The sequence below is a fragment of the Streptomyces sp. MST-110588 genome (genome assembly GCF_022695595.1).
In the GTDB taxonomy this organism is placed as follows: domain Bacteria; phylum Actinomycetota; class Actinomycetes; order Streptomycetales; family Streptomycetaceae; genus Streptomyces.
Window position 1 is genome coordinate 4,252,501 of the sequence record NZ_CP074380.1, and the last position, 755,000, is coordinate 5,007,500.

Annotated in this window: 603 protein-coding genes, 8 tRNA genes, 3 rRNA genes, 42 pseudogenes and 2 riboswitches (2 of these 658 only partly in view); of the genes and pseudogenes, 417 read left to right on the top strand and 239 right to left on the bottom strand. The window is 71.5% G+C overall.

Annotated features, from left to right (window positions below; all coding sequences use genetic code 11):
- The 9 genes from KGS77_RS18675 to KGS77_RS18715 form a co-directional block, all read left to right on the top strand.
- Positions 1-1,757: ribosomal RNA gene (locus KGS77_RS18675) — 23S ribosomal RNA — on the top strand (it extends 1,367 nt beyond the left edge of the window).
- Positions 1,758-1,832: 75 nt separating this feature from the next.
- Positions 1,833-1,949 (top strand): 5S ribosomal RNA (gene rrf, locus KGS77_RS18680).
- A gap of 71 nt (positions 1,950-2,020) precedes the next feature.
- Positions 2,021-2,665 (top strand): HAD family hydrolase, encoded by a 645-nt coding sequence (locus KGS77_RS18685; RefSeq protein WP_242583350.1) that lies wholly within the window; start codon positions 2,021-2,023, stop codon positions 2,663-2,665.
- An 89-nt stretch (positions 2,666-2,754) separates the two neighbouring features.
- On the top strand, positions 2,755-3,930 hold the full coding sequence (locus KGS77_RS18690) for an acetoin utilization protein AcuC (protein WP_242583353.1): 1,176 nt from the start codon (positions 2,755-2,757) through the stop codon (positions 3,928-3,930).
- Between the two features lie 165 nt (positions 3,931-4,095).
- Positions 4,096-4,911, top strand: coding sequence for a phosphatase (locus KGS77_RS18695; RefSeq protein ID WP_242587550.1), 816 nt, complete (start codon positions 4,096-4,098; stop codon positions 4,909-4,911).
- 128 nt (positions 4,912-5,039) lie between these two features.
- Positions 5,040-5,249 carry a helix-turn-helix domain-containing protein gene (locus tag KGS77_RS18700; RefSeq protein ID WP_051831566.1) on the top strand — a complete coding sequence of 70 codons (210 nt, stop codon included), beginning with the start codon at positions 5,040-5,042 and terminating at the stop codon, positions 5,247-5,249.
- A 119-nt stretch (positions 5,250-5,368) separates the two neighbouring features.
- Positions 5,369-5,467: an AURKAIP1/COX24 domain-containing protein gene (locus KGS77_RS18705; protein WP_003948845.1), complete on the top strand. Its 99-nt coding sequence runs from the start codon at positions 5,369-5,371 to the stop codon at positions 5,465-5,467.
- Positions 5,468-5,845: 378 nt separating this feature from the next.
- A complete protein-coding gene (locus KGS77_RS18710) occupies positions 5,846-6,895 on the top strand; it encodes an NAD-dependent epimerase/dehydratase family protein (protein WP_242583356.1) in 1,050 nt (349 codons plus the stop codon).
- 14 nt (positions 6,896-6,909) lie between these two features.
- Positions 6,910-7,908, top strand: coding sequence for a lysophospholipid acyltransferase family protein (locus KGS77_RS18715; RefSeq protein WP_242583359.1), 999 nt, complete (start codon positions 6,910-6,912; stop codon positions 7,906-7,908).
- Between the two features lie 106 nt (positions 7,909-8,014).
- On the opposite strand, the gene KGS77_RS18720 is transcribed toward KGS77_RS18715, so the two are convergent.
- The 4 genes from KGS77_RS18720 to KGS77_RS18735 form a co-directional block, all read right to left on the bottom strand.
- Entirely contained in the window at positions 8,015-9,253 is a 1,239-nt protein-coding gene (locus tag KGS77_RS18720) for a DUF5667 domain-containing protein (protein WP_242583362.1), read from the bottom strand.
- A gap of 535 nt (positions 9,254-9,788) precedes the next feature.
- On the bottom strand, positions 9,789-10,571 hold the full coding sequence (locus KGS77_RS18725) for an ECF subfamily RNA polymerase sigma factor, BldN family (RefSeq protein ID WP_242583366.1): 783 nt from the start codon (positions 10,569-10,571) through the stop codon (positions 9,789-9,791).
- A 433-nt stretch (positions 10,572-11,004) separates the two neighbouring features.
- Positions 11,005-12,054: an HAD-IB family hydrolase gene (locus KGS77_RS18730; protein WP_242583370.1), complete on the bottom strand. Its 1,050-nt coding sequence runs from the start codon at positions 12,052-12,054 to the stop codon at positions 11,005-11,007.
- A gap of 172 nt (positions 12,055-12,226) precedes the next feature.
- A complete protein-coding gene (locus tag KGS77_RS18735; RefSeq protein ID WP_242583372.1) occupies positions 12,227-12,505 on the bottom strand; it encodes a glutaredoxin family protein in 279 nt (92 codons plus the stop codon).
- 405 nt (positions 12,506-12,910) lie between these two features.
- Here KGS77_RS18735 and KGS77_RS18740 point away from each other — a divergent pair, with 405 nt between their 5' ends.
- From KGS77_RS18740 to KGS77_RS18765, 6 genes are all read left to right on the top strand, one after another.
- Complete coding sequence (locus KGS77_RS18740; protein WP_242583375.1) at positions 12,911-13,750, top strand: redox-sensing transcriptional repressor Rex; 840 nt, start codon at positions 12,911-12,913, stop codon at positions 13,748-13,750.
- 88 nt (positions 13,751-13,838) lie between these two features.
- Positions 13,839-15,242, top strand: a complete 1,404-nt coding sequence (locus KGS77_RS18745; protein WP_242583378.1) for a glutamyl-tRNA reductase — start codon at positions 13,839-13,841, stop codon at positions 15,240-15,242.
- Positions 15,239-16,219 carry a hydroxymethylbilane synthase gene (gene hemC / locus KGS77_RS18750; RefSeq protein ID WP_242583381.1) on the top strand — a complete coding sequence of 327 codons (981 nt, stop codon included), beginning with the start codon at positions 15,239-15,241 and terminating at the stop codon, positions 16,217-16,219. Before KGS77_RS18745 ends, hemC begins: the two co-directional genes overlap by 4 nt.
- A complete protein-coding gene (locus KGS77_RS18755; RefSeq protein ID WP_242583401.1) occupies positions 16,216-17,865 on the top strand; it encodes a bifunctional uroporphyrinogen-III C-methyltransferase/uroporphyrinogen-III synthase in 1,650 nt (549 codons plus the stop codon). The genes hemC and KGS77_RS18755 overlap by 4 nt, the downstream gene beginning before the upstream one ends.
- On the top strand, positions 17,862-18,857 hold the full coding sequence (gene hemB / locus KGS77_RS18760) for a porphobilinogen synthase (protein WP_277994241.1): 996 nt from the start codon (positions 17,862-17,864) through the stop codon (positions 18,855-18,857). Before KGS77_RS18755 ends, hemB begins: the two co-directional genes overlap by 4 nt.
- A gap of 169 nt (positions 18,858-19,026) precedes the next feature.
- Positions 19,027-19,887: an MBL fold metallo-hydrolase gene (locus KGS77_RS18765; protein ID WP_242583404.1), complete on the top strand. Its 861-nt coding sequence runs from the start codon at positions 19,027-19,029 to the stop codon at positions 19,885-19,887.
- Here the strand turns inward: KGS77_RS18765 and KGS77_RS18770 are convergent.
- Both KGS77_RS18770 and KGS77_RS18775 read right to left on the bottom strand, forming a co-directional pair.
- Entirely contained in the window at positions 19,862-20,071 is a 210-nt protein-coding gene (locus KGS77_RS18770; protein WP_242583407.1) for a DUF397 domain-containing protein, read from the bottom strand. The genes KGS77_RS18765 and KGS77_RS18770 overlap by 26 nt on opposite strands.
- Before the next feature lie 12 nt (positions 20,072-20,083).
- The gene (locus tag KGS77_RS18775) at positions 20,084-20,935 is read right to left on the bottom strand and encodes a helix-turn-helix transcriptional regulator (RefSeq protein ID WP_242583410.1); all 852 of its coding nucleotides are present in this window, start codon (positions 20,933-20,935) and stop codon (positions 20,084-20,086) included.
- A gap of 164 nt (positions 20,936-21,099) precedes the next feature.
- Between KGS77_RS18775 and KGS77_RS18780 the strand changes: the two genes are divergently transcribed.
- Positions 21,100-21,540, top strand: coding sequence for an ATP-binding protein (locus KGS77_RS18780; protein WP_242583413.1), 441 nt, complete (start codon positions 21,100-21,102; stop codon positions 21,538-21,540).
- Between the two features lie 79 nt (positions 21,541-21,619).
- On the opposite strand, the pseudogene KGS77_RS18785 reads toward KGS77_RS18780, so the two are convergent.
- From KGS77_RS18785 to KGS77_RS34660, 3 genes and pseudogenes are all read right to left on the bottom strand, one after another.
- Positions 21,620-21,730: pseudogene (locus KGS77_RS18785) on the bottom strand (transcriptional regulator); the annotation flags it as partial.
- 6 nt (positions 21,731-21,736) lie between these two features.
- The gene (locus KGS77_RS18790) at positions 21,737-21,928 is read right to left on the bottom strand and encodes a hypothetical protein (RefSeq protein WP_242583416.1); all 192 of its coding nucleotides are present in this window, start codon (positions 21,926-21,928) and stop codon (positions 21,737-21,739) included.
- On the bottom strand, positions 21,922-22,620 hold the full coding sequence (locus tag KGS77_RS34660; RefSeq protein ID WP_277994242.1) for a DUF4232 domain-containing protein: 699 nt from the start codon (positions 22,618-22,620) through the stop codon (positions 21,922-21,924). Before KGS77_RS34660 ends, KGS77_RS18790 begins: the two co-directional genes overlap by 7 nt.
- A 310-nt stretch (positions 22,621-22,930) precedes the next feature.
- Here KGS77_RS34660 and KGS77_RS18800 point away from each other — a divergent pair, with 310 nt between their 5' ends.
- Positions 22,931-24,487 (top strand): helix-turn-helix transcriptional regulator, encoded by a 1,557-nt coding sequence (locus tag KGS77_RS18800; protein WP_242583419.1) that lies wholly within the window; start codon positions 22,931-22,933, stop codon positions 24,485-24,487.
- Positions 24,488-24,692: 205 nt separating this feature from the next.
- Here the strand turns inward: KGS77_RS18800 and KGS77_RS18805 are convergent, their stop codons facing one another.
- Positions 24,693-25,958 (bottom strand): serine hydrolase domain-containing protein, encoded by a 1,266-nt coding sequence (locus tag KGS77_RS18805; protein ID WP_242583423.1) that lies wholly within the window; start codon positions 25,956-25,958, stop codon positions 24,693-24,695.
- A 171-nt stretch (positions 25,959-26,129) separates the two neighbouring features.
- Positions 26,130-27,908, bottom strand: coding sequence for an arginine--tRNA ligase (gene argS, locus KGS77_RS18810; RefSeq protein WP_242583426.1), 1,779 nt, complete (start codon positions 27,906-27,908; stop codon positions 26,130-26,132).
- A gap of 231 nt (positions 27,909-28,139) precedes the next feature.
- On the opposite strand from argS, the gene lysS reads away from it, so the two are divergent.
- Positions 28,140-29,906, top strand: coding sequence for a lysine--tRNA ligase (gene lysS / locus KGS77_RS18815; RefSeq protein ID WP_242587553.1), 1,767 nt, complete (start codon positions 28,140-28,142; stop codon positions 29,904-29,906).
- Between the two features lie 200 nt (positions 29,907-30,106).
- Here the strand turns inward: lysS and KGS77_RS18820 are convergent, their stop codons facing one another.
- Positions 30,107-30,835: a DUF3558 domain-containing protein gene (locus KGS77_RS18820; protein ID WP_242583429.1), complete on the bottom strand. Its 729-nt coding sequence runs from the start codon at positions 30,833-30,835 to the stop codon at positions 30,107-30,109.
- Between the two features lie 154 nt (positions 30,836-30,989).
- Positions 30,990-31,913, bottom strand: a complete 924-nt coding sequence (locus KGS77_RS18825) for a hypothetical protein (RefSeq protein WP_242583431.1) — start codon at positions 31,911-31,913, stop codon at positions 30,990-30,992.
- A 162-nt stretch (positions 31,914-32,075) separates the two neighbouring features.
- Between KGS77_RS18825 and KGS77_RS18830 the strand changes: the two genes are divergently transcribed.
- From KGS77_RS18830 to KGS77_RS18840, 3 genes are all read left to right on the top strand, one after another.
- Positions 32,076-33,269, top strand: coding sequence for an RtcB family protein (locus tag KGS77_RS18830; RefSeq protein ID WP_242583433.1), 1,194 nt, complete (start codon positions 32,076-32,078; stop codon positions 33,267-33,269).
- A 276-nt stretch (positions 33,270-33,545) separates the two neighbouring features.
- Positions 33,546-34,355: an ABC transporter ATP-binding protein gene (locus KGS77_RS18835; protein ID WP_242583436.1), complete on the top strand. Its 810-nt coding sequence runs from the start codon at positions 33,546-33,548 to the stop codon at positions 34,353-34,355.
- Positions 34,352-36,577 carry a hypothetical protein gene (locus tag KGS77_RS18840; protein WP_242583438.1) on the top strand — a complete coding sequence of 742 codons (2,226 nt, stop codon included), beginning with the start codon at positions 34,352-34,354 and terminating at the stop codon, positions 36,575-36,577. The genes KGS77_RS18835 and KGS77_RS18840 overlap by 4 nt, the downstream gene beginning before the upstream one ends.
- A gap of 75 nt (positions 36,578-36,652) precedes the next feature.
- Here KGS77_RS18840 and KGS77_RS18845 read toward each other — a convergent pair whose 3' ends face one another.
- The 4 genes from KGS77_RS18845 to KGS77_RS18860 all read right to left on the bottom strand — a co-directional run bounded on the left by KGS77_RS18845 (position 36,653) and on the right by KGS77_RS18860 (position 39,552).
- Positions 36,653-37,417 carry a DUF2306 domain-containing protein gene (locus KGS77_RS18845; protein WP_242583440.1) on the bottom strand — a complete coding sequence of 255 codons (765 nt, stop codon included), beginning with the start codon at positions 37,415-37,417 and terminating at the stop codon, positions 36,653-36,655.
- A 116-nt stretch (positions 37,418-37,533) separates the two neighbouring features.
- Positions 37,534-38,118 carry a dihydrofolate reductase family protein gene (locus KGS77_RS18850; protein ID WP_242587554.1) on the bottom strand — a complete coding sequence of 195 codons (585 nt, stop codon included), beginning with the start codon at positions 38,116-38,118 and terminating at the stop codon, positions 37,534-37,536.
- Positions 38,119-38,308: 190 nt separating this feature from the next.
- Entirely contained in the window at positions 38,309-39,154 is an 846-nt protein-coding gene (locus KGS77_RS18855; protein WP_242583442.1) for an SDR family oxidoreductase, read from the bottom strand.
- Positions 39,155-39,216: 62 nt separating this feature from the next.
- Positions 39,217-39,552, bottom strand: coding sequence for a YnfA family protein (locus KGS77_RS18860; RefSeq protein ID WP_242583444.1), 336 nt, complete (start codon positions 39,550-39,552; stop codon positions 39,217-39,219).
- Between the two features lie 389 nt (positions 39,553-39,941).
- Here KGS77_RS18860 and KGS77_RS18865 point away from each other — a divergent pair, with 389 nt between their 5' ends.
- Positions 39,942-41,600 carry a fibronectin type III domain-containing protein gene (locus tag KGS77_RS18865; RefSeq protein ID WP_242583447.1) on the top strand — a complete coding sequence of 553 codons (1,659 nt, stop codon included), beginning with the start codon at positions 39,942-39,944 and terminating at the stop codon, positions 41,598-41,600.
- Positions 41,601-41,763: 163 nt separating this feature from the next.
- On the opposite strand, the pseudogene KGS77_RS18870 reads toward KGS77_RS18865, so the two are convergent.
- A pseudogene (locus KGS77_RS18870) lies at positions 41,764-43,500 on the bottom strand (FAD-dependent monooxygenase).
- 80 nt (positions 43,501-43,580) lie between these two features.
- On the opposite strand from KGS77_RS18870, the gene KGS77_RS18875 reads away from it, so the two are divergent.
- The 3 genes from KGS77_RS18875 (at position 43,581) to KGS77_RS18885 (ending at position 45,674) form a co-directional block, all read left to right on the top strand.
- On the top strand, positions 43,581-44,180 hold the full coding sequence (locus tag KGS77_RS18875; protein WP_242583449.1) for a TetR family transcriptional regulator: 600 nt from the start codon (positions 43,581-43,583) through the stop codon (positions 44,178-44,180).
- 112 nt (positions 44,181-44,292) lie between these two features.
- Entirely contained in the window at positions 44,293-44,808 is a 516-nt protein-coding gene (locus KGS77_RS18880; protein WP_242583451.1) for a cupin domain-containing protein, read from the top strand.
- Complete coding sequence (locus KGS77_RS18885; protein WP_242583453.1) at positions 44,805-45,674, top strand: SDR family oxidoreductase; 870 nt, start codon at positions 44,805-44,807, stop codon at positions 45,672-45,674. The genes KGS77_RS18880 and KGS77_RS18885 overlap by 4 nt, the downstream gene beginning before the upstream one ends.
- Positions 45,675-45,819: 145 nt before the next feature.
- Here the strand turns inward: KGS77_RS18885 and KGS77_RS18890 are convergent, their stop codons facing one another.
- Positions 45,820-46,383 (bottom strand): hypothetical protein, encoded by a 564-nt coding sequence (locus KGS77_RS18890; protein ID WP_242587555.1) that lies wholly within the window; start codon positions 46,381-46,383, stop codon positions 45,820-45,822.
- 500 nt (positions 46,384-46,883) lie between these two features.
- Between KGS77_RS18890 and hemL the strand changes: the two genes are divergently transcribed.
- From hemL to ccsB, 7 genes are all read left to right on the top strand, one after another.
- Entirely contained in the window at positions 46,884-48,191 is a 1,308-nt protein-coding gene (gene hemL, locus KGS77_RS18895) for a glutamate-1-semialdehyde 2,1-aminomutase (protein ID WP_242583455.1), read from the top strand.
- A gap of 283 nt (positions 48,192-48,474) precedes the next feature.
- Complete coding sequence (locus tag KGS77_RS18900; RefSeq protein WP_242583458.1) at positions 48,475-49,155, top strand: histidine phosphatase family protein; 681 nt, start codon at positions 48,475-48,477, stop codon at positions 49,153-49,155.
- A 236-nt stretch (positions 49,156-49,391) separates the two neighbouring features.
- Positions 49,392-50,618 (top strand): hypothetical protein, encoded by a 1,227-nt coding sequence (locus tag KGS77_RS18905; RefSeq protein ID WP_242583460.1) that lies wholly within the window; start codon positions 49,392-49,394, stop codon positions 50,616-50,618.
- Positions 50,619-50,773: 155 nt separating this feature from the next.
- Positions 50,774-51,388 (top strand): TlpA disulfide reductase family protein, encoded by a 615-nt coding sequence (locus KGS77_RS18910; protein WP_242583462.1) that lies wholly within the window; start codon positions 50,774-50,776, stop codon positions 51,386-51,388.
- A 4-nt stretch (positions 51,389-51,392) separates the two neighbouring features.
- A complete protein-coding gene (locus KGS77_RS18915; RefSeq protein WP_242583464.1) occupies positions 51,393-52,178 on the top strand; it encodes a cytochrome c biogenesis protein CcdA in 786 nt (261 codons plus the stop codon).
- Between the two features lie 3 nt (positions 52,179-52,181).
- Complete coding sequence (locus tag KGS77_RS18920; RefSeq protein ID WP_242583465.1) at positions 52,182-54,005, top strand: cytochrome c biogenesis protein ResB; 1,824 nt, start codon at positions 52,182-52,184, stop codon at positions 54,003-54,005.
- Entirely contained in the window at positions 54,002-55,084 is a 1,083-nt protein-coding gene (gene ccsB, locus KGS77_RS18925) for a c-type cytochrome biogenesis protein CcsB (RefSeq protein ID WP_242583475.1), read from the top strand. Before KGS77_RS18920 ends, ccsB begins: the two co-directional genes overlap by 4 nt.
- Before the next feature lie 72 nt (positions 55,085-55,156).
- Here ccsB and KGS77_RS18930 read toward each other — a convergent pair whose 3' ends face one another.
- The 8 genes from KGS77_RS18930 to KGS77_RS18965 form a co-directional block, all read right to left on the bottom strand.
- Positions 55,157-56,584: an alkaline phosphatase family protein gene (locus KGS77_RS18930; RefSeq protein WP_242583477.1), complete on the bottom strand. Its 1,428-nt coding sequence runs from the start codon at positions 56,582-56,584 to the stop codon at positions 55,157-55,159.
- A 274-nt stretch (positions 56,585-56,858) separates the two neighbouring features.
- Positions 56,859-57,521 (bottom strand): DUF4291 domain-containing protein, encoded by a 663-nt coding sequence (locus KGS77_RS18935; RefSeq protein ID WP_242583479.1) that lies wholly within the window; start codon positions 57,519-57,521, stop codon positions 56,859-56,861.
- Positions 57,522-57,639: 118 nt separating this feature from the next.
- Positions 57,640-59,436 carry an FAD-dependent oxidoreductase gene (locus KGS77_RS18940; RefSeq protein WP_242583481.1) on the bottom strand — a complete coding sequence of 599 codons (1,797 nt, stop codon included), beginning with the start codon at positions 59,434-59,436 and terminating at the stop codon, positions 57,640-57,642.
- 438 nt (positions 59,437-59,874) lie between these two features.
- The gene (locus KGS77_RS18945) at positions 59,875-60,162 is read right to left on the bottom strand and encodes a hypothetical protein (RefSeq protein ID WP_242583483.1); all 288 of its coding nucleotides are present in this window, start codon (positions 60,160-60,162) and stop codon (positions 59,875-59,877) included.
- Positions 60,155-61,303 carry an HEXXH motif-containing putative peptide modification protein gene (locus KGS77_RS18950; RefSeq protein WP_242583485.1) on the bottom strand — a complete coding sequence of 383 codons (1,149 nt, stop codon included), beginning with the start codon at positions 61,301-61,303 and terminating at the stop codon, positions 60,155-60,157. The genes KGS77_RS18945 and KGS77_RS18950 overlap by 8 nt, the downstream gene beginning before the upstream one ends.
- A gap of 109 nt (positions 61,304-61,412) precedes the next feature.
- The gene (locus tag KGS77_RS18955) at positions 61,413-62,453 is read right to left on the bottom strand and encodes a 2-oxoglutarate and iron-dependent oxygenase domain-containing protein (protein ID WP_242583487.1); all 1,041 of its coding nucleotides are present in this window, start codon (positions 62,451-62,453) and stop codon (positions 61,413-61,415) included.
- Positions 62,446-62,898 carry a nucleoside deaminase gene (locus tag KGS77_RS18960; RefSeq protein WP_242583490.1) on the bottom strand — a complete coding sequence of 151 codons (453 nt, stop codon included), beginning with the start codon at positions 62,896-62,898 and terminating at the stop codon, positions 62,446-62,448. Before KGS77_RS18960 ends, KGS77_RS18955 begins: the two co-directional genes overlap by 8 nt.
- Positions 62,899-63,039: 141 nt before the next feature.
- Positions 63,040-63,483 carry a PLD nuclease N-terminal domain-containing protein gene (locus tag KGS77_RS18965; protein ID WP_242583492.1) on the bottom strand — a complete coding sequence of 148 codons (444 nt, stop codon included), beginning with the start codon at positions 63,481-63,483 and terminating at the stop codon, positions 63,040-63,042.
- An 87-nt stretch (positions 63,484-63,570) separates the two neighbouring features.
- Here KGS77_RS18965 and KGS77_RS18970 point away from each other — a divergent pair, with 87 nt between their 5' ends.
- A complete protein-coding gene (locus KGS77_RS18970) occupies positions 63,571-65,028 on the top strand; it encodes a menaquinone biosynthesis decarboxylase (protein WP_242583504.1) in 1,458 nt (485 codons plus the stop codon).
- 11 nt (positions 65,029-65,039) lie between these two features.
- Complete coding sequence (mqnP, locus tag KGS77_RS18975; protein ID WP_242583506.1) at positions 65,040-65,963, top strand: menaquinone biosynthesis prenyltransferase MqnP; 924 nt, start codon at positions 65,040-65,042, stop codon at positions 65,961-65,963.
- A 55-nt stretch (positions 65,964-66,018) separates the two neighbouring features.
- On the opposite strand, the gene KGS77_RS18980 is transcribed toward mqnP, so the two are convergent.
- The gene (locus KGS77_RS18980; RefSeq protein WP_242583508.1) at positions 66,019-66,648 is read right to left on the bottom strand and encodes a DUF4870 domain-containing protein; all 630 of its coding nucleotides are present in this window, start codon (positions 66,646-66,648) and stop codon (positions 66,019-66,021) included.
- 123 nt (positions 66,649-66,771) lie between these two features.
- Complete coding sequence (locus KGS77_RS18985; protein ID WP_242583510.1) at positions 66,772-67,365, bottom strand: rhomboid family intramembrane serine protease; 594 nt, start codon at positions 67,363-67,365, stop codon at positions 66,772-66,774.
- A gap of 79 nt (positions 67,366-67,444) precedes the next feature.
- On the opposite strand from KGS77_RS18985, the gene KGS77_RS18990 reads away from it, so the two are divergent.
- On the top strand, positions 67,445-68,254 hold the full coding sequence (locus KGS77_RS18990; protein ID WP_242583512.1) for a UbiX family flavin prenyltransferase: 810 nt from the start codon (positions 67,445-67,447) through the stop codon (positions 68,252-68,254).
- On the opposite strand, the gene KGS77_RS18995 is transcribed toward KGS77_RS18990, so the two are convergent.
- Positions 68,251-68,391: a hypothetical protein gene (locus KGS77_RS18995; RefSeq protein WP_242587845.1), complete on the bottom strand. Its 141-nt coding sequence runs from the start codon at positions 68,389-68,391 to the stop codon at positions 68,251-68,253. The two genes, KGS77_RS18990 and KGS77_RS18995, sit on opposite strands and share 4 nt — an antisense overlap.
- 125 nt (positions 68,392-68,516) lie before the next feature.
- Between KGS77_RS18995 and KGS77_RS19000 the strand changes: the two genes are divergently transcribed.
- The 4 genes from KGS77_RS19000 to KGS77_RS19015 all read left to right on the top strand — a co-directional run bounded on the left by KGS77_RS19000 (position 68,517) and on the right by KGS77_RS19015 (position 72,557).
- Positions 68,517-68,972 (top strand): Lrp/AsnC family transcriptional regulator, encoded by a 456-nt coding sequence (locus tag KGS77_RS19000; protein ID WP_242583514.1) that lies wholly within the window; start codon positions 68,517-68,519, stop codon positions 68,970-68,972.
- A 150-nt stretch (positions 68,973-69,122) separates the two neighbouring features.
- Entirely contained in the window at positions 69,123-70,301 is a 1,179-nt protein-coding gene (gene mqnE, locus KGS77_RS19005; RefSeq protein WP_242583515.1) for an aminofutalosine synthase MqnE, read from the top strand.
- 138 nt (positions 70,302-70,439) lie between these two features.
- Entirely contained in the window at positions 70,440-70,730 is a 291-nt protein-coding gene (locus KGS77_RS19010) for a DUF4229 domain-containing protein (RefSeq protein WP_242583516.1), read from the top strand.
- A 459-nt stretch (positions 70,731-71,189) separates the two neighbouring features.
- The gene (locus tag KGS77_RS19015) at positions 71,190-72,557 is read left to right on the top strand and encodes a dicarboxylate/amino acid:cation symporter (protein WP_242583517.1); all 1,368 of its coding nucleotides are present in this window, start codon (positions 71,190-71,192) and stop codon (positions 72,555-72,557) included.
- A gap of 222 nt (positions 72,558-72,779) precedes the next feature.
- Here KGS77_RS19015 and KGS77_RS19020 read toward each other — a convergent pair whose 3' ends face one another.
- Entirely contained in the window at positions 72,780-73,670 is an 891-nt protein-coding gene (locus KGS77_RS19020; protein ID WP_242583518.1) for an alpha/beta hydrolase, read from the bottom strand.
- A 208-nt stretch (positions 73,671-73,878) separates the two neighbouring features.
- Between KGS77_RS19020 and KGS77_RS19025 the strand changes: the two genes are divergently transcribed.
- Positions 73,879-74,604, top strand: a complete 726-nt coding sequence (locus tag KGS77_RS19025; RefSeq protein ID WP_242587556.1) for a TetR/AcrR family transcriptional regulator — start codon at positions 73,879-73,881, stop codon at positions 74,602-74,604.
- Between the two features lie 94 nt (positions 74,605-74,698).
- Here KGS77_RS19025 and KGS77_RS19030 read toward each other — a convergent pair whose 3' ends face one another.
- Complete coding sequence (locus KGS77_RS19030; protein ID WP_242583519.1) at positions 74,699-75,205, bottom strand: carboxymuconolactone decarboxylase family protein; 507 nt, start codon at positions 75,203-75,205, stop codon at positions 74,699-74,701.
- A gap of 641 nt (positions 75,206-75,846) precedes the next feature.
- Here KGS77_RS19030 and KGS77_RS19035 point away from each other — a divergent pair.
- Positions 75,847-77,739: an AMP-dependent synthetase/ligase gene (locus KGS77_RS19035; RefSeq protein WP_242587557.1), complete on the top strand. Its 1,893-nt coding sequence runs from the start codon at positions 75,847-75,849 to the stop codon at positions 77,737-77,739.
- A gap of 92 nt (positions 77,740-77,831) precedes the next feature.
- Here the strand turns inward: KGS77_RS19035 and KGS77_RS19040 are convergent, their stop codons facing one another.
- The 3 genes from KGS77_RS19040 to KGS77_RS19050 form a co-directional block, all read right to left on the bottom strand.
- A complete protein-coding gene (locus KGS77_RS19040) occupies positions 77,832-79,064 on the bottom strand; it encodes a lipase family protein (RefSeq protein ID WP_242583520.1) in 1,233 nt (410 codons plus the stop codon).
- A gap of 85 nt (positions 79,065-79,149) precedes the next feature.
- Positions 79,150-80,268 carry an AraC family transcriptional regulator gene (locus KGS77_RS19045; RefSeq protein WP_242583521.1) on the bottom strand — a complete coding sequence of 373 codons (1,119 nt, stop codon included), beginning with the start codon at positions 80,266-80,268 and terminating at the stop codon, positions 79,150-79,152.
- A 155-nt stretch (positions 80,269-80,423) separates the two neighbouring features.
- Entirely contained in the window at positions 80,424-80,627 is a 204-nt protein-coding gene (locus KGS77_RS19050) for a cold-shock protein (protein WP_003984261.1), read from the bottom strand.
- A gap of 379 nt (positions 80,628-81,006) precedes the next feature.
- On the opposite strand from KGS77_RS19050, the gene KGS77_RS19055 reads away from it, so the two are divergent.
- The 7 genes from KGS77_RS19055 (at position 81,007) to KGS77_RS19085 (ending at position 90,434) form a co-directional block, all read left to right on the top strand.
- Positions 81,007-81,828 (top strand): menaquinone biosynthesis protein, encoded by an 822-nt coding sequence (locus tag KGS77_RS19055; RefSeq protein ID WP_277994325.1) that lies wholly within the window; start codon positions 81,007-81,009, stop codon positions 81,826-81,828.
- Between the two features lie 378 nt (positions 81,829-82,206).
- Positions 82,207-84,123: a serine/threonine-protein kinase gene (locus tag KGS77_RS19060; protein WP_242583522.1), complete on the top strand. Its 1,917-nt coding sequence runs from the start codon at positions 82,207-82,209 to the stop codon at positions 84,121-84,123.
- A gap of 77 nt (positions 84,124-84,200) precedes the next feature.
- A complete protein-coding gene (gene mqnC / locus KGS77_RS19065; protein ID WP_242583523.1) occupies positions 84,201-85,400 on the top strand; it encodes a cyclic dehypoxanthinyl futalosine synthase in 1,200 nt (399 codons plus the stop codon).
- Positions 85,401-85,437: 37 nt separating this feature from the next.
- Positions 85,438-85,965, top strand: coding sequence for a hypothetical protein (locus KGS77_RS19070; protein ID WP_242587559.1), 528 nt, complete (start codon positions 85,438-85,440; stop codon positions 85,963-85,965).
- Between the two features lie 92 nt (positions 85,966-86,057).
- The gene (locus KGS77_RS19075; protein WP_242583524.1) at positions 86,058-86,678 is read left to right on the top strand and encodes a Uma2 family endonuclease; all 621 of its coding nucleotides are present in this window, start codon (positions 86,058-86,060) and stop codon (positions 86,676-86,678) included.
- Positions 86,679-86,910: 232 nt separating this feature from the next.
- Positions 86,911-87,609 (top strand): demethylmenaquinone methyltransferase, encoded by a 699-nt coding sequence (locus tag KGS77_RS19080; RefSeq protein WP_242583525.1) that lies wholly within the window; start codon positions 86,911-86,913, stop codon positions 87,607-87,609.
- Positions 87,610-87,830: 221 nt separating this feature from the next.
- Positions 87,831-90,434 carry a DUF6350 family protein gene (locus tag KGS77_RS19085; RefSeq protein ID WP_242583526.1) on the top strand — a complete coding sequence of 868 codons (2,604 nt, stop codon included), beginning with the start codon at positions 87,831-87,833 and terminating at the stop codon, positions 90,432-90,434.
- Positions 90,435-90,552: 118 nt separating this feature from the next.
- Here the strand turns inward: KGS77_RS19085 and KGS77_RS19090 are convergent, their stop codons facing one another.
- Positions 90,553-91,071 (bottom strand): GNAT family N-acetyltransferase, encoded by a 519-nt coding sequence (locus KGS77_RS19090; protein ID WP_242583527.1) that lies wholly within the window; start codon positions 91,069-91,071, stop codon positions 90,553-90,555.
- A gap of 112 nt (positions 91,072-91,183) precedes the next feature.
- On the opposite strand from KGS77_RS19090, the gene KGS77_RS19095 reads away from it, so the two are divergent.
- Positions 91,184-92,467, top strand: coding sequence for a geranylgeranyl reductase family protein (locus KGS77_RS19095; RefSeq protein ID WP_242587560.1), 1,284 nt, complete (start codon positions 91,184-91,186; stop codon positions 92,465-92,467).
- 238 nt (positions 92,468-92,705) lie between these two features.
- Here KGS77_RS19095 and KGS77_RS19100 read toward each other — a convergent pair whose 3' ends face one another.
- Positions 92,706-93,533: a C40 family peptidase gene (locus tag KGS77_RS19100; RefSeq protein WP_242587561.1), complete on the bottom strand. Its 828-nt coding sequence runs from the start codon at positions 93,531-93,533 to the stop codon at positions 92,706-92,708.
- Between the two features lie 785 nt (positions 93,534-94,318).
- Here KGS77_RS19100 and KGS77_RS19105 point away from each other — a divergent pair.
- The 14 genes and pseudogenes from KGS77_RS19105 (at position 94,319) to nuoN (ending at position 110,951) form a co-directional block, all read left to right on the top strand.
- Positions 94,319-94,677: pseudogene (locus KGS77_RS19105) on the top strand (NADH-quinone oxidoreductase subunit A).
- Positions 94,678-94,686: 9 nt separating this feature from the next.
- A pseudogene (locus KGS77_RS19110) lies at positions 94,687-95,240 on the top strand (NADH-quinone oxidoreductase subunit B family protein).
- Complete coding sequence (locus tag KGS77_RS19115; protein WP_242583528.1) at positions 95,237-96,019, top strand: NADH-quinone oxidoreductase subunit C; 783 nt, start codon at positions 95,237-95,239, stop codon at positions 96,017-96,019. The pseudogene KGS77_RS19110 and the gene KGS77_RS19115 overlap by 4 nt, the downstream one beginning before the upstream one ends.
- On the top strand, positions 96,019-97,359 hold the full coding sequence (locus tag KGS77_RS19120) for an NADH-quinone oxidoreductase subunit D (protein ID WP_242583529.1): 1,341 nt from the start codon (positions 96,019-96,021) through the stop codon (positions 97,357-97,359). The genes KGS77_RS19115 and KGS77_RS19120 overlap by 1 nt, the downstream gene beginning before the upstream one ends.
- Positions 97,360-97,385: 26 nt before the next feature.
- A pseudogene (gene nuoE / locus KGS77_RS19125) lies at positions 97,386-98,311 on the top strand (NADH-quinone oxidoreductase subunit NuoE).
- Positions 98,311-99,693: an NADH-quinone oxidoreductase subunit NuoF gene (gene nuoF / locus KGS77_RS19130; protein ID WP_242583530.1), complete on the top strand. Its 1,383-nt coding sequence runs from the start codon at positions 98,311-98,313 to the stop codon at positions 99,691-99,693. The pseudogene nuoE and the gene nuoF overlap by 1 nt, the downstream one beginning before the upstream one ends.
- Positions 99,690-102,257, top strand: a complete 2,568-nt coding sequence (locus tag KGS77_RS19135; RefSeq protein ID WP_242583531.1) for an NADH-quinone oxidoreductase subunit G — start codon at positions 99,690-99,692, stop codon at positions 102,255-102,257. The genes nuoF and KGS77_RS19135 overlap by 4 nt, the downstream gene beginning before the upstream one ends.
- Positions 102,254-103,678 carry an NADH-quinone oxidoreductase subunit NuoH gene (nuoH, locus tag KGS77_RS19140; RefSeq protein ID WP_242583532.1) on the top strand — a complete coding sequence of 475 codons (1,425 nt, stop codon included), beginning with the start codon at positions 102,254-102,256 and terminating at the stop codon, positions 103,676-103,678. The genes KGS77_RS19135 and nuoH overlap by 4 nt, the downstream gene beginning before the upstream one ends.
- Positions 103,644-104,285, top strand: a complete 642-nt coding sequence (nuoI, locus tag KGS77_RS19145) for an NADH-quinone oxidoreductase subunit NuoI (RefSeq protein ID WP_242583533.1) — start codon at positions 103,644-103,646, stop codon at positions 104,283-104,285. The genes nuoH and nuoI overlap by 35 nt, the downstream gene beginning before the upstream one ends.
- 5 nt (positions 104,286-104,290) lie before the next feature.
- Positions 104,291-105,298 (top strand): NADH-quinone oxidoreductase subunit J, encoded by a 1,008-nt coding sequence (locus KGS77_RS19150; RefSeq protein ID WP_242587562.1) that lies wholly within the window; start codon positions 104,291-104,293, stop codon positions 105,296-105,298.
- The gene (gene nuoK / locus KGS77_RS19155; RefSeq protein ID WP_242583534.1) at positions 105,295-105,594 is read left to right on the top strand and encodes an NADH-quinone oxidoreductase subunit NuoK; all 300 of its coding nucleotides are present in this window, start codon (positions 105,295-105,297) and stop codon (positions 105,592-105,594) included. Before KGS77_RS19150 ends, nuoK (KGS77_RS19155) begins: the two co-directional genes overlap by 4 nt.
- Positions 105,595-105,607: 13 nt before the next feature.
- Entirely contained in the window at positions 105,608-107,554 is a 1,947-nt protein-coding gene (gene nuoL / locus KGS77_RS19160; protein WP_242583535.1) for an NADH-quinone oxidoreductase subunit L, read from the top strand.
- A gap of 12 nt (positions 107,555-107,566) precedes the next feature.
- Positions 107,567-109,303, top strand: a complete 1,737-nt coding sequence (locus KGS77_RS19165; protein WP_242583536.1) for an NADH-quinone oxidoreductase subunit M — start codon at positions 107,567-107,569, stop codon at positions 109,301-109,303.
- A pseudogene (nuoN, locus tag KGS77_RS19170) lies at positions 109,300-110,951 on the top strand (NADH-quinone oxidoreductase subunit NuoN). Before KGS77_RS19165 ends, nuoN begins: the two are co-directional and overlap by 4 nt.
- A 100-nt stretch (positions 110,952-111,051) precedes the next feature.
- On the opposite strand, the gene KGS77_RS19175 reads toward nuoN, so the two are convergent.
- On the bottom strand, positions 111,052-111,393 hold the full coding sequence (locus KGS77_RS19175) for a hypothetical protein (RefSeq protein ID WP_242583537.1): 342 nt from the start codon (positions 111,391-111,393) through the stop codon (positions 111,052-111,054).
- A gap of 276 nt (positions 111,394-111,669) precedes the next feature.
- Between KGS77_RS19175 and KGS77_RS19180 the strand changes: the two genes are divergently transcribed.
- Positions 111,670-112,755 carry a hypothetical protein gene (locus KGS77_RS19180; protein WP_242583538.1) on the top strand — a complete coding sequence of 362 codons (1,086 nt, stop codon included), beginning with the start codon at positions 111,670-111,672 and terminating at the stop codon, positions 112,753-112,755.
- A 63-nt stretch (positions 112,756-112,818) separates the two neighbouring features.
- Here KGS77_RS19180 and KGS77_RS19185 read toward each other — a convergent pair whose 3' ends face one another.
- From KGS77_RS19185 to fahA, 4 genes are all read right to left on the bottom strand, one after another.
- The gene (locus tag KGS77_RS19185; protein WP_242583539.1) at positions 112,819-113,307 is read right to left on the bottom strand and encodes a hypothetical protein; all 489 of its coding nucleotides are present in this window, start codon (positions 113,305-113,307) and stop codon (positions 112,819-112,821) included.
- 188 nt (positions 113,308-113,495) lie between these two features.
- Positions 113,496-113,993: a hypothetical protein gene (locus KGS77_RS19190; RefSeq protein ID WP_242583540.1), complete on the bottom strand. Its 498-nt coding sequence runs from the start codon at positions 113,991-113,993 to the stop codon at positions 113,496-113,498.
- 161 nt (positions 113,994-114,154) lie between these two features.
- The gene (locus KGS77_RS19195; protein ID WP_242583541.1) at positions 114,155-114,835 is read right to left on the bottom strand and encodes a GPP34 family phosphoprotein; all 681 of its coding nucleotides are present in this window, start codon (positions 114,833-114,835) and stop codon (positions 114,155-114,157) included.
- On the bottom strand, positions 114,832-116,109 hold the full coding sequence (fahA, locus tag KGS77_RS19200) for a fumarylacetoacetase (RefSeq protein ID WP_242583542.1): 1,278 nt from the start codon (positions 116,107-116,109) through the stop codon (positions 114,832-114,834). Before fahA ends, KGS77_RS19195 begins: the two co-directional genes overlap by 4 nt.
- A 475-nt stretch (positions 116,110-116,584) precedes the next feature.
- On the opposite strand from fahA, the gene KGS77_RS19205 reads away from it, so the two are divergent.
- The 6 genes from KGS77_RS19205 to KGS77_RS19230 all read left to right on the top strand — a co-directional run bounded on the left by KGS77_RS19205 (position 116,585) and on the right by KGS77_RS19230 (position 124,630).
- Positions 116,585-117,838: an ATP-grasp domain-containing protein gene (locus KGS77_RS19205; RefSeq protein WP_242583543.1), complete on the top strand. Its 1,254-nt coding sequence runs from the start codon at positions 116,585-116,587 to the stop codon at positions 117,836-117,838.
- Between the two features lie 240 nt (positions 117,839-118,078).
- Positions 118,079-119,281, top strand: coding sequence for an FAD-dependent oxidoreductase (locus tag KGS77_RS19210; RefSeq protein ID WP_242583544.1), 1,203 nt, complete (start codon positions 118,079-118,081; stop codon positions 119,279-119,281).
- Between the two features lie 565 nt (positions 119,282-119,846).
- Complete coding sequence (locus KGS77_RS19215) at positions 119,847-120,860, top strand: polyprenyl synthetase family protein (RefSeq protein WP_242583545.1); 1,014 nt, start codon at positions 119,847-119,849, stop codon at positions 120,858-120,860.
- 309 nt (positions 120,861-121,169) lie between these two features.
- Entirely contained in the window at positions 121,170-122,507 is a 1,338-nt protein-coding gene (locus tag KGS77_RS19220; RefSeq protein ID WP_242583546.1) for a DUF2092 domain-containing protein, read from the top strand.
- 133 nt (positions 122,508-122,640) lie between these two features.
- The gene (locus tag KGS77_RS19225; protein WP_242583547.1) at positions 122,641-123,609 is read left to right on the top strand and encodes an ABC transporter ATP-binding protein; all 969 of its coding nucleotides are present in this window, start codon (positions 122,641-122,643) and stop codon (positions 123,607-123,609) included.
- The gene (locus KGS77_RS19230; RefSeq protein WP_242583548.1) at positions 123,596-124,630 is read left to right on the top strand and encodes an ABC transporter permease; all 1,035 of its coding nucleotides are present in this window, start codon (positions 123,596-123,598) and stop codon (positions 124,628-124,630) included. Before KGS77_RS19225 ends, KGS77_RS19230 begins: the two co-directional genes overlap by 14 nt.
- Before the next feature lie 138 nt (positions 124,631-124,768).
- Here KGS77_RS19230 and KGS77_RS19235 read toward each other — a convergent pair whose 3' ends face one another.
- From KGS77_RS19235 to KGS77_RS19265, 7 genes are all read right to left on the bottom strand, one after another.
- Positions 124,769-126,166 (bottom strand): M28 family peptidase, encoded by a 1,398-nt coding sequence (locus KGS77_RS19235; RefSeq protein WP_242583549.1) that lies wholly within the window; start codon positions 126,164-126,166, stop codon positions 124,769-124,771.
- 254 nt (positions 126,167-126,420) lie between these two features.
- On the bottom strand, positions 126,421-127,419 hold the full coding sequence (rarD, locus tag KGS77_RS19240) for an EamA family transporter RarD (protein ID WP_242583550.1): 999 nt from the start codon (positions 127,417-127,419) through the stop codon (positions 126,421-126,423).
- A gap of 187 nt (positions 127,420-127,606) precedes the next feature.
- Complete coding sequence (locus KGS77_RS19245; protein WP_242583551.1) at positions 127,607-128,701, bottom strand: 2-oxoacid:ferredoxin oxidoreductase subunit beta; 1,095 nt, start codon at positions 128,699-128,701, stop codon at positions 127,607-127,609.
- The gene (locus tag KGS77_RS19250) at positions 128,694-130,646 is read right to left on the bottom strand and encodes a 2-oxoacid:acceptor oxidoreductase subunit alpha (RefSeq protein ID WP_242583552.1); all 1,953 of its coding nucleotides are present in this window, start codon (positions 130,644-130,646) and stop codon (positions 128,694-128,696) included. The genes KGS77_RS19245 and KGS77_RS19250 overlap by 8 nt, the downstream gene beginning before the upstream one ends.
- A 299-nt stretch (positions 130,647-130,945) precedes the next feature.
- Positions 130,946-131,605, bottom strand: coding sequence for a response regulator transcription factor (locus KGS77_RS19255; RefSeq protein WP_277994326.1), 660 nt, complete (start codon positions 131,603-131,605; stop codon positions 130,946-130,948).
- A gap of 594 nt (positions 131,606-132,199) precedes the next feature.
- Positions 132,200-133,516 (bottom strand): sensor histidine kinase, encoded by a 1,317-nt coding sequence (locus KGS77_RS19260; protein ID WP_242583553.1) that lies wholly within the window; start codon positions 133,514-133,516, stop codon positions 132,200-132,202.
- A gap of 313 nt (positions 133,517-133,829) precedes the next feature.
- Entirely contained in the window at positions 133,830-135,146 is a 1,317-nt protein-coding gene (locus KGS77_RS19265) for a sensor histidine kinase (protein WP_242583554.1), read from the bottom strand.
- 340 nt (positions 135,147-135,486) lie between these two features.
- Between KGS77_RS19265 and KGS77_RS19270 the strand changes: the two genes are divergently transcribed.
- The 15 genes and pseudogenes from KGS77_RS19270 to KGS77_RS19340 all read left to right on the top strand — a co-directional run bounded on the left by KGS77_RS19270 (position 135,487) and on the right by KGS77_RS19340 (position 150,929).
- Positions 135,487-136,290 (top strand): EsaB/YukD family protein, encoded by an 804-nt coding sequence (locus KGS77_RS19270; RefSeq protein WP_242583555.1) that lies wholly within the window; start codon positions 135,487-135,489, stop codon positions 136,288-136,290.
- Positions 136,173-137,018, top strand: coding sequence for a secretion protein snm4 (locus KGS77_RS19275; protein WP_242583556.1), 846 nt, complete (start codon positions 136,173-136,175; stop codon positions 137,016-137,018). The genes KGS77_RS19270 and KGS77_RS19275 overlap by 118 nt, the downstream gene beginning before the upstream one ends.
- Before the next feature lie 423 nt (positions 137,019-137,441).
- On the top strand, positions 137,442-138,359 hold the full coding sequence (locus KGS77_RS19280) for a hypothetical protein (protein WP_242583557.1): 918 nt from the start codon (positions 137,442-137,444) through the stop codon (positions 138,357-138,359).
- A 337-nt stretch (positions 138,360-138,696) separates the two neighbouring features.
- On the top strand, positions 138,697-139,098 hold the full coding sequence (locus tag KGS77_RS19285; protein WP_242583558.1) for an NADH-quinone oxidoreductase subunit A: 402 nt from the start codon (positions 138,697-138,699) through the stop codon (positions 139,096-139,098).
- A gap of 71 nt (positions 139,099-139,169) precedes the next feature.
- Complete coding sequence (locus tag KGS77_RS19290) at positions 139,170-139,937, top strand: NADH-quinone oxidoreductase subunit B (protein WP_242583559.1); 768 nt, start codon at positions 139,170-139,172, stop codon at positions 139,935-139,937.
- Positions 139,934-141,202, top strand: a complete 1,269-nt coding sequence (locus tag KGS77_RS19295; protein WP_242583560.1) for an NADH-quinone oxidoreductase subunit C — start codon at positions 139,934-139,936, stop codon at positions 141,200-141,202. Before KGS77_RS19290 ends, KGS77_RS19295 begins: the two co-directional genes overlap by 4 nt.
- Positions 141,199-142,164, top strand: a complete 966-nt coding sequence (locus KGS77_RS19300) for a complex I subunit 1 family protein (RefSeq protein ID WP_242583561.1) — start codon at positions 141,199-141,201, stop codon at positions 142,162-142,164. Before KGS77_RS19295 ends, KGS77_RS19300 begins: the two co-directional genes overlap by 4 nt.
- Positions 142,164-142,856 carry an NADH-quinone oxidoreductase subunit I gene (locus KGS77_RS19305; protein ID WP_242583562.1) on the top strand — a complete coding sequence of 231 codons (693 nt, stop codon included), beginning with the start codon at positions 142,164-142,166 and terminating at the stop codon, positions 142,854-142,856. Before KGS77_RS19300 ends, KGS77_RS19305 begins: the two co-directional genes overlap by 1 nt.
- Positions 142,853-143,401 (top strand): annotated as a pseudogene (locus tag KGS77_RS19310) (NADH-quinone oxidoreductase subunit J); the annotation flags it as partial. The gene KGS77_RS19305 and the pseudogene KGS77_RS19310, both read left to right, overlap by 4 nt.
- A 175-nt stretch (positions 143,402-143,576) precedes the next feature.
- Positions 143,577-144,008 carry an NADH-quinone oxidoreductase subunit NuoK gene (nuoK, locus tag KGS77_RS19315; RefSeq protein WP_242583563.1) on the top strand — a complete coding sequence of 144 codons (432 nt, stop codon included), beginning with the start codon at positions 143,577-143,579 and terminating at the stop codon, positions 144,006-144,008.
- Positions 144,005-146,005, top strand: coding sequence for an NADH-quinone oxidoreductase subunit L (locus KGS77_RS19320; RefSeq protein ID WP_242583564.1), 2,001 nt, complete (start codon positions 144,005-144,007; stop codon positions 146,003-146,005). The genes nuoK (KGS77_RS19315) and KGS77_RS19320 overlap by 4 nt, the downstream gene beginning before the upstream one ends.
- Before the next feature lie 179 nt (positions 146,006-146,184).
- Positions 146,185-147,879, top strand: coding sequence for an NADH-quinone oxidoreductase subunit M (locus KGS77_RS19325; RefSeq protein ID WP_242587564.1), 1,695 nt, complete (start codon positions 146,185-146,187; stop codon positions 147,877-147,879).
- The gene (locus tag KGS77_RS19330) at positions 147,879-149,474 is read left to right on the top strand and encodes an NADH-quinone oxidoreductase subunit N (RefSeq protein ID WP_242583565.1); all 1,596 of its coding nucleotides are present in this window, start codon (positions 147,879-147,881) and stop codon (positions 149,472-149,474) included. The genes KGS77_RS19325 and KGS77_RS19330 overlap by 1 nt, the downstream gene beginning before the upstream one ends.
- Before the next feature lie 202 nt (positions 149,475-149,676).
- Entirely contained in the window at positions 149,677-150,540 is an 864-nt protein-coding gene (gene htpX, locus KGS77_RS19335; protein WP_242583566.1) for a zinc metalloprotease HtpX, read from the top strand.
- Entirely contained in the window at positions 150,537-150,929 is a 393-nt protein-coding gene (locus KGS77_RS19340) for a YccF domain-containing protein (protein WP_242583567.1), read from the top strand. Before htpX ends, KGS77_RS19340 begins: the two co-directional genes overlap by 4 nt.
- 194 nt (positions 150,930-151,123) lie before the next feature.
- Here KGS77_RS19340 and KGS77_RS19345 read toward each other — a convergent pair whose 3' ends face one another.
- Positions 151,124-151,612 carry a YajQ family cyclic di-GMP-binding protein gene (locus tag KGS77_RS19345; RefSeq protein WP_242583568.1) on the bottom strand — a complete coding sequence of 163 codons (489 nt, stop codon included), beginning with the start codon at positions 151,610-151,612 and terminating at the stop codon, positions 151,124-151,126.
- A 186-nt stretch (positions 151,613-151,798) separates the two neighbouring features.
- Between KGS77_RS19345 and KGS77_RS19350 the strand changes: the two genes are divergently transcribed.
- A tRNA-Tyr gene (locus KGS77_RS19350) sits at positions 151,799-151,880 on the top strand.
- Between the two features lie 158 nt (positions 151,881-152,038).
- Here the strand turns inward: KGS77_RS19350 and KGS77_RS19355 are convergent.
- Together KGS77_RS19355 and KGS77_RS19360 are read right to left on the bottom strand one after the other, a co-directional pair.
- Positions 152,039-152,704, bottom strand: a complete 666-nt coding sequence (locus KGS77_RS19355) for an SDR family oxidoreductase (RefSeq protein WP_242583569.1) — start codon at positions 152,702-152,704, stop codon at positions 152,039-152,041.
- A gap of 175 nt (positions 152,705-152,879) precedes the next feature.
- On the bottom strand, positions 152,880-154,337 hold the full coding sequence (locus tag KGS77_RS19360) for an amidohydrolase family protein (RefSeq protein ID WP_347404506.1): 1,458 nt from the start codon (positions 154,335-154,337) through the stop codon (positions 152,880-152,882).
- 5 nt (positions 154,338-154,342) lie between these two features.
- Between KGS77_RS19360 and KGS77_RS19365 the strand changes: the two genes are divergently transcribed.
- The 6 genes and pseudogenes from KGS77_RS19365 to KGS77_RS19390 all read left to right on the top strand — a co-directional run bounded on the left by KGS77_RS19365 (position 154,343) and on the right by KGS77_RS19390 (position 157,088).
- Positions 154,343-154,415: transfer RNA gene (locus tag KGS77_RS19365), tRNA-Thr, on the top strand.
- Positions 154,416-154,460: 45 nt separating this feature from the next.
- Positions 154,461-154,533, top strand: a tRNA-Met gene (locus KGS77_RS19370).
- Positions 154,534-154,621: 88 nt separating this feature from the next.
- Complete coding sequence (gene rpmG, locus KGS77_RS19375; protein ID WP_006604855.1) at positions 154,622-154,786, top strand: 50S ribosomal protein L33; 165 nt, start codon at positions 154,622-154,624, stop codon at positions 154,784-154,786.
- Positions 154,787-154,915: 129 nt separating this feature from the next.
- Positions 154,916-155,359: pseudogene (locus KGS77_RS19380) on the top strand (MaoC family dehydratase N-terminal domain-containing protein); the annotation flags it as partial.
- A 70-nt stretch (positions 155,360-155,429) separates the two neighbouring features.
- Positions 155,430-155,864 carry a MaoC family dehydratase gene (locus tag KGS77_RS19385; protein ID WP_242583570.1) on the top strand — a complete coding sequence of 145 codons (435 nt, stop codon included), beginning with the start codon at positions 155,430-155,432 and terminating at the stop codon, positions 155,862-155,864.
- A gap of 168 nt (positions 155,865-156,032) precedes the next feature.
- Entirely contained in the window at positions 156,033-157,088 is a 1,056-nt protein-coding gene (locus KGS77_RS19390) for a UDP-N-acetylmuramate dehydrogenase (RefSeq protein WP_242583571.1), read from the top strand.
- On the opposite strand, the gene KGS77_RS19395 is transcribed toward KGS77_RS19390, so the two are convergent.
- From KGS77_RS19395 to KGS77_RS19405, 3 genes are all read right to left on the bottom strand, one after another.
- Positions 157,078-158,142 carry a hypothetical protein gene (locus KGS77_RS19395; RefSeq protein ID WP_242583572.1) on the bottom strand — a complete coding sequence of 355 codons (1,065 nt, stop codon included), beginning with the start codon at positions 158,140-158,142 and terminating at the stop codon, positions 157,078-157,080. The two genes, KGS77_RS19390 and KGS77_RS19395, sit on opposite strands and share 11 nt — an antisense overlap.
- A 330-nt stretch (positions 158,143-158,472) precedes the next feature.
- The gene (locus KGS77_RS19400; protein ID WP_242583573.1) at positions 158,473-159,528 is read right to left on the bottom strand and encodes an adenosine deaminase; all 1,056 of its coding nucleotides are present in this window, start codon (positions 159,526-159,528) and stop codon (positions 158,473-158,475) included.
- Positions 159,529-159,703: 175 nt separating this feature from the next.
- The gene (locus KGS77_RS19405) at positions 159,704-160,942 is read right to left on the bottom strand and encodes a pyridoxal phosphate-dependent aminotransferase (RefSeq protein WP_242583574.1); all 1,239 of its coding nucleotides are present in this window, start codon (positions 160,940-160,942) and stop codon (positions 159,704-159,706) included.
- Between the two features lie 316 nt (positions 160,943-161,258).
- Between KGS77_RS19405 and KGS77_RS19410 the strand changes: the two genes are divergently transcribed.
- The 15 genes and pseudogenes from KGS77_RS19410 to tuf all read left to right on the top strand — a co-directional run bounded on the left by KGS77_RS19410 (position 161,259) and on the right by tuf (position 180,187).
- Positions 161,259-161,331, top strand: a tRNA-Trp gene (locus KGS77_RS19410).
- Between the two features lie 109 nt (positions 161,332-161,440).
- Entirely contained in the window at positions 161,441-161,737 is a 297-nt protein-coding gene (gene secE / locus KGS77_RS19415; RefSeq protein WP_242583575.1) for a preprotein translocase subunit SecE, read from the top strand.
- 72 nt (positions 161,738-161,809) lie between these two features.
- Positions 161,810-162,754 (top strand): transcription termination/antitermination protein NusG, encoded by a 945-nt coding sequence (gene nusG, locus KGS77_RS19420; protein WP_242583576.1) that lies wholly within the window; start codon positions 161,810-161,812, stop codon positions 162,752-162,754.
- Positions 162,755-162,922: 168 nt separating this feature from the next.
- Positions 162,923-163,357, top strand: coding sequence for a 50S ribosomal protein L11 (gene rplK, locus KGS77_RS19425; RefSeq protein WP_242583577.1), 435 nt, complete (start codon positions 162,923-162,925; stop codon positions 163,355-163,357).
- A gap of 82 nt (positions 163,358-163,439) precedes the next feature.
- Positions 163,440-164,156, top strand: a complete 717-nt coding sequence (gene rplA, locus KGS77_RS19430; protein ID WP_242583578.1) for a 50S ribosomal protein L1 — start codon at positions 163,440-163,442, stop codon at positions 164,154-164,156.
- Between the two features lie 155 nt (positions 164,157-164,311).
- Positions 164,312-165,241 carry a hypothetical protein gene (locus KGS77_RS19435; protein WP_242583579.1) on the top strand — a complete coding sequence of 310 codons (930 nt, stop codon included), beginning with the start codon at positions 164,312-164,314 and terminating at the stop codon, positions 165,239-165,241.
- 319 nt (positions 165,242-165,560) lie between these two features.
- Positions 165,561-166,112: a 50S ribosomal protein L10 gene (rplJ, locus tag KGS77_RS19440; protein ID WP_242583581.1), complete on the top strand. Its 552-nt coding sequence runs from the start codon at positions 165,561-165,563 to the stop codon at positions 166,110-166,112.
- 81 nt (positions 166,113-166,193) lie between these two features.
- Positions 166,194-166,583 carry a 50S ribosomal protein L7/L12 gene (gene rplL, locus KGS77_RS19445; RefSeq protein WP_242583582.1) on the top strand — a complete coding sequence of 130 codons (390 nt, stop codon included), beginning with the start codon at positions 166,194-166,196 and terminating at the stop codon, positions 166,581-166,583.
- A gap of 638 nt (positions 166,584-167,221) precedes the next feature.
- Positions 167,222-170,704, top strand: coding sequence for a DNA-directed RNA polymerase subunit beta (gene rpoB / locus KGS77_RS19450; protein ID WP_242583583.1), 3,483 nt, complete (start codon positions 167,222-167,224; stop codon positions 170,702-170,704).
- Between the two features lie 124 nt (positions 170,705-170,828).
- Positions 170,829-174,728, top strand: a complete 3,900-nt coding sequence (locus KGS77_RS19455; RefSeq protein WP_242587565.1) for a DNA-directed RNA polymerase subunit beta' — start codon at positions 170,829-170,831, stop codon at positions 174,726-174,728.
- Between the two features lie 287 nt (positions 174,729-175,015).
- A complete protein-coding gene (locus tag KGS77_RS19460; RefSeq protein ID WP_242587566.1) occupies positions 175,016-175,489 on the top strand; it encodes a DUF1707 and DUF4190 domain-containing protein in 474 nt (157 codons plus the stop codon).
- Between the two features lie 342 nt (positions 175,490-175,831).
- Positions 175,832-176,203, top strand: coding sequence for a 30S ribosomal protein S12 (gene rpsL / locus KGS77_RS19465; protein WP_003948652.1), 372 nt, complete (start codon positions 175,832-175,834; stop codon positions 176,201-176,203).
- A 2-nt stretch (positions 176,204-176,205) separates the two neighbouring features.
- Complete coding sequence (gene rpsG, locus KGS77_RS19470) at positions 176,206-176,676, top strand: 30S ribosomal protein S7 (RefSeq protein ID WP_242583584.1); 471 nt, start codon at positions 176,206-176,208, stop codon at positions 176,674-176,676.
- Between the two features lie 39 nt (positions 176,677-176,715).
- Positions 176,716-178,836 carry an elongation factor G gene (gene fusA, locus KGS77_RS19475; RefSeq protein ID WP_242583585.1) on the top strand — a complete coding sequence of 707 codons (2,121 nt, stop codon included), beginning with the start codon at positions 176,716-176,718 and terminating at the stop codon, positions 178,834-178,836.
- A 158-nt stretch (positions 178,837-178,994) separates the two neighbouring features.
- Positions 178,995-180,187 (top strand): annotated as a pseudogene (gene tuf, locus KGS77_RS19480) (elongation factor Tu).
- 200 nt (positions 180,188-180,387) lie between these two features.
- On the opposite strand, the gene KGS77_RS19485 reads toward tuf, so the two are convergent.
- The 3 genes from KGS77_RS19485 to KGS77_RS19495 form a co-directional block, all read right to left on the bottom strand.
- Positions 180,388-181,995, bottom strand: a complete 1,608-nt coding sequence (locus KGS77_RS19485) for a M4 family metallopeptidase (RefSeq protein ID WP_242583587.1) — start codon at positions 181,993-181,995, stop codon at positions 180,388-180,390.
- Positions 181,996-182,294: 299 nt separating this feature from the next.
- Complete coding sequence (locus KGS77_RS19490; protein WP_347404507.1) at positions 182,295-183,359, bottom strand: helix-turn-helix domain-containing protein; 1,065 nt, start codon at positions 183,357-183,359, stop codon at positions 182,295-182,297.
- Positions 183,360-183,722: 363 nt separating this feature from the next.
- Positions 183,723-184,178, bottom strand: a complete 456-nt coding sequence (locus KGS77_RS19495) for an ATP-binding protein (RefSeq protein WP_242583590.1) — start codon at positions 184,176-184,178, stop codon at positions 183,723-183,725.
- Between the two features lie 106 nt (positions 184,179-184,284).
- On the opposite strand from KGS77_RS19495, the gene KGS77_RS19500 reads away from it, so the two are divergent.
- From KGS77_RS19500 to truA, 38 genes are all read left to right on the top strand, one after another.
- The gene (locus KGS77_RS19500) at positions 184,285-185,157 is read left to right on the top strand and encodes a helix-turn-helix transcriptional regulator (protein WP_242583592.1); all 873 of its coding nucleotides are present in this window, start codon (positions 184,285-184,287) and stop codon (positions 185,155-185,157) included.
- A complete protein-coding gene (locus KGS77_RS19505; RefSeq protein ID WP_242583595.1) occupies positions 185,154-185,360 on the top strand; it encodes a DUF397 domain-containing protein in 207 nt (68 codons plus the stop codon). The genes KGS77_RS19500 and KGS77_RS19505 overlap by 4 nt, the downstream gene beginning before the upstream one ends.
- Before the next feature lie 15 nt (positions 185,361-185,375).
- Positions 185,376-185,573: a DUF397 domain-containing protein gene (locus tag KGS77_RS19510; protein ID WP_242583597.1), complete on the top strand. Its 198-nt coding sequence runs from the start codon at positions 185,376-185,378 to the stop codon at positions 185,571-185,573.
- 77 nt (positions 185,574-185,650) lie between these two features.
- Entirely contained in the window at positions 185,651-186,076 is a 426-nt protein-coding gene (gene panD / locus KGS77_RS19515; RefSeq protein ID WP_242583607.1) for an aspartate 1-decarboxylase, read from the top strand.
- A gap of 165 nt (positions 186,077-186,241) precedes the next feature.
- The gene (locus KGS77_RS19520) at positions 186,242-186,838 is read left to right on the top strand and encodes a Uma2 family endonuclease (RefSeq protein ID WP_242583609.1); all 597 of its coding nucleotides are present in this window, start codon (positions 186,242-186,244) and stop codon (positions 186,836-186,838) included.
- A gap of 42 nt (positions 186,839-186,880) precedes the next feature.
- Entirely contained in the window at positions 186,881-187,471 is a 591-nt protein-coding gene (locus KGS77_RS19525; RefSeq protein WP_242583611.1) for a Uma2 family endonuclease, read from the top strand.
- Positions 187,472-187,865: 394 nt separating this feature from the next.
- A complete protein-coding gene (rpsJ, locus tag KGS77_RS19530) occupies positions 187,866-188,174 on the top strand; it encodes a 30S ribosomal protein S10 (protein WP_003948644.1) in 309 nt (102 codons plus the stop codon).
- 17 nt (positions 188,175-188,191) lie between these two features.
- The gene (gene rplC / locus KGS77_RS19535) at positions 188,192-188,836 is read left to right on the top strand and encodes a 50S ribosomal protein L3 (protein WP_242583613.1); all 645 of its coding nucleotides are present in this window, start codon (positions 188,192-188,194) and stop codon (positions 188,834-188,836) included.
- 8 nt (positions 188,837-188,844) lie between these two features.
- The gene (gene rplD / locus KGS77_RS19540) at positions 188,845-189,495 is read left to right on the top strand and encodes a 50S ribosomal protein L4 (protein WP_242583615.1); all 651 of its coding nucleotides are present in this window, start codon (positions 188,845-188,847) and stop codon (positions 189,493-189,495) included.
- Positions 189,495-189,818, top strand: a complete 324-nt coding sequence (gene rplW, locus KGS77_RS19545; protein ID WP_242583617.1) for a 50S ribosomal protein L23 — start codon at positions 189,495-189,497, stop codon at positions 189,816-189,818. The genes rplD and rplW overlap by 1 nt, the downstream gene beginning before the upstream one ends.
- Before the next feature lie 39 nt (positions 189,819-189,857).
- Positions 189,858-190,694: a 50S ribosomal protein L2 gene (rplB, locus tag KGS77_RS19550; protein WP_242583619.1), complete on the top strand. Its 837-nt coding sequence runs from the start codon at positions 189,858-189,860 to the stop codon at positions 190,692-190,694.
- Between the two features lie 12 nt (positions 190,695-190,706).
- Positions 190,707-190,988, top strand: coding sequence for a 30S ribosomal protein S19 (rpsS, locus tag KGS77_RS19555; protein WP_014178772.1), 282 nt, complete (start codon positions 190,707-190,709; stop codon positions 190,986-190,988).
- 44 nt (positions 190,989-191,032) lie between these two features.
- Complete coding sequence (gene rplV, locus KGS77_RS19560; RefSeq protein WP_242587567.1) at positions 191,033-191,380, top strand: 50S ribosomal protein L22; 348 nt, start codon at positions 191,033-191,035, stop codon at positions 191,378-191,380.
- A complete protein-coding gene (gene rpsC, locus KGS77_RS19565; protein ID WP_242583621.1) occupies positions 191,380-192,207 on the top strand; it encodes a 30S ribosomal protein S3 in 828 nt (275 codons plus the stop codon). Before rplV ends, rpsC begins: the two co-directional genes overlap by 1 nt.
- A 5-nt stretch (positions 192,208-192,212) precedes the next feature.
- On the top strand, positions 192,213-192,632 hold the full coding sequence (rplP, locus tag KGS77_RS19570) for a 50S ribosomal protein L16 (RefSeq protein WP_004571829.1): 420 nt from the start codon (positions 192,213-192,215) through the stop codon (positions 192,630-192,632).
- Positions 192,632-192,856: a 50S ribosomal protein L29 gene (rpmC, locus tag KGS77_RS19575; protein ID WP_004950453.1), complete on the top strand. Its 225-nt coding sequence runs from the start codon at positions 192,632-192,634 to the stop codon at positions 192,854-192,856. Before rplP ends, rpmC begins: the two co-directional genes overlap by 1 nt.
- Positions 192,856-193,137 carry a 30S ribosomal protein S17 gene (rpsQ, locus tag KGS77_RS19580; RefSeq protein ID WP_242583624.1) on the top strand — a complete coding sequence of 94 codons (282 nt, stop codon included), beginning with the start codon at positions 192,856-192,858 and terminating at the stop codon, positions 193,135-193,137. Before rpmC ends, rpsQ begins: the two co-directional genes overlap by 1 nt.
- A gap of 136 nt (positions 193,138-193,273) precedes the next feature.
- Positions 193,274-193,642, top strand: coding sequence for a 50S ribosomal protein L14 (rplN, locus tag KGS77_RS19585; protein WP_003998823.1), 369 nt, complete (start codon positions 193,274-193,276; stop codon positions 193,640-193,642).
- Positions 193,643-193,645: 3 nt separating this feature from the next.
- Positions 193,646-193,969, top strand: coding sequence for a 50S ribosomal protein L24 (rplX, locus tag KGS77_RS19590; protein ID WP_030835110.1), 324 nt, complete (start codon positions 193,646-193,648; stop codon positions 193,967-193,969).
- Entirely contained in the window at positions 193,969-194,529 is a 561-nt protein-coding gene (rplE, locus tag KGS77_RS19595; protein ID WP_242583626.1) for a 50S ribosomal protein L5, read from the top strand. Before rplX ends, rplE begins: the two co-directional genes overlap by 1 nt.
- Positions 194,530-194,531: 2 nt before the next feature.
- Entirely contained in the window at positions 194,532-194,717 is a 186-nt protein-coding gene (locus KGS77_RS19600; protein ID WP_004571834.1) for a type Z 30S ribosomal protein S14, read from the top strand.
- A gap of 293 nt (positions 194,718-195,010) precedes the next feature.
- A complete protein-coding gene (rpsH, locus tag KGS77_RS19605) occupies positions 195,011-195,409 on the top strand; it encodes a 30S ribosomal protein S8 (RefSeq protein ID WP_242583628.1) in 399 nt (132 codons plus the stop codon).
- A 22-nt stretch (positions 195,410-195,431) separates the two neighbouring features.
- Positions 195,432-195,971 (top strand): 50S ribosomal protein L6, encoded by a 540-nt coding sequence (rplF, locus tag KGS77_RS19610; protein ID WP_242583630.1) that lies wholly within the window; start codon positions 195,432-195,434, stop codon positions 195,969-195,971.
- 3 nt (positions 195,972-195,974) lie between these two features.
- A complete protein-coding gene (gene rplR / locus KGS77_RS19615; RefSeq protein WP_242583632.1) occupies positions 195,975-196,358 on the top strand; it encodes a 50S ribosomal protein L18 in 384 nt (127 codons plus the stop codon).
- 46 nt (positions 196,359-196,404) lie between these two features.
- Positions 196,405-197,010 carry a 30S ribosomal protein S5 gene (rpsE, locus tag KGS77_RS19620; protein WP_242583634.1) on the top strand — a complete coding sequence of 202 codons (606 nt, stop codon included), beginning with the start codon at positions 196,405-196,407 and terminating at the stop codon, positions 197,008-197,010.
- On the top strand, positions 197,010-197,192 hold the full coding sequence (rpmD, locus tag KGS77_RS19625; protein ID WP_005313525.1) for a 50S ribosomal protein L30: 183 nt from the start codon (positions 197,010-197,012) through the stop codon (positions 197,190-197,192). The genes rpsE and rpmD overlap by 1 nt, the downstream gene beginning before the upstream one ends.
- A gap of 1 nt (position 197,193) precedes the next feature.
- Complete coding sequence (gene rplO, locus KGS77_RS19630) at positions 197,194-197,649, top strand: 50S ribosomal protein L15 (protein ID WP_242583636.1); 456 nt, start codon at positions 197,194-197,196, stop codon at positions 197,647-197,649.
- A gap of 204 nt (positions 197,650-197,853) precedes the next feature.
- A complete protein-coding gene (gene secY, locus KGS77_RS19635) occupies positions 197,854-199,167 on the top strand; it encodes a preprotein translocase subunit SecY (protein ID WP_242583638.1) in 1,314 nt (437 codons plus the stop codon).
- Complete coding sequence (locus KGS77_RS19640) at positions 199,167-199,820, top strand: adenylate kinase (RefSeq protein ID WP_242583640.1); 654 nt, start codon at positions 199,167-199,169, stop codon at positions 199,818-199,820. Before secY ends, KGS77_RS19640 begins: the two co-directional genes overlap by 1 nt.
- Positions 199,821-199,969: 149 nt before the next feature.
- Positions 199,970-200,806, top strand: coding sequence for a type I methionyl aminopeptidase (gene map / locus KGS77_RS19645; protein WP_242583642.1), 837 nt, complete (start codon positions 199,970-199,972; stop codon positions 200,804-200,806).
- 152 nt (positions 200,807-200,958) lie between these two features.
- Positions 200,959-201,180, top strand: coding sequence for a translation initiation factor IF-1 (gene infA / locus KGS77_RS19650; RefSeq protein WP_003956442.1), 222 nt, complete (start codon positions 200,959-200,961; stop codon positions 201,178-201,180).
- Positions 201,181-201,238: 58 nt separating this feature from the next.
- Positions 201,239-201,352, top strand: a complete 114-nt coding sequence (gene rpmJ, locus KGS77_RS19655) for a 50S ribosomal protein L36 (RefSeq protein WP_003956441.1) — start codon at positions 201,239-201,241, stop codon at positions 201,350-201,352.
- 191 nt (positions 201,353-201,543) lie between these two features.
- Positions 201,544-201,924, top strand: coding sequence for a 30S ribosomal protein S13 (gene rpsM / locus KGS77_RS19660; protein WP_242583644.1), 381 nt, complete (start codon positions 201,544-201,546; stop codon positions 201,922-201,924).
- Positions 201,925-202,020: 96 nt separating this feature from the next.
- Positions 202,021-202,425, top strand: coding sequence for a 30S ribosomal protein S11 (gene rpsK / locus KGS77_RS19665; RefSeq protein WP_004571845.1), 405 nt, complete (start codon positions 202,021-202,023; stop codon positions 202,423-202,425).
- Positions 202,426-202,451: 26 nt separating this feature from the next.
- Positions 202,452-203,078 (top strand): 30S ribosomal protein S4, encoded by a 627-nt coding sequence (gene rpsD / locus KGS77_RS19670; protein ID WP_242583646.1) that lies wholly within the window; start codon positions 202,452-202,454, stop codon positions 203,076-203,078.
- Between the two features lie 118 nt (positions 203,079-203,196).
- A complete protein-coding gene (locus tag KGS77_RS19675; protein WP_003956430.1) occupies positions 203,197-204,219 on the top strand; it encodes a DNA-directed RNA polymerase subunit alpha in 1,023 nt (340 codons plus the stop codon).
- Positions 204,220-204,496: 277 nt separating this feature from the next.
- Complete coding sequence (gene rplQ / locus KGS77_RS19680) at positions 204,497-204,988, top strand: 50S ribosomal protein L17 (protein WP_242583648.1); 492 nt, start codon at positions 204,497-204,499, stop codon at positions 204,986-204,988.
- Between the two features lie 112 nt (positions 204,989-205,100).
- A complete protein-coding gene (gene truA / locus KGS77_RS19685) occupies positions 205,101-205,952 on the top strand; it encodes a tRNA pseudouridine(38-40) synthase TruA (RefSeq protein WP_242583650.1) in 852 nt (283 codons plus the stop codon).
- A 90-nt stretch (positions 205,953-206,042) separates the two neighbouring features.
- Here truA and KGS77_RS19690 read toward each other — a convergent pair whose 3' ends face one another.
- Positions 206,043-206,879 (bottom strand): hypothetical protein, encoded by an 837-nt coding sequence (locus KGS77_RS19690; RefSeq protein ID WP_242583652.1) that lies wholly within the window; start codon positions 206,877-206,879, stop codon positions 206,043-206,045.
- Between the two features lie 56 nt (positions 206,880-206,935).
- Between KGS77_RS19690 and KGS77_RS19695 the strand changes: the two genes are divergently transcribed.
- The 5 genes from KGS77_RS19695 (at position 206,936) to glmM (ending at position 212,646) form a co-directional block, all read left to right on the top strand.
- On the top strand, positions 206,936-208,597 hold the full coding sequence (locus KGS77_RS19695; protein WP_242583654.1) for an ATP-binding cassette domain-containing protein: 1,662 nt from the start codon (positions 206,936-206,938) through the stop codon (positions 208,595-208,597).
- A 25-nt stretch (positions 208,598-208,622) separates the two neighbouring features.
- On the top strand, positions 208,623-209,906 hold the full coding sequence (locus KGS77_RS19700) for a glycosyltransferase 87 family protein (RefSeq protein ID WP_242583656.1): 1,284 nt from the start codon (positions 208,623-208,625) through the stop codon (positions 209,904-209,906).
- A gap of 249 nt (positions 209,907-210,155) precedes the next feature.
- Entirely contained in the window at positions 210,156-210,599 is a 444-nt protein-coding gene (gene rplM / locus KGS77_RS19705) for a 50S ribosomal protein L13 (RefSeq protein ID WP_242583658.1), read from the top strand.
- Between the two features lie 41 nt (positions 210,600-210,640).
- Entirely contained in the window at positions 210,641-211,144 is a 504-nt protein-coding gene (gene rpsI / locus KGS77_RS19710) for a 30S ribosomal protein S9 (RefSeq protein WP_242583660.1), read from the top strand.
- Positions 211,145-211,287: 143 nt separating this feature from the next.
- The gene (gene glmM / locus KGS77_RS19715) at positions 211,288-212,646 is read left to right on the top strand and encodes a phosphoglucosamine mutase (RefSeq protein ID WP_242583661.1); all 1,359 of its coding nucleotides are present in this window, start codon (positions 211,288-211,290) and stop codon (positions 212,644-212,646) included.
- A gap of 194 nt (positions 212,647-212,840) precedes the next feature.
- On the opposite strand, the gene KGS77_RS19720 is transcribed toward glmM, so the two are convergent.
- On the bottom strand, positions 212,841-213,806 hold the full coding sequence (locus tag KGS77_RS19720) for a DUF389 domain-containing protein (protein ID WP_242583663.1): 966 nt from the start codon (positions 213,804-213,806) through the stop codon (positions 212,841-212,843).
- A gap of 61 nt (positions 213,807-213,867) precedes the next feature.
- On the bottom strand, positions 213,868-214,857 hold the full coding sequence (coaA, locus tag KGS77_RS19725) for a type I pantothenate kinase (RefSeq protein WP_242583665.1): 990 nt from the start codon (positions 214,855-214,857) through the stop codon (positions 213,868-213,870).
- Positions 214,858-215,116: 259 nt separating this feature from the next.
- Here coaA and KGS77_RS19730 point away from each other — a divergent pair, with 259 nt between their 5' ends.
- The 7 genes from KGS77_RS19730 to tsaE all read left to right on the top strand — a co-directional run bounded on the left by KGS77_RS19730 (position 215,117) and on the right by tsaE (position 222,563).
- Complete coding sequence (locus KGS77_RS19730) at positions 215,117-215,401, top strand: hypothetical protein (RefSeq protein WP_242583667.1); 285 nt, start codon at positions 215,117-215,119, stop codon at positions 215,399-215,401.
- Positions 215,402-215,426: 25 nt separating this feature from the next.
- The gene (glmS, locus tag KGS77_RS19735; protein WP_242583669.1) at positions 215,427-217,274 is read left to right on the top strand and encodes a glutamine--fructose-6-phosphate transaminase (isomerizing); all 1,848 of its coding nucleotides are present in this window, start codon (positions 215,427-215,429) and stop codon (positions 217,272-217,274) included.
- On the top strand, positions 217,271-217,642 hold the full coding sequence (locus KGS77_RS19740) for a holo-ACP synthase (protein ID WP_242583671.1): 372 nt from the start codon (positions 217,271-217,273) through the stop codon (positions 217,640-217,642). Before glmS ends, KGS77_RS19740 begins: the two co-directional genes overlap by 4 nt.
- A gap of 101 nt (positions 217,643-217,743) precedes the next feature.
- Positions 217,744-219,168 (top strand): NAD(P)H-hydrate dehydratase, encoded by a 1,425-nt coding sequence (locus KGS77_RS19745; protein WP_242583673.1) that lies wholly within the window; start codon positions 217,744-217,746, stop codon positions 219,166-219,168.
- A 174-nt stretch (positions 219,169-219,342) separates the two neighbouring features.
- Complete coding sequence (gene alr / locus KGS77_RS19750; protein WP_242583675.1) at positions 219,343-220,512, top strand: alanine racemase; 1,170 nt, start codon at positions 219,343-219,345, stop codon at positions 220,510-220,512.
- Positions 220,509-221,837, top strand: coding sequence for an alpha/beta hydrolase (locus KGS77_RS19755; RefSeq protein WP_242583677.1), 1,329 nt, complete (start codon positions 220,509-220,511; stop codon positions 221,835-221,837). Before alr ends, KGS77_RS19755 begins: the two co-directional genes overlap by 4 nt.
- A gap of 150 nt (positions 221,838-221,987) precedes the next feature.
- A complete protein-coding gene (gene tsaE, locus KGS77_RS19760) occupies positions 221,988-222,563 on the top strand; it encodes a tRNA (adenosine(37)-N6)-threonylcarbamoyltransferase complex ATPase subunit type 1 TsaE (RefSeq protein WP_242583687.1) in 576 nt (191 codons plus the stop codon).
- 85 nt (positions 222,564-222,648) lie between these two features.
- Here tsaE and KGS77_RS19765 read toward each other — a convergent pair whose 3' ends face one another.
- Positions 222,649-223,797, bottom strand: a complete 1,149-nt coding sequence (locus KGS77_RS19765; protein ID WP_242583689.1) for an epoxide hydrolase — start codon at positions 223,795-223,797, stop codon at positions 222,649-222,651.
- A gap of 114 nt (positions 223,798-223,911) precedes the next feature.
- On the opposite strand from KGS77_RS19765, the gene KGS77_RS19770 reads away from it, so the two are divergent.
- From KGS77_RS19770 to KGS77_RS19790, 4 genes are all read left to right on the top strand, one after another.
- Complete coding sequence (locus tag KGS77_RS19770) at positions 223,912-224,898, top strand: YafY family protein (protein WP_242583691.1); 987 nt, start codon at positions 223,912-223,914, stop codon at positions 224,896-224,898.
- A 248-nt stretch (positions 224,899-225,146) separates the two neighbouring features.
- Complete coding sequence (locus KGS77_RS19775; protein WP_242583693.1) at positions 225,147-225,416, top strand: hypothetical protein; 270 nt, start codon at positions 225,147-225,149, stop codon at positions 225,414-225,416.
- Positions 225,417-225,530: 114 nt separating this feature from the next.
- Entirely contained in the window at positions 225,531-226,187 is a 657-nt protein-coding gene (locus KGS77_RS34665; protein WP_277994244.1) for a TetR/AcrR family transcriptional regulator, read from the top strand.
- Positions 226,184-227,578, top strand: a complete 1,395-nt coding sequence (locus tag KGS77_RS19790; protein ID WP_242583695.1) for a phenylacetate--CoA ligase family protein — start codon at positions 226,184-226,186, stop codon at positions 227,576-227,578. Before KGS77_RS34665 ends, KGS77_RS19790 begins: the two co-directional genes overlap by 4 nt.
- 8 nt (positions 227,579-227,586) lie before the next feature.
- Here the strand turns inward: KGS77_RS19790 and KGS77_RS19795 are convergent, their stop codons facing one another.
- On the bottom strand, positions 227,587-228,171 hold the full coding sequence (locus KGS77_RS19795) for a hypothetical protein (protein WP_242583697.1): 585 nt from the start codon (positions 228,169-228,171) through the stop codon (positions 227,587-227,589).
- Positions 228,172-228,323: 152 nt separating this feature from the next.
- On the opposite strand from KGS77_RS19795, the gene tsaB reads away from it, so the two are divergent.
- Genes tsaB through tsaD form a run of 3 tightly spaced genes read left to right on the top strand, consistent with a single transcriptional unit; the run spans position 228,324 to position 230,768 of the window.
- Positions 228,324-228,983, top strand: a complete 660-nt coding sequence (gene tsaB / locus KGS77_RS19800; protein WP_242583699.1) for a tRNA (adenosine(37)-N6)-threonylcarbamoyltransferase complex dimerization subunit type 1 TsaB — start codon at positions 228,324-228,326, stop codon at positions 228,981-228,983.
- Positions 228,984-229,036: 53 nt separating this feature from the next.
- The gene (rimI, locus tag KGS77_RS19805; protein WP_242587569.1) at positions 229,037-229,633 is read left to right on the top strand and encodes a ribosomal protein S18-alanine N-acetyltransferase; all 597 of its coding nucleotides are present in this window, start codon (positions 229,037-229,039) and stop codon (positions 229,631-229,633) included.
- Positions 229,626-230,768: a tRNA (adenosine(37)-N6)-threonylcarbamoyltransferase complex transferase subunit TsaD gene (gene tsaD, locus KGS77_RS19810; protein WP_242583701.1), complete on the top strand. Its 1,143-nt coding sequence runs from the start codon at positions 229,626-229,628 to the stop codon at positions 230,766-230,768. The genes rimI and tsaD overlap by 8 nt, the downstream gene beginning before the upstream one ends.
- Positions 230,769-230,804: 36 nt before the next feature.
- Here tsaD and KGS77_RS19815 read toward each other — a convergent pair whose 3' ends face one another.
- Complete coding sequence (locus KGS77_RS19815; RefSeq protein WP_242583703.1) at positions 230,805-231,524, bottom strand: TetR/AcrR family transcriptional regulator; 720 nt, start codon at positions 231,522-231,524, stop codon at positions 230,805-230,807.
- 118 nt (positions 231,525-231,642) lie between these two features.
- On the opposite strand from KGS77_RS19815, the gene KGS77_RS19820 reads away from it, so the two are divergent.
- Both KGS77_RS19820 and KGS77_RS19825 read left to right on the top strand, forming a co-directional pair.
- Complete coding sequence (locus KGS77_RS19820) at positions 231,643-233,109, top strand: MFS transporter (protein WP_242583705.1); 1,467 nt, start codon at positions 231,643-231,645, stop codon at positions 233,107-233,109.
- 43 nt (positions 233,110-233,152) lie between these two features.
- On the top strand, positions 233,153-233,518 hold the full coding sequence (locus tag KGS77_RS19825; RefSeq protein ID WP_242583707.1) for a hypothetical protein: 366 nt from the start codon (positions 233,153-233,155) through the stop codon (positions 233,516-233,518).
- Positions 233,519-233,845: 327 nt separating this feature from the next.
- Here the strand turns inward: KGS77_RS19825 and KGS77_RS19830 are convergent, their stop codons facing one another.
- On the bottom strand, positions 233,846-235,078 hold the full coding sequence (locus KGS77_RS19830; RefSeq protein ID WP_242583709.1) for a class I SAM-dependent methyltransferase: 1,233 nt from the start codon (positions 235,076-235,078) through the stop codon (positions 233,846-233,848).
- A 440-nt stretch (positions 235,079-235,518) separates the two neighbouring features.
- Here KGS77_RS19830 and KGS77_RS19835 point away from each other — a divergent pair, with 440 nt between their 5' ends.
- Positions 235,519-236,307, top strand: coding sequence for a polysaccharide deacetylase family protein (locus KGS77_RS19835; protein WP_242583711.1), 789 nt, complete (start codon positions 235,519-235,521; stop codon positions 236,305-236,307).
- Positions 236,308-236,371: 64 nt separating this feature from the next.
- Here the strand turns inward: KGS77_RS19835 and KGS77_RS19840 are convergent, their stop codons facing one another.
- Entirely contained in the window at positions 236,372-237,811 is a 1,440-nt protein-coding gene (locus KGS77_RS19840) for an FtsW/RodA/SpoVE family cell cycle protein (RefSeq protein WP_242587570.1), read from the bottom strand.
- Positions 237,812-238,283: 472 nt separating this feature from the next.
- On the opposite strand from KGS77_RS19840, the gene groES reads away from it, so the two are divergent.
- Both groES and groL read left to right on the top strand, forming a co-directional pair.
- Complete coding sequence (gene groES / locus KGS77_RS19845; RefSeq protein ID WP_019329594.1) at positions 238,284-238,592, top strand: co-chaperone GroES; 309 nt, start codon at positions 238,284-238,286, stop codon at positions 238,590-238,592.
- Between the two features lie 104 nt (positions 238,593-238,696).
- Entirely contained in the window at positions 238,697-240,325 is a 1,629-nt protein-coding gene (gene groL, locus KGS77_RS19850) for a chaperonin GroEL (protein ID WP_242583713.1), read from the top strand.
- 92 nt (positions 240,326-240,417) lie between these two features.
- Here the strand turns inward: groL and KGS77_RS19855 are convergent, their stop codons facing one another.
- Positions 240,418-241,452 carry a hydroxyacid dehydrogenase gene (locus KGS77_RS19855; RefSeq protein WP_242583724.1) on the bottom strand — a complete coding sequence of 345 codons (1,035 nt, stop codon included), beginning with the start codon at positions 241,450-241,452 and terminating at the stop codon, positions 240,418-240,420.
- A gap of 169 nt (positions 241,453-241,621) precedes the next feature.
- On the opposite strand from KGS77_RS19855, the gene KGS77_RS19860 reads away from it, so the two are divergent.
- Together KGS77_RS19860 and KGS77_RS19865 are read left to right on the top strand one after the other, a co-directional pair.
- Positions 241,622-243,499, top strand: a complete 1,878-nt coding sequence (locus KGS77_RS19860; RefSeq protein ID WP_242583726.1) for a DUF2264 domain-containing protein — start codon at positions 241,622-241,624, stop codon at positions 243,497-243,499.
- A gap of 275 nt (positions 243,500-243,774) precedes the next feature.
- Positions 243,775-244,392 (top strand): GNAT family N-acetyltransferase, encoded by a 618-nt coding sequence (locus tag KGS77_RS19865; RefSeq protein ID WP_242583728.1) that lies wholly within the window; start codon positions 243,775-243,777, stop codon positions 244,390-244,392.
- A 346-nt stretch (positions 244,393-244,738) separates the two neighbouring features.
- Here the strand turns inward: KGS77_RS19865 and KGS77_RS19870 are convergent, their stop codons facing one another.
- Both KGS77_RS19870 and KGS77_RS19875 read right to left on the bottom strand, forming a co-directional pair.
- Positions 244,739-245,512 (bottom strand): SDR family oxidoreductase, encoded by a 774-nt coding sequence (locus KGS77_RS19870; protein ID WP_242583731.1) that lies wholly within the window; start codon positions 245,510-245,512, stop codon positions 244,739-244,741.
- Positions 245,513-245,662: 150 nt separating this feature from the next.
- The gene (locus tag KGS77_RS19875) at positions 245,663-246,316 is read right to left on the bottom strand and encodes an MOSC domain-containing protein (protein WP_242583733.1); all 654 of its coding nucleotides are present in this window, start codon (positions 246,314-246,316) and stop codon (positions 245,663-245,665) included.
- 208 nt (positions 246,317-246,524) lie between these two features.
- Between KGS77_RS19875 and KGS77_RS19880 the strand changes: the two genes are divergently transcribed.
- The gene (locus KGS77_RS19880) at positions 246,525-247,436 is read left to right on the top strand and encodes a LysR family transcriptional regulator (RefSeq protein WP_242583735.1); all 912 of its coding nucleotides are present in this window, start codon (positions 246,525-246,527) and stop codon (positions 247,434-247,436) included.
- Positions 247,437-247,714: 278 nt separating this feature from the next.
- Here KGS77_RS19880 and KGS77_RS19885 read toward each other — a convergent pair whose 3' ends face one another.
- Positions 247,715-248,047: a WhiB family transcriptional regulator gene (locus KGS77_RS19885; protein WP_242583737.1), complete on the bottom strand. Its 333-nt coding sequence runs from the start codon at positions 248,045-248,047 to the stop codon at positions 247,715-247,717.
- Positions 248,048-248,425: 378 nt separating this feature from the next.
- Between KGS77_RS19885 and KGS77_RS19890 the strand changes: the two genes are divergently transcribed.
- From KGS77_RS19890 to KGS77_RS19905, 4 genes are all read left to right on the top strand, one after another.
- Positions 248,426-249,037, top strand: a complete 612-nt coding sequence (locus KGS77_RS19890; RefSeq protein ID WP_003948568.1) for a response regulator transcription factor — start codon at positions 248,426-248,428, stop codon at positions 249,035-249,037.
- A 289-nt stretch (positions 249,038-249,326) separates the two neighbouring features.
- Positions 249,327-249,902: a sigma-70 family RNA polymerase sigma factor gene (locus tag KGS77_RS19895; protein ID WP_277994245.1), complete on the top strand. Its 576-nt coding sequence runs from the start codon at positions 249,327-249,329 to the stop codon at positions 249,900-249,902.
- A gap of 373 nt (positions 249,903-250,275) precedes the next feature.
- The gene (guaB, locus tag KGS77_RS19900; RefSeq protein ID WP_242583739.1) at positions 250,276-251,778 is read left to right on the top strand and encodes an IMP dehydrogenase; all 1,503 of its coding nucleotides are present in this window, start codon (positions 250,276-250,278) and stop codon (positions 251,776-251,778) included.
- 166 nt (positions 251,779-251,944) lie between these two features.
- A complete protein-coding gene (locus KGS77_RS19905; protein ID WP_242583741.1) occupies positions 251,945-253,054 on the top strand; it encodes a GuaB3 family IMP dehydrogenase-related protein in 1,110 nt (369 codons plus the stop codon).
- A gap of 737 nt (positions 253,055-253,791) precedes the next feature.
- Here the strand turns inward: KGS77_RS19905 and KGS77_RS19910 are convergent.
- Positions 253,792-255,026: pseudogene (locus KGS77_RS19910) on the bottom strand (nucleotide sugar dehydrogenase).
- A 177-nt stretch (positions 255,027-255,203) separates the two neighbouring features.
- On the opposite strand from KGS77_RS19910, the pseudogene KGS77_RS19915 reads away from it, so the two are divergent.
- Positions 255,204-256,909 (top strand): annotated as a pseudogene (locus tag KGS77_RS19915) (glycerol-3-phosphate dehydrogenase/oxidase).
- 11 nt (positions 256,910-256,920) lie between these two features.
- Here KGS77_RS19915 and KGS77_RS19920 read toward each other — a convergent pair.
- The gene (locus KGS77_RS19920; protein ID WP_242583744.1) at positions 256,921-258,168 is read right to left on the bottom strand and encodes a serine hydrolase domain-containing protein; all 1,248 of its coding nucleotides are present in this window, start codon (positions 258,166-258,168) and stop codon (positions 256,921-256,923) included.
- 226 nt (positions 258,169-258,394) lie between these two features.
- Between KGS77_RS19920 and KGS77_RS19925 the strand changes: the two genes are divergently transcribed.
- The 9 genes and pseudogenes from KGS77_RS19925 to KGS77_RS19965 all read left to right on the top strand — a co-directional run bounded on the left by KGS77_RS19925 (position 258,395) and on the right by KGS77_RS19965 (position 270,797).
- On the top strand, positions 258,395-260,416 hold the full coding sequence (locus KGS77_RS19925; RefSeq protein ID WP_242587572.1) for a serine/threonine-protein kinase: 2,022 nt from the start codon (positions 258,395-258,397) through the stop codon (positions 260,414-260,416).
- 216 nt (positions 260,417-260,632) lie between these two features.
- Positions 260,633-263,430 (top strand): annotated as a pseudogene (locus tag KGS77_RS19930) (protein kinase).
- Positions 263,431-263,658: 228 nt separating this feature from the next.
- Positions 263,659-264,159, top strand: a complete 501-nt coding sequence (locus KGS77_RS19935) for a SigE family RNA polymerase sigma factor (RefSeq protein WP_242587573.1) — start codon at positions 263,659-263,661, stop codon at positions 264,157-264,159.
- Entirely contained in the window at positions 264,152-264,766 is a 615-nt protein-coding gene (locus KGS77_RS35035; protein WP_347404508.1) for a hypothetical protein, read from the top strand. Before KGS77_RS19935 ends, KGS77_RS35035 begins: the two co-directional genes overlap by 8 nt.
- An 82-nt stretch (positions 264,767-264,848) precedes the next feature.
- The gene (locus KGS77_RS19945; RefSeq protein ID WP_242583746.1) at positions 264,849-266,123 is read left to right on the top strand and encodes a mannosyltransferase family protein; all 1,275 of its coding nucleotides are present in this window, start codon (positions 264,849-264,851) and stop codon (positions 266,121-266,123) included.
- 144 nt (positions 266,124-266,267) lie between these two features.
- Positions 266,268-267,560: an amidohydrolase family protein gene (locus tag KGS77_RS19950; protein WP_242583748.1), complete on the top strand. Its 1,293-nt coding sequence runs from the start codon at positions 266,268-266,270 to the stop codon at positions 267,558-267,560.
- Positions 267,561-267,570: 10 nt separating this feature from the next.
- Positions 267,571-268,728: an acyl-CoA dehydrogenase family protein gene (locus tag KGS77_RS19955; RefSeq protein WP_242583750.1), complete on the top strand. Its 1,158-nt coding sequence runs from the start codon at positions 267,571-267,573 to the stop codon at positions 268,726-268,728.
- 8 nt (positions 268,729-268,736) lie between these two features.
- Positions 268,737-269,909 (top strand): acyl-CoA dehydrogenase, encoded by a 1,173-nt coding sequence (locus tag KGS77_RS19960; RefSeq protein ID WP_242583752.1) that lies wholly within the window; start codon positions 268,737-268,739, stop codon positions 269,907-269,909.
- A gap of 414 nt (positions 269,910-270,323) precedes the next feature.
- The gene (locus KGS77_RS19965) at positions 270,324-270,797 is read left to right on the top strand and encodes an ATP-binding protein (protein WP_242583754.1); all 474 of its coding nucleotides are present in this window, start codon (positions 270,324-270,326) and stop codon (positions 270,795-270,797) included.
- A gap of 278 nt (positions 270,798-271,075) precedes the next feature.
- Here the strand turns inward: KGS77_RS19965 and KGS77_RS19970 are convergent, their stop codons facing one another.
- On the bottom strand, positions 271,076-272,104 hold the full coding sequence (locus KGS77_RS19970; protein ID WP_242583756.1) for a cyclase family protein: 1,029 nt from the start codon (positions 272,102-272,104) through the stop codon (positions 271,076-271,078).
- Positions 272,105-272,282: 178 nt separating this feature from the next.
- Here KGS77_RS19970 and KGS77_RS19975 point away from each other — a divergent pair, with 178 nt between their 5' ends.
- From KGS77_RS19975 to KGS77_RS19985, 3 genes are all read left to right on the top strand, one after another.
- Positions 272,283-273,155 (top strand): SDR family oxidoreductase, encoded by an 873-nt coding sequence (locus tag KGS77_RS19975; protein WP_242583758.1) that lies wholly within the window; start codon positions 272,283-272,285, stop codon positions 273,153-273,155.
- A 259-nt stretch (positions 273,156-273,414) separates the two neighbouring features.
- On the top strand, positions 273,415-274,569 hold the full coding sequence (locus KGS77_RS19980) for an acyl-CoA dehydrogenase family protein (protein ID WP_242583760.1): 1,155 nt from the start codon (positions 273,415-273,417) through the stop codon (positions 274,567-274,569).
- Positions 274,566-275,633: an alcohol dehydrogenase catalytic domain-containing protein gene (locus tag KGS77_RS19985; protein WP_242583762.1), complete on the top strand. Its 1,068-nt coding sequence runs from the start codon at positions 274,566-274,568 to the stop codon at positions 275,631-275,633. The genes KGS77_RS19980 and KGS77_RS19985 overlap by 4 nt, the downstream gene beginning before the upstream one ends.
- Positions 275,634-275,660: 27 nt before the next feature.
- Here the strand turns inward: KGS77_RS19985 and KGS77_RS19990 are convergent, their stop codons facing one another.
- Positions 275,661-276,023: a MerR family transcriptional regulator gene (locus tag KGS77_RS19990; RefSeq protein ID WP_242583764.1), complete on the bottom strand. Its 363-nt coding sequence runs from the start codon at positions 276,021-276,023 to the stop codon at positions 275,661-275,663.
- A gap of 40 nt (positions 276,024-276,063) precedes the next feature.
- Between KGS77_RS19990 and KGS77_RS19995 the strand changes: the two genes are divergently transcribed.
- The 6 genes from KGS77_RS19995 (at position 276,064) to KGS77_RS20020 (ending at position 281,593) form a co-directional block, all read left to right on the top strand.
- Positions 276,064-277,410, top strand: a complete 1,347-nt coding sequence (locus KGS77_RS19995; RefSeq protein WP_242583766.1) for an MFS transporter — start codon at positions 276,064-276,066, stop codon at positions 277,408-277,410.
- Positions 277,411-277,432: 22 nt separating this feature from the next.
- Entirely contained in the window at positions 277,433-277,660 is a 228-nt protein-coding gene (locus KGS77_RS20000) for a hypothetical protein (protein ID WP_242587846.1), read from the top strand.
- A 181-nt stretch (positions 277,661-277,841) separates the two neighbouring features.
- The gene (locus tag KGS77_RS20005; protein WP_242583768.1) at positions 277,842-278,057 is read left to right on the top strand and encodes a hypothetical protein; all 216 of its coding nucleotides are present in this window, start codon (positions 277,842-277,844) and stop codon (positions 278,055-278,057) included.
- Positions 278,044-278,553 (top strand): DUF6879 family protein, encoded by a 510-nt coding sequence (locus tag KGS77_RS20010; RefSeq protein ID WP_242583770.1) that lies wholly within the window; start codon positions 278,044-278,046, stop codon positions 278,551-278,553. Before KGS77_RS20005 ends, KGS77_RS20010 begins: the two co-directional genes overlap by 14 nt.
- Positions 278,554-278,576: 23 nt before the next feature.
- Positions 278,577-279,383 (top strand): helix-turn-helix transcriptional regulator, encoded by an 807-nt coding sequence (locus KGS77_RS20015; RefSeq protein WP_277994327.1) that lies wholly within the window; start codon positions 278,577-278,579, stop codon positions 279,381-279,383.
- Between the two features lie 926 nt (positions 279,384-280,309).
- Positions 280,310-281,593, top strand: a complete 1,284-nt coding sequence (locus tag KGS77_RS20020; RefSeq protein ID WP_242587575.1) for an MFS transporter — start codon at positions 280,310-280,312, stop codon at positions 281,591-281,593.
- 89 nt (positions 281,594-281,682) lie between these two features.
- Here KGS77_RS20020 and KGS77_RS20025 read toward each other — a convergent pair whose 3' ends face one another.
- Positions 281,683-282,432, bottom strand: coding sequence for a flavin reductase family protein (locus KGS77_RS20025; RefSeq protein WP_242583772.1), 750 nt, complete (start codon positions 282,430-282,432; stop codon positions 281,683-281,685).
- A gap of 199 nt (positions 282,433-282,631) precedes the next feature.
- Here KGS77_RS20025 and KGS77_RS20030 point away from each other — a divergent pair, with 199 nt between their 5' ends.
- Both KGS77_RS20030 and KGS77_RS20035 read left to right on the top strand, forming a co-directional pair.
- Entirely contained in the window at positions 282,632-283,228 is a 597-nt protein-coding gene (locus KGS77_RS20030; RefSeq protein WP_242583774.1) for an RNA polymerase sigma factor, read from the top strand.
- Between the two features lie 386 nt (positions 283,229-283,614).
- The gene (locus KGS77_RS20035; protein WP_242583776.1) at positions 283,615-284,043 is read left to right on the top strand and encodes a hypothetical protein; all 429 of its coding nucleotides are present in this window, start codon (positions 283,615-283,617) and stop codon (positions 284,041-284,043) included.
- Between the two features lie 434 nt (positions 284,044-284,477).
- Here the strand turns inward: KGS77_RS20035 and KGS77_RS20045 are convergent, their stop codons facing one another.
- The 3 genes from KGS77_RS20045 to KGS77_RS20055 form a co-directional block, all read right to left on the bottom strand.
- On the bottom strand, positions 284,478-285,326 hold the full coding sequence (locus tag KGS77_RS20045; RefSeq protein ID WP_242583778.1) for an enoyl-CoA hydratase-related protein: 849 nt from the start codon (positions 285,324-285,326) through the stop codon (positions 284,478-284,480).
- Positions 285,327-285,525: 199 nt separating this feature from the next.
- Positions 285,526-288,051 carry an acetate--CoA ligase family protein gene (locus KGS77_RS20050; protein WP_242583780.1) on the bottom strand — a complete coding sequence of 842 codons (2,526 nt, stop codon included), beginning with the start codon at positions 288,049-288,051 and terminating at the stop codon, positions 285,526-285,528.
- Positions 288,052-288,147: 96 nt separating this feature from the next.
- Entirely contained in the window at positions 288,148-289,632 is a 1,485-nt protein-coding gene (locus KGS77_RS20055; protein WP_242583782.1) for an NAD(P)/FAD-dependent oxidoreductase, read from the bottom strand.
- Positions 289,633-289,926: 294 nt separating this feature from the next.
- Between KGS77_RS20055 and KGS77_RS20060 the strand changes: the two genes are divergently transcribed.
- Both KGS77_RS20060 and KGS77_RS20065 read left to right on the top strand, forming a co-directional pair.
- Positions 289,927-290,445: a Zn-ribbon domain-containing OB-fold protein gene (locus KGS77_RS20060; RefSeq protein ID WP_242583784.1), complete on the top strand. Its 519-nt coding sequence runs from the start codon at positions 289,927-289,929 to the stop codon at positions 290,443-290,445.
- Positions 290,446-290,527: 82 nt separating this feature from the next.
- Positions 290,528-291,016, top strand: coding sequence for a GNAT family N-acetyltransferase (locus tag KGS77_RS20065; protein ID WP_242583786.1), 489 nt, complete (start codon positions 290,528-290,530; stop codon positions 291,014-291,016).
- A gap of 2 nt (positions 291,017-291,018) precedes the next feature.
- On the opposite strand, the gene KGS77_RS20070 is transcribed toward KGS77_RS20065, so the two are convergent.
- Positions 291,019-291,693, bottom strand: a complete 675-nt coding sequence (locus tag KGS77_RS20070) for a pyridoxal 5'-phosphate synthase (RefSeq protein ID WP_242583788.1) — start codon at positions 291,691-291,693, stop codon at positions 291,019-291,021.
- 100 nt (positions 291,694-291,793) lie between these two features.
- Complete coding sequence (locus KGS77_RS20075) at positions 291,794-292,960, bottom strand: acetyl-CoA acetyltransferase (protein WP_242583790.1); 1,167 nt, start codon at positions 292,958-292,960, stop codon at positions 291,794-291,796.
- A gap of 197 nt (positions 292,961-293,157) precedes the next feature.
- Here KGS77_RS20075 and KGS77_RS20080 point away from each other — a divergent pair, with 197 nt between their 5' ends.
- Together KGS77_RS20080 and KGS77_RS20085 are read left to right on the top strand one after the other, a co-directional pair.
- On the top strand, positions 293,158-294,639 hold the full coding sequence (locus tag KGS77_RS20080; RefSeq protein ID WP_242583792.1) for an acyl-CoA dehydrogenase family protein: 1,482 nt from the start codon (positions 293,158-293,160) through the stop codon (positions 294,637-294,639).
- Between the two features lie 68 nt (positions 294,640-294,707).
- Positions 294,708-295,160, top strand: coding sequence for a nitroreductase/quinone reductase family protein (locus KGS77_RS20085; protein WP_242587576.1), 453 nt, complete (start codon positions 294,708-294,710; stop codon positions 295,158-295,160).
- Positions 295,161-295,401: 241 nt separating this feature from the next.
- On the opposite strand, the gene KGS77_RS20090 is transcribed toward KGS77_RS20085, so the two are convergent.
- Positions 295,402-296,049, bottom strand: coding sequence for a TetR family transcriptional regulator (locus tag KGS77_RS20090; RefSeq protein WP_242583794.1), 648 nt, complete (start codon positions 296,047-296,049; stop codon positions 295,402-295,404).
- A 524-nt stretch (positions 296,050-296,573) separates the two neighbouring features.
- On the opposite strand from KGS77_RS20090, the gene KGS77_RS20095 reads away from it, so the two are divergent.
- From KGS77_RS20095 to KGS77_RS20105, 3 genes are all read left to right on the top strand, one after another.
- The gene (locus tag KGS77_RS20095) at positions 296,574-297,338 is read left to right on the top strand and encodes a VOC family protein (protein ID WP_242583796.1); all 765 of its coding nucleotides are present in this window, start codon (positions 296,574-296,576) and stop codon (positions 297,336-297,338) included.
- A 225-nt stretch (positions 297,339-297,563) separates the two neighbouring features.
- Entirely contained in the window at positions 297,564-298,253 is a 690-nt protein-coding gene (locus KGS77_RS20100; protein WP_242583798.1) for a GPP34 family phosphoprotein, read from the top strand.
- A 384-nt stretch (positions 298,254-298,637) separates the two neighbouring features.
- Positions 298,638-301,709, top strand: coding sequence for a PQQ-binding-like beta-propeller repeat protein (locus KGS77_RS20105; protein WP_242583801.1), 3,072 nt, complete (start codon positions 298,638-298,640; stop codon positions 301,707-301,709).
- A 559-nt stretch (positions 301,710-302,268) separates the two neighbouring features.
- Here the strand turns inward: KGS77_RS20105 and KGS77_RS20110 are convergent.
- From KGS77_RS20110 to KGS77_RS20125, 4 genes and pseudogenes are all read right to left on the bottom strand, one after another.
- Positions 302,269-302,712: pseudogene (locus tag KGS77_RS20110) on the bottom strand (hypothetical protein); the annotation flags it as partial.
- 161 nt (positions 302,713-302,873) lie between these two features.
- Positions 302,874-303,641, bottom strand: coding sequence for an enoyl-CoA hydratase-related protein (locus KGS77_RS20115; RefSeq protein WP_242583803.1), 768 nt, complete (start codon positions 303,639-303,641; stop codon positions 302,874-302,876).
- Positions 303,638-304,204 (bottom strand): OB-fold domain-containing protein, encoded by a 567-nt coding sequence (locus KGS77_RS20120; RefSeq protein ID WP_242583824.1) that lies wholly within the window; start codon positions 304,202-304,204, stop codon positions 303,638-303,640. The genes KGS77_RS20115 and KGS77_RS20120 overlap by 4 nt, the downstream gene beginning before the upstream one ends.
- A 36-nt stretch (positions 304,205-304,240) precedes the next feature.
- Positions 304,241-305,392, bottom strand: a complete 1,152-nt coding sequence (locus KGS77_RS20125) for a lipid-transfer protein (protein WP_242583836.1) — start codon at positions 305,390-305,392, stop codon at positions 304,241-304,243.
- A 243-nt stretch (positions 305,393-305,635) separates the two neighbouring features.
- On the opposite strand from KGS77_RS20125, the gene KGS77_RS20130 reads away from it, so the two are divergent.
- The gene (locus KGS77_RS20130; protein WP_242583839.1) at positions 305,636-307,273 is read left to right on the top strand and encodes a FadD3 family acyl-CoA ligase; all 1,638 of its coding nucleotides are present in this window, start codon (positions 305,636-305,638) and stop codon (positions 307,271-307,273) included.
- Positions 307,274-307,341: 68 nt separating this feature from the next.
- Here the strand turns inward: KGS77_RS20130 and KGS77_RS20135 are convergent, their stop codons facing one another.
- On the bottom strand, positions 307,342-308,253 hold the full coding sequence (locus tag KGS77_RS20135; protein ID WP_242583841.1) for an NAD(P)-binding domain-containing protein: 912 nt from the start codon (positions 308,251-308,253) through the stop codon (positions 307,342-307,344).
- A 267-nt stretch (positions 308,254-308,520) separates the two neighbouring features.
- On the opposite strand from KGS77_RS20135, the gene KGS77_RS20140 reads away from it, so the two are divergent.
- A complete protein-coding gene (locus tag KGS77_RS20140; protein ID WP_242587577.1) occupies positions 308,521-309,078 on the top strand; it encodes a TetR/AcrR family transcriptional regulator in 558 nt (185 codons plus the stop codon).
- 105 nt (positions 309,079-309,183) lie between these two features.
- Here KGS77_RS20140 and KGS77_RS20145 read toward each other — a convergent pair.
- The 3 genes and pseudogenes from KGS77_RS20145 to KGS77_RS20155 all read right to left on the bottom strand — a co-directional run bounded on the left by KGS77_RS20145 (position 309,184) and on the right by KGS77_RS20155 (position 314,753).
- Positions 309,184-310,808 (bottom strand): annotated as a pseudogene (locus tag KGS77_RS20145) (AMP-binding protein).
- A 612-nt stretch (positions 310,809-311,420) separates the two neighbouring features.
- Positions 311,421-311,597: a hypothetical protein gene (locus KGS77_RS20150; protein ID WP_242583843.1), complete on the bottom strand. Its 177-nt coding sequence runs from the start codon at positions 311,595-311,597 to the stop codon at positions 311,421-311,423.
- A gap of 213 nt (positions 311,598-311,810) precedes the next feature.
- Positions 311,811-314,753 carry a BTAD domain-containing putative transcriptional regulator gene (locus KGS77_RS20155; RefSeq protein WP_242583845.1) on the bottom strand — a complete coding sequence of 981 codons (2,943 nt, stop codon included), beginning with the start codon at positions 314,751-314,753 and terminating at the stop codon, positions 311,811-311,813.
- A gap of 193 nt (positions 314,754-314,946) precedes the next feature.
- Between KGS77_RS20155 and KGS77_RS20160 the strand changes: the two genes are divergently transcribed.
- The 7 genes from KGS77_RS20160 to KGS77_RS20190 all read left to right on the top strand — a co-directional run bounded on the left by KGS77_RS20160 (position 314,947) and on the right by KGS77_RS20190 (position 323,567).
- Positions 314,947-316,170 carry an amidohydrolase family protein gene (locus KGS77_RS20160; protein ID WP_242583846.1) on the top strand — a complete coding sequence of 408 codons (1,224 nt, stop codon included), beginning with the start codon at positions 314,947-314,949 and terminating at the stop codon, positions 316,168-316,170.
- A 65-nt stretch (positions 316,171-316,235) separates the two neighbouring features.
- On the top strand, positions 316,236-317,030 hold the full coding sequence (locus tag KGS77_RS20165) for an alpha/beta hydrolase (protein WP_242583848.1): 795 nt from the start codon (positions 316,236-316,238) through the stop codon (positions 317,028-317,030).
- Positions 317,031-317,089: 59 nt separating this feature from the next.
- A complete protein-coding gene (locus KGS77_RS20170) occupies positions 317,090-318,001 on the top strand; it encodes an LLM class F420-dependent oxidoreductase (protein ID WP_242587578.1) in 912 nt (303 codons plus the stop codon).
- A 90-nt stretch (positions 318,002-318,091) separates the two neighbouring features.
- Positions 318,092-318,955, top strand: coding sequence for an SDR family oxidoreductase (locus tag KGS77_RS20175; protein WP_242583850.1), 864 nt, complete (start codon positions 318,092-318,094; stop codon positions 318,953-318,955).
- Between the two features lie 134 nt (positions 318,956-319,089).
- Positions 319,090-320,226 (top strand): LLM class flavin-dependent oxidoreductase, encoded by a 1,137-nt coding sequence (locus tag KGS77_RS20180; protein WP_242583852.1) that lies wholly within the window; start codon positions 319,090-319,092, stop codon positions 320,224-320,226.
- A gap of 14 nt (positions 320,227-320,240) precedes the next feature.
- Positions 320,241-321,980 carry a D-aminoacylase gene (locus KGS77_RS20185; RefSeq protein ID WP_242583854.1) on the top strand — a complete coding sequence of 580 codons (1,740 nt, stop codon included), beginning with the start codon at positions 320,241-320,243 and terminating at the stop codon, positions 321,978-321,980.
- A 117-nt stretch (positions 321,981-322,097) separates the two neighbouring features.
- The gene (locus KGS77_RS20190) at positions 322,098-323,567 is read left to right on the top strand and encodes an aldehyde dehydrogenase family protein (protein ID WP_242583855.1); all 1,470 of its coding nucleotides are present in this window, start codon (positions 322,098-322,100) and stop codon (positions 323,565-323,567) included.
- 468 nt (positions 323,568-324,035) lie between these two features.
- On the opposite strand, the pseudogene KGS77_RS20195 reads toward KGS77_RS20190, so the two are convergent.
- Positions 324,036-325,558, bottom strand: a pseudogene (locus KGS77_RS20195) (CehA/McbA family metallohydrolase).
- 161 nt (positions 325,559-325,719) lie between these two features.
- On the opposite strand from KGS77_RS20195, the gene KGS77_RS20200 reads away from it, so the two are divergent.
- From KGS77_RS20200 to KGS77_RS20210, 3 genes are all read left to right on the top strand, one after another.
- The gene (locus KGS77_RS20200) at positions 325,720-326,544 is read left to right on the top strand and encodes a TIGR03619 family F420-dependent LLM class oxidoreductase (protein ID WP_242583856.1); all 825 of its coding nucleotides are present in this window, start codon (positions 325,720-325,722) and stop codon (positions 326,542-326,544) included.
- A gap of 168 nt (positions 326,545-326,712) precedes the next feature.
- Entirely contained in the window at positions 326,713-329,460 is a 2,748-nt protein-coding gene (locus KGS77_RS20205; RefSeq protein WP_277994246.1) for a bifunctional FO biosynthesis protein CofGH, read from the top strand.
- Positions 329,461-329,603: 143 nt separating this feature from the next.
- Entirely contained in the window at positions 329,604-332,723 is a 3,120-nt protein-coding gene (locus KGS77_RS20210) for a tetratricopeptide repeat protein (RefSeq protein ID WP_242583857.1), read from the top strand.
- Between the two features lie 10 nt (positions 332,724-332,733).
- Here the strand turns inward: KGS77_RS20210 and KGS77_RS20215 are convergent, their stop codons facing one another.
- Positions 332,734-333,444 carry a hypothetical protein gene (locus tag KGS77_RS20215; RefSeq protein ID WP_242583858.1) on the bottom strand — a complete coding sequence of 237 codons (711 nt, stop codon included), beginning with the start codon at positions 333,442-333,444 and terminating at the stop codon, positions 332,734-332,736.
- Between the two features lie 55 nt (positions 333,445-333,499).
- Between KGS77_RS20215 and KGS77_RS20220 the strand changes: the two genes are divergently transcribed.
- The 8 genes from KGS77_RS20220 (at position 333,500) to KGS77_RS20255 (ending at position 342,629) form a co-directional block, all read left to right on the top strand.
- Positions 333,500-333,781: a hypothetical protein gene (locus KGS77_RS20220; protein WP_242583859.1), complete on the top strand. Its 282-nt coding sequence runs from the start codon at positions 333,500-333,502 to the stop codon at positions 333,779-333,781.
- Between the two features lie 65 nt (positions 333,782-333,846).
- The gene (locus KGS77_RS20225; RefSeq protein WP_242583860.1) at positions 333,847-334,743 is read left to right on the top strand and encodes a hypothetical protein; all 897 of its coding nucleotides are present in this window, start codon (positions 333,847-333,849) and stop codon (positions 334,741-334,743) included.
- 249 nt (positions 334,744-334,992) lie between these two features.
- Positions 334,993-335,151: riboswitch (cobalamin riboswitch) on the top strand.
- Between the two features lie 151 nt (positions 335,152-335,302).
- On the top strand, positions 335,303-336,325 hold the full coding sequence (locus KGS77_RS20230; protein ID WP_242583861.1) for a hypothetical protein: 1,023 nt from the start codon (positions 335,303-335,305) through the stop codon (positions 336,323-336,325).
- A 184-nt stretch (positions 336,326-336,509) separates the two neighbouring features.
- Entirely contained in the window at positions 336,510-337,643 is a 1,134-nt protein-coding gene (locus KGS77_RS20235) for an energy-coupling factor transporter transmembrane protein EcfT (protein ID WP_242583862.1), read from the top strand.
- Between the two features lie 86 nt (positions 337,644-337,729).
- A complete protein-coding gene (locus KGS77_RS20240) occupies positions 337,730-339,433 on the top strand; it encodes an ATP-binding cassette domain-containing protein (RefSeq protein ID WP_242587580.1) in 1,704 nt (567 codons plus the stop codon).
- A 139-nt stretch (positions 339,434-339,572) separates the two neighbouring features.
- The gene (locus KGS77_RS20245; protein WP_242583863.1) at positions 339,573-340,517 is read left to right on the top strand and encodes an ECF transporter S component; all 945 of its coding nucleotides are present in this window, start codon (positions 339,573-339,575) and stop codon (positions 340,515-340,517) included.
- Positions 340,496-342,019, top strand: a complete 1,524-nt coding sequence (locus tag KGS77_RS20250) for a prenyltransferase/squalene oxidase repeat-containing protein (RefSeq protein WP_242583864.1) — start codon at positions 340,496-340,498, stop codon at positions 342,017-342,019. The genes KGS77_RS20245 and KGS77_RS20250 overlap by 22 nt, the downstream gene beginning before the upstream one ends.
- A 97-nt stretch (positions 342,020-342,116) precedes the next feature.
- Positions 342,117-342,629: a DUF4430 domain-containing protein gene (locus KGS77_RS20255; RefSeq protein WP_242583865.1), complete on the top strand. Its 513-nt coding sequence runs from the start codon at positions 342,117-342,119 to the stop codon at positions 342,627-342,629.
- 77 nt (positions 342,630-342,706) lie between these two features.
- Here the strand turns inward: KGS77_RS20255 and KGS77_RS20260 are convergent, their stop codons facing one another.
- Entirely contained in the window at positions 342,707-342,961 is a 255-nt protein-coding gene (locus tag KGS77_RS20260; protein ID WP_242583866.1) for a hypothetical protein, read from the bottom strand.
- Positions 342,962-343,566: 605 nt separating this feature from the next.
- Between KGS77_RS20260 and KGS77_RS20265 the strand changes: the two genes are divergently transcribed.
- The 4 genes from KGS77_RS20265 (at position 343,567) to KGS77_RS20280 (ending at position 349,551) form a co-directional block, all read left to right on the top strand.
- Positions 343,567-344,547, top strand: coding sequence for an ABC transporter permease (locus KGS77_RS20265; protein ID WP_242583876.1), 981 nt, complete (start codon positions 343,567-343,569; stop codon positions 344,545-344,547).
- Positions 344,548-344,604: 57 nt separating this feature from the next.
- Positions 344,605-345,612: an ABC transporter permease gene (locus tag KGS77_RS20270; RefSeq protein ID WP_242583878.1), complete on the top strand. Its 1,008-nt coding sequence runs from the start codon at positions 344,605-344,607 to the stop codon at positions 345,610-345,612.
- A complete protein-coding gene (locus KGS77_RS20275) occupies positions 345,609-347,756 on the top strand; it encodes an ABC transporter ATP-binding protein (protein ID WP_242583880.1) in 2,148 nt (715 codons plus the stop codon). The genes KGS77_RS20270 and KGS77_RS20275 overlap by 4 nt, the downstream gene beginning before the upstream one ends.
- 97 nt (positions 347,757-347,853) lie before the next feature.
- A complete protein-coding gene (locus tag KGS77_RS20280; protein ID WP_242583882.1) occupies positions 347,854-349,551 on the top strand; it encodes an ABC transporter family substrate-binding protein in 1,698 nt (565 codons plus the stop codon).
- Between the two features lie 92 nt (positions 349,552-349,643).
- Here KGS77_RS20280 and KGS77_RS20285 read toward each other — a convergent pair whose 3' ends face one another.
- The 3 genes from KGS77_RS20285 to KGS77_RS20295 all read right to left on the bottom strand — a co-directional run bounded on the left by KGS77_RS20285 (position 349,644) and on the right by KGS77_RS20295 (position 352,503).
- Positions 349,644-350,021 (bottom strand): peptidoglycan-binding domain-containing protein, encoded by a 378-nt coding sequence (locus tag KGS77_RS20285; protein WP_242583884.1) that lies wholly within the window; start codon positions 350,019-350,021, stop codon positions 349,644-349,646.
- A gap of 272 nt (positions 350,022-350,293) precedes the next feature.
- Positions 350,294-351,079 (bottom strand): SDR family oxidoreductase, encoded by a 786-nt coding sequence (locus KGS77_RS20290; protein ID WP_242583886.1) that lies wholly within the window; start codon positions 351,077-351,079, stop codon positions 350,294-350,296.
- A gap of 215 nt (positions 351,080-351,294) precedes the next feature.
- A complete protein-coding gene (locus tag KGS77_RS20295; protein WP_242583888.1) occupies positions 351,295-352,503 on the bottom strand; it encodes a PLP-dependent aminotransferase family protein in 1,209 nt (402 codons plus the stop codon).
- A gap of 388 nt (positions 352,504-352,891) precedes the next feature.
- Between KGS77_RS20295 and KGS77_RS20300 the strand changes: the two genes are divergently transcribed.
- A complete protein-coding gene (locus KGS77_RS20300; protein ID WP_242583890.1) occupies positions 352,892-353,755 on the top strand; it encodes a hypothetical protein in 864 nt (287 codons plus the stop codon).
- Positions 353,756-354,043: 288 nt separating this feature from the next.
- Here KGS77_RS20300 and KGS77_RS20305 read toward each other — a convergent pair whose 3' ends face one another.
- Together KGS77_RS20305 and KGS77_RS20310 are read right to left on the bottom strand one after the other, a co-directional pair.
- The gene (locus KGS77_RS20305; protein WP_242583892.1) at positions 354,044-354,253 is read right to left on the bottom strand and encodes a DUF397 domain-containing protein; all 210 of its coding nucleotides are present in this window, start codon (positions 354,251-354,253) and stop codon (positions 354,044-354,046) included.
- 242 nt (positions 354,254-354,495) lie between these two features.
- Complete coding sequence (locus tag KGS77_RS20310) at positions 354,496-355,362, bottom strand: helix-turn-helix transcriptional regulator (protein WP_242583894.1); 867 nt, start codon at positions 355,360-355,362, stop codon at positions 354,496-354,498.
- An 80-nt stretch (positions 355,363-355,442) separates the two neighbouring features.
- Between KGS77_RS20310 and KGS77_RS20315 the strand changes: the two genes are divergently transcribed.
- Positions 355,443-355,604, top strand: a complete 162-nt coding sequence (locus KGS77_RS20315) for a hypothetical protein (RefSeq protein ID WP_242583896.1) — start codon at positions 355,443-355,445, stop codon at positions 355,602-355,604.
- A gap of 338 nt (positions 355,605-355,942) precedes the next feature.
- On the opposite strand, the gene KGS77_RS20320 is transcribed toward KGS77_RS20315, so the two are convergent.
- Positions 355,943-356,707 (bottom strand): GPP34 family phosphoprotein, encoded by a 765-nt coding sequence (locus tag KGS77_RS20320; protein ID WP_242583898.1) that lies wholly within the window; start codon positions 356,705-356,707, stop codon positions 355,943-355,945.
- Between the two features lie 223 nt (positions 356,708-356,930).
- Between KGS77_RS20320 and KGS77_RS20325 the strand changes: the two genes are divergently transcribed.
- Both KGS77_RS20325 and KGS77_RS20330 read left to right on the top strand, forming a co-directional pair.
- Positions 356,931-359,372, top strand: coding sequence for a serine hydrolase (locus KGS77_RS20325; protein ID WP_242583900.1), 2,442 nt, complete (start codon positions 356,931-356,933; stop codon positions 359,370-359,372).
- A gap of 124 nt (positions 359,373-359,496) precedes the next feature.
- Positions 359,497-361,443, top strand: a complete 1,947-nt coding sequence (locus KGS77_RS20330) for an MFS transporter (protein ID WP_242583902.1) — start codon at positions 359,497-359,499, stop codon at positions 361,441-361,443.
- Between the two features lie 105 nt (positions 361,444-361,548).
- Here the strand turns inward: KGS77_RS20330 and KGS77_RS20335 are convergent, their stop codons facing one another.
- From KGS77_RS20335 to recQ, 6 genes are all read right to left on the bottom strand, one after another.
- Positions 361,549-362,457: an ATP-grasp domain-containing protein gene (locus tag KGS77_RS20335; protein WP_242583908.1), complete on the bottom strand. Its 909-nt coding sequence runs from the start codon at positions 362,455-362,457 to the stop codon at positions 361,549-361,551.
- Positions 362,454-362,792 carry a hypothetical protein gene (locus KGS77_RS20340; protein ID WP_242587581.1) on the bottom strand — a complete coding sequence of 113 codons (339 nt, stop codon included), beginning with the start codon at positions 362,790-362,792 and terminating at the stop codon, positions 362,454-362,456. Before KGS77_RS20340 ends, KGS77_RS20335 begins: the two co-directional genes overlap by 4 nt.
- Positions 362,793-362,921: 129 nt before the next feature.
- On the bottom strand, positions 362,922-363,098 hold the full coding sequence (locus KGS77_RS20345; protein WP_242583909.1) for a hypothetical protein: 177 nt from the start codon (positions 363,096-363,098) through the stop codon (positions 362,922-362,924).
- A 137-nt stretch (positions 363,099-363,235) separates the two neighbouring features.
- Positions 363,236-363,658, bottom strand: a complete 423-nt coding sequence (locus KGS77_RS20350; protein ID WP_242583910.1) for a VOC family protein — start codon at positions 363,656-363,658, stop codon at positions 363,236-363,238.
- 83 nt (positions 363,659-363,741) lie between these two features.
- Entirely contained in the window at positions 363,742-364,053 is a 312-nt protein-coding gene (locus tag KGS77_RS20355; RefSeq protein WP_242583911.1) for a hypothetical protein, read from the bottom strand.
- 172 nt (positions 364,054-364,225) lie between these two features.
- Positions 364,226-366,298, bottom strand: a complete 2,073-nt coding sequence (gene recQ / locus KGS77_RS20360; protein ID WP_242587582.1) for a DNA helicase RecQ — start codon at positions 366,296-366,298, stop codon at positions 364,226-364,228.
- Between the two features lie 128 nt (positions 366,299-366,426).
- Here recQ and KGS77_RS20365 point away from each other — a divergent pair.
- Positions 366,427-366,967: pseudogene (locus KGS77_RS20365) on the top strand (replication initiator); the annotation flags it as partial.
- Between the two features lie 79 nt (positions 366,968-367,046).
- Here the strand turns inward: KGS77_RS20365 and KGS77_RS20370 are convergent.
- The 3 genes from KGS77_RS20370 to KGS77_RS20380 all read right to left on the bottom strand — a co-directional run bounded on the left by KGS77_RS20370 (position 367,047) and on the right by KGS77_RS20380 (position 367,938).
- Positions 367,047-367,493: a PIN domain-containing protein gene (locus tag KGS77_RS20370; protein ID WP_242583912.1), complete on the bottom strand. Its 447-nt coding sequence runs from the start codon at positions 367,491-367,493 to the stop codon at positions 367,047-367,049.
- Positions 367,490-367,732, bottom strand: a complete 243-nt coding sequence (locus tag KGS77_RS20375; protein WP_242583915.1) for a type II toxin-antitoxin system prevent-host-death family antitoxin — start codon at positions 367,730-367,732, stop codon at positions 367,490-367,492. Before KGS77_RS20375 ends, KGS77_RS20370 begins: the two co-directional genes overlap by 4 nt.
- A 133-nt stretch (positions 367,733-367,865) precedes the next feature.
- Positions 367,866-367,938: transfer RNA gene (locus KGS77_RS20380), tRNA-Arg, on the bottom strand.
- 2,278 nt (positions 367,939-370,216) lie between these two features.
- On the opposite strand from KGS77_RS20380, the gene KGS77_RS20385 reads away from it, so the two are divergent.
- Entirely contained in the window at positions 370,217-370,774 is a 558-nt protein-coding gene (locus KGS77_RS20385) for an ATP-binding cassette domain-containing protein (RefSeq protein ID WP_242583917.1), read from the top strand.
- Here KGS77_RS20385 and KGS77_RS20390 read toward each other — a convergent pair.
- The gene (locus KGS77_RS20390) at positions 370,731-371,519 is read right to left on the bottom strand and encodes an alpha/beta fold hydrolase (protein ID WP_242583920.1); all 789 of its coding nucleotides are present in this window, start codon (positions 371,517-371,519) and stop codon (positions 370,731-370,733) included. The genes KGS77_RS20385 and KGS77_RS20390 overlap by 44 nt on opposite strands.
- Positions 371,520-371,939: 420 nt before the next feature.
- Between KGS77_RS20390 and KGS77_RS20395 the strand changes: the two genes are divergently transcribed.
- Positions 371,940-372,353, top strand: coding sequence for a hypothetical protein (locus KGS77_RS20395; RefSeq protein WP_242583921.1), 414 nt, complete (start codon positions 371,940-371,942; stop codon positions 372,351-372,353).
- Between the two features lie 357 nt (positions 372,354-372,710).
- On the opposite strand, the gene KGS77_RS20400 is transcribed toward KGS77_RS20395, so the two are convergent.
- Both KGS77_RS20400 and KGS77_RS20405 read right to left on the bottom strand, forming a co-directional pair.
- On the bottom strand, positions 372,711-373,379 hold the full coding sequence (locus KGS77_RS20400) for a response regulator transcription factor (protein WP_242583923.1): 669 nt from the start codon (positions 373,377-373,379) through the stop codon (positions 372,711-372,713).
- On the bottom strand, positions 373,367-374,578 hold the full coding sequence (locus KGS77_RS20405) for a sensor histidine kinase (RefSeq protein ID WP_242583925.1): 1,212 nt from the start codon (positions 374,576-374,578) through the stop codon (positions 373,367-373,369). Before KGS77_RS20405 ends, KGS77_RS20400 begins: the two co-directional genes overlap by 13 nt.
- A 341-nt stretch (positions 374,579-374,919) precedes the next feature.
- Between KGS77_RS20405 and KGS77_RS20410 the strand changes: the two genes are divergently transcribed.
- The 15 genes and pseudogenes from KGS77_RS20410 to trpC all read left to right on the top strand — a co-directional run bounded on the left by KGS77_RS20410 (position 374,920) and on the right by trpC (position 416,434).
- Positions 374,920-375,738 carry an ABC transporter ATP-binding protein gene (locus tag KGS77_RS20410; RefSeq protein ID WP_242583926.1) on the top strand — a complete coding sequence of 273 codons (819 nt, stop codon included), beginning with the start codon at positions 374,920-374,922 and terminating at the stop codon, positions 375,736-375,738.
- A gap of 5 nt (positions 375,739-375,743) precedes the next feature.
- Positions 375,744-378,506 (top strand): ABC transporter permease, encoded by a 2,763-nt coding sequence (locus tag KGS77_RS20415; RefSeq protein WP_347404509.1) that lies wholly within the window; start codon positions 375,744-375,746, stop codon positions 378,504-378,506.
- 85 nt (positions 378,507-378,591) lie between these two features.
- Entirely contained in the window at positions 378,592-379,011 is a 420-nt protein-coding gene (locus tag KGS77_RS20420; protein ID WP_242583928.1) for a hypothetical protein, read from the top strand.
- A 250-nt stretch (positions 379,012-379,261) separates the two neighbouring features.
- Positions 379,262-380,641 carry a serine hydrolase domain-containing protein gene (locus KGS77_RS20425; RefSeq protein WP_242583930.1) on the top strand — a complete coding sequence of 460 codons (1,380 nt, stop codon included), beginning with the start codon at positions 379,262-379,264 and terminating at the stop codon, positions 380,639-380,641.
- 247 nt (positions 380,642-380,888) lie between these two features.
- Positions 380,889-384,095 (top strand): annotated as a pseudogene (locus KGS77_RS20430) (amino acid adenylation domain-containing protein); the annotation flags it as partial.
- A 242-nt stretch (positions 384,096-384,337) separates the two neighbouring features.
- Positions 384,338-395,164 (top strand): non-ribosomal peptide synthetase, encoded by a 10,827-nt coding sequence (locus tag KGS77_RS20435; RefSeq protein WP_242583932.1) that lies wholly within the window; start codon positions 384,338-384,340, stop codon positions 395,162-395,164.
- Positions 395,165-395,342: 178 nt separating this feature from the next.
- Positions 395,343-403,268, top strand: coding sequence for a non-ribosomal peptide synthetase (locus tag KGS77_RS20440; protein WP_242583934.1), 7,926 nt, complete (start codon positions 395,343-395,345; stop codon positions 403,266-403,268).
- Positions 403,269-403,376: 108 nt separating this feature from the next.
- The gene (locus KGS77_RS20445) at positions 403,377-403,586 is read left to right on the top strand and encodes an MbtH family protein (RefSeq protein ID WP_242583938.1); all 210 of its coding nucleotides are present in this window, start codon (positions 403,377-403,379) and stop codon (positions 403,584-403,586) included.
- An 84-nt stretch (positions 403,587-403,670) separates the two neighbouring features.
- Positions 403,671-404,051: a nuclear transport factor 2 family protein gene (locus KGS77_RS20450; protein WP_242583940.1), complete on the top strand. Its 381-nt coding sequence runs from the start codon at positions 403,671-403,673 to the stop codon at positions 404,049-404,051.
- Between the two features lie 71 nt (positions 404,052-404,122).
- Positions 404,123-412,027, top strand: coding sequence for a non-ribosomal peptide synthetase (locus tag KGS77_RS20455; protein WP_242583941.1), 7,905 nt, complete (start codon positions 404,123-404,125; stop codon positions 412,025-412,027).
- A gap of 56 nt (positions 412,028-412,083) precedes the next feature.
- Positions 412,084-412,335 carry an MbtH family protein gene (locus KGS77_RS20460; protein ID WP_242583943.1) on the top strand — a complete coding sequence of 84 codons (252 nt, stop codon included), beginning with the start codon at positions 412,084-412,086 and terminating at the stop codon, positions 412,333-412,335.
- Positions 412,336-412,662: 327 nt separating this feature from the next.
- Positions 412,663-413,823 (top strand): branched-chain amino acid aminotransferase, encoded by a 1,161-nt coding sequence (locus KGS77_RS20465; RefSeq protein WP_242583945.1) that lies wholly within the window; start codon positions 412,663-412,665, stop codon positions 413,821-413,823.
- Positions 413,820-414,323 (top strand): YbaK/EbsC family protein, encoded by a 504-nt coding sequence (locus KGS77_RS20470; protein WP_242583947.1) that lies wholly within the window; start codon positions 413,820-413,822, stop codon positions 414,321-414,323. The genes KGS77_RS20465 and KGS77_RS20470 overlap by 4 nt, the downstream gene beginning before the upstream one ends.
- Before the next feature lie 352 nt (positions 414,324-414,675).
- Entirely contained in the window at positions 414,676-415,530 is an 855-nt protein-coding gene (gene ddaH, locus KGS77_RS20475; protein WP_242583949.1) for a dimethylargininase, read from the top strand.
- A gap of 112 nt (positions 415,531-415,642) precedes the next feature.
- On the top strand, positions 415,643-416,434 hold the full coding sequence (gene trpC, locus KGS77_RS20480; protein ID WP_242583951.1) for an indole-3-glycerol phosphate synthase TrpC: 792 nt from the start codon (positions 415,643-415,645) through the stop codon (positions 416,432-416,434).
- 307 nt (positions 416,435-416,741) lie between these two features.
- Here trpC and trpD read toward each other — a convergent pair whose 3' ends face one another.
- On the bottom strand, positions 416,742-417,800 hold the full coding sequence (gene trpD, locus KGS77_RS20485; RefSeq protein ID WP_242583953.1) for an anthranilate phosphoribosyltransferase: 1,059 nt from the start codon (positions 417,798-417,800) through the stop codon (positions 416,742-416,744).
- 107 nt (positions 417,801-417,907) lie between these two features.
- On the opposite strand from trpD, the gene KGS77_RS20490 reads away from it, so the two are divergent.
- Positions 417,908-419,329 (top strand): PLP-dependent aminotransferase family protein, encoded by a 1,422-nt coding sequence (locus KGS77_RS20490; RefSeq protein WP_242583958.1) that lies wholly within the window; start codon positions 417,908-417,910, stop codon positions 419,327-419,329.
- Positions 419,330-419,408: 79 nt separating this feature from the next.
- On the opposite strand, the gene KGS77_RS20495 is transcribed toward KGS77_RS20490, so the two are convergent.
- Together KGS77_RS20495 and KGS77_RS20500 are read right to left on the bottom strand one after the other, a co-directional pair.
- On the bottom strand, positions 419,409-419,984 hold the full coding sequence (locus KGS77_RS20495) for an aminodeoxychorismate/anthranilate synthase component II (protein WP_242583960.1): 576 nt from the start codon (positions 419,982-419,984) through the stop codon (positions 419,409-419,411).
- Complete coding sequence (locus KGS77_RS20500) at positions 419,981-421,627, bottom strand: anthranilate synthase component I family protein (protein WP_242583962.1); 1,647 nt, start codon at positions 421,625-421,627, stop codon at positions 419,981-419,983. The genes KGS77_RS20495 and KGS77_RS20500 overlap by 4 nt, the downstream gene beginning before the upstream one ends.
- A gap of 363 nt (positions 421,628-421,990) precedes the next feature.
- Between KGS77_RS20500 and KGS77_RS20505 the strand changes: the two genes are divergently transcribed.
- A complete protein-coding gene (locus tag KGS77_RS20505) occupies positions 421,991-423,334 on the top strand; it encodes a 3-deoxy-7-phosphoheptulonate synthase class II (RefSeq protein ID WP_242583964.1) in 1,344 nt (447 codons plus the stop codon).
- A gap of 997 nt (positions 423,335-424,331) precedes the next feature.
- A complete protein-coding gene (locus KGS77_RS20510) occupies positions 424,332-425,129 on the top strand; it encodes a winged helix-turn-helix domain-containing protein (protein WP_242583966.1) in 798 nt (265 codons plus the stop codon).
- Positions 425,130-425,749: 620 nt separating this feature from the next.
- On the opposite strand, the gene KGS77_RS20515 is transcribed toward KGS77_RS20510, so the two are convergent.
- The 3 genes from KGS77_RS20515 to KGS77_RS20525 all read right to left on the bottom strand — a co-directional run bounded on the left by KGS77_RS20515 (position 425,750) and on the right by KGS77_RS20525 (position 427,809).
- The gene (locus KGS77_RS20515) at positions 425,750-426,067 is read right to left on the bottom strand and encodes a DUF4190 domain-containing protein (RefSeq protein WP_242583968.1); all 318 of its coding nucleotides are present in this window, start codon (positions 426,065-426,067) and stop codon (positions 425,750-425,752) included.
- Positions 426,064-426,228 carry a hypothetical protein gene (locus KGS77_RS20520; protein WP_242583970.1) on the bottom strand — a complete coding sequence of 55 codons (165 nt, stop codon included), beginning with the start codon at positions 426,226-426,228 and terminating at the stop codon, positions 426,064-426,066. The genes KGS77_RS20515 and KGS77_RS20520 overlap by 4 nt, the downstream gene beginning before the upstream one ends.
- Positions 426,229-426,351: 123 nt before the next feature.
- Positions 426,352-427,809, bottom strand: a complete 1,458-nt coding sequence (locus tag KGS77_RS20525) for a M6 family metalloprotease domain-containing protein (RefSeq protein WP_347404510.1) — start codon at positions 427,807-427,809, stop codon at positions 426,352-426,354.
- 534 nt (positions 427,810-428,343) lie between these two features.
- Here KGS77_RS20525 and KGS77_RS20530 point away from each other — a divergent pair.
- Together KGS77_RS20530 and KGS77_RS20535 are read left to right on the top strand one after the other, a co-directional pair.
- Positions 428,344-429,006, top strand: a complete 663-nt coding sequence (locus tag KGS77_RS20530) for a TetR/AcrR family transcriptional regulator (protein ID WP_242583972.1) — start codon at positions 428,344-428,346, stop codon at positions 429,004-429,006.
- 219 nt (positions 429,007-429,225) lie between these two features.
- A complete protein-coding gene (locus tag KGS77_RS20535) occupies positions 429,226-430,743 on the top strand; it encodes an MFS transporter (RefSeq protein ID WP_242583974.1) in 1,518 nt (505 codons plus the stop codon).
- A gap of 114 nt (positions 430,744-430,857) precedes the next feature.
- Here the strand turns inward: KGS77_RS20535 and KGS77_RS20540 are convergent, their stop codons facing one another.
- Together KGS77_RS20540 and KGS77_RS20545 are read right to left on the bottom strand one after the other, a co-directional pair.
- Positions 430,858-431,355 (bottom strand): MarR family transcriptional regulator, encoded by a 498-nt coding sequence (locus KGS77_RS20540; protein ID WP_242583976.1) that lies wholly within the window; start codon positions 431,353-431,355, stop codon positions 430,858-430,860.
- 136 nt (positions 431,356-431,491) lie between these two features.
- Positions 431,492-432,538 carry a questin oxidase family protein gene (locus KGS77_RS20545; protein ID WP_242583979.1) on the bottom strand — a complete coding sequence of 349 codons (1,047 nt, stop codon included), beginning with the start codon at positions 432,536-432,538 and terminating at the stop codon, positions 431,492-431,494.
- 267 nt (positions 432,539-432,805) lie between these two features.
- Here KGS77_RS20545 and KGS77_RS20550 point away from each other — a divergent pair, with 267 nt between their 5' ends.
- Together KGS77_RS20550 and KGS77_RS20555 are read left to right on the top strand one after the other, a co-directional pair.
- A complete protein-coding gene (locus KGS77_RS20550; RefSeq protein ID WP_242583981.1) occupies positions 432,806-433,228 on the top strand; it encodes a pyridoxamine 5'-phosphate oxidase family protein in 423 nt (140 codons plus the stop codon).
- Positions 433,229-433,314: 86 nt separating this feature from the next.
- Positions 433,315-433,833, top strand: coding sequence for a pyridoxamine 5'-phosphate oxidase family protein (locus KGS77_RS20555; RefSeq protein ID WP_242583985.1), 519 nt, complete (start codon positions 433,315-433,317; stop codon positions 433,831-433,833).
- Positions 433,834-433,939: 106 nt separating this feature from the next.
- On the opposite strand, the gene KGS77_RS20560 is transcribed toward KGS77_RS20555, so the two are convergent.
- On the bottom strand, positions 433,940-434,422 hold the full coding sequence (locus KGS77_RS20560; RefSeq protein ID WP_242583988.1) for a hypothetical protein: 483 nt from the start codon (positions 434,420-434,422) through the stop codon (positions 433,940-433,942).
- 628 nt (positions 434,423-435,050) lie between these two features.
- Between KGS77_RS20560 and KGS77_RS20565 the strand changes: the two genes are divergently transcribed.
- Positions 435,051-436,052 carry a sigma-70 family RNA polymerase sigma factor gene (locus KGS77_RS20565; RefSeq protein ID WP_242583991.1) on the top strand — a complete coding sequence of 334 codons (1,002 nt, stop codon included), beginning with the start codon at positions 435,051-435,053 and terminating at the stop codon, positions 436,050-436,052.
- A gap of 29 nt (positions 436,053-436,081) precedes the next feature.
- On the opposite strand, the gene KGS77_RS20570 is transcribed toward KGS77_RS20565, so the two are convergent.
- Positions 436,082-437,074, bottom strand: coding sequence for a VOC family protein (locus KGS77_RS20570; protein ID WP_242583993.1), 993 nt, complete (start codon positions 437,072-437,074; stop codon positions 436,082-436,084).
- Between the two features lie 191 nt (positions 437,075-437,265).
- Complete coding sequence (locus tag KGS77_RS20575; protein ID WP_347404511.1) at positions 437,266-438,045, bottom strand: TetR/AcrR family transcriptional regulator; 780 nt, start codon at positions 438,043-438,045, stop codon at positions 437,266-437,268.
- A gap of 162 nt (positions 438,046-438,207) precedes the next feature.
- Between KGS77_RS20575 and KGS77_RS20580 the strand changes: the two genes are divergently transcribed.
- Positions 438,208-438,795, top strand: coding sequence for an NAD(P)H-dependent oxidoreductase (locus KGS77_RS20580; protein ID WP_242583995.1), 588 nt, complete (start codon positions 438,208-438,210; stop codon positions 438,793-438,795).
- Positions 438,796-438,853: 58 nt separating this feature from the next.
- Positions 438,854-440,524 carry an MDR family MFS transporter gene (locus KGS77_RS20585; RefSeq protein WP_347404512.1) on the top strand — a complete coding sequence of 557 codons (1,671 nt, stop codon included), beginning with the start codon at positions 438,854-438,856 and terminating at the stop codon, positions 440,522-440,524.
- A gap of 741 nt (positions 440,525-441,265) precedes the next feature.
- Here the strand turns inward: KGS77_RS20585 and KGS77_RS20590 are convergent.
- Positions 441,266-442,534 carry an Ig-like domain-containing protein gene (locus KGS77_RS20590; protein ID WP_242583997.1) on the bottom strand — a complete coding sequence of 423 codons (1,269 nt, stop codon included), beginning with the start codon at positions 442,532-442,534 and terminating at the stop codon, positions 441,266-441,268.
- A gap of 517 nt (positions 442,535-443,051) precedes the next feature.
- Between KGS77_RS20590 and KGS77_RS20595 the strand changes: the two genes are divergently transcribed.
- Positions 443,052-443,324 carry a hypothetical protein gene (locus KGS77_RS20595; protein WP_242583999.1) on the top strand — a complete coding sequence of 91 codons (273 nt, stop codon included), beginning with the start codon at positions 443,052-443,054 and terminating at the stop codon, positions 443,322-443,324.
- Between the two features lie 14 nt (positions 443,325-443,338).
- On the opposite strand, the gene KGS77_RS20600 is transcribed toward KGS77_RS20595, so the two are convergent.
- A complete protein-coding gene (locus tag KGS77_RS20600) occupies positions 443,339-443,950 on the bottom strand; it encodes a Yip1 family protein (protein WP_242584001.1) in 612 nt (203 codons plus the stop codon).
- Between the two features lie 224 nt (positions 443,951-444,174).
- On the opposite strand from KGS77_RS20600, the gene KGS77_RS20605 reads away from it, so the two are divergent.
- Positions 444,175-444,909 carry a VIT family protein gene (locus KGS77_RS20605; protein ID WP_242587586.1) on the top strand — a complete coding sequence of 245 codons (735 nt, stop codon included), beginning with the start codon at positions 444,175-444,177 and terminating at the stop codon, positions 444,907-444,909.
- A gap of 39 nt (positions 444,910-444,948) precedes the next feature.
- Here KGS77_RS20605 and KGS77_RS20610 read toward each other — a convergent pair whose 3' ends face one another.
- Complete coding sequence (locus tag KGS77_RS20610) at positions 444,949-446,115, bottom strand: P1 family peptidase (protein WP_242584003.1); 1,167 nt, start codon at positions 446,113-446,115, stop codon at positions 444,949-444,951.
- Between the two features lie 46 nt (positions 446,116-446,161).
- A complete protein-coding gene (locus tag KGS77_RS20615) occupies positions 446,162-447,016 on the bottom strand; it encodes a L,D-transpeptidase family protein (protein WP_242584005.1) in 855 nt (284 codons plus the stop codon).
- 285 nt (positions 447,017-447,301) lie between these two features.
- Here KGS77_RS20615 and KGS77_RS20620 point away from each other — a divergent pair, with 285 nt between their 5' ends.
- Both KGS77_RS20620 and KGS77_RS20625 read left to right on the top strand, forming a co-directional pair.
- A complete protein-coding gene (locus tag KGS77_RS20620) occupies positions 447,302-447,697 on the top strand; it encodes a nuclear transport factor 2 family protein (RefSeq protein WP_242584007.1) in 396 nt (131 codons plus the stop codon).
- A gap of 101 nt (positions 447,698-447,798) precedes the next feature.
- Positions 447,799-449,049 (top strand): amidohydrolase, encoded by a 1,251-nt coding sequence (locus KGS77_RS20625; RefSeq protein WP_242584009.1) that lies wholly within the window; start codon positions 447,799-447,801, stop codon positions 449,047-449,049.
- A gap of 85 nt (positions 449,050-449,134) precedes the next feature.
- Here KGS77_RS20625 and KGS77_RS20630 read toward each other — a convergent pair whose 3' ends face one another.
- The 3 genes from KGS77_RS20630 to KGS77_RS20640 form a co-directional block, all read right to left on the bottom strand.
- Positions 449,135-449,377, bottom strand: coding sequence for a hypothetical protein (locus KGS77_RS20630; protein WP_242584011.1), 243 nt, complete (start codon positions 449,375-449,377; stop codon positions 449,135-449,137).
- Positions 449,374-450,189 (bottom strand): MerR family transcriptional regulator, encoded by an 816-nt coding sequence (locus tag KGS77_RS20635; protein ID WP_242584013.1) that lies wholly within the window; start codon positions 450,187-450,189, stop codon positions 449,374-449,376. Before KGS77_RS20635 ends, KGS77_RS20630 begins: the two co-directional genes overlap by 4 nt.
- 99 nt (positions 450,190-450,288) lie before the next feature.
- The gene (locus tag KGS77_RS20640) at positions 450,289-451,035 is read right to left on the bottom strand and encodes a tyrosine-protein phosphatase (RefSeq protein ID WP_242584015.1); all 747 of its coding nucleotides are present in this window, start codon (positions 451,033-451,035) and stop codon (positions 450,289-450,291) included.
- Between the two features lie 245 nt (positions 451,036-451,280).
- On the opposite strand from KGS77_RS20640, the pseudogene KGS77_RS20645 reads away from it, so the two are divergent.
- A pseudogene (locus tag KGS77_RS20645) lies at positions 451,281-452,599 on the top strand (MerR family transcriptional regulator).
- Between the two features lie 122 nt (positions 452,600-452,721).
- Here the strand turns inward: KGS77_RS20645 and KGS77_RS20650 are convergent.
- From KGS77_RS20650 to KGS77_RS20665, 3 genes are all read right to left on the bottom strand, one after another.
- Positions 452,722-453,975, bottom strand: a complete 1,254-nt coding sequence (locus KGS77_RS20650; protein WP_242584016.1) for an FAD/NAD(P)-binding oxidoreductase — start codon at positions 453,973-453,975, stop codon at positions 452,722-452,724.
- A gap of 12 nt (positions 453,976-453,987) precedes the next feature.
- Positions 453,988-455,133 (bottom strand): sulfite exporter TauE/SafE family protein, encoded by a 1,146-nt coding sequence (locus KGS77_RS34670; protein WP_277994247.1) that lies wholly within the window; start codon positions 455,131-455,133, stop codon positions 453,988-453,990.
- A gap of 199 nt (positions 455,134-455,332) precedes the next feature.
- A complete protein-coding gene (locus tag KGS77_RS20665) occupies positions 455,333-456,118 on the bottom strand; it encodes a GntR family transcriptional regulator (protein WP_242584021.1) in 786 nt (261 codons plus the stop codon).
- Positions 456,119-456,471: 353 nt separating this feature from the next.
- On the opposite strand from KGS77_RS20665, the gene KGS77_RS20670 reads away from it, so the two are divergent.
- The 3 genes from KGS77_RS20670 to KGS77_RS20680 all read left to right on the top strand — a co-directional run bounded on the left by KGS77_RS20670 (position 456,472) and on the right by KGS77_RS20680 (position 459,016).
- Positions 456,472-457,884 carry an MBL fold metallo-hydrolase gene (locus tag KGS77_RS20670; RefSeq protein ID WP_242584023.1) on the top strand — a complete coding sequence of 471 codons (1,413 nt, stop codon included), beginning with the start codon at positions 456,472-456,474 and terminating at the stop codon, positions 457,882-457,884.
- Positions 457,885-458,121: 237 nt separating this feature from the next.
- Positions 458,122-458,634 (top strand): AMP-binding protein, encoded by a 513-nt coding sequence (locus tag KGS77_RS20675; RefSeq protein WP_242584026.1) that lies wholly within the window; start codon positions 458,122-458,124, stop codon positions 458,632-458,634.
- A gap of 187 nt (positions 458,635-458,821) precedes the next feature.
- A complete protein-coding gene (locus KGS77_RS20680) occupies positions 458,822-459,016 on the top strand; it encodes a hypothetical protein (protein ID WP_242584027.1) in 195 nt (64 codons plus the stop codon).
- Between the two features lie 178 nt (positions 459,017-459,194).
- On the opposite strand, the gene mscL is transcribed toward KGS77_RS20680, so the two are convergent.
- The 6 genes from mscL to KGS77_RS20710 all read right to left on the bottom strand — a co-directional run bounded on the left by mscL (position 459,195) and on the right by KGS77_RS20710 (position 465,392).
- Complete coding sequence (gene mscL / locus KGS77_RS20685) at positions 459,195-459,746, bottom strand: large conductance mechanosensitive channel protein MscL (RefSeq protein ID WP_242584029.1); 552 nt, start codon at positions 459,744-459,746, stop codon at positions 459,195-459,197.
- A 111-nt stretch (positions 459,747-459,857) separates the two neighbouring features.
- The gene (locus KGS77_RS35040) at positions 459,858-460,058 is read right to left on the bottom strand and encodes a hypothetical protein (protein WP_347404513.1); all 201 of its coding nucleotides are present in this window, start codon (positions 460,056-460,058) and stop codon (positions 459,858-459,860) included.
- 544 nt (positions 460,059-460,602) lie between these two features.
- Positions 460,603-461,436 (bottom strand): S-methyl-5'-thioadenosine phosphorylase, encoded by an 834-nt coding sequence (locus KGS77_RS20695; RefSeq protein ID WP_242584031.1) that lies wholly within the window; start codon positions 461,434-461,436, stop codon positions 460,603-460,605.
- A 184-nt stretch (positions 461,437-461,620) separates the two neighbouring features.
- Complete coding sequence (locus KGS77_RS20700; protein WP_242584033.1) at positions 461,621-461,983, bottom strand: FmdB family zinc ribbon protein; 363 nt, start codon at positions 461,981-461,983, stop codon at positions 461,621-461,623.
- A 67-nt stretch (positions 461,984-462,050) separates the two neighbouring features.
- Positions 462,051-463,361 (bottom strand): MFS transporter, encoded by a 1,311-nt coding sequence (locus tag KGS77_RS20705; RefSeq protein ID WP_242584035.1) that lies wholly within the window; start codon positions 463,359-463,361, stop codon positions 462,051-462,053.
- A gap of 441 nt (positions 463,362-463,802) precedes the next feature.
- Positions 463,803-465,392 (bottom strand): potassium/proton antiporter, encoded by a 1,590-nt coding sequence (locus KGS77_RS20710; protein ID WP_242587587.1) that lies wholly within the window; start codon positions 465,390-465,392, stop codon positions 463,803-463,805.
- Between the two features lie 330 nt (positions 465,393-465,722).
- On the opposite strand from KGS77_RS20710, the gene KGS77_RS20715 reads away from it, so the two are divergent.
- Positions 465,723-468,557, top strand: a complete 2,835-nt coding sequence (locus tag KGS77_RS20715) for a penicillin acylase family protein (RefSeq protein ID WP_242584037.1) — start codon at positions 465,723-465,725, stop codon at positions 468,555-468,557.
- A 321-nt stretch (positions 468,558-468,878) separates the two neighbouring features.
- Here the strand turns inward: KGS77_RS20715 and KGS77_RS20720 are convergent, their stop codons facing one another.
- Positions 468,879-469,520, bottom strand: coding sequence for a 5-formyltetrahydrofolate cyclo-ligase (locus tag KGS77_RS20720; RefSeq protein WP_242584039.1), 642 nt, complete (start codon positions 469,518-469,520; stop codon positions 468,879-468,881).
- Between the two features lie 78 nt (positions 469,521-469,598).
- On the opposite strand from KGS77_RS20720, the gene galU reads away from it, so the two are divergent.
- The 7 genes and pseudogenes from galU to KGS77_RS20755 all read left to right on the top strand — a co-directional run bounded on the left by galU (position 469,599) and on the right by KGS77_RS20755 (position 475,212).
- Entirely contained in the window at positions 469,599-470,501 is a 903-nt protein-coding gene (gene galU / locus KGS77_RS20725; RefSeq protein WP_242584041.1) for a UTP--glucose-1-phosphate uridylyltransferase GalU, read from the top strand.
- Between the two features lie 4 nt (positions 470,502-470,505).
- Positions 470,506-471,822: a gephyrin-like molybdotransferase Glp gene (glp, locus tag KGS77_RS20730; RefSeq protein ID WP_242584043.1), complete on the top strand. Its 1,317-nt coding sequence runs from the start codon at positions 470,506-470,508 to the stop codon at positions 471,820-471,822.
- Positions 471,823-471,955: 133 nt separating this feature from the next.
- A pseudogene (gene moaC, locus KGS77_RS20735) lies at positions 471,956-472,432 on the top strand (cyclic pyranopterin monophosphate synthase MoaC); the annotation flags it as partial.
- Between the two features lie 107 nt (positions 472,433-472,539).
- Positions 472,540-473,049: a MogA/MoaB family molybdenum cofactor biosynthesis protein gene (locus tag KGS77_RS20740; protein WP_242584045.1), complete on the top strand. Its 510-nt coding sequence runs from the start codon at positions 472,540-472,542 to the stop codon at positions 473,047-473,049.
- On the top strand, positions 473,046-473,669 hold the full coding sequence (locus KGS77_RS20745) for a GNAT family protein (protein ID WP_242587588.1): 624 nt from the start codon (positions 473,046-473,048) through the stop codon (positions 473,667-473,669). The genes KGS77_RS20740 and KGS77_RS20745 overlap by 4 nt, the downstream gene beginning before the upstream one ends.
- A gap of 151 nt (positions 473,670-473,820) precedes the next feature.
- A pseudogene (gene glpR / locus KGS77_RS20750) lies at positions 473,821-475,063 on the top strand (gephyrin-like molybdotransferase receptor GlpR).
- A gap of 76 nt (positions 475,064-475,139) precedes the next feature.
- A tRNA-Ala gene (locus tag KGS77_RS20755) sits at positions 475,140-475,212 on the top strand.
- Between the two features lie 772 nt (positions 475,213-475,984).
- Here KGS77_RS20755 and KGS77_RS20770 read toward each other — a convergent pair.
- The 4 genes from KGS77_RS20770 to KGS77_RS20785 all read right to left on the bottom strand — a co-directional run bounded on the left by KGS77_RS20770 (position 475,985) and on the right by KGS77_RS20785 (position 479,351).
- Positions 475,985-476,464 (bottom strand): hypothetical protein, encoded by a 480-nt coding sequence (locus KGS77_RS20770; protein WP_242584047.1) that lies wholly within the window; start codon positions 476,462-476,464, stop codon positions 475,985-475,987.
- 222 nt (positions 476,465-476,686) lie between these two features.
- Positions 476,687-477,499, bottom strand: coding sequence for a hypothetical protein (locus KGS77_RS20775; RefSeq protein ID WP_242584049.1), 813 nt, complete (start codon positions 477,497-477,499; stop codon positions 476,687-476,689).
- A gap of 64 nt (positions 477,500-477,563) precedes the next feature.
- Positions 477,564-478,097, bottom strand: coding sequence for a hypothetical protein (locus tag KGS77_RS20780; RefSeq protein WP_242584051.1), 534 nt, complete (start codon positions 478,095-478,097; stop codon positions 477,564-477,566).
- A gap of 42 nt (positions 478,098-478,139) precedes the next feature.
- Positions 478,140-479,351 (bottom strand): SGNH/GDSL hydrolase family protein, encoded by a 1,212-nt coding sequence (locus KGS77_RS20785; protein ID WP_242584054.1) that lies wholly within the window; start codon positions 479,349-479,351, stop codon positions 478,140-478,142.
- A gap of 633 nt (positions 479,352-479,984) precedes the next feature.
- Between KGS77_RS20785 and KGS77_RS20790 the strand changes: the two genes are divergently transcribed.
- The gene (locus KGS77_RS20790) at positions 479,985-480,989 is read left to right on the top strand and encodes a BtrH N-terminal domain-containing protein (RefSeq protein WP_242584056.1); all 1,005 of its coding nucleotides are present in this window, start codon (positions 479,985-479,987) and stop codon (positions 480,987-480,989) included.
- A gap of 9 nt (positions 480,990-480,998) precedes the next feature.
- Here KGS77_RS20790 and KGS77_RS20795 read toward each other — a convergent pair whose 3' ends face one another.
- Both KGS77_RS20795 and KGS77_RS20800 read right to left on the bottom strand, forming a co-directional pair.
- Positions 480,999-481,472 (bottom strand): hypothetical protein, encoded by a 474-nt coding sequence (locus tag KGS77_RS20795; RefSeq protein WP_242584057.1) that lies wholly within the window; start codon positions 481,470-481,472, stop codon positions 480,999-481,001.
- Between the two features lie 76 nt (positions 481,473-481,548).
- A complete protein-coding gene (locus KGS77_RS20800; protein ID WP_242584061.1) occupies positions 481,549-482,466 on the bottom strand; it encodes a LysR substrate-binding domain-containing protein in 918 nt (305 codons plus the stop codon).
- A 156-nt stretch (positions 482,467-482,622) separates the two neighbouring features.
- Between KGS77_RS20800 and KGS77_RS20805 the strand changes: the two genes are divergently transcribed.
- On the top strand, positions 482,623-483,972 hold the full coding sequence (locus KGS77_RS20805) for an FAD-dependent monooxygenase (RefSeq protein WP_242584063.1): 1,350 nt from the start codon (positions 482,623-482,625) through the stop codon (positions 483,970-483,972).
- Positions 483,973-484,007: 35 nt separating this feature from the next.
- On the opposite strand, the gene KGS77_RS20810 is transcribed toward KGS77_RS20805, so the two are convergent.
- Complete coding sequence (locus KGS77_RS20810; protein ID WP_242584065.1) at positions 484,008-484,397, bottom strand: helix-turn-helix domain-containing protein; 390 nt, start codon at positions 484,395-484,397, stop codon at positions 484,008-484,010.
- Positions 484,398-484,668: 271 nt separating this feature from the next.
- On the opposite strand from KGS77_RS20810, the gene KGS77_RS20815 reads away from it, so the two are divergent.
- Both KGS77_RS20815 and KGS77_RS20820 read left to right on the top strand, forming a co-directional pair.
- On the top strand, positions 484,669-485,013 hold the full coding sequence (locus KGS77_RS20815; RefSeq protein WP_242584067.1) for an SDR family NAD(P)-dependent oxidoreductase: 345 nt from the start codon (positions 484,669-484,671) through the stop codon (positions 485,011-485,013).
- A complete protein-coding gene (locus KGS77_RS20820; RefSeq protein WP_242584069.1) occupies positions 485,010-485,369 on the top strand; it encodes a hypothetical protein in 360 nt (119 codons plus the stop codon). Before KGS77_RS20815 ends, KGS77_RS20820 begins: the two co-directional genes overlap by 4 nt.
- 126 nt (positions 485,370-485,495) lie before the next feature.
- Here the strand turns inward: KGS77_RS20820 and KGS77_RS20825 are convergent, their stop codons facing one another.
- The 4 genes from KGS77_RS20825 to KGS77_RS20840 form a co-directional block, all read right to left on the bottom strand.
- On the bottom strand, positions 485,496-488,882 hold the full coding sequence (locus tag KGS77_RS20825) for an amino acid adenylation domain-containing protein (RefSeq protein WP_242587589.1): 3,387 nt from the start codon (positions 488,880-488,882) through the stop codon (positions 485,496-485,498).
- A gap of 240 nt (positions 488,883-489,122) precedes the next feature.
- Positions 489,123-489,638, bottom strand: a complete 516-nt coding sequence (locus tag KGS77_RS20830; RefSeq protein WP_347404514.1) for a pyridoxamine 5'-phosphate oxidase family protein — start codon at positions 489,636-489,638, stop codon at positions 489,123-489,125.
- A gap of 378 nt (positions 489,639-490,016) precedes the next feature.
- A complete protein-coding gene (locus tag KGS77_RS20835; protein ID WP_242584071.1) occupies positions 490,017-490,547 on the bottom strand; it encodes a M23 family metallopeptidase in 531 nt (176 codons plus the stop codon).
- A gap of 250 nt (positions 490,548-490,797) precedes the next feature.
- Positions 490,798-491,880, bottom strand: coding sequence for a LacI family DNA-binding transcriptional regulator (locus KGS77_RS20840; RefSeq protein ID WP_242587591.1), 1,083 nt, complete (start codon positions 491,878-491,880; stop codon positions 490,798-490,800).
- Positions 491,881-492,589: 709 nt separating this feature from the next.
- Between KGS77_RS20840 and KGS77_RS20845 the strand changes: the two genes are divergently transcribed.
- From KGS77_RS20845 to KGS77_RS20870, 6 genes are all read left to right on the top strand, one after another.
- Positions 492,590-493,936 (top strand): sugar ABC transporter substrate-binding protein, encoded by a 1,347-nt coding sequence (locus KGS77_RS20845; RefSeq protein ID WP_242584074.1) that lies wholly within the window; start codon positions 492,590-492,592, stop codon positions 493,934-493,936.
- A 191-nt stretch (positions 493,937-494,127) separates the two neighbouring features.
- On the top strand, positions 494,128-495,021 hold the full coding sequence (locus KGS77_RS20850) for a sugar ABC transporter permease (RefSeq protein ID WP_242587592.1): 894 nt from the start codon (positions 494,128-494,130) through the stop codon (positions 495,019-495,021).
- Entirely contained in the window at positions 495,018-495,920 is a 903-nt protein-coding gene (locus KGS77_RS20855; protein WP_242584076.1) for a carbohydrate ABC transporter permease, read from the top strand. Before KGS77_RS20850 ends, KGS77_RS20855 begins: the two co-directional genes overlap by 4 nt.
- A 119-nt stretch (positions 495,921-496,039) precedes the next feature.
- Complete coding sequence (locus KGS77_RS20860; RefSeq protein WP_242587593.1) at positions 496,040-497,308, top strand: glycosyl hydrolase; 1,269 nt, start codon at positions 496,040-496,042, stop codon at positions 497,306-497,308.
- Positions 497,309-497,502: 194 nt separating this feature from the next.
- Positions 497,503-499,575 (top strand): endo-beta-N-acetylglucosaminidase, encoded by a 2,073-nt coding sequence (locus KGS77_RS20865; protein WP_242587594.1) that lies wholly within the window; start codon positions 497,503-497,505, stop codon positions 499,573-499,575.
- A gap of 121 nt (positions 499,576-499,696) precedes the next feature.
- The gene (locus KGS77_RS20870; RefSeq protein WP_242584087.1) at positions 499,697-502,795 is read left to right on the top strand and encodes a glycoside hydrolase family 38 C-terminal domain-containing protein; all 3,099 of its coding nucleotides are present in this window, start codon (positions 499,697-499,699) and stop codon (positions 502,793-502,795) included.
- A 166-nt stretch (positions 502,796-502,961) separates the two neighbouring features.
- Here the strand turns inward: KGS77_RS20870 and KGS77_RS20875 are convergent, their stop codons facing one another.
- From KGS77_RS20875 to KGS77_RS20915, 9 genes are all read right to left on the bottom strand, one after another.
- On the bottom strand, positions 502,962-504,131 hold the full coding sequence (locus KGS77_RS20875; protein ID WP_242584089.1) for an NYN domain-containing protein: 1,170 nt from the start codon (positions 504,129-504,131) through the stop codon (positions 502,962-502,964).
- Between the two features lie 236 nt (positions 504,132-504,367).
- Positions 504,368-504,757: a hypothetical protein gene (locus KGS77_RS20880; protein ID WP_242584091.1), complete on the bottom strand. Its 390-nt coding sequence runs from the start codon at positions 504,755-504,757 to the stop codon at positions 504,368-504,370.
- A gap of 157 nt (positions 504,758-504,914) precedes the next feature.
- Positions 504,915-506,177 carry a glycosyltransferase gene (locus KGS77_RS20885; protein WP_242584094.1) on the bottom strand — a complete coding sequence of 421 codons (1,263 nt, stop codon included), beginning with the start codon at positions 506,175-506,177 and terminating at the stop codon, positions 504,915-504,917.
- The gene (locus KGS77_RS20890) at positions 506,174-507,085 is read right to left on the bottom strand and encodes a MerR family transcriptional regulator (RefSeq protein ID WP_242584096.1); all 912 of its coding nucleotides are present in this window, start codon (positions 507,083-507,085) and stop codon (positions 506,174-506,176) included. Before KGS77_RS20890 ends, KGS77_RS20885 begins: the two co-directional genes overlap by 4 nt.
- Positions 507,086-507,287: 202 nt before the next feature.
- On the bottom strand, positions 507,288-507,683 hold the full coding sequence (locus KGS77_RS20895; protein ID WP_242584108.1) for a GntR family transcriptional regulator: 396 nt from the start codon (positions 507,681-507,683) through the stop codon (positions 507,288-507,290).
- Positions 507,677-507,859: a hypothetical protein gene (locus KGS77_RS20900; RefSeq protein ID WP_242584111.1), complete on the bottom strand. Its 183-nt coding sequence runs from the start codon at positions 507,857-507,859 to the stop codon at positions 507,677-507,679. Before KGS77_RS20900 ends, KGS77_RS20895 begins: the two co-directional genes overlap by 7 nt.
- A gap of 47 nt (positions 507,860-507,906) precedes the next feature.
- A complete protein-coding gene (locus KGS77_RS20905) occupies positions 507,907-508,911 on the bottom strand; it encodes an ABC transporter permease subunit (RefSeq protein WP_242584113.1) in 1,005 nt (334 codons plus the stop codon).
- Complete coding sequence (locus tag KGS77_RS20910; protein WP_242584115.1) at positions 508,908-509,972, bottom strand: ABC transporter ATP-binding protein; 1,065 nt, start codon at positions 509,970-509,972, stop codon at positions 508,908-508,910. Before KGS77_RS20910 ends, KGS77_RS20905 begins: the two co-directional genes overlap by 4 nt.
- A 117-nt stretch (positions 509,973-510,089) precedes the next feature.
- Positions 510,090-510,626, bottom strand: a complete 537-nt coding sequence (locus KGS77_RS20915; RefSeq protein WP_242584117.1) for a GNAT family N-acetyltransferase — start codon at positions 510,624-510,626, stop codon at positions 510,090-510,092.
- Between the two features lie 157 nt (positions 510,627-510,783).
- Between KGS77_RS20915 and KGS77_RS20920 the strand changes: the two genes are divergently transcribed.
- Positions 510,784-511,581, top strand: a complete 798-nt coding sequence (locus KGS77_RS20920; protein WP_242584119.1) for an exodeoxyribonuclease III — start codon at positions 510,784-510,786, stop codon at positions 511,579-511,581.
- Here KGS77_RS20920 and KGS77_RS20925 read toward each other — a convergent pair.
- The 3 genes and pseudogenes from KGS77_RS20925 to KGS77_RS20935 all read right to left on the bottom strand — a co-directional run bounded on the left by KGS77_RS20925 (position 511,559) and on the right by KGS77_RS20935 (position 514,051).
- Complete coding sequence (locus KGS77_RS20925) at positions 511,559-512,479, bottom strand: hypothetical protein (RefSeq protein ID WP_242584121.1); 921 nt, start codon at positions 512,477-512,479, stop codon at positions 511,559-511,561. The genes KGS77_RS20920 and KGS77_RS20925 overlap by 23 nt on opposite strands.
- Positions 512,476-513,222 (bottom strand): ATP-binding cassette domain-containing protein, encoded by a 747-nt coding sequence (locus KGS77_RS20930; protein ID WP_242584123.1) that lies wholly within the window; start codon positions 513,220-513,222, stop codon positions 512,476-512,478. The genes KGS77_RS20925 and KGS77_RS20930 overlap by 4 nt, the downstream gene beginning before the upstream one ends.
- A 95-nt stretch (positions 513,223-513,317) precedes the next feature.
- Positions 513,318-514,051 (bottom strand): annotated as a pseudogene (locus KGS77_RS20935) (MerR family transcriptional regulator).
- A 279-nt stretch (positions 514,052-514,330) separates the two neighbouring features.
- On the opposite strand from KGS77_RS20935, the gene KGS77_RS20940 reads away from it, so the two are divergent.
- From KGS77_RS20940 to KGS77_RS20955, 4 genes are all read left to right on the top strand, one after another.
- Positions 514,331-515,890 (top strand): NAD(P)/FAD-dependent oxidoreductase, encoded by a 1,560-nt coding sequence (locus KGS77_RS20940; protein ID WP_242584125.1) that lies wholly within the window; start codon positions 514,331-514,333, stop codon positions 515,888-515,890.
- On the top strand, positions 515,887-517,008 hold the full coding sequence (locus tag KGS77_RS20945) for an alpha/beta hydrolase (RefSeq protein ID WP_242584127.1): 1,122 nt from the start codon (positions 515,887-515,889) through the stop codon (positions 517,006-517,008). Before KGS77_RS20940 ends, KGS77_RS20945 begins: the two co-directional genes overlap by 4 nt.
- An 8-nt stretch (positions 517,009-517,016) precedes the next feature.
- The gene (locus KGS77_RS20950) at positions 517,017-517,964 is read left to right on the top strand and encodes an SDR family oxidoreductase (RefSeq protein WP_242584129.1); all 948 of its coding nucleotides are present in this window, start codon (positions 517,017-517,019) and stop codon (positions 517,962-517,964) included.
- 124 nt (positions 517,965-518,088) lie between these two features.
- Positions 518,089-519,450 (top strand): helix-turn-helix transcriptional regulator, encoded by a 1,362-nt coding sequence (locus KGS77_RS20955; protein ID WP_242584131.1) that lies wholly within the window; start codon positions 518,089-518,091, stop codon positions 519,448-519,450.
- Here KGS77_RS20955 and KGS77_RS20960 read toward each other — a convergent pair.
- Positions 519,443-523,435 carry a S41 family peptidase gene (locus KGS77_RS20960; protein WP_242584133.1) on the bottom strand — a complete coding sequence of 1,331 codons (3,993 nt, stop codon included), beginning with the start codon at positions 523,433-523,435 and terminating at the stop codon, positions 519,443-519,445. The genes KGS77_RS20955 and KGS77_RS20960 overlap by 8 nt on opposite strands.
- Positions 523,436-523,737: 302 nt before the next feature.
- On the opposite strand from KGS77_RS20960, the gene KGS77_RS20965 reads away from it, so the two are divergent.
- The gene (locus tag KGS77_RS20965; RefSeq protein WP_242587595.1) at positions 523,738-524,310 is read left to right on the top strand and encodes a TetR/AcrR family transcriptional regulator; all 573 of its coding nucleotides are present in this window, start codon (positions 523,738-523,740) and stop codon (positions 524,308-524,310) included.
- 368 nt (positions 524,311-524,678) lie between these two features.
- On the opposite strand, the pseudogene KGS77_RS20970 reads toward KGS77_RS20965, so the two are convergent.
- Positions 524,679-525,604 (bottom strand): annotated as a pseudogene (locus KGS77_RS20970) (NADP-dependent oxidoreductase).
- A 153-nt stretch (positions 525,605-525,757) separates the two neighbouring features.
- On the opposite strand from KGS77_RS20970, the gene KGS77_RS20975 reads away from it, so the two are divergent.
- From KGS77_RS20975 to KGS77_RS20990, 4 genes and pseudogenes are all read left to right on the top strand, one after another.
- Positions 525,758-526,438 carry a TetR/AcrR family transcriptional regulator gene (locus KGS77_RS20975; protein WP_242584134.1) on the top strand — a complete coding sequence of 227 codons (681 nt, stop codon included), beginning with the start codon at positions 525,758-525,760 and terminating at the stop codon, positions 526,436-526,438.
- Positions 526,439-526,723: 285 nt separating this feature from the next.
- Positions 526,724-527,986, top strand: a pseudogene (locus KGS77_RS20980) (energy-coupling factor ABC transporter permease); the annotation flags it as partial.
- A 216-nt stretch (positions 527,987-528,202) separates the two neighbouring features.
- Positions 528,203-528,916: a cobalt ECF transporter T component CbiQ gene (gene cbiQ / locus KGS77_RS20985; protein ID WP_242587596.1), complete on the top strand. Its 714-nt coding sequence runs from the start codon at positions 528,203-528,205 to the stop codon at positions 528,914-528,916.
- Positions 528,913-529,704, top strand: a complete 792-nt coding sequence (locus KGS77_RS20990; protein ID WP_242584137.1) for an ABC transporter ATP-binding protein — start codon at positions 528,913-528,915, stop codon at positions 529,702-529,704. The genes cbiQ and KGS77_RS20990 overlap by 4 nt, the downstream gene beginning before the upstream one ends.
- A gap of 48 nt (positions 529,705-529,752) precedes the next feature.
- On the opposite strand, the gene KGS77_RS20995 is transcribed toward KGS77_RS20990, so the two are convergent.
- The gene (locus KGS77_RS20995; protein ID WP_242584139.1) at positions 529,753-529,965 is read right to left on the bottom strand and encodes a DUF397 domain-containing protein; all 213 of its coding nucleotides are present in this window, start codon (positions 529,963-529,965) and stop codon (positions 529,753-529,755) included.
- Entirely contained in the window at positions 529,962-530,231 is a 270-nt protein-coding gene (locus tag KGS77_RS21000) for a Scr1 family TA system antitoxin-like transcriptional regulator (protein WP_242584141.1), read from the bottom strand. Before KGS77_RS21000 ends, KGS77_RS20995 begins: the two co-directional genes overlap by 4 nt.
- Before the next feature lie 11 nt (positions 530,232-530,242).
- On the opposite strand from KGS77_RS21000, the pseudogene KGS77_RS21005 reads away from it, so the two are divergent.
- From KGS77_RS21005 to KGS77_RS21015, 3 genes and pseudogenes are all read left to right on the top strand, one after another.
- A pseudogene (locus KGS77_RS21005) lies at positions 530,243-530,353 on the top strand (ATP-grasp ribosomal peptide maturase); the annotation flags it as partial.
- On the top strand, positions 530,346-531,467 hold the full coding sequence (gene tgmC, locus KGS77_RS21010; protein WP_242584143.1) for an ATP-grasp peptide maturase system methyltransferase: 1,122 nt from the start codon (positions 530,346-530,348) through the stop codon (positions 531,465-531,467). The pseudogene KGS77_RS21005 and the gene tgmC, both read left to right, overlap by 8 nt.
- Positions 531,468-531,669: 202 nt before the next feature.
- Positions 531,670-532,878, top strand: a complete 1,209-nt coding sequence (locus KGS77_RS21015) for a serine hydrolase domain-containing protein (protein ID WP_242584145.1) — start codon at positions 531,670-531,672, stop codon at positions 532,876-532,878.
- A 42-nt stretch (positions 532,879-532,920) separates the two neighbouring features.
- On the opposite strand, the gene KGS77_RS21020 is transcribed toward KGS77_RS21015, so the two are convergent.
- From KGS77_RS21020 to KGS77_RS21030, 3 genes are all read right to left on the bottom strand, one after another.
- The gene (locus KGS77_RS21020) at positions 532,921-533,805 is read right to left on the bottom strand and encodes a DMT family transporter (protein ID WP_242584147.1); all 885 of its coding nucleotides are present in this window, start codon (positions 533,803-533,805) and stop codon (positions 532,921-532,923) included.
- 143 nt (positions 533,806-533,948) lie between these two features.
- Positions 533,949-535,610, bottom strand: a complete 1,662-nt coding sequence (locus KGS77_RS21025) for a penicillin-binding transpeptidase domain-containing protein (protein WP_242584150.1) — start codon at positions 535,608-535,610, stop codon at positions 533,949-533,951.
- Positions 535,611-535,779: 169 nt separating this feature from the next.
- A complete protein-coding gene (locus tag KGS77_RS21030) occupies positions 535,780-537,543 on the bottom strand; it encodes a phospholipid carrier-dependent glycosyltransferase (protein ID WP_242584160.1) in 1,764 nt (587 codons plus the stop codon).
- Between the two features lie 83 nt (positions 537,544-537,626).
- On the opposite strand from KGS77_RS21030, the gene rsmI reads away from it, so the two are divergent.
- The 8 genes and pseudogenes from rsmI to KGS77_RS21070 all read left to right on the top strand — a co-directional run bounded on the left by rsmI (position 537,627) and on the right by KGS77_RS21070 (position 546,970).
- Positions 537,627-538,505: a 16S rRNA (cytidine(1402)-2'-O)-methyltransferase gene (rsmI, locus tag KGS77_RS21035; RefSeq protein ID WP_242584162.1), complete on the top strand. Its 879-nt coding sequence runs from the start codon at positions 537,627-537,629 to the stop codon at positions 538,503-538,505.
- A gap of 170 nt (positions 538,506-538,675) precedes the next feature.
- On the top strand, positions 538,676-539,215 hold the full coding sequence (locus KGS77_RS21040; protein ID WP_242584164.1) for a hypothetical protein: 540 nt from the start codon (positions 538,676-538,678) through the stop codon (positions 539,213-539,215).
- Between the two features lie 79 nt (positions 539,216-539,294).
- Positions 539,295-540,218 carry a TatD family hydrolase gene (locus tag KGS77_RS21045; protein ID WP_242584166.1) on the top strand — a complete coding sequence of 308 codons (924 nt, stop codon included), beginning with the start codon at positions 539,295-539,297 and terminating at the stop codon, positions 540,216-540,218.
- Between the two features lie 600 nt (positions 540,219-540,818).
- Positions 540,819-542,107: pseudogene (locus KGS77_RS21050) on the top strand (ubiquitin-like domain-containing protein).
- Between the two features lie 73 nt (positions 542,108-542,180).
- Positions 542,181-543,080 (top strand): 16S rRNA (adenine(1518)-N(6)/adenine(1519)-N(6))-dimethyltransferase RsmA, encoded by a 900-nt coding sequence (gene rsmA, locus KGS77_RS21055; RefSeq protein WP_242584168.1) that lies wholly within the window; start codon positions 542,181-542,183, stop codon positions 543,078-543,080.
- Positions 543,077-544,045 carry a 4-(cytidine 5'-diphospho)-2-C-methyl-D-erythritol kinase gene (locus KGS77_RS21060; protein ID WP_277994248.1) on the top strand — a complete coding sequence of 323 codons (969 nt, stop codon included), beginning with the start codon at positions 543,077-543,079 and terminating at the stop codon, positions 544,043-544,045. The genes rsmA and KGS77_RS21060 overlap by 4 nt, the downstream gene beginning before the upstream one ends.
- Before the next feature lie 95 nt (positions 544,046-544,140).
- Complete coding sequence (locus KGS77_RS21065; protein WP_242584170.1) at positions 544,141-545,940, top strand: ABC-F family ATP-binding cassette domain-containing protein; 1,800 nt, start codon at positions 544,141-544,143, stop codon at positions 545,938-545,940.
- A gap of 310 nt (positions 545,941-546,250) precedes the next feature.
- On the top strand, positions 546,251-546,970 hold the full coding sequence (locus tag KGS77_RS21070) for a response regulator transcription factor (protein ID WP_242584172.1): 720 nt from the start codon (positions 546,251-546,253) through the stop codon (positions 546,968-546,970).
- A gap of 31 nt (positions 546,971-547,001) precedes the next feature.
- Here KGS77_RS21070 and KGS77_RS21075 read toward each other — a convergent pair whose 3' ends face one another.
- Both KGS77_RS21075 and KGS77_RS21080 read right to left on the bottom strand, forming a co-directional pair.
- On the bottom strand, positions 547,002-547,370 hold the full coding sequence (locus KGS77_RS21075; RefSeq protein WP_242584174.1) for a hypothetical protein: 369 nt from the start codon (positions 547,368-547,370) through the stop codon (positions 547,002-547,004).
- Positions 547,371-547,440: 70 nt separating this feature from the next.
- Positions 547,441-549,138 carry a sodium:solute symporter family protein gene (locus KGS77_RS21080; protein WP_242584176.1) on the bottom strand — a complete coding sequence of 566 codons (1,698 nt, stop codon included), beginning with the start codon at positions 549,136-549,138 and terminating at the stop codon, positions 547,441-547,443.
- A gap of 233 nt (positions 549,139-549,371) precedes the next feature.
- On the opposite strand from KGS77_RS21080, the gene galT reads away from it, so the two are divergent.
- From galT to KGS77_RS21100, 4 genes are all read left to right on the top strand, one after another.
- Positions 549,372-550,499: a galactose-1-phosphate uridylyltransferase gene (gene galT / locus KGS77_RS21085; protein WP_242584178.1), complete on the top strand. Its 1,128-nt coding sequence runs from the start codon at positions 549,372-549,374 to the stop codon at positions 550,497-550,499.
- The gene (gene galE, locus KGS77_RS21090; protein WP_242584180.1) at positions 550,496-551,494 is read left to right on the top strand and encodes a UDP-glucose 4-epimerase GalE; all 999 of its coding nucleotides are present in this window, start codon (positions 550,496-550,498) and stop codon (positions 551,492-551,494) included. Before galT ends, galE begins: the two co-directional genes overlap by 4 nt.
- A 47-nt stretch (positions 551,495-551,541) precedes the next feature.
- Positions 551,542-552,708 (top strand): galactokinase, encoded by a 1,167-nt coding sequence (gene galK, locus KGS77_RS21095; protein ID WP_242587598.1) that lies wholly within the window; start codon positions 551,542-551,544, stop codon positions 552,706-552,708.
- 395 nt (positions 552,709-553,103) lie between these two features.
- Positions 553,104-553,886: a response regulator transcription factor gene (locus KGS77_RS21100; RefSeq protein ID WP_242584182.1), complete on the top strand. Its 783-nt coding sequence runs from the start codon at positions 553,104-553,106 to the stop codon at positions 553,884-553,886.
- 87 nt (positions 553,887-553,973) lie between these two features.
- On the opposite strand, the gene KGS77_RS21105 is transcribed toward KGS77_RS21100, so the two are convergent.
- The 3 genes from KGS77_RS21105 to KGS77_RS21115 all read right to left on the bottom strand — a co-directional run bounded on the left by KGS77_RS21105 (position 553,974) and on the right by KGS77_RS21115 (position 557,602).
- On the bottom strand, positions 553,974-556,091 hold the full coding sequence (locus KGS77_RS21105) for a beta-galactosidase (RefSeq protein ID WP_242584184.1): 2,118 nt from the start codon (positions 556,089-556,091) through the stop codon (positions 553,974-553,976).
- A 41-nt stretch (positions 556,092-556,132) separates the two neighbouring features.
- The gene (locus KGS77_RS21110) at positions 556,133-556,981 is read right to left on the bottom strand and encodes an SDR family oxidoreductase (protein ID WP_242584186.1); all 849 of its coding nucleotides are present in this window, start codon (positions 556,979-556,981) and stop codon (positions 556,133-556,135) included.
- Positions 556,982-557,104: 123 nt separating this feature from the next.
- Complete coding sequence (locus KGS77_RS21115) at positions 557,105-557,602, bottom strand: MarR family transcriptional regulator (RefSeq protein ID WP_242584188.1); 498 nt, start codon at positions 557,600-557,602, stop codon at positions 557,105-557,107.
- A gap of 143 nt (positions 557,603-557,745) precedes the next feature.
- On the opposite strand from KGS77_RS21115, the gene KGS77_RS21120 reads away from it, so the two are divergent.
- The gene (locus KGS77_RS21120; protein ID WP_242584190.1) at positions 557,746-558,564 is read left to right on the top strand and encodes a trans-aconitate 2-methyltransferase; all 819 of its coding nucleotides are present in this window, start codon (positions 557,746-557,748) and stop codon (positions 558,562-558,564) included.
- A 165-nt stretch (positions 558,565-558,729) separates the two neighbouring features.
- A complete protein-coding gene (locus tag KGS77_RS21125) occupies positions 558,730-559,095 on the top strand; it encodes a VOC family protein (protein WP_242584202.1) in 366 nt (121 codons plus the stop codon).
- On the opposite strand, the gene KGS77_RS21130 is transcribed toward KGS77_RS21125, so the two are convergent.
- The gene (locus tag KGS77_RS21130) at positions 559,038-559,571 is read right to left on the bottom strand and encodes an ATP-binding protein (RefSeq protein ID WP_242584204.1); all 534 of its coding nucleotides are present in this window, start codon (positions 559,569-559,571) and stop codon (positions 559,038-559,040) included. The two genes, KGS77_RS21125 and KGS77_RS21130, sit on opposite strands and share 58 nt — an antisense overlap.
- 175 nt (positions 559,572-559,746) lie before the next feature.
- Here KGS77_RS21130 and KGS77_RS21135 point away from each other — a divergent pair, with 175 nt between their 5' ends.
- Together KGS77_RS21135 and KGS77_RS21140 are read left to right on the top strand one after the other, a co-directional pair.
- Positions 559,747-560,619 (top strand): helix-turn-helix transcriptional regulator, encoded by an 873-nt coding sequence (locus tag KGS77_RS21135; RefSeq protein WP_242584206.1) that lies wholly within the window; start codon positions 559,747-559,749, stop codon positions 560,617-560,619.
- Positions 560,616-560,825, top strand: coding sequence for a DUF397 domain-containing protein (locus KGS77_RS21140; protein WP_242584208.1), 210 nt, complete (start codon positions 560,616-560,618; stop codon positions 560,823-560,825). Before KGS77_RS21135 ends, KGS77_RS21140 begins: the two co-directional genes overlap by 4 nt.
- Before the next feature lie 29 nt (positions 560,826-560,854).
- Here KGS77_RS21140 and KGS77_RS21145 read toward each other — a convergent pair whose 3' ends face one another.
- Positions 560,855-562,822, bottom strand: a complete 1,968-nt coding sequence (locus tag KGS77_RS21145; protein ID WP_242584210.1) for an FtsX-like permease family protein — start codon at positions 562,820-562,822, stop codon at positions 560,855-560,857.
- 148 nt (positions 562,823-562,970) lie between these two features.
- Here KGS77_RS21145 and KGS77_RS21150 point away from each other — a divergent pair, with 148 nt between their 5' ends.
- Positions 562,971-563,612, top strand: a complete 642-nt coding sequence (locus KGS77_RS21150) for a response regulator transcription factor (protein ID WP_242584212.1) — start codon at positions 562,971-562,973, stop codon at positions 563,610-563,612.
- On the opposite strand, the gene KGS77_RS21155 is transcribed toward KGS77_RS21150, so the two are convergent.
- From KGS77_RS21155 to KGS77_RS21170, 4 genes and pseudogenes are all read right to left on the bottom strand, one after another.
- Complete coding sequence (locus KGS77_RS21155; protein WP_242584214.1) at positions 563,540-564,583, bottom strand: winged helix-turn-helix domain-containing protein; 1,044 nt, start codon at positions 564,581-564,583, stop codon at positions 563,540-563,542. The two genes, KGS77_RS21150 and KGS77_RS21155, sit on opposite strands and share 73 nt — an antisense overlap.
- 111 nt (positions 564,584-564,694) lie before the next feature.
- Positions 564,695-566,170: a histidine kinase gene (locus tag KGS77_RS21160; protein ID WP_242584216.1), complete on the bottom strand. Its 1,476-nt coding sequence runs from the start codon at positions 566,168-566,170 to the stop codon at positions 564,695-564,697.
- Positions 566,171-566,288: 118 nt separating this feature from the next.
- Positions 566,289-566,891: a TetR/AcrR family transcriptional regulator gene (locus KGS77_RS21165; protein ID WP_242587599.1), complete on the bottom strand. Its 603-nt coding sequence runs from the start codon at positions 566,889-566,891 to the stop codon at positions 566,289-566,291.
- 127 nt (positions 566,892-567,018) lie between these two features.
- Positions 567,019-568,016 (bottom strand): annotated as a pseudogene (locus KGS77_RS21170) (acyl-CoA desaturase).
- Positions 568,017-568,375: 359 nt separating this feature from the next.
- On the opposite strand from KGS77_RS21170, the pseudogene ppc reads away from it, so the two are divergent.
- Positions 568,376-571,176 (top strand): annotated as a pseudogene (gene ppc, locus KGS77_RS21175) (phosphoenolpyruvate carboxylase).
- Between the two features lie 185 nt (positions 571,177-571,361).
- On the opposite strand, the gene KGS77_RS21180 reads toward ppc, so the two are convergent.
- From KGS77_RS21180 to KGS77_RS21210, 7 genes are all read right to left on the bottom strand, one after another.
- Positions 571,362-572,072 (bottom strand): hypothetical protein, encoded by a 711-nt coding sequence (locus KGS77_RS21180; protein WP_242584218.1) that lies wholly within the window; start codon positions 572,070-572,072, stop codon positions 571,362-571,364.
- 103 nt (positions 572,073-572,175) lie between these two features.
- Entirely contained in the window at positions 572,176-572,766 is a 591-nt protein-coding gene (pth, locus tag KGS77_RS21185) for an aminoacyl-tRNA hydrolase (RefSeq protein WP_242584220.1), read from the bottom strand.
- A gap of 148 nt (positions 572,767-572,914) precedes the next feature.
- Complete coding sequence (locus KGS77_RS21190; protein ID WP_242584223.1) at positions 572,915-573,505, bottom strand: 50S ribosomal protein L25/general stress protein Ctc; 591 nt, start codon at positions 573,503-573,505, stop codon at positions 572,915-572,917.
- A gap of 303 nt (positions 573,506-573,808) precedes the next feature.
- Positions 573,809-574,783: a ribose-phosphate diphosphokinase gene (locus tag KGS77_RS21195; RefSeq protein WP_242584225.1), complete on the bottom strand. Its 975-nt coding sequence runs from the start codon at positions 574,781-574,783 to the stop codon at positions 573,809-573,811.
- Positions 574,784-574,853: 70 nt separating this feature from the next.
- The gene (gene glmU, locus KGS77_RS21200; RefSeq protein WP_242584227.1) at positions 574,854-576,308 is read right to left on the bottom strand and encodes a bifunctional UDP-N-acetylglucosamine diphosphorylase/glucosamine-1-phosphate N-acetyltransferase GlmU; all 1,455 of its coding nucleotides are present in this window, start codon (positions 576,306-576,308) and stop codon (positions 574,854-574,856) included.
- Positions 576,309-576,421: 113 nt separating this feature from the next.
- Positions 576,422-576,493: transfer RNA gene (locus tag KGS77_RS21205), tRNA-Gln, on the bottom strand.
- A 27-nt stretch (positions 576,494-576,520) separates the two neighbouring features.
- The gene (locus tag KGS77_RS21210; RefSeq protein WP_242584229.1) at positions 576,521-577,363 is read right to left on the bottom strand and encodes a helix-turn-helix domain-containing protein; all 843 of its coding nucleotides are present in this window, start codon (positions 577,361-577,363) and stop codon (positions 576,521-576,523) included.
- A gap of 155 nt (positions 577,364-577,518) precedes the next feature.
- Between KGS77_RS21210 and KGS77_RS21215 the strand changes: the two genes are divergently transcribed.
- Complete coding sequence (locus KGS77_RS21215) at positions 577,519-579,255, top strand: histidine kinase (RefSeq protein ID WP_242584231.1); 1,737 nt, start codon at positions 577,519-577,521, stop codon at positions 579,253-579,255.
- Here KGS77_RS21215 and KGS77_RS21220 read toward each other — a convergent pair.
- Together KGS77_RS21220 and KGS77_RS21225 are read right to left on the bottom strand one after the other, a co-directional pair.
- The gene (locus KGS77_RS21220; RefSeq protein WP_242584233.1) at positions 579,236-579,769 is read right to left on the bottom strand and encodes an SUKH-3 domain-containing protein; all 534 of its coding nucleotides are present in this window, start codon (positions 579,767-579,769) and stop codon (positions 579,236-579,238) included. The genes KGS77_RS21215 and KGS77_RS21220 overlap by 20 nt on opposite strands.
- Before the next feature lie 37 nt (positions 579,770-579,806).
- Positions 579,807-580,316 carry a YwqJ-related putative deaminase gene (locus KGS77_RS21225; RefSeq protein ID WP_242584235.1) on the bottom strand — a complete coding sequence of 170 codons (510 nt, stop codon included), beginning with the start codon at positions 580,314-580,316 and terminating at the stop codon, positions 579,807-579,809.
- 435 nt (positions 580,317-580,751) lie between these two features.
- Here KGS77_RS21225 and KGS77_RS21230 point away from each other — a divergent pair, with 435 nt between their 5' ends.
- From KGS77_RS21230 to KGS77_RS21245, 4 genes and pseudogenes are all read left to right on the top strand, one after another.
- Positions 580,752-581,759, top strand: coding sequence for an HNH endonuclease (locus tag KGS77_RS21230; protein WP_242584237.1), 1,008 nt, complete (start codon positions 580,752-580,754; stop codon positions 581,757-581,759).
- A gap of 6 nt (positions 581,760-581,765) precedes the next feature.
- A pseudogene (locus KGS77_RS21235) lies at positions 581,766-584,769 on the top strand (SUKH-4 family immunity protein).
- A gap of 468 nt (positions 584,770-585,237) precedes the next feature.
- The gene (locus KGS77_RS21240) at positions 585,238-586,158 is read left to right on the top strand and encodes an LCP family protein (protein WP_242587600.1); all 921 of its coding nucleotides are present in this window, start codon (positions 585,238-585,240) and stop codon (positions 586,156-586,158) included.
- A gap of 108 nt (positions 586,159-586,266) precedes the next feature.
- Positions 586,267-587,388: a cellulose-binding protein gene (locus tag KGS77_RS21245; protein WP_347404515.1), complete on the top strand. Its 1,122-nt coding sequence runs from the start codon at positions 586,267-586,269 to the stop codon at positions 587,386-587,388.
- A 28-nt stretch (positions 587,389-587,416) separates the two neighbouring features.
- On the opposite strand, the pseudogene KGS77_RS21250 reads toward KGS77_RS21245, so the two are convergent.
- A pseudogene (locus KGS77_RS21250) lies at positions 587,417-589,092 on the bottom strand (MDR family MFS transporter).
- Between the two features lie 595 nt (positions 589,093-589,687).
- On the opposite strand from KGS77_RS21250, the pseudogene KGS77_RS21255 reads away from it, so the two are divergent.
- Together KGS77_RS21255 and mfd are read left to right on the top strand one after the other, a co-directional pair.
- A pseudogene (locus KGS77_RS21255) lies at positions 589,688-590,747 on the top strand (transcription-repair coupling factor); the annotation flags it as partial.
- A gap of 238 nt (positions 590,748-590,985) precedes the next feature.
- Positions 590,986-593,031 (top strand): annotated as a pseudogene (mfd, locus tag KGS77_RS21265) (transcription-repair coupling factor); the annotation flags it as partial.
- A 67-nt stretch (positions 593,032-593,098) separates the two neighbouring features.
- Here the strand turns inward: mfd and cpt are convergent.
- Both cpt and KGS77_RS21275 read right to left on the bottom strand, forming a co-directional pair.
- Positions 593,099-593,680, bottom strand: a complete 582-nt coding sequence (gene cpt / locus KGS77_RS21270; RefSeq protein ID WP_242584239.1) for a chloramphenicol phosphotransferase CPT — start codon at positions 593,678-593,680, stop codon at positions 593,099-593,101.
- Positions 593,681-593,698: 18 nt separating this feature from the next.
- Positions 593,699-595,159, bottom strand: coding sequence for a DUF2079 domain-containing protein (locus tag KGS77_RS21275; protein WP_242584241.1), 1,461 nt, complete (start codon positions 595,157-595,159; stop codon positions 593,699-593,701).
- A 155-nt stretch (positions 595,160-595,314) separates the two neighbouring features.
- Between KGS77_RS21275 and KGS77_RS21280 the strand changes: the two are divergent.
- The 4 genes and pseudogenes from KGS77_RS21280 to KGS77_RS21295 all read left to right on the top strand — a co-directional run.
- Positions 595,315-595,629, top strand: a pseudogene (locus KGS77_RS21280) (hypothetical protein); the annotation flags it as partial.
- A 97-nt stretch (positions 595,630-595,726) separates the two neighbouring features.
- On the top strand, positions 595,727-596,482 hold the full coding sequence (locus tag KGS77_RS21285) for an HNH endonuclease family protein (RefSeq protein WP_242587601.1): 756 nt from the start codon (positions 595,727-595,729) through the stop codon (positions 596,480-596,482).
- 55 nt (positions 596,483-596,537) lie between these two features.
- The gene (locus KGS77_RS21290; RefSeq protein ID WP_242584243.1) at positions 596,538-597,017 is read left to right on the top strand and encodes a diadenosine tetraphosphate hydrolase; all 480 of its coding nucleotides are present in this window, start codon (positions 596,538-596,540) and stop codon (positions 597,015-597,017) included.
- Between the two features lie 158 nt (positions 597,018-597,175).
- Positions 597,176-597,391: pseudogene (locus KGS77_RS21295) on the top strand (hypothetical protein); the annotation flags it as partial.
- Between the two features lie 200 nt (positions 597,392-597,591).
- On the opposite strand, the pseudogene KGS77_RS21300 reads toward KGS77_RS21295, so the two are convergent.
- Positions 597,592-597,927 (bottom strand): annotated as a pseudogene (locus KGS77_RS21300) (DUF4190 domain-containing protein); the annotation flags it as partial.
- Positions 597,928-598,169: 242 nt separating this feature from the next.
- Between KGS77_RS21300 and KGS77_RS21305 the strand changes: the two are divergent.
- From KGS77_RS21305 to KGS77_RS21370, 13 genes and pseudogenes are all read left to right on the top strand, one after another.
- Complete coding sequence (locus KGS77_RS21305; RefSeq protein ID WP_242587602.1) at positions 598,170-600,245, top strand: N-6 DNA methylase; 2,076 nt, start codon at positions 598,170-598,172, stop codon at positions 600,243-600,245.
- Positions 600,246-600,346: 101 nt separating this feature from the next.
- The gene (locus KGS77_RS21310; protein WP_242584245.1) at positions 600,347-600,910 is read left to right on the top strand and encodes a hypothetical protein; all 564 of its coding nucleotides are present in this window, start codon (positions 600,347-600,349) and stop codon (positions 600,908-600,910) included.
- A pseudogene (locus tag KGS77_RS35045) lies at positions 600,907-602,612 on the top strand (serine/threonine-protein kinase). The gene KGS77_RS21310 and the pseudogene KGS77_RS35045 overlap by 4 nt, the downstream one beginning before the upstream one ends.
- Positions 602,613-603,308: 696 nt before the next feature.
- A complete protein-coding gene (locus KGS77_RS21325) occupies positions 603,309-603,947 on the top strand; it encodes a SurA N-terminal domain-containing protein (protein ID WP_242584247.1) in 639 nt (212 codons plus the stop codon).
- 186 nt (positions 603,948-604,133) lie between these two features.
- Positions 604,134-605,141 carry a nucleoside triphosphate pyrophosphohydrolase gene (locus KGS77_RS21330; protein ID WP_242587603.1) on the top strand — a complete coding sequence of 336 codons (1,008 nt, stop codon included), beginning with the start codon at positions 604,134-604,136 and terminating at the stop codon, positions 605,139-605,141.
- A gap of 160 nt (positions 605,142-605,301) precedes the next feature.
- Positions 605,302-605,673: a DUF6479 family protein gene (locus KGS77_RS21335; protein ID WP_242584249.1), complete on the top strand. Its 372-nt coding sequence runs from the start codon at positions 605,302-605,304 to the stop codon at positions 605,671-605,673.
- Between the two features lie 79 nt (positions 605,674-605,752).
- Entirely contained in the window at positions 605,753-607,090 is a 1,338-nt protein-coding gene (locus tag KGS77_RS21340) for a cytochrome P450 (protein ID WP_242584251.1), read from the top strand.
- A 186-nt stretch (positions 607,091-607,276) separates the two neighbouring features.
- A complete protein-coding gene (locus KGS77_RS21345) occupies positions 607,277-608,350 on the top strand; it encodes a transglycosylase family protein (RefSeq protein ID WP_347404516.1) in 1,074 nt (357 codons plus the stop codon).
- Between the two features lie 260 nt (positions 608,351-608,610).
- Positions 608,611-608,772: riboswitch (cyclic di-AMP (ydaO/yuaA leader) on the top strand.
- Between the two features lie 3 nt (positions 608,773-608,775).
- On the top strand, positions 608,776-609,465 hold the full coding sequence (locus tag KGS77_RS21350; protein ID WP_242584255.1) for a transglycosylase family protein: 690 nt from the start codon (positions 608,776-608,778) through the stop codon (positions 609,463-609,465).
- A 408-nt stretch (positions 609,466-609,873) separates the two neighbouring features.
- Positions 609,874-611,160: a phosphopyruvate hydratase gene (gene eno, locus KGS77_RS21355; RefSeq protein WP_242584256.1), complete on the top strand. Its 1,287-nt coding sequence runs from the start codon at positions 609,874-609,876 to the stop codon at positions 611,158-611,160.
- Positions 611,161-611,396: 236 nt separating this feature from the next.
- Entirely contained in the window at positions 611,397-611,846 is a 450-nt protein-coding gene (locus KGS77_RS21360) for a septum formation initiator family protein (RefSeq protein ID WP_242584267.1), read from the top strand.
- Between the two features lie 111 nt (positions 611,847-611,957).
- Complete coding sequence (locus KGS77_RS21365) at positions 611,958-612,521, top strand: DUF501 domain-containing protein (RefSeq protein WP_242584269.1); 564 nt, start codon at positions 611,958-611,960, stop codon at positions 612,519-612,521.
- Positions 612,518-613,498 (top strand): Ppx/GppA phosphatase family protein, encoded by a 981-nt coding sequence (locus KGS77_RS21370; RefSeq protein WP_242584272.1) that lies wholly within the window; start codon positions 612,518-612,520, stop codon positions 613,496-613,498. Before KGS77_RS21365 ends, KGS77_RS21370 begins: the two co-directional genes overlap by 4 nt.
- A gap of 107 nt (positions 613,499-613,605) precedes the next feature.
- Here KGS77_RS21370 and KGS77_RS21375 read toward each other — a convergent pair whose 3' ends face one another.
- Together KGS77_RS21375 and KGS77_RS21380 are read right to left on the bottom strand one after the other, a co-directional pair.
- Complete coding sequence (locus KGS77_RS21375) at positions 613,606-614,139, bottom strand: cupin domain-containing protein (protein WP_242584274.1); 534 nt, start codon at positions 614,137-614,139, stop codon at positions 613,606-613,608.
- Between the two features lie 398 nt (positions 614,140-614,537).
- Positions 614,538-615,113 carry an ATP-binding protein gene (locus tag KGS77_RS21380; protein ID WP_242584276.1) on the bottom strand — a complete coding sequence of 192 codons (576 nt, stop codon included), beginning with the start codon at positions 615,111-615,113 and terminating at the stop codon, positions 614,538-614,540.
- 74 nt (positions 615,114-615,187) lie between these two features.
- Here KGS77_RS21380 and KGS77_RS21385 point away from each other — a divergent pair, with 74 nt between their 5' ends.
- On the top strand, positions 615,188-616,537 hold the full coding sequence (locus KGS77_RS21385) for a hypothetical protein (RefSeq protein WP_242584278.1): 1,350 nt from the start codon (positions 615,188-615,190) through the stop codon (positions 616,535-616,537).
- A 64-nt stretch (positions 616,538-616,601) separates the two neighbouring features.
- Here KGS77_RS21385 and KGS77_RS21390 read toward each other — a convergent pair.
- Positions 616,602-616,769 (bottom strand): annotated as a pseudogene (locus KGS77_RS21390) (prevent-host-death protein); the annotation flags it as partial.
- Positions 616,770-617,315: 546 nt separating this feature from the next.
- On the opposite strand from KGS77_RS21390, the gene KGS77_RS21395 reads away from it, so the two are divergent.
- Both KGS77_RS21395 and KGS77_RS21400 read left to right on the top strand, forming a co-directional pair.
- Complete coding sequence (locus tag KGS77_RS21395; protein ID WP_242584280.1) at positions 617,316-618,737, top strand: NAD(P)/FAD-dependent oxidoreductase; 1,422 nt, start codon at positions 617,316-617,318, stop codon at positions 618,735-618,737.
- A 323-nt stretch (positions 618,738-619,060) separates the two neighbouring features.
- The gene (locus KGS77_RS21400; protein WP_242584282.1) at positions 619,061-620,383 is read left to right on the top strand and encodes a cyclopropane-fatty-acyl-phospholipid synthase family protein; all 1,323 of its coding nucleotides are present in this window, start codon (positions 619,061-619,063) and stop codon (positions 620,381-620,383) included.
- A 194-nt stretch (positions 620,384-620,577) separates the two neighbouring features.
- On the opposite strand, the gene KGS77_RS21405 is transcribed toward KGS77_RS21400, so the two are convergent.
- Positions 620,578-623,121: an ABC transporter permease gene (locus KGS77_RS21405; protein WP_242584284.1), complete on the bottom strand. Its 2,544-nt coding sequence runs from the start codon at positions 623,119-623,121 to the stop codon at positions 620,578-620,580.
- A 182-nt stretch (positions 623,122-623,303) separates the two neighbouring features.
- Complete coding sequence (locus KGS77_RS21410; RefSeq protein WP_242584286.1) at positions 623,304-624,086, bottom strand: ABC transporter ATP-binding protein; 783 nt, start codon at positions 624,084-624,086, stop codon at positions 623,304-623,306.
- A gap of 501 nt (positions 624,087-624,587) precedes the next feature.
- On the opposite strand from KGS77_RS21410, the gene KGS77_RS21415 reads away from it, so the two are divergent.
- Together KGS77_RS21415 and KGS77_RS21420 are read left to right on the top strand one after the other, a co-directional pair.
- Positions 624,588-624,669 (top strand) — tRNA-Leu (locus tag KGS77_RS21415).
- 410 nt (positions 624,670-625,079) lie between these two features.
- A complete protein-coding gene (locus KGS77_RS21420) occupies positions 625,080-627,110 on the top strand; it encodes an AfsR/SARP family transcriptional regulator (protein ID WP_242584288.1) in 2,031 nt (676 codons plus the stop codon).
- 206 nt (positions 627,111-627,316) lie between these two features.
- Here the strand turns inward: KGS77_RS21420 and KGS77_RS21425 are convergent, their stop codons facing one another.
- Entirely contained in the window at positions 627,317-628,330 is a 1,014-nt protein-coding gene (locus tag KGS77_RS21425; protein WP_242584290.1) for a LuxR C-terminal-related transcriptional regulator, read from the bottom strand.
- Positions 628,331-628,479: 149 nt separating this feature from the next.
- Here KGS77_RS21425 and KGS77_RS21430 point away from each other — a divergent pair, with 149 nt between their 5' ends.
- From KGS77_RS21430 to KGS77_RS21440, 3 genes are all read left to right on the top strand, one after another.
- Positions 628,480-628,833 (top strand): hypothetical protein, encoded by a 354-nt coding sequence (locus KGS77_RS21430; RefSeq protein ID WP_242584293.1) that lies wholly within the window; start codon positions 628,480-628,482, stop codon positions 628,831-628,833.
- A 103-nt stretch (positions 628,834-628,936) separates the two neighbouring features.
- Positions 628,937-629,170 carry a hypothetical protein gene (locus KGS77_RS21435; RefSeq protein WP_242584295.1) on the top strand — a complete coding sequence of 78 codons (234 nt, stop codon included), beginning with the start codon at positions 628,937-628,939 and terminating at the stop codon, positions 629,168-629,170.
- A 175-nt stretch (positions 629,171-629,345) separates the two neighbouring features.
- On the top strand, positions 629,346-630,218 hold the full coding sequence (locus KGS77_RS21440) for a rhomboid-like protein (RefSeq protein ID WP_242584297.1): 873 nt from the start codon (positions 629,346-629,348) through the stop codon (positions 630,216-630,218).
- A gap of 192 nt (positions 630,219-630,410) precedes the next feature.
- On the opposite strand, the gene KGS77_RS21445 is transcribed toward KGS77_RS21440, so the two are convergent.
- The 8 genes and pseudogenes from KGS77_RS21445 to KGS77_RS21480 form a co-directional block, all read right to left on the bottom strand.
- Positions 630,411-633,425, bottom strand: coding sequence for a DUF5682 family protein (locus KGS77_RS21445; protein ID WP_242584299.1), 3,015 nt, complete (start codon positions 633,423-633,425; stop codon positions 630,411-630,413).
- Positions 633,422-634,543, bottom strand: a complete 1,122-nt coding sequence (locus KGS77_RS21450; protein ID WP_242584301.1) for an AAA family ATPase — start codon at positions 634,541-634,543, stop codon at positions 633,422-633,424. Before KGS77_RS21450 ends, KGS77_RS21445 begins: the two co-directional genes overlap by 4 nt.
- Before the next feature lie 91 nt (positions 634,544-634,634).
- Complete coding sequence (locus KGS77_RS21455) at positions 634,635-636,308, bottom strand: VWA domain-containing protein (RefSeq protein WP_242584302.1); 1,674 nt, start codon at positions 636,306-636,308, stop codon at positions 634,635-634,637.
- Positions 636,305-637,646 (bottom strand): annotated as a pseudogene (locus tag KGS77_RS21460) (hypothetical protein). The gene KGS77_RS21455 and the pseudogene KGS77_RS21460 overlap by 4 nt, the downstream one beginning before the upstream one ends.
- Before the next feature lie 129 nt (positions 637,647-637,775).
- Positions 637,776-638,297, bottom strand: a pseudogene (locus KGS77_RS21465) (hypothetical protein); the annotation flags it as partial.
- A 396-nt stretch (positions 638,298-638,693) separates the two neighbouring features.
- Positions 638,694-639,002, bottom strand: a complete 309-nt coding sequence (locus KGS77_RS21470) for a hypothetical protein (RefSeq protein ID WP_242584305.1) — start codon at positions 639,000-639,002, stop codon at positions 638,694-638,696.
- A gap of 322 nt (positions 639,003-639,324) precedes the next feature.
- Positions 639,325-640,491, bottom strand: coding sequence for a PP2C family protein-serine/threonine phosphatase (locus tag KGS77_RS21475; protein WP_242584308.1), 1,167 nt, complete (start codon positions 640,489-640,491; stop codon positions 639,325-639,327).
- Positions 640,492-640,876: 385 nt separating this feature from the next.
- Entirely contained in the window at positions 640,877-641,368 is a 492-nt protein-coding gene (locus KGS77_RS21480; protein WP_242584310.1) for an Lrp/AsnC family transcriptional regulator, read from the bottom strand.
- A gap of 16 nt (positions 641,369-641,384) precedes the next feature.
- On the opposite strand from KGS77_RS21480, the gene KGS77_RS21485 reads away from it, so the two are divergent.
- Positions 641,385-641,573, top strand: a complete 189-nt coding sequence (locus KGS77_RS21485) for a hypothetical protein (protein ID WP_242584311.1) — start codon at positions 641,385-641,387, stop codon at positions 641,571-641,573.
- Positions 641,563-642,729 carry a PatB family C-S lyase gene (locus KGS77_RS21490; RefSeq protein ID WP_242584314.1) on the top strand — a complete coding sequence of 389 codons (1,167 nt, stop codon included), beginning with the start codon at positions 641,563-641,565 and terminating at the stop codon, positions 642,727-642,729. Before KGS77_RS21485 ends, KGS77_RS21490 begins: the two co-directional genes overlap by 11 nt.
- Before the next feature lie 652 nt (positions 642,730-643,381).
- On the opposite strand, the gene KGS77_RS21495 is transcribed toward KGS77_RS21490, so the two are convergent.
- Both KGS77_RS21495 and KGS77_RS21500 read right to left on the bottom strand, forming a co-directional pair.
- Positions 643,382-644,059, bottom strand: a complete 678-nt coding sequence (locus KGS77_RS21495; RefSeq protein WP_242584316.1) for a hypothetical protein — start codon at positions 644,057-644,059, stop codon at positions 643,382-643,384.
- A gap of 574 nt (positions 644,060-644,633) precedes the next feature.
- The gene (locus KGS77_RS21500; protein ID WP_242584317.1) at positions 644,634-645,080 is read right to left on the bottom strand and encodes an STAS domain-containing protein; all 447 of its coding nucleotides are present in this window, start codon (positions 645,078-645,080) and stop codon (positions 644,634-644,636) included.
- 509 nt (positions 645,081-645,589) lie between these two features.
- Between KGS77_RS21500 and KGS77_RS21505 the strand changes: the two genes are divergently transcribed.
- From KGS77_RS21505 to KGS77_RS21545, 9 genes are all read left to right on the top strand, one after another.
- On the top strand, positions 645,590-646,096 hold the full coding sequence (locus KGS77_RS21505; RefSeq protein ID WP_242584319.1) for a chaplin: 507 nt from the start codon (positions 645,590-645,592) through the stop codon (positions 646,094-646,096).
- Positions 646,097-646,444: 348 nt separating this feature from the next.
- Positions 646,445-646,744: a hypothetical protein gene (locus KGS77_RS21510; protein WP_242584321.1), complete on the top strand. Its 300-nt coding sequence runs from the start codon at positions 646,445-646,447 to the stop codon at positions 646,742-646,744.
- A gap of 336 nt (positions 646,745-647,080) precedes the next feature.
- Positions 647,081-647,329 carry a chaplin gene (locus tag KGS77_RS21515; RefSeq protein ID WP_242584323.1) on the top strand — a complete coding sequence of 83 codons (249 nt, stop codon included), beginning with the start codon at positions 647,081-647,083 and terminating at the stop codon, positions 647,327-647,329.
- A gap of 287 nt (positions 647,330-647,616) precedes the next feature.
- A complete protein-coding gene (locus KGS77_RS21520) occupies positions 647,617-648,033 on the top strand; it encodes a rodlin (protein ID WP_242584326.1) in 417 nt (138 codons plus the stop codon).
- Positions 648,034-648,285: 252 nt separating this feature from the next.
- The gene (locus KGS77_RS21525; protein WP_242587604.1) at positions 648,286-648,519 is read left to right on the top strand and encodes a chaplin; all 234 of its coding nucleotides are present in this window, start codon (positions 648,286-648,288) and stop codon (positions 648,517-648,519) included.
- A gap of 262 nt (positions 648,520-648,781) precedes the next feature.
- Positions 648,782-649,075: a hypothetical protein gene (locus tag KGS77_RS21530; protein ID WP_242584328.1), complete on the top strand. Its 294-nt coding sequence runs from the start codon at positions 648,782-648,784 to the stop codon at positions 649,073-649,075.
- Positions 649,076-649,258: 183 nt separating this feature from the next.
- Positions 649,259-649,675: a rodlin gene (locus KGS77_RS21535; RefSeq protein ID WP_242584330.1), complete on the top strand. Its 417-nt coding sequence runs from the start codon at positions 649,259-649,261 to the stop codon at positions 649,673-649,675.
- A gap of 254 nt (positions 649,676-649,929) precedes the next feature.
- A complete protein-coding gene (locus tag KGS77_RS21540) occupies positions 649,930-650,358 on the top strand; it encodes a rodlin (protein WP_242584332.1) in 429 nt (142 codons plus the stop codon).
- Positions 650,359-650,654: 296 nt separating this feature from the next.
- Complete coding sequence (locus KGS77_RS21545; RefSeq protein WP_242584334.1) at positions 650,655-651,575, top strand: Bax inhibitor-1/YccA family protein; 921 nt, start codon at positions 650,655-650,657, stop codon at positions 651,573-651,575.
- A gap of 178 nt (positions 651,576-651,753) precedes the next feature.
- Here KGS77_RS21545 and KGS77_RS21550 read toward each other — a convergent pair whose 3' ends face one another.
- Positions 651,754-651,981 (bottom strand): DUF4287 domain-containing protein, encoded by a 228-nt coding sequence (locus KGS77_RS21550; protein ID WP_242584336.1) that lies wholly within the window; start codon positions 651,979-651,981, stop codon positions 651,754-651,756.
- Between the two features lie 98 nt (positions 651,982-652,079).
- Here KGS77_RS21550 and KGS77_RS21555 point away from each other — a divergent pair, with 98 nt between their 5' ends.
- A complete protein-coding gene (locus tag KGS77_RS21555; protein ID WP_242584338.1) occupies positions 652,080-652,406 on the top strand; it encodes a hypothetical protein in 327 nt (108 codons plus the stop codon).
- A 78-nt stretch (positions 652,407-652,484) separates the two neighbouring features.
- Here the strand turns inward: KGS77_RS21555 and KGS77_RS21560 are convergent, their stop codons facing one another.
- The 3 genes from KGS77_RS21560 to KGS77_RS21570 form a co-directional block, all read right to left on the bottom strand.
- Positions 652,485-653,543, bottom strand: coding sequence for a hypothetical protein (locus KGS77_RS21560; protein ID WP_242584340.1), 1,059 nt, complete (start codon positions 653,541-653,543; stop codon positions 652,485-652,487).
- Between the two features lie 518 nt (positions 653,544-654,061).
- Positions 654,062-655,282, bottom strand: a complete 1,221-nt coding sequence (locus KGS77_RS21565; protein ID WP_242584342.1) for an acetyl-CoA C-acetyltransferase — start codon at positions 655,280-655,282, stop codon at positions 654,062-654,064.
- Positions 655,283-655,529: 247 nt separating this feature from the next.
- Positions 655,530-656,573, bottom strand: a complete 1,044-nt coding sequence (locus tag KGS77_RS21570; RefSeq protein ID WP_242587605.1) for an SGNH/GDSL hydrolase family protein — start codon at positions 656,571-656,573, stop codon at positions 655,530-655,532.
- A gap of 235 nt (positions 656,574-656,808) precedes the next feature.
- Here KGS77_RS21570 and KGS77_RS21575 point away from each other — a divergent pair, with 235 nt between their 5' ends.
- Entirely contained in the window at positions 656,809-658,194 is a 1,386-nt protein-coding gene (locus tag KGS77_RS21575) for a cystathionine beta-synthase (protein WP_242584344.1), read from the top strand.
- Between the two features lie 1,999 nt (positions 658,195-660,193).
- Here the strand turns inward: KGS77_RS21575 and KGS77_RS21580 are convergent.
- A complete protein-coding gene (locus tag KGS77_RS21580) occupies positions 660,194-660,619 on the bottom strand; it encodes a hypothetical protein (RefSeq protein ID WP_242584346.1) in 426 nt (141 codons plus the stop codon).
- A 364-nt stretch (positions 660,620-660,983) separates the two neighbouring features.
- Between KGS77_RS21580 and KGS77_RS21585 the strand changes: the two genes are divergently transcribed.
- The 3 genes from KGS77_RS21585 (at position 660,984) to KGS77_RS21595 (ending at position 662,948) form a co-directional block, all read left to right on the top strand.
- On the top strand, positions 660,984-661,892 hold the full coding sequence (locus KGS77_RS21585) for a MurR/RpiR family transcriptional regulator (RefSeq protein WP_242584348.1): 909 nt from the start codon (positions 660,984-660,986) through the stop codon (positions 661,890-661,892).
- A 79-nt stretch (positions 661,893-661,971) separates the two neighbouring features.
- Positions 661,972-662,445, top strand: coding sequence for a hypothetical protein (locus KGS77_RS21590; RefSeq protein WP_242584350.1), 474 nt, complete (start codon positions 661,972-661,974; stop codon positions 662,443-662,445).
- Positions 662,446-662,510: 65 nt separating this feature from the next.
- The gene (locus tag KGS77_RS21595) at positions 662,511-662,948 is read left to right on the top strand and encodes an ankyrin repeat domain-containing protein (protein ID WP_242584351.1); all 438 of its coding nucleotides are present in this window, start codon (positions 662,511-662,513) and stop codon (positions 662,946-662,948) included.
- A gap of 110 nt (positions 662,949-663,058) precedes the next feature.
- Here KGS77_RS21595 and KGS77_RS21600 read toward each other — a convergent pair whose 3' ends face one another.
- Complete coding sequence (locus KGS77_RS21600; protein ID WP_242584353.1) at positions 663,059-663,739, bottom strand: TetR/AcrR family transcriptional regulator; 681 nt, start codon at positions 663,737-663,739, stop codon at positions 663,059-663,061.
- A 139-nt stretch (positions 663,740-663,878) separates the two neighbouring features.
- On the opposite strand from KGS77_RS21600, the gene KGS77_RS21605 reads away from it, so the two are divergent.
- Positions 663,879-664,352 (top strand): DUF1707 domain-containing protein, encoded by a 474-nt coding sequence (locus KGS77_RS21605; RefSeq protein WP_242584355.1) that lies wholly within the window; start codon positions 663,879-663,881, stop codon positions 664,350-664,352.
- A 172-nt stretch (positions 664,353-664,524) separates the two neighbouring features.
- Positions 664,525-665,079: pseudogene (locus KGS77_RS21610) on the top strand (hypothetical protein); the annotation flags it as partial.
- Between the two features lie 216 nt (positions 665,080-665,295).
- On the opposite strand, the gene KGS77_RS21615 reads toward KGS77_RS21610, so the two are convergent.
- Positions 665,296-666,792, bottom strand: a complete 1,497-nt coding sequence (locus tag KGS77_RS21615) for a diaminopimelate decarboxylase (RefSeq protein WP_242584357.1) — start codon at positions 666,790-666,792, stop codon at positions 665,296-665,298.
- Positions 666,793-667,053: 261 nt separating this feature from the next.
- On the opposite strand from KGS77_RS21615, the gene KGS77_RS21620 reads away from it, so the two are divergent.
- From KGS77_RS21620 to KGS77_RS21645, 6 genes are read left to right on the top strand one after another with little or no spacing between them, the layout of a single operon-like run.
- Complete coding sequence (locus KGS77_RS21620; RefSeq protein WP_242584359.1) at positions 667,054-668,481, top strand: FAD-dependent oxidoreductase; 1,428 nt, start codon at positions 667,054-667,056, stop codon at positions 668,479-668,481.
- A complete protein-coding gene (locus tag KGS77_RS21625; protein ID WP_242584361.1) occupies positions 668,469-668,744 on the top strand; it encodes a (2Fe-2S)-binding protein in 276 nt (91 codons plus the stop codon). Before KGS77_RS21620 ends, KGS77_RS21625 begins: the two co-directional genes overlap by 13 nt.
- On the top strand, positions 668,737-669,342 hold the full coding sequence (locus KGS77_RS21630; RefSeq protein WP_277994249.1) for an FAD-dependent oxidoreductase: 606 nt from the start codon (positions 668,737-668,739) through the stop codon (positions 669,340-669,342). Before KGS77_RS21625 ends, KGS77_RS21630 begins: the two co-directional genes overlap by 8 nt.
- Positions 669,306-670,472 (top strand): NAD(P)/FAD-dependent oxidoreductase, encoded by a 1,167-nt coding sequence (locus KGS77_RS21635; RefSeq protein WP_242587607.1) that lies wholly within the window; start codon positions 669,306-669,308, stop codon positions 670,470-670,472. Before KGS77_RS21630 ends, KGS77_RS21635 begins: the two co-directional genes overlap by 37 nt.
- Positions 670,462-671,493, top strand: coding sequence for a dihydrodipicolinate synthase family protein (locus KGS77_RS21640; RefSeq protein WP_242584363.1), 1,032 nt, complete (start codon positions 670,462-670,464; stop codon positions 671,491-671,493). Before KGS77_RS21635 ends, KGS77_RS21640 begins: the two co-directional genes overlap by 11 nt.
- Positions 671,493-672,587, top strand: coding sequence for a proline racemase family protein (locus KGS77_RS21645; protein WP_277994250.1), 1,095 nt, complete (start codon positions 671,493-671,495; stop codon positions 672,585-672,587). Before KGS77_RS21640 ends, KGS77_RS21645 begins: the two co-directional genes overlap by 1 nt.
- A gap of 152 nt (positions 672,588-672,739) precedes the next feature.
- Here KGS77_RS21645 and KGS77_RS21650 read toward each other — a convergent pair whose 3' ends face one another.
- A complete protein-coding gene (locus tag KGS77_RS21650; protein ID WP_242584365.1) occupies positions 672,740-673,750 on the bottom strand; it encodes a helix-turn-helix transcriptional regulator in 1,011 nt (336 codons plus the stop codon).
- A gap of 423 nt (positions 673,751-674,173) precedes the next feature.
- Between KGS77_RS21650 and KGS77_RS21655 the strand changes: the two genes are divergently transcribed.
- From KGS77_RS21655 to KGS77_RS21700, 10 genes and pseudogenes are all read left to right on the top strand, one after another.
- On the top strand, positions 674,174-674,449 hold the full coding sequence (locus KGS77_RS21655; protein ID WP_242584367.1) for a hypothetical protein: 276 nt from the start codon (positions 674,174-674,176) through the stop codon (positions 674,447-674,449).
- A gap of 35 nt (positions 674,450-674,484) precedes the next feature.
- Complete coding sequence (locus KGS77_RS21660; RefSeq protein WP_242584379.1) at positions 674,485-674,802, top strand: helix-turn-helix transcriptional regulator; 318 nt, start codon at positions 674,485-674,487, stop codon at positions 674,800-674,802.
- 355 nt (positions 674,803-675,157) lie between these two features.
- Entirely contained in the window at positions 675,158-676,573 is a 1,416-nt protein-coding gene (locus KGS77_RS21665; RefSeq protein WP_242584381.1) for a cytochrome P450, read from the top strand.
- Positions 676,570-677,403 carry a class I SAM-dependent methyltransferase gene (locus tag KGS77_RS21670; protein ID WP_242584383.1) on the top strand — a complete coding sequence of 278 codons (834 nt, stop codon included), beginning with the start codon at positions 676,570-676,572 and terminating at the stop codon, positions 677,401-677,403. The genes KGS77_RS21665 and KGS77_RS21670 overlap by 4 nt, the downstream gene beginning before the upstream one ends.
- Positions 677,400-678,824: an MFS transporter gene (locus KGS77_RS21675; RefSeq protein WP_242584385.1), complete on the top strand. Its 1,425-nt coding sequence runs from the start codon at positions 677,400-677,402 to the stop codon at positions 678,822-678,824. Before KGS77_RS21670 ends, KGS77_RS21675 begins: the two co-directional genes overlap by 4 nt.
- Before the next feature lie 63 nt (positions 678,825-678,887).
- Positions 678,888-680,543: pseudogene (gene hutU / locus KGS77_RS21680) on the top strand (urocanate hydratase); the annotation flags it as partial.
- Between the two features lie 152 nt (positions 680,544-680,695).
- Entirely contained in the window at positions 680,696-681,964 is a 1,269-nt protein-coding gene (locus KGS77_RS21685) for an allantoate amidohydrolase (protein ID WP_242587609.1), read from the top strand.
- Complete coding sequence (locus KGS77_RS21690) at positions 681,955-683,340, top strand: formimidoylglutamate deiminase (RefSeq protein ID WP_242584387.1); 1,386 nt, start codon at positions 681,955-681,957, stop codon at positions 683,338-683,340. Before KGS77_RS21685 ends, KGS77_RS21690 begins: the two co-directional genes overlap by 10 nt.
- A 47-nt stretch (positions 683,341-683,387) precedes the next feature.
- Positions 683,388-684,599 carry an imidazolonepropionase gene (hutI, locus tag KGS77_RS21695; RefSeq protein WP_242584389.1) on the top strand — a complete coding sequence of 404 codons (1,212 nt, stop codon included), beginning with the start codon at positions 683,388-683,390 and terminating at the stop codon, positions 684,597-684,599.
- Positions 684,600-684,977: 378 nt separating this feature from the next.
- The gene (locus tag KGS77_RS21700) at positions 684,978-685,688 is read left to right on the top strand and encodes an alpha/beta fold hydrolase (protein WP_242584401.1); all 711 of its coding nucleotides are present in this window, start codon (positions 684,978-684,980) and stop codon (positions 685,686-685,688) included.
- A gap of 47 nt (positions 685,689-685,735) precedes the next feature.
- Here the strand turns inward: KGS77_RS21700 and KGS77_RS21705 are convergent, their stop codons facing one another.
- Both KGS77_RS21705 and KGS77_RS21710 read right to left on the bottom strand, forming a co-directional pair.
- Complete coding sequence (locus KGS77_RS21705; protein WP_242584403.1) at positions 685,736-686,386, bottom strand: response regulator transcription factor; 651 nt, start codon at positions 686,384-686,386, stop codon at positions 685,736-685,738.
- 5 nt (positions 686,387-686,391) lie between these two features.
- Positions 686,392-687,639 carry a histidine kinase gene (locus tag KGS77_RS21710; protein ID WP_242584405.1) on the bottom strand — a complete coding sequence of 416 codons (1,248 nt, stop codon included), beginning with the start codon at positions 687,637-687,639 and terminating at the stop codon, positions 686,392-686,394.
- Positions 687,640-687,771: 132 nt separating this feature from the next.
- On the opposite strand from KGS77_RS21710, the gene KGS77_RS21715 reads away from it, so the two are divergent.
- From KGS77_RS21715 to KGS77_RS21725, 3 genes are read left to right on the top strand one after another with little or no spacing between them, the layout of a single operon-like run.
- Complete coding sequence (locus KGS77_RS21715) at positions 687,772-688,569, top strand: methyltransferase domain-containing protein (protein WP_242584407.1); 798 nt, start codon at positions 687,772-687,774, stop codon at positions 688,567-688,569.
- Complete coding sequence (locus KGS77_RS21720; RefSeq protein WP_242584409.1) at positions 688,560-689,090, top strand: DedA family protein; 531 nt, start codon at positions 688,560-688,562, stop codon at positions 689,088-689,090. The genes KGS77_RS21715 and KGS77_RS21720 overlap by 10 nt, the downstream gene beginning before the upstream one ends.
- Positions 689,091-689,135: 45 nt before the next feature.
- Positions 689,136-689,711: a cupin domain-containing protein gene (locus tag KGS77_RS21725; RefSeq protein WP_242584411.1), complete on the top strand. Its 576-nt coding sequence runs from the start codon at positions 689,136-689,138 to the stop codon at positions 689,709-689,711.
- 213 nt (positions 689,712-689,924) lie between these two features.
- Here the strand turns inward: KGS77_RS21725 and KGS77_RS21730 are convergent, their stop codons facing one another.
- A complete protein-coding gene (locus KGS77_RS21730) occupies positions 689,925-690,872 on the bottom strand; it encodes an RNA polymerase sigma factor SigF (protein ID WP_242587610.1) in 948 nt (315 codons plus the stop codon).
- 259 nt (positions 690,873-691,131) lie between these two features.
- Here KGS77_RS21730 and KGS77_RS21735 point away from each other — a divergent pair, with 259 nt between their 5' ends.
- The 4 genes from KGS77_RS21735 (at position 691,132) to KGS77_RS21750 (ending at position 694,445) form a co-directional block, all read left to right on the top strand.
- Entirely contained in the window at positions 691,132-691,500 is a 369-nt protein-coding gene (locus KGS77_RS21735; RefSeq protein WP_242584424.1) for an STAS domain-containing protein, read from the top strand.
- Positions 691,501-691,692: 192 nt separating this feature from the next.
- Positions 691,693-692,223 (top strand): ATP-binding protein, encoded by a 531-nt coding sequence (locus KGS77_RS21740; RefSeq protein WP_242584427.1) that lies wholly within the window; start codon positions 691,693-691,695, stop codon positions 692,221-692,223.
- Positions 692,224-692,649: 426 nt separating this feature from the next.
- Positions 692,650-693,402: an LPXTG cell wall anchor domain-containing protein gene (locus KGS77_RS21745; protein ID WP_242584429.1), complete on the top strand. Its 753-nt coding sequence runs from the start codon at positions 692,650-692,652 to the stop codon at positions 693,400-693,402.
- Between the two features lie 65 nt (positions 693,403-693,467).
- On the top strand, positions 693,468-694,445 hold the full coding sequence (locus tag KGS77_RS21750; protein ID WP_242584431.1) for a hypothetical protein: 978 nt from the start codon (positions 693,468-693,470) through the stop codon (positions 694,443-694,445).
- 141 nt (positions 694,446-694,586) lie between these two features.
- On the opposite strand, the gene KGS77_RS21755 is transcribed toward KGS77_RS21750, so the two are convergent.
- On the bottom strand, positions 694,587-696,113 hold the full coding sequence (locus tag KGS77_RS21755) for an oligopeptide:H+ symporter (RefSeq protein WP_242584433.1): 1,527 nt from the start codon (positions 696,111-696,113) through the stop codon (positions 694,587-694,589).
- A gap of 566 nt (positions 696,114-696,679) precedes the next feature.
- Here KGS77_RS21755 and KGS77_RS21760 point away from each other — a divergent pair.
- Positions 696,680-697,356: pseudogene (locus tag KGS77_RS21760) on the top strand (response regulator transcription factor).
- A 69-nt stretch (positions 697,357-697,425) separates the two neighbouring features.
- On the top strand, positions 697,426-698,673 hold the full coding sequence (locus tag KGS77_RS21765) for an ATP-binding protein (protein ID WP_242584435.1): 1,248 nt from the start codon (positions 697,426-697,428) through the stop codon (positions 698,671-698,673).
- A gap of 108 nt (positions 698,674-698,781) precedes the next feature.
- Here the strand turns inward: KGS77_RS21765 and KGS77_RS21770 are convergent, their stop codons facing one another.
- Together KGS77_RS21770 and KGS77_RS21775 are read right to left on the bottom strand one after the other, a co-directional pair.
- Positions 698,782-699,285, bottom strand: a complete 504-nt coding sequence (locus KGS77_RS21770; RefSeq protein ID WP_242584438.1) for a GtrA family protein — start codon at positions 699,283-699,285, stop codon at positions 698,782-698,784.
- Between the two features lie 100 nt (positions 699,286-699,385).
- Positions 699,386-699,823 (bottom strand): protease inhibitor I42 family protein, encoded by a 438-nt coding sequence (locus KGS77_RS21775; protein WP_242584440.1) that lies wholly within the window; start codon positions 699,821-699,823, stop codon positions 699,386-699,388.
- Between the two features lie 134 nt (positions 699,824-699,957).
- On the opposite strand from KGS77_RS21775, the gene KGS77_RS21780 reads away from it, so the two are divergent.
- The 5 genes from KGS77_RS21780 to KGS77_RS21800 all read left to right on the top strand — a co-directional run bounded on the left by KGS77_RS21780 (position 699,958) and on the right by KGS77_RS21800 (position 705,527).
- Complete coding sequence (locus tag KGS77_RS21780; RefSeq protein ID WP_277994251.1) at positions 699,958-701,109, top strand: 5-(carboxyamino)imidazole ribonucleotide synthase; 1,152 nt, start codon at positions 699,958-699,960, stop codon at positions 701,107-701,109.
- The gene (gene purE / locus KGS77_RS21785; RefSeq protein ID WP_242584443.1) at positions 701,106-701,693 is read left to right on the top strand and encodes a 5-(carboxyamino)imidazole ribonucleotide mutase; all 588 of its coding nucleotides are present in this window, start codon (positions 701,106-701,108) and stop codon (positions 701,691-701,693) included. The genes KGS77_RS21780 and purE overlap by 4 nt, the downstream gene beginning before the upstream one ends.
- Positions 701,693-702,946, top strand: coding sequence for a dipeptidase (locus KGS77_RS21790; protein WP_242584445.1), 1,254 nt, complete (start codon positions 701,693-701,695; stop codon positions 702,944-702,946). The genes purE and KGS77_RS21790 overlap by 1 nt, the downstream gene beginning before the upstream one ends.
- A 184-nt stretch (positions 702,947-703,130) precedes the next feature.
- The gene (locus KGS77_RS21795) at positions 703,131-704,501 is read left to right on the top strand and encodes a dipeptidase (protein WP_347404517.1); all 1,371 of its coding nucleotides are present in this window, start codon (positions 703,131-703,133) and stop codon (positions 704,499-704,501) included.
- Positions 704,502-704,672: 171 nt separating this feature from the next.
- Positions 704,673-705,527 (top strand): SDR family NAD(P)-dependent oxidoreductase, encoded by an 855-nt coding sequence (locus tag KGS77_RS21800; RefSeq protein WP_242584447.1) that lies wholly within the window; start codon positions 704,673-704,675, stop codon positions 705,525-705,527.
- A 78-nt stretch (positions 705,528-705,605) separates the two neighbouring features.
- Here the strand turns inward: KGS77_RS21800 and KGS77_RS21805 are convergent, their stop codons facing one another.
- Positions 705,606-706,946 carry a UDP-glucose/GDP-mannose dehydrogenase family protein gene (locus tag KGS77_RS21805; protein ID WP_242584449.1) on the bottom strand — a complete coding sequence of 447 codons (1,341 nt, stop codon included), beginning with the start codon at positions 706,944-706,946 and terminating at the stop codon, positions 705,606-705,608.
- A gap of 258 nt (positions 706,947-707,204) precedes the next feature.
- Here KGS77_RS21805 and KGS77_RS21810 point away from each other — a divergent pair, with 258 nt between their 5' ends.
- Positions 707,205-708,377, top strand: a complete 1,173-nt coding sequence (locus KGS77_RS21810; protein WP_277994252.1) for an acyl-CoA dehydrogenase — start codon at positions 707,205-707,207, stop codon at positions 708,375-708,377.
- A gap of 251 nt (positions 708,378-708,628) precedes the next feature.
- Here KGS77_RS21810 and KGS77_RS21815 read toward each other — a convergent pair whose 3' ends face one another.
- The 5 genes from KGS77_RS21815 to KGS77_RS21835 all read right to left on the bottom strand — a co-directional run bounded on the left by KGS77_RS21815 (position 708,629) and on the right by KGS77_RS21835 (position 713,069).
- Positions 708,629-708,817 carry a hypothetical protein gene (locus tag KGS77_RS21815; RefSeq protein ID WP_242584454.1) on the bottom strand — a complete coding sequence of 63 codons (189 nt, stop codon included), beginning with the start codon at positions 708,815-708,817 and terminating at the stop codon, positions 708,629-708,631.
- 5 nt (positions 708,818-708,822) lie between these two features.
- A complete protein-coding gene (locus KGS77_RS21820) occupies positions 708,823-708,990 on the bottom strand; it encodes a hypothetical protein (RefSeq protein ID WP_242584456.1) in 168 nt (55 codons plus the stop codon).
- Positions 708,991-709,948: 958 nt separating this feature from the next.
- Entirely contained in the window at positions 709,949-710,788 is an 840-nt protein-coding gene (locus tag KGS77_RS21825; protein ID WP_277994253.1) for a DUF5753 domain-containing protein, read from the bottom strand.
- An 18-nt stretch (positions 710,789-710,806) separates the two neighbouring features.
- The gene (locus KGS77_RS21830) at positions 710,807-711,334 is read right to left on the bottom strand and encodes a DUF6879 family protein (protein ID WP_242584459.1); all 528 of its coding nucleotides are present in this window, start codon (positions 711,332-711,334) and stop codon (positions 710,807-710,809) included.
- A gap of 358 nt (positions 711,335-711,692) precedes the next feature.
- Complete coding sequence (locus tag KGS77_RS21835; RefSeq protein WP_242584461.1) at positions 711,693-713,069, bottom strand: LCP family protein; 1,377 nt, start codon at positions 713,067-713,069, stop codon at positions 711,693-711,695.
- A 250-nt stretch (positions 713,070-713,319) separates the two neighbouring features.
- On the opposite strand from KGS77_RS21835, the gene KGS77_RS21840 reads away from it, so the two are divergent.
- Positions 713,320-713,874, top strand: coding sequence for an acyl-CoA thioesterase (locus tag KGS77_RS21840; protein ID WP_242584471.1), 555 nt, complete (start codon positions 713,320-713,322; stop codon positions 713,872-713,874).
- Between the two features lie 73 nt (positions 713,875-713,947).
- Here KGS77_RS21840 and KGS77_RS21845 read toward each other — a convergent pair whose 3' ends face one another.
- Positions 713,948-715,417 (bottom strand): LCP family protein, encoded by a 1,470-nt coding sequence (locus KGS77_RS21845; protein ID WP_242584473.1) that lies wholly within the window; start codon positions 715,415-715,417, stop codon positions 713,948-713,950.
- 305 nt (positions 715,418-715,722) lie between these two features.
- On the opposite strand from KGS77_RS21845, the gene KGS77_RS21850 reads away from it, so the two are divergent.
- Positions 715,723-716,769, top strand: a complete 1,047-nt coding sequence (locus tag KGS77_RS21850) for a glycosyltransferase family 2 protein (RefSeq protein WP_242584475.1) — start codon at positions 715,723-715,725, stop codon at positions 716,767-716,769.
- Between the two features lie 191 nt (positions 716,770-716,960).
- Here the strand turns inward: KGS77_RS21850 and KGS77_RS21855 are convergent, their stop codons facing one another.
- From KGS77_RS21855 to KGS77_RS21870, 4 genes are all read right to left on the bottom strand, one after another.
- Positions 716,961-718,775 carry an LCP family protein gene (locus KGS77_RS21855; RefSeq protein ID WP_242584477.1) on the bottom strand — a complete coding sequence of 605 codons (1,815 nt, stop codon included), beginning with the start codon at positions 718,773-718,775 and terminating at the stop codon, positions 716,961-716,963.
- Between the two features lie 182 nt (positions 718,776-718,957).
- The gene (locus KGS77_RS21860; protein ID WP_242584479.1) at positions 718,958-720,775 is read right to left on the bottom strand and encodes an LCP family protein; all 1,818 of its coding nucleotides are present in this window, start codon (positions 720,773-720,775) and stop codon (positions 718,958-718,960) included.
- Positions 720,776-720,994: 219 nt separating this feature from the next.
- A complete protein-coding gene (locus KGS77_RS21865) occupies positions 720,995-722,290 on the bottom strand; it encodes an LCP family protein (RefSeq protein WP_242584481.1) in 1,296 nt (431 codons plus the stop codon).
- Positions 722,291-722,557: 267 nt separating this feature from the next.
- Positions 722,558-723,310, bottom strand: coding sequence for a TIGR03089 family protein (locus tag KGS77_RS21870; RefSeq protein WP_242584483.1), 753 nt, complete (start codon positions 723,308-723,310; stop codon positions 722,558-722,560).
- Between the two features lie 128 nt (positions 723,311-723,438).
- Between KGS77_RS21870 and KGS77_RS21875 the strand changes: the two genes are divergently transcribed.
- The 3 genes from KGS77_RS21875 to KGS77_RS21885 all read left to right on the top strand — a co-directional run bounded on the left by KGS77_RS21875 (position 723,439) and on the right by KGS77_RS21885 (position 727,215).
- Entirely contained in the window at positions 723,439-725,055 is a 1,617-nt protein-coding gene (locus KGS77_RS21875) for a peptidoglycan recognition protein (protein ID WP_242584488.1), read from the top strand.
- 74 nt (positions 725,056-725,129) lie between these two features.
- Entirely contained in the window at positions 725,130-726,212 is a 1,083-nt protein-coding gene (locus KGS77_RS21880) for an NDP-sugar synthase (protein WP_242584490.1), read from the top strand.
- 91 nt (positions 726,213-726,303) lie between these two features.
- Positions 726,304-727,215: a DNA-3-methyladenine glycosylase 2 family protein gene (locus KGS77_RS21885; RefSeq protein ID WP_242584492.1), complete on the top strand. Its 912-nt coding sequence runs from the start codon at positions 726,304-726,306 to the stop codon at positions 727,213-727,215.
- 72 nt (positions 727,216-727,287) lie between these two features.
- Here the strand turns inward: KGS77_RS21885 and KGS77_RS21890 are convergent, their stop codons facing one another.
- The 3 genes from KGS77_RS21890 to KGS77_RS21900 form a co-directional block, all read right to left on the bottom strand.
- Positions 727,288-728,667, bottom strand: coding sequence for a coenzyme F420-0:L-glutamate ligase (locus KGS77_RS21890; protein WP_277994254.1), 1,380 nt, complete (start codon positions 728,665-728,667; stop codon positions 727,288-727,290).
- Positions 728,664-729,665 carry a 2-phospho-L-lactate transferase gene (cofD, locus tag KGS77_RS21895; protein ID WP_242584495.1) on the bottom strand — a complete coding sequence of 334 codons (1,002 nt, stop codon included), beginning with the start codon at positions 729,663-729,665 and terminating at the stop codon, positions 728,664-728,666. Before cofD ends, KGS77_RS21890 begins: the two co-directional genes overlap by 4 nt.
- A 175-nt stretch (positions 729,666-729,840) precedes the next feature.
- Positions 729,841-730,404 (bottom strand): cysteine dioxygenase family protein, encoded by a 564-nt coding sequence (locus KGS77_RS21900; RefSeq protein WP_242584497.1) that lies wholly within the window; start codon positions 730,402-730,404, stop codon positions 729,841-729,843.
- Between the two features lie 679 nt (positions 730,405-731,083).
- On the opposite strand from KGS77_RS21900, the gene KGS77_RS21905 reads away from it, so the two are divergent.
- The 3 genes from KGS77_RS21905 to KGS77_RS21915 all read left to right on the top strand — a co-directional run bounded on the left by KGS77_RS21905 (position 731,084) and on the right by KGS77_RS21915 (position 737,560).
- Complete coding sequence (locus KGS77_RS21905) at positions 731,084-731,347, top strand: WhiB family transcriptional regulator (RefSeq protein ID WP_003983763.1); 264 nt, start codon at positions 731,084-731,086, stop codon at positions 731,345-731,347.
- A 547-nt stretch (positions 731,348-731,894) separates the two neighbouring features.
- Positions 731,895-735,935 carry a glycosyltransferase family 2 protein gene (locus tag KGS77_RS21910; RefSeq protein WP_242584499.1) on the top strand — a complete coding sequence of 1,347 codons (4,041 nt, stop codon included), beginning with the start codon at positions 731,895-731,897 and terminating at the stop codon, positions 735,933-735,935.
- The gene (locus KGS77_RS21915; protein ID WP_242584501.1) at positions 735,932-737,560 is read left to right on the top strand and encodes a DUF5719 family protein; all 1,629 of its coding nucleotides are present in this window, start codon (positions 735,932-735,934) and stop codon (positions 737,558-737,560) included. The genes KGS77_RS21910 and KGS77_RS21915 overlap by 4 nt, the downstream gene beginning before the upstream one ends.
- A gap of 113 nt (positions 737,561-737,673) precedes the next feature.
- Here KGS77_RS21915 and KGS77_RS21920 read toward each other — a convergent pair whose 3' ends face one another.
- Complete coding sequence (locus tag KGS77_RS21920; protein ID WP_347404518.1) at positions 737,674-738,063, bottom strand: metallopeptidase family protein; 390 nt, start codon at positions 738,061-738,063, stop codon at positions 737,674-737,676.
- A 376-nt stretch (positions 738,064-738,439) separates the two neighbouring features.
- Between KGS77_RS21920 and KGS77_RS21925 the strand changes: the two genes are divergently transcribed.
- The 7 genes and pseudogenes from KGS77_RS21925 (at position 738,440) to KGS77_RS21955 (ending at position 746,565) form a co-directional block, all read left to right on the top strand.
- Positions 738,440-738,883: a DUF3499 domain-containing protein gene (locus KGS77_RS21925; RefSeq protein WP_242584505.1), complete on the top strand. Its 444-nt coding sequence runs from the start codon at positions 738,440-738,442 to the stop codon at positions 738,881-738,883.
- A 226-nt stretch (positions 738,884-739,109) separates the two neighbouring features.
- Positions 739,110-740,798 (top strand): L-lactate permease, encoded by a 1,689-nt coding sequence (locus tag KGS77_RS21930; RefSeq protein WP_242587614.1) that lies wholly within the window; start codon positions 739,110-739,112, stop codon positions 740,796-740,798.
- Between the two features lie 181 nt (positions 740,799-740,979).
- Positions 740,980-742,338 (top strand): phosphomannomutase/phosphoglucomutase, encoded by a 1,359-nt coding sequence (locus KGS77_RS21935; protein WP_242584507.1) that lies wholly within the window; start codon positions 740,980-740,982, stop codon positions 742,336-742,338.
- Between the two features lie 201 nt (positions 742,339-742,539).
- Positions 742,540-742,722: a Trm112 family protein gene (locus KGS77_RS21940; protein ID WP_242584509.1), complete on the top strand. Its 183-nt coding sequence runs from the start codon at positions 742,540-742,542 to the stop codon at positions 742,720-742,722.
- Between the two features lie 88 nt (positions 742,723-742,810).
- Positions 742,811-743,952, top strand: a pseudogene (locus KGS77_RS21945) (SIS domain-containing protein).
- A gap of 228 nt (positions 743,953-744,180) precedes the next feature.
- Positions 744,181-745,467, top strand: a complete 1,287-nt coding sequence (manA, locus tag KGS77_RS21950) for a mannose-6-phosphate isomerase, class I (protein ID WP_242584511.1) — start codon at positions 744,181-744,183, stop codon at positions 745,465-745,467.
- A gap of 138 nt (positions 745,468-745,605) precedes the next feature.
- Positions 745,606-746,565, top strand: a complete 960-nt coding sequence (locus KGS77_RS21955) for a cation diffusion facilitator family transporter (RefSeq protein ID WP_242584513.1) — start codon at positions 745,606-745,608, stop codon at positions 746,563-746,565.
- Positions 746,566-746,851: 286 nt separating this feature from the next.
- On the opposite strand, the gene KGS77_RS21960 is transcribed toward KGS77_RS21955, so the two are convergent.
- On the bottom strand, positions 746,852-749,083 hold the full coding sequence (locus KGS77_RS21960; RefSeq protein ID WP_277994255.1) for a fructose-specific PTS transporter subunit EIIC: 2,232 nt from the start codon (positions 749,081-749,083) through the stop codon (positions 746,852-746,854).
- A 736-nt stretch (positions 749,084-749,819) separates the two neighbouring features.
- Here KGS77_RS21960 and ahcY point away from each other — a divergent pair.
- Together ahcY and KGS77_RS21970 are read left to right on the top strand one after the other, a co-directional pair.
- Positions 749,820-751,277 carry an adenosylhomocysteinase gene (ahcY, locus tag KGS77_RS21965; protein WP_242584515.1) on the top strand — a complete coding sequence of 486 codons (1,458 nt, stop codon included), beginning with the start codon at positions 749,820-749,822 and terminating at the stop codon, positions 751,275-751,277.
- A gap of 114 nt (positions 751,278-751,391) precedes the next feature.
- Positions 751,392-752,006 carry a hypothetical protein gene (locus KGS77_RS21970; protein WP_242584517.1) on the top strand — a complete coding sequence of 205 codons (615 nt, stop codon included), beginning with the start codon at positions 751,392-751,394 and terminating at the stop codon, positions 752,004-752,006.
- Positions 752,007-752,081: 75 nt separating this feature from the next.
- Here the strand turns inward: KGS77_RS21970 and KGS77_RS21975 are convergent, their stop codons facing one another.
- Positions 752,082-753,089 carry an RDD family protein gene (locus tag KGS77_RS21975; RefSeq protein WP_242584519.1) on the bottom strand — a complete coding sequence of 336 codons (1,008 nt, stop codon included), beginning with the start codon at positions 753,087-753,089 and terminating at the stop codon, positions 752,082-752,084.
- Positions 753,090-753,252: 163 nt separating this feature from the next.
- On the opposite strand from KGS77_RS21975, the gene KGS77_RS21980 reads away from it, so the two are divergent.
- Positions 753,253-754,260 (top strand): stage II sporulation protein M, encoded by a 1,008-nt coding sequence (locus KGS77_RS21980; RefSeq protein WP_242584521.1) that lies wholly within the window; start codon positions 753,253-753,255, stop codon positions 754,258-754,260.
- A gap of 666 nt (positions 754,261-754,926) precedes the next feature.
- A 16S ribosomal RNA gene (locus KGS77_RS21985) occupies positions 754,927-755,000 on the top strand (it continues 1,455 nt past the right edge of the window).

Consider the following 755,000-nt stretch of genomic DNA (forward strand, 5'->3'; position numbering starts at 1 on the left):
AATGCAGGCATGAGTAGCGATACACACGTGGGAAACGTGTGCGCCGATTGACTAAGGGTTCCTGGGTCAAGCTGATCTGCCCAGGGTAAGTCGGGACCTAAGGCGAGGCCGACAGGCGTAGTCGATGGACAACCGGTTGATATTCCGGTACCCGCTTTGAAGCGCCAAACATCGAATCAGGCGATGCTAAGTCCGTGAAGCCGCCCTGAGCTCTTCGGAGTGTAGGGGAGTGGTGGAGCCGACGGACCAGACTTGTAGTAGGTGAGTGATGGGGTGACGCAGGAAGGTAGTCCAGCCCGGGCGGTGGTTGTCCCGGGGTAAGGGTGTAGCCCGAGAGATAGGCAAATCCGTCTCTCATATAAGGGTGAGACCTGATGCCGAGCCGATTGTGGTGAAGTGGATGATCCTATGCTGTCGAGAAAAGCCTCTAGCGAGTTTCATGGCGGCCCGTACCCTAAACCGACTCAGGTGGTCAGGTAGAGAATACCGAGGCGTTCGGGTGAACTATGGTTAAGGAACTCGGCAAAATGCCCCCGTAACTTCGGGAGAAGGGGGGCCATTGCTGGTGAGGGGTCTTGCATCCTGAGCTGGTGGTGGCCGCAGAGACCAGCGAGAAGCGACTGTTTACTAAAAACACAGGTCCGTGCGAAGCCGTAAGGCGATGTATACGGACTGACGCCTGCCCGGTGCTGGAACGTTAAGGGGACCGGTTAGTGACCTTTCGGGGTTGCGAAGCTGAGAACTTAAGCGCCAGTAAACGGCGGTGGTAACTATAACCATCCTAAGGTAGCGAAATTCCTTGTCGGGTAAGTTCCGACCTGCACGAATGGCGTAACGACTTCTCGACTGTCTCAACCATAGGCCCGGTGAAATTGCACTACGAGTAAAGATGCTCGTTTCGCGCAGCAGGACGGAAAGACCCCGGGACCTTTACTATAGCTTGATATTGGTGTTCGGTTCGGCTTGTGTAGGATAGGTGGGAGACTGTGATCTCGTCACGCCAGTGGCGGGGGAGTCGTTGTTGAAATACCACTCTGGTCGTGCTGGATGTCTAACCTGGGTCCGTGATCCGGATCAGGGACAGTGTCTGGTGGGTAGTTTAACTGGGGCGGTTGCCTCCTAAAGGGTAACGGAGGCGCCCAAAGGTTCCCTCAGCCTGGTTGGCAATCAGGTGTTGAGTGTAAGTGCACAAGGGAGCTTGACTGTGAGACTGACGGGTCGAGCAGGTACGAAAGTAGGGACTAGTGATCCGGCGGTGGCTTGTGGAAGCGCCGTCGCTCAACGGATAAAAGGTACCCCGGGGATAACAGGCTGATCTTCCCCAAGAGTCCATATCGACGGGATGGTTTGGCACCTCGATGTCGGCTCGTCGCATCCTGGGGCTGGAGTCGGTCCCAAGGGTTGGGCTGTTCGCCCATTAAAGCGGTACGCGAGCTGGGTTTAGAACGTCGTGAGACAGTTCGGTCCCTATCCGCTGTGCGCGTAGGAGTCTTGAGAAGGGCTGTCCCTAGTACGAGAGGACCGGGACGGACGGACCTCTGGTGTGCCAGTTGTTCTGCCAAGGGCATGGCTGGTTGGCTACGTTCGGAAAGGATAACCGCTGAAAGCATCTAAGCGGGAAGCCTGCTTCGAGATGAGGGCTCCCACCTCCTTTGAGGGGTTAAGGCTCCCAGTAGACGACTGGGTTGATAGGCCAGATATGGAAGCGCCGTAAGGTGTGGAGTTGACTGGTACTAATAGGCCGAGGGCTTGTCCTCAGTTGCTCGCGTCCACTGTGTAGGTTCTGAAGTAACGAACTCGCCTGTGCTGGCTGGAGTTCATCTTCATAGTGTTTCGGTGGTCATAGCGTTAGGGAAACGCCCGGTTACATTTCGAACCCGGAAGCTAAGCCTTTCAGCGCCGATGGTACTGCAGGGGGGACCCTGTGGGAGAGTAGGACGCCGCCGAACAATTTTTAGGGGAAGCCCCGCACCGTATGGTGCGGGGCTTTCTGCATTTGTGCGCCGAATATCATCGGCGGATGCGATACGAGCTGATCATCTTCGACAACGACGGCGTGCTCGTCGACAGTGAACCGATTGCGAACACCGTCCTCGCGGCGTACCTCACCGAGCTGGGGCACCCCACCTCGTACGAGGAATCCATACGGGACTACATGGGCGGCGCGATTCACCGTGTGCACGACCTCATCAAGGAGCGGACCGGCCGGCTGCTGCCCGAGGACTTCGACACCACCCTCCACACCCGCACCTTCTCCGCTTTCGAGCGGTCCCTGGAAGCCGTCCCCGGCGTGACGGAGGTGCTGGGAAAGCTGTCGGCGGACGGAACCCCGTACTGCGTGGCGTCCTCCGGCAGCCATGAGCGGATCAGGGTCGGTCACCGTAAGACCGGACTCGACCAGTGGTTCGACGAGGGTCGGATCTTCAGCTCGCAGGACGTCGGACGGGGCAAGCCGGCGCCCGATCTGTTCCTGCACGCCGCCAGGGGAATGGGCGTGGCTCCGGAGCGCTGTGCGGTGATCGAGGACAGCCCGCTCGGTGTTCAGGCCGCGCTCGCGGCCGGCATGGACGTGTACGGGTTCACGGCCATGACGCCGGCGGAGAAGCTGGGCGGCGCCCGCGGGCTGTTCTCGCGCATGGAGGAGCTGCCGCAACTCCTGGGCTGATCGGCCCTCCGCCGCGGCTTCCATGGGCCGGACGGCTCTTGTGCCCACCCGATCGTCCGTGGTCGGGGAGGCCCGGTACGGTGACCGGCATGAGCGGTCGCGCGCAGTTGATGTGGGACGAGGCGGTAACGGGCTACGACTTCGGGCCCGGCCATCCGATGGACCCCGTACGGCTGGCGCTGACCATGCGGCTGGTGGAGGCGTACGGGCTCGACCGTGGCCCGGTGAAGGTGGTCGCGGGCAAGGCGGCGGGGGAGTCCACGCTGCGGCTCGTACACCGTCAGGACTACATCGACGCGGTCCGCAGGGCCTCGGCCGATCCGAAGGCCGCCGAGGCGCCCTACGGGCTGGGCACCGAGGATGATCCGGCCTTCGCGGGCATGCACGAGGCGTCCGCGCTGATCGCCGGGCAGTCTGTGGCGGCTGCGGAGGCCGTATGGCGCGGGGAGGCCCTGCACGCGGTCAACTTCGCCGGCGGGCTGCACCACGCCATGCCCGGCGGGGCGGCCGGTTTCTGCGTCTACAACGACGCGGCGCTGGCGGTGGCCCGGCTGCTGGAACTGGGCGCCGAGCGGGTCGCGTACGTGGATGTGGACGTGCACCACGGGGACGGGGTGCAGGCGGCGTTCTGGGAGGACCCACGGGTCCTGACGATCTCGCTGCACGAGCACCCGCGCACGCTCTTCCCGCAGACCGGGTGGCCGCAGGAGACCGGCGGTGACGGCGCGGCGGGCAGCGCGGTCAATGTGGCGCTGCCCGCCGGCACCGGCGACGAGGGCTGGCTGCGTGCTTTCCACGCCGTGGTGCCGGAGCTGCTGGGCGCTTTCCGGCCACAGGTGATCGTCACCCAGCACGGCGCGGACACCCATTTCGAGGACCCGCTGGCGCACTTGGCGGTGAGCGTGGATGCCCAGCGGGCGGTGGCGGTGGCCTGCCACGACCTGGCGCACGAGCACGCGGAGGGGCGATGGATCGCGCTGGGCGGCGGCGGGTACGCGGTGGTGGACGTGGTGCCGCGGTCCTGGACGCACCTGGTCGCCGTCGCGGCCGGAGCGCCGATCGAGCCGACGGCCATGGTCCCCGAGGAGTGGCGGCACGAGGTCTTCCGGCGGACCCGGCAGGCGGCGCCGCAGCGGATGACGGACGGGGGTACGGCGCGCTGGCGGGACTTCGCGGACAGCGGATACGACCCGGCCGACCGTCTGGACCAGGCGGTGCTGGCCACCCGCAGGGCGGTGTTCCCGGCGCACGGTCTGCTGCCCTGACCGTAAGGGCGACTTCCCAAAGGCGACTGTCTCAAGGGCGACTGTCCCCAGGGCGACTGTCCCCGTAAGACCAGTAAGACCCATACGAGGGGAATGTCACCTCTCAGGCATGACTACCCGTCAGTTCGCACTCGGGTCGCCGGGCAAGCCGTCAGCATGGACCGTGTGTTGGGTACGGGCGCCCTGCGGGCGCATCTGATCGGCGCGCGGCTGGCGGGGACGATCGCGACCCCGCGTGAGAAGAGCCTGGCCCGCTACCGGCTCTTCGCGGCCGGCGACCCGCGAGTACTGATCGGACTGGAGCCGGAACAGGACTGGTCGGTGTGCGAAGTGCTTCGGGTGATACAGGATAGGTGTGGGGTTTCGGCCGATCCAGCGCATACTTCCGGTCTGGATTCGATCGATCCTGACCGTACGGTCGCGGGGCTGGATGCGTTCGCCGCGCGGGTCGGTGAAGCGGCGGCCCGACGGGCGCCCGTACTGATCGGAACCGGTCATCCGCACCGCCTCTTCGGCTTCTACGCCGCGCTGGCAGACGCTCTCTCGGCGGCGGGATGCCCTGTTCTCACCCCTGCGCATGGCCGCTGTGTCGACATAGCGACCCGATTTGGGGTACGTACGTACAACCTTGACTACGTACGGGGAGTCGCGCTGATGCGCGAACCAGGCGTGCGGCGCACCGCGCGCGAGCCGGGCGTACATACGCACTCCCCCCTCCCGGTTCGTACCGCCCTGGGGGCTGCCGCAGACACTTGTGGACCCCTTCCCGAGCTGGTGATCGGGGACCACGGATGGGTCTGCGGAGCAGGTCAGCTCGGCTTTGAGGCCATCGGCCTGGCGGATACGGACGACCCCGCACTGTTCGTCGGACAGGCCGAGGGGCGGGTGTCCGCCGTAGTTCCGCTTGATGACGCTGTGCGGTCTGGTTACTACCGACCGCTTACTCGCTATGTACTCAATCGAGCGTGTCTGTCACAGTAGGCGGCCGATAGCGGCTCCTCTTCCCCACTCGCATCACCCGCCCCTAACCTGGGGAGTGAGCGCACAGCGACGAGGAGTCACCGGAGGGGAAGCCGGTGCCCGTCATGTGCGGAAGGTTCAGGTGTGTCATGGCTGCAGAGCAGAGGCCTCTGAATGAGGTCGTGTTCCTTACCGTGGCGGAGGTCGCCACGGTAATGCGAGTGTCGAAGATGACCGTGTACCGGTTGGTGCACAGCGGTCATCTGCCGGCGATCCGAGTGGGGAGGTCGTTCCGGGTGCCGGAGCAAGCGGTTCACGACTACCTCCGTGAGTCTTATGTGGGGGTGGAGTCGGCCTGAGGAGACCCCACGGGACCCTCGGATTACGCCGTAGGCTCGGCGGCAGGTAGGCTGGCCCGATGTAGGTAGTGTGGGCTCGGACGCCCCGCACCGAGTATTCGAAGTGAGCGAGGGTAGTCGTGGGCTCTGTTATCAAGAAGCGGCGCAAGCGGATGGCCAAGAAGAAGCACCGCAAGCTGCTCAAGCGCACCCGTGTTCAACGTCGTAACAAGAAGTAAGCGGCGCTGATCGCGATTACGCAGCCCCCCACCACGGCATGTGGTGGGGGGCTGCGTTGCGTTGTGGGCCGTTCGGGACACCTCGGAGGAGACCGCCGGAGGACGTCGCCGGGCGGCGGACGGAGGGGGCGCCCAGAGGGACGGTCACAGGTGTCGGACAGAGGCGTGGGGCACAGGCGTGGGACACGGGCACCGGGCAGAGGGAGCAGAGGAAGCGGGCCGCGGAAATTTCTGTCCGGCGGGTACCGCCAGGCTTGGGCCAAGGCTTGAAATGTCGCTCTGGGCAGCATGCGGTCATCACAGCGCAACAACGAGCCGATAGCGTGGCCGCGACAGCTCGGCTCACATGAGAACGAGGGTGGGAAGGAAGGGCTGATCTTGGGAAAGGTCGTGCTCGTCACCGGAGTCGCGCGGCAATTGGGGGGCCGGTTCGTACGACGTATCCAGCGCGACCCCGATGTCGACCGGGTGATCGGGGTGGACGCCGTACCGCCGGAGCACCACCTTGGCGGCGCCGATTTCCTCCAGGCCGACATCAGGCATCCGGCCATTGCCAGGGTGCTGGCCGAGACGGGCGTGGACACCGTCGTCCATATGGACATCAACGGCACGCCCCTGGGAAGCCGGGGCAGCCGGGCCTCGGTCAAGGAAGTCAACGTCATAGGGACGATGCAGCTCCTCGGCGCCTGTCAGAAGGCGCCCAAGGTCAAACGGCTGGTGGTGAAGTCCTCCACCAGCGTGTACGGCTCCGCGCCGCGTGACCCCGCCGTCTTCACCGAGACCACCCCGCCCAAGTCGCTGCCCGGCGGTGGCTTCGCCAAGGACACCGTGGAGGTCGAGGGGTACGTACGGGGCTTCGCGCGGCGCCGCCCCGACGTGGCGGTGTGCGTACTGCGCTTCGCCAACATCCTGGGGCCGTGCGCGGACTCCCCGCTCGCCGAGTACTTCTCGCTGCCCGTACTGCCCACGGTCATCGGCTACGACCCACGGCTGCAGTTCCTGCACGAGGACGACGCGATCGAGGTGCTGCGGACGGCTGCGGCCAAGCCGCGGCGCGGCACGCTCAACAGCGGCACGTTCAACATCGCCGGCGAGGGCACGCTGCTGCTGTCGCAGTGCTCGCGCCGGCTGGGGCGGCCCACCCTGCCGCTGTTCCTGCCGACCGTGACCTGGGCCGGCTCGACGCTGCGCGCCCTGGGCTTCACCGACTTCTCGCCGGAGCAGATCCGGATGCTCACCCACGGCCGGGTCGTCCATACGGCCCAAATGCGCGAGACACTGGGGTTCCACCCGAAATACACGACGGCGGAGACCTTCGCGGAGTTCGTCCGCAGCCGCGGCCCCGGACTGCTGCCGCCGGAGGTCCTCGCCCGTACCGTCGACCGGCTCGCCGCCGTGCTTCCCGCACGCAGCGGCCCGACCCAGTGAGGAGTTCACCCACGATGGCGGACGCCAAGGTCATCCCCTTCGGCGAGGAGCCCCGGTCACGAAGGAGGATCAAGCGGTCGGGGCGGGGGGAAGACGGGGCGGGGCTGGCTCCCGTACCCGGACCGCGGTACCGGGACCCGGAGCCGTCGCCCGGCGCGCCGGGCGCTATACCGCCGTCCTGGGAACGGCGCATCGCCGGTGGCCTGAGCTTCCTGCGCCGGCGGATCACCGGCGAGTACGAGGTCGACGACTTCGGCTACGACGCGGAGCTGACCGACCATGTCCTGATGTCGCTGCTGCGGCCCTTCTACGAGAAGTACTTCCGGGTCGAGGTGAAGGGCATCGAGAACGTCCCGGCCGACGGCGGCGCGCTGATCGTCGCCAACCACTCCGGGACGCTGCCGCTGGACGGGCTGATGCTCCAGGTCGCCGTGCACGACACCCACCCCGCCGAGCGCCATCTGCGGCTGCTCGCCGCCGATCTGGTGTTCGTCCTCCCGGTGATCAACGAGCTGGCGCGGAAGGCCGGGCACACGCTCGCCTGCGCGGAGGACGCGCAGCAACTGCTGGAGCGCGGGGAACTCGTCGGGGTGATGCCGGAGGGGTTCAAGGGGATCGGGAAGCCCTTCGCGGACCGCTACAAGCTCCAGCGCTTCGGGCGGGGCGGGTTCGTCTCGACGGCGCTGCGGGCCGGGGTGCCGATCGTGCCGTGCTCGATCGTGGGCGCGGAGGAGATCTATCCGATGATCGGGAACGCCAAGACGCTGGCGCGCGTCCTGGGGCTGCCGTATTTCCCGGTCACCCCGACCTTTCCGTGGCTCGGGCTGCTGGGGATGGTGCCGCTGCCCACCAAGTGGACGATCCAGTTCGGAGAGCCGATCGCGACGGACGGCTATCCGCCGGAGGCGGCGGACGATCCGATGCTGATGTTCAACCTGACGGACCAGGTCCGCGAGACGATCCAGCACACGCTCTACAAGCTGCTGGTGCAGCGACGTTCGGTGTTCTTCTGATGTCCTCGGCTGTCGGGCCCTGGTAGGTCCTGGCAGGTTCTGGCAGCGGGACACCGGAGGACCGGGGACGAAGAGCGCCGGGTGCGGGCGCTCTTCGTCCCCGGCTCTACTTCGGCCCGCTCTCGCCGTCGATGCCCAGGTCCGGGAGGAGACCGGGGATCAGTGGCGGGAGCGTGACGTCGGGCGGGATCGCCTTCTTCTTGTCGCCGTTGCCCCTGCCCTTGCTGTGGTGGTCCTCCGACGGGGCGGGGCTGCCGGGGCCGTGTGACGGCGGGTCGAACAGGCCGCCCGTACTGCCGCCGAGCAGGCCCTCGTCCTCGGACGAGGAGGACGGGGCGGGCCGGGGACGGCGGGCGCTGTCGGACGCACCGGCGGAGGGCTTCGTTCCGGGGCGGGCCGACGGACCCTGCCGGCCGCCCGTGCCCGTGTCACCGGGGGAGTGCGGCGCACTCCGGCGGGCGTTCTTGCCGTCAGGGGCGGGCGGCAGCAGCGAGCGCAGCGGACCGACTTCCTGGTCTATGGCGTCGAAGACCGAACTGACCTCCTGGCCGACGTCCGTGAGCTGCGCCGGCAGGCGGTCGCGCAGCCGGGTCCAGTTCTCGCGGTGCGACCTGGTGAAGGAGTTCAGCGCCTGGATGGGGTCGAGCGAGCCGTCGCGCTGGTAGACCTCGTGCAGCAGGCGGTGGCCCTCGGCGGCGTCCTGTTTGACGCCGGACAGCGCCCGGCGGATCTCGCCGAGCACTTCGTGGTCCAGGAGACCGGACCGGCCGCGCTCCATGAGGCGCAGGGCCTCCAGCATGCGGGTGGCCGCCTGGTCCAGGAAGAGCCGGCCGCGGTCGGAGTCGCCCTCGGCCAGCCCGAGTCTGAGGTCCTCCATGCCGCGCTTGAGGCCGTACAGGGAATCGCCGGGGAGCGCGTCCGAGCTGGCCGCGGCCACGCCGCTGAAGGCACCGGCGGCCACGCCGACCGTCAGACCGCCCGCGGCCAGCCCCTTGGACAGCCGTGACCTCGGCCGCAGCCTGCCCAGTGATTTCGTGGCGCGGTGGCTCCCGCGGGCCCCGCGCTGCGGCGGCACCCGCGTCTCCTCGGACGGGGCGCCGTCCCCGGCGAACGCGGCCTCCATCGCCGCGATGAGCTGGGCTCGCTGGACGGTCTTGACCTCGGGGTCCAACTCGGGCCTGGGGAGTTCGGCGAGGCTGTCGGCGACCGCCAACAACCTCGTCTCCCCGGACACTTCCGCCGATGCGCCGACCAGGTCCTCGGCCGCCTCGCCCTGAAGGACCTGATCCTCCAGGGCCTGGGCGAAGGCGTTGGCCCGCCGGTGCACCGAGACGTTGGCGATCACGGGCGGCACCTCCTCTCGTCATCCCGCTCGACTCCCCGGACTGGCTTGACTATCCAGACGGGCCGGAAGGTTGCACGCCTTGTTCGCGTCCACTCGATCGAGTGAGAAGCTGCGGGCATGGCGTGACCGCAGGGAGCCTGCATCCCGCACAACGAGCGGCGCGGCACTCGGGTTACGCACTCACGATGATGTGACCGACCGGTCATGAACGGTCACGTGAAGTCAAGGGCTGTCGGAATGTGTACCCAAGCGTCAGCCGAGGTCAATGAGGGGCGAGTCGCGGAAAAACACGGGTGGCTCGCGTCAACGCGGTGTATGAGAGGCGGTGCGTGGGCCGTCGGCGGTTCGGGGCGGCGATGCGTCGTCGGAACGCCGGTGTGATGTCCATGCGGTCCTGGGGCGCCGGTGGGTTGCCGGGGGTCTGCCGGCGGGGTCACCGGGCGGTGCGTCGAAGAACGGGTGCTGCGAAAAACGGGTGGGTCGTACGGGCGTGTCGTACGGCTCGGGGCGCGGTGGCGGTCGGGTGCGCCGGCCGTCAGCGGGCGTCGTCCGGGAGGAGCCGCGCCAGAGTGCGCACCGCCCGGTACTGGAGGGTCTTGATCGCGCCCTCGTTCTTCCCCATGACGCGCGCCGTCTCGGCGACCGACAGGCCCTGGAGGAAACGCAGGGTCACGCACTCCTGCTGCTGGGGATTGAGCTTGCGCACCGCCTCCAGGAGGGCGGCGTTGGAGAGCGACTCCAGTACGGAGTCCTCCGGGCTGCGCTCGACCTCGTTGGCGTCGAGCATCTCGCCGGTGGTCACTTCCAGGCGGAAGCGCGAGGACTTGAAGTGGTCGGCCACCAGGTTGCGGGCGATGGTCACCAGCCAGGCGCCGAAGTCACGGCCCTGCCAGGTGAAGGTGCCGATGCGGCGCAGGGCGCGCAGGAACGTCTCGCTCGTGAGGTCTTCGGCGGTGGCCCGGCCGCCGACGCGATAGTAGATGTAGCGGTAGACCGTATCGGCGTACTGGTCGTAGAGGCGCCCGAAGGCGTCGGCCTCGCCGGCCTGGGCGCGTTCGACGAGGTCCATCATGCGACGGCTGTCGCTGTCGGCGGGGCGTCGGGCGGTGGACGTGCCGGTGCCGGAGCGCCGGGTGCGGCCGGTCTTGCTGCCGACTGCCGCGCTCCCGTCGGCCAGGGCGTAGCACGGGCCGACGGGGACGGCTGTGGCGAATGCGGGGACGGCGTACGCGGTGGGGACGAAACTGCGCAGGTGGTCGACGAGTGTCGTACGCAGCGTAGCCAGGCCCGAGGCGTCAACCCCGACGTGTGGGTACACGGGACTCCCAGAGGCAGAGCTTCCATCACGTGCAGTGCGGGACCGTTCACTCGTCGTAGGGACGTGTGGGTACCGGTTTGCGTCTGAGGAGAATAACGCTTCGTACAGGCAGCGCTACACCCAGTTGCTCAAATCATCGATTACTTCTGATCCGTTACGCATTGTTGTCGTTCCAAGTATCGAATCTTGAGCAGGTATTGATCGGAAGGGAGCGTGATCTGCCTGGTTGCGGGGCGTGTTGTGGCGAACCGTCAGCAACGGGACTGGCGGGGGCACGGTGGGGTATGCAGAGTGATTGCCTGCGGCCCGCCGGCGGCTCGGCGCGGCGGGCAGGCGGGGACGTGGCGCGGTGGCGGCGCCTCGGAGGTGGCGTGCCTCGGTGGCGGTGAGTGCTGGCGGTGAGCCCCGGGGGTGGCGCGGCGTGTTGGGTGCCTCAGTGGCGGCGGCGCTGGAGGGCGACCGCGGCGGCGGCCCCGCCCGCGAGCGCGCCCACCCCGGCCGCAGCCGGGATGCCGATCCTGACCGCCTTGCGGCCCGTACGGTAATCACGCAGCCGCCAGCCGTTCTCGCGCGCGTGCTTGCGCAGCCGGCTGTCCGGATTGATCGCGTACGGATGGCCGACGAGCGAGAGCATCGGGATGTCGTTGGCCGAGTCGCTGTACGCCGCACAGCGGGACAGGTCCAGACCTTCGGCCGCGGCCAGTGCCCGTACGGCCTCGGCCTTGGCGGGGCCGTGCAGCGGCTCGCCCACCAACTTGCCGGTGTAGACGCCGCCCACGGACTCGGCCACGGTCCCGAGCGCGCCGGTCAGCCCGAGCCGCCGGGCGATGATCGTCGCGGTCTCCACAGGGGCCGCGGTCACCAGCCAGACCTTCTGGCCGGCGTCGAGGTGAGCCTGGGCCAGGGCGCGGGTCCCCGGCCAGACGCGCTCGGCCATGTACTCGTCGTAGATCTCCTCGCCGATGGACATCAACTCGGAGACCCGGTGGCCCTGGACGATGGACAGCGCGCTGTTGCGTACGTCCTGCATGTGCTCGGGGTTCTCCGAGCCGGCCAGCCGGAAGTAGATCTGCTGCCAGGCGAAGCGGACCAGTTCGCGCTTGTGGAAGAAGTGCCGCTTGTACAGGCCGCGGCCGAAGTGGAAGAGCGCCGCGCCCTGCATGACGGTGTTGTCCAGGTCGAAGAACGCGGCGGCCTTGGCGTCGCCGACGACCGGGAACTCCGGCTCGGCGGGGGCCCGGCCTTCCTTGCTGTCCTTGCCGCTCCTGCCGTCCTTGCCTTCGCGGCCGTCCCTGGAGGCACCGGTGCCCAGGGCATCCGAGGCCGCGGCCCGCGTCCGCGCGTCCTCGGCGGACCGGGCCTCCTGTGCCTCGGCCTCCAGCGAGGACTTGCGCGCGGCCTCGGCCGCCGCTTCGCCCGCCAGCACGCTCCGTGCGGTGGCGGGGCGCCTGCCGCGGGTGAACCATCGCGTCGGAAGGGGCATTCCGTAGGAACTCCTGCCGGTGTGGGGATCGGGCGACGGGTGGGCCATACCCGCTAGCCTAGCCAGTTTGTTCGGTGCACCCGGTTACGGCCGTATGTCCGGCGGACCTGCCGCGGGCGACGGTCGCGTTACGGCCATTACGGACCGGTAGGTGCCCCTGCGCCGCGGCCCGTCAGGCGCCCAGTGCCCGGCGCAGCCGCTGCGGGTCCACCCGCCAGAAATCATGGGGCGCGCCGTCCACCAGGACGACCGGAATCTGCTCCCAGTACTTGCGGTAGAGATCCGCGTCCTGAGTGATGTCCTTCTTCTCCCAGGAGGCGCCGGTCTCGGCGCAGACCTTCTCGATCACGTCCTGGGCCACGTCACACAGGTGGCAGCCGGGCTTGCCGATGAGGGTGACCGTGCTGTCGGCGGGGTTCTTGCGGGGGCCGCGGCCGAAGAGGGAAGCCATGCCCGCCATTGTGCCCACAGCGGCGCCCGGACCGCCGCGCCGGGGCTGTCTCCGGGTGCTTCAAAGGTGCGGAACCGTCCTCGTAGAGGTTCGGAACCGCACTCGCTGTCGATTACCATCGGTGGGCGATTTGTAGGTGTCCGGGGGCATAGCGGTGAGGAGTGAGAGCGCGTGCTCCCGTCGGCGCACCCGGATCACCGGCGTGAAGCATGTGACCGGGGTGAACGGCGTGACTGGGAAGTTGGTTCCGTCGAAGCCCGTAAAACCCGGGTGACGCCGGTCACTTTGCCCGGACAAAGCGGACACCATCTTTGTGCACGCGTTCACAAAGGCATAGCCTGCGTTCGACGGGGTGGTCCTGGGACAAGGTGCCGCCCACAGCCTCGCTCTACCCGCAGGAGCACCGTGGCAACTGGCCGAACTCACCGACCGGCGACCCGAAGCCGAGGAATTCCCGAGGCCACCGTCGCCCGGCTTCCGCTGTATCTGCGTGCCCTGACCGGCCTCTCCGAGCGCTCGGTCCCGACGGTCTCCTCCGAGGAGCTGGCCGCCGCCGCGGGGGTCAATTCCGCCAAGCTGCGTAAGGACTTCTCCTACCTCGGCTCGTACGGCACGCGCGGTGTGGGCTACGACGTGGAGTACCTCGTCTACCAGATCTCCCGCGAACTCGGCCTCACCCAGGACTGGCCGGTCGTGATCGTCGGCATCGGTAACCTCGGCGCCGCGCTCGCCAACTACGGCGGCTTCGCCTCCCGCGGTTTCCGGGTGGCCGCGCTGATCGACGCCGACCCGGCGATGGCGGGCAAGCCCGTCGCGGGCATCGCCGTGCAGCACACCGACGAGCTGGAGCAGATCATCGCCTCCAACGGCGTGTCGATCGGTGTGATCGCCACCCCCGCGGGCGCCGCCCAGCAGGTCTGCGACCGCCTCGTGGCCGCCGGTGTCACCTCCATCCTGAACTTCGCGCCGACCGTGCTGTCGGTTCCGGACGGCGTCGACGTACGCAAGGTCGACCTGTCGATAGAACTGCAGATCCTGGCCTTCCACGAGCAGCGCAAGGCGGGCGAGGACGCGGCGCCCGAGGCGGCGCCGGCCACCCCGGCCCGTTCGAGCGCGCCCGCGGCCGAGCGCAAGGAGCTGCCCGGCGAGGTGTCCGCGGCCGAGCGCAAGAGGCTGGACGGGGACGCGCCCGCGGCCGAGCGCAAGGGACCCGACGGGGATGTGCCCGCCGTGATGCCGGCATGAGCGGGCGCGGCGTGCGGACCACGGAAAACACGAAGAACAGGCGTGTCACGGCCCCGGGCCGTGCCCCGCTGCGAAGCGAGGTGCGCTCATGAGCCTCCTTGTCGTCGGACTGAGCCACCGCAGCGCTCCGGTGAGCGTGCTGGAACGTGCCGCCATCGCGCCCGAGGCGCGCGGCAAGCTGCTCCAGGAGACGGTCTCGGCCGAGCCCGCCGCCGAGGCCGCGGTCCTGTCCACCTGCAACCGCATCGAGCTGTACGCCGACGTGGACAAGTTCCACGCCGGTGTCGCCGAGCTGTCCACGCTGCTGGCGCGGCACGGCGGTGCCGGTCTGGAGGAGCTGACGCCCCATCTGTACGTCCACTACGAGGACCGCGCCGTCCACCACCTCTTCTCGGTGGCCTGCGGCCTGGACTCCATGGTCGTCGGCGAGGGCCAGATCCTCGGCCAGATCAAGGACGCGCTGGCCGTCGCCCAGGAGCAGCACACCGCCGGGCGGCTGCTGAACGACCTCTTCCAGCAGGCGCTGCGGGTCGGCAAGCGCGCCCACAGCGAGACCGGCATCGACAGGGCCGGCCAGTCGCTGGTCACCTTCGGGCTGGAGCAGCTCGCGGGCCGGCAGGACGTCGAGGCGTGGGCGAAGGGCAAGCGCGCGCTGGTCATCGGCGCGGGCTCCATGTCCTCGCTGGCCGCCACCACGCTCGTACGCGCCGGGGTCGGCGAACTGGCCGTCGCCAACCGTACGGTGGCGCGTGCCGAGCGGCTGACCGCCATCCTGACCGAGCCGGGCTCCCCCGGCGCGGCCACCGGCCTGACCGCCCGTGCCGTACCGATGGACGCCATCGACGCCGAGCTGGCGCTCGCCGATGTCGTGGTCTCCTGTACGGGCGCGACCGGCCTGGTCCTGACGGGTGACGCGATCGGGGCCGCGGCCCAAGGCCGCGACGGCGAGCTGTACCTGCTGGACCTGGCCATGCCGCGGGACATCGACGCCGCCGTCCACGGGATCCCGGGTACGCGTTTCGTCGACATCGAGTCGCTGGCCGCCGCGTCCGCCGACGCGCCGATGGCCTCCGACGTGGACCAGGTGCGCGGCATCGTCTCCCAGGAGGTGGCCGCCTTCGGCGCCGCGCAGCGCGCCGCGCACATCACCCCCACCGTGGTCGCCCTGCGCACCATGGCCGCGGACGTCGTGGCGAGCGAGATCGCCCGCCTGGACGGCCGCCTTCCCGACCTGGACGACAAGCAGCGCGCCGAGATCACCCAGACCGTGCGCCGGGTCGTCGACAAACTCCTGCACGCGCCCACCGTGCGGGTCAAGCAGCTCGCGAGTGAGCCCGGCGGTGCCGGGTACGCGGACGCGCTGCGCGAACTCTTCGACCTCGACCCCCAGACGGTCGCCGCCGTCAGCCGGGCCGACACGCGGACCACGCGGACTGCCGACCGGCAGGACACAGCACGGGACCGGCAGGACACAGCACGGGAGCGGGCATGACTGACAGCACATTGACGGCACTGAGGCTGGGGACGCGGCGCAGCAAGCTCGCCATGGCCCAGTCCGGCCAGGTCGCCGAGGCGGTGCGGGAGCTGACCGGCCGCCCCGTCGAGCTGGTGGAGATCACCACGTACGGCGATGTCTCCCGTGAGCACCTCGCGCAGATCGGCGGCACCGGCGTCTTCGTCTCCGCGCTGCGTGACGCGCTGCTCGCCGGGGAGATCGACTTCGCCGTGCACTCGCTCAAGGACCTGCCGACCGCGCAGCCCGAGGAGCTGGCGCTGGCCGCCGTGCCGGTGCGCGAGGACCCCCGCGACGTGCTGGTGGCGCGGCACGGCCTGACGTTCGAGAAGCTGCCGGACGGCGCCCGCGTGGGCACCGGTTCGCCGCGCCGCATGGCGCAGTTGAACGCCTGGGCGCGGTCGCTGGGCCGTCGTGTGACGACCGTACCCATCCGCGGGAACATCGACACCCGCATCGGTTACGTCGAGAACGGCGAGCTGGACGCGGTCGTGCTGGCCGCCGCCGGGCTCTCCCGCATCGGCCGTATCGGCGTGGCGACGGAGCTGCTGTCGCCCGACATGGTTTTGCCCGCCCCCGGCCAGGGGGCACTGGCGATCGAGTGTGCCGCGTCCAACGTGGAACTCCTCGCCCGGCTCCGCGAGCTCGACGACCCGTTCACCCGGGCCGCCGTGACCGCCGAGCGTTCCCTGCTCGCCGCCCTGGAGGCCGGCTGCTCCGCACCTGTGGGTGCGCTGGCCGACCTTCAGGCCGATGGGCAGGTTGTCACCGAAATGCGCCTGCGTGGCGTCGTCGGCACGACCGACGGCAACACGCTGGTGCAGCTGTCCACCACCGGGCACGTACCCGCCTCTCCCGATGACGCAGTGGCCCAGGCTTCCGGCCTGGGGCGCGAACTCGCCGCCGAGATGCTCGCAAAGGGTGCGGCCGGTCTTATGGGGGAGCGAGCACTTTGAACCCCACCGCCCCTGTCCACCCCGCAACCGGCCAGGTCACCTTCCTTGGTGCCGGACCCGGAGATCCGGGACTGCTGACGCTGCGCGCCGTGGAAGCGCTGGCGCGCGCGGACGTACTGATCGCCGACCCGCAGGTGCTCGACGTCGTCCGCGCACACGCGCGAGCGAATGTGGACACACCGCTGCAGGCGGCAGCCGACGAGCCGTCAATCCCCGCCGACGTCCCCCCGATCAGGGACACCGCCAATCTTGTCATGGGTGCCGCGCGCACCGGCAAGCGGGTGGTACGTGCGGTGGCCGGCGACCCCGGCCTGGACGCCGACGTCGCCGAGGAGATGCTGGCGTGCGCCGCCGAAGGCATCGTCTTCGAGGTCGTGCCCGGCATCGCCGCCGCGGTCGGCGTGCCCGCGTACGCCGGTGTGCCGCTGCGCGACGCGCACGGTACGGACGTGCGCTTCGTCGACGCCCGCAGCGCGGACGAGCGCTGCTGGAGCGAGGTCGGCGCCAGCGACGCGACCGCCGTGGTCGCAACGACCCTGGACTCGGTGGCCGCCGCCGCCGCGGAACTGGTCTCCGCGGGCCGCAAGCCCGACACCCCGATGACCGTCACCGTCGCCGGCACCACCACCCGCCAGCGCACCTGGTCCGCGACCCTGGGCACGGTCGCCCAGGTGCTCAAGGCCGCCAAGGTGCTGCCCTCGCCGGACGGCGGGCAGCCTGTCATAGCCGTGGTCGGGGAGCGGTGTGCCGCGGCGCAGCGCGACCGGCTCTCGTGGTTCGAGAACAAGCCGCTGTTCGGCTGGCGGGTCCTCGTACCACGTACCAAGGAGCAGGCCGCCTCGCTCTCCGACCAGCTCGTCTCCTACGGCGCGGTGCCGCACGAGGTGCCGACCATCGCCGTGGAACCGCCGCGCACCCCGCAGCAGATGGAGCGCGCGGTCAAGGGCCTGGTGACCGGCCGCTACGAGTGGATCGCCTTCACTTCCGTCAACGCCGTCAAGGCCGTACGGGAGAAGTTCGAGGAGTACGGGCTCGACGCGCGGGCCTTCGCCGGGATCAAGGTCGCGGCAGTGGGCGAGCAGACCGCCAACGCGCTGGTCGCCTTCGGCGTCAAGCCGGACCTGGTGCCCTCCGGGGAGCAGTCCGCCGCCGGCCTGCTGGAGGACTGGCCGCCGTACGACCCGGTCTTCGACCCGATCGACCGCGTCTTCCTGCCGCGTGCCGACATCGCCACCGAGACGCTGGTGGCGGGCCTGATCGAGCTGGGCTGGGAGGTCGACGACGTCACGGCCTACCGGACCGTACGGGCCTCGCCCCCGCCGGCGGACACCCGCGAGGCCATCAAGGGCGGCGGCTTCGACGCCGTGCTCTTCACGTCTTCCTCCACCGTCCGCAACCTCGTCGGCATCGCCGGCAAACCGCACAACGTGACCGTGATCGCCTGTATCGGTCCGGCCACCGCCAAGACCGCCGAGGAACACGGGCTGCGCGTGGACGTCATGTCGCCCGAGCCCTCGGTGCACAAGCTGGCCCAAGCGCTCGCGGACTTCGGCGCGGCGCGGCGCGATGCCGCGCTGGAGGCCGGTGACCCGGTCACACGCCCCAGTGAGCGCCGGCCCGGATCGCGTAGGAGGGCTCGCAGTTGAGCAGCAGTACGTACGGCACCTTTCCCGGAGCCCGGCCGCGCCGGCTCCGTACGACCCCGGCCATGCGCCGCATGGTCGCCGAGCACCGTCTGAACGCGGCGGACCTGATCCTGCCCGCGTTCGTACGGGAGGGCCTGAGCGAGCCCGCGCCGCTCGCGGCGATGCCGGGCGTCGTCCAGCACACCCGTGACACGCTGCGCAAGGCGGCCGTCGAGGCGTGTGAGGCCGGCGTCAGCGGCATCATGCTCTTCGGCGTCCCGCTGGAGGAGAAGAAGGACGCGGCCGGCACGGCGGGCACCGACCCGGACGGCATCCTCCAGGTCGCCATCCGCGACGTGAAGGCCGAGGTCGGCGACGACCTGGTGATCATGTCCGACCTGTGCCTGGACGAGTACACCGACCACGGCCACTGCGGGGTCCTGGACTCCGCGGGCCGGGTGGACAACGACGCGACCCTGGAGCGCTACGCCGAGATGGCGCAGGTCCAGGCCGACGCCGGCGTCCACGTGGTGGGCCCCAGCGGCATGATGGACGGTCAGGTCGGCGTCGTCCGCGACGCCCTGGACCAGACCGGCCACGAGGACGTCTCGATCCTGGCCTACACCGCGAAGTACTCCTCCGCCTTCTACGGCCCCTTCCGTGAGGCCGTCGGCTCCGCCCTCAAGGGCGACCGCAAGACCTACCAGCAGGACAGCGCCAACGCCCGTGAGTCCCTGCGCGAGTTGGCGCTGGACCTGGAGGAGGGCGCCGACATGGTCATGGTCAAGCCGGCCCTCCCCTACCTGGACGTCCTGTCGAAGATCGCGGACGCGGTGGACGTACCGGTCGCCGCGTACCAGATCTCCGGCGAGTACGCGATGATCGAAGCCGCCGCCGAAAAGGGCTGGATCGACCGCGAAGCGGCCATCCGCGAAACCCTCACCGGCATCAAGCGCGCAGGCGCGAACATGATCCTCACGTACTGGGCCACCGAGGTGGCCCGGGGGCTGTAACCGCCTTCGGCGTCCGCGAGGTGACGGGGCCGCACCCCAACTGAGCTGTCCGGGCTCAACCGGGGTGCGGCCCCGCGACCGCCCGGACGTCCGGACGGCCGGGCGGTCGCGCCGGGCGCCGCGGGCGCGGGACTTGTGAGGAAGTGGTTACAGTTATAACGTTCTGCCCGTGACGATCTTAACGAGACTGACGCGGCAGGCAGACATACGCACGATCCGGTTCGGCGACGCGAAGCTGAGTTATGTGCCTGACGGGTACGTCGGGCTGAAGCCGCGTGGGTGGTTTCCCGAGGCCAGTGACGCGGACTGGGAGACGTATCGCGAATACATCGGGCCCGATGGCTACTTGATGGCGAGCATCGGTGCGCTGCTGGTCGAGCGTGACGGGCGGGCGATTCTGATCGACGCGGGTGCCGGTGCCGAGACGATACGGATGGATCCGGATCACCCTCACGTCGGCGATCTGCACTCCGGTGCCCTGGTGGACAGTCTCGCCCGCCTGGGCCGTACGCCTGCGGAGATCGAATCCATCGCCATCACCCATCTGCACCTGGATCACATCGGCTGGGCGACCGAGCCGGCGTTCGCGGGCGCTGAGATCGTGATGTCCGAGCAGGAGTGGGCAGGGCGCGCGGTCTCGGTCCACCACGGCACGAGCGAGGCGGCATTGGCGGTGATGGAGCCGCGCCTGCGTACGGCCTCGGACGGCGAGGAGATCTTCCCGGGCGTACGGGTCCTGGCCACCCCGGGCCACACGCCGGGTCACGCGGCATACGAGATCGCCGGTGACGAGGGGCGACGCGTGATCTTCTTCGGCGACGCGATGCACTCGTCCATCCAGATCAACCACCCCGACTGGCACTCCGGCTCCGACGACGAGCGCCCCTTGGCCGCCAAGTCCCGCCACGCCCTGCTGGCGGAACTGACGAAGCCGGGAACCCTTGGCTTCGGCGTCCACTTCGCCGACATCCAGTTCGGCCACGTACGCCGGTCCGACACCGGCCTTAGCTGGAACCCCCTGAACGACTGACGCCTGCCGCGCCCCGCCCCGCGCTCCGTACAAGCCCACGAAGCGCGGGCGCCGTGGTGGTGAGGGTGCTACCGGGTTCGCTGCTTTCCCGGAGGCTGATCGTGCCGTTCGGGTTGGCGGCAATCATCAGGCAGTTGCTGCCCTCCTGACAGTAGGAGGACTTCTGCCAGGCCGACGCGGGCATAGCGGCTCCTGATCAAAGGTTGCGGAGGATACTGCGGAGGAAGTCACGCGAGCTGTCCGCACTGAGCGAGACTGCCTGCACCCTATCCATGATGCCGCGGTACTTGAGCAGTTGGGCTTCGGCGTCGAGGAAGACCACGCCGTGTGACTGATCCAAGTGGACGGTGTCGAGCTGTGGGATGGAGCCCCTTGCGTAACTGAAGGTCTGGCCCGACCCCGGGAAGGCCCCGGCGGTGAACGGGATCACCAGGACGGTGACGTTCTCCCGCTCGCTGATCTCCATGATGTGAGCCAGTTGTGCGCGGGTGACCTCCGTCCCGCCGAACTGCATACGAAGCGCCGCCTCATGGATGATCGCTGTGTACGGGAGCGGAGAATCCCGGAACAGCACGGCCTGCCGCTTGATGCGATGTGAGACGCGGTGCTCGATCTCCGGCGGCGGCAAGGGCGGGAAACTCTGTTCGAAGACGACGCGCGCATGGGCCACGGTCTGGAGGAGGCCGGGAATGCTGGAAGTCTGTGCGGTTCGCAGCTCGACCGCATAGTGCTCCAGCTCGGCCAGATCAAGCATGCCGGGCGGAAGAACACCTCGGTACTCCTCCCACCAGTGGCGGGTGCGTCCGCTGGGCATCGACGCCAGGGCGTCGATCAGCTTCTTGTCCTGGCAGTCGTAGTTACAGGCGAGCGTTCGTATGCGATCCGCACTCACGGGGATGCGTCCGGTCTCGATGTTGCTGATGCGTGCCTGGTTGCCACCGAGTAGTGCTCCCGCTTCGCGGGCTGTCAGGCCGGCCTTCTCACGCAGCTTGCGGAGTTCCGCTCCGAGGCGCTGCTGGCGGGCGGTCGGGGTCGTCCTCGGTGCCATGAGCCCTCTCTTTTCGTTGGCGAGCAGTCTGCCGTGGCGGACTCCCTTGCACCAGGGGGATAGATTCTGGCAGTTCGGTGAAATGCATCTAACCGACTCCGCTACGGTGTGTATCGCGTCACTTACCGCGTGGCGTCAACTGCCCGCTTGTATCGGAGACTTCCATGTCCGGTGACTGGGAATACGCGCTCGAAATCCCCGACAACTCGCTTGCTCCGCGTGTCGCGCGGCGCGTGCTGCGGCTCATTCTCGAGGAGCACGGGGAGGAGCAACTGACCGACACGGCGGAGCTGTTGGCGTCCGAGTTGGTGACCAATGCGCATCGGCATGCCAAGGGGGGTGCGTCTGTGCGGGTCAAGCGGGTGGGGGAGCGGTTGCGGGTCAGTGTGTGGGACGGGAACCCGGAGCTGCCGGTGTTTGACGGGGCGCCGACGCCTGCGCCGGAGGCGGAAGCGGGGCGGGGGCTGGGACTGGTGCGGCTCTGTGCCGACAGCTATGGCGGGTTCTCGTTGGGGGCGGGGGCGTTCGGGGTGGGTGGAAAGTTGATCTGGTTTGAGTTGGGGAGAGGGGGCGGAGCGGGCGGGAGTCCGATCTTCGTGCCGTGAGGGGGGAGGGCTCAGTCTTCGTTGTGCGGGGTGGGATGTTGCGGTGATGACTGGGCGATCGTGACGATGCGTTGGAGGGCGCCAGGGCGGAGACCTGTTTGGACAGGGCGGAGTCACTGGTGTCGATCGTGTCCCGGAGGAAGCCGAACTCCACCCATTCGGCCGGTGCCAGCAGCGCGACGATCGACAGCCGCTATCAGCGCGGCGGCGATGGTGTGGGGGCCGGGAGCTGGAGGAGCTGGGTGGAGAGCAGCAGAAGTATGTACGCCGTGATGATGCCGGCCGACAGCCACAGGTAGAACATCAGCTCCGGGCCGGTCGGTTTCCTGCGTACGGGGGCCTGGCGGTGCTCCCGAGGGGTCCGCGGTCGGGTGAGTGGGATTACCACTTCAGGGCGTCGTCCGGAGTCGTCTGCCAGTAGGTGACCTCGGCGGAGTCGTCGAGGTGGGTGTCCTTGGGGAGAGCGAGGCGGGCGGGGGCACCGGTGGAGCCGCCGGAGCGGTCGGCGAAGTAGACCGTGAGGTTACGGACCTTGTTGCCGTGACCGCCTTCGCCGGCGGCGCTGGAGAGGCGGATGCCCGCGTGACCGGACGCGCCCGGCTCCAGGGACACCACGGCCTGCGGCGTGCTGTCCTTCACGGGCGGGGTGGGGGCCTGGGCGTCGTCGAAGCGGAGGAAGGGGAACGCGTACAGGTCGCAGCGGGTGGAGCCGGTGTTGGTGGCGGTGAGCAGCAGGTGGTTGATGGGGCGGGTCACGCGCGACACGGTCAGCTTGGCGTTGGCCGCGGTGCAGGTGGTGGCACGGGCGGTGGAATGGGTGGTGGCGCGGGCGGTGACGTTCTTGGCGGGGGGCACCTGAGAGTCGCGCTTGGCCTGTGCGTATCGGACGTTCTGTGCGCTCTCCGTGCCGGGGGAGGGGAAGTGGTCCGGCGCGGCTGCGGAGGGGGCAGGTGCGGCGTCCGTCTTCTTGGCGTCGCTGCCGCTCTGGCAGGCGGACAGGGAGAGGGCGGTGACGGCCAGGGTGACGGAGGCGGCGATACGGGCCGTGCGGGAGCCGGTGCCGGTGAGGAGAGAGCGCATGGGTGTTCTCCAGTTGTGTGGTGTCCGGTCAGGTGGTGCGGAGGAGGGTCGTGACGATCGCGGCACAGATGATGAGGACGGCCAGTGCCACGACGTCGGCCATTTCGAGTTCGGAGCGGAAACGGGTCCGCATCGGCTGCTCCCTGGTCAGGCGCTCGTTCGGTGTCCACACACTGGGCGACGCTTCGTCCCGGCGGCCACACATGCCGGTTCATTCGGGACGCTGGAACGATTCCGCGTACGCTGACCAGGGGGAATGAGGCTTTCCTGGAACGCGGTTCCGGGACGGGGTGGGGGAGGAACAGCGGCTATGACGTCCGAGACGGAAGAGTTCGCGGCGCTGCTACGGGGGCTCAAGGAGAAGTCGGGACGCAGCTACGGTGTCCTGGCCAAGCGGCTGCACATGAGTACGTCCACGCTGCACCGCTACTGCAACGGTGACGCGGTACCCGTGGAGTACGCGCCCGTGGAACGGCTCGCCCGGGTCTGCGGGGCGAGCCCGGAGGAGCTGGTCGAACTCCACCGTCGGTGGATCCTCGCCGACGCGACGCGGGGACGTAAGCCGGGTACGCATCCCGCGCCTGCGCCCGGGGCCGACGGTCCCGCACCTGTGTCCGGGGCCGACGGTCCCGCGCCGGTTGCTGCGGCGGATGACCCTGTCCGGGGTGAAGCCTCTCCCGAGGGAGGGGTGCCGGCCGGCGGTGCTACCGATGACAGCACGATCGATGCCAGTGGCAACGATGACAGTGGTGACAGTGACAGTGCCAACGATGGCGGCGTGGCCGGTGATGGTGCGGTGGGCCGGGACGCGACGGTCGGGGGCGGGGCGGTCGGGGGTGCGTCGGGTGTCGCCGTTTTCCCTGCCGTCCTGTCACCTCGGCGGACGCTTCCCAAGAAGCTGTGGCTTCCGCTCGCCGGGGCGGCGGTTGTGGCGCTCGCCGTACCGTTCATGGTGAACGGGTCAGACGTTTCCGGCAAGCGGTCCGCCGCCGCCACACGGGCCGACCGGGCGTCGGTGAGCGGGCAGGGTCCGGTCCCGGACGGAGCTGTCAGCCGGTCGCCGCAGGCCACCTCGGCAACGGACCGCGTGGCGAAGAAGGCCGATGCGGGTACGAAGAAGGATTCCGGCCCCTCCGAGGGCCCGTCCGGCTCCGCGCCCGAGCCCGAGTCCGTCCCCGCCGCCGGGGACGGACGGCCCAAGGACGGCGGTCAGAGCGGCGGCGACGAGGGAGGCGACGACGAGCAGGGCGTGCCGCTGACCGTCGACGTACGGATGAACAACTGGGACGACCGCTGCGGCCGTTGGTTCCTCCTCGACAAGCCGCCTGCCGAAGTGCCCCCGCCGCCCACCGAGCAGGGCACCCGTGGCTGGGCGAACGCCCTCGGCGCGGTGGCCGCCGGCCATCTGCGGATAGCGCTGGCGGTGCAGGGCAAGAGCGAACGGGCCGTGGTGCTGCATGCTCTGCATGTACGGGTGACCGGGCGCCGGGCGCCGGCGAGCGGGGCGATGTACAACATGGACGCCGGCTGCGGCGGCGGGCTGACCCCGGCCGCCTTCGACGTCGCCCTGGACGCCGCCGCCCCACTGCCCCGCCCGGTCGCCGGCATGCAGGGCGACAAGAAGATTCCGGCCACGGACTTCCCGTACAAGGTGTCCAGCAGCGACCCCCAGGTGCTGGACGTCGACGCGCACACCGACCTCAACGACGTGAGCTGGTATCTGGAGCTGGAGTGGAGCAGCGGTGACCGCCGCGGGACGCTGCGCCTGGACGACCACGGCCGGCCGTTCCGTACGAGTGGGATGAAGGGGCGCCCGGTCTACACCTACCGATACGACCTCAACGTCTGGCGCCCGGAAGGTACCTGACGACCGTATCCCCGCGCCCCCGACCGTAACCCCGCGCCCCGGCGCCCGGCCGCCCCCGTGTCCGTGAAGCGCGGGGTGCGGGGGCGCGAGGCCGGGTACCGGGTGGGCGCCGGGTGGCCGCCCATGGCCACGGGGTAAGGACCGGCTCTCCTCTCCGGTGTCTCCGCGTACGGATTCCGGTGGACCAGGGGCCGTCAGAAACCGGTCAGGGCTTCTTCGCCGGGGCCGGTCCGGCGAAGGCGGCGAGGGCTATGCGGATGCCGGTGGCGGAGGCGGCGCTGTTGTCGGCGGCGGCCGTGCCCCCTGCGTAGATACCGCGCCACTTGAGGTCCGGGGTGGCGAAGACCCCACTCGTATAGCCCGGGTCGCTTCCCGTCTTGCCCCACAGCACCTTGCCGTTAGGCAGCGGGAAGGACATCAGGCCGACGCTGTAGCAGGCCGATCCCTTGTCGGGGCCCATGTTGCAGTTGGCGTTGTTCGTGTAGGGAAGCAGCTTGCCGTCGGCGTCCCGCGGCAGGGTGCGCAGCTCGGCGGCCTGGGCGGGCCGCAGCAGGCGGCCGTTGAACAGTCCGGTGACGAAGCGGTCGAGGTCGGCGGTGGTGGAGATCATGCTGGAGGGGTTGCCGCCCTGCTCGTTGACGTCGACCAGTTCGCCCCGGCCGTCCGGCGCATAGCCGGGGAGGTACGGGCGCGGCAGCCGTACGTCGCGGCCCGGCGCGGAGGTGTGCCGCATCTTCAGCGGCTTCAGGATGCGGGTGGTGAATTCACGCTTGAGGGAGTGGCCCGTGATCTCCTCTATGAGCTTGCCCGCGACGCGGTAGGCGAAGGAGTTGTACTCCTGCTTCGTCCCGGGCTTGAAGTGCGGCGTGGGCGCAGGCCGGCCCTCGGGTCGCAGCGTCTGCTCGATCACCTGGTCGAAGGTGTAGTAGTCGTGGCGCTTGTCGACCGTCTCACCCGGGGCCGGTGCGGGTGCGCCTTCGAAGTCCTGCGGCAGCCCGCTGGTGTGGTTGAGCAACTGGCGGACGGTGACCGGATCGTAGGAGTCGGGCAGCAGACCCGGGAGGTAGTGCTGCACCGTCTCGTCGAGGTCCACCTTGCCCTCGGCGGAGAGCTGGAGCAGTACCACCGCCTCGAAGGTCTTGGCGATGCTGCCGATGCGGAAGTGGGCGTCGTCCTTCACCCGCTTGCCGGTGACGGCGTCGCCGGAGGTCCCCCGCCAGGACTCCCCGTCCTTGCTGACCCGGGCCACGACGTCCGCGACCCCGCCGCCGGGACGTATCGCGATCGCCTCGCGCAGCGCCGTACGGTTCAGCCCTTCACGCGCCTTGCCCGAGCCGGCCGCCTGGGCGGCGGGCGCGACCGCTCCGAGCGCCACGGTGGCGGCCGTCAGAGCAGCCAGGGCCGGAGCCAGGGCCAGAGCCAGGGACTGGGGCCGGTACCGCGACCGGGACCGGGACGAGGAACGGCGCATGAGATCTCCTACCGGGGAACAGCGGTTGTCAGCGATTTCCAGAGCGATGAACCCTTCTGGAACTGACACCGAGTCTCCTCGGGCAAGATCACACCTACATCGGGGAAGTCCCTGACCGACCCCTGTGAGACCCCTGACATGACATCAGGGGCCTCAAGCAGCAGCCAAGCCTCAGAGGCGCTCGGGCGTCCGGATGCCCAGCAGCGCCATGCCCCGGTGCAGCGTGCGCGCCGTCACTTCGCACAGGAACAGGCGGTTCTCGATCTGCTCCTGGCCGCCCTCGGCCTTCAGGACCGGGCACTGCTCGTAGAAGGTCGTGAAGAGCGAGGCGAGCTGGTAGAGGTACGCGGCCAGCTTGTGCGGCTCGTAGGACGCGGCGACCTCGGTCACCGTCTCCCCGAACTGGTCGATGTGCAGGCCCAGCGCGCGCTCGGCCGGCGCCAGCGCCAGTTCCGGGTGGGCCTTGGGCGCGGCGCTTCCGGCGAGCCGGAAGATGGACCGCGTACGGGCGTAGGCGTACTGGATGTAGACGCTGGTGTCACCGTTGAGCGAGACCATCTGGTCCAGGTCGAACTTGTAGTCACGGGCGGCGGCGGTGGACAGGTCCGCGTACTTCACCGCGCCGATGCCGACCTGCACGCCGTTCCCGGTGATCTCCTGCTCGCTCAGGCCGATCTTCTCGCCCTTTTCCCGCACGACGGCGGTGGCGCGCTCCACGGCCTCGTTCAGGAGGTCGGCCAGGCGGACCGTCTCGCCCTCACGGGTCTTGAACGGCTTGCCGTCCTTGCCCAGGACGGTGCCGAAGGCGAGGTGGACGGCTTTGACGTCCTCGTTCAGCCAGCCGGCCCGGCGCGCGGTCTCGAAGACCATCTTGAAGTGCAGGGACTGCCGGGCGTCCACGACGTACATGAGGGTGTCGGCGCCCAGGTTCTGTACGCGGTCGCGGATCGCGGAGAGGTCGGTGGCCGCGTAGCCGTAGCCGCCGTCGGACTTCTGGACGATCAGCGGTACGGGCTTGTCGTCCGGGCCCTTGATGTCGTCGAAGAAGACGCACAGCGCGCCCTCGGAGCGGACGGCGACACCGGACTCCTCCAGGAGCCGGCAGGTCTCCTCCAGCATGTCGTTGTATCCGGACTCGCCGACGATGTCGGGGTCGCGGATCTCCATGTCGAGCTTGTCGAAGACCGAGTAGAAGTAGATCTTCGACTCGTCGACGAAGCGGCGCCACAGGGCGAGGGTCTCCTCGTCGCCCGCCTGGAGGTCGACCACCCGCGCCCGGGCCCGCGTCTTGAACTCCTCGTCGGAGTCGAACAGCGCGCGGGACGCCTTGTAGAGGCGGTTCAGGTTGGACATGGCCTCCTCACCGGAGACCTCGTCCTCACTCTTGTGGTCCAGCTCGTGGGGGTGCTCGATCAGGTACTGGATGAGCATGCCGAACTGGGTGCCCCAGTCGCCGATGTGGTGGCGGCGGACCACCTTCTCGCCGGTGAACTCAAGGATCTCCACCATCGCCGCGCCGATCACGGCGGACCGCAGGTGTCCGACGTGCATCTCCTTGGCCACGTTCGGCTGCGCGTAGTCAATCACCGTCGTGCCCGGCTTGTCCGCGTACGGAACGCCCAGACGGTCATCCTCGGCGCGGGCGGCCAGCGTCCGGACGATCGCCTCGTCGGAGACGGTGATGTTCAGGAAGCCGGGGCCGGAGACCTCGATCTCCTTGATCACGTCACCGGCGGCACCCGTGGGGATGCCCGCCACCACCTTGCCCGCCAGCTCGCGCGGGTTGCCCTTGAGCTTCTTGGCCAGCGCCAGCATGCCGTTGGCCTGGAAGTCGGCCCGGTCGCTACGTCGCAGCAGCGGGTCGGCCGCGCCGGCCTCCGGCAGGGCTGCCGAGAGGGCGTCCGCGACGCGCTGGTTGACCGTAGCCGCGAGGGAAGGGACCGAAGCCATGAGGTGGGGCCGTTCCTGTAGAGGTTGAGGTGAGTCGACGTAATTATCCCACGGTGCCGCCACCCGTTTTCTCGTACGTTTCTCACACGGGTCCCTGCGCGGCGAGGGCCCGGAGGCCAGGACGGGCGACGGCGGAGCAACGCGGGAGGTGCCCCGCCCCGTCTGGGAGAATGACAGGCGCCAGCCTTACGAGAATCAAGCGTCAGCCTTACGAGAAAGAAGGACGTGCCGATCGTGGCTCAGAGCACCGAGACCGACTGGGTCTCCAGGTTCGCGGACGAGGTCATTGCCGAGGCGGAGCGTCGTGCCCCCGGCAAACCCATCGTCTGCGCCTCGGGCCTGAGCCCCTCCGGCCCGATCCACCTGGGCAACCTCCGCGAGGTCATGACCCCGCACCTGGTCGCCGACGAGATCCGCCGCCGTGGCCACGAGTGCGTCCACATCATCTCCTGGGACGACTACGACCGGTACCGCAAGGTCCCGGCCGGTGTGGCGGGCATCGACGAGTCCTGGGCCGAGCACATCGGCAAGCCGCTGACCTCGGTGCCGGCCCCGGCCGGCTCGGCGTACCCGAACTGGGCCGAGCACTTCAAGGCCGCCATGGAGGAGGCGCTCGCCGAGCTGGGCGTGGAGTACCGCGGCATCAGCCAGACCGCGCAGTACACCTCCGGCGCGTACCGCGAGCAGATCCTGCACGCGATGCGACACCGTACGCAGATCGACGCCGTCCTGGACCGCTACCGGACCAAGGACAAGGCGACCGGGGAGCCGAAGAAGGCCGGCCAGCAGCAGGGCAAGCAGCAGGCCAAGCAGCAGAAGCCGGTCGACCAGGCCGAGCTGGACGCCGCGGAGGGCTCCGGCGCGGCGAGCGAGGACGACGGCAGCGCGGCCGGTGCGGAGTACTTCCCGTACAAGCCGTACTGCACCGTCTGCAACAAGGACCTGACCCAGGTCACCTCGTACGACGACGAGAGCACCGAGCTGGCGTACACCTGCACCGCCTGCGGCCACAGCGAGACCGTGCTCCTGAAGGAGTTCGACCACGGCAAGCTGGTCTGGAAGGTCGACTGGCCGATGCGCTGGGCCTATGAGGGCGTGACCTTCGAGCCGTCCGGTGTGGACCACTCCTCGCCCGGCTCGTCCTTCGTGGTCGGCGGGCAGATCGTGCGCGAGGTCTTCGGCGGCGCGCAGCCCATCGGTCCCATGTACGCCTTCGTCGGCATCAGCGGCATGGCGAAGATGTCCTCCTCCAAGGGCGGCGTGCCCACTCCCGGTGACGCGCTGAAGATCATGGAGGCGCCGCTGCTGCGCTGGCTGTACGCGCGCCGCCGGCCGAACCAGGCGTTCAAGATCGCCTTCGACCAGGAGATCCAGCGGCTGTACGACGAGTGGGACGCGCTGGAGCGCAAGATCACGGACGGTACGGCGCAGCCCGCCGACATCGCCGCGTACAACCGGGCGACCGGCACGGCGGCCGGTGAGCTGCCCAGGACGCCGCACCCGCTGCCGTACCGCACGCTCGCGTCCGTCGTGGACATCACCGGCGGCCACGACGAGCAGACGCTGCGCATCCTGAGCGAGCTGGACCCGGCCAACCCGGTCACCTCCCTGGAGGAGACCCGGCCCCGGCTCGACAAGGCGGAGTACTGGATCGCCACCCAGGTGCCGGCCGAGTCGCGCACGATCGTGCGCCAGGAGCCGGACGCGGAGCTGCTGGCCTCGCTGGACGAGCAGGCGCGCGAATCGCTGCGGCTGCTGCTGGAGGGCCTGGAGGACCACTGGTCGCTGGACGGGCTGACCACGCTCGTCTACGGCGTACCGAAGATCCAGGCCGGGCTGACGCCGGACGCCAAGCCGACGCCGGAGCTGAAGGTCGCGCAGCGGTCGTTCTTCGCGCTGCTCTACCACCTGCTGGTCGGGCGGGACACCGGGCCGCGGCTGCCCACGCTGCTGCTGGCGGTGGGGGCGGACCGGGTGCGCAAGCTGCTGGGGGCGTGAGGCGATCGGTGGGGCGCGCCTGAGGTCCGTATGCGCGCCTGAGGTCCGTATGCGCGTCTGAGGTCCGTATGTACGCCTGAGGTTTGTATGTACGCATCGGCCCCGGGGATCAGGACGATCTCCGGGGCCGATGGCGTTTGGGTACGGCTGCGGCTGCGGCTGCGTACGAGTGCGGCTGCGTACGAGTGCGGCCGGACGGGCTACCGGTTCGCCTTGGCGACCGCCGCGACGGCCTCCTTCGCGGCGTTCTGCGCGTCCTTCAGCATCTCGTCGCGGTCCGGCGCCTTGGCGCCCGCCAGCCCCGAGCCGTTGAAGTTGAGCGTGACGACCACGTTGTTCAGACGGCTGACCACCGTCTGGTTCTTGAAGTCGTTGTCGTCCTTCTTCAGGTCGTACGTGACCGAGGTCGCCTCGTCACCGACGCCGTCGGCCTTGGAGGTCTTGACGTTCTTGGCGTTCGGGGTGCCCTTGGCCGTGTCGATCTGGCTGTTGTAGAAGTCCGTGGCGCGCTTGTCGCCCGAGCCGACGGTCGGGTCCGAGTCGTACCGGTGGAAGCGGATGTCCATCCAGCGGTACTGGGTGCCCTTCAGGCCCTGGTTGTCCGAGCTCTTCCACGAGCAGTAGCCGCGGGCCGAGGCGTCCGAGGACTTGCCGCGGGTGCCGGCCTCGTCCTCCGCCTTGGGCAGCAGCTTCTTGATCGTGTCCTTGGACACGGCGGCGCAGGGGTCGGGGAGCTTCTTGTACTTGGCGGGCGCGACACCGGGCGCGCTGCTGCCGTTGCCGCCTCCCTTGCTGCTGCTGGGCGCCGCGGTCTTGGAGGCTTCGGGGCCGGCGTCCTTCTTGTCCGAGTCGGAGCAGCCGGCGACGAGCATCACCGGTACGGCTGCGCAGGCGAGAAGGCCGGTGAGGCGCTTGGCTGAACGGTGCATGATTCCTTCGCTGTTCGTCGTGCTGCGGCTTGGCTAGGGGGCACGGTACGCGGCCGATGACGGCCGGTGGCTGATTCACACGGTTACTCGCCGGGCGAGCCGGGGAAATGCCGGGGAACTGTCGGGGAAATGGAGCCATCGGCCGGTGCCGGAACTATTCGCTTATGTGCTCGGCGAGCTCCTGGGCCAGGGACTGGGCCTTGTCCTGGAGGTCCTGACTGTCGGGCAGCCGGGTCTTGTCGGAGGACCACTGGTCGTACACGACGGTCACGATGACGTTGGAGGACCGGAAGACGACGGTGACGTCACGGTGCACGCCCGAGTCGCCGGTGAAGAGCTTGTCGTTGAGGAAGGCGGCGTCACCGAGGCCGTCCAGGACGCGGGGGGCGGTGGAGGCGCCGGACGCTCCGCCGGCTCCCTTGTCCTTGTCCTTGTCTTTGCTGTCCGCCCCCTTACCTCCGTCTTTGCCGTCCTGGCCCCCGTTGTCGCCGCCGTCGCCCGCCCCGGTACCGTCCTGGCCGCCCGCCTGCCCGTCGTTCCCGCTGTTCCCGCCGTCCCCGGCCTTCGGTTTGCTGCCGGAAGCGGGGGCGGACGGCGTGGCCGAGGCGGACGGGATCTCGGCGGCCAGTTCCTTCTTGCCGTACAGCTCCTGCGCCTTGTCGTCGTCGCTGACGGCGGCGTCGTAGGAGACCACGCGCTGGAAGTCGATGGAGAGATGGCGCGATCCCTGGGGGGTCTCGCGCTTCCAGCGGCAGCCCACCCGCCGGTTGGTGTCGTACGTGACGTCGGCCTGGCCCTCGTACGCCTTGTCCGCGTCAGGGGAGCCGCCGGTGCCGTCACCGGGCAGCATGCCGCGCAGCGTGCTCTTGGAGGGGCTGGTGCAGGCGTCGGGGAGGGTCTGGTACTTGCCGGGCTCGGCGGCCTGGGCGGAGGCGGTCGAGTCGCCGCTCTTGGTGTCCTGGGCGCCGCCTCCGGTGGTGGAGCCGCCGGAGCAGGCGGTGAGCGTCGCGGCGGCGAGTGCGACGGCGGCGACCGTGACGGCGGCCGGTACACCCGGTGGGAACGGCCTTCGCTGCACCGTAACCGGCTCCTTCCGTAGGAAATCTGGTTGCCGCCGAGCGGCGGCCGGTGACCACAATGTCTATCGCACGTACTGCCGCGCACGCCGGTCCGTGGTCCTGAATCGGGCGCCTTGCCCGGTTTTTTGCGTTTCATGTCTTTTCGGGGGAATGAGGAAGTTATGTCGTACGTCGAAGTGCCCGGCGCGAAGGTGCCGATCCGGATGTGGACGGACCCGTCCACGGTCGAGGACGGGGCGATGCAACAGCTCCGCAACGTCGCCACGCTGCCATGGATCAAGGGCCTGGCGGTGATGCCGGACGTCCATTACGGCAAGGGCGCGACGGTCGGCTCGGTGATCGCGATGCACGGCGCGGTGTGCCCGGCGGCGGTCGGCGTCGACATCGGCTGCGGTATGAGCGCCGTGAAGACCTCGCTCACCGCCAACGACCTGCCCGGCGACCTCTCCCGGCTGCGCGCGAAGATCGAGGAGACCATCCCGGTCGGGCGCGCCATGCACGACGCGCCGGTCGACCCCGGACGGCTGCACGGCTTCGCCACGGGCGGCTGGGACGACTTCTGGGCGCGCTTCGACGGCGTAGCGGAAGCGGTCAAATTCCGTCAGGACAGGGCCGTGAAGCAGATGGGCTCGCTCGGCGGCGGAAACCACTTCATCGAATTCTGTCTGGACGAGACCGGCACGGTCTGGCTGATGCTGCACTCCGGCTCCCGGAACATCGGCAAGGAACTGGCCGAGTACCACATCGGCCAGGCCCAGAAGCTGCCGCACAACCAGGGCCTGGTCGATCGCGACCTCGCCGTCTTCATCGCGGACACCCCGCAGATGGCGGCGTACCGGAACGATCTTTTCTGGGCACAGGAGTACGCCAAGCACAACCGTGCGATCATGATGGCGCTCTTCCAGGACGTCGTCCGCAAGGAGTTCAAGAAGGCCAAGCCGGTCTTCGAGCCGGTCATCTCCTGCCACCACAACTACGTGGCGGAGGAGCGGTACGACGGCATGGACCTCCTGGTGACCCGTAAGGGCGCCATCCGCGCCGGCAGCGGCGACTACGGCATCATCCCGGGGTCGATGGGCACCGGCTCGTACATCGTCAAGGGCCTGGGCAACGCGGCGTCCTTCAACTCGGCCTCGCACGGCGCCGGCCGGCGGATGAGCCGCAACGCCGCGAAGAGGCGCTTCTCCACCCGGGACCTGGAGGAGCAGACGCGTGGTGTGGAGTGCCGCAAGGACTCCGGTGTCGTGGATGAGATCCCGGGCGCCTACAAGCCGATCGAGAAGGTCATCGATCAGCAGAAGGACCTGGTGCAGGTCGTGGCCAAGCTCAAGCAGGTGGTGTGCGTGAAGGGCTGAGGTGCGGTGCCTTCGCCTGTACGGACGCTGTGCCCCGGACCGGATGCGGTCCGGGGCACTTTGCCTTGCTCACGCCGCATTGCTGACGTCGCATCGCTGTTGTTGCCTTGCTCGCACCGTATTGCTGACGTTGCTGTGCGTTGCCGAGGCGGTTGTCAGTGGCTGCGGGCATGATTGTCGGTGGCTGACGCGCGTGGTGTCCGGCGCTTGCGGGGTTCGTCGGGCGTTCGTCGGTGCAGGAGTTCTTCGGCGTACGGACGCACATGGGGTGGGCGGATGGGAACGGGCGGGGACGGGCCGGGTGGCATCGAGGCATTAGGGCTGCATCACGAGGCCGGAGGGCGGGCGATCCTGCGGGCGCTGGACCTTCGGGTGGAGTGTGGCGAGAGTGTGGCGGTCTCGGGGCCCAGCGGGTGCGGGAAGAGCACGCTGCTGGGCTGTCTGGCGGGGCTGATCGTGCCGTCGCGGGGGACCGTACGGATCGCCGGGGAGGACGTCACCGGAGTGTCCGCGGGGCGCCGGGCGGCGCTGCGGTTACGGAGCATCGGGATGGTGTACCAGTTCGGTGAACTCCTCCCGGAACTCACTCCGGCGGAGAACGTGGCGCTGCCGGCCCTCATGGCGGGCCGGCCCGCCGAGGAGACGTACGCGCGGGGCCGGGAGCTGCTGGCGGCGCTCGGGGTCGACGGCGTACGGGACGCGGAGACCGGGACGCTGTCGGGTGGCGAACGGCAGCGGGTGGCGGTCGCGCGGGCGCTGATCGGCCGGCCGCGGGTGGTGCTCGCCGACGAGCCCACCGGCTCGCTGGACGGCACGGCGGCGGACACGGTCGCCGAGGTGCTCTTCTCGCTGCCCGCGCGTTATGGGTGTGCGCTGGTCGTGGTCACTCATAATCCCGACATCGCGGCGCGGGCCGAGCGGGCTCTGACCTTGCGCGACGGGCGGCTGCATGCTGCTCGGGACGGTTTCTTACGTTCCGCCGTGGCCTCCTCCGCAGTGGCCTCCGCCTCCGCGGCTCCTGCCTCGCCCGCGTCGTCCGCCGCGCCCGCCTCGTCCGCGTCGAGTGACGGCACGGTCGGCCGATGACGGGCCCCGAGCGGGCGCGGCTGGCTCTGGCGCTGGGACGGCGGGTGGGGCGTGGGACGGGTGGCGGGGTGCACCGGGCGGCGCTGGCGTGCGCCGCGTTCCTCACGCTGGTGACCCTGTGGTTCCTGGTGGCCGCCCACACCGTCCATGAGCAGCGCGATCAGCGGATGGCCGCCCGTAATCCCGTCCCGGTGGCGCAGGGGGAGTCGGCGCGGGCCGTGGCGCGGTGGTGGGAGCGGCCGGACCAGGTGGGGGACCGTGGTGCGACGGTGGTCTTCCTGCGGTCCCTGCGGCCTGGCGCCCCGCCGCCCCCGGGACTGGACCGGTGGCCACGGCCCGGTGAAGCCTATGTGTCGCCCGCACTGCTCGCGGCTGCCGCGGACGTGCGCGACCGCTACGGCACGCCGGCGGGCACCATCGGGCAGGAGGGACTCGCCGACGCGGCCGAGCTGGTGGCGTACGTCAATCCCCGGCAACCCGACTACTTCCGAAAGACGCACGAACCCAGCTCCTACATCAGCGGCTTCGGCGACGCCGACCGCTCGCTGTTCCCGATGTTCTTCGTGAGCAGCCACCAGTTCGACCGTGGCCTGGCGGAACTGGACATCGTGGTCCTCCTCATGGCCGCGCTGCCGTGTGCCGCCCTCGTCCTGGTCGCCGTGCGCAGCCGGGCGGAGATACGGGACAGGCGGCTGGCGCTGCTGGACGCGCTCGGCGCGCCGACACCCACCCGTGCGCTGGTCCTGGCGGGCGAGGCATGGGCGCCCCTAGGGGCCGGCACGCTGGCCGCCGCGGTGGTGCTGGGCTCGGTGTCACTGACCACGCCGACCCTGCCCTTCACCGGGTATCAGGTCTGGTCGCGCGATCTGCGGGCCGCGCTGCCCCAGTTGCCGCTGGTCGCCCTCGGGGTGCTCCTGGGGCTGGTCCTGCTGACGGTCCTGGCCGGCATACGGCGGCCACCCTCCGGTGGCACCCGGCCCGCCGACCGTCCCGTCAAGGCACGTGCCCGCCGGGCCCGTTGGGTGCCCGTGCTGTTCGGTGCCGGGCTCGTCGTGGCGGCGTGGGGGTCCGAGGAGCGGGGCGTCTTCGGGCGGTCCGCTTTCGTGGCGGGCTCCGTGGTGGCGCTGGTGGCTCTCCCGTACGCGGCGGCCCGGGTGGCGCGGGTCCTGGGGCGGGCCATCGCCGTGCGGGGCCGCGCCAAGGGGGACCCGGTCCGGATCGTCGCGGGCCGGTGGCTGGCGGCGCGCCCGGCCACGTTGGCCCGGCTGAGCGCCGCGCTGGTCGTCGGGCTGGGGGTCGTCACCATCGGCCAGGTGCTCACCTCGCAGCTCGCCGGTCCGCTGGAGGCGGCGCGGGCCCGTGCCGGGGCTGCCGGCGGCGAGCTGGTCCAGGTGCGCTCCCGGGACGACGCGGGCACCGTACCGGCTTTCATACGGGCGGTGGGCGCGGACGTCACCCTGCGCTACTCGCCGGAGCCGGGGACTTCCGAGAGCGACCCGCGGGTCCGGCTGACCGGCCGGTGCCGTGCCCTGGAAGCGCTGGGCCGGATGACGTCCTGCCCCGCGCGGCCACGGCCCGTACGGGAGGTCTTCGGGCAGCTCACGCCCATGGGGAAGGAGGTGTTCGGCGGCCAGGAAATGACGAGCGCGCCCGTGGCCTCGGTGTGTGCCTGCCGGGCACCGGAGGGCGGCGAGGACGTCGCGGACGGGTTGATCGTCGTCAACCGCGGCGGACCGGCCGCTGTGGACCGCATCAAGCAGGCCGCGTACGCCCATCTCATAGGACCGTTGATATCGGCTCCCGGGCAGGGCTGGTACATGGGCGCCGCCGCTCAGGCCGCGCAGGTCCGCTGGCTGATGGACGTCGTACTCATCGGGCTGGCGGCGCTGGTCGCGGCGGGGGCGCTGGGTGCGGCGGGGATCTTCCTGGAGCAGGCCAAGGCGCTGGGGCCGCTGGCCACCTTCCGTACCGACCGGCGGTATTACCGCGGTATCGCGGCTTGGAACTTGGCCGTGCCGCTGGGCGCGGTGGGAGTGGCTGGCGTGGCGGTCGCGGCGCTGCTCGGCGGTCTGCTGATCAACCTGGGGAAGGGCGGCTGGATGTCGGCCGGGCTTCTCGGGGCGGGAGCGGCGGTGGTGGTGGCGGCCGGAGGAGCGGTGGCGGCGGCGTGCGGGCGGGTGGCCGCCCGCCGGGCCGCGGCCTGGCGGCCTTCGGGGGACTGAGAGGGAAGGAGGAGGGAGAGGGAAGGAGAAGGGAGGGGTGGGGGGAGACGAGGGAGGGGGCGAGGCCGGCGGGGGTTATGGCGTCTGAGGGGAGGGGCGTGGGCGCTTCGCGGGGCGGCGTTGGATGCAGGCTTCGGCGATCACGAGGTTGACGATGATGGGAAGCCAGGCGCCGGCGCTCGCCACGTCGTGGGCGGCGGCGAGCGGGTCGCCGGCGTAGGACACCCGGTCGTCCATCCGGGCCGCCACGAGGTGCTCGATGACGGGCTGGAGGACGCGTGAGCTGATCGCCACCAGCGTGACGGCGAAGTTCCGGATCATCCATGTCCGGTGCGCGGCGTAACGGCGCTGCCGTGCGGCGCGGTAGCCGGCGACGCCGGTGACGGCCCACAGGACGTCCAGGGTGCCGAGGGCGAGCTGATTGCTCACTCCGGTCGGAGCGAGCAGGGCGACCGGGACGCCGATGAGGGCCGAGGGGAAGACACCGGCGAAGAAGTACGCACGGCCGGTCCAGCGGTGTACGGCGGGGTGGCGGCGGCGCAGCCACGGCCAGAACTGGGCGCAGCCGGCCGCCGCCGCCAGCGACGCGGTGAAGATATGGGCGAGCAGAAGCGTGTAGTGCAGGTCGCTGCGGGGCGGGACGCGGCTGGTCCGCATGTCGGGCGGGATGTAGGCGCGCAGGGCCAGGGCCGTGACGAGAAGGGTGACGGCGGCGATGGCGAGCAGCCGCCACGAGGTCCGGCGGCGGCGCTTGCGTGCCGGGAACGGAGGGTCTGGTGTGGTGGAAGCGGCAGGAGAGGCGGTCTTGTTGACGTGGCCGTGGTCGTCGGTGTGGGACATGGCCCCACTGTCGTCGGACGAGCACGCGGGCACACGGGGCCGGAACACCCGGTCGGGGGTGGTGCCGGCCACCCTGGCGTCTGTCCCCAAGTACCCTGCCGGGGCGTGGACTTGGGTCAGTGGCGGCGGCTGTACGTCCGGACGAGTACGCCGTTGCTGAAGGAGCGGACCGACTCCAGCGCATAGTCGGTGACCGCGAAGTCCGAGCCGAACATCGGCATGCCCGAGCCGTACACCTGCGGATAGGTCTTGATCACCAGCTCGTCGACCTCGTCGCGGAGCTGCCCCGCGAGCTGCGCGCCCCCGCAGAGCCAGATCCCCAGCCCGCCGTCCTCCGCCTTGAGTTCGCGGACCTTCGCGACGAGATCGCCGCTGATCAGCTCGACGTTCGGGTCGGGGGACTCGGTGAGCGACCGGGAGGCGACGTACTCCCGCATGTGCCCGTACGGGCTGGTGACGCCGATGTCCAGCCCCAACTGGTAGCTGCCCCGTCCCTGGATCACCGTGTCGAACCGCCGGTTCGCCAGGCCCTCGAAGCCCAGCGCCGCCCGGCCCTGGGCCGCGACGGTCTCCGGGTACTCCGCCCTCATGTAGTCCAGGTATTCCTCGTCCAGGAAGGAGAACATCGAGGAAGCGTCGCCGCTCGGGTCGCCGATGAAGCCGTCGATCGAGCAGGCGATGAAGTAGGTGAGCTTGCGCAAAGTCGATCCTCGGTTTCCGTAGGCGATGCGGATGGCCGCGCGCCACTGGGGCTTGCGCAACCACTCCGAACATAGTGCTTCATGCGTAGTGGTTGCGCAAGCCCTTGGACGGGCTCCGGAGGCCGGCTCGGGAGAACCCCGGAAGAACCTCGCAAGAATCTCGGGAGGGCCGAGTTCGCCGGGACGGGGATCAAAGGTCCCGGTGGACCTTGGTGTTGGATGCCTGGGCGCGCGGCCGTACGACCAGCAGGTCGATGTTGACGTGCGGGGGCCGGGTGACGGCCCAGCCGATCGTGTCGGCGACGTCCTCGGCGGTGAGCGGTTCGGCCACGCCCTCGTACACCTTGGCGGCCTTGGCCGTGTCGCCACGGAAGCGGGTGGTGGCGAACTCGTCCGTCTTGACCATGCCCGGGGCGATCTCGATGACGCGTACGGGCTGCCCGCACAGCTCCAGGCGGAGCGTCTGGGCGATGACGTGCGCGCCGTGCTTGGCGGCGACATAGCCACCGCCGCCCTCGTACGTGCCCAGGCCCGCGGTGGAGGACAGGACCAGGACCGTGCCGTCCCCGGAGGCGGTCAGGGCCGGGAGCAGGGCCTGCGTCATGTTGAGCGTGCCCAGCACGTTGACCTCGTACATCGCGCGCCAGTCGGCGGGGTCGCCGGTGGCGACCGGGTCGGCGCCCAGCGCGCCGCCGGCGTTGTTCACGAGCACCTTCACCGCGCCGCCGGTGCCCTCGGCCCCCTCAGCCCCTTCGGCCCCCTCAGACCTCTCGGCCCCCTCGGTTCCGAGGGAGGCGGCGAAGGCGTCCACGGCGGCGCGGTCGGTGACGTCGAGCGCGTAGGCCCGGGCGCCGGGCAGTTCGGCGGCCAGGGCCTCGATACGGTCCTTGCGGCGAGCGGTGAGGACGACCCGGTAACCGGCTGCCGACAGCCGCCGCGCGGTCGCGGCACCGATGCCGCTGCTCGCGCCGGTGACCACCGCGACCGGCGCGTCCGGGGACAGGGGCTGGGGGAGAACGGCGTCGGACTCGGACATGGCAGCACAACTCCTTGAGCGTGGCGGTCTGACGTACGAGGAACAACGTACTGAACGTGGTGTCAGCGGCCCCGAGGGGCGTACATGATCAATGCCATGCCGGCGAGACAGACCAGGGCGCCGGCGACGTCCCAGCGGTCGGGCCGGTAGCCGTCGGCGACCATGCCCCAGGCCAGCGACCCGGCGACGAAGACACCGCCGTACGCCGCCAGGATCCGCCCGAAGTCCGCGTCCGGCTGGAGGGTGGCGACGAAGCCGTACGCGCCCAGGGCGAGCACCCCCGCGCCGATCCAGCCCCAGCCCCGGTGCTCGCGTACGCCCTGCCAGACGAGCCAGGCGCCGCCGATCTCGAAGAGCGCGGCGAGGACGAAGAGGGTGACGGAGCGGATGATCGACACGGCCCCAGGCTATGTGCATCCCAAGAACGCACGCCGCAAGAACGCACGCCCCGACAAGGCACATCATGCGAACGCGCAATCCGACCACACACCACACGACCCCACACCACACGACCGCGCATCACGCGTCCCGTCCGTGAGGTGATTTCCCTCGTCGCCGGGAATCCACCACCCGTACCGCCAGGACGCGATTCACCGTTCGCACCACCCGGAACGGAAATGCCGAACAGCCTTGTGCTGCATGAAGGCTGAACCACTGGCTCAAAAAGGTACGGCGTCGCACCGGCCCCGTACGGCCCCCTTGTCAGGCTACTTAGGGTTGCCTAGATTCCCCTCCGACCGGGGGAGAACCGGCCCTAATCGAGCCGACACCAATTCAAGGGGCGCACATGGCGATTCAGGACCAGCGTGTGTACGCCGTGGCGGAATGGCAGCAGCAAGGGCAGTGGTATTCCGTCGTACGGGTCACGGTCAGCAATTACGGGCAGGAGCCGGTGGTCGACCCGGAGATTTCCTTCCGGGTGGACGCGGACCAGACCACCACGAACAACTACGGTCTGGTGTGGACGCGCGACGGCGACCTCATCACCGGCCGTTTCGTCCCCGAGAAGCGGACGGTCCCGGCGGGCGGCTCGCAGAGCTTCACCCTGGGCATCAGCCGCTCCGCGCCCGGCTCGGGGCCGCTGCCGCGCGACTTCAAGGTCGACGGCGCCGACGCCGTGCCGCCGGAGGACAAGGAACCGCCGAGCGTGCCGACGAACCTGCGCGCCGAGGTCGTCGGCGCGACCCAGGCCACGGTGGCCTGGGATCCGTCCAGCGACAACGTTGCCGTGGCCGGCTACGACGTGCACCGTTCCGGTGACGTGCCGGTGGTACGGGTGACCGGCCCCTCGGTGCAACTGCGGATGCTCACGCCCAGCACCGACTACCGCGTACAGGTGGAGGCGGTGGATCTCGCCGGGAACCGCTCGGGCCTGTCCCAGCAACTCGACCTCACCACGACGGACCGGATTCCCGACGCCGGGCCGTGGGACGTCCCGCGTGCCCCGTACGTCGATTACATGGCCTGGCCCAACCCGCAGATCAGCCAGTACGCCGAGCAGTCCGGAATGGACGGCTTCATGCTCGGGTTCCTGGTCGCCAGCCCGTCGCGGAAACTGGCCTGGGGCGGTATCGCGGGCGAGGAATGGCAGGCCGACAAGAGCTCCCACGGAAAGACCGATATCGCGGCGTTCCGGGCCGCCGGCGGAAAGGTGGTGTTCTCCTTCGGCGGCGCTTCCGGTGAGCCGATCGAGGCCGTCGAGGAGAGCGTCCAGAAGATCATCGCCGAATACGAAGGGGTCATCGCCAACTACCAGTTGACGCACCTCGATTTCGACTTCGAGGGCGCGTTCGTGTCGAACCGTGAAGCCCATCTGCGGCACACGGCGGCAATAGCGCACATTCTCACCAGCCACCCCAGGCTCAAGGTCTCCTACACGCTCCCGGCCGACGCCCAGCTCACCGAGGGCTCGGCGGGCTTCAGCCCGCACGGCCTCCAGCTCCTCCAGACCATCGCCGAGGCGGGCATCGAACCCGGCCTGATCAACGGCATGCTGATGGAGTTCGGCCAGGGCGCCCCGCCGGACGCGGGCGAGTGCACGATCATCGGCCTCAAGGCGATGCACGCGCAGGTCTCCACGCTGTGGCCGAACTGGTCCTCCGAGAAGGTCTGGCAGCGCCTGGGCGCCTGTCCGATGTTCGGGTACCACATCAACGGCAGGTGCTTCACGCTGGAGGACATGCGGGAGCTGGTCGAGTTCGCCCACGAGCACAAGCTGGGCGCGCTCACCGGCTGGGACGCCACCCGCGACCACAACCAGAACAACCCCGACGTGGTGCCGCGCTGCGAGATCGGCTCGGGCTGCAAGGACCTGTACCGCTGCACCTGCGTCGACCAGCACCCGTTCGACTTCTGCAAGATCATCTCGCTCTACAAGAACGGGGCCGGCACGCGGAGCGGCGGGAGCGGCGGCGGAAGCGTCGGCGGCAGCCTCGGCGGCCGGTAACCCTTCCGTTCCCCGCCCGCCGCCGGACCGTCCGACGCGCCCGGACCGGGGACGCCGGGTGCGCCGGACGGACCGCGAGCCCGTTCCCCGTTCATGGCCGGGGGACGGGCTCGCCTCGCGCTGTTCGACCGGTAGCGAGGCAGCGGGCCCGTACCCGTCCGCTTCAGCCGACGCCCGCCTCGGACCCGGCGCCGCCCGTCCAGTGGACGAGTGCCGTGCGCAGCGCGTCGGCGCGCGCGGCCGGGTCGGTCTCGTCCGTCGCCCACGCGATGTAACCGTCCGGCCGTACGAGGAGTGCGGTACGCCGACTGCTCGCCCAGGAGGCCCGTACGACCCGGCCGCCGCGGTGCTGCTGTCCGCGCCCGGCCCGTCGTCGGCGGTCCCCCGCCCCTCGGTCGCCCCGTCGTCGGCGGTCCCCTGCCCCCGGCCGTCCCGTCGTCGGCGGGCGTGATCAGGACGAACGCGCCGTCGCGCAGCGCCTCGTACAGCCGGGTCCCGTCGGCCAGCCGTACGTCCGGGGCGCGCTTCCCCGCCAGCGGGTGGGCGCCGCGCCCGGCTTCGTACGCGATGCCGACGCCGGAGACCGACAGCGCCGCACGCCGCGCCAGCGGGCCCAGCCGGCCAACCAGGGGAGCCACCAAGGCGCGGGTGGCCCGCATCGTCCAGGAGCGCGTGATCCCCAGCCGGACGAGGGCGCCGCTGCTGCGCAGCACCATGCGGCCCACCGGGTGACGCTCCGTGTGATACGTGTCCAGCAGGCTGTCGGGCGCCCGGCCGCCCAGTACGGCGGCGAGCTTCCAGCTCAGGTTGGCGGCGTCCTGGAGGCCGGTGTTCATGCCCTGGCCGCCGGCCGGGGAGTGGACGTGCGCGGCATCCCCGGCCAGGAAGGCCCGTCCGACGCGGTACCGCGGGACCTGGCGCTCGTCGCTGTGGAAGCGCGAGGTCCAGCGGGCGTCGTGCATGCCGTAGTCGGTGCCCAGGGCGCGCCGGGTGAACTCCCGTACCTCTTCGAGGTCTACGGGCGTGTCCTCCGCGATCCTGCGGCGCCGGTCCAGGCCGATGACGCGGTACCAGCCGTCGCCGAAGGAGCCGATGAGCGCGAAGGCGTCCCGGGTGGCGTTGGCCGTCAGCGGCGACTCCGGCTCCTGGGCGAGCCGTACGTCGGCCAGGACGACGGAGCGGATGACGGGCCGGCCGGGGAAGGGCAGGCCGAGGGACTTGCGGACGGTGCTGTGGACGCCGTCGGTGCCTACGAGATAGGCCGCGCGGTAGGTGTGACTCGTACGGACATCGGTGTCCCCGTCGGTTCCGCCGGTCTCACTGGCCCCGCCGGCCTCGCTGTTCCCACCGGCTCCCGCATCGCCCTGTCCGTTCCCTCCGGTGTCCCGTCCGGTGTGCCGTACGTGGACCTCGATGCCGTGCGCGTCCTGTTCCAGTCCGGTCACCTCGCTGCCGTAACGGAAGACGACACCGGCCTTCCGCGCCCGCCGCTCCAGCAGGCGTTCGACCTCGTACTGCGGGATGACCAGGACGAACGGGAAGCGGCTCGGCAGCCGGGAGGGGTCCAGCCGGGCGCCGTTGAAGAGCTGGAGGCCGGTGATCGGGTTGCCGGCCGCGACCAGCTCGTCGGCCAGGTCGCGCGCGTCGAACTGTTCGAGGGTGCGGGCGTGGACGACCAGGGCGCGGGTGAGGTTGCTGATTCCGGGGGCGCGGCGCTCCAGCAGGGTCACGCGGAGGCCGGCGGTGGCCAGGTCCCCGGCGAGCAGCAGGCCGGTGGGGCCCGCACCCACGACGATCACGTCGCTGTCGGCGTCGGTGTTCTCCCGGATGGTGGGGGTGGTGGGGATGGTGCTGGGCTCGCGGTGCATGTCCGCCTCCTGTGCCAACACTTGTAGGTCAACAATCGTTGGTCAACGCTTGTTGGCAACGGTAGGACCGTCATGCTGGCGTGTCAACACGTGTTGGCCTACAGTCGTTGGCATGGTCGACACCTCCCCCTCCGGCCCCACGGCCCCCGTACCCGGCCGGCCGCGCCGTTCCGACGCGACCCGGGCGGCGATCCTGACCGCCGCCCGCGACCGCTTCGCCGCCGACGGCTACGAGCGCGCCACGATCCGTGCCATCGCCAAGGACGCGGGCATCGACCCGTCCATGGTCATGCGCTACTACGGCAACAAGGAGGGCCTGTTCGCGGCGGCCACGGAGATCGACATCCAGGTGCCGGACCTGACCGGCGTTCCGCGCGAGGAGGTCGGCGCCCGCCTCGTACGCCACTTCCTGGAACGCTGGGAGATCGATGAGCGGCTGACGGGGATGATGCGCGTCGGCGTCACCAACGAGGCGGGCGCGGACCGTATGCGGTCGGTCTTCGCGGAGCAGCTCCGGCCGGTCCTCGCCACCGTCTGCCCCGTGCCGCAGGAGGTGGACACCCGTGCGGCGCTCGTCGCCTCCCAGGTCCTGGGCATGGCGCTGTGCCGGTACGTGCTGCGGCTGCCGCCCGCCGCGGAACTCACCCGCGAGGAGGTCATCGCCTGGCTCGCCCCCACGGTCCAGCGCTATCTGACGGCGGAACAGCCCTGAGATAACAGCCCTGAGAACGTCCCGACAGCGGTACGTTCGATGTGTCCGGAGGCAAATGAAGGCGGGTGCGGACAGAAGGAACGGAAGCAGCGGAAGCAACGGAAGGACGGGCATGCGCGACGACACTTCCCGGTACGACGGCACTTCCCCCGATCCCGAGGCGCTGGCCGCCTTCTACGGCCTGGAGCCGCTGCCCGCGGAAGGCGGCCGTTTCCGCAGTACGTGGACGGGCCCGCAGCGCCCCGACGGCCGCCCCGAAGGAACCGCGATCATCGTCCTGCTGACCGACGCGCCGGACGACTTCTCCGCCCTGCATCGGCTGCCCACCGACGAGGTCTGGCACCACTACCTCGGCGATCCGCTCACCCTGCTCCTCCTGGCCGAGGACGGCACCTCCCGTACGGTCGTCCTGGGGCCGGACGTCCTGGGCGGCCAGCACGTCCAGTTCACGGTGCCCGCGGGCACCTGGATGGGCGCGGAGGTGGCCCCCGGCGGCGCGTGGACGCTCTTCGGTACGACCATGGCGCCCGGATTCACCTTCGACGGATACGAACACGGGGACGCCGCCGCGCTGACGGCGCGCTACCCCCAGGAGGCAGCGCGCATCGCCGCGCTGACCCGCCCATGACCCCCGCGTCCCCGGATCCCGTCTCCCCGGGCCCCGTCTCCCCGGACCCCGCTTCCCCGGACCCAGTCTCCTCGGACCCCGCTCCCGAGCCGGGGCCACCCTCCCTTCCCTCCCTTGCGGGGCAGGTCGCCCTGGTCACCGGCGCGGGCGGCACCATCGGCCGGGGGATCGCGCTGCGCTTCGCCGCCGCGGGCGCCGCCGTCGTGGCCCATTACCGTACGAACGCCACCGCCGCCCGCGAACTCGTCGCGCACATCGAGAAGCGGGGCGGCAGCGCACTCGCCCTGGCGGCCGACCTGTCCGACGAGGAGGAGTGCCACCACCTGGTGCGGGCGGCGGCAGACTGGCGCGGCCGGCTGACGGCACTGGTGAACAACGCGGGCGTCCAGCCGACACAGGACCTGGCGTCCATGAGCGCGGCGGACTGGCGCGCGGTCGCGGACGTCAACGTGCTGAGCACCTTCGCCTGCACCCAGGCCGCCGCAGCCGTGATGCGTACGGGCGGTGGCGGCGGCACGATCACCCATATCGCCTCGATCGAGGCCGACCGGCCCGCCGCCGCGCACGCCCACTACTGCGCGTCCAAAGCGGCCGTCGTGATGCACGCCCGCTCGGCGGCCCTGGAGTACGGCCCGTACGGCATCCGGGTCAACGCGGTCTCACCCGGTCTGATCGCCCGCGACGGCCTGGAGGAGGACTGGCCCGACGGCGTACGTCGCTGGACGCGCGCGGCACCCACCGGCCGGCTGGGCCGACCCGAGGAGATCGGTGACGCCTGCGTCTTCCTCGCCTCGTCCATGGCCACCTGGATCACCGGTCACAACCTCACCGTGGACGGCGGCATCTCCGCCCGCCCTACGTGGTGACGCGCCGCTGATCGGCCACGTACCGGGTCCCGGCCGGCCCTGACGCGGTCGGCCCGATCAGCACGGCGGCCCGATCAGCACGGCGGCACGGCCGGCCCGATCAGAGCAGCCGGCACGGTCGGCGCGGCCGGTGTGATCGGCGCGCTCAGGGCCACACCAGGCAGTACGCCTGGTGGCCGGCCTCGTGCAGGCGGTGGGAGAAGTCCTGCCACTCGTGCAGGAGCTGGTAGACGGTGTAGGCGTCCCGGGGGCCGCCGCGGTCGGGGACGGTGGACCAGATGAAGGCGGCGGCGCCGACCGACTCCTCGCCGACGTCGCGCAGCGGGTCGACGACCGTCATGGGGAGCTTGACGACGGCGTAGTCGGGGTGGAGGACGACCAGTTCGAGCGGGGGCACCTTATGGAGGGGTATGCCTTCTATGCCGGTGAGGACCATCGCGGCCATCGTCTCCGGCTTGATCTTCGTGAACATGCCGCCCATGCCCAGCTCGTCGCCGCCCAGCTCCTCGGGGCGCATCGAGATCGGGACACGGGCCGCCGTCGCACCGTTCGGCGCGCCGAAGTATTTGTATGTCACCCCCATACGGCCGCCCCTGTGCTCCCCGCCTCTGATCTTGTCGCGGGCCTCGTCGCGACGGTGACGGCCCCGCTGGGCGCGCTCGGGACCCCGGTCATCGGTCCCCTCGCCCACTTCGCCACCGCGATGCATATCTCCACCCGACCACTCGCAGCCCCAGCCGCGCAACCCGATCATCGTCTCAGAGACTCCCCCGTCACCGGCGCGCGAAACGCCCGGCCGCGCGCCCTCGTGCGCCTCTGAGACCATTGCTTGCGTGGCATACCCGTACGATGTCCCAGTTTCGCAGACGGATGAGGGCACTGGCCCGGTCCGGAGCGAGGGGAATCAAGAGGAGTCGGGAAAACCCGCGAGAAGCAGCAACAAGCAGCAACAAGCAGCAACAAGCAGCGACAAACAGAAGAAGCCGTAAGAACGTAAGAAGCTGCCGGCGGAACGGTCGCCGGAAGCCGCGAGGAACCGCGAGGTGCCGTCAGGCGCCAGGAGGACAGAGCCGGGAGGAGGGAACCGGGAGGAGAGAGCGGCCCTGAAAGGGGCCGGCCGGGGGCCCGGCAGGAGGGCCCCGCGCCGTTGTCAGCCACGGAGCGGACGCACCGCCGCCCGTTTCCACGTTTCCGCAGGTCAGGATCGTCGTGTCTTTTCCGTATGAAGCCCCAGTTTCGCAGGCGCTCTTCGACCGGGCGTCCGTGGTGACGCCCGGTGGCGTGAACTCTCCCGTACGCGCGTTCCGTGCCGTGGGCGGTACGCCCCGGTTCATGGTCTCCGGCAGCGGCCCGTACCTCACCGACGCCGACGGCCGTGAGTACGTCGACCTCGTGTGCTCGTGGGGGCCGATGATCCTGGGTCACTCGCACCCGGCGGTCATCGAGGCCGTGCAGGCGGCGGTCGCCCGCGGCACCTCCTTCGGCACGCCCGGTGAGGGCGAGGTGGCGCTCGCCGAGGAGATCGTGGCGCGCGTGGAGCCGGTCGAGCAGGTGCGGCTGGTCTCCTCCGGCACCGAGGCCACCATGTCGGCCATCCGCCTCGCCCGCGGCTTCACCGGCCGCTCCAAGGTCGTGAAGTTCGCCGGCTGCTACCACGGCCACGTCGACGCCCTGCTGGCCGCGGCCGGCTCGGGCGTGGCGACCTTCGGGCTGCCGGACACCCCCGGCGTGACCGGCGCGCAGGCCGGCGACACCATCGTCCTCCCGTACAACGACATCGAGGCCGTACGGGCCGCCTTCGCCGCGAACCCCGGCCAGATCGCCTGTGTCATCACCGAGGCGTCGCCGGGGAACATGGGCGTGGTGCCGCCGCTGCCGGGCTTCAACCAGGGGCTGAAGGAGGTGTGCGCGCAAAACGGCGCGCTCTACATCTCCGACGAGGTCATGACCGGCTTCCGGGTCAGCAAGGCCGGCTGGTACGGGCTCGACGGCGTACGCCCGGACCTGATGACGTTCGGGAAGGTGATGGGCGGCGGCTTCCCGGCCGCGGCCTTCGGCGGGCGCGCCGACGTCATGGCGCACCTCGCCCCGGCCGGCCCGGTCTATCAGGCGGGCACCCTCTCGGGGAACCCGGTCGCCACCGCCGCCGGCCTCGCGCAACTGCGCCTGCTGGACGACGCCGCGTACGAGAAGGTCGACGCGGTCTCCGCCGAGGTGTCCGCGCTGGTCACCGACGCGCTGACCAAGGCGGGCGTGGCGCACCGGCTCCAGGTCGCGGGCAACATGTTCTCGGTCTTCTTCACGGACCGGGAGGTGACCGACTACGACACGGCCAAGGCCCAGGAGGCGTACCGGTTCACCGCCTTCTTCCACTCGATGCTCGCGCAGGGGGTCTACCTCCCGCCGTCCGCCTTCGAGTCGTGGTTCGTCTCCACCGCCCATGACGCGCGGGCGCTGGAGCGGATCGCCGCGGCGCTGCCGGCCGCGGCCGAGGCCGCCGCGCAGGCGTCGGAGTGAGCGCGCGGGCATCGGGGTGAGTACGGCGCGTACGACGGCCCGGCGCGTACGACGGGTTCGGCGCCCGGTGCGGGCGGCCGGGTCCGTCGTACGCGATCGGCGGCACGGAGCGGGGCCGCTGTGCTCTGCGGGGCGTGCGGTACTTGCGGGATGTGCGGGCCTTTCGGGGCGTACAGGGCCTGCGGGGCGTATAGGACCTGCGAGGCGTACAGGGCCTGCGGGGCGTATGAGCAGAGGGGGCCGGGTGAGTCGAGTGGGTCGGGTGGCATGAATGATGGGTGACATGAGCAGCGAAGACTTCACCGTCGTACACCTGATGCGGCACGGCGAGGTGCACAACCCCGACGGCGTGCTGTACGGCCGCCGCCCCGGCTACCACCTCTCCGACCTGGGCCGGAAGATGGCCGACCGGGTCGCCGAGCACCTCGCCGGGCGGGACATCACCCATGTCGTGGCCTCTCCGCTGGAGCGCGCCCAGGAAACGGCGACGCCCATCGCCACGTCCCACGGGCTCACACTGGCCACCGACGATCGGCTGATCGAGGCGGCGAACGTCTTCGAGGGCAAGACCTTCGGGGTCGGTGACGGCGCGCTGAAGAAGCCGGCCAACTGGAAGTACCTGACCAACCCCTTCCAGCCGTCCTGGGGCGAGCCGTACATCGAGCAGGTCGTACGGATGATGGCGGCCCTCGGCGCGGCGCGCGACGCGGCTCGCGGGCACGAGGCGGTGGCGGTCAGCCACCAGCTCCCGATCTGGATCGTCCGCAGCTTCGCCGAGCGGCGCCGGCTGTGGCACGACCCGCGCAAGCGGCAGTGCACCCTCGCCTCGCTGACTTCCTTCACCTTCCACGGCGACAAGATCATCTCGGTGGGTTACAGCGAGCCCGCGCGGGACCTGGTGCCGGCGCATCTGCTGGCGGGCGCCAAGCCGGCGAAGGGCAAGGCCAAGGCGTACGGGGCCTGACAACCGCGTACGAAGTCCGTAACGCGCAGCATCACTCACTCACGACTTCATGGCCGATGTCTGCCGTACGGTGGAACCCGAAGCCATTCCTGAGGCGTCTGTGCTTCGTGTGACGTCAATGAAAAGTAAAATAAGAAACTTGTGCGATTAATCCGGAACCTCCGTCTTCGAGCTGCCCTCTTACCTGTTGTCCGTTTATATGGACTTTGGGTTAAGCGAGCACGGATGGGGACGGTATGCGCGCGATCAGTCGGCGGAACCTGCTGGGCATGGGAGTTGGTGCAGCCGCGGCGCTGGGCGTCGCGAGCTGCTCCTCCGGTTCCGGTTCCGGCCCCGACAAGGCCAAGGGCAAGGACACCGTCCAGGCGAAGGCCAAGCCGATCGGTGACGGCTCGACCGCGGACTACGGCCCGCAGCCGCACCAGCCGAAGAAGCCGGAACCGCTGGAGCCGGGGCAGGCCCCGCCGCAGTTCGTGATCTTCTCGTGGGACGGCGCGGGCGAGGTCGGCAACGGGCTCTTCCCCCGCTTCCGCAAGCTCGCCCAGGACCACGGCGCGGCGATGACCTTCTTCCTCTCCGGCCTGTACTGCCTGCCGGAGTCCAAGAAGCACCTGTACCGCCCGCCGAACAACAAGGTCGGCGCCTCCGCCATCGGCTACCTCGGCGACGACCACATCAAGGCCACCCTGAAGAACGTGCGCGAGGCGTGGCTGGAGGGCCACGAGATCGGCACCCACTTCAACGGCCACTTCTGCGGCACCGGGCCCACCTCGGTCAAGCACTGGACCCCCGCCCAGTGGCGTTCCGAGATCGACCAGGCCATGGACTTCGTCACGAAGTGGCGTACGAACACCGGCTTCACCGATGTCGAGCCGCTGCCGTTCGACTACCGCAAGGAGCTGGTGGGGGCCCGTACGCCGTGCCTCCTGGGCCAGGACAACCTGCTGCCGACCGCGAAGAAACTGGGCTGGCGGTACGACGCCAGCTCGCCGGGCGGTCGCCAGATGTGGCCGAAGAAGAAGATGGGCATCTGGGACTTCCCGCTCCAGGCGATGCCCTTCCCCGGACACAAGTTCGAAGTCCTTTCCATGGACTACAACATCCTGGCCAACCAGTCGAAGAACACCACCAAGGGCCCGCCGGCCAACTACCCCGGCTGGCGCAAGCAGGCCACCGAGTCCTACATCGCCGGCTTCAAGCGGGCGTACGAGACCAACCGGGCCCCCTTCTTCATCGGCAACCACTTCGAGGAGTGGAACGGCGGCATCTACATGGACGCCGTGGCGGAAGCGCTCAAGCACATCGCCGACGAGAAGTACAAGAAGGACGTGCGGCTGGTGTCCTTCCGGCAGTTCGCGGACTGGCTGGACGTGCAGGACCCGAAGGTGCTGGCCAAGTTCCAGAGCCTGGGCGTGGGCCAGAAGCCCGCGGGCGGCTGGAAGGCCCTGACCTCGGGCGCCTGACCTCCGGCGCCTGATCGCAGGCGTACGGCCTCCGGGCTCAGGCGTACGGTCTCCGGAGGCCGGCCCCGGCGCGTCATCCGGCCTCCGGTGTTCGGACCCCGGCGCGCCAAGGGGGGTGCGGAAGATCCACAAAAGGCCCATGCGAAACTTTTCACATGAGTGCCTGCCGCGCCCCCCGCCGCCTCCCCGGCCGCCGCCGCACGACCCTGCTCGCCGTAGGGGCCGCGCTCACCGCGCTGAGCCTGAGCGCCTGCGGCAACGGCACCTCCGGCGGCTCCACGCAGACCAAGTTCGTCCAGGGCGAGAACGGCATCGCCACGGTCGCCGAGGCCGACCGCAAGCCGGCTCCGGACATCTCCGGCGAAACCACCCGCGGCAAGCAGCTCAAACTCGCCGACTACAAGGGCAAGGTCGTCATCCTCAACGTCTGGGGATCGTGGTGCGGGCCCTGCATCGCCGAAGCCGGCAACTTCACCAAGGTCGCCAAGGAGACCGCGTCCAAGGGCGTCCAGTTCGTCGGGATCAACACCCGCGACAGCGAGAAGTCGCAGGCCACCAACTTCGAGGACGAGCACGGCGTGCCGTACCCGAGCCTGTTCGACCCGACCGGCAAGCTGATGCTCCGCTTCCCCAAGGGCAGCCTCAACCCCCAGTCCATCCCCTCCACCATCGCCGTCGACCGCCAGGGCAGGATCGCCGCGCGCTCGATCGGTCCGCTCACCGAGGACCAGTTGCGCAAGATGGTCACCCCGCTGATGGCCGAGAAGTGATCCCGTGATCACCCTCGCCGCACCGCCGCCCGCCGTCCTGCCGCTCGCCGCCCCGGCCGGCTCGCTCATCTCGGGCTCGCTGCTGGTTGCCGTACCCGTGGCCCTCTTCGCCGGGCTGGTCTCCTTCTTCTCGCCCTGCGTCCTGCCGCTGGTCCCCGGCTACATGTCCTACGTCACCGGCGTGACGGGTACGGACCTGGCGGAGGCCAAGCGCGGCCGGATGCTGGCGGGCGCCTCGCTGTTCGTGCTGGGGTTCACGGCGGTGTTCGTCTCCAGCGGCGCGCTCTTCGGTTACATCGGAAACGATCTCCTGGAGTACCAGGAGGTCATCTCCAAGGTGCTGGGCGGCCTGATGATCCTGCTCGGCCTGGCCTTCGCGGGGGTGCTGCGCAACTTCGGTCAGCGCGAGCTGCGGTTCCACAAGAAACCGGCAATGGGCCTGGTGGGCGCGCCGGTGATCGGTGTGCTCTTCGGCGTCGGCTGGACGCCGTGCATGGGTCCCACCCTCGCCGCCGTCAATTCCATGGCGGCGTTCGAGGCCAGCGCGGGCCGCGGCGCGCTGCTGACCGCCTTCTACTGCCTGGGCCTGGGCCTGCCCTTCATCATCGCCGCGATCGCGTTCCGCAAGGCCCTGGGCGCTTTCGGCTGGGTCAAGCGCCACTATGTGTGGGTGATGCGGATCGGCGGCGGCATGATGGTCACGCTCGGCGTCCTGCTCCTCACCGGCGTGTGGACCGACATGATGTCCGGCCTGCGGAACTGGGCCAGCAGCTTCTACATCGGGATCTGATTGATGTCCAAGACCGACGCCCACCGCGACACCGACCCCGCCGCCGGCCCGGCCGGTGAGCCGGACCGCACCGCGCAGCGGGCGGGCGAAGAAGGGCTGACCACCGCGCCCAAGGAGGAGATCTCCCTCCCGGCGCTCGGGCCGGTCGGCTGGGCCCGGTGGTTCTGGCGTCAGCTCACCTCGATGCGGGTCGCGCTGATCCTGCTGTTCCTGCTCTCGATCGGCGCGATCCCCGGCTCGCTGGTCCCGCAGGTCTCCATCGACCCGGTCAAGGTGGACGAGTTCAAGGCCGCCCACTCCACGCTCGGCCCGCTCTACGACAAGCTCGGACTCTTCCACGTCTACAGCTCGGTGTGGTTCTCGGCGATCTACATCCTGCTGTTCATCTCGCTCATCGGCTGCATCGTCCCGCGCACCTGGCAGTTCGTCGGGCAGCTCCGCGGCCGTCCGCCGGCCGCCCCGCGCCGGCTGAACCGTATGCCCGCGTACGCGACCTGGCGTACGGACGCCGAGCCCGAGCAGGTGGTGGAGGCCGCGCGGCGGGTGCTCAAGCAGCGCCGTTTCCGTACGCAGCTCACCGGCACCGCCGTCGCCTCCGAGAAGGGGTATCTGCGCGAGGCCGGCAACCTGCTCTTCCACATCGCGCTGATCGTGATGTTGGTCGCCTTCGCCTCCGGCAGCCTGTGGAAGTCCGAGGGCGGCAAGCTGATCACCGAGGGCGACGGCTTCTCCAACAGCCTCACCCAGTACGACGACTACAAGTCCGGTGCCCTGTTCGACACCGATGACCTGGCGCCCTTCAGCTTCACGCTGGACCGGTTCACCGGCACGTACGAGCGTTCCGGCCCCCAGAAGGGCACCCCGCGCACGTACCGCGCCGATGTCACGTACCGGGAAGGCGCGCAGGGCGCGGACCGCAAGGCCGCGATCGAGGTGAACAAGCCGCTGGAGGTCATGGGCACCAAGGTCTACCTCGACCAGCACGGCTACTCGCCGATCATCAAGGTCAAGGACGGGCGCGGCAAGGTCGTCTACGACGGCGCGGTGCCCTTCCTGCCCACGGGGCCCAACGTCTCCTCCTCCGGCGTCGTCAAGGTGCCGGGGGCCAAGGACAAGAACGGCAGGCGCAACCAGCTCGGCATCCAGGGCTTCTTCGTGCCGACCTACGCCGGCAAGGGCAAGGGCACGATGTTCTCCCAGTTCCCGGCGGCGGACTTCCCGGTGCTGAACGTGACGGCCTACCACGGCGACCTGAACCTGGGCTCGGGGCTGCCGCAGAACGTCTACCAGCTCGACACCAAGCGTCTTGAGCAGTACAAGGACCCCAAGCAGAAGGACCAGCCGCTCAAGAAGAGCCTGCTGCGCGGCGAGTCCCTGCAACTGCCCAACGGTGACGGCAGCATCGAGTTCAGCGGCCTGAAGGAGTGGGCCAGCTTCAAGATCTCCCACCAGCCGGGCAACGGCGCGGCGCTGGCCGGTGCCGTCGCGGCGCTGCTGGGACTGGCCGCCTCGCTGTTCATACAGCGGCGGCGGGTGTGGGTACGGGCCGAGAAGGGCGCCGACGGGGTGACCGTCGTCGAACTGGCCGGGCTCGGCCGCAGCGAGACCGCCCGGCTCCCGGAGGAGCTGGCCGCCCTCGCCGGCGCCCTGTCCGACGCCGCCCCCGTCACCACCGAAGAGGCCGCCCACCCCGCGTCGTCGGCATCTTCTTCGCCCGACGACTCCAACGACCCCGACGCCTCCGCGGAGCCTGCCGACCCTGCCGACCCCGCTGATCCCACCGGCCCTGCCGGTTCTGCCGACCCGTCCGAAGGAGCGCACGCGTGAACATCGCTGCCGAAGCCAACGAGAAACTGGCCAGTATCAGCAATCTGCTGATCTATTCGGCGATGGCGGTCTACACCCTCGCCTTCCTCGCGCACCTGGCGGAATGGGCGTTCGGCAGCCGCAGCAAGGTGGGCCGCACCGCTGCGGCGCTGACCGCCAAGGCGCCCGCCGCCGTCACGGTCACCGCCACCAAGAAGGGCGGCGGCACCGCCGTGCTGGAGCGCCCCCAGGTCGTCACCCGGGTCACCAACGGCGGCCGGGACGTCCCGGACGGGCCGGGCGCGGCGGGCGGTACGGAGAAGGGCGACCTCTACGGCCGTATCGCCATCTCGCTGACCGTGCTGGCCTGGGCGCTGCACGTCGGCGCGGTGGTCGCGCGGGCGCTGTCCGTACAGCGGGCCCCCTGGGGCAACATGTACGAGTTCTCCACCACCTTCGGGGCCGTCGCCGTCACGGCGTACCTGGTCCTGCTCGTACTGCGCAAGAACATCCGCTGGATCGGCCTCCTCCTGGTCACCACGGTTCTGCTCGACCTGGGTGTGGCCGTCACCTGGCTCTACACCGCCAGCTCCCAGCTCGTCCCGGCCCTCCAGTCGTACTGGCTGTGGATCCACGTGAGCTGCGCGATCATCTCCGGCGCGGTGCTCTACCTCGGTGCGGTCGCCACCCTGCTCTACCTCTTCCGGGACCGGTACGAGTCCAAGCTCGCCGACCCCGCCGGCAAGCAGCCCGGCGCCTTCGCCACCTCCGTCCTGGAGCGGCTGCCCGCGGCGGCCAGCCTGGACAAGTTCGCGTACCGGATCAACGCCACCGTCTTCCCGCTGTGGACCTTCACGATCATCGCGGGCGCCATCTGGGCCGGCGAGGCGTGGGGGCGCTACTGGGGCTGGGACTCCAAGGAGGTCTGGTCCTTCGTCACCTGGGTCGCCTACGCCGCCTACCTGCACGCCCGCGCCACCGCCGGCTGGAAGGGCCGCAAGGCCGCCTACCTGGGCCTGTTCGCCTTCCTCACGTACGTCTTCAACTACTACATCGTCAACTACTTCTTCTCCGGCCTGCACACCTACTCGGGCCTGTAGGCCGCCCGGCGGGCCACAGCGGGCCCACGGCCGCTGCGGGCCCACGACGGGGCGCCCGGCGCGACACGCCGCTCAGCGGCGCGGGCGACTGCCGGGTTCCTGGCGCGGTGGCCGCTGGGCCGCGCCCGGCAGCGTCGGCCGGGGCAGGTGCTCGACCTCCCACTCGGCCTCCTCCAACTGCTCCTCGGTGTCCTCGGGCAGCCGCGGCGGCCGGGAGGCCGGGCTGCCGAAGCCGAAGGCGGAGGTCAGATCGCCGAACGTGGCGCGCCGCCAGGCGCTGATGTTGGGCTCGGCGATCCCCGTCCAGCGCTCCAGGAACCGCAGGACGGAGGTGTGGTCGAAGGCGTCGCCGGCGCCCCAGCCGCCCACCGTCCAGGGCGAGACGATCAGGCACGGCACGCGGTAGCCGGCGCCGATCGGCAGGCCCCGTACGAACTCGTCCTTCGTCCCTGAGGGCGGCACCGGCGGCGGCACATGGTCGAACAGCCCGTCGTTCTCGTCGTAATTGAGGATGAAGGCGGTCTTGCGCCACACCTTCGGGTTGTCGGCGATGGCCTCGATCTTCTTCGCCACGTAGTCGGCGCCCGCGGCCGGGAGGTAGTCCGGGTGCTCCGACTGGTAGCTGGTGGGAATGATCCATGAGACGGCGGGGAGGCGGTCGGCCCGCGCGTCGTCCTCGAAGGTGCCCTCGGGCTGCGGGCGCACCCCGCGCTCGTACAGAGGGTCGCCGGGCTTGGCGTCCCGGAACCGCTGGAACTGTTCCAGCATGTTGCAGCCGTAGTCGTCGTCCTGCTGGTAGACCTTCCAACTGATGCCGGCGGCCTGGAGGCGCTCGGCGTACGTCGTCCAGCGGTACGGCGTGGGCGCGGTGTTGTTCAGCACCGGGCCGCCGCGGGTACCGCCGGGGTCGATCGTGCCGGTCATCCAGTACAGCCGGTTGGGCCAGGTCGGGCCGAAGACCGAGCAGAAGTAGTTGTCGCAGATGGTGAAGGCGTCGGCCAGGGCGTACTGGAAGGGGATGTCCTCCCGCGTGTGGTAGCCCATCACGTACGGCCCGTTGACCCCGTCGGCCTTGCGGTGGGCCGGCAGCCAGCGGTCCATTCTGCCGCCGTTCCACGCCTCGTGCTGGACGGACCAGGCGTGGCTGGTGGAGGGGATGGCCTGGGCGCTGGTCTTGTGCGTGTTCAGCCGGAAGGGCAGCAGATAGCCCCTGGGGTTCTCGGCGTCCGGCTGGTAGAAGACCGTGCGCCCGTTGGGAAGCTTGAGGGCGTCGGGGTCGGCGAAGCCGCGTACGCCGCGCAGAGTGCCGAAGTAGTGGTCGAAGGAACGATTCTCCTGCATCAGCATGACGACGTGCTTGATGTCCCGCAGCGATCCACCACGTACCGGGCCGGCGGCGACCGCCTTCTGGACGCTGGGCGGCAGCAACGACAGTGCCGCGCCGCCACCGACCGCGCCCGCCGCCGAGCCGATGAGTCTGCGCCGGGTCATGTCGGGCATGGGTGCCCCTCTCCCTGAGTCGGACGAGTCCTCGGTGAGCCGACCCGACTGTGGCGTCGGATGTGCTCCCTGGGCAGGAGGGGACACATGAAGGAAACGTCAATTGGCCGTGAACAGCCCCCAATTGACCGGCCGGACGGCCATGACGCGCACCCCACCCGCGCCGTTCGCCCGATCCCCCGTACGCCGCACGTCGCAGCCCTCCCGCCGACGCACTGATCGTTCCCGACGCCAAGCCCCTGTCGCGGTTGCGCCGGTGCGGTGCTCTCTCGCCTTATCGGGGGGACGGAGGGCTTTCGGGGGAGAGGTGTGGGGTTTTGGCGGGGGCGGGGTAGGGGCGTTCTGGGGGGAGGAGGTGGGAGGCCGCGGTGGTTTCGCCCTGCTGGATGAGGGTGTGGATTTCGTGGGCCAGAGGGGTGACGTCCTTGATGGAGCGGGTCCATTCGTCGGCGTAGCGGCGGGATGCCTCGCCGGTCAGGCCGAGTTGGAGGGAGCGGTGGGGGAGGGGACGCAGGTGGAGGTCGCGTTCGGGGTCCCACTGGAGGCGGGCGGGTGTGGCGCGCAGGTGGCGCTTCCAGTCGGCTTTGTCGGCGTACACGTCGGAGTCGTAGTGGGAGAGGCAGGCGTTCGACAGGGCCCAGTCGAAGCCGTGCCGGTCGATCTCGATGGCCAGAACGCATTCCTGGTCGGGCTTGGTGCCCCAGCCGCAGCGGTACATCATCCACAGGAATGACGGTTTTATCCATGTCATGCGGTCCCTCTTCCACGCGGCGGGGAAGCGTCCGTCGCGGGCCGCGGGGAGGCCGAGGGAGGGGGAGTACGCCTGGTAGACGGTGACCGTGGTGTCCGTGTACGAGGCCCGGATGCGGCGGCGGGGTTCGGGCGGGGGCGGGGAGTCGGGGGCCGGGTCCGGGTGGGTGGCGTACGGGGTGTTCATGGGGCACAAGGGTGGGGGAGAGCGGGGGGTATGGCCACTGATTTGTGGTGGGGGGTGGGGTGGGGTGGTTCAGCGTGGGGTGGTTCAGCGTGAGGCGGTTCAACGGGGGGCTGCGAGGTCAGCGGTGGAGGAGGGTGCGGAGGGTGTGTTCCAGGACGGTGTCCGGGGGCGTACCGGGGTGGTCTTGCGGGGACTGGGAGCGCCAGGCGCAGTAGCCGTCCGGGCGGATCAGCAGGGCGCCGCGCGGGCCGAGGCCGTGCGGGGCGGCGAGGTCCATGTCGAGGTGGTAGACCTCGACGGGGACGGACAGGAGGCGGGCGGCGCGTTCGGCTGCCGCGGCCCATGGGTCGCCGTCCGGTCCTACGAGGAGGACCAGGTCCCGGCCGTAGAGGTCGAGGGTGGACAGGGGGGCCTCGTCGTTCTGGGAGACGAAGACGTGGGGGGCGCGGCTGCCGGGGACGCCGGTCAGTTCGGCGAGCCGGAGGGGCGGGGCCGTGCCGGCGTCGTCGTACGGGGCGCCGGGTACCGCGCGGGAGCGGTAGCGGGTGCCGTAGGTGACGGCGTAGAAGTCCAGCAGCTCCTCGTTCTCGTAGCCGGGGAAGCGCCAGCGGGTGCGCCCGCGCGCCACGGCCTGGCGCATGTTGCGGTCGGCGACCGGCCGCCGTTCGGTCTCGTAGGTGTCCAGCAGGCCGGGCCCGGCGTCGCCACGCAGTACGAGAGCGAGCTTCCACGCCAGGTTGTGCGCGTCCTCCACGCAGGTCAGCCCGCCGAGGCTGCCGGTCGGTGGCATCAGGTGGGCGGCGTCCCCGGCGAGGAACACCCGGCCCACGGCGTACCGTTCGGCCACCCGTGCGCCGACCGGGAAGGTGAAGACTTTGCGGCCGGAGCCGGGGATCTGGTCGATCAGTTCGACGTCGAGGGTGGGGAGTCCGGTGGCCGCTCGGACCCAGGAGACGGGGTCCTCCGGGCCGGGGGATGTGGCGTTCGTGCCGGTCCCTTCGACGCTGCCCTTGCCGTCGCCCTGGCCGCCGCCTCTGCCGTCTTCCTCCGGTGGCCGGGACGTGCCGAAGAACCAGTGCAGGCCGGTGCCGTCCAGCGGGCCGAGGGTGGTGCCGGGGCCCGGCTCGGTGAGGTAGGCCATGCCGACCGGCCGGCCGCGCAGTGCCTCGGAGAAGTCGGCGCGTACGTTCATGGTGGCCATGTGGAAGAGGGTGCCGGGGCCGGCCGAGCCGATGCCCAGGGACTTCCGTACGGTGCTGGACGCGCCGTCCGCGGCGATCAGGTAGCGGGCGCGTACAGTCTCCGGCGCACCGTCCGGGCCGCGCAGCCGTACGGTCACGCCGTCCGGGTCCTGTTCGAAGCCGGTCAGCCGGGTGCCGAAACGGATCTCCGCACCGGCCTTCGCGGCGTGTTCCAGGAGTACGGCCTCCAGGTCGTTCTGGGCGACGGGGGCGAAGGCGCAGGGGGAGACGAGGGCGGAGAGGTCTTCGTCGGGAGTGGGGGTGGGGGCGGGGGCTTGGGCGTGGTTGGCCAGGGCTTCACCGGCGCCGTCATCCGTGCTTGCACCTTCGGCCGTGCCTGCGTTTGCGCCGTTGTCGCGGGCTTCGGTGAGCAGTTCGTGCTCGTCGGAGAGGGTGCGCGCGGCGATGGAGACCAGGGCGTCCGCGTCGGGGCCCTCGGGGCAGACGGCCCGGATCGCCTGTTCGGCGCCGGCCTGCCGGAACAGTTCCATGGCGCGGGGCAGCATGCCGCGCAGCCGCGGGTGGGCCAGGACGTCCGGGCGGCGTTCGACGACCAGGGCGGGCACGCCGTGCATGCCGAGGAAGAGCGCGGCGGACAGTCCGGTGAGGGAGCCGCCCACCACCAGGACCGGCACCTCTCGTACGGGCGCTTCCGGCACCGGTACCTCTCGCATGGGTCACCTTCTGGATGTCGTACGCCGTACGTTGAACGCCGTAGGTTGAACGTCATGCGTCGTGGGGCGGGTGCATACGTCGTACGGGTGTGCCGGTCCGCCGCTGGGACGGGCCGGCACACCCGGTGGACTCCGCGCTCACGGCGCGGTCCCTGTGGCATCAGATGTCATCAGGGCTTGTGGACGAACCACGGGGGCCACAGGCGCTGGTCCCGAGAGGGGGCTGCGGCCTTCGGCGGAGTGACGTTCTGTGCGCGGGCCAGCCTCTTCTTGAGCTGCTCGGTCATGATTCACCTCCTTGGACGCGTACGGAGGAACCCTCCGGCCGGACGGCCGGGGGAGATCAGGGGATGCGGCGCGCGCGGGGGCACGGCCGCTTTGGCGCGCTTGCCGCGGTGCGGTCGTCGCGGGTGCGGTCGCCGCGGTGCGGCCGGCCGTTCAGGCGGCGCGCCGCGTGGTGAGGATGCCGCGTTCGACCAGGTCCGCCAGACAGGCGCGGGCCTGTTCCAGCGCCTCCTCGCGCGCCACCTGGCCGGCCACCGCGTCGGCGTACTCGCCCGCGATGTGGTCGGCGTCGGTGCCGTCGCTGAGTTCGTACAGGTACCAGCCGGCCAGGTTCAGCCAGTGCACCTTGGGGCGCTGCGGGGTGAAGACGATCAGGGAGCCGGCCGCCTCCACGGAACGGGTCCGCAGACCGGGGGCCTTGGAGTACAGGACGTCAGACACCGGCGGTCTCCTTCACCGTGTCGAGCAGCCAGGCGACGAATGCCCGGCCGTGGTCGGTGAGCGCGCCTTCGCCGCGGGCGAGGATCTCCTCGCCGAGGTACTGCGCGCGCTCGGGGCCGAAGCGGTAGAGCGACGGCTTGTCCAGGGCCTCCGGTTCACCGAACCGTTCGACGATCTCGGGGGTGAGCCGGGTGCGCAGGGCGCGCTCGAACAGGGCCATGTGGGCGTACACGTGGAAGGCGCCCAGGGCCCGGTCCAGCGGCCATTCGTTGGGCGCGACCATCGACGCCCATTTCAGCCACGGCACCTTGACCTTGGGGCCCTCCGCCAGCAGTTCGGGCGCGGTGAAGATGCTGGCCGAGCGCTGGATGTCGAAGAGTTTGAGGTGCAGTCCTTCGTGGAGCGCGGTCTCGGCGAACCGCCAGGGCTTTTCCATGCGGTTGCGGGAGAAGAAGACCACCGCGGGGATACGTCCGACGTTGCCCGCCAGATACGTTTCGCCTTCGGTCCGTACGTCCACGACGCCGACCCCGACGTAGTGGGCGCCGACGCTCGCGCTCATCTCGGGCAGCAGGGCGTCCAGGGCCGCGAATCCCTCGTCCAACTGCCGTACGTCCTGCGGCGTCGGCTCCAGCAGGTCGCCGGGTACGCCGCGCAGGAAGTCGCGGTCGAAGGCGTTCAGGAAGGTACGGGCCAGGGGCGCGGTGGTGCCCTGGCCGGAGCCGCACAGCCACGCCCGGCGGTCCGGGGCCACCGTCACCGCACGGCCGCCGGAGATCTCGGCGCCGGTGGGCGGTGCCGTGGCGCCGTGCGCGTCGAGGGCCCGGGTGACCAACTGGAGCATGGTGACGACCTCGCTCCACGCGCCGTCGTCGATGTCTCCCCGCTCCAGGCGCGAGACGGCCTCGTCCAGGGTGACCCGTACCAACGGGTCCTCGGTGACGGCCGTGGGGATCTCGCCGTCCTGGTCGCGGATGCCGGCCGCGAGCTTGTCCACCTCGGCCGACCGCTCGCGGAGCAGGTCGAGCGCAAAACGGTAGAACTCGTTGGCCTTCAGGGTGATGGTGGCCGCGTCGCTGAATTCGGGGTGCGAGGCAAGTGAATGCTCAACAGCTATAAGGTCATCATTAAAGGTCGACACGGAAACCCCTTATGTAAAGGCTCGGCCAGCGCTTTGATGTAACTCGTGTTGCGTATGCGACGTCAAGAGTGCTGTGTGAAACGAAAGTTGCCGGGCGAGGGCGCGAACGTCAGTCGACGGTGATCGCATCGAGCTGTTGCCGCAGGTAGACATGGGAATCGGGTGCGGAACCGAGACGCGTTCCGGCGTCGCATTCGTAGAAGAAAACCAGCGACATCAGTTCCTCGGCGGGGGCATCCGCCGGTGGCGGCAGCACGCGATGACGACCGGAACGCCAGCGTCCGCCCGTCCAATGCGCCATCAGGTCGCCGATGTTGACGGTGAGGGAATCGGGTGCGTACGGGGCGTCCTCCCAGCCGGTGCCGCCGTCCGCCGGGTCGGTGAAGACCTGGAGACCGCCCTTGCCCGACTGGCGGTCCAGGACCGTCACCGTGCCGAAGTCGGTGTGCGGGCCGATCCGGAACTGGCCCGGCCGGGGTTCCCCCACCACCTCGGTACCGGGGTACCAGTTGATGTTGAAACCCCAGGTGGGGTGGGAGGTGTGCCGGGTGAACCAGTCCGGCTCGCGGCCGAGGGCACCGGCGAGGAGTTCGAGCAGCAGATCGGACAGGGCCCGCATCTCCTCGAAGTACCGTTCGACGAGCGGGCGCAGACGAGGGGTTTGGGCCGGCCAGACGTTGGGGAGGAACCACTCCGCGTCCACCTCGGCGTCCCCGGTGGGCTCATAGGACGCGAAGGACAGCGACTCCTTGAGGTCGGGCGGGGTGGCGGTGCCCTCCGCGTGACCGTTGGCCTCCGCGCCCGGGCCCAGCCAGCCGCGTCCGCCGACCCTGGTCGCGTACGGACCCTTCAGCGACGCCGGGAGACGGAAGAACTCCCGGGCCGCCGTCCGGATGGCGGCGCGCAGCTCCGCGTCCACGCCGTGCCCGGTGACGAGCAGGAAACCGGCCGTGCGCAGGGCGGCGTCGACGCGCGCGGCGATCTCCCGGCGGGCGGTGGGACCGCCGGTCCGCCACTGCCGGAGATCGACGACCGGGATGCGGGACCGGCCGGGGGCGGTCTCGGGGGACGGAATGGGAGACGGAGTGGGGGACAGGCCGGGGAGCGGGTCGTGGGTCGGGTCGGGGGACGGGTCGTGGGGGTCAGCCATCGCCGATGTCCTCGTTCCACAGCTCGGGCCGGGCCGTGATGAAGTGACGCATCATCGCGGTGCACGCCGCGTCGTCCATCAGCACGACCCGTACACCATGGGCGGCCAGCCAGTCGTGGCCGCCCCGAAAGGTCCGGGTCTCGCCGATGACCACCCACGGGATCCGGAACTGCCGCACCAGTCCGCTGCAGTACCAGCAGGGGGAGAGGGTGGTGACCATGGTCGTGCCGCGGTAGTCGCGGCGCCGGCCGGCCGCGCGGAAGGCCACGGTCTCGGCGTGCAGGGTCGGGTCGCCGTCCTGGACGCGCCGGTTGCGGCCCCGGCCGAGCAGGACGCCGTCGGGCCCGTACAGAGCGGCGCCGATCGGGATGCCGCCCTCCGCCAGCCCGGCCCGCGCCTCGGCGACGGCCGTCGCCAGCATCGCCCGGTGGTCGGTGCGCTCCATGCGAGCCACTGTCCTCGCCTCGCCGCCGTCCGGCAATGGCGGACGGCGCGTTCCGGAACGCCTCGGGCGCCCCATCCGGAACGCGTCCGCAAGGCGTCCGGAAGGCGTCCGGGAACGCCCCCGGAAATGCCCCTGGGGCCGTCAGCCCCTGGTGGGCGGCGGGGTGTCCTCGGGACCGTCGGCCGGACCGGCCGGGCCCTCCTTCTTCCGCCGCAGTTCCTCCTCGCGGCGCCGCAGGTCGGCCTCCCAGTCCTTCAGCAGCGCCTCGTCCTTCTTGTTCTCGTCCCTCAGCGAGCGCAGGAACTCCGGATTGTCGTCCGGCGCGACCCACTGCGTACGGCGGTTCGCGTGCCCGCGGTGCCACTGGGACGGGGTGCCGGCGCCGGCGGTCCCGGCGCCCTGGCGTACCTTGCCCGCGGCCAGCCAGGCGATGGGTCCGATCAGCACCTCGCCGAAGAGCAGCACGATGATGACCCACACCGGCTTCGGCAGTACCCGTACCTGCTCCTCGGGGGTGTTCAGGCAGTCGATGAAGGCGTAGATCCACAGCGCCAGCACCAAAAGGAACGGCAGATACCTGAGCATCGCGGAAACGGCCCCCTGCACGGACGGCGGGCCTCGGACGGGGCCCGGTGACCCGTTCAGGGTAGTGCGTACCGGATACTGGAACGCATGGCTTATGACGACCTGCGTTCGTTCCTGCGCGCGCTGGACAGAGAAGGCGACCTCAAGCGCATCAAGGCCGAGGTCGACCCGTACCTGGAGGTCGGGGAGATCGTCGACCGGGTACAGAAGGCCGGCGGTCCCGCGTTGCTCTTCGAGAACGTCAAAGGTTCGTCGATGCCGTTGGCCATGAACGTCTACGGCACCGACCGCCGGCTGCTCAAGGCGCTGGGCCTGAAGTCCTACGACGACATCAGCGACGCGATCGCCGGGCTGCTCAAGCCCGAGCTGCCGCAGGGCTTCGTCGGCATCCGCGAGGCCTTCGGGAAGCTCGCGAACATGACCCACGTACCGCCCAAGAAGGTCAAGGGCGAGTCCGCGCCCGTCCAGGAGGTCGTGCTCAAGGGCGACGAGGTGGACCTGGACAGGCTCCCGGCGCTGTTCACCTGGCCCGAGGACGGCGGGTCCTTCTTCAACCTGGGGCTCACCCACACCAAGCACCCGGAGACGGGCGTACGGAACCTGGGCCTGTACCGCCTTCAGCGCCACGACAAGCGCACCATCGGCATGCATTGGCAGATCCACAAGGACAGCCGCAACCATTACCAGGTGGCCGCCAAGCGCGGTGAGAAGCTGCCGGTCGCGATCGCCTTCGGCTGCCCGCCGGCCGTCACCTACGCCTCCAGCGCGCCGCTGCCCGGCGACATCGACGAGTACCTCTTCGCGGGTTTCGTGCAGGGCAAGCGGGTGGAGATGGTCGACTGCAAGACCGTGCCGCTCCAGGTGCCGGCCAACGCCGAGGTCGTACTGGAGGGCTGGCTGGAGCCCGGGAAGATGCTTCCCGAGGGGCCCTTCGGCGACCACACCGGCTTCTACACGCCGCAGGAGGACTTCCCGGCGCTGACCATCGACTGTGTGACGATGCGCCGGCGCCCGCTGCTCCAGTCGATCGTGGTGGGCCGGCCGCCGACGGAGGACGGGCCGCTGGGCCGGGCCACGGAGCGGTTCTTCCTGCCCCTGTTCAAGATCATCGTGCCGGATGTCGTGGACTACCACCTGCCCGAGGCGGGCGGCTTCCACAACTGCATGATCGTCTCGATCGACAAGAAGTACCCCAAGCACGCGCAGAAGGTCATGCACGCCATCTGGGGCGCGCACATGCTCTCCCTGGAGAAGCTGATCGTCGTCGTCGACTCCGACTGCGATGTGCACGACTACCACGAGGTCGCCTGGCGGGCGCTGGGCAATGTCGACTACGCCCGTGACCTCACGGTCGTCGAAGGCCCTGTCGACCACCTCGACCACGCCTCCTACCAGCAGTTCTGGGGCGGCAAAGCGGGCATCGACGCGACCGCGAAGTGGCCGGAGGAGGGCTATACGCGTGATGGGGGCTGGCCGAACATGGTCGCCTCCGACCCGGAGACCGCAGCCCGGGTCACCCGCCGTTGGAAGGAGTACGGCCTTTAGGCCGGCCGCGCATGAGCGCTGATTCAGCAACCCCGGACCTGTTCGGACCCGAACCCGCCCGGCCCGGCAGGGTCAAGGCGTTCCTGCGCCTGGTGATGATCGAGCACTCGGTCTTCGCGCTGCCCTTTGCCTACATCGCCTCCCTGACCGCGATGCACCAGCTCGACAAGAGCATCCATTGGGTCACTCTGCTGCTGGTCACCGTGGCGATGGTGGGCCTGCGGACGTTCGCGATGGCCGCCAACCGCATCATCGACCGGGAGATCGACGCCCGGAACCCGCGCACCGCCCAGCGCGAGCTGGTGACCGGCGCGGTGTCCGTACGCTCCGCCTGGACCGGCGCGCTGGTCGCGGTGGCCGTCTTCCTCGGCTCCGCCGCGGCCCTCAACCCCCTGTGCCTGGCGCTGGCGCCCATCGCCGTGATCCCGATGGTGGTCTATCCGTACGGGAAGCGCTTCACGAACTTCCCGCACGCCATCCTGGGCCTGGCCCAGGCCATGGGCCCGGTCGGCGCCTGGCTCGCGGTCAGCGGGAGCTGGTCCTGGGAGGCGGTGATCCTGGGCCTGGCGGTCGGCATCTGGATCGGCGGCTTCGACCTGATCTACGCCTGCCAGGACGTGGCGGCGGACCGCGCGCACGGCGTGAAGTCCGTGCCGGCCCGCTTCGGGATTCCCGGCGCCCTGTACGGCGCCCGGGCCTGCCATCTCCTGACCATGGGCCTGTTCGTCTGGTACGCGCTGGCCACCGGCGCCGGCGTCTTCTTCTGGGCCGGCCTGGTGATCGTCGCGGTCGCGTTCCTGTACGAGCACACGGTCGTGCGCCCGCACGACCTCTCCCGCCTCAACCGTGCCTTCTTCACCGTCAACGGCATCATCGGCATAGCCCTGTTCGTGTGCGCACTGCTGGACCTGCTTGTACGCGGCCTGGCGGTCTGAGGCCGGTCTTACGGTCCGAGGCCGGTCTCACGGTCTGATGCCGTGCGGCGGACGCTCAGGACTTGGCCATGGGCCAGGCTATGAGGACGGGGTAGGACCACAGTTCGCCCCGGCTCGCCTTCGTGATCCCGATGATGCAGAAGACCACGCTGGTGAGGAAGTACCCGACGGCCATCACCAGCACCGTCAGCAGCGGGACCGCCAGGCCCGGACCGTTCAGCCGGCTCGGGTCGGCGGCGACGCTGAAGACCAGCGCCGTGCCGAAGTAGAGCAGGGTCGTCAGTACGGCCATGAGCGCCTGGGTGATGCCGTAGTTCAGCGCCTGGGTGGCGTGGTGACGGACGAACGGATCGTGCTTGTTGCGCTCGCCGCCGCGGATGGACAGCGGCGCGATCCAGCCCAGCAGACCGCCGACGCAGCAGGCGAACGAACCGATGGTGACCGTCAGCAGGGCGCCGAGGTGGGCCCACAGGGCGGTCGTCGTCGTGTTCCGCGGCGGGACGCCCTGGCCGTACCCGCTCGGGTAGCCGGGGTCCTGGCCGTATCCGCCGGGGCCGTAACCGCCTCCGGGTCCGTAGCCGCCCCCGCTCCCGTACGGCGGCTGCTGGGGCCCGCCTCCGTACGGGGCCGACCCGTAGCCGTAGCCATAGCCCTGGCCGTTCCCGGGCTGGTGGAAGCCGGACACTCGTGCTCACCCCCGTTGTTCCGTGCCGCGCCGCCGTGTCACCCGGCGCCGCGCCGTTCGTCGTACTGCTGCGTACTGCCGCCGGCTCCGGTGGCCCCGTACCACCGCGCCGGTACGGCGAGACTACGCGACGGGTCCGACAGCCGGACGGGCCGCCTTCGGCAGTGCGCGCTGCCGCAGGACGAAAGCCGCCAGCACGCCGGCCACCAGCCCGAAGAGGTGGCCCTGCCAACTGATGCCGCCGGCGGTGGGCAGCACGCCCCACATGATCGAGCCGTACGCCGCGCCGACCAGCACCGCCAAGACGACATCCAGCGGCTTGCGCTCGATGAAGCCGCGCGCGAGCAGATAGCCGAAGAGGCCGAAGACGACGCCGGAGGCGCCGGCGGTGTTGGTGCCGGGGGCGGCGGTCAGCCACACGCCCAGCCCGCCGACCACGGTGATCAGCAGCACCACGGCCAGGAAGCGGCGTATCCCGCCGCGCAGCGCGGCGATCAGCCCCAGTATCAGCAGGGGAACGGTGTTGGCCGCGAGGTGATCAAAACCGAAGTGCACGAAGGCGGAGGGGATCACATCCACCAGTTCGCCGGCCTCGCGGGGCTGTATCCCGAAAGAGTCCAGGGCGTGCCCGGAGGCGTGGTCGATGACCTCCAGCCCCCAGAGCAGCCCCACCCACCCCAGCATCAGCAGGACGGCGGGCTTGGCTCGCGTCATCATCGTCGGACCCTTCCTCTTTCGTTCACAAGGGAGAACGGTCGGGACGATGCCGGTGGTTCCGCCGGATAGGCTCGATCCCGTGGAGCCGCCGCACAACATCCCCAGTGAGCATCCGGCCTATGAGCGCGCCGCCCGCGAGGCCGGCGTCCGCGAGCGTGAGGTCCGTGAGGACCCCGTCCGCAAGCCCGGCACCGGGCCCGGGCCCGGTCCCGGTGCCGTCGCGCGGCGCCCGTGGGTCGTCGGTGTCTCCGGTGCGTCCGGGACCCCGTACGCCGCTTCCGTACTGCGCGGGCTGCTGGCCGCCGGCGAGTCCGTCGACCTGGTCGTCAGCCGTGCGTCGCGGCTGACGCTGCTGGACGAGACGGGGATCGGTTTCCGGGACGCGCACTGGCGGGAGGATCTGCGGGAGTGGCTGGCGCGCGGCGCGGACGGCAAGCCGCAGACGTTCGCCGTCACGGAGGAGGACCTGTCGGACGTACGGCACTGGCCGGCCGGGGACCTGGCGGCGGGGCCGTCCTCGGGTTCGTACCCGGTCAAGGGGATGCTGATCGTTCCGGCGAGCACGGCGTGCGTGGCCGGGGTGGCGCTCGGGCTGTCCAAGGACCTGTTGCAGCGCACGGCGAGCGTGACGCTCAAGGAGCGCAGGAAGCTGGTGGTCGCGGTGCGGGAGACCCCGCTGAACGGGCAGACGCTGCGGCATCTGGTGACGCTGGACGAGGCGGGCGCCGTGGTGCTGCCCGCCTCTCCGGCGTTCTACGCGGGAGCGACGCACATCCAGGATCTGGTGGACTTCGTCGCGGGCCGGGTGCTCGATGCGGCAGGTGTGCCGCACGGGCTGTACCGGCGGTGGGAAGGGGAGCTCGGCAGAGGTCCCAAGGGGGAGGGTTAGCGCTTCTTGCGGGCGGCGTCGCGGTTGCGGCCGGAGGGACGCTCGTCCTGAGAGGTGGCGGTCTTGTGAGCACGAGAACGATTGGCCAGGTCCTGCAGCTCGCGCATGCGGGCGTAGGCCATCTCGATCGAGTACACGGTGACAACTCCTGTGAAAGATCGTCTTTGATCGTTTGAAAGATTTACAGGGTCGGTGGCCCTGTATGCCTTAGATTCTACATGCAGAAGACGCGATTGCGTAAAGATTGGAAGGTCAGGGACGCATGGACGCGGTGGATCGGCAGCTCATCCAGGCACTGCGGGAGAACGGAAGGGCCTCGTACGCGGAACTCGGCCGGCTCGTCGGCCTGTCCGGCCCCAGCGTCACGGACCGGATCAACCGCCTGGAGGCGGCCGGAGTGATCACCGGCTACCGGGCGACGGTCGACGCCACCTCGCTGGGCCTGGGCGTCACGGCACTGGTCGGCATCTCCCTCTCGGACGCCGCCGACCACGAGGACGTCGCCCGCCGGCTGCGCGACCTCGCCGAGATCGAGGACTGCTGGTTCATCGCGGGCGACGACTCGTACATGCTCAAGGTGCGGGTCGGCGACGTGGACGGGCTGGAGCGCACCATCCGGCGGCTGTCCGGCACCAAGGGCGTCTCCCGTACGCGTACCACCATCGTGCTCTCCACCAAGTGGGAGAACCGGGTCGGGGAACTGCCCGAGGAGATGTAGCGGCGCGACGGGCCGGGAGGCCGGCACGGCGCGGACGGGGCTCTCGGACGGGGCGCGGACGGGGCTCTCGGGCAGGGCCCCGATCCGTCCGGAAAGTGGGGGAGTAAGGTCGACGGAGCCCGTTTTGGCACAGATATTGGAGGCGGCCGGATGACTGCATCTACTCAAGATGTGGGCTTCAAGCGCGAGCTGGAGGAGAAGGTCCGGTCCGGGGAGCGGCTGACCCGTGAAGACGGCGTCGCCCTCTACGAGACCGACGACCTGGCCTGGCTCGGCGGACTGGCCCATGAAGTACGCACCCGCAAGAACGGCGACGTGGTGCACTTCAACGTCAACCGGCACCTGAACATGACCAACGTGTGCACGGCCTCGTGCGCGTACTGCTCCTTCCAGCGCAAGCCGGGCGAGAAGGACGCGTACACGATGCGCATCGAGGAAGCCGTCCGCCTGGCCAAGGCGATGGAGTCCGAGAACCTCACCGAGCTGCACATCGTCAACGGGCTGCACCCCACCCTCCCCTGGCGCTACTACCCGCGCTCGCTGCGCGCCCTGAAGGAGGCCCTGCCGCAGGTCTCCCTGAAGGCGTTCACCGCGACCGAGATCCACCACTTCGAGAAGATCTCCGGCATGCCCGCCACCGAGATCCTCGACGAGCTGATCGACGCCGGCCTGGAGTCGCTGACCGGCGGCGGCGCCGAGATCTTCGACTGGGAGGTGCGCCAGCACATCGTCGACCACGACACCCACTGGGAGGACTGGTCGCGCATCCACCGCCTGGCGCACGAGAAGGGGCTCAAGACCCCCGCCACGATGCTGTACGGGCACATCGAGGAACCCCGGCACCGCGTGGACCACGTACTGCGGCTGCGCGAACTCCAGGACGAGACCGGCGGCTTCCAGGTCTTCATCCCGCTGCGCTACCAGCACGACTTCGTGGACATGAAGGACGGCAAGATCCGCAACCGCCTCCAGGTGCGGACGACCATGGCCACCGGCGCGGAGGCCCTGAAGACCTTCGCGGTCTCGCGGCTGCTGTTCGACAACGTGCCGCACGTCAAGGTCTTCTGGGTCATGCACGGCGTGCAGACCGCGCAGCTCGCGCTCCAGCACGGCGCCGACGACATGGACGGCTCGGTCGTCGAGTACAAGATCACGCACGACGCGGACAACTACGGCACGCCCAACAAGCTCACCCGTGACGACCTGCTCGAACTGATCCGTGACGCGGGCTTCCGCCCGGTGGAGCGCAACACCCGGTACGAGATCATCCGCGAGTACCCGGGCCCGGACACCGGGCGCCGCGAGTCGCCGCAGCCGATGCGGGTCTGACGGCCGGCGGTACGCCCGCGGTCCGTGGCGTGACGGTCTTCAACCCGCCCGGCGCGGGGGCCAGGAAGATCGCCGGGAAGCCTGTGCTTGACTGGTGGGTGACCCTTTCGGTTGCCGTTGTGAAGAAGGTCCCGTCCCGTGAGTAGCCAGAAGCACGCCACACTCCGCTACACCGCGTCCCGTGTGGGTCTCTTCGTCATCTGCTTCGCGCTGGTGTGGGTGCTGGCGTACTTCCACGTCATCCCGCTCGGGGTGGGCAGCTCCAACTTCGTCTGGCTGCTGCTGCTCGCCGTGGTGATCTCCGCGCCGCTCAGCTTCGTGCTGCTGCGCAAGCAGCGGGACGCGATGTCCGAGCAGATCGTCTCGAAGGTGGAGAAGCAGAAGCAGCGGCTCGCGGCCAACCAGAGCCAGGAGGACGGGCTGCTGTAGCCCGGCCCCGCCGCCACACCGACAACCACAGACACCACCACAGGCATCACCACACGCACCCATTACAGGCGCCCCGTCCTGGAGTCACCGCTCCAGGACGGGGCATCTGTCGTTTCAGAGGCCGTACGCCGCTCCCGCCTTCGAACGTCCCAAAGATTTTCTTTGGGTTCCTCAAAGTTCGAGTGTTAACGTACTCATCATGAAGACAGCAGTTGCGCACCAGTTCCCCATGAGCGTCCCGCTCGTGGCGCGCCTGCACGTCGATCTCTGCCGCTGTGTGTCCGCGGCCTGTTGTCGCCGCTGACTTCCCTGCCGCGGCGGCCGAAGATTCCTCCCCACCCTCCGGGCGGGAGGTGTCCCGCGCGCGACCCGCTGACAAGCCGGTCGCCCGGCCTCCTGGCCTCCTGGCGCTCCTACGCCGTTCCGTCCCGACGTCCGTCCGTACCCGGAGTGTGTCCGTTGTCCACCTCGTCCTCCGAGACCACCACGTCTCCCGAGACGCCCCGGTCCGCCAAGACCTCCCGCATACCCAAGGTCCCGTTCTGGGCCCAGATCCTGCTCGGCCTGGCGCTGGGCGTGCTCTTCGGCTGGCTGGCCAAGAGCGGTGACATCAGTTGGCTGGGCGCCACGCTGGCGAAGATCGGTGAGATCTTCGTCCAGCTCCTGAAGCTGGCGGTCGCGCCGCTGGTCTTCTTCGCCATCCTGGTGTCGATCACCAACCTGCGGCAGGTCAACAACGCCGCCCGGCTGGCCACCCGCACCCTGCTGTGGTTCATGGTCACCTCGCTGATCGCCGTCGCGATCGGCCTGGCCATCGGCCTGATCACCGACCCGGGCTCCGGGACCGGTCTGACCGCCAAGGACGGCGGGCTCCCCAAGCACACCGGAAGCTGGATCGACTTCCTGACCGGTATCGTCCCCACGGACATCATCACGCCGTTCACCCAGCTCAACGTTCTGCAGATCGTCTTCATGGCGGCCGTGGCCGGCATCGCGGCGCTGCAGCTCGGCGAGAAGGCCGAGCCAGTCCTCAAGATCAGCCGGTCGGTGCTGGAACTGCTCCAGAAGGCGCTGTGGTGGGTCATCCGCCTCGCCCCGCTCGGCACCCTCGGCCTCATCGGCAACGCGATCGCGACGTACGGCTGGAACCTGATCGGCAAGTACGCGACCTTCACCGTCGACATCTACGTCGGCTGCGCGCTGGTGCTCTTCGGCGTCTACCCGCTGCTGCTGTCGCTGGTCGCCAAGGTCAACCCGCTCCAGTTCTTCAAGGGCGCCTGGCCCGCGATCCAGCTCGCCTTCGTCTCCCGCTCATCGGTGGGCACCATGCCGCTGACCCAGCGGGTCACCGAGCGCCTGGGCGTGCCGCGCGAGTACGCCTCCTTCGCGGTGCCGTTCGGCTCGACGACCAAGATGGACGGCTGCGCCTCGATCTACCCGGCGATCTCCGCGATCTTCATCGCCCAGATCTTCGGCGTCCACCTGAGCATCGGTGACTACGTCCTGATCGCCTTCGTCTCGGTGATCGGCTCGGCCGCCACCGCGGGCCTGACGGGTGCCACGGTCATGCTGACCCTGACCCTCTCGACCCTGGGTCTCCCCCTGGAGGGCGTCGGTCTGCTCATGGCCATCGACCCGATCGTGGACATGATGCGTACGGCGACGAACGTGGCCGGCCAGTCGGTGATTCCGATCCTGGTCGCCGCCAAGGAGAAGATCCTGGACCGCGAGGCGTACGCCCGGGCCGCCGCCATCGACCTGGACGGCGGCACGGTGGAAGAGGCCGACCGCAAGGTCTCCGTGCCGGTCCCTGCCGGGGCGAACTGACCCGCCGCGCAGTACCTGTTGTACGACTTGTACGGCGACGCCGGACGGGCCCGGGAGGCCGGGCCCGTCCGGCGTTCGCATACCGGCGCTCGGACGATGCTTCAGGCTCGCCGCCGGGTATGAGCTGACCTTTCACCACGGCCTGGAGCTGGTTTTCGGCGACCCGGTCTTCGTCGGTTGCCCCTCGTGCTTCCGCGATCCGGCCTTTCCGGTGCCCGCCCGTCAGGCCGCCGGCGCCTCAGGGACCTTCAGGGTGTGGGCCAGGATCGCCTCGGCCAGCGGGCCGAGGACCTCGGCGGGCAGCGCGTGGCCCATGCCGGGGATCTCCACGACCCGCGCGCCCTTGATGACCTGTGCGAGGTGCTGCGGGTGGGGCGGGGGGAACACCGGCTCGGCGGGCGCGCAGATGGCGAGCGTGGGCACCCCGGTGGTGGCGAGCGCTTCCGTACGCAGCATTCCGGAGCTGTCCGCGCTGCCGTGTGCGGTGGAGGCGGTGTAGTGGCCGGTGTGTTCGATGACGCGCCGTTCGAGGTCACGGTAGTACGCGGCGTCGAAGGGGAGCTGATTCCCGGCAAGCACCCGCCAGTGCTCGACCCGCCGGTCCAGCTCGGCCTCCAGTCCGTGGTCCTCCACCGGCCGGGCCCACATCTCCAGCACCTCGGGGGCGATGCCCGGCAGCTCCTCGGCCGGCACGGTCTTCCCGTCGGGCGTGGTGTACGGCGCGGTGCTCAGGGCGGACGTGCCGGCCAGGGTGGCGCTGAGCACCCGGTCCGGGTGGTCGCACAGCACCAACTGGGCCAGCATCCCGCCCAGTGACAGCCCCACGAGGTGGGCCTGCTGGATGCCCAGCCCATCCAGGACGGCCACCGCGTCCTCGGCCAGGTCGGTGATCCGGTAGGGCTGCCGGTCGAAGGACCAGGTGGAACGGCCGCTGTCGCGGTGGTCGTAGCGGATGACGCGGTGGTGGACGGCGAGCGCGTCGACGAACGCGTCGGGCCAGCCGAGGCCGGACGCCTGGGCGCCCATGATCAGCAGCAGCGGGGGAGCGTCGGCGGCTCCGCGCTCCTCGGTCCACAGGCGTATGCCGGGAGCGGCTTCGATGAATCGCTGCATGGGCGGTCCTCCGGAGAGCTGGGTCGAGATAGCGAGTCGAGACGTATCGTCTCGCTAGGTGCGTACGGAGTCAAGTGCGGATTGCCGACGGGCCGTCGACTGGCCGTCAACTGGCGGGGCCGTAAACTTACTTACTGGTAAAGCGTGCTGAGGGGCGGACGCGCGGGGCGGAAGGGCGTGGGGCGTGGCGGTGGGCAAGGGCAAGCGGATGCCGCGGGCCGTACGGGAGCGGCAGATTTACGACGCGGCGGTGCGGACGTTCGCGCGGCGCGGTTACCGGGCTGCTTCGATGGATGAGATCGCCGAGGTGGCGGGCGCCTCCAAGCCGCTGGTCTATCTCTACCTGCACTCCAAGGAGGAGCTGTTCGGCGCCGTCATCAAACGGGAGGCCGCGGCGCTGGTGAAGGCCGTACGGGCGGCGGTGGAGCCGGGGGCCTGTGCCGACCGGCAGTTGTGGAGCGGGCTGAAAGGATTCTTCGCGCACACGGCCGAGCATCCGGACGCGTGGTCCGTACTCCACCAGCAGGCGCGTATGCAGGGAGAGCCGTTCGCACGCGAAGTCGCCGCGATGCGTACGGAGATCGCCGAGTTCGTGACGGACCTGATCGGAGCCGCGGCCCGGGAGGCGGGCTGCGGCGCGGGGCTGGCCGAGCGGGAGGTGTCCGGGCTGGCCCATGCGCTGGTGGGGGCGGCCGAGTCGTTGGCGGACTGGGCCAACGTACGGGCCCAAGAGGGCGGTTGGGCCGGGCCGGACCAGGAAGGGGATGGTGCGGAGCAGGAAGGGGACGGTACGGAGCAGGGCGTGGCGGGGGAGCGGGATGCGGCGGCGGAGAAGGAGCGGGCCGCCCGGGAGACGGCGGCCACGCTGATGAACTTCGCCTGGGCCGGGCTCGGCCGGCTGATGAACGGCGAGCGGTGGACGCCTGACAAATGAGCCGGCCGGCTCCCGGCGCGTCCACGAACCGGACCGGATCAGACCGGTCGGATTCCGCACCGGGAGCCGGACGCCGAGCCCTACCCGTGCGGTGTCAGTTCCACGGATCGCTGAACGACCGGCCGGGCACCGGCTTGGCGATCAGTGCCACGGCGATGAAGAAGTTGACCTGGCCGATCGCGAACATCAGGGTGGCGAGCGCCTTGGGCTCGTAGTGCTCGGCCGCCTGGGCGTACAGCTCGTCGCAGACCCTCTCGCCGTGTGTGCGGGGCTGGAGCACGGCCTCCACGAGCGCCAGGGCGGCACGCTCGGCACCGGTGAAGTACGGCGAGTCCTGCCAGGAGGCCACCGACGTGATCCGCTCCTCCGGCTCCCCGGCCTTGCGCAGAAAACCCGTGTGCAGAACGGTCAGGTAGGTACTGCCGACGATCTGACCCGCGCGCAACTGGACGAGACTGATCGTGGAACGCGGTACCGAACCGTTGCCGGTGACCTTGAACAGCGCCTGGGACACCGCTGCCAGCTCGGGGACGAGCTCCGCGGGGTCCTCGGCCATCCGCGGCACCATCGGGACCTCCGCCGTGATCGAACGTGCTTCCATCGCCGTCTCCTTCGGGCTTTCCGGTTGCTGTCACTGTCCTGACGGATCGCGGCAGGGGAATGTGACCGTGTGACCGGGGGAAAGTACGGACGTCTGGCAGGGGCCGGGCCGTACGGGAGGAGTTCGGTGTGCGGAGGCAGCGCGGGCAGCGACCGGCGGCGCGTAAAGGCATGGGGCGCAAGGGCATTGGCCGGCGTCCGGTCCTGGCGTACATTACGCCGAAGTAAGGTTACTGAATGGTCAGGAGCTCGTCGGCCCATGGGCTCCTTCCGGCCGCGCCGCGGCCGTGCGCCCGTACCACTGCTCGTACCACTGCCTGTACGACCACTCGCACCACTGCCCGCACCATCGCCCGTGCCACCGCTCGTCTCACCGTCCAACCGCTGCCGCGTGCGCCGCCGGCACAGCAGTGGCCGACCGCCGCACCGGCTCCGAACGAAGATGAGGAGCCGCTCGTGACCCGTCAGCAACAGGCAGGCCGGCAAGCGCCGGACCAGCAAGCGCCGGACCAGCAAGCGCCGGACCGACAAGCGACAGCCCGGCGCCTCGGGAGCCGCCGGGCCGGCCGTCGCCAGGCCGGGCGCCGGGACGGCCGCTCCGGGCCGTCGCCCGTGCCCGCTCCGGTCGAGCCGCACCGGACGGTGGAGGGCGGCACCGTGCGCGAGGTGTCCGTGCCGCCGCTGGCCGCCCCGGTCCGTACCGGCTCGCTCGCCGACATCCCGTACGACAACGCCGCCGAGGCCCCCGACGAGACGGTGCTGGCCCGCAAAGGGGCCGACGGCACCTGGCGGGAGGTGACCGCCGCCGGGTTCGCCGAAGAGGTGACCGCCGTGGCCAAGGGGCTGATCGCGCACGGGCTGCGGCCCGGCGACCGCATCGCGATCATGGCCCGGACGACGTACGAGTGGACGTTGATCGACTTTGCCTCCTGGGCGGCCGGACTGGTCACCGTCCCCGTCTACCCGACCTCCTCCGCCGACCAGACCCGGTGGATCCTGCACGACTCGGGCGCGGCGGCCTGTGTCGTGGAGGGCGTCGGCCAGGCCCGGCTGGTCAGCGGCGTACGCGGCGAACTGCCCGGCCTGCGCCACCTGTGGCAGCTCGACACCGGAGCCGTCCGGCAGATCGTCGCCGCCGGCCGGGAGACGGCGGGCGGAGGGGCGGCGGGCGGAGGGGCGGCGGGGCGAGGGACGCAGGACGGAGAAGTGGCGCGGCGGCGCGCGGCGCTGACCCCCGGGCACATCGCCACCCTCATCTACACCTCCGGCACCACCGGCCGCCCCAAGGGCTGCGCCCTGACGCACGGCAACTTCTTCACCGAGGTCGACAACGCCATCGCCCTGCTGCACCCCGTCTTCAGGTCGGTCAGCGCCGAGCCCGCCGCCACCCTGCTCTTCCTGCCGCTCGCCCATGTCTTCGGCCGGATGGTCGCCATCGGCTGCCTGCGGGCCCGCGTACGCCTGGGGCACGCGCCCAGCATCCGGACCGAGGACCTCCTCGCCGACCTGGCCGGCTTCCGGCCGACCTTCCTGCTGGCCATCCCCTACGTCCTGGAGAAGGTCTACAACGCCGGGCGGGCCACGGCCGAGAAGATGGGCCGGGCCGCCTCCTTCGACCGCGCCGCAAGGATCGCCCGCCGGTACGGGGAGGCGGTCGAGGCCGGTGAACACGGCACGGGCCCGGGGCCGGGCCTCGCGCTGCGCGCCGCCCGGAGCCTGTACGACCCGCTGGTCTACCGCCGCATCCGGGACGCGCTCGGCGGCCGGGTCCGCTATGTCATCTGCGGCGGCTCCCCGCTGGGGCACCGGCTCGCCGCGTTCTACTCCGGCGCCGGCATCGAGGTGTTCGAGGGGTACGGCCTGACGGAGACCACCGCGGCGGCCACCGTCACCCCGCCGCAGCGCCCCCGCATCGGCACGGTCGGCTGGCCGCTGCCCGGTACGGCCGTACGCCTGGCCCCGGACGGCGAGGTGCTGCTGCGCGGCGGGCAGCTCTTCACGGGCTACTGGGACGCCGCCCGCGGTACGGCGGTGCCCGCGCCGGGCGACGGCTGGTTCCCCACGGGCGACGTCGGGTTCCTGGACGCGGACGGCTACCTCACCATCACCGGACGGAAGAAGGAGATCATCGTGACGTCGGGCGGCAAGAACGTCGCCCCGGCGCCGCTGGAGGACCGGCTGCGCGCCCACCCGCTGATCGGCCACTGCATGGTGACCGGTGACGACCGCCCGTACATCACCGCGCTGATCACCCTGGACCCGGACGGTGTGGCGCACTGGCGGCGGATGCGCGCGCTGCCCGACGGGCCGCCGGCGGACCTGGTCGGTGACGAACGGCTGCTCGCCGCCGTCCAGGAGGCCGTGGACGACGCCAACACGCTGGTCTCGCGCGCCGAGTCGATCCGCCGCTTCCGGGTGCTGCCGGTGGAGTTCACCGAGGAGTCCGGCCATCTGACCCCGACGCTCAAACTGCGCCGCTCGGCCGTGGCGCGCGACTTCGCCCGGGAGATCGCGGAGCTGTACGGGCGCGGCTGACAGCCCGTGTCCTCGTCCCCGGGGCCCCGGCGGGCGAAAGGCCCGTGCCGCCGCCCCGGGGGACGAGGACACGGGCCGGGCTGTCCGGATGATCAGCGGCAGTTGCCGTCCGCCGGGCGGCCGGCGAAACGGTCGGCCAGCCAGTTCGCGGCCGGTACGGCGCCCGCGACCGCGCCGCCCACGTGCTCGCTCAGCAGGAGCGGACTCCACTGCACGGTGCCGCCCCGCCCGCACCACCGCGCGCGCAGCCGGGTGCCTTCCGTGTACGGGATCAGCTCGTCCAGCGTCCCGTGGTAGAGGTACACCGGCGCGTCCGGCCGGTGGCCGCCCAGGTCGGACTCGTGCACCCGCCGCTGCCAGTCCGCCTCGCTCAGCGGGTTCCTGACCGTGACGTCCGAGATCTTCTTGAACAGGCCCGCGGCGACGTCGATCGCCACACAGTTCTTCTTCAGGAAGTCGACGTAGAAGCGGCCCTTGGCGTTGAGGTACTTCGCCAGGTCCAGTTCGGGGAAGGCCGCGTCCTGGCCGATGGCGGCCATCAGGATCAGCCCGGCACCGATGTTGCCGTCGTTGAAGTCGGCGACGTCGATCAGGTCGGCGGGGACACCGCCGGCCGCGGTGCCCCTGAGTTTCAGCTCGGGCGCGTAGGAGTCGTGCAGCTCGGCCGCCCAGCCGGACGCCTGGCCGCCCTGGGAGTAGCCCATGAGGCCCACCGGCGAGTCCTTGGTGACACCCGCCGCTGCCGCTTCGGGGAGCCGCTGGGCGGCGCGGGCGGCGTCCAGGACGGCTTGGCCTTCCGACCGGCCGACGCTGTACGTGTGCTCGCCCGGGGTGCCCAGGCCCTCGTAGTCGGTGACGGCGACGGCCCAGCCGCGGGCGGTGAGCTGCTGGATGAGGTTGGCCTCGACGGTGGTGCCGTAGGGGAAGCCGGCGGAGGGCGCGCAGGAGTCGGCCAGGCCGACCGTACCGACGGCGTAGGAGACCAGCGGGCGCGGCCCCGTACGGCCGTCCTTGGGGACGATGACGGTGCCGGAGACGACGTCGGGGGCGCCCTTGGCGTCGGTGGAGCGGTATTCGATGTGCCAGGCCCTGGTGTTGGTCACCTGGCCGGGGAGGGGGTGGAAGGAGGTCGGCGCGGACTTGAGGACGTCGCCGGGGCGGGCGTCCGCGAGCTGTGCCCCGCGCGCCGCCGGTGCCGTCGGCGCCTGCCGTACGGCTGTGCGCTCATCGGCCGTCTGCCGGGCGGCGGCGGTGGTCGCTCCCGCGAGCCCGAGTGCGAGGGTGAGGGCGGTGACGGCGGCCGGTGCGGTTCTGCGTAGCTGCATGCGGCTCTCCCAACTGTCCTGAGGGGGGAAGTCAGTGGGGGTGAAGGTAGTGACCGGCGGGTGATCCGGGAGCTGACCGGGACGCTCAGCTTTGCTGGCCTGGGACCTCAAGGCCGGGCGGGTGGTACGGACTCTCCGACGGCCGGGCTGTCCGGGCCGTCCGGGCGGACCGGGCGGACCGGGCCGGGGCGGCGCGCAGCCGGTAGGCACCCGGTGTGGTGCCGGTCCACCTGCGGAACGCGCGGTGGAAGGCGGTGTCCTCGGAGTAGCCGAGCCGTACCGCCAGTTCGGTGATCGGCTCGCGTCCCGCGACGAGCGAGGTGATCGCCGCGTCCCGGCGTACGGCGTCCTTGAGCTGCTGGTAGGAGGTCTCCTCCTCCTGGAGCCGGCGGCGCAGCGTCGCCGGGCTCACCGACAGGCGGGCCGCCACCTCGGTGAGTTCGGGCAGCCGCGCCGGTCCGCCCGCCCGCAGGGCCCGTACGAGGGTGTGGCGCACGTGCTCGGCGACCGTCGTCCCGTACGCGGGCCGGCTGATCAGGTCCGCCGGCGCCCGGCGCAGCATGTCCCGCAGCGCGGCCTCGTCCTGGACGACGGGGGCGGACAGCCAGCGGGCGTCCCAGCCCGCGCCCGTACTGGGGGCGCGAAAGCGCACCGGGCAGCCGAAGAGGACGTCGTACTCGCGGGCGTACACCGGGGCCGGATACACGAAGCCCGCCCAGCGCAGCGGCAGGCGCCGGCCGATCAGCCAACTGGAGAGCCGGTGCCAGACGACCAGGACGCATTCGGAGAGGAAGGGGCCCTCCTCGTAGGCGCACAGATCGGTGCGTATGCGGAAGACGGCCTCGCCCTCGGCGGAGGTCTCCACCGCCATCTCGGGCCCGCCGGGGAAGAGCCCGTAGAAGCGCACCGCCCGGTCCAGGGCGGCGCCCAGGTCGGGGCAGCCCAGGCAGGTGTGGCACAGCATTGCGAACGTGCCGGGCCGGCTGGGCACCGGCCCCAGCCCCAGGAACTCGTCCCGGGTGGCCCGCTGCAGGCCCGTGATCAGGCGGGTGAACTGCTCGGGCGTGACCCGCGCCCGGTCGTCGCCCAGGAGCAGCGGGGGGATCCGCGCGGCCTGGAGCAGCGGGACGGTGTCGATGCCCAGCCGCCGGGCGCCGCTGAGCGCCGCCCGGACGTGCTGCACCGCGATCGTCACCCGGCTCATGCCCGAACACCGTAGCCGCAGTGCGCGAAGAGGTCAGCCGGGCTCGTCCGCCCAACTGTGACCCGGAAAGGCAGGAGCCCCGTTCCCCACCGAGGTGGCGGAGCGGGGCTCCTTGGGTACTGCTAAGTCGACCGCGATCGGTCGGACCGGGCAACTCAGACCGGCGTGACGTTCTCCGCCTGCGGACCCTTCGGGCCCTGCGTGACGTCGAAGTTCACCTGCTGGTTCTCCTCCAGGGAGCGGAAGCCAGAGGCGTTGATCGCAGAGTAGTGAACGAAGACATCCGGGCCGCCGCCGTCCTGGGCGATGAAGCCGAAGCCCTTTTCAGCGTTGAACCACTTCACGGTTCCGGTAGCCATAAGCCCTCCTTGGGCCAAAGGGTTGCCCTGCTCCAGAACCTGCGAGAAGTCTGAAAACTACAAAAGCCTGCGGCGTCACATGCTCCGCAGGCTCTGTACTGCAAGGGAAACCAAACTGCAACTTGCGCTGAGCCTAGCACGGTGCGCTCGTGAGGCGGAAGAGCCAAAGATCACGTTTAGCGGGCGTGCCGGAGGGTCATAGGCGCCCCCCGGCGGGGCGCCGTCGGCGCCGCGGGTCTAGCCTCCACATGTGGACAATTCAACCGCAGGAGACACACCCGCAGGAGACGCGTCCGCGGTGGCCGCGGACACCGCGAACACGCAGGTCGCGAGCGCGCAGGCCGTGCAGGCGGACGGCCACCGCCGCAGCCGGCCGCGGGTGGGACACATCCAGTTCCTGAACTGCATGCCCATCTACTGGGGGCTCGCCCGTACGGGCACGCTGCTCGATCTGGACCTCACCAAGGACACCCCGGACAAGCTCAGCGAGCAGCTCGTCGACGGCGAGCTGGACATCGCGCCGATCACGCTCGTGGAGTTCCTGCGGGCCGCGGACGACCTGGTGGCCTTCCCCGGCCTGGCGGTCGGCTGCGACGGCCCCGTCATGTCGTGTGTGATCGTCTCGAAGAAGCCGCTGGAGGAGCTGGACGGCGCCAAGGTCGCGCTCGGCTCGACCTCGCGCACCTCCGTACGGCTGGCGCAACTGCTGCTCGCCGAGAAGATCGGGGTCACGCCCGAGTACTACACCTGCCCGCCCGACCTCGGCGTGATGATGCAGGAGGCGGACGCCGCGGTGCTCATCGGGGACGCGGCACTGCGCGCGAACCTGCACGACGCGCCCCGGCTGGGGCTCCAGGTGCACGACCTGGGCCAGATGTGGAAGGACTGGACGGGGCTGCCGTTCGTCTTCGCCGTATGGGCGGCCCGGCGCGACTACCTGGAGCGCGAGCCTGTGATCGTACAGAAGGTGCACGAGGCGTTCCTGGCCTCCCGGGACCTGTCGATGGAAGAGGTCGCCAAGGTCGCCGAGCAGGCCGCGCGCTGGGAGAACTTCGACGCGGAGGTGCTGGAACGCTACTTCACGACGCTCGACTTCCGTTTCGGTCCCGAACAGCTTCGCGGAGTGACCGAATTCGCCCGCAGGACCGGTCCGACGACCGGATTCCCGGCGGACGTGAAGGTGGAACTGCTCGGCGGATAAGCGGTGCGGGTCGCTGCAAACCGGCGAACGGACATTCGACAATGCCCTTCGGAGCAATGCGGGGATCCGGTCCGTTCCGATCTCCGGGTTTTTCCCGGTCTTCCAGGCCTTCCCGCTCTTCTTGATTGACCTCCCTGATCGGCCTTCTTGATCGGCCTTCCTGATTGGCCTTCTTGATCGACCGAAACGTCGTCCGCGGCGGACATCGAAGAAATGCGGAACGGGTAACTCGGTACAGGTGGCAACGGGTACCGATTACGGACCCGTACGGGATCCACCCGGCACCCACACGGCCGAACCCCGGACCGGCGGACCGCCCCGGCCGCGCGCGGACCGGCCATAAGCTGTGCAGCGCCGTCGCGAGGGGGAGGCAGAGCCATGGAGCCGCTGGGAGAGGACGACCCGAGGGTCGTGGGCGCGTACCGGCTGCTGGGCCGGCTCGGCGTGGGCGGCATGGGCCGGGTGTTCCTGGGGCGCAGCGCGGGCGGCCGGACGGTCGCCGTGAAGGCCGTGCACGCGCACTTCGCCGCGGACGAGCAGTTCCGCGCCCGGTTCCGGCGCGAGGTCGAGGCGGCCCGCCGGGTCGGCGGCGCCTGGACCGCGCCCGTACTGGACGCCGATCCCGAGGCGACCGTCCCCTGGGTCGCCACCGGTTATGTCGCCGGCCCCTCGCTCGCCCGGGCCGTCACCGACTTCGGCCCGTTCGGCGAGCACTCCGTACGGGCCCTGGGCGCCGGGCTCGCCGAGGCACTGGCCGCCGTGCACGCCCTCGGGCTCGTCCACCGCGACGTCAAACCGTCCAACGTGCTGCTCACCCTCGACGGCCCGCTGCTGATCGACTTCGGCATCGCCCGGGCCATGGACGACAGTGCCTCACTGACCTCCACCGGTGTGTCCGTCGGATCGCCCGGTTACATGGCGCCCGAACAGATCCTGGGCAAGGGCGTCACGGGCGCCGGCGACGTCTTCTCGCTCGGCGCCGTCCTGGCCTTCGCCGCCACCGGCACCAGCCCCTTCGCCGGGGACGGTTCAGCGGCCCTCCTCTACAAGGTCGTCCACGAGGAACCGGAGCTGGGGCCCGCGCCGACGGGCGAGCTGCGGGAGGTCATCACCGCCTGTCTGGCCAAAACGGCCGAGCGGCGGCCCGCCCCCGAGGAGATCGCCCGCCGGCTGACGGGGAAGGAGACGGGCGGCGCGGCGGCGCTCGTACGGGCCGGCTGGCTGCCGGGGCCGCTGGTGGAACAGGTCAGCCGGCAGGCCGTGGAACTGCTGAACCTGGACGTGCGGACGGAGGCGGTGCGGTCACAGGTGGTGGCGGAGGGAGCCGGGGACGGTACCGGGGACGGTACTGGGGAGCGGGCGGGCTTCGGGCCGCCGGACTCCTCGTCCGGCACGGTCTCCGGGCTCGTACCGTTCGACGCCCCGGCACAGGTGCCGCAGCAGGTGGCAGGGCAGGCGCCGGGGCAGGTGCGGCAGCCGGCGCCCGGTTCCACGCCGTGGCCGGTCGCGGGTGTGAGTGCGGGTGCGGGCGTAGGTGCGGGTGCGGACGGCCCGGTGGGCACCGCCGCTCCGTACGAGGCGACCGCGTCCGCCGCCCCGGGCAACGCCTCCGCCCCCACCACCTCAGACCCCACCGCGGCAGGCCCCACCACCTCTTCCACCTCACCCACCTCCTCCGCCGACCCGTACGGGACCACCGCCTCCGCCGACGCCCGTGAACGGCGCTTCGCCGTGACCGGCTCCCTCGCCCGCGGCAACAAGGACCGCCCGCGCCGTATGAGCTGCACCCTCGTGCTCTCGGTGGCTGGGGCGCTGGCCGCCGCCACGACCGCGGCGTTCGTCTTGAACCTGTGGCCGGGCACGGGCGGCGGAGGCGGGGCGGCGAGCAGGCCGCCGGCCGGTGCGACGCTTCCGCCGCCCACGGGCGGCAGTGGTTCCGGGGTGTCGGTCCCCAAGAGCTTCCTGGGGACGTGGACCGGCGAGATCCGCACCCGTGACAACTTCCCCAACGGCAGCATCACCAGCATCATCAAGGCCGGCGGCAAGGGCGACTACGTGGTTCGTACGACCTACGGGTTCGTCATCGCCCAGTGCGAGGCCAAGGCCGAGCTCGTCTCCGCCTCCGCGACGAAACTGGTCCTCCAGGAGCGGACGGACGGCAAGCCCGGACCGGGCTGTACGGGCGCGCAGGCGTCGGTGACCTACACGCTCGGCAAGGACGGCAAGCTCTCCTTCACCTCGGACGACGAGGCGGGCGGGCAACCGCACGCCGTCCTGAGCCGGGTCGGCGGCTGACCGGCCGCCGACAGCGGTGTCACTGTGCTGGCGTACGCTGGTTCGGTCGTTATGCCCGCTTGCGAAAGGGACGCCCGGTGACCGAGAACGCCGACCTCCAGTCCGTACTCGACCGCGCCGCGCAGGGCGGGCGCATCACGCCGCAGGAAGCGCTCGACCTCTACCGCTCCGCCCCGCTGCATGCCCTGGGCAGCGCCGCCGACGCGGTGCGCCGCCGTCGCTACGCGGGCACCGAGCACATCGCGACGTACATCATCGAGCGCAACATCAACTACACGAACGTCTGCGTGACGGCGTGCCGGTTCTGCGCCTTTTACGCCGCCCCCAAGGACACCGCCAAGGGCTGGACCCGCGACCTGGACGACATCCTGCGCCGCTGCGAGGAGACCGTCGCGCTCGGCGGCACCCAGATCATGTTCCAGGGCGGCCACCACCCCGACTACGGCGTCGAGTACTACGAGAAGCACTTCGCCGCGATCAAGAAGGCGTACCCGCAGCTCGTCATCCACTCCCTCGGCGCCTCCGAGGTCGAGCACATGGCCCGGATCTCCGGGGTCTCCGTCGAGGAGGCCATCGAGCGCATCCACGCCGCCGGCCTGGACTCCTTCGCGGGAGCCGGCGCCGAGCTGCTGCCGGAGCGCCCGCGCAAGGCCATCGCGCCGCTGAAGGAGTCCGGCGAGCGCTGGCTGGAGATCATGGAGACCGCGCACCGCCTGGGCGTGGAGTCGACGTCCACGATGCTCATGGGCACCGGCGAGACCAACGCCGAGCGGATCGAGCACCTGCGCATGATCCGCGACGTCCAGGACCGTACGGGCGGCTTCCGCGCCTTCATCCCGTACACCTACCAGCCCGAGAACAACCACCTGAAGGGCCAGACGCAGGCCACGATCTTCGAGTACCTGCGCATGATCGCCGTCGCCCGGCTCTTCCTGGACAACGTGGCCCACATCCAGGGCTCCTGGCTGACCGTCGGCAAGGAGGCCGGCCAGCTCTCGCTGCACTACGGGGCGGACGACCTCGGCTCGGTCATGCTGGAGGAGAACGTGGTCTCCTCGGCCGGCGCCAGGCACCGCTCCAACCGGATGGAGCTGATCGACCTCATCCGCAAGGCGGGCCGCGTCCCGGCGCAGCGCGCCACGACATACGAGCACCTCGTCGTGCACGACGACCCGGCGAACGACCCGGTCGACGACCGCGTCGTCTCCCACCTCTCCTCCACGGCGATCGACGGCGGGACGGCCCACCCCGAGCTGAAGCTCGTGGACGCCAACTGAGCCCCGCGTGCTGACGCTCCACCACGTACACGCGGTCCTGCGCACCGACGCCGGGACCGCCGGGCGCGCGGACACGGATGCGGACGCGCTCGTCGTCTCCGGCGACCGCGTCGCGGCCGTCGGCCCGTACGAGGACCTGTCGGCGGCGTACGGGGACCGCGCCCGCGTCCGTACGTGGGACGGGGTACTGACCCCCGGCCGCCACGAACCGGACGGCGCGGCCTTCCTGGAGGCCGCCTACCACCCCGACCCGCGCGAGGCCGACGAGTTGGGCACGGCCCCTGTGACGGGCGAGGCGCTCACCGCCCTCGGCATGACCGACACCCGGTGGGGCGCCAGCGCCCGCCGGGGCGTGCAAAGGCTCCTCACCACAGGCACGACATCACTCTCGGGCCCGTTCACCCACCCCGCCGTCCGCACCGCCGTCGCCCGCTCCGGCCTCCGCGACCGGCCCCTCCCCCAGCCCCTGGCCGTCGGCTCTCCTGCCGATTTCGCGGTCTTCACCGAGGACGGCACCTGCCTGGCCACGGTCCTCGGCGGCCGACTGGTGTACCGGCGGCGCTGAACCGTCAACGCCGATATCCCGCGACCGTCACTTCGGGTGATGCGCCGTCGTATCCAGGACCGTCTTCCGTACTCGCGTCCACACTCGCGTCCATGGGAGCAGTGATGAGCACCGACGGGCGGCCGGCGGAGGCGACTCCGGAGACCTGGATGCACCCTCCTGGAGGGCGTTGGACGTATGACCAGGTGAAGGACTTGGATCTGCCCTTCGACTGGGAACTCGTGGACGGAGTGATCTCGGTTCGGGGGATGACTCCATGGTGGCACGACCAAGTGCGGGACCAATTGCTTTTCCGGTTCAGATCGACCGTTGCCGGACCGGCTCACTGGGCCAACATCGCGCGCTGCGTCATGCTGGACGACTTCAATGTGGTCAAGCCCGATCTCGTCGTCTTCGACCTCCGCGGCCTGGACCCCCTGACCTTGGAATGCACGCCGGCCGACAAGGTGAGACTCGCGGTGGAAGTGACGGCCCCCGGTTCGGCGGTCGATGACCGGACCCGTAAACCGGCGCTGTTCGCGGCGGCGGGGGTGCCGTACTTCTGGCGGGTGGAGCGGGGGGAGGACGATTTCCCCGAGGTGCACGAGTTCTGGCTGAGCCGTGACGTGGGCGTCTATGTTCCCGCCCCTGAGCACCCTCGCCATATGGACAAGCTGGAGACCGACCGTCCCTTCCCCATCAGCATCGACCTGACGAGTCTGCTGGAGCTGTGAGGACCCGCGTCAACGGGTCGTAAAGACGGCCCCGCCCTCCATCAGGGCCACGTCAACGCAAACGGAAGCGGCCCTGCCGCCCGGAAGGATCGGGTGTGCGGGGACGGCCGGTCAGGCCGCTCACGATGCCTTGCACGAGATGCAGCACCGCTGGACCGCCCGGATGTTCTGAGGGGGGCATCGGGCCGTCCCCGTCCAAACGTCTCGCGGACCCATGGTGAACAATGGCCGGGTGACCCGAGCATCCTTGGACAAGAAGCCGCACGAAGTCGCCTCGATGTTCGACGACGTGGCAGCGCGGTACGACCTCACCAACGACGTGCTGTCGCTGGGGCAGGCGCGGTTGTGGCGCAAGGAGGTCACTCGTGCGGTGGCCGCACGTCCCGGTGAGCGGGTGCTCGATCTCGCGGCCGGTACGGGTACCTCCTCGGTACCGTTCGCCAGGACCGGTGCGTTCGTCGTGCCGTGCGACTTCTCGGTCGGCATGCTGCGCGAGGGCCGCAAGCGGCAGCCGTGGCTGCCCTTCACCGCCGGGGACGGCACCCGCCTCCCCTTCGCGGACGAGGTGTTCGACGCCGTCACGATCTCCTTCGGGCTGCGCAACGCCCAGAAGACGGACGAGGTGCTCGCCGAGCTGTACCGGGTCACCAAGCCCGGCGGCCGGGTCGTGGTCTGCGAGTTCAGCCGGCCCACCTGGGCGCCCTTCCGGACGGTCTACACCGAGTACCTGATGCGGGCGCTGCCGCCCGTCGCACGGGTGGTGAGCAGCAACCCGGACGCGTACGTCTATCTCGCCGAATCCATCCGCGCCTGGCCGGACCAGCCGGAGCTGGCGGCCCGTCTCCAGGACGTGGGCTGGACGGAGGTGGCCTGGCGCAACCTGACCGGCGGGATCGTCGCGCTGCACCGTGGGACCAAGCCCGCCACCTGATTCACCGCACGTCGCACGGGGGGTTCGAGCGACGGTCCTGACGGGGCGTGAGTCCGTCGGGCGGGACGGGAGTCCACGGGAACCATCTGTGTGACGGCTGTGTCCGTACGTAAGCCAGCGGCAGCCGTGAGATGTGTGCTGCCCCATGATTCCCGGAGCCCGTCATGCCTTCGCCCTGCCCGGACTGCGGTGCGCAATCGCCGCCTGAGGCACGTTTTTGCATGGGATGCGGACGGGAGCGGCAGCCGGACGCGTCCGGTACGCCGGCCCGGCCCGAACAGCCGCCGAAGGCCCCCGCCGGGCCGCCGCCCGCGGACCCGCCGCCCGCGCCCGCCGGGCCGCCACCGCAGCCGCCCGGCCCTCCGCCGGCCGCGGCGCCGTCCCCCGTCGCACCGCCGGCCGCCGCGCCGCCGTCCGTCGGGCCGTCGGCTGCCGCCGCGCCGCCCGCGTACGCGCCGTACGCCGCCCCCGCCCGTCCCTCTCCGTTGGGTGCCTTCCTCTCCCGTACGGTCAGGGGCGACTGGCTGGCGGCGGCGCGGGTCGCGATGTGGCCCGTCCTGCTCTTCGTGGTGCTGGCCGCGGTCCTCGGCATCGTCTTCAACGACGGCTCGGACGGCTCGGGGGACTCGCACAGCTCGTCCCGCTCCCACGGCTCGGACGACACCGCTCCCGGCTGGGCCACCCGGACCCGTCTCGCGCTGGCGCTGCTGCTCCAGGGCGTCGGCGGCGGTTTCACGCTGTCCGGAAGCGGCACCCGGTCCGTCTTCGGGTCCGCCGGCGAGCGGATCGCGGGCGAAATCTCGCTCTCCTCGGTGCCGCTGCTGGCGACGCTGCTGTGGGTGGCCGCGCTGCTGATCGCCGCGCGCCGCGCCCGGCGCGTACGGGAGGCCGGGCCGGCCGCGCCCGGCGGCGCGGGCGGTGCGGAGGCGGCGCTGCGGATCGCGCTGCTGACGGCCGCGGGAACGTTCCTGCTGGCCCTGATCGCCCAGCCCACCGTCGAGGGCATGGAGCTGTCGTCCGCGCCCTGGCTCACACTGCTGTGGTCCTTCCTGCTCGCCGCCGTGGTCGCGGGCACCGTCCTGACCCGTACGCAGCGAGCCGCGTGGACCGCCACCCGCACCGGATGGCGCGCGGTGACCGGCGCGCTGGGCACCGCGCTGCTGGCGCTGTCGGCCGTCTGGGTCCTGTCCTGCGTCGTCGTCCTCGTCGTGGCGCTGACCACCGGTGAGGACCTCGACGGGGGCAAGGTGGCCGGCCTGCTGGTCGCGCTGCCCAACCTCGGCGTGATGGCCGTGGCGCTGGCCCTGGGCGCGCCGCTGGAGGCGCGGTGGTACGTGCCCGAGCTGCCGTTCATCCCTTCCGGCAACCAGTCCCTGGGCTACGGCCGGATCGCCGACTCCAGCGGCTGGGCGCTGGCCGGGGTCATCGCCCTGGCCGTGGTGTCCGCGCTGATCCTCGGCTTCCTGGCCGCCCGGCGCGGCGCCGACCGCCGCGAACACCTGCTGACCGCGGGCTTCTTCGCGGTCGCGCTGGCACTGCTCGTCCTGGTCTCGGGCTTCACCCTGGACGCCGGTGTCCGCCCGGGGGCCGGGGGACAGGGCACCGGTGGCGGCGGCTTCGGCAGCTACGGCGCCCTCGGCCGCTCAGGCGGAGGCAGCGGCCTGGGAGGCGACTTCGGCGGCTCCTTCGGCGGTTCCTACGGCGGCTCGGACGGCGGTTCCGACGGATACGGCGATGGGGGCGGCGACTACCGGGGCGGGCGGGTCATCGCGCACGCCGAGGTGTCCGCGGGCGGCGCGCAGACGCTGCTGTTCGCCCTGCTGTGGTCCGTCGGCGCGGTGCTGCTCGTGCCGTACCTGCTGGCACGCACGGGCCGCGGCGGGCCCCGCCCGCCCCGCCCCGGAACTCCGGCGGCCGTACCGCAGTCCACGCCGGCCGCCGCCCCGTCCGTACCGAACGCGCTGAACGCGCCGAACGCGCCGTCCGTACCGAACGCACCGTCCGCACCTGACGCGCAGTCGGCCCCCGGTGAGCCGCCCGCCGCGCCCGCCTCCCACGACACGACGGGCACCGCGACCGCGACGGCCGCCAAGGCCCCGCGCCGCGCCGCCCTGAAGTGGATCGCGCTGGCCACCGCGGCGTTCGTCGTCGGAGGCGGGGCGACCGCCGGCGTCCTGTATGTCAAGAACAAGGACGACCGGGCCCCCACCGCGCACGACAAGCCCGCCCCCGCGGGCAGCGGCGCACCGGCCCGGGGCGGCCAGGCCCCCACCTCCTCCGCGTCCCCGGACGCGTCCGGCACGCCCGGCGGCACGCCGTCCGGCAGCCCCTCCGGCACGCCCGGCGGCTCCGCCTCCCCGGGCGCAGCCGACCTCCCCGAGGGGTTCGTGATGCGCGACGACCCGGAGGGGTTCTCGCTGGCCACGATGGACGGCTGGCTGCGTACGGAGAACGGCACCCAGATCGACTACGCGGCCCCGACCGGGGGTTCGTACCTGCGCATCGGCGTCATCCGTGACGCCCCGTCCTCCTCGTACGACAACTTCCGCACCCTGGAGGCGCACGCCAAGACGCGGAAGAACTACCAGCGCAAGGAGCTGACCAAGAACACCTTCCGGGGCCGGCCCGGCGCCCGCTGGGAGTTCACCTACACCTCGGACCGGGCCGGCTGGCCGATCCACGCGATCGACCAGGCGTACATCGCCGAGGACGGCTCGGAGTACAGCATCTATTACGAGTGCCGGGACTCCTTCTGGGACCCGGCCAAGGACCAGGTCTTCAGCACGGCGCTGAAGACCTGGACCGAGAAGACCGACATCGACTGACGAACGACGGCCAGGAAGGACGACCAAGAAGGACGGCCAGGAAGGACGGCCGAGAAGGACGCCGGTCCGGCGGGGACCGGCGTCCGGGCGGTGCGTGGCGCGGTGCGCCACCGCCGGCTCAGGAGTCCAGTTCGAGCTGGAAGCAGTAGGCCTTCCGCTCGGAGACCGGCGTGTACAGCGTCTCCGCCAGTGTCATGCCGAGCCGCCGCGTGACCGCGATGGACCGCTCGTTGCGGGCGTCGACCATCGCGACCACGCGGCGGACCCCGGCTTCCCGTACGGCGTCCAGCGCGGCCCGCGCCGCCTGCGTCGCGTACCCCTTGCCCCAGTACGCGCGCCCCAGCCGCCAACCGATCTCTATTTCCCCCACCGGGCCCCAGTCGTGCGGCCACGGCTGCGCCCCGGTCATTCCCATCACCGAGCACCCGTCGCGCGGGTCGAGCAGCGTGTAGAGGCAGAACCCGAGCTTCGCGTGGTGTTCGCGCTGGCGTGCGACCATCCGCTCGTACACCTCCAGCTCGGCCGAGGTGCCGCCGTGGAACTCCATGACCTGCGGATCGTCGAAGACGCGGTGCCAGTGCGCCGCGTCCTCCTCGGTCGGCACCCGCAGTGTCATGCCGGAATGTGCAGTGTTCATCTACCTACCAACCCTTCAGGTTTCCCTCACACAGGCCCCCATAGACTGCACATGACCAGTGCCCGTCGGCACCCAGATATCGAGTACGGGAGATCCCGCCGTGACCGAGTCCGTGACCGCCTCCCGCTCCGGGCACAGCGCAGATGTGATCGTCGTCGGGGCCGGTCCCGCCGGTTCGGCGACCGCCTACCACCTCGCCAAGTCCGGCCTGGACGTCCTCCTGCTGGAGAAGACCGCCTTCCCGCGGGAGAAGGTCTGCGGTGACGGCCTGACGCCGCGCGCCACCAAGCAACTGGTGTCCATGGGCATCGACATCTCCGAGGAGGCCGGCTGGCTGCGCAACAAGGGCCTGCGCATCATCGGCGGCGGCTCCCGCCTCCAGCTCGACTGGCCGGAGCTGGCCTCGTACCCGGACTACGGACTCGTCCGCAAGCGGGACGACTTCGATGAGCAGCTCGCCCGCCAGGCCGAGAAGGCCGGTGCCCGCCTCTATGAGCGCTGCAACGTCCAGGCGCCCGTCATCAACGAACTGACCGGCCGCATCGAGGGCGTGCGGGCCAGGCTCGGCGAGGAGAAGACCCCGGTCACCTTCCACGCCCCGCTCGTCGTCGCGGCGGACGGCAACTCCACCCGGCTGTCCCTGGCCATGGGCCTGCACCGCCGCGAGGACCGCCCCATGGGTGTCGCGGTGCGCACGTACTTCACCTCGCCCCGCCACGACGACGACTACCTGGAGTCCTGGCTCGAACTGTGGGACCGCCGCGGCTCCCAGGACCGGCTGCTGCCGGGCTACGGCTGGATCTTCGGCATGGGCGACGGCACGAGCAACGTCGGCCTGGGTGTTCTGAACACCTCCGCCTCCTTCAAGGAGCTGGACTGGCGGGAGGTGCTCAAGGCGTGGTGCGCCTCCATGCCCGCCGACTGGGGCTACACGCCGGAGAACATGACCGGCCCCATCCGTGGCGCCGCCCTGCCCATGGCCTTCAACCGCCAGCCGCACTACACCAGGGGCCTGCTCCTGGTCGGTGACGCGGGCGGCCTGGTCAACCCCTTCAACGGCGAGGGCATCGCGTACGCCATGGAGTCCGGCGCGATCGCCGCCGAGGTCATCGTCCAGGCCCACGCCCGCCAGACGTACGCCCAGCGCGAGCTGGCCCTCCAGCGCTACCCGAAGATCCTCAAGGACACCTACGGCGGCTACTACTCCCTCGGCCGCGCCTTCGTGAAGCTCATCGGCAACCCGAAGATCATGAAGATCGCCACCCAGCGGGGTCTGACCCACCCGGTCCTGATGCGCTTCACCCTCAAGATGCTCGCCAACCTCACCGACCCCACCGGTGGCGACGCGATGGACCGCATCATCAACGGCCTGACCAAAATCGCCCCGCGCGCCTGAACCGTCCCGGGCGCCCGGACCGTTCGGGCGCCCGGCTGTCCGGTCCGTACGAGCCACAGGAGCCTTACGAGCCGTACGAGCTGCCCGAAGCCGAGCCGTCCACACGCATGCGAAAGGGCCGTCACTCCCGAGCGGAGGAGTGACGGCCCTTTCGCGCGTTGCGGTGCCTCTGGGGCCCCCGGGTCCCCTGAGGCGTGAAAGGGCCTCAGAGGCGGCGCTGAGCGCCTCGCAGAGGCTGTTACAGGAAGCGGACGGCGCCGGTGGGCGGGCTGTAGCTCAAGGAGCGCTCGACGATGCCGGTGCTGGGGTTCTGCGCGCCGATGAAGTGACCGTTGCCGACGTAGACGCCGACGTGGTACGCGCTGCCCGCGCCGCCCCAGTAGAGGACGTCGCCGACCTGGAGGTTGTCCAGGCCCACCTGGGTACCGGCCGCCGACTGCTCCTGGGAGGTGCGCGGCAGGCTGATGCCGACCTGCTTGAACGCGGCCTGGACCAGACCGGAGCAGTCGTACGCGGAGGGGCCGGTGGCGCCCATGACGTACGCCTTGCCCAATTGTGCCTGGAGGAAGCCGACGAGCGAGGAGTTGCTGCCGGTGGAGGCGGAGGACGAGGAGCCGCCGGTCGCGGAGGAGACGGCGTCGGAGGAGGCGGAGCGCAGCGAGGTGCGCTCGGAGGAACGCGAGGCACGCTCCTTGGCGGCCTCCTTGGCCTTGCGGTCGGCCTCGGCCTTCTTCTCTGCCTCGGCCTTGCGCTGGGCCTCGGCCTTCGCCTTGACGGCGGCCTTGGAGGCCTGGGCGGCGGAGCTGTCCTGCGCGGCCTGGAGTTCGTAGTCGAGCGCGACCTGCTGGACGGTGTCCGCGCTCTTGGTGAGGGTGTTCGCCAGCGCGGCCGTGAAGGTCGGCATCTCCTGGGTCTCGGCCACGGGCTTGTCGGCGGCGGTCGCCGACACGGTCGTGCCGGCCACGGCCAGGGTGAGGATGCCGCCGGTGACCCCTGCGCGCAGGGCCCGCGTGGAGGCGGAGCTGCGGGGCTTCCGGTGGCTGGGTATGGCTGCGTTCGGGGACATGGACACCACGGCTATCAGGAGCCACAGGTTGCTGCCAACAAAGGTGGCGTCCGTCACACTTGACGTGTACGCGATGAACAAAAGGGACTTTTGACCGCGCGTCAGCTCGACGGACCGGTGCCCGGTATTCGCGATCATGTTCCTACGCATGGCATTTGCCGCTTCGCGCGCGCCCCGGAGCCGCTTATCACCTTCATATCCGCCCTGCCAAGGCTTCCCGGCCGTCAAGGGGTTGAAGCGGGAAGTCGCGTGGGATAGGTCACTCCTGAGCGCCCGTTATGTGCCCGTGATGTGCGCGTGACGCGCCCGCGACGGTTTCGCGACGCCGCCGTCGCCCCCGGCGTGCCCCCGGCGGCCGGGGCTCGTGAATCCGGGCACGTGCCGACGATCACCGCGGACCAACCCTTCCGGCCCTTTTTCCCACCCGCGGACGCGCGCTATAGCAGGTGGCGGGCGCCTACGCCAATTTGCGCGAACCAGCCATGGCTTGATAACGCCAGCCCCGTTCTGACCAGGCGCAACCCTGGTGATTGTCACCTCTGGTGATCACTCGCGCGCTTCGCGTACCTAGATCACCGCTCATCCGACTTCATGATCCTTCGTCAGGTGGTGGAGATCACAAAGACGTTGGTGCACCCCGTGTCGCAGATCACAGACCTACGGGCATAAGATGCAGGCGATCCGGGCTTGTGAACTGCCTCACATATGCACGATCTTCGCGGGGCGCGCCGACGGGCCCGGACGGACCGCCAACCAGTCATCGTCGACTGAAGGGAGCGAGGACGGTGAACGCTTACGCGCCCATCCTCGTACTGGGAGCCCTCGGGGCAGGCTTTGCGATCTTCTCCGTCGTCATGGCCACTGTCATCGGCCCCAGGCGCTACAACCGGGCCAAGCTTGAGGCGTACGAATGCGGGATCGAGCCGACCCCACAGCCCTCCGGCGGCGGTCGCTTTCCGATCAAGTACTACCTGACGGCGATGCTCTTCATCGTCTTCGACATCGAGATCGTCTTCCTCTACCCCTGGGCCGTCTCCTTCGACGCCCTGGGCTGTTCGGGCTCGTGGAGATGCTCCTCTTCGCGCTCACCGTCTTCGTCGCCTACGCCTACGTCTGGCGCCGCGGCGGCCTGGAATGGGACTAGGGGCCACCAATGGGACTTGAAGAGAAGCTGCCGAGCGGCTTTTTGCTGACCACCGTCGAACAGGCCGCGGGCTGGGTGCGCAAGTCGTCGCTCTTCCCCGCGACGTTCGGCCTGGCCTGCTGCGCCATCGAGATGATGACGACCGGTGCCGGACGGTACGACCTGGCCCGCTTCGGCATGGAGGTCTTCCGCGGGTCACCGCGCCAGGCCGATCTGATGATCGTGGCCGGCCGGGTGAGCCAGAAGATGGCCCCCGTACTGCGGCAGGTCTACGACCAGATGCCCAACCCCAAGTGGGTGATCTCCATGGGCGTCTGCGCCTCCTCGGGCGGGATGTTCAACAACTACGCCATCGTCCAGGGCGTCGACCACATCGTCCCGGTCGACATCTACCTGCCGGGCTGCCCGCCCCGGCCCGAGATGCTGATGGACGCCATCCTCAAGCTGCACAAGAAGATCCAGGGCTCCAAGCTCGGGTCAACCAGCGCCAGGCGGCCCGCGAGGCGGAGGAAGCGGCGCTCAAGGCGCTCCCGCTCATCGAGATGAAGGGGCTGCTGCGGTGAGTGAGTCCACAGGCGGAACCGGCCGGGGACGCGGCGCCGATCCGGGTCGCGGCGAGCGGGGCGTCAACCCCGAACAGGACGTCCAGGCCCAGAACCTCCCCGGTCAGCGCGGCGAACACGGCGAGGTCATCGGCGTACGGCGCGGCATGTTCGGTGCCGACCGGGGCGGCGACACCTCCGGCTACGGCGGTCTGCTGCGGACCGTACGGCTGCCCGGCGCGAGCCCGCGCCCGTACGGTGGATGGTTCGACGAGGTCGCCGACGAACTCGAAGGCGCCCTGGAGGAACAGGGCCTGGTGCCCGGCAACGTCATCGACAAGACGGTCGTGGACCGCGGCGAGCTGACCTTCCACATCGAGCGGGAGTACCTGCCGGCGGTCGCCCGTACGCTGCGCGACGACCCGGCGCTGCGCTTCGAGCTGTGCACCGGCGTCAGCGGCGTGCACTTCCCCGGCGACAAGGGCCGCGAGCTGCACGCCGTCTACCACCTGCGCTCCTTGACCCACAACCGGCTGATCCGGCTGGAGGTGAGCGCGCCGGACACCGACCCGCACGTGCCCTCGCTCGTGGAGATCTACCCGGCGAACGACTGGCACGAGCGCGAGACGTACGACTTCTTCGGCCTGGTCTTCGACGGCCACCCGGCCCTCACCCGGATCATGATGCCCGACGACTGGCAGGGCCACCCACAGCGCAAGGACTACCCGCTCGGCGGCGTCCCCGTCGAGTACAAGGGCGCGCGGATCCCGGCTCCCGACCAGCGGAGGTCGTACACCTGATGACCACTTCCACCCCCTCCCCGGCCCCGCACGCCGCCCCCCGCGAGACGACCGAGGGCACGGTCTACACCGTCACCGGCGGCGACTGGGACGAGATCGCGGCAGCCGCGGCCCGCACGGACGACGAGCGGATCGTCGTCAACATGGGTCCCCAGCACCCCTCCACCCACGGTGTGCTGCGGCTCATCCTGGAGATCGACGGCGAGACCGTCACCGAGGCCCGCTGCGGCATCGGCTACCTGCACACCGGGATCGAGAAGAACCTCGAATTCCGTACGTGGACGCAGGGCACCACCTTCGTCACCCGCATGGACTACCTGACGTCCTTCTTCAACGAGACGGCCTACTGCCTCGCGGTGGAGAAGCTCCTGGGGATCACCGAGCACGTCCCGGACCGGGCAACCGTCATCCGCGTGCTGCTCATGGAACTCAACCGGCTCTCCTCTCACCTGGTGTGCATCGCCACCGGCGGCATGGAACTGGGCGCCACCACCATCATGATCTACGGCTTCCGGGATCGTGAACTCATTCTCGACCTGTACGAGCTGATCACCGGGCTGCGGATGAACCACGCCTACATCCGGCCCGGCGGACTCGCCCAGGACCTGCCGCCGGGGGCGGTGGACCAGGTCCGCGCGTTCGTGAAGAAGATGCGCAAGAACCTGCCCGAGTACGACAAGCTCGCCACCGGGAACCCGGTCTTCAAGGGCCGGATGCAGGGCATCGGCTACCTGGACCTGGCCGGCTGCCTGGCCACCGGCGCCACCGGCCCCGTCCTGCGCTCGGCCGGACTGCCGCACGACCTGCGCAAGGTCCAGCCGTACTGCGGGTATGAGACCTACGACTTCGAGGTGCCCACCGCCGACACCTGCGACGCCTACGGCCGCTTCCTGATCCGCCTGGAGGAGATGCGGCAGAGCCTGCGGATCGTCGAACAGTGCCTGGACCGGCTGGAGCCCGGACCGGTGATGGTGGCCGACAAGAAGATCGCCTGGCCCGCCCAACTGGCCCTGGGACCCGACGGCCTGGGCAACTCCCTGGACCACATCAAAAAGATCATGGGTACGTCCATGGAGGCCCTGATCCACCACTTCAAGCTGGTGACGGAGGGCTTCCGGGTCCCGCCGGGACAGGCGTACACGGCCGTGGAGTCGCCCAAGGGCGAACTGGGCGTGCACGCCGTCAGCGACGGCGGTACCCGCCCCTACCGGGTCCACTTCCGCGACCCGTCCTTCACCAACCTGCAAGCCATGGCGGCGATGTGCGAGGGCGGCCAGGTCGCCGACGTCATCGTCGCGGTGGCCTCCATCGACCCCGTGATGGGAGGCGTCGACCGGTGAGTGACGTCACTCCGACGAGCCTGGGCATGCCCCGACTCCCCGCCCCCGACTACCCGCCCGAGGTACGGGCCCGGCTGGAGGCGGACGCCAAGGAGGTGATCGCCCGCTACCCCGGGGCCCGCTCCGCGCTGCTGCCGCTGCTGCACCTCGTACAGGCCGAGGAAGGGCACGTCACACGCACCGGCATCCGCTTCTGCGCCGAGCAGCTCGATCTGACGACGGCCGAGGTCACGGCGGTCTCGACGTTCTACAGCATGTACCGGCGCTCGCCCGGCGGCGACTACCAGGTGGGCGTGTGCACCAACACGCTGTGCGCGGTGATGGGCGGCGACGCGATCTTCGAGACGCTCCAGGAACACCTGGGCGTCGGCAACGGGGGACCACCGAGGACGGCGCGGTCACCCTCGAACACATCGAGTGCAACGCCGCCTGCGACTTCGCGCCGGTGGTGATGGTCAACTGGGAGTTCTTCGACAACCAGACGCCCGAGTCCGCCAAGCAGCTCGTGGACGACCTGCGGGAGGGGCGGACCGTACGGCCCACGCGGGGCGCGCCGCTGTGCACGTACAAGGAGACGGCCCGCATCCTGGCCGGGTTCCCCGACCGGCGGCCGGGCGCGGTCCAGGCCACCGGCGGCGCCGGGCCCGCCTCGCTGGTCGGTCTGCGGCTGGCCCGGGGCGAGGCGCTGCCGGGCCGGGGCACGGACCATGTCGTCTCGCCACGGGGCGGCGGCCATCCGGCGGACGGACGCGCGGCGGACGGGCGGACGGCGGACGGGCGCGGACCGGACGGCCGTGTGCCGGACGGACCGCCCACGGGCCCCGCGGACCCGCCGGGCCACCCGGCCCCGGCCGGCCACACCAGCTCGCACGACGCGCCACAGCGGACCGCGGCCTCCGACCCGGCCCACCCGGCGCCGCCCGCAGGCCCGGCGACCGAGGAGGGGGAGTGATGACGGTGGCAGCCGAGCACGGAGGCGCCCCACAGCCCGGGACCACGGGGGAGGACAGCCCGGAAAAGCTCCTGGCGCCGGTGCTGTCCGCCTTCTGGGACCAGCCCGAATCCTGGACGCTGGAGACCTATCTGCGGCACGAGGGCTACGAGGGCATGCGCAAGGCCCTGGCGATGGCCCCCGACGACGTCATCGCCTACATCAAGGACTCCGGGCTGCGCGGGCGCGGCGGAGCCGGCTTCCCCACCGGGATGAAGTGGCAGTTCATCCCGCAGGGCGACGGCAAACCGCACTACCTCGTCGTCAACGCCGACGAGTCCGAGCCGGGCACCTGCAAGGACATTCCGCTGCTGTTCGCCAATCCGCACTCCCTCATCGAAGGCATCGTGATCGCCTGTCACGCGATCCGCTCCCGCCACGCCTTCATCTACCTGCGCGGCGAAGTCGTCCCCGTGCTGCGGCGGCTGCACGAGGCCGTACGGGAGGCGTACGCGGCGGGCTACCTCGGCAAGGACATCCTGGGCTCCGGGCTCGACCTGGACGTCGTGGTGCACGCGGGCGCGGGCGCGTACATCTGCGGTGAGGAGACCGCGCTGCTGGACTCCCTGGAGGGCCGTCGCGGACAGCCCCGGCTGCGTCCTCCCTTCCCCGCGGTGGCCGGCCTGTACGCCTGCCCCACTGTCGTGAACAACGTCGAGTCCATCGCCTCGGTTCCCGCCATCATGAACAAGGGCAAGGAATGGTTCCGTTCGATGGGCAGCGAGAAGTCCCCCGGCTTCACGCTCTACTCGCTCAGCGGCCATGTCACCAACCCCGGCCAGTACGAGGCCCCCCTGGGCATCACCCTGCGCCAGCTCCTGGACATGAGCGGCGGCATGCGGCCCGGCCACCGGCTGAAGTTCTGGACCCCCGGCGGCTCCTCCACCCCGATGTTCACCGACGCCCATCTGGACGTCCCCCTGGACTACGAGGCCGTGGGCGCGGCCGGCTCCATGCTCGGCACCAAGGCCCTCCAGTGCTTCGACGAGACCACCTGCGTCGTACGGGCGGTGACCCGCTGGACGGAGTTCTACGCGCACGAGTCGTGCGGCAAGTGCACGCCCTGCCGCGAAGGCACGTACTGGCTCGTGCAGTTGCTGCGTGACATCGAGGCCGGCCAGGGCCGCACGGCCGACCTGGACAAGCTGGGCGACATCGCCGACAACATCAACGGCAAGTCCTTCTGCGCGCTGGGCGACGGCGCCGCCTCCCCGATCTTCTCCTCGCTGAAGTACTTCCGCGAGGAGTACGAGCGGCACATCACCGGCAAGGGCTGCCCCTTCGACCCCGCCAAGTCGACCGCCTGGGCCGACAACGACGCTCACCTGGGGGTGAACGCATGACCGTCACCACCAATGCCCCCTCCGGGGGCGGGGAGGCGGCCGTACCGCCGGAAGACCTCGTCACGCTGACCATCGACGGCATCGAGATCAGCGTTCCCAAAGGCACCTTGGTCATCCGCGCCGCCGAACTGCTCGGCATCGAGATCCCGCGCTTTTGCGACCACCCGCTGCTGGACCCGGCGGGCGCCTGCAGGCAGTGCATCGTCGAGGTCGAGGGCCAGCGCAAACCGATGGCGTCGTGCACCATCACCTGCACCGACGGCATGGTCGTCAAATCCCAGCTCACCTCGCCGGTCGCCGAGAAGGCCCAGCGCGGCGTGATGGAGCTGCTGCTGATCAACCACCCACTGGACTGCCCGGTCTGCGACAAGGGCGGCGAGTGCCCGCTGCAGAACCAGGCGATGCAGGTCGGCGACCCCGACACCCGCTTCGAGGGCAGCAAGCGTACGTACGCCAAGCCGGTGCCCATCTCCCCGCAGGTGCTGCTGGACCGCGAGCGGTGCGTCCTGTGCGCACGCTGCACCCGCTTCTCCCAGCAGATCGCCGGCGACCCGATGATCGAACTGGTCGAGCGCGGCGCGCTCCAGCAGGTCGGCACCGGCGAGGGCGACCCGTTCGAGTCCTACTTCTCCGGCAACACCATTCAGATCTGCCCGGTCGGCGCCCTCACCTCCGCCGCCTACCGCTTCCGCTCCCGCCCCTTCGACCTGGTCTCCTCGCCCTCGGTGTGCGAGCACTGCGCGGGCGGCTGCGCGACGCGTACGGACCACCGGCGCGGCAAGGTCATGCGCCGGCTGGCCGCCGAGGACCCCGAGGTCAACGAGGAGTGGATCTGCGACAAGGGGCGCTTCGGCTTCCGCTACGCCCAGCAGCGGGACCGGCTGGAGACGCCGCTGGTGCGCGGCGCGGACGGCGAGCTGGCGGCGGCGAGCTGGCCGGAGGCGCTGGCGGCGGCGGCCCGGGGACTGGCCGCGGCCGGCGGGCGCACGGGCGTCCTGACCGGCGGCCGGCTCACCGTCGAGGACGCCTACGCCTACGCCAAGTTCGCCCGCGTCACCCTGGGCACCAACGACATCGACTTCCGGGCGCGCACACACAGCGCGGAGGAGGCCGACTTCCTGGCGGCCCGGGTCGCCGGGCGCGGGGTGGACCTGGACGGCCAGGGCCCCTCCGGTGGCGCGGTCACCTACACCTCCCTGGAGCAGGCACCGGCCGTACTGCTCGCCGGGATCGAGGCCGAGGAGGAGGCGCCCGGCGTCTTCCTGCGGCTGCGCAAGGCCCACCGCAAGCACGGGCAGCGCACCTTCGGCCTGGCCCCGTACGCCACCCGGGGACTGATCAAGGCCGGTGGCGCCCTGCTGCCGGCCGCGCCCGGTACGGAGACGGAGTGGCTCCAGGCGCTCGCCGACGGCACGGGACTTCAGGGCGAGGGGCGGGCGGCGTCCGAGGCGCTGCGCCGCGAGGGCGCGGTGGTCGTCGTGGGCGAGCGGCTGGCGGCCGTGCCGGGCGCCCTGACCGCGGCCGTACGTGTCGCCGGGGCCACCGGCGCCCGCCTGGTGTGGATCCCGCGGCGGGCGGGCGAGCGGGGCGCCGTCGAGGCCGGGGCCCTGCCCGGACTGCTGCCCGGTGGCCGCCCGGCCACCGACCCGCGGGCCCGCGAGGAGGTCGCCGCCCTGTGGGGCGTCCCCGGACTGCCGCACCGGCACGGCCGGGACACCGGCCAGATCGTGCAGGCCGCGGCCGGCGGCGAGCTGAGCGCGCTGCTGGTGGCGGGCGTGGAGGTCGCGGACCTGCCGGACCCGGCGCGCGCCCTGGAGGCGCTGGACGCGGTGGGCTTCCTGGTGAGCCTGGAACAGCGGCCGTCCCAGGTGACGGAGCGGGCGGACGTGGTCTTCCCGGTAGCCGCGGTCGTCGAGAAGGCCGGCACCTTCCTCAACTGGGAAGGCCGTGCACGGATGTTCGAGGCCGCACTCAAGCCGGACCAGATGACCGGCCGGCACCTGCTGCCCGACGCCCGGGTGCTGCACATGCTCGCCGACGCGCTGGCCGGCGCCGAAGGCGGCCAGGAGCACCAGCGCCTGGCACTGCCGGACGTACGGGCCGTACGGCGTGAACTGGACCGGCTCGGCGCCTGGAGCGGGCCCTACGCCGATGACCCGGCGGTTCCGGCGGCGGCACCGGACGGCCGGCCCCGGCCCAGGCCCGGCGCCGGCGAGGCCGTACTGGCGGGCCACCGGCTCCTGTTGGACCAGGGGAGGCTCCAGGAGGGCGACCAGGCGCTGGCCGGCACGCGGCACGCGGCCGTGGCCCGGATCTCGGCCGTCACCGCCACACAGACCGGCGTCAAGGACGGTGACCTGCTCGCCGTCACCGGACCCGCCGGATCGGTACGCCTCCCCCTGAAGGTCACCGCGATGCCCGACCACGTGGTGTGGCTGCCGCTGAACTCCGCCGGGCACGGCGTCGCCGCCGACACCGGCGCCCGCCCCGGCGACCTCGTCAAGCTATCGCCCGTCCCCGGCGGCCCCGCGGCGCCGGCCCCGGCCAAGGAGGTGGACGCATGACGCAGCACCTCGACCGACTGGCGGGTGCCACCAGCGCGCTGGCCCAAGAAGACCTGTCGATGTTCGGCCACGACCCCTGGTGGCTCGTGGTCATCAAGGCGGTCTTCTGCTTCGCCTTCCTGATGCTGACGGTGCTGTTCTCCATCGTGTGGGAGCGCAAGGTCGTCGCCTGGATGCAGTTGCGCATCGGCCCCAACCGGCACGGCCCCTGGGGGCTGCTCCAGTCCCTGGCGGACGGCGCGAAGCTGATGCTCAAGGAAGACGTGGTGGTCAAGCGGGCGGACAAGGTCGTCTATCTGCTCGCGCCGGTCGTCGCGGCCATCCCGGCGTTCATGGCGATCGCGGTGATCCCCTTCGGGCCGGCCGGCAACGAGATCTCGATCTTCGGGCACCGTACGCCGATGCAGCTCACCGACCTGCCCATCGGCATCCTCTACATCCTGGCCACGGCCTCGGTCGGCATCTACGGCATCGTCCTGGCGGGCTGGTCCTCCGGCTCGACGTACCCGCTGCTGGGCGGCCTGCGGTCGTGCGCGCAGATGATCTCGTACGAGATCGCGATGGGCATGTCCTTCGCGGCGGTCTTCCTCTACTCCGGCTCGATGTCCACCTCGACGATCGTGGAGTCGCAGCAGGGCAAGTGGTACGTGCTGCTGCTGCCGGTGTCCTTCATCATCTACGTCGTCGCGATGGTCGGCGAGACCAACCGCGCGCCGTTCGACATGCCCGAGTCCGAAGGCGACCTGGTCGGCGGCTTCAACACCGAGTACTCCTCGATCAAGTTCGCGATGTTCATGCTCGCCGAGTACGTCAACATGGTCACCGTCTCGTCGGTCGCGGTCACCCTCTTCCTGGGCGGCTGGAAGGCCCCGTACCCGGTCTCCTCCTTCTGGGAGGGCGCCAACCACGGCTGGTGGCCGATGCTGTGGTTCACCATCAAGGTGCAACTGCTGCTGTTCTTCTTCATCTGGCTGCGCGGCACGCTGCCACGGGTGCGCTACGACCAGTTCATGAAGCTGGGGTGGAAGGTCCTCATCCCCGTCTCGCTGGTCTGGCTGATGCTGGTCGCGACCGTACGGGCGCTGCGCAACGAGGGCTACGACTTCCAGCAGATCGTCCTGTACGTGTGCGGCGCGGCCCTCGCCCTGCTGCTGCTCTCCCTGGTCGTGGACTTCTTCCGGCGCGGCGAACGGCAGCCCGAGGCCGTACCGGAGCCGGTGTTCGACCCGATGGCGGGCGGCTTCCCCGTACCGCCGCTGCCCGGACAGACGCTGCCGCCGGTGCCGCGGCGGCGGCAGCGGTGGGGCGTCGACCAAGATCGCGAGCTGATTGTCAGTGGTGGCCCCGACACTGTCCGTGACAGAAGTTCCGGCCGCGACCGGACCGATGGGACCGAGGGAAAGGGGGGCGACGGTGCCTGACTTCCACAACCCGGTGGCCGGCTTCGGCGTGACCTTCAAGGCCATGTTCAAGAAGCGGCTGACCGAGCAGTATCCCGAGCAGAAGAAACCCACGGCGCCGCGCTTCCACGGCCGCCACCAGCTCAACCGCCATCCGGACGGGCTGGAGAAGTGCGTCGGCTGCGAACTGTGCGCCTGGGCCTGCCCGGCGGACGCCATCTACGTCGAGGGCGCGGACAACACCGACGAGGAGCGCTACTCCCCGGGCGAGCGCTACGGCCGCGTCTACCAGATCAACTACCTGCGCTGCATCCTGTGCGGCCTGTGCGTGGAGGCGTGTCCGACCCGCGCGCTGACCATGACCAACGAGTACGAACTCGCCGACCGCAGCCGCGCCTCGCTCATCTACACCAAAGAGGAACTGCTCGCGGGCCTGACGGAGACGATGGTCGACACCCCGCACGCCATCTACCCGGGCATGACCGAGAAGGACTACTACAGCGGCCTGGTGACGGAGGCGGCGCCGGGCACGGTCCGCCAGACCGCCGTATCCAAGGGCGAGCAGCCGCAGGAGGCCGCCGCCACGTACGGGGAGAACGAACCCGCGGCCCGGGAGGTGACCCGGTGACCCCGGTGACGGTTTCCCTCGCCGCGGCCTCGGCGACGTCCTCGGGCGAGGCCGTGCAGTTCTGGATCCTGGGCACGGTCGCCGTCATCGGGGCGCTGTGCACGATCCTGCTCAAGCGGGCGGTGCACAGCGCGCTCTCACTCGCCGGGACCATGATCGTGCTGGCGGTCTTCTACCTCGCCAACGGCGCGTACTTCCTCGGTGTCGTCCAGATCGTGGTCTACACGGGCGCGATCATGATGCTGTTCCTGTTCGTCGTCATGCTCGTCGGCGTCACGGCCGCGGACTCCCTGAAAGAGACACTCAAGGGCCAGCGCTGGCTGGCCGCTCTGTGCGGGCTCGGCTTCGGCATCCTGCTCGTCGCCGGCCTCGGCAACGCCTCCCTGAAGCACTTCGACGGGCTGGGCGAGGCCAACGCGGGCGGCAACGTCCAGGGCCTGGCGGCGCTGATCTTCACCAAGTACGTCTTCGCCTTCGAAGTCACCGGCGCGCTGCTGATCACCGCCGCCGTCGGCGCGATGGTGCTCACCCACCGGGAGCGTACGGAACGGGCCGGCACCCAGCGCGAGCGGTCCCAGGAGCGGGTGCGCTCCGGCGTCCAGGCCGCCTCGCTGCCCGGTGGCGCGGCCGGAGAGCCCAAAGCGGCCGGAAAGGGCGGCTCCGCGTGGCCGCTGCCCACCCCGGCGCCCGCACCGGGCGTCTATGCCCGGCACAACGCGGTGGACATCCCCGGACTGCTTCCCGACGGCACCCCTTCCGATCTGACCGTCAACGCGACGCTGCGGCAGCGCGGCCAGATCCGGGACGTCTCCGGAGAGGCGCTGGCCGACCTGGCGGCGCTGGAACAGCGCTCCGAGGAGTGGCTGGGGCGCACCGCCGACCCGGACGCCTCCGAGGCGTCGCGGGCGTCGTCCGTGGCGGAAGGGACGCGCGGGACGAAGGCAAACAGGGAGAACAAGGAGAACAAGGAGCACAAGGAGAGCAAGGAGATGAAAGGGGCGGCCAGGAAATGAACCCGGTCAACTACCTCTACCTCGCCGCCCTGTTGTTCACCATCGGCGCGGCCGGGGTCCTGATCAGGCGGAACGCCATCGTGGTGTTCATGTGCGTGGAGCTGATGCTCAACGCCTGCAATCTCGCCTTCGTGGTCTTCTCGCGGATGCACGGAAACCTGGACGGCCAGATCATCGCCTTCTTCACGATGGTCGTCGCCGCGGCCGAGGTCGTGGTCGGCCTGGCGATCATCGTGTCCATCTTCCGCACCCGCCATACGGCCTCGGTCGACGACGCCAGTCTGATGAAGCTGTAAGGGGTCGCACAAAGTGGAGAACCTGATCGCGCTGCTCGTCGCGGCCCCGCTGGCCGGTGCGGCCCTGCTGCTGTGCGGCGGCAGACGGCTGGACCGGGCGGGCCACTGGCTCGGCACCCTGTTCGCGGTGGCCTCCTTCGCCGTCGCCGTACCGCTGTTCACCCACATGCTGGGCCGGGCCGCCGAGGACCGTACGCTGCGCCAGCACCTGTTCAGTTGGGTGCCCGTCGGCGGTTTCCGGGCCGACGTCGCCTTCCAGCTCGACCAACTGTCGATGACGTTCGTCCTGCTGATCACCGGCGTCGGATCGCTGATCCACCTCTACTCGGTCGGCTACATGGAGCACGACGAACGGCGCCGCCGCTTCTTCGGCTACCTCAACCTCTTCCTCGCGGCGATGCTGCTGCTCGTCATCGCCGACAACTACCTGCTGCTGTACGTCGGCTGGGAGGGCGTGGGCCTGGCCTCCTACCTCCTGATCGGCTTCTGGCAGCACAAGCCCAGCGCGGCCACCGCCGCCAAGAAAGCGTTCCTGGTCAACCGCGTCGGTGACGTCGGCCTGTCCATCGCGGTCATGCTGATGTTCACCACGTTCGGGACCTTCGCGTTCGGGCCGGTGCTCGGCTCGGCCACCGAGGCCGGCGAGGGCAAGCTCACCGCCATCGGCCTGATGCTGCTGCTGGCCGCCTGCGGCAAGTCGGCGCAGGTGCCGCTCCAGTCCTGGCTGGGCGACGCGATGGAGGGCCCGACCCCGGTGTCGGCCCTGATCCACGCGGCGACGATGGTCACCGCCGGCGTCTACCTGATCACCCGCTCCGGGGCCGTCTTCAACGGCGCGCCGGACGCCCAGACCGCCGTGGTCGTGGTGGGTGCGGTCACCCTGCTGTTCGGTGCGATCGTCGGTTGCGCCAAGGACGACATCAAAAAGGCGCTCGCCGGATCGACGATGTCCCAGATCGGCTACATGATCCTGGCCGCCGGCCTCGGCCCGATCGGTTACGCCTTCGCCATCATGCACCTGGTCACCCACGGCTTCTTCAAGGCCGGGCTCTTCCTCGGCGCCGGCTCGGTGATGCACGGCATGAACGACGAGGTGGACATGCGCCGCTACGGCGGTCTGCGGAAGTACATGCCGGTCACCTTCATCACCTTCGGCCTCGGCTATCTGGCGATCATCGGCTTCCCGGGCCTGTCCGGCTTCTTCTCCAAGGACAAGATCATCGAGGCGGCCTTCGCCAAGGGCGGCACGGAAGGCTGGATCCTGGGCGGCGCCGCCCTGCTGGGCGCCGCGATCACCGCGTTCTACATGACGCGGGTGATGCTGATGACGTTCTTCGGCGAGGAGCGCTGGCGCAAGGCCCCCACCCCCTCGCCCGCGCAGCCCTCCGTGGAACCGGCGGCGCGGACGGGCGGCGAGTACTCCCCGCCGCACCCGCACGAATCCCCCAGGACCATGACCGTACCGATGATCCTGCTGGCCATCGGTTCGGTCTTCGCGGGCGGGGTGTTCAGCATCAACGACGCGTTCGTGACCTGGCTGGAGCCGGTCACCTCCTTCGATCACGGCAACTCCCCGATCGGTGCCGGCGCCGTCACCGGCGCCACGGTCGTGGTGCTGCTCCTGGGCGTCGTGCTCGCCTACCTCCAGTACGGGCGCAAGCCGGTGCCCGCTATCGCCCCGCGCGGCTCGCTGCTCACCCGCGCGGCCCGCCGCGACCTGCTCCAGGACGACTTCAACCACATCGTCCTGGTGCGCGGCGGCGAGCACCTGACCCGCACCCTGGTCTACCTCGACCACTCCCTCGTGGACGGAGCCGTCAACGGCACGGCCGCCTCGGTGGGCGGCCTGTCGGGGCGGCTGCGCAAGGTGCAGAACGGCTTCGCCCGCTCCTACGCGGTGCAGATGTTGGGCGGTGCGGCCGTGCTGATCGCCGCGACCCTGCTGATGAGGGGTGTCTGAGCCATGTCAGCCATGTCGTTTCCCCTTCTGACGGCGACGGCGGCACTGCCCGCGCTCGGCGCGGTCGCCACCGCCGCCGTCCCGGCCGCCAAGAGGACCGCCGCCAAGTGGTCGGCGCTGCTGTTCTCCCTGGCCACCCTCGTCCTGGCGGCGGTCGTCGCGGTCCGCTTCGAGCCGGGAGCCAAGGGCCCCTACCAGCTCACCGAGTCCCACTCCTGGATCAGGGCCTTCGGCGTACGGTACGAGCTGGGCGTGGACGGCATCGCGGTGGCGCTGATCGCGCTGACCGCACTGCTGATCCCCTTCGTGATCCTGGCGGGCTGGCACGACGCCGACCCCCTGGAAGCCGGGTCCGGCAGCGGCTCCGCCGCGGGTGCTCCCAACCGCCGCTGGCGGCCCACCCAGGGCTTCTTCGCGCTGATCCTGGCCGTCGAGGCGATGGTGATCCTCTCCTTCGAGGCCACCGACGTCTTCCTCTTCTACCTCTTCTTCGAAGCCATGCTGATCCCGATGTACTTCCTCATCGGCGGCTTCGGGGACCGGGCGGGCCGGCACGGCGAGGACCGGGCGGCCACCCAGCGCTCGTACGCGGCCGTGAAGTTCCTGCTCTACAACCTCGTCGGCGGGCTGATCATGCTGGCCGCGGTGATCGGCCTGTACGCCGTCACCGCCGACCAGCTCGGCACCGGCACCTTCTCGCTCCAGCAGATCGTCGAGGCCCGCGCGTCCGGGCGGCTGGAGATGGCCACCGGCACCGAGCGGCTGCTCTTCCTCGGCTTCTTCTTCGCCTTCGCGGTCAAGGCGCCGCTGTGGCCGCTGCACACCTGGCTGCCCAACGCCATGGGCGAGTCGACCGCGCCGGTCGCCGTACTGATCACCGCCGTGGTCGACAAGGTCGGCACCTTCGCGATGCTGCGCTTCTGCCTCCAGCTCTTCCCCGGGGCCAGCAGTTGGGCGACGCCGGCCATCCTCGTACTGGCGGTGATCAGCATTCTGTACGGGGCGCTGCTGGCGGTCGGCCAGCGGGACATCAAGCGCCTGATCGCCTACGCCTCCATCTCCCACTTCGGCTTCATCATCATGGGCATCTTCGCGATGACCAGCCAGGGCCAGGGCGGCGCGACGCTCTACATGGTCAACCACGGCATCTCCACCGCCGCGCTGATGCTGGTGGCCGGGTTCCTGATCAGCCGGCGCGGCTCGCGGCTGATCACCGACTACGGCGGCGTCCAGAAGGTCGCCCCGGTGCTCGCCGGGACGTTTCTGGTCGGCGGGCTCGCCACGCTCTCGCTGCCGGGCCTGGCACCGTTCGTCAGTGAATTCCTGGTCCTGGTGGGCACCTTCAGCCGCCACCCGGTCATCGGCGTCCTGGCCACCGTCGGCATCGTGCTCGCCGCGCTGTACGTCCTGGTGCTCTACCAGCGGACGATGACCGGCCCGGTGAGGGACGAGGTGCGGGCCATGCCCGACCTCAAGGTCCGTGAACTGGCCGTGATCGCCCCGCTGATCGCCCTGCTGCTCTTCCTCGGTGTGTATCCCAAGCCGCTGACCGACATCGTCAACCCGGCGGTGGACCACACCCTGTCCGTGGTGGACAAACGCGATCCCCGGCCCGACGTACGGGTCGACGCCGTACCCGGCGCGAAGAAGCCCGGGGCCGAAGCCGGAGGCCGGGCCGAATCCGGGGACGGGGCCGGAGCCGGGACCGGCCGGGCAGTGTCCGATCATGATGCGGAGGCCGCGAAGTGAGTTCCGTGACGAGTGTCCACAGCCTGTGGACAGCGGCGGCCGGGGCGCCGGACAAGATCCCGGCACCGCACATCGAGTACGCCCAACTGGCGCCGACGCTGATCGTCCTGGGCGCCGCGGTCGTCGGCGTGGTGCTGGAGGCATGCCTCCCCCGACGCGTCCGCCACACCGCCCAACTGCTGCTCTCGGTGGTCGCGCTGGCCGCCGCCTTCGCGGCCGTCGTGGGCCTGGCGGCCGGCGGCTACGGCTCGGCCAAGGCACGCATCGCGGCGATGGGCGCCATCGCCGTGGACGGCCCGGCGCTCTTCCTCCAGGGCACGATCCTGCTGGTGGCGCTGGTCTCCGTCTTCGTCTTCGCCGAACGCCGACTGGACCCGGCGGCCCACGGCAAGCATGTGGACTCCTTCGCCGCGCAGGCCGCCGCGGTGCCCGGCGGCGACGCCGAACGGGCCGCGGTCAAGGCGGGCTTCACCACCACCGAGGTCTTCCCGCTCGCGCTCTTCGCGGTCGGCGGCATGCTCGTCTTCCCGGCCGCGAACGACCTGCTGACGCTCTTCATCGCGCTGGAGGTCTTCTCCCTCCCGCTGTACATCCTGTGCGCGCTCGCCCGCCGCCAGCGGCTGCTGTCCCAGGAGTCGGCGGTCAAGTACTTCCTGCTCGGCGCCTTCTCCTCGGCGTTCCTCCTGTTCGGCGTGGCCCTGCTGTACGGCTACGCGGGCACCGTCACCTACGCCGGCATCGCCGAGGTCGTCGGGGACGGCGCCAAGCAGATCAGCCCGGCGCTGGCCGACACCACGGGCAACGACGCGCTGCTGCTGATCGGCGGTGCACTGGTGCTGATGGGCCTGTTGTTCAAGGTCGGCGCCATTCCCTTCCACGTATGGACGCCGGACGTCTACCAGGGCGCCCCGACCCCGGTGACCGGCTTCATGGCGGCGGCCACGAAGGTCGCGGCGTTCGGCGCGCTGCTGCGGCTGCTGTACGTGGTGCTCCCCGGGATGCGCTGGGACTGGCAGCCGGTCATGTGGGGTGTGGCGATCGTGACGATGCTGGGCGGCGCGGTCATCGCCATCACCCAGACCGACATCAAGCGCCTGCTGGCCTACTCCTCCATCGCCCACGCCGGCTTCATCCTGGCCGGTGTCATCGCCACCAGCGCCGACGGCGTCTCCTCGGTGCTGTTCTACCTGGCCGCGTACTCCTTCGTGACGCTGGGCGCGTTCGCGGTGGTCACGCTCGTACGGGACGCCGGCGGCGAGGCCACGCACCTGTCCAAGTGGGCCGGGCTGGGCCGCCGTTCGCCGCTGGTGGCGGCCGTCTTCGCGGTCTTCCTGCTGGCCTTCGCCGGTATCCCGCTGACCTCCGGGTTCGCGGGAAGTTCGCGGTCTTCAAGGCGGCGGCGGAGAGCGGCGCGGGCGCGCTGGTGGTGATCGGTGTGATCTCCTCCGCGATCGCCGCGTTCTTCTACATCCGGGTGATCGTGCTGATGTTCTTCAGCGAGCCGCAGGCGGACGGTCCGACGGTCGCCGTGCCCAGCCCGCTGACGACCACGGCCATCGCGGTCGGCTTCGTGGTCACCCTCGTCCTGGGCCTGGCGCCGCAGTACTTCCTGGATCTGGCGGGACAGGCGGGGATCTTCGTGCGCTGAGCCGCGCGCCCGGCAGGCCCGGCAGCCGCTGCCCGCCCCTCACCGGGGCGGGCAGCGGCTGCCGCGGCGTCCGCCCGGTGCGGGCCCCGGTGGGCGGCGTTCAGTGGGCGAACCGTACCGAGCGGACCAGGAAGTCCTTGGGTGCCTTCTGCCCCGGAGGGACCGTACGGAAGGAGTCGCCGGCGCATTCGTCATCGGCGAAGACCGTGGCGATCGCGTCCGTACGGTTCTCCACGGCGTAGGCGGCGTCCAGGTCGTTCGGCAGACCGAGGGGGACACAGACCTTGCCGGGCGGATCCTCCATGCTCAGCCGGTGTGTGTGCCCGTCGCGGCTGTCGTAGCTGTAGGAGAAGGTGCCCTCGGCGGCGAAGGCGGAGGCGGGGGAGGCCAGAACAAGGGCGGCTGCCGCGCCTGCGGCGGCTGCGGACGAACCCAGGCGCATGCTCAACGACTCCTCTCGGTGGTCGGTCGAGGACTCATGGTGAGTATGCGTACCGGGAAGTGCCGCCTACCCCCTCCGCCGGGTTTCACCACCGCGACGCGCCAACGCGCCGCCCGGCGGGCCGGCGGCTTGCCATGCGGCCAAGTGGGCGGCTTCCGGCCGACCGGTGCACAATCAACCGAACGGACGGCCGAGCGATCGAGGCATCGAGCGTCGGGCAGTCGAGCGGGAAACGGAGTGCGGTGTGAGCAAGACCGGGGGCAGGACGGGTCGTCCGTGTCCGACGAGGAATGGGAGCGGTTCCTGCGCGAATCGGTGCAGGGTGTGGCCGGGGCCCCCGTGGAGCCGTCGGCGCGCGCCCGTGAGGTGGAGCGGCGGCTGCGGGAGCGCCCCGGGCGGCCGGAGGGCTGGCGTACGTACTCACCGGCCCGGCCCCGGCGCGCAACAGGCTGGTACGTGGCCGGGCTGGTGGCGGCCGTGGCCGTCCTGGCCGTGGCACTCTTCCCGCAGCAGATCGTCGGCTGGTTCGGCGACGACGGGCAGGACGGGACGCCACTGGCCGCGGAGACAAAGAGCCCGCGGGAGGCGCCCGGCGCCGGGCCGGGTCTGCGCCCCACCCTCGCCGAACCCTTCCGGGGCTCACCTGCCGCCCGCTGGGCCGACGGAGCCGCGGGGATCACGGTGCCACCTGCCAAGGCGACCGGCTGGATGGACGCCGCCCAGGTCGAGCGGGCACTGCGGCAGAGCCGTGACTTCCTGGTGGCCGCGGGGCTCGACTCCCGCGTACTGCGCGGCGAGCGCCCCACGAAGGCGATCGCGCTGCTGAACCCGCACCAGAAGGACGTCCAGGAGTATCTCCGTACCGCCCTGTCCTCGACGGCGCCCTCTCCCAAGACCGATCCGCTGCTGTTGTTCAGCCGCTTCCGGCCGGAGCAGGCCCGGCTGGTGGGTGACGTGGTCAAGACGCGCGGCCGGCTCACGTACCGGGAAGGGGAACGGGGGGCGGTCGAGGTGACGGCGGACGTCACCTTCGTGTACCCGGTCACCCCGGCGGGCGACAGCGGGCGGGACGCCGAGGTCGTCCGTACGATCGCGCGGCGCAAGGTGGTGATGAGCTGGGACGACCCGGACAAAGTCATCACCGAACCGGGCACGATGTCCCTCGTCTCCTACGCGCTCGACATGACCAACGGCGGCTGCTCCGCCCCGACCGGCTACTTCGTGCCGTCCTTCGGCACGGCCAAGGAGCAGCCCGCCGACAGGGACCGCCAGGTCGACCCGTACGACCGCAGCAAGCCGATCGGCACGGGCGACGGCACGAAGGCCCCGGGCACCGACTGCGCGACCGCCACCCGTTCCTAGCCGGCTGACCTGCACACCGGGTCAGCTCTGACACACCGGGTCAGCCCTGACACACCGGGTCGGCTAGCGTCCGCCGCCGAAGTCGGTGGGCAGGGCGGTGGGCAGGTCGGTGGGAATGCCGCTGGGCACGGGGGACTTGGTGAAGGTGCTCACCCTGCCCGACGCCCAGGTGACTTCCAGGGTGCTGCCGGCCAGCTTCTTCACGGTGCCCTTGGCGTAGGCGGTGCTGCCGTCCTTGCAGGTGAGGTCGAGCGTCACCGGGCCGGTGTCCGTCGTGAGCCGGCCGGCGCAGGTGGCCTTGCCGGTGAGCAGCACACGGGAACGGCCGATGGCCAGGATCAGCAGGCCGTCGGAGGCATGGGTGCCCTCGGTGACCCAGCCGCCCTCCAGCTTCTTGGCGTCGATGCCGCTGCCGCCACCGGGTACGGGGGTGGCCGTGCCGTTCGAGGGGGCCGCCGTGGAGCGGTTGCCGTCCCGGCCGCCCGTACCACCGCCCGTACCGCCGTCATCGCCGCCGCCGCAGCCGCTGAGCAGCAGTGCGGTGGCGGCCACCCCGCCCGCGAACCGTGTCCGTGTCCGTGTCCGGGTCCGGGTCCGGGTTCGTGTCCGTGTTTGCGTCCGTGTCGCCGTGCGCTGTGACGATGTGCACCGTGTGATCGGCATGGTCGCCTCCTCGCGTCGGGAAGCTGCCGGAGGCCGGAAGCCGGAGGAACCGGGGGCGGGAAGGCCGCCGTGGTGGGTCAGTTCGTGCCGGGGACCTTCGGCAGGTCGGGCATCTTGGGCAGCTTGATCTTGGTGTCGGCCTTGGTGAAGTCGTCGGTGGGGCCGCCGCGCCAGCTCACCTTCAGCGACTTGCCGTCGGCGCCCGGCTTGAGGGTGCCCATCGTGCGCGAGGTGTCCTTGCCCGTGCACTTCAGGGCGACCATCGTGGCCCCCATCATCTCCTGGGTCTTGCCCTGGCAGACGGTGCCACTGTCGGCGCCCGTCCCCAAGGACGCCGTGCCCTTGAAGAGGACGAGGGTGATCGTCGCACCGTCCGTCTTCGCCTGCCAGGCGCCTTCGAGAGCGGCATCGCCGCCCTGGGACGGCTTCTCGTCGGCGCCGCCGGGCTGTGACGGGCTGCTCGGCTCAGGGGACGTGGCCTTGGCCGGCGTCTCCTTGCTGCCACCGCTGCCGCAGCCGGTGAGCAGCCAAGCGGCGACGGCTGCCGCCCCGACGATCTGCGCTGCCTTGCGCACGTACGTCTCCTCCGTTGTGGGACAGGAAGACGAGAGGCTAGCAGCCGGTCCTCGCGCCGCCCCGGTCCGAGGGACGGCCACCGCCCGCCTGTGCCTGCTGTCTTCGGCCGCCCCCTCCCGCCTGCCCCCTTCGCCGGCCTGGGCCCGTCCCGCGCGTCGCCTCAGCCGCCACCCCCGTCCGCCGACTTGTCCCTCTGTACGGCGTCCCGTACGGCGCGGGCCGTCCACTGCTCGCGCGCGAGCCGCTTCATCTCCCGCCGTACGGGCCGGAAAGCGGCGCCGGGCAGCAGCTTGCCGTCCAGGTCCGTGGCGGCCACCAGCCCGGCGAGCAGCCGTTCGCGCGGGCCGGGGAACCCGGCGCCCACCGCCGCCTTGAAGCGGGCCCGCGCCGGGCCGGCCAGGTCCACGGCCCCGGCCGGGTGGCGCTCGTACGGGAACAGCCCGAGTGCCCGCCGTACCTCTCGGCGCACCGCGCCGCGCTCCTCCAACTGCCGCCAGGCCGCGGCCTCCACGGTCCGGGCGGCACCGCGTACCCAGGCCGCCGCCCGGACTCCCCGGGCGCCGCCCCCGCCGCTGCCGGGCCGCCGTTTCTTCCCGGGGCCGGGCAGTGTGGCGAAGGCCGCGTCCAGTACGGGGTCGCCGGGCGGCAGCGGACCCGGCACCCGGATCCGCCCGCCCGGCTCCCCGGTGACCAGCCCGGCCCCCTCCAGCTCCGCCAGGGCCGCGCCGGCCAGTCCGTACCGCACATAGGCGGCATGGCCCAGCACCCTGCCGCGCCGTGGATCCAGGGCGAGGAGCAGCAGTTCCTCGGGCAGCGTCAGGGGCCGCCCGCCGGCGTTCACGAGGCTCCGGGTACCTGCGGTTCGGATGCCTGCGGTCCGGATGCCTGCCCCGCCGGGGCCGTCCGCGCCCGCGGGGCCTGCGGCCGTGCGGGCCGGATGCGCCCGGTGACCTCGCCCAGGCCGATCCGGGAGCCCTCCGGCCCCGGCGCCCAGGCCGTGATCGTCACCTCGTCCCCGTCGGCCAGGTAGGGGCCCTTGCCCTGCGTCAGCTCCAGCAGGCAGCCGAGCTGGTCCGGCTCCGGCCCGGAGACCGTGCCGGAGGCGAACAGGTCGCCCGTACGCAGCGAGGCGCCGTTGACCGTCATATGGGCGAGCTGCTGGGCGGCCGTCCAGTACATCGCGGAGAACGGCGGCCGGGAGACCGTCTCGCCGTTGATGTCCACCTGGATGCGTACGTCGAAGCCGCCCGGCTCCTCCTCCGTGTCGTCGAGGTAGGGCAGCAGCGGGACGTCACGGGCGGGCGGGGCCGTACGGGCGTGGTCCAGCGCGTCCAGCGGGGTGATCCAGGCGGAGACGGAGGTCGCGAAGGACTTGCCGAGGAACGGGCCGAGCGGCACGTACTCCCACGCCTGGAGGTCGCGTGCGGACCAGTCGTTGACCAGGCAGACGCCGAAGACGTGCGTACGGAAGGCGTCCAGGCCGACCGGCTCGTGGAGCGCGGAGGGGGTGCCGACGACGAACCCGACCTCCGCCTCGATGTCCAGCCGCACGGACGGGCCGAAGACCGGCGCCGGGTCGTCCGGGGTCTTGCGCTGGCCGCTGGGCCGTATCACCGGCGTGCCGGAGACGACAACCGTCCCGGACCGGCCGTGGTAACCGATCGGCAGGTGCTTCCAGTTGGGGGTCAGCGCGGCGCCGTCCGGACGGAAGATCCGGCCGACGTTGGTGGCGTGGTGTTCGCTGGCGTAGAAGTCGACGTAGTCGGCCACCTCGAAGGGGAGGTGGAGGGTGACCGTCTCCAGCGGGCGCAGCAGGGACGCGGTGGTGGTGCGGTGGGCGGGGTCGGTCACGGCGGTGCGTACGGCGTTCCGTACGGCCTGCCAGACCTCGCGGCCCGCCGACAGCAGCGGATTGAGGGTCGGCGCGGAGAGCAGGTCCGCGTGCGGTGACGCGGAGGTCGTGGCCAGCGCATGCAGATCCAGTACGTGACTGCCGTAGCGGACGCCGATGCGGCGGCGTTCCGGTGCGTCGGACGTGCTGAAGACGCCGTAGGGCAGGTTGTGCGGGCCGAAGGGGTCGCCTTCCGGCAGGTCGAGCGGGCTCTGCTCGGGCATGGACAGCTCCTCGCGTTCGTCGTCGCCTGGGGGCCGGTGGGCCCGTCGATCAGATTACGGCCCGGGGGGCGTGACCGGGACGGTGGAGAGCCGACGCGGTGGTGGCGCACCGGCGGCGCACCGGTGGCGCGGAAGTGCTGGAGAAGTGGTGTGAAGAGGGCGGGGGAGAGCCAGGGGGAGAGGCAGGGAGAGAAGCAGGGAAGGAAGTAGGGAAGGAAGCCGGGAGGGGAGTCGGGAGGGGAGCAGGAAGGGGAGCAGGAAGGGGAGGAGGCGGAAGATCAGGCGGCCGACGCCTCGCCGGTGACCCGGTGCGCACCTCTGCGGAAAGCCGGAGGTGGGTGCGGAAATCCGCTAACGGAAGGAGTCGGTCTAAAGAGCTTGCAATGTCCGGAAAAGCCTTGCCTCAATGCTCAATTCGGGCCTAGCTTCCTTTCGAGGCGCGGCCGGGGTGGGGCCGGAGCCGTTGGGGGGACAGGTGGCTCGTAGCAGCGCACTGCTCACGGTCGACCGGACCGTTCCGGGGCTGATCGTGAAGATCGGTGATTACCCGCTGCACCACGGCGGGGTGGGGGCGATCCGCAGCCTCGGCCGGATCGGGGTACCCATGTACGCGATCACCGAGGACAGATTCACACCCGCCGCCGTCTCCCGCTATCTGCACGGGCGTTTCGTCTGGCCGACCACCGGGCGGGAGGACCCCGAGCGGCTCGTCGAGGGCCTGCTGCGGATCGGCAAGCGCATCGGACGGCCCACGGTGCTCGTCCCGACCGACGAGGAAGCGGCCGTCCTGATAGGCGAGAACGCCGACGTGCTCGCCGGGCACTTCCTCTTCCCGCGCGTGGACCCGGAGTTACCCCGTCGGCTGGCCAGCAAGCAGGGGCTGCACGAGCTGTGCGTGGAGCACGGGGTGCCCTCTCCCGCGGCGGCCTTCCCGGACTCGTACCAGGACATCGAGCGCTTCGCGGCGCGGGCGCGCTTCCCGGTGGTCGCCAAGAACCGCGAGGCGTTCCAGCGGCGCCGGCAGCCGGCGGTGGCGGGCACGACCCGTATCGCCGGGCCGGCGCAGTTGCTGGACCTGGCCCGCGACTGGGGGGCGCGGCCCGGGGTGATCCTCCAGGAGTACCTGCCCAGGGAGCAGGCCGAGGACTGGATCGTGCACGCCTACTTCGACGCCGAGAGCACGGCGCGGGCGATGTTCACCGGGGTCAAGGTGCGCTCCTGGCCGCCGCACGCGGGGATGACCGCCTGTGCGTACGTGGTCGACAACCCGGAACTGGCGGAGATGGCGGCGCAGTTCATCAAGCGCATCGGCTTCAGCGGGATCGTCGACCTGGACTGGCGATACGACCGCCGCGACGGCCGCTACAAGCTCCTGGACTTCAACCCGCGGATGGGCGCGCAGTTCCGGCTCTTCGAGAACGAGGCGGGCGTGGACGTCGTACGGGCCCAGCACCTGGACCTGACCGGGCAGCACGTCCCCGAGGCGGAGCAGCGGGCCGGGCAGCGCTTCATCGTGGAGAACATCGACCTGCCGGCGCTGCTGGCCTACCGGCGCAGCGGGTACTCCACCCCGCACGCACCGGACCGGGCCACCGGCACGGAACTGGCGTGGCTGGCGCGGGACGACCTCAAGCCGTTCTTCACCATGATCGCCCGGTTCGTACGGCCGGGGGCCCGGCATCTGCTCCAAATGCGGCGTGCCAGCCGCCGCGCGCGCACCGTCAGGTAGCCGCCGGGCGGCCGTACGTACGGGATCGCGGCCGGACGGGGCGCCGAGCGGTCACGGACCAGCATCACATCGGCGCCACAAGCACCACCGCAAGCACCATCGCAAGATCCACCACAAGATCCACCACAAGAACCAAGGAGCACAGCACCGAACAGCACCGAGCGCCCGGGCACAGCGGTTCGCCGGTTCGCCGGTCCGCCCGCGGCGCGGAACCAGGCATCACCCAGGGGAGGGGCAGATTTGAATACTCCGGTAGCAGTCATCGGGGCGGGACCGTACGGCCTGTCGACGGCCGCCCATTTACGCGCGCGCGGCATGCCCGTACGCGTCTTCGGGCAGCCGATGGTGAGCTGGCGCGCGCACATGCCCGCGGGCATGCTGCTGAAGTCGACGCCCTCGGCATCCAGCATCCACACCCCGCAGCCGGGCCACACCCTCGTCGACTTCTGCGACGCGGTGGGGGAGCGGCGTTACGAATCGGACTGGGACATCATTCCGGTCGAGACCTTCGTGCGGTACGGGCAGTGGTTCCAGGAGCGGCTCGTACCGGACCTGGAGCAGGTACGGGTGGTCTCGGTGGACCGCCGTGGCGGCGCCTTCGAGCTGAAGCTGGACAGCGGTGAGCAGTTCCGGGCGCGGGCGGTGGTCGTGGCCACCGGTCTGACCGGGTTCGCCCGGCTGCCCGGCGAGCTGGCCGCGGCCGTGCCGGACGGGCCGTCCCCCTCCGGGCCCGTCTCGCACAGCTCCCAGCACCACGACCTGTCGGCGTTCGCGGGCCGGGACGTGGTGGTCGTCGGGGCGGGGCAGTCGGCGCTGGAGAGCGCGGTGCTGCTCGCCGAGCAGGGCGCGAGGTCCGTACGGATCGTGGCGCGCGGGCGCTCGGCGGTGAACTTCGGCGCCCCGCCGGACCGGCAGCCCCGGCTGCGCCCCGAGTCCCCCTTCGGCAACGCCTGGTCGCTGTACGCCTTCTCCTACTACGCCCAGGGCTTCCGCTATCTGCCCGCGCCGTCCCGGCAGTACCTGGTCAAGCGGGTGCTGGGGCCGATGGGTGCCTGGTGGCTGCGGGAACGTTTCGTGGGCCGGGTCCAGGTCACGGCGGGGCGGCGCATCCGGCGGGTACGGATCGAGGACGGGCGCCCGGTGCTGTCGCTGGCCGGGCCGGACGGGCGCGGCGGCGAACTGGCCGCGGACCATGTGCTGGCCGCCACCGGGTACCAGGTGGACCTGGCGGCGCTGGACTTCCTCGGGCAGGGGCTGCGGACGGAGATCGCTGTGGGCGCGGGCGGGCCCCGGCTGGACGCCGGGTTCCGGTCCTCCGTACCGGGCCTGTACTTCACCGGGCTGGCGGCGGCGGCGTCCTTCGGACCCGTCATGCGCTTCGTCTGCGGCACGGACTTCGCTTCGGGGCGGCTGGCCCGCGCGCTGGTCGCGGCCCGCGGCTGAACCGTACGGCGCTGTACCGAGCCGTACGGCGCCGTACCGAGCCGTACGGCGCCGTACCGAGACGTACGAGACGTACGGCGCCGTACCGAGTCGCGCCCGGCCTGGCGGCGCCCTACCGAGACGTACTGATACGTACGGCGCCCTACCGCGTCGTACTGCGCTGTAGGCGCTGTATGTGACGTGAGAACCGTATGCGGCGTGCTGCGGCCGGCGGCGGCCGTGAGCCGTACGGGAGGCCGCCCGCCGGACGAGGCGTCCGCAGGGCGTCGTCACGTCCGGTAATCTCCCGTCACCGCCGGTGGCCGGACCCGCGTCGGCCCCGATGGCCGGGCGGGCCCGTGCACCGGGCCCGCCCGGCGTTTCCGTACGCCCACCAGCACATCCGTACTCAACAGGCGGTCGGGGACATTCCGGTCGTCTCCTTGGCGTGTCCGGTGGACAAGCCGCGGGACGTCCGGGGGCGGGCGCTCGCGGTGATCGAAGAACGACCGGATACGCTGGCCAATGGTGGAGACAGCGACAGATCGACAATCCGTTTGATCGTCAGCAGACAGGAGTACCCCTCGTGACCGTCGTCGGGCCCTTCGGGCTGAGCGTGCGGGACCAGGCTCTTGAGGCCGATGTCCAGGCCGGGTTGGCGGCTGTCGAGGAGGGCCTGCTGGAGGCCACCAAAAGCGATGTGCCGTTCATCACCGACGCCGCCCAGCACCTCGTACGGGCGGGGGGCAAGCGGTTCCGGCCCCTGCTGGGGATGCTGGCCGCCCAGTTCGGTGATCCGCACGCGCCGGGCGTGGTGCCCTCGGCCGTCGTCGTCGAGCTGACGCACCTGGCGACGCTCTACCACGACGACGTCATGGACGAGGCCGAGGTCCGCCGCGGCGTGGACAGCGCCAACGCCCGCTGGGGCAACTCCGTCGCCGTCCTGACCGGCGACTTCCTCTTCGCCCGCGCCTCGCACATCCTCGCCGACCTGGGGCCCGAGGCCGTACGCATCCAGGCCGAGGCGTTCGAGCGGCTGGTGACCGGGCAGATCCTGGAGACGGCCGGGCCGCGCGACGGCCGGGACCCCATCGATCACTACCTGGACGTCATCGCGGGCAAGACCGGCTCCCTGATCGCCGTCGCGGGCCGCTTCGGCGCGATGATGTCCGGCGCCGACGAGTCCACCGTCAACATCCTGACGCAGTACGGCGAGCGGCTGGGCACCGCCTTCCAGCTCGCCGACGACGTCCTGGACATCGCCAGCGACTCCCACGAGTCCGGCAAGACGCCCGGCACGGACCTGCGCGAGGGCATCCCGACCCTCCCGGTCCTGCATGTGCGGGCGCGGGCTGCCGGGGACGCCGCCACCGCCGAGGACCGTGAGCTGTGCGAGCTGCTCGCTGGCGACCTCAGCGACGACGTACGGCACGCCGAGGCGCTGGCCCGGCTGCGCGCCCACCCGGCGCTGGAGCAGGCCCGCCGGGACACGGTGCGCTACGCCGAGGAGGCCCGCGCCACGCTGGCGCCGCTGCCGTCCTGCATGGCCAAGTCGGCCCTTGAGGGCCTGTGCGACACGGTGGTCCACCGGGCGGGCTGACGGTCGGGCTGACGGGCCGGTGCCCTTGTGGCCGTTCCGCTGCCGTCTCCTCCCGGCCCTGAGGGCCCCTCACCCCGACCCTGAGACCTCCTCAGGGTCCGCTCAACCTTCGGCCGTACGGTGCTCTGTCGTTCGGCAGGGGTGGCTCATCCCTCAGCAGTACGACGAGGTGATCCCGCGGGCTGACGCGTTCCGGCCGTCGATTTGATGGGATTGAGAGCACCACAGCACGGCGGAACGGGTCACAATGACCCCGAGGGTGGACGAGTGCGTCGCAGAGGACCGCCGCTTACCACGGAGGTAGGGCACATGCCACGGAACCAACCGACACAGGTCACCGACGAGTGGGACGGGGGGCGCTCCGCGAAGCGCCGCAAGACGACGCGGTACGCGGTCCCGGTCGCGGTGGCGGGCGTGGCGGCGGCTTCGATCGGTCTGGTACCGGCGTTCGCCGGCTCCGGGTCTCCCGACCTGCCCAAGATCTCGGCGCAGGATCTCATAGCCAAGGTGGCCAAGTCCGATGTGCAGCGGCTGTCGGGCACGGTACGGATCAGTACCGACCTGGGGCTGCCCGCGCTGCCGGGCGCGGACGGTAACGGCGGCGGCCTCTTCGGCGGTGGCGGGCACGGCGGTGAGAAGGGCGGGGACGCCAAGGCGTCCGCGTCCCCGGACGGCAAGCTGAGGGAGCTGGCCTCCGGGTCGCACACCCTGCGTGTGGCCGCGGACGGCCCGGACAGGCAGCGGGTGACGCTCGTCGAGAAGGCCGCCGAGTACAGCCTCATCCACAACGGCGATGACGTCTGGGCGTACGACAGCGGCAGCAACAGCGTCTTCCACGGCAAGGCACCGGCCGCCTCGTCCAAGGACCTGAAGAACCGCAAGGACCTGGAGGGTCACAAGGGCCTGAAGGACCACGAAGGCTTGAAGGACCTGAAGGGCCTGGAGAACGCCACGCCCCAGGACCTCGCCCGCCAGGTGCTCAAGGCGGCCGGGGAGACGACCTCGGTCACGGTCGACGGCACCGCCAAGGTCGCCGGGCGGGACGCCTACCAGCTCCTGATCAAGCCGAAGCAGTCCGGCTCCACGGTCGGCTCGATACGGATCGCGGTGGACGCCGGCAACGGCGTGCCGCTGAAGTTCACCCTCACGCCCAAGAGCGGCGGCGCGGCGGCGATCGACGCGGGCTTCACCTCCGTCGACTTCTCCCGGCCCGGCGCGGACACCTTCCGCTTCACCCCGCCCAAGGGTGCGAAGGTCGAGGAGAAGAACCTGGACCGCGCGCGCCACCACCGGGACTTCAAGGGCCTGGAGGGCTTCAAGGGCCTGAACGGGGCCGACGGCGACAGCGCCACGCCGCAGGGCGCGCGCGGCGGGCCGTCCGGGATGAAGGTCATCGGCAAGGGCTGGACCTCGATCGTCACGGTCAAGGGCAGCGGTTCCGGGGTGCCCTCGGCCAAGGAAGAGGGCCCGGCCGGTGAGGCGGGCAAGTTCCTGGACAGCATCGGCGAGAAGGTCAACGGCTCCTTCGGCTCCGGCCGTCTCTTCAGTACGCGCCTGGTCAACGCCCTGATAACCGACAACGGCACGGTCTACGCCGGTGCCGTCGACAAGCAGACGCTGATCGACGCGGCGAACGCCGCCAAGTAGCGCGAAGCAGCCGGCCGCCGAGGGCCGGGCGCCCGATGGCTGCTGTCCGGCAGCCGGGCGCCCGGCAGGCAGCCGGTGGCCCGTAGTTGACAGCCGTACCGCGACGCGCGCGCATGCCGCGCTGGGGGAGCCGATGACACAGCCGCCCGCCGGGGACCGGGACCGGGTGATCGAGACCCGTGGGCTGACGAAGCGGTACCGCGGCGGGCAGCTCGCCGTCGACGGCCTCGACCTCGCCGTACCGCGCGGCAGCGTCTTCGGCTTCCTCGGCCCCAACGGCTCCGGCAAGACCACCACCATCCGCATGTTGATGGGGCTGATCGAGCCGACGTCCGGCGCGGCACGGCTCCTGGGCGAACCGATGCCCCGGGCCGGCCGCCGGGTGCTCCCCAGGGTCGGTGCCCTCATCGAGGGTCCGGCCCTGTACGGCTTTCTCACCGGCCGCGACAACCTCCTGCGGTACGACGCCGCCGACCCCACCGCCGACCCGCGCACCCGTGCCGAGCGGGTGGCGCTGGCGCTGGACCGGGTGGGGCTGACCGCCGCGGCCCGCAAGAAGGCCCGCGCCTATTCGCTGGGCATGAAGCAGCGGCTCGGGCTGGCCGCGGCCCTGCTGCGGCCCCGCGAGCTGCTGGTGCTGGACGAGCCGACCAACGGCCTGGACCCGCAGGGGATGCGGGAGATCCGTACGCTCGTGCGGGAGCTGGCGGCGGACGGCACGACCGTCTTCCTCTCCTCCCACCTCCTGGACGAGATCGAGCAGGTGTGCACCCACGCCGCCGTGATGTCCCGGGGGCGGCTGATCACCCAGGGCACGGTCGCCGAGCTGGCGGCCGGCGCCCGCGGCCGACTGGCCGTGACCACCCCGGACCCGGCGGAGGCGGTCCGCGTCCTGAAGGAGCACGGTGTGACGGACCTGCTGGCCACCGGTGACCGGGTGACGGGCGAACTGCCCGCCGGCGCGCCGCCACCGGACCTGGCGGACCTGAACGCCGCGCTCGTACGGGCCCGGGTGCGGGTACGGGCCTTCGGCACCGAGCGGCCCTCGCTGGAGGATGTGTTCGTGCGGCTGACGGGGGAGGGCTTCGATGTCGCGGGCTGAGAAACCGACGGCAGCGGCGGCGAAGGCGGCAACGGCAGGAGCGGCGGGGGAGCGGGAGGCGCCGGCGTCACAGGGGTCCTCGCCCGGGGCGGTGCCAGGGCTCTCACAGGGGCCCTCACCGCGGCTCTCGCCGGAGCCGGTGCCGGAGCAGGAGACGGTGCCGGCCCTGCCGCGGTCCACCGGCCTGCTGTGGACGCTGGGCCTGCTGCGCAGCGAGATCGGCACGACCTTTCGGCGGTGGCGCACCCTCGCCCTGCTCGCGGTGCTGGCGGGGGTGCCCGTACTGGTCGGGATCGCCGTCAGGATCGAGACGGGCGACGACGGTTCGGCGGCCGGCTCGGGCGGCGGCGGACCGGCCTTCGTCTCGCAGATCACCAACAACGGCCTGTTCCTGGTCTTCACCTCGCTCGCCGCGACCCTGCCCTTCTTCCTCCCGATGGCGATCGGGGTGATCGCGGGCGACTCCATCGCGGGCGAGGCGAGCGCCGGGACCCTGCGCTATCTGCTCGTCGCACCCGCCGGCCGTACCCGGCTGCTGCTCGTGAAGTACGCGACCACGCTCACGTTCTGCCTGGTCGGAACGCTGGTCGTAGCGGTCTTCGCGCTGGTCACGGGCGCCCTGCTCTTTCCGCTCGGCGAGGTCACCCTGCTCTCGGGGAGCACGGTCTCCTTCGGCGAGGGGCTGCTGCGGGCGCTGGCCATCGCGGCGGTGGTCGCCGCCTCGCTGATCGGGGTGGCGGCCGTGGGCCTGTTCGTCTCCACGCTCACCAGCAGCGGGATCGCGGCCATGGCCACCACCGTCGGCCTGTTGATCACCGTACAGATCCTGGACGTCATACCGCAGTTGCACGCGATCCAGCCCTACCTCTTCCCGCACCACTGGCTGTCCTTCGCGGACCTGCTGCGCGACCCGGTCTACTGGGACGGCATCCGCGACAACCTCGGGCTGCAGGCGCTGTACGCGGCCTTCTTCGGCTCGGCGGCCTGGGCGCGCTTCACCGCCCGTGACATCACGGCCTGATGCCACGGGCGGCGGTTGCGTCACGCCTGTTAAGGACGGGTTGCGCTGTACGAACCGTACGGGCCCGACCGGACGGTACGAGCCGTGCAAGTCCGGCCAGACAGTACAAACCGTACGGATCTGACCGGGCGAATCAGGTCAGAAGGTGAGCTTCCAGCTATCGATGTAGCCGGTGTCCTGCGCGGCCACGTCCTGTACCCGCAGCATCCAGGCGCCGTTGGCGCGCTTGCTGGAGGCGTCGACCGTGTAGGTCTCCTTGACGTCGTGCGCGGAGTCGGAACTGTTGGCGTTCTTCAGCCGGTAGGCGGTCCCGTCAGGAGCCAGCAGATCGATGACGAGGTCGCCGCGGTAGCTGTGCTTGATGTCGACCTCGACTTTGAGCGCGGCGGGCGCGTTGCCCGTACGGCCGGTGACGGCGATCGGTGAGGTCACCGTGGGGCCGTTGTCCGGGATCGTGATGTCGACGGTGTTCTCGTAGACCGTGCCGTCCGGCGGGGTGGTGGAGCCGGCCGCCAGGGTCCAGATGGCGTGGGCGATGGCGTCGCTGTTGCGGTCCAGCGCGGTGTCGTTGATGTTGGCGCTGGTGTCGCAGGAGGAGTGGTAGCAGCGGTCGAAGGGCTGGCCCGCCGTACCGCCCCACTTCTGCGCCTGGGCGGCGGTCTTGCGGTAGTCGGCGCCGGAGAACAGACCGCCGACGGGTATGCCGGCGTTCTTGAACGGCGCGTGGTCGGAGCGGCCGTCGCCCTCGGTCTCTATCTCGGTGGGGATGTTCAGCTTGGCGTAGAAGTCCTTGAACACGGACTCCAGCTCGGGGTTGTCGTCGTAGACGAAATAGCCGGGGTTGGGTGAGCCGACCATGTCGAAGTTCAGATAGCCGCTGATCTTCGCGCGCTCGGCGGCCGGGAGGCTGTTGACGTAGTACTGCGAGCCGCGCATGCCCAGCTCTTCCGCGCCCCACCAGCCGAAGCGCAGGTGCTTCTTGGGCGTCAGGCCGGCCCGGGAGACGGCGAGCGCGTTTTCCAGTACGGCGGCCGAGCCGGAACCGTTGTCGTTGATGCCGGGTCCGGCGGAGACGGAGTCCAGGTGGGCACCGGCCATCAGGACCTGGTTGGCGTCGCCGCCGGGCCAGTCGGCGATCAGGTTCCAGCCGGTGGTGCCGCTGGTGGTGAACTGCTGGAGTCGGGTGGTGTACCCGGCCGCGTCCAGCTTGCCCTTGATGTAGTCGAGCGAGGCGCGGTAACCGGGGCGGCCGTGGGCCCGGTTGCCGTTGTTGGCGGACGCGATCGACTGGAGCTGGTCGAGGTGGGCCTTGACGTTGGCGACCGGGATGTCGGGGGCCGCGAGGGCGGCGGTGTGGGCGGAGGTGTGAGTGGTGGGCCGGTGGGGGGTGGCGGCGCCGGCCGCGGTGGGGGCGGCGGTCAGCAGGCCCAGCGCGGCGCCGGCGGCGGTGGCAGCCAGGCCGGCCCGACGGGTCCAGGCGCTTTTAGATCTTCGCGGGGGATGGGGGGTGGTGCGTCGTTCGGCGTTCGGTGACATGAGGGGTCTCCGGATTCCGTATGGAAAGGAACAACGGATCGGGCGTGACGCGAAGCCGATATTCCGGTGTGGGGCGCGCGCATGACAAGAGAGAAACCGGACAGACGACGTCGCATATCGAGCGCAACCGAACGCGCCCGGGCGGTAATCGACACCCGGGCGGCCCCAGCCACCGGCTCCGCCCCTCGCCCCGGCCTCAGTTCCGGCCCCCGGGCCCGGCCTCCGCGGCCCCGAGCCCGGGCCCGGTCACCGGCTCACGGCTTGACGGGATCCAGGGCCGGTGCGGCCTCGGCGGTGGCGTCGTCCGCCACGGCCTTCCCGGTGGCGGCGGCGCGCGCCTGCGCCGCGACGGCGGCCAGTTCCGCCCGCCCGCGCCGGGCGGTCCGCAGCGCGTCCCAGGTCAGTACCGCCAGCGCCACCCATACGAGGGCGAAGCCCGCCCACCGCTCCGGCGGCATCTCCTCGTGGAAGACCAGCAGCCCCAGCACGAACTGGAAGGTCGGCGCGAGGTACTGCATCATCCCGAGCGTCGTCAGCGGCAGCCGTACCGCGGACGCCCCGAAGCAGATCAGCGGCAGCGCGGTGGCGATGCCGCAGCCGGCCAGCATCAGCGCCTGTCCCACGCCGCCGGTGGTGAAGCCGGACTCGCCCCGCGTACCGAGGTAGACCAGGAAGCCCAGCGCGGGGAGGAACTGGATCGCGGTCTCGGCGCTGAAGCCCTCGATGCCGTCGAGCTTGACGCCCTTCTTCAGCAGACCGTACGTGGCGAAGGTCAGCGCCAGCAGCAGCGCGATCCAGGGCACCTTGCCGTACGCGACGGTCATGACGGCCACGGCCAGCGTGCCCACGCCCACCGCCGTCCACTGCATCGGCCGCAGCCGCTCGCGCAGCACCAGAACGCCGAAGCCGATGCTGACCAGCGGGTTGATGAAGTAGCCGAGTGACGCCTCCAGGACGTGCCCGGAGTTGACCGCCCAGATGTAGATGAACCAGTTGACCGAGATGACCGTGGCGCACAGCAGGATGAGCCCCAGCCGCTTCGGCTCCCGCAGCAGTGGCCGTATCCAGGACCAGCGGCGGACGGCGGCCAGGATGATCACGGCCACCGGCAGCGACCACGCCATGCGGTGGGCCAGGATCTCCGAGGGCGCGGCGTCGGACAGCAGGTGCCAGTACAGGGGGAGCAGTCCCCACATGGTGTACGCGGTGAAGCCGTAGACGAGGCCCGTGCGCTGTTCGTTGTGCGGTTGCAAGGACCCGCCCTCCCCGTGGTTCTCGGTAGACGCTTCGAAAGGTAGCGCTCCGGAAGGCCGTCTGTCATGTCCGTCTTAAGTGACGGTAATGACGGGCCGGTCGTCGCAGGTGCGAACACGACGGAGCCCCGCACGGCACTGCCGTACGGGGCTCCGGAACGCGGCTCGGAGACAGGACTTCCGGCTTCTAGCCCACGACCGTCCAGGTGTCGTTGCCGGCGAGCAGCGAGGCCAGGTCGCCCTTGCCCTTCTGCTCGATGGCCGCGTCGAGCTGGTCGCTCATCTCGGCGTCGTACACCGGGCGGTCCACGCTGCGCAGCACGCCGATGGGCGTGTGGTGCAGGGTGTCGGGGTCGGCGAGCCGGGACAGCGCGAAGGCGGTGGTCGGCGAGGGGCTGTGGGCGTCGTGGACCAGTACGCCGGCGGTACCGTGCTCGGCCACGTCGATGATCTTGAGGTCACCGGTGGCCGGGTCGCGCACCACGCCCTTGGAGCCCAGGCCGTCCTCGGCGGGCGGGCCGAAGCGGATCGGCCGGCCGTGCTCCAGGCGGATGACGGCCTGCTCGGCCTGCTCCTTGTCCTTGAGCACCTCGAACGCGCCGTCGTTGAAGATGTTGCAGTTCTGGTAGATCTCCACCAGGGCCGTGCCGGGGTGGGCCGCCGCCTCGCGCAGCACGCTCGTCAGGTGCTTGCGGTCGGAGTCGACCGTACGGGCCACGAAGGACGCCTCGGCGCCGATCGCCAGCGAGACCGGGTTGAAGGGCGCGTCCAGCGAGCCCATCGGCGTCGACTTGGTGATCTTGCCGACCTCGGAGGTCGGGCTGTACTGCCCCTTGGTCAGGCCGTAGATCCGGTTGTTGAACAGCAGGATCTTGAGGTTGACGTTGCGGCGCAGGGCGTGGATGAGGTGGTTGCCGCCGATGGACAGCGCGTCGCCGTCACCGGTGACGACCCACACCGACAGGTCGCGGCGGGAGGAGGCGAGGCCGGTGGCGATGGCCGGGGCACGTCCGTGGATGGAGTGCATGCCATAGGTGTTCATGTAGTACGGGAACCGGGAGGAGCACCCGATGCCCGAGACGAAGACGATGTTCTCCTTCGCCAGGCCGAGCTCGGGCATGAAGCCCTGCACGGCGGCGAGGATGGCGTAATCACCGCAGCCGGGGCACCAGCGCACTTCCTGGTCGGACTTGAAGTCCTTCATGGACTGCTTGGCCTCGGCCTTGGGCACCAGGGAAAGCGCCTCGATCTGCGAGGTCCCTTCCGAGATCGTCTCAGTCATTGATGGCCTCCTTAAAGACCTCCGCAAGCTGCTCGGCCTTGAACGGCATCCCGCTGACCTGGGTGTGGGAGCGGGCGTCCACCAGGTACTTGGCTCGCAGCAGGGTCGCGAGCTGGCCGAGGTTCATCTCCGGCACGACCACCTTGTCGTAACGCGCCAGGATCTCGCCGAGATTCCGCGGGAAGGGGTTGAGGTGGCGCAGATGAGCCTGGGCGATCCGCTCGCCCGCGCCACGCACCCGGCGTACGGCCGCGGTGATCGGCCCGTACGTCGAACCCCAGCCCAGCACGAGCGTGGTGGCCTCGCCGGTGGGGTCCTCCACCTCGATGTCCGGCACCGCGATGCCGTCGACCTTCGCCTGGCGGGTGCGCACCATGAAGTCGTGGTTGGCCGGGTCGTAGGAGATGTTGCCGGTGCCGTCCTGCTTCTCGATGCCGCCGATGCGGTGCTCCAGGCCCGGCGTGCCCGGCACCGCCCACGGGCGGGCCAGGGTCTTGGGGTCACGCTTGTACGGCCAGAAGACCTCGGTGCCGTCCGCCAGCTCGTGGTTGAAGCCGGAGGCGAACTGCACGCGCAGGTCCGGCAGTTCGTCCATCTCGGGGATGCGCCAGGGCTCCGAGCCGTTGGCCAGGTAGCCGTCGGAGAGCAGGAAGACGGGGGTGCGGTAGGTGAGCGCGATACGGGCCGCGTCCAGCGCCGCGTCGAAGCAGTCGGCGGGGGTACGGGGCGCCACGATCGGCACCGGCGCCTCGCCGTTGCGCCCGTACATCGCCTGGAGCAGATCGGCCTGCTCGGTCTTGGTGGGCAGACCGGTGGAGGGGCCGCCGCGCTGGATGTCGACGATCAGCAGCGGCAGCTCCAGGGAGACGGCCAGGCCGATGGTCTCGGACTTCAGCGCCACACCGGGGCCGGAGGTGGTGGTCACCGCCAGTGCGCCGCCGAAGGCCGCGCCCAGCGCCGCGCCGATGCCGGCGATCTCGTCCTCGGCCTGGAAGGTCCGCACGCCGAAGTTCTTGTGCTTGGACAGCTCGTGCAGGATGTCCGAGGCCGGAGTGATCGGGTACGAGCCCAGGTACAGCGGCAGGTCCGCCTGCCGGCTCGCGGCGATCAGACCGTAGGACAGGGCGAGGTTGCCGGAGATGTTGCGGTACGTCCCCGTCGGGAAGGCGGCGGTGGCCGGCGCGACCTCGTAGGAGACCGCGAAGTCCTCGGTGGTCTCGCCGAAGTTCCAGCCCGCCCGGAAGGCCGCCACGTTCGCCTCGGCGATCTGCGGCTTCTTGGCGAACTTCGCCCGCAGGAACTTCTCCGTGCCCTCCGTCGGCCGGTGGTACATCCACGACAGCAGGCCCAGCGCGAACATGTTCTTGCTGCGCTCGGCCTCCTTGCGGGAGAGCCCGAAGTCCTTGAGCGCCTCGATCGTCAGCGTCGTCAGCGGCACCGGATGGACGTTGTACGCCTCCAGCGAGCCGTCCTCCAGCGGGCTGGTGGCATAGCCGACCTTCGCCATCGGGCGCTTGGTGAACTCGTCGGTGTTGACGATGATCTCCGCACCGCGCGGCACATCCGCCAGGTTCGCCTTCAGGGCGGCCGGGTTCATCGCCACCAGGACGTTCGGCGCGTCACCGGGGGTGAGGATGTCGTGGTCCGCGAAGTGGAGCTGGAAGCTGGAGACCCCGGGAAGGGTGCCGGCGGGGGCCCGGATCTCGGCGGGGAAGTTCGGCAGCGTCGACAGGTCGTTGCCGAACGACGCCGTCTCCGAGGTGAACCGGTCCCCTGTGAGCTGCATGCCGTCACCGGAGTCACCGGCGAACCGGATGATCACCCGGTCCAGGCGGCGGACCTCCTTGCCCTCACCGACCCCGCGCCCGCTGTCACCGGGAGCGGACCGCTCCCCGGCGAGCACTCCGTCGGCCTGCTCGGCTGCGCTACTGACCTGGCTGGTCACTGCTTCGGACCTCCCTTGAGGCGTGGGGCATCCCCGCCGTGGACAGGGGACGACTCAGGACGGGCCGTACCGACCGGTTGTCCCATGGCCATCGTACGTGGGTAAGGGTCCCCTTCCCTGGGTGGATCAGATGGTGGACGCAGGCGTGAGACGCCGCTGTGCCCTGGTTCGTCATGTTTAAACCGCCCCCCGGTGCCCTTTCTGTGTGACGCTCACTGCTCCGTCAATGGTTCTGGGCCCAAGGTCCCGGGCGCCCCCGGGACCACCCCCGGCCCCCTGCCCGACAAGCCGACGGAATGTCAGGACTTGAGATAGGTGAGTACGGCCAGGACCCGCCGGTGATCCCCGTCACTCTGCGACAGGCCCAGCTTGAGGAAGATGTTGCTGACGTGCTTCTCCACCGCACCGTCGCTCACCACCAACTGCCGCGCGACCGCGGAATTCGTCCGGCCCTCGGCCATCAGGCCCAGGACCTCCCGCTCACGCGGGGTGAGGTGGGCCAGGACGTCCTGTTTGCGGCTGCGTCCGAGCAACTGTGCGACGACCTCGGGATCGAGCGCGGTGCCGCCCTCGGCCACCCGGACCACCGCATCGACGAACTCACGCACTTCGGCTACCCGGTCCTTGAGGAGATAGCCGACGCCGCGTGTCGAACCGGCCAGCAATTCCGTCGCGTACTGCTCCTCCACGTACTGGGACAGCACCAGCACCCCCAGCTCCGGGTGGTCCCGGCGCAGCCGCACTGCGGCCCGTACCCCCTCGTCGGTGTGCGTCGGCGGCATCCGTACGTCCGCCACCACCACGTCCGGCAACGCGCCCTCGTCCGCCAGTTCCCCGATGACCTTGATCAGCGTGTCGCCGTCGCCCACACCCGCCACGACTTCGTGCCCACGGTCGGTCAGCAACCGTGTCAGCCCCTCCCGAAGCAGCACCGAATCCTCGGCGATGACCACCCGCACCCTGTCCTCCACGACTCTGAAGCCCCCCACGATCCGAAGTCCCCACCCACCCTGTGTCCCCCCAGCATCCCAGCATCCGGTTCCGACCGCGCCCGACCGCCCACAACAGAGACATTCCCCTCCGCCCGGCCCGTCCTCCTCCCGCGCTGCCTGGCCCCCTTCCGCACGGGTGCGGACACGGAGAACGGGCGGGTACATGGGCGCGAGTGCGTGCCGGGGCTGAATGGCCGGGCGTCCGGCCGGCCGGTGACTGAGCGGTCGGGAGTCCGGGTGGTCGGCTGGCCGGTTACGTCGGCTGGGCGTACGGATGGGGGCCGGTTACGCCGGGTGGCTGGTGGGCTGGTTGGCCGGGTGGTCGGCCAGCCGGCGGCTGGATCGGTGAGCGCGGGGCGTGGGCTGGTGGACCGGTGGCGGGTGTGAGTACGGGTCAGGAAGGACGTCGGTGCGGTGGGTGCTTACGGGTGCCGGCGAAAGTGGGGGCGACGGTGTGGGAGTGGGGTGGTGTGGGTGTGGGGGTGGTGAGGGTGCTGGTTGGGAGTCGGGTGGATGGGACGGCGTACGGATGGGGGTCGGTGGGCCGGGGCCGGCGCGGGGTCAGACGCGCCAGGGGAGCTCGGCGGTTATCGCGGTGGGGCCGCCGGCCGGGGAGTCGATGACCAGGAGCCCGTCCACGGAGTCCAGCCGTTCGGCGAGTCCGGCCAGTCCGCTGCCGCTCTCCGCACCGGCGCCGCCCCGGCCGTTGTCCGTGACCAGGAGCGTGATCCGGTCCTCCGACCGCCACACGTCCACGGTCGCGCTGGTCGCCTGTGCATGCTTGGAGATGTTCTGGAGCAGTTCGGAGACCGTGAAGTAGGCGATGCCCTCGATCGCCGCGGCGGGCCGCTCGGGCAGGTCCACGGTGACCTGGACGGGGACCGTGCAGCGGGCGGCCAGCGCGGAGAGCGCGGGCCCCAGGCCCCGGTCCGTGAGTATGGCCGGGTGGATACCGCGGGCCAGGTCGCGCAGTTCCTGAAGGGCCGTCTTCACCTCGCCGTGCGCCTCGTCCACCATCTTCGCCGCGGCCTGCGGGTCCTGCGCCAGCTTCTCCTTGGCGAGCCCGAGGTCCATCGCGAGCGTCACGAGCCGGGCCTGTGCCCCGTCGTGCAGGTCGCGCTCTATACGGCGCAGGTCGGCGGCGGCGGTGTCCACGACGACCCCGCGGTCCGACTCCAGTTCCGAGACCCGGCTGGCCAGGACGGAGGGTCCCAGCAGCCCATGGACCAGGAGGCGGTCCACGTACGTCAGCCCGTGGATCACCCAGGGCCCGGCCAGGACGATCAGCAGACCGATCCCGCTGGTGAGCGCCACCTCGAACGGCGTGTCCAGGTAGAAGCTGTTGCCCGCCGTGCCGTCCCCCCATATCTGGATGCCGGGCTGGTCACCGTAGGCGGGCAGCGTCCACTTCCACAGCGGGTAGGCCAGCAGCGCCCAGCCCACCGACCAGAAGGTCAGCGAGAAGACGAAGGCGAAGAGCGCCCAGGGGAAGTGGAGCAGACAGTAGAGGAGATGCCGCCAGGAGGCACCGCTCTTCAAGACCGCGCCGACCCAGCTCATCAGGCTCTGCTTGACGGGCCGTACGGCCTGCGGGGCGGCCACGTCCTCATCGAGCAGGGCACGGGCCCGTACGCGCTCCAGGGCACCCAGGCCGCGGCAGCCGACCAGCCCCGCCGCCAGCACCGGGATACCGATGAAGGTGACCAGCAGGCCCGCACTGAGCGATATCGTCAGCAGGGCGAACGTGAACATCACTATGGCCAGCGGAAGGCTGAGGAAGAGGTAGAGGAACTCCCGCCAGATGCGTCCCGAGAACGGGGCGCGCAGCCCTACGGGCACCCGGGAGGGCTGAGGCGGGGAGGCGTGCGCGATGTCCATCGTCTCGTCGTCCGATCTGCCAGTTCTCTGCGGGACGCGTCCCGTGCGTCCCCGTGTTTCAAGCTTCCGCCGCCGACGACGCCCGCACCATGAGGGAAAACGCAGTCTTCGGGTGGGGTTTTCCCCACCCTGGGACCTGGGAGCTCTCCCCGCGACCCTTCCCTGCGCCCCATCCGGTGGGCCCCCTGTGGGCTCGCCTCCAGCCGTGAAAACACCGAGGGCCTGCGCGCCATACGCGCGCAGGCCCTCTCGGTTTCTCTTCCCCGGCCCGGCTCTGCCCGGCCCCGGCTCCGGTGCCGGCCTCAGGCGGCGGTCAGGCGCCCGTCCGCCTGCGCCACGGCAGTTCGGCCGTCACCAGCGTCGGCCCGCCCGTGGGGGAGTCGAGCACGAAGAGCCCGTCCACCGCCCCCAGCCGCTCCGCGAGCCCGGACAGCCCGCTGCCTCCGTCCAGCCGCGCGCCGCCCCGCCCGTCGTCCCGTACCTGGATCAGCAGCCGGCCCTTGGCCCGCCACACCTCGACGGAGGCGGAACGCGCCCCGCTGTGCTTGGAGACGTTCTGAAGCAGCTCGGAGACGGTGAAGTACGCGCTGCCCTCGATGGCCGCCGCCGGCCGTTCGGCCAGGTCGACCGAGACCTCGACCGGTACGGTGCAGCGGCCGGCCAGCGAGGTCAGCGCGGGCCCCAGGCCCCGGTCTGTCAGGATGGCCGGGTGGATGCCGCGGGCGAGGTCCCGCAGCTCCTGAAGGGCGAGCTTGACCTCGCCGTGCGCCTCGTCGACCATCTTCGCCGCCGCGTCCGGGTCTTCGAGGAGCTTCTCCTTCGCCAGGCCGAGTCCCATCGCGAGCGCCACGAGCCGGGCCTGCGCTCCGTCGTGCAGGTCGCGCTCGATGCGCCGCAGGTCGGCGGCGGCGGTGTCCACGACGACCCCGCGGTCCGACTCTAGCTCGGCGATCCGCCGCTCCAACTCGTCCGAGGGCGACAGAAGGCCGCGCACCATCGCCCGGTCCACGTTCGCCATCCCCCGTGCCAGCCACGGCAATACCGGCCACAGCAGGAGGAGTGAGACGAGCGTGACGACGAAGGTGAAAATGGCCCAAGGGAGACGGATCATTGCGTACAGGGCGTGCCGCCAGCCGACCGGGTCCTTCAGGCCCGCCCACAACCAGGGGAAGAAGCCGGGCTCCCGGGCCCGCAGCTTGCTGGGCTCCTCCACCCGTACCCGCAGCAGCGTCCGCGCCCGGGCCCGCTCCAGCTTCCCGTACTGCCGGCACGCCATCAGCCCCGTCGCCAGCAACGGCAGACCGACGACGGTGACGGAGAGCCCCAGCCCGGCGACGAGCCAGACCACGACCACGACGAACCCGGGGATGTTCACCAAGAAGTTCAGCAGCAGGTGGCTGATCTCGCGCCAGGTCCCACCGGTGAGCGCGAGCCGCGGCGGCGGCAGGACACCGTCGTCGTCGGCACCGGTTTCGGTACCGGCTTCGGCGGTGGCGTCGGAAGCGGCGTCGCGAATGCCGTCGGGCTTCGCGCTCTCGGCGTTCTTCATGGAGCCGTCCGGGACGTACGGTGCCGCGCCCGCGTCCTCGTACGGGGTGGCGGTCGCGGCGGGGTCGGGACGTACGGTCATGTGCCTCAGCTTGCCGGGCGCTGACCGCCGTGACCATGGGGCACGTAGGTGCGCGGGGGTGGGGTTTCCCCTACCTTCTCAGAACGCTTCGCGGCCGGGACAGTGCCCCCGTGTGCGGGAGCACGGTAGCGCGTGGAGCGGGAGGGTGCGGAGCGTCCGCGGGAGTGGACAGGCCGCGTGCCGGGAGCCGTAGGGTGATGCGGCGCAGGGTACGGGGAGAGTGAGGGACGATGGCTCGGAGGTGCGGCGGCCGGTTTCCGCAGTCGGACGACGGCCGGTTCGCGCGATCGGTTCCGGTGCGGTTCCGGTGGCGGGACGCGTCGGCATGGTGAGTACGGACGTGGACACGGGCACGGGCACGGGAATGGGCGCGGACGCGGACATGGGTACGGACATGGGCGCGGGCACGGGTACGGACCGGCGGGCCGCGCTGAGCCGGGTGGTCCTGGTCGGGGAACGGCGGCGGACCGACCTCGTACTGCCCGCCCATGAGCCCCTCGGCGTGCTGCTGCCCGACCTCCTGCGGCTGCTCGGCGCCCCGGCGGACAGCGGCTCGCTGCCGTGGCAGTTGGTCTCCTCGGACGGCGCGGTGCTGGCGCGGGACGACTCGCTCGCGTCCGCGAAGGTGCCCGACGGGACCGAACTGCGGCTCGTCAGGGGAGTGCAGCCGCTCGTACCCCCCGCGTCCGCCGAGCCCGCCATGTCGCTCGATGACGCCGCGTCGCCCGAGCCCGCCTCAGCGGCCCCGCACGCCGGCCGGTGGTGGGGCGAGCGCAGCCGGGCGTGGACGGCGGTTATGGCGAGCGTGCTGCTCTCCCTGTACGCCGGGGTGCTCGCGGGCGAGTGGTTCGGGCCCGGGCGGACCGCCCTGTGGTTCGGCGTCGCCGCGGTGCTCGCCGCGGTTGCTGCCCTGGTCGCGGGCATGGCCAGGAGAACGGCAGCCGGGACCGTGGGGACAGCCGGGACCGTGGGGACAGCCGGGACCGCGGGGACAGCCGGGACCGCGGGGGCGCGCCGACAGACCCGGTGGCGGGCGGCGCGTCGGACACCGGCGCATCGCCGCGTACGGCCCTGTTGCTGCTGGCCGGCAGCTTCGGCGTCAGCGCCTCCTGGCATGCCGCTCCGGCCGGCGCCGCCCGGGTGACGGCCGTCGGACTGACCGTCGCGGCCGTACTCGCCCTGCTCGGGCTCCGTACGGGACCGCTCCGCGGCGGCCTCGTCGGCGCCGCCGTGGTCACGCTCGGGGCGTGTGCCTGGGGGCTGGCGCTGACCCTGACCACGCCCGCTCATACGGGCGTCGCTCTCGGCCTCGTGTCCGCCCTCGTACTGGGCCGGCTGCCGCGGCTCGCCCTGATGGCGGCCGGTCTGACCCGGCTGGACGACCGGCGTGCGGGCCGGACGCCGGCCGGCAGGCACGGGGTGGCGACCGCCCTGGGCTCGACCCACCGCATTCTGGCGCCGGCCACGGTGGCGGTGGCATTCTCGGCGGGCGCGGCGGGGATCCTCGCGGTGCGTACGCCCGACGCCTGGTCGGTGGCCGCGGCGGTGCTGCTGTGCGTGGTGCTGTTCTCGCGGGCCCGCGCGTACCCGCTGGCCGTCGAGGTGCTGGCGGTGCTGGCGGCCGGTACGGCGGTGGGCCTGCGGGTGCTGGTGCTGTGGGCGACCGACGGCGGCGGCCCGGCGGGTGCGCTGCCGGTCCTGGGCGCGCTGGCGGTGCTGCCGCTCGCGGTGCTCTTCGTACGGCCGCCGGAGCGGGTACGGGAACGCCTGCGCCGGCTGATGAACCTGGTCGAATCGGTCGGTGTGCTGGCGTTGATCCCGGTCGCCGTTGGGGCGTTCGGGTGGTACGGCCAACTGCTGCACGCCTTCTGACCGCATCCGATCACGTTCTGAAAGAGAAGGGGCAGCGTAGCGATCATGTCGGCACAGGGATCAGCTTCGGCACCGATGCCGGAAGCAGCACCGGGGTCCTCACCGGAACCGGAACCGGGGCTGGCGTCGGAGTCGGCGTCGGTGCCGGCCGCCGCACCCACGCCCGCGCCCGGCCCCGCGTACCCGCCCCGGCCTGACTACGCGCCCGCGTCGGCCCCGGCCCCCGCTCCGGCCGTCCCGTCCCCGGCCTCACCTGTAGCCCCAACCCCCGCCCCGGCGGCTGCCCCCACTGCCCCCACTGTCTCCACTGCACCCACCCCACCCGCCCCACCCGCCCCACCCGCGCGAGGCCGCTACGGCAGGCCGCGCCTGCCCGCGCGCACCCCCGTCTCCGTACCGCTGCTGCCGCCCGAACTGACCGCCGTGCAGCCCAAGCCCCGGCACGGCGACCCCGTCGCGCGGCGCGCCGGCCGGGCGCTGCGCCGGATGTTCGCCTCGTCCGCGGCGGCCGACACGGACGCCGTGACACGGGCCGCGTACGCCATTCAGCAGCCGGTCGCCACCGGCCGGCAGATCGCCGTGTCCAGCATCCGTGGCGGCGCGGGCAAGTCCACCGTCGCCGCCCTTCTTGCCCTCACATACGCGCACTACCGCGCCGACCCCGTGCTCGCCCTGGAGGCGGACCCGGCGCTGGGCACACTGCCGCACCGGCTCGGCGTACGGGAGGTGCGCTGGTCGAGCAGCGATCTGGCGCAGATCGTCGACCCGTCCATGCTGATCACCGATCTGACCGGGTATCTGCTGCCCTTCGCCGGCGGCGGCTGGCTGCTGCCCGGAAGCCAGGGCGCCATCGGCACCCGGCTGGACATCGACACGTACCGCATCGTGATGACGTCCCTGCGGCGCTACTTCGCGACCACGGTCGTGGACTGCGAGACGCTGCCCGCCGAGGTGGCACGTGCCGCGCTGGTCACCACGCAGGCCCGGGTGCTGGTCGCCCCGGCGACCGCCGAGGGCGTGGCGTCCACCCGGTCGGTGCTGGAGTGGATGGGCGGACTGCACCGGAGCATGCTGCCGACGACGGTGGTCGTGGTCACCCAGGCGTCCCCCGACACGGCCGTCGGCATACGTGATGCCGTGGCCCATCTGGGGGTCGGCGGCGCGGCGGTGCTCTCGCTGCCGTACGACCGCCATCTGGCGGCCGGCGGCGCGATCCGTACGGAGCTGCTGGGCGAGCGGACGCTGACGGCGGCGGCGCGGATCGCGGCCGAGGTGATGGACCGGGCGGTCTCGCGTGAGCCGGGCCGGCAGCGTACGGCGGCGGGTGACGCGGGCTCATAAGACTGCACCGCCGGCCGCACATGACCGGCCGCATAACCGACTGCACAGCCGGCCGCATAACCGTACGAATCGCATGACCCGCCCGTCCGCCGTGTGGCGTCCGCGCCCTTCCCGTATGCCGTCCGTGCCTTCCCTGCGGGCGTACCTGCGCGCCCTCCCCACGCAAGGGGCGAAGCCGGGACATCCTTGGCCGTGGCGTGACACGACTGCTCGCTGTGGCCGGGGCAGGGCCTAGACTCCCGTGGGTACAGATCGTCGAAGTCGTTGAACCGTCGTTGAACGCGAGCAGTCAACGCGCGAGCAGTCAACGCGAACAGTCAGGGAGCGAGGGGCGGACGTGCCGGACGCGACCGTACGCACCATCAGCGCCGCGGACTACTTCCAGGGCTACTCGGTCGTCGGGCTCATCGCCGTGATCGGTGTGCTCTTCGTCGCCGTGGCCTTCGGTGCCGGGCGACTGCTGCGGCCCGTGGTGCCCACGCCCGAGAAGCTGCTCACCTATGAGTGCGGAGTGGACCCGGTCGGCGAGGGCTGGGCGCACACCCAGGTCCGCTACTACGTCTACGCCTTCTTGTACGTCGTCTTCGCCGTCGACTCGATCTTCCTGTTCCCCTGGGCCACGATCTTCGCCGCCCCCGGCTTCGGCGGTGTCACGCTGGTGGAGATGTTCGTCTTCCTCGGCTTCCTCGCCATCGGCCTGCTCTACGCATGGAAGAAGGGCGTCCTGGAATGGACGTGACGCGCACCGCCTCGAACGCGGCACAGCCGACGAACGCGACGCAAAGGACGAACGCGACCAGCGGAACGCAGATGAACGCAACGGACGCGAGTACGAGGACGGACCTTCCCGAGCCCCGGCGCCTGGGCACGCTCGCCCGGCTGGCGCCCGAGCCGATGAAGGTGGTCCTGAACTGGGGCCGCCGCTACAGCCTGTGGGTCTTCAACTTCGGGCTGGCCTGCTGCGCCATCGAATTCATCGCCGCCTCCATGGCGCGCCACGACTTCATCCGGCTCGGCGTCATCCCCTTCGCGCCCGGCCCGCGCCAGGCCGACCTGATGATCGTCTCCGGCACGGTCACGGACAAGATGGCCCCTGCCGTCAAGCGCCTGTACGAGCAGATGCCCGAGCCGAAGTACGTGATCTCCTTCGGCGCCTGCTCCAACTGCGGCGGCCCGTACTGGGACTCGTACGCGGTCACCAAGGGCGTCGACCAGATCATTCCGGTCGATGTCTACGTACCGGGCTGTCCGCCCCGGCCCGAAGCCCTCCTCCAGGGCATCCTCAAGCTCCAGGAGAAGATCGCCCGGGAGTCGCTGGGGGAGCGCTACGGCAACAACACCAACACCAACACCAGCACCAGCAACGGCGCCGGTAACAGTGACAACGGTGACAACAGCGGCAACGGCCGCGGCAGCAGTGGCAGAAGCAGTGTCGGGGCGCTGCGCAGCGGGCTGGTGACGCCCCCTCCGCCGCCCTCGCCCGCCAACGGGCGGCCGGAATCCACGGGACAGCCGGAGTCCACCGGGCAGCCGGAGCCCGCCGGCCTCACGGATCCGAAGGGAGCGCCCGACCAGTGACCGAACAGCCCCAGGACGCGGCCACCCCGGACGAACCGCCGCAGGCACCGCCCGTCGGCTGGCTGCCACGCGCCGCCTCCGAGCTCTTCGGCACCGGTGCGACCGCCGAGGACGCGTACGGCCTGCTCACCGTCGACGTCCCGGCCGACGCCTGGATCGAGGCCCTGACCGTGGCCCGGGACGAACTCGGCTGCACCTACTTCGACTGGCTCAGCGCGGTCGACGAGCCCGGCACCGGCTTCCGGGTCTGCGCGCACGTCGCCGCCCTCTCGCGGCCGGGCGCGGACTCCGGCACGGAGGCCGGCGTCGGTACGGGTTCCGGCCCGGCGGCGGCCGGGGCGTCGGTGCGGCGTCTCCTCGTCCGTACGACCGTTCCGTACGAGGCTGCCGCACTGCCCACCGCCGTCGGGGTCTACGCGGGCGCGGCCTGGCACGAGCGCGAGACGCACGAGATGTTCGGCGTGGACTTCACCGGCCACCCCCACCTCGTACCGCTGCTGCTTCCCGAGAACTTCGAGGGCCACCCGCTGCGCAAGGACTTCGTACTGGCGGCGCGGGTCGCCAAGGCGTGGCCGGGGGCGAAGGAGCCCGGTGAATCCGAGCACGGTGGGCCGAAGCGCCGTCAGATGCTGCCGCCGGGCGTTCCGGACCCGAACGACTGGGGTCCGATGAAGGGACAGCTTCCGCCGGCACCGGCCCGTCCGGCCCGTGGAGCGCGTGCGGCGGGTGCGGGTGCGGGTGCCGGTGCCGGTGCCGCGGGGGCGGGCGACCGGCCCGTACGGCGTACGCGTACGGCGGGTGCGGGATCCGCGAGCCAGCGGGCCACGACCGGAGCCGAAGCCGGGGGCGGGACCGGAACCGGAGCTGGAACTGGAACAGGAACGGGAGCCGAAGCGTCGGAGCGTCCGGTACGTCCCGCGCGCCGGACCCGCAGTGTGAGTCAGGGCTCTGCCAGCCAGCGCGCCGCGGCTGCGGCCGAGGCCGAGCAGTCGCCTTCGGCTCCTGACGCGCCCAGCCGGCGCGCTTCGGACGCTCCTTGGCACCACGCCCGGCCGGCCTTCGAGGACTCCACGGAGAGCCCGGAGAGCCCGAAGACCACGGAGACCACGGAAAAGACGACCGACCGGGCCACCGAACCCGACGCCCCGAAGTCGGCCGCCGCCCCGAAGCCGGAAGCCACCAAAGCCACCGAAGACGCCCAAGCCACCAAAGACGCCCCGCAGCCCCCCGACGCCCCGAAGACAGGAGGCGAGAAGACCTCATGAGCGACGCACTGGACATCGCCCTGCGCCTGATCGCCGTCTTCGTCGTCTTCCTGGTCTTCCCGCTGGTCATCGGCCAGACCGAGCACAAGGTCATGGCCCATATGCAGGGCCGTCTCGGCCCCATGTACGCCGGTGGCTTCCACGGCTGGGCCCAGCTCGTCGCCGACGGTGTGAAGTTCGCGCAGAAGGAAGACATCGTTCCGGCCGGTGCCGACCGCCGGATCTTCCAGCTCGCCCCGGCCGTGGCGCTGCTCCCGTACCTGCTGGTCCTGGTCGCCATCCCGATCGGCCCGCACAACGCCGTGGGCCAGGCCCTGGACGCGGGCATCTTCTTCGTGCTCGCCGTGATGGGCGTCGGTGTCCTCGGCTCCCTCATGGCGGGCTGGGCCTCGGCCAACAAGTTCTCGCTGCTGGGCGGTCTGCGTACGGCCGCGCAGCTCATGGCGTACGAGCTGCCGATGCTGCTCACCGCGGCCTCCGTCGCGATGGCCGCCGGCACCCTCTCCCTGCCCGGCATCCTGGACGCCTTCCACTGGTGGTGGGTGCCGTGGCAGATCGTCGGCGGGCTGGTCTTCTTCACGGCCGGGCTCGCCGAACTCCAGCGACCGCCGTTCGACATGCCGGTCGCCGACTCCGAGATCATCTTCGGTGCGTACACCGAGTACACCGGCCTGCGCTTCGCGCTCTTCCTGCTCGCCGAGTACGCCGGAATCGTCGTCCTGTGCGCCCTGACCTCGGTCCTCTTCCTGGGCGGCTGGCACGGTCCCTTCGGCGCCGACGGCCTCGGCTGGCTGTGGATGCTCCTGAAGACGGCCGTCCTCGCCTTCGGCGTCATCTGGCTGCGGGTCAGCTACCCGCGGCTGCGTGAGGACCAGCTCCAGAAGCTGGCCTGGACGGTTCTGATCCCGCTCGCTCTCGCCCAGATCGCCCTCACCGGCGTCGTCAAGGTGGTGATCTCGTAATGGGCATCCCCGGAAGCGGACTCGCCAAGGGCCTGGCCGTCACCCTTCGTACGATGACGAAGCGCTCGGTCACCGAGCAGTACCCGGACGTCCAGCCCGACCTGGCGCCACGCACCCGTGGCGTCATCGGGCTGTTCGAGGAGAACTGCACGGTCTGCATGCTGTGCGCGCGCGAGTGCCCGGACTGGTGCATCTACATCGACTCCCACAAGGAGACGGTGCCGCCCGCCGCCCCCGGGGGCCGCGAGCGCAGCCGTAACGTCCTGGACCGTTTCGCCATCGATTTCGCGCTGTGCATGTACTGCGGGATCTGCATCGAGGTGTGTCCTTTCGACGCGCTCTTCTGGTCCCCGGAGTTCGAGTACGCGGAGACCGACATCCACGATCTGACCCACGAGCGCGACAAGCTGCGCGAGTGGATGTGGACGGTGCCCGAGCCGCCCGCCCTGGACCCGTCGGCCGAGGAGCCCAAGGAGATCGCCGCCGCCCGCAAGGCCGCGGACAAACTCGCCGCCCAGGAAGCAGCCGAACTGGCGGCCGGACAGGCCGCCGAGCTGCCCGCCGGACAAGCCACCGGACAAGCCACCGGGCAAACACCCGGACAGGCAGCCAGCGGGCAACCCGAAGCCCAGCCCACACCACCATCCTCACCGCAGCAGACCGCACCCCAGCCCCCCGAGGAGGAAGCGTGACGCTCGCCGCCGCCGCAACAGCAGCAGCAAGCCACAGCCACGGCTTCCTTTCGCCCACCGGTGTCGAGATCGCCTTCCTGCTCGTCGGCATCGTCACCTTGGGCGCCGCCGTCGTCACCGTCACCACCAAGCAGCTCGTGCACGCCGCCCTGTGGCTGGTCGTGGCGCTCGGCGGCATCGCCGTCGAGTACCTGCTGCTGACCGCCGAATTCATCGCCTGGGTGCAGGTGCTGATCTACGTCGGTTCCGTCGTCGTCCTCATCCTGTTCGGGCTGATGCTCACCAAGGCGCCCATCGGCCGCTCCCCGGACGCCGATTCGGGCAACCGCTGGGCCGCCCTCGCCGTGGCCCTGGCCTCCGCCGCAGCCCTGGTGTGGGTCGTCGCCGACGCGTTCCGTACGACATGGATCAACCTGGACGGCGCCGTCCAGGGCTCCTCCGAGGTGTCCGGCCGCAGCCTCTTCCAGCACTGGGTGCTCCCCTTCGAGGCGCTGTCCGTATTGCTGCTCGCCGCCCTCGTCGGCGCGATCGTCCTGTCCCGCAAACACGGCACCGGCGACGGCCGCGGCACGGCCCACGGCAAGGCGGCGTCCCGCCGGGCCGCACCCGACGCGCCCCGGACGGCCGCCCCGACAGGCCCCGCCGCCCCGCCCGCGCCGGTGGCGCCGGCGGGGGTCCGGCCCGTGACGCGCTCCGCCGGACCGGAGAGGACCCGCGCTGATGCACCTCGCCTACCCCGCCGTTCTCGCCGTCCTCCTCTTCTGCGTCGGCCTGTACGGCGTCCTCGCCCGCCGCAACGCGATCCTGGTCCTGATGTCCGTCGAGCTGATGCTCAACGCCGTCAACCTCAACCTCGTCGCCTTCGACGTCTGGCTGCGCGACAAGCTCCACGCGGGCCAGGCGCTGACCCTGTTCACCATCGCCGTGGCCGCCGCCGAGATCGGCATCGGTCTGGCGATCGTCCTGCTCGTCCACCGCAACCGCGGCACCTCCGACGTCGACAGGCTCCGTGACCTGTCCGAAGCCACGGCCGACAGCACCAGCGGCCCCGGGGGTCCCGGCAGTATTGACGACACCGACGGCACGAACGACGCCCGGCCGGGAACCGGCCCGGGGCACCAGCGCGACCAGCAGGCGGAGGCCGCCGCGTGACGACCACGACCACCGCCCTCCTCGTCCCCCTGCTGCCCTTCCTCGGGGCCGCCGCGGGCCTCTTCCTCGGCCGCCGCGCACCCGGCTTCGTACGCCCGCTGGCCGTACTGCCGACGCTGGCCGCGACCGCCCTTGCCGTCGTCGTGGCCGTCGCGCAGGGCGGCGGTCCGGCGATCGACGCCGCCACCCAGCTCACCCCGACCGGCTCGGTACCGGTCGAACTGGCCCTGCACCTGGACGGCTTCGCCGCCCTGGCCGCCGTACTCGTCGGCGTCGTGGCCTGCTGTGTGCAGATCTACTCCACCGGCTATCTGCGCACCGACCCGCGCTACCCCTCCTACGCCGCCCTGGTGTCCCTGTTCACCTCCGCGATGCTGCTGGTCGTCTACTCCGGCGATCTGATGGTGCTGCTGGTCGGCTGGGAGATCATGGGCATCTGCTCGTACTTCCTGGTCGGCCACTACTGGGAGACCGAAGCCGCGCGCGCCGCCTCCCTCAAGGCGTTCCTGGTCACCAAGCTCGGCGACGTCCCCTTCCTGTTCGGCATCTTCGCGCTGGCCGCCGACGCCGGAACCTTCCGTATCACCGGCATCCTGAAGGCCGTCGCCACCGGCGGCCTGGACCACCCCACTCTCGTCGCGCTCCTGCTGCTGGCCGGCGTCGCGGGCAAGTCCGCGCAGTTCCCGCTGCACACCTGGCTCCCCGACGCGATGGCCGGCCCGACCCCGGTCTCGGCCCTCATCCACGCCGCCACGATGGTCGCGGCCGGTGTCTACTTCGTCGCCCGGCTCCTCCCCGTCTTCGCCGCCTCCGCGGCGGCCCTGGTCGTCCTCGCCGTCATGGCCGCCGTGACCATGCTCGGCTCCGCCCTCGCCGCACTGGCCCAGGACGACATCAAGCGCGTCCTGGCCTATTCGACGGTCGGCCAGCTCGGCTACATGACCGGCGCGCTGGCCGTCGGCGACCGCGGTGCCGCCGTCTTCCACCTCCTGTCGCACGGTGCCTTCAAGGCCCTCCTCTTCCTCGGCGCCGGCGTGATCATCCACGCCGCCGGCACCAACTCGCTCGCCGCGATGTCCCGTATGACCGGCCTGGCCCGGCGCATCCCCGACGCCTTCTGGACGATGACGGTCGCGCTCCTCGCGCTCGCCGCCGTCCCGCCGTTCGCCGGCTTCTTCTCCAAGGAAGCCGTCCTGGGTGCCGCCGAGCACGCCGCCACCGGTGACGGGCACGGCGTCCCCGGCGCCGCCGGCTGGACCGTCCTGATCGCCGGCCTGCTCACCGCCCTCCTCACCGCCGCCTACGCGACCCGGCTGTGGCTGCTCGCCTTCCGCGGCAAGGGCGCCGGACCCGCCCCCGACCACGGCAGGCAGCCGCTGGTCATGAACGCCGTGCTGTGGGTCCTGTTCGTCCCCACCGCCGCGCTCGGCCTGGCCACCCCCTTCCTCCCCGACTGGTTCGACGGCCGCTCCCTCACCCCGACCGCCACCACCTCCGTCCTGGGCACCGGACTCGCCCTCGTCGGCATCCTGATCACGTACGGGGCCTGGCGGCACACCACCGCGCTCGCCGCCCGTACCCCCATCGGCGCGGTCGCCGTCACCCCGGACGCCGCCCCCGCGGTCTCCGAGGAACAGGCCATCGCCACACGCCCCGCGGCCTACGGCGACAACGCCGACGCCCCCGACCCCGCGGACCCGGGCCGCCTCCTCCTCGGCCCGCTGCACCGCCACGCGGCCACCGGCTTCCACCTCGACGCCCTCTACAGCGCGCTGTTCGTACGGCCCGTACGCGCCGCTGCCGGGCTCGTCCGCTTCCTGGACCGCGAGGTCGTCGAGACCTACGTCCGTGGCGCGGCCACCGCCCCCCGCTGGCTGGGCGCGGCCGTCAGGCGCGCACAGACCGGGAACGTCCAGACCTACCTCGGCGCACTGCTCGCCGGCTCGCTCGTCCTGGCCGTCGCAGCCGTCCTCCTCTCCACGGCCACGGGAGCCTGACCGTGCCGTACCCGCCGCCGTACACGCAGCGCACGCCGCACCCGCCGTCCGCACACCCCACGCCGTACCCGCCGTACACGCCCGGGGAAAGCGCCCCGCACCACCAGCCGACACCCCTCGTGGCCTGGCTCGCCGGAGCCGAACCCCGCAGGAGGGCCTGACCCGTGAATCACACCGCTATGCAACTGCTCCTCGCGGGCATCGTCGTCCTCCCCCTCCTGGGCGCGGTCGCGGCCCTCTTCCCGGCCCGCCCCGCGCCCGGCCACGACCCCGACCGTGGCTCCGGCCGCGAGCCCCGTCCTGACTCCGGCCGTACGGTGCTGCGCCTGGGCGCCGTCCTCACCGCAGTCGTCCTGGCCGCGGCCATCACCCTGGCCGCCGGTTTCGACCACGACCACCCGGCCAGGATGCAGGCCACCACCGACATCAGTTGGATCCCGGCGCTGGACATCCGCATCCATCTCGGCATCGACGGCATCTCGCTCCCCCTTCTCGTCCTGACCGCGCTGCTGACCTTCCTCTGCGCGCTCTACAGTTGCTTCCACATGCCCAAGGGCCCGTCCCCCAGGGCATTCGTCGCCCTGCTGCTCGTCCTGGAATCCGGCACCCTCGCCACCTTCGCCGTCCTGGACCTCGTGCTCTTCTTCCTCGCCTTCGAGATGGTCCTCATCCCGATGTACTTCCTCATCGCCCGCTGGGGTGGCGCCCAACGCGAGCGGGCCGCCTGGAAGTTCATCCTCTACACGCTGCTCGGCTCCGTCGTGATGCTGCTCGGCCTCCTCCTCATCGGCTTGAAATCCGGCACCTTCGACATGGTGGCACTCGCCACTGACAACGGCCCGAAATCCCAGCTCAGCCACACGATTCAGCTTCTGGCGGTGCTCGCCGTCGGCATCGGACTCGCCGTCAAGGCCCCGATGTGGCCGCTGCACAGTTGGCTGCCCGACGCCCACACCGCCGCCCCCACCGTCGGCTCCGTGCTGCTGGCCGGCGTCCTGCTGAAGATGGGCACGTACGGATTCGTACGCATCGCGCTGCCCCTCGCGCCCGACGGCATGCACACCTTCGCGCCCTACCTCGCGGCCTTCGCCGCCGTGGGCATCGTCTACGGATCGCTCGCCTGCCTGGCCCTGGCCCGCAGGGGCGCCAAGGGCGACCTCAAGCGCCTGATCGCGTACAGCTCCGTCGGCCACATGGGCTTCGTCCTGCTCGGCATCGCGACGATGACCCCCACCGGCGTCAACGGCGCCCTCTTCGCCAACATCGCCCATGGCCTGATCACCGGACTGCTCTTCTTCCTGGTCGGCGCGCTCAAGGACCGTTACGGCACCAGCGACCTCGACCAGCTCGCGGGCGGCACGGCCGGCACCGGCGCGGCCCTGTACGGCAGGGCGCCGCGGCTCGGCGGCCTGCTGGCCTTCGGGGCCGTCGCCTCGCTCGGCCTGCCCGGACTCGCCGGATTCTGGGGCGAGATGCTCACCATGTTCGGAGCGTTCCGGCCCGCGGCGGGACTCAGCCGCCCCGCCTTCCTGACGTTCATGGCCCTGGCGGGCCTGGGCACCCTGCTGACCGCCGCGTACCTGCTGGTCGTCGTACGGCGCGTCTGCATGGGCAGCACGCCCCCGCAGGAACCGGCGGGCGCGGAGGAACCCGCAGCGGCCCCGCAGGGACCCGCATCGCCCCCGAAGGAACCCGCAGCGGCCCCGAGGCACCCCGCAGCCGCGTCGGCCCTCACCATCCCCGACATCGCCCCGTACGAATACGCGGCCTGGTCCCCCCTCGCCGCCCTCACCGTCCTCGCCGGCCTGTGGCCCGCGGCCCTCCTCGGCCTCACCGACCCGGCCGTCCAGCAGCTCCTCGGAGGCGGTAAGTGATGAGTACGACCGGTTCCCTGGTCCAGTCCGTCGACTGGCTCGCCATCGCCCCGCCCACCATCACCGCCGTCGTCGCGCTCGCCGTCCTGGTCGCCGACCTCTTCCTCCCCGAGGCCAGGAAACCCCTGCTGGGCGTGGTCGCGACGGCCGGCCTGGCCCTCGCCGCGCTCAGCCTCCTCCCACTCCTGTCCGGGGACCGCCGTACGTTCTGCCTCACCGCGAAACCCGAGGTCTGCAGTTACACCGCCGACCATTTCGCCCTGATCGTGCAGTTCCTGGTGCTCGGGGGTGCCCTGCTGACCGCCCTGCTGTCCATCGACCCCATCAAGGACCACCGGCTGCCCACAGGGGAGTTCTGGTTCCTGCTGCTCTCCTCGGCGGCCGGCGCCGCGCTGCTGCCCGCCTCCCGCGACCTGGCGACCCTCGTCATCGCCCTGGAGGTCGCCTCGCTGCCCGCCTTCGCGCTCGTAGGGATCAAGCGGGAAAACCGGCTCTCCTCCGAGGCGGCCCTGAAATTCTTCCTCTCCTCCGTGGCCGCCACCGCGGTCATGCTGCTGGGCGTCAGCTTCGTGTACGCGGCCACCGGCAGCCTCCACCTCTCCCAGGTGGCGCACGCCCTCACCCGCCTGCCCGACCCCCAACTGGCCACCCTCGCCTCCGCGGGCGTCGCCCTGACCCTGGTCGGCTTCGCCTTCAAGACCGCCGCCGTGCCCTTCCACTTCTGGGTACCGGACACCTACGTGGGCGCGCCGCTGCCCGTCGCCGCCTACCTGTCCGTGGTCGGCAAGGCCGCCGGCTTCTCCGGCCTGATCCTCGTCACGGTCCAGGGCTTCCCCTCCTACGCGCACATCTGGGGCCCCGCCCTGGCGGTCCTGGCCGCGCTCACCATGACCGCGGGCAACGTTGCCGCGCTGCGCCAGCGCCCCGGCCGCGCGCACAGCGCCGTACGCCTGCTGGCCTGGTCCTCCGTGGCGCAGGCCGGCTACCTCTTGGTCCCGATCGCCGCCGCCGGGTACGCCGGGAACCCGGCACACGCCATCGGCTCCACCGTCGCCTACGCCCTGATGTACGCGGCCGTGAACCTCGGCGCCTTCGCCGTGGCCGCCCTCGTGGCCCGTACGAGCCCGCTCAACCGCCTGGAGGACTACCGCGGCCTGTCCGCGCGCCGCCCCCTGACCGCGCTCGCCCTCGGCTTCTTCCTGCTGTGCCTGGCGGGTCTGCCGCCGGGCGTGATCGGGCTGTTCGCCAAGGTCACGGTCTTCTCGGCGGCCGTGGACGCCGGGCTGGCCTGGCTCGCCGTCGTCATGGCCGTCAACGTGGTGATCGCGCTGTACTACTACCTCCAGTGGACGGCGCTCCTCTTCCGCCCGGCGGCCGGTGCCGCAGAGACGGCCACTGCCGGGCAGACCCCTGGCGCTCCCGGGCAGACCCCTGGCGCTCCCGGGCAGCTTCCTGCCGTGCGGCCCGCCACCGAGCACCGCCCCAAGATCCCGACACCCCTGGCCGCCGCCATCGCGCTCGCCGCCGTCCTGGGCATCGCCCTGTCCGGAGCCCCCCAACTCGTCCTGCGCTTCGCCTCAGGAGCCCTCCTGTAACGCTTCACCCCCGTCGGCCGCACGCGCACCACACGCCACATCACTCGTACGGGCGTACGCCTCCTCGGCGTGCGCCCACGTGCCGCCCGCGTGCACAAGGGAACTAGCTCCCGCCATCTGGCGTTGACCAGTAAGGGAGAGTCCACTGAAAAGTGGACGTACCAAGAGAGGTTCCCCTGCCGCACCACTTGGAGGGCGTACCGTGCACCGCCGGCACAACGGGCTCAGGACCGCCGTACTCCTCGGGGGACTGTCCGCACTCATCATCGTCATCGGTGGCCTCTTCGGCCGTACCGGACTGATCATCGCGGTCCTCGTGGCACTGGGCACCAACGCCTACGCCTACTGGAACAGCGACAAACTGGCGCTCAAGGCCATGCGCGCCCGCCCCGTCAGCGAATTCCAGGCACCCCAGCTCTACCGCATGGTCCGCGAGCTCTCCACGGCCGCCCGCCAGCCCATGCCCCGCCTCTACATCTCACCCACCCAGGCCCCCAACGCCTTCGCCACCGGCCGCAACCCGCGCAACGCCGCCGTCTGCTGCACCGACGGCATCCTCCAGCTCCTGGACGAGCGGGAACTGCGCGGCGTCATCGGCCACGAACTCAGCCACGTCTACAACCGCGACATCCTCATCTCCTCCGTGGCGGGGGCGCTCGCCTCGGTCGTGATGTTCCTGGTGAACTTCGCCTGGCTGATTCCCATAGGCCGCTCGGACGACGACGAGGGCCCCGGCATCCTGGGCATGCTCCTGATCATGATCCTCGGCCCGGTGGCGGCCTCGCTCATCCAGTTGGCCGTCAGCCGCTCCCGTGAGTACGAGGCCGACGCCTCCGGGGCCCAGCTCACCGGCGACCCGCTGGCCCTCGCCTCGGCCCTGCGCAAACTGGAGGCCGGTACGAGCCGGCTCCCGCTGCCGCCCGAACCACGCCTCGAGACGGCCAGCCACATGATGATCGCCAACCCGTTCCGCGCGGGTGAGGGGATGGCGAAGCTCTTCTCGACGCACCCGCCGATGCGAGAACGCATCACCCGACTGGAGCAGATGGCAGGCTATCGCCCGTGAAAACGATCCTGAACCTCATCTGGCTGGTGCTCTCCGGCTTCTGGCTCTTCCTCGGTTACGCCCTGGCGGGCCTGGTGATGTGCATCCTCGTCATCACCATCCCGTGGGGCATAGCGGCCTTCCGTATCGGCGTGTACGCCCTGTGGCCCTTCGGCTATACGACCGTCGAACGCCGCGACGCCGGCGCGGCCTCCTGCGCCGGCAACGTCATCTGGCTCGTTCTGGCGGGCTGGTGGCTGGCGCTGGGCCACATCGTCACCGGCCTCCTGCTGTGCGTGACGATCATCGGCATCCCCTTCGGCATCGCCAACTTCAAGCTGATCCCGGTCTCCCTCGTCCCCCTCGGCCGCGAAATCGTCCGCACCGACGAACCCTTCGCCGCCCGCTGACCCCACTCGCCGCCCCCACTCACCACCCCACCGCCGACTCCCCTCGGGCCCCCACCCGGCCCCAGCCCCCGGCCGGGTCCCGGCAGACCCCGAAAAGCCGACGAGGCGGCACGCCGCAGCGCCCGCCCCGCCCGTCCGGCAACCGCCGAACCGTGTTCCTCAAATGTGCTGATCCTTAAAGCCGGAACCGCCCACTACCGGTAGTTCACGAACTGGATCGCAAAGTCCAGGTCCTTGCCCTTCAGGAGCTGCTGCACCGCCTGGAGGTCGTCCCGGCTCTTGGAGCTGACCCGCAGCTCATCGCCCTGCACCTGCGCCTTGACGCCCTTCGGGCCCTCGTCGCGGATGATCTTGGCGACCTTCTTGGCGTTCTCCTGCGAGATGCCCTCCTGGATGGAGGCGAAGATCTTGTACTCCTTGCCGGAGGGCTGCGGCTCACCCGCCTCCAGCGCCTTCAGCGAGATCCCGCGCTTGACCAGCTTGGACTGGAAGATGTCGAGGACAGCCTTCACCCGCTCCTCGGCGTTGGCCCGCATCTCGATCTTCTCGCCCGACCACGCGATCGACGCGCCCACGCCCTTGAAGTCATAGCGCTGCGAGATCTCCTTGGCGGCCTGGTTGAGGGCGTTGTCGACCTCCTGCCGCTCGACCTTCGAGACGATGTCGAAACTGGAGTCGGCCATCTTGAGTTGGCTCCTCGTACGTAGATCCGTCAGGGGTACGGCCCATCTGGGACCGCCCCGCAAGCCTAGCCACCTCCCCGTGATCAAGCCGTGAACAACCGAGTGGCGAACCACCCCCAGCCATCGGGTATGGTTTACGTCGTTGCCACGGAGCACCGCACAGCGGATCTTCTGGCAGCCATCCCAGGCGGTGTGCCCGAGCGGCCAAAGGGAGCAGACTGTAAATCTGCCGGCTCAGCCTTCCCAGGTTCGAATCCTGGCGCCGCCACAGGAGAGAAAACGGCTCCTGATCTGCATTCATGCAGATCAGGAGCCGTTTTGTTGTGTTTTCGGCGGCTTGGCTGCTGCCGCGTCCCCGTCCCGTCCCCCGTCCTCCGCCCCACGTTGCGCGGGGCGGAGGACGGGCTGCTCGTTCGGTGGTCCTCGTCAGTCCGGCGTCGTGGCGGCTCCCACCGCGTCTTCGACGGGTGTGGCGCCGGTGATGAGTTCCAGGGTGCGGCCGGCCGTGGCCGGTTCGCGGAGGAGGGCGGCCAGGACGGCTGCCACGTCGTCGCGGGGGACCTCGCCGCGGCCGGTGGCCGGGGCGAGGTTCACGCGGCCGGTGCCGGGGGCGTCGGTCAGGCGGCCGGGGCGCAGGATCGTCCAGTCCAGGCCGGTGGTGGCCCGTACGTGGGCGTCCGCGGCGCCCTTCGCGCGCAGGTAGGCGGCGAAGACCGGGTCGGTGTCCGCCGGCGGCTCGCTGTCGGCGCCCATCGACGAGACCATCAGGAAGCGCCGGGCGCCGGCCGCCTCTGCCGCGTCCGTGAACAGGGCCGCGGCGTCGCGGTCCACGGTCGCCTTGCGTTCGATGCCGCTGCCCGGGCCCGCGCCTGCCGCGAAGACCGCGGCGTCGGCGCCTTCCAGGTGGCGTACGACGTCCTTCAGGGAGGCCGCCTCCAGGTCGCAGACGACCGGTTCGGCTCCCGCGGCCAGCAGGTCGCCGGCCTGTTCGGGCCGGCGGATGATGCCGGCGACTTCGTCCCCGCGCCCGGCGAGCAGCCGCTCCAGCCGAAGCGCGATCTGTCCATGTCCTCCTGCGATGACAATGCGCATGATCCCGACCGTACGCCCATGCGGCGCCGGCCACCGCCGGGGCGGCGTGAACGGGACGGGAAGAGCGGGGGAGGGGGAGAGGGTAGGGGAGGGGGAGAGGGGGAAAGGGGAGGGGAAGAGGTTGGGGAGGAGGAGGGGGGAATGTGGGCTTGGTCGGGCGGCCGGCCCGGTGGGGTCAGCGTTGGGACTGGCGGGGCAGGTCCAGTGCCACCGTCGCCGCCGAGTCGCAGTATTCGCGTACGGCGCTGGTGCGGGCCACGACCCGGCCCCGGTGGACCACGATCCGGCTGTACGCCAGGGAGAGCACGCCCGCGATCCGCTCGCCGCGTACCGCCAGGAGTTCGGCCGGGAAGCCCGCCTCGACCCGTACCTCGGGGAGGCCGAGGGTGGCGCGGGCCGCGGAGCTGACCGCCTCGTACGCCGTCTGCGGTGCGGCCTCTCCTGTGGAGGCCAGGAGATACGCGGCCTCCAGGGGGTCACCGCGCCCCACCGGGTTCGCCGGGTCGCGCAGGGCGCCGCTGCCCGCCGTCACGCGCACGCCGGCCGCCCGCAGCAGCCGTACCGGCGCCGTGCGGACCGGCTCGTGGCCGTACCGTTCCAGGCCCGTGCAACCGCCCTGGGGCAGGCTGACGACCGTGACCCCGGCCGCCGCGAGCTGTTCGGCGGCCCGCGCCGCCGTCTCCCGGGGCAGCCGCGCCAGGCCGGCGCACGGGCCGATGGTGACGCCGGGGCGCAGCCCGCCGGCCATGGCCGCCAGCCGGGCCAGTCTGGCCGGGTCCTCGCCGTCCGTGTGCAGGTCCACGGGGCAGCCCTGCTCGGCCGCGATCTCCAGTACGGCTTCGGCGTACCCCGCCGGGTCCGGGTCCAGGTCCGGACAGCCGCCGACGACCCCGGCGCCCATCTTCACGGCGTCCCGCAGCATCGCCAGCCCGTCCGCGCCCGCGACCCCGGTCAGCAGCCGCGGCACCGCGACCGCCGTCATGTCGGCCAGCCCGTTCAGCGCGCGCCGCGCCTGGAGGACGGCTTCCAGGGACCGCAGGCCCTGTACGTCGCCGATGCGTACGTGGGTGCGCAACGCCGTTGCTCCGTGGCCGAGTTGGAGCAGCGCGGCTTCTGTCGTCCGCCGCTGTACGTCCTCGGGGCGGCGGAGGCGGGGCCGGGCTGATCCGCCGTCAGGGCGGTGTCGCAGTGCGCGTGCGGCTCGGCGGGGGCCGGCAGCAGCAGGTAGCCGGCGAGGTCCACCCGCCCGCCGCGCGGGTCCAGGCTGCCCGCCGTGCCGACCGCTTCGATACGGCCGCGGGAGAGCCGTACGTCCACGGTGCGGCCGTCGGCGAGCCGGGCGTCGCACAGGACCAGGGCGCCGGGGTCGGGCCCGGTGCCGCCGGCGTCGCGCTCGTTGCGCTCGGGCCCGGAGGGCCGGGGCTGCCCCGGACTGCTGTCGGACATCGCGCTCCTCGAAGGCCGGGGTGTGCATGATCGCGCAGCGTGGTCCGAGCCTAGGGGGCGCGCCGGGGAGATCCCGGGGAGCTTCGCGCAGGCGCGAAATAGTCGTACCGGTGTGGTTCCAGAGGCTGCTGCGGCGGAGCTGCGATACGGATTTCACCTTTGGCGGCAGGCCGTGTAATGTCTTCATCGCTCGCCCCAATAGCTCAGTCGGCAGAGCGTCTCCATGGTAAGGAGAAGGTCTACGGTTCGATTCCGTATTGGGGCTCTGGTGTGAGGTGTCTCGCCTTCGGGCGAGATCCCTTCGCATCGCAGCGGTGTAGCTCAGTCGGTAGAGCAAGCGGCTCATAATCGCTGTGTCACCGGTTCAAGTCCGGTCACCGCTACTGACAGTAGCCGATTGTGGGGTCGGTCCTTCGATCGGCTACTCTTCTATGCGTTCACCTGTCCGTCCGTCCGTCAAGGAGCACTCACGTGGCTGCCACCGACGTCCGCCCGAAGATCACGCTGGCCTGCGTGGAGTGCAAGGAGCGGAACTACATCACCAAGAAGAACCGGCGCAACGACCCGGACCGTCTTGAGATGAAGAAGCACTGCCCCCGTTGCAACTCGCACACCGCGCACCGCGAGACGCGATAACACAGGCTCGTCCGCGAGGCCGTCCCCAGCTCCTGGGGGCGGCCTCGCGGCGTTGTATCACTGTGCAGCACCCGCGCATCACCGATTCCCCGCTTGTCACCGCACCAGTCACAGGGAGGTTGCGAACCCATGGCGCTCGACCAGTCCTTTGTCGGGCGGACCTACCCGCCCACATCTCGCTACGAGGTCGGCCGGGAGAAGATCCGCGAATTCGCCGAGGCGATCGGTGACGACAACCCGGCGTACACCGACATCGAGGCGGCCAAGGCGCTCGGGCACCCCGATGTGATCGCCCCGCCGACTTTTGTGTTCGCCATCACTTTCAAGGCGGCGGGACAGGTCGTGGCGGACCCGCAGCTCGGACTCGATTACAGCCGGGTGGTGCACGGCGATCAGAAGTTCGCTTATACCCGGCCGGTACGCGCCGGGGACCGGCTGAGCGTGACCTCCACCATCGAGTCGGTCAAATCACTGGCGGGCAACGACATCCTCGACATCCGCGGCGAGGTGCACGACGAGGCGGGTGAGCACGTGGTGACCGCTTTCACCAAGCTGGTGGCGCGCGCCGCCGAAACCGTGCCCGCCGCCGAAAGCGTGCCTGCCGCCGAGAAGGCGCCGGCCGCCGGGACCGAGGGAGCGTGAGATGACCGCGAAGATTTCTTATGACGACGTCGAGGTCGGCACCGAACTGCCGGCCCGCTCTTTTCCCGTGACCCGCGCCACCCTCGTCCGCTACGCGGGCGCCTCCGGCGACTTCAACCCCATCCACTGGAACGAGAGGTTCGCCAAGGAGGTGGGCCTCCCGGACGTGATCGCGCACGGCATGTTCACCATGGCCGAGGCGATCAGGGTCGTGACGGACTGGACCGGTGACCCGGGCGCCGTCGCCGAGTACGGCGTGCGCTTCACCAAGCCCGTGGTCGTCCCCGACGACGACACCGGCGCGCTGATCGAGGTCAGCGCCAAGGTCGCCGCCAAGCTGGACGACCAGGCCCGTACGGTACGGGTCGACCTCACCGCGACGAGCGCGGGCAACAAGGTGCTGGGCATGTCCCGCGCCGTGGTCCGCCTGGCCTGAGCCGACCGCGGGGGCCTGAGCCGGCCGTGGGGCCTGCTCAGGCTTCGGGGCCTGCTCAGGCCCTGGGACCTGCCGGGCGGCGGCCGGAGCCACCGCCCGGCAGGCCGCATTCCGTGCCCGCAGGCACCCCGCACCGGCCCGGAAACCCCCGAAGCTACGCTGGGACGCGTGCAGGAACTCCACAACGCTCCCCTCGCCCCCCTGACCACCTTCCGCCTCGGCGGACCGGCGACCCGGCTCGTCACCGCCACCACGGACGACGAGATCGTCGCGGTGGTCCGCGAGGCCGATGACGCGGGGATCCCGCTGCTGATCATCGGCGGCGGAAGCAACCTCGTCATCGGGGACCGGGGCTTCGACGGCACGGTCCTGCGCATCGCCACCCGCGGCTTCGAGCTGGACGGTACGTCCCTGCGCCTGGCCGCCGGCGAGAACTGGTCCGACGCGGTGGCCCGTACCGTAGAAGCGGGGCTGGCGGGCATCGAGTGCCTGGCCGGCATCCCGGGCTCCGCCGGAGCCACACCGATCCAGAACGTTGGCGCGTACGGACAGGAAGTGTCCGCGACCATCACCGAAGTGATCGCGTACGACCGTCGCGCGGACGAGATCGTGACGATTCCGAACGCCGACTGTGCCTTCTCCTACCGGCACAGCCGCTTCAAGCAGGACCCGGCCCGCTTCGTCGTCCTGCGCGTCCACTTCGAGCTGGAGGACGCCGGCGGTCTGTCCGCGCCCATCAAGTACCCGGAGACCGCCCGTACGCTCGGCGTCGAAGCCGGTGACCGGGTGCCCGCCGCCACCGCCCGCGAGACCGTCCTCAAGCTGCGCTCCGGCAAGGGCATGGTCCTGGACCCCGAGGACCACGACACCTGGTCGGCCGGGTCCTTCTTCACCAACCCCGTCCTGACCGCCGACGCCTTCGAGACCTTCCTGGCCCGCGTCCAGGAGCGGCTCGGCGCCGACGTCGCACCGCCCGCGTTCCCGGCGGGAGAGGGGCTGGTCAAGACCTCCGCGGCCTGGCTCATCGACAAGGCCGGCTTCACCAAGGGATACGGCGGCGGCCCGGCCCGGATCTCCACCAAGCACACCCTCGCGCTCACCAACCGCGGCACAGCCACCACCGAGGACCTGCTCGCCCTGGCCCGCGAGGTCCGCGAGGGGGTCCACGCGGCCTTCGGCGTCACTCTCGTCAACGAGCCGGTGACGGTCGGCGTCAGCCTGTAGGCCGGCGGCCGGGGGACTTGAGCGGTCCCTCGGCCACGGCCCGGCAGACGGGGCGGGTCCGCAGCCAATACGAGCGGACGGCGAGCAGCAGCGCGCCGCCGTAGACGGCGAAGGCACCGACCCCCGTCCAGCACACGAGCAGGAAGTCCGGTATGGAGGGGAAGTCGCCGGGGCGTACGGCCACCACGCCGGCCGACGCCAGGGCGGTGTAGCCAGTGCCCAGCACCCCGTACGGCGCGAGCGTGGCGGAGCCGACGAGGGCCGGGGCGAGCGGCAGCCAGCGCGGCACCGGCTTGCCGCCCAGGAAGGGCGTCCAGCGCGGGAAGACCTGGCCCCAGGGCCGGACCAGGCCGAAGAGCAGGAACACGCCGAGCGCGGCGAGCAGCGCGGTGGCGTCCAGCCCCCAGGACTCCAGAGTGAGCCACAGCCCGGAGGCGCCGTTGCGCTCATAGGCGGCGCGCATGTGCGTACCGCTCACCCCGGCGAAGGTCCCGCCGAGCGCCCAGATGGTCTTCATGGCCGCGTACGGGAGGAAGGCAGCCGTCCCGGCGTACGCGGCGATCCGCACCCCGCGCGGGGCCACGGACGGCTCCGGGCGGACCGTCGCCCGGTGCGGCCCGCCGCAGTGCGGGCACCCGGCGGCGCGGTGGGCGCGGGCGGTGGCGGCCAGGAGGACCGCGCCGAGCATGCTCAGCGCGTGGTGGACGGCCCCGGCGGCACTGTCGACGGGCTGGCCGACGAGCAGCGCGAGCACGTCCATCAGCAGGCCGAACGCGGAGACCAGGCACAGGGCGCAGGCCGCCCACAGCACGGCACGGGCGGTCCGTACCAGCGCCCGGGGACGGCCGGCCCGCCCACCGGCCGCACCACGGGAACCGCTGGCACCATCGGCAACGACCACACCACCGGCACCAGCCGCCGCGCATGCGGCCACCGCCACCACGAGCCACCCCCACACGCCCGGCGCGGCATCCGGCCCCCTACGGAAGAGCGGGGTGCCCGTCAGGGCGCAGGCCAGGCCGAACCCGCCGTAGCCCACGGCCCAGCCGAGCACCGCCCGTCCCGCCCCATGCGGCCCCCGGCGCCGCCACGCGCGCCGGACCGTCTCCGTCGTTCTCGCAGCATCGATCACGATCCGAACGTCGCACCGGTCCCCGGCGGGCGACGTCCCTCACCGGGACGATCTGCCTCCCCCGTACGGACGGTCTCCTCCCCGTCCGGGGGATGACGTCCGTGGGATGCCGTCCGGGAGATGACGGCCCGCTCCCGTCCTCGGCCGCTCCCAGGCGCCCCGCAGGCGCACGCGCGCTCACCGGCGCCGGACGCCGGCCCCCGCCGCCCTGCCCCGAACCCCCCTCACTCCTACCCCGTCACTCCTGCCCCGTCACTCCTGCCCCGGCCCGCCCAGCCAGTCGTCGATCCCCGCCAGCAGCCGCTCCCGGACGTCCCGCGGCGCCCGCGATCCGCGCACCGACTGGCGGGCCAGCTCGGCCAGCTCGGTGTCCGTGAAACCGTGGATCTCGCGCGCTATCTCGTACTGCGCGGCCAGCCGCGCCCCGAAGAGCAGCGGGTCGTCCGCGCCCAGCGCCATCGGCACCCCGGCCTCGAAGAACGTCCGCAGCGGTACGTCCTCCTGCTTCCCGTAGACGCCCAGCGCCACGTTCGACGTCGGGCACACCTCGCAGGTCACCCCGCGCTCGGCCAGCCGCCGCAGCAGCGCCGGGTCCTCCGCCGCCCGTACGCCGTGCCCGACCCGGCCCGCGTGCAGGTCGTCCAGGCAGTCCCGTACGCTCGCGGGCCCCGCCAGCTCACCGCCGTGCGGCGCGGCCAGCAGCCCGCCCTCGCGTGCGATGGCGAACGCCCGGTCGAAGTCCCGGGCCAGGCCCCGGCGCTCGTCGTTGGAGAGCCCGAAGCCGATCACGCCCCGGTCGGCGTAGCGGACGGCCAGCCGTGCCAGCGTCCGGGCGTCCAGGGGGTGCTTCATACGGTTGGCCGCGATCAGGACGCGGATGCCCAGGCCCGTCTCGCGCGAGGCGGTGCGCACCGCGTCCAGGATGATCTCCAGCGCGGGGATCAGCCCGCCCAGCCGGGGCGCGTACGAGGTGGGGTCGACCTGGATCTCCAGCCACCCCGAGCCGTCCCGTACGTCCTCCTCGGCCGCCTCGCGCACCAGCCGCTGGATGTCCTCGGGGGAGCGCAGGCACGAGCGCGCGATGTCGTACAGCCGCTGGAAACGGAACCAGCCGCGCTCGTCGGTGGCCCGCAGCTCGGGCGGCGCACCGCCCTTGAGGGCCTCCGGGAGGTGGACGCCGTACTTGTCGGCCAGCTCCAGCAGGGTCGAGGGCCGCATCGACCCGGTGAAGTGCAGGTGCAGATGGGCTTTGGGCAGTCGCCGCAGATCGCGGCCGGGGACACCGTCACGGGCAAGAACACGCTCCATCCCAAGATCCTGCCGTACGCACCGCCTGCCCCGGTAGGCCCGGCCCCGAACGAAGTCCCTGCCGAAAGCACTTGCGGGCCCCGGGGAAGTCCCCGGAGCCCGCCCGTGGCGCTGACCACGTATGCGTACGTCTCGGTGTGCCCGGAGTGCCCGGAGCGCCCGGACCGAGCCGGATCTACGCCTTGGCCTCCGCCAGCAGCTTCTGGATCCGCGACACGCCCTCGACCAGGTCCTCGTCCCCGAGCGCGTACGAAAGCCGCAGGTAGCCCGGCGTGCCGAACGCCTCACCCGGCACCACCGCGACCTCGGCCTCCTCAAGGATCACCGCGGCCAGCTCCACGCTGGTCTGCGGGCGCTTCCCGCGGATCTCCTTGCCGAGCAGGCCCTTGACCGAGGGGTAGGCGTAGAACGCGCCCTCGGGTTCGGGGCACAGGACGCCGTCGATCTCGTTGAGCATCCGCACGATGGTCCTGCGCCGCCGGTCGAAGGCGCTCTTCATCTCCTCGACGGCGCTCAGGTCACCGGAGACGGCCGCGATCGCCGCCACCTGCGCCACGTTGGAGACGTTGGAGGTGGCGTGCGACTGGAGGTTCGCCGCGGCCTTGATGACGTCCTTGGGGCCGATGGCCCAGCCCACCCGCCAGCCGGTCATCGCGTACGTCTTGGCGACACCGTTGACCACGATGCACTTGTCGCGCAGCTCCGGCACGACCACCGGGAGCGAGGAGAACTCGGTGTCCCCGTAGACCAGGTGCTCGTAGATCTCGTCCGTCAGCACCCACAGGCCGTGCTCGGCGGCCCAGCGGCCGACCGCCTCGACCTGCTCGCGCGGGTAGACCGCGCCGGTCGGGTTGGACGGCGAGACGAACAGCAGCACCTTCGTACGGTCCGTACGGGCCGCCTCCAGTTGCTCCACGGTCACCCGGTAGCCGGTCGTCTCGTCCGCGACGACCTCGACCGGAACGCCGCCCGCCAGCCGGATCGACTCCGGGTAGGTGGTCCAGTACGGGGCCGGGACGATGACCTCGTCGCCCGGGTCCAGGATCGCCGCGAACGCCTCGTAGATGGCCTGCTTGCCGCCGTTGGTGACCAGGACGTTCGCGGCCTCGACCTCGTACCCGGAGTCCCGCAGCGTCTTCGCGGCGATCGCGGCCTTCAGCTCGGGCAGACCGCCGGCGGGGGAGTAGCGGTGGTTCTTCGGGTCGCGGCAGGCCTCGACGGCGGCCTCGACGATGTAACCGGGCGTGGGGAAGTCCGGCTCGCCCGCGCCGAAGCCGATCACCGGGCGCCCGGTGGCCTTGAGGGCCTTGGCCTTGGCGTCGACGGCGAGGGTCGCGGACTCCGAGATCGACCCGATGCGGGCCGAGACCCGGCGGTCGGTGGGGGACTGTGCGGGAGGGGTAGCAGCGCTCATACATGCATCGTCCCAGACCTCCCGGGGGGCCGGCACAGGGGTTTGCGTGGTCCGGTGTGTGGGACGGAGCTGTCCGGATCATGGATCGTGGGTGGTCCGGCGCAGGCGTTCGAACGGCTCGGCGCGAGAGCCGGGACGGCCCGGAACAGAGGTCCGAACGTCCCGGAACAGGGGTTCGCGGGCACCACCTCGGAGCTTTCTGTTCGACGCCCGGCCGCGAAGCACGTACACTCGCTGACCGTTGGCTCCCGACAAGCCGCCGACCTTTGCGCACCTGGTGTGGCGGGGCGGATGCGGTAGGTTGGGGGAACCACAAAGGGTCGTAGCTCAATTGGTAGAGCACTGGTCTCCAAAACCAGCGGTTGGGGGTTCAAGTCCCTCCGGCCCTGCTACACGCACTTCTTCACCAAGGTGCGTGCACGCGTACGTACTGAAATGCACCGCCGTGCGGCTCTACCGGGCGCGGCACGGCCACGACCCGGATTCAGGTGAGGACGAGTGACGGACGCCCTGGGCTCCATCGACATGCCTGAGCGCGGTCGTTCCGAGGACGACACCTCGGAGTCCAAGAAGAAGCCCCGCCGCGGTGGCAAGCGCGGAAAGAAGGGCCCTTTCGCGCGTCTCGCGCTCTTCTACCGGCAGATCATCGCGGAGCTCCGCAAGGTCGTTTGGCCGACTCGAAACCAACTGTCGACGTACACCACCGTGGTGATCGTCTTCGTTCTCATCATCATCGGTCTCGTAACCGTGATTGACTGGGGAATCAACGAGGCCGTCAAGTACGTCTTCGGCTGATCCCGCGAAGGGTGCCTCCGCCGGGGGCCTCTTTGCATGTTCAACCCCTTGAAGCCAGGAAGAAGCAGCCAAGTGTCTGACCCGAACCTGAACGACGCCGCCGAGCCCGTCGCGGCCGAAGAGGCCGACGTTGACGCGGCTGCCCCGGCCGAGGTCGCGGGCGACACGGCGTCCGCCGAGGACAGCGGCGCGCAGGAGACCGTCGGGAGCGCCGACGGCGCCGACGCGTCCGGCACCGAGGACACCGAGGACGACGCTGCCGGTGAGGCCGGCGAGGACGCCGGACTGACCGCCGACGAGGACGAGTCCGGTGAGGACGCCGTCGCGGAGGAGTCCGGTGAGGACGCCGTCGCGGAGGAGTCCGACGCCGACGCGCAGGAGGCGCCGGAGCAGGAGGCGGTCGACCCGGTCGCCGCCCTGCGCGAGGAGCTGCGCACCCTCCCCGGTGAGTGGTACGTCATCCACACCTACGCCGGTTACGAGAACCGCGTGAAGACCAACCTCGAACAGCGCGCCGTCTCGCTGAACGTCGAGGACTACATCTTCCAGGCCGAGGTGCCGCAGGAAGAGGTCGTCCAGATCAAGAACGGTGACCGCCGCACGGTCCGCCAGAACAAGCTCCCCGGCTACGTGCTGGTGCGCATGGACCTGACGAACGAGTCCTGGGGCGTGGTGCGCAACACGCCGGGCGTCACCGGCTTCGTGGGCAACGCCTACGACCCGTACCCGCTGACCCTGGACGAGATCGTCAAGATGCTCGCCCCGGAGGCCGAGGAGAAGGCCGCCAAGGAGGCCGCCGAGGCCGAGGGCAAGCCGGCGCCGTCCCGCAAGGTCGAGGTCCAGGTGCTGGACTTCGAGGTGGGCGACTCCGTCACCGTCACCGACGGCCCGTTCGCCACGCTGCAGGCGACGATCAACGAGATCAACGCCGACTCCAAGAAGGTCAAGGGCCTGGTGGAGATCTTCGGCCGCGAGACCCCGGTCGAGCTGAGCTTCGACCAGATCCAGAAGAACTGAGGTTCTTCGGACCACCAGCTACCGGCCAGGTCAGGCGGGCTTTCACAGCCCTCCTGACCTGCTCGGTTTTTGGCCGCACGGTTATACCCGTTATCGTTGTGCGGTATGCCTCCATCCGGATGTCCGGATCGCGAGGCGAAAAACCTCTCACTAGGACCCGGAGAGAGCATGCCTCCCAAGAAGAAGAAGGTCACGGGGCTTATCAAGCTCCAGATCCAGGCCGGTGCCGCGAACCCGGCCCCGCCGGTCGGCCCCGCGCTGGGTCAGCACGGCGTCAACATCATGGAGTTCTGCAAGGCCTACAACGCCGCGACCGAGTCGCAGCGTGGCATGGTCGTGCCGGTGGAGATCACGGTCTACGAGGACCGTTCCTTCACCTTCGTCACCAAGACCCCGCCGGCCGCGAAGCTCATCCTGAAGGCCGCGGGCGTGGAGAAGGGCTCCGGCGAGCCGCACAAGACCAAGGTCGCGAAGATCACCAACGCGCAGGTCCGCGAGATCGCCACCACCAAGATGCCCGACCTGAACGCCAACGACCTGGACGCCGCCGCGAAGATCATCGCCGGCACCGCCCGTTCCATGGGCATCACGGTCGAGGGCTGACCTCAGCCTCGTACGGCATTCCGTGGCAGGGCCAGGCGCTGGCCCGTACCACGACTCCACCTCCACAACTTCAGGAGCAGAAGTGAAGCGCAGCAAGACTCTTCGCAACGCGGACGCGAAGATCGACCGGGAGCGTCAGTACGCCCCGCTCGAGGCCGTCCGTCTCGCCAAGGAAACCTCCACGACCAAGTTCGACGCGACCGTCGAGGTCGCCATGCGTCTGGGTGTCGACCCGCGCAAGGCCGACCAGATGGTCCGTGGCACCGTGAACCTTCCGCACGGCACCGGTAAGACCGCCCGGGTCCTGGTCTTCGCGACCGGCGACCGTGCTGCAGCCGCGGAAGCCGCGGGCGCCGACATCGTCGGCTCCGACGAACTGATCGACGAGGTCGCCAAGGGCCGCCTGGACTTCGACGCCGTCGTCGCCACGCCGGACCTCATGGGCAAGGTCGGCCGCCTGGGCCGCGTGCTCGGTCCCCGTGGTCTGATGCCGAACCCGAAGACCGGCACCGTCACCCCGGACGTCGCCAAGGCTGTCACCGACATCAAGGGCGGCAAGATCGAGTTCCGCGTGGACAAGCACGCGAACCTCCACTTCATCATCGGCAAGGCCTCCTTCGACGACGCCAAGCTGGTGGAGAACTACGCCGCGGCGCTGGAGGAGATCACCCGTCTGAAGCCGTCCGCCGCCAAGGGCCGCTACATCAAGAAGGCCACCATCACCACCACGATGGGCCCCGGCGTCCCGGTCGACCCCAACCGCACCCGCAACCTCCTCGTCGAGGAGGAGGCCGTCTGATCGCCTGATCGACGCCTCGCGGCGCGGTGACGCATCGCACACGGGCCGGACCCCGCACCTCCCTGGAGGGCGGGGTCCGGCTTATTTGTATGGTTGAACATCAGGCCAGTGCACTACTGTGCGTGGTCATCAACGGATCTAGCTATGGGGCGGGAATGAAGAGCACCATCGTGCGGCGCACCGGTATCTCCCTCGCGGCGGTGGCCGTGCTGGCCGGGGCGACGGCCTGTGACGGCGGGTCGGACAAGGCCGACGGCAAGAAGGGCGGTTCCGAGGCCCGTACGGCGATGCAGGTCATCAACGCCGCCTTCAAGAAGACCTCGGCCGCCAAGTCGGCGAAGGTCGACATGACGATGACGATGCCGGGTGCCGCCTCCAAGGGTGGCGGCACGACGAAGATGAGCGGCGTCATGGGCTGGGACCCGACGGTCATGGACATGAACGTGGACATGTCGGCTTCTCCGGCCGCCGGTGGCAAGACGCCCCCGAAGTCGCGCGTGCTCATGGTCGACAACGTCATGTACGCGAGCATGGACCCGGCCGCCATGGCCGGCGCCGGCAAGGAGCTGGCCGGCAAGAAGTGGCTGAAGATCGACATGCTGGCCGCCGCCAGGCAGTCCGGCAACCAGCAGCTCATGAAGCAGATGACCGCCGGCCTGGACGCCAACCAGGACCCGGCCAAGCAGCTCGGGATGCTCATCGGCTCGCCCAGCATCAAGCACGTGGGCTCCGAGAAGGTCAACGGACAGGACGCCGAGCACTACAAGGGCCACCTCACCATCGAGGAGGCGACCAAGCTCAACAAGGACAACGGGCTCAGCGCCGAGGACCGCCAGAAGCTCGTGGAGGGCGCCAAGAAGGCGGGCATCAAGGGCTACGACCTGGAGGTCTGGGTCAATGGCGAGGACTACCCCGTGAAGATGACCATGGGCATGGACTCGCCCAAGGGGATGACCAACATCACGGCGAACTACTCCGACTACGGCGCCAAGGCGTCGGTGCAGGCCCCGCCGGCCAATGAGACGCTCGACCTCGTCAAGATGCTCAAGGACCTGCAGAAGGCCAAGGGCGGCACCACCGCCTGATCGAGCCGTCCAGGGAAGCCCTCTTGAGGGAGCCGCCCGGCTGAGCCCCCTCAGGGGGCTCAGTGACGGATTTGCCGGTTCGCGGGCCGTTCGCGTACCGTATCCAGGAAGCCAAAGACCGCTGGTTGTCTCTGTGCGCTCCTACCGAGCACGCAGTGGCCGAAGGATCCGCTAGCTGCGGACGGCCTGCGCAGGCATGTGAGGAAGGACTCCCGGATTTCCCTCCGGTCGAGTTGAGCCCCGTGCGCCTGCGCCGGGGCGTTTGTTTTGCCCAGCCCCTTCTGCGCGGTCCTCATCACCCGGAAGGAGGCCGAGGCTCATGGCGAGGCCCGACAAGGTCGCAGCCGTCGAGGAGATCGCGGACAAGTTCCGCAACTCCAACGCCGCTGTTGTGACCGCGTACACCGGACTTACCGTTGCGCAGCTCAAGGAGCTGCGTCGTTCGCTCGGTGACAACGCTCAGTACCGTGTGGTGAAGAACACGCTGACCAAGATTGCGGCCAATGAGGCCGGGATCCAGCTGGACGAGCACCTCAAGGGCTCGACCGCTGTCGCCTTCGTGACCGGTGACCCGGTCGAGGCGGCGAAGGGTCTTCGTGACTTCGCCAAGGAGAACCCGAATCTCGTCATCCAGGGCGGTGTCCTTGATGGCAAGGCGCTGTCCGCCGACGAGATCAAGAAGCTTGCGGACCTCGAGTCCCGCGAGGTTCTGCTCGCCAAGCTGGCGGGTGCCATGAAGGGCAAGCAGTCCCAGGCTGCCGCGCTCTTCCAGGCCCTGCCGTCGAAGTTCGTCCGCACCGCGGAGGCTCTTCGGGCGAAGGTCGAGCAGGGCGGTGCCGGTACGCCGGCTCCCGCCGAGGCTGCGGAGTAATCCACCTCGCAGTCCAGCGGGCCCGTACGCCCGCCGAAATGTACATCCGGCACCAGCCGAATTAGTGGAAGGACCGCCACCATGGCGAAGCTCACCCAGGACGAACTGCTCGCCCAGTTCGAGGGCATGACCCTCATCGAGCTCTCCGAGTTCGTGAAGGCGTTCGAGGAGAAGTTCGACGTCACCGCTGCCGCCCCGACCGCCGTCGTCGCCGCCGGCCCCGCCGGTGGTGCCGGTGACGCCGCCGCCGCCGAGGAGAAGGACGAGTTCGACGTCATCCTCACCGGTGCGGGCGACAAGAAGATCCAGGTCATCAAGGTCGTGCGTGAGCTGACCTCCCTGGGTCTGAAGGAGGCCAAGGACCTCGTCGACGGCACCCCGAAGCCGGTCCTCGAGAAGGTCGCCAAGGACGCCGCGGACAAGGCCGCCGAGGCCCTCAAGGGCGCCGGCGCCTCCGTCGAGGTCAAGTGACCTCACGAGTCTCGCGACTCGCCCCCTGAAGGGGGTCCGGGGCCCGGCCCCGGGATGAACACAGCCAAGGGCGATCACCCATGCGGGTGGTCGCCCTTGGGCGTTCATGGGACGGCTGCGTTGCCTTGGGGCGGAGTGCGAGTATGGTGATCTTCGTTGCCCGGCCGTACACCCCGTGACGATCAGCCCAGGGGTGGGGGGCCCTTGACGAACCGCACGCAGCGCGCAATTCTCAGGACGCGACGTCGGAGCGATCCGTAAGTCCGAGGCATGGATCGCCGACGAAGAGGGAAGCATCGGTGTGCGCCTCTGGCGCACGGCTTGCGGCAGGCGTTGGGTTTGGGCGTTGAGAAGAACAACGAGGGGTTCCTCCGTCCCGGAGGTGGCCGCCTCCCGGAGGGAGAAGATCGGTATCACGGTGCTGAGCCGGTCCCCGGAAGCTCGCTCTGGACATCAGTGTGCCAAGTGGCTACACTGACCCTTTGCGCTGCCTGTTAGCTGCTCCCTGCCCGTCACCAGGGGCATACCCGAGCTTGAGCACTGCTGGATGAACCGCCCTGACCTGGGCTTTCCCTCGGTGTGACCGGTTCGGGACCGGTACGCGCGTAGTGAGTCCGAGCCCTCGGAAGGACCCCCTCTTGGCCGCCTCGCGCAACGCCTCGACTGCCAATACGAACAACGGCGACAGCACCGCCCCGCTGCGCATCTCTTTTGCGAAGATCAAGGAGCCCCTCGGGGTTCCGAACCTCCTTGCGCTGCAGACCGAAAGCTTCGACTGGCTGCTCGGCAACGCCGCATGGAAGGCTCGCGTCGAGGCTGCGCTGGAAAGTGGTCAGGACGTCCCCACCAAGTCCGGTCTGGAGGAGATCTTCGAAGAGATCTCCCCGATCGAGGACTTCTCCGGGTCGATGTCGCTCACGTTCCGCGACCATCGCTTCGAGCCTCCGAAGAACTCCATCGACGAGTGCAAGGAGCGCGACTTCACGTACGCGGCCCCGCTCTTCGTCACCGCCGAGTTCACGAACAACGAGACCGGCGAGATCAAGTCCCAGACGGTCTTCATGGGCGACTTCCCGCTCATGACCAACAAGGGCACCTTCTGCATCAACGGCACCGAGCGTGTCGTCGTCTCGCAGCTCGTCCGCTCGCCGGGTGTCTACTTCGACTCCTCCATCGACAAGACGTCCGACAAGGACATCTTCTCGGCCAAGATCATCCCCTCCCGGGGTGCCTGGCTGGAGATGGAGATCGACAAGCGCGACATGGTCGGCGTGCGCATCGACCGCAAGCGCAAGCAGTCGGTCACCGTCCTGCTCAAGGCGCTCGGCTGGACCACCGAGCAGATCCTTGAGGAGTTCGGCGAGTACGAGTCCATGCGCGCCACCCTGGAGAAGGACCACACCCAGGGCCAGGACGACGCGCTGCTGGACATCTACCGCAAGCTGCGCCCGGGCGAGCCGCCGACGCGTGAGGCCGCGCAGACGCTGCTGGAGAACCTCTACTTCAACCCCAAGCGCTACGACCTGGCCAAGGTCGGCCGCTACAAGGTCAACAAGAAGCTCGGCGGGGACCAGCCGCTGGACGCCGGCGTGCTCACCGTCGACGACGTCATCGCCACGATCAAGTACCTGGTCAAGCTGCACGCCGGCGAGACCGAGACGATCGGCGAGAACGGCCAGAGCATCGTCGTCGAGACCGACGACATCGACCACTTCGGCAACCGCCGTCTGCGCAACGTCGGCGAGCTCATCCAGAACCAGGTCCGTACGGGTCTGGCGCGGATGGAGCGCGTGGTGCGCGAGCGCATGACCACCCAGGACGTCGAGGCGATCACGCCGCAGACCCTGATCAACATCCGGCCGGTCGTCGCCTCCATCAAGGAGTTCTTCGGCACCAGCCAGCTCTCCCAGTTCATGGACCAGACCAACCCGCTGTCGGGTCTGACCCACAAGCGCCGTCTGTCGGCGCTGGGCCCGGGTGGTCTGAGCCGTGAGCGGGCCGGTCTGGACGTCCGTGACGTGCACCCGTCCCACTACGGCCGCATGTGCCCGATCGAGACGCCCGAAGGCCCGAACATCGGTCTGATCGGTTCGCTCGCCTCCTACGGCCGCGTCAACGTCTTCGGCTTCATCGAGACGCCGTACCGCAAGGTCGTCGACGGCCAGGTGACGGAGGAGGTGGTCTACCTCACCGCGGACGAGGAGGACCGCTTCATCATCGCCCAGGCCAACGCCCCGCTGACCGAGGACATGCGCTTCGCCGAGCAGCGTGTCCTGGTCCGCCGGCGTGGTGGCGAGGCCGACCTCGTCGCCCGCGAAGAGGTCGACTTCATGGACGTCTCGCCGCGCCAGATGGTGTCGGCCGCGACCGCCATGATCCCCTTCCTGGAGCACGACGACGCCAACCGCGCGCTCATGGGTTCGAACATGATGCGCCAGGCCGTGCCGCTGATTAAGGCGGAGGCGCCGCTGGTCGGCACCGGCATGGAGTACCGCTGCGCGGTCGACGCCGGTGACGTCATCAAGGCGGAGAAGGACGGTGTGGTCCAGGAGGTCTCCGCGGACTACATCACCGTCGCCAACGACGACGGCACGTACACCACGTACCGCGTCGCCAAGTTCACCCGCTCCAACCAGGGCACGTCCTTCAACCAGAAGGTCGTCGTGGACGAGGGCGCGCGGGTCGTCGAGGGCCAGGTCCTCGCCGACGGTCCCTCCACGGACCAGGGCGAGATGGCGCTCGGCAAGAACCTGCTCGTGGCGTTCATGCCGTGGGAGGGCCACAACTACGAGGACGCGATCATCCTGTCGCAGCGCCTCGTACAGGACGACGTCCTCTCCTCGATCCACATCGAGGAGCACGAGGTCGACGCCCGTGACACCAAGCTCGGCCCCGAGGAGATCACCCGGGACATCCCGAACGTCTCCGAGGAGGTCCTCGCCGACCTCGACGAGCGCGGCATCATCCGTATCGGTGCCGAGGTCGTCGCCGGCGACATCCTGGTCGGCAAGGTCACCCCCAAGGGTGAGACCGAGCTGACGCCGGAGGAGCGCCTGCTGCGCGCCATCTTCGGTGAGAAGGCCCGCGAGGTCCGTGACACCTCGCTGAAGGTGCCGCACGGCGAGACCGGCAAGGTCATCGGCGTCCGCGTCTTCGACCGCGAGGAGGGCGACGAGCTGCCCCCGGGCGTGAACCAGCTCGTGCGCGTGTACGTGGCGCAGAAGCGCAAGATCACCGACGGTGACAAGCTCGCCGGCCGCCACGGCAACAAGGGTGTCATCTCCAAGATCCTCCCCGTGGAGGACATGCCGTTCCTGGAGGACGGCACCCCGGTCGACATCATCCTCAACCCGCTGGGTGTCCCGTCCCGAATGAACCCGGGACAGGTCCTGGAGATCCACCTGGGCTGGCTCGCCAGCCAGGGCTGGAAGGTCGAGGGCGACGCCGACTGGCAGAAGCGTCTCCAGTCGATCGGCGCGGACGACGTCGCGCCGCGCACCAACGTCGCGACCCCGGTCTTCGACGGCGCGCGCGAGGACGAGCTGGCGGGTCTGTTCGACGCCACGCTCCCCAACCGTGACGGCGAGCGGATGGTCAAGAACACCGGTAAGGCCCGGATGTTCGACGGCCGTTCGGGTGAGCCGTTCCCGGACCCGATCTCGGTCGGGTACATGTACATCCTGAAGCTCCACCACCTGGTCGACGACAAGCTGCACGCCCGCTCGACCGGTCCGTACTCGATGATCACCCAGCAGCCGCTGGGTGGTAAGGCCCAGTTCGGTGGCCAGCGCTTCGGTGAGATGGAGGTGTGGGCGCTGGAGGCTTACGGCGCCGCGTACGCCCTCCAGGAGCTGCTGACCATCAAGTCCGACGACGTGACCGGCCGCGTGAAGGTCTACGAGGCCATCGTCAAGGGCGAGAACATTCCCGAGCCCGGCATTCCCGAGTCCTTCAAGGTGCTCATCAAGGAAATGCAGTCGCTCTGCCTCAACGTGGAGGTGCTGTCCTCGGACGGCATGTCCATCGAGATGCGCGACACCGACGAGGACGTCTTCCGCGCTGCGGAAGAGCTCGGTATCGACCTGTCCCGGCGCGAGCCGAGCAGCGTCGAAGAGGTCTGACGGGTCTGGCCGGAGCTCCCCCGGGAGCTCCGGTCTCCCCCATGGCCCCCTCGGCATGGGGAGACCCCCATCCGGACCCCCAGACCATGATTGAGACTCGACCCTGAAAGAGGGATTGACGACAGTGCTCGACGTCAACTTCTTCGACGAGCTGCGGATCGGCCTCGCTACCGCTGACGACATCCGTCAGTGGTCCCACGGTGAGGTCAAGAAGCCGGAGACCATCAACTACCGCACCCTCAAGCCCGAAAAGGACGGCCTCTTCTGCGAGAAGATCTTCGGCCCGACCCGGGACTGGGAGTGCTACTGCGGTAAGTACAAGCGCGTCCGCTTCAAGGGCATCATCTGCGAGCGCTGTGGCGTGGAGGTCACTCGCGCCAAGGTGCGCCGTGAGCGGATGGGCCACATCGAGCTGGCCGCTCCCGTCACCCACATCTGGTACTTCAAGGGCGTTCCGTCGCGGCTGGGCTACCTGCTCGACCTTGCCCCCAAGGACCTCGAAAAGGTCATCTACTTCGCCGCCTACATGATCACGTGGGTGGACGAGGAGCGCCGTACGCGCGACCTGCCCTCGCTGGAGGCCCACGTCTCCGTCGAGCGCCAGCAGATCGAGCAGCGCCGCGACGCGGACCTGGAGGCCCGCGCCAAGAAGCTGGAGACCGACCTCGCCGAGCTGGAGGCCGAGGGCGCCAAGGCGGACGTGCGCCGCAAGGTGCGCGAGGGCGCCGAGCGCGAGATGAAGCAGCTCCGTGACCGCGCGCAGCGCGAGATCGACCGCCTGGACGAGGTGTGGAGCCGCTTCAAGAACCTCAAGGTCCAGGACCTGGAGGGCGACGAGTTGCTCTACCGCGAGCTGCGTGACCGCTTCGGCACGTACTTCATGGGCGGCATGGGTGCCGCTGCCCTGCAGAAGCGCCTGGAGTCCTTCGACCTGGAGGAAGAGGCCGAGAAGCTCCGCGAGATCATCCGTACCGGCAAGGGCCAGAAGAAGACCCGTGCGCTCAAGCGCCTCAAGGTCGTCTCCGCCTTCCTGCAGACCCGCAACAGCCCCAACGGCATGGTGCTGGACTGCATCCCGGTCATCCCGCCGGACCTGCGTCCGATGGTGCAGCTCGACGGTGGCCGCTTTGCGACCTCCGACCTGAACGACCTGTACCGCCGTGTGATCAACCGCAACAACCGCCTCAAGCGTCTCCTCGACCTCGGTGCCCCCGAGATCATCGTGAACAACGAGAAGCGGATGCTGCAGGAGGCCGTCGACGCGCTGTTCGACAACGGCCGCCGCGGTCGCCCGGTGACCGGCCCCGGCAACCGCCCGCTGAAGTCCCTGAGCGACATGCTCAAGGGCAAGCAGGGCCGTTTCCGTCAGAACCTGCTCGGTAAGCGCGTGGACTACTCCGCGCGTTCGGTCATCGTCGTCGGCCCGCAGCTCAAGCTGCACCAGTGCGGTCTGCCCAAGGCGATGGCGCTGGAGCTCTTCAAGCCGTTCGTGATGAAGCGCCTGGTGGACCTCAACCACGCGCAGAACATCAAGTCGGCCAAGCGCATGGTCGAGCGTGGCCGCACCGTCGTGTACGACGTCCTCGAAGAGGTCATCGCCGAGCACCCGGTGCTGCTGAACCGTGCGCCCACCCTGCACCGTCTGGGCATCCAGGCGTTCGAGCCGCAGCTCGTCGAGGGCAAGGCCATCCAGATCCACCCGCTCGTGTGCACCGCGTTCAACGCGGACTTCGACGGTGACCAGATGGCCGTCCACCTGCCGCTCTCCGCGGAGGCGCAGGCCGAGGCCCGCATCCTGATGCTGTCCTCGAACAACATCCTCAAGCCGGCCGACGGCCGTCCGGTGACCATGCCGACCCAGGACATGGTGCTCGGCCTGTTCTTCCTCACCACCGACGAGGAGGAGCGCGAGGTCAAGGGCGAGGGCCGGGCCTTCGGCTCGGTCGCCGAGGCGATCATGGCGTTCGACGCCCGTGAGCTCTCGCTCCAGGCGAAGGTCGACATCCGCTTCCCGATCGGCACCGTCCCGCCCCGCGGCTGGACCCCGCCGGCCGCGGAGGAGGGCGAGCCGGAGTGGCAGCAGGGTGACAGCTTCCGGCTGCGTACGACCCTGGGCCGCGCGCTCTTCAACGAGCTGCTGCCCGAGGACTACCCGTTCGTCGACTACTCGGTGGGCAAGAAGCAGCTCTCCGCGATCGTCAACGACCTGGCCGAGCGCTACCCCAAGGTCATCGTCGCCGCCACGCTGGACAACCTGAAGGCGGCCGGTTTCCACTGGGCGACCCGTTCCGGCGTCACCGTCGCGGTGTCCGACATCGTCGTGCCGGAGGCCAAGAAGGCCATCGTCGCGGGCTACGAGGCCCAGGACGAGAAGGTCCAGAAGCAGTACGAGCGCGGTCTGATCACCAAGGACGAGCGCACTCAGGAACTGATCAACATCTGGACCAAGGCGACCAACGAGGTCGCCGAGGCGATGAACGACAACTTCCCCAAGACGAACCCCATCTTCATGATGGTTGACTCGGGTGCCCGAGGAAACATGATGCAGATGCGGCAGATCGCCGGTATGCGTGGTCTGGTGTCGAACGCGAAGAACGAGACCATCCCGCGGCCCATTAAGGCGTCGTTCCGTGAGGGTCTGTCCGTGCTGGAGTACTTCATCTCCACCCACGGTGCCCGTAAGGGTCTCGCGGACACCGCGCTGCGTACCGCCGACTCGGGTTACCTGACCCGTCGTCTGGTGGACGTCTCGCAGGACGTCATCATCCGCGAGGAGGACTGCGGCACCGAGCGCGGTCTGAAGCTGCGGATCGCCTCCAAGGGCGCCGACGGTGTGCTGCGCAAGGCGGACGACGTCGAGTCCAGCGTGTACGCCCGGATGCTGGCCGAGGACGTCGTCGTGGACGGCAAGGTCATCGCCTCGGCGAACGTGGACCTCGGTGACGTGCTCATCGACCAGTTGGTCGCGCACGGCGTCGAGGAGGTCAAGACCCGTTCGGTCCTGACCTGTGAGTCCGCGGTCGGCACCTGCGCCTACTGCTACGGCCGCTCGCTGGCCACCGGCAAGCTGGTCGACATCGGTGAGGCGGTCGGCATCATCGCCGCCCAGTCCATCGGTGAGCCCGGCACCCAGCTCACGATGCGTACCTTCCACACCGGTGGTGTGGCCGGTGACGACATCACCCTGGGTCTGCCGCGTGTCGTCGAGCTCTTCGAGGCCCGTACGCCCAAGGGTGTCGCCCCGATCTCGGAGGCGGCCGGCCGCGTCCGCATCGAGGAGACCGAGAAGACCAAGAAGGTCATCGTCACCCCGGACGACGGCAGCGACGAGACGGCCTACGGCGTCTCCAAGCGTGCCCGTCTGCTGGTGGCCGAGGGTGACCACGTCGAGGTCGGCCAGCCGCTGACGGTGGGTGCCATCAACCCGCACGACGTGCTGCGCATCCTGGGCCAGCGCGCCGTCCAGGTCCACCTGGTCGGCGAGGTCCAGAAGGTCTACAACAGCCAGGGCGTGGCGATCCACGACAAGCACATCGAGATCATCATCCGGCAGATGCTGCGCCGTGTGACGATCATCGAGTCCGGCGACGCGGAGCTGCTGCCGGGCGAGCTGGTGGAGCGTACGAAGTTCGAGAGTGAGAACCGCCGGGTCGTGGCGGAGGGTGGCCACCCGGCCTCCGGCCGTCCGCAGCTCATGGGTATCACCAAGGCTTCGCTGGCCACCGAGTCGTGGCTGTCGGCGGCGTCCTTCCAGGAGACGACCCGGGTGCTCACCGACGCGGCGATCAACGCCAAGTCGGACTCCCTGATCGGCCTCAAGGAGAACGTCATCATCGGTAAGCTCATCCCGGCCGGTACGGGCCTGTCCCGCTACCGCAACATCCGGGTGGAGCCGACCGAGGAGGCCAAGGCCGCGATGTACTCGGCCGTCGGTTACGACGACATCGACTACTCGCCGTTCGGTACCGGCTCCGGCCAGGCGGTTCCGCTGGAGGACTACGACTACGGTCCGTACAACCAGTAATCCTTGGCATGTGCCGTGCGCGGGGCGGTCACCTCTTCGGAGGTGGCCGCCCCGCGGCGTTCGTCGTGGCAGTCGTCGTGGCAATCGGGGCCCCTGGTGCCCCATACGGACCCTGAAGCATTACTGTGGTCCGGCAGGAGCCCCGAGGTTGACCGGGAACCGTGTGCTCTCCTGAGACGTTCTGATTGTTGGGTGCAGTGTCCGGTTCGTTGGGGGAGGTGCCACACGTGGCGTTCCAGCCGTGGCAGGGCGGTCAGCCCGCTCAGGGGCCGATCGGCGCGCCGGCGATGCGCGCCTCGCACGCCGACCGCGAGCGCGCGGTCGACGTGCTCAAGGCCGGGTTCGCCGAGGGCCGGCTCGCGCAGCCGGAGTACGAGCAGCGCATGACCCGTGCCTACCAGGCGCAGACCCACGCCGAGCTGCAGATGATCGTCTCCGACCTGCCGCAGGGCCCGGTGCCGCAGGCGGCCTTCACCCCCCGCCCGCAGGTGCCGGCGACCTTCATGCCGATGGCCCCGCCCGTGACCACCAACGCCAGCTCGACCGGCGCGCTGGTCTGCGGGATCCTGGCGCCGTTCACGATGGGGGTGACGGCGATACCCGCGGTCATCCTGGGGCACAAGGCGCGCGCGGAGATCCGTCGTACGGGTGAGGGCGGGGACGGCCAGGCGGTGGCCGGGCTGGTCCTGGGCTGGATGGGGATCGCCGGCTGGGCCATGTTCCTGCTGTTCATGATGCTGATAGCCGTCGCGAGCGTGTGAGCGGACCGGGCCGGGACCCGCCGCGAAAGGGGTGGCGTTCTTCCGTACGGTGACGTATCCCACTACGGTGTCGGCAGCGCCGCACGGAGTCCGGCGTGTCCTTCGCGTGTGCATTTGTTTTGACCGCAGCCCATGCGGTAGGTACGCTCTGACCTTGTGCCTGGGGTGTCCTCGGTCTGCCGTGCGTGCACTTGTCCGTACATAAGCCGGGTCTCGACACCGCAATCCGCAGCCGTACTCGTTCCAGCGAGGGGTCCGCGGCATTCGACACACCCGACCGCGTGGGTCGGAGAAGTTCCAGGTTAGCTTTACCGAGACTGGCACACAGAAACCGGAGAAACGGTGCCTACGATCCAGCAGCTGGTCCGCAAGGGCCGGCAGGACAAGGTCGAGAAGAACAAGACGCCCGCACTGGAGGGTTCGCCCCAGCGCCGCGGCGTCTGCACGCGTGTGTTCACGACCACCCCGAAGAAGCCGAACTCGGCCCTGCGTAAGGTCGCGCGTGTGCGTCTGACCAGCGGGATCGAGGTCACCGCTTACATTCCGGGTGAGGGCCACAACCTGCAGGAGCACTCGATCGTGCTCGTGCGTGGCGGCCGTGTGAAGGACCTTCCGGGTGTTCGCTACAAGATCATCCGAGGCTCCCTCGACACGCAGGGCGTCAAGAACCGCAAGCAGGCTCGCAGCCGCTACGGCGCCAAGAAGGAGAAGTAAGAATGCCTCGTAAGGGCCCCGCCCCGAAGCGCCCGGTCATCATTGACCCGGTCTACAGCTCTCCTCTGGTGACCTCCCTCATCAACAAGGTCCTGCTGAACGGCAAGCGCTCCACCGCCGAGCGCATCGTTTACGGTGCCATGGAGGGTCTGCGCGAGAAGACCGGCAACGACCCGGTCATCACGCTCAAGCGCGCGCTGGAGAACATCAAGCCGACCCTTGAGGTCAAGTCCCGCCGTGTCGGTGGCGCCACCTACCAGGTGCCGGTCGAGGTCAAGCCCGGCCGCGCCTCCACCCTCGCGCTGCGCTGGCTCGTGGGCTACTCCCGCGCCCGCCGCGAGAAGACCATGACCGAGCGCCTCATGAACGAGCTGCTGGACGCCTCCAACGGCCTCGGCGCTTCGGTCAAGAAGCGCGAGGACACCCACAAGATGGCCGAGTCCAACAAGGCCTTCGCGCACTACCGCTGGTAGTCGCTACCCACATCGAGACCGAGAGAAGATTGAGCCACTATGGCCACCACTTCGCTTGACCTGGCCAGGGTCCGCAACATCGGGATCATGGCCCACATCGACGCGGGCAAGACGACCACCACCGAGCGGATCCTGTTCTACACCGGCGTCTCGTACAAGATCGGTGAAGTCCACGACGGCGCTGCCACGATGGACTGGATGGAGCAGGAGCAGGAGCGCGGCATCACGATCACGTCCGCCGCGACCACCTGCCACTGGCCGCTGGACAACGTCGACCACACCATCAACATCATCGACACCCCGGGCCATGTCGACTTCACCGTCGAGGTGGAGCGTTCGCTGCGCGTGCTCGACGGTGCCGTGACGGTGTTCGACGGCGTTGCCGGTGTTGAGCCGCAGTCCGAGACCGTGTGGCGTCAGGCGGACCGCTACGGCGTTCCGCGTATCTGCTTCGTCAACAAGCTCGACCGCACCGGCGCCGAGTTCCACCGCTGCGTCGACATGATCGTGGACCGCCTGGGCGCGGTTCCGCTGGTCATGCAGCTTCCGATCGGCACCGAGGCGGACTTCAAGGGCGTCGTCGACCTGGTCCGCATGAAGGCCCTGGTCTGGTCCGCCGAGGCCGCCAAGGGTGAGATGTACGACGTCGTCGACATCCCCGACACCCACATCGAGGCTGCCGACGAGTGGCGCGGCAAGCTGCTCGAGGCCGTCGCCGAGAACGACGAAGACATGATGGAGCTGTACCTGGAGGGCAAGGAGCCCACCGAGGAGCAGCTTTACGCGGCGATCCGCCGTATCACCATCGCCTCGACCGGCAAGGGCTCCACCACGATCACCCCGGTGTTCTGTGGTACCGCGTTCAAGAACAAGGGCGTGCAGCCCCTGCTCGACGCCGTCGTGCGCTACCTGCCGTCGCCGCTGGACATCGGCGCCGTCGAGGGCCACTCGGTGAAGGACGCGGAGGAGGCCGTCAAGCGCGAGCCGTCCGACGAGGCTCCCTTCGCCGGCCTTGCCTTCAAGATCATGAGCGACCCCCACCTGGGCAAGCTCACCTTCGTCCGGGTGTACTCCGGCCGCATGGAGACCGGCACTCAGGTGCAGAACTCCGTGAAGGGCAAGAAGGAGCGCATCGGCAAGATCTACCGGATGCACGCGAACAAGCGTGAGGAGATCGACTCGGTGGGTGCCGGCGACATCGTCGCCGTCATGGGTCTGAAGCAGACCACCACCGGTGAGACCCTCTGCGACGCGTCCAACCCGGTGATCCTGGAGTCGATGGACTTCCCGGCCCCGGTCATCCAGGTCGCCATCGAGCCCAAGTCCAAGGGCGACCAGGAGAAGCTGGGTGTCGCCATCCAGCGTCTCGCCGAGGAGGACCCGTCCTTCCAGGTCTCCACGCACGAGGAGACCGGCCAGACCATCATCGCGGGTATGGGCGAGCTGCACCTGGACGTGCTGGTCGACCGTATGAAGCGTGAGTTCAAGGTCGAGGCCAACGTCGGCAAGCCGCAGGTCGCCTACCGTGAGACGCTGCGCAAGGCGGTCGAGCGGGTCGACTACACCCACAAGAAGCAGACCGGTGGTTCCGGTCAGTTCGCCAAGGTGCAGATCGCGATCGAGCCGCTTGAGGGCGACGGGTACGAGTTCGAGAACAAGGTCACCGGTGGCCGTATCCCGCGGGAGTACATCCCGTCCGTGGACGCGGGCTGCCAGGAGGCCATGGAGTTCGGTGTTCTCGCCGGCTACCCGCTGACCGGCGTGAAGGTCACCCTTCTCGACGGCGCCTACCACGAGGTCGACTCCTCCGAGATGGCCTTCAAGATCGCCGGTTCGATGGCCTTCAAGGAGGCCGCCCGCAAGGCCAGCCCGGCCCTGCTGGAGCCGATGATGAAGGTCGAGGTCACCACGCCCGAGGACTACATGGGCGATGTGATCGGCGACATCAACTCCCGCCGTGGGCAGATCCAGTCCATGGAGGACCGCGCGGGTGCCAAGCTCGTCACGGGCCTGGTTCCGCTTTCGGAGATGTTCGGCTACGTCGGAGACCTCCGCAGCAAGACGTCGGGTCGCGCGAGCTACTCGATGCAGTTCGACTCCTACGCCGAGGTTCCGCGGAACGTCGCCGAGGAGATCATCGCGAAGGCCAAGGGCGAGTAGGTCCGGCTCTCACGAGTCGGAACACGCTTTAGGCTTGACACCGTCTGCCGGGGACGCCGCCGCGTCCCGTGGGGAGGTCCCCGGCAGCCGGCACCCCAGCAAAGATCACCTGGCGCCGATGAGTAAGGCGTACAGAACCACTCCACAGGAGGACCCCAGTGGCGAAGGCGAAGTTCGAGCGGACTAAGCCGCACGTCAACATCGGCACCATCGGTCACATCGACCACGGTAAGACGACCCTCACGGCCGCCATTACCAAGGTGCTGCACGACGCGTACCCGGACCTGAACGAGGCCTCGGCCTTCGACCAGATCGACAAGGCTCCCGAGGAGCGCCAGCGCGGTATCACCATCTCCATCGCGCACGTCGAGTACCAGACCGAGTCGCGTCACTACGCCCACGTCGACTGCCCCGGTCACGCGGACTACATTAAGAACATGATCACCGGTGCCGCCCAGATGGACGGCGCGATCCTCGTGGTCGCCGCGACCGACGGTCCGATGCCGCAGACCAAGGAGCACGTGCTCCTGGCCCGCCAGGTCGGCGTCCCCTACATCGTTGTCGCCCTGAACAAGGCCGACATGGTGGACGACGAGGAGATCCTGGAGCTCGTCGAGCTCGAGGTCCGTGAGCTCCTCTCCGAGTACGAGTTCCCGGGCGACGACGTCCCGGTCGTCAAGGTCTCGGCGCTCAAGGCGCTCGAGGGCGACGCCGAGTGGGGCAAGACCGTCCTCGACCTGATGAAGGCCGTCGACGAGTCGATCCCGCAGCCCGAGCGTGACGTCGACAAGCCGTTCCTGATGCCGATCGAGGACGTCTTCACGATCACCGGTCGTGGCACCGTCGTCACCGGTCGTATCGAGCGCGGTGTCCTGAAGGTCAACGAGACCGTCGACATCATCGGCATCAAGACCGAGAAGACCACCACCACGGTCACCGGCATCGAGATGTTCCGCAAGCTGCTCGACGAGGGCCAGGCCGGTGAGAACGTCGGTCTGCTGCTCCGTGGCATCAAGCGCGAGGACGTCGAGCGCGGCCAGGTCATCATCAAGCCGGGCTCGGTCACCCCGCACACGGAGTTCGAGGCGCAGGCGTACATCCTGTCGAAGGACGAGGGTGGCCGTCACACCCCGTTCTTCAACAACTACCGCCCGCAGTTCTACTTCCGTACCACGGACGTGACCGGCGTCGTGACCCTCCCGAGGGCACCGAGATGGTCATGCCGGGCGACAACACCGAGATGTCGGTCCAGCTCATCCAGCCGGTCGCCATGGAGGAGGGCCTGAAGTTCGCCATCCGTGAGGGTGGCCGGACCGTGGGCGCCGGCCAGGTCACCAAGATCGTCAAGTAATCACCTGACGGTTTGACCTGGTAGCTCGCAGAGCTGCTCAAGAAGGGCCCCGTACACCTTTGGGTGTACGGGGCCCTTCTGCTGTGCTCCGCCGATGTTCGACGCCGATGTCCGGCTGTCGTCACGCCGTGTGCGGTTACGGCTGACGGCTGACGGTCGTACGAGCGTACGTCCGTCAGCCGTCGCGGGCCGTGCTGTCTCTACTTGACGTTGATCGCGGTCCAGGCCGCCGCGACCGTCTTGTACGCGGCGCTGTTCTTGCCGTACAGGTCGGCCGCCGCCTTCAGCGTGCCGGTCCGGGCCTTGGCGTAGTTGGTGGTCGAGGTGAAGTACCGGGTCAGGGCGCGGAACCAGATCTTCTGCGCCTTGTCGCGGCCGATGCCGGTGACCTTCTTCTTGTTGTAGGTCGGGCTGTCGTACTTCACACCGTTGATCGTCTTCTTGCCGCTGCCCTCGGCCAGCAGGTAGAAGAAGTGGTTCGCCGGGCCCGAGGAGTAGTGGACGTCGTTGTTGCCCAGCGAGGAGGACCAGTAGTCCTTGGACGCGCCGTCCTTGGAGGGCTTGTCCATGTAGCGCAGCGGCGTACCGTCACCGTTGATGTTGATCTTCTCGCCGATGAGGTAGTCGCCTTTGTCGCTGGCGTTCTTGGCGAAGAACTCGGTCGCCGTGCCGAAGATGTCGGACGTCGCCTCGTTCAGGCCGCCGGACTCGCCGCTGTAGTTCAGCTTGGCGGTGGCCGAGGTGACGCCGTGGGTCATCTCGTGGGCAGCCACGTCCAGCGAGGTCAGCGGGTTCTTGTTGCCCGCGCCGTCGCCGTACGTCATGCAGAAGCAGTCGTCCGACCAGAAGGCGTTGACGTAGTCGTTGCTGAAGTGGACGCGGCTGTAGGCGCCCTTGCCGTCGCCGCGGATGCCGTTGCGGCCCAGCACCTTCTTGTAGAAGTCGAAGGTGACCGCCGCGCCGTAGTGCGCGTCCACGCCCGCGGTCTGGCGCCCGCCGCCCCACTTGTCGTCGGCGTCGGTGTAGAGGGTGCCGGTGCCCTCCTCGCGCTGCTTCATGTCGTACGTCTTGTGGCCGCCGCGCGCCTTGTCGGTCAGGCTGTACTTGCCGCCGCTCTTGGTCGTGGACAGCGGGACCTTGCCGCTGTACCGGCTGGTGCCGGTACCGGTCTCGATCGCCTCGTTCTGGAAGAGCTTCTTGCCCGTCTTCGCGTCGGTGATGACGTGGAGCTGGCTGGGCGTGCCGTCCTTCTGCGCGCCGGTGACGACGGTCTCGTACGCGAGGACCGGCTTGCCCGTGGCGGCCCAGATCACCTTGCGCGGCGCGTCCGTGGCGGCGCTGGAGGTCCTCTCGGCGGCAGCCGCGGCCAGCGCCGACTTCTTCGCGCTGTCGGCCGGCCGCTGAGCCTGGGTGGAGGGCACGGATATCTTGGCGTCGGTCGCCTTGTCGACCGTACGCGTGCCGTCGGTCTTCTCGTGGACGACCAGGTCCCCGCCGAGCACCGGAAGGCCGGCGAACGTGCGCTCGTAGCGCGTGTGCACCGTGCCGTCCGCGTCCTTGACGACGTCGCGGGCGACCAGCTTCTCCTTGCCGCCCAGACCGATCTCGTCGGCCGTCGCCGCGGCGCCCGCCTGCGCGCTCTGGAGCGCGCTTACACGCTGCGAGGCGGACAGCGCGACGGTCTCCGCGGCGCTCTCACGCTCGGGCGTGGCGGTCGCCGATCCCGTCTGGACGGCCACCGCGACCATCGCGGCGGAGGCGACCAGGGCGGTGGCGCGAAGGGTGTTCTTGCGGGGGGTGAAGGTCATGCGTCTCAACTCTGTCTCCTAGCGCGGTCCGCATGGGCACGGCCCGCATGAGGGGACAGGCGGTCCTTGGGGACCACCTGGTGATGCAGGAGTGAATCGAGAGGAGAGTGCCAGTTATTGATCGCTTGCGACAGGTGTGCAACAAGAATTTGACAAGCAGTTTGACAATGTCCGATTACTCGTAAATGCCTTGACGCAGCCCGCCGTTCATGCAGGTGAGGCGCTACGGCCCCGGAATCCTTGCTTCAACGGTTTCCGCAGCGCCCGGACGGCGGAGGCCGACGAGCCGGCGGCCCCGGTCAGGTGTGGGCGAACTGAGGGGCGGGGACAGGGCGCGAGTCGCGAGCGTGATGGGAGTCGCGGGCGGTACGGGAGTCGCGGGCGGGACGGGAGTCGCGATCGGGACGGTATGGACGGACCTTCAGGCGCTCGGCGGTGCTCCGCGTCCCTGTCTCCGTGCCCGCCACTGCCGTGGCCCCGGCCCCCGCGTCGCCCCGGCAGTCGCGGCAGCGTCCCGCCTGCGGGGCCCGGAAGGCGCGCTCGCAGCCGTCGCAGGTCTGGAGAGGATCGGGCCGTACGTCCTGCGAGGCGGCCGGTACGGGACCGGGCGGGATCGCTGGCGGGAGGAGGGCGGTGAGCCGGTGGGCGAGGAAACCCGCCGGGTGGCGCAGCTCCTGCGGAAGCCCGGCGGTCAGCGTGCGCCGTACGGCCTCCGGAGCCGCCCCGCGCTCCAGCCAGGCGGCCACGGCCGGGGCGAGCCGGTGGACTTCTCGTACGGACAGCAGCAGGCGCGGCTCCTCGCACCGCAGATTCGCCAGCAGCGCGAGGGCCGTCGACTCCTGCCCGGCGGAGGCGGTACGCGGCCGGGGGAGCGGCGCCGCCGCACGAGGGACAGCGGGCGCGGCGGCGACGGCCGGTACCGGTTCCGAAGGCGCCGTAACGTCCTGACCATCCTCCAAGTCGCCGTCAACAGTGGGCGAGGTAGCTGCCGAGGCAGACGCCCCGCACCCCACTGCATCGGCGCCGACGGCACGGTCTGCGTCACCCGCGAGGGCCTCGCGGGCCCGGCGGGCGCGAGTGGCCTTCGGATCGTTGTACGAGTACGTGACCGTGTGGATCCTCCCGTCCGCGCCCCGCTCACGGGCCCGCTCGATGAACCCGTGCGACTCCAGCAACCGCATGGCGGCGGCCACCCGTGCACGTCCCTCGGGGAACCTCTCGGCGAGTTCACGGACGCTGACCGAGGCTCCGTCCGGCAGCGACTGGATGTACGTCGCCAGCCCGATCGCGAGCGCCGACAGCTCCTTGTGCTGGGCGAGCTGATTGCCGACGATCGTGTAACCCGAGCGCTGGGTCTCGGTCACCTTGCACAGCCCCCTCCGGATTCCTCGGACTGCGCACATGGCGCGCGAGGGGGCACTAAGCTGCTGCTCACCCATCAGGAAGCCTCTTCTTCCTCGGTGGTCAGGCCCTCGATCGGGATTGCCGTCCCGGCCGGGGGCCGTCGCATGTCTGTCGCATGTCTGCGAGTTGTCTCTCGCCGCCGACCCTGCCGCGCCGAACCCGCTCCACGCCAGCTTTCCCACTCGCAATCACCCAAGCGAGTGACGGCAGGGACGGCAGGGCCGGGTTGGGTACTTTCCCCTGGTTACTGGGTCTTTTACGTCCCGACGCACCGGCCCCCGGCCCCCCGGCCCCCGGTCACGGCTCTCCGCCCCCACCCACCCTCAACAAACCATCTCCGCCCACACCGTCTTGCACGGCGCCGGCCCCCACACCGTCCCCCACCGCTCCGCGAACGCCCCGACGAGAAGCAGCCCCCGCCCGGCCTCCCCGTCCCCCGGAGCCCGCGGAACCGGCATCCGGTCACCCCGCGCGTCCGTGACCTCCACCCGCACCAGACGCCCGTTCGCCCGTACGACGAGCCGGAAGTCCCGCCCCGCCACCCGCCCGTGCGACGCGGCGTTCGAGGCCAACTCGGCCACGACCTGCTCCACCGCCTCGTGAGGCAGTCCCCAGGACCGCAGTTGCTCCACGGCGAGCAACCGCGCCAGCCGAGCGCCACGCCGCGTGGCGGATAGCTGTACCCAGAACTGGCGGACGGCGGATGCTTTTGCGGATTCCGAAGTGGCCAGACTGCCCTGACCGGCAATTTCTTGGTTCACATCACTCAGCGTGTCCATCCCTGCGTACGCTGCCCAGTGACGACGCCCGCACACACGGTGACTGTCCGGCCGCGACTCGCGACTGTCCGGCCTGTCCACCGTGACGCTATGGAGGTGGCTGCGCATGAGCACCAGTGATGGCGGCAAGGACTACACGACTGACGGAGCGGACGAACCCGACTGGGAACCGGCCGACGACGACTCCGGCGCGGTGATCGCGGCGGTCGGCCGACAGATCAAGCTCTGGAGAGAGGCGGCGGGCCTGAGCCAACCCGAGTTCGGCGCGACGATCGGCTACGGCGAGGACCTGGTCTACAAGGTCGAGGCGGGTAAACGCATCCCGAGACCGGAGTTCCTGGACCGCGCCGACAAGGTCCTCGGCGCCGCCGGCAAGCTCGCCGCCATGAAGAAGGACGTAGCGGAGGCCCGCTACCCCAAGAAGGTCCGCGACCTGGCCCGCCTGGAGGCCGACGCGGTCGAGCTCGGTGTGTACGGCAACCACAACATGCACGGGCTGTTGCAGACGGAGGAGTACGCGCGGGCGCTCTTTGAGATGCGCCGTCCCGCCTACACGGCGGACGAGATCGAACGCTACGTGGCGGCTCGCATGCGACGCCAGGAGATCCTTCAGCGGCATCCCTTCGCGATGCTGACATTCGTCCAGGAAGAGGTGACGCTACGGCGACCGATCGGGGGCAGAATGGTGCTGTACCGGCAGCTCGAACACCTGCTGGAACTTGGGAAGTTGAGGCACGTCGAAATCCAGGTGATGCCTACGCAATGCGAGGAACATGCTGGGATGGGCGGCGAGCTCCAACTGCTGAAGTTCAACGACGGTACTGCGGTGGGGCACTGGGAAAGCCAGCTCTCCAGCCGCTTGATCTCCAATCCCAAGGATCTCCGGATCCTTGAGCTGCGGTATGGAATCATCCGGGCCCAGGCTCTCACCCCACGGGAGTCATTGGCTTTCATCGAGAAAGTACTGGGAGAGACATGACCCTCAAGCCCGTTCCCGCTACGGCTCCCGCGCTGGAGTGGTTCAAGAGCAGCTACAGCAGCAACGACGGTCCTGCATGTGTTGAGGTGGCTGCCACTCCCGGCACCGTGCACGTGCGCGACTCCAAGGACCCGGGCGGGCCTCGCCTCGGCTTCGCGCCGGGCACCTGGAGTGCCTTCGTGGCGTACGCGTCAGAGGTCTGATCCCCAAGGAGAGACATGGCAACCCGGCCAGCTCCCGCGCTGGAGTGGTTCAAGAGCAGCTACAGCACCAACGACGGCCCCGAGTGCGTCGAGGTAGCCGCCACCCCAAGCGCGATTAATGTCCGCGACTCCAAGGACCCGGGCGGACCTCACCTCCGCTTCGCTCGTGATGCCTGGGCCGGGTTCCTCTCGTACGTGTCAACTCACGTCTGACTCCGGGGCAATAGCATGGGTGAGCCGGCACGCACCTCGTGGTGAGGGCGTGACCTTCTTCCTTCAGGAGTGACGCCATGCTGCGCACCATGTTCAAGTCCAAGATCCACCGTGCCACCGTGACGCAGGCGGACCTGCACTACGTCGGGTCGGTGACGGTGGACGCCGACCTGCTGGACGCCGCCGATCTGCTGCCCGGCGAACTGGTCCACATCGTCGACATCACCAACGGGGCACGCCTGGAGACGTACATCATCGAGGGGGAGCGCGGCTCCGGGATCATCGGCATCAACGGTGCCGCCGCCCACCTGGTGCACCCCGGTGACCTGGTGATCCTCATCAGCTACGCCCAGGTCGAGGACGCCGAGGCCCGTACGCTGCGCCCGCGCGTGGTCCACGTGGACGCGGCGAACCACATCGTGGGTACCGGCTCCGACGCCTCGGAGCCGGTACCGGGCGGTGACGCCGTACGCGGCCCGGGGGCGGTGGCTTCGGCGGGATGAGCTGAGCCAGACGGCCAGGAGGCAGGGACTCGGGGGACAGGCGGAATACGCGGGTTACGCGGGGTCTGACGGCCGTCAATGGCGTACGGGTGTTCTCGTCCCAACGGGTGGTGTCGGGACGTATGCGGGGAGCGCCGGTACGTAGCAAGGCCACGATCTTGGGCCATGGACGACATCACGACGGACGAACCGCAGCGGCCGTGGGCCGTGCCGCCGCCGGGTGGGTATGGCGTCGAGGAGTTCTTCGGTCTGCCGGGGCTGCCGCGACACGCCGAGTTGATCGACGGGGGTGTCGTGGTCGCGGCTCCGCGGCGGGCGTTCGACTCGGTGGCGCAGTCGCTGCTGTGGGACGGGCTGCGGCGGACGGCGCCGGGCCACCTGCGGGTGCGTGGCGACATGGCTGTGGTGCTGGGGGACCGCGATGTGCTGGAACCGGATGTTCTCGTGGTGCGGGCCGTGGGCGCGTGGGATCCCCGGCGGGACCGGTATGACGTCGCGGACGTCGTGCTCGCGGGGGAGGTGATCTCGCCGGATTCGGAGAGGCGGGACCGGAAGATCAAGCCGGGGAAGTACGCGCGGGCGGGGATTCCGTACTTCTGGCTGGTGGAGATGGTGGGGGAGGACGACCATGCGGCGGTGCACACGTACGAGCTGGATGCGGTGACGCAGAGCTACGGCGTTACGGGCGTCCATCACCAGCGGCTGAAGACCACGGTGCCGTACGCCATCGACATCGACCTGACGCAGATCTACGACGCATGAGCAGCGGGTACCGGGTCCACGGTCTCGACCATGGGAGGAATCATGACTGCCGAACTGCAGCACCCGGGGCCCGTGCCGCCGTCGGGCGGCTGCACCGTGGACGACCTGTTCAGCCTGCCCGGCCTCCCGCCGCACACCGAGCTGATCGACGGGAGCCTGGTCTTCAGGAGTCCGCAGCGGATCTTTCGCTCCAGAGCGTTGTTCCTGCTGGAAGCCGGGCTGCAACGAACCGTGCCGGATCGTCTCTGGGTGATGCGGGAGATGACCGTCGTGCTCGGTCCCCGTAATGCTCCGGAGCCGGATCTCCTGGTGGTGCGTGGCGAAGCGGTGTCCGGCGGGAGTCAGACCAGGTTCGAGGCTGCGGACGTGGTGCTCGCGGTGGAGGTGGTCTCACCGGACTCGCGGGAGCGGGATCGGGAGACCAAGCCGGGAAAGTACGCGAGAGCGGGGATTCCGCACTTCTGGCTGGTGGAGATGGCGGGGGAGGACGAGCATCCGGCGGTGCACACGTACGAGCTGGATGCGGTTGCGAAGAGTTACTGCCTTACGGGGATCTATCATCAACGGTTGAAGGTGAGTGTTCCCTTTACCATTGATGTTGATCTGACGCAGATCTACCGGACGCGGCCGTGACCTCGGCCATGCGCCGCTGACGAGCCGGTGTACGATCACCGGCTCGATTGGCATCGGGTCGGCATGCTATGGCACACTGTCCAGGTTGCTCGGTTGAGTGCCGATGCTGCGCGCCTCCCGCCGGGAGGACTGGAAGCGAGTCCCAGGTATTCGTCGTTCCTCATCAGGGGCGGAAGTACGGGAATCTTCCGGGAAGCGTGAGCGGGGTACCAGCCAGGCGCCCGGTGGGTGTCCTGCCCCCACACACTCCTTCTTGAAGGATCTCCCCTGTGGAGATTTACGGGAAGGGGTGCGACACGCCCGACCGCGTGGGTCGGAGGCAGGCGGGTGCTCCTCGCGGAGCACGGCGCACCGGGTCCCAGAGCGTTACGAGAGACAGGACTACTGAGTAGCCATGGCGGGACAGAAGATCCGCATCCGGCTCAAGGCCTACGACCACGAGGTCATCGACAGCTCGGCGAAGAAGATCGTCGAGACGGTGACCCGCACTGGTGCGTCGGTCGCGGGCCCGGTGCCGCTGCCCACTGAGAAGAACGTGTACTGCGTCATCAAGTCGCCGCACAAGTACAAGGACTCGCGCGAGCACTTCGAGATGCGCACGCACAAGCGCCTGATCGACATCCTCGACCCGACGCCGAAGACCGTTGACTCCCTGATGCGACTCGACCTTCCGGCCGGTGTCGACATCGAGATCAAGCTCTGAGGGTCGGTGATCTGAGAATGGCTAAGCAGATCAAGGGCATCCTGGGCGAGAAGCTCGGCATGACCCAGGTCTGGGACGAGAACAACCGTGTCGTCCCGGTGACCGTGGTGAAGGCCGGCCCCTGTGTCGTTACCCAGGTGCGCACCAATGACAAGGACGGCTACGACTCCGTCCAGATCGCCTTCGGCGAGATCGACCCGCGCAAGGTGAACAAGCCCCTCAAGGGCCACTTCGCGAAGGCCGACGTCACCCCCCGCCGTCACCTCGTCGAGGTCCGTACCGCCGACGCCGGCGAGTACACCCTCGGCCAGGAGATCAACGCCGAGACCTTCGAGGCCGGCGTCAAGGTGGACGTGACCGGCAAGAGCAAGGGCAAGGGCTTCGCCGGTGTCATGAAGCGTCACGGCTTCGGCGGTGGCAAGGCCTCCCACGGTGCCCACCGCGTGCACCGCAAGCCGGGCTCCATCGGTGGCTGCGCCACCCCGGGCCGCGTGTTCAAGGGCATGCGGATGGCCGGCCGTATGGGCAATGAGCGGGTCACCACCCAGAACCTGACCGTCCACGCCGTTGACGCGGAGAAGGGTCTGCTGCTCATCAAGGGCGCAGTTCCTGGTCCGAACGGCGGCCTCGTCCTGGTCCGTACCGCGGCCAAGGGGGCCTGAGGTAACCGATGAGCACCATTGACATCCTTTCGCCGGCAGGCGACAAGGCCGGGACCGTCGAGCTCCCCGCGGAGATCTTCGACGCGAAGGTCAGCGTTCCGCTGATCCACCAGGTCGTCGTCGCTCAGTTGGCCGCGGCCCGTCAGGGTACGCACAAGACCAAGACTCGCGGCGAGGTCCGCGGCGGTGGCAAGAAGCCGTACCGCCAGAAGGGCACCGGCCGCGCGCGCCAGGGTTCGACCCGCGCTCCGCAGTTCGCCGGCGGTGGCGTCGTCCACGGCCCCGTGCCGCGTGACTACTCGCAGCGGACCCCGAAGAAGATGAAGGCCGCCGCCCTGCGCGGTGCCCTCACCGACCGGGCCCGCCACAGCCGCATCCACGTCGTCTCCGGCGTGGTCGAGGGCCAGGTCTCCACCAAGGCCGCCAAGGCCCTCCTCGGCAAGGTCAGCGAGCGCAAGAACGTGCTGCTGGTCGCCGAGCGTGCCGACGAGGCCGCGTGGCTGTCCGCCCGCAACCTGCCCCAGGTCCACATCCTGGAGCCGGGCCAGCTCAACACGTACGACGTGCTCGTCTCCGACGACGTGGTCTTCACCAAGGCCGCCTTCGAGTCCTTCGTGTCTGGCCCCAAGGCCGTTGAGACCGAAGGGAGCGACGCCTGATGACTGAGGCCGTCGTCACCAGCAAGACCTTCACGGACCCGCGCGACATTCTCGTCAAGCCGGTCGTGTCCGAGAAGAGCTACGCGCTGCTGGACGAGAACAAGTACACGTTCGTCGTCGACCCGCGCGCGAACAAGACCCAGATCAAGCAGGCCGTCGAGGCGGTCTTCTCGGTCAAGGTCACCGGGGTCAACACGATCAACCGGCAGGGCAAGCGCAAGCGCACCCGTACCGGTTTCGGCAAGCGCGCCAACACCAAGCGCGCCATCGTGACCCTCGCCGAGGGCGACCGTATCGACATCTTCGGCGGCCCGGTCTCCTAACGGAGTCCGAGTCGTCCGGAATCGGACGAGGACTGAGAAATGGGTATCCGCAAGTACAAGCCGACGACCCCGGGCCGTCGTGGCTCCAGCGTCGCCGACTTTGTCGAGATCACGCGGTCCACGCCGGAGAAGTCGCTGGTCCGCCCGCTGCACAGCAAGGGCGGCCGTAACAACGCCGGTCGTGTGACCGTTCGCCACCAGGGTGGTGGCCACAAGCGCGCCTACCGCGTGATCGACTTCCGTCGTCACGACAAGGACGGCGTGCCGGCCAAGGTCGCGCACATCGAGTACGACCCCAACCGCACCGCGCGCATCGCGCTGCTGCACTACGCAGACGGCGAGAAGCGCTACATCATCGCCCCCCGTGGCCTGGTCCAGGGCGCCCGCATCGAGAACGGCCCCGGGGCCGACATCAAGCCGGGCAACAACCTGCCGCTGCGCCACATCCCCGTGGGTACGACGATCCACGCCATCGAGCTGCGGCCCGGCGGCGGCGCGAAGTTCGCCCGCTCCGCGGGTGCCTCCGTGCAGCTTCTGGCGAAGGAGGGCTCCATGGCCCACCTTCGTATGCCGTCCGGTGAGATCCGCCTGGTCGATGTGCGCTGCCGCGCCACCGTCGGCGAGGTCGGCAACGCCGAGCAGTCGAACATCAACTGGGGCAAGGCCGGCCGTATGCGCTGGAAGGGCGTCCGCCCGACCGTGCGTGGTGTCGTGATGAACCCGGTTGACCACCCCCACGGTGGTGGTGAGGGCAAGACTTCCGGTGGTCGCCACCCGGTCTCGCCCTGGGGCAAGAAGGAGGGTCGTACTCGCTCGCCGAAGAAGGCCAGCAACAAGTACATCGTCCGCCGCCGCAAGACGAACAAGAAGCGCTAGGAGCGGGTTTAGATGCCGCGCAGTCTCAAGAAGGGGCCCTTCGTCGACGACCACCTGATCAAGAAGGTGGATGTCCAGAACGAAGCCGGCACCAAGAACGTCATCAAGACCTGGTCCCGCCGCTCGATGATCGTCCCGGCCATGCTCGGCCACACGATCGCGGTGCACGACGGCCGTAAGCACGTCCCGGTGTTCGTCACCGAGTCGATGGTCGGCCACAAGCTCGGCGAGTTTGCGCCGACCCGCACCTTCCGCGGCCACGAGAAGGACGACCGCAAGTCGCGGCGTCGCTGATCAGCGGGATTGCGAAGACTATGACTGACACCGAAGGGACAACCATGGAAGCCAGGGCCCAGGCGCGGTACATCCGCGTCACGCCCATGAAGGCCCGCCGCGTGGTGGACCTCATCCGTGGCATGGATGCCACGGAGGCTCAGGCGGTCCTGCGTTTCGCCCCGCAGGCCGCGAGCGTGCCGGTGGGCAAGGTGCTGGACAGCGCCATTGCCAACGCCGCGCACAACTACGACCACACCGACGCCGGCAGCCTCTACATTTCCGAGGCGTACGTCGACGAGGGCCCGACCCTGAAGCGGTTCCGTCCGCGTGCCCAGGGCCGCGCCTACCGGATCCGCAAGCGGACCAGCCACATCACCGTGGTCGTCAGCAGCAAGGAAGGAACCCGGTAATGGGCCAGAAGGTAAACCCGCACGGGTTCCGGCTCGGCATCACCACGGACTTCAAGTCCCGCTGGTACGCCGACAAGCTGTACAAGGACTACGTCAAGGAAGACGTCGCCATTCGTCGCATGATGACGAAGGGCATGGAGCGCGCCGGTATCTCCAAGGTGGAGATCGAGCGCACCCGCGACCGCGTCCGCGTTGACATCCACACCGCTCGTCCGGGCATCGTCATCGGCCGCCGCGGCGCCGAGGCCGACCGCATCCGCGGCGAGCTGGAGAAGCTGACCGGCAAGCAGGTCCAGCTCAACATCCTCGAGGTCAAGAACCCCGAGGTGGACGCCCAGCTCGTGGCGCAGGCCGTCGCCGAGCAGCTCTCCTCCCGCGTCTCCTTCCGTCGCGCCATGCGCAAGAGCATGCAGTCGACGATGAAGGCCGGCGCCAAGGGCATCAAGATCCAGTGCGGTGGCCGTCTCGGCGGCGCCGAGATGTCCCGCTCGGAGTTCTACCGCGAGGGCCGTGTGCCCCTGCACACGCTCCGTGCGAACGTCGACTACGGCTTCTTCGAGGCCCGTACGACCTTCGGCCGTATCGGTGTGAAGGTCTGGATCTACAAGGGCGACGTCAAGAACATCGCCGAGGTCCGCGCCGAGAACGCCGCAGCCCGCGCGGGCAACCGCCCCGCCCGTGGCGGCGGCAACGACCGCCCGCGTCGCGGTGGCGAGCGCGGTGGCCGCGGCGGTCGCAAGCCGCAGCAGAACGCCGCTGCCGAGGCCCCCAAGGCCGAGGCCGCTGCCGCTGCTCCGGCTGCTGAGAGCACCGGAACGGAGGCCTGACCGACATGCTGATCCCTCGTAGGGTCAAGCACCGCAAGCAGCACCACCCGAAGCGCAACGGTATGGCCAAGGGTGGTACCGAGCTTGCCTTCGGTGAGTACGGCATCCAGGCCGTGACCCCGGCCTACGTGACGAACCGGCAGATCGAGTCCGCTCGTATCGCCATGACCCGTCACATCAAGCGTGGCGGCAAGGTGTGGATCAACATCTACCCCGACCGTCCGCTGACGAAGAAGCCGGCCGAGACCCGCATGGGTTCCGGTAAGGGTTCTCCGGAGTGGTGGGTCGCGAACGTCAAGCCCGGTCGGGTGATGTTCGAGCTGTCCTTCCCGAATGAAAAGGTTGCTAAGGAGGCGCTGACCCGCGCCGCCCACAAGCTTCCGATGAAGTGCCGCATCGTGCGGCGCGAGGCAGGTGAGTCGTGATGGCGGCCGGTACCAAGGCGACCGAGCTGCGCGAGCTGAACAACGAGGACCTCGTTGCCAAGCTTCGTGAGGCCAAGGAGGAGCTGTTCAACCTCCGCTTCCAGGCGGCGACCGGACAGCTTGAGAACCACGGCCGGCTGAAGGCCGTCCGCAAGGACATCGCCCGGATCTACACCCTGATGCGGGAGCGCGAGCTCGGCATCGAGACGGTGGAGAGCGCCTGATGAGCGAGAAGAATGTGACTGAGACGAACGAGCGCGGTTTCCGCAAGACCCGTGAGGGTCTGGTCGTCAGCGACAAGATGGACAAGACCGTCGTCGTCGCCGTCGAGGACCGTGTCAAGCACGCGCTGTACGGCAAGGTCATCCGCCGTACGAACAAGCTCAAGGCGCACGACGAGCAGAACGCCGCGGGCATCGGCGACCGCGTCCTCCTCATGGAGACCCGGCCGCTGTCCGCGACGAAGCGCTGGCGCGTCGTCGAGATCCTCGAAAAGGCCAAGTAAGGAAATTCCCGTCAGGGAATTCCCGTAGAGAATCCCGAGGGGTTTCCCTCGGGACAGTTCCGCCAGGCTCGGCAGGGGCTGCCCCTCGTAAGAGGACGGCCCCTGCCGGGAACCGGCAGACGATCAGGAGATAGACGTGATCCAGCAGGAGTCGCGACTGCGCGTCGCCGACAACACTGGTGCGAAGGAAATCCTTTGCATCCGTGTTCTCGGTGGTTCCGGTCGCCGCTACGCGGGCATCGGTGACGTCATCGTCGCCACCGTCAAGGACGCGATCCCCGGTGGCAACGTGAAGAAGGGTGACGTCGTCAAGGCCGTCATCGTTCGCACCGTCAAGGAGCGCCGCCGTCCGGACGGCTCGTACATCCGCTTCGACGAGAACGCGGCCGTCATCCTCAAGAACGATGGCGACCCCCGCGGCACCCGTATCTTCGGCCCCGTGGGCCGTGAGCTGCGCGAGAAGAAGTTCATGAAGATCATCTCGCTCGCGCCGGAGGTGCTGTAACCGATGAAGATCAAGAAGGGCGACCTGGTCCAGGTCATCACCGGCAAGGACAAGGGCAAGCAGGGCAAGGTCATCGCGGCCTTCCCCCGCGAGGACCGTGTCCTGGTCGAGGGTGTCAACCGGGTCAAGAAGCACACCAAGGCCGGCCAGACCGCTCGTGGCTCGAAGACCGGCGGCATCGTGACGACCGAGGCCCCGATCCACGTGAGCAACGTTCAGCTCGTGGTGGAGAAGGACGGCAAGAAGGTCGTCACCCGCGTCGGATACCGCTTCGACGACGAGGGCAACAAGATCCGCGTTGCCAAGCGGACCGGTGAGGACATCTGATGACTGCCACCACCAACGCGCCGCGTCTCAAGACGCGCTACCGCGAAGAGATCGCCGGGAAGCTGAAGGACGAGTTCTCCTACGAGAACGTCATGCAGATCCCGGGTCTGACCAAGATCGTGGTCAACATGGGTGTGGGCGACGCCGCCCGCGACTCCAAGCTGATCGAGGGCGCCATCCGCGACCTCACCACGATCACCGGCCAGAAGCCGGCCGTCACCAAGGCCCGTAAGTCCATCGCGCAGTTCAAGCTGCGTGAGGGCCAGCCGATCGGTGCCCACGTCACCCTCCGTGGTGACCGCATGTGGGAGTTCCTGGACCGCCTGCTGTCGCTCGCGCTGCCGCGCATCCGCGACTTCCGTGGTCTGTCCCCCAAGCAGTTCGACGGCCGGGGCAACTACACCTTCGGTCTCACGGAGCAGGTCATGTTCCACGAGATCGACCAGGACAAGATCGACCGGGTCCGGGGCATGGACATCACCGTGGTGACGACCGCCCAGAACGACGATGAGGGCCGCGCCCTGCTTCGTCACCTCGGCTTCCCGTTCAAGGAGAACTGACCGTGGCGAAGAAGGCTCTGATCGCTAAGGCGGCCCGCAAGCCGAAGTTCGCTGTGCGCGCGTACACGCGTTGCCAGCGCTGCGGCCGTCCGCACTCCGTGTACCGCAAGTTCGGCCTGTGCCGCGTGTGCCTCCGTGAGATGGCTCACCGCGGCGAGCTGCCGGGCGTGACCAAGAGCTCCTGGTAATTCCGCTCCTCCGTCGCACGTCCGGCGCCCTTTGCGGGCGCCGGGACCGGCGGCGGTACGAGGAGGCTGGAAGACCCGGACGCTCTCGGTAAGCATTTGGACGGCGGGAGCCCCACACTGTATGCCGTAGGCTTGCAGGGTTGGGCGCCCGCCGCCCTGACCGCCCGCGGGCTCTGCCCGCAGATAGTCGCTTACTACGCCGAAGGTCCCCGCGCCGCACCCGTCCCGACTCTGCTCGGGGAGAGGGATGGCGCATACAGGAAACCCCGGCGAGAGAGGCCGAAGGCCAATTCATGACCATGACTGATCCCATCGCAGACATGCTCACGCGTCTGCGTAACGCGAACTCGGCGTACCACGACACCGTCGTGATGCCGCACAGCAAGATCAAGTCGCACATCGCGGAGATCCTCCAGCAGGAGGGTTACATCAACGGCTGGAAGGTCGAGGACGCCGAGGTCGGCAAGAACCTCGTCCTGGAGCTGAAGTTCGGCCCGAACCGCGAGCGCTCGATCGCCGGCATCAAGCGGATCTCGAAGCCGGGCCTGCGGGTCTACGCAAAGTCCACCAACCTGCCGAAGGTCCTCGGCGGCCTGGGCGTGGCGATCATCTCCACGTCCCACGGTCTCCTGACCGGTCAGCAGGCCAGCAAGAAGGGCGTAGGCGGAGAAGTTCTCGCCTACGTCTGGTAATCAGGGAACGGAGGAATAGCTAATGTCGCGCATTGGCAAGCTGCCCATCCAGGTTCCCGCTGGTGTGGACGTCACCATCGATGGCCGCACGGTCTCTGTGAAGGGTCCCAAGGGCACCCTGACGCACACCGTCGCCGCGCCCATCGAGGTCGCCAAGGGTGAGGACGGCGTCCTGAACGTCACCCGCCCGAACGACGAGCGTCAGAACAAGGCCCTGCACGGCCTGTCCCGCACGCTGGTGGCGAACATGATCACCGGCGTGACCCAGGGCTACAGCAAGGCTCTCGAAATCAGCGGTGTCGGTTACCGCGTCCAGGCGAAGGGCTCCAACCTGGAGTTCGCGCTCGGCTACAGCCACCCGATCGTGGTCGAGGCGCCCGAGGGCATCTCCTTCAAGGTCGAGTCCCCGACCAAGCTCAGCGTCGAGGGCATCGACAAGCAGAAGGTCGGCGAGGTGGCCGCGAACATCCGCAAGCTGCGCAAGCCCGACCCGTACAAGGCCAAGGGCGTCAAGTACGCCGGCGAGGTCATCCGCCGCAAGGTCGGAAAGGCTGGTAAGTAAGCCATGGCATACGGTGTGAAGATCGCGAAGGGTAACGCCCGCAAGGGTGCCGCCCTCAAGCGGCGCCACATCCGCATCCGCAAGCGGATTTCGGGTACGCCGGAGCGTCCGCGTCTGGTCGTGACGCGGTCCAACCGCCACATGGTGGCGCAGGTCATCGACGACATCGCGGGCCACACGCTGGCCTCGGCGTCGACCCTGGACACGTCGATCCGCGGTGCCGAGGGCGACAAGAGCGCCCAGGCCAAGCAGGTCGGCGCCCTGGTTGCCGAGCGTGCCAAGGCCGCCGGTGTCGAGGCCGTCGTGTTCGACCGTGGTGGCAACCAGTACGCCGGGCGGATTGCCGCTCTGGCCGACGCCGCCCGCGAAGCCGGGCTGAAGTTCTAAGCCCCGGTTCCGTAGCTAGCGGACGTAACAGAGAGAGGTAATTCCAATGGCTGGACCCCAGCGCCGCGGGAGCGGTGCCGGTGGCGGCGAGCGGCGGGACCGTAAGGACCGGCGGGACGGCGGCGCTGCTGCCGAGAAGACCGCCTACGTCGAGCGTGTTGTCGCAATCAACCGCGTCGCCAAGGTTGTGAAGGGTGGTCGTCGCTTCAGCTTCACCGCGCTGGTCGTGGTGGGCGACGGTGACGGCACCGTCGGTGTCGGTTACGGCAAGGCCAAGGAGGTGCCGGCCGCCATCGCCAAGGGTGTGGAGGAGGCCAAGAAGCACTTCTTCAAGGTCCCGCGTATCGCCGGCACCATCCCCCACCCCATCCAGGGTGAGAAGGCTGCGGGCGTCGTCCTGCTCAAGCCGGCTTCCCCCGGTACCGGTGTGATCGCCGGTGGCCCGGTGCGCGCCGTCCTGGAGTGCGCGGGCATCCACGACGTGCTGAGCAAGTCGCTCGGCTCGTCCAACCCGATCAACATCGTGCACGCCACGGTGGAGGCGCTCCAGGGACTTCAGCGTCCCGAGGAGATCGCCGCCCGCCGCGGCCTGCCGCTGGAGGACGTTGCTCCCGCCGCTCTGCTGCGGGCGCGTGCTGGGGTGACCGCATAATGGCGCGCCTGAAGATCACGCAGACGAAGTCCTACATCGGCAGCAAGCAGAACCACCGCGACACCCTCCGTTCGCTGGGCCTCAAGCGGCTCAACGACGTGGTTGTCAAGGAGGACCGCCCCGAGTTCCGCGGAATGGTGCACACCGTCCGCCACCTCGTGACGGTCGAGGAGGTCGACTGACATGGCGGAGACCAACCCGCTGAAGGTCCACAACCTCCGTCCTGCCCCGGGCGCCAAGACCGCCAAGACCCGTGTGGGTCGTGGTGAGGCGTCCAAGGGTAAGACCGCAGGTCGTGGTACCAAGGGCACCAAGGCCCGTTACCAGGTTCCGGAGCGCTTCGAGGGTGGGCAGATGCCCCTCCACATGCGCCTCCCGAAGCTGAAGGGCTTCAAGAACCCCGCCCACAAGCAGTTCCAGGTCGTGAACCTGGACAAGCTGGCCGCGCTGTTCCCGCAGGGTGGCGAGGTCACGGTGGCCGACCTGGTCGCCAAGGGCGCGGTGCGCAAGAACGAGCTCGTCAAGGTCCTGGGCCAGGGCGAGATCTCCGTGGCGCTGCAGGTGACGGTGGACTCCGTCTCCGCCTCCGCCAAGGAGAAGATCGCTGCCGCCGGCGGCAGCGTGACCGAGCTCATCTGAGCTCAGTGATTCAACTGACCGGGGATGCCCACTGATTGGGGCATCCCCGGTTGGTCGTTCCAAGGGGGGCATGGTCGCCGGTAAGGTGGCGTGCACTGTTAATTTCCGCGTGGGCTGTGTCTGCGCGGTTTTTGGCCCCTTTGTATTCGTCGATCCTCAAGACCGTCACCTCTCGCACGTAACGCGGGAGGCGCAGGAGGCACCGTGCTCACCGCGTTCGCCCGAGCGTTCAAGACGCCCGACCTGCGCAAGAAGCTGCTGTTCACGTTGGGCATCGTGCTCCTGTACCGGGTCGGGGCGCACGTCCCGGTTCCCGGAGTGAGTTACGCGGCCGTCGACGCCTGTATGAAGCAGGCGGGCGCCAACAGCGGGCTCTTCGGCCTGGTGAACATGTTCAGCGGCGGCGCGCTGCTCCAGATCACGATCTTCGCCCTGGGGATCATGCCGTACATCACGGCGAGCATCATCCTCCAGCTCCTGACGGTGGTGATCCCCCGGCTGGAAGCCCTGAAGAAGGAGGGGCAGACCGGCCAGGCCAAGATCACCCAGTACACCCGGTACCTGACCGTGGCACTCGCGGTCCTCCAGGGGACCGGCCTGGTGGCGACCGCCCGCAGCGGTGCGATCTTCCAGAACTGCCCGCAGGCCTCCGAGATCGTCCCCAGCGACTCCATCTTCACGACCATCACGATGGTCATCACGATGACCACCGGTACGGCCATGGTCATGTGGCTCGGTGAGCTGATCACCGACCGCGGCATCGGCAACGGCATGTCGATCCTGATGTTCGTCGGCATCGCCTCCGGGTTCCCCTCCGCGCTGTGGGGCATCAAGCTGTCCGGCAAGCTGGCCGACGGCTGGATCGAGTTCTTCTCGGTCATCGTGGTGGGCCTGGCGATGGTGGCCCTGGTGGTCTTCGTCGAGCAGGCGCAGCGGCGCATCCCGGTCCAGTACGCCAAGCGCATGATCGGACGGCGTTCTTACGGCGGCACGTCCACGTACATCCCGCTGAAGGTGAACCAGGCGGGCGTCATCCCGGTCATCTTCGCCTCGTCCCTGCTGTACATCCCGGCGCTGGTGGCCCAGTTCAGCGGGTCCAAGGCCGCCTGGGCGACCTGGATCGCCGCGAACTTCACCAAGGGCGACCACCCGGTCTACATCGTCACGTACTTCCTGCTGATCGTCTTCTTCGCGTTCTTCTACGTCGCCATCTCCTTCAACCCCGAAGAAGTTGCCGACAACATGAAGAAGTATGGTGGCTTCATCCCGGGCATCCGGGCTGGTCGCCCCACGGCCGAGTACCTCAGCTACGTGCTCAACCGGATCACGTGGCCGGGCTCGCTGTACCTGGGTCTGATCGCGCTTGTGCCAACAGTGGCGTTGGTGCTGTTCAAGGCCAACCAGAACTTCCCGTTCGGCGGGACGAGCATCCTGATCATCGTGGGTGTGGGTCTGGAGACCGTGAAGCAGATCGAGAGCCAGCTCCAGCAGCGCAACTACGAAGGGTTCCTCCGCTGATGCGAATCGTCCTCGTCGGGCCCCCGGGGGCCGGCAAGGGTACGCAGGCCGCGTACCTTGCCAAGAACCTCGCGATCCCGCACGTCTCCACGGGGGACCTTTTCCGCGCGAACATCAGCCAGGGCACGCCGCTGGGCGTCAAGGCGAAGTCCTACATGGACGCCGGCAACCTGGTCCCGGACGAGGTCACCATCGGCATGGCCGAGGACCGTATCTCCCAGCCGGACGCCGAGGGCGGTTTCCTGCTGGACGGCTTCCCGCGCAACCTCAAGCAGGCCGAGGCGCTGGACGGCTACCTGAAGGACAAGGGCATCACGCTGGACGCCGTCCTGGACCTGGAGGTCCCCGAGGACGAGGTCGTCAAGCGGATCGCCGGCCGCCGGATCTGCCGCAGCGACTCCTCGCACGTCTTCCACGTCGAGTACAAGAAGCCGGCCCGTGAGGGCGTGTGCGACGTGTGCGGCGGCGAGCTGTACCAGCGCGACGACGACCGTGAGGACACGGTGCGCAAGCGCCTGGAGGTCTACCACACGGAGACCGAGCCGATCATCGACTACTACAAGGCGCAGGACCTGGTCGTGACGATCCCGGCGCTCGGTGAGGTCGAAGAGGTCACCCGGCGCGCCATGGCGGCCCTGGGCCGCGACGAGTAGGCGTCGGCGGACCACCAAGAACCGCGCATACGGCCGCGGCGCCCCCTCGGGGTGCCGCGGCCGTATGGTGTAGGGACGTACGCGGCCCGTAGCCGGGTACGAAGATCCGTAGTAGAAGCAGCAGCCGGACCGGAAGGGCGTCAGCCGCCATGGTGGAGATCAAGACCCCGGAGCAGATCGCGAAGATGCGCGAGGCGGGGCTGGTCGTCGCCGCCATCCACGCCGCCACCCGTGAGGCGGCCGTACCGGGCGCCACCACCAAGGACCTGGACGACGTGGCGCGCAAGGTGCTCGCCGAGCACGGCGCGAAGTCCAACTTCCTGGGGTACGGCGGCTTCCCCGCGACGATCTGCACGTCCGTGAACGACGTCGTCGTCCACGGCATCCCGGACACCAGCACCGTCCTGAAGGACGGGGACATCATCTCCATCGACTGCGGTGCGATCGTCGACGGCTGGCACGGTGACGCCGCGTACACGGCTTTCGTGGGCAGTGGTCACGCTCCGGAGCTGGTCGAGCTGAGCCGGGTGACCGAGGAGTCGATGTGGGCCGGCATCGCCGCGGTCCGCAAGGGCAACCGCCTGGTGGACATCTCCAAGGCCATCGAGGGCTACATCCGCCGCCAGCCCCGCCCGGCGGGCAGCAGGTACGGCATCGTCGAGGACTACGGCGGCCACGGCATCGGCTCGCAGATGCACATGGACCCGCACCTGCTGAACTACGTGGACCGCAAGCGCGGCCGGGGGCCCAGGCTGGTGCCGGGCTTCTGCATCGCGATCGAACCCATGATCAACCTCGGTACGGGCAAGACCCACGTCCTGGAGGACGACTGGACGGTCAAGTCCAACGACGGCGGCTGGTCCTCGCACTGGGAGCACTCGGTGGCGCTGACCGAGGACGGCCCGCTGGTGCTGACGGCCGTGGACGGCGGCCGGGCCAAGCTCGCCGAGTACGGCGTGGAAACCGCACCGGACCCGCTGGCGTAACGATCACCCCTCGTGGGCAATAATCGTGGATTCGTCTTTTCGGGAGCACTGACGTAGACTGACGCGTCGGCTCTCGTGCATCCGTATGCCCGCGCCAGTGGCGTGGGGATCGGGCGACAGTCGATCAAGGTAGCCGATTCGAAAGGCGAAGCGTGGCCAAGAAGCAAGGTGCCATCGAGATCGAGGGCACCGTGATCGAGTCTCTGCCGAACGCGATGTTCAAGGTGGAGCTCCAGAACGGTCACAAGGTCCTCGCGCACATCAGTGGCAAGATGCGGATGCACTACATCCGTATCCTCCCGGATGACCGGGTCGTCGTGGAGCTGTCTCCTTACGACCTGACGCGTGGCCGGATCGTCTACCGGTACAAGTAGATCTTGCCCTCACCCCTCCCGTGGGGTGCTGGCACTGACCCGGAGAACCTCACATCCCATGAAGGTCAAGCCGAGCGTCAAGAAGATCTGCGACAAGTGCAAGGTGATCCGCCGTCACGGCCGGGTCATGGTCATCTGCGACAACCTGCGCCACAAGCAGCGCCAGGGCTGACGCACGCCGACCTGCACCTCGCAGTTCTTCGCGCGACGCAAGCAAACATGTACATACGCAGCGCCCGCCGGCCACGGTCGGCGACACCTCCGGCGGGGGCCGGGGACCCGGGTGCATCCGGTGCCGTGCGGCACGCGGACGTCCGGGAACGGCTCTGCGGAAGACCTCCGAACACCAACAGGAGCCATTGAATGGCACGCGTTTCAGGTGTCGACATCCCGCGCGAAAAGCGCGTGGAGGTTGCCCTCACCTACGTTTTCGGCATCGGCCGCACCCTGGCGAAGGAGACCCTCGCCGCGACCGGTGTGAACCCGAACACCCGCGTTCGTGACCTGGCCGAAGAGGACCTGGTCAAGATCCGCGAGTACGTGGACGCCAACCTCAAGACCGAGGGTGACCTCCGTCGTGAGATCCAGGCCGACATCCGCCGCAAGGTCGAGATCGGCTGCTACCAGGGTCTGCGTCACCGTCGCGGTCTGCCGGTGCACGGTCAGCGCACCAGCACGAACGCGCGTACCCGCAAGGGCCCGCGTCGCGCGATCGCCGGCAAGAAGAAGCCGGGCAAGAAGTAGTCCTCACCGGACGCACTGCGGCCGGCCGGGATTTCCGGACGTCGCAGGTCATCGCGGTCCGAGTAGTAGGACCGACCACCTCCACGGGAGTAATACATGCCTCCGAAGGGCCGTACGGCCGGCGCCAAGAAGGTGCGCCGCAAGGAGAAGAAGAACGTCGCCCACGGGCACGCTCACATCAAGAGCACGTTCAACAACACCATCGTTTCGATCACCGACCCCACGGGCAACGTGATCTCTTGGGCCTCGGCCGGCCACGTCGGCTTCAAGGGCTCTCGCAAGTCGACCCCCTTCGCCGCGCAGATGGCCGCCGAGTCGGCCGCCCGCCGCGCGCAGGAGCACGGCATGCGCAAGGTGGACGTCTTCGTCAAGGGTCCCGGCTCCGGCCGTGAGACCGCGATCCGCTCGCTCCAGGCCACCGGCCTGGAGGTGGGTTCGATCCAGGACGTCACCCCCACCCCGCACAACGGATGCCGCCCGCCCAAGCGCCGCCGCGTCTGACGAGCTGAAGTAGGAGACAAAACAATATGGCGCGTTACACCGGGGCCGACTGCAAGCGTTGCCGTCGGGAGAAGCAGAAGCTCTTCCTCAAGGGGAGCAAGTGCGAGAGCGCGAAGTGCCCGATCGAGATCCGTCCTTACCCCCCGGGTGAGCACGGACGCGGGCGCACCAAGGACAGCGAGTACCTCCTTCAGCTTCGTGAGAAGCAGAAGTGCAGCCGTATCTACGGTGTCCTGGAGAGGCAGTTCGTCGGGTACTACAAGGAAGCGAACCAGAAGACCGGCAAGACCGGTGAGAACCTTCTGCGCATCCTGGAGACCCGTCTGGACAACGTGATCTACCGGGCCGGCTTCGCCAAGTCCCGCGATCACGCCCGTCAGCTCGTCCGTCACGGACACATCACCGTGAACGGCCGCAAGACCGACATCCCGTCGGCCCGTGTGTCCGTGAACGACATCATCGAGGTGCGCGAGTCCTCCCGTAACCTGACCCCCTTCCAGGTGGCTCAGGCGGAGGCCGGGGAGCGGACCGTCCCGGCGTGGCTGGAGGCGATCCCCTCCAAGCTGCGCATCCTCGTGCACAGCCTGCCCGAGCGCCAGGTGATCGACACCCAGGTGCAGGAGCAGCTCATCGTCGAGCTCTACTCCAAGTAGTCCGGAGCTCACGGCGCGGGCGGTACGGCGCGATTCCTTGCGGGTTCGCGCCGTACCGCCCGTACCCTTGTGTTAGTCGGCATCAAATAGTGGGTGCCAAGACTGGAGGCAAATCCTCATGCTGATCGCTCAGCGTCCCTCGCTGACCGAAGAGGTCGTCGACGAATACCGCTCCCGGTTCGTGATCGAGCCGCTGGAGCCGGGCTTCGGCTACACCCTCGGCAACTCCCTGCGTCGTACGCTCCTCTCCTCGATCCCGGGTGCGGCGGTCACGTCCATCCGCATCGACGGTGTCCTGCACGAGTTCACCACCGTGCCGGGCGTCAAGGAGGACGTCACCGACCTCATCCTGAACATCAAGCAGCTCGTCGTCTCCTCCGAGCACGACGAGCCGGTCGTGATGTACCTGCGCAAGCAGGGCCCGGGCCTGGTCACCGCCGCGGACATCGCGCCGCCGGCCGGTGTCGAGGTGCACAACCCCGACCTGGTCCTGGCCACCCTGAACGGCAAGGGCAAGCTGGAGATGGAGCTGACCGTCGAGCGCGGTCGCGGCTACGTCTCCGCCGTGCAGAACAAGCAGGTCGGCCAGGAGATCGGCCGTATCCCGGTCGACTCCATCTACTCGCCGGTCCTGAAGGTCACCTACAAGGTCGAGGCGACCCGAGTCGAGCAGCGCACCGACTTCGACAAGCTGATCGTCGACGTCGAGACCAAGCAGGCCATGCGCCCGCGCGACGCCATGGCGTCGGCCGGCAAGACCCTGGTCGAGCTGTTCGGCCTGGCCCGCGAGCTGAACATCGACGCCGAGGGCATCGACATGGGCCCGTCCCCCACGGACGCCGCCCTGGCCGCCGACCTGGCGCTGCCGATCGAGGAGCTGGAGCTCACCGTTCGGTCGTACAACTGCCTCAAGCGTGAGGGCATCCACTCCGTGGGTGAGCTCGTGGCGCGCTCCGAGGCCGACCTGCTCGACATCCGCAACTTCGGTGCGAAGTCGATCGACGAGGTCAAGGCGAAGCTGGCCGGCATGGGCCTGGCCCTCAAGGACAGCCCGCCCGGATTCGACCCGACCGCCGCCGCCGACGCCTTTGGCGCCGATGATGACGCGGATGCCGGGTTCGTGGAGACCGAGCAGTACTGAGCCGCCGTACGGCGGGTTGGCCGACTTCGGCAGGCCCGCCGTCCCGGCTGGGGCTTTATCGGCCTGCGGCCTCGTCCTCAAACTCCCCCAGCTACCGCTGGGAGGTGCCCCCAGGACGGGCTGGGTTGTGCCTGGTCGGGCTCGAATTGGCTGGGTTCGCCCGGTCGTGACAGTTCAGCGGGCCACGGCCCGTGAAAGATCTTCCATGGGGCAGCCGCCTCGTGGGAACTGACACCGGTACCTGATACGGCCGGTGCAGCAATGAAGGAGAAACACCATGCCGAAGCCCACCAAGGGTGCCCGTCTGGGCGGCAGCGCAGCGCACGAGCGTCTCATGCTGCGCAACCTGGCGACCTCGCTGTTCGAGCACGGCCGCATCACGACGACCGAGGCCAAGGCCCGCCGTCTGCGTCCGTACGCGGAGCGCCTGGTGACCAAGGCGAAGAAGGGCGACCTTCACAACCGCCGCCAGGTCATGGAACTGATCTCGGACAAGAGCGTCGTGCACACGCTCTTCACGGAGATCGCTCCCCGGTACGAGAACCGCCCCGGCGGTTACACCCGTATCACCAAGATCGGCAACCGTCGCGGCGACAACGCCCCGATGGCCGTCATCGAGCTCGTCGAGGCGCTGACCGTGGCCCAGCAGGCCACCGGTGAGGCCGAGGCCGCGACCAAGCGCGCGGTCAAGGAAGACGCCCTGAAGAAGGACGAGGCCGCCGAGGCCAAGTCCGACGAGGCGCCGGCGGAAGAGTCCAAGGACGCCTGACACAGGTGACCGGGGCTCGGTGCGGGCCCGTTCCCTCTCGGGGGAGCGGGCCCGCACCGCTTTGTGCTCCGAGTTCGTGCTGCGGGGTTTTGTGCTTTGAGAGGATCAGCGCGTGAGCGATGAGGTGGAGCCCGGTTACGTACGGGTGCGGCTGGATCTTTCCTACGACGGCAAGGACTTCTCGGGCTGGGCCAAGCAGCACCAGCGGCGGACCGTCCAGGGCGAGCTGGAGGACGCGCTGCGCACGGTGACCCGGTCCGGCCGTACGTACGAGCTGACCGTGGCCGGGCGGACGGACGCCGGTGTGCACGCGCGCGGACAGGTGGCGCACGTGGACCTGCCGCAGGAGGTCTGGGAGGCGCACGGCGAGCGGCTGCTGCGCCGGCTGGCCGGGCGGCTGCCCAAGGACGTACGGGTGTGGCGGCTGGCCCCGGCCCCGTACGGGTTCAACGCCCGCTTCTCGGCGGTCTGGCGCCGGTACGCCTACCGGGTCACCGACCACCCGGGCGGCGTGGACCCGCTGCTGCGCGGGCACGTGCTGTGGCACGACTGGGAGCTGGACGTCGAGGCGATGAACGCCGCCTCGCAGCCGCTGCTGGGCGAGCACGACTTCGCGGCGTACTGCAAGCGGCGCGAGGGCGCCACCACCATCCGTACGCTCCAGGAGCTGAGCTGGGTGCGGGACGCGGAGGGGATCGTGACCGCGACCGTACGGGCCGATGCCTTCTGCCACAACATGGTGCGCTCGCTGGTGGGCGCGCTGCTGTTCGTGGGGGACGGGCACCGGCCGGTGGAGTGGCCGGGGAAGGTGCTGGCGGCCGGGGTACGGGACTCGGCGGTGCACGTCGTACGGCCGCACGGGCTGACCCTGGAGGAGGTCGGCTACCCGGCGGACGAGCTGCTCATGGCCCGTAACCAGGAAGCCCGCAACAAGCGGACGCTGCCGGGCCGCGGTTGCTGCTGAGGGGGACGGGCCGGGGCTGTCCCCGGCCCGGCCGTGTCAGGACGTCAGGAACGCCGGGACGCCAGGACCGGGCCGTGGCCCCGTGTCGCCTCAGGACTGGGCCGCGGCGGCCTTGGCGGCCTGGTCCGTACCGCGCTGAAGGATGCGGTTGAAGACGTACGTGGCGCCGTCCCGGCTGATCCGCTGCGCCTGGGTCTCGCTCGGCACGACCGGCTTGCCGTTGGTGTAGCCGGCGATCGTGAAGTAGGCGTAGCGGCCGACGGAGTTGTATGACTGCCGGCAGGCGGTGCCGTGGCAGAAGGAGCCCGCGGCGCCCCCGGCGAGCGGGGCGAGGCCGGGCTGGGCGTCCTTGACGACCTTGGCCGCGGCGGCCTTGGACTTCATCAGCGCCACGCCGACGGTGACCGCCACGCCGTCCTTGGTGTAGGTGGCACGCAGCACCTGCTTGCAGCCGTTGTGGGACAGCAGGGAGCCCAGGGCGCCTGTCGTTGCGGCGGTGCAGTCGTTGGTGGCGGTGGCTGCCGTACGGGGGTAGGAGCGCTTGCCGATGACCATGGTGTTGCCGGGGAAGAGGGTCGCGACGGTCAGCGGCGCCTTGTCCTTCTTGGGATCGGTGATGTAGTCCCGGGGGTTGGGCGGGGGCGGGACCGAGACGTCGGAGAAGGACGGCTTGGGGGCGGGCGGCTGCGCGGGCAGCGTCGGGGCGGAGGGCAGCGCGGTCGGCTTGTCGTCCGCCTTGCCGCCGCTGGTGATCACCGCGGTGGCGACGATGCCGCCCACCGCCAGCGTCGCCAGCGCCCCGCCGCCTATGTACAGCCAGCGCTTGCGGCGGGCCCGCACCCGGCTCTCGTCGGCCAGCGCGTCCCAGTCGGGAGTCGTGGGGTCGGTTCCCCCGGGGCCCAGCGGCCCGCCTTGCCCAAAGCTCATGCCGCGCATCCTAAACCGGTTGGTCGAGCGGGCGGCGGGCGGTGACAATCCGGTCCATGGGACACGTGGAGGCCGGACATCTGGAGTACTTCCTGCCGGACGGGCGGGTGCTGTTGAACGATGTGTCGTTCCGCGTCGGCGAGGGCGCCTCGGTCGCGCTGGTGGGGGCCAACGGCGCGGGCAAGACGACGCTGCTGCGGCTGATCTCGGGGGAGCTCAAGCCGCACGGCGGGACGGTGACCGTCAGCGGCGGCCTCGGGGTGATGCCGCAGTTCGTGGGGTCGATGGGGGCACCTCCCGTGCCTTCCGGGCTACGGGGGAGGGATGAGCGGACCGTACGGGACCTGCTGGTCTCAGTGGCGCAGCCGCGGATCAGAGAAGCCGCGGCGGCCGTGGACGCGGCCGAGCACGCGGTCATGACATCGGACGACGAGGCCGCGCAGATGGCGTACGCGCAGGCGCTGAGCGACTGGGCCGAGGCACGCGGGTACGAGGCCGAGACGGTCTGGGACATGTGCACGACGGCCGCGCTGGGCGTCCCGTACGAGAAGGCACAGTGGCGCCAGGTGCGCACCCTCAGCGGCGGCGAGCAGAAACGGCTGGTCCTGGAGGCGCTGCTGCGCGGCGGTGACGAGGTGCTGCTGCTGGACGAGCCGGACAACTATCTGGACGTACCGGGCAAGCGCTGGCTGGAGGAGCGGCTGCGCGAGACGAAGAAGACGGTGCTGTTCGTCTCCCACGACCGGGAGCTGCTGGCCCGCTCCGCGGAGAAGATCGTCAGCGTGGAGCCGGGGCCCGCCGGGTCGGACGTATGGGTGCACGGCGGCGGCTTCGGCACGTACCACCAGGCCCGTAAGGAGCGCTTCGCCCGCTTCGAGGAGCTGCGGCGGCGCTGGGACGAGGAGCACGCCAAGCTCAGGCAGCTCGTGCACACGCTCAAGCAGAAGGCCGCCTTCAACGACGGCATGGCCTCGCGCTACCAGGCCGCCCAGACCCGGCTGCGCAAGTTCGAGGAGGCCGGGCCGCCGCAGGAGCCGCCGCGCGAGCAGGAGATCAGCATGCGGCTGCGCGGGGGCCGTACCGGCGTACGGGCCGTGACCTGCGAGAACCTTGAGCTGACCGGGCTGATGAAGCCGTTCGACCTGGAGGTCTTCTACGGCGAGCGGGTCGCGGTGCTGGGGTCCAACGGCTCGGGCAAGTCGCACTTCCTGCGGCTTCTGGCGGGGGATCCCGAGCATCCGGTGGCGCATACGGGTGTCTGGAAGCTGGGTGCGCGCGTCGTGCCCGGTCATTTCGCGCAAACGCATGCTCATCCGGAACTGGAGGGGCGCACACTTCTGGACATCCTGTGGAAGGAACACGCCAAGGATCGCGGCAAGGCGATGAGCGCGCTGCGCCGCTACGAGCTGGAGCGCCAGGCCGAGCAGCGCTTCGAGCGGCTCTCCGGCGGGCAGCAGGCGCGCTTCCAGATCCTGCTGCTGGAGCTGACGGGCGCCACCGCGCTGCTGCTGGACGAGCCGACGGACAACCTGGACCTGGAGAGCGCGGAGGCGTTGCAGGAGGGGCTGGAGGCGTACGAGGGAACGGTGCTGGCGGTGACCCACGACCGGTGGTTCGCGCGGTCCTTCGACCGGTATCTGGTGTTCGGGTCCGACGGACGGGTGCGGGAGGCGCCCGAGCCGGTGTGGGACGAACGCCGTGTCGAGAGGAAGCGGTAGCGGCCGGCGCTTCTAGCCTTGCCGCATGACAGGTGCGGACAAAAGCGGCGAATGCCACAATGCGCTCGCGGTGGCCGGCGCGGGCGGCTCCCCGGCGGTGGAGTGGCTGCTACGGCGCGCCTCCTGGCCGCTGCGGGCGGTGGCCGCCGGGCTGATGCTGGTGGTGATCGTCCAGACCTGCCGGACCAGCCGTACGGTCGGGCTGGACAACGCCTTCGTGGTCAAGGCCGCGCGGGCATTCCTGGAGGGCCGGCCGCCGTACGCCGACAAGCGCTTCCTGTACCTGCCCAGCGCGGTGCTCGCGGCGGTGCCGCAAGCGCTGCTCCCGCAGGGCGCGCTGCGGCTGCTGGTGCCGGCGGCGGGGGTCGCGCTGGTGCTGCTGGGCTGGCTGGCCGCACTGCGGATCTTCCGGATCCCGCCGGCCAGCCGGCTGGCGGTCCTGGTCGTGGCGGCGCTGCCGTTCTTCCAGCCGTTCCGCAACGTGGTCAACCTCGGAAACTGGACGCTGACCTCGGTGGCGGCGCTGCCGGCCGCGCTCCTGCTGGCGCTGCGCGCCCGGTGGGTGGCGGCGGGGGCGGTGCTCGGCGCGGCGCTGGCGATCAAGCCGATGCTGGTGCCGCTGGCGCTGCTGCTGGTCCTCGCCCGGCAGTGGCGCGCGCTGGCGGTGGCGGCCGGGGTGCCGGTCGTGGCGTCCGTACTGGCCGCGCTGGTGATGCCGCGGCCGGGCCTGTTCCTCACCCGTACGCTGCCCTTCCTCCTGCACGGCCAGGACAGCTTCGCCCGGCCCTTCGACGCCTCGCTGGGCATGATCCTCACCCGGCTGGGCGTGCCGGGGCTCCCGGCGTACGCGATCGCCGCGGTGGCGGCGGCTGCCGGGGCGGGCTGCGCCGGGCTGCGCTGGCGCCGGGGGGACCGGGGCCCGCTGCGGCTGGTGGAGACCGCGGCGATGCTGATGCTGGCGGCCTACCTGGTCTCCCGGCCGTCCTTCGACCACTACCTGCTCGTGGTGCTGCTGCCGCTGCTGGCGTCCGTCGTGGTGCCCGGGTCGGCGCCCCGTACGGTGTGGTTCTGGATCGCTCTGGTGCCCCAGGTGCCCGGGGTGTCCTGGCCGTACGTGGAGTCCGTGCACCGCCGGGCTTTCAAGGACGCCGCGATGCTGTGGACCATCGCGGCGGTCGTGGCCTGGACCTGCGCCGGACGGCGGGCGGCGCAGGCGGTACGGACGGGGCAGGCGGCACCAGCGGTGCGGGCAGCGCCCCTGGGGCCTGCGGGCTCCGAGGGGTCTGCGAAGCCCCCGGAGCCCCCGTAAGGGGAGAGGCCGGATCGCACGCCGGTTCGGGGCGTGTTTTGACCCGCCCGGGGGTGCCCCGGTATTCTGCGAGTTCGTTATGCGTATTGGCTTGCTCTATCTCACGTGAGGGGCCCTTACGCCGGTCCACCGGGCCGATGATCAGCGGTGAGTATCCGGGTTGCGTCACCCGGGGGCCACCAGTGCTGGTGTGATCGGCCGTGGAGACCCCAGTACAGGACCCATTCACTGAAGAAGCGAAGGCTAACCGTGCGTACGTTCAGCCCCAAGCCCGGCGATGTCCAGCGCCAGTGGCACATCATTGACGCGCAGGACGTTGTCCTGGGCCGTCTGGCCTCCCAGGCCGCGTCCCTTCTCAGGGGCAAGCACAAGCCGGTGTACGCGCCGCACGTCGACACCGGTGACTTCGTCATCATCATCAACGCCGACAAGGTGCACCTCTCCGGCAACAAGCGGAACCAGAAGATGGCCTACCGCCACTCCGGTTTCCCGGGTGGTCTGCGCTCGGTCCGCTACGACGAGCTTCTCGACAAGAACCCCGAGAAGGCCGTCGAGAAGGCCATCAAGGGCATGCTCCCCAAGAACACCCTCGGCCGTCAGATGCTCTCGAAGCTGAAGGTCTACGCGGGTGCCGAGCACCCGCACGCTGCCCAGCAGCCGGTCCCGTTCGAGATCACCCAGGTCGCGCAGTAAGTCCGGCCACCCCCTAAGACGAAGAGAATCTGAGGAGAATCGTGGCTGAGACCACCGCCGAGACCCCGCTCGAGGTCGAGGAGTACACCACCGAGACCGAGGCGCCGCTGGAGGGTGAGTACACCTCCGAGTCGCTCGCCTCCCGCTTCGGCGACCCGCAGCCGGCCGCCGGCCTGGGCCGCCGCAAGAACGCCATCGCCCGCGTCCGGATCGTCCCGGGCACCGGCCAGTGGAAGATCAACGGTCGCACCCTTGAGGGCTACTTCCCGAACAAGGTGCACCAGCAGGAAGTCAACGAGCCCTTCAAGGTGCTCGAACTCGACAACCGCTACGACGTCATCGCCCGCATCTCCGGCGGCGGCATCTCCGGCCAGGCCGGTGCGCTGCGCCTGGGTGTGGCCCGTGCGCTGAACGAGGCGGACGAGGACAACAACCGCGGCCCGCTGAAGAAGGCCGGCTTCCTCAAGCGCGACGACCGTGCGGTCGAGCGCAAGAAGGCCGGTCTGAAGAAGGCCCGCAAGGCGCCGCAGTACAGCAAGCGCTAATTGCCGCTCGCTGCCGCGCGCAGCTCTTGGCGAACGCCCCGGTGGCACCTACCCGTGCTGCCGGGGCGTTCGGCTATCCAGGGCCAGGGGCGTATACCTGGACGCAATGCTCTGGTCCAAGTACATCTACTCGGAGGACACCAGTGGGACGACTCTTCGGCACGGACGGGGTGCGCGGCGTCGCCAATGCGGACCTGACGGCTGAGCTCGCGCTCGGCCTCTCGGTCGCCGCGGCGCACGTATTGGCGGAAGCGGGCACCTTTGAAGGCCACCGGCCGGTGGCCGTGGTCGGGCGTGATCCGAGAGCGTCGGGGGAGTTCCTGGAGGCCGCGGTCGTCGCGGGCCTGGCCAGCGCGGGTGTGGACGTGCTGCGGGTGGGCGTGCTGCCGACCCCCGCCGTCGCCTACCTGACCGGGGCGCTCGGCGCCGACCTGGGCGTGATGCTCTCCGCCAGCCACAACCCGATGCCGGACAACGGCATCAAGTTCTTCGCCCGCGGCGGCCACAAGCTCGCCGACGAGCTGGAGGACCGCATCGAGCGCACCTACCGGGCGCACGGCGCGGGTGAGCCGTGGGAGCGGCCGACCGGCGCGGGCGTGGGCCGGGTCAAGGACTACGACGAGGGCTTCGACAAGTACGTCGCCCACCTGGTCGGCGTGCTGCCCAATCGCCTGGACGGGCTGAAGATCGTCATCGACGGCGCGCACGGCGCGGCGGCGCGGGTCTCCCCGGAGGCGTTCGCCCGGGCCGGCGCCGAGGTCGTCACCATCGGTACGGACCCCGACGGCCTGAACATCAACGACGGCTGCGGCTCCACCCACATCGCCGACCTGCGGGCCGCCGTCGTCGAGCACGGCGCCGACCTGGGTGTCGCCCACGACGGTGACGCGGACCGCTGCCTGGCCGTGGACCACGAGGGCAACGAGATCGACGGCGACCAGATCCTGGCCGTCCTGGCGCTGGGCATGCGCGAGGCCGGCACGCTGCGCAAGAACACCGTCGTCGCCACCGTCATGTCCAACCTGGGCTTCAAGCTGGCCATGGAGCGCGCGGGCATCGCCTTCGTCCGGACCGCGGTCGGCGACCGGTACGTCCTGGAGGAGATGAAGGCGGGCGGCTTCGCGCTCGGCGGCGAGCAGTCCGGGCACGTCATCGTCCTGGACCACGCCACCACCGGCGACGGCACGCTCACCGGTCTGATGCTGGCGGCCCGGGTGGCTGCGACCGGCCGTCCCCTCGCGGAGCTGGCCGGCGTCATGGAGCGGCTGCCGCAGGTGCTCATCAACGTCCCGGACGTGGACAAGACGCGGGTGACGACCTCGGCGGAGCTGACGACCGCGGTCGCGGACGCGGAGCGCGAGCTGGGGGAGACCGGACGGGTGCTGCTGCGCTCCTCGGGCACCGAGCCGCTCGTACGGGTGATGGTCGAGGCGGCGGACCTGGAGCAGGCGCGCGCGGTGGCCGGCCGCCTGGCGGACGTGGTCAAATCGGCGCTGGGCTAGGCCGTACACCGTACAAGGCCGTACGCGGCTGTACGAGGCCGTAGCCGGGCCCGCCGTTCCCGTACGCGGTCGTAGCCGGACCGGGGCCGGGGCCGGGCCCGCCGAGCCGTGGGCGGCCGGGCCCGCCGGACCGCCGTACGCGTCCGGGTCCGGCTCCACACGCCGTACGCGTCCGGGTCCGGCTCCGCGCGGTTTCAGGCCCGGCCCGTGCGGTCCGGCAGGCGGCCGGCGGCCGGGCCCGTCTCGTGCCGGGACCAGTAGGCCCTCTGGGCCAGCAGCGTGAGCGTGCCGGCGATCACGATGCCGGCGAGGTTGAGCAGGAGCTGCTCCGTGGAACCCCAGCCCTGCTTGTACTCCTGATAGCTGAAGGCGACCGCGGCGTTGGCGGCGGCCGGCACCGTCGTCACGGAGATCGCCACCCCCACCAGCGCGCCGGACTTCGCCGAGGTCAAGGAGAGCACCCCGGCGATCCCGGCGAGCACCGCCACCACGAAGGACATCCAGTCCGGCTGCCAGATGAAGGACGTGTTGGGGCGGCCGGCCTTGACCTGGGCCTTGGTGAACAGCCCCAGCGCGTCCATCAGATAGCTGAATCCGGCCGTGGCCACCATCGCCACCGCGAAGCCCACGAACAGGGCGACCAGCGAGCGCCAGGCCAGCTTCGGGGCCCGCCGGACCAGCGCCGTGCAGATCCCGGCCAGCGGCCCGAACTCCGGGCCCACCGCCATCGCGCCCACGATCAGGATCGCGTTGTCCAGCACGACACCGCAGGCAGCGATCATGGTGGCCAGGGTCAGGAACGCCAGATAGGTGAACGAGAGCGTGGACTCCTCGTGGGTCGCCTCGGTCAGCGACTCCCACAGGACGGCGTCCACCCCCTCGCCCGGCGCGTCCTCCTCCGCCCGGTCCGCGCGCCGGGACAGCGACAGGTCGATGTGCTCCACCGCGATCGACCCGGTCTCGTCCAGGCCGAGCGCCCGCAGCTCGCGCAGCAGCCCGTCCGCGGCCTCCCGCGCCACGTCGCACAGGACCACGTCGCCGCGCGGGTCGCGGGCGGCGCCGGCCAGCACGGCGAGGTGTGCCGTGCCGACGGTGCGCTCCAGCAGCCGCGCGACCTCCTCGGTACGGTCGGCGGGCACGATCAGGCGCAGATGCAGCACCGTGGAACTCCTCGGGGTCAGGGGGACGTCCGGTCCGGCGTCGTCAGCGCACCGCGGGCCGCTAGAGCTTGCGCAGCGAGAGGCGCTGCACCTTGTGGTCGGGGCCCTTGCGCAGGACGAGGCTGGCGCGGCCACGGGTCGGGGCGACGTTCTGCTGGAGGTTGGGCCTGTTGACCGTGCGCCAGATCATCCGGGCGTAGTCCAGGGCCTCCTCCTCGGAGACCTGGGTGTACTTGCGGAAGTAGGAGAACGGGTTCTGGAAGGCCGTCTCGCGCAGCTTGCGGAAGCGGCCCAGGTACCAGCGTTCGATGTCCTCGGGGCGGGCGTCCACGTACACCGAGAAGTCGAAGAAGTCGGCCAGCCCCAGCCGGGTGCGGCCGTCCTTGCCGGGCAGGGCCGGCTGGAGGACGTTGAGCCCCTCCACGATCAGGATGTCCGGGCGGTGCACGGTCAGCCGCTCGCCCGGCACGATGTCGTAGATCAGGTGCGAGTAGACCGGCGCGGTCACCTCCTCCCGGCCCGCCTTCACATCGGCGACGAACCGGGTCAGCGCCCTGCGGTCGTAGGACTCCGGGAAGCCCTTGCGCGACATCAGGCCACGCTTGTGCAGTTCGGCGTTGGGGTACAGGAAGCCGTCGGTGGTGACCAGCTCGACGCGCGGGTGTTCGGGCCAGCGGGCCAGCAGCGCCTGGAGGAGCCGGGCGGTGGTGGACTTGCCGACCGCGACGCTGCCCGCGACCCCTATGACGAAGGGTGTGCCGGGCTGCGGGCCGTGCGCGTCCCCGGTGTCGCCGAGGAAGGTGTTCAGCGCGCCGCGCAGATTGCTGGTCGCGCCGACGTAGAGGTTCAGCAGCCGGGACAGCGGGAGGTAGACGTCCCGGACCTCGTCCAGGTCGATGACGTCGCCCAGACCGCGCAGCCGCTCGACCTCCTCGGCGGTCAGCGGCAGCGGGGTCTTTTCGCGCAGCGCGCTCCACTGCGCGCGCGTCAGGTCCACGTACGGGCTGCTGTCGGCGCGGCGGCGGTGCTGCGGCTCTGTGGTAAGGGGCACGCGTTCATTGTGCGCGGGGGGCGCGGGCCGCTCATGGCGGGGTCGCCCGGTGGGCGGCTCGTCCGGCATGTCCGCGGACCCGGCGGCGTACGGCGGCGGCAGGCGGGCGGCCCGTCCTCCCGTACGAAACGGCCTGCACGAGGTGGTCTGTACGCGCCGGGGGCGCCCGGGTACGGTCGCGGTGGACGGCCCCGCGGGCGGGGCGGACACGCGGCGGGCGGGGCGGCAGGGACATGCGGACAGGGACGTGGGGGTAGGCGTGGCACCGCGCCTGTTCGGACTTCTGCGGGAACGGAAGCGGGAACTGAAGCGGGGCCGGACCCGCCGGGCCGCCGCACGGCACGCCCGCGCGCACGCCCGAAGACAGCACCTCGCGGAGCGGGTACGGGCGGAGCTGGCCGAGGAACTCCCCGACGAGGACCTGGGCGAGGACCTCGCGGAGTACCTGGAGCTGTACGAACGGGGCGGCAGGCCGCCCTGCGAGGAGGCGGAACTCCTTCAGACGGTCCGGGACGCGGTTGACCGTATAGAGCGCGGGCACTGATCACCGCACGCCCTAGGCTGCCCCCATGTGTGGAATCGTGGGATATGTGGGTGGCCGGTCCGCCCTGGACGTCGTACTGGCCGGTCTGAAGCGGCTGGAGTACCGGGGCTATGACTCGGCGGGCATCGCCGTACAGGCCGACGGCGGGCTCGCGGCGGCCAAGAAGGCGGGCAAACTCGCCAACCTGGAGAAGGAACTGGCGGACCGTCCGCTGCCGGCGGGCGCGACGGGCATCGGACACACCCGGTGGGCCACCCACGGCGGCCCCACCGACGCCAACGCCCACCCGCATCTGGACAACGCGGGCCGGGTGGCCGTCGTCCACAACGGCATCATCGAGAACTTCGCCGCGCTGCGCGCCGAGCTGGCCGAGCGCGGCCACGGCCTGGCCTCGGAGACCGACACCGAGGTCGTCGCGCACCTGCTGGCGGAGAACTTCTCCTCCTGCGGTGACCTGGCCGAGGCGATGCGGCAGGTGTGCCGGCGCCTGGAGGGCGCGTTCACGCTGGTGGCGGTGCACGCCGACGCGCCGGACGTGGTGGTCGGGGCGCGCCGCAACTCACCGCTGGTGGTGGGCGTCGGGGAGGACGAGGCGTTCCTGGCCTCGGACGTGGCGGCGTTCATCGCCCACACCCGGGAGGCCGTGGAGCTGGGCCAGGACCAGGTCGTGGAGGTGCGGCGGGACGGCGTACAGGTCACCGACTTCCAGGGCGCGCCCGCGGACGTACGGTCCTACCACGTGGACTGGGACGCCTCGGCGGCCGAGAAGGACGGCTACGACTACTTCATGCTCAAGGAGATCGCCGAACAGCCCAAGGCGGTCGCCGACACCCTCCTGGGCCGGATCGACGCCTCCGGCGCGCTGACCCTGGACGAGGTCCGCATCCCCGCCCCGGTGCTGCGGGAGGTCGACAAGGTCGTCATAGTGGCCTGCGGCACCGCCTTCCACGCGGGCATGATCGCCAAGTACGCGATCGAACACTGGACCCGCATCCCGTGCGAGACGGAGCTGGCCAGCGAGTTCCGCTACCGCGACCCGATCTTGGACCCGCGCACGCTGGTCATCGCCATCTCCCAGTCCGGCGAGACGATGGACACCCTGATGGCGCTGCGCCACGCGCGCGAGCAGGGCGCCAAGGTGCTGGCCATCTGCAACACCAACGGCTCGACCATCCCCCGCGAGTCGGACGCGGTGCTCTACACCCACGCCGGCCCGGAGGTCGCCGTCGCCTCCACGAAGGCGTTTCTGACGCAGTTGGTGGCCTGCTACCTGGTGGCGCTGTATCTGGGGCAGGTGCGCGGCACCAAGTGGGGCGACGAGGTGCGCGCCGTGGTGCGGGAGCTGGCGGAGATCGGCACCCAGGTCGAGCAGGTCCTGGGCACGATGGAGCCGGTGCGGGAGCTGGCGCGCGGGCTCGCCGACAAGGACACGGTGCTCTTCCTGGGGCGCCACGTCGGCTACCCGGTGGCGCTGGAGGGCGCCCTCAAGCTCAAGGAACTGGCGTACATGCACGCCGAGGGCTTCGCGGCCGGCGAGCTCAAGCACGGCCCGATCGCGCTGATCGAGGACGACGTGCCGGTGGTCGTGGTCGTGCCCTCCCCGCGCGGCCGGTCCGTGCTGCACGACAAGATCGTCTCCAACATCCAGGAGATCAGGGCCCGGGGCGCGCGCACGATCGTCATCGCCGAGGAGGGCGACGAGGCCGTGGTCCCCTACGCGGACCACCTCGTCCGCATCCCGCGCACCCCCACCCTGCTGCAGCCGCTGGTCTCCACCGTGCCGCTCCAGGTCTTCGCCTGCGAGCTGGCCACCGCCCGCGGCAACGAGGTCGACCAGCCGCGGAACCTGGCCAAGTCGGTGACGGTGGAGTGAGCATCATCGGGGTCGGCATCGACGTCGCCGAGATCGAACGGTTCGGCGCGGCGCTGGAGCGCACGCCGGAGATGGCCCAACGGCTGTTCCTGGAGCAGGAGTTGCTGCTTCCGAGCGGCGAGCGGCGCGGCATCGCCTCACTCGCCGCCCGGTTCGCCGCCAAGGAGGCCCTGGCCAAGGCGCTGGGCGCACCGAGCGGGCTGCGCTGGACGGACGCGGAGGTCGCCGTGCTGGACAGCGGACAGCCGGTGCTGAAGGTACGCGGCACGGTCGCGGCGCGCGCGGCGGAACTGGGGGTGCAGGGCTGGCACGTCTCGCTCAGCCACGACGCGGGCGTCGCCTCGGCCGTGGTGATCGCGGAGGGCTGAGCCGCCGCCGCACGGGGTGGCGCGCCGTGCAGGCCGCGGTGCGCCACCCCGGCGGGGGCGGTCCTTGTGATCGCCCCGGGGCGCGGGGTGAGACTGGGGGCATGAGGACTGCGTACAGCGTGGAGACCGTACGGGCCGCCGAGCGGGAGTTGATGGCCCGTCTGCCCGAAGGAACGCTCATGCGGCGGGCCGCGGCCGGACTGGCCGTGGCCTGCGGAGAACTGCTGGGGCGGGTGTACGGGGCCCGGGTGGTGCTGCTGGTGGGCAGCGGCGACAACGGCGGCGACGCGCTGTACGCGGGCGCGAAGCTGGCCGCGCGGGGCGCCGGGGTCAGGGCGGTGCTGCTCTCCCCGGAACGCGCGCACCCCGGTGGGCTGGCGGCGCTGCGCGCGGCCGGCGGCCGGGTCTCCTCCGGGGCGCTGCGGGACATCGAACGCGCCGACCTGGTGGTCGACGGGATCGTCGGCATCGGCGGCCGGGGCGGACTGCGCCCGGAGGCCGCCCACCTGGCCGACGCGGCCCGCCGGACCACGGTCGTGGCGGTCGACCTGCCCAGCGGCGTGGACGCGGACACCGGCGAGGTGCCCGGCCGGGCGGTGCACGCGGATGTGACGGTGACCTTCGGCGCGTACAAGCCGGGGCTGCTCATCGACCCCGCCCACGAGTACGCGGGCGCGCTGCGCCTGGTGGACATCGGCCTGCGGCTGCCGGACGAACCGGCGGTGGAGGCGTTCCAGTACGCGGACGTGGCCGGCCTGCTGCCCCGCCCGTCGGCGGAGACCGACAAGTACCGGCGGGGCGTGGTGGGCGTGGTGGCGGGCTCGGCGCGCTACCCGGGCGCGGCGGTGCTGGCGGTGGCGGGGGCGCTGCGCGGCGGCGCCGGAGCCGTACGGTACGTGGGCCACGCGGCCGGTGCGGTGCTGGCCCGCTTCCCGGAGACGCTGGTGCACCAGGGGCCGCCGTCCAAGGCGGGCCGGGTCCAGGCGTGGGTGATCGGCCCCGGTCTCGGCGAGGACGGCGAGGCCGAGGTGGAGGACGTGCTCGCCTCGGACGTGCCGGTGCTCGTGGACGCCGACGGGCTGCGGTTCCTGACCCCCGGGCGGCTGCGGGCCCGTACGGCGCCGACCCTGCTGACCCCGCACGCCGGGGAGGCCGCCGCGCTGCTGCACACCGCCCGCGAGGAGGTCGAGGCGGCCCGGCTGGCTTCCGTACGCGCGCTGGCCGGGCGGTTCGGCGCCACCGCCCTGCTCAAGGGCTCCACGACGCTGATCGCGGACGCCGCGGGGCCCGTGCGGGCCAACCCGACCGGTACGGGCTGGCTGGCCACGGCCGGCAGCGGCGACGTCCTCTCCGGCCTCACCGGTTCCCTGCTGGCCGCCGGCCTGCCGCCGCGCGACGCCGCGGCCACCGGCGCCCATCTGCACGGCCTGGCCGCCCGGCTGGCCTCCGGCCCCCAAGGCACGCCCGTCCTGGCCTCGCAGGTGGCCGACACCCTCCCCGCGGCCTGGCGGGAGGTCCAGATCTGACCCCCGGGCGCCCCGCGGCCCTGGGCCCGGCAGCCACCGGGCGGCTTCCGGGCGGCCCCGGAACCGGTCCGTAATTCGTCTCGCGGGGAGCCGGGCGGGCGGCGAACATGGGGGTTCGGTGTTCCTTGGAGCTGCGCGGGAAGGGGCTGGAGCGGCGCCTGGGACACTGGGGGAATGACTGATACAGCAACGCGTGCCCGTGCCGTGATCGATCTCGACGCACTGAGGTCGAACGTACGTGCGCTCAGGGACCGGGCTTCCGGCGCCGAGCTGATGGTCGTGGTCAAGGCCGACGGCTACGGCCACGGCGCGGTGCGGTGCGCACGGGCCGCGCGCGAGGCCGGCGCGGGCTGGATCGGTACGGCGCTGCCCGAGGAGGCGTTCGCGCTGCGCGCGGCCGGGGACACCGGACGCCTGATGTGCTGGCTGTGGACGCCCGGCGGCCCGTGGCGGGAGGCGGTCGAGCGGGACGTCGACGTGTCGGTCAGCGGAATGTGGGCGCTGCGCGAGGTGGTCGCGGCGGCCCGGGAGTGCGGCCGTACCGCACGCGTACAACTGAAGATCGACACGGGCCTGGGCCGCAACGGCTGCACGCCCGCCGACTGGCCGGAGCTGACCCGCGCCGCCCGCGCCGCCGAGGCCCAGGGCACCGTCCGCGTCACCGGCCTGTGGTCGCACTTCGCCTGCGCCGACGAGCCGGGGCACCCCTCCATAGCCGCCCAGCTCGAAACCTTCCGCACGGCGCTGGCCCAGGCCGCCGGGGCCGGCCTGGACCCGGAGGTACGGCACATCTCCAACACCCCGGCGCTGCTCACCCTCCCCGAGGCGCGCTTCGACCTCGTACGGACCGGCATCGGCGTCTTCGGCCTCTCGCCCGTCCCCGATGTCGGCGGCCCCGCGGACTTCGGCCTGCGGCCCGTCATGACCCTCGAAGCGTCCGTGGCCTCGGTCAAGCGCGTCCCGGGCGGCCACGGCGTCTCCTACGGGCACCTGTACACCACACCCGGGGAAACCACGCTTGCGCTCGTTCCCCTCGGGTACGCCGATGGTGTACCCCGGCATGCCTCGGGCGGCGGACCGGTCATGGTCGCCGGCAAGTGGCGCACGGTCGCCGGCCGGGTCGCGATGGACCAGTTCGTCGTCGACCTGGGCGGAGACTCGGCGCAGGTGGGCGAGCGGGCCGTACTGTTCGGGCCCGGGGACCACGGCGAGCCGACCGCCGAGGACTGGGCCCGTGCCACGGGCACCATCGCTTATGAGATCGTCACCCGGATCTCGGCCCGGGTGCCACGCGTCTATGTAGGCGAGCGCGAGGACACGGGGACCACGGGGAGCGGGACATGAGCGAGAAGAGCCGGACGGCGGTGCAGACCGTGGCGGAAGCGGCGGACGCGGCGGCCGATGCCGTCGAGCGGGCCGGCACGTGGGCCAAGGCGTCACGCCACGCGGGCATAGCGGGGGCCGCGATCGGCGTGGTCGCGGCGGGCGCCGCCGCCGGGGTGGCCATCGAGCGGCTGACGGTCGGCCGGGGGATGCGCCGCAGGGCGCGGCTGGCACTGGACGCCGCCGGGCCCTACGGGACCCTGCGCGGCACACCGGGCACGGCGGTCGCCGAGGACGGCACGCGGCTGTACTACGAGGTGGACGAGCCCGGCCTGACACCGGAACCGGCGGCGGGGCAGAACGGCAGCGGTACCGGCGCGCCCGGCACCCATGGCGGCGCCCTCGCCGGCGCGCACGGCTCCACACACGGCACCGCGCGCCGCAAGCGGCTGCTGGGGGCCCTGGGACGGCGCACCACGGGCCCCACCGTCGTCTTCTGCCACGGCTACTGCCTCAACCAGGACGCCTGGCACTTCCAGCGCGCCGCGCTGCGCGGCACCGTACGCAGCGTCCACTGGGACCAGCGCAGCCACGGCCGCTCCGACCGCGGGCACGGCCAGATCGAGGGCACCGAGGCCATCAGCATCGACCTGCTGGGCCGCGACCTGAAGGCGGTGCTGGACGCCGCCGTCCCCGAAGGGCCGATCGTGCTGGTCGGGCACTCCATGGGCGGCATGACGGTGATGGCGCTCGCCGACCAGTTCCCGCGCTACGTCGCGGAGCGGGTGGTGGGCGTGGCGCTCATCGGGACGTCGGCGGGGCGGCTGAGCGAGGTCGCCTTCGGGCTGCCGTCGCTGGGCGTCAAGGCATTCCACCGGTTCGCGCCCGGCCTGCTCAAGGCCCTGGGGGCGCAGAGCGAACTGGTCGAGCGCGGACGGCGGGCGACCGCCGACCTGTTCGCCGGGCTCGTCAAGCGCTACTCCTTCGGTACGCCCAAAGAGGTGGACCCGGGTGTGGCGCGGTTCGCCGAGCGCATGATCGAGTCCACCCCGATCGACGTGGTCGCGGAGTTCTTCCCGGCCTTCGCCGTGCACGACAAGACCGAGGCGCTGGCGGCGTACGACGCGGTCGCCGCGCTGGTGCTGGCCGGTGACGGGGACCTGATCACCCCGCCGGAACACAGCCAGGCCATCGCCGACCTGCTGCCCGCGGCCGAGCAGGTCTGTGTGCCCGGCGCCGGTCACCTGGTGATGCTGGAGCGGCCGGACGTGGTCAACGACCGGCTGCTGGCGTTCGTGGACCGCGCGGTGCGGGCGGCCCGCGACCGGCGCCCGGAACGGGCCTGAGGGCGCGGCCGGGAGCGGGTCCGGCAGCGGGTCCGAGGGCGGTTCGAGGGCGGCCTGAAGCCGGGGGCGGCGCCTTTGGTACCGCGGGCCTGTGCGGCGCCGGGCCGGCCGGATCGGCTTCGGGCGCGCCCGGGCCGTACCATCGGCGGCATGAGCACCACCGGCACGACTGCCCACGTAACCGTCAAGTCCCCCGACCACATGCGCGAGTTGGGCCGCAGACTGGCCGGTCTGCTGCGCCCCGGCGACCTGGTGCTGCTCACCGGGGAGCTGGGCGCGGGCAAGACGACGCTGACCCGGGGCCTGGGAGAGGGCATGGGAGTACGGGGCGCCGTCACCTCCCCGACCTTCGTCATCGCCCGCGTCCACCCCCCGCTGAGCGGCGGCCCGGCGCTGGTGCACGTGGACGCCTACCGGCTGGGCGGCGGGCTGGAGGAGATGGAGGACCTGGACCTGGACGTCTCGCTGCCGGAGTCGGTGGTGGTCGTGGAGTGGGGCGAGGGCAAGGTCGAGGAACTCTCGGAGGACCGGCTCCATGTCGTCATCGCCCGCGCGGTGGGAGCGGACGCGGCCCCGGGCGGCGCACAGGACGCGGCCCCGGGCGCCGTACGGGCTGCGGCCGACGGGGACGAGGTGGCCGACGGTGATGATGTGCGCGAGGTGACGGTCACCGGCGTCGGCCCGCGCTGGGCGGACGCGGACCTGACGGCGCTGCGGACGCCGTGAGACACCCCCGGGGCGGCTCTCCCGGCAGCTCCGGCAGCTCCGGCTCCGGCAAGCCCCAGCAGCTCCGGCGCCCGCTGACGGGCTCTCAGCCGACCTTGTCGAAGAACCTCCCCAGGTCGGCCGCGAGGGCCCGCGCCCGCTGCATGGCCAGGAAGTGGTGCCCGCCCGGGTTGTCCGTCGGCCAGTGGACGATGGTGTTGGTGCGCTCGGCGAGCCGGCGGATGCCCGGCGCCCCGCTGTAGACGCCGGTCGGTACCGCCTTCTGCCCCGCCGGCCAGCCGAAGCCGGTGCTCTCGTAGTACGGCCAGGCCGAAGAGCCGAAGGTCCCGGTGAACCAGTACAGGCTCACGTTGGCCAGGAACAGGTCGCGGTCGATGACCTCCTCCAGCGGCTCGCCGGTGGCGTTGAACTCGTGGAACTTCTGCGTCATCCAGGCCAGCGCCGCGACCGGGGATTCCTGCCAGCCGTAGGCGAAGGTCTGCGGCGCGGCGCGCAGCAGGGCGTGGTGGTCCACCCCGTTCATCCAGTCCGCCCGCTGGAGCAGCTCGAAGGCCGCCCGCTCCTCCTCGTTCAGCCCGGGCACGTCCGCCTGGGTGGGGAAGCCGAGCCCGGCGATGACGTACACGCCGCTGACCCGGTCCGGGGCGGCCCTGGCCACCTCCGGGGCGACGTACGCGCCGAAGTCGCCGCCCTGCACGCCGTACCGCTCGTAGCCCAGGCGCCGCATCAGCTCCACCCACAGCCGCGCCACCCGCGCCGCGTCCCAGCCGGTGCCGCGCGGCGCCTGGGAGAACCCGAAGCCGGGCACCGAGGGGATGACGACGTGGAACGCCCGGGACGGGTCGCCGCCGTGCGCGCGGGGGTCGGTGAGCGGGCCGGTCAGCTCGGCGAACTCCAGGAAGGAGTTGGGCCAGCCGTGGTTGAGCAGCAGCGGCCGGGCGTCCGGCTCGGGAGAGCGGACGTGCAGGAAGTGCACGTCCTGGCCGTCCAGTTCGGTCATGAACTGCGGGAACCCGTTCAGCCGCGCCTCCTGCGCGCGCCAGTCGAAGTCGTCGCGCCAGTACCGGGCCAGGTCCTTGAGGTGGTCGACGGGGACCCCGCGCTGCCAGCCGTCGCCGGGGAGCTGCGGGGTCCACCGGGTCCGGGCGAGCCGGTCGCGCAGATCGTCCACGTCGGCCTGGGGAATGTCGATACGGAAGGGACGGATCGCACCGTCCGTGGTCCTGTTGTTCATAGGAGTCTCCCCTGTTCGGTCTGCCGCGCCGGGCCGCCCTGCCGCGGTACGCCGACGACAGTAGGCGTCCTCTAGGACAGAACCGGTCCTATACCTCTGGGCATGATGGCGCGCATGACGACCGACACCCCCGCACGCCTCCTGAAACTGCTCTCCCTCCTCCAGACCCCCCGTGAGTGGCCCGGCAGCGAACTGGCCGGACGCCTGGGCGTCACCGCCCGCACGATCCGCCGGGACGTCGACCGGCTGCGCGAGCTGGGCTACCCGGTGGAGGCGACGATGGGGCCGCTGGGCGGCTACCGGCTCGCCGCCGGTGCGGCCATGCCGCCGCTGCTCCTGGACGACGAGGAGGCGGTGGCCGTCGCGGTGGGCCTGCGCACGGCGGCCGGGCACCCGGTGGAGGGCATCGAGGAGGCGTCCGTACGGGCCCTGGCCAAGCTGGAGCAGGTACTGCCGTCGAGGCTGCGGCACCGGGTCGGCGCGCTCGGCGCCGCCATGGTCCCGATGCCGGCCGCGAGCGGGCCCGCCGTGGACCCGGAGCAACTGACGGTGCTGGCCGCCGCGGTGGCCGGCCGCGAGGGGCTGCGGTTCGCCTACCGGGCGGCCGACGGGCGCGCGTCCCGGCGTCTGGTCGAGCCGTACCGCCTGGTCGTGGCCGGACGCCGGTGGTACCTGCTCGCGTACGACGACGAGCGCGCGGACTGGCGGATCTTCCGGGTCGACCGGATCGACGCGGCACAGCGGACCGGCGTACGGCTGGCGCCCCGCGAGCCGCCGGAGCCGGACGCCGCCGCGTACGTCATCGGCAGACTGCACAGCCTGGCGCCCACGTACGAGACCCTGGTCACCCTGCGCCTCCCCGCGGAAGAGGCGGCCCGGCGGCTCGGCGGCGCCGTCGGTGCCATCGAGTCACTCGACGAACACAGGTGCCTGTTGCGGGGGAGCGCCGACACGCTGGAGTGGTCGGCGTCGCGGCTGCTGATGCTCGGCTGCGAGTTCGAGGTCCACCGGCCGTCGGAACTGGTGACCTACCTGCGGGACCTGGGCGCCCGCGCCCTGCGCGCCACCGCGTCCCAGGAGTCCGCCGCACCCGAGAAGTGACGTTGTGGGCGTGTGCGCCGTGTGTGCCCTGCGCACCGTGTGTGCCGTGCGTGCCATGCGCCCCGCCCGGCCCATATGTGCCCCACTCGGCCCTTACGGGTCGGGTCGGCTTTGTGATGCTTTGGGCGCCTGGTATTCCTGACTCGGCCCGTACTTTCCGACAAGCCGTCGGGAAGATGTTGCGCGCGCGGCGCCGGGCGTGGTGACATGGGTACAAGAGCCGGTTAGGTCTGCCTAACTTCGCCCGCTTGCCCCAGGAGCCCCGGGAGGCGTCCATGACGGCCCACCAGCCCATTTCCGCAGCGGCCCGGCGTGCGGAGCGCGATGCGTACGAACCGGCGCCGACGATGGACGAACTGCTCGCCGCCTGCGCCGCGGCCCAGGCCGTCTCCACGCCCCCGGACACGCCCGCCGCCGGGCGCGCGGACGGCGCGGACGGCGACGGGGCCGGTGATGGCGACGCCGGAGGGCCGAAGGGGGCGACGGCCGCGTCCGCAGGTGAGCGCGACGCCGCCTGAACCCGAGGAACCCGAGGCCGTCTCCGGCGCACCCGGGCCGACTACAGAAGGCGGGGCGGTGTCGTTTTTTCTTTCCCTCATTACAATACAGAGCTGTGCTGTATTGTAATGACTGTGAACGCTGACAACGGTCCCGAACGGGACACCCTTGCCGTGCCGGCCCCGCCCACGAGGAGTCCCGGCCGGCCGCGCAGCCAGGAGGCGGACGAGGCGATCCTCGCGGCGGCGCTCGACCTGCTCATCGAGCGGGGCGTGGCCTGGGCCAGCATCGAGCAGGTGGCGCGCCGCGCCGGAGTCACCCGCGCCACCGTGTACCGGCGCTTCCCGACCCTGACCGACCTGCTGGTGCGTGCGGTCGAGTGGGAGTACCGGGACATGGACCCCGGCGAGATGGACTGGCCGGACATCGACAGCATGGTCACGGCCTGGGCCGAGCACCTCGGCACACCCCGCGCCCGCAAGCTGATCCGCCGCCTTTACGGAACGGTCGACGACCTCCCCGAACTGCTGCACGCCTACCACAAGGCTCACGGCAGTCACCGCGGCCTCGCGGTCCACACGACCTTGGAGCGGGCTCGCGCGGCCGGACAGCTCCCTGCGCACAGCGACCCGGAAATCCTTCAGCAGATGCTCAGCGGCGCGGCCCTGCACCACCTCGCCGCGTACCCCGACACCACCGGCCCGGAAGAGGTCAGGGCCTATTTCCTAGCCGTCCTGCAGCAGGCCGGAATGCCGGCCGCCCCCACGACCACAAGGAGCACCGCACGATGACCGAGAACTTAAAGGGACTCGGACGGGACGCCCGCAGGGCCCGCAAGGAGGGCATGCCCGCCGTCCTGCGACGGCAGCGCGAGCGACTGGCCGACATGGTCGCCCACGCCCGGGCCACCTCCCCGTACTACCGGCAGCTCTACCGCGGTCTGCCCGAACGGGTGGAGGATCCGACGCTGCTGCCCGTCACCGACAAAAAGCAACTGATGGGCCACTTCGACGACTGGGTGACCGACCGCGCCATCACGCACGAGAAGGTGCGCGCCTTCAGCGCCGACCCCGACCGGATCGGACAGCGGTTCCTCGGGAAGTACATGGTGGCCACCACCTCGGGCACCAGCGGCCGACGCGGCCTCTTCGTCCTCGACGACCGGTACATGGCCGTGGGAAGCGCACTCACCTCCCGCGCGCTCGCCTCGTGGCTGGGTCCCGCCCGGCTCCTCGGGGCAACCGCCCGGGGTGGCCGCTTCGCCCAGCTCGTGGCCACCGGCGGGCACTACGCCAGCTTCGCCGGGTACTCCCGTACGCTCCAAGAGGGCGGGTGGCGCAGCAAGCTGATCCGGGCCTTCCCGGTGCACACACCGATGCCGCGACTGGTGGCCGAACTCAACGACTACCGCCCCTCCTTCGTCATCGGCTACACCAGCACGATCATGCTGCTCACCGCCGAGCGGGAAGCCGGCCGCCTGCGCATCGACCCGGCGCTGGTGCTGCCGGCCGGCGAGACGATGACCACGCACGACACCGACAGGATCGCCCGCGCCTTCCGCACCACGGTCCGCACGATATACAGCGCGACCGAGTGCACCTACCTCAGCCATAGCTGCGCCCATGACTGGTACCACGTCAACAGCGACTGGGCCGTGCTCGAACCGGTCGACGCCGATCACCGGCCCACCCCGCCCGGCCAGTTCTCGCACTCCGTACTGATCAGCAACCTCGCCAACCGCGTACAGCCGTTCCTGCGCTACGACCTCGGTGACAGCGTCCTGCTCCGGCCCGATCCGTGCCCGTGCGGCAACCCGCTGCCCGCGATCCGCGTACAGGGGCGCGCGGGCGACATCCTCACCTTCCCCACCGACCACGGCGACCCGGTGCAGCTCGGCCCCCTGGCCTTCGGCACCCTCTTCGACCGCACTCCCGGAGTCGAGCTGTTCCAGGTCGAACAGACCGCCCCGTCGACCCTGCGCGTACGTCTGCTGACGGCCGCCGGCGCCGACCCGGACCAGGTGTGGAAGACCGCGGACCGGGAGCTGACCCGCTTCCTCGCCGACAACGGGCTCAGCCATGTCACGGTCCAGCGTGCCGAGGAGCCACCCCGGCAGACGGCCGGCGGCAAGTACCGCACGGTCATCCCCTTCGACCCGTCAAGGCCGGGTGCCCGGCCCTGACGGATGGGTCAGGGGACGACCACGACCTTCGTCTCGGGCAGTGCGAAGTCCCACATCGCCGCGCCGTCGTCGCGGGACTGGCGGATGCCGCCGGTCTTCTTCGTCGACTTCGGGTCGGGCATGGAGCCGTCCCGGGCCGCGCTGAAGCCGAACACGACACCGTCGGGCGCCACCAGGAAACGGACGACGTGCTCGACCGGCACGCCGTCCGAGCCCGGGCTCAGCTCCGAGCGCGGTGACAGGACGGTGTACGAGCCGGGCTTCGGGCTCACGGTGCTGGGCGTCACCTTGTACGTACGCAGCGGCTTGCCGTCGTCGCCGACCAGCCATACGCGCCGGGCGCCGAGCGCGTAGACCACCCGCCGGCCCTCGCCGGAGTCCTCCGGGACGGCGTTCGCGGCCTTGCGGGGCTTGCCCTTGCCGCTCTGCTGCGCCGGACCGGAGGGAGCGGGGGAGGCCGAGGAGGAGTGGCCGGCGTGCCGGGCCTGGGTGAGGTGGTCCGGCGCGGAGGCCGCCGCCTGGTAGGCCAGGCCGCCGACGACGGCCAGAGCCGCCGCGGTGAGAGCGGTGACGATCATGCTGCTCTTGGGCACCGCTGTACCACCTTTCGTACATCGCCAGTCTTCGTACATCACCAGTCATCGCCGGTCACCGCCGAGCAGATTCCGACGTTCCCTGTGATACGTGATTACCGGCGACCGTAGCACTCGCGGGCCCACCCCCGGCCGAGCCTTAGTCTTGAGGCGTGCTGCTGCTAGCTCTTGACACCGCCACCCCCGCCGTCACCGTCGCGCTCCACGACGGTTCCCGGGTCCTCGCCGAGTCCCGCCAGGTGGACGCCCGCCGGCACGGCGAACTGCTGCTGCCCTCCGTCGACCGGGTGCTGGCCGAGGCCGGGCTCAAGCTCGACGCGGTCACCGACATCGTGGTCGGGGTCGGCCCCGGCCCGTACACCGGCCTGCGGGTCGGGCTGGTGACCGCCGCCACCTTCGGCGCGGCGCTGGACGTGCCGGTCCACGGGCTGTGCTCGCTCGACGGGATCGCCTACGCCGCCGGCCTGGAGGAACCCTTCGTGGTGGCGACCGACGCCCGCCGCAAGGAGGTGTACTGGGCGCGCTACGCGGACTCCCGTACGCGGCTGACCGAGCCGTCCGTCGACCGGCCCGCGGACATCGCAGGCCAGGTCGGTTCGCTGCCGTCGGTCGGCGCCGGCGCGCTGCTGTACGCGGACGTCTTCGGCGGCGTACGGGCGGACGGGCCCGAGCACCAGTCCGCGGCGGCGCTGGCCGCGCTGGCGGCGGAGAAGCTGGCCAAGGGCCAGGAGATGCTGCCCCCGCAGCCGCTGTACCTGCGCCGCCCGGACGCGCAGGTGCCGGCCAACTACAAGGTGGTCACCCCCAAGTGACCGCGCGAGTGGCCGTCGGAGCGGACGCGCCGGGCACCGCCGTACTCCGCGAGATGCGCTGGTGGGACATTCCGCCCGTCCTGGAGCTGGAGCACGACCTCTTCCCCGAGGACGCCTGGTCGGCCGGCATGTTCTGGTCGGAGCTGGCCCATGCCCGCGGCATAGGGGCCAGCCGGCGCTATGTGGTCGCCGAGCTGGATGGCCGGCTCGTCGGGTACGGCGGGCTGGCCGCCGTCGACGGCACCGGCGACATCCAGACCATCGCCACCGCCCGCGACCAGTGGGGCACGGGCCTGGGCGCACGGCTGCTGCGCGAGCTGCTCTCCGCGGCGACCGCGTTCGAGTGCCACGAGGTCCTGCTGGAGGTGCGGGTGGACAACACCCGCGCACAGCGGCTCTACGAGCGCTTCGGTTTCGAGCCCATCGGCTTCCGCCGCGGCTACTACCAGCCCGGCAACGTCGACGCCCTGGTCATGCGCCTGACACTGGGCGCGCCGGACGGCACACCCGCCGATACGAGCACGCCACCGTCCGTCGGATCCGCAACCGAACCCTCCGGTCCCGCCACCCCTTCCGGCCCCTCCAACCCTCCTTCCGGCCCCTCCGATCCCCCTTCCGGCCCCGCACAAGGAACACAGACCCATGGCTGACGAACCGCTCGTCCTCGGCATCGAGACCTCCTGCGACGAAACCGGCGTCGGTGTCGTGCGCGGCCACACCCTGCTCGCCGACGCGGTCGCCTCCAGCGTCGACGAGCACGCCCGCTTCGGCGGCGTCGTACCGGAGGTGGCCTCCCGCGCGCATCTGGAGGCGATGGTCCCCACCATCCAGCGCGCCCTGAAGGAAGCCGGGGTCGCGCCCGGCGACCTGGACGGCATCGCGGTCACCGCGGGCCCCGGGCTGGCCGGCGCGCTGCTGGTCGGCGTCTCGGCCGCCAAGGCGTACGCGTACGCGCTGGGCAAGCCGCTGTACGGCGTCAACCACCTGGCCTCGCACATCTGCGTGGACCAGCTCGAACACGGCGCGCTGCCCGAGCCGACCATGGCCCTGCTGGTCTCCGGCGGCCACTCCTCCCTGCTGCTGGCGCCCGACATCACCTCCGACGTACGGCCGCTGGGCTCGACCATCGACGACGCGGCGGGCGAGGCGTTCGACAAGGTGGCACGGGTGCTGAACCTGGGCTTCCCGGGCGGCCCGGTCATCGACCGGTACGCGCGCGAGGGCGACCCCGACGCCATCAAGTTCCCGCGCGGCCTGACCGGCTCCCGCGACCCGGTCTACGACTTCTCCTTCTCCGGCCTGAAGACGGCGGTCGCACGCTGGATCGAGGCCAGGCGGGCGGCGGGCGAGGAGGTGCCGGTCGCGGACGTCTCGGCGTCCTTCCAGGAGGCCGTCGTGGACGTACTGACCCGTAAGGCCGTACGCGCCTGCAAGGACCACGGCGTCGACCACCTGATGATCGGCGGCGGGGTGGCGGCCAACTCCCGGCTGCGGGCACTGGCACAGGAGCGCTGCGAGAGGGCCGGCATCACCCTGCGGGTACCGCGGCCGAAGCTGTGCACGGACAACGGGGCGATGGTCGCGGCCCTCGGCGCGGAAATGGTGGCCCGCAACCGCGCGGCGTCGGACTGGGAACTGTCGGCGGACTCCTCGCTGCCGGTCACGGACCCCCACGTACCGGGCGCCGGAGGCGACCACGACCACGGCGATGCGGGCCACGGGCACGGCCACGCCCATGATCACGACCACTTCCACGAGCTGAGCAAGGACAACCTCTACTCCTAGCCTCTGCTCCTGGCCTCTGCTCCTGGCCCCGGCCGTTCACGACCCCCGCTGCTCGCCGCGCCCGGCCGCGGCGAGCAGCCCGTCGATGACGGCGCGCAGTTCCTCCGCGACGTCGTAGTCCTCGGTGATGGCCGACCAGCGGCCGGCCACCGCCGAGAGCCGCGGCAGCCGCGAGTCGTCGATCTCCTCCAGCATCTCGGGGAAGTGCCGCCGCCGGCCGGGCTGCCGGGCGCGGCGTTCCAGGGCCGCCTGGAAGACCAGCTCGCCGAAGACGTAGTGCCAGATGGTGCGGTAGGCGAGCACGGCGCGGCGCTCGTCGAGCCCGCAGGCCATCGCCGAGTCGATGATCTCCTCGACCATCCACAGGGCCCCCGGGTCGGACAGGTCACCGAGGCTGAGGATCTCCACCACCCACGGCATCTTCCGCAGTCCCTGGTGCATGTGCACGCTCACGGCGAGCAGCCGCTCGCGCGGATCCTCGGGGAGTTCGGGGCGCGGCATCGTGGCCGCCGTACCGCTCAGGACGCGCATCAAGAGCTCGTCCTTGTCCCGTACGTGGTGGTAGAGCGCCATCGGCGTGCTGCCGACCTCCTTGGCCACCCGCCGCATGGACAGCGCGGCGACGCCCTCCTCCTCCAGGATGCGGCGGGCGACGGCGACGATCGCCGCCGGATCCAGCTTGCGCGGCCGTCCCGCCTTCCGCTTCCCCTCGCCTTGCCGTTCTCCGCCAGGCTCCTGCTCCCGCTCTGTGCTCACCCCCTCATTCTCCCCCGTCCGGCGACCGGCCCCGGGCAATTTCTATACGCGTATAGTAATCTCCCCGCAGAGACGACCGGGCGCGCCCGGAAATGGGCGCGAGTGCAGGGGGAGAGGTATGAACAACCGTCCACGCCAAGCGGGTTGGCTGCTCGCCGCGGTGCTCACCACACAGTTCATGGTGTCGCTGGACATGTCGGTGGTGGCCATCGCACTGCCCGACATGGGCCGGGACCTGGGCTTCACACCCGACGGCCTGCAATGGGTCGTCAACGCCTACGCCCTGGCCTTCGGCGGCCTGCTCATGCTCGGCGGACGGCTGGCCGACGTCCTGGGCCGCCGCCGTACGCTGCTGGCCGGGCTCCTCCTCTTCGGCGCGGCCAGCCTGGCCGGCGGACTGGTCGGGACGCCGGGCGCCCTGATCGCCGCCCGCGCCGCGCAGGGCGTGGGGGCGGCGGCCCTGGCCCCGGTCGCCCTCGCGCTGCTCACGGTCACCTACCCGGCCGGCCCCGCGCGCTCGCGGGCGCTGGGCCTGTGGGGCATGGCGGGCGCGGCGGGCGGCGCCTTCGGGGTGCTGGCCGGCGGACTGCTCACGGAGGCCACGGGGTGGCGCTCGGTGATGCTGGTGAACGTGCCGTTCGTGCTCTTCGCGCTGCTCGCGGCGGTGCGGTCGGTCCCGGCCGACCGGGACGGCGGCCCGCGGCCCCGGCTGGACCTGGCCGGCGCGGTCCTGGTCACGCTCGGGACGACGGTGCTGGTCTGGGCCCTGGCCCGTACGGAGACCGAGGGCTGGACCTCACCGTGGACCGTCACCGCCCTGGCCGCCGCCGCACTGCTGCTCGCCGCCTTCGCCGCCGTGGAATCCCGTACCCGGCAGCCTCTCCTGCGCCTCGGCCTGCTGACCCGCCGTCCGGTCCTGGCGGGGAACCTCTTCACGCTCCTGCTCAGCTCCGGCCAGTTCGCCGCGTTCTTCTTCTGCTCCCTCTACATGCAGCAGGTGCTGCGGTTCGGGGAGACCGCGGCGGGCCTGGCGTTCCTGCCGTTCTGCGCCGGCGTGGTCATCGGCTCGCTCATCGCACCGAGGGCCATCACCCGCCTCGGCACCGGCCGGCTCCTGGCGCTGGGCGGCCTGCTCGGCGGGGCGGGCTTCGCCTGGTTCGCCGCGACCATGCACGCGGACGGCAGCTTCCTGACGTCCATCCTGGGGCCCTCCCTCCTGACGAGCGTCGGCGTCGGCATGTCCTTCGTCCCGCTCGGCACGGCGGCGACCACCGGCGTCGTACCGCAGGAAGCGGGCATGGCCTCCGGACTGCTGAACACCGCACGCCAGATCGGCGGCTCGCTCGGCCTGGCCGTACTGGTCACGGTCGCCGCCAATGCGAGCGGCCCGCACCCCGACCGCCCCGCCCTCGCCGCCGGCTACGCCACGGCCTTCACGGTCTCCGCGGCCCTCCTCGTCCTGGCAGCCCTGGTGGCCCTGGCACTCCTGCCGCACCGGCCCACGCCCGCCTCCGCCGCCCCCGAAGGGCCGCCGGCTTCGGACCCCACCGCGATGTCGGCCACCGGCTCCCAGGACATACCCTGAGAGCAGCGGTAACGCAGAAGGCATACGGGGAGGCGGATCGGCCGTGCACTGGATCTGGTGGGTGTTCGCGTTTTTCATGGCGGGCGGCTTCGCCAAGGTGGTGGACACCGGCAGCAAGGCGCTGCGCACGCGCCACGAGCGCAAGATGGCACGGCTGGAGGCCGAACGGCAGGAACGGCTGGAACTGGAGGCGGCCCACAAGCTCCCGGAGCCGGTCTGCGGCTGCCGCCACCACCTGGCCAAGCACGACAAGCAGGGCAAGTGTCACGAGGTGACGCAGGCCCCCACGTCCTGGGACGCGGACAAGAAGCCGGTGGCGTACGAGCCCGGCCAATGCACCTGCCAGCACTACGTCGGCCCCCAGCCCCTCTCCCAGGTCTACGCGGACCCCCTCACCGAACTGAACTGACCCACCGCCCCGCGCCGGATCCCCCGCAGCAGCCCCCGGAAGGGCTCCGGCGCAACGGTCAGCACGCTGCCGGGCGCGTCACTGTATCTACGCGCCGCCGTACGTCTTCACTCTTCAGGGCACGCGGCAGCCCCTGCTGCCGCGGATCCTCCGGGAGTTCGTCGCCGAGGTGTTCCGGTCCATCGAGCAGCACGGGCTCGTGGACACGGCGGTGCTGTGCACCTCGGAGCTGGCGATCGTGGACGCGGTGGCCGATGCGTGGGGGCGGACGCGGGGGATCCGATGGGGTGGTACGGGAAGTGCGTGTGGTTCGAGCTGGGAGTGGGGTCATGACGGGGGCTGGGCGGCCGGGTGTCCCAGGAGCATGGTGGAGGCGCCCGCGACGCGGGTCATGATGACGGTGCAGGAGTTGGGGCCGGAGAGCTTGAGTTTCTTGCGGAGTTCGTCCGGCTCGACGGCGGAGCCGCGCTTCTTGATGACGGCGGTGCCGGTCTCGCGTTCGCGCAGCAGGGCCTTGAGTCTCTTGACGTTGAAGGGGAGGACGTCGGTGATCTCGTAGGCGGTGGCGTACGGGGTCGGGACCAGGGTGTCCGCGGTGATGTAGGCGATCGTCGGGTCGATGAGCCGGCCGCCGACCCGCTGGGCGACGTCCGCGACGAGGTGGGCGCGGATGACCGCGCCGTCCGGCTCGTACAGCCAGCGGCCGACCGGGCCGGGCCCGGGGTCGGGCAGGTCCGCGCCGAGGAGGGAGTCACCGGCCGGGAGCAGGGTGGCGCGGTGCGCGCCGGGCCGGATGCCGGGCCCGGTGCCGAACCACAGGACGGCCTCCTTCACGTCGCCGCCGTCGGAGATCCACTCGGCCTCGGCGTCGGCGGGGATCGCCTCGTGGGGCACGCCGGGGGCGATCTTCAGGGCCGCGTACGGTGCCGTCCGGGCGGCGCCGACCGCCCAGGACAGCGGCGGCGAGTACGCCTCGGGGTCGAAGATCCGCCCGCCCGGCCGGCCCCCCGACCGGCCGCCGCCGCGTCCGCCGCGCCGTGCCGGGTCCACGAACACCGCGTCGTACGAAGAGGTGTCGACCTCGGTGACGTCGGCCTCGCGGACCTCGATGAGGCCGGCCAGGCCCAGCGCCTCGGCGTTGGCGCGGGCCGCCGCGCAGGCCAGCGGATCACGGTCGACGGCCAGCACGCGGATGCCGGCCCGGGCCAGCGCTATGGCGTCCCCGCCCACCCCGCAGCACAGATCGGCCAGCGAGCGGACGCCGAGGGCGGCGAGCCGTTCCGCGCGGTAGGTGGCGACCGTGGTACGGGTGGACTGCTCGACACCGTTGGGCGTGAAGTACATGCGGTGGGCGTCCTCGCCGAACTTCGCCGTCGCGCGGCGGCGCAGCGCGGCCTGGCCCAGGGCGGCGGAGACCAGCGGCGCGGGGTGGTCGCGGCGCAGCCTGGTCGCGGTCGCCAGCTCGTCGGCCGGGTCGTGGCCGCGCAGTGCGGCCAGCAGTGCCTGGCCTTCGGGGGCGAGCAGGGCGGAGAAGGAGTCGAGGTCGTTCACCTGGCCCATTGTGGGCCAGACGGTGGACGGCGCGCGCGTGGCGGGCTGCGCCGGGGCGGCCGGGCGGGGGCGCGCTGTCAGGATGCGGCGTCATGCAGCTTGTAGGACAAGAGGGTGGCCGAAGCCGGGCCGGAGGAAGAAGGGACCGGGCCGGGGTACGGGCCGGTGGCCGGGGTGCGGCGGGCCGGGCCGGGTCCGTGGGAGCGGCGTACGGGCAGCGGCGGCGGTGTGCGCCCTTGGCCTGCTGGCCACGGCGTGCGGGGCGCGGCGGCCGGCGGGGGAGCGGCGGACGCCGGGCGCCACCAGGGCCGTACCCGTACGACCGCACTGAGCGCCATGGCCGCCCGCACCCTGCGCACGCCCGTCCCCCTCCACACCGTTCTAACCGCTCCCACCGATCTCATCGCTCCCACCGCTGCCTCCAGCCGCGCCGCCCCCGCCCGTACCCGGTGGTCCGCTCCGCGCCCGCCCTCCCCGGCCGGGTCCTCGTCTGGCAGGCCGGCACGCTGGAGGCGGCGGCGAGGGCGTACCGGAGGGCGGCGGCCCGGCGGTGGGGAGTGGCCGAGCTGCCGCCGGCCGCACCCCCGCCGCCCCGCCGCAGGCCCCCGCTGCGGACCGCGCCGGCGCTCTCCCGGGGCGGCACGAGCGGGCTGCCGGCCGTGATCCTGCGGGTGCCGACCGCCGACCGGGTGGTCTTCCTGACCGTCGACGACGGCGCCGAGAAGGACCCGCGGTTCGTCCGGATGATGAGCGAGCTGGCGATCCCCTACAGCGCCTTCCTCAGCCACTACCTGGTCAAGGACGACTACGCCTACTTCCGGCGCGTACGGCGGCTGGGCAACGGCGTGCACAACCACACCCTCAACCACCGCTATCTGCCCGCGCTGAGCTACCCGGCGCAGCGCGCGGAGATCTGCGGACAGCAGCGGAACCTGCTGCGCGAGACCGGGCGTCTGCCACGCCTGTTCCGCCCGCCGTACGGCGAGTACAGCCGCCGTACGCTGCGTGCCGCCGCCTCCTGCGGCATCCGCACCGTACCGCTGTGGACGCAGGAGGCATTCCCCGACCGGATGGAGTACCGCGAGGCGGACCGGCGCCTCCACCCGGGCGACATCATCCTGAGTCACTTCCGGGGGCCCGCGGACTGGGGCGGCACGATGACCGGCATGGTGCGCCGGGTGCTGCGTACGGCGGCGGCGCAGGGCTTCGCGATCGCGCGCCTGGAGGACTACGTGTGAGGGCGTGCGCTTGAGGGGGTGTGTGCTTGAGGGCGTGCGGTGACGACGGGGCGGCGGGTGGCTACTAGGCGTGCGCCCGCGCGGACGGCTCCCCGCCGCCCCGGCGGCGCCCGGAGCGTGCGCCCCCGTTGCGCCCGGAGCGCGCGTTGTGTCCGGCCGGCAGCGGCTCCCGGCGGCGCTGGGCGCTGTCGCTGATCCTGATGAGCAGCGCCACCATGATCCAGTTCGCCAGCAGGGAGGAACCGCCCTTGGCGAGGAAGGGCAGCGCCTTGCCGGTGAGCGGTATCAGTCCGGTGACCCCGCCGGTGACCACGAACACCTGGAGCAGCAGCGCGCTGGAGAGGCCGACGGCCAGCAGCTTGCCGAAGGGGTCGCGGGCGGTGAGCGCGGTGCGCAGGCCGCGCTGGACCAGCAGGCAGTACAGCACCAGGACCGCCATCACCCCGGCCAGTCCGAGTTCCTCGCCGACGGTGGTGAGGATGAAGTCGCTCTTGCCGGCGAAGCCGATCAGTTCCGGGTGGCCCTGGCCCAGGCCCGTACCGCTCATGCCGCCGCTGCCGAAGCTGAACAGCGCGTCGCCGAGCTGGGTGGACTGCCCCTCCTTCATGCCCTTGGCGGTGAAGGCCTCCATCGGGTTCTGCCAGGCGGTGATACGGCCCTTGACGTGCGGTTCGATGGAGCCGACGGTGAAGGCGCCGACCGCCGCCATGAGCAGGCCGCACAGCACCCAGCTCGTGCGCTCGGTGGCCATGTACAGCATGATGACGAAGAGCCCGAAGAAGATCAGCGAGGTGCCCAGGTCCCGTTCGAAGACCAGCACCAGCAGGCTGATGACCCAGATGGTGAAGATCGGGCCGAGCTGGCGGCCGGGCGGGAGCTGGACGCCCAGGAACCGGCGCCCGGTCAGGGCGAGCGCGTCGCGGTTCAGCGTCAGATAGCCCGCGAAGAAGACCGCGATCATGATCTTCACGAACTCGCCGGGCTGGAGGGACATCGGCCCCAGGAGGATCCAGCGCTTGGCGCCGTAGGTGTCGGCGCCGAAGAACGCCGGCGCCATCAGCATCACCAGCGCGACCGCCATCGTCACGTAGATGTAGCGCTGGAGCAGCCGGTGGTCCTTGAGCATCATCAGGATGACGATGCAGGCCGCCACCCCGATCACGGTCCACACCAACTGGCCGGTCGCGGCCGGGGCCGAGTGGAACTTCGCCGTGTACGTCACGTCCAGCCGGTGCAGCAGCACCAGCCCGATCCCGGTCAGCAGCGTGGCCAGCGGCAGGATCAGCGGATCGGCGCGGGGCGCGAAGCGGCGTACGACCAGATGGGGTACGAGCGCGACGAAGAAGATCCCCGCGGCGAAGCCGGTCAGCCCCTCGGGGAGCTTCCCGGACATCGACAGCCCGGTGTAGCTGTAGCCGAAGACCGTGATCAGGACGACGAGGCCGAGCAGCCACGCCTCGGTGCGCCGGCGGTTGGGCGCCTGGGCGAGGGCGGCGAACGTCATCGTGCGCTCGGCATCGCCTTCCGGCTCTCCGGTGGGCCGGGACGTGCTCGTCATTCCGCGCACGGGTCTTCCTCCGCCATCCATCCTGGGCGCCGCGGATCCGGACGTGCGGTGCCGGTTCCCTGTGCGGTGGTCGCTGAGGAAGACGAGCCGGTAGGCGGCACGGTTGCGCAGGTGGGAGAGGTGTGGCGTTTCTTTCATCGGCGCGTCCGGCGGTGTGGGGCGGGTGGGGCCGTACGGGCGGCTGTGCGTCAACCGGCGGCGGCGCTTCGTCAGAAAGGGGCGCCGTGTCCACCGCGCTGGCACTCCGCTTGACCGAGTGCTAACCGCGTCATAGTCTCGGCGTTGGCACTCTCCACCGGGGAGTGCCAAACACAGCGACGGGCAGATCCGGCACCCGCGACGACGGATCGACCTGGTCGCCACCTCAGACAGTTAACCCCGTGAGATCTCCGAAGGGGGAGGTCGGATCGTGACGACCGCCAGCTCCAAGGTTGCCATCAAGCCGCTCGAGGACCGGATCGTGGTCCAGCCGCTCGACGCCGAGCAGACCACGGCCTCTGGCCTGGTCATCCCGGACACTGCCAAGGAGAAGCCCCAGGAGGGCGTCGTCCTGGCCGTGGGCCCGGGCCGCTTCGAGGACGGCAACCGTCTTCCGCTCGACGTATCCGTCGGCGACGTCGTGCTCTACAGCAAGTACGGCGGCACCGAGGTGAAGTACAACGGCGAGGAGTACCTCGTCCTCTCGGCCCGCGACGTCCTCGCGATCGTCGAGAAGTAATTCACCGAAGTTTGCCTTGATCTGTGCCCTGGGTTCCCGCGCCTAAACAACCGGGCGCCCGGGGCGCAGTTCGTTGGAGAGATACGACAAAGGACACGTAACTCATGGCGAAGATCCTGAAGTTCGACGAGGACGCCCGTCGCGCCCTCGAACGCGGCGTCAACAAGCTTGCCGACACGGTCAAGGTGACGATCGGCCCCAAGGGCCGCAACGTCGTCATCGACAAGAAGTTCGGCGCCCCCACCATCACCAACGACGGTGTCACCATCGCCCGCGAGGTCGAGATCGACGACCCGTACGAGAACCTCGGCGCCCAGCTCGTGAAGGAGGTGGCGACCAAGACCAACGACATCGCGGGTGACGGCACCACCACCGCCACCGTGCTGGCCCAGGCGCTGGTCCGCGAGGGCCTGCGCAACGTCGCCGCCGGCGCCTCCCCGGCCGCCCTGAAGAAGGGCATCGACGCCGCGGTCAAGGCCGTCTCCGAGGACCTCCTCGCGACCGCCCGCCCGATCGACGAGAAGTCCGACATCGCCGCCGTCGCCGCCCTGTCCGCCCAGGACAAGCAGGTCGGCGAGCTGATCGCCGAGGCGATGGACAAGGTCGGCAAGGACGGTGTCATCACCGTCGAGGAGTCCAACACCTTCGGTCTGGAGCTGGACTTCACCGAGGGCATGGCCTTCGACAAGGGCTACCTCTCGCCGTACATGGTCACCGACCAGGAGCGTATGGAGGCCGTCCTTGAGGACCCGTACATCCTGATCCACCAGGGCAAGATCTCCTCGATCCAGGACCTGCTCCCGCTGCTGGAGAAGGTCATCCAGCAGGGCGGCAGCAAGCCCCTGCTGATCATCGCCGAGGACGTCGAGGGCGAGGCCCTGTCCACCCTGGTCGTCAACAAGATCCGCGGCACCTTCAACGCCGTCGCCGTCAAGGCGCCCGGCTTCGGTGACCGCCGCAAGGCGATGCTCGGCGACATGGCCGCCCTGACCGGCGCCACCGTCATCGCCGAGGAGGTCGGCCTCAAGCTCGACCAGGCCGGTCTGGACGTGCTGGGCACCGCCCGCCGCGTGACCGTCACCAAGGACGACACCACCATCGTCGACGGCGGCGGCAACTCCGACGACGTCACGGGCCGCGTCAACCAGATCAAGGCCGAGATCGAGACCACCGACTCGGACTGGGACCGCGAGAAGCTCCAGGAGCGCCTGGCCAAGCTCGCCGGCGGCGTCTGCGTCATCCGCGTGGGCGCGGCCACCGAGGTCGAGCTCAAGGAGAAGAAGCACCGCCTGGAGGACGCCATCTCCGCGACCCGCGCCGCGGTCGAGGAGGGCATCGTCTCCGGTGGCGGCTCCGCCCTGGTGCACGCCGCCAAGGTGCTGGAGGGCTCCCTGGGCAAGGACGGCGACGAGGCCACCGGTGTCGCCGTCGTCCGCCGCGCCGTCGTCGAGCCGCTGCGCTGGATCGCCGAGAACGCCGGCCTGGAGGGCTACGTCATCACCTCCAAGGTCGCCGAGCTCGACAAGGGCCAGGGCTTCAACGCCGCGACCGGCGAGTACGGCGACCTGGTCAAGGCCGGCGTCATCGACCCGGTCAAGGTCACCCGCTCCGCGCTGGAGAACGCCGCGTCCATCGCCTCCCTGCTGCTGACGACCGAGACCCTGGTCGTCGAGAAGCCGGCGGAGGAAGAGGCCGAGGCCGGTCACGGCCACGGTCACGGCCACTCCCACTGAGCACCGGCCGTACCGGCCACCGGTACTGAGCCCGTACGAGGCCCGGTTCCCCACCACGCGTGGGGGCCGGGCCTCGCCCGTACCCGCCCCCGTCAGGCGGACCGGTCCAGCTCCTCCCGCGCCACCGCACCGGCGAACGGCAGTCCCCGCGCGTACCGCTCCACCTCATCCAGCGCGGCATCGGCCAGCCGGTGCAGCTCACCGCCCAGCGACCCGGCGACATGCGGCGTGAGCAGCACGTTCGGCAGGTCGTACAACGGCGAGTCCGGGTCCGGCGGCTCGGGATCGGTGACATCCAGTACGGCGTTCAGCCGCCCCGGGACCAGCTCCGCGAGCAGCGCCGCCTCGTCCACCAGCGCCCCGCGCGCCGTGTTGACCAGCGTCGCGCCGTCCGCCATCAGCGACAACTGCCGCCCCCCGATCATGTGCCGGGTGGCCGCGACATCCGGGGCGTGCACCGTCACCACGTCACTGCGCGCACACAGCTCGTCCAGCGACACCGGCACACACCCCAGCCGCGCCGCCTCACCGGCCCCCACATGCGGGTCGTACAACAACACCGTCACATCGAACGGCCGCAGCAACTCGATGACACGCCGCCCGACACGCGAGGCACCCACCACCCCGACCGTACGCCGGTAGTTGCCGGCCCCCGCCAACTCGGCGGACCAGTCGTGGGCCGCCCGCAGCACACCGAACCGCCGCGCGGCGTACAGCACCCGCTTGTTGGCGAAGAGAATCGCGGCCAGGGTGTACTCGGCGACCGGCAGCGCGTTGGCGGCGGCGGCCGAGGAGACGGCGATACCGCGCTCCCAGCAGGCCGCGGTGACATGCCCCTTGACCGACCCCGCCGCATGCACCACCGCCCGCAGCCGGGGCGCCGCGTCCAGCACCCGCGCGGTCAGCGGCGGCGCGCCCCAGCAGGTGAGCAGCACCTCGGCCCCGGCCAGCGCGGCGGCGACCCGCGGCCCCGGCCCGTCCAGTTCGTGCGCGACCAGCCGGGAGTCCGTACGGACCAGGGCGGCCAGCCGGTCGTGGTGCCGCTCCGCGAAGAGCCGCCCGGCGACGCCCGGCCCCATGGCCAGCAACAGCGTGGGCCGGCCGGCGGAGGAATCGGTGGCGTTCATAAAGGCATGGCACTCCTTCCGGCACCGGGCCGTCCCGCCCCGACAGGTGCCCGAATCCTAGGCCCGCCCGGACACCCCAGCCACCGACGCGCCGCGTCGGTCCCCCCCCCGGGCGCCCCCGCCGCGATACTGGCGCCCACCGCCGTCCGCCCCACCCGCAGGGAAGCCCATGACCGTGCCCCCGCCGCACCCGTTCCCGCTCCCCGCCGAGGACCGCCACCGCAGCCCGTACACCGGCTGGACCCGCGCGCACTGGGAAGCGGTGGCCGACGGCCTGCTGCACGCGGCCGGCCGCCACGCCTCGCCCCGGCACGGGCTGGTCAACCTCCCCGGCGCCCGCCCCAGTTGGTCCGGCCCCCGCTCCGACGGCCTCGAAGGCTACGCCCGTACGTTCCTGGCAGCAGCCCTGCGCGTATCGGGCGCCGACGGCCACGACCCGCACGGCTACCTCCCCTTCTACGCGCAAGGACTCGCCGCCGGCACCGAATCCCCCGTCACCACCAGCCGGCTCACCCCCGAAGCCGCCGACTCCTGGCCCCTGATCCCCGCCACCCGGCAGGCTCTCGTGGAGTCCGGCTCCATCGCCCTGAGCCTGCGCCTGACCCGCCCCTGGCTGTGGGACACCCTCGACGAAGAAGTCCGCGCCCGCGTCGTGGACTGGCTGCTGCCCGCCCTCGGCCCGTCCCCGGTCGACAACAACTGGTGGCTCTTCGGCCTGACCGTCGGCGGCTTCCTGCTCGACGCGGGCATCGAGACCACCCGCGCCCGCGCCGCCGTCGACCGGGCCCTGACCCGCATCGAGGACTGGTACCTGGGCGACGGCTGGTACAGCGACGGCGACAACCGCGCCTTCGACCACTACAACGCCTGGGCCCTGCACTTCTACCCCGTCCTGCACGCCCACCTGAGCGGTGACACCGCTCTGCTGGCCACCTACGGCGCACGCCTGCGGGCCCACCTCGACGGCTACACCCGCCTCTTCGACGCCGACGGCGCCCCCGTCCTGTTCGGCCGCTCCCTCACCTACCGCTTCGCCGCCACCGCCGCCCCCTGGCTCGGCGCGCTCACCGGCCACACCCCGCTCACCCCCGGCGCCACCCGCCGCCTCGCCTCCGGCACCCTGCGCCACTTCCTGGACCACGGCGCCGTCACCCCCGACGGCCTGCTCCCGCTCGGCTGGTACGGCCCGTACCCGCCCATGATCCAGAACTACTCCGGCCCCGGCTCCCCCTACTGGGCCGCCAAAGCCTTCACCGGCCTCCTCCTGCCGCCCGGCCACCCCGCCTGGACCGCCCCCGAGGAACCACTGCCCGCCGAAACCGAGGACGCCACGGTCCCGCTGCCCACTCCCGGCCTGCTCATCCAGTCCACCGCCGCCGACGGACTCGTCCGCCTGCACAACCACGGCACCAGCCACACCAGCGGCCTGCCCGACCCGTACTACGCCCGCTTCGCCTACTCCACCCGCACCGGCCCGGTGTCTCCCCCCGGCACCGGCCTGCCCGACAACCACTTCGCACTGATCCTCGACGGCACCCCCACCACCCGGGGCCCGGCCGAACCACGCGGCTGCGGACCCGACTGGGCCGCCTCCGCGCACTCCCCGCTCTGCGCGGACGGCACGGAACTCTTCGGCGTACGTATCCTCTCGGCCACGCTCGTCTTCGGCGCCGCCGAACTCCGCGCCCACCTCGTACACGGCGCCGAGCCCGGCACGCCGGTCCGCCAGACCGGCTGGCCCGTGACCGAACCGGGCCCCACGGCCCACCTCCACCCTGTCCACGGCTACGACGACGCCGGTTCCCTGACCGGCGCCACCCCGTTCGGCCCTGCGGCCCGGTTCACGTGTCTCACGGGTGCCGTACCGGACGGCGGCCCCGCGCTGTTCCTGGCCCTCGCCTCCCTGACGGCCGACGACGGCCCGGCGCCGTCGGTGCGCGACCTCGCGACGGTTCACCTGGACGACTCGGGGCGCGTCCAGGTGATGTGGGCCGGCGGACCGACCCGGGTGGTCTCCCTCATGGGGGAGTCGGTGACCGTCACCTGACGCGGCTGTTCGTGGTGCGGTCCGCCTTCGGCGGGAGGTGTTGTTGGGGTGGGCGCTTTGCGCTTGCTGGGTGGCGGGGTCGGGCCTGCGGGGGCGCATGTCAAAACTGCTTCGCTTTACGTTTTGCCATACACCCCCTCCGGCCCGCCCCCTCCCGTCCGTAGCGCGCCCACCCCTTGGGGGAGGGTTGGTAGGTGATCCCGCGTGCGGGTCGGTGCCCCTAGGAAGTGCCCCCTGGCAACAGACCAAGATTACGAACGGCGCAGAATGGCCGTGTGCCGATAACCGACAACACACCGAAGAAGGCGACGGCCGACGACGCTCAACCGGTCAGCCGTACCCTGGCCCGCGCCTTCGACGACGATCCGATGATGCGCTGGTTCTTCCCCGACGACTCCTCCCGCGGGGCGGGACTGGGCCGCTACTTCACCACGCTGTTCACCCGGCAGTACGTCCACCACGGCGTGTGCGAGCGCACCGAGGCGGCGGCTGCCTTCTGGGTACCGCCCGAGGGGCAGGAAAAGGCCGTTCCCGACGCGGAGACCATCCAGGAACTCCAGGACATCCTCGGCGACCGGGCTCCGTTGTTCCGTGACGCTGTCAAGGCAGCCGCCGAGCACACACCGGATGAACCTCACTGGTACCTGGCGGTGATCGGCGCAGACCCGGCCACCCAGGGCCAGGGGCACGGCGCGGCCCTGCTGCGCTCGGGACTGGCCAAGGCCGACGCCGCGGGCCTGCCCGTCTACCTGGAGTCCTCCAAGCCGTCCAACGTCCCCCTCTACGAGCACTTCGGCTTCACCGTGCGCGAGGAGCTGCAACTGCCAGGCGGCGGCCCGACGCTGTGGTCCATGCGGCGCGAGCCCCGTACTCCGGCCGCCGGGCGTCGTTGAAGAACCGGTTGGAAGACACAACCGGCGGCTCGGGGACGGCCGGGCGTGGGCGTATCGGGGACTCCCCGCAGGGCCGTGTGCAAGACGCAGGCTTCCTTTCACGGCGTACCCGACACGCACACGGCCCGAGGAGTGGCCCCGGTGCGACCGCGCCCCACCCCACCCACCGACCGCACCGGGTCCAAGACCAAACAACCCGCAGGGAAGCAAACAACACAGCGCCGCAGGCATCGCGCAACACACAGCAACCACCCACCAACGAACCGCCGCCCACAAGCGCCGCGCCGTCACGGACGGAAACGGGTCACGGACGGAAACGGGCCACGGGCGGAAACCCCCAAACCCCCTACTGCGGCCCGTACTTACGCCCCGTCCTGGACGTGATCCCGCCCAGCAGCCCGCGCGGCGCCAGCTTCACCGCGCCCATCAGCGCCTTGTACCGCGGATCCGGGATGGACAGCGACTTGCCGCGCGCCAGGTCCTTCATCGCCGCATCCACCAGCTTGTCCGCGTCCAGCCAAAGCCAGTCGGGAATGTTGCTCGTCCCCATGCCGGCCCGCTGGTGGAACTCGGTGCGTACGAAGCCGGGGCACAGCGCCATCAGGCGCACCCCGCTCCCGGCCAGGTCCCGCGCCGCCCCCTGCGTGAACTGCACGACCCACGCCTTGCTCGCGCCGTACGTCCCGCGCGGCACGAACGCTGCCACCGACGCGACATTGACCACCCCGCCCCGCCGCCGCTCCCGCATGCCCTTGACCGCCGTCGTGGTCAGCCGCAGCACCGCCTCGCAGTGCACCTTGAGCATCGCCAGCTCGTCCGCCATCGGCACTTCGAGGTACTCGCCCTTGTTGCCGAACCCGGCGTTGTTGATCAGCAGGTCCACCGGATGCGTACGGTCCGACAGCCGCGCCTCGACGGCGGCGATGCCCTCGTCGGTCGCGAGGTCGGCACGCAGCACGTCCGCCTCGATGCCGTGCCGGTCGTGCAGCTCGGCGGCCTGCTGCCGCAGCCGCTCCTCGTTGCGCGCCACCAGCACCACGTTGTGCCCGTCACCGGCCAGCCGCCGGGCGAACGACGCCCCGATGCCCGACGTCGCTCCCGTAATCAATGCAGTCGTCATACGCGCACGCTATCCGCCCGGACGGGCCCGGCCACCCCGCCGACGCCCGTTCCGGAGCCGTTCCCTCCCCATAGATCCGACTAACCCCAAAACTCCCCCGGCACCCGTGCGACGCGCAGGCTCCGCCGGCCCTGGGAAGCCCCCCGGGGATCACCGATTCGCGTGCGTCCGTACGTACTTCAGCGCACTGGCCCGCGCTTCGGGATGCAGCGCGGGCCCGGCCTCCAGGAGGCGCGGCAGCAGCGCGCGCTCCGTCGTCAGCGCGCGGAACATGAGCGCGATCGTGACGTCGTGCGCCGGGCGGTGCAGGATCTCGATCGGGTCCTGCGGACGGATTTCACCCGGTTCGATCACCCGCAGGTACGCGCCGGGCGCCGCGGCCCGGGTGAAGTGCCGTACCCACCCCGGCTCGCCCAGCCACCCCTGAAAGGTGCGGCACGGGATGCGCGGCGAGGTCACCTCCAGCACCAGGCGCGGCCCGATCCGCCAGCGTTCGCCGATCCGCGCGCCGTTCACGTCCAGGCCGTCCGTGGTCAGGTTCTCCCCGAAGGTGCCGGGTGGCAGCTCCCGGCCCAGAGTGCGCTCCCACCGGTCCAGATCCTCCCGGGCGTAGGCGTACACCGCCTGGTCGGTGCCGCCGTGGTGGCGGGTGTCACCGACCGTGTCCCCGGCGAGCCCGCTGGTGCCGGTGCCCTTGGGGCCGGGTGCCGTCACCGCCACCGGCCCGGGGACGGGCCGCTTGTCGATGGCGGTGCCGCCCGGGGCGTCGGTGTGCTCGAAAGGGCGGGCCCGGCCGATGTTCACCGAGAGCACCCGCGCCCCGTTCGCAGGGGCAGCAGCGGACGGAGAGGCGAAGGGAGCCGGAGAGGAAGCAGCAGCAGAAGCCGAAGAGAGAGCCGGAAGGGAAGCCGGTGAGGCCGTCGGGATCGTCATGGCGGCAAGCTACGCACCGTAGGCCAAAGGTTCGAGCGGATTTTTCCCGGCCACTCCAAGCTGCGCTTATGCTCGGAGCATGATCGAGGCTCGTCATCTCCGGGTGCTCCGCGCCGTCGCGCGCACCGGCTCGTTCTCCGGTGCGGCGCGTGAGCTGGGGTGCACCCAGCCCGCCGTCAGTCAGCAGATGAAGGCCCTGGAGCAGTCCGCGCGGACTCCGCTCCTGGTCCGTACGGGCCGGGAGACCCGGCTGACGCAGGCGGGCGAGGCACTGCTGCGGCACGCCGTCGGCATCCTCGCCGGGCTGACCGCCGCCGAGGAAGAGGTCGCGGCGATCGCGGGGCTGCGGGCCGGGCGGGTGCGGCTGGTGTCCTTCCCTTCCGGCAGTTCGACGCTCGTACCGACCGCGCTGGCCGCGATGCGGGCCGCCCACCCCGGTACCCGGGTGTCCCTGGACGAGGCGGAGCCGCCGCGCTCGGTCGGGATGCTGCGCAACGGCGACTGCGAGATCGCGCTGGCCTTCCGCTACCCGGAGGTGCGCGGCGCGGACCCGGCCGCCGGGGCCGAGTGGGACGACCTGGTGGTCCGGCCGATCCTGGTGGACCGTCTCGTCGGCCTGGTGCCGGAGGGCCACCGGCTGGCGACGGCCGGCCGGGCCGGCTTCGCCGAGCTGGCCGACGATCCGTGGATCGCGGGCTGTCAGCGCTGCCGCCGTCATCTGGTCGAGGTGTGCGAGGGTGCCGGCTTCACTCCGCGCATCGATTACGCGACCGACGACTACCCCGCGGTGATCGGCCTGGTGGGCGCGGGGCTGGGGGTCGCGGCCCTGCCCGAGCTGGCGCTGGAGTCCGTACGTCCCAAGGGGGCCCGGACGCTGGTGATGGAACCCGCCGTACAGCGCGAGATCGTGGCGCTGACGCTGCCCGACCTGGCGCAGGTGCCCGCGGTCGAGGCGATGCTCGACCAGCTCGCGGCGGCGGCCCGCCGCTGACCGTTACCTGCCTGCCGGCCCGGACATGCATCTCGACCGGCCCGGACGCACCGACCGGCCCGGACAGGGCCGGGACACGCCAACCGGCCGGGACACGTCAACCGGCCGGGACACGCCAACCAGCCAGGGCACGCCATCCGGCCCGCACACGCCGACCGGCCCGCACACGCCGACCGGCCCGCACACGCTGACCCGCCCGGACATGCCGCCCCTCTTCCGGGGCATCCGGCAGGCGTGAGCCTCCTCCATAGAGCCCGGCGGTCGCGCCCGGCCCGCGCTCAGGGCCCGGCGGTCGCGCCCCCGCCCGCCCCGGCCGCCGCCGGGACCAGCCGGTGGCGGGCCCGGCCCATCAGTTCTTCGCGTTCGTCCTCCGTCAGGCCGCCCCAGACTCCGTACGGCTCGCGGACCGCCAGCGCGTGTGCGGCGCACTGGGCGCGTACGGGGCAGCGCATGCACACCTCTTTCGCCGAGGTCTCGCGCGCGCTGCGCGCGGCCCCGCGTTCGCCTTCGGGGTGGAAGAAGAGCGAGCTGTCCACGCCCCGGCACGCGGCGAGGAGCTGCCAGTCCCAGAGGTCTGCGTTCGGGCCCGGGAGGCGGGAGAAATCTGCCATTGCTAGTCCCCTCGAAGCGATGCGGGTTCGGGCTCGGTTCTGAAGACCGTACATCTACTGTCTTAGTAGATGTAAATATGACTCATTACGAATCTAGCCATAGACACCGTGAAAAAGGAAGAAAAGCCACCAAATAGGGCATAGCTTCGGGAAGAGGGCGCGAAGCGCGCGATCCGCCTTCTCCGTATCCGGGCCCTCACGTAGAGTGTCGAAGGCGGTTACCGGACCCGTAACTCTTTCGAGTGACCATCGTTGAGAGGGCGGAGGCGGTTGGTGGAGCAGTCCTCGGGCAGGTGTCCGAGGCCGTCAATCGCACAGGTGACGATACGTACCAGCCTGGAGGCTCAAGGTGACGCGCACTAGCTGCGGAGGGCGGCCATGACATCCGTCCTCGTCTGCGACGACTCCCCGCTTGCCCGAGAGGCGCTCCGCCGCGCGGTCGCGACCGTGCCCGGCGTCGAGCGTGTGACGACGGCGGCCAACGGCGAGGAAGTCCTCCGCCGCTGGGGTGCCGATCGCTCGGACCTGATTCTGATGGACGTACGGATGCCCGGGCTGGGCGGTGTGGAGACCGTGCGCCGGCTGCTGTCCGCCGACCCGGGCGCCCGCATCATCATGCTCACGGTCGCCGAGGACCTGGACGGGGTCGCGCTGGCGGTCGCCGCCGGCGCCCGCGGCTATCTGCACAAGGACGCCTCGCGCGCCGAGCTGCGCGCGACGGTGACCCAGGCGCTCGCCGACCCGACGTGGCGGCTGGCCCCGCGGCGGCTGCGCTCCGCGGAGATGGGCGCCGCCCCGACGCTGACCGCACGCGAGATCCAAGTGCTGGAAGGCATGAGCCACGGCCGCTCCAACGCGGAGATCGGACGCGAGCTGTTCCTCTCCGAGGACACCGTCAAAACCCACGCACGGCGCCTGTTCAAAAAACTCGGCGCCTCGGACCGGGCGCACGCGGTCGCCCTCGGTTTCCGCTGGGGTCTGGTCCGCTAGGCCGTCGTGACGTGCTGCGATGCGGGGGAACGGGGGTCCCCGCCCGCTCTGCGGCGGGCGGGGCGGCGGGCCGTACCACCCCTGCCGTCCGTCCCTGCCGTGGAGCGGCTCATCAATTCGCGGCGCGGTGCCGCATCCTTGAGGTATGGAGTTCCTCGGGGACGGGTCGGTCGCGCACGAGGGGAGGGCGCAGGACATGACAACCGGCGCACCTGCCGCTCATAACGCTTCGGTGCACAAGTACGGACCTGATGCCGCGGATCGTTCCGCGCCAAGGCACCATGGACCGATGCGCGATGACGGGATTCAGGAGATCGGCGATCTCGTCGCACGCGCCGTCGAGGGAGATCGCCGCGCCACGCACGACCTGCTGGCACACGTGCACCCCCTCGCCCTGCGCTACTGCCGTACCCGGCTCTCGCGGCTGCCCGGCGACGCCCGGCACTTCGTCGAGGACCTGGCGCAGGAGGTGTGCGTGGCGGTGCTGTGCGCGCTGCCGCGCTACCGCGACACCGGAAAGCCCTTCGAGGCGTTCGTCTTCGCCATCGCCGCCCACAAGGTCGCCGACCTCCAGCGGGCCGCGATGCGCGGGCCGGGCAGCACGGCCGTCCCCTCCGACGAGATGCCCGAGCAGCCGGACGACTCGCTCGGCCCCGAGGAGCGGGCGCTGCTCAGCAGCGACGCCGAGTGGGCCAAGAAGCTGCTGGCCAACCTGCCGGAGAACCAGCGCGAGCTGGTGCTGCTGCGAGTCGCGGTCGGGCTGACCGCCGAGGAGACCGGCCAGATGCTGGGGATGTCGCCCGGAGCGGTCCGGGTCGCCCAGCACCGCGCGCTGAGCCGGCTGCGCGCGCTGGCCGAGCAGTAACGAGCCGCGCCCCGCCGCACCCCGCGTTTTGTGCGGCCGAGGCGCTCCCGGCCCGGCCGTGCTTCCGGCGCCCCGGCGTGCCGTTCCCGGCTCTCTGTTCCCGACGTGCCGTTCGCGCGCTCCCGTACGGCGTCGCGTACGCCCCACACCCATTCGTACGCACGTACATCGCCCGTACTCGCGTACGCCATCCGAGGTACCTCACCCTGCGTACCGGTACGAGGTCACCCACGGCCCCGGCGCCCGGTCACCGGCCGGGATCGCCCGTAGGAAAGTCCAAGTGACGAGGGCCTCGCCGATCGTGGAATGAGACACTCCCGCAGGCCGTTAGCATGGGAGTCCGCGCTGAGGCAAGAGCATTGGGGAAGGTGTCATGAGTGACAACGTCGACGGTACGCCCGCCAAATTCGCGATGCTGGGGCTGACGTACGACGACGTCCTGCTGCTGCCCGGCGCGTCGGAGGTGCTGCCGAACGCGGTCAGCACGTCCTCCCGGGTGTCCCGGAACGTCTCGGTGAACATCCCGCTGCTGTCCGCCGCGATGGACAAGGTCACCGAGGCGCGGATGGCCATCGCCATGGCGCGGCAGGGCGGCGCCGGTGTGCTGCACCGCAACCTCTCCATCGAGGACCAGGCCAACCAGGTCGACCTCGTCAAGCGATCGGAGTCCGGGATGGTCACCGACCCGATCACCGTCCGGCCGGACGCCACCCTCGCCGAGGCCGACGCACTGTGCGCCCGCTTCCGCATCAGCGGTGTGCCGGTGACCGACGGCGCGGGCAAGCTGCTGGGCATCGTCACCAACCGCGACATGGCCTTCGAGCTGGACCGCGGCCGTCAGGTGCGCGAGGTCATGACCCCGATGCCGCTGGTGACCGGCAAGGTCGGCATCTCCGGCGAGGCCGCCATCGAGCTGCTGCGCCGCCACAAGATCGAGAAGCTGCCGCTGGTCGATGACGCGGGCGTCCTCAAGGGCCTGATCACGGTCAAGGACTTCGTCAAGGCCGAGAAGTACCCCAACGCGGCCAAGGACTCCGAAGGCCGGCTGGTCGTCGGCGCCGCGGTGGGCGTCGGCGAGGAGGCGTACGACCGGGCGCAGGCGCTGGTCGAGGCCGGTGCGGACTTCCTGGTCGTGGACAGCGCGCACGGCCACAGCCGCGGCATCCTGGACATGATCGCCAAGCTGAAGTCCAACATCCGCATCGACGTCGTGGGCGGCAACGTCGCCACGCGTGACGGCGCTCAAGCCCTGATCGACGCCGGCGCGGACGGCATCAAGGTCGGCGTCGGACCGGGCTCCATCTGCACCACCCGCGTGGTCGCCGGCGTCGGCGTACCCCAGGTGACGGCGATCTACGAGGCCGCGCAGGCCGCACACGCCGCGGGCGTACCGCTGATCGGCGACGGCGGCCTCCAGTACTCCGGCGACATCGCCAAGGCGATCGCCGCGGGCGCCGACACGGTCATGCTCGGCTCGCTGCTCGCCGGCTGCGAGGAGTCGCCCGGCGAGATGGTCTTCATCAACGGCAAGCAGTTCAAGTCCTACCGCGGCATGGGCTCGCTCGGCGCGATGCAGTCCCGCGGCCAGGCGAAGTCCTTCTCCAAGGACCGCTACTTCCAGGACAACGTCCTGTCCGAGGACAAGCTCGTCCCCGAAGGCATCGAGGGCCAGGTCCCCTACCGCGGCCCGCTCGCCTCGGTGGCCCACCAGCTCGTCGGCGGCCTGCGCGCCTCCATGGGCTACGTCGGCTCCGCGAACATCGAGGAGCTGAAGGAGAAGGGCCGCTTCGTACGCATCACGGCGGCGGGCCTGAAGGAGAGCCACCCGCACGACGTACAGATGATCACCGAGGCGCCGAACTACGCCCGACGGTGAGCTGCCGCTGCTCTTGAGTACCTGGTCAGCGACGGTCTCCTGGTGATCCTCGTGCTGCGCTTCGTGGACTTCACGCAGGTTCTCGTCGAGGCATGAGATCCGGTTACGTCCCCAGCGCCTCCGGTCGGGGATACTGGGGACGTAATCGTATGGAAGGGCCACACACGTGACTGAGATCGAGATCGGGCGCGGCAAGCGCGGCCGGCGGGCATACGCCTTCGACGACATCGCCGTCGTACCGAGTCGACGCACCCGCGACCCGAAGGAGGTCTCGATCGCCTGGCAGATCGACGCCTACCGCTTCGAGCTGCCGTTCCTGGCGGCCCCGATGGACTCGGTCGTCTCGCCGCAGACCGCGATCCGCATCGGTGAGCTGGGCGGCCTGGGCGTCCTGAACCTCGAAGGGCTCTGGACCCGCTACGAGGACCCGGAGCCGCTGCTCGCGGAGATCGCCGAGCTGGACGGCGCCACGGCCACCAAGCGGCTCCAGGAGATCTACGCCGCGCCGATCAAGGAAGAGCTGATCGGGCAGCGCATCAAGGAGGTGCGCGACTCCGGTGTGGTCACCGCCGCGGCGCTCTCCCCGCAGCGTACGGCCCAGTTCTCCAAGGCCGTCGTGGACGCCGGCGTCGACATCTTCGTCATCCGCGGCACCACCGTCTCCGCCGAGCACGTCTCCTCGGCCGCCGAGCCGCTGAACCTCAAGCAGTTCATCTACGAACTGGACGTGCCGGTCATCGTCGGCGGCTGTGCCACGTACACCGCCGCCCTGCACCTGATGCGTACGGGTGCGGCGGGCGTCCTGGTGGGCTTCGGCGGTGGTGCGGCGCACACGACCCGCAACGTGCTGGGCATCCAGGTGCCGATGGCGACCGCGGTCGCCGACGTCGCCGCGGCCCGCCGCGACTACATGGACGAGTCCGGCGGCCGGTACGTGCATGTCATCGCGGACGGTGGCGTGGGCTGGTCCGGCGACCTGCCCAAGGCGATTGCGTGCGGCGCGGACGCGGTGATGATGGGCTCGCCGCTGGCCCGCGCCACCGATGCGCCGGGCCGTGGCCACCACTGGGGCATGGAGGCGGTGCACGGGGACGTGCCGCGCGGCAAGCGGATGGATCTCGGTGCGGTCGGCACCACCGAGGAGATCCTGTGCGGGCCCTCCACCACCCCTGACGGGTCGATGAACTTCTTCGGCGCGCTGCGGCGGGCGATGGCGACGACGGGCTACTCGGAGCTGAAGGAGTTCCAGCGCGTTGAGGTGACGGTCTCGCGCTGACGCGTTTCCGTCCGCGACGGCACGCCGTTTTCGCCTGCGGCGGTGGCTGCGCTTGTGGGCGGCGGCTCGCCGGTGGTGGGTTGCTGCCTGCGGCGCGATGCCTGCGGCGCGACCTTGCCGGTTCCCTGCGGGTTGTTTGGTCTTTCGCCCGGTGCGGTCGGTGGGTGGGGTGGGGCGCGGTCGCACCGGGGCCTCTCCTCGGGCCGTGTGCGTGTCGGGTACGCCGTGAAAGGAAGCCTGCGTCTTGCACACGGCCCTGCGGGGAGTCCCCGATACGCCCACGCCCGGCCGTCCCCGAGCCGCCGGCCGTGACCACTAACGGTTCCAAGACCGGCCGGTACGGCCGCTGTTGCGTGCCCCCCTTCGGGGCACGACATCCGAAGTACGGCCACCCCGCCGGGCACGACCTCCCGTACGCCCGCCCTGCGCTTTTTGCCACCAGGAGCCGCTCCCGGGTACCGACCCGCACGGCGGGTCACCTACCAACCCTCCCCCCAGGGGTGGGCGCGCTACGGACGGGAGGGGGCGGGCCGGAGGGGGTGTATGCCAAAACGTAAAGCGAAGCAGTTTTGGCATACACCCCCGCAGGCCCGACCCCGCCACCCACCACCCAGCAAGCGCCCCGCGCCCACCCCACCAACCCCTCCCGCCGAAGGCGAACCCGCACCCCGCACGGGGGGAAGGGGGGAACACGGCCGCCGGGGTCACCCCAAGGCGCACAGTCACCCAGAAGCGGCTCAAAGACGATACGCACCGGCCGGCGTCGACCCGCGTGTGTCCAGGAGGAGTTGTGCCTTCACCGTGAGGCCCTGGAGGTCGTATGTGCGGTGGGGCTGGAGGAGGAGCGTCAGGTCCGCGGCGGCGGCGGATTCGTAGAGGGAGTCGGCGCGGGGGACGGGGCGGTCCAGGACGTGCCACTGGTGGACGTACGGGTCGTGGTACGTCAGGTGCGCGCCCAGTTCCATGAGGCGGGCCGCGATTTCGCGGGCCGGCGAGCCTTCCTGGTCGGCGGTGTCCGGCTTGTAGGTGACGCCGAGGAGGAGGACGCGGGCGCCGCGGGCGGATTTGCCGTGTTCGTTGAGCAGGGTGGCGCAGCGGTGGATGACGTAGCGCGGCATGCGGGTGTTGACTTCTTGGGCGAGTTCGACCATGCGGAGCGGGTAGCCCAGGGAACGGCCTTTGTAGGAGAGGTAGTTGGGGTCGACGGGGGCCGCGTGGCCGCCGACGCCGGGGCCGGGGCGGAAGGCGTGGAAGCCGTACGGCTTGGTTTCGGCGCAGCGGATGACGTCCCACAGGTCGACGCCCAGGTCGTGGCACAGGACCGCCATCTCGTTCATGAGGGCGATGTTGACGTGGCGGTAGTTGGTTTCCAGGAGTTTCGTCGTCTCGGCTTCGCGGGTGCCCTTGGCGCGTACGACCTTGTCGGTGATGCGGGCGTAGAAGGCCGCCGCGGCCTCGGTGCAGGCGGGGGTGAGGCCGCCGATGACCTTGGGGGTGTTGGTCAGGCGGTGGGTGCGGTTGCCGGGGTCGTGGCGGGTGGGGGAGTAGGCGAGGTGGAAGTCGCGGCCGGCGGTCAGGCCGGAGCCTTCTTCCAGGAGGGGGCGCAGGAATTCCTCGGTGGTGCCCGGGTAGGCGGAGGATTCGAGGATCACTGTGGTGTGTGGGCGCAGGTGGGCGGCCAGGGTGCGGGCGGCGTGGCCGATGGCGGACAGGTCCAGGGCGCGGTCCTCGCCGAGGGGGGTGGGCGCGCAGATGACCGCGGTACGGACCCGGCCGAGGGCTGTGGGGTCGGTGGTGGTGCGGAAGCCGGCCGAGAGCAGGCGGCGGAGTTCGGGGGCGGTCAGGGCGTCTGATGGTGCGGCCGGGTGGGGGCGGGTTCGTATCCGATGGTGCTGATGCCGGCGGCGGTGGCGGCCTGGGCCAGCGGGAGGCCGGTGTGGCCCAGACCGATGACGGCGAGATCTGCGGGCATGGCTGGCGGCCGTCCTTCCCGAGCGATTCCGTATGTCGCATAAGTAGACTAAGCCGATATTTGGCATGAAATGGGTATTTGGGTGAGGGGGTGTTGCCGGCGCGGGCGGAGGGTGGCTGGCGGCATCGGGGGCCGACAAAATCGTGGGCGTGGCCCCGATCACAGCGGGAGGCAGTGGTGAGGACAGCGACACTGGGACCGTCCCAGCGCGCCGAGGCGCTCGCACGGATGGCGGAACGGGAGCTGGACATTTTGGTGGTCGGCGGCGGAGTCGTCGGCGCCGGTACCGCGCTGGACGCGACGACGCGCGGGCTGGCCACCGGTCTGGTCGAGGCCCGGGACTGGGCCTCGGGTACCTCCAGCCGGTCGAGCAAGCTGATTCACGGCGGGCTGCGCTATCTGGAGATGCTGGACTTCGCGCTCGTACGGGAAGCCCTCAAGGAGCGCGGGCTGCTGCTGGAGCGGCTGGCGCCGCATCTGGTCAAGCCGGTGCCGTTCCTGTATCCGCTGACGCACAAGGGCTGGGAGCGCTGGTACGCCGGGTCGGGCGTCGCCCTGTACGACGGGATGTCGGTCTCCTCGGGGCACGGGCGCGGGCTGCCCGTACACCGGCATCTCTCGCACCGGCGTGCGCTGCGGGTGGCGCCCTGTCTGAAGAAGGGCGCGCTGGTGGGGGCGCTTCAGTACTACGACGCGCAGATGGATGACGCGCGGTATGTGACCACGCTGGTGCGGACGGCTTCGGCTTACGGGGCCGAGGTGGCGAACCGGGCCCGGGTGGTGGGGTTCCTGCGGGAGGGGGAGCGGGTTGTGGGGGCCCGGGTGCGGGACGTGGAGGCGGGGGGTGAGTACGAGGTACGGGCACGGCAGGTGGTGAACGCCACGGGGTGTGGACGGATGACACGCAGGCGCTGATCGGTGAGCGGGGGCAGTTCCACGTACGGGCCTCCAAGGGCATCCATCTGGTGGTGCCCAAGGACCGGATCCACTCGACGACCGGGCTGATCCTGCGGACCGAGAAGAGCGTGCTGTTCGTGATCCCGTGGGGCCGGCACTGGATCATCGGGACCACGGACACCGACTGGGACCTGGACAAGGCGCACCCGGCGGCCTCCAGCGCGGACATCGACTATCTGCTGGAGCACGTCAACGCGGTGCTGGCGGTGCCGCTGACGCGGGATGACGTGGAGGGTGTCTACGCGGGGCTGCGGCCGTTGCTGGCCGGGGAGTCGGACGCCACCAGCAAGCTCTCGCGCGAACACACGGTGGCGCATCCGGTGCCGGGCCTGGTGGTGGTCGCGGGTGGCAAGTACACGACGTACCGGGTGATGGCCAAGGACGCGGTGGACGAGGCGGTGCACGCCCTGGACCAGCGCGTCGCGGACTGTGTCACCGAGGACGTGCCGTTGGTGGGGGCCGAGGGCTACAAGGCGCTGTGGAACGCGCGGGCCCGGATGGCGGCCCGTACCGGACTGCACGTCGCCCGGATCGAGCATCTGCTGAACCGTTACGGCGCGCTGGCGGAAGAGGTGCTGGAGCTGATCGTCGCCGATCCGGCGCTGGGGGAGCCGCTGCCGGCGGCGGAGGACTATCTGCGCGCCGAGGTGGTGTACGCGGCCACCCACGAAGGGGCGCGGCACCTGGATGACGTCCTGACCCGGCGCACCCGGATCTCGATCGAGACCTTCGACCGCGGGACGCGCAGCGCCCGCGAGGTGGCCGGGCTGATGGCGCCCGCGCTCGGGTGGGACGAGGAGCAGGTCGAGAAGGAGATCGACCATTACGAGAAGCGGGTGGAGGCCGAGCGGGAGTCCCAGCGGCAGCCGGACGATCTGACGGCCGACGCGGCGCGGCTGGGGGCGCGGGACATCGTGCCCCTGTGAGGGGCCGGCGTTCAGGCTCCGGTCAGGCCCGCGCGGGAGGGTGAGGGGCAGAATTCGGCGGCCAGGACGTCGGGGCCGTGCGGCGGGACCGTACGGGCGTCGGTGTTGAGGCGGAAGGTCAGGACGTGCCGGCCGTGGGCGTCGGCGGCGCTTTCCACGTACGAGCCGTTGATCTCGCCGTTGTGGCCCCAGACCGTACGGCCGCACGGCAGCCTGGTGGCGTACAGGCCCAGGCCGTACGCCCCGTCGGCGGTCCGGTGGCCTTTGAGCTCGGCCGTCTGACGGGGCGGGAGGAGCCGGCCGCCGAGGAGGGCGGCGAAGAAACGGTTGAGGTCGCCGAGCGTGATGATCATCTCGCCCGCCGCGCCCGCCCGGCTCGGGTCCAGCGCCGTGATGTCCGTGCGCCGCCCGTCCAGACGGGTGTAGGCCCTGCCGTACGGGACCGGCAGCGCGGGATCGGTGCCGGGGAAGGATGTCCCGGTCAGGTGGAGCGGGCGGACGATACGGCGGCGGACCTCCTGGGCGTACGGGTGCCCGGTGAGCTGTTCGATCACCATGCCGAGCAGCAGGTAATTGGTGTTGGAGTAGGCGTACCGGGCGCCGGGCGGCGCGGTGCGCGGATGGCTCAGGGCGGTGCGCAGCAGCTCCGTGGGGGAGTGGGTGTCGAAGCGGTGGGCGCCCAGGCCCGTGCCGTAGAGCTGCCGGGCCAGCCGTGGGTCCTGGGCGTAGTTGAACAAACCACTCGTATGGCCCAGCAGTTCACGAATCGTCACCTGGGACAGGTCGGCGGACGCGTCGCGGCCGGTGGTCAGGGCCTTGCGGGGCAGACGGCGGGCGACCGGCTCGTCCAGGGAGAGCCGGTGCTCGGCGACGAGCTGAAGGACGACGGTGGCCACGAAGGTCTTGGTGAGACTGCCCGCGCGGAAGTGGTCCTGGAGGTGGATACGGCGTCCGCTGCGCAGATCGGCCACGCCGGCCGTGGTGAAGCGGGAGAGGGGGGCGGGCCCGGCGCGGGTGGCCAGCGAGGCGGCGCCGGGCGCGCCTTCGGCCACCAGGAGGCGCAGCGCGCGTGCGGTGGGCGCCGGCGGGACCCGAACGGCCGGCGGATGCGGTACGAACCCGGCACAGGACGTCAGGGCGGCGGCCGTCACGGCGCCGGTCACGGCCGCGAGCAGGGCCGCCTGTACGGACCGTACCGGCCACCGGACCGCCGCCCGGTGCCGCCCCGGTGACCTGCCCGGCGGCATCCTTGAACGCATCCTCGGGCCCTCCGTCGTCGGGACTCCCGCTCCTTCGGGCCATCATGACGGGTGCGCAGAAGCTCCTGCCTCACGGACCCGGGCCTTCCCCATGGCCACGGATGAGGGAGAATGAAGGCTCTCCCAGGGTGGGTTGTCCGAGTTGGGCCAGTTTGGTGGTCGACGTGAGTATGAGATGCCAACTCGGCTGGATTGCAGAGGGGATTCAGTGGGCGACGAGGTCGAGATGGACGGCAAGGAGGGCAGGCTGCTCGCCGGCCGGTACCGGCTCGCCGATGTTCTCGGCCGGGGCGGGATGGGCACGGTCTGGCGTGCCCGCGACGAGGTGCTGGGCCGCACGGTCGCGGTCAAGGAACTGCGCTTCCCGGGCGGCGTGGAGGAGGACGAGAAGCGCCGCCTGATCACCCGTACGCTGCGGGAGGCCAAGGCGATCGCCCGGATCCGCAACAACGGAGCCGTCACGGTCTACGACGTGGTCGACGAGGACGACCGGCCGTGGATCGTCATGGAACTCGTCGAGGGCCGCTCGCTGGCCGAAGTCATACGGGAGGACGGCGCCCTGACGCCGCGCCGTGCGGCCGAGGTCGGGCTCGCCGTGCTCGACGTCCTGCGTGACGCCCACCGCGAAGGCATCCTGCACCGCGACGTCAAGCCGTCCAACGTCCTGATGTCCGACGACGGCCGGGTCGTGCTGACCGACTTCGGCATCGCCCAGGTCGAGGGCGACCCCTCCGTGACCTCGACCGGCATGCTCGTCGGCGCGCCCTCCTACATATCGCCCGAGCGCGCCCGCGGCCACCGGCCCGGCCCGCCCGCCGACCTGTGGTCCCTGGGCGGCCTGCTGTACGCCTGCGTCGAGGGCGCCCCGCCGTACGACAAGGGCTCGGCCATCGCCACCCTCACGGCGGTCATGACCGAACCCGTCGAACCCCCCAAGAACGCCGGCGTACTGGAAGAGGTCATCTACGGCCTGCTGGTCAAGGACCCCAAGGCGCGGCTGGACGACGCCGGGGCCCGTGCGCTGCTGACGGACGCGGTCCACGCGCCGGACGGCGGCGGACCGCAGCCGCCCCCTCCCGCGGACGCCACGCAGGCGATGGCGCTGCCGGTCCTGCCCGAGACCGGCGCGATGCGCACCAAGAACGAGCGGAAGCAGGCAGCGGGCGGCGGGCCGCGGCCGGCCGCCGCGCCGAAGGCCAAGGCGCCGTCGCCGGCCAAGCCGCAGCGCAAGGCCAAGGAGGCCGGCCGGGCGGGCGGCACGCCGGGACGGGAAGCGGCGGGCCGCGCACCGGCTCCGGCGGCCGGGACGCCACCGCGGCCGGTGACACCCCCGGACCGGGCCGCGCAGCCGGCGACGGCGGTCGCCGGCACGAACCGTCCGGGTTCCGACGCGGACGCGGTCCGGGCACGGGTACGCGGTGCGCTCCAGTCCGTACGGGGCGCGGCGGCCACCGGTGCGCCGGGCGCCGGGCCCACGGCCGCGGCGCAGGGCGGTCAGCGGCGTCCGGCCGCGCCGCCGCGCGCCTCGGTGACGGACGTGGTGCCGCGCCGCACCCTGGTCATCGTGGCCGTGGTGGTCGTGGTCGCGATCGTGAGCACGGTGCTCGCCGTCGCGCTCAGCGGGAACGACGCCGACGCCGGGCAGGGTGGGAAGGACGGCAAGGCCGCATCGGCGGCGGACGGCGGCACCGGGAAGAGCGCAAACGAGGCCAAGGACGGGGACCAGGGAGGGGCGGGCACCGGCGCACGGGACGCCACCCGGGCCACGGCGGGCCCGGGGAGCGGATCGCCCTCGCCCAAGGCGGACGGGAAGGAAGCGGCCGGGACGCCGTACAAGCACGGCCAGGGCTTCTCCATCAACCTCCCGAAGGGCTGGAAGTACCGTTCCTCCGACTCGGCCGGGGCCCGGTTCACCGGTCCGGACGGGCAGAAGCTGCTCGTGGGATGGACGAAGACGCCCAAGGACGACCCGGTCGCGGACTGGCGGAACCAGGAGAAGGGGATGCGGCGCTCCCACTACGAGCGCGTCGACATCAAGGGCGTGGAATACCGTGGCTGGAAAACCGCGGACTGGGAGTTCACCTACCGCGACGGCGGCACCGACTACCACACCGTGGACCGCGGGACCGTGGTCAACGACCACCTCGGGTACGGCCTGATGTACACCGCGCGGGCGGCCGACTGGGACAGCGAGGACACCAAGGCGGCCTGGAAGCTGCTCACGGAGAGCTTCAAGGCGGCTTCCTGACGTGTAGTGAGCACGGTGGGCCCGGTGAGTCCGGTGATTCCGGTGGGTTCGGGCATCGCGGCAATCGCGGTTCGGACGGTTGTGCAGTCTGCTCGGCGCGGGACCGGACGGGCACGTATCGTGAGTCACCGCAGACCGTACGCAGCCGCAATGGGGGTGAAGGCTGAGCGGAATTGCGAGCGGACGTACATCTGACTCGCGCCTTGGGGAGGGTCCGTGGACGAGTACGCGGGACGAGTGCTCGCCGAGCGCTACCGCCTTCCGCTGCCACCCGCCGACGCCTACGACTTCGTCGAGACCCGCGCGTTCGACACCTACAGCGGGCAGGAAGTCCTGGTACGGCAGGTGCTGCTGCCGGAGGTCGTCGACGCGGAGGTGGTGGGCGACGGGGCGGGAACCGGTCCGGGGTACGGGGCCGCAAGCGGCCCGCAGTACGGTGCCGGAACCGGTCCGGAGTACGGGAGCGGGACCGGTCCGGAGTACGGGACCGGGCGGGCCGTACCGGGAAGCAGGCGCCGGGGGGCCGACCGCAGTCCGGCCGATCCCGCGGTGCGGCGCGCGCTGGACGCCGCCACCGCCGCCGCGCGGCTGCCCGACCACCCCCAACTCGACCAGGTCTTCGACGTCTTCGCGCAGGACGGCAGCCTGTGGGTGGTGAGCGAGCTGGTGGCGGCCCGGCCACTGACCGCGCTGCTCGCCGAACGCACCTTGACCCCGCACCGGGCGGCGGAGGTCGCGGCCGACATCCTGACCGCGCTGCGCGCCCTGCACGCGCACGGCTGGATCCACCGCAACATCACCGCTCGTACGGTCCTGGTCTGCGACGACGGACGGGCGATCCTGACGGGGCTGGCGGTGGGAGCCGCCGAGGAAGCGCTGTGCGGGTACGACCCGGTGCCCGGGGAGCCGGACGCGAGGCCGGGGGCCGGCCCGTCCCCGTCCGGTGAGGACGTACGCGAGGACGTACGTGAGGATGCACGCGACGACGCACGCAGAACGCGGGCCGGTGCGATCGCCGCCTACCGGGCGGGGGCCCGGGCGGCCGTGGCACGTACGGAGTTGGAGTCGGAGGCGGAGGCAGAGGCAGGGGCGGACGCCGAGAGGTACCCCGAGGGCGCGGCCGGGCGAACGGTAAACCTGGATAAGGGCGGGCAAGCCGGGCGGTCCGGGCAGGCGTGGCAGCCGGAGCAGGGGGCGGGACCGCCCGGACCGGTGAGGAAACGGTTGGCCAGGGGCGGGACACGGGCGTACCGGCCGGGTCCGGGCGTCCCGGCGCAGCCCTGGCGGCCGAGCGGGCGCGGCAGGCGCGGCTCAACGTCGTCGGCGCGGTCACCGAGCGCTGGGCACCCGAACAGGCCGGCCCGGTCCACACCAACTGGCAACTGGCGCCGCCCGTCGGCCCGGCCACCGACCTGTGGGCGATCGGCGCGCTGCTGTTCCGCAGTGTGCAGGGTCATGCGCCGTTCCCCGAGGAGAGCGTCACCGAACTGGTGCAGATGGTGTGCTCCGAGCCACCCTCCTATGCCGAGGAGTGCGGGGCGCTGCGCCCCGTGGTGGAGTCCCTGCTGCGGCAGGACCCCGACGACCGCCCGGATTTCGAGGAACTGCGCGGCTGGCTGCGCTCGCTGATCCGTACGGCCCCGGAACCGGACCTGGGCAGCCGGGTCGTCACCGTACCGGCGCTGGACCGGCCGGCCGACCCGCGGCGGCTGCCGATCCTGCGGCGGCGCGGCGAACTCGTCCGCAGGGGCCGGCACAAGCACAAGAAGAGCCGCAGGAAGGCACGGCCGGGGAAGGCGCCGCGGACGCCTCAGCAGCCGCAGCAGCAGAGCGCACCGGCCGCCCACGGCATGCGGGCCGGGCTGATCGGGCACATCGGTCTCGACGACGCACCGCCCGTTCCCGGGCCCCCGCTGCCGCTGCCGCCGGACTTCTCCGGTGCGGGGGAGTTCATGGGAGTGCCGGAGCATCCGCAGGCCACACGGACACCGGATACCTTGAACGCGCCAAAGCTGACAAAGACCCCGGCATCTCCGAGGCTTGCGCAAGCCTCGAAAGCCTCGAAAGCCCTGAAGGATCCGAAAGCGCCGAAAGCTGCGAAAGTGCCGAAGCAGCCCAGGGCGTCGCGGCAGATCCGGCGGAGCAAGGGAGCCGTGGCGCCGCCCGGGCCCGGGGCGTACGGTCACAGGGCGCGCGAGCAGGGGATGCGCGAGCACGCATCACGCGAGCGCGGGCCGCGCCACCTCGGCCGGGTGCTGCTCGGCCTGGTCCTGCTGTTGCTGGTCGCGGCGGTGGCGTACGCGATGCTGTTCATGCCCAAGGCCGGTTCGCAGACCAAGAGCGCGACCGGCGCCCAGGCCCGTACGGGATCGGCGGGTGCGGCGGACCGGGCCCCCGGCGGGTCCCCGGACGAGAAGACCGGTGGGGACGAGAAGGCCGGTGAGAACGGCAGGACCGACGGAAACGGCAAGTCCGACGGGAACGGAACGGCCGGTCCGGGCAGTCCCGGCGACAGTCCCGCGCCCGGTGCCGGGCAGCCGCAGACCACCGAGCCCACCGGCCTCGCCAAGGGCTACGAGGTGCGCAAGGACCCCGAGGGGTTCCAGGTCGCGGTCCGCAAGGGATGGGAGCGGCGCGGCGACAACGGGAGCGGCCGGGTCCGGTACCTGGGCGGCGACTTCGAGCTGCTGATCGTCCCCGGCCGGGACGCGACCGCCCGCTACGGCACCGACCCGATGGCGTACCAGCAGGACAAGGAGGCGGAGCTGGCGCCCTACCGGGAGTCGAGCTGGTCCTCCTCCTCGGGGCTGCGGCGGGTCGACGTGGGGCGGACGGCGATGGCCGAGGGCACGTTCACCTGGCAGGACAGCAGCGGTCGCCAGGTGTACGTACGCAATCTGGCCATGATCCACGCCGGCCGCTACCACCTCGTCCTGGTGATCGGCCCGGACAACGACCGGCGCGAGGTGGACCGGATCTACGACCAGGCGACGGGGGCGTACCGGCCCGGCTGAGCCGGGGCCGGGTGTTTTGGCCGACTGCCTCGGTCGAGTGCCTTGGCCGAGGGTTTTGGCCGTCGAAGTACCGTTTAAGGGTTGTGAGGCGGAGCCGATCGGCAGACGGCGCGGATCTTCCGTTTTCGGCTCTGTGATGACCATCACTCTGTTTCTTTGTGCACGGTGTCGACCGGATGCCCCGCGGCGGGCGTATGCCCGGTGAAGCAGGAGATCCGGGAGAGGCTGTTGACCGTCGAGGAGTTCGAAGAGTTCTACGCCCAGACGGTGGCGCGTCTCACCGGGCAGTTGTACGTCATGCTCGGCGATCTGCACGAGGCGCAGGACGTCGTGCAGGAAGCATTCGTCAAGGGGTGGAGCCGACGGCGGCAGCTCGACCGCGAGCGGGAGCCCGAGGCGTGGATCCGTACGGTCGCCTGGCGGCTGGCGGTGAGCCGTTGGCGGTTCCGGCGGCGTACGGCCGAGGCATGGAAGCGCGGCGGCGCACCGCCGCACCATGTCGAGGCGCCCGGTCCGGACCAGGTGGTGCTGGTCGGCGCGCTGCGTGAGCTGCCGCCCCAGCAGCGCCGCACGCTGACCCTGCACTACCTGTGTGACCTCACCGTCGAACAGATCGCCCGCGAGACCGGTCTGTCCGCCAGCACCGTCAAGACGCATCTGGCCCGTGGGCGCACCGCGCTCGCCCACCGGCTGCACGACCCGCGCATCGAGGAGGCCCCCGGTGTCTGAGACCCCGGTGTCCGAGACCCAGGATCCACTGCGGTCCCTGTTCCGGCAGGCCGGTGACTTCGGGCAGGCCCGCGCCGGCGCGGCACCCGTCGCGCGCATCGCCGAACGCGGGCGGCGGGCGCACCGGCGCCGCGTCGCCGCGCTGGCGGTGGCGGCGTGCCTGGTCGTCGCCGGCGGTGGCGCGGCGGTGGCCGCCGCCCTGCTGCCGGGCGAACCCGTGCCCGTCGCCCCGGCCACCAGCCCCCAGACCGGCCGCCCGGCACCGTCCTCCGGGGCGACCGGCCGGCCGGCGGCGACGGACCCGCCCTCGCCGGACCGCACCCGGCCGGGGTCCACGGCGACCGCCGAGGGCTCCACGGCCCCGGCGCACGGGTCGGCGACCTCACCGGACGGATCGGCGACCTCCACAGACGGGCCCGGGATCTCGACGGACGGGCCCGGGGCCTCGACGCACGGATCGGCGGCCTCGACGGGCGGGTCCGTCACTTCGTCGTACGGGCCCACCACCCACCCTCCGTCCCCAGGGAGCCACGCCTCCTCCGCGGACCGGGCGTACTCCGGGCGCCGTACGTCCTCCGGGAAGGGCGCCTCCCCGCCCGGAACCTGACCCTTCCGCTTTCCGCCCGTGACCCGGTGGGCCGCCACCGAGTGGTTCCGTACGCCCAACACCCCACCCGAAAGATCCTCGTATGTCTGTCGCGCCGCCCGAGCCACGCCGCCGTGCACCGCAGTCCGCGCCGCCCACCGCGCCGCACGAGCCGTCGCCGCACGAGCGGTCGTCGCGGGAGCGGTCCGCGTCCCGCCCCCGGGCCGCCCTTCTGCGCCGCGCGGCAGCCCGGCTGGGCCCCGCCGACCGCGAGGTGCTGTGGCTGTACCTGCTGACCCGAATATCCATATGGATCACCGCCTACTGTGTCCGGTGGCTGTTCCCGGGGTCCCCCGATACCCGCGAGACCGACTCCCTCCTCGCGCCCTTCCGGCAGTGGGACTGGGGGCACTTCCTGCACATAGCGCGCGACGGGTACTTCCCCGCGCACTCCGGCCCCTGGGTGAGCGGCTGGGACAACCGGGAGGCGTTCTTCCCCGGCTTCCCGCTCGCGCTGCGCGCCGTACACGCCGTCGTCCCGGGCTGGACCGCGTCCGGACTGCTGATCTCCTTCGCGGCCGGGGCCGTCGCCGTCGTGGCGCTGGCCCGGATCGCCCGGCTGTATCTGCCCCACACGGACGCCGGGCGGCGTACCGTCCTGTTCTTCCTGCTCTCGCCGTGCGCGATCTTCCTGGCCGCCGGCTACACCGAGGCGCTCTTCCTCGCGTTCGCCCTGCCCGCCTGGCTCGCCGCCCAGCGGCGCAACTGGCCCGCCGCGGCCGTCCTGACGGCCCTGGCCACGACCGTACGCATCAGCGGCCTGTTCGTCGCCGCCGCCATCGGTCTCCACTTCCTCCTCACCGCCCGCACCCGCCGGCAGTGGCGCTCGCTGCCCTGGACGTTCCTGCCCGCGCTGCCGGCGGCCCTGTACTCCTGGTACCTGCACGGGTACACCGGCGACTGGATGGCCTGGAAGCACGCCCAGGAGCGCGGCTGGTACCGCACCTTCCACACCCCGTGGGAAGCGTGGTCCACCACCTGGCAGGGGGCCTTCGACGGGACGCAGGCCACCGGATACGCCTTCATGTTCCAGGCGGAACTGCTGGCGATGCTCCTCGGAGTCGTGCTGCTCGGCCTGCTGCTGTGGCGGCGCCGCTGGCCCGAGGCGGCCTACCTCGGCCTCACCCTGTGGGCCCTGGGCACCTCCTACTGGTTCATGTCGGTCCCCCGCTCCACCCTCCTGTGGTGGCCCCTGTGGATCGGACTGGCCGCCTGGAGCCTGCGCAGACCGCGCGTCAAGGCCGTCTATCTCTGCCTCGCCGCGCCCTTGTCGGCCGTCTTCGCCCTCACCTTCCTGACGGGGCGGTGGGCCGGCTGACGCCGGGGCCGTCGGCCGCCACGTGCCTTTGTCGTCCCGCCCGCCGTCATGCGCGTGCCTTGCCGGTCCCCGGAGTGACGGCTAGCCTCAAAAACTGACGGGGCATCAGATGGGGACGGACCGGGCGAGGGGAAGGCCGAGCCGATGGAGCTGCCGCGCATCGTCAGCGTCGACGACCACGTGATCGAGCCCGCCCACCTCTTCGAGACCTGGCTGCCGGCCAAGTACCGGGACCGCGGGCCGCGTCCGCTGACGGCCGGCATCGGCGAGCTGGAGTACACCAGCGGCAAGTACGTCATCACCATGGACCCGGACGGCCCGCCGGCCGACTGGTGGATCTATGAGGACCTGAAGTTCCCGTACAAGCGGAACATCGCCGCCGTCGGCTTCGACCGCGACGAGATGACCCTCGAAGGCATCACCCGGGCCGAGATGCGGCCGGGCTGCTGGGACCCCAAGGAACGCCTGAAGGACATGGACCTCAACCATGTCGAGGCGTCGCTGTGCTTCCCCACGTTCCCGCGCTTCTGCGGCCAGACCTTCGCCGAGGCGCACGACAAGGAGGTCGCGCTCGCCTGCGTACGGGCCTACAACGACTGGATGGTGGAGGAGTGGTGCGGGGACAGCGGGGGGCGGCTGATCCCGCTGTGCATCGTCCCGCTGTGGGACGTCACCCTCGCCGTCGCCGAGATCAGGCGCAACGCGGCACGTGGCGTCAAGGCCGTCACCTTCAGCGAGATTCCCCCCTATCTGGGCCTGCCGTCCATCCACACCGGCTACTGGGACCCGTTCTTCGCGGTCTGCGAGGAGACCGGGACGGTGGTCAACATGCACATCGGGTCCAGCTCCCAGATGCCGGCCGCCTCGCCCGACGCGCCGCCCGCCGTCCAGGCCGCGCTGAGCTTCAACAACGCGATGGCCTCCATGACGGACTTCCTCTTCAGCGGGGTGCTGGTGCGCTTCCCCCGCCTCAAACTGGCCTACAGCGAGGGCCAGATGGGGTGGATACCGTACGCGCTGGAGCGGGCCGACGACGTGTGGCGGGAGCACCGGGCGTGGGGCGGCGTGCGGGACCTGGTCCCCGAGCCGCCGTCCACGTACTACTACCGGCAGATCTTCTGCTGCTTCTTCCGCGACAAGCACGGCATCGCCTCGCTGGACGTCGTCGGACGGGACAACGCCACCTTCGAGACCGACTACCCGCACGTCGACTCGACCTTCCCGCACACCAGGGAAGTCGCCCTGGACCATGTGAAGGGGCTGGACGCGGAGACCGTCCACAAGCTGATGCGCGGCAATGCGATCCGGATGCTGGATCTTGATCTCGACCGGGACCGGGACCGGGACCTGGACCTGGACCCGGACCCGGGCCGTAACGGTGTTACAGGGCGGGAGGCGGACCCGCACCCGTACCCGCACCTGAACGCGGACGCGTGAGGGCGGTCCGGTGGACCTCTCCTGCACCGAGGAGGAAGAGGAGTTCCGGGCGCGGCTGCGGCGGTGGCTCGGCGAGGTGCTGCCCAAGCTCCCCGACCGGCCCGCCGCGGACGACTGGCCGGGCCGGCGGGCGTACGACACGGCCTGGCAGCGCATGCTGTACGACGCCGGGTACGCGGGCCTGCACTGGCCCGTCGACGCCGGCGGCCGGGGAGCCACCCCGACCCAGCACCTGATCTTCCTGGAGGAGACGGAACGGGCGGGCGCGCCTTATGTGGGCGCCAACTTCGTCGGCCTGCTGCACGCCGGGCCGACCATCGCCGCCGAGGGCGACGCGGCCCAGCGCGCCCGCTGGCTGCCGCCCATCCTGCGCGGCGAGGAGATCTGGTGCCAGGGCTTCAGCGAGCCGGACGCCGGATCGGACCTGGCCGCGCTGCGCACCCGCGCGGTGCGCGACGGGGCGGACTACCTCGTCACCGGATCGAAGATCTGGACCTCCCACGCCCAGGTCGCGGACTGGTGCGAGCTGCTGGTGCGTACGGATCCGTCGGCAGCCCGGCACCGCGGCATCAGTTGGCTGGCGATGCCGATGGACGCGCCGGGCGTCACCGTCCGCCCGCTGCGCACCCTGGCCGGTTCGGCCGAGTTCGCCGAGGTGTTCCTCGACGAGGTACGGATACCGGCCGCGTACCGCGTCGGCGCGGAGAACGACGGCTGGCGGGTGACCATGGTGACGCTCTCCTTCGAGCGCGGGACCGCCTTCGTGGGGGAGGTGGTGGCCTGCCGCCGGGTGCTGGCCGCGCTGGCCCGTACGGCGCGGGACAACGGCCGCTGGGACGACCCGGAGCTGCGGCGTCGGCTCGGGCGGCTGAGCGCGTGGTTCACGGCGCTGTGGCGGCTGACCCAGTGGAACGTGAGCCAGGCGCAGCACGGTGGGGGCGGGGTGCCGGGGGCCGGCGCCTCGGTCTTCAAGCTGAGCTTTTCGCAGGCCCGGCAGGAGCTGTACGAGGCGGCGGCCGAGGTGCTCGGCGGGTACGCGCTGGACGCGGACCGGGAGTGGGTCGCCGGCCGGCTCACCTCGCTCTCGTACACGATCGCGGCCGGGACCTCCCAGATCCAGCGGAACATCCTGGCCGAACGCGTCCTCGGCCTGCCGAAGGGACGGTGAACGCGCCCGTGGACTTCCGTCTCACCGATGATCAGGAGGCCCTGCGCAGAGCGATGCGGGACCTGCTGGCCCGGCGCTTCGGCCCGGACCGGCTCCGGGAGGCCGTACGGGACCCGGCGCTCGACCGGTCGCTGTGGCGTGAGCTGGGCACGGCCGGGTTCTTCGACCTGCGGCTGCCGGAGGCTGATGGGGCCGGGGACGGTGGCGGGGCCGGGCTCGGGCTGCCCGAGGCGGTGCTGGTCTTCGAGGAGGCGGGGCGGGCGCTGCTGCCGGGGCCGCTGGTGGCGGGGCACCTGCTGGCAGGAGTGGTGCCGGGGTGCGCGACCGGCGAGCGGGTCGTCGGGCTCTGCGACCTGGCGGCCCGGCCGCCGCTGTGGGAACACCCCGCCGACTGTGATGAGTTGATCTTGCTCGTCGGCGGCGGGGCGGAGGGCGGGGGCCCGGGGGTGGACGGCCCGGGGGTGGACGGCCCGGAGGAGGATGGCCCGGGTGCCGCGTACCGGGCCGGTTCTGCCGCGTACCGGGCCGGTTCGTACGGGCCGAAGCCAGCTCCCTTCCGCTCGGTGGACCCGCTCACGCCGCTCGCCCGCGTGGTGTCCTGCGACCCCTCACGTATGCGCCCCCTGGACGTGGACGTGCCCCGGCTGCGCCGCGAGGCGGCCCTGCTCACCGCGGCGCTGCAACTCGGCAGCGCGGCGCGCACCCTGGAGGCGGCCGTCGAACACGCCCGGCGGCGCGAACAGTTCGGTGTGCCCGTCGGCTCCTTCCAGGCCGTACAGCATCTGTGTGCGGACATGCTGGTTCGGGTGGAAATAGCAAGAAGCGCGGTGTACGCGGCCTCGGCGGCCGGGGTGGGCAGCAGGGCCGGGGCGGGCGGGGTGACTGGGGCTGCTGGGACGACGGGGGCTCCTGAGACGGCCCCGGAACCGCTCGCGGTGAGCGGTGCGAAGCTGCTGGCGGACGACGCGGCCGTCCGCAACGCCCGGGATTGTCTGCAGGTGTACGGCGGCATGGGATTCACCTGGGAGGCCGAAGTCCATCTGCACCTCAAGCGAGCCTGGTTGAGGGCGGAGCAGTGGCAGACCCCGGCCGGGGCGGCTCAGGCGCTGGCCGCGGGCCTGGTGAGCGGGGTGGCGGAGGTGCCGGACGGTGATCGTCCGGCCGGGCGCGCCGCGCCGTGACGGCCGGTGCGCGCAGTGTCGGCCCCCGTACACACAAGCGGTCACGGAGCGTCGATACCGGGTTGTGTCCCAGGCGTGACTCGTCACGGGCGGGAGTCGGTGCCCCGCTCCGGTACGCTCCGTTGGGTGCGAGTGGTTCTGAGGCGCAACTGTCCCGGTGTTGCCGTTGCGGCGACTCCCGGCTACGGAATGCCCGCCGCTCGCCTCGGGTGGAGGCCGCCCGGCCCCCATTGTTCGACTCCCCGCAGAGCGCGTCGCACAGTATGCACCACGCATACTCCGTTGCGCTGGAATATGCCCGAAGCGCTTGTTGGGGTGACTGAACGTCAACCATGCTGTGTCTCGCCGGGATCACGGACCGTGACCCCGAGGAGGCGCGAGGCGATGTGTCCGCCGGTTCGGATGGTGTGAGCGGTGCAGGTGCTTCAGGTTCAGTTGGAGGTGCGGCCCGACCCCGCGGAGGTGGGGCGGGCCCGCAGATGGGCCCGGTCACGGCTCGCCGGGACCGGTATAGGAGTCGACGAGCCGGTGGCGGAGACGCTGATCCTGCTGATCTCCGAGCTGGTCACCAATGCCGTGGTGCATACGGGTACGCCGGCCGAGCTGCGGATCTGCTTCTCCGGCTCGGGTGCTGTGGTGGGCACCGTACGGATCGAGGTGGCCGACTCCAGCGCCCGGCCGCCGCGTCCGCGGCACGCCGAGGGTGATGACACCAACGGCCGGGGCCTGGAACTGGTCGACGGCCTGGCGGACCGCTGGGGCTGGCACCACGAGGGCACGGGCAAGAGCATCTGGTGCGAGCTGGACCGCGGGCAGCCGCTGCTGATGGCGGCGGGGGCGGACATGGGGGCGTACGACTCTCCGTGCGCCGTCACAAATAGGGCGTAACGGAAGTAGTCCAGACCAGGTGTTGACGTGGCGTGGCCGCTTGATCACCCTTGGGTGCAGCGATCCGCCGCGAGGGGACGCCGAGGTTATGGGGGTGCCGGGCCCGGGGTCCGGGGGCTCGGCGAGTGCGGGTCGCGGCCTGGAGCCGGGTGGCGGCCCGCGGTGCCGTGCTCGGGGTGCGCATACGCGTACCGCCACCCGGCTGGAGCCCAGGGCCGTCGCGCCCGGCAGCCGCTTGTGCTGGTAGCGGCCCTCGCCGCTCTGCTGCTCCTGAGCGCCTATAGGACAGCCACCGGCGCGACCGGGGCGCCGGCCGCGCCGACGAAGGGCTCGGCGGGCGCGGACAGGAAGAACGTGTAGCGGCCCTCCTCCGCACACGCCCGGGACAATTCCTCCAGATTCCAGTTCTGCCCCTGGAGCATGCCCATCTCCACCAGATGCAGGGCGTGCACGGGCAGCCAGAGGTCCTTGACCTCCGGCGGGAAGATCTCGAACGTGAGGGTGTCGTTGGCGACCGCGGCCACGTCACGGGCGTGGAACCACTCGGGCGTACGGATCGACAGGCCCGGCGAGGGGAACGCGTACGCCTGCCTGTCGCCCGCCAGGTAGTGCTGGATCTGCCCGGTCCGTACGAGAACGATGTCGCCGGGCCGTACCCGCGTCCCCGCCAGGTCCTCGGCGGCCTCCAGGTCCTCGGGGGTGACGGGCCGCGCCCCGGCCAGGCGGCCGACGGCCCGGTCGGCGCTGCCGGGCCCGGATCCGTCGGTTCCGTCGGTCCCGGTGGTGCCGGTGGTGCCGGTGGTGCCGGTGGTGCCGGTGGTGCCGTCTTCCGCGTGGCGGGCGCGGGCCACGTCCAGCAGGATGCCGCGCGAGACGACCGGCGGGAGTTTCTCGACGCCGAGGCAGGCGGCACCCGCATGGGCGGTGACCGAGTCGGCGGGTCGGTTGTTGTAGAGCCTGCCGGAGTGCGAGACGTGGGTGAGGCCGTCCCAGTGGGTGGCGGCCTGGAGGCCCATGGTCACGGCGTCGTCGGAGACGGCGACCGTACCGGGTCCGAAGAACTCGTGGTTGACGGCGGTCATGGCGTGCAGCGGGTTGATCCGGCCGGGGATCGCGCCGGTCTGTACGCCGTCGTGCCGCAGCGGCAGCGCCAGCGGTATCCGGCGGCCGGAGCGGACCGTGGCGGCGGCGTCCCGCAGGACCTGCGGAGTGATCAGGTTGAGCGTGCCGGCCTCGTCGTCCGGCCCCCAACGGCCCCAGTTGTTCACGCGTTTGGCGATCTCGTGGAATTCGGCCGGAAGTGTCATGGGGGCTCCTCGGGGGAGGGGGCGATACGGGCGGCGGGGGTCGGACGGCGGGTGTCGGGAACGGGCGGGGCGGCGGGTGCGGGGCCGGTTGCGGGCGGCCGGGTCGCGGGGCTTGTGTTCACGACCACCCTGCCCAAAAATCTAACGGTCCGTCAGAAGACCCGGGAAGGGGCGCGGCATGGGGAAGTTTCTGGCCGGCAAAGTGGTCGCCGTCACGGGAGCGGGCCGCGGCATCGGGCGGGCGGTCGCCCTGGCCTGCGCCGGACAGGGCGCGAAGGTGGTCGTCAACGACTACGGCGTGTCCATAGAAGGCGCCGAGCCGAGCGGCGAGGTGGCACAGACGGTGGTCAAGGAGATCGAGGCGGCGGGCGGCGAGGCGGTCGCGGCGGTCGACGACGTCTCCACGATGGCCGGCGGACAGCGGATCGTGGACACCGCGCTGAACCGGTACGGGCGGATCGACGGCGCCGTGTGCGTCGCCGGGATCCTGCGCGAGCGGATGCTCTTCAACATGACGGAGGAGGAGTGGGACCCGGTCATCGCCACCCACCTCAAAGGCACCTTCACCGTCTTCAGAGCCGCCTCGGCCGTCATGCGCCGGCAGGGCACGGGCACCCTCATCGGCTTCACGAGCGGCAACCACCGGGGCAGCGTCTCGCAGGCCAACTACTCGGCCGCCAAGGGCGGCATCATCTCCCTGGTCCGCAGCGCGGCGCTGGGTCTGGAGCGGTACGGGGTGACCGCCAACGCGGTGGCGCCGGTCGCCCGTACCCGTATGTCCGCCCGGGTCCCCATGGAACTGAAGGAGATCGGCGAACCGGAGGACGTGGCGGCGCTGGTCGTCTACCTGCTGAGCGAGCGCGCCCGGGAGGAGGGGATCACCGGCCAGGTGTACACGGTGGCCGGACCGAAGATCGCGGTCTGGGCCCAGCCGAGGGAACTGCGTTCGGCTTACGTGGAGGGCGGCTGGACGCCGGAGAAGGTGGCGGAGGTGCTGCCGGCGGCATTGGGGGTTGACCCCATGCCGGGCCGGACTGCGGTCCGGGAGTGACCGATCCGCTGCGCTTGGCTGGGGCCGGTTTGTACGGGTGGCCGTACGCGGCCGGGTGCGGGTTTGTTGCGCCTGCGGCGGGCTGTTGCCGCTGCGCGGGGCTGTTGGGTGCGGGGGCAGACCTGCGCGGCAAGCCACTCCGGTCTGTCCCCTCCCGTGGGTGGGGGGTGGGGATGGGGACGGTGGTGGGTTCTCGTGCGTTGCCCGGTGCCGGTCCGCTGCGCCTGCGGCGGGCTGGTGGTTGGTGGAGGGAGGCGGGATGGAGTTCGGGTTCGGGGTTGAGGACGAGGTGTTCCGGGGGGAAGTGCGGGGGTGGCTCGGGGAGCGGTTGAGGGACGGTGGGGGCTGGGAGCGGCGGGAGTGGGAGCGGGAGCTGGGGAAGGCGGGGTGGATCGGGATCGGCTGGGACCGTACGCGGGGGGTGTACGGGAACCGGGAGGCCACGCTGACGCAGCAGGTGGTGTGGGCCGAGGAGTATGCGCGGGCGCGTGCGCCGGGGCGTATGGGGCACATAGGGGAGAACCTGCTGGCGCCCACCCTGATCGCGTACGGGAACGAGGAGCAGCGGGCCCGGTTCCTGCCGGCGATCGCGCGGGGCGAGGAGTTGTGGTGCCAGGGCTACAGCGAGCCCGGGGCGGGATCGGACCTGGCGGCGGTCAGGACGGCGGCGGTGCGGGACGGGGACACGTACCGGGTCAGCGGGCAGAAGATCTGGACGTCACTGGCGGCGGAGGCCGACTGGTGCTTCGTGCTGGCGCGTACCGACCCGGGGGAGCGGCGGCACCGGGGCTTGTCGTTCCTGCTGGTGCCGATGGACCAGCCGGGGCGGATCGAGGTGCGGCCGATCCGGCAGATGTCGGGCGCGGCCGATTTCAACGAGGTCTTCTTCGACGGTGCGGTGGCGTCGGCCGCGCATGTGGTCGGTGGTCCGGGGGCGGGGTGGCGGGTGGCCATGGGGCTGCTGGCGGTCGAGCGCGGGGTGTCGACGCTGGCCCAGCAGGTGGGTTTCGCGGCGGAGTTGGGCCAGGTCATCGGTGAGGCGCTGGGTACGGGGGCGGTGCGGGACCCGGTGCTGCGGGAGCGGCTCGTACGGCAGTGGGCCGAGCTGAAGGTCATGCGGTGGAACGCGCTGCGCACGCTGGGCGGGAGCGGGGACGCGGCGGCGCCGAGTGTGGCGAAGCTGCTGTGGGGCGGCTGGCATCAGCGGCTGGGGGAGCTGGCGGTGGCGGTGCGCGGGGCCGCGGCGGTGTGCGGGCCGCGGGACTGGGACGCCGGTGATCCGTACGGGCTCGACGCCGCGCAGCGGCTGTTCCTGTTCAGCCGGGCCGACACCATCTACGGCGGCTCGGACGAGATCCAGCGCGAGATCATCGCGGGGCGGGTGCTCGGCCTCCCCGGACGGGAGCGGTCATGAGGGGCGTCGTCTTCGACGGTGGGCGGCCGGTGGTCGTGGACGACCTGGAGGTACGGGCGCCCGGGCCGGGGGAGGTGCTGGTCGCGGTCCGGGCCGCGGGGCTGTGTCACAGCGATGTGTCAGTGGTCGATGGGACGATTCCCTTCCCGGTGCCGGTGGTGCTGGGACACGAGGGCGCGGGTGTGGTCGAGGAGGTGGGGCCCGGGGTCGGACATGTGGAGGCAGGGGATCATGTCGCGCTGTCCACGCTCGCGAACTGCGGGGCGTGCGCGGAGTGCGGCCGTGGCCGGCCGGCGATGTGCCGGGAGGCGATCGGCAGGCCGGGGAAGCCGTTTCGCCGGGGCGGAAGGGAGCTGTTCGGCTTCGCGTCGACCTCGGCTTTCGCGGAACGTACGGTCGTCAAGGCGGTGCAGGCCGTACGGATCCCGCGCGGCATCGCGCCCGCGTCGGCGGCACTGATCGGGTGCGGGGTGCTGACCGGTGTCGGGGCGGTACTGAACCGGGCGAAGGTGGGCCAGGGCGAGTCCGTCGTGGTGATCGGCGCCGGGGGCGTGGGGCTGAACGTCCTGCAAGGGGCCCGTCTGGCGGGGGCGTCACCGGTCGTGGCGGTGGACGCGAACCCGGGCAAGGCGGCGCCGGCGCGGCAGTTCGGGGCGACGCACTTCGTCGACGCCTCGGTACGGCCGGACGCCGTGGCGGCGGTACGGGAGATCCTTCCGACGGGCGCGGACCATGTCTTCGAGTGCGTGGGCAGTACGCGGCTGATCCGGCAGGCGATCGACCTGCTGGACCGGCACGGGCAGGCGGTGCTGCTCGGCGTGCCGCCGGCCGGCGCCGAGGCGTCCTTCCTGGTGTCCTCGATGTATCTGGACAAGTCCGTCCTGGGCTGCCGGTACGGCTCCGCGCGACCGCACCGGGACATCCCCCTGTACGTGCGGATGTACACCGAAGGGCGGTTGCTGCTGGACGAGTTGGTGACCAGGACGTACGCGGTGGAGGACTTCGCCGAGGCGATGGAGGACACACGCGAGGGACGGGTGGCGCGGGGGGTGCTGCTGTTCTAGGAGGGGCAGGCGGTGGTGGTACGGGGGTTACGGGCGGGTCGGGGCGGCTGCGATGGCCAGGCTCAGGACCCGGCTGGACTCCTTGAGGTCGGCGATCCGCCGCTCGATGCGCGCCTGCTCCCGGCGCAGCTCGTCGGCGAGTTCCGGGGTGCAGGGCCGGAGCACGCCGTCCGCCACCTCGCAGACGCTGGGCAGCATCCTGGCGATCACCGCCGTGCTCAGCCCGGCGGCGAGCAGGGCCCGGATACGGCGCACGAGGCGGACGTCCTCCTCGGCGTAGCTGCGGTAGCCGTTGGCGTGGCGCTCCGGGCACAGCAGCCCCTGGGACTCGTAATAGCGCAGCATCCGGATGCTCACACCGGTGCGTGCCGACAGTTCACCGATCCGCATGACTTGAGTGTGTCATGGTGTCACGCTTTACCGTCCTGGCATGGGATACCGAGACCTCGCCACCCGCCCCCTGCTGACCTGGGCGTTCGTCGCCGTCTGTACCCGGTTGCCGGTCGCCATGGCCCCGTTGGCCCTGGTCTTCCTCGTACGCGAGGGGCCCGGCGGTTACCCCTGGGGCGCCGGGCTCGCCGCGGCCTATGTGGTCGGTGAGGTGATCGGGGCGCCGCTTCTGGGCACGCTGCTGCGTCCCGAGCGGGCGCGGGTGCACCTCGCGGCCGGACTGGCGGTCGGGGCCGCCGCCTTCGCGGGGCTGGGACTCTTCCCCGGCGCGCCCCCGGCGGCGCAGGCGGCACTGGCGGTGGTCTCCGGCGCCGGGCCGGCCGCCGTACCGGGCGGGCTGCGCACCCTGCTGACCGAACTGGCCGAACAAGCCGGTAAGGGGCTCGCGGTCAAGGCCCTGAGTGCCGAGTCGGTCCTGTCCTACCTGCTGTGGGCGCTGGCTCCCGCGCTGGCCGGCGGTCTCGCGGTCGGCGGCGCCGGGCAGGCTCCGATCCTGCTGGCCGCCGCTCTGCTGACGCCGGCGCTGGTGGGGCTGTGGGCGCTCCCGTACGGCTGGCAGGCGGATTCCTCCGACCGCGGGGGTGTCTCCATGGCCCGTACGCTCGTCACGGCCTGGCCGCTGTACGTCTCGGGGGCCGCCGCGCTGGCGCTGCTTGCCCTCGCCGAACTGGTCCTGCCCGCCCTGCTGGAGCAGCGCGGGATCGCGGTCGGCTGGTCCGGGGTGCTGCTCGGCGGGTACTCGCTGGCCAGCGCCGTGGGCTCGTTCCTGTACGGGCTGCGGAGCTGGCCGGGACGGCTGCGTACGCAGGGGCTGGTGCTGCTGCCCGCGGTGGGCGTGTGCGTGTCGGCGGTCGCCGTACTGCCGACCGTCGGGGGTATCGCGGTGGCGCTGCTCACCGGTGGGCTGCTGATGGCCGGGGTCCAGGTGGCCCGTGGCCTGTCGCTGCGCGCGGCGCTGCCGCCGAGCGCGCTGGCCGCCGGGTATTCGGTGATGTACGCGGCGATCGGGGCGGGATACGCCTCCAGCGCGACGCTGTCGGGCGCCGTACTGAGCGTGGCGGCGCCCTCCACGACGCTGTTGTGCGGGGTGGCGCTGATGCTCGTACTGACGGCGGTCGCAGTGGTGGGCGAACTCCGGTCCCCGGCGGCCGGGGTGGCGACGCACTCGGTGGTGTGCGCGGGGTTCTCGGAATCTCCGGGGTCCTCTGGGTCTTCGGGGACTGTCGGGTCTGCTGGGTCTGGTGAGGTTTTCGGGGCGTCGGAGGCCGACGGATGGCGTGGCTCGAACCTTGCGGATGATGACCATCAGGCCACTCGTCCGCGCTGATCACCTGACCGAAGCTTCTCGGGTGACACAGACACCCGAACTCCCCGTACCGGCGGCCCCGACCGAGGGCCGGCAGTCCGGCCCGGCGCCGACGGCGGACCCGGTCCCGGCGGCAATGGCCTCGGCGCCGGTACGACGCCGTGGGCCGCACGGTGCCTGGTCCGTCGCGGCCGTCATCTTCCTGACGATCGTCGGCGCCGCCGCGTTCGCCTCGCTGCCCGGCCTGCTGATCGACCCGCTGCTCCAGTGATTTGTGTGGTGATGCTTTGGGCAACCAGGGCCTCCATGTGCCCGGCTCGGCCCCGCAAGCCCGCGTAGAGCCGTGTCGAGCACGCGGCTTTCCCGTTCTGGAAAGCCGGGGATCTTGACCGTGCTGCCCGCAAGCCAGAAGCATCGAACGCGACAAGGACTGTCGACGCGAGGGGGAAGCCATGGGCGCACCGCTGCGGAAGCTGTCGGGAGACCCGGACTGCAAGAACGGCACGTGCCCGACGCTTTGGGGCACGGACGACGGCAAGGACTACGTAGTGCAGGGCCGCGTGATCACGGACTCTGAGCGACTGGCACAGCTCGACCTCCCCGAGGGGGAGACGGCTGTCATGGTCCCGGCCGCAGTGCTTGAGGAGTACTTCAGTGCTCGCAGGTGAGGAGTTCGGCCGTCTCTTCGAGACCTTCGAGCGGACCGCGTTCCGGCTGGAGACGCTCGACGCGTATGACGTGGAGGAGGAGCGGGAGGAGATTGCTCGGTTCCTCGCGGGTGAGGACATGGGCCCGGAGTGGAGCGACAACCCATGGGTGCGCTCGATGACCGACAAGGGCAAGAGCGTGTCCCGCGTTCACGTCCTGCGCTCCCCTCTGACTGACTACCTGCGTTACGAGCTGTCGGCCTACCCCGGCAACATCAAGGCCGGGGAGTCCATCGGGATCATCGACCTTGCCGAGCAGAAGGTGACCGGCCTGCCCGATCACGACTTCTGGCTCTTCGACGACCGTGACGTGTACCGCATGCACTACACCCCCGAGGGCGCGTTCATCGGCGGTGAACTCCTGCCTGGCGACCGACTGAGGGAGTACCAGGGTTACCGCGACCTGGCGCTCACCCGCGCCGTGCCGTTCGCGGCCTACTGGGAGCGGCATCACTGACCACGGAGTCGATCGGGAGAGCCCTGCGGGCACTGCGGGAAGCATCGGGACTGACCGGTGACGCGGTGGCCCGCAGGGCTTCCATGTCCGCAGGCAAGCTCTCGAAGATCGAGAACGGCCGGACCCTGCCCACCGTTCAGGACGTCGACCTGCTCCTGTCCGCGCTCGGTGTCTCGGACGCAGTGAAGGAACAGTTCCTTGCCACTGCCCGAGCCGAGGTCACCGAGGCCACGGCGTGGCGCCTGCTACGCCGTATGGGCCCGTGGAAGCACCAGAACACCATCAAGGCCATCGAGGCCAACACGGCTGCCCTCAGGCTGTTTCAGGGGCAACTCATTCCCGGACTCCTCCAGACACCGGAGTACGCCACGGCGGTGTTCTCCCTGCCCCCAGCACTGCCGGACGAGACCAGGACTCGGACGGTGGCCGCGAGGATGGAGCGGCAGGCGACGCTCTACGAAGACGGCCGGTCGTTCCACTTCGTGATCTGTGAGCACGTCCTACGGTGGCTGATCTGTGAGCCGGCCGTCATGGCCATCCAACTGGATCGGCTCGTGTCCCTGTCCCGGCTTCCCAATGTGACCGTTGGTGTGGTGCCCCTGGCCGGTCGGATGCCGGACTTCCCCATGACGTGCTTCAGCATCCACGATGACCGGCTTGTGATCGTCGAGACGTTCCACTCGGAGATCACGACACGGGACCCCAGGGACATACAGACGTACGTCGACACCTTCGAGCGGTTCGCCGGCGTGGCGCTCTTCGGCGATGACATGCGTGCCCTGGTCGAGAGCATCCGGGACGAGTTCTTGCCTCAACAGGAAAGACCGTAGGGCCGCTTCGCCGGAGCCCCGAGGATGGATCGCAGCAAGATCCAGTCGGGAGGCCGGACAGGATGAGCACACCGAAGACGACGATGGCGGGGCCGGTGCACCTGACAGCTCCGGTCGGGGAGCCGGGCCCTGTGGCAGCTTGCGGCGTATGCCTCGGCATCGCTGTGACTCGGACCAACGCGCGATCGGTCGGGAACTACTCGAAGGTGTCCGATGCGAACGTGGTTCTCCGTACGCACCTGAGGGAAGAACACGGGGCCGAGTGATGGTGCGCTCCGTCATGCGCTACGTGAGGCACAGGATCACGCAGCACCCGGACACTGACGTGACCTTCGAAGCGGAGTGCCTTCACTGCAAGTGGACGGCCACGCCCTCGACGGACGGCGCGGCGGTCGACGTGGGGTGCATGAGCCACACAGGCCGGAGCGGGCACAGGGGCTTCCGGCGGATCTGCACGTCCTTCGCCATGGTGATCCGTGAGGAGTGACTGACAGACCTCCGGTGTGCTGAGGGGACGGCAGCACCACGGCCCGATGTGCACCGGAAGGGGCGCAGTTCGAGCGACGTGCGCCCCTGCCTCAGAAGATCCCGGCCTTCTGGCAGACAGAGCGAACCGTCATGACGCTTCACTTCGCTGCTCTTCGCGAGGGCTTCGGGGTCCTCGGGGACTTCTGGGTCTTTGGGGACTGCCAGGTCTGCTGGGGCCGGTGAGGTTTCCGGGGCGTCGGAGGCCGACGGATGGCGTGGCCCGAACCTTGCGGATGATGACCATCAGGCCACTCGTCCGCGCTGATCACCTGACCGAAGCTTCTCGGGTGACACAGACACCCGAACTCCCCGTACCGGCGGCCCCGACCGAGGGCCGGCAGTCCGGCCCGGCGCCGACGGCGGACCCGGCCTCGACGGCGGACCCGGCCCCGGCGGCAGTGGCCTCGGTGCCGGTACGACGCCGTGGGCCGCACCGTGCCTGGTCCGTGGCGGCCGTCACCTTCCTGACGATCGTCGGCGCCGCCGCGTTCGCCTCGCTGCCCGGCCTGCTGATCGACCCGCTGCATCAGGAATTCCACTGGTCACGTGGCACGATCGGCTTCGCGGTGTCGGTCAACCTCGCGCTGTACGGGCTGACCGCGCCGTTCGCCGCCGCCCTGATGGACCGGTTCGGCATCCGCCGCGTCGTCGGCTGCGCGCTGCTGGTGATCGCCGTCGGCTCCGGCCTGACCGTCTTCATGACCACGAGCTGGCAACTGGTCCTGTTCTGGGGCGTGCTGGTGGGCCTGGGCAGCGGATCGATGGCGCTGGCCTTCGCGGCGACGGTCACCGGCCGCTGGTTCGTCGCCCGGCGCGGGCTGGTCACCGGCATCCTCACCGCGGCCGGCGCCTCCGGCCAGCTCGTCTTCCTGCCGCTGCTGTCCTGGATCGTCGAGCGGTACGGCTGGCGCCCGGCCGCGGTCACCGTCGCCCTGTCGGCCCTGGCCGTCGTCCCGCTGGTGTGGCTGCTGCTGCGGGACCACCCGGCGGACGTGGGGGTGGCTCCGTACGGCGCGGCGGAGTTCGTGCCCAAGCCCGAGCCGCGGCGGGGCGCGGCCCGGCGCACGCTCGCGGTGCTCGTCTCCGCCGCGCGCACCGGTCCGTTCTGGCTGCTGGCCGGCTCCTTCGCGATCTGCGGTGCCACGACGAACGGGCTGGTCAAGACGCACTTCGTGCCCGCCTCGCACGACCACGGCATGCCGGTGACGGTCGCCGCCTCGCTGCTCGCCGTCATCGGCGTCTTCGACATCGTGGGGACGGTCGCCTCGGGCTGGTTCACCGACCGCTTCGACACCCGCCGCCTGCTTGCGGTCTACTACGCGCTGCGCGGGCTCTCGCTGCTCTTCCTGCCCATGCTGCTGTCCGACGCGGTCCACCCGCCGATGATCTTCTTCATCATCTTCTACGGGCTCGACTGGGTCGCCACCGTCCCGCCGACCATCGCCCTGTGCCGCGAGTACTACGGCGAGGACAGCGCGATCGTCTTCGGCTGGGTGCTGGCCTCCCACCAGGTCGGCGCCGCGCTCATCGCCTTCCTGGGCGGCCTGGTCCGCGACGCCGTCGGCACGTACGACCCGGTGTGGTACGCGTCCGGAGCGCTGTGCGCGACCGCCGCGCTGATGGCGCTGGTCATACGGGGCGGCCGGGGCAGCCGGGGCGGAGAGCTGCGGTCGGCGGCGTGAGCCGGGCGTGGACGGGGCGTGGGCAGAGGGCGCGAGCGGGGGTGTGCGCGGGGGCATGAATGAGAGGGTGCTGGTCGGCGGATCGGACCTTACGCGCTGAAGCGGCCGAAAGTTCCCCGGTGGAAGAGGAGCGGTCCGGACGCGGCGGCGGCCTCGTCCGTGCCCAGGGCGGCCACCCGGCCGACGACCAGGAGGTGGTCACCGCCGGTGTGCACGGCCTGGATCACACAGTCGATCCAGGCGGGGACGCCCGCCAGGCGCGGTGAGCCGGTCACCGGGGCCGGCGTATGGACCACCCCCGCGAACTTGTCGGCGCCGCTGACCGCGAAGCCACGGCACAGTGCCTCCTGGTCCGCACCGAGGACGTTGACGCAGAAGACCCCGGCGCGGGCGATGCGCGGCCAGGTCGTGGACGTACGGGCCACCGCGAACACCACCAGTGGCGGATCCAGGGACAGCGAGGCGAAGGACTGGCAGGCGAATCCCGCCGGGCCGGACATGGGCTCCGGCGCACGCTCCGGCGCACGTCTTTCCATCTGCGCCGGGGCATGCGCCGGAGCGCATATCGGCGCGGGGAGGCCCGGTGCCGTGATGACGGTGACGCCGCTCGCGAAGTGCCCCAGAACCGCACGGAACACCGCCGGGTCCAGCGGGGCGCGCTCGTCCTCCCGTACGGCTCGCAGGGCGCGGCGCGAGCGGGCGGCCGAGGGACTGGGCGGGGCCGGAGGTACGGGCGGGGGCGGAGCTGAAGGGGAGGGCGCCGCGGGGACGGCGGTGGACGCGCCCATCGAACGCAGATAACGCACGGCCGTGGCCGCCATTCCGGCGTGTCCCATCATGCTGCCATTGAAGCTGACGACCCGTCAGGTGGGAAGTGCGGGCGCCATGACATCCGGGTTCGTGCGGCAAGAAATAGGAGAGGTGTGCGACAGGAGAGCGGTAAGGGTGAAGAGGGCGGGGGTGTGGTTGGCGGGTGATCGCGCCGGGTAGTTTCCCGGTCGGCCGCGCTCGTACCAAACACGGGGAGAGTTACGGTACATGGCCGATGCGACGCAATCGTCACCTTCCTCCCCCGCGGCGCCGTCGTCCTTCGACGAGGTCTTCTGCGGGCTGCTGCCCAGGCTCTACCGGCGGGCGGTCATGCTGGCCGGCAACCGCCATTCCGCGGAGGACGTCGTGCACGAGGCATATCTCAGGCTCGCCGCCCGGCCGCAGCGCTTCCTGGCGCACCCGGAGCCGTACGCCTACGCCTTCACCGCCATATTGAACATCGCCCGTGACGCGTACAGGAAGGACCGGCGGCAGGTGCTCGTCGACGAGGTGGAAGGGATGGAAGGGGCGGGGCGGCCCGGCGCCGGGTCGGGGGCCGCGGCCCGTCCGGCGGCCGGCGGCGGGAGCTGGGACGGCGGGGTCGAGCGCAGACATGCGGAGATCGAAGCGGTGCGGTTGCTGAGCAGGCTCTCGCACCGGCAGGCCGGGATCGTCATCCTGGTGGACCTCGACGGCTACACCATCGACCAGGCGGCACAGATCATGAGGGTGCACCGGGGGACCGCCGCCCGGCACCGCGCGCGGGCCCTGACCAGGCTGCGTGCCTACCTCGTCGAAACGCAGCAGGGCCGGGCCGGGAGGTGAGCGGCGCGATGGGAGCGGCCGGGCAGGACGGCGCGCAGCGCGCGGGCGTGGGCGGAGACGGTGCGGGCGCGGAGGGCGCCGGGCGGGGTGGCGGGGGCGCTGCCGGGTGCGACGTGGAGGCGGTGCTGCGCACCTGCCTGCGGGCGGCGGACGAGGAGATCGGTACGCCGCCGGGTCTGTGGGGCCGTGTCCAGGGCGCGGGAACGGGAGCGGGCAGGGCCGCGGCCGGCGCGGAGCCGCGTCGCCCACCGCCGGGACCTGCGTGGCTCCGTGTCCGATGGTTCCGCGCCCGATGGCTCCGTGAACGGTGGTTCCGAGCCCGATGGCTCCGCGACCCGTGGGCGCGATCGCCCCGGCCCGGACCGCCGCACGCGACGGTGGTGGTGATGTCCGTCGTGGTGACGGTGGCGCTGGTGGCCCTGGGGGTGTGGTGGCTGGTGGGGCTGGGTGCCGCGGAACTGGGGCCGTCCGCTTCCGGGGCATACATCCCGATAAGGGTCTACAACAGCGAACGGGCGTGCCGGAATCTGCGCACGATGGAGTGCTCGCTGCGGCTCGCCCGGAACCCGCACATCCGGTACGCCACGCCGGGCAACGCCGCCGGGCGGGTCTGGCACGGCGACCCGCTGGCCGCGCGCTGTGTGATCGTGGACGGCATCCTCATGCAGGACGAGGAAGGGGTGACCTCCGCCCGCTGGTATCTGGTGCGGACCGCCGAGGGTGTCGAGGGCTGGCTGCCGGGCGTACGGACCCGGAACACCCGTGATGTCCGCGAATGCACCGACGGCGACAGCGACAGCGGTACGGGCATGTGACGCGCATCACGTCGTTGTGTGTCATATGGCGCGACCCTGTCGGACGTATGTGCTGTGAAAAGGACGCGCTACAACGGGGAGTCAGTAGATGAAGGTACGTGCCGTCTTCAGCAGTGCGGTGGGGGCCGGAATTCTCGCGGCGGGCCTCCTGGGGGCGGTGGGGGCCGCCACGGCGGGCGCCGGTCATACGGGGGCGGCGTCCGTGGGGGCGGATACGGGGGCGGGGGTGAAGGCGGCGCCCATGGGGATCCACTCCCCACAGGCGACGCACACGGAACGGGTGGCGAGATGAACGACGGCAGTCGGCCCGACTCGTCTGGCCCGTCCGACTCGTCCGGCCCGTCCGACCCGGCCGTCCCGTCCGGCCCGTCCGACCCGTCCGTCCCGTCCGACTCGCCTGGTTCATCCGGCCGGCCCGTTCCGCCCGGCCCGCCCTAACGCCCCCGATAGGTGGGGGTGCGCCGCTCCACGAAGGCGGCGACCCCCTCCTGGGCATCCGACGTCGTCATGTTGATCTCCTGGGCGGCGGCCTCGGCGGCGAACGCCGTGGCCCGGTCGGCGTCGAGAGAGGCGTTGACCAGTTGCTTGGTCAGCGCCAGAGCGCGGGTCGGGCCACCGGCCAGCCGCTCGGCCCACTCGCGCGCGGTCTCCGTCAGCGCGTCGTCCGGCACGACCCTGTTGACCAGTCCGAGCTGTGCGGCCTGAACGGCGGAGACGGTCTCACCGAAGAACAGCAGCTCCTTGGCGCGCTGCGGGCCGACGAGGCGGGGCAGCAGATACGCCCCGCCGCCGTCGGGAACCAGGCCCCGCCGCGCGAACACCTCGATGAAGCGGGCCGATTCGGCGGCCAGGACCAGGTCGCAGGCGAGCGCGAGATGCGCACCGAGGCCGGCCGCGACGCCGTTGACGGCGGCGATCACCGGCTTCTCGCAGTCCAGTACGGCCGCGATGAGGCGCTGCGCGCCGAGCCGGATCACCCGGGCCACGTCACCGGCCACCCGGCCCTGTGCGGCCGGGGCGGGCGAGGCCGCCCGCAGGTCCGCGCCCGCGCAGAATCCCTTGCCGGTGCCGGTGATCACGACGGCCCGTACGGCCGGGTCGGCGGAGACGTCCGCGAGTCGGCAGATGACGCGTTCGCGCTGGTCAGAGGTGATGGCGTTCAGTGCGTCGGGGCGGTTGAGGGTGATCCACGAGACGCCGTTGTCAGTGGCGTGGAGTATCAAGGTCTCAGCGGGATTTCCGGGGGAGGCCGGGGAGCCGGCGGATGCGGGGGAGGTCGTCATGGTCAGGTGGCTCCAGCTCGTACGGACACGGTGCGTGCGGTCGCGAGGGGCGCCGGTGCGGCGTGGTGGGGCAGGGGAAGAAAGAGGGCTGAGAGGGGCGGGGGTGCGGTCCAGGGCCGTACGGGCAGGGTGCGTACGGCTGAGGGGCGCGCGGGCGCCGTCCGCGGTGGCCGCCGGTGGGGGCCGGACGGGCGGCGGCTCAACGGCACACGGCCAGGGCGTCGAGCGCGACCACACCCTGGCCGCGGGGCAGTACGACGAGCGGGTTGATGTCCAACTCCGCCAGACCCGCGCCCAGTTCAAGGGCCATGCGCTGGACCCGCAGGACGACCTCGACCAGGGCGTCGGCATCCGCCGGGGGCGCTCCCCTGACCCCGTCCAGCAGGGCCCGGCCGCGCAGTTCGCCGAGCATCGCGCGGGCCCGGTCGGCGCCGAAGGGCGGCACCCCCACCGCGACGTCCCGCAGGACTTCCACCAGCACGCCGCCGAGCCCGACGGTGACGGCCGGGCCGAAGACCTCGTCGTGCGTGACGCCCACCACCGTTTCCACGCCCCGGTCGATCATCTGGCAGACCAGGACACCGTCCAGCGGGAGCTCTTCGTAACGGGCGATGTCGGTCAGCTCCCGATAGGCGTCGCGCACCTGGCTCGCGGAGGTCAGCCCGACCTTGACCAGGCCCAGTTCCGTCTTGTGCGCGAGGCGGGGACCGGACGCCTTCATGACGACCGGGTAGCCGACGAGGGCGGCGGCGCGTACGGACGCCGCCGCGCTGGTCACCAGGTGCTCACGTGGTACGCGTATGCCGTACGCGCGCAGCAGTTGCTTGGCCGCGTGCTCGCTGAGCTGCTCGCCCGGGCGCAGCAGCGCCCGCGCTCTGCGCGCGGCGGGGGACGGTACGCGCGGGGCCTGGTCGAAGGGCGAGCGGTAGGCGGCGGTGAAACGGTGGTGGCCGAGCCAGGCGCGGACGGCCGTGAGGCAGTTGGCGACGGTGCGGAAGGTCGCGACACGGGAGGAGCCCAGCAGCGTCCTGCGATAAGCGTCCTCGGTGCCCACCGGAGAGCCCCATACGACGCACACCAGCTTCTCCGTCTGTTCCGCCGCGTCCACGAGATCCTGCGCGAGCTTGTCGCTCAGCGGCGGGAAGGGGCCGGTGATCGGGCAGATGAGTACGCCGATGGACGGGTCGGCCAGCAACGCGTCGATGATCTTCCGGCCACGCTCGTCACCGACCGGGTGGCCGCCGCTGTCGACCGGGTTGGTGACGTCGAGGTAGTCCGGGATCCACTGGTGCAGCTCGCGCTGCTTGGCGGGGGAGAGCGCGGGCAGCTCCAGTCCGGCGGCGGACGCCAGGTCGGCGACGTGTGCACCGGTGCCCCCGGAGATCGAATACACGGCGACGCCCTCGGCGGCCGGCCGGCGGGCGCGGGCCAGCAGCGTCGCGGTGTCCTGCAGCTCGTCCAGCCCGTCCACGCGGATCACACCGAACTGGCGCATCGCCGCGTCCACGACGGCGTCCTGGCCGGTGAGTTTGCCGGTGTGGGTGGCGGCCGAGCGGGCCCCGGCTCCGGTCCGGCCGACCTTGACGGCGACGACCGGGACGCGGTTGCGGGCCGCGCGGTCGGCGGCCAGCAGAAAGGCCCGGCCGTCCTTGAGCCCTTCCAGATACGCGGCGATGGCCCCCACCTCGGGGCGGGAGGAGAAGTAGGACAGGAAGTCGGCGGCCTCCAGATCGGCTTCGTTGCCGGTCGGGGCCCAGTGGGAGAGGCGGATGCCCAGGTCCTGAAGGGAGAACAGCGGGCGGCCCTGGTGGCCTGACTGCGTGACGAGCGCGATGGCGGGCCCGTCCAGGTCGTCACGGAAGGTCTCGAAAGCGTTGAGGTTGGTGTTCGGGCCGAGCAGACGCAGGCCCGCGCGCCGGACGGCTTCGGTCAGCCGGGCCTGGGCAGCGGCGCCCTCCTGGCCGGTCTCGGCGAAGCCGGAGGCGAAGACCACCACGAAACGGACCTTGGCGTCGGCGAGTTCGTCGATGACCGGGACCGGGTCGCCGACCAGCAGTACGGCGAGGTCGACCTGCTCGGGCAGGTCGGAGACGGAGGTGAAGCAGGGCAGGCCATAGACGCAGGTGCGACCAGGGTTGATCGGGTACAGGCGGGCGCCGACGTGCTCGGACCAGTCGATGAGCCGCCGCGTGATGCCGGCGTTGGGGCGTCCCGCGCTGTCCGACGCGCCGATGACGGCCATGGACCCGGGCCGGAAGAAGCGGTCCAGGTCGGGCACCGGCGCGTAGAGGGGACGGCCGCTGACGTCGAGATCTTCCCCGCTGCCGCTGCCGCTGCCGTTGTCGCTGCTGCTGCTGCTGCCGCCGCCGCCGCTGTCGCTGCGGTGGCCGTTGGCGGTGCGGTTGTCCCTGGCGGTGCGGTTGTCCCCGGCGGTGCGGTTGTCGCTGGTGGTGGTGTTGGTAGCGGCGTCGCTGGTGCGGTTGGTGTGGGGCGTGTTGGTGTTGGTGTGGTTTCTGGGGGCTTCGGAGGAGCCGGGGCTGTGGTGGGAGGTGGGGCGGGGGCTGTCGTGATGGCCGTCGGGCGGGGTGGACGTACCGGGCGTGGGGCCAGGAGGTTGCCGGTCGGGCCGGCGGCCGGGGGACGTGGCGGGCCCGCGGTCGGTGGCGGAAGGGTCCCGGCCGGTGCGGTTACTGGTGGCAAGGCTGCCGTGAGTCGGTCCAAGCATCGTTGACGCCCGCTCCCGTGTGACGGCCGAATAACTGACGCCTAGTCAGGTTACTGAGTCGTCGGCACGTCAGGAACGGTCGTGCACGGTAAAGCCTCACAGGGCCGCGAGCGCGTGCGCGGAAGCCTCGTCGCGTACGACGGCGCGGGCGATCCTGCATGCGTCCAGGGCCAGTTCGCGGAACATGCCGCTGATGGGATTGGTGTAGCCCGTGAAGCGCAGGCCCGGGGCGCGGGGCAGGGTGTCCGGGCCGTGGGCGAGGGGGTTGCCGCGGGCGTCCAGGACGCCGAGGTGGCCGACCAGGGTGTCCAGCCCGCGCCGGTACCCGGTGGCGGCGATGACGACGTCCGGATCGATCGCGTCACCGCCGGCGAGCCGTACCGTACCGCCGTCGAAGGACTCCACCGCCGCGACCGGCTGTACCGCTCCCGCCTGTACGGCTTCGATGAGTCCTACGTCCTGGACGGGGATGGCTCCCTGGAGGGCCCGGGTGTAGAGGCCGGTTTCGGGGGCGGGCAGGCCGTACCCGGTCAGGTCGGGGACGGCGAGGTGAGCCACGGCGCGGGCCGCGGCGTCCACGGCCCATGGCGGCAGGTGGCGTATGAGGATGCCGGTGGCCTGGGCGGGCCAGCCCGCCGTGGAGCGGCGCACGATGTGCGGAGGCGTGCGCACCGCCAGCCGGACCCGTGCCGCCCCGCCGTGCGCCAGGTCCACCGCGATCTCGGCGCCCGTGTTGCCGGTGCCGACGACCAGGACGTCCTTGCCCGCGTACGGAAGGGCGTTGCGGTAGTGGGCGGCGTGCAGCAGCGTGCCCGTGTAGCCGGTCCGGCCGGGCCAGTTGGGGAGGTACGGGGTGTGGTTGTAGCCGGTGGCGACGACGACGGAAGGGGAGCGGAGTGCCCGTCCGCCGTTGGCGTGCAGCACCCAGCCCCCGGTGCCGGGGGGCTGGCCCATGGCGCGGCACGCCGCCTCGTCGCCCGCGCCCCCCGCGGTCGTGCCCGCCGGACGCCCCGGGCTTGCCGCACGCTCCGGGCTCGCCGGACGCCCCGCACCCACCGTCGCGCCCGTCCCACCCGCCGCCGGATCCGCCCGGCCCGCTGTGCCCGCCGCGCCGACCGCCACGCTCACCTGCGCGTTCGTTCCCGCACCCGGCTGCGCGCCGGCCGTCGCGGCTGCCGCCCGGCCGCTCGCATCCGCCCTGCCCGCATCCGCCCCGCCCGCCCGGTCGATGCGCCGGACCTCCACACCCGTCACGATCTCCAGCCGGTGATATCGGGCGTACTGCTCCAAGTAGCGCACCACGTCGTCCCGGGCGACCCACCGCCCGTACGCACGCGGTATCGGCAGGCCCGGAAGCGCGGAGAGCCGACGGGTCGTGTGCAGCCGCAACCGGTCGTAGTGCCGGCGCCAAGAGGCGCCCACGGCGTCGGACTTCTCCAGTACGACGGCCCGTACCCCGTACGCCTGGAGCGCGGCGGCGGTGGCGAGACCGCCGGGGCCGCCCCCGATCACATAGACGGGCGGGGCGGCGGGCGGGAGGGCGGCGGCGTGCGGGTCGGCGTGCGCTGCTGCGTCCGGCATGCCGGTGAGGGTAGCTCCGCCGTGGCCGGGTGTCCCCGGTTCCTCACCGATCGTGGCCGACCTCTTGTGCATCCGGACCGGCCTCGGCTGGACTGATCCTCCGTCAGTTCACGGGCGTTCGCAGGGGAGAACTCAAGGGCGGGGCGGTCGGAGCGGTGCCGGGACCGGTGGCGTACGGACGCCGGATGTGGCGGGAAAGCAGCGCCTGCGTGCCGTACCCGTCGTCATCCCGTCGTCACTTGGCCGACCATCTCCTCGGCCTTCTGCCCGTTCACCTAGAGAGGAAGTGCTTCCATGACTCGCGCGCGCTCCACCGCCGCCCGGTTCGACCTGCCCGAGATCGACGCCTTCACCCGCCCCTACTGGGACGCGGCGGGCGAGGGCCGGCTGCTGCTCCGCCGCTGCCGGGCGGACGGCTGCGGCGCCGCTCACCACTACCCACGGGAGTTATGCCCGTACTGCTGGAGCGAGGACGTGGTGTGGGAGGAGGCGAGTGGCCTGGCCACGCTCTACACCTGGTCCGTGGTCCACCGCAACGACCTGCCGCCCTTCGCGGGCCGCCTCCCGTACGTCGCGGCGGTCGTCGATCTCGCCGAGGGCCCGCGCATGATGACCGAGGTCACCGACTGTGCCGAGGGCAATCTGCGCATCGGGATGCGGCTGCGGGTCCACTTCCGTACGGAGCGTCTGCAAGACGGGAACGGGAACGGGAACGGGGCCGGAAGCGGGAACGGGGCCGGGAACGAGGGAGGGGGAGGGGAGGCGGACGGGAAAGGGGGCGCGGCCGTTCGGATCCCCGTCTTCCGTCCGTGATCCCGTGATCCCGTGATCCCGTGCTCCCGTAATCCCGTAATTCGGTTGCCGTACGCGCCCGGGGGTGGCCAGGCTGCGGGGTGTGCTGATCAGAGAAGCGACCGCGGCCGACTGGCAGCAGATCTGGCCGTTCTTCCGGACGATCGTCTCGGCCGGCGAGACCTACACCTATCCGCGCGACCTGGACGAGCCGACGGCCCGCGAGTTGTGGCTGCTCCGGCCGCCCGGCCGCACCGTCGTCGCCGTCGACGACAGCGGTACGGTCCTGGGCTCGGCCAAGATGAACCCCAACCACATGGGCGGCGGCTCCCACATAGCCGGTGGCAGTTTCATGGTCGCCCCCGGCCATGCGGGGCGCGGCGTCGGCCGGGCGCTCGGGCAGTATGCGCTGGACTGGGCGCGTGCCGAGGGCTATCGCGCCATGCAGTTCAACGCGGTCGTGGAGACCAACACCCGCGCCGTCGCCCTGTGGCAGTCACTGGGCTTCGAGATCATGACGACGCTCCCCGAGGGCTTCCAGCACCCCACCAAGGGGTTCGTGGGTCTGCACATCATGTACCGGCGGCTGTGACGTCAGGGCCACAGCAGCCCGCGTTCCCAGCCGTCCTCCGTGCGGCGGTAGTCCAGCCGTACGTGGCGGCGCCGGGCGTCGCCCTGGAAGAACTCGACCTCCTCGGCCCGCAGGACGTACAGGGTCCAGCTCGGAACCGGCGCGTCCGGTTCGCGCCGCGCCCGCTCCCACGCCTCCTGCGACGCCCGCTCCAGTTCCCCGTACGAGTCGAGCGGCTCGCTCTGGCGGCCCACCAGCGCGGCGGCCAGCGCCCCCGGTGAGCGCCGGTGCAGATCGGCCGCGCTCTCCTCGGGCCCGGCTTCGGTGACCTCTCCTCGTACGCGGATCTGACGGCCGAGCGCCGGCCAGTAGAAGCCCAGCGCAGCCCGGGGACGGACGGCCAGGTCACGGCCTTTCCTGCTGCCTCGGTGCGAGGCGAAGTGCCAGCCGCGCTCGTCGGCGTCGTGCAGCATCAGAGTCCGTACGGACGGGTCGCCGGCGGCGTCGGCGGTGGCCAGCGTCATGGTGTGCGGTTCGGGTACGCCTGCCTCGGCGGCCTCCCGCAGCCACTGCCGGAACAGCGTCAGCGGCTCCTGTGGCGCCTTCGCCGGGTCCGTCTCGAACGCGGGCAGCTCGCCCTCCCAGACCCGCAGCCCGCGCAGCACGTCACGGAACGCCTCGTCCTCAGCTTCAGTCATACCCAGCACCCTAGGACGGACCCGCCGCCGCCCCACCGCACCCGCCCCGGCCGCAGCGCCTGTTCCCGCCCTCCAACGCTCTACTCCCGCCCCCAGCGCTCTAATCCCGCCCCAGCACCAGCGTCCCCGAGGAGCAGAACCAGCCACCCGTGCCCGACGCCACGGCCAGGCGGGGCGGCTGCCCGTCGCGCCTGCGGACCTGGCGCTCCCCGCCCGCCTCGCCACGGAGCTGCCGTACCGCCTCCACCAGCAGGAACAGCCCGCGCATGCCGGGGTGGCAGGCGGACAGCCCACCGCCGTCGGTGTTGGTCGGGAGCCCCCCGTCCCGCAGCAGCCGCCCTCCCTCCACGAACGCCCCGCCCTCTCCCTTCCCGCAGAACCCCAGATCTTCCAGCGTCACCAGCGTCATATACGTGAAGGCGTCGTAGATCTCGGCCACATCGATCTCCGAGGGACGGACGCCGGCCCGTTCGAAAGCCGTGGGACCGGAGACAGCCGCCGGGGAGACGGTGAAGTCCGGCCACTGCGACATGGTGGTGTGGGAGACGGCGGTGCCGGAACCGAGCACCCAGATAGGGGGTTTCGCCAGGTCCCGTACGTACTCCTCGGCGACCATGAGGACCGCGCAGCCGCCGTCGGAGCGTATGCAGCAGTGCAGCTTGGTGAAGGGGTCGGCGATCAGCGGGCCGCAGAGCACGTCCTCGACGATGACCGGCGTGCGGTACATGGCGTCCGGGTTGGCCACGGCGTTGGCCCGTGCCTGGACGGCGACCTCGGCCAACTGCTTCAAGGAGGTCCCGTACCGGTGCATGTGACGGCGCGCGGCCATCGCGTACTTGGAGACGAGGGTGTGCCCGTACGGGGCCTCGAACTGGAGCGGGCCGCGGGTCCCGAAGGAGAGGTCGGCGGTACGGCGGCGGGCCTTGAGGTCGGCGCGGGCGGTGGAGCCGTACACCAGGAGCACCGCCCGCGCCTGGCCGGCGGCGATCGCGTCCGCGGCGTGCGCGGCCATGACTTCCCAGGTGGCCCCGCCCACCGAGGTGGAATCGACCCAGGCGGGGCACAGGCCCAGGTACTCGGCGACCTCGATGGGGGCGAGCGTGCCCAGCCCGGCCGAGGCCAGCCCGTCGATCACCGACCGCTCCAGGCCGCAGTCGTGGAGTGCGCGGCGGGCCGCCTGGGCGTGCAGTGCGTAGGGGGTGGCTTCGTCCACCCGGCCGCAGTCGGACAGGGCGACCCCGGCTATGGCTACTCTGCGGCTGCTCATACGGGTGTCCTCTCCCCGTCCCGTTCCGGCCTGGACTCGCGCAGGGACCTGACGGTACATCAGGTCCGCGTGGGGCGGCAGGCGGCCGTGCGGCTGTGCCGATCCGGGCCGGGGGTAGGAAAGTGGCGTCGTTGTCCCTAATATGACGGCCCGTCAGTTACTGCTCGTGCGACCGTACGGCCGGGAGGAGCCCGCCGATGGATGCCGCGTTCACCGAGGAGCAGCACGAGATCCGCCGCACCCTGCGCGAGCTGCTGCACAAGCGCTGCGGGCCCGACGAGGTCAAGGCGGCGGTCCGGACTTCGCTCGGCTACGACGAGAGCCTGTGGCGGCTGCTGGCGCGGCGGCTCGGGCTGCCGGGGCTGGCGCTGCCCGCCGTGTACACAGGCGTCGGGTGCGGGCCGGCCGAGCTGGCCCTGGCGTGCGAGGAGACGGGCCGTACGCTGCTGCCCTCGCCCCTCCTGCCCACCGCGGTCCTCGCCGCGCCGCTGATCCTGCGGCTCGGCACCGGAGCGCAACGCGCGTCCCTTCTCCCACGGCTGGCCGGGGGTGAGCTGACCGGCACGCTCGTCGTTCCGGGCGGCCGGCTGACCCGCGCGCTGGCGCTCACCGGTGACGGTGACGGCGACGGGGCCGGCGGCGACTGGCCGGGTGGTGACTGGTCCGGCGGTGGCCGGGCGGGAGGGATCCAGGCCCGGTACGTACCGGATCAGGACCAGGGTCGGAACCTGGGCCAGGGCCAGGGCCAGGGTGAGAATCCCGAGCGATCCGCGGACTGGCGGCTGTACGGGGAGGCCGGTCAGGTCCTGGACGGGCACGGTGCCGGGCTGCTCGTGGTCGCCGCGCACACGGGCGGTTACACGCACGGCCGTACCCTGCTGTTCCTCGTACGGGGTGACGCACCCGGCCTCGTGCGGACGCGGCAGACCGCCATGGACGAGACCCGCCCCCTGGGGCGGCTGGAACTGCGTCACGTGCCCGCGGAGTTGCTGGGCGGGGCGTCACTCGGAGAGGAGACGAGTTCCGGGCGACCCGGAAGGACCGTGGACGGCCGTACCGGCGACGCGGTGGCCCGTGCGCTGGCGTGGACCGGGGCCGGGGCGGCTGCCGCGCTGGCCTGTGAGGCGGTCGGCGCGGCGGATGCGGCGCTGACGCGTACCGTCGCGCACGTCAAGGTCCGGCAGCAGTTCGGCAGGCCCATCGGCTCCTTCCAGGCGGTCCGGCACCGGCTGGCGGACCTCTATGTGAAGGTGCGGGCGGCGCGGTCGGCGGCGTACTACGCGGCGTGGGCGGCGGCCGTCGACGGCGGAACCGGCACCGCCACCGACAGCGGAACCGGCACGGTCACCGACGGCGGAACCGGAATGGTCACCGACGGCGGTACGGACCCGGAGCGCGGCGTGGCTACCACGGACGGCCCCGGGCGCGGCCCCGAGGGCGTCGTTGCCGGCGGCCTGGCCCTCGCGCAGGCGCTGGAGGCGCTGTGCACGGTGGCGGCCGAGACGATCCAGTTGCACGGTGGTATCGGCTTCACGTGGGAGCACGACGCCCACCTCTACTTCAAGCGCGCGGCCTGCGACGAGCTGCTCTTCGGGCCCGTGCACCGGCTGCGGGCGCGCGCGGCAGAGGCGGCCGGGCTCTTCGTCGCCGACGGCGGACGAGAGGCGGTCCTGGCGTGACACCCTCGGACACCCCCTCGGGCACGTCCTCGGACAACCTCTCCCGTCCCACCGGTCTCACCGAGCGCGTGGTGCGCAGGGTTTCCTCGACGCGTGCGTTCGGGCGTACGGCGCCGTACTTCGTACCCGCCCTGGACCGCGCGGTCCACCGTGTGACCGGCGGGAAAGTGCTGCTCAGTGCGCTGATGCTGCCGGGGGTGATCCTTACGGCGAGGGGTGCGAAGAGCGGTGCGCCGCGCCGTACGCCGCTGGCCTGCATGCCGGAGGAGGGCGGTACGTGGGTGCTGGTGGGCAGCAACTTCGGCCGCCCCGGGCACCCCGCCTGGACCGGGAACCTCATGAAGCATCCGGACGCCGAGGTGAGTTGGCGCGGCCAGGACATTCCCGTACGGGCCCGTTTGCTGACCGGCGCGGAGCGTGCGGAGGTGTGGGCGGCGGTGGTGGCGTTCTGGCCGCCGTACGCCGTGTACCAGGCGCGCGTCGACCGGGAGATCCGGCTCTTCCGCCTGGAAAGGCGCTGACCCGGGCTGACCCGGGCCGACCCCGGCGAGCCGCTTTCCGCCGGAATGCGTCCCCTCAATACACCGGTCTCACATGACAGGACTCAATTCACCGGTGCGTCAAGGGGGACGCATTCACGCGTCCGGCCCGGATGACGCGAACGACGCGAATGACTTGGATGGCTCGGAGGATTCGAATGGCCTGGATCATTCGGATTCACGCGTCACACGGCGCAGGGAAAGATCATCGACCGCACCGGGGCTACTTCGCCGGTTTCTTTCCGGTGATGCCGAGGTGCACCAGCAAAGCCAGATTCGGCTTGAGTTCCTGCTGCTTGACGCCCCAGCTCGTGAATCCCTTTTGATGGCCGGCGACCGCGGCCAGCATCGCCACGAGGGAACCCGCCATGGCCGGCGCGCTCACGTCCTTGTCGACCTTGTTCTTGGCCTGGAGTTCCTGGATGGACTCCGTGAGGGAGTTGGTGACCGCGTTGAGGATCTTCATGCGGATCTTGTAGAACCGCTTGTCGCCTTCGGCGGCGCCCAGGTCGACGACGCGCAGGATGGCGTCGTTCTTGCGCCAGAAGGCGAGGAATCCGTCCACGAGTTCCTCGGCCGTCTGCCGGCCCGACCTGCCGGCCCAGGAGCGCCCGGCGACCAGGTCGGTCAGGGTCGCGCCTTCCTTGGCCATCTCCTCGGCGATTTCGAGTACGGCGCCCTCGACGTCCGGAAAGTACTGATAGAACGTCGCGGGTGAAGTGCCCGCTTTGCGTGCCACGTCGATGACTTTGACGTCCCGATAAGGGGACGAACTGAGCATTTCGCTGAGGCAGTCGAGCAGCTTCTGCCGCGTCGCCTGTCCGCGACGCCCGGCAACTCTGCCGTCGACGGTTCGAACTTGTCCTGTCATGCCGTCAGCTTACCGAGGGGTGATCGGAGCGCGATTTGACTGCCTGCAAATGGGGATCGGGAGTTCGGCCCCGGCTCTGTTCACCACTCCGCTCACCACTCCGCCTTCCTCTCCGTTCACCGCTCCGCCCGTCCGCTGCTTCCCTTCCTGACCCCTTCCTGGCCCCTTCCCGGTCCCTTCCCGCTCTGTGCCCGGCCGGATGCGGCCGGACATGGCCAGGTGCTCGGTCGGGTCCACGGCCGGGCCCTCGGCCTCTGCCAGGCCCCGGCTTCCCTTCGTACGGGTGACGCAAGGGACGGGCGGCGAGGGCCGAGGCTTCGCGGTGTCCCGGCGGTCCGGTGGCCGCGCCCCATTGGCCCGAACCGGTGAATAGCGTTATCAACAGGGTGTGGACAAGCCTGCCGGGTAACTCACGCGGCCGTTCCTCACGTTGACTGCCACGCGCTCGCCGACCCGGCGAAGAATTGACCAAGTGTTCGATATTTCTCCGGGCAGGCTCCTTGATCCAGGTCTATTTTGGCCGCATGACCGGATTCGCACACGGCGCCCCCTGTTGGGCGAACGCGATGATCCCCGATCTCGCGGCGGGCAAGCGCTTCTACGGAGAGCTGTTCGGCTGGACCTTCTCCGAAGGTGCGCCGGAGTTCGGCTACTACACCACGGCCTTCCTCGACGGGAAGAAGGTCGCGGGGCTGATGCCCAAGCAGGACGGGCGGATGCCCACGGCCTGGGAGCTCTACTTCGCCACGCCGGACATGGGCGGAACGGCCCGGAAGATCCGGGATGCGGGCGGACAGATCATCACCGACGTCATGGACGTCGGCGACTTGGGCACGATGCTGGTCGCCGCCGACCCCTCGGGGGCGGTGTTCGGCGTCTGGCGGGCCCGCGCGCACCGTGGTTTCGAGGTGCGCGGGGAGCCGGGCTCGTACGTCTGGATGGGGCTGAGCACTCGCGAGCCCGGGCTGGTGGACGCCTTCTACCGGCAGGTGTTCGGCTTCGAGGGGGTGACGGAAAGCCCGATGGCGAGCCCCGGGTTCACGCCGTGGCGGCTGTCCGGGCAGCCGGAGGAGATCGGCTGCCGGATCGTCATGGACGAGAGCGCCCCGGCCGAGATGCCGGCGCATTTCACCGTCTTCTTCCTGGCCGACGACATGGACACCGCGATCCGTACCACGACGAGACTGGGCGGCAAGGTGCAGGTGGAGCCGTCCGGCACGCCGGGCGGCCCGTTCGCGGTCGTCACCGACGACCAGGGTGCGAGTTTCGGGGTCATGGCCCCTAAGTAGGACCCGGCCCTAAGTAGGCCCCGGCCCTAAGGAGAACCCGGCCCCTAAGTAGAACCCGGAGCCGCACAATTGGGTCCTCGGCAGCTCCCGCTGCCGGGCCGCGGACGGCGCGACCCGGCAGCGGGCCGGACGGCCGCCGGGTTCCTGTGGACGGCCGACGGGCCCGCGGTTGCGGAAATGTACGGTAGGGACCGACAGTCGGGACTATCAGGGGTGATTGCGGGGGTGGCGGTGAAGGAGCAGGACGGCGGCATCACGCTCTGTGAGGAGCTGATGCTGCTCTCGTTGGACGACGCTACGGGCGTGGCCAAGGAACGCCAGAAGACCGAGCACGCCATCGCCGGCGCGGTGCTGGTGGAACTGGCGCTGGCCGGGCGCGTGGAGATCATCGGCGAGAAGGCTCCCAAGGTGTTCGTGCGGGGCCGGTCACCGATGGGCATACCGGTGCTGGACGCGGCGCTGGCGGAGATCACCGCCCGGGTCCGGCCGCGCAAGGCCCAGGAGTGGGTGTCGCACCTGAGCAAGGACGCGGCGGTCGCCACCCGCCAGTCCCTGCTGGACCGGGGACTGGTGCGCGAGGAGCGCAAGAAGGTGCTCGGGCTCTTCCCGGTGGAGCGGTTCCCGGAGGCGGACGGCAGCGTCGAGGTGGAGATGCGGGCGCGGCTGACGCGGGTGGTCCTGGAGGGCGCGGAGCCGGACGCACGGACGGCCGCACTGGCCGTCCTGGTGCAGGGCGCCGGGCTGCACAAGATCGCCTTCCCCGGTGCCGACGCCACGGTGCTCAAGGCGGCCGACGCCCGGATGCGGGAGATCGCCGAGGCCCGGTGGGCCCAGGAGGCGGTGCGCAAGGCGCTCACGGGCGCGCAGGCGGCGCTGACGGCCGCCGCGGTGGCGGCGGTCACGGCGTCCGGCTGACGGGCCGAACGGACCGGTGGGCTGACGGGCCGGTGGGCTGACGGTCTGTCGTGTTCCTGGTGGTCTGCGACGGCTGCGCTTCCGGCGGGCGTACGGGGACCCGTGCCGGGGCCGGTGCGGTCTCATACCACCCGGCCCCGTACGTAACGTCACGTAACGGCCCTGGTGCGGACCGCTTGCCGCAACCCGGGACGTGGCGCGGGGGCGCGACGCGGGACACGACGCGGCGCCCCCGGGTTCGCAACCGTGGGCTTCGCCAGGAAGAATCAGCACGCGTACGGCCGTATCGGCCAGGCGGTGAGACGCTGCACGGGGCAGTGGCTCTCGGCGGCCAGTGGCTTTTGAGAGTCTCTGATTTACGCCCCACGGGGAGGTGGCAGGCAAGTGGTGGAGCAGCTTAAGCAGCTTACGCAGCACGATCCCCGGCGGATCGGCCCTTTCGAGGTGCTCGGTCGTCTCGGGGCCGGCGGCATGGGACTGGTCTATCTCGCGCGTTCGGCGTCCGGCCGGCGCGTGGCGATCAAGACGGTCCGTACGGAGCTGGCCGAGGACCAGTTGTTCCGGGTGCGCTTCACCCGTGAGGTCGAGGCGGCCCGCGCGGTCAGCGGCTTCTACACCGCCGCGGTCGTGGACGCCGACCCGCGGGCGGCCGTGCCCTGGCTGGCGACCGCGTACGTGCCCGCTCCCTCCCTCGAAGAAATAGTCAATGAGTGCGGTCCGCTCCCGGCGCAGGCGGTGCGCTGGCTGGCGGCCGGGATCGCCGAGGCGCTGCAGTCCATCCACGGCGCCGGCCTGGTGCACCGGGACCTCAAGCCCTCGAACGTACTGGTCGTCGAGGACGGCCCGCGGGTCATCGACTTCGGTATCGCCTCCGGGGTCTCCAACACGCGTCTGACGATGACGAACGTGGCGGTGGGCACCCCGGCTTACATGTCACCCGAACAGGCGCGCGACTCGCGCAGTGTGCGGGGCGCCAGCGACGTCTTCTCCCTGGGCTCGACGCTGGTCTTCGCGGCCACCGGCCACGCGCCCTTCCACGGCGCCAACCCGGTCGAGACCGTCTTCATGCTGCTGCGCGAGGGGCCGGACCTGGCGGGGCTGCCGGACGAACTGCGTCCGCTGATCGAGTCGTGCATGCAGATGGAGGCGGAGAACCGCCCCAGCCCGGCCGATCTCCAGTCCCAGCTCGCCCCGCACCTCTTCGGCTCCGGCAACGACGACAGCGGCACCGCGTCGGCCTGGCTGCCGCCGGGTGCGATGGGGCTGATCGAGGCACGGCGCGGCGGGCGCACGTCCGCGCCGCGCAGTACGGGCCGAGGCGGCGGCTCCGGCAGCGGCGGCGCCGGTGGCGGCCGTGGCAGCGACGGCGCCGGGGACGACGGCGCCCGTAGTGGTGGCGGTGGCCGGGCCGGTGGTCCGGGGCCGGGGCGCGGCGCACGCCCGGCGGCGTCCGTACCGCCCGCCCCGGAGGCCGCTCCCGGGGCCGTCCACGGAGCCGGGCCGGGAGCCGGACCCGCGCTGCCGCAGTCACCGCCGCAGTCGCCCGCACGGCCGGTGGCCGCTCCGGTGGCCGCCCACGGCGCGTACCCAGCCCCCGACGACCAGGGTTTCCAGGAGGGAACACCGGGACCGGGCGGTGCTGGGCGGTCCGCACCGGCGGTGGAGACCGGCTGGCCCGGAGGCGTAGGGGTCGGTCCGGGTGCACGCCGGGGCGGCGATCCGCGCGGCGCGGCCCGGCTGCCGCAGTCGGCGCCCGCCGCCGGGCAGCTCGCCCCGGCCGCCCGGTCCGCGCCCGCGGCACCTTCCGTACCGCCTGGCGCGGCCCTCCCGCCGTCCGCGTCGCCCTCCCAAGCCTCTTCGCCCTCCCCGGCTTCTCCAGCCCGCCCAGCTCCCCTTGCGCCCGCGACGCCGCCCGTGGCACCGCCTGTGTCGCCCCCGGCGCCGTCCGTGGCTCCGCCGTCCCCGGAGTCCCGGCTGCCCGACGCCGAGGGACCGGACGGGCCCGTACGGCTCGCGGGCTCCCCGGCCCCGATAGGGCCCGGCCCGCGCGCCACGGACGGCCGGGAACCGCAGGCCAGGGGCCAGGCGGGAGCAGCGACCGACTGGGTACGGCCGCCCGGCGGTACGGACCAGGGCGCCGGCTCCGGCGGGGCGGGAGCGCCCGTCGGCCACGCCGCCGCCAACGGCCCCGGCGGCGGACCGGCCGCGCTGCCGGCGGTGCCGCAGCAGAGCGCGCCGTCCGCGGGCACGCCGACCGGCTCCGGGTCCGGCGCGCACGCCCCCAACGCCGCCCAGGGCCCGGGTGCCGGCCCCGGCGCGGAGCCCGGGCGCTGGCGGCCGTGGCGCTTCCGTATGTCCAACGAGGTGTGGGGCACCCCGGCCGTCTCCGGCGGCCTGCTGTACGTCACCTCCTTCGAGGTGCACGCGCTGGACGTGGCCACCGGCCGCCGGCAGTTCAAGACCCGCGAGGTCGCCTGGACGATGGCCGTCGCGGACGGCCGTATCCACGCCTCCGACGGCCCGAGCCTGTACGCCCTGGACGCGGCCGACGGCACCGAGCGCTGGCGGCTGGGCACCGAGGGCTGGGTCTACTCGCTCCAGGTCGACCGCGGCACGGTCGTCACCGGCACCCGTGGCGGCGGCGTCCAGGCGTGGGAGGCCGCCAACGGTGAGCTGCTGTGGGAAACCGGTGGCGCCCAGAGCGACTTCGAGACGGCCGAGTCCGGGCCGGCCGTCCACGACGGCACGGTGTTCGTATGGGCCGAGGGGCGCCTGAAGGCTCTGGAGGCCCGTACGGGCGTCGAGCGCTGGTCGTACCCGGTCGGCGACACCGCGGCCTGCGGCGGTGTGCCGCTGCGGCTGCTGCCCGCGCCCGACGGCGTGATTTATGTGACCGCCGGGACCCGGGTGCTGGCGCTGGACATCGCGCGCGGTGACGTCCGCTGGCACTTCGAGGCGCCCGCGGCGTTCCTGAGCCCCCCGGCGTACGCGCCGGGGCCCGCCGTCACCGGCGGCGGGATCTACCTCGCCGACTACCTCGGCACGGTCTACGCCCTGGACGCGGCGGACGGCCGCGACCGCTGGCGCATCGCGACCGAGGCCCGCCAGTCGATCGAGCCGGTGCTCGTCGCGGACGGCGCGGTCCACCTGGGCAGCGGCAACGCCCTGTACACGCTGGACGCGGTGACCGGCACGCCGCGCTGGCGGTTCCAGGCGGGCGGGGACGTCATCGGGTCGCCGACCGTGGCGGACGGCCGGGTGCACTTCGGCTCGGCCGACCACTGCCTCTACACGCTGGACGCGGTGGGCGGCCAGCTCCGCTGGAAACTGGCGACCGGCGGCGAGATCACCGGGTCGCCGGTGGCGGTCGCGGGCGTGGTCTACGCGTGCAGCAAGGACCGCTGTGTGTACGCCCTGGACGCGGCGAAGGGGACGGGGCAGGCCCGGCGTCCTTAGAAGCCCGGCGTCCTTAGAAGGGGGCCGGGCTCCGGGCCGGGCTGGAAGGGTCCGGGTCCGGTGGGCCGTTCCCTCAGGTGTCGCCCTCCGGTGGCGGCGGCGCGTTCTTCGGCTGTCCCGACTGTCCCGGCTGTTCCGGCCGTCCTGATGGCCCCGGCTGCCCCCACTGCCCCGAGGATTCAGTAGGCCCTTTGGGCCCCGGGAGGTGGGGCAGCTCCTGGGTGCTGTTCATGCCGTGGGGATCGGCCGGGTCTTCCGGGTACGGCGGGCCGGGGCGGCGGCTCCACCCGGCCTCCGGCTCCTGACCGGGTCCCGGCCGGTAGCCGACTCCGATCCCGCCGGGGGCCGGCGGGTCCGGGGGCCGGTTCCGTGCCGTGGGGCGCTGCGGGTCGCGGGGTTCGGGAGCCGCCGGGATGTAGGCGCCGTCGGTCTCCTGATAGGACTGCTGCTCGCCGTACGGGGCGCCGTGGCCGTAGGGGCCGTACTCGTACCCGTACCCCTCGTCCTGTGGACGCGCCCCCTCGCCGTCGCGGTGTCCGCGTGCCGCACGCCTGCCCGCACGTCCGCTCATGACCAGCGCGCCCAGCAGCAGAAGGACGCCACCGCCGAGGGCGCCGGCGACCCCCGGCCCCAGGCCCTTGTCGGGGCTCCCGCCCACGCTGAGACTGCCCACCGCCTGTCCCTGGCGCACCATCCACAAGATGGTGAACCCGAGCACCACTATGCCGGCGACCGCGACGAGCGCACGCGAGCACAGCAGCACGCCGATCAGCGTCACCAGGGCGGCGAAGGCCATCGGCAGCAGGAGGGATCCGATGAGCTGTGCCGTGTCGCCGGAGGTGCCGCCGCTGCCGCCGTTGCCGGTGAGACCGGCTCCGGTGAAGAGGTCCTCCACACGGATGTCGCGCCCGTGACGGCCGTCGTACCAGGCACGGAAGGGGCTCCATACGGCGGCCGTCGCTCCTATGAGGGCGATCAGGGATCCGATCACGTTGCGCACCACGGGCGTCGCCTCGCTTCTGTACGGTCTCGCCGACCCGTCCCGTATCCCGTCCCTTTCCGACGCTACGCCGGTCGGGAAAGGAACGCCAAGGGGACGCCAAGGGAACCCCACGGCACCGCGTAAGCCCAGGTCAGCGACTTGTAGGCGGGCAGCCCACCGCCTCAGCGGACCTTGAAGTCCCGTGTGCGGGCGGTGAAGAGTCCGGCCTGCCGGCGCGGTGGCAGGCTGCCGAGCGCGATCAGGTGCGGGGCCTGAGCGAGCGCCTGTGCCCGCGCCGCTTCCTTCGTCGCCCACAGGGCCCGTACGGTGCCCTGGACCGCCTCCGTTGGGCGGGCGGCCAGGACGGCGGCGGCACGCCGGGCCGCGGCCACGGCGCCGCCGGCCGGTGTCAGTTCCGAGACGAGGCCGATCTCGTACGCCCTTTGGGCCCCCAGCCGTTCCGCCGTGCCCATGAGGGTCATCCGGGCGGCTTCCCCGTAGGGCATCCGCTGCGCCATGTAGACCGCTTCGTACGCGCTGACCATCCCATAGGTGGTGTGCGGGTCGAAGAACGTCGAGGGCTCGGAGGCGACGATGAACTCGGCCTCGCCCAGCAGGTAGAAGGCGCCTCCGCAGGCCATGCCGTCGACGGCCGCCACCACCGGCTTCCACAGGTCGTTGGCCTTGGGGCCGATGCGCAGGAGGGGGTCGTCCAGGGAGTACGGGGAGGACGGCTGCGGGAGGTCCACGGCCCGGTCCAGGCCGGTGCAGAACGCCCGGCCGCCGGCGCCGGTCAGCACCACGGCCCGTACGTCGTCGTCCGACCTGAACCCGTGCCAGACAGCGGCCAGTTCCGCGGCGGTCTCCAGGTCGATGGCGTTGTGGCGGTCGGGCCGGTCCAGGGTGACCAGCGCGACGCCGTCGTCCTCGGTCGCCACGCGGACGGTCACGGCCGCTCCAGGAGCCAGCGGGGCACGGTGACGCGCCCGCCCGGCACCCCGTCCGGTCCCTGGCCGCCGGGCAGTTCGGTGAAGGTCACCTTCACCGGGGCGCCGATGCGCAGCCGGGCGGGCGGCAGGGAGTTCAGGGGGGCGTCGGGGGCGGTGACGAGGTTGCCGACGAGCCGGATGTGCGGGGCGTCGGCCAGTTCGACCAGGACCACGTTGTACGGGGCCTGCTCGGCGTAGCCGGGGAGCAGCGGCGGGTGGGGCAGGACGTAGGACCAGACGCGGCCCCGGCCGCTCATCCGGCGCCAGTGGCTGTCGAAGGAGTGGCAGTGGGGGCAGCAGGGGCGGGGCGGGAAGCGCAGCCGGGAGCAGCCCGAGCAGCACTGGACGCGCAGTTCGCGGCGTGCGGCGTAGTGCCAGAACGGGGCGCCGTCGGCGTCGGGGACGGGCGGCAGCAGCCCGCTGCCGGCCGGGCCGTTCCCCGCCGGGCCGTCGAGGGCCGGATCGCCGTGGGCCGACCTCGTCCGACCGTCGTCGGCCGGGCCGTTGTCAGTGGCGTCTGCCATGCTCGTGTTCATGCGATCACTCGACGTCACGAAGACTCAACTCCTCAGCAGCAGGGCCGAGGTGGGGACGCCCTCGCCCGCGGTGACCAGGCAGGTGGCTGCGCCCGGCACCTGCGCGGTGCTACTGCCGCGCAGTTGCCGCACGCCTTCGGTGATGAGGTTGAAGCCGTGGACGTACGCCTCGCTCAGCCCGCCGCCCGCCGTGTTCAGGGGGAGCCGGCCGCCGGTCTCCAGGGCGCCGCCCTCGGTGAAGGCCGCGCCCTCGCCGCGTCCGCAGAAGCCGTAGCCCTCCAGGGAGAGGGGGATCAGGGGGGTGAACGCGTCGTAGATCTGGGCCACATCGACGTCCTGGGGTCCGAAGTCCGCGCTTTTCCACAGGTGGCGGGCGGCGGTCCAGGCGGGACCGGTGAGCGGGTCGTCGGTCCAGTAGTTGACCATGCCGTGGTGCTGGGAGGGGAGACCTTGGGCGGCGGAGTGGATGTAGACGGGGCGCCGGCGGCAGTCGCGGGCGCGCTCGGCCGCGACGACGACGCAGGCCAGCGCGCCGTCCGTCTCCAGGCAGTTGTCGTAGAGGCACAGCGGCTCGCTGATCATGCGCGCGGTCATGTACATCTCGCGGGTCAGCGGCCGGTCGTACATGACCGCGGCGGGGTTCTGGTTGGCCCGGTTGCGGCAGGCGAGGGCGACGTTGAAGAAGTGGTCGCGGGTGGCGCCGTATTCGTGCATGTAGCGCCGGGCCAGCAGGCCGATCTCGTCCACGGGGCGCAGCAGCCCGAAGGGCCGGGTCCACTGCGCGGGGACCGGCAGTTGCCTTTGGGTGTTCTTCCACGGGCGGGGCCCCGAGCCGCGTTTGCGGGACCGCCAGGCCACGCCCACGCTCGCCTGCCCGGTGGCGACGGCGGCGGCCAGGTGCGCCACGGTCGCGCAGGAACCGCCGCCGCCGTAGCCGACCTTGGAGAAGTGGGTGAGGTCGGCCGCGCCGATGGACTTGGCGATCTCGACCTCGTCGGTCTCCTCCATGGTGTAGGAGGCGAGCGCGTCGACCTCCGAGGGGGAGATGCCGGCGTCGTCGAGGGCGGCGAGGATCGCCCGGCAGGCCAGTGCCTTCTCGGATTCCTCCAGGTGCCGGGCGAAGGGCGTCTGCCCGATGCCGGCTATCGCCGTAGCGTCCTTGAGGGTCGCCCCCATCGCCACCTCCGCGGTCGGCCGTCGCCGCCGGCCGTCCCGACGGTGCTGCCGGCTGTGCTGACAGTGCGGGAGGGTACCGCTAATCTGACGGCCAGTCAGCTAGTGGCGGCGGGCACGCGCCGGTCGGGCGGCACGGACGGAGCGGACGGAGCGGGCGGCGCGACCGTCCGGAGCGCCCGGAACGGCCGGAGCGCCCGGAACGGCGGTGCCGGCGGGGGCCGGTCCTTCAGGGGAGGCGGTGCGATGCGCGGTGACCTGGAGTACGGCACGATCCCCCGGCTGGTGCGGGCGGCGGCCGGGCGGTACGGCGCCCGCGAGGCCGTCGTGGAAGGCCGCACCCGCGTCTCCTACGCGCAGCTCGGCGCACGGGTGGAGCGGGCCGCCGCGGCCTGTGTGGCGTACGGCCTGCGGCCCGGTGACCGGGTCGCCGTCTGGGCCCCCAACACCCTGGACTGGATCGTCGGCGCGCTGGGGGCCGTCACGGCCGGTGGCGTCCTGGTCCCCGTCAACACCCGCTTCAAGGGCGCCGAGGCCGCCGACGTCCTGCGCCACACCCGCGCCCGGCTGCTGTTCGTCACCGGCACCTTCCTCGGCACGTCGTACGTGGCCGCGCTGCGCCGGGCGGCGGGCGAGGGCACGGGCAACGGGCCGCTTCCGGGCCTGCCGCACCTGGACCGGGTGGTCGTCCTGTCCGGTGACGCACCGGCCGCGCCCGGCTTTTGGACCTGGCAGCGGTTCCTGGCGGCGGGCGAGCGGGTGCCGCCCGCGACGGTCCGGGCCCGGGCGGACGCCACGGCTCCCGGCGCCCCCTCGGACATCGTCTTCACCTCCGGCACCACCGGCAGCCCCAAAGGAGTGGTGATCAGCCACGCCCAGACGCTGCGTGCCTACGACACCTGGGCCGAACTGGCGGGCCTGCGGGAGGACGACCGCTACCTCATCGTCAACCCCTTCTTCCACACCTTCGGCTACAAGGCCGGCGTGCTCGCCTGTCTGCTGCGCGGTGCGACGATGATCCCGCAGCCGGTCTTCGGCGCGTCCACCGCGCTGGCCAACCTCGCCGCCGAGCGCGTCTCCGTCCTGCCCGGCCCGCCCGCCCTCCTCCAGCAGATCCTTGACGACCCCGCCCGTGCCCGGCACGACCTGTCCGCGCTGCGGCTGGTGGTCACCGGCGCCGCCGACGTCCCCCTGGTCCTGGTGGAGCGGCTGCGCGGCGAGCTGGGCGTGCCGACCGTCCTGACCGCCTACGGCCTCTCGGAGAGCTCCGGTCTCGTCACGATGTGCCGCCGCGGCGACCCGCCGGAGGTGATCGCGGCGACCTCCGGACGCGCCGTCCCCGGCACCGAGGTCCGAATCGCGGGGCCCGACGGCCGGCCCACGAAGCCCGCGGGGCCCGGCGTGCCCGGCGAGGTGCTGGTCCGCGGCTACCACGTGATGTCCGGCTACTTCGAGGACCCGCGGGCCACCGCCGAGGTGATCACCCCGGACGGCTGGCTGCGCACCGGCGACATCGGGGTCCTGGACGCGTACGGCAATCTGCGGATCACCGACCGCCTCAAGGACATGTTCGTCGTCGGCGGCTTCAACGCCTACCCCGCCGAGATAGAGCGGCTGCTGGCCCGGCACCCGGACGTGACCGAGGCGGCCGTCGTGGGCATACCCGACCCGCGGCTGGGCGAGGTCGGCAAGGCGTACGCCGTGCGCCGCCCGCACTCCCGCCTGACCGCGGAGGAGCTGATCGCCTGGTGCCGCCGGGAGATGGCCAACTACAAGGTGCCCCGGGAGGTCGAGTTCCTGGCCGCACTCCCGCGCAACGCGGGCGGCAAGGTCCTCAAGACCCGGCTGCGGACGGGGGCCGGCGGTGACGGCCCCCTGCCGTGAAGACCCTGCGTCGGGCCGTGAGTCTTCACATCGCGCCGTGCAGGCCGTACGTCGTGGCCCCCAAGGTGCTACGCCGCGGCCTTCTTGAAGACCTCGGTCAGGCTGCTGAAGCTGTCACCCCCGTGCCCGGCGGCCATGCCGCGCCGGAAGATCTCCAGGACGGCGGCGGGCAGCGCGGTGTCCACGCCGGAGTCCTTGGTGGTGTGCAGGATGTGGTCCACGCTCGCCACGCCCATGGCCAGCTTGTCGACGTCGCCCGTGTGGTCACCGGCGTCGACGCGCGGCGTGTAGAAGGCCATGAAGTTCGGGATCGAGGCCATCGTGGAGGTGAGGTACGGCAGCAGCTCGGCCGCGGTGATGCCGTTCGCCTCGGCGACGGCGACGGAGTGCAGGTAGCTGAGCATGGTGGTCCAGAACATGTCCATCTGGAGCTGGTAGTACAGCGCCGCGAGCCCGGGGTCCTCGCCGCGGTAGTCGGCGCCGGTCAGCACCTGCAGTGTCTCCTCGTGCGCCGCGAAGACGTCCTTGGGGCCGCTGTAGAAGGTGGACGACTCCGGCTGCCCGATGCCCGACGGCGGCACCTGCACGCCACCGGTCAACTGCGTCGCCCCGTGCCCGGCCAGCCACTCGGCGGCCTCGCGGGCCTTGGCCGGGGTGTCCGAGCTGAGGTTGACGACCACGCGGCCGGCCAGCGCCTCGGCGGCCGGCTTCAGAATGGCGTACACGGCGTCGTAGTCCGTCAGGCTCAGCACCACCAGCTCGTTCGCCGACAGCGCCTCCTGGGGGGTGGCGGCCAGGACGGCGCCCTCGGCGACCAGCTCGGCCGCCTTGGAGGCGGTGCGGTTCCACAGCGTCACCTGGTAGCCGTTCTTGAGGAAGGTGCGCACCATGGCCTGCCCCATGGGGCCGAGGCCGATGACGGTCACCGACTTGCCGTTCTCCGTGCCCGAGTTCACGGCCGTGCTCTTGGTCTCACCCATGACGTATCCCCATCACTAGAACGAACGCTCTAACCAGTGAAGAACCTAGCACAGGTCTAGAACGAACGCTCTACTCAGTAGACTCACGGCATGCAGACCAAGGCGGAACGCGACAGCGGCACGGACGACGGTGGTGTGAACGGCGGCGGCGTGAACGGGGAGAGCCCGAACGGACCGAGCCCGAACGGGCGCGGTGCGCGTACCTCCCGTGGCGAGGGCTCACGCAAGGGCGGTACGGCCCGGGCGCCCCTCGGTACCCGCGAGCGGATCGTCCGGGCGACCTCGCGGCTCCTCCAGCGCCAGGGCTACGAAGGGACGGGCATCAAGCAGATCTCCCGCGAGGCCGAAGCCACGCTCGGCTCCGTCTACCACTTCTTCCCGGGCGGCAAGCAGGAACTGGCCGCCGCGGCGATCCGCCACGGCGACCAGGAGTTCGCCGACCTGCTGCGGGAGGCGATGGACGCCCACCAGGACCCGGCGGTGGCGATCGCCGGGTGCGCCCGCACCCTGGCCGGGGCGCTGCGTGCCTCCGACTGGACCGACGGCTGCCCGATCTCGGCGACCGCCCTGGAAACCATCGGCCGTACCCCGGACATCCAGCAGGCCGTCGCGGTCGCCTTCGCGCACTGGCAGTCCATCGTGTACGACAAGCTGCGCGCCGCGGACTTCGCCGAGGACGACGCCCGTGACCTGGCCTGCACGGTGATCAACACCCTGGAGGGCGCCGAACTCTCCTCCCAGGTCGCCCGCAGCGAAACCCCGCTGCTCGTGGCGGGCCGCCACCTGGCCCGTCTGGTCGACTCCTACGCCCCGTCGCTTTCCTGACCGCTTTCCAGACCGCTTTCCTGAAGTGAGGACTCTCTGCGGAAACCGATAAGCGGAAACGAGTCAGCGACAGGCGGTAGGCGGTAGGCGGTAGGCGACAGGGATTCACCGGACGGAAAAGCGCTCGCGCAGGGATGTTTTGAGGACCTTCTCCAAAGGACCGCCACGTGGCAGCGCGGGCACGATCTCCAGTTGCTCCGGCAGCTTTTGCGTCATCAGCCCTGCCTGCCGTAGGTGGGCGGTCAGTTCGGGCAGCGTCAGCGTCCCGGAATCCGGGTCGGCGAGGGTGACCACCGCGCAGACCCGCTCGCCGCGCTCCCGGTCCGGCAGTCCGATCACCGCGGCCTCGGCCACCGCCGGGTGGCCCTGGACCAGTTCCTCGATCTCCCGCGCCGAGATGTTCTCGCCCTTGCGGATGATGACGTCCTTCAACCGCCCGGTGAGCACCAGGTGCCCGTCGGGGCGCAGCAGGCCCAGGTCGCCGGTGCGGAACCAGCCGTCGGCGTCGAACGCCTCGGCGGTCAGCCCGGGGTCCGTGTAGCGGGTGAAGAGCATGGGGCCCTTGACGGTGACCTCGCCGGTCTCGCCGGGCCCGGCCGCGCCGCCGTCCGGGCGGACGATACGCACCCGCGCTCCGGTCACCGGCCTGCCGACGGTCCCGGCGAGCTGCTCGTCGCTGTCGTACGGGGTGCCCATCGTGATCATGGGGCACTCCGTCATCCCGTACCCGTGCACGACCGCGCACCCCAGCTCCCGCACCGCCGCGAAGTACAGCTCGGGTGGCAACGGCGCCCCGCCCCGGAGAGCAGGCGCAGCGAGGGGATGAGCTTGTCCCCGCCGTGCTGAACCCCTGGCGCCTCCTGCGCCTCCCGCACCCCGTACGCCCCCTCCGCTCCGTACGCCCCCTCCATCCCGTACGCCCTCTCCACCCCCTTCAGCTCTTCCCGTTGCCTCCGCGCCTCGTCCAGGAACGCCTGGTAGAAAGCGGTGCTGCCGCCCGCCATCGTCACCCCGCACCGGCTGTAGACCCTGGCCGCCTCGGCCGGGCGGAAGGTGTCCAGGACCACCGCCGGAAAACCGCTGACGAGCATCGCGATGACGTAGTCGGGCCCGGCGATGTGCGCGTACGGGAAGGCGATCGAGCCGATGTCATGGGCCGACATGTCCAGCGCGGCGGCCAGGCCCACGCCGCCCGCGATGAGCGAGGCGTCGGTGTGCTCGACGCCCTTGGGGGAGGCGGTCGTCCCGGAGGTGCAGTAGATCCAGGTCGTCTCCCCGGGACGGGGGGTGAAGGGCGGCAGGCCGTCGGGGTCGGCGGTGGGCGGCCCGCCCGCGATGTCGAGCACCCGCACTCCCTCGCCCGCGATCCTCCGCGCCATCGCCGTATGGTCGAACCCCCGCCATTCCCCTGGAACCAGGACGTAACGCGCCCCGGTTTCCGCCAGGATGAAGCCGACCTCCCGCTCGCGGTGCAGCGGGATGACGGGAATCTGTACGGCGCCGAGCCGGGCGAGCGCGACCGAGACGACGATCGTGTCGATCCGGGTCGGGAGCTGCCAGGCGACCCGTGTGCCGGCGCCGATCTCCGCCTTGTGCAGGCCGGCCGCCACGCGCAGCGCCTGGTCCCGTACCTCCTCGAAGGTCACGGCCTGTCCGTCGCCGTCGAGGAACATCGGCTCCGTGCGCGAGCGTTCCGCGCGGTATTCGACCAGTTCCCACAGGGACTGCATACGAGCGGGCTCGGGTTCGGACACGGCACGCCTCCTGGCTGCGGAAGGAGCGGGGAGCGGCGAAGAGCGGCGCTGAGCGCCTGGAAGGGGGAGGGGCGGAGCGTGACGGTACGGGTGTGCGGCGTGACCCTAACACCGTCCCTGACGGGGCGTCAGCCCGGAGGCGTCCGCTGTGGCAGCGCGTCCGGACCGGCTCGGTTCCGCGGTTCGGGCGGGAAGCCGGTCCGCCGCAGGCCGGCGGGCCGGGCGGCCGACGCATGCCCGTACGCCGCTTGATGGGTGCGCGCTCATACAGGTCGACGGTCCGGTGTACGTGGTGCTGCGTACTGGTCGTGGACGCCGGTTCCGCAATGCCGGTTCCGGTCGGCGAGGTTCCTGTGAGGCGTCCGTACGAACCCGGTCGGGCACGCCGGGTACCGCCGGGAAATGGCCGCAGGGACCGGTTTCGATGGCTCCCCCTCCGCGCCATCGAGACCGGCCCCTGCGATCCCCCGAAAACCGTGGTGCCGTGCGGTGTTGCCGTGGTGCCGTGCGGTTTTCCCTCAGTTCTCAACCGTGGTTCACGGTCTTTGTCTCAGTGCGTTTCCCCCGGTATGTACGGTATTGCCGGTGTTACTTCGGCTCCCCGAGAGGAATGTGCTTGTCCTGGGTGCCGGTGGTGACCGGGCCGGTCTGCGACTCGTCCGGCTCCAGATCCCTGGGGGCGATGATCGGAGTGTGCTTGTCCAGCGGCTTGATGATGTCGCGGTCGTTCACCTGCTGGACCGGGTTGGGCTGTTCGGTGCTCACTGTGATCAACTCCTGTTGCTGGGCGCTGTACGGTCTTCCCGGCCGGCGACTCCCCCGTGGGCCGCCGGACGGGACGACCAGGGCCGATCACCTTAACGGTGGGGCCTGGGCACCGAGCCGCTTGCCCCCCGAGGCGGCGGTTCGGTACTGAAGAGAGTGGCGGACGTCGATGAACGATCGATAAACGTGTAGCGGAACGGCGCGGACCTGCGGTTACGCGACCACCGCAGGGGTCAGCAGCTCTTGTACCTCCGCGGCTTCCGGCGATCCCAGGCGCGCGTAGACGGACAGGGCCTCCTGCCAGCACACCCGGGCGCGTCCGGTATGCCCAATGTTGTGCAGGGCGCGGCCCAGCAGCGTCAGGGCGTTGGCGCGCCACCACTCGCCGCCCACCCCGCGCAGCGAAGTCAGCGCCTGCTCGGCATGGTTGGCCGCCTGGGCGGGACGGTGGCCGGCCAGGTCCACCTCGGCCAGCCGCAGGAAGGTCATGCCCTCCCAGAACCGCTGCCGGTTGTCCTGGAAGATCGCCAGTGCCTCGTTGAGCTGCCGGGTGGCCTCGGCCAGCCGGCCGGCACGGGTGAAGGCCAGCCCCAGGGTGTACATGCCGTTGGCCAGCCGCCGGGTGGCGCCCAGCCGCCGGTAGATGGCGATGCCTTCCTCCGCGAGCTCTATGGCGGATTCCAGCCGGCCCGTCTCCAGGTGGACCCGGGCCAGGTTGCACAGGGCGCTCGCCTCGGACTGGTCGTTGCGGTCCTGGCGGAAGGCGTCCCGGGCCTGGCTCAGATACGGCTCGGCGTCGGCGTACCGGTGCTGGATGCTCGCGATGATGCCGCGGTCGTTGGGGGCGTTGGAGGAGGAGAACGCGTCCCCGGTGGCCAGCCCCAGCAGCATGGCGGACTTGGCGTGTTCGTCCGCCTCGCCGAGCCGGCCCTCCAGCGTACGGACGTTGGTCAGCGAGGTGTGCAGCCGGGCCTCGGCGTGCTGGTCGCCCAGCGCGCGGGCGGCGGCCAGCAGCGTCAGGTTGGCCTGCTCGTACTGGTGGGAGTCGGCGCTGGACTCGGCCAGGTCCAAGGTGAGCAGCAGCAGGTCCACCGCACGGCGCAGGAAGTGCTCCCCGGTGGACTGCTGGGCGCAGGCCAGCAGGCAGCGGGCCTCGCCGAAGAGCCATTCCAGGGCCGTGGTGCGCTCGGCGAACTCCAGCCCCGGGTAGGCGGGTGTCTCCATGTGGTCCACCAGCCGGTCGCCGGGCCGCTCCAGGGCGTACATATGGGCCGCGGTGGCCAGGTAGAAGTCCAGCAGCCGGGAGAGCGCCGCCTCGCGCTCGGAGGGCGGGTGCTCGTCGCGCTCGGCGCAGGCCCGTGCGTAGAGCCGTACCAGGTCGTGGAAGCGGTAGCGGCCGGGGGCCGCGGACTCCAGGAGGGAGGCGTCCACGAGGGATTCGACCAGTTCCTCGGCGTCGTCCTGGGACATGTCCAAGATGGCCGCCGCGGCGGCGAGGGAGATGTCGGGTCCGTCGGCCAGGCCCAGCAGGCGGAAGGCGCGGGCCTGGTGGGGCTCCAGTTGGCCGTAGCCCAGCTCGAAGGTGGCCTTGACGGCGAGGTCGCCGGCCCGAAGCTCGTCCAGCCGGCGGCGTTCGTCGGCGAGCTTGCGGGCCAGTACGGAGACCGTCCACGTACGGCGTGAGGCCAGGCGGGAGGCGGCGATGCGGATGGCCAGCGGGAGGAAGCCGCAGGCCCCCACGACGTCCATGGACGCCTCGCGCTCGGAGTTGACCCGCTCCTCGCCGACGATCCGGGTGAAGAGGGTCAGGGCTTCCTCGGGGCTCATGACGTCGAGGTCGATGAGGTGGGCGCCGGCCAGGTCGATCATGCGGACGCGGCTGGTGATCAGGGCGGCGCAGCCCTCCGCGCCGGGCAGCAGCGGGCGGATCTGCGCGGCGTCGCGGGCGTTGTCCAGCAGCGCCAGGACGCGGCGGCCGGCGAGGGTGGAGCGGTAGAGGGCGGCGCGCTCCTCGACGCCGTCCGGAATGGCGGAGTCCGGTGTGCCCAGGGCCCGCAGGAAGGCGCCGAGGACGGCCTCGGGCTCGGAGGGGGTGTGCCCGGCGCCCTGGAGGTCCACGTACAACTGGCCGTCGGGGAAGTGGTCGGTGGCGGCGTGCGCGACATGCACCGCCAGCGTCGTCTTGCCGACGCCGCCGATGCCGGTGACGGCGGAGACGGCCATGACGCGGCCCTCGGCGGTGGTCAGTTGCTCGCTCAGTTCCCGTACGAAGGCAGCCCGGCCGGTGAAGTCGGCGACCGTGGCCGGCAACTGCTGCGGACGCAGGAAGACCGGCTCGTTGGACCCCTGCCCGTCCGGGGCGGCGGCCGGCGCGTCCAGGTCGGGGTCCGCACGCAGGATGCGCTGCTGGAGCTCGGAGAGGGAGGCGCACGGGTCCACGCCCAGCTCATCGGCGAGCAGCCGGCGGGTATCGGCGTACACGGCAAGGGCTTCGGCCTGCCGTCCGCTGCGGTACAGCGCCAGCATCAGAAGTTCGCGCAGCCGCTCTCGCAAGGGGTGGGCGGCGGTGAGCGCGGTCAGCTCGGAGATCGCCTCGGTGTGGCAGCCGACCTCCAGGTCCAGCTCAAGGCGGGTCTCGATCAGGGACAGCCGCCATTCCTCCAGGCGGGTGCGCTGGGTTTCCACGTACGGTCCGGCCAGGCCGGCCAGCGGCTCGCCGTCCCACAGAGCCAGCGCCGAGTCCAGCAGTTCCCGCGCCCGGCAGCGGTCGCCGGACGCCTTGGCCTTCTCGGCCTCCGCCGCGTAGCTCTCGGCGTGATCGATGTCCAGGTCCAGGGGGTGGGCGTCCACCGGGCGGATCGCGTAGCCACCGGACTCGCTGGCCAGGATGTCGGCGTCGGCGCCCAGCGCCTTGCGCAGCCGGGAGGCGTAGGTCCGCAGGGCCGCCAGGGCCGCGTGCGGCGGCTCCTCGCCCCACAGGGCGTCGACCAGTTCGGGCGCGGTGGCGGTGCGCCCGCCGCGCAGCAGCAGGGCGGCCAGGAGCGCGCGCTGCTGCGGGGAGCCGGCCGCCAGTGGCGTGGCGCCGCGCCAGGCCCGTACGGGACCGAGCACGGTGAAGCGGAGCCGCTCCTGCTCCAGCCCCGGACCGTCGTCCATGGTGTCCCCCTGCCCTGTGCCCTTCGTTCGCATCGGCCAGTCTGCCTTGTCCGAAGCACTTACGTCAGTAGGGGTCTGGACTGTGCGCGAACCCTTCTGCTCCGCGGGCCGGATCCGCCGGGCGTGCACGGCCGCCGCGCGCTCCCCGCGGAATATACTGACGACCCGTCAGTTCGGCGCTACGGTGACGCGCATGGAGAGCTTCCCGAAGATAATCTCGGTGGACGATCACACGATCGAACCCCCTCATGTCTGGCGGGACCGCCTCCCGTCGAAATACCGGGACACCGCCCCGCGTGTCGTCCGCGCCCCTGTGAAGGAAATGTCCTTCGTGGGCGGAAAATTCGCCCCGACGATGGGTACGGCCGAGGACGACGGTCCGCTCACGGACTGGTGGGTCTATGAAGACCTGCACCGGCCGCTGACCCGCCTGGACACGGCCGTCGGCTGCGCACGGGAGGACATCCGGCTCGTGGGCATCACCTATGAACAGATGCGGCCGGGTTCCTACAGCGTGCCCGAGCGGCTGGCCGACATGGACGTCAACCACGTCCAGTCGGCGCTGTGCTTCCCCACCTTCCCCCGGTTCTGCGGCCAGACGTTCACCGAGGCCCGGGACCGCGATCTGGCGCTGCTGTGCGTACGGGCGTACAACGACTGGATGGTGGAGGAGTGGTGCGGCCCCCGGGCCCACGGCCGGCTGATCCCGCTGACGCTGATCCCCCTGTGGGACGCCCGCCTCGCCGCCGAAGAGGTGCACCGGAACGCGGCACGCGGCGTACGGGCGGTGTGCTTCAGCGAAATCCCGCCATATCTTGGCCTGCCGAGCATCCATACCGACGCCTGGGACCCGCTGCTGCGGGCCTGCGCCGAGACCGGCACCGTCCTGGCGATGCACATCGGCTCCTCCAGCAAGATGCCCTCCACCTCGGCCGACGCGCCGCCCGCCGTGGGCTCGGCCATCACCTTCGCCAACTGCTGCTTCTCGATGGTCGACTGGCTGATGAGCGGCGCCTTCGACCGCTTCCCCGAGCTGCGGATCATGTACGCGGAGGGCCAGATCGGCTGGATTCCCTACGTCCTGGAACGGGCGGACGTGGTGTGGGAGGAGAACCGCGGCTGGGGCGGCGTCGCCGACAAAGTGCTGCGGCCCCCTTCCGAACTCTTCGCCGAGCACGTGTACGGGTGCTTCTTCGACGATGCCTTCGGGCTGCGGAACCTGGACGCGATCGGCGCCGGCAACGTCCTGTACGAGACGGACTACCCGCACTCCGACTCCACCTGGCCCAAGTCCAAGGAGGTCGGCGAGGCCCAGATGGGGCACCTGGCGCCGGAGGTGGTCGAGCGGATCGTACGGGGCAACGCGATCGAACTGCTGGGGCTGACGGCGGACGGGCTGTGGGCGGACGCCGCGTGAGAACCGCCGGATGAGAGCTGCCACATCAGGGCCGCCGTGCCGGATGTGAACCGAGGGAGCTGTGGATGACCGACTTCGTACTGGTCCCGGGAGGATACGCCGGCGGATGGATCTGGCGGGAGGTGGCCGGACACCTGCGGGCGGCGGGGCACCAGGCACATCCCGTGACGCCGACCGGGCTGGGCGACCGCCGGCACCTGGCCGGACCGGACACCGGCCTGGACACCCACACCGAGGACGTGGTGCAGGTCCTGGACCACATCGCGCCGCAGGGAGAGACGACGGCGCCGCACGTGGTCGTAGTGGGCCACAGTTACGGCATCCTCCCGGCACTGGGCGCCGTCGGCCGCCGTACCGGGCGCGTCGCCCGTCTCGTCTACCTGGACACCGCACTTCCCAGGGACGGACTGTCGGTCCTGGACGCGCTGCCGGACCCGGCGGCCCGCGAGCGGCTACTGCGCCGCGCCGAGGAGTCGCCGGACGGCCGCAGCGTCCCGCCGCCCCCGCTGGAGGACGAAAAGCTCTGGGGCAGCCTCGCCGGGATTCCCAGGGCCGGGCTGGAGCGGCTGGCCCGGCTCGCGGCCCCCATGCCGCTGGGCGCGCTCACCCAGCCGTTCCACCGCACCGCCCCCCGCGAGACCGAGCCCCCGTCCACCGGCATCCTGTGCACCGCGAGCGGATTCAGTACGGCCATGGTGCGGGAGCTGGTGGCCTCCGGCGACCCCTGGTTCCAGCCGCTCGCCGACCCCCGGGTGGGCTTCTTCGACCTGGAGACCGGCCACTACCCCATGCTCTCCTGCCCGGCCGAGCTGGCCGGGCTCCTGGTCCGGGCCGCGGCGGGCGAGGGGGAGCGGCTGTGACGGACGCAGCGGTCACCGGCGGCGTGCGGGTGCTGCCGCGCGGGCGCCTGGCGTACGGGATGCAGCTCCCCGTGCAGTCGCAGAGCACGCTGTACGCGGAGCAGTGGGAGGCCGGGGCCGGCCCGGAGGACCTGCGGGAGATCGCCCGGGCCGCCGACCGGTACGGCTTCGCGTACATCGCCTGCTGCGAACACCTCGCCGTCCCGCGCCGGCTGGCCGATGCCATGGGCACCACCTGGTACGACCCGGTGGCCACCCTCTCCCACCTGGCCGCCGTCACCGAGCGGGTCCGGCTGCTCAGCCATGTCGCGGTGGTCGGGCTGCGGCACCCGCTGCTCAGCGCCAAGCAGTACGCCACGCTGGACCGCCTCTCGGGCGGCCGGCTGATCCTGGGGGTCGGCGCCGGACACGTACCGGAGGAGTTCCGGGCGGTGGGGGCCGACTTCGAGGGGCGCGGCGCCGTACTGGACGAGACCGTCGACGCCCTCAAGGCCGCCCTGGGGCCCGAGGAGTTCCCCGCGTTCGAGGGGGAGCGGTTCCGCTTCGCGGGGCTGGGGCAGGCACCGCGGCCCGTACAGACGCCGCGCCCGCCGATATGGGTGGGCGGATCGTCCCCGGCGGCGGTGCGCAGGGCCGCGCTCCGCGGCGACGGCTGGCTGCCGCAGGGCGACCGGCGGACCGAACTGCCCGCCAAGATCGCCAGGCTGCGGCGGCTGCGCGAGGAGGCGGGGATCGAGGAACCGGCCGAGATCGGCGCCATCGCCGAGCCGCTGTACGTGGGCGAGGCGTCCTGGGACGTCGGCGCGCGCACGCTCACCGGCGAGCCGGAGCAACTGGCCGAGTCGCTGCGCGCCTACAGGGCGATGGGCGTGGACCAGATCCAGGTGCGGTTCCGCAGCCGCGTACGGGACGAACTGACCGACCAGATAGCGGCGTTCGCCACGCATGTGGCCGTACACCTCGGCGACTGACGCGGGTGACGGCGGCGGTGCCGCCGGTGACAGGCCGCAATCCAGGGAAGAGCGGAATCCGGGGAAGAGCGGAATCCAGGGGAGCCGGGCATGGGGAAGCTGGACGGGCGGGTCGTCATCGTGACGGGGGCGGCCCGCGGGCAGGGCGAGCAGGAGGCGCGGCTGTTCGCCGCCGAGGGGGCGAAGGTGGTGCTCGGCGACGTACTGGACGGCCCCGGGCAGGCGCTCGCCGACGAGCTGGGCGGGGACCGGGCGCGCTACCTCCACCTGGACGTGAGCCGGGAGGCGGACTGGGAGGCGGCCGTCGGGACGGCGACCGCGGCCTTCGGGAAGCTCGACGGGCTGGTCAACAACGCCGGCATCCTGCGCTTCAACGCGCTGGTGGACACCCCGCTCGCGGAGTTCCGGCAGTTGGTGGAGATCAACCAGATCGGCGCGTTCCTGGGGATGCGGGCGGTGGTGCCGGAGCTGGTGGCGGCCGGCGGCGGGACGATCGTCAACACGGCCTCGTACACGGCGCTCAGCGGCATGGCGTATCTGACCTCGTACGCGGCGACCAAGGCCGCGATCGTGGGCATGACGCGGGTGGCGGCGATGGAGCTGGCGGACCGGGGCATACGGGTCAACGCGATGTGCCCGGGGGCCATCGACACCCCGATGACCAACCCGGACCGGGTGGCGGCGTACGGCGGTCCGAAGGCTGCCGGAGACGGCGACGGTGACGGCGACGGCGCTGGCGCTGGTGCCGGGGTGGACGGTGACGCGGACGCGGTCGGCGCCGCCACGCGGGCGCTGGAGGAGTTCTACGGCAAGGCCGTCCCGATGGGGCGGATCGGCCGGCCGGAGGAGGTGGCCCGGCTGGCGCTCTTCCTCACCTGCGCGGACTCCTCGTACATCACGGGGCAGCCCTTCGTCATCGACGGGGGCTGGCTGGCGGGGATACCGGTCCTTTAGGGCGCACGGGAACCCGCAGCCGTACCTGACGGCCCGTCAGGTATTGACGGCCCCCGGGCCCGGTGCGAGAGTCGACCGGTATCTGACGGAGCGTCAGGCACTGTCATCCGGTGTCGGTGAGGACGGTGACCGCCGTGGAATTCGGGCTGTTCGTACAGGGTTATGTGCCCGCCTCGCGGGCCCGGGTCGACCCCCAGGCGGAGCATCACGCGCTGATGGAGGAGACCGAGTACGTCATCCAGGCCGACCGGAGCGGCTTCAAGTACGCCTGGGCGTCCGAGCACCACTTCCTGGAGGAGTACTCCCACCTCTCCGCGAACGACGTGTACCTGGGCTACCTCGCGCACGCCACCGAACGCATCCACCTGGGCTCGGGCATCTTCAACCCGCTGGCCCCGGTGAACCACCCGGTCAAGGTCGCCGAGAAGGCCGCCATGCTCGACCACCTCACCGAGGGCCGCTTCGAGTTCGGGACCGGACGGGGCGCCGGCAGCCACGAGATCCTCGGCTTCATGCCGGGCGTCACCGACATGAACCACACCAAGGAGCTGTGGGAGGAGACCATCGCGGAGTTCCCCAGGATGTGGCTCCAGGACGAGTACCAGGGCTTCGAGGGCAAGCACTGGCAGTTGCCGCCGCGCAAGGTCCTGCCCAAGCCGTACGGGAGGTCCCACCCGGCGATGTGGTACGCCGCCGGGTCGCCGTCCTCGTACGCCATGGCGGGGAAGAAGGGGCTGGGGGTGCTCGGCTTCAGCGTGCAGAAGGTCGCCGACATGGAGTGGGTGGTGGAGTCCTACAAGACGGCGGTCCGGGAGGCCGAGGCCGTCGGTGACTTCGTCAACGACAACGTGATGGTCACCTCGACGGCGATCTGCGCGGAGACCCACGAGAAGGCCGTGCGGATAGCGGTCGGCGGCGGGCTGAACTACCTCCAGTCGCTGCTGTTCCGCTACCACGACACCTTCCCGCGCCCCGAGGGCATACCGCGCTGGCCGGAACTGCTGCCGGAGTACACCGAGGAGATCATCGAGCTGCTGATCGCGGAGGAGCTGATGATCTGCGGCGACCCGGACGAGGTCTACCGGCAGTGCAAGCGGTGGGACCAGGCGGGCGCCGACCAGCTCTCCTTCGGGCTGCCCATCGGGATCCCGTACGAGGACACCATGAACACGATCAGGCTGATCGGGGAGCACGTCATCCCCAAGATCGATACGGACCCGGTGCACCGTACGACGCGCTTCCGGCAGGCCGCCGCGGCGGCGGCCGGCTGAGGGGAGGCCGCGGAATGCTCGACCACCTCGTCACGGGCGCGACCGTCGTGGACGGCAGCGGCGCCCCGGCGTACGTCGCCGATGTCGGCATACGGGGCGGGCGGATCGCCGTCGTCACCGCGCCCGGCCGCACCGCCGAACCGGCCCGTACCCAACAAGACGCCCAGGGGCTCGTCCTGGCCCCCGGGTTCGTCGACCCCCACACCCACTACGACGCACAGCTCTTCTGGGACCCCTACGCCACCCCCTCGATGCACCACGGCGTGACCACCGTCGTCGGCGGCAACTGCGGCTTCACCCTGGCCCCCCTGAACCCCCGGCGCCCCCAGGACGCCGACTACACCCGGCGGATGATGAGCCGGGTCGAGGGCATGTCGCTGGCCGCGCTGGAAGAGGGCGCGCCCTGGACCTGGCACACCTTCGGCGACTACCTGGACGCGCTGGAGGGCCGGATCGCCGTCAACGCCGGCTTCATGGCCGGGCACTGCGCGCTGCGCCGCCATGTGATGGGGCCGGACGCGGTGGGCGGACAGCCGACGCCCGGCCAACTGGACAGCATGGTGGGGCTGCTGCACGAGGCGATGGACGCCGGGGCCTGGGGACTGTCGACGACCCGGTCCTCGACGCACTCCGACGGCGACGGCCGGCCGGTGGCCTCCCGGCACGCCGGGCCCGCGGAGCTGCTGGCCCTGGCCCGGGCCGTCGGCGAACACCAGGGCACACAACTGGAGGCGATCGTCACCGGATGCCTGGACCGGTTCTCCGACGCCGAGATCGACCTGCTGGTGGACCTGACGGCGGCGGCCGGACGCCCGCTGAACTGGAACGTCCTGACGATCGACGCGGCGGTCCCGGAGCGGGTGCCGCGCCAGCTCCTGCCCAGCGAGCGGGCGCGCCGCGCGCAGGGCCGCATCGTGGCACTGACCATGCCGATCCTGACGCCGATGAACATGTCGCTGGGCACCTACTGTGCGCTGAACCTGATCCCCGGCTGGGGCGAGATCCTGGCGCTGCCGGTCCCCGAACGGATCGCCGCGCTGCGCCGCCAGGACGTACGGAGCCGGATGCTGGCGCACGCCGACAGCGAGGAGGCCGGGGTCTTCCGCCGGCTGGCACGCTTCGACCGGTACGTCATCGGTGACACCTACAGCGAGGCCAACCGGGGGCTCACCGGGCGGGTGGTGGGCGAGATCGCCGCCGAGCGCGGCCAGGACCCCTTCGCGTGCCTGGTGGAGATCTGCGCACGGGACGAACTGCGGACCGTACTGTGGCCGATGCCGACCGACAACGACCCGGCGAGCTGGGAGCTGCGGCGCCGGACCTGGGAGCACGAGGACGTCCTGCTCGGCGGGTCCGACGCGGGGGCGCACCTGGACCGGATGTGCGGCGCCCCGTACACCACCCGCTTCCTCGGCGACTGTCTGCGCGGCCGGAAGCTGACCGGGCTGGAGGACGCCGTGAAGATGCTCACGGACGACCCGGCCCGCCTCTTCGGGCTCCGCGACCGGGGCCGTATCGCCATCGGCCACCACGCCGACCTGGTGCTCTTCGACCCGGCGCGGATCGACGCCGGGCCGGCCACGCTGGTGCACGACCTGCCGGGCGGCGGCCCCCGGCTGGACTCGCGGGCGGCGGGGATCGTCAGCGTACGGGTCAACGGGGTGGAGACGGTCCGGGAGGACGAGGTGACCGGGGCGACGCCGGGGACGGTGCTGCGCTCGGGCCGGGACACCAGGTCGGTGGACACGCGGTGACGGGCGGTTCGCGGTGATGGGCGGGCGCCGGGTGGCAGATGGGACTGCGGTGACGGGTGGGCCTGGGGTGACGGGCGGTTCGTGGTGAGGGGAGAGGGGCCAACCGGGGAGGGCCTGGTGAAGGAGGGGCAGCGGCTGTTCATCGGCGGGGAGTGGGTCGAACCCGAGCGCGGCTACTACGAGGTGGTGGATCCGGCGGCCGAGGAGGTCGTGGGGTACGCACCGGAGGCGGGCCGGGCGCAGGTGTACGCGGCGGCGGGCGCGGCCCGCGAGGCGTTCGGGACCTGGTCGCGTACGGCCCCGGAGGAGCGGGCCCGCGTCCTGGACCGCACGGCCGAACTGATCCGCCGGGACGCCGCCGCGTCAGTGCCGCTGGCCCGCGCCGAGACCGGCGCGACGACCGCGACCGTGCGCGGGATGCAGGTCGCGGTGGCCGCCGCGCGCTTTCGCCGCTACGCGCGCGGCGCGCTGGAGCCGGTGGAGAGCGGACTGCCGCCGCAGATCAACGAGGCGTCGGCGATGGGCCGGGCGGGCATCGTGGGCGCCCTGGCGGTCCGCCGCCCGGTCGGCGTGGTCACCTGCATCACCTCGTACAACAACCCCTTGGCCAACGCCGCGGGCAAGATCGCACCTGCCCTGGCCATGGGCAACACGGTCCTGGTCAAGCCGGCGCCGCAGGACCCGCTGTCGGTCTACCGGATGGCCGGCTTCCTCCAGCAGGCGCTGGAGGAAGCCGGGGCGCCCCGGGGCGTGGTCAACGTGGTCGGCGGCGCGGAGAGTGGGGTCGGCGAGGCGGCGGTGGACGCGCCGGAGGTGGACATGGTGAGCTTCACCGGGTCCACGGCCGTCGGGTGCCGGATCGGCGAGGTCTGCGGACGGGCCGTCAAGCGCCAGTTGCTGGAGCTGGGCGGCAAGGGCGCGGCGCTGGTCTTCGACGACGCGGACTTGGGCGCCGCGGTGTCCGGCATCGGCACCACCTTCGCGTTCTACAGCGGGCAGATCTGTACGGCGCCGACGCGGGTGCTGGCCCAGCGCGGCATCCACGACCGGCTGGTGACGGAGCTGGCCCGGTACGCCTGTCGCCTGCACGTCGGGGACCCGGCGGAACCCGGCACGGTGGTCGGGCCGGTCATCTCCGCCGCCCACCGGGACCGCATCGAGACCTACGTCGAACTGGGCCGCAAGGAGGGCGCGCGCCTGCTCACGGGCGGCGAACGCCCCGCCCACCGCCGGGGCTTCTACGTGGCCCCCACCCTCTTCACGGACTGCACACCCACGATGCGGGTGGTCCGGGAGGAGATCTTCGGCCCGGTCGTGGTGGTCCTCCCCTTCGACGACGAGGAAGAGGCCGTCGCCCTGGCCAACGACACCGACTACGGACTGCTGGACTACGTGTGGTCCGGTGATGTCGCCCGCGCCTTCCGGGTGGCCGGACGCCTGCGCGCGGGCGGCGTCGGCATCAACACCGTCGCCCGCAACATGGAGGCCCCCTTCGGCGGCTTCAAACGCAGCGGCGTGGGCCGCGACACCGGCTCGTACGCGCTGCACGCCTACAGCGAGACGCAGGCGGTGGTGTGGCCGGGCTGAGACAGACAGGGCTGTGGCCGGGCTGAGCCGGGTCGAGGCCGCACGGCCATCCCGCACCCGCCCCACCGTCCCTCAACCGCCCGGAGCGCCGTTCCCGTAGGTCACCCCGTCCAGAGCGCCGTTCCCGTGGGCCGCCCCGTCCGGAGCGTCGTTCCCGTGGGCCGCCCCGTCCGGAGCGTCGTTCCCGTAGGTCACCCCACCCGGAACGGCCTCCGCGCGGATCAACCGGCCAGAACGGTCTTCGGGCCGCCCGGACCACCCGCACCGACCGGGACGAGCTGCCACAACTGGCGGCCCCGGTCCGGCTGGACGCCGAGGGAAAGCCCGCTCTTCCGGCGCCGGAGGAGGAACGCCGGGGTCACCTCCGGCCGTACGGCGTGTGGCGTGTGGCGTGCGGCGTGTGGCGCGGCGGGCACGGCTCACGGAGGAAGGGGGCGGGCAGTCCGGACCGCCCTGGGTCCCGCCCGGTCAGGCCCGGCCCAGGAAGACCGGGTTGGTGAGGGCGGCCATGGGGCCGGGGAAGCCCTGGGTGACCGGTGGGTGACGGACTTCGGCGCGTATGTATGTCGCGTAATCGGCCGTGGTCTGCCATTGGACCGTGGCCGTTCCCGAAGCCGGCAGGGCGGTCCAGTACAGGCGGCCCTGGTCGGTGACGAAGTGGGCCGTGCAGCCGGGGACGCCGGAGACCTCCAGGCGGGCGGTGATCCGGGCGCCGCGGGCCACCGGCAGTCGCTCGCCGATGCCGGCGTGTTCCCCCTTGGGGCCGCTGACGGAGAAGGACAGCTCGACCTCCGAGGACTCGGCGATCCAGACGCGACCGGACCGGATGCCCTCCTGGATGGCGCGCCGGGTGAGGTCGTCGGCCAGGACGACGGTCTGCGGCAGGCCGATGACGTCCGGGTCACGGTGGGCGTCGCTGTGGCCGACGGCCGGCAGCCAGCGGCCTCGGCCGTGTGTGTGGGCCACCAGTGCGTTGTCCCACTCGGCGAGGGCGACCTCGTCCTCGGGGCCGTACGGGCCGTTCCACACCTCGACCGCGTCGGCCTCCTCGAAGCCGAACTTCCAGTTGCAGCCGATGCACGTGGCGTGTGGGTGGGCGGGATGACCAGGCCGCCCGCCCGGCGGATCGCGCGGGCGTACCGGCCGAAGGCGTGGTCCCGGGCGCGGTAGCGCCAGTCGATGAAGACGCCGGGGTCCGTGCCCATCGCGACCACGTGGCCGTTGCGCGTGGTGACCTCCTCGCCGGTGAGGATGAGCAGGTCATCGCCCCACAGGCCGTCCCACGCCCGGTGCGCGGAGGTGGTGTTGTGCTCGGAGGAGTTGATGAAGTCCAGTCCGGCGGCGCGGGCCAGCGCCGCGATCTGCGCCGGGGTGCGCTTGCCGTCCGAATAGACGCTGTGCAGGTGGTTGTCGCCCCGGTACCAGGCCCGGCCGCGGCCCTTGGCGCGCTCGGGAGGGTAGACGGGCTCGGGCGTCCGGCCGGACGGCCCGTACCGCAGGGTGATCGTGACCTCGTACCGCATCCCCTGCGGGGCGACGGTGTACGGGCCGAGCACCACGTGCCAGGTGCCGGGACCGACGGGGCCGGGGAGGTAGCCGGGCGTGGCCCGCTCCGCGCTGATGGCGAACTCCGTACGCGCCCCGCCCGACCAGCCGCGGAAGCCCGCCCCGCCCAGGTCCGTGCCCCGCTCGTCGAAGATCCCGATGTCACAGGCGTTGCCGGCGGTGCCTTCGGGGACGGCGGGCCGGTCGTAGGTGTAGGAGACGGCGATCTCGCGTACGCCACGCGGCACTTCAACCGGTAGGTAGACGAAGTCGGGGGCGCCCGTGGGCAGATGGCCCACGACCGTACGGGTCTGCTCCGCGCCCTCCGGACGGTCGGCCGGACGGTCGGCCCCGGGCGCCGCGTCGGCGAAGCTCACAGGGCCGAGCGTAAGCGCGCCCGCCGCGCCCGCGACAGCCGTCAGCCGCAGAATGTCTCGCCGGTCCATTCCTGCCCCCTCAAGCGTCGGGTGTGCCGTGATGCGTCGTACGCAGCTCGTGAAAACTGTTGTACGCGCGTGTGACACGCAGGGAAAGGGCTGTGGATAACTCGCGGACGGTGGGGCAACATGCGGTCACCCACTCGCCTGACGCGAAAGGTGCGCCCAGCATGCGGATCGCGACCACGATCTTCCTGACCGACGAGACGATCCGGCCCGACCGGCTGGCCCGTGAGCTGGAGCAGCGTGGATTCGACGGCCTCTACCTCCCCGAACACACCCACATCCCGGCGAGCCGCGAGACGCCCGCTCCCATGGGGGAGCCGCTGCCGCGCGAGTACGGGCGCACACTGGACCCGTTCGTGGCCCTGGGCCAGGCCGCCGCCGTCACCGAACGGCTCGGCGTCGGCACCGGGATCACCCTGGTCGCCCAGCACGATCCGGTCGTGCTGGCCAAGCAGATCGCCACCCTGGACTTCCTCTCCGGCGGCCGTTTCACCCTGGGTGTCGGCTTCGGCTGGAACGTAGAGGAGGCCGCCGACCACGGCGTGAAGTGGTCGGCCCGGCGGGAGCTGACGCGGGACCGGATGGCCCTGATGCGCGCGCTGTGGGCCGACCGGCCGACCGCTTATGAGGGGGAGTTCGGTTCCGTACGGGCTTCGCTCGCCCACCCCAAGCCGGTCAAGGGCGCGCCGCGGACACTGGTCGGCGGCGCCGCGGGCCCCAAGCTCTTCGCGCAGGTGACGGAGTACGCGGACGGCTGGCTGCCGATCGGCGGGAGCGGGCTGGGCGAGAGCGTGCCGGTGCTGCGCCGGGTGTGGTCGCAAGCCGGGCGTCAGGGGGAGCCGCTGGTGGTGCCGTACGGGGTCCGGCCCTCCCCCGGGAAGCTGGCGCGCTTCCGGGAGCTGGGGGTCAAGGAGGTCGTGCTGCAACTGCCGTCGGCCGGCGAGGCGGAGGTGCTGCGGACGCTGGACGACTACGCCCAGTACCTTTGACGCCGTGCGGCTGTCATGGCTGCCGCCTGGGAAGGAAGGCGGCTCCCACGTGGCCGGGGCTGCTCGGCGACCCTACCGGAGGTGACCTCCGTATGGCGTGATCAGTGGCACACCGTCAGCCGCGGGCCACACACCTGCGCCGTCGTCGCACGCTCGTATCCTCGGAGGATGACTTCCAGCGCGCAGGGACCCGAGCAGGGACCGGACCACGGAAAAGGCCACGGAGCGGACCGGACCGTGGACCGGCCGCAGGACCGGCCCGGGAACCGGCCCGCGGACCGGACCGTGGTCCGGCCCGCCGCCGGGCGGGCGCCGGACCGGTCCGGGTACCGGGCCCCCGGGCAGCCGGCGCCCACCGCCAACGCGATGCGCCGGGCCCTGAAGCGGGCCCGCGACGGTGTGGCGCTGGACGTCACCGAGGCCGCCGTCCTGCTCCAGGCACGCGGCGCGGACCTGGAGGACCTGTGCGCCTCCGCCGCCCGGGTACGCGACGCGGGCCTGGAGGCAGCCGGCCGCCCCGGCGTCATCACGTACTCCAAGAGCGTCTTCATCCCGCTCACCCGCCTGTGCCGGGACAAATGCCACTACTGCACCTTTGTCACCGTCCCCGGCAAGCTGCGCCGCGCCGGACACGGCATGTTCATGTCCCCGGACGAGGTACTGGCCATCGCCCGCCGCGGCGCCGAACTGGGCTGCAAGGAAGCGCTGATCACCCTCGGCGACAAGCCCGAGGACCGCTGGCCCGAGGCACGCGAATGGCTGGAGGCGGAGGGATACGACGACACCATCGCGTACGTACGCGCCATCGCCATCCGCATCCTGGAGGAGACCGGGCTGCTGCCCCACCTCAATCCGGGCGTCATGACCTGGACCGACTTCCAGCGCCTGAAGCCCGTCGCCCCCTCCATGGGCATGATGCTGGAGACCACGGCCACCCGCCTGTGGAGCGAGCCCGGCGGCCCCCACCACGGCTCCCCGGACAAGGAGCCCGCCGTACGGCTGCGCGCCCTGGAGGACGCCGGGCGCAGCTCCGTGCCCTTCACCAGCGGGCTGCTGCTGGGCATCGGCGAGACGTACGAGGAGCGCGCCGAGTCCCTGTTCGCGCTGCGCCGCGTCTCCCGGGCGTACCACGGCATCCAAGAACTGATCATGCAGAACTTCCGCGCCAAGCCGGACACGGCGATGCGCGGCATGCCCGACGCCGAACTGGACGACCTGGTCGCCACCGTCGCCGTCGCCCGCCACATCATGGGCCCGGCCGCCTGCCTCCAGGCCCCGCCCAACCTCGTCGCGGGGGAGTACGCGCGCCTCATCCGCGCCGGCATCGACGACTGGGGCGGGGTCTCCCCGATCACCCCCGACCACGTCAACCCCGAGCGCCCCTGGCCCCAGATCGACGAACTGGCCGCACGCTCCGCGGAGGCCGGCTTCTCGCTGCGTGAACGCCTGGCCGTCTACCCCGAGTACGTGCTGCGCGGCGAACCCTGGCTCGACCCCCGGCTGCTGCCGCACGTCACGGCGCTGGCCGACCCCGAAACGGGCCTGGCCGACGAGGACGCCGTGGTCCAGGGACACCCCTGGCAGGAGCCCGACGAGGGCTTCTCGCTGCACTCCTTCGGCCGTACCGATCTGCACCGCACCATCGACACCGACGGCCGCACCGGCGACCGCCGCCAGGACTTCGACGACGTCTACGGCGACTGGGATTCGCTGCGCGAGGCCGCCGCCCCCGGGATGGTCCCCTCCCGCATCGACGCCGACGTCCGCGCCGCCCTCTCTGTCGCGGCCGAGGACCCGACCAAGCTCACCGACGCCGAGGCACTGGCTCTCCTGCACGCCGACGGCCCGGCCCTGGACGCGCTGTGCCGGATCGCGGACGACCTGCGCCGGGCGGCGGTCGGCGACGACGTCACGTACATCACCACCCGCAACATCAACTTCACCAACGTCTGCTACACCGGCTGCCGGTTCTGCGCCTTCGCCCAGCGCCGCACGGACGCCGACGCCTACACGCTCTCCCTCTCCCAGGTGGCCGACCGCGCCCAGCAGGCGTGGGACGTGGGCGCGGTGGAGGTGTGCATGCAGGGCGGCATCCACCCCGACCTGCCCGGTACGGCGTACTTCGACATCGCCCGGGCGGTCAAGGAACGTGTACCCGGCATGCACGTGCACGCCTTCTCGCCCATGGAGGTCGTCAACGGAGCGACCCGCACCGGCCTGTCCATCCGGGAGTGGCTGAGCGAGGCCAAGGCCGCCGGCCTGGACACCATTCCCGGCACCGCAGCCGAAATCCTGGACGACGAGGTCCGCTGGGTCCTCACCAAGGGCAAACTGCCCACCGCGACCTGGGTCGAGGTCATCAAGACCGCCCACGAGCTGGGCATCCGCTCCTCCTCGACCATGATGTACGGCCATGTGGACCAGCCGCGCCACTGGCTCGGCCACCTCCGCCTCCTGGCCCGGATCCAGCAGGAGACCGGCGGTTTCACCGAATTCGTCACCCTGCCCTTCATCCACACCAACGCCCCCGTCTACCTCGCGGGCATCGCCCGCCCCGGCCCCACCACCCGTGACAACCGTGCCGTGACCGCCATGGCCCGGATCCTGCTGCACCCGCACATCACCAACATCCAGACGAGCTGGGTCAAGCTCGGCGCGGAGGGCGCGGCGGAGATGCTGCGCTCGGGCGCCAACGACCTGGGCGGCACGCTGATGGAGGAGACCATCTCCCGCATGGCGGGCTCCGGTTACGGGTCCTACCGCTCCATCCAGGACCTGATCGCCATCGCGGACGCCGCGGGGCGCCCGGCCCGGCCCCGTACGACCACCTACGGGGAGGTGCCCGAGGAGCGGCAGGCGGCGGCGCTCGCCTCGGACGGGCACCTGCCGGAGCTGCTGCCGGTGGTGGAGCAGTAGCAGGGGCCGGCCCCGTCGGCGACTGAAGGCGGAGAAGCGGGCGCTGCCGGAATCCGGGCTGTGGATAACTCCGCCGACGGGTCGTCCAGGCCGTACGGTGATCGGGCGAAGGCACCGGACGGCGGAGGGCGGAGGCGGGGCGGATGGACCGGAAGCGGCTGTCGAGACAGGAGCTGGTCCGACGGCGCCGGCGCGGCGGTTTCGTGGGCCGCCGCGCGGAACTGGCCGCCTTCCGGGCCAACTTGGGCCTGGACGCCGAGGACGAGGCGTATCAGTTCCTGTTCCATGTGCATGGCCAGGCGGGCGTGGGGAAGACCTCGCTGGTCCGGCAGTTCGAGCAGACGGCGCGGGAGTGCGGGGCGCTCACCGCGTACGTGGACGAGGCGGTCGGCACGGTCGCGGACGCCATGGCCGCCGTAAGTGCTCAACTGGCCCGTCAGGGCACCCCTTTGAAGGGCTTCGACAAACTCCTCGCCACGTACCGGGAGCGGCTTCACGAGGTGGAGTCCGCGGTGGCCGACCCGGAACTGACGGCGGATGCCACCGCCGCCGGGACCACCCCGCCACCGTCCACCGGCGCGATGATCGCCGCGCAAGTGGGACTGGCCGGGATCGGCCTGCTCCCCGGGATGGGAGCCGTCACCGGCGCCATGGACCCCGGCCATGTCGCCCGGGGCGCGGACCGGCTGCGCGGTCTGCTCAGCGCGCGGCTGCGCAGCCATGACGACGTCCAGCTCGTCATGTCGCCCCTGGAGGTCCTCACCCCCGCCTTCCTGCGGGATCTGGACGGCGTGGCAGCCGCCGTGCCCTGGGTGGCGCTGTTCTTCGACACCTACGAACGCACCGGCCCGTTCCTGGACGGCTGGCTGCGGGACATCCTGGTCAGCGAGCGGTACGGAACCCTGGCGTCCGAGGTGGTGGTGACCTTGGCGGGCCGTACCGAACTGGACCGGCGCTGCTGGGCCGACTACCTCGACTGCATCGCGGACGTGCCGCTGGAGCCTTTCACCGCCGAGGAGGCCCGGGGATTCCTGGCCGCACGGGAGATCGTCGACGAGCGCATCGTGGAGGTGATCCTGCGCCTGTCCGGGGGACTGCCGGTGCTGGTGTCCACCCTGGCCCTGAACCGCCCGTCGGCCCCGGAGGCGGTGGACGACCCCAGCGACACGGCCGTCGAACGCTTCCTGAAATGGGAGACCGACCCTTTCCGCAGGGAAGCCGCGCTGGCGGCGGCGCTGCCGCGCCATCTGGACGAGGACGTCTTCCGGACGGCGGTGGCCGGGGCACCCGCAGACGGCGGCCCGGGCGAAGAGACGAGCCCCGTGGACACCTCGGAGCTGTTCACATGGCTGGGGACGCTGCCGTTCGTGGCCGACCGGGGCGGACGCCGGGAGTACCACGAGGTGGTGCGTACGGCGATGCTGCGGTTGCAGCGGCGCAGATCGCCACGGACCTGGGCGACGCGCCACGCCCACCTGGCCGATGCCGCGGGCCGACGACGCACGGCGTACGAGGGCGGCCGGGACCCGGAGGAATGGTGGCGCGACGAACGGTGGCGCCAGGAGCGGCTGGAGGAGATCTACCACGCGCTGTGCGCCCGGTCCGCGACCGGCCCGGTCCACGGAGCACTCGCGCAGGCCCTGTCCGATGTGCTGGACGCCGCCGAGTACGCGCCCGGCGCCGCCCTGCGTGCGATTGCCGGGACGCTGGTGCAGGCGGGGGAGGACGGCGGGTCGCCAGAGGTACGTGCGTGGGGCGCCCGGCTGCGCGACGCGCTGGAGAGCCCGCACGGCGGACCGGCCGCCGTACTGACCACCCTGCTCGCCCAGCCCGGCATCGACACCGGGCGGCAGGCCCGGATCCATCGGGTCCGTGGCCGCGAGCACCGCAAGGCCCAGGAGTGGGACGCGGCCTTCGCGGACTTCGACAGGTGTATCGAGCTGGACCCACGGGACGTGGGTGCGTTCGTCGGACGCGGACTGACCCATCGGCACATGCAGCAGTTCGAGCGTGCCCTCCAGGACTTCACCCGCGCAGTGGCGGTCGACCCCGGCTCGCGGGACGCCGTCGCGCAGCGCGGGGAAGCCAACCGCTACCTCCAGCGGCACGAGGATGCGCTGGCCGACTTCGACCGGGTGCTCGCCGCACACCCCCGGCTCGCGTGGGTCCTGGGCAGCAGAGCCGCGTCGCTGCGCTGCCTGGGCCGGCACGAGGAAGCACTGACGGCGCTGGACCGGGCGATCGAGATCCGGCCGGGATACACCTGGGCCATGGGGGAGAAGAGCCAGACCTATCGGGAGATGGGCCGGTTCGGGGAGGCTCTGGACGAAATCGACCGGGCACTGCGTCTCAACCCCCAATATCTGTGGGCCCGGGTGCACCGCAGTGACCTGCTGTGGGAGACGGGGCGTTTCGAGGACGTGCTCGCCGAACTGGACCGGGCGCTCGCGCTGTTCCCGGACAGCGCGGTGCTGTTCCTGCGGCGTGGTGTGGCGCGGCGCAGTGTCGGGCGACTGGACGGGAGCCGTGCGGATCTCGACCGCTGCGCGGCGCTCGGCTGGGATGGTGCCGCGCTCCACATCGAGCGCGGCACGACGCACCTGCTGCGGGAGGACGGGAACCGGGCGCTGACCGACTTCGAGCGGGCGCTCGGCTTCCTGGAGGGACCCGGTGCTCCCTGCGCCGTGGCGGCCGGTGTCACGCTGCTGAAGGCGTCCTGTCACCGCCGGGCCGGGGAGCACCGGGCGGCGTCGGCAGCCGTCGATGCGGCACGGGGTCTCCTGGCGGCGACCGGGCCGGCCCCCGTTGTGGGCTTGTTCCTGCGCTACGAGGCCGCACTGATCAAGAGTGCCGCTCAGGGGATCGCTGCCGCCACCGACGACTGGGAGGCCCTCGTGGCGCTCACGGACTTCCCGGACTTCGCCGAGCGTGTGCGATATCCGGGACGTGCGGCATATGGCGCGCGCGTGGTCGCGCAGGCGCGAACGGCCGTGGAACCACAGGACTCGGGCGAGCGGCATCTTCCGTTGCCGGTCCAGGCCGCTGTCGCCGTCGTCTCCCGGTGCGCGGCCGGGGACCGGGCGGGAGCCGAGGCCATGACGGCGGTGTTGGAGGAAACGGGCGGGTGGGAGAGCGTGGCCGTGACCGGATCCGGCATACGGGACCTCGCCCTGGTGCCGGGCGTCGATGCCGGGCGACTCGACGTACTGCGCCGAAGGCTCATACGGCGCTTGGAGGCGCACGAGGTGCGTGACGGCGCGTGAAAGGGACGGTTCACGCCCCTTTTCGGGACGGGGCAGCGGCGAGATGCTGTTGACCCCTCAAGGAGCGGTGGCGGGCGGCGCGGGGCCGCTCGGCCACCGGCGGCCGACCACGGGGGAAGGGGGACGCCGTGCAAGGGATCCGGGCTCGGTGGGTGGTGGCGGTGGCAGCGCCGGCACTGCTGGTGGCCTGCGGGAGCGGGGCGGACCAAGGGGCTCGCGGCTCGGGGGCCGCGCCGTCGTCCGCGCAGGGTGGCAGCGCGCCGGGGGAGACGGCCGGGTCGCCCGGGCAGGGCTCGGGACCGGGCGACGGCGGTAGTGACGGTGGGGGTGGCGACGGCGGTACGCGGACCAGCGCGTTGCCGGGCGGGCAGGTCCGTACGCAGACGGGCAGCGTCGATCCGTACTCGTCCTCGTCGGGAGGGCGGCGTCCGAGCAAGGGCGTGGGCTGGCCGGGGCTGTACCCGTACGAGCCCACCACCACCCCGACCGGCCTGTCGTCCTCCAAAAGCTCCTCGCCACCGTCGTCGCCCTCGACTCCGACAACCGCCCCCAATTCGGCTCCCGAACCGTCCCCGACGTCGGCTCCGGAGACGGAGTCCGGACCGGGGACGGGCTCGGAGTTCAGCTCGGAGTCCGGCTCGGGGCCGGGCTCGGGATCCGGACCGGAGTCGGGCGCGGTGTTCGCGGAGAGGGCGAGGAACAACGGGGCGGTCCTGTCCATACGCTCCGGCTCCGGCGAGTGGTACCGGGCGCTTGTCCGGCGCGATTGCGGCGCGGTGAGCGATCCGGCGGAGAGCGGTGCGATGGCGACGCTCATCGACGGGCTACGGGCGGTCTGCCCGGCCGTGGTGAGCGGCGGCAGCCCCGACTGGAGCACCGCCGACGCCGCGTACACGCAGCTCAGCGGCGCGGGCGGGGCCCCGGACGGCGGCTGTTACGGGCGGGTCGGATTCGAGGTGCTGCGCGTACTGGTCACCGCCCACAGGGAGGACCCGGAGACGGAATTCCACATAGCCGAGGACGGCCCCGGGGGCGGTGGGTGCCAGGCGCCGTCGTAAGGGAACGGCCGCCGTGAGGAAATGGCCGCGGTGCGGGAACGGCCGCCGTGCGGGAGGAGGCCGCGATGGGGGAGGAGGGGGACGGGGAGCCGGGCCGGGCTCCGGGCGCGGCGCCGGGGGCGACTCCGCTGCGTACGCTCCTGCTCCAGGCGGGCGCGGCGGTCGGGGCGCAACTGTCACTGCTGGCTGCGCTGTTGTACTACTTCGGGTGGGTGCGCAGTGCGGCGCGGGCCTCCTACTTCGGCTTCGCCGAGAGCCACCTGGCGCCTTCCGCGCAGTGGTACATGCTCAGCAGCGTGCCCGCCCTGTACGAGCCGTTCCTCGTGGCCTCGGGGACGCTGCTGCTGTGGCGGATCGGTGACCCGCTGCTCGTACGGACGCTGACCGCCCGGCCACGCGCCCGGCGGCTGTGCTGCGCCGGGCTGGTGGCGGCCCTGCCCGCCGTCCCCCTGGCGCTGTGGGCGATGACCCGCCTCTCGCCCGGGTGGTGGGAGCTGGCGCTGCCCGCCTCGCTGACCGCCGGGGTGCTGCTGGCGTCCTACGGGTGCGCGCTGTGGTCCCGTACGAGTACCGGGACGGGCGCCGACCCGGCCTGGACGCTGTGGCCCGCGTCGATGGGGCTCTACGCCGTCGGGCTGGTGGTGGTGCTGGTCTTCTGGACGGTGGGCGCCTTCGCCTCCGTCGAGGGCCGTGGCTCGGCGATGCGTATGGCGGCCACGCTCGAACACCACCTCGGCGTAGTCGTCTACAGCGCCCAGGACCTGCGGCTGTCGGCCCCCGGCGTCGATGTCACCTTCTACCCGGACCGGGGCGCGTACCACTACCGCTACCAGGGGCTGAAGTTCTACGCCTACGCCAACGGCAAGCTGTTCCTGCTGCCGCGCGGCTGGACGTACGACCGGCCGCAGACGATCGTCCTGCCGGACCGTGAGGGCCTGCGGGTCGAGTACGTCGGCCCATGAGGCGGTCGGTGCGGGCCCCGGGCAGGCCGAACCCGGCTGCGGCCTGCAAAGGGCGCGCACCTGGGCCCGCGCCTTGGCCTCATGCCTGGGCCCGCGCGGACCATGGCAGCACGCGCATTGGCGTGCCGGGTGATGTCCTGTCGGGTCATGCCGTGCCGGGTCATGCCGTGCCGGGTCATGCCGTGCCGGGTCATGTCGTGTAGCGGTGGCCGGAGTCACAGCGGCGGCTCTGGCCGTAACCGAGCGGCCGGGCTTAGTCTTTGGCGTGTTCCGCCTGTGGGCGGAGTGACAACTTCATGCGTACGCGACTGGGGAAAGCCGGTGGGAATCCGGCGCTGACCTGCAACCGTGTGCGGCGCGATCACCGCGCCGCGAGTCGGACCGCCCGGCGCGCCACGTGAACCGCTTCTCACTGTCATGGTCCGCAGCGTGGAGCCCTGAGCCCTCCGGTTCTTCGGCCCCTGCCGCTTCCTCTCGGAACGCGCGTCAGGGGTTTGTCGCGCGGCAGGGGTGTGTCCAGGGGCCCGGTGCGGCCCCGGAACCGAAGGGCACCCTTGCGATGACCGGTGCGATACGCGCGTTAGCCGCCGCCCTGGCCGTGCTGGCGGCGGCGGTCGGCGCGGGGCTCGCCCTGCCGGGAACGGCCGCCGCGGTGGACACCGGCCGGGGCCGGGCGGGCTTCTGCCCCGGCACCAACGGCGTGACCGTCGTCGTCGACTTCCGCGAACTGGGCGGCAGCGTCATCGTGCGGTGCGCCGTCGGCCGCCAGTCCACCGGGCTCGCCGCCCTCAAGGCCGCCGGCATCCGGGTCACCGGGACCAACCGGTGGGGTGAGGCGTTCATCTGCCGTCTGGAGAACAAGCCGGGGCCGGAGCGCGAAACCTGCATCGACACCCCGCCGACCCGGGCCTATTGGTCGTACTGGCATGCGCCCAACGGCGGCCGGTGGACCTACAGCCAGTACGGCGCCACCTACCGTACGCCGCCCGCGGGCAGCTTCGAGGGCTGGTCGTTCTCCCTGAACCGGGACGAGGGCGGGGCACCCGCGCCCCGTATCGCCCCCAGGCGGCCGGCACCCGCACCGGCGCCGGGGGACGGCGACGGCGGTAGTGGCGGTGGCGGCACCCAGGGTGGCGGCCAAGGCGGAAACAGCGGCAGCAGTGGCGGAAGCGGCGCGAGCGGCGGGAGCGGCGGAGGCAGCGATTCCGGTACGTCGGCGGGCGACGGCTCCCCGGCCGGCGGCACCGGTACGTCGTCCGCGGGCAACGGCGACGACTCGTACGGACGCCGGGAGCCGGGCCGTACGACAGACCCGCGGGAAGACGAAGACATGGACCGGCAGCCCCGGAACGACGAACAGGAGAAGGCGAAGGACAAGGCCGAAAGTAGGGAGCCGGGCGAGGCCCAAGGTGATGGCGGGGGCAACGGCGAGGAGGGTGACGGCAGTTACGCGCCCTCCGCCCCACGGGCCGCGTCCGGTGCGCCGGTCCCCGTGCCGACCGAGGCCCCGGCTGGTACGGCGGCGAGGACCGGCAGACCGCGGACGCCGCCCACGACGGCGGCATCCCCGTCGGGACGGTGATCGGGGCGGGTGTCGCCGCCGCGCTCGCCGTCGCGGCCGGTCTCACCGCCCGGCACCGCCGCACCGGCTCGCCGAGTCGCGCGGGCCGTTCAGGGCGTACCGGCGGCGCCCCATGAGCGTTCCGAGCCCCGTGAGGGGTCCTGTGAGGGGTCCTGCGAAGCGCCCTGTGAGTGCTCTGCGCCCCGTGAGTGCTCTGCCCCGGACCGTGCACCCCGGCGCCTGGTGGCTGTGGGCGCTGGGCATGGCGGTGGCAGCCGGCCGTACGGCCAATCCGGTGCTGCTGGTACTGATCCTCGCGGTGACCGGCTTCGTCGTGGCACAGCGGCGCGGTGACGCGCCCTGGGCCCTGGCCTTCCGTATGTATCTGATACTCGGCGGCTACATCGTCGCGATGCGGGTGCTCTTCCGGATCGTCTTCGGCGGCGGCCAGGGTGACACGGTCCTGTTCACCCTGCCGCAGATTCCGCTGCCCCAATGGGCCGCCGGGATAAGGCTGTTCGGGCCGGTGGCGGCGGAGCAACTGCTGGGCGGTCTGTACGACGGGCTACGGCTGGCGACCGTGGTCGTGTGCGTGGGCGCGGCCAACGCGCTGGCCAATCCCAAGCGGATGCTCAAGGCGCTGCCCGGCGCGCTGTACGAGATCGGCACCTCGGTCGTGGTCACGCTGACGGTGGCGTCCCAGTTGGCCGAGAGCGTGCAACGGGTGCGCCGCGCGCGGATGTTGCGCGGCGGCACGACGTTCGGCGCGGTAGGCGGTACGGCGGGCGGCCCCCGAAAAGGCCGTACGGCGGGCGGCCTCCGCAAAGGCCGTACGGCCCTGCGCTCCCGTACGCCCCGTACTGCTACGCCCCGCACCGCCCGCGCCCGCAGAAGGAACATCGGCGCCCTGCGCGGCATCGTCGTCCCCGTCCTGGAGGACGCCATGAACCGCTCGCTGGCCCTGGCCGCCGCCATGGCCTCGCACGGTTACGGCCGTACGGGCGGCCGGGCCACCCCCCGCGCCCGCCTGCTGACCGGCACCCTGGTCATCGCCGGGCTGCTGGGCGTGTGCGCCGGGCTGTACGGCGCGACGGGCGCAAGCACCCCGCCGTACCTGGGCACGCCCCTGCTCCTGGGCGGACTGTCGCTGGCCGGCTGCGGATTCGTGCTCGGCGGCCGGCGCGTCAGGCGCAGCGTCTACCGCCCCGACCCGTGGCGCGGCGCCGAATGGCTGGTCGCCGCGTCCGGCGTCGTCGCGGCGGCGCTGATGTACGCGGCCTCCCGCACCGACGCCGCCTCCCTGTACCCCCGCTCTCCCCCCTCGCCTGGCCCGAGGTGACGGCGCTGCCCGCCCTGGCCGTACTGACCGGGGTGCTTCCGGCCTGGTTCGCGCCCGCCCCGTGCCCGCGCCGAGGAGGCCGCCGAGTGATCCGCTTCGACCGGGTGACCTTCACCTACGCCGGGGCCGCGCGCCCCGCCCTGCACGAGGTGGGACTGGAGATCGGCGAGGGCGAACTGTGCCTGGTCACCGGCCGTACGGGCGTGGGCAAGTCCACGCTGCTCGGCGCCGTCAACGGCCTGGTGCCGCACTTCACCGGGGGCCACCTCCAGGGCACCGTCACCGTCGACGGCATCAGCACCGCCCACCTCCCGCCGCAGGAGTTCGCGCATCTGGTCGGCGTCGTCGGACAGGACCCGCTCGCCGGCTTCGTGACCGACACGGTCGAGGAAGAAATGGCGTACGGCATGGAGCAACTGGCGCTGCGGCCCGAGGTGATGCGCAAGCGCGTCGAGGAGACCCTCGACCTGCTGGGCATCGCCGAACTGCGGCACCGCGCCCTGCGGACGCTCTCCGGCGGACAGCAGCAGCGCGTCGCGATCGGCTCGGTGCTCACGGCCCACCCCCGGGTGCTGGTGCTGGACGAGCCGACCTCCGCCCTGGACCCCACCGCCGCCGAGGAGGTGCTGTCCGCGATCACCCGCCTGGTGCACGACCTGGGCACGACGGTGCTGGTCGCCGAGCACCGCATGGAGCGGGTGCTCCAGTACGCCGACCGGCTGGTCCACCTCACGGGGGACGGGCGGGTACGGGACGGCGACCCGGCCGAGCTGATGCGCACCTCGGACGTGGCGCCGCCCGTGGTCCGGCTGGGGCGGCTGGCGGGCTGGAGTCCGCTGCCGTTGTCCGTACGGGACGCCCGGCGGCAGGCGGGCGGACTGCGCGCCCGGCTCGCGCAGCACCCCGCCGCCCGGTCCGCGCCGCCGCCCGCCGCCCGGCCTGCGACGACACCCGCCGTACCTGTGCCGGCATCGGCACACGGTTCCGCGCGGGTGCCCGGGTCCGAGTCCGGCGCGTGGCGGCCGGTGCTGCGGGCCGAGCGGATCACCGTCGCGTACGGCGGGACCGTCGCCGTCCGCGAGGTCGACCTCGACCTGCGCCGTGGCGAGGTCACCGCGCTCATGGGCCGCAACGGCTCGGGCAAGTCCTCGCTGCTGTGGGCCCTCCAGGGCTCGGGACCCAGGCACTCGGGCCGGGTGGACGTGGGCGGTACGGATCCGGGCCGGGGTTCGCCCCGCAAGGCCCGTACGCTCGTCGGCCTGGTGCCGCAGACCGCCGGTGACCTGCTCTACCTCCATACGGTCGAGGACGAGTGCGCCCAGGCCGATGCCGAGTCCGGCGCCGCCCAGGGCACCTGCCGGGCGCTGCTGGACTCCCTGGCGCCCGGCGTCCCCGGGGCCCGGCATCCGCGCGACCTGTCCGAGGGCCAGCAGCTCGCGCTGGTCCTGGCCGTACAGCTCACCGCCGCGCCCGGCGTCGTCCTGCTCGACGAGCCGACCCGGGGGCTGGACTACCACGCCAAGGAGGTCTTCGCACGCCTCGTACGGCGGCTCGCGGACGAGGGCCGGGCGGTCGTGGTGGCGACACACGACGTGGAGTTCACCGCGCGGGCGGCGGACCGGGTCGTGGTGATGGCCCAGGGAGAGATCGTCGCGGACGGGCCGACGCCTCAGGTCGTGGTCTCCTCGCCGGCCTTCGCGCCGCAGGTGGCGAAGGTCCTCGGGCCGCAGCCCTGGCTGACCGTGGAAGAGGTCGAAAGCGCCCTGGAGGCACTGGAGGCCGTCGTATGAGCGGTGTAGCAGGCACGGACGGCAGGGGCGGTACGAGCGGGACGGAGACCGGGGGCAGCACCGTCGGTACGAGCGGTACGAGCGGTACGAGCGGTACGAGCGGCGGGGGCGGAGCACGGGCGGCCGTTTACGTCCGCGGGTGTCCGTGCTGCCGTTCCGGCTGCGCACCGGAACCGTACTCACGCTGGCGAGCGTGGCCGGACTGGCCATGTTCTGCTGGCCGCTGTTCCTGGCCCCGCCGCAGGCGGCGACCGCGCACACCGCCGACGCGCCGCTGATCTTCCTGGTGGCGATGCCGGTGCTGCTGGCCGTCGTGCTCGCCGAGATGGCCGGCGGCGGCATCGACACCAAGGCGCTGGCCCTGCTCGGCGTGCTGTCCGCGGTCAACGCGGGACTGCGCCCGCTGGGCGCCGGCACCGCCGGCATCGAGACCGTCTTCTTCCTGCTGGTGCTGGCGGGCCGGGTCTTCGGGCCCGGTTTCGGGTTCGTCCTGGGCGCCACCTCGCTGTTCGCCTCCGCCCTGCTGACCGCCGGGGTCGGGCCGTGGCTGCCGTTCCAGATGGTGGCGTCCGGCTGGATCGGGCTGGGCGCGGGGCTGCTGCCCAAGCGGGTCACGGGCAAGGCGGAGATCGCGATGCTCGCCGCGTACGGAGTCGCCGTCGCCTATGTCTTCGGGCTCCTGATGAACCTGTGGTTCTGGCCCTTCACGGCGGGACCGGACACCCAGCTCTCCTTCGTGGCGGGTGCGTCCCTGCCGGAGAACCTGCACCGCTTCCTGATCTTCACCCTGGTCACCTCCACCTTCGGCTGGGACACCGGGCGGGCGGTCACCAACCTGATCGCCATTCTCGCGCTGGGCCCGGCCGTACTGGCCGTCCTGCGCCGTGCCGCGCGCCGCGCCGCCTTCGGGGCCCCGGTCACGGTGACGCCAACTCCCACATCGGCCCCCGAGAAGCCGCCCGCCCCCGAGAAGCCGCCCGCCCCCGAAAAGCCGCCCGTAACCGGAAACCTTCCCCTCCCCGCATCCGCCCCCGTCCTCCCGTACGAGCAAGGAGCATCGCCATGCCACCGTCCCTCCGGCTGAGAGCCACGGCCGTGACACCGGCCGCCGCCCTGGCGGCGGCGCTGCTGCTGCCGGGCACCGCCCAGGCCGCCCCCGCCGCCCCGGCCGCCAAGTCCGTCACCGCCCTGAGGTCCCCGGCCAAGGCCGCCGCGACCTGGATGGCGGGCAGACTCACCGGCGGCACCAACGCCTCCGGTGACCACGGCCTGACCGCGGACATCGTCATGGGCATCGCCGCCACCGGCACGGGCGGCAAGACCGCGGCCAAGGCCACCGCCTGGCTGGAGGTCAACGCCGCGAGCTACATCAACCGCGGCACCCCCGGGAGGGTCTTCGCGGGCGGTACCGCCAAGCTGACGCTGGTCGCCGCCATCCAGCACCGTGATCCACACGACTTCGGCGGGCAGGACCTGACCAGGACACTGCTCGGCAGGCTCCAGGACAACGGCCGCTTCACCGACGACCTGCCCTCCGGCGACGGATCGAACCAGTTCACCCAGTCCCTGGCCGTACTCGCCCTGAAGCGCACCGGCGATCTGCCGGAGCGGGCCGTGGACTTCCTGGCGCGCTCGCGCTGCGCGGACGGCGGCTTCCCGCTCTACTTCAGGTCCGACCCGAGCGCATGCAAGTCCCATACGGACAGCACCGGTCTGGCCGTACAGGCACTGCTCGCCGCCGGACGCCCGGCCGCCGCCAGGCCGGCCCTGGACTGGCTGGTCAAGCAGCAGCTCAAGGACGGCAGCTTCCGCGACAACGGGTTCGGTACGCCGCCGGGGAACTCCAACTCCACGGCGCTGGACGTCCAGGCGCTGGCCGCCGGCGGCCGTACCGGGGCCGCCGCGAAGGGCGTCGCCTGGCTGCGGAGCAGACAGCTCGGCTGCGGCGCCCCGGCCGCCGACCGGGGCGCCGTCGGCTACGCCGAGCCCAAGGCGGACGGCACCGCCCTGCGCGCCACCGCCCAGGTCGTCCCGGCCCTCGCGGGCAAGTCGCTCGGCCAGATCGACGCCAAGGACGCCGCAGCCGGCCTGGAACCCGTCCGCTGCACCCCGGCGGACGACGGTTCCTCCGGCGGCGGAACACAGGGCCCAGGAGGCTCCGGAGGAACAGGAGGCTCCGGAGGAACAGGCGACTCGGGAGGTACGGGAGACGCCGGAGGAACCGGGGACGACGGCGGGACCGACAGCGGCACCGGTGGTACCGAGGCCAACGGCGGTACGGACGGGGGCGACCCGGACGGTACGGCCGGCGGTACGGACGACCCCACGCCCACCCCGCCACCGTCGCACTCTCCGTCCTCGTCGTCCTCGTCCACGAACGGGGGCGGCGCCGCCACGGGCGGAGCGGCCGGCGGCGGGACCGGTTCCGCCGGTGGCGAGGGCGGTGTCACTCCCGACGGCGCCTCGGGCGACAGCCTCGCCGCCACCGGCGTCACCCCCCTCCCGCTCGCCGTGACCGCCGCCGCCCTCCTGCTCGCCGGCGCGAGCGCCCTCACCCTGGCCCGTCTGCGCCGCTCCCGCCCGTAAGTCCCTCCCGTAAGTCCCGCCCGTAAAGGCTTCCGGCGCCGGACCCGGCACCGGCCACCGCCATGCACCGACCTCATCGAAAGGCAGCACACCCACCATGCGCCACACCCTCGCCCGCCGCGCCACGATCCTCACCGCAGCGCTCGGCCTGGCTCTCACTGGAGCGATCCCCGTCGCCTCGGCCTCAGCCTCCGCCCCCGCCGCGCCCGCCGCGGCGAAGGCCAACGCCCCGGTCACCGTGACCCTCACCGTCCGCGGCCCCGACAACAGCACGCTCTTCAACGGCCCGGTCGCCACCACCGGCCACACCGTCACCACGGCCTCGGGCGGCACCCACAAGTGCGACGGCACCAACAATGGCGCGAATCCCACCCCGGGGGCCACGCCCACCGCCGCCCTCGACGATGCCGCCAAGAAGCAGCACTTCACCTGGGACGGCACCTGGTACCCGTCGTTCGACGACTACTTCGTGACCACCGTCGCGGGCACCGGCGGCGGCTCCGACGCCTACTGGAACATTTCCGTCAACGGCACTCCCACCCCGGTCGGCGGCTGCCAGTTCCGTATCAAGGCGGGGGACAAGGTCGCCTTCACCTGGACCAAGCTGTGAGGGCCGGACCAAGCTCCAAGGGCTGGACCAGGCTGTAGGGGCTGGACCCAGGCGCCGTGGCGGACAGCGTCCGGCGCCTACTCCGCGCCGTGCTCCGACTCGTGCTGGAGGATGCACTGCTGCCAGTGCGCCAGTGCCTCCTCCCGGTCGCCGCCGGTGTCCTGTGCGGCGACGATGAGCGCGTCGGCGGCCATCGCGGCCAGCCGTACCGCGATGTGGCACACGTCGCGCTGCGGAAGCGGCCGGAGGAGTTCCACCGCGCCGTCGCTGTCCCCGGCCAGGGCGCAGGCGACGATGGCCATCGTGGTGCGATCCCACTCGAACTCGGGCATGGGGAGAGCATGCCCAGCCCACGGCCGGTGAAGTGCCCGGGCGCCTGGGCCCGGGGCCGTAGCGGCCGATACCGGCCGATACCGGCCGACGTCGGCGGGCAGCGACTCCCGTTGAAAGTTGACGCACGGTGACGCCTTTCTGGAACTCCTCGGTCCGCCTCCCGCTTCGTTTCGGCCTCGTCTCCGCTTCGCCCCCACTCCGGTTCCCGGCCGCCGTGTGAGCTGCGCCACGTCGCGTTTTCCAGACACCGACGTTCGTATAGCGGACAAAGTGACCGGCCACGCCAAGACGCCTGCGAATGCCGCACCGAACACCCGACTTGACCTACGTAACGGCAATCGCTGCCCGAATTGCCCTTCAAAGCAGGAGCGTTCACTAGCTGTTGGCAAAAAAATCGTTTGGTCGACAAACATGGCGACCGCATGCAAGATGTGCCGCAAGCCGTCGACCAACGGCCAGTTACACACCGTTTGCCGTATCGCGAGTCCGCATACCGAGACGCTGCCGTACGCACGATCCCCGTGCGTCACCCTCCCGACCGCACCGCCGCGACCGAGAAACAGCAGTTCGGCCAGGAGCGGTTCGTACGAGGGGAAGAGGCACCATGGGCCGCTACATGCTGCGCCGCCTGGCCAACTACCTGGTTCTGGTGATCGTCGCGGCGTCTCTGACGTACTTTCTGGCAGGGCTGACCCTCAACCCGCGGGCGAAGTTCGAGGGCCGCAACCCCCCGCTCTCCGAGACCGCCATCAGCAGGACGCTCGACGACTACAACATGAACCCGGACACCCCCGTGGTGACCCGCTTCGTGCACTGGGCCGGCGACGTCGTGCACGGCGACCTCGGCAAGACCATCGAGGGCGACTCCGTCAACGACGACTTCGGCCGCCGCGTCGGCGTCAGCACCCGGCTGCTGCTGCTCGCCACCCTCATCGGCTCCGCCCTGGGCGTGGCCGTGGGCACCCTGGGCGCGATCCGCCAGTACCGGTTCTTCGACAGATTCACGACCCTGGCGTCCTTCTTCGTGCTGGCCATGCCGGTGTTCGTCATCGGCGTCGCGCTGAAGATCGGCGCCACCATCCTGAACGACGGCTCGCAGACCCTGAAGGTCCTCGGCGAGTACGACGCCCAGTTCGCCGGGCAGTGGAACTGGGACGCACTGGTCAACCGTGCCCAGCACATGCTGCTGCCCGCGCTGACCCTGATCATCGTCCAGGTCGCCCTCTACAGCCGCTACCAGCGCAGCACCATGCTGGACGTGCTCGGCTCGGACTTCCTGCGCACCGCCCGCGCCAAGGGGCTACGGCACCGCACGGCCCTGGTCAAACACGGCCTGCGGACCGCGATCCTGCCGGTCGTACCGCTGCTGGTCTACAACATCGTGCTGCTGTTCACCGGCGCCACCTTCACCGAGAAGACCTTCGGCTGGCACGGCATGGGCGAGCTGCTCGTCGACTCGATCACCAAGCAGGACGTCAACTCGGTGGCCACCGTCGGCCTGTTCACCGCCGTCCTGGTCCTGATCGCCGGTCTGCTCTCCGACCTGCTGTACGCGGCCCTGGATCCGCGCGTACGGGTGCGCTGAGCCACCCGCCCGACCCGGCCCGTCACCCCACCCGTCGTTTCCTCTGGAGAACGCGCGATGAGCGTCCAGCAACCACCCGTGGCCGACCCGGCCCCCGCACCACTGCCCGCCCCCGTCGAAGAGGGCACCACCGCGGTCGCCCCGCGCCGTACCTCGCGGGCCCGGCTGACCGTACGCCGCTTCGCCCGCAACCGGCTCGCGCTGTTCGGGCTGGCGGTGCTGATCCTGCTCTTCCTCGCCGCGTACGCGGGCCCGCTGCTGACCAAGTGGGACTACAAGTCCCACGACTTCCTGAACTTCATGTCGGGGCCCTCCGGCGAGCACTGGTGGGGCACCACCCAGGGCGGCGTGGACCTGTTCGCACTGACCATGCGCGGCCTCCAGAAGTCGCTGGTCATCGGCCTGCTGGTGGGCATCATCTCCACCTTCCTGTCGGCCGTCGTCGGGGCCTTCTCCGCCTACTTCGGCGGCTGGGCCGACCGGGTGCTGATGTGGCTGGTGGACCTGCTGCTGGTCATGCCGTCCTTCCTGATCATCGCCGTGATGTCCCCGATGTTCCGCGATTCGAGCTGGCTGGTGTTCGTCGCGCTGCTCGGCGCCTTCAGTTGGATGATCACCGGCCGGGTCGTCCGCAGCATGACCTTCACCCTCAAGGACCGGGAGTTCGTCAAGGCTGCTAAGTACATGGGCGTACCGGCCCCCGTCATCATCTTCCGGCACATCCTGCCCAACATGGCCTCGATGCTGATCATCGACACCGTCATCCAGGCAGGCGCCGCGGTCATCGGGGAGAGCGGACTGTCCTACTTCGGCTTCGGCGTCCAGGCCCCGGACGTCTCCCTGGGCACGGTCATCGCCGACAACACCACCAACGCCTCCACCTACCCCTGGCTGTTCTTCTTCCCCGCCGGCTGCCTGGTCCTGATCGGCCTGTCCATCGCCTTCATCGGCGACGGCCTGCGGGACGCGCTGGACCCCAACTCCACGCGCGCCAAGGCCCGCCCGGCCCGCAGGAAGAACCGCGCAGCGACCAGCAAGCCCCTCAAGGAAGGCGCCACCCGGTGACCGAGCAGCACGACACGGCCCGGGCCGCGGCCCGGCCCGTCCTGGAAGTGACCGACCTGCACGTCTCCTTCCCCAGCGAGGCCGGTCCCGTACACGCCGTGCGCGGGGTCAGCTACGCCGTACGGCCCGGGGAAGTGCTCGGCATCGTCGGCGAGTCGGGCTCAGGCAAGTCGGTGTCCTCGATGGCCGTCCTGGGGCTGCTGCCCCCCGCCGCCGAGGTCAAGGGGTCCGTCAAGCTGGAGGGACGCGAACTGCTCGGCCTCGGGGACGCCGCGATGTCCAAGATCCGCGGCAAGGGCATCGGCATGGTCTTCCAGGACCCGCTGTCCGCCCTCACCCCCGTCTACAGCGTCGGCAACCAGATCATCGAGGCGCTCCGCGTCCACCAGGACCTGGACAAGGCCGCCGCCCGCAAGCGGGCGATCGAGCTGCTGGACGTCGTCGGCATCCCCGACCCGCGGCGCCGCGTGGACGCCTTCCCGCACGAGTTCTCCGGCGGTATGCGGCAGCGCGCGATGATCGCGATGGCCATCGCCAACGACCCGCAGGTCATCATCGCGGACGAGCCGACCACCGCGCTGGACGTCACCATCCAGGCGCAGGTCCTGGACGTCCTGAAGACCGCGCAGGAGGTGACCGGCGCCGCCATCGTCATGATCACCCATGACCTCGGGGTGATCGCCGGCTTCGCCGACCGGGTGCAGGTGATGTACGCGGGCAGGCCGGTGGAGACCGGCTCGGTGGACGAGGTCTACTACGCGCCCCGCATGCCGTACACCATCGGCCTGCTGGGCTCGATCCCGCGCCTGGACGACACCGGGCACGGCGCCCTGGTCCCCGTACACGGCAATCCGCCCACCATGTCCGACCTCGCGCCCGGCTGCCCCTTCGCGCCGCGCTGCCCGGTCGCCGTGGACCGCTGCCGCGAGACGGAACCGGAGCTGGTGGTTCCGGGAGCGGGAGCATCTGCGGGAAAGCCGGGGAAGGACGCGGACGACGGCGCGGGCCACCCCGTAGCCTGCCACCGCGCCCACGAGATCGGTACGGACGCGCTGCCCCGGGACGCGGTCTTCCCCGTCCCCGAGCTGCCCGCACCCAACGCCACCGAGCGGCTGCCGCGCGAGCAGCGGCCCACCGTCCTGGCGCTGGACGGCCTGGTCAAGCACTTCCCGCTGACCAAGGGCGCCATCGTCAAGCGCACGGTGGGGACCGTACGCGCCGTGGACGGCATCAGCCTGGACGTACGGGAAGGCGAGACCCTCGGCCTGGTCGGCGAGTCCGGCTGCGGCAAGACCACCACACTCCTGGAGATCCTGGACCTGCCCAGCGGCCAGGCCGGCACCGTCACCGTCTTCGGCAAGGACATCCGGGGCCTGAGCCGCGCGGACCGCAAGGGCCTGCGCCGCGACATGCAGATCGTCTTCCAGGACCCGATGGCCGCCCTGGACTCCCGGATGCCGGTCGGCGACATCCTCGCCGAGCCGCTGAAGACCCACGGCTGGGCCAAGGACCGGATCGCGGCCCGGGTGCCCGAGCTGCTGGAGATGGTCGGCCTGGAGGCCGAGCACGCCGACCGCTACCCGCAGGAGTTCTCCGGCGGCCAGCGCCAGCGCATCTCCATCGCCCGCGCGCTGGCCCTGGAACCCAAGCTGGTCATCCTGGACGAGCCGGTCTCCGCGCTGGACGTCTCCATCCAGGCGGGGGTCCTGAACCTCCTGGACGAGCTGAAGACCCGGATGGGCCTGAGCTATCTCTTCGTCGCCCACGACCTGTCCGTCGTACGGCACATCGCCGACCGCATCGCGGTGATGTACCTGGGCCGGATCGTGGAGTCGGGCACGGCGGACCAGGTCTTCACCGAGCCCTCCCACCCGTACACCCAGGCCCTGCTGTCCGCCGTACCGCTGCCCGACCCGCGCAAGGAGCGGGCCCGCACCCGCATCCTGCTCAGCGGCGATCTGCCCAGCCCCGCGGACGTCCCCTCCGGCTGCCGCTTCCAGGGCCGCTGCCCGAAGTTCGCGGCGCTCGGTGAGGACGAGCGGCGGCGCTGCCGCGAGGAGGACCCGGTGGCCTCGCCGCTGGGCGCGGACGGCACGGACCACGAGGCCGCCTGCCACTACGCCGCCCCGCTCGAAGTCGTCTGAGCCGAAGACCAGCCGTTCGTCTTCCTCACCACGCGACCAAGCCCAGAGAGAACTCTTCCCACCACGCCCACGCCCCGAAAGAAAGGGGACCTCTCCCATGAAGCTCTCCAGAGTCCCGCTCTCCCTCATCGCCACCGCCGCGGTGTCCTCACTGATGCTGACCGCCTGCGGTGGTTCGGGCGGGGACGACGACGCGCGCGCCGCGAAGGACGCGCCCAAGTCGACCGCGCAGGACATCAACAAGACGGACCCGGCGAAGCTGAAGCAGGGCGGGACCCTCAACTGGGGCATCGACCAGCTCTCGACGCAGTGGAACGTGCTGGAGATCGACGGCGCGGACTACGCGACCAACACGGTGATGCAGGCGTTGATGCCCTCCCTGTGGCACGCGACGGCGACCGGCGAGATCGTCCCCAACAAGGCATTCCTGCTGGACGCGCAGAGCAAGGAGGAGGGTGGCAAGCAGATCGTCACCTACCACCTGAACCCCAAGGCCAAGTGGTCGGACGGCACCCCGATCACGTACAAGGACCTTGAGGCCAACGTCAAGGTCATGAGCGGCAAGGACAAGGAGTTCAAGATCGCCGCCGCGGCCGGGTACGAGGAGGTGACCTCGGTGGCCAAGGGCAAGGACGACTACGAGGCCGTCGTCACCTTCGGCCAGCCCTACGCGGACTGGCGGGCCCTGTTCGGCGCTCCCAACAACACGCCGATCTACCCGGCGAAGTACTTCAAGGACGCCGAGTCCTTCAACTCCGGCTACCTCAACAAGATCCCGGTCACCGGCAACGCCTTCAAGCTCGGCAGCATCGACAAGACGGCACAGACGGTCACCATCGTCGCCGACAAGGACTTCTGGGGCGACAAGGCCAAGCTCGACAAGATCGTCTTCCATGCCATGGAGGGCTCCACCATGCCGGGCGCCTTCAGCAACGGCGAGCTGGACACCTTCAACGTCGGCCCCGACGCGTCCGCCTTCAAGCAGGCGTCCAAGGTCAAGGGCGCCACGATCCGTGAGGCCGGCGGCCCCAACTACCGCCACCTGACCCTCAACGGCAAGAGTCCGCTGCTGACCGACGTCAAGGTCCGCCAGGCGATCTTCCAGGCCGTCGACCGGGAGACCATCGCCAAGTCGGACCTGAAGAACCTCGGCTGGAAGCCGACCGTCATGAACAACCACTTCCTGGTCAACAACGCCAAGGGCTACCAGGAGAACGGCGGCGACCTGGCCAAGTACGACCCCAAGGCCGCTGCGAAGCTGCTGGACGAGGCGGGCTGGAAGCTCAACGGCGAGGTGCGCAAGAAGGACGGCAAGGAACTGGCGCTGCGGCTGGTGATCCCGTCCGGCACCGCGGTCTCCGCCAACGAGGGCTCCATGCTGACCCAGATGCTGGGCCAGGTCGGCATCAAGGTCAAGATCCAGTCGGTCCCGTCGAACGACTTCTTCACCAAGTACATCGACCCGAACGACTTCGACATGTCGGTGTACGCCCTGATGGGTACGCCGTTCCCCTCCAGCGGCGCGTCCAACGTCTACACCACCAAGGGCGGCAACAACGAGGCCCAGGTCGGCAGTGAGAAGGTCGACGAGCTGATGAAGAAGGCCAGCCGGACCACGGACGCCGAGGCGTCGTTGAAGGTCATCAACGAGACCGACGCCGAGGTGTGGAAGCTCGCCGGTCTGCTGACCCTCTACCAGCGCCCCGACATCGTCGCGGTCAAGAGCAACCTCGCCAACTTCGGTGCCTTCGGCATGGCCGACGTCACCTACGAGCACATCGGCTACACCAAGTAGTCACCGGCGACGGCACAGCGCCCTCCCCGGCCTCCGTGGCCGGGGAGGGCGCTGTGGTGCGTGTCCTCGCGGTGCAGCGGGTCCGGCGGGCGTCAGACGGCGCGCAGGGCCGCCCAGGTCTGCGGGCCGACGATGCCGTCCACCCGCAGGCCGTTGACATCCTGGAAGTACACGACCCAGCTCTCCACGCGGGGCCCGAAGACGCCGTCCACCGCGAGCGCCTGCTGGCCCGACCAGTGATTGATGACGCACTGGATTTCCCGGACCCGGTCGCCGGTGTCCCCCCGCCGGGTGGTCGCGTTGCCGTCGTAGTAACCGCAGTACGCGGCGGCCGACAGCGTGCTGGTGGTCGCCGGGGCGGCCTTCGGGGCCGCGGCGTGGGCGACCGTGGGCGTCAGGGCCAGGAGCAGCCCGGTCAGTACGGTGGCCGCCCGCACCGTGGAACGTCGAGGCGTGTGCATCGTGTGCATCAGGAGTTCCCCCTCCCTCTCGGCCACGCGTACCGGAAACGCGCGGCGGGGCGGCCCGCTCCCGGGCGCCCGCAGGAAGGCTGTGCCCCGGGTCGGCCCGTTATGCGCGCGCCGCCCGGACGTCACTCCCGCGGGCGATGAGACGGATGCCTGCTCCAGCGCGTACGGCGGGGGCGGCGCGCCGGAACGCCGCACCGGGGAGTCGCACCGGGGAGTCGCGCCGGTGAGTTGCGCCGACCGTACGCGTCGGCTCTCCTCACCGGAGCCGGGCGCTACCGCATCAGCTCGCCCGCGTTGACCAGCAGGGACTGCCCGGTGATGGCGCGGGCCCGGTCGGACGCCAGGAAGGCCGCCGCCTCGGCCACGTCACCGTCCGTGGCCATCTCCGGCAGCGCCATGCGTCCGGTGAGCCGGCCCAGCACCTCCGGCTCCGGGATGCCCTCGGATTCCGCGGTGAGCTGTACGTACGCCTGGACCGGCGGCCCCCACATCCACCCGGGCTGCACGGTGTTGACCCGTATGCGGTACGGGCCCAGCTCGCGCGCCAGTGAGTACATCGCCGAGACCAGGGCGCCCTTGGAGGCCGCGTACGCCGCCTGCGGCACCCGCGAGGGGGCGGCGAGGGAGGACTGCGTCCCGATGAAGACCACCGACCCGCCGCCGCGCTCCTTCATCGACGGCAGACAGGCCCGGGTCATCCGCAGCGTCCCGAAGAGGTTGACGTCCACCACGCGCTGCCAGGCGTCGAAGTCGGCGTCCTCCAGGCCGCCGAAGTGGGAGTCCAGCGCCGCCACATGGACCACCGCGTCGATGCCGCCGAAGCGGTCGGCGGCGAGCGCGGCCAGGGACGCGCACCGGTCCTCGTCGGTGATGTCCGTGGCGCGCCAGGCCGTACGCTCGCCCGAGGGGTCCAGCCGCGCGGCACAGGCGGCCAGGTTCTCCTCCGTACGGGCGCCCAGGACGACCCGGGCGCCGTCCCGGAGGCATGCCGCCGCGACCTGATGGCCGAGGCCGGTGCCGACGCCGGAGACGACGACGGTCTTGTTCCGCAGCGGCATGACGCCTCCGGCCGGTCGAGTGGGTGACGGGCCGTCAGGGTAGGGCGGCGGCCGGTGGATGACCAGGGCGGCGGTACTGCTCTCCCCGGCTATCGGTCCGGCCACCGGTCCGGCGGTCCGTCCCGCCACCGGTCCGGCCGTCCGTCCTGCCACCGGTCCCGCCGCCCGTCCGGCCCGTCACACCGCCGTGCCCGGCCGGCTCACCGGGCCGGCGCCTAATCGCGCAGCGTCAGGGCGAGGCGGCGCAGTCCCTCCTGGATCTCCTCGGGGGAGTGGGTCACGAACGACAGGCGCATCGTGCCGGGGTCCGCCGGGCCCGTGAAGAAGGGCGCCCCCGGGACGTACGCGACATCGTGCCGTACCACCTGCGGCAGCAGCGCCGTGGCGTCGTACCCGGCCGGCATCCGCGCCCAGACGAACATCCCGCCCTGCGGCCGGTTCCAGGTGGAGCCGTCGGGCAGCGCCTCGCCCAGGCCGCCGACCAGCGCGTCGCGGCGGGCGCGGTAGGCGCCGCGCACCCGGTCCAGGTGCGCGTCCAGGTCGGTGGTCTCCAGGTAGCGCGCTGCCGCCGCCTGGTCGACGGTCGAGGTGTGGAGGTCCGCGGCCTGCTTGGCTATGACGCAGGCGCGGCGCAGCGCGGCGGGCGCGCGCAGCCAGCCCAGCCGCAGTCCCGGCGCCATGATCTTGGAGAAGGAGCTGAGCAGCGCCGTACGGTCCTCGGCGCCCGGGAAGGACGCCAGCCACGGCACCGGCTCGCCCTCGAAGCGCAGCTCGCCGTACGGGTCGTCCTCGGCGATCCACACCCCGCGCCGCGCCGCCACCCGGCCGACCGCGGCGCGCCGCTCGGCGGAGAGCGTACGGCCCGTGGGGTTCTGGAAGGTCGGCACGATGTAGAGCAGCTTGGGCCGCTCCCGCGCGGCGATCTCGTCCAGCGCGGCCGGGTCGATGCCCTCGTCGTCGGTGGGCACCGGCACGACCCGGGCCCCCGCGAAGGAGAAGACCTGGAGTGCGGCCAGGTAGCAGGGGTCCTCGGCCAGGACCACGTCGCCCGGCTCCAGGAGCGCCGTCGCCAGCAGCGTCAGGCCCTGCTGCGAACCGGTGGTGATGATCAGGTCGTCCGGGGTGGTGGGCAGACCGCGGCCGGTGGCCCGGGCCGCGACGGCCGCGCGCAGCCCCGGGTCGCCCTCGGTCGTGGAGTACTGGAGCGCCCGCTGCGGGGCCTGCGTCAGTACGTGCCGGAAAGCCTCGGCTATGCCGGCGGCGTCGAAGAGTTCGCCGGCCGGGAGGCCGCCGGCGAAGGAGATGACCTCCGGGCGCGCGGTCAGGGCGAGGATCTCGCGCACCGGCGAGCCGCCGGTGTCCGCCGCGCGGGCGGCCAGCGGGGGAACGGGGGCGGGGGCGGAGGCGAGGGCGGCTTCCGACATAGCGGCTCCAATCGCTCGTACGGCGTGGGATGAACTGGTGGGTGCGGGAAAGCTGTTGGCCGGGCGGGTGGGTCGACGGATGGCTGGGCGTGCGGGTCGGCGTGCGGTTCGGCGGTGGGGCTGCGTGCGGTTCGACGGTGGGGCGAGGAGCGCGCGGCGCGTGCCGGTTGCCGGGTGGGCAACGTTAACCCGCGTTAGCTGGGGGGTACAGGGAGCTTAAGCGGGAGGGCGCCGTGCGCGCACGCGTGCCCGCATGATGAGCGCCGCCGTCCGTATCTGTTCTCTTCTGAGGGCGGGTCGGCTAGACCTCCTTGCCATGGCCGAAGACACCGGAAGAGGCGCCGCAGGAGACACCGGAAGCGGGCCCGGATACGGGCCCGGAGAAGACATGGGGGAGGACGCGGGGAGCCGCGCCGAGGGGGGCGTCCGCAGCGCAATCTACGGCGAACTGGCCGCCGTGGGCCCCTACGGAGTACGGCCCGGACACGCGCTGATCACCATGGTCGAGCCCCACCCGGGCCATGAGCGCGCCTACAACCGCTGGTACGAGGACGACCACTACATCGCGGGGGCGATGGCGATGCCGTGGATGTACGCGGGCCGCCGCTGGGTGGCCACCCGCGAACTGCGGCTGCTGCGCGTCCTGCGGGACTCCGCGGTCGCCAGGCCGGTCACGGCCGGCTGCTATCTGTCCACCTACTGGATCACCGAGGGCCGTTACGAGGAGCACATGAGGTGGACGGTCGCCATCAACAAGCGGCTGCTCCGCGACGGTCGCGTCCACCACGACCGTACGCATGTCTTCACCGCCTTCCACGACCACGAGGCCACCGTCTACCGGGACGGCGCGGCGGGCCCCCGCGACTTCCATGCGCTGGACCACCCCTACGCCGGTCTGGTCCTGGAGGTCGTCGACGCCGACGGGCCGAAGCGGCGGGCGGAGCTGCTGGAGTGGCTGTGTGCGGAGCACCTGCCGCGGCGGCTGGCCGGTTCCCCTGCGGCCATGGTCACGGTCTTCCGGCCGACGCCGCTGCCCGGGGACCGGATGACGTACGTGCAGCAGGTCGAGGGGACCGGCACCCGGCTGACGCTGCTGTGGTTCCTCCAGGAGGACCCTCGGGAGCGGTGGGCGCGGGACTTCGCCGGGCTGCCGGAGGAGGTCGCGGGGACGGGGCTGGGGCGGGTGGAGCTGGTCGCCCCGTTCATCCCCACCGTCCCGGGGACGGACCGGTACGTGGACGAATTGCGCTGACCCGTACGGTCCGGGTACGGCGCGGGCCGGCGGGTGCGTGGGTACGCGGGTGCGTAGGTGTGTGGGTGCGGACAGGGCCGAGCCCCCTCGGCCGGGACGGCGATCCAGTCGAGAGGGCTCTGGGTCGTGCTGGTGGTACTGGTGGTGCCATGGACCTGGGTATGCGGTCACCGCGATGGGTTACTTCTGCGGTTACCTGCGGTTATTTGCGGTTTCTGCGGATCCTGCGGAGGGTGCGGTCACCGCGGCCCATGTGGTCCACGCGAACGGTACGAACGGCGCCGGCCGTCAGGCCAGGTCGTACGTCCCGCCGGAGACCTTCGCCACGAAGGTGCTCCAGGAGGAGGCGTCGAACGTCAGGCGCGGACCCTCGGGGTCCTTGGAGTCGCGCACGGCGATGGCGGTTGCTGTCGGGACGGCGATCTCGACGCAGGCGCCGTTGCCACCGGAGTACGAGGACTTGGTCCAGGAAAACGCGGAATTGGGCTGAATGGCCATGTTCACTCCGACTCAATCTGAGTTGCCGCGGATTCGGCACTGCTGACGCTACGCGCCAACATCATGTCTGGCAGGGGGAGTTCACCCATCCGAATGGCATATTCCTTGATCTCTTTTCAAGCGGGGTGGGGCGGGTGTACGGTGCCGAACCCTCGTGCGGAATCAGACGTTCGACTGCTCACCTCGAACGCGTGGGGTCGCACTCGTACCGCGCCGGGGCCTCGGTGCGCCGCGCCGCACCCTCAACGGGCGCTGTCGGCGTGCTTCTTGGCCGCCGCGTCGATGAACTCCCTGCTCTGGTCGGGATTCAGCGCCTGCGCCCGCAGATGCTCGTACATGATCGTGTACTTGTGCACGTCGTTGGTCTTCTCCAGGTACAGATCGCTGGTGACGCCTTCGATGTAGACCACGCTGGAATCCGCCGCGTCGTCGAACTCCAGGATCGAGAACGTCCCCGACATGCCCGCGTGCGCCCCGGTGTCGTACGGCAGCACCTGCACCGTCACATGCGGCAGATTGCTCAGCTCGACGAGGTGGTCGAGCTGCTCGCGCATGATGAGGTGGTTGCCGACCACCCGGCGCAGCGCGCTCTCGTCCAGCACCACCCACAGCCGCAGCGGACTGTCGGGGTTCTGGACCCGGTCCTGGCGGCGCATCCGCACCTGGATACGTTTCTCCAGTTGCTCGGGGGTCAGTTCCGGCACCGTTCCGGGGATGACCGCCTCGGCGTAACGCGGGGTCTGGAGCAGGCCGGGCACCAGCAGGGACTCGTACACCCGCAAGGAGGCCGCCTCGGTCTCCAGGCCGATGTAGACGCTGTACGGGATGTCCCCGAAGGCGTGCCACCACCCTTGCTGCCGCGAATCCTTGGCCATCTGCATGAGCGACTCGACGATGCGGCGGTCCTCGACCTCGTAGACCCCGCACAGGTCGCGGACATCGCGCTGGCTGATGCTGCGGCGGCCGTTCTCCAGGCGGCTGATCTTCGACTGCGAGACGAGCAGCCGCTCGGCCACCTCTTCCGCCGTCATGCCCTTGACCTCACGGAGCCTGCGCAGCTCCTGGCCCAGCCGGCGTCGCCTGACGGTGGGATTGACATTGGACGCCACGGGATGTGCACCTCCGGCTCCGTACTGCTGTTTTCTTCTGCTCAGCAGACTGCCACCACTGGTTGCGGCGGCGCTGGCAAATGGACACACCAGGCGAGCAGACGTACGCGCGGGGTGGCGGACCGGCCGTCTTCCTCGACGGGCCGGGGCGCCACCCCGCGCTTGCCGCGGCTCCCGAACGGGATGGTGGGGACTGTGTGCGGTGCGTGCTGTGGTGCGTGGTGGTGCTCGGCGACACGTAGTGGTGCGTGGTGTGGCGCTCGGCGGTGCGTGGTGATGTGTGGTGGTGCGGAGTGTCTGTGTGGTGCGGGTGGTGCCGATGATGCGGGTACTGGTGTATGTGCGGTGTGCTCGGTCCCCGTACGCGTGTGCGCGCCCTGTGCGCGGTGGTTGCGTCGTGTGCGGTGCGGTGTGTGCGGTGCGCCGAGGGCCGGCGCGTACGTGCGGTGGTGCGGTCGGTGCGGTCGCCGTCGGGGGTCAGTGCTGTGCTGCGGTTCGTCGGTGTCGTACTCGTCGGTGGTGCTCTCCTGCGTCCTGCCGGCGGACGCCCGTCATGGCCCGCCGACGCGCGGTGGCACCGTCACCGGGCGCCGACGCGGGCCATCGTGCCGTGCCGCGACTGGGCCGGCACGCCCGGCTCCGCCGCGACCCGCGCCGCCGGCCGGCGGCCGGATCCGGGAAGCGGCCCGGGTGCCGTCGCCGGTGCGCGCCGCGGCTGGGCCGCGACGCCGTTCTGTACGTCCATGACGGCATGGGCGACCAGTCCGCCCATGGGGTCGTGGCGGATCAGATCCCGGAGCCGGGAGCGCGAGGAGCGTCCCTCGTTGCCGGGATACAGATGCTTGCCGAGCCCGACCGCGTGGGCCAGGGCGGCGAGCGCGGCGGTCCGCGGGTCCGGCGGTACGCCGGTACGGATCGCGCAGTCCAGCCGGGTCCTGATCTCCCGGCTTATGGCCGTGTCCGTCGCTTGGTAGCGCGTTGTCGGCAGTACCCCGCACATCTGACCGGCCACGGCATGCACCATGCCGCACCGCTCCAGATGCGTGAGATACGTCTGGCGCAGCCCCAGACGGGGCCCGCCGATCCAGTGGACGGCGCGCACCGGGCTGCCGCGGCGTCGCAGCAGTTCGAGCGCGGAGTCCAGCGTCGGATCTCCGGTCGGCCGTGGCAGCACCACGGCGATACGATCCCCGTCAGGGGCTATCCGTCCCGCCAGAGCCAGCTCCACTAGCTGGGCCCCGGCAAGACCGAGGTCGAGCGACTGCGGCTGCGCTGTGGTTCCCGTTGCCGGGTCCAAAGCGAGCAGCAGAAGCTCCTCCGGAATTGTTCTGCGGCTCCTGCCCATCCATGCCTCCCCGCGTGGATGAATGACAGGGTGACCCCTCTCACATTCATCTGTCGAGAGTGCGTGGGGGGTTTCGTATGGAACCGGTAGGTATGTCGTTCTCGTACATCGCGGGGACGACGCCTTCCGCGGGGTGCGACGGGCCGTGGTTCGCGTGGCGGTGGGGCGGGGCTCCACGGACACAGGACACTTGGGAACACTGGGCAAGGCAGCAGCGCGACGTATGACGCGACGTACGAAGGAGACATCGGTGGCGGGCGAGTCCCCCGGCAAGCCGGAGCAGAAGAAGTCGTCGGGGGAGACGGCGGGGAGGGAACACGATCCGCGGCTCACGGTCTTCCGTGGCGCGCCGGAGAAGCCCACCGGACCGGCGAAGGCCGATGAGGCCGCCGAGGCCGTGAAGCCCGATAACTCCGAGAAGGCTGGGAGCTCCGAGAAGGCTGGGAGCTCCGAGAAGTCCGGCAGCGTCAAGGAGGCCGAGGAGGCCGAGGAGGCCGGTAAGGCGAAGCGGAACGATACGGCGCCGAAGGCGTCGGGGGATGCCGCGGCGGACGGATCGGCCGAACCGGTGAAAAAGCCGGAGCTTCCGAAGGAGCCGGAGAACCCGGAGAAGCCGAAGAAGCCGGAGAGCACCGAGCGGAAGACGGCCGGGGCGTCCGGGAAGGCTGGGGCTTCCGGGAAGACTGTTGCCAACGATGCCGGTGCAAAGGATGCGCCGGAGGAGAAGGCCGCTTCCGAGCCGGTTTCCCAGGCCGCGTCCAAGGAGTCGGGTGACGCGCCCCAGGCCGTGGCCGTGGACCAGGCGACCGCGGTGTTCAAGGTGCCCGCCGCGGAGAAGGACGGTCAGGCGCCGGTCGACAACGCGACCAGGTCGTTCGCCATCGCGAAGCAGCGGCCGACGCCCGAGCCCGCTCCCGGGCCGGAGACGGCTTCCGGGGACGGAGCCGGGAAGCCGGTCGATCAGCCCACGACGGCGATCAAGGCCGTACGGCCTTCGGGTGCAGGCGTACCGGAAAAGGCACCGGAGAAGCCGGAGAAGCTGCAGAAGCCGGAGAAGAGCGCCGAGGACCGTACTCCCGGTGTGGAGTCGGATTCCGAGCGGACCAGCCAGTTCGTGGCCCTGAAGTCCACCGACGCGCCCCGGCTCAAGCCCCCGAAGCCCGTGGTGACCGACAAGCCGGGCCAGAAGCCGGGCCACAAGCCGGGTCAGAAGCCGGTCGGCGGAAAGGGTGACGGGGCTGCCAAGAAGTCACCCGAGGCAGCGGCCGGGGAAGCACCCAAGGGAACGGCCGAGGAGACGGGCGGGCAGACCGGGGCCCAGCGGCCGGCGGACCTGCCCGGGGCCGGGCGGACGTCGCAGCAGCCGCTGCCGCCGCTGGACCTCCTCGCCCAGCTCACCAACACCCCGCCGCCGCCCCCGACCCCGATCCGCACGATCGCGCGCCGGCTGAAGATCTGGACCCCGCTGGTCGCGCTGCTCGTGCTGGTCTTCGTGATCGTCCAGGCGGTACGCCCGTTGCCGGCCCCGGCGCTCGGCCTGGGCAGCTCCGTCTCGTACACCTACCAGGGCGGCGACTCCGCCCTGCCGTGGCCCGAGCAGGGACAGTCCGCCGCGAAGGTCGTGGGGGCGGGCAGCCTGGGTACGTACGGAGACCAGAAGCCGCTGCCGACCGCGAGTGTCGCCAAGGTGATGACGGCCTACGTCATCCTCAAGGAACACCCTCTGAAGAAGAAGGAGGAGGGCCCGAAGATCCGGATCGACGCCGCGGCGGTGAAGGACCAGGACGCCGAGGACGAGTCGAAGGTCCAGGGTCTCCAGGAGGGTCAGCAGTACAGCGAGCTGAAGATGCTCCAGATGCTGATGATCCCCTCGGGCAACAACATCGCCCGGCAGCTCGCCCGCTGGGGCGCGCCGTCCGAGAAGGCGTTCGTGAAGAAGATGAACGACGCCGCCAAGGACCTGGGCATGAAGAACACGACCTACACCGACCCCAGCGGCCTGGACAAGTCGACCGTCAGCACCGCCGTCGACCAGCTCAAGCTGGCCGAGGAGGTCATGAAGATGGACGCCTTCCGGCAGGTCGTCGCCCTGCCGGACGCCCAGGACGGCCTCCCGGAGCGGATCTACAACAACAACAAGCTGGTCGCGGAGCGCGGGCTGAGCGTCGCGGGCATCAAGACCGGTTCCAGCTCGGCGGCCGGCGGTGCGCTGATGTGGGCGTCCTACAAGACGGTGGGCGAAAGGACCGTACTGGTCCTCGGTGTCACGATGGGCCAGCACGTCAAGGGCCCGGACCCCAACGGCAGCAGCAGCCTGGAACTGGTCCTGAACCGCAGCAGGAAGCTGATCGAGGCCGTCCGGGGCACTCTGGTCTCCGCCACGGTGGTCAAGAAGGGACAGGTTGTCGGCCATGTCGACGACGGGCTGGGAGGACGTACGCCGGTGGTCGCCACCAAGGACGTCAGGGCGGTCGGCTGGCCCGGCAAGAAGGCACAGATGAAGCTGGCCGCCGGCGGCAAGGGCCTCCCGCACACCGCGAAGGCGGGCACCGAGGTCGGCGTGCTGACGGTGGGCGACGGCCCGGCCGCGCTGAAGGTGCCGGTGGCGCTCCAGAAGAATCTCGACGAGCCGTCGTTCGGGGCGAAGCTGACGCGGATCGGCTGACCCGGCGGGCGCGGCGGGTCCGGGCCGGACGGTGGTGTCCGGACCGGGTCGTCCGCCCGCTGCGCACGGCGGGCCGACCGGAGACCCGCGTGCCAGGCCACCGCCGCAGACGGAAAGAGGCACCGTGACCACCGTGGAGCCGTCCCGCTCCGAGAAGTCCGCCGGGCGAATACCCAAGAAAGTCGAGGCATCCGGGATGCCTGAGGCATTCGACGCGTCCCCTGCGTCCAAGGAATCCGGAGCGTCCGACGCATTCAACGCGTCAGGCGCCTCCGATGCGTCCGATGCGTCCGAGGGGCCCCAGATGGCGGCCCCCGGCCCCGCGCACCCGCCAGGAGGGCCGCGCCGCCCCGGGCGCCTGCGCCGCATCGCGCGGACGCTCGCGCGGCCGGTCCCCGCCGCGCTGCTGACGGCGGCGGTACTGCACGTCCTGTGGGTCTTCACCCTCGCCCACAGCGGCGGCGACCTGGCCGCGCAGGACGCCTGGGCCGAGTTCGCCGCCCGGCACCCCGGCTTGGCGTACAACCTCTCCTGGTTCGGCGGTATGCACCCCGTCTCGTACAGCGTCTTCACGCCGTACCTGATGGCGCTGCTCGGTGTGCGGACGACGATGGTGGTCGCCGGCACGGTCTCGGCGGGGCTGCTGGCGCTGATCCTCGTACGCAGCCGCGCGGTGCGCCGCCCACTGGCGCCCGCGCTGTACGGGGTGGCGGCGCTGACCTGCAACGCGATCTCGGGCCGGGTGACGTACGGGCTGGGTCAGATGTTCGCGCTGGGCGCGGTGGCGGTGGTCTTCGCCTGGCCCCGGCGGTGGCGTACGGGCCGCCGTGCGCACCGGCTCGCGCGCGGCGCCGCGGCGGCGCTGCTCGCCGCCCTGGCGACCGCGGCGAGCCCGGTGGCGGGCCTGTTCCTGTGGGTGGTGGCCGGTGCGCTGCTCCTGACGAAGCGGTGGACGGCCGCGTTCGCGCTGGCGCTGCCGCCCGCCGTGGTGGTCGGGCCGGCGGCCTGGCTGTTCCCCTTCTCCGGCACGCAGCCGATGGGGTTCATATCGGCGGTACAGCCGGTGATCGTCAGCGTGGCGGTGTATCTGCTGGTGCCCGTGCAGTGGCGTACGGTCCGCGTCGGCGCCCTGGTGTACGCCGCCGGGGTGCTGGCGACCTGGGCGATCCCCTCGCAGGTCGGCACCAACGTCACCCGGCTCGGGCTGTTCTTCGGCGGCATCGCGCTGATCGCCGCCCTGCCGGACGCCCGGCGCGGGGCCCGGCGGTGGGTCGCGCTGGTTCTCGCCCTGGTGACGGCGACCGTGTGGCAGGGCTACAAGGTCGGCGAGGACATCGTCTACATGCGGCCCGCAGCGATCTGGACCCACGAACTGACGCCGCTGACGGACCGCTTGCGCGCCCTGCCGGACGCCCGGCAGGGCCGGGTCGAGGTGGTCCCCGTACGCAGCCACCGCGAGGCGTCCGCGCTGGCGCCGTACGTCAATCTGGCGCGCGGCTGGAACCGGCAGGCAGACGTGGACCGCAACCCTGTCTTCTACGACAAGTCACTGTCCCCCGCGACCTACCACGCGTGGCTGAAGCGGTGGTCGGTGCGCTATGTGGTGCTGGCGTCGGAGGCGCCGGACATGGCGGCGGTGCAGGAAGCCGAGTTGGTCGCCGGCGGACAGCCGTACCTCTCCGAGGTGTGGTCGGACCGGCACTGGAAGATCTTCCGGGTCAAGGACCCGGTGCCGCTGGCGGAGCCGCCCGCAATGGTGGCCCGTACGGACGCGGGCGGGCTGACGGTCACCGTCGGCAAGCCCGGCGAGGTGCTGATCCGGGTCCCGTACTCGCCGTGGCTGGGCCTGGTCGACGCGCACGGCCGGGCTGTGGAACCGCCGCGGCCGGGCCCGGACGGCGCGCCGGCGGTCAACCGCGACGGCTGCCTGACGAAGGCCGGACCCGTGCCGGCCGGGGACGGGCCGGGCGACCGGCCAGCCGACGAGTGGACGTTCCTGCGCGCCCCGCACGCGGGCACGTACCGGCTGGCGGCGCCGTACCGGCTGCCGCGCGGGACGGCCTGCCCGTAGCGGGCCTGATGGCGGGCCTGGTGGCGGGCCTGTGGTGGCTGTTGTGGCCCGTGGTGGGCTCGGGTCCTGTGGCGGGCCGGCGCGGTCGCGGTCAACCGCCGGTCGTCAGTTGCCCAAAGGCGCGTCCTTTACGGTGATATGTCCTGCGTGAGGGGTACGTCCTGCACGGAGGTACGGACGGTCGGCGGGCCGTACACGCTCGTACGGACCCGCCGCGCGCAGCACGACCTCCAGCACGGCGTCCGGGTCGGCGGCGTAACTGTGCGCGAACCACGGCATGTTGGCCTCCACCACGGCCCACCGGCCGTCCGCCGGCCGCCCGATATCGACCGCCGCCGCGCTGGGCAGCCCGGCCGACGCGAGAAGACGGTCGGCGAAGTCCCGTACGGCTCCGGTGTGCGGGTCCTCACCGGGTCGGAGAGGGGCCACGTCGAGGGCGCCGTGGACGGCGTACCGGCTGCCGGTCACGAGCGCGCCGTCCAGGAGGTACAGCCGGTACTCGGCGGTGAAGGTGACGACCTCGGACAGCAGGACGGGGGTGCCGGGCGGGGCGGGCGGCAGCTCCGCGCCCCGCGCGCGTACGCCCGGCGGGAAAGACTTGTCGCTCGGCGGCTTGGCGAAGAACGGTCCGGGCCGCCGGGCCGCCTCGGCGTGAGTGGTCAGTTCGATCCGGCGGCCGGTCAGTTCGGCGGGCAGCCCGGCCAGCCAGTCGTCCGGCGGCTCCAGCAGGCCCAGGGAGAGCGGCCCGGCGACCCGGTCGGCCACGCGCGGCCCGCCGTACCAGTGGACCGGCCGCCCGGCGAGCGCGGCCACCGTGTCCGGGCCGGTCAGTACGGCCGTCTCCAGGCCGCGCCGGGCGGCTGCCTCGGCCAGCAGGACGCCGGTGCTGGTGCCCTGTGCGGAGGTCAGCAGAACGGGGAGCGGTGCCGGAACGGGAGTTGGGGCCGGGACCGGAGTTGGGGCCGGAGTGGGTGCCGGGACCGGAGTGGGTGCCGGGACCGGGGCCGACGTCATGACTGCTGGGGGCGGAAGGTGTGTACGACCTCGATGCGGCCGACGATATGCCGGTTGAACTCCTCCAGTTCCTCGGCCGGCACCCAGAGTTCGAGGATGGTCTCGCCGCCCGCCTGCCGCACCGGGTAGCGCTCCAGGAAGTCCGCCTCGACCTCGAAGCGGGTGACATGACCGATGCCGGAGGCTGGGACGTTCCAGTCGCGGGCGATGCGTATCGCGTAGTCCTCGTTGAGTACGGGGTAGAAGATCGGCTGGTCGGGCAGGCGCGGCGGCCAGGCACGCCAGTCGGAGGCGGCGACCAGGGCGAGTTCCTCGGGACCGGTGGGACGCCACAGCGTACGGGTGCGGGGATGGGTATGCGTCTGGGGGTGGGGGTGCGTCTGGGAACGGGTGTGGGTGTGGGTGTGGGTGTCGGTACGGGGCCTGTTCCCGGCCGTGTCCGTCGAGTCGCTCATGACCGCAGGCTATGCGTACGCGACGATCCGCCTCATACGAGGGCGTCGGCCGAGTCCCTGATCAACTACCGCGCGGGCCGGCATCTCGCCGCCCGGGCTGGTGACCACGTCCGTCGTCGGCGGGTCGAGCCCGCCCCACCAGTCGGTGTCGGCCCGGGAGCGGCCGGCGAGAGCCTCGGCGAGCATGGCGGCGGTCGCTCGGGGTTGTCCCGGCAGCCGGTCGGCGTTGATCAGGTCCCGTGCCGCGGACTCGTCCGCGGCACGGACGGCAGGGCCGTAAGGCGACCTCTGCCTGCGGCGGCACGGCCAGGAGGCCCGAGAGGCTACGCCCCGGTACCGGTGTCTATGCCGGTGCCGGTGCCGGTCTCGGCGTCCTGCGGGTACCAGCGCAGTTCCACGGTGTTGCCGTCCGGGTCCCGTACGTAGACCGACTGGGCCTGGCCCCGGGCGCCGAAGTTGTCGAACGGGCCCTCCATGTCGGGGAAGGTGCCCGACTCCTTGACCTGCTGCCAGTCCAGCGGGTCGACGACCAGGCAGATGTGGTCCACGTTGGAGCCGTTACGGGACCGGCTGACCAGGTCGATGATCGTGGTCGGGCTGACCCGTACCGAGGGGAAGGGCACCTTTCCGGCCCGCCACTCCTCCACCCGGACCGGCTCCAGGCCGAGAGGCCCGCAGTAGAACTCCAGAGTCCGTTCCACGTCCCGCACATTGAGGACGAGGTGATCGAAAGCCTTGACCCGCATGAGAACAGCCTTTCAGCGATGAGGTTCACCCATGATCATTATGGGCGGCACCGTCACGGGGCCATCACGCAGGGTGTGGATCGTCAGGCGGTGCCGGCCTGACGGCGGCGGTGGCGGGTGATGCCCAGGCCCGTGACGCCGGCGGCACCGACGGCGACGGCGATCCCGGCGCCCGCGGGGAGGTGGACGGCCTTGTCGGCGAGGTCGGCGAGGCCGCCGGGAGGCAGCAGGACGGACTGCCGCCCGGCCGCCCGCTCGGTGGTGCCGGTCGTGTGGGCCGGGCCGTCGGCGCCGGTGCCGTCGGCGAACGCGCCGACCGCCGGGAGCAGCAGGGCGGCGAGTGCGCCGGTGGTCACGGCAGCGGTACGGAACACGGTGCGGCGCTCGGCTCGCATGGACTACTCCTCCTCGTGGGTCGCGTGGGCGGACCCGGCCTCAGGTCGATGACCCGGCACACGCTACGGAGCGTCCTTCACGGCGATCGGTAGGTTGTGTAACAGTCGGCGCTACCTCTTCTGTCGGTCGTGTCACGGCGCGGAGGGGCTACGGCGGCATAAGCGCTTTGTGTCACGTTTTGTCACTCGCAAGGGCGCCCGCTGCCACTGTCGCCTCTCCACGATCTTCGAGATCCTCCGAATCCTCCGGCTCCACCATCTCCCAGGAGTCCCACGGATCCCCCGCGTCCGCTGCCCCGGCCCCACCCCCGGTCACGGCCGCGCTCACGTCCACCCCGGCGTCCGGGGCCGCCGCGCCGTCCCGGGCCGGCTCCCCGTTCCCTTCCCCGTCCCCCTCGTCCACGAGCACGGCCAGGATCTGGGCGCCGTACTTCGCCAGTTTGTTCTCGCCCACCCCGTTGACCGTGGCGAGGGCGGAGACGTCGGCCGGCCGGGCGGTGGCGATCTCCCGGAGCGTGGCGTCGTGGAAGATCACGTACGCGGGTACGCCCTGCTCCTTGGCGGTACGGGCGCGCCAGGCGCGGAGCGCCTCGAACAGCGGCCGGTCCTCCTCGGGGAGGTCGGCGGGCACCGAGCGGCGCTCCTTGGCGGCCTTGGCCGCCTTGGCGGCGCGGGCCGGCTTCTCCGGCTCGCGCCGCATCGGCACCTGGCGGGTGCCGCGCAGCACCTCGCCGCTGGCTTCGGTGAGCACCAGCGTGCCGTAGTCACCCTCAACCGCCAGGAGGCCCTGGGCGAGCAACTGACGGACCACGCCCCGCCATTCGGCCTCGCGCAGGTCCTCGCCGATGCCGAAGACGCTCAGCGCATCATGGTCGAACTGGATGACCTTGGCGGTCTTGCGGCCCAGCAGGATGTCGATGATCTGTCCGGCGCCGAACTTCTGTCCGCGCTCCCGCTGCAGCCGCACCACCGTCGACAGCAGTTTCTGTGCGGCGACCGTGCCGTCCCAGGTCTGCGGCGGTGCCAGGCACGTGTCGCAGTTGCCGCAGGCTGTGGACTGCTGCCCGAAGTAGGCCAGCAGCCGCACCCGCCGGCACTGGACCGTCTCGCACAGCGCGAGCATCGCGTCCAGGTGCGCGGACAGCCGCCGCCGGTGGGTGTCGTCGCCCTCCGAGCCGTCGATCATCTTCCGCTGCTGTACGACGTCCTGAAGGCCGTACGCCAGCCAGGCGGTGGACGGACGGCCGTCCCGGCCCGCGCGTCCGGTCTCCTGGTAGTACCCCTCCACGGACTTCGGCAGGTCCAGGTGGGCCACGAAGCGTACGTCCGGCTTGTCGATGCCCATGCCGAACGCGATCGTGGCGACCACGACCAGGCCGTCCTCGCGCAGGAACCGCGCCTGGTGCGCGGCGCGCGTACGGGAGTCCAGCCCGGCGTGGTACGGGACGGCGGGGATGCCGTTGCGCACCAGGAACTCCGCGGTCTTCTCCACGGACGCCCGCGACAGGCAGTAGACGATGCCCGCGTCACCGGGGTGCTCGGTGCGCAGCAGCTCCAGCAACTGCCGCTTGGGGTCGTTCTTCGCCTCGATGCGGTACTGGATGTTGGGCCGGTCGAAGCTGGCGACGAAGTGCCGGGCGTCCTGCATGCGCAGCCGCGTGGTGATCTCGGCGTGGGTGGCGTCGGTGGCGGTGGCGGTCAGCGCGATCCGCGGTACGTCCGGCCAGCGCTCGTGCAGCATCGACAGGGCCAGGTAGTCGGGCCGGAAGTCGTGTCCCCACTGGGCCACGCAGTGTGCTTCGTCGATCGCGAAGAGCGCGACCTTCCCCCGGTCCAGCAGGCTCAGCGTCTGCTCCACCCGCAGCCGCTCCGGCGCCAGGTACAGCAGGTCCAGCTCCCCGGCGAGGAATTCGGCCTCCACCAGGCGCCGCTCTTCGAGGTCCTGTGTGGAGTTCAGGAACCCGGCCCGTACGCCCAGCGCGCGCAGCGCGTCGACCTGGTCCTGCATGAGGGCGATCAGGGGGGAGACCACCACCCCGACGCCGGGCCGCACCAGCGCCGGGATCTGGTAGCACAGCGACTTGCCGCCGCCGGTCGGCATCAGGACGACGGCGTCCCCACCGCCTATGACGTGCTCGATGATCTCCTGCTGACTGCCACGGAAGGCGTCATAACCAAAGACCCGGCGCAGCACCTCCACCGCGCCACCCGCCCGGGCCCCGTCCACCCCGTCGTCTGCATCCATGCCCTCGACCACTTCCACGTCCGCCTGCCTCATCCCTGAAGCGTACGAGTTCCGCCCCCACCCCGCTGGCCCTGTGGACAACTCCCGCACTACGCCCCCGCGGACCCCGAAGCCCGATCCGGGCCCACTACGAAGCCGCCGTCCTCTGGAGCGCGCACGCAGGTGCCCTCTGGCGGCGCTTCTCCATCTACCTGCGGCGGAAGGTCGCCAAGCGCGCCGGCCTCACCCAACGCGCGTTCCGGCAGTACGCCCGGGTGTCCTTCGCCAAGGTCGCCGAGTACGAGAAGCGCGGTGCCGTCCGCCTCCACGCCATCATCCGCCTCGACGGCCCCACCGGCAGCGACACCCCGCCACCCCCCTGGGCCACCGCCGCATTACTCGCCGACGCCATCCAGGCGGCCACGGCCGCCCGCGTGGACGGCCCGGTCATCGACGGCCGGGCACACGTCTTCACCTTCGGCCGCCAGCTCACGTACGCACCATCCGCTCGGCCGCCTTCGACGACGGCCAGGAGCTGACCGAACGGGCCGTGGCCTTGTACATCGCCAAGTACGCCACAAGGGCGCCGAGACCGCGACCGGAGCCCTCGACCGCCCGCTGAAGTTCCTCGCCGCACGCGTCCAGCTCGACATCAGCGACCATGCCCGCCGCCTGATCCGAACGGGTTTCTCGCAGCTTCCCATGACGACACGCTCTACGCGGCCTTCGTGCTCGCCATCGCGATGGGCCCCCGCCAAGGCCGCTGTGACTACAGATCTTCGGGTAGGAGCCGGAATGCCGGGTGGCCGGTCAGAGGCCGGACCATGCGGAAGTGGTGGTCGGTGGTGAGTAGGGCGTCGGTGCGGTAGGCGGCGGCGAGGGCGACGTTCATGGCGTCTGTGAGGCCGATGCCTTTGCCGCCGTCAGCGTCCGCGTAGCCTTCGGCGACCGCGATCGCCGCGCTCAGGTGAGTGCTGACGGAGGGCACCTCGAAGCGTCGGGTTGCGACGTTACGCTCGATGAAGCGCGCAGCGATCAGGGCCTTCTGGGCTCCGGCACGGGTCGAGATCAGGTAGTCCAGTTCGGCCAGGACCATGGGGGAGATGATGAGGTGGCTGGTTGCTGCCAGGGCCTTCTTGTGTTCCTGGTGGCCGGTGAGTTTTGGGTCGAGCAGGCGGTACAGGCCGTTGGTGCCGGCGACGGCAACCAGGCTCACGCGCCCATCCCCTTGAGGGTGTCCTCGATCTCGTCGTCGGTGAGGTCGGGCAGGCCGAGTTCGGGGAGGTCGAGGTTGCCCATGGCGTCGGTCGGGTACGGGGGCACATCCGTGTCGCTTATCGGGACGACCCGTGCGACGGGGGCCCCGTTCTTGGTGACGGTGACGGTCTCGCCGCGGGCTGCTGCGGCGAGGATCTGGGAGGACTTCTGGTTGAACTCCCGGGCCGTGGTCTCCATGTAGTACATGTTGCTACGCGAGTGCTGACGTTACTCATCGCGCCGTCCCCATCAGGTTCCCGTGGCGGGTAAAAAACACCCCTCCGCGGTATTCGCGGAGGGGTGTTTTGTCCAATTGTCTGGCGCTTTATCGTGCCCCCGGCAGGATTCGAACCTGCGACACCCGCTTTAGGAGAGCGGTGCTCTATCCCCTGAGCTACGGAGGCCGGGGCCGGCAAAACGCCTTGTCGAAAACTCGGCGGGCGAGCTTCGGGCGGCTTACGCAAACCCTCTGGTCAGACGGTCCGCGCCAGGCTCTCCTGGGATGGGTGAGCGTGGCTGCGGCGGGGCTCCGGCTGGCCGCTGCCAGGGTAGCGGATGTGTGTGCCGCCGTGCGCTCCGGATGCCGGCTGGCGGTGTCAGACCTGGTACTCGGAGGATTGGGGCAGGTCAGGGGCGCTTTTGACGAAGGCGCGCGATCGGTTGGGATGGCGGCTGGTACGTTTGGTGTGCTTTCTGGGGGTTACGGGTGTTCTGTTGGTTTATCCCAGGTGAAGCGCGGTCGGTCTGTCGAGGTGCGGCGGGCTGCAGGCGGTGTAGTCGGTGGCCGTCGCCCGGTGACCCGCTCGCGGGGGTGTCGGCGGCGTGATCTCTTTCGGTATCGACCGGTTGTTCGGGTTCGGCCTCGCCTCGCTCGCGGTTGTCTGGCCGCACGCGGCAGCGGATGACGCCACCCGTCCGGCCGGCGCGGTGTGGCACCCCGATTGTGCGGGCTGCCTCTTACGGGGCGTTGGCTTCGGTGCGCCGTAGAGAGGCGGGTGTACGTCCGAGGAAGTCCTGAGCGGTACGGGTGAGGTGGACCTGGTCGGCGAAGCCTGCGGTGGCTGCGGCCAGGGCGGCAGTCGAATCGAGCCGGACCGGCCCCGGCTGCTGGAGCGGTCGGCCGGTGCGGTGGTCCGGCTGGTGGTGAACGCCCTGTATACCGTCTGGGCGGTCGCCACGAGCAGATCCGCTGCACAGCTCAGCGGTATCTCGGGTCGGCTGGTCGTCGGCCGGGTGAGTGCGGTCGACACCATGGGAAGGACCGTGCATACGGACGGCGCGGTTCCATCGATCGGTTACGACGCCCTGATGTACGCGGCGGGCGGCCGGGCGCGGCGGAGGTGCGGTCGTGATGGTCGGTGCAGGGCTGGGCGGGCTGGAAACCGCTGCGGAACTGGCCGAGATTGGCCCCCCATCTGCACGTCCGGCTGTTCACCCACGCCGACGACCGCCCGTGCGGATTCGTTCTGACAGGACGAGCCGCGGCGGCATCCAAGGAGCAAGGAGGCTGTTCTGCGAAGCACGGTATGTTCCGGGACGCGTGGGGGGCCGGGCCGTGATGAGTGGGATCGCTGAACCAATGCGCCCGTGCTACTTCCTGACGCCGGAGCAGGTCGGCAATGAGTCGAAAGAGCGCGGGAACGGCTCGTCCTGCTCCTACACCCGGAGGAGTCCGGCATTACCCGTTTCGTCCATGGCGGGCGGGTTTTGAGTTTCTCGCTTCCGGTGCCGGAAAGGGAAGTCAGGGAAATGAAGAGGTATGTGCTCCGTGCGGTGATGGCCGTCGGTTGCGGCAATGTTGCGCAATGCAGTCGAGAGTGGGTCTGCAAGCGGTCGGTGATTCCCGTCGGCCGGAAAAGCGACCTGAGGGTCGGAACCGGGCACCCGTTTCGTCTATGGGCGCATCCCTCGACGCGGAAAGCCGTACGCGGATGAACTGCGCGTACGGTCCGAAGGAAAAGCACGGCTGCGGCCGTGCCATCCGGACAGTGTAGCGGGTGACGTCCCCGGCCGGGTGTGCATCCTTCCCCGCGGGCGGCGCCCTGTGCGCCCGGCCATCGTGTGCCGGCAGGCGTGCGGCGGGTCGCGGCGGATGCGTACGCGTACGTAAGGGGCATGTGTGGCGGTGAGACATTGGCCACGGTCATCTCATTCCGACGGGTCGGTTCTGTCTCCTCCAACTCCCGTACGGCGGGTACGTCTTCGCAGGGCGCGAAGCCGCTCCTCCGCTCGGGGAAGCCTTGTGAAAACCGCCCCGGACAAGGGTTCGCGGGGTCTTGGCGGCCGTGTCCCGGTGTCCCGTACCCCCCTGTACTTCCCACTGTGCACACGCTGGCAACCGCCCCGTACGGCCCCCGTCACCGGTGTCGCGGCCCGGGCGTGACAGGAATGAAACCGGACACGTGGAACGCGATCGCGTCTCACTACGTGATCATTAGTGGCGCACTGCCGCGCGTTCGGGTTGGTTTCATTGCCGGACGGTTCCTCTTCCGCGATCCTGCGTTAGGGCCACGCGGTCGACGGAGGGTGCTTGCACTACCGCCTTTGGATAGTTAGCTGTACCTGCCGCCCTCTTGCGGGCACCCCTGTTCGGGGCTGCTCGGTATAGGTATCTTGCTGTATGTGACGCGTCAGTAGGGAAAGGGTGCGGGTCATTTCGCCGCAATATAGGAGAGGGTATCGATGAGCCACGTGACGTCGACCGACCTGATCGACCGCGCGTCTGAAATCGTCACCCTTGAAAACGTAACAAAAATATACGAGTCCGGGTCGCGGGCCGTGTGCGCGCTGCGGAATGTCAGCCTGGCCGTGAACTCCGGGGTCTTCCTCGCCGTAATGGGTGAGGACCGGCCCGGTAAGACGACCCTGCTGAAGTGTCTGTCCGGCGAGATCCAGCCGTCCTCGGGCGGTGTGCGCCATGGGACGCCGGAGGCCCGTGGGACCGTCGTGGAATGGCTCGGGGCGGACGGGACCGGCCCGGGCGAGGAGACCCTGCCCGGCCGCCACCCGCGGCTGCTGCTGGTCGACGAGGGCGGCGAGGAGGTCGGCGCCGCGCTGCGCCGGGCGGTGCAGCGCCCGGGCGTCGCGGCCGTGATGACCACGACGGAACCGGCCGCCGCCGCCTGCGCGGACGCCGTGGTGTTCCTGCACGGCGGGGCCGTCGTCGACATGGTCGCCGACGCCGGCCCCGACCGGATCAGCGAGTGCCTGGAGCGTTCCGCCCGCCTGGGACCGTGCTGAGCACCCGGTCGACGATTCCCAGCAGCGGCCCGGCGTCGTGCAGGAAGAAGTGGTCCCCGGGCAGCTCGTAGCTCTCGAACGGCCCGCTGACGTGCTGTGCCCACTCCTTGACGTGGTGGTGGGCGGCCTCGGGGTCCGAGGTCCCGGCGAACGCGGTCACCGGCAGTGCAAGCATTTCGCCCGGCTCCGGCAGGCCGCTCTGCGCCAGTTCGAAGTCCGCCCGCATCATCGGCAGCAGCAGCTCGATCAGCTCGGGGTTGTTCAGGAACTCCGGCGGGGCGCCGTTCATGTCCCGGATCTCCGCCAGCAGTCCGGCGTCCGGCAGCAGGTGCCGCCGGCTCTTGGCGGGGTGCGGGACGCAGCCGGACAGGAAGACGTGCGCGGGCCGCGGCAGCCCGTTCTCGCACAGGTACCGGGCCAGTGCGAAGGCGATCCCGCCGCCCAGGCTGTGCCCGAACAGGGCGAAGGGCTTGTCGAACCAGCCCGCCAGGTTCCGCGCGAGCAGCGGCACCAGCTCCTCCATGCGCGTCATCGGCGGCTCGCTGAACCGCTCCTCACGGCCGGGCAGCAGCACCGGGCAGACCTCGACCCGCTCGTCCAGCAGCGCGCTCCAGCCGCGGAAGATGCTGGACCCGCCGCCCGCGTACGGGAAGCACAGCAGCCGCAGCTCCGCCGCGGGCCGGGCCGGGCGGGCCACCGCCCAGCGGGGGGCGGGGCGTTGGGTGGGACGCTGGTTCGCGGGCACGTGGGTCACCTTTCGACGTCGGTACGGGGAGCGGCGAGCACCTCGCCCGGGCCGGTCCGCCGGCCGTGGCCGGCACGGGGCCGCGGACCAGCCCGCGCGGCCCGCGCGTGGGGGGTGGCGGTCCGCCGCATGCTGTCATCGCGGTGCCGGGCGGCGGCAGGTCTTTAAGGCTGGACGCAACTTCCCTGGTGAGCAGGGGTGTCGGGGCTGCCACAGCTCACTGAACCCGCGATGGTGGTGCAGGCTCCACCCCGGTTCGGGTACGCGGTGTACTGCCCCGGACGATCCGTGCGGACACCATGGATGCAGACGGCGCGGCCAGAGCGTGCCCGATACGGCGGGTACGGGCCGGTGGCCGTTACGGCAACCGGCAGCGTCACCCGACGGCCGCCCGACGGACTTTCCTAGGAGAGCAGCACGATGAATGCCGCACCGGACCCGAAGCGATCCTCGCGCCGCAGGTGGCGTCCCGCGACCAAGGCGGTCCTGGCGGCCGTCGTCCTGGTTCCGCTGAGCCTTGGCATGGCCGGCTGCGACGCCGACTCCACGAAGAAGGCCGCCAACCGCTCCGACGCCTGCGAGAAGATCATGTCGCTGTCCAACTCGCTGGGCGAGAAGAAGGACACCGCGACGGCCAAGAAGGAAGCCAAGGAACTCGCCGACGAGCTGGACAAGCTGGCGGACGAGAAGAACGACGACAAGCTCCGCAAGGCCGCGAAGGAGCTGCGGACCATCAACCCCGGCGGTGAGCCGGAGTCGGTGGGCGAGATCATCAAGGAGACGTCGAAGCGGATGAAGATCATCCGTAACGCCTGCGTCAACATCGGGGACTGACCCGGGCGGGCGTCCCCCGCCGCCAAGAGCCGGGACTCCGGCGCGGTTGGCCATCCCCCGTTGCGACCGCGCGTGGAATCCCCTTCTCCCGGGTGTTCGGAGTCCCCCGTCTCCGGACACCCGGGCCTTCTCGCGCCCCGCGCCGCCCGGTAAGTGGCGGCGCGGGGCGCTGCTTTGTCTCCGTGTGAGTTCGTCTTCGTATGAGTTCGTCCTCGTACGGGTTGGTCCTCGTACGGGTCCGTCTTCGTACGGGTCCGTCTTCGTACGGGTACGTCTTCGTACGGGTCCGTACGAGGCGGGGCGGCGCCGCACCCACCCGGTGCCGCGCCGCCCCGTAACGCCCTCCGGGGGTCCTGCCTAAGCAGGCTGTTCAGGCGCGCTGTTGTTCAGATACGCCAGCACCGCCAGCACCCGGCGGTGCACGTTCCCGCCCTCGGGCGGCAGGCCGAGCTTGTCGAAGACCCCGCGGATGTGCTTGCTGACGGCGCGCTCGGTGACCACGAGCTTCTCCGCGATGGCGCCGTTGGCCAGGCCCTGCGCCATCATCTCCAGCACCTCGTGCTCACGCGGCGTCAGGCTCTGCAGGGGCCGGGCCGCGGACTTCTGGCTGAGGATCTCGGTGACCACCTCGGGGTCCAGGGCCGTGCCGCCGCTGGTGATCCGCTCCAGCGCCTCCAGGAACTGCTCCACCCGGCCCACCCGGTCCTTGAGCAGATAGCCGATGCCGCGCGCCCCCTGGGCCAGCAGCTCGGCGGCGTACGCCTGTTCCACGTACTGCGACAGCACCAGGATCGGCAGGTCGGGCAGTTCCCGGCGGGCCTGGACGGCGGCGCGCAGCCCCTCGTCACGGAAGGACGGCGGCAGCCGGACGTCCAGGACGGCGGCGTCCGGCCGGTGTTCGCGCAGGGCGGGCATCACCTCCGGCCCGGCGGTGCACGTCGCCACCACCTCGTGCCCGTTGCTGGTCAGCAACAGGACCATTCCCTCTCGCAGCAGCGTGTTGTCCTCTGCGATCACGATCCGCACGGCAGCTCCACTTTCAGCTTGGTCGGCCCACCTGGGGGGCTGGACAGGCCGGCCGTGCCGTCGAGCGCGGCGACGCGCCGGCGGATTCCGACCAGGCCGCTGCCCTCGTGCTCGTCGGCACCGCCGCGGCCGTTGTCGGTCACGGTGACCGTCAGCATGCCGTTGCCCCGGGTGAAGCGTACCGATGCCTGAGTGGCGCCCGAGTGCTTGCGGATGTTGGTCAGGGCCTCGGCGACCACGAAGTACGCCGCCGCCTCCACCGAGGCCGGCAGCCTGAAGGAGTGTTCCACCGAGCCCAGGCTCATCTCGACCGGGATCTCCGAGGACGCCGCCAGGGCCCGTACGGCGCCGGCCAGTCCCCGGTCGGTGAGCACCGGCGGATGCACCGTACGCACCACGTGCCGCAGGTGGGCGAGCGCGCCCTCCACGCCCTGCTGCGCCTCGTCCAGCCGCTGCAGCGCGGCGTCCGGGTCGGTGCGCACCTGCTGCTTGGCCAGTCCGATGCGCATGGACAGGGCCACCAACTGGGCCTGTACGCCGTCGTGCAGGTCCCGTTCGATACGGCGCAGCTCGGCGCTGTGCGCCTCCACGGCGCCGGCCCGGCTCTCGGACAGCTCGGCGATCCGCTCCTCCAGCCAGGCGGAGGGCGTGTGGCGCAGCAGCGCCGCCGAGCACCGGGCCTGGGCGTCGGCCAGCGACCCCAGGCGGCGCAGGACCAGGGAGTTGGGGGGCTTGGCGGGGGTGCCGTAGCGGTCCTCGCGGCGCCGGGCCAGCGCGCCGCCCACCCCCATGTGCAGCCCGTCCACGGCCACTCCGGCCACCCACACGGCGACGGCCAGGACGCAGAAGGCCACGGCGCACACGATCTGTACGGGAAGCCAGCGGGCGTCGCGCCAGGTGCCGGGGTCGGTCAGGGACAGCCGCAGCCGGTCGGCCGGTGTCCCGTCGAGCGGGAGGTACTGCTCGGGGATGGGCGAGCGCAGCCGCGTCCCCGCCCGCACCCGCTCGTATCCGGCCAGTCTGCGCTGTAATTTGACCAGATCCGGCCAGGCCGGGGCACCGATGACGATCGCCACGAAGAACAGCGCCAGCGGCACCGCACACGCCATCAGAAAGCTGAACCAGGCCACCGCGACACTGACGAGCAGGTACCAGGTGTCACGCCAGGAGCGCTCTATCTGGGCGGAGAAGTCGTGCATGGTGGGTCTCCCTGGTGGGCGGCACGGGCATCCGGTCCCGGCGCACGGACAACGGTCGCGGGAGTGGAGAACCGGCGGATGAAGGGCGCGGAACGCAGAGGATACGGATCACATTAATCCGCCCCGCGCCCGGCCGTGGTGTCCCGGACACCCCGGTCGTGGTGCCACGGGTACCCAGCCCGTGGTGGAGCTGGCTGAACCCCATGACGGGTGTGCGCCCTATCGTGTCCGGCCTGCCCGGTCCGTAGCGTTCCCACCAGGTAAGGAACTGTCCGGTGCGACAGGCCGGTCGGCCGCCCCGCAACCGGCGGTTCGGTCGTACAGGCCCGGAGGGCGCGCGCATGGTCAGGCTTCGCAACGGGAAACGTGCCACGGCGAAGGCCGGCACGAAAGGGGCTTCGCACGACTACGAGTCCGGCCCCGTGGCGGCGCTCTCACTGGAGTCCGTCACCCGCCGCTACCAGCGCAACGGCAAGGCGGTCAACGCCCTGGACGACGTCAGCGTCACCGTCGCCCCCGGCCGGTTCATGGCGGTCATGGGCCGCTCCGGCTCCGGCAAGACCACGTTCCTGCAGTGCTCGGCCGGGCTGGACCAGCCGACCTCGGGGACCGTACGGATCGGGGAGACCGACCTGTCCAAGCTCAGCGAGACGGCCCTGACCCGGCTGCGCCGCGAGCGCATCGGCTTCATCTTCCAGGCGCTGAACCTGGTGCCCTCGCTGACGGTGGCGGAGAACACCGCGCTGCCGCTGCTGCTGGGCGGCGAGGACCCCCAGGACCCGACCGTACGGGAACGGGCCCTGCGCGTGCTGGAGTCGGTGGGGATGGCCGAGCGGGCGGACGACTCGCCGCTGCGGCTCTCCGGCGGCCAGCAGCAGCGGGTGGCCATCGCCCGCGCCCTGGTCACCAACCCCGCCGTGATCTTCGCGGACGAGCCCACCGGCGCCCTGGACCCGGTCACGGCCCGGGACGTGCTGGTGCTGCTGCGGGACGCGGTGGACCGCGAGGGCCACACCGTCGTGATGGTCACCCACGACCCGGTGGCCGCCTCCTGGACCGATGAGGCCCTGTTCATCGAGGCCGGCTGCGTCGTCAACCGCCTGACGGGCCCCGACCCCAACTCTGTCGCGCAGGCCATGGCACAGCTCGGGGAGCGGTGAGCGCCGTGCCGCTGCAGACACACCAGCGCACCGACGGGGCCACCGGGCGGCGCCCGGCGGACCCGGCCCGTACGCAGGACAGCCCCTCCCGCACCCGGCGCACCTCCCGCTTCCTGGCCACCCGCTCCATGCGGCTGCACCGCAAGGCGTGGGCGGCGGTCTTCGCGGCCCTGGTGCTCACCTCCCTGATGCTGGCGGGCTTCGGGCTGACCCTGCTGTCGGCCGCCATCGGCCATGCGCACGTGGAGCGGTACGCCGCCACCGCCGCGGTGGTCACCGGCGACCAGAGCACCGACTACACGGCCAAGCCCTGGGGCTCGGAGCCCAAGCACACCAGCGCGGCCCTGACCGAGCGGGTACGGGTGCCGCGTACGGCGCTGAAGCGGATCGAGGCCGTACCGGGCGTCAAGGCGGCGATCGCCGACGACGCCTTCCCCGTCGCGCTCGCCGGGAAGGGCCGGGGCGCCGTCCTGGGCCCGGACGGCGACTCCGGCCCCTCCCCGGTCTACGGTCACAGCTGGGACGCCGCCGCGCTGGCGCCGTTCACCCTGCGCTCCGGGCGCGCCCCCGCCGCGCCCGACCAGGTCGTCCTGGACGGCGACCTCGCCGCGCGGGCCGGGGTGCGGGTGGGCGACACCATCCGGGCCCAGGCCCTGGACGCGCCCGCCACGTACCGTGTCTCGGGCATCGCCGCGCCCCAAGGCAAGGGCGACACCGCGGGCCTGGGCCACCAGGGCGCCGTCTTCTTCAGCGAGCAGCGGGCCCGGGAACTGGCCGGCCACCCCGGCACCACCGACGCCATCGGCGTCCTGGCCGACCCGGGAGCCGACGCCGCCGAGCTCCACGACGCGCTGCGTACGGCCCTGGACGGCGAGCACCCGGTCCGCAGCGCCACCGCCGAGCACCGCTTCGACCAGGACAACACCTCGCTGCGCGTCCTGACCGGTCAGGCGCGCGGCGAACCGGAGTTCCTGACCGCGGCCCCCAGCCGGTGGAGCCTGATGGCGCTGATGGGACAGGTCTGCGCGATCGTCGTGATGATCGCCGTGCTGGTCGTCTCCAGCACCGTCGCCCAGGCCATCCACCAGCGCGCCCGGGAGATGGCGCTGCTGCGCGCGGTGGGAGCCACCCCCCGGCAACTGCGCGCCACCGTCAGCCGGGAGATCAACGTGGTGGCCACCGCCGCCGCCCTGGTCGGCGCGGTCGGCGCGGTGCCCGTGTTCATCCTGCTGATCCACCTGCTGCGCTCGCGCGGCGCCGTACCCATCGGCCTGGAACTGCCCATGCCGGTGTGGATCTTCGCGGCCCCGCTGGTCACCGCCGGCCTGACGCTGCTGGTGGCCCGCATATCCGCCGCCCTGTCCGCCGGCCGGATCGCCAAGGTGCGGCCCGCGCAGGCGATGGGCGAGGCACAGAGCGAGCCGGAGCGGCCCGGCCGCGGACGGTTCGTCACCGGCATGGTGCTGCTGCTGGCGGGCATCGCCGCGGGCGGTACGGCGGTGCTCCAGTTCGGCGAGATGGCCGCGATGGCGGCCGGCACCGCCGCGATGACCCTGGTGATCTCCTGTGCGCTGCTCGGGCCCTGGATCGCCCGCGGCTCCATGCGGGTGCTCGGCGGGGCGGCCCGGCGGATCGGCGGGGCCGGCGGCTACCTGGCGGCGGCGGCCTGCCGGGCCAACTCCCGCCGTCTGGGCGCCGCGATCACCCCGATCATCCTCGTGGTGGCCTTCGTCGGCGTACAGCTCTCGGCCGGCGCGACCATGGACCGGCAGGGCGGCAAGCAGGCCGGCTTGTCCATGCGCGCGGAGCTGGCGGCCGTCACCGACGGGCCGGGCATCCCCGACGAGGCGGTGCGCCGCATCGCGAAGGTGCCCGGAGTGGCCACGGCTTCCGGGGTCCTGCACTCCACCGTCGTACTGGCCCGCAAGGAGGCGGGCGAACCCAAGCTGGACCGGCTGCCGGTCATGGCACTGGACCACTCGGCGCTGCCCGCCACGATCGACCCGGACGTCATCAAGGGCGACCTGAAGAACCTGGGCAGGGGCACCGTCGCGGTGGGCAAGGACCGGGCCCGCTCGCTGGATCTGGACATCGGCTCGAAGGTCACCGTCCGCTACGGCGACGGCGCCAACATCACCCTGAAGGTCGCCGCCGTCTACGACCGGGCGCTGGCCCTGGGCGACTTCCTCTTCGACCCGCGGGAGCTGGCGCCGCACCTGGCCGCGCCGCTGAACACCCGCGTCCTGATCAGCCTGGCGCCCGGCGCCGACCCGGCCAGGGTCAAGGACGCGGCGCAGCGGCAACTGGCGGACGCCGCCCTCGGCGCGAAGATCGTGGACCAGCCCAAGGGCGAGCACCTCCAGACCGAGGACCGCGGGGTGGGCGAGGTGATCACCGTGGTCGCGGTGGGCGTGATCGGCGGGTTCACCGTCATTGCCGTACTGAGCACCCTGACCCTCATCATGATCGGACGGCGCCAGGAAGTGACGCTGCTGCGCCTGGTGGGCGCCGGACGGCGGCAACTGCGGTGGATGCTGCGCATCGAGGCGGCCACCGTGATCCTGGTGGGCCTGGTGGTCGGCACCGCGGTCGCCCTGGTGCCGCTGACGGCGCTGAGCGTCGCCCTGACCGGGTCCGTGCCCTACATCCCGCCCACCGAGGCAGGAGTCACCGTCCTGGTGGTGGTGCTGACGGCCTGTGCGGGGTACCTGCTGCCCCTGAGGTCGGTGCTGCGCAAGCGGCACCCGGCCGGCACCGGCCGCGGGTGACCCCGGGACCGCACCGGCACCGGCCGTGCGGCGCCTCGGACCGCCGGGACCGCGAGATGAAGAAAGAGAACAGGAGAGCAGACTGATGGCAGCCCGTATGTGGGTGGCGAGTTCACTGGCCGTGGTGGCGGCGGCAGCACTGGTACTCAGTGCCTTCCAGCCGTGGTACGGGGGCCGCGAACCCAAGGGGGTACCGGCGGCGGACCTGTTCCAGGGCCTGGAGTCCGGCGCGTCCGGCTCTCTCGGCACGTCCATGCTGCTGCCGCTGGCCGGCGCCGCGCTGATCGCGCTGATCGCCCTGGTGGTCCGCTCCCGGGTGGCGCTGGCGGTCTCCGGGCTCGTGGCGCTGGCCACCTGCGTGCTGTGGTGGATCCAGCAGGGCAAGGTGGCCTCCTTTGCGATCACCGACCTGGAGAGCGGGTTCCGCAACGCGGCGGGCGCCGTGCTCTTCCTGCTGGTCGCGGTCGCCGTACTGCCCGGCCGTGAAGGGGGACGCCGGTCCTGAGTCCGGGCCGCCGAACCGGCCCGCAAACCCCGGCCCAGAGGCATGACCACGGCTCTCCAAACAGCCGTGATCATGCCTCTGGGCTGTGTGTTTACAACAGCGCTTAAATCCTTGTCCGTGCCTTCGCCCCTGCTGAAGAATTCTTTGCGTGCGGTCGGCTCACCCCCCGGGTGACGCATCGGCCACCCCGCCGCGCGCGGTCTGCGCCGGCCTTCGTTCAGGGAAGAAGGTGTCGTTCGCTGTGCTCGGGATGTCTGCGGAAGCGAAGGGTCGCGGTACCACCATCAGCCTGCCCCTCGACCGCCTCGCCAAAGAGCACTCCGTCGTCGGCGGCCAACTGGCCGTCCACCACCAAGGAACCACTCACACCTGGGCCTTCGGCGAGGAGGAGCACGACAGCGGCCGGCCGGTCAGCGTCGGCACCGCCTTCGCCCTCGGCTCGACCACCAAAGCACTGACCGCGACCTCCGTCCTCCAGCTCGTCTCCGACGGCGACCTGGACCTGGACAGCCCCGTGAAGACCTGGATCGAGGAGCGCGGCGCGGCGGCGGACCACCCCGCCCTGAACGCCACGCTGCGCCAACTCCTCAGCCACACCGCCGGGTTGCCCTCCGACCATTTCGACGAGGAAGCGCCCTCGCTGCGCCGCTGGCTGGCCGGGTTCCTCACCTCCGGTGACGAGCGCGCCCGCGCGTCCTGGCCCACGCCCGGCTCCTTCTCGTACTCCAACATCGGCTACGCCGTCGCCGGCCGCGCCGTGGAGGCCGCCACCGGACTGCCCTGGTGGCAGGCGGTCCGCGACTACCTGCTGACGCCGCTGGGCACCGGCATCGGCCTGCTGCCCGGCGCCCCCCAGGACGGCCGGCCGCTGACCGCGGCCCCCGGGCACACCGCCCACACCACCCCCGACGGCCGGACGGTGGTGCACGTCGTCCAGAGCACCACCGACGCGGGCTCGGCGCCCTCCGGCGGCCTCGCGGGCAGCGCCGCCGACCTCGTACGTTTCGCCCGGCTGCACCTGGAGGAGCCCGGCGACCTGGACCGCTCCGCCGTCGCCGACCCGTCCGTATTGCGCGAGATGGCCCAGCCCGTCACCGGCGCCGAACCCTTCGGGCTGGCCGACGGCTGGGGCCTGGGCCTGGGCCACTTCGGCCCCGCCGGCCGCCACTGGCTGGGCCACGACGGCACCCTGGACGGCAGCACCTGTCACCTGCGCATCGAGCCGCGGCAGGGCACCGTCGTCGCCCTGACCACCAACACCTCCTCGGGGCTGGCCCTTTGGGACTCCGTCGTCGAGGAGCTGCGCGAGTGCGGCCTGGACATCGGCCTGCACGCACCGCAGCCGCCGCTGGCCGCGCCCGCCGCGACCTTCGCGGAGTGTACGGGCACCTACCGCAACGGGGACCTGGCCGTGACGGTCGGCATCGAGGACCAGCACATCGTCCTGGGACTGCCCAACGGCCAGCGGGACTCCGTCGCCCCGCACACCGGCCTGTTCTTCTCCGGCCGGCCCGGCAACGCCAGCCTCTTCCTCGGCCGGTTCGTCAAGGACGTGGCCACCGGTGAGATCCGTGCCCTGCAGTACTCCGGACGCACGCTGACACGCGAGGCGCTCACGGCCAGGAACTGACCCGCCACGGCGGACGCCGGGCCCACGGCCACCCGACAGGGCGGCCCACGCGGCCCGGCGGACCGCCGCGCGAAACCCCCACCCCACCACCGGCCGGCGCGCACCAGCCGCGCCCGGCCGCTCACCCGCGGAAGCGGCGGGCCGGTCAGCCCTGCCCGCGGCAGGCATCCCACGGCGGCAATCCCACAGCGGCCGGCCACGACGGCACTCCCACATTCCCTCTCGGCGCTCTATGGGGTCACTCGACATGAACTCTGACAGCAACTCCCTCCCGCATGCCCTGTGGGCATCGGCCGACGTCACCCTGCACGGACTGTTCGAGACCCAGGCAGCGCGCCGGCCCGGCCACCCGGCCGTCGAATGCGGGACCACCCGCCTGACCTACCGCGAGGTCGACGAACGGGCCGACGCGCTCGCCGGTCACCTCACCGCCCAGGGCGTGGGCGCCGAGACGCGCGTGGGCGTGTGCCTGCGCCGCGGCCCCGAGCTGATCATCTCCCTGCTGGCCGTCCTGAAGGCCGGCGGCGCGTACGTCCCGCTGGACCCGAACTACCCCGCCGAGCGGCTGGCATTCATCGTCCAGGACGCCGGGATCGAGCTGGTCATCAGCGACAGCACGGTGCCCGCGCGGCCCGCCACCGCGCCCCGGACCCTGCTGCTGGACACCCTTGCGGCCGACGAGCAAGCCGACGAGCACGCCGACGCGGAACGGAGTGCGGGCGCCGCCCCGAAGCAGACCGCGGCCAACCTGGACACCCTGGCCTACGTCCTGTTCACCTCCGGCTCCACCGGCACCCCCAAGGGCGTCGCCGTCACCCACCGCGGCATCCGGGCCCTGGGCGCCGCGCACGTCACCGCGCTGGACATCGACGAGGACAGCCGGGTCCTGCAGTTCGCCTCGCCCAACTTCGACGTCTCCATCGCCGACCTCGTACAGACCTGGTACGCGGGCGCCACCCTCGTGCTGCCCGGCGGCGCCCAGCCCGTCGGCGAAGCCCTCGCCGACCTGCTGGTCACGGCGGACATCACCCACGTCATGATGCCGCCCTCGGTGCTGGCCACCATCCCGCCCGTCGAGGCGCCCCGGCTGCGCGCGCTGGCCACCGGCGGCGAGAAGTGCCCGCCCGAGCTGATCGCCCGCTGGGCCCCCGGCCGCCGGATGATCAACATGTACGGGCCCACCGAGGCCACCGTCACCGTCACCCTCAACGGGCCGCTCCCGGCCGGCCTGACCGTCTCGCCCTCCATCGGGCGGGCCGTGGACGGCGTACGGATCACGGTCCTGGACGAGAAGCTCCAGCAGGTCGCCGAGGGCGGGGTCGGTGAGCTGTGCATCGCCGGCGGCGGACTGGCCCGCGGCTACATCAACCGGCCCCGGCTCACCTCCGAGCGCTTCGTCGCCGACCCGCACGGCCCGGCCGGCTCCCGGATGTACCGCACCGGCGACCTGGTACGGCTGCTGCCGGGCGGCGAGTACGAGTTCATCGGCCGCGCCGACGGCCAGGTCAAGATCCGCGGCCTGCGCGTCGAACTCGGCGAGATCGAGGCCGCGCTGACCGACCACGAGCAGATCCTCCAGTCCGTCGTCGCCCTCGCCGACGGCGGACGGCAACTGGCCGCCTACTACGTCCCGCTGGACGCCGCACAGGCACCGAGCGCGAGCGAACTGCGCCGCCACCTCTCCGGCCGGCTGCCCGCCCACATGGTCCCCACCGCGTACGTGACCATGGAACGGCTGCCGCTGACCCCCAACGGCAAGGTGGACCGCAAGGCGCTGCCCGCCCCCACCGTCACCGCCCCGGCCCCCGCCCCCTACGCCGCCCCGCGCACCCAACTGGAGACCGCGCTCGCCGAGATCTGGGCGCAGGTGCTGGGCCGGGAGCGGATCGGCCGCGACGACGACTTCTTCGCCCGCGGCGGCGACTCCATCGCCGGCCTGCGGATGGCCTTCCAGGTCGACCGCCGGCTCGGCCTGACCCCCGCCACCACCGCCCTCTTCGACCACCCGACCCTGGCCGCCTTCGCCGCCCACCTCGGCGAGGACGGCGCGGCGCGGCAGGCGCGCACCGGCACGCCCGTCACCCCCGTCGACCGGGGCGCGGCGCTGCCCGCCTCCGCCGCCCAGCAGCGGCTGTGGTTCCTGGACGCGTACGAGCCCGGCGGCGCCGCGTACAACTGCACCACCGGCCTGCGGCTCACCGGCACCCTGGACACCGACGCGCTCGCCGCCGCCCTGAGCGCCCTGGTCGCCCGCCACGAGCCGCTGCGCACCACCTACACCGAGCGGGACGGGGCCGTCCTCCAGGTCATCGGGGACACCACGGCGATACCGCTGCCCCTCACCGACCTGACCCACCTCGCCGACGGCCCGGACCGTGAGCGGCGCCTGGAGGAGGTGCTGCGCGCCGAGGTGTCCGCCCCCTTCGACCTGGCCGCCGGCCCCGTACTGCGCGCCCTTTTGGTGCGTACGGCACCCGACGAGCACCTGCTCGTCCTGACCGCGCACCACATCGCCGCCGACGCCTGGTCCATGGACATCGTCGCCCGCGAACTCGGCGCGCTGTACGCCGCCGCCCTGACGACCGCGGGGAAGGCCGCCCCGGGCCCCGTGGCCCTCGCCGAGGCCGCCGGGCTGGAGGCCCTGCCGGTCCAGTACGCCGACTTCGCGGCCTGGCACCACGACCGGCTCACCGGCCCCGCCGTCGAGGAACAGCTCGCCTACTGGAAGCGCCGGCTGGCGGGCGCCACGCCGCTGGAGCTGCCCACCGACCGGCCCCGCCCGGCGGTGCGCACCTCCGCGGGCGCCCGCCACCTGTTCACCGTCCCGGCCGAAACCGTACGCAAGCTGACCGCGGTCGGCCGCGAGCAGGGCACCACCGTCTTCGCGCCGCTCGCCGCCGCCACCCAGCTCCTGCTGGCCCGCTGGTCCGGGCAGCGCGACATCGTGCTCGGCACCGTCGACGCCGGCCGCGACCGCGCCGAACTCGCCGACCTGGTCGGCTTCTTCGTCGACACGCTGGCGCTGCGTGCCGACGTGGACGAGACGCTGAGTTTCGCGCAGTTCGTGGACCGCGCCCGGGAGACCGTACGCGAGGCGATGGACCACTCCCTGGTGCCGTTCGAGCGCGTCGTGGACGCCGTGGTCCCCGAGCGCGACCCCAGCCGCCCGCCGCTCATCCAGGCCATGATGGTCCTCCAGAACGCCCCCTCCGCGCTGCCCGAGCTGCCCGGCGTCACGGCCGCGCCCGTGGAACTGCCGCGCGAGGCCGCGCTGTTCGACGTGACGCTGGAGTTCTGGCAGGACGCCGGGGGCGGCCTGACCGGCTCCGTCGAATACAGCACGGACCTCTTCGACGCCGGCACCGTCGAGCGTCTGGCGCGCAACCTGTGCACCCTCCTCGGCGAGCTGGTCACCGCCCCGCACCGCCCCATGCACGAGGCGAGCACGCTGGACTCCGAGGAGCTGCGCCGGGTCCTGGAGGAGTGGGGTCGTGGTGCGGGTGAGGTCGAGCGGCTGACGCTCGGTGGGCTGCTGCGGGCGCAGTTGGCCCGTACGCCTGATCTGCCGGCGGTGATCACGGACGCGGAGACGCTGTCGTACGCGGAACTGCATGCGCGGGCGGCGCAGTTGGCGCACTACCTGATTGCCGAGGGGTGCGGCCCGGGCAGCGGGTGGCGGTCGCCCTGGAGCGGGGGGTGCGGTGGCTGGTCGCGTTGGTGGCGGTGGCGCACGCCGGTGCGGTGTATGTGCCGGTGGACCCCAAGTTCCCGGCCGACCGGCTCACACACATGCTGTCCGACTCGAACGCCGTGGTCGTGGTCACGGAGTCGACGTGGTCCGAAGCGCTGCCGAAACGGCACGGGACCCGGCTGGTGGAGGTGGACCGGCTCACCGAGGAGCTGGCCGCCCGGCCCACCGACCTGCCCGACGTCACGGTGCCGCTGGACCAGCCCGCGTATGTGATCTACACCTCCGGTTCGACGGGGCTGCCCAAGGGCGTGGAGGTGACCGGCCGGGGCCTGGTGGCGCTGATGACGGCGCTGGAGGAGGGCTTCGGCCTGAAGGCCGGGGACCGGCTGCTCCAGATCAGCTCGCCGAGCTTCGACGCCTCGGTCCTGGAGATCCTGCCGGGGCTGGGAGCGGGCGCCGCGCTGGTGCCCGCACCGCCCGGGGTCATCCCGGCGGAGGAACTGGTGGCGCTGCTGGAGCGGCACCGGGTCAACCACGCCTTCCTGGTCCCCGCTCTGCTCTCCACCCTCCCCGCCGCCGAGCTGCCGGAGCTCCGCTCGCTGATGGTGGGCGCGGAGGCGGTCGGCGGGGAGCTGGTGGCGCGGTGGTCCCCGGGCCGCCGGATGACGAACGCGTACGGCCCGACGGAAGGCACGGTGGCGGTCACGCTCAGCGGCGCCCTTCGGACCGGCGTCACCCCGCCGATCGGCACGCCGGTGCCCAACGCCCGCGTCTACGTCCTGGACGCCTGGCTGCGGCCGGTCGTCGCGGGCGTGCCCGGTGAGCTGTACATCGGCGGCGAGGGCGTGGCCCAGGGCTACGTGGGGCGCTCCGACCTCACGGCGGAACGGTTCCTCGCCGACCCGTTCGAGGGCGGCGGTACGCGGATGTACCGCACCGGTGACGTGGTGCGCTGGACCGCCGACGGCGTCCTGGAGTTCGTCGGCCGCGCCGACGACCAGGTCAAGATCCGCGGCTTCCGCATCGAACTCGGCGAGATCGAATCCGCGCTGCTCGCCCACCCCGGCGTCGCCCAGGCCGTCGTGGTGGCCGTACAGAGCCAGAACGGGGCCAAGCGGCTGGCCGGCTATGTCGTCCCGGCCGCCGGCACCGCACCCGAGGCGGCGGACCTGCGCGCCCACCTCGGGCAGACGCTGCCGGACTACATGGTCCCCGCCGTCTTCGTACCGCTGGACGCGCTGCCGCTGATGCCCAACGGCAAGGTCGACCGCAAGGCGCTGCCCGCCGCGGAACTCGCCGTCGGCGACGACGCGGCGTACGTGGCGCCGCGCACCCCGGCCGAAGAGACGCTGGCCGGCATCTGGGCACAGGTGCTGGGCCTGGAAAAGGTCGGCGTCACCGACAACTTCTTCGACCTGGGCGGGGACTCGATCCTCAGCATCCAGGTCGTCTCCCGTGCCCGCGCCGCGGGCATCGAACTGAGCGCGCAGGACGTATTCGTCCGGCAGACCGTCGCGGAACTCGCCGCCGGGCTGCCGGACGCCGGGAACGCCGCGGGCGGCGCCGGCACCGCAGACGAGCAACCCCCCGTGGAGGGCCCCGTGGTACTGACCCCTGTCCAGCGCTGGTTCTTCCGTACCCACCGCAAGGCCCCGCACCACTACAACCAGGCCGTACGGGTCGCGCTGGCGCCCGGCACGGACCCGGACGCGCTGGCGGGCGCGGTGACCGCCGTGGCCGGGCACCACGACGCGCTGCGGCTGCGCTACGAGCGCACCGGCGCCGGGTGGCGGCAGCGCAACCTCGCCGAGGACGCCGCCATCACCCTGGAGCGGCACGACCTGTCGGGGCGCGCCGCCGCCGACCGGGAGACCGCCGTGGCCGAGGTCACCGACGCCCTCCAGACCGGCTTCGACCTCGCCGAAGGCCCGCTGATCCGCTTCGCGCTCCTGGAGCTGGGCGGCGGCGAAGCCGAACTCACCGTCGTAGCCCATCACTTGGTGCTGGACGAGGCGTCCTGGCCGGTGCTGCTGGAGGACCTGGCGCGGGCCTACCGGCAGCTCGCCGACGGCAGCCCGGTGGACCTGGGAACCAAGACGGCCTCCTTCCAGGAATGGGCCGCCCGGCTGCGCTCGCACGTGGAGTCCGGCGGCTTCGACGCGGAGCTGGACCACTGGCTCCAGGTCGGCGAGGACGTGCCCACCGCCCTGCCCGGTGCGGGCAAGCCCGCGAAGGACGTCACCGACCCGCTGCGGACCGTGGCGGCCGGGCTCTCGGCCGAGGCCACCCGGCAGCTCCTGGAGCAGGTCCCCGACGCGTACGGAACGCGGACCGAGGAGGTGCTGCTCGCCGTCCTGGGCCGGGTGCTCGGGGAGTGGACCGGCCAGGACCGGGTGCTGGTGGAGGTCGCGGGACAGGGCCGCGAGGAGGTCTTCGCGGGGCTCGACGTGTCGCGGACGGTCGGCTGGTTCACCTCCGCCTACCCGGTGGAGCTGCCCTCCGCCGCCGACGGGACCGCCGGGGACGGCACGGCCGCCTGGGACGCCCTGATGAAGTCCGCCAAGGAGCACCTGCGGGCCGTCCCCAACCAGGGCATCGGCTACGGCGCGCTGCGCTACCTCGGCGACCCCGACTCGGCCGCCGGCGACCTGGCCTCCGTACGCCCGCAGATCGGCTTCTCCTACCTGGAGCGCTCCGGCGCACCGGTCCGCGGTGACGGCCTGTACCGGGCGGCGCTGCCGCGCCCGGGCCACCTGCGCAGCGCCTCGGACGCCCCGGCCCACTCCCTGGAGGTGGCGGGCCGCGTCGTGGACGGCGAGCTGACCGTGGAGTGGACCTGGGCCGCGGGCGTCCTGCCCGAGGAGACGGTGCGGGACCTGGCGGCGCGCTACGCCGCGGCGCTGGAGGACTTCCTCGTGCACTGCGCGGCCCCCGGCGCCGGCGGCCGTACGCCCTCGGACTTCCCGCTGGTCGACCTGGACCAGGCCGCGGTGGACGCGGTCGTCGGGGACGGCCGCGGCGTGGAGGACGTCCTGCCGCTGATGCCGATGCAGACCGGCATGCTCTTCCACACCCTCGCCGGGTCGGACGCCTCGGCCTACTTCGAGCAGCTCATGTTCGCGGTGGACGGGGTCACCGACCTCACGGCGTTCGCGGCCTCCTGGCAGCGGGTCGTCGATGAGGTGCAGGCGCTGCGCGTCGGCGTGGTCTGGGAAGGCGTACCGCAGCCGGTGCAGGTCGTCCACCGCGACGTGACGCTGCCGGTGGAGACCGCCGACTGGCGCCAGGCGCCCGCGCAGGAGCAGGCCGCGCGCTGGGAGGCGCGGGTGGCCGCCGACCGGGCACGCGGCCTGGATCTGAGCCAGGTGCCGCTGGCCCGCCTCACGCTGGCCCGGGTCGGCGAGGAGCACGTACGGGTCCTGTTCACCTTCCACCACATCCTGCTGGACGGCTGGAGCATGCCGCGCGTGCTCTCCCTGGTCCTGGAGGACTACGCGGCCCGCAAGAAGGGCGCGCCTCCGCCCGCCGTCACGGGCGGCAAGCGGCTGGCGGAGCAGACCCGCTGGATGGCGGGCCGTGACGTCCCCGAGGCCGAGGAGTTCTGGCGCGCCCAGCTCGCCGGCTTCGACACCCCCGTCGCGCTGCCCTACGACCGCCCCGCCGTACGGGCCGGGCAGTCCCACTCCACCGAGCGCGTCCACGCGGAACTGCCCAAGGAGCTGTCCGAGCGGATCGACGCCTTCGCCCGCCGCAACCGGCTGACCGCCAACGCCGTCGTCCAGGGCCTATGGGCGCTGCTGCTGGCCGGCCGCACCGGCCGCGACGACCTGGTCTTCGGCGCGACCACCTCCGGCCGCCCCACCGACCTGGACGGCGCCGAGGACATGCTCGGCCTGTTCATCAACTCCCTGCCCGTACGCGTACGGATGGAACCGGACCTGCCGGTGGTGGAGTGGCTCCAGCGCCTCCAGGCCGAGCAGGTCCGCGCCCGCGACCACGACCACCTGCCGCTGAACCGCGTACAGGCGCTGAGCGAGGTCCCGGCGGGGCAGCCGCTCTTCGACAGCCTCGTCGTCTTCGAGAACGCGCCCGTGGACATGGACGCGACCGGACGCAACGGCCTGGCCGTGGACGACATCAACGTCTTCCAGGCCACGAACTACCCGCTCAACCTGATCGTCCACGGCGGCGAGCGGCTGGAGTTCACCCTCGCCTACGACCCGGCGGTCTTCGACCGCACCACCATCGAGGCGCTGCACGCCGAACTGGCCGCGCACGCCGAGACCCTGGCCGGCGTCCCCGCGGACCTCACGCTCGGCCGGCTCGACCTGCTGGGCGCCGAGCGGCGGCACCTCCTCCTGGAGGAGTGGGGGCGTGGTGCGGGTGGAGTCGAGCGGCTGACGCTCGGTGGGCTGCTGCGGGCGCAGTTGGCCCGTACGCCTGATCTGCCGGCGGTGATCACGGACGCGGAGACGCTGTCGTACGCGGAACTGCATGCGCGGGCCGCGCAGTTGGCGCACCACCTGATTGCCGAGGGGGTGCGGCCCGGGCAGCGGGTGGCGGTCGCCCTGGAGCGGGGGGTGCGGTGGCTGGTCGCGCTGGTGGCGGTGGCGCACGCCGGTGCGGTGTATGTGCCGGTGGATCCCAAGTTCCCGGCCGACCGGCTCACACACATGCTCACGGACTCCCAGGCCGTCCTGGTCGTGACCGAATCCGCGTGGGCCCGGTCGCTGCCGAGGGCGGAAGGCACCCGGCTGGTGGAGGTGGACCGGCTCGCCGAGGAGCTGGCCGCCCGGCCCACCGACCTGCCCGACGTCACGGTGCCGCTGGACCAGCCCGCCTACATGATCTACACCTCCGGTTCGACAGGGCTGCCCAAGGGCGTGGAGGTGACCGGCCGGGGCCTGGCCGCCCTGGTGAGCGGACTCGTCGCGGGCTTCGGCCTGAAGGCCGGGGACCGGCTGCTCCAGATCAGCTCGCCGAGCTTCGACGCCTCGCTCCTGGAGGTCCTGCCGGGCCTGGGGACCGGTGCGGCCATGGTGCCCGCACCGCCCGGAGTCGTTCCGGCGGAGGAGCTGGTGGCGCTGCTGGAGCGGCACCGGGTCAACCACGCCTTCATGGTTCCCACGCTCCTGTCGGCTCTCCCCGACGCCGAGCTGCCGGAGCTGCGCTCGCTGATGGTGGGCGCCGAGGCGGTCGGTGCGGAGCTGGTGGCGCGGTGGGCGCCGGGCCGGCGGATGATCAACGCCTACGGCCCGACCGAGGGCACGGTGGTGACCACGCTCAGCGGTCCGCTGACCGCCGGCCCCATTCCGCCCATCGGCACACCGCTTCCCAACGTCCGGGTCTACGTCCTGGACGCCTGGCTGCGGCCGGTCGTCGCGGGCGTGCCCGGTGAGCTGTACATCGGCGGCGAGGGCGTGGCCCAGGGCTACGTCGGCCGTCCGGGTCTGACGGCGGAACGGTTCCTCGCCGACCCGTTCGAGGGCGGCGGTACGCGGATGTACCGCACCGGTGACGTGGTGCGCTGGACCGCCGACGGCGTCCTGGAGTTCGTCGGCCGCGCCGACGACCAGGTCAAGATCCGCGGCTTCCGCATCGAACTCGGCGAGGTCGAATCCGCACTTGCCGCACACCCCGACGTCGCCCAGGCCGTCGTCCTGGCGGTCCGCGGTCAGGGCGGCGCCCAGCGGCTGGCCGGCTACGCCGTACCGCGCACCGGCGCCACCCTGGACACCGCCGACCTGCGCGCCCACCTCGCGCGGACGCTGCCGGACTACATGGTCCCCGCCGCCTTCGTACCGCTGGACGCGCTGCCCCTGCTGCCCAACGGCAAGGTCGACCGCAAGGCGCTGCCCGAGCCCGAGGCGTACGGCACCGACGAGCAGCAGCACGTGGCCCCCGGCACCCCGCTGGAGGAGCTGCTGGCCGGCATCTGGGCGCAGGTACTGGGCCTGACGAAGGTCGGCGTCGAGGACAACTTCTTCGACCTGGGCGGCGACTCGATCCTGAGCATCCAGGTCGTCTCCCAGGCACGCGCCGCCGGACTGGCCATGGCGCCCAAGGACGTCTTCGACCACCAGACGGTCCGCGCCCTGGCCGAGCACGTCGGCCGGGCCGGACAGGAGCGGGACCAGGCCGCCACCGCCGTCCGCGTCGAAGGCCCGGTGAGGCTCACGCCCATCCAGGAGTGGTTCTTCGCCACCTACTCCGGCCCCCGGCACCGCTTCGACATGTCGATGGCCGCGACCCTGCCCGCCGACGCCGACCTGCACGCGGTGGCCGGCGCGGTGGCCGCCGTGGTCGCCCACCACGACGCGCTGCGCCTGCGCTTCGTACAGGACGCGGAGGGCGTGTGGACACAGACCGTCCAGGACGGCGGAGCCGGTGCCGGTGACGGTGCTGCCGCCTCCGTACCGCCGCTGCCCCACACCGACCTCTCACATCTGGGCGCCGAGGAGCGGCAGGCCGAGACGGACCGGCTGATCGCCGACGCCCGCGACGGGCTGGACCTCACCGAGGGCCCGCTGCTGCGCGGACTGACCGTCGGTCTGGGCGAGGAGGGCACACAGCTCGTGCTCGTCGCCCACCACCTGGTGCTGGACGGCGTGTCCTGGCGCGTGGTGCTGGAGGACCTGACGACCGCCTACGGGCAACTGGTCTCCGGCGCGCCGGTGGACCTCGGCCCGAAGACGACCTCCTTCCAGGAGTGGGCGGCGCGGCTGCGGACCCACACCGAGGACGGCGGGTTCGACGCGGAGCTGGAGTACTGGTCCCGGGTCGGCGACGGCGTACCGACCGAGCTGCCCGGACGCGCTGCCGCTGCCGAGGCCGCCGGGACCGGTGAGCGGTCCCTGTCCGTCGCCTCGGCCGAGCTGTCGGCACAGGCCACCCAGCGGCTCCTCCAGAAGGTCCCGGCCGTCTACCGGACCCGGATCAACGAGGTGCTGCTGGCGGTCCTGGGCCGGGTGCTCGGGCAGTGGACCGGTCAGGACCGGGTGGTCGTCGACGTCGAGGGCCACGGCCGCGAGGAGGTACTCGCCGGGGTCGACCTGTCCCGGACGGTGGGCTGGTTCACCACGGTCTTCCCGGTGGAGCTGCTCTCCGGCGCGGCCGAGGCCACCGACGGCCGTACGGGCACGGGCACGGGCACGGACGAGGACACCGCGGACGCCAAGGACACCACCTGGGACGTCCTGGTGAAGTCCGCCAAGGAGCACCTGCGCGCCGCCCCGAACCGCGGCATCGGCTACGGCGCCCTGCGCCATCTGCGCGGCGCGGTCCCCGAGTTGAACCCGCAGGTCAGCTTCAACTACCTGGGCCAGTTCGACAGCGGCACGGCGGCCTCCGGAACCTCGGCGGCCCCCGGGACCCCGGGAGCCGGCGCCCCGGTCTTCCAGGACATCCGGTTCCTCCAGGACGACGCCGGGCTGCTGGCCGGCCGGGACCACGCGGTCGACGTGGTCGGCCACATCGTCGACGGCCGCCTGTCGGTCAAGTGGGCCTACGCGGCCGGCGACTTCGCCGAGGAGACGATGCGGGACCTGGCGACCGGCTTCGTCACGGCGCTGGAGGAGTTCCTCACCCACTGCGAGACCCCCGGGGCCGGCGGCTGCACACCGTCGGACTTCCCGCTGGCCAAGCTGGACCAGGCCGCGGTGGACCGGGTGGCCGGGGACGGCCGCGGCGTGGAGGACGTGCTCCCGCTGATGCCGATGCAGTCCGGCATGCTCTTCCACGCGCTGGCCGAGTCCGACTCCTCCGCGTACGTCGAGCAGCTCATGTTCACCGTCGACGGCCTGGCCGACCTCGCGGCGTACGCGGCGTCCTGGCAGCGTGTCGTCGATGAGGTGCAGGCGCTGCGCATCGGCGTGGTGTGGGAGGGCGTCCCCGAGCCGGTGCAGGTGGTGCACCGCGAGGTGGAACTGCCGGTCGACATCCTGGACTGGCGCCAGGACGACCCGGCCGGGCAGGCCGCGCGCTGGGAGGCGCTGCTGCGCGCCGACCAGGAGCGCGGGCTGGACCTGCGGCAGGTGCCGCTGGCCCGGGTGACGCTGGCCCGGGTCGGTGAGGAGCGGGTCCGCGTCCTGTTCACCTTCCACCACATCCTGCTGGACGGCTGGAGCGTCGCCCGGGTGCTGTCCCTGGTCATGGACGACTTCATCGCCCGCAAGGACGGCCGGCCGCTGCCCGCCGTCGCCGGTGGCCGGCGGCTGGGGGAGCAGGCGCGCTGGATGGCGGGCCGGGACGTCCCCGAGGCCGAGGAGTTCTGGCGTACGCAGCTCGTCGGCTACGACACCCCGGTCGCGCTGCCGTACGACCGTCCGGCGGACCACGCCGGGCAGTCCCACTCCTCCGAGCGGCTGCCGGTGGAGCTGGGCCAGGAGCTGTCCGACCGCCTCATGGAGTTCGCCCGCCGCAACCGGCTGACCGTCAACGCCGTCGTCCAGGGCCTGTGGGCGCTGCTGCTGGCGGGCCGCGGCGGACAGGACGACGTGGTGTTCGGCGCGACGACCTCGGGCCGTCCCACGGACCTGGCCGGGGCCGAGGACATGGTCGGCCTGTTCATCAACTCCCTTCCGGTACGGGTGAAGCTGGACCCGGGACAGCCGGTGGTGGAGTGGCTCCAGCGGCTCCAGGCCGAGCAGGTGCAGGCCCGGCTCCACGACCACCTGCCGCTCTCCCGCGTCCAGGCGCTGGGCGACATGCCCGCCGGACAGGCACTCTTCGACAGCCTGGTGATCTTCGAGAACTACCCCGAGGGCGCCGACGAGGCCGCCCGGCACGGACTGGTCATCAGCGACCGCAACTCGGTGGAGTCCACCAACTACCCGCTCAACCTGGCCGCGGTCACCGGCAAGCAGCTCGGCCTGATCCTGCTGTACGACCCGGCGGTGTTCGACCTGGGCACCGTCGAGGCGCTGCGCGACCAGCTCCTCCAGCACGCCCGTGCGGTGGCCGCCGTCACCGGCGAGAAGATCGCCGAACTCGACGCGCTGACCGGGCAGCAGCGGCACACCATCCTGGAGGAGTGGGGCCGCGGCGCCCCCGGCGACCAGGGCACCACCCTCACCGGGGTCTTCGCCGAGCAGGTGGCCCGGGCCCCGCGGAACACCGCGCTGATCGTCGGCGAGGAGCGGGTGAGCTACGCGGAGCTGGACGCCCGCGCCAACCGCCTCGCGCACCGGCTGGTCCAGCTCGGGGTGCGCCCCGACTCCCGCGTCGGGGTGTGCCTGGGCCGCCGTACGGAGCTGTTCGTGGCCCTGCTGGCGGTGCTCAAGGCCGGCGGCGGATACGTACCGCTGGACCCCGAGTACCCGGCCGACCGGCTCGCCTTCATGGTCACCGACTCCGGCGCCACGCTCGTGGTCACCGACGGGGACTGTGCGGGCGCGCTGCCCGCCACCGATGCCCGGCTGCTCCTGCTGGACGACGCGGACGAGGCCAGGGCCATCGCCGGGCAGCCCGCGGACGCACCCGAGGTGACCGTACGGCCGGACAACCTCGCGCACGTCATCTACACCTCCGGTTCCACCGGCCGCCCCAAGGGCGCCGTACTGCCGCACCGGGGCGTGCTGCGGGTCGCCCGCGACCCCAAGCTGGCGATGACCGAACGCGACGTGGTGGGCCAGCTCGCGACCGTGTCCTTCGACGCGGGCACGCTGGAGATCTGGAGCGCGCTGCTCAACGGCGCGGCGCTGGCGGTCAGCCCGAGCCGGATGATGTCCGCGGCGGAGACCGGGGAGTTCCTCCACTCGCGGGGGGTCACCGCCATCTGGATCACCGCGGGTCTCTTCCACGAGATCGTCGACAGCGACGTCCAGGTCTTCTCCGGACTGCGGCTGATCATGTCCGGCGGTGACACCCTCTCCCCGGCGCACGCCGTCAAGGTCGTCGAGCAGTTGCCCGGCGTACGGATGATCAACGGGTACGGGCCCACCGAGGGCACCGTGTTCACCTCGCTGTTCATCGTCAACGGCAACTACGCGGGCAGCGGCCCGCTGCCGATCGGCACCCCGATCGCCGGCACCCGCGTCTACGTCCTGGACGCGGCCCTGCGGCCGGTCCCGCCGGGCGTCGCCGGTGAGCTGTACCTGTCCGGCGACGGCATGGGCCGCGGCTATGTGAACCGCCCGGGGATCACCTCCGAGCGCTTTGTCGCCGACCCGTTCGGGGAGCCCGGCGCGCGGATGTACCGCTCCGGTGACCTGGTGCGCTGGCTGCCCGACGGCAACCTGGACTTCGTCTCCCGTACGGACTTCCAGGTCAAGATCCGCGGCCTGCGGATCGAACTGGGCGAGATCGAGGCCGCTGCCGCCGCGCACCCGGCCGTCGCCCAGGCGCTGGTGCTGGCCCGCGACGACCACGGCGGCAGCAAGCGGCTGGTGGCCTATGCCGTGCCGGAGGCAGGCAGCCAGGCGCCCGCCCCAGAGGAGCTGAAGGAGTTCATCGGCCGGTCGCTGCCCAGCTACATGGTCCCGTCCGCGGTGATCGTCCTGGACGCCTTCCCGCTCACCCCCAACGGCAAGGTCGACCGGCGGGCCCTGCCCTCGCCGGACGACGCGGCGGGGACGCGCGAGTACGTCGCGCCGCGCAACCCGGGCGAGGAACTGGTCGCCGACATCTGGGCCGACGTGCTGGGCGTGGAGAAGGTCGGCGTCACCGACAACTTCTTCGACCTGGGCGGCGACTCGATCCTGAGCATCCAGGTCATCTCCCGGGTCCGCGAGATCTTCATGATCGACCTGCCCGCCCGGACGCTGTTCGACAACCCGACGGTGGCCGACCTGGCCGCCGCGGTGGAGGCCCAGGTGCTGGCCGAACTCTCGTGATCCGCGCGCACCACCGCCCGGCCCGCTCCGGCGGGCCGGGCCGCCCCGCCGGACCGCACCGCGGCACCCGGCCGGGCCGCACCACAGAGGCAGACCGCCCCACCGGACCGGGCCGCCCCACAGGCCCGGCCCGTAGCACCCGTACCACCTCGTTCCACCGGTAGAAGGAGAGACACGCATGGACGCGGCGGCATCACGCGAGAGCTGGATCCAGTCCCTGCCCGCGCACGTCAGGGACCGGATGCGCTCCCGCCTGGCCGGCGGCGCCGAGGCAGGAGGCCGGCCCGGCGGGATCGCGCCGGCCGGCCGGGACCGGGACCTGCCGCTGTCGTTCGCGCAGCAACGGCTGTGGTTCCTCGACGAGTTCGGCACCGACAAGGCGGAGTACAACTCCTCCTCCGCGCTGAAGGTCACCGGCGAGCTGGACGTGGCGGCGCTGTCGGCGGCGCTGACGGCGCTGGTGGCCCGGCACGAGTCGCTGCGTACGACGTTCGACGCGGTGGACGGGCAGGGCGTCCAGATCATCGGCGAGCCGTTCACCGTGCCCGTACCGGTCTCCGAGGTCCCCACGGCCCCGGACGCCGAGCGCGCGCAGATCGTCCAGGGCCTGCTGCGGGCCGAGCGGGCCCGCCCCTTCGACCTGCGCACCGGCCCGCTGCTGCGGGTCCTGCTGCTGAAGCTGGCGGACACCGAACACGTCCTGGCCATCACGATGCACCACATCATCGTCGACGGCTGGTCGATCGGCGTCGTCGAGCGTGAGCTGAGCGCCCTGTACGGCGCGGCCCTCCAGGACGGCCCGCGCGAGGCCGCCGCGCTGCTGGAGCGGGCGGGCCTGAAGCCGCTGCCCCTCCAGTACGCGGACTTCGCCGTCTGGCAGCGCGAGCACTTCTCCGGCGGCGCGCTGGACAAGCAACTCGCGTACTGGAAGCAGCAGTTGGCGGACGTTCCGCCGCTGTCCCTGGCCACCGACCGGCCCCGCCCGGCGGTCCGGACCTCGGCCGGCGACCAGCACCTGTTCTCCCTGTCACCGGCCCTGACCGAGCGGCTGACGGCGGTGGCCCGGGAGCGCGGCGCGACCCTGTTCATGGCCGTCACCGCGCTCACCCAGCTCGTACTGGCCCGCTACTCCGGACAGCGCGACATCGCGGTCGGCACCTCCGTCTCCGGCCGGGAGCGCTCCGAGGTCGAGCCGATCGTCGGCTTCTTCATCAACACCCTGGCGCTGCGCTCGGACGTGGACGAGCAGCGCTCCTTCGGCGCGTTCCTGGACTCCGTACGGGAGACCGTGCTGGAGGCGTTCGCCAACGCCGAGGTGCCCTTCGAGCGGGTGGTGGACGCGATCGTCACCGACCGCGACCAGAGCCGCCCGCCGCTGGTCCAGGCGCTGGTCTCCCTCCAGAACACCCCCGCCGCGCCACTGCGGATGAGCGGGCTGACGCTGGAGGAGTACCACGTACCCCGGCAGCAGGCGGCGTTCGACCTCACCTTCGACTTCCGGGAGCACGAAGGGGGCCTGCTCGGCTCCATCGAATACAGCACTGACCTCTTCGACGCCACGACCGTCGAGCGGCTGGCCGGGCATGTCGTCGCCCTGGTGGAGGCGCTGACCGCGGACGGCGCCACCGAGCGGCCGATGGCCACCCTGCCGATGCTGACCGAGGGCGAGCGCGCAGACCTCACGGCGCTGCGCACAGGCTCCGGGCACCCGCTGTCGGGGGAGACGGTGGTGGAGCTGTTCCAGGCGCAGGTGGTGCGGTCGCCGGGGGTGGCGGCGGTGGTGTCGGACGGTGGGGTGTTGTCGTATGCGGAGTTGAATGCGCGGGCTAATCGGCTGGCGCGGTATCTGGTGGGTCTGGGGGTGGGGCCGGAGGATGTCGTGGCGGTGTCGATGCCGCGGTCGGCGGAGTTGATGGTGGCGCTGTATGGCGTCTTGAAGGCGGGGGCGGCGTATCTGCCGGTGGATCCGGAGTATCCGGCGGAGCGGATTGCGGGGTTGTTGGAGGACGCCCGTCCGGTGTGCGTGCTCACCCGGAGTGCGGGAGATCTTTCCGTACGGCCTGCGGAGGGCACCCGCCACCTGGCGCTGGAGGACCCGGCGACCGGCACGGCGCTCGCGGAATTGTCCGCCGCCGACCTGAGCGACGCAGACCGGCGTGGTGGTGCGGTGCTGCGGCCGGGCCATGCGGCGTACGTGATCTACACCTCGGGGTCGACGGGGCGTCCTAAGGGTGTGGTGGTGCCGCATCGGGGGTTGTCGAACTATCTGATGTGGTGTGCGGGTGCCTATCCGGGGATCCGGGGTGGTGCGGTGCTGCACTCCTCGGTCTCCTTCGACTTGACCGTCACCACGCTTTTCGCGCCGCTGACGGCGGGCGGCACGGTGTATGTCAGTGATCTGGATGTGCTCGATCCGGGGTTGTGGTCGGGTGAGGGCCGGCCGCGGCCGACGTTCGTGAAGGCCACGCCCAGTCATCTGCCGCTGTTGGAGTCGCTGCCGGCCGAGGTGCTGGCCGAGGGCGATCTGGTGGTGGGTGGTGAGCAGCTTCTGGGGGAGGTGCTGGCGCCGTGGCGGGCCGCGCATCCGGGCGCGACGGTGATCAACGAGTACGGGCCGACCGAGGCGACCGTGGGCTGTGTCGTCCAGCGCCTGGCCCCCGAGGACGCCGACCCGTCCGGTGCCGTGCTGATCGGTGGCCCGTCGTGGAACATGCGGGCCTATGTCCTGGACGCCTGGCTGCGCCCCGTGCCGGTGGGTGTGCCCGGTGAGCTGTATGTCGCGGGGGCGCAGTTGGCCCGCGGCTATCTGGGCCGTCCCGGTCTGACGGCGGAACGGTTTGTCGCCGATCCGTTCGGGGGGCCGGGGGAGCGGATGTATCGCACCGGTGACCTGGTGCGCTGGACGGTCGATGGTGCGCTGGAGTACCAGGGCCGTACCGACGACCAGGTCAAGATCCGGGCCCATCGGGTCGAACTCGGCGAGGTGGAGGCCGCGTTGGCGGCTGCACCCGGCGTCGGCCAGGCGTGCGTGATCGCTGCCGAGGGGCCGGGCGGGCTGCGGCTGGTCGGCTATGCCGCGTCGCGCCCCGAAGGCCCCGCACTGGAGGCCGCCGTACTCAAGGAGCACATGGCCCGCGGCCTGCCCGAGTACATGGTGCCCTCGGCCCTGGTGGTCCTGGACGAGCTGCCGCTGACGATCAACGGCAAGGTCGACCGCCGTGCGCTGCCCGCACCCGACTCCACCCTCTTCGCCCCCACGGCGGAGCGCGTGGCGCCGCGCAACGAGCTGGAGGAGGTGCTCGCCGGCATCTGGTCCCAGGCGCTCCAGCTCGACGGCATCGGCGTGCACGACAACTTCTTCGAGCTGGGCGGCAACTCCATCGTCAGCATCCAGGTGATCTCGCGGGTGCGGAAGGCGTTCGGGATCGAGGTCTCGGCGCGGGCGCTGTTCGACCGGCCGACGATCGCGGAGTTCGCCGAGCGGGTCGCCGAGGGGCGTGCCGCCGAGCACACCGGACGGATCCGGCCCGCGGACCGCAGCCGTGATCTGCCGCTGTCCTTCGCCCAGCAGCGGCTGTGGTTCCTGGACGAGTTCGAGTCCGGCAACGTCGCCTACAACGCCGGCGGCGTGCTGCGGCTGACCGGCCCGCTGGACACCGGCGCGCTCTCCGCCGCCCTGTCGGCCCTGGTGCTGCGCCACGAGGCGCTGCGCACCACCTTCCACGCCGTGGAGGGCGAGGCCGTGCAGGTCATCGGCGAGGGATACGAGGTGCCGGTGCCGGTCGCCGAGCTGAGCGCGACCGGGCGCGAGGCGCGCGAGGCGGAGCTGCGCGAGCGGCTCCGGGCGGAGTTCGCGGTGCCGTTCGACCTGCGTACCGGCCCGCTGCTGCGCGCCCTGCTGGTCCGTGCGGACCAGGACGAACACGCGCTGGCCGTGGTGATCCACCACATCGTCTCGGACGGCTGGTCGATGGGTGTGGTCTCCCGCGAGCTGGGTGCGCTCTACAACGCGGCCCTGGAGTCCGGCTCGCGCGACGCCGTACGTCTGCTGGAGCACGCCGGGCTGCCGCCGCTGCCCGTCCAGTACGCCGACTACGCCGTCTGGCAGCGCGAGCGCCTCTCCGGCGGTGAACTGGACCGCCAGCTCGGCTACTGGCAGGAGAAGCTGACCGGCCTGGAGCCGCTGGAGCTGCCGACCGACCGGCCGCGTCCGGCGATCCGCAGTGACGCGGGCGCGGTGCACCGCTTCCGGCTCTCGGCCCAGGCCACTCAGGGGTTGGCGCGGGCGGCGCAGGAGCACGGTGCGTCGTTGTTCATGGCGACGACGGCGCTCAGTGCGCTGGTGCTGTCGCGGTGGAGCGGGCAGCGGGACATTGCGCTGGGCACGCTCAGTTCGGGCCGGGACCGGGCCGAGGTGGAGGGCTTGATCGGGTTCTTCGTCAACACGCTCGTGCTGCGGGAGGACGTGGACGAGCAGCAGCCCTTCGGTACGTTCCTGGGCTCCGTACGGGAGACGGTGCTGGAAGCCTTCGCGCACGCGGACGCGCCGTTCGAGCGGGTCGTGGACGCGGTGGTGACCGAGCGGGACATGAGCCGTCCGCCGCTGGTCCAGGCGCTGATCGCGTTCCAGAACACCCCGGCCGAGCCGATGGACCTGCACGGCGTCACCCTCTCCGAACAGCCGCTGACGCTGGACTTCTCCATGTTCGACCTGACCTTCGAGTTCCAGGAGGACGGGGACGAGCTGCGGGCGTCGATCGAGTACAGCACGGACCTGTTCGACCTGAGCACCGTGGAGCGGCTGGCCGGTCACCTGGCCACCCTCGCCGAGGGGCTCGCCGAGGACGGCGCCACCGCCCGTCCGATGGCCGCCCTGCCCATGCTCACCGCGGACGAGCGCGAGCGACTGGCCACCGACACCACCGGGCCCGTGCACCCGCCGGCCGGCGGCACGGTCCTGGACGTCTTCCAGGCCCAGGCGGCGCGGACACCCGGGCAGACCGCGCTGGTGTGCGGTGCGACGGCGCTGACCTTCGCGGAGCTGGAGGCGCGTGCCAACCGGCTCGCCCACCACCTCATCTCCCGCTCCGTCGGTCCCGAGGACCTGGTGGCGCTCGCCCTGCCGCGTACCGAGGACATGCTCATCGGCATCCTGGGGACGCTGAAGGCGGGCGCGGGGTACGTACCCGTCGACCCCGGACTGCCGGGCGACCGGGTCGCGTTCATGCTCCAGGACGCCGCCCCGGCCCTCGTCCTGGTGGCCGGGCAGGACACCGGCGAGGAACCGGCCCTCCCCGAGGGCCTGCCCGTCCTGGACCTCGGCGACTCGGCGACCCGTGAGCTGCTGGCGGCCTGCCCGGACGCCGCGCCCACGGACGCCGACCGGGTGCGCCCGCTGCGCCCGGACAACGCCGCCTACCTGATCTACACCTCCGGCTCCACCGGCCGCCCCAAGGGTGTGCTGATCCCGCACGAGGGGTGGCTCAACCTCTACCGCAACCACGAGAGCGTCCTCATCGGTGCCGAGGAGCAGCACGTCGGCGGGCGCCGGCTGCGCGCCGCGCTCACCGCCGTGTTCTCCTTCGACACCTCGCTGGAGGGCCTGCTGTTCATGTTCGCGGGCCACGAGCTGCACGTCATCGACGACGACACCCGCCGCGACCCCGAGGCGCTGGTCGAGTACGTGATCAAGGAGGGCATCGACGTCCTGGACCTGACCCCGACCTACGCCGAACAGGTCCTGGCCGCCGGGCTGCTCACCCGTGAGGAGCACCGGCCCGCCGGGCTGATGCTGGGCGGCGAGGCGGTGGGCGAGGCGCTGTGGCAGGAGCTGCGAGGCGCCACCGGGACCACCGGCTACAACTTCTACGGCCCCACCGAGGTCACCGTCGACTCCCTGTGGTGCAGGCTCGCCGAGAGCCCCCGGCCGCTGGTCGGACGGCCCGTGCGCAACACCGGCGCCTACATCCTGGACCGGATGCTGCGCCCCGTACCGGTCGGCGTGGCAGGGGAACTGCACGTGTCGGGAACGCAGTTGGCCCGCGGCTACCTCGGCCGTCCCGGTCTGACGGCGGAACGGTTCGTCGCCGACCCCTTCGGGGAGCCCGGAGCGCGGATGTACCGCACCGGCGACCTGGTGCGCCGTACCGCCGACGGCACCATCGAATACCTCGGCCGCACCGACGACCAGGTCAAGATCCGCGGCTTCCGCATCGAGCTGGGTGAGATCGAGGCGGCGCTCGCCGCGCACCCTGACGTGGCGCAGGCCGTGGTGGTGGCCCGGGAGGGCCGGTCCGGCGTCAAGCAGCTCGCGGGGTACGTCGTGCCCAACCCGGGTGCGCAGGCCCCCGGCAACGGTGAGCTGCGCGAACTGCTCGCCCGTACCCTGCCGGACTACATGGTGCCCGCCGTCGTCGTCGCCCTGGACGCGCTGCCCACCACCAGCAGCGGCAAGGTCGACCGCAAGGCGCTCCCCGAGCCGGAGATCCCCGCAGGCACCCAGGCCGATGTGACCCCTCCGGAGACGGAGACCGAGCGTCTGCTCGCCGGTGTCTTCGCCGAACTGCTGGGGCTGGAGGAGGAGTCCGTCGGCCTGGAGGACAACTTCTTCGCGCTGGGCGGCGACTCCATCCTCAGCATCCAGCTCGTCTCCCGGGTCCGCCGCGCCGGACTGCCGCTGACCTCCAAGGACGTCTTCCGTGCCAGTACGGTACGGGCGCTGGCGGAGCTGATCGACACCACCGTCCGGGAGGCGGGCGAGGGCACCGCGGACACCGCCGCGGCTGCCGCGCCGAGCGGACCGGTTCCGCTCACCCCCGTACAGCAGTGGTTCTTCGACACCTACCGCACCGCGCCGGACCACTACAACATGTCCGTCCAACTGGAGCTGACCGAGGACGCCGACCTGGACGCGCTGGGCCGGGCGGTGACGGCGGTCACCGCGCACCACGAGGCGCTGCGGATGCGCTTCGCCGCTCCGGGCCCCGACGGCGTACGGACCCAGGTCCCCGCCCCCGTCGAGGAGGCGGTGCCACTCACCCGCGAGGACGTCTCGGGCGTCCCCGCGGCGGAACTGGACGCGACGCTGGACGAGGCGGTCCGCCGTATCCAGTCCTCCCTGGACGTGGAGAGGGGCCCGGTGACACGCTGCGTGATCTTCGACGGCGGCGGCGTCCACCCCTCCCGGCTGCTGCTGGCCGTGCACCACCTGGTCACCGACGCGGTCTCGCTGCGCATCCTCCTGGACGACATCCAGGAGGCGTACGAGCAGGCACGCACCGGGGAAACGGTACGGCTGGCGCCCGTACCGACTTCCTACAGCCAGTGGGTCACGCGGCTGCGCGAACATGCCACCCAAGGCGCGCTGGATTCCGAACTCCCTTATTGGGAGAGCGTCGTGAACAGCCCCTCGGCTCCGTTGCCCATGGACGGCCGGGGACCGAACACGATATCTTCCGAGTCGGAATTCACCATCGAATTGGGCGAACAGGAGACCGAAGCGCTGCTGCGTACGGCACCGGGCGCCCACCGGGTCCGTACCGAGGACATTCTGCTGACCGCGCTGGGCGCCGGCCTTTCCGCCTGGGCGGGCACCGACGCCATCACCATCGACCTGGAGGGCCACGGCCGCGACGAGACGGTTGAAGGCGTCGACCTGACCCACACGGTCGGCTGGTTCACCACGATCCACCCGGTGCGCCTGAACGTGCCGCAGGGGCAGCCGCCCCGGGCGCGCGCCAAGGCGGTGGCCCGGCAGCTCCGTGCCGTCCCCGGCCGTGGCCTGGGATACGGCGCGCTGCGGTACCTGGCCGGCGCCCCCACGCTGGCCGGGGCCGCCGCACCACAGGTGGCCTTCAACTACCTGGGCCGGTTCGATGTCTCATCCGGTGACGGACCCGCCACGGGCCCGTTCCGGACCGCGATCCCCGCGCCGGCCCAGGAAAGCGCCCGGGGGGAGCGGCCCCACCTGCTCGACATCACGGGCGAGGCGGGGGACAACCGGTTCCTCTTCACCGTGCGCTATTCCCGCGATATACATCACGAGCAGACGATCGCCGAGTTCGGTGAAATCTTCCTGCGCGAACTGCGCGCACTGCTCGCGTAACGACCACACCCCTCACTCAACTGAATGCGAAGTGAACTTCGGTTGAGGAGAAAAACAAAAAACAAGAACCAGAACCAAGAACCAGGCATCAGGAAAGAGGACAGAAAAATGTCGAACCCGTTCGAGAACGATGAGGCCACCTACCTCGTACTCGTCAACAAGGAGGGCCAGCACTCCCTGTGGCCGTCCTTCGCCGAGGTCCCCGAGGGCTGGGACGTCGCCTTCGGCCCCAAGCTCCGCCAGGAGTGCCTGGAGTACGTCAACACCAACTGGACCGACATGCGCCCCAAGAGCCTGATCGAGGCCATGGGCGCCTGACCGACCCCACCCGATCCCCGGGGACGCGGCGGCCACCACTCGTACACACGCAGGTCTACACACGCACGTGATGGAGGACTGGACATGACGGACAGCGGCGCGGCGGCCCCCGGGGCCGGAGTGAGCCGGGTACAGGAGTACTACCGGCTGGTGGACGCCGACGACGTCCCCGGGCTCATCGCCCTGTTCACCGAGGACGCCGTCTACCGGCGTCCCGGCTACGAACCGATGCGCGGACACGACGGCCTGCGGGCCTTCTACTCCGGCGAGCGCGTCATCAAGAGCGGACGGCACACCGTCACCACGGTCGTCGCCGACGGCGACCGCATCGCGGTCAACGGCACCTTCGAAGGCGTCCTGAAGGACGGCCGGGAAGTCTCCCTGGAGTTCGCCGACTTCTTCGTGCTCGACGGCGAGCACCGCTTCACCCGGCGGGACACCTACTTCTTCGCCCCGCTGGTCTGACCGGGCCGGCCCGCCCCGGCGCGAGCAGCGTGGCCCGCGCATCACCCCGCAGTACCCGTTAAGGAGACACCATGGACGCGGCGGCAGCACGCGAGAGCTGGATACAGTCCCTGCCCGAGCACGTGCGGGACCGGATGCGCTCCCGCCTGACCGGCGGCGCCCAGGACGGCGGGCCGGGCCGCATCCCACGGGCCGGCCGGGACCGGGACCTCCCGCTGTCCTACGCCCAGCAACGGCTTTGGTTCCTCAACGAGTTCGAGCCCGGCAGCGCGGAGTACAACTCCTACTCCGCGCTGCGGCTCACGGGCACCCTGGACGTACCGGCGCTCGCCGCGGCGGTGACGGCGCTGGTGGCCCGGCACGAGTCGCTGCGTACGACGTTCGACGCGGTGGACGGGCACGGCGTACAGATCATCGGCGAGCCCCGCGCGGTGGAGATACCGGTCGCCGAGGTCCCCCAGGCCCCGCCGGCCGAGCGCGAGGAGATCGTCCGCAGCCTGCTGCGCGCCGAAGGGCTGCGCCCCTTCGACCTGCGCACCGGCCCGCTGCTGCGCACCGCCCTGCTCAAGCTGACCGACACCGAACACATCCTCGTCATGACGATGCACCACATCGTCACCGACGGCTGGTCCATGGGCGTCATCGAGCGTGAGCTCGGCGCCCTGTACGCCGCCGCCGTCCAGGACGGCCCGCGCGAGGCCGCCGCGCTCCAGCGGCGGGCGGGCCTGGACCCGCTGCCCCTCCAGTACGCCGACTACGCGGTCTGGCAGCGCGAACGCCTGGAGGGCGGCGAGCTGGCACGCCGGCTGGAGCACTGGAAGAAGAAGCTCGCGTCGGTGGCGCCGCTGGAACTGCCCACCGACCGGCCACGCCCCGCCGTACGCGGCTACGCGGGCGCACTGCACACCTTCCGGTTCCCGCCCCGCCTGAGCGAACGGCTGACGGCGCTGGCCCGGGAGCGCGGCGCCACCCTGTTCATGGCCGTCACCGCCCTGAGCCAGCTCGTACTGGCCCGCTACTCCGGACAGCGGGACATCGCGGTCGGCACCTCGGTCTCCGGCCGGGAGCGCTCCGAGGTCGAGCCGCTCATCGGCTTCTTCGTCAACACGGTCGTGCTGCGCTCGGACGTCGACGAGGCACTGCCCTTCAGTGCGTTCCTGGACTCCGTACGGGAAACCGTGCTGGAGGCGTTCGCCAACGCCGAAGCCCCCTTCGAACAAGTCGTGGACGCGGTGGTCACCGACCGCGACCTGAGCCGGCCGCCGCTGGTCCAGGCGATGGTCTCCCTCCAGAACGCGCCGTCCGCGCCGCTGGAACTGCCGGGCCTCAAGCTCGCCGAGCAGCCCATGGAGCGCGACTTCTCCCTCTTCGACCTCACCTTCAACTACTGGGAGCAGGATGGCGTCCTGCACGGCTCCCTCGAATACAGCACGGACCTCTTCGACGCCACGACCATCGAGCGGCTGGCCGGGCACCTGATCACCCTCGGCGAGGCCCTGACCGGCCCGGACGGCGCCACCCGCCCGATGGCGGCACTCGGCATGCTCACCGCGCCGGAGCAGGACCGCGCCGCCATCGACCGGTCCGGCGAGGAACGGCCCCTGTCGGGGGAGACGGTGGTGGAGCTGTTCCAGGCGCAGGTGGTGCGGTCGCCGGGGGTGGCGGCGGTGGTGTCGGACGGTGGGGTGTTGTCGTATGCGGAGTTGAATGCGCGGGCTAATCGGCTGGCGCGGTATCTGGTGGGTCTGGGGGTGGGGCCGGAGGATGTCGTGGCGGTGTCGATGCCGCGGTCGGCGGAGTTGATGGTGGCGCTGTATGGCGTCTTGAAGGCGGGGGCGGCGTATCTGCCGGTGGATCCGGAGTATCCGGCGGAGCGGATTGCGGGGTTGTTGGAGGATGCCCGTCCGGTGTGTGTGCTCACCCGGGGTGCGGGAGATCTTTCCGTACGGCCTGCGGAGGGCACCCGGCACCTGGCCCTGGAGGAACTGGCTGCTTCGGGGGCCTTGGACGGGCTTTCGGGGGCGGATCTGTCCGATGCCGACCTGCGTGGGGCTCTGCGGCCGGGCCATGCGGCGTATGTGATCTATACGTCGGGGTCGACGGGGCGTCCTAAGGGTGTGGTGGTGCCGCATCGGGGGTTGTCGAACTATCTGATGTGGTGTGCGGGTGCCTATCCGGGGGTCCGGGGTGGTGCGGTGCTGCACTCCTCGGTCTCCTTCGACCTGACCGTCACCACGCTTTTCGCGCCGCTGGTGGCCGGGGGCACGGTGTATGTCAGTGATCTGGATGTGCTCGATCCGGGGTTGTGGTCGGGTGAGGGCCGGCCGCGGCCGACGTTCGTCAAGGCCACCCCCAGCCACCTGCCGCTGCTGGAGTCGCTGCCCGCCGAGGTGCTGGCCGAGGGTGACTTGGTGGTGGGCGGTGAGCAGCTCCTCGGGGAGGCGCTGGCGCCGTGGCGGGCCGCGCATCCGGGCGCGACGGTGATCAACGAGTACGGGCCGACGGAAGCCACGGTGGGCTGTGTCGTCCAGCGCCTGGCCCCCGAGGACGCCGACCCGTCCGGGGCGGTGCTGATCGGTGGCCCGTCGTGGAACATGCGGGCGTATGTGCTGGATGCCTGGCTGCGGCCGGTGTCGGTGGGTGTGCCCGGTGAGCTGTATGTCGCGGGCGCGCAGTTGGCCCGCGGCTATCTGGGCCGCCCCGGGCTGACGGCGGAACGGTTTGTCGCCGACCCGTTCGGGGAGCCGGGGGAGCGGATGTACCGCACCGGTGACCTGGTGCGCTGGACGGTCGATGGTGCGCTGGAGTACCAGGGCCGTACCGACGACCAGGTCAAGATCCTCGCGCACCGCATCGAACTCGGCGAGGTCGAGGCGGCACTCGCCGCCGCGCCCGGCGTCGGCCAGGTATGCGTGATCGCCGCCGAGGGGCCGGGCGGGCTGCGGCTGGTCGGCTATGCCGCACCGCGCCCCGAAGGCCCCGCACTGGAGGCCGCCGTACTCAAGGAGCACATGGCCCGCGGCCTGCCCGACTACATGGTCCCGTCCTTCCTGATGGTGCTGGACGAGCTGCCGCTGACGATCAACGGCAAGGTCGACCGCCGTGCGCTGCCCGCCCCCGACCCCGCGCTGCTGGTCTCCGCCGCCGAACGGATCGCCCCGCGCAACGAGCTGGAAGAGACGCTGGCCGGCATCTGGATGCAGGTGCTGCGCTTGGACGCCATCGGTGTGCACGACAACTTCTTCGAGCTGGGCGGCAACTCCATCCTGAGCATCCAGGTGATCTCGCGGGTGCGGAAGGCGTTCGGGATCGAGGTCTCGGCGCGGGCGCTGTTCGACCGGCCGACGATCGCGGAGTTCGCCGAGCGGGTCGCCGAGGGGCGTGCCGCCGAGCACACCGGACGGATCGCGCCGGCCGGCCGGGACCGTGATCTGCCGCTGTCCTTCGCCCAGCAGCGGCTGTGGTTCCTGGACGAGTTCGAGTCCGGCAACGTCGCCTACAACGCCGGCGGCGTGCTGCGGCTGACCGGCCCGCTGGACACCGGCGCGCTCTCCGCCGCCCTGTCCGCCCTGGTCCGCCGGCACGAGGCGCTGCGCACCACCTTCGACTCCCGCGACGGCAGGGCCGTCCAGGTCATCGGGGAGCCGTACGAGGTCCCGGTGCCGGTCGCCGCGCTGACCACCGCGGACCGGGCCGGGCGCGACGCCGAGCTGGACGACGTGCTGCGCGCCCACTTCGCGATCCCCTTCGACCTGCGCCACGGGCCCCTGCTGCGCGCCCTGCTCGTACGCGTCGCCACCGACGTCCACGTCCTGGCCGTCACCATCCACCACATCGTCACCGACGGCTGGTCGATGGGTGTGGTCTCCCGCGAGCTGGGTGCGCTCTACAACGCGGCCCTGGAGTCCGGCTCGCGCGACGCCGTATGTCTGCTGGAGCACGCCGGGCTGCCGCCGCTGCCCGTCCAGTACGCCGACTACGCCGTCTGGCAGCGCGAGCGCCTCTCCGGCGGTGAGCTGGACCGGCAGCTCGACTTCTGGAAGGCCAAGCTGGCCTCGGTCGCCCCGCTGGAGCTGCCCACCGACCGCCCCCGCCCGCCGGTCCGTACGTACTCCGGCGCACTGCACACCTTCCGCCTGTCACGGCGGGCCACTCAGGGGTTGGCGCGGGCGGCGCAGGAGCACGGTGCGTCGTTGTTCATGGCGACGACGGCGCTCAGTGCGCTGGTGCTGTCGCGGTGGAGCGGGCAGCGGGACATTGCGCTGGGCACGCTCAGTTCGGGCCGTGACCGGGCCGAGGTGGAGGGTCTGATCGGGTTCTTCGTCAACACGCTCGTGCTGCGGGAGGACGTGGACGAGCAGCAGCCCTTCGGTACGTTCCTGGGCTCCGTACGGGAGACGGTGCTGGAAGCCTTCGCGCACGGGGACGCGCCGTTCGAGCGGGTCGTGGACGCGGTGGTGACCGAGCGGGACATGAGCCGTCCGCCGCTGGTCCAGGCGCTGATCGCGTTCCAGAACACCCCGGCCGAGCCGATGGACCTGCACGGCGTCACCCTCTCCGAACAGCCCATGTCCCGTGACTTCGCACTGTTCGACCTCACCTTCAACTACTGGGAGGAGAACGGCGAGCTGCGCGGCTCCGTCGAGTACAGCACGGACCTGTTCGATCTGAGCACCGTGGAGCGGCTGGCCGGTCACCTGGCCACCCTCGCCGAGGGGCTCGCCGAGGACGGCGCCACCGCCCGCCCGATGGCCGCCCTGCCCATGCTCACCCCCGGCGAGCTGGAGCGACTGGCCACCGACCGTGCGGGCGCCGGGCATCCGCTGCCGTACGACCGCACGGTGACCGACGCCATCGAGCGGCAGGCGGCCCGTACGCCCGCGGCCACCGCCGTCGTGTGCGGCGACCGGTCCCTGACGTACGCGCAGCTCAACGACCGCGCCAACCGGCTCGCCCACCACCTGAAGGCACTGGGCGTCGGTCCGGAGGACGTGGTGGCGCTGGCCGTGCCGCGCTCGACGGACCTGGTGGTCGCCCTGCTGGCCGTGCTCAAGGCGGGCGGCGCCTACCTGCCGATCGACCCCACGTACCCGGCGGACCGGCTCACGTACATGGTCCAGGACGCCCGTCCGCGCTGCGTCGTCACCGACACCGCGACACGTGCGCAACTCCCTTCTTTCGACGTGCCGTTCACGATGCCGTTCGTGCTGCTGGACGACGCCGAAGGTCCGGCCGGCTTCGACGCGTCCGGGTACCCGGCGCACGACCCGGCCCGTACCCACACGCCGCAGCACCCCGCGTACGTCATCTACACCTCCGGCTCCACCGGCCGCCCCAAGGGCGTCGTGGTGCCGCACGCGGCGCTGGCCAACTTCCTGGCCTGCATGGCCGACCGGTTCGCCCTGACGCCCGGGGACCGGCTGCTGTCCGTGACCACCATCGGCTTCGACATCGCGGCGCTGGAGATCTACCTCCCGCTGCTGGCCGGCGCGACGGTGGTGGTCGCCGGGCAGGAGGCCGCCGGGGACCCCGACCAGCTCGCCCGCCTGCTGACCGGCACCGGCACCGGCACCCGCAGCGGCGCCGGCGCCGATGTCATGCAGGCGACGCCCTCCCTGTGGCGGATGCTGATGACGGTACGGCCCGATGCCGTCCGGGGCCTGCGCGTCCTGGTCGGCGGCGAGGCGCTGCCGCCGGACCTGGCCGACCTGCTGGCCGGTGCCGCCGCCGGCGTCACCAACCTGTACGGGCCGACGGAGGCCACGATCTGGGCGACCTGCCAGGACGTGGCCGCCGGTGAACGTCCGGTCATCGGACGGCCGTTGTGGAACACCGGTGCGCACATTCTGGACGGTCTGCTGCGCCCCGTTCCCGTCGGTGTCCCCGGTGAGCTGTATCTGTCCGGCGTCCAGCTCGCCCGCGGCTACCTCGGCCGTCCCGGTCTGACGGCGGAACGGTTCGTCGCCGACCCGTTCGGCGGGCCGGGGGAGCGGATGTACCGCACCGGCGACCTGGTGCGCCGTACCGCCGACGGCACCATCGAATACCTCGGCCGCACCGACCACCAGGTCAAGCTGCGCGGCCTGCGGATCGAACTGGGTGAGATCGAGGCGGCGCTCGCCGGTGCGCCCGGCGTGGCCCAGGCGTGCGTGATCGCCGCCCAGAGCCCGGGCGGCGGCGGGCAGCGGCTGGTCGGCTATGTCACCCCGCGCCGCCAGGGCCCCGCGCCCGACCCGGAGGCGGTCACGGCGCACGCCGCCCGCGCCCTGCCCGACTACATGGTCCCCGCGGCCCTGGTCGTCCTGGACGCGCTGCCGCTGACCGACAACGGCAAGGTCGACCGCAAGGCGCTGCCGGCGCCCGAGCCGGTCACCGCCGCGGCGTCCGGGGCCCGCCCGCAGACCCGTACCGAGATCCTGGTCGCCGGAATCTTCGCCGAGCTGCTGGGGCTGGAGGAGGAGTCCGTCGGCCTGGAGGACAACTTCTTCGCGCTGGGCGGCGACTCCATCCTCAGCATCCAGCTCGTCTCCCGGGTCCGCCGCGCCGGACTGCCGCTGACCTCCAAGGACGTCTTCCGTACGGCCACGGTCCGGGCGCTGGCGGAACTGATCGACACCACCGTCCGGGAGAGCGGCGGGCAGCCGGCGCCGGGCACCGGCGCCACCGCCGCCCCGGCCCCGCTCACCCCCGTACAGCGGTGGTTCTTCGACACCTACCGTGCGGCGCCCGGCCACTACAACATGTCCCTCCAGGTGGAGCTGGCCGAGAGCACCGACCTGGACGCGCTGGGCCGGGCCGTCACGGCGGTCACCGCGCACCACGAGGCGCTGCGGATGCGCTTTGCCGCGCCGGGCCCCGACGGCGTACGGACCCAGGTCCCCGCCCCGGCGGGCGAGGCCCTGCCGTTCGTCCGCGAGGACATCTCCGCGGTCCCCGCCGACCGGCTCACGGACGCCGTGGACGAGGCGGTGCGCGCCGCCCAGTCCTCGCTGGACCTGGAGAGGGGCCCGGTGGCGCGCTGCGTCCTGTTCGACGGCGGCACCGTCCACCCCTCGCGGCTGCTGCTGGCCGTGCACCACCTGGTCACCGACGCGGTCTCGCTGCGCATCCTCCTGGAGGACATCGGTTACGCGTACGAGCAGGCGAGCGCCGGCGAGGCGATACGGCCCGAGCCGGTGCCCGCCACTTTCACACAGTGGGCGAGGCGCCTTCACGACCACGCCACCGGGGGCGGATTCGACGCCGAACTCCCTTATTGGGAAGAGGTGATGAAAAAGAATTCGGCCGTTCTTCCGGTGGATGCACCGGGTGCCAATACGGTATCGTCCGAGGCGGAATGGGAAGTCCAACTGGACGAGGCGGAAACCGAGGCGCTGCTGCGTTCGGCGCCCGCCGCCCACCGGGTCCGTACGGAAGACATTCTGCTGACCGCCCTGGGCGCGACCCTCTCCGCCTGGGCGGACACCGACGGCATCACCGTCGATCTCGAAGGCCACGGCCGCGACGACATGTTCGACGATCTCGACCTGACCCGCACCGTCGGCTGGTTCACCACCATCTATCCCGTCCACCTCGCCGTACCGCGGGGGCAGGCGCCCCGGGCCCGCGTCAAGGCGGTGGGCCGGGCGCTGCGCGGTGTCCCCGGCAGCGGCCTGGGGTACGGCGCGCTGCGCCACCTCGCGGAGGCGTCCTCGCTGGCCGGGGCCACCGCACCGCAGGTGATCTTCAACTACCTGGGCCGGTTCGACGTCGCGTCCGGCGACGGGCCGCAGGCCGGTCCGTTCCGCGCCGCGCTGCCGGTGGCCGGCCAGCAGGGCGAGGAAGGCGAACGGTCCCATCTGCTCGACATCACCGGCGTGGTGAGCGACACCCGCTTCCGGCTCGTCCTGCGCTATTCCCGCGCGGTGCACCACGAAAAGACCGTGGCCGATCTCGCCGAACGTTTCCTGAACGAACTGCGGGCGCTGCTGGGCTGATACACCCACGGCGTCCGAACGCCATCCGCATTTCTACGGGGGAAAGGGAAACAGAAATGCCGAAACCGTTCCGCAGCGATGAGACCTTCTATCCGGATGAGACCTTCCATCTGGATGAGACCTTCTATCTGGTGGTCAGCAGCAAGGAAGGACGGCATTCCGTCTGGCCGTCCTTCGCCCAGATCCCGCCCGGCTGGCGGGTCGTCTTCGGCCCGCAGCGCCGCGCGGAGTGCCTGGACTTCGTGAACGCCGTACGGACCGGCCGGCGCCCCGGGAGCCTGGCCCAGGCCCAGGCCCGGAGCCGCTGATCGCCGGACCGGCCTGACACACCCCGGGCCGCCGGCCGTCCGGGGACGACGGGCGCTGCGCGCCGGGTCGTGGAACCCCGGCGCGCCGGCCGTCCGGCGCCCCGGCACGCCCGCTCAGCCCCCGCACATTGGCTTCCCCCACTTCCTCCCACCTCCCCCACGCCCGCTCCCGCGCGTACCCCCCCCACCGCACCACTTCCTGCTCAACGGCGAGCAGCGCACCCACCCGGCGGCCCGACCGTGCCCGCGTCCCCACACGTGCGCCCCGCACCCGCCGGCCCGACCGATCGCCCCGCACAACCGCCACAGGAGGCCGGAGTGCACATCGTGTCCAAACCCGTAGCCCATCCGCTGACGCCGCAGCAGCGCGCGGAACGTACCGCCTCGCCCACGTTCGGCACCGCCTTCACCGAGCACATGGTCTCGGTGAAGTGGACCGCCGAGCAGGGCTGGCACGAGGCCGAACTCCAGCCGTACGGGCCGCTGCTGCTGGACCCCGCCACGGTCGGCCTGCACTACGGCCAGGTCGTCTTCGAGGGCCTGAAGGCGTTCCGCTCGCACACCGGTGACGTCGCCGTCTTCCGGCCCGACGCGCACGCCCGCCGCATGCGCGCCTCCGCGCACCGGCTGATGATGCCCGAGCTGCCCGAGGAACTGTTCCTGGCCGCCGTGGACGCCCTGGTCGCCCAGGACCAGGACTGGATTCCCGACGACCCGAACACGAGCCTGTACCTGCGGCCGGTCACCTTCGCCTCCGAACGCACCCTGGCGCTGCGGCCCGCCCGCGAGTACCGCTTCCTGCTGCTCGCCTTCGTCACCGAGGGCTACTTCGGCCGCTCGCAGCGCCCCGTACGGGTCTGGGTCACCGAGGAGTACACCCGCGCGGCAGCGGGCGGCACCGGCGCCGCCAAGTGCGCCGGTAACTACGCGGGCAGCCTGCGGGCCCAGGAGGAGGCCCAGGACAAGGGCTGCGACCAGGTCGTCTGGCTCGACCCGACGGAGCGCCGGTGGGTGGAGGAGATGGGCGGCATGAACCTCTTCTTCGTGTACGGGGCGGGCGCCGAGGCCCGCCTGGTCACCCCGCCGCTGTCCGGCAGCCTGCTGCCCGGTGTCACCCGCGACGCGCTGCTGCGGCTGGCACCCGCGCTGGGCATCCCGGCCACCGAGGCGCCGGTGAGCCTGGAGGACTGGCGCGCCGGGTGCGCGTCCGGTGAGATCACCGAGGTGTTCGCCTGCGGTACGGCCGCGCGCATCAGCCCCGTCAACGAGGTGTGCACGAGCGGCGATTCGTGGACGGTGGGCACTGCGGGCGAGCGCCCCGTCGGCGAGGTCACCGCCAGGCTCTCCGACGCCCTGTTCGGCATCCAGCGCGGCGAACTGCCCGACCGCTTCTCCTGGATGCGGCCGGTGGCGCCCGCCCCCCGTCCGGCGGCCCCCGCCTCCGGTCAGGCCCCCGCCTCCCTCACCGATCAGGCGGCGCGGTCATGAGCGAGGCGGCCAAGGCGTCCGGGAACCTCGCCTCCGAGCGGCTGCTGCGCCTGCTGGAGGAGGGCGGCGCCCGGTACGAGCTCCTGGAGCACGCCCCCGAGGGGCAGACGGTACGGGCCAGCGCGCTGCGCGGGCACGCCCTGTCGGCAGCGGCCAAGTGCATGATCGTCACCGTCCTCGGCGGCACCCCCGCCGAGCGGCACGTCCTGGCGGTGGTCCCCGGCGACCGGCGGGTGGACCTGGCGCGGGTGGCGGGGGAGTGCGGCGGGCAGCGGGCCCAGTTGGCCCCGCGCGGGCTGGCCGAGTCCCTGTCCGGCTGCGTCAGCGGCAGCATCATCCCCTTCTCCTTCCACGACGAGCTGTCCGTACTGGCCGACACCGCGCTGTTCGGCGAGCCCACGCTGTACTTCAACGCGGCCCGGCTGGACCTGTCGGTGGCGCTCGCCTCCGAGGACTACCGGGCCCTGGCCAACCCCAAGATCGTCCCGATCGCCGCATAAGGCCACGAGGCCCCGGCCGCCCACCCCGGCCGTGCCCCCTTCGAAGCTGCCTTCGAAGCCGCCTTCCCAGCCCCTCCCACGAGGGAAAACGCGGCCCTGGAGTGCGTGTTTTGAACTCCGCTTAAAAGCCTGTCGGGACACCGGGCCCTGCTGAAAGCTTGGCCGTACATGGACCAGACCGTGCGCGGCGCAAGCCCGCGCACGGTCTTCCGCGCGGTCCACCGCACCCGGTGGACCACGCGGACCCCACCGCCGTCGCGGGGCGTGCCGGTGCACCTCCCGGCCGGCCGGTGGCCCGCCACCCCTGAGCCCCGGCCCGTCCCCCCTCCTTCCTCACCCCGACTGGAGAGTCATGAGTGCTGTCCCCCGCCCCCACAGCGACGGCGCGAGCGGCCCGCGCACCCAGCGGCCCCGCCGCTACCTGATGTGCCGCCCCACCCACTTCGAGGTCACCTACTCGATCAACCCGTGGATGGACCCGGCCAAGCCGGTCGACACCGAACTGGCCGTCGCCCAGTGGGAACGGCTGCGCGCCCTCTACCTCGAACTCGGCCACAAGGTGGAGCTGATCGACCCGCTCCCGGGCCTGCCCGACATGGTCTACGCGGCCAACGGCGCCACCGTCGTGGACGGCAAGGTGCTCGGCGCCCGCTTCCGCAACGCCGAGCGCACCGCCGAGGGCCCCGCCTACCTCGACTGGTTCCGCACCCACGGCTTCACCGAACTGCACGACCCGCAGCACATCAACGAGGGCGAGGGCGACTTCCTGGTCACCGGGAGCTGGGTGCTGGCCGGCCGCGGCTTCCGCTCCGCGCCCGAAGGCCACGCCGAGGCCCAGGAGTTCTTCGGCCGCCCGGTCATCGGCCTGGAACTGACCGACCCGCGCTACTACCACCTGGACACCGCGCTGGCCGTCCTGGACGAGGACGAGGTCATGTACAACCCGGAGGCGTTCACGCCGGGCAGCCTGGCCGTACTTCAGCGCCTCTTCCCCGGCGCGGTGCTCGCCACGCCCGAGGACGCCGCGGTCTTCGGCCTCAACGCGGTCAGCGACGGCCGTCACGTCGTACTGCCCGAGGCCGCCACCGGACTGGCCGGGCAACTGCGCGAGCGCGGCTTCGAGCCCATCGGCATGGACCTGTCCGAGCTGCTCAAGGGCGGCGGCAGCGTCAAGTGCTGCACCCTGGAGCTGCGCGAGCGCGCCTGACGGCCGCCCGCCCCCGGTGAGCGCCGCACCGTCCTTCCCTTCCACGGCGCGGCGCTCCCGGTCCGCCCGCCACCGCGTCACCGTTTCCGTTCCCTGAGAGGACCGACACCCCATGACCGTGCTCGACGAGATCATCGACGGAGTACGCGAGGACCTTGCCGAGCGTCGACGGCGGGTGCCCGAACGCGAACTGCGCGACCGCGTGGCGCACACCGCCCCCGCGCTGGACGCCGTGGCAGCGCTGCGCAAGCCCACCGGAATCCAGGTCATCGCCGAGGTGAAGCGGGCCAGCCCCTCCAAGGGCGCACTGGCCGACATCGCCGACCCGGCGGCGCTGGCCGCCACGTACGAGAAGTCGGGTGCCGCCGCGGTCAGCGTCCTGACCGAACAGCGGCGCTTCCGCGGCTCGCTGGCCGACCTGGACGCCGTACGCGCCCGGGTCAACATCCCCGTCCTGCGCAAGGACTTCATCGTCACCCCCTACCAGCTCTGGGAGGCCCGCGCGCACGGCGCCGACCTGGCGCTGCTGATCGTGGCCGCGCTCGAACAGGACCTGTTCCGGGACCTGCTGGCGCTGGCGACCGAACTGGGCCTGACCGTGCTGGTGGAGGTGCACGACGAGGCCGAGACCGACCGCGCGCTGGACGCCGGCGCCACGATGATCGGCGTCAACAACCGCAATCTGAAGACCCTCGACGTCGACCGGGACACCTTCGCCCGGCTCGCGCCCCGGATTCCCCCGAGCGTGGTACGGGTCGCCGAGTCCGGGTTCCGCGGCCCCCAGGACGTGGCCGCGGTGGCCGCGCACGGCGCGGACGCGGTGCTCGTGGGCGAGGCGCTGGTCACCGGCGAGAGCGGGCCGGGCCCGGCGCTGACGGCCCTGCTGGCGGCCGGCGCCCGCTGACCCGGGCCGCTGAACGGTTCCGGCCGTGCGGCCCCGCCACCAAGCCCCGGCCCGTACGCGCGCACCGTACGGGCCGGTCACACACTCCGCAGGACATCCGGTACGGGTCCCTACGGCCGGAACTCCTCCCGCACGCGGACGTCATACGGGCAGCGGGAGAGCGCACCCCACAGGAGCCGGCCGGCGACCGAAGACACCGGGAACGCGAACGAAGACAGCACAACGCGAGGGCGCCGGGCGACCGATCCGGAATCCTCCCCAGGTCCCGGTCGGCCCGCCCGGCGCCGGCCTCACAGCAGGAGCCGGGTCACCGGCCCGCCGCCAGCTTCGTGGAGACGGCCGCCCACCGCCGGAGGACCTCGGCCGCCGCCCCCGTGTCGATCGCCCGGCCGCCCCGTTCCATCCCCGCCGCGATCCGTTCGGCCACCGGACGGTCCGAGGGTTCCAGGGCCGCCAGTCCGGCGGCCGTCGAGAGCAGTACGGCGTCGCGCACCGGCCCGCACTCGCCCGCCAGCAGGGCGCGTGCCACGCCCGCGTTGTGGGCGGCGTCGCCACCGCGCAGCGCCTCCGGCGGCGCCAGGGCGACCCCGATCTCCCGCGGGTCGAAGGTCTCCCGGCGCACCCGACCACCGGATACCGACCAGACAGTGGAGGTAGTGGTGACCGTCAGCTCGTCCATCCCGTCGTCCCCGCGGAAGACCAGCGCGCTCACGCCCCGGCGGGCCAGCACCCCGGCCAGCTTCGGCGCCAGCACCGCGTCCGCGACGCCGACCGCCATGGCCGCCGGCCGCGCCGGGTTGGTCATCGGGCCCAGCGCGTTGAAGACCGTACGGATGCCCAGCTCGCGGCGGGCGGCGGCGGCATGACGCATCGAGGGGTGGAAGAGCGGCGCGAAGCAGAAGGTGATGCCGACCTCGCCCGCCAGCCCGCCGACCTCGGCGGCCGGCAGGTCCAGCGCCACGCCCAGGTGCTCCAGGACGTCGGCCGAACCGGAGGCCGAGGACGCCGAGCGGTTGCCGTGCTTGACGACCCGGGCGCCCGCACCGGCCGCCACGATCGCCGACATGGTCGAGACGTTGACGCTGTTGGAGCCGTCGCCGCCGGTGCCGACGATGTCCAGGACGGGCCCCGGCACCTCCAGGGCGACGGCGTGCTCGTACATGGCCCGTACGAGCCCCTCGATCTCCTCGACCGTCTCGCCCTTGGTGCGCAGCGCCACCAGCAGCCCCGCGATCTGCGCGTCGGTCACATGCCCGCGCATCACCTGGTCCATCGCCCACGCCGTGTCCTCGGCGCGCAGATCGTCCCCCGCCAGCAGTGCCGAGAGCAGCACGGGCCAGGACCGCTGCCGATCCGTACCGGTCACCAGGAATCCCCTTTCGTCAGCACGGGGCAAGTCTGCGATCCGCCGTCAACCGGTCACCAGACCACTCGCCCGCAGCGAATCCGGTCCACTTCCCGGGAGGAGAAGAAATGGCCTGGCACGCCCTGATAGACGTGTCCCGGGAGTCCGGGGAGCCGCTCACCGCGCAGATCCAGGGAACGATAAAAGCCGAGATCTCCACAGGAGTTCTGCGCCCGGGCACCCGGCTGCCCTCCAGCCGCCAGCTCGCCGAAGACCTCGGTGTCTCGCGCAGCGTGGTGGTGGAGGCGTACGGACAGCTCATCGCCGAGGGCTACCTCGAAGCCGTCCAGGGCTCCGGCACCCGCGTCGCCGCGCACGTCACCCCCGCCCCGGCCGTCCCCACCCTCCTGGACAACGGGGTTGCGCCACAGGTCCGCTGGGACCTGCGCACCGGTACGGCCCAGGGCGCCGACTTCCCGCACCGCGAATGGCTCGCCGCCTACCAACGCGCCCTGCAGAGCGCCGACCCCTACGACCTGGACTACCCGCCGCTGTCCGGCTCCGGCGAGCTGCGCGAGGAACTGGCCCAGTACCTCGGCCGGGCCCGCGGGGTGCGCACCACACCCGGACAGGTCATGGCGGTCTCCGGCTTCGCGCAGGCACTGGCCCTGCTGTGCACCGTCCTGCCGGGCCTGGGCATCGACCACATCGCCATGGAGGACCCCTGCCACCACCGGCAGCGGCAGTTCATCCAGGAGGTGGGGCTGCGTCCACGGCCGGTCCCCGTGGACGAGGAGGGCATCGACGTGGCCGCGCTGGCCCGTACCGGCGCGCGGGCCGTCCTGGTCACCCCCGCCCACCAGTTCCCCACCGGCGCGACGCTCTCCGGGCCGCGCCGGGAGGCCCTTGTACGGTGGGCCCGCGAGCACGACGCCTGGATCATCGAGGACGACTACGACGGCGACCTGTGGCTCGAACGCGGCGCCCGCCCCGCGGCGCTCCAGCGGCTGGCACCCGAACGCGTCGTGTACGGCGGCACGGTGAGCAAGTCCCTGGCCCCCGGGCTGCGCTTCGGCTGGCTCGCGGTACCGCCCCAGTTGATCGGGCCGCTGGAGCGGGTGCGCTCCCAGCGCGACCTGGGCTCGGACATCTTCACCCAGCTCGCCTTCGCCGAACTGCTGCGCTCGGGCCACTTCGACCGCCACCTGCGCCGTCAGCGCGCCCGTTACCGGGTCCGCCGGGCCGCCCTGGACCAGGCGGTACGCCGCTATCTGCCCGGCGCACGGATCACCGGGGCGGCGGCGGGGCTGCACGCGTACGTACGGCTGCCCCACCGCGTCGACGAGAACGCGCTGGTCACGCGGGCGCTGGGCCGGTCGGTGCTGGTACGGGGCGGGCGCCCGCACCACGCCCACCCCGAACGGGCCGCGCCCGCGCTGGTGGTGGGCTACACGGCGGTGCCCCGTACCGGCATCGCGGAAGCGGTGCGGGCGCTGGGCGGCGCCTATGAGCGGCAGCCGGCGGCGGCGGGCCCGATGCGCTGTGCGTGACCCCCGCGCCGTGCGTGACCCCCGCGCCGTGCGTGTCCGCCCCGTCGTGCCCGGCCGCCCGCCGCGTACCGTACGCCGCTCAGCCGACGCCCACCGCGAGGAAGTTCTCCAACAGCCGGAACCCGTCCTCGGTGGTGATGCTCTCCGGATGGAACTGCACGCTCTCCACCGGCAGCGTCCGGTGCCGCAGCGCCATCACATAGCCGTCGTCCTCGGCCGTGGCGGTCTCCTCCAGCTCCGGCGGCAGCGGACGCGAGACGATCAGCGAGTGGTAGCGGGTGGCGACCGTGCTGCGCCCCATGCCCCGGAAGATCCCGGACCCGTCGTGCCGCACCGTGCTCGTCCGCCCGTGCATCAGATGGTCGGCCACCTCCACCGCGCCCCCGAAGGCCAGCGCGATGGCCTGGTGGCCCAGGCACACCCCCAGCAGCGGCACCTCGCCGGCGAAACGGTGCACCAGCTCCACATGGCCCGAGTCGGCGGGGTGGCCGGGGCCCGGCCCGAGCACCACCGCGTCCGGACGGCGCTCCGCCAGCTCCTCCGGTGTACGCGTCTTGGAGCGCACCACCTCCGTGGTCACCCCGAGCGTGCGCAGGTACTGGTCGATGATGTGGACGAAACTGTCGTACGCGTCCACCAGCAGCACCTTGGTCACGACAGCTCCTCACCGGTCAGCGCCCAGTAGGCGGCGCCCATCTTCGCCAGCGTCTCGTTCCACTCGCCCTCCGGGGAGGACTCGGCGACCACACCCGCCGAGCTCTGCGTGGAGTAGGTCCGGCCGTCGTGCACGATCGTGCGGATGCACAGGGCCAGCTCGCTCCAGCCCCGTACGTCGATCAGGCCGACCGCGCCCGCGTACAGGCCGCGCGGCTCCTCCTCGATGCCGTCGATGATCTCCATGGCGCGCAGCTTGGGGGCGCCGGTCATCGTGCCGGCGGGGAAGGTGGCGCACAGCGAGCGCCACACGTCGGCGTCGTCCTCCAGCTTCCCGGCGACGGTGGAGACGATGTGGAAGACGTGGGAGTACGCCTCCACCGTCATCAGGTCGTCCACCGCCAGGGTGCCCGGCCGGCAGACCCGGCCGATGTCGTTGCGGCACAGGTCGACGAGCATCACGTGCTCGGCCTGTTCCTTGGTGCTGGCCAGCATCTCCTTGATGCGCCGCTGGTTCTCCTCCGCCGACTCCGCCCGCCGCGTCGTCCCGGCGATCGGCCGCATCAGGATCTCGTCGCCCTCGGTGCGGAAGAACAGCTCGGGGCTGGCCCCGATGACCGTCTGGTCCGCGCGCGGCATCAGGTACATGTACGGGGAGGGGTTGCGCGAGCGCAGCCGCCGGTAGACCTCGACGGGCGTCAGCTCGGTCTCGACGTCGATGCGGTGGCCGATCTGGATCTGGTAGATGTCCCCGATCCGGATGTGCTCCAGGCAGCGGCGGGCCCAGTCCAGGAACGTCTCGCGCGCCACGCTGTCCCGTACGGAACGGGGCGCGGGCGCCTGCGGGGCTTCCTCCCCGCGCGGGGCGCGGGCGGCGGCCTCGGCGTGTGCCGCGAGGTCCAGCGGCGGCGCGGGCGGGAAGACCTCGGCGCGGGCCGCCCGGTGGCGGGTCTCGCCGGTCAGCCGGTCGTACCAGACGGTGTCACGGACCAGGGTGAAGGTCATGTCCGGGCCGCCGCGCGAGGACTCGCGGGCGGGCAGCTCGTCCATGTGCCAGGCGGCCTCGTACGCGAGCGTGGTCAGGAACCCGAAGGCGTAGGTGTCCCGCGGCACGTCCGTCTCGACGGCGAACAGCTCCTGGGCCCGGCGCAGCAGTTCCCACAACTGCTCGGGACGGTCGAAGCGGCGTGCCACCGCGGCGTCCGCGTCCGCTCCGTGCGCCGCGTCCGCAGCGTTCGACGTGTCTGCCGCGTCCGCCGCGTCCGCCGCGTGCTCTCCGGCTCCGGTGGTGGCCCCGGTGGCGCCCGGGTCCGCGGTCATCCCGGCGGCGTCGGCGACGGCCAGTACGGCACCGCGCAACGCGGCCGGGCCGGCGATCTCGACGTGCCGGGCGTACACCCGGATCTCGGCCAGCCGCCCGAAGCCGACCACCGCCGAACGGCGGTCCTTCTCCGGGCCGGCCAGGCTTTCGAAGAGGAAGACCTCCTCCGCTCCGAGCGGGCCGGCCAGGGCCTCGTACAAATGGAGGGGATCGTGCGACGGCAGCTCCGAGGAGGTGACGCGCACGGCGAACGGCGTGCCCGGTGTCTGACCGGCACCTGACGCGGCGCCGGTCCCGGCATCGACTCGTGTCGTGAATGCCATCTGGATTCCTTCTCTGTTCCGCCCCCGCGCGCATTCCGGCCGTGACTGCCCGACCGCCGGGGCGACTTCGGCCAGCCAAACACCGCACCGCCGGAGGCGACCAGACCAATCCGGCGACCCCGATGCGGACCACTCGGCGGATGCTTGACCGCATTCGGACGACCGGCTGAAATCCTTGGGCAGGGCCCTGCGTCCGGGTCGGCACCCGCCCCGATTCCGCCGGCGTTTTCCCGCGCTCGCCGCGATTCCCGTGATGCGCGCTCGTTACCGCTCGATCCCCAGCCAGATCCCCGCTCGTTACCGCTCGATCCCCGCTCGTTTCCCGTTCGGCAGATCTCTCCATGCGAAGGCCGTGATGAAGCCGTGACGAATCAGCTTCCGACCTCCGGCGCCGCCGGCTCCTGGCGTTCCCTCCCGGCCGCGCAGCAGCCCCCGTGGCCCGACCCGGTCCTGCTGCGCGAGGTCACCGACGGCCTGTCGCGCGCCCCCGAACTGGTCTTCGCGGAGGAGAGCGACCGGCTGCGGGAGAAGATGGCGGCCGTCGCCCGGGGCGAGGCGTTCCTGCTCCAGGGCGGCGACTGCGCCGAGACCTTCGAGGGCACCACCGCCGACGCCATCAACGGCAAGCTGCGCACGCTGCTCCAGATGGCCGTGGCGCTGACCTACGCGGCTTCCGTACCGGTGGTCAAGGTGGGGCGGATCGCCGGCCAGTACGCCAAGCCGCGCTCCCGCCCGGTGGAGCGCCGGGACGGCGTGGAGCTGCCCGTCTACCGCGGCGACGCGGTCAACGGCCTGGAGTTCACCGCCGGCTCCCGCGTCCCCGACCCGCGACGGCTGCGCCGGATGTACGAGTCCTCGGCGGCGACGCTGAACCTGGTGCGCGCCTTCACCACCGGCGGGCTGGCCGACCTCCACCAGGCGCACGCCTGGAACCGCGGCTTCGTCGACGACTCGCCCGCGGGCCGCCGCTACGAGGAGCTGGCCGGGGAGATCGACCGCTCGCTGCGCTTCATGGCGGCCTGCGGGGTCGACCCCCAGGAGCTGCGGGCGGTGGAGTTCTTCGCCAGCCACGAGGGGCTGCTGCTGGATTACGAGGAGGCGCTGACCCGTACCGACGACCGCACCGGCCTGCCGTACGCCACCAGCGGGCACCTGCTGTGGATCGGCGAGCGCACCAGGGAGCTGGACGGCGCGCACGTCGAGTACTTCTCCCGGATCCGCAATCCCATCGCCGTCAAGCTCGGTCCGACGGCCACGCCGGACGAGGCGCTGGCCTACATCGAACGGCTCAACCCGCAGGACGAGCCGGGCCGGCTGACGTTCATCGTCCGCATGGGCGCCGGCCAGGTCCGCAAGCGGCTGCCGGTGCTGGTGGAGAAGGTGGCGGCCAACGGCGCGTCCGTGGCGTGGGTCTGCGACCCCATGCACGGCAACACCTTCGAGGCGGCCAGCGGACACAAGACCCGCCGTTTCGAGGACATCCTGGACGAGGTCGAGGGCTTCTTCGAGGTGCACCGGGCGCTGGGCACCCACGCGGGCGGCATCCATGTGGAGCTGACCGGCGACGACGTCACCGAGTGCATCGGCGGCGGGGACGAGGTCCTGGTCGGCGATCTGCACCGCCGGTACGAGACGGCCTGCGACCCGCGCCTGAACCACCGCCAGTCGCTGGAACTGGCCTTTCTCGTAGCCGAAATGCTGCGCTGACCGGAGTCCGCGGTGCCGCGGCACGCCGTCCCGCCAAATCGGCGCGGATTCGCTCCCGTCCGGCCACGCAGCGATCATTCTCGGCCAAGTCGGTACGGCCGGGGCGCGCCCCGTACTCGGGCGTACGGGGCCACGCGACCGCGCCGAACCGGGCGTGCACCAGGGGTGGAGGCACCGTGCACGCACCGTCGCACGGGGCGGGTCCGCAGGGAAGCGTCCCGAGCGGGCCGTGCGCGCCCGCGAAATCGGCGGATTCCTTGCGGTGATATTTATCAAAAGGACGATCGACCTGTTTTATAAGCGGGTCGATCGACCTGTTTTATCGCAATGCACGGACCCGGCTCCGTAACGCGTCCGTGCGAGTTCGCGCGCTTGTGGAACATCTTGTGCATGCGGTAAAGCGCGCCATCCGCCGGCGCGTCCGGCGTTTGGCCTGATAATTCACGGAGTTGACATCCGGGCGGCACACTCCCTTTGTGGAAGTGGGGTCGGCCGGCCGGACGCTACTCGGCAGTCACGATGTCATTTCGGCCAGATCGCCGGTCGGCGCCCGGTACGGGAGCGGGTGACGGCGCGGCCGAGCAGGATGGCCGATGCACGGATATTTTGGACGGGCCTGCAACTTCGCGCCCTGTACCTGGGATGATGTCTGCCGGCCTTCAGCTTGCCCGTCGGCGGCGGGTGCAGTTAGCTGAACCCTCATAGGCATGGCTGCTCCCCTGTCGCATGCTCCGGGGGCGAAGCACGATGAAGACCACGGGGGCGAGGGCGCACTAATGTTCCCGATTGCCTCCCGGAAACTCGTGGTACCGTCGAATGGTCTTACGAGTTGGACGGTGGGGCGGCTTGTCGCCGGTGAATCCCAAGACCGGGTCGATGATGCGCACGGATCCTGCGGGGGAGTATGCGTCGCATATATTTTACGTCAGAAAGTTTGTCAAGAACTCGAGTTCTGCCCGAGGTAAGCCAATTACGTGAGGCTCTCTTCGCGCTGGAAATGCTCAGCGTGGGAGGCGGCGGCCCGGTGTTCAAGCCGTGGCGGAAAAAGATAGGCAGCGTCAGCAACGTCCGGGCGCTGGTCAAACTCGCCCAGGCCGTACGGCCGTTCCCCGACATGGATCAGGTCGTGCGCCGGCTGGAGGGCGCCGAACCGGGCGCACCCGCCTCGCGGATCAAGCCACAAGTCGTCCAGGACCTCGAAGAGTTCCACCGGATCGCGGTCGCGCCGTACTGGAAGGCCATCGCCAGACGGCTGAACGCCGACCGGACCGCGCGCGGCCAGATCATGCTGGGGGACGGAGTGGGCAAACTCCTGGCCACTTTGCATCCGGCCATCCGCTGGACACCGCCGACCCTCGAAGTCCCGGGAAATGGCGAGGACCTGAAACTGGAGTCGGCCGGCCTCGCGCTGGTGCCCTCCCTTTTCCTCAACGGTCGCCCGCCCGTGCTGGTCGGCCCGGAAACCGACGGCGGAGCGGTGACGCTGATCTATCCCACACCGGTGAGCCCGGAATGGGCCGACTCGCTGTGGGAAACCAAGGAGTCCACCGACAACGCGCTCAACGCGCTCGTGGGCCGGACCAGGGCGTCCGTACTGGAGACGCTGACCAGCAGTTGCACGACCACCGAGGTCGGCGAGCGGGTGGGCATCTCCTCGGCGGCGGCCAGCCAGCACACCTCCGTGCTGCGCGCGGCCGGACTGATCACCACCCTGCGCACCTTCAACAAGGTCCAGCACACCATCACCCCCCTCGGCGGCGCCCTGTTGCACGGAGACTCCTCCGGGCGCTTCTGACGGCCCCCACCGCCACGCGCGCCATGCCTCCGCACGTCCCCGCGCCCCGGCGCGACCACGCATTCCGGCATGAAGCTGCCGTGCGTGTTCGTGTCGGGGCCTTTCCGCGTTCAGAAAGCCGGGAATACCTCCCGGTCGCTCCGCCGTATCAGCATGATTTGCCGTACGAGTGCGTTTTGCCGTACGAGCGCGTACGGACGTCCGATGACCTGCCGCACAACCCCACCCCGTCGCCGGTCGAATCGGTGCCGGAATGCCGAAGCCCCGGAATGCCGAACAGCGAAACAACTTTGATTAACTTTAGATGGTCATCCGGTGACGGCGACAACGGGTTAAAGCTGTGAGCTGTCTCACATCTGGAGGTACTGAAAAGCCTTGCGAATCCACCGCCTATTGCGCGGGGCGGTTCCGGCGCAGGTGAGCAGCTATTCATTGATGCCGAGGCGGGCGGTGGGCCCGTCATCTTTCGTCCGGGATTAACATAATCCGGTTGCGGTTCTGCCGCGTACCGAATGGGCAGGTGACGCCGGCCGGGGAAACGGTCCGGAAACCCCACGGAAAAGCGTGGGCGCCACCGGGCCGTAAGCCGGTGGCGCCCACGCGGGGATTTCATCGTCCGCTCAGCCGCCGATGCTCCAGCTCGGCGTGGCGTCCACTCCGGCGAGCACGGCCAGCAGAATGAGGTCCACCGCGCCGAGGGCCATGCCCAGGACGGCACGGCCGCGGCGGCCGGTGCCGCGGGCCAGCGCCAGCCCGCCGAGCACGAGCGCGCACGGGCCGAGAACGACGTTGAAGATCACGGTCCCGACGAGGCCGAGGACGAAGGACGTCACGGCCATTCTGTCGGCGTGGATCCGGCCGGCGTTCCGCGCGTCGTTCCGTGCGTCGTTCCGTGCGTCACGGGACGAGGGGCGGGTGCGGGAGGTGAGCGTGGTCATCGCGACGCCCCCTCACCGGTGTGACGGCGTTCGCGGACGAAGAAGACGACCAGCCACAGGACCACGGCCGCCGCCGCGAGAAGCGTGACGGGGACGGGGAGGTGTGCCGCGGTGCCCAGAAGAACCCCGAACAGGAGGAGGGCTGCGACGAGGAAAAGCATGATCCGCCTTTCTCACTCGTTGGACAGTGGACTGTCGTTCACTCCCGTGCGGGTACCCGGTGGCCGTGGGACCTATGTGGCATACCTGGCCGTCGCCCGCCGGTGCCCTCGGCCCGCCGGTCGTCAGCCCGCCGGCGCCGACGGCTGTACGGCCGACGGCAAGGCCGCCGACGGTGACGGCACCGCCGCCGTGGCGGCCTCCGGTGTGCCGGGCGGCGCGGTCGGCGGCGTCGGGGCCGTCGGTACGGGCTGCGGCGACGCGGTGGCCGTACCCGGCGCGGTGGCGGTGCCCGGCGCGGTGGGCGTGGCCGACGGCGACGGGGAGGCGTCGCCGGGCGCGGTGACCCGTACGCGGTAGTTGCCGGCGGCGTCCTTCTCCAGCACGGTGACCGTCGTCCCGTTGCGCGAGTCGGTGAAGGACTGGCCCGGCCGCATGGTGGCGTCGCTCAGCTCCGCGTCGACGTTCCGGTCCCCGGTGTGGCAGCCGCCGCTGCGGGGGGTGGCGTCCAGGACGCGGACGGGCCCCTGTCCGGACGGCAGGGTGGTGAACACCTGGGAGGCCAGCACCCCGGGGCGGCAGACCGCCGGGTCCAGCGGGCCGCGCTCCCGGGCCTCCAGTACGAAGGCGTTGTGCGGGGAGAGGGGAATCACCACGATCTTGGTGCCGCCCGGGGTGTGGAGGGGCGTGAGGGTGTGCTCGGAGACGGCCTTGGCCTTGTTCACACAGTCGACCTGGCCGGCGTCGAGCCAGCCGAGCTTCCACTTGTGCCAGCCCATGAGGTCGTTGGTGGGCCCCCAGTCCTCGGCCATCAGGTCCCAGTGCCCGACCGGCGCCGGCGCGCGCCGCCCGTCGGTGTAGTACAGGTCGGGCAGCCCGAAGATGTGGCCGTTCTCGTGGTTGACCACCCGGAAGGCGCTGTCGCCGGTCTGCCGGCTCCAGATGAAGGAGACGTTGCGGAAGGGCACGCCGTCGGCGGTGGGCACCAGCTTGCCGCCGGAGAAGGTGGAGGACAGCACGGACTCCGTCGCGGGTGGTCCCGCGTTGGGTGTGACCAGGACGTTGACCAGGTCGTACGAGCGGAAGTCGACCTCGCCGTCCACCGCGCGCACCAGGTCCCGCGAGAGCGCGTGGTACCCGGCGTCGGAGGCGGGGTCGTAGGTGGAGCCGCGCTTGATCCCGTACGACGCGAAGGTGTGGGGCATGCGGATCCACTTGAGCAGCGGCGTCGAGCGGTAGTCCAGGCTGCCGTAGGAACTGGTCCGGAAGAAGTCCGCCACGGCCGGGAAGAACTCCCCGTAGCGCGCCTGCGGGGTGATGGCGGCGGCGGCGTCGGGGAAGTCGACGAGCAGGGTGAGGGCCTTGACCGTACCGCTGGACCTGGCGAAGCCGGCCGGGGTCACCGTGGACTCGTTGGCGCCCGCGGGCGCTCCCCCGAGCGCGCAGGGACCGCTCGGGGCCCCCGCGGCGGCCGGTGGCGCGGTGACCGCCGCCCGGGCGCGCGGCGTGGCCAGGGAGACGGTGGCCGCCAGGGCGGCCGTGACGGCTGCGGTGGTCGCCAGGGTGGCGGTTGCCTTCTTCATGGGAATCAGCCTGATCCGACGGCCGGTCAGGTGCGCGCTCAGTTACGGCATATGGATTCTTCGGGCGGCACCGCGCGCGTTGGGCGTGAATCTGATGGCCCCTCACATAACCTGGGGAGTGCGGTCCGGCGGTACGTGACGTCCGCGTACGGTCAACTGGTGCGGCGTGCGCGCGGGTTGGCGTCGGGCCGCCGCGCCGTGCGCGTGACGGCCTCGTGGCGGGCCGCAGTCACCGTCACGGCCGCCGCGCCCCCGCTGTCCGCGCCCCTGTCCCCGCTGCCCGCGCCGCGCCCCTCCCGTGCGCGGTTGCGCCCCCGCGCGTCCCTCCCGTACGACGAGCCGCACCCCCGCCCGCGTCTTTGCCCGCATCCTCCCCGTCCGCAAGACGAGTGGCGCAGGTCACATCGCCACGCGAAATAACCGGGGACCTTCTCCCCGTTTCACCAGGCGTCCGCACGAAGTGGGGAATCACTCCCCGCTTCACGACGCGCCCCGACGACCCGGGCGTACGGACGCCGTCGGAACCAGGACCTGATGCGAGAGGAGCGTGTCGAGGTGGCCACCACCACATCGAAGATGCCGCAGCCCCGGCTGCGGGCCGACGCCCTGCGCAACAGGGAACGGATCATCGCGGCGGCCCGCGAGATGATGGCCGAGCTGGGGGCGGACGTCCCGCTCGATGAAATCGCTCGACGCGCGGGCGTCGGCAATGCGACGCTCTACCGTCACTTCGTGGACCGCTTCGAGCTGATCCACCACGTCACGCTGTCCGTCATGTCCCGTACCGCGGCCACGGCGGAGTCCGTTCTCGTCGAGGAGTCCGATGCCTTCCAGGCGCTACGGCGCTTCGCCCACGCGGCAGTGGGGGAGCGGATCGGTGCGCTGTGTCCGCTGCTCTCGGACAGCTTCGAGGCCGGCCATCCCGAACTGCTCGCCGCCCGCGAACGTCTGGAGGCGGCCGTCGGGGCGCTGATGGCCGCGGCACGGGAGAGCGGCCGGCTGCGCCCCGACGTCGCCGTCGGTGATCTGATGGTCGCGATCACCCAGCTCACCCGGCCGCTGCCGGGCCACGGCTGTATCGACTTCGACAAGTTCGTCCACCGGCACCTGGAGCTGTTCCTGGACGGTCTGGCGGCGCCGGCCCGTTCGCAACTCCCGGGAGCGGCGGCCACGTTGGCGGACTTCAGACGTCACTGACCTGCCGCTGACACCACCGACGTACCACTGACGGCCCCGGCCGGGGCATCTGCCACCGTCGTCCGACGCCACCGGCCCGTACTTCTGCTCACCCGTACCACCGGCCCCACCCGTCTCACCCAGCCCATAGCCCTCAGCTCACGCCGTAGCCCTCAGCTCAGCTCTATCCCTTGCTCGCCCCTCGGCTTTCGCCCTTCGCACCAGTAGGTGGACCCACCCATGCCTGAAACGTCCTCGTACGTCGATCCCCGGCGCTGGAAAGCGCTCATATTCATCGCCCTCGCCCAGTTGATGGTCGTGCTGGACGCGACGATCGTGAACATCGCGCTGCCCTCCGCCCAGACCGACCTGGGCATCTCCGACGCCAACCGGCAGTGGGTCATCACCGCCTACGCCCTGGCCTTCGGCGGTCTGCTGCTCTTCGGCGGCCGGGTCGCCGACCTGTGGGGCCGCAAGCGCACCTTCGTCATCGGCCTGATCGGCTTCGCCGTCGCCTCCGCGCTCGGCGGCGCCGCCGCCAACGAGGGCATGCTCCTGGGCGCCCGCGCCCTCCAGGGCGTCTTCGGCGCGCTGCTGGCGCCCTCCGCCCTCTCCCTGCTCGCGGTGACGTTCACCGAGGCCCGCGAGCGCGCCAAGGCGTTCGGCATCTTCGGTGCCATCGCCGGTGGCGGTGGCGCGGTCGGCCTGATCCTCGGCGGCGTGCTGACCGAGTACATGAACTGGCGCTGGACCTTCTTCGTCAACATCCCCTTCGCCGTGATCGCGGCGACCGGCGCGCTCATGGTCATCCGTGAGCCCGCGGAGAGCCGCAACCCCTCCCGGCTGGACGTCCCCGGCGTCCTCCTGGCCACCCTCGGCCTGGTCGCGCTGGTGTACGGCTTCACCCGCGCCGAGTCCGACGGCTGGGGCGCCGGCATGACGGTCGGCCTGTTCGTCGCGGCGGCGGTGCTGCTGGGTGCGTTCGTGCTGGTGGAGGCCAAGGTGAAGTCCCCGCTGCTGCCGCTGCGGGTGGTCACCGAGCGCAACCGTGGCGGCGTCTACATGTCGCTGGGCCTGGCCGTGATCGGCATGTTCGGTCTCTTCCTCTTCCTGACCTACTACATGCAGATCGTCAAGGGTTACACCCCGGTCGTCACCGGCCTGGCCTTCCTGCCGATGATCGTCGGCATGATCACCGGCTCGACGCAGATCGGCGCCCGGCTGATGACCCGCGTGCGGCCCCGGCTCCTGATGGCCCCGGGCTTCCTGCTCGCCGCCGTCGGCATGCTGATGCTGACCCGGATCGGCCTGGACACCTCCTACCCGGCGCTGATCCTGCCCGCCTTCCTCCTGCTGGGGCTCGGCATGGGTACGGCGTTCATGCCGGCCATGTCCCTGGCCACGCACGGTGTCCAGCCGCGCGACGCCGGTGTCGCCTCCGCGATGGTCAACACCTCGCAGCAGGTGGGCGGCGCGATCGGCACGGCCCTGCTGAACACCATCGCGGCCAGCGCCACCACCGCGTACGCCACCTCGCACGCGGCCGGCGCCCGCTCCCCGGAGCTGCTCAAGCTCCAGTCGATGGTGCACGGCTACACCAGCGCCATCTGGTGGGCGGCCGGCATCCTGGTGGTGTCCGCGGCCCTGGCGTTCACCTTCATCAGCACCGGCCACCAGGGCGGCCCCAAGCAGGTCGCCGGCTCCGGTGACGGCGAGGGCGCGGCCGAGGACGTCCCCGTCCCGGTGATGGCGCACTGACGCACCCGAGCGGCCCGCTGTGTCCGTACGCCGCACGACCGTACGACCCGTACGCCGTACGACCGTACGGACACAGCGGGCCGCCCCCATGGGCGCCGAGCCCGCCCCGGTCCCTCAGCGGAGCCAGGGCAGGTCGGCGCCCGCGGGCTGCAGGCCGTCCGCCACCACCCGGCAGATCTGCGCCAGTTGGGTGACCTGTTCGGGGGTGAGCCGGTCGAAGATCGCCGCGCGCACGGCGGCGACATGGCCCGGCGCGGCCTTCTCCAGGACGCGCATCCCCTCGTCGGTCAGCACGGCGTTCTGGCCGCGCTTGTCGGAGGGGCAGTCCTCGCGGCGGACCCAGCCGTTCTTCTCCAGGCGGGCGACGGCGTGCGAGAGTCGGGACCGGGTGATCTTGGCGTTCTGGGCCAGTTCGGTCATCCGCATCCGGCGTCTGGGGGCCCTGGAGAGCTGGACGAGCAGACCGTAGTAGATGTGCGGCATGCCGGCGTCGCGCTGGAGCTGCCGGTCGAGATGGTCCTCCAGCAGGGTGCTGGCGTGCAGGTACGACTGCCAGGCGTACTGCTCGTCCTCACCGAGCCAGCGCGGCTCGCCCGCGGAATCGTTGGTCATAGCATCCACTGTCTCACCGGTCGCCCATTCCTTGATCCTCGGGCCGAATGCCCCTGGTCCCCGACTCCCGTGTTCCCGACTCCCGTGCCCCCGGCCCCCGAGTCCCTCAACAACTCACCGTGGAACGTCGGAAGACTCACTCCCGCGGAATCAACTCCATCGCACGCAGCGCGGCGGCCGATGCCCGCTCGTCGCCGTCCTGGCTCCACGACATCACGTCCAGCGTCGCGTCGGTCATCTTGATCACATGCTCGTCCCCGTGCGCGGTGGCCCGCTCGAAGACCTCCTCAGGGGTGAGCGGACCGGTCCGCAGCGGCGGGAGCGGCTCGTCAGGTGTGTAGACGGCGGCGAGCGCCGCGCTCGCCGCCCAGGCCGCGTCCAGCGAGGGCCCCCACAGCTCGCGGGGGAGCACCGGCAGCGTGCGGAGGATGGCGTTCGGAGCGGTCACCGCGTGGACGAGCAGGATGTTGTCGCCGTGGCCGTAGTCGAGGTAGTGATGGGCGGCGGCCCGTACGACCGCGGCGAGCTGCTCACGGGCGGCCTCCGGGTCCTGCGGGCGGCGCAGCGTCTGGGCGGCCTGGCGCCATCCCCGCGTCCCCGGGAGCTGCGCCAGCCCCGCCACCACCCCGACCTGCTGGTCGGCGACGTGCGGCAGCGCGGCCAGGGCCTCGGCGGGGGAGGCCGTGCCGGCGGGCCGTACGGACACCGGGAGGGTGGTGTGCCGGGCCGCCCAGTAACCGAGGCCGTGCGCCAGCTCCGCCACCCGCGGCGCCGTCTCACCGTCCCGGGTGAGGGTGCGTACGGCATGGCCCACCCGGATGACGGGATGCGTGGCGGCACCGGAGATCCCCGGCAGCAGCCGCGGCCACCACTGCACCAGAACCTCACGCCACGGCCGTTCGGCGATCCGCCGCGCGAAGTACGCCGTCCAGTCGGTGACCCGGCGCGGATCGCCCAGGGCCGCGCGCCAGTTCTCCTCCGTGATCCGCTCCCGGGGCGCGGGCACGTCCTCCAGCCTGGTTTCGTACCGGTCCAGCCAGTTGTGCACGGAACGGGACCGGCCGTTGCGCACCAGCGCCTCGACGGCCATCGGACCGTGATTGCTCAGATACCCGTGGAACTCCGGACCGCAGGTGTGAAGACGTTCCAGAGCTTCGTCGAGGATTCCGCTCGTCGTGTCCATATGCCGAGGCTAAGTCGTGGGACGCCTGCGGGTAACGGGCTGCGGCCCTACGCCACGGGTCGTAAGGACACAGGTCGCAGGTGGTACGACCGGGACCGCGGAGGCGACGCCCGCCGCCGGTGCCCCGGACTGCCCGGGAGCCCGAGGCACCGTCCCCCTCCCGAGACCGATCCCGGACATGCATGCGAAACCCGGGCGGAGCGGGCGGCGCTGTGCGAGCGTATGGAGTCACCGAACGTTCCTGTGCCGAACGCTGAGGAGAGTCCTATGGCGATGACCGCAGAAGAACGCAGCGAGTTCCTGGCAGGGCCGCATGTGGCCGTGCTGTCCGTGGCGTCGGGGAGCGAGCGGGGGCCGCTCACCACGCCCGTCTGGTACCTCTACCGCCCCGGCGGCGATGTCCTGCTCTACACCGGCCGTACGTCCCGCAAGGGCCGGCTGATCGAGCGGGCCGGCCGGTTCACGCTGACCGTCCAGAGCACCTCGCCGAACTACCGCTACGCCGCCGTCGAGGGACCGGCCGAGTTCTTCGACATCACCCCTGAACTGGTCAAGGAGGTCACCGCCCGCTACGTGCCGCCCGAGGCGGTGGACGGCTACGCCGAGCAGATGCTCGCCAGCCGCAAGGACCTGGTCGCCGTCCGCCTCACCCCGGAGCGGTGGAACGCCGCGGACATGGGCCCCGCCTGACCGGAAGCACCAGAAGTACCGGAGGCACCGGAAGCGCCGCGGGATACCCGACACAGGATGTCGGGTATCCCGTCCACCCTGAACCCATGACGAGCGACCCCACACCCGAGGCCCTGACCTGGACGGCCTTCGCAGCCGCCGAACCTGCCCTGGCCCGCCACGTGCAGAACCGATTCGGCGCACACCGCCACCACATCCTCGGCACCCTCCGCAGGGACGGCTCGGTCCGGCTCTGCGGCCTGGAGGCGGACTTCCGCTTCGGCGAGCTGTGGCTGGGCATGATGAACGGCTCCCGCAAGGCACAGGACCTGCGGCGCGACCCGCGGTTCGCACTTCACGCCAACCCCGGCCCGGACACGGACATGGCGGGCGGCGACGTACGCGTGGCCGGCCGCGCGGTGGAGGTCCACGACCCGGACCTCCTCACCCGCTACGCGGAACAGACCTCCCCGCCGCAGCCCTTCCACCTCTTCCGGGCGGAGCTGACAGAAGTCGTACGCACGTACATCGATGACCCGCATATCGTCGTGGAGACGTGGCGCCCCGGCCGCCCCTCACGCACCATACGGCGTACGAGCGAGAACCCCCCTCCTCCGGAGAGCTGACCGGCCCGCCGCGGCGCCCTGTGGACGCGTCCTGGGCCCAGGTCACGGTCCTCGGCCCAGGTCACGCGCGAAGGTCCGCCCCCCTGCCGCCCTCCGGATGCCGCCGCTACCGCCGCTCCTCGGACCGGCCGGCCGACAGATGGGCGTCACGGGAGACCCGGTGCCCGCCGTGCAGACCGTGCGGCTCGCGGGTCCGGTGTGTACGGAAGAGGTACAGCGAGGCGACGAACATCGCGGCTCCCAGAATCAGCCCCACGGCCACGGCCCGCAGCACCGGCGGGCCGGTGAGGCTGTACAGGACGCCCATGGCGGTGCCGAAGAGCGCTCCGTACGCCAGCGCCCGGGTTTCGGTGATCATCGAGGACTGGTGGCGCACCAGCAGCAGCCCCAGCGCGCCGGAGACCACCGCCGCCAGCAGGCCGAGCAGGACGGCGCGGATCCCGCTCGCGCCGTTGGACTGGAGGATGAAGAGCGTGTAGATGCCGTACGCCAGGGCCGCGGCGACCGGCAGGGCCACAGCGGTGGACATGTGGTGATGGGCTCGGGCCGGGACGGCGGTAGCGCCGCGCCGGTGGACGGGTACGTGCATGACGGGCTCCTTCCTGTTGCCCCTCGTGTCCAGGCGACACCCGGCCGCCCCCGCCGTCAACTGGATCAGCCCGCAGCCGAAAAGATCTTTGACGTACTCGTGCCGGGCGGCGGCGTACTCGTACCGGGAGACGTCCTGCCGGCCCCCGAACCCACGGCCCACCCCACCGAACGCACCGACGTACCGGAACCCGGAACCCGGAACCCGGAACCCGGAACGGACGGTCCGGCCCCCGGCCGCCCTCTTGGGCAACTTGGGCAACCACAAGGCGATGAGGGCCGTCTTTCAGAGGGAAAGAGCAGCCACGACGCCGCTGCGGCGGGTGAAGGGCTGTGCGCCGAATGTGACGGGCGTCTCATGTGCGCAGTGGTCGCACGTGGTTGCCGAGGCCGATGAGACCTTGGAGGCCCGTTGTGACGCCCGGTCTGACCTGCGCTTCATCGCGCTCCGCCAACGCGCGGCCTCTCCCTGTGAGGGGGCAGGGTACTGCATGATCAGAAAAAAGGCGTGCGGCGTGGGAATTCTGTCCGGATTCCAGCCGTTGTTTCCTACGGATGGGGTACTCGGGTCGTACTGATACCTCACCGCCACCATCCCGCGACCGACTCATCGCAAAGGGAGCATACGCATGGCAACCCGTGCCGTCGCCCGACGTCAGGCCACCACCAGCGGTGCCGACGGGGCCAGCAGTGTTCGCGCCGCAGGCGGGGAGATCGCCGATCGCGACCTGGTCGGCATGTACCTCGACGAGATCGCGCGTACGCCCCTGCTCGACGCCGCCAAAGAAGTCGAGCTGTCCCAGACCATCGAAGCCGGCGTCTACGCCCGCCAGATCCTGGACGGCGAGATAACCGACGGCAACGCCGCCGGCGCCAGCCGCGAGGAACTGGAAGCGCTGGCCGCCGAAGGTGACCGCGCCAAGGACGTCTTCATCCGCTCCAACCTCCGCCTGGTGGTCGCGGTCGCCCGCCGCTACCCGCGCAGCGGCCTTCCCCTCCTGGACCTGATCCAGGAAGGCAACGCGGGCCTGGTGCGCGCCGTCGAGAAGTTCGACTACGCCAAGGGCTTCAAGTTCTCCACGTACGCCACGTGGTGGATCCGCCAGGCCATCACCCGCTCCATCGCCGACCAGTCCCGTACGATCCGGCTCCCCGTCCACCTCGTCGAGGAACTGGGCCGCATCCGCCGCGTCCAGCGCGAGTTCAACCGCGAGAACGGCCGCGACCCGGAGCCCGCCGAGATCGCCAAGGAGCTGAACTCCACGCCGGAGCGCGTCACGGACGTACTGGACTGGGCCCGCGACCCGGTCAGTCTGAACATGTCCGTGGACGACGAGGGCGACACCCAGTTCGGCGACCTCCTGGAGGACACCTCCGCCGCCTCCCCCGAACAGTCCGTCCTCACCCTCCTGCGCAGCGAGGAACTGGAAGACCTCATCGACCGCCTCGACCACCGCACCGCCTCGATCATCAAGGCCCGCTACGGCATCGAGGACGGCCGCGAGCGCACCCTGACCGAGGTCGGCAAACAGCACGGCCTCACCCGCGAACGAATCCGCCAGATCGAGAAGCACGCCCTCCTCGAACTGAAGCGGATGGCGCACGACACGGGCTTCGACGCGGTCGCCTAGTACTCCGGGCCCAGCCGTAGATGTGACCTTCAGGACTGAAGGGCGGCCTGGCGGAAGACGACAGCGGTGCCGAGTGCGGCATCGGCCGGTACGAAGATGTCGCCGGAGGGTGTCTCGCGCGTCGGTAGACCGTTGCGGTGCAGCAGGTCACGGGTGAGAGAGAGGTCGCGGACGGCGACGGTGTAGCCGGCGAGCGCCGGGAGCGTGGCGGGCTGCTCACCCGGCAGGAGGGCTGCGAGGCCGGAGGCGGGTACGAGTGTGAGGGCGGCACCGTCGAGGTCGAGGACCTGGGCCGGTCCCTGCGGCCGTGCCGAGTGCCCGAGGTAGCGGGTGTACCGGTCCCGGACCGTGGTCAGTTCCTCGTCGGCGACGCACAGTACGGCCTCGACGAGGTCGACGGCGCCGTTGGGGTGGTCGAGGTGCCGGGCCCCTTGGATGTCCGGGTCCAGGTCGGCAACCACGCCGACCCGGCCCTCGGCCACCGAGCCCCGCCTCCCACCGGGCTCATCGCCGTCGATCTCCAGGTAGCGGACGGTCTCCACCGGGGTTCCCGCGCCCGGCGGCGCGGCGCGGCGCACCGTGTTCACCCCGCCGTGGCGCACACCGGTGGCGGTCAGTCGTGCGGCGGCGGCGTCGATGTCGGGGGACGAGAACATGAGGATGTGCAGCCCCTCGAAGCGCTGCAGGAAGGCCGCCACGTTGGCGCTGGTCTCGTTGATCCGTTCCACCAGATGGGGCAGAAGGCCGGGTGGCGCCTGTAGGGGTACCAGGTGTGCGTCGGCGGGCAGGCCGTCGGTGTCACTGTCCTTGACGCAGGTCACGAGTTCGAGGAAAGAGCGCGGGAAGTCGGCGTGCGTGTTCGCAGCGCCGAAGGGCCTGGGCGCGGTGCCTTCGTGGAGGGGCATCGCGGGACAACTGGGCGGTGGCACGACGAAGCCCAGCCGCTCGTAGAGGGTGATCGCCTGTGCCATGTCGCTGACAACGTGGCCTATGTGGTGCAGACGTGCGAAGTCCTGTCCCATGGCCGTCACAGTAAGGGATACCTAACTCGCTCCCAAATGTATTCACACCCCGGGGTGTTGGGCGGCCCCTGGGGTGTCGGGCGGCCCCCGGGGTGTTGGGTGGCTGCCGGGGGGCACATCCGGGGCACGCGGGTTCGGCACCGTACCGACGGCCGCGACGGCCGCGACGGCCCGTCAGGCGGCTGAGGCCGCTAAAGGCGGAAACGCGCCGCCACGCCGTCCAACACGCAGTCCAGGCCCGTCTCGAAGCGCCACTGCGGATCGTCCTTGTGGACGCCTTCCCGGATGTAGCGGTGGTACGTCGGGTAACGCCCGGTGGACATCAGGTAGCTCATCTGCGGTGCCAACGCCTGCCGCAACTCGTTGTTGTCGGACCAGCCTTCCTGCTTCATCAGCAGCCGCTGCGCGCACTCCGCCGACGCCGCCCCGTGCACATAGGCGCCCACGGTGCCCAGCACCGCCATCATCGTGTCGATGTCCAGCCCCAAGCGGTCCAGCGGGGCCAGCATCCGCTCGGCCGCGGCCATCCGGTTGGGGGTCAGCGCGCGCAGCGACTGCGGTGAGGAAATCTGGACCAGCCACGGATGGGCCAGCATGACGGCGCGCGTCTGGAGCGCGTTGGCGCGCATCACCTCGCGCCAATCGGTGACCGCCTCCGGGATGTCCAGCTCCGCGTACACCGTGTCGATCATCAGCTCCAGGATGTCGTCCTTGCCGGAGACATAGCGGTACGCCGCCATCGGCGCGACACCCAGTTCCGAGGCCAGACGCCGCATGGTGACCGCGTCGATGCCCTCGACGTCGGCGATCGCCACCGCCGCCTCGGCGATCCGCTGCGGGGTCAGGGCCGTACGGGGTGCCGGCCCGGGCCGCTCCAGCCGTTCCCACAGGCTGGCCTGCGGCTCCGGTTTCGGCTCCGGCTTCGGCTCCGCCGCCGCGTCCGCTTCGTCGTTGCGCCTGGCCATCGCCATGGGAAGGGCTCCTTCGTCTGCGTGTGCGCGTACAACGTATCAACCGCATACGGCGTACACATCGCCGTAGACAACGTACACACGGCTGTGTACGTTGTACTCACTTCGATACGACGTACACGGCCGACCGTCTCGGGCTCGGCCGTGGTGAGGAGAGCGGTCATGAGCGAGAACCTGCGGGTGGCGGTCATCATCGGCAGCACCCGGGACGGCCGGTTCGGTCCGACCGTGGCGAACTGGCTGGCCGGCCACATCACCCAGCGCGGCGACATGGACGTCGACCTGGTCGACCTCGTGGCGACACCGCTGCCCAGGGTCTTCCCGGCATTCGACCGTCCGCCCGCCCCCGGTACGGGCGAGCTGCTCGCCGAGGTGTCACCACGGCTGGCGGCGGCCGACGCGTTCGTGATCGTCACGCCGGAGTACAACCACAGCTTCCCGGCGCCGCTGAAGGACGCCATCGACTGGCACAACAAGGAGTGGCACGCCAAGCCGGTCGGCTTCGTTTCCTACGGCGGCGTCTCGGGCGGGCTGCGGGCGGTGGAGCACCTGCGCACGGTGCTGGCGGAGCTGCACGCCGTCACCGTCCGCGACACGGTCAGCTTCCACCAGTACGGCGAGAAGTTCGACCAGAACGGCAACTCGAAGGACCCGGCGAGCGACGCGGCGGCCAAGGGCATGCTCGACCAGCTCGCCTGGTGGGCGCGGGCACTGCGGGACGCCAAGGCCATCCGCCCGTACGTGGCCTGAGAACAGCCGGTCATCGATGCGAACGAACGGCATGAACAGGTCAGGCAGAGGAACGGGCATGCGCCACAAGCAGACGACGACAGCCGAGCCGGCCGGCACGGAGCCGGCCGGCACGGAGCCGGCCGGCACGGAGCCGGCCGGCACGGAGCCGGCCGGCACGGAGCCAGTCGGCACGGAACCGTCCAGCACGGAATCGTCCGGCGCCGCCCCAGGAGTGAGCGCCTCCGAGCCGACCGCACCCCAACCGCCCCAACCACTGCGGTCGCTGTACTTCGGCGTGTTCGGCCTGATGCTGGGCATGCTCCTGGCCATGCTCGACGGCCTGATCGTCGGCACCGCGCTGCCCACGATCGTCGGTGATCTGGGCGGCCTGGACCACTTGTCGTGGGTGGTCACGGCGTACCTGCTGACCACGGCCGCGACCACCCCCATCTGGGGAAAGCTCGGCGACCTCTACGGCCGCAAGGGCATGTTCACGGCCGCGATCGTGATCTTCCTGGCCGGTTCGATGCTCTCCGGGGTGTCCCAGGACATGGGGCAACTGATCACCTTCCGGGCTCTCCAGGGGCTGGGCGCCGGCGGGCTGATGGTCGGTGCGCTGTCGATCATCGGTGTCCTGGTGCCGCCGCGGGAGAGCGGCCGGCTCCAGGCGATGATCGGCGCGATGATGCCCGTGGCGTTCGTCGGCGGGCCGCTGATCGGCGGGTTTCTGACCGACGCTCTGAGCTGGCGCTGGGCGTTCTACGTCAATGTGCCGGTCGGCCTGGTCGCCCTGCTCGTCGTCGGCATGGGCATCCGGCTGCGCAGCGAGCGCAGGAAGGCGCGCGTGGACTACGCGGGCGCCGCGCTGCTGTCCGTCGGCATCCTGGCGCTGACCCTGCTCGCGAGCTGGGGCGGGGTGCGGTACGGGTGGGTGTCACCGCAGATCCTGGGGCTGGCCGTGGTGGGCGCGGGGGCGCTGGCCTGGTTCGTACGGGTCGAGCGACGGGCCGCCGAGCCGGTCCTGCCGCCGCGGCTCTTCCGCGACCGCAACTTCACCCTCGCGCAGCTCCTCAGCTTCCTGGTCGGCGCGGTCATGGTCGCCGCGGCCAACTACCTGCCGCAGTACATGCAGTTCGTGCAAGGGGCTTCACCGACGGCCGGCGGGATGCTGATGCTGCCGTTGATGTTCGGGATGCTCGCCGTACAACTGGTGACGGGCCGGCTCATCAGCCGTACCGGCCGGTACCGGATCTACCCGATCGTCGGCGGTGCGGTCACTGCGGCCGGCATGCTCGTCCTGACGCTGCTGGGCACGGACACCGGTACGGCGGTGGCCTCCGCGCTCACCCTGGTCGCCGGCCTGGGCATCGGCTTCGTCATGCAGAGCACCACCCTGATCACGATGAACAGCGCCGACCGCAAGGACATGGGTGCGGCCAGCGGCTCGGTCACCTTGATGCGTACCGTCGGCGGCTCGCTGGGGGTCGCCCTCCTGGGCGCCGTCTACAGCGGACGGGTCGAAAGCTCCCTGGTCGGCGACCTGGGCGAGGAGGCCGGGCGCCGGCTGGCCGCGGGCGGTGAACGGCTCTCGCCTCAGGTACTGGAGGCGGCACCCGCCGTGGTGCGGGACGCCTATCAGGCGGCGGTCACCGGCGGTCTGCATGGCGTCGCCGTCGGGGGCGCGGTGCTTTCGGCGCTCGCGCTGGGCGCGGCTTGGTTCCTTCGCGAGGTGCCGTTGCGCGACTAGTTTCCGCCCGTGGCGGCGTGGCGGTTTTCGCCTGTGGCGGTGGTGGCGCTTGTGGGTGGCGGTTCGTTGGTGGGTGGTTGTTGTGTGTGGCGCGATGCCTGCGGCGCTGTGTTGTTTGTTTCCCTGCGGGTTGTTTGGTCTTGGGCCCGGTGCGGTCGGTGGGTGGGGTGGGGCGCGGTCGCACCGGGGCCACTCCTCGGGCCGTGTGCGTGGCTGGTACGCCGTGAAAGGAAGCGTGCGTCTTGCACACGGCCCTGCGGGGAGTCCCCGATACGCCCACGCCCGGCCGTCCCCGAGCCGCCGGTCACTTCTTTCCAACCGGTCCCAAGACCCGGCCGGTACGGCCGCCCCGCCGGGTACGACCTCCCCATACGGCAAGCCTGTGGCGTACGACCTCCCCGTACGCCCGCCCGGTGCTTTTTGCCACCAGGAGGCGCTCCCGGGTACCGACCCGCACGGCGGGTCACCTACTAATCCTCCCCAAGGGGTGGGCGCGCTACGGACGGGAGGGGGCGGGCCGGAGGGGGCGTGTATCAAAGCGTAAAGCGAAGCAGCTTTGATACACGCCCCCGCAGGTCCGACCCCGCACCCACCACCCAGCAAGCGCAAAGCGCCCACCCCACCAAACCCTCCCGCCGAAGGCGAAACCCGCACCCCGCACGGGGGGAAGGGGGAAGACCGCCGCCGGGGTAACCCCACGGCGCACGGTCACCCCGAATCGGCGCGCCGTCACGGACGGAACTACGCTACCCACTCGCTCCACGGCATGTTCCAGCCGTTCAGGCCGTTCTCCGGCTTGACGGTGCGGTCGGGGGAGTTCTTGACGATCACGACGTCGCCGATCAGGGAGTTCTCGAAGAACCACTTGCCCTGGGTGTCGCCGCCACCGCCCCGGTTGTCCTGGAGGCCGACGCAGCCGTGGCTGGTGCCGGCGCGGCCGAAGACGGACGGGCTGCCCCAGTAGTTGCCGTGGATGAACGTGCCGGAGGTGGACAGCCGCATGGCGTGCGGGACGTCCTTGATGTCGTACTCGCCGCCGAAGCCGACCGTCGAGCCGTTCATGCGGGTCTGGACGAACTTCTCCGAGATCACCATCTGGCCGTTGTAGGTCGGGTTCTTCGGGCTGCCGCCCGAGATCGGCACGGTACGGATGGTCTTGCCGTCGCGCTTGACCGTCATGGTCTGGGTGCTCATGTCGACCGTGGAGACCTGGGAGCGGCCGATGGTGAAGTTCACCGTCTTGGACTGCACGCCGGTGATGCCGTCGCCGCCCTTGACCCCGTCCAGCGCGATCTTCATCGTGATCTTCGAGCCGGCCTTCCAGTACTCCTGGGGACGGAAGTCCAGGCGCTGGGTGCCGAACCAGTGGCCGACGACCTTCTGGCCGCTGCTGGAGGTCACCGTGATGTGGGACTGGACGTCCTTCTTGTTGGTGATCGGCTTGTTGAAGTTGAAGGAGACCGGCATGCCGACGCCGACGGTCTTGCCGTCGTCCGGGGTGTAGGCGCCGATGAAGCTGTTGGCCGGGGAGACGGTGGTGAAGGTGGCGTTCTCGGTGGCCGGCCGGTTCTTGTCGTCCTTGGCGTTGGCGACCAGCTTGTACTTGGTGCCGCGCTCAAGCTGGACCGAGGGCTTCCAGGAGGAGCCGTCGCCGGCTATCGCGCCCTTGACCTCGGCGCCGTTGTCCACCTGGGTCAGCTTCACGTCGGTCAGCTTGCCGCCGGTGACCTTGACGCCGGTGTCGTTGATGCTGGCGTCGGTGGCGCCGTCCTTCGTGGAGAGGGAGATCTTCGCGGTGGAGGCGTCCTTGGCCGCGGCGGCGTCCGCGCCGGCCTGGCCCTTCGCGTTGCCCTTGTCCTGACCGCCCGCCGAGGCGTCGCCGCCGCAGGCCGACAGGGCCAGTGCGCCGGCGGCCAGCAGTGAGGCCGCCGCAAGACCACGGCGCAGCCGGCGCTTGGTGCGGTACTGAGCGGGCGCGGTGTTGTCCGGCGTTGTCACGAGCTGCTCCATACAAGGGTGTTGTGGGTCAGTGCTGGTAAACAGCACCTACGGGCGGGTTTGGTTGCAGCACCGACCCTCGTGTGGCGAACGTCACACAAGAGGGGTCCGGGGCTGCTCTGCCGGGCCGGGCGGCCGGGCACGCGGGGTGCGCTGGAGTCGTCCGGGCGGGGCCGGGCGGCTGTGGCCGAGGGGGCGGGCAGCCGCGCCGGGTGGGGCGCCACGGGGTACGCGGTCCACGTCGACCCGTACCGCCGGCTCTGTCCGGCCGAGCCGAGCCGCGCCGCCAACTGTACGTCCTGCGCGGTGGCGTGGACCGGTCGCCTGGGTATGAAGCGGGGGAGCTGGGTAGGAGATCCGTCACTTCGGGACGTAAGCCCTATAGGTCCCCTGTCGAAACTCCTGGCGACTGGTGTCTACTTGGCCACGTCCTGCCCTGTCGTGACATGCTCCGTCGCATGGTGTTACGCACCGTCATGCCCTGTCGCGGTCGGTTCTCACGCCGCCGCGCCCTGAACTGGAGGCCCGTATGCTCCCCTCCGCATCGACGCTTCAGCAGATCGGTCTGGTCATCCTGCTCGTGGCGACCGTCGCCTGGTTCGTGAGCCTGGTCAGGGCGCTGCGCCGGGACGCCTTCCAGCTCGCGGTGTGGCACGGGTCGCGGGCGCTGCTGCGCTCGGTGCCGCGGCAGACGACCGGTCCGGCGGGTCCGGCCGGTCCGCCGCCGGAGCGGGTGGAGCTGAGCGCGGCCGAGCGGGAGGCGTTCGCCACGCTCGTACGGCAGCTCACGGGGCGGCGCTGAGGTACGGGCTTTATTTATCGCACCGGTCCGAGTTTCAGCAGGGCCAGCGCGGCCAGCATCTGGATCGTCACGGCGGCTGCCGCCTTGCCCGTCGGCAGATGGTGCTGGCCCCGTACGAGCAGCACGGCAAGGACGTAGCCGAAGCCCCAGGTCGTCCAGGCCAGGGCCTGCACGAAGGTGGAGGAGGCGGGGAGCCAGGCCGCCACCGCCAGCCGCGGCAGGTCCGTGGTCCAGAACAGCACGATGAACAGGCTGGCGGTCGGCGAGAACCTGCCGTTGCCGCCGATGATCCGGGCGATGGCGTGGGTCACCACGCCCAGGACGATGCTGGCTATCAGGACGCCCCCCACCGCGACGCCCGCGAGTTGCACGGCCGCTTGCTGGTCGGTCGTCCACTGCTCGCGGAAGGGCCGTACGGACAGCACCCCGAGCGCCCCGCTGACCAGGCAGAGCAGCGCCGCCGCGCCCCATGCGCCGCGGTCCCGCGCCTCGTCCAGCACCTCCACGGGCCGGTACCACAGGCCGAGGATCAGGCGGTGCCACCACAGCCGACGCCGTCTGGGTGTCCCGTCGGGCCTCCCGGGCTGCGGCTGGATGAGGGTGGGGGGCGGCGGCGGTACGGACATGCAGCCGTTCTACCACCGGTGTTCGTACGTCCGTACCGGTGGCCGTACGGGTTCGTACGCATCCGTGCCGTTCCGTACCGGTTCGTCCGCGGTGCGCGTGCCGAGCGGCCGGTGGCGGGCGCGGATGAGACTCTCGCCGGGTGAGCGACGACCTTCCCTCGCAGGACGACCTCCGCGGGCCGGGTGACGCCCGCGGGCCGGATGAGGTCCGTGCGCCGGACGGTGTGCGGCCGGGAGGCGGGTCCCTCGCGGCCGTCCCCGCGCACGGCGAGGCGCACGACCCCGGACTCGGTGCCCGGCTCAACCGGCTGCGGGCCGCCGTCCTCGGCGCGAACGACGGCGTGGTCTCCACCGCGGGCCTGGTCGTCGGCGTGGCCGGGGCGACCGACGCGCGCGGCACGCTGGTGACGGCCGGTCTCGCCGGGCTGCTGGCCGGTTCGATGTCGATGGCGGCGGGCGAGTACGTGTCGGTGAGCACCCAGCGGGACTCGGAGAAGGCCGCCCTGGCGCAGGAGAAACGCGAGCTGGCCACCGAGCCGCAGGCCGAACTCGTCGAACTGACCGAACTGCTGCGGGGCAAGGGGCTGAGCCGGGAGCTGGCGCACGAGGTGGCCGGGCAGCTCACCGAGCACGACGCGCTGCGCGCCCACGCGGAGGTGGAGCTGGGCATCGACCCGGACGACCTGACCAGCCCCTGGCAGGCGGCGGCTGCGAGCTTCCTGGCTTTCACGGCCGGGGCGCTGCTGCCGCTGCTCGCCGTCGTCCTGCCGCCGCCCTCGCTGCGCCTGCCGGTCACCGTCGGCTCGGTCCTGGCCGCGCTGGTGCTGTGCGGCTGGGCCGCCGCCCGCTCCGGGGGCGCGCCCGTACGCCCGGCGGTGCTGCGCAACGTGAGCGGCGGGGCGCTGGCCATGGCCGTCACGTACGCGGCCGGGTCCCTGCTGGGCGCGGCCGGAGTGTGAGCGTACGGCCGGAGCTCCGGTGACCGCTGCGGCAGGGCGTCAGCGCCCGTACAGCTCGCGGTAGGAGGGGAAGACGCCACCCGGTGTGCGGACGGTCTCGGCGGCGCGTACGGCGCGTACGACGGCGCGGGTCAGCGCGTCGGCGCCCGCCGCCAGTACGTCGTTGAGGGCGCCCGCCTCCGCGTGGGCGCCGAATGCCGGGTCGCTCACCGCTTCCTGGGACGCCAGCGGGCGGGTACCGGTGGCGAGGGTGAAGACCGTGTCGCCGTCGGTGAGGAGATGGACCGGGCGCACGGCGCGGGCCAGCCCGTCGTGCGCGGTGCCCGCCAGCTTCTGGGCCTGGGCACGGGACAGCGTGGCGTCGGTGGCGACGACGGCGAGGGTGGTGTTCAGGGGCGTACGGACCGAGGCCGCCGAGCGCTGCTCCGATTCGGCCCGCGCCTGGGCGAGCCGCTGCCGCGCCCGGTCCAGGACCGCCGCGTCCACGGGGCCGCGGTCGCGGTCCGGGCGGCCGTCCCCGTCCGTCTGGTCCGCGTATGCCCCGTCCCCGTACTCCCCGTACAGCAGTCCCGTACGCGGATCGACCACCGAACCTGCCGCGTTGACGGCCGCCAGCGCGGCGACCGTGATGCCCGACGGCAGCAGCAGGCTCGCCGTACCGATGCCGCCTTTGAGGCCGCCGGCCACCGCCCCGGTCCCGGCGCCGACGTTGCCCTGCGGGACGGGGGAGCCCACGGCGGTACGCGCCGCGGCCTCCACCGCCGCGCGGCCCAGGGCGGCGTCCGGCCGGGCCCGCCAGGCGCCACCGCGCCCCAGGTCGAACAGGGCCGCCGCCGGGACCACCGGCACGACCTGTGCCGGGTCCGGGCCGACACGGAAGCCGCGCCCCTGCTCCTCCAGCCACGCCACGACGCCCGAGGCGGCGTCCAGGCCGAAGGCGCTGCCGCCGGTCAGCACGACCGCCTCCACGCGCTGGACCAGGTTGCGCGGATCCAGGGCGTCGGTCTCGCGGGTGCCAGGGCCGCCGCCGCGTACGTCGACGGCGGCGAGCGCGCCGCCCTCGGGGGCCAGGACGACGGTGGTACCGGTCAGATGCCCGTCACCGACGCGCTGGGCGTGGCCGACCCGCAGACCCGCCACATCGGTCAGGGCGTCGAGGGGGCCGGAGGGCAGGGGACGGTCGGGCGAGGAGGGCGCATCAGCCATGGAGTACGCCTACCACCCCTGCCTGCGATCGCGCACCCGCGTCCACTCAGTGTCCGGCCGGGCCCATGACGATCACCGGGTGCTGTGCCGGGTCCAGCGTCCGCAGCAGCTCCCGCATCACCTCGGGCCGCAGGCTCACACAGCCCTGCGTGGGACCGCCGTGGTCGACGTGCAGCCAGACGCCGCCGCCCTTCTTCGCGCCCAGCGGCCGGGTGCCGTCCAGGGGCGAAGTGCCCGGCACCCGGTTGTAATTGATGGCGATGACGTAGTCGAAGGCGCCTTCCAGCGGCTCGCCCTCGACGCCGGTGCCGTGTGCCACGAAGTGGTCGTTGCGGTCGTACGGGAGCTTGGTGCCCTTGGGCGGGGCCAGCTTGCCGCCCGCGTCGGTGAGGGTGAACACGCCTTGGGGCGAGCGCAGATCACCGTACCGGTGGTCCTTGGTCCAGCCTCGCGAGGCGTTGTGCGCGGGCCAGGCCGCGCCGGGCCGCCAGTCGTCGGAGCCCTCGGCGCGGGTGTAGAGGACGACTTCGGCGTCGTGGGCGTCGGGGCCCTTGCCGGTGACGACCAGAACCTGCCGGGACGCGGCCGGAATCCGCTGACGGGTGGCGTCGCTGAGGCCGGGTATCCGCCGGTGGCCCGTAGGGGCGTTACGGTCACCGGAGGCGCGGACGTCCAGGCCGTGCCCGCCTTTCCCGCCGGGGCTGCCGGGCGCCGCGGCGCGCGGCCGGTCGTCCTGGCCTGCGGAGAGCTTGTCGTGGTCGTCGCCGGAGGCCGGCCAGGCCCACAGGGCGGTGCCCACCAGCGTCGTCACGGCCAGGCCGCTCACGGCCTTGCCGCGCCAGGTCAGTCGGGTACGCGTGGATGCGGTACGGGTGCCGGGGCGGCTGTGGCGGGCAGCCATGTTCGTGGCGTCTCCCTCGTCCGTCGGTGAAGGGCGGCTGCCGCCGGGGCGTCACGGGCGGGGCGGGCGGCAGAGTATGAGGTCGCTGAGCATAAAACGGGCAATATGCACCCTACAGGGTTCGGGTTCCCGTTCGACAAGCGGCTTCATAATGTACGGCGGACGAGTGCCGACGGTCAGTCAAAAGCGGCGCACGGCGAGACGATCGGCGAGGTGACCGTACGTCAGCCGGCGGCCCGCTTGCGGGGCGAGCGGGTTCGGCAAGGCGACTGGTATTACTGGTGCATGCAGGAAGAGACCGCGCGATCCGCGATCGACACATTCCTCTCCGCGTTCAACGCCTCGGACGACAGCTATGTGACCGCGCTGCTCTCCCAGGCCCTGACCTCGGACGTGGTCTTCTGGGGACCGCTGGGCCGCAGCGAGGGGATCGAGGCCGTCGAGCGGTTCGTGCTGGAGATCCGGCGCCACCCGGCGGGGACCGGCACGATGGTGCGCTGCTCGGCGGTGGACATGCCCGGCGAGTGGGCCCGGTACCAGTGGGTCTTCACCACGCCCGGTGGCGGCCCCCGCCTGGCGGGAACGGACGTCGTCCACCTGCGGCGGAGCCTCATCGACCAGATCATCGTCTTCGCGGGCGAGATCGAGCCGACCGTAACCCGAGCGGGTACTCGCCGATAGGGCAAGCGCGTACGTGCCGGCAGGGAAAGGGCGTACGTGCCGGCAAGAAGGGTGCGGGCCGAGCCCTGCGCGCACCAGAGGTACATGGTGGAATGCGGCGTATGAGCGATAGCGCGCGTGACACCGTACTGGCCCCGCTCGACGCCCGCACGGCGGACCTCGAAGCCCTCTACGAAGACCTGCACCGCCACCCCGAACTGGGCTTCCAAGAGACCCGTACGGCCGCAGAGGCGGCCCGCCGTCTCACCTCGTACGGCTACGAAGTCCACACCGGGATCGGGGGCACCGGCGTGGTCGGTGTGCTGCGCAACGGTGCCGGGCCGGTGGTTCTGCTGCGCGCCGACATGGACGCCCTGCCGGTGACCGAGCGCACCGGCCTGCCGTACGCCTCGGCCGTCCCCGGCACCATGCACGCCTGCGGCCACGACGTGCACGTCACCTGCCTCGTGGGCGCCGCGGACCTGCTCGCGGCCGGGCGCGCGCACTGGTCCGGAACGCTGGTGGTGCTCTTCCAGCCCGCCGAGGAGGTCGGTGACGGCGCCCGCCGCATGGTCGAGGACGGTCTCTTCTCGCGCGGCGACATCCCCGTTCCGGACGTCGTCCTGGCCCAGCACGTCGCCCCGCTGGGCGCCGGACTGATCGCGTACTGCCCCGGCGCCTGCATGGCGGCGTCCGACAGCCTGAAAATCGTCTTCCACGGTTCCGGCGGGCACGGTTCGCGGCCCGAGACGGTGATCGACCCGATCCTGATGGCGTCCGCCTTCGTCCAGCGCGTCCAGTCCGTCGTCGCGCGCGAGGTCGCCCCCAAGGACCAGGTGGTGATCACCGTCGGCTCCTTCCACGCCGGTGACGCCGCCAACGTCGTGCCCGACCACGCCACGGTCCAGCTCAGCGTCCGTACGTTCGACGAGGCCATCCGTACTCAGGTGCTCGCCGCCATCGACCGCATCGCCAAGGCCGAGGCCACCGCGTCCAACGCACCCCGCGCCCCGGAGACCGAGGTGCTGAACACCTTCCCCGTCACCCTCAACGACCTGTCCACGCTGCGCGAGGTCAACGAGTCCTTCACCGACCTCTTCGGCGAACACCGGGTGTTCGCCTACGACCCGGCGGCCGGCAGCGAGGACGCCGGACTGCTGGCCGCGGCGGCCGACGCGCCGCTGTACTACTGGTGGCTCGGCGGCTGGGACCCCACCGACTTCCACACCGCCGTACAGGCCGGACGACTCACCCAGGACATCCCCTCCAACCACTCGCCGCGCTTCGCCCCCGTCAAGCAGCCGACGCTGACAATGGGCGTCCAGGCCCTGACGGCGGCGGCCCTCAACCGGCTGGCCGAGGCTGAGGGCTGAGGGCCGGGGCGACCCGATCGGGCCGTGCTGCATGAGTCTCGGAGGAGATGGAGGGGCTGCCCATCCATCACCTGATCACCGCTTGTCATGTTGTCGCGTTCGCTTTGCGGGACAGGCGGGTGTAGGTGATCAACGCCTGGACGCACAGGGCCAGGAGGACGGAGAGAGGCACGCTCCATGGGAGCGTGCCTGCCGTGGCGAGGAGTGCGCACAGGGGGACGGTCAGGAGGGTGGGGAGGGTGGAAAGGGCGGCGATACGGGTTCGGGTGCGGCGCGGGGTGGTGTGAGGGGAGGCGGGAGTGTCGGGGTGGTCGGGTGTGCTGGTCATGACGGGGTCTTCTCGGTCTTCTCGGTCTTGTCGGGGGTGCGTGCGCGGTGCAGGTAGTCGGCGAGCGATTGCCACTCGGTCCGATCGTCGGTTGTGTGGTCGGTCGGCGGCGTAGGCGAGCCCGCCATCGCGGCCGGGTGGTCGCGCCAGGCCGCTCGTACACCGTTGGAGATCTCCGTGTCACCGCCGGTGAACAGCGCGGCCAGCTCGTCCATGCGGGACACCAGCCGGCGCACCCGCGCGTCGGTGGGAGGCACCTTCTCCGTACGGAGCCGGTCCGCCCGGCGGTACAGCTCGGGCCATTCGACTTCGAGCAGGTAGTGGGCCGCTGATCCCAGCGCGGCGGACCGGGTCGCCAGCACCTGGATCTGGTCCGCGTCCAGGTGCCGGCGCAGGGCCCGCTCGCTCTCCGGGCCGGTGCCGCCGATCGCCTTCAGCGCCGTCAGCAGGTCCTCGGTCGCGGGGGCCCGGCCCTGGGACAGGGACTCGTCGAGCCGCCGGAGCCGTCCACGCAGGGTCTCCAAGGCGGTCAGTGACTCCTCGACGGCGGCGAGGTGGTCCCGTACCAGGCGTGCGGGATCGATGCCGGAGTCCAGGCATGCGCCGATGGTTTCCAGACCCAGCCCCAGGCCGCGCAGGGCGAGGATCTGGTAGAGGCGGGCCGCGTCGTCCTCGGTGTACTCACGGTGGCCGCCGGGGGTGCGGCGGGACGGGCTGAGCAGGCCGATGGTGTCCCAGTGGTGCAGTGTCCTGACGGTCAGGCCGCTCGCCTCGGCGAGTCGGCCGACCTTCCAGGTGAGGGGGGAGGTCATGTCTTTACGATGCAACCTCACGCCACGTCGGGTTCAAGTCGGGGAGTGGGGGAATGTCGGTGAGTGAGGGAATGAGGGAATGAGGAGTACGCAGGCAGCTCAGGGGCGGGTGGGGGTCAGGAGGGTGTGGCGCAGGGTCGTGACGAGGGTGTCGTCGGCGTGCAGCAGGTTCGCCGCGTAGTGGTGTACGGATCCGTGGGCGTCGGCCAGGGCCGCGAGGAACAGCCGCATGATGTCGGCGGGCGCGCGCCCGTATCCGGGCCAGGACGGTTCCTGGCCGGGGTGGTCGGCCCGCCAGTCCGCGAGGAGGCCCTCGGTGGCGCGCTCGGTGAGGGCGAAGTCATCGATGATGTGCTGTTCGGGGACTCCTAGAAGCGCCAGGACGAGCGCGGCCAGCAGGCCGGTGCGGTCCTTGCCGGACGCGCAGTGGAAGGCCACCGGCCCGTCATGGGCGGCGATCGTCTCCAGCGCCTGACGCAGTTCCTTGACGCCGTCGTGGGCGACTTCCATGTACCGCTCGGCGAGGTACGGGCCCACCTCGACGTCCGGGCCGAGGGCCGACTGGTCGTACGGGCGGTGCTCGATGCTGAAATTGTGGTACGTGAACGAATCGTGCTCGGGGATCCGGCCCTTGGCGTCGATCTCCCATGGGTAGCGGAGGTCGATGACCGCCGTGACGCCCAGCTCCAAGAAGCGGGACCAGTCCTCGCCGTCCGTGCTCCGCAGCTTGCTCAGCGAGTCGGAGCGGAACAGGCGGCCCCAGCGCACCGTACGGCCGTCCTCGGTCGGATAACCGCCCAGATCGCGGAAGTTGTGCAGCCGGGCGAAGGATATGTGTCTGTTCACGGTGCGGAATCTTATGCGCGCCTGTGGCCTTGGGGTTGGTGTCGGCCGAAGCGCACCATCGCGCGGAAACCAGGGCGTTGACCTTTCCCTTGGGGCAGGGGCCAGCATCGGTGGCGCCGGGCGGAGGAGTCCGGCGCGAGGAGGATGGCCGGGTGGATCGGGAGACGGAGCCAGGGGCGGGGCGCAGGGCGGGGCGAGACCCGGAGCGGGGCGCGGGAGCGGCTCCGTACGGGGAGTCGGGCGGGCTGCTGACGATCGGCGCCTTCTCCCGCGCCTCGCGGCTGACGCCGAAGGCCCTGCGCCTTTACGACGAGCTGCGGCTGCTGCCGCCCGCCCGTGTCGACCCGGTGACCGGCTACCGGCTCTACACCCCCGCCCAACTGGAGCGGGCCCGGCTGGTGGCCTGGCTGCGCCGGCTCGGGATGCCGTTGGCGCGTATCCGTGAGGTGTGCGCGTACGGGCCCAGGGGTGCCGCCGAGGAGATCGCCGCCTACTGGGCGCAGGTCGAAGCCGACACCGCGGCCCGCCGTGACCTGGCCGCCTTCCTCGTCGACCAGTTGAACAGGAAGGACACCATCACGATGCCCACACCACCCGTACCGTTCCCGGTGCCGTCGTCCGGCCAGCAGGCAGATGGGTCGCAGGGCGCCGGGCCGCAGGATCCGCGGCGGACTGTGGCGCGGATCCCGCTGCGCATCCGGTACGCCGCCCGGTCGGACATCGGTCTGCTGCGGGAGAGCAACCAGGACACGGCGTACGCGGGGGAGCGGCTGCTCGCCGTGGCCGACGGGTACGGCGCTGCCGGTGACTCGGCGGGCGCCGCGGCTGTTGAGGCGCTGCGGGCCTTGGAGGACGCGGCGGGAACCGGTGATCCGGGCGGGCCGCGGAACGCGGATCTCCGAGCCGCGGACCGCCAGGCCGCCGATTTCCAAGCTGCCAGTCTCCAAGCCGCTGATCTTCAAGCCGCTGACCTGCTGAACGCGCTTCAGGACGCGGTCGAGCAGGCGCACCGCTCCGTACGGGAGTTGGCGGTGCCCGGGGCCGGGGCCGGGGCGGGAGTCGGCACCGGGGCCGGGGCCAGGGGTGAGTCCGAGGTCGGGGCCGGGCCTGGGGTCGCCGCTTCGGGGACCACCCTCACCGCCATGTTCTGGACCGGCTCACAACTCGCCCTCGTCCACGTCGGTGACTCGCGCGCCTACCTGCTCCGCGGCGGCCGGCTCTTCCGGATCACCCACGACCACACCCACGTCCAGTCGCTGGTCGACGAGGGCCGGCTCACCCCCGACGAGGCCCTGACCCACCCCAACGTGCCCTGTTGCTGCGCGCGTTGGGATCCGACGATCCAAGCGCCGACCTGCGGCTGCACCGGGCCGCCGCCGGCGACCGCTATCTGCTGTGCTCCGACGGCCTGTCCGCCGTGGCGCCGGCCGACGGCATCCGGCGCGCCCTGATCGGTGCGGACGGCCCCGAGCAGGCCGTACGTGACCTGATCGCCCTGGCTCACGCGTCCGGCGCACCGGACAACGTGAGCTGTGTGGTCGCGGATGTGGAGGCGGCTGCGTAGCGGGCGGCGGCGGGAGGACGGGGGCCAGGCCGGTTCCGGGCCGGTCCGGGGCCGGTCCCGGGTCGGCCTTGGTTCCGGCCCGGACCGGTGTCGCCCCGTCCCCGGCTGCGGCCGGTCCCGGCTCAGGCGATTCCCTTGAGCATCCCCTTGAAGTAGAGCTGCGGCAGCCCGTACCGCTTGAGGAACCACATGTCCGTACGTTCCTTCGTCGTGTCGATGAAGGGGAAGGACGGCGTGGGCCGCAGGTCGTAGTCGAACTCGGCGAGCAGCATCTTGTGCCGGGCGGTGACCAGCGGGCAGGAGGTGTAGCCGTCGTAGCGGGCCGAGGCGGGCCGGTCGCGCAGGCTGTCCCGGAGATTGCGTACGACCACGGGTGCCTGCTTGCGGACGGCGGCGCCCGTCTTGGACGTGGGCAGGTTGGCCACGTCGCCGAGGGAGAAGATCTCGGGGAAGTCGGGGTGCCGGAGTATGGCCGGGTCGGCCTTGACGTACCCGAAGGGCGAGGCGGGGTCGGCGAGCGGGCCGTCGGCGATCCACTGGGGGGCGCGCTGCGGCGGTACGGCGTGCAGCAGGTCGTAGTCGACGGTCTCCTTGACGCCGGTGGCGTGATCGGTGATCACTGCCTGCCGCGCGGTCCCGTCCACCTGCGTCATCTCGGACTGGAGGCGCACCTCGATGCCGTACCGGCGGGCCGTCTCCTCCAGCACCCGGGCGAAGACGGGCACCTTGAACATGGTGGGCTCGGGGAGCACCAGGATCGTACGGATGCTGCCCAGCACCCCGCGCTTGCGCCAGTGGTCGGCGGCCAGGTAGGCGATCTTCTGCGGGGCGCCGCCGCACTTGACCGGGCCCGCGGGCATGGTGAACAGCGCCGTGCCGCGCTTCATCCCCCGTATCAAGTCCCAGGTCAGCGGCGCCAGATCGGGGCGGTAGTTGCTGCTGACGCCGCCGTGGCCGACGGCCTGGGCCAGGCCCGGCACCCCGTCCCAGTCCAGTTGCAGGCCGGGCGCCACGACCAGGCGGCTGTAGGAGACCGTACGGCCGGACGCGGTGGCGACCGTACGGGAGGCGGGGTCCACGGAGACGGCGGACTCGCGCAGCCAGCGCACTCCGGGCGGCATGACCTCCGCCTGCGTACGGAGCGAGGCGCGCAGCGGTGCCTGGCCGCCGCCGACCAGGGTCCACAGCGGCTGGTACCAGTGGGTCTCGGAGGGTTCGAGTACGGCGACGTCACGGGCGCCGGCGCGGCGCAGCCGGGCGGCGACGGTGATGCCCGCGGTGCCACCGCCGATGATGACGACCTGGTGGTGGGACTGGGCCGGGGAGTGGGAGCGGGACGGGGAGTTGGACGGGGACGGGGACGAGGCCGGGGCCATGCGGGGGTCCTCCTACAGAAGGTGCGGGATGCTGCTCGCCGCCATGGCGACGGCGAGGGCGGTGACGAGGGAGGCGAAAGCGGTGGACAGGGAGCGGGGGCGCAGCCGGGCGGTGAGCCGGTTGCCGAGGTAGCTGCCGAGCGCGGCGCAGGACGAGAAGACGGCCAGCAGCGGCCAGTCCAGGCCGCCGGCGCCGGCCCGGGTGGCGAACGCCGTCGCGGAGTTGACGAGGATGACCAGAAGGGAGGTGCCTATGGCGACGGGCATCTCCAGCCCAAGGACCAGGGTCAGGGCCGGTACGACGACGAAGCCACCGCCGACTCCGAAGAATCCGGTGAGCAGGCCGACCACGGTGGCGGTGCCGGCCACCCGGGCACCGGCGGTGGCGCGGCGGCCGATATCGCCGTGTGCGTCGGCCTCGCTGTGCGCCCCGGCTGCGGGGTGGGCGGTGGCGGCGGCGTGTGCGGTGGCGTGCGCAGCGGGGTGGGCGGGGACGGGGGCGTCATGGCCATGGGCGGAGGGAGGAGGCGAAGGACGCGAGGAGGACGGGGACGGGGACGACGGGGACGGGGACGAGCGGCGGGCGGGGGGAATCGCCGCGTCCGGCCTTGTTACGGGTGTGGGTGCGGGTGCGGGGGCCGGTTCAGGCGGCAGTGCCGGTGCCGACGGCGGTTCCGACGGCGGCGTGGAGTCTGTCGATCCCTCGCCGCTGACGGCCTCCTGTCGGGCCGTCAGGCCGTGGTCCTTCCCCTCGGCGCCCATTCCGTTCCGCTGCCCGTTTCCTCGGCGGTCACGCCAGGTCCGTACGAGCATCGTCGCGGCCACCACGAGCATCAGGCCCGCGAAGGCCGTCATCAGAACGGCCGGGTCCAGGGACGCGCTCCAGCGGGAGCCGATCCAGGTGCCGGCGGTGCCCAGCGCTCCGAAGGCCAGCCCCGCCGCCCAGCGGACCCGGCCGGCCCGGGCATGGCAGGCTAGGCCGGTGGCCGCGCCGATGGCGACGACGACGAGCGCTCCGGCGGTCGCCGCGTGCGGGGACTGGTGCAGCAGGTAGACCAGCGCGGGTACGGCCAGGATCGAGCCGCCCCCGCCCAGCGCGCCCAGCAACAGCCCTATGGCGAGCCCGCACGGGAGCGACAGAACGGCTATGACGGACACGACGCCCCCGGACACGGCTGCCGACAGAGACGTAAGGGACGGGAACGGCGGAAACGGGAAGACGGCCGGGGACACAGACGCGGACGGCCGCCCGCGACCATGACGGCCACGACGCCTGCGATCATGACGGGCGAGGCGCCCGTGGTTATGACGGGCGCCGGGCCCGCCTTCACGCTGCCCCCCGTCACGCTGCCCGCCGTCACGACGGGCACGATGCCCGCGGTGCGAGTTCGACGGCCCGGCTGGCGTCGGACCACTCGGCGACGAAGCTGAACCGGTCGCCGCGTACGACCGTCTCGCGCCACTCCACCGGGCGCTCCCCGGCCCGCCCCAGACGTTCGATGGAGAAGGCTGCTTCGCGGTCGGCGAGGCCCAGCAGCCACGCCTGCCGGATGTCCGGAAGGAAAGGGTGGATGCGCTCCCGTCCCCCGGTGACCTTCACCCCGCACCGCTGGAGCAACTCCTCGTACAGCGCGGTGTGCCGGAAGTCGGCGTCGAGCAGGGGTTCGGCGATGTCGGCGGGGAGATAGGCGGTGTCATGGGCGAGCGGTTCACCGTCCGCCAGCCGCAGCCGCTCCAGGACGATCAGCGGCGCGTCCGGTACGAGTCCCAGGTGCCCGGCCGCCGTCGCGTCGGTCGTCCGCTCCAGCCGCATCACCTCACTGCGCTGCTCCACACCCTGGTTCTCCAGCTCCCGGAAGAGGCTGTAGAGCGAGCCGAGCGGCTGCTGTATGCGGCGGATGTCCAGCCGGCTGGCGCGCCCGCGTGCGGCGATGACCAGCCCGTCGGCGCGCAGCCTGCGCAGCGCCTCGCGCACGGTGTGCCGGCTGACCTCGTACTCGCCGGTCAGCCGGTGTTCCGCGGGGAACTCCTCGGTGAACGCGCCGGCTTCCATCCGGCGCCGCAGATCGTCGCGGAGCTGCGCCCACAGGGGCAGCGGCGAGTGCCGGTCGAGCGGGCGTGGCCCGAGGTCTGCTGCCGTCATCGAGGATGCCTCCGCGGGGTTCGGGCCGGTATCGGAGCCGGTCTCAGGACCGGTATCAAGGAGCAAAGGAGCGGTATCCGGGTCGTTTTCAGGGCTGGTATCAGCGTCGGTTCGGGGGTCGGATTCGGGATCGGTTCCGGGATCGGATCCGAGGCCGGATGCGGGCTGGTTCCGGGGCCGTGACCAGGGGCTCGGGGCAGAGCCCCGGGGCGGGCGGCCGGGGACGGGTGGCCAGGGGCCGGGTTGTCGCCGTCTGGCGAGATTGCTTAATGTACGTACATCCGTGCATCCGCACAACAACCCTGCCGGCCCATGTGAGTTCTCGCGGGACCGGCGAGCCCCGGAGGTCGACCGTGCACTTCGCGCAGTACTACCTCGACTGCCTCTCCCAGGCGTCGTACCTGATCGGTGACCGGAGCACCGGACGCGCCGTCCTCGTGGACCCGCGCCGCGACATCGACGACTATCTGCACGACGCGCAGGCGGCGGGGCTGCGGATCGAGCTGATCATCGAGACCCACTTCCACGCCGACTTCCTCTCCGGCCACCTGGAGCTGGCGCGGGCGACCGGGGCCGACATCTGCTTCGGCGAGGCCGCCGAGACCGGCTACCCGATCCGCCGTCTGCGGGACGGCGAACGGATCACACTGGGCGAGCTGACGCTGACCGTGCTGGCCACCCCCGGCCACACCCCCGAATCCATCTGCGTCGTCGTCCACGAGCACCCCGACGACGCCGTTCCGTACGGAGTGCTGACCGGCGACACGCTCTTCGTCGGCGACGTCGGGCGGCCCGATCTGCTCACCGCGGCCGGACTGAGCGCCGAGGAGATGGCCGGGCACCTGTACCGGTCGCTGCACGGCAAGCTCCTCACCCTGCCCGACGCCACCCGGGTCTTCCCCGCCCACGGCGCGGGCTCGGCCTGCGGACGCAACCTCTCGACCGAGATCACCTCGACCATCGGCGACCAACGCCGGCTGAACTACGCGCTCCAGCCCATGCCCGAGGCCGACTTCATCCGCCTGGTCACCGCCGGACAGCCCGCCACCCCCGGCTACTTCGCACACGACGCGGCACTCAACCGTGACGGTCACCCCCTCCTGGACGCCTCACCTCCCCCTGCCCTCACTCTCGACGCGGCACTGGCCGCCCGTACGGACCAGGGCGCCGTCTTCCTGGACACCCGCCCCCTCGCCGCCTACACCGAGGCCCACTTCGCCGGGTCCCTGCACGCCGGACTGAGCACCCGCTTCGCCGAGTACGCGGGCAGCGTGGTGGCTCCCGGCACCCCGATCGTCCTGGTCAGCGATCCGGGCACGGAACGCGAGGCACGTGTCCGCCTGGGCCGCATCGGCTACGACCATGTACTGGGCCACCTGCCCGACCCGGCCGCGACCCTCGCCGCTCACCCCGGTCTGGCGGCCACTACGCGCCGTATCCGCCCGGACGAACTGACCACCGTGACCGACGAGGCGCGCCGCGGCCGTTCGAAGGCACGACCGGTCGTCCAGTTGATCGATGTGCGCAACCCCGCCGAATACGCCGCGGGCGCCTTACCGAACGCCGTCAACCTCCCTCTGGCCACCCTCGCGGCCCAGGCCGATCACCACCTCGTTCCCGGCGACCCGGTCGTCCTCTACTGCCGCAGCGGCAACCGCTCCGTGATCGCCGCCTCCCTCCTGGAAGCCCGTGGGTTCCAGGACGTCTGCGACATCGTCGGCGGATATGAGGCCATCATCACCACCGATCAGGGCTCCGCGGCCTGACCCCCCGCCTGCCGCGCCCTGACGCAGCGAGCCGGCGCGGCGGCGGCACATCCAGCGCCGCTGGGACATGGCGCGGCGCGGGGACGTCGCGCGGCGCGGGCTCCGGTCCCACCGGGCCCGCCAAAGGCGCCCGCAGCGGTGCGGCGATACGGGTACGGCCGCGGCGGACAGGGGGCCCGGCGGCCCGTACAGCGGTCGTTCAGCGGTCGTTGATCCTTGATCTACAGGCTCGTCGGTATGTTGCGTCGTGTTACCCCTCAGCAAGCCGGTACCCAGCGGGAAGCGGAAGGTCTGCCGCTCGCGCTCACTTGGACCGGCGAACCCGGACGTGTGGAGCGGCTCACCCACGGCATGCTCCTGGACCAGGCCGCCCGCGCCACCACCGCACTCAGGCGCCTGGGCGTCCGCGACGGGGACCGGGTGGCGGTCCATCTGCCGCTGGTGCCCGAGTCCGTGATCGCCACGATGGCCTGTGGCCGCCTGGGCGCCGTACGCACCTCGCTGCCCGTCTCGGCGACCGCCGCCGAACTCGCGGACCTCACGAAGCAGTGCGGGGCCCGGGTAGTGATCACCGCGAACGCCGGGTTCTGGGACGGCGCGGTACGGCCCGTCAAGCCCGTGCTGGACCGGGCGCTGCGCCGGGACTGCCCTGACGTACGGTCCGTCCTGGTCGTCAACCGCTCCGCCCGCCCGGTGGCCTGGACCCCGGGCCGTGACCACTGGTGGCACGAGGCACTGGCCACCCGCTGACCCGCCCGGCACAGGGACAGACAGCGGCACAGGGACCGACGTCGGTTCGGTGGCGGGCGTCTGCACGTGACCGGACACCGGTACGGGATCGGTCATCGGTACGGGACCAGGGAGCGCTACGGGAGCGAGCGGCGGTACGGGGATGCGGCCCGCCGTCGGCCGGTCCGGACGGCCGTACCCTGGAGGGGTGAGCAACGCCCCTGAACCTGCCCCCGGCACCCGCCCCGACCCGGCCGCCGCCCTGGTCTTCGACGACCCGCTGAGCCGGCCGTCCCGCGATGACACCGACCACGGCTGGGGCGAGCGGCCGGCCACGGGCAGTGGCGACAGCGCCGCCGACCTGGCCCGCTTCCTGGACGAGAAGCCGCCGCACCACATCTGACCCCGGTCACCGACCGCCTGCCCGGCTGCCGGGGCTACGGTTTCGGCGTCGGGTGCCGGGGTGGCCCGCGCCCGGGCCACCGCTCCTGGGACATCGCAACGGCCTCGTACCATCGCTGCCGCCGAGGCCACCGCTGCCGCTGTGGCTTCTGCCGGTGGTGTCGGTGTTGTCGGTGCAGTCAGTTCTGTTGGTGCGGTGTCTTCCGGGTCGCCGCGGCGCCTGCGCCGGTTCCATCGGAAAGGGCACCGGAAGCGGCGGAAGCCGGGCCCCGAACGGCGGCGGAACCATCGCGGCCCGCCAGGAGCGCGTCGCGGATCTCGATCAGCAGCTCGACCTCGGTCGGGTCCGCCGGGGCCGCGGGCACCACCGGCTTCCTCGCCTCCTGAAGCGCCTTCCATTTGTTCATCGGCAGGATCATCAGGAAGTACACGACCGCCGCGGTGATCAGGAAGGTCAGCGCGGCGCTGAGCACCGAGCCCCACAGGATGTAGATGCCGTCGGTGAACTCGCCGGTTTTGGGGTCCTTCGGGCAGGTCGTCAGGCACGCCTTGTAGTGGTCGAGGTTCTGCGAGCCGAGCGCGCCGACCACCGGGCTGATCACGCCTTTGACCACGGCGTTGACGATGTTGGTGAACGCCGCACCGACGACCACGGCGACCGCGAGCTCGATCACGTTGCCGCGCATCAGGAATTCCCTGAAGCCCGTGAGTACGCCCTTCTTCCCGCTCACCTGAAACCCCGCCTTCCCACGTATCGCGCACACAGCGGGCGGTGCATCGCTGGATGGCACCGCCGCCTACGTCAGCCTGGGGTGTGGCCGGCGCGGCTGTCCAATCGTGGGTCATGGCTGCCCCCGCTCCGGCTCGGCCGCCGCCGGGCAGCCCGCCGCGGCTTCCGTGCGCAGCTCCCCGCGCGGTGTCGCGGCGGCCAGTGCGGCTGCCGTCACCGCCAGCCCGGTGACCACCGCCCGCCGTCGCCGCCGTACGGCCCGGCGCAGCCGGTGCCGCCCGCCGCCCGTCCGCAGCGGCGCGAACCCCGGCACGTCGTACGGCGGAGGTGCGGGTGGCGGTTGTTCATAGGCCAGGGAAGACAGGTCGGCCAGGGAGGACAAGGAATCCGAAGAAGCCGGGATCCCGAAGAACCTGAGGATCCCAAGGATCCCGAAGAACCCGGGGATCCCGAGGATCCCAAGGAGGGAGGAGGCAGGACGGTGGGGTCGGGGAGGACGGGCGCGCCCGGGAGGGCGGACGGCCCGGGAAGGGCGGGGAAGCCGGGGAGCGCGGAGGTGGGGGCGGGCGTGGGGGTGGACGTACGGATCAAGGGAATCACCGCCTGCGTGGGGAACGTGCCTCGAACGGTCCCCACCGTGCCCGACTTCGCGAAATCCCGCTCCGGCCTGTGCGTTACCAGCCGGTTGTGGACAACTTCGTCACCCTCCCGAGCCCATCGCACCGCAAGCCCAGCGCCGAGGTGGGGCGACGAAGCCGCCTGCTGACCATTCCACAGGCCGCCCGCAGGCCACCCGCAGGCCGCCCGCAGGCCGCCCGCGGACTTCCCGCAGACCGCCCGCAGTGCGCCGGCCTGTGTCAGGGCAGCGTGATCCCCAGCTCCCACCCGTCGTGCGCGCGCACGCACAGGCAGTCCCGCGCCGTCGTCCGCGGCAGCGCGCCCACCGCGTCGAAAAGCACCTCACGCAGCCGTCCGACGTTCTGCCCGAACACCTTCAGCACCTCGTCGTGCGAGACGCCCTCGCCCGTTTCCGTGCCCGCGTCCAGGTCGGTGACCAGTGCGATCGAGGTGTAGCAGAGCCCCAGCTCACGGGCGAGCACGGCCTCGGGATGGCCGGTCATGCCGACCACCGACCACCCCTGCGCCGCATGCCACCGCGATTCCGCGCGGGTGGAGAAGCGCGGTCCCTCGATGACGACGAGCGTTCCGCCGTCCACCGGCTCCCACCCGCGCCCGCGCGCCGCCGCCACCGCCACCTGCCGCCCCTGCGGGCAGTACGGGTCGGCGAAGGTCAGGTGCACCACGTTGGGGATCTCGCCGCCGGGCAGCGGCTGCCCGTCGAAGTACGTCTGCGCCCGCGCCTTCGTACGGTCCACCAACTGGTCCGGTACGAGGAGCGTCCCGGGCCCGTACTCCTCGCGCAGCCCGCCCACCGCGCACGGCCCGAGCACCTGCCGCACGCCCACGGAGCGCAGGGCCCACAGGTTGGCCCGGTAGTTGATCCGGTGCGGCGGCAGGTGGTGTCCGCGCCCGTGCCGGGGCAGGAAGGCCACCCGGCGTCCCGCCACCTCACCGAGGAAGAGTGAGTCGCTGGGGCTTCCATAGGGAGTGTCCACCATGATCTCGGTCACGTCGTCCAGGAAGGAGTAGAACCCGGACCCGCCTATAACGCCAATCTCCGCGTCAGCCATGCGGATCACAGTAACGGGCCCCGCGTACGCCGAAGACCCCGCCGTCGGCGACGGCGGGGTCCGTAAGGCTGGAGCCTGTAAGGCGAGAACCCTTAGCAGGACGGGAACGCGTGGCAGGACGAGAACCCGTAGCAGGGCAGGACCCGTACGAGCCGGAGCCCGTACAGGCTGGGCGAATCGGCGGTCAGGCGGCCGAGCCGGCGCCCGCGGGGCTCTTCGCGCCGCTGCTCGCCGGGGAGGCGGAGGAAGACTTCGCGTCCGAGCCGCCACCGGAACCGGAGGACGACGAGGCGCCCGACCCGTTCGAGGACGAGGCCGACGAAGAAGACGCCGAAGACGACGAGGACGCGGGGCTGCTGCTGGACGACGAGCCACGGCTGTCGTTCCGGTAGAACCCGGAGCCCTTGAAGACGATGCCGACCGCGGAGAACACCTTCTTCAGGCGTCCGTGGCAGCTCGGGCACTCGGTGAGTGCGTCGTCGGTGAACTTCTGCACCGCCTCAAGGCCTTCGCCACACTCGGTGCACTGGTACTGGTAGGTCGGCACTGTCTTCCTCCTGGCACTCTCACTCGATGAGTGCTAACGACGCTCCATAGTGCAGTATTCCGCCGCGTCAGTCCACCGGGAGCGGCTCACGGTGACCGACTCCACGCTCGCCGTCCGGGCCGTGCGCCGCCGTGCCGTCCTGGGTGCCGGAGCCCACCACCAGGCTCTCGGAGTGCGGCACCAGGCGTCCCCGCAGTGCCAGCAGCACCACCAGCGCCAGCGCCGTACCGCCCAGCGGCACCAGGAATCCGGAGCTCGGGCCGAAGTGGTCCGCCAGCCGGCCGGCCACCGCCACCGCCGTGGCCTGGCCCAGCGCGACCGCGCCGGTCAGCCACGTGAACGCCTCCGTACGGGCCGAGGCCGGCACCAGGGACTCCACCAGCGTGTAACCGGTGATCAGGGCCGGGGCGATGCACAGACCCACCAGCAGGCCGACCGCGCCCAGCAGCGGCACCACGGTCACGGCCCACAGAGGGGTGGTGGCCAGGGCCAGCAGCCCGTACGCGGTCAGCAGCCGCCGCCGCGGCCCGATCTTCCAGGCGATCGCGCCGCAGGCGATGCCCGCCAGCATGTTGCCCGCCGCGAAGATCCCGTACAGGACGCCGTTGATGCCGGGCTGCCCGATGTCCTGGGTGAAGGCCGTCAGGGAGACCTGCATGCCGCCGAAGACCGAGCCGATGCCCAGGAAGCCCACGACCAGAGCGCGTACGCCCGGGACCGACAGCGCCGAGGCGTGCGGCTGACCGGTGGACCTCGTCCGCTCCACGGCCGGCTGGCTGCGGTGCTGGGAGGCGAAGAGCAGGCCGCCCGCCAGCGTCAGCGCGCCCTCGGCGATCAGGCCGGCGGCCGGGTGGATGCTCGTGCACAGCGCCGTCGCCAGCACCGGGCCGATGACGAAGGTGAACTCGTCGGTCACCGACTCGAACGCGGCGGCCGTCGGCATCAGCGGCGTACCGCCCAGCCGTGCCGCCCACCGGGCCCGCACCATCGGCCCGACCTGCGGCGTGGACGCGCCGGTGGGCACGGCGACCGCCAGCAGCGCCCACAGGGGCGCGTGCGAGAGGGCCAGGGCGATCAGGGCGGAGACGGCCAGGGCGTGCAGCAGCACGCCCGGGACCAGTACGGCACGCTGGCCGAAACGGTCCGCCAGCTTGCCGCCCTGAGGGGCGAACAGGGCCATCGAGACACCGGTCGCCGCCGACACCGCGCCCGCGGTGCCGTACGACCCGGTGGTGTTCTCCACGAGCAGCACGATGCTGATCGTGAGCATCGCGAAGGGCTGCCGGGCCAGGAAGCCGGGCAGCAGGAACGTCCATGCACCGGGGGTGCGCAGCAGTTGTCCGTAACCGGGACGGGAATCCTTGACCGCGGATGCCACGGCCGGGCCTTTCTGCTGCCTGGTAGCGCGCTCCGCGAAGTCTTCACGGTATGCGCGCCGAGAGCTGTCCTCTCGCGCAAGACCGAGTGATACCGCGAGGTCCGCACCTGGGAGGTGGCGCTGCGCGTGGCAGGGGACCGCGGCCGCCGAGCGGTCGCGCCAGCTCTGCGTCAGGCAGAGTTGGTCGTGTGGTTCATTGACTTGCGCCTTCATACTACAGGCCGACGGGTTTGAGGCCCTGGATGTGACCAGGGCCTCATCACGGGCTCCTTGGAATCAGTGGGTGGCGCTGGCCACCGGCCGGGGTGGCGGCGGCCACCGGCGGGGTGGCATCGCCCATCGGCGGGGGTGGCGGCGGACCTCGGTGGAGAGCGGCAGCCCTCAGTGGGCAGCGGCAGACCGCTGAGGGCGGCGGCAGACCGCTGAGGGCGGCGACCGTCCTCAGTGGCGGGGACGCTGATCCGTACGCCGCTCCGAAAGGCGCCCTGATGCCCGCCGCCGCTGCCCGGCGAACCGCTGCGGGGCCGGCCGCTGCGCGGACAGTCGCTCCGGCGCCAGCCACCCGGCCAGCTTGCCGCCCTCGGAGACCGCCTGGAGCCGCCGCTCCGCCGCGTCCCGCACCGGGTCCGTGGCCACGACCAGCAGCTCGTCGCCGCGCCGCAGGACGGTCGTCGGCGACGGTACGAAGCTCTTTCCGTCCCGTACGACCAGAGTGACCGCCGCCCCCGCGGGCATCCGCAGCTCGCTGATCTCCACGCCGTGCATCCGGGAGGCCGGCCCGATCGAGGTGGACAGCAGATGGCCGCGCAGCCGTTCCAGGGGCGCCGACTCGATGCCCAGGTCGGCCGCCTCCTCGTTGTCGCCCAGCCGCAGCCGTTTGGCCAGCCAGGGCAGCGTCGGTCCCTGGATCAGCGTGTAGACGACCACCAGCACGAAGACGATGTTGAAGACCCGCTCACTGTCGGGGACCCGGGCCACCATTGGGATGGTGGCCAGCACGATCGGTACGGCACCGCGCAGCCCCGCCCAGGAGAGCAGCGCCTTCTCGCGCCACGGCACCCGGAAGGGGAGCAGCCCCAGAAAGACGGAGGCCGGGCGGGCGAAGAGTGTCAGCACCATGCCGATGACCAGTGCGGGCCAGGTGTCGTCCAGCAGCTTGTGCGGGGTGACCAGCAGGCCGAGCAGGACGAACATGCCGATCTGGCCGATCCAGCCCACGCCCTCGGCGAAGCCGCGGGTGGCCGCGGAGTGCGGCAGTTTGGAGTTCCCCAGGACCATCGCGGCCAGGTAGACCGCCAGGAAGCCGGAACCGTGGGCCAGGGCGCCCGCCGCGTACGCGGAGACGGCGATGGCCATGACCGCGATCGGGTAGAGGCCGGAGGCGGGCAGCGCCACGTGCCGCATCCCGAACGCGCCGAGCCAGCCGATCGCCAGTCCTATGGCCGCGCCGATCGCCAGCTCCAGCGCGATCTCGCCGATCAGGACGTACCAGTGATCGACCGGTCCGGCGGTGGAGAACGCCACGACCAGGATCACCACAGGCGCGTCGTTGAAGCCGGACTCGGCTTCCAGGACGCCCGTCAGCCGGGCCGGCAGGGGCACGCTGCGCAGTACGGAGAAGACCGCCGCCGCGTCCGTGGAGGAGACCACCGCGCCGATGAGCAGCGCCTGGCGCCACTCCAGCCCGACCAGGTAGTGGGCGCCGGCCGCGGTGACGCCGACGCTCACCGCGACGCCGAGCGTGGACAGCATCGCCGCTTGGGGGAGCGCCGGTCTGATCTCTTTCCACTTCGTGCCCAGGCCGCCCTCGGCGAGGATCACGACCAGTGCGGCGTAGCCGAGGATCTGGGTGAGTCCGGCGTTGTCGAAGACGACCCCGCCGAAGCCGTCCTGCCCTATGGCGATGCCTATCCCCAGATAGATGAGCAGGCTGGGCAGGCCGGTGCGGGAGGAGAGCCGTACGGCCGCCACGGCGACGAGCAGGACGAGCGAGCAGATCAGCAGGAGTGTGTTGAGGCGGTCGACAGTCAGGAGCTGGTCCTTTCCTCGGGTGTGTGCGGGGCGTGTCCTGGGGGCTTCTAAAGACTTCTGGGGCTTTTCGCGGGCTTTGGGGAGCCGGGGGCTTCTGGAGCCTTGGAAGCCCCTGGAGTTCCTGAGTGAGTGGTTCGAAGATGGGCAGGTCAGAGATGGATCAGGGAGGGATCGGGGAGTGATTATTCCTTACTGTATCTAGTTACTGAGGCTAACAATTTACCATTGCTTGACGGTCGGACGGCCCGTCAGTGACGCCGCGTAGGGGTCGGCCAACCGGTGCGCCTATGGTTGCTCCAGCACTCCCACCCTGCCCCTCGAAGGACAGAGATGCCCGCCAACAAGACCGGCCCCGCCCCGAAGAAGAGAGGGCGGCGTGCCCGCCTCGTAGTGATCACGGTCGTGCTTCTGCTGGTGGCGGGCATCGGCTACGGCACCTACTGGGGCGTCAGTACCGTCCGTGCCTCCTACCCGCAGACCACCGGCTCCCTGAAGCTCCCCGGGCTCACCGACCCGGTCAACGTCAGCCGCGACGCCGACGGCATCCCGCAGATCTACGCCGACACCGACGAGGACCTCTTCCGCGCCCAGGGCTTCGTACAGGCCCAGGACCGCTTCTGGGAGATGGACGTACGCCGTCACATGACGGCCGGCCGGCTCTCCGAGATGTTCGGTAAGAGCCAGGTCGACACCGACGCCTTCCTGCGTACGCTCGGCTGGCACGACGTGGCGCGCAAGGAGTACGAGACCAAGCTCTCGCCGCAGACGAAGAAGTACCTCCAGGCGTACGCCGACGGCGTCAACGCCTACCTGAAGGACCACCAGGGCGCGGCGCTGTCCCTGGAGTACGCGGCGCTGGACTTCCAGAACGACTACAAGCCCGAGAAGTGGACGCCGGTCGACTCCGTGGCCTGGCTCAAGGCGATGGCCTGGGACCTGCGCGGCAACATGCAGGACGAGATCGACCGCTCCTTGATGGCCGGCCGCTTCACCCCGGCACAGATCGACCAGCTCTACCCGAAGTACCCGGCGAAGCGGCACGCGCCGATCGTCGAGGGCGGCACGGTCGACCCCGTCACCAAGGAGTTCAAGCCCAAGAACGCCTCCTCCGGCACCCGGTCGGGCACCTCGGGGGCCTCCGGGGCCTCGGGGAGCACCGTCCCGGGCGTCACCAACGGCGCCACCAACGGCGCCACCGGCAGCGTCTCCGGCCGTGGCACCGGCGGCACCGGCACCGGCGGCACCGGCACCGGCGGCCTCAAGTCGCAGCTCTCCTCGCTGTCCAAGACGCTCGAAAAGGTCCCGGCGCTGCTCGGCCCGAACGGCAACGGCATCGGCTCCAACTCCTGGGTCGTCTCCGGCGCCCACACCACCACCGGCAAGCCGCTGCTGGCCAACGACCCGCACCTGGCCCCCCAGATGCCCTCGCTGTGGTACCAGATGGGCCTGCACTGCCGCAGCGTCGGCCCCAAGTGCGGCTACGACGTCTCCGGCTTCACCTTCTCCGGGATGCCGGGCGTCGTCATCGGCCACAACCAGGACATCTCCTGGGGCATGACCAACCTCGGCGCGGACGTCACCGACCTGTACCTGGAGAAGGTCACCGCGGACGGGTACCTGTACAACAACAAGCAGCGCCCGTTCAAGACCCGCAAGGAGACCATCAAGGTCGCCGGCGGCGAGAGCCGGGAGATCACCGTACGGTCCACCGAGAACGGCCCGCTGGTCTCCGACCGCCGCGACGAGCTGTCCAAGGTGGGCAGGAAGGCGCCGGTTGGCAACGCCGCGCCCGACCGCGGCGACGGCTACGCGGTCTCCCTGCGGTGGACCGCCCTGGACCCCGGCACCTCCATGGACGCCGTCTTCGAGCTCAACCGCGCCAAGAACTTCACCGAGTTCCGCAAGGCCGCCGGACACTTCGACGTCCCCTCGCAGAACCTGATCTACGCCGACACCAAGGGCAACATCGGCTACCAGGCACCGGGGCGGATCCCGGTCCGCGGCAAGGGTGACGGCTCCGTCGACGGCCGTTACCCCGCGCCCGGCTGGGACCCGAAGTACCAGTGGACCGGCTACCTCCCGCAGAAGTCCCTGCCGTACGAGTACAACCCGGCGCGCGGCTACATCGTCACCGCCAACCAGGCCGTCGTCGACCAGGACAAGTACCCGTACCTGCTCACCAAGGACTTCGGCTACGGCACCCGCAGCCAGCGGATCAACGACCTGATCCAGTCCAAGATCAAGGGCGGCGGCAAGGTCTCGACGGACGACATGCAGACCATGCAGATGGACAACAGCAGCGAGATCGCCAAGCTGCTGACGCCCTACCTGCTCAAGATCGACATCAAGGACCGGTACGTCCGCGACGCCCAGCAGCTCCTGGAGGGCTGGGACTACACCCAGGAGCCGGACTCCGCCGCCGCGGCCTACTTCAACGCGGTCTGGCGCAACACCCTCAAGCTGGCCTTCGGCGACAAGATGCCCAAGGAGCTGCGGGTGGCGGGCCAGTGCCTCAACGTCCACCCGGCCAACGACAGCGGACCGGTCGACGACCGGAACAAGCTCGTACGGGAATGCGGACAGCGCGACCGCGACTCGGCCCAGCCCGACGGCGGCGACCGCTGGTACGAGGTCGTGCGGTCCATCCTGGACAAGCCGGACAACGAGTGGTGGAAGACCGAGGACCGGGCCGGCCAGCCCGGCGACAAGAACCGTGACCAGCTCCTGGCGCACGCCATGAAGGACGCGCGTTATGAGCTGACCTCCAAGCTCGGCAAGAACATCGACAACTGGAGCTGGGGCCGCCTGCACCAGATGCTCCTGAAGAACCAGACCCTGGGCACCGAAGGGCCGGGCCTCCTCCAGGGCCTGTTCAACCGCGGCCCGTGGAACCTGGGCGGCGGCGAGGCGGCGGTCAACGCCACCGGCTGGAACGCGGCCGGCGGCTACCAGGTCACCTGGGTTCCGTCGATGCGGATGGTCGTCAACCTGGCAGACTTGGACAAGTCCCGCTGGATCAACCTGACGGGCGCCTCCGGGCACGCGTACAACGCGCACTACTACGACCAGACCGACAAGTGGGCCAAGGGCGAGCTGCTGCCGTGGGCCTACAGCGAGAAGGCCGTCAAGAGCGCCGCGAAGGAGACGCTGACGCTCTCGCCGTGACCCTCTCGCCGTGGCGGTGCCGCTGTGATGGTGTCGCCGTGATGGTGTCTTCGTGACGTCGTCACCGTGACGCTGTCATCGGGGGCGCACTGCCGGACGTGGTGAGCGGGGCGCACGACGCCCCCTCCGCGCCCCTTCCCGCTCCCGCACCACCCCGACCGCCGGCCGGCCCCGGATCTTCCGGAGCCGGCCGGCGGTCGCGTTCGCGGGACGCTCAGCCCGGGTCCTTATGCGGCGTACGGTGCCCCGGGCCGTACGAGGTGCCCGTGCGAGCGTCCGCGCGGGTGCCTGTACGAGTGCACGTACGAGGCCCCCGCCGCCTCACCCCGGGAACCGGTGGACCAGCGTCGGCGTCACCGCCGCCCGCACCCGCCGGTCGTGCGCCTCGGCCGGCACCTCCTCCAGCACCTCCGCGTCGTACAGCAGCACCACCAGCGCCGGACGCACACCGGCCCGCTCCAGCCGCTCCAGCACCCGGTCGTAGGAGCCCCCGCCACGCCCCAGCCGCAGCCCCCGCCGGTCCACGGCCAGCCCCGGCAGCAGTACGGCACCGGCCTCGGTGACCGCCTCCGTGCCGAGCCGTTCCCCGGCGGGCTCCAGCAGGCCGCGCCCGGCCCGTACGAGCCGTTCGGGGCCCTCGTACGCGGCCCAGTCCAGGTCGTTGTCTGGGAGCAGGACCGGGAGCAGCACCCGTACGCCCCGCGTGCGCAGCTCTTCCAGCAGCGCGCGTGTCGACGGCTCGCGCCCCACCGACACATAGGCCGCGACCGTACGCGCACCCGTCAGCTCCGTGAGTTCCAGCGCCCGCCCGGCGAGCTGGGGGCCCGCCGTGGTCACATCGGCCGGCGCCAGCGCTGCCCGGGCCGCCAGCAGCTCCCGCCGCAGCTCGCCCTTGCGCGCGGCGCCGCCGGGCCGGTCGGCGCTGCCGGCGTGAGGGGCGGGGCCGGTGTGGTCATCCGTCATGATCAGCTCTTTTCCGCTCCGGGACCGGTTCGCAGGACCGTCACGGTCCGCCGCGAAGGGCCGGTTATCGTTCTCCGCATGACTCAATCGCGTACTCGGATCAGCAAGGCTGTCATCCCGGCCGCCGGCCTCGGCACCCGCTTTCTGCCCGCCACGAAAGCCACGCCCAAGGAGATGCTGCCGGTCGTCGACAAGCCCGCCATCCAGTACGTGGTGGAGGAGGCCGCCGACGCCGGGCTTTCCGACGTCCTGATGATCACCGGCCGCAACAAGCGCCCCCTTGAGGACCACTTCGACCGCAATTACGAGCTGGAGGAGGCCCTGCACCGCAAGGGTGACGAGTCCCGGCTCGCCCGCGTACAGGAATCCAGCGACCTGGCGACCATGCACTACGTGCGCCAGGGTGACCCCAAGGGCCTGGGCCACGCCGTCCTGTGCGCCGCCCCGCACGTCGGCGACCAGCCCTTCGCCGTCCTGCTCGGCGACGACCTGATCGACCCCCGCGACCCGCTGCTCCAGCGCATGATCGAGGTGCAGGAGCAGCACGGCGGCTCCGTCATCGCCCTCATGGAGGTCGACCCCAAGCAGATCCACCTCTACGGCTGCGCCGCCGCCGCGCCCACCGGCGACGAGGACGTGGTCCGGGTCTCCGACCTGGTGGAGAAGCCGGATCCGGCCGACGCCCCCAGCAATCTGGCCATCATCGGCCGGTACGTGCTCGACCCGGCCGTCTTCGAGGTGCTGCGCAAGACCGAGCCCGGCCGCGGCGGCGAGATCCAGCTCACCGACGCCCTGCAGACCCTGGCCGCCGACCCCACCGTGGGCGGCCCGGTGCACGGCGTGGTCTTCAAGGGCCGCCGCTATGACACCGGAGACCGTGGCGACTACCTCCGTGCCATTGTCAGACTGGCATGCGAACGTGAGGACCTGGGCCCGGACTTCCGGACCTGGCTGCGCAGTTACGTCAGCGAGGAGATGTAGGGCTGTGAGCGGCACCACCGACCAGATCACCCACCAGGACCGCATCTGGTCGGTGGCCGAGCACCTCGAAGACGTCCTCTCCAAGGTCCGCCCACTGGAGCCGATCGAGCTGCGGCTGCTCGACGCCCAGGGCTGCGTCCTGGTCGAGGACGTCACGGTCCCCGCCGCCCTGCCGCCCTTCGACAACAGCTCCATGGACGGCTACGCGGTCCGCGTCTGCGACGTGGCGGGCGCCACCGAGGAGTACCCCGCCGCGCTGACCGTCGTCGGTGACATCGCGGCCGGCAGCGGCGACCTCCCCGCCGTCGGGCCCGGCGAGGCCGCCCGCATCATGACCGGCGCCCCCCTGCCGCCCGGTGCCGAGGCCGTCGTACCGGTCGAGTGGACCGACGGCGGTACGGGACAGGGGCCGGCCGCCGGAATGCGCTTCCACAGCGCCGACCCCGGGGCCGCGGGCGGCGAGGTCCGCGTCCACCGCCCGGTGACCGAGCGGGCCCATGTGCGCGCCCGGGGCAGCGACGTGGCGGCCGGGGAACTGGCGCTGCGGGCGGGCACGGTCCTGGGGCCGCCGCAGATCGGCCTGCTCGCCGCGATCGGCCGCGGCACGGTCCGGGTCCGGCCGCGCCCCCGCGTCGTCGTCCTGTCCACCGGCAGCGAACTGGTCCAGCCCGGCGAGCCGTTGGACGCCGGACGGATCCACGACTCCAACAGCTTCCAGCTCACCGCCGCCGCCCGTGACGCCGGGGCCCTCGCCTACCGGGCGGGCACGGTGGCCGACGACGCCCCGACGCTGCGCGCGGCCCTGGAGGACCAGCTCGTACGTGCCGACCTCGTCGTCACCAGCGGCGGGGTCAGCGTCGGCGCGTACGACGTCGTCAAGGAAACCCTCGCCGGCCTTTCGGCGGAGGAGGGCACGGTGCACTTCCGCAAGCTGGCCATGCAGCCGGGCAAGCCGCAGGGCTTCGGTCTGATCGGCCCGGACCGTACGCCGCTGCTGGCGCTGCCCGGCAACCCCGTCAGCTCGTACGTCTCCTTCGAACTGTTCGTACGGCCCGTGATCCGCACCCTGATGGGTCTGCCCGACGTCCACCGGCACACCCTGCGCGCGGTGTGCGCCGAGGCCGTCACCTCCTCGCCCAAGGGCCGCCGGCAGTTCCTGCGCGGCTCCTACGACCCCGACAGCGGCCGGGTCACACCGGTGGGCGGCGCCGGCTCCCACCTGATCAAGGCCCTGGCGCACGCCAACGCCCTGATCGTGGTCCCCGAAAACGACACCCGGGTCGAGGCGGGCGCCGAGGTGGACATCGTCCGGCTCCACTGAGCCCAGCCCCCGGCCGTCGTGCGCAGCTCCCTCATAGGGGCGTTGTACGGGCGTTGCCGTCCTGCCCGGGTGGCTGTCGGCGGGTACGGGTACCGTGTCGTCGCACAGGCGGCACGGTCGGACCGGGAGCACGATGAGCAGCGGCCAGCAACACCTCACCCACCTCGACGCGGCGGGCGCGGCCCGTATGGTCGACGTCTCCGGGAAGGACGTCACCGCGCGCACCGCCCGCGCCAGCGGCCGGGTGCTGGTCTCGCCGCGCGTGGTCGAACTGCTGCGGGGCGAGGGCCTGCCCAAGGGAGACGCGCTGGCCACGGCCCGGATCGCGGGAATCATGGGCGCCAAGCGCACCCCCGAGCTGATTCCGCTGTGCCATCCGCTGGACGTCTCCGGCGTCAAGGTCGACCTGCGGGTCGCCGACGACGCCGTGGAGCTGTGGGCCACCGTCAAGACCACCGGCCGTACGGGCGTGGAGATGGAGGCCCTGACCGCGGTCTCCGTCGCCGCCCTCACCGTCGTCGACATGATCAAGGCGGTGGACAAGGAGGCGGTCATCACGGACATTCGGGTGGAAGAGAAGACCGGCGGCAAGTCGGGGGACTGGAGCCGCCGGCCGTCCGGCGAGGACTCCGTACAAGGCGACGCCGTACGGGGCGACTCCGTACAAGGCGACGACGCCATACGGGACGATTCCGTACGGGATGACCGGAGCGGCGCATGACCGAGCCCCGCCCCCCGCGGGCCCTGGTGGTCACCGCCTCCAACCGCGCAGCCGCCGGCGTCTACGCCGACAAGGGCGGCCCGCTGCTCGTCGAGGGCCTGAGCGCCCTGGGGTTCGCCGTGGACGGCCCGGTGGTGGTGCCGGACGGCGAGCCCGTCGAGGCGGCGCTGCGCGAGGCCGCGGCAGCCGCGTACGACGTCGTACTGACCACCGGCGGCACGGGCGTCTCGCCGACCGACCGCACCCCCGAGGCCACCCGCCGCGTGATCGACTACGAGGTCCCCGGCATCCCCGAGGCCATCCGTGCCGCGGGGCGCGCGAAGGTACCCACCGCCGCCCTGTCCCGGGGCCTGGCCGGAGTCGCCGGACGCACCTTGATCGTCAACCTGCCCGGCTCCACGGGCGGCGTCCGTGACGGCCTGGCCGTCCTGGCCGAACTGCTCCCGCACGCCGTCGACCAGCTCCGCGGCGGCGATCACCCGCGGCCTTCCGGGAGCGCCCACTGAACGCGCCCTGGCCGGTCGTGCTGGCGGACGGCGACACCGCCCTCCGCCCCATAAAGCTGCGTGACCAAAAGGCGTGGCGCGAGGTCAACCGCCGCAACCGTGACTGGCTGCGCCCGTGGGAGGCGACGATTCCGCCGCCCCCGCCCGGCGCGCTGGCCCCCAGCCGCCCCACCTACCGCCAGATGGTCCGCCATCTGCGGGCCGAGGCCCACGCCGGCCGGATGCTGCCCTTCGTCGTGGAGCACCGCGGCCGGCTGGCCGGGCAACTGACGGTCGCCGGGATCACCTGGGGCTCGATGTGTTCGGGCCACATCGGCTACTGGGTCGACCAGGCGGTGGCCGGACGCGGCGTCATACCCACCGCCGTCGCGCTGGCGGTGGACCACTGCTTCCGTACGGTGGGCCTGCACCGCATCGAGGTCTGCATCCGCCCGGAGAACGGGCCGAGCCGGCGGGTCGTGGAGAAACTCGGCTTCCGCGAGGAGGGGCTGCGGCCCCGCTACCTGCACATCGACGGCGCCTGGCGGGACCACCTGGTATTCGCGCTGACGGCGGAGGAGGTGCCCGAGGGGCTGCTCAACCGCTGGCGCAGGGAGAAGCCCGGCGCCCCCTATAAATAAAATAAGTGTTCGAATTTGTTCACAGCTCGACCACATTCGCAGGCTACTGATCTCAACAATCACAAAAAAAGTTCGAGATATCAGCCAGATCGTGCGACACACCGGCTCAATTGGCGGATGGCCCCGTGCAAACCCCTCTACCGTGTGAGACGTGAGCAGCAGCGGCCTCATCTACGCAGTCATCGTCGGGGCCTGGGCCGCCTACTTGGTGCCGATGTGGCTCCGTAGGCAGGACGAGCTGAACGAAGCCCGGCCGACGGAGCGTTTCAGCACCGCCATCCGGCTCCTGTCCGGACGGGCGGCGATGGAACGCCGTTACGCCAAGGGGCAGGAGGGGCGACAGGGCCGCTCCGCCACCGACGATGCGGGCGATACGCGAGACCCGGACAGCCCGGCCGAGCCGGCCGACGTCCGGTCCTTCGGCGTGCCCGCGGAGTACGTACCCCCACACCCGGCCCGGAGGCCCCGCCCGCACCGGCGTCCGCCCACGCTCATGCGGGCCCGCCCCAGCCCGCCACCGAAGCCCCGTCCGACACCCCCACACCCAACAACCTCCCTCCATCACGCCCCCCGCAACCTCACCACCCCCCACACCCTCCACATCCGCCCCTCCCTCCCCACGCCGCTCGGCCGCCGAGCGCACCAAGCGGGCCAAGGTCCTGGCCCGCCGCCGGCGCACCACCACGGTCCTCTTCCTCGCCTTCACCCTCGGCGCGATCGTCGCCGCCGTCGGCGGTATCGCCTTCCTGTGGGCCCCGGGCGTCCCCGCCCTCCTCCTCAGCGCGTACATCGTCTACCTGCGCCGTCAGGAGCGCCGCCGCTTCATCTTCACGATGGACCAGCGCCAGGCCGAGGCGGCGGCACGCCGCCTGCGCGAGAGCCGGACCCGCCCGCAGCCGGCGGCCCAGCAGCCGTCGCCCGAGGAGTTCCCCGCCGAAGCCGCCATCGAGCCCGGCCCGGAGCCCGTACGGCCCCCGCGCGCGGCCCGGCCGCCCCGCCAGGAGCCCCCGCCGACCCCGCAGACCGCCGGCCGCCGGGCCCTGGTCGAGGAGACCGACCACGCCGAGTGGGTCGACCAGCAGCGCGAACGCGAGCGCGGCAGCGCCGAGCCCGCGGGCTGGGACCCGGTCCCCGTCCCGCTGCCCACGTACGTCACCGCCCCGGTCGCCCCGCGCGCCACCAGCCACGTCGACCTGGGCGCCGACGACGCCTGGAGCTCGGCCCGCTCCAGCGCCGCCCCCGACGGCACCAAGCCCCGCCCCGACCGCGACCGCCCCCGCGAACGCGCCGACGACCCCGCCCGCCGCCCCACCCCCGGCCGCCGCACCCGCGGCCACACTCCTCTGTTCGACCAGTACGCCGACGAAGACCGCCCCCGCGCCGCGAACGAGTGAACCACCCGCCCCTGACCAGCACCGACAACGATTTTTGAGCACCGCCGCAGGGATGCTAGAGTTTCACTCGTCGCAAGGGCCTGTGGCGCAGCTGGTAGCGCACCTCGTTCGCAACGAGGGGGTCAGGGGTTCGAATCCCCTCAGGTCCACCGCAGACTGTTCTTGAGTTCGCTCAAGATCGGTTGACAAGATCCCGACGATCATGACGATCGCTCGGGATCTTCGTCGTTTCCGGGGCTTGTTCCGGGATGTTCGGGGTGATGGACGTCGGTGCTCCACGGCTTTGGCGGTGCCGCTGTCCGGTCAGGCCCTGTGGTGTGGCGGTGGCCGTCCGGTCCGTGCCGTCGGGCCGGCCGCTGGCCGACACCGAGCCGGTGGCTGAGGACCGATGTGTTTGAAATTGACGCTCCGGCACGGCGCGGGCACCTTCACCGACATCGTCCTGCTGGCCCGCGCCGACGATAGCTGGAGCTGGCGCATCGCCAACAAGGCGTACCGCCGCTACTCCTGAGAACAGGGGCCGATCCGTGTCCTCGGGGAACGATCGCTGCCCGGCTGCTCCGGCTCGGCGTCGGTCTGTGGCCCTCGGGTGCCCCGTACCTGCGAAGGTGATCCAGCATGTCTCCCGGATGGTGTCGAGGAGATACCAGATGCGGCCGCCGCCGGTGACCTCGATCTGCCACTGCTCGCAGGTCTGCCCGCGGTGGGTGCCATGCGCCAGACAGCCCTTGAGGCGGTGGTGCCGGGGAGTTTCGGTGGGCGGTCCGGGGGCGGTGCGCATGGTGATCCAGGCGCGGTAGGTGTTCTCGCGGGCCTGCTGGGCGAGGCTCTCCCAGCCCTTGGCCGAGGCCGCGTCGGCGAAGCGAACCTCCCAGTGGCCGCCCGGTGCCGGGGGCGCGGCGCGGTTGCCGCGACCCGCGGTCATGCGACGCCCCGCGGATCCGGTACCGGGCCGTAGTCCTCGCCGTGGTCCTGGGTCAGCGCGGCCAGCAGTTCGGGGTCGGAGTAGGCCTCGGCGGTGTGCTGCCAGGCGGTGAGCAACTGGGCGACGGACGCGCTGTTGCCGAGCGAGTCGGCGGCCCGCATGGTGTCGACCAGTTCGACGGCGAAGGCATGGACGTCGGTCTCGGGAAGGAAGCGGACCCAGGGAAACGCATCCGGCAGTATGTCGAGGAGCAGCTCCATGCTGCCGGGCTCCCGGCGGGCGAGCGCGGCCAGCATCCGGGTGGCGGCGGACACCACCGTCTGGTCCTGCTCGGCCCGCGCCGCGGTGGTCAGGACCAGATCCTCGCCGTCTCTGCGGTGCAGGAGCAGTCTCGGCGATTCCTGGAGCCGGGCGAGGGTCTGCTTGTTCTTGTTCACCAGCTCGGAGAAGTTCACGGCTGCACTCTCGGCACTCATGACTTTGAATTTACTTCGAAAGTTCCCCTGGCGCCATCACCCGGAAGAGGGGCGTAGGGCAACAGGCCGTACGCACTGGCTGCGTACGCCGAGCGGATCACGGGAGTCCATCGCTGGGACTTCTGGTGGGACCGACCCCACGTACTCGGAACGTATTCGGATGTGGGAGGTCGGGTGGAGGACGTCAGCGAATCCGGACGGTGGCACAGGTGCAGCGGTTGGTCAGTCGATTTCGAGGTCCTTGACGAATTGCGTCGCACGGTCGCCGAGCTTGTTGATGATCTGGTCGCGGACCTTGGCGTAGATGGTGGTGTCGAGGGTCATCGACTGCGTGCCCCGGTAGAAGGTCAGGCTGCTCTGGGTGAACTCGGCCCACAGGATGTGGGTGACATCCTGTGTGGTGGTGAAGTAGAACGCGCCCATCTTCACCGCCACCGCGGTATCGGTTTCGTTGGCCACCGCGATCTGGAAGTTTCCCATCCTCATTTCGTGGCTTTCGCGTTCGAACAGCACCACGCGGTTGTCGTGCTCGGGCAGGTTCTTCAGCGCCTCGATGGTGAGCTTGGCCACGTCGTACTCGCCCGTGCCTGTCAGCAGGGCCACCAGGATCTTCAGGACGGCCTTGTCCATCGTGAACCTGGCTTCGTCGTGCTTGTACTGGGTGAATTCAAACGCCTGGAGCGCCCAGCCCACGTGTTCGAGGACGTTTCTGTAGAAGGCGTACCAGTTGACGGTGTCCCGCTCGCGGTTGTACTTCTTGTTTGCCGCGAGCTGGGCCAGCAGTACCGAATTGAGGATGTCGTCCTTGGCCTGGGCGGATACGCCGGCCACGAAGGACACCAGGCTGCCCGCGTTGACCGCCGCCCTTTTCTTGGTCGTGTCGTGCAGGGCGCGGGGTTTGAAGTGATACGGTTCGCGCGGCTGGTCCAGGTCCAGTTGGTCGACGAACCACAGCCGGCCTTGCGTGTCCAGGTTTGCCGCGAACTCGGCCTTGTGCTTTCTTTCCGTGGCCGCTGCCTCGGATTCCTCTGGCATGTGGATTCCTGCTTTCGGGCGTCTGTTTCTTTCCTGCGCTGGAGGTGCTCGCTCGTGCCGTCGCCTATCCCACGACGACGGGCGCCTTCCGGTCTACGATCAGGTCCTCCGAGTCCTTGGTCCACCGGGGCCCCTTCTGAGTGAAGGAGAAACGGACTTCATAGGTCCCGTCGCCCCGGTTCGATTCCTTTTTCTCCGCAGGAAGACGGAATTTGGGGCCGGGGTGGCTACCCGGGGTGCCGCGCCCGGAGAACTGGACCTGGCCGTTCAGATAGACCGTGTAATCCCACTTGACGATGTGACACGGATAGTCCTTGTTGGCCGGCACCCAGAACCAGTAGTCCCAGAAGCCACACGCGCTGATCCCCAGCTCGACCCAGATCTTGTCATCCTGGCGCGCAATGCACGGCTGGTTCGTCGAGCGGGTCCACCCGGACTTGCCGAGCTTCCTTTCTTCCTTCCCGCAGTACACCTCGGGCTCCTTGTGTACGCTGCCGGCGGCGGCCTGCCGGGTATCCGTGTTCGCGTGCGCGGTGGCCGGTGCGGCCAGGCAGCAGACGCTCAGCGCCATGGCGATCGGGGCGGCGATGTGTCGCATGATGTGCTGTGTCCTTCGTGTAGGTGAGCGGCGGATTTTTTTTTATCGCTTCTTTTCGACGCGGATGGCGCTCAGCCCCTGTCGAGGGACGGCCGTGCACCGGGCGTCTGAGTTGAGGCTGTAGGCCCGGCCCAGACACACGCCGAGCGCCATCTGGCCGTAGGCATTCGGGTGCATCGACTCGTCTGTTTCACCCTGCTTTTCCTGGTAGTCCACCGAGCGGACCCAATCGCTCTCGGCCGGTGCGATCCGGTGGAACCGGTTGTTCGCCGACGACGCCTCGCGGCTCAGCAGGTTGCATGCCTCGTGCCCGTTCAGGGCGTCCCGGAGGTCAAGGAACCGCACCTTTGTGCGGTCGGTGTCCTTGTTCACGGCGTCGACGATTTTCGCGTAGCGCTCGGACAGGTCTTTCGTCAGCTCGTTGCGCGCCCACTCGGCATCGCGGCTGTGGAAAGGGCAGCCGTGCTGTATGCGATCGTAGCGCCCGGTGTAGCCGCGGAAGTTGTTCTTGCCTGGTAGTGGCGAGGGATAGGACTGCAGGATGAATCGGTAGGAGTCTTTCTTGTATTTCGCGTCCTCCATCACCTTCCGCACGTCATTGATCGTCTTCTTGACGTTTTGCTCCACCTCCCCGATGGCCTTCTTCACTTTTTCTTGGGCGGAGGTGTGGCATTCGCCACGCCAGAACTTCACATAATGCTCGGCACATTCCTTGATGATCTTGGAAAACTTCAGATCATTTCCTCCGACGGACAGTACGATCAGTTTGACGTTGTGCAGCTGTGCTGTCTGCTCCAGCCGTGCATTCTGTGTTTCCTCCGGCGGATACTGCTTTGTTCCGTCCCGCCAGATGTTCTTCGAGATGGCGCCCGAGCACGCCAGATTGACGCGTCTCTTGATGTCGGGAAGGTTGGCCGTGACGATTTCGGCGACTTGCAGGGAGCGGTGGCATTTCAGCGTCGAGGAGTTGTCGTACACCAAGGTCCGGTCCTTGACACAGTTCGTGCCGGTGCTGTCGCACGACTTGACGGCGCCGTCCGTACCCCACAGATCGGTCTTGCTGTCCGGGCCGGTCGCGTTGCCGTACCAGCGCCCTGCCTCACCGGAGATGAAACTGTCCCCGAGAGAGACCGCGGCGGTGTCTTTCGCCGCAGCTCCCGTCGAGCCTGCGGCTGCCGGCCGTGGTGTCAGCGCCAGTGCCCCGGCTGCTGCCGCCATGGAGAAACACACGGCGGTGATGACGGACGTTCTCATGCGGACCGGTCCTTCTGTCGGTTTCCGTTGGGGAATGGGATGTGCGGGCCGTGTGCCCGTGTGCGTGACAGCGGGAGGAATTGACGTGACCGGTGAGGCCGAAGTGAAGTGCTCCCGGGTAAGGGGGCGGCTTTCCGCCGCCGAGGCGGTGGCCGGGCGGCGGCTAGGCGGTGACACGGTGGGCGATCGCCTCGCGCCATGGGACGTCGAAGGGTCCGAGCTGGTGACGGGTGAGCCGGCCACCGGCAGCATCGGCACACCGGGCGCCGGGGGCCACCTCCGAAGAGGCCGCGACGCGTCGTACGTATATGGCGCGCGCGTACGTATATGACGCGTACGTATATGGCGGCGTGAGAGGAGATGCGAGCGCCGGGGCTGGGGTCGCCAGCGGCACGGTGGCGCACAGGGCTTGCTGTCAGCCCCAGCAGACCAACTGCGGGCCTTCCGGTCGCCCGGGGCGGGCCGACCGCAGCAATGCGTTCACTCCCTGGAGGGAGCGAGGGAGCGAGGCGGCGCCGAGGAGCCGGCCGGCACCACCGCGGCCGGCCGGCCGGACATCCCTTCAGCACAAAGGCGCGTGCGGGCTGATGTCGTGGCGGTCATTCTTGTGGAATCTGTCGAGGGGAGCATGGAATGACCATGGTGAAGCACGTCGATGCCCGTGGTGCGCAGCACTGTGAGACCGCGACGCTAGGGGTGCTGTTGCGGCATGAGGGGCTCGATCTGTCCGAACCGATGCTTTTCGGTCTTGGCTCCGGGCTGTCGTTCATCTACTGGGACAGCAAGAACTTGGACTTCCCCTTTCTCGGTGGACGGGTGAAGCCTTTCGAGCTCACCAGGAATCTGGCCGCCCGGCTCGGGTTGGAGCTGTCGGTCCAGGAGACCGGCTCGGCCCGCAGGGCGTGGGAGAACGTGACGGGGCCTCTCGGCGCGGGGCGTCCCGTCGGATTGCAGCTCGACAGTTACTACTTGGATTACTTCGGGTCGAGGATGCACTTCGGCGGTCATGTTGTCGCCATGTACGGGTACGACGAAAGCGATGCCTATCTGGTGGACACGGAACAGCAGGGCGGAGCCGTGTCCACCAGCTTGACGAGCCTCGCCCGGGCCAGGTCCGCCCGTGGGCCGATGGCCGCCAAACACCGGTCCTTCACTCTCAGCGCTCCTGGGGGCCTGCCCTCCCCGCAGGAGCGGATCGTTTCCGCCATCACGGTCTGTGCCGACGCCTTTCTGCATCCGCCCATCGCCAATTCGGGTCACCGGGGCATCGAAAAGGCCGGCAAGCTGGTGCCCACGTGGTTCCGGCGTACGGAGGATCCGCAGCGGGATCTGCCGCAGGCCGCTGTCCTGATGGAGAGGGGCGGCACCGGCGGCGCCCTGTTCCGCAATCTCTACCGCGACTTCCTCGCCGAATGCGCCGAGCTGGTGGTCGACGGCAGCGGAGTACGTAGCGCATTGCGCAGCGGGCATCGGCTGTACGGCGAGGCGGCCGTGCTGTGGACGGAAGTGGCGGCATTGATCGACGAAGCGGGGCGGTCGGGTGATGCGCGGTGCCTCGTACGAGCGGGTACGGTCCTCGGTGATGTGTCACGGGTCGAGCGGGAGGCCATGCAGGTGCTCAGTCGCCTACAGGGGTGAGGCGCGAGGTCAGCGCAGGGGGCCGCGTTCGTCCACGTGGTGTGTCGGTGTGCTGGTCAGGAAGACCTCGGGTGGGGCGGAGCCGTAGACGATGTTGAAGGTGTCCAGGCGGTAGGACCAGGACATGTCGTAGCTGCCGGTCAGGCGGTAGTTGATCTGCCATCGCAGCCACTGGCCGGGTGCCAGGTGAACGGCGGGTGGGCGGCGGTTGCGCCGCGGCATGCCGAACATCGTCACCTCCGGCGGGCCCACGCGCAGCAGCCCGTCCACCTCGCGCAGGACCACGCCGTGAGCTGACAGGTCCCGCACCTGCATACGGGGCTCGAAGGAATCGGATTCGCGCATGGTGACCTCGTGGAGGACGGAGCGCAGTCCTGGGGGCAGGGGGAAGGCCGTCGGGGCGGCGTTTCTCCGGGCGGCTTCGGAGCCGCCGCGGGATTTCTTGGTCCACGACGTACGCACGCGCTGAACGACGACATTCATGGGTTCGATTATCGGGCATGGTGGTGCGTTCGGGTTCTGGAGTTCTGGAGCTTTGGAGTGGTGGCAGGCGGACTGTTCAGTGGGGTGGGCGACTGGCTGCCGCTTCCGTGGGCAGGCCGTTTTTGAGGTGGGTGATCAGGGCGCGGGCGGCGGGGTTCAGGGGTTTGCCCTCGCGCCAGGCCAGGGCCAGTTGAGCGCGGATTTCGGGGCGGCGGATGGGGAGGAGGTGGAGCCGCCCGGGGTGGTGGGCGGCCAGCGCGTACGGCAGGATCGCGACGCCGAGGCCCTCGGCGGCCAGTTCGGCCAGGGCCCAGGGGTTGCCCGTCTCGAACGCGATCCTGGGAGTGATGTTGACTTCGGCGCACGCCTGGTCGAGACGGGCGCGCAGGCCGGTGCCGCGCGGCAGGCTCATCAAGGAGCGGTCGCGCAGCTCCGCCAGGGCCACGGAGTCCGCGGACGCCAGCTCGTCGTCCAGGGCGACGGCGGCCACCAGTGGCTGATCGGCCACGACATGGGTGGTGATGCCGGGCGGTGTGGCGGACCGGGGGAGTACGGCAATGATGGCGGCGTCGACCCGGCCCTGGTGCAGCGCCTCCAGAAGGTGGTCCGAGGTGGCCTCGCTGAGGGTGATCTCCACGCCCGGGTGGGCGCGGTGGAACGCCGCGAGCAGCGGCGGCAGGCCGAGCGGGTGCCAGGTGGACACCATGCCCATCACCACCCGGCCGCGCAGCAGCCCGGTCAGCTCGTCCACCGAGAATCTGGCACCGGCCACCGCGTCGAGCGCCGCGATCGCGTACGGGAGGACCGCCTCGCCCGCCCTGGTGGGCCGTACGGTACGGCCCGAGCGGTCCAGCAGCCGCTGGCCGAACTCGCGCTCCAACTGACGTACCTGTGCGCTGACGCCGGACTGCGCCACATGCAGCTTCGCCGCCGCCTTGGTGAAGCTGGCCTCTTCCACCACGGCCACCAGGTATTCCAACTGCCTGAGTTCCATAAGCATTCATGCTAGATGGCAGCAGAACTAGCTGTTGGACTGCTGGCGTTGTGTGCATGACGGTGGGTGAGGTGAGCGCGATCAGCGTTCACAGACGTCGACCGTCATGTATGGCCGTCATGTATGGCACGCATGGCAGGTATGGAGGTAATGCCGGTGAGTACCGACGTGTTGATCGCGGGAGCGGGGATCGGCGGCCTGACCGCCGCCCTCAGTCTGCATGCCGCGGGCATCGGGGCCACCGTCGTCGAGCGCGTCCGCGAGATCCGCCCCCTGGGCGTCGGCATCAATCTGCAGCCGCACGCCGTACGGGAACTCATCGAACTGGGCCTGGGTGACGAACTCGCCGCCATCGCCGTCCCCACCGCGGAACATCGATATGTCGACCAGTACGGCACCACCCTCTTCACCGAGCCACGCGGCAAGGCGTGCGGCTATCGCTGGCCGCAGTACTCCATCCACCGGGGCGAGTTGCAGACGCTGCTGCTGGAGGCCGTATGCGACCGGCTCGGCCCGCAGGCGGTGCGTACCGGCGTCCAGGTCGAAGGAGTCGAAGGAGCTGAGAAGGGGGAGGGCGGCGAGTGCGGGGAGGGCGGTGAGCGCGGTGGTCGGGTACGGGTGCGCGTCACCGACCGGTCCACCGGGGCGGTCTCGCACCTGACCGCCGGACTGCTGATCGGCGCCGATGGGCTGCACTCGGCGGTACGTACCGCACTCCACCCCGGCGAGGGACCGCTGCTGTGGTCGGGGGTGCGGATGTGGCGCGGGGTCATCGAGACCGACCGCTTTTTGAACGGCCGTACGGCGGTGATCGCCACCGGGGAGTCCGGAGCTGCCGGCGTCTCCGGGACCGCCGCGTCCCATGCAACTGCCGCATCCCACGCAACCGCCGCACCCCACGCAACCGCCGGAGTGCCCGGTGCCCAGTTCCTCGCCTACCCGATCTCCCGCACCGCCGATGACCGCGGCCGGTCCCTGGTCAACTGGGTCGCCATGATCGCCGTGACGGCGCCGCAGCCGCTCGACGCCACGGCGGTGGACTGGAACGCCCCCGCCCGCCCCGAGGACGTACTGCCCCACTTCGACGGCTGGCGGGTCGGCGACCGCCGGGTCCGCGACCTGATCACCGGCAGCCGGACGCTCCTGCGCTACCCCATGGTCGACCGCGATCCGCTGCCGCGCTGGGGCGAGGGCCGGGTGACGTTGCTGGGGGATGCCGCGCACCCGATGTACCCGGTCGGCGCCAACGGTGCCAGCCAAGCCGTCCTGGACGCCCGTGTCCTCGCCCACCGCCTGGCCACCGCGCCCGACATCGCCACGGCCCTGGCCGCGTACGAGTCGGAACGCCGTACGGCCACCGCCCGCATCGTCCACGCCAACCGCCGGATGCACCGCTCCGAGCACACCGTCCGCGACGGCATAGCCGCCACCACCGCCGCCTACCGGCAGGCGACCGGCAGCGACGTCGCCGACCTCAACAACCGCCCCTCCCTCTCCGTCGCCTGACGGGGTCAGGTCAGGCCCGGTCAGGTCAGGTCAGGTCAGCGCCGGTTCCGCGGCGGGTGGGTGTCGTCGTAACGGCGCCGGTTGGTGTTGATCTCACGCCGGTGTGTGGTGGCCCATTCCCCGAGGGCGATGGCGGAGTCCAGCAACGTCGTGCCGAGTGCGGTCAGGGTGTACTCCACGCGTGGCGGAACCTCGGCATGGACGGTACGGGTCAGCAGTCCGTCACGTTCGAGCTGTCGCAGCGTCAGGGTGAGCATGCGCTGTGAGATGCCGGTGACGGCACGGTGCAGTTCACCGAAGCGCAGGGTTCGGTCCCGGAGTTGCCCGATGACCAGAATGCTCCACTTGTCGCCGATGAGGGCGAGGATGTCCAGCACCTGCCGGCACACGTCCTCCTGCGACTCGGTGGGCTCCGTCGCGTCCATGCCGTCATTCGCAAAAGCGTCAATGCCACCCATGTGTGCGGTGGATGACGCGTCGCTGTGTGGGGTCAACGGTTACCTCCGTGTGCGTCACCGACAGAAATGTGCCGTCTTGTCGTGCTCCTCATCGTGACGAAGCATGTGGCTACGCACAAAGAGTAAGTGCCGGGGTGCGAGCCGGGGTGATGTTTGCGGACGGTGACGTGCGCGGACTGTGACGTCTGACCTTGCTCCGCCCGGGCGCGGTGATCGAGGGGCAGGAAGAACCGCTGTGGTGAAGACGCTTGTTGTGGTGGGTGCGGGGCCGGGGCTGGGAATGGGGGTGGCCCGCGCGTTCGGCCGTCGGGGCTTCAGGGTCGGGCTGATCGCTCGTACGAAGGAGAAGCTGCAAGCCCTGGTTGACGAGCTGACCGGGCTGGGCGTGACCGCGTCCGCCTTTCCCGCCGACATCCGGGACCGGCAATCCCTGACCGCCGCTCTCGACGCGGTGCGCAACGCCCTGGGGCCGGTCGACGTGCTCGCGTTCGGCCCGGGCCCGACCGCGCCGGTCGGCGGGGCCGCGCGGACGACGGTGGCCGCGGTCACCGCGCAGTTCGAGTTGCAGGTGCTGGGGCGGTGACCGCCGTGACGCACGTACTGCCGGACATGCGCGCCCGGGGCACCGGCACGCTGCTGCTCGCCACGGGCGTGTCCTCGATGGTCCCGGCCCCCTTCCTGGCCGACGTCGGCATCGCCATGGCCGGCCTGCGCAACTGGGCGCACGCGCTGCACACCGAGCTCCGGCCGGAGGGCATCCATGTGGGCACCGTGACCATCGCCGCCGCCATCACGCCCGACGGCGGCGAGAGCGACCCCGACGCGATCGGTGACCGCTGCTACGGCATGTACGAGCGGCGGGACCGGGCCGAGGAAGTCATCGGTGACCCGAGTGCCTTCCGGGCCCTGGTCGAGAAGGCCGGCCGGCGGGGTCCGTAGGGCGTGGGCGTGGCACTCTTGCGCGCCGCCAGGGGCGAGTCACTCGCGGACCCGGGCTCCGGGTGTGGGGATGGTGCGGGGGTGGTGCGGGGATGCTGCCGGTCGTGGGGAGGGGATGTGTTGTTGTCAGGTGGAGTGGGCAGGGGTATCGGCGGGGTGCGGGGCGGAAGTGCCGGCGGGGCGGGGGAGGTAGCCGGAGTCGAAGAAGTAGTTCAGGTAGCGGTCCAGGAGGGCCGCGTCCACCGGGGGGCAGTGCAGGCCGCTGCCGGCCAGGGCTTGTTCGATGTTGTGGCGGCTCAGACGGGGGAAGGTGTCGCGCAGGTACATCTCCTTGACCGAGATGTCGGCCTTGTTGCCGCGGTCCACACACAGTGAGACGAACGGCATGGTTGCGCTGGTGGGGTTGCGTGCCACATGGCGTACGAGTTCGCCGACCCAGGCGCCGTACGGGAGGGTGCGCAGCCGGTAGCCGGCGGCCTGCATGCGGGCGAGCATGTCGTGCAGCATCGCTGGGCGCGGGTTGGTGTGGTGGTGGGTGCGGCCGTCGGCCGGGTGACGGGTGGCGATGTGGACGATCGCCTCGGCGACATGGTCGACGGGGACGAAGTCCATGGGCAGCATGATGTCGGGCGCCAGCCCCGTCTCGGCGATGGTCTTGAACAGTGAGCAGATCGCCGTCTCGGTGTTGCAGGCGCCGCTGCGGCGGTCGCCGGTGATCTCGTACGGGCGGTGTACGGCGACCGGCAGCCCTTCGCGGGCGGCGTTGCGCAGCAACTGCTCGGCGACCCACTTGCTCTCCGCGTAGCCCATGGTCAGGCGGTCGGCGTGGTCCAGCGGATCGTCCTCACGGACCTCGTGGGTGCCGGCGGTGCCGAAGCCGGCCAGTACCGCGACCGTGGACAGGAAGTGGACGGGCACCCGGCGCGGGGCGGCCAGGCGGATGAGTTCGCGGGTGCCCTCGACGTTGGCGGCGCGCAGTGCGGCGTACGGGTAGAGGAAGTTGACCTGGGCGGCGCTGTGCACCACCAGGTCCAGGCGGCGGCCGAGTTCGTCGGCGTGCGTCGGCTCCAGGCCCAGCCGGGGCGCGGTCAGGTCGAAGGGGAAGCAGACCACGCGGGCCTCGGACAGCACACCGGTGTCCAGGCCGTAGCGTTCGAAGGCGGCGTGCACCCTGCGGCGGGCGTGGTCGGCGGAGTGGGCGCGTACGGGACAGTGCACCCGGGCGCCGGTGGCACGCAGCAGCCGGTCCAGCAGGAACGCCCCGACGAAGCCGCTGGCGCCGGTCAGCAGCACCTCACTCGGCCGGTCGGGGCGCGGCGGCGGTCCGGTGACCGGCGGCAGCGCGAAGCCCAGTTCGGCGTCGCGGGCGAAGTCGGCGGCGGTGGTGGCGGGGCCGGACGGGGAGGCGCCGGACGGGGAGCCGGCGCCGTCGCGGGCCGCCTGGACGGCGCGGGTGTAGGCGGCCAGCGTGGCGTCGTTGAGCAGGGCCCGTACGAGCGTGCTGCCGTGGGCGGCGTCCAGGCCCAGCACCGTGACGGTACGGGTGACCACTTCGGCCGCCAGCAGGGAGTCGCCGCCGATGAGAAAGAAGTCGTCGCCGGGGGCGGGCCGTACGCGCAGCACGGTGTGCCAGACCTCGGCGAGCACGTCGGTCAGGCCGTGCACGGTGTCGCAGTCGGGTTCGGTGGCGGTGAAGGGTTCGGTGGAGGGGCGTGCGGACTGGCCGGTCGTCGCCTCCGAGACGATGGCTTCCGCCTTGGTCACCACGGCTTCGAAGGCGTCCACCGCGTCCGCGAGCGGCTCACCGCTGGCATGCGCCGCCGTACGGGGGTCATCAGGTCTGCCAGCGGGCCTGCCAGCGGGCCTCTCAGCGGACCTGACGCCGGGTCTGTCGTCGGGGCTCGGGTCCGTGACTGCGCCCGGGTTCGTGACGGTACGTGCGCCGGCTTCCGTACGTGCGCCGGCTTCCGTACGCGGTCCGGTGTACGGCGGGGTGCCGGCCACCAGCCGGCGCCGGTCGACCTTGCCGGCGCTGGTCACCGGCAGACTCTCCATGGCGATCAGTTGCGGTACGGCCGCGGCGGGCAGCCACTGGGCGCAGTGCTGCCGCAGCTCGTCCAGCGGCAGCGCAGCGCCGGGCGTGGCCGGGGTGACGTAGGCCAGCAGGGTCCGGGCCTCGGCGTCGGGTTCCACCACGGCCTCGCCGACGTGCGGGTGGCTGCGCAGCCGCGCCTCCACCTCGTCCGGCTCCACGCGGTGGCCGCGCAGTTTGAGCTGCCGGTCCAGGCGTCCCAGGTGCTCCAGTACGCCGTCGGGGCCGCGCAGGACGCGGTCGCCGGTGCGGTACAGGCGCTCGCCCGACCCGAAGGGGGACGGCACGAAGCGTTCGGCGGTCAGCGCCCGGTCGCCGAAGTAGCCCAGCGCCAGCCCGTCCCCGCCGACCGCCAGCTCGCCTTCCTCGCCAGGGCCCGCCTGGCTGCCGTCCGGGCGCAGTACGTAGCAGGTCGAGGCACCGAAGGGGCGGCCGATCGGGACGCTGACGGCGTCCGGGGCCAGCCCCCGTACGAAGTGGAAGGTGGAGACGACCGAGTTCTCCGTGGGGCCGTAGAAGTTCACGACGGTGGTGTGCGGGCAGGCGCGCAGCACGGCGCGCGCCAGGTCGGCGTCCATCGCCTCCCCGCCCGCCGAGACGAACCGCAGGCTGCCCAGTCCCTGTGGCCGGGACCGGGCCATGTGGTGGAAGACGCTGGTGGTCAGCAGGGCGATGCTGACGCCGCCCTCGCGCAGACAGCGTTCCAGGGCGGGTGGTGAGAGCAGGTCCTCGCGGTCCACCAGTTCCAGTCGGGCGCCGCTGAGCAGCGCGGCCCAGATCTCGATGGTGGAGGCGTCCGAGGACAGTCCGTAGGCGTGCAGGACCACGTCGTCCGGGCCGGGCGGGGGCAGCCGCGGCTCGGACAGGACCAGGCGCACCACGCCGCGGTGCGGGATCGCCACGGGTTTGGGGCGGCCGGTCGATCCTGAGGTGAACATGACGTACGCGCAGTCCAGGGCGTCGCCGGCCGCCTCGGGGGGTGCCGTGCCGGCGGCCCGGGCCGGCACCGGGGTGCCGCCGGGCGTCAGCTCGACCCGGGCCCGCAGCCCGCGCACCCGGCAGGCACTGCCCGGCAGCAGCACGACGACCCGCACCTCGGCGTCCTCGGCCATCGCCCGCAGCCGGGCCGGCGGCAGGTCGTCGTCCAGGGGTACGTAGGCGGCGCCCGCCTTCAGGACACCCAGGAAGGCGACCAGGGCCTCCAGCGAACGCCTGCCGCAGACGCCGACCTTCGTGCCGGGCCGTACGCCGCTGTCGTGCAGGCGGGCGGCCAGCGCGTCCGAGCGGACGCGGAGCTCCTCATAGGTCAGCAGGCGGTCGTGGTGGCGCGCGGCCACCGCTCCGGGGTCGCGGGCCGCCTGCTCGTCGAAGAGCTCGTGCAGACGCCGGTCGCGGGCCTGTTCGTACGGGGGTGCGGTCATCACGGGCAGGGGTTCGAGGCGGGATTCGGTGGTGGACACCTGGACAGTCACCTTCCTGCGCGCGGGGACGCGGGCACGCGGGGCGCGTGCAGCACGCGGGTTATGCGCGGTATGGAGAACATATAGGGCATATAGAACATAGGGGGCACGAAAGGTGCGCGGGGCGCAAGGGGCGCGCGAGACGCGGAGCGCATTTGGCGTACGGGGGAGGCCGGCGGCAGTGGCGGGAGCCGGCCGCGCTCAGACCAGTGCCGCGGCGAAGGAGGCGAAGTCGGCGGACCGCCAGCGCTCCGGGCGCATCCGGAAGGTGACGTCCTGGACGAGCTGGTCGGCGGTGCCCTGGAGGTAGGCACGGGCCTCGTCCTCCGGGAGGTAGCGCAGGGCCAGCGCCGTGCGCTCCGCCGGGTCGGCCGGGTCGGTCTCCTGGACGACGGGTCCCTCGACGCTGACGTACCGGTAGGGCGCACGCTCGTCCTGTACGCAGAGGCTGAAGCGGCCCGCCTGCCGGATGAGCCGGGCCTTGATGCTCTCCCGCGCCGTCTGGACGACCACCTCGCCGCCCGGCTCGTAGCGGTACCAGATCGGGACCAGCAGCGGGGACCGGGGCGGGGAAGGGGGCGCGGACGCGGGGGTGGACTCGGGGGCGGACGCGGGCGCGGACGGAGAGGCGCCGCGGGTGTCCGGTACCCCGAGCACTCCTACATGGAGGCCGGCGAGGAACCGCTCGCGCTCGTCACTGGGCATGGTGGGCAGCACCCGTACCTCCTGGGCAGTTCCGGTCGTGGTCCGTGCGGACGCCGAGGGCGCAGGCGTCCGTGGCGCCGACGCTCCACCTCTTTGCCCTGCTCGTCGGCGGCACCAACCTGCTGTCGGGTGCCGTCACACGAGGGAAGTAACGGAGTAACGCTTCTTCCGTCTGATCGCCGTAACGCGCCGGGGCGCGCGCCGGTCCTCGCATGGGTCTGTACGCCGGTCCGCACGCCGATACGCACGCCGGTTCGTATGCCCTTTCGCGCGCCGGTTCTCGCGCCGATGGTGCGCACCGGCACGCGCGCCGGGGTGCAAGCCGGGGTGCGGGCTCTTGTGCGCCCCTCTGTACGGCCTTCGCGCGGGCCGCCGCGCCGGTCCGTGGAGTCACCGTCGGACGCCTCGGGCCACGGCTCGTACGCCGTGGCGGGCGAGGTAGGCCAGGGGGTCGGTGTCCGAGCCGTAGCCGCGCCGGGTACGTACCTCGAAGTGCAGGTGGGGGCCGGTGGCGCGGCCGGTGGAGCCGCTGTAGCCGACGCGGGTGCCGGCCCGTACCCGGCGTCCGACGCGTACCGAGATACGGGAGAGGTGCCCGAAGAGCGTGTAGTGGCCGTCCGTCATATGGATGGTCACCGCCTTTCCGTACGCGCCGTGGCGCTTGGCGAGGACGACCGTTCCCGGGCCCACGGAGGCGACCGCGGTGCCGGCGGGAACGGCGAAGTCGACGCCGGTGTGGTGCCCCGCCTTCCAGTGGCCGCGCACGCCGTACGGCTCGGAGATCCGCGGCCGGCCGGACAGCGGACGGACCCACGCCCCGGCCGCGGCGGCGTCGGTGGTGTGCGGCGCCGTCAGGGCGAGCAGGGTGCTGATGACCGCCGGAGTTATGCCGTACAGGAGCAGACTGCGGTGGGTGGTCATATCTGCGAGGACACGCCTTACGGCGGACGGACGCATCCGGAGGCGGCGGTGCGGGCCGCCGAACGGGTGAGGAGAGCGGCGGACGGGCGGGTGACAGGGTCGCTGTGGAGGGTTCGCGGTGGGGGAGGATGAGCGGTTCGCTGTGGAGGGTTCGCGGTGGGGGAGGATGAGCGGTTCGCTGTGGAGGGTTCGCGGTGGAGGGGAAGGGGAGCGGCTCGCGGTCGACGGGCGGTACCGCTGCCGGCATCCGTCAGGCGTCGCGGCCGTCGGCGGCGAAGGAGGTGCTCTCCCGGATCTCCAGGCGGGGGAGTTCGGCCTGTACGTGGCGGACCGGTCCGCCGTCGAGCAGGGCCAGCAGCTCCCGCGCGGCCAGCCGGCCGAAGCCGGCGGTGTCCCGTACCAGGGAGGTCAGACGCGGATGGGTGACCCGGCACAGCGCTGAGTCGTCCCACGCCACGACGGACAGCGCGGCCGGGACGGGTACGCCGAGCCCGGCGGCGACGAAGGCGCCGGCCACCGCCATGACGTCGTTGTCGTAGACGATCGCGGTGGGGGGCCGGGGCGAGCCCAGGAGGCGGCGGGTGGCCTCGGCGCCCTCGGTGTCGGAGTAGTCGGTGGGAACGGAGAAGACCTGGCCGGGGTCCAGGCCGAGCCGCCGTGCCTCGGCCCGCAGGGCACCGACGCGACGCGCGGTGTGGGCCAGGCCGGGCAGCCCCGCGACGTGGGTGATGCGGCGGTGTCCCAGGCCGTACAGGTGGTCGACGACCGAGCGCATCGCGGCGGCGTCGTCGGCCCGGACGGTGGACAGGGGCGGGGGTAGCGGGGCGGGTGCGCCGGGCGCGCCGGACGGCGTACGGAAACCACCGGAACCCCCGGGCCCGTCCTCCAGGCCGCCGATGAAGACGGCGGGCAGGCCCAGCGCGCCCAGCAGGCCGGGGCGCGGGTCGGCGACTCGGGGGTCGACGACCAGGACGCCGTCCACCCTGCGCTCGGCCCACCACCGCCGGTACGTCGCGCACTCGGCGTCCAGGTCCGCCACCACCTGGAAGAGCAGCGCCACCCGCCGGGCGCCGAGCGCCTCTTGGATGCCGGAGACCAACTGGAGGAAGAAGGACTCGACGCCCAGGGTGTGCGCGGGGCGCGCGAGGACCAGCCCCACGCAGCCGGTGGGTTCGCCGGACAGCGCGCGGGCGGCGCTGTTGGCCTGCCAGCCCAGTTCCTCGGCGACCCTGCGGACACGGGCGCGGGTGCCGGAGGAGACGCCGGCCCGGCCGTTGAGGGCGAAGGAGACGGCGGTGGGGGAGACCCCGGCGCGTACGGCGATGTCCTTCATCGTGGGGCGGCGGGCGGGTGCCGGACGGCGGACGGCGGCGGAGGCACCGCCGGAGACACCGCCGGAGACACCGCCGGGGCCGCCACCAGGGCCGTCACCAGTGCGTGCACCAGGACCGTCACCGGTGCCGGCACCGGACCCGGCTTCGGAGGCGTCCGCGGCGGGCTTCCCCGGGGTTTCGCTGCCGTTTCCCATGCCGGTTCCCCTGTCTGGCCGTTCTTCCCGCCCGAGGCGCCGCCCGCGACCCCGCCGTACCAGGACCCCGTACCCGGACCCGTACTCATAGCCGCAGCCGCGCCGGGAAATGCCGGGACGGGCCGGAGTGAACCGCATCAGTGACGGTAAACCGCATTAGTGACCACGTCCTAAAGCGCTTCAGCGCCCCAACTCCCGGCAGCGGCCCGCCAAAAGTCCAACGTCGCACGGATCGCCGTCCGCGGGAACGGCCCGGCCGCCCGTTATGAAAACGACACCCTTCCGGGCGGACGCCGGGCTTTACCGCATCAGTCCAGCTCATGCGAGTGACACGGCGGTACGGACAGGCCGTCGGCGCCTTCCGCGGGCGGGGCGCGAACGCGCCGGAGCGCAATTCCTCCGTTACGGCGCATTGACGGGAGCGGACCCGGCCGACAACGCTGTCATCGCTGTCCGGCGGCGCGTCCGGCCGGGCGTGCCGTGCCGGGCACGGATTCCTCAAGGAGGAGCGAGCATGACGCGCACGCACAGGTTCCGGCTCCGCCTCGCCACCGCGGTGGCGGGTCTGCTCCTACCGTCCGCCGCCGCGTGCGGCCTGAGCGGTGACGGCTCGTCCGCCGCCGAGGACGGACAGCCGGAGCGGACCGGAAAGATCTCCGGCGACATCACCTTCCGCACCCTCCAGCTCAAGCCGACGTTCTCCTCGTACGTGCAGGGCGTCATCGGTGCGTTCGAGCGGAAGTACCCGGACGTACGGGTGAAGTGGGAGGACGTGCCGGGCGAGGGCTACAACGAGAAGCTGGTCGCCGACGCCCAGGCGGGCGCGCTGCCCGACGTCGTCAACCTCAACACCGACTCCTTCCAACTCCTGGGCGACCGCGGCATGCTGGCCGACGTCGCGCGCCTGGACCCCGGGGTCTCCAAGGAGTACGTGCCCGGCGCCTGGGAGCAGTACAAGCTGCCCGGCAAGGGCGACGGCGTGTACGCCTACCCCTGGTACGTCACCCCCGAGATCCTCACGTACAACAAGAAGCTCTTCGAGAAGGCCGGCCTGGACACCGGCCGGCCGCCGACGACCGTCGAGCAGTTCTTCGACCACGCCGAGCGGATCGCCGAGCGGTCCGGCGGCGCGTACTTCGCCTTCATGGCCGACCCCAAGGGCCGGCTCCCTGGCGACTGGCAGAAGATGGGCGTCCCCCTCCTCAACGGCAAGCGGGACGCGTTCACCTTCGACACGCCCAAGGCCGTCGAGTGGGTCCAGCGGATGAAGAAGCTGTACGACAAGGGCGCGATGCCCAAGGAGTCGCTGACCAAGTCGGACGACCTCGCCCAGCTCTACGGCGCGGGCAAGCTGGTCTTCGGGCCCGGTTCCCCCGGCTTCATCAAGGACATCAAGCGCAACTCCCCGCAGGCGTACGCGCAGACGCAGGTCGCCCGGGCCGTCACCGGTACGCTCAAGCACATCGGGATCTACACCCAGTCGCTGGGCGTCCGCAAGGACACCAAGCACCCGGACGCGGCGGCCGAGTTCGCCAAGTGGGTCACCAACGGCCCCAACCAGGTCGCGTTCTCCAAGCAGGTGACGATCTACCCGTCCAACGCCAAGGGACTGGCCGACCCGTACTTCTCCGGCCGGGGCGACGGCAAGGACCCCGAGACCGTGGCACGGGCCGTGGGCGCCGATCAGCTCAAGGAGGCCGATCTCGACGCCAACACGCCCGTGGAGTGGACCAACCAGGTCGGTGACGCGGTGGTCCGCGAGATGCAGAAGGCCATCAAGGGCGAGCAGGACGCCGCCACGGCGGTGCACAACGCCCAGGAAGCGGCCAACGGGATCCTCGCCCGGCAGAAGAAGCGCTGATGGGGCCGGCGTCCGCGCCCGCGTCGGCGGCCGGTAGGGGCCCGGACCCGGGCCCGGGGTCCGGCGAACGGTCCGGCGGCCCCGTACGCACCAGGCCCGCACCCCGCCGTGACCGGCTCCGCGACCGCCGCCGGGACCGGCTCCGCGACCGCCGCCGTGACCGCCGCCACGAGCAGGCCCGCCGCGCGGCGATGGAGACGGAGACCGGCCTGGTGCACCGCCGCTGGTGGTCCCCGTACCTGTTCCTGCTGCCCGGCCTGGTCATGGTGGCGCTCTTCAGCCTCTGGCCGTTCGTCAACACCGTCGTCCTCTCCCTGACCGACGCCCAGATCCTCAAGGGCGGCACCTTCGTCGGCCTGGACAACTACGGCCGGGCGCTGGCCGACCCCGACTTCTGGACGGCGACGACCAACAGCGTCCTGTACCTGGTCGTGGTCGTGCCGTGCCTGGTCCTGCTGCCGCTGGCGCTGGCCGTCCTGGTACAGAAGAAGATCCCCGGCATCGGCTTCTTCCGCTCCGCCTTCTACACCCCCGTCATCGCCTCGGCGGTCGTCGTCGGCCTGATGTGGCAGTGGGTGCTGCGCAGCGACGGGCTGGTCAACACCGTCTTCCAGAAGCTGGGAGTGATCGCCGGGCCGATTCCCTTCCTCACCGATTCCACCATGCTCCTGGTGTCCGCGATGATCGTGACGATCTGGAAGGGCCTGGGCTACTACATGGTCTTCTACCTCGCGGCCCTGGGGAACGTACCGGTCTCCTTGTACGAGGCCGCGGCGCTGGACGGCGCCGGGCCGCTGCGCCGCTTCCTCAGCGTCACCGTGCCGTGCGTGAAACCGATGATGCTGCTGGTCGGCACGCTCTCGGCGATCTCCGCGCTGCGGGTGTTCACCGAGGTCTACATCCTCGGCGGGGAGAGCGGCGGGCCCGGTGGCGGCGCCCGTACGCTGCCGTTCCTGGTCCGTCAGGTGGGCCTGGGCTTCGCCGGCGAGACCGGGTACGCGGCTGCCGTCTCCATCCTGCTGTTCCTCCTGACGCTGGGCTTCAGCCTGCTGGGGCGCAAGCTGTCCAAGGGGGACGAGGGATGAGCGCCCTGCTGTCCCCCGGCCGCTCGCGGCGGGCGCCGGCCGGTCCGCACGGTGGCCCTGCCGTCGCGGGACGGCGCCGGGGCCGCGCCCTCGCCGGGCTCACCGGCCGCTATCTGACGCTGTGCCTGATGCTGGTGGTGATGCTGGGACCGATCGTCTGGCAATTCCTGACCTCCCTCAAGGGCCGCGAGGAGAACGTGTACGGGGGCGTGCTGCCCGGCAGCCCGACCCTGGACAACTACGCGCGGGTCGCCGAGTCCTTCCCGCTCCTGCCGTACGTGGGCAACACACTGACCGTCGCCGCCCTGGCCGTCACCTCCAACTGCCTGTTCGCGGCGATGGGCGGCTACGCCCTGTCGCGGGCGGGCTGGCGGGGACGCAGGACGGTCTTCACCGTGCTCGTCGCCACGCTGATGTTCCCCTTCGAGTCCGTGATGATCTCGATGTTCCTCACGGTCCGCTCCATGGGCTTGGTGGACACCCTCATCGGCGTCTGGCTGCCCGGCGCGGTCTCCGTACTCAACCTCATGATCATGCGGGCGGCGTTCCTGGCCGTGCCCAAGGAGATCGAGGAGGCCGCCGTCCTGGACGGCGCGAACGAGTGGCAGCGCTTCACCAGGGTGTTCCTGCCCGCGGCCAAAGGCGCACTGGCGGTGGTGTGCATCACCAGCTTCATGGGCGCCTGGGACGACTTCCTGTGGCCGCTGATCGTCCTGACCGACCCCGAGCACTACACGCTTCAGCTCGGCCTCAAATCCCTGGCAGGCGCCACCACCGTCAACGACCAGCGCCTGATCGCCGCCGGGGCGATGGCCGCGCTGCTCCCGATGATGGCGCTCTTCTTCGCCCTCCAGCGGTACTTCTTCAAGGGCGTGGGGGAGGGGGCGGTCAAGATATGACGGGCTCTGAAGACAGGGGCGGTGAGGTGACGGTTCCCGAGGGGCGGCCCGGCCGGCCGGCGCCCCCGGCCGGCCGGCCGTTCGTCCCTCCCCGCGTCCACCCGCCCGCGGCGCCGCGCATGGGCGCCAACTACACGCCCGGACGCGGCTGGTTCCACCACTGGCTCGACTTCGACCCCGACGACGTACACCGGGACTTCGACGCGCTGGCCGGGCTCGGCCTGGACCACGTACGGGTCTTCGCGCTCTGGCCGGTCTTCCAGCCCAACCGCGCCCTGGTCCGCCCCCGCGCCCTCGACCAGCTCGGGCAGCTCGTGGACGCCGCCGCCGGACACGGCCTGGACGTCGCCGTGGACGCCCTCCAGGGCCATCTGTCCAGCTTCGACTTCATGCCGTCCTGGCTACGGAGCTGGCACCGCCGCAACATGTTCACCGACCCCGAAGCCATCGACGGCGAGGTCCGCTACCTGGAGGCGCTGGCCCGTACGCTCGCCGGACGGCCCAACTTCCTGGGCCTGAGCCTGGGCAACGAGGTCAACCAGTTCTCCGGCCCGCCGCACCCCGACCCCGACACCTGTACGCGGGAGGAGGCCGGGGCCTGGCTGGAACGCCTGCTGGCGGTGTGCGAGCGGGCCGCGCCCGGCAAGCTGCACACCCACTGCGAGTACGACGCGGTGTGGTTCCAGGACGGCCACCCCTTCACCCCCGCCCACGCCGCCCGCCTCGGTGCCGTCACCGCCGTCCACTCCTGGGTCTTCAACGGCACCGCGCAGCACCACGGCCCCGGCGGCACCGCCACGGTCCGGCACGCCGAGTACCTCATCGAACTGTCCAAGGCGTGGGCGCGCGACCCGCGACGGCCGGTGTGGCTCCAGGAGGTCGGCGCGCCGGCCCCGCTCGTCCCCGCCAGGCAGGCCGCCGCTTTCACCGAGGCCACCCTGACCAATGCGCTGACCTGCGAGGACCTTTACGGCATCACCTGGTGGTGCTCGCACGACGTCTCACGGGAGCTGGCCGACTTCCCGGAACTGGAGTACGGGCTCGGGCTGCTGACCTGCGAAGGGGACGTCAAGCCGGCCGGGCGGGCGGTGGCCGGGACGGCCGCCCGGCTGCGCGCCGACCCGCCGCGCCCGGTGCTCCGCAGGACCGCGCTGGTGCTGGATGCGGGAGAGGCCGAGGGCGCGGGAGGGGGCGGGGAAGCGGGAGGGGGCGACGCGGCGCCGGGCCGCTCGGTGTGCGCGCCGGGCGGCACGTTCTTCGAGGCGTGGGCCCGGCTGGCGGACCAGGGGGTGCGGGCCGCGGTGGTGCTGGCGGGGCGGGCGCGGGACGCGGGGCACCTCGCCGCGCGGGGCATCACGGAAGTGGTGCGTCCGGAGGATGTCGGCTGAGCACCGAGGCCGGCCGAGCACCGGGGGCGGCCGAGCACGCGAGTACGTACGACGGGCACGACACCGAGGACGAAAACCGAGGACGAAACCAGGAGCGAGCAGTGGCCGACAGACGGTTGCCCGACCCGGGCACCAGCACCCGCACGCCTTCACCCGCACCCCGTACGGTCCCCGCGGTCTCCCGCCGTGCCGTGATGGCGGGTGCCGTCGCCACGGCGACCGTACTGCCCCTCGCGGGACCAGCGGCCCCGGCTCCGGTCCCGGCACGGGGCCCGGCCCCCGCCGCCCCCGCCGCGTCCCTCCAGCCGTACGCCTCGTACTGGTTCCCCGACAGCTTCCCCGAGGGGCGGCAGCCCGACCCGGGAGCCGTCTGGCGCAGCCTGAAGACCTGGCGCCCGCAGGACGACCCCGACCTGCCGTACAACACCGCGACCGTGCCGCTCGCCGAACGCTTCACTCCGGTCCCCGCCACCCCCACCGCCCGCCGTGACCAGGCGCGCGTCACAGCGCTGGTCTCCTTCGCGGGTACCGCGGCCAACCCCTCCCAGGGCGTGCCCTCGGCCGACTACTACGCCCTGACCCACTGGGCTTTCCTGGAGGAGCTGGTCTTCTGGGGCGGCTCCTCGGGAGAGGGCGTCATCCTCGCCCCCAACGCCCCCGTCGTGGACGCCGCGCACCGCAACGGCGTCCGTGTGCTGGGCACGGTCTTCCTCCCGCCGGCCGCCTTCGGCGGCGACCTGAAGTGGACCCGTGAACTGGTCCAGCGCGACTCCCTGGGCCGCTTCCCGCTCGCCGGCAAGCTGGTCCAGGTTGCCCGTACGTACGGGTTCGACGGCTGGTTCCTCAACGCGGAGACCGACGGCGGCGACGCCCAACTGGCGCGCGACGTCGCCGACTTCCTCCAGGCGCTGCGGGCCGCCGCGCCCGAACTGCGGATCACCTGGTACGACGCGCTGAACGCGGACGGCCGGGTCGGCTGGCAGGGCGCCCTGAACGACCGGAACGCGATGTTCCTCCAGCGCGGCGCGGGGAAGGTATCCGACACGATGTTCGTGGACTTCCGCTGGAGCGCCGCCCGGCTCGCGTCCTCGGCCGCCCACGCCCGGCGGCTGGGGCGTTCCCCGTACGAGCTGTGGGCCGGGGTGGACGTGGAGGCGAACGGCTGGGGGACCGGCGTCGACTGGGAGGCGATCGTGCCCGGGGGCCGTGACCACGTGGTGTCCTACGGGTTCTACCGGCCGGAGTGGACCCGCCGGGCGGGCGAGGCGCCCGGCCGCTTCCACGACCGGGACGACCGGTTCTGGTGCGGCCAGAACACCGACCCGTCCGCACCGGCCGGCCCGGGTGCCTGGCAGCCGCCCGCCCGGCACGTCGCCGACCGCTCCACGGTCACGGCCGTGCCCTTCGCCTGCTCCTTCAGCACCGGGCACGGCACCGACTGGTACGAGAACGGGGTGCGGACCGGCGAGGGCGGGTGGAGCCACCTTGCGCTCCAGGACCGGCTGCCGGGCCGCCGCTGGTCCGTCCGTACGCGCGGGGCGCGCCCGCAGGTGGCGCTGGACTTCGACGCGGCCTGGCGCGGCGGCAGCAGCCTGCTGGTCGAGGGCGACCTGTCCGACGGGCCGGTGACGCTGGAACTGTTCCGTACGCGGCTGCCGCTGCGCGAGGGGACCGTACTGGAACTCGTGCACCGGACCGAGGCGGGCTCCGCGCCCGTCACCGTCACCGCCGCCGTGGCCCACCACGAGCCGAAGGCCGCCGGGACCCCGCCCGACATGCGGTTCCTGCCCGTCAAAGCCGTACGGACCGTGGCCGGCTGGACGACCTCGGCCGTACGGATCGGGGGCGGCGCGGCACGTACCGCCTGCGTGCTCGGGGTGCGGCTGGAAGCGCCGGAGGGCGGTGGCGGGGCCCGCTGGCGGCTCGGCGCGCTGGCGGTACACGACGGCGCGCCCGGAAAGGCGACCCCCGCGCCACCGCGCGGCCTGACGGTCGCGGCCCGGCGGGACACCGGCCGGGACACGGCCGAACTGCGGCTGACCTGGCGGGCGGCGGCCCGCCGCACGGGCCCCGTACCCCGGCACTACGAAGTCCACCAGCTCCTGCCGGACGGCGCGCGCCGCTTCCTCGGCGGGACCTGCGGCACCGCGCTGTACATACCCGCGGTGCGCCGGACGGCGGGGGAGCGGGCCACCCGCCTGGAGGTGCGGGCCGTCGGCGAGCTGTACACCTCTTCAGCCCCGGTGCCGGCCGTGGTGAGCTGGTAGTTCCCGGCCCCCGGACCGCGACCGTCACCGCCCCGACTCCTGCACTCCTGCCCTGCACCCCCACATCCCTGCCCTGCACCACCGCCCCCGTGCCCCGCACCCACCGGAACCGGAGCCCGTCATGCACGACGACCGCAGCATCGTCGAACACCGCCTTCTCCGCGTCCTGAAGGACCGGATCAAACCCGCCGTCCGCAGCCGTTCCGTGCCGCTGACCGTCGAGCGCTGGGAGGCGCCCGGCGAACCCGTACCGGTCGCCGAGGGGCTGGCCGCCGCCTACGAGCCCGCCAAGACGGGCGAGAGCTGGGGCCCCGCCTGGGGCACCACCTGGTTCAAGGTCACCGGCCGCGTCCCCGAGGAGTGGGCCGGGCGCACCGTCGAAGCCGTCCTGGACCTCGGCTTCGACCGCATGACGCCGGGCTTCCAGTGCGAGGGGCTGGTCCACCGCCCCGACGGCCACGCCGTGAAGGGCCTCAACCCGTACAACGACTGGGTCCGGTTGGGCGATCCGGCGGCCGGCGGCGAGGAGGTGGAGCTGTACGTCGAGGCGGCCTCCAACCCGGTCCTGGCCGACCAGACCCCCACGTACGAAGGCGACCGGCTCACCGCGAGCCACCGGCCGCTGTACCGCCTGGAGCGGATGGACCTGGTGGTCTTCGAGACGGAGGTGTGGGAGCTGGTTCAGGACCTGGAAGTGCTGTACGGGCTGATGAGGGAGCTCTCGGAGACCGACGCGCGCCGGTACGGGATCCTGCGCGCCGTCGAACAGGCCCTGGACGCCCTGGACCTGGCCGATGTACCCGCCTCGGCCGGCCGGGCCCGCGCGCGGCTGGCGGACGTCCGGTCCGCCCCGGCCCACGCCTCCGCCCACCGCCTGAGCGCCGTCGGCCACGCCCACATCGACTCGGCCTGGCTGTGGCCGCTGCGCGAGACGGTGCGCAAGGTGGCCCGTACGTGCTCCAACGTCACCGCCCTGATGGACGACCACCCCGAGTTCGTCTTCGCGATGTCGCAGGCGCAGCAGCTCGCCTGGATCAAGGAGCACCGGCCCGAGGTCTTCGCCCGGGTGAAGGAGAAGATCGCCGCCGGGCAGTTCGTGCCGGTCGGCGGGATGTGGGTGGAGTCCGACACCAACATGGTCGGCGGGGAGGCGATGGCCCGGCAGTTCCTCTACGGGAAGAAGTTCTTCCTGGAGGAGTTCGGGATCGAGACGCGGGAGGTCTGGCTGCCGGACTCCTTCGGCTACACCGCCGCCATGCCGCAGCTCGTCAAGCTCTCCGGCTCACGGTGGTTCCTGACCCAGAAGATCTCCTGGAGCCAGACCAACGCCTTCCCCCACCACACCTTCTGGTGGGAGGGCATCGACGGCACCCGCGTCTTCACCCACTTCCCGCCCGTGGACACCTACAACTCCGACCTGGGCGGCGGGCAACTGGCGCATGCCGCCCGCAACTACCGCGAGAAGGGGCGCGGTTCGCGCTCGCTGGTGCCCTTCGGGTGGGGTGACGGCGGGGGCGGGCCCACCCGCGAGATGCTCGCCCGCGCGGCACGGCTGCACGACCTGGAAGGCTCCCCGCGCGTGACGGTCGAACGCCCCTCGGCGTTCTTCGAGAAGGCACACGCCGAATACCCGGACGCGCCCGTATGGGCGGGCGAACTGTACCTGGAGCTGCACCGCGGTACGTACACCTCGCAGGCCAGGACCAAGCAGGGCAACCGGCACAGCGAGTCGCTGCTGCGCGAGGCCGAGCTGTGGGCCGCCACCGCCGCCGTACGCGTGCCGGGCCACACCTATCCGTACGAGGACCTGGAGCGCCTGTGGAAGACGGTGCTGCTGCACCAGTTCCACGACATCCTGCCCGGCTCGTCCATCGCCTGGGTGCACCGCGAGGCCCGCGAGACCTACGCGCGGGTGCGGGCGGAGCTGACGGCCGTGGTGGAGGCCGCACAGCGGGCACTGGCGGGGGAAGGGAGAGAGCGGATCGTCTTCAACGCCGCTCCGCACGCGCGGCACGGGGTACCGGCGGGCGGCGCGGCGGTGGTGACCGGCCAGGCCGGCGAGCCGGACGCGGATGTCGCGCCCGTCACCCTGGAGGAGCGCCCGGAGGGCGGCTTCACGCTGGCCAACGGCCTGCTGCGGATCGAGGTCGACGGGCGCGGCCTGGTGGTCTCCGCGTACGACATCCAGGCGCGCCGAGAGGCCGTCGCCCCCGGGCTGGCCGCCAACCTCCTCCAGATCCACCCGGACTTCCCCAACATGTGGGACGCCTGGGACCTGGACGCGTTCTACCGCCACCAGGTCACCGATCTGACCGGGGTGGAGGAGCTGACCGCGCGGGGACCCGGGACCGGGCCGGACGAGGAGGACCGGGCGGCGCGCGTCAGGGTCGTACGGGCCTTCGGGTCCTCCCGCGTCACGCAGGTGCTGACGCTGCGGGCCGGAGCCAAGGTCCTGGACATCGACACCGAGGTGGACTGGCACGAGACCGAGACCATCCTCAAGGCCGCCTTCCCGCTGGACGTCAAGGCCGAACGGTCCGCCTCCGAGACCCAGTTCGGGCACGTCTTCCGTGCCACGCACACCAACACCTCCTGGGAGGCCGCCAAGTTCGAGATCTGCGCGCACCGCTGGATCCACGTCGAGGAACCCGGCTGGGGCGCCGCCATCGTCAACGACTCCACGTACGGGCACGACGTCACCCGCGACATCCGCGCGGACGGCGGCCAGACCACGACCGTACGGCTCTCGCTGCTGCGCGCCCCGCGCTACCCGGACCCGGAGACCGACCAGGGGCGGCACCGGCTGCGGTACGCGCTGGCGCCCGGCGCGGGCGTGACCGACGCGGTCCGCGAGGGGCACTGGATCAACCTGCCGGAGCGCACGGTCGAGGGCGCGGACCCGGTGGCCCCGCTGGTCTCGGTGGACAACGACGCGGTGGTCGTGGCGGCCGTCAAGCTCGCCGAGGACCGGGGCGGCGATGTGGTCGTGCGCCTCTACGAGTCGGCGGGCGGGCGCGCACAGGCCGTACTTAAGACCTCGTTCCCGCTGGCGGGGGCGGTGGAGACGGATCTGCTGGAGCGGCCGTACGGGGGCGGGACGGGGGAGGCGGGTGCCGCGAGGTATGAGGCACCGAGCGGTCCGTCCGGTGGCGGCCGGGTGCTGCTGGCCCTGCGGCCGTTCCAGATCGTGACCGTACGGCTGTCGCGGGCGGACGGCTGACGGAGGCGGACGGCTGACGGAGGCGACGGGAAACCCCCTGAGCCACGGAAGCCACAGAGACGCGGCAAACGGGAAAGAAACAGATACGGGGTACGGCGGCGGCCCGCATCCGGCCCGCCGCCGTACCCCGTACCCCGTACCCCCTACCCCGTACCGGCGCCCGCGCTCAGCCCAGCCGGCAGTGCGCGCACTGACCGCGCCGGCGGAGGTAGTACGCCAGCGTCGCCGCGCCCAGGGCCACGCCCCACAGCGCCCAGAAGATGCCAGGACCGTTGGCGCCCCACATCTCGGCCGTCACGTGCCGGATGTTCATCAGGCCGCCCGGCACCAGCACCAGCGCCACGACCGTGGCCGGGACGATCGCCGTGGCCGGCCGCACCGGCTTGCCCGCCTTCCACCACACCCAGCGCGGCCACACCTCGCCCCACCGGCTGATCAGCCCGTGGGTGAGCAGACCGCCCGCCGTCGAGGCGAGCGCCAGGCCCAGCGCGATCTCCATCATCCCGGGCGTGCTCTGCATGTCCTTCAGGAACTCCTCCGTGATGCCCAGGGGCCAGTCGAAGTACCAGGCGAGCCGGGTCAGGTCGTAGGGGATCGACGCCGCGGCGGCCGTCCAGACCGCCCAGCGTCCCCAGCGCCGCGTGGCCTCCGGCGTGGTCCAGCGCGCCGCCGGGGTGTGCCGGTTCCGGCCGCAGTGGACGCACGACCCGGCGGTGCGCCGCTGGTAGGCCAGGGTCGCCAGGGCCCACAGCAGTCCGCCGACGAAGATGATGACGAGGTTGCCCCGGTGCCAGTAGAGGACGTCACCCACCCCGTCCTGCGGACCCGGTACGCCGGTGAACGCGAACACCACGAGCAGCGGCGAGAAGACCAGCAGGCCCAGCAGCGAGTAGTCGGGGACGACCAGGGCCAGGAACACGGCGGTCCCCCAGCCGTAACCCAGCAGCCAGGCACGGGCCCGGCCCTGCACCCGGCCACGGGCCATCAGCAGCCCGGCGACCACGCCGAGCGCACCCAGCGCGGCGATGAAGGGACCCACCACCTCCGCCCGGCTCGGTTCGAGCAGCGAGGCCGAGGCACGCTCGGGCCGGGTGGCCGCGAACGGATAACCGGCGCCGCCCGCCGCCCAGTACGCTCCGGCGACCCCGTACAGCAGGGACCACAGGGCCGCCAGATAACCGGCCCAGTCCGGCCACAGCGACCACCACCGCGTACGGGTCGCGGAGGTGTGGGCGTCGGCATGGGCATGGGCGCGAGCATGGGCGTCGGTACGCGTGCCGACATCGCCACAAGGAACGTCTGGAAGTGGTTCGGCGCCCGCTGTCCGCCCGGCCATGGTCGTAGTCCTTTCTCACCGCCCGGCGGCCCTCCCGCCGGTGCGCCTCCAGCTTTCCGCCGGACGCGGACCGGCAACATCTGCCGATCAGCGGAGACCACCGGCCCCGCGGGCGCGCGGGTATGCCGTTCGGCAGAGAAGACCGGGCGCACCCTCCCGTTCGGGTGGTTCAAGGGCCTGCCGGGCTTCCGGACCGGGCCGAGCTTCTGTCGGGCCCGTAGGTCGGCGGCCGGGTGTCAGGGGGCGTCGTACTCGGCGATCTCCAGCCTGACTCCGGCCGCTTCCACGTCCGCCACCACCTGTGGCCAGCATTTCCACGTGGCGCGCATCCGGTCGCGGATGGCCCGGCCCGGGATGACCAGTACGGGGATCTGCTCCTTGGTCAGGAAGGCCGCCAGGTTGTGCGAGGGTTCGAGGATGGACCAGATCTCGTAGCCCGCGCGTTGATAGCCGTGCTTGTCAACCCAGTGCTGGAAGAGATCGAGTTGCCCGTCCCAGTCCTTCTCGGGGTCGGTGTAGATGGGAAGTCCGGTGTCCGTGTCGTCGATCTCGCGGGCTCCGAACAACCAGCCCCATGCACGGATGGGGGTATGCTGTAAAGCCGCAGGGGCTTGGGACTCGGCCATGGGAGGACGCTAGCCGTTCGCCCGGCCCGTCGTGTACCGGACGCGGATGGTGATCACCGGTTTGGGTGCGGCGTGGTCCGGGTTGCGTCGTACGGGTCCGTACGGGTCCGTGCGGCCGGCCGGAGCGCGGTCGTGCCGCACCTGTTGTGCCGTGGGTTCAGGCGATCCGTTCGACCGCCTTGAGCACCTCACTCGCCCCGTCCTCCGCCGCCATGCGTCGGGCGGCGGCCGAGGCGCGCCGGCGGTAGGACGCCTCCTGTACCGCTTCGGTGATGGCGGTGGCCAGGCGGGCCTCGGCGTGGTCGTCGGACAGGGAGGAGAAGGGGATCGGGGTGGTGGCGGCGCCCAGTGCGGCCAGGCGGGCGGCCCAGAAGGGCTGATCGGCGGTGACCGGTACGGGGACCGTGGGGACGCCGGCACGCAGGCCCGCCGCGGCCGTACCCGCTCCGCAGTGGTGCACCACGGCGGCCGTGTGCGGGAAGAGCAGGGCGTGCGGGACCTCGCCCACCGTCAGTACGTCGTCCGTGGCGCCTTCCGGTCCGGTCAGCCCCGCCCAGCCGGACTGCAGGACGCCGCGCGCCTTCGCCCGGCGCAGCGCACGTACGGCCAGCTCTCCCAGCCGCTCGCCTTCGCCGGACGCCATGCTGCCGAAGCCGATGAAGACCGGGGGCGGGCCGGAGGCGAGGAAGTCCGCCAGGGCGGGCGGGAGTTGGGCTTCGGGCGGCACGTAGGGCCACCAGTTGCCGACGACTTCCAGGCCGGGCCGCCAGTCCGCGGGGCGCGGCAGGAGGACCTGGCTGAAACCGTGCAGGACCGGCCGGCCCGCCTTCTCCTCGCGGGTGCGCAGGGCTGTCGCGGAGGCGGGCGGCAGGCCCAGTTCCGTACGCAGTTCCCGTACGGCACCCGCGTACAGCCGGTCGACGACCCGCAGGGAGAGGCGGCCCGCGGCGCGATTTCCCCAGCGGCCGAGCGAGCGGGTGCCGCCGACCACCGGCGGGAAGTCCCCGGTGGGGTGCGTGGGCTGGAGGTGGAGGCTCAGGGAGGGGGTGCCCGTCGCCTCGCCGGCCTGCCGGCCGAGGGGACCGGTCGTGGGGGTGAGCAGCAGCAGGTCGGCGCCGGGAGCGGTGGCCTCGGCGACGCCCTTGCCCAGTTCCCGGACGAAGGCGGCGGCTCGGCGCATCAGCTCCCGCTTGCCGCCGGAGGCCGGTTCCTGGCCCGGGCCCCGGCCCGGCTGCCCCGAGTCGGCACGCGGGTCGGCCGGCAGCCGGCGGAACTCCAGGCCGGCCGTCTTCACCAGAGAAGCGTAGGAGTCGTGGGTGGCCAGAGCGACCTGGTGACCGGCTTCCTGGAGACGGGCCCCGAGGCCGGTGAACGGCGCGACATCGCCGTACGAACCGGCCGCCGCTATGACGATCTTCATGAGCTCTTCGCCTCCGGGGTGGGCTCCGCCGCCGGGACGGCGGTGAGCGTCGAACCTGCGCCAGGGTCTGTGTTCGTAGCTGTGTCTGTGTCTGCGTCCGTGTCCGTACTTGCGCCTGCGCCGGTGTTCGTCCGGGGCGCCGCCCGCCGTACGGCGTTGGCGTGCACCGCCGTACACAGGTAGGAGGCGAGCCCGGGCCGCTGCTCGGAAGGCGGTACGACCAGGGCGAACGCGCGCGGGTCGGTGACGAAGTCAGCGGCGATCCGGCAGTGCATGTCGGGCGGGCAGGGGGTGAACCAGCGGGTGATGTGCTGCCGGTGCTCCTCCGCCAGCTCCATGGCCCGCTCGCCGTCGGCCGGCTCGCCGGCGTCGAAGGCGCCGGTCACCCGGTGGCGCCACCCGGCCGCCTCGGCCATGATCCGCGCCCAGTCCTCCTTGGTGTGCGCCGCGGCGCGTGCCATCGAGCGCTGGTGGCCCTCGCTGTGCTGCCATTTCAGGTGGGCGTCGGTGGCGTAACTGAGGTCGAAGGTGACCTCGCCGAACACCTCGAACCGCTCCTCGGGGGTCAGTTCCACCCCCGTACGCTGCACCTCCATCGCCCGCTCGGCGACGGCCACCAGCCGCTGGAGCTTGCCGATCTGCTCGTTGAGGAGCCGGTGTCTGGCCCGTAGCTGATCCAGGGCGTTGGACTGCGGGTCCTCAAGGATGGCCGCGATCTCCTCCAGGGAGAAGCCCAGCTCGCGGTAGAAGAGGATCTGCTGGAGCCGGGCGAGGTCGGCGTCGCTGTAGAGGCGGTAGCCGGCGGGGCTGCGGGCGCTGGGGGAGAGCAGGCCGGTCTTGTCGTAGTGGTGCAGGGTACGCACCGTGATCCCCGCGAAGCCGGAGACCTGCCCGACCGAGTACTCCATGGAACCGCCTTCCGCCGCCGTGGGCCGGGGCCGGGCGTCGGAGGGTGTGCCGGACGGTGTTCCGCCGGTCCGCGACGCGCCGGTCCGTATCGGCCCGGTCCGTTCGAGGACAGCGTGCGGCCTGACGTCACGTGAGGGTCAACCGGGGCGGTGGGGCGGCCCAGTGCCGGTGGGGGCGGTCCGGTGCCGGTGGGGCCGGCGCTCAGCCCGCCGGGTACCGGTCCTCCAGCACCGAGTTCAGCAGCGCCCGTACGTCCTCCCGGTCCAGGCCCTCCGCCCGGGCCCGGTCCATCCACTTGCGCAGTTCCTCCCGCAGCAGGGAGTCCGCCGCGGACTGCGGCCGGGCGAGCGAGCGGCTGACGAACGTGCCCAGGCCCGGCCGGGGCTCGACCAGGCCCTCGCGCTCCAGTTCCCGGTACGCCTTCAGAGTCGTGTTCGGGTTGACCTTCGTCGTGGCGGCCACCTGCGCCGCCGTGGGCAGCCGGTCCCCCTCCACAAGGATGCCCAGCCGCAGCGCCTGCTGGACCTGCTGGACGATCTGCAGATAGGTGGCGACGCCGCTGCGCCGGTCGATGCGGAACTCGACCATGCTCACCACCCCTCCACCGTTGTCGCCGTCGCTGTCGCCGCCGCGCCCGCCGGCCGGCCGCTGCCTGTCGGCTCGATGATCCGGCCCCGCGTACGGGGTGTCAAAGCACCCATGACACCCACGACGCCCATGACACCCACGACGCCCATGACAGCCATGACGGCCGTGTCCCACACGGCCCCCACGACACCCGAGCTCCCCGACCCCCTCATGACGCCGCCCCCGGTGCCGCTCAGAGCGGCCGTCGGCGGGCCCACCACACGATGAGGGCGGCCACGGCCACGGTCAGCGCCAGCAGGATGCCCGCCGCCCGCCACTGCATGCCCCCCATCTGGTCGTACGAGAAGTACTCCACCACGTTGTTGACGATGCCTTTCTGCGCCCGGCAGGCGTCCGGGTGGGCGTCGCCGACGCAGGTCCCGAAGCCGTAGAGCCGGCCGTCCGCGGTGCCGACCCAGTTGTCGACCTGGACGCTGTCGGCGGGCATCGGCGGGAAGTCCCCGCTGAAGGGGTACGTCAGGACGCGCGGCGTGGCCAGCCGGGGGACCACGCGGTCCCACAGCATGCCGAAGGCCACGGTGAAGACGAACGTGATCGCCATGCCGGGCCGCACCCGCCGTACGAACATCCCGATCGCGACGGCGCACACCGTAAGGAAGAGGGCGCTTGCCACCGGGACGGGGCCGGTGGCGTCGAAGATGCCGGTGTGCAGCCAGTCACCGCCGTCGACCAGCTCGTGGGCGGGCTCCCACAGCCAGGTGAAGGCCGCGGACAGCGCGGTGGTGCAGAGCAGCACCATCAGCAGTGGCAGGCTGAGCTTGACGGCGATCCAGCGTCCGCGGCTCGCGGACTGGGTGGTGACGAGCTTGACGGTGCCGTGCTCCTGCTCCGCGGCGATCAGCGGCGCGCCGAGGAAGATCGCGGCGACGGCGGGCAGATAGCCGAGGAAGGAGCGGGTGTTGTCGAACAGCCAGCGGTACTGGTTCTGGAACCTCTGGGCGAGGTCCTCGTACGCCTGGCCGGTGGTCTTGGTGCCGGGCGAGTCGGCCAGCTCCATCACGCCCGCGCGGTGGTACGCGAAGACCGCGCAGCCGACGACGGCGCAGGCGATGCCGATCCAGAAGGCGGTGCGGTGACGGCGCCACACCAGCCAGGTCATGCCGTGCAGGATGCCGCGCCGGGGCGTGGCGGTCCTCGTCGCGTCGTCCGCCGACGCGGTGGGTGTCACCGTGTTCATACCGCCGCTCCTCGCTGCCCGCTGCCGCTCGGCCTGCCGCCGTCCCTGTCCCCGTCTTCGCCCCTGCCCCCGTCCATGCCGCCATCCCCGCCATCCCCGTCGACGTCATCGACGTCACCGCCGTCACCGCCGTCACCGCCGGCCCCCGTGCTCGCGCTCCGCACCCGGGCCTCGGCCGAGATCAGCGGCGGTGCCTGCGGCGAACGGAGGTAGGCCAGCAGCACTTCCTCCATGCTCGGGACGTGGGTCTCCCAGGCGTCCTCGAACCGCCCGCCGGGCCGTACCAGAGCGGTGAACTGCCGCCCCGTGACGCGGGATTCGACGACGGTGTGCTGCCGGGTCAGCTCCTCCGGCACGCCGGTGCCCCGGGCGACGCCGGTCACCAGTGCGTGCGCCGGCACCAACTCGTCGGTCTGCCCGGCCATCCGCAGCCGGCCCTCCGCCAGGACCAGCAGGTAGTCACACATCTCCGCCATCTCGGAGAGCATGTGGGAGGACATCAGTACGGTCGTGCCGTGCTCGGCGGCCTCGGCCATCAGCAGCCCGGACATCTCGTGCCGGGCGAGCGGGTCGAGGTCGGACATCGGCTCGTCCAGCAGGAGCAGCCGGGGCCGCTTGCCGAAGGCGAGCGCGAAGGCGACGCGGGTGCGCTGGCCGCCGGAGAGCGTGCCGACGCGGGCGGTCGGCGGGATGTTCCCGGCGCCGACGATCCGCTCGGCCGCCGCCTGGTCCCAGCGCGGGTTCAGCTCCCGGCCCATGCGCAGGGTCTCTTCCACGGTGAAGCGCGGGTAGAGCGGTTTGTCCTGGGATAGGTAGGCGACGTGCTCCAGGACGGCCGGGTCGGTGACCGGCACACCGAACAGCCGCAGCGTCCCGGTGGTCGCCTGCACCAGCCGGGTCGCCAGCCCCAGGAAGGTGCTCTTGCCGGCGCCGTTGGGGCCGACGAGCGCGCAGACATGCCCCGCCGGGAGGCGGAAGGAGCAGTCCCGCAGCGCCCAGCCGCGGCGGTACTTCTTCCCGAGGCCGTACGCCTCGACGGCCCATGGGCCCGGATCGCTCACCCGTGTCCCCCCTTTAGCTAGTTAATTAGTGGAATGAGTATGGAGAGCGGCCGAGACGTGTGTCAACAGAAACGATCAGCCCGCCCGCCGCCCTGGGGCCCACTCACCCCACGACACTCACCAGGCCGCCGGCCGCACCCCCGGCGTCCTACGCTGCGCAGGGACCCGCGCCCCCTCCGCGACCAGCGGCTTCGCCATGCACCGCAGCCCCTCGTACGCCTGGTTGAAACCGAACTTCTCCACCACCCGGTAGCCGCAGGAGGAGTAGAGCGCGAACGCCTCGGGCTGCTTGTACCCGGTCTCCAGCACCATGCGCGTACGGCCCGCGGCGCGCGCGTCCGCCTCCAGGGCGGCGAGAATGCGCCGGGCCAGCCCCCGCCCGCGCGCCTGCGGCACCACGAACATCCGCTTGACCTCGGCGTCCCCGTCCGCGTAACCCAGCTCACCGCGCTCCTGCGCCCGCCAGCCCCCGCTCGCCAGCGGCCGGCCGTCCTCGTACGCGATCAGATAGGCCCCACGCGGCGGGGCGAACATCTCGGGGTCCAGCGGCGTGAGATCGCCCTGACCGCCGTAGCGCCGGATGTACTCCTGCTGCACCATCGCGTCGAGCGTGACCGCGTCGGGGTCGTCGAACCGCACAGAACGAATCTCCATCCGAAAATCGTACGGGCGCCCCAGACCTCCCCCAAACACCCCCAGACCCTCAACCCACCCCCGAATCGGACGCAAACCCCTCCCACTAGGCAAAATCGCCCCGAGTCGCCGCCATCGCGTAGGCTGCGCTGCCGCCAGCGCGAAGAGGGAGCTTGCTTTGCTGACCGTGACCACCGTGAACGTCAATGGCCTGCGCGCCGCCGCCAAGAAGGGTTTCCTGCCGTGGCTGGCGCAGACCGACGCCGACGTGATCTGCCTCCAGGAGGTACGCGCCGAGCCCGGCCAGCTCCCCGAGGAGGTCCGCGCACCCGACGGCTGGCACACCCTGCACGCCCCCGCCGCCGCCAAGGGCCGGGCCGGCGTCTCCCTCTACACCCGGCGCGAGCCCGAACGGATGCAGGTCGGCTTCGGCTCCCAGGAATTCGACGGCAGCGGACGCTACGCCGAGATCGACCTCCCCGGCGTCACCGTCGCCAGCCTCTACCTGCCCTCCGGCGAGGTCGGCACCGAGCGCCAGGACGAGAAGGAACGCTTCATGGCGGAGTTCCTCCCCCACCTCGTCCGCCTCAAGGAACGCGCCGCCGCCTCCGGCCGCGAGGTCCTGGTCTGCGGCGACTGGAACATCGCCCACCGCGAAGCGGACCTGAAGAACTGGAAGGCCAACCAGAAGAAGGCCGGCTTCCTCCCCGAGGAGCGCGCCTGGCTCACCCGCGTCTTCGACGAGGCCGCGTACGTCGACGTCGTCCGCGCCCAGCACCCGGACACCCAGGGCCCGTACTCCTGGTGGTCCTACCGCGGCCGTGCCTTCGACAACGACGCCGGCTGGCGCATCGACTACCACGTCGCGACCCCGTCCCTCGCCGCCCGCTGCATCAAGGCGTACGTGGAACGGGCCGCCACCCACGACCAGCGCTGGAGCGACCACGCGCCGGTCACGGCGGTGTTCGACCTCTAGGGAGCCGTCGCGCATCCCGTACGAAGCCCCGTCCGCGCGCCTCACCGGTAGGGCGCAGACGCGGCAGGGCGGCGGTGAACTCCTTCGGTACGCAGATGCGCGGGGTGCGCGCGGTGCCCTTGTCGCACACCTGGGCCCCGGCGCGCGGAACGGTCGGCGTCTCGTACCCGGCGTCGGCGACCAGGGCCTGCGCCGGTACGGCCGCGGCGGTCAGACAGCACAGGCCCGCCGCCGCCCTCACCAGGCGGCTGCCCCGGCGGACGGACGCCAGCAGTACCCCGGTCACGGCGCCCGCCATCAGCAGGGCGGGGGCGAGCAGCACGCCGGGGGCGATGCTGTCGGTGACGGTGGCGGCGTCGACCGGGAGCCCGTTGAGGTAACGCACCCACGGCGTCTCCAGCGAGGCCGGGATCAGGATCCAGAGGGAGAGGACGAGGGTGATCGCCGGGGCCGCGAGCGTGCGTGGCAGCAGGCATCCGGTGCCGAAGCCGATGACGGCGGCCCCGCACTGGAGGGTGAGGGTGAGGGCGAGCTGGGGCAGGTCCTCGAACCTGGGCAGGGCGGACACCCGTAGCGAGGCGACTGCGAGGACCGCGGTGTCCAGGAGGACGATGAGGAGGAGTACGGGGCGGGCCGTGTCCAGGGCGATGCGGTACCGGCCGCGGGAAGGGGTCAGCGACCACACCTGCCCCGCCCGCAGACGCCCCGCCTCCCAGGCGGCGATTCCCGCGAGCACTCCGGGTACGGGGCCCAGCGCGCGTGCCGTGACGAAGACGGTGTCCGCGCCGAATCCCGTGGCGCGGGTGCGCCAGGTGAAGGCGTAGAAGAGGGCGATGCCCATGAGGACGGGGCCGGCCCAGGGCAGCGATGACCGTCGTAATGCCTTGAGGAAGCTCATGCCCGGCTTCCCTCGGTCAGTACGTGGTAGGCGGAGTCGGCCTGCCGTCCCGGCGTCGCGCCCGGGGCGGCATGGGAGAGGAAATCGTCCACGGTGCCTTGGAAGGTGAGCCGTCCGTCGAGCAGCACGAGCACGTTGTCGTACACCGATTCGAGATCGGCCGTGTCGTGGGTGGACAGAAGCACGTGGACCGAGCGCGGCAGATTGCCGAGGATTTCATGGAAGACGGTCCGCTGCCGGGGGTCCATGCCCGCGGTGGGCTCGTCCAGCAGCAGCACCTCCGCGCCGTGGACGAGGGACTGCGCCACCCCGACCCGGCGCTGCTGTCCTCCCGACAGTTGACCGATCTTGTCGTTGCTCCGGTCGCCCAACTCCACCTGCTGAAGCGCCCGGAGCGACCTGTCCCATGCCTCGGCCCGCGACATGCCTTTGAGCCAGCCGACGTAGGCGACCTGTTCGCGCGCCGTCAGGCCGGGTACGGCGCTCAGGTGCTGAGGCATCCAGGCGACGCGCCGTCGGTAGGCGGATAACGCTCTGCGGTCGCCGGTGGCCAGGCCCTGGTAACTGACGCTTCCCGTTTGAGGGGCCAGTGCCGAGGCGGCGAGTCCGAGCACGGTGCTCTTCCCCGCGCCGTTCGGGCCGAGGAAGACGGTGCGCCCTTGCGGGATCAGGCAGTGGAAGCGGCGGATGACGCGTCGTCTGCGGCGGTATCCGAAGGCACAGGACGAGAACTGTATGGGCATGAGGGCATCAGAGTAGACATGAGCGGACATTGTCGAACGGCCGGCGGCAACCTTGATCAACTTGTGACGGTGCGCCCGTTCGGAGGTGGGGGTGATCAGTTGTCCGGGGTGGGGGATTCGCTCAGCCAGGTGTCGAGTTCGGTACGGATGCGGCGGTCCATGGCCATGGAGACCTCGGCCTCGACGACGGCCTTGGAGACGGGGCGGAGTTTTTCGATGATGTCGGTGAGGCGGGTGATCTCTTCTGGGGTGGGGGATCACCGGGGGTGGAGCGGCTGAGGATGTCGGACAGGGCGTGGGTGCGTATGAGGGTGGTGAAGATGGCGGCCAGGGCGTCGGCGTGGGCACGGACCTCGCGGCCTGCGGCCAGGACGGCGGCCAGGGGGACGCCGGCGGCGACCAGTTCGGTGGAGGCGTCCAGGAGACGGCGGCTGACGTGGACGAACTCGTCACCGTCCACGGCGAGATAGCCGATGTCCAGGGACGCGGAGAGATTCTCGGCGGTGACGTCGTCGCGGAAGTGGTCGGCGAGTTCCTCGGGGGTCAGCCGGACCGGTGTCTCCTCCGACCAGGGCGCCACGATCGTGGATTCCAGGCCGAGCAGTTCGCCGACGTCCCGGCCGCTTTCGAAGGCGGAGAGGAGTTCGGCGATGCCGCCCAGGGTGTGGCCGCGTTCCAGGAGGGCCGTGATCGTACGGAGCCGGGCGAGGTGGTGCTCGGTGTACCAGGCGATCCGGCCCTCGCGGCGCGGGGGCGGGAGCAGCTTGCGCTCGCGGTAGAAGCGCAGGGTGCGGACGGTGATGCCGGCTTCCTCGGCCAGTTCGGACATGCGGAATTCGCGAGGGGACGAGGGAGACGAGGGAGGAGGCGGGGGCGGGGGTGTGTGCGGTGTGGGGTGCCGGTCGGGGGCCGGGCCGCCGGGGGCCTCGTTCGTCTTCCGCTGGTTCGCCACGGGCTCAGCCTATGACGTGGGCCCGGCGGCGGTCCGGGGTGCGACCGCCGGTAACTTCCTGGCCCGTACCCCCTACCGCTCGGTACGAGGCTGCCCTACTCTCCCATCGTGCCAGTGATTGCTGGCGCGGTTCAGCCGATCTCGGGAGGCGGTGGCATGACCGAGCGAGAACACGGACACGTGCGGGGGCGTGGGCAGGAGCGTGAGCACGTACGGGTGGCGGTGATCGGGTCCGGATTCGGCGGGCTGGGGGCGGCCGTACGGCTGCGCCGCCAGGGCATCACCGACTTCGTGATCCTGGAGCGCGCCGGCGCGGTGGGCGGCACCTGGCGGGACAACACGTATCCGGGGTGCGCATGCGACGTGCCCTCGCACCTGTATTCATTCTCCTTCGCCCCCAACCCCCACTGGCCGCGCAGCTTTTCGGGACAGCCGCACATCCGCGCGTACCTGGAGCACGTCACCGACACTTTCGGGCTACGCCCGCACGTACGGTTCAACTCCGAAGTACTGGGCCTGCGGTGGGACGGTGACGCACTGCACTGGGAGATCGAGACCACGCGCGGGGAGCTGACGGCGGATGTCGTGGTCTCGGCCACCGGGCCGCTGTCCGACCCCCGGATCCCGGATGTTCCCGGACTGGACACCTTCCCCGGCCGGGTCTTCCATTCCTCACGCTGGGACCACGACTACGACCTGCGCGGAAAGCGCGTCGCGGTGGTCGGTACGGGCGCCTCGGCGATCCAGATCGTCCCCTCGATCCAGCCGGCGGTGGACCGCCTCACTCTCTTCCAGCGCACCCCCGCCTGGGTGCTGCCGCGCCTGGACCGCCGGGTGAGCGGCGTGGAACGGTGGCTGCACGGTGCCGTACCGGCGACCCGGGCCCTGCGCCGCGGGATTCTTTGGAGCATCCGTGAGTTGCAGGTCAGCGCGTTCACCAAGCGGACGCAGGAGATGAGACTGGTCGAGGTCGTGGCCAAGGCGCATATGAGGCGGGCGGTCAAGGACCCCGCGCTGCGCGCCAAGCTCGTCCCGGACTACCGCATCGGCTGCAAGCGCATCCTGCTGTCCAACGACTACTACCCGGCGCTCGCCCGGCCCAACGTCGAGGTGGTGGCCACCGGGCTGAAGGAAGTGCGGGGCAATGTGCTCATCGGCTCGGACGGTACGCGTACCGAGGCCGACGCGATCGTCTTCGGTACGGGTTTCCGGGTGACCGACATGCCCATCGCCCACCGGGTCACCGGCGCCAACGGGACGACGCTGGCCGAGGAGTGGAAGGACGGCATGGAGGCGCTGCGCGGCACCAGCGTGGCCGGCTTCCCCAACTTCCTGACGATCATCGGCCCCAACACCGGCCTGGGCAACAGCTCGATGATTCTGATCATCGAGTCCCAGCTCACCTATCTGAGTGATTTCATGCGGCAGCTCGACACCCTCGGCGGCAAGATCGCGCTGGATGCCCGGCCGTCGGCGATGCACGCCTGGACGCGCCGTATGCAAAAGCGGATGGAGCACACGGTGTGGAACGCCGGCGGCTGCACGAGCTGGTACCTGGACGCCGAAGGCCGCAACACCACCGTCTGGCCCGGCACCACCGCCGAGTTCAAGAAGGTGACCCGGCAGGTGGACCTCGCCGAGTACCAGGTGCTGCGCGCCCCCGCCCGTACGGCGGTCCCCGGTGCGCGGCCCACGACGACGGGAGCGGTGGCATGACACGTCCGGCACTGATGACATCCGCCGTCCCTGTGAAGCGTCCGGCACATATGACGTCCGGGCCGTACGCGCCTCCGGCACCGCGCCGCGAGCTGACCGTGACCTCGGCCGACGGCACCCGGCTGTACGCGCAGATCCACGGGCCAGGTGACGGTGACGGTGACGGGGGCGCGTACGGCCCGTCATCAGGAGCCGTCCTCGCCGCCTCCACCGTGCCCGCCGCCTCCACCGGCCCCGCCGTCCCCACCGTCGTCCTCTCGCACGGCTGGACCTGCTCCACCGCCTTCTGGGCGCCGGTCGTCCGCGACCTGGCCGCCGACCACAAGGTGGTGCTGTACGACCAGCGCGGGCACGGCCGCACCCCGGCCGTGGGACCGGCCGGCTACAGCACCGACGCGCTGGCCGACGACCTCGTGGCCGTCCTGGACGCCGCCCTCGCCCCGGGCGAGCGGACCGTACTGGCCGGGCACTCCATGGGCGGCATGACGATCATGGCCGCCGCGGACCGGCCGGCCCTGCGCGAGCGGGCCGCCGCCGTCCTGCTGTGCAGCACCGGCAGCGCGAACCTGGCGGCCGAATCCCGGGTCGTACCGCTGCGTACGCCCGGCGCGCGCCGCCGCGCGCACGCCCTGCTGCTGGGTTCCCGCGCCCCGCTGGGACCGGTCACACCGGTCACCAAACGGCTCCTGAAGTACGCCACGATGGGGCCGGCTGCCACACCCGAGCAGGTGGAGGCGTGCGCCCGGATCGTACAGAGCTGCCCGGTGGGCGTACGGGCCAAGTGGGGCAGGGTGCTCTCCGGCCTCGAACTCACCGGCGGCGCGGGCCGGCTGACCGTACCGACGGCCGTGATCGCGGGCACCGCCGACCGGCTCACGCCTCCCGTACAGGCCCGCCGGCTGGCCTCCGTACTGCCCCACTTCCTCGGCCTGACCGAGATAACCGGCGCCGGACACATGACGCCCATGGAGGAACCGGCGGTGGTCGCGAGCCGCATCCGCGAACTGGTGCGTGATCACCTTCTCGGCACGGACCGGGAGGCCGAGGCGTCGTGGAGTCCCCGGTCGCGGTGGCAGGAGCAGGAAGAGGAAGAGGAAGAGGGGGAGAGGACCGCATGAGTGCACGCATGAGCACAGGCATGAGAACACATACGAGCGCGGGCACGGGCACCGGCAGGAACGCCCGCAGGGGCCTGGAGGGGCAGGTCGCGGTGGTCACCGGCGCGGCCCGCGGGGTCGGTGAGCTGCTGGCCCGCAAGCTCTCCGCGCGCGGCGCCACCCTCGCGCTGGTCGGTCTGGAGCCGGCGGAACTGGCCGGGGTCGCCGCCTCGCTGTACGGAGAGGCACACCACTGGCACGCGGATGTCACCGACCACGAGGCGATGGCCCGGGTCGCCCGCGAGGTCGAGGAGCGGTTCGGGAAGGCCGACATCGTCGTGGCCAACGCCGGGGTGGCGACCGGCGGCCCGTTCGCCGACTCCGACCCCGCCGCCTGGAAGCGGGTCATCGAGGTCAACCTCGTCGGAAGCGCGGTCACCGGCCGTGCGTTCCTGCCCGCGCTGACGGCCTCCCGCGGCTACTTCCTCCAGATAGCCTCGCTCGCCGCTCTCACCCCGGCGCCCATGATGACGGCCTACTGCGCCTCCAAGTCCGGTGTGGAGGCGTTCGCCCACAGCCTGCGGGCCGAGGTCGGCCACAAGGGCGTACGGGTCGGTGTCGGCTATCTGAGCTGGACCGACACCGACATGGTGCGCGGTGCCGACCAGGACGAGGTGATGCGCGAGCTGCGCGCGCGGCTGCCGTGGCCCTCTAACAAGACCTACCCGCTGGGGCCCGCCGTGGACCGCATCGTCGCCGGTATCGAACGCCGCTCCGCGCATGTGTACGGGCAGTGGTGGCTGCGCGGCATGCAGTCCGTACGCGGCTGTCTGCCCTCGGTCATCGGCACGGTGGGGCAGCGCGAGATGCGGCGCTTCGGGAACCGGATCGAGGGCCTGCGGACCGGGCTGGTGGGCGCGGGCGGCGCGGCGGACGAGAAGGCACGGGCGGACGGGAGGGCTCGGGCGGACCGGTGAGGGCTCGGGCGGGCCGGTGAGGGCGGAGGAAGCGGGTGGGGTCCGCGGGCTCTGTGTGCGGACAGGGACGGCTGGCCGGATATGAGCGTTGCCGCCGGCCGGAGCCGGGGCGAAGATGGCCCGCATGGCAAGCCCGGGAGACAGCCGCGGGCACTGGCGCCCCCAAGTACCCTGCCGCACCGACGAGTTCATGGCGCAGCTCCGCCATCTGAAGGACCACGCAGGTCTGACGTACCGGCAGTTGGAGCAGCGGGCGGCGGCACACGGCGATGTCCTGGCGCGCAGCACGATCGCGGACGTGCTGCGCCGGCCGGCCCCGCCGCGCCCCGATGTGCTCGCCGCGTACGTACGGGCCTGCGGCTGCCAGGAAGCGGAGGTCCGGGAGTGGCTGGCGGCGGGCGCCCGACTGGAGGGGCGGCAGACCGCCGGCACGTCCCGGCCCTGCGCCGCCGACACCGGGCGCGTGACCGCACGTGTCGACGCGAACGCCGGTGAAGAGGATGGCGGCGTTGAGGGTGACGGCGTTGCGGGGGAGGACGTCGCAAGCGACAACGTTGCGTGTGATGACGTTGCGGGCGACGGCGTTGCGGGAGCTGCTGAAGCACGCAACGGAGATGCCGGGGCTGGTGATGCGGGTGACGGTGACGACCGTGGCCCGGTCGGCGCCATCAGGAAGCCTGCCGCCGCCTTCGGCTCTCCTTCTCCCGCCATCCGTGCCGCCCCCATCGACGAGCAGGCCGTCGCCACCCCGGGTGAGTTCCCCGCCGACACCCTGGTCTCGCACCCCCCGCGCCGCGCCCGCCCGTCCCGCAGGGCGTGGCTGCTCAGCGGCGCCGCGGCCTCCGTACTGCTGCTCGCGGTGGCGGCCCGGCTGCTGACGCCCGGTGACGGCGACGGCGGACCCGCTTCCCCGGCGCCCGGCCGGCACGCGCCCGGCGCCGTGCCGACGGCCGGCGGCACCGGGACGGGCGAGGGCCGCGGGGCCGGTCCGGCCGGCCGGCCGCCCGACGGGCTCACCCGCATCCGTCCGGCCGCCGCCCCCGGCCTGTGCCTGTCGGAGGCGACGGAGGACCGCACCGGCGGGAACAGGACGATGGCCGGGCTGCGCCCCTGTTCCCGCGCGGTACCGCCGCGCACCTACCTGGTGCCGGTCGGCCATGGCCGCTTCCTCATCAAGTGGACGCACCCCGACAAGGGCGGACCCGGATGTCTGACCGTGCTGCGGGAACACGGGGCGGCCGACGGCCTGCTGGAGCCGTATCCCGAGCAGCACTGCTCCGAGCACGGCCCCGACCAGCGGCTGCGCATCGAACGGGTCACCGGGACGCGGGAGCGCCCGGTCTACCGGATGCGGCCCGCCGAACGCGAGGGCTGCATCGGTCTGCGGGATGGCGACGACGAGCGGGCGGCCGTGTCCGGCGCGCTGTTCCAGCGCGAACCCTGCACGGGAGGGGCCGACCAGCGCTTCCTGATCGGACTCAGGTGAGGCCCGGGGCCGAGCCCGGATACGAGCCCGAGGCCGAACCCCGGCCCGGGGCCGAGGCCGAGCTCGGGTCCGACGCCGAGCCCGGGTCCGAGGCCGAACCCGGATCCGACGCCGAGTCCGGGGCCGGGCCGCCACCGTTCCGGTACGGCCGTGCGGACAGAGCACCCACGCTCCCGCCGCCGCCCGCGTGCCCGTTCCCGTGCCCTGCGTTCCCGTTCCCGCGCCCTGTGTGCTCGTCCTCCGAAGGTCGCGCCCCGCGCGGCGGCAGCGTCGGCCGCCGGCGGTCCGGCACGCCGGAGAGGTCCGGCGCGACCGCCGCCGGGTGGCGTTCGAGCAGGTCCAGGGCCGTACGGACGGCGACGCCCAGTTGCGGGTGGCGGCCCTCGGCCCAGTGCAGCGGTGAGCGCAGCGCCTCGATGTCCGCCTCGACGCCGTGGTTCTCCACCCCCCAGCCGTACGCGTCGAACCACGCGGCGTTCATCGGCACGGTGATCGCCGTACCGTCCACCAGCCGGTGCCGGCCGGTCATCCCCACCACGCCGCCCCAGGTCCGCATGCCCACCACCGGCCCGATGCCCTGGAGTTTGAAGGCGGCGGTGATCATGTCGCCGTCGGAGGAGGTCATCTCGTCGGCGACCGCGACGACCGGTCCGCGCGGGGCGTTGCTCGCGTACGAGACCGGCTCGGCGTCGCGGGTCAGGTCCCAGCCGACGATCGTACGGGTGAGCTTCTCGACGACCAGTTCGGAGATGTTGCCGCCCGCGTTGCCCCGTACGTCCACGATCAGCGCGGGCAGCGAGACCTCCATGCGCAGGTCCCGGTTGAACTGGGCCCAGCCGGACCCGCCCATGTCGGGGATGTGTAGATAGCCGCACTTGCCGCCGCTCAGCTCCCGTACGACCGCGCGGCGCTTGGCGACCCAGTCCTGGTAGCGCAGCGGGCGCTCGTCCACCAGCGGGACGACCGCCACCCGCCGCGGCGGCCCGACGTATCCCTTGGCGGGGGTGAAGGTCAGCTCGACGGTGGTGCCGCCGGCCGCGGCCAGCAGCGGGCCCGGCCCGGTCACCGGGTCCACCGGGCGGCCGTCCACATGCGTGAGCACCGAGCCCTCGCGGATGCCCGTACCGGCCAGCGGGGAGCGGGCCTTGGGGTCGGAGGACTCGCCGGGCAGGATGCGCTGCGCCAGCCAGCGCCCGTCGCGGCACACGAAGTTGGCACCGAGCAGGCCGATGGCGCGCTGGTAGTGCGGCGGCCCCTCGTTGCGGCGGCCTCCGGTGACGTACGCGTGGGAGGTGCCCAGCTCGCCCAGCACCTCGCGCAGCAGGTCCGCGAACTCGTCCGGGGAGGCGACGCGTTCGAGCAGCGGGCGGTACTGCGCCAGCACCGCGTCCCAGTCGATGCCGCACAGACCCGGGTCCCAGAAGTACGCGCGGATGATGCGGCCCGCCTCCTCGTACGCCTGGCGCCACTCCGCCGCCGGGTCCACGTCGTGCAGGATGCGCCGAGGGTCCAGGTAGACGGTCGAATCGCCGTCGGCGGTCTCGGTGGCGGGCACCGCGCGCAGCTCGCCCTCGTCGTTGATCACCAGCCGGCTGCCGTCGCCGCTGAGGGCGAAGGAGTCCAGGGAGCTGGTGAGTTCGGTGCGCTTGGCCTTGACCAGGTCGAAGTGTTCCAGGGTCGGCTGGCCGGAGGTGTTGTCGGGGCTGGCGAAGGTCTCACCGAGCGCGCCGGAGATCGGCCAGCGCAGCCACACCAGCCCGCCGCCGCTGACCGGGTACAGCGAGGAGTACTTCGAGGCCGAGACCGGGAAGGGGGTCACCCGGCTGGCCAGACCCTCGGCCTCCACCAGCACCGGCGCGCCGGTCTCGCCGGGGTGCTCGGCCGGGTCCAGGCCGCCCGCCGCGGGCCGCCCGTCCGGTAGCAGCGCGAAGGGCGAGGGGGTCGCGGAGGACAGCGGTACCAGGTGCGGTCGGCAGCCGAGCGGGAAGGACAGGTCGCCGGTGTGCACGTCGTAGACCGGGTCGAAGCCGCGCCAGGACAGGAAGGCGAGGTAGCGGCCGTCGCGGGTGAAGACCGGCTGCTCGTCCTCGAAGCGGCCGTTGGTGACGTCCACGACCGTGCCGTCGGACAGCTTGGCGATTTTGATCTTGCGCAGGGAGCGGCCGATGCCTGGGTGGGACCAGGTCAGCCAGTTGGAGTCGGGGGAGAAGGCAAGATCGCGTACGGGGCCGTTGGTGGAGCGGACCAGTTCGGTCACCGGCGCGGAGGCCCGCGCGGCATCGGTCTGTACGGCATCGGTCTGTACGGAACCGTTCTGTGCGGGGCCGTTCTGTGCGGCATCGCTTTGCGAGGCAACGTTGCGTGCGGCAATATCCTGACCGGCATCACTTTGTGCGGCATCGTTCCGTGCGGCACCGTTCCGTGTGGCGTCACCCTTCGCGGCGTCGTCCCCCGTGCCGCTGACGTCCTCGCCGCCGCTGTCGTTGCCCCGTACCTCCGCGCTGCCGCTGTCGCCGTCGTCCCGTACCTCCGTGCCGTCCTCGCCGGTGTCCACCAGCAGCAGCCGCCCGTCGTGCGCGGCGACCGCCAGCCGCTCGCCGTCCGGTGAGGAGACCAGCTCGTGGACCCGGCCCAGCGCACCGGCCGCGATCCGGCGCGGCGGGCGCGCGGTGCCGGCCCTGGGCAGATCGGCGATCTCGACGGCGTCCTCGCCCTCGGCGTCGGTGACGTACGCGATCCGGCCGGTGGAGCCGAGCATCTCGGGGAGCCGGACCCGTACGCCCGGGACGTCGTGGATGGTGCGGGCCGGGCCGTCGCGGTGGGTGAGCCAGTACAGGCTGCCGCGGACGCCGAGCGCGCTGGCCCGGCCGGTGGTGTCCACGGCGACGGAGTTGATGTGCGAGCCGGCCGGTACCTGGTACGGGCGGCGGCCGGCGCGCGGACCGCCCAGCCGGACCCGGAGCCGGCGCGGCTCGGCGGTGGGGGCCAGGTCGTCGATCAGCCACAGTTCGCCCGCGCACTGGTAGACGATGCGGGTGCCGTCGGTCGAGGCGTGCCGGGCGTAGAAGTCGGTGTGGTCGGAGTGCCGGCGCAGGTCCGTACCGTCCAGTCGGCACGAGTAAACGTTGCCTACGCCCTCGTGGTCGGAGAGGAACGCGATCCGGCCCCGGGCGCCCCCGGAGCCCCTCACGCCTTCCCCGCGCCCGTCGCAGCCCACGAACATCACCGAGTCCAGGTGGCCGTTCAGGCCGGGCAGCAGGCGGGTGCCGTGCAGCCACAGCCGGCCCGTGGCGCCGCCCCGGTAGCGCTTCCAGGCGGCGGGCTCGTGCGGCGGCTTACCCGTCAGCAGGAGGGTGCGGCGCTCCGTACCGCCGTGGTCGTGGCCGTCCTCGCCGCCGGAGCGGGAGCCGGAGCCGGAGCCGGAATCGAAACCGGAACCGGAACCGGAATCGCCGGAGGTGGGGGCCGGGTCGGCGGTGACCGGGCCGGGGCCCGCGGGGTCCACCGCGTCCACGTCGCAGGGCGGCAGCTCGCAGGCGGGGAGGTCGGCGACGGCGATGTCGGCCACCGGGCCCCAGGGCAGCTTGCGCCCGGGGCTGCCGTCGGTCGGCACGCTGTAGGCCCAGGAGTAGTACGAGAAGGGCTGGCCGTGCGAGGAGACGGCGAGGACGTCCCCGTCCGGGCCCCAGCCGCACACCCGGGTGTCCGTACTGCCCCAATAGGTCAGCCGGCGGGCCGTACCGCCGTCGACCGGGGCGAGGTGGACCTCCGGGTCCAGGCTGCGCCAGGTGGTGAAGGCGACGTGCCGGCCGTCGGGGGAGAAGCGCGGGTGGCCGACGCGGGTGCGGTCGACGGTGAGCCGCCAGGCGCGCGGGACCGGCCCGCCGTCGGTGGCCAGGGGGGCGATCCACAGATCGTCCTCGGCGGCGAAACACAGCATCTCGCCGTGGAGATGCGGGAACCGGAGATACGCGCCGTCGCTCACGTCCCCATGGTTTCGGCACCCCGTACGGGCGGCAACTCGACCCCGCGACCTCCGTGACCGCCTGACGGCCGCCGCCCCGGGATCTCCGTGGCCGCGCGACGGCCGTTGTCCCGCGACAGCCGTTGTCCCGCGACGGCCGTTGTCCCGCGACCTCCGTGACCGCCCGCGCCCGGTCGTCACCTCCTGGCTCCGTGACGCAGAACACCGGCCGGAGGTTCTCGTTCGGCCGCCGGGAGGAGTACCGTCGTACCGTCGATGTGTACGAAACCGTTTCGTTCATGTCGAGGGACGTGGAGGTGCCCATGGGCCGCAGCCGACTGACGCCCGAACGGGAGGCCGAGCTGTACGCGGCCGTGCTCGACCTGCTCCGGGAGGTCGGTTACGACGCCCTGACGATGGACGCCGTCGCTGCCCGTACGCGCTCCAGCAAGGCCACCCTCTACCGCCAGTGGCAGGGCAAGCCCGAGCTGGTCGCCAGGGCGCTGCGGCACCGTAAACCGGTGCGCGCGGCGGGCATCGACACCGGGACCCTGCGCGGCGACCTCCACGAGATGGTGGCGCGCGACGACGACCGGCGCATGGAGCGCGACTCAGCCCTGATGCGGGGCCTGGTCCGGGCCGTGCACGACAACCCCGACCTGCACCGGGCGCTGCGCGAGCAGCTCATCGAGCCGGAGGTCACGGGACTGGACGCGATGCTGCGGCGGGCGGTGGACCGGGGCGAGCTGGCCGCCGACCACCCTGCGCTGACGTACGTGCCGCACATGCTGGTGGGCGCCCTGGCGGCCCGGCAGCTCATCGAGGGCCGGCCGGTGGACCGGGCGTTCCTCACCGGATACCTGGACGCGGTGGTGCTGCCCGCCCTCGGCGTCTGACGCCGCGCCCGCCTGCTGCCGGTGTGCCGCCGCGTACGGCCGGCGCCGGGACAACTTCACACACCTCACAAGCCTCCGAAGGCGCCGTCAATGAGCGGAGCGGCGCCACGGAGTACGCGCCCGCCCGTGGGGACGGGGAACGGCGCGCGACGAGGACCCGGCGGCGGCCTCCCCGGACGGAGGCCCGCCGGGCCACTCGGAATCCGCTCCGGCCCGGACACCGGTGCCCTCTCCAGTCGTACGAGGTCCAGCCGTACGAGCTCCAGCCGTACGAGCTCCAGTCGTACGAGCTCCAGCCCTACGAGTTCCAGCCGTACGAGTACGAAGCGCCGAGACATCACCCGAAGTGCGGCCCGAGCGCCACCAACTCAGGGCACGGTGATGATGATCTTTCCGCGTGCGTGGCCGGCGGCGCTGGCGTCATGGGCCGCGGCGGTCTCCTTCAGCGGGAACGCGGCGTGCAGGGGGACGGTGAGGCGGCCCTGATCGGCCAGGTCCGCCGCAAACGGCAGCCCTGCCCAGCCCGGTGACCCTCCTGCCTCGGAGCGGGAGAACCGCACTCCGTGCCGGGCGGCGTCGAAGTCCGCGATGGTCACCACGCGGTGCGGGTCGCCGACGATGGACACCAGTTCGGCAAGGGAGCCCTTGCCGGCCGCGTCCAGAACCACGTCGACACTGCGCGGAGCCAGTGCAGCAAGGCGATCGGCCAGCCCCGGCCCGTAGGTGACCGGTACGACGCCGAGTCCCTTGAGGAAACTGTGATTGCCCTCGCTGGCGGTGCCGATCACGGTGAGGCCGCGGGCCCGGGCGAGTTGCGCGGTGATGGTGCCGACACCGCCGGCGGCACCCTCGATCAACAGGGTCATGCCCTCGACGGCGTCCAAGGCTTCCAGTACACGCGTGGCCGTGTCGATATTGCCCGCGGCGCCACCCGCTTCCCCGAAGGACCACGACCGAGGCTTGGGCGCCCACGCCTCCAGCACGGCGTACTCGGCCGCGGCGCCGCCCCGGTCCGCGTAGGGAACGAGACCGAAGACCGCGTCTCCCACGGCGGTGCCGGTCACTCCCTCCCCACCTCGTCGACGATGCCCGCGGCATCCATGCCTGGTATGTGGGGCAAGTCCAGGGAGACGACGTCCTGCAACATCCCTGAACGCAGGTACCAGTCGGCAGGGGTGACTCCGGTGGCACGTACGGCGATGCGGACCCGGCCGGGCCCGGCGTGCGGCTCCTCGACCTCTTCGACGGCAAGAACCTCGGAACCGCCATAGCGGTGGTACTGCACAGCCAACACGGACAGCCTCCATACATACGGCACGTCGTTCGACAGGAGAACCCGCAGCCGCTCACCTCCGCGGCCGGGAGCCGGCTGCGGGAGCCCGCAGCATCACGTCACGCTAACCCTGCTAAACGGTCGACCTCTTCCGTTTGTGCTTAAGTGGGAGACATGCCTGACCAACTGTCTCGGAACCCACCCACCTCCCCCGACGGAGCCCCCGCCCCGAGACAGCGAGCCGACGCCCGGAACAACCGCGCCCGGCTCCTCCAGGCCGCTCGCGACGCGTACGCCCTCGACGGCACCGACGTGCCCTCCAGCGCAATCGCCCGCCGAGCCGGTGTGGGTGCCGCCACCCTCTACCGGCACTTCCCGACCCGCGGCTCGCTGATCGCGGCTGCGTTCTCCGAACAGCTCGGCCAGTGCGTTGCGGCCGTTGACGAGGCCCTCAAGGACGACGATCCCTGGCGCGGACTTCGTACCGCCCTCACCGAGGTCTGCCGGATGCAGGCCGAGGACCGCGGCTTCAGTGCCGCGTTCCTCGCCGAATTCCCCGACGCGCCCGACGTCCGGCGTGAACGTGCCCGCGCGGAGTCGGGCCTCGCCCGGCTGGTACAGCGTGCGAAGGACGCCGGACAGTTGCGCAAGGACTTCGACAGCAGCGATATCACGCTGCTGCTCCTGGCCAACAACGGCGTCCTGCGCGACTCCCCGGCGGCTTCCATGGCCGCGTCGCGCCGCCTGCTCGCCTACTTCCTCCAGTCCTGCCGGCCGGCGGACGAGATGCCGCTGCCCGAACCCGCGCCACTCCGCCTCGACGACCTGTACAGGGCACCGCGTCGAACGGGATGACCGGATTGTCGAAGACGCGTTCGGTGATTCGGCGATTCCGTGATTCGGTGGCTGGTCGGCAGGCGGTGTGCGGCCGGGGTACGCAGGACCGCGCGGGTTCTGCGCAGCTTCGGCGGCTGTGTCCATGACGCCGACCTTCGCACAGATGCCCGGCTTTGCCGCTTTTCGGACGGCGCGGGGGTGACGCAACCGTTGTCGTCTCGCATGGCGAGCGCTCTTGCGACTTCATTGCAGTACGGCTCACGATAGGGGAATCCCGGCGCTCGGAGCGAAAGAACACTTGGCATGCACGTACCAGACGGCTTCATCAACGCACCGGTGTCGGCGGGGGCCGGAGCGCTCGCCGCGGTCGCCGTCGCGGTCAGCCTCCGGGGTGCCCGCCGCGAACTGAGCGGCGGCACCGGCGGCATCACCGCGGCCGACGGCACCACCGGCGGCGGCGAGCGCACGGCGCCGCTCGCGGGCCTGGTCGCGGCCTTCATCTTCGCCGTCCAGATGCTCAACTTCCCGGTCGCCGCCGGCACCAGCGGCCACCTCCTGGGCGGCGCGCTGGCCGCGATCCTGGTCGGCCCGTACACCGGCGTGCTCTGTGTCTCCGTCGTGCTGCTCATGCAGGGAGTGCTCTTCGCGGACGGCGGGCTGACCGCGCTGGGCGTCAACATCACCGACATGGCGATCGTGACGACGGTCGTCGCCTACGGCATCTTCCGCGGCCTGGTCAAGGTGCTGCCGCGCCGCCGCCGCTCGGTCACGGCCGCCGCGTTCGCCGCCGCGGTCGTCTCCGTTCCGGCCGCCGCCGTCGCCTTCACCGCCCTGTACGCGCTCGGCGGCACCACCGACGTCTCCATCGGCACGGTCTTCACGGCCATGGTCGGCGTCCATGTCCTGATCGGCCTCGGCGAGGCGGCGATCACCGCGCTGACGGTCGGCGCGGTGATCGCCGTACGCCCGGACCTGGTGTACGGCGCCCGCGGACTGGCCCGGCCGCTGGAACTGCGGACGGTCCCGCTGACGCCGGTACGGCCGGCCGGGGCCGAAGCGCCCGGGGCCCAAGCGCCCGGGATCCAGCCGACGGCCGACGGGGCCGGCGCCATGGCCGGTACCCCGCTCGCCGCGGCGGCCGGGAGCACTGCCGCACCGGACGCCGTCGCCCGTACGGCCGCCGCCGCTGACGCCAACCCCAGCACCAGCAGCACCGACGCCACATCAGCCGGACCGGTGCCCGCCGCGGCACCTGGAGGGCGCCCCCGTTCCGTCCGCCGGGTGTGGCTGGCCGGCCTCGCCGCCGCGCTGGTGTGCGCGGGCGGCGTCAGCTACTACGCGTCCACCAGCCCGGACGGCCTGGAGAAGGTCGCCCACGACAAGGGCCTGGACACCAGGACCGAGGAGCACGCCGCCAAGGACTCCCCGCTCGCCGACTACAGCGTCAAGGACATCGCGAACCCGCGGATCTCCGGCGGCCTCGCCGGGGTGATCGGCGTCGGCGCAACCCTGGCCGTGGGCACCGGCGTCTTCGTCCTCGTACGCCGCCGCAGGTCCGGCGCACAGCAGGACGCCGCAGAGCAGCACACCGCCCCCACGGCGCCGGGCAGCAGCACACCGCCCCCCACGGCGCCGGGCAGCAGCACACCGCCCCCCACGGCGCCGAGCCGCACGGCGAGGCCCTCTGACATGGCCACCGGCACCCATACGGTCCGGCCCCCCGCCCGCCCGGCCCCCGGCGGCCCGGGCGTCCGCGCGCTCTACCGGCACGGCCACTCGCCCGTGCACCGGCTCCCCGCGCAGTGCAAGATCGCCGCGGTCTTCTTCTTCGTCCTGACCGTGGTCGCCACCCCGCGCACCGCGCTGTGGGCCTTCGCCGCGTACGCCCTGCTGCTCGCGGCCGTCGCCGGGGCGGCCCGCATCCCCGCCCGCACCCTCCTCAAGCGGCTGCTGATCGAGGTGCCCTTCGTGGCCTTCGCCTTCCTGATGCCCTTCGTGGCACAGGGCCCGCGCGTCCACATCCTGGGGATGACGCTGAGCGAGTCCGGACTGTGGGGCGCCTGGAACATCCTGGCCAAGGGCACGCTGGGCGTCGCCGCCTCCGTCCTCCTGGCCTCCACCACCGAGCTGCGCGCCCTGCTGCTCGGCCTCCAGCGGCTGCGGATGCCCCCGCTGCTCGTACAGATCGCGTCCTTCATGATCCGTTACGGCGATGTGATCACCGACGAGATGCGGCGGATGCGTATCGCCCGGCTCTCCCGCGGCTTCGAGGCGCGCGGCGTACGGCACTGGGGCGTGCTCGCCAAGTCCGCGGGCGCCCTGTTCATCCGCTCCTACGAACGCGGCGAACGGGTCCACCTGGCCATGGTCAGCCGCGGCTACACCGGCAGCATGCCCGTCATCGACGAGACCACCGCCACCCGGGGCCAGTGGTGCCGCGCCGCCGCCCTCCCCCTGGCCGCCCTCGCCGTCTGCCTGCTGGGATGGACCCTATGAACACCGGCATCACCACTACCGGCATCACCACCACCGGCACCGCGCCTTCCCTGGAGGTCCGCGGTCTGGCCTACGCCTATCCCGACGGCCACCAGGCTCTGTTCGGCGTCGACCTGACCGTCGCACGCGGCGAGCGGGTCGCGCTGCTGGGCCCCAACGGCGCCGGGAAGACCACGCTGGTCCTGCACCTCAACGGCATCCTGGAGGCCGGCGCCGGGACCGTACGCGTGGCCGGACTGCCCGTCGGCAAGCGCGACCTGGCCGAGATCCGCCGCCGGGTGGGCATCGTCTTCCAGGACCCCGACGACCAGCTCTTCATGCCCACCGTCCGGGAGGACGTCGCCTTCGGGCCCGCCGCGGCCGGGCTGCGCGGCGCCGAACTGGAGGCCCGCGTCACCGAGGCCCTCGACCAGGTCGGGATGGCCGGTTTCGCCGACCGGCCGCCGCACCACCTCTCCTTCGGGCAGCGCCGCCGGGTCGCCGTCGCCACCGTCCTGGCCATGCGCCCGGAGATCCTCGTCCTGGACGAGCCGTCCTCCAACCTCGACCCCGCCTCGCGCCGCGAACTCGCCGACATCCTGCGCTCCCTGGACGTCACCGTGCTGATGGTCACCCACGACCTTCCGTACGCGCTGGAGCTGTGCCCGCGCTCGGTCGTGCTGTCCGGGGGCGTCATCGTCGCCGACGGCACCACGCAGGACCTGCTGTGCGACACCGGCCTGATGCGCGCCCACCGGCTGGAGCTGCCCTTCGGCTTCGACCCCCGCTCGGTGACCCTGCCGCAGTGACGAACCCCGCCGTCCCTGTTGCCAACCCTCTTGCCCCAAGGGGGAGGGTCACCCATGGCGTTTGGCGAACTGCACAAGACCGGCGAACCCCGCACGGGTCAGGGCCAGGCGCGGGCCGTTCGGGTCCTTGCTGTCACGGACCAGGAACTCACCCGTTGCGCGCGCGTGATCGGGCGCCCATTCGATGCATTGTCCCCCGTCGCCGCCGCTGTGGGTGCTCTTGGTCCACCGCATGGGCTGAGGGTCGGGTGTGCTGCTCATTTGGCGTGGTCCTCCATGATTCTGTGAATCAGGGCTAGCGACTCTTCCTCTGACAGTGCCCCCATGCGAAGCCGATCGAACATGCCGACGGCTTCCGCCACCACGCCAGAGGTGTCGTCCACTTGACCACCATGGGTGGGCGTCTCGGTGTAGACCGCGTGGGATGCGCCGTTCAACGAGAGCAGCGTGAACGGCAGGTGGCTGGGTGAGGCGCCTGCTTCGTACGGCAGCACCTGAACCGTGACGTGGGGTGACGCCATCTGCATGGCCAGGTGTGCTGGAGTGCAACCCCAATGGCCAATGGGCGTGGCTCGAAGACGCGGCCGGACTGCCGATCACCACCGCAATCGCAGACTTGTTGGAGAACGGAGCGAGTCAGCATGAGTGAACCCCTGCCGTCGGAACACCTGCGGGCCGGCCTCGCGCGGTGCCTGTCCAAGACCGGTGCTTTGCGCAGCCCGGAATGGGAAGCGGCCGTCATGTCGGTGCCCCGTGAGGCGTTCCTCTCGCGCGGCTGGTTCGAGTACGAGGAGGGCGGCTGGTACCGGCCTGCGGCCGGGGGCTCCGCGGAAGGACTCGCGCGGATCTACGAAGACGACACCCTCGTGACACAGGTGGCCGGGGGTGTCTTCCCCGACCAGGTCGAGGGGCGCATCGCCGCGGCCCCCTCGTCGTCGTCCACCCTGCCGAGTCTGGTCGTGCGGATGCTCGAAGACCTGCGAGCGGTCGAGGGGCTGCGTGTTCTGGAGATCGGCACGGGTACGGGCTATTCGACGGCGCTGCTGTGTCATGTCGTTGGCGAGGACAACGTGACCACGGTCGAGGTCGACGCCGAGGTGTCCGCCCTCGCCGGGATCGCGCTCGCGGGCGCCGGTTACCGGCCTGCCCGCGTGGTCGGTGACGGACTGGCGGGCTACAAGGAGGGCAGCCCGTATGACCGCGTGATCGCCACGTGCGGCGTGCACACCGTGCCGGCCGACTGGCTCGCGCAGACCCGGCCCGGCGGTGAGGTCCTGGTCACGGTCGGCGGGTGGATGCACGCGTCCGAACTCGTACGGCTCACGGTCGCCAGCGACGGCACGGCCGGCGGCCCGGTTCTCGGCGGACAGGTCTCGTTCATGCTGGCCCGTCCCCACCTTCCGCCCCCGCTGGGCATCCTGCCGAACCTCAGCGAGGGCGACGCGGTGCCCGCGGAGCTGGGCGCGGAGGTGCTTGAGGACTGGACGGCCCGATTCGTCGCCCAGACCGCCGCGCCAAGCGCACAGCGGCTCACGCTGCAACGGGACGGTCGGACGGAACACGTCGTGATCGACGTGGACGCCGAGGCGTGGGCGGTCGTCTTCCAAGACGGCGGACGGTGGATGGTCCGGCAGGGCGGTACGGCGCGCCTGTGGGACGAAATCACCGCGCGCCTTACACAGTGGCAGTCGGACGGGCGCCCGTCGGCCGACCGCATGCGGCTGCACGTCGGCCCCGACGGACAACGCCTCACGTGGGCGTGACCGAACGCTGACACCTCGAACTGCCCCCTCCGTCCGTCGTTCCCCCGCGGCGGACGGGCGGGGCCGTTCCGTGAGTGGGTGTTGCGCGGGCATCTTGGCCGTGACAAACCCCGCCGTTCCTGTGATGAACCCCACGGCCCGCCGCCCTGGTCATCAGCACTGATCCACACGTTGCACCATTGATGGGTCACAAACGCGACGGATGAGTGGGAAGCGGGAACCAGTGGTGGACGTCCAGGGCACGGTCGCGGACGGCTTCGAGCCGGTCCGGGACGCCTTCGCGGCCAACTTCGCGCGGCGCGGTGAGCGCGGTGCGGCCGTCGCCGTCTACCGGCACGGCCGCAAGGTCGTCGACCTGTGGGCCGGCACCAGGGACGGTGACGCGCCGGACACCGCCGACGCCGCGCCCTGGGAGGAGGACACCGCCCAGGTGATCCGCTCCGCCACCAAGGGCATCGCCGCGATCGTCCCGCTCCTGCTGCACCAGCGCGGCCTGCTGGACCTGGACGCCCCCGTAGGGACGTACTGGCCCGAGTTCAAGGCCGCCGGCAAGGAACGCGTCCTGGTGCGCCACCTGCTCTCGCACCGCGCCGGGCTGCCCGTCCTGGACACCCCGCTGACCCCCGCCCAGGCCGTCGACGGCCTCAGCGGTCCGGCCGCGCTCGCCGCCCAGGCCCCGGCCTGGACGCCCGGCGAGGACCACGGCTACCACGCCCAGACCTATAGCTGGCTGCTGTCCGAACTCGTCCTGCGGGTCACCGGGCGCAGCATCGGCACCTGGATCGCCGAGGAGATATCCGGCCCCCTCGGCATCGGCCTGTGGGTCGGGCTGCCGTCCGCCCTGCGCTCCCGCGCCGGCCGGCTGGCCGAGATCCAGGCCCCCGAGCCTCCTGCCTCCAGCGGCCTGCGCGTACGCCCCAAGCGCGAGGTCGTGGACGCCTACAACGACCCCGCCTCGCTGACCCGCCGGGCCTTCGCCGCCATCGACCCGGCCCCCGACGAGAACGACCCGGCCTACCGCGCCGCCGAACTGCCCGCCTCGGCCGGCATCGCCACCGCCCGTGCCCTGGCCCGCTGCTACGCCGCCCTGATCGGCCCGGTCGACGGCCACCCCCGTCTCTTCGCGCCCGCCACCCTCACCCTGGCCCGCACCGAGGAGTCCGCCGGCCCCGACCGCACCCTGGTGGTGAGCACCCGCTTCGGCCTGGGCTACATGCTGCACGGCCCGGCCTCGCCCCTCCTGGCCCCCGGCTCCTTCGGACACCCCGGCCGCGGCGGCTGCCTGGCCTTCGCCGACCCCGAGTCCGACACCGCCTTCGGCTACGTCACCAACGGCATGCAGCAGAACGTGACCGCCGACCCGCGCGCCCAGGCGCTGGTCCGTGCCCTGCGCACGTCGCTCACCGCGTAGCCCGTACGCACCCGTACGTACCTGTAAGGCGCTTTCCGTGTCTCAGCCCGCGTGCAGCATCAGGCCGATACCGAGGACCATCAGCCCGGCCGCGGCGATCCGCGGTGTGCCGAAACGTTCCTTGAAGAAGAGTGCCCCGATCGCGGCGCCGACGATGATCGAGGACTCGCGCAGCGCGGCGACGGGCGCCAGCGGGGCCCGGGTCTGGGCCCACAGGACCAGGCCGTACGCGAAGACCGACAGTGCCCCGCCGAGCAGCCCGCGCACGGCGACCGGCCGTAGCTGGGCGAGCAGCAGGCCCCGCCGTGAGGCCAGCGCGTACGCGGGGACGGCCAGGCCCTCCAGGATCATCAGCCAGGCGATGTAGCCGGGCGCGGTGCCGGAGGCGCGTACGCCCACGCCGTCCACGACGGTGTACGAGGCGATGGCCAGGCCGGTGGCGACGGCGGCCACGAGCGCCGGCCGGTGGACGGCCGCCCGTGGCCCGTCCCTGCGGGCGCGGCGCGCGGCGCCGGTCGGCAGCAGGCCCCACAGCGCCACTCCGACCAGGCCCGCCGAGGCGAGCGCCACCCCCGCGAGCTGCCAGGCGTCGGGGAGTTCACGGACGAAGACGGCCGCGAGCACGGTGACGGCCAGGGGAGCGGTGCCGCGCGCGATCGGGTACATCTGCCCGAACTCGCCCAGTTGGAAGGAGCGCATGAGCAGCACCTGATAGACGACGTGCAGGGCCGCGGAACCGATCAGGCAGGGCCAGGCGCCGGCCGCGGGCAGCGGTGCGAAGCACGCCAGGGCGGCGCCGCACACCGCTCCGCCGCCGCCCACCAGCGTGAAGGCCAGCACCTGGTCCTTGATGCCGTGGGCGATGGCGTTCCAACTGGCGTGGGTGACGGCCGCCATGAGGACCGCCGCGACGACCAGCGGGGTCATGGGGCCGAAGTGGGCCGCGTACAAAGGTTCATGGCCGCACGCTAACGAAAGATGTACGGGCCACGCGACCGGTTAAGGCGGAGGGGCCCGCCCGAGAAGGCCCCACCCGAAAAGGTTCCGCCCGAAGAGGTCCCCCGCCCGCCTCAGCCCGCCGTCAGGATGGACCGTACGACCGGACCGGCGTTGGAGCCGCCGTGTCCGCTGGCCGGGACGACGGCCGCGGCGGCCAGGTCACCGCGGTAGGCGGTGAACCACGCGTTGGGCTTGTCCTGCCCGTCGACCTCCGCGGAGCCGGTCTTCGCGCCGATGTCGCCGCCGACGCCGGACATCGCCTCGGCGGCCGTGCCGGACGTGGCGGTCAGCCGCATCAGGTACTTCAGGCCCGAGGCGGTGTCCGGCTTCATGGTGCGTGCGGCCTTGGCGAGGGCGCGGTCGTCCAGGGAGGGGGAGACGATGTAGGGCTGGTGGAAGGCGCCGTTCTGTACGGTCGCGGCCAGCGACGCCACGTTCAGCGGGTTCATCCGTACGCCGCCCTGCCCGATCAGCGAGGCGGCCATCTGCGCGTCGCTCTGCACCGGGACCGCCCCGTCGAAGGTGGGGATGCCGGTCTGCCAGTTCAGGCCGATGCCGAAGACGTCCCGGGCCTCCTTCGTCAGGTCGTCCGCGGCCAGCTTCCCCGCCTGCGAGATGAAGGCGTTGTTGCAGGACGCGGCGAAGCTCTGGGCGAAGGTCCCGTCCTTGATCTCGGACTTGTTCAGGTTCTGGAACTTCCAGCCGCCGACCGTCACGAACTTCTCGCACGGGTGCTTCTTGTCCGGCGCGGTCAGGCCCTTGTCCAGCAGCAGCGCGGAGGTGACGATCTTCATCGTCGAGCCGGGCGCGAGCGAGCCCTGCGTGGCGGTGTTGAAGCCGGTCGCCGGGGAGTTGGCGATCGCCAGGATCTCACCGGTGCTGGGCTTGAGCGCGACCGCCGAGGCCCGGCTCTTGCCCTTGACGGCCTTCTCGGCCGCGGCCTGGAGCTTGCTGTCGATGGTCGTCCGCAGCGTGCCGGGCCTGCCCTTGGCGAGCACCTTGAGCGTCTCGTCCGGCCGCTGGGTGCTGCTCTTGGCGCTCTTGGCCCGGTGGATGTAGAACTCCACGTCGGGCTTGCCGTCCGTCTTCTTCCCGTACTTGTCCCGCAGACTGCCCAGGATGCCGGCCAGCGCCGGGTGGGCCTCCTTGGTCAGCTCGGCGCCGTTGCGGTCCACGGCCTTGATCGGCGGGGCCTGGGACTCGCCGGTGAGCAGGGTGTCGCCCTCGCCCATCTTGGGGTGCAGCAGGGCGGGCCGCCACGCGATCCGCGGCTTGCCGGTGGCCGTGTCGCGCTTGACGGTCAGTGAGGTGGCGTAGGAGACGGGTGCCTGGTGGCTCTTGTACGCGATCTCGCCGGCGACGGTGTAGGGCACCGTGTCGCCGCTGCGCCGGCCGGGGGTCAGCGTCATCTTCGTCAGGTGGGTGCGCTTGCCGTAGTCCTTGAGCGCGGCGCCGGCGGCATCGGCGTCGTCGGTCATCGCGGCGGCCTTGGCGGTGTCGCCGGAGCGCCAGGCGGTGAGGAAGTCCGTGGCGGTGGTACGGACCTCCGCCGCACTCAGCGGCCCGGAGGGCACCTTGGCGGCCTCCGGGCCGGGCTTGCCGTCGGCCGCCCGTACCTGCGCGCCCGCCGTCTCCTGCCCGTCGGAGCCACCCAGCAGCGTGTAGCCGCCGACACCGCCCGCGACCAGGGCCACGGCCCCGCCGATCAGCCCGTACCTCACCTCACGGCGCATGACACCGATCCCCTCCGAATCCTCGTTCTTCGACACGCATCGATACGCACACAAGAACGTGCCCTGCACTCTATGGGACACGGGGTGCGCGGGGGCGTCTCGACCGGCGGACGGGCCGGTGACGGACGTCATATGACGCCCGGTCACACAGCTTGGGGCAGCGGCCCTTTCACACCCAGGTGTCGAACCACATCCTGTTGTGCCAGGCGCTCTTCGGTATCGGCATACCGGTATAGATCGGATAGAAGTAGATGAAGTTCCATACGATCAGCAGGACGAGCACCCCCGCGCCGACCGCGCCGATCGCCCGTCTGCGTTCCGCGGCGGCCAGCTCCGGTTCCGTCCGGGCCGCCGCGCCGTGCCCCGGGGCGGGCGGCCCGGCCAGCGCGCCGATCATCATGGCCACCGCCAGGCACACGAACGGCACGAACACCACCGCGTAGAAGACGAAGATCGTCCGCTGCTGGTAGAGGAACCACGGCAGATAGCCCGCCGCGATGCCGCACGCCACGGCGCCCGCCCGCCAGTCGCGCCGGAACAGCCAGCGGTACAGGACGTACAGGAACGCGAAGGCGCCCGCCCACCACAGCAGCGGCGTGCCCAGCGCCAGCACCTCACGGGCGCAGCCCCCGGCCACCGTGCAGCCGTCGTGCCCGAACTTGGGGTCCTCGTAGAAGTACGAGACGGGCCGGCCCAGCACCAGCCAGCTCCACGGGTTGGACTGGTAGGTGTGCGGGGTGTCCAGGCCGGTGTGGAAGTCGTACACCTCGGTCTGGTAGTGCCACAGGCTGCGCAGCCAGTCCGGCAGCCAGGTCCCGCCCGCCGCCCGGCCCTCGGCGGAGGTCGCCCAGTCGCGGTAGTAGCCGCCCTTGGTGAAGATCCAGCCGCTCCAGGACACCAGGTACGTGGCCAGCGCCAGGACGACCGTGGCACCGAAGGCGGGCAGCACGTCGCGGCGCAGCGCCGAGCGGTAGGGGCGCAGGGCCCCGGCAGTACGGCGCCCGGCCGCGTCCCACAGGACCGACAGCAGCGCGAAGGCCGCCAGGTAGTACAGGCCGTTCCATTTGGTGGCGGCGGACAGGCCCAGGCACACCCCGGCCGCCAGCCGCCAGGGCCGCCACCCCAGCCGCAGCCGGTCACCGACCTGCGCGCTGGGCCTGGCCACCCCGTCCTCGCCGACGGGCAGCGCGGCGGCCAGCCGGGCCCTGGTGCGGTCGCGGTCCACCAGCAGGCAGCCGAAGGCGGCGACCACCCAGAACATCACGATCAGGTCCAGCAGCGCGGTCCGGCTCATCACGAAGTGCAGCCCGTCCACGGCCAGCAGCACCCCGGCCACACAGCCCAGCGCGGTGGAGCGCAGCAGCCGGCGGCCGATGCGGCAGATCATCAGCACCGACAGCGTGCCCAGCAGCGCGACCATGAACCGCCAGCCGAAGGGGTTCAGACCCCACATCCACTCGCCCAGCCCGATGATCCACTTCCCTATGGGCGGGTGGACGACGTAGGAGTGCTCGGGGCTGAGCAGGATCCGCTGCGGGTCGGCGACCAGCGCGTCGTTGGCGTTCTTCGCCCAGGTGCCCTCGTACCCGTACTGGAGCAGCGACCAGGCGTCCTTGGGGTAGTACGTCTCGTCGAATATCACCTTGCCCGGGCTGGCCAGGTTCCAAAAACGCAGGATTCCGGCGAACAGGGCGACCAGCAGCGGGCCGCCCCAGCCCGACCAGCGCGCGCAGCGGGCGGCGAGGGCCGGGCCCAGCCCCAGCCGCGTCCACACCCGGGTCCCCGGCCGGGGGAACGCGGGGACCAGTTGCTCGCGGACACCGGCCCGCGGACGGGCGGCGTAGCCGAAGTGGCGCAGCCGTCGCTGCCACGCACCGGGCGCTCGGTCGCGTTCCTCGGCGCGGTGGGCGTCTGTCGCGGTGTCACTCGTCACCGGGCCATCGTAGGGAAGCGGCCTGTGAACCGGGCCCGGCCGCGCGGCGGCCGGATGGGAGGAGCGGCGCGGCGACTGCGAGGATGGGCGGCGTGACAGGAACGCTCGTACTTGCAGGGACGCCCATCGGCGAGGTCGCGGACGCGCCGCCGCGGCTGGCCACCGAACTGGCGGCGGCCGATGTGATCGCCGCCGAGGACACCCGGCGGCTGCGCCGCCTCACCCAGGCCCTGGGCGTGCACACCACGGGCCGCGTCGTGTCCTACTTCGAGGGCAACGAGTCCGCCCGTACGCCGGAACTGGCCCAGGCGCTGGCCGACGGCGCGCGGGTGCTGCTGGTGACCGACGCCGGGATGCCGTCCGTCTCCGACCCCGGGTACCGGCTGGTCGCCGCGGCCGTGGAGCGCGGGGTGCGCGTCACCGCCGTCCCCGGGCCCAGCGCCGTGCTCACCGCGCTGGCCGTCTCCGGCCTGCCCGTGGACCGCTTCTGCTTCGAGGGGTTCCTGCCGCGCAAGGCCGGCGAGCGGCGCTCCCGGCTCCAGGAGGCCGCGGCCGAGCGCCGCACGCTGGTCTACTTCGAGGCGCCGCACCGCTTGGACGACACCCTCGCCGCCATGGCCGAGGCGTTCGGTCCCCGGCGGCGCGCGGCGGTGTGCCGGGAGCTGACCAAGACGTACGAGGAGGTACGGCGCGGCCCCCTGGAAGAGCTGGCGCGCTGGGCGGCGGAGGGCGTACGGGGCGAGATCACCATCGTCGTCGAGGGCGCCGCGGACACCGGCCCCCAGGACCTGGACCCCGGTGAGCTGGTGCGCAGGGTGCAGGTACGCGAAGAGGCGGGGGAGCGGCGCAAGGAGGCCATCGCCGCCGTCGCGGCGGAGGCGGGCGTACCCAAACGCGAGGTGTTCGATGCCGTGGTCGCGGCAAAGAATGCGGCGCGGACAGCACCGCCGGAAGGTAAATGACTAGCCTGGAAGGTAAAGCGTCGGTCCGCGCAGCGGGTCGCTTTACCTGCACCCTGTCAAATCTGGGCCAATAGGTAGAAGCACTGCTGCGTCACAGCCGGGAAAGGCGTCCACTGGGAGGTGGGACGTTCGTCCCCGGAGACCTTGTCCAGCGGGCAAGAGGAGCGGCTATGAGTGACATCGCGGGAACGCCGGGCACCACCAGTGGCACCCACCCCACCACCAGTACCGAACCCCCGGCACACGAGGCGTACGCCTTCGCGTGCATGAGGTGCGGCTACGGCTGGGAGCAGTCGTACGAGATAGTCCACCACGTCGACGCCCAAGGGCGCACCCACTGCTGGTACTACGCGGACGGCGAGCGCGTCCCGTCACCGCTGACCCGGCCCACCTGCCTGAACTGCGGCGGAAACGTCGTACGCATCATGCGCTCCGGGCAGGTCTCGATGGTCTCCGACGCCATGGCGAACATGTACCGGCGCTATCCCTCGGGCGCCGCGGAGGCCAGGGGCGGGGCCGGCGCGGGAGCCGTCCCCCAGCAGGGCACGGACTCCTCGGACGGCGTGGGCACGGCAGGCGTGGGCAAGGCGGGCACCGGGCCGGCGAGCGCGGGCGCGGCCCGGGCGGCGGACGGCACGCGGGAGCGCGCCGGCCACCACCACTGGCACCTCTCCGACCTGCTCCACCCCTTCCAGCACCACCGCAAGTGAGCCGCTCCGGCCGCCACCGCATCGGCGGCGGCCGGACCGCACCGGATGCCGTGGCCGCCTTCCTCGTAGGATCGCGGCCATGAGCAGCAGCACTGTCGGCAACCCGGGCAACCAGTCCCCCTCCCGCGGCGCGTCCAAGGACGCGCCGCCGCCGCTGCCCGAACCGCTTCGGGTACCGGTCGCCGACTCCCACACCCACCTCGACATGCAACAAGGCACGGTCGAGGAAGCCCTCGCCAAGGCCGCGTCGGTCGGCGTGCGTACGGTGATCCAGGTGGGCTGCGACCTGGCGGGCTCGCGCTGGGCCGCCGAGACGGCCGCCGCGCACGAGAACGTGCACGCCACCGTCGCCCTGCACCCCAACGAGGCGCCGCGGATCGTGCTCGGGGACCCGGACGGCTGGTCGCGGCAGGGGGCCCGTGCGGCGGGCGGGGACGCCGCCCTGGACGCGGCGCTGGAGGAGATCGAGGCGCTGGCCGCGCTGCCGCACGTGCGCGGCGTCGGCGAGACGGGCCTGGACCACTTCCGTACGGGCCCTGAAGGCATGGCCGCCCAGGAACGTTCCTTCCGCGCCCACATCGAGATCGCCAAACGCCACGGCAAGGCGCTGGTCATCCACGACCGCGAGGCCCACGACGACGTGCTGCGCGTGCTGCGCGAGGAAGGCGCGCCGCCCGTCGTCGTCTTCCACTGCTACTCCGGCGACGCCGAGATGGCCAAGGTCTGCGCCGAGGCCGGCTACTTCATGTCCTTCGCGGGCAACGTCACCTTCAAGAACGCCCGGCCGCTGCGCGAGGCGCTGGCGGTGGCCCCCGCCGAGCTGGTGCTGGTGGAGACCGACGCGCCGTTCCTGACCCCGGCGCCGTACCGCGGACGGCCTAACGCCCCGTATCTCATTCCGGTCACGCTGCGCGCGATGGCGGAGGTCAAGGGGATGACCGAGGACGCGCTGGCCACGGCCGTGGCCGCCAACACGGCACGCGCCTTCGGCTACCGGCCCTGACCGACGGCGGCGGCGCGGCAGGATAGCGCGGCGACGCTCCGTAGCGGGTCCGCTTTGGAGAGTCACCGCCGCTCCGCTACATTCCGGCCGACAACCGGTTCCCGTGGCACGTGGAGCGTCGTGAGTCATTCGCAGGGCAGCCACCGAGCCGCGCGCAGCCGCCGCGGCGTCGAAGCCGAGCCGCGCCATGAGGCTCCTGAGATCCACGAGTTCCGTGAGGCGTACGGAGCGCACACCCCCCTGTACGGCGCGCCGGACGCCTACGCCGCTCCCGTCTCCTACGCCGCCCCCGCTTCCTACGCCGCTCCCGCCACCTATGGCGGCTCCTACGGCCCGTACAGCGCTCCCGCCGCCCCGGCCGCCCCGGAAACCTACGACGGCCGGTACGGCAGCACGTACGAGGCGTACACCACGTACGAGACGTACGGCATGAGCGGCAGGCAGGGCTTCGGGCCGCCCCGCACCCACGACTACGCCTACCCGGCCCAGGACCCCTACGGGCCGCCGGAGACCTCCGCCGCCGGGACCTACGAGGCGTACCAGGCCCGCGACGCGCCCGGAGGGCAGGACACCCCCGGCGCCTCCGCCCAGCGGAGCCGGGTGCCCCGCCAGTCCCCTGGCGCCGCCCCCGAGCCCCCGGACCGCTTCCCGGGCTTCGGGCCGCTCACCGGCCTCGGCGACCCGGACGGCACCGACGGCCCGGACGCCTGCGAAACCCGCGCGCCGGGAGGCGGGCGGGCCGCCGCGCGCCGCGCCGCCCGCTCCACCCGCCGCCGGCGCGGCTCCTGCGGCGACCGGCCCGACGCCCTGCGCCGCCTGGTGCCGCAGGCCCTGGTGATGGTCTTCCTCGCGGGCGGCACCTCCGCCTTCGTCGCCGATGACAAGGCGATCCGGCTGAGCGTCGACGGCACCCCGCGCGACCTGCACACCTTCGCCGACGACGTCGGGGAACTGCTGAGCGCGGAGAACCTGGAACCGGGCGAGCACGACCTGGTCTCACCGGGCCGCGACGCCCCCCTGACCAACGGCGAGGAGGTCGTCCTGCGCCACGGCCGCCCCGTCCGGCTCACCCTCGACGGCGAGCGCCGCCAGGTGTGGACGACCGCCGACACCGTCCAGGGCGCACTGCGCGAACTGGGCGTACGGGCCGCGGGCGCCTACCTCTCCAGCCCCCCGACCAGCACATCGCCCGGCACGGCATCGACCTGGCCGTCCGCACCGAACGCACGGTGATCTTCATCGCGGACGGGCGGGAGCACCGGGTCCGCACCAACGCCGCCACCGTCCGCGAGGCCCTGGACGAGGCGGGCATCGAACTGCGCGGCCAGGACACCACCTCCGTCCCGCCCGACACCTTCCCGCGCGAGGGCCAGACCGTCTCCGTCCTGCGGATCACCGGCACCCGGGAGATCCGCGAGGAATCGATCCCCTTCGAGACGGTCAAGAAGGACGACCCCACGCTCTTCAAGGGCACGCAGGCGGTGGTCCAGCAGGGCGAGCCGGGCGTGCGCCGGGTCACCTTCCAGCTCCGTACGGTCAACGGCGTACGGCAGAAACCCCGCAAACTGGGCACGGAGATCGTCAAGACGCCCCGGGAACAGATCGTGCACGTCGGCACCAAGACCATGCCCGCCAGCGTGGCCGGCGCCGACCACCTGAACTGGGACGCGCTGGGGCAGTGCGAGGCCGGCGGGCGCGCCAACGCGGTCGACGCCTCGGGTACCTACGGCGGCCTCTACCAGTTCGACGTACGGACCTGGCACAGCCTGGGCGGCCGGGGACGCCCGCAGGACGCCCCCGCGCAGGAGCAGACCTACCGGGCCAAGAAGCTCTACATCAGCCGGGGGGCGAGCCCGTGGCCGGTCTGCGGCCGTAAGCTTCACCGGTGAACGAGCGCAGCGAGCGAACAACGGAAAGGCGCGCCCGGTGCCACCGCACGGCCGGGCGCGGCGGGGCCCAGGCATGAGCGACAGCACCACCACCGACGAGTCCGGCCCCCTGCTGGGCGCCGCCGACATCCGCGAACTGGCCGCGGCGCTGGGCGTACGCCCCACCAAACAGCGCGGCCAGAACTTCGTCATCGACGCCAACACGGTGCGCCGCATCGTACGGACCGCCGAGGTACGGCCGGACGACGTGGTCGTCGAGGTCGGGCCGGGGCTCGGCTCGCTGACCCTGGCGCTGCTGGAGGCGGCCGACCACGTCACCGCCGTGGAGATCGACGAGGTGCTGGCCGCGGCCCTGCCGTCCACCGTCGCGGCCCGCCTGCCCGGCCGCGCCGACCGCTTCGCGCTGGTCAACCAGGACGCCATGCAGGTCACCGAGCTGCCGGGCCCGCCGCCCACCGCGCTCGTCGCCAACCTGCCCTACAACGTCGCGGTGCCCGTGCTGCTGCACATGCTGGCCACCTTCCCCACCATCGACCGCACCCTGGTCATGGTCCAGGCCGAGGTCGCCGACCGGCTCGCGGCCCGGCCCGGCAACAAGGTCTACGGCGTCCCCTCGGTCAAGGCCAACTGGTACGCCGAGGTCAAGCGGGCCGGCGCAATCGGCCGCAACGTCTTCTGGCCCGCGCCCAACGTCGACTCCGGCCTGGTCTCCCTCGTACGCCGCACGACTCCCGTCCAGACCACCGCGAGCCGCGAGGAGGTCTTCGCGGTCGTCGACGCGGCCTTCGCCCAGCGCCGCAAGACGCTGCGCGCGGCCCTGGCCGGATGGGCCGGCTCGGCCGCCGCCGCCGAGGCCGCGCTGGTGGCGGCGGGCGTCTCGCCGCAGGCCCGCGGGGAGGCGCTGACGGTCCAGGAGTTCGCCCGTATCGCCGAGCACCGCACCTCCCAGGGACCCCGAGGAGCAGCCGCGTGACCCGCCCGCCCGCCGACGGCCCGCCCGCCGCACCGGCACCCGACGCCGCCCCCCGCGCCGGTTCCGGCCGGGCCGCCGTCACCGTCCGCGTCCCCGCCAAGGTCAACGTCCAGTTGGCCGTCGGCGGCGCACGGCCCGACGGCTTCCACGACCTGGCCAACGTCTTCCTGGCCGTCGGCCTGTACGACGAAGTCACCGCCGCCGCCGACGACACGCTGCGGATCACCGCCACCGGCCCGGACGTGGACCGCATCCCCCTGGACCGTACGAACCTGGCCGCCCGCGCCGCCGGACTCCTGGCCGCCCGGCACGGCATCGCCCCCGGCGTCCACCTGCACATCGCCAAGGACATCCCGGTCGCCGGCGGCATGGCCGGCGGCAGCGCGGACGCCGCCGCCGCGCTGGTGGCCTGCGACGCCCTGTGGGGCACCGGCGCCACCCGCGAGGAACTCCTGGAGATCTGCGCCGAACTGGGCAGCGACGTGCCCTTCAGCCTGGTCGGCGGCGCCGCCCTCGGGCAGGGCCGCGGCGAGCTGCTGACCGCACTGCCCACCGGCGGCACCTTCCACTGGGTCTTCGCGGTCGCCGACGGCGGACTGTCCACCCCGGCCGTCTACCGCGAGTTCGACCGGCTCAACGAAGGCACGGACATCCCGGCGCCCCAGGCCGCCCCCGGGCTGCTGGAGGCGCTGCGCACCGGGGACGCGGCGGCACTGGCCGCCACCGTCTCCAACGACCTCCAGCCCGCGGCGCTGTCCCTGCGCCCCTCCCTCGCCGCCACCCTGGAGGCGGGCGGCGCGGCCGGCGCGCTGGCCTCCCTGGTCTCCGGCTCGGGGCCCACCACGGCCTTCCTCGCCGCGGACCGGCAGGCGGCCGAGGATGTCGCGCGGGCCCTGTCGGCGTCCGGAACCTGCCGTTCCGTACGGGTGGCCGTCTCGCCCGTACCGGGAGCCCGGGTCCTGTAAGAACCGGCCCCGGGCGGCTGCCGGCCACATGGGATCCTGGAGTGGCCCACAGTGCGCGGCGGCCGGAGCCGCGCCGGCCGGTAGCAAGGAGCCCAATGGCCACCAACCTCGTCAATCTGGAAGCCGTCGGCAAGGTGTACGGCACCCGTGCGCTGCTCGACGGTGTCTCGCTCGGCGTCAACGAGGGGGACCGGATCGGCGTCGTCGGGCGCAACGGGGACGGCAAGACGACCCTGATCCGTATCCTCGCCAAGCTGGAGTCCGCGGACGCCGGACGCGTCACCCACGCCGGTGACCTGCGGCTGGGCGTACTGACCCAGCACGACTCGCTGGACCCGGCCGCGACCGTACGCCACGAGGTGATCGGGGACCTCGCCGACCACGAGTGGGCGGGCAACGCCAAGATCCGCGATGTGCTGACCGGGCTGTTCGGCGGTCTGGACCTGCCCGGCTTCCCGCTGGGCCTGGACACCGTCATCGGCCCGCTCTCCGGCGGCGAGCGGCGCCGGATCGCGCTGGCCAAGCTGCTGATCGCCGAACAGGACATGATCGTCCTGGACGAGCCCACCAACCACCTCGACGTGGAGGGCATCTCCTGGCTGGCCGGGCACCTGCGGGCCCGCCGCTCCGCGCTGGTGGTCGTCACCCACGACCGGTGGTTCCTGGACCAGGTCTGTACCCGCATGTGGGACGTCCAGCGCGGCGACGTCCACGAGTACGAGGGCGGCTACAGCGACTACGTCTTCGCCCGGGCCGAGCGGGAGCGGATCGCGGCCACCGAAGAGGCCAAGCGGCAGAACCTGATGCGCAAGGAGCTGGCGTGGCTGCGGCGCGGCGCCCCGGCCCGTACGAGCAAGCCGCGCTTCCGTATCGAGGCCGCCAACGAACTGATCGCGGACGTGCCGCCGCCCCGGGACACCGCAGAGCTGATGAAGTTCGCCGGCTCCCGGCTGGGCCGGACCGTCTTCGAGCTGGAGGACGTGACCGTACAGGCCGGTCCGAAGGTGCTGCTCAAGCACCTGACCTGGCAGCTCGGCCCCGGCGACCGGGTGGGCCTGGTGGGCGTCAACGGCGCGGGCAAGACCTCGCTGCTGCGGGCGCTGGCCGAGGCGGCCCGTACGGAGGGCGAGGCGCAGCCCGCGGGCGGCCGGATCGTGGTCGGCAAGACCGTGAAACTGGCCTATCTCTCGCAGGAGGTCGGCGAACTGGACCCGGCGCTGCGGGTGCTGGAGGCCGTCCAGCGGGTGCGGGAGCGCGTCGACCTGGGCAAGGGCCGGGAGATGACCGCCGGCCAGCTCTGCGAGAAGTTCGGCTTCACCAAGGAGAAGCAGTGGACGCCGGTCGGTGACCTCTCCGGCGGCGAACGGCGCCGGCTGCAGATCCTGCGCCTGCTGATGGACGAGCCCAACGTCCTGTTCCTGGACGAGCCGACCAACGACCTGGACATCGAGACGCTGACGCAACTGGAGGACCTGCTCGACGGCTGGCCCGGCTCGCTGATCGTCATCAGCCACGACCGGTACTTCATCGAGCGCACCACCGACCGGGTCTTCGCCCTGCTGGGCGACGCCACGCTGCGGATGCTGCCGCGCGGCCTGGACGAGTACCTGGAGCGCCGGCAGAAGGTCATCGACGCCGCCTCCCCCGCGCCCGCCCCGGAGGCGGCCCCCAAGCAGAAGCCCGCCGCCGTCAACCGCGCCGCACAGAAGGAACTCCAGCGCATCGAGCGCCAATTGGACAAGATCGGCGAAAAGGAGACCAAGCTCCACGCGCAGATCGCCGAACATGCGACCGACTTCGCGAAGGTGGCCGAACTCGACGCCCAGCTCCGGCAGTTGACGGGCGAGCGCGAAGAGCTGGAGATGCGCTGGCTGGAACTGGCCGAGGACGCCTGACCCCCGTCCGCCCGTCGGTGCGCGCCACCCCCTTTCCGGCACGCCGGCCAAGCCTTGGCCAAAGATGACCGCTTGCGTTCTGTGGCCTTGTCCGTACTATCCGCGTACGGACGAGGTCACATCGGCGTGCCGGAAGGCCCAATAGCACCTGGGGAAGCCCGTGATGCGCAATGGGCAGGATTACGGCGTCCCGGAGCCCTTCTTCTTCTCAGGGGGGCGCGCAACGTCGAACAAGCGTGTAGCTTCCGGGGTCAAGAGGCCTGGCGAGGGCCGGGGGGCTGAGATCGCCGGGAAAATTGGGGGGTGCTCTATGGGCGTGCGGCTCATGGTGGTCGACGATCACCGATTGCTCGCCGAGGCGCTCGCCTCGGCCTTGAAGTTACGCGGGCACCGGGTGCTCGCGGCAGCCGCGCCGAGCGCCGGGGCGGCGGACCTGGTGGTCAGCAGGGCACCGGAGGTGTGCCTGCTGGGCACGGCCGCGCCCGCCGAGCCGGGGGTCTTCGACCCGGTTCTGCGGATAAAGAAGGAACGGCCGCAGGTCGCGGTCGTGGTCCTCGGGCCGGTGCCCAACCCGCGCGGCATAGCCGCCGCGTTCGCCGCCGGCGCCTCCGGCTACGTACGGCACGACGAGCGCATCGAGGGTGTGGAACGCGCCATGATGAAGGCGCGGGCGGGCGAGGCGGCGGTCGCCCCCCAGCTCCTCCAGCAGGCGTTCGAGGAGCTGCTGCACCCGGCCGCGCAGCCGGACGACGAGGGCGCGCGGCTGCTCCAGATGCTCACCCCGCGCGAGGTGGAGGTGCTGGTGCGGGTCGCCGAGGGCGAGGACACCCGGCTGATCGCGGCCGGCATGGGCATAGCGCCGAGCACCGCCCGTACGCACGTCCAGCGGGTGCTGATGAAGCTGGGCGTGGGCTCCCGCCTGGAGGCGGCGGCGCTGGCGGCGCGCACCGGGCTGCTGGACCGGGCGGCGACCGGCGGCGCGGGGCAGGGCGACGCGCTGGGGCCGGCGGGCGGGGCACCGCCGGTGTGAGGGGCGGCGGGATCCGGATACGGCCGTACGGTCAGCCGGAGGCGTCCCGTACGGCGTCCCGTGCCGTGTCCTGGGCGGCACCCCGTGCGGCGCCCCGCGCGGCGTCCGTGTCCTGGGCGATGTCCCGGGCCGCCGGTGGCACGGCCGGCCTGAGCTTGAGCCACACCAGGAAGAACAGCCCCAGCGCCAGCATGCCCAGCCCCGTCCACAGGTTGATGTTGATGCCCTGTGCCTTCTTCAGGTCCGCGTCCGAGGCCGTCAGGCCGGCGGCCGTGACGAGCACGCCGTACAGGACGAACAGCCCGCCGATGATGCGCCGTACGTCGAAGAGGCGGGCCGCGGTCGCCGACTTGCGTTCGAGTTCTTCGACTTCTTCGACCTGCCGCTGGTGATCGGCCATAGGAGTTCCTCGGTTCCTCGCATCGGAAGGGGGATGGAGCGGGAGCGGGGGCAGGGGTAGGAGCAGGGGGTCAGAAGGAGAACGGGACATAGCAGACGGCGGCCAGGATCAGCGCGCCCCAGCCCAGCAGCGCGGGCCTGCGGTACCAGGCGTCGTCGCCCTCGGCGGGCAGTTCGGCCGTACCGGGGACGGCGGTCCCCGCGCCCATGGACCGGGGGAGCGTCCCGTAGACCAGTCCGGCCAGCGATGCCTCGGGCCGGGGCCGGGTGACCAGCGTGACCGCCACCATCACCACCGCGCCGACGGCGAAGGCCACGATCGAGGAGACGAAGTTGGCTCCCTGGTCGGAGGGCAGGGAGATGACGCCCTGCTTGTAGAGCCAGAAGTAGTTGACCATCGCCGCGACCGTGCCGGACAGCAGGCCCCAGAACCCGGCGGCGGCGCTGGTGCGCTTCCAGAACATGCCGATGATGAACACCACGAACAGCGGGACGTTGAAGAAGGAGAACAGCGTCTGGAGGTAGTTCATGATGTTGCTGAAGCTGGCGGCGATGAAGGCGGTGCCCATGCCGATCAGTACGCCGACCGCGGTGACCACCCGCCCCGTCTTGAGGTAGTACGCGTCCGGGCGGCCCTTCTTGAGGTACGCGCCCCAGATGTCGTTGGTGAACACCGTGTTGAAGGACGAGACGTTCGCCGCCATTCCGGCCATGAACGCGGCGAGCAGTCCGGTGACGGCGATGCCCAGCACCCCGTTCGGCAGCAGGTCGCGCATCAGCACCGGAATCGCGTCGTTGTACTGGAGCCCGTCCTTGCCCCGGCCCAGCGTCGGCTCCATGACCAGCGCTATCAGGCCGGGCACGACCACCACCAGGGGGATCAAGATCTTGGGGAAGGCGGCGATCAGCGGGGTCCGCCGGGCGGCGGAGAGGTTCTTGGCGGACAGCGCGCGCTGTACCTCGGCGAAGTTGGTGGTCCAGTAGCCGAAGCTCATCACGAAGCCCAGGCCCAGCACGATGGTCAGCCAGTTGGCGCCCAGCGGATTGCCCTCGCCGATGCCGGTGCCCTTCCAGGCCGTCAGAAAGGCGTCGCCGTGTGAGGAGGTCAGAGAATCAGACAGACCGTTCCAGCCGCCGACGCGCTTGAGCCCGACGACCGTCAGCGGGATCAGCGCCGCCAGGATGACGAAGAACTGGAGCACCTCGTTGTAGATCGCCGAGGACAGGCCGCCGACGGTGATGTACGCCAGCACGAAGAAGCCGGCCACCACGATCGCCACCCACTGCGGCCAGCCGAGCAGCGCCTGGAGGACGATCGCCATCGCGTACAGGTTCACGCCCGCGATCAGCACCGAGGAGACCGCGAAGATCACCGAGGACAGCAGGTGGGAGGACGGGCCGAAGCGGTGCAGCAGGAACTCCGGCACCGAGCGCACCTTGGAGCCGTAGTAGAACGGCATCATCACCAGGCCCAGGAAGACCATCGCCGGGATGGCGCCGATCCAGTACCAGTGCACGGTGTACGCGCCGTACTGCGCGCCGTTGGCGGCCATGCCCAGGATCTCGGTGGCGCCGAGGTTGGCGGCGACGAAGGCGAGCCCGGTGACCCACGCGGGCAGCGATCTGCCGGACAGGAAGAAGTCCAGGCTCGTCCGCACGCTGCGGCGGGCGGCGAATCCGACGCCCAGGACGACGACGAAGTAGACGGCCAGGATGGTGTGGTCGAGCACGTTTGTGGGGAGCCGTAGCCCTTCGGCCATATTGATCATGGGAACCCGCTTCGTTGCGCGATCGAATGCACAAAAAGCTACGCCCGGACGTTGAGAAACTGAACAGTATTGTTGGATCGCGTTGTGAAATCGCGATCAGGCGCGAGCGATATGGCGGTGTATGAGGGGAAATGCCCCATGCACCCCAGGCCGTTGACGCTGCTGTGCGCTTGTGCTTCATTGTGTTTGCTTGTGTTTGGTCGCCGCGGCGATCGGAGTGGTGAGGAGCTTCCGTGAAGAAGACGACGACCCGGCTCGCGGACGGCCGGGAGCTCATCTACTACGACTCCCGCGACGACGCCGTACGCGACGAGCCCGACCGCCGCCCCGCCGCCCCGGTCTCCACCGCCTCCGCGATCCGCCGCGACCCGCTCCTGGGGGACGCGGTCGTCATCGCCTCCCACCGCCAGGACCGCACCTACCACCCGCCGGCCGACGACTGCCCGCTGTGCCCCTCACGCCCGGGAGCCACCCCGGAGGGCCCGGACGGGGACGGCTTGAACGGGGGTGGCCCGAACGGCGGTGGCCCGAACGGCGTTCCGGGTGGCGGGCGGCTCTCGGAGATCCCCGCCCACGACTACGACGTCGTGGTCTTCGAGAATCGTTTCCCCTCCCTGGCGGGCGGCAACGGCCGCTGCGAGGTGGTCTGCTTCACCCCCGACCACGACGCCTCCTTCGCCGACCTCACCGACGGACAGGCCGCCCTGGTCCTGGAGGCGTGGACCGACCGCACCGCCGAACTCTCCCAGCTCCCCGGCGTCGAGCAGGTCTACTGCTTCGAGAACCGCGGCGCGGAGGTCGGCGTCACCCTCGGCCACCCGCACGGCCAGATCTACGCCTACCCCTTCGTCACCCCGCGCACCGAGCGCATGCTCGCCTCGCTCGCCGCACACCGCGAACGCACCGGCCGCAACCTCTTCGACGACGTCCTGGACCGGGAGCGGGCCGACGGCAGCCGCGTCGTCCTGGAAGGCGACCACTGGACCGCGTTCGTCCCCTACGCCGCCCACTGGCCGTACGAGGTCCACCTCTACCCCCACCGCCGGGTCCCGGACCTGCTCGCGCTGGACGACGCCGCCCGCGCCGAATTCCCGGGCGTCTACCTGGAGATACTGCGGCGCTTCGACCGGATCTTCGGCGAGGGCGAGCCACCGACCCCGTACATCTCCGGCTGGCACCAGGCACCCCTGCGGGCCGCGGGCCGCGCCGACTTCGGCCTCCACCTGGAGCTTTTCACGATCCGCCGGACTTCCGGCAAGCTGAAGTTCCTCGCGGGCTCCGAATCGGGCATGAACGTGTTCATCAACGACGTGCCGCCGGAGGCCGCGGCCGAGCGACTGCGGAAGGTAGCGAGCAAGTGAGCAAGAAATACCTGGTCACAGGCGGTGCGGGATATGTCGGCAGCGTGGTGGCCACCCACCTGCTCGAAGCGGGCCACGAAGTGACGGTGCTGGACGACCTGTCCACCGGGCACCGCGAAGGCGTCCCGCGGGGCGCGCGCTTCATCGAGGGCCGCATCCAGGACGCCGCCCGGTGGCTGGACGCCTCCTACGACGCCGTACTGCACTTCGCCGCCTTCTCCCAGGTCGGCGAGTCCGTCGCGGACCCCGAGAAGTACTGGCGCAACAACCTCGGCGGCACGATGGAACTGCTCGCCGCGATGCGCGCCGCCGGCGTACGCACCCTGGTCTTCTCCTCCACCGCCGCCACCTACGGCGAGCCCGAGCGCACCCCGATCACCGAAACCGCCCCCACCGCGCCCACCAGCCCGTACGGGGCGAGCAAGCTCGCCGTGGACCACATGATCGGCGGCGAGTGCACGGCCCACGGCCTGGCCGCGGTCTCGCTGCGCTACTTCAACGTCGCCGGTGCCTACAAGGACTGCGGCGAGCGGCACGACCCCGAATCGCACCTGATCCCGCTCGTCCTCCAGGTCGCCCAGGGCCGCCGGGAGGCCATCGCCGTCTTCGGCGACGACTACCCCACCCCCGACGGCACCTGCGTACGCGACTACATCCACGTCGCCGACCTGGCCGAGGCCCATCTGCTGGCGCTGGACGCGGCGGCCCCCGGCGAACACCTGATCTGCAACCTCGGCAACGGCAACGGCTTCTCCGTACGTGAGGTGATCGAGACCGTCCGCAAGGTCACCGGGCACCCCGTCCCCGAGGTCGTGGCGCCGCGCCGGGGCGGCGACCCGGCCGTGCTGGTCGCCTCCGCGCAGCGTGCGGTCGAGCGGCTGGGCTGGCGGCCCAGCCGTACCGACCTGGCCGGAATCGTCGCCGACGCCTGGGAGTTCGCCCAGACCCAGGGCCAGGCCCAGGACCAGGCCCAGGGACAGGAGAGCGCCGGGTGAGCGGGCAGGACCCGGGAGCGGGCGCGGCGCGGCCCGGGCCCGCACGGCTGGCCGGTGCCTTCCGCGCGGCGTACGGCACCGGCCCCGCCGGGATCTGGGCGGCGCCCGGCCGGGTCAACCTGATCGGCGAACACACCGACTACAACGACGGCTTCGTGATGCCGCTGGCCCTGCCGCACACCACGCTGGTCGCCGCCCGCCCCCGTACGGACGGTGTGCTGCGGCTGCGCTCGGCCCACCCCGCCGGCGCGTCCGCGCCCGTACGCGGCAAGGGGCGGACCGTGGAGCTGGCCGTCGAGGACCTGCGGCCCGCCGCCGTCGGGGGCTGGGCCGGCTACCCGGCGGGCGTGGTGTGGGCGATGCGCCAGGCCAAGCTCCCCGTGGGCGGCGCCGACCTCCACTACGACAGCACCGTGCCGGTCGGCGCCGGGCTGTCCTCCTCGGCGGCGCTGGAGGTCGCCACCGCCTTCGCCCTGAACGATCTGTACGGGCTCGGGCTCGCCCCGCAGTCCCTGGCGCAGCTTGCGCAGCGGGCGGAGAATGCTTTCGTCGGTGTGCCGTGCGGCATCATGGACCAGACGGCCGCCGCCTGCTGCACGCAGGGACACGCCCTCTTCCTCGACACCCGCGACCTCACCCGGCGCCAGGTTCCGTTCGATTTGGCGGGGGAGGGACTGCGGCTCCTGGTGGTGGACACCCGTGTGAAACACGAACTGGGGGACGGCGCGTACGCCGCTCGTCGCGCCGGATGTGAGCGGGGCGCGCGGGCGCTCGGCGTGCACGCCCTGCGCGATGTGGGATACACGCAACTGCCCGCAGCACTGGCCCGGCTCGACGGCGATCCGGTCGCCCAGAGGTACGTACGGCACGTGGTGACCGAGAACCGCCGCGTCCAGGACGTCATCGAACACCTCGACGCGGGCGACACCCGCGCCATCGGCCCCGTGCTGAGCGCCGGACACGCCTCGCTCCGCGACGACTTCGAGATCTCCTGCGCCGAACTGGACCTCGCGGTGGACAGCGCGCTGGCGGCGGGCGCCCTGGGCGCCCGGATGACCGGCGGCGGCTTCGGCGGCTCGGCGATCGTGCTCGTGGAGGAGGCGGACGCCGAAGCGGTCGGCAAGGCGGTCACCGAGTCCTTCGCGGCGGCCGGCCACACCGCTCCACGGATCTTCACCGCCGTACCGGGCCAGGGGGCCCACCGCGTGGAGTGAGGGGAGTGAGGGGAAGGGGGCCGGCCGCGATGACCGGTCAGGCGGTCACGGGCTCAACCACCGCATGGCGGCGGATGATCGGTTCGCTGCGCACGGCCGATCCGGGGCGAACGTATTGAGACGATCCTTGTCGACTTCTGTCCCTGAGCGGCCAATGTGCCCCACCCTGAACACTCCGGCCGGGCAGTTTTGCCAATTGTCTTCCGTTGCGGCACCCCGTCCGTACGCTGAATCCCAGCACCGGTGGGGGCCGGTGCTGATCAGGGGGCGAGACAGCCGGGTACGACGCCCGGGGTGGGGTGGCACGGAGCACGGCGGCGGCCGTGCGGTTCGGGTGAACTCCATTCCGGGCGTCGTGCCCGCTATGTACCGTTTCCCCGGGACAGGGGGTCTTCGTGCAACGCATCCGGGTTCTGGTGGTCGACGACCACCGCATATTTGCCGAGTCTCTGGCGGCAGCGCTCGCCGCCGAGCAGGACGTCGACGTGGCAGCGGCCGGCAGCGGCCCGGCGGCCGTGCGCAACCTGGAGCGGGCGGCCACCGACGGCCGCCGCTTCGACGTGATGCTGGTCGACGCCGACCTCGGTACGGTCGCGCCGCCGCTGGCGTCCGTGCCCGCGCAGCCGGCCGCGTCCCGGGACGGCGCGCCCGACGGCGTCCCGCTGGACGGCATCTCGCTGGTCTCCGGGGTCCGTACGGTCCACCCGTACGTCCGTACCGTGGTCCTGGCGGAGAAGGACGACCCGCGCCGCGCCGCCACCGCGCTCCAGGCCGGGGCCTGCGGCTGGGTCGCCAAGGACTGCTCGCTCTCCCGGCTGCTCGCCGTCATCCGCGGCGTCCTGCGGGACGAGACGCATCTGCCGCCCGCCCTGCTGACGGGGGTGCTGCGGGAACTGACGGCGGCGCGCAAGCACCGTACGGAGAGCGAGCGGCTGGTGGAGTCGCTGACGCCGCGCGAGCGCGAGGTGCTGCGCTGCATGGTGGCGGGCCTGGGCCGCAAGGCGGTCGCCGAGCGGCTGTTCCTCTCCCCGCACACCGTCCGTACGCACATGCAGAACGTGCTCGGCAAGCTCGGGGTGCACTCCACGCTCGCGGCGGTGGCGCTGGCGCGGCGGGCCGGGGTGGGGCCGGTGGAGCTGGAGCCGACCACCGCGGCGGCCTCGGTCTCCCTGCCCTGACGGCCCGGGGGCCAGGGTCTGAGCCGGGGCAGAGCCGGGGCCGGGGCCCTGGGTGGCGAGCGCGGTATCCGGAGCGGCCCTGCGCTTCTACGGCCCTTGTGCTGTACGGCCCTTCGGGAGCTGACCGCCCGGCCGGTCAGCGGCCCCGGGGACATCCTCGGCCCCGCTCAGGACCGCGACCCCACGGCCGGGCAGCGTCACCCGCTCCACCAGCGCCCGCTCCACCGCCTGCCGCCTCATCGGCGCCCCGCCCCGGCCGCTGCCACCCGCCGTACTGTCCGCCCCGCCGCCGTCGAGCAGGGAGACCATCGGCTGCGGCAGGGCGACCTCCACCGCCGCCGTCTCGTGGTTGAGCAGGAACAGGAAGCGCCCGCCCGCGCCTTCGCGGACGGTGGCCTGCACGCCCGCGGGCAGTCCGGCCAGTACGGGCCGCACACCCGCCGCCGCCCGTACCTCGTCCAACAGGGCCCGCAGCGCGGCCGGTTCGAGCCGGGTGCCCACGTACCACGCGGTGCCCCGCCCGTATCCGTGCCGGGTCACGGCCGGGCCGCCCGCCAGCGCCCCGTCCGCGAAGCGCGCCAGCACCTCGGCCCCTTCCGCGACGATCACCTCCGACCACAGGTCGGCCCGCCCCCGCACCGCGCCGTGGACGTGCACCGTCGCGCCCTCCTCCAGCGGCCAGAACTCCTCCACCCACAGGCCCAGCACCTCCCGCAGCGGCGCCGGACAGCCCCCCGGGTGCACCCGGTCGCAACGGTCCACGATCCCGCTGAAGAAGGACACCAGCAGATGCCCGCCGCCTGCCACGTACGAGGTCAGGCGCCGGGCGTCGGCAGCGGTGAGCAGATACAGGCTGGGCACCACGACCAGGCGGTAGCCGGACAGCTCCCGGCCGGGCGGCAGCACGTCACAGGCCACGCCCGCCTCGAAGAGCGGCCGGTAGTGGTCCAGCGCGAGCCGGGGCTGCTCCAGGGCCGTGGAGGGCCGGGAGTCCAGCTCCAGCGCCCGCCGGCTGTCCCAGTCGGCCAGCAGCGCCACCCGGGCCCGTGAGCGCGTCCCGGAGATCCGTGGCACCGACGCCAGCTCCCGGCCCAGCGCCGCCGCCTCGCGGAAGATCCGGGTGCCGGTGCCACCGTGCGGGACCACCGCCGAGTGGAACTTCTCCGCGCCGCCCAGCGACTGCCGCCACTGGAAGAACAGCACCGCGTCCGCGCCCTGGGCGACGGCCTGCCAGCTCCACAGCCGCATCGCGCCGGGCGGCTTGGGGCCGTTGCGGGCCCGCCAGTTGACCGCGCCCGGCGCCTGCTCCAGCAGCAGCCACGGCTGTCCGCCGCGCGCCGAGCGCATCAGGTCGAAGTTGTACGCGGCCCGGATGTGGTCATCCGGCACGAACGGGTCCTGGTAGAAGTCCAGCGCCATCACGTCCATGTGCGCCGACCAGGCGAAGGCGTCCACGGGCCGGTGGTCCGGCATGAGGTTGGTGGTCACCGGCACACCGGGGGAGTGCCGCGCCAGTACGGCCTTCTCGGCCAGGAAGCACTCCAGCAGCGCCCGGTCGCTGAAGCGCTGGTAGTCCAACTGCTGCGCCGGGTTGGGGAAGGTGGGCGCGGTACGGGGCGGCAGCACCTCCTCGAAGTCGCCGTAGCTCTGCGACCAGAAGGCCGTGGACCAGGCGTCGTTGAGGGCGCCGACGGTTCCGTACCGCTCGCGCAGCCAGCGCCGGAAGTGCCGCGCGGAGACCGGGCAGAAGCACTGGTGCGTATGGCAGCCGTACTCGTTGCCGATGTGCCACAGAGCGAGCGCCGGGTGGCCCGCGTACCGGGCGGCCAGGCGTTCCACCAGGCGCCCGGCGTGCTCCCGGTAGACGGGACTGGAAGGGCAGTAGTGCTGGCGCGCGCCGGGCCACCGCCGCCGCCCGTCCGCGTCCTCGGGGAGGATCCCGGGGTGCAGCCGGGACAGCCAGGGCGGCGGCGAGGCGGTCATGGTGGCCAGGCAGACGGCGATGCCCGCGCCGTCCAGGCCGTCCAGGACGCGGTCCAGCCAGCCGAAGTCGTACGTGCCGGGGCGGGGCTCGGCCCGCGCCCAGGAGAAGATGCCGAGGGTGACCATCGTGACGTGGGCCCGCCGCATCAGCTCCAGGTCCTGGGCCCACACCTCCTCGGGCCACTGCTCCGGGTTGTAGTCGGCACCGTAGGCGATCCCCACCGCCCCTCCTCTCCCTGCGGGCGCCTGGCGTCGGGAACCTGTCAGGAGGAGTGCTTCACCACGCTCCAGCCCCCGTCCACGACCAGGCTCGCCCCCGTCACGTACGACGCGTCCCCGCACAGCAGGAACGCGATGGCCGAGGCGACCTCCTCCGGGCGCCCCAGCCGCCGGGCCGCGGTCTCCTCGGCGCTCGCCCGCCGGTCCTCCTCGCCGATCGCCTCCCACGCCCCGGTCAGCACCGGCCCCGGCAGCACGCTGTTGACCCGCACGTGCGGCCCGTACTCGACGGCGAGCTGCCGTGCCAGGCCGGTCAGCCCCGCTTTGGAGGCGGCGTACGCGGGACGCCCCGGCAGCCCGAAATGGGCGTGCACCGAGGACGTCAGCACCACCGCGCCGTGCCGCTCCCGCAGATCGTCCAGGACGGCGCGCACGCCCAGGAACGCGCCGGTGAGATTCACCGCGAGCTGCCGTTCCCAGTCGGCCAGCGGCGTGCGGTCGGCGGGCGCGGTGTAGGGCAGGAAGGCATTGCTGACCAGCCCGTCCACGGGCCCGTAGCGCTCCCGGGCGGCATGGGCGGCGCGCTGCCAGTCCTCTTCGCGGGCCACGTCGCAGTGCTGGTAGGAGGCGGCCCCGCCGGCCGCGCGGATGCGCCGGGCGGTGTGCTCGCCGCGCTCGTCGTCGATGTCCAGGAGCAGCACGCGGGCGCCCTCGGCGGCCAGCCGGTCGGCGGTGGCGGCCCCGATCCCGCCGGCGGCGCCGGAGACCAGGACCGTACGGCCGGGGAAACGGGCTCCGTCCGGCGTACCGGACGGCCTGCGCTGCTGCTGGGGCCCCGGCCGGCCCGGTCCGCTCGGACGGCTCGGTCGGCTCGGCTCACGCTGCGGGCTCATGGCGGCGATCCAAGCCCACCGCGGGCCGTACGGGCAAGAGCCCCTCGGCCGCGCGACGCGCTCCCCGGCGGCGGCCGGCGCCTGCCGGACGGCGCCCCGCCGGGCCTGCGCCGCCCCGTGCCCTCAGCTCGGGATGTTGTCGAAGGGGGCCGTCAACTGCCGTAGCAGCGCGGCGAGTTCACCGCGCTGCTGGGGGGACAGCTCGCTGAGGATCGCGCGTTCCTGCGCCAGCAGCCCGGCCAGTGACTCATCGGCCGCCTCGCGCCCGTCCGGTGTCAGCCGTACGAGGACGCCGCGCCGGTCGCTGGGGTCGGGCAGCCGCTCCACCAGCCCCTTCTTGGCGAGCCGGTCGATCCGGTTGGTCATCGTGCCGGAGGTGACCAGGGTCTGGGTCAGCAGTTGTCCGGGGGAGAGCTGGTAGGGGGCGCCGGCCCGGCGCAGTGCGGTCAGCACGTCGAATTCCCAGGGCTCCAGGCCCACCTCGGAGAAGGCGATGCGGCGGGCGCGGTCGAGGTGTCTGGCCAGCCTGCTGACGCGGCTGAGGACCTCAAGCGGTTCCACGTCGAGGTCCGGGCGCTCCCGGCGCCATGCTGCGACCAGTCGGTCGACCTCGTCCTCCATATCGATCAGTGTAGAGGGTCTGTCGATGTGAAGTCTCTTGACATCAAGATATATTTGGACGGACCCTTGGGCATCGTCGGCGGGAGCTTCACGCTCACATGTGTTGGCACGTACCAGCCCTGTACCAGTGAAGGGGTTCGAACATGCACGTCGCACCAACCTGGGATCCACAGCAGTACCTGCGCCACGCCGGACACCGCACCCGCCCGTTCCACGACCTCCTCGCCCGCATACCGGAACTCCCCCGCCGCGGCCGTCCGGCCCGCATCGCCGACCTCGGCTGCGGCCCCGGCAACGTCACCGTCCAGCTCGCCGACCGCTGGCCCGAAGCCCGCATCACCGGCCTGGACAGCTCCGCCGAGATGCTGGAGGAGGCCAGGACCTACGCCGGGCCCACCCCGGGCGGCGGCCACCTCGACTTCGGCCTCGCCGACGCCGCGCACTGGCTGCCCGAGGAACCGTACGACCTGATCATCTCCAACGCGGCGCTCCAGTGGGTACCCAACCACGCGGACTCCTTCCCCGCCTGGATCCAGGCCCTCACCCCCGGCGGCACCCTCGCCTTCCAGGTCCCCGGCAACTTCACCGCCCCCAGCCACGCCCTCCTGGGCGAGCTGTGCGACGAGCCCCAGTGGCGGCCCCGCCTGCGCGGACACGGCCGGCGCTTCGTCCACATCCTGGACCCGGCCGGCTACCTGGAACGGCTCACGTCCCTGGGCTGCGCGGTCGACGCCTGGGAGACCACCTACGTCCAGCTCCTCCAGGGCGAGGACCCCGTACTGGACTGGGTCAAGGGCACGGCCCTGCGCCCCGTACTGACGGCCCTGGAGGGGGACCCGGCCGCCCGCGAGGAATTCCTCGACCAGTACCGGGACCTGCTGCGCAAGTCCTACCCACCGGGCCCGCACGGCACGGTCTTCCCCTTCCGCCGCATCTTCGTCGTCGCCCACAAGGAGTCATGACCAGGCCCACGGGACGGCCGCCGGCCCGCACACGAAGAAGACCGGCCGCCGTCCCCGTACAGCTCCGGCTCCGGCCCCGGCCCCGTCCACGGCTGGGACACCCCGGCCCCACCCCACCCGGCACGCCCACCACCCCCCACATCCCCGACGAGAGGTGACCAATCCATGATCGCCGGCCTCGACCACGTCCAGCTCGCCGCGCCACCCGGCAGCGAGCCCGCCCTGCGGGCGTACTACCGGGACCTTCTCGGCATGACGGAGGTCCCCAAGCCCCCGGCGCTCGCCGCCCGCGGCGGCTGCTGGTTCGAGGCCGGCACAGCCATGATCCACCTCGGCATCACCCCCGGCTTCCACCCCGCCACCAAGGCCCACCCGGGCCTGCGCGTCACCGGCCTCACCACCCTCGCCCACCGCCTCACCACCGCGGGCGCCCCGGTCCACTGGGACGACCACCTCCCCGGCCACCGCCGCTTCTACTCCCACGACCCGGTCGGCAACCGCCTGGAATTCCTGGAGGCGACGGCGGGGTGAGTCGAGGGTCGGGCAGGCGCACAGAACGCGGTCGTCGGCGGGCCCGATCCCACGGCCACCTCGCACCAAACAGCCACCCCTCGCACGTCCCCACGCCACCCCCACCGCTCGGCGAGCGTCTGCACGATCCGCAGGCCCCGGCCGCCCTCGCTCTCGCTCTCGCGCGCGGGCACTGCGGGCGTGACCATCGCCACCGCGCCCTCATCCACCACACTGATCACGGCCGTACGGTGCCCGGTGAGCCCCAGCACCACGACGATCTCCCGGCTGCCGCTGTGCTCCAGCGCGTTGGCGGCCAGCTCACCCGTGACGGACTCCAGCGTCTCGACGGCCTCGTCCGCCAGCGACCAGAAACGGGCCGTCTCCCGTACGTAACGCCGGGCGGCTCCGGCGGAGGCGAGATCGTCACCGGGCAGCGCGCACACCCCGAGCCAGCGGTGGGTCGCGAATCGGGATGTACGCGCGGGAAGGGCCATGGACGCTCCTTGGAAGTCGGAGTCAGGCAATGGCGTGAAGCGTTCCATGGGAATTCCGTGAAAGGCGGGACTCCTCCGGTAGTTCATCACTCCGAGTGACTTCACCGCCGGATCAACGCAGGCGCCACACCGCCGTCCCTAGGCTGCCGACCGTCTGTAACAAGGGGGTTGAGTGATGACAGCGACACAGACCGGCCCGACCGGACGCATGCAGATCGCCCGCGGACTGATCTCCCTGCGTGAGCGGCAAGGGCTGACGCAGACAGAGGTCGCCGAGCGCGCGGGAGTCAGCAAGACGACGGTGAGCCGCTATGAGATGTGGCAGGATCGCGCGCGCATTCGCTGGGCCACGGTAAAGGCCATCGCCGACGCGTGCGAGGCGTCCCACGAGGAGCGCGATGCGCTGGTGCGGGTGGCCAGGTCGCAGTTGGACGGCTGGTGGATGGGCAACGGCGGAGTACCGGAGTGGCTGGACCCGCTGGTCTCCTTCGAGCACGAGGCGGCGTACGAGCATCTGTACGCCAACACCGTCGTCCCCGGGCTGCTGCAAACCAAGGACTATGCGCTGGCCGTGCACCGAGCACGTGAAGTGCGCAGCTCGAACGACGACATCGAGAGGATGGTGGATGCCCGGTTGCGGCGTCAGAAGATCCTCAGCCGTGATCCGGCCCTGCACCTCTGGGTGGTCCTGGACGAGGCCGTACTGCGCCGGACCGTCGGCGACAGCGCAGTGATGGCAGAACAACTGGAGCATTTGCACGACATGGCTCGCAGCCCCGCCATCGACATCCAGATCCTGCCGTTCAGTGCCGGGGCGCACGCTGCGGGGGCGGGACATTTCGTCGTGGTGGGCCGGGACAACGATCGCGACCGGCTCAATTCCATGGCCGTTGTCTACGTCGAACTGCGGCGTCGCGGCCTGTATTTCGACGATGTGGAAGACGTCGCTGCTTACAAGTTGACGTTCGACTATCTTCGTTCGCAAGCGGCCGACACATCGGCATCGATGCGGCTGTTGGCCCGAGCGCGGCAGGAGTTGTCCTCGTGACCGATCACGTGATGCCCGCCCCTGACACGGGGGCCGTTTGGTTCAAAAGCAGCCACAGCGGTGGCGAAGGCAACGAGTGCGTCGAGGTCGCCGATCTGCGTACCTGTGTTGCCGTACGGGACTCCAAGTGGACCGAGGGGCCTGTGTTGCGCTTCGGGGCGCGGGAGTTCGGGGCGTTCGTCGCCGAGGTGAAGAAGGCGGGGTGAGGGCGTCCGTCACCCCGCCGGGGCCGTCGTCAGACTGATCTTCGGGCGAAGTGGCGGTGCATGGCGGCGAACGGACGGGCGGTCGCGGCGGCGGGGAGGGTGATGGCCAGGGTGGCGGTGGCCAGGACGCCGAGGATCCAGGGGGCGTCGAAGGACGGGAGGACGCCGGTGCCCAGGGTGGCCGACAGCGGGATCAGGCAGGACAGCGCGACGGCGGCGGCCAGGGCCAGCCCGACCGCGCCCGCGCCCAGCGCCTCGTACAGGACGCAGCGCAGCATCTGGAAGCGGCCCAGGCCCAGCGCCCGCAGGTGGGCGCGCTGCGCCGCCCGGTCGCGCTGCGCCAGCGCGCCGGTGTTGGCCGCCGCCAGCAGGGAGTAGCCGCAGATCACCGCCACGGTGAGGCGGATGCCCAGGTTGTCGGCCGGGTTGCGGGCGAAGTCCGCCACGTACGCGGCGCGGGGCAGGACCTTCTGGCCCGGGGCGGCGGGCCAGGCGTCCGGGGAGCCGGACAGGGCGATGCGGTCGGCGTACGGAGCCTTGGTGTGGGCCAGCGCGGTGGCGCGGGGGATCATCAACCGGGGGAAGGCCAGCCCGCGTTCGTAGATGGCGGTCAGGCGCACGGGGCGGGCGGTGCCGTCGGGGAGCTTGAGGCGTACGGAGCTTCCCAAGGCCCAGTGATGTTCGTCGGCCAGTTCGGCCGCGGCGGCGAAGGTGCCCGGCCGGAGGGCGGAGATGCTGCCCCGGGTCACGCCCAGGTCCACCACACGGGCCAGTGCGGGGCCGTCGACGCCCCAGGCGCGGACCGGGCCGGGCTTGCTGTCGTACGCGCCGGGCGGCGTGGTGACCTTGGCGGCCAGCAGCGGGACGGCGGTGACGCCCGGGTGGCGGCCGGGGGAGGCCGGGAGCCGGGTGCCCGGCCCGGCGGTCACCATCGCGTCGGCCAGCAGGCCCGCCCCCGTCTGGTCCCGGACCGCGCGGTCCACCGTCGTACCGGCCCCCAGCAGCGCGCCCGCGACGCCGACGGCCAGCAGCACCGGGACCGCCATGGCCGTCGTACGCGCCGGAGCCGCCCGCAGTCCCGCGGCGGCGATCCGGCCCACCCGCCGGTCCACCACGCGCAGCGCCGTACACACCGGACGGGTCAGCGCCGGTACGAGCCAGGGCGCCAGGACGGCCAGGGTGGGCACGACCATCAGCGCCACCCCGGGCGCCATCGCCGCCCGCACCGTCGCGGGAAAGCCGGGCAGAGCCATGACCACCAGCAGCGGGAGGACCAGCAGAGCCACCATCACCAGGCCGGTGACCAGACGCGCCCGGCTGCGCACGGGCGGCGGACCGGACGTCTTGAGCAGGCCGACCGGCGCGCCCCGGCCCGCCGCCAGCACGCTCAGCAGCGCGGCCAGTACGGCCACCGCGGCGGTGGCCAGGCAGACTCCCAGCCCGGTCAGCGCGGTGAGCGCGGGGCCCGGGAGACCGGTGCCGGCCGGCAGGAGCTGCTGGGCGACCAGGAGCCCGCGTCCCGCGTACGCCAGCGGCACCATGGCGAGGGCCGAGCCGGCCGCCGCGGACAGCACGGCCAGCCGCGCGACGTCCAGCGCCACCATCAGGCGCGTACGGCCGGCCGTGACACCCAGGGCCCGCAGCACGGCGAACTGCCCCAGCCGCTGTCCGGTCCACAGCGAGACGGTCGAGCCGATCACCAGCACCGCGCACATCAGCAGCAGGGACAGCAGCATCGAGAGCAACTGCCGCACCCCCTCGTCGGCCTCGGCCGCCGGGGAGCCGGGCGGCCGGACCGTCAGGCCCGCGCCGAGGAGCAGCAGCGCGCAGGCGCCGGCCCCGGCGGCCGTCAGGGCGCAGGCCAGGGCCGCGCCGGCCACCTGGCCCGTACGGTGGCGTAATTCCGACCGGAAGAGGCGGCCGGTGCCGCCACCGAGGCGGATGCCGGTGTCATGGGCCCCGCTGTGTCTCCGGTGCTTCCTCTGCCCGCTTCGCATGCGTCAACTTCCCTCGTCGGTACGGCATGAACGGCCTGGACGGTGAACAGCATGGACGATGAAGGGCATGCACGATGAAGGGCATGCACGGTGAAGGGCATGCACGGTGAAGGGCATGGTCGGTGAACGGCATGGCACGATGAACAACATGACGACGCGCATCGTGATCGCGGATGACCAGCCCGGCATCCGCAAGGGGTTCCGGCGCATACTTGAGGCCCAGCCGGACCTGTGCGTCGTCGCCGAGGCGGACAACGGCAACGCGGCCTGGGAAGCGGCCCGTACGCTCTCCCCGGACGTGCTGCTGGCCGACATCCGGATGCCGGGCATGGACGGGCTGGAGCTGACCCGCGAGATCGTGGCGGCTGCCCTGCCGGTGCGGGTGGTCGTCGTCACCACCTTCGACCTCGACGAATATGTGCACACGGCGCTGCGCGAGGGCGCCTGCGGCTTCCTGCTGAAACGTTCCCGCGCCGCCCTGCTCGTCGAGGCCGTACGGGCGGCGGTGGAAGGGGACGCACTGATCAGCCCGGAGATCACCACCCGGCTGCTGACCCGGCTGACGAGCCCCCGCCGCCCCGCCCGGCCCCCGGCCGAGCCGCTGACCGCGCGGGAGAGCGAGGTGGCCCGGCTGGTGGCGGAAGGGCTGACCAACTCCGACATCGGCGCCGAACTGTTCATCTCCCTGGGCACCGTCAAAACCCACCTGGCCAACCTTCAGCGCAAACTGAACGTCCGTAACCGCGTCGGCATCGCCGCGGCGGTGTGGGAATCCGGCCTGATGCGGTAACCGGGCTCCGCCGCCGGCGCCGGCTCCCCCCGCAGCAGCCGGCGCCCGAGCGGAGTGACGGTGTGCAGCACCTGATTGCCGTTGCGGCGGCTGAAGATCAGGCCCGTACCGCGCAGTACGGCGGTGTGCTGGCTCACCGCGGCCGAGGACACCCCGATCCGGCGCGCCAGTTCCCCATTGGTGCACCCTTCCCGTACGGCCTCCAGCGCCGCCGCCCGCGTCCGGCCCAGCAGTGCGGCCAGCCGTCCCTTAGGATCCCCGGACACGGCCGGCGCCTGCGGGACACCGTCCTCCAGGAGGCGCCGGTTTCTGTTGTGCCGCCCGTCCGGACGGCTGGGCACGACCAGCACCGGCCCGGCGCCGGCGCCCTCGGCCCGCCCGGGCGGCAGCACCACGCCCGCGCCCTGGAGGAAGAAGGACGGCGCGAGCCGCAGCCCGCTGCCGCCCGGCACCACCTCCATGTCCTGGCCGTCCTCCTGCGAGGCGATCTCCAGCACCGGCGCCCGCCAGCGGATTCCCGGGCCCAGGCTGCTGAACAGGGCCTCGATGCCGTTGTTGCACACGATCTCCCGGTGCGCCTCCTCGGCCGACTCCAGATGCGTACGCACCTGGTTCCAGTACGGCTGGACGGCGAACCGGTGCAGGTCCCGGACCGCGGCGCACACCCGGTGGCGCGGCACCTCCGGCGTCCGCGGCCCGGCCCGCAGCCGCGCCGCGGCACCCGACCACACGGCCATGATCTCGCCCGCGCCGCCACCGGACCGCGTCAGCCGCCGCACCCCTTCCCACCGCGCGTCCGACGAGGTGAACACGCCGTTGACCGTACGGCGCCACGCCCGCAGGTACTCACCGCTGCTCTCCCTCAGCGCCTCCACGGCGAAGACCGCTTCGGCGTACGGGCCGAGCGACCCGATGATCCGTATACGCGTCAGGTCGGCGGGACAGAGGGTGATGCGGGTGATGTGCTGCATGTGGTCACGGCTCCCCGTTGAGATCGGTGCACGCGGAGCGGGAGACGCGGAGCGAGAGACGGCCTCGGCCGGTGGTGACGGGCTGCCCGCGCTCCCCCGCGAGGGCTCCGATCATGGTGGCAGCGCGCTGTTCGTACGGGCATCAGCCGTTCGGCGGATCTTGCCGCGCGGGGACGTGAGGGGTGTGGGGGCGTGGGGGACGTCCGAGCCATGGGCGGACCCGTGACGGGGGACGGGAGGGAGCCCGCCGGGGCCCTCGCGATGGCGGGCGGCACCGAGCGGCAGCAGCGCCGTGACCCGCCACCCCGCCGGCCGCCGTGGGCCCGCGCTCAGCTCACCGCCCAGCCGCCGGACCTGTTCGGTCAGGCCGGCGATCCCCAGCCCGCCGGCTTCCTGGCCGCGCCCGGCCAGCGCGGGGGCCGGCTGCGGGCACGGGGCGTCGTCGGTCACCTGGACCCGCAGCGCCCGCCCGGTGCCGTACGCGACGACGCACAGCGCGATCTCCACCTTCGTCGCGGTGGCCGCGTGCCGCCGTACGTTGGTCAGAGCCTCCACGACCACCCGATAGCCGGTCGCGCTGACCTCGGCGGGCAGGTCCTCGGGCAGCCCGTCGGCCAGATCCAGGACCGCCTCGGGCGACCCGGTACGGGTGAACCGCTCGGCCAGCGACGGCAGTTCGCTCAGGTCCCGGCGCGGACGTACGCGAGCGGGCCGGTCACGGCTGGGACCGCCCCCGGGACCGACGCCGACGCCGGCCCCGACTCCGACGCCGGGACCTGAGCCGGAGTCGGAGCCGCGGCCGGAACCGGAATCGGGGGCAGAGCCGGCGTCGGCGTCGGAGTGGGCGAGCAGCCGTACCGTCTGGTCCATCGCCGCTAGGGCCTGCGCCCCGGCCGCTCCGATCTCCGGCAGCAGCGCCAGGGCCTGGCGCGGGTCCTCCTCCGCCATGACCTGGGCGGCCTCGACCAGGACGACCATCGTGGTGACGTCGTGCGCGGCGTAGTCGTGCAGGTCGCGGGCCAGATTCATACGCTGGACGCGGCGCTCGGCGGCCAGCGCGGCGCGGCTGCGGGCGTCCAGGTTCCGCAGGTAGCAGCCGATGGCGACCGCCACGAGGGCCGCGATGATGAGCAGGACGGACACATCCTCAAGATCGGGCTTGTGGGGCGCACCCCGGTAGGTCGTCAGGAACCGGAGCTGACCCATCGCCAGCGCCGCCGTCAGCAGCACCGCGATCCCGGAGGCCGTACGGACCGGGGCCCGCCGCACGCTCGCGGAGAGGAGCACCAGCATGGCGAACACCTCGGCGGTCCACCAGTTGGCCGTGTCGTTCGTCGACAGTTCGTCCTGGTGGACGAGGGTGACCGCCAGCGACGACACACCGGCCACCGTGGCGGCGGCCGACACCAGCCACGCGCGCCGGGGGTTGGCCACCATCGGAAGCAGCCCGGCGCCGACCACGAGCGCGCCACAGCCGCTGATCAGCGGAGTCACCTGCTCGGCCGTCGACACCGCGATCATCAGTGTCACCGCCACCAGGACCCCGTACGCGCCCTGGCGTAACCACACCCGCCCCTGTTTCCTCACGGACGGAAGGCTAGGCCCGATGCCGCCCATACGGCGACAGTCCCGACAGCCGCCACGCCCCCCGAACGACGCCGCTCAGACCCCCCGAGCAGCGCCTCTCGGTACCCGAAGGCACCTTTCAGGCCCGCCGGTGCCCTATCAGCCGCGGCTTGGGCTCCAGGCCGTCCAGGCCGTGCCAGGCCAGGTTCACCAGGTGGGCCGCGACCTCGGCCTTCTTCGGTTTGCGCACGTCCAGCCACCACTGGCCGGTCAGCGCGACCATGCCGACCAGCGCCTGCGCGTACAGCGGTGCCAGCTTCGGATCGAAGCCGCGGGCCTTGAACTCCAGGCCGAGGATGTCCTCGACCTGGGTCGCGATGTCACTGATGAGTGAGGCGAAGGTGCCGGTGGACTGGGCGACGGGGGAGTCCCGTACGAGGATGCGGAAGCCGTCCGTGTAGGACTCGATGTAGTCCAGCAGGGCGAACGCCGCCTGCTCCAGGAGTTCGCGGGGGTGGCCGGCGGTCAGCGCGCCGGTGACCATGTCCAGCAACTGGCGCATCTCACGGTCGACGACGACGGCGTACAGGCCCTCCTTGCCGCCGAAGTGCTCGTACACCACCGGCTTGGAGACCCCGGCCTTGGCCGCGATCTCCTCCACGGACGTGCCTTCGAAGCCGCGCTCCGCGAAGAGCGCGCGACCGATGTCCAGCAACTGCTCGCGGCGCTCCGCGCCGGTCATGCGCACCCGGCGGGTACGCCGGGCGCTCGCGCCGGTGGGAACCCGCTCCTTGTCGGCCCTATCCGCCCTGTCGGCCTTATCTGCCTTGTCGGTGTTCACGCTGCTGCCGTCGATCGCCACCCGTCAATCATGCCGCTTGTCCGGCCTTGTCCTTGCGCCGGGCGTCGATGCGCGAGGCGTCCGGCCACCGCACGTCATACGCCCAGCCCGCCTTCTCGAACCAGCGGATCAGACGGGCACTGGAGTCGAGCTGGCCCTTGAGCACGCCGTGCCGGGCCGAGGTCGGGTCGGCGTGGTGCAGGTTGTGCCAGGACTCGCCGCAGGACAGCACCGCCAGCCACCACACGTTGCCCGACCGGTCGCGCGACTTGAAGGGGCGCTTGCCCACCGCGTGACAGATCGAGTTGATCGACCACGTGACGTGGTGCAGCAGCGCCACACGCACCAGCGAACCCCAGAAGAACGCCGTCAGCGCACCCTGCCAGGACCACGTCACCAGGCCCCCACCAGCGGCGGGAGCAGCAGCGATACGGTCGTCCACAGGACGAACTGACGGGAGATCCGGCGGATCACGTCGTCCTTGATCAGGTCCGGCGCGTACTTGTGCTGCGGGGTCTGCTCCTCGTCGAACATCCAGCCGATGTGCGCCCACCACAGGCCCTTCAGCAGCGCCGGCACCGTCTCGCCGTACCGCCACGGGGAGTGCGGGTCGCCCTGCGCGTCGGAGAACTTGTGGTGCTTGCGGTGGTCCGCCACCCAGCGGACGAGCGGTCCCTCGACCGCCAGCGAACCCATGATCGCCAGCGCGATCCGCAGCGGCCGGCGCGCCTTGAACGAGCCGTGCGTGAAATAGCGGTGGAAACCGATGGTGATGCCGTGGCAGCCGATGAAGTACATGGCGGCCATCAGGCCCAGGTCGAGCCAGCTCACCCCCCAGCCCCACGCCAGCGGCACCGCCGCCAGCAGGGCGACGAACGGCAGGGTGATGAACAGCAGCAGAGTTATCTGCTCGACCGAACGCTTGCTGTCGCCGCCCAGCGTGGCGGAGGGCAGCGGGCTTTGGACGGGAGCCGGCGGCTGTGGCGTCAGAAGCTCGGGGCCGGCGGTTTCGGGGCCAGCAGTCATATACGTCCCTCGTCAGGGGCTCGGGAACGGTCACGGCTACGGGACCGTAACCTACGGTCTCGTAAGTATGGCAGCGCTGACGCCACGTTCAAGGCCCCGACAGGCTCCTTATGGACGGCCCGAGCGGGGGAGGGGGCGGAGGGCATCGGCGGGCAAAGGCGGGCCAACCGGACGTACGCCGGAGGTGCCGGGCGGACGGGTGACCACAGAACGGACAGGGTGATCCGGCCCCGGAGAACACACCTATCCTGGGGGCGTCGGACAGCGCGGTCCGCAACCCGCCCCCAGCCACCACCGGGGGCACCCCTGCAAGCCCGGACGTGCTCAGATCACGAAGATCACTGCAAGGAGCCGCACCTGTGAGCAGTGCCGACAACACCCCCGCCGAGACCGCCCCCACCGCAGCCGACGACCGTCCCGCTCCCGGCGACCGTCACGGCCGCGCCGGTGCCGACGGCCGCGACAACGGGGCGCTGCGCGCCGACATCCGCCGCCTCGGCGACCTCCTCGGCGAAACCCTCGTCCGCCAGGAAGGCCCCGAACTCCTCGCCCTGGTCGAACGCGTCCGCGCCCTGACCCGCTCCGACGGCGAAGCCGCCGCCCGGCTCCTGGGCGAAACCGACCTGCCCACCGCCGCCAAGCTGGTGCGCGCCTTCTCCACCTACTTCCACCTCGCCAACGTCACCGAACAGGTGCACCGAGGCCGCGAGCTGCGCGCCAGGCGCGCCGCCGAAGGCGGCATCCTCGCCCGTACGGCCGACATGCTCAAGGACGCCGACCCCGCACACCTCCGGGAAACCGCCGCCAACCTCGGCGTACGGCCCGTCTTCACCGCCCACCCCACCGAAGCCGCCCGCCGCTCCGTCCTGACCAAGCTCCGCGAGGTCGCCGAGCTCCTGGACCGCACCGACACCACCGAACGCCGCCGCGCCGACCTGCGCCTGGCCGAGAACATCGACCTCATCTGGCAGACCGACGAACTGCGCGTCACCCGCCCCGAACCCACCGACGAAGCCCGCAACGCCATCTACTACCTCGACGAACTCGGCCGCGGCGCCGTCGGAGACGTCCTGGAAGACCTGGCCGCCGAACTCGAACGGGCCGGCGCCCACCTCCCGCCCGGCACCCGCCCCCTGACCTTCGGCACCTGGATCGGCGGTGACCGCGACGGCAACCCCAACGTCACCCCCCAGGTCACCTGGGACGTCCTGATCCTCCAGCACGAACACGGCATCACCGACGCCCTCGAACACATCGACGAGCTGCGCGGTGCCCTGTCCAACTCCATCCGCAACTGCGGCGCCACCGAGGAACTCCTGGCCTCCCTGAGCCGCGACCTGGAACTCCTCCCCGAGATCAGCCCCCGCTACAAGCGCCTGAACGCCGAGGAGCCCTACCGCCTCAAGGCCACCTGCATCCGCCAGAAGCTCCTCAACACCCGCGAACGCCTCGCCGCCGACACCCCCCACGTCCCCGGACGCGATTACCTCGGCACCGCCGGCCTCATCGAGGACCTCACCCTCATCCAGACCTCCCTGCGCGAACACCGCGGCGGCCTGGTCGCCGACGGCCGCCTGGAACGCACCATCCGTACGATCGCCGCCTTCGGCCTCCAGCTCGCCACCATGGACATCCGCGAGCACGCCGACGCCCACCACCACACCCTCGGCCAGCTCTTCGACCGCCTCGGCGAGGAATCCTGGCGCTACGTCGACATGCCGCGCGACTACCGCCGCAAGCTCCTGGCCAAGGAACTCCGCTCCCGCCGCCCCCTGGCCCCCACCCCCGCCCCCTGGACGAAGCCGGTGCCAAGACCCTCGGCGTCTTCCGCACCATCCTCAAGGCCAAGGAAACCTTCGGCCCCGAAATCGTCGAGTCCTACATCATCTCCATGTGCCAGGGCTCCGACGACGTCTTCGCCGCCACCGTCCTGGCCCGCGAAGCCGGCCTCATCGACCTCCACGCCGGCTGGGCAAAGATCGGCATCGTCCCCCTCCTGGAAACCACCGACGAACTGAAGATCGCCGACCGGCTCCTGGACGAAATGCTCGCCGACCCCTCCTACCGGCGCCTGGTCGCCCTGCGCGGCGACGTCCAGGAAGTCATGCTCGGCTACTCCGACTCCTCCAAGTTCGGCGGCATCACCACCTCCCAATGGGAGATCCACCGCGCCCAGCGCCTGCTGCGCGACGTCGCCCACCGGCACGGCGTACGACTGCGCCTCTTCCACGGCCGCGGCGGCACCGTCGGCCGCGGCGGCGGCCCCTCCCACGACGCGATCCTCGCCCAGCCCTACGGCACCCTCGAAGGCGAGATCAAGGTCACCGAACAGGGCGAGGTCATCTCCGACAAGTACCTGGTCCCCTCCCTCGCCCGGGAGAACCTGGAACTGACGGTCGCCGCCACCCTCCAGGCCTCCGCACTGCACACCGCCCCCCGCCAGTCCGACGAGGCCCTGGCCCGCTGGGACGCCGCCATGGACACCGTCTCCGACGCCGCCCACGGTGCCTACCGCCGCCTGGTCGAAGACCCCGACCTGCCCGCGTACTTCTTCGCCTCCACCCCCGTCGACCAGCTCGCCGAACTCCACCTCGGCTCCCGGCCCTCCCGCCGCCCCGACTCCGGCGCCGGCCTGGACGGACTGCGCGCCATCCCCTGGGTCTTCGGCTGGACCCAGTCCCGCCAGATCGTCCCCGGCTGGTACGGCGTCGGAACGGGCCTCGCCGCCGCCCGCGCAGCCGGCCTGGACACCGTCCTGGACGAGATGCACGAGCACTGGCACTTCTTCCGCAACTTCCTGTCCAACGTCGCCATGACCCTGGCCAAGACCGACCTGCGGATCGCCCGCCACTACGTCGACACCCTCGTCCCCGACCACCTCAAGCACGTCTTCACCACCATCGAGGCCGAACACGAGCTGACCGTACGGGAAGTCCTGCGCATCACCGGAGAAAACGAACTGCTGGACTCCAACCCGGTACTCAAGCAGACCTTCCGCATCCGCGACGCCTACCTGGACCCCATCTCCTACCTCCAGGTCTCCCTCCTCCACCGCCAGCGCGAAGCCGCCGCACAAGGCGAAGAAGCCGACCCGGTCCTGGCCCGGGCACTGCTCCTGACCGTCAACGGAGTCGCGGCGGGACTGCGCAACACGGGCTGACCCGGCGGCCGGCCGGGCCGGTGACCTGATCCGCTACCGCGTACCGGAGCCCCCGGGGCCGCCGCGCACCGCTGGTTCCGGGTGCGCGGCGGGCCCGGTCGGCCCTGCCGGGCCGGCGTCCCCAATCGCCGGACGGGCCCGATCCGGCGGGTGCGGCGCGGCACCTCACAGCGCGGCTCAGGACTTCACAGCGCGATGAAAGCCCCGCCCAGGAGCAGCACGCCCACCAGGCCCATGCCCCACGCCGTACGGTGCATCCGCAGCCCGCCGGCCACCACCAGGGCCGCCAGCAGCAGCGCGCCCGCGAACGGCACCCATGCGTGCAGGATGCCGCCGAGCCCCGTCCGTACCGCACTGTCCGTCCCCGGCTTGAGCGTCACCTCGATCCGCGCGCCCTGCTCCGGGGCCGACGCCGCGGCGATCGACACCCGGGCGTGCTCCGCGCCGCCCGGCACGGACGGCTCGTACGGGCCCGTACACCGCTCACCATGGCAGACCGCCACCGTCATCGTGCCCCGCTCCCGGCCCTTGACGAACATCGCGTACTGAGCGGTGTGCCACGACGTCCAGACCCCGGCGACCAGCAGCACCAGCGTCAGGACGGCCATCAGCGCGGACCGGGCGGCCACCAGGAGTCTGCGCAGGCCCGCACCCGCCCGGCGGGCCCGGCCGGGTCCGCCGGCAGCGGGCTTCCTGGCCGCGGCGGGCCTGCCGGATGTCCGCGGCTTTCCGGTCGTCCGCGGCTTTCCGGATGTCCGCGGCTTTCCGGATGTCCGCGGCTTTCCGGCAGGCCGGGCGGACCGGGCAAGCCGGGGCGACGAGGCGCTCTTGGATCCCGCCTTCAGCCCGGCCGCGCTGGAACCGGCCGTCCTGGTACGCGTACTGGTACTGGGCATGGCGGCGATCCTTGGCCATATGACAGCACTCGGTCAACTCCGGGCCCGGCCGGACCGCCCACCCCGCCCGGCGGTTCGCCCGCCGTGCCCCACCCTGCCCGCTTCAGGAGTTGTACGCGCTCTGCGCCCGTTCCAGCCCATCGGTGACCAGCGACTCCACCGCGTCCGCCGCCCGGTCCACGAAGTAGTCCAGCTCCTTGCGCTCCGCCGAGGAGAAGTCCTTCAGCACGAAGTCCGCCACCTGCATACGACCCGGCGGCCGGCCGATCCCGAACCGCACCCGGTGATAGTCCGGCCCCAGTGACTTCGTGATCGACTTCAGCCCGTTGTGACCGTTGTCGCCGCCGCCCAGCTTCAGCCGCAGCGTCCCGTAATCGATGTCCAGCTCGTCATGGACCACCACGACATGGCCGGCCGGCACCTTGTAGAAATCCCGCAGCGCCGTCGTCGGACCACCCGACAGATTCATGAACGACATCGGCTTGGCCACCACCACCCGCCGGCTGCCCGGCCCCGGCGCCCCGATCCGCCCCTCCACGACCTGCGCCCGCGCCTTGTGCGCCTTGAAACGCGCCCCCATACGCTCCGCCAGCAGATCCGCCACCATGAACCCCACGTTGTGACGGTGGGAGGCGTACTCCGGCCCCGGATTGCCCAGCCCCACGATCAGCCAGGGCTGCCCTGTGTCCGTCATCCCCACATCTCCCGTCCTTGCATCCGCCGTCCGCGGGCCGTCCGCCGTCCGCGCATCTCCCGTCCCCACATCGCCTCGAAACAGCCCAACCGCCACCCCGCACCCGAAGGTGCGGAGCGGCGGTTGGAAAAGCCGGTCCGGAAGGGGATCAGCCCTGGGCCTCGTCACCCTCGCCCTCGGCGGACTCCGCCGGGGCCTCGGCCTGCGCCGAGACGACCTGAAGGACGACGGTCTCCGCCTCGACGGCCAGCGACGAGCCGGCCGGCAGGGTGATGTCCTTGGCCAGCACCGAGTCACCGGCGTCCAGGCCCGCCACGGAGACGGTCACCGACTCCGGGATGTGGGTGGCCTCGGCCTCGACCGGCAGGGTGTTCAGCAGGTGCTCCAGCAGGTTCGCACCCGGCGCCAGGTCACCCTCGGTGTGGATCGGGATCTCCACCGTGACCTTCTCGCCCTGCTTGACGGCCAGGAAGTCCACGTGGACCAGGAAGCCACGGATGGCCTCACGCTGCACGGCCTTGGGGATGACCAGCTCGCTCTTGCCGTCCACGTCCAGACGGATCAGGGCGTTCGGGGTCTTCAGGGCCATCATCAGCGCGTGGCTGTCCACCGCGACGTGCATCGGCTCGGCACCGTGGCCGTAGATGACCGCCGGGACCTTGTTCTCGCGACGCGTCTGACGCGCGGCACCCTTGCCGAAGTTGGTACGGGCCTCAGCGGCGAGCTTGATCTCGGCCATGGCGCACTCCTCGTGATCTGTACGGAATCGGACCGTCACCCGGCCCACGACAGACCTGCTACGAAGAGCGCGTCGATAACGGACCGCCGCACATAAAATGCGGCCTCCCTCGCCGAGCAACTCACTGAGTCTACCCGGCGGGGAAGCCGCACCCAAAGTCGATCACTCAGCCCCGCAAGCCGTACGAGCTGCGCAAGCCGTACGAGCCGTACAAGTCGCACGAACTCCGTGAACCGTGCAAGCCGCACGAACTCCGCGAACTGTGCAAGCCGCACGAGCCGAGCGAGGAGGCCGAGCCGTCGCTTACTGCTCCTCGAACAGGCTCGTCACCGAGCCGTCCTCGAAGACCTCCTGGATCGCCCGCGCGATCGTCGGCGCCATCGACAGCACCGTGATCTTGTCGAGCTCCAGCTCACCGGGGGTCGGCAGGGTGTTGGTGAAGACGAACTCACTCACCCGCGAGTTCTTCAGACGGTCCGCCGCCGGACCCGACAGGATGCCGTGCGTCGCCGTCACGATCACATCCGCCGCACCGTTGGCGAACAGCGCGTCCGCCGCCGCACAGATCGTGCCACCGGTGTCGATCATGTCGTCGACCAGGACACACACCCGGCCCCGCACGTCACCGACCACCTCGTGCACGGTGACCTGGTTCGCCACGTCCTTGTCACGCCGCTTGTGCACGATCGCCAGCGGCGCGTCCAGCCGGTCGCACCACCGGTCCGCCACCCGCACCCGGCCCGCGTCCGGCGAGACCACCGTCAGCTTGTCCCGGTCCACCTTCGCGCCCACGTAGTCCGCCAGCACCGGCAGCGCGAACAGGTGGTCCACCGGGCCGTCGAAGAAACCCTGGATCTGGTCGGTGTGCAGGTCCACCGTGACGATACGGTCCGCACCCGCCGTCTTGAGCAGGTCCGCGATCAGCCGCGCCGAGATCGGCTCCCGGCCACGGTGCTTCTTGTCCTGACGGGCGTACCCGTACGACGGGATGACCACCGTGATGCTCCGGGCCGAGGCCCGCTTCAGAGCATCCAGCATGATCAACTGCTCCATGATCCACTTGTTGATGGGAGCCGTGTGGCTCTGCATCAAGAAGCAGTCCGCTCCACGGGCCGACTCCTGATAACGGACATAGATCTCACCGTTGGCGAAGTCGAACGCCTTCGTCGGGACCAGGCCGACACCGAGCTGGTGCGCGACCTCCTCGGCCAGCTCGGGGTGGGCGCGGCCGGAGAAGAGCATCAACTTCTTCTCGCCGGTCGTCTTGATCCCGGTCACAGCAAATCTCCTCGAATCCTGTTTGCGTGCGTCTATCACGGTACGCCCCGCACGGCGTACCCGAGCACGATCACTGCTCGCCGTCGGTCTCCTGGCGAGCAGCCGAAGCGGCCTGCGCGGCGGCGCTTCCGGGCCGCTTCCGAGCGACCCAACCCTCGATATTCCGCTGCTGGCCGCGAGCGACCGCGAGCGAACCCGGGGGCACATCCTTGGTGATCACGGAGCCGGCAGCGGTGTACGCGCCGTCCCCGACCGTGACAGGAGCCACAAACATGTTGTCCGATCCGGTCTTGCAGTGCGACCCGATCGTCGTGTGGTGCTTGGCCTCACCGTCGTAGTTCACGAACACGCTCGCCGCACCGATGTTGGAGAACTCACCGATCGTCGCATCGCCCACGTACGACAGGTGCGGCACCTTCGTGCCCTCACCGATCGTGGCGTTCTTCATCTCCACGTACGTACCGGCCTTCGACTTCGGCCCCAGATCCGTACCGGGCCGCAGATACGCGTACGGACCCACGTTCGCCCCCGCACCGATCCGCGCACCGTCGGACACCGTGAACGACACCACCGCGCCCTCACCGACCGACGTGTCCGTCAGCCGCGAATGCGGACCCACCTGGGCGTGCGCGGCGACATGCGTCCCGCCCAGCAACTGCGTCCCCGGGTGCACCGTCGCGTCCGGCTCGAAGGTGACCGTCACATCCACCCACGTCGACGCCGGATCCACCACCGTCACACCACTGAGCATCGCGCGCTCCAGCAGCCGCTCGTTCAGCAGCCGGCGGGCCTGGGCCAACTGCACACGGTTGTTGATCCCCAGGATCTCCCGGTGATCCGCCGCCACCGCCGCACCCACCCGGTGCCCGGCCTCCCGCAGAATCCCCAGCACGTCCGTGAGGTACTCCTCACCCTGGCTGTTGTCCGTCCGCACCTTGCCCAGCGCGTCCGTCAGCAACTGCGCGTCGAAGGCGAACACCCCGGAATTGATCTCCCGGACCAGACGCTGCGCCTCGGTGGCGTCCTTGTGCTCGACGATCTCGGTGACCGCGCCGTCCTCGGCACGGATGATCCGCCCGTACCCCGTGGCGTCCGGCACCTCGGCAGACAGGACCGTGACGGCGTTCCCGTCCGCGGCGTGCGTACCGGCCAGCGCGGCCAGCGTCTCCCCCGTCAGCAGCGGGGTGTCACCGCAGACGACGATCACGGTGCCGTCCAGCGCGACACCGCTGTCGCTCAGCTCCTCCAGCCCCATCCGTACGGCGTGACCGGTGCCGTTCTGCTCGTGCTGCACGGCGGTACGGATGTCCGGGCCGATCCCCTGGAGATGCGCCCGCACCTGCTCACGGGCGTGGCCGACGACCACGACGAGGTGCTCGGGGTCCAGCTCACGGGCGGCGGCGACGACATGCCCGACGAGGGAACGGCCGCTGAGGGTGTGCAGGACCTTGGGGGTCGACGACTTCATGCGGGTGCCCTCACCCGCTGCGAGAACGACGACGGCTGCCGGGCGATTGGCGCTCACGGGGATGCCCTTCGGCTTCTTCGGGTGGTGGACACCCGAAGGATACCGGTGTGGTTTGAAGCCGAAACGCAGAAGGGTCCCGACCTTGCGGTCAGGACCCGAACTTCGAATTGCTCCCCCGCCAGGACTCGAACCCGGACAGATGGCACCAAAAGCCACAGTGCTGCCAATTACACCACGGGGGATGGTTTCGGTCTAAACCGGACATTCCGTCAGGCTGTCGACCGGGCTCCCAACACTATGCCGCACCACCAGCCTTCGATGCGACGGTATAGGTCTGCGCTTTGCGTGACGTAGATCGCTAGACAGCCTCTGTAGGTGAGCCCGGTGTTCTTCCGGTTCGTTGTCGGCCGGTGGCGCTTGAGTACCGTCTTGTTGAAGAGGGATGCGTCCACGCCGACGAGTTCCGACCAGTACTTCTCGGCGGCGGCCACATCGGCGGACTCGTGGATGCTGACATTGAAGTGCATCCGCTCCCTGGTCACGCCCATCAGCTCCAGCCACTTCAGGAAGAGGCTGATCACGTCGGGGTCGCTGTTGATGAACCTCACCAGCTCCCGGCGGGCGTACGGCTTGTCCTTGCCGCCCTCCGCCCAGTAGAGCGCGACCCCGGCGATGAACAGATCGCGGTCGGTCAGCTCGCCGACCTCGCCTTGGGCTTCCTTCTTCGTCCGCTCGCGCAGTTCGTCCCGCTCCTTGCGGTACGGCGCCCAGCGGGCCTCACGCATGCGCTCCAGGTGTTCGGGCCGAGGGGCCGGTTTGGGCAGGTCGCGAACCCAGAGAGAGACCGAACTCTTCGAGACGCCCAGACGCTCCACGATCTCGTTGTAGGTCATGCCCTGCGCCCGTAGCTCCCGCGCCTTCGCCCGTAGGTCGTCCTTCGCGTTCGGGCGGCGGGTCCAGTCCGGTGGGGGCTCGCCTTCGAGCAGGCGGTTGAGGATGTCGTTGTTGTGGACGTGCAGGCGGTCGCGGATCTGGCGGCGGCTGAGGCCCTCGCGGCGGAGGGTGACGGCCTGCTCGCGCAGGGACTCGAAGTGCGTCGGTGTTTCCGGCATGACGCCAGCTTCATGGTCCGGTTATACAAAATCCCCGAAAATGCGAGCGGTTCAGTAGTTCGAGGGAAAGCTGCGGATACTGGCCGGTAACGGGCGAGGGGCGTGCATGGGCACTCGACGGAAAAAGGTTCGTGGGCGCCCGTAGGCTGGTCGGTATGAGCGCAACGGGGGCAATCGACGGAACGGGTGCGAGGGGCGCGCCCGGCGGTGGACCGTGGTGGTGGGAGCGGCGGCGCAGCGCGGTGCTGGACGTCTGCCTCGCGCTCGCCTCGACGGCGGAGTGCCTGTCGGAGGGCGCGGATTTCGCGGGCAAGGCAGGGCTGCCGACGGCGCTGGGGCTCGTGCTGGGCCTGCTCGTGGGCCCGGTGCTGCTGATGCGGCGGCGCTGGCCGATCGCGGTGGTGCTGGTCGCGATCGCGGTGACCCCGGCGCAGATGGGTGTGCTGCTGAGCGGCATCGGATTGTATTCGCTGGCGGCTTCGGACGTGCCGCGGCGGATCATCGGTCTGCTGTCGGGGATGTCGGTGGTCGGCACGTTGATCATCGCGTTCGTCACGCTGCGGCAGCACGTGGGTGCGGAGCCGGATTTCAATCCTCCGCAGTGGTTCGTGCCGGTCATGGCGGTGGCGGTGGGGCTGGTGGCCACGGCGCCGCCGGTGCTGTGGGGTCTTTACATAGGCGCTCGGCGCCGGCTGGTGGAGAGCCTGCGGGAGCGGGCGGACGGGCTGGAGCGGGAGCTGTCGCTGCTGGCGGACCGGGCCGAGGAGCGGGCGGAGTGGGCCCGTAACGAGGAGCGCACGCGGATCGCGCGCGAGATGCACGACGTGGTGGCGCACCGGGTGAGTCTGATGGTGGTGCATGCGGCGGCGTTGCAGGCGGTGGCGTTGAAGGATCCGCACAAGGCGTCGAAGAACGCGGCGCTGGTGGGGGACATGGGGCGGCAGGCGCTGACGGAGCTGCGGGAGATGCTGGGGGTGCTGCGGACGGCGGAGGGCGGTTCGGCGCGTACGGCGCCGCCGTCGGACGAGCCGGAGCGGCTGGCGGCGGTGGCGGCCAGGGTCAAGGCGGCACCGGCGGGGGCGTCGGCGGCGTCATCGGCGTCGGGGCGGGCGCCCGCGCAGGGGGTGCGGACGGCCGCGCGGTCGGGGGAGCCGGGGGCCGGGGCCGGTCCGGTCTCCGGGCCGGGTGCGGTGGCTGTGGTGGCCGTGGGGGTGGATCAGGACGCGGAAGGGCCGTATCTGGCCGAGTTGGGGGAGCTTGTCGGGCAGTCCCGGGCGGCCGGGATGGCGGTGGAGCTGTTGGTGGAGGGTGAGGCGCGCGCCTGTCCGCCGGGGGTGGAGCAGACCGCGTACCGGGTGGTGCAGGAGGCGCTGACGAATGTGCACAAGCACGCTCCGGGCGCGTGGGCGCGGGTGCGGCTGGCGCACCGGCCGGGTGAGGTCGCCGTACAGGTGGAGAACGGTCCGTCGGCGCGTGGTGCGGCGGATGTGGGGCTGCCCAGCGGCGGGAACGGTCTGGTGGGGATGCGTGAGCGGGTGACCGGGCTCGGCGGGGTGTTCGTGTCGGGGCCGACGGAGGCGGGGGGTTTCCGGGTGTCGGCGGTGCTGCCGGGCCGTACGGAGGCGGAGTCTGGAGAGTTGCAGCCCGGGGAGTTGGAACGTACGGCTCCGGAACGTACGGCCGCGGAGCGTACGGCCGCGGCTCCTGTGGACGCGGACTCGGCTCGTACGGATTCAGCGCCTATGGGTTCGAACCACACGGATTCGGTGCGTACGGGGCAGGACGGGAACGAATCGGTCGACGGTCTTATCCCGTCCCCCGGCCCCGCCAGTTCCCCCGGTCCTGCCGATTCCGCCCGTTCCGCCGGCCCCGTCAGCCGGGTGTCGCGCTGAGCCGGGCCGGCCGGCCGCCCAGGACGAGTGTGCCCAGGGCCTGGTCGAGGTCGTGTCCCAGGAACCAGTCCCCGGTGTGGTCGAGGCTGTAGACCCGGCCTTCGGTGTCGATGGCGAGTACGGCCTGTCCGCCGGTCTCCTGTCCGAGCGGGGCGACGTCCGTCTCCAGGGCGCGCCCGAGGTCGCCGAGTGTGCGGGCGAGGTGCAGGCCGTGCAGCGGGTCGACGGTGAAGGGGGTGGGGGCGATGTGCCGTCCGGGACCGGTGGGGACGATGTCCAGGCCGCCGAATTCGGCCCAGGCTTCGACGGCGGCGGGGAAGACGGTGTGCCGGTGCCCGGCGGGGGAGGCGTGGGCGCGCAGGGCGTCGGCCCAGCGTTCGGCCTGTTTGATGTCCCAGCGGCCGGGGCGCCAGCCGGCGTCGCGCAGCGCGGCGTCGACGGCGACGGGGAAGCGGGTGGCCGAGGTGCGGTCGTAGGAGTCGTAGGACGGGGCGGTGGGGGCGGTGGGGGGCATGGTCGTGGTCAGTTCCCTGTTTTCCCTGTCGGTTACGTCAGTTCCCTGCGGGTGTGCCGATGGGCATGACGCCGAAGAAGGCGAGGAGCGCGTCGCAGGAGCGGCAGGGCGGGGCGTAGCTGCCGTGCCGGGGGTCGCCGTCCTCGCGGATGTGCCGTGCGGTGATTTTCGAGTGCTTCAGGGAGCGGCGGGCCTCACCGTTGGTCAGCGGCTTGCGGGAGGCGCGTTTGCCGCGGTTGGCCTCGACGGCGGTCAGGTGCCGGGAGAGCAGTACGGCTTCGGGGCAGCGGCCGGTGAAGCGTTCGCGCTGGGCGGTGGGGAGGGTGTCCAGGAAGTCCTGGACGAGGGGGTGGAGGGCCGGGGGCTGTTCGGCTTTGCTCGCGGTGCTGGTGAGGGTCTTGCCGCGTACGGAGAGGGCGGCGCCGACGGTGGGGAGGATGCCGTCGCGGCGGTGGAGCAGGGCGGGCGGCCGGTCGTCGCCCGCGGTGCCGCTCCAGCCGACGCGGGGGTCTCCGGTGGCGGTGGACTGGTCAGTGGTCGTGTGCATGGTCGCGCTTTCCCTCCCCGTGTCCCCGAGTCGCTGGGGTCCCCCGACAAGGGTAGGGGGAGGCTCAGCCTGCCAAATGTGCCGGGTGTCGCGGAAGTCGGGTGTGCTGTCAGGGACGTCACGGTCGTGAGTGTTCTGTTCCCGGTGACGCGGGGCGGGATGCGGCGTGCGGGCGTGAGCCGGCGGCGGCGCGGTTGACGCGCGGCGGTGGTGCGGTGGCGGTGTGATGGCGGCGCGGCGGTGGTGCGGCGGTTCGGCGGGAGGGGGGTACGGGGCCGGGGCGGTGCGCCGGTACGGCGTCGTACGCGTCCAAAGCCGCCGCCCCCGGTGTCGCCCGGGCGCCGGCCCGGTACCGCGGTACGGAGCTTGGCCAGCCCTGTTGCGGCACGGCATAGGCTGTGCGCAGTAGCCAGATTCAGCCAGGGGGCAACCGCCATGACGACAGGTCCGACAGGGCTGGGGGCACCTCCCAGCCGCCAGGCCGGGGGACATGCCGCGCCGCCGAACTCGGCCTACGCCGGTCAGGCCGTGCATTTCCCGGACCCGGTCCGGGCCGCACGCCATCCCAGGGGCGTACGGGTGGACGCCGACGGTTTTCCGGACTTCTCGCCGTACGCGCGGGCGGCGGCCGAGATCGCGGAGCCCCCGGAGGGCTTCGGCATCGATGAGCTGCGGCTGACGGATTACGTCTCGGCCAACGCGGCGCTGCACGCGCAGGGGCACGAGCTGTGGGAGGACGTGCCGCCGGTGGCCACGCCGCACGGCTGGACCTGGCACCACGTGGCGGGTACGCGGCGTATGGAGCTGGTGCCGGTCGAGGTCAAGGCGCTGTTGCGGCATCACGGCGGGCTGGCGACGGCGGCCGTGGAGCACGACAAGCGCGGTACGCGGCCCTTGCAGGAGACCCGGCCGGCGCATTTCGGGCTGCCGCACCGGGACGTGTCGGTGCCGGAGGAGCAGGTGGCGCAGGCGGAGGAGGCGCTGGGGTACCGGCTGCCGGGCGCGTACCGCTCCTTTTTGAAGGCGGCGGGCGGGTGCGCGCCGGTGGGCGCGGCGCTCGACGCGGAGCTGGGGCTGCTGGTGGACCAGCCGTTCTTCACGGTGCGGGACGAGGCGGCGGTCAACGATCTGGTGTACGTCAACAAGTGTCTGCGGGACCACTTCACCAAGGACTACCTGGGTGTGGGGTTCGTGCAGGGCGGCGTGCTCGCGGTGAAGGTCAGGGGCGAGGCGGTCGGGTCGGTCTGGTTCTGCCCGTACGACGACGCCCGTGACCGGGACGGCTGGACGGTCCAGGAGCGGGTGGAGCGGCTGCTGTTGCCGTGCGGCGAGGACTTCGACGACTTCCTCCTGCGGCTGGCGGGCAATCCGCCGGAGCTGGAGACGGTGGCGAACTTGATGGTGGACGGCGGCTTCGCGCGCGCCGTTCCGGTGGAGGGGTGAGGCGCGGTGGTGACGTTCGCGCAGGCGCAGGAGCGTGCGGAGCGCTGGATCAACGGCGATGTGCCCGCGCCGCTCCACCGTGAGGTGCGGGTACGGGAATTCGACCTGGGCTTCGTGGCCTGGGCGGAGGACCGCGAGGACGGGCCGGCGACGGGCTCGGCATCCGATGAACAAGGTCCGGGCCGAGGCGGAGCGCAGCACAGCGGCGGCCGGGTCCGGCTGGTGATCGCGCGGGACAGCGGCGAGACGACGCTGTGGCCGGGGCTTCCGGTGGGTGAGGTCATCCGCCGGTACGAGGAGGAGTACGGCATGGCGCGGGACGCCTCGTACGGGGCGGCCGGGCCGCCGCAGCGCATCGACCTGGAGGCGACGTCCTTCCTGCTGACGCCGCCGGAGTGGCTTCAGGAGGCGGCGGACACGATCGGGCGGGGGGACCGGCTGGCGGTGCGGGACGCGCGAGGGGCCGAGGGGGCCGGGGGCGGATCTCCGGCGGCCGGCGCGGCCGGTGCTGCTGACGCCGGTTCTGACGCCGGTACGGGCGCGAGTACGGGCACGGGTGCCGGTGCGAGTACGGGTGCCGGTGCGGGTGCCGGTGCTGCTCCTGCCGGGCCCCCGGTGTCCGCGGACGCCACCCCTTGGGCCGGTACGGACACCAGCGGGGCCGGTGACGAGGACCGTTCGGTGGGGCTGCCCGCCACGGTCTTCGCGCCGCCGCTCACCGGGTTCGACGAGGAGGACACCCCGCCGCCCCGTGCGCGGGCCGAGGCGAAGACCGAATTCCTCGCGGGCGGCAGCCAGTTGCCGCGTACGACCATCGCGCCGGCGATCGAGGACCCGGCCGCGGGCGGGCCGGGTTCCGCCGGCCCGGGCGGGAGCGTGGCACCGCCGCCCATGCCGCCGGCACCGCCGGGCCCGCCCGCCGCGCGCGGCCTGAACGACCTGCCGCCGCCGTCGGGTCCCCCGGTCGCGGACGTGCCGCCGCCACCCGCCGTGTCCGGCGGTCCGGGCACGCCTGGCCAGGGCGTTCCGGCCGCCCCGCCCGCGCCGCCCCGCGGTGGTGTGCACGCCGCGGCCACCATGCTCGCGGACGGCTCCTCGCTGCCCGGCAACGCGGGCAATACGGGCAACGCCGGTAGTGCGGACGCGACAGGTGCAGGCGCAGGTGCAGGTACCGGCGCAGGCGCGGGGACCCGGCCGGGTACCGCGGGTGGTCCGCCCGTGCCGCCTCCCGGTGTGCCCGGTACGCCGCGCGGTGCGGCGCGTCCGGGTGCCGCAAAGGTCGCCGGCGAGCCGACAGGCCGGGCGTCCGCGCGGGCCGGCGGCCCCGTACCCCCGCCGCCCGCGCCCGCTCCCGCGCCGTCCCCGACCGGCCCCGGTGTTCCGGGCGCGCCGGCCGGCGGGTACGTACCGACGCAGCTCGTCTCGCAGTTGAACCCCGACGAGCTGGACCTCAGCGCCGTGGACGGCCCCGTCACGCCGGACGCCTCCGGCACACCGGACGCGGGTACGGATTCGGGCCCGGGTGTGGACGCAGGCGCCGGTACGGGCCCGGGTACGGGTACGTCGCCAGCTCCCGGAGGCGGTGCTGCGCCGCGCGGCGGTGTGCACGCCGCCGCGACCATGCTGGCCTCCGGTGCCGCGCTGTCCGGTGACGCGGGCGGATCCGGTGGTCCCGGCGGACCCGGTGGCCCCGGCGTTCCCGCGCCGCCCGCTCCGCCCGGCGCGCCCAGGTCCGGCGGTCCGGCGGCCCCGCCGCCTCCCCCGCCCCGCCCGTCGGCGGCCCCGGTGCTTCCCCCGGCCCCGGTGGCTCCGGGGGGCCTGGTGGCGCCGGTGGTCCCGGCGGCCCGGGCCGAGCGGCCGGCGGCGGCGTGCACGCCGCGGCCACCATGCTCGCCTCCGGCGCGATCGGCCCCGGCGGACCGGCCGGCCCCGGCCTGGCACCCCGGCCGCCCCGCCCGGCGTCCCAGGGCCCGGACCCGGCCCCGGTTCCGGCGGGTACGGCTATCCGCAGGCCCCGGCCGGCCAGCCGACCGTGGGCCCCGGCTACATGGCCGTACTGAGCTATCGCGCGCCCGACGGCTCGGAGCAGAAGATCGTCCGCCGCTCCGCGCCCGGCACCCCGCACCCCGAGTGGCAGTTGCTGCACGAGCTGCGCGGCATGAACGTGCCGCCGCAGCAGGTGCTGGAGCTCCACACCGAGCTGGAGTCCTGTGACCTGCCGGGCGGTTACTGCGCCCGTATGGTGCGCGAGACCTGGCCGCAGGTCCGTATCAGCCACACGGCCGCGTACGGGAAGGACCATGCCTCGCGGCAGCGCGGGGTGGGCCATCTCATCGAACACCAAGGGGAGTTGCACCAGGTCGCGGACGGGCCCGCGCGCCCGGCGCCGGTGCGCGCGCCGCTGCCGCACCCCTCCCAGGTGCAGCAGATCCCGCCGGTGCCGCCGCAGGCGATCGGGCAGGAGCTGGAGCAGGCGTTCGGCCCGCAGGGGATCTTCCGTTTCGACCAGCGGGCGGTCTCGCGGCAGGGTGTGCCGGACGTGGTGGCGCAGACCCTGGTGTGGGCCGGTCTGCCGGTCGACTTCGGGCCGTTCTTCTGGGCACAGGCGCAGCCGGGGCGGCCGGTGCCGACACTGGCCGAGCTGGCGTCGGAGCGGCGGGTGCAGCCGGCCGTCGACGCGGGGTCCTACCTGGTCATGGGCAACGACTTCGGCCGGCAGCTCTGTGTCCAGTACGGGACCGCGCACATCGTGGCGGTTCCCTTGGAGGCGGGGCCGGGCGGACAGCCCGTGCCGCCGCAGTTCGTCAACAGCGGACTGCCGGAGTTCGTACGGTCGCTGGCGATGCTGGGCCGGATGTGGCGGCTGCGGTACGGGCTGACGCCGGAGCAGGCGGGGCGCTGGACCGTCGATTTCCAGGCGCAGCTCGTGGCACTGGACCCGCCCGCGCTCGGTTCGCCGGAGACGTGGTGGTCGGTGCTGCTGGAACAGATGTGGGACGGACTGCTGTAGCACCTCGGCGCTGAGGAGTGGCGTACGTCCGCGGCCGGTCACCCGTACGGCCCGGACGTACGCGCCGTGCGTACGGTGCGCCACGAGCATGCCTGTATGGGCCAGCCCCCACCGTCACCCTCACCGCCTTCCGAACCCTCACAGGACCCGGACCCGGTCCCGGCCTGCGCCCCGGACCCGGGCCTGGAACCAGCCGATTCCCCGGAACCGCCCGATTCCCCGGATCCGCCCGATTCTCCGGAACCGGCGGATCCACCGAAATCCGCCGACCCGCCGGAACCGGCCGGCCCACCCGCTCCGCCGCCATCCCCGCCACCGTCCCCGGCCTCCACCACCACCCTCTACCGCGCCCGCCGCCGCCTCTCCCGCCGCACCTGCCATACCTCCCGTACCCCCCGTACAAGGCGTCCCCGGCGCCCCCGCCGCCTCTCCTGGCCCCGGCGCATCCTGCTCGCCCTCCTGACCCTGGTGGTCCTCGTCGCGGCCGGTGGCGCGGCCCTGTACTTCTGGGCCGGGAAGCAGGTGCGGCGCACGGACGCGATCGCCGCCGGCTACTCCGGCCGGCCGTCGCCCGGCAAGGGCACGAACTGGCTGCTGGTCGGTTCGGACAGCCGCAAGGACCTCACCCCCGAGCAGCGGCGGAAGCTGCACGTCGGCAACGACGAGGGGCTGAACACGGACACGATCATGCTGCTGCACCACGGCGGGCACGGTCCGTACCTGGTCAGCCTGCCCCGGGACAGCTACGTGCAGGTGCCCGGCCACGGCAAGGGAAAGATCAACGCGGCGTTCGCGGACGGCGGTCCGCGCCTCCTGACCCGTACGGTGGAGGAGGCGACGGGGCTGCGGGTCGACCACTACGCGGAGGTGGACTTCCCCGGCTTCGTCGCTCTCGTCGACGCGCTGGGCGGGGTGCGGCTGTGTCTGGACAAGCCGTTGAAGGACGAGAAGGCCGGGGCGGACTTCCGGGCCGGCTGTCAGCGGATGGACGGGGTGCGGGCGCTGGCGTACGTACGGTCCCGCTACACCGATCCGGACGGGGACCTGGGGCGGGTCAGGCGTCAGCGGCGGCTCGTCGGCGCGGTGGCGGACGCGATGCTCGGGCCCGGGGTGGTCCTCAATCCCCTCCGGCTCCGGTCGGTGCTGGACGCCGCGCTGTCCGCGGTGACGGTGGACGGCGGTACGGGCGTGGGGGATCTGGTGACGCTGGGCCGGTCGGCGAAGGAGGTCGCCGGCGGTGGCGGGAAAGCGCTGACCGTTCCGGTCGCCAACCCCGGTGTCACCATGGGGGACCTGGGTGATGTCCTGGTCTGGGACGAGCGGGAGGCGCGGCGGCTCTTCGAGGCGCTTCGCGAGGATGGCTCGATTCCGACTTCTGCTAACAATTGACGCATCCTGGAGCATGGGAAGGGACGGAGTGTCGCGTTACAACCGCTTCGCAGCGATCGAGAAAGATGTGCGCGGAAGGGCGTGGCACGTCGGAGAGGGGCTTGAGGGATGAGTGCATCGGTTTCGCCTCATGGGTTCGAGATCGTACGGGGGCGCGGCTACCGGCCGGCGGATGTGGACCGCAGGGTGGAGGGGCTCTCCATCGACCGCGATTCCTGCTGGGAGCGGGCCGCGCGGCTGACGGCGCTCGTCAATGAGATGACGGCCGAGCTCCAGGAGATGCGCGAGTACATAGCGCGTATGTCGCCGCAGACGTACGAGTCCCTGGGTGACCAGGCCCGGCTGATCCTGACCACGGCGGAGTCCGAGGCGGCCAGGCTCCGGGCGGAGGCGCGTCAGGCGGTGGAAGAGGCGCACCGGGCCGCCGAGGAGGACGGCCACGCGGCCCGGGAAGCGGCCGAGCGGGCGTCCCAGCGGCTGCGCGCCGAGGCCGAGGAGTACGCCGGTCAGGTGATCGATGCGGCGCAGGCCGAGGCCGAGCGGCTGCGCGCGGAGGCCGCCGAGGACGCCGAGCGGCTGCGTGCCGAGGCGGACGCGGCGCTCCAGGAGACGGGCCGGCGGGCCGTGGAGATGCTTCAGGACCAGGAGAAGGAGCAGGCCGACCAGTGGGACGCGGCCGGGCGTGAGCTGGCGGAGCGGGAGGCGGAGCTGGAGCGGCGGGTCGCGGAGCTGGACGAACTGGGCCGCGACAAGCTCGCCGAGGCGCGCCGCCGCTTCGCCGAGGCCGAGGAGGCCGCGCGGCACCGGCAGGAGGACTCCGAGGCGCGGGCGGCGGAGCTGATCGCGCAGGGCCGGGTCGAGGCGGAGCGGATCGAGCGGGCCACGGAGCGGACGCTGCGGGAGCACAGTGAGCGGCGCGAGGTGGTGCGGGCCCATATGACGCACGTACGCAATACCTTGGCGGCGCTCACGGGGAAGGACCCGGGCGAGGACGAGGCGGCGGAGCGTACGGCGGATCGGCCGGCGGAGCGTGCGGTGGACGGACCGGCGGAGCGCGGCGCCGGCCGGAGTGCCGATCCGCGCGTCGGCCGGGCGCCGGAGGCGGGCCAGGGAGCCCGCCAGGTGGCGCGGGCCGGCGTGGGATCCAGTGCGGGGGCCGGTACGGGGTCCGGCAACCCGGACAACGAGGACACCCTGGAGACGAAGCTGCCGAAGATCCCGGAGCAGTGACACGACGGCCGCCGCCCCCGCTCCGGGCTCATCCGCCCGTCCCGCCGCCTTCCCGGCCGTCCGTCCGGGGCGTGGGCGTGCCGTCCGTCCGGGCCGTGGGCGTGCCGTCCGTACGGGGCGTGGGCGTGCCGTCCGTACCCTCCGCACCTTCCGTACCCTCCGCACCTTCCGTACGGACGTCCCCGTGCACCGGGAAGCTGCGGGGGGCCAGGAAGAGCAGGACGAGCAGGGCCGCGACGGCCGCCACCACGGCGCCGGTGAAGACGTGGTCGACGGCGGAGTCCACCGCGCGGCGCAGGTAGTCGGCCGCGCGGTCGGTCAGGGCCCCGGCCCGTTCCAGGGCGCGGGAGACGGAGTCGAGGTCACCGGGCAGGCCGGGGCGGATGTCGGTGGGGCGGCGGCCAGGTGCCCCGCCAGGGTGGCGTTGGCGACGGCGCCGAACAGGGCGCCGCCCACGGACTGGCCGACCTGGCGGCAGAAGAGGACCGAGGCGGTGGCGGTGCCGCGCTCCGCATAGCCGACCGAGGACTGCACGCCGATGATCAGGGGGAGCTGGAAGAACCCGAGGGCGGCGCCGAGTGCCAGCATGATCAGGGCGGGCTGCCAGGCGGCGCCGGGGTAGGGCAGCAGCGGGAAGGCGAGCAGCACCAGGCCCGCCGTCCCGATCCCGAGCACCGCGCACATCCGGATGCCGACCCGGTTGTAGAGGTGGCTGCTCAGCGCGGCCGAGACCGGCCAGCTCAGGGTCATCACGGAGAGCACGAATCCGGCCGCGACCGGTCCCAGTCCCAGCACGGACTGTGCGTAGGTGGGCAGGAAGACGGTCGGGGCGACCATCAGGAGACCGAGGGCGCCCAGCGCCAGGTTGACGGAGGAGATCGCGCGGCGGCGCCAGACCCAGCCGGGGATGACGGGGTCGGCGGCCCGCCGCTCGATCAGGACGGTGAGCGCCGCGCACAGCGCGCTGCCGGCGAACAGCCCCAGTGAAGGGGCGGAGAGCCAGGGCCAGGCGACGCCGCCCTGGACGAGGGCGGTCAGCAGCAGGCCGCCGCAGACGAAGACGGCCAGCGCGCCGGGCCAGTCGACGCGCGGCCGAGCCGTACGGGCGGAGTGTGCCCCCTCCTGCGTCCCTGCCGTACGGGCGGAGTGTGCCCCCTTCTGCGCCCCCGCCGTACGGGCGTACTGCGGTGGCTCGTGGAAGTGGCGCAGCACCAGCCACAGGGCCGCCGCCCCGACGGGCAGGTTGACCAGGAAGATCCAGCGCCAGTCCGCGTACGCCGCCAGCAGGCCGCCGAGCGCCGGGCCGGCGACCGCCGAGACGGCCCAGACCGTGGAGAGCCTCGCCTGGATCTTGGGGCGTTCCTTCAGGGGGTAGAGGTCGGCGGCGATGGTCTGGATCGTGCCCTGTATGGCGCCTCCGCCCAGTCCTTGGAGGATGCGGAAGACGATGAGGGAGGCCATGTTCCAGGCGCCCGCGCACAGCAGTGAGCCGGCGAGGAAGACGACGACGCCGGTGACGAGGACGGGTTTGCGGCCGAAGGTGTCGGAGAGTTTGCCGTAGACGGGGAGGGTGACGGTGACGGCCAGCAGGTAGCCGGAGAAGAGCCAGGAGAAGACGGAGAAACCGCCGAGGTCGCCGACGATCTGGGGGACGGCGGTGGCGATGATGGTGGAGTCCAGGGCGGCGAGCGCCATCCCGAGCATGAGGGCGGCGACGACGGGCCCGCGCCGGCCGCTCACCTGCCGGCCCCTGCCCCCGTTCTCACGTAAACCACCGTCCTGCCCGTCCCCGCCCATCCGACCGCCTGCCCCCTTACCTATGTGACCGCCTGTCCCCTCACCGATGTGACCGCCTGTCCCCTCCGCGTTGTCGCCGTCCGGCTCCCGCCCTCTGCCCGTCCTGCCCGCGCGGTCCACTGATCCACTGCCCCCTCGGCCGTTCCGTGTATCAGACACCATTCCACGCGGGGCACGGCCGCGAAACGGCCGGACCCGAGCGCGTACCCCGCCCGGTGTGGGGCGTGGGTGCTCGTGTGGGGCGCGGCTGTCAGTGGGGAGTCGTACCCTTGGGAAATCCGGCCCGACGGGCCCCTGGGCGCTGCCGCAGGAGTGTCGGGCTGTTCGCGTTGACGAAATCCACTTCAACTCGACCGGCCGAAGTACACCTGACACCTGCACACACCCGCACCTCCACCCGCACACACGACCTGGACCGAGATCCAGACCCCGACCGAATCCGACTGACTCCGACCGAATCCGACCAACTGCACTAGCCTCACTGGGGACGGAAGCCTTTTTCATGAGCCTGACTGGTCTGCTCGACGCCGTCGTACGGGACCCGGCGCTCGCCGAAGCCGTGAAGGCCGCGGCCGACGGCAACCGGCCGCAGCTCGATCTCGTGGGCCCCCCGGCCGCCCGGCCCTTCACGGTGGCCGCGCTGGCCCGTGGTCCGCGGACCGTGCTGGCCGTGACCGCCACCGGCCGGGAGGCCGAGGACCTGGCCGCTGCGCTGCGTTCGCTGATGCCGGCGGGCCAGGAGGACGCGGTCGTGGAGTTCCCGTCCTGGGAGACGCTGCCGCACGAGAGGCTCTCGCCGCGCTCGGACACCGTCGGCCGGCGGCTGGCGGTGCTGCGCCGGCTCACCCACCCCAGTGCCGACGACCCGGCCTCGGGCCCGGTCTCGGTCGTCGTCGCGCCCGTACGGTCCGTACTCCAGCCGCAGGTCAAGGGGCTGGGGGAGCTGGAGCCGGTCAGTCTGCGCAGCGGTCAGAGCGCCGATCTGGGGGAGGTCGTGGACGCCTTGGCGGCAGCCGCGTACGCCCGGGTCGAACTGGTCGAGAAGCGTGGCGAGTTCGCGGTGCGCGGCGGCATCCTGGACGTGTTCCCGCCGACCGAGGAGCACCCGCTGCGGGTGGAGTTCTGGGGCGACGAGGTCGAGGAGATCCGGTACTTCAAGGTCGCCGACCAGCGGTCGCTGGAGGTGGCCGAGCACGGCCTGTGGGCGCCGCCGTGCCGTGAGCTGCTGCTGACCGATGACGTACGGGAGCGGGCCGCGGCGCTGGCCGAGGAGCACCCGGAGCTGGGCGAACTGCTGGGCAAGATCGCCGAAGGCATCGCGGTGGAGGGCATGGAGTCCCTGGCCCCGGTGCTGGTGGACGACATGGAGCTGCTGCTGGACGTGCTGCCCGAGGGCAGCATGACGGTGGTCTGCGACCCGGAGCGGGTCCGTACGCGCGCCGCCGATCTGGTCGCCACCGCGGAGGAGTTCCTCCAGGCGTCCTGGGCGGCGAGCGCGGGCGGCGGCCAGGCGCCGATCGATGTGGGCGCGGCGTGAGCTGTGGGGCATCGCGGACGTCCGAGGACCGATCTGACCGGTCAGCGCACCGCCAGCAAGGAGCTGGCCGGATGCCGGCCCGCCGCCGCAAGACGATCGACCCGCTGACTCTCCAGGCGGGCGACTTCATCGTCCATGAGCAGCACGGCGTGGGCCGCTACATCGAGATGGTGCAGCGTACGGTCCAGGGCGCGACCCGCGAGTACCTGCTGGTGGAGTACGCGCCGGCCAAGCGCGGCCAGCCCGGTGACCGGCTCTACATCCCGCTGACTCTCCAGGCGGGCGACTTCATCGTCCATGAGCAGCACGGCGTGGGCCGCTACATCGAGATGGTGCAGCGTACGGTCCAGGGCGCGACCCGCGAGTACCTGCTGGTGGAGTACGCGCCGGCCAAGCGCGGCCAGCCCGGTGACCGGCTCTACATCCCCACCGACCAGTTGGAGCAGGTCACCAAGTACGTGGGCGGTGAGGCGCCGACGCTGCACCGGCTCGGCGGCGCGGACTGGACCAAGACCAAGGCGCGGGCCAAGAAGGCCGTCAAGGAGATCGCCGCCGACCTGATCAAGCTGTACTCGGCGCGGATGGCGGCCCCCGGCCACTCCTTCGGCCCGGACACCCCCTGGCAGCGCGAGCTGGAGGACGCCTTCCCGTACGCCGAGACCCCCGACCAGCTCACCACGATCGCCGAGGTCAAGGAGGACATGGAGAAGTCGGTCCCGATGGACCGGCTGATCTGCGGCGACGTGGGTTACGGCAAGACGGAGATCGCGGTCCGTGCCGCCTTCAAGGCCGTACAGGACGGCAAGCAGGTCGCGGTCCTGGTGCCCACGACCCTCCTGGTGCAGCAGCACTACGGCACGTTCACCGAGCGGTACGGCCAGTTCCCGGTCGTCGTCAAGGCGCTGTCCCGCTTCCAGACCGACACCGAGGCCAAGGCGGTCCTGGAGGGCCTCAAGGACGGCTCGGTCGACCTGGTCATCGGCACCCACCGGCTGTTCTCCTCCGAGACCAAATTCAAGGACCTGGGCCTGGTCATCGTGGACGAGGAGCAGCGATTCGGCGTGGAGCACAAGGAGCAGCTCAAGAAGCTGCGTGCGAACGTGGACGTGCTGACCATGTCGGCCACGCCCATTCCCCGTACGCTCGAAATGGCGGTGACCGGCATCCGCGAGATGTCCACGATCACCACCCCGCCCGAGGAGCGGCACCCGGTCCTGACGTTCGTCGGGCCGTACGAGCAGAAGCAGATCGGCGCCGCCATCCGCCGTGAACTGCTGCGCGAGGGGCAGGTCTTCTACATCCACAACCGGGTGGAGTCCATCGACCGGGCCGCGGCCCGGCTGCGGGAGATCGTGCCCGAGGCGCGCATCCAGACCGCGCACGGCCAGATGGGCGAATCCGCCCTGGAGCAGGTCGTGGTGGACTTCTGGGAGAAGAAGTTCGACGTGCTGGTCTCCACCACGATCGTGGAGTCGGGCATCGACATCTCCAACGCCAACACCCTCATCGTCGAGCGCGGTGACAACTTCGGTCTCTCCCAGCTCCACCAGTTGCGCGGCCGGGTGGGCCGCGGCCGGGAGCGGGGCTACGCCTACTTCCTCTACCCGCCGGAGAAGCCGCTGACGGAGACCGCCCACGAGCGGCTGGCGACCATCGCCCAGCACACCGAAATGGGCGCGGGCATGTATGTGGCCATGAAGGACCTGGAGATCCGCGGCGCGGGCAACCTCCTGGGCGGCGAGCAGTCCGGCCATATCGCGGGCGTCGGTTTCGATCTGTACGTACGGATGGTGGGCGAGGCGGTCGCGGACTACCGGGCCTCCCTGGAAGGCGGCGCGGAGGAGGAGCCGCCGATGGAGGTCAAGATCGAACTCCCGGTGGACGCGCATGTCCCGCACGACTACGCACCGGGCGAGCGGCTGCGCCTCCAGGCGTACCGGGCGATCGCCTCGGCCGCCTCGGAGGAGGACATCAAGGCCGTACGGGAGGAGCTGACCGACCGCTACGGCAAGCTGCCCGAGCCGGTGGAGAACCTGCTGCTTGTCGCCGGCCTGCGGATGCTGGCCCGCTCCTGCGGCGTCGCGGACATCACCCTCCAGGGCTCCAACGTCCGCTTCGGGCCGGTGGAACTGCGCGAGTCCCAGGAACTGCGCCTCAAGCGCCTGTACCCGCGTACGGTCCTCAAGCCGGCCACCCACCAGATCCTGGTGCCGCGCCCGACGACCGGGAAGATCGGCGGGAAGCCGCTGGTGGGCCGGGAACTGCTGGCGTGGGTGGGCGAATTCCTCACCACGATCCTGGGCTCGTAAAACCAGCCCGGTTCAGAGCAAAGGAACCACCGTCCCGCTCACCCCACCCACTCCATCCCACCTCACCTCACCTCACCTGCGCCGCGACGTACCGGGCGCAGGTGAGCGGGTCGGCGCTGCCGGTGTCCACCTCGATGTCGTACCTGACGCCTTCGTGAACCGAGTGCGCCTGCCCGGCGGCCATCCCCGCCACCCGGTCCCCGCGGGCGGCCTCGCGGGCCGCGGCGACCGCCGGGTCGCAGCGCACGCCCACCCACAGCACGTTGAGCCCGCCGAGCGCGGCCAGCCAGCGCTCCTGTGAGGCACGGCCGCCGAGGAACACCTCGTCCACGATGACGCCGGTGCCGGCCCGCGCCATCGCGGCAACGCCCCTGATCCAGCCGTCCTCCAGCGCCCGGAAGACCGGACCCACGCCGACACTGCCGTCGGGCGCGATGTCCAGCCCGCCCGCGCCGGCTTCCCCGTTGCGCAGGGCGGCGGGCAGGGCCTCGGCGAACGTGTCGGTGCCCAGCGTCAGCCAGGGGCGGGGCAGCAGGTCCTGGAGGCACCGGGCCAGTGTGGAACAGCCGGAGCTGGAGCCACCGTTGAGGACGATCAGATCGGTACGGTCCGCGGGCGTGCCGGGGGCCGGGCGCGGGATCTCGGTCACCGCGCCACGCTAAGCAATTCAGCGCGCGGTTGTCTTCTTGAATACGACGAGGTCCGTGGCGGCTCCCAGCGGGGCGTAGGCGGCCCGGGGGTGGCGGGCGGTCACCTCGGCCAGGGTCTGTTCCGGCGTACGGCCGTCGTGCAACTGCACCGTGACGTAGTCCGGGTCGATGCCGCGGGTGTCGCCGGTCCACAGGACGCGGGTCCGGCCGGCGAGGCGGCTGATCGAGCGCAGGTCGGCTTCGACGGTCGCGCCGTCGGGAATGCGTGCCAGCAGGCGAGTGACGGCCGGGACCGCGCGCGGCACGCGGTAGGTGGCGGGTTCGGTGAGGCGGCCCAGCGGCAGTGCGGTGCTCAGCGCCAGCGCCGCGGCCAGCACCGCGACGGGGAGGTGGTGGGCGTATGAGCGCAGCCAGGGGCGGGCGGCGGTGCGGGCTTCGGGGAGCGCGTCGACCAGGGCGAGCATGACGACCGGCATCAGGACGGCGTTGTAGTGCCAGTCGGTGCCCCAGTAGTGCGGGTCGTGGGAGATCAGGCGCCAGCCGACGGTGGGCAGCGCGACGAGCAGCAGCGGCGAGCGCAGCGCGAGCAGACCGCTGGTGGGCAGCAGGATCCACAGCAGGGTGCGGACCGCGGTGTCCAGGGGAATGGCGGCGGACGGCCCGTCGTCGCCGAGCTTGGCCCAGTAGTCGTACGAGCCGGAGCCGTTGAAGGCGGGGATGATCAGGCCGAGGGTCACGGCGGCGGCGGTGACACCGAACGCCACCAGGCCGATGGCCGGCGGCACGGCCCGGCGGGCCCGTACGAGAACCACCACACCGATCGCCGCGGCCGTCACCCCCAGATCCTCCTTGACCAGGACCAGGGGCGCCGCCCACCCCACCGCCGCGGTCCAGCGCCGCCGCACCACCGCTTCGAGGGAGAAGGCGATCAGCGGCACCGCGAAGGCGATCTCGTGGAAGTCGAAGTCGGCGGCCTTCTGCAGTCCCCACGACAGGCCGTAGGCGAAGCCGACGGCCAGCCCCCGGCCGCGCCCCAGGACATGGGCGGCGACCCGGGTCACCGGCAGCGTGGACAGCGCGAACAGGGCGGACTGCGCGACGAGAAGGGTGACAGGAGAGGGGAAAAGCCGGTAGAACGGGGCGAGCAGCATCAGGACAGGGCTGAAGTGGTCGCCCAGGATGTTGGTGCCGGGCCCCTTGAGGTCCACTATGGGGGCCCGCAGATGCGCGTAGCCCCGTATGGCCTGTTCGAATATCCCCAGGTCCCAGGACATGGTGGCCATCGACCGCCAGCGGGCCACCGAGACGACGGTGAACAGGACGAAGAACAGCGCCGCGGTCCAGTACGGGTCGAGGCGGGGCCGGCTCAGGGCACCGGCCCGGCGGCGGAGGCGGCCGGCCGCCGAGGGGAGCTTGGCGGCGACGGCGGGCCGTGCCGTGATCTCCTCGCCCGCCGCGGTCGCTGCGGCCGTGTCCATGCGCGTCCTTACTCTCAACTTCCGAAAAGATACTCGAAGCCGTCGAACCGGCTGCCGCCCCACCTGCCTCTGGCCGCGCGCCCGTGGCGCCACCGCTCCCGGAAGGGACCTCACTGTTGATACGGACCGCACCGTCACCGCGCACCGCACTGTCGATACGGGCCGAACCGTTCCTACCCACCGCGCCCCGCACCCGCCGCACCACACTCCGCGCCCGCCGCCGCGCACTGCCCGCCGGCGCCGCGCTGACCGCCCTGCTCGCCCTCGCCGGCTGCACCCACGGCGGCACCACAAGAGACGACAAATCGACGCCTTCCGTTCCCGCCCCGCCCGGCACCGGCCCCCGCGGCAGCGCCCTGAAGGCCCTGGCCACCCTCCCCGTCAAAGGCCGGGCCCCCAAGACCGGCTACACCCGCGAACGCTTCGGCCCGGCCTGGGCCGACACCGACGAAAACGGCTGCGGCACCCGCGTCATCTCTATGCTTCGCGCCGTGATGAATCTGTTCTTGCAGCGTATGCAGGGTGTGGTCGGCTGTGCGTAGTGAAAGGCACATAAGTCACAGGCCGCTGCGTACACGCGGAAAAAGGACCGTCCTTACGGTCGCCGTTGCCGCCGCGCTCGTCGCAGGCTGTAACGGCCCGGAGTCGGACGGAAGCTCTGCGGGATCCAGACCGGACGCCGCTGCCGGGCGGGCGGCGAACCCGCTGACGAATCCGGACGGAACGAAGCCGGGGCTCGGCGCGCTCACGTCGGAGGCGGACAAGGCGAATGCGCGCAAGCTCGTCGGAGAACTGGCAGTCAAGGGGCGTGGACCGAAGACGGGCTACGAGCGGGACAGGTTCGGCCATGCATGGATGGACACGGCGGACGGCGTGCCGCTGGCGAGGAACGGTTGTGACACGCGGAACGACTTGCTGAAACTCCATGGCCGGAACGTCCGGTTCCGAGCTGGTTCCGATTGCGTGGTTGTTTCGATGGACCTGTACGACCCGTACACCGGCAAGGACATCGCCTGGAAGAAGGCCAAGGCCGCCGAGGTACAGATAGACCACGTGGTGCCGTTGTCGTACGCCTGGCAGATGGGCGCCGCCCGCTGGACCAAGGAAAAGCGGCAGCGGCTGGCCAACGATGTGCTGAATCTCCTGCCGGTCTCGGGCTCCACGAACTCCGCCAAGCGGGACTCCGGCCCGGCGTCCTGGCTGCCGCCGAACAAGGCGGTCCGCTGCTCGTACGCGGTGAGGTTCTCGCAGGTGGCGGAGAAGTACGAGCTTCCTGTGACGGCGGCGGACAAGAGCATGATGCTTCGCCAATGCGGGGGCTGAACGGGGCCGAGACGCCGACTGAAGGCCGGTGATCGGGACCGGATAGGTTCGGGCCATGGCTGATGACTGGCGAATGGACCGGATCGGGAGTGCTCTGCGGGGTGAGAATCCCGCCGTGCTCAGGCGCTTGACCGCAGGATTCGCAGTGATCGGCGATGTGCAGTTCCTGCCGGGCTACTCAGTGCTTCTCGTGGATGATCCGGAGGTAGAGAGACTGTCGGATCTACCCAGAGCCAAGCGGCTGTCGTTCTTGTCCGACATGGAGCAACTCGGAGAGGCAGTCGAGCGTGCCTGCAGACGCCTGGACACGGATTTCCGCCGGGTCAATCTGGAGATCCTGGGAAATACCGACGGCTTTCTGCACGCGCACGTATGGCCACGATTCAACTGGGAACCAGCCGACTTGGTGACGAGGCCGGTTTGGCTTTACGCCCGTGACAGATGGACGGACGAGCAGTTCGCACTCGGTCCTCAGCATGAGCCGCTGCGCGAGACGATCGGGGACGAGCTGGATCGGCTGCGCGCGGCGAAGTGATGAGTGGGCGGAGCAGGGGCCGGCGGCTTCCGCAGCGGTACTCCGCAAGGTCATGCCTGTTCTGAAGCCGCTTCATTGAATGTCCGGGTTCCTTCGCCCCGCTGCCGCCGCAGGTGTTCTTCATCAGCCTGGCTTCGGGCTTGGCGATCTCCGTGCGGAAGGGGGACCGGGACGCGGCGACCTGGCTGCCGCCGAACAAGGGGTACCGCTGCGACTACGTCGCACACCAGGTGGCGGTGAAGAAGAAGTACGGGCTGTGGGTGACGCCGGGGGAGAAGGGCGCGATGGCGCGGGTGCTGCGCGGCTGTCCGGAGCTCGGCCTGCCGGCGGGCGGCGGTCCGACCGAGGCGCCGGACCGTTTCCGTACGCAATAGCGGGACCGCCCGACAGGCCGTCGGCCCGGGTTCCGCGTGGGGGCGGGCCCGGGCCGACGGCTGTCCGGAGGTGGCGGTCAGGCGTTCGTCTGCCAGTGGACGGTCTTGGAAACGGTCGCGGTGCCGTACGCGGCGGGGCCGGCGGCACCGTTCGTCCCCGCGGCTCCCATCGCGCCGCCACCCTCGATCGGGGCGGCACCCACCGTCTTGTTGATCTCGTCGACCGCGTCCTTCGCCGCCTTGAAGAAGATCGACATCCCGACGATCGACAGGATCAGCGACGCCAGGCCCAAGAGGGCGCCCGCGGTGGCCATGCCCTTGTTGGTGGCCTCGCCGCGCTTGGCGCGGCCCCGGCCCACCAGGCCGAAGATCAGGGCCAGCAGGCCGAGCAGACCGGCCAGCCAGAAGAAGAGCGGGATCAGGCCGCTGAGCGCGCCGATGAGTCCCAGGACGAGCGCCGCGGTGCCCAGGCCGTTGCGGGCGGCCTGGTGGCCCTGTGCACCCATCGGGGCCTGCGGTCCGGGCTGGTAGTGCATCTGGTGAGACATGGGAGTACGGCCCCTTCCGGGCGCTGGATCGAATCCTGTTGTAGCGACGGGTCAATAAGACCAGAGGTTGTGAACCGAGTCAACACGAGAGCCGTGTTCGAGTAAGTTAACGCTGTGAAGGGGTGAGTTACGGGTCGATGGGTATGCTCGGGAACACAGCAGGGATCGGGGCAACAGGGACGGGAGCCAGCCAGGTGCCGGAGAACGCATCACCGGAGAACACGACCGAGGTGACCGCCGCCGGCATCGCGCGACTGGCCGGCGTGGGCCGGGCCGCGGTCAGCAACTGGCGCCGCCGGCACCCGGGATTCCCCAGACCCGTGGGCGGTACGGAGACCAGCCCCACCTTCTCCCTGCACGACGTCGAACAATGGCTGCGCGAACAGGGCAAGCTCGCCGAGGTGCCGCTGCGCGAACGCGTCTGGCAGCAGCTCGTCGGCCATCCCGCCGGCGCCACCACCGCCCTGCGCCATGCGGGCGCCGTACTGCTCCTGGTCCACGACCGCCCCGGGACCTGGCACCGGCTGAGCCGGGCCGGCAGCGACACCGAACTGACCGGACTGCTCTCGCCCGCCCTGGAATCCGTCCTGACCGCCCGGCTCGGCAAGCGGCACCCCGTACACGGCCTGACCCGCGAGAACCTCGCCCCGTCCGCCGCGCTCGTCCGCGGCGCCGCCGAACTGGCCACGGACCAGGGCGCCCCGGCCGCGTACGCCTTCCTGCTCGGCCGCCACCTGGACGCCAACCCCCGCCAGTACACGCTCACCCCGCCCGGCCCGGCCGCTCTGATGGCAGCCCTGGCCGGCCCGGCCGCCACCGTCCTGGACCCGGCGTGCGGCACCGCCACCCTCCTGACCGCCGCCCGGCCCCCGGCCGACGCCCCCCAGGAATCACCCCCCACCGCCCTCTACGCCCAGGAGGCCGACCCCGACCTCGCCGCCCTGGCCGCCCTGCGCCTGGCCCTGCACGCCCCCGAGGGCACCCACGTACGGGTACGCGCCGCCGACACCCTGCGCGCCGACGCCTTCCCCGACCTGGCCGCCGACGCCGTCCTGGCCCACCCGCCCTTCAACGAGCGCAACTGGGGCCACGACGAACTGGCCTACGACCCGCGCTGGGAGTACGGCTTCCCGGCCCGTACGGAATCCGAGCTGGCCTGGGCCCAGCACGCGCTGGCCCGGCTGCGCGAGGGCGGCACCGCCGTCCTGCTCATGCCGCCCGCCGCCGCCTCCCGCCGCTCCGGCCGCCGTATCCGCGCCGACCTGCTGCGCCGTGGCGCGCTGCGGGCCGTGATCGCCCTGCCCGCCGGCGCCGCCCCGCCCTACGGCATCCCGCTCCACCTGTGGGTGCTGCGCAAACCCGGCGCCGCCGCCCCGCCCTCGCCCCACCTCCTCGTCGTCGACACCAGCGACCTCGCCGCGGGGACGCCGGCCGGCGCCGCGGGCCGCGACAAGCTCGACTGGCAGGCCGTACGGACCACCGCCCTGACCGCCTGGCGGGCCTTCGACCGGGACGGCGACATCGAGGAGGAACCCGGCGTACGGCGCTCCCTGGCCGCCATCGACCTGCTGGACGACGACGTCGACCTGGCCCCGGCCCGCCACCTCCCGCCGCCCGCCGCCGGCGGCGGCCCCGCCGAACTGGCCCGGGTCCGTGAACGCCTCACCAGCACCCTGGCCCGTACCACCGAACTCACCCCGCGCCCCGCGGCCCCCGGGACACCCGCACCGGCCCGCTGGCCCCTGACCACCGTCGGCGAACTGGCCCGCGCCGGCGCGCTGGTCCTGCGGGCCGGCGGCCCCGGCAGCGCCCCGGCCGGCACCGGCCCCGCCGTCCTGACCGACCACGACGTCCTCGGCGGCACCGCCCCCTCCGGCACCCTCCCCGAAGGAACGCCCGCCGAAGCCCCCGTCCTGGCCGCGACGGGCGACGTCGTGGTGCCCGTCCTGGGCGGCGGAGCCGTGGCCCGCGTCATCGACGGGTCCACCGCCGGCGCAGCCCTGGGCCGCAACCTCTTCCTCCTGCGTCCCGACCCCGCCGCCCTGGACCCCTGGTTCCTCGCCGGGTTCCTGCGCGGCACCGCCAACAACCGGCAGGCCAGCAGCTACGCCTCCACCGCCACCCGCCTGGACGTCCGCCGGCTCCAGTTGCCCCGGCTCCCCCTGGCCGAACAGCGCCGCTACGGACAGCGCTTCCAGGACCTGGCCGCCTTCGAAGAGGCGCTGCGGCTGGCGTCCCGCCTCGGGGAACAGCTCGTCCAGGGCCTGTACGACGGACTCACCGAAGGGTCGCTGCCGCCGGACTGAGGCGTACAACCCCGAACGCGTGACCGGTGTCGTATATACGCTCGTAGGCGCACATCCGCACCCCGAACCGACCCGCCGGTCACGACCCGTCAGGAGCAGCGATGCACGGCCCCGTTCCGGCCCAGCCGCCGAACCGTCCCATGCCCCTATGGGCGGTCGTCCTGCTGCGTATCGCCTTCGTGGCCGGCGCCTGGCTCAGCGGCGGCCTGCTCGCCTGGCTGGCGCTGCTGCGCGCCGCCGTCATCCAGCGCCGCCCGCTGGGCTGGTGGCTGTTCGGCGGGGACCTCGTCCTGGTCATGGCCACCCTGCTCTTCGCCAACGGCCACGGCGAGAACGACTGGCAGTCCACCGTCACGCTGATCGTGCTGCTCGGCCAGGCCGCCGCCGCCAGCGCGTACTACCTCGTGGTCGACGTACGGGCCCACAGGGCGGCCGTACGCGCCCACACCCCGGCCTACCCGCCCGTACCCCCGTACGCCACCACCGCGCCCTACGCCCCGCCCCCGCCGTACGGGCAGCCCCGGCCCCCCGCGCCGGCCAACCCCTACGCCCAGCCCGCCCCGCAGTCCTACGGCTACCCGCACGACCCCCCGCGCCGCATCAGCCAGGTCCGCGCCGAACTGGACGAACTCAGCGACTACCTCCGCAAGGAGGAAGGCCGTTGAACGGCCGCGTCGTCGCCGACCGCTACGAACTCTCCGCCCTCCTCGGCCAGGGCGGCATGGGCCAGGTCTGGATCGCCTACGACCGCCGCCTGGACCGCCGGGTCGGCGTCAAACTGCTGCGCCCCGACCGCGTGGCGGGCACCCCCGACGCCGAAGAGATGCGCCGCCGCTTCGTCCGCGAGTGCCGGGTCACCGCCCAGGTCGACCACCCCGGACTGGTCACCGTCCACGACGCGGGCAGCGACGACGACGACCTCTACCTGGTCATGCAGTACGTCGACGGCGCCGACCTCGCCGACCACCTCGCCGAGCACGACCCCTACCCCTGGGAGTGGGCCGCCGCCGTCGCCGCCCAGATCTGCGCCGTACTGGCCGCCGTACACGCCGTCCCGATCATCCACCGCGACCTCAAGCCGCGGAACGTCATGGTCAGACCCGACGGCACGATCACCGTCCTGGACCTGGGCATCGCCTCCGCCCTGGACACCGACACCACCCGCCTCACCCACACCGGCTCCCCCCTGGGCAGCCCCGCCTACATGGCACCCGAGCAGGCCATGGGCGGCGCGGTCGGCCCATACACCGACCTGTACGCCCTCGGCGTGCTGCTCCACGAACTGCTCAGCGGCCAGGTCCCCTTCGCCGGCTCCACGGCCCTGGGCGTCCTCCACCGCCACCTGTACGAGCCGCCGACCCCCGTACGCCAACTGCGCCCCGACATCCCCGAACCCCTCGAAGCGCTGGTCCTGCGCCTGCTCAGCAAGGACCCCCAGCACCGCCCCGCCGACGCCCAGGAGGTCTACCGCACCCTCTCCCCCCTCCTGCCGGCCCTCCGCGGCGGCGCCGCCGCCCCGATGGACCCGACCCGGCCCTTCCGCCACCCTTGCGCGCCATGGCCGGCCCCTGCCCCGGCCGCCGCCCCGGTGCCCCCGTCCCGGCCGCCGTTCCGGTGCCCCCCGTCCCGGCCGCCGTTCCGGTGCCCGCGATGCCGGCCGCCCCCACTCCGGCCGCCCCCGACCTCGCCCGGGGCTCGTTCGGCCCACCCCCCGACACCGGCTACCCGGCCGCCCCGCCGCCCTCCGCCGGCCATCCGGCCGCCCCGCCGCCCGTCGCCGACCCGCGGACCTCGGGCGTCACCGGCGGCCCCGACGTCGCCGCCGCCGTGGACGAGGTCAGGCGCTGCCTGGACCAGGGCCGGATCACCCGCGCCGTGGACATCCTCGGCGGCATCCTCCCGTCCGCCGCCGACCGGCACGGCGCCCACTCCCCGGTCGTACGCTCCCTGCGCAAGCAGTACGCCGCCACCCTCATGGACGACGGCCAGTACCGCCGCGCACTTCCCGAGCTACGCCTCCTGGCCGACGCGTACGGCCGCGAATCCGGCCCCGGCGCCGCCCGCCAGGCACTCCAGTTCCACTACGAGGCCGCCCAGTGCCTGGAACAACTCGGCGAGGCGACCCAGGCGCTCACCGAGTACCGGTCCCTCCTCCCGTACTTCGAGCGCTACCCCGACGACCCCGTACGCCCCCTGGAAATCCGGCGCTCCATAGGCCACCTGCTCCTCGCCCTCGGCGAACACGGAGCCGCCCACGAGACGCTGTCCCGCCTCCTGTACGACGCGGAACGCGTCCATGGGCCGGGCCATGCGTTCCCGGAAGAGGTCCGGCGCACGTTGTACTGGCTGGGCCAGGTACGGGGGTAGCGCGCGTTCCGCCTTCGGCGGGAGGGTTTGGTGGGGTGGGCGCTTTGCGCTTGCTGGGTGGTGGGTGCGGGGTCGGGCCTGCGGGGGCGTGTATCAAAGCTGCTTCGCTTTACGCTTTGATACACGCCCCCTCCGGCCCGACCCCTCCCGTCCGTAGCGCGCCCACCCCTTGGGGGAGGGTTGGTAGGTGACCCGCCGTGCGGGTCGGTACCCGGGAGCGCCTCCTGGTGGGAACGGCACGGGGCGGGCGTACGGGGATGTCGTACCGGGTTTTGGAACCGTTAGTGGTCACGGTTGGCGGCTCGGGGACGGCCGGGCGTGGGCGTATCGGGGACTCCCCGCAGGGCCGTGTGCAAGACGCAGGCTTCCTTTCACGGCGTACCCGACACGCACACGGCCCGAGGAGAGGCCCCGGTGCGACCGCGCCCCACCCCACCCACCGACCGCACCGGGTCCAAGACCAAACAACCCGCAGGGAAGCAAACAACACAGCGCCGCAGGCATCGCGCCACACACAACAACCCACCACCGGCGAGCCGCCGCCCACAAGCGTCGCGCCGTCACGGACGGAAACGGGCCACGGACGGAAAAGCACAACTCGCCCCCACAGAGGGATTGGCGCAGCAAGCAGCGGCTTCTACCATCGATCATCGCCAAGGTCGACGCACGCACCGTACGCCCCGCCGGGAGGCACACGTGTTCCGCCGTAGGACTGCGCTCTCCGTAACCGCCGCCGCCCTCTTGGCCGCGTCCCCGCTCCTGACCGGCTGCGGCACCGACGCGCACCCCGGCGCCGCAGCCGTCGTCGATGGGCAGCGGATCACCGTCGGGCAGCTCCAAGCGCGTGTGAAGGACGTACGGGACGCCCAGGACAAGGCGCCCCAGGGCGCACAGCTCGTCGAGAATTCCGGACGGCTCGGCCTGTCCACGCTCAACAGCATGATCTTCGAGCGCATCCTGGAGCGCGGTGCCAAGGACGCCGGCGTCAAGGTCACCGAGCGCGACGTACAGCAGTGGCGTACGGCGGCGGAGCAGCGCGCGGGCGGCGCCGACCGGCTCAAGGCGATGTGGCTCCAGCAGGCCGTCCCGCCGGGCCGGATCGACGCGGTCGTACGCAACCAGCTCCTGCTGGACGGCCTGGCGCAGCGCATCGGCGCCGACCGCTCGCAGCCCCAGGGACAGCAGCAGCTCGGCGAATCGCTGGCCAAGACCTCGCGCGACATGGGCATCGACGTCAACCCGCGCTACGGGAAGTGGGACGACAGGCAGGTCATCCTGGCGGAGACGAAGGACCCGTGGATCAGCAAGGCGTCGACGGACAGGCAGCAGACCTGACCCACGAGCCGGGCCGAGCCGAGCCGAGCCGCCCGACGGACGTCGGCGAGCACCGGGCCGGGACGGACCGCTGTCGGTCCGGTGCGTTACGTTCGACGGGTGAACGACGCCGCCGCTTCCGCCGCCACAGAGTCCGCCACCGACACCACCCCCGCTACCCCGGCCGCCTCCGCCACCCCGGCCGCCATGCCCCCCGGCGGGACCGCCACCGGCCGCCTGGTCCTGCTCACCACCAGCCACCGGGTCGCCCCGGGCCTGCTGTCCTGGCCGGCCTGGCAGACGCTGCGGGCCGCCGACCGGGTGCTGTGTGCCGACCCGGAGCACCCGCAGTTGCCGTACCTGCGTGAGGCCGGCATCGAGATCGAGGTGGCCGCCGCCGACGCGCGCGAGCTGGTCGACTACTGCGTCGGCGGCGCGCGCAGTGCCGTGGTCGTCACCTCGGCCGACGGCGAGAGCGCGCTGACCGACGGCCTGGCGCGGCTGGCCGGTTCCGGCCGGGAGGCGGTGCCGGAGCTGGAGCTGCTGCCGGGGTCGTACGACCTGCCGGGTGCCCGGCTGCTGGATCTGGTGCAGGTCATGGACCGGATCCGCGCCGAGTGCCCGTGGAGCGGCATCCGTACGCACGAGGACCTGGCGAAGTACGGCCTGGAGGAGGCGTACGAACTGGTCGAGGCCATCGAGGAGGGTGACCGGGAGGCGCTGCGCGAGGAGCTGGGCGATGTGCTGCTCCAGGTGATCTTCCACGCCCGGATCGCGCAGGACGACCCGGACGAGCCGTTCTCGGTGGACGATGTCGCCGGCGGGATCGTGGACAAGCTGATCCACCGGCATCCGCATGTGTTCGGCGAGGAGGCCGCCGAGACGCCCGAGGACGTCAAGGCCCACTGGCTGCGCACCAAGGCGATCGAGAAACAGCGCACTTCGGTCACGGAGGGTGTCCCGCTCGGTCAGCCCGCGCTGGCGCTCGCCGCCAAGCTGGCCTCCCGGGCCCGTACGGCCGGGATCGACGCCCTCCCGCCGGGGGAGGGCATCGGCTATGAGCTGCTCGCGCTGGCCGCCCGCGCGGAGGCTCAGGGCACGGACCCGGAGACGGCACTGCGCGCGGCGGCCCGTACGTACCGCGACGCGATCCGCGAGGCCGAGGGCGCACCGCTCACGGACCCCGGGACCGGCGCACCCGCCGCGACGGACTGACCTGCCGCCCCAGGACTCCGGAGCCCCGGGTGCGCCTCACCACCCGGCCGGATGCCGCCCACCGGCTATGGGCCCGCCCCGGCTACGGGCCCGCCCCCGGCTACGGGCCCGCCGGCCCCGAGGCAAGCATTGAGACGGGACCAACGGGTACTCGTATCAAATGACAGCACTGACCTCACCGATCGCAGAGACCGTCCAGCTCGCTGCGTTGCGTGACCATCTCGTCGGCATCGGCCCCGCGATTGCCGGCCTGGTCATCGTCATCGCCCTGATCCTGGCGGTGGTGTACGGGAAACGGCGCCGTGCCCGCGAGCCGGCGCCGCCTCCACCGGAATCGCAGCCGAAGGCGCCGAAGGACCCCACGGGGTACGAGACGGGCAGGCGCGAGGCCGCCGAGGTGCCGCACGAGGGCGAGCGGCTGCTGCCGCACGAGCTCAAGGACCACGGCAATTCCGCCAGCCGCCCAGGGGACCCGGACAAAGAGCAGAGCCCCTGGCAGGAGGGCCACAGCGGCTCCTTCGGCAACGGATGACACCCGGCCATCTGGACACCGTCACCGGCAGCAGGTAGGGACGCGGAGGCACGGACCCGGATGCGGATAACGTCAAGGGGTGCATGACCAGAGCTCTGACCTGCGGCAGGACCGCCCCGCCGGCTGCCCCGAACTCTTCACCTGGGAGTTCGCCACCGACCCGTACCCGGCGTACGCCTGGCTGCGCGAGCACGCGCCCGTACACAAGGCGCGGCTGCCCAGCGGCGTGGAGGCGTGGCTGGTGACGCGGTACGGGGACGCGCGGCAGGCGCTGGCGGATGCCAGGCTGTCGAAGAACCCCGTGCACCACAGTGAGGCGGCGCACGGTAAGGGGAAGGTGGGCATTCCCGGGGAGCGGAGCGCCAACTTGATGACGCATCTGCTCAACATCGATCCGCCCGATCACACCAGGCTGCGGCGCCTGGTGTCCAAGGCGTTCACGCCGCGCCGGATCGCCGCCTTCGCGCCGCGTGTGCGGGAGCTGACCGACGGGCTGATCGACGGGTTCGCCGGGCGGGGCGAGGCCGACCTGATCCACGAGTTCGCCTTCCCGCTGCCCATTTACGCCATCTGCGATCTGCTCGGCGTCCCGCGCGAGGATCAGGACGACTTCCGGGACTGGGCCGGGATGATGATCCGGCACGGCGGCGGGCCGCGCGGCGGAGTGGCCCGTTCCGTGAAGAAGATGCGGGCGTATCTGGCCGAGCTGATCCACCGCAAGCGTCTGGACCCGGGGGAGGACCTGATCTCGGGTCTGATCCGGGCGTCCGACCACGGCGAGCACCTTTCGGAGAACGAGGCCGCGGCCATGGCCTTCATCCTCCTTTTCGCCGGGTTCGAGACGACGGTCAACCTCATCGGCAACGGTACGTACGCGCTGCTGCGCAACCCCGGCCAGCGCCGGCGGCTGGAGGCGGCGCTGGCCGAGGGGGACACGGAGCTGCTGGCCACCGGCGTGGAGGAACTGCTGCGCTACGACGGGCCGGTGGAGCTGGCCACCTGGCGCTTCGCCACCCGCGACCTGACGCTGGGCGGGCAGCGGATCGCCGAGGGCGATCCGGTCCTGGTGGTGCTGGCCGCCGCCGACCGCGACCCGGAGCGGTTCGCCGGGCCCGACACCCTGGACCTGGGCCGGCGCGACAATCCGCACCTCGGGTACGGGCACGGCATCCACTACTGCCTCGGCGCGCCGCTGGCCCGCCTCGAAGGACAGACGGCGCTGGCCGCCCTGCTGACCCGGCTGCCCGGCCTGCGGCTGGCGGCCGATCCGCAGGAGCTGCGGTGGCGTGGCGGGCTCATCATGAGGGGGCTGCGGACCCTTCCCGTGGCATGGGATTTTCCGGCGCATTCCACGGACGCCCTGGTGGCGTCAAGTACTGTGCGCGATCAAAAAAATGACGCAGCGTCACCTGCGTGACCTCAGCGTGATCTCCGCTACACCGGCTTGTGACGAACGGGCGCCCCCGCTACTTTCAACCGATCGACAAGCGGTCGACGAGGCGATCGGCAGGCGATCGACAACTCAACCGCCCTCTCGAAAGGCAACCGCATGCGTTCCGGGAACGGCAGACACCGTCGCCCCCGCCAGGCTCCGGCAATCTTCGTGACGGCGGGAGTCACCGGCGCGGGCATCGCCATGCCCCTGCTCGCCGCCAGTGGCGCGCAGGCCGCGGACACCGCGACCTGGGACCGGGTCGCGCAGTGTGAGAGCGGCGGGGTGTGGAGCGCCGACGCCGGCAACGGCTATTACGGCGGGCTCCAGATCACGCAGGAGCTGTGGGACCGGTACGGCGGGGCCGCGTACGCCTCCCGCCCCGACCTCGCCAGCCGCTCCCAGCAGATCGTCGTGGCGGAGTCCATACTCAAGGCCCGCGGCCCGCAGGCGTGGCAGGGCTGCGCGGAGAGCGCGGGGCTGACCAAGGGTGGCGGGGCGCCGGGCGTGGACCCGGGCAGCACCCGCGCGCCGGAGCCGTCGCACTCCCCCTCGACGCCGTCCACGCCCTCGCCCACGTCACCCGGCTCCTCCTCGCCTTCCGGGACGCCCAAGCCGTCGGGTTCCGGGGCGCCTTCGCACACCCCGGCGCCGTCCCACAGCGGTACGCGGCCCAAGGCGGACCCGTCCGGCCGGGCGGGCTCGTCGGACTCCTCGGGCGCCTCGGACCGTACGGATGAATCCGACGCATCGGGCGCCACGGACGCGACGGATTCTTCGGGCACCTCGGACCCATCGGATGCGCGGGATTCCTCCGGTTCCTCGGGCACCTCGGATTCCCCGGGATCGTCTGGTTCATCTGATTCCGCCGGAAAGTCCGGCACCGGCGACCGGGACGGCTCGGGTACGTCCGGCCCCGGAGCCACCGACCCCACCACCGACCCGGGCGCGCCGGGGCTCCCCGGTGCCGGCAAGCACCGCGGCGGGCCGGACGGGGACGCGGGCCAGGAGGGCGACGGCCGCGGCTCCGGCGGGCGCCACGCCTCCCGTGGCGGGGACACGCACCGCGACCACCCGCCTGTTCGAACGGACTACGTCGTGCGGCCGGGTGACAACCTGTCAGTCATCGCCGAGGACTCCCGGACGCCCGGTGGCTGGCCCGCGCTCTACAAGGCCAACAAGGACGTCATCGGAGACGACCCGGATCTGATTCTGCCTGGTCAGCGCCTTGAAGTCGGTCGCTGACCGGCTCATTCGGAGCTGTTGGGTCCGCTTTGGCGAAAGTGAGACATGGCTCTCGTTCGGCTCGGGCGTGTCCGAGTCGGCCATTGTTTCGAAACCGCCCGCGACCTGCGGAAATGGGAGCTTCTCGGGTCACAAAACGGTCAACTCGCCTCAGAAGTAGGGGTTTGAACCGGCAGGGTGTTCCTGTTTACGGTCGTGACCGCTCGCCAAAGCGGGCCCGTCGACCACACGCCGAATCCTGCCGGTGGTCGGAGGACGTCGTCGCGCAAGCGCCGAAGGCAGGAGCGGGGGACCCAAGGTAAGTGCCGGCCCCACCCGTGAGAACGGGAGGGACGGCTAGGGGTGAAGCCGCGTGAGACGCGGCCGGGCCACTCACAGTCCGAACCCGACAGCTCACCTCGTAGGCGTCGGTGAGGAAAACAACCATGTCTTCTGTCAAGGGCAAGCACCGTCGTCCCTCCAAGGCCGTCCGCGTCGCCACCCTGGCCGGCGTCGCCGGTGCCGCCGTGGCCGTCCCGCTGATGGGCGCCACCTCCGCCTCCGCCGCCTCCGTCTCCACCTGGGACGCGGTCGCGCAGTGCGAGTCCGGCGGCAACTGGTCGATCAACACCGGCAACGGCTACTACGGTGGCCTGCAGTTCTCCAATTCGAGCTGGGCCGCCGCCGGCGGCACCAAGTACGCCCCCCGCGCCGACCTGGCCAGCAAGGGCCAGCAGATAGCCGTGGCCGAGAAGCTCCTGGCCATGCAGGGCCCGGGTGCCTGGTCCTGCGCCGGCGCCGGCAACCTGACCTCCGGCGGCCCCAAGGCCCAGGTGAACACCTCCGGCGGCTCGGGCCACCACAACTCCACCCGCAGCTACACCGAGCGTCACCAGCAGGGCCCCTCGAAGTCCGAGGCCCGCAAGCAGGCCCGTGAGGCCGCCCGCACCACCCCGGCCCCCGCGCAGCCGAAGAAGTCCCAGGGCCACGGCAACTACACCGTCAAGGCGGGCGACACCCTCGCCAAGATCGCCGCTTCCCACGGCACCAACTGGAAGTCGGTCTACGAGAACAACAAGTCCGTCATCGGCGGCAACCCCAACCTGATCTTCCCGGGCCAGAAGCTCTCCGTCTGAGCTCCTGCCCCTCCCGGTCCGCCGGGGTCCCGGACTCCCCGTACGTACGGCGGTACGTACGGGCCGTCCCGGCCTTGACCCCGCGGCCCGAAGCGCCCGGGAATCCGCTCTTCCCGTGAGACCGCCCCGTCACGCCGCGTCGTCCCCCGAACGCGCCGCGACGGGGCTTCTCCCATTGGTGCGCCTTCCCGCCCCGTCGCTTTCCGCCCCGCCGCCGTACGCCTGTGACCACGGCGTTTCCGGCGGCGTTCCCGTTCAGCGAACAATGCACCCATACGCCCAATGAACTGGGCCTTTGGCAGTATTTTCGTTTGTTTTCGTCCCATGGGCCGGGCTGGGGGCGAGCGCAGCCCCCCGGGGCCGTTAGGCTCGTGCTGCAGAACTCCAGACACCCATGAAGGAGACAACGTGCCGTCCATCGACGTCGTCGTAGCTCGCGAGATTCTCGACTCGCGAGGCAATCCCACGGTCGAGGTCGAGGTCGGCCTCGACGACGGCAGCACGGGCCGTGCCGCCGTGCCGTCCGGCGCCTCGACCGGCGCGTTCGAGGCCATCGAGCTGCGCGACGGTGACCCGAACCGCTACCTGGGCAAGGGCGTGGAGAAGGCCGTCCTGGCCGTCATCGAGCAGATCGGCCCGGAGCTGGTCGGCTACGACGCCACCGAGCAGCGCCTGATCGACCAGGCCATGTTCGACCTGGACGCCACGGACAACAAGGGCTCGCTGGGCGCCAACGCCATCCTCGGCGTCTCCCTGGCCGTCGCGCACGCCGCCTCCGAGGCCAGCGACCTGCCGCTGTTCCGCTACCTCGGCGGCCCCAACGCGCACGTCCTGCCCGTACCGATGATGAACATCCTCAACGGCGGGTCGCACGCCGACTCCAACGTGGACATCCAGGAGTTCATGATCGCCCCGATCGGCGCGGAGTCCTTCTCCGAGGCGCTGCGCTGGGGCGCCGAGGTCTACCACACCCTGAAGAAGGTCCTGAAGTCCCGCGGCCTGTCCACCGGCCTCGGCGACGAGGGCGGCTTCGCGCCGAACCTGGACTCCAACCGCGCCGCCCTGGACCTGATCCTGGAGGCCATCAAGGAGGCCGGTTACGTCCCCGGCCAGGACATCGCGCTGGCGCTGGACGTCGCCGCCTCGGAGTTCTACAAGGACGGCTCGTACGAGTTCGAGGGCCAGAAGCGCACCGCCGCCGAGATGACCTCGTACTACGAGGAGCTGGTCGCCGCCTACCCGCTGGTCTCCATCGAGGACCCGCTGTTCGAGGACGACTGGGAGGGCTGGAAGACCATCACCGACCGCCTGGGCTCCAAGGTGCAGCTCGTGGGCGACGACCTGTTCGTCACCAACCCCGAGCGGCTGGCCCGTGGCATCGAGGAGGGCTCGGCCAACGCCCTGCTGGTCAAGGTCAACCAGATCGGCTCGCTGACCGAAACCCTGGATGCCGTCGAGCTGGCCCAGCGCAACGGCTTCAAGTGCATGATGTCGCACCGCTCCGGCGAGACCGAGGACGTCACCATCGCCGACCTGGCCGTCGCCACCAACTGCGGCCAGATCAAGACCGGCGCCCCGGCCCGCTCCGAGCGTGTCGCCAAGTACAACCAGCTCCTGCGCATCGAGGAGATCCTCGACGACGCGGCCGTCTACGCCGGCCGCTCCGCCTTCCCCCGGTTCCGCCCCGCCAACTGAGGCGACGGCGTACGCGGCGGCACACCGTGACGGCGTGTCGCGGCGGCGGCAAGCGCCTGCCCGCCCTTGCACCCAAGGGCTAAATAAAAGAGCAAAGGCGTAGCGCAGCCAGGCGTCCCCGGCGGCGGTCCCGTACCGTTGCCGGGGACGTGCGCGGTTTCCGGGCGCCGCCGGCCAGGCAGGAGGCGGAGCGGGGCCGAGCGCCCGTCGGACCGTATGACCCAAGGGGAGGCGACGTGCCCGCGGACCGGTTCTCCACCGCGACCCGACTCAAGGCGCTCGGCGGGCAGGCAGCCGCCCGCGTCTACCGCGCCCGCCCGTCCGGCCGGGGCCGGCCGACCGGCCGCGCCGCGCTGCTGGCCCTGGTCATGTGCTCGCTGGTCGTGGCCCTCGCCTATCCCATAAGGCAGTACATCTCCCAGCGCTCGGACATCGCCGAGCAGCGCCGCCAGGCCGACCAGGCCGCCAGGGACCTGGACCGGCTGCGCGAGGAGAAGGCGCGCTGGCAGGACCCGGCGTACGTCCAGCAGCAGGCCCGCCGGCACCTGCACTACGTCCTGCCGGGGGAGACCGGCTTCATCGTCCAGGACGGGTCGGGCGCGGGCCGGACCCCCAAGGGCGAGAACACGGCGCGGCGCCCCTGGTACGACGACCTGTGGAACGGCCTGGACAGCGCCGACAGATAATCTCCACGCCGTACGCCCCACACCCTGCCGTACGCCCCCACCACCGATCACCGTCCCCTCACCCAGTCACCCCCTCGCCCCCTCCCTCCCTCACCCTCACCGAAAGCGCCCATGGACACCCCTCCGCCCCAGACCGAGCCCACCGAGCCCACCGACGCGGACATCGCCGCCTTCAAGGAACAGCTCGGCCGCCCCCCGCGGGGCCTGCGCGCCATCGCCCACCGCTGCCCCTGCGGCAACCCGGACGTCGTCGAGACCGCCCCCCGCCTGGAGGACGGCACCCCCTTCCCCACGCTCTACTACCTCACCTGCCCGCGCGCGGCCTCCGCGATCGGCACGCTGGAGGCCAACGGCGTGATGAAGGAGATGACGGAGCGGCTGGCGACCGACCCGGAGCTGGCCGCCGCCTACCGCGCGGCGCACGAGGACTACATCCGGCGCCGTGACGCCATCGAGGTGCTCCAGGGCTTCCCCAGCGCCGGCGGCATGCCCGACCGCGTCAAGTGCCTGCACGTCCTGGTCGGCCACTCCCTGGCAGCCGGCCCCGGCGTCAACCCGCTCGGTGACGAGGCCATCGCGATGCTGCCGGAGTGGTGGCGCAAGGGCCCGTGCGTGACGCCCTGCGCCCCGGCCGGGGCCGAGACGGAGACGGACGGCGAGGGGGAGGCCAAGTGAAGCGCGTCGGGGCGATCGACTGCGGTACCAACTCCATCCGGCTCCTCGTCGCGGACCTGGACCCGGCGACCGGCGCTTTCGAGGACCTCCACCGGACGATGGAGATCGTGCGCCTGGGCCAGGACGTGGACCGTACGGGCCGGCTGGCCCCCGAGGCCCTGGAGCGCACGTTCGCGGCCTGCCGCAGGTACGAGCGGGTCATGGCGGACCTGGGGGTGGAGTCGGTGCGCTTCATGGCCACCTCCGCCTCCCGCGACGCGGACAACCGCGAGGATTTCGTACGCGGTGTGCGGGACATCCTCGGAGTCGACCCCGAGGTGATCACCGGCGGCCAGGAGGCGGAGTTCTCCTTCACCGGCGCCACCAAGGAGCTGACCGGCCGCGACGACCTCGCCAGGCCCTACCTGGTGGTGGACATCGGCGGCGGCTCGACCGAACTGGTGCTGGGCGCCGACACCGTACAGGCCGCGCGCTCGGTGGACATCGGCTGCGTACGGATGACCGAACGGCACCTCGTACAGGACGGAAAGGTCACCGACCCGCCCGCCCCCGAACAGATCGCCGCGATCAAGGCGGACATCGAAGCGGCCCTGGACCTCGCCGGGCAGACCGTCCCCCTGGACCGGGCCCGCACCCTGATCGGACTGGCCGGCTCGGTCACCACCGTCGCCGCCATCGCGCTCGGCCTGGAGAAGTACGACTCCGCCGCCATCCACCACGCGCGGATCCCCCTGGCCACCGTCCGCGAGATCACCACCCGCCTGCTGACCTCCACCCACGCCGAACGCGCCGCCATCCCGTGCATGCACCCCGGCCGCGTCGACGTCATCGCCTCCGGCGCCCTGATCCTCCTCACCCTCATGGAACGCACCGGCGCCGAAGAGGTCCTCGTCAGCGAACACGACATCCTCGACGGCATCGCCTGGCACGCGGCCCTCGACGACGAGCAGCCCGACACCCCCGAAGCTGACGCCTGACCCCCCGAACAGCCCCAGCAACAAAGAGCAACGCCCCACCGGTGCCCCCGAGGAGCAATCCTCCCGGGGGCACCGCCGCACTCATCAGCCGAACCCTGCGCTCCCGCTCACCCGGCCGACTGCTCCTCCCCCGGCCCGAAATCCTCCTCGAAGTAACTGTCGTGCCGCACACGGAACTTCTTCAGCTCCTCGCTGCCGTGCCGCGACATCTCCGCGACCTTCTCGAAGTACTCCTCACGCGGGGCACCCGGGGAGAAGAGCATCAGCATCGACACGGGCTCGTCCGTCACGTTCTTGAAGGCATGCAGCCCGCCGGGCGGTACGTACAGGAAGTCACCGACCCGGCCCGTCACCCACTTCTCGCCGTTGAAGAGCTCCAGCTCCCCGGAGAGCACGTAGAAGGACTCCGACATCGCCTTGTGGAAGTGGGTCTTCGCACCAGCGGACCGTGCCGCCAGATCCACCTTGTACAACCCGAACTCGCCGCCCGTCGACTCGTGCGTGGCGAGGTAGTGGGTGGCCCCGCCGCTGGGCGTGGTGTGCTCCGGCGGGGTGCCGGCGGTACGGAAGGACGCGTTCACCTCGCCCCTGTCTCCGTGGTAGCGGGGCTCGGGGTACTGCAGGTGCTCCGGGTAGGACATCGTGCGCTCCTGGTCGTTGGTTCCCCTGCATCCTGACCGTCACCCCCGAACCCCGGAATCGGCCGCAAGCATGATCATGACTAGTCCACACCCGGGGCCCGAGTCCTAGGACCGGCGATGTATCCCATACGCCCTTCCACCGGACGCCGCACCACCGCGAACATCTGACGCGCCCATCAGCCCACGGCGACGAGCGAGGCAGCGTTGCAGGTACGCCTGGGTGGCATCGGGGTCGGCGCCGGGCGGGACGGGTTCGAGCCCGAGGACGAGACTCACGGGTCCGCCGTGCAGGACAGGGGCGAGCCACCAGAACGACGGGCGCGAGACCCGTGAAGCGAATGCGGGGTGCCCGTAGTCGAAGGCTTCGTACGGCCCCCGGATCGTGAGCCTGTCGCCGATCACCGGCACGCGCTCCATGCGAGTTCCGCCCATACGATCTTGCCGAACGGGCGCTCGTCGACACCCCAATCGGTGGCGAGGTGATCCACGATGTACATCCCGCGACCTCTTTGGCGTTCCTGCGACTCGGGTTTGAAATGAGGGCGGCGCCGGGCCGGGTCATGCACCTCCACACGCACGCTGCCGGGCAGTGCTTCGACGGTCACAGCGATGAAGTCCCCCGGTTCGGTGCCGTACCGGATCGAGTTGGTGACCAGCTCGGATGTGACCAAGAGGCATGTGTCGAGGTGGTCGGTGCTCGTGCTCGGCACGTGGTTCTCGACGTACGAGCGAACGAAGGAGCGTGCAGCTCCGGCGGAGGGCGGCGCGCTCGGCAGGAGCATCACGTTCGCAGGGGCGAGTTGTGGCGTGACAGGCGCCGACACGATGCGTTGACGTCGGTCGATGCTCACACCCCGATGTGCGTCGATGGCGGGCTGGGGCAGGGAGACGTGAATGTCGCGCTGTTCGGTCATGGTTACCGCCAGGCCGCCTTTCAGGTTGAGACCTTTGGAGCTCGGCGAAGAGGTAACCACGCGGTCACCCTCCGCGAGTACCGTGGGAAGCCGGTGGGAACGTGAACGCCATGAACGCCGTCGGGAGATGAGGCATGGCCACGAGGAAGCGCACACCCAACCCGGCTCTGGCGGGGCTGCTTCATCAGGCGAAGTTGACGCGGACGCAGCTCGCGCAGCGCGTGAACCGACTCGGCGCGCGGGCGGGACTGGACCTCCACTACAGCCAGTCCAGCGTTTCGCACCGGATCGCCGGTGCGCGTCCCAAACCCGAGGTCAGAGCACTGATCGTCGAGGCACTGTCCGCGCAGCTCGGCCGCCCCGTCACCCACGCCGAAGCGGGACTGACAGCCGTTCCGTCCGTCTTGGGGCGTGGTCCGGCCGGCACCATCGAGGAACTGGTGGACCTCGGGCGGGCGGACATGGACCCGTCCCGGCGTGGGGTGCTCACCGCGGGCGTGTTCTCGGCAGCTCTCGCCGTTCCCGGCTTCTCGATCCCCGCTCATGCCGCGGATCAGCCGGTGAGCCCCGGAAAGCAGACGGTCCGCATCGGCGCCTCGCAGGTGCAGGCGGTGCGCACCATGACGGAGCGGATCGCCGACATCCTCGACGAGCTGGGCGCGGGGCACGCGCGCCCCATGGCCGCCGCGTTCCTCGTCAACACCGTGGGGCCATGGCTACGCGCACGCGCGAGCGAACAAGTACGCCTCGACATGCTCGCCGCCGCGTCCGACCTCACGTATCTGACGGGATGGATGGCCATGTACGAGAAGGCCCATGGCCTCGGCCAGACCTATTACGTCAAGGCGCTGCGGCTGGCGAATGAGGCACAGGATCACGTGACCTATTGCCGGACACTGCGCGGTATGAGCCTCCAGGCAGCCAATCTGGGATACGGGCAGAAGGCATTGGATCTTGCTGACTCGGCCGCCGCGGCGGCGCCGGCCGCCGGGCCGCGGCTGGTGGCCTTCCTGCGGGGGCAGCAGGCACACGCGGCCGGCATGGTCGGCGACCGGCACCTGGCGCACACCCGTCTGCGGGAGGCCGAGGCCGCCCTGTCCAAAGCGGACAACCGGCGCGACGCGATCGGCGGCTACGACCGGACGGCGTGGCTGTTCCACGTCTCCCATGTTCTGCATGAGGAACGTGACCTGCCGGGCAGCATCAAGGCGCTGCAGCAGTCCATCAAGGTGCAGCCGAAGGTGGAACGGCAGGGGCGCGTCCACTCGTACGCGCTGCTGGCGCAGCGGCAGTACGCGTACGGGCATCTCGACGCGTCCTGCGACTCCTGGGGCCGGTTCCTGGACGACTACGAACACGTCTCGTCGGCCCGGGGCGACGATCACTTCGCGACGATGGTCACCCAGCTTCGGCGGCACGCGACGGCCCGGCCGGTGCGGAAACTCGCGAGTCGGGTACGAGAGGTGGCGGCGCTGAAAGACTGAGGTCGGGGCACGCCGGCAGCATGACGATGCCGGTCAACCGGTTCCGCTCGCTCAGATATGCCTCTCAGCCCAGGCAGTCGGCGCGCTCGTCGCCTTCCCCTCGGCCGGGGAACAAGTCCGCCAGCAGCTCGGCCATGGTCACGGTCGGGCCGCCGTCGGCCAGGACCGCTGCTGCCTGACGGGCGAGAAGCTCGTCGGACGCCTGCTCCAGTGGGTCGGGATCGGCGAAGGGTGCGGCGCGTTCGGTCATGGTCGCAGCGTACGCAGGACGGTCGTACGAGGCGGTCAGAAGTTCTGCGATGGGGGTGGCGACGGGCGGAGGCGGTGGTTGTCGGCGGGAGTGCGGTCGGCCGTGTGGTGGTCGTCGGGCGTTGCCGCAAGGGGCTCTTGGGGGTGTTTTCGGGTTTGGGTGGGGGCCTTCGGGCCGGGGCGGGGGGAAAGTTCGTGAAATCCTTCACATGAAAAAGACGGCCGAAGGGGGGACAAAGCGGGCCACGGGACCTCCGTCCGGGGGACTAGGGCCATCGGGGAGGGGCCCTAAGTCCCGGGGGGCGGGGATGGGTGTGTGTTGAACTGGTTCTTACGTGGGGTGTGGTTCACTCGTGCACACGCGCACAATCCCTGATCAGTGGTGGTGTGCAAAGCCGTGCGTCCCACGGTGGTTCCCAGTGGGGGCTATGACGTCGATCACGGGGGCGCGGAGTGTAACAGATGCCCCTGCTCGTCTTGTGAAGGGGCTCACGAGGGACCCCCCAAGTGGGGGTGGATACTCGATTGCATGAGCACCACGGAGCGTCCCAGGATCCTCGTTGTAGGCGGTGGGTACGTAGGACTGTACGCGGCACGCCGCATCCTCAAGAAGATGCGGTACGGCGAGGCGACCGTTACGGTTGTCGACCCGCGCTCGTACATGACGTACCAGCCCTTCCTCCCTGAAGCTGCGGCCGGCAGCATCTCTCCCCGCCATGTGGTGGTGCCGCTTCGGCGTGTGCTCCCCAAGGCGGAGGTCCTCACCGGTCGCGTCACCTCCATCGACCAGGACCGCAAGGTCGCCACGGTCGCCCCGATGGTCGGCGAGGCGTACGAGCTGCCCTTCGACTACCTGGTCATCGCGATGGGCGCGGTCTCCCGTACCTTCCCGATCCCCGGCCTGGCCGAGAACGGCATCGGCATGAAGGGTGTGGAGGAGGCCATCGGCCTGCGCAACCACGTCCTGGAGCAGTTGGACAAGGCCGACTCGACCACCGATGAAGAGATCCGGCGCAAGGCGCTGACCTTCGTCTTCGTGGGCGGTGGCTTCGCGGGCGCCGAGACGATCGGCGAGGTCGAGGACATGGTCCGCGACGCGGCCAAGTACTACAACAACGTCAAGCGCGAAGACATGCGCTTCCTGCTGGTCGACGTGGCCGACAAGATCCTCCCCGAGGTCGGCCCGAAGCTCGGCGCGTACGGCAAGGAGCACCTCGCGAGCCGTGGCGTCGAGGTCTACCTCAAGACCAGCATGAAGTCCTGCGTCGACGGCCACGTGGTGCTGAGCGGCGGTGACGGTGACGGCCTGGAGGTCGACGCCAACACCATCGTGTGGACCGCCGGCGTCAAGCCGAACCCGGTGCTGTCCCGCTTCGGTCTGCCGCTGGGTCCGCGCGGTCACGTGGACACCGCCGCCACCCTCCAGGTGCAGGGCACCGACTACATCTGGGCCGCGGGCGACAACGCCCAGGTCCCGGACCTGGTCGGCCGCAAGGCGGGCAACGAGAACGCCTGGTGCCCGCCGAACGCCCAGCACGCGCTGCGCCAGGCCAAGGTGCTCGGCGACAACGTGATCTCCGGTATGCGGGGCTTCCCGCAGAAGGAGTACAGCCACGCCAACAAGGGCGCCGTGGCGGGCCTGGGCGTCCACAAGGGCGTCGCCATGATCGTCATGGGCAAGATGAAGATCAAGCTCAAGGGCCGCCTCGCCTGGTACATGCACCGTGGCTACCACGGCATGGCCATGCCGACCTTCAACCGCAAGATCCGGGTCCTGGCCGACTGGACGCTGGGGATGTTCCTCAAGCGCGAGATCACCTCGCTGCGCGCCATGGAGAACCCCCGCGAGGAGTTCTACGAGGCCGCCAAGCCGGCCCCGGCCCCGGCCGCCAAGGCCGAAGCGGGCGACGGAGCCGACGACAAGGCGAAGGCCAAGGCCAAGGCTTCCTGACCTCGGGCCGCGGCTCCGGGACTTTGGACCTCGGGACCCCGAGGCCCGGTCTCCGGGCACCGGCCCCCGGGCGGACCGGCCGACGCTGACGGCCGGTCACCGCCCGCGGCCGGTGCTACCGGGCACGCCGTACACCTCGACGCCAAGGGGCGTCTGCCATCCGTGGGGCAGACGCCCCTTCGGCGTGTTCTCGGTGGCGAGCGGGCGACGTTTTGACGTTTGCTGTTCTCTGACGAGCTAACGGGACTACCCGGGCGCCTATTTGACGTTTACGTGGCGGGTGAAACTTCTTCGCCCCACGCGTCAACACGGAGGTGTGCGACATGGCCGACGCCGCTGGACGGCTCACCAAGCTCGCCGAGGAGGTGCTGGGAGCCCCGCTCCCGGTCCGAATCCGCGCCTGGGACCACAGCGAGTCCGGTCCGCCGGGGGCGCCCACCTTGGTCATCCGCAACCGGCGGGCGCTGCGCAGGCTCCTGTTCAAACCGGGCGAACTGGGGCTGGCCCGCGCCTGGGTCGCCGGTGACCTCGACATCGAGGGCGACCTCTACCAGGCCCTCGACCTGCTCGCGGAGCTGGTCTGGGAACGCGGTACGGGCTCCGCCAGGCCCGGCCGGATCGCCGCCCTGCGCTCCGCGGCCCGTACCGCCGCCCGTCCCGAAATCCGCGCCGCCGCCCGCCAGTTGCTGTCCCTGGCCGGGCCCCCGCTGCCGCCCGCGCCGCCGGCCGAGGAGAACCGCAGGCGCCGCGGACCGCTGCACACCCTGCGCCGCGACAAGGAAGCCATCAGCCACCACTACGACGTCGGCAACGACTTCTACGAGCTGGTGCTCGGCCCCTCGATGGTCTACTCGTGCGCGTACTGGGAGAGCCCCGGGGCCACCCTGGAAGACGCCCAGCGCGACAAGCTCGACCTCGTCTGCCGCAAGCTCGGTCTCAAAGAGGGCATGCGGCTGCTGGACGTGGGCTGCGGCTGGGGCTCGATGGTGCTGCACGCCGCGCGTGAGTACGGCGTACGGGCGGTGGGCATCACCCTCTCCCAGGAGCAGGCCGCCTACGCCCGCAAGCGTGTCGCCGAGGCCGGGCTCGCGGACCGCATCGAGATCAGGGTCCAGGACTACCGCGAGGTCCACGACGGGCCGTTCGACGCCATCTCCTCCATCGGCATGGCCGAGCACGTCGGCCGGGAGCGCTACGCCGAGTACGCGGCCGACCTGTACGCCCTGCTCAAGCCCGGCGGGCGGCTGCTCAACCACCAGATCGCCCGCCGCCCGCTGGAGGACGAGGACGCCTACCACGTCGACCAGTTCATCGACCGGTACGTCTTCCCCGACGGGGAGCTGGCGCCCGTGGGCCGTACCGTCGGGCAGTTGGAGGACGCCGGCTTCGAGGTGCGCGACGTGGAGGCGATCCGCGAGCACTACGCCCTGACGCTGCGCCGCTGGGTCGCCAACCTGGAGGACAACTGGACGCGGGCCGTCCGGCTGACCTCGCCGGGCCGGGCCCGGGTGTGGCGGCTGTACATGGCGGCCTCGGCGCTGTCCTTCGAGCGCAACCGGATCGGCGTCAACCAGGTGCTCGCCGTCCGTACGCCAGGGTCCGGGGAGTCCGGGATGCCGCTGCGGGCCCGCGCCTGGCAGGGCTGAGCGGCCCGGGTCCGGCGACGCGGAACGCCCCGGGGCCCCGGGGCGCGAGGACGGTTGGAAACCGCCGTCGCGCCCCGGGTCCCTGCTGTGCTTCCACCGGCGGGAGGGGCGGACTCCGCGGCCAGGACAGCCAGGACGGCCAGGTCTGATCAGGTCTGGTCAGGGCCCGCCCGGCCCCGCCCGCCGCCGCCCGGCTACTCGGCCTTGATGGCCGCCAGCATGTTCGTCCTCGTCGCCCGGCGGGCCGGCCACAGCGCGGCGAGCACGCCCACCACCGCCGACACCCCCAGGAAGATCCCGAGCCGGCCCCACGGCAGCACCAGCTCGTACGTCGGGAGGTAGTCGTCGATCAGCCCGCCGGCCGCCCAGCCGAAGAAGACGCCCAGGCTGACGCCGAGCACCCCGCCGAACAGCGCGATCACCAGCGACTCCAGGCGCACCATACGCTTGATGCCGGCCTGGTCCAGGCCGATGGCCCGCAGCATGCCGATCTCCTGTGCACGCTCGAAGACCGACATGGCCAGGGTGTTGACCACGCCCAGCACCGCGACGACCACGGCCATGGCGAGCAGCCCGTAGAGCATGTTCAGCAGCAGGTTGACGGAGTCGGACACCTCGGCGGACAGGTCCTTCTTGTCCTTGACGGCGATGGCCGGGTTCGAACCGAGGGCCTTGCGCAGGGAGTCCCGTACGGCTTTGGACGCGCCGTCCTTGGTCTTGACCAGCACCTGCCGGTCGCCGACGGACTTTTGGTGCGGGGCCAGTACGGACGTGTCCACGATGATGCCGTTCAGCATCTGGGTGCCCTCGAAGACGCCCGCCACGGTCAGCGTGCCGCGCCGCCCGTCCTCGTACGTCAGCGCCATGGCCGAGCCGGTCTTCCAGCCGTGGCGCCGGGCGGTGTCCTGGGCGACCAGCGCCCGGTGCGCGCCGGGCGTACCGAGTCCGGCCGCCGAGCCCTCCGTGAACGCCGGGCCGGCCAACTGGCCGAACTCCGCGCCGCTGACGCCGGTGACCAGCGTCTCCTGACCGGCGACGCGGGCGGTGGTGGGGCGCATCGGGCTGGTGGCGGAGACGTGCGGATCGGCCGCCAGGGTGCGTTCGACGCTGGGGGAGAGGGACGGCTGGCCGGTCATGGCGACGACGTAGTCGGCCTTGAGGGAGCCGGTCGCCGCCTCGTCCAGGCTCCGCTGGACGCTGCTGCCGACCACGGTCAGGCCGGTGATCAGGGTGAGCCCGATCATCAGCGCCGAGGCGGTGGAGGCGGTACGGCGCGGATTGCGCACCGCGTTCTGCCGGGCGAGCTTGCCCGCGACGCCGAAGGCGCGCAGCACCGGAGCGGCGGCGGCGATCAGCGGGCGGGACAGCAGCGGCGTCAGGACGAAGACGCCGGTCACCAGCAGGGCCCCGGCCAGGCACATGACCGCCCGGCCCGCATCCCCCATACCGGAGGCGACCACCGCTCCGGCGGCGCCCGCACCGGCGAGGGCCGCGCCGATGCTGTTGCGCAGCACCAGCGACTTGGTGGTGGCGGCGGCGTGCACGCTGCTCATCGCGGCGACCGGCGGGATCTTCGCGGCGCGGCGGCTGGGCAGCCAGGCGGCCAGGACGGTGACCAGGACGCCGACCAGCAGGCCGGTCAGGACGGTGGCCGGTGCGAGGACCAGCGGCCCGTCGGGGATGTGGCCGAGGGAACCGGCCAGTGCGTGCAGCCCGGCGCCGACCCCCACGCCCGCCACCAGACCGGTGACGCCCGCCGCCGCGCCGACGACGGTCGCCTCCAGCAGGACGGAGCGGGTGACCTGGCGGCGACTGGCGCCGACCGCCCGCAGCAGCGCCAGCTCCTTGGTGCGCTGGGCGACCAGCATGGTGAAGGTGTTGGCGATGATGAAGATGCCGACGAACAGCGAGATGGCGGCGAAGCCCAGCATTCCGTCGCGCAGGCTGCTGGTGCCTCTGTCGGCTGCCTCCGCCTGCTTCTCGGCGATCTGGCGGGCGGTGGTGGTCTTGGCGACGCCCTTGGGCAGGACCTGGTCGACCGCGGCCTTCAGCTCGGTCTGGGAGGTGCCGGGCGCGGCCTTGACGTCGATCTCCTCGAACCGGCCGGGGGCGGCGAACTGCTTCTGCGCGGTGGGGGTGTCGAAGAGGGTGAGGGTGCCGCCGGCGGTGACGGCGCCGTCGTCGGTGGTGACGATGCCGGCCAGCCGTACGGTACGGACCGGGCCGTCGACGGATATCCGTACGGTGTCCCCGACCCGGTAGCCGGCGCGCTCGGCGGTGCCGGCGTCCAGGGCGATCTCGCCCGCGCCCTTGGGCGCGGCCCCGGCTTTCAGCGGGTAGCGGGCGTCGGTGCCGTCGGGCCCGGGGAAGTAGTTGCGGCCGTGCTGGGAGAAGCCCTCGCCGGCCAGCTCGCCGTTCTTGTCGGCGACGGCGGTGAACCCGGAGACGGTACCGGTCGCGTAGGCCGCGCCGGGCACCTTCCCGGCCTTCTCCAGCAGGCCCTGGGTCAGCGGATCCTGGGTGGCCCGTTTGCCGCCCTTGGGGCCGGAGGCGGCAGGCTCGATGGCCACGTCGATGCTCTGCAGACCTCTTTGCGAGGCCATCCGGGTGGCGTCGGAGACGGTCGAGGTGAAGACCAGGGTGCCGGTGACGAAGGCCACGCCGAGCATGACGGCGAGTACGGTCATCAGCAGCCGGGCCTTGTGCGCGAGCACGTTGCGCAAGGCGGTTCGGAACATGAGTCGGTCCTGGGAGTGGGGAGTACGGAGGGGCTGTCGGGGGCTGCTGAGGAGCCCGGGGCGGGGGCGCGGGGCGTCAGCGGCGGGGCGTCAGCGGCGGCCGGTACGGCTTGTGCAGCCGGTGCAGAAGGTGCGGCCGGTGCAGCCTGTACGACCCGTACGGCCTGTGCCGCCGGTGCCGGTCAACTGGCCGGTTCCTTGCCGTCGAAGCCCTTCAGGCGCTCCAGCACCCGGTCGGCGGTCGGATCGGCCATGTCGTCGACGATCCGGCCGTCGGCGAGGAAGACCACCCGGTTCGCGTACGAGGCCGCCACCGGGTCGTGGGTCACCATCACCACGGTCTGGCCCAGTTCCCGTACGGAGTTGCGCAGGAAGCCCAGCACCTCGGCGCCGGACCGGGAGTCGAGGTTCCCGGTCGGCTCGTCCGCGAAGATGATCTCCGGCCTGGAGGCGAGCGCCCGGGCCACCGCGACCCGCTGCTGCTGGCCTCCCGAGAGCTGGCTGGGCCGGTGCTTGAGCCGCCCCGAGAGCCCGACGGTCTCCACGACCAGGTCCAGCCACTGCCGGTCGGGCCTGCGGCCCGCGATGTCCATCGGCAGGGTGATGTTCTCCAGCGCGTCGAGGGTCGGCAGCAAGTTGAACGCCTGGAATATGAAACCAATCTGGTCCCGGCGCAACTGGGTCAGCTTGTTGTCCTTGAGACCGGTCAGCTCGATGTCGCCGATACGGGCCGAGCCCTGCGAGACGGTGTCCAGGCCGGCCATGCAGTGCATCAGCGTCGACTTGCCGGAGCCGGACGGACCCATGATCGCGGTGAACCGGGCCTGGTGGAACTCGACGCTGACCCGGTCCAGCGCGACCACCTGCGTCTCGCCCTGGCCGTAGACCTTGCACAGATCCGTGGCGCGCGCGGCCACCGCGGTGGGCCGGGTGGTGGTGGACGTGCCGGTGTGGAGGGTGGACACGGCAGAGGACTCCTGTCGGATGGCGGGCGGGGGGACCGGATGCGGCGGCGGAAGCAGCCGGCTCCTTCATCCTGGGACGGTGGGGCCGGGCGGACGTCAGCCCTTGTGCCCGTCCTGGGGACAGCCCCGGGGGGTATCCGCCGCACGACTGTCATCCCTGGGTATGACAGGTCTCCTGACGTTCACTCGGGCGTCCCCCGGCGTCCGTCCGGCGTCCTCTTCGGTGGTCTCCCTTGACGGTTCCTTGTCGCCCGCCGCGGCCCGGACGAAGCCCGGGAACATCGCGAAGGCGTCGACTTTCCGTCAATCCGGGCACGACGCCACACCCCGCCCCCGGCGCCGGTCACGGCCGCAGGCATGTGCCGATGGCTCGTACCAAGCGCTGATGGCCCCTCAGTTGCCAATAAAATAAGACAACCTCGGGATGACGGGCCGGTGTTCGGCGGGTACTGCGGGCTAGGCTCGTCCTGCCCTCTTCGAGGCGGCATGGGGGGAGCCCAGGCCCGGATGGTGGAATGCAGACACGGCGAGCTTAAACCTCGCTGGCCTTAGGGCCGTGCCGGTTCGAGTCCGGCTCCGGGCACAGATCAGGGCCGATTCTTCCTGGTGTCCGAAGTGAACGCAAATTCTGTGGGCCTGTCACCTTCGGTCCGTCGTATCGGAGGTCTCCCTGGCCCGGTTGCGGGCACACGCCGATCGGTTGCAGCCCGGGGTGGCCGGCGACTGAAACCGACCCGTGGGTCGAATTGCCGTACGTGGCAAGGGTATCGGCGGCTGCGGGCTCGGGCTGCGGGCCCGGGCCGTGGGCCCGGAGTGCGGGCTCGGGGCTGCGAGCTGCGGGCGGGGACCTTGCGTACCGGAGGACGGCCGGTTGGCAGCATGCTGCCGCGGCAACGGGCGGACAGCGCCCACGACGGACTCCGCCCTCCCGCGTGTCCAAAATGGACCGGTCGGGCGCACCGTGCGACGAGTTGGTGCCACGGGGGAGAACACATGGAATTCCGTCTGCTCGGACCTGTCGAAGCGAGCACCACCGAGGGCCCGGTCGAACTGTCCGGTGCCAAGGTGCACACCGTCCTCGCCGCGCTGGTCCTGGCACGCGGCCGGGTCGTCCCGGACGCCGCACTGAGTTCGCTGCTGTGGGGCTGCGACCCGCCCGCGACGATGAGCGCGCAGATCTACACCTACGTCTCCCGGCTGCGCCGGCGCCTCGGCCCCGAGGTGCGTCTCGAAAGGCGGCGCCCGGGGTACGCACTGCACGCCGGGACGGCCTCCGTCGACATCGTGGACTTCGAGCACCTGACGAAGGAAGGCGAGGACGCGCTGCGCCGGCGGGACTACGAGCGGGCCCGGGGGCGCCTGCGCGCGGGCCTGGACCTGTGGCGTGGTCCGGCACTGGCGAACGTCACCGAATTCCTGGCCGAGGCACAGTCACCGGGGCTGGAGGAGGCGCGGGCCACGGCGCTGGAGAACCGCATCGAAGCGGACCTCGCCCTGGGCTGTCACCAGGCCGTCGTGCCCGAACTCACCGCCCTGGTCAGGAGCACTCCGCTGCGCGAGCGGCTGCGCGCGCAACTGATGACGGCGCTGTACCGCTGCGACCGGCAGGCCGACGCGCTGGCCGTCTACCACGCCGGGCGCCGGGTGCTCGCCGAGGAGCTGGGCGTCGAGCCCGGTGACACGCTGAACGCCGCCTTCGAGTCGATCCTGCACGGCGGCCCGGCACTGCCGCCCGAGCCGGCACTGCCGCCCGAGCCGGCGCGGGCGGCGATATCCGCCGACGCCCGTAACCGTACGGAACGGCCGGCGATGCTGCCGCCCGACAGCGGCGACTTCCGGGGGCGGCACCGGGAACTGGCGCGACTGGGCGAGCTGCTGGCGCCCGCCGGACCCGACGCGTCCGCCGGACCGGAGGCGCCCGTCGGCCGGGGCCTGTGGTGGCCACGGCGCCTGCTGCTCACCGGCATGGCCGGAGCGGGCAAGTCCGCGCTGGCCGTCCGTGCCGCGTACACCGGGCTGCGGCACTTCCCGGACGGACAGTTGTACGCGGATCTCAGCCGCCCGGACGGCAGTCCCAAGGACCCGGGCGAGGTGCTCGCACAACTGCTGCGCGCACTCGGCGGGACGGGGGAGCGCCGTCCCGGCGGCGCGTTCCCGGGCGCCCCCGGCGGCGCCGCCGACCTCGACGAACTCGTCCGGCACTACCGGACCCGCAGCGCGGGCATGCGGCTGCTGATCCTTCTCGACAACGCTTCGAGCGAACTGCAACTGGACCCGCTGCTGCCCAGCAGCCCAGGCTCGGCGGTGCTGATCACCAGCCGCACCCATCTGGCCGTGCCGGGGGCCCACGCCGTACCGGTGGAGCCACTGCCCGAGGGCGACGCGCTGGAACTGCTGGCGGCCGTCGCCGGGCCGGGCCGGATCGCCGTGGAGCCCGACGCCGCCCGCGCCACGGTGCGCTACTGCGCGGGCCTGCCGCTCGCCCTGCGGATCGCCGGGGCCCGGCTCGCCGCCCGGCCGCACTGGTCGGTGGACCGCCTGGCCCGGCGGCTGGCGGTCCGTGAGACCCGGCTCGCGGAGCTGAGCTTCGGTGATCTGTCCGTACGGGAGAGCCTGCTGCGGTCGCTGCGGTGGCTGTCCCCGGCCGGCCGGGAACTCCTGCCCCGGCTGACCGCCCTGGGCGCACTGCCGTTCACCGCGACGACGGCGGCTCAACGGCTGGGCCGGCCCGAGGCCGTGATGGAGGAGACGTTGGAGGACCTGGCGGACGCGCGGCTCCTGGAGGCCGTCGGCACCGACGCCGAGGGGCAGCCGCTGTACCGGTATCCCGAACTCGTCCTGCTCCTCGCCGCCTCGCTGGAGCCCCGGCGGACCGTACCGCCCCAGCTCGGCCGCATCCCGCGCAGCAGCCGCGGCTTCCCCAGGCACGGCGACACCGCCGCCCCGCACGCCCCGTGCTCTTCCCTTCCGCACCGTTCGGCCGAGGCGAAGGTGACACAGGGCAAGGGGCTCGGGGCGTGGTGATCTCCCGGGTGACCGGGCGGGAGGCCGTGGACCTCACCGCCAGGGTCCGCGGGCGCGGAACCCGTCAGGGCGCAGGAGCTGCTCGAACGGCCCGGCTTCATCGGCGGGCACCCGCCGCGCACGTCCGGGACGCAAGGACCGGCCGGCTTCGAGGCGTGCCGGCGGACGAAGCGGGGCGCCCGCCCGGCCGACGCCGCCCGGCCGCCTCACGGTCCGGCGTCGTCGGCCGCGATGTGGTCCGGATTCAGCCAACCGTACGCCGTGGCGAGCGCCCCGGCCTGGAAGCGGCTGCGCGCCCGGAGACGGTTCATGAGGTCTGCCGTGATGCGCCGGCCGGTCCGCACGGAGATGCCGAGCTTGCGGGCCACGGCCTCGTCGGTGTATCCGGCGAGCAGCAGCTCCAGTACGGCCCGGTCCTGGGCGCTGAGGCCGTCGGCCCGCGGTGTGCGCTCCTCGCCCAACGGCCGTGCGCCCCGCCAGGTTTGGTCGAAGAGCGCGCACAGGGCCGTGACCGCGCCGGTGCCGTTCAGTACGAGGATGCCTTTGAGGCCGTCCTCGGGGTCCAGCGGCACGATCGCGGTGCGCCGGTCGAAAATGATCATACGGAGCGGAAGCTGCGGGACCACCCGCACCTGGGCGCCGTTCTCTTTCAGCCACCGGGCATATGCGAGCGTCGGCGCGTCGTTGCGCAGGCTGTCCAGGTATACGTACCGTACGGTGACTCCGCGTGAGAGGGCGCTCCGGTCAAGCGGCCTCGCGGCGTCGAGGGCGCTCGTGCTCTGCCCACCGCGCGGTGCGAAGACCAGGATCTCGCTCTTGGCGTTGTGCGCGCACCGCTCGATCTCGGAGCCGATGGCGTCTCTTCCGGTGAAGCGCTGGGCGTCGACGGTCTCCGCTTCGGCGGCGCCGTACTCCGCGAGCATGCTGGTGACAGTGAGGCGGGCATCGGTCATCGCCTGCTGCTGCTCGAGGAATTCCTGCTCCTGGCGCAACAGGAGGGTTTCCAGCCCGGCCTTGGGATTCACCAGCCGCACCTTGTCCGGCTCCTCCATGGAGGGACGGACGAGGGCCAGCCGGGCCAGTTCGTCCAGGGTCGCGGCGACGCGCTCCGGAGGCCAGCCCAAGGCGTCGGCTATTTCGGCCGTGCCCGCCCGTGGACGCCTGAGCATGACCCGGTACACGGACTCCGCGTCCGCGTTCAGCCCCAACCGGTGTAACACCACAGCCCCCTGGAGTGCGACGTCGTGACTCACGTGCGCGAGGACAGAATACGTGCTCGGATTTCGAGTGATCGGATACGTTTTCGTGACCGGTTTTCTCCGGCCGCGCCGACAACCGCCCGGGGCGGGAAAGCGGGAACCCTGTGTACATGGTGATCGCCCAACTGCCCGGAGTTTCCCGTGCGACCGTGGAAGACGGGTGGCTCAAGGCGTGCTTATGGCGCGCGGCCGGCCCCGGAACGTCGGTCCAGCACATCTACGTCCAGTGGGAGCAGGACGAGGCACGGACCGTACTGTTCCTCGCCCGGGGCGACCGCCGGCAGGCCGACGCCGATGCGGCCCTGGTGATGGACCGGGCGCTCCCGCTCCTCGCCGGCCAGGGCGTCAGCGGGGTGGCATGCCGGCCGGCGGTCTCGCTCACCCTCTTCATGAGCCTGGTCGGACTGGGGCCCGAGCATGACAGCCTGCTGCCACCGCAGGAACCTGACAGGGAAAAGCCATGACATGCGGCCGGCTGGGCGGCAGGGTGCACGGTGATCACGGGGAACGGGGGACCGACCACCTCCCGTACCCCTCCGGCTTCACCTGTGAGGAGATACGACAGCCATGCGGGGACCCGAGCTGACGACCGGCCGGCCGTTGCCGTCGAACATGCCGGTGGCGGCCTTCGCCGCAGCCGTCCTGTTCGCCCTGGCGGCCGTGTCCGGCCTGTTCCACGGAGCGGCGGCCGGTTCCTCCCCGGCGGCCCACCACGCGGCTGCGGGGACGGGTACCGAAGTCGTGGCGCAGCGGTCCCACAACGGCTTGGGCTCGCTCCTGGGCAACACCTGGGACAAGTAGCCACCCCTCCCTTCCCGCTGTCCGGGTGGGACGTCAGGGAAATCTCCGGGAAGTCCCTGAGTGATGTGGATCGCCGATGGCTGATGATCAAACGGTGTTCTCTCACTCAGGGCCCGGGCGGGCCGTTCAGGACGTTGCGGCGGCTGCCCCGGACCGGGCCGCCGTGCTCTGGCCCATGGCCGAGATCGCGCTCGTCCTGCTGCTGTTCCTGGCCGTGCTCGCGGTCAAGCGCGGATGGCGCGGGGAAGCCCGGATCCGGCGTGCCGGGGCCCGGGTCAAGGCGTGGGTTCTGGCCGCTCCGGCCACCGCCGCGCTGTGGGTCTTCCTCACGCTCCACTCCCTCACCCTCGCGGAGTTGACCTCCGACGTGGGCACCGAGGTCCTGCGTGCCCACAGCACCAATCTGACCCAGCTCGCCGAGCACCCCGTCTCGGCACTGTTCAGTTCGGCCCTGTGGATCGAGATACCGGACCTGCCGATGGTCGCCGTGCTGGCGGTCTGCGTCCTGGCGCCGGCCGAGCGCTGGCTCGGCACGTTCCGGACCGTCGTGGTGTTCTTCCTCGGCCATGTGCTGGCGACGCTCATCACCGCGGGCGTGCTGACGACCCTGCTTCGGGTGGAGACCGAGCGCTACGCGGACCGCGGGTTCGGCAGTGTGGTGGACGTCGGCGTCAGTTACGGCAGCCTCTGCGTCGCCGGACTGCTCACCTACCGCGTACGCCGTCTTCCACTGCGCCTGCTGGTCATGGCCGCGTTGACGGCCGGGGTCCTCGCCTCGGGCGTCTTCTTCGAGGACTACACGGGATTCGGGCACAACACGGCCGTGGTCCTCGGCTTCCTCCTCCATCCGCTCGCGGCTCCGGTGATCGCCAGGAGTGCGGCGAAGAGGGCGGCCTGCCCGCCCGGTCCGCAGGGGAAGAAGCGGGAGGGGGAGCTGGTGGGCAATCCGGTGGGCAATCCGGTGGAGGAGACCGAGGCTCTCTCCGGCGGCCCGGTGCGCTCGCCGGAGCCCCCGCCCCTCCAGGTGGCGGCGGCCCGGGCGGAGTGAGCGCGGTGCACGGGCGGGAGCCTGCTCGCACGGTGGTGCGGGCAGGCTTTCCGCCTGCGCGTACGCGCATGGACGTGCGCGTACGTGGGCGGATCTGCACGTACGCCGTGGGGCCGGTTGCTGCCGCGTCCCTCGCCGGCGTACTGCCGGCCCGCCGGTGATCACTTGCCGTACCGGTCCGCAACGGTGTCGTCAGGAGGCGGTCAGCAGCGCCTCCAGGGCCACGGCCGTATCGGGGTGGCGGCCGACCAGTACGGCGCCCGGGGGCCCGGCGTCCGGCTGCTCCCATGTGCCCTCGCAGCCCAGCAGGGTAGCCACCGCGTCGCAGGTCGCGGGGTGGGCGGTGAGCAGCGTGCCGCAGCGGTTGCCCGGTGCGCGCCGCACAGGGCGTACGGGTGCCGGATCCGGCTGGGCGCGCCAGGGCGGCACCCACTCGTCCAGCGCCGCCAGCCGGCCGGGAAAGACGCGTCCGGCCTCACGGATCAGCAGCGGGGCGAGCTCCGCGCCCTCCGATCGCAGGGTCGTGATCAGGGTCGGCAGCCACGGCAGCAGCACCGGGTCCGGCAGCCGCCCGAAGGCGTTGGACACCGCTTCCACGACGAAGTCGGTCAGGGCCGGGACGGGCTCCAGGGCATGCAGGAAGCCACTGAGGTAGCGCGGATAGGCGGGCACCACCAGGGGGTTGGCCAGGAGGGCGTCACATCTCTCGCGCAGGGCCGTACGGGACAGGCGCCCGAGGTGGGTCTGGGCCGCCCACAGCAGCGCCGACTTGGACGGGTCATCGGGGTGGCACTGGGCCAGTGCCAGTTCCAGTTGGGTGTGGTCGCAGCCCAGCGACAGTGCCAGGCCCTCCATGCTGAACAGGAAGCCCAGCATCGCCGCGACCTGCCGGACGGTGGCGTCCTCGTCGGTGAAGGCCGTCGGCAGCAGGGTGCAGTAGTGGGCGTACCCGGCCTTGACGAAGGACTCGATCCACGGTGGCAGCACCGGCTCGCTGGTGCGGTAGTACGCCAGCAGCCGCCGGGTCCGGCGCAGCACCTCCGGCGCGCCGTCGGCACCGCGTTCGGCCGAGAGCACCTCCAGGGCGTGGGTGCCCAGCTCGTCGGCGAGGCGGCGGCTGCGCAGGTACAGCGTCGCGTCCTCCACGGCCTGAAGGACGGTCGCCGTGGTGGCCCGCGGCCCGTACACCGTACGGCGCAGGCGCTGTTCCAGGACCTGCTCGATGCTGACGCCCTCGTAGCCGAGCTCGATCAGCGCACGCTCGTGGGTGCCCAGCGCCAGGTCCCAGGACTCCTGGATCGGCCGCTCACCGAGCTTGCGCTCGCCCATGACGGGGCGGGCGGCGCCCCGCGGCATCAGATACCGCAGCATCCACAGGACGTCGGAGCACGGTTCCAGTTCCGGGCGGCCGGCGATGTCCAGCAGCGCCCGCTGCACACCGCGCTGGTGGAGTCTGAGGTTCAGGGGCGCGAGCCGGTCGTGCACGTCACGGGCCAGGGGCGGCAGCGCGTCGTAGCCGACCCGGCCGGTCCGGTCACCGCCCATCATGATCTCCACGAGGCGGCGCACATCTCGCCGGCCGGGCACGGTGTCCTTCTCGATGCAGGTGACGGCCGCGTCCTGGAAGTCGTACGGCGTGGGCCTGGCCCGGTCACGCATCCCGGCCAGCAGGATCGACGTCTCGAACACCGCGATGGCGTCGGCGGTGGAGGCCAGGTAGCCGTTGCGGCGCGCGGCGCGCACGATCTCCACCGACCAGCCGAGCAGTTCGGCCTCGTCCAGCTTGTCCAGGACGGGCGGCTGCCGCAGGAAGCCGGTCAGCCTGTCCGGCGGCGGGAGGGTCGGGACGGCCGGGACGGGAGACGGCGGCGCGGGCGCGGCCTTCTTGGCCTTCGGCTTCCTCGTACCCGCCTGACCCGCCAGCCGGTACGGCGTCTCACGCGTACGTTTGAGGTTCTTCGCCCAGAGCGTCGCGGCGATCGACACCGAGCCCGCGGCGAGGCCGAACTGCGCCTCGATCGCCGCGTGACTGGAGGGAATCAAACCGTGCTGCCACTTGGTGGCGGTGCGCGGACCGATCTCGAAGGTGCCGGCGCCGTGGACGCCGAACTCCTGCACCCTGCTGGCCGCGTGGAAGGCCCCGCAGACATAGAGGCAGTCCGCCGGGTCGGTGCCGGTCGCGGCCAGGTGCTCACGCATCCTGGTCCACATGTAGCGCTCCCGGTCCTCGTCCACGCCCACCCGGTGCGGATCACCGGGCGCCAGTCGCCTGAAAAGGCTGCCGATCAGGAACATGACCTGGCGGTAGGTGTCGTGGTCACTGTCGCCCAGCGGCAGTTCGACGTACTGGTGCCACCACTCCGACCAGTGCCGCACCTTGCCGTGGTGCAGCAGGTGTTCCTCCAGTTCGGCGAAGCGGGGCCGCAGATCACCGATCTCCACGCCGACCGCGTCGCCGTGCAGCGCGGTCTCTTCGTCGGCGGGTGGCGCGTCCGGATCGGCGGGCCCGGGCGGCTCGGTGGTGCGCTCGCCGCGCGCGTCCCACTGGAAGACATGGTCCGAGGAACGGTCGACGAGGACCAGTTCGACGCCCGGCGTGTCCAGCGCGTAGGCGATGGCCTGGTACTCGGCCGAAGCCTCGGTGATCGGCGCGACCACCGACAGCGGGGACCACTCGGCCGGGAATCCGTCGACCTCGCTCGCGAACGACTGGAGGGCCACCGGCAGTCGGCAGTTGCGCAGCTCGGTCAGCAGGGGCGCCATGTCCTCGCACAGCTCCAGGTAGACGACCTTGGGCTGCTTGGCCCGCAGGCGGCGCGCCATCGCCAGCGCCGAGGCGGGGGAGTGGTGGCAGACGGGGAAGATCTCCAGTGGCTCGCGCACCGCGCGGTCGACGTCGTCGACGAGGCCGAGGAGGATGTCCTCCAGGGCGTCGGGCCCGCCGGCGAACGCCGCGGCGGCCTCGCGCAACTGTGTGCGCAGGGCCTGGAAGGTCTCCCCGTGCGGGCTGTGCGCGGGTCCTTCGAGGGGGCTGATGACGCCCCCCGTGTGCGGTGCGCTCATGCACTCCTCGTCCGTACCGCTCATGCGCTCCTCGTCCGTACCGTTCACGGGCTCCTCGTCCGTACCGTTCACGGGCTCCTCGTCCGTACCGCCGGCTGGTTCCTCGTACGTACCGCTCGCCGGTTTCTCGTACGCACCGCTCATGACAGCGTGGCGATCGCGTCGCGGCCACCCTTGAGGAACTCCGGCCAGGAGCCGCCCTCTTCCTTGCTGCGCGGCTCGATGACGCCGTGCAGGAACTTGTTGAGGATGGCCAGGTCCTCCGGATCGCGCCGGGCCAGCGACCCGACCAGCGAGGAGGCCAGCGCATGGGCGGTCAGCGCCTTCTCGCCGAAGAAGTTGCTGTGCAGGATCGCGTCCTCCAGCACTCCGATCTGTTCGGCGGTGGACAGCGCGGACTCCAGCTTCTCGTCCTCGCTGCCGGCCGCCGCGGCCGAGGCGCGCAGATCGGCGAAGCTCTGCAGCAGGACGTCGAGCAGCGTCGGCGGCACGTCCAGTTCGATCCGGTGGCGGCGCAGCAGCTCCTCGGTACGGAAGCGGACGATCTCCGCCTCGCTCTTCTTGTTCGTCACCACCGGGATGCGTACGAAGTTGAAGCGGCGCTTGAGCGCGGAGGACAGGTCGTTCACGCCCCGGTCCCGGCTGTTGGCGGTGGCGATGACCGAGAAGCCGGGCTTGGCGAAGACGATGTTGTCGCTGCCGTCGCTGTCCAGTTCGGGCACGGAGATGTACTTCTCGGACAGGATCGAGATCAGTGCGTCCTGGACGTCGCTGGTGGAGCGGGTCAGCTCCTCGAAACGGCCGATCGATCCCGTCTCCATCGCGGTCATGATCGGCGAGGGGATCATCGACTCACGTGACTGGCCCTTGGCGATGACCATGGAGACGTTCCAGGAGTACTTGATGTGGTCCTCGGTCGTGCCGGCCGTGCCCTGCACCACCAGGGTGGAGTTGCGGCTGATCGCGGCGGACAGCAGCTCGGCCAGCCAGCTCTTGCCGGTGCCGGGGTCGCCGATGAGCAGCAGGCCGCGGTCGGAGGCCAGTGTGACGATGGAGCGCTCCACGAAGCTGCGGTCGCCGAACCACTTCTGCGAGATCTCCCGGTCCAGGCCGTCGGAGCGCTCGGAGCCCAGGATGAACAGCCGGACCATCTTGGGGGACAGCCGCCAGGAGAAGGGCTTGGGGTTGTCGTCGACGGACTCCAGCCAGTCCAGCTCCTCGGCATACTTGATCTCGGCGGGAGCGCGCAACAGGTCGGACATATCAGGGCCTTTCTGAATTGCCGGGTAAGCATGAAGCGGTAAGTAAGTGCTGAGCGCTGAGCGGTACGTGCTGTGCGCTGAGCGTCAACTGCTAAGCGAGGAACGTCTTGAGCTCGTGGACGAGCTTGCGTATGTGGCCGGACAGCACGGGGGCGCCGAGGTCCTTGAAGCGCTCCCGGAACCACGGGTTGACATCGGCGCGGCCGGAGCTGGTCACCGAGCCGACCGGGATGAACTTGGCCCCGGAGCGGTGAATGGCGGCCATGCTCTCGAACAGTTGCTCGCACTGCCATTCGTAGAAGTCGGAGATCCACACCACGACGGTGTTGCGGGGCTCGGCGATCTTCGGCTGGGCCAGCGCCATGGCGACCGTGCCGTCGGTGCCGCCCCCGAGGTTGGTGCGCAGCAGGGTCTCGAAGGGGTCGTGCACCCACGGGGTCAGGTCGAGCGCCTGCGTGTCGTACGCGATGAGGTGGACGTCCACCTTCGGCAGCCCGGCGAAGATCGACGCCAGGATGGTGCAGTTCACCATCGAGTCGACCATCGAGCCCGACTGGTCCACCACGACGATCAGCCGCTGGGGCGTCGTCCTGCGGGCGGTGTGCCGGTAGTAGAGGCGGTCGACGTACAGCCGCTCCTCCTCCGGGCTCCAGTTGGTGAGGTTCTTCCAGATCGTGCGGTTCAGGTCGAGGTTGCGGAAGACCCGCTTGGGCGGGACGGAGCGGTCCAGCGCGCCCACGGTGGCCTTCTCCACCTGCGTACGCAGCACTTCGGCGACCTCGTCGACGAAACGGCGGATCAGGTTCTTGGCGTTGGCCAGGGCCACCCCGGAGAGGTTGTCCTTGTCCCGCAGGAGCTGCTCGATCAGCGACATGCTTGGGGTCAGCCGCGCGGCGAGCTCCGGGTCGGCCAGCACCTCGCGCAGATGCATCCGCTTGACCAGGTCCGCCTCGATGGCGCCCAGTTCCGGGCCGATCGCCGGGATCAGTTGGCCCAGGTCGGGTGGCGTACGCGGGCCGACGCCGGTGCCGGTCGGGCTGACGCCCCGGCCCGCGGCGGCCGGCCGGTTCCCCTGGCCGGCACGTCCGCCGCGCAGCTCACCGGGGGCGCAGCCCAGCGCGCGCTCCAGCCAGGCCGCGTCGGACTGCCAGCGGGAGAGCTGTCCGGCGGTGACCGTGCCGGAGCCCGAGGAGAAGACGTTGAGCAGCACCTTCGACACCAGTGCCGCGCGCCGTACTTCGTCGGCGCGGTCGCGTACGCCGTGCCGGTCGCCCTGCTCGCCCTGCCCGGGATCGGCGGGGTCGGCGGACTCGTCGGTCCCGTCGGTCCCGTCGGACCCGTCGGACCCGTTCGGCTCGGGCACCATCAGGCCGTCGAACTCGGCGGCCAGCTCCGGGTGGCGCTGCACGATGGAGTCGACGGAGGTCTGCGGGTCCAGCAGCCCGGACGGCAGTCCGATGTCCTCGACGACGGCGAGGCTCGCCGATTCCAGCGCGGCCTGTTCCTCGTGATCGAACAGGCGGGCAAGGAGCCGCCAGTACAGGACCTGACGGCGGTTGTCGTAGAGGTCCGCCGCGGGTACGGCCGCGGCGGACCCGGTGGTGTCAGGAGTGCCGTGGTTCCCAGCGCTCTTGGAGCTGCCGGAGTTTCCGGGGCTGCCAGAAATTTGGGGGCTGTCAGAAATTCCGGGGTTCTGCGGGGGCACGTCCTCGTCAGCCGTCGCCCGGCCGGTCGGGACCGCTTGCCCGGTCGTGTGGTCCGTCATTTGCGCAGCAGCCTCCCGGCCCGTTCCCGCAGTACGGCGACCGCGTCGGTGGCGGCCTTCTCCGCCCTGACCCCGGCCTTGTCGGTCGTGCCCCCGGCCCAGCCCCGGCGTGGATCGCGACGGCCTGCTTCCGTACGGTCTTCTCCACGGCCAGCGGCTGAAGGCGGTACGCCCCGGCGTCCCAGCGGAGCAGCCCGATGCACGCGCCGGACGCGGCGACGGCCTGGGGGGTGAGCGGACCGGCGGCCGGTATGCGGTCGGTGTCGACAAGGAGAGAACGTCCGGCGACGGTGAACGTCAGGGTGCCGTCGTCCCCCTTCCGGGTGGTGTAGCTCTCCAGGAAGACGGGAACGGCGATGCGCGCCGGATGCCGGTCCAGCGGCGCGGTCACCGGATCGGTCGCGACGGGCAGGGCGACCCGCGCGGTGGCGAAGGCGTCGGCGGGCTCGCCCGGCCGGGCCTGCGCGTCACTCCACACCAGATCGCCTTCGGCTGTGACCGGCATGCCGGTCAGGTCCATCGCCCGGCCCTCACCGACGGCCGCCAGGAGCGACATGTGCGGGCGCAGCAACTGCCACAGTCCGGCGCCGAGGACCGTGTCGGGCTTGGGCGCCGACACACTGGCCCGCACCAGGCGGGATGCCGTACCGTCCGCCGGCTCGAACACCGCGTGGACCTGGGCCTGTACGGCGGTCGCGTGCTCCTGCACATCCACGCCCAGGGGCAGCAGACGGCCGGTGGCCGTGCCGGTCACGGGCGCCGGGGCCGCGCCGGGCAGTGTCAGCAGCATCCCGCGCGACCACAGGTCGGCCCAGCGGCGCACCGGCAGGTGTTCCTGGGCCGCGCCCGGGCAGCAGGCGGCGAGTTCGGCGGCGAACCCGTCCAGGAGCGTCGCCAGGCGGCGCAGCGCCGGAACCGGAAGCATCGCGGAGACGATCTGCGCCGCCCCGGAGACCAGTTCGTGGTCGATGCCCTGCCAGCCGCAGCGTGCCAGGTCCGACAGCCAGGAACGGGCGGCGGCGAGCGGGTTCGCCGCTTCCCGCGCGGCGGGGGCGGGGCGGTGTCCTCGCCGCGGGACCGGCCGGTCGTCTCCTGGATCCGGGCCAGCAGCGCGTCGTGGACGGAGCCGAGCAGCGCGGTACGGGCGGCGGCGAGCGCCACGAAATGGTCCTCGCCCGCGGAGCCGGCCGCCGCCTTTTCGGCCGCCTCGGCGACCCTGTCGGCCAGCGGCGTCCCGGCGACCGCCCGGGCCAGCTCCGCCAGGCCGGCGGCCTGGGCGGGCGCCGGGCGGAGCAGTCCGGTGACCAGGGCCGCGTCGAAGGCGTCGACGGCCGCCAGCGCCTCGTCGAGCCCGGTGACGGTCTCGGCGGCCGGATCGGCGCCCGCCCCCGTACTCGTGTCCGTACCTGTCCCCGTATCCGTATCCGAGCCCGCGGCCGGACCGGGCGTGGGCGAGGGGGCCTCCGCCGACCGGGTCGGCGGGAACCACTGCAACTCGGGCAACGGCTCCGTGCTCGGGGCGAGTTCCAGATAGGCCAGGTGGCGCAGGAACCGGCTGAAGACGGTCGCGGCGGCCCCGGCGTCCCCCTTCGGCGGATGCGTGCCGCTCATGCCGGCGGTGATGCTCTGGGCGCTCGGCTCGGCGTCCGTGCTCTCGGCCCTCAGATAGCGGACGACGCGCTCGGCGCCGTACTGGAGCACCGCTTCGTTGATCAGGGCCCGGATGTGATTGCAGAATCCGCCCCGCGCACCGCCACAGGGCCGGTTGTTGTTGGTGCTGCAGGCGTACGCGTACGTACCGGCCGCAACCGACGAGACATAGACCCGCTCGATGTCCGAACCGCTGGAGACCACGCCCTGCAGGCGTCCGTCGGCCAGTTCGACGAAGGGGACCTTGGCGAGCTTGCGCGGCCGTGCGGGCGGCAGCACCCGTGCCGTGCTCGACCTCTCCCAACTCTCCCGATCCGACACCGCACCACTCCCATGCACCAGAAGAAACCAAGGGGAATTCAGCACCTCGACGGCCCGAAAGTCGGCCCGAAAGGCGAGGCACGGCTGAACATAGTGGCGACCACTGACAACGCCGGTCGCCCGCGGACGCCGGCCCCCGTCGTCCGCCGCTCGCCGGTCCCGTCACCGGCGGCTCATCGGGCGTGAAATCCCGTCTGGCGCACGGGCTTTGGACGCGGCAAGAGGTGAGGGCCGAGGCGCTACGGCCTCGGCCCTCACCGTGCGGAGGTGCTGTGAGCGGCTGGTTCGGTAACGGATGGTTCGGTGGGTGAAGATGGCCCGGGGTGGATGAAGGTGGTTCAGCGGGCAGGGTGCTTCAGTAGGCGTTGAGTGCAGCAGGTGCTGAGGGCGGCGGATGCCGGGACGTGGATACGGTCAGTCCTGGGTACGGTCGGTGGGTTCGCGGCTGCCGCTCTTGGCCAGACCACGGCTGAGCAGGTAGCCGATGGTGAGCAGGGTGACGTACAACCACGCCTGGTCGGCGGGGAACCGGTCCACGTGAACGGGTCCTCCGCTGTCCCCGACCACGGCGGAGGCGACCAGGACCGCGATCACCGCGGCGACGTACACCATCAGTTCGGTCGTCTTGAAGGCGGGCTTGGTCTCGGTGTGGATGCGCGAAGGGGCGTGGCTGCTCCGGGACCTGCCGGTTTCCGGGTACTCGGAGGATGAAGCGGTGGCCATCGTGTGCCTGCCTTGTCATCGGAACGGCCCGACGGCTGCCGGGCCGGGCCGGCGGGTACCCGGCCGCCGTGCGCCAGAACGCCGCATTCCGGCACGGCGGCCCGGCAGGCGTGCCGTCGGCCAGTGACCCGGGTGACGGAAGGAGCCGGGTGCGCCGGGACGGGCCGCCGTGAGTGACGTGCGGGGCGGTCGGCGCGACGGGGGCCGGTTGGCGGGGCGGGACGGCCCGACGTCGGCCGGAACGCTGCGGCCTCGTGGGGAGGGCCGCCTCGTGGGGAGGACCGCGGAGCAATGAGCGACAAGAAGGACCCCGGCCCACCCCCTACGGCTTCACGTGACGTGGAGCGGGCGCCCCGGCGCGCGAGAACCGGGAGAACAGGTCCAGCCGCCCACTCCCACGGCCACGGCGAGGGCGCGGCGGGCTGGTCGCGGACTCGACCAGAATGAGGGCGACATCGTCGTCACGGGCGTTGTGGGTGTGCTGGGCCAGCGTCAGCAGGACCATGTCCAGGGCGTCTCCCAGACGGGGAAAACCGCAGGCGGGAGCCAGGTCCGCCGGGTCGAACGACACGCCCTGCGGATCGCGGGCCTCGGCGATGCCGTCGGTGTAGAACAGCACCCGGTCGCCGGGCGCCAGCTTCACCTGCTGCACCAGAGGGGCCGGACAGCGCCCGATGGGAGCGGTCGGCTCGGCGGGGTGGATCAAGGACGGCGGGCCGTCGAGGGACAGGTGCAGGGGCGGGTGGTGGCCGCAGTTCGCCAGCCGCAGCCGGCCCGGCGCGAACTCGGCGACCATGGCGGTGATGAACTCCTGCTCGCCGAGTTCCTCGGCCAGCCGCCGGTCCGTTTCCCGTACGACGTCGGCGAGGTCGGTGTGGGTGAAGGCGCAGTCGCGGAAGTGCCCGATGACGGTGGCGGAGAGCTGCAGCGCGTCCCCGGTCTCGACGTGCCCGGCATCCGCGTCGTCCCCGGAGCGGCCGGTGTTCTCACCGTGTACGTCCCCCAGGAGCAGCCGCAGCCCGTTGGGTGTGTGGGCGAAGGCGTACAGGTCGCCCCCGATGACGGCCCGTGGCGCGGCGGAGCGGTAACGGGCGCAGACCGCCAGTCCGCCGACGCGGAAGTAGGTGGGCTGGAGGATCGCGGGCTGGGCGGTGGCGGCGAGTTCGGCCAGGTATGCGTGGGTCGTGGTGTGCCGCCGGGCCGTCGAGGTGGCGTGCACCGCCGCCACCACGAGGAAGATCATCAGCAGTACCTCGTCGAAGCGCCCCAGTGTCCCTTCGTGGTCCGCCACCAGTACCGCGAGGAGTACGCACGAACCTCCCACCACCGCCGTACGGCCGCCGTTCAGCCGGGTGGCGGCCAGCAGCGGACACATGAGCAGCAGACCGCCGAGGTTGCTCGCCGGCCCGAGAGCCACGTCCAGCGCCGCCACGAAGGCCCCGACACCCACGCTCAGCAGCAGCCACTTCGTCGGATAAGCGATGCGCACACTCTCCCCCCACCACGGCGCACAACCCGGCACCGGCGGCGCTCGGCCGCTCGGCGCCGGTGACTGTCCGCACCCAGTCGCCGGATGGCCGCCGTGACCGGTGACGGCCGACCGCGCCGCCCTGCCCAAGACGTCCGAGCCAGGTCTACCCATCCGCTGGCCAGCACGAACCCCGACTTCGGTACGGCTGTCGCGGCGTAGGTACACGACGGGGGAGGCGGCGGCGCCGCGGTTGACGTTCCGGTTGACGGCCGTACGGATATCACGGTGCGTGACGCGGCGCGCCCCGGGCTTCGCCCGGCGGGCTGTTCATCACGGCGCTGCTGGTCCACTGGGCGCGCCTGACGCGGCTTCGCGGAGGGGCGCCCGGCCCCGTGGCCCCGTTTCAGGGGCGTGGCAGAGGGCGCGGCAGGGCCGGCGCCGGGCCCGGCTTGACCGCTTCGTACGTCGGCAGCGTCTCGTACCGGCGCACCAGTTCCTCCTCGACGAAGAGCCTGCGGGACATCTCCCGGTAGGCAGCGAGGTCGGCGGTGACCAGTACGACCACGTAATCCCACTGCCCCACGACGGAATAGCACTGCTGGACCGCCGGCTCGGCGAGCATCCGCTCACGGAAGGCCGCGTCCTGTCCGGGGCCGTCCTCGACCAGCTCCACCAGGACCACGGCCGTGAGGCCCAGCCCCAGCGCGCGCGGATCGAGCACGGCGACCTGGGCGCGGATCACCCCGGCGGCACGCAGCCGGGTGAGCCTGCGCTGTACGGCGCTCGGGGACAGGCCGACCCGGTCGCCGAGTTCGTGCAGGGGCCGGGTCGCGTCCCTTTGCACCAGGTCGAGAAGGAGGTGATCGGTCTCGTCGAGGGCAGGGGGTGCGGGCACGCAACGATATTGCGTGGTGACGGGAAAATCGTCAATCGCCGTCACCGGTACACGTTTTACGCTCAGCGGCGGATCCGATGCCGAAGAAGCGGCCGAAGAAGCAGCAGAACCAGCAGTCAAAGAAGCAGCAGAAGCAGCAGAAACGGCGGACAAGGCGTCGAAGAAGCCAAGACCCGTGAACGGAGTGCCCCGGCATGTTCGATGAACTCGACCCCGCGACGCTGAGGCGCCGGGCCGGCGTGAAATGGGACCGGGCCGCGCCCGGCGTCCTGCCGGCCTGGATCGCGGACATGGATTTCCCCGTGACGGACCCGGTACGGGAGGCGCTGGCGCGGCACCTGGAATCCGGGCCCGGGCTCGGCTACCCGGCCTGGGACAACCAGCCGGAGAAGAATCCGCTCGTCGGTGCCTTCGTCGAGCGTATGGAACACCGTTACAGCCTCGCGCTGGACCCCGCTCACGTACGGGTGTTCACGGAGCTGATCCAGACCCTTCAGGTGGTGCTGCACCTCGCGACCCGGCCCGGGGACGCGGTGGTCCTTCATACGCCCGCCTACCCCCCGTTCCTGAAGACCGTGACGGACATGGGGCGGCGGCTGGTCACCGTACCGGTGACCGACGGTGGCGAGGGCTGGGCCTTCGACAGCGAGCGGCTCGCCGAGGCCGTGGCGCGGCACGACTGCCGGGTGCTGGTGCTGGTCAACCCGCACAATCCCACCGGCCGGGTGATGACCCGTGAGGAGCTGTCGGCGGTCGCGGAGATCGCCGCCCGGCACGACCTCCTGGTCGTCGCCGACGAGATCCACGCCGAGCTCACCTACGAGCCGCACCGGCACATCCCTTTCGCCTCGCTGGACCCGGAGACCGCCGGCCGCACCGTGACGCTGTCCTCCGCCAGCAAGGCGTTCAACCTGGCCGGGCTGCGCTGTTCGGTGGCCCACATCGGTGACGGCCGCGTCCGCCGGGCGCTGGAGGCACAGCCGCCGCAGTTGTACGGGGACGTCAGCTCCCTGAGCGTGCTGGCCACCGTGGCCGCCTGGCAGGAGGGCGAACCCTGGCTGGAGGAGGCGCGCCGGACCCTGGCCCGCAACCGCCGTATGGTCGCCGAGTCGCTGCCGCCCGGCATCCGCCACCACGCTCCCGAGGCGACCTATCTGGCCTGGCTCGACTGCCGCGAGCTGGGCCTCGGCGCGGACCCGGCCGCGTTCTTCCTGGAAGAGGCCGGGGTGATGCTCAGTCCGGGGCCTGATTTCGGTGCCGTGGGCGAGGGGTTCGCGCGGCTGAACTTCGCGACGTCCAAGGCGGTGCTCGAAGAAATACTCGACCGTATGCGCAACGCCGTCGAGCGGCGCGGGGCCTGATGAGGCGGGTGCGAGCGGGCGAGGGACAGAGGGAGAGGGAGGGGAGGGGGAGGGGAAGAGTGAGGGTGCCGGGCTGTGCGGCCGTACGGTCGTGGCCGGTGTCACGGAAGTCATGCAAGACACGGGTGGAACGGATGTCACGGATGTCACGGATGTTGCGACACGGCGGCGGGTGGCCGTGACTGAGGGCCCATGTCGTGATGCGATGGCTGCCGTCGGGACGTGGTGGCGCGCGGCCGGCCCGCGGCGACGTGCGCGTGCGCAGGCGCGTGCCTGTCGTGGTGCGGTGACACCGCGGCGCGACGGGACCGCGGCGCGAGGACACCGCGGCGCGATGACGCGTCGTCGCGGTGCGTCCATGCGCAGGGCGCGCAGGTATACGGGCGTACAGGAAGCGCGTGCCGGCGCGCAGGCGTGCAGACCTGTCGGCGCGCAGCACGGAGCCACCGTGCAGCTCGGCGGCTTTCCCGGCCGGGCACGGCGTAACCGGTGCGTGTGACGCCCGCGTGATGTCCGTGTGATGTCCGTGTGATGTCCGTACGGCGTCCGCGTGGCGTCGCCGTACGGCCGCGGGAGCAGCCGCGCGTGGACCCCACCGGTCCGGTGACGGGACGGCGTGGGGCCGGCGGAGACCGCGCCGCGTAGGGCCGGCTCATGTGCCGTACGAGCCGGGCGCCATCTGCTGCCGCGGGAGATAGGCCACCTGGGCGTCACCCTCGTGCTGCGCCCAGGCGTCGTTGGTGGTGCGCCGGCGGTGCCGTCCCCGGTCCTCCTGGCCAACCACCGTCGGCTCGGGGTACGCCGCCGTCGAAGCGGCGGAGTGGGACCCCGACGGCCAGACCGACAACTGCTGCACCCGCAGCATGACGCTGTGCAGGTCCATGCCGAGCTGGTCCGCCAGCACCTGCGGATCCAGGCCGGCCCACCATCCCTGGACCAGCACCGCGTCCATGGAGGGCGTCCACCACGGGGTGCCGGAGGCCGCGGCGGGCTTGGGCTGCTGCTGCTCGGGCGGCGGCGCGGGTTCTTCGGGGACCGGCATCGGCTCCTGCTGCGGCAGCGGCACGACCTGCGGTTCCTCGCCCTGGTAGAGCGAGGCCGCCTCCCCTATCGAAGGGGCGCGCTGACTCGCCGCGTGGGCGAGCAGTTGCTCCGCCGTCTCGCGGCCCTGCACCCGGCCCACGGTGCGCCGCGCGGCCCGTACGGTCCGCTCGCCCAGCCCCAGGAATCCCGCCACCGCGCCGTCGCTGCCCACCGTCACCGCCATCGCCGCCAGCAGCCGGGCCCGGTTCCGCTGCTCCTCGTCCAACGCCCGCTGTGCCGCCTCCACTCTCTCCTCCGCCCGGCAAAAAGCCTCGGCCAACGTCGAATGGCGCTCCCAGTGTTCTCTTACGTCCACGTTCGCCAAACGTTTTCCAGGGGCCTCCTGGTGCGGCTGGCGGCACCGGGAACCCCCGGATGGCAGAGTTGTCTGTCAATCCGTTGTGTGAATTGCGCCCTCTGCGCGCTCCGCCCGGCTCCTGTGCGCCGCGTCCTGCCGATTGCCACCCGGTTGCCGCACATCCCGGGGCCAAATGCGGGCGTTAGCCGACACATGAACCCCACTTCGTCCCGCCGGCTTGCCGCGCCATCGGTGCCCAGTGATTTCGTTCCCGCCTCACGCGAGGTGTGGACCTTCAGCCCCGCCGTCGGCGGTGACGACGGAGTCGGCGCCTCCCTCCAACGCGGTGACCAGCACGTCCCGTTGCGCTATTGCGCCCGCCAGTTGGCCGATTTTCTTCACCACATGCAGCAGCTCCAGAGTGAATACGCCCGGCGCAGCGTCATTCCTCCGGCCGGCCGCTGAGGGGCGGTACGGCGAAGGGCGGCCGGACACGGCGGCTGGACCCGGCTGCCGGCCCGGCCTACTGGGCGGACTCCTCGGCGTGGGGCCGTACGGGCGGGACGCCGTCGCCGGCGGTGAGGGCCGGGGGCCAGGCGGGGCGGTGCTCGTCGGGTACGGCCGTCAGGGCGTGGCCGACCGTGGGAAAGCACGTGAAGGCGTCCACGGCCCGGGTCACCAGCAGGACGTTCAGCACGCGCATGCCCAGGGAGGCGAGCAGCAGCCGCCCCTGCATGCGCCGGCACAGCCACTCCACGGCGAGCAGACAGTTCAGGCCGCGCGAGTCGCAGAACCGCAGCGCGGTCAGGTCCAGTACGAGGAACCGGCGCCCGTCGGCGATCACCGCACCGACCTCGTCCAGGAACTGGCGCTCGCCGTGCATGTCCAGTTCCCCGGCCACCCGCAGCACCGCGCACTGCTCGCCGTCGGCCAGCGTCGTGATCGTCAGGCGCCGCCTGCCTTGGGACATCGCTCCTCCACTACACGTCGTCCGGGAACGGCCGGACCACCGGGATGAGCTGGCCGCCGCACGGCACGGGCCGTACGGCGTGAGCGGGCCCGGCCGCCTTCGCGGCGTCCACCCGCGCCAGTCTCGCGCACGCCCGGCGCCGACGCACCACTGTTGCGGGCGCCACGACGGTCCGGCCGAATGTGTGCGGCATTCGGGTGATGGCCCACGGGGTTTGCCCCCAGGGTTTCCTCCACGAGGCAGGATCGTTGAACAGGTCAATTGGGGTGTGCAGTGCTGTTGAATGGTGGATTTTCGCCGCGGCCCTGCGGTAACGCTGTCTCAATTCCGCCTCCGGTGACCTCCGGACCGGCTGATGAAGCACGTTGTGCCTTCCCTTGCTGAAGGGAATCCCGCGCACCGGCGAGCGCCCGTGCGTAAGGACTCAAGACAAGAGAAACGAAATGCGACAGACCTTTAGAAAAGGCGTTCTCATTGCGGCTGCCGCATCGGGAGTCGTCTTCACGGGCGTGAGTGGCAGCGCCCTGGCGGACTCCGGGGCCCAGGGAAGCGCCGCCCAGGCCCCAGGAGCGGTCTCGGGGAATCTGGGGGAGGTGCCGCTTCATGTGCCGACCCAGTTGTGCGACAACACGATCGACGTCATCGGGATCCTGAACCCCGCGTTCGGCAACGTGTGCAGAAACGGCATCGGGCCGCTGGGCCCGCCGCCTCACCAGCCCCCGGAGGAGCATCAGCCCCCGGAGCACGCGCAGCCCCACGAGCCGTCGGCCGAGCCCCGTCCGGCGCCGGAGCCCGCCGCCGGGCGGGAGGGTGACGGCCGGTCCGGCGGGGCCGCGCCCGGCGCCGCTCCGGAAGTGGTCCACGCGGCCGATCCCGGGGTGGCCGAGCCGGCGGCTCCCGAGCCGATGCTGGCGCGTACCGGCGCCGACCAGCTCGGCATCGCGGCCGGCGGCGGCGCGGTGCTGCTGCTCGGCGGCGCGCTGCTGCTGCGCCGGGCTCGTACGAAACGGGACTGAGCGGCGCGGCGGCACTCCTGGCCCCAAGGCCCCTGGCCCCAAGGCCCCTGGCGCCAAGGTTCCCTGGCGCCAAGGTTCCCTGGCCCCAAGGCTCCTGGCATCACAGCGGACCGGCTTCCCAGCCGGTCCGCTGTCGCGTTCGGGCATGTACGGGCAGGATGGGTCGTATCTGAGTGGCGGAGGGGCGGGCGGCGGGGCGGTAGCGCGGGCCCGCCGGAGGGGGAAACGCTGGTGCTGCAACTGGAGGCACTCGGCCCTCGAACAGGCGTATTGAGTAGCAACATGTGATCGAATGATGACAGCGAGGTACTCATAGCGCGTCACATTTCTGCGCACGAGGAGAGAGATATGCGCAAGCTCATTGGACGCGTCGCCGCCTCGGCCGCCATCGCTGCCGCCGCCATGGTTCCGCTTGCGGGTGCGGCGTCCGCCCAGGGCCAGGCCGAGAGCTATCAAGAGGTCACCAACAACAGCGTCGTGGAACGCTGCTGGAACGGGTACTGCGAGAAGCACGAGGACCATGGTTACGACCATCACCAGGGTTACGGCCACCACGATGGTTACGGCCAGGACCACGGATACGGCCAGGACCACGGCTACTACGGACAGGGCCTGTTCGGTCTGGGTCTCGGCCTCGGCATTCTGTGACCCGCGTTCGCTGAACCTTCCCTTGTGATCCGCGCCCCGCGATCCGCGCCCCGTTCCGGCGGGCCGCACCGGGCGGTGTCCGGCGACGGCCGCGGAACGCGGACAAGGCCCCGCGGCTTCGCGGGGCCTTGTCCGCGTCCGGGGGCGGGGTGGGGGCACGGGACGACGTCCGGCGGCTCACGGAATCCCCCGTCCCGTTACGTGTCATCCGATTGGCACATTTGGCGCTTCATTCACCCGTCGGTGGCGCTACCTCTCCGGCTGTTGATGCGTTGATCTGTTTGTCGCTCCCAGCGGCTAACCGTATTTGTCTGCTGTCCAGTAAAGAGGTTCGCGATGAAGCGCGTTTCGAAGGCCATCGTTCTGTCCGCGGCTGCCGGGCTCGCCGTTGTGGGCGGAGCCGGAATGGCCTCCGCCACGGACGGCGGTGCCGCCGCGCAGGGCGTCGCCCAGCACTCGCCGGGCGTCGCGTCCGGCAACGTGGTCCAGGTGCCGGTCCACGTGCCGGTCAACGTCTGCGGCAACACCATCAACGTCGTCGGGGTGCTCAACCCGTCGCACGGCAACGTCTGCGTGAACAACTGAGACGAGCGCCCCCGACGCGGCACACGGCCGGTCGTCCTGACGGCCGGCGCCGCGGAGTGAGATCGTCCGGAGCCTGAGCGGGCCCGCCCCTGTGTGAAAGGGGCGGGCCCGCTTTGTCTGCGGCAGGACCGCTCGCCGCCGAACGGGAACCTCGCGGCAGGACGGCTGTCCGGTGATATGTGTCTACGGTTTCGCGGCATTTGGGTGAAACGGCGAAACTGATGAGGCGGCCACGAGTTGTCCAGGGAGCTCCGGAAACGGACACTCCGCTTCGAGAAGGGTGAATCGTGATCAAGAAGTTCCTGGCCACGACGGCTGTAGCGGCCTCCATCGTCGGCACCTCGGCCGCGGTTGCGCCGCAGGCGATGGCGTTCGGCTACGGCCACGACATCGGTCCGCAGACGGCCAACGCGAACAATGCGGGGGAAGGTTTCGCCAACTCCGGGACCGAAGGGCACCAGAGCCCTCAGCTTTCGCTGATCGAAAGCACACTGAACAAGCCCTGCATCGGTCTCCCGGACGACCTCAACATCAACTCGATCGTGAGCCTCATCCCGATCGCGGTCCAGGACATCGAGATCCTGGAGACCGAGCAGCACCAGACCTGTACCGAGAACTCGACGCAGGCCAAGGAAGACGACCTCGTCTCGCACATCGTCCAGGACATTCCGATTCTGGGTGAGAACGGCTCCGGCAATAGCTGACGTGCCGCTCAAAAGGGTCGGGCCGTCTTTTCCTCCTCCTAGGCGGCCCGGTCCTTTCAGGTAACAGAAGGCCGTTTTTCGTAGCCTTGTGTTGCATCGTCCGGGCGATTCTCCTGAAGAATTCGCTGATCGGGAGTTTCGTTCCCGGCAAGTAATCGTTCCAAATATCGACAGCGGAGTTACGAGCGATCATCGCGCTCGTGCGGCACGAAGGACGTGACCGTTTCGGACCCGCTGCGGAAAGGGCTGAAAGTGAAGTACGCCAAGGTTGCCGCAGTCGCTGCCGGATCGCTGATGGCGGTGGGAGCTGCCGCGCCAGCTTTCGCCGATGCGGGCTCCCAGGCTGCCCCCACCAACGATCCGGGCGTACTGTCCGGGAACGCGCTTCAGGTGCCGATCCAGATTCCGATCAACATCTGCGGCAACTCGATCGACATCATCGGGCTGCTCAACCCGGCATTCGGCAACACCTGCGTCAACGACTGATCCGCCGGCTCGCCCGGAAGCAGTGATTCGGTCGGACCGGCCCTGGTGTGCGTGCCACGCGCACCAGGGCCGGTGCGTTGAACGGGGCGGTGTCCGGTGGCTCCTGTCTTCCGGGTGGTTCCCGCAAGGAATCACCGGATTCAGGGTTTCCCAGTGAGACCGGAATCGTTAGGCAGGAAGCATGCGGTGACCCGAGCAGCAATGAGAGTGCTCGCGCGGCTTTCGGCCGTGGCCCCTTCCAGCACCGCTCAAGAAAGGACACGTGATCGTGAAGTACGCGAAGTCTGCCGCGGTTCTCGCCGGTTCTGTGATGGCTCTGGGCATGGCGGCCCCTGCCTTTGCCGCCCTTGGTCAGAACTACAGCCTCAACGGTGCCCTCGACGAGGCCTTCGCCAACAAGCAGCTCGACGGCCGGCAGCTCGACCCGTTGGTGGACGCGGCCAACGAGAAGGCCTCGGACGCGCTGAACAGGGAGAGCACCCAGCACCTGCTGAGTGCCACCGGCGGGCTCGTCCGGACCGTCCCGATGCTGGAGGGCGTGGAAGTGGGTCAGTAAGCGCGGGTCAGCACGGCGCGGCACCGGCACAGCCGTCGCGCGCCGACAAGGGACGAACTCACCTGGTCTCACCGTCTTTGCGGCAAGCGGAGACCGACGCCATTTGGGTGATGCAGCAGAACGGAACTCGTCGTCGGCGAGTTGACCAATCTGTCCCGGAACCACGAAACGTGAAGGATTCGAATGATCAAGAAGGTTCTGGCAACGGCAGCCGCGGCAACCTCTCTTGCCGGTTTCACCACCGCAGCCGCAGCCGCGCCCCCTGGGACGGCCCACGGGTACGACAAAGGTCCCGCTTCGATCACCGGCAACGAGACGATCCAGTCCTATGGAAACTCCGCCACGTACGGGAACATGAGCCCGCAGTTCGCGCTGATCCAGGGGTCGTTCAACAAGCCCTGTATCGCCCTGCCGGAGAAGCTCAATATCAACTCGCTCATCGCGCTCATCCCGATCTCGGTCCAGGACATCAACCTCTTCTCGTCCAAGCAGCACCAGACCTGCGTCGAGAACTCGACCATGAGTAAGGGCAACGACGCCGTGACGCACTTCGTCGAAGATATTCCACTGCTCTCCGAGAACGGTGTGAACAACGGCTGATCGTCCGAGCAGGCCCGGACCGCCAGGACTTCGTCCGCACGGTCCGGGCTTTTTGCTTGCGTGTTTCCGGTGGATGACCCGTGCCTGGTCCCGCGCCACCCCGTTCCGTCCCGCGACGGGCGAATTCAGGGCCCCGGACACTCGTGCCGCGCTATTCGGGTGATGCTGCGCAACCTCACGGTGTCATGCCGGGTTGTTCTCCGTGAGGCTCCCTTCGCGATGGGAGTTCAGATTTCCTGAAGGGGTTTGAAAGCATGAAGAAGATGATGGCCGGCGCCCTCGTGACGGTTTCCCTGGTCGGGATGTCCGCCATGGCCGCTCCTACGGCCATGGCGCACGACAACAGCCACGACGGCGTCGCCAAGGACCTCGGCCCGCAGACGGCGAACGGGAACGGCTCCCGGGAAGCCCACTCGAACCAGAACACCGAGGGCAAGATGAGCCCCCAGGGGAACATCATCGGGGAGTCGCTGAACGAACTCTGCATCGGGTTCCCGGACGACATCAACATCAACTCGATCGTCAGTCTCATCCCGATCGCGGTCCAGGACATCGAGATCCTGGAGACCGAGCAGCACCAGACCTGTACCGAGAACTCGACTCAGGCCAAGGAAGACGACATGGTGTCGCACATCATCCACGACATCCCGATCATCGGCGAGAACGGCGCGAGGAACAACTGACGACCGGCCGCTGCCGTCGCGGCGCCGCGCGCACAGCGATCGGCGTGCGGCGCGGACGGTAGCGACCGTCGGCTGACCGCCCAGGGGGCCGTGTGCCAAGGCACACGGCCCCCTTCGGCGTGCCGTGCCCCGGAAAGCGCAATGGGCGGGCACTTCCGTGCGGTGCCGTACGTACTCCTGGTGCGGGAGACGCCACCGGAAGTACGGTGAAAGATCCTGCTAAAGAACTAGGACGCGCTTTTGCCAAGCCATTACTCTTGTGGCAAGGCCGCGCACGGCGGCCATGGAGGAGTGAGATGAGGAGCAGCAACCCGGTCTTTTCGCGACGGGGGTTCAGCCGCGACAACAACGGCTACGCGGGGTTCAACGCGCCGCCGCAGGCCGGGGGCCCCGCCGCTGACCCGTACGCCGGTACCAACCCCTACGCCCAGGGCGCCCAGAGTTACGGCAACCCCTACGCCCAGGGCGGTAACCCCTACGCACAGGACGCCGCCAACCCCTACGCGCAGGGCCAGCAGGGCGTCACCCAGGCGCCTCAGTACGTCTCGCAGACCCGCCGGATGACGATGGACGACGTCGTCATGCGCACGGGCATGACGCTCGGCACGGTCATCGCCGGTGCCACCGTCGGCTGGCTCTTCCTGACCCAGAACCTCGCCTTCGCCGTCGGGGCCGGCCTGGTCGCGATGGTGCTCGGCCTGATCCAGTCCTTCAAGCGCAAGCCCTCGCCCGCGCTGATCCTGTCCTACGCCGCCCTGGAAGGTCTCTTCCTCGGCGCGCTGAGCGGTTACATCAACGGCATCCCCCAGCTCAGCGGCGCGCCCATGCAGGCGGTGCTGGGCACGATGGCGGTCTTCGTGGCCATGCTCATCGCGTACAAGACGCGGATCGTGCGGGTCAACGCGCGCTTCACCCGCTTCGTGCTGATCGCGGCCCTCGGCTTCGTCCTGCTGTCGATGGTGAACCTGCTGTTCATGGCCTTCGGCGGCGGTACCGGCCTCGGCTTCCGCAGCGGCGGCCTGGGCATCCTCTTCGGCGTCGTCGGCGTGGTTCTTGGCGCGCTCTTCCTGGCCCTGGACTTCAAGCAGGTCGAGGACGGCATCGCGTACGGCGCTCCGCGTGAGGAGTCCTGGCTGGCCGCGTTCGGCCTGACGCTGACGCTGGTGTGGATCTACATGGAGATGCTGCGGCTGATCTCGATCCTGCGCGGCGACTGACGTACGGTTCCCGCCGCGGCCGAGATCCGCGGCGGAAGCCCGTCGCCTGGCGCACAGGACGCGGCGCCGGGCCCGACCGGGCGCATGACCGGACAAGACGGACAGGCCGAGGGCTCGCGGGGAGTTTCCCCGCGGGCCCTCGGCCTGTTCCCGTTCGGCAGGTCGTCGCGGCCGGTTGCTAGAACTTGCGCGCGGCGCGCCTGAGATCGTATTCGTGGACGATCGCCTTGGCATGGCCATAGGCGAGGTCGTGCGCGCCACGAAGCCAGCTCACCTTCTCCTCGAAGCGGAAGAGAGCGGGGCCTTCATCTACGGTGCGAAGCCAGTCGGAAACCTCGCGACCGGTGCAATGGGGGATGCGGGAGAGCAGGTTCCGGTGGGTCTCTTCGGAGAAGAGTTGAGACATCGGCGCCTCCGGACGCGTTCGATGCTGGTCCTTCAGCCCACCGTGCCTGAGCGTTCGGGCATTGGCAACCACCCGTGGGTGGCACATAGGCTCGCCCTGTGCTTGATGTGATGCCTTTGCAGACCGCCGTTGACGCGCTCGCCGACCGCCTCCGAGTGCTCCCGCAGAGCGTGCTCAGCCGTGGTGCCGCAGCCGAAGGGCTTGCTCTGGCGCGGGATTTGGCGGCACGGGCGCAGCGGATCGAGAGCCCGGAACGGGAGCCCCACGCGTTCCCGGACGCGGGCATGTTCGCGGTGGGGGACCAAGTGGCGGTGGCCGGACACGACTTGGTCGAGGCGCTGCGTACCGCCGGGAACGGCCCGGAGGCGGTCGCGGAGCTGGCCGAGGCCCTGGAACTGGTGCGGGACACCGTCAAGCGGTGCTGACGCGACGGGCCGGGCGGACCGGGCCGCTCATAGCCGGGCCGCCCGGACCGCTCACGACGAGGCCGCCCCGCCGGCCGCTCACAGCGAGGCGATGACGCGGTCGGCGAGGATGTAGATGCTCTCCGCGGCGCTCTCGCCCCAGGCGAACGTCAGGGCGTACGCGCCGAAGACGCCCGAGCCGCCCAGCAGCACCGGCGTACGGCCCTCGCGCAGCGCGGCGGCCAGCCGCTCGGCGGTCTCCCGGTGCCCCGGTGTCATGCACACCGTGGTGCCGTCACCGAAGACGTAGACGTCCAGCGTGCCGAGCGGCCCGGGGCGTACGTCCGTCAGCGGGATCCGCTCGCGGGCCAGCTCCTCCAGGCGGTCGACGGTGCGCTCCTGGTCACCGACGGCCCGCGCGGGGGAGAAGTCCGGGTGGGAGGGGTGGCGCCGGCGCGCGGCGGCCAGCTCCGCGGACTCGGGTTCCTCCAGGGGCCCGGTCTCCGGCGCGTCCACCGCCTCCAGGGCGTCCACGGACTCCAGGGACGAGGACTCCGGGGAAGAGGGCTCCCGGGACGAGGACTCCTGGGACGAGGACTCCAGGGGCGAGGGGTCCAGAGGCAGGGGCTCCAGGGCGTCCGGGCCCAGCAGCGGTTCGAGTCCGGCCAGATCCGCCTGGCGCGGCAGGAAGAGCCGGCTGTCCGGCCGTTCGTACGTGTACAGCCGGTCCACCTGGCCCAACTGGTCCCACCGCTCCGGCAGGCCCTCCAGGAAACCGTCCTCGGCCGGCCCGGCCGGCCCACCCGCGCCGCCCAGCAGGGACGGGGCGTCGGCGGCGTCCCGGGCCTCCTGCGCGGCCCAGAACGCGCGGGCCTCGGCCAGCTCCCGTTCGCGCTCCTCGGCCAGCGCGTCGGCGACGGCGGCCCGTATGTCGGCCAGCGGCGTCGCGCAGGCGGCACGGGCCGCGGGGATGCTCGCGCCCGCGCCGTCGGCCGCGGTCCCCTCGGCAGCCCCGGTACGGGCCTGTACGGAGGCGGCGAGTTCGGCCCGCAGCTCGGTGAGCTGACGGCGCAGGGCCCGGGCGGTGTGCAGGGCAGCCGCGCCCAGGGCCACGGCGACGGCCGCGGCCAGCAGCAGGGCAAGGGCGATGGCGGTCACGCGCCGGACCCCCTTCGTTCGGCGGGCCCGTCTTCATGGAGCGCGCACCCGTGGCCGGTGCGCTCGGGTCGCTCGCTCACTGACGTACTCCCGTTGGCAGAATGTCCCCCGACTTCCTACATCAGCCTGACGGTCCTCGGCGACCGATCCCAGGGCGTTATGCCCTGTAAGTCATAGGTCTTACGTCCCGGTACGCGACCGGGCGCCGCGCTGACCAGCCCGTATATGTCTCCCCCAGGGCGTTGGTCACAATCCTGGGGGAAACACGGTCGCGATCACGTCACGCCGTGACGCCGATCACTTGCCGACAGAGGAGGCCCGGCTCAGCCGCTCGCGTTTTTGGTCGCGCTTCGTTTCGCTTCCGCTGCGGGCAGGTGCCGCCTTCGTCCCTCAGGCGACCCCTACCCTCCGCTACAGCTCAGCTCAGCCGCTCGCGTTTTTGGTCGCGTTCCGCTTCGCTTCCGCTGCGGGCAGGTGCCGCCTTCGTCCCTCAGGCGACCCCTACCCTCCGCTACAGCTCAGCTCAGCCGCTCGATCACCATCGCCATGCCCTGGCCGCCTCCCACGCACATCGTCTCCAGACCGAACTGCTTGTCGTGCCACTGGAGGGAGTTGATGAGCGTGGCGGTGATACGGGCGCCGGTCATGCCGAAGGGGTGGCCGACCGCGATCGCGCCGCCGTTGACGTTCAGCCGGTCCAGGTCGATGCCCAGGTCGCGGTAGGAGGGGATCACCTGGGCGGCGAACGCCTCGTTGATCTCCACGAGGTCGATGTCGGAGACCGACAGCCCCGCGCGGGCCAGCGCCTGCTTGGACGCCTCGACCGGTCCGTACCCCATGATCTCGGGGGAGAGGGCGGAGACGCCGGTGGAGACGATCCGGGCCAGCGGGGTCAGGCCCAGCTCGCGCGCCTTGGTGTCGGACATGACGACCAGCGCCGCGGCGCCGTCGTTGAGCGGACAGCAGTTGCCCGCGGTGATCAGGCCGTCCGGGCGGAAGACGGGCTTGAGGCCCTGTACGCCTTCCATGGTCACCCCGGCCCGCGGGCCGTCGTCCTTGGAGACGACCGTGCCGTCGGGGAGGGTCACCGGGGTGATCTCGCGCTCCCAGAAGCCGTTCTTGATGGCTTCCTCGGCGAGGTTCTGGGACCGTACGCCGAACTCGTCCATGTCCTGGCGGGTGACGCCCTTGAGGCGGGCGAGATTCTCGGCGGTCTGGCCCATGGCGATGTACGGGTCGGGGAGCAGCCCGTCCTCGCGCGGGTCGTGCCAGCCCTCGCCGCCCTGCTCGGCGCGCGCGGCGGTACGGGCCTCGGCGTCGGCGAAAAGCGGGTTGTGGGTCTCGGGCAGCCCGTCCGAGGTGCCCTTGACCGAGCGGGAGACCGTCTCCACACCCGCGGAGATGAAGACGTCACCCTCGCCGGCCTTGATGGCGTGCATCGCCATGCGGGTCGTCTGGAGGGAGGAGGAGCAGTAGCGGGTGATCGTGCAGCCCGGGAGGTGGTCCATGCCCATCTGTACGGCGACGATCCGGCCCAGGTTGTGCCCCTGCTCGCCGCCGGGGAGGCCGCAGCCGAGCATCAGGTCGTCGATCTGCGTCGGGTCCAGCTCGGGGACCTTGGCCAGCGCGGCCTGGATGATCGTGGCGGTCAGGTCGTCCGGCCGGAGATCTTTGAGCGACCCCTTGAAGGCGCGGCCGATCGGGGAGCGGGCGGCAGAGACGATCACGGCTTCGGGCATCACGGCTCCAGGAGGGAGAGAACAGAGAGAGAACGGGGCGCAGGACGTACGTCGGGGAGAGGGGCAGAGGAAGAGGGCAGAGCTGTGTGGGAAGTTACCCGCACGTAGGGCCGAGGTCACGGGGCGCGCACTGTGATGCGGGCCTCTTTTCTAAGCGAGTGCTTACCGTCCCGTAGCGATCACCTCTCCGCCGGTATCGCTCGGCCCCGGCTCCGGCCCCGGCCCCGCCGCCGAGCGGCCCCCGGCCTCACCGCCGCTCCGTGTCCCCGGCCCCCGCGGGCCCGGACCCGGCGGGCGCCGGCTCGGGAGCGGGCAACTGGCGCCGCCGCCGGCGCTGGAGCAGCGCCCAGGGAGCACGGGTGGCGGTGACCTCGGTGCCGCCTTCGGAGGCGGCCTGGGCGGCGGCCTCGGCGACCGGCAGGATCCCTTCGCGGCGCGAGGGCAGTTCTTCCTCGGGCCACAGGTCCAGCGCTGCGCACAGGGTGGGCAGTACGGCCATCGCGGCGGTGGCGTAGCCCTCCGCCGACGGGTGGTAGTTGTCGGGCCCGAACAGCTCGCGAGGACGGTCCTCGAACTCGGGGCCGAGCAGGTCGCCGAGGGAGACGGTCCGGCCGCCGTTCTGGACGACGCCGATGGTCTGCGCCGCGGCGAGCTGGCGGGAGAGCCGCCGGGCCACCCAGCGCAGCGGCTGGTAGACCGGCTCGATGGTGCCCAGGTCGGGGCAGGTGCCGACGACCACCTGGGAGCCGGCCTCGTGCAGCGTACGGACGGCGTCGCTGAGCAGGCGTACGGAGCGCGCCAGGGGCATGCGGTGGGTGACGTCGTTGGCGCCGATCATGATCACGCATACGTCGGGCGCGGGCGGCCCCTCCTTCAGCAGCAGCCGCACCTGCCGGTCCAGGTCGTCGGACTGGGCGCCGGGGAGTGCAACGTTGCGCAGCTCCACGGGGAGTTCGGCGACGGCGGCGAGCCCGGAGGCCAGCAGCGCCCCCGGGGTGTGGCTCGGCCGGTGCACGCCCTGGCCCGCCGCCGTGGAGTCGCCGAGGAAGCCCAGGCGCAGTAAGGGGCGGTCGGCGGGCCGGTCGGTGCGGTGGGCGAAGGCCGCGCCGTAGAGGCCGTCGGCGCACGGCGGCACCGAGGTGCCGACGCCGACCGTACGGCGGGCCAGCCGTACCTCGGTGAGCAGCAGACCGACGCCGGCCACGCCCAGCAGACCGATCCCGCCGCCGCCGACCGCCGCCGCGGCGGCGATCCGCCGGGCCACCCTCGCCCTGGACATCGTCCTGGTCATCGTCTCCGGCATGGGACGGGCACCTCCCCGTTCAGTGCGCACAAAGACCGCTTCCGGCTCTTGATCGGTCCGGGAAGCGGTACTGGAATCTCCTCGTACGCCTACGGCTCGTGGGCGTACAACAGGTTGTTGCCCCGCCGGGCGCCGTGTGCAACGCGTCGAGCCTCTATGAGGGACGGGCAATAGGCTGGCTGGATGGGCGCAGGACAGCGTGCCCCCGACCGCGGAGACCACCGTGCAGTTTTACGAATCGATGATTGAGCTCGTCGGCAACACCCCGCTGGTGAAGCTCAGGAATGTCACCCGAGGTATTCAGGCCACCGTTTTGGTCAAGGTCGAGTACTTCAACCCCGGCGGGTCCGTGAAGGACCGGATCGCGGTACGGATGATCGAGGCCGCCGAGCGGTCCGGCGAGCTGAAGCCGGGCGGCACCATTGTGGAGCCGACCTCGGGGAACACGGGTGTGGGCCTGGCGATCGTGGCCCAGCAAAAGGGCTACAAGTGCATCTTCGTCTGCCCGGACAAGGTGTCCACGGACAAGATCAACGTGCTGCGGGCGTACGGCGCGGAGGTCGTGGTCTGCCCGACGGCGGTGGACCCCGAGCACCCCGACTCGTACTACAACGTCTCCGACCGGCTGGTACGCGAGACCCCCGGCGCCTGGAAGCCCGACCAGTACTCCAACCCCAACAACCCGCGCTCGCATTACGAGACGACCGGTCCCGAACTGTGGGAACAGACCGAGGGAAAAATCACCCACTTCGTCGCGGGCGTGGGCACCGGCGGCACGATCAGCGGCACCGGCCGGTACCTGAAGGAGGCCAGCGAGGGCCGGGTCAAGGTCATCGGCGCGGACCCGGAGGGCTCGGTCTACAGCGGCGGCTCGGGACGCCCGTACCTGATCGAGGGCGTCGGTGAGGACTTCTGGCCGACCGCGTACGACCGTACGGTCGCGGACGAGATCGTGGCGGTCTCCGACAAGGACGCCTTCCAGATGACCCGGCGGCTGGCCAAGGAGGAAGGGCTGCTGGTCGGCGGCTCCTGCGGCATGGCGGTCGTGGCGGGCCTGGAGGTGGCCGAGCGGCTCGGTCCGGACGACGTGGTGGTCGTCCTGCTGCCGGACAGCGGTCGCGGCTACCTCAGCAAGATCTTCAACGACGAATGGATGGCCGACTACGGCTTCCTGGAGGAGAGCGGCCCGGCGGCGAGCGTCGGCGCGGTCCTGGCCCACAAGGAAGGCGCGCTGCCCTCGCTCGTCCACATGCACCCCGAGGAGACCGTCGGCGAGGCCATCGAGGTACTGCGCGAGTACGGCGTCTCCCAGATGCCGATCGTCAAGCCGGGCGCCGGGCACCCGGACGTGATGGCCGCGGAGGTCGTCGGCTCGGTCGTCGAGCGGGAGCTGCTGGACGCGCTGTTCACACAGCGCGCGTCCCTGCACGACCCGCTGGAGAAGCACATGAGCCCGCCGCTGCCGCAGGTCGGTTCCGGCGAGCCGGTCGGCGACCTGATGGCGGTCCTGGAGGGCGCCGACGCCGCGGTCGTGCTCGTCGAGGGCAAGCCGAAGGGCGTCGTGAGCCGGCAGGACCTCCTCGCCTACCTCGCCCGCAACGCCAAGTAGCCGACGGACGCGTAGCCGGTCTGTGCGGTTGCATGCGGTGGCCCCCTCCCTGCCCGGCAGAGAGGGGGCCACCGCAATTCTGCGGCTGTACGAGCCGAGAGGGGCTCCCCGGTTACCGGCGCCCCTCGGAGCGTCAGCCGACAGAGAAGCCGTCGCCCCGCACCGCCGTCGCAAATGTTGCCCAAGCGCCGTCAGGAAAGAAGAGTATTGATCCTTCGGGGGCTGTGGAACTGTGGCTGGACTTGACCCACTCGCCGGTGAGGTCAGGAGTGGTGCTCATCAGGCAGTGCCTCCATTGCGGAAAGGATGAGAGTCGCCGATTTGCCAGGAGATAGCGCGTGCGCGCTGAGCAGACCGTAGGCACGCCTGCGATCGCTGACGACCATGAACCTCTTTTGCTCGTACAGGTCGAGGGCACCCTTGGAGCCGAGCAACAGAGAAGCCGACGAAGCTTCAGCTACGGGCACCATGGCGACAACTTCTGCCGTGCGAGCACCCGTTGGCCGAAGCGAGCGAAAGTGAGCACTTCTGGGGAGCGCTTGCATTCTCCCCCTGTCCGCATGGCATTTTGTGGCCGGAGAAAGGGGGCGGCGGCGCACAGGGGGCTCCGGGTGGCAACAGGGCGTCTGTGCCATTGCTGGTCGTTCGTTCCTGACTGCTGCGGTTCCTCATTCAGGTGAATTCTCGGAGAAACCAGGGCGTTGGTCGGTGAAGGCCGGAATACTTCCCGTTTCTGCTGTGCTGAGGAGGTAGCCCGTGGCCTGGACTTGTCCACAGTGCAACCGACCCGAGGGAATCCCCTACGTGGAGAACTGCGTAGAAGGCCACCAGGGGTTGCATCCGTGGCCGTGCCTTCATTGCGGAAGCAGTGTGCTTATCGGGCAGCCGGGGGCAACGCGAGTAGCGATTTCTCCCTGCCGGACCTTTGGCTGCAATGGGAACGCGAGTGACATCTATCGGTACGACCCGTACGGACGTCTGCAAGCTGTTGACCATCAAGCGTGTCAACAGTGCGGCATGAGGTTGGCATGGAGGTAGGTGTCGTGTTGATGGCGTGTCGGGCACGGTCGCTATTGCAGGGCCTATCCCGTAGGGCCCTGTTCGGATGCGCCACAGGGTGGGTGGGTTACGCAGCTCCTCATGGGGCGGCCACCTTGGTCGGCGGGCGTTCAGCCGGAACATTCACCGCCCGGGTGCCGGGGCCGCGATGCCTCCACTGTGGTAGCGGCGACACCGCTATCGTTCAGAACAGCTCCACCGGAGGGGCGGGCAAGCTCCGGTGCTACACCTGTGGTCCAGACTCCGACGTCTGATCTGTGGCGGTGATCGCGATGCCAGTGAACTTCCCCTGCGTCTGTGGTGAGCGGAGTCGGGCGAGGGACGCGGACGGGCGGCTGCTGGCCCTGTGTCCGGTGTGCCAGGCCAAGCACGACGTGTACGAAGCACAGGCCACCCTGCGGGTCGAAGAGGGTGTGGAACGCGCCCAGCCGTGCCAGCGCTGCAAGGGGTACGGGTTCGTGATCACCCGGCAGCCCCTCAACCGGGGGGCGGGTACATGGAGAACACGCAGAAGTGCCATCGCTGTGAGGGCAGCAAGATCGAGCCGGAAGGAAGGCCCCTGACGGACTTCGACCTGACCACACCGGTGGCTGACTTCTAGTCAGGCCAGTCAGACCTTGGCAGGCCCGGACAGTGGAAGCCTACGGCGGGGGCTGTTCGCGTGTTTCGCGTCAGATGGCCGTCAGGAAACGGGCCGGCGGCGCAAGGTGTACGTATGCGTCACGTCCGCGCAGCACGGGCTTAACACAGGTGCGGCACATTGGTCGGTGCGGCGATACGGACCTCCGGAGCGGCTCCCGGACTCCACGATCGCCAGGACGCGCCGGCCGGCCTGCCGGTCCGCGTTCCTCGCGGGGACCGCCGTCGTCCCGCCCCCGGCCCGGCCGGGGTGCGGCGGTCCCCGCCGAAGCCTTCACCGGGCGCCGCCGTGGTGTGCCGCTCAGCTCCAGCCTCCTTCCTGCCGGGGCGGATCCGGGTGCGGGTGACGCAGCCGGTCGAAGAACCCGGTGCCGTGCACGATGTTGACGCCGATCACACCGGCCCAGGACACCAGCAGCCCGGTCAGGTGCGCCTGGGCGGCGCCTATCGCCGACAGCGGTACGGCCAGGACGAGCGAGACCGTGGCGAAACCGAAGCGCCCGCCGAAGCCGCTGCCGCCGCCGGGCCGGCCGCGCGGTGGGTGGGCACCGCGGGCGACCTGCAACTGCTGCTCGGCGAGCTGCCTGCGCACCCGCTGGTCGATCGTCCGGTCAAGTTTTTCCAGGAAGGACTCGACGAGCTCTGATTCGTACTCCGGTCCCAGTTCCTTGCGCGTCTGGAGCGTCGCGTTGAGTTCCTTCGTCAGCTCGGGGTCTTTGGTCGCCATGCTGGTGAGATTACGTACGCAGAAGGGCTCCGGCAGTAGGGCTAACCCCCGGATTCGGCGGTGGCACCCGGCGGTGCCGTGGCGGATGGCGGACCGTATGAGGAGGGTGGGGGCGGGCAGCCGACGGGCCGGGAGATGCCGGTGCCGCCCGGGGGAGCCGCGGCGAGCACAGCGCGAAGGGTGTCCGTCGGGGATCAGTGATCTGTGTACTTTCCCCGCTGCGTGGCGAATCCCCTGCATGAATTCATGCAGGGGTGGGGTCGGTTGAATGGGTGGTCAATATCCTGAGGTAAAAAGGAGGCCCCGGGAACGGAAACCGGGACCGGGGACGGGGACGGGGACCACGGCCGGAAGGACGGCGGCGATGAGCGAGGACAGCGGCGGCAGCGGCACGGGCACTGCCGGCAGTACGTCCGGCAGTACGTCCGGCAGTGGTACGGGCGAGGGCGCGGCGCGGCTGCAGAAGCTGTTCGAGGGCCACCGGCTGACCCCCACCCAGCGCCGTATCGCCCACTGCATGGTGCGCCGCGCCGCCGACGCGCCCTTCCTCTCCAGCGTCGAACTGGCCGAACTGGCCGGCGTCAGCCAGCCCTCGGTGACCCGCTTCGCGGTGGCGCTCGGCTTCGACGGCTACCCCGCGCTGCGCAAGCACCTGCGCGAGGTCGCGCCCGCCCCCGCCGGGTCCGCCGCCGAAGGCTCGTACAACGAATACCAGCAGGCCGTGCAGGCGGAGATCGACAACCTCCGGCACCTCGCCGCCGCCCTCGCCGACCCGGCCCCGGTCGTACGCGCCGGTCAACTCCTCGCCGCCTCCCGCCCGCTGCCGGTCCTGGGGCTGCGTGCCGCCACCGCCCAGGCGGGCGGCTTCGCGTACTTCGCGCGCAAGGTGCACCCGGACGTACGGCTGCTGGACGAGGGCGGCACGATGCTCACCGACCGCATCGACGCCGCGGTGCGCGCGGGCGCGAGCGCGCTGCTGTGCTTCGCGCTGCCGCGTCATCCGCGTGAGGTCGCGGACGCCCTGGAGTACGCCCGTACGGCGGGACTGACCGTCGTCACCGTCGCCGACAGCGCCTTCGCTCCGGTCGCCCGCCACACCGACCTGCTGCTGCCCGCGCCGGTAGGTACCGGCCTGGCCTTCGACACGGCGTGCGCGCCGATGCTGCTCGGACGGGTGCTCCTGGAGGCGATGTGTGACGCCCTCCCCGACGCCCAGGCCCGCCTGGAGGAGTTCGACGCGAAGGCGGCGGCCCGCAACCTCTTCGTGGAGTGACCGGCCCCGGCCGACGGCGTGGAGCTCGTGCGAGGATTCGTCGGTCAGCAGAGCCACGAGCAGGAACGAACGAAGGACGATGAAGTACATCGATCTGGGTGCACAGGTCGGCAACCTGTCAGGCGCCCTGTCCCCTGCTCGGTACCTGGAGCATCTGCCCTCGCTGGTCGAGGACCTGCCGGCCGGAGCCCGGAGCTTCGCCACTGCCCCAGGCCACTACGACTTCTCCAGCAAGCGATGTGTGAAGGACCTGGAACTCCGGCACGTCCGGGGTATCGGATCCGATGACCGGCAGATGGAGATCCACTTCCGGCACAACTGCTGGAAGCACGACGAAGACCTGGTCATCCGCTACACGGGCGTCTTCGGCTGCCATGCCGCGAGCGCCGGGGGCGAGGACTGGCCACATCTGGGGACCGTGATCCTCGACGAGGTCCTGCCCCACCAGGACGGCTGCAGCCACGAGATCGCGTTCTGGAACGGCTCGCTCACCGTCGTCTGCCGTGACCTCACAGCGACCTGGACCCAGGCTGACTGCCCCGGCAATCCATGAAATCCAGGAAATCTATAACAATATGACTGGCTTCGCCACGTATCCGGTCGTTAACCTCGGCCCTCATGAACCAGCGGCAGCACAAGAAGCTCTCCCGGCGCCTGTTCGTCGCGATCCTGTCGGGTGACACCGCCACCGTGAAGGCGGTACTGCGGGCCGGGATCGCGGCCGACCAGCCGGACGGTGACGGTACGACCCCTCTGTACCTGGCGTCCGTCAACGGTGAAGCGGACATCGTCCGCCTGCTCCTCAAGGCCGGCGCCTGCCCCGACACCGAGAGCGGCGGCGGACCCGGCGCGGAGGGCACGGCGCTGTGCGCGGCTGCGTGCTGGGGACACACCGAAACGGTGCGTGAACTGCTGGCGTACGGTGCCGATCCCAACCGGCGCGAGGATCACGGAACCGGCCGCTCCCCGCTGGACTGGGCCAACGCGGGCCCCCACCCCGAAACCGCCGGACTTCTCACCGCGGCGGGAGCCACCGTCGGCGGGCGGACCATATAGGACCACGTAGCGGGGGCGTCCCGGTCCGGCACCTTCGGCATGTGGCATTTCTTTTCGCCCGGCCGGTCACAGGGGCGAATTCATCGTTCTCGTATGTGGTGTCCAGCCCCCTATGGGGCGCTCGGTCCGTCGGTGGGCGGGTGTGGGGGGACCAGCGCTTCCAGGCCGCGGTCCAGGGCGTGCAGCAGGGCCTCGTGGTCCTGTGGGGTGTACAGCATGCGCAGTGCCAGACCGTCCGAGAGTGCGATCACGGCGTCGGCGACGGCCAGGCAGTCCGCGGCCGGGTCGGGGCCGTGCCCGTACCCGGCGGAGGCCAGCCAGCCCGCGAGTGCCTCGCGTACCTCCCGGTCGATCCGGCGGCGGACCTCGGCGAGTGCGGCGTGGTGGGCGGCGCGGCCGGCGAAGGCGAGCTGGGCCGCTGCCTCGGCCCGGCGTTCCGCGTCGACCGGGAGGGTGGCCAGCACCAGATCCCGTAGCGCGGCGCGGAGTGGGAGGCCGGGGTCGACGCGGCCCATGCGTGCCTCGATGCGCTCGCCCGCCAGCTCGGCGGCGAAGGCGAGCATCTCGTCCTTGGAGCGGAAGTACTTCTGCACCGCTCCGGGGGAGCGGCCACTGTGCGCGGCCACCGTACGGACGCTGACCTCGTCCAGGCCGCGTTCGGACGCCAGGCGCAGCAGGGCGTCACCGATCTGCCGGCGCTGTTCGTCCCGGTCCACCGTTTTGGGCATGCCGCTCCCGCTCTTCTTTTTCTCTTTCGCGCAGCCGCCGTGTGGCGTCTGAGTGGCGTTCATGTGGCGTCCGTCCAGCTTGCCCCGGCTTCCGCCGAAGATCGCCCGGCCCGCCCACGGCTCTTTAGGATACAGTCGTATTCTGAAGATACGGCCCGGGGTGTACCGCCCGGGGATCCAGTACCGAAGGGGGACTCCATCCATGGACGACCGGAGTGGCCGCAGTGAGCAAAGTGACCGGCGCGAACCTGCCATCCGCGTCTCGGACCAGGACCGCGAGGGCGCGCTCGCGGTGCTCTCCGCCGCGCTCTCCGAGGGCCGGCTCGACGTCAAGGAACACGCGGCCCGCTCGCAACTGGCCCTGGAGGCCCGTACGAGCGAGGAACTCACCGAACTGACCGCCGACCTGCCCGCCCCGCCGCTGACCCGCGAGGAGCGCGACCGCGCGGACCTGCGGGAATGGCTGGCCGAGTGGCGTTACTGGCTCGGCGGCGGCGTGATCCTTTCGGCGATCTGGGGTGTGCAGTGTCTGAAGGACCATGAACTGCGCTTCTACTGGCCGCTGGCGCCGCTGGGGATCTGGGCGGCCGTACTGGTGGCGATCGCGCTCTGGCCGCGGGGGAAGGGTGATCAGGAGAAGGGCGGTCAGGGGAAGGGCGGTCACGGGAAGAAGTGAGTTCTCGCCTCGTGCGTAGTCCTTGCCTGCTGCTTGCGCGGTCGTAGGGGACTCTTCGCTCACCGGGGGACTCGTCGCGTACCGGGGACTCGTCGCGTACTCAGGAAATCCTCAGACGTACTGGCTACCATCCGCCGCCGTAGGAACGGATCCGGGCAGGAGGAGGTCGGTCGTGGGGCGCGGAGCGATGGCGCTGGCGCGGGTGGCGGTGGTGGTACGGGCCCCCGCCGGATGGCTGTGGTGGCCGGGGCTGCTGGCCGCGGGGACGGGTGCACTGGTGCCGGGGCTGACCGGCCGGCGGATCGGGTTGTTCGCCGGAGCGGCGCTTTTCGTGCTCGGTGCGTTCGTGGTCTTCGCGGTACGGCGCAAGCGGTACATGACGCTGGCGGGCGCGGGGTCGCGGGCCGGCAGGTCGGTGATCCTCCAGGACCGGGCGGTCACGCTGCGGCTCTGGCGACGGGCCCACCGCTGGTGGCTGCTGGTCGCGTTCCTGGCCGCGGTCGCCTCATCCTTCGCGCTGCCCGCCGCCGGCGGCCTGCTGATGGCCGGCTGCGCGGTCGGCCTGTGGGCCAAGGCGCTGTGGCTGGGGCGCTGGGAGCGGGCGCACGACGCGCTCTTGTGGGTACGTCCGGAGTCGGCCGTACGGGGCGGCGCGGCGGGCAAGGACGTGCGCGGATATCTGACGACCGGTGTGGCGGCGGGGGACGCGGGGCCGGGCGGCGGGAAGGCGCCGGTCCGGCGAGAGGCCGGCAAGGCGGCGGGGCGGGCAGGCCGGCAGGCCGGTGGGCAGGCTGGTCGGCAGGCCGGTGGGCCGGTGGGCGGTCGACCGCCGGGGCCGCTGACGCCGTGCGGACGGCCGGGTAGCCGGGCCGCTGACCTGCCGGGCCGGCGGCCCGCTGGACCGGAAGCGGTGCCGAGCGGTGCCCAGCGCAGCCGAGCGGAGTCAGAGCCCGGAGAGGCTGTCGCGGTGGGCGGCGCCGCTTTCGGTGGTCAGCTCCTCCAGGGTCTGCGGGGAGCGTACGGTCGCGAAGCGCACGGTGCCGTCCTCCGCCGTCGTATAGCCGTAAACGCCGGGCCGGGGCAGGGAGTTGTAGGCGAAGTGGGTGGAGAAGTAGTAGGCGCCGGTGTCCAGCAGGGCGACGTGGTCGCCTGACGCCAGGAGCGGCAGCGGGCGGTCCTCGGCGACCAGGTCGCCGGCGAAGCAGCAGGGCCCGGCGACGTCCTGCGGCACCGGCGCGCCGGTCTTGGGGCGGCCCCGCCCGTCGTACGCCGCGACCCGGATCGGCCAGGCGGCCGGGGCGAAGACCGTACGGGTGGCGACCTGGGCGCCCGCGTGGGTCACGGCGATCGGCCGGCCGCCGGCGGACTTGGCGTACTCGACGCGGGCCAGGACCGTGCCGTGCTTGGCGAGCAGGGACCTGCCGAACTCGGTGACCAGGCCGTAGCGGCCGGAGAAGAGCCCGGGGACGGCGGAGTGCAGCAGGGCCGCGTACGCGTCGTAGTCGGGCGCCGTGGTGTCGGAGGCGAAGTTCACGGGGAGGCCGCCGCCGATGTCCAGGGTGGTGATCTGTGCCCGGCCGGCCTTCTCGTTGACCTCCTCGGCGAGGTCGAACAGCGCCTGTACGCCTTCGGCCATGAGCGCGGGAGCCATGCCCTGGGAGCCGACGTGGGCGTGCAGCCGGGTCAGCCACGGACGGTCCAGGCAGGCCCGTACGACCTGGTCGCGGGCGCCCGGGTCGCGCAGCGCGAAGCCGAACTTGGAGGTGGTGGTGGCGGTGCTCATCGCACCGATGCGACCGCCGCCGATCTGCGGGTTGACGCGGAGGCCGAGGGGGGAGGTGGTGGGTGCGGGGTCGCCGGTGCCGCTGGTGCCGCCGGTTCTGCCGGTTCTGCCGGGGCCGTCGGCTCCGCCGGTACGTCCCGTCCGCCGGATGTACGCGTCGATTCTCTCCAGTTCCTCCGGATTGTCGGCGTTGACGGCGATGCCCAGGTCCAGTGCCTCGCGCAGTTCGGCCGGGGTCTTGGCCGGGGAGTCCAGGACGGTCCGGGACGCGGGGACCCCGGCGGCGCGGGCCAGCGCCAGTTCGCCGGGGCTGGCGACCTCGCAGCCCAGCCCTTCGTCGGCGAGCAGCCGCAGGACGGGGACGAGCGAGGCGGCCTTGACGGCGAAGGCGTGCAGGACCGGGGTGCCCGGCGGCATGAACCGGTTGAAGGCGGCGTGGAGTTCGGCGGCGGACCGGCGGATTCCTGTGACGTCCAGGAGACCGGCCACCGGCTGGTCGGGGCCGACGAGCCCGCGCTCGACGGCGGCCCGTACGGCACGGTGGCGGTCCGCTCCGGAGGTGGAGGAGGTGTCGGAGGAGGCGGAGCAGGTGTCCGAGAAAGCGTCGGGGGAGGTGTCGGAGGGGACAGAGGGGGGCCGGTCGGGCGTGGCGCTCATGGGACCACTTCACCATTCACCGGGTCCGGCTGCCAGGGAAACCGCGGACCCCGGCTGCCGCCGCTCGGACGGGGCCGAGCCTCTTACGGTTTGCGGCGCATCCGGCCCCCGACACCGATCGTTCGCTACCGATTTTCCGCTACTGATCGTTCGCTGTCCGTCGCCGATCAGTTGTGCCGAGGTGTTGACCACGCGGTGGCGGCGGCAATAGCGTCACGGCGCTCCGGTGCAAAGATCCCTCGCGGAACGGCGGTGCGGTGCATGCGAGTCACGCGCGTCCAGACCGGTCAACCTGTGGTCGGCCACCCCGACGTGATCGTCGTCGGAAGCGGGATCATCGGCGCCGCCTGCGCCGAATCCCTCACCCGGCGCGGCATACGGGTCACCGTCCTGGACCGCGGGCCGCTCGCCTCCGGCACGACCGCGAGCGGCGAAGGCAATCTCCTGGTCTCCGACAAGCCGCCGGGGCCCGAACTCGCGCTCACACAGGCTTCGTTGGAGCGCTGGCCGCGGCTTCTGGCGGAACTGGGCGGCGGCGGTGCGTACGGCGATGCGCGCGACGGTGCGTACGGCGCTGCTTTCGATGGTGCGCACGGTGGCGCGTACGGCGGTGCTCGCGGTGGTGCGTACGGCTGCGAGTACGAGGCCAAGGGCGGCCTCGTCGTCGCCCTCGAAGACGCGGGCGCCCAGCGGTTACGCGCCTTCGCCGCGGCCCAGCGCGGCGCCGGCGTCCAGGTCCACGACATCTCGCCGGACGAGGTGTCCACGTACGAACCGCATCTGACGCCCGGCGTCCGCGCCGCCGCCTACTACCCCCAAGACGCCCAGCTCCAGCCGGTGCTGGCCGCCACCACCCTGCTCGCCGCCGTCCGTGCCCGCGGTGCCGAGGTCCGTACGGGCGTCACCGCGCTCGGTGTGGAGCAGGCGGCGGACGGACGGGTCACGGCCGTACGGACCTGTGCCGGTCCGCTGCCGTGCGGCGCGGTCGTCAACGCCTGCGGACCCTGGGCGGGCCGGTTCGCCGAGGCGGCCGGCGCCCCGCTGCCCGTACTGCCGCGCCGGGGCATGGTCCTGGTCACCACCGCGCTGCCGCCGGGCACGGTCCGGCACAAGGTGTACGACGCCGGGTACGTGGGCGCGGTCGGCAGCGGCGAGGCGGACCTGCGGACCTCGGCGGTGGTCGAGTCGACGCACGGCGGAACCGTGCTGATCGGCTCCAGCCGGCAGCGCGTCGGCTTCGACGCGACCGTGCGGGTCGCGGTCCTGCGGGAGCTGGCGCGCAACGCGATGGCGCTGTTCCCGGCGCTGGGACGGGTGCCGGTGATACGGGCCTACGGCGGCTTCCGCCCGTACACCCCCGACCATCTGCCGGTCATCGGTGAGGACCCGCGGCGGCCCGGTCTGTGGCACGCGACCGGGCACGAGGGGGCGGGGATCGGCCTGGCGGCGGCCACCGGCGAACTCCTGGCCGGGCTGTACGCGGGCGAGCCGCCGCTCGTGGACCCCGCGCCGTTCCGCGTGGACCGGCCGGGGCTGGGACTGGGGGCGGACCCTGAGCGGATCCGGACGTCGGGGTCGGGGTCAGGGCCGGGGTCGGATTCAGGGTCGGGGCCAGGTTCAGGGGCGGGCCCGGGTCCGGGGTCAGGGTCGGGGGCGGAAGGATCGGAGGGGCTGTCGTGTTCCGTGTGACGGTGGACGGTGAGCGGCGGCCGGCCCGGCCGGGCCAGACGGTGGCCGCGGTCCTGCTGGCCGCGGGCCGGGTGTCCTGGCGTACGACCCGGGGCGGGCGCCCGCGCGGCGTCTTCTGCGGGATCGGCGTCTGCCACGACTGCCTGGTCGTCGTCAACGGGCTGCCGGACGTACGGGCCTGCCGCCGCGAGGTCGAGGACGGCGATGACATCCGTACGCAGAACGGGGCGGAACTGCCCTCGGCGGAGGCGGACCGTGGCTGACGGGGAGGGAACGGCGGCCGGACCGGGTGCCGGGGCGGAGGCGGGATCGGGCGCCGGGCGGAACACCGGGCGGAAGGCCGGGCGGAACGCCGGGCCGAACGCCGGACGGCAGGCCGGGCCGGTAGTGGTGATCGGGGCCGGGCCCGCCGGCACCCAGGCCGCGCTCGCCGCCGCCGACGCGGGCGTCCGCGTCATCCTTGTGGACGACGGCCCCCGGACCGGCGGCCAGTACCACCGACGCGCCCCGGACGCGCCGGTACCCGCCTGGGAGCGGGAGATCGACGCCCATCCGCGCATCGAACGGCTCTCCCGTACGGCGGTCTGGGCCCTGGAACCCCTGCCACACGCCCCGCACGCTCCGGATGACCCCTGCGCCCCGCACGTCCCGGACGCCCCACACGCCCCGCAGGACCCGGCCACCCCCGCGCCCCGCGAGCCGAAGGCGCTCCCTCCGCGTGGGCCGTCCACCTCCAGCAGGGCCCCGCCGACGCCGCCGGCGGGCCGCCCCGTACCGTCCGTGCGTCCGCCCTGGTCCTGTGCACCGGCGCGTACGACCGGGCACTGCCGTTCCCCGGCTGGGACCTGCCGGGCGTGGTGACGGCCGGCGCGGCCCAGGCGCTCGCCAAGGGGCAGCGGACGGCGATCGGCCGCCGCGTGGTCCTCTCCGGCACCGGCCCGTTCCTGCTGCCCGTCGCCTCCTCGCTGCTGGCGGCCGGTGCCCGGGTACTGGCCGTGTACGAGGCGGGCTCCCCCGCCGCCTGGCTGCGCTCCCCGCTCGCCGCTCTCCGGGACGGCCGTGGAAAACTCCCCGAACTCGCCGGGTACGCGGCCGAACTGGCCCGCCACCGCGTTCCCTACCGCCCCCGCCACGCGGTCGTCGCGGCTCACGGAGGGGAGCGCGTCGAGTCGGTGAGCGTCGCCCGTCTCACCCCCAACTGGCGGATACGGCCCGGCAGTGAGCGGCGGGTGACGGGCGTGGACGCGGTGTGCGTCGGGTACGGGTTCACGCCGCAGCTCGAACTCGCCCTCGCCGCGGGGTGCGCGCTGCGTGCGAACGCATGGGTGGCCGTCGACGCCTGGCAGGCCACCAGCGTCCCCGGCGTGTACGCGGCGGGCGAGCCGACCGGCATCGGCGGCGCGGAACTGGCCGCCGCCGAGGGCGAGGTGGCCGGTATCGCGGCGGCGGCCCACCTCGGCGCGCGGCCGGACCTGCCCCGCGCGGATGCCGCCCGCCGCCGCGTCCTGGCGGGCCGCCGCTTCGCCCGGCTGCTGGCCGCCGCCCATCCCGTACGGCCGGGCTGGCGGTCCTGGCTCCGGCCGGACACCTTGATCTGCCGCTGCGAGGAAGTGACGTACGGGGAACTGCGCGCCGGTGCCCGGGAACACGGTGCGGACGGTATGCGTGCCCTCAAGCTGACCACTCGTGTGGGGCTGGGCCCGTGCCAGGGCCGGATCTGTGCCCGTAACGCGGCCGAGCTCCTGACCGGCCTTCCTGCCGGCCCCGCGACCGGTCTCCCGGCCGGCCTTGCTACCGGTCTCCCCGGTCTCCCGGCGGGTCTCCCCGATCCGCACACCGCCGACCGCCGTCCGCTGGCCCAGCCGGTCCGCCTCGCGGACCTCGCCGCGGTACCGGCCGAGCCCCTGCCGGATCACTCGGAACCGCAATCCGACCGCATCACTCAGGAACCCGATCACCCCGCTTCCGAGAGGACGCCATATGACGAATGATGTGACGCCCCCGACCGAGCCCCCGACCAAGTCCTCGACCAAGCCGTCGGCCAAGCCCTCGCCCCAGGCCCAGGCACCGGCCGAGTCCCCGGCCCGCGCCTCCTCCGCCGCGCTCACCGGTGTCATCGTCGCCACCACCCTCCCGTACGCCGAGGACGCCACCGCGCCCGCCGGGCTGCGGCCCGACCTGGACCGGTACGCCGAGCACTGCCGCCGGCTCGTCGACAACGGGTGTCACGGTGTGGGCCCCAACGGCTCACTGGGGGAGTACTCCTCGCTCACCGACGAGGAGCGGCGCGCGGTCGCCCGTACGGCCGTGGCGGCCGTCGGCCGGGACGCGACGGTGGTCGTCGGCGTGCACGGCGTCGGCGCCCACCAGGCCCGGCACTGGGCGGAACTGGCCGCCGAGGACGGCGCCGACGGCGTACTGTGCCTGCCGCCGACCCTCTACCGCGCCAACACCTCCGAGGTGGTGGAGCACTTCACGCAGGTCGCGGCCGTCGGCCTGCCCGTCATGGTCTACAACAACCCTCTGGACACCAGGGTCGACCTCACCCCCGAGATGCTGCGCGAGATCGCCGCGATCGACAACGTCGTCGCGGTCAAGGAGTTCTCCGGCGACATCCGGCGCATCCTCCACATCAAGGAGCACGCGCCCGGGCTGGAGGTCGTGGCCGGCGCCGACGACCTGGTGCTGGAGGCGCTGCTGATGGGGGCCACCGGCTGGTTCGCCGGCTTCCCCAACGTCTTCCCCGCCGAGTGCGTACGCCTGTACGACCTCGCCCGCGCCGGCCGTCTGGCCGAGGCCAGGGCCCTGTACGAGCCGCTGGTCGCCGCCTTCCGCTGGGACTCGCGCACCGAGTTCGTCCAGGCGATCAAGCACTCCATGGACCTCGTCGGCTGCTACGGAGGCCCCTGCCGGCCGCCGCGCGGACCGCTGGACGCGGCCCTCCTCAAGCAGTTGGACGCCGACATGCAGCGCGCCGTCCAGGCCGTCCAGGCCCTGGAAGCGGCCGACTGATGGCGGCGGAGCGGTCCCGGCCGACCCACACCTCCCGCCCGCCCCGGGCCCCACGGTGGGCGGCCGGGGCCCGCCGCTTCAGCGTGGTCGACTCGCACACCGAGGGCATGCCCACGCGGGTCGTCACGGACGGCTTCGGGGTGATCCCCGGCGCCACCATGGCCGCCCGCCGCCGGCACTTCGTCGAACACCTCGACCACCTGCGCCGGCTGCTGATGAACGAGCCGCACGGGCACCCGGCGATGAGCGGCGCGATCCTCCAGCCGCCCACCCGCCCGGACGCCGACTGGGGCGTGGTCTACATCGAGGTCTCCGGCTGCCTGCCCATGTGCGGGCACGGGACGATCGGGGTGGCGACCGTCCTGGTGGAGACCGGGCTGGTGACGGTCACCGAGCCCGTCACCACCGTCAGCCTGGACACCCCGGCGGGGCTGGTCCGGGCCGAGGTCGCCGTCCGCGACGGCCGCGCCGAACACGTCACCATCCACAACGTCGCCTCCTACGCCCACGAACTCGACGCGACCGTCGAGGTGCCGGCCCTGGAACGGGACCTCGGCCTGGACACCGCCGAGATCCGCTACGACATGGCCTACGGCGGCAACTTCTACGCCATCACCCCGCTCGCCGCCCTGGGCATCCCCTTCACCACCGCCCGCAAGGACGACATCCTGGCCGCCGGGCTGGCCGTCATGGACGCCATCAACAAACACAACCGTCCCGTCCACCCCACCGATCCCACGATCTCCGGCTGCCGCCACGTCCAGTTCACCGCCCCGGGCACCCCCGGGCCGGGCGGCAGCGACGCCCGCAACGCCATGGCCATCCACCCCGGCTGGTTCGACCGCTCACCATGCGGCACGGGCACCAGCGCACGCATGGCCCAGCTCCATGCCCGTGGGGAACTCCCCCTCCACCAGGACTTCGTGAACGAGTCCTTCATCGGCACCCGCTTCACCGGGCGCCTGGTCGGCACCGACCGGGTCGGCGACCGTCCGGCCGTCACGCCCACGGTCACCGGCCGCGCCTGGATCACCGGCATGGGCGACCACTACCTGGACCCGACCGACCCCTTCCCCGAGGGCTTCGTCCTCTGATTCGTCTGATTCGTCCGCTGTTTCGTCCGCTGATTCCGATGACGTCACGCCGGTGACCGCCGGCCGGGGCACGGCGCGCGGAGCCAGGCGGCCCGGCGCACGGCGTACGGCGTACGGCACACAGACCCAGGCGTACGACGCTCACGCCGGTCTCAAAGCCACCCTTCCCGGGCGGCCTTGAGGCCGGCTTCGAAGCGGCTGCGGGCGCCCAGGCGCTCCATGATGGCCGCCATCATGCGGCGGGCCGTACGGGGCGAGATGTGCAGCCTGGTCGCGGCGGCCTCGTCCGTGTATCCCTGGCCGATCAGGTGGAGCAGGTCGCGTTCGGTGTCGCTCAGGCCCGGGCGGGGTGCGGGCGCGTCGGCGCCCAGTGAGGTGGCGTGTTCCCAGACCTGGAGGAACAGCGCGGTCAGGGACGCGATGACGCCGGGGCAGGTCACGTACAGGACGCCCTTGCGCGTGTCGGCGGGGTCCAGGGGGACGAGCGCGGCGCGGCGGTCGGCGACGATCATGCGCGGGGGCAGCGCGGCCACCGTACGGAATGCGGCGCCGCGGCCGGTGAGCCAGCGTGCATGGGCCAGGGTCGGCGGGTCCTGCCGGAGGCTGTCCAGGCCGACGGTGCGCATGCTGACGCCCCGGGCGAGCACCCGGGCGTCGTTGCGGCGGGCGGCGTCCAGCGCGGCGGCGGACTGGGCGCCGCCGGGCATGAAGGTGAGGATCTCCTCGGCGGCCTCCTCGGCGAGCTGCTCCAGCCGCTGCTGTACGGCGTCCATGCCCAGGAGCTGTTCGGTGCCGCCCGGGGCAGCGCCGCCGGCGGGGAGGGCGGCGCCGTGGTCCCAGGCGTGCGCGGCGGCCTGGGCGATCATGCGGGCGATGGCCGCGTGCCGGTCCGCCGCCTGCCGCTGCCGGCGCAGGAGTTCCTCATGCTGCCGGTCCAGCAGGGCGCGCAGTGCGGTGCCGGCGTCCACGGCGCGTAACCGGCCGGGTGCATCGAACGACTCGCGGATCAGCCGCAGTTCGAACAGGGCGTCCAGGGCGGCTCGTACCTCGTCCTCGGTGAAGGCGAGATGGGCGGCCAGCTCGGCGACGCCCCAGGTGTCGTGCTTCAGCATCGCCTGGTACACCGACTCGTGTATCGACTTCAGTCCCAACGCTACGAGCACGCGTCCACTCCTGCCGTCTGCGGTGACGTACGTTTCTGCTGGGGCGGGGGAGTGCTACTGCCCCAAGGTGCGCGCATTGTCCACCGGTGCGCATCAACAACGGATCAACGGCCGTACGGGTGGGTGCGTACGGGTACGGGAGCGGGCCGCGCCCTCGGGGCCGTTGAGGCTGGTGGTGTGCCTGTGGCTCCCGGCAAGAGGTGCGGCGAGGTCTGGCACAAAACGGCCTGGCAGGTTCCGCCGTGGCCAAGACCCTTTTCCGCCCGTGGGCATCGGGCGAAAGTACTGCTCACCGGGCGGCCGGTACGTCCCGTACGTACCCGCCACAGACCTCGCACATCAGACAGGGGTGTTCCCATGGCTCTTTTGATTCTGCGCGCCACCGGCAGCCTGATCTGGGACTGAGCGCGCACGGCAACCGGTATGCGCCTGACCCTGATCACCCTGACCGGAACCGGTCATCCGCCGCCGCACGGGCTCCAGGCCCCGCTGCTGGTGGACCTGTTGTGGGCCGCGGCGACCCCGGCCGACCGGGTCGAGCACGTCAGCGCGCGGGCCGGCCCCGGACACATCGACCTGGGCGTCTACACCCGTGCCCCGTACGGGGAATCCGCCCGCGCCGCCGTGGCGGTCGTCCGCCGGGCCTTGGCGCTGAATTCCTCCCTCCGCGGCTGGGCCCTGACCCGGGTCCGGGAATAGCGGTCACGCTTTCACCAGAAAGGCGGGACGACGTCGTGACGGAAAACAGAGACGGTTTGGATGACGACATGGACAACGGTGTGGACAGTCGCATGGGCGGCGACAGTTTTCAGGACGTGCTTTCCATGCTCTCCGAGCGCGAGCGCGAGGTGCTGGCCCATCTCGCGGCGGGCTGCACGTACGGCACGATCGCCCGCCGCATGGGCCTGAGTTCGCACACCGTGGACACCTATATCCGGCGTATCCGCGGCAAGACCGGGGTGGCCAACCGCGTAGAGCTCACGCTGCTCGCCCTTGCCGCGGGCAGCCACGGAAAGGGCGGGAAGGTTCCCTCCGGTACCGCGAAACCGTGACTGTCGGCCGGTTCGCCGGCCCGGCAGAGTAATCCCCGTAAGCAGCGGCCGGGCCACAAAGGCCGGACCGCGGCGGACAAAGGAAAACCGCGGACGTCTCAACCGGAGACTCCCGGAGGACACGGAAAGAGGGATTGACATGGCGAAGGCCATCACTCGCGCGCTCGGCATGAAGTCGAAGGTCGGCGGCCGTTACATCCACTTCGACGCCTTCCCGAAGGCGACCATGGGCGGCCGTTACATCCACGTCGGCTGAACAGGCCGGTGACCGTGGGCCGGAGCGGCCTCTGCTCCCGGACGCCGCTCCGGCCCGCCGGGTGAAAAGAAAAGAAGGGGACAGCGGACGGACATGGCCATGGCTGCGGAAGAACTGGCGGCACCGGGCGGCCGGGAAATCCTGGGACCGCGCGGCAGGCCCCTGCTGGGAAACGTACGGGACTACGAGAAGGACCGCGTCGGCTTTCTGCGGGCGAACCACGCGCGGTACGGCGATTTCTTCCGCTTCGACGACACGTCGGTCGTCGTGGCCGATCCCGACGCCATTCGTGACGTCCATGTCCGCACCAACACCGATTTCCTCTCCGAGGACGCGATCCTTTCCGGCGGCCCCGCGCCGACGGGTGAGACCAGCCCGTGGATGCGGGCCCGCCGCCCCGCCTGGAAAGCCCTGAAGCCGAAGGCGTGTCTGCCTTACGGCGGGCAGATCACCGACCGGTTCGCGGTGGCCCTGGAGGCGACCGCCGGGCGGCCCTTCGACCCCGTAAGGGTGTTCACGGACTACACCGGCGCCGTACTGACCCGTATCTGTCTCGGGCGGGAGAGCCCGCGGGTGGTGGCCGCGGTGGAGCGGCGGTTCGACGCCTTCATGGTGCTGATGAACCGTTCCTGGCAGCGCCCGCGCTGGGCACCGGACCCGGCCATGCGCCGGGCCGCCCGCGCCGACCAGGAGCTGAACACGGCCCTGATCGAACAGCTCCTCGCCATCCGGAAGGACCTGGACCGGGGCACGGGAGCCGAGGAACAGGGCACGGGGGCCGAGGAACAGGGCACGGGGGCCGAGGGCCGGGGCGCGGATCTGGCCTCCATGCTCCTGGGGGCCGCGGCCGGCCAGGACCTGACCTTCGAGACCGTCACGGGATTCGTCAAAGGCACGCTGCTGGCGGCCCACGGCGTCCCCGCCGTCACCCTGGCCTGGATCGCCCACACCCTCGCCGGCGATCCGGCGCTGGCCGCCCGCGTCGCCGAAGAGGCAACGCCCCACAAGGACGGCCTGGCGGACGCGTACGCACAGGGCCGGCTGCCCTTCACCGAGTCGCTCGTCAAAGAAGTGCTGCGGCTGTACCCGCCCACCTGGCTCATGGGCCGCCGGGCCTTTCGCGACACCACGCTCGCCGGGCACCGGCTGCGGGCCGGGGAGACGGTGCTGTTCAGCCCGTACCTGGTGCAGCGCGACCCCCGGTGGTGGGGCGGTACGGCGTGGCGGCTGGACCCGGAGCGCTGGCTCGCCGACGGCACCACCGGCGGCGCCCGGCACAAGCACGCCTACATCCCCTTCAGTGCCGGGAGTCGGGTGTGCATCGGCAGCGCGCTGGGCACCACGCTGCTGGTGCTGTGCACCGCCCGGCTCGCCGCGCACCACGCCGTCCACACCGTGGCACGGGACGGCCGCAGCCGCCCGGTCCCGCACTTCGGGACCATGCTCACGCCGCGCGGCCCGCTCCTGCGCTGCGCCACGCCGCGGACCGACCGTACGGGAAGAGAGCCGCGATGATCGCCAACGAAGAGACGTACGGGCCGCGTTGGGCCTCCGTGTACGACACGGTCGTGCCCGAGGGGCCCGCCGCCGGGCAGGCCGCCGACGTCCTGACCGCGCTCGCCCGCCAGGCTTTCGCCCGCCGCTGCGAAGGCGCGCCGGCCGGTGACTGCGATGTCCCCCGTGCGCTGGAGCTGGGCGTGGGAACCGGCCGGGTCGCCGTCCCGCTGGCCGAGCGCGGCATCCGCGTCCACGGGATCGACCTGGAGCCCGCGATGCTGGAGGTGCTGCACGGCAAGATCCGTGCCCGCGGCCTGGACGGGCGGCTCAGCACGGCCGTCGGTGACATGACCGTACGGGAGGACCTGCTCGCCCCGGACGGGAGCGGCGCCTACGACCTGGTCTACTGCGTGCTCAACACCCTCGGCTCGCTCGCCGACGGCAGCGCGCAGCGGGCCGCGCTGGCCGCCGCGGCCGGGGTGCTCGCCGAGGGCGGCCGGCTGGTCGTGGAGGCACCCGTACCGGTGCTGGACTCCTTCACCCGCTCCGGCACCCGCGTCTCGCACCTGGGGCGGCGCGGTGACGGCGTCTGGATGGAGACCGCCCGGCTGGACCCCGTGGACCAGGTCGTCTCCCTGGAGTCGATCGTGCTGTCGGAGGAGGAGGGCGTACGGATCCAGCCGGTGCACTACCGCTACACCTGGCCCTCCGAGCTGGACCTGATGGCGGAACTCGGCGGGCTGCGGCGCGTTGCCCGGCACGGCGGCTGGGCCGGCGAGGAGTTCACGGCGCGCCCGGGCATGTACGTCGTCCAGTACGCCCGGGCCGGCGCCGACCTGCGCCGATGACCTCGGTCCGGCGGCTCCGCAAGGCCGCGCGCCGTGCCCCCTGGGCCGACCGCAACTACCTTCTGCTGACCGCCGCCGCCACCATCACCGGCCTGGGGAGCGCGGGCGCGCTGATCGCCGCCGCGTTCGCCGTGCTGCGCAGCGGCGGCGGCGCCACGCAGATCGGGCTGGTCGCCGCCGCCCGTACCGTCCCGCTGGTGCTGTTCCTGCTGGTGGGCGGGGCGGTCGCGGACCGGCTGCCGCGCCATCGCGTCATGGTCGCCGCCAATGTCCTCAACTGCCTTTCCCAGGCGGCGTTCGCGGCGCTGGTCCTCGTGGGGGAGCCCCGGCTGTGGCAGATGGTGCTGCTGGCGGCGCTCGGCGGGACGGGGCAGGCGTTCTTCGCGCCCGCCTCCGAGGGGATGCTGCTCGCCGGGGTGTCGGGCCCGCAGGCGGGGCGGGCCTTCGCGGTCTTCCGGACGGGGGTCAACGGCGCGGCGATCGGCGGCGCGGCACTGGGCGGTGCGCTGGTGGCGGCCGTGGGGCCGGGCTGGGTGCTGGCGGCCGACGCCGCCGCCTTCGCCCTGGCCGCCGCGCTGCGCGCCTTCTTGGACGTCGGGCCGGCGGTGCGCCGGGAGCGCGGCGGCGGGCTGCTGCGCGAGGTGCGTGAGGGGTGGCGGGAGGTCACCGGACGGCTGTGGCTGTGGTCGGTGGTCGCGCAGTTCGCGGTCGTCAACGCGGTGCTGACGGCCGCGCAGTCCGTGTACGGGCCGCTGGTCGCCCGGGAACGGCTGGGCGGCGCGGGGCCGTGGGGGCTGGCGCTGGCGGCGTTCGGTGCGGGCACGGTGCTCGGCGCGCTGGTCATGACGCGCTGGAAGCCGCGCCGGATGCTGCTCGCCGGGGTCTGCGCGGTCTTCCCGCTCGCGCTGAGCCCGGCGGCGCTGGCGGTCGGGCTGTCCGCGCCGGGACTGAGTGGGGTGATGCTGCTGTGCGGGATATGTGTGGAGGTGTTCGCGGTGTCCTGGATGACGGCGCTCCACCAGGAGGTTCCCGAGGACCGGCTCTCGCGTGTCTCGTCCTACGACTGGCTGGGCTCGGTGGGCATGGTCCCGCTCGCCACGGCTCTGGCCGGTCCCGTGCAGCAGGCGGTCGGGCGGACGGCCGCGCTGTGGGGCTGCGCGGCGCTCATCGTGCTGCTGACGGCGGTGGTGCTGTGCGTACCGGACGTACGGCATCTGTCCCGCCGCCGTACGCCGTCGCCGGAGTCCGACCGTACGTCGCCGGAGCCCGGCCGTACGTCAGCAAGGTCCGGCCGTACGCCGCCGGACGCCCCGCCGCCGTCCCGGTCCGTTCCTGAAGAAACCCCTGGCGAGGCCCATGACGGGGCGCCTTCCCGTACCCCGGCGGGCCCGCCCGCGACCCGCGCCGTACCTGTTGACTAGCCGTATTCACCGACGCCAGTATGTGAATAGCTCGATCCATACGACGTCAGGGAGGCACGGCCCATGTCAGGACCGCGACCCGTGCGGGCACCGCGCGGTACGCAACTGAGCGCCCGGGGATGGCAGCAGGAAGCAGCCCTGCGCATGCTGCAGAACAACCTGGACCCCGAGGTCGCCGAGCACCCCGACCAGCTCGTCGTCTACGGCGGCACGGGCAAGGCGGCCCGCGACTGGCGCTCGTTCGACGCGATGGTGCGCACCCTGACGACGCTCAAGCAGGACGAGACGATGCTCGTCCAGTCCGGCCGCCCGGTCGGCGTGATGCAGACCCACGAATGGGCGCCGCGCGTCCTGATCGCCAACTCCAACCTGGTCGGCGACTGGGCCAACTGGGAGGAGTTCCGGCGGCTGGAGGCCCTGGGACTGACCATGTACGGGCAGATGACGGCCGGTTCGTGGATCTACATCGGCACCCAGGGCATCCTCCAGGGCACGTACGAGACCTTCGCCGCCGTCGCCGCCAAGAAGTTCGGCGGCTCGCTCGCCGGGACGATCACCCTGACGGCCGGACTCGGCGGCATGGGCGGCGCCCAGCCGCTCGCGGTCACCATGAACGACGGCGTGGCGATCTGTGTCGACTGCGACCCGCGCGCGATCGAGCGGCGCATCGAGCACCGGTACCTGGACGTCCGCGCGGACAGCGTCAAGCACGCCCTCCAGCTTGCCGTCGAGGCTCGTGACCAGCGCAAACCCCTGTCCATCGGCCTGCTGGGCAATGCCGCCGAGGTGCTGCCGCAGCTCCTGGCCGAGGGCGCGCCGATCGACATCGTGACCGACCAGACCTCCGCCCACGACCCGCTGGCGTATCTGCCGGTGGGTATCGACTTCGCCGAGATGGCCTCGTACGCCGCCGAGAAGCCCGCCGACTTCACCCAGCGGGCGCGCGAGTCGATGGCCCGGCACGTCGAGGCCATGGTCGGCTTCATGGACGCCGGTGCCGAGGTCTTCGACTACGGCAACTCCATCCGCGGTGAGGCGAAACTCGCCGGGTACCAGCGGGCCTTCGACTTCCCCGGGTTCGTCCCGGCCTACATCCGGCCGCTGTTCGCCGAGGGCAAGGGCCCCTTCCGGTGGGCGGCGCTCTCCGGCGACCCGAAGGACATCGCCGCGACCGACAAGGCGATCCTCGGCCTCTTCCCGGAGAACGAGTCGCTGGCGCGCTGGATCAAGATGGCCGGTGAGCGGGTCCACTTCCAGGGCCTGCCGGCCCGCATCTGCTGGCTCGGCTACGGCGAGCGCGACAAGGCGGGTGAGCGCTTCAACGAGATGGTCGCCGACGGCACCCTGCGCGCCCCGCTCGCCATCGGCCGCGACCACCTCGACTGCGGCTCGGTGGCCTCGCCGTACCGGGAGACCGAGGCCATGCGCGACGGCTCGGACGCCATCGCCGACTGGCCGCTGCTCAACGCGATGGTCAACGTCGCCTCCGGCGCGTCGTGGGTCTCCATCCACCACGGCGGCGGGGTCGGCATGGGCCGGTCCCTGCACGCGGGCCAGGTCACGGTCGCCGACGGCACGCCGCTGGCGGGCGAGAAGATCCGCCGGGTACTGACCAACGACCCGGGCATGGGCGTCATCCGCCATGTCGACGCGGGGTACGAGCGCGCCGAGGAGGTCGCGGCCGAGCGTGGCGTCCGCATCCCGATGCGCGAGGGCGACGCCGAGGGCGCGGGCACGGGCACGGGCACCCGTACGGAGGCGGCAACCGGTACGGAGGCGGCAACCGGTACGGAGGCGGCAACCGGTACGGGCACGGAAACCGGTGCCGGCGCGGCCGGGAGCGGGCGCGCGTGAGCTCCTCGTTCCACGAGATGTGGCGGGACCTGCGGCCCCTGGGCCGCGCCGCCGACACCGGCGGCTACCGCCGTTTCGCCTGGACCGGCGCGGACGCCGACTGCCGCGCCTGGTTCCGGGACCAGGCGCGCTCCCGGGGCCTTGAGTACGAGCTGGACCGCAACGGCAACCAGTGGGCCTGGCTCGGCGACCCGGCGGCCGGTGACGCGGTCGTCACCGGCTCGCACCTGGACTCCGTACCGGACGGCGGCGCCTTCGACGGCCCGCTCGGCGTCGTCTCCTCGTTCGCCGCCCTGGACGAACTGCGCGAGCGCGGCCGGGAGTTGAGCCGCCCGCTGGCCGTCGTCAACTTCGGTGACGAGGAGGGCGCCCGCTTCGGGCTGGCCTGCGTGGGCTCCCGGCTGACCGCCGGCCAGCTCAGCCCCGAGAAGGCGCGTGAACTGCGGGACGCCGACGGTGTGACGCTGCCGCAGGCCATGGAACGCGCCGGGTACGACCCCGCGGCCATCGGCCCCGACCCCGAACGCCTGGCCCGGATCGGCGCGTTCATCGAACTCCACGTCGAACAGGGCCGGGCGCTGGACCTCTCCGGCGACCCGGTCGGTATCGCCTCCGCCATCTGGCCGCACGGCCGCTGGCGGTTCGACTTCCACGGCGAGGCCAACCACGCGGGCACCACCCGCCTGGCGGACCGCCGCGACCCGATGCTCACCTACGCCACCACCGTCCTGGCCGCCCGCAAGCGCGCCGAACTGGCCGGGGCCCTGGCGACCTTCGGCAAGGTGGCCGTCGAGCCGAACGGCGTCAACGCCATCCCGTCGCTGGTCCGCGGCTGGCTGGACTCCCGCGCGGCGGACCAGGGGACCCTGGACACCGTCGTCGCCGCGATCGAACAGGCGGCCGTGGAGTGCGGCGAGCGGGACGGCGTCGAGGTGCGCGTCACCCGCGAGTCCTTCACGCCTGTCGTGGAGTTCCGGCACGCCCTGCGGGACGAACTGGCGCGCATCCTCGGCGGTACGGCGGACCGGCCGGGACCCGGCCGTACGGGCGCACCGGAATCCGGCCGTACGGCTGCACCGGAATCCGGCCGTACGGGCGTACCCGTGCTCGGCACCGGCGCCGGACATGACGCGGGTATTTTGTCCGCGAGTGTCCCCACCGCCATGCTGTTCGTACGCAACCCCACCGGCGTCTCGCACTCCCCGGCCGAATCCGCGGCCGAGGACGACTGCGTCGCCGGGGTGACCGCACTCGCCGACGTACTGGAGGGCCTGGCGTGCAGGTGACGCCGCGCGACACACCGACCGGACCCGGGACGGAACCGAAGACGTACTGGCTGGAGCACGCCTGGCTCGGCGCGCACGTCGAGCCGGATGTCGCGGTGGACACCGACCTGTCCACCGGCCGCGTCACCGCCGTACGGCTCCAGGTCCCCGCCCCGCCGCCCGGCGCCACCGCCTTGCGCGGCCTGACGATCCCGGGCCTGGCCAACGCCCACTCGCACGCCTTCCACCGCGCCCTGCGCGGCACCGTCCAGGTCGGCTCCGGCACTTTCTGGACCTGGCGCGAGGTGATGTACCAGGTCGCCTCCCGGCTCACCCCGCAGACGTACTACGACCTCGCGCGGGCGGTGTACGCGGAGATGGCGCTGGCCGGCATCACCTGCGTGGGGGAGTTCCACTACCTCCACCACGCGCCGGGCGGCACCCGCTACGCCGACCCCAACGCGATGGGCGAGGCCCTGATCGCGGCGGCCACCGACGCGGGCATCCGCATCACCCTCCTGGACACCGCCTATCTCTCCGCCGGCTTCGGCGCCGCCCCCAGCCACCACCAGCTCCGCTTCTCCGACGGCACCGCCGACGCCTGGGCGGAGCGGGTCACGGCCCTGAAGACGGACGACGTCCACGCCCGCGTCGGCGCGGCCGTCCACTCCGTACGCGCCGTCCCCGCCGGCCAGATGGGCACCGTCGCCGACTGGGCCCGGGAGCGCCGCGCCCCCCTGCACGTCCACCTCTCCGAACAGACCGCGGAGAACGACGCCTGCCGGGAAGCCCACGGCCGCACCCCTGCCCAGCTCCTGGCCGACCACGGCGTCCTGGGCCGCCGTACCGTCGCCGTCCACGCCACCCACCTGACCGCCGAGGACATACGGCTGCTGGGCTCCCACTCCACCGGCGTGTGTATGTGCCCCACCACCGAACGGGACCTCGCCGACGGCATCGGGCCCGCCACCCGCCTCCAGGCCGCCGGCAGCCGGCTCTCGCTCGGCAGCGACAGCCATGCCGTCATCGACCTCCTCGAAGAGGCCCGCGCCATGGAACTCAACGAGCGCCTCAGCAGCCGCACCCGGGGCCACTGGACGGCGGCGGCGCTGCTGCGCGCCGCGACCGCCGACGGCCACGCGGCCCTGGGCTGGGACGAGGCGGGCACCATCGAGCCGGGCGCGCTCGCCGACTTCACCACCCTCGCGCTGGACTCGGTCCGCACGGCGGGCCCACCGCCCAGGCTGGGCGCCGAGACGGCCGTATTCGCCGCCTCCAACGCGGATGTCCGCCACACCGTCGTCGGCGGCCGACACGTCGTACGGGACGCAACGCACACCCTCCTCCCCGACGTACCCGCCGCCCTCGCCCGGTCCATCGCGGCCGTACGCGGCTGAACCGTACGCCGCCGGACCCCGCGCGGCTGAAAGAGAGCACCCGCACGATGACATCCCCGGCCACCGGCGCGAACAACGGCGCCCAGACGACCGCCAAGACCACCGCCATCACCAACATCGCCACCCTCGTCACCAACGACCCCTCCCTCGGCGAAGGCCCCCTCGGTCTGATCCAGGACGCGGCCGTCGTCATCGACGGCGACCGCATCGCGTGGATCGGCAGGACAAGCAAAGCACCGGCCACTGACAACCGCGTCGACGCGGCCGGCCGCGCCGCCCTCCCCGGCTTCGTCGACTCCCACTCCCACCTGGTCTTCGCCGGTGACCGCACCGCCGAATTCAACGCTCGCATGTCCGGTCGCCCGTACTCGGCCGGCGGCATCCGCACCACCGTCGCCGCCACCCGTGCCGCGACCGACGAAGACCTGCACGCGGGCGTCGCCAAGTACACCGCCGAGGCCCTGCGCCAGGGCACCACCACCCTGGAGACCAAGTCCGGTTACGGCCTGACGGTCGAGGACGAGGCCCGCGCGCTGCGCATCGCCGCCGCGCACACCGAAGAAGTCACCTTCCTCGGCGCGCACATCGTCTCCCCCGACTACGCCGACGACCCGGCCGGCTACGTCGACCTGGTCACCGGCCCCATGCTCGACGCCTGCGCCCCGTACGCCCGCTGGATCGACGTCTTCTGCGAGCGCGGCGCCTTCGACGGCGACCAGGCCCGTACGATCCTGACCGCCGGCCGGCGGCACGGCCTGCACCCCCGCGTCCACGCCAACCAGCTCGGCCACGGCCCCGGCGTGCAGCTCGCCGTCGAACTCGACGCGGCCTCCGCCGACCACTGCACCCACCTCACCGACGAGGACGTCGACGCGCTCGCGCACTCCTCCACGGTCGCCACGCTGCTGCCGGGCGCGGAGTTCTCCACCCGCGCCCAGTGGCCCGACGCCCGCCGCCTCCTGGACGCCGGCGTCACCGTCGCGCTGTCCACGGACTGCAACCCCGGCTCGTCCTTCACCAGTTCGATGCCCTTCTGCATCGCCCTGGCCGTCCGCGACATGAACATGACGCCGGACGAAGCGGTGTGGTCCGCCACGGCCGGCGGCGCCCGCGCCCTGCGCCGTACCGACATCGGCCGGCTCACCCCCGGCGCCCGCGCCGACCTCACCCTCCTGGACGCCCCCTCCCACGTCCACCTCGCCTACCGGCCGGGCGTCCCCCTGGTCTCGGCCGTCTGGCACAAGGGCGTACGGGTCTGACCGCCCTTCCACGCCCTCGGGCCGGCCGAAGGCCAAGGCCCGCCACTGCCCGTCCGTAGGGACGGAGTCGAGCCCGCTCCCGATGGCCGTACGCTGGCGGGCTCCGGCCGGAGCGCCTCCGCAGGACTGTGGGAGACCGCCCCCGGCAAGCGGCTGCACACGCTCGCCGGGGAGGCGGGCTGCCTGCCGCACGGCTAACCGCGCCCTCACCCGCGAGGAGTGGCGGCGCGACGTCGGCGAGGAGGTCCCCTGTCGCGGCCGGTGATCCTGGTGACCAAGCCCTTTTCGGAGACCGGCGGTCGGGGCCGGCGGTCGGGGCCGGCGTGCCGGAGGTGTGCGCGCAGAGGCGTTGTCAGACCCCTCCGTTACGTTGCCGCCATGACGGATTTCGTACTGGTCGCAGGGGCGTGGCTCGGGGCGTGGGCGTGGCAGGAGGTGGTGCCGCACCTGCGGGCGGCCGGTCACGGCGCCCACCCGCTGACGCTGTCCGGGCTCGCGGAGAGGCACGGCATACCGGCCGGGCAGCAGACCCACGTCCAGGACATCGTCGAGGCGGTCGAACGCCAGGACCTGCGCGATGTCGTCCTGGTCGGCCACAGCTACTCGGGCATCCCGGTCGGCCAGGCGGCCGGGCGGATCGGTGACCGGCTGGCCCGCGTGGTCTTCGTCGACTCCGACGTCCCGGCCGACGGCGAGTCGTTCGTCTCGACCTGGTGGGAGGGGCCGGAGAAACTGGCGGCCGTGCTTGCCGCGAACGGCGGCTTCTGGGCACCGCTGACCGAGGCCGACTGCGCGGGCCAGGACCTCACCCCGGAGCAGACCGCACGGCTCGTGGGCGGCGCGACGCCGCACCCGGGCGCCTCACTGGCCGAGCCGGCCGTACTGGCCCGGCCGCTGGGCGAACTTCCGGCGACGTACGTCAAGTGCCTGCTCGACGGGCCCGAGCCGGGCGAGGCCGTGGCCCGGCTGCTGGACGGCGGGCGGTGGCGTCTGGCCGAGATGGACACCGGCCACTGGCCGATGTTCTCCCGGCCGGACGACCTGGCCCGGATCCTCCTCGAAGCGGCCGGGGAGGGAAGGGGGAACTGAGCCGGGCTGCGAGTCCCGACGGACGGTGCCCGGCCGGACCGAGCGGCCTACACGACCAGCCCCGCGTCCCGGGCGCACAGGGCCGCCTGGACGCGGTTGCCGACCTCCAGCGTGGCCAGGATGCGGCTGACATGGGCCTTGACCGTGCTCTCCCGCATGCGGAGTCCGGCGGCGATCTCCGCGTTGGACGCGCCGCCGGCCAGCAGGCCGAGCACTTCCGTCTCGCGTGGCGTCAGCCGCCCGACCCGGGACCTGGCCGCGGGCGCCTGACGCGGGGCCGTGTGGTGGTAGCGGTCGATCAGGCGCCGGGCCGCGGCGGGGTGGAGCATGGCCTGACCCTCGGCGACCACCCGCACGGCGCGGATGATCTCCTCCGGCTCGGTGTCCTTCAGCAGGAAGCCCGATGCCCCCGCGGAGAGCGCGTCGTACACGTACTGGTCCAGGTCGAAGGTGGTCAGCACCACCACCTGCGGCGGGTCGGCGAGTGCCCGCAGGCTCCTGGTGGCGGCGATGCCGTCCATACGCGGCATACGGATGTCCATGAGGGCCACGTCGATACGGTGCGAGCGCGCCAGCTCCACCGCCTCGGCGCCGTCGGCGGCCTCGGCCGTGACGGTGATGCCGTCGGCGTCCTGGAGGATGTCGGCCAGCGCCAGCCGTACGAGGCTGTCGTCATCGACGATCAGGGTGCGGATCATGCCGGTCATGCTTCTCCAGGCGGTGGGTCCGAGGGGGACGGCGCGGTCGGGGCGCTCACCGCGTCCGGACCTCCGGCGGTGCCGGTTGCGTCTGGCGTACGGGAAGCGGTGGCGGCAGGGGTGAGGTGGTGGGTGAGCGGGATGCCGGCCTCGATCCGCCAGCCCCCGGCGCCCGCGGGCCCGTACGCCAGACGGCCGCCCAGCGCTCCGACCCGTTCGGACAGCCCCACCAGGCCGTAGCCTCCGCCCGCCGCCACGTCCGGCGACGGCCGGCCCGCCACGTTGCTGATCCGTACTGTCGTCTGCGGCGGCCCGAACCGCACCTCGACACGTACGGGCGCGCCCGCCGCGTGCTTGCGGGCGTTGGTCAGCGATTCCTGGACCAGCCGGTGGACGGCCAGCCGGTGGCTGGCGGGCAGGCTCCCGGCGTCGCCCTCGATCACCGCGTCGATCGACTGTCCCGCCTCCCGGGCCTCGTCCAGCAGCGCCGGCAGCTCCCGCAGCCCCGGTGTCCGCGACCCGCCGAACCCCCCGCCGTCCTGTGGCCCGTTGGTCTCGCGCAGCGCCCCCAGGACGTCCCGCAGATCGCCGAGCGCCTGGGTGGAGGCGGTACGCAGCAGGGCGAGCCGGTCGGCGACCGGCCCCGGAAGGGAGGCGGCCCGGCGTTGCAGCGCCCCGGTGTGCAGCGCGACCACGCTGAGCCGGTGGGCGAGGACGTCGTGCATCTCGGCGGCGATACGGGCGCGCTCATGGAGCCGGGCCTGCTCGGCGCGCAGTTCACGCTCCACCCTGAGCTGGTCGACCTGCCCGGCGAGGGCGGCGACCAGACGCCGGCGGTTGGCCGCCCACAGGCCGAACGCCAGCACGATCGCCAGGGGCATGAGCACACCGTACGAGCGCATGCCCCACAGGGAGTTGCTTTCCGGGGCCAGCGCGTTTGCGGCCAGGGCCACCGCGGCGGCTGTCAGAGCGGCGGCCGTGCGGCCGTGGGAGACGAGGTGGAAGAGCACGACCAGCAGCGGCAGGATGGTGCCCAGAGCGGCGGCGGCCACGACCGTGCACACCAGCGCCACCAGCGGGAGCCGGTAGCGCAGCGCCACGGAGAGCGATGCCACGACGGCCAGGGCGACCTGCACGCTCACGGGCCGCGCCGCCGCGCCGATGTAAGCCTCCTGGAGGGTGGGCACCCCGAAGCCCACCACCAGCAGGACTTCGGCCCACCAGGGCCACGCCCGTTTCGTCGTGATCAGCACAGTGATCACACTAGGCCGCCCAGGCCTTGGGCGGATCCTGCCATCGGCCAGGATCACCCCCTACTTTCGTAGGGGATCCACCTCGCAGAACGGCCGATGGCGGGGCATCGAAAGATTCCTAGCGTCGGGGCCATGGAAACCAAGACAGCCGCAACGGCCACGCCGGTTACGGCAGGCACGGCAGGCACGACAGCCATCGCCGCCCCGCCTGCCCCGCCCGTGCTCATCCCGCCGCTCGCCCCGGCCGCCCGGTTCCTGCGCGAGGCGGTCCGTACGAGCCGGGCCACCGGCGCGGTCGCCCCGAGCAGCAGGTACCTCGCCGCCCGGCTCGCGGCCCCGCTGGCCTCCCAGGGCGTGGCCCGGCGGCCGGGCCCGCTCTCGGTGCTGGAGGCCGGCGCCGGCACCGGCCCGGTGACCCGTGTGCTGGCGGGGCTGCTCGGCCCGGCCGACCGGCTGGACGCCGTGGAGATCAACCCCCGCTTCGTGGACCACCTCCACCACTGCCTGCTGGCCGACCCCGCCATGGCGGCGGCCTCCGACCGCATCCGCGTCATCCGCGGGTCCATCACGGAGGTCCGCCCCGAGGGCCCGTACGACGTGATCGTCTCCTGTCTGCCGTTCACCAACTTCGAGCCGGCGGAGGTCCGTACGATCCTGGAGGGCTACATGAACGCCCTGGCCCCCGGTGGCCATCTCACCTTCTTCGGGTACCTGGGCACCCTCACCGCGCGCACGCTGACCGGCAGCCGCGCCGAGGCGGCCCGGCACCGCGCGGTGACCCGGCTGCTGGCCGGTTTCGCCCGCAGCCACGGCCAGGAGCGCAGCGTCGTGCTGCGCAACCTCCCGCCCGCCCGGGTATGGCATCTGCGGGTGCCGTCGGCCGGTTGGTGCCCGGGCCCTCCCATACAGGGTGCGCGAGCGTGCCGCTGAACCCGGCGGAGCTGCTGACGGGCGCCTCGCCGCCCGCCGCCTACGGAGTCATCGCCGCCCTGGTCACCTCGGAGTCGGTGCTTTTGCTGGGCGCGTTCGTCCCCACGCTGAGCCTTCTGCTGTGCGCGGGCTTCCTCTCCCGTACGGGCACGCTGTGGCTGCCCGCCGTGGTCCTGTGCGCCGCGGCCGGAGCGGCGGTCGGCGATCTGCTCGCGCACCGGACCGGACGCCGGCTCGGCCCCGGGCTGCGGTCCTGCCGTCTGGGTCGCCGGGTGCCCGACACGGCCTGGGACCGTGCCTGGTCGGCGGTGCGCCGCAGGGGCGGCCCCGCGCTGTTCCTCTCCCGCTTCCTGCCGGTGGTGCGGACCGTCGCCCCGCACGTGGCGGGCGCGGCCGGGGTGCCGTACGCGCGCCTGGCGCCGTACAGCATGGCCGCCGGGGCGGTCTGGGCGTGCCTGGAGACCGTGGCCGGGTACGCCGCGGGCAGCGCGTACGGCCAACTCTTCGGCGCCCTCGGGTAGATGAATCACATGAGCCCCGTGAGTCACTTCTGACAAGATGCATGCGTGACCGAACACAAGAACGAGACCAAAGAGATTCACGCGCACGACGAGAGCAACCACAGCCACCACAGCCACGACAGCCGCGAGAACGGCGGGACGGCGCACGGGCCCGGCGCCGCCGCGACGCCGATGCGCGCACTGCTGCGGCGGCCCGAGGACGGGGAGTCCATCGAGGTCGCGGGGGTGGGCCACTTCTTCCGGCTGACCTCCGAGCACACGGAAGGCCGGTTCGCCTTCGAGGAGTTCACCCTCGAACCGGGCGTCATCGGGGCCCGGCCGCATGTGCACGGCGCGCACGACGAGTACTTCTACGTCCTGGAGGGCGAGTTGACCCTCCACAACGGTGACGGCGAGGTATCGGTGGGCCCCGGCCACCTGCTGGCCGCGCTGCGCGGCACCCCGCACGGGTTCCGCAACGCGGGCACCGAAACGGTGCGCGGTCTGTGCCTGTACACCCCGGCCGGGTACGAGGGGTACTTCCGTGAGGTGCACGCGGCCGTCGCCGCGGGCGCCGAGGTCACCGACGAACTCCTCGCGGAGTTCCGCAGCCGCTACCGGACCACCTCGCACCCGCAGTGAGCTGCTGAGACACCAAGGGCGGCAGGCCAGTAGCAGGTACGTGGGCAGTGGGCAGGTGATGCACGGGGCCCGCCAACATGGGCAGGTGGTGAGCAGGGCCCGCCCCCGTCGTCCGCCGACCGGGGCAGGCCCTGCTCACCACTTACGAGCCGTACGGGCAAGCCGTACGAGCAAGCCGTACGGGCGGGCCCTGTGAGACGGCCGCAGCCGTGCTCACTCCTCGACCATCAGCCCCTTACGGAGCCGTACGAGCGTGCGCGACAGCAGGCGGGAGACGTGCATCTGCGAGATGCCCAGCTCCTCACCGATCTCCGACTGCGTCATGTTGGCGACGAAGCGCAGTGAGAGGATCTTGCGGTCGCGCGGCGGGAGGCCGGCGATCAGGGGCTTGAGCGACTCGACGTACTCGATGCCCTCCAGACCGTGGTCCTCGTAGCCGATGCGATCGGCCAGCGCGCTTTCGTTGTCGTCCTCTTCGGGCTGGGCGTCCAGCGAGCTGGCGGTGTAGGCGTTGCTCGCGGCCATCCCTTCGACGACTTCCTCGTTGGTGATGCCGAGGCGTTCGGCCAGTTCACCGACCGTGGGCGAGCGATCGAGCTTCTGTGCGAGTTCATCGCCGGCCTTGGCCAGATCCAGCCGCAGTTCCTGAAGGCGCCTGGGTACGCGCACCGACCAACTGGTGTCGCGGAAGAAGCGTTTGATCTCGCCGACGATGGTCGGCATGGCGAACGTCGGGAACTCCACGCCGCGGCTGAGCTCGAAGCGGTCGATCGCCTTGATCAGGCCGATGGTGCCGACCTGGACGATGTCCTCCATCGGTTCGCTGCGGGAGCGGAACCGGGAGGCCGCGAACTTCACCAGTGCGAGGTTGAGTTCTACCAGGGTGTTGCGGACGTACGCGTATTCGTGGGTGCCTTCTTCGAGTGATTCCAGTCGCTCGAAGAGCGTCTTCGACAAGGCCCTCGCGTCCACCGGGCCCACCTGGTCGAACGGCGGGATCTCGGGCAGGCCGTCGGTCTCGGGGAATCCCAGCACGTCCGATTCGGGCGGTTCGACGTGGGTCTGCTGGGAAGGAATCTGCTGGAACGGGGCGGGCGGGGGTGTCGACGACGCGTTCTGCCGGGTGTGCTCGGTGCGCAATTCGTCGAGCCGGGGTGACATGGTCTCCTCCATCGTTCTCGGCATATGGCTGCCGATGCCTCTACGTGAAGCTGCGGTGTGCGGCGCCTCCAAAGCCGGCCGGGTCGAATGTGTCCCTCTACGCCTACCTGCCTTTCCCTGAAGATGGCAAGTGCGTGTTGTCCGTATTTGGAACTGGATGCGCATTGTTCGGCTACCGAAGCGCGTATCAAAGGCGTAGGGTTCACTGAGCGCAGTGGTGAACAACCAGACAGCGAGACAGCAAGAGAGGTGCGCGCGCATGGACCGCGGGACGGTCGGCAGTGCAAGCCGGGGCCGGCTTCATGTCGAGATCCGGCATCACGGTGCGAGCGCGGTCGTGACCGCCGCGGGTGAGCTCGATCACCACACCGCGGACCTGTTGCGTGAATCACTGGAAAGCTGCGTCGCCGACGGCTTCGCGCGGCTGGTCGTGGACTGCTCGCGGCTGGAGTTCATGGACTCGACCGGTCTGAACGTACTACTGGGGGCCCGCCTGAAGGCGGAGGCCGAGGGGGGCGCGGTTCATTTGGCCGGAATGCGGTCCGTGGTGGCCAGGGTCTTCGAGATCACCGGCGCGGAAGCGGTCTTCACCGTGCACGACTCCCTCGATGCGGCCCTCGCCGACTGACGATGGAGGCGGGGGTGAGGGAACGGCGGTGTCCGCGAAGGCCGCTTCCCCGGACGCGTTGGCCGCGTCACAACTTCTGTGCCCAAGAAGTGGGTGTTCTCACGGTCCGGTCGGGCAGGAGACATCTGAATCTGTTGAATCTGTCAGGTAACCGTTGACCGTGAAATGGCGAATCGGTGAGGTGAAGCGCTGATGAGCACCACCCGGCCGTACCCGCCGGGCGACCTGGGTCCGGAGCCGGGCCCCCATGGCCCTGGCGGCATGGGTGCCCCCGTCGCCGGCGCTCCCTCCGATTCCCTCGCCCCGGTGCCGGTCGGCCAGATCCGCAGGCTGCGCCTCACCGGTGTCGCCGGGGCCGTCGTACGCGCCCGGGACTTCGCCCGGGAGGCCCTGCACGACTGGGGATGGCTGCCGGCCGAGGCCGCCGACCGGCGGGCCGCCGCCGAGGACGTCCTGCTCGTGGTCTCCGAACTCGTCACCAACGCCTGTCTGCACGCCGAAGGCCCCGAGGAGCTGCGGCTGCGCTGCGACAGCAAGAAGCTGCGGCTGGAGGTCACCGACCTCGGGGCGGGCTCGCCCGCACCCCGCACCCCGCACCGCGCCGGCCGGCCCGGCGGACACGGCATGTTCATCGTGCAGCGGCTGTGCCTGGACTGGGGGGTCGTACGCAACCCGGACGGCGCCGGAAAGACGGTGTGGGCGGAGCTGGCCGCTCCGGCGTAGCCCGCGCCGTGCGGTCCGTGGCCGGCAGGCCGCGGTCCGTGACCGGCGATCCGCGGTCCGTGGTTCCCGGCGCGCCGGGCCGTACGCGGGTTCTGCTGTTCCGTCGCCCGTCGCCCGTCGCCCGTCGCCCGTCGCCCGTCGCCCGTCGCCCGTCGCCCGTCGCCCGCCGCCCGCCGCCCATTGCATCGCCCGTTCTTCCGCCTCGCGTTCCGGACCCCATTCCGGCCCGGTCCCGCTTCCCGCCCCCGCGGGCCTTTCCGTTCCCCTTCTCATGGTTCTCATGGAACCCTCCTGTCCCACGACCGGAGCGATCCGGCCTGTTCTGTGACTTCCCTCGACAAGGTCCCCGGCGTACCTTGAGCGACTCCATCTGATGTGCCGTCAGGAACATCGGGCGGCGCGCACTCGCGAGAAGGGGAGCTCGGTGTGACCCGCTTCCACGAACAGCACGGCAGGCGCCCCCGCCGCGCGGCCGGCCTGGCCGCGACCGTGGCACTGACGGCGGGATCCGCGGTCTGCCTCACCGCACCGGCCGCGCACGCCCAGGTGGTCGGCGTCAACTACCAGTGCAAGACGCCCATCGGCAGCAAGGGCGCGGTCTCGCCCATCGACATCAAGAGCACCCGCAGCGGCAGCGGCTACCGGCTCGTGATGTCCTTCCAGAAGGGCGTCTCCTCCAGCCCGGTCGAACTGGGCGCGGGCGCCATGAAGCCGAGCGCGCTCATCAAGCTGGGCGGCGCGGAGAGCGGCACCGTACCGGTGTCGGGGCCGCCCAACGACAAGGCGGTTCCCGCCAACACGCCCATCAAGATCAGCGATCTGAGCGGTACATACACCCCGAAGAAGAGCGGCGAGGTCACCTTCACGGCCGGCACGCTCACCATCTCGGCGCTGGGCACGACCACCACCTGTACGCCGAGCAACAACCCTAGGCCCTCGCTCACGCTGGACGTCAAGGAATCGGGCGGCTCCGGCGGCGGCACGTCCGCGGGCTCCGGCTCCTCCGGCGGTTCCTCCTCCGCGGGCTCCGGCTCCTCCTCCGCGGGGACCTCCGCCGGTGAGCAGCTTCCGCAGACCGGCCCGGCCGACTCCGCCGTCGCCCTGGGCACACTCGGCGGAACCGTCCTGCTCGCCGGGGCGGCCGGGGCACTGTGGCTCTCCCGCCGCCACAAGGCGTAGCCCCCGCCGGACCGGGCCCCGGCAGGGCGCCCGCACGGGTCCGCACGCTCCGCCGGGCAGCCGCCGTGTGCGCGGCTTCGGCCCTCCTCGCACTCCCCGCGACAAGCACCACGGCGGCGGCGGAGGACCGGCCCGCCGCCCCACGGACCTCCGTGGCGGACGACCACCCCTCCGTAGGGCTCTCCGGAAAGGAGGCGGCCAAGGGCGGCACCGTCACCGTCACGGGCCGGGGCTGGCGACCCCGGGCGCTGCTGACGGTCCTGATCTGCGGGCAGAACATGGCCGGCGGCACCGACACCTGCGCCAACGGTGCCGGCCGGGCCGTGACCACCGGCGGCGACGGCTCCTTCCGCAGGTCCCTCCCGGTGGCCGAGCCGCCCCGGCCCTGCCCCTGCGTCGTCCATGTCGCCACCGTCACCGGCCCGGCCGCCTCCGCCGCCACCGCCTTGCGCATCACCGGCCACCCGGTCGCCCCCGTACCCCGCGAGCCGGACGGGGCCCCGCTGACCGCACTCGCCCCGCCGCGCCTGGAGGGCAGCAGCGGCCTGCTGACCTGGTTCGGCGCGCCGCCACGGCGCCGGCTGGTGGTGACCGTCGGCAACCGGACCCCGGACCCGGTCAGGAACCCGGTCTTCGAGGTCGGCGTCGCGCACGGCGTCTACGCCCCGGCCTGGGAGGAGCAGCAGTGGCGGGGCACCGTCCCCGCAGGCGGGCGGGCGCGGATCAGCCTGCCGGTCGAGCTGGCGGCGGGCGCGCACGGCGACTACTACGTCTCCCTGAAGCACGCCGGCAAGATCCTGGCCGAGCAGCCCTGGGGCGTCGGCCGGCCGTGGGGCGTAACGCTGTTCCGGCTGCTGCTGTGCCTCGTCGTCCCGGCCGCGGTCTTCCGCATCGGGATGGCGGCCGTGGACCGCCTGCGCCCCCGGGACGCGGCACCCCCGGCCCGTACGCGGGGCGGCCGGTCCCGTACGCCGCAACCGGACCGCACACCGCGCAGGCCCCGTACGCGCCCCTCCGGGCGGCACCGGAGCCCCCGCACCTAGCCGACCGCCCCACCGGGACCGGCAAGCGGCCCCGACAGCAGCCCCGACAGCAGCCCCGACAACGGCCCCGCGCACGCGAAAGGGCCCGGCACCCTCAGGTGCCGGGCCCTCCTCACGTACAGAAGGCGTCCGCGGTCCGCGTCAGCGCACGTCGCCCATCTGCTCGTTGATCCGCTTGCGGTACATGTAGACGGCGAGGCCGGCTCCGGTCGCGAGCACGCCCTCGACTATCAGCGCGCCCATTCCCACCAGGTCGGCGCCGCCGATGGTGGCGAGGCTGATGACGCTGTCACCGGCGGTGTTGGCCAGGAACCACACGCCCATCATCTGGCTGGCGTACTTCGCCGGGGCCAGCTTGGTGGTCACCGACAGGCCGACGGGGGAGACGCACAGCTCACCCATGGTCTGGAGGCCGTAGACGGTGATCAGCCACATCGGGCTGACCTTGGTGCCGTCCTCGGACATCAGCATCGGGATGACGAAGAAGAAGTACGAGAAGCCGATGAGGACCATGCCCATGGTGAACTTCACCGTGGTGTTGGGCTCCTTGCTGCGGCGGGACAGCGCCAGCCAGGCCGAGGCGAAGACCGGGGCCAGTGCCAGCACCCACAGCGGGTTGACCGCCTGGAAGTACGAGGACGGGAAGCCCAGGCCGAAGATCGTGTCGGCGGTGTTCTTCTCGGCGAAGATGCTCAGCGTGGAGCCGGCCTGGTCGAAGATCATCCAGAACAGGGCGGCTGCGACGAAGATCCAGACGTAGCTGCTGACCTTGCTCTGCTCGGCAGCCGTCAGCTCCTTGTCCCGCTTGATGCGGAACATCACCACGAACGGGGTGATGATGCCGATCAGGGCGAGCGGGATCAGCGCCCAGTTGATGGAGAAGAGCCCGGCGCCGCCGACGACACCGTAGAAGACGGCGACGATCGCGAGCCACATCAGGCCCTTGAGCAGCCAGCTCTTGCGCTCCTGCGCCGACAGCGGGGTCGGGACCTGGCTGCTCTTGACGTTCAGGTGCTTGGTGCCTATCAGGAACTGGATCAGACCCAGCGCCATACCGACCGCCGCTATACCGAAGCCCAGGTGCCAGTTGACGCTCTGGCCGATGCCGCCGATGACCAGCGGGGCGGCGAAGGACCCGATATTGATGCTCATGTAGAAGACGGTGAAGCCACCGTCCCGGCGCGGGTCCTTCGGGCCGTTGTAGAGGTGGCCCACCATCGTGGAGATGTTGGACTTCAGCAGACCCGAGCCGAGGGCCACCATCGCCAGGCCGATGTAGAACGACGGGCCCGGGAGCGCGAGCACGACATGGCCCGCGATGACGACGGAAGAGCCGATGATGACCGTCTTACGGGGTCCCCAGACACGGTCACCGAACCAGCCACCGGGCATGGCGAGCAGGTAGACCATCGCCATGTAGACGCCGTAGATCGCCAGAGCGCTGGACTCGGTGATCCCCAGACCGCCGCCCTGCGAGCCGTCCTTGGCATCGGGACCGCCGGCGATCAGGTACAGGACGAGGAGCGCCCTCATGCCGTAGAAGCTGAACCGCTCCCACATCTCGGTCATGAAGAGGGTGGCCAGGCCGCGGGGGTGGCCGAAGAAGGTCTTGCCGCCGGTGTCAGGGGTTCCCTGCTCGGCCGCGTCCTTCGTCAGGCTGGACGCCATGGTGCTTCCTTGGTGTGCTCGGGACGCGTGGGGAGACCGCAGCGCGCCCGGGTCGGTTGACCGGCACCGGCGCCGTACCGCCCGGCCCCCACGCCCGAGGGGTCCACGCGACGCCACACGAGGAGGAATCGGCAGAGCGGTCGTACACCGGGATCCCACGCCCCCGTGCTTGCTCTGCGCGGCGGACCCGGTCGAAGGTCATTCTCTGCGGTACCGGGGCGGGTGGTTCCGGCCCCGCACACCACAGGGACCTATGACGTTGGTGGTGTCATCGGTCTCGGAGGTGAGGTTGTGCCACAGACGTTCCGACACCATACGTCCCGCATAGGTACCAGTGGGGCGAGTGAGACAACGCTCACACCGGCTTCCGGGAACCGTCCGCCGTCCGTTATCCGACTGCGCGCACGCCCGACCACGGACCGTACTCACCGGCGATCATGAACGCCGCGGACCGTGACCATGAACCGTGCGCACCTGTGACCGGGAACCGCGCACCCGTCTGCCGTCCTCCGGCGGGGCCGCCCGGCCCTGCCCGGAGCCGGGACACATCGGACTACCATCGGCCCATGACCCGTGTACTGCTCGCCGAGGATGACGCGTCCATCTCGGAGCCGCTCGCCCGCGCCCTGCGCCGCGAGGGGTACGAGGTCGAGGTGCGCGAGGACGGCCCCACGGCGCTCGACGCCGGCCTCCAGGGGAACATCGACCTGCTCGTCCTCGATCTCGGCCTGCCCGGCATGGACGGCCTGGAGGTCGCCCGCCGGCTGCGCAACGAAGGCCACTCCTTCCCCATCCTGGTCCTCACCGCCCGCGCCGACGAGGTGGACACCGTCGTCGGCCTGGACGCCGGCGCCGACGACTACGTCACCAAGCCCTTCCGGCTCGCCGAACTGCTGGCACGGGTACGGGCCCTGCTGCGCCGCGGCTCCTCCGCCGAGCCCCAGCAGCCCCCCGCCACGGCGTACGGATCGACGTCGAGTCGCACCGTGCCTGGATGGGCGAGGAGGAACTCCAGCTCACGGCGAAGGAATTCGACCTGCTGAGGGTCCTGGTGCGGGACGCCGGCCGGGTCGTCACCCGCGACCAGCTCATGCGCGAGGTCTGGGACACCACCTGGTGGTCCTCCACGAAGACGTTGGACATGCACATCTCCTGGCTCCGCAAGAAGCTGGGTGACGATGCCGCCAACCCCCGCTACATCGCCACCGTCCGCGGTGTCGGCTTCCGCTTCGAGAAGAGCTGAGGCCCCTGCCGCCGGTGCCGCCGGGCGGGAAACCGACGAGAACGACCGAACTCCTGCCCGGAGGGCACCGTGCGCCGCCGCCTGATCAATTCCACGCTCGCCGTGGTGCTCGTCGTGATCGCCGTCTTCGGGCTCTCGCTCGTCATCGTGGAGACCCGCACGATCCAGGCGGGGGCGCAGGAGAGCGTCGTCTCCGAGGCCGTACGGCTCGTCGGCATCGTGGAGAGCCGGCTGGGCAGCGGCGAGAAACTCACCCCCGACGTCCTGTCGGCGCAGATCACGGGCAAGCGGCACGCGGTGATCGAGGTGCCGGGCAGACGCCCGATCGAGATCGGCCGGCGCCCCCCGGGCAATGTCATCGAGTCCACGGCGCACGGCGACCGCGGGGAGTCCGTCACCGTCCAGGAGTCCCGCTCCGCGGTCAACTCCGAGATCGGCCGTACGCTGCTGGTCATCCTGGCCGTGGCGGTGCTGGCCATCCTGGCCGCCGTGGTGCTGGCCATCCGCCAGGCCCGCCGGCTGACCGCGCCGCTGACCGACCTCGCCGAGACCGCGGAACGGCTGGGCTCCGGCGACCCGCGCCCGCGCCACCGCCGCTACGGGGTCCAGGAGCTGGACCGGGTCGCGGACGTGCTGGACGCCAGCGCCGAGCGCATCGCGCGGATGCTCACCGCCGAGCGCCGGCTCGCCGCCGACGCCTCCCACCAGCTCCGTACGCCGCTGACCGCGCTGTCCATGCGGCTGGAGGAGATCACCCTGACCGACGACCCGGACACGGTGAAGGAAGAGGCCACCATCGCGCTGACCCAGGTGGAGCGGCTGACCGACGTCGTCCAGCGGCTGCTGACCAACTCGCGCGACCCGCGCACCGGCTCGGCCGTCGCCTTCGACCTGGACGAGGTCGTCAAGCAGCAGGTCGAGGAGTGGCGCCCGGCCTACCGCAGCGCGGGCCGGGCCATCGTGCGCTCCGGCAAGAAGGAGCTGCGGGCGGTCGGCACGCCCGGGGCGGTCGCGCAGGTGCTCGCCACGCTGATCGAGAACTCGCTGATGCACGGTGCCGGGACGGTCGCGCTGCGTACGCGGGTGACCGGGAACCAGGCCGTGGTGGAGGTCACCGACGCGGGCCGGGGCGTGCCGGCCGACCTCGGGTCGCGGGTCTTCGAGCGTACGGTCTCGGGCCGTAACTCCACCGGGCTGGGCCTGGCCGTGGCCCGGGACCTGGCGGAGGCCGACGGCGGGCGGCTGGAGCTGCTCCAGCAGCATCCGCCGGTCTTCGCGCTGTTCCTGGCGCGGGAGGCGGAATCCGGGACGGAATAGGGGCGGAGAACCGTTCATCCTGACCTGGACGAGCCGTTCGTCCTGCTTGGACGAGCCGTTCACCCTGCCCGGGCGAGCCGTTCGTCCCGCTTGTGGGCCGCCGCCCCGCTACTTGCCGGCGCCCTCGGTCTTCTTGGCGAGGACCGGCGCCGGCGGAGCGATCAGCCCGGGGCCGGGAGCGGGCAGCGCCCGGAAGACCCAGGTGCGGTAGGACCAGAACCTGAAGAGCGTGGCGACACCGATGCCCAGGAACTTGAAGATGTTGCTCTGGAGTCTGCTGTCCCAGCCGAACCAGTACGTCGCCACGTACAGCACGCCGTTCTCGATCAGCAGGCCGACCACGCTGAACAGCAGGAAGAGGGTGAGTTCCCTGGTGCGCCCGCTCTTCTCGCGGTCCCGGTAGGTGAAGTAGCGGTATCCCAGGTAGTTGGTGCCGGTGGCCACCACCGTCGCCACGATGCTGGCCCGTACCACCGGCAGCTCGGTGAGCTGCCGTACGAGGTTGAAGACGGCGAAGTTGACCACGACCCCCGCGCCGCCGACGGCACCGAACTTCACGACCTCGCGGGCCAGCGCGTCCAGCCTGGCCCGGAGTACGCTCCGCTCACTCATAGTGATTGTTCTACTCCTGATGGGGGCGTGTGGGCGGCGGCCGTCAACCTCAGTCCGCGTCCTCATGCTAACCAGGGCCCCTGGGTGCTGCCTCCCGCCCTCAGCGCACCGTCACCCGGAAGTTGACGCTGCGGGCGCCCCGCTCGACGGCCCCGGGGGTGCCGCAGCGCAGGCAGTGCAGCAGCCGCAGATCCGTACGCCCCACGCCCGTCGCCTCGAACTCCAGGTACCGCGAACCGCCGCCCGACCCGTTCTCGCCCGGCGGCGCGTCGCTGTCGAAATGGCTGCCGACGGCCCTGAGAACGGCCGGATCCGGCTCGGGGGCGGCGATGACCCACCGGTAGCCGGTGCCGGGATCGTCCTTGAGCCGTACGGAGAAGCGGTCCCCGGCGGACACCGCTATCTCCGAATCGCCCTCGTCGTAGACGACCGGCCCGGAGAGCAGGGTGACCACCGCGAAGACGGCGACCACCAGGGCCACGACCGCCAGGGCGATCCCCGCCGTCCTGGACGGCTTGGCTATGTCGCCCTCACCCATCGCCGCGCCCCCTTCCCGCAGCCGCTCGCGCGGACGCGGCGAGCCTATCGCCCGAGGTGTGCGCCGCCATCGGCTCTTGGAGCTTCCTCCAAGAGGGGGGTGGGGCGGGACGGTTGTGCGGATACCCTGGAGGCGTGACGTTCCCGGTAGTCGGCATGGTCGGTGGCGGTCAGCTCGCCCGTATGACCCACGAGGCGGGCATTCCCCTCGGCATCAAGTTCAAGCTCCTCAGCGACACCCCGCAGGACTCGGCGGCCCAGGTGGTCAGCGATGTCGTCATCGGCGACTACCGCGACCTGGACACGCTGCGCGCCTTCGCATGTGGCTGTGACGTGATCACTTTCGATCACGAACACGTTCCCACCGAGCATCTTCGGGCGTTGGAGGCCGACGGCATCCCCGTACGGCCCGGTCCCGACGCGCTGGTGCACGCCCAGGACAAGGGGGTGATGCGGGCCAGACTGGACGAGATCGGCGCCCCGAGCCCACGCCACCGCCTGGTCGCGGACCCCGCGGACGTCGACCGTTTCGCGGCCGAGGGCGGGGGCTATCCGGTGGTGCTCAAGACGGTCCGCGGCGGCTACGACGGCAAGGGCGTATGGGTCGTACGATCATCCAAAGAGGCCGCCGAGCCGTTCCGCGCCAAGGTGCCCGTCCTGGCCGAGGAGAAGGTCGATTTCGTACGGGAGCTGGCCGCCAACATCGTCCGTTCCCCGCACGGCCAGGCCGTCGCGTACCCGGTCGTGGAGTCGGTCCAGGTCGACGGCGTCTGCGACACGGTGATCGCCCCGGCTCCGGACCTGTCCCCGGAGCTGTCCGCCCGGGCCCAGGAACTGGCGCTGCGGATCGCCCGTGAGCTGGGGGTCGTGGGCCACCTCGCGGTCGAACTGTTCGAGGTACGGGATGCCGACGGCACACCCCGTGTGCTGGTCAACGAGCTGGCGATGCGCCCCCACAACTCGGGCCACTGGACCCAGGACGGCGCGATGACCTCGCAGTTCGCCAACCACATCCGCGCCGTACTGGACCTCCCGCTGGGCGACCCGCGCCCGCGCGCCAAGTGGACGGTGATGGCCAACGTCCTGGGCGGCGACTATCCCGACATGTATGCGGCCTACCTCCATTGCATGGCGAGGGACCCGGGGCTGAAGATCCACATGTACGGAAAGGACGTGAAGCCCGGCCGCAAGGTCGGCCACGTCAACACCTACGGCGACGACCTGGCCGACGTGCGCGAGCGCGCCGCGCACGCCGCCGGCTACCTGCGAGGAACGATCACCGAATGACCCCCGCCTCCCCGTCCTCCCCCGCCTCCCCGTCCTCCGCCGCCTCTCACGCTTCTCCTGCCTCCCCCCTCGTCGGCATCGTCATGGGCTCCGACTCCGACTGGCCCGTCATGGAGGCCGCCGCCAAGGCCCTGGACGAGTTCGAGATCCCGTACGAGGTCGATGTCGTCTCCGCCCACCGCATGCCGCGCGAGATGATCGTGTACGGCGAGGACGCGGCGGACCGCGGCCTGAAGGTGATCATCGCCGGCGCCGGGGGAGCGGCCCACCTGCCCGGCATGCTCGCCTCGGTCACCCCCCTGCCCGTCATCGGCGTGCCCGTCCCCCTGAAGTACCTGGACGGCATGGACTCGCTGCTCTCCATCGTGCAGATGCCGGCCGGGGTGCCCGTCGCCACCGTCTCGATCGGCGGCGCCCGTAACGCCGGACTGCTCGCCGCCCGCGTCCTGGCCGCCCACGACCCCGAACTCCTCGCCCGGATGCGCGACTTCCAGCAGGAGCTGAACGAGCAGGCCACCACCAAGGGCAAGCGGCTGCGCAACAAGGTCGCCACGCCGGCCGGCTTCGGCTTCGGGGGCAAGTGATGAGCGCCGGGCACTCCCGCCCGGCCGGTACCGGGCCCGCCGGTGCCCCGGCCCCGGACCCCAGGGGCCCGGGCGCCGACCCGCGCATCGCCGAGCTGCTGGCCGCGTACCCCGTCGTGGACGGCCACAACGACCTGCCCTGGGCGCTGCGCGAGCAGGTGCGCTACGACCTGGACCGGCGCGACATCGCCCACGACCAGTCGGCGAACCTGCACACCGACCTCCCACGGCTGCGCGCGGGCGGCGTCGGCGCCCAGTTCTGGTCGGTCTACGTACGCTCGGACTACACGGGCGACCAGGCCGTCAGCGCCACCCTCGAACAGATCGACGTGGTCCGCCGGCTCGCCGACCGCTACCCGGCGGACCTGCGGCTCGCCCACAGCGCGGACGACATGGAGGCGGCGCGTACGGACGGCCGGATCGCCTCCCTCATGGGCGCCGAGGGCGGCCACTCCATCAACAACTCCCTGGCCACCCTGCGCGCGCTGTACGAACTGGGCGTCCGCTACATGACGCTCACCCACAACGACAACAACGACTGGGCCGACTCCGCCACGGACGAGCCGCGCGCGAACGGCCTGACCGCCTTCGGCCACGAGGTCGTCCGCGAGATGAACCGCTGCGGCATGCTCGTGGACCTCTCGCACGTCTCCGCCGACACCATGCGCGACGCGCTCCGTACGAGCCGGGCGCCGGTGATCTTCTCGCACTCCTCCGCCCGCGCGGTCTGCGACCACCCCCGCAACATCCCCGACGACGTACTGGAGCGGCTGCCCGCCAACGGCGGCATCGCGATGGCCACCTTCGTCCCCAAGTTCGTCGTCCCGGGCGTCGCCGAGTGGGTGCTGCGGGCCGACGAGAACATGCGGGCGCACGGCTTCCACCACCTGGACACCACCCCCGGGGCGATGGAGGTCCAGCGCGCCTTCGCCGCCGCGCACCCGATGCCGCCCGCCACCGCCGCCGATGTCGCCGACCACCTCGACCACATGCGCGAGGTCGCCGGCATCGACCACCTCGGCCTGGGCGGCGACTACGACGGCACCGCCTTCACCCCCACCGACCTGGCCGATGTCGCGAGCTATCCGAACCTCCTGGCGGAGCTGCTGGACCGCAAGTGGTCCCGGGCCGACCTCGCCAAGCTGACCTGGCGCAACGCGGTACGGACGCTGCGCGCGGCCGAGGACGTGGCGCGCGGGCTGCGGGAGGAGCGCGGGCCCTCGAACGCGACGATCGAGGCGCTGGACGGCTGAGGGGGCTGGGCGGCCGAGGGGATTCGGAGACTGAAGGGGGCCGGGCGGCTGAGGGGCGGTCGGCGAGGCTCCGGCCTTCAGCGCTCCGGCCGGCGGCGGATAACCCGTACGGATCGCTCACCGTGACCCGCCGGTGCTCCCGTGCGACGGTTGGCCGTACTGTCGATCTTCCGGGAGCACCGTCATGGCCGACCTCGATCCCTCGCTGAAGGAAACGGACAGCACGGCTGCCGTGGGCGCGTCCGCCCCCGAGGACTGCGTGACGCAGGCCGCCGCCGAGAGCGCCGTGGCGGGGACCGAAGCCGTCGCCCTCGCCGCCGTCGAGGCACCGGCCGCACCGGGCGCACCGGGCGCACCTGACGCACCGGACTCACCGGCCGCCCCTGTCGTACAAGACGCACCGGACGCCCCGGACGCCCCCGTCGTGCAAGACGCACCGGACGTACCGACCCCGGCCCCCGTACGCCGTGACCCGCTCGCCCGCGCCACCGCACTGCTCGCCGCCCACCCCGTGGTCGACGGCCTCAACGGCCTGCCCTGGGCACTGCGCGTGCAGACCGGACACGACCTCGCCCCGGGCCACCGCTTCGACCTGGACTACGGCGAACCCCGGGTACAGACCGACATCCCCCGGCTGCGCGCGGGCGGCGTCGGCGGACAGTTCTGGTCCGTACAGGTCCCGGACGACCTCTGCGGAAGCCGGGCCGTCAGCGCGACCCTGGAACAGATCGACTTCGTACGCGCACTGGTACGCGCCTACCCCGAGGCCCTGCGGCTGGCGCTGGGCGCCGACGACTTCGCCGAGGCCCGCAACCGTGACCGCATCGCCTCCCTCCTCGGGCCGGCCGGCGGCCACGCCATCGACAGCTCACTGGGCACCCTGCGCTCCCTGTACCGCCTGGGGCTGCGGTCCCTGACCCTGACCCAGCGGCACCACACCCCGTGGGCGGACGCCGCGGCCGACCCCCCACGAGCGGGCGGGCTGACCGCCTTCGGCGAGGAGGTCGTCCGCGAGATGAACCGCCTGGGCATGCTCGTGGACCTCTCGTACGCCTCCGCCGACACCATGCGGCACACCCTCGCCGTCACCAGGTCCCCGGTGATCATCGGCAGCACGGGGGCCCGCGCGCTCACCGATCACCCGTGCAACGTGCCGGACGACGTCCTGGAGCGGCTGCCGGGCAACGGCGGCGTCTGCACGATCACCTTCGCCTCGGAGCGCATCACGCGGGGACCGGGGCTGGCCCGCGTCCAGGACATCGCCGACCACCTCGACCACGTACGGAACGTGGCCGGCCCGGGCCATGTCGCGCTCGCCGCCGGGTACGACACCGACCTCGGCCCGGACGTCCCCTTCCCGGACGTCTCCGGCTATCCGCACCTGATCGCCGAACTCGTACGCCGCGACTGGTCCTTCAAGGACCTGTCCTGGCTCACCTGGGGAAACGCGCTGCGGGTGCTGCACGGCACCGAATTCATCTCCCGCTACATCCGCTATCGCCGCGCCCCCTCGACAGCGACCATCGACCGCCTGGACGGCGCACGCTTCACCTGATGCCCGCGGACAATCGTCGCCCTCCGCCATTTTCACGATAACCGGCCGGCCGCCGGAACACATCGGCCCCGGGTCGGATGCCGAGCCGGTGCGAATTTCCTAACCTGGGCTCCCTGGCCTGTGCCCGAAACGGCGTTTCCCTGGTGTGACACGGGGGAAAAGGGAGGGAAAATGCGCGACCTGGAAAACAAAGTCGCTGTGGTCACCGGTGCGGCGAGCGGTATCGGCCGCGGAATGGCCGAGGCATTCATCGACGCGGGAATGCGTGTGGTGCTCAGCGACGTGGAGGAAGCCGCGCTGAAGGCCACGACGTCCGCACTGCGTGACGCGGGCGCGGACGTACACGCCGTACCGGCCGACGTTGCCGGCGCGCAGGACGTCACCGCGCTCGCCGCCTCCACCCTCGCGAAGTACGGCGCCGTCCACGTGCTGTGCAACAACGCGGGCGTCTACGCCGGCAGCCGGCCGAGCTGGGAGAGCACGCTGGATGACTGGGCCTGGGTCCTCGGGGTGAACCTGATGGGCGTGGTGCACGGGATCAAGGCGTTCCTGCCCGTCATGATCGAGCAGGACGAGGCGGCGCACATCGTCAACACCGCGTCGGTGGCCGGTCTGCTCACGGGCGGCTCGCTGTACGGCGTGACGAAAACAGGCGTCGTCGCACTGTCGGAAACCGTGCACCTGGAACTCGTCGAGGGCGGTTTCAAGCCACGGATATCCGTACTGTGTCCCGGCCTGGTCGCCACCGACATCTATTGTTCCGAACGCAACCGCCCGGCCCGTTTCTCCGATTGCGGCCCGCGTCCGGGCGACTGGTCCGTCGACACCGCCCGGCAGGCGTTCAAACGGCACGGCATGAACCCGCGCACCGTCGGCGAACGGGTCGTACGGGCGATTCACGAGGAACGCTTCTACGTCCTCACGCACACGGAATTCGCGGAACACATCGAGCACCGCACGGCACAGATCCTCAAGGGCGAGAACCCCACCATGCTGCCCATGCTGGCCCCGCGCTCCGAAGACTGAACGCTGCCCGGACCTGCGCAGCGGCCTGTCGGCAAGGATTACGCCCGGGCGGCAAGGACCACGCCCGGACGGCAGGGACTACGCCTGCGGTCGTCCCAGCGCCCGGTAGGTCCACCCGGCCTTGCGCCACAGCTCCGGGTCCAGCGCGTTGCGGCCGTCCAGGATGCGGCGCTCGGCGACGGCCTCCCCCAGGGTGGCCGGGTCCAGCTCGCGGAACTCACGCCACTCCGTGAGGTGCAGCACCACATCCGCGCCACGCACCGCGTCCAGCGCGCTCGGCGCGTAGTCCAGCGTGGGGAACAGCCGCCGCGCGTTCTCCATCCCCTTGGGGTCGTACACCGTGACCTGTCCACCCTGGAGGTGGATCTGACCTGCGACGTTGAGCGCGGGGGAGTCCCGTACGTCGTCCGAGTCGGGCTTGAAGGTCGCGCCCAGCACGGCCACCAGCTTGCCCAGGAAGGAGCCGCCGACCGCGTCCCGGGCCAGCTCCACCATGTGGCCGCGGCGCCGCATGTTGATCGAGTCGACCTCGCGCAGGAAGGTCAGGGCCTGGTCGGCGCCCAGCTCACCGGCGCGTGCCATGAAGGCCCGGATGTCCTTGGGCAGACAGCCGCCGCCGAAGCCGATGCCGGCCCGCAGGAACTTGCGGCCGATCCGCTCGTCGTGCCCGATGGCCTCCGCCAGCTTCACCACGTCGCCGCCGGCCGCCTCGCACACCTCCGCCATCGCGTTGATGAAGGAGATCTTCGTCGCCAGGAAGGAGTTCGCGGCCGTCTTGACCAGCTCGGCGGTGGGGAAGTCGGCCACGACGAACGGTGAGCCCTCGGCGATCGGCGTGGCGTACACCTCGCGCAGCAGCTCCTCGGCGCGCCCGCCCGCGACGCCCACCACGATCCGGTCCGGGTGCAGGGTGTCCTGGACGGCGAAGCCCTCCCGCAGGAACTCGGGGTTCCAGGCCAGCTCCACCTCCTCGCCGGCCGGCGCCAGCTCGGCCAGCCGGGCGGCGAGCCGGGCCGCGCTGCCCACCGGCACCGTCGACTTGCCGACGACCAGTGCCGGGCCGTGGAGCTGCGGCGCGAGCGCGTCGACGGCCGCCTCGACGTAGGACATGTCGCAGGCGTACTCGCCGTGCTTCTGCGGAGTGTTGACGCACACGAAGTGGATGTCACCGAACGCGCCGACCTCTTCGTAGGAGGTCGTGAAGCGCAGCCGGCCGCTGGAGCCCTCGATGCCCGCGACGTGCTTGCGCAGCAGCTCCTCCAGACCGGGCTCGTACATCGGGACCTCACCCCGCTGGAGCATCTCGATCTTCTCCGGAGCGATGTCCAGGCCCAGGACCTCGAAACCCAGCTCGGCCATGGCGGCGGCGTGGGTGGCGCCCAGGTAGCCGGTGCCGATCACGGTGATCTTGAGGGCCATGGAAACTCCAGGTACGTACGGGGGCGTCTGCGCGCTGCCGAGCATAGTCGGGCCGTGAACAGGGCATTCCCGCCACTGTCCGCCCGACCGCCTGCTGCACCGTCCGCCGCTGTCGGCAAGCTCACGTATCCCCCGGTGGGACCGGCCCCTAGAATCCCAGTTACTTAACGGTAATTAGCACAGTCGCCGTAGCAGACGTACCAGCCGTACCGCCGTACCCATCCGTACAGCAGTCAGCTCTCAGGGGAGTGAAAAACCTTGGCGCCAGCGGGAAAGAAAGCCGTCGCTGATTTCGATCTGTACCGGCCGTCCGAAGAGCACGACATGCTCCGCGAGTCGGTGCGCGCGCTCGCCGAGGCGAAGATCGCGCCGTTCGCCGCCGAGGTGGACGAGCAGGCCCGTTTCCCGCAGGAGGCCCTGGACGCGCTGGTCGCCAACGACCTCCACGCCGTCCACGTCCCCGAGGAGTACGGCGGCGCGGGCGCCGACGCCCTGGCGACCGTCATCGTCATCGAGGAGATCGCCCGGGTCTGCGGCTCCTCCTCGCTGATCCCGGCCGTCAACAAGCTCGGCTCCCTCCCGGTGATCCTCTCCGGCTCCGAGGACCTGAAGAAGCGCTACCTGAGCCCGCTCGCCAAGGGCGAGACGATGTTCTCGTACTGCCTGAGCGAGCCGGACGCGGGCTCGGACGCCGCCGGCATGAAGACCAAGGCGGTCCGGGACGGCGACCACTACATCCTCAACGGCGTCAAGCGCTGGATCACCAACGCCGGCGTCTCCGACTCCTACACGGTCATGGCCGTCACCGACCCGGACAAGCGCTCCAAGGGCATCAGCGCCTTCGTCGTCGAGAAGTCCGACGAGGGCGTCTCCTTCGGCGCCCCCGAGAAGAAGCTCGGCATCAAGGGCTCCCCGACCCGCGAGGTCTACCTCGACAACGTACGCATCCCCGCCGACCGCATGATCGGTGAGGAGGGCACCGGCTTCGCCACCGCCATGAAGACCCTGGACCACACCCGCATCACCATCGCGGCCCAGGCGCTGGGCATCGCCCAGGGCGCGCTGGACTACGCCAAGGGGTACGTCCAGGAGCGCAAGCAGTTCGGCAAGCCGGTGGCCGACTTCCAGGGCGTCCAGTTCATGCTCGCCGACATGGCCATGAAGCTGGAGGCCGCCCGCCAGCTCACCTACGCCGCCGCCGCGAAGTCCCAGCGCGTCGATGCCGACCTGACCTTCTTCGGCGCCGCCGCCAAGTGCTACGCCTCCGACGCCGCCATGGAGATCACCACCGACGCCGTCCAGCTCCTCGGCGGTTACGGCTACACCCGCGACTACCCGGTCGAACGCATGATGCGCGACGCCAAGATCACCCAAATCTACGAGGGCACCAACCAGGTCCAGCGCATCGTCATGGCAAGGAACCTGCCGTAGCAGGGTTTTCGTCGGTCAGCGGCCGTTCCCACTGGCTCGCGCGCTGTGCTCGACCTCCGGTCCGTCCGGGTTCGTCCGGGCCCGATCCGGACCGATCACGGGCGTCGCGCCGGGAACTCCCGACCTGACGCCGGCCGGGAACCCACCTCTCACCTGCACAAACGCAACGGCCTCCGGCGCTCCGCCGGGGGCCGTTCGTACGGACTCCGCCAGGCGACTTCCGCCCGTCTTTCTGCTCGATCAGCCGAGACTCAGACCAGCGCGATACCGGCCTGGGCTTTGATGGTGTCCACGGCCTCCCCAGTAAGCCAGCGAAGGGGAACCACGGTCCACCTGCGGCCCTTGCGCATGACCACGGCGTGACCGTCCCTGGTGCGTCCGACATGAATGAACCCATGATCACGCCGCAGGCCTTCTGCCAGCTTCTCGCCGTGGATCACGGGCGCTACTTCCCTTCGCGGTCCTCGTCATCAGCCATGCTGCTGTGCACGTCCCCGTTCTGAGAGACGCGGGAGTCGGGATCGGTCGCCTGATCCCGGTTGGCCTGCGGATCCCAGTCGTCTTCGCTCTTCCGCCCATTCTTACGGTGCTCCTGCTTGTCGAACGTGATCACGGCACAGGGCGTACCTTCGCTTGCTCAGCGGTTCAGGTCCCGGAACTCTTCCAGCCTCCGCAACGCAGCGTTGAGCGTCGGCCGATGGCCCGGACAGGACCGCTCGGCGGGCAGTGCCCACACTTCCCAGCACGACATGCAGCGCATCACCCCGGCGTGCTCCGGATCAGGCTCCGCGCCACCACCGCACCGTGGACACCGCTGCATGACGACACCTCACACGGCCACGTCGAACTCTCCCAGCCTGGCACCGCTGAGGAAGTCGCTCCACTCCGTGGCCGTGAACGTCGTGCAACCCGCCCCGGCAGCTCGACCTGTCCGGGATTCCACCGCCGGGCGGGGCTCTACTCCGCGCGAACCACCATGGCGAACGAGGTGCGAATGCGCCGGAAACCGGCGTGACCGGACCGGCCCGTGTGGCTCATGCACTCCACGTCGACGGGCGCCGAGTCGTCGGCCGGAGCGGCTTTCCAGCCGCAGTGCAGACACTCGGCCTCGAATGTCACGTCTGTGTCAGGGTGCTCGGTGATCCTGTGCAGCACGTACCGCATGGCCGTTCTGATGCTCACAACCCACCCCTACGGCTTCGCGCGTTGGCCTCAGCGACTTTTGCCCACAATTCCTCATCCGGACGGCCGGCCGGGGGTTCGTAGTCCGGGCACTTCGGGCTGCCACACTGACACTTCGGCCACCGCAACCCGGACCCCGGCATCAAATCCGCGCCCTCCGGACCAGGATCGACCTTCTGCACCAGGAGAACGCCAGCAGCGCCAATAGCCCCGGAGAGACGGGACAGGAACCGCCGGGCCTCCTCACTGTCCGTACGGTCGGTCGCCCTACCGTCGCGCGCCTTGCCGTCGCTCACCATGGCTCGCCCTCTCCGGTGTCTTCGCTGTGACAAGGACGGTAGAAAAGGGGAGGACCAGGCAGGGCCGACGTTGCACGGTGTTGTACGCCTTCACCCCTCGGTGGCGTCGAGAGCCTTCCCGACCAGGGCTTTGGCCTTCGAGCCGTACACAGCGGCTCGTGCCATCTGAGCGAACGCCCTCAGGTACACGTCGATCTCCGCTCGGTTCGTCACCCGGACCATGGCCGTCAGGGTCTCCACCTGAACTTCGCGGTCATCGAACGCGTAGAAGGACTCAAGGGGCCATACCGGGCGGCGTGACATGTGGGGGAGGATCCCGAAAGCCAGGTTGGGGCGCCCGATGACGGATAGGAAGTGTTCCAGTTGCTCCGCATGCCACGGGTGGTCGGTCATCGGCATGTACAGGGCCGATTCTTCGATGAGAACGGACACTTGGTTGCCCCGGAGAGTGGCCGCCGAGCGCTCCAGGCGCGCCCGCACTGCGTCCTCAACATCGTCAGGAAGGCTCCTGAACCGACGGATCGTTCGGAGAATGCCCCGGGCGTACTCCTCCGTCTGAAGCATTCCGGGGAGGACTCCGGAGCTATACACGCGAAAGGAGCGCGTCTCCTGGTAGATGCTGCTGCGTTGGGCCTTGCCGAGGCCGCCCTTGAGGTACTGAGTCCACTGGACGTACAAGGTCTTGGCCGTGCGCGTGGTCTCTATCAGTGCTTCGGCTTCTTCGGGCTGTCCGCATGCCGTGCACCACGCGCGGATATCAGCAGGCTTCGGGATCGTCTTGCGGTTGATGATTCGATGCGTCTTGGAGCGGTCCCAGCCGCACAGAGCGGCCAGCCGGGCCCCCGATAGATCGGCGTCTTCCATCATGCGAGTAAGCCGGTCGGCAACTGCCTTATGGGCCTCTTCAGCAGTTGACAGAGGCGAAGTCATGGACTGGCCGCTGTTCTGTCAGACGTTGTACTCATCGTGCGGGACAGCTCGCTCCCAAACTGCCTCGAACATGTCAGCACATCGCGCTGCCACGCCTGCGTCTTCTGTGAACTCCGTGTGTACCCAACGGCCATCACCGTCAAAGACGTTGAACTGGACCAGCTTGCCGTCGAAAAGCCAGAAGTCGTTCCCCGGCAACAGCAGGTCGGATGCCTGTCTACGGGGCAGCCACCGGACTTCCTCCCCGCACGCGACGTTGCCATAGGTGACGTAATGCTCCCACTTGATGTAGTCCGAGACAGGCTCACCCACCACGCGCGCGCGGCGCACCACCACACCGTGAGCGGTCATGTCCTGGATGAGGCCGTGCCAGTCATCTCGCCACCATGACGAACGGTCGTCCCAGTTCTTCCGCTCCCCTGCCAGCCAGGCGTCGAAGGCAGGGTGTTCCCCGGGAACGGCGTATGCATCGCGGGTCTCAAGGTGCACTGCTGAGCGCTCACATTGGCGAAGCAGATTGGCGAACTCAGCCAGACTCTGCGACACGGATAGCCTCCCTGAGGAGTGGGATCATCCTTGGTTCCAGAACGATCAGCGTCTCATTCTCGGCTCGCGGTGAGTCAGCCATCGTCCGAGCCTGGACGTCGTCCCCGGCTCGCCGCCCCTGCACGAGTAGCCGCCGGTCGTCGTCCACCCAAACCGCCGGGCACCCGTTCACGTCGGACTCGGGATCTTTGCCGATGAAGGTGTAACCCATGGCGTGCCCTCCTACTGCGAGTGTTGCGCCGCGTTGCAGTCTGTTACATGACCCTCATCCTTCGGGATGGTCGAGTCAAGAGGGCAGGGGCGCCCCGGGGCGGAACACGCCCCGGGGCGGAAGGCGTCCGCGGAGGGGAGCCGGGGGCTACCGGTTGCCCTCGACTGTTACCTTCTCGTCGTTTTTGAGCTGTTGGACGAGTTGCTTGAGTTTGGGCTGGTCCCAGAGGAGGTTGCCGCCGCGGGTGCCGGAGATGGGCATGTTCATGGACTTGCCCTCGCCGCCGGTGACGCCCTTCATCGCGAAGAACATCTGGCCCAGGTCCCACAGGCTCATGTCCTTGTCGACGATGAGGGTGTCCAGGCCGGCGCCCATGGTCGGGTAGAGCTTGAAGGGGTTGAGGATCGTGCCGGGGGTGGCGGTCTGGCTCGCGAGGGCGGCGAGGAATTTCTGCTGGTTCTTCGTGCGGTCCAGGTCGCTGTTGGCAAAGGCGTAGCGGGTGCGGACGAAGGCCAGGGACTGTTCGCCGTTGAGGGTCTGCTTGCCCGCCTGGAAGTCGGCGCCGGACTTCTTGTCCTTGAACGCCTTGGGGATGTCGAGCTCTACGCCGCCGATCGCGTCCACGATGTTCGCGAAGCCGGCGAAGCCGATCTCCACGTAGTGGTCGATGTGCAGCTTGGTGTTGTACTCGATGGTACGGACCAGCAGCTCCGGGCCGTCCTCGGCGTAGGCCGCGTTGAGCTTGGTGTGCCGGCCGCGGCCCGGGTACTTCTTGCCGGACTTGGAGCCGACGAAGGAGGGGATCTCCACGTCCGAGTCGCGGGGCAGCGATATCAGGGTCGGGCCGTTGCTGCCGTCGTGCAGGATCATCATCGAGTCGGTGCGCTTGCCCTCGGCGGAGCCGGTGTGCAGCTTCTTCTTCTCGTCGTCCGACATGCCCTCGCGGCTGTCGGAACCCACGATCAGGTAGTTCGTGCCGTCGCCCGCCTCCGGGCGGTCGATGACCTTGCTCAGGTCCACCTCGCCGCGCAGCTTGCTGTCGGCCCAGAAGTACGTGGCGACCGTGGTCACCACCACGACGGTGACCACGGTCAGCGCGGTCAGCTTGATGCGGCGGCCCCAGTTGGGGGCCGGCCGGGAACCGCCGCCGGCCCGGCCGCCGCCACCGCCCGCGCCGTAGACCTGGCCGGTGTTGTAGCCGCTGTCGTAGCTGTTGTCGTAACCGTTGCCGTTGTGGTTGCCGTAGCCGTCGTCGGCGTACTGGTCGTAGCCCTGGGACTGCGGGGGAACGGTGGGCCGGCGCGGCGAGCCGTGGGGCGGCAGCGGCGGCTCGGGCTGCCACTGCCTGCCGGGCCCGGCGCCCTGTCCGGCGCCGGGTCCGGAACCGTAGCCGGCACCGGGGCCGGGGCCGCCGCCGCGCCGTACCTGCGGCATGGAGCGCGCGCCTTCCGGCTCGCCGCTGCTGCCGCGTCCGTACCGGTTGCTGTTGTCGCGGGACGACCGTCCGTCGGGCCACTCGTTCATGAAAAGAAGTGTGCCTGGCTTCCGGGGGCGCCTTACAGGGCGGGTACGGGATCGGATCGTCCCTGTTGCAGAGCTGATGCAAACCAGCGTGAGGGGAGGGGCGGAGGGAGGCATTCCGTGGAGGTGTTGCAGGTGTTGCGGGTGGGGAAGAGGGCGACGCTTGGGGGTGGGCGGGTGTGTGCATGCCATCACACACCTGTGGCCATGGCCCGGGGGAGAGGTGTACCGGGCCCTGCATAAAGTGGGGCCCATGAGCGATCTCGTCACCAGTGATGCGCAGGACGACCCTCCCGGCAAGCCCACCTCCCTCTCGCGTACCACGCTCAGCCACATCATGACGGCGAGCGACACCAATCTGCTGGGCACGGTCCACGGTGGCGTGATCATGAAGCTCGTCGACGACGCGGCGGGCGCGGTGGCCGGACGGCATTCCGGCGGCCCCGCGGTCACCGCCTCCATGGACGAGATGGTGTTCCTGGAGCCGGTCCGGGTCGGCGACCTCGTACACGTCCGCGCCCAGTGCAACTGGACCGGACGCTCCTCGATGGAGATCGGCGTACGGGTCCTGGCCGAGCGCTGGAACGAGTCCACCCCGGCCACCCAGGTCGGCTCGGCCTACCTCGTCTTCGCGGCCGTCGACGAGAACGGCAAGCCGCGCCGGGTGCCGCCGGTCGTCCCGGAGACCGAGCGCGACAAGCGCCGCTATCAGGAGGCGCAGATCCGGCGTACGCACCGGCTCGCCCGGCGCCGTGCGATCAAGGAGCTGCGCGAGCGCCGCGCCGCCGAGGGCCTGGACGACGCGTAGGGGAGCGGTCGGCAGCGGTCACGGGCGCACAGCGGTTACGGGCGCACAGCGGTCACGGGCACGCAGTGGTTGGTTACGGGCACAGTGCCTCGTCGCCCGTGATCGTGGTGAAGTCGTCCGGCGCCTGGGTGCCGTCGTCCGCCCGTACCCGGTGCACCTCCCCCTGCTTCTCGCCCACCGTCACCCGCATCAGCGCCCCCTGGCCCGGTACCGGCCGCAGCTCCGCGCCGGGCAGGGCGGCGGCCAGGGTGCGTACCGAGCGGTCCCATCCCGGGTCGTAGGTGATCACGGTCCGCGGCTCGTGCACGGCGGCGTTGCCGGGGGACCCGGTGGTCGCGAAGCCGGTGGCGCTCAGCGCCTTGTCCACCGAGCTGCCCAGGCCACTGCGCCCGGTGCCGTTGTCCACCTGCACCCGGACCGAGTGCGGCGGTACGTCCACAAGCGTGGCCCGGTGGTGGCGGCCCTTGCCCCGGTGCAGGGCCAGCGGCCGGTCCTCGCGGACGGACCGGAACAGCGCGGCGGCCTTGGCCTGGTTCCACCGCACCGTCGAGCCGACGCCGGGCACCTCGTAGTCGACGTCGCCGATCGGTACGGAGGTGAATTCGGAGGAGGCTGGGGTGAAGCCGCGCATCGCCTGTCCCAGGGCCAGCATCTCGCCGGCGCCGAAGCCCTCGTCGGCCCGTACGGACTCCAGCAGCGCGGAGGTGACCTCCTTGAACCTGACCGGGTTCATCAGGACGCCGGAGCTGGTGATCCGGTGGATGAGCGCGGCCAGGAACCGCTGCTGGCGGCGCATCCGGCCGATGTCGGCGGCGCCGTCCACATGGCGGGAGCGCACGTACTGCAGGGCCTGGCCGCCGTTGAGCCGGGTGGTGCCGACGGGCAGGTCCAGCCCGGTGTAGCTGTCCCGCAAGGGGCGGCTCGTGCAGATCCGTACGCCGCCGACCGCGTCCACGGTCTTCATGAAGCTGGTGAAGTCCACTTCCAGGTAGTGGTCGATGTGCACGCCTGTCATGTGCTCGACCGTCCGTACGGTCAGGGCGGGGCCGCCCTCCGCGTACGCCGCGTTGATCTTCAGCGGGTGGGCGCCGTGCCGTTCGCCGGTGGTCTGGTCGACGTGCTCCGGCGCCTCGGCGTAGGAGTCCCGGGGCAGGCTGATCACACCGGCCCGCTCCCGGTCGCCGGAGAGGTGCACCAGCATGATCGTGTCGGTGCAGTGACAGGGCTCGCCGCCCAGGTGGTACGTCCGCTTCTCCCGCGGCGTCAGCTTGTCCCGCCCGTCCGTGCCCACGACCAGGAAGTTCCGGCCGTCACCGTCGTCGTGCGGCCGGTTGCTCATGCCCTTGAACGGGTCGACCCGCTCGATGCCGTCCTCCACGCCGACGAGCATGGCGCGCCCGGCGCCGCCCGCGGCCAGCACCAGCAGGGACACGCAGGTGGTGGCCCGCAGTCCCCAGCGCGGGCGCCGTGCCCGGCGGTGTCTGCGGCGGCCGGCGCGGCGGGGGGTGGCGCGGTCGGAGGGGGACGGGGACGGCTCGGTCACTGGGGGCACCTCCGCGGCGGGACACCGGGGACCGGATCGGAAGGATCGGACGGATCGGCTGGGCCGGACGGACATGGTGAATCACGGCGATTCGGACTCAAAGTGACATTGCAGACCGGGCTGGCTCACCGTAGGCCCATACGATCGGCTGTAAAGCGCCACACGCCGGGCGGCGGCCCCAGGGCCACCCGGCTGCCGTCGGCCGCCGTCCCCCGTACGCGGTAACGTGACCGGCGATATCGCAGCCTTCCGGGGACGCCTTTCCCCCGCTCATGGCGGGGTGCCCCCAGAACCCCCGAGGAACCATGCCCCAGCAGAAGCCCCCGGCCGTCTCCGTGATCATGCCGGTGCTCAATGAGGAACGTCATCTGCGCGACTCGGTACGGCACATCCTTGAGCAGGAGTACGCCGGCGAGATGGAGGTGGTGATCGCCCTCGGCCCCTCCACGGACCGCACGGACGAGATCGCCGCCGAACTCGTCGCGGAGACCGCCTCGAACGAACGGGCACGGGTGTTCACCGTGCCGAACCCCACCGGCCGTACGCCCGCCGCGCTCAACGCGGCCATCAAGGCGTCCCGGCACCCCATCGTGGTCCGGGTCGACGGCCACGGCATGCTCTCACTGAACTACATCGCCACCGCCGTACGCCTCCTGGAGGAGACCGGCGCGCAGAACGTCGGCGGCATCATGCACGCCGAGGGTGAGAACGCCTGGGAGGAGGCCGTCGCGGCGGCCATGACCTCCCGGATCGGCGTGGGCAACGCGGCCTTCCACACCGGTGGAGCGGCGGGCGAGGCCGACACCGTCTACCTCGGCGTCTTCCGGCGCGAGGCGCTGGAACAACAGGGCGGTTACAACGAGGAGTTCATCCGCGCCCAGGACTGGGAGCTGAACTTCCGCATCCGTGAGGCCGGCGGACTGATCTGGTTCTCGCCCGAGCTGAAGGTGCAGTACCGGCCGCGGCCCAGCGTGCGCGCGCTCGCCAAGCAGTACAAGGACTACGGGCGCTGGCGGCATGTCGTCGCCCGCTACCACTCCGGCTCGATCAACGCCCGCTACCTCGCGCCGCCGACCGCGCTGTGCGCCATCGCGGCGGGCACGGCCATCGGCGCGACCGTGAACCGCTGGGGCTTCGCCGTCCCGGCGGCCTACCTGGCCGCGATAGTGGCGGGCTCGGTCCCGGCGGGCAAGGGACTCCCGCTGAAGTCCCGCGCCCAGATCCCGGTCGCCCTCGCCACCATGCACATGTCCTGGGGCTGGGGCTTCCTGACCAGCCCCCGCTCCCTGGCCCGCAAGGTCATCGCCAGCCGCCGCCCGGCGGTGCGGGCCCCGGGCACGCGGGCCGAGTGAGCCGGGCCGGGCGCGGGTAGCGGGCCGTACGCGGCACGTCTGCGCAGCAGGGCACAGGCGACAGGCCGTACGCGACAGGCCGTACGTGGCCGGCCCCGCCGAACGCCCGGGACCGGCGGACCCGCCGTCTTCGGCAGGCCCGCCGGTCCCGGGCAGAAACGATTGGGCACCGCAGGACGGGCGCCCGCGCGCTAGAAGGTGTAGGCCGGGTTCACCTTCATGCACGCCTTCTTGTCCTCGCCGTTGAGGGCATCGGCGCTGGCCGGGGCCTTGTTCTCGGGCTTCTTGGGCGCGGGCCTGGAATAGGCCGTGCCGGTGCGCCAGTCGTTGCCGACGACCAGGCGGATGTGGCCGGCCGAGGAGGATTCCTTGACCGCGTCCTTGGGCAGGCCGAGTTCCTTGGCCAGGGCCAGGGCGTCGCCGCGCTGCTTCTTGTCCGGGTAGGTGATGGTGGTGTCGGCCTGGGTGGTCAGCTTGCGGTCGGTGCTCGCGGCCGAGAAGCCGAGGGACACGAGCTGCTGCTGGACCGCGCTCGCGCGGCCCTTGACCGGGCCCTGGACCGTGCTGTTGGTGCCGTTCTGGACGATGACGTCCAGCTTGTCCTTGGGGGTCGTGGGCTTCGGGTCGGCGGCGGGTTTCTTCTTGCGGTCCTTGCCGTCCAGCGCGGTGTCGTTGCGCAGGAGGGAGAAGGTCTGCTCCGCGTCGCCGGGCTTGGGGAGCACGTACCGCTCGCCCGGCCCGTACACCCACGGCATCGTGACCATCGTGATCCGCTTGGTCGGCACCCGCTGGAGGTCGCTCGCCAGGTCGTAGAGCTTCTTCACGGTGCCCAGGTCCTTGTCCACGGTCAGGGCCTTGGTCGCGGCCTCGGCCAGGTCCTGCAACTGGCCGGGGTTGGTGAGCTTGGTGCCGGCCTTGAGCTCACGGACCATCGAGTTCATGTACATGTGCTGGGCCTTGGCCCGGCCTATGTCGGTGTTGTCCTCGAAGCCGTAGCGGGTGCGCAGCCACTGGAGGGCCTGGACGCCCTTGACCGAGTGGGTGCCCTTGGTGAGCTTCAGTCCGCTGCCGTGGCCCTTGCGGTCGCGCGAGTAGATGTTCCTGTCGACGCATACGGGGACGCCGCCGACCGCGTCGGCCATGTCCACCACACCGGAGAAGTCGACCATCATGAAGTGGTCGATGTAGATGCCGGTGAGCTCCTTCCAGGTGGCGACCGTGCAGCCGGGGCCGCCGTGCTGGAGCGACTCGTTGATGGGCCCGGTGGTCTGCGGGTAGACCTTGCCGTCCTTGGGGTCGGTGCACTTGGGGATCGGTACGCGGGTGTCGCGCGGGACCGAGATGACCGACATGTTGCTGCGGTCGGCCGAGACGTGCAGCAGCATCTGTACGTCGGCGAGCGGCTTGCGGTCCGCGTCCTGGCGGGCGCCGCCCAGCTCGATGTTCTTCGCGCTGTTCCGCCCGTCCGAGCCGAGCAGCAGGATGTTCATCGGGGTCTGTCCGAAGGCGTTGGGCTCCGGCTTCTTCAGCCCGCCGTCGCCGAGGTCCAGGTCCTCCTTGCGGAGGTTGCTGTTGAGGTGCTCGTAGTAGAGGTATCCGGCGCCGGCCGTCCCGACTATGACGACGGCGAGCGTGATGGCGCCCCACTTCAGGGCGCGGCGGCCCTTGCGGGGCGGGCGCTGACGGGAACGCCGCCGGGCGCCTCTGCCCGAGGACCCGCCGTCGCCGCCGTCGGACGGCCCGCCGCCCGCATCCGCGTCCGGGCCCGTGCCCGTACCTGTGCCCGCGCCCGTACCTGTGTCTGCCTGCGCTTTCGTGCCGAACCAGTCGTCAGCGGCCCCCGAAGCGCCCGAAGCGCCCGAAGCACCGGGAGCTCCGGGAGCGCCCGGGGCGCCGGGGCCTCCGGAGGCGCCGCCCTTGTCGTAAAGGCTGTCGTCCCAGCCCAGATCCTGGGCCTGGGGCCGACGTCGACGTGGTCTGTCACCACGCACACTGCTCTGCCGCATTGGGCTCTCCCCGTCAGTCGGTGGTGTACTCGGCGGCCTCGCAGGGCGGCCGGCTCGCGCTCGGTACGGTGGTTCGGGACGTGCTTGTTTTGCTGGGCACAGATGCTCTTGCTCTACTTGCTGTACTTGCTCGGTCTACTGGGGTTGGTCTGCCGGTGCCGTTCGTCCGGCTTGCCGCCGCTCTACTTGGCACAGATGTTCTTGTCGTCGGCATTGACGTGCTGCACCCCGCTCGGGGTCTCGGTCGGCGCCGCGATCGGTACGCCCGGCGCCTTGAAGTCCTTGCCGAGGACGAGCTTCATCGGCACCCGGGGCCCGGCGGCACCGGCGGTCTGCTTCAGCGCGCTCTTGGGCAGGCCCATCCATTCGGCCAGCGTGGCGGCCTGATCGGCCTGGTTGGCGGCGTACTCCAGGCGGGTCGCGGCGAGCTTGACGGTGGCGTTGCCGGCGTTGGTGGACAGCTTCGCGGCCTTGCCGTTCTGCAGCCAGTCCACGGTCAACTGGGCGGCGCCGATCGGCCCGCCTCCGTTGCTGACGTCGACCCGTACCTTGTCCGCGGGCGCCTTCGGCACCGCCTTGCCGTCCTTGCCGCCCTTCCCCTTGGCCTTCTTGCCCTTGCCCTTGGCCAGGGAGTGGTCGGCCTTGATCATCCGGAACAGCGGCTCGGCCTTGGCCTGGTTCAGGATGACGGTCGCCTTGTCCTTGGGGTTGTCCAGCACGGGCACGGTGGCGAAGGTGATCTTCTTGATGTCGACCCGGCTGAGGTCCTTGGCCAGGTCCATCAGCTTCTTCGCGCTGCCGATACCGGTGTCGACGGTCAGCGCCTTGGTCGCGGCGTTGCTCAGCTTCCACAGCTTGCCGAGGTCGGTGAGGGTGTCGTCGGACTTCATCTTGCGCACCATCGAGCTGAGGAACTGCTGCTGGAGCTCGATACGGCTCAGGTCGCTGCCGGTGCCGACGGCGTGCCGGGTCCGTACGAACGCCAGTGCCTGCTCGCCCTTGACGATGTGCTTGCCCCGCTTGAGCTTCAGGTGCGACTTGGGGTCGTCGATGTCCTTGGCCGCACACACCTCGACGCCGTCCACCGCCTCCGACAGCTCCTTGACCGCGTTGAAGTCGGCCATCATGAAGTGGTTGATCTCCAGGCCGGTCAGCTTCTCCACGGTGCGCCAGGTGCAGCCGGGGTCGCGGTTGTCCTGGCCCAGGCTGGTGTTGAAGCGGACGCCCTGACGGCCCGGGATGGTCTTGGTGGAGCCGTCCGCCTGCTTGGTCGGGCAGTCCGGGATGTCGGTGATCATGTCGCGGGGGATGCTCAGGGCGGTGGCGTTGGTGCGGTCCCGGGAGACGTGCATCAGGATCGTGGTGTCGGCGTGGCCGACGCTGCCGGCGTCCCCGTACCCCTGGTTTCCCTTGCCCTTCCGGGCGTCCGTACCGATGATCAGGATGTTGACCGGGCCGTCGGTGACCGCGTCGTTCTCCTCGCCGACGTCCACCTTGGAGATGTTGCCGTTGAGGTGCTGGTAGACGAAGTACAGCCCGCCGCAGCCCACGACGAGCACAAAGCCGAGCGTGCCGGCGGTCCAGTAGAGCGCCTTCTTCTTGCCGGACTTCTTCGGCTTGGGCTTGCGGCGGCTGGTGGGGCCGCGCGGCGGGCCGTCGCCGGAGCCGCGGGCGGCGTCGGCCGGGCCGCCAGGGGCCGACGGGCGGCGCGCGGCCCGGCGGTTGCGCTGGACCGGCAGCTCACGGGTGTCGGTGTCCTGGACCGGCTCCCGGGCGGGTGCCCGGCCGCTGCCCGGCGCGTCCCCCGCGCCGGGGGACGGGGGTCCCGTACGGCCCGAGGACGGGGACCGGGGCGGGGCCGGCTGGGACGGCCGGGCCGGCTGGGGCGCCGGATGACCGGCGGGGTCCAGCCGCAGCTCGTAATTGCCGGTGTCCGGGTTGAACACCCACTGATCGGCGGGATCGATCTCGTCCCCTCGCCCACGGCCTTGCGCATCCACGGTGCCTTGAGTCCTCCGTCGGTGCCACGCGGCGCCTCCCCCTCAAGGCGCTCGGTCGGTCGATTGTGCAATGCGCGGTCAGCGTGGTCGTGCGGACCGGATCGCTCACACTATCCGCCCAGTTCAGCGCCGGGCGACGCCCGTGACAAATTCCACTCCCCTACAACTGGGCAATCCACCCCAACCTTTCGAGTCGATGAGCGTACCTTTACGAGGCTTTTATTCGCAGATTCCGCGTTCTGCGGTGGTTCCCCGGAACGTCGGGGCCGACGGGGAGGGTTCGGGAGAACCCGTTACGTGGCGATTCTTCCCGTCCTGCTGCTTCGCGTCCCGGTTCTTTCCGTCCTGCCCATTGTCGTCCTGCTTCTTCCCGTCCTGGGCCGGATCATCGTAGTCCGCGGTGTTGTCCGGGTCGCGGGAGCCGTCCGTGGGGGCCGGCCGGACCACCACCGGACGGTCCTTGCGCAACTGCTCGAAGAGCCGGCCGGCGGCCGGCTGCACCAGCTCGTCACGGTTGGCGTCGTAGCGGTACGCCTGCCGCGGCACGGTCAGGAACTGCACCTTGTCGGCCGGGATGTCGCGCATGCCCCGTACGAGCTCGTACAGGTCCTTCAGTGACGCCAGGCCCGGGTCCGTGGTGAGCGAACTGGTCGCCGCGTCCAGCACCGGGAAGAGCCGTCCCGGGTTGAGCAGCACGCCGTTGCTGCGGATCTTCTTCACCAACTGGCCCAGGAACTGCTGCTGCCGCTCTATCCGCTGCGTGTCGCTGCCGTTGCCCAGGCTCTTGCGGGCGCGTACGTAGCCGAGCGCGTCCTCGCCGTGCAGCGTCTGGCGGCCGGCCGGCAGCACCAGGTGGGCGGCCTTGTCGTTGACGGGCTTGGTCAGGCACACCTCGACGCCGTCCACCGCGTCCACCATCCTCTTGAACCCGACGAAGTCCACGATCATGTGGTGGTCGATGCGGATCCCGGTCATCTTCTCGACCGTACGGATCGTGCAGGCGGCCCCCGCGAACTCGAAGGACCAGTTGAACTGGACGTGCTGCGGCCGGACCCGCTGCCCGTCCGTCCGCTTGCAGGCCGGCACCTCCACCATCAGGTCACGCGGGATGCTGACGGCGGTGGCGCTCTTCCGGTCCGCCGCCAGGTGCAGCAGGATCGTGGTGTCCGAGCGCTGGGTGCCGCTGTCCTGGCCGTACTGGTCGTTGCCCTTGCCGCCGCCCCGGTTGTCCGAGCCGATGAGCAGGATGTTCTGTGCGTCGGTGGGCTCGGCGGGGGGCCGCTGCGCCTCGTACCGCTCCAGCTCGTTCTCCGTGGCGGCATCGGTACGGATGTTGCCGTCGAGCTTGTTGTAGACGAGCCAGCCCGCTCCCGCACCGGCCAGGATCACGACGGAGGCACCCAGCGCGGTCCAGCGCAGCCATCGTCGCTTGCGCCGGGGTACGGCGGCGGGTTCCTGAGCGTCGGTGTCGGCGTCGGAAGGGGCCTTGGGGCTCTCGGTCACGTATGCGTCCATCCCTCGCGGAGTCGGTGTCGCGCCCGCACGGGGGCCTCCGGTCGAACAGGCAGACGTGCGAATGCCGCGCTTGGTTGTGTGTTCTCCCAGATCATGACCGCGGGATCTGTGGGGGACGGCTTCGCCGGGCGGACCCTGCGCCGGACGGGGGAGGGCGCCGGGGCGCGGGAGGGCGGCGGAGGGGGGCGCCGCCGTGCCGGTGTCCGCGCATGTCAGTCCGTCAGCGCGGCGTCTTCGTACGGGCGCAGGAGCCGCAGCGGCGCCGCTTCACACCGCGGTGTGGGTGACCCGCTCGCTCTCCTGACGCTTGGTCAGCCCGGCCGCGTCCAGTTGCCCGAGGTGGCGGCAGAGCACCACCGACCCGCCGGCGGCCAGCGGCGCCAGCAGCCCGGCCGAGAGCCCCTCCCACGTGTCGTACGGCAGGCCGGACAGCAGCCGCGAGCCCTGGGTGAGCCCGAGCCGGGCGGCGTCCGCGCGGGCCTGCTCCACCACCTGGCTCCCCGTCAGTTCCCGGCCCTCGACGGCCAGCGCGGGCTCGTCCGGGTCCACGGGCGCGTACGGCGCGAAGCGGTCGCCCTGGCTCGGCACCTCCACCGCGTAGTCCGCGAAGCCCTGCGGCGGCTGCGGGAACCGGCCGCCCAGCGGGCGCAGTGCCAGCGCCACCCGCTCGCCCGTGCAGGCGCGGGCCTCCTCCAGCGTGTCCGGGCCGCTGACGACGACGTCGGCGGGTGCGCTCGGGCCGCCGATCTGCGCGACCACGCCCACCGAGGAGCACGCCAGCAGCCACACCGCGGTCTGCCAGTGGGCGGGCAGCAGCAGGGCGAGGCGGTCGCCGGGGCCGGCCGCGAGGTCTCCCTGGAGGTAGTTGGCGGTCTTCGCCACCCAATTGGCGAAAGTGGCCACGGACAGTTCCACGCGTTCACCGGTGGCATCGTCGTAGAAGGTCACGAGCGGGCGGGCCGGGTCCGCGGCGAGCGCGGAACGCAGCAGGTCGGCGGGGGTGCGATCGGTGGCGTTCATCACTGTCAGAGTACGCGCGCGGCCCTGCCGCCAACCGGTCGGGCGGAGGTGCGCCGAGCGCCGCCGCGCCCGACACGCCGTCAGGCGTCGGTTGGCAGGCGCCGAGCTATATGTCCACGATTTGCATTATGCGTGCCTTTTTCGCTTCCTCGCTCGGCGTCGCGTGCACCGCCGCCCTCGTTCTCCCGCTCGCCCTCCCGGCCGGGGCGGACGCCGCCGGGGACGCCGGTGCGCCGGCTCCCGGGGTCACCGCACCCGCCCGGCCCGCCGCCTCTGCCCTGCCCGTCGTGTCCGCCCTGCCCGCCGCGCCCGCCGCACCGGCCGGACTCCCGGGCAGCACCCGGTCCCTGCCGCTGGTCCCCCTGGGGCCCGGCGTCCGCGGCGCAGTGCCCGGCACCCGGGGCCTGTCCGCCCGGAACACCGAGCCGTTCTCGCTGGTGGGAGTCGTCTGGGACGATCCCGGCGCCGATCTGCGCGGTCGCGTCCAGGTCCGTACGCGGGCCTCGGACACCGCTGTCTGGTCCCACTGGCAGGACCTCCAGACGCACGACGAGGACGCTCCCGACCCGGACAGCGCCGAAGGGCGGGGCAGCGCGGTACGGGGCAGCACCGCGCCCCTGTGGGTCGGCGCGTCCGACGCCGTACAGGTACGTGTCTCACCGGAGGCCGGATCACCGCGGGCTGAATCACTGCGGGCTGAATCACCGCAAGGCGGATCACCGCAGGCCGGCTCGCCGGAGGCCGGATCACCGGACCGGGCCGGTTCCGCGCGGTCCGGCGGGCGCGCCCGAGCCCGCGCCGCGCTCCCGGACGGGCTGCGCCTGGAACTCGTGGACCCGGGTGGCGCCCCGCCGCCCGCACCGGCGCCGGACCCGCGCGCCGGACGGACCTCCGAACGGACCTTGGGACGGCCGGCCGACCAGGGGCCGGCCGGGACGCCGGCCCCCGCACATACGCACGGGTCGTGGCTGTTCGACCACGTGGCGAAGACCGGGGCCGAGGCGCTGTCGGACATCAGCGGCATCCTGGGGCTCCCTCAGTCATCGCACGGCCCAAGGGACGACGGCCCACGGGACGACGGGCCCCCTACGGGCAGCTCGTCCACCGGGGACGGCGACCCGGGCAGGCCCCAGGAGCAGACCGGCGTCCGGCCGCCGCGGATCGTCTCCCGGGCAGGCTGGGGCGCCGATGAGTCCCTGCGCGAGAAGGGCTACGTCTACACCGGCAACATCCGGGCCGCCTTCATCCACCACAGTGCCACCGGCAGCAACTACCGGTGCTCCCAGTCCCCTTCGGTCATCCGCAGTATCTACCGCTACCACGTCAAGAGCAGTGGCTGGCGCGACCTGGGCTACAACTTCCTCGTGGACAAATGCGGCACCGTCTACGAAGGCCGGGCGGGCGGCGTTGCCAAGCCCGTGCTGGGTGCGCACACTCTCGGTTTCAACGCCAACAGCATGGGCATCGCTGTTCTCGGTACGTACACCCGCACGAGTCCGCCGAAGGCCGCCCTCAACGCCCTGGCCCGGCTGACCGCGTGGAAGCTCGGCCTGTCCAACGTCGATCCGCGGGGCGCCACCCGGCTGGTCTCCGACGGCGGCACCCGGTACAAGAAGGGCGCCAAGGTCAAGATGCGCGTCATCTCGGGCCACCGGGACGCCTACGCCACCGACTGCCCCGGGCGCCGCCTGTACAACAAGCTCGGCACCGTACGCAGCACCGCGGCCCGCTACCAGGGCCGCTGAGAGTCCGTTCGCCACGATCTGCCTACACTGGTCCGCCGATCCGGCCGACCCCAGCAGGAAGCAGAGTAGACAAGGTGACTGAAGCGATCCTCCTGGTCGGCGGCAAGGGCACCAGACTGCGCCCGCTGACGGTGCACACGCCCAAGCCCATGGTCCCGGCGGCCGGCGTGCCCTTCCTCACGCACCAGTTGGCCCGCGCCCGCGCCGCCGGCGTCGAGCACATCGTGCTTGCCACCTCCTACCTGGCCGAGGTCTTCGAGCCGTACTTCGGCGACGGGTCGGCGCTGGGGCTGCACCTGGAGTACGTCACCGAGGAGGAGCCGCTGGGCACCGGCGGCGCCATCCGCAACGTCGCCTCCCGGCTGCGGTCCGCTCCCGGCGACCCGGTGCTGATCTTCAACGGGGACATCCTCACCGGCCTGGACATCGAGGCATTGGTGGACACCCACCGCACCACCGGCGCCGACGTCTCCCTGCACCTGACCCGGGTGGCGGACCCGCGCGCCTTCGGCCTGGTCCCCACCGACCCGTCCGGCCGGGTCACCGCCTTCCTGGAAAAGCCCCAGACACCCGAGGAGATCGTCACCGACCAGATCAACGCCGGCGCGTACGTCTTCAACCGTTCGGTGATCGACACCATCCCGGCCGGCCGCCCGGTCTCCGTGGAGCGGGAGACCTTCCCCGGGCTGCTGGCCGACGGCGCCCACCTCCAGGGCATGGTCGACTCCACCTACTGGCTGGACCTGGGCACCCCGCACGCCTTCGTACGCGGCTCCGCCGACCTGGTCCTGGGCCGCGCCCCGTCCCCGGCCGTACCCGGCCGCTGCGGCGACCGCCTGGTCATGGACGGAGCCGATGTCGCGCCGGACGCCAAGCTCTCGGGCGGTACGGCGGTCGGCGCGGGCGCGGTGATCGGCTCCGGCGCGCGCGTCGAGGGCAGTACGGTCCTGGACGGGGCGGTCGTCGAGGCGGGCGCCCATGTGCAGGACTCCCTGGTCGGCGCGGGGGCGCGCATCGGGGCCCGCACGGTCCTGGAGGGCGCGGTGATCGGGGACGGCGCGGTCATCGGCGCCGACAACGAGCTGCGGGACGGTGTGCGGGTGTGGTGCGGCGCACAGATCCCGGCGGGCGCGGTGCGCTTCTCCTCCGACCAGTAGGGCCTACCGGCCGGTCGTGGGGAGCCGCCCCCGGCCGGCCGCGGGAAGGCAGCTCCGGCCGGTTGCCGGTGGCATCGCCTACCCTGTCCGGATGCCCGCCACCACCCGCACCTGGGCCCCGCCCGGCCCCTGCGACCTCGAACGCACCCTGTGCGTCCTGGGCCGCGGACCCGGCGACCCGGCCTTCGCGGTGGACCGGGGCGTCCTGTGGCGCGCCAGCCGTACACCCCAGGGACCGGGCACCCTGTGCGTCCGGGCCCTGCGGGGCGAGGGACTGATCGAGGCCGAGGCATGGGGGCCCGGCGCCGCATGGCTGCTGGACGGGCTGCCGGCCCTGCTGGGCGCCGCCGACGACCCGTCGGCCTTCGTCCCCCGCCACCGCGTCGTCCACGAGGCCCGGCGCCGCCACCCGGGCGTCCGGCTGGCCCGTACCGGACTGGTGCTGGAGTCGCTGATCCCCTCGGTCCTGGAGCAGAAGGTCACCAGTGACGAGGCGTACCGCGCCTGGCGGCTGCTCCTCCAGCGGCACGGCGAGCCCGCGCCCGGCCCCAGGGAGCGGATGCGGGTGATGCCCGACCCCGCCGGCTGGGCGATGATCCCCTCCTGGGAGTGGCACCGGGCGGGCGTGGACGCCAAGCGCTCGGACACCGTCGTACGGGCCGCCCGGGTGGCCCGCCGCCTCGAAGAGGCCGCGGCCATGGACCTGCCCGAGGCGAGCCGGCGCCTCCAGGCCGTCCCCGGCATCGGCCCCTGGACGGCGGCGGAGACCCTTCAGCGCGCCAACGGCGCCCCGGACGCGATCACGGTCGGCGACCTCCACCTCCCGAAGATCATCGGCTACGCGCTCACCGGGCGCCGGGGCACGACCGACGAGGAGATGCTCGAACTCCTGGCCCCGTACGAGGGCCAGCGGCACCGCGCGGCCCGGCTGATCCTGCTGTCGGGGCGCACACCGCCACGGCGCGCGCCCCGCTTCCCCGTGGGGGACATCGCCCGGCTGTGAGGACTGCGCCCGGTTGCCGGCCGGGCGGAATCCGTCACCCGTGACCCCGTATCACGGCGTACGGCGTGGCGGTCAGCGGACGAGGACGAAGCCGTCGGCGTCCCGGGCCGGCCGGGCCGGCGGCGCCTGGGCCGGCCGCCCCACGGCCACCGCGCCCATCGGGTCCCAGGTGCCGGGCAGCTCCAGGACCTCCCGTACGACGTCCCGGCAGAACATCGTCGAGGAGATCCACGCCGAGCCCAGCCGCTCCCCGGCGAGCGCGACCAGGAAGTTCTGGATGCCCGCGCCGTTGGCGACGACGAACATCTCCCGCTCGGCCGCGTTGCGCCGCTCGTCCGGATAGGTGTGCGAGCCGTCCATGACCAGGCAGGGCACCACCAGGTACGGCGCCTTGCGCAGCACGTCACCGCGCCGCACCCGCTTGGCGATGGACTCCTCGCCGAAGCCGTCCCCGCGCAGATCGGCGATCCAGGCGTCGCGCATGGCGTCCAGCAGCCGCAGCCGGGTCTCGGGGGACTCCAGCAGCACGAACCGCCAGGGCGTCGTGTGGTGCGGGGCCGGGGCGGTGAGCGCCGCGGCGACCGCCCGCCGCACCGCGCCGCCGTCCACCGGATCGTCGGTGAACTCCCGCACCGTACGGCGCAGCGTCACCGCCTCCCGTACGGCCTCGGAGGTGCCCAGGCGGAACATGTCGTCCGCGGCGCCCCGCACCATCGCCCGCGCGCCGGGGGCCTCCTGCTCGGACCGGACGTCCTGTCCGGGCCGGTCGTCCGGCCCGCTTCGGCCGTCTTCCGCAGGGCCGGCGGTCACCACGTGGGACAGGCCGCGCACCACCGCGACCGGCAGCCCGTCCGCCTTGCCCTTGACCAGGTCACCGGCGGCGGCCAGCTCGTCGGCCACCGCCACCACCGTCGCGCTCAGCGGATTGCCGTACGCGTCCTGGCCGCCCCGCAGGTCCTCCAGCACCCGGACGCCGGCCGCGCCGATCGCCATGTCCGTCAGCCCGGCGCGCCACGGCCGCCCGGCGGTGTCGCTGACCACGACGCCCACGTTCACGCCGAGCGCCGTGCGCAGTTCCTCCCTGATGGCCCGCGCCGAGGCGTCCGGGTCCTCCGGCAGCAGCAGCACGGTCCCGGCGGGTGTGTTGGAGGCGTCGACCCCGGCCGCGGCCATGACCAGGCCGAGCCGGTTCTCCACGATCCGCAGCGTCCCGCGCCGCGCCACGACCCGTACGGTCTCCTGGTCGATGGCCGCCTCGCGGTCGACGGCCTCCAGCATCCGGCCCTCCGCCTTGCTGACGATCTTGGAGGTCACCAGCAGGATGTCGCCGTCGGCGAGCCCCGGCAGCCCCTCCGCCGTGGCAGCCGCGGCGATCAGCTTGGCGAGGTCGTCACCGGCCTGCACCTGAGGCATGCCGGGCAGCGCCCAGACCCGGTAGGACGGCACGGTCACGCGCGGACCTCCTCGGCGAGCGCCAGGGCCTCGCGGGCCATCGCGGCGGCGGCCTGAACGTCCGTCATCATCAGCGGTACGGCCCGGCAGCGGATGCCCGCGGCCTCGACCCGGGCGACCGTGTCCGCGTCCACGGTGTCCACCAGCCAGCCGTCCAGCAGCCCGGAACCGTAGTGCTGGGCGACGGCCGCCGCGGTCGCCTCGACGCCCACCGCCGCCAGCACCTTGTCCGCCATGCCGCGCACCGGCGCGTCCCCGACGATCGGCGACAGACCGACCACCGGCACCCCGGCGTCCGCGATGGCCTCCCGGATGCCCGGCACCGCCAGGATCGTGCCGATGCTCACCACCGGGTTGGACGGCGGGAAGAGGATCACGTCCGCCTCGCCGATCGCCTCCAGCACGCCCGGCGCCGGCTTGGCCTGGTCGGCGCCGACCGGCACGATCGCGTGCGCCGGGACCGAGGCCCGCAGCCGTACCCAGTACTCCTGGAAGTGGATCGCCTTGCGCTCGCCGGCGCCGTCGGCCTCACCGTCCGTACCTCCGGCCGTGTCCTGGGAGGGCAGCGTGACGGCGACATGGGTCTCCACGCGGTCGTCCGACATCGGCAGCAGCCGCACCCCGGGCTTCCACCGCGCGCACAGCGCCTCGGTCACCGCGCTCAGCGGGTAGCCGGCGCCGAGCATCTGCGTACGGACGATGTGGGTGGCGAAGTCGCGGTCGCCGAGCCCGAACCAGTCCGGGCCCACGCCGTAGGCCGCCAGTTCCTCCTTGACGTGGAAGGACTCCTCCGTACGGCCCCAGCCCTGCTCCTCGTTGATGCCGCCGCCGAGCGTGTACATCACGGTGTCGAGGTCGGGACAGACCTTCAGTCCGAACAGGTGGATGTCGTCACCGGTGTTGCCGATGACGGTGATGTCCGTGTCCGGAGCCGCTGCTTTCAGACCCCGCAGGAAGCGGGCGCCGCCGATACCGCCGGCCAGAACCACAATGCGCATGGACAGCAGTGTGTCAGTCGCGGGCCGGATCGTTGAGGGGTGGTGGCCGGGGGAGGGCCGGTGGAGTACTGAGGGGGCGCGGGGGTTCACGGAGTGCTCGCCGAGTGCTCGCGGAGGTGACGGGGCGTCGGGCGCCGGTTCGTGGAAGGCGCCGGTTCGTGGAAGGCGCCTGTCCTCAGGGGCCGGTGGGTTGGCGGACGGCGGGCGCGTGCGCGGGGAGCGCGCCGTCGCGCACGCCGGCGCAGTGGTGCATGGGCATCTCGGTCAGGCCGGGGAAGTAGACGTGCAGGCTGACGGCGGGTACGAGCGCGTCGTTGACGACCTCGTGGACGTACCCGGGCGCGAAGACGTGCTGTGTCCCGGGCCGCAGGCCGCGCACCGTCTGGGTCCGCACCTGTCGCCTGCGTTCCGCTCCCCCGGCCACCGTCTGCGTACGCTCCGTCAACTCGCCCTCCAGAACGGTGAACACGCCGAAGGACGGTCCGTGGTCGTGCAGTCCGCTGCCCTGGCCCGGCAGCCAGCTCAGCAGCCAGACCTCGTAACCGGGACCGGTGCGCAGGCGGTGGTACCAGCGGGTGGTGGCGTCGTACCGGACGAGCGGGGCCCAGGCGGCGCGGTCGGCGGCTACTTCACGGGCCAGCCCCGCGAAGCCGGCGACGGTGGACGGGTGGGCGGGGACGGGCGGCAGCAGGTGGGGGACGGCGAGCGGGTCGCCGGCGATCTGGACGTCGCTGTTCATGTGCGTGGAGTTCCTCGGCGCAAATGCTGGAGCTACGGGAATGACACGGGTGTCACGGGGCAGACGCGCCACGGCACGGTGGCGGGATGCCGCGGATGGAGCAGAAGCAGGGGAAGAGGGCTGGAGCTCGGTGGCTTCAACAGCTCGAACAGCGACAGCGGGCCTGGGCAGCGCAGAGCGACCCGTAGGCACGGGTCAGTCGGAGCGCGGGCATCGCTGGCATGGGGTCAAGGAGACCGGGTCCCCGGCGCGATGTCAACCGGATGACCGGTTTGGTGGAAATGTTTCACCTCATCCAGTTACCCGGCGCAGAGAAAGGTTTGTGCAGTCGGGAGCGGGGAGAAGTCCGCCAGCGACCGCACCGTCAAACGCCGTTGCGTTCTTGTGACCGGAATGTGATCAAGCCCGCTTCGGTGGGTGAAGTGCAACGGTGACGCCGTCCGTCGCGTCCTTGACTGTGTGAAGGACGTGGCGGGAGGTACCGCTGAGGTTCTGTCCTATTTTTAGGTGATTTGAACACTTTCTGCATACGCTTGGTTCCGCAGAGTGAATAAGGGGCTCAATAGCAGATCTCAGCTTGACTGGCCCGGATCGGCACACTTGTAATTTCACTCGTGTCGTTCAGCCGCCATCGATAACGGCTGCATCACGGGGACGTAAAGACAGACGAGGGGCGCACATGACCGAGCTGTTCCAGGAATTGCTGGTCGAGGAGGCGGACGAGGAGCTCGGCTGGCAGGAGCGCGCACTGTGCGCCCAGACCGACCCCGAATCCTTCTTCCCGGAGAAGGGTGGCTCCACCCGCGAGGCCAAGAAGGTCTGCCTCGCGTGCGAGGTCCGGTCCGAATGCCTGGAGTACGCCCTCGCCAACGACGAACGCTTCGGCATCTGGGGCGGCCTGTCCGAGCGCGAGCGGCGCCGGCTGAAGAAGGCTGCCGTCTGAGAGGGTCCGTCCGACCCGGAACCATCCGAACGGAATCCGGCTGATCCGGTACCCCGTCCGACCGGAACCGGTCCGAACGGATCTGAACCGGTCCGAACCGGGAGCCGGCCGTTTCCGGCCGCACCGTTCCGGGGCCCGTCCGACCGGGCCCGCGTGATTCGACGGGCGCGTACGGCAGATCCGTACGGACATCCGTACGGCGTGCCCGTACGTCCACTTCCTCCGGCCCGGCGCGCGCTCGCCCACCCGGCCGCCCCGGCACCCGGCCGCCGCGCCCTGCCAGGCGTATCCGTCCCGCTTCCTGCGGACCTGCTTCCTCCGGCGTCCCGAACGGTGCGCGCCGCCCCCGGCCGCCGTATGCCCGCCGTCGCATACAAAGCGTGCGGGTCGCGTACGAGCCGTCCGGCGTGTCGCCGTGAGCCATTAGTGTGGGGCCCCGTCCGGAGACGCACCAACGCCCCCACAGGGCGCGCGCGTCCACCGCAGTCAGCAGCGCAGCGCTATGCCGGGGGAGGACCCCCAGACCCCGGGGAGGGCCCGTACCTCGATGTCCGTGCACAGTCAGTCGGCCGCGCAGACCGACCCCCACGCAGCCACCCCCGAATTCCCGCGGCACGTCGTCACCGCCGTGCTCGTCTCCCACGACAGTGCCCGCTGGCTGCCCGACGCGCTGGCCGGACTGCTCGGCCAGGAACGCCCCGTACAGAGCATCGTCGCCGCCGACACCGGCAGCGCGGACGACTCCGCCCAACTGCTGAGAGAGGCCCTCGGCGACGAACGCGTGCTGCACCTGGCCCGCCGCTCCGGTTTCGGCACCGCCGTCGACGAAGCGGTCCGCACGGCCCCCGTCCTGACGCCGCAGGACCTGCCCTACCTCCAGCGCCCCAGCGGCTGGGACCCCGTCAGCCGCACCTGGCGCGACGAGGCGTTCGACATGCCGGAACTCCCGCACGGCGAACCCGTCCAGTGGCTGTGGCTGCTGCACGACGACTGCGCGCCCGAACCCGACGCCCTCGCCGAGCTGCTGCGGGTCGCCGACGCCAGCCCCGCAACCGCCGTCCTGGGTCCCAAACTGCGGAGCTGGTACGACCGTCGGCAGCTCCTGGAAGCGGGCGTCAGCATCGCCCGCAGCGGGCGCCGCTGGACGGGCCTGGACCGGCGCGAGCAGGACCAGGGCCAGCACGACCAGGTCCGGCCGGTCCTGTCCGTCTCGACCGCCGGCATGCTCATCCGCCGCGACGTGTACGAGCAGTTGGGCGGCTTCGACCGGCGGCTGCCCCTGATGCGGGACGACGTCGACCTGTGCTGGCGCGCCCAGGCCGCCGGACACCAGGTGCTCGTCGCCCCGGACGCGGTGCTCCGGCACGCCGAGGCGTCCGCCCGCGAGCGCCGCCCCATCGACTGCGTGGGCCGCTCGGCGACCCGCCCGGCGCCCGGCCAGGGCGCCGGCGCCAAACGCTTCACCTCGCGCGGCGCCGGCCCGCACCGCGTGGACAAGGCGGGCGCCGTCTACACCCTGCTCGCCAATACGCGCGGGGCCCTGCTGCCCTACGTCCTGCTGCGGATCGTTCTGGGCACGCTGCTGCGGGTGCTGGCCTACCTGGTCGGCAAGGCGCCCGGACAGGCCGTCGACGAACTCGCCGGCCTCATCGGGACGCTGCTGCGCCCGGGGAAGATCCTGGCCGCCCGGCGCGTACGGGGCCGGCCCGCGGTACCGGCGAGCGAGCTGCGGCCTCTCTTCCCGCCGCCCGGCGCGACCGTACGGGCCACCGTCGAACAGTTCGCGAGCAACTTCGGCGCACGCTCCACGGCCGAGACCGCCCCGGCCGGGCGGCACGGCGCCGTGGAGTCCGGACCCGGCGGCGAGGACGCCGACTTCCTGGAGGTCGAGCAGTTCGCGCGGCTCAAGCGGATCGCCCGCCGCCCCGCGCCGGTGCTCTTCGCCGTCCTGCTGCTGGTCTCCCTCATCGCCTGCCGCGGTCTGGTCGGTACGGGCGCACTGGCGGGCGGGGCGCTGCTGCCCGCGCCCGCCGGCGCCTCCGGCCTGTGGTCCTCCTACCTCGATGGCTGGCACCCGGTCGGCGTCGGCGGCGTCGCCGACGCGCCGCCCTACCTGGCGGTCCTCGCCCTGGTGGCGAACCTCTTCCTCGGCAGCACCGGCGCCGCCTTGACCGTCCTGCTGGTCTGCTCGGTGCCGCTGGCCGGCCTGAGCGCCTACTTCGCCTCCCGGCCGCTGGTCACCTCCCGCCTCCTGCGGGCCTGGGGAAGCGTGGTGTACGCGTTCCTGCCCGCCGTCACCGGCGCGCTGGCGGGCGGTCGCGTGGGCACCGCCGTCCTGGCCGTCCTGCTGCCGCTGACGGCCCGGGCCGCGGTCGCGGCGAGCGGGCTGCGGCTGGAGCCCGGGGCGCGGCCGGGCTGGCGGGCCGTATGGGCGTACGCGCTGCTGCTGACCCTCACCACCGCCTTCACGCCGGTGGTGTGGCCGCTGGCGGTGGTGCTCGGGGCCGGGCTGATGGCGGTACGGCTGCTGGGCGGGCGCGGGGGCGTGGGCGGTCGCAAGGGCGGGCGCGGCGGACCGGGCGGCGGGTCCGGTGCCGGTGCGGGTGCCGGTGGCGGTGGCGGACTCGGGGGCGGGCTGCTCGCCCACGGGCTGCGTCTGCTCGCCGTGGTCCTCACCCCCCTCGTCGTCCTCGCCCCCTGGTCCCTGTCGCTGCTGGCCCACCCCGCCCGCCTCCTCCAGGAAGCCGGACTGGAGGACGGCGCCGGCCGGGCGAGCGCGCTGGACCTGCTGGGACTGAGCCCGGGCGGGCCGAAGGCGGCGGGCGGCGTCCTGCTGCTGGGCATCGTGCTGGCCGCACTCGCCGCCACGCTGCGCGACGGGCGGCAGCTCGCCATCCGTACGGCCTGGGGCGCGGCGCTGACCGGCCTGCTGTTCGCGGTGTGGACCAACGGCTCCCACTGGGCCGGGCCCGCCGTCCTCGTCTACGGGCTGGCGCTGCTGTGCGCCGCCGCGGTCGGCGCGGAGGGCATCCGTACCCGCATGACGGCGCTGGGCTTCGGCTGGAAGCAGCCGGTCGCGGTGCTCATCGCGCTCAGCGCCGTACTCGCTCCCCTGTACGCGGCCGTGAGCTGGATGATCACCGGCGCGGCCGGGCCGCTGGAGCGGCGCGACCCCGTACAGGTACCGGCGTTCGTGGCGGAGGAGTCCGCGACCTCCGACCGGGCCCGCACCCTGGTCCTGGACGGCACGGCCGACCGGGTCTCCTACACCCTCGTACGCGGCTCCGGGGCGAGCCTGGGCGACGCGGACCTCGCCGCCGAGGCGGGCGAGGACCAGCGGCTCGGCGGCGTCGTCGGCAACCTCGTGGCGGGCTCCGGCGCGGACCAGACCAGCCGGCTCGGCGGCTACGCGGTGCGCTACGTCCTGCTGCGGCCCGGAGCGCCGCGCGAGATCGGCCGGGTGCTGGACAGGACGCCGGGCCTGACCCGGCTCAGCCAGGAGGACGGCAGCGCGCTGTGGCGCCTGGACCAGCGGGTCTCGCGGGTGTCGATCGTCTCCGGCGCGGGGACGGGCACGGGCGGTACGGCGACGGGCGGTACGGCGACGGGCGGCGCGGGGAAGGACGGTGCGCGCCCGCAGGAGGCGGTGCCGGTCGCGGCGGAGCCGGTCGAGGCGCACACCAAGCTGCCCGACGGGCCCGACGGCCGGGTGCTGCGCATCGCGGACGCGGCCGACCCGGGCTGGCAGGCCACCTTGGACGGCAAACCGCTCAAGGCGGTGACGCTGGACGGCTGGGCACAGGGCTTCGAACTCCCGGCGAACGGCGGCCGGCTGGACCTCACCCACGAGGACCCGCTCGGCCGTACCGCCTGGCTGTGGGCCCAGGGCCTGCTCGCCGTCGTCCTGGTGGTGCTCGCGCTGCCGGGCCGCCGCCGGGAGGTCGACGACGACCTGCCCGAGGAGGGCCCGGCCGCGGTGTCCGTGCGACCGGTCGCGGGGGAGGGCCGCCGGGCGCGCAGGCTCCGCGCGGCGGCACAGGCGGAGGGTCCCGGCGCGGGGCCGGCCGCGGATGTCGTGGCAGCGGGTGCTGCGGGAGCGCGTACGGGCGAGGAGCCGGCGGCCGTTCCGTACGTGCCGCAGCAGTCGGCGCAGCCCGGGCAGGCCGGGCAGGCCGGGCAGGAGAACCACGGGCCGAAGGACCACGGGCAGGCGCGGGAGCCGCAGCACCCGCACCAGAGGTACGAGGAGTGGCAGCCGCAGCAGGCGTACGCACAAGAAGACCCGTACGCGAGCGGGGTGTACGGGCAGCAGCAGGCACCGGCGGACCCGTACCAGGCGGACCGATACCAGGCGGGTGCGTACCAAGAGGTTTCCTACCAGGCCGATCCGTACCAGGTGTATTCGTATGAATCCGCCCCGTACGACGCGTATCAGTACGCGCAGCCACAGGAGCAGGCGCAGGTACCGGACCAGGCGCAGGGCCGGACACAGCAACCGGTACAGCCGCCGGCCCAGCGCTACGGCGACGGCACGATGTTCGACGGCTCCTACCCCGAGCCCCGTCGCGACGGGAGCGACCACCAGTGAACCGCACCACCATTTCCCTGATCGGCGCGACCGTGGCGCTCGCCGCCGTCACCGGCATCGCCGTCGTCACCGGCCCGGACGGCGCCGCGGCGCCCGCCTCCCCGCAGAGCGCCTCCCGGCGGCCCGTCGAGCGGTCCGCGCTGCTGTGCCCCGCGCCCAGTTCCTCCGAGGTCGGCGAGACGACGTACACCTCCTTCACACCCAAGGGCACGGGTACGGGTACGGGTGCAGGCACAGGCACAGGCACGGTCGCGAAGGCGGACGGGCACCGTGGTACGGCGGTCCTGACACCGGCCCCGACCGCGAAGGACGGCAGAGCGGACGCCGGGAAGACCGGCAAGGACAGCCAAGGGAACGAGGACAGCAAGGGGAAGAAGCCCGGGCGGGAGAGCGGTACGGCCGCGGCCGGGCAGGGGGACGCCAAGCCCGTCGCGCCGCTGGCGCAGGCCGGGAAGCCGGTCACCGCGACGACCGACCGGGCGGACGCGCCCGCGCTCGTGGGCACCGCCGAGGGCACGCTCGCGCCCGGCTGGAGCGTGCAGCAGACCACGGCCATCGCCGCGGGCGGCGGCCGTGGTCTCCAGGGCCTGACCTGTACGGCACCCGACACCAGCTTCTGGTTCCCGGGCGTGAGCACCGAGAAGGGCCGGCAGGACTACGTCCACCTCACCAACCCCGACGCCACGCCCGCCGTCGTCGACCTCGAACTGCGCGGCAAGAGCGGGTCCTTGGCGTCGGCCTCCGGCGAGGGCATCACCGTGCCGCCGCACTCCACCCTGCCCGTACTGCTCTCCACCCTGACTGCCGCGCCGACGCCCGACGCGGCCCTGCACGTCGCCGCGCGCGAGGGCCGGGTCGGCGCCTCCGTACAGGCCGCCGACGCCAAGCTGGGCGGCGACTGGCTGCCGGCCGCCGCCGACCCCGGCCCGGTCGCGGTGCTGCCCGGCATCCCGGCCGACGCCACCTCCGTCCACCTGGTGGCGGTGGCGCCCGGTGATGCCGACGCCGACCTCAAGGTGCAACTCGCCACCCCCAGCGGTCTGATCACCCCGGCGGGGCTGGAGTCCCTGCGCGTCAAGAGCGGGATGACCGCGTCGGTGGAGCTGGGCGGCGTCACCAAGGGTGAAGCGGGCTCGCTGGTGCTGACTCCGGCCAACGGCTCCAAGGCCCCCGTGGCGGCGGCGCTGCGGGTGACCCGGGGCACGGGCGGCAAACAGGAGATGGCGTTCCTCCCGGCGACCCGGCCGGTCGGCGCGCGGGCCACCGTCGCCGACAACCGTGCCAAGGGCGGCACGCTCTCGCTCACCGCGCCGGAGAAGGGCAAGGACGCGAAGGTCAAGGTCACGGCGTCGGCGGGGAGCGGGGGCGGCGAGCCGGTCAGCAAGACGTACACGGTCCGGGGCGGCAGCACCCTCGCCGTCGAACCGCCGGTTCCTCCGGGGCTGCGGGGGTCGTACGCGCTGACGGTCGAGCCGGCGGCAGGCGGCGGGCCGGTGTACGCCTCGCGCACGCTGACCCTGCCGCAGGGCGGCCTGCCGGCCTTCACGATCCAGACGCTGCCGGACGACCGGGGGACGGTCGTGGTGCCGGGGGCGCGTCAGGATCTGTCCCTGCTGCTGGACTGAGCGGTTGGCCGGTTGGCCGGTTGGGCGGTTGAGCGACTGACCGGTTGAGCGGCTGACCGGACAGCCCGATCGGCCGCCGCCGAACCGGCCGCCGGTCACCTTGCGCGCACGCCTCAGTCCTGTCCGTAGCGCGGGTCCACCGACTCCGGCGCCAGGCCGAGCAGTTCGGCGACCTGTTCGACGACGACCTCGTGGACCAGGAGCGCCCGCTCGTCCCGGTTCTTCGTACGGATCTCCACCGGGCGCCGGTAGATGACGACCCGGTCACGGTGGCCGTCCGAGGCCGGCAGCAGCCGGCCCAGCGGTACGCCGCCCGCGTCGGCGGCGAGCGCGGCGTCCTCCTCCGGGCCGAACGCGGGCACCTCACTGGCCAGGAACTCGACCTCGGCAAGCTGCGGCCAGCGGCGCTCCAGGCGGTCCCGGGAGTCGTACACGAGATCGGCGAAGGCGTCGGCCCGGCTCACGGACAGGGGTACTTGCGGAGGTGCGATCGGTCCGCGCATGCCACGGCCGTGGCGGTCGCGGTGGCGGGGACGCGGCCCGGCCGGACTGGGGCTCCCCCCGGCGGTGTCCGGGGGAGGTACAGGGGTGTCCATCAGCATCGAGCGTAACCGCCACGGGGCGATCGGAACGGGAGAGCCGGGGCCCGCGTTCCATGTCGCCGAGTGACCGGTCCGATGTCCGTTGCGTTCGTTTGCACCTCTCCATGAGACCGCAGATCTCATCGGGAATGACACGAAATGCATCGAGTCGTGACGTGATCCCGAGGCGCGTTTCCCGGTGTCCGCCGGTCGGCGCAGTCCTCCCAGCGCAGGTCAGATTGAGGGTGCCCAGGTCAGACGCACCGGACGAACCGGGACGACACGGACGGGTGAGGTCGTGGAGAGTCATCGCGGCCCGCTCAAGAGTGCGGTACCGTCCAACGTCGTGAGCCCTGTACGTCGCTGTTCGCGCACTGCGTGCGGCCGCCCCGCCGTCGCAACGCTGACGTACGTCTACGCGGATTCGACCGCCGTGCTCGGACCGCTCGCCACCTATGCCGAGCCCCACTGCTATGACCTGTGCGCCGAGCACTCCGAGCGGCTGACCGCCCCACGAGGCTGGGAAGTCGTACGTCTCGCCACCGAAACCGGACCGTCCCGCCCCAGTGGCGACGACCTCGAAGCGCTCGCCAACGCGGTGCGCGAGGCGGCCCGTCCACAGGAACGCGCGGCCGGGGCCGGCGGTGGGCCGCAGGCCATGGGGCCGGGCGGCCGGGAGGCCAACCCCATGGAAGTCGCCCGCCGAGGGCACCTGAGGGTGCTGCGCTCGCCTGACTCCTGAGAGCGCCGACTCCTTCGGACTTCGGCCTGCGGACTTCGGCTTTCGGTCTGCGGGCTTCGTCCTTCAGCCTTCGACCTTCGGGTTTCGGTACGGGGCGGGCGCATGCGTCGCGGCACCGGTACCGGCACCGGACCCGGGCCCGTACCGGCGTCCGAGGCATTGACTCCGGCCCGGCGCGGACCCGATCATTCCTGGGCGCTGCTCGCCGGGAGGTCGTATGTCCACGGTGTTCACCCAGCAGTTGGAACCGGTCGCGGGCTCGCTCGCGCTCTCCGCCCTGGTCGCCGCGGTGCCGCTGGCCACCGTCCTGGCCCTGCTCGGCGCGGTGCGGATGCGCGCCCATCACGCCGGGCCCGTCGGCCTGGCCGCCGCCCTCGCCGTCGCCTGGCCCGTCTTCGGCATGCCGCCGGAGCAGGCCCTCTCCAGCGCCGCGCAGGGCGCGCTCTTCGGCCTCTTCCCGATCCTGTGGATCGTCGTCAACGCCCTGTGGGTGTACCGGATGACGGTCCGCACCCGCCACTTCGACGTGCTGCGCCGCTCCTTCTCCCGGCTCTCCGCCGACCCCCGCGTCCAGGCCCTGGTGATCGCGTTCTGCTTCGGGGCGCTGCTGGAGGCGCTGGCCGGGTTCGGGGCGCCCGTGGCCATCAGCGCGGTGATGCTCGTCGCGCTCGGCTTCGACCCGGTCAGGGCCGCGGTGCTCGCGCTGGTCGCCAACACCGCGCCGGTCGCCTTCGGTGCGATGGGTACGCCCGTGGTGACGCTCGCCCAGGTCACCGGCCTGCCACTGGACTCCGTCGCCGACGTGGTGGGGCGGCAGACCCCGCTGCTCGCGCTGTTCGTCCCGCTGCTGCTGGTCTTCCTGGTGGACGGGCGGCGCGGGCTGCGCGAGACCTGGGTGCCCGCGCTCGCCTGCGGGACGGCCTTCGCCGCCGCCCAGTTCCTGGCGTCCAACTACGTCTCGGCGCAGCTCGCGGACATCGGGGCGGCGCTGGCGGGGGCCGCGGCGCTGATGACGGTGCCCGGTGTCCGTAAGCCGGCCGTGACGCCGGGCGACGGTCCGGCAGCCGTGCCGGTCGCCGATCCGGTCACCGGTCCGGCTGCCGTGCCAGTTACCGGTCCGGGACGTGACCGGGCACCCACGGACGTACGCGACCGGGCCCCGGACGTTCGTGACAGCCGCCGCGAGACCGTACGGGCCTACGCCCCCTACGCCCTGATCGTCGCCGTCTTCTCCCTCGCCCAGATCCCGCCCGTCAAAGACCTCCTGTCCCGGGCGACCCGCACCGTCGACTGGCCCTTCCTGAACGTCGTGTCCCCCGACGGGAAGCCGGTCGGCGGCAACGTCTTCACGCTGCCCCTGATCGCCACCGGCGGCACGCTGGTGCTGCTGGCCGGCGCGCTCACCGCCGCGGTACTCGGCGTCAACGCCCGTACGGCCCTGCGGGAATGGGCCGCCACGGTCCACGAACTGCGGCACGCCATCGTCACCGTGACCTCGGTCCTGGCCCTGGCCTATGTGATGAACCTCTCCGGACAGGCCGCCACCATCGGGCACTTCGTGGCGGCGGCGGGTGCCGGACTGGCCTTTCTCTCGCCCGTACTGGGCTGGTTCGGTGTGGCCGTCTCCGGCTCGGACACCTCCGCCAACGCGCTTTTCGGGGCGCTCCAGGTCACCGCCGCCGAGCAGACCGGGCTCCCGCCCGTACTGCTGGCCGCGGCCAACAGCTCGGGCGGGGTGCTGGGCAAGATGATCTCCCCGCAGAACCTGACGATCGCGTGTGCGGCGGTGGGACTCGCGGGACGGGAGGGGGATCTGCTGCGGAAGGTCCTGCTGTGGAGCCTGGGGCTGCTCCTGGTGATGTGTCTGATCGTCGTCGGCCAGAGCACGGCCGTGCTCGGCTGGATGCTGCCCTGACGCGGGATGCCGCCATGACGTACGTGCGGCGGTGTCCGTACGTGCGGCGGTGTCCGTACGTGCGTCGAAGCCCGTACGGAGGCCGGGGCCCGCAGGGAGGTCAGGGCCCGTACGGATGCGGCCTGACCTTCCCCTTTCCGGGTAGGTTGAAGGCACCGTAGAGACTCCAGGAGGGCTGGCTGTGACTGATCTGTCGCAGATCGTGAAGGCGTACGACGTGCGCGGTGTGGTCCCCGACCAGTGGGACGAGTCGCTTGCCGAACTGTTCGGCGCGGCCTTCGCCGAGGTCACCGCCGCGGACGCGATCGTGATCGGGCACGACATGCGGCCTTCCTCGCCCGGCCTGTCGCGGGCCTTCGCGCGCGGCGCCGCGGCGCGCGGTGTGGACGTGACCGAGATCGGGCTCTGCTCGACCGACGAGCTGTACTTCGCCAGTGGCGCGCTGGACCTGCCGGGCGCGATGTTCACCGCCTCGCACAACCCGGCCCGGTACAACGGGATCAAGATGTGCCGGGCGGGTGCGGCCCCGGTCGGCCAGGACACCGGGCTCGCGGAGATCCGTGCGCTGGTGGAGCGCTGGTCGCGGGACGGGGCGCCGGAGCCGGCGGCCGAGGCGGGCACGATCACCTCGCGCGATGTGCTCGGCGACTACGCGGCGCACCTGCGGCGCCTGGTGGACCTGTCCGGCATCCGCCCGCTGAAGGTCGTGGTGGACGCGGGCAACGGCATGGGCGGACACACCGTCCCCACCGTGTTCGAGGGCCTGCCCCTGGAACTGGACCCGATGTACTTCGAGCTGGACGGCACCTTCCCCCACCACGAGGCCAACCCGCTGGACCCGAAGAACATCATCGACCTCCAGGAGCGGGTCCGCGAGACCGGCGCCGACATCGGCCTGGCCTTCGACGGTGACGCCGACCGCTGCTTCGTCGTGGACGGCAACGGCGACCCGGTCGCCCCGTCCGCGATCACCGCCCTGGTCGCCGCCCGCGAGCTGGCCAAGCACCCGGGCGGCACGGTCATCCACAACTGCATCACCTCCTGGTCGGTGCCCGAGGTCGTCGCGGAGAACGGCGGCACGGCCGTCCGTACCCGGGTGGGGCACTCCTTCATCAAGGGGGAGATGGCCAGGACCGGAGCGATCTTCGGGGGTGAGCACTCCGCCCACTACTACTTCCGCGACTTCTGGAACGCCGACACCGGCATGCTGGCCGCCATGCACGTCCTGGCGGCGCTCGGTGAGCAGTCCGGGACGCTGGCGGACCTGGTGGCGCAGTACGACCGGTACGCCGCCTCCGGCGAGATCAACAGCACGGTCGAGGACCAGACGGGCCGGCTCGCCGCGATCCGGACCGCGTACGAGGGCCGCGAAGGCGTCGAGCTGGACGAGCTGGACGGCCTGACGGTCACCACCGCCGACTGGTGGTTCAACCTCCGCGCCTCCAACACCGAACCGCTGCTGCGGCTGAACGTCGAGGCGCGCGACCGCGAGACGGTCGACCGGGTGCGTGACGAGGTGCTGGCGATCGTACGGGGCTGAGCGCCGGCCGGGCCGGGGAGCGGGCAGAGCCGGGAAGCGGGTCGGGTTGGTACTCGTCCGGCCCCGGCGTCTGCGTACGGCCGGCACCGCCGCCCACGAAGCCCGTCCCGGCCGCCCGCCGCCACCCGTCCCCGGGCACGGCCGCCGCGGCCCCCGGCGGTAGGCTGGCGGCACCGCAATCACCTCGAAGGGACACCTCCCATGCCGGTCGAAGCCAGCCTGCTTGAGATCCTCGCCTGCCCGGCGTGCCACGCCCCGCTGGAGGACAGGACGAGCGCCGACCCCGCCGAGCTGGTCTGCACCGCCGGGGACTGCGGCCTGGCCTACCCCGTACGGGACGGCATCCCCGTCCTCCTCGTCGACGAGGCCCGCCGCCCCGCCTGAGCCAGCAGCCCGACCCGGAACCGCCCCGGTCCGGCCGGGGCGCCCGGCACGCCAGCCACCCGTACGGCGATCGGAGGCAGCGCCCACCATGCTCGACGAGTCACTGCTCGACGCACCCGAAGCCCTGGCCCGGACCGACCGGTACGGGCTGCTGCGCGGCGTCGCCCAGTCCGGGGCCCGGGTCCGTACCGCCGCCCGGCACGCCGTCGAGGCCGGCATCCCGGGCCTGGAGCCCGATGGACGGCCCCGCGCCGTACTGGTCGCGGGTCCCGGACCGGCCGCCTCCTGCGTCGCCGACCTCTTCGGCGCCCTCGGCGGCGGAAGCTGCCCCGTCGTCCTGATCCGGCCCACCGGCGTCGCACCCCGCACCGGCGCCCTGCGCTGGGCCCTGCCCGGCTGGACCGGCCCGCTGGACCTGCTGCTCATCGCGGGGCCGGACGGCTCCGACCCGGGCCTGGCCGAGCTGATCGAACAGAGTTACCGCCGCGGCTGCTCGGTGGTCGGCGTCACCCCGGCCGGCTCGCCGCTGGCCGACGCCGTCGTCCAGGCCCGCGGACTGGCCGTTCCGCTGGCCACCACCTCGTACGACACCGAGTTCGACATCGAGGGCGCGCCCCCGGCCGCCCCCGGCACCCTGTGGTCGCTGCTGATCCCGCTGCTCGCGCTGGCCGACCGCATCGGCCTGCTCGACGCCCCGCCCGACGCGCTGGGCAAGCTCGCCGACCGCCTCGACCACGTCGCCGAGCGGTGCGGGCCCGCCGTCGCCACGTACACCAACCCGGCCAAGACCCTGGCCGCCGAGCTCGCCGACGCACTGCCGCTGATCTGGACCGAAGGCACCGTCGCCGGGGCGATCGGCCGGCACTTCGCGACCGTACTGACCGGCCTGGCCGGCCGGCCCGCGCTGGCCGCCGAGCTTCCCGAGGCGCTCACCGCGCACGGCACCCTCCTGGCCGGCGCGCTCGCGGCCGGCGCCGACCCGGACGACTTCTTCCGCGACCGGGTCGAACAGCCCGCCCCCTGCACGCCCGCGCCGTGCTGCTGCGCGAGCGCGCCATGGGCCCGCTGTCCGCGGCGCCCGCCGCCCGCGAACTGGCCCAGGAGCGCGAGGTCGCGGTCAGCGAACTGGAGCCGGAGGACGGCAGCGCCCTGGAGTCCGCCGCCGAGCTGCTGGCCATCACGGATTTCGCCGCCGTTTACCTGGCGCTCGCCGACACCGAGGCACCATGAACGGCCGGGCCGGCCGGCCCGCTCCGCCCCTGTGAATCCGTCGCGCGGCACGCTCGTCCTGTGCACGTAGCACCATGGCTCGCCTTCCGCGCTCCCATACGCAGGCGTCATGCATCATGCGTCATGCGTCATGGGTCACGCCCCGCGCCTCACTCTTCCCTCGCCCTTCCCTCACCGTCCCCTCGCCCTTTCCTTGCCTGTACGCATCACATGACAGGAACCCTCACCATGGACCGCCTCGCGAACACCGTGCGCCCCTACGCCTGGGGCTCCACCACCGCCCTCCCCGAGCTGCTCGGCACCGAGCCGACCGGTGAGCCGCAGGCCGAGATGTGGCTGGGCGCCCACCCCGGCGCCCCCTCCCGTATCGACCGCGGCGCCGGCCCGGTCTCCCTGGCCGAGGTGATCGCCGCAGATCCGGAAGGCGAGCTGGGTCCCGATTCCGTACGGGCCTTCGGCCCCCGGCTGCCGTTCCTCCTCAAGGTGCTCGCCGCCGGCTCCCCGCTGTCCCTCCAGGTCCACCCGGACCTGGCACAGGCCCGGGAGGGCTTCGCGGACGAGGAGAAGCGCGGTGTCCCCATAGGCGCCCCGCACCGCAACTACAAGGACGCCAACCACAAGCCCGAGCTGATCTGCGCCATCACGCCCTTCGAGGGGCTGTGCGGCTTCCGGCAGCCGGCCCGGACCGCCGAGCTGCTGGAGGGCCTGGGCGTCGACGACCTCAAGCCGTACGCCGACATCCTGCGCGCCGCCTCCGAGCAGGCCGCGCTACGCGAGGTCCTCACGGCCGTACTGAGCGCCGAGAAGGACATGATGGCCGCGACGGTGGAGCGGACCGCCGCCGCGGCGGACCGTCTGGCTGCCGCCGGCGGCCCGTACGCGGACGCGTACGCCGCCTGCGTCACCCTCGCCCGCCACCACCCGGGCGACCCGGGCGTCATCGCCGCCCTGCTCCTGAACCACATACGGCTGCGGCCCGGTGAGGCGCTCTTCCTCGGCGCGGGCGTCCCGCACGCCTACATCAGCGGCCTCGGCGTCGAGCTGATGGCGAACTCCGACAACGTGCTGCGCTGCGGACTGACGCCCAAGCACGTGGACGTGCCCGAGCTGCTGCGGGTGGTCCGCTTCGAGGCGCGGGACGCCGGCGTACTGCACCCGGAGAAGGCGGAGGAGCCGGAGGAGTCGGAGAAGCCGGGGGAGCCGGGGGAGCTGGAGAAGCCGGGGGAGCCGGGGGAGCCGGGGCAGAGCGACGGTGAGGAGGTCTACCGGACGCCGACCGAGGAGTTCCGGCTCTCCCGCTTCGTCCTGGCGCCGGACGGCGAGGCGCGGGCGCTCCCCTCCCGTACGGCACAGATCCTGCTGTGCACGGCGGGGACGGCCACGGTGCGCGGCGCGGACGCCGGGAGGGAGGACGGACTGCGGCTCGCGCCGGGGGAGTCCGTCTACGTACGTGCCGGCGAACGCGTGACCCTCTCCGGAGCGGGCACGGTCTTCAGGGCCACGGTCGTGGCGTGACGGCGGTGGCGTCGGTGACGGCGGCGGGCCGCCTCCGGCCCGCCGCGCGGTGCGCCGGCCGGGCTGCGACAATGACCGCCGCACAGTGTTAAAGAGGCGGTAAAGACCGCTTGGTCGACGGAAGGACGTGCGGCACTTATGAGCGCATCAGGCGGGACAAAGGCGATCGTCGCGGCGCTGGGCGCCAATCTGGCCATCGCCGTGGCCAAGTTCGTGGCGTTCGCCTTCAGCGGCTCCTCCTCGATGCTGGCCGAAGGCGTGCACTCCATCGCCGACTCCGGCAACCAGGGCCTGCTGCTGCTCGGCGGCAAGAAGGCCAAGCGCGCCGCCACCGCGGAACACCCCTTCGGCTACGGCCGTGAGCGCTACATCTACGGCTTCCTCGTCTCCATCGTCCTGTTCACCATCGGCGGTGTCTTCGCGCTCTACGAGGGCTACGAGAAGATCCGCGAACCGCACGAGCTGGACAACTGGTACTGGCCGGTCGGCGTCCTGATCTTCGCCACCATCGCCGAGGGCTTCTCCTTCCGTACGGCCATCAAGGAGTCCAACGAACTGCGCGGCGAGCAGAGCTGGGCCCAGTTCGTCCGCCGCGCCAAGGCTCCCGAGCTGCCGGTCGTCCTCCTGGAGGACTTCGGCGCGCTGATCGGTCTCGTCCTGGCGCTGGCCGGCGTCGGCCTCACCCTCGCCACCGGCAACGGTGTCTGGGACGGCATCGGCACGATGTGCATCGGCGCCCTCCTCGTCCTGATCGCCCTGGTCCTGGCCGCCGAGACCAAGTCGCTGCTCCTCGGCGAGGCCGCGGGCCCGGAGCAGGTCGCCAAGATCCGAGAGGCCGTGGTGGACGGCGACACCGTCACCCGCGTCATCCACATGCGCACCCTCCACCTGGGGCCGGAGGAACTGCTGGTCGCCGCCAAGATCGCGGTACGGCACGACGACACCGCCAAGGAGGTCGCGGACGCGATCAACGCGGCCGAGGACCGGATCCGTGCGGCGGTACCGATCGCCCGGGTGATCTACCTGGAGCCGGACATCTTCAGCGAGGCCGCCGCGGCGGCGGGCGACAACCCCTCCAAGGTCCCGGGCGGCCAGTGAACCGGCCCCCGTCCCGGCCCCTGCCACCGCGCGGCCAGTAATCCGGCGCTACCCCCCGGGCAACGCCACATCCCCGGGCAACGCCACATCCCGGCCAACGCCGAAGCTCGGACAACGCATCCGACGGCGCAGGGGACAGCGAGTCCGACAGCGCATCCGAAAGCGGGCCCCGCACCGTCCGGTCACCCGACGGCGCGGGGCCCGTCGCCTACTGCACTTCACCCACGATCTCTCCTGTCACTGCACCCCCACCACACCCCCTGAATCTCCTCCCCCTACATCTCCCCTACATCTCCTTCTGCTGGATCTCGCCCAGCACCCGGAGGACCGCCGCCGTGTCCGGCGCGCCCCGCAGCCGCTCCCGGAACCCGTCGTCCATCAGCCTGCGCGAGAGCAGTGCCAGGATGCGCAGATGCTCGTCACCGGCGGCGGACCGCGGTACCGCGATCATGAAGACGAGCCGGGCCGGCGTGCCGTCCAGGGAGCCCCAGTCGATGCCGTCCGCCGCCGCCGAGCGGGCGAAGCCGACGACCGGCGACGTGACCGCGTCCGTCTTGGCGTGCGGGATCGCTATCTCCTCGCCGAGGCCGGTACTGCCCTGCGCCTCGCGCGCCAGCGCGACCCGTACCAGCTCGGCCACGTCCGCGACCCTCCCACTGCCCGCCAGCAGCTCGGCCATCTCGCGGATCGCCGCCTCCTTCTCCGTGGCGTCCAGCCGCACCTTGACGGTCGCCTCACTCAGATACCCGGACAACACCTCACCGCCGCCCGCTCCCACGTCCGCGCTCGTGCCGGCATCCGCGCCCGCCTCGGTGTCCGTGGCTGCCCCGGCGTCCGTACTCGCCCCGGCATCGGTGCCCGCGCCTGTGCCCGTACGCGTACGAGGCCCCGAGACCGACCCGGCACCGGCGCCGGCACCCGAATCCGCGCCCGAATCCACACCAGCCCCCACCCTGGCCCCCGCCAGTACGCCGACCGGCACCGGCTCGCTCACCGGCACCGGCCCCGTGGCGCCCTCCTTCTTGCGCCCGGACAGGTCGACCAGCGCAATGGTGGCGAGCGCCGTCACCACCGTGCCGGCCACCACGGCCAGGAAGAACGCCGGCACCGAGCCCACCGCGCCGAGCACCGCCACGATCGGACCGCCGTGTGGCACCGCGTCCTTGACTCCGGCCATCCCCGCGACCGCGCCGGCCACCGCGCCGCCCAGCATGTTCGCCGGAATGACCTGTGCCGGGCGCGCCGCGGCGAACGGTATCGCGCCCTCGGATATGCCGAAGAGCCCCATGAACAGCGCCGCCATCCCGGTCTCCCGCTCCTGCTCGGAGTAGAGCCGTCGGCGGATCAGCGTGGCCAGGCCCTGTCCGAGCGGCATGACCGGGATCGCGGCAGCACACATCCCCATCACCGTCTGGTTGCCCGACGCGATCAGACCCGAGCCGAACAGGAACGCGGTCTTGTTGACCGGCCCGCCCATGTCGAAGGCGATCATCAGCCCGAGCACCGCGCCGAGCAGGACCGCGCTGGAACCGGTCATCCCGGCGAGCCAGTCGGTCAGATGCGTGAAGACCCAGGAGATCGGTCTGCCGATGACGTAGATGAAGAACAGCCCCAGCGCCGTCGTCGCCACGACCGGGATCACGATCACCGGCATGATCGGCCGGGCGAACTTCGGCACCTCGACCTTCTTGATCCACGACACCAGGTAACCGGCCAGGAAGCCGGTGACGATGGCCCCGATGAAGCCCGCCCCTGCCTTGGAGTCGTACAACTCGCCGGTGTTGGCCAGCCACCCGCCGATCACGCCCGGTACCAGCGCCGGCCGGTCCGCGATGGCGTAGGCGATGTAGCCGGAGAGGATCGGCACCATCAGCTTGAACCCGATGACACCGATGTCGTTCACATGCGCCCAGAACGAGCCCTTGGGGATGACCATGCCCTCCGGGGTGGCGTGACCGCCCAGCGCGAGGGACACGGCGATCAGCAGCCCGCCGACGACCACGAACGGGATCATGTAGCTGACGCCGTTCATCAGCGCCTTGTACGTGGCCCCGCGTCCCTTCCCGCCGCCGCCCGCCACGGGCCCGGCCGCGCCGCCCGCACCATCACCGCTGCCGTCACCGCCCCTGCCCGTGCCACCATCATGGCTGTCACCACCATGCACAGGAGCGCTCAGCACCCGCCCGATCAGCTCCTCGGGATGGTGAATCCCCTCGGCAACGCCGACCACCAGCAGCTTCTTGCCGACGAAGCGGGCCGTATCGACATTCTTGTCCGCCGCGACAATGATCCCGTCGGCGTCTCTGACATCGTTGTCAGACAGCACGTTCTCGGCCCCGATCGAGCCCTGGGTCTCCACCTTCATCTCATGCCCGAGAGCCTCGGCGGCCTGCGCCAGTTTCTCGGCGGCCATGTACGTATGGGCTATGCCGGTCGGGCAGGCGGTCACAGCAAGCAGCTTCAGCCGCCGCCCGCCCGTCCCCGCACCCTTGAGGGGATCGGCTGGACTGGTGGTCACGTGGTTCTCCTTAACGAACGTCCGCGCGAGCCCGTAGGACCGTCCCGCGCCTCCCGCATCCTGCAACACCCACCGTCCGGATCAAAGAGCCTCACCCCACTCCCCGTCCCCCGCACACCGACCCGCCCCCAAGACACCCGGCAAACCCCTCGAACCCCTCACACCCCTCGCAGCCCCCACCGAGCCGCAGCCACTACCGCCCCACTGAGCCCACCCCCTCGCAGCTCCCACCGAACCCGCAGCCTCTACCGCTCCCACCGATCCCACACCCCTCACCGCCCCCATCGAACCCGCAGCCCTCGCGCCCCCATCACCTCCCACCAGGCCCGCCGACCTCGCCACCCCCGCCGAGCACCCCATCCGGCCGAAAAAATCTGCCGACCCCGCCCGGCCGGGAAATCCGCCGCGCTCCCTTCTCGCAACAGCGGCGGACAAGGCCGCAGATGGGGACGTGCACCACCGCGCCAGGCCGCTCCCGCGCCGCCCCGCACCGCGTCCGGCCGACGAATACGGGCTGGGGTTCGCCGGGCCCGTCGGTGTAGATTCGAAGCCAGTGCCAGACGTCGCTGCTGATGGCGGTCGGGCGGCTCGCCCCGCGGGCCGGCCGAGGGAGAGAGGGCCTCCGACGGACTGCGCTGCGGCCAGGGGAGTGGTGTGTCCGCATGGCGTACGCTCCCGCCTGCCCGCGCCGCAGACTGCCAGACGAATCCACCCTCGACGTCGAGGAGCAGCTCGAATGACGACAGTAGCCAACGGCCAGGACTTCAAGGTCGCCGACCTTTCCCTCGCCGCCTTCGGCCGCAAGGAGATCACCCTCGCCGAGCACGAGATGCCCGGTCTGATGGCGATCCGCAAGGAGTACGCCGAGGCCCAGCCCCTGGCGGGCGCCCGCGTCACCGGCTCCCTGCACATGACCGTGCAGACCGCCGTCCTGATCGAGACCCTGGTCGCCCTGGGCGCCGAGGTCCGCTGGGCGTCCTGCAACATCTTCTCCACCCAGGACCACGCCGCCGCCGCCATCGCGGTCGGCCCGAACGGCACCCCGGACAACCCGCAGGGCGTCCCGGTCTTCGCCTGGAAGGGCGAGACCCTGGAGGAGTACTGGTGGTGCACGGAGCAGGCGCTGACCTGGCCCAACTCTCCCACCGGCGGTCCGAACATGATCCTGGACGACGGTGGTGACGCCACCCTCCTGGTCCACAAGGGCGTCGAGTACGAGAAGGCCGGCAAGGCCCCCGCCGTGGAGACCGCGGAGAACGAAGAGCACCGCGCCATCCTGGAGCTGCTCAACCGCACCCTCGCCGAGTCGCCGCAGAAGTGGACCCGCCTGGCGTCGGAGATCCGCGGTGTGACCGAGGAGACCACCACCGGCGTGCACCGTCTCTACGAGATGCAGCGCGAGGGCCAGCTCCTCTTCCCGGCGATCAACGTGAACGACGCCGTGACCAAGTCGAAGTTCGACAACAAGTACGGCTGCCGCCACTCCCTCATCGACGGCATCAACCGCGCCACCGACGTCCTGATCGGCGGCAAGACCGCCGTCGTCTGCGGCTACGGCGACGTCGGCAAGGGCTGCGCGGAGTCCCTGCGCGGCCAGGGCGCCCGCGTCATCGTCACCGAGATCGACCCGATCTGCGCCCTCCAGGCGGCGATGGACGGCTACCAGGTCACCACCCTGGACGAGGTCGTCGAGACCGCCGACATCTTCGTCACCACGACGGGCAACAAGGACATCATCATGGCCTCCGACATGGCCAAGATGAAGCACCAGGCGATCGTCGGCAACATCGGCCACTTCGACAACGAGATCGACATGGCCGGCCTCGCCGCCATCCCCGGCATCGTCAAGGACGAGGTCAAGCCGCAGGTCCACACCTGGACCTTCCCCGACGGCAAGGTCCTGATCGTGCTGTCCGAGGGCCGCCTGCTCAACCTGGGCAACGCGACCGGCCACCCCTCCTTCGTGATGTCCAACTCCTTCGCGGACCAGACGCTGGCCCAGATCGAGCTGTTCACCAAGCCCGAGGAGTACCCGACCGACGTCTACGTGCTCCCCAAGCACCTGGACGAGAAGGTCGCCCGCCTGCACCTGGACTCGCTGGGCGTCAAGCTCACCACCCTGCGCCCCGAGCAGGCCGACTACATCGGCGTGAAGGTGGAGGGCCCGTACAAGTCCGACCACTACCGCTACTGATCCACCACCGACCGCCCCCGGTCCCCGACCGACCGGACCCCGCAGCCGGTGACCCAGGCCCCCGCCCACCCGGGCGGGGGCCTGGCCCGTACAGGCCCCTGACAAGGACCCGCCATGCCCCGCGGCCGTTACTCCCTCCACGACCCGCACGATCACACCCCCCTCGGTGAAGAGCACTTCCACTGCGCCACAGGCCCCTCCGGCTGGCGCTACGTCTCCCAGATCACCCGCCCCTCCGGCGACCACGCCGGCTCCGTCGACCTCACCCTCGACGCCCTCGGCCGCCCCCTCCGTCTCGAACTCCACGCCGCCGCCTGGCAGGTACGCGGTGCCGCGCTCGACGGTGTCACCTGGGTCCGTACCGACCCCACCGGCGCCCACGCCACCGAAGGCAACGTCCCCGCCCACGCCTTCACCGGCACTTCCCCCGCCTTCCTCGTCGCCACCGCCCGGCTGCTGCGCCCGGCCCTCGGCTCCGGAGCCGTCCGTACCCGGCTCGTCGCCTTCACACCCCCCGTCCTCGCCCCCCGCACGCTCGACCAGTCCTGGACCTTGCTGAACAGCACAGCACACGCCACTGACAACGGGGTGCTGACGGTGGAGGAATACCAGGTCAACGACCTTGAGACGGGCGAACAGCACGCCGTGCACCTCGCCGGCGACGTCGTCCTGTCCGCCCCGGGCATCGAGCTGGAAGACCTCCAATCCCCGCCCTCGGTCTTCGACTGACCGAGCCCTCGGCAGTTTCTCCGCGCGTCCGGTTCTCCCCGCGTCCGGCCCCGGTCGCCCGTCCCGCCCCGCGGCTCACACGGGCGGCGCGAACCCCGTACGCGACACCGCCGTCCCACCGGCCGCCGGCACCGGCCCGGACGCGGCACCGGACGCCGCTCCGTCCACCGGCTCGGCCATCGGCCCGGACACACCCCCGTCCACCGGCTTCGACGCCGCCCCGCCGTTCATCGGCCCGTAGCCGGCCACCCCATACGGCGCCCCCGGCACCGGCACGGCCACCGAAGGCCCTCCGCCGGGCCCGTGCGCCACCACGGACGGAACGCCCAGCGGAGCCCCGAAAGCCCGCTGCGCCTCCCGCGTCTGCCGCTCACCGACCACCGCCGCCAGATAGGCCGCCGCGGACACCCCCGCCGGCACCGAAGCGCCCGTCCACCCCACGAGGTCTCCGGCCAGCCGTCCCGCCATCGCGCCGCCGACCTGCGGATCGAGCTGCCGGACCCGCGCGAGGTACTGCCGGACCGTCAGCCACCACCCGTCCGGCACCCGCGACAGATCCAGCGCCGCGAGTTCCGCTGCCAGCCACGGCGGAGGCGGCGGCAGTGCCGGTGCCGCCCGATGAGCGGGTATCCGCTCCCGTACGACCAGGGTCCCCGCGAAGACGTCCCCCAGCCGCCGCCCCCGCGCCGACACCAAAGAGGCGATACAGGCCACCACACCCATCGTCAGTACGAGCTCGATGGCACCCATCGCCCCGCGCACCAGCGCGTGCCGGAACCGGATCGGCCCGCCGTCCTCCCGCACCACGCGCAGCCCGCAGGCCAGCTTCCCCAGGGAACGCCCACGGCTCAGCGTCTCGACCGCGATGGGCACCCCGACCAGCACCAGGACGAACGTGGCCACCGACACCGCCGCCACCGCCGCCTCGTCCAGAGACGCGGTGGCGCTCAGCAACAGCACCGTCGCCCCGACGTACGCACTCCAGGAGACGGCCAGGTCGATGAGCACGGCCAGGGCCCGGCTCGGCAGCCTGGCCGGCCGCAGCCCCAGCACCACCGCTTCACCCGTCACCAGCTCGCTCATACGCGCTACCCCTCCGTTCCCCGGTTTCCCGGTGCCCCGGCCCCTCGGCATCCGAAACCGAGCGCCGTACGAACCCTCGCCCGCCCCGCCGCCGGTCCGACCAGTCTGCCAAGCTGACAGCACACCCACCGCCACCGCACGGCGCCGCGAGGAGCGACATTCCATGGATCTCGACGTCTTCGTCACGGCCCACCGCGCCGAATGGGACCGCCTCGAAGAGCTGCTGCGCCGCCCGCGCCGCCTCTCGGGCGCCGAGACCGACGAACTCGTCACCCTCTATCAGCGCACCACCACCCACCTCTCCCTCCTCCAGTCCAGCGCCCCCGACCCGGCGCTGATCACCCGCCTGACCACATTGGTGGCCCGCGCCCGCAGTACGGTCACCGGCGCGCGAAAGGCGTCCTGGCGGGACGTGGCCCGCTTCTTCACCGCCTCCTTTCCCGCCGCCGTCTACCGCCTCCGCCACTGGTGGATACCGACCGCGCTGCTGTCCACGGCGGTCGCCGCCCTCATCGCCTGGTGGATCTCCGCCCACCCAGAGGTACAGGCGTCCATCGGCGCCCCCGAGGACCTACGGGAGATGACCCGCCCCGGAGGGCAGTACGAGACGTACTACTCCAGCCACCCCGCCGCGTCCTTCGCCGCCCAGGTGTGGACGAACAATGCCCGCGCGGTGGCCCTGTGCCTGGTCCTCGGCGCGTTCCTCGGCCTGCCTGTCCTATGGGTGCTCTTCCAGAACGTGCTCAACCTGGGCGTCGGCCTCGGCCTGATGTCCTCCGCCGGCCGCCTCGACACCTTCCTCGGCCTGCTCCTCCCGCACGGCCTGCTGGAACTGACGGCGGTGTTCGTCGCGGCGGGCGTGGGCCTGCGCCTGGGATGGACGGTCATCGACCCCGGGCCCCGCACCCGCCGGGTGGCCCTCGCCCAAGAGGGACGTGCGGCTCTCGGTGTCGCCATCGGGCTGGCGGTGGTGCTCTTCGTCTCGGGCGCACTGGAAGGCTTCATCACCCCGTCCGGCCTGCCCACCTGGGCCCGTATTTCCGTCGGTGTCGCCGCTGAGCTGGCCTTTCTGCTGTACGTATACGGAGTGGGCCGACGCGCCGCACGCTCCGGTGAGACGGGCGACATCGACGCGACCGACCGCGACGCCCTCACTCCACTGGCCGCTTGATGTGCGTACGCCAGTCCTGACCTGCTAATCTCCTCAGTGACCCACGAAACCCGTTGACAGGGGTGACGCGGGGAGGTAGATTCGAACGGTTGCCACGAGTTGGACAAACTCGTCCGCGACAGTTAGTCTTCTATCTGCTTCGACCGGAAATCAATTCGGTGAAGCACTCCCGAATCTTCAGCAGAAACGTCAAGTCGATTCATTTGGATCGCCCGAAACGCTTCTGCTAAAGTCGGGAAAGCCGAAAGGCAAAACCTCCGACGGGTAATCGGAACCGAATTCGAACCGGAAACGGAACGGAATGAGGATCTGCTAGAGTCGGAACCGCGGAAAAGCCGAAAGGCCGGACCGCACCGGCGGAAATCAGGCCCGGAAGGATCTGATAGAGTCGGAAACGCAAGACCGAAGGGAAGCGCCCGGAGGGCCCGGTGAGACGGGACCGAAGGAAGCGTCCGTTCCTTGAGAACTCAACAGCGTGCCAAAAGTCAACGCCAGATATGTTGATACCCCGTCCACCGGTCATCGGCCGGAGGATGAGGTTCCTTTGAAAAGCCCACCGGCACCGTGATGGTGCGGGTGGCACACACAGCGAGGACGCTGTGAACGGGCGGCTTATTCCGCTGTCCGTTCCGCTCTCGTGTGTGTTGACCCGATTACGGGTAAACATTCACGGAGAGTTTGATCCTGGCTCAGGACGAACGCTGGCGGCGTGCTTAACACATGCAAGTCGAACGATGAAC

What these genes read in the sequence shown, in the direction of transcription:
- KGS77_RS18685 (WP_242583350.1), top strand. Translation starts at nt 2,021, where the DNA reads ATGCGATACGAGCTGATCATCTTCGACAACGACGGCGTGCTCGTCGAC.
- KGS77_RS18690 (WP_242583353.1), top strand. Translation starts at nt 2,755, where the DNA reads ATGAGCGGTCGCGCGCAGTTGATGTGGGACGAGGCGGTAACGGGCTAC.
- KGS77_RS18700 (WP_051831566.1), top strand. Translation starts at nt 5,040, where the DNA reads ATGGCTGCAGAGCAGAGGCCTCTGAATGAGGTCGTGTTCCTTACCGTG.
- KGS77_RS18715 (WP_242583359.1), top strand. Translation starts at nt 6,910, where the DNA reads ATGGCGGACGCCAAGGTCATCCCCTTCGGCGAGGAGCCCCGGTCACGA.
- KGS77_RS18730 (WP_242583370.1), bottom strand. Translation starts at nt 12,054, where the DNA reads ATGCCCCTTCCGACGCGATGGTTCACCCGCGGCAGGCGCCCCGCCACC.
- KGS77_RS18735 (WP_242583372.1), bottom strand. Translation starts at nt 12,505, where the DNA reads ATGGCTTCCCTCTTCGGCCGCGGCCCCCGCAAGAACCCCGCCGACAGC.
- KGS77_RS18745 (WP_242583378.1), top strand. Translation starts at nt 13,839, where the DNA reads ATGAGCCTCCTTGTCGTCGGACTGAGCCACCGCAGCGCTCCGGTGAGC.
- hemC (WP_242583381.1), top strand. Translation starts at nt 15,239, where the DNA reads ATGACTGACAGCACATTGACGGCACTGAGGCTGGGGACGCGGCGCAGC.
- KGS77_RS18770 (WP_242583407.1), bottom strand. Translation starts at nt 20,071, where the DNA reads ATGCCCGCGTCGGCCTGGCAGAAGTCCTCCTACTGTCAGGAGGGCAGC.
- KGS77_RS18775 (WP_242583410.1), bottom strand. Translation starts at nt 20,935, where the DNA reads ATGGCACCGAGGACGACCCCGACCGCCCGCCAGCAGCGCCTCGGAGCG.
- KGS77_RS18780 (WP_242583413.1), top strand. Translation starts at nt 21,100, where the DNA reads ATGTCCGGTGACTGGGAATACGCGCTCGAAATCCCCGACAACTCGCTT.
- KGS77_RS34660 (WP_277994242.1), bottom strand. Translation starts at nt 22,620, where the DNA reads ATGCGCTCTCTCCTCACCGGCACCGGCTCCCGCACGGCCCGTATCGCC.
- KGS77_RS18800 (WP_242583419.1), top strand. Translation starts at nt 22,931, where the DNA reads ATGACGTCCGAGACGGAAGAGTTCGCGGCGCTGCTACGGGGGCTCAAG.
- KGS77_RS18805 (WP_242583423.1), bottom strand. Translation starts at nt 25,958, where the DNA reads ATGCGCCGTTCCTCGTCCCGGTCCCGGTCGCGGTACCGGCCCCAGTCC.
- argS (WP_242583426.1), bottom strand. Translation starts at nt 27,908, where the DNA reads ATGGCTTCGGTCCCTTCCCTCGCGGCTACGGTCAACCAGCGCGTCGCG.
- KGS77_RS18820 (WP_242583429.1), bottom strand. Translation starts at nt 30,835, where the DNA reads ATGCACCGTTCAGCCAAGCGCCTCACCGGCCTTCTCGCCTGCGCAGCC.
- KGS77_RS18830 (WP_242583433.1), top strand. Translation starts at nt 32,076, where the DNA reads ATGTCGTACGTCGAAGTGCCCGGCGCGAAGGTGCCGATCCGGATGTGG.
- KGS77_RS18835 (WP_242583436.1), top strand. Translation starts at nt 33,546, where the DNA reads ATGGGAACGGGCGGGGACGGGCCGGGTGGCATCGAGGCATTAGGGCTG.
- KGS77_RS18840 (WP_242583438.1), top strand. Translation starts at nt 34,352, where the DNA reads ATGACGGGCCCCGAGCGGGCGCGGCTGGCTCTGGCGCTGGGACGGCGG.
- KGS77_RS18845 (WP_242583440.1), bottom strand. Translation starts at nt 37,417, where the DNA reads ATGTCCCACACCGACGACCACGGCCACGTCAACAAGACCGCCTCTCCT.
- KGS77_RS18855 (WP_242583442.1), bottom strand. Translation starts at nt 39,154, where the DNA reads ATGTCCGAGTCCGACGCCGTTCTCCCCCAGCCCCTGTCCCCGGACGCG.
- KGS77_RS18865 (WP_242583447.1), top strand. Translation starts at nt 39,942, where the DNA reads ATGGCGATTCAGGACCAGCGTGTGTACGCCGTGGCGGAATGGCAGCAG.
- KGS77_RS18875 (WP_242583449.1), top strand. Translation starts at nt 43,581, where the DNA reads ATGGTCGACACCTCCCCCTCCGGCCCCACGGCCCCCGTACCCGGCCGG.
- KGS77_RS18880 (WP_242583451.1), top strand. Translation starts at nt 44,293, where the DNA reads ATGCGCGACGACACTTCCCGGTACGACGGCACTTCCCCCGATCCCGAG.
- KGS77_RS18885 (WP_242583453.1), top strand. Translation starts at nt 44,805, where the DNA reads ATGACCCCCGCGTCCCCGGATCCCGTCTCCCCGGGCCCCGTCTCCCCG.
- KGS77_RS18890 (WP_242587555.1), bottom strand. Translation starts at nt 46,383, where the DNA reads ATGCATCGCGGTGGCGAAGTGGGCGAGGGGACCGATGACCGGGGTCCC.
- KGS77_RS18900 (WP_242583458.1), top strand. Translation starts at nt 48,475, where the DNA reads ATGAGCAGCGAAGACTTCACCGTCGTACACCTGATGCGGCACGGCGAG.
- KGS77_RS18905 (WP_242583460.1), top strand. Translation starts at nt 49,392, where the DNA reads ATGCGCGCGATCAGTCGGCGGAACCTGCTGGGCATGGGAGTTGGTGCA.
- KGS77_RS18910 (WP_242583462.1), top strand. Translation starts at nt 50,774, where the DNA reads ATGAGTGCCTGCCGCGCCCCCCGCCGCCTCCCCGGCCGCCGCCGCACG.
- KGS77_RS18920 (WP_242583465.1), top strand. Translation starts at nt 52,182, where the DNA reads ATGTCCAAGACCGACGCCCACCGCGACACCGACCCCGCCGCCGGCCCG.
- KGS77_RS18930 (WP_242583477.1), bottom strand. Translation starts at nt 56,584, where the DNA reads ATGCCCGACATGACCCGGCGCAGACTCATCGGCTCGGCGGCGGGCGCG.
- KGS77_RS18935 (WP_242583479.1), bottom strand. Translation starts at nt 57,521, where the DNA reads ATGAACACCCCGTACGCCACCCACCCGGACCCGGCCCCCGACTCCCCG.
- KGS77_RS18940 (WP_242583481.1), bottom strand. Translation starts at nt 59,436, where the DNA reads ATGCGAGAGGTACCGGTGCCGGAAGCGCCCGTACGAGAGGTGCCGGTC.
- KGS77_RS18955 (WP_242583487.1), bottom strand. Translation starts at nt 62,453, where the DNA reads ATGGCTGACCCCCACGACCCGTCCCCCGACCCGACCCACGACCCGCTC.
- KGS77_RS18960 (WP_242583490.1), bottom strand. Translation starts at nt 62,898, where the DNA reads ATGGAGCGCACCGACCACCGGGCGATGCTGGCGACGGCCGTCGCCGAG.
- KGS77_RS18965 (WP_242583492.1), bottom strand. Translation starts at nt 63,483, where the DNA reads ATGCTCAGGTATCTGCCGTTCCTTTTGGTGCTGGCGCTGTGGATCTAC.
- KGS77_RS18970 (WP_242583504.1), top strand. Translation starts at nt 63,571, where the DNA reads ATGGCTTATGACGACCTGCGTTCGTTCCTGCGCGCGCTGGACAGAGAA.
- mqnP (WP_242583506.1), top strand. Translation starts at nt 65,040, where the DNA reads ATGAGCGCTGATTCAGCAACCCCGGACCTGTTCGGACCCGAACCCGCC.
- KGS77_RS18985 (WP_242583510.1), bottom strand. Translation starts at nt 67,365, where the DNA reads ATGATGACGCGAGCCAAGCCCGCCGTCCTGCTGATGCTGGGGTGGGTG.
- KGS77_RS19000 (WP_242583514.1), top strand. Translation starts at nt 68,517, where the DNA reads ATGGACGCGGTGGATCGGCAGCTCATCCAGGCACTGCGGGAGAACGGA.
- mqnE (WP_242583515.1), top strand. Translation starts at nt 69,123, where the DNA reads ATGACTGCATCTACTCAAGATGTGGGCTTCAAGCGCGAGCTGGAGGAG.
- KGS77_RS19020 (WP_242583518.1), bottom strand. Translation starts at nt 73,670, where the DNA reads ATGCAGCGATTCATCGAAGCCGCTCCCGGCATACGCCTGTGGACCGAG.
- KGS77_RS19025 (WP_242587556.1), top strand. Translation starts at nt 73,879, where the DNA reads ATGCCGCGGGCCGTACGGGAGCGGCAGATTTACGACGCGGCGGTGCGG.
- KGS77_RS19030 (WP_242583519.1), bottom strand. Translation starts at nt 75,205, where the DNA reads ATGGAAGCACGTTCGATCACGGCGGAGGTCCCGATGGTGCCGCGGATG.
- KGS77_RS19040 (WP_242583520.1), bottom strand. Translation starts at nt 79,064, where the DNA reads ATGCAGCTACGCAGAACCGCACCGGCCGCCGTCACCGCCCTCACCCTC.
- KGS77_RS19045 (WP_242583521.1), bottom strand. Translation starts at nt 80,268, where the DNA reads ATGAGCCGGGTGACGATCGCGGTGCAGCACGTCCGGGCGGCGCTCAGC.
- KGS77_RS19050 (WP_003984261.1), bottom strand. Translation starts at nt 80,627, where the DNA reads ATGGCTACCGGAACCGTGAAGTGGTTCAACGCTGAAAAGGGCTTCGGC.
- KGS77_RS19060 (WP_242583522.1), top strand. Translation starts at nt 82,207, where the DNA reads ATGGAGCCGCTGGGAGAGGACGACCCGAGGGTCGTGGGCGCGTACCGG.
- KGS77_RS19075 (WP_242583524.1), top strand. Translation starts at nt 86,058, where the DNA reads ATGGGAGCAGTGATGAGCACCGACGGGCGGCCGGCGGAGGCGACTCCG.
- KGS77_RS19085 (WP_242583526.1), top strand. Translation starts at nt 87,831, where the DNA reads ATGGGATGCGGACGGGAGCGGCAGCCGGACGCGTCCGGTACGCCGGCC.
- KGS77_RS19090 (WP_242583527.1), bottom strand. Translation starts at nt 91,071, where the DNA reads ATGAACACTGCACATTCCGGCATGACACTGCGGGTGCCGACCGAGGAG.
- KGS77_RS19100 (WP_242587561.1), bottom strand. Translation starts at nt 93,533, where the DNA reads ATGTCCCCGAACGCAGCCATACCCAGCCACCGGAAGCCCCGCAGCTCC.
- KGS77_RS19120 (WP_242583529.1), top strand. Translation starts at nt 96,019, where the DNA reads ATGACCACTTCCACCCCCTCCCCGGCCCCGCACGCCGCCCCCCGCGAG.
- nuoF (WP_242583530.1), top strand. Translation starts at nt 98,311, where the DNA reads ATGACGGTGGCAGCCGAGCACGGAGGCGCCCCACAGCCCGGGACCACG.
- KGS77_RS19135 (WP_242583531.1), top strand. Translation starts at nt 99,690, where the DNA reads ATGACCGTCACCACCAATGCCCCCTCCGGGGGCGGGGAGGCGGCCGTA.
- nuoH (WP_242583532.1), top strand. Translation starts at nt 102,254, where the DNA reads ATGACGCAGCACCTCGACCGACTGGCGGGTGCCACCAGCGCGCTGGCC.
- nuoI (WP_242583533.1), top strand. Translation starts at nt 103,644, where the DNA reads ATGGGACCGAGGGAAAGGGGGGCGACGGTGCCTGACTTCCACAACCCG.
- nuoK (WP_242583534.1), top strand. Translation starts at nt 105,295, where the DNA reads ATGAACCCGGTCAACTACCTCTACCTCGCCGCCCTGTTGTTCACCATC.
- KGS77_RS19165 (WP_242583536.1), top strand. Translation starts at nt 107,567, where the DNA reads ATGTCGTTTCCCCTTCTGACGGCGACGGCGGCACTGCCCGCGCTCGGC.
- KGS77_RS19175 (WP_242583537.1), bottom strand. Translation starts at nt 111,393, where the DNA reads ATGCGCCTGGGTTCGTCCGCAGCCGCCGCAGGCGCGGCAGCCGCCCTT.
- fahA (WP_242583542.1), bottom strand. Translation starts at nt 116,109, where the DNA reads ATGCCCGAGCAGAGCCCGCTCGACCTGCCGGAAGGCGACCCCTTCGGC.
- KGS77_RS19220 (WP_242583546.1), top strand. Translation starts at nt 121,170, where the DNA reads ATGCCACGGAACCAACCGACACAGGTCACCGACGAGTGGGACGGGGGG.
- KGS77_RS19225 (WP_242583547.1), top strand. Translation starts at nt 122,641, where the DNA reads ATGACACAGCCGCCCGCCGGGGACCGGGACCGGGTGATCGAGACCCGT.
- KGS77_RS19230 (WP_242583548.1), top strand. Translation starts at nt 123,596, where the DNA reads ATGTCGCGGGCTGAGAAACCGACGGCAGCGGCGGCGAAGGCGGCAACG.
- KGS77_RS19235 (WP_242583549.1), bottom strand. Translation starts at nt 126,166, where the DNA reads ATGTCACCGAACGCCGAACGACGCACCACCCCCCATCCCCCGCGAAGA.
- KGS77_RS19245 (WP_242583551.1), bottom strand. Translation starts at nt 128,701, where the DNA reads ATGACTGAGACGATCTCGGAAGGGACCTCGCAGATCGAGGCGCTTTCC.
- KGS77_RS19260 (WP_242583553.1), bottom strand. Translation starts at nt 133,516, where the DNA reads ATGGACATCGCGCACGCCTCCCCGCCTCAGCCCTCCCGGGTGCCCGTA.
- KGS77_RS19265 (WP_242583554.1), bottom strand. Translation starts at nt 135,146, where the DNA reads ATGACCGTACGTCCCGACCCCGCCGCGACCGCCACCCCGTACGAGGAC.
- KGS77_RS19290 (WP_242583559.1), top strand. Translation starts at nt 139,170, where the DNA reads ATGAACGCAACGGACGCGAGTACGAGGACGGACCTTCCCGAGCCCCGG.
- KGS77_RS19300 (WP_242583561.1), top strand. Translation starts at nt 141,199, where the DNA reads ATGAGCGACGCACTGGACATCGCCCTGCGCCTGATCGCCGTCTTCGTC.
- KGS77_RS19305 (WP_242583562.1), top strand. Translation starts at nt 142,164, where the DNA reads ATGGGCATCCCCGGAAGCGGACTCGCCAAGGGCCTGGCCGTCACCCTT.
- nuoK (WP_242583563.1), top strand. Translation starts at nt 143,577, where the DNA reads ATGCACCTCGCCTACCCCGCCGTTCTCGCCGTCCTCCTCTTCTGCGTC.
- KGS77_RS19325 (WP_242587564.1), top strand. Translation starts at nt 146,185, where the DNA reads ATGCAACTGCTCCTCGCGGGCATCGTCGTCCTCCCCCTCCTGGGCGCG.
- KGS77_RS19330 (WP_242583565.1), top strand. Translation starts at nt 147,879, where the DNA reads ATGAGTACGACCGGTTCCCTGGTCCAGTCCGTCGACTGGCTCGCCATC.
- KGS77_RS19345 (WP_242583568.1), bottom strand. Translation starts at nt 151,612, where the DNA reads ATGGCCGACTCCAGTTTCGACATCGTCTCGAAGGTCGAGCGGCAGGAG.
- KGS77_RS19355 (WP_242583569.1), bottom strand. Translation starts at nt 152,704, where the DNA reads ATGCGCATTGTCATCGCAGGAGGACATGGACAGATCGCGCTTCGGCTG.
- KGS77_RS19360 (WP_347404506.1), bottom strand. Translation starts at nt 154,337, where the DNA reads ATGAAGACATTACACGGCCTGCCGCCAAAGGTGAAATCCGTATCGCAG.
- KGS77_RS19385 (WP_242583570.1), top strand. Translation starts at nt 155,430, where the DNA reads ATGACCGCGAAGATTTCTTATGACGACGTCGAGGTCGGCACCGAACTG.
- KGS77_RS19400 (WP_242583573.1), bottom strand. Translation starts at nt 159,528, where the DNA reads ATGGAGCGTGTTCTTGCCCGTGACGGTGTCCCCGGCCGCGATCTGCGG.
- KGS77_RS19405 (WP_242583574.1), bottom strand. Translation starts at nt 160,942, where the DNA reads ATGAGCGCTGCTACCCCTCCCGCACAGTCCCCCACCGACCGCCGGGTC.
- rplK (WP_242583577.1), top strand. Translation starts at nt 162,923, where the DNA reads ATGCCTCCCAAGAAGAAGAAGGTCACGGGGCTTATCAAGCTCCAGATC.
- KGS77_RS19435 (WP_242583579.1), top strand. Translation starts at nt 164,312, where the DNA reads ATGAAGAGCACCATCGTGCGGCGCACCGGTATCTCCCTCGCGGCGGTG.
- rplJ (WP_242583581.1), top strand. Translation starts at nt 165,561, where the DNA reads ATGGCGAGGCCCGACAAGGTCGCAGCCGTCGAGGAGATCGCGGACAAG.
- rplL (WP_242583582.1), top strand. Translation starts at nt 166,194, where the DNA reads ATGGCGAAGCTCACCCAGGACGAACTGCTCGCCCAGTTCGAGGGCATG.
- KGS77_RS19460 (WP_242587566.1), top strand. Translation starts at nt 175,016, where the DNA reads ATGCGCGCCTCGCACGCCGACCGCGAGCGCGCGGTCGACGTGCTCAAG.
- rpsG (WP_242583584.1), top strand. Translation starts at nt 176,206, where the DNA reads ATGCCTCGTAAGGGCCCCGCCCCGAAGCGCCCGGTCATCATTGACCCG.
- fusA (WP_242583585.1), top strand. Translation starts at nt 176,716, where the DNA reads ATGGCCACCACTTCGCTTGACCTGGCCAGGGTCCGCAACATCGGGATC.
- KGS77_RS19485 (WP_242583587.1), bottom strand. Translation starts at nt 181,995, where the DNA reads ATGACCTTCACCCCCCGCAAGAACACCCTTCGCGCCACCGCCCTGGTC.
- KGS77_RS19495 (WP_242583590.1), bottom strand. Translation starts at nt 184,178, where the DNA reads ATGGACACGCTGAGTGATGTGAACCAAGAAATTGCCGGTCAGGGCAGT.
- KGS77_RS19500 (WP_242583592.1), top strand. Translation starts at nt 184,285, where the DNA reads ATGAGCACCAGTGATGGCGGCAAGGACTACACGACTGACGGAGCGGAC.
- KGS77_RS19505 (WP_242583595.1), top strand. Translation starts at nt 185,154, where the DNA reads ATGACCCTCAAGCCCGTTCCCGCTACGGCTCCCGCGCTGGAGTGGTTC.
- KGS77_RS19510 (WP_242583597.1), top strand. Translation starts at nt 185,376, where the DNA reads ATGGCAACCCGGCCAGCTCCCGCGCTGGAGTGGTTCAAGAGCAGCTAC.
- panD (WP_242583607.1), top strand. Translation starts at nt 185,651, where the DNA reads ATGCTGCGCACCATGTTCAAGTCCAAGATCCACCGTGCCACCGTGACG.
- KGS77_RS19520 (WP_242583609.1), top strand. Translation starts at nt 186,242, where the DNA reads ATGGACGACATCACGACGGACGAACCGCAGCGGCCGTGGGCCGTGCCG.
- KGS77_RS19525 (WP_242583611.1), top strand. Translation starts at nt 186,881, where the DNA reads ATGACTGCCGAACTGCAGCACCCGGGGCCCGTGCCGCCGTCGGGCGGC.
- rpsJ (WP_003948644.1), top strand. Translation starts at nt 187,866, where the DNA reads ATGGCGGGACAGAAGATCCGCATCCGGCTCAAGGCCTACGACCACGAG.
- rplC (WP_242583613.1), top strand. Translation starts at nt 188,192, where the DNA reads ATGGCTAAGCAGATCAAGGGCATCCTGGGCGAGAAGCTCGGCATGACC.
- rplD (WP_242583615.1), top strand. Translation starts at nt 188,845, where the DNA reads ATGAGCACCATTGACATCCTTTCGCCGGCAGGCGACAAGGCCGGGACC.
- rplW (WP_242583617.1), top strand. Translation starts at nt 189,495, where the DNA reads ATGACTGAGGCCGTCGTCACCAGCAAGACCTTCACGGACCCGCGCGAC.
- rplB (WP_242583619.1), top strand. Translation starts at nt 189,858, where the DNA reads ATGGGTATCCGCAAGTACAAGCCGACGACCCCGGGCCGTCGTGGCTCC.
- rpsS (WP_014178772.1), top strand. Translation starts at nt 190,707, where the DNA reads ATGCCGCGCAGTCTCAAGAAGGGGCCCTTCGTCGACGACCACCTGATC.
- rplV (WP_242587567.1), top strand. Translation starts at nt 191,033, where the DNA reads ATGGAAGCCAGGGCCCAGGCGCGGTACATCCGCGTCACGCCCATGAAG.
- rpsC (WP_242583621.1), top strand. Translation starts at nt 191,380, where the DNA reads ATGGGCCAGAAGGTAAACCCGCACGGGTTCCGGCTCGGCATCACCACG.
- rplP (WP_004571829.1), top strand. Translation starts at nt 192,213, where the DNA reads ATGCTGATCCCTCGTAGGGTCAAGCACCGCAAGCAGCACCACCCGAAG.
- rpmC (WP_004950453.1), top strand. Translation starts at nt 192,632, where the DNA reads ATGGCGGCCGGTACCAAGGCGACCGAGCTGCGCGAGCTGAACAACGAG.
- rpsQ (WP_242583624.1), top strand. Translation starts at nt 192,856, where the DNA reads ATGAGCGAGAAGAATGTGACTGAGACGAACGAGCGCGGTTTCCGCAAG.
- rplX (WP_030835110.1), top strand. Translation starts at nt 193,646, where the DNA reads ATGAAGATCAAGAAGGGCGACCTGGTCCAGGTCATCACCGGCAAGGAC.
- rplE (WP_242583626.1), top strand. Translation starts at nt 193,969, where the DNA reads ATGACTGCCACCACCAACGCGCCGCGTCTCAAGACGCGCTACCGCGAA.
- rpsH (WP_242583628.1), top strand. Translation starts at nt 195,011, where the DNA reads ATGACCATGACTGATCCCATCGCAGACATGCTCACGCGTCTGCGTAAC.
- rplF (WP_242583630.1), top strand. Translation starts at nt 195,432, where the DNA reads ATGTCGCGCATTGGCAAGCTGCCCATCCAGGTTCCCGCTGGTGTGGAC.
- rplR (WP_242583632.1), top strand. Translation starts at nt 195,975, where the DNA reads ATGGCATACGGTGTGAAGATCGCGAAGGGTAACGCCCGCAAGGGTGCC.
- rpsE (WP_242583634.1), top strand. Translation starts at nt 196,405, where the DNA reads ATGGCTGGACCCCAGCGCCGCGGGAGCGGTGCCGGTGGCGGCGAGCGG.
- rpmD (WP_005313525.1), top strand. Translation starts at nt 197,010, where the DNA reads ATGGCGCGCCTGAAGATCACGCAGACGAAGTCCTACATCGGCAGCAAG.
- rplO (WP_242583636.1), top strand. Translation starts at nt 197,194, where the DNA reads ATGGCGGAGACCAACCCGCTGAAGGTCCACAACCTCCGTCCTGCCCCG.
- KGS77_RS19640 (WP_242583640.1), top strand. Translation starts at nt 199,167, where the DNA reads ATGCGAATCGTCCTCGTCGGGCCCCCGGGGGCCGGCAAGGGTACGCAG.
- map (WP_242583642.1), top strand. Translation starts at nt 199,970, where the DNA reads ATGGTGGAGATCAAGACCCCGGAGCAGATCGCGAAGATGCGCGAGGCG.
- rpmJ (WP_003956441.1), top strand. Translation starts at nt 201,239, where the DNA reads ATGAAGGTCAAGCCGAGCGTCAAGAAGATCTGCGACAAGTGCAAGGTG.
- rpsM (WP_242583644.1), top strand. Translation starts at nt 201,544, where the DNA reads ATGGCACGCGTTTCAGGTGTCGACATCCCGCGCGAAAAGCGCGTGGAG.
- rpsK (WP_004571845.1), top strand. Translation starts at nt 202,021, where the DNA reads ATGCCTCCGAAGGGCCGTACGGCCGGCGCCAAGAAGGTGCGCCGCAAG.
- rpsD (WP_242583646.1), top strand. Translation starts at nt 202,452, where the DNA reads ATGGCGCGTTACACCGGGGCCGACTGCAAGCGTTGCCGTCGGGAGAAG.
- KGS77_RS19675 (WP_003956430.1), top strand. Translation starts at nt 203,197, where the DNA reads ATGCTGATCGCTCAGCGTCCCTCGCTGACCGAAGAGGTCGTCGACGAA.
- rplQ (WP_242583648.1), top strand. Translation starts at nt 204,497, where the DNA reads ATGCCGAAGCCCACCAAGGGTGCCCGTCTGGGCGGCAGCGCAGCGCAC.
- KGS77_RS19690 (WP_242583652.1), bottom strand. Translation starts at nt 206,879, where the DNA reads ATGAGCTTTGGGCAAGGCGGGCCGCTGGGCCCCGGGGGAACCGACCCC.
- KGS77_RS19695 (WP_242583654.1), top strand. Translation starts at nt 206,936, where the DNA reads ATGGGACACGTGGAGGCCGGACATCTGGAGTACTTCCTGCCGGACGGG.
- KGS77_RS19700 (WP_242583656.1), top strand. Translation starts at nt 208,623, where the DNA reads ATGACAGGTGCGGACAAAAGCGGCGAATGCCACAATGCGCTCGCGGTG.
- glmS (WP_242583669.1), top strand. Translation starts at nt 215,427, where the DNA reads ATGTGTGGAATCGTGGGATATGTGGGTGGCCGGTCCGCCCTGGACGTC.
- KGS77_RS19745 (WP_242583673.1), top strand. Translation starts at nt 217,744, where the DNA reads ATGAGGACTGCGTACAGCGTGGAGACCGTACGGGCCGCCGAGCGGGAG.
- alr (WP_242583675.1), top strand. Translation starts at nt 219,343, where the DNA reads ATGACTGATACAGCAACGCGTGCCCGTGCCGTGATCGATCTCGACGCA.
- KGS77_RS19755 (WP_242583677.1), top strand. Translation starts at nt 220,509, where the DNA reads ATGAGCGAGAAGAGCCGGACGGCGGTGCAGACCGTGGCGGAAGCGGCG.
- tsaE (WP_242583687.1), top strand. Translation starts at nt 221,988, where the DNA reads ATGAGCACCACCGGCACGACTGCCCACGTAACCGTCAAGTCCCCCGAC.
- KGS77_RS19765 (WP_242583689.1), bottom strand. Translation starts at nt 223,797, where the DNA reads ATGAACAACAGGACCACGGACGGTGCGATCCGTCCCTTCCGTATCGAC.
- KGS77_RS19770 (WP_242583691.1), top strand. Translation starts at nt 223,912, where the DNA reads ATGACGACCGACACCCCCGCACGCCTCCTGAAACTGCTCTCCCTCCTC.
- KGS77_RS19790 (WP_242583695.1), top strand. Translation starts at nt 226,184, where the DNA reads ATGACCGAGAACTTAAAGGGACTCGGACGGGACGCCCGCAGGGCCCGC.
- rimI (WP_242587569.1), top strand. Translation starts at nt 229,037, where the DNA reads ATGCGCTGGTGGGACATTCCGCCCGTCCTGGAGCTGGAGCACGACCTC.
- tsaD (WP_242583701.1), top strand. Translation starts at nt 229,626, where the DNA reads ATGGCTGACGAACCGCTCGTCCTCGGCATCGAGACCTCCTGCGACGAA.
- KGS77_RS19820 (WP_242583705.1), top strand. Translation starts at nt 231,643, where the DNA reads ATGAACAACCGTCCACGCCAAGCGGGTTGGCTGCTCGCCGCGGTGCTC.
- KGS77_RS19830 (WP_242583709.1), bottom strand. Translation starts at nt 235,078, where the DNA reads ATGGGCCAGGTGAACGACCTCGACTCCTTCTCCGCCCTGCTCGCCCCC.
- KGS77_RS19840 (WP_242587570.1), bottom strand. Translation starts at nt 237,811, where the DNA reads ATGACGTTCGCCGCCCTCGCCCAGGCGCCCAACCGCCGGCGCACCGAG.
- groL (WP_242583713.1), top strand. Translation starts at nt 238,697, where the DNA reads ATGGCGAAGATCCTGAAGTTCGACGAGGACGCCCGTCGCGCCCTCGAA.
- KGS77_RS19855 (WP_242583724.1), bottom strand. Translation starts at nt 241,452, where the DNA reads ATGAACGCCACCGATTCCTCCGCCGGCCGGCCCACGCTGTTGCTGGCC.
- KGS77_RS19860 (WP_242583726.1), top strand. Translation starts at nt 241,622, where the DNA reads ATGACCGTGCCCCCGCCGCACCCGTTCCCGCTCCCCGCCGAGGACCGC.
- KGS77_RS19870 (WP_242583731.1), bottom strand. Translation starts at nt 245,512, where the DNA reads ATGACGACTGCATTGATTACGGGAGCGACGTCGGGCATCGGGGCGTCG.
- KGS77_RS19880 (WP_242583735.1), top strand. Translation starts at nt 246,525, where the DNA reads ATGATCGAGGCTCGTCATCTCCGGGTGCTCCGCGCCGTCGCGCGCACC.
- KGS77_RS19885 (WP_242583737.1), bottom strand. Translation starts at nt 248,047, where the DNA reads ATGGCAGATTTCTCCCGCCTCCCGGGCCCGAACGCAGACCTCTGGGAC.
- KGS77_RS19890 (WP_003948568.1), top strand. Translation starts at nt 248,426, where the DNA reads ATGACATCCGTCCTCGTCTGCGACGACTCCCCGCTTGCCCGAGAGGCG.
- KGS77_RS19895 (WP_277994245.1), top strand. Translation starts at nt 249,327, where the DNA reads ATGCGCGATGACGGGATTCAGGAGATCGGCGATCTCGTCGCACGCGCC.
- guaB (WP_242583739.1), top strand. Translation starts at nt 250,276, where the DNA reads ATGAGTGACAACGTCGACGGTACGCCCGCCAAATTCGCGATGCTGGGG.
- KGS77_RS19920 (WP_242583744.1), bottom strand. Translation starts at nt 258,168, where the DNA reads ATGCGTTCAAGGATGCCGCCGGGCAGGTCACCGGGGCGGCACCGGGCG.
- KGS77_RS19925 (WP_242587572.1), top strand. Translation starts at nt 258,395, where the DNA reads ATGGACGGCAAGGAGGGCAGGCTGCTCGCCGGCCGGTACCGGCTCGCC.
- KGS77_RS19945 (WP_242583746.1), top strand. Translation starts at nt 264,849, where the DNA reads ATGTCTGTCGCGCCGCCCGAGCCACGCCGCCGTGCACCGCAGTCCGCG.
- KGS77_RS19950 (WP_242583748.1), top strand. Translation starts at nt 266,268, where the DNA reads ATGGAGCTGCCGCGCATCGTCAGCGTCGACGACCACGTGATCGAGCCC.
- KGS77_RS19970 (WP_242583756.1), bottom strand. Translation starts at nt 272,104, where the DNA reads ATGACACTTCCGGCCGAATTCCACGAGATCGCCAAACGCGTGAACAAC.
- KGS77_RS19975 (WP_242583758.1), top strand. Translation starts at nt 272,283, where the DNA reads ATGGGGAAGTTTCTGGCCGGCAAAGTGGTCGCCGTCACGGGAGCGGGC.
- KGS77_RS19980 (WP_242583760.1), top strand. Translation starts at nt 273,415, where the DNA reads ATGGAGTTCGGGTTCGGGGTTGAGGACGAGGTGTTCCGGGGGGAAGTG.
- KGS77_RS19985 (WP_242583762.1), top strand. Translation starts at nt 274,566, where the DNA reads ATGAGGGGCGTCGTCTTCGACGGTGGGCGGCCGGTGGTCGTGGACGAC.
- KGS77_RS19990 (WP_242583764.1), bottom strand. Translation starts at nt 276,023, where the DNA reads ATGCGGATCGGTGAACTGTCGGCACGCACCGGTGTGAGCATCCGGATG.
- KGS77_RS19995 (WP_242583766.1), top strand. Translation starts at nt 276,064, where the DNA reads ATGGGATACCGAGACCTCGCCACCCGCCCCCTGCTGACCTGGGCGTTC.
- KGS77_RS20005 (WP_242583768.1), top strand. Translation starts at nt 277,842, where the DNA reads ATGGGCGCACCGCTGCGGAAGCTGTCGGGAGACCCGGACTGCAAGAAC.
- KGS77_RS20025 (WP_242583772.1), bottom strand. Translation starts at nt 282,432, where the DNA reads ATGATGGGACACGCCGGAATGGCGGCCACGGCCGTGCGTTATCTGCGT.
- KGS77_RS20030 (WP_242583774.1), top strand. Translation starts at nt 282,632, where the DNA reads ATGGCCGATGCGACGCAATCGTCACCTTCCTCCCCCGCGGCGCCGTCG.
- KGS77_RS20035 (WP_242583776.1), top strand. Translation starts at nt 283,615, where the DNA reads ATGTCCGTCGTGGTGACGGTGGCGCTGGTGGCCCTGGGGGTGTGGTGG.
- KGS77_RS20045 (WP_242583778.1), bottom strand. Translation starts at nt 285,326, where the DNA reads ATGACGACCTCCCCCGCATCCGCCGGCTCCCCGGCCTCCCCCGGAAAT.
- KGS77_RS20050 (WP_242583780.1), bottom strand. Translation starts at nt 288,051, where the DNA reads ATGCTTGGACCGACTCACGGCAGCCTTGCCACCAGTAACCGCACCGGC.
- KGS77_RS20055 (WP_242583782.1), bottom strand. Translation starts at nt 289,632, where the DNA reads ATGCCGGACGCAGCAGCGCACGCCGACCCGCACGCCGCCGCCCTCCCG.
- KGS77_RS20060 (WP_242583784.1), top strand. Translation starts at nt 289,927, where the DNA reads ATGACTCGCGCGCGCTCCACCGCCGCCCGGTTCGACCTGCCCGAGATC.
- KGS77_RS20070 (WP_242583788.1), bottom strand. Translation starts at nt 291,693, where the DNA reads ATGACTGAAGCTGAGGACGAGGCGTTCCGTGACGTGCTGCGCGGGCTG.
- KGS77_RS20075 (WP_242583790.1), bottom strand. Translation starts at nt 292,960, where the DNA reads ATGAGCAGCCGCAGAGTAGCCATAGCCGGGGTCGCCCTGTCCGACTGC.
- KGS77_RS20080 (WP_242583792.1), top strand. Translation starts at nt 293,158, where the DNA reads ATGGATGCCGCGTTCACCGAGGAGCAGCACGAGATCCGCCGCACCCTG.
- KGS77_RS20090 (WP_242583794.1), bottom strand. Translation starts at nt 296,049, where the DNA reads ATGACAGGACAAGTTCGAACCGTCGACGGCAGAGTTGCCGGGCGTCGC.
- KGS77_RS20095 (WP_242583796.1), top strand. Translation starts at nt 296,574, where the DNA reads ATGACCGGATTCGCACACGGCGCCCCCTGTTGGGCGAACGCGATGATC.
- KGS77_RS20120 (WP_242583824.1), bottom strand. Translation starts at nt 304,204, where the DNA reads ATGGCAGACGCCACTGACAACGGCCCGGCCGACGACGGTCGGACGAGG.
- KGS77_RS20125 (WP_242583836.1), bottom strand. Translation starts at nt 305,392, where the DNA reads ATGGGGGCGACCCTCAAGGACGCTACGGCGATAGCCGGCATCGGGCAG.
- KGS77_RS20130 (WP_242583839.1), top strand. Translation starts at nt 305,636, where the DNA reads ATGCGCGGTGACCTGGAGTACGGCACGATCCCCCGGCTGGTGCGGGCG.
- KGS77_RS20135 (WP_242583841.1), bottom strand. Translation starts at nt 308,253, where the DNA reads ATGGGTGAGACCAAGAGCACGGCCGTGAACTCGGGCACGGAGAACGGC.
- KGS77_RS20155 (WP_242583845.1), bottom strand. Translation starts at nt 314,753, where the DNA reads ATGGACGACGGTCCGGGGCTGGAGCAGGAGCGGCTCCGCTTCACCGTG.
- KGS77_RS20160 (WP_242583846.1), top strand. Translation starts at nt 314,947, where the DNA reads ATGGAGAGCTTCCCGAAGATAATCTCGGTGGACGATCACACGATCGAA.
- KGS77_RS20165 (WP_242583848.1), top strand. Translation starts at nt 316,236, where the DNA reads ATGACCGACTTCGTACTGGTCCCGGGAGGATACGCCGGCGGATGGATC.
- KGS77_RS20170 (WP_242587578.1), top strand. Translation starts at nt 317,090, where the DNA reads ATGCAGCTCCCCGTGCAGTCGCAGAGCACGCTGTACGCGGAGCAGTGG.
- KGS77_RS20175 (WP_242583850.1), top strand. Translation starts at nt 318,092, where the DNA reads ATGGGGAAGCTGGACGGGCGGGTCGTCATCGTGACGGGGGCGGCCCGC.
- KGS77_RS20185 (WP_242583854.1), top strand. Translation starts at nt 320,241, where the DNA reads ATGCTCGACCACCTCGTCACGGGCGCGACCGTCGTGGACGGCAGCGGC.
- KGS77_RS20200 (WP_242583856.1), top strand. Translation starts at nt 325,720, where the DNA reads ATGCGGATCGCGACCACGATCTTCCTGACCGACGAGACGATCCGGCCC.
- KGS77_RS20205 (WP_277994246.1), top strand. Translation starts at nt 326,713, where the DNA reads ATGACTTCCAGCGCGCAGGGACCCGAGCAGGGACCGGACCACGGAAAA.
- KGS77_RS20210 (WP_242583857.1), top strand. Translation starts at nt 329,604, where the DNA reads ATGGACCGGAAGCGGCTGTCGAGACAGGAGCTGGTCCGACGGCGCCGG.
- KGS77_RS20215 (WP_242583858.1), bottom strand. Translation starts at nt 333,444, where the DNA reads ATGGACAGGACCGCCCCGTTGTTCCTCGCCCTCTCCGCGAACACCGCG.
- KGS77_RS20225 (WP_242583860.1), top strand. Translation starts at nt 333,847, where the DNA reads ATGGGGGAGGAGGGGGACGGGGAGCCGGGCCGGGCTCCGGGCGCGGCG.
- KGS77_RS20230 (WP_242583861.1), top strand. Translation starts at nt 335,303, where the DNA reads ATGACCGGTGCGATACGCGCGTTAGCCGCCGCCCTGGCCGTGCTGGCG.
- KGS77_RS20250 (WP_242583864.1), top strand. Translation starts at nt 340,496, where the DNA reads ATGCCACCGTCCCTCCGGCTGAGAGCCACGGCCGTGACACCGGCCGCC.
- KGS77_RS20255 (WP_242583865.1), top strand. Translation starts at nt 342,117, where the DNA reads ATGCGCCACACCCTCGCCCGCCGCGCCACGATCCTCACCGCAGCGCTC.
- KGS77_RS20260 (WP_242583866.1), bottom strand. Translation starts at nt 342,961, where the DNA reads ATGCCCGAGTTCGAGTGGGATCGCACCACGATGGCCATCGTCGCCTGC.
- KGS77_RS20265 (WP_242583876.1), top strand. Translation starts at nt 343,567, where the DNA reads ATGGGCCGCTACATGCTGCGCCGCCTGGCCAACTACCTGGTTCTGGTG.
- KGS77_RS20270 (WP_242583878.1), top strand. Translation starts at nt 344,605, where the DNA reads ATGAGCGTCCAGCAACCACCCGTGGCCGACCCGGCCCCCGCACCACTG.
- KGS77_RS20280 (WP_242583882.1), top strand. Translation starts at nt 347,854, where the DNA reads ATGAAGCTCTCCAGAGTCCCGCTCTCCCTCATCGCCACCGCCGCGGTG.
- KGS77_RS20285 (WP_242583884.1), bottom strand. Translation starts at nt 350,021, where the DNA reads ATGCACACGATGCACACGCCTCGACGTTCCACGGTGCGGGCGGCCACC.
- KGS77_RS20290 (WP_242583886.1), bottom strand. Translation starts at nt 351,079, where the DNA reads ATGCCGCTGCGGAACAAGACCGTCGTCGTCTCCGGCGTCGGCACCGGC.
- KGS77_RS20295 (WP_242583888.1), bottom strand. Translation starts at nt 352,503, where the DNA reads ATGTCGGAAGCCGCCCTCGCCTCCGCCCCCGCCCCCGTTCCCCCGCTG.
- KGS77_RS20300 (WP_242583890.1), top strand. Translation starts at nt 352,892, where the DNA reads ATGGGGGAGGACGCGGGGAGCCGCGCCGAGGGGGGCGTCCGCAGCGCA.
- KGS77_RS20305 (WP_242583892.1), bottom strand. Translation starts at nt 354,253, where the DNA reads ATGGCCATTCAGCCCAATTCCGCGTTTTCCTGGACCAAGTCCTCGTAC.
- KGS77_RS20315 (WP_242583896.1), top strand. Translation starts at nt 355,443, where the DNA reads ATGGACACACCAGGCGAGCAGACGTACGCGCGGGGTGGCGGACCGGCC.
- KGS77_RS20320 (WP_242583898.1), bottom strand. Translation starts at nt 356,707, where the DNA reads ATGGGCAGGAGCCGCAGAACAATTCCGGAGGAGCTTCTGCTGCTCGCT.
- KGS77_RS20325 (WP_242583900.1), top strand. Translation starts at nt 356,931, where the DNA reads ATGACGCGACGTACGAAGGAGACATCGGTGGCGGGCGAGTCCCCCGGC.
- KGS77_RS20335 (WP_242583908.1), bottom strand. Translation starts at nt 362,457, where the DNA reads ATGACGTCGGCCCCGGTCCCGGCACCCACTCCGGTCCCGGCACCCACT.
- KGS77_RS20345 (WP_242583909.1), bottom strand. Translation starts at nt 363,098, where the DNA reads ATGCTCGCCGAGGCTCTCGCCGGCCGCTCCCGGGCCGACACCGACTGG.
- KGS77_RS20350 (WP_242583910.1), bottom strand. Translation starts at nt 363,658, where the DNA reads ATGCGGGTCAAGGCTTTCGATCACCTCGTCCTCAATGTGCGGGACGTG.
- KGS77_RS20355 (WP_242583911.1), bottom strand. Translation starts at nt 364,053, where the DNA reads ATGCGAGCCGAGCGCCGCACCGTGTTCCGTACCGCTGCCGTGACCACC.
- recQ (WP_242587582.1), bottom strand. Translation starts at nt 366,298, where the DNA reads ATGGATGCAGACGACGGGGTGGACGGGGCCCGGGCGGGTGGCGCGGTG.
- KGS77_RS20375 (WP_242583915.1), bottom strand. Translation starts at nt 367,732, where the DNA reads ATGGAGACCACGGCCCGGGAGTTCAACCAGAAGTCCTCCCAGATCCTC.
- KGS77_RS20385 (WP_242583917.1), top strand. Translation starts at nt 370,217, where the DNA reads ATGAGCCACGTGACGTCGACCGACCTGATCGACCGCGCGTCTGAAATC.
- KGS77_RS20395 (WP_242583921.1), top strand. Translation starts at nt 371,940, where the DNA reads ATGAATGCCGCACCGGACCCGAAGCGATCCTCGCGCCGCAGGTGGCGT.
- KGS77_RS20405 (WP_242583925.1), bottom strand. Translation starts at nt 374,578, where the DNA reads ATGCACGACTTCTCCGCCCAGATAGAGCGCTCCTGGCGTGACACCTGG.
- KGS77_RS20410 (WP_242583926.1), top strand. Translation starts at nt 374,920, where the DNA reads ATGGTCAGGCTTCGCAACGGGAAACGTGCCACGGCGAAGGCCGGCACG.
- KGS77_RS20420 (WP_242583928.1), top strand. Translation starts at nt 378,592, where the DNA reads ATGGCAGCCCGTATGTGGGTGGCGAGTTCACTGGCCGTGGTGGCGGCG.
- KGS77_RS20425 (WP_242583930.1), top strand. Translation starts at nt 379,262, where the DNA reads ATGTCTGCGGAAGCGAAGGGTCGCGGTACCACCATCAGCCTGCCCCTC.
- KGS77_RS20440 (WP_242583934.1), top strand. Translation starts at nt 395,343, where the DNA reads ATGGACGCGGCGGCATCACGCGAGAGCTGGATCCAGTCCCTGCCCGCG.
- KGS77_RS20445 (WP_242583938.1), top strand. Translation starts at nt 403,377, where the DNA reads ATGTCGAACCCGTTCGAGAACGATGAGGCCACCTACCTCGTACTCGTC.
- KGS77_RS20450 (WP_242583940.1), top strand. Translation starts at nt 403,671, where the DNA reads ATGACGGACAGCGGCGCGGCGGCCCCCGGGGCCGGAGTGAGCCGGGTA.
- KGS77_RS20455 (WP_242583941.1), top strand. Translation starts at nt 404,123, where the DNA reads ATGGACGCGGCGGCAGCACGCGAGAGCTGGATACAGTCCCTGCCCGAG.
- KGS77_RS20460 (WP_242583943.1), top strand. Translation starts at nt 412,084, where the DNA reads ATGCCGAAACCGTTCCGCAGCGATGAGACCTTCTATCCGGATGAGACC.
- KGS77_RS20470 (WP_242583947.1), top strand. Translation starts at nt 413,820, where the DNA reads ATGAGCGAGGCGGCCAAGGCGTCCGGGAACCTCGCCTCCGAGCGGCTG.
- ddaH (WP_242583949.1), top strand. Translation starts at nt 414,676, where the DNA reads ATGAGTGCTGTCCCCCGCCCCCACAGCGACGGCGCGAGCGGCCCGCGC.
- trpC (WP_242583951.1), top strand. Translation starts at nt 415,643, where the DNA reads ATGACCGTGCTCGACGAGATCATCGACGGAGTACGCGAGGACCTTGCC.
- KGS77_RS20490 (WP_242583958.1), top strand. Translation starts at nt 417,908, where the DNA reads ATGGCCTGGCACGCCCTGATAGACGTGTCCCGGGAGTCCGGGGAGCCG.
- KGS77_RS20500 (WP_242583962.1), bottom strand. Translation starts at nt 421,627, where the DNA reads ATGGCATTCACGACACGAGTCGATGCCGGGACCGGCGCCGCGTCAGGT.
- KGS77_RS20510 (WP_242583966.1), top strand. Translation starts at nt 424,332, where the DNA reads ATGCTCAGCGTGGGAGGCGGCGGCCCGGTGTTCAAGCCGTGGCGGAAA.
- KGS77_RS20515 (WP_242583968.1), bottom strand. Translation starts at nt 426,067, where the DNA reads ATGACCACGCTCACCTCCCGCACCCGCCCCTCGTCCCGTGACGCACGG.
- KGS77_RS20520 (WP_242583970.1), bottom strand. Translation starts at nt 426,228, where the DNA reads ATGCTTTTCCTCGTCGCAGCCCTCCTCCTGTTCGGGGTTCTTCTGGGC.
- KGS77_RS20525 (WP_347404510.1), bottom strand. Translation starts at nt 427,809, where the DNA reads ATGAAGAAGGCAACCGCCACCCTGGCGACCACCGCAGCCGTCACGGCC.
- KGS77_RS20530 (WP_242583972.1), top strand. Translation starts at nt 428,344, where the DNA reads ATGCGAGAGGAGCGTGTCGAGGTGGCCACCACCACATCGAAGATGCCG.
- KGS77_RS20535 (WP_242583974.1), top strand. Translation starts at nt 429,226, where the DNA reads ATGCCTGAAACGTCCTCGTACGTCGATCCCCGGCGCTGGAAAGCGCTC.
- KGS77_RS20540 (WP_242583976.1), bottom strand. Translation starts at nt 431,355, where the DNA reads ATGACCAACGATTCCGCGGGCGAGCCGCGCTGGCTCGGTGAGGACGAG.
- KGS77_RS20545 (WP_242583979.1), bottom strand. Translation starts at nt 432,538, where the DNA reads ATGGACACGACGAGCGGAATCCTCGACGAAGCTCTGGAACGTCTTCAC.
- KGS77_RS20550 (WP_242583981.1), top strand. Translation starts at nt 432,806, where the DNA reads ATGGCGATGACCGCAGAAGAACGCAGCGAGTTCCTGGCAGGGCCGCAT.
- KGS77_RS20555 (WP_242583985.1), top strand. Translation starts at nt 433,315, where the DNA reads ATGACGAGCGACCCCACACCCGAGGCCCTGACCTGGACGGCCTTCGCA.
- KGS77_RS20560 (WP_242583988.1), bottom strand. Translation starts at nt 434,422, where the DNA reads ATGCACGTACCCGTCCACCGGCGCGGCGCTACCGCCGTCCCGGCCCGA.
- KGS77_RS20565 (WP_242583991.1), top strand. Translation starts at nt 435,051, where the DNA reads ATGGCAACCCGTGCCGTCGCCCGACGTCAGGCCACCACCAGCGGTGCC.
- KGS77_RS20570 (WP_242583993.1), bottom strand. Translation starts at nt 437,074, where the DNA reads ATGGGACAGGACTTCGCACGTCTGCACCACATAGGCCACGTTGTCAGC.
- KGS77_RS20575 (WP_347404511.1), bottom strand. Translation starts at nt 438,045, where the DNA reads ATGGCGATGGCCAGGCGCAACGACGAAGCGGACGCGGCGGCGGAGCCG.
- KGS77_RS20580 (WP_242583995.1), top strand. Translation starts at nt 438,208, where the DNA reads ATGAGCGAGAACCTGCGGGTGGCGGTCATCATCGGCAGCACCCGGGAC.
- KGS77_RS20585 (WP_347404512.1), top strand. Translation starts at nt 438,854, where the DNA reads ATGCGCCACAAGCAGACGACGACAGCCGAGCCGGCCGGCACGGAGCCG.
- KGS77_RS20590 (WP_242583997.1), bottom strand. Translation starts at nt 442,534, where the DNA reads ATGGAGCAGCTCGTGACAACGCCGGACAACACCGCGCCCGCTCAGTAC.
- KGS77_RS20595 (WP_242583999.1), top strand. Translation starts at nt 443,052, where the DNA reads ATGCTCCCCTCCGCATCGACGCTTCAGCAGATCGGTCTGGTCATCCTG.
- KGS77_RS20600 (WP_242584001.1), bottom strand. Translation starts at nt 443,950, where the DNA reads ATGTCCGTACCGCCGCCGCCCCCCACCCTCATCCAGCCGCAGCCCGGG.
- KGS77_RS20610 (WP_242584003.1), bottom strand. Translation starts at nt 446,115, where the DNA reads ATGGCTGATGCGCCCTCCTCGCCCGACCGTCCCCTGCCCTCCGGCCCC.
- KGS77_RS20615 (WP_242584005.1), bottom strand. Translation starts at nt 447,016, where the DNA reads ATGGCTGCCCGCCACAGCCGCCCCGGCACCCGTACCGCATCCACGCGT.
- KGS77_RS20620 (WP_242584007.1), top strand. Translation starts at nt 447,302, where the DNA reads ATGCAGGAAGAGACCGCGCGATCCGCGATCGACACATTCCTCTCCGCG.
- KGS77_RS20625 (WP_242584009.1), top strand. Translation starts at nt 447,799, where the DNA reads ATGAGCGATAGCGCGCGTGACACCGTACTGGCCCCGCTCGACGCCCGC.
- KGS77_RS20630 (WP_242584011.1), bottom strand. Translation starts at nt 449,377, where the DNA reads ATGACCAGCACACCCGACCACCCCGACACTCCCGCCTCCCCTCACACC.
- KGS77_RS20635 (WP_242584013.1), bottom strand. Translation starts at nt 450,189, where the DNA reads ATGACCTCCCCCCTCACCTGGAAGGTCGGCCGACTCGCCGAGGCGAGC.
- KGS77_RS20650 (WP_242584016.1), bottom strand. Translation starts at nt 453,975, where the DNA reads ATGGCCCCGGCCTCGTCCCCGTCCCCGTCCAACTCCCCGTCCCGCTCC.
- KGS77_RS20665 (WP_242584021.1), bottom strand. Translation starts at nt 456,118, where the DNA reads ATGACGGCAGCAGACCTCGGGCCACGCCCGCTCGACCGGCACTCGCCG.
- KGS77_RS20675 (WP_242584026.1), top strand. Translation starts at nt 458,122, where the DNA reads ATGTTGCGTCGTGTTACCCCTCAGCAAGCCGGTACCCAGCGGGAAGCG.
- KGS77_RS20695 (WP_242584031.1), bottom strand. Translation starts at nt 461,436, where the DNA reads ATGGCTGACGCGGAGATTGGCGTTATAGGCGGGTCCGGGTTCTACTCC.
- KGS77_RS20715 (WP_242584037.1), top strand. Translation starts at nt 465,723, where the DNA reads ATGCCCGCCAACAAGACCGGCCCCGCCCCGAAGAAGAGAGGGCGGCGT.
- KGS77_RS20720 (WP_242584039.1), bottom strand. Translation starts at nt 469,520, where the DNA reads ATGACGGATGACCACACCGGCCCCGCCCCTCACGCCGGCAGCGCCGAC.
- galU (WP_242584041.1), top strand. Translation starts at nt 469,599, where the DNA reads ATGACTCAATCGCGTACTCGGATCAGCAAGGCTGTCATCCCGGCCGCC.
- KGS77_RS20740 (WP_242584045.1), top strand. Translation starts at nt 472,540, where the DNA reads ATGACCGAGCCCCGCCCCCCGCGGGCCCTGGTGGTCACCGCCTCCAAC.
- KGS77_RS20770 (WP_242584047.1), bottom strand. Translation starts at nt 476,464, where the DNA reads ATGAGTGCCGAGAGTGCAGCCGTGAACTTCTCCGAGCTGGTGAACAAG.
- KGS77_RS20775 (WP_242584049.1), bottom strand. Translation starts at nt 477,499, where the DNA reads ATGCCAGAGGAATCCGAGGCAGCGGCCACGGAAAGAAAGCACAAGGCC.
- KGS77_RS20780 (WP_242584051.1), bottom strand. Translation starts at nt 478,097, where the DNA reads ATGCGACACATCGCCGCCCCGATCGCCATGGCGCTGAGCGTCTGCTGC.
- KGS77_RS20785 (WP_242584054.1), bottom strand. Translation starts at nt 479,351, where the DNA reads ATGAGAACGTCCGTCATCACCGCCGTGTGTTTCTCCATGGCGGCAGCA.
- KGS77_RS20790 (WP_242584056.1), top strand. Translation starts at nt 479,985, where the DNA reads ATGACCATGGTGAAGCACGTCGATGCCCGTGGTGCGCAGCACTGTGAG.
- KGS77_RS20795 (WP_242584057.1), bottom strand. Translation starts at nt 481,472, where the DNA reads ATGAATGTCGTCGTTCAGCGCGTGCGTACGTCGTGGACCAAGAAATCC.
- KGS77_RS20800 (WP_242584061.1), bottom strand. Translation starts at nt 482,466, where the DNA reads ATGGAACTCAGGCAGTTGGAATACCTGGTGGCCGTGGTGGAAGAGGCC.
- KGS77_RS20810 (WP_242584065.1), bottom strand. Translation starts at nt 484,397, where the DNA reads ATGGACGCGACGGAGCCCACCGAGTCGCAGGAGGACGTGTGCCGGCAG.
- KGS77_RS20825 (WP_242587589.1), bottom strand. Translation starts at nt 488,882, where the DNA reads ATGACCGCACCCCCGTACGAACAGGCCCGCGACCGGCGTCTGCACGAG.
- KGS77_RS20835 (WP_242584071.1), bottom strand. Translation starts at nt 490,547, where the DNA reads ATGACCACCCACCGCAGTCTGCTCCTGTACGGCATAACTCCGGCGGTC.
- KGS77_RS20840 (WP_242587591.1), bottom strand. Translation starts at nt 491,880, where the DNA reads ATGAAGGACATCGCCGTACGCGCCGGGGTCTCCCCCACCGCCGTCTCC.
- KGS77_RS20845 (WP_242584074.1), top strand. Translation starts at nt 492,590, where the DNA reads ATGACGCGCACGCACAGGTTCCGGCTCCGCCTCGCCACCGCGGTGGCG.
- KGS77_RS20850 (WP_242587592.1), top strand. Translation starts at nt 494,128, where the DNA reads ATGGAGACGGAGACCGGCCTGGTGCACCGCCGCTGGTGGTCCCCGTAC.
- KGS77_RS20855 (WP_242584076.1), top strand. Translation starts at nt 495,018, where the DNA reads ATGAGCGCCCTGCTGTCCCCCGGCCGCTCGCGGCGGGCGCCGGCCGGT.
- KGS77_RS20860 (WP_242587593.1), top strand. Translation starts at nt 496,040, where the DNA reads ATGGGCGCCAACTACACGCCCGGACGCGGCTGGTTCCACCACTGGCTC.
- KGS77_RS20865 (WP_242587594.1), top strand. Translation starts at nt 497,503, where the DNA reads ATGGCGGGTGCCGTCGCCACGGCGACCGTACTGCCCCTCGCGGGACCA.
- KGS77_RS20870 (WP_242584087.1), top strand. Translation starts at nt 499,697, where the DNA reads ATGCACGACGACCGCAGCATCGTCGAACACCGCCTTCTCCGCGTCCTG.
- KGS77_RS20875 (WP_242584089.1), bottom strand. Translation starts at nt 504,131, where the DNA reads ATGGCCGGGCGGACAGCGGGCGCCGAACCACTTCCAGACGTTCCTTGT.
- KGS77_RS20880 (WP_242584091.1), bottom strand. Translation starts at nt 504,757, where the DNA reads ATGGCCGAGTCCCAAGCCCCTGCGGCTTTACAGCATACCCCCATCCGT.
- KGS77_RS20885 (WP_242584094.1), bottom strand. Translation starts at nt 506,177, where the DNA reads ATGAAGATCGTCATAGCGGCGGCCGGTTCGTACGGCGATGTCGCGCCG.
- KGS77_RS20890 (WP_242584096.1), bottom strand. Translation starts at nt 507,085, where the DNA reads ATGGAGTACTCGGTCGGGCAGGTCTCCGGCTTCGCGGGGATCACGGTG.
- KGS77_RS20905 (WP_242584113.1), bottom strand. Translation starts at nt 508,911, where the DNA reads ATGAACACGGTGACACCCACCGCGTCGGCGGACGACGCGACGAGGACC.
- KGS77_RS20915 (WP_242584117.1), bottom strand. Translation starts at nt 510,626, where the DNA reads ATGGAGATTCGTTCTGTGCGGTTCGACGACCCCGACGCGGTCACGCTC.
- KGS77_RS20925 (WP_242584121.1), bottom strand. Translation starts at nt 512,479, where the DNA reads ATGAGCTTCCTCAAGGCATTACGACGGTCATCGCTGCCCTGGGCCGGC.
- KGS77_RS20930 (WP_242584123.1), bottom strand. Translation starts at nt 513,222, where the DNA reads ATGCCCATACAGTTCTCGTCCTGTGCCTTCGGATACCGCCGCAGACGA.
- KGS77_RS20940 (WP_242584125.1), top strand. Translation starts at nt 514,331, where the DNA reads ATGACCGAGCGAGAACACGGACACGTGCGGGGGCGTGGGCAGGAGCGT.
- KGS77_RS20945 (WP_242584127.1), top strand. Translation starts at nt 515,887, where the DNA reads ATGACACGTCCGGCACTGATGACATCCGCCGTCCCTGTGAAGCGTCCG.
- KGS77_RS20950 (WP_242584129.1), top strand. Translation starts at nt 517,017, where the DNA reads ATGAGCACAGGCATGAGAACACATACGAGCGCGGGCACGGGCACCGGC.
- KGS77_RS20955 (WP_242584131.1), top strand. Translation starts at nt 518,089, where the DNA reads ATGGCAAGCCCGGGAGACAGCCGCGGGCACTGGCGCCCCCAAGTACCC.
- KGS77_RS20965 (WP_242587595.1), top strand. Translation starts at nt 523,738, where the DNA reads ATGGGCCGCAGCCGACTGACGCCCGAACGGGAGGCCGAGCTGTACGCG.
- KGS77_RS20975 (WP_242584134.1), top strand. Translation starts at nt 525,758, where the DNA reads ATGCCTGACCAACTGTCTCGGAACCCACCCACCTCCCCCGACGGAGCC.
- KGS77_RS20990 (WP_242584137.1), top strand. Translation starts at nt 528,913, where the DNA reads ATGAACACCGGCATCACCACTACCGGCATCACCACCACCGGCACCGCG.
- KGS77_RS20995 (WP_242584139.1), bottom strand. Translation starts at nt 529,965, where the DNA reads ATGAGCAGCACACCCGACCCTCAGCCCATGCGGTGGACCAAGAGCACC.
- KGS77_RS21000 (WP_242584141.1), bottom strand. Translation starts at nt 530,231, where the DNA reads ATGCAGATGGCGTCACCCCACGTCACGGTTCAGGTGCTGCCGTACGAA.
- tgmC (WP_242584143.1), top strand. Translation starts at nt 530,346, where the DNA reads ATGAGTGAACCCCTGCCGTCGGAACACCTGCGGGCCGGCCTCGCGCGG.
- KGS77_RS21015 (WP_242584145.1), top strand. Translation starts at nt 531,670, where the DNA reads ATGAGTGGGAAGCGGGAACCAGTGGTGGACGTCCAGGGCACGGTCGCG.
- KGS77_RS21020 (WP_242584147.1), bottom strand. Translation starts at nt 533,805, where the DNA reads ATGACCCCGCTGGTCGTCGCGGCGGTCCTCATGGCGGCCGTCACCCAC.
- KGS77_RS21025 (WP_242584150.1), bottom strand. Translation starts at nt 535,610, where the DNA reads ATGCGCCGTGAGGTGAGGTACGGGCTGATCGGCGGGGCCGTGGCCCTG.
- rsmI (WP_242584162.1), top strand. Translation starts at nt 537,627, where the DNA reads ATGGGCGGCGTGACAGGAACGCTCGTACTTGCAGGGACGCCCATCGGC.
- KGS77_RS21040 (WP_242584164.1), top strand. Translation starts at nt 538,676, where the DNA reads ATGAGTGACATCGCGGGAACGCCGGGCACCACCAGTGGCACCCACCCC.
- KGS77_RS21045 (WP_242584166.1), top strand. Translation starts at nt 539,295, where the DNA reads ATGAGCAGCAGCACTGTCGGCAACCCGGGCAACCAGTCCCCCTCCCGC.
- rsmA (WP_242584168.1), top strand. Translation starts at nt 542,181, where the DNA reads ATGAGCGACAGCACCACCACCGACGAGTCCGGCCCCCTGCTGGGCGCC.
- KGS77_RS21065 (WP_242584170.1), top strand. Translation starts at nt 544,141, where the DNA reads ATGGCCACCAACCTCGTCAATCTGGAAGCCGTCGGCAAGGTGTACGGC.
- KGS77_RS21070 (WP_242584172.1), top strand. Translation starts at nt 546,251, where the DNA reads ATGGGCGTGCGGCTCATGGTGGTCGACGATCACCGATTGCTCGCCGAG.
- KGS77_RS21075 (WP_242584174.1), bottom strand. Translation starts at nt 547,370, where the DNA reads ATGGCCGATCACCAGCGGCAGGTCGAAGAAGTCGAAGAACTCGAACGC.
- KGS77_RS21080 (WP_242584176.1), bottom strand. Translation starts at nt 549,138, where the DNA reads ATGATCAATATGGCCGAAGGGCTACGGCTCCCCACAAACGTGCTCGAC.
- KGS77_RS21110 (WP_242584186.1), bottom strand. Translation starts at nt 556,981, where the DNA reads ATGAGCCCGCAGCGTGAGCCGAGCCGACCGAGCCGTCCGAGCGGACCG.
- KGS77_RS21115 (WP_242584188.1), bottom strand. Translation starts at nt 557,602, where the DNA reads ATGGAGGACGAGGTCGACCGACTGGTCGCAGCATGGCGCCGGGAGCGC.
- KGS77_RS21120 (WP_242584190.1), top strand. Translation starts at nt 557,746, where the DNA reads ATGCACGTCGCACCAACCTGGGATCCACAGCAGTACCTGCGCCACGCC.
- KGS77_RS21125 (WP_242584202.1), top strand. Translation starts at nt 558,730, where the DNA reads ATGATCGCCGGCCTCGACCACGTCCAGCTCGCCGCGCCACCCGGCAGC.
- KGS77_RS21130 (WP_242584204.1), bottom strand. Translation starts at nt 559,571, where the DNA reads ATGGCCCTTCCCGCGCGTACATCCCGATTCGCGACCCACCGCTGGCTC.
- KGS77_RS21135 (WP_242584206.1), top strand. Translation starts at nt 559,747, where the DNA reads ATGACAGCGACACAGACCGGCCCGACCGGACGCATGCAGATCGCCCGC.
- KGS77_RS21145 (WP_242584210.1), bottom strand. Translation starts at nt 562,822, where the DNA reads ATGCGAAGCGGGCAGAGGAAGCACCGGAGACACAGCGGGGCCCATGAC.
- KGS77_RS21150 (WP_242584212.1), top strand. Translation starts at nt 562,971, where the DNA reads ATGACGACGCGCATCGTGATCGCGGATGACCAGCCCGGCATCCGCAAG.
- KGS77_RS21155 (WP_242584214.1), bottom strand. Translation starts at nt 564,583, where the DNA reads ATGCAGCACATCACCCGCATCACCCTCTGTCCCGCCGACCTGACGCGT.
- KGS77_RS21165 (WP_242587599.1), bottom strand. Translation starts at nt 566,891, where the DNA reads ATGACCGGCGCGGAGCGCCGCGAGCAGTTGCTGGACATCGGTCGCGCG.
- KGS77_RS21180 (WP_242584218.1), bottom strand. Translation starts at nt 572,072, where the DNA reads ATGCCCAGTACCAGTACGCGTACCAGGACGGCCGGTTCCAGCGCGGCC.
- pth (WP_242584220.1), bottom strand. Translation starts at nt 572,766, where the DNA reads ATGACGGACACAGGGCAGCCCTGGCTGATCGTGGGGCTGGGCAATCCG.
- KGS77_RS21190 (WP_242584223.1), bottom strand. Translation starts at nt 573,505, where the DNA reads ATGGCCGAGATCAAGCTCGCCGCTGAGGCCCGTACCAACTTCGGCAAG.
- KGS77_RS21210 (WP_242584229.1), bottom strand. Translation starts at nt 577,363, where the DNA reads ATGCCGGAAACACCGACGCACTTCGAGTCCCTGCGCGAGCAGGCCGTC.
- KGS77_RS21215 (WP_242584231.1), top strand. Translation starts at nt 577,519, where the DNA reads ATGAGCGCAACGGGGGCAATCGACGGAACGGGTGCGAGGGGCGCGCCC.
- KGS77_RS21220 (WP_242584233.1), bottom strand. Translation starts at nt 579,769, where the DNA reads ATGCCCCCCACCGCCCCCACCGCCCCGTCCTACGACTCCTACGACCGC.
- KGS77_RS21225 (WP_242584235.1), bottom strand. Translation starts at nt 580,316, where the DNA reads ATGCACACGACCACTGACCAGTCCACCGCCACCGGAGACCCCCGCGTC.
- KGS77_RS21230 (WP_242584237.1), top strand. Translation starts at nt 580,752, where the DNA reads ATGACGACAGGTCCGACAGGGCTGGGGGCACCTCCCAGCCGCCAGGCC.
- KGS77_RS21245 (WP_347404515.1), top strand. Translation starts at nt 586,267, where the DNA reads ATGAGTGCATCGGTTTCGCCTCATGGGTTCGAGATCGTACGGGGGCGC.
- KGS77_RS21275 (WP_242584241.1), bottom strand. Translation starts at nt 595,159, where the DNA reads ATGGACACGGCCGCAGCGACCGCGGCGGGCGAGGAGATCACGGCACGG.
- KGS77_RS21290 (WP_242584243.1), top strand. Translation starts at nt 596,538, where the DNA reads ATGGCTGATGACTGGCGAATGGACCGGATCGGGAGTGCTCTGCGGGGT.
- KGS77_RS21310 (WP_242584245.1), top strand. Translation starts at nt 600,347, where the DNA reads ATGCACGGCCCCGTTCCGGCCCAGCCGCCGAACCGTCCCATGCCCCTA.
- KGS77_RS21330 (WP_242587603.1), top strand. Translation starts at nt 604,134, where the DNA reads ATGCCCCCCGGCGGGACCGCCACCGGCCGCCTGGTCCTGCTCACCACC.
- KGS77_RS21335 (WP_242584249.1), top strand. Translation starts at nt 605,302, where the DNA reads ATGACAGCACTGACCTCACCGATCGCAGAGACCGTCCAGCTCGCTGCG.
- KGS77_RS21350 (WP_242584255.1), top strand. Translation starts at nt 608,776, where the DNA reads ATGTCTTCTGTCAAGGGCAAGCACCGTCGTCCCTCCAAGGCCGTCCGC.
- KGS77_RS21365 (WP_242584269.1), top strand. Translation starts at nt 611,958, where the DNA reads ATGGACACCCCTCCGCCCCAGACCGAGCCCACCGAGCCCACCGACGCG.
- KGS77_RS21375 (WP_242584274.1), bottom strand. Translation starts at nt 614,139, where the DNA reads ATGTCCTACCCGGAGCACCTGCAGTACCCCGAGCCCCGCTACCACGGA.
- KGS77_RS21385 (WP_242584278.1), top strand. Translation starts at nt 615,188, where the DNA reads ATGGCCACGAGGAAGCGCACACCCAACCCGGCTCTGGCGGGGCTGCTT.
- KGS77_RS21395 (WP_242584280.1), top strand. Translation starts at nt 617,316, where the DNA reads ATGAGCACCACGGAGCGTCCCAGGATCCTCGTTGTAGGCGGTGGGTAC.
- KGS77_RS21400 (WP_242584282.1), top strand. Translation starts at nt 619,061, where the DNA reads ATGGCCGACGCCGCTGGACGGCTCACCAAGCTCGCCGAGGAGGTGCTG.
- KGS77_RS21405 (WP_242584284.1), bottom strand. Translation starts at nt 623,121, where the DNA reads ATGTTCCGAACCGCCTTGCGCAACGTGCTCGCGCACAAGGCCCGGCTG.
- KGS77_RS21420 (WP_242584288.1), top strand. Translation starts at nt 625,080, where the DNA reads ATGGAATTCCGTCTGCTCGGACCTGTCGAAGCGAGCACCACCGAGGGC.
- KGS77_RS21430 (WP_242584293.1), top strand. Translation starts at nt 628,480, where the DNA reads ATGGTGATCGCCCAACTGCCCGGAGTTTCCCGTGCGACCGTGGAAGAC.
- KGS77_RS21435 (WP_242584295.1), top strand. Translation starts at nt 628,937, where the DNA reads ATGCGGGGACCCGAGCTGACGACCGGCCGGCCGTTGCCGTCGAACATG.
- KGS77_RS21440 (WP_242584297.1), top strand. Translation starts at nt 629,346, where the DNA reads ATGGCCGAGATCGCGCTCGTCCTGCTGCTGTTCCTGGCCGTGCTCGCG.
- KGS77_RS21445 (WP_242584299.1), bottom strand. Translation starts at nt 633,425, where the DNA reads ATGAGCGGTGCGTACGAGAAACCGGCGAGCGGTACGTACGAGGAACCA.
- KGS77_RS21450 (WP_242584301.1), bottom strand. Translation starts at nt 634,543, where the DNA reads ATGTCCGACCTGTTGCGCGCTCCCGCCGAGATCAAGTATGCCGAGGAG.
- KGS77_RS21455 (WP_242584302.1), bottom strand. Translation starts at nt 636,308, where the DNA reads ATGACGGACCACACGACCGGGCAAGCGGTCCCGACCGGCCGGGCGACG.
- KGS77_RS21470 (WP_242584305.1), bottom strand. Translation starts at nt 639,002, where the DNA reads ATGGCCACCGCTTCATCCTCCGAGTACCCGGAAACCGGCAGGTCCCGG.
- KGS77_RS21490 (WP_242584314.1), top strand. Translation starts at nt 641,563, where the DNA reads ATGTTCGATGAACTCGACCCCGCGACGCTGAGGCGCCGGGCCGGCGTG.
- KGS77_RS21500 (WP_242584317.1), bottom strand. Translation starts at nt 645,080, where the DNA reads ATGTCCCAAGGCAGGCGGCGCCTGACGATCACGACGCTGGCCGACGGC.
- KGS77_RS21510 (WP_242584321.1), top strand. Translation starts at nt 646,445, where the DNA reads ATGCGCAAGCTCATTGGACGCGTCGCCGCCTCGGCCGCCATCGCTGCC.
- KGS77_RS21515 (WP_242584323.1), top strand. Translation starts at nt 647,081, where the DNA reads ATGAAGCGCGTTTCGAAGGCCATCGTTCTGTCCGCGGCTGCCGGGCTC.
- KGS77_RS21535 (WP_242584330.1), top strand. Translation starts at nt 649,259, where the DNA reads ATGATCAAGAAGGTTCTGGCAACGGCAGCCGCGGCAACCTCTCTTGCC.
- KGS77_RS21540 (WP_242584332.1), top strand. Translation starts at nt 649,930, where the DNA reads ATGAAGAAGATGATGGCCGGCGCCCTCGTGACGGTTTCCCTGGTCGGG.
- KGS77_RS21545 (WP_242584334.1), top strand. Translation starts at nt 650,655, where the DNA reads ATGAGGAGCAGCAACCCGGTCTTTTCGCGACGGGGGTTCAGCCGCGAC.
- KGS77_RS21550 (WP_242584336.1), bottom strand. Translation starts at nt 651,981, where the DNA reads ATGTCTCAACTCTTCTCCGAAGAGACCCACCGGAACCTGCTCTCCCGC.
- KGS77_RS21565 (WP_242584342.1), bottom strand. Translation starts at nt 655,282, where the DNA reads ATGCCCGAAGCCGTGATCGTCTCTGCCGCCCGCTCCCCGATCGGCCGC.
- KGS77_RS21570 (WP_242587605.1), bottom strand. Translation starts at nt 656,573, where the DNA reads ATGACCAGGACGATGTCCAGGGCGAGGGTGGCCCGGCGGATCGCCGCC.
- KGS77_RS21580 (WP_242584346.1), bottom strand. Translation starts at nt 660,619, where the DNA reads ATGGCGACCAAAGACCCCGAGCTGACGAAGGAACTCAACGCGACGCTC.
- KGS77_RS21585 (WP_242584348.1), top strand. Translation starts at nt 660,984, where the DNA reads ATGAGCGAGGACAGCGGCGGCAGCGGCACGGGCACTGCCGGCAGTACG.
- KGS77_RS21590 (WP_242584350.1), top strand. Translation starts at nt 661,972, where the DNA reads ATGAAGTACATCGATCTGGGTGCACAGGTCGGCAACCTGTCAGGCGCC.
- KGS77_RS21595 (WP_242584351.1), top strand. Translation starts at nt 662,511, where the DNA reads ATGAACCAGCGGCAGCACAAGAAGCTCTCCCGGCGCCTGTTCGTCGCG.
- KGS77_RS21600 (WP_242584353.1), bottom strand. Translation starts at nt 663,739, where the DNA reads ATGAACGCCACTCAGACGCCACACGGCGGCTGCGCGAAAGAGAAAAAG.
- KGS77_RS21605 (WP_242584355.1), top strand. Translation starts at nt 663,879, where the DNA reads ATGGACGACCGGAGTGGCCGCAGTGAGCAAAGTGACCGGCGCGAACCT.
- KGS77_RS21615 (WP_242584357.1), bottom strand. Translation starts at nt 666,792, where the DNA reads ATGAGCGCCACGCCCGACCGGCCCCCCTCTGTCCCCTCCGACACCTCC.
- KGS77_RS21620 (WP_242584359.1), top strand. Translation starts at nt 667,054, where the DNA reads ATGCGAGTCACGCGCGTCCAGACCGGTCAACCTGTGGTCGGCCACCCC.
- KGS77_RS21640 (WP_242584363.1), top strand. Translation starts at nt 670,462, where the DNA reads ATGACGAATGATGTGACGCCCCCGACCGAGCCCCCGACCAAGTCCTCG.
- KGS77_RS21645 (WP_277994250.1), top strand. Translation starts at nt 671,493, where the DNA reads ATGGCGGCGGAGCGGTCCCGGCCGACCCACACCTCCCGCCCGCCCCGG.
- KGS77_RS21655 (WP_242584367.1), top strand. Translation starts at nt 674,174, where the DNA reads ATGCGCCTGACCCTGATCACCCTGACCGGAACCGGTCATCCGCCGCCG.
- KGS77_RS21665 (WP_242584381.1), top strand. Translation starts at nt 675,158, where the DNA reads ATGGCTGCGGAAGAACTGGCGGCACCGGGCGGCCGGGAAATCCTGGGA.
- KGS77_RS21670 (WP_242584383.1), top strand. Translation starts at nt 676,570, where the DNA reads ATGATCGCCAACGAAGAGACGTACGGGCCGCGTTGGGCCTCCGTGTAC.
- KGS77_RS21675 (WP_242584385.1), top strand. Translation starts at nt 677,400, where the DNA reads ATGACCTCGGTCCGGCGGCTCCGCAAGGCCGCGCGCCGTGCCCCCTGG.
- KGS77_RS21685 (WP_242587609.1), top strand. Translation starts at nt 680,696, where the DNA reads ATGTGGCGGGACCTGCGGCCCCTGGGCCGCGCCGCCGACACCGGCGGC.
- hutI (WP_242584389.1), top strand. Translation starts at nt 683,388, where the DNA reads ATGACATCCCCGGCCACCGGCGCGAACAACGGCGCCCAGACGACCGCC.
- KGS77_RS21700 (WP_242584401.1), top strand. Translation starts at nt 684,978, where the DNA reads ATGACGGATTTCGTACTGGTCGCAGGGGCGTGGCTCGGGGCGTGGGCG.
- KGS77_RS21705 (WP_242584403.1), bottom strand. Translation starts at nt 686,386, where the DNA reads ATGATCCGCACCCTGATCGTCGATGACGACAGCCTCGTACGGCTGGCG.
- KGS77_RS21715 (WP_242584407.1), top strand. Translation starts at nt 687,772, where the DNA reads ATGGAAACCAAGACAGCCGCAACGGCCACGCCGGTTACGGCAGGCACG.
- KGS77_RS21730 (WP_242587610.1), bottom strand. Translation starts at nt 690,872, where the DNA reads ATGTCACCCCGGCTCGACGAATTGCGCACCGAGCACACCCGGCAGAAC.
- KGS77_RS21735 (WP_242584424.1), top strand. Translation starts at nt 691,132, where the DNA reads ATGGACCGCGGGACGGTCGGCAGTGCAAGCCGGGGCCGGCTTCATGTC.
- KGS77_RS21740 (WP_242584427.1), top strand. Translation starts at nt 691,693, where the DNA reads ATGAGCACCACCCGGCCGTACCCGCCGGGCGACCTGGGTCCGGAGCCG.
- KGS77_RS21755 (WP_242584433.1), bottom strand. Translation starts at nt 696,113, where the DNA reads ATGGCGTCCAGCCTGACGAAGGACGCGGCCGAGCAGGGAACCCCTGAC.
- KGS77_RS21770 (WP_242584438.1), bottom strand. Translation starts at nt 699,285, where the DNA reads ATGAGTGAGCGGAGCGTACTCCGGGCCAGGCTGGACGCGCTGGCCCGC.
- KGS77_RS21775 (WP_242584440.1), bottom strand. Translation starts at nt 699,823, where the DNA reads ATGGGTGAGGGCGACATAGCCAAGCCGTCCAGGACGGCGGGGATCGCC.
- purE (WP_242584443.1), top strand. Translation starts at nt 701,106, where the DNA reads ATGACCCCCGCCTCCCCGTCCTCCCCCGCCTCCCCGTCCTCCGCCGCC.
- KGS77_RS21790 (WP_242584445.1), top strand. Translation starts at nt 701,693, where the DNA reads ATGAGCGCCGGGCACTCCCGCCCGGCCGGTACCGGGCCCGCCGGTGCC.
- KGS77_RS21795 (WP_347404517.1), top strand. Translation starts at nt 703,131, where the DNA reads ATGGCCGACCTCGATCCCTCGCTGAAGGAAACGGACAGCACGGCTGCC.
- KGS77_RS21800 (WP_242584447.1), top strand. Translation starts at nt 704,673, where the DNA reads ATGCGCGACCTGGAAAACAAAGTCGCTGTGGTCACCGGTGCGGCGAGC.
- KGS77_RS21805 (WP_242584449.1), bottom strand. Translation starts at nt 706,946, where the DNA reads ATGGCCCTCAAGATCACCGTGATCGGCACCGGCTACCTGGGCGCCACC.
- KGS77_RS21825 (WP_277994253.1), bottom strand. Translation starts at nt 710,788, where the DNA reads ATGACTTCGCCTCTGTCAACTGCTGAAGAGGCCCATAAGGCAGTTGCC.
- KGS77_RS21835 (WP_242584461.1), bottom strand. Translation starts at nt 713,069, where the DNA reads ATGAACGAGTGGCCCGACGGACGGTCGTCCCGCGACAACAGCAACCGG.
- KGS77_RS21840 (WP_242584471.1), top strand. Translation starts at nt 713,320, where the DNA reads ATGAGCGATCTCGTCACCAGTGATGCGCAGGACGACCCTCCCGGCAAG.
- KGS77_RS21850 (WP_242584475.1), top strand. Translation starts at nt 715,723, where the DNA reads ATGCCCCAGCAGAAGCCCCCGGCCGTCTCCGTGATCATGCCGGTGCTC.
- KGS77_RS21855 (WP_242584477.1), bottom strand. Translation starts at nt 718,775, where the DNA reads ATGCGGCAGAGCAGTGTGCGTGGTGACAGACCACGTCGACGTCGGCCC.
- KGS77_RS21865 (WP_242584481.1), bottom strand. Translation starts at nt 722,290, where the DNA reads ATGGACGCATACGTGACCGAGAGCCCCAAGGCCCCTTCCGACGCCGAC.
- KGS77_RS21870 (WP_242584483.1), bottom strand. Translation starts at nt 723,310, where the DNA reads ATGAACGCCACCGATCGCACCCCCGCCGACCTGCTGCGTTCCGCGCTC.
- KGS77_RS21875 (WP_242584488.1), top strand. Translation starts at nt 723,439, where the DNA reads ATGCGTGCCTTTTTCGCTTCCTCGCTCGGCGTCGCGTGCACCGCCGCC.
- KGS77_RS21885 (WP_242584492.1), top strand. Translation starts at nt 726,304, where the DNA reads ATGCCCGCCACCACCCGCACCTGGGCCCCGCCCGGCCCCTGCGACCTC.
- cofD (WP_242584495.1), bottom strand. Translation starts at nt 729,665, where the DNA reads ATGCGCATTGTGGTTCTGGCCGGCGGTATCGGCGGCGCCCGCTTCCTG.
- KGS77_RS21900 (WP_242584497.1), bottom strand. Translation starts at nt 730,404, where the DNA reads ATGAACAGCGACGTCCAGATCGCCGGCGACCCGCTCGCCGTCCCCCAC.
- KGS77_RS21905 (WP_003983763.1), top strand. Translation starts at nt 731,084, where the DNA reads ATGACCGAGCTGTTCCAGGAATTGCTGGTCGAGGAGGCGGACGAGGAG.
- KGS77_RS21910 (WP_242584499.1), top strand. Translation starts at nt 731,895, where the DNA reads ATGTCCGTGCACAGTCAGTCGGCCGCGCAGACCGACCCCCACGCAGCC.
- KGS77_RS21920 (WP_347404518.1), bottom strand. Translation starts at nt 738,063, where the DNA reads ATGCGCGGACCGATCGCACCTCCGCAAGTACCCCTGTCCGTGAGCCGG.
- KGS77_RS21940 (WP_242584509.1), top strand. Translation starts at nt 742,540, where the DNA reads ATGCCGGTCGAAGCCAGCCTGCTTGAGATCCTCGCCTGCCCGGCGTGC.
- manA (WP_242584511.1), top strand. Translation starts at nt 744,181, where the DNA reads ATGGACCGCCTCGCGAACACCGTGCGCCCCTACGCCTGGGGCTCCACC.
- KGS77_RS21955 (WP_242584513.1), top strand. Translation starts at nt 745,606, where the DNA reads ATGAGCGCATCAGGCGGGACAAAGGCGATCGTCGCGGCGCTGGGCGCC.
- ahcY (WP_242584515.1), top strand. Translation starts at nt 749,820, where the DNA reads ATGACGACAGTAGCCAACGGCCAGGACTTCAAGGTCGCCGACCTTTCC.
- KGS77_RS21970 (WP_242584517.1), top strand. Translation starts at nt 751,392, where the DNA reads ATGCCCCGCGGCCGTTACTCCCTCCACGACCCGCACGATCACACCCCC.
- KGS77_RS21975 (WP_242584519.1), bottom strand. Translation starts at nt 753,089, where the DNA reads ATGAGCGAGCTGGTGACGGGTGAAGCGGTGGTGCTGGGGCTGCGGCCG.
- KGS77_RS21980 (WP_242584521.1), top strand. Translation starts at nt 753,253, where the DNA reads ATGGATCTCGACGTCTTCGTCACGGCCCACCGCGCCGAATGGGACCGC.